Origin of the sequence: Idiomarina abyssalis (assembly GCF_019797805.1) — a bacterium.
GTDB classification, from domain to species: domain Bacteria; phylum Pseudomonadota; class Gammaproteobacteria; order Enterobacterales; family Alteromonadaceae; genus Idiomarina; species Idiomarina abyssalis.
Genome location: NZ_CP081832.1, coordinates 1 through 922,746, shown reverse-complemented (window position 1 = coordinate 922,746; position 922,746 = coordinate 1). Strand labels below are relative to the sequence as shown.

Annotated in this window: 832 protein-coding genes, 17 tRNA genes, 3 rRNA genes, 1 other RNA gene, 1 pseudogene and 1 riboswitch (1 of these 855 only partly in view); of the genes and pseudogenes, 269 read left to right on the top strand and 585 right to left on the bottom strand. The window is 47.7% G+C overall.

Annotated features, from left to right (window positions below; genetic code table 11):
• The 8 genes from carB to grpE form a co-directional block, all read right to left on the bottom strand.
• Positions 1-2,749: the 5' portion of a carbamoyl-phosphate synthase large subunit gene (gene carB, locus K5X84_RS04275; protein ID WP_222236765.1), read on the bottom strand. The gene continues 476 nt to the left of window position 1, outside the view; the window shows 2,749 of its 3,225 coding nt (coding positions 1-2,749); its start codon is at positions 2,747-2,749; its stop codon lies off the left edge, out of view.
• 58 nt (positions 2,750-2,807) lie between these two features.
• Positions 2,808-3,953, bottom strand: coding sequence for a glutamine-hydrolyzing carbamoyl-phosphate synthase small subunit (carA, locus tag K5X84_RS04270; RefSeq protein ID WP_199494423.1), 1,146 nt, complete (start codon positions 3,951-3,953; stop codon positions 2,808-2,810).
• Between the two features lie 158 nt (positions 3,954-4,111).
• A complete protein-coding gene (gene dapB / locus K5X84_RS04265; protein ID WP_222236764.1) occupies positions 4,112-4,918 on the bottom strand; it encodes a 4-hydroxy-tetrahydrodipicolinate reductase in 807 nt (268 codons plus the stop codon).
• Positions 4,918-6,150, bottom strand: a complete 1,233-nt coding sequence (locus tag K5X84_RS04260) for a dicarboxylate/amino acid:cation symporter (protein ID WP_199494421.1) — start codon at positions 6,148-6,150, stop codon at positions 4,918-4,920. Before K5X84_RS04260 ends, dapB begins: the two co-directional genes overlap by 1 nt.
• 129 nt (positions 6,151-6,279) lie before the next feature.
• On the bottom strand, positions 6,280-7,113 hold the full coding sequence (locus K5X84_RS04255) for a M48 family metallopeptidase (RefSeq protein ID WP_054487030.1): 834 nt from the start codon (positions 7,111-7,113) through the stop codon (positions 6,280-6,282).
• A gap of 50 nt (positions 7,114-7,163) precedes the next feature.
• Positions 7,164-8,315: a molecular chaperone DnaJ gene (dnaJ, locus tag K5X84_RS04250; protein WP_054487028.1), complete on the bottom strand. Its 1,152-nt coding sequence runs from the start codon at positions 8,313-8,315 to the stop codon at positions 7,164-7,166.
• A 102-nt stretch (positions 8,316-8,417) separates the two neighbouring features.
• Positions 8,418-10,346 (bottom strand): molecular chaperone DnaK, encoded by a 1,929-nt coding sequence (dnaK, locus tag K5X84_RS04245; RefSeq protein ID WP_199494420.1) that lies wholly within the window; start codon positions 10,344-10,346, stop codon positions 8,418-8,420.
• 105 nt (positions 10,347-10,451) lie between these two features.
• Positions 10,452-11,117, bottom strand: coding sequence for a nucleotide exchange factor GrpE (gene grpE / locus K5X84_RS04240; RefSeq protein ID WP_199494419.1), 666 nt, complete (start codon positions 11,115-11,117; stop codon positions 10,452-10,454).
• A gap of 142 nt (positions 11,118-11,259) precedes the next feature.
• On the opposite strand from grpE, the gene nadK reads away from it, so the two are divergent.
• The 5 genes from nadK to K5X84_RS04215 all read left to right on the top strand — a co-directional run bounded on the left by nadK (position 11,260) and on the right by K5X84_RS04215 (position 21,037).
• A complete protein-coding gene (gene nadK, locus K5X84_RS04235; RefSeq protein WP_199494418.1) occupies positions 11,260-12,138 on the top strand; it encodes an NAD(+) kinase in 879 nt (292 codons plus the stop codon).
• 80 nt (positions 12,139-12,218) lie between these two features.
• Positions 12,219-13,883 (top strand): DNA repair protein RecN, encoded by a 1,665-nt coding sequence (recN, locus tag K5X84_RS04230; protein WP_222236763.1) that lies wholly within the window; start codon positions 12,219-12,221, stop codon positions 13,881-13,883.
• 86 nt (positions 13,884-13,969) lie between these two features.
• On the top strand, positions 13,970-14,320 hold the full coding sequence (locus tag K5X84_RS04225; protein WP_222236762.1) for an outer membrane protein assembly factor BamE: 351 nt from the start codon (positions 13,970-13,972) through the stop codon (positions 14,318-14,320).
• 30 nt (positions 14,321-14,350) lie between these two features.
• Positions 14,351-17,059, top strand: a complete 2,709-nt coding sequence (locus K5X84_RS04220; protein WP_222236761.1) for an insulinase family protein — start codon at positions 14,351-14,353, stop codon at positions 17,057-17,059.
• A 105-nt stretch (positions 17,060-17,164) separates the two neighbouring features.
• The gene (locus K5X84_RS04215; RefSeq protein WP_244994824.1) at positions 17,165-21,037 is read left to right on the top strand and encodes an EAL domain-containing protein; all 3,873 of its coding nucleotides are present in this window, start codon (positions 17,165-17,167) and stop codon (positions 21,035-21,037) included.
• A 21-nt stretch (positions 21,038-21,058) separates the two neighbouring features.
• Here K5X84_RS04215 and fadJ read toward each other — a convergent pair whose 3' ends face one another.
• A complete protein-coding gene (gene fadJ, locus K5X84_RS04210; RefSeq protein WP_054487014.1) occupies positions 21,059-23,185 on the bottom strand; it encodes a fatty acid oxidation complex subunit alpha FadJ in 2,127 nt (708 codons plus the stop codon).
• The gene (fadI, locus tag K5X84_RS04205; RefSeq protein ID WP_054487011.1) at positions 23,185-24,495 is read right to left on the bottom strand and encodes an acetyl-CoA C-acyltransferase FadI; all 1,311 of its coding nucleotides are present in this window, start codon (positions 24,493-24,495) and stop codon (positions 23,185-23,187) included. The genes fadJ and fadI overlap by 1 nt, the downstream gene beginning before the upstream one ends.
• Positions 24,496-24,706: 211 nt before the next feature.
• On the opposite strand from fadI, the gene K5X84_RS04200 reads away from it, so the two are divergent.
• From K5X84_RS04200 to K5X84_RS04175, 6 genes are read left to right on the top strand one after another with little or no spacing between them, the layout of a single operon-like run.
• Positions 24,707-25,663, top strand: a complete 957-nt coding sequence (locus K5X84_RS04200) for an AAA family ATPase (RefSeq protein ID WP_054487009.1) — start codon at positions 24,707-24,709, stop codon at positions 25,661-25,663.
• Positions 25,663-26,622 (top strand): DUF58 domain-containing protein, encoded by a 960-nt coding sequence (locus tag K5X84_RS04195; protein ID WP_222236760.1) that lies wholly within the window; start codon positions 25,663-25,665, stop codon positions 26,620-26,622. Before K5X84_RS04200 ends, K5X84_RS04195 begins: the two co-directional genes overlap by 1 nt.
• Positions 26,622-27,098 carry a DUF4381 domain-containing protein gene (locus K5X84_RS04190; RefSeq protein WP_222236759.1) on the top strand — a complete coding sequence of 159 codons (477 nt, stop codon included), beginning with the start codon at positions 26,622-26,624 and terminating at the stop codon, positions 27,096-27,098. Before K5X84_RS04195 ends, K5X84_RS04190 begins: the two co-directional genes overlap by 1 nt.
• Positions 27,091-28,074 (top strand): vWA domain-containing protein, encoded by a 984-nt coding sequence (locus tag K5X84_RS04185; RefSeq protein WP_054487004.1) that lies wholly within the window; start codon positions 27,091-27,093, stop codon positions 28,072-28,074. The genes K5X84_RS04190 and K5X84_RS04185 overlap by 8 nt, the downstream gene beginning before the upstream one ends.
• Complete coding sequence (locus K5X84_RS04180; RefSeq protein WP_222236758.1) at positions 28,071-29,903, top strand: vWA domain-containing protein; 1,833 nt, start codon at positions 28,071-28,073, stop codon at positions 29,901-29,903. The genes K5X84_RS04185 and K5X84_RS04180 overlap by 4 nt, the downstream gene beginning before the upstream one ends.
• Positions 29,897-31,615, top strand: a complete 1,719-nt coding sequence (locus K5X84_RS04175; protein ID WP_222236757.1) for a BatD family protein — start codon at positions 29,897-29,899, stop codon at positions 31,613-31,615. The genes K5X84_RS04180 and K5X84_RS04175 overlap by 7 nt, the downstream gene beginning before the upstream one ends.
• Positions 31,616-31,687: 72 nt before the next feature.
• On the opposite strand, the gene K5X84_RS04170 is transcribed toward K5X84_RS04175, so the two are convergent.
• The 11 genes from K5X84_RS04170 to K5X84_RS04120 form a co-directional block, all read right to left on the bottom strand.
• Positions 31,688-33,559, bottom strand: a complete 1,872-nt coding sequence (locus K5X84_RS04170; RefSeq protein ID WP_222236756.1) for a SurA N-terminal domain-containing protein — start codon at positions 33,557-33,559, stop codon at positions 31,688-31,690.
• A 153-nt stretch (positions 33,560-33,712) separates the two neighbouring features.
• Positions 33,713-33,985, bottom strand: coding sequence for a nucleoid-associated protein HU-beta (hupB, locus tag K5X84_RS04165; protein WP_011234253.1), 273 nt, complete (start codon positions 33,983-33,985; stop codon positions 33,713-33,715).
• Positions 33,986-34,288: 303 nt separating this feature from the next.
• Positions 34,289-36,613 (bottom strand): endopeptidase La, encoded by a 2,325-nt coding sequence (gene lon, locus K5X84_RS04160; RefSeq protein WP_054486996.1) that lies wholly within the window; start codon positions 36,611-36,613, stop codon positions 34,289-34,291.
• 121 nt (positions 36,614-36,734) lie between these two features.
• Positions 36,735-38,012 carry an ATP-dependent protease ATP-binding subunit ClpX gene (gene clpX, locus K5X84_RS04155; RefSeq protein WP_054486994.1) on the bottom strand — a complete coding sequence of 426 codons (1,278 nt, stop codon included), beginning with the start codon at positions 38,010-38,012 and terminating at the stop codon, positions 36,735-36,737.
• A gap of 28 nt (positions 38,013-38,040) precedes the next feature.
• Positions 38,041-38,661 (bottom strand): ATP-dependent Clp endopeptidase proteolytic subunit ClpP, encoded by a 621-nt coding sequence (clpP, locus tag K5X84_RS04150; protein WP_011234256.1) that lies wholly within the window; start codon positions 38,659-38,661, stop codon positions 38,041-38,043.
• 99 nt (positions 38,662-38,760) lie between these two features.
• Complete coding sequence (gene tig, locus K5X84_RS04145) at positions 38,761-40,062, bottom strand: trigger factor (protein WP_054486992.1); 1,302 nt, start codon at positions 40,060-40,062, stop codon at positions 38,761-38,763.
• A 181-nt stretch (positions 40,063-40,243) separates the two neighbouring features.
• Positions 40,244-40,471: a hypothetical protein gene (locus K5X84_RS04140; RefSeq protein ID WP_222236755.1), complete on the bottom strand. Its 228-nt coding sequence runs from the start codon at positions 40,469-40,471 to the stop codon at positions 40,244-40,246.
• Between the two features lie 98 nt (positions 40,472-40,569).
• A tRNA-Pro gene (locus K5X84_RS04135) sits at positions 40,570-40,646 on the bottom strand.
• 28 nt (positions 40,647-40,674) lie between these two features.
• Positions 40,675-40,750, bottom strand: a tRNA-His gene (locus tag K5X84_RS04130).
• A gap of 26 nt (positions 40,751-40,776) precedes the next feature.
• Positions 40,777-40,853: transfer RNA gene (locus tag K5X84_RS04125), tRNA-Arg, on the bottom strand.
• A gap of 28 nt (positions 40,854-40,881) precedes the next feature.
• Positions 40,882-40,958: transfer RNA gene (locus tag K5X84_RS04120), tRNA-Pro, on the bottom strand.
• A gap of 239 nt (positions 40,959-41,197) precedes the next feature.
• Here K5X84_RS04120 and folD point away from each other — a divergent pair.
• Positions 41,198-42,058, top strand: coding sequence for a bifunctional methylenetetrahydrofolate dehydrogenase/methenyltetrahydrofolate cyclohydrolase FolD (gene folD / locus K5X84_RS04115; protein ID WP_199494404.1), 861 nt, complete (start codon positions 41,198-41,200; stop codon positions 42,056-42,058).
• Position 42,059: 1 nt separating this feature from the next.
• Here folD and K5X84_RS04110 read toward each other — a convergent pair whose 3' ends face one another.
• On the bottom strand, positions 42,060-42,791 hold the full coding sequence (locus K5X84_RS04110) for a TadE/TadG family type IV pilus assembly protein (RefSeq protein ID WP_222236754.1): 732 nt from the start codon (positions 42,789-42,791) through the stop codon (positions 42,060-42,062).
• Positions 42,792-42,901: 110 nt separating this feature from the next.
• Positions 42,902-45,520 (bottom strand): type I DNA topoisomerase, encoded by a 2,619-nt coding sequence (topA, locus tag K5X84_RS04105; RefSeq protein ID WP_054486984.1) that lies wholly within the window; start codon positions 45,518-45,520, stop codon positions 42,902-42,904.
• Positions 45,521-45,817: 297 nt separating this feature from the next.
• Here topA and astB point away from each other — a divergent pair, with 297 nt between their 5' ends.
• A complete protein-coding gene (gene astB, locus K5X84_RS04100; RefSeq protein ID WP_054486981.1) occupies positions 45,818-47,161 on the top strand; it encodes an N-succinylarginine dihydrolase in 1,344 nt (447 codons plus the stop codon).
• A gap of 34 nt (positions 47,162-47,195) precedes the next feature.
• Here the strand turns inward: astB and purF are convergent, their stop codons facing one another.
• The 10 genes from purF to fabB all read right to left on the bottom strand — a co-directional run bounded on the left by purF (position 47,196) and on the right by fabB (position 58,639).
• Entirely contained in the window at positions 47,196-48,713 is a 1,518-nt protein-coding gene (gene purF, locus K5X84_RS04095; RefSeq protein ID WP_054486979.1) for an amidophosphoribosyltransferase, read from the bottom strand.
• 14 nt (positions 48,714-48,727) lie between these two features.
• Positions 48,728-49,222 carry a CvpA family protein gene (locus tag K5X84_RS04090; RefSeq protein WP_054486977.1) on the bottom strand — a complete coding sequence of 165 codons (495 nt, stop codon included), beginning with the start codon at positions 49,220-49,222 and terminating at the stop codon, positions 48,728-48,730.
• 90 nt (positions 49,223-49,312) lie between these two features.
• The gene (locus K5X84_RS04085) at positions 49,313-49,858 is read right to left on the bottom strand and encodes an SPOR domain-containing protein (protein WP_222236753.1); all 546 of its coding nucleotides are present in this window, start codon (positions 49,856-49,858) and stop codon (positions 49,313-49,315) included.
• 3 nt (positions 49,859-49,861) lie between these two features.
• On the bottom strand, positions 49,862-51,154 hold the full coding sequence (gene folC, locus K5X84_RS04080; protein ID WP_222236752.1) for a bifunctional tetrahydrofolate synthase/dihydrofolate synthase: 1,293 nt from the start codon (positions 51,152-51,154) through the stop codon (positions 49,862-49,864).
• Complete coding sequence (accD, locus tag K5X84_RS04075) at positions 51,154-52,032, bottom strand: acetyl-CoA carboxylase, carboxyltransferase subunit beta (protein ID WP_222236751.1); 879 nt, start codon at positions 52,030-52,032, stop codon at positions 51,154-51,156. The genes folC and accD overlap by 1 nt, the downstream gene beginning before the upstream one ends.
• A 90-nt stretch (positions 52,033-52,122) precedes the next feature.
• Positions 52,123-52,908 (bottom strand): tRNA pseudouridine(38-40) synthase TruA, encoded by a 786-nt coding sequence (truA, locus tag K5X84_RS04070; protein ID WP_054486969.1) that lies wholly within the window; start codon positions 52,906-52,908, stop codon positions 52,123-52,125.
• Between the two features lie 11 nt (positions 52,909-52,919).
• Positions 52,920-55,151, bottom strand: a complete 2,232-nt coding sequence (locus K5X84_RS04065; RefSeq protein ID WP_222236750.1) for a FimV/HubP family polar landmark protein — start codon at positions 55,149-55,151, stop codon at positions 52,920-52,922.
• 79 nt (positions 55,152-55,230) lie between these two features.
• The gene (locus tag K5X84_RS04060) at positions 55,231-56,247 is read right to left on the bottom strand and encodes an aspartate-semialdehyde dehydrogenase (RefSeq protein ID WP_054486965.1); all 1,017 of its coding nucleotides are present in this window, start codon (positions 56,245-56,247) and stop codon (positions 55,231-55,233) included.
• 13 nt (positions 56,248-56,260) lie between these two features.
• A complete protein-coding gene (locus K5X84_RS04055; protein ID WP_222236749.1) occupies positions 56,261-57,403 on the bottom strand; it encodes a 4-phosphoerythronate dehydrogenase in 1,143 nt (380 codons plus the stop codon).
• Between the two features lie 21 nt (positions 57,404-57,424).
• A complete protein-coding gene (gene fabB / locus K5X84_RS04050) occupies positions 57,425-58,639 on the bottom strand; it encodes a beta-ketoacyl-ACP synthase I (protein WP_054486960.1) in 1,215 nt (404 codons plus the stop codon).
• Between the two features lie 134 nt (positions 58,640-58,773).
• On the opposite strand from fabB, the gene mnmC reads away from it, so the two are divergent.
• On the top strand, positions 58,774-60,591 hold the full coding sequence (gene mnmC / locus K5X84_RS04045; RefSeq protein WP_222236748.1) for a bifunctional tRNA (5-methylaminomethyl-2-thiouridine)(34)-methyltransferase MnmC2/FAD-dependent 5-carboxymethylaminomethyl-2-thiouridine(34) oxidoreductase MnmC1: 1,818 nt from the start codon (positions 58,774-58,776) through the stop codon (positions 60,589-60,591).
• On the opposite strand, the gene K5X84_RS04040 is transcribed toward mnmC, so the two are convergent.
• Positions 60,556-60,840, bottom strand: a complete 285-nt coding sequence (locus tag K5X84_RS04040; protein ID WP_167336994.1) for a YfcL family protein — start codon at positions 60,838-60,840, stop codon at positions 60,556-60,558. The two genes, mnmC and K5X84_RS04040, sit on opposite strands and share 36 nt — an antisense overlap.
• A gap of 115 nt (positions 60,841-60,955) precedes the next feature.
• On the opposite strand from K5X84_RS04040, the gene fldB reads away from it, so the two are divergent.
• On the top strand, positions 60,956-61,477 hold the full coding sequence (fldB, locus tag K5X84_RS04035; protein ID WP_054488477.1) for a flavodoxin FldB: 522 nt from the start codon (positions 60,956-60,958) through the stop codon (positions 61,475-61,477).
• Positions 61,478-61,482: 5 nt separating this feature from the next.
• Positions 61,483-63,885: a zinc-dependent metalloprotease gene (locus K5X84_RS04030; RefSeq protein WP_222236747.1), complete on the top strand. Its 2,403-nt coding sequence runs from the start codon at positions 61,483-61,485 to the stop codon at positions 63,883-63,885.
• 18 nt (positions 63,886-63,903) lie between these two features.
• Here the strand turns inward: K5X84_RS04030 and K5X84_RS04025 are convergent, their stop codons facing one another.
• The 3 genes from K5X84_RS04025 to K5X84_RS04015 all read right to left on the bottom strand — a co-directional run bounded on the left by K5X84_RS04025 (position 63,904) and on the right by K5X84_RS04015 (position 68,821).
• Positions 63,904-64,296: an acyl-CoA thioesterase gene (locus tag K5X84_RS04025; RefSeq protein ID WP_054486953.1), complete on the bottom strand. Its 393-nt coding sequence runs from the start codon at positions 64,294-64,296 to the stop codon at positions 63,904-63,906.
• 40 nt (positions 64,297-64,336) lie between these two features.
• Positions 64,337-66,568 (bottom strand): S9 family peptidase, encoded by a 2,232-nt coding sequence (locus K5X84_RS04020; protein WP_222236746.1) that lies wholly within the window; start codon positions 66,566-66,568, stop codon positions 64,337-64,339.
• Between the two features lie 129 nt (positions 66,569-66,697).
• The gene (locus K5X84_RS04015) at positions 66,698-68,821 is read right to left on the bottom strand and encodes a TonB-dependent receptor domain-containing protein (protein ID WP_222236745.1); all 2,124 of its coding nucleotides are present in this window, start codon (positions 68,819-68,821) and stop codon (positions 66,698-66,700) included.
• A 161-nt stretch (positions 68,822-68,982) separates the two neighbouring features.
• Here K5X84_RS04015 and K5X84_RS04010 point away from each other — a divergent pair, with 161 nt between their 5' ends.
• Both K5X84_RS04010 and olsF read left to right on the top strand, forming a co-directional pair.
• Complete coding sequence (locus K5X84_RS04010; RefSeq protein ID WP_222236744.1) at positions 68,983-70,629, top strand: M28 family metallopeptidase; 1,647 nt, start codon at positions 68,983-68,985, stop codon at positions 70,627-70,629.
• Between the two features lie 127 nt (positions 70,630-70,756).
• Positions 70,757-72,460, top strand: coding sequence for a bifunctional ornithine lipid synthase OlsF (gene olsF, locus K5X84_RS04005; protein WP_222236743.1), 1,704 nt, complete (start codon positions 70,757-70,759; stop codon positions 72,458-72,460).
• Here olsF and K5X84_RS04000 read toward each other — a convergent pair.
• Complete coding sequence (locus tag K5X84_RS04000) at positions 72,442-73,143, bottom strand: UDP-2,3-diacylglucosamine diphosphatase (protein WP_222236742.1); 702 nt, start codon at positions 73,141-73,143, stop codon at positions 72,442-72,444. The two genes, olsF and K5X84_RS04000, sit on opposite strands and share 19 nt — an antisense overlap.
• Positions 73,144-73,148: 5 nt before the next feature.
• On the bottom strand, positions 73,149-73,646 hold the full coding sequence (locus tag K5X84_RS03995; protein ID WP_222236741.1) for a peptidylprolyl isomerase: 498 nt from the start codon (positions 73,644-73,646) through the stop codon (positions 73,149-73,151).
• Between the two features lie 117 nt (positions 73,647-73,763).
• Between K5X84_RS03995 and cysS the strand changes: the two genes are divergently transcribed.
• Complete coding sequence (gene cysS / locus K5X84_RS03990) at positions 73,764-75,143, top strand: cysteine--tRNA ligase (RefSeq protein ID WP_199494600.1); 1,380 nt, start codon at positions 73,764-73,766, stop codon at positions 75,141-75,143.
• 28 nt (positions 75,144-75,171) lie between these two features.
• Positions 75,172-76,716, top strand: a complete 1,545-nt coding sequence (locus K5X84_RS03985; RefSeq protein WP_054486937.1) for a M17 family metallopeptidase — start codon at positions 75,172-75,174, stop codon at positions 76,714-76,716.
• Positions 76,717-76,790: 74 nt separating this feature from the next.
• On the opposite strand, the gene K5X84_RS03980 is transcribed toward K5X84_RS03985, so the two are convergent.
• Complete coding sequence (locus K5X84_RS03980) at positions 76,791-77,390, bottom strand: Yip1 family protein (RefSeq protein ID WP_054486935.1); 600 nt, start codon at positions 77,388-77,390, stop codon at positions 76,791-76,793.
• 194 nt (positions 77,391-77,584) lie between these two features.
• Here K5X84_RS03980 and miaE point away from each other — a divergent pair, with 194 nt between their 5' ends.
• Positions 77,585-78,367, top strand: a complete 783-nt coding sequence (gene miaE, locus K5X84_RS03975; protein WP_222236740.1) for a tRNA isopentenyl-2-thiomethyl-A-37 hydroxylase MiaE — start codon at positions 77,585-77,587, stop codon at positions 78,365-78,367.
• Between the two features lie 27 nt (positions 78,368-78,394).
• Here the strand turns inward: miaE and K5X84_RS03970 are convergent, their stop codons facing one another.
• The 3 genes from K5X84_RS03970 to K5X84_RS03960 all read right to left on the bottom strand — a co-directional run bounded on the left by K5X84_RS03970 (position 78,395) and on the right by K5X84_RS03960 (position 83,218).
• Positions 78,395-79,678: a dicarboxylate/amino acid:cation symporter gene (locus tag K5X84_RS03970; RefSeq protein ID WP_222236739.1), complete on the bottom strand. Its 1,284-nt coding sequence runs from the start codon at positions 79,676-79,678 to the stop codon at positions 78,395-78,397.
• A gap of 98 nt (positions 79,679-79,776) precedes the next feature.
• Complete coding sequence (sohB, locus tag K5X84_RS03965; RefSeq protein WP_222236738.1) at positions 79,777-80,775, bottom strand: protease SohB; 999 nt, start codon at positions 80,773-80,775, stop codon at positions 79,777-79,779.
• 73 nt (positions 80,776-80,848) lie between these two features.
• Positions 80,849-83,218, bottom strand: a complete 2,370-nt coding sequence (locus tag K5X84_RS03960; RefSeq protein WP_222236737.1) for a VolA/Pla-1 family phospholipase — start codon at positions 83,216-83,218, stop codon at positions 80,849-80,851.
• A gap of 186 nt (positions 83,219-83,404) precedes the next feature.
• Here K5X84_RS03960 and K5X84_RS03955 point away from each other — a divergent pair, with 186 nt between their 5' ends.
• Both K5X84_RS03955 and K5X84_RS03950 read left to right on the top strand, forming a co-directional pair.
• Positions 83,405-84,157, top strand: coding sequence for a YciK family oxidoreductase (locus tag K5X84_RS03955; protein WP_222236736.1), 753 nt, complete (start codon positions 83,405-83,407; stop codon positions 84,155-84,157).
• Between the two features lie 81 nt (positions 84,158-84,238).
• Positions 84,239-85,309, top strand: a complete 1,071-nt coding sequence (locus K5X84_RS03950; RefSeq protein ID WP_222236735.1) for a WD40/YVTN/BNR-like repeat-containing protein — start codon at positions 84,239-84,241, stop codon at positions 85,307-85,309.
• 7 nt (positions 85,310-85,316) lie between these two features.
• On the opposite strand, the gene K5X84_RS03945 is transcribed toward K5X84_RS03950, so the two are convergent.
• The 12 genes from K5X84_RS03945 to K5X84_RS03890 all read right to left on the bottom strand — a co-directional run bounded on the left by K5X84_RS03945 (position 85,317) and on the right by K5X84_RS03890 (position 96,917).
• Complete coding sequence (locus K5X84_RS03945) at positions 85,317-87,434, bottom strand: aminotransferase class V-fold PLP-dependent enzyme (protein ID WP_222236734.1); 2,118 nt, start codon at positions 87,432-87,434, stop codon at positions 85,317-85,319.
• Between the two features lie 56 nt (positions 87,435-87,490).
• Positions 87,491-87,703, bottom strand: a complete 213-nt coding sequence (gene nqrM / locus K5X84_RS03940) for a (Na+)-NQR maturation NqrM (protein ID WP_199494595.1) — start codon at positions 87,701-87,703, stop codon at positions 87,491-87,493.
• A gap of 8 nt (positions 87,704-87,711) precedes the next feature.
• Positions 87,712-88,743, bottom strand: coding sequence for an FAD:protein FMN transferase (locus K5X84_RS03935; protein WP_222236733.1), 1,032 nt, complete (start codon positions 88,741-88,743; stop codon positions 87,712-87,714).
• A gap of 3 nt (positions 88,744-88,746) precedes the next feature.
• Entirely contained in the window at positions 88,747-89,973 is a 1,227-nt protein-coding gene (gene nqrF, locus K5X84_RS03930) for an NADH:ubiquinone reductase (Na(+)-transporting) subunit F (protein ID WP_054486917.1), read from the bottom strand.
• Positions 89,974-90,010: 37 nt separating this feature from the next.
• Entirely contained in the window at positions 90,011-90,619 is a 609-nt protein-coding gene (gene nqrE / locus K5X84_RS03925) for an NADH:ubiquinone reductase (Na(+)-transporting) subunit E (RefSeq protein ID WP_054488475.1), read from the bottom strand.
• A gap of 5 nt (positions 90,620-90,624) precedes the next feature.
• A complete protein-coding gene (locus tag K5X84_RS03920; protein WP_222236732.1) occupies positions 90,625-91,257 on the bottom strand; it encodes an NADH:ubiquinone reductase (Na(+)-transporting) subunit D in 633 nt (210 codons plus the stop codon).
• Positions 91,250-92,026, bottom strand: coding sequence for a Na(+)-translocating NADH-quinone reductase subunit C (locus K5X84_RS03915; RefSeq protein WP_222236731.1), 777 nt, complete (start codon positions 92,024-92,026; stop codon positions 91,250-91,252). The genes K5X84_RS03920 and K5X84_RS03915 overlap by 8 nt, the downstream gene beginning before the upstream one ends.
• Positions 92,019-93,221, bottom strand: a complete 1,203-nt coding sequence (locus K5X84_RS03910; protein WP_199494593.1) for an NADH:ubiquinone reductase (Na(+)-transporting) subunit B — start codon at positions 93,219-93,221, stop codon at positions 92,019-92,021. Before K5X84_RS03910 ends, K5X84_RS03915 begins: the two co-directional genes overlap by 8 nt.
• 3 nt (positions 93,222-93,224) lie before the next feature.
• Positions 93,225-94,565, bottom strand: a complete 1,341-nt coding sequence (locus K5X84_RS03905; RefSeq protein WP_199494592.1) for a Na(+)-translocating NADH-quinone reductase subunit A — start codon at positions 94,563-94,565, stop codon at positions 93,225-93,227.
• A 175-nt stretch (positions 94,566-94,740) separates the two neighbouring features.
• Positions 94,741-95,919: an enoyl-ACP reductase FabV gene (fabV, locus tag K5X84_RS03900; RefSeq protein ID WP_054486907.1), complete on the bottom strand. Its 1,179-nt coding sequence runs from the start codon at positions 95,917-95,919 to the stop codon at positions 94,741-94,743.
• An 84-nt stretch (positions 95,920-96,003) separates the two neighbouring features.
• The gene (locus K5X84_RS03895) at positions 96,004-96,324 is read right to left on the bottom strand and encodes a BolA family protein (RefSeq protein ID WP_054486905.1); all 321 of its coding nucleotides are present in this window, start codon (positions 96,322-96,324) and stop codon (positions 96,004-96,006) included.
• A 116-nt stretch (positions 96,325-96,440) separates the two neighbouring features.
• Complete coding sequence (locus tag K5X84_RS03890; protein ID WP_199494590.1) at positions 96,441-96,917, bottom strand: hypothetical protein; 477 nt, start codon at positions 96,915-96,917, stop codon at positions 96,441-96,443.
• 116 nt (positions 96,918-97,033) lie between these two features.
• On the opposite strand from K5X84_RS03890, the gene K5X84_RS03885 reads away from it, so the two are divergent.
• On the top strand, positions 97,034-98,344 hold the full coding sequence (locus K5X84_RS03885; RefSeq protein ID WP_222236730.1) for a capsule assembly Wzi family protein: 1,311 nt from the start codon (positions 97,034-97,036) through the stop codon (positions 98,342-98,344).
• On the opposite strand, the gene K5X84_RS03880 is transcribed toward K5X84_RS03885, so the two are convergent.
• From K5X84_RS03880 to K5X84_RS03865, 4 genes are read right to left on the bottom strand one after another with little or no spacing between them, the layout of a single operon-like run.
• On the bottom strand, positions 98,341-98,892 hold the full coding sequence (locus K5X84_RS03880) for a PqiC family protein (RefSeq protein ID WP_054486898.1): 552 nt from the start codon (positions 98,890-98,892) through the stop codon (positions 98,341-98,343). The two genes, K5X84_RS03885 and K5X84_RS03880, sit on opposite strands and share 4 nt — an antisense overlap.
• Positions 98,885-100,525 (bottom strand): intermembrane transport protein PqiB, encoded by a 1,641-nt coding sequence (gene pqiB / locus K5X84_RS03875; protein WP_054486896.1) that lies wholly within the window; start codon positions 100,523-100,525, stop codon positions 98,885-98,887. Before pqiB ends, K5X84_RS03880 begins: the two co-directional genes overlap by 8 nt.
• Positions 100,522-101,772, bottom strand: a complete 1,251-nt coding sequence (locus K5X84_RS03870) for a PqiA/YebS family transporter subunit (RefSeq protein ID WP_199494588.1) — start codon at positions 101,770-101,772, stop codon at positions 100,522-100,524. The genes pqiB and K5X84_RS03870 overlap by 4 nt, the downstream gene beginning before the upstream one ends.
• Positions 101,735-103,564, bottom strand: coding sequence for a cation:proton antiporter (locus tag K5X84_RS03865; RefSeq protein WP_054486894.1), 1,830 nt, complete (start codon positions 103,562-103,564; stop codon positions 101,735-101,737). Before K5X84_RS03865 ends, K5X84_RS03870 begins: the two co-directional genes overlap by 38 nt.
• Before the next feature lie 174 nt (positions 103,565-103,738).
• Here K5X84_RS03865 and K5X84_RS03860 point away from each other — a divergent pair, with 174 nt between their 5' ends.
• From K5X84_RS03860 to bfr (K5X84_RS03820), 9 genes are all read left to right on the top strand, one after another.
• Positions 103,739-104,764 carry a Fe(3+) ABC transporter substrate-binding protein gene (locus K5X84_RS03860; protein WP_222236729.1) on the top strand — a complete coding sequence of 342 codons (1,026 nt, stop codon included), beginning with the start codon at positions 103,739-103,741 and terminating at the stop codon, positions 104,762-104,764.
• Positions 104,765-104,785: 21 nt separating this feature from the next.
• Positions 104,786-106,414 carry an ABC transporter permease gene (locus tag K5X84_RS03855; RefSeq protein WP_222236728.1) on the top strand — a complete coding sequence of 543 codons (1,629 nt, stop codon included), beginning with the start codon at positions 104,786-104,788 and terminating at the stop codon, positions 106,412-106,414.
• Positions 106,415-107,473, top strand: a complete 1,059-nt coding sequence (locus tag K5X84_RS03850) for an ABC transporter ATP-binding protein (protein WP_222236727.1) — start codon at positions 106,415-106,417, stop codon at positions 107,471-107,473.
• A gap of 73 nt (positions 107,474-107,546) precedes the next feature.
• Positions 107,547-108,488 carry a zinc transporter ZntB gene (locus K5X84_RS03845; RefSeq protein ID WP_222236726.1) on the top strand — a complete coding sequence of 314 codons (942 nt, stop codon included), beginning with the start codon at positions 107,547-107,549 and terminating at the stop codon, positions 108,486-108,488.
• 102 nt (positions 108,489-108,590) lie between these two features.
• Entirely contained in the window at positions 108,591-110,462 is a 1,872-nt protein-coding gene (locus tag K5X84_RS03840) for an acetate--CoA ligase (protein ID WP_222236725.1), read from the top strand.
• Between the two features lie 36 nt (positions 110,463-110,498).
• The gene (locus K5X84_RS03835; RefSeq protein WP_222236724.1) at positions 110,499-111,476 is read left to right on the top strand and encodes a calcium/sodium antiporter; all 978 of its coding nucleotides are present in this window, start codon (positions 110,499-110,501) and stop codon (positions 111,474-111,476) included.
• 62 nt (positions 111,477-111,538) lie between these two features.
• Positions 111,539-111,763 carry a (2Fe-2S)-binding protein gene (locus K5X84_RS03830; RefSeq protein WP_074930735.1) on the top strand — a complete coding sequence of 75 codons (225 nt, stop codon included), beginning with the start codon at positions 111,539-111,541 and terminating at the stop codon, positions 111,761-111,763.
• 33 nt (positions 111,764-111,796) lie between these two features.
• Positions 111,797-112,273 carry a bacterioferritin gene (gene bfr, locus K5X84_RS03825; protein WP_054486879.1) on the top strand — a complete coding sequence of 159 codons (477 nt, stop codon included), beginning with the start codon at positions 111,797-111,799 and terminating at the stop codon, positions 112,271-112,273.
• Positions 112,273-112,740 (top strand): bacterioferritin, encoded by a 468-nt coding sequence (bfr, locus tag K5X84_RS03820; protein ID WP_054486877.1) that lies wholly within the window; start codon positions 112,273-112,275, stop codon positions 112,738-112,740. Before bfr (K5X84_RS03825) ends, bfr (K5X84_RS03820) begins: the two co-directional genes overlap by 1 nt.
• Positions 112,741-112,826: 86 nt before the next feature.
• Here bfr (K5X84_RS03820) and K5X84_RS03815 read toward each other — a convergent pair whose 3' ends face one another.
• Complete coding sequence (locus K5X84_RS03815; RefSeq protein WP_222236723.1) at positions 112,827-113,624, bottom strand: hypothetical protein; 798 nt, start codon at positions 113,622-113,624, stop codon at positions 112,827-112,829.
• Between the two features lie 288 nt (positions 113,625-113,912).
• Here K5X84_RS03815 and K5X84_RS03810 point away from each other — a divergent pair, with 288 nt between their 5' ends.
• Positions 113,913-114,668, top strand: coding sequence for a hypothetical protein (locus tag K5X84_RS03810; protein ID WP_222236722.1), 756 nt, complete (start codon positions 113,913-113,915; stop codon positions 114,666-114,668).
• Between the two features lie 120 nt (positions 114,669-114,788).
• On the opposite strand, the gene K5X84_RS03805 is transcribed toward K5X84_RS03810, so the two are convergent.
• From K5X84_RS03805 to K5X84_RS03765, 9 genes are all read right to left on the bottom strand, one after another.
• A tRNA-Ser gene (locus K5X84_RS03805) sits at positions 114,789-114,876 on the bottom strand.
• A gap of 114 nt (positions 114,877-114,990) precedes the next feature.
• Positions 114,991-115,575, bottom strand: a complete 585-nt coding sequence (locus K5X84_RS03800) for a hypothetical protein (protein WP_222236721.1) — start codon at positions 115,573-115,575, stop codon at positions 114,991-114,993.
• Positions 115,565-116,419 carry a DUF2971 domain-containing protein gene (locus tag K5X84_RS03795; RefSeq protein WP_222236720.1) on the bottom strand — a complete coding sequence of 285 codons (855 nt, stop codon included), beginning with the start codon at positions 116,417-116,419 and terminating at the stop codon, positions 115,565-115,567. Before K5X84_RS03795 ends, K5X84_RS03800 begins: the two co-directional genes overlap by 11 nt.
• A 115-nt stretch (positions 116,420-116,534) precedes the next feature.
• Positions 116,535-117,110 carry a hypothetical protein gene (locus K5X84_RS03790; RefSeq protein ID WP_222236719.1) on the bottom strand — a complete coding sequence of 192 codons (576 nt, stop codon included), beginning with the start codon at positions 117,108-117,110 and terminating at the stop codon, positions 116,535-116,537.
• Between the two features lie 398 nt (positions 117,111-117,508).
• The gene (locus K5X84_RS03785; RefSeq protein ID WP_222236718.1) at positions 117,509-119,140 is read right to left on the bottom strand and encodes a methyl-accepting chemotaxis protein; all 1,632 of its coding nucleotides are present in this window, start codon (positions 119,138-119,140) and stop codon (positions 117,509-117,511) included.
• A gap of 120 nt (positions 119,141-119,260) precedes the next feature.
• Entirely contained in the window at positions 119,261-119,920 is a 660-nt protein-coding gene (locus tag K5X84_RS03780; RefSeq protein WP_199493036.1) for a gamma-glutamyl-gamma-aminobutyrate hydrolase family protein, read from the bottom strand.
• Positions 119,893-120,870, bottom strand: coding sequence for an amidoligase family protein (locus tag K5X84_RS03775; protein ID WP_222236717.1), 978 nt, complete (start codon positions 120,868-120,870; stop codon positions 119,893-119,895). Before K5X84_RS03775 ends, K5X84_RS03780 begins: the two co-directional genes overlap by 28 nt.
• Positions 120,863-122,248 (bottom strand): M28 family metallopeptidase, encoded by a 1,386-nt coding sequence (locus K5X84_RS03770; protein WP_054486870.1) that lies wholly within the window; start codon positions 122,246-122,248, stop codon positions 120,863-120,865. Before K5X84_RS03770 ends, K5X84_RS03775 begins: the two co-directional genes overlap by 8 nt.
• Before the next feature lie 95 nt (positions 122,249-122,343).
• Complete coding sequence (locus tag K5X84_RS03765; RefSeq protein WP_222236716.1) at positions 122,344-124,257, bottom strand: PilZ domain-containing protein; 1,914 nt, start codon at positions 124,255-124,257, stop codon at positions 122,344-122,346.
• A 70-nt stretch (positions 124,258-124,327) separates the two neighbouring features.
• On the opposite strand from K5X84_RS03765, the gene K5X84_RS03760 reads away from it, so the two are divergent.
• Complete coding sequence (locus K5X84_RS03760) at positions 124,328-125,173, top strand: SDR family oxidoreductase (RefSeq protein WP_222236715.1); 846 nt, start codon at positions 124,328-124,330, stop codon at positions 125,171-125,173.
• A gap of 6 nt (positions 125,174-125,179) precedes the next feature.
• Here the strand turns inward: K5X84_RS03760 and K5X84_RS03755 are convergent, their stop codons facing one another.
• The 18 genes from K5X84_RS03755 to K5X84_RS03670 all read right to left on the bottom strand — a co-directional run bounded on the left by K5X84_RS03755 (position 125,180) and on the right by K5X84_RS03670 (position 144,483).
• Positions 125,180-126,601, bottom strand: a complete 1,422-nt coding sequence (locus tag K5X84_RS03755; RefSeq protein WP_222236714.1) for an FAD-dependent oxidoreductase — start codon at positions 126,599-126,601, stop codon at positions 125,180-125,182.
• Positions 126,601-131,067: a glutamate synthase large subunit gene (gene gltB, locus K5X84_RS03750; protein ID WP_222236713.1), complete on the bottom strand. Its 4,467-nt coding sequence runs from the start codon at positions 131,065-131,067 to the stop codon at positions 126,601-126,603. Before gltB ends, K5X84_RS03755 begins: the two co-directional genes overlap by 1 nt.
• A 140-nt stretch (positions 131,068-131,207) precedes the next feature.
• Positions 131,208-132,248: a quinolinate synthase NadA gene (gene nadA, locus K5X84_RS03745; RefSeq protein ID WP_222236712.1), complete on the bottom strand. Its 1,041-nt coding sequence runs from the start codon at positions 132,246-132,248 to the stop codon at positions 131,208-131,210.
• An 89-nt stretch (positions 132,249-132,337) separates the two neighbouring features.
• A tRNA-Lys gene (locus K5X84_RS03740) sits at positions 132,338-132,413 on the bottom strand.
• A 31-nt stretch (positions 132,414-132,444) separates the two neighbouring features.
• Positions 132,445-132,520 (bottom strand) — tRNA-Lys (locus K5X84_RS03735).
• Between the two features lie 131 nt (positions 132,521-132,651).
• Positions 132,652-133,362: a tol-pal system protein YbgF gene (ybgF, locus tag K5X84_RS03730; protein WP_244994823.1), complete on the bottom strand. Its 711-nt coding sequence runs from the start codon at positions 133,360-133,362 to the stop codon at positions 132,652-132,654.
• Positions 133,363-133,431: 69 nt separating this feature from the next.
• Entirely contained in the window at positions 133,432-133,968 is a 537-nt protein-coding gene (gene pal, locus K5X84_RS03725; protein WP_054486859.1) for a peptidoglycan-associated lipoprotein Pal, read from the bottom strand.
• Positions 133,969-134,019: 51 nt separating this feature from the next.
• Positions 134,020-135,369, bottom strand: coding sequence for a Tol-Pal system beta propeller repeat protein TolB (gene tolB, locus K5X84_RS03720; protein ID WP_054486857.1), 1,350 nt, complete (start codon positions 135,367-135,369; stop codon positions 134,020-134,022).
• Between the two features lie 11 nt (positions 135,370-135,380).
• A complete protein-coding gene (tolA, locus tag K5X84_RS03715) occupies positions 135,381-136,298 on the bottom strand; it encodes a cell envelope integrity protein TolA (RefSeq protein WP_244994822.1) in 918 nt (305 codons plus the stop codon).
• 2 nt (positions 136,299-136,300) lie between these two features.
• Positions 136,301-136,729, bottom strand: a complete 429-nt coding sequence (tolR, locus tag K5X84_RS03710; protein ID WP_054486855.1) for a protein TolR — start codon at positions 136,727-136,729, stop codon at positions 136,301-136,303.
• Positions 136,726-137,436, bottom strand: a complete 711-nt coding sequence (gene tolQ / locus K5X84_RS03705; protein ID WP_054486853.1) for a protein TolQ — start codon at positions 137,434-137,436, stop codon at positions 136,726-136,728. The genes tolR and tolQ overlap by 4 nt, the downstream gene beginning before the upstream one ends.
• A gap of 3 nt (positions 137,437-137,439) precedes the next feature.
• A complete protein-coding gene (gene ybgC / locus K5X84_RS03700; protein WP_054486850.1) occupies positions 137,440-137,850 on the bottom strand; it encodes a tol-pal system-associated acyl-CoA thioesterase in 411 nt (136 codons plus the stop codon).
• Between the two features lie 396 nt (positions 137,851-138,246).
• On the bottom strand, positions 138,247-139,266 hold the full coding sequence (gene ruvB / locus K5X84_RS03695) for a Holliday junction branch migration DNA helicase RuvB (RefSeq protein WP_054486848.1): 1,020 nt from the start codon (positions 139,264-139,266) through the stop codon (positions 138,247-138,249).
• Between the two features lie 9 nt (positions 139,267-139,275).
• Entirely contained in the window at positions 139,276-139,893 is a 618-nt protein-coding gene (gene ruvA / locus K5X84_RS03690) for a Holliday junction branch migration protein RuvA (RefSeq protein WP_199493046.1), read from the bottom strand.
• 12 nt (positions 139,894-139,905) lie between these two features.
• Positions 139,906-140,442: a crossover junction endodeoxyribonuclease RuvC gene (gene ruvC / locus K5X84_RS03685; protein WP_054486844.1), complete on the bottom strand. Its 537-nt coding sequence runs from the start codon at positions 140,440-140,442 to the stop codon at positions 139,906-139,908.
• Positions 140,443-141,192, bottom strand: a complete 750-nt coding sequence (locus tag K5X84_RS03680; protein WP_054486842.1) for a YebC/PmpR family DNA-binding transcriptional regulator — start codon at positions 141,190-141,192, stop codon at positions 140,443-140,445.
• Between the two features lie 16 nt (positions 141,193-141,208).
• Positions 141,209-142,978, bottom strand: coding sequence for an aspartate--tRNA ligase (gene aspS, locus K5X84_RS03675; protein ID WP_054486840.1), 1,770 nt, complete (start codon positions 142,976-142,978; stop codon positions 141,209-141,211).
• A 74-nt stretch (positions 142,979-143,052) separates the two neighbouring features.
• Positions 143,053-144,483 (bottom strand): diguanylate cyclase domain-containing protein, encoded by a 1,431-nt coding sequence (locus K5X84_RS03670; RefSeq protein ID WP_244994821.1) that lies wholly within the window; start codon positions 144,481-144,483, stop codon positions 143,053-143,055.
• A 116-nt stretch (positions 144,484-144,599) separates the two neighbouring features.
• Between K5X84_RS03670 and cmoA the strand changes: the two genes are divergently transcribed.
• The 3 genes from cmoA to K5X84_RS03655 are packed head-to-tail and all read left to right on the top strand — an operon-like array spanning position 144,600 to position 147,227.
• Positions 144,600-145,331 carry a carboxy-S-adenosyl-L-methionine synthase CmoA gene (gene cmoA / locus K5X84_RS03665; RefSeq protein WP_054486838.1) on the top strand — a complete coding sequence of 244 codons (732 nt, stop codon included), beginning with the start codon at positions 144,600-144,602 and terminating at the stop codon, positions 145,329-145,331.
• An 8-nt stretch (positions 145,332-145,339) separates the two neighbouring features.
• Positions 145,340-146,311 carry a tRNA 5-methoxyuridine(34)/uridine 5-oxyacetic acid(34) synthase CmoB gene (gene cmoB, locus K5X84_RS03660; RefSeq protein ID WP_222236709.1) on the top strand — a complete coding sequence of 324 codons (972 nt, stop codon included), beginning with the start codon at positions 145,340-145,342 and terminating at the stop codon, positions 146,309-146,311.
• A gap of 22 nt (positions 146,312-146,333) precedes the next feature.
• Positions 146,334-147,227, top strand: a complete 894-nt coding sequence (locus K5X84_RS03655) for a LysR family transcriptional regulator (RefSeq protein WP_222236708.1) — start codon at positions 146,334-146,336, stop codon at positions 147,225-147,227.
• Between the two features lie 5 nt (positions 147,228-147,232).
• On the opposite strand, the gene galU is transcribed toward K5X84_RS03655, so the two are convergent.
• The gene (gene galU / locus K5X84_RS03650) at positions 147,233-148,117 is read right to left on the bottom strand and encodes a UTP--glucose-1-phosphate uridylyltransferase GalU (protein ID WP_054486831.1); all 885 of its coding nucleotides are present in this window, start codon (positions 148,115-148,117) and stop codon (positions 147,233-147,235) included.
• A gap of 103 nt (positions 148,118-148,220) precedes the next feature.
• Between galU and K5X84_RS03645 the strand changes: the two genes are divergently transcribed.
• The gene (locus K5X84_RS03645; RefSeq protein ID WP_199493051.1) at positions 148,221-148,532 is read left to right on the top strand and encodes a DUF6170 family protein; all 312 of its coding nucleotides are present in this window, start codon (positions 148,221-148,223) and stop codon (positions 148,530-148,532) included.
• On the opposite strand, the gene K5X84_RS03640 is transcribed toward K5X84_RS03645, so the two are convergent.
• Genes K5X84_RS03640 through ccmA form a run of 11 tightly spaced genes read right to left on the bottom strand, consistent with a single transcriptional unit; the run spans position 148,501 to position 157,245 of the window.
• Positions 148,501-149,490, bottom strand: coding sequence for a response regulator (locus tag K5X84_RS03640; RefSeq protein ID WP_199493053.1), 990 nt, complete (start codon positions 149,488-149,490; stop codon positions 148,501-148,503). The two genes, K5X84_RS03645 and K5X84_RS03640, sit on opposite strands and share 32 nt — an antisense overlap.
• Positions 149,491-149,545: 55 nt before the next feature.
• Positions 149,546-150,325: an MlaA family lipoprotein gene (locus tag K5X84_RS03635; RefSeq protein ID WP_199493055.1), complete on the bottom strand. Its 780-nt coding sequence runs from the start codon at positions 150,323-150,325 to the stop codon at positions 149,546-149,548.
• Positions 150,322-151,530: a c-type cytochrome biogenesis protein CcmI gene (gene ccmI, locus K5X84_RS03630; protein ID WP_222236707.1), complete on the bottom strand. Its 1,209-nt coding sequence runs from the start codon at positions 151,528-151,530 to the stop codon at positions 150,322-150,324. Before ccmI ends, K5X84_RS03635 begins: the two co-directional genes overlap by 4 nt.
• A complete protein-coding gene (locus tag K5X84_RS03625; RefSeq protein WP_222236706.1) occupies positions 151,523-151,984 on the bottom strand; it encodes a cytochrome c-type biogenesis protein in 462 nt (153 codons plus the stop codon). Before K5X84_RS03625 ends, ccmI begins: the two co-directional genes overlap by 8 nt.
• Positions 151,981-152,529 carry a DsbE family thiol:disulfide interchange protein gene (locus K5X84_RS03620; RefSeq protein ID WP_222236705.1) on the bottom strand — a complete coding sequence of 183 codons (549 nt, stop codon included), beginning with the start codon at positions 152,527-152,529 and terminating at the stop codon, positions 151,981-151,983. The genes K5X84_RS03625 and K5X84_RS03620 overlap by 4 nt, the downstream gene beginning before the upstream one ends.
• Positions 152,522-154,477, bottom strand: a complete 1,956-nt coding sequence (locus K5X84_RS03615; protein WP_222236704.1) for a heme lyase CcmF/NrfE family subunit — start codon at positions 154,475-154,477, stop codon at positions 152,522-152,524. The genes K5X84_RS03620 and K5X84_RS03615 overlap by 8 nt, the downstream gene beginning before the upstream one ends.
• The gene (gene ccmE, locus K5X84_RS03610; protein WP_054486815.1) at positions 154,474-154,956 is read right to left on the bottom strand and encodes a cytochrome c maturation protein CcmE; all 483 of its coding nucleotides are present in this window, start codon (positions 154,954-154,956) and stop codon (positions 154,474-154,476) included. Before ccmE ends, K5X84_RS03615 begins: the two co-directional genes overlap by 4 nt.
• On the bottom strand, positions 154,940-155,170 hold the full coding sequence (ccmD, locus tag K5X84_RS03605; RefSeq protein WP_054486812.1) for a heme exporter protein CcmD: 231 nt from the start codon (positions 155,168-155,170) through the stop codon (positions 154,940-154,942). The genes ccmE and ccmD overlap by 17 nt, the downstream gene beginning before the upstream one ends.
• A complete protein-coding gene (locus K5X84_RS03600; protein ID WP_054486810.1) occupies positions 155,170-155,907 on the bottom strand; it encodes a heme ABC transporter permease in 738 nt (245 codons plus the stop codon). Before K5X84_RS03600 ends, ccmD begins: the two co-directional genes overlap by 1 nt.
• Position 155,908: 1 nt before the next feature.
• Positions 155,909-156,592 carry a heme exporter protein CcmB gene (gene ccmB / locus K5X84_RS03595; protein ID WP_054486809.1) on the bottom strand — a complete coding sequence of 228 codons (684 nt, stop codon included), beginning with the start codon at positions 156,590-156,592 and terminating at the stop codon, positions 155,909-155,911.
• Complete coding sequence (gene ccmA / locus K5X84_RS03590; RefSeq protein ID WP_054486807.1) at positions 156,589-157,245, bottom strand: cytochrome c biogenesis heme-transporting ATPase CcmA; 657 nt, start codon at positions 157,243-157,245, stop codon at positions 156,589-156,591. Before ccmA ends, ccmB begins: the two co-directional genes overlap by 4 nt.
• Before the next feature lie 78 nt (positions 157,246-157,323).
• Here ccmA and K5X84_RS03585 point away from each other — a divergent pair, with 78 nt between their 5' ends.
• Together K5X84_RS03585 and K5X84_RS03580 are read left to right on the top strand one after the other, a co-directional pair.
• The gene (locus tag K5X84_RS03585) at positions 157,324-158,991 is read left to right on the top strand and encodes a flagellar hook-length control protein FliK (protein WP_222236703.1); all 1,668 of its coding nucleotides are present in this window, start codon (positions 157,324-157,326) and stop codon (positions 158,989-158,991) included.
• Positions 158,988-159,269, top strand: a complete 282-nt coding sequence (locus tag K5X84_RS03580; protein WP_054486803.1) for an EscU/YscU/HrcU family type III secretion system export apparatus switch protein — start codon at positions 158,988-158,990, stop codon at positions 159,267-159,269. The genes K5X84_RS03585 and K5X84_RS03580 overlap by 4 nt, the downstream gene beginning before the upstream one ends.
• Positions 159,270-159,276: 7 nt before the next feature.
• Here the strand turns inward: K5X84_RS03580 and K5X84_RS03575 are convergent, their stop codons facing one another.
• Genes K5X84_RS03575 through flhA form a run of 12 tightly spaced genes read right to left on the bottom strand, consistent with a single transcriptional unit; the run spans position 159,277 to position 171,555 of the window.
• Positions 159,277-159,723: a DUF2802 domain-containing protein gene (locus K5X84_RS03575; RefSeq protein ID WP_222236702.1), complete on the bottom strand. Its 447-nt coding sequence runs from the start codon at positions 159,721-159,723 to the stop codon at positions 159,277-159,279.
• A 3-nt stretch (positions 159,724-159,726) separates the two neighbouring features.
• On the bottom strand, positions 159,727-160,230 hold the full coding sequence (locus tag K5X84_RS03570; RefSeq protein WP_054486799.1) for a chemotaxis protein CheW: 504 nt from the start codon (positions 160,228-160,230) through the stop codon (positions 159,727-159,729).
• Positions 160,231-160,251: 21 nt separating this feature from the next.
• The gene (locus K5X84_RS03565) at positions 160,252-161,091 is read right to left on the bottom strand and encodes a chemotaxis protein CheW (RefSeq protein WP_222236701.1); all 840 of its coding nucleotides are present in this window, start codon (positions 161,089-161,091) and stop codon (positions 160,252-160,254) included.
• Positions 161,092-161,094: 3 nt separating this feature from the next.
• The gene (locus tag K5X84_RS03560; RefSeq protein WP_222236700.1) at positions 161,095-161,871 is read right to left on the bottom strand and encodes a ParA family protein; all 777 of its coding nucleotides are present in this window, start codon (positions 161,869-161,871) and stop codon (positions 161,095-161,097) included.
• A gap of 12 nt (positions 161,872-161,883) precedes the next feature.
• A complete protein-coding gene (locus K5X84_RS03555; RefSeq protein WP_222236699.1) occupies positions 161,884-163,044 on the bottom strand; it encodes a protein-glutamate methylesterase/protein-glutamine glutaminase in 1,161 nt (386 codons plus the stop codon).
• A gap of 15 nt (positions 163,045-163,059) precedes the next feature.
• Positions 163,060-165,210: a chemotaxis protein CheA gene (locus K5X84_RS03550; protein ID WP_222236698.1), complete on the bottom strand. Its 2,151-nt coding sequence runs from the start codon at positions 165,208-165,210 to the stop codon at positions 163,060-163,062.
• 13 nt (positions 165,211-165,223) lie between these two features.
• Positions 165,224-165,970, bottom strand: a complete 747-nt coding sequence (locus K5X84_RS03545) for a protein phosphatase CheZ (protein WP_054486789.1) — start codon at positions 165,968-165,970, stop codon at positions 165,224-165,226.
• Between the two features lie 13 nt (positions 165,971-165,983).
• A complete protein-coding gene (gene cheY / locus K5X84_RS03540; protein WP_016341317.1) occupies positions 165,984-166,367 on the bottom strand; it encodes a chemotaxis response regulator CheY in 384 nt (127 codons plus the stop codon).
• Positions 166,368-166,404: 37 nt separating this feature from the next.
• Positions 166,405-167,130 carry an RNA polymerase sigma factor FliA gene (locus K5X84_RS03535; RefSeq protein WP_054486787.1) on the bottom strand — a complete coding sequence of 242 codons (726 nt, stop codon included), beginning with the start codon at positions 167,128-167,130 and terminating at the stop codon, positions 166,405-166,407.
• The gene (locus K5X84_RS03530; protein WP_054486785.1) at positions 167,123-167,995 is read right to left on the bottom strand and encodes a MinD/ParA family protein; all 873 of its coding nucleotides are present in this window, start codon (positions 167,993-167,995) and stop codon (positions 167,123-167,125) included. The genes K5X84_RS03535 and K5X84_RS03530 overlap by 8 nt, the downstream gene beginning before the upstream one ends.
• Before the next feature lie 56 nt (positions 167,996-168,051).
• Positions 168,052-169,389: a flagellar biosynthesis GTPase FlhF gene (gene flhF, locus K5X84_RS03525; RefSeq protein WP_222236697.1), complete on the bottom strand. Its 1,338-nt coding sequence runs from the start codon at positions 169,387-169,389 to the stop codon at positions 168,052-168,054.
• A 12-nt stretch (positions 169,390-169,401) separates the two neighbouring features.
• Positions 169,402-171,555 (bottom strand): flagellar biosynthesis protein FlhA, encoded by a 2,154-nt coding sequence (gene flhA / locus K5X84_RS03520; RefSeq protein ID WP_224798056.1) that lies wholly within the window; start codon positions 171,553-171,555, stop codon positions 169,402-169,404.
• A 157-nt stretch (positions 171,556-171,712) separates the two neighbouring features.
• Here flhA and K5X84_RS03515 point away from each other — a divergent pair, with 157 nt between their 5' ends.
• From K5X84_RS03515 to K5X84_RS03500, 4 genes are read left to right on the top strand one after another with little or no spacing between them, the layout of a single operon-like run.
• The gene (locus tag K5X84_RS03515) at positions 171,713-172,129 is read left to right on the top strand and encodes a prepilin-type N-terminal cleavage/methylation domain-containing protein (protein WP_222236696.1); all 417 of its coding nucleotides are present in this window, start codon (positions 171,713-171,715) and stop codon (positions 172,127-172,129) included.
• Positions 172,123-172,632 (top strand): PulJ/GspJ family protein, encoded by a 510-nt coding sequence (locus K5X84_RS03510; protein WP_222236695.1) that lies wholly within the window; start codon positions 172,123-172,125, stop codon positions 172,630-172,632. The genes K5X84_RS03515 and K5X84_RS03510 overlap by 7 nt, the downstream gene beginning before the upstream one ends.
• Before the next feature lie 35 nt (positions 172,633-172,667).
• Complete coding sequence (locus K5X84_RS03505; RefSeq protein ID WP_054486775.1) at positions 172,668-172,862, top strand: hypothetical protein; 195 nt, start codon at positions 172,668-172,670, stop codon at positions 172,860-172,862.
• The gene (locus K5X84_RS03500; protein ID WP_222236694.1) at positions 172,843-173,187 is read left to right on the top strand and encodes a PulJ/GspJ family protein; all 345 of its coding nucleotides are present in this window, start codon (positions 172,843-172,845) and stop codon (positions 173,185-173,187) included. The genes K5X84_RS03505 and K5X84_RS03500 overlap by 20 nt, the downstream gene beginning before the upstream one ends.
• 113 nt (positions 173,188-173,300) lie before the next feature.
• On the opposite strand, the gene ispH is transcribed toward K5X84_RS03500, so the two are convergent.
• From ispH to murJ, 6 genes are all read right to left on the bottom strand, one after another.
• On the bottom strand, positions 173,301-174,245 hold the full coding sequence (gene ispH, locus K5X84_RS03495; protein ID WP_222236984.1) for a 4-hydroxy-3-methylbut-2-enyl diphosphate reductase: 945 nt from the start codon (positions 174,243-174,245) through the stop codon (positions 173,301-173,303).
• A gap of 36 nt (positions 174,246-174,281) precedes the next feature.
• Entirely contained in the window at positions 174,282-174,683 is a 402-nt protein-coding gene (gene fkpB / locus K5X84_RS03490; protein WP_233399311.1) for an FKBP-type peptidyl-prolyl cis-trans isomerase, read from the bottom strand.
• Positions 174,684-174,732: 49 nt separating this feature from the next.
• A complete protein-coding gene (gene lspA / locus K5X84_RS03485; RefSeq protein WP_054486767.1) occupies positions 174,733-175,260 on the bottom strand; it encodes a signal peptidase II in 528 nt (175 codons plus the stop codon).
• Positions 175,253-178,087: an isoleucine--tRNA ligase gene (ileS, locus tag K5X84_RS03480; RefSeq protein WP_222236693.1), complete on the bottom strand. Its 2,835-nt coding sequence runs from the start codon at positions 178,085-178,087 to the stop codon at positions 175,253-175,255. The genes lspA and ileS overlap by 8 nt, the downstream gene beginning before the upstream one ends.
• Before the next feature lie 26 nt (positions 178,088-178,113).
• Complete coding sequence (gene ribF / locus K5X84_RS03475; RefSeq protein ID WP_054486764.1) at positions 178,114-179,052, bottom strand: bifunctional riboflavin kinase/FAD synthetase; 939 nt, start codon at positions 179,050-179,052, stop codon at positions 178,114-178,116.
• Positions 179,053-179,113: 61 nt separating this feature from the next.
• Positions 179,114-180,676: a murein biosynthesis integral membrane protein MurJ gene (gene murJ / locus K5X84_RS03470; protein ID WP_222236692.1), complete on the bottom strand. Its 1,563-nt coding sequence runs from the start codon at positions 180,674-180,676 to the stop codon at positions 179,114-179,116.
• Between the two features lie 193 nt (positions 180,677-180,869).
• Here murJ and rpsT point away from each other — a divergent pair, with 193 nt between their 5' ends.
• A complete protein-coding gene (gene rpsT, locus K5X84_RS03465; protein ID WP_054486760.1) occupies positions 180,870-181,130 on the top strand; it encodes a 30S ribosomal protein S20 in 261 nt (86 codons plus the stop codon).
• 77 nt (positions 181,131-181,207) lie between these two features.
• On the opposite strand, the gene pseI is transcribed toward rpsT, so the two are convergent.
• The 28 genes from pseI to K5X84_RS03325 form a co-directional block, all read right to left on the bottom strand.
• Complete coding sequence (gene pseI / locus K5X84_RS03460; RefSeq protein ID WP_222236691.1) at positions 181,208-182,239, bottom strand: pseudaminic acid synthase; 1,032 nt, start codon at positions 182,237-182,239, stop codon at positions 181,208-181,210.
• Positions 182,240-182,250: 11 nt separating this feature from the next.
• Positions 182,251-182,475 (bottom strand): acyl carrier protein, encoded by a 225-nt coding sequence (locus tag K5X84_RS03455; RefSeq protein WP_222236690.1) that lies wholly within the window; start codon positions 182,473-182,475, stop codon positions 182,251-182,253.
• A gap of 1 nt (position 182,476) precedes the next feature.
• Positions 182,477-183,403 carry a ketoacyl-ACP synthase III gene (locus K5X84_RS03450; protein WP_222236689.1) on the bottom strand — a complete coding sequence of 309 codons (927 nt, stop codon included), beginning with the start codon at positions 183,401-183,403 and terminating at the stop codon, positions 182,477-182,479.
• Positions 183,390-183,983, bottom strand: coding sequence for a hypothetical protein (locus tag K5X84_RS03445; protein WP_222236688.1), 594 nt, complete (start codon positions 183,981-183,983; stop codon positions 183,390-183,392). Before K5X84_RS03445 ends, K5X84_RS03450 begins: the two co-directional genes overlap by 14 nt.
• On the bottom strand, positions 183,983-184,624 hold the full coding sequence (locus K5X84_RS03440; protein ID WP_222236687.1) for an acetyltransferase: 642 nt from the start codon (positions 184,622-184,624) through the stop codon (positions 183,983-183,985). Before K5X84_RS03440 ends, K5X84_RS03445 begins: the two co-directional genes overlap by 1 nt.
• A 16-nt stretch (positions 184,625-184,640) precedes the next feature.
• Complete coding sequence (pseG, locus tag K5X84_RS03435; protein ID WP_222236686.1) at positions 184,641-185,741, bottom strand: UDP-2,4-diacetamido-2,4,6-trideoxy-beta-L-altropyranose hydrolase; 1,101 nt, start codon at positions 185,739-185,741, stop codon at positions 184,641-184,643.
• 8 nt (positions 185,742-185,749) lie between these two features.
• Positions 185,750-186,442 (bottom strand): pseudaminic acid cytidylyltransferase, encoded by a 693-nt coding sequence (gene pseF / locus K5X84_RS03430; protein WP_222236685.1) that lies wholly within the window; start codon positions 186,440-186,442, stop codon positions 185,750-185,752.
• The gene (gene pseC / locus K5X84_RS03425; protein WP_222236684.1) at positions 186,439-187,605 is read right to left on the bottom strand and encodes a UDP-4-amino-4,6-dideoxy-N-acetyl-beta-L-altrosamine transaminase; all 1,167 of its coding nucleotides are present in this window, start codon (positions 187,603-187,605) and stop codon (positions 186,439-186,441) included. The genes pseF and pseC overlap by 4 nt, the downstream gene beginning before the upstream one ends.
• A gap of 10 nt (positions 187,606-187,615) precedes the next feature.
• On the bottom strand, positions 187,616-188,617 hold the full coding sequence (gene pseB, locus K5X84_RS03420) for a UDP-N-acetylglucosamine 4,6-dehydratase (inverting) (protein ID WP_222236683.1): 1,002 nt from the start codon (positions 188,615-188,617) through the stop codon (positions 187,616-187,618).
• An 87-nt stretch (positions 188,618-188,704) separates the two neighbouring features.
• Positions 188,705-190,804: a motility associated factor glycosyltransferase family protein gene (locus K5X84_RS03415; RefSeq protein ID WP_222236682.1), complete on the bottom strand. Its 2,100-nt coding sequence runs from the start codon at positions 190,802-190,804 to the stop codon at positions 188,705-188,707.
• A 60-nt stretch (positions 190,805-190,864) separates the two neighbouring features.
• Positions 190,865-191,146, bottom strand: a complete 282-nt coding sequence (locus K5X84_RS03410; RefSeq protein WP_222236681.1) for a hypothetical protein — start codon at positions 191,144-191,146, stop codon at positions 190,865-190,867.
• A gap of 1 nt (position 191,147) precedes the next feature.
• Positions 191,148-191,573 carry a flagellar export chaperone FliS gene (gene fliS / locus K5X84_RS03405; protein WP_222236680.1) on the bottom strand — a complete coding sequence of 142 codons (426 nt, stop codon included), beginning with the start codon at positions 191,571-191,573 and terminating at the stop codon, positions 191,148-191,150.
• Between the two features lie 21 nt (positions 191,574-191,594).
• Positions 191,595-192,989 (bottom strand): flagellar filament capping protein FliD, encoded by a 1,395-nt coding sequence (fliD, locus tag K5X84_RS03400; RefSeq protein ID WP_222236679.1) that lies wholly within the window; start codon positions 192,987-192,989, stop codon positions 191,595-191,597.
• 23 nt (positions 192,990-193,012) lie between these two features.
• Positions 193,013-193,414 carry a flagellar protein FlaG gene (locus tag K5X84_RS03395; RefSeq protein WP_222236678.1) on the bottom strand — a complete coding sequence of 134 codons (402 nt, stop codon included), beginning with the start codon at positions 193,412-193,414 and terminating at the stop codon, positions 193,013-193,015.
• A 182-nt stretch (positions 193,415-193,596) separates the two neighbouring features.
• Positions 193,597-194,544, bottom strand: coding sequence for a flagellin N-terminal helical domain-containing protein (locus tag K5X84_RS03390; protein WP_222236677.1), 948 nt, complete (start codon positions 194,542-194,544; stop codon positions 193,597-193,599).
• A gap of 230 nt (positions 194,545-194,774) precedes the next feature.
• Positions 194,775-195,983: a flagellar hook-associated protein FlgL gene (gene flgL / locus K5X84_RS03385; protein WP_222236676.1), complete on the bottom strand. Its 1,209-nt coding sequence runs from the start codon at positions 195,981-195,983 to the stop codon at positions 194,775-194,777.
• A gap of 14 nt (positions 195,984-195,997) precedes the next feature.
• Entirely contained in the window at positions 195,998-198,007 is a 2,010-nt protein-coding gene (gene flgK, locus K5X84_RS03380; protein WP_222236675.1) for a flagellar hook-associated protein FlgK, read from the bottom strand.
• A 90-nt stretch (positions 198,008-198,097) separates the two neighbouring features.
• The gene (gene flgJ / locus K5X84_RS03375) at positions 198,098-199,075 is read right to left on the bottom strand and encodes a flagellar assembly peptidoglycan hydrolase FlgJ (RefSeq protein ID WP_222236674.1); all 978 of its coding nucleotides are present in this window, start codon (positions 199,073-199,075) and stop codon (positions 198,098-198,100) included.
• A 14-nt stretch (positions 199,076-199,089) separates the two neighbouring features.
• Complete coding sequence (locus K5X84_RS03370) at positions 199,090-200,190, bottom strand: flagellar basal body P-ring protein FlgI (protein WP_222236673.1); 1,101 nt, start codon at positions 200,188-200,190, stop codon at positions 199,090-199,092.
• A 10-nt stretch (positions 200,191-200,200) separates the two neighbouring features.
• Entirely contained in the window at positions 200,201-200,875 is a 675-nt protein-coding gene (flgH, locus tag K5X84_RS03365; RefSeq protein ID WP_054486739.1) for a flagellar basal body L-ring protein FlgH, read from the bottom strand.
• 23 nt (positions 200,876-200,898) lie between these two features.
• The gene (gene flgG, locus K5X84_RS03360; protein ID WP_054486737.1) at positions 200,899-201,687 is read right to left on the bottom strand and encodes a flagellar basal-body rod protein FlgG; all 789 of its coding nucleotides are present in this window, start codon (positions 201,685-201,687) and stop codon (positions 200,899-200,901) included.
• A gap of 22 nt (positions 201,688-201,709) precedes the next feature.
• Complete coding sequence (locus tag K5X84_RS03355; protein WP_222236672.1) at positions 201,710-202,453, bottom strand: flagellar basal body rod protein FlgF; 744 nt, start codon at positions 202,451-202,453, stop codon at positions 201,710-201,712.
• Between the two features lie 109 nt (positions 202,454-202,562).
• Entirely contained in the window at positions 202,563-203,912 is a 1,350-nt protein-coding gene (gene flgE / locus K5X84_RS03350) for a flagellar hook protein FlgE (RefSeq protein ID WP_222236671.1), read from the bottom strand.
• 15 nt (positions 203,913-203,927) lie between these two features.
• A complete protein-coding gene (gene flgD, locus K5X84_RS03345; RefSeq protein ID WP_222236670.1) occupies positions 203,928-204,611 on the bottom strand; it encodes a flagellar hook assembly protein FlgD in 684 nt (227 codons plus the stop codon).
• A 14-nt stretch (positions 204,612-204,625) separates the two neighbouring features.
• Positions 204,626-205,078 (bottom strand): flagellar basal body rod protein FlgC, encoded by a 453-nt coding sequence (flgC, locus tag K5X84_RS03340; protein WP_199493125.1) that lies wholly within the window; start codon positions 205,076-205,078, stop codon positions 204,626-204,628.
• A 6-nt stretch (positions 205,079-205,084) separates the two neighbouring features.
• On the bottom strand, positions 205,085-205,489 hold the full coding sequence (gene flgB / locus K5X84_RS03335; RefSeq protein ID WP_054486727.1) for a flagellar basal body rod protein FlgB: 405 nt from the start codon (positions 205,487-205,489) through the stop codon (positions 205,085-205,087).
• 94 nt (positions 205,490-205,583) lie between these two features.
• The gene (locus K5X84_RS03330; RefSeq protein WP_054486725.1) at positions 205,584-206,420 is read right to left on the bottom strand and encodes a CheR family methyltransferase; all 837 of its coding nucleotides are present in this window, start codon (positions 206,418-206,420) and stop codon (positions 205,584-205,586) included.
• A gap of 83 nt (positions 206,421-206,503) precedes the next feature.
• Positions 206,504-207,436 (bottom strand): chemotaxis protein CheV, encoded by a 933-nt coding sequence (locus K5X84_RS03325; RefSeq protein ID WP_222236669.1) that lies wholly within the window; start codon positions 207,434-207,436, stop codon positions 206,504-206,506.
• Between the two features lie 162 nt (positions 207,437-207,598).
• Between K5X84_RS03325 and flgA the strand changes: the two genes are divergently transcribed.
• The 6 genes from flgA (at position 207,599) to K5X84_RS03295 (ending at position 211,045) form a co-directional block, all read left to right on the top strand.
• Entirely contained in the window at positions 207,599-208,330 is a 732-nt protein-coding gene (flgA, locus tag K5X84_RS03320; RefSeq protein ID WP_222236668.1) for a flagellar basal body P-ring formation chaperone FlgA, read from the top strand.
• A gap of 81 nt (positions 208,331-208,411) precedes the next feature.
• Positions 208,412-208,735, top strand: a complete 324-nt coding sequence (flgM, locus tag K5X84_RS03315; RefSeq protein ID WP_199493131.1) for a flagellar biosynthesis anti-sigma factor FlgM — start codon at positions 208,412-208,414, stop codon at positions 208,733-208,735.
• Between the two features lie 38 nt (positions 208,736-208,773).
• Positions 208,774-209,136, top strand: coding sequence for a flagellar export chaperone FlgN (gene flgN, locus K5X84_RS03310; protein WP_244994820.1), 363 nt, complete (start codon positions 208,774-208,776; stop codon positions 209,134-209,136).
• Positions 209,137-209,193: 57 nt separating this feature from the next.
• Positions 209,194-209,673 (top strand): LPP20 family lipoprotein, encoded by a 480-nt coding sequence (locus K5X84_RS03305; protein ID WP_222236667.1) that lies wholly within the window; start codon positions 209,194-209,196, stop codon positions 209,671-209,673.
• Positions 209,674-209,767: 94 nt separating this feature from the next.
• A complete protein-coding gene (locus K5X84_RS03300) occupies positions 209,768-210,931 on the top strand; it encodes a flagellar assembly protein FlgT (RefSeq protein ID WP_199493135.1) in 1,164 nt (387 codons plus the stop codon).
• Between the two features lie 40 nt (positions 210,932-210,971).
• Positions 210,972-211,045 (top strand) — tRNA-Arg (locus K5X84_RS03295).
• Here the strand turns inward: K5X84_RS03295 and K5X84_RS12570 are convergent.
• From K5X84_RS12570 to K5X84_RS03230, 11 genes are all read right to left on the bottom strand, one after another.
• A complete protein-coding gene (locus K5X84_RS12570) occupies positions 211,007-213,454 on the bottom strand; it encodes an EAL domain-containing protein (protein WP_054491209.1) in 2,448 nt (815 codons plus the stop codon). The genes K5X84_RS03295 and K5X84_RS12570 overlap by 39 nt on opposite strands.
• Before the next feature lie 17 nt (positions 213,455-213,471).
• Entirely contained in the window at positions 213,472-215,133 is a 1,662-nt protein-coding gene (locus K5X84_RS03275) for a sensor histidine kinase (RefSeq protein WP_222236666.1), read from the bottom strand.
• Entirely contained in the window at positions 215,123-216,367 is a 1,245-nt protein-coding gene (locus K5X84_RS03270) for a sensor histidine kinase (protein WP_222236665.1), read from the bottom strand. The genes K5X84_RS03275 and K5X84_RS03270 overlap by 11 nt, the downstream gene beginning before the upstream one ends.
• A gap of 14 nt (positions 216,368-216,381) precedes the next feature.
• Positions 216,382-217,182 (bottom strand): alpha/beta fold hydrolase, encoded by an 801-nt coding sequence (locus tag K5X84_RS03265; RefSeq protein WP_199493140.1) that lies wholly within the window; start codon positions 217,180-217,182, stop codon positions 216,382-216,384.
• 83 nt (positions 217,183-217,265) lie between these two features.
• On the bottom strand, positions 217,266-218,069 hold the full coding sequence (locus K5X84_RS03260) for a sterol desaturase family protein (RefSeq protein ID WP_222236664.1): 804 nt from the start codon (positions 218,067-218,069) through the stop codon (positions 217,266-217,268).
• A complete protein-coding gene (locus K5X84_RS03255; RefSeq protein WP_222236663.1) occupies positions 218,062-218,697 on the bottom strand; it encodes a CDP-alcohol phosphatidyltransferase family protein in 636 nt (211 codons plus the stop codon). Before K5X84_RS03255 ends, K5X84_RS03260 begins: the two co-directional genes overlap by 8 nt.
• Entirely contained in the window at positions 218,690-219,343 is a 654-nt protein-coding gene (locus K5X84_RS03250; RefSeq protein ID WP_222236662.1) for an ATP-binding cassette domain-containing protein, read from the bottom strand. The genes K5X84_RS03255 and K5X84_RS03250 overlap by 8 nt, the downstream gene beginning before the upstream one ends.
• Entirely contained in the window at positions 219,327-220,946 is a 1,620-nt protein-coding gene (locus K5X84_RS03245; protein ID WP_222236661.1) for an ABC transporter permease subunit, read from the bottom strand. The genes K5X84_RS03250 and K5X84_RS03245 overlap by 17 nt, the downstream gene beginning before the upstream one ends.
• Positions 220,925-222,004: an ABC transporter substrate-binding protein gene (locus K5X84_RS03240; RefSeq protein ID WP_222236660.1), complete on the bottom strand. Its 1,080-nt coding sequence runs from the start codon at positions 222,002-222,004 to the stop codon at positions 220,925-220,927. The genes K5X84_RS03245 and K5X84_RS03240 overlap by 22 nt, the downstream gene beginning before the upstream one ends.
• Position 222,005: 1 nt before the next feature.
• A complete protein-coding gene (locus tag K5X84_RS03235; protein ID WP_222236659.1) occupies positions 222,006-224,147 on the bottom strand; it encodes an FAD-dependent oxidoreductase in 2,142 nt (713 codons plus the stop codon).
• A 9-nt stretch (positions 224,148-224,156) separates the two neighbouring features.
• Complete coding sequence (locus K5X84_RS03230; protein WP_222236658.1) at positions 224,157-226,466, bottom strand: TonB-dependent receptor; 2,310 nt, start codon at positions 226,464-226,466, stop codon at positions 224,157-224,159.
• Positions 226,467-226,672: 206 nt separating this feature from the next.
• Between K5X84_RS03230 and K5X84_RS03225 the strand changes: the two genes are divergently transcribed.
• The 5 genes from K5X84_RS03225 to K5X84_RS03205 all read left to right on the top strand — a co-directional run bounded on the left by K5X84_RS03225 (position 226,673) and on the right by K5X84_RS03205 (position 230,336).
• Entirely contained in the window at positions 226,673-227,596 is a 924-nt protein-coding gene (locus K5X84_RS03225; protein ID WP_222236657.1) for an AraC family transcriptional regulator, read from the top strand.
• A 144-nt stretch (positions 227,597-227,740) separates the two neighbouring features.
• Complete coding sequence (locus tag K5X84_RS03220) at positions 227,741-228,280, top strand: carboxymuconolactone decarboxylase family protein (protein ID WP_199495004.1); 540 nt, start codon at positions 227,741-227,743, stop codon at positions 228,278-228,280.
• 48 nt (positions 228,281-228,328) lie between these two features.
• Positions 228,329-228,727, top strand: coding sequence for a hypothetical protein (locus K5X84_RS03215; protein ID WP_222236656.1), 399 nt, complete (start codon positions 228,329-228,331; stop codon positions 228,725-228,727).
• 11 nt (positions 228,728-228,738) lie between these two features.
• Positions 228,739-229,530 (top strand): DUF547 domain-containing protein, encoded by a 792-nt coding sequence (locus K5X84_RS03210; protein WP_222236655.1) that lies wholly within the window; start codon positions 228,739-228,741, stop codon positions 229,528-229,530.
• An 83-nt stretch (positions 229,531-229,613) separates the two neighbouring features.
• On the top strand, positions 229,614-230,336 hold the full coding sequence (locus tag K5X84_RS03205; RefSeq protein ID WP_222236654.1) for a DUF1499 domain-containing protein: 723 nt from the start codon (positions 229,614-229,616) through the stop codon (positions 230,334-230,336).
• 45 nt (positions 230,337-230,381) lie between these two features.
• On the opposite strand, the gene K5X84_RS03200 is transcribed toward K5X84_RS03205, so the two are convergent.
• From K5X84_RS03200 to rluD, 23 genes are all read right to left on the bottom strand, one after another.
• Positions 230,382-230,969 (bottom strand): FlgO family outer membrane protein, encoded by a 588-nt coding sequence (locus tag K5X84_RS03200; RefSeq protein WP_222236653.1) that lies wholly within the window; start codon positions 230,967-230,969, stop codon positions 230,382-230,384.
• A 12-nt stretch (positions 230,970-230,981) separates the two neighbouring features.
• The gene (locus tag K5X84_RS03195) at positions 230,982-231,551 is read right to left on the bottom strand and encodes a FlgO family outer membrane protein (RefSeq protein WP_222236652.1); all 570 of its coding nucleotides are present in this window, start codon (positions 231,549-231,551) and stop codon (positions 230,982-230,984) included.
• A gap of 108 nt (positions 231,552-231,659) precedes the next feature.
• Positions 231,660-233,615, bottom strand: a complete 1,956-nt coding sequence (locus K5X84_RS03190) for a S9 family peptidase (RefSeq protein WP_222236651.1) — start codon at positions 233,613-233,615, stop codon at positions 231,660-231,662.
• 102 nt (positions 233,616-233,717) lie between these two features.
• Positions 233,718-236,705 carry a TonB-dependent receptor domain-containing protein gene (locus K5X84_RS03185; RefSeq protein ID WP_222236650.1) on the bottom strand — a complete coding sequence of 996 codons (2,988 nt, stop codon included), beginning with the start codon at positions 236,703-236,705 and terminating at the stop codon, positions 233,718-233,720.
• Positions 236,706-237,041: 336 nt separating this feature from the next.
• The gene (locus K5X84_RS03180) at positions 237,042-238,850 is read right to left on the bottom strand and encodes a tetratricopeptide repeat protein (RefSeq protein WP_222236649.1); all 1,809 of its coding nucleotides are present in this window, start codon (positions 238,848-238,850) and stop codon (positions 237,042-237,044) included.
• 151 nt (positions 238,851-239,001) lie between these two features.
• Complete coding sequence (locus K5X84_RS03175; RefSeq protein ID WP_222236648.1) at positions 239,002-241,860, bottom strand: TonB-dependent receptor domain-containing protein; 2,859 nt, start codon at positions 241,858-241,860, stop codon at positions 239,002-239,004.
• Between the two features lie 170 nt (positions 241,861-242,030).
• Positions 242,031-242,942: an SAM-dependent methyltransferase gene (locus tag K5X84_RS03170; protein WP_222236647.1), complete on the bottom strand. Its 912-nt coding sequence runs from the start codon at positions 242,940-242,942 to the stop codon at positions 242,031-242,033.
• Between the two features lie 113 nt (positions 242,943-243,055).
• Positions 243,056-245,797 carry a TonB-dependent receptor plug domain-containing protein gene (locus K5X84_RS03165; protein WP_054491187.1) on the bottom strand — a complete coding sequence of 914 codons (2,742 nt, stop codon included), beginning with the start codon at positions 245,795-245,797 and terminating at the stop codon, positions 243,056-243,058.
• A 280-nt stretch (positions 245,798-246,077) separates the two neighbouring features.
• Positions 246,078-247,508 (bottom strand): tetratricopeptide repeat-containing sulfotransferase family protein, encoded by a 1,431-nt coding sequence (locus K5X84_RS03160; RefSeq protein WP_244994833.1) that lies wholly within the window; start codon positions 247,506-247,508, stop codon positions 246,078-246,080.
• Positions 247,509-247,602: 94 nt separating this feature from the next.
• Positions 247,603-250,572 carry a TonB-dependent receptor gene (locus tag K5X84_RS03155; protein ID WP_222236645.1) on the bottom strand — a complete coding sequence of 990 codons (2,970 nt, stop codon included), beginning with the start codon at positions 250,570-250,572 and terminating at the stop codon, positions 247,603-247,605.
• 134 nt (positions 250,573-250,706) lie between these two features.
• A complete protein-coding gene (locus K5X84_RS03150; protein ID WP_222236644.1) occupies positions 250,707-251,357 on the bottom strand; it encodes a 3'-5' exonuclease in 651 nt (216 codons plus the stop codon).
• Positions 251,358-251,359: 2 nt separating this feature from the next.
• Positions 251,360-253,192, bottom strand: coding sequence for a DUF294 nucleotidyltransferase-like domain-containing protein (locus K5X84_RS03145; protein ID WP_222236643.1), 1,833 nt, complete (start codon positions 253,190-253,192; stop codon positions 251,360-251,362).
• A 108-nt stretch (positions 253,193-253,300) separates the two neighbouring features.
• Positions 253,301-255,016: a sodium:solute symporter family protein gene (locus K5X84_RS03140; RefSeq protein WP_199494990.1), complete on the bottom strand. Its 1,716-nt coding sequence runs from the start codon at positions 255,014-255,016 to the stop codon at positions 253,301-253,303.
• A gap of 6 nt (positions 255,017-255,022) precedes the next feature.
• Positions 255,023-255,289: a DUF4212 domain-containing protein gene (locus tag K5X84_RS03135; RefSeq protein WP_054491183.1), complete on the bottom strand. Its 267-nt coding sequence runs from the start codon at positions 255,287-255,289 to the stop codon at positions 255,023-255,025.
• A 169-nt stretch (positions 255,290-255,458) separates the two neighbouring features.
• A 5S ribosomal RNA gene (gene rrf, locus K5X84_RS03130) occupies positions 255,459-255,574 on the bottom strand.
• A gap of 118 nt (positions 255,575-255,692) precedes the next feature.
• A 23S ribosomal RNA gene (locus K5X84_RS03125) occupies positions 255,693-258,580 on the bottom strand.
• Positions 258,581-258,803: 223 nt separating this feature from the next.
• Positions 258,804-258,879: transfer RNA gene (locus tag K5X84_RS03120), tRNA-Ala, on the bottom strand.
• A 249-nt stretch (positions 258,880-259,128) separates the two neighbouring features.
• Positions 259,129-259,205, bottom strand: a tRNA-Ile gene (locus K5X84_RS03115).
• A gap of 66 nt (positions 259,206-259,271) precedes the next feature.
• Positions 259,272-260,814, bottom strand: a 16S ribosomal RNA gene (locus K5X84_RS03110).
• The 16S, 23S and 5S rRNA genes sit together here with 2 tRNA genes alongside, the layout of an rRNA operon.
• 387 nt (positions 260,815-261,201) lie before the next feature.
• The gene (gene pssA, locus K5X84_RS03105; protein ID WP_199495125.1) at positions 261,202-262,029 is read right to left on the bottom strand and encodes a CDP-diacylglycerol--serine O-phosphatidyltransferase; all 828 of its coding nucleotides are present in this window, start codon (positions 262,027-262,029) and stop codon (positions 261,202-261,204) included.
• Between the two features lie 88 nt (positions 262,030-262,117).
• Positions 262,118-264,691 carry an ATP-dependent chaperone ClpB gene (gene clpB / locus K5X84_RS03100; RefSeq protein ID WP_222236642.1) on the bottom strand — a complete coding sequence of 858 codons (2,574 nt, stop codon included), beginning with the start codon at positions 264,689-264,691 and terminating at the stop codon, positions 262,118-262,120.
• Between the two features lie 72 nt (positions 264,692-264,763).
• Positions 264,764-265,483, bottom strand: a complete 720-nt coding sequence (gene pgeF, locus K5X84_RS03095) for a peptidoglycan editing factor PgeF (protein WP_244994819.1) — start codon at positions 265,481-265,483, stop codon at positions 264,764-264,766.
• Positions 265,455-266,423 (bottom strand): 23S rRNA pseudouridine(1911/1915/1917) synthase RluD, encoded by a 969-nt coding sequence (gene rluD / locus K5X84_RS03090; protein WP_199495206.1) that lies wholly within the window; start codon positions 266,421-266,423, stop codon positions 265,455-265,457. Before rluD ends, pgeF begins: the two co-directional genes overlap by 29 nt.
• 111 nt (positions 266,424-266,534) lie before the next feature.
• Here rluD and K5X84_RS03085 point away from each other — a divergent pair, with 111 nt between their 5' ends.
• Positions 266,535-267,305 (top strand): outer membrane protein assembly factor BamD, encoded by a 771-nt coding sequence (locus tag K5X84_RS03085; RefSeq protein WP_199496408.1) that lies wholly within the window; start codon positions 266,535-266,537, stop codon positions 267,303-267,305.
• Positions 267,306-267,332: 27 nt separating this feature from the next.
• On the opposite strand, the gene glnB is transcribed toward K5X84_RS03085, so the two are convergent.
• The 22 genes from glnB to K5X84_RS02975 all read right to left on the bottom strand — a co-directional run bounded on the left by glnB (position 267,333) and on the right by K5X84_RS02975 (position 287,650).
• Positions 267,333-267,671, bottom strand: coding sequence for a nitrogen regulatory protein P-II (gene glnB, locus K5X84_RS03080; RefSeq protein ID WP_054490674.1), 339 nt, complete (start codon positions 267,669-267,671; stop codon positions 267,333-267,335).
• A gap of 10 nt (positions 267,672-267,681) precedes the next feature.
• The gene (locus K5X84_RS03075; RefSeq protein ID WP_222236641.1) at positions 267,682-269,313 is read right to left on the bottom strand and encodes an NAD+ synthase; all 1,632 of its coding nucleotides are present in this window, start codon (positions 269,311-269,313) and stop codon (positions 267,682-267,684) included.
• Positions 269,314-269,401: 88 nt separating this feature from the next.
• A complete protein-coding gene (gene flhB / locus K5X84_RS03070; protein WP_222236640.1) occupies positions 269,402-270,529 on the bottom strand; it encodes a flagellar biosynthesis protein FlhB in 1,128 nt (375 codons plus the stop codon).
• Positions 270,530-270,559: 30 nt separating this feature from the next.
• On the bottom strand, positions 270,560-271,345 hold the full coding sequence (gene fliR, locus K5X84_RS03065; RefSeq protein ID WP_199495137.1) for a flagellar biosynthetic protein FliR: 786 nt from the start codon (positions 271,343-271,345) through the stop codon (positions 270,560-270,562).
• The gene (gene fliQ / locus K5X84_RS03060) at positions 271,345-271,614 is read right to left on the bottom strand and encodes a flagellar biosynthesis protein FliQ (RefSeq protein WP_054490666.1); all 270 of its coding nucleotides are present in this window, start codon (positions 271,612-271,614) and stop codon (positions 271,345-271,347) included. Before fliQ ends, fliR begins: the two co-directional genes overlap by 1 nt.
• 8 nt (positions 271,615-271,622) lie before the next feature.
• Entirely contained in the window at positions 271,623-272,369 is a 747-nt protein-coding gene (gene fliP, locus K5X84_RS03055; protein ID WP_054490664.1) for a flagellar type III secretion system pore protein FliP, read from the bottom strand.
• A complete protein-coding gene (gene fliO / locus K5X84_RS03050) occupies positions 272,366-272,695 on the bottom strand; it encodes a flagellar biosynthetic protein FliO (RefSeq protein ID WP_054490662.1) in 330 nt (109 codons plus the stop codon). The genes fliP and fliO overlap by 4 nt, the downstream gene beginning before the upstream one ends.
• A 1-nt stretch (position 272,696) precedes the next feature.
• Complete coding sequence (gene fliN / locus K5X84_RS03045; protein ID WP_054490660.1) at positions 272,697-273,152, bottom strand: flagellar motor switch protein FliN; 456 nt, start codon at positions 273,150-273,152, stop codon at positions 272,697-272,699.
• A 31-nt stretch (positions 273,153-273,183) separates the two neighbouring features.
• Positions 273,184-274,248, bottom strand: coding sequence for a flagellar motor switch protein FliM (gene fliM / locus K5X84_RS03040; protein ID WP_054490690.1), 1,065 nt, complete (start codon positions 274,246-274,248; stop codon positions 273,184-273,186).
• 16 nt (positions 274,249-274,264) lie between these two features.
• Entirely contained in the window at positions 274,265-274,801 is a 537-nt protein-coding gene (gene fliL / locus K5X84_RS03035; RefSeq protein ID WP_222236639.1) for a flagellar basal body-associated protein FliL, read from the bottom strand.
• A gap of 68 nt (positions 274,802-274,869) precedes the next feature.
• Complete coding sequence (locus tag K5X84_RS03030) at positions 274,870-276,648, bottom strand: flagellar hook-length control protein FliK (RefSeq protein ID WP_222236638.1); 1,779 nt, start codon at positions 276,646-276,648, stop codon at positions 274,870-274,872.
• A 78-nt stretch (positions 276,649-276,726) separates the two neighbouring features.
• On the bottom strand, positions 276,727-277,170 hold the full coding sequence (fliJ, locus tag K5X84_RS03025) for a flagellar export protein FliJ (protein ID WP_054490654.1): 444 nt from the start codon (positions 277,168-277,170) through the stop codon (positions 276,727-276,729).
• A gap of 3 nt (positions 277,171-277,173) precedes the next feature.
• Positions 277,174-278,529, bottom strand: coding sequence for a flagellar protein export ATPase FliI (gene fliI / locus K5X84_RS03020; RefSeq protein WP_054490652.1), 1,356 nt, complete (start codon positions 278,527-278,529; stop codon positions 277,174-277,176).
• Positions 278,530-278,532: 3 nt separating this feature from the next.
• Positions 278,533-279,282, bottom strand: a complete 750-nt coding sequence (gene fliH, locus K5X84_RS03015) for a flagellar assembly protein FliH (protein WP_222236637.1) — start codon at positions 279,280-279,282, stop codon at positions 278,533-278,535.
• Between the two features lie 14 nt (positions 279,283-279,296).
• Positions 279,297-280,343, bottom strand: coding sequence for a flagellar motor switch protein FliG (gene fliG, locus K5X84_RS03010; protein ID WP_199495141.1), 1,047 nt, complete (start codon positions 280,341-280,343; stop codon positions 279,297-279,299).
• Positions 280,336-282,027, bottom strand: coding sequence for a flagellar basal-body MS-ring/collar protein FliF (gene fliF, locus K5X84_RS03005; protein WP_419471404.1), 1,692 nt, complete (start codon positions 282,025-282,027; stop codon positions 280,336-280,338). The genes fliG and fliF overlap by 8 nt, the downstream gene beginning before the upstream one ends.
• 47 nt (positions 282,028-282,074) lie before the next feature.
• The gene (gene fliE / locus K5X84_RS03000) at positions 282,075-282,407 is read right to left on the bottom strand and encodes a flagellar hook-basal body complex protein FliE (protein WP_199495143.1); all 333 of its coding nucleotides are present in this window, start codon (positions 282,405-282,407) and stop codon (positions 282,075-282,077) included.
• Positions 282,408-282,545: 138 nt separating this feature from the next.
• Entirely contained in the window at positions 282,546-283,907 is a 1,362-nt protein-coding gene (locus K5X84_RS02995; protein ID WP_222236635.1) for a sigma-54-dependent transcriptional regulator, read from the bottom strand.
• Complete coding sequence (locus K5X84_RS02990; RefSeq protein ID WP_222236634.1) at positions 283,900-284,907, bottom strand: sensor histidine kinase; 1,008 nt, start codon at positions 284,905-284,907, stop codon at positions 283,900-283,902. Before K5X84_RS02990 ends, K5X84_RS02995 begins: the two co-directional genes overlap by 8 nt.
• Positions 284,908-285,024: 117 nt before the next feature.
• Positions 285,025-286,467 (bottom strand): sigma-54 dependent transcriptional regulator, encoded by a 1,443-nt coding sequence (locus tag K5X84_RS02985; RefSeq protein WP_054490638.1) that lies wholly within the window; start codon positions 286,465-286,467, stop codon positions 285,025-285,027.
• A 21-nt stretch (positions 286,468-286,488) separates the two neighbouring features.
• Positions 286,489-287,016: a DUF1285 domain-containing protein gene (locus tag K5X84_RS02980; RefSeq protein ID WP_222236633.1), complete on the bottom strand. Its 528-nt coding sequence runs from the start codon at positions 287,014-287,016 to the stop codon at positions 286,489-286,491.
• A 10-nt stretch (positions 287,017-287,026) separates the two neighbouring features.
• A complete protein-coding gene (locus K5X84_RS02975; RefSeq protein ID WP_054490632.1) occupies positions 287,027-287,650 on the bottom strand; it encodes a LuxR C-terminal-related transcriptional regulator in 624 nt (207 codons plus the stop codon).
• Positions 287,651-287,851: 201 nt separating this feature from the next.
• Between K5X84_RS02975 and K5X84_RS02970 the strand changes: the two genes are divergently transcribed.
• The 3 genes and pseudogenes from K5X84_RS02970 (at position 287,852) to pdxH (ending at position 291,763) form a co-directional block, all read left to right on the top strand.
• The gene (locus tag K5X84_RS02970) at positions 287,852-289,504 is read left to right on the top strand and encodes an amidohydrolase (RefSeq protein ID WP_222236632.1); all 1,653 of its coding nucleotides are present in this window, start codon (positions 287,852-287,854) and stop codon (positions 289,502-289,504) included.
• A gap of 15 nt (positions 289,505-289,519) precedes the next feature.
• A complete protein-coding gene (locus tag K5X84_RS02965) occupies positions 289,520-291,067 on the top strand; it encodes a response regulator (protein WP_222236631.1) in 1,548 nt (515 codons plus the stop codon).
• A 58-nt stretch (positions 291,068-291,125) separates the two neighbouring features.
• Positions 291,126-291,763 (top strand): annotated as a pseudogene (gene pdxH / locus K5X84_RS02960) (pyridoxamine 5'-phosphate oxidase).
• Here the strand turns inward: pdxH and K5X84_RS02955 are convergent.
• Positions 291,744-292,814, bottom strand: a complete 1,071-nt coding sequence (locus tag K5X84_RS02955) for an Ldh family oxidoreductase (RefSeq protein WP_222236630.1) — start codon at positions 292,812-292,814, stop codon at positions 291,744-291,746. The pseudogene pdxH and the gene K5X84_RS02955 overlap by 20 nt on opposite strands.
• 71 nt (positions 292,815-292,885) lie before the next feature.
• Between K5X84_RS02955 and K5X84_RS02950 the strand changes: the two genes are divergently transcribed.
• The 4 genes from K5X84_RS02950 to K5X84_RS02935 all read left to right on the top strand — a co-directional run bounded on the left by K5X84_RS02950 (position 292,886) and on the right by K5X84_RS02935 (position 296,956).
• Entirely contained in the window at positions 292,886-293,920 is a 1,035-nt protein-coding gene (locus tag K5X84_RS02950) for a 6-phosphofructokinase (RefSeq protein ID WP_222236629.1), read from the top strand.
• 18 nt (positions 293,921-293,938) lie between these two features.
• A complete protein-coding gene (gene speB / locus K5X84_RS02945) occupies positions 293,939-294,865 on the top strand; it encodes an agmatinase (RefSeq protein WP_034818139.1) in 927 nt (308 codons plus the stop codon).
• 1 nt (position 294,866) lies between these two features.
• Positions 294,867-296,777 (top strand): biosynthetic arginine decarboxylase, encoded by a 1,911-nt coding sequence (speA, locus tag K5X84_RS02940; protein ID WP_222236628.1) that lies wholly within the window; start codon positions 294,867-294,869, stop codon positions 296,775-296,777.
• 103 nt (positions 296,778-296,880) lie between these two features.
• A tRNA-Phe gene (locus K5X84_RS02935) sits at positions 296,881-296,956 on the top strand.
• Between the two features lie 135 nt (positions 296,957-297,091).
• Here the strand turns inward: K5X84_RS02935 and K5X84_RS02930 are convergent.
• The 4 genes from K5X84_RS02930 to K5X84_RS02915 are packed head-to-tail and all read right to left on the bottom strand — an operon-like array spanning position 297,092 to position 302,753.
• Positions 297,092-300,223 (bottom strand): efflux RND transporter permease subunit, encoded by a 3,132-nt coding sequence (locus K5X84_RS02930; protein WP_222236627.1) that lies wholly within the window; start codon positions 300,221-300,223, stop codon positions 297,092-297,094.
• Between the two features lie 12 nt (positions 300,224-300,235).
• A complete protein-coding gene (locus K5X84_RS02925; protein ID WP_222236626.1) occupies positions 300,236-301,138 on the bottom strand; it encodes an efflux RND transporter periplasmic adaptor subunit in 903 nt (300 codons plus the stop codon).
• On the bottom strand, positions 301,135-302,382 hold the full coding sequence (locus K5X84_RS02920) for a TolC family protein (protein ID WP_222236625.1): 1,248 nt from the start codon (positions 302,380-302,382) through the stop codon (positions 301,135-301,137). The genes K5X84_RS02925 and K5X84_RS02920 overlap by 4 nt, the downstream gene beginning before the upstream one ends.
• A 47-nt stretch (positions 302,383-302,429) precedes the next feature.
• Complete coding sequence (locus K5X84_RS02915) at positions 302,430-302,753, bottom strand: hypothetical protein (protein WP_244994818.1); 324 nt, start codon at positions 302,751-302,753, stop codon at positions 302,430-302,432.
• Between the two features lie 128 nt (positions 302,754-302,881).
• Between K5X84_RS02915 and K5X84_RS02910 the strand changes: the two genes are divergently transcribed.
• Positions 302,882-304,243 carry a diguanylate cyclase gene (locus K5X84_RS02910; RefSeq protein WP_222236624.1) on the top strand — a complete coding sequence of 454 codons (1,362 nt, stop codon included), beginning with the start codon at positions 302,882-302,884 and terminating at the stop codon, positions 304,241-304,243.
• Positions 304,244-304,313: 70 nt separating this feature from the next.
• Here K5X84_RS02910 and K5X84_RS02905 read toward each other — a convergent pair whose 3' ends face one another.
• On the bottom strand, positions 304,314-304,814 hold the full coding sequence (locus K5X84_RS02905) for a lactoylglutathione lyase family protein (RefSeq protein ID WP_222236623.1): 501 nt from the start codon (positions 304,812-304,814) through the stop codon (positions 304,314-304,316).
• 102 nt (positions 304,815-304,916) lie between these two features.
• On the opposite strand from K5X84_RS02905, the gene K5X84_RS02900 reads away from it, so the two are divergent.
• From K5X84_RS02900 to acuI, 3 genes are read left to right on the top strand one after another with little or no spacing between them, the layout of a single operon-like run.
• Positions 304,917-305,786: a LysR family transcriptional regulator gene (locus tag K5X84_RS02900; RefSeq protein ID WP_222236622.1), complete on the top strand. Its 870-nt coding sequence runs from the start codon at positions 304,917-304,919 to the stop codon at positions 305,784-305,786.
• A gap of 52 nt (positions 305,787-305,838) precedes the next feature.
• Positions 305,839-306,474: an acrylate utilization transcriptional regulator AcuR gene (gene acuR, locus K5X84_RS02895; RefSeq protein ID WP_222236621.1), complete on the top strand. Its 636-nt coding sequence runs from the start codon at positions 305,839-305,841 to the stop codon at positions 306,472-306,474.
• A gap of 46 nt (positions 306,475-306,520) precedes the next feature.
• A complete protein-coding gene (gene acuI / locus K5X84_RS02890) occupies positions 306,521-307,501 on the top strand; it encodes an acrylyl-CoA reductase (NADPH) (RefSeq protein WP_222236620.1) in 981 nt (326 codons plus the stop codon).
• Between the two features lie 199 nt (positions 307,502-307,700).
• Here the strand turns inward: acuI and K5X84_RS02885 are convergent, their stop codons facing one another.
• Together K5X84_RS02885 and K5X84_RS02880 are read right to left on the bottom strand one after the other, a co-directional pair.
• Positions 307,701-308,915 (bottom strand): M24 family metallopeptidase, encoded by a 1,215-nt coding sequence (locus tag K5X84_RS02885; protein ID WP_222236619.1) that lies wholly within the window; start codon positions 308,913-308,915, stop codon positions 307,701-307,703.
• 49 nt (positions 308,916-308,964) lie between these two features.
• Entirely contained in the window at positions 308,965-310,557 is a 1,593-nt protein-coding gene (locus tag K5X84_RS02880; protein WP_222236618.1) for an amidohydrolase family protein, read from the bottom strand.
• Between the two features lie 230 nt (positions 310,558-310,787).
• On the opposite strand from K5X84_RS02880, the gene K5X84_RS02875 reads away from it, so the two are divergent.
• From K5X84_RS02875 to K5X84_RS02865, 3 genes are read left to right on the top strand one after another with little or no spacing between them, the layout of a single operon-like run.
• Positions 310,788-311,438 carry a DUF1707 SHOCT-like domain-containing protein gene (locus tag K5X84_RS02875; RefSeq protein WP_222236617.1) on the top strand — a complete coding sequence of 217 codons (651 nt, stop codon included), beginning with the start codon at positions 310,788-310,790 and terminating at the stop codon, positions 311,436-311,438.
• Positions 311,439-311,487: 49 nt separating this feature from the next.
• Positions 311,488-312,105 (top strand): glutathione S-transferase family protein, encoded by a 618-nt coding sequence (locus tag K5X84_RS02870; RefSeq protein WP_222236616.1) that lies wholly within the window; start codon positions 311,488-311,490, stop codon positions 312,103-312,105.
• 9 nt (positions 312,106-312,114) lie between these two features.
• Positions 312,115-312,780 (top strand): glutathione S-transferase family protein, encoded by a 666-nt coding sequence (locus tag K5X84_RS02865; protein WP_222236615.1) that lies wholly within the window; start codon positions 312,115-312,117, stop codon positions 312,778-312,780.
• On the opposite strand, the gene K5X84_RS02860 is transcribed toward K5X84_RS02865, so the two are convergent.
• On the bottom strand, positions 312,777-314,369 hold the full coding sequence (locus tag K5X84_RS02860) for an ABC-F family ATPase (protein WP_054490568.1): 1,593 nt from the start codon (positions 314,367-314,369) through the stop codon (positions 312,777-312,779). The two genes, K5X84_RS02865 and K5X84_RS02860, sit on opposite strands and share 4 nt — an antisense overlap.
• Before the next feature lie 99 nt (positions 314,370-314,468).
• Between K5X84_RS02860 and K5X84_RS02855 the strand changes: the two genes are divergently transcribed.
• On the top strand, positions 314,469-315,356 hold the full coding sequence (locus K5X84_RS02855) for a mechanosensitive ion channel family protein (RefSeq protein WP_054490566.1): 888 nt from the start codon (positions 314,469-314,471) through the stop codon (positions 315,354-315,356).
• Positions 315,357-315,534: 178 nt separating this feature from the next.
• Here the strand turns inward: K5X84_RS02855 and K5X84_RS02850 are convergent, their stop codons facing one another.
• On the bottom strand, positions 315,535-318,240 hold the full coding sequence (locus K5X84_RS02850) for a TonB-dependent receptor domain-containing protein (RefSeq protein ID WP_222236614.1): 2,706 nt from the start codon (positions 318,238-318,240) through the stop codon (positions 315,535-315,537).
• 73 nt (positions 318,241-318,313) lie between these two features.
• On the bottom strand, positions 318,314-319,894 hold the full coding sequence (locus K5X84_RS02845; RefSeq protein WP_222236613.1) for a hypothetical protein: 1,581 nt from the start codon (positions 319,892-319,894) through the stop codon (positions 318,314-318,316).
• A 200-nt stretch (positions 319,895-320,094) separates the two neighbouring features.
• On the opposite strand from K5X84_RS02845, the gene K5X84_RS02840 reads away from it, so the two are divergent.
• Positions 320,095-320,937, top strand: coding sequence for an MBL fold metallo-hydrolase (locus K5X84_RS02840; protein ID WP_222236612.1), 843 nt, complete (start codon positions 320,095-320,097; stop codon positions 320,935-320,937).
• Positions 320,938-320,959: 22 nt separating this feature from the next.
• On the opposite strand, the gene argH is transcribed toward K5X84_RS02840, so the two are convergent.
• The 5 genes from argH to argC are packed head-to-tail and all read right to left on the bottom strand — an operon-like array spanning position 320,960 to position 326,746.
• Complete coding sequence (gene argH / locus K5X84_RS02835) at positions 320,960-322,822, bottom strand: argininosuccinate lyase (protein WP_222236611.1); 1,863 nt, start codon at positions 322,820-322,822, stop codon at positions 320,960-320,962.
• 3 nt (positions 322,823-322,825) lie between these two features.
• Positions 322,826-324,037, bottom strand: a complete 1,212-nt coding sequence (locus K5X84_RS02830) for an argininosuccinate synthase (RefSeq protein ID WP_222236610.1) — start codon at positions 324,035-324,037, stop codon at positions 322,826-322,828.
• Positions 324,034-324,984, bottom strand: a complete 951-nt coding sequence (locus K5X84_RS02825; RefSeq protein ID WP_222236609.1) for an ornithine carbamoyltransferase — start codon at positions 324,982-324,984, stop codon at positions 324,034-324,036. Before K5X84_RS02825 ends, K5X84_RS02830 begins: the two co-directional genes overlap by 4 nt.
• 2 nt (positions 324,985-324,986) lie before the next feature.
• Positions 324,987-325,724 (bottom strand): acetylglutamate kinase, encoded by a 738-nt coding sequence (gene argB / locus K5X84_RS02820; protein ID WP_222236608.1) that lies wholly within the window; start codon positions 325,722-325,724, stop codon positions 324,987-324,989.
• Positions 325,721-326,746 (bottom strand): N-acetyl-gamma-glutamyl-phosphate reductase, encoded by a 1,026-nt coding sequence (argC, locus tag K5X84_RS02815; protein ID WP_222236607.1) that lies wholly within the window; start codon positions 326,744-326,746, stop codon positions 325,721-325,723. The genes argB and argC overlap by 4 nt, the downstream gene beginning before the upstream one ends.
• Positions 326,747-326,841: 95 nt before the next feature.
• Between argC and argE the strand changes: the two genes are divergently transcribed.
• The 4 genes from argE (at position 326,842) to aceA (ending at position 332,868) form a co-directional block, all read left to right on the top strand.
• The gene (argE, locus tag K5X84_RS02810; RefSeq protein ID WP_222236606.1) at positions 326,842-328,005 is read left to right on the top strand and encodes an acetylornithine deacetylase; all 1,164 of its coding nucleotides are present in this window, start codon (positions 326,842-326,844) and stop codon (positions 328,003-328,005) included.
• 90 nt (positions 328,006-328,095) lie between these two features.
• Positions 328,096-329,721, top strand: coding sequence for a methyl-accepting chemotaxis protein (locus tag K5X84_RS02805; RefSeq protein WP_054490549.1), 1,626 nt, complete (start codon positions 328,096-328,098; stop codon positions 329,719-329,721).
• 183 nt (positions 329,722-329,904) lie between these two features.
• Positions 329,905-331,488 (top strand): malate synthase A, encoded by a 1,584-nt coding sequence (gene aceB / locus K5X84_RS02800; RefSeq protein WP_222236605.1) that lies wholly within the window; start codon positions 329,905-329,907, stop codon positions 331,486-331,488.
• 42 nt (positions 331,489-331,530) lie between these two features.
• Positions 331,531-332,868 (top strand): isocitrate lyase, encoded by a 1,338-nt coding sequence (aceA, locus tag K5X84_RS02795; RefSeq protein ID WP_222236604.1) that lies wholly within the window; start codon positions 331,531-331,533, stop codon positions 332,866-332,868.
• Here the strand turns inward: aceA and aceK are convergent.
• Positions 332,852-334,546 carry a bifunctional isocitrate dehydrogenase kinase/phosphatase gene (gene aceK, locus K5X84_RS02790; RefSeq protein WP_222236603.1) on the bottom strand — a complete coding sequence of 565 codons (1,695 nt, stop codon included), beginning with the start codon at positions 334,544-334,546 and terminating at the stop codon, positions 332,852-332,854. The genes aceA and aceK overlap by 17 nt on opposite strands.
• A 146-nt stretch (positions 334,547-334,692) precedes the next feature.
• Here aceK and K5X84_RS02785 point away from each other — a divergent pair, with 146 nt between their 5' ends.
• A complete protein-coding gene (locus K5X84_RS02785) occupies positions 334,693-335,628 on the top strand; it encodes a LysR family transcriptional regulator (protein WP_054490537.1) in 936 nt (311 codons plus the stop codon).
• Between the two features lie 16 nt (positions 335,629-335,644).
• On the opposite strand, the gene K5X84_RS02780 is transcribed toward K5X84_RS02785, so the two are convergent.
• Entirely contained in the window at positions 335,645-338,821 is a 3,177-nt protein-coding gene (locus K5X84_RS02780; protein WP_222236602.1) for an amidohydrolase family protein, read from the bottom strand.
• A 92-nt stretch (positions 338,822-338,913) separates the two neighbouring features.
• On the opposite strand from K5X84_RS02780, the gene K5X84_RS02775 reads away from it, so the two are divergent.
• From K5X84_RS02775 to K5X84_RS02765, 3 genes are read left to right on the top strand one after another with little or no spacing between them, the layout of a single operon-like run.
• A complete protein-coding gene (locus K5X84_RS02775) occupies positions 338,914-340,338 on the top strand; it encodes a GAF domain-containing sensor histidine kinase (protein WP_244994817.1) in 1,425 nt (474 codons plus the stop codon).
• Between the two features lie 9 nt (positions 340,339-340,347).
• Positions 340,348-340,803 carry a tellurite resistance TerB family protein gene (locus K5X84_RS02770; protein WP_222236601.1) on the top strand — a complete coding sequence of 152 codons (456 nt, stop codon included), beginning with the start codon at positions 340,348-340,350 and terminating at the stop codon, positions 340,801-340,803.
• Positions 340,804-341,559 (top strand): transporter substrate-binding domain-containing protein, encoded by a 756-nt coding sequence (locus K5X84_RS02765; RefSeq protein WP_222236600.1) that lies wholly within the window; start codon positions 340,804-340,806, stop codon positions 341,557-341,559.
• On the opposite strand, the gene K5X84_RS02760 is transcribed toward K5X84_RS02765, so the two are convergent.
• The 3 genes from K5X84_RS02760 to azu all read right to left on the bottom strand — a co-directional run bounded on the left by K5X84_RS02760 (position 341,556) and on the right by azu (position 346,243).
• Complete coding sequence (locus K5X84_RS02760) at positions 341,556-344,663, bottom strand: efflux RND transporter permease subunit (protein ID WP_222236599.1); 3,108 nt, start codon at positions 344,661-344,663, stop codon at positions 341,556-341,558. The two genes, K5X84_RS02765 and K5X84_RS02760, sit on opposite strands and share 4 nt — an antisense overlap.
• Positions 344,663-345,706 carry an efflux RND transporter periplasmic adaptor subunit gene (locus K5X84_RS02755; protein ID WP_054490684.1) on the bottom strand — a complete coding sequence of 348 codons (1,044 nt, stop codon included), beginning with the start codon at positions 345,704-345,706 and terminating at the stop codon, positions 344,663-344,665. The genes K5X84_RS02760 and K5X84_RS02755 overlap by 1 nt, the downstream gene beginning before the upstream one ends.
• Before the next feature lie 87 nt (positions 345,707-345,793).
• The gene (gene azu / locus K5X84_RS02750) at positions 345,794-346,243 is read right to left on the bottom strand and encodes an azurin (RefSeq protein ID WP_054490527.1); all 450 of its coding nucleotides are present in this window, start codon (positions 346,241-346,243) and stop codon (positions 345,794-345,796) included.
• 83 nt (positions 346,244-346,326) lie between these two features.
• On the opposite strand from azu, the gene K5X84_RS02745 reads away from it, so the two are divergent.
• Positions 346,327-347,478 (top strand): trans-sulfuration enzyme family protein, encoded by a 1,152-nt coding sequence (locus K5X84_RS02745; RefSeq protein WP_222236598.1) that lies wholly within the window; start codon positions 346,327-346,329, stop codon positions 347,476-347,478.
• Here the strand turns inward: K5X84_RS02745 and K5X84_RS02740 are convergent.
• The 4 genes from K5X84_RS02740 to K5X84_RS02725 form a co-directional block, all read right to left on the bottom strand.
• Positions 347,475-349,163 (bottom strand): NAD-dependent malic enzyme, encoded by a 1,689-nt coding sequence (locus K5X84_RS02740; protein ID WP_222236596.1) that lies wholly within the window; start codon positions 349,161-349,163, stop codon positions 347,475-347,477. The two genes, K5X84_RS02745 and K5X84_RS02740, sit on opposite strands and share 4 nt — an antisense overlap.
• A gap of 495 nt (positions 349,164-349,658) precedes the next feature.
• Positions 349,659-350,405 carry a glutamate racemase gene (murI, locus tag K5X84_RS02735; RefSeq protein ID WP_222236587.1) on the bottom strand — a complete coding sequence of 249 codons (747 nt, stop codon included), beginning with the start codon at positions 350,403-350,405 and terminating at the stop codon, positions 349,659-349,661.
• A gap of 5 nt (positions 350,406-350,410) precedes the next feature.
• Positions 350,411-352,660 (bottom strand): heavy metal translocating P-type ATPase, encoded by a 2,250-nt coding sequence (locus K5X84_RS02730; protein WP_222236585.1) that lies wholly within the window; start codon positions 352,658-352,660, stop codon positions 350,411-350,413.
• The gene (locus K5X84_RS02725; RefSeq protein WP_199494092.1) at positions 352,653-353,285 is read right to left on the bottom strand and encodes a DUF998 domain-containing protein; all 633 of its coding nucleotides are present in this window, start codon (positions 353,283-353,285) and stop codon (positions 352,653-352,655) included. The genes K5X84_RS02730 and K5X84_RS02725 overlap by 8 nt, the downstream gene beginning before the upstream one ends.
• Before the next feature lie 67 nt (positions 353,286-353,352).
• Here K5X84_RS02725 and K5X84_RS02720 point away from each other — a divergent pair, with 67 nt between their 5' ends.
• The gene (locus K5X84_RS02720; protein ID WP_222236584.1) at positions 353,353-354,102 is read left to right on the top strand and encodes a 3',5'-cyclic-nucleotide phosphodiesterase; all 750 of its coding nucleotides are present in this window, start codon (positions 353,353-353,355) and stop codon (positions 354,100-354,102) included.
• 239 nt (positions 354,103-354,341) lie between these two features.
• Here the strand turns inward: K5X84_RS02720 and purL are convergent, their stop codons facing one another.
• Positions 354,342-358,229 carry a phosphoribosylformylglycinamidine synthase gene (purL, locus tag K5X84_RS02715; RefSeq protein ID WP_222236582.1) on the bottom strand — a complete coding sequence of 1,296 codons (3,888 nt, stop codon included), beginning with the start codon at positions 358,227-358,229 and terminating at the stop codon, positions 354,342-354,344.
• 306 nt (positions 358,230-358,535) lie between these two features.
• Complete coding sequence (locus tag K5X84_RS02710; protein ID WP_199494089.1) at positions 358,536-358,988, bottom strand: RDD family protein; 453 nt, start codon at positions 358,986-358,988, stop codon at positions 358,536-358,538.
• A gap of 133 nt (positions 358,989-359,121) precedes the next feature.
• Between K5X84_RS02710 and rfaH the strand changes: the two genes are divergently transcribed.
• The gene (gene rfaH, locus K5X84_RS02705; protein WP_054491340.1) at positions 359,122-359,619 is read left to right on the top strand and encodes a transcription/translation regulatory transformer protein RfaH; all 498 of its coding nucleotides are present in this window, start codon (positions 359,122-359,124) and stop codon (positions 359,617-359,619) included.
• A gap of 2 nt (positions 359,620-359,621) precedes the next feature.
• Here rfaH and K5X84_RS02700 read toward each other — a convergent pair whose 3' ends face one another.
• The 3 genes from K5X84_RS02700 to K5X84_RS02690 all read right to left on the bottom strand — a co-directional run bounded on the left by K5X84_RS02700 (position 359,622) and on the right by K5X84_RS02690 (position 364,931).
• The gene (locus K5X84_RS02700) at positions 359,622-362,192 is read right to left on the bottom strand and encodes a zinc-dependent metalloprotease family protein (protein ID WP_222236580.1); all 2,571 of its coding nucleotides are present in this window, start codon (positions 362,190-362,192) and stop codon (positions 359,622-359,624) included.
• 86 nt (positions 362,193-362,278) lie between these two features.
• Entirely contained in the window at positions 362,279-363,646 is a 1,368-nt protein-coding gene (gene mltF / locus K5X84_RS02695; protein ID WP_222236579.1) for a membrane-bound lytic murein transglycosylase MltF, read from the bottom strand.
• Between the two features lies 1 nt (position 363,647).
• Positions 363,648-364,931 carry an amidohydrolase gene (locus K5X84_RS02690; protein ID WP_222236578.1) on the bottom strand — a complete coding sequence of 428 codons (1,284 nt, stop codon included), beginning with the start codon at positions 364,929-364,931 and terminating at the stop codon, positions 363,648-363,650.
• 90 nt (positions 364,932-365,021) lie between these two features.
• On the opposite strand from K5X84_RS02690, the gene tadA reads away from it, so the two are divergent.
• Positions 365,022-365,474: a tRNA adenosine(34) deaminase TadA gene (gene tadA / locus K5X84_RS02685; protein ID WP_244994816.1), complete on the top strand. Its 453-nt coding sequence runs from the start codon at positions 365,022-365,024 to the stop codon at positions 365,472-365,474.
• On the opposite strand, the gene K5X84_RS02680 is transcribed toward tadA, so the two are convergent.
• The 3 genes from K5X84_RS02680 to K5X84_RS02670 form a co-directional block, all read right to left on the bottom strand.
• A complete protein-coding gene (locus K5X84_RS02680; protein ID WP_222236575.1) occupies positions 365,467-366,855 on the bottom strand; it encodes a Na+/H+ antiporter NhaC family protein in 1,389 nt (462 codons plus the stop codon). The genes tadA and K5X84_RS02680 overlap by 8 nt on opposite strands.
• Before the next feature lie 94 nt (positions 366,856-366,949).
• Positions 366,950-370,102, bottom strand: a complete 3,153-nt coding sequence (locus tag K5X84_RS02675) for a TonB-dependent receptor (RefSeq protein WP_222236573.1) — start codon at positions 370,100-370,102, stop codon at positions 366,950-366,952.
• Between the two features lie 145 nt (positions 370,103-370,247).
• A complete protein-coding gene (locus tag K5X84_RS02670) occupies positions 370,248-373,379 on the bottom strand; it encodes a TonB-dependent receptor (protein WP_222236572.1) in 3,132 nt (1,043 codons plus the stop codon).
• 439 nt (positions 373,380-373,818) lie between these two features.
• Here K5X84_RS02670 and K5X84_RS02665 point away from each other — a divergent pair, with 439 nt between their 5' ends.
• Positions 373,819-374,982, top strand: coding sequence for an endonuclease/exonuclease/phosphatase family protein (locus K5X84_RS02665; RefSeq protein ID WP_244994815.1), 1,164 nt, complete (start codon positions 373,819-373,821; stop codon positions 374,980-374,982).
• 110 nt (positions 374,983-375,092) lie between these two features.
• A complete protein-coding gene (locus K5X84_RS02660) occupies positions 375,093-375,617 on the top strand; it encodes a hypothetical protein (RefSeq protein WP_222236569.1) in 525 nt (174 codons plus the stop codon).
• Positions 375,618-375,775: 158 nt separating this feature from the next.
• Here K5X84_RS02660 and guaA read toward each other — a convergent pair whose 3' ends face one another.
• The 3 genes from guaA to K5X84_RS02645 all read right to left on the bottom strand — a co-directional run bounded on the left by guaA (position 375,776) and on the right by K5X84_RS02645 (position 379,404).
• Positions 375,776-377,353 carry a glutamine-hydrolyzing GMP synthase gene (guaA, locus tag K5X84_RS02655; protein WP_054491260.1) on the bottom strand — a complete coding sequence of 526 codons (1,578 nt, stop codon included), beginning with the start codon at positions 377,351-377,353 and terminating at the stop codon, positions 375,776-375,778.
• 11 nt (positions 377,354-377,364) lie between these two features.
• Positions 377,365-378,834 carry an IMP dehydrogenase gene (gene guaB, locus K5X84_RS02650; RefSeq protein ID WP_222236568.1) on the bottom strand — a complete coding sequence of 490 codons (1,470 nt, stop codon included), beginning with the start codon at positions 378,832-378,834 and terminating at the stop codon, positions 377,365-377,367.
• A 216-nt stretch (positions 378,835-379,050) separates the two neighbouring features.
• A complete protein-coding gene (locus K5X84_RS02645) occupies positions 379,051-379,404 on the bottom strand; it encodes a hypothetical protein (protein WP_222236567.1) in 354 nt (117 codons plus the stop codon).
• Positions 379,405-379,632: 228 nt separating this feature from the next.
• Here K5X84_RS02645 and K5X84_RS02640 point away from each other — a divergent pair, with 228 nt between their 5' ends.
• Positions 379,633-381,381 (top strand): DUF5666 domain-containing protein, encoded by a 1,749-nt coding sequence (locus K5X84_RS02640; protein ID WP_222236565.1) that lies wholly within the window; start codon positions 379,633-379,635, stop codon positions 381,379-381,381.
• Positions 381,382-381,443: 62 nt separating this feature from the next.
• Here K5X84_RS02640 and K5X84_RS02635 read toward each other — a convergent pair whose 3' ends face one another.
• From K5X84_RS02635 to K5X84_RS02450, 38 genes are all read right to left on the bottom strand, one after another.
• A complete protein-coding gene (locus K5X84_RS02635) occupies positions 381,444-382,130 on the bottom strand; it encodes a hypothetical protein (RefSeq protein WP_222236564.1) in 687 nt (228 codons plus the stop codon).
• 72 nt (positions 382,131-382,202) lie between these two features.
• Positions 382,203-382,937, bottom strand: a complete 735-nt coding sequence (gene cysQ / locus K5X84_RS02630) for a 3'(2'),5'-bisphosphate nucleotidase CysQ (RefSeq protein WP_222236562.1) — start codon at positions 382,935-382,937, stop codon at positions 382,203-382,205.
• Positions 382,930-383,538, bottom strand: coding sequence for an adenylyl-sulfate kinase (cysC, locus tag K5X84_RS02625; protein WP_272877064.1), 609 nt, complete (start codon positions 383,536-383,538; stop codon positions 382,930-382,932). The genes cysQ (K5X84_RS02630) and cysC overlap by 8 nt, the downstream gene beginning before the upstream one ends.
• A gap of 61 nt (positions 383,539-383,599) precedes the next feature.
• Complete coding sequence (locus K5X84_RS02620) at positions 383,600-385,585, bottom strand: tetratricopeptide repeat-containing sulfotransferase family protein (protein WP_222236561.1); 1,986 nt, start codon at positions 385,583-385,585, stop codon at positions 383,600-383,602.
• Positions 385,586-385,652: 67 nt separating this feature from the next.
• Positions 385,653-388,094: a TonB-dependent receptor gene (locus K5X84_RS02615; protein WP_222236560.1), complete on the bottom strand. Its 2,442-nt coding sequence runs from the start codon at positions 388,092-388,094 to the stop codon at positions 385,653-385,655.
• Positions 388,095-388,328: 234 nt separating this feature from the next.
• A complete protein-coding gene (cysN, locus tag K5X84_RS02610; protein WP_222236558.1) occupies positions 388,329-389,747 on the bottom strand; it encodes a sulfate adenylyltransferase subunit CysN in 1,419 nt (472 codons plus the stop codon).
• Positions 389,747-390,679 (bottom strand): sulfate adenylyltransferase subunit CysD, encoded by a 933-nt coding sequence (gene cysD, locus K5X84_RS02605; protein ID WP_222236557.1) that lies wholly within the window; start codon positions 390,677-390,679, stop codon positions 389,747-389,749. Before cysD ends, cysN begins: the two co-directional genes overlap by 1 nt.
• 10 nt (positions 390,680-390,689) lie before the next feature.
• Complete coding sequence (pgi, locus tag K5X84_RS02600; RefSeq protein WP_222236555.1) at positions 390,690-392,159, bottom strand: glucose-6-phosphate isomerase; 1,470 nt, start codon at positions 392,157-392,159, stop codon at positions 390,690-390,692.
• Positions 392,160-392,177: 18 nt separating this feature from the next.
• Positions 392,178-394,082, bottom strand: a complete 1,905-nt coding sequence (locus K5X84_RS02595; protein ID WP_222236979.1) for a nucleoside-diphosphate sugar epimerase/dehydratase — start codon at positions 394,080-394,082, stop codon at positions 392,178-392,180.
• 64 nt (positions 394,083-394,146) lie between these two features.
• Positions 394,147-397,029 carry a YjbH domain-containing protein gene (locus tag K5X84_RS02590; RefSeq protein WP_244994814.1) on the bottom strand — a complete coding sequence of 961 codons (2,883 nt, stop codon included), beginning with the start codon at positions 397,027-397,029 and terminating at the stop codon, positions 394,147-394,149.
• Positions 397,026-397,736, bottom strand: a complete 711-nt coding sequence (locus K5X84_RS02585) for a YjbF family lipoprotein (RefSeq protein WP_222236554.1) — start codon at positions 397,734-397,736, stop codon at positions 397,026-397,028. Before K5X84_RS02585 ends, K5X84_RS02590 begins: the two co-directional genes overlap by 4 nt.
• Before the next feature lie 154 nt (positions 397,737-397,890).
• Complete coding sequence (locus K5X84_RS02580; RefSeq protein ID WP_222236552.1) at positions 397,891-398,190, bottom strand: hypothetical protein; 300 nt, start codon at positions 398,188-398,190, stop codon at positions 397,891-397,893.
• Positions 398,191-398,317: 127 nt separating this feature from the next.
• Positions 398,318-401,065: an SLBB domain-containing protein gene (locus tag K5X84_RS02575; RefSeq protein WP_244994813.1), complete on the bottom strand. Its 2,748-nt coding sequence runs from the start codon at positions 401,063-401,065 to the stop codon at positions 398,318-398,320.
• A gap of 94 nt (positions 401,066-401,159) precedes the next feature.
• Positions 401,160-402,215 carry an NAD-dependent epimerase gene (locus K5X84_RS02570; RefSeq protein WP_222236550.1) on the bottom strand — a complete coding sequence of 352 codons (1,056 nt, stop codon included), beginning with the start codon at positions 402,213-402,215 and terminating at the stop codon, positions 401,160-401,162.
• Positions 402,212-402,763 carry a sugar transferase gene (locus K5X84_RS02565; RefSeq protein ID WP_222236548.1) on the bottom strand — a complete coding sequence of 184 codons (552 nt, stop codon included), beginning with the start codon at positions 402,761-402,763 and terminating at the stop codon, positions 402,212-402,214. Before K5X84_RS02565 ends, K5X84_RS02570 begins: the two co-directional genes overlap by 4 nt.
• Positions 402,764-402,799: 36 nt before the next feature.
• Positions 402,800-403,720, bottom strand: a complete 921-nt coding sequence (locus tag K5X84_RS02560; RefSeq protein WP_222236547.1) for an NAD-dependent epimerase/dehydratase family protein — start codon at positions 403,718-403,720, stop codon at positions 402,800-402,802.
• Between the two features lie 72 nt (positions 403,721-403,792).
• Positions 403,793-404,578, bottom strand: a complete 786-nt coding sequence (locus tag K5X84_RS02555; RefSeq protein WP_222236545.1) for a glycosyltransferase family 2 protein — start codon at positions 404,576-404,578, stop codon at positions 403,793-403,795.
• Positions 404,579-404,615: 37 nt separating this feature from the next.
• Positions 404,616-405,758, bottom strand: coding sequence for a glycosyltransferase (locus K5X84_RS02550; protein WP_222236544.1), 1,143 nt, complete (start codon positions 405,756-405,758; stop codon positions 404,616-404,618).
• Positions 405,759-405,802: 44 nt separating this feature from the next.
• Entirely contained in the window at positions 405,803-406,774 is a 972-nt protein-coding gene (locus tag K5X84_RS02545) for an EpsG family protein (protein WP_222236542.1), read from the bottom strand.
• A 78-nt stretch (positions 406,775-406,852) separates the two neighbouring features.
• Positions 406,853-407,812, bottom strand: coding sequence for a glycosyltransferase family A protein (locus K5X84_RS02540; RefSeq protein WP_222236540.1), 960 nt, complete (start codon positions 407,810-407,812; stop codon positions 406,853-406,855).
• Positions 407,813-407,820: 8 nt separating this feature from the next.
• On the bottom strand, positions 407,821-409,083 hold the full coding sequence (locus K5X84_RS02535; RefSeq protein ID WP_222236538.1) for a nucleotide sugar dehydrogenase: 1,263 nt from the start codon (positions 409,081-409,083) through the stop codon (positions 407,821-407,823).
• A gap of 64 nt (positions 409,084-409,147) precedes the next feature.
• Positions 409,148-410,176, bottom strand: coding sequence for a polysialyltransferase family glycosyltransferase (locus tag K5X84_RS02530; RefSeq protein ID WP_222236537.1), 1,029 nt, complete (start codon positions 410,174-410,176; stop codon positions 409,148-409,150).
• Positions 410,169-410,870, bottom strand: coding sequence for an acylneuraminate cytidylyltransferase family protein (locus tag K5X84_RS02525; RefSeq protein WP_244994812.1), 702 nt, complete (start codon positions 410,868-410,870; stop codon positions 410,169-410,171). The genes K5X84_RS02530 and K5X84_RS02525 overlap by 8 nt, the downstream gene beginning before the upstream one ends.
• Position 410,871: 1 nt before the next feature.
• On the bottom strand, positions 410,872-411,927 hold the full coding sequence (locus K5X84_RS02520; protein ID WP_222236535.1) for a nucleotidyltransferase family protein: 1,056 nt from the start codon (positions 411,925-411,927) through the stop codon (positions 410,872-410,874).
• Between the two features lies 1 nt (position 411,928).
• On the bottom strand, positions 411,929-412,570 hold the full coding sequence (locus K5X84_RS02515; protein WP_222236533.1) for an acetyltransferase: 642 nt from the start codon (positions 412,568-412,570) through the stop codon (positions 411,929-411,931).
• Positions 412,563-413,636 (bottom strand): N-acetylneuraminate synthase, encoded by a 1,074-nt coding sequence (gene neuB / locus K5X84_RS02510; protein ID WP_272877063.1) that lies wholly within the window; start codon positions 413,634-413,636, stop codon positions 412,563-412,565. Before neuB ends, K5X84_RS02515 begins: the two co-directional genes overlap by 8 nt.
• A gap of 2 nt (positions 413,637-413,638) precedes the next feature.
• Positions 413,639-414,811 carry a UDP-N-acetylglucosamine 2-epimerase gene (neuC, locus tag K5X84_RS02505; RefSeq protein WP_222236532.1) on the bottom strand — a complete coding sequence of 391 codons (1,173 nt, stop codon included), beginning with the start codon at positions 414,809-414,811 and terminating at the stop codon, positions 413,639-413,641.
• Between the two features lie 10 nt (positions 414,812-414,821).
• Positions 414,822-415,958, bottom strand: coding sequence for a LegC family aminotransferase (locus tag K5X84_RS02500; protein WP_222236530.1), 1,137 nt, complete (start codon positions 415,956-415,958; stop codon positions 414,822-414,824).
• A 12-nt stretch (positions 415,959-415,970) separates the two neighbouring features.
• Complete coding sequence (locus tag K5X84_RS02495) at positions 415,971-417,161, bottom strand: UDP-N-acetylglucosamine 4,6-dehydratase (protein WP_222236529.1); 1,191 nt, start codon at positions 417,159-417,161, stop codon at positions 415,971-415,973.
• 12 nt (positions 417,162-417,173) lie between these two features.
• On the bottom strand, positions 417,174-417,695 hold the full coding sequence (locus K5X84_RS02490; RefSeq protein WP_244994811.1) for an acyltransferase: 522 nt from the start codon (positions 417,693-417,695) through the stop codon (positions 417,174-417,176).
• On the bottom strand, positions 417,692-418,909 hold the full coding sequence (locus K5X84_RS02485; protein WP_222236527.1) for a lipopolysaccharide biosynthesis protein: 1,218 nt from the start codon (positions 418,907-418,909) through the stop codon (positions 417,692-417,694). The genes K5X84_RS02490 and K5X84_RS02485 overlap by 4 nt, the downstream gene beginning before the upstream one ends.
• 65 nt (positions 418,910-418,974) lie before the next feature.
• The gene (locus K5X84_RS02480; protein ID WP_222236526.1) at positions 418,975-419,967 is read right to left on the bottom strand and encodes a Wzz/FepE/Etk N-terminal domain-containing protein; all 993 of its coding nucleotides are present in this window, start codon (positions 419,965-419,967) and stop codon (positions 418,975-418,977) included.
• A gap of 33 nt (positions 419,968-420,000) precedes the next feature.
• Positions 420,001-421,167, bottom strand: a complete 1,167-nt coding sequence (locus K5X84_RS02475; RefSeq protein ID WP_222236525.1) for a nucleotide sugar dehydrogenase — start codon at positions 421,165-421,167, stop codon at positions 420,001-420,003.
• Positions 421,168-421,446: 279 nt separating this feature from the next.
• Entirely contained in the window at positions 421,447-422,421 is a 975-nt protein-coding gene (locus K5X84_RS02470) for a polysaccharide deacetylase family protein (RefSeq protein WP_222236524.1), read from the bottom strand.
• Positions 422,422-422,439: 18 nt separating this feature from the next.
• Entirely contained in the window at positions 422,440-423,486 is a 1,047-nt protein-coding gene (locus K5X84_RS02465; protein ID WP_222236523.1) for a hypothetical protein, read from the bottom strand.
• Positions 423,486-424,208 (bottom strand): SDR family NAD(P)-dependent oxidoreductase, encoded by a 723-nt coding sequence (locus tag K5X84_RS02460; RefSeq protein ID WP_222236521.1) that lies wholly within the window; start codon positions 424,206-424,208, stop codon positions 423,486-423,488. Before K5X84_RS02460 ends, K5X84_RS02465 begins: the two co-directional genes overlap by 1 nt.
• A 5-nt stretch (positions 424,209-424,213) precedes the next feature.
• Positions 424,214-425,569 (bottom strand): class I adenylate-forming enzyme family protein, encoded by a 1,356-nt coding sequence (locus tag K5X84_RS02455; protein ID WP_222236520.1) that lies wholly within the window; start codon positions 425,567-425,569, stop codon positions 424,214-424,216.
• Positions 425,566-425,829, bottom strand: coding sequence for a phosphopantetheine-binding protein (locus tag K5X84_RS02450; RefSeq protein ID WP_222236518.1), 264 nt, complete (start codon positions 425,827-425,829; stop codon positions 425,566-425,568). Before K5X84_RS02450 ends, K5X84_RS02455 begins: the two co-directional genes overlap by 4 nt.
• A gap of 352 nt (positions 425,830-426,181) precedes the next feature.
• Between K5X84_RS02450 and K5X84_RS02445 the strand changes: the two genes are divergently transcribed.
• Positions 426,182-427,579, top strand: coding sequence for an MBL fold metallo-hydrolase RNA specificity domain-containing protein (locus K5X84_RS02445; protein WP_222236516.1), 1,398 nt, complete (start codon positions 426,182-426,184; stop codon positions 427,577-427,579).
• Here K5X84_RS02445 and ung read toward each other — a convergent pair.
• Positions 427,566-428,216 carry a uracil-DNA glycosylase gene (ung, locus tag K5X84_RS02440; protein ID WP_222236515.1) on the bottom strand — a complete coding sequence of 217 codons (651 nt, stop codon included), beginning with the start codon at positions 428,214-428,216 and terminating at the stop codon, positions 427,566-427,568. The two genes, K5X84_RS02445 and ung, sit on opposite strands and share 14 nt — an antisense overlap.
• Positions 428,217-428,297: 81 nt before the next feature.
• On the opposite strand from ung, the gene K5X84_RS02435 reads away from it, so the two are divergent.
• Positions 428,298-429,092, top strand: coding sequence for a glycosyltransferase family 2 protein (locus K5X84_RS02435; protein ID WP_222236513.1), 795 nt, complete (start codon positions 428,298-428,300; stop codon positions 429,090-429,092).
• A 3-nt stretch (positions 429,093-429,095) separates the two neighbouring features.
• On the opposite strand, the gene K5X84_RS02430 is transcribed toward K5X84_RS02435, so the two are convergent.
• The 4 genes from K5X84_RS02430 to K5X84_RS02415 all read right to left on the bottom strand — a co-directional run bounded on the left by K5X84_RS02430 (position 429,096) and on the right by K5X84_RS02415 (position 434,892).
• Positions 429,096-431,105: a S9 family peptidase gene (locus tag K5X84_RS02430; RefSeq protein WP_222236511.1), complete on the bottom strand. Its 2,010-nt coding sequence runs from the start codon at positions 431,103-431,105 to the stop codon at positions 429,096-429,098.
• 75 nt (positions 431,106-431,180) lie between these two features.
• Positions 431,181-433,025 carry a DUF1302 domain-containing protein gene (locus tag K5X84_RS02425; protein WP_244994810.1) on the bottom strand — a complete coding sequence of 615 codons (1,845 nt, stop codon included), beginning with the start codon at positions 433,023-433,025 and terminating at the stop codon, positions 431,181-431,183.
• A gap of 191 nt (positions 433,026-433,216) precedes the next feature.
• Entirely contained in the window at positions 433,217-434,146 is a 930-nt protein-coding gene (locus K5X84_RS02420; RefSeq protein ID WP_222236509.1) for an electron transfer flavoprotein subunit alpha/FixB family protein, read from the bottom strand.
• Positions 434,143-434,892, bottom strand: coding sequence for an electron transfer flavoprotein subunit beta/FixA family protein (locus tag K5X84_RS02415; RefSeq protein ID WP_053954537.1), 750 nt, complete (start codon positions 434,890-434,892; stop codon positions 434,143-434,145). Before K5X84_RS02415 ends, K5X84_RS02420 begins: the two co-directional genes overlap by 4 nt.
• 124 nt (positions 434,893-435,016) lie before the next feature.
• Here K5X84_RS02415 and K5X84_RS02410 point away from each other — a divergent pair, with 124 nt between their 5' ends.
• Complete coding sequence (locus tag K5X84_RS02410) at positions 435,017-435,385, top strand: SufE family protein (RefSeq protein ID WP_222236508.1); 369 nt, start codon at positions 435,017-435,019, stop codon at positions 435,383-435,385.
• A 134-nt stretch (positions 435,386-435,519) separates the two neighbouring features.
• Here K5X84_RS02410 and tcdA read toward each other — a convergent pair whose 3' ends face one another.
• Genes tcdA through K5X84_RS02395 form a run of 3 tightly spaced genes read right to left on the bottom strand, consistent with a single transcriptional unit; the run spans position 435,520 to position 437,745 of the window.
• On the bottom strand, positions 435,520-436,308 hold the full coding sequence (gene tcdA / locus K5X84_RS02405; RefSeq protein ID WP_222236506.1) for a tRNA cyclic N6-threonylcarbamoyladenosine(37) synthase TcdA: 789 nt from the start codon (positions 436,306-436,308) through the stop codon (positions 435,520-435,522).
• On the bottom strand, positions 436,301-436,720 hold the full coding sequence (locus K5X84_RS02400; RefSeq protein WP_222236500.1) for a PAS domain-containing protein: 420 nt from the start codon (positions 436,718-436,720) through the stop codon (positions 436,301-436,303). The genes tcdA and K5X84_RS02400 overlap by 8 nt, the downstream gene beginning before the upstream one ends.
• A complete protein-coding gene (locus K5X84_RS02395; RefSeq protein ID WP_222236499.1) occupies positions 436,717-437,745 on the bottom strand; it encodes a response regulator in 1,029 nt (342 codons plus the stop codon). Before K5X84_RS02395 ends, K5X84_RS02400 begins: the two co-directional genes overlap by 4 nt.
• Positions 437,746-437,860: 115 nt before the next feature.
• Here K5X84_RS02395 and K5X84_RS02390 point away from each other — a divergent pair, with 115 nt between their 5' ends.
• Positions 437,861-438,712 (top strand): thymidylate synthase, encoded by an 852-nt coding sequence (locus K5X84_RS02390; RefSeq protein ID WP_222236497.1) that lies wholly within the window; start codon positions 437,861-437,863, stop codon positions 438,710-438,712.
• A gap of 216 nt (positions 438,713-438,928) precedes the next feature.
• Here the strand turns inward: K5X84_RS02390 and lgt are convergent, their stop codons facing one another.
• The 4 genes from lgt to rppH are packed head-to-tail and all read right to left on the bottom strand — an operon-like array spanning position 438,929 to position 443,323.
• Positions 438,929-439,717, bottom strand: coding sequence for a prolipoprotein diacylglyceryl transferase (gene lgt / locus K5X84_RS02385; protein ID WP_222236495.1), 789 nt, complete (start codon positions 439,715-439,717; stop codon positions 438,929-438,931).
• Between the two features lie 23 nt (positions 439,718-439,740).
• On the bottom strand, positions 439,741-440,532 hold the full coding sequence (locus tag K5X84_RS02380; RefSeq protein ID WP_199493649.1) for a sulfite exporter TauE/SafE family protein: 792 nt from the start codon (positions 440,530-440,532) through the stop codon (positions 439,741-439,743).
• 2 nt (positions 440,533-440,534) lie between these two features.
• Complete coding sequence (gene ptsP / locus K5X84_RS02375) at positions 440,535-442,805, bottom strand: phosphoenolpyruvate--protein phosphotransferase (protein WP_222236973.1); 2,271 nt, start codon at positions 442,803-442,805, stop codon at positions 440,535-440,537.
• Between the two features lie 5 nt (positions 442,806-442,810).
• The gene (gene rppH / locus K5X84_RS02370; protein ID WP_054491160.1) at positions 442,811-443,323 is read right to left on the bottom strand and encodes an RNA pyrophosphohydrolase; all 513 of its coding nucleotides are present in this window, start codon (positions 443,321-443,323) and stop codon (positions 442,811-442,813) included.
• A 94-nt stretch (positions 443,324-443,417) separates the two neighbouring features.
• Between rppH and mutH the strand changes: the two genes are divergently transcribed.
• Together mutH and K5X84_RS02360 are read left to right on the top strand one after the other, a co-directional pair.
• Positions 443,418-444,092 carry a DNA mismatch repair endonuclease MutH gene (gene mutH / locus K5X84_RS02365; RefSeq protein ID WP_222236493.1) on the top strand — a complete coding sequence of 225 codons (675 nt, stop codon included), beginning with the start codon at positions 443,418-443,420 and terminating at the stop codon, positions 444,090-444,092.
• Positions 444,093-444,110: 18 nt separating this feature from the next.
• The gene (locus K5X84_RS02360) at positions 444,111-444,788 is read left to right on the top strand and encodes a DUF2982 domain-containing protein (RefSeq protein ID WP_222236491.1); all 678 of its coding nucleotides are present in this window, start codon (positions 444,111-444,113) and stop codon (positions 444,786-444,788) included.
• On the opposite strand, the gene K5X84_RS02355 is transcribed toward K5X84_RS02360, so the two are convergent.
• Positions 444,789-445,523, bottom strand: a complete 735-nt coding sequence (locus K5X84_RS02355) for an EAL domain-containing protein (RefSeq protein WP_199493646.1) — start codon at positions 445,521-445,523, stop codon at positions 444,789-444,791. It abuts the gene before it with no gap.
• 150 nt (positions 445,524-445,673) lie between these two features.
• On the opposite strand from K5X84_RS02355, the gene K5X84_RS02350 reads away from it, so the two are divergent.
• From K5X84_RS02350 to arcA, 8 genes are all read left to right on the top strand, one after another.
• Positions 445,674-446,096 carry an ATP-dependent zinc protease family protein gene (locus K5X84_RS02350; RefSeq protein WP_222236490.1) on the top strand — a complete coding sequence of 141 codons (423 nt, stop codon included), beginning with the start codon at positions 445,674-445,676 and terminating at the stop codon, positions 446,094-446,096.
• Positions 446,093-446,998, top strand: a complete 906-nt coding sequence (gene rimK / locus K5X84_RS02345; RefSeq protein ID WP_222236488.1) for a 30S ribosomal protein S6--L-glutamate ligase — start codon at positions 446,093-446,095, stop codon at positions 446,996-446,998. Before K5X84_RS02350 ends, rimK begins: the two co-directional genes overlap by 4 nt.
• Before the next feature lies 1 nt (position 446,999).
• A complete protein-coding gene (locus tag K5X84_RS02340; RefSeq protein WP_222236487.1) occupies positions 447,000-448,022 on the top strand; it encodes a succinylglutamate desuccinylase/aspartoacylase family protein in 1,023 nt (340 codons plus the stop codon).
• A complete protein-coding gene (locus K5X84_RS02335; protein WP_224797880.1) occupies positions 447,997-448,368 on the top strand; it encodes an Hpt domain-containing protein in 372 nt (123 codons plus the stop codon). The genes K5X84_RS02340 and K5X84_RS02335 overlap by 26 nt, the downstream gene beginning before the upstream one ends.
• Positions 448,369-448,446: 78 nt before the next feature.
• Complete coding sequence (locus tag K5X84_RS02330) at positions 448,447-450,153, top strand: DUF342 domain-containing protein (protein WP_222236486.1); 1,707 nt, start codon at positions 448,447-448,449, stop codon at positions 450,151-450,153.
• A 12-nt stretch (positions 450,154-450,165) separates the two neighbouring features.
• Positions 450,166-451,170, top strand: coding sequence for a class I SAM-dependent methyltransferase (locus K5X84_RS02325; protein ID WP_222236485.1), 1,005 nt, complete (start codon positions 450,166-450,168; stop codon positions 451,168-451,170).
• Between the two features lie 96 nt (positions 451,171-451,266).
• A complete protein-coding gene (locus tag K5X84_RS02320; RefSeq protein WP_222236484.1) occupies positions 451,267-452,886 on the top strand; it encodes an ATP-binding protein in 1,620 nt (539 codons plus the stop codon).
• Between the two features lie 100 nt (positions 452,887-452,986).
• Entirely contained in the window at positions 452,987-453,709 is a 723-nt protein-coding gene (gene arcA / locus K5X84_RS02315) for a two-component system response regulator ArcA (RefSeq protein WP_054491171.1), read from the top strand.
• Here arcA and K5X84_RS02310 read toward each other — a convergent pair.
• Positions 453,703-454,053 (bottom strand): Hpt domain-containing protein, encoded by a 351-nt coding sequence (locus K5X84_RS02310; RefSeq protein ID WP_054491172.1) that lies wholly within the window; start codon positions 454,051-454,053, stop codon positions 453,703-453,705. The two genes, arcA and K5X84_RS02310, sit on opposite strands and share 7 nt — an antisense overlap.
• A 208-nt stretch (positions 454,054-454,261) precedes the next feature.
• Between K5X84_RS02310 and folE2 the strand changes: the two genes are divergently transcribed.
• From folE2 to K5X84_RS02275, 7 genes are all read left to right on the top strand, one after another.
• Positions 454,262-455,188, top strand: coding sequence for a GTP cyclohydrolase FolE2 (gene folE2, locus K5X84_RS02305; RefSeq protein ID WP_222236482.1), 927 nt, complete (start codon positions 454,262-454,264; stop codon positions 455,186-455,188).
• 91 nt (positions 455,189-455,279) lie between these two features.
• The gene (locus K5X84_RS02300) at positions 455,280-455,831 is read left to right on the top strand and encodes a DUF2726 domain-containing protein (RefSeq protein ID WP_054491174.1); all 552 of its coding nucleotides are present in this window, start codon (positions 455,280-455,282) and stop codon (positions 455,829-455,831) included.
• 24 nt (positions 455,832-455,855) lie between these two features.
• Entirely contained in the window at positions 455,856-456,812 is a 957-nt protein-coding gene (locus K5X84_RS02295) for a cobalamin biosynthesis protein CobD/CbiB (RefSeq protein ID WP_222236480.1), read from the top strand.
• Between the two features lie 50 nt (positions 456,813-456,862).
• Positions 456,863-457,873 (top strand): adenosine kinase, encoded by a 1,011-nt coding sequence (locus K5X84_RS02290; RefSeq protein WP_054491176.1) that lies wholly within the window; start codon positions 456,863-456,865, stop codon positions 457,871-457,873.
• Between the two features lie 46 nt (positions 457,874-457,919).
• Positions 457,920-459,299, top strand: coding sequence for an adenosylhomocysteinase (gene ahcY / locus K5X84_RS02285; RefSeq protein ID WP_222236479.1), 1,380 nt, complete (start codon positions 457,920-457,922; stop codon positions 459,297-459,299).
• Positions 459,299-459,868 carry a GNAT family N-acetyltransferase gene (locus K5X84_RS02280; RefSeq protein WP_199493704.1) on the top strand — a complete coding sequence of 190 codons (570 nt, stop codon included), beginning with the start codon at positions 459,299-459,301 and terminating at the stop codon, positions 459,866-459,868. The genes ahcY and K5X84_RS02280 overlap by 1 nt, the downstream gene beginning before the upstream one ends.
• Before the next feature lie 380 nt (positions 459,869-460,248).
• Entirely contained in the window at positions 460,249-461,568 is a 1,320-nt protein-coding gene (locus tag K5X84_RS02275; RefSeq protein ID WP_222236477.1) for an NAD(P)/FAD-dependent oxidoreductase, read from the top strand.
• Positions 461,569-461,926: 358 nt separating this feature from the next.
• Here the strand turns inward: K5X84_RS02275 and K5X84_RS02270 are convergent, their stop codons facing one another.
• The 8 genes from K5X84_RS02270 to rplU all read right to left on the bottom strand — a co-directional run bounded on the left by K5X84_RS02270 (position 461,927) and on the right by rplU (position 468,324).
• Complete coding sequence (locus K5X84_RS02270) at positions 461,927-463,072, bottom strand: ABC transporter permease (RefSeq protein WP_054489958.1); 1,146 nt, start codon at positions 463,070-463,072, stop codon at positions 461,927-461,929.
• Positions 463,072-463,806: an ATP-binding cassette domain-containing protein gene (locus tag K5X84_RS02265; protein ID WP_054489956.1), complete on the bottom strand. Its 735-nt coding sequence runs from the start codon at positions 463,804-463,806 to the stop codon at positions 463,072-463,074. Before K5X84_RS02265 ends, K5X84_RS02270 begins: the two co-directional genes overlap by 1 nt.
• Positions 463,807-463,809: 3 nt before the next feature.
• Positions 463,810-465,261 carry an alpha/beta hydrolase gene (locus K5X84_RS02260; RefSeq protein WP_222236476.1) on the bottom strand — a complete coding sequence of 484 codons (1,452 nt, stop codon included), beginning with the start codon at positions 465,259-465,261 and terminating at the stop codon, positions 463,810-463,812.
• A 148-nt stretch (positions 465,262-465,409) separates the two neighbouring features.
• Complete coding sequence (locus K5X84_RS02255) at positions 465,410-465,784, bottom strand: DUF3718 domain-containing protein (protein ID WP_199493701.1); 375 nt, start codon at positions 465,782-465,784, stop codon at positions 465,410-465,412.
• Between the two features lie 111 nt (positions 465,785-465,895).
• Positions 465,896-466,396 carry a type 3 dihydrofolate reductase gene (folA, locus tag K5X84_RS02250; protein ID WP_222236474.1) on the bottom strand — a complete coding sequence of 167 codons (501 nt, stop codon included), beginning with the start codon at positions 466,394-466,396 and terminating at the stop codon, positions 465,896-465,898.
• A 72-nt stretch (positions 466,397-466,468) separates the two neighbouring features.
• Complete coding sequence (gene cgtA, locus K5X84_RS02245) at positions 466,469-467,623, bottom strand: Obg family GTPase CgtA (protein ID WP_222236473.1); 1,155 nt, start codon at positions 467,621-467,623, stop codon at positions 466,469-466,471.
• A 116-nt stretch (positions 467,624-467,739) separates the two neighbouring features.
• Positions 467,740-467,997, bottom strand: coding sequence for a 50S ribosomal protein L27 (gene rpmA / locus K5X84_RS02240; RefSeq protein ID WP_054489947.1), 258 nt, complete (start codon positions 467,995-467,997; stop codon positions 467,740-467,742).
• Between the two features lie 15 nt (positions 467,998-468,012).
• Positions 468,013-468,324 carry a 50S ribosomal protein L21 gene (rplU, locus tag K5X84_RS02235; RefSeq protein ID WP_011233736.1) on the bottom strand — a complete coding sequence of 104 codons (312 nt, stop codon included), beginning with the start codon at positions 468,322-468,324 and terminating at the stop codon, positions 468,013-468,015.
• A 192-nt stretch (positions 468,325-468,516) separates the two neighbouring features.
• On the opposite strand from rplU, the gene ispB reads away from it, so the two are divergent.
• On the top strand, positions 468,517-469,488 hold the full coding sequence (gene ispB / locus K5X84_RS02230) for an octaprenyl diphosphate synthase (protein WP_222236972.1): 972 nt from the start codon (positions 468,517-468,519) through the stop codon (positions 469,486-469,488).
• A gap of 569 nt (positions 469,489-470,057) precedes the next feature.
• Here ispB and mdh read toward each other — a convergent pair.
• Complete coding sequence (gene mdh / locus K5X84_RS02225) at positions 470,058-470,990, bottom strand: malate dehydrogenase (RefSeq protein WP_054489946.1); 933 nt, start codon at positions 470,988-470,990, stop codon at positions 470,058-470,060.
• A gap of 187 nt (positions 470,991-471,177) precedes the next feature.
• Here mdh and argR point away from each other — a divergent pair, with 187 nt between their 5' ends.
• Positions 471,178-471,651 carry a transcriptional regulator ArgR gene (gene argR, locus K5X84_RS02220; protein WP_222236471.1) on the top strand — a complete coding sequence of 158 codons (474 nt, stop codon included), beginning with the start codon at positions 471,178-471,180 and terminating at the stop codon, positions 471,649-471,651.
• On the opposite strand, the gene K5X84_RS02215 is transcribed toward argR, so the two are convergent.
• Positions 471,627-472,580 carry a Dyp-type peroxidase gene (locus K5X84_RS02215; protein ID WP_054489941.1) on the bottom strand — a complete coding sequence of 318 codons (954 nt, stop codon included), beginning with the start codon at positions 472,578-472,580 and terminating at the stop codon, positions 471,627-471,629. The genes argR and K5X84_RS02215 overlap by 25 nt on opposite strands.
• Before the next feature lie 116 nt (positions 472,581-472,696).
• On the opposite strand from K5X84_RS02215, the gene K5X84_RS02210 reads away from it, so the two are divergent.
• Entirely contained in the window at positions 472,697-474,439 is a 1,743-nt protein-coding gene (locus K5X84_RS02210) for a DUF885 domain-containing protein (protein ID WP_222236470.1), read from the top strand.
• A gap of 255 nt (positions 474,440-474,694) precedes the next feature.
• On the opposite strand, the gene K5X84_RS02205 is transcribed toward K5X84_RS02210, so the two are convergent.
• From K5X84_RS02205 to K5X84_RS02185, 5 genes are all read right to left on the bottom strand, one after another.
• Complete coding sequence (locus tag K5X84_RS02205) at positions 474,695-475,027, bottom strand: type II toxin-antitoxin system RelE/ParE family toxin (protein ID WP_222236469.1); 333 nt, start codon at positions 475,025-475,027, stop codon at positions 474,695-474,697.
• Between the two features lie 9 nt (positions 475,028-475,036).
• Positions 475,037-475,297: a protein kinase family protein gene (locus K5X84_RS02200; RefSeq protein WP_054489935.1), complete on the bottom strand. Its 261-nt coding sequence runs from the start codon at positions 475,295-475,297 to the stop codon at positions 475,037-475,039.
• Positions 475,298-475,562: 265 nt separating this feature from the next.
• Positions 475,563-478,151 (bottom strand): bifunctional aconitate hydratase 2/2-methylisocitrate dehydratase, encoded by a 2,589-nt coding sequence (acnB, locus tag K5X84_RS02195; protein ID WP_222236468.1) that lies wholly within the window; start codon positions 478,149-478,151, stop codon positions 475,563-475,565.
• A 141-nt stretch (positions 478,152-478,292) separates the two neighbouring features.
• Positions 478,293-481,346, bottom strand: coding sequence for an efflux RND transporter permease subunit (locus K5X84_RS02190; RefSeq protein ID WP_222236466.1), 3,054 nt, complete (start codon positions 481,344-481,346; stop codon positions 478,293-478,295).
• Positions 481,346-482,413: an efflux RND transporter periplasmic adaptor subunit gene (locus K5X84_RS02185; RefSeq protein WP_222236465.1), complete on the bottom strand. Its 1,068-nt coding sequence runs from the start codon at positions 482,411-482,413 to the stop codon at positions 481,346-481,348. Before K5X84_RS02185 ends, K5X84_RS02190 begins: the two co-directional genes overlap by 1 nt.
• Positions 482,414-482,518: 105 nt before the next feature.
• Between K5X84_RS02185 and K5X84_RS02180 the strand changes: the two genes are divergently transcribed.
• Positions 482,519-483,397 (top strand): LysR family transcriptional regulator, encoded by an 879-nt coding sequence (locus tag K5X84_RS02180; protein ID WP_222236463.1) that lies wholly within the window; start codon positions 482,519-482,521, stop codon positions 483,395-483,397.
• Positions 483,398-483,649: 252 nt separating this feature from the next.
• On the opposite strand, the gene K5X84_RS02175 is transcribed toward K5X84_RS02180, so the two are convergent.
• The 10 genes from K5X84_RS02175 to ampD all read right to left on the bottom strand — a co-directional run bounded on the left by K5X84_RS02175 (position 483,650) and on the right by ampD (position 498,827).
• Positions 483,650-486,751: an efflux RND transporter permease subunit gene (locus K5X84_RS02175; RefSeq protein ID WP_222236462.1), complete on the bottom strand. Its 3,102-nt coding sequence runs from the start codon at positions 486,749-486,751 to the stop codon at positions 483,650-483,652.
• Positions 486,752-486,759: 8 nt separating this feature from the next.
• Positions 486,760-487,995 carry an efflux RND transporter periplasmic adaptor subunit gene (locus K5X84_RS02170; protein WP_222236461.1) on the bottom strand — a complete coding sequence of 412 codons (1,236 nt, stop codon included), beginning with the start codon at positions 487,993-487,995 and terminating at the stop codon, positions 486,760-486,762.
• A 43-nt stretch (positions 487,996-488,038) separates the two neighbouring features.
• A complete protein-coding gene (locus K5X84_RS02165; RefSeq protein ID WP_222236460.1) occupies positions 488,039-488,383 on the bottom strand; it encodes a hypothetical protein in 345 nt (114 codons plus the stop codon).
• 9 nt (positions 488,384-488,392) lie between these two features.
• Entirely contained in the window at positions 488,393-490,462 is a 2,070-nt protein-coding gene (locus K5X84_RS02160) for a M13 family metallopeptidase (protein WP_222236459.1), read from the bottom strand.
• A gap of 136 nt (positions 490,463-490,598) precedes the next feature.
• Complete coding sequence (gene lpdA / locus K5X84_RS02155) at positions 490,599-492,026, bottom strand: dihydrolipoyl dehydrogenase (RefSeq protein WP_054489921.1); 1,428 nt, start codon at positions 492,024-492,026, stop codon at positions 490,599-490,601.
• 111 nt (positions 492,027-492,137) lie between these two features.
• Positions 492,138-493,901 (bottom strand): dihydrolipoyllysine-residue acetyltransferase, encoded by a 1,764-nt coding sequence (gene aceF, locus K5X84_RS02150; RefSeq protein WP_222236457.1) that lies wholly within the window; start codon positions 493,899-493,901, stop codon positions 492,138-492,140.
• 12 nt (positions 493,902-493,913) lie between these two features.
• Entirely contained in the window at positions 493,914-496,586 is a 2,673-nt protein-coding gene (gene aceE / locus K5X84_RS02145) for a pyruvate dehydrogenase (acetyl-transferring), homodimeric type (protein WP_222236455.1), read from the bottom strand.
• Positions 496,587-496,611: 25 nt separating this feature from the next.
• Entirely contained in the window at positions 496,612-497,358 is a 747-nt protein-coding gene (pdhR, locus tag K5X84_RS02140) for a pyruvate dehydrogenase complex transcriptional repressor PdhR (RefSeq protein WP_222236454.1), read from the bottom strand.
• Positions 497,359-497,443: 85 nt separating this feature from the next.
• Complete coding sequence (ampE, locus tag K5X84_RS02135) at positions 497,444-498,268, bottom strand: beta-lactamase regulator AmpE (RefSeq protein WP_222236452.1); 825 nt, start codon at positions 498,266-498,268, stop codon at positions 497,444-497,446.
• Positions 498,269-498,278: 10 nt separating this feature from the next.
• On the bottom strand, positions 498,279-498,827 hold the full coding sequence (ampD, locus tag K5X84_RS02130; protein ID WP_222236451.1) for a 1,6-anhydro-N-acetylmuramyl-L-alanine amidase AmpD: 549 nt from the start codon (positions 498,825-498,827) through the stop codon (positions 498,279-498,281).
• A gap of 67 nt (positions 498,828-498,894) precedes the next feature.
• Here ampD and nadC point away from each other — a divergent pair, with 67 nt between their 5' ends.
• The 8 genes from nadC (at position 498,895) to yacG (ending at position 505,239) form a co-directional block, all read left to right on the top strand.
• A complete protein-coding gene (nadC, locus tag K5X84_RS02125) occupies positions 498,895-499,767 on the top strand; it encodes a carboxylating nicotinate-nucleotide diphosphorylase (protein WP_222236448.1) in 873 nt (290 codons plus the stop codon).
• A 74-nt stretch (positions 499,768-499,841) separates the two neighbouring features.
• Positions 499,842-500,309: a pilin gene (locus tag K5X84_RS02120; protein WP_222236447.1), complete on the top strand. Its 468-nt coding sequence runs from the start codon at positions 499,842-499,844 to the stop codon at positions 500,307-500,309.
• Positions 500,309-501,592, top strand: a complete 1,284-nt coding sequence (locus K5X84_RS02115; RefSeq protein ID WP_222236446.1) for a GspE/PulE family protein — start codon at positions 500,309-500,311, stop codon at positions 501,590-501,592. Before K5X84_RS02120 ends, K5X84_RS02115 begins: the two co-directional genes overlap by 1 nt.
• Positions 501,579-502,754 (top strand): type II secretion system F family protein, encoded by a 1,176-nt coding sequence (locus tag K5X84_RS02110; protein WP_222236445.1) that lies wholly within the window; start codon positions 501,579-501,581, stop codon positions 502,752-502,754. The genes K5X84_RS02115 and K5X84_RS02110 overlap by 14 nt, the downstream gene beginning before the upstream one ends.
• 18 nt (positions 502,755-502,772) lie before the next feature.
• Complete coding sequence (locus K5X84_RS02105; protein ID WP_222236444.1) at positions 502,773-503,633, top strand: prepilin peptidase; 861 nt, start codon at positions 502,773-502,775, stop codon at positions 503,631-503,633.
• A 1-nt stretch (position 503,634) separates the two neighbouring features.
• Positions 503,635-504,243: a dephospho-CoA kinase gene (coaE, locus tag K5X84_RS02100; protein WP_222236442.1), complete on the top strand. Its 609-nt coding sequence runs from the start codon at positions 503,635-503,637 to the stop codon at positions 504,241-504,243.
• Between the two features lie 40 nt (positions 504,244-504,283).
• Entirely contained in the window at positions 504,284-505,048 is a 765-nt protein-coding gene (zapD, locus tag K5X84_RS02095; protein ID WP_199494226.1) for a cell division protein ZapD, read from the top strand.
• Positions 505,045-505,239, top strand: a complete 195-nt coding sequence (gene yacG, locus K5X84_RS02090) for a DNA gyrase inhibitor YacG (RefSeq protein ID WP_199494227.1) — start codon at positions 505,045-505,047, stop codon at positions 505,237-505,239. The genes zapD and yacG overlap by 4 nt, the downstream gene beginning before the upstream one ends.
• On the opposite strand, the gene mutT is transcribed toward yacG, so the two are convergent.
• The 3 genes from mutT to K5X84_RS02075 form a co-directional block, all read right to left on the bottom strand.
• Positions 505,236-505,652, bottom strand: coding sequence for an 8-oxo-dGTP diphosphatase MutT (mutT, locus tag K5X84_RS02085; protein ID WP_199494228.1), 417 nt, complete (start codon positions 505,650-505,652; stop codon positions 505,236-505,238). The genes yacG and mutT overlap by 4 nt on opposite strands.
• A gap of 6 nt (positions 505,653-505,658) precedes the next feature.
• Positions 505,659-508,379 carry a preprotein translocase subunit SecA gene (gene secA / locus K5X84_RS02080; RefSeq protein WP_222236440.1) on the bottom strand — a complete coding sequence of 907 codons (2,721 nt, stop codon included), beginning with the start codon at positions 508,377-508,379 and terminating at the stop codon, positions 505,659-505,661.
• An 83-nt stretch (positions 508,380-508,462) separates the two neighbouring features.
• Positions 508,463-509,395: a M23 family metallopeptidase gene (locus K5X84_RS02075; protein ID WP_222236438.1), complete on the bottom strand. Its 933-nt coding sequence runs from the start codon at positions 509,393-509,395 to the stop codon at positions 508,463-508,465.
• A gap of 88 nt (positions 509,396-509,483) precedes the next feature.
• Here K5X84_RS02075 and K5X84_RS02070 point away from each other — a divergent pair, with 88 nt between their 5' ends.
• Positions 509,484-509,888 (top strand): DUF721 domain-containing protein, encoded by a 405-nt coding sequence (locus tag K5X84_RS02070; RefSeq protein WP_224797845.1) that lies wholly within the window; start codon positions 509,484-509,486, stop codon positions 509,886-509,888.
• Here K5X84_RS02070 and lpxC read toward each other — a convergent pair.
• The 16 genes from lpxC to mraZ form a co-directional block, all read right to left on the bottom strand.
• A complete protein-coding gene (gene lpxC, locus K5X84_RS02065; protein WP_054489884.1) occupies positions 509,885-510,805 on the bottom strand; it encodes a UDP-3-O-acyl-N-acetylglucosamine deacetylase in 921 nt (306 codons plus the stop codon). The two genes, K5X84_RS02070 and lpxC, sit on opposite strands and share 4 nt — an antisense overlap.
• A gap of 124 nt (positions 510,806-510,929) precedes the next feature.
• Entirely contained in the window at positions 510,930-512,129 is a 1,200-nt protein-coding gene (gene ftsZ, locus K5X84_RS02060) for a cell division protein FtsZ (protein WP_054489882.1), read from the bottom strand.
• A 39-nt stretch (positions 512,130-512,168) separates the two neighbouring features.
• A complete protein-coding gene (gene ftsA / locus K5X84_RS02055) occupies positions 512,169-513,401 on the bottom strand; it encodes a cell division protein FtsA (protein ID WP_054489880.1) in 1,233 nt (410 codons plus the stop codon).
• Positions 513,402-513,407: 6 nt separating this feature from the next.
• On the bottom strand, positions 513,408-514,157 hold the full coding sequence (locus K5X84_RS02050; RefSeq protein ID WP_224797842.1) for a cell division protein FtsQ/DivIB: 750 nt from the start codon (positions 514,155-514,157) through the stop codon (positions 513,408-513,410).
• On the bottom strand, positions 514,157-515,086 hold the full coding sequence (locus K5X84_RS02045; RefSeq protein ID WP_222236437.1) for a D-alanine--D-alanine ligase: 930 nt from the start codon (positions 515,084-515,086) through the stop codon (positions 514,157-514,159). The genes K5X84_RS02050 and K5X84_RS02045 overlap by 1 nt, the downstream gene beginning before the upstream one ends.
• Positions 515,076-516,536: a UDP-N-acetylmuramate--L-alanine ligase gene (gene murC, locus K5X84_RS02040; protein WP_199494233.1), complete on the bottom strand. Its 1,461-nt coding sequence runs from the start codon at positions 516,534-516,536 to the stop codon at positions 515,076-515,078. Before murC ends, K5X84_RS02045 begins: the two co-directional genes overlap by 11 nt.
• A complete protein-coding gene (gene murG, locus K5X84_RS02035) occupies positions 516,529-517,617 on the bottom strand; it encodes an undecaprenyldiphospho-muramoylpentapeptide beta-N-acetylglucosaminyltransferase (RefSeq protein ID WP_222236436.1) in 1,089 nt (362 codons plus the stop codon). The genes murC and murG overlap by 8 nt, the downstream gene beginning before the upstream one ends.
• Entirely contained in the window at positions 517,614-518,843 is a 1,230-nt protein-coding gene (ftsW, locus tag K5X84_RS02030; protein WP_199494235.1) for a putative lipid II flippase FtsW, read from the bottom strand. Before ftsW ends, murG begins: the two co-directional genes overlap by 4 nt.
• Positions 518,827-520,218, bottom strand: coding sequence for a UDP-N-acetylmuramoyl-L-alanine--D-glutamate ligase (murD, locus tag K5X84_RS02025; RefSeq protein ID WP_222236434.1), 1,392 nt, complete (start codon positions 520,216-520,218; stop codon positions 518,827-518,829). The genes ftsW and murD overlap by 17 nt, the downstream gene beginning before the upstream one ends.
• A gap of 6 nt (positions 520,219-520,224) precedes the next feature.
• On the bottom strand, positions 520,225-521,307 hold the full coding sequence (mraY, locus tag K5X84_RS02020) for a phospho-N-acetylmuramoyl-pentapeptide-transferase (RefSeq protein ID WP_222236433.1): 1,083 nt from the start codon (positions 521,305-521,307) through the stop codon (positions 520,225-520,227).
• On the bottom strand, positions 521,301-522,704 hold the full coding sequence (locus K5X84_RS02015) for a UDP-N-acetylmuramoyl-tripeptide--D-alanyl-D-alanine ligase (RefSeq protein ID WP_222236431.1): 1,404 nt from the start codon (positions 522,702-522,704) through the stop codon (positions 521,301-521,303). The genes mraY and K5X84_RS02015 overlap by 7 nt, the downstream gene beginning before the upstream one ends.
• Positions 522,701-524,167 carry a UDP-N-acetylmuramoyl-L-alanyl-D-glutamate--2,6-diaminopimelate ligase gene (gene murE, locus K5X84_RS02010; protein WP_244994809.1) on the bottom strand — a complete coding sequence of 489 codons (1,467 nt, stop codon included), beginning with the start codon at positions 524,165-524,167 and terminating at the stop codon, positions 522,701-522,703. Before murE ends, K5X84_RS02015 begins: the two co-directional genes overlap by 4 nt.
• Complete coding sequence (locus K5X84_RS02005) at positions 524,164-525,897, bottom strand: peptidoglycan D,D-transpeptidase FtsI family protein (RefSeq protein ID WP_199494238.1); 1,734 nt, start codon at positions 525,895-525,897, stop codon at positions 524,164-524,166. The genes murE and K5X84_RS02005 overlap by 4 nt, the downstream gene beginning before the upstream one ends.
• A complete protein-coding gene (gene ftsL / locus K5X84_RS02000) occupies positions 525,888-526,205 on the bottom strand; it encodes a cell division protein FtsL (RefSeq protein WP_199494239.1) in 318 nt (105 codons plus the stop codon). Before ftsL ends, K5X84_RS02005 begins: the two co-directional genes overlap by 10 nt.
• Positions 526,198-527,145 carry a 16S rRNA (cytosine(1402)-N(4))-methyltransferase RsmH gene (gene rsmH, locus K5X84_RS01995; RefSeq protein ID WP_199494240.1) on the bottom strand — a complete coding sequence of 316 codons (948 nt, stop codon included), beginning with the start codon at positions 527,143-527,145 and terminating at the stop codon, positions 526,198-526,200. The genes ftsL and rsmH overlap by 8 nt, the downstream gene beginning before the upstream one ends.
• Positions 527,145-527,603: a division/cell wall cluster transcriptional repressor MraZ gene (gene mraZ, locus K5X84_RS01990; RefSeq protein WP_199494241.1), complete on the bottom strand. Its 459-nt coding sequence runs from the start codon at positions 527,601-527,603 to the stop codon at positions 527,145-527,147. Before mraZ ends, rsmH begins: the two co-directional genes overlap by 1 nt.
• A 223-nt stretch (positions 527,604-527,826) precedes the next feature.
• Between mraZ and K5X84_RS01985 the strand changes: the two genes are divergently transcribed.
• Positions 527,827-529,962, top strand: a complete 2,136-nt coding sequence (locus tag K5X84_RS01985) for a putative bifunctional diguanylate cyclase/phosphodiesterase (protein ID WP_222236430.1) — start codon at positions 527,827-527,829, stop codon at positions 529,960-529,962.
• 19 nt (positions 529,963-529,981) lie between these two features.
• Here the strand turns inward: K5X84_RS01985 and rnpB are convergent.
• Both rnpB and rsmI read right to left on the bottom strand, forming a co-directional pair.
• Positions 529,982-530,331, bottom strand: an RNA gene (gene rnpB / locus K5X84_RS01980) — RNase P RNA component class A.
• 34 nt (positions 530,332-530,365) lie between these two features.
• Entirely contained in the window at positions 530,366-531,220 is an 855-nt protein-coding gene (gene rsmI / locus K5X84_RS01975; RefSeq protein ID WP_222236429.1) for a 16S rRNA (cytidine(1402)-2'-O)-methyltransferase, read from the bottom strand.
• A 75-nt stretch (positions 531,221-531,295) separates the two neighbouring features.
• Here rsmI and K5X84_RS01970 point away from each other — a divergent pair, with 75 nt between their 5' ends.
• Genes K5X84_RS01970 through dolP form a run of 4 tightly spaced genes read left to right on the top strand, consistent with a single transcriptional unit; the run spans position 531,296 to position 534,615 of the window.
• Positions 531,296-533,161, top strand: coding sequence for a penicillin-binding protein activator (locus K5X84_RS01970; protein WP_222236428.1), 1,866 nt, complete (start codon positions 531,296-531,298; stop codon positions 533,159-533,161).
• Positions 533,139-533,489: a YraN family protein gene (locus tag K5X84_RS01965; protein WP_222236426.1), complete on the top strand. Its 351-nt coding sequence runs from the start codon at positions 533,139-533,141 to the stop codon at positions 533,487-533,489. The genes K5X84_RS01970 and K5X84_RS01965 overlap by 23 nt, the downstream gene beginning before the upstream one ends.
• 2 nt (positions 533,490-533,491) lie before the next feature.
• The gene (locus K5X84_RS01960) at positions 533,492-534,034 is read left to right on the top strand and encodes an SIS domain-containing protein (protein WP_199494246.1); all 543 of its coding nucleotides are present in this window, start codon (positions 533,492-533,494) and stop codon (positions 534,032-534,034) included.
• Between the two features lie 5 nt (positions 534,035-534,039).
• On the top strand, positions 534,040-534,615 hold the full coding sequence (gene dolP / locus K5X84_RS01955) for a division/outer membrane stress-associated lipid-binding lipoprotein (protein ID WP_222236425.1): 576 nt from the start codon (positions 534,040-534,042) through the stop codon (positions 534,613-534,615).
• A 12-nt stretch (positions 534,616-534,627) separates the two neighbouring features.
• On the opposite strand, the gene K5X84_RS01950 is transcribed toward dolP, so the two are convergent.
• The 8 genes from K5X84_RS01950 to zapE all read right to left on the bottom strand — a co-directional run bounded on the left by K5X84_RS01950 (position 534,628) and on the right by zapE (position 540,718).
• Positions 534,628-535,038 (bottom strand): ClpXP protease specificity-enhancing factor, encoded by a 411-nt coding sequence (locus tag K5X84_RS01950; protein ID WP_222236424.1) that lies wholly within the window; start codon positions 535,036-535,038, stop codon positions 534,628-534,630.
• A 26-nt stretch (positions 535,039-535,064) separates the two neighbouring features.
• Entirely contained in the window at positions 535,065-535,688 is a 624-nt protein-coding gene (gene sspA, locus K5X84_RS01945; protein WP_054489841.1) for a stringent starvation protein SspA, read from the bottom strand.
• Positions 535,689-535,772: 84 nt separating this feature from the next.
• Positions 535,773-536,507, bottom strand: coding sequence for a cytochrome c1 (locus K5X84_RS01940; protein ID WP_054489839.1), 735 nt, complete (start codon positions 536,505-536,507; stop codon positions 535,773-535,775).
• The gene (locus K5X84_RS01935; RefSeq protein WP_199494249.1) at positions 536,504-537,772 is read right to left on the bottom strand and encodes a cytochrome b; all 1,269 of its coding nucleotides are present in this window, start codon (positions 537,770-537,772) and stop codon (positions 536,504-536,506) included. Before K5X84_RS01935 ends, K5X84_RS01940 begins: the two co-directional genes overlap by 4 nt.
• A complete protein-coding gene (gene petA, locus K5X84_RS01930; RefSeq protein WP_222236423.1) occupies positions 537,772-538,362 on the bottom strand; it encodes a ubiquinol-cytochrome c reductase iron-sulfur subunit in 591 nt (196 codons plus the stop codon). Before petA ends, K5X84_RS01935 begins: the two co-directional genes overlap by 1 nt.
• Before the next feature lie 225 nt (positions 538,363-538,587).
• Positions 538,588-538,980 carry a 30S ribosomal protein S9 gene (rpsI, locus tag K5X84_RS01925; protein ID WP_054489832.1) on the bottom strand — a complete coding sequence of 131 codons (393 nt, stop codon included), beginning with the start codon at positions 538,978-538,980 and terminating at the stop codon, positions 538,588-538,590.
• A gap of 17 nt (positions 538,981-538,997) precedes the next feature.
• Complete coding sequence (rplM, locus tag K5X84_RS01920) at positions 538,998-539,426, bottom strand: 50S ribosomal protein L13 (protein ID WP_054489830.1); 429 nt, start codon at positions 539,424-539,426, stop codon at positions 538,998-539,000.
• Between the two features lie 197 nt (positions 539,427-539,623).
• Positions 539,624-540,718 carry a cell division protein ZapE gene (zapE, locus tag K5X84_RS01915; RefSeq protein WP_222236970.1) on the bottom strand — a complete coding sequence of 365 codons (1,095 nt, stop codon included), beginning with the start codon at positions 540,716-540,718 and terminating at the stop codon, positions 539,624-539,626.
• Between the two features lie 119 nt (positions 540,719-540,837).
• Here zapE and K5X84_RS01910 point away from each other — a divergent pair, with 119 nt between their 5' ends.
• From K5X84_RS01910 to K5X84_RS01900, 3 genes are all read left to right on the top strand, one after another.
• Positions 540,838-541,299, top strand: coding sequence for a Z-ring associated ZapG family protein (locus K5X84_RS01910; protein ID WP_199494251.1), 462 nt, complete (start codon positions 540,838-540,840; stop codon positions 541,297-541,299).
• A gap of 88 nt (positions 541,300-541,387) precedes the next feature.
• Positions 541,388-542,746, top strand: a complete 1,359-nt coding sequence (locus K5X84_RS01905; RefSeq protein WP_222236422.1) for a DegQ family serine endoprotease — start codon at positions 541,388-541,390, stop codon at positions 542,744-542,746.
• Positions 542,747-542,809: 63 nt separating this feature from the next.
• Entirely contained in the window at positions 542,810-543,859 is a 1,050-nt protein-coding gene (locus K5X84_RS01900) for a trypsin-like peptidase domain-containing protein (protein WP_222236421.1), read from the top strand.
• A gap of 13 nt (positions 543,860-543,872) precedes the next feature.
• On the opposite strand, the gene murA is transcribed toward K5X84_RS01900, so the two are convergent.
• From murA to K5X84_RS01860, 8 genes are all read right to left on the bottom strand, one after another.
• Positions 543,873-545,132: a UDP-N-acetylglucosamine 1-carboxyvinyltransferase gene (gene murA / locus K5X84_RS01895; protein WP_199494254.1), complete on the bottom strand. Its 1,260-nt coding sequence runs from the start codon at positions 545,130-545,132 to the stop codon at positions 543,873-543,875.
• A 16-nt stretch (positions 545,133-545,148) separates the two neighbouring features.
• Positions 545,149-545,403, bottom strand: coding sequence for a BolA family protein (locus K5X84_RS01890; RefSeq protein WP_199494255.1), 255 nt, complete (start codon positions 545,401-545,403; stop codon positions 545,149-545,151).
• A gap of 37 nt (positions 545,404-545,440) precedes the next feature.
• Entirely contained in the window at positions 545,441-545,752 is a 312-nt protein-coding gene (locus tag K5X84_RS01885) for an STAS domain-containing protein (protein ID WP_199494256.1), read from the bottom strand.
• Positions 545,752-546,423, bottom strand: a complete 672-nt coding sequence (locus K5X84_RS01880) for an MlaC/ttg2D family ABC transporter substrate-binding protein (RefSeq protein ID WP_222236419.1) — start codon at positions 546,421-546,423, stop codon at positions 545,752-545,754. Before K5X84_RS01880 ends, K5X84_RS01885 begins: the two co-directional genes overlap by 1 nt.
• Positions 546,424-546,440: 17 nt before the next feature.
• Complete coding sequence (mlaD, locus tag K5X84_RS01875; protein WP_199494258.1) at positions 546,441-546,908, bottom strand: outer membrane lipid asymmetry maintenance protein MlaD; 468 nt, start codon at positions 546,906-546,908, stop codon at positions 546,441-546,443.
• 2 nt (positions 546,909-546,910) lie between these two features.
• Complete coding sequence (gene mlaE, locus K5X84_RS01870; RefSeq protein ID WP_222236418.1) at positions 546,911-547,690, bottom strand: lipid asymmetry maintenance ABC transporter permease subunit MlaE; 780 nt, start codon at positions 547,688-547,690, stop codon at positions 546,911-546,913.
• Positions 547,687-548,487: an ATP-binding cassette domain-containing protein gene (locus tag K5X84_RS01865; protein WP_222236417.1), complete on the bottom strand. Its 801-nt coding sequence runs from the start codon at positions 548,485-548,487 to the stop codon at positions 547,687-547,689. Before K5X84_RS01865 ends, mlaE begins: the two co-directional genes overlap by 4 nt.
• An 83-nt stretch (positions 548,488-548,570) precedes the next feature.
• A complete protein-coding gene (locus K5X84_RS01860) occupies positions 548,571-549,146 on the bottom strand; it encodes a TetR/AcrR family transcriptional regulator (RefSeq protein ID WP_222236415.1) in 576 nt (191 codons plus the stop codon).
• 156 nt (positions 549,147-549,302) lie between these two features.
• On the opposite strand from K5X84_RS01860, the gene K5X84_RS01855 reads away from it, so the two are divergent.
• The 11 genes from K5X84_RS01855 to mgtE are packed head-to-tail and all read left to right on the top strand — an operon-like array spanning position 549,303 to position 557,378.
• The gene (locus K5X84_RS01855; protein WP_222236413.1) at positions 549,303-550,280 is read left to right on the top strand and encodes a KpsF/GutQ family sugar-phosphate isomerase; all 978 of its coding nucleotides are present in this window, start codon (positions 549,303-549,305) and stop codon (positions 550,278-550,280) included.
• A complete protein-coding gene (kdsC, locus tag K5X84_RS01850) occupies positions 550,280-550,834 on the top strand; it encodes a 3-deoxy-manno-octulosonate-8-phosphatase KdsC (protein WP_222236412.1) in 555 nt (184 codons plus the stop codon). Before K5X84_RS01855 ends, kdsC begins: the two co-directional genes overlap by 1 nt.
• Positions 550,831-551,394 carry an LPS export ABC transporter periplasmic protein LptC gene (gene lptC, locus K5X84_RS01845; RefSeq protein ID WP_199494262.1) on the top strand — a complete coding sequence of 188 codons (564 nt, stop codon included), beginning with the start codon at positions 550,831-550,833 and terminating at the stop codon, positions 551,392-551,394. Before kdsC ends, lptC begins: the two co-directional genes overlap by 4 nt.
• Entirely contained in the window at positions 551,363-551,905 is a 543-nt protein-coding gene (lptA, locus tag K5X84_RS01840; RefSeq protein ID WP_199494263.1) for a lipopolysaccharide transport periplasmic protein LptA, read from the top strand. Before lptC ends, lptA begins: the two co-directional genes overlap by 32 nt.
• A 1-nt stretch (position 551,906) precedes the next feature.
• Entirely contained in the window at positions 551,907-552,632 is a 726-nt protein-coding gene (gene lptB, locus K5X84_RS01835; RefSeq protein WP_054489801.1) for an LPS export ABC transporter ATP-binding protein, read from the top strand.
• Between the two features lie 21 nt (positions 552,633-552,653).
• Positions 552,654-554,114, top strand: coding sequence for an RNA polymerase factor sigma-54 (locus tag K5X84_RS01830; RefSeq protein WP_222236411.1), 1,461 nt, complete (start codon positions 552,654-552,656; stop codon positions 554,112-554,114).
• 28 nt (positions 554,115-554,142) lie between these two features.
• Positions 554,143-554,430, top strand: coding sequence for a ribosome hibernation promoting factor (hpf, locus tag K5X84_RS01825; RefSeq protein ID WP_054489797.1), 288 nt, complete (start codon positions 554,143-554,145; stop codon positions 554,428-554,430).
• Positions 554,431-554,433: 3 nt separating this feature from the next.
• Complete coding sequence (gene ptsN, locus K5X84_RS01820; protein WP_054489794.1) at positions 554,434-554,904, top strand: PTS IIA-like nitrogen regulatory protein PtsN; 471 nt, start codon at positions 554,434-554,436, stop codon at positions 554,902-554,904.
• Complete coding sequence (rapZ, locus tag K5X84_RS01815) at positions 554,895-555,746, top strand: RNase adapter RapZ (RefSeq protein WP_054489790.1); 852 nt, start codon at positions 554,895-554,897, stop codon at positions 555,744-555,746. Before ptsN ends, rapZ begins: the two co-directional genes overlap by 10 nt.
• Positions 555,739-556,014 carry an HPr family phosphocarrier protein gene (locus tag K5X84_RS01810; RefSeq protein ID WP_222236409.1) on the top strand — a complete coding sequence of 92 codons (276 nt, stop codon included), beginning with the start codon at positions 555,739-555,741 and terminating at the stop codon, positions 556,012-556,014. Before rapZ ends, K5X84_RS01810 begins: the two co-directional genes overlap by 8 nt.
• 2 nt (positions 556,015-556,016) lie before the next feature.
• Complete coding sequence (gene mgtE, locus K5X84_RS01805) at positions 556,017-557,378, top strand: magnesium transporter (RefSeq protein WP_054489786.1); 1,362 nt, start codon at positions 556,017-556,019, stop codon at positions 557,376-557,378.
• Positions 557,379-557,389: 11 nt separating this feature from the next.
• On the opposite strand, the gene pmbA is transcribed toward mgtE, so the two are convergent.
• Positions 557,390-558,703: a metalloprotease PmbA gene (pmbA, locus tag K5X84_RS01800; RefSeq protein ID WP_222236969.1), complete on the bottom strand. Its 1,314-nt coding sequence runs from the start codon at positions 558,701-558,703 to the stop codon at positions 557,390-557,392.
• Positions 558,704-558,790: 87 nt separating this feature from the next.
• Here pmbA and yjgA point away from each other — a divergent pair, with 87 nt between their 5' ends.
• Complete coding sequence (gene yjgA, locus K5X84_RS01795; RefSeq protein WP_054489784.1) at positions 558,791-559,306, top strand: ribosome biogenesis factor YjgA; 516 nt, start codon at positions 558,791-558,793, stop codon at positions 559,304-559,306.
• 15 nt (positions 559,307-559,321) lie between these two features.
• Here yjgA and tldD read toward each other — a convergent pair whose 3' ends face one another.
• The 28 genes from tldD to K5X84_RS01655 form a co-directional block, all read right to left on the bottom strand.
• Positions 559,322-560,743, bottom strand: coding sequence for a metalloprotease TldD (tldD, locus tag K5X84_RS01790; RefSeq protein ID WP_199494765.1), 1,422 nt, complete (start codon positions 560,741-560,743; stop codon positions 559,322-559,324).
• A complete protein-coding gene (locus tag K5X84_RS01785; protein WP_222236408.1) occupies positions 560,740-561,537 on the bottom strand; it encodes a carbon-nitrogen hydrolase family protein in 798 nt (265 codons plus the stop codon). Before K5X84_RS01785 ends, tldD begins: the two co-directional genes overlap by 4 nt.
• A complete protein-coding gene (locus tag K5X84_RS01780; RefSeq protein WP_222236407.1) occupies positions 561,509-565,387 on the bottom strand; it encodes a YhdP family protein in 3,879 nt (1,292 codons plus the stop codon). Before K5X84_RS01780 ends, K5X84_RS01785 begins: the two co-directional genes overlap by 29 nt.
• 5 nt (positions 565,388-565,392) lie before the next feature.
• A complete protein-coding gene (rng, locus tag K5X84_RS01775; protein ID WP_222236406.1) occupies positions 565,393-566,862 on the bottom strand; it encodes a ribonuclease G in 1,470 nt (489 codons plus the stop codon).
• Entirely contained in the window at positions 566,852-567,448 is a 597-nt protein-coding gene (locus tag K5X84_RS01770; protein ID WP_222236404.1) for a Maf family protein, read from the bottom strand. Before K5X84_RS01770 ends, rng begins: the two co-directional genes overlap by 11 nt.
• Positions 567,448-567,933: a rod shape-determining protein MreD gene (mreD, locus tag K5X84_RS01765; RefSeq protein WP_054489771.1), complete on the bottom strand. Its 486-nt coding sequence runs from the start codon at positions 567,931-567,933 to the stop codon at positions 567,448-567,450. Before mreD ends, K5X84_RS01770 begins: the two co-directional genes overlap by 1 nt.
• On the bottom strand, positions 567,930-568,787 hold the full coding sequence (gene mreC / locus K5X84_RS01760; protein WP_199494770.1) for a rod shape-determining protein MreC: 858 nt from the start codon (positions 568,785-568,787) through the stop codon (positions 567,930-567,932). The genes mreD and mreC overlap by 4 nt, the downstream gene beginning before the upstream one ends.
• Positions 568,788-568,790: 3 nt before the next feature.
• Positions 568,791-569,834 (bottom strand): rod shape-determining protein, encoded by a 1,044-nt coding sequence (locus tag K5X84_RS01755; protein ID WP_126780974.1) that lies wholly within the window; start codon positions 569,832-569,834, stop codon positions 568,791-568,793.
• 59 nt (positions 569,835-569,893) lie between these two features.
• Positions 569,894-571,753 (bottom strand): formylglycine-generating enzyme family protein, encoded by a 1,860-nt coding sequence (locus tag K5X84_RS01750; protein WP_199494771.1) that lies wholly within the window; start codon positions 571,751-571,753, stop codon positions 569,894-569,896.
• A 198-nt stretch (positions 571,754-571,951) separates the two neighbouring features.
• On the bottom strand, positions 571,952-575,779 hold the full coding sequence (locus K5X84_RS01745) for a DUF6701 domain-containing protein (RefSeq protein WP_222236403.1): 3,828 nt from the start codon (positions 575,777-575,779) through the stop codon (positions 571,952-571,954).
• A 2-nt stretch (positions 575,780-575,781) separates the two neighbouring features.
• Positions 575,782-576,228, bottom strand: a complete 447-nt coding sequence (locus K5X84_RS01740; protein WP_199494773.1) for a Type II secretory pathway component — start codon at positions 576,226-576,228, stop codon at positions 575,782-575,784.
• On the bottom strand, positions 576,218-577,018 hold the full coding sequence (locus K5X84_RS01735) for a PilW family protein (RefSeq protein WP_222236402.1): 801 nt from the start codon (positions 577,016-577,018) through the stop codon (positions 576,218-576,220). The genes K5X84_RS01740 and K5X84_RS01735 overlap by 11 nt, the downstream gene beginning before the upstream one ends.
• Positions 577,018-577,533, bottom strand: a complete 516-nt coding sequence (locus K5X84_RS01730; protein ID WP_054489754.1) for a type IV pilus modification PilV family protein — start codon at positions 577,531-577,533, stop codon at positions 577,018-577,020. The genes K5X84_RS01735 and K5X84_RS01730 overlap by 1 nt, the downstream gene beginning before the upstream one ends.
• Positions 577,523-577,948, bottom strand: a complete 426-nt coding sequence (locus K5X84_RS01725) for a prepilin-type N-terminal cleavage/methylation domain-containing protein (RefSeq protein ID WP_054489752.1) — start codon at positions 577,946-577,948, stop codon at positions 577,523-577,525. Before K5X84_RS01725 ends, K5X84_RS01730 begins: the two co-directional genes overlap by 11 nt.
• 54 nt (positions 577,949-578,002) lie before the next feature.
• Positions 578,003-578,515 (bottom strand): prepilin-type N-terminal cleavage/methylation domain-containing protein, encoded by a 513-nt coding sequence (locus tag K5X84_RS01720; RefSeq protein ID WP_222236401.1) that lies wholly within the window; start codon positions 578,513-578,515, stop codon positions 578,003-578,005.
• A gap of 45 nt (positions 578,516-578,560) precedes the next feature.
• The gene (locus tag K5X84_RS01715) at positions 578,561-579,163 is read right to left on the bottom strand and encodes a prepilin-type N-terminal cleavage/methylation domain-containing protein (RefSeq protein ID WP_054489747.1); all 603 of its coding nucleotides are present in this window, start codon (positions 579,161-579,163) and stop codon (positions 578,561-578,563) included.
• A 62-nt stretch (positions 579,164-579,225) separates the two neighbouring features.
• Entirely contained in the window at positions 579,226-579,675 is a 450-nt protein-coding gene (locus K5X84_RS01710) for a Type II secretory pathway component (RefSeq protein ID WP_222236400.1), read from the bottom strand.
• A complete protein-coding gene (locus K5X84_RS01705; RefSeq protein WP_222236399.1) occupies positions 579,675-580,913 on the bottom strand; it encodes a type II secretion system F family protein in 1,239 nt (412 codons plus the stop codon). The genes K5X84_RS01710 and K5X84_RS01705 overlap by 1 nt, the downstream gene beginning before the upstream one ends.
• The gene (locus K5X84_RS01700) at positions 580,913-582,628 is read right to left on the bottom strand and encodes a GspE/PulE family protein (RefSeq protein WP_222236398.1); all 1,716 of its coding nucleotides are present in this window, start codon (positions 582,626-582,628) and stop codon (positions 580,913-580,915) included. The genes K5X84_RS01705 and K5X84_RS01700 overlap by 1 nt, the downstream gene beginning before the upstream one ends.
• The gene (locus tag K5X84_RS01695; RefSeq protein WP_222236397.1) at positions 582,625-583,722 is read right to left on the bottom strand and encodes a tetratricopeptide repeat protein; all 1,098 of its coding nucleotides are present in this window, start codon (positions 583,720-583,722) and stop codon (positions 582,625-582,627) included. Before K5X84_RS01695 ends, K5X84_RS01700 begins: the two co-directional genes overlap by 4 nt.
• The gene (locus tag K5X84_RS01690) at positions 583,719-584,627 is read right to left on the bottom strand and encodes an ExeA family protein (protein ID WP_222236396.1); all 909 of its coding nucleotides are present in this window, start codon (positions 584,625-584,627) and stop codon (positions 583,719-583,721) included. Before K5X84_RS01690 ends, K5X84_RS01695 begins: the two co-directional genes overlap by 4 nt.
• Before the next feature lie 5 nt (positions 584,628-584,632).
• Positions 584,633-586,303: a pilus (MSHA type) biogenesis protein MshL gene (gene mshL / locus K5X84_RS01685; RefSeq protein ID WP_222236395.1), complete on the bottom strand. Its 1,671-nt coding sequence runs from the start codon at positions 586,301-586,303 to the stop codon at positions 584,633-584,635.
• Positions 586,300-586,641, bottom strand: coding sequence for a DUF3160 domain-containing protein (locus tag K5X84_RS01680; protein WP_222236394.1), 342 nt, complete (start codon positions 586,639-586,641; stop codon positions 586,300-586,302). Before K5X84_RS01680 ends, mshL begins: the two co-directional genes overlap by 4 nt.
• Positions 586,634-587,269 (bottom strand): Type II secretory pathway component, encoded by a 636-nt coding sequence (locus K5X84_RS01675; protein WP_222236393.1) that lies wholly within the window; start codon positions 587,267-587,269, stop codon positions 586,634-586,636. The genes K5X84_RS01680 and K5X84_RS01675 overlap by 8 nt, the downstream gene beginning before the upstream one ends.
• Before the next feature lie 2 nt (positions 587,270-587,271).
• A complete protein-coding gene (locus K5X84_RS01670) occupies positions 587,272-587,868 on the bottom strand; it encodes a PilN domain-containing protein (protein WP_222236391.1) in 597 nt (198 codons plus the stop codon).
• The gene (locus K5X84_RS01665; protein ID WP_222236389.1) at positions 587,865-588,776 is read right to left on the bottom strand and encodes a Type II secretory pathway component; all 912 of its coding nucleotides are present in this window, start codon (positions 588,774-588,776) and stop codon (positions 587,865-587,867) included. The genes K5X84_RS01670 and K5X84_RS01665 overlap by 4 nt, the downstream gene beginning before the upstream one ends.
• 129 nt (positions 588,777-588,905) lie before the next feature.
• The gene (gene pyrC / locus K5X84_RS01660; RefSeq protein ID WP_222236387.1) at positions 588,906-589,940 is read right to left on the bottom strand and encodes a dihydroorotase; all 1,035 of its coding nucleotides are present in this window, start codon (positions 589,938-589,940) and stop codon (positions 588,906-588,908) included.
• 86 nt (positions 589,941-590,026) lie between these two features.
• Entirely contained in the window at positions 590,027-590,608 is a 582-nt protein-coding gene (locus tag K5X84_RS01655) for a thymidine kinase (RefSeq protein WP_199494788.1), read from the bottom strand.
• 100 nt (positions 590,609-590,708) lie between these two features.
• Between K5X84_RS01655 and K5X84_RS01650 the strand changes: the two genes are divergently transcribed.
• Positions 590,709-591,929 (top strand): adenosine deaminase family protein, encoded by a 1,221-nt coding sequence (locus K5X84_RS01650; protein ID WP_222236386.1) that lies wholly within the window; start codon positions 590,709-590,711, stop codon positions 591,927-591,929.
• A gap of 34 nt (positions 591,930-591,963) precedes the next feature.
• On the opposite strand, the gene K5X84_RS01645 is transcribed toward K5X84_RS01650, so the two are convergent.
• From K5X84_RS01645 to K5X84_RS01635, 3 genes are all read right to left on the bottom strand, one after another.
• Positions 591,964-593,949, bottom strand: coding sequence for a GGDEF domain-containing protein (locus K5X84_RS01645; RefSeq protein ID WP_222236385.1), 1,986 nt, complete (start codon positions 593,947-593,949; stop codon positions 591,964-591,966).
• A gap of 107 nt (positions 593,950-594,056) precedes the next feature.
• Positions 594,057-594,617 carry a single-stranded DNA-binding protein gene (gene ssb / locus K5X84_RS01640; RefSeq protein ID WP_222236384.1) on the bottom strand — a complete coding sequence of 187 codons (561 nt, stop codon included), beginning with the start codon at positions 594,615-594,617 and terminating at the stop codon, positions 594,057-594,059.
• 41 nt (positions 594,618-594,658) lie between these two features.
• Positions 594,659-596,038 (bottom strand): MFS transporter, encoded by a 1,380-nt coding sequence (locus K5X84_RS01635; RefSeq protein ID WP_222236383.1) that lies wholly within the window; start codon positions 596,036-596,038, stop codon positions 594,659-594,661.
• Between the two features lie 116 nt (positions 596,039-596,154).
• On the opposite strand from K5X84_RS01635, the gene uvrA reads away from it, so the two are divergent.
• The 3 genes from uvrA to glsA are packed head-to-tail and all read left to right on the top strand — an operon-like array spanning position 596,155 to position 600,346.
• Complete coding sequence (gene uvrA / locus K5X84_RS01630) at positions 596,155-598,980, top strand: excinuclease ABC subunit UvrA (protein WP_054489698.1); 2,826 nt, start codon at positions 596,155-596,157, stop codon at positions 598,978-598,980.
• A 12-nt stretch (positions 598,981-598,992) separates the two neighbouring features.
• Positions 598,993-599,400 (top strand): acyl-CoA thioesterase, encoded by a 408-nt coding sequence (locus K5X84_RS01625; protein ID WP_199494793.1) that lies wholly within the window; start codon positions 598,993-598,995, stop codon positions 599,398-599,400.
• The gene (gene glsA / locus K5X84_RS01620) at positions 599,390-600,346 is read left to right on the top strand and encodes a glutaminase A (RefSeq protein ID WP_222236382.1); all 957 of its coding nucleotides are present in this window, start codon (positions 599,390-599,392) and stop codon (positions 600,344-600,346) included. The genes K5X84_RS01625 and glsA overlap by 11 nt, the downstream gene beginning before the upstream one ends.
• Here glsA and K5X84_RS01615 read toward each other — a convergent pair.
• The 30 genes from K5X84_RS01615 to K5X84_RS01470 all read right to left on the bottom strand — a co-directional run bounded on the left by K5X84_RS01615 (position 600,343) and on the right by K5X84_RS01470 (position 631,251).
• On the bottom strand, positions 600,343-601,062 hold the full coding sequence (locus tag K5X84_RS01615) for a transporter substrate-binding domain-containing protein (protein WP_244994808.1): 720 nt from the start codon (positions 601,060-601,062) through the stop codon (positions 600,343-600,345). The two genes, glsA and K5X84_RS01615, sit on opposite strands and share 4 nt — an antisense overlap.
• Positions 601,063-601,278: 216 nt before the next feature.
• Complete coding sequence (gene tuf, locus K5X84_RS01610) at positions 601,279-602,463, bottom strand: elongation factor Tu (protein ID WP_199495133.1); 1,185 nt, start codon at positions 602,461-602,463, stop codon at positions 601,279-601,281.
• Between the two features lie 59 nt (positions 602,464-602,522).
• On the bottom strand, positions 602,523-604,646 hold the full coding sequence (gene fusA, locus K5X84_RS01605; RefSeq protein ID WP_199495182.1) for an elongation factor G: 2,124 nt from the start codon (positions 604,644-604,646) through the stop codon (positions 602,523-602,525).
• Positions 604,647-604,674: 28 nt separating this feature from the next.
• Entirely contained in the window at positions 604,675-605,145 is a 471-nt protein-coding gene (gene rpsG / locus K5X84_RS01600; protein WP_054491331.1) for a 30S ribosomal protein S7, read from the bottom strand.
• 74 nt (positions 605,146-605,219) lie between these two features.
• A complete protein-coding gene (rpsL, locus tag K5X84_RS01595) occupies positions 605,220-605,594 on the bottom strand; it encodes a 30S ribosomal protein S12 (protein WP_006956845.1) in 375 nt (124 codons plus the stop codon).
• Between the two features lie 206 nt (positions 605,595-605,800).
• Entirely contained in the window at positions 605,801-610,036 is a 4,236-nt protein-coding gene (gene rpoC / locus K5X84_RS01590) for a DNA-directed RNA polymerase subunit beta' (RefSeq protein WP_199495183.1), read from the bottom strand.
• 72 nt (positions 610,037-610,108) lie between these two features.
• Positions 610,109-614,137 carry a DNA-directed RNA polymerase subunit beta gene (gene rpoB / locus K5X84_RS01585; protein WP_054491333.1) on the bottom strand — a complete coding sequence of 1,343 codons (4,029 nt, stop codon included), beginning with the start codon at positions 614,135-614,137 and terminating at the stop codon, positions 610,109-610,111.
• Between the two features lie 218 nt (positions 614,138-614,355).
• Positions 614,356-614,730: a 50S ribosomal protein L7/L12 gene (rplL, locus tag K5X84_RS01580; protein WP_054491334.1), complete on the bottom strand. Its 375-nt coding sequence runs from the start codon at positions 614,728-614,730 to the stop codon at positions 614,356-614,358.
• 54 nt (positions 614,731-614,784) lie between these two features.
• Positions 614,785-615,303: a 50S ribosomal protein L10 gene (gene rplJ / locus K5X84_RS01575; RefSeq protein WP_054491335.1), complete on the bottom strand. Its 519-nt coding sequence runs from the start codon at positions 615,301-615,303 to the stop codon at positions 614,785-614,787.
• A gap of 265 nt (positions 615,304-615,568) precedes the next feature.
• Complete coding sequence (rplA, locus tag K5X84_RS01570; RefSeq protein ID WP_054491336.1) at positions 615,569-616,264, bottom strand: 50S ribosomal protein L1; 696 nt, start codon at positions 616,262-616,264, stop codon at positions 615,569-615,571.
• A 3-nt stretch (positions 616,265-616,267) separates the two neighbouring features.
• Positions 616,268-616,696 (bottom strand): 50S ribosomal protein L11, encoded by a 429-nt coding sequence (gene rplK / locus K5X84_RS01565; protein ID WP_011233603.1) that lies wholly within the window; start codon positions 616,694-616,696, stop codon positions 616,268-616,270.
• Between the two features lie 138 nt (positions 616,697-616,834).
• Positions 616,835-617,374 carry a transcription termination/antitermination protein NusG gene (gene nusG, locus K5X84_RS01560; protein ID WP_054491337.1) on the bottom strand — a complete coding sequence of 180 codons (540 nt, stop codon included), beginning with the start codon at positions 617,372-617,374 and terminating at the stop codon, positions 616,835-616,837.
• A gap of 2 nt (positions 617,375-617,376) precedes the next feature.
• Positions 617,377-617,757 carry a preprotein translocase subunit SecE gene (gene secE, locus K5X84_RS01555; RefSeq protein WP_054491338.1) on the bottom strand — a complete coding sequence of 127 codons (381 nt, stop codon included), beginning with the start codon at positions 617,755-617,757 and terminating at the stop codon, positions 617,377-617,379.
• Between the two features lie 46 nt (positions 617,758-617,803).
• Positions 617,804-617,880, bottom strand: a tRNA-Trp gene (locus K5X84_RS01550).
• 150 nt (positions 617,881-618,030) lie between these two features.
• On the bottom strand, positions 618,031-619,215 hold the full coding sequence (tuf, locus tag K5X84_RS01545; RefSeq protein WP_199495133.1) for an elongation factor Tu: 1,185 nt from the start codon (positions 619,213-619,215) through the stop codon (positions 618,031-618,033).
• Positions 619,216-619,298: 83 nt separating this feature from the next.
• Positions 619,299-619,374 (bottom strand) — tRNA-Thr (locus K5X84_RS01540).
• A gap of 12 nt (positions 619,375-619,386) precedes the next feature.
• Positions 619,387-619,461: transfer RNA gene (locus tag K5X84_RS01535), tRNA-Gly, on the bottom strand.
• Positions 619,462-619,506: 45 nt separating this feature from the next.
• Positions 619,507-619,591 (bottom strand) — tRNA-Tyr (locus K5X84_RS01530).
• A 19-nt stretch (positions 619,592-619,610) separates the two neighbouring features.
• Positions 619,611-619,686: transfer RNA gene (locus K5X84_RS01525), tRNA-Thr, on the bottom strand.
• 150 nt (positions 619,687-619,836) lie between these two features.
• Positions 619,837-621,135 (bottom strand): adenylosuccinate synthase, encoded by a 1,299-nt coding sequence (locus tag K5X84_RS01520; RefSeq protein ID WP_199495208.1) that lies wholly within the window; start codon positions 621,133-621,135, stop codon positions 619,837-619,839.
• A gap of 102 nt (positions 621,136-621,237) precedes the next feature.
• Positions 621,238-622,131, bottom strand: a complete 894-nt coding sequence (hflC, locus tag K5X84_RS01515; protein ID WP_054490699.1) for a protease modulator HflC — start codon at positions 622,129-622,131, stop codon at positions 621,238-621,240.
• Positions 622,131-623,285: an FtsH protease activity modulator HflK gene (gene hflK / locus K5X84_RS01510; protein WP_054490701.1), complete on the bottom strand. Its 1,155-nt coding sequence runs from the start codon at positions 623,283-623,285 to the stop codon at positions 622,131-622,133. The genes hflC and hflK overlap by 1 nt, the downstream gene beginning before the upstream one ends.
• 41 nt (positions 623,286-623,326) lie before the next feature.
• Positions 623,327-624,616 (bottom strand): ribosome rescue GTPase HflX, encoded by a 1,290-nt coding sequence (gene hflX / locus K5X84_RS01505; RefSeq protein WP_222236380.1) that lies wholly within the window; start codon positions 624,614-624,616, stop codon positions 623,327-623,329.
• Positions 624,617-624,640: 24 nt separating this feature from the next.
• Entirely contained in the window at positions 624,641-624,898 is a 258-nt protein-coding gene (gene hfq / locus K5X84_RS01500; RefSeq protein WP_054490705.1) for an RNA chaperone Hfq, read from the bottom strand.
• 177 nt (positions 624,899-625,075) lie between these two features.
• Positions 625,076-626,026 carry a tRNA (adenosine(37)-N6)-dimethylallyltransferase MiaA gene (gene miaA, locus K5X84_RS01495; RefSeq protein WP_222236378.1) on the bottom strand — a complete coding sequence of 317 codons (951 nt, stop codon included), beginning with the start codon at positions 626,024-626,026 and terminating at the stop codon, positions 625,076-625,078.
• Positions 626,016-627,749, bottom strand: coding sequence for a DNA mismatch repair endonuclease MutL (mutL, locus tag K5X84_RS01490; protein ID WP_222236376.1), 1,734 nt, complete (start codon positions 627,747-627,749; stop codon positions 626,016-626,018). Before mutL ends, miaA begins: the two co-directional genes overlap by 11 nt.
• Complete coding sequence (locus K5X84_RS01485) at positions 627,749-629,059, bottom strand: N-acetylmuramoyl-L-alanine amidase (RefSeq protein WP_222236374.1); 1,311 nt, start codon at positions 629,057-629,059, stop codon at positions 627,749-627,751. Before K5X84_RS01485 ends, mutL begins: the two co-directional genes overlap by 1 nt.
• Positions 629,056-629,514, bottom strand: a complete 459-nt coding sequence (gene tsaE, locus K5X84_RS01480; RefSeq protein WP_054490714.1) for a tRNA (adenosine(37)-N6)-threonylcarbamoyltransferase complex ATPase subunit type 1 TsaE — start codon at positions 629,512-629,514, stop codon at positions 629,056-629,058. The genes K5X84_RS01485 and tsaE overlap by 4 nt, the downstream gene beginning before the upstream one ends.
• Complete coding sequence (locus K5X84_RS01475) at positions 629,507-631,027, bottom strand: NAD(P)H-hydrate dehydratase (RefSeq protein ID WP_222236372.1); 1,521 nt, start codon at positions 631,025-631,027, stop codon at positions 629,507-629,509. Before K5X84_RS01475 ends, tsaE begins: the two co-directional genes overlap by 8 nt.
• Before the next feature lie 20 nt (positions 631,028-631,047).
• Positions 631,048-631,251 (bottom strand): YheV family putative zinc ribbon protein, encoded by a 204-nt coding sequence (locus K5X84_RS01470; protein WP_054490719.1) that lies wholly within the window; start codon positions 631,249-631,251, stop codon positions 631,048-631,050.
• An 81-nt stretch (positions 631,252-631,332) separates the two neighbouring features.
• On the opposite strand from K5X84_RS01470, the gene K5X84_RS01465 reads away from it, so the two are divergent.
• Both K5X84_RS01465 and K5X84_RS01460 read left to right on the top strand, forming a co-directional pair.
• Positions 631,333-633,246, top strand: a complete 1,914-nt coding sequence (locus K5X84_RS01465; RefSeq protein WP_222236370.1) for an ATP-binding cassette domain-containing protein — start codon at positions 631,333-631,335, stop codon at positions 633,244-633,246.
• Positions 633,243-633,479, top strand: coding sequence for a YheU family protein (locus K5X84_RS01460; RefSeq protein WP_222236367.1), 237 nt, complete (start codon positions 633,243-633,245; stop codon positions 633,477-633,479). Before K5X84_RS01465 ends, K5X84_RS01460 begins: the two co-directional genes overlap by 4 nt.
• Here the strand turns inward: K5X84_RS01460 and cysQ (K5X84_RS01455) are convergent.
• Both cysQ (K5X84_RS01455) and nudE read right to left on the bottom strand, forming a co-directional pair.
• The gene (gene cysQ, locus K5X84_RS01455) at positions 633,451-634,263 is read right to left on the bottom strand and encodes a 3'(2'),5'-bisphosphate nucleotidase CysQ (protein WP_199494046.1); all 813 of its coding nucleotides are present in this window, start codon (positions 634,261-634,263) and stop codon (positions 633,451-633,453) included. The two genes, K5X84_RS01460 and cysQ (K5X84_RS01455), sit on opposite strands and share 29 nt — an antisense overlap.
• An 11-nt stretch (positions 634,264-634,274) precedes the next feature.
• Positions 634,275-634,850: an ADP compounds hydrolase NudE gene (gene nudE, locus K5X84_RS01450; protein ID WP_404813266.1), complete on the bottom strand. Its 576-nt coding sequence runs from the start codon at positions 634,848-634,850 to the stop codon at positions 634,275-634,277.
• Between the two features lie 109 nt (positions 634,851-634,959).
• Here nudE and sthA point away from each other — a divergent pair, with 109 nt between their 5' ends.
• Positions 634,960-636,378, top strand: a complete 1,419-nt coding sequence (gene sthA, locus K5X84_RS01445) for a Si-specific NAD(P)(+) transhydrogenase (RefSeq protein WP_222236366.1) — start codon at positions 634,960-634,962, stop codon at positions 636,376-636,378.
• Between the two features lie 6 nt (positions 636,379-636,384).
• Here sthA and envZ read toward each other — a convergent pair whose 3' ends face one another.
• The 6 genes from envZ to K5X84_RS01415 all read right to left on the bottom strand — a co-directional run bounded on the left by envZ (position 636,385) and on the right by K5X84_RS01415 (position 643,217).
• Positions 636,385-637,695: a two-component system sensor histidine kinase EnvZ gene (gene envZ / locus K5X84_RS01440; RefSeq protein ID WP_222236365.1), complete on the bottom strand. Its 1,311-nt coding sequence runs from the start codon at positions 637,693-637,695 to the stop codon at positions 636,385-636,387.
• Positions 637,695-638,420, bottom strand: a complete 726-nt coding sequence (gene ompR / locus K5X84_RS01435) for an osmolarity response regulator transcription factor OmpR (RefSeq protein WP_143441135.1) — start codon at positions 638,418-638,420, stop codon at positions 637,695-637,697. Before ompR ends, envZ begins: the two co-directional genes overlap by 1 nt.
• A gap of 92 nt (positions 638,421-638,512) precedes the next feature.
• Positions 638,513-638,935: a potassium channel family protein gene (locus tag K5X84_RS01430; protein ID WP_054490728.1), complete on the bottom strand. Its 423-nt coding sequence runs from the start codon at positions 638,933-638,935 to the stop codon at positions 638,513-638,515.
• 3 nt (positions 638,936-638,938) lie between these two features.
• Entirely contained in the window at positions 638,939-641,494 is a 2,556-nt protein-coding gene (locus K5X84_RS01425; protein ID WP_222236361.1) for an EAL domain-containing protein, read from the bottom strand.
• A gap of 100 nt (positions 641,495-641,594) precedes the next feature.
• Positions 641,595-642,347, bottom strand: coding sequence for a hypothetical protein (locus K5X84_RS01420; protein ID WP_222236360.1), 753 nt, complete (start codon positions 642,345-642,347; stop codon positions 641,595-641,597).
• 96 nt (positions 642,348-642,443) lie between these two features.
• Positions 642,444-643,217 carry an SDR family NAD(P)-dependent oxidoreductase gene (locus K5X84_RS01415; protein ID WP_244994807.1) on the bottom strand — a complete coding sequence of 258 codons (774 nt, stop codon included), beginning with the start codon at positions 643,215-643,217 and terminating at the stop codon, positions 642,444-642,446.
• A gap of 138 nt (positions 643,218-643,355) precedes the next feature.
• Here K5X84_RS01415 and K5X84_RS01410 point away from each other — a divergent pair, with 138 nt between their 5' ends.
• Positions 643,356-644,354 (top strand): NADP-dependent oxidoreductase, encoded by a 999-nt coding sequence (locus tag K5X84_RS01410; RefSeq protein WP_222236359.1) that lies wholly within the window; start codon positions 643,356-643,358, stop codon positions 644,352-644,354.
• Between the two features lie 42 nt (positions 644,355-644,396).
• On the opposite strand, the gene K5X84_RS01405 is transcribed toward K5X84_RS01410, so the two are convergent.
• From K5X84_RS01405 to K5X84_RS01330, 16 genes are all read right to left on the bottom strand, one after another.
• On the bottom strand, positions 644,397-645,359 hold the full coding sequence (locus K5X84_RS01405) for a calcium/sodium antiporter (RefSeq protein ID WP_222236357.1): 963 nt from the start codon (positions 645,357-645,359) through the stop codon (positions 644,397-644,399).
• 94 nt (positions 645,360-645,453) lie between these two features.
• On the bottom strand, positions 645,454-645,882 hold the full coding sequence (locus tag K5X84_RS01400; RefSeq protein ID WP_222236356.1) for a GFA family protein: 429 nt from the start codon (positions 645,880-645,882) through the stop codon (positions 645,454-645,456).
• 34 nt (positions 645,883-645,916) lie between these two features.
• Positions 645,917-646,558, bottom strand: coding sequence for a glutathione S-transferase family protein (locus K5X84_RS01395; RefSeq protein ID WP_244994806.1), 642 nt, complete (start codon positions 646,556-646,558; stop codon positions 645,917-645,919).
• Between the two features lie 36 nt (positions 646,559-646,594).
• Entirely contained in the window at positions 646,595-647,005 is a 411-nt protein-coding gene (locus tag K5X84_RS01390) for a VOC family protein (protein ID WP_222236355.1), read from the bottom strand.
• Positions 647,006-647,141: 136 nt separating this feature from the next.
• On the bottom strand, positions 647,142-647,459 hold the full coding sequence (locus tag K5X84_RS01385; protein WP_199494039.1) for an antibiotic biosynthesis monooxygenase family protein: 318 nt from the start codon (positions 647,457-647,459) through the stop codon (positions 647,142-647,144).
• A gap of 61 nt (positions 647,460-647,520) precedes the next feature.
• Positions 647,521-648,147, bottom strand: a complete 627-nt coding sequence (locus K5X84_RS01380; protein ID WP_222236354.1) for an FMN-binding negative transcriptional regulator — start codon at positions 648,145-648,147, stop codon at positions 647,521-647,523.
• Between the two features lie 88 nt (positions 648,148-648,235).
• Entirely contained in the window at positions 648,236-648,685 is a 450-nt protein-coding gene (locus K5X84_RS01375) for an MBOAT family O-acyltransferase (protein WP_222236353.1), read from the bottom strand.
• Between the two features lie 22 nt (positions 648,686-648,707).
• On the bottom strand, positions 648,708-649,010 hold the full coding sequence (locus K5X84_RS01370) for a hypothetical protein (protein WP_222236351.1): 303 nt from the start codon (positions 649,008-649,010) through the stop codon (positions 648,708-648,710).
• 227 nt (positions 649,011-649,237) lie between these two features.
• Positions 649,238-649,588: a hypothetical protein gene (locus K5X84_RS01365; protein WP_222236349.1), complete on the bottom strand. Its 351-nt coding sequence runs from the start codon at positions 649,586-649,588 to the stop codon at positions 649,238-649,240.
• Between the two features lie 48 nt (positions 649,589-649,636).
• Positions 649,637-649,957: a hypothetical protein gene (locus K5X84_RS01360; RefSeq protein ID WP_222236348.1), complete on the bottom strand. Its 321-nt coding sequence runs from the start codon at positions 649,955-649,957 to the stop codon at positions 649,637-649,639.
• Positions 649,958-649,991: 34 nt separating this feature from the next.
• Positions 649,992-650,444 carry a hypothetical protein gene (locus K5X84_RS01355; protein ID WP_244994805.1) on the bottom strand — a complete coding sequence of 151 codons (453 nt, stop codon included), beginning with the start codon at positions 650,442-650,444 and terminating at the stop codon, positions 649,992-649,994.
• Positions 650,445-650,554: 110 nt separating this feature from the next.
• Positions 650,555-651,739, bottom strand: coding sequence for a GGDEF domain-containing protein (locus K5X84_RS01350; protein ID WP_222236346.1), 1,185 nt, complete (start codon positions 651,737-651,739; stop codon positions 650,555-650,557).
• 82 nt (positions 651,740-651,821) lie between these two features.
• A complete protein-coding gene (locus K5X84_RS01345) occupies positions 651,822-652,034 on the bottom strand; it encodes a hypothetical protein (protein WP_199494033.1) in 213 nt (70 codons plus the stop codon).
• A 76-nt stretch (positions 652,035-652,110) separates the two neighbouring features.
• Positions 652,111-652,551, bottom strand: coding sequence for a ferritin family protein (locus tag K5X84_RS01340; protein WP_222236345.1), 441 nt, complete (start codon positions 652,549-652,551; stop codon positions 652,111-652,113).
• Between the two features lies 1 nt (position 652,552).
• Complete coding sequence (locus K5X84_RS01335) at positions 652,553-653,452, bottom strand: lipid kinase (RefSeq protein ID WP_222236342.1); 900 nt, start codon at positions 653,450-653,452, stop codon at positions 652,553-652,555.
• 235 nt (positions 653,453-653,687) lie between these two features.
• The gene (locus tag K5X84_RS01330; protein WP_222236341.1) at positions 653,688-654,059 is read right to left on the bottom strand and encodes a hypothetical protein; all 372 of its coding nucleotides are present in this window, start codon (positions 654,057-654,059) and stop codon (positions 653,688-653,690) included.
• A gap of 232 nt (positions 654,060-654,291) precedes the next feature.
• On the opposite strand from K5X84_RS01330, the gene greB reads away from it, so the two are divergent.
• On the top strand, positions 654,292-654,771 hold the full coding sequence (gene greB, locus K5X84_RS01325) for a transcription elongation factor GreB (RefSeq protein ID WP_222236339.1): 480 nt from the start codon (positions 654,292-654,294) through the stop codon (positions 654,769-654,771).
• Positions 654,772-654,834: 63 nt separating this feature from the next.
• On the top strand, positions 654,835-657,162 hold the full coding sequence (locus K5X84_RS01320) for a Tex family protein (RefSeq protein WP_222236338.1): 2,328 nt from the start codon (positions 654,835-654,837) through the stop codon (positions 657,160-657,162).
• Between the two features lie 19 nt (positions 657,163-657,181).
• Here the strand turns inward: K5X84_RS01320 and K5X84_RS01315 are convergent, their stop codons facing one another.
• From K5X84_RS01315 to K5X84_RS01305, 3 genes are all read right to left on the bottom strand, one after another.
• On the bottom strand, positions 657,182-657,961 hold the full coding sequence (locus K5X84_RS01315; RefSeq protein WP_222236964.1) for a putative metalloprotease CJM1_0395 family protein: 780 nt from the start codon (positions 657,959-657,961) through the stop codon (positions 657,182-657,184).
• Positions 657,962-658,030: 69 nt separating this feature from the next.
• A complete protein-coding gene (locus K5X84_RS01310) occupies positions 658,031-658,348 on the bottom strand; it encodes a flagellar basal body rod C-terminal domain-containing protein (protein WP_054490787.1) in 318 nt (105 codons plus the stop codon).
• A gap of 116 nt (positions 658,349-658,464) precedes the next feature.
• On the bottom strand, positions 658,465-659,604 hold the full coding sequence (locus tag K5X84_RS01305; RefSeq protein WP_054490789.1) for a fatty acid desaturase: 1,140 nt from the start codon (positions 659,602-659,604) through the stop codon (positions 658,465-658,467).
• A gap of 153 nt (positions 659,605-659,757) precedes the next feature.
• Between K5X84_RS01305 and fabR the strand changes: the two genes are divergently transcribed.
• Positions 659,758-660,378: an HTH-type transcriptional repressor FabR gene (gene fabR, locus K5X84_RS01300; RefSeq protein WP_054490791.1), complete on the top strand. Its 621-nt coding sequence runs from the start codon at positions 659,758-659,760 to the stop codon at positions 660,376-660,378.
• Between the two features lie 38 nt (positions 660,379-660,416).
• Positions 660,417-662,435 (top strand): S9 family peptidase, encoded by a 2,019-nt coding sequence (locus tag K5X84_RS01295; RefSeq protein WP_222236337.1) that lies wholly within the window; start codon positions 660,417-660,419, stop codon positions 662,433-662,435.
• A gap of 64 nt (positions 662,436-662,499) precedes the next feature.
• Here the strand turns inward: K5X84_RS01295 and K5X84_RS01290 are convergent, their stop codons facing one another.
• The 3 genes from K5X84_RS01290 to pckA all read right to left on the bottom strand — a co-directional run bounded on the left by K5X84_RS01290 (position 662,500) and on the right by pckA (position 666,318).
• On the bottom strand, positions 662,500-663,696 hold the full coding sequence (locus K5X84_RS01290) for an ABC transporter permease (RefSeq protein ID WP_054490795.1): 1,197 nt from the start codon (positions 663,694-663,696) through the stop codon (positions 662,500-662,502).
• A complete protein-coding gene (locus K5X84_RS01285; protein WP_222236335.1) occupies positions 663,693-664,619 on the bottom strand; it encodes an ABC transporter ATP-binding protein in 927 nt (308 codons plus the stop codon). Before K5X84_RS01285 ends, K5X84_RS01290 begins: the two co-directional genes overlap by 4 nt.
• 97 nt (positions 664,620-664,716) lie before the next feature.
• Complete coding sequence (pckA, locus tag K5X84_RS01280) at positions 664,717-666,318, bottom strand: phosphoenolpyruvate carboxykinase (ATP) (RefSeq protein ID WP_222236333.1); 1,602 nt, start codon at positions 666,316-666,318, stop codon at positions 664,717-664,719.
• A 209-nt stretch (positions 666,319-666,527) separates the two neighbouring features.
• On the opposite strand from pckA, the gene K5X84_RS01275 reads away from it, so the two are divergent.
• Complete coding sequence (locus K5X84_RS01275; RefSeq protein WP_054490802.1) at positions 666,528-667,847, top strand: sodium-dependent transporter; 1,320 nt, start codon at positions 666,528-666,530, stop codon at positions 667,845-667,847.
• A gap of 6 nt (positions 667,848-667,853) precedes the next feature.
• Here K5X84_RS01275 and coaD read toward each other — a convergent pair whose 3' ends face one another.
• On the bottom strand, positions 667,854-668,354 hold the full coding sequence (coaD, locus tag K5X84_RS01270) for a pantetheine-phosphate adenylyltransferase (RefSeq protein ID WP_199494448.1): 501 nt from the start codon (positions 668,352-668,354) through the stop codon (positions 667,854-667,856).
• Between the two features lie 161 nt (positions 668,355-668,515).
• On the opposite strand from coaD, the gene K5X84_RS01265 reads away from it, so the two are divergent.
• Genes K5X84_RS01265 through K5X84_RS01250 form a run of 4 tightly spaced genes read left to right on the top strand, consistent with a single transcriptional unit; the run spans position 668,516 to position 671,901 of the window.
• Positions 668,516-669,706, top strand: coding sequence for a glycine C-acetyltransferase (locus K5X84_RS01265; RefSeq protein WP_222236331.1), 1,191 nt, complete (start codon positions 668,516-668,518; stop codon positions 669,704-669,706).
• Positions 669,707-669,716: 10 nt separating this feature from the next.
• Positions 669,717-670,742: an L-threonine 3-dehydrogenase gene (gene tdh, locus K5X84_RS01260; protein WP_199494450.1), complete on the top strand. Its 1,026-nt coding sequence runs from the start codon at positions 669,717-669,719 to the stop codon at positions 670,740-670,742.
• Between the two features lie 7 nt (positions 670,743-670,749).
• Positions 670,750-671,073, top strand: coding sequence for a thiosulfate sulfurtransferase GlpE (gene glpE / locus K5X84_RS01255; protein ID WP_222236329.1), 324 nt, complete (start codon positions 670,750-670,752; stop codon positions 671,071-671,073).
• A gap of 3 nt (positions 671,074-671,076) precedes the next feature.
• A complete protein-coding gene (locus tag K5X84_RS01250; RefSeq protein WP_222236328.1) occupies positions 671,077-671,901 on the top strand; it encodes a rhomboid family intramembrane serine protease in 825 nt (274 codons plus the stop codon).
• Here the strand turns inward: K5X84_RS01250 and K5X84_RS01245 are convergent.
• Positions 671,895-672,293: a flagellar basal body-associated protein FliL gene (locus K5X84_RS01245; protein ID WP_054490815.1), complete on the bottom strand. Its 399-nt coding sequence runs from the start codon at positions 672,291-672,293 to the stop codon at positions 671,895-671,897. The genes K5X84_RS01250 and K5X84_RS01245 overlap by 7 nt on opposite strands.
• A gap of 78 nt (positions 672,294-672,371) precedes the next feature.
• On the opposite strand from K5X84_RS01245, the gene K5X84_RS01240 reads away from it, so the two are divergent.
• Complete coding sequence (locus K5X84_RS01240; RefSeq protein WP_222236327.1) at positions 672,372-672,968, top strand: chorismate--pyruvate lyase family protein; 597 nt, start codon at positions 672,372-672,374, stop codon at positions 672,966-672,968.
• A 1-nt stretch (position 672,969) separates the two neighbouring features.
• On the top strand, positions 672,970-673,821 hold the full coding sequence (gene ubiA, locus K5X84_RS01235; protein ID WP_222236325.1) for a 4-hydroxybenzoate octaprenyltransferase: 852 nt from the start codon (positions 672,970-672,972) through the stop codon (positions 673,819-673,821).
• On the opposite strand, the gene plsB is transcribed toward ubiA, so the two are convergent.
• A complete protein-coding gene (gene plsB, locus K5X84_RS01230) occupies positions 673,818-676,301 on the bottom strand; it encodes a glycerol-3-phosphate 1-O-acyltransferase PlsB (RefSeq protein WP_199494454.1) in 2,484 nt (827 codons plus the stop codon). The genes ubiA and plsB overlap by 4 nt on opposite strands.
• Positions 676,302-676,432: 131 nt before the next feature.
• On the opposite strand from plsB, the gene lexA reads away from it, so the two are divergent.
• From lexA to K5X84_RS01200, 6 genes are all read left to right on the top strand, one after another.
• Complete coding sequence (lexA, locus tag K5X84_RS01225) at positions 676,433-677,050, top strand: transcriptional repressor LexA (RefSeq protein ID WP_054490824.1); 618 nt, start codon at positions 676,433-676,435, stop codon at positions 677,048-677,050.
• Complete coding sequence (locus K5X84_RS01220; protein ID WP_199494455.1) at positions 677,047-677,484, top strand: SOS-response cell division inhibitor; 438 nt, start codon at positions 677,047-677,049, stop codon at positions 677,482-677,484. The genes lexA and K5X84_RS01220 overlap by 4 nt, the downstream gene beginning before the upstream one ends.
• 302 nt (positions 677,485-677,786) lie before the next feature.
• Positions 677,787-678,908: a cytochrome c oxidase subunit II gene (gene coxB, locus K5X84_RS01215; protein WP_199494502.1), complete on the top strand. Its 1,122-nt coding sequence runs from the start codon at positions 677,787-677,789 to the stop codon at positions 678,906-678,908.
• Positions 678,909-678,918: 10 nt separating this feature from the next.
• The gene (ctaD, locus tag K5X84_RS01210; protein ID WP_054490828.1) at positions 678,919-680,505 is read left to right on the top strand and encodes a cytochrome c oxidase subunit I; all 1,587 of its coding nucleotides are present in this window, start codon (positions 678,919-678,921) and stop codon (positions 680,503-680,505) included.
• Positions 680,506-680,511: 6 nt separating this feature from the next.
• Positions 680,512-681,081, top strand: coding sequence for a cytochrome c oxidase assembly protein (locus tag K5X84_RS01205; RefSeq protein ID WP_054490830.1), 570 nt, complete (start codon positions 680,512-680,514; stop codon positions 681,079-681,081).
• A gap of 12 nt (positions 681,082-681,093) precedes the next feature.
• Positions 681,094-681,969 (top strand): cytochrome c oxidase subunit 3, encoded by an 876-nt coding sequence (locus K5X84_RS01200; RefSeq protein ID WP_199494456.1) that lies wholly within the window; start codon positions 681,094-681,096, stop codon positions 681,967-681,969.
• Between the two features lie 21 nt (positions 681,970-681,990).
• On the opposite strand, the gene K5X84_RS01195 is transcribed toward K5X84_RS01200, so the two are convergent.
• Complete coding sequence (locus K5X84_RS01195; protein ID WP_233399506.1) at positions 681,991-682,161, bottom strand: DUF2909 domain-containing protein; 171 nt, start codon at positions 682,159-682,161, stop codon at positions 681,991-681,993.
• 22 nt (positions 682,162-682,183) lie between these two features.
• On the opposite strand from K5X84_RS01195, the gene K5X84_RS01190 reads away from it, so the two are divergent.
• From K5X84_RS01190 to K5X84_RS01170, 5 genes are read left to right on the top strand one after another with little or no spacing between them, the layout of a single operon-like run.
• Positions 682,184-682,939, top strand: a complete 756-nt coding sequence (locus tag K5X84_RS01190; RefSeq protein WP_222236324.1) for an SURF1 family protein — start codon at positions 682,184-682,186, stop codon at positions 682,937-682,939.
• Entirely contained in the window at positions 682,936-683,481 is a 546-nt protein-coding gene (locus K5X84_RS01185) for a hypothetical protein (RefSeq protein WP_222236323.1), read from the top strand. Before K5X84_RS01190 ends, K5X84_RS01185 begins: the two co-directional genes overlap by 4 nt.
• 9 nt (positions 683,482-683,490) lie before the next feature.
• Positions 683,491-684,480 (top strand): COX15/CtaA family protein, encoded by a 990-nt coding sequence (locus tag K5X84_RS01180; protein WP_199494459.1) that lies wholly within the window; start codon positions 683,491-683,493, stop codon positions 684,478-684,480.
• Between the two features lie 13 nt (positions 684,481-684,493).
• Positions 684,494-685,390, top strand: coding sequence for a heme o synthase (gene cyoE, locus K5X84_RS01175; RefSeq protein ID WP_054490843.1), 897 nt, complete (start codon positions 684,494-684,496; stop codon positions 685,388-685,390).
• 12 nt (positions 685,391-685,402) lie between these two features.
• A complete protein-coding gene (locus tag K5X84_RS01170; RefSeq protein WP_199494461.1) occupies positions 685,403-686,017 on the top strand; it encodes an SCO family protein in 615 nt (204 codons plus the stop codon).
• On the opposite strand, the gene K5X84_RS01165 is transcribed toward K5X84_RS01170, so the two are convergent.
• Entirely contained in the window at positions 686,014-687,099 is a 1,086-nt protein-coding gene (locus tag K5X84_RS01165) for a polysaccharide deacetylase family protein (RefSeq protein ID WP_222236321.1), read from the bottom strand. The two genes, K5X84_RS01170 and K5X84_RS01165, sit on opposite strands and share 4 nt — an antisense overlap.
• 57 nt (positions 687,100-687,156) lie before the next feature.
• On the opposite strand from K5X84_RS01165, the gene K5X84_RS01160 reads away from it, so the two are divergent.
• Positions 687,157-688,479, top strand: a complete 1,323-nt coding sequence (locus K5X84_RS01160) for an MATE family efflux transporter (protein WP_222236319.1) — start codon at positions 687,157-687,159, stop codon at positions 688,477-688,479.
• On the opposite strand, the gene K5X84_RS01155 is transcribed toward K5X84_RS01160, so the two are convergent.
• The 3 genes from K5X84_RS01155 to K5X84_RS01145 form a co-directional block, all read right to left on the bottom strand.
• Entirely contained in the window at positions 688,451-689,836 is a 1,386-nt protein-coding gene (locus K5X84_RS01155) for a DUF4397 domain-containing protein (RefSeq protein ID WP_222236318.1), read from the bottom strand. The genes K5X84_RS01160 and K5X84_RS01155 overlap by 29 nt on opposite strands.
• A gap of 115 nt (positions 689,837-689,951) precedes the next feature.
• Positions 689,952-690,530, bottom strand: a complete 579-nt coding sequence (gene nfuA, locus K5X84_RS01150) for a Fe-S biogenesis protein NfuA (RefSeq protein WP_054490854.1) — start codon at positions 690,528-690,530, stop codon at positions 689,952-689,954.
• Between the two features lie 71 nt (positions 690,531-690,601).
• On the bottom strand, positions 690,602-691,066 hold the full coding sequence (locus tag K5X84_RS01145; protein ID WP_244994803.1) for a ComF family protein: 465 nt from the start codon (positions 691,064-691,066) through the stop codon (positions 690,602-690,604).
• A gap of 261 nt (positions 691,067-691,327) precedes the next feature.
• Here K5X84_RS01145 and bioH point away from each other — a divergent pair, with 261 nt between their 5' ends.
• Positions 691,328-692,095 carry a pimeloyl-ACP methyl ester esterase BioH gene (gene bioH, locus K5X84_RS01140; RefSeq protein WP_222236315.1) on the top strand — a complete coding sequence of 256 codons (768 nt, stop codon included), beginning with the start codon at positions 691,328-691,330 and terminating at the stop codon, positions 692,093-692,095.
• 1 nt (position 692,096) lies between these two features.
• On the opposite strand, the gene mutM is transcribed toward bioH, so the two are convergent.
• Both mutM and K5X84_RS01130 read right to left on the bottom strand, forming a co-directional pair.
• A complete protein-coding gene (mutM, locus tag K5X84_RS01135; protein ID WP_222236314.1) occupies positions 692,097-692,909 on the bottom strand; it encodes a bifunctional DNA-formamidopyrimidine glycosylase/DNA-(apurinic or apyrimidinic site) lyase in 813 nt (270 codons plus the stop codon).
• Positions 692,910-692,924: 15 nt separating this feature from the next.
• Positions 692,925-693,431 carry a hypothetical protein gene (locus K5X84_RS01130; RefSeq protein ID WP_222236313.1) on the bottom strand — a complete coding sequence of 169 codons (507 nt, stop codon included), beginning with the start codon at positions 693,429-693,431 and terminating at the stop codon, positions 692,925-692,927.
• Positions 693,432-693,550: 119 nt separating this feature from the next.
• On the opposite strand from K5X84_RS01130, the gene K5X84_RS01125 reads away from it, so the two are divergent.
• Positions 693,551-694,168, top strand: a complete 618-nt coding sequence (locus K5X84_RS01125; RefSeq protein ID WP_222236312.1) for a 2OG-Fe(II) oxygenase — start codon at positions 693,551-693,553, stop codon at positions 694,166-694,168.
• Between the two features lie 63 nt (positions 694,169-694,231).
• On the opposite strand, the gene rpmG is transcribed toward K5X84_RS01125, so the two are convergent.
• The 3 genes from rpmG to radC all read right to left on the bottom strand — a co-directional run bounded on the left by rpmG (position 694,232) and on the right by radC (position 695,492).
• Positions 694,232-694,387: a 50S ribosomal protein L33 gene (gene rpmG / locus K5X84_RS01120; RefSeq protein ID WP_006953863.1), complete on the bottom strand. Its 156-nt coding sequence runs from the start codon at positions 694,385-694,387 to the stop codon at positions 694,232-694,234.
• A gap of 11 nt (positions 694,388-694,398) precedes the next feature.
• Positions 694,399-694,635 carry a 50S ribosomal protein L28 gene (rpmB, locus tag K5X84_RS01115; protein WP_054490864.1) on the bottom strand — a complete coding sequence of 79 codons (237 nt, stop codon included), beginning with the start codon at positions 694,633-694,635 and terminating at the stop codon, positions 694,399-694,401.
• Positions 694,636-694,817: 182 nt separating this feature from the next.
• The gene (radC, locus tag K5X84_RS01110) at positions 694,818-695,492 is read right to left on the bottom strand and encodes a RadC family protein (RefSeq protein ID WP_054490866.1); all 675 of its coding nucleotides are present in this window, start codon (positions 695,490-695,492) and stop codon (positions 694,818-694,820) included.
• 98 nt (positions 695,493-695,590) lie between these two features.
• On the opposite strand from radC, the gene coaBC reads away from it, so the two are divergent.
• From coaBC to slmA, 3 genes are read left to right on the top strand one after another with little or no spacing between them, the layout of a single operon-like run.
• Complete coding sequence (gene coaBC / locus K5X84_RS01105; RefSeq protein WP_222236311.1) at positions 695,591-696,826, top strand: bifunctional phosphopantothenoylcysteine decarboxylase/phosphopantothenate--cysteine ligase CoaBC; 1,236 nt, start codon at positions 695,591-695,593, stop codon at positions 696,824-696,826.
• Between the two features lie 17 nt (positions 696,827-696,843).
• The gene (dut, locus tag K5X84_RS01100; RefSeq protein WP_054490870.1) at positions 696,844-697,299 is read left to right on the top strand and encodes a dUTP diphosphatase; all 456 of its coding nucleotides are present in this window, start codon (positions 696,844-696,846) and stop codon (positions 697,297-697,299) included.
• Between the two features lie 48 nt (positions 697,300-697,347).
• The gene (slmA, locus tag K5X84_RS01095; RefSeq protein WP_222236310.1) at positions 697,348-697,938 is read left to right on the top strand and encodes a nucleoid occlusion factor SlmA; all 591 of its coding nucleotides are present in this window, start codon (positions 697,348-697,350) and stop codon (positions 697,936-697,938) included.
• Positions 697,939-697,961: 23 nt separating this feature from the next.
• Here the strand turns inward: slmA and gpsA are convergent, their stop codons facing one another.
• The 3 genes from gpsA to K5X84_RS01080 are packed head-to-tail and all read right to left on the bottom strand — an operon-like array spanning position 697,962 to position 699,951.
• The gene (gene gpsA, locus K5X84_RS01090) at positions 697,962-698,963 is read right to left on the bottom strand and encodes an NAD(P)H-dependent glycerol-3-phosphate dehydrogenase (RefSeq protein ID WP_054490874.1); all 1,002 of its coding nucleotides are present in this window, start codon (positions 698,961-698,963) and stop codon (positions 697,962-697,964) included.
• A gap of 11 nt (positions 698,964-698,974) precedes the next feature.
• On the bottom strand, positions 698,975-699,478 hold the full coding sequence (gene secB, locus K5X84_RS01085) for a protein-export chaperone SecB (RefSeq protein WP_054490876.1): 504 nt from the start codon (positions 699,476-699,478) through the stop codon (positions 698,975-698,977).
• Between the two features lie 41 nt (positions 699,479-699,519).
• Positions 699,520-699,951 (bottom strand): rhodanese-like domain-containing protein, encoded by a 432-nt coding sequence (locus K5X84_RS01080; protein ID WP_054490879.1) that lies wholly within the window; start codon positions 699,949-699,951, stop codon positions 699,520-699,522.
• Between the two features lie 165 nt (positions 699,952-700,116).
• On the opposite strand from K5X84_RS01080, the gene gpmI reads away from it, so the two are divergent.
• Genes gpmI through K5X84_RS01065 form a run of 3 tightly spaced genes read left to right on the top strand, consistent with a single transcriptional unit; the run spans position 700,117 to position 703,559 of the window.
• Entirely contained in the window at positions 700,117-701,652 is a 1,536-nt protein-coding gene (gene gpmI / locus K5X84_RS01075) for a 2,3-bisphosphoglycerate-independent phosphoglycerate mutase (protein WP_222236308.1), read from the top strand.
• A gap of 9 nt (positions 701,653-701,661) precedes the next feature.
• Positions 701,662-702,804 carry a murein hydrolase activator EnvC family protein gene (locus K5X84_RS01070; protein WP_222236306.1) on the top strand — a complete coding sequence of 381 codons (1,143 nt, stop codon included), beginning with the start codon at positions 701,662-701,664 and terminating at the stop codon, positions 702,802-702,804.
• Entirely contained in the window at positions 702,804-703,559 is a 756-nt protein-coding gene (locus K5X84_RS01065) for a divergent polysaccharide deacetylase family protein (RefSeq protein ID WP_222236304.1), read from the top strand. Before K5X84_RS01070 ends, K5X84_RS01065 begins: the two co-directional genes overlap by 1 nt.
• On the opposite strand, the gene K5X84_RS01060 is transcribed toward K5X84_RS01065, so the two are convergent.
• The 5 genes from K5X84_RS01060 to ftsY form a co-directional block, all read right to left on the bottom strand.
• Positions 703,516-703,773, bottom strand: coding sequence for a YkgJ family cysteine cluster protein (locus K5X84_RS01060; RefSeq protein ID WP_074930797.1), 258 nt, complete (start codon positions 703,771-703,773; stop codon positions 703,516-703,518). The genes K5X84_RS01065 and K5X84_RS01060 overlap by 44 nt on opposite strands.
• Positions 703,774-704,634, bottom strand: a complete 861-nt coding sequence (rpoH, locus tag K5X84_RS01055; RefSeq protein ID WP_054490888.1) for an RNA polymerase sigma factor RpoH — start codon at positions 704,632-704,634, stop codon at positions 703,774-703,776.
• Between the two features lie 145 nt (positions 704,635-704,779).
• The gene (ftsX, locus tag K5X84_RS01050; RefSeq protein ID WP_199494474.1) at positions 704,780-705,769 is read right to left on the bottom strand and encodes a permease-like cell division protein FtsX; all 990 of its coding nucleotides are present in this window, start codon (positions 705,767-705,769) and stop codon (positions 704,780-704,782) included.
• Positions 705,766-706,443, bottom strand: coding sequence for a cell division ATP-binding protein FtsE (ftsE, locus tag K5X84_RS01045; RefSeq protein ID WP_054490892.1), 678 nt, complete (start codon positions 706,441-706,443; stop codon positions 705,766-705,768). The genes ftsX and ftsE overlap by 4 nt, the downstream gene beginning before the upstream one ends.
• 2 nt (positions 706,444-706,445) lie before the next feature.
• Positions 706,446-707,771 carry a signal recognition particle-docking protein FtsY gene (ftsY, locus tag K5X84_RS01040; protein ID WP_222236303.1) on the bottom strand — a complete coding sequence of 442 codons (1,326 nt, stop codon included), beginning with the start codon at positions 707,769-707,771 and terminating at the stop codon, positions 706,446-706,448.
• A gap of 103 nt (positions 707,772-707,874) precedes the next feature.
• Between ftsY and rsmD the strand changes: the two genes are divergently transcribed.
• Both rsmD and K5X84_RS01030 read left to right on the top strand, forming a co-directional pair.
• On the top strand, positions 707,875-708,456 hold the full coding sequence (gene rsmD / locus K5X84_RS01035; protein ID WP_222236301.1) for a 16S rRNA (guanine(966)-N(2))-methyltransferase RsmD: 582 nt from the start codon (positions 707,875-707,877) through the stop codon (positions 708,454-708,456).
• On the top strand, positions 708,453-708,755 hold the full coding sequence (locus K5X84_RS01030; protein WP_054490899.1) for a hypothetical protein: 303 nt from the start codon (positions 708,453-708,455) through the stop codon (positions 708,753-708,755). Before rsmD ends, K5X84_RS01030 begins: the two co-directional genes overlap by 4 nt.
• On the opposite strand, the gene K5X84_RS01025 is transcribed toward K5X84_RS01030, so the two are convergent.
• The gene (locus K5X84_RS01025; RefSeq protein WP_199494478.1) at positions 708,703-709,311 is read right to left on the bottom strand and encodes a YjaG family protein; all 609 of its coding nucleotides are present in this window, start codon (positions 709,309-709,311) and stop codon (positions 708,703-708,705) included. The genes K5X84_RS01030 and K5X84_RS01025 overlap by 53 nt on opposite strands.
• Before the next feature lie 62 nt (positions 709,312-709,373).
• Between K5X84_RS01025 and K5X84_RS01020 the strand changes: the two genes are divergently transcribed.
• Entirely contained in the window at positions 709,374-710,333 is a 960-nt protein-coding gene (locus K5X84_RS01020) for a threonine ammonia-lyase (protein ID WP_222236299.1), read from the top strand.
• 18 nt (positions 710,334-710,351) lie between these two features.
• Here the strand turns inward: K5X84_RS01020 and K5X84_RS01015 are convergent, their stop codons facing one another.
• From K5X84_RS01015 to K5X84_RS01000, 4 genes are all read right to left on the bottom strand, one after another.
• Positions 710,352-710,783, bottom strand: coding sequence for a VOC family protein (locus K5X84_RS01015; RefSeq protein WP_199494480.1), 432 nt, complete (start codon positions 710,781-710,783; stop codon positions 710,352-710,354).
• Between the two features lie 33 nt (positions 710,784-710,816).
• The gene (locus K5X84_RS01010; protein ID WP_054490906.1) at positions 710,817-711,047 is read right to left on the bottom strand and encodes a hypothetical protein; all 231 of its coding nucleotides are present in this window, start codon (positions 711,045-711,047) and stop codon (positions 710,817-710,819) included.
• A gap of 199 nt (positions 711,048-711,246) precedes the next feature.
• On the bottom strand, positions 711,247-712,419 hold the full coding sequence (locus tag K5X84_RS01005; protein ID WP_222236296.1) for a cystathionine gamma-synthase: 1,173 nt from the start codon (positions 712,417-712,419) through the stop codon (positions 711,247-711,249).
• Between the two features lie 29 nt (positions 712,420-712,448).
• A complete protein-coding gene (locus K5X84_RS01000) occupies positions 712,449-713,414 on the bottom strand; it encodes a PLP-dependent cysteine synthase family protein (protein ID WP_054490910.1) in 966 nt (321 codons plus the stop codon).
• A 128-nt stretch (positions 713,415-713,542) separates the two neighbouring features.
• Here K5X84_RS01000 and ltaE point away from each other — a divergent pair, with 128 nt between their 5' ends.
• Positions 713,543-714,565 (top strand): low-specificity L-threonine aldolase, encoded by a 1,023-nt coding sequence (gene ltaE / locus K5X84_RS00995; RefSeq protein WP_222236294.1) that lies wholly within the window; start codon positions 713,543-713,545, stop codon positions 714,563-714,565.
• 97 nt (positions 714,566-714,662) lie between these two features.
• Here the strand turns inward: ltaE and K5X84_RS00990 are convergent, their stop codons facing one another.
• On the bottom strand, positions 714,663-716,207 hold the full coding sequence (locus K5X84_RS00990; RefSeq protein WP_222236292.1) for a YifB family Mg chelatase-like AAA ATPase: 1,545 nt from the start codon (positions 716,205-716,207) through the stop codon (positions 714,663-714,665).
• A 180-nt stretch (positions 716,208-716,387) separates the two neighbouring features.
• Between K5X84_RS00990 and K5X84_RS00985 the strand changes: the two genes are divergently transcribed.
• From K5X84_RS00985 to K5X84_RS00960, 6 genes are all read left to right on the top strand, one after another.
• Positions 716,388-716,768, top strand: coding sequence for a hypothetical protein (locus K5X84_RS00985; protein ID WP_222236290.1), 381 nt, complete (start codon positions 716,388-716,390; stop codon positions 716,766-716,768).
• A gap of 49 nt (positions 716,769-716,817) precedes the next feature.
• On the top strand, positions 716,818-718,902 hold the full coding sequence (locus tag K5X84_RS00980) for a protein-disulfide reductase DsbD family protein (RefSeq protein WP_222236288.1): 2,085 nt from the start codon (positions 716,818-716,820) through the stop codon (positions 718,900-718,902).
• Complete coding sequence (locus tag K5X84_RS00975) at positions 718,892-719,416, top strand: protein disulfide oxidoreductase (RefSeq protein ID WP_222236286.1); 525 nt, start codon at positions 718,892-718,894, stop codon at positions 719,414-719,416. The genes K5X84_RS00980 and K5X84_RS00975 overlap by 11 nt, the downstream gene beginning before the upstream one ends.
• A 14-nt stretch (positions 719,417-719,430) precedes the next feature.
• Complete coding sequence (locus K5X84_RS00970; RefSeq protein ID WP_222236284.1) at positions 719,431-720,162, top strand: DsbA family protein; 732 nt, start codon at positions 719,431-719,433, stop codon at positions 720,160-720,162.
• A gap of 110 nt (positions 720,163-720,272) precedes the next feature.
• Entirely contained in the window at positions 720,273-720,545 is a 273-nt protein-coding gene (locus K5X84_RS00965) for a type II toxin-antitoxin system RelB/DinJ family antitoxin (protein WP_199494488.1), read from the top strand.
• A 9-nt stretch (positions 720,546-720,554) separates the two neighbouring features.
• Positions 720,555-720,833, top strand: a complete 279-nt coding sequence (locus tag K5X84_RS00960; protein ID WP_199494489.1) for a type II toxin-antitoxin system RelE/ParE family toxin — start codon at positions 720,555-720,557, stop codon at positions 720,831-720,833.
• Between the two features lie 5 nt (positions 720,834-720,838).
• On the opposite strand, the gene K5X84_RS00955 is transcribed toward K5X84_RS00960, so the two are convergent.
• On the bottom strand, positions 720,839-721,579 hold the full coding sequence (locus tag K5X84_RS00955) for a ferredoxin--NADP reductase (RefSeq protein WP_222236282.1): 741 nt from the start codon (positions 721,577-721,579) through the stop codon (positions 720,839-720,841).
• A 9-nt stretch (positions 721,580-721,588) separates the two neighbouring features.
• Positions 721,589-721,834 carry an accessory factor UbiK family protein gene (locus K5X84_RS00950; protein ID WP_011233471.1) on the bottom strand — a complete coding sequence of 82 codons (246 nt, stop codon included), beginning with the start codon at positions 721,832-721,834 and terminating at the stop codon, positions 721,589-721,591.
• 110 nt (positions 721,835-721,944) lie between these two features.
• On the opposite strand from K5X84_RS00950, the gene rep reads away from it, so the two are divergent.
• The gene (gene rep / locus K5X84_RS00945; protein ID WP_222236280.1) at positions 721,945-723,951 is read left to right on the top strand and encodes a DNA helicase Rep; all 2,007 of its coding nucleotides are present in this window, start codon (positions 721,945-721,947) and stop codon (positions 723,949-723,951) included.
• 15 nt (positions 723,952-723,966) lie between these two features.
• Here rep and K5X84_RS00940 read toward each other — a convergent pair whose 3' ends face one another.
• A complete protein-coding gene (locus K5X84_RS00940; RefSeq protein WP_222236279.1) occupies positions 723,967-726,567 on the bottom strand; it encodes a sensor domain-containing phosphodiesterase in 2,601 nt (866 codons plus the stop codon).
• Between the two features lie 226 nt (positions 726,568-726,793).
• On the bottom strand, positions 726,794-727,219 hold the full coding sequence (locus K5X84_RS00935; protein ID WP_244994802.1) for a c-type cytochrome: 426 nt from the start codon (positions 727,217-727,219) through the stop codon (positions 726,794-726,796).
• Between the two features lie 84 nt (positions 727,220-727,303).
• Here K5X84_RS00935 and dinB point away from each other — a divergent pair, with 84 nt between their 5' ends.
• On the top strand, positions 727,304-728,374 hold the full coding sequence (dinB, locus tag K5X84_RS00930) for a DNA polymerase IV (protein WP_199494493.1): 1,071 nt from the start codon (positions 727,304-727,306) through the stop codon (positions 728,372-728,374).
• On the opposite strand, the gene K5X84_RS00925 is transcribed toward dinB, so the two are convergent.
• From K5X84_RS00925 to K5X84_RS00905, 5 genes are all read right to left on the bottom strand, one after another.
• Positions 728,371-728,808, bottom strand: coding sequence for a DUF4399 domain-containing protein (locus K5X84_RS00925; RefSeq protein WP_199494494.1), 438 nt, complete (start codon positions 728,806-728,808; stop codon positions 728,371-728,373). The two genes, dinB and K5X84_RS00925, sit on opposite strands and share 4 nt — an antisense overlap.
• Positions 728,809-728,833: 25 nt before the next feature.
• The gene (locus tag K5X84_RS00920; RefSeq protein ID WP_222236273.1) at positions 728,834-730,726 is read right to left on the bottom strand and encodes a methyl-accepting chemotaxis protein; all 1,893 of its coding nucleotides are present in this window, start codon (positions 730,724-730,726) and stop codon (positions 728,834-728,836) included.
• Positions 730,727-730,791: 65 nt separating this feature from the next.
• On the bottom strand, positions 730,792-732,162 hold the full coding sequence (locus tag K5X84_RS00915; RefSeq protein WP_222236271.1) for a TrkH family potassium uptake protein: 1,371 nt from the start codon (positions 732,160-732,162) through the stop codon (positions 730,792-730,794).
• Complete coding sequence (locus K5X84_RS00910) at positions 732,159-732,821, bottom strand: potassium channel family protein (RefSeq protein ID WP_222236270.1); 663 nt, start codon at positions 732,819-732,821, stop codon at positions 732,159-732,161. The genes K5X84_RS00915 and K5X84_RS00910 overlap by 4 nt, the downstream gene beginning before the upstream one ends.
• 9 nt (positions 732,822-732,830) lie before the next feature.
• Positions 732,831-735,494, bottom strand: a complete 2,664-nt coding sequence (locus tag K5X84_RS00905) for a M14 family zinc carboxypeptidase (RefSeq protein WP_222236268.1) — start codon at positions 735,492-735,494, stop codon at positions 732,831-732,833.
• A gap of 108 nt (positions 735,495-735,602) precedes the next feature.
• Between K5X84_RS00905 and K5X84_RS00900 the strand changes: the two genes are divergently transcribed.
• Positions 735,603-736,793, top strand: coding sequence for a murein transglycosylase domain-containing protein (locus tag K5X84_RS00900; protein ID WP_222236266.1), 1,191 nt, complete (start codon positions 735,603-735,605; stop codon positions 736,791-736,793).
• On the opposite strand, the gene K5X84_RS00895 is transcribed toward K5X84_RS00900, so the two are convergent.
• Positions 736,787-737,326, bottom strand: coding sequence for a hemerythrin domain-containing protein (locus K5X84_RS00895; RefSeq protein WP_222236264.1), 540 nt, complete (start codon positions 737,324-737,326; stop codon positions 736,787-736,789). The two genes, K5X84_RS00900 and K5X84_RS00895, sit on opposite strands and share 7 nt — an antisense overlap.
• A gap of 187 nt (positions 737,327-737,513) precedes the next feature.
• Here K5X84_RS00895 and norR point away from each other — a divergent pair, with 187 nt between their 5' ends.
• From norR to K5X84_RS00880, 3 genes are read left to right on the top strand one after another with little or no spacing between them, the layout of a single operon-like run.
• Positions 737,514-739,058: a nitric oxide reductase transcriptional regulator NorR gene (norR, locus tag K5X84_RS00890; RefSeq protein ID WP_222236262.1), complete on the top strand. Its 1,545-nt coding sequence runs from the start codon at positions 737,514-737,516 to the stop codon at positions 739,056-739,058.
• The gene (locus K5X84_RS00885) at positions 739,055-739,459 is read left to right on the top strand and encodes a YbaN family protein (RefSeq protein WP_222236260.1); all 405 of its coding nucleotides are present in this window, start codon (positions 739,055-739,057) and stop codon (positions 739,457-739,459) included. Before norR ends, K5X84_RS00885 begins: the two co-directional genes overlap by 4 nt.
• The gene (locus tag K5X84_RS00880) at positions 739,456-740,211 is read left to right on the top strand and encodes a HesA/MoeB/ThiF family protein (protein ID WP_222236259.1); all 756 of its coding nucleotides are present in this window, start codon (positions 739,456-739,458) and stop codon (positions 740,209-740,211) included. The genes K5X84_RS00885 and K5X84_RS00880 overlap by 4 nt, the downstream gene beginning before the upstream one ends.
• Here the strand turns inward: K5X84_RS00880 and K5X84_RS00875 are convergent.
• The gene (locus K5X84_RS00875; protein ID WP_222236963.1) at positions 740,208-741,410 is read right to left on the bottom strand and encodes an NnrS family protein; all 1,203 of its coding nucleotides are present in this window, start codon (positions 741,408-741,410) and stop codon (positions 740,208-740,210) included. The genes K5X84_RS00880 and K5X84_RS00875 overlap by 4 nt on opposite strands.
• A 311-nt stretch (positions 741,411-741,721) precedes the next feature.
• On the opposite strand from K5X84_RS00875, the gene K5X84_RS00870 reads away from it, so the two are divergent.
• Together K5X84_RS00870 and K5X84_RS00865 are read left to right on the top strand one after the other, a co-directional pair.
• The gene (locus K5X84_RS00870; RefSeq protein ID WP_222236257.1) at positions 741,722-744,391 is read left to right on the top strand and encodes a nitrate/nitrite transporter; all 2,670 of its coding nucleotides are present in this window, start codon (positions 741,722-741,724) and stop codon (positions 744,389-744,391) included.
• A 35-nt stretch (positions 744,392-744,426) separates the two neighbouring features.
• Entirely contained in the window at positions 744,427-744,609 is a 183-nt protein-coding gene (locus K5X84_RS00865) for an SLAC1 family transporter (RefSeq protein ID WP_159430341.1), read from the top strand.
• On the opposite strand, the gene mog is transcribed toward K5X84_RS00865, so the two are convergent.
• From mog to ubiU, 3 genes are read right to left on the bottom strand one after another with little or no spacing between them, the layout of a single operon-like run.
• The gene (gene mog, locus K5X84_RS00860) at positions 744,610-745,149 is read right to left on the bottom strand and encodes a molybdopterin adenylyltransferase (RefSeq protein WP_222236255.1); all 540 of its coding nucleotides are present in this window, start codon (positions 745,147-745,149) and stop codon (positions 744,610-744,612) included.
• Between the two features lie 33 nt (positions 745,150-745,182).
• Entirely contained in the window at positions 745,183-746,055 is an 873-nt protein-coding gene (locus K5X84_RS00855) for a U32 family peptidase (protein ID WP_054489065.1), read from the bottom strand.
• A gap of 5 nt (positions 746,056-746,060) precedes the next feature.
• Complete coding sequence (ubiU, locus tag K5X84_RS00850; protein ID WP_054488625.1) at positions 746,061-747,053, bottom strand: ubiquinone anaerobic biosynthesis protein UbiU; 993 nt, start codon at positions 747,051-747,053, stop codon at positions 746,061-746,063.
• 94 nt (positions 747,054-747,147) lie between these two features.
• On the opposite strand from ubiU, the gene ubiT reads away from it, so the two are divergent.
• Both ubiT and hemN read left to right on the top strand, forming a co-directional pair.
• Complete coding sequence (ubiT, locus tag K5X84_RS00845) at positions 747,148-747,645, top strand: ubiquinone anaerobic biosynthesis accessory factor UbiT (RefSeq protein WP_222236253.1); 498 nt, start codon at positions 747,148-747,150, stop codon at positions 747,643-747,645.
• 34 nt (positions 747,646-747,679) lie between these two features.
• On the top strand, positions 747,680-749,041 hold the full coding sequence (hemN, locus tag K5X84_RS00840) for an oxygen-independent coproporphyrinogen III oxidase (RefSeq protein WP_222236251.1): 1,362 nt from the start codon (positions 747,680-747,682) through the stop codon (positions 749,039-749,041).
• A gap of 187 nt (positions 749,042-749,228) precedes the next feature.
• Here the strand turns inward: hemN and nhaD are convergent, their stop codons facing one another.
• The 4 genes from nhaD to nrdG all read right to left on the bottom strand — a co-directional run bounded on the left by nhaD (position 749,229) and on the right by nrdG (position 753,516).
• Complete coding sequence (nhaD, locus tag K5X84_RS00835; RefSeq protein ID WP_054488631.1) at positions 749,229-750,662, bottom strand: sodium:proton antiporter NhaD; 1,434 nt, start codon at positions 750,660-750,662, stop codon at positions 749,229-749,231.
• 24 nt (positions 750,663-750,686) lie between these two features.
• Positions 750,687-751,091 carry a hypothetical protein gene (locus K5X84_RS00830; protein WP_054488633.1) on the bottom strand — a complete coding sequence of 135 codons (405 nt, stop codon included), beginning with the start codon at positions 751,089-751,091 and terminating at the stop codon, positions 750,687-750,689.
• 110 nt (positions 751,092-751,201) lie between these two features.
• Positions 751,202-753,040 (bottom strand): anaerobic ribonucleoside-triphosphate reductase, encoded by a 1,839-nt coding sequence (nrdD, locus tag K5X84_RS00825; RefSeq protein ID WP_054488636.1) that lies wholly within the window; start codon positions 753,038-753,040, stop codon positions 751,202-751,204.
• Between the two features lie 2 nt (positions 753,041-753,042).
• Positions 753,043-753,516, bottom strand: coding sequence for an anaerobic ribonucleoside-triphosphate reductase activating protein (gene nrdG / locus K5X84_RS00820; protein ID WP_199494022.1), 474 nt, complete (start codon positions 753,514-753,516; stop codon positions 753,043-753,045).
• Between the two features lie 374 nt (positions 753,517-753,890).
• Here nrdG and K5X84_RS00815 point away from each other — a divergent pair, with 374 nt between their 5' ends.
• Both K5X84_RS00815 and K5X84_RS00810 read left to right on the top strand, forming a co-directional pair.
• Positions 753,891-756,131, top strand: a complete 2,241-nt coding sequence (locus tag K5X84_RS00815) for a nitric-oxide reductase large subunit (protein ID WP_222236249.1) — start codon at positions 753,891-753,893, stop codon at positions 756,129-756,131.
• Positions 756,132-756,205: 74 nt separating this feature from the next.
• Positions 756,206-756,481 (top strand): hypothetical protein, encoded by a 276-nt coding sequence (locus K5X84_RS00810; RefSeq protein WP_222236248.1) that lies wholly within the window; start codon positions 756,206-756,208, stop codon positions 756,479-756,481.
• Here K5X84_RS00810 and tmpT read toward each other — a convergent pair.
• The 6 genes from tmpT to K5X84_RS00780 all read right to left on the bottom strand — a co-directional run bounded on the left by tmpT (position 756,478) and on the right by K5X84_RS00780 (position 764,728).
• Complete coding sequence (gene tmpT / locus K5X84_RS00805; RefSeq protein WP_222236246.1) at positions 756,478-757,116, bottom strand: thiopurine S-methyltransferase; 639 nt, start codon at positions 757,114-757,116, stop codon at positions 756,478-756,480. The two genes, K5X84_RS00810 and tmpT, sit on opposite strands and share 4 nt — an antisense overlap.
• Before the next feature lie 63 nt (positions 757,117-757,179).
• On the bottom strand, positions 757,180-757,947 hold the full coding sequence (locus tag K5X84_RS00800; protein ID WP_054488647.1) for a peptidylprolyl isomerase: 768 nt from the start codon (positions 757,945-757,947) through the stop codon (positions 757,180-757,182).
• Between the two features lie 44 nt (positions 757,948-757,991).
• A complete protein-coding gene (gene narI / locus K5X84_RS00795; protein ID WP_054488650.1) occupies positions 757,992-758,708 on the bottom strand; it encodes a respiratory nitrate reductase subunit gamma in 717 nt (238 codons plus the stop codon).
• 10 nt (positions 758,709-758,718) lie between these two features.
• The gene (narJ, locus tag K5X84_RS00790; protein WP_199494018.1) at positions 758,719-759,447 is read right to left on the bottom strand and encodes a nitrate reductase molybdenum cofactor assembly chaperone; all 729 of its coding nucleotides are present in this window, start codon (positions 759,445-759,447) and stop codon (positions 758,719-758,721) included.
• A 5-nt stretch (positions 759,448-759,452) separates the two neighbouring features.
• On the bottom strand, positions 759,453-760,988 hold the full coding sequence (gene narH, locus K5X84_RS00785) for a nitrate reductase subunit beta (RefSeq protein ID WP_054488654.1): 1,536 nt from the start codon (positions 760,986-760,988) through the stop codon (positions 759,453-759,455).
• A 20-nt stretch (positions 760,989-761,008) separates the two neighbouring features.
• A complete protein-coding gene (locus K5X84_RS00780; RefSeq protein ID WP_222236244.1) occupies positions 761,009-764,728 on the bottom strand; it encodes a nitrate reductase subunit alpha in 3,720 nt (1,239 codons plus the stop codon).
• 313 nt (positions 764,729-765,041) lie between these two features.
• Between K5X84_RS00780 and K5X84_RS00775 the strand changes: the two genes are divergently transcribed.
• Positions 765,042-766,838 carry an ATP-binding protein gene (locus K5X84_RS00775; protein WP_222236242.1) on the top strand — a complete coding sequence of 599 codons (1,797 nt, stop codon included), beginning with the start codon at positions 765,042-765,044 and terminating at the stop codon, positions 766,836-766,838.
• Positions 766,839-766,847: 9 nt separating this feature from the next.
• Here K5X84_RS00775 and K5X84_RS00770 read toward each other — a convergent pair whose 3' ends face one another.
• Entirely contained in the window at positions 766,848-768,179 is a 1,332-nt protein-coding gene (locus K5X84_RS00770) for an MFS transporter (protein ID WP_222236240.1), read from the bottom strand.
• 222 nt (positions 768,180-768,401) lie between these two features.
• Here K5X84_RS00770 and narL point away from each other — a divergent pair, with 222 nt between their 5' ends.
• The 3 genes from narL (at position 768,402) to K5X84_RS00755 (ending at position 771,945) form a co-directional block, all read left to right on the top strand.
• Positions 768,402-769,049: a two-component system response regulator NarL gene (gene narL / locus K5X84_RS00765; protein WP_054488662.1), complete on the top strand. Its 648-nt coding sequence runs from the start codon at positions 768,402-768,404 to the stop codon at positions 769,047-769,049.
• Between the two features lie 2 nt (positions 769,050-769,051).
• Positions 769,052-770,281: a molybdopterin molybdotransferase MoeA gene (gene moeA, locus K5X84_RS00760; RefSeq protein WP_222236238.1), complete on the top strand. Its 1,230-nt coding sequence runs from the start codon at positions 769,052-769,054 to the stop codon at positions 770,279-770,281.
• A gap of 65 nt (positions 770,282-770,346) precedes the next feature.
• Complete coding sequence (locus K5X84_RS00755) at positions 770,347-771,945, top strand: thiamine pyrophosphate-binding protein (protein ID WP_222236236.1); 1,599 nt, start codon at positions 770,347-770,349, stop codon at positions 771,943-771,945.
• Here the strand turns inward: K5X84_RS00755 and modC are convergent.
• The 9 genes from modC to moaA form a co-directional block, all read right to left on the bottom strand.
• On the bottom strand, positions 771,935-773,035 hold the full coding sequence (gene modC / locus K5X84_RS00750) for a molybdenum ABC transporter ATP-binding protein (protein WP_222236234.1): 1,101 nt from the start codon (positions 773,033-773,035) through the stop codon (positions 771,935-771,937). The genes K5X84_RS00755 and modC overlap by 11 nt on opposite strands.
• Complete coding sequence (gene modB, locus K5X84_RS00745) at positions 773,029-773,712, bottom strand: molybdate ABC transporter permease subunit (protein WP_222236232.1); 684 nt, start codon at positions 773,710-773,712, stop codon at positions 773,029-773,031. The genes modC and modB overlap by 7 nt, the downstream gene beginning before the upstream one ends.
• Positions 773,705-774,463 (bottom strand): molybdate ABC transporter substrate-binding protein, encoded by a 759-nt coding sequence (gene modA, locus K5X84_RS00740; protein ID WP_222236230.1) that lies wholly within the window; start codon positions 774,461-774,463, stop codon positions 773,705-773,707. Before modA ends, modB begins: the two co-directional genes overlap by 8 nt.
• Positions 774,463-774,918 carry a molybdopterin synthase catalytic subunit MoaE gene (gene moaE / locus K5X84_RS00735; RefSeq protein ID WP_222236228.1) on the bottom strand — a complete coding sequence of 152 codons (456 nt, stop codon included), beginning with the start codon at positions 774,916-774,918 and terminating at the stop codon, positions 774,463-774,465. The genes modA and moaE overlap by 1 nt, the downstream gene beginning before the upstream one ends.
• Positions 774,919-774,927: 9 nt before the next feature.
• Positions 774,928-775,173: a molybdopterin converting factor subunit 1 gene (gene moaD, locus K5X84_RS00730; protein ID WP_054488676.1), complete on the bottom strand. Its 246-nt coding sequence runs from the start codon at positions 775,171-775,173 to the stop codon at positions 774,928-774,930.
• On the bottom strand, positions 775,170-775,658 hold the full coding sequence (gene moaC / locus K5X84_RS00725; protein ID WP_199494010.1) for a cyclic pyranopterin monophosphate synthase MoaC: 489 nt from the start codon (positions 775,656-775,658) through the stop codon (positions 775,170-775,172). The genes moaD and moaC overlap by 4 nt, the downstream gene beginning before the upstream one ends.
• 9 nt (positions 775,659-775,667) lie before the next feature.
• Complete coding sequence (locus tag K5X84_RS00720; protein ID WP_054488680.1) at positions 775,668-776,174, bottom strand: molybdenum cofactor synthesis domain-containing protein; 507 nt, start codon at positions 776,172-776,174, stop codon at positions 775,668-775,670.
• The gene (gene mobA, locus K5X84_RS00715) at positions 776,164-776,748 is read right to left on the bottom strand and encodes a molybdenum cofactor guanylyltransferase (RefSeq protein ID WP_222236226.1); all 585 of its coding nucleotides are present in this window, start codon (positions 776,746-776,748) and stop codon (positions 776,164-776,166) included. The genes K5X84_RS00720 and mobA overlap by 11 nt, the downstream gene beginning before the upstream one ends.
• Position 776,749: 1 nt before the next feature.
• A complete protein-coding gene (gene moaA / locus K5X84_RS00710) occupies positions 776,750-777,727 on the bottom strand; it encodes a GTP 3',8-cyclase MoaA (protein WP_222236224.1) in 978 nt (325 codons plus the stop codon).
• A riboswitch (molybdenum cofactor riboswitch) is annotated at positions 777,716-777,855 on the bottom strand. Its footprint overlaps the gene before it by 12 nt.
• Positions 777,856-778,010: 155 nt before the next feature.
• On the opposite strand from moaA, the gene K5X84_RS00705 reads away from it, so the two are divergent.
• The 6 genes from K5X84_RS00705 to K5X84_RS00680 all read left to right on the top strand — a co-directional run bounded on the left by K5X84_RS00705 (position 778,011) and on the right by K5X84_RS00680 (position 784,670).
• The gene (locus K5X84_RS00705; RefSeq protein ID WP_222236222.1) at positions 778,011-779,309 is read left to right on the top strand and encodes a peptidase U32 family protein; all 1,299 of its coding nucleotides are present in this window, start codon (positions 778,011-778,013) and stop codon (positions 779,307-779,309) included.
• On the top strand, positions 779,306-779,503 hold the full coding sequence (locus K5X84_RS00700) for a 4Fe-4S binding protein (protein WP_222236220.1): 198 nt from the start codon (positions 779,306-779,308) through the stop codon (positions 779,501-779,503). The genes K5X84_RS00705 and K5X84_RS00700 overlap by 4 nt, the downstream gene beginning before the upstream one ends.
• A 119-nt stretch (positions 779,504-779,622) precedes the next feature.
• Positions 779,623-780,279, top strand: a complete 657-nt coding sequence (locus K5X84_RS00695; protein ID WP_224797672.1) for a helix-turn-helix domain-containing protein — start codon at positions 779,623-779,625, stop codon at positions 780,277-780,279.
• 19 nt (positions 780,280-780,298) lie between these two features.
• Complete coding sequence (locus K5X84_RS00690; RefSeq protein WP_222236219.1) at positions 780,299-781,471, top strand: acyl-CoA dehydrogenase; 1,173 nt, start codon at positions 780,299-780,301, stop codon at positions 781,469-781,471.
• A 14-nt stretch (positions 781,472-781,485) separates the two neighbouring features.
• The gene (locus tag K5X84_RS00685; RefSeq protein ID WP_222236217.1) at positions 781,486-783,672 is read left to right on the top strand and encodes a thiamine pyrophosphate-dependent enzyme; all 2,187 of its coding nucleotides are present in this window, start codon (positions 781,486-781,488) and stop codon (positions 783,670-783,672) included.
• The gene (locus K5X84_RS00680) at positions 783,669-784,670 is read left to right on the top strand and encodes a malonyl CoA-ACP transacylase (protein ID WP_222236215.1); all 1,002 of its coding nucleotides are present in this window, start codon (positions 783,669-783,671) and stop codon (positions 784,668-784,670) included. Before K5X84_RS00685 ends, K5X84_RS00680 begins: the two co-directional genes overlap by 4 nt.
• 3 nt (positions 784,671-784,673) lie before the next feature.
• Here K5X84_RS00680 and K5X84_RS00675 read toward each other — a convergent pair whose 3' ends face one another.
• A complete protein-coding gene (locus K5X84_RS00675) occupies positions 784,674-787,100 on the bottom strand; it encodes a bacteriohemerythrin (protein WP_244994801.1) in 2,427 nt (808 codons plus the stop codon).
• Positions 787,101-787,218: 118 nt separating this feature from the next.
• Positions 787,219-787,929: a purine-nucleoside phosphorylase gene (gene deoD, locus K5X84_RS00670; RefSeq protein ID WP_222236212.1), complete on the bottom strand. Its 711-nt coding sequence runs from the start codon at positions 787,927-787,929 to the stop codon at positions 787,219-787,221.
• A gap of 97 nt (positions 787,930-788,026) precedes the next feature.
• Here deoD and K5X84_RS00665 point away from each other — a divergent pair, with 97 nt between their 5' ends.
• From K5X84_RS00665 to K5X84_RS00630, 8 genes are all read left to right on the top strand, one after another.
• A complete protein-coding gene (locus K5X84_RS00665; RefSeq protein WP_222236211.1) occupies positions 788,027-790,543 on the top strand; it encodes an efflux RND transporter permease subunit in 2,517 nt (838 codons plus the stop codon).
• On the top strand, positions 790,540-791,340 hold the full coding sequence (locus tag K5X84_RS00660; RefSeq protein WP_222236209.1) for an outer membrane lipoprotein-sorting protein: 801 nt from the start codon (positions 790,540-790,542) through the stop codon (positions 791,338-791,340). The genes K5X84_RS00665 and K5X84_RS00660 overlap by 4 nt, the downstream gene beginning before the upstream one ends.
• Before the next feature lie 2 nt (positions 791,341-791,342).
• Complete coding sequence (locus K5X84_RS00655; protein WP_222236207.1) at positions 791,343-792,548, top strand: hypothetical protein; 1,206 nt, start codon at positions 791,343-791,345, stop codon at positions 792,546-792,548.
• A gap of 22 nt (positions 792,549-792,570) precedes the next feature.
• A complete protein-coding gene (locus K5X84_RS00650) occupies positions 792,571-792,789 on the top strand; it encodes a YgaP family membrane protein (RefSeq protein ID WP_054488707.1) in 219 nt (72 codons plus the stop codon).
• Between the two features lie 7 nt (positions 792,790-792,796).
• Positions 792,797-793,111, top strand: coding sequence for an ArsR/SmtB family transcription factor (locus tag K5X84_RS00645; protein WP_222236206.1), 315 nt, complete (start codon positions 792,797-792,799; stop codon positions 793,109-793,111).
• Between the two features lie 91 nt (positions 793,112-793,202).
• Complete coding sequence (locus tag K5X84_RS00640; RefSeq protein WP_222236204.1) at positions 793,203-795,218, top strand: TonB-dependent copper receptor; 2,016 nt, start codon at positions 793,203-793,205, stop codon at positions 795,216-795,218.
• Between the two features lie 5 nt (positions 795,219-795,223).
• Positions 795,224-796,321, top strand: coding sequence for a sensor histidine kinase (locus K5X84_RS00635; protein ID WP_244994800.1), 1,098 nt, complete (start codon positions 795,224-795,226; stop codon positions 796,319-796,321).
• Positions 796,314-796,835 (top strand): response regulator transcription factor, encoded by a 522-nt coding sequence (locus K5X84_RS00630; protein WP_222236202.1) that lies wholly within the window; start codon positions 796,314-796,316, stop codon positions 796,833-796,835. The genes K5X84_RS00635 and K5X84_RS00630 overlap by 8 nt, the downstream gene beginning before the upstream one ends.
• Before the next feature lie 37 nt (positions 796,836-796,872).
• Here K5X84_RS00630 and K5X84_RS00625 read toward each other — a convergent pair whose 3' ends face one another.
• Positions 796,873-797,571 (bottom strand): OmpW/AlkL family protein, encoded by a 699-nt coding sequence (locus K5X84_RS00625; protein WP_222236201.1) that lies wholly within the window; start codon positions 797,569-797,571, stop codon positions 796,873-796,875.
• A 73-nt stretch (positions 797,572-797,644) separates the two neighbouring features.
• Entirely contained in the window at positions 797,645-798,361 is a 717-nt protein-coding gene (locus K5X84_RS00620; RefSeq protein ID WP_054488713.1) for a YebC/PmpR family DNA-binding transcriptional regulator, read from the bottom strand.
• A 202-nt stretch (positions 798,362-798,563) separates the two neighbouring features.
• On the opposite strand from K5X84_RS00620, the gene K5X84_RS00615 reads away from it, so the two are divergent.
• Positions 798,564-799,574, top strand: a complete 1,011-nt coding sequence (locus tag K5X84_RS00615) for an isopenicillin N synthase family dioxygenase (protein WP_222236200.1) — start codon at positions 798,564-798,566, stop codon at positions 799,572-799,574.
• A 23-nt stretch (positions 799,575-799,597) separates the two neighbouring features.
• On the opposite strand, the gene K5X84_RS12555 is transcribed toward K5X84_RS00615, so the two are convergent.
• On the bottom strand, positions 799,598-800,071 hold the full coding sequence (locus K5X84_RS12555; RefSeq protein ID WP_222236199.1) for a type II secretion system protein: 474 nt from the start codon (positions 800,069-800,071) through the stop codon (positions 799,598-799,600).
• A 76-nt stretch (positions 800,072-800,147) separates the two neighbouring features.
• Positions 800,148-802,679 carry a S8 family serine peptidase gene (locus K5X84_RS00605; RefSeq protein ID WP_222236197.1) on the bottom strand — a complete coding sequence of 844 codons (2,532 nt, stop codon included), beginning with the start codon at positions 802,677-802,679 and terminating at the stop codon, positions 800,148-800,150.
• Between the two features lie 311 nt (positions 802,680-802,990).
• On the opposite strand from K5X84_RS00605, the gene K5X84_RS00600 reads away from it, so the two are divergent.
• From K5X84_RS00600 to K5X84_RS00580, 5 genes are read left to right on the top strand one after another with little or no spacing between them, the layout of a single operon-like run.
• Positions 802,991-803,401: a curlin subunit CsgB gene (locus K5X84_RS00600; protein ID WP_054488721.1), complete on the top strand. Its 411-nt coding sequence runs from the start codon at positions 802,991-802,993 to the stop codon at positions 803,399-803,401.
• A gap of 23 nt (positions 803,402-803,424) precedes the next feature.
• Positions 803,425-804,912, top strand: a complete 1,488-nt coding sequence (locus tag K5X84_RS00595; RefSeq protein ID WP_054488723.1) for a hypothetical protein — start codon at positions 803,425-803,427, stop codon at positions 804,910-804,912.
• Between the two features lie 59 nt (positions 804,913-804,971).
• A complete protein-coding gene (locus K5X84_RS00590; RefSeq protein WP_054488725.1) occupies positions 804,972-805,349 on the top strand; it encodes a curli production assembly/transport protein CsgE in 378 nt (125 codons plus the stop codon).
• 13 nt (positions 805,350-805,362) lie between these two features.
• Positions 805,363-805,752, top strand: a complete 390-nt coding sequence (locus K5X84_RS00585; protein WP_054488727.1) for a curli assembly protein CsgF — start codon at positions 805,363-805,365, stop codon at positions 805,750-805,752.
• A gap of 10 nt (positions 805,753-805,762) precedes the next feature.
• Positions 805,763-806,524 carry a CsgG/HfaB family protein gene (locus tag K5X84_RS00580; protein WP_054488729.1) on the top strand — a complete coding sequence of 254 codons (762 nt, stop codon included), beginning with the start codon at positions 805,763-805,765 and terminating at the stop codon, positions 806,522-806,524.
• 20 nt (positions 806,525-806,544) lie between these two features.
• On the opposite strand, the gene K5X84_RS00575 is transcribed toward K5X84_RS00580, so the two are convergent.
• On the bottom strand, positions 806,545-807,192 hold the full coding sequence (locus tag K5X84_RS00575) for a response regulator transcription factor (protein WP_222236195.1): 648 nt from the start codon (positions 807,190-807,192) through the stop codon (positions 806,545-806,547).
• Positions 807,193-807,542: 350 nt separating this feature from the next.
• Between K5X84_RS00575 and sufB the strand changes: the two genes are divergently transcribed.
• Genes sufB through K5X84_RS00540 form a run of 7 tightly spaced genes read left to right on the top strand, consistent with a single transcriptional unit; the run spans position 807,543 to position 813,587 of the window.
• Positions 807,543-808,979, top strand: coding sequence for a Fe-S cluster assembly protein SufB (gene sufB, locus K5X84_RS00570; RefSeq protein ID WP_054488734.1), 1,437 nt, complete (start codon positions 807,543-807,545; stop codon positions 808,977-808,979).
• A 3-nt stretch (positions 808,980-808,982) separates the two neighbouring features.
• Positions 808,983-809,747, top strand: coding sequence for a Fe-S cluster assembly ATPase SufC (gene sufC / locus K5X84_RS00565; RefSeq protein WP_054488736.1), 765 nt, complete (start codon positions 808,983-808,985; stop codon positions 809,745-809,747).
• On the top strand, positions 809,744-810,994 hold the full coding sequence (sufD, locus tag K5X84_RS00560; RefSeq protein WP_222236193.1) for a Fe-S cluster assembly protein SufD: 1,251 nt from the start codon (positions 809,744-809,746) through the stop codon (positions 810,992-810,994). Before sufC ends, sufD begins: the two co-directional genes overlap by 4 nt.
• Positions 810,991-812,208, top strand: a complete 1,218-nt coding sequence (locus K5X84_RS00555) for an aminotransferase class V-fold PLP-dependent enzyme (RefSeq protein WP_222236191.1) — start codon at positions 810,991-810,993, stop codon at positions 812,206-812,208. The genes sufD and K5X84_RS00555 overlap by 4 nt, the downstream gene beginning before the upstream one ends.
• Before the next feature lie 16 nt (positions 812,209-812,224).
• Positions 812,225-812,581 (top strand): HesB/IscA family protein, encoded by a 357-nt coding sequence (locus K5X84_RS00550; protein WP_054488741.1) that lies wholly within the window; start codon positions 812,225-812,227, stop codon positions 812,579-812,581.
• Positions 812,582-812,595: 14 nt separating this feature from the next.
• Positions 812,596-813,129, top strand: a complete 534-nt coding sequence (sufT, locus tag K5X84_RS00545; RefSeq protein ID WP_222236189.1) for a putative Fe-S cluster assembly protein SufT — start codon at positions 812,596-812,598, stop codon at positions 813,127-813,129.
• A gap of 44 nt (positions 813,130-813,173) precedes the next feature.
• Entirely contained in the window at positions 813,174-813,587 is a 414-nt protein-coding gene (locus K5X84_RS00540; protein ID WP_222236187.1) for a SufE family protein, read from the top strand.
• Here the strand turns inward: K5X84_RS00540 and K5X84_RS00535 are convergent.
• The 23 genes from K5X84_RS00535 to K5X84_RS00425 all read right to left on the bottom strand — a co-directional run bounded on the left by K5X84_RS00535 (position 813,584) and on the right by K5X84_RS00425 (position 834,468).
• Positions 813,584-814,786 (bottom strand): EAL and HDOD domain-containing protein, encoded by a 1,203-nt coding sequence (locus K5X84_RS00535; protein WP_222236185.1) that lies wholly within the window; start codon positions 814,784-814,786, stop codon positions 813,584-813,586. The two genes, K5X84_RS00540 and K5X84_RS00535, sit on opposite strands and share 4 nt — an antisense overlap.
• A complete protein-coding gene (locus K5X84_RS00530; RefSeq protein ID WP_222236183.1) occupies positions 814,779-815,693 on the bottom strand; it encodes an SPFH domain-containing protein in 915 nt (304 codons plus the stop codon). Before K5X84_RS00530 ends, K5X84_RS00535 begins: the two co-directional genes overlap by 8 nt.
• Before the next feature lie 118 nt (positions 815,694-815,811).
• Complete coding sequence (locus tag K5X84_RS00525) at positions 815,812-817,950, bottom strand: prolyl oligopeptidase family serine peptidase (RefSeq protein WP_222236181.1); 2,139 nt, start codon at positions 817,948-817,950, stop codon at positions 815,812-815,814.
• Between the two features lie 11 nt (positions 817,951-817,961).
• Positions 817,962-818,399: an excinuclease ABC subunit A gene (locus K5X84_RS00520; protein WP_222236180.1), complete on the bottom strand. Its 438-nt coding sequence runs from the start codon at positions 818,397-818,399 to the stop codon at positions 817,962-817,964.
• Positions 818,400-818,415: 16 nt separating this feature from the next.
• On the bottom strand, positions 818,416-819,654 hold the full coding sequence (locus tag K5X84_RS00515; protein ID WP_222236170.1) for a beta-ketoacyl-ACP synthase: 1,239 nt from the start codon (positions 819,652-819,654) through the stop codon (positions 818,416-818,418).
• Positions 819,654-820,382 carry a 3-oxoacyl-ACP reductase FabG gene (gene fabG / locus K5X84_RS00510; RefSeq protein WP_054489067.1) on the bottom strand — a complete coding sequence of 243 codons (729 nt, stop codon included), beginning with the start codon at positions 820,380-820,382 and terminating at the stop codon, positions 819,654-819,656. Before fabG ends, K5X84_RS00515 begins: the two co-directional genes overlap by 1 nt.
• Positions 820,383-820,386: 4 nt before the next feature.
• A complete protein-coding gene (locus K5X84_RS00505) occupies positions 820,387-820,842 on the bottom strand; it encodes a hotdog family protein (protein WP_222236168.1) in 456 nt (151 codons plus the stop codon).
• Positions 820,832-822,037, bottom strand: coding sequence for a beta-ketoacyl-ACP synthase (locus K5X84_RS00500; RefSeq protein ID WP_222236166.1), 1,206 nt, complete (start codon positions 822,035-822,037; stop codon positions 820,832-820,834). Before K5X84_RS00500 ends, K5X84_RS00505 begins: the two co-directional genes overlap by 11 nt.
• Complete coding sequence (locus K5X84_RS00495) at positions 822,018-822,611, bottom strand: DUF3261 domain-containing protein (RefSeq protein WP_244994799.1); 594 nt, start codon at positions 822,609-822,611, stop codon at positions 822,018-822,020. Before K5X84_RS00495 ends, K5X84_RS00500 begins: the two co-directional genes overlap by 20 nt.
• The gene (locus tag K5X84_RS00490) at positions 822,602-823,837 is read right to left on the bottom strand and encodes an NAD(P)/FAD-dependent oxidoreductase (RefSeq protein ID WP_222236165.1); all 1,236 of its coding nucleotides are present in this window, start codon (positions 823,835-823,837) and stop codon (positions 822,602-822,604) included. Before K5X84_RS00490 ends, K5X84_RS00495 begins: the two co-directional genes overlap by 10 nt.
• 10 nt (positions 823,838-823,847) lie before the next feature.
• A complete protein-coding gene (locus K5X84_RS00485) occupies positions 823,848-826,076 on the bottom strand; it encodes an MMPL family transporter (protein ID WP_222236164.1) in 2,229 nt (742 codons plus the stop codon).
• Between the two features lie 6 nt (positions 826,077-826,082).
• The gene (locus K5X84_RS00480; RefSeq protein ID WP_222236163.1) at positions 826,083-826,613 is read right to left on the bottom strand and encodes a LolA family protein; all 531 of its coding nucleotides are present in this window, start codon (positions 826,611-826,613) and stop codon (positions 826,083-826,085) included.
• Positions 826,610-827,020 carry an acyl-CoA thioesterase gene (locus K5X84_RS00475; RefSeq protein ID WP_222236161.1) on the bottom strand — a complete coding sequence of 137 codons (411 nt, stop codon included), beginning with the start codon at positions 827,018-827,020 and terminating at the stop codon, positions 826,610-826,612. Before K5X84_RS00475 ends, K5X84_RS00480 begins: the two co-directional genes overlap by 4 nt.
• On the bottom strand, positions 827,017-828,564 hold the full coding sequence (locus K5X84_RS00470; RefSeq protein ID WP_222236159.1) for an HAL/PAL/TAL family ammonia-lyase: 1,548 nt from the start codon (positions 828,562-828,564) through the stop codon (positions 827,017-827,019). Before K5X84_RS00470 ends, K5X84_RS00475 begins: the two co-directional genes overlap by 4 nt.
• A gap of 1 nt (position 828,565) precedes the next feature.
• Positions 828,566-829,510: an LpxL/LpxP family acyltransferase gene (locus tag K5X84_RS00465; protein WP_222236157.1), complete on the bottom strand. Its 945-nt coding sequence runs from the start codon at positions 829,508-829,510 to the stop codon at positions 828,566-828,568.
• 2 nt (positions 829,511-829,512) lie between these two features.
• Positions 829,513-830,253, bottom strand: a complete 741-nt coding sequence (locus K5X84_RS00460; protein WP_054488773.1) for a glycosyltransferase family 2 protein — start codon at positions 830,251-830,253, stop codon at positions 829,513-829,515.
• A 1-nt stretch (position 830,254) separates the two neighbouring features.
• The gene (locus tag K5X84_RS00455; protein WP_054488775.1) at positions 830,255-830,611 is read right to left on the bottom strand and encodes an ApeI family dehydratase; all 357 of its coding nucleotides are present in this window, start codon (positions 830,609-830,611) and stop codon (positions 830,255-830,257) included.
• Between the two features lie 7 nt (positions 830,612-830,618).
• A complete protein-coding gene (locus K5X84_RS00450) occupies positions 830,619-831,971 on the bottom strand; it encodes an AMP-binding protein (RefSeq protein ID WP_222236155.1) in 1,353 nt (450 codons plus the stop codon).
• Positions 831,949-832,497 carry a COG4648 family protein gene (locus K5X84_RS00445; RefSeq protein WP_054488778.1) on the bottom strand — a complete coding sequence of 183 codons (549 nt, stop codon included), beginning with the start codon at positions 832,495-832,497 and terminating at the stop codon, positions 831,949-831,951. The genes K5X84_RS00450 and K5X84_RS00445 overlap by 23 nt, the downstream gene beginning before the upstream one ends.
• Positions 832,497-832,748 (bottom strand): acyl carrier protein, encoded by a 252-nt coding sequence (locus tag K5X84_RS00440; RefSeq protein WP_054488780.1) that lies wholly within the window; start codon positions 832,746-832,748, stop codon positions 832,497-832,499. The genes K5X84_RS00445 and K5X84_RS00440 overlap by 1 nt, the downstream gene beginning before the upstream one ends.
• An 11-nt stretch (positions 832,749-832,759) precedes the next feature.
• On the bottom strand, positions 832,760-833,032 hold the full coding sequence (locus tag K5X84_RS00435; RefSeq protein ID WP_054488782.1) for a phosphopantetheine-binding protein: 273 nt from the start codon (positions 833,030-833,032) through the stop codon (positions 832,760-832,762).
• Positions 832,974-833,810, bottom strand: a complete 837-nt coding sequence (locus K5X84_RS00430; RefSeq protein WP_222236153.1) for a lysophospholipid acyltransferase family protein — start codon at positions 833,808-833,810, stop codon at positions 832,974-832,976. The genes K5X84_RS00435 and K5X84_RS00430 overlap by 59 nt, the downstream gene beginning before the upstream one ends.
• Positions 833,800-834,468, bottom strand: a complete 669-nt coding sequence (locus tag K5X84_RS00425; protein WP_222236151.1) for a beta-ketoacyl synthase chain length factor — start codon at positions 834,466-834,468, stop codon at positions 833,800-833,802. The genes K5X84_RS00430 and K5X84_RS00425 overlap by 11 nt, the downstream gene beginning before the upstream one ends.
• A gap of 78 nt (positions 834,469-834,546) precedes the next feature.
• On the opposite strand from K5X84_RS00425, the gene K5X84_RS00420 reads away from it, so the two are divergent.
• A complete protein-coding gene (locus K5X84_RS00420; RefSeq protein WP_222236150.1) occupies positions 834,547-835,104 on the top strand; it encodes a 4'-phosphopantetheinyl transferase family protein in 558 nt (185 codons plus the stop codon).
• On the opposite strand, the gene galE is transcribed toward K5X84_RS00420, so the two are convergent.
• Positions 835,074-836,081, bottom strand: a complete 1,008-nt coding sequence (gene galE, locus K5X84_RS00415) for a UDP-glucose 4-epimerase GalE (RefSeq protein ID WP_222236148.1) — start codon at positions 836,079-836,081, stop codon at positions 835,074-835,076. The genes K5X84_RS00420 and galE overlap by 31 nt on opposite strands.
• 239 nt (positions 836,082-836,320) lie before the next feature.
• Here galE and K5X84_RS00410 point away from each other — a divergent pair, with 239 nt between their 5' ends.
• Positions 836,321-836,776 (top strand): DUF3429 domain-containing protein, encoded by a 456-nt coding sequence (locus tag K5X84_RS00410; RefSeq protein ID WP_199493980.1) that lies wholly within the window; start codon positions 836,321-836,323, stop codon positions 836,774-836,776.
• A 2-nt stretch (positions 836,777-836,778) separates the two neighbouring features.
• On the opposite strand, the gene K5X84_RS00405 is transcribed toward K5X84_RS00410, so the two are convergent.
• From K5X84_RS00405 to K5X84_RS00380, 6 genes are all read right to left on the bottom strand, one after another.
• Positions 836,779-838,998, bottom strand: coding sequence for a glycosyltransferase (locus K5X84_RS00405; RefSeq protein WP_222236146.1), 2,220 nt, complete (start codon positions 838,996-838,998; stop codon positions 836,779-836,781).
• The gene (locus K5X84_RS00400; RefSeq protein ID WP_054488796.1) at positions 838,995-840,059 is read right to left on the bottom strand and encodes a lysylphosphatidylglycerol synthase transmembrane domain-containing protein; all 1,065 of its coding nucleotides are present in this window, start codon (positions 840,057-840,059) and stop codon (positions 838,995-838,997) included. The genes K5X84_RS00405 and K5X84_RS00400 overlap by 4 nt, the downstream gene beginning before the upstream one ends.
• A gap of 225 nt (positions 840,060-840,284) precedes the next feature.
• On the bottom strand, positions 840,285-840,959 hold the full coding sequence (locus K5X84_RS00395) for an SDR family oxidoreductase (protein ID WP_054488798.1): 675 nt from the start codon (positions 840,957-840,959) through the stop codon (positions 840,285-840,287).
• Positions 840,960-840,968: 9 nt separating this feature from the next.
• Positions 840,969-843,149 (bottom strand): catalase/peroxidase HPI, encoded by a 2,181-nt coding sequence (gene katG, locus K5X84_RS00390; protein ID WP_222236144.1) that lies wholly within the window; start codon positions 843,147-843,149, stop codon positions 840,969-840,971.
• A gap of 186 nt (positions 843,150-843,335) precedes the next feature.
• A complete protein-coding gene (locus K5X84_RS00385; RefSeq protein ID WP_222236142.1) occupies positions 843,336-843,770 on the bottom strand; it encodes an anthrone oxygenase family protein in 435 nt (144 codons plus the stop codon).
• 82 nt (positions 843,771-843,852) lie between these two features.
• Entirely contained in the window at positions 843,853-844,758 is a 906-nt protein-coding gene (locus K5X84_RS00380) for a pirin family protein (RefSeq protein WP_222236141.1), read from the bottom strand.
• 155 nt (positions 844,759-844,913) lie between these two features.
• Here K5X84_RS00380 and K5X84_RS00375 point away from each other — a divergent pair, with 155 nt between their 5' ends.
• From K5X84_RS00375 to K5X84_RS00365, 3 genes are all read left to right on the top strand, one after another.
• Positions 844,914-845,822, top strand: a complete 909-nt coding sequence (locus K5X84_RS00375) for a LysR substrate-binding domain-containing protein (protein ID WP_244994841.1) — start codon at positions 844,914-844,916, stop codon at positions 845,820-845,822.
• Between the two features lie 145 nt (positions 845,823-845,967).
• Positions 845,968-846,519, top strand: a complete 552-nt coding sequence (locus K5X84_RS00370; protein WP_244994798.1) for a class I SAM-dependent methyltransferase — start codon at positions 845,968-845,970, stop codon at positions 846,517-846,519.
• A gap of 15 nt (positions 846,520-846,534) precedes the next feature.
• Entirely contained in the window at positions 846,535-847,038 is a 504-nt protein-coding gene (locus tag K5X84_RS00365; protein ID WP_222236137.1) for a macro domain-containing protein, read from the top strand.
• A gap of 144 nt (positions 847,039-847,182) precedes the next feature.
• Here the strand turns inward: K5X84_RS00365 and K5X84_RS00360 are convergent, their stop codons facing one another.
• The gene (locus K5X84_RS00360; protein ID WP_074930821.1) at positions 847,183-847,431 is read right to left on the bottom strand and encodes a hypothetical protein; all 249 of its coding nucleotides are present in this window, start codon (positions 847,429-847,431) and stop codon (positions 847,183-847,185) included.
• Between the two features lie 153 nt (positions 847,432-847,584).
• Here K5X84_RS00360 and K5X84_RS00355 point away from each other — a divergent pair, with 153 nt between their 5' ends.
• Both K5X84_RS00355 and K5X84_RS00350 read left to right on the top strand, forming a co-directional pair.
• Complete coding sequence (locus tag K5X84_RS00355) at positions 847,585-848,112, top strand: RNA polymerase sigma factor (protein WP_222236136.1); 528 nt, start codon at positions 847,585-847,587, stop codon at positions 848,110-848,112.
• A complete protein-coding gene (locus K5X84_RS00350; protein WP_199493971.1) occupies positions 848,109-848,483 on the top strand; it encodes a DUF6768 family protein in 375 nt (124 codons plus the stop codon). Before K5X84_RS00355 ends, K5X84_RS00350 begins: the two co-directional genes overlap by 4 nt.
• Positions 848,484-848,517: 34 nt before the next feature.
• On the opposite strand, the gene K5X84_RS00345 is transcribed toward K5X84_RS00350, so the two are convergent.
• From K5X84_RS00345 to egtB, 5 genes are all read right to left on the bottom strand, one after another.
• On the bottom strand, positions 848,518-848,808 hold the full coding sequence (locus K5X84_RS00345) for a sll1863 family stress response protein (protein ID WP_054488814.1): 291 nt from the start codon (positions 848,806-848,808) through the stop codon (positions 848,518-848,520).
• A gap of 130 nt (positions 848,809-848,938) precedes the next feature.
• Positions 848,939-849,295 carry a zinc ribbon domain-containing protein gene (locus K5X84_RS00340; protein WP_222236134.1) on the bottom strand — a complete coding sequence of 119 codons (357 nt, stop codon included), beginning with the start codon at positions 849,293-849,295 and terminating at the stop codon, positions 848,939-848,941.
• A gap of 31 nt (positions 849,296-849,326) precedes the next feature.
• Positions 849,327-850,133, bottom strand: a complete 807-nt coding sequence (locus K5X84_RS00335) for a PhzF family phenazine biosynthesis protein (RefSeq protein WP_222236133.1) — start codon at positions 850,131-850,133, stop codon at positions 849,327-849,329.
• Positions 850,134-850,145: 12 nt separating this feature from the next.
• Positions 850,146-851,090, bottom strand: coding sequence for an L-histidine N(alpha)-methyltransferase (gene egtD / locus K5X84_RS00330; RefSeq protein WP_199493969.1), 945 nt, complete (start codon positions 851,088-851,090; stop codon positions 850,146-850,148).
• A 21-nt stretch (positions 851,091-851,111) separates the two neighbouring features.
• Positions 851,112-852,392, bottom strand: a complete 1,281-nt coding sequence (egtB, locus tag K5X84_RS00325) for an ergothioneine biosynthesis protein EgtB (protein WP_222236132.1) — start codon at positions 852,390-852,392, stop codon at positions 851,112-851,114.
• Between the two features lie 217 nt (positions 852,393-852,609).
• Between egtB and K5X84_RS00320 the strand changes: the two genes are divergently transcribed.
• Complete coding sequence (locus tag K5X84_RS00320) at positions 852,610-853,707, top strand: DUF2891 domain-containing protein (RefSeq protein WP_222236131.1); 1,098 nt, start codon at positions 852,610-852,612, stop codon at positions 853,705-853,707.
• Positions 853,708-853,780: 73 nt separating this feature from the next.
• Here the strand turns inward: K5X84_RS00320 and K5X84_RS00315 are convergent, their stop codons facing one another.
• Positions 853,781-854,722 carry an HAAS signaling domain-containing protein gene (locus tag K5X84_RS00315; protein WP_222236130.1) on the bottom strand — a complete coding sequence of 314 codons (942 nt, stop codon included), beginning with the start codon at positions 854,720-854,722 and terminating at the stop codon, positions 853,781-853,783.
• Entirely contained in the window at positions 854,722-855,072 is a 351-nt protein-coding gene (locus tag K5X84_RS00310) for a PadR family transcriptional regulator (protein ID WP_222236129.1), read from the bottom strand. The genes K5X84_RS00315 and K5X84_RS00310 overlap by 1 nt, the downstream gene beginning before the upstream one ends.
• A 240-nt stretch (positions 855,073-855,312) precedes the next feature.
• Here K5X84_RS00310 and K5X84_RS00305 point away from each other — a divergent pair, with 240 nt between their 5' ends.
• A complete protein-coding gene (locus K5X84_RS00305) occupies positions 855,313-856,155 on the top strand; it encodes a bifunctional transcriptional activator/DNA repair enzyme AdaA (RefSeq protein ID WP_222236127.1) in 843 nt (280 codons plus the stop codon).
• Positions 856,156-856,230: 75 nt separating this feature from the next.
• Here K5X84_RS00305 and K5X84_RS12550 read toward each other — a convergent pair whose 3' ends face one another.
• Positions 856,231-856,353: a hypothetical protein gene (locus K5X84_RS12550; RefSeq protein WP_263621071.1), complete on the bottom strand. Its 123-nt coding sequence runs from the start codon at positions 856,351-856,353 to the stop codon at positions 856,231-856,233.
• 125 nt (positions 856,354-856,478) lie between these two features.
• On the opposite strand from K5X84_RS12550, the gene K5X84_RS00300 reads away from it, so the two are divergent.
• Positions 856,479-856,895 carry a YqaA family protein gene (locus tag K5X84_RS00300; RefSeq protein ID WP_054488831.1) on the top strand — a complete coding sequence of 139 codons (417 nt, stop codon included), beginning with the start codon at positions 856,479-856,481 and terminating at the stop codon, positions 856,893-856,895.
• 111 nt (positions 856,896-857,006) lie between these two features.
• Positions 857,007-857,834: a MipA/OmpV family protein gene (locus K5X84_RS00295; protein WP_222236126.1), complete on the top strand. Its 828-nt coding sequence runs from the start codon at positions 857,007-857,009 to the stop codon at positions 857,832-857,834.
• A gap of 59 nt (positions 857,835-857,893) precedes the next feature.
• On the opposite strand, the gene K5X84_RS00290 is transcribed toward K5X84_RS00295, so the two are convergent.
• The gene (locus K5X84_RS00290) at positions 857,894-858,631 is read right to left on the bottom strand and encodes an endonuclease/exonuclease/phosphatase family protein (RefSeq protein ID WP_244994797.1); all 738 of its coding nucleotides are present in this window, start codon (positions 858,629-858,631) and stop codon (positions 857,894-857,896) included.
• Positions 858,632-858,664: 33 nt separating this feature from the next.
• Between K5X84_RS00290 and K5X84_RS00285 the strand changes: the two genes are divergently transcribed.
• Positions 858,665-858,868, top strand: coding sequence for a hypothetical protein (locus K5X84_RS00285; RefSeq protein WP_222236124.1), 204 nt, complete (start codon positions 858,665-858,667; stop codon positions 858,866-858,868).
• 232 nt (positions 858,869-859,100) lie between these two features.
• Here K5X84_RS00285 and trxC read toward each other — a convergent pair whose 3' ends face one another.
• Positions 859,101-859,529 (bottom strand): thioredoxin TrxC, encoded by a 429-nt coding sequence (trxC, locus tag K5X84_RS00280; protein WP_222236122.1) that lies wholly within the window; start codon positions 859,527-859,529, stop codon positions 859,101-859,103.
• A 97-nt stretch (positions 859,530-859,626) separates the two neighbouring features.
• On the opposite strand from trxC, the gene K5X84_RS00275 reads away from it, so the two are divergent.
• Entirely contained in the window at positions 859,627-860,274 is a 648-nt protein-coding gene (locus K5X84_RS00275) for a cupin domain-containing protein (protein ID WP_222236121.1), read from the top strand.
• A gap of 151 nt (positions 860,275-860,425) precedes the next feature.
• Here the strand turns inward: K5X84_RS00275 and K5X84_RS00270 are convergent, their stop codons facing one another.
• From K5X84_RS00270 to K5X84_RS00255, 4 genes are read right to left on the bottom strand one after another with little or no spacing between them, the layout of a single operon-like run.
• Entirely contained in the window at positions 860,426-860,734 is a 309-nt protein-coding gene (locus tag K5X84_RS00270) for a DUF3240 family protein (protein ID WP_222236958.1), read from the bottom strand.
• Positions 860,724-863,792 (bottom strand): efflux RND transporter permease subunit, encoded by a 3,069-nt coding sequence (locus K5X84_RS00265; RefSeq protein WP_222236119.1) that lies wholly within the window; start codon positions 863,790-863,792, stop codon positions 860,724-860,726. Before K5X84_RS00265 ends, K5X84_RS00270 begins: the two co-directional genes overlap by 11 nt.
• Positions 863,792-864,832, bottom strand: coding sequence for an efflux RND transporter periplasmic adaptor subunit (locus K5X84_RS00260; protein ID WP_222236117.1), 1,041 nt, complete (start codon positions 864,830-864,832; stop codon positions 863,792-863,794). Before K5X84_RS00260 ends, K5X84_RS00265 begins: the two co-directional genes overlap by 1 nt.
• Complete coding sequence (locus tag K5X84_RS00255; protein ID WP_222236116.1) at positions 864,829-866,025, bottom strand: TolC family protein; 1,197 nt, start codon at positions 866,023-866,025, stop codon at positions 864,829-864,831. The genes K5X84_RS00260 and K5X84_RS00255 overlap by 4 nt, the downstream gene beginning before the upstream one ends.
• A gap of 98 nt (positions 866,026-866,123) precedes the next feature.
• Between K5X84_RS00255 and K5X84_RS00250 the strand changes: the two genes are divergently transcribed.
• Positions 866,124-866,633 (top strand): LuxR C-terminal-related transcriptional regulator, encoded by a 510-nt coding sequence (locus K5X84_RS00250; protein ID WP_222236114.1) that lies wholly within the window; start codon positions 866,124-866,126, stop codon positions 866,631-866,633.
• 432 nt (positions 866,634-867,065) lie between these two features.
• Here the strand turns inward: K5X84_RS00250 and K5X84_RS00245 are convergent, their stop codons facing one another.
• From K5X84_RS00245 to K5X84_RS00235, 3 genes are all read right to left on the bottom strand, one after another.
• On the bottom strand, positions 867,066-867,878 hold the full coding sequence (locus K5X84_RS00245) for a hypothetical protein (protein ID WP_222236112.1): 813 nt from the start codon (positions 867,876-867,878) through the stop codon (positions 867,066-867,068).
• A 257-nt stretch (positions 867,879-868,135) separates the two neighbouring features.
• Positions 868,136-868,212: transfer RNA gene (locus tag K5X84_RS00240), tRNA-Arg, on the bottom strand.
• 63 nt (positions 868,213-868,275) lie between these two features.
• Positions 868,276-869,838, bottom strand: a complete 1,563-nt coding sequence (locus K5X84_RS00235) for a serine hydrolase (protein WP_222236111.1) — start codon at positions 869,836-869,838, stop codon at positions 868,276-868,278.
• A gap of 156 nt (positions 869,839-869,994) precedes the next feature.
• Between K5X84_RS00235 and K5X84_RS00230 the strand changes: the two genes are divergently transcribed.
• From K5X84_RS00230 to K5X84_RS00220, 3 genes are read left to right on the top strand one after another with little or no spacing between them, the layout of a single operon-like run.
• On the top strand, positions 869,995-872,085 hold the full coding sequence (locus tag K5X84_RS00230; protein WP_222236109.1) for a TonB-dependent receptor: 2,091 nt from the start codon (positions 869,995-869,997) through the stop codon (positions 872,083-872,085).
• A gap of 3 nt (positions 872,086-872,088) precedes the next feature.
• Positions 872,089-873,132, top strand: coding sequence for a PepSY-associated TM helix domain-containing protein (locus K5X84_RS00225; protein WP_222236108.1), 1,044 nt, complete (start codon positions 872,089-872,091; stop codon positions 873,130-873,132).
• 15 nt (positions 873,133-873,147) lie between these two features.
• Positions 873,148-874,683 carry a leucyl aminopeptidase family protein gene (locus tag K5X84_RS00220; RefSeq protein ID WP_222236106.1) on the top strand — a complete coding sequence of 512 codons (1,536 nt, stop codon included), beginning with the start codon at positions 873,148-873,150 and terminating at the stop codon, positions 874,681-874,683.
• Positions 874,684-874,737: 54 nt separating this feature from the next.
• Here the strand turns inward: K5X84_RS00220 and K5X84_RS00215 are convergent, their stop codons facing one another.
• The 4 genes from K5X84_RS00215 to alr form a co-directional block, all read right to left on the bottom strand.
• A complete protein-coding gene (locus K5X84_RS00215) occupies positions 874,738-876,096 on the bottom strand; it encodes an amidohydrolase family protein (RefSeq protein WP_222236104.1) in 1,359 nt (452 codons plus the stop codon).
• 149 nt (positions 876,097-876,245) lie between these two features.
• A complete protein-coding gene (gene cydB / locus K5X84_RS00210; RefSeq protein WP_222236103.1) occupies positions 876,246-877,247 on the bottom strand; it encodes a cytochrome d ubiquinol oxidase subunit II in 1,002 nt (333 codons plus the stop codon).
• A gap of 3 nt (positions 877,248-877,250) precedes the next feature.
• The gene (locus tag K5X84_RS00205; RefSeq protein WP_222236102.1) at positions 877,251-878,639 is read right to left on the bottom strand and encodes a cytochrome ubiquinol oxidase subunit I; all 1,389 of its coding nucleotides are present in this window, start codon (positions 878,637-878,639) and stop codon (positions 877,251-877,253) included.
• 139 nt (positions 878,640-878,778) lie between these two features.
• Positions 878,779-879,870 (bottom strand): alanine racemase, encoded by a 1,092-nt coding sequence (gene alr / locus K5X84_RS00200; protein ID WP_222236100.1) that lies wholly within the window; start codon positions 879,868-879,870, stop codon positions 878,779-878,781.
• Positions 879,871-880,008: 138 nt separating this feature from the next.
• Between alr and K5X84_RS00195 the strand changes: the two genes are divergently transcribed.
• The 3 genes from K5X84_RS00195 to K5X84_RS00185 are packed head-to-tail and all read left to right on the top strand — an operon-like array spanning position 880,009 to position 883,516.
• On the top strand, positions 880,009-882,048 hold the full coding sequence (locus tag K5X84_RS00195) for a S9 family peptidase (protein ID WP_222236098.1): 2,040 nt from the start codon (positions 880,009-880,011) through the stop codon (positions 882,046-882,048).
• The gene (locus K5X84_RS00190; protein ID WP_222236096.1) at positions 882,045-882,866 is read left to right on the top strand and encodes a prephenate dehydratase; all 822 of its coding nucleotides are present in this window, start codon (positions 882,045-882,047) and stop codon (positions 882,864-882,866) included. The genes K5X84_RS00195 and K5X84_RS00190 overlap by 4 nt, the downstream gene beginning before the upstream one ends.
• Positions 882,866-883,516, top strand: a complete 651-nt coding sequence (locus K5X84_RS00185; RefSeq protein WP_222236094.1) for an alpha/beta hydrolase — start codon at positions 882,866-882,868, stop codon at positions 883,514-883,516. Before K5X84_RS00190 ends, K5X84_RS00185 begins: the two co-directional genes overlap by 1 nt.
• Positions 883,517-883,535: 19 nt before the next feature.
• Here K5X84_RS00185 and K5X84_RS00180 read toward each other — a convergent pair whose 3' ends face one another.
• The gene (locus K5X84_RS00180; RefSeq protein ID WP_222236093.1) at positions 883,536-884,624 is read right to left on the bottom strand and encodes an ATP-grasp domain-containing protein; all 1,089 of its coding nucleotides are present in this window, start codon (positions 884,622-884,624) and stop codon (positions 883,536-883,538) included.
• A complete protein-coding gene (gene purE / locus K5X84_RS00175; RefSeq protein ID WP_053954128.1) occupies positions 884,621-885,112 on the bottom strand; it encodes a 5-(carboxyamino)imidazole ribonucleotide mutase in 492 nt (163 codons plus the stop codon). Before purE ends, K5X84_RS00180 begins: the two co-directional genes overlap by 4 nt.
• A gap of 187 nt (positions 885,113-885,299) precedes the next feature.
• On the opposite strand from purE, the gene K5X84_RS00170 reads away from it, so the two are divergent.
• The 3 genes from K5X84_RS00170 to K5X84_RS00160 all read left to right on the top strand — a co-directional run bounded on the left by K5X84_RS00170 (position 885,300) and on the right by K5X84_RS00160 (position 887,974).
• Positions 885,300-885,845 (top strand): hydrolase, encoded by a 546-nt coding sequence (locus K5X84_RS00170; RefSeq protein ID WP_199493944.1) that lies wholly within the window; start codon positions 885,300-885,302, stop codon positions 885,843-885,845.
• Positions 885,846-886,028: 183 nt separating this feature from the next.
• Positions 886,029-886,235, top strand: coding sequence for a cold-shock protein (locus tag K5X84_RS00165; RefSeq protein WP_011233297.1), 207 nt, complete (start codon positions 886,029-886,031; stop codon positions 886,233-886,235).
• Positions 886,236-886,402: 167 nt separating this feature from the next.
• Entirely contained in the window at positions 886,403-887,974 is a 1,572-nt protein-coding gene (locus tag K5X84_RS00160) for a methyl-accepting chemotaxis protein (RefSeq protein WP_222236092.1), read from the top strand.
• Here the strand turns inward: K5X84_RS00160 and cysE are convergent.
• From cysE to K5X84_RS00140, 4 genes are all read right to left on the bottom strand, one after another.
• On the bottom strand, positions 887,971-888,798 hold the full coding sequence (gene cysE / locus K5X84_RS00155; protein ID WP_222236091.1) for a serine O-acetyltransferase: 828 nt from the start codon (positions 888,796-888,798) through the stop codon (positions 887,971-887,973). The two genes, K5X84_RS00160 and cysE, sit on opposite strands and share 4 nt — an antisense overlap.
• A gap of 9 nt (positions 888,799-888,807) precedes the next feature.
• Positions 888,808-889,266 (bottom strand): DUF2489 domain-containing protein, encoded by a 459-nt coding sequence (locus K5X84_RS00150; RefSeq protein WP_054488893.1) that lies wholly within the window; start codon positions 889,264-889,266, stop codon positions 888,808-888,810.
• Positions 889,266-889,679 (bottom strand): GTPase-activating protein, encoded by a 414-nt coding sequence (locus tag K5X84_RS00145; protein WP_222236090.1) that lies wholly within the window; start codon positions 889,677-889,679, stop codon positions 889,266-889,268. The genes K5X84_RS00150 and K5X84_RS00145 overlap by 1 nt, the downstream gene beginning before the upstream one ends.
• A 618-nt stretch (positions 889,680-890,297) precedes the next feature.
• Positions 890,298-890,924, bottom strand: coding sequence for a c-type cytochrome (locus K5X84_RS00140; RefSeq protein WP_054488897.1), 627 nt, complete (start codon positions 890,922-890,924; stop codon positions 890,298-890,300).
• Positions 890,925-891,119: 195 nt separating this feature from the next.
• Here K5X84_RS00140 and yihA point away from each other — a divergent pair, with 195 nt between their 5' ends.
• Complete coding sequence (gene yihA, locus K5X84_RS00135; protein WP_054488899.1) at positions 891,120-891,740, top strand: ribosome biogenesis GTP-binding protein YihA/YsxC; 621 nt, start codon at positions 891,120-891,122, stop codon at positions 891,738-891,740.
• Positions 891,727-892,644 (top strand): DMT family transporter, encoded by a 918-nt coding sequence (locus tag K5X84_RS00130; RefSeq protein ID WP_054488901.1) that lies wholly within the window; start codon positions 891,727-891,729, stop codon positions 892,642-892,644. The genes yihA and K5X84_RS00130 overlap by 14 nt, the downstream gene beginning before the upstream one ends.
• 121 nt (positions 892,645-892,765) lie before the next feature.
• On the opposite strand, the gene polA is transcribed toward K5X84_RS00130, so the two are convergent.
• The 7 genes from polA to dprA all read right to left on the bottom strand — a co-directional run bounded on the left by polA (position 892,766) and on the right by dprA (position 900,288).
• The gene (gene polA, locus K5X84_RS00125) at positions 892,766-895,531 is read right to left on the bottom strand and encodes a DNA polymerase I (protein ID WP_222236089.1); all 2,766 of its coding nucleotides are present in this window, start codon (positions 895,529-895,531) and stop codon (positions 892,766-892,768) included.
• 399 nt (positions 895,532-895,930) lie between these two features.
• Positions 895,931-896,770, bottom strand: coding sequence for a shikimate dehydrogenase (gene aroE, locus K5X84_RS00120; protein WP_222236088.1), 840 nt, complete (start codon positions 896,768-896,770; stop codon positions 895,931-895,933).
• On the bottom strand, positions 896,767-897,681 hold the full coding sequence (gene hemF / locus K5X84_RS00115; protein ID WP_222236087.1) for an oxygen-dependent coproporphyrinogen oxidase: 915 nt from the start codon (positions 897,679-897,681) through the stop codon (positions 896,767-896,769). The genes aroE and hemF overlap by 4 nt, the downstream gene beginning before the upstream one ends.
• Entirely contained in the window at positions 897,674-898,234 is a 561-nt protein-coding gene (gene tsaC, locus K5X84_RS00110; protein WP_222236085.1) for an L-threonylcarbamoyladenylate synthase type 1 TsaC, read from the bottom strand. The genes hemF and tsaC overlap by 8 nt, the downstream gene beginning before the upstream one ends.
• 27 nt (positions 898,235-898,261) lie before the next feature.
• The gene (locus K5X84_RS00105; protein ID WP_054488910.1) at positions 898,262-898,774 is read right to left on the bottom strand and encodes a DNA topoisomerase family protein; all 513 of its coding nucleotides are present in this window, start codon (positions 898,772-898,774) and stop codon (positions 898,262-898,264) included.
• Entirely contained in the window at positions 898,774-899,247 is a 474-nt protein-coding gene (locus tag K5X84_RS00100; RefSeq protein WP_054488912.1) for a DUF494 family protein, read from the bottom strand. The genes K5X84_RS00105 and K5X84_RS00100 overlap by 1 nt, the downstream gene beginning before the upstream one ends.
• A gap of 3 nt (positions 899,248-899,250) precedes the next feature.
• Positions 899,251-900,288: a DNA-processing protein DprA gene (gene dprA, locus K5X84_RS00095; protein ID WP_244994796.1), complete on the bottom strand. Its 1,038-nt coding sequence runs from the start codon at positions 900,286-900,288 to the stop codon at positions 899,251-899,253.
• Positions 900,289-900,350: 62 nt separating this feature from the next.
• Here dprA and def point away from each other — a divergent pair, with 62 nt between their 5' ends.
• Genes def through trkA form a run of 4 tightly spaced genes read left to right on the top strand, consistent with a single transcriptional unit; the run spans position 900,351 to position 904,523 of the window.
• Entirely contained in the window at positions 900,351-900,875 is a 525-nt protein-coding gene (gene def / locus K5X84_RS00090) for a peptide deformylase (protein ID WP_054488917.1), read from the top strand.
• Positions 900,875-901,825: a methionyl-tRNA formyltransferase gene (gene fmt, locus K5X84_RS00085; RefSeq protein WP_222236084.1), complete on the top strand. Its 951-nt coding sequence runs from the start codon at positions 900,875-900,877 to the stop codon at positions 901,823-901,825. The genes def and fmt overlap by 1 nt, the downstream gene beginning before the upstream one ends.
• Positions 901,822-903,150, top strand: coding sequence for a 16S rRNA (cytosine(967)-C(5))-methyltransferase RsmB (gene rsmB / locus K5X84_RS00080; RefSeq protein ID WP_054488921.1), 1,329 nt, complete (start codon positions 901,822-901,824; stop codon positions 903,148-903,150). Before fmt ends, rsmB begins: the two co-directional genes overlap by 4 nt.
• Positions 903,147-904,523 (top strand): Trk system potassium transporter TrkA, encoded by a 1,377-nt coding sequence (gene trkA / locus K5X84_RS00075; RefSeq protein WP_054488924.1) that lies wholly within the window; start codon positions 903,147-903,149, stop codon positions 904,521-904,523. Before rsmB ends, trkA begins: the two co-directional genes overlap by 4 nt.
• On the opposite strand, the gene K5X84_RS00070 is transcribed toward trkA, so the two are convergent.
• Genes K5X84_RS00070 through K5X84_RS00060 form a run of 3 tightly spaced genes read right to left on the bottom strand, consistent with a single transcriptional unit; the run spans position 904,520 to position 908,449 of the window.
• The gene (locus K5X84_RS00070) at positions 904,520-905,137 is read right to left on the bottom strand and encodes a YigZ family protein (protein WP_199493932.1); all 618 of its coding nucleotides are present in this window, start codon (positions 905,135-905,137) and stop codon (positions 904,520-904,522) included. The two genes, trkA and K5X84_RS00070, sit on opposite strands and share 4 nt — an antisense overlap.
• Entirely contained in the window at positions 905,130-906,488 is a 1,359-nt protein-coding gene (gene pepQ / locus K5X84_RS00065) for a Xaa-Pro dipeptidase (protein ID WP_222236082.1), read from the bottom strand. Before pepQ ends, K5X84_RS00070 begins: the two co-directional genes overlap by 8 nt.
• 11 nt (positions 906,489-906,499) lie before the next feature.
• Positions 906,500-908,449 (bottom strand): transglycosylase SLT domain-containing protein, encoded by a 1,950-nt coding sequence (locus tag K5X84_RS00060; protein ID WP_222236080.1) that lies wholly within the window; start codon positions 908,447-908,449, stop codon positions 906,500-906,502.
• A 135-nt stretch (positions 908,450-908,584) separates the two neighbouring features.
• Here K5X84_RS00060 and fadB point away from each other — a divergent pair, with 135 nt between their 5' ends.
• The 3 genes from fadB (at position 908,585) to tusA (ending at position 912,435) form a co-directional block, all read left to right on the top strand.
• A complete protein-coding gene (gene fadB / locus K5X84_RS00055; protein WP_054488932.1) occupies positions 908,585-910,741 on the top strand; it encodes a fatty acid oxidation complex subunit alpha FadB in 2,157 nt (718 codons plus the stop codon).
• 20 nt (positions 910,742-910,761) lie between these two features.
• Positions 910,762-911,925 carry an acetyl-CoA C-acyltransferase FadA gene (gene fadA, locus K5X84_RS00050; protein WP_222236079.1) on the top strand — a complete coding sequence of 388 codons (1,164 nt, stop codon included), beginning with the start codon at positions 910,762-910,764 and terminating at the stop codon, positions 911,923-911,925.
• Positions 911,926-912,195: 270 nt separating this feature from the next.
• Entirely contained in the window at positions 912,196-912,435 is a 240-nt protein-coding gene (gene tusA / locus K5X84_RS00045) for a sulfurtransferase TusA (protein WP_222236077.1), read from the top strand.
• Positions 912,436-912,453: 18 nt separating this feature from the next.
• Here tusA and K5X84_RS00040 read toward each other — a convergent pair whose 3' ends face one another.
• Together K5X84_RS00040 and K5X84_RS00035 are read right to left on the bottom strand one after the other, a co-directional pair.
• On the bottom strand, positions 912,454-912,945 hold the full coding sequence (locus K5X84_RS00040) for a GNAT family N-acetyltransferase (protein ID WP_222236075.1): 492 nt from the start codon (positions 912,943-912,945) through the stop codon (positions 912,454-912,456).
• 16 nt (positions 912,946-912,961) lie between these two features.
• A complete protein-coding gene (locus tag K5X84_RS00035) occupies positions 912,962-913,561 on the bottom strand; it encodes a DNA-3-methyladenine glycosylase I (protein WP_054488936.1) in 600 nt (199 codons plus the stop codon).
• 93 nt (positions 913,562-913,654) lie between these two features.
• Here K5X84_RS00035 and glyQ point away from each other — a divergent pair, with 93 nt between their 5' ends.
• Both glyQ and glyS read left to right on the top strand, forming a co-directional pair.
• Positions 913,655-914,575, top strand: coding sequence for a glycine--tRNA ligase subunit alpha (gene glyQ, locus K5X84_RS00030; RefSeq protein WP_054489076.1), 921 nt, complete (start codon positions 913,655-913,657; stop codon positions 914,573-914,575).
• A gap of 13 nt (positions 914,576-914,588) precedes the next feature.
• Positions 914,589-916,655 carry a glycine--tRNA ligase subunit beta gene (glyS, locus tag K5X84_RS00025; RefSeq protein WP_222236074.1) on the top strand — a complete coding sequence of 689 codons (2,067 nt, stop codon included), beginning with the start codon at positions 914,589-914,591 and terminating at the stop codon, positions 916,653-916,655.
• An 81-nt stretch (positions 916,656-916,736) separates the two neighbouring features.
• Here glyS and gyrB read toward each other — a convergent pair whose 3' ends face one another.
• Genes gyrB through dnaA form a run of 4 tightly spaced genes read right to left on the bottom strand, consistent with a single transcriptional unit; the run spans position 916,737 to position 922,746 of the window.
• Positions 916,737-919,154, bottom strand: coding sequence for a DNA topoisomerase (ATP-hydrolyzing) subunit B (gene gyrB / locus K5X84_RS00020; RefSeq protein ID WP_054488940.1), 2,418 nt, complete (start codon positions 919,152-919,154; stop codon positions 916,737-916,739).
• Between the two features lie 15 nt (positions 919,155-919,169).
• Positions 919,170-920,234, bottom strand: a complete 1,065-nt coding sequence (gene recF, locus K5X84_RS00015; protein ID WP_222236073.1) for a DNA replication/repair protein RecF — start codon at positions 920,232-920,234, stop codon at positions 919,170-919,172.
• A 13-nt stretch (positions 920,235-920,247) separates the two neighbouring features.
• Positions 920,248-921,351, bottom strand: coding sequence for a DNA polymerase III subunit beta (gene dnaN / locus K5X84_RS00010; protein ID WP_199493923.1), 1,104 nt, complete (start codon positions 921,349-921,351; stop codon positions 920,248-920,250).
• 30 nt (positions 921,352-921,381) lie between these two features.
• Positions 921,382-922,746, bottom strand: coding sequence for a chromosomal replication initiator protein DnaA (gene dnaA, locus K5X84_RS00005; RefSeq protein ID WP_199493922.1), 1,365 nt, complete (start codon positions 922,744-922,746; stop codon positions 921,382-921,384).

Here is a 922,746-nt window from a genome sequence, read left to right as displayed (position 1 = left end):
TAACCTCACCGGTTGAACGCATCTCAGGGCCGCGGATTGGGTCTACCCCCTGAAACTTAGCAAAAGGAATAACCACTTCTTTCACCGAATAATATGGCGGAATAATTTCTTTCACATAGCCCTGCTGCTGCAGTGACTGACCCACCATAACCCGCGCGGCGACTTTCGCTAATGGAACGCCTGTTGCCTTAGAAACAAAAGGTACGGTACGTGCCGCTCTTGGGTTTACTTCAATAAGGTAAATTTCTTCGTCTTTTACAGCAAACTGAGCATTCATCAAACCATTTACGTTCAGCTCAAAAGCTAACTTGCGCATTTGTTCGCGCAGTTGTGCCTGAATGATATCGCTTAAAGAATAAGGTGGTAATGAGCAAGCTGAGTCACCTGAGTGAACCCCTGCCTCTTCAATATGCTGCATGATACCGCCAATAAGCACATCCTTACCGTCACAAATAGCATCGACATCCACTTCAACCGCATTATCAAGGAAACGGTCCAGCAGTACCGGTGCATCGTTAGATACTTTGACCGCATCGGTCAAATAACGTTGCAAGTCGGCTTCATCATAAACAATTTCCATAGCCCGGCCACCCAATACGTAGGATGGGCGCACAACCAACGGATAACCAATACGCTTAGCTTCTGTTAATGCCTCGTTAAACCCGGTTACCGTTGAGTTTTCCGGTTGTTTTAAGCCAAGGCGACGCACTGCGGTCTGGAATCTTGAGCGATCTTCTGCTCGGTCGATAGCATCGGGTGATGTACCAATAATCGGAACACCGTTTGCTTCAAGTTCGCGAGCTAACTTCAATGGTGTCTGGCCACCGTACTGAACAATAACCCCTTTTGGCTTCTCAATGCGTACAATTTCCAGTACGTCTTCAAGAGTAATCGGCTCAAAGTAAAGGCGATCAGAGGTGTCATAATCCGTTGAAACGGTCTCTGGGTTACAGTTCACCATAATGGTTTCATAACCATCTTCGCGTAAAGCCAGTGAGGCATGCACACAGCAATAATCGAACTCTATACCCTGCCCTATGCGGTTAGGCCCACCGCCAATAACCATTATCTTGTCTTTATCCGACGGTGCCGATTCGCACTCTTCATCGTAACTTGAGTACATATAAGCAGTACCCGAAGCAAACTCCGCCGCACAGGTATCAACTCGTTTATAAACGGGATGAATTTTAAACTTGTGACGCTTTTTACGGACTTCTGCTTCGCTGACGTGTAAAACATCAGCAATTCTTGAATCGGCGAAACCGCGCCGCTTCAATACCGTCATAACCTCAGAAGTCAGTCCGGCCAAGCCAAGCTCATCAACTTCTTTTTCAAGGTTAACCAGCTCTTCAATTTGAATCAGGTACCACTCATCAATTCGTGTCAGTTCAAACACTTCTCGAACGGTCATGCCCAAGCGGAACGCATCAGCGATATACCAAATTCTTTCAGCGCCTGGCTCTTTAAGCTCACGGATAACTTTAGAACGAGCGTCTTTTGAGTCAATCTCAACAATGGGGTCAAAACCCGAAGCACCAAGTTCTAAACCTCTTAGAGCCTTTTGCATTGACTCCTGGAAGTTACGCCCAATAGCCATCACTTCACCAACCGACTTCATTTGCGTGGTCAGGCGGTCATTACAGTTAGCAAATTTTTCAAAGTTGAAACGTGGGATTTTTGTCACAACGTAGTCAAGTGCAGGCTCAAATGAAGCGGGCGTTCTGCCGCCTGTTATTTCATTTTCAAGCTCATCCAGGGTGTAACCAACGGCGAGTTTGGCAGCAACTTTAGCAATTGGGAAGCCTGTGGCTTTTGAAGCCAGTGCAGAAGAACGCGATACCCTGGGGTTCATTTCGATGATAACCATACGCCCGGTATCAGGGTTAACCCCGAACTGTACGTTTGAACCACCAGTTTCCACACCAATTTCGCGCAATACCGCCATGGCAGCGTCACGCATAATTTGGAACTCTTTGTCTGTCAACGTCTGGGCAGGCGCAACCGTAATTGAGTCACCGGTGTGAATGCCCATAGGGTCAAAGTTTTCAATAGTACAAACAATGATGCAGTTGTCGCTTTTGTCGCGCACAACTTCCATTTCGTACTCTTTCCAGCCCAGTAACGATTCGTCAATTAACAACTCATTAGTTGGCGATAAGTCCAGACCACGACGACATATTTCTTCAAATTCTTCGCGGTTATAAGCGATACCGCCGCCGCTACCACCCATAGTGAAAGACGGACGAATAATACAAGGGAAACCCAATCGGCTAAGTACATCGAAGGCTTCATCTAAGCTGTGTGCCATTTCAGCGTTAGGTGTCTCAAGTTCAATTGCTTTCATCGCTTTGTCAAAGCGGTCACGGTTCTCGGCTTTATCAATAGCGTCTGCATTGGCGCCAATCATTTCCACTTTATAACGTTCAAGTACACCGTGTCGGTCAAGATCCAAAGCGCAATTCAAAGCCGTTTGCCCACCCATGGTCGGTAAAACAGCATCAGGGCGTTCACGCTCTATAATCTTCTCGACCACTTCCCAGTGAATGGGCTCAATATAAGTGGCATCGGCCATTTCCGGATCGGTCATAATGGTAGCGGGGTTAGAGTTAACCAGAATTACCCGGTAACCTTCTTCGCGCAGCGCTTTACACGCTTGAGCTCCAGAGTAATCAAACTCACACGCCTGGCCAATAACAATCGGGCCTGCGCCCAGAATCAGAATACTTTTAATGTCGGTACGTTTTGGCATAAAGTCGCTCTATCTGTCCTTTCGCTACGGATGACGGTATCGAATATCATTCGACGAATCAGGCATTGGCCTGCATCAATTCAATAAAGTGGTCAAACAGTTCACTGGCATCATGTGGACCAGGGCTTGCTTCCGGGTGCCCCTGGAAACTAAACGCAGGTTTATCTTTACGACGAATCCCCTGCAGTGTTCCGTCAAACAACGACACGTGAGTCACTTCCAGGTTGTTTGGTAACTGTTTTTCATCCACCGCAAAGCCATGGTTCTGACTGGTGATCATAACCCGCTTCGTTGTCAAATCTTGTACGGGATGGTTCGCACCATGGTGGCCGAACTTCATTTTCATTGAACGCGCACCACTGGCGATGGCCAGCAATTGATGTCCAAGACAAATACCAAATATTGGAATGTCCTTATCCAGTAAGGTCTTGATTGCTGTAATAGCGTAGTCACAAGGCTCTGGGTCGCCAGGCCCGTTCGACAAGAAAATACCGTCCGGGTTTAGCTTTAAAACTTCTTCAGCCGTGGTCTGTGCCGGTACAACGGTAATTTTACAGTTTCTGTCTGCCAGCAAGCGTAAAATGTTGTGCTTACACCCATAATCGTATGCAACCACATGGTACTGGCTTTGCTCAGGTTTAGTGTGTCCTTCGCCCAATTGCCAGCTACCACCAGACCAATCATAAGCTTTGTCACAGCAAACTTCTTTGGCAAGGTCCATGCCTTTTAATCCGGGAAACTTCTGCGCTAATTCCTGCGCTTTGTTTTCATCCAGTTCACCGACCATGATGCAGCCATTTTGAGCACCTTTCTCGCGCAATATGCGAGTTAAACGGCGCGTATCAATGTCCGCAATGCCTACCACATTATGACGTTGCAAATAGGCACTCAAGGTTTCCTCACTACGGAAGTTACTGGCTTTCATTGCCAAGTCTCTGATGATAAGACCTTTGGCCCAAACCTTGTCAGACTCTTCATCTTCTGAGTTGGTGCCGGTATTGCCAATATGGGGATAAGTTAGAGTAACGATTTGTTCGGTATAAGATGGGTCGGTAAGAATTTCCTGGTAGCCTGTCATGGCCGTGTTAAAGACCACTTCGCCGACTGCGGAGCCTTCGGCTCCAATAGCGGTCCCGCGAAACACGGTCCCATCAGCAAGCACCAGAATCGCTCGTTTAGCGGATTGACTCGCTAGAATACTCAAGGGCAACCTCCGTACATAAAAAAACGGGTGAATCAATAATTTGACTTCCCCGTTTTGCGTCCTGAACCGCGCATTTTGCCAAATCACGCCAGCCTTCGGACTGATTCAGGCAAATTGCACTTATTCTACGAAATTTTACGAAAATCGTCCAGCAGTATTTATCGCTTAAGTAAGCGTTGCAGGATATCCTGCAAGTTAAGTGTGTCTTGCAGACTGAATAACCCAGGAGCTTGCTCTTTAAGCCATTTAGCAGCCCTTATAGCGCCCTCAGCAAAAATCTTACGGTTACTGACTCGATGACCAATTTCTACGCGCTCGCCGTCAACAGCTAGAGTCACCTGGTGTTCACCGACAATATCCGCCGCCCGCATTACTGAAAAGCCTATCCCTTTCTCACTGCGCACACCATCAGTCCGGACACCATCATTCACTTCTTCCCAACGTTGTTCCCGACCTTTCGCTGCGGCTTGTCCCAAAGTAATTGCCGTTCCCGACGGGCCATCTTTTTTATGACGATGGTGCGCTTCAAAAATTTCGATGTCTGCATCGGGTAACGCGGCGCTGCTTAGCCCCACCAGTTGCTCAAGTAACGCTATGCCTATGCTGGTATTACTGGCATATAATACAGGCACCGTTTCAGCGGCCTGAGCCAGTCGCTCTTTTTGTTCGTCGTTCAAACCTGTGGTGCAAATGACTATGGGCAGTTGATACTGCTCAGCGAGCTTCAGGTTCTCAGTCAATGCTTCAGGTAGTGAGAAATCAATCAGGACGTCGATTTTATCGGGTTGCAGCTCCTCAGCACTGGTGAAGTGAACGGGTTCATTTTCCGTTGCACTTTTCCCGTAACTTGAGCTGTTTTTCCGGACTATCGCAGCGGCTAATTTCGCATCACTGTCAGTTGTTAATGCCTGAATGACAGCATTCCCCATTCGGCCGGAAGCTCCGAGCACACCCACATTGATCATTATTTTGACTCCGTTGCTAAATGGGCCTGATCCTGCAACAGGTTTTCACTGCGTGCAACAACTCTGGAAACCATCATATCGCCGGTCACATTCGTCAGTGTTCTGGCCATATCGATTATTCGGTCAATAGCTGCGATAAAAGCAATACCTTCTAAAGGTAAGCCAATAACATTCAGCGTTACGGTCAGCATCACTAAAGCGGTGCCTGGTACACCCGCAGTTCCTACTGACGCTAAAGTTGCCGTCAACATGATCAAGCCATAGTCCATCCACTCTAATGGTATTCCGTACAGCTGCGCAATAAAAATAGACGCAACGGCCGGATAAATACCACCGCAACCATCCATATTAATCGTTGCACCCAGTGGTAACACAAAGCTGGCATAGTCTTTAGAAACGCCCAACCTTTCGGTAACGGCTCGGTGCGCGGCAGGTAATGATCCAAACGAACTGCAGGTGGTAAAGGCGACAATCTGTGCATCGAATATCGCTTTGAAGAACTGCCAGGGGCTCATTCCCCCAGCGGTGCGGATCAAACCACCATAAACAACAATAATATGAATAAGACAGGCCAAATAAATAACCCCGACAAACTTAGCCAGCGGCAGTAAAGTACTAAAACCATACTCACCGATAACCCAGGACATTAATCCAAGTACGCCTATTGGAGTCAATTGTAAGACCATGCGAGTAATTTCATACATCACTTCTGCGCCAGACTTAATGGTCTTGCGCAAAGGCTCGCCCCGTTCTTTTAAACGCTGAATAGCTATACCGACCAACGCAGCAAATACCACAATTTGCAGAACGTTGCCTTCAGTCAGAGCGGCAAAAGGATTACTGGGCACAAAATTAAGGAACACCTGAGCAACACTCGGAATTTGTTTTTCTGCCTGCTCAGTGGCAGTCAGCGTCGTTGCTGGGCTCATATCAATTAAACTTGCCAGGGTTAAACCGATAGCGCTGGCTATAACCGCGGTAACCATAAACAAGCCAACGGTTTTGGCTCCCAGTCGTCCAAGCTTTTTGCCGTCATTAAGATCAGTTATTGCACTAACGATTGCACAGAAAATAAGTGGCGCAACGAGCATCTTAATAGCTTTTATAAACAGGTCGCCAAGTGGTTTTAGTGCTACACCCACCTCAGGTGCCAACCCGCCTATCAACATGCCTAAGACAAAAGCGCCTAGAACGCGTTGCCAAAATGGAATTGCAAACCAAGCTTTAAACATAAAACCCCAGCAGCTTTAAAAAATGGCTGCTAGGGTAAATCGTTCATAGAAGTAACAAAAAGAACAAATTGGACTAGGTTATAACTTTTCGGGAGGTTAAGGGGAAACCTGCGAATCCCCTTAATTACTTCAGTCTTCGCTGTCTACAGAAGCCGGACGTACACAAGCGGGTTTGTTTCCTGCAGCACGAGCCGCTTCATACCTTTCCTGTAAAGATGGTATCAAAGCTTCCAGATCTTTAATCCGGGTTTGCGGATTCGGGTGCGTCGATAACAACTCCGGAGGAGACTCACCACCTGACGCTGCTTGCATATTGCGCCACAACTCAGGAGCCTGATCCAGTTTAAAGCCGGCGTCTGCCATATATTCCATACCTAATTCGTCTGACTCAGATTCATGAGTACGCGAATAAGGCAACAGGATACCGACCTGAGCACCAACACCTAAAGCAGCCATCAATAAACCCGCTTCATTGCTATCAAGCTGCGTACTGGCAAGTATGCCCCCCAGTTGCAGCCCAAGCCCAACCATCATGTTGCTGGAAATCCGTTCATTACTGTGTTCAGCAATAACGTGACCAATTTCATGACCAATAACGGCGGCTAGTTGATGCTGATTTTCGGCAACTTCGATCAAACCGTCATAAACACCAATATAGCCACCCGGCAGAGCAAAGGCATTCACCGTTGGTTCCGCAAACACAGTGACCTGCCAATCCATTTGACTGTAATCACCGGGCAAGTTTTCAATTAACGCATCACTAATGCAACGAACATAAGCGTTGACCTCAGCATCCTCGTTAATCTTTTCCTCTTCCCGCATTTCCTTATAAGAGGCAGCCCCCATTTTGTTCAGTTCACTGTTAGAATAAAGCTGTAACTGAGAACGTCCCGTTGGAGATTCTGCACAACTCGCCAGTAAGACTAACGTACAAGCACTTAACGTTGTGGTTTTCCAATTCATTGACTGCCTCCGGTCTTTTTATGTCATGCACTTATATAGTGATAGACAATCTAACTGCGTAAGTCATCAAAAAATTGTTTTACGCCGTCAAAAAAGCCTTTTTCTTTGGGTCGGAATTTTGCGGCTTCATCACCCGTTCCCATTGAATCTTCAAGCTCTTGAAGCATATCACGCTGCTTGGACGACAAATTAACAGGCGTTTCAATCACAACTTTGCAGATTAAATCGCCTACTGCACCTGTCCGCACAGACTTAACGCCTTTACCGCGCAATCTGAAATGCTTGCCTGTCTGCGTTTCTTTCGGAACCTTAAGCTTCACTTTGCCATCAAGCGTCGGCACTTCGATATCACCGCCAAGAGCAGCTTTAGTGAAACTGACCGGCACCTCACAGAATAAGTTATTGCCATCACGAGCGAAGATAGGATGTTCACGAACATGAACCTGAACATATAAATCACCGGCAGGCGCTCCATGTTCACCCGCTTCACCTTCATTGGCTAAACGAATGCGGTCACCCGTATCGACACCCGATGGGATCTTAACCGATAAGGTTTTGGTTTCTTCCTTACGGCCCTGACCATGACAAGTACGGCAAGGATCACTGATAATCGTGCCTTTACCCCGACACTGCGGACAGGTTTGCTGTACGGCGAAAAAGCCTTGGCGCATTTGAATTTGACCGGCACCATGACAATGTCCACAAGTCTGCGGTTTACTGCCTTTTTTAGCACCGCTGCCGCCACAGTCACCACATTCAACCAGCGTTGGAATCTCCAGCTCGACAGTCTTACCCCGAACCGCTTCTTCCAGCGACATATCCAGGTTGTAACGTAAGTCTGCTCCACGCTGAGCGCGTGCCTGCTGGCGTCTGCCACCACCAAAAATATCACCAAATACATCGCCAAAGATATCAGCAAAATCAGCACCACCGCCGAATCCACCTGCACCATGGCCACCGCCGCCCTGACGTGCTTGTTCGAAGGCTTCGTGCCCATATTGATCATACATCTGACGTTTTTGAGGATCGGAAAGGACTTCGTACGCCTGTTTAATTTCCTTAAACTTTATTTCCATCTCTTTATCACCCTTAGTTCTGTCGGGGTGATACTTCATAGCCATACGTTTGTAGGCTTTTTTAATGTCACGTTCGTTAGCGTCTTTTGATACGCCCAGAACCTGATAAAAATCTTGCGTCGCCATAATTCTTCGTCTTCTATCTATGCTGGTATGTCAGCCTGATACAAATACACGGGTATTACCTTGCGGCAACACCCGTGTGCTTTTGCGAAGTTGCCTTAATGCTTACTTCTTATCGTCGTCTTTAACTTCTTCAAATTCAGCATCAACGACATCGTCATCAGCTTTGGAAGATTGCTGTTCGCCGCCAGCCGCACTTTCAGCTCCTTGCTGAGCTTGCTGCTGTTGAGCCGCTTCCATCAGCTTCTGCGACGCTTCCATCAGCGCTTGAGATTTTGCATCAATGGCTTCTTTATCACCATCTTTAGAGGCTTGCTCAAGTTCTTCACAAGCTTTCTCAATCGCATCTTTGTCTTCCTGAGACAAGGCATCGCCAACTTCTTTCAGCTGGTTACGGGTTGCGTGAACCAAACCATCGGCTTGGTTACGTGCCTGAACCATTTCTTCAAATTTCTTATCTTCCTCAGCGTGAGCCTCGGCATCTTTAACCATTTTATCGACTTCAGACTCATCCAGACCAGAAGATGCTTTGATCGTAATCTTCTGCTCTTTACCTGTGTCTTTATCTTTGGCTGATACGTGCAGAATACCGTCCGCATCAATGTCAAAAGTAACTTCAATTTGTGGCACACCGCGAGCCGCTGCACGAATGCCTTCCAGGTTAAACTGACCCAGAGATTTGTTATCCCCTGCGCGTTTACGTTCACCCTGTATAACATGGATGGTTACTGCAGATTGATTGTCTTCAGCCGTTGAGAAGGTTTGCGATTCTTTGGTTGGAATCGTGGTGTTCTTCTCAATCAGTTTCGTCATTACGCCGCCCATGGTTTCAATACCCAGCGACAGAGGGCATACGTCTAACAGCAGCACGTCTTTAACGTCGCCCTGTAGAACACCCGCCTGAACCGCAGCACCAACGGCAACCGCTTCATCAGGGTTCACGTCGCGACGTGGTTCTTTACCAAAGAAGTCCGTTACTGCAGCCTGTACTTTCGGCATACGAGTCTGACCACCGACCATGATGATGTCCTGAATGTCACTGACAGACAGATCAGCATCAGCTAATGCTTGTTTCAGTGGCTCAAGCGACTTCTTAATTAAGTCTTCAACCAGTGATTCCAGTTTCGCACGAGTCACTTTAATAGCCATGTGCTTAGGACCGGTGTTGTCTGCCGTAATGTAAGGCAGGTTAACTTCAGTCTGCTGCGCAGATGACAGTTCAATCTTCGCTTTCTCTGCCGCTTCTTTTAAGCGCTGCATAGCCAGCGGATCTTTACGCAGGTCAATGCCCTGGTCTTTTTCGAACTGCTCAACTAAGTAGTTAATCAAACGGTTATCGAAGTCCTCACCACCTAAGTGCGTATCACCGTTGGTCGCCAGTACTTCAAAAGTGTGCTCGCCTTCAACTTCATCAATTTCGATGATTGAGATATCGAACGTACCACCACCTAAGTCATACACAGCAATCACATTGTCGCCGGACTTCTTGTCCATACCGTACGCCAATGCAGCAGCTGTTGGCTCGTTAATAATACGTTTGACGTTAAGACCTGCAATTTTACCCGCGTCTTTGGTTGCCTGGCGCTGAGCATCGTTAAAATATGCCGGTACGGTAATAACAGCATCAGTTACCGACTCACCCAAAAACTCTTCGGCGGTCTTCTTCATTTTCTTCAAAACTTCAGCAGAAATCTGTGGTGGTGCTTTCTTATCACCATCAATTTCTACCCATGCATCGCCATTGTCTGCCTTAACAATTTTGTAAGGCATGATACCGATGTCGCGTTGTACTTCTTCGTCTTGAAAACGACGGCCTATTAAGCGCTTAATCGCAAACAAGGTTTTATTTGGGTTGGTTACGGCCTGACGTTTCGCCGGTGAACCTACCAAAATTTCGCCATCGTCAGTAAATGCAACTACTGACGGGGTTGTACGGTCGCCTTCGCCGTTTTCAATTACGCGAGCTTTGCCACCATCCAGTACAGCAACACAAGAGTTTGTTGTACCTAAATCAATACCAATCGTTTTACCCATGATTCGTCTCCAACTTCTAATTCATGTAATTTGTTTCGATACCCTTTATCTGGGGTGCCCATGTCTGAATTTCAATACCCAACAAGGGGATAATTTTCAATTTTGTTACGCTTTAGTGTCGACACCAGAGCTCGAGTTACGCGCAACCATCACCATCGCTGGGCGCAACAAGCGTCCATTCAGCTCGTAGCCTTTTTGCATAACTGCCATAATAGTGTTGTTCGGGTGGTCGTCCGACTCCTGCATCGACATAGCCTGATGCTGATCGGGATTAAAGGCTTCGCCTTCTTCGCCTATGGCTTTAACGCCGAATTTTTCAAGCGTTGAAGTTAAGCTTTTGTAGGTCAGCTCTATACCTTCCACAAAATTTTTGTTCGCTTCGTCTTCTTTATCAGCCAGCTGTAAAGCTCGCTCTAAGTTATCTACCGAAGTCAGTATCTCGTTAGCGAACTTTTCCAGCGCGAACTTATGTGCCTTTTCAACATCCTGACTAGCTCGGCGACGAACGTTTTCCATTTCAGCCTGTGTGCGAAGCACCGAGTCACGCTGATCATTCACTTTTGCTTCAGCTTTACTCAGCGCAAGCTCTAGCTCAGCAATGCGATCGGTTTGCTCAGACGACTGACCTGCTGTTTCAGCCTCATCAGCAGTTACATCCTGCTGCAACGCATCTTCCGCCGCTTGCGCGGCTTCCTGCTCAGCTTTCTGCTGCTCTACTGTCGGTTCGTTAGCCGCTTCAGCTTTTTGTTTAGAATCGTTTTTGTCGGTCATAAGTGACTCTCTTTAACCAGTTTTAAATTGAGGTTGCCAAGTTAATGGGGGCAAGTTTTTTTCTTTCAAGGGGATTTCTCTCACTTGATAAATTTTCTTGCTCATCGTAGCGTAACCACACGACCGCATAAGGATCCTATGAATGAGTGCTTTTAAAAAAATTGGACTGCTTGGAAAAGCCAATGATCGTGGTACCCAGTTAACCTTAGAAACAATTACCACCGCTTTGATCCATCGCGGATTCAGTCTGTGCCTGGAGACCCGCACAGCCGAGCAGCTGACCTTACCAGAGCAAGTTGAAACACTCAGTCTTCAGGACTTAGGGGAATGGGCGGAAATTGCCATTGTCGTTGGCGGTGACGGCAATATGCTGGGGGCTGCCAGAGCCTTGTGCGAACACAACGTTGGTGTCATCGGTGTTAACCGGGGAAATTTAGGTTTTCTAACCGATCTGGATCCAGATGAAGTTATGACTCCCCTACTTGCCGTTTTAAACGGGGACTACCACGTTGAAGAACGCTTTCTGCTCTCAGCGGAAGTCATTAGTAACGGAGAATCATCAGGCACCGGCCGTGCAATTAATGAAATAGTCCTGCACTCAGACAAAGTCGCTCACATGATTGAGTTCGAACTTTATGTCGATGATCACTTTGTCTTCAGCCAACGCTCAGATGGATTAATCTGCGCAACACCAACAGGCTCCACCGCTTATTCACTCTCTGGTGGTGGCCCAATTTTACACCCCGGCCTTGACGCCATGACGCTGGTACCAATGTTCCCGCACACCTTAAGCAGTCGCCCTATCGTTGTTGACGGCAACAGTGAAGTCCGTCTTAAAGCCGCTTATGATAACGACTTACTTCAGATCAGTTGCGATGGTCACGCCCGAATGACGGTGCATCCCGGTGATGATGTCATTATTAAGAAATACGCTAAAACATTAAGAATGATTCATCCGATAGACCACAATTATTACCACGTATTGCGTAACAAACTGGGCTGGGGTAGCCGGCTTTTTTAATTCGCAAACTTGCATTTTACAAAGACTACTGTATAAATACTGTATAACCTGTACATATCAACAGTATTGGAGCGAAGGCTATGTTATCGCAATTAACTGTTCGCAACTTTGCCGTCGTTAAGTCTTTAGACATTGAATTTCATAACGGCATGACTGCTATCACCGGCGAAACGGGTGCCGGTAAATCAATAGCTTTAGATGCGCTAAGCCTATGTCTCGGCAGTAGAGCCGATGCAAACTGGGTCCGCCCGGGGCAAGAGAAAGCGGAAATCTCTGCCGTTTTTACACTTGCAGCCGACAGTCCCGCATACCAATGGTTAATAAGCAACGAATTTGATACCGATGAAGACTGCGTATTACGCCGGGTTATTCAGCGCGATGGCCGCTCTAAAGCCTGGATAAACGGAACTCCTGTTCCTTTGAGTCAACAAAAATCTCTGGCTCCCTTGTTGGTAAACATTCACGGGCAGCACGAACACCAGCTGCTACTAAAAGAAGATCACCAGTTAAGTCTGTTGGACAGTTATGCTCGTCATCAGCATTTGCTGGATAAAGTCCAGGAAGATTATCGAAATTGGGCTTCTGTCGAAAAACAGTATCAACATTATCAGCAACAAAAAGAAGAACTGGAAGCTCAGCGTCAGCTTCTTGAGTATCAAGTCAATGAATTAAATGAGTTTGCCCTAACTGATGGTGAGTTTGAGGAACTGGATCAAAAACACAAGCGTTTGAGCAACAGTAAGGTTTTGCTTGAGGCTGGCGTATTTGCTTTAAACGCACTTTATGAAGGCGAACATAATAATGCAGCCGGCTTAGTTCAGTCAGCAAGCCAAAGGCTTGAGGAAGCTGCAGAAATGGATACAGCTCTCACCCCCATTAATCAGTTACTGCAACAGGCCAAAGTACATATTGAAGAAGCGGCTCTGGAGTTAAGGCAATATCAGGATGACCTGGAGCTGGACCCCGGTGAGCTCCAAGTAGTTGAAGAACGTTTAAGTACCGCTATTAACCTTGCTAAAAAACATCAAATACCCGGTGCAGAGTTAAGTCAGCAGCACAAAAAACTTATCGCTGAATTAAATAGTCTGGAGCAAGCCGGCGAGCACGCAGAGCAACTTGATGAAGAAAGACAGCAGGCCCGTAAAACCTATCGGGATAGCGCGCAAAAGCTCTCCAATAGTCGCGAACAGGCGGCAAAAGAATTAAGCCAGAAAATCAGCCAGTCTATGCATGAACTTAATATGCCACACGGGCGTTTCGTCATTCAGGTAGAGCATGATGCCAGCGCACGGGCGACTCGCTTAGGTACAGATCAAGTCGACTTTCTCGTAACAACTAACCCTGGGCAACCAATACAATCATTGAATAAAGTCGCCTCTGGTGGTGAACTTTCAAGAATAAGCCTTGCCATACAGGTCATGACGGCGACTCAGAAGACGGTACCCACCATGATGTTTGATGAAGTTGATGTTGGTGTCAGCGGGCCTACAGCAGCTATCGTCGGCTCTATGCTTCAAAAGCTGGGGAAAACGTCACAAGTTATTTGTGTCACTCATTTACCGCAGGTTGCAGCAAAAGCTCACCACCAACTACAAGTGAGTAAGACAACAGATGGTGCAGAGACAGAGACCGCGGTTACAGCATTATCAAATGAGCAGCGAGTTATTGAATTGGCACGGCTACTCGGTGGCGACAAAGTGACTGACATGGCAAAAGCGAATGCTAAAGAGTTACTCGCCAGTTAAATTCGTTCTATGCTGGCGTTCGATGAAGTCATTGTTTATCATCAACGCCAATACAATCAATTATGATTAATTTTAATAGGTATTTCATGTCAAGATTTGGAGTTTTGCTCGTTGCCATTATTGGCTTAAGTGGCTGTTCGTTGCTCGATAAAATGGTATATCGTATTGATATTCCCCAGGGAAATTATCTGGAGCAGGAAGATGTCGATAAATTACGCGTAGGAATGACCGAAGAACAAGTTATTTTCGTATTAGGAAACCCAGTTGCTGAGAACAGTTTTGATTCTGACCGTTGGGTATATCTCTACAATATGGATCCAAATTCTGGCAAAGATTTCCGCAAAGAATTGGTATTAACCTTTAACAACAAGCAATTGCAGGATTTTAAAGGTGACTTTGATAAACCAGAAGACTTTGATCAACCACTGGATCAATAACTCGATTTAAAATTCATATCAGGGAGAATTATGGCGAACTCTTCACTCACTGATGAGGTCGTCCGTGTTGTCCGCAGTTCTGGAGACAAACGAGACTATCAACACCTGACATTGTCCAACCAACTAAAGGTGTTGTTGGTTCATTGTCCTGATAGCCCCAAGGCTGCGGCTTCTATCGCCGTCAACGCCGGTCACTTCGATGATCCAGACCATACTCAAGGGTTAGCCCACTTTCTGGAACACATGCTATTTTTAGGCAGCCGAGCCTTCCCTGAGCCCTCTGCTTTTGGCCACTTTCTCAACTTGCATGGTGGGCAGCACAACGCCTGGACAGGTACTGAGTTTTCTAACTTTCATTTTGACTGCAATGCTAACGCCTTATCACGTTCGTTAGAGTTTTTTGCCTCAATGTTGAAAGAGCCGTTACTGTCCGATAACTGGATAGATAAAGAAATTCAGTCAATTGAGTCTGAATTCCGTTTAAAGCAAAATGATGAACTCCGTCGTCTTTATCAGGTTCATAAAGTTACGGCTAACCCTGAGCATCCGTTTAGCCAGTTTTCCGTAGGTAACCTTAATACACTCAAAAATGACAAGCACGGCAGTTTAAAAAGTAAACTGAAAGCCTTTTTTAACGAACATTATGTTGCTCAAAGAATGCGTCTGGTCATTGCCGGACCGCAGTCGCTTGATGAGCTAACTCGGCTAGCGCAACAATACTTTTCTGATATTAAGCAGGAAAGCGGCCCCAAAGAGCCAATTACAGCTCCTCTTTATCTTAATGAGCAGAAAGGTGTATGGATTAAAGTAAAGCCTATCAAGGTAGCCTACCGGCTTATTCTGACCTTGCCTTTACCCAGTATTGACGAAGATTACCCTCATAAGACCACCAGTTTTATCGCTCACTTATTAGGTTACGAAGGCCCTGGAAGCCTGTTTAATGCGTTACGTTCAAAAGGCTGGGTTAACTCTCTCTCTGCTGGTGGCGGAATCAGTGGCAGTAACTTTAAAGATTTTAATATTAACTTACAGCTGACAAGCTCTGGCCGCCGTAATGCCAGTCATATCGTGCAATGGATTTTTGCGTATATTCGAAAAATAGAAGCGGAAGGTGTTATTGACTGGCGCTATGAAGAGCGCCGTATAACAACGGAAATGAGCTTTCTTTATCAGGAGCCCACTCCGGTTGGCGAATTGGCTAATCAGCTCTCCGTTAACGCTTTTCATTATAAACAGGAAGATGCGCTCTACGGTGATTACCGTATGGACGGATTGAATCACGTCTACGCAAAGCGGTTATTGCAAGAAATGACGGCACAAAATGCCCGTATTACCTTAGTTGCTCCTGATGTTGAGACTGATCGAGTCGCACCTATTTATAATACAGAGTACGCCATAGAAGCAATTAGTCAGCTTCAGCACCAGCTGTTTTCATCAACGCCCGAAAACTTTTGCTGCGGCTTACCCAAACCTAACCGTTTCCTCAACTCACGATTTGCTCCATTAGAGCTGGAAGCCGGTGGTTCCCTGCCAAACTTGATTGAAGATAGCCCTCAACTCCAGTTATGGCACTTACAGGATCGTGACTTCAGAGTTCCTAAAGGGCATATTTATCTTTCATTAAAATTACCGGCCGTCACCAACTCGGCCTTTAATTTTGCCATTGCCCGCTTATGGTCCGAGTTAATGATAGACGCCTTAAATGATGACCTTTACGATGCAGAAGTCGCAGGGTTACATTTTAATATATACCCAACCCAAAGCGGCATTACCATTCATACAACGGGCTTGTCGGCCGGGCAAATTCCTTTGATGCAGCACCTTATTGAGCGCGCTTTAAAAACGCGTTTTGCAAGACGCAGATGGCACGATCTTAAGCAGAGCCTTTTAAGTAACTGGCACTCCGCCCATCAGAACCAACCTTTGAATAAACTCTTTGCTGAGCTCAACCAGCAACTGCAATTCGGTTTGTTCAGGCTGCGCGATTTAGCCTGTGAGCTAGAGCCGGTCTCTTTTCGTCAATTTACGGTAGAAATCGCTAAGTTATTCTCCCCTGTTCATGTTACCGCGTTTGCACACGGCGACTGGAAGAGAGAAAACGCTTTACAGCTTGGGCAGCTTATTAAGTCTAATTTACCTAGTTCGAAAAGTGCTTCGATTAAGCGGGCTCCCATAAAGCGAATACGAGACTTTGTTTCGCAGCAACTCTTAGTCCCTTCTGAGCACTCAGATACTGCCCTGCTTCTTTACTACCAGGGAAGAGATGACACATCAATGGAACAAATCAGTTTCATGCTTTTACAGCAACTGATTCACCAGCCTGTATTCCAGGAACTAAGAACAGAGCGTCAACTTGGTTATGTTGCAGGCAGTCAGTATTTCCCGGTACAACGGTTGCCCGGTATTCTCTTTTTCTTACAGTCGCACGAATACAGTGCCGATGAAATTTACCAGGCAATGCAAGAGGTTATCGCCCAACAGCTGGAAGTCCTCCATAATTTAACGTTAAAAGAATGGCATCACGCGAAATCAGTACTGAGACAACAAATACGAACTATCGATCGAAATTTACGCGTGCGCAGCCAAAGACTCTGGGGGGCAATTCAACTTGCAGATACTGAGTTTAACCGTCAACAGGAGTTATTATCAGCCTTGGAGCACTGTCAGTTAGTCGAGTGGCTCGAGAGAATAAAAGAGCGTCTAAGTGACAAAACGCAACTACTGAGACTTCAAACCTAAGCTTAGAGCGAGTAGAATAGCCTTTGACAGTAAGTTGCTCTCTCGTTATCTTAACGATATATTAACAATAAAGAGCTACTTAAGTAGCCACTCATTAGGTTTCTCGTGATCTTTACTCTTTCTATCAGAACATTACGCTCTGCGTTTTTGCTATGCTTTTTGTTATTACAAAGCTATAGCCCTAATGTTTCTGCACAAGAAACTCCTGATGATTTTACTGTTAAACAATGGTCTTTTTCAGACGGCTTACCTGATAATCATATCTATGATAGTGCTGAAGGCCCCAATGGGTTCTTATGGATTGCAACTGAGGAAGGGCTGAGCCGCTTTGACGGCACTCAATTTTATAATTACTCAGCAACCAATGAACCTGCAACGAATGTACTATCGGTTAGCATAAAACAGCTTTTCTTTGATAAATCAGAGTCTCTTTGGCTGAACTCAGAGAAAGGACTGGCTCGACTGTCATTAGAGTCCTTTACACCAGAGGTATTTAAACTCCCCGGGTATAAATCAGCGACTCAGTCAGATATCAGCTCGATATCGGAAGATAAAAATGGTCGTTTACTGGTTGCGACAGAGCGTTTTATTTACCGCTATAATGCGCAGGCTAATAAGTTTGAACAGCTTAACTTAACTTATAACGCTGAGCCCATTGAGCAGGTTAACTACATCTATTCCGGCAAGCATTGGTATTGGTTAAGTACTGAAAAAGACGGTGTATTCGTTTGGGATGGCTTCTCCAGAGAAGTCTTTTCCCTCAATAAGCAAAATCCTATAACGGAACAAATTCCCGGAAACGAGCTATACTCCGCGTTGCGCTATCAGCAGCAACTCTGGTTGGTAACCAACGTTGGTCTGGTCATATTGAATGACGATTTTCGTTTAGAGCCAATCCCCAATTATCTCAGTGAGTTAAGCGATATCATTAGTATGCGTTTATCAGCCAGTCATGGGATATTGTTCAGCTCAAAGCAGGGGCTTTACAAACTGTCTAATGAGAAGCTCACTAAGTTGCATGATATTCCCACCACAAAGACCACCCAAATTGCACGGAGAGACATTTTTTCTATATCCAGACATTCAGGACTTTTTCAGATAGAAAGTCCCTTTGCTCCTTCTGCGTTAGCGCATACCTCCCGACATACAGCGAAAACTGAGAACATTGGTTCACCTAAACTGATGCAGCAGGTTACGGCATCAACCGAAGACAAGAATGGTAACTGGTGGCTGGCGACTAATTTAGGTGTATTATTTTATGACACACGAGAGAAGGAAATTTCTGAGCTTCATCATTATCCAAACGCAAGCGTTCAAGTCGCAGAGATAGAGCTTTTTGCGAACTACTTGTATGTTCTGACCACTGAAACTAAAGCCGTTTACCGGTATGACATCCTGGAGAAAAGTTGGGAGCAACTTAATGTTGCTGAGCTGTCTTCTCAACCCGCCAGATTAACTCATTTTGGCAAGTCACTGTGGCTGCATACGCAAACAGAAGCAATAGAGATAGGTGAATTTGGTCAGGTTTCTGGTAAACAACTTATTCTCGAAAGCCGTCCACTTTTCCCACACCCGATACATATTGATGTCAAAAAAGTAAATGAAAATAGCTACTTAAATAAGTTCAGCCTGCCATTTTCCAGAGCAAATGAGTATCTTTCTTATCGCTACAAATTAGACCATGACGAAACTGCGTGGCAGTATCTCGAACAAGGTCAGGATTTTGTACAGCTTTCGTCTCTTCCCTCGGGTAGCCATAGGTTTGAAGTGCAGACGTCTTATGACGGAAGCAACTGGTCTCCTTCCGCTTTTAAACAACTCAACGTAATGACTCCGCTTTGGCAGAGTCCTATTGCCTGGGGAGCTTATATAACGGCCATTCTGATGGGCTTAGTCATTTATTGGTTAGTCCGTCGCCAACGCCAGTTGGTATTAGAACAAACGCTTACTCAATACAAAAGGCAAGCACAGGGACTACAGTCCAGCAACTATCAATGCTGGGAGTGGAATTTAAATTCTGGTGAGCTCGTTCGCCAGAATATTTGGCAAAGTTGCCCTGCATTCCCCATTGATGGGAAGCGAATTGGCTTTTCCGGCGGTCAGTCAAATATTCACCCTGAGGACCTACAGCGCTTACAAAACAGTCTCGATGATCACCTACAAAGAAAGTCTGAGGTATTTGAATGCACATACCGACTGGATAATCAGGGAAGTTGGCTTTGGGTAATGGACCGGGGGCGATTGCAGAGCGACGGTCAAAATAAAATCATGTATGGCACCTTAAGCGATATCAGCAACCTGGTTAGCTCCGAAGAGCGCATTAATATGCTGGCGTCATCAATTACCAATATTTCTGACGGCATTTGTATTTTTGACCGCTTCTTCCGTAAGCGCGAGGTCAATAACGCGTTCGAACGTATTAGTGGTTTTCAGCGTGAGCAAGTCTTGGGGCAAGTATTAACGTTACCCTGCTACCCTGAAAGTTTTGTGAATCAAATAAAGCGTGCCGTCATAAAAGATGGAACATGGCGTGGTGAAGTTACCGACTTAAAAGCGAATGGTGGTGAGTTCCTGATGGAGCTTACTCTGGACGCCGTTCGCGATGATAACGGCGAGGTATCCCTTATTGTTGCGAGCTTCTCTGATATCTCTGAAAGGCGTCATACCGAGAATGAACTGCGTCGTCTTTCTAATACGGACACTTTGACCGGGTTACCGAACCGCTCGTATTTCCAGGTCAGCCACTCTAATCTGGTTCGGAAAAAAGTCTCTCATACCTTGTTACTCTTTGATCTGGATGATTTCAAAAAGATTAACGACTCTTTAGGCCATGAAATAGGTGATGAGCTTTTATGTCAGGTTGCTGAACGGTTAATGGATATAGGCCGCAGACAGGATACCCTTTACCGTCTGGGCGGTGATGAGTTTGGCCTCCTTATTGAAGACAGTATCGATATTAATTTAATCGGCGATTTGGGTAATCAAATAAACCTTAAAGTAGCAGAGCCTTATTTAATTCAGGATCAGGAAATTGTCATCGGCAGTTCAATTGGTATTGTTCTTTACCCTCACGACGGCCAGACGTCACAGGAGCTTTTACAGAAAGCCGATATGGCCATGTATCACGCCAAGCAGCGTGGCGGAAACTGCTACCAATTCTTCAGTCAGTCGATGAACGAAAACGCAGTTAAACGACTGAAATTGGAGAATGAACTGAGAGCGGCATTAAAAGCAAATAATATTCGAGTGTATTACCAACCTAAAATTGAAATCAGTTCCGGTCACATTGCCGGCCTTGAGGCCCTGGCCCGCATTGAAAGTAGTGACGGCTCTATGATTAACCCAGCGGAGTTTATTCCGTTAGCTGAGGAAACCGGGCTTATAATTCCTTTGGGCGAGGATGTTTTACGTCAGTCCTGCCGTGATATGAAAAAGTTCATGACTTACCCGGGCTCACCAAAAAGTATTGCAATCAATTTGTCAGCTCGTCAGTTCATGCAATCCAGTCTGGCGCTTCAAATTGAGCAAATTTTGCGAGAAGAAGACTTACACCCTCGCCATGTTGAATTCGAAGTCACGGAAGGCATGGTAATGAGTGACCCTGAACGCGCAATTACGATGATGGAAAACTTATCCGATATGGGCGTCAAACTGGCACTGGATGACTTCGGAACAGGTTATTCGTCACTGTCTTACCTAAAGCGTTTTCCAATGAACAGCCTTAAGGTGGATAAGGCCTTTGTCGATGATATTACTATTAACGACAAAGACCGTAATATGGTTGCTTCTATCATCGCTATGGCACATAACCTGGGGTTAAAAGTGGTTGCAGAAGGAGTTGAAACAAAAGCTCAGTTGCAGACATTAAAAAGCCTCAAATGCGAATACATTCAAGGCTTTTATTATGCGAAGCCTATGCCGGCTGACGCATTAATTGAATTTATTGAGCAGCACAACAACATTGCTGCTCAGGTATAATTCTCAGCTTGGTTCTATCCGTTACTGATAAAAACTCCAGCCGTTCTCTACCATCTGTTTAAGTAAAGGTGCCGGGGTGTATCGCTCACCTCTTTCCGAGGCTAGCTTCTCCAGCTTGTTCACTATTGTTTCAAGACCCTGACTGTCCATATAACGGAAAGGGCCGCCCAGGAAAGGTGGGAACCCGATGCCAAAAATTGCACCAATGTCACCGTCACGCGGACTGCGGATGATCTCTTCCTGCAGGCAGTAAGCCGCCTCATTCAGCATCGGTAGCAGGCAAATATCAATAATTTCATCAGCTGACTTACTTTGTTTAGGATCGATATCTAACAAAGAATAAACTGACGTATCCACCGGTTTGCCTTTCACTCCCTTACCGTATTGATAAAAGCCTTTTTGATTCTTCTTGCCCTTGCGGTCGTCATCAATCAGCTTTTCAAAAGCATCAGGGGCCTCAAAGCGATCACCCAGTTCTTTCACCAAAACCGGCGCCACTTTTGCCGCAACGTCGATACCCACTTCATCAAGTAAAGTGATAGGGCCTACCGGAAAACCAAATTTCACCAGGGTTTTATCCAGGTGCTCAATAGGTTCGCCAGCTAACAGCAGGCGCGCCGCTTCGTTCATGTATGGCGCCAGAATACGGTTAACGTAGAACCCGGCACCATCTTTTACCACAATCGGTGTTTTCCCCTGCTTTTTAGCCAGGGATACTGTGGTGGCAATGGTTTTATCCGATGTACCTGAGTGCGTAATGATTTCTGCCAATGGCATTTTATCCACCGGAGAAAAATAGTGAAGACCAATTACCTGCTCTGGGCGCTTCGCCGTAGCGGCTATTTGGGTAATAGGCAGCGAGCTGGTATTGGTTGCAAAAATAGTCGACTCAGCGGCATGCTCTTCCACATCAGCAACCATCTTTTGCTTCAGGTTAAGATCTTCAAAAACCGCTTCAATAACCACGTCGGTGCGCTCAAAACCGCTATAGTCAAGTGAGCCACTCAACATCAACATAGTCTTTTCAAGCTCTGCGCGGCGCATATGACGACGCTTAACCTTCTTGTTCAGGCGCTCATAGCTGTAGTGTAAAGCGTTGCTAATTCCGTCTTCGCTAATGTCTTTTATGCGCGCCGGAATACCCGCTTTAGCCGCGGTGACATAAGCAATACCTCCACCCATTAAACCACCGCCTAAGACACCGACCCGTTTTACCGGATCAGGCTCAACGCCGTCTGCGCCGGTTTCCTTCTTCATTTCTGTTGTAGCAAAGAAAATCTGACGCAGTTGATAAGACTCCGGTGTCATTGCCAACTCACCAAAGCTACGGGCTTCTTTGTCTAAACCGGCTTCACGACCGCGCTCAACACCTTCGCGAACTGTCTGAATGATCTTATCAATTGCCGGGTAGTTGCCGTGAGCTTTCTTCTGAGCCTGCTCACCAGCCTTTTTAAAGATAATGTCACGACCAAACCGAGTGGCCTCTAATACCTTACTCATGCCTTTAAGCGGCGGCTTCGTCGACTTAGGCTTGCGCTTCAGCGCGTGCTCTACGGCCACATCTAAAAGAATACTTTGTGGGACAACTTCCGCCACCAGGCCAGCTTTTTTAGCCTGCTTAGCACGCAGCTCCTTACCGGTCAGTATCATAGTCAGTCCTTGCTGAACACCAACCAGTTCTGGTAATCGCTGGGTACCACCGCTGCCCGGCAGCAAGCCTAATTTGACTTCAGGCAGACCTAACGCCGTTTTGCTGTTATCAGTACAAATTCGCACATGACATGCCATAGCCAACTCGAGCCCGCCGCCTAAGCAAGCTCCGTTGATTGCTGCAACCACAGGTACATTCAACTGCTCAATACGATCGAACATAGCCTGCCCTTTTCTTGCCAGACTCTCTGCATCGACCGCGTTTTCGCAGCCATCTATCATGTTGATATCAGCGCCAGCAATAAAAGAGCCGGGCTTGCCACTAATAAACACAACGCCTTTCACTGAGTCATCGCTCTCTAAGCGATTCATCAAACTACCAACTTCTTCTGCAAATGAGTCTTTTAAGGTATTCATTGACTCACCAGGGACGTCTATTGTAACTACTGCAACTCCGTCGTCCCTCACTTCCATAGTGAATGCTTTATCCTGACTCATTATTCTGTCTCCACAATCATTGCTGCACCTAAACCACCAGCGGCACATGCTGTCGTTAAACCAACACCTCCACCGCGACGGCGCAATTCATTCAAAGTTTGCGTGATCATTCTGGTACCGGTGGCGGCAAATGGATGACCATAAGCAATGGAGCCGCCCAGCACGTTAAATTTATCCATATCGATTTCACCAATGGCTTTATCACGACCCAGCTTATCTTTCGCAAACTTGTCGCTCGCAAACATTTTCATGTTCGCCAAGGTTTGCGCTGCGAACGCTTCATGCATATCGATAAGATCCAAGTCGTTAAGCGTCATGCCTGCACGGTCAAGCGCAACCGGTGTTGAATAAGACGGTCCCATCAGCATATCTTCTTCAACCTGCAAAGCGGCAAAAGCGTAGCTGCGTAAATAGCCCAGCACCGGTAAACCAAGTTCTTTTGCCCGGCTTTCGGTCATCATCAGGACCGCTGAAGCACCATCCGTTAAAGGCGTGCTGTTTGCGGCAGTTACTGAACCATGCTTGCGATCAAACACCGGTTTCAATTTAGCCAGTTTATCGACCTGACTTTCGCCACGAATATTATTATCGCGACTTAAATGCTTTTTATAAGGCTCAGGGTAAGCAGTCATCACTTCGTCACTTAACCAGCCTGCCTCCCAGGCAGCATGAGCTTTTTGGTGAGACCTTACCGTTAGCTCATCTTGGTCTGCGCGGCTAATATTATGCGTTTTCGCCATTTGCTCCGCAGTATCCCCCATACTAAGGCCGGTACTGTATTCAGCAATAGCAGGTGGTACGGGCAACAAATCTTTAAAGCCCAGACGCTTCAGGATAGACAACCTCTGCCCCAGGGTTTTCGCTTTGTTCAAATCAACCAAAGCTCTGGCCAGACGTTTGCTCACGCCAATAGGTAATACAGACGACGAGTCCGCACCACCAGCTATACCACCACGGATATGTCCAACGACCATTGCTTCAGCAATATTAACCGCAGATTGAAAACTCGTAGCGCAAGCTCGGGAGATACTATAAGCGTCTGTCTTCACCGGTAAACTTGTACCAAGCACAATTTCACGCGCAATGTTCGGGGCTTCAGGCATCTGGACCACTTGTCCAAATACCAGTTGCTCAACCCATTCAGCTTCAATGCCGGTTTTATTGACAAGTTCCTGAACCACCATCTTTCCAAGATCGACGGCCGGAACCCCATGAAAATCTGTTGCCTGCTTAGCAAATGGCGTTCTTAAGCCTGCTACAAAGGCAATTCGTTCACCATTAACGGTTAGCAAGCGTTGCGCTGCTGTCATAATAATTCCTCACTTCGTAAACCAATACTGGTCTGACCACAAATTATGTTACAAATTCTAGCCCGTAATAGAGCAGATTAAAACCACCGTTTTCGGTAAAGTATGCTGTATAGATTGAAAATTCGGAACAAAGGCAGCATTGTTACTGTCATTGCTATGCGGTACTGACAGCATAGTCAGTTTTCGCCGATAACGACAGCCTGGAGTAAACATGACCGCGACAGCGTTTCAACAGCTACAAAACTATCTCAACCGACAAGTTCTTGGACAGCCAGATTTTACTCAAAATCTGTTAATTGCCGTTCTGGCCGACGGTCACTTACTGGTTGAAGGACCACCCGGCCTTGCCAAAACAAGAGCGGTTCAGGCTTTAGCAAGAGGCATAGAGGGCGACTTTCACCGTGTACAGTTCACCCCTGACCTATTACCGGCTGACTTAACCGGTACCGATATCTTTCGTCCCGAAACTGGACAGTTTGAGTTCCAACAAGGCCCTTTGTTCCATAACCTGATTCTGGCTGATGAAATTAACCGCGCCCCCGCCAAAGTTCAATCGGCTTTATTAGAGGCGATGGCTGAACGGCAGATTACTGTCGGCCAGCGCAGTTATCCACTGTCTGACCTCTTCATGGTTTTAGCCACGCAAAACCCGTTGGAGCAAGAAGGCACATACCCTCTTCCAGAAGCACAACTGGACAGATTTTTGCTGCATTTGAAACTGGACTATCCCGATGCTGAAACAGAACAACAAATACTGCGGTTAACTCGCGGGGAAGCGTTATCCGGAGATGTCGACAAGCCAGTGCCTTTAACTCAACAAGACTTATTCAATGCACGCCAGGAAGTTTTGCAACTGTATTTAGATGAGGCCGTCGAGAACTATCTGGTCCAGCTGATTATTGCAACACGACAACCGCAGCGATACGACCAAAACCTGGCTCAATGGATAGGCTATGGTGCCAGCCCTCGTGCCACCATTGCTCTTGAGCGTTGTGCCAGAGCCAAAGCCTGGCTCGATGGTCGCGACTTCGTAACGCCTGACGATGTTATTAGCGTTTTTCATAACGCCTTGCGCCACCGAATCATTCTAAGCTATCAAGCTGAAGCGGACGGTGTGTCGCACGATCAGGTTCTGGACACAATTTTAAAACTTGTACCGGCACCATAATGTTAAAAGCCGAAGTAGAACAATGGCTAAAACAATTGCATTGTGACGGAATCAGCCCCGGCATTCATGAGCTGCTGTATTATCGCAGTAAAATAAATGCGTTCGCCCGTCATCATAAAAGCCTTCCGCGCTCAAGCCAGACTGGGCCACTGCTCAGTAAGAGTCGCGGAAGAGGTATGGAGTTTGATGAAGTACGGCATTACCAGCCCGGTGATGACATCCGCTCTATCGACTGGCGGGTTACCGCCCGAACCGGTAAAGCACACACTAAGCTTTACCGGGAAGAGAAAGAGCGCCCTGTATTTATTTGGGTCGACCTACCTTTGACTCAATTTTTCGGTAGTCAGTTTATTTTTAAATCAGTGCAAGCTTGTCACCTGGCGGCCGCTCTTGCCTGGCAGGCCCAGCATAAAGGCGACCGCATTGGCGGCTTAGTAGGTAATGGCTGGTTGCATCAGGAGCTCAAGCCCGTTGCCCGCCAAAAAGGCGTTTTACGCTTATGTCATGCACTGCTTGAAGTTCACGGCGACAGCTTTACGCGTTGGAAAAACAAAGAAAAACAGAAACCTAATGCGCTTGAAGAAAATTTAAAGCGTTTACGACAGTTAGTTAAGCCCGGCAGTACCATTTATGTCATTAGTGACTTTTATGGTGCCAGCGAAAACTTTCTGGATGGCTTACGCGTTCTCTCTCAACACAATTCGGTTCGCTGTTTTTCAGTTTATGACCCCATGGAGCATGAGTTACCTGAAGGTTATTCATCTCATCCATTGGCTATCACAGATGGCCAGCAGCAAATTAATGTGAACCTGGCTAACACCCAGCAAAGAGCAACTTATCACCAGGCAGCACTCAAGCGCTGGCAAAATATTCAGGAAGCCTTCCGTAAGCGCAAACTGTCATTAACCTCAGTATCAAGTGCCCTGCCACTAGAGCAACAATGGACGGAGGTGACCTGATGCAGCAGCCGTCTTTAAAGCAGCTTAATGACATCATTGAACCAGGTCAGGCTGGCTGGTGGCCCCCCTCCTGGCTAACTATCGCTGTAGTAGCAACCCTACTGGCAGGTGTGTTGGTGCTAGCGACCGTTCTGTTTCACCGCTGGCAAAAGTCCAAAGTACGTAAAGCAGCAATAAAACAGTTATTACAGCAAAAAGATGCAAATATCGAACAAATAACGGTGCTGCTTAAACGAGCGGCACTGGCGTATTATCCTCGCGAACTTGTCGCCACGAAACACAGCCGCACTTGGCTCGTTTTTCTACTGGCGCCCTTATCCAATAATGAAAGGGCATCTTTTGAACCTTTGCTTCAACAAGCCGATAAAAACTTTTACGGTACTGAAGACAATGATTTCAATCGAAATTACTACCAGCTTGCTCGCCTTTGGCTGAGTAAAGACTTAAGCAAACAACCGGGAGTCAGTGATGTTTGAATTTGACTGGCCATGGATGTTTCTTTTATTACCTTTACCTTTTATTGTTTGGAAGTGGTTACCGCCTGTTCGTAAGAACCGTTCAGCCATAAGACTCCCCAGCACTTATGGTCTTGCAGAAAGCAGTCCGGGTTCTGGCAGACGCTGGTTATGGCTTTCCCTTATGAGTTTATGTTGGCTGATGCTAATAGCAGCTGTTGCTAAACCACAATGGTTAGGCGAACCGCTCGCGGTTCGTGCAGAAGGCCGCGAAATAATGCTGGCTGTCGATTTATCCGGCAGTATGGAAATTGCCGATATGCAGCTTGACGGACGTTCCGTCGACCGCTTAACCATGGTTAAGCACGTACTCAGTGACTTTATTGCGCGTCGTGAAGGCGACCGACTAGGCTTGATTCTTTTTGCCGATACAGCCTATTTACAGACTCCAATGACTTACGACCGTAATACCGTAAAGCAAATGTTGAATGAATCTGTACTGGGTTTAGTCGGAGAACGCACAGCAATCGGTGACGCTATTGCTCTGTCTGTTAAGCGTTTTCGGGACGACGACGAGTCAAATAGAGTATTAGTTTTACTAACCGATGGTCAGAATACGGCAGGTAACCTGACTCCGGAGCAGGCGCTTGAACTTGCTCAAGCTTACGATGTTACGATTTATCCAATTGCCGTTGGAGCCGAAGAGGTGGTAGTGGACAGCTTTTTCGGACAACGACGGGTCAATCCCAGCCGAGATCTGGACGTTCCGCTGATGCAAAGTATTGCTAAGCAAACCGGTGGTAAATACTTCCGGGCCCGCAGCACTGACGAGCTTGAGGATATCTATCAACGACTTGACCAACTGGAGCCTATTGCTGGCGACCCACAACAACTTAGACCCAGAGTCAGCCTTTTTTATTGGCCATTGGGTGCAAGCTTTCTTTTATTTATGCTCATTGCTTTGATGCATTACCGCCCCTGGGGGAAAAGTTCATGAGCGAGTTTCATTTATTACGCCCCTGGTGGTTACTGGCATTAATCCCTGTAGGGCTATTATATTGGCGCTTTATTTATAGTCAGGTACATCAAGCTGGCTGGCATCAATGGTTACCCGGACATTTATCAAAGGTATTGGTAAAGTCTGGATCGAAGCCATCGCTATGGCCGGTTCACCGGTTTCTGATTATTGGTATTTTAGCCACACTCGCACTCTCTGGCCCAACCTGGGAAAGGCTACCACAGCCAGTCTATCAGCTTGAGTCAGGCCAGGTCGTTATTATGGATATGTCTCCTTCATTACTTGCCGATGACATATCCCCTGACCGCCTGACCCGAATGAAGTATAAAGCCATTGACTTAGTACGAGCAGGTCTTGACGGAGATACCGGGCTTATTGCATACGCCGATGATGCTTTTATCATCAGTCCTCTTACGGCCGACAATCGGAATTTAATGAATTTGATTCCGTCGTTGTCGCCGGAAATCATGCCGGCAGCAGGCAGTGAGCCTTTGCTTGCACTGCAGTTGGCTGATGAGCTATTAAGAAACGCCGGTTACCCACAAGGCGATATTTATTGGCTGACAGACGGTATCACCAGTCGTGATCTCAATCCGTTAAGCAGTTACCTACGTTCAATAGAGCACCGCGTTTCAGTACTGGCCGTTGGCACAGAAGAAGGCGCTGCAATACGAGACAGCTCCGGAAGACTCTTAAAAGAGAATAATCAAGTTATCATAGCTAAGACTTATCCATCACGACTGGAGGATTTAGCCTCGATTACTGGTGGTGCATTCTCGTCAGTTACCGCTGACAATCGTGATATTGAGAAACTGATCAATCAGCCTCCGCTTACACGTGAAGGAAAAGACAGCGAAGATCAGCAACAAGGCGATGCATGGCGAGATATGGGGCCTTATGTAGCGCTCTTTATTCTTCCTATTATGTTATTAAACTGGCGTCGTAGCGGTCTGTTCAGCCCCATTATGCTCGCTATGCTTTTACCACTAGTGAGTTTTAGTCCTGAGCTTTATGCAGCGCAGGAGCCAGCCCTTGAGAAGTACTTCCTTAATCAAGAACAACGTGCTCAAAGGTTTTATCAACAAGAGCAATATGAACAAGCCGCCAACCTAAGCAAAGATCCTTTACGGCAAGGGGCAGCCTTATACCGCAATGGTGACTATGAGGCCGCTGCTGATGTGTTTGCTCAACATTCTTCTCCCGAAGCCCAGTACAACTTGGGTAATGCTTTAGCTCAGCAACAGCAATATGATGCGGCCATCGCAGCATACGAAAAGGCTCTGGAGAAAAGACCTGACTGGTCAGAGGCAGTGGAAAACAAGCAGCTCGTCGAGCAGCTAAAAGAACAAGACTCTGATTCATCTGATGGTTCGGGAGAATCATCAGAAAAATCCGACTCTCAAGACGACGAGTCAAAAAATGACTCGGAACAAAATGGTAACGAGCAAGACCAGCAAAAAAACGAGTCCAATAATAACGATGGTCCGCCAGATCCTGGTAAAGATGGTCAGGAAGATGGCCAACCTGAACAGAAAAAAGACCAAAAAGAAGAAGCGACTGAAGAAAAAGAACAACAGGATAGCTCTGAAAATGAGGGGGCAGAAAATGATGAAGAGTCCACACAACAACTTCAGGAAAAGGTGAGAGAAGGTGAAATTGATCCTGAAAAGGCACAGCAGCTGGAGCAATGGATGAACCGAGTTCCGGATGACCCGAGTATTCTATTGCGTAACAAAATGCTGTTGGAAAGTCAGCGTCGTCGTCAGCGCAGAGCTTCAGAACCGCAGGGAGAAGATAAAAAATGGTAAGAGTATGGCTACACACTTTTTTCTTGATCAGTCTATTGCTTGTGAGTCAGCTTGCTCGCGCCGATGTTTCCGAAGTTACTGCAACGGTCGACCGGAATCCCGTCACCGCTAACCAGTCGTTTGTGCTGACAGTGACCGTCGACGGTGACGTTGGAAATGACAGCTTCTCCCCATCTAAGTTACTAAAAGACTTTGTCGTCGGAAGAACCTCTGTAAGCCGTCAAACATCAATGATAAACGGCAGACTCAGCAAGCAAACACGGTTTACTACCGTATTAATTCCGCAAGCTGCGGGCGAATACAAAATTCCGGAAATTACCATTGGCGGTGTATCGTCTCAGCCGATAACCATAGAGGCACTGGAAGCCGGAAGCAGTCAGGAAAAAGAACAAGAAACGGCTTTTTTAGAAGCTCAGGTGGATAGCGAGCAAGTTTATCTGCAGCAGCCTATTACCTATGTCGCCCGGCTGTTTCTCGCTGCGGACTTAAACAAAGGTAACTTAGTGCCTCCGGAAGCTGAAAATGCTGATGTTCAGCAAATAGGCAGAGATGAAGAAAGTACACAGATGGTTAATGGCCGCCGCTACAAGGTTTATCAGCGGGTTTATCAAATAACGCCCAGCAAATCAGGTCCCTTAAGTATCACTGGGGCACGCTTTGATGGAGAAGTCTTTACCCAGGGACAACGCTCAATATTCTCTTCGTTTTCCAACACTCAGCCCGTTAGCACAATAGCAGAAACAATAGATGTTAACGTCAAACCTGTTCCGGCTAACTGGCAGGGGCATTGGTTACCGAGTGAATTAGTCAGTATCTCTCAGTCGGTTTCACCAGAGCAGGAAACCTACACCGTTGGTGAACCTCTGACTATTTCATACATGTTAACCGCCATTGGCGTAAAGCCAGAGCAACTGCCGGAAATAAAACCTGAGTTTCCAGATACGGTAAGAGTGTACCCTGATGGCGACGAAACCGACCAGTTTACGCGCAACGGTGTTGTTATTTCACAAAAGACCGTCAGCTTCGCAATTGTACCGAATCAACCGGGTCCGCTGAGCATCCCGGCGCTTGAAGTTCCATGGTTCAATACCAAAACGGGGCTAGCAGCCTCGGCTGAAACTGATGACCTGAAGTTTTCAGTCGCTATGGCTGAAGGTATGCAAGCAATCCCTGAGGGAAATCAACCCAGTGGCGCAGCAGCGCCGCAAAAGCAAAGTGCGGAAGAAAAACCGGTTGAACCTGCGAAGCCTTCAGTCGCCCTGGTTTGGTGGCAGCAAAGTTGGTTCGTTGCTCTTTTAGGACTTATTATACTGGCATCGTTAGCTACCAACCTTTTCCTGCTGATGCGTCGCCAATCATTATCAGAAGGTGCGGTAGAAGAGACGTCTAAAACGGCCCACCAACTCAACAAAGATAAGCTATGGAGAGAGTTTCAACAGGCCTGCAGTAAAAACGATGCCCATGCAGCCCAAATTGCATTGCTTGAATGGGCAGACCGGTATTTTAACCGAACCTTTAATAGTTTAACGGAATTATCTCAGTACCTTTCAATACAAAGCTCCTGTGCTGCTCTCCAAAAGAGTTTGTATCAGCCAGGAAGCAGCAGCTGGCGGGAAGGCAAGAAGCTGTACAAAGACGTTAAGTCCTCTTTAGAGAGGTTATCTGATACGACAGAAGATAATGTCTTACCGGAGCTTTACGGACGCAAATAATACTAACGAAAAACAAAAAAAGCTCAGACTTTCTCAAGTCTGAGCTTTTTTATTTTCGATGAGCGTTACACTTTATCGAGTCGATAAACGCTGAATATCTGCATCACTTTTCAGATTATTAATGAAAGCTTGTAACATCACTTGTGCCTGGCGGTTCTGCAGTTGACTTTGCAGCTCATCAAGCTGCTCTTCGTTTGCATTACCCGGGTTAAATTCTGTCAATGCAACCACTGCAGCATCGCCATTAGGAAGCGCGACCGTGGTAAAGGTGTTTTCATCGGCAGTAGCAGACGGAGACATCGAGAACAGCTCTTGCAAAATAGCTCTTGGATGCTCGTTATTGTTCCGGGTAATGCTATCTACCCAGACAATCTCGCCACTGGTTTCTTCGCCCGACTGCCAGGCTTGCATCCACTCTTCCGCCTGTTGCAGTGCTAATTCCTGAGCTTTCTCTACACGAAGTTCTGCAACAATCTGCTCGCGGACCTCTTCCAGATCTTTTACCCGCACCGGTTGATGTTCAGTCACTCGCACAACCAAAGAACGATCATCAGAGGTTTCAATTACGTCGCTGTTTAACTTCTCTTCAATTAACTGTTCTGAAAACAGGTTATTGAGAATGACATCATCACTCAAAGGTGTTGGCGCTCTTTCACGAGTGAATAAGTCAGTACGACGAACTGTAGCACCAATTTCGTCAGCAGCAGGCTCCAGAGTATCTGGCTGTTCAAAGCTAATTTCAGCCAATTTCTGCTGCTTTTCAAAATAACGGTCTTCCGCTTTTTCTGCTAACAGCTGTTGGCGAACTTCGTCTTCGACTTCACTGAATGGTGTTACCGTACCTTCACGTAAATCAGTCAGCTTAATAATGTGATAACCGAAGCTGGTTTCAACAATCTCAGATAAATCACCAATGTTTTCCAGCGCAAAAACAGCGGCATCAAAATCTTCGTCCATCATGCCAGCTTCGACCCAATCAAGGTCACCGCCCTGTTCCGCAGAGAAAGTATCATCAGAGTAGGTTTGCGCTACCTCAGCGAAGTCGGCGCCCTGCTCCAGTTCGGCCAACGCCTCTTCAGCTTTCTCTTTAGCGTTCTCTGTGTCGAATTCAATAAGAATATGCGACACGCGACGCTCTTCTTCGGTTGCGTATTGCTGCTGACGTTGTTCGTAATACTCACGTACTTCTTCATCGGCTATTTCAATATCAGACTCAATAGCCGCTAAAGAAAGCTCAACATAAGCAACGCTCAACTTCTCTTCCGTACGGAACATGTCCTGGTTTTGCTGATAAAAGGTCTCGATATCCGACTCAGCAACTTCCACCTGGCCCTCAAAAGACTCGTTATTTGCTACCAGAAACCCACCTGAACGCGTTTGGTTCTGTAAGCGCAAAAATGCTAAAGCCTCAGGTTCCAAAACGAATTCAGACTGAGACAAGCCCCGCAAAAGTTGATTCCGGGTCATGTCCTGCTGCATAACTTTAGCAAAAGCTTCCGGACTATAACCCGCATTTCGTAACGCCATTAAATAGACGTCGTTATCAAACTGTCCGGCGGTGCGAAACTGAGGAATATCACGAATTGCTGCTTTAACCTGCTCTGATCCCACACGCATTCCGCTGTCTTCTGCGTACTGTACGAGTAATTCCTGTTCTATAAGCTGTTCCAGAACTCTGCTACGCAAACTACGCATGTATTCCGGATCGGAAGTAATGGCAGAAAACATATCGCCGAACTGCTCTTGTAAACGGCTACGTTCGTTTTCATAAGCACGATCGTAGTCACTACGAGGAATTTCTTCTCCATTAACTTTTGCAACAGCATCTTCTGTGTCGCCGGTGATATAACCGCCAACACCTGCCAATGCAAAAGTTAGAATGATTAACACAAGAATGGCCTTAGCAGTAAAACTCTGCGAGCCTTCCCGAATCCGCTCTAACATAATAAGGCTTTCCTTATTTAACCTGAATAAACGACGTCACATTATAAGGTGATTCGTCTTAAAACTCACCATTCATACAAAAAAATAACCCGAGGTTTTATAAACCTCGGGCTACTATTATTATTCTTTAAAAAAAGCGCTAATGCGCTTTAATTAATTTACTGCGTCTTTCAGTGCTTTACCTGCTTTAAAAGAAGGTACTTTAGCAGCAGCGATCTGGATAGTCTCACCCGTTTGAGGGTTACGACCAGTACGAGCAGAACGCTCACGTACGCTAAACGTACCGAAGCCAACTAATGCGACTTGGTCATCTTTTTTTAGAGCATCAGTTACTGCATCGATCATTGAGTCCAGAGCACGACCAGCAGCAGCCTTAGAAATATCTGCACCTGCCGCGATTTTGTCAATAAGCTGAGACTTGTTCACAGTATCATCCCCTTAGATTGTTATTATCAAGTTTCCGTGGTTCCATTCGGATTTAAATGGGCCAAAACGGTTATATCAAGCTTGATTTAATTGTTCAAGCACCATTATGTCCAAATGGCTTTCCTATCCAGCTGTTCTTATGTCATACATTTGAATCAGCTTTAAACTCTAGGCTACCACAGTCGTTTCGATTGAAAACCCTTTTTACTCACTTTTTAACGAAAAAATGCGGTCTGAGGCATGATTTCTCATCCGCAGACCGCATTCTAGCGTTGGAATATGACTTTAGCATTAAGTCACTGATTAATCTTTAACCAAAGCGACATCTAATACTTCATCAATCCATTTCACCGGTTGAATTACCAGGTCTTCTTTAACGTTATCGGCTATTTCTTTTAAATCGCGTTCATTTTCTTTGGGAATTAATACATGCTTAATTCCACCGCGATGAGCTGCCAATAGCTTTTCTTTTAAGCCACCGATAGCCAATACTTCACCCCGCAACGTAATTTCTCCCGTCATAGCCACATCAGAGCGTACCGGTTTACCGGTTAACGATGAAACCATAGCCGTAACCATTGCGATACCGGCACTTGGTCCGTCTTTTGGCGTGGCGCCTTCAGGAACATGAACGTGAATATCGCGCTTCTCATGAAAGTCATCGGCAATACCCAGCTTATCAGCACGACTGCGAACTACGGTCAGTGCGGTTTGAATAGACTCCTGCATAACATCGCCTAACGAACCAGTCGTGGTTGTCTTTCCTTTACCCGCTACATTCGTGGCTTCAATAGTGAGCAAGTCACCACCCACTTCAGTCCATGCTAAGCCAGTAACCTGACCGACTTGGTTAGCTTCTTCCGCTTTACCATAATCAAAGCGCTGCACGCCCAGATAGTCACTTAAATTATCACCGGTAATTTCAACGTGCTTAATTGAACTGTCCAGTAGAATTTCTTTCACCGCTTTGCGACACAATCGTGACAACTCACGTTCAAGGTTACGCACACCTGCTTCGCGGGTGTAATAACGAATAATACCGATAATGGCACTGTCCTGAACCGTAATTTCTTTTTCTTTTAAACCGTTACGGCCAATCTGCTTAGTCAATAAGTGACGTTTAGCGATGTTCAGCTTTTCATCTTCGGTATAACCGGACAGACGAATCACTTCCATTCGGTCAAGCAGAGGCGCCGGAATATTCATACTGTTAGAGGTCGCAACAAACATGACATCTGACAGATCGTAATCTACTTCAAGATAATGATCGTTAAAGTTAACGTTCTGTTCCGGATCTAACACCTCTAATAACGCTGAGGCCGGGTCTCCACGCATATCCGCCGACATTTTGTCAATTTCATCTAAAAGAAACAGTGGATTACGTACACCAACTTTCGACATTTTTTGAATCAGCTTGCCTGGCATAGAGCCAATATAGGTTCGACGGTGTCCGCGTATCTCTGCTTCATCACGAACGCCACCCAATGCCATGCGCACGTACTCTCTTCCCGTAGCTTTCGCTATGGACTGGCCAAGCGATGTTTTACCCACACCAGGAGGCCCTACCAGGCAAAGAATTGCACCTTTCACTTTTGTGGTTCGTTGTTGCACCGCTAAGTATTCAATAATGCGTTCTTTGACTTTCTCTAACCCATAATGATCAGCATCTAGCACTTTTTCAGCATGAGCTAAATCTTTCTTGATACGCGAACGCTTTTTCCACGGAACCGACACCATCCAGTCGATATAACCCCGAACAACCGTAGCCTCCGCCGACATGGGCGACATCATTTTCAGCTTTTGAAGTTCAGCTTCTGTTTTCTTCTTAGCCTCTGCGGGCATACGCGCGTCGTCGATCTTTTTCTGCAACTGCTCAAACTCATCGACGCCGTCTTCGGTTTCACCCAGCTCTTTTTGAATGGCTTTCATTTGCTCATTCAAGTAATACTCACGCTGGCTTTTTTCCATTTGTTTTTTGACGCGACTGCGAATACGTTTCTCAACCTGAAGGATATCAATTTCGCCTTCCATCAATGCCATCAGGTGCTCTATGCGCTCACGCACATCGGTAATTTCAAGAATGGCCTGCTTTTCTGCAAGTTTTAAAGGCATATGTGCCGCCATTGTGTCGGCCAGACGGTCACCGTCTTCAATACCCGATAACGACGTAAGTACTTCTGGCGGTATCTTTTTGTTCAGCTTCACATAGCCTTCAAACTGGTTCAGAGCCGACCGAATAAGTACTTCTTCCTCTTTTTCCGGTAACTCTTCTGCCGCCAAATAATGGATACTGGCCTTAAAGTACTCTTCATCATCCTGAAGTTCATCAAGCTGCGCACGCTGCTTACCTTCAACTAACACTTTCACAGTGCCATCAGGCAGCTTCAATAACTGTAAAACCGTAGCGACAGTACCCACCGGATAAATGTCATCATTGGTAGGCTCATCCACCGACGCATCTTTCTGTGCTGCTAAAAAGACTTGTTTATCCGCATCCATCGCCGCTTGTAAGCATCGAATCGATTTTTCCCGACCGACAAATAGCGGAATCACCATATGCGGGTAAACCACTACATCTCGCAACGGCAGAACAGGCATCGTTAATTGTTCGGTGCGTTCTTCGCTCATTAAATTCTCTCCCGACCTAGGTTTACTTTGTTATATGCGGTCTTTACCTGAAAGTTCAATCCTTGACAGAAAAAAAGGGCCAGATTGGCCCTTTTTTGAACACTTTTAATACAGTTTCGTATTACTCACCCGAAGCCTGCTTGTTTTTCTGTTGATTCGCGTAAATTAAAATAGGGTCTGATTCCCCGGCTATCACCGATTCATCAACCACAACTTTCACCACGCCCTCAATGGAAGGTAACTCGTACATAGTGCCTAGCAAAACACCTTCGACGATTGAGCGCAGACCGCGAGCTCCTGTTTTACGCGCCATGGCTTTTTTAGCAATAGCCCGTAACGCGTCTTCACGAAACTCCAGTTCAACATCTTCCATTTCAAACAAAGCAGAGTATTGCTTGGTTAAAGCATTTTTCGGTTCACGCAAAATTTCAACCAATGCTTCTTCATCCAGCTCGTCTAGTGTGGCAACAACAGGTAGCCGTCCAATAAACTCCGGAATCAAACCGTAGCGAACCAAATCTTCCGGCTCTACTTTCGCTATAATTTCGCCTTCTTCACTTCGCGTTTTACTTTTTACTTCGGCGCCGAAACCAATTCCTGTTCCGGTAGACAAACGCTGCTCAATCACTTTGTTTAAGCCAGCAAATGCACCACCGCAGATAAACAGAATCTTCGACGTATCAACCTGCAAGAACTCTTGCTGAGGATGCTTTCGTCCGCCCTGAGGAGGTACAGAAGCAACGGTACCTTCAATAAGCTTCAATAAAGCTTGCTGAACGCCTTCGCCACTGACATCGCGAGTAATAGATGGGTTGTCTGACTTACGTGAAATTTTGTCAATTTCATCAATATAGACAATACCGCGTTGGGCTTTTTCCACATCGTAGTCGCACTTCTGTAAAAGCTTCTGAATGATGTTCTCAACATCTTCACCAACGTAACCTGCTTCGGTCAAGGTAGTCGCATCCGCCATAGTAAACGGAACATCCAGATACCGCGCCATAGTCTCAGCAAGGAAAGTCTTACCTGAGCCTGTAGGACCTATCAGCAAGATATTACTCTTGCCCAGCTCAACTTCTTCTTTACCTTTTCCTGATGCACGTAACCGCTTGTAGTGGTTATAGACAGCAACTGATAAAACTTTTTTAGCGCGATCCTGGCCGATAACGTAGTCGTCCAGATGTTTTCGGATAGCTTTTGGCACAGGTAATTCATCCTGGTCCGGCACCGGCGACAGTTGATGAATTTCTTCTTTTAGAATGTCATTACATAACTCGACGCATTCATCGCAAATGAACACAGACGGCCCGGCAATGAGCTTCTTAACTTCGTGCTGACTTTTGCCACAAAAAGTGCAATACAGCGGCTTATCGCCGTCACCTTTGGACTGATCCGTCATGCTTTTCTCCTACTACTTAAGCGCCCGCTCAGGACTCTTCGCCACGCTGGCGTAAAATGCCGTCAACCAGACCGTAATCGATTGACTCTTCTGCTGATAAGAAGTGATCGCGATCGGTGTCTCTAGCCACTTTCTCGTAATCCTGACCTGTATTCTCAGCTAACATACGGTTTAAGCGCTCTTTCAGATCCAAAATTTGCTTCGCATGAATTTCAAAATCTGAAGCCTGCCCCTGGAAACCGCCAAGTGGCTGGTGAATCATAACCCGGGAATTAGGCAAGCAATACCGCTTACCCTGAGCACCACCGGCTAAAAGGAAAGCCCCCATGCTGGCCGCTTGTCCCATACAAACTGTGCTAACGTCTGGCTTAATAAAGCGCATTGTATCGTAAATAGCCATACCTGCCGTAACTACACCTCCTGGCGAGTTAATATACAAGTAAATGTCTTTATCAGGATTATCTGATTCTAAGAATAATAGCTGAGCCACAATAAGGTTGGCCATATGGTCTTCAACCTGACCACAGCAGAAAATCACACGCTCTTTTAACAGGCGTGAATAAATGTCGTAAGAGCGCTCCCCTTTTGACGTCTGTTCGACAACCATAGGGACTAGCTGTGCCATTGGATCCTGAATATCGCTCGACATGTGTTATAAAGCTCCTGAAATAAAAATGGCTCGTATGAAATCATACGAGCCATTAAACCAAGCTGTAGCGGGACCCGTCAAGGACTCCGTTACAAGAGATTACTGCTGCTTCGGATTCATAATGTCGTCAAAGCTTGCTTTCTTATCTTTCACAGAAGCTTTTTCCAACACAAATTCGATAGCTTGCTCTTCCAACGCTAAGTTGCGAACTTGCTGCATCATATCGTTGTTTGACTTGTAGTACTCGACAACTTCCTGCGGGTCTTCATATGCAGAAGCAGCTGTCGCAATGATCTCATCAACTTTCTCGTCGTCAGCTTTAAGCTCATTGCTGCGAATAACTTCGCCCAATAACAAGCCAACTTTAACGCGCTCTTTTGCCTGCTCTTCAAACAACTCAGCCGGCAATTCAGGCATTTGATCAGCGTTACCACCAAAACGTTGAGCAGCTTGCTTACGCAGTTGATCAATTTCCTGGTCGATCATTGACTTAGGCAATTCAACATCGTTGTTTTCAACAATGCCTTTTAACACCTGTTCTTTAACTTTTGCTTTTACTGCGTTTTTCAGTTCGCGTTCCATATTCTTACGAACTTCTTCCTTCAACGCTTCAACGCCGCCTTCTTTTACACCAAATAACGCAACGAACTCGTCATTGAGTTCAGGCAAGTCACGTGCTTCAACTTTTTTAGCTGTTACAACGAACTGCGCTTCTTTACCTTTCAGGTTTTCAGCGTGGTAGTCTTCCGGGAAAGTGACTTCAATCGTCTTTTCTTCACCCGCTTTAATACCTTTAATTTGATCTTCAAAGCCCGGAATCATGCGGCCTTCGCCTAATTCCAGAGCGAAATCGTCGGCTTTACCGCCTTCAAATTCTTCACCGTCGATAGAGCCAACAAAATCCATAGTGACACGGTCACCTTTTTTGGACTTACGCTTAACTTCTTTCCAGTCAGCGTGCTGCTTTTGCAACGTTTCCAACATGTTGTCTACGTCTTTTTCGGTAACTTCAACAGCTGGCTTCTCAACTTTCACTTTTTCCAGATTTTGAACTTCTACTTCCGGATACACTTCGAACGTTGCAGTGAACTCAAGGTCTTTACCTGGTTCATTGACTTTAGGCTCAATTGCAGGTGCACCAGCAGGGTTCAACTTTTCCTGCATAACCGCTTCAAAGTATTTGCTTTGCATAACACTTGAAGCTGCACGTGAACGTGCTTCGCGACCAAACAGCTTTTGCAGTACATTTGGCGGAATTTTTCCTTTACGGAAACCATTCACGCGACGATGGCGATATTCTTCTTTTAATAAGCGTGTTACTTCGCTATCAATTGCATCTGCCGGGACTGTAATAGTCACACGACGCTCTAAACCTTGAGTTGTCTCTACAGAAACCTGCATTGCTTCATTACCTCGGTTTCAATCAATGAATGTCACTCGCATCAATTTATCATTATAAAAAATGAGATACGGCAACGGCGTTGACCTTTAAAAATGACGCAGCATTATAGCGAGGAGACCGCCCGGAGTCGAGTCCCGAGCGGCAATTTTTAAACTTCACTTTATTCGGTGAGAAAAATACTTAAGATTTGTCTTCCAGCTCAAGAAGTAGATTATTGATTTCGCCCAGTTTATCCGGCTTATCGCCCCCCATATTTTCTTGGTCGGCAACTTCCGTTTCAAGCTCATCATAACGCCATTGCTGCAACAGCTCTATCTTTTGCTGGTTTGAAAGGTCAGAATGATCAAACACAGCTTGCGGGGAATCAAACGCTTCAGCGGGATTCTTTAAACTTTTCTTAAAGTCCATAACAATAACTCCAGCCACGGGTTAACAGTGAAAGTTTTATTTATATATGACTTAAATGTAGCAGTACTGGCTGAAAAGAAAAAGGTCAAAGAGTGTAATGGTCGGCGATGCAGGATTTGAACCTGCGACCCCTTGGACCCAAACCAAGTGCGCTACCAAACTGCGCTAATCGCCGACAAACAGGAAATTTTACTATAAAGAAATGGGGTGGATGATGGGACTTGAACCCACGACAACCGGAATCACAATCCGGGGCTCTACCAACTGAGCTACACCCACCACTGAGTGATTTCTTTGGCGCGTTCTGGCGCACCCGGCAGGATTCGAACCTGCGACCGACGGCTTAGAAGGCCGTTGCTCTATCCAGCTGAGCTACGGGCGCATATCGAACCATTTTACCGTCTAGAGAATGGTCGGCGATGCAGGATTTGAACCTGCGACCCCTTGGACCCAAACCAAGTGCGCTACCAAACTGCGCTAATCGCCGAATTTCTCCGAAAGCCGTATCAGACGCAGCTTTTAAAAAGCAAATGCTGGCTGACAACGGGGGCGAATATTACCTGTTGAAGACTGACCCGTCAAACTTTTTTTCTGTTATCGGTGCCGAATGGCTACTTTTACGTCAACCTGACGACTAAACCAACAACCGGTGACATTCAGGGCAGAAAAAAGTTACAATGGAACCCATATATCACCTTGAATTCTCTCACTTTTGGGAACGTCATTATGCCAGCTCAGATTATCGATGGTAAAACCATTGCAGCCACTGTACGTCAGGCCGTCAAACAGCAAGTAAAAGAACGTGTTAACTCCGGGCTGCGAGCACCAGGCCTGGCGGTTGTCTTAGTTGGAAGCGATGCGGCTTCCGAAGTTTATGTAGGAAATAAACGGCGAGCTTGTGAAGATGTCGGGTTTCGCTCCTTTGACTATGACTTACCGGCAACGACAACGCAGCAGGAACTTGAAGAGCTGATTGAAAAGTTAAACAACGACACTGCTGTCGATGGCATCTTAGTTCAGCTGCCTCTGCCGGCGGGCCTTGATGCTACTCCGATATTAGAACGAATTCGCCCTGATAAAGATGTCGATGGCTTCCACCCTTTTAATGTCGGACGTTTATCGCAACGCATTCCCGCTCTACGCCCCTGCACCCCCAAAGGCATTATGACCTTACTGGAGCACACAAAAGTCGACCTGCATGGGTTGAATGCGGTTGTCGTTGGTGCATCTAACATTGTTGGCCGGCCAATGAGCCTGGAACTCCTTTTGGCAGGTGCTACAACGACGGTTTGTCATCGCTTTACCAACGATCTATCTGAACACGTTAAAAGAGCAGATATTTTAGTTGTAGCAGTAGGGAAGCCTGAATTCATTCCGGGGGAATGGGTTAAACCCGGAGCTATCGTCATTGATGTTGGTATGAATCGACTACCTGATGGTCGTTTAACCGGTGATATTGAGTTCCAGACAGCCTCTGAGAAAGCCGGCTGGATAACGCCTGTTCCGGGTGGCGTGGGACCAATGACCGTAGCTTCACTCATTGAAAATACCTTACAAGCCTGCGTTGACTACCACGATATTCGCTAGTTTACTTTCGATAGCCGCTTAGCATTGAATGCTGAGCGGTATTCGATAACGCCCATAGAGGTTTATTGAACACCCGGCTGCGCGTTGCGCAGTAACGTGCTGCTTTAGAGTCGGACAGTAAGGTTTGAGTCGCAGATAAAAACTCGCCGGCAATAGGAATATCAAGAGGCAGGCACCAATAGGTTTCAATAACCAATACCCTTGCCTGGTGCCATTGTTCGCTACCGTCGCTACTGGCACGGGCGTGGTAGTGGTCAACTGAAATTTCTAATACCTCAGCCTTTAGCTCATCGTCCCAGCGCCAATCGGCAAATTGGCGAAAATCCTCAACCGTAGGCGACAAGACTTTTAGTTGACCAAATTGTGCGTAATGAAGTCGCTGCTCAACCAAAGCTTCAGTTACAGCGACTATTTTGTTGTCAGTACTGAGTTGCGGTTTAAGCCCCGCCATTCCCGCAACTAACGTGTTAACCATGGCATTGTGACTGCCGTTATTAATGCTACCCGCGCGCACAGCATACTGATTAGCAACCGTTAGAGTTTGCTGCCCCCACCAGATAATCAGTGCCTGAACGAAAGTAAAAACAGCGGCCACAATAACCGGCCATACAATTAACAGCTCGATACCGGCTTGTCCGGATTGTTTTCGCAGCGTTTTGCCCGGCTTAAATAAAGAAAAACCCGCTGCCGGAAAGGCAGCGGGAAATGTTATGCCCAAGCGAGACAATAACATGGGACCTCCATGTCCAGTGTGCTGTGTCCTTCATTAGACACGCAGCTATGTTAGTCCAGCAGGTTTTGATTCGCCATTGGCAAAGTGACCCTTTGCCCGTAAGTTATTAACTACTTGTCCTGTACTTGCCACTTCCCATCTCGGAAAAATGCCTTCCAGCCAGTTTGTTTCTTCTTGATTTCGGTCACCACGTATTGTTCTTTGTTTTTGCGCGAAAAGCGAACAATAGCATCATTACCGTCCTCGTCTTCCTGCGGAGCCTCCGCCAGATACTTGAACTTTTCCGGTAACCGGTCTTTAAACTGAGCAAGTTCTTTTACGGTAACAGCACGGGTCTCCCGTGACTTAGGGAAAGTATTAGCTGACAAGAAAATACCTGACGCACCGTCCCGTAAAACAAAATAAGCATCGGACTCTTCACAGGGTAACTCCGGCAATGGGACCGGATCTTCTTTAGGTGGCGCAGGTTCCCCGCTACGCAACAACTTACGGGTATTTTTGCAGTCACTGTTGGTACAACCAAAGTACTTACCAAAACGTCCATTTTTTAGCTGCATTTCCGAGCCGCATTTATCACACTCGATAGTTGGACCGTCGTACCCTTTAATCCGGAACGTGCCCTCTTCAACCAATTGGCCGTCGCAAGTTGGATTGTTACCGCAAACATGCAGCCTGCGCTTTTCGTCAATAAGATAGCTATCCATCGCTGTCCCGCATTTAGGGCAGCGCTTTTTCGCTCTAAGCGCTTCGGTTTCACGTTCTTCTTCGTCAGTTACCTCAACCGCTTCTTCACCCGGCGTCAGGTTCAGTGTTTTAGTACAGCGTTCCTTTGGCGGTAGGTTGTAACCTGAACAGCCCAGAAAAACTCCGGTTGAAGCGGTTCTTATCCCCATTTTTCGACCACATTCAGGACAGTCAATATCGGTCAGAACAAGACTGTTCTCACGCATACCACCTTCAGTAGGTTCCAGTTCAGCTTTTTCCAGCCGCTCTTTAAAGTCCGCATAAAACTTATCGAGGGTTTCTTTCCAGTCACGCTTCCCGGCAGCAATATCATCCAATGCCTGTTCCATTTCTGCCGTAAAGTTGTAATTCATTAGTTCGGTGAAGTTCTCAACAAGTCGGTCATTGACAATTTCACCCATTTTTTCAGCAAAGAATCGACGGCTCTCTACCCGAACATAGCCTCTGTCCTGAATAGTAGAAATAATCGACGCGTAAGTCGACGGGCGACCAATACCGCGTTTTTCCAGCTCTTTAACCAAAGACGCCTCACCATAGCGAGCCGGTGGCTTGGTAAAATGTTGCTCTGGAAGCAGTTGTTCCAGTTTCAATGCATCGCCTTTTTTTACGTCCGGCAGATTATCATCGCCCTCTTTCTTGCTGCTAGCCGGAGGCATCACCTTAGTCCAACCGGCAAAGCGCATAACCCGTCCGCGCGCTTTTAATTCGAAATCACCCGCAGTGGCAGTTAAGGTCGTACTGTCATAGCGTGCCGGAACCATCTGGCAAGCAACGAATTGACGCCAAATAAGCTCATACAAACGTTGAGCATCACGCTCAACTGAAGATAAGGATTCTGACTTCACCTTCACATCTGACGGGCGAATAGCCTCGTGGGCTTCTTGTGCGTTGCTTTTAGCACCATAGCGAGTCGGGCTTTCCGGCAAATAGTTCTTACCAAAGTCTTTTGCTATTAAGTCACGGCAGGCATCAACCGCTTCAGCACTCAAATTGGTTGAGTCAGTACGCATATAAGTAATGTGACCGGCTTCATAAAGACGCTGAGCCATCATCATCGTCTTCTTCACACCAAAGCCTAACCTGGTACTGGCCGCCTGCTGAAGTGTTGAAGTAATGAACGGTGCGCTGGGTTTGCTCGACGTGGGCTTGTCTTCACGGCCGGTAATTTCGTAACCTGAACCCTTCAATAACGCCAATGCAGCATCGGTTTCTTCTTTATTAGCCGGGCGAAAGTTTTTTCCCGCCTGCTTCATTACCTGCATACGCAGAGAGTCTTCCGATGGCGTCATTAAATCCGCATGAACATCCCAATACTCTTCCGGAACAAAGGCTTTTATTTCGCGCTCGCGTTCAACCACCAGACGCACAGCAACTGACTGCACACGGCCTGCCGACAACCCACGGGCAATTTTCTTCCACAATAACGGAGAAACCATAAAGCCGACCACACGGTCAAGAAAACGGCGAGTCTGCTGCGCATTGACCCGGTCCGTATTCAACTCTGCGGGGTGCTCAAAAGCTTCCTGAATGGCTTTTTTGGTAATTTCGTTAAACACCACGCGTTTATAGCGGGAATCGTCACCACCGATAAGTTCCCGCAGGTGCCAGGCAATTGCCTCTCCCTCGCGGTCCAAATCCGTTGCGAGGATAATTTCCTCAGACTTTTTCGCTAACTGTTTTAACTCTTTAACGACTTTTTCTTTACCCTGCAGAACTTCGTAGTGAGCTTCCCAATCATTTTCCGGGTCAACTCCCATACGAGCAATTAACCGCTTGTAGTCCCGTTCTTTCTGATATTTAGCTTTTGCATCCGGGGACATCTTCCGGACTTCAGCTGCCGGTTTGCTTTTGATTGTCTCAGTAGCTCGGGTAGGTAGATCACGGACATGACCAACACTGGACTTAACGACAAAGTCCTTACCTAAATATTTATTAATCGTTTTGGCTTTTGCCGGAGACTCGACAATGACGAGCGATTTTGCCATAGAATAATCGTTCTCTTGTTGTAGATGACCGTGTATATACGTGCTAACAGTAACAATTACAAGTGCAATTGCTCATTAGCGGCCTTTTTTAGGTATATCGGTTATCGTCAGCAGAAACAACCATAACTCGAGTATTTGATAAAAATTCGCACAAGTTAGATAAACAGTCAGATTTATGCGAACGGGCTTAAACGCCAGAAAAATAAAGGCTTTCAAGGCGGTTTTAAAACAGTATAATGACACCTTAGTTTACATTATCAGGTGCACAATACGTGCAGGGAGTATCGAAAAGTGAGCATGCAACACTTCGAAGTCAACTACGACGGTTTGGTCGGACCTACTCATAATTACGCTGGATTGTCGTTCGGTAATGTTGCCTCTTTGGCCAACGCTAAAGCCTCATCCAGTCCTAAAAGTGCTGCCCTGCAAGGCCTGAAAAAAATGAAAGCACTGCACGATATGGGAATGAAGCAGGGAGTACTCGCTCCTCAGGAACGCCCGGATATTTTTGCTTTGCGGCGCCTGGGCTTTACCGGGACTGATGCCGAAGTGTTACATAAAGCAGCAACCGAAGCTCCGGCTATTTTCCAGGCCGTTTGCTCTGCTTCCAGTATGTGGACCGCCAATGCTGCGACCGTTTCGCCAAGTGCAGACACCGCTAACGGTAAAGTACACTTTACCCCGGCTAACCTGACCAATAAGTTTCACCGCTCATTAGAGCCACAGACCAGCGGTCGTATCCTGCAAGCGATGTTCAACAATAGCCGCTACTTCGAGCACCATACACATTTACCCGACAACGAGCACTTTGGCGATGAAGGTGCGGCCAATCACACTCGTTTGTGTCGCGAGTATGGTCACGCCGGAGTCGAACTCTTTGTCTATGGCCGTTATGCCTTTGACAGTTCTAAACCAGCGCCCAAACGCTTTCCGGCAAGACAGACCTTAGAAGCCTCTCAGGCCATTGCTCGCTTGCACGGTCTGAGCGAAGATAATACCGTTTATATTCAGCAGAACCCTGACGTAATTGACCAAGGGGTTTTCCATAACGATGTCATTGCCGTCGGCAACCAAAACGTACTGTTCTATCATGAGCAGGCTTTTGCCGATACAGAAGCGAAATTGGCCGAAATTCAGCGTAAGTTCGGTGATAACCCACTACATTTCATTAAAGTGGGTACTGAACAGGTAAGTATTCAGGACGCCGTTAGTACGTATTTATTCAATACCCAGCTCATCACACCGCCCGATGGCCAAATGACAATCATCGCGCCAACAGAGTGTCAGGAGAACGACAGTGTCAGATCGTATCTGGAACAGTTGACTCAAAACAGTGACAGCCCCATTAAGCGGGTTGAATTTTTTGATGTGAAGCAGAGCATGAGAAATGGTGGCGGACCCGCCTGTCTGCGTTTACGAGTTGCATTGAACGATGAAGAACTCGCCGGGGCTAACCAGAATTGTTTAATGTCTGATAAATTATTCAGTCGTTTAAATCAGTGGGTAGAAAAGCACTATCGCGATGAGTTGGCTGTTGATGATTTACGCGATCCGGCATTATTAGAAGAATCGCGTTCAGCTCTGGATGAACTGACTCAAATTCTTAAGTTAGGCTCGGTTTACCCTTTCCAGCAAGACTGAGCAATTACTGACTCAGCCTTGCTGTTAGGCTGAGTCAGTCGTTATCGTTATGCAGCTCAAGGTTAGCGTCTTCTGAGCCGTCACGCTCAGATCTGGCGACGTCGTTACGAGCTGCATGAAGACGATCTAGATATTCCTGGCTAACATCTCCGGTTACATACTCACCGCTAAACACCGATGTTTCAAAACGCTTTATTGAGCGATTCTCTGCACCAACTGCATCTATCAGGTCATCAAGATCTTGATAAATGAGTCCATCTGCTTTGATCATGTCGCGAATCTCTATTGCTTCACGTCCATGACCAATAAGCTCATTGGCACTTGGCATATCAATACCATAAACATTCGGGAAACGAATTTCCGGAGCTGCTGATGCGAAATAAACCTTTTTGGCACCAGCCTCGCGAGCCATTTCGATAATCTGCTCAGAGGTTGTTCCGCGAACAATAGAGTCATCAACCAGCAAAACATTCTTACCGCGGAATTCAGCGCTAATAGCATTCAATTTACGGCGTACTGACTTACGTCGCTGAGTCTGCCCCGGCATGATAAAAGTACGACCAATATAACGGTTCTTCACAAACCCCTGACGGTACGGTAAATCCATAACATTGGCTATCTCCAGTGCAATATCACAGCTGGTTTCAGGAATTGGGATAACCACATCAATGTCTAAATCTGCGTAGTCCCGTTTCAGTTTTTCGCCCAGCTTACGCCCCATATTGACACGAGAGGCATACACCGAAATCCCATCAATAAATGAATCGGGACGTGCAAAGTAAACGTACTCAAAAATACAAGGGCAATGCATAGGTTTGTCGGCACACTGGCGCGAGTATAGTTTACCGTCATTCGTAATATAAATAGCCTCGCCCGGCTCGACATCACGCACATACTTAAAACCAGTACCGTCAATTGCAACACTCTCAGACGCGACAATATATTCCTCGCCATCTTCCGTGTCGCGTTTACCCAATGCCAGAGGACGAATCCCCCATGGGTCGCGAAACGCAACCATACCGTGGCCGAGAATCATAGCGACTACGGCATAGGCTCCACGGACCTGACGATGAACCGCTGTCATAGTGCGGAAAACGTCTTCTTCGTTCAGTGTCAAACTTTCGTTCTTATCTAACTCGTTAGCAAATACGTTAAGCAAAATCTCTGAGTCAGACGTGGTATTAATATGGCGACGAGCTGTTTGGAACAAATGTTCCTGAACATCGTTAGCGTTGGTCAGGTTGCCATTGTGTGCCATAGCAATACCGAAAGGCGAGTTAACATAGAATGGCTGCGCTTCGGCAGAGCTTGAGCTACCGGCGGTGGGATAGCGTACATGACCAATACCAACATTACCTGCCAAGCGGTGCATGTGGCGTGTATGGAACACATCGCGTACCAAGCCGTTGGCCTTTCTTAAGCGTAAAGTGCAATGCTCATCAACTGTCATAATACCAGCAGCGTCCTGGCCACGATGTTGAAGCATAGTTAACCCGTCATAAAGCGCTTGGTTAACAGCCTGCTTACCAACAATACCAACAATACCACACATGTCTTTTCACCTTTTTATACAGGTTGAGGGACTAAAAAACTGGAGCTGTTTTCCAGATAACTGAAAAACCACTGAATAAATACACCGAAGTGAGGAATTAATAGAGACTCCTTCCACCATTCACTGGAAGATAATGTGGTAAAGGAATCAATAAAAAATAATAAAGCGCTGACAATTAATACACCGCGTAACGCACCAAAAACCAGACCGAGAACCCGGTCAGTTCCGGATAGGCCCGTGTGATGAACTAATTGAGAAAGAATATAGTTAATAATTGCGCCCAGAATAAGAGTCGCTACAAACAATGCTGCTATTGCAGCGGCATTTCTTACCAGGGGATCGCCAATTTCGGTAAAGTATACTGCCAGATCGAGATAAAACTGACTCGCGATAAAAAAGGCTGAAATCCAGATGGCCAGAGACACGGCTTCTTTAACAAAGCCCCTTACCAGACTGATCAGCGTTGAAAGGCCGATGACAATTATAATGGCATAGTCAATCCAGAGCATAATGACTCACAATTGCTGCGCAAAAGACGCGGTGGATTTTAACAGAATGTGCCTGAGAATGTGATTTTCTTTTCACATATATTGCAAAAATCATGGCCGATAAGTAATTACCTTACCTTGCAGCCCGGTGAGTTCCTTCAGCGGACCTAATTGCTTCTCCAGCTCAGTCTTTGATGTATCCGGACCAACTAAAACACGACTAATTGAACCATCAGATGCCTTTTGCGAGTACGCCGAAAAGCCTTTTTCCCGTAACTGAGAGATCAAACGTTTAACACTGTCCTCGTTACTAAATGCGCCCAACTGGATAACCCAGGCTTTACCGTCAGCAGCATACTCAGCCGGCTCACGTGGCGGGGCCTGGGCATCACTGCTCTCGTTAATGGGCTCAGCTGAATCCGCAGTCTTTTCTGCTTCAGGAAGAGATTCTTTAACGATTACCGGTTCTGACACGGTTTTATCCGACAAGGTTTCCGGTTTTTGAAGTTCTTCCTCAACGGTGGGCTTTAACGGAATGGTTTCCATTGGCTCAATCGGGTCTGCCTTCTCACCATCCAATATATCGGGAATAATAATGACAGCTAACGCCACCAATATCAGAGTGCCAACAAGACGATTCTGCAGAGGACTGGACAAAGCTCAAGCTCCTTTTAAATGCGCGGTAATTCTCGCTACAGTGTAAAACGAGCCGAAGCCGAAAACCAGAGCTTTACCATTATTTGCCTGGTATTGCTCCGCCGCCTGGACAGCCTCGCAAAATGCATGCTCAACTGAGTCAAATATGTGGCAAGATTCATTAGGTAGTTTGGCTTTAACCGCCAATTGCCCGGATGTTTCGCCACGAGGCTCCGACAGAGACCCTAAATACCAGTCGCAAACTCTGGAACTCAAAGCTTTAACGACCCCACTATGGTCTTTATCACTTAACATCCCAACAACGGCAAACACTTTATGCTTCGGGTAAAATTTGTCGAGATACTGGCAGGCATAAGCAGCAGCTTGAGGGTTATGTGCAACATCCAATAATATCTCACAGTTTTTATAGGAGTCTGTTTGCATTCTTCCCGGAAGCGCGGCCTTAGCTATGCCTTCTCGTATTGCCGATAACGTAACCGGCAAGGGTAACTGCTCGATAGCGGCAATTGCAGTTGAAGCATTGATAATAGGCAACTTAGGCAAAGGTAAACCGTTTAACTGGGTGTACTGACTACGGTAACTCCAGCTATCCGCCTTTTCATTTCGATGAAAGTCCCTGCCGACCTGCCATAACTTAGCACCAACGCGATCTGCCGTTTCAGCAATGCTTGCTGTAGGGCTGGCTTCACCACAAATTAATGGTTTATCCGTTCTCGCTATACCTGCTTTTTCACGCCCTATTTGCTCTCGATTATTACCAAGAAATGCAATGTGATCGATACCGATACTGGTAATTACTGCAACATCAGCATCGACACAATTCACAGCATCAAGCCGTCCGCCTAAGCCGACTTCAAGAATAACCACATCGGGTTTATTCGCTTTCATGAGCCATAACGCAGCCAGCGTACCAAACTCAAAATAGGTTAAAGAGGTGTTCTTACGCGCTTTTTCAATGACCGCAAAAGCTTCGGTATGTGCAGAGTTTGTCAGTTCCTGACCATTAATACGAACCCGTTCGCGATACTCTACGATATGTGGCGACGTGTAGACGCCAGTGGTGTAGCCAGCTGTCTGTAGAATAGTCTCGAGGTAACAAACCGTCGAGCCTTTTCCGTTAGTGCCACTGACCGTAATAACCAAAGGCGCTGGCTCAAGTACATCGGCACTCGCTGCAACCCTGGCCACACGCTCAAGTCCCATGTCGATGCTTTGGGGATGGATGCTTTCAAGATAAGTCAGCCATTCCTGCAGCGACGCTGACGCTGCAGGGGCAGATAGCGGTCCGGCAGTCATTATTCGCTTACACTGACTTCCGACGTTTCAGTAGATGGCAGGTTCTGCATTTTCGCCAACAATCGAGCGACTGTGTCACGCATGTTACGGCGATCGACAATCATATCAATGGCTCCATGCTCTAATAGGAATTCAGCACGCTGGAATCCCTCAGGTAACGTCTGGCGGACGGTCTGCTCAATAACTCTCGGACCAGCAAAACCAATAAGTGCTTTAGGTTCCGCAATGTGAATATCGCCTAGCATAGCAAGGCTTGCAGAAACTCCACCCATTGTCGGGTCTGTCAGCACAGAAATAAAGGGAATACCCTCTTCACTCATACGTGCCAGCGCTGCCGATGTTTTCGCCATTTGCATTAATGACATCAGAGCTTCCTGCATACGAGCGCCACCCGATGCAGAAAAACAAACTAACGGGATGCGGTGCTTAAGGCTAACTTCCGCAGCCTGAACAAACTTAGCACCAACAACTGATGCCATAGAACCGCCCATAAAGTTAAAGTCAAAGGCGACAGCAACTAAAGGAACACCTTTTACGGTTCCTTTTTCCGCAATGAGTGCGTCATTTTCGCCCGTGCTTTTTTGTGCTGCAGAAATACGGTCTTTGTATTTTTTAGAGTCTTTAAAACGTAAAACGTCTTTCGGCTCTAAATCAGTGCCAATTTCTTCGCGGTTGTCGTTATCTAAAAAAATGTCCAACCGACTGCGGCCAGTAACCCGCATATGGTGATCACATTTCGGGCAGACATTAAGGCTACGCTCTAAATCCGCCTTATAAATAATGTTGTCGCAGGCAGTACACTTACTCCAGACGCCCTCTGGAACACCCCGACGTTTGTTAATTTTTGGCTTCGCAAGAATTCTTTCTATCCAGCTCATACTATTCCGCCCAAAGGCTATTATTAGTCAATGTGATGTAGCTTACATGGTACCACAAATGGATCAAGCAAAGAGGTCATAACAGTGGCCTTAGTCGCCTAACCATAAAGGTCCCGGGGGAACCTGAGGTATATTATAGCTCTCAGGATAGGTAACTTCGACCAAATATAACCCTCCGGGCTTCGCCGTTGCCGCCGCTTTGGTCCTGTCTTTTTGTCGTAGTAACTCTGCAAGCCACTCAGGTGGCTGTTCGTGCTGCCCAACTACAATTAGGCTTCCCACAATATTTCGGACCATATGGTGTAAAAAGGCGTTAGCCTTTATATCAATAATTATATAGTCGCCGCGGCGCTCTACCGTTAAGTCCGTCACCTTTCGAAAGGGCGTGTGAGACTGACAATGTGAGGCACGAAATGTGGTAAAGTCATGCTCACCAATAATGGCTGGTGCAGCGGCCTGCATAGCTTTTTCGTCAAGTGGTTGATGATAATGACTAACGCCAAACGAATGGATTCCGGGACGAAAACGCGTGTTGGCAATAATGTATCGATACCGCCGCGAAGTAGCACTAAAACGAGCGCTAAACTCACTATCGACCTCTTGAGCCCAGCGTACTGCTATCCCTGCAGGTAAATTACTATTTACGCCCAGTGTCCAGGCTGGCTCCGCCCGGGGGACCGGAATATCAAAATGCACAACCTGCCCTGTTGCATGAACACCCGCGTCGGTTCTTCCGGCGCAAGTTACTTCAATGGGCGCATCGGCTATTTTACTGACAGCGTGTTCTACGCATTGTTGGACACTAATAACTTCACGTTGACGTTGCCAACCATAATAGCGGCTGCCATCGTATTCCAGGCATAAGGCCATTCGCATACAGCTTAATCCTACGAATCGAGTTTTTGTTTCAACGCGCCGGCCTCTTTCGCCAGCGCTTCATCGTCACCTTCTGCTAATTGCTGAAGAATCTCCCGAGCTTCATCTTCTTCACCCATTTCGATATAGGCTCTGGCTAAATCCAGCTGAGCTGAGGGATCATCATCCTCAGGAGCATTTTCAGCATCACCCGATTCATCATCGGGTAATACGTCTTTAACCGCAGACGACTGATAACGATCGGTATCTTCTTCCTCTTCGTCAGCTTCGGCCATCAAAGAATCTATATCAACAAAGTCCTCGTCGTCTTTTGCGCTAAACGAGTCGACCTCTTCACTCTCATCACTTTCTTCGCTCGAACCGAACAGTGACTCTAACTCTTTATCGGCTTCATCTTCCGCTTCATCAAGCTCGGCATCGTCCTCAGGAACTTCCTCTTCTAAGTCATCCAGCTCGTCCAGTGACTGAGTTAATTCATCCGACTCCTGAAGCAATTGCTCCAGGTCATCTTCTTCCTGCTCTTGCGGTTCTTCTTCGGTTCTCTCGTCAGGCTCTAGCGCTTCTGCTGACTGCTCTGCCGCTTCCAGTTCAGATTCATCAGTCTCATCCTGAGTGGGTTCTTCACCTTTTTCTGTCTCATTCTCAGCTAAGCCTAAATCGGCTAAAACGTCATCGACTCCGCTATCATCAAAGTCATCCGGCAATAAATCATCACTTTCGTCGTCCGCGTCGCTTCTCTCCGCCGCTTCCTCTGTTACCGACTCATCATCTGTATCGGTCTCTTGCGGAGCATTATCAGCAAGAATATCGTCAATATCATCGGTAGCGTCCTGCTCAGCCTTTTCCTCATCAGGTTCATCTTCACTGACCGCTGAGTCTGCTTGTGCATCTTCTGGCTGCTCAGCCGCTTCCGATTTTTCTTCTTCCTCATCATTAACAGAGAGGTCTATTGCCTGTTCGTCATCATCACCGGCCTCGCCAAACAGACGATCCAGTTCATCCTGAGAGAGCTCTCCGGCATCATCATCATCGTCAGGCAATACCGCTTGATCATCTTCATCTAAATCTTCATCGACGGTTTCTTTCGGCTCAGGCTTTTTCTGTTCCGGTTCACTGTCTTCATCATCGAGACGGACGCTAAAGTCGGTTTCGTCTGCATCCGAAGACTGTCCGGTTAATTCTGCTTCTAAAGCACTAAGATCGTCACCATCATCATCGGAGGTGTCTTCACCGTCGATATCGAACAGACCATCAGTACTGTCTTTAGGCACATCACCCAATAATTCTTTATCCAGCTCGGCAGCAGCTTCTTCCTCGGTCAACTCCTTGTTAGAACTCTGCTCTTCTTCTTCCGTCGCTTTAGATTTTGACGATCGCCGTAAGAAGAAAAATACAATTAACCCAATAATAAGCAGCGCAGGCAACACCGACACCAACAACATATTCAATGGGCTTTGTAGCCAATCAGAAAAACCAGACTCTTGTTCCGCTTCTTCCCGAGCCTGCTGCTCAAGCATTTGTCTCTGTTGAGCTAATACTTGTTGAAACTGAGCTTCTAGTTCATCAGTTTTACTTACGCTGGCAGCCAGTTCATCGAGGCGCTCCGCTAGCGCATCGATTCGTTCCTGCAGCGACTGGTTTTCACCATACATGCGTTCAACAGCCTGCATAGACTGCTGAATGTCAGACTGAAGCTCTTTAAAGTTTTGCTCCTGACGTTGTTCAACTTCCTGAATCGTCTGTTCAGCTTTCTGTCGAGCTTCTTCAAGTAGTTGCTGTTGTTCGGAGCGAGTTCTCTGAGTGCTTTGCTCTGCCTCAGTAAGTTCCTGAGACTTAGTTTGCAATTGACCATCAACCACCACCTGACGACGTGCGGCTTCAGGGTTAACCATTTCAATTTCTTGCAAGGAAGGAATGCGCAGGTAGTAACCGTCAAGCATACGGTTCATATTGCCATTGACAAAGGCCTCATCGTTGGCCTGCACAATAGCAACCATCGTTTGGTATTGTGTGACACTGGAATGAGGTTTATAGCGACGGGCAATATCCCATAAGGTATCAGATCTGGTAATAGGTCCATAGCGCTCCTGACCTAAACGAACATCAGTTGCTTCAGACCCTTTGGCTCCTTTTATAACAACACCGTCCTGCCAACCTGCTGCAGCGACTGTCATGCTGCCGGACAACGCAATGGCTGCCAGCGAAAAGTATCTCAATACCTGCACTCTAATCGTTTTTCTCATTCCTTCGTCTCTGCCCGCGCTTTGCTCTTATCTTTAACGGCGTTAGTTTAAAAAACTTTATGACATACAGCCGGTTAAATTACCAGTAATCACGAATTAAAGTTTCGGCAATTTGTATGCTGTTCGTTGCTGCACCCTTGCGGATGTTATCAGACACAACCCACAAATTAAGACCATTTGGATGGCTAATGTCTTCTCTGACCCGCCCTACAAACACATCGTCGTTTCCAGCTGCATTACCGACCTGTGTCGGAAACTCCTCTCTTTGCTCCATCAGAGTTACACCCGGAGCTTCACTTAACAGCTGCTTTGCATGTTCGGCAGTAATTGGCTGGCGTGTCTCAATATGGATAGCTTCTGCATGCCCAAAAAATACTGGAACTCTGACCGCCGTTGGATTGACTCTAATGCTGGGGTCATTAAAAATCTTTTGCGTTTCCCACACCATTTTCATTTCTTCTTTGGTGTAGTCATTGTCCTGAAAAACATCAATTTGAGGAATGCAGTTAAAAGCAATTTGACGGCTGAAATTAGCAACTGTCGGTTGCTTTCCGTTTAACAGCTCTGCTGTTTGCTTTGCAAGTTCTTCCATCGCCTCTTTGCCGGCACCCGATACTGACTGATAGGTGCTGACGTTAATACGTTCAATACCCACCGCGTCGTGAATCGGTTTAAGTGCGACCATCATCTGGATGGTCGAGCAGTTCGGATTTGCAATAATATTACGATTCCTGAAGTCGGCTAACGCCCAGGCGTTAACTTCCGGTACCACTAAAGGAATATCTGGTTCGTAGCGAAACTCGGAAGTATTATCGATAACAACACAACCTGCCTCAGCGGCTTTCGGTGCAAACTCACGGGAAATAGAGCCTCCCGCAGAGAAAAATGCGATATCGGCGTTAGACCAGTCAAACTCGGTAGCGTCTAACACTTCGATTTCTTCACCGTTAAAGTCAACGGTAGCGCCAGCCGAACGAGCGCTAGCTAAAGGAAAAAGCTCTGCCACCGGGAATTTTCGTTCAGCCAGAATTTCTATCATTTGCTGGCCCACTAAACCTGTTGCACCTAATACCGCAACGCGAAACCCATGTGACATGCTGACTCCTTACTTAAGCAATTTGCCGGGCACGAAAGCCCAACTGTAAAAACTGTATGTATTGCTCGCTATTATGGCATGTAACCACCTGATTAATGAACTCTCTGCGCGGGCTTTCTTTGCGATAATTACGTCGCAAACTGTCAAACCCATCTCGCGTTAGTCCATGACGGCGGAAGTTTTTATCATCTTCGTGGATGTTAAAATGCTCTTTTACCCAAGAGTTAAAGCTTTCCGGAGACGTTAACATCGCGGCATCAAGCTCTGGCCATTCAACCTTTGGTAACACATCTGCTAATTCTTTAGTAGCCGGCATTTCAAAATGCGCTAACAAAGCGTTTGCGATCATAACCGCCCCTCCCACTTTTCCTTCCAGGCTATGCCCGGCAATATGAGGAGTCGCTATATCCGTATAAGGGACTAAATCCGGCAATATATCGGGTTCATTTTCCCAAACATCCAATGCAATTGAAGGACGCTCACCCTGAATAACTCGATCCAACAAGGCTTTATTGTCTATTACTGCACCTCGACTGGCATTCACAAGTAACTGCTCTGAATGCAGCGACTGCAGTGCCGTACTCTCAAATAGATGCCGTGTGGGAAAGTCGCCATCATCGGTTAAAGGAACATGACAGGAGATAATATCTGCGGTTAGCACTCTCTGCCAGTGGTCATGTACAAACTTAACACCCTTTTTACAAAGCGGCGGATCATAATAGTGAACATTAAACCCCAAAGCCTGAAGTCTTTTCCCCGCAGCTCTTCCTGTATGACCGGCTCCGACGATAGCAACGTCTATTTCATCGACGGAATACACAGGTTTATGACTTAACCAGTCTAGAACCACACAAAGAACATATTCACCAACTGACTGTGCATTAGCGCCAGGAGCATGCGCAAAAGCAATGCCTCGCTCTTGTAACAGCGGAAGGTTCACGTGCTCGGTACCGATAGTGGCAGATGCAACAAACTTTAAGTAAGGGGCCTGCTCCAGAAGCTCTTTATCAACCGCTGTGACGGAACGGACTAACAGTGCATCTGCGTCTGCGAGCATCTCTTGTGACGGATTTCTTTCGGAGAAGTAAGAAAGGGTTCCCGCACCCGACAATATGTCAGACAGTGCGGGAATATTCTGGTCAGCGACGATTTTCACCGCAATAACCGGCTAAATCGCTTATTCAGAGTATTGGCGCATCACTAGCGATGCGTTCGTACCACCAAAACCAAAGCTATTGGACATGACTGTGCGCAATGGAGCTTCAGTTGGTTTCTGAATAATGTTCATACCATCGGCTTTCTCATCCAGCTCTTCAATATTGATGGAAGGCGTGACAAAGCCATGTTTCATCATCAGCAATGAGTAAATTGCTTCGTGAACACCTGCAGCCCCAAGAGCATGGCCCGTCATTGCTTTAGTAGCGCTGATCATAGGCGTTTTCTCCGGGAATACTTCGCGAATGGCTTCCAGCTCTTTGACATCTCCAACTGGAGTACTGGTACCGTGAGTGTTCAGGTAATCAACCGGAGTATCCACAGTTTCCATTGCCATCTTCATGCAGCGAACCGCACCTTCGCCCGATGGAGCAACCATGTCGAAGCCGTCTGAGGTAGCTCCGTAACCAACGATCTCGCCATAAATTTTTGCACCGCGCGCTTTTGCCGCTTCCAGCTCTTCAATAACCAGAATACCGCCACCGCCAGCAGGCACAAAGCCATCGCGTCCCTGGTCGTATGTGCGCGAGGCTTTTTCAGGCGTGTCGTTGTACTTAGTACTTAACGCGCCCATCGCATCAAACTCCATGCCCAGCGTCCAGTGCAGTTCTTCACCGCCACCGGCGAAAACACGATCTTGCTTACCAAACTGGATAAGTTCCAGCGCATGACCAATACAATGAGCAGAGGTTGCACAAGCAGAACTTATTGAATAGTTAACACCTTTAATCTTAAAAGGTGTAGCCAAGCATGCAGAGGTGGTTGACGCCATGCAACGAGGAACCATGTAAGGCCCCACTTTTTTCACACCGCGTTCGCGTAAAAGATCGGCCGCTGCTACCTGATGTTCACCTGATGCGCCACCAGAACCGACAACCAGTCCGGTACGAGGATGCGATACCTGCTCTTCTGTCAAGCCTGCATCTTCGATGGCCTGAGCCATTGCAATGTAGGCATAAGCAGCTGAATCTCCCATGAAACGCAATGCTTTGCGATCAATATGGTCTTTAGGGTCTAACTTGACCTCACCCCATACCTGACAGCGCAAGCCCATTTCTGCAAAAGATTCTGAGCGCGTAATACCGGATTTCCCGATACGCAATGATTCCAGCACTTCTTCTTGATTGTTACCGATGCTTGATACAATACCAAGTCCGGTGATAACAGCTCTTCTCATTCTTTAGTCCTGTCTGACATTTCTACGTCGATATATTAACCAACGTCGTGTATGAATGTGGTCTGCTTTGTCCACTGTTGTTCGTAAAGTTGTTATTATAGCGACCATTAACTGATAAATCATGGGATAGCCACTTGAATTCTAATTCATCGGTCCAGTTTAACGAGCAAGGTGTACCAGTTTCCACCACTTTCGATGATATTTACTTTTCTGTCGATAACGGCGTTGACGAGAGTCAATACGTATTCCTTGCTCAAAACGGATTACCCGACCGTTGGCAGACACTCTCTGCCCATGGCTGCTTTACCATTGCGGAAACGGGCTTCGGTACCGGACTTAACTTTTTGCTCACCTGGCAACGTTTTCTGGAGCACGCTCCCAGTGACACCCGGCTGCATTTTGTCAGCTTTGAAAAGTATCCTTTGTCGCGTAGCCAGCTTAATCAAGCTTACCAGTTACTGAAGCCTGTAGCAGAGGTGAGTAGTGAATTTCTCAAACACTACCCGGCACCTGATCCTGATTGTCATCGTCTTATCCTATCACAAGGCCGGGTCATTCTGGATCTATGGATTGGTGATATTAATGAGTTATTGCCCCAGTGGCTCCCTCAGGCGCAACAAAAAGTTGACGCTTGGTTCCTGGATGGGTTTGCACCAGCTAAAAACCCGGAAATGTGGCAGCACAGCCTCTACGAAGCCATGAGCCAGGCATCTTACAGTAAAACCACCTTTGCTACTTTTACTGCAGCAGGCAGTGTCAGACGAGCGTTGCAGCAGGCCGGCTTTTTAGTAAAAAAAGTTCCTGGCTTTGGCCGTAAAAGAGAAATGCTTTGTGGTCATTACTCCGAGTCAAATAAACTCAAACGCAGCGACAGGCGTAACGTCACTATTATCGGGGGCGGAATAAGTGCTGCCTGCACAGCTCTTGCTCTGACTCGTCGGGGAGTTGACGTTAAAGTGATTAGTCCTGACATAGCTGATGGCGCTTCCGGAAACCCTCAAGGTGCTGTTTATCCGCTTTTACATGCTGAGCACACGCCGCTCAGCCGGTTTTACTGGCAGGCTTTTTCTACAGCGACAAGTTTTTATCAGACTTTTTGTAGCGAAAACTGGTTTCCAACTGGCGTCATGCAGCCTGCTTTTAATGAGCAAAGGAAAACGCGTTACCAGCGTATAGCCGATAATCTCTACGCAAAAGAGTCAGTGAACTACCTGCAGCCAGCCGAAGCAGGAGAAAAAGCCGGAGTGCCCCTGGGCGTACCCGCCCTACTTTACCCTAAGGCCGGCTGGTTAAGGCCTGAGGCCGTGGTTAAAGGCCTTTTCAAAGCAGCGGGCGTCGAGTTAGTCAAAGCCAAAGCCGTATCACTAAAACAAACAGATAATAAAGACTGGAACGTTTTGCTCGATAACGGAGAGTCGCTGTCAGCGGAGCGAGTTGTGATTGCCACCGGGCACCACGTTAACTCGCTGCTGCCAGAAGGCATTGAGGCATTACCTATTCAGCCTGTCCGAGGACAAGTCAGTCTGGTTCAAACCACCAGCAAGCTTTCATCATTAAAGGCTGTTTTATGCTTTAAGGGCTATTTAGTGCCTGCTGATAAAGAGCACCACTGCGTTGGCGCAACCTTTAGCCGCAATAATGACAGCCTGGCGACCAAAGCCGAAGATAACGAAGAGAATATAAGACAATTGACGGAGAATGCTCAGCAGCCTTGGGCAGAATCATTAGACGTTAAAACGGCAAGAGTCTCAGTCAGAGCAACAAGCCCCGATCATCAGCCTGTTGTAGGGTCTCTCAGCGATAACTTATACGTATTGACGGGGCTTGGCTCTCGCGGATTTACCTCTGCCCCTGTACTGGGCGAGATGCTTGCCTGTCAATTGACCGGAGAGCTAATGCCGCTTACCGAAAGTGCTTTACGCCGCATCTCCGCTCGTCGCTTTCAGAGCTAATTTATCCAGTACACTGTTGATATGAGCCTGATCCGCCGGGGATAACTCATGTCGGGTTTTGTAAACGGCTTCACGCAATGCAGGCATGACCTTATCCGGCTCTGTCTCGCCGGACATCTCTAACTGGGCAACCACTAAATCAAAGTGACCACGTAAATAACCGCAAGCGAAAAGTTCATCATCAGTACCCGAAACAACCGCCTCATCAAAGACCGATTCAAGTCGCTCCACTAATTGATCAAAGTTCATACTGCCCCTCATTTGAAGCTTTCCCCGGAAACAAAGGCGCTCATTCTAACGGTCTTTTTGTTACAATGCATCCGCATCAAAGACTCAACGCATGACAGAGGTGTTTATTATGTCCCTGGAAATTGGCTTGTTTTATGGTTCTACCACCTGCTATACCGAAATTGCCGCGGAAAAAATTCAACAAGCCATAGGCGAAGACATTGTTCAGCTGTTTGATATAAAAGACACACCGCTAAAAGAAGCTGAACAATTTGATATCCTGATTTTTGGTATTTCCACCTGGGACTTTGGCGAGCTTCAGGAAGACTGGGAAAGCCACTGGGACGACATTAACGATGTTGACCTGCGCGGCAAAGTTGTTGCGCTATACGGTATGGGTGATCAGGAAGGTTATACCGACTGGTTTCAGGATGCTCTGGGCATGCTACACGATGCTATTGCTGATCACGGCTGTAAACGAATTGGTTTTTGGCCTAATCAGGGCTACGAATTTGCTGCTTCCAAAGCATTAACCGCAGATAACACCCAGTTCGTCGGTTTATCACTAGATGAAGACTCACAATATGAGCTATCAGATGATCGTATCGAACAATGGACGACGCAAATATTAGAAGAAATTGCTGAACAACTAGGATAATAACAATGCAAAGCTTTCTTTCCAAAACCTTGTTACTGCTAACGCTGCTCGTGTCAGCCAGCGTTCTGGCTGACACTGAGAAAACAACCATTGAAAAATTCACGGCGTCGTTTGACGAGCAACAGGGATTTTTTACTTTCTATCACGATGAGGCCAAAGGTAAGTTTTATCTGGAAGTCCCCAAAAGCGATAAACAATTTATTCTTCAAACCAGCCTTCCCTGGGGGCTGGGCTCTAATGATATTGGTTTAGACAGAGGCCAGCTCGGTGAAACCCGACTGGCGTCTTTTCATATTGAGGGCAATACTGCTTTACTGCTTCAGCACAATACTCAGTTCCGGGCGCAAACTCGTAACCCGGCAGAACGCAATAGTGTCCAGCAGGCTTTTGCCGGTTCAGTGCTTCATGGCTTCGATATTGTCGCCAGTAATAACGAAAATGTTTTAATTGATTACACGCCCTATTTGCTGACTGATGTGCATGGTGTTAGTAAGCGCTTACAGCAAACAGAACAAGGGCAATTTAAAGCCGATGCGAGTCGCTCTGTTGTTTACCCTGAACGCAGTAAAGCCTTTGTAGAGAATACCGAACTCGAAGCCAAAGTGACGTTTGTCGGCGACGGTAAAGGACAATGGGTCAATCAGGTAGCAGCTAACGCCGACGCCATTTCACTTCACCTTCATCATTCCTTTATTAAACTGCCCGATACTGCTTATCAACCCAGAAACTTTCACCCAAACAGTGGTTTTTGGGCGCACAGTTTTAAAGATTATGCAGCACCTCTTGGTGAGTCGATGACCGTGCAGTACATTCCTCGTCACCGTCTCAATAAAGAAGACCCAATTGCGTCACAAAGCCAGGCGCGCGAGCCAATTATTTATTACTTGGATCCGGGAGCCCCTGAGCCAGTAAAAACAGCTTTACTTGAAGGTGCTCGCTGGTGGGCTGAAGGCTTTGAGGAACTCGGTTATGACAACGCCTTTCAGGTAAAAGTATTGCCCGACGACGCCGACCCAATGGACATTCGCTATAACGTTATTCAGTGGGTTCACAGAGCGACCCGCGGCTGGTCTTATGGTTCCTCGGTCATTGACCCACGCACCGGCGAGATCATTAAAGGTCATGTCACCTTAGGCTCTCTGCGTGTTCGTCAGGATATGAAAATTGCTGAAGGCTTGCTGACTCCCTTTATTGACGACGCCAGTGAATTGAAAGAAGCGGTGCAAAAAATGGCTTTAGCGCGTATTCGCCAACTAAGCGCGCATGAAATTGGTCACACTCTGGGAATCGCTCATAACTTTGCTGCAAGTACATCAAACAGAGCATCGGTTATGGACTACCCGCACCCATTAGTTAACCTAACTACCGATGGTACGTTAAGTTTGAATGACGCTTATACGGAGGGTTTAGGTATTTGGGACAAACAAGTACTGGCCTACGGTTACAGTGACTTTGGCGGCATGCCTTCATCAACGGAGCAGCTAACACGTATTCTGGAAAAGAACAAAGCGCTTAACCTTAGCTTCATTTCTGATCAAGACGCGCGCCCGGCGGGAGGCGCACATCCGCTCGCTCATTTATGGGACAACGGCAGCGACCCGGTAACAGAGCTAGAGCGTCTGTTGTCCGTTCGCGCGCAAGTGCTGGATAACTTCAGTAAGGATATGTTGCGTCCGAACCAGCCTTTAAGTCAGCTACAAGCCATTTTTGTGCCTATCTACCTGTTACACCGTTACCAGGTAGAGGCTGCGGTGAAATGGCTGGGCGGTGTTAACTACCGTTATTACATGGCAGATGATGCGGCAGATGACTACCAGCCGGTTAGTGCATCCAGACAACAAAGTGCATTGAATCAACTGCTAAGAACGATTCAGGCAAACAATCTGCGCGTGCCCTCACATGTTAAGCAATGGCTGGTTCCTGCAGCCTATGGCGAGAGTTCTTCGCGTGAGTACTTTGATGGTAAAACCGGACTTATACCAGATACCGTAAGTATGGCGGCAAGTGCCGCTGATCATAGCCTACAGCTGATGCTTAACAGTCAACGCCTGAACCGGCTGACTCAGCAACACGCAGAAAACGATCGGGTTCCGTCACCGGCTCAGCTTATGTCAGAAGTTTTTAATACTGTTTTCAACGACTGGAAAAATGCTCAAAACCAGCCGCTACAGCAACGTCTGTTAACGACAGCAATAAATGCTGAGGTGCGGGCGATAAAAAGCTCTGGTTTAGCGGCAGAGACTCGTTTAGCGATGCGCGTTCAACTTGCTGAACAACAAAAGCAGTTGGCTGAATCCAGTTCGTTGTTAATGCGGCAGCTGGCAGGTGATTTAGAGAAGTTCTTAACTGACGCTGAATGGCCTGAACAATACGAACCCGAAGCACTACCTCCGGGCTCGCCAATCTAACGAAAATACCAGGGCCGCTTAAAGCGGCTCTGGCATATCGTCTAACTGATCTTTGGTTTTTCCATGCGGCGTTGGTTGACGTGTTTCCGGATCAATGTGAACGAAAACAATATCGTCAGCAGTACAAATGTTTTGCTTCGTGTGTTTATTTCGAACCAGACAGGTAATAGCTAAAGACGTACGCCCTACCGATTTAACCTGCAGACCGAATTCAACAACATCCCCCTGAAACGCAGAGGTTTCAAAAGTTATAGCGCCAATATGTTTCGTTACTAAGCTTTTCGCCTCTAACTGGCAGCTGGCAAAAATATAAGCTTCCTCATCAATCCATTCTAAAATACGGCCCCCAAACAACGAACCAGCAAAGTTCAAATCATTTGGCATAACCAGTCGGCGGGATAAAAAGCGCATAGTCACTCCTTGTTAGTGGAAGATATGTACATATTATAACCTATTGTTCGCCAATGGTTTGTTGAAAAAATTGGGCAATCATTGAATATAAATGGATTTTTGTATTACGCCCGTTAATAGAGTGCTTTTTACCCGGGTAGTTCATCATCTCAAAAGACTGAGCGTTGTCCTGCAACTGCTTATACAGTTTTGTGCTGTGAGTAAACAGAACATTGTCATCGACCATGCCATGATAAATCAACAAGTCACCTTTTAGGTCCTTACTGTAAGGAAAAACCGATGAGTTCTCATAAGCTTTACCTTCATCCGGCATGCCCATAAAACGTTCGGTGTAATGCGTGTCATACAACCGCCAGTCGGTTACTGGCGCGCCAGCAACCCCGGCTTTGAAATGCTCAGGAGCTTTAAACATAGCAAGCAACGACATATAGCCCCCGTAACTATGACCGTAAATACCAATACGCTCTGCATCCACAAAAGGTAAGTTGGTTAAATACTGCACTCCGGTAACCTGGTCTTCAATCTCCGGACCACCCATGTTTTTATAAATAGGCGCCTCAAAACTCTTTCCGCGGTTCGCTGAGCCCCTATTGTCCAGAGTAAATACAATAAACCCCTGTTGGGCCATATATTGGACAAACTCACTGCCCCAGCTCTTAGTTACTCTCTGTGCGCCCGGACCTCCATAAACGTACACAAGCACGGGATATTTTTTCTCTGCATCAAAGTCGCTGGGTTTCGTCATTTTGTAATAGAGCGTTTGTCCATCCGAGGCTTCCAGCTCACCAAACTCAGGGTAACGCCAATTTCTCAAGTAAGGAGACAGTGGATGGTCTTCTGTAATCTTATTCTCGGAAAGCCATGCCAGATGATTCCCGGTTGGGCCGTGTAAACTCACCTGCTTAGGCTGCTGAGGCGATGAATACGTATCCAGGTAAGAGCGAGCGTCTGAGGAAAATTCAATATCATGCATTCCTTCACGCTCAGTAATACGTGTGGGATTTGCCGCTGAGCTCGAATTTAACTGCGACCGGTACAAATGAGATTCAAGCGGAGATTCTTTGCGGGCAGTATAATAAAGCGCACCTGTACTCTCATCAACGGCTTCCAATTCGTCCACCTGCCAATCGCCGGAACTCAGCTGACGAATTAGCGAGCCATCCAGACGATAGAGATAAAGGTGCTTGTGACCGCTACGCTCTGAAGCCCAAATAAAGTGCTTATCGTCTTCTAAGAAGTGCAAGTCGCTATGAAGATTCACCCAACTATCCGACGTTTCTGTCAGAAGTTCTCTCTCACTTTTCTCCTGGCGACTATAAATGAGCAAATTCAGCTCTTGCTGATTACGACTTTGCCACTGATAGCTTAAGTGCTGACTATCACCAACCCATTTCACTCTGGCTAAATAGCCATCTCCCAGCCTATCCAACTCTAACCAATCGGTTTTTCTGTCTTTAATTCGATAAATACCTAAATCAATATCGACGTTATCGCTTCCGGCAAAAGGGTAACGTTGCTGTATCGTCTCGATTCTGTCGGCGTAAATCTCACTTCGAGTTGCCAAGGGTACCGGACTTTCGTCAACTTTAGTCAGTGCAATGGCCGACTCATCCGGCGACCACCAGTACCCTGTCATTCGCTTCATTTCTTCCTGAGCAACAAACTCAGCCATACCAAACTTGATAGTACCGCCGCCTTCGGTTGTAACAGCCTGCTCCTCACCACTGGCTATATCCACAAAATACAGGTTCTGTTCACGAATATAAGAAATGTAATTCCCCTCTGGAGAGAATTTTACATCCGTTTCAAAATCCTCAGTTTTTGTCATTTGTCGGGGTTTCGATTTACCCGGCTGGTGATAAAAGACATCGCCGTTATAAGGGAACAACAAGGCATCGCCTTCAGCTGACCAACTGTACTCAATGATGCCGCTGCCACTAACACGCTGACGTTCACGCCTTGCTTTTTCTTCATCAGACAATTCAACTTCATCTGTTGCCAGCTGGTCAGCTGAAACTAACAGCTGATGTTTTTCAACTTCAATGTCGTACAACCAAAGATCGTAACGCTGAGGGTTCTCCTCACTGCCTTTTAAGTAAGAAAGGTATTTTCCTCCCGGCGCAAACTTAAGTGCTCGGGGCGTTTCGCCAGCTAAAGGCGAACCACTAAAAATACGTTCAATAGTTAAGTCTTTAGCTGAAACTGACAGGCTGAAAATACTAAAAACGACAACAGCAATCGCCTGAGCCCGGCGATTAAGTATAAAAGGCATGGTTATCAATCCGGTTGTTAGTCTACTGTTATTCATACTAACAAAATTCGGAATAAAAATGGGGGAGCTGCGGTGAACTGACGCGAAAACGCTATCGCCGAACTCAGGCGACAGCGTCTTCTAAAACACTTAAAAACTAATAGAAACGCCTGCCTGAAAACGGCGGCCGGTTACCGGTGCATCTTCTTTCAAGAAGGAGCTATGAACAAAGCCTAACTGGTTGGTCAAATTCTCCCCTTTTAAATACAGGGTCGCACCATAATTTGCCAGCCAGTCTGGGTACAGGTTAACGCGCGCGTTGAGTAAACCATAGGCATCGGTTGTGGTTTCATTCAGTGCTGTTTTGTCCTGCTCTAAATAACGAGTGTAACCGAGTGAACCATCCCAGCTAACAGCCTGGTAACGCAACTCGGTACCGACTCGCTGTGCAGGGATCCTCGGCAAATTGTCACCGTCACGCTGTTTTGCACGAGTATAATCACTAAAACCGTGCACAGACCATTGATCATTCAATTGCCAGTCCAGCTCCAGCTCATAACCGTAAAGCTCGGCATCTACCTGACTGAACTGAACAACTTGCAATGCTTCTCCATGTCCATGCTCATGTTCGCCTTCGTGTTCATCATGACCTTCATCACCATGGATTTGTTCACTGTTCAAGCCAGTAAAATCATCATAAATAAAGTCATCAACACGGTTATAGAACACATTAGCGTTGGCGTGAAAGCTATCATTCTCGTAATGGAAACCAACATCGATATTATTTGATGTCTCGGTGCTAACCGCTGTATCACTTGCTTCAATGTGATACTCGCCCCCCTCTTCCTCATGCAACTCATAAGCAAGTCCCAGCTCATAGGTACGAGTTGCAAAGTGATTACCATTGGCAAACACTTCATTTGCGGCCGGAGCTCTTTCTGCATGGCTTAAATTAAATGAAACCGATGTGTGGTCGCTGAAGTGATACAGATAACCGGCAGAAGCAGAGGTCGCATCAAAAGTATCAAGCTTCTGCTCATCGCTTGAAAGCGAAGTGCGCTCGTGGCGAACACCTAGATCAACATGGTGCGCCCCAAACTCCTGTTCTACCACCCAGAACAACCCCTGAGTGCGGCGAGAGGTGTTAGGTGTGAAAGCTTCTTCGCCAAAAGCCGCTTTATCGCTTATGTCCCACTGCCAACCTACAGCACCTTCCCAGCCAGCGATTTCTTTATGCTGACCAATCAGTCGTACTTCTTTTTGCTTGTTTTCAAATTGAGTGGATACAAAGTTTTCCTCAATTTCCTGATGTTGATAATCCGTTAAAGCGCCACGAAAATCTAATCGATTAAAACCACTGAATGGATTGCGCCATTGGCCCGCTAACTGAATACGTTCTTGTTCCAGATTAGCGTACGGGCCAGACTCCTCAACGTGGTTTTCTTCTTCGCCATGCTCATCCTCATGTTCTTCTTCACCATGAGCGTGGCCGGGAATGCCATATTCCTGATAGAGCCCCTGATAGGATACGCCGAAGAACCCGTCATCAAATTGATAACTGCCGCCAACGGTTCCGCCTTCGGCATCGACAAAAGTGTTTTCAACGTGGTCAACGACTTCACCTTCATCATTCATAAAAGAAGGTGTTTCATAATCATCTGCACGGCGAATAAAGGCATCGGTATAAAGTGCCCATTTCCCGTTGCCTATTTGTAAGTCGTAAGAACCTTCTTTATTGTCATTATTATTGGACAACGAAACATTCGCATTGCCTTGTAAGCCATAAACAGGTTCTGAAGGGATGCGGTTATCAACAACGTTAATCACACCACCAATTGCACCACTACCGTACAATAGTGTTGCTGGTCCTCTTAACACCTCAATTTGTTTAGCCGTACTGGTTTCGGTTGTGACGGCATGGTCAGGACTCCCCCGCGACACATCTCCGGTATCCAGTCCGTTTTGTGTGATTTTCACCCGCGGGCCACCCAGGCCACGAATAATAGGGCTACCTGCGACATTGGCAAAATGCGTGTTATTAATGCCGGGCTCTAATGCCAGTGTTTCACCCAAGCTGTGCGCGTGCAGCTGTTTCAGCGCATCACCCGAAATAATGTTAACCGGCTGCGCTGATTCAAGCGCCGTTTTATCCAACGGACTTGCATTAATAACGATCACCTCGTGTTCATTAAGATGCTCATGTTCTTCTTCCTGCTGCGCTTGAGCAACAGTACTGGTTGCTAACAGAGCCAAGGTCAACGCATTCAATTTCATAAACTACTCCAGTAAAGTTGCGCTGTTAATGTAATAATATAACATTACAAAACCTTGATACGTTTTGCAACACTCTTTCAACTATCTACTCTGGTCGTCTTTTAGCTGCTGCGGTACACTAGCTCAGCTATTATGATAAAAATAAAACCAAAGGATACAACATGAAGCCATCCCATATTCTCTTACCCGCAGCGCTTAGCTTGCTTGTTGCAGCGTGCGGTGCGCCGGAGACAAAGTCACAAACTATTGATGTTAGTGCCGACGAGACGAATCTACGTGCTCACTTAGAATTTCTTGCCGATGATGACTTAAAAGGCCGTCAAACTGGCAGCGAAGGGCACGAAATTGCGTCGAACTACATTGTTTCTGAGTTTAAAAAACTCGGTCTGGAACCTGCTGGAGATGATGGCAGCTTCTACCAGCGTATTCCGTTTCGCAAAAGTACCCTAAAAGAAAACAGCGCCAGCATGAGCTTTGAAAGCAATGGTGAAGTGGTTGAATTTGAATTTCCGAAGCAGTTTATTACCGGCCCCAGTCATTACAGCGAAAAAGATGAGATCTCAGCACCTCTGGTCTTCGTTGGATATGGTATGGAAGCGCCTGAATTTGGTTTAAACGACTACGACGGCCTTAACGTTGACGGTAAAATTGTGGTTATGCTGACTGGTCGCCCCGGCTTTCTGCCAAGCGAAGAAGGCGCTCACTTAGCTAACATTAAAACCGATATTGCTCGTGAGAAAGGTGCGGTTGGGATCATTACCCTGCATACGCCTGTAAGAGAAAAAACGCGCAAGTATGAAACCAGTGTTTATTACACCAAAACACCTCGTATGACCTGGCTTGGTCCGAACGGTCTTCCCAAAGGCGAAGAGCAACAACTGATGGGCTCCGCCTATCTTGACGATGAGCCTGCAGAGCAGTTATTTGCTAATGCACCAACTGAACTGAGTAAAATATTCGAGCAAATCGAAGAGGACCCCGACTTCTCGCCAAAAGGGTTTGAGTTAGAAGGTACAGTGACTCTGGCACGCGAATCTCGCCACGAAGAAATTACCAGCCCGAACGTTGCTGCCGTATTACCCGGCTCTCATGACACACTGAAAGATGAGTACGTTGTCTACACAGCACACTCCGATCATATTGGTGTTATCAAAGATATGAGCCGCGAGGACAACATCAACAATGGTGCGATGGATAATGCCAGCGGCGTTTCAGTTATGTTAGAAACCGCTCGTTTATTCGTTGAGTCAGGGCAGGAATTTGATCGCTCAATTATGTTTTTATCTGTTACGGCAGAAGAAAAAGGATTATTGGGTGCCGACTACTTCGCCAATAACCCGACTGTTCCGTTAAACAGTATTGTCGCTAACGTTAACCTGGATATGCCGGTACTGCTTTATGATTTTGCCGATATCATTGCTTTTGGCGCTTCACATTCCACTTTGGGTGAAACGGTCAGCAAGGCTGCAAAGCAGTTTGATACTGAACAAAGCCCGGATCCAATGCCGGAACAGGCTATTTTTACCCGTTCAGATCACTACACTCTGGTTAAAAAAGGCATCCCGGCCGTATTCCTGATGACGGGCTTTAATTCTCGTACTGAAGGTGAAGACGGTGGTGAGGTCTGGGGTAAGTTTTTCGCCGAGCATTATCACAAGCCGAGCGACGGACTGAACCTGGATATAAACTACGAAGCAGGAGCGCGTTTTACCAACATTAACTTTGCTATTGGTAAAGAGATTGCGAACGCTGATCAACGTCCACAGTGGCTGGAAGAATCGTTTTTCGGTAAGCAATTTAACGACTAAGCTTATAGAGAAACCTTAGTTAAAGACTCAGGGGCCGCAAGGCCCCTTTTTAGTGTCTTAACGTCATTAAACTGTCATTAATGCTGCTTAAACTTTTGATATCGATAACTGCACAGCCGGAGCACTTATGTTATCTGTTGATAAAGTTGTTAGCGACAAGCTTCCCAATATTAAAGGTAAACCCTGGCTGGAAAAGCCAACTGCCTGGTTTTTGAGAAACCTGTTACATGAAGAGGACATTCAAGAGTTTGGAAGAAGTTCTCCTGCGCTGGAAGGCATCGACTTTGTTGAACATGCTCTGGATTATTTTAACTTCACTTACGCTTATTCATCACAGGCAATTGACAACATTCCTGTCAATGGACGTTTAGTCATTATTGCTAACCACCCCATTGGCTCTCTCGATGGGCTGGCTTTGCTGAAATTAGTCAGTGAAGTACGTAGCGATGTAAAAATAGTCGCCAACGAATGGCTTTCTGCACTCGAGCCTCTTAATTCGCTGTTATTGCCGGTTAACGTTTTTGCAGGAAAGCCTAACCGTAAAGACATTCGGAGCATACACAGCCACCTCCATAACGAAGGCTGCGTTATTCTTTTTCCCGCAGGTGAGGTTTCGCGATTACGCCCTAATGGTGTGCGTGACACACACTGGCAAAGCGGCTTTTTAAAAATAGCCAAAGCAACTCAGAGCGATATATTGCCGATAAGGCTCGATGCTCACAACTCAGCATGGTTCTATACCGCTTCGATGCTTTATAAGCCGTTAGCCACAATGCTGTTGGTTAAAGAAATGTTCCGCCAACAGCAAAAACAAGTGAAATGTCACATTGGCCAAAAAATACCGGCTGAAGCCTTTATTCAACAGGGGCTCAGCATTAACCAACAGGTTAAACTGTTTAAAAAGCATCTATACCGTTTAGGAACGTCCAAAAAAGCAATATTTCCTACTCAAACAGCCATTGCCCGGCCGGAACCTCGTCAGCCTCTCAAAGCGGCAATAGAAGCCTGTGAGCAATTGGGGCAGACACCTTGCGGTAAGAAGATTTATTTGTATGAGTTTGACGGCAGTTCACCTATTTTGCGAGAAATCGGGCGCTTGCGGGAAGTCGCTTTTCGCACAGTTGGTGAAGGCACCTGGCGCAAGCGCGATCTTGATGAGTACGATACCTGGTACATGCATTTAATTTTGTGGGACCCGGATGATCTTGAAATTGCCGGCTCATACCGCTTAGGTGACAGTAGAAAAATTATTGAAACCCGTGGACATTCCGGGCTCTACAGCCAGGGTTTTTACGAGTTTACGGCAACAATGAAAGAACTTCTGCCACAAAGTCTTGAATTGGGTCGTTCATTTGTACAACCGCAATACTGGGGTAAACGCAGCCTGGACTATCTTTGGGTCGGTATCGGTGCATTGTTACGTAAACACTCTAAGTATCGTTATCTGTTTGGTTCGGTCAGTATCAGTAATGCGCTGCCTCCGGAAGCTCAGGCTGCTCTGGTCAAGTTTTACAGCACCTACTTCCCGAATCAAACCGACATGGCTACAGCCAACATTCCTTATCGTTTAAACACTGACTCCACTGCTCCTGACTTTACTGGTACGAATTACACAAACGAATTTGTTCTGCTGAAAAGCTACTTAGCCAATATGGGTTGTTCAATCCCAACGCTCTATAAACAATATTCGGAACTGTGCGAACCAGGCGGGGTTCAGTTTCTGGAGTTTGGTGTCGATCCGGATTTCAACCATTCAATTGATGGACTGGTTCTGGTTGATATTACTCAGTTAAAAGAAAAAAAGCGCAGACGTTACTTAGAAACAAGGTAAACACTGGCTTGCTGATACCAGTCTCCCAATACAATACGTTTTGCCCAAGTGCCGTCACTAAGCGTAAAACAATGAACCGCAGGGCGGTGGGTGTGCCCATGAATTAACTGATTAACACTGTGTTTCTCCATCACACGAAGTACTTCCGGGTGCTGAGCATCCATTTTATAAAGCTGTGCGGGAGTTAGTTCGGGCTTTTGGCTGCTGGATTTTTTCCGTAACCGGTTCGCAATACGCATACGCCATGACAAAGGTAAGTTGCGCATAACACCCTTAACCAAAGGGTTCTGAATAACTGAGCGATAACACAGGTAACCGGTGTCTAATGTGCAAAGTGTATCGCCATGCATAAGCAACACTCGCTCACCGTACAAATCGATAACCGTTTCATCGGGGAGAATGGTTAAGCCAACCTCGCCGGCAAAGCGTTCACCCACCATGAAGTCACGGTTTCCGGCCATAAAGTAAAGCCGCACACCCTTGTCCGCCATTTGTTTCAGTTGTTTTTTCACTTTTGCTGCAAATTCACTGGTATCGTCGTCACCCAGCCAGGCATCGAATAAGTCACCAAGAATATAGAGCGCATCGAGGTGCTGGTGTTGCTGACAAAAGTCACCAAAGGCAGCCAGAATATCTGGCCGCCCGGGGCTTAAATGTAAATCTGCAATAAAGCCAGTGGTCATATCGGTTAATCGTTAACTGAAACTTTCTCGATAACCACGTCTTCAACCGGTACGTCCTGATGAAAACCTGATGAACCAGTTTTCACGTCTTTTATGGCGTTCACTACATCCATACCATCAACAACTTCAGCGAAGACACAATAGCCATAACCATTAGGTGTTTCATTTTGAAAGTTCAAAAAGGCATTGTCGTTCACATTAATGAAAAACTGAGACGATGCTGAATGAGGATCAGGCGTGCGCGCCATAGCCACCGAACCAACCACATTCGGTTTTGCCGTCGGAGCCTCGTTTTCGATGTTATCGCGTGTTTCTTTTTGCTTCATGCCAGGTTCGAAACCACCGCCCTGTACCATGAAGTTATTAATAATGCGGTGAAAGATTGTACCGTCGTAAAAACCGTCGCGGGCATACTGTAAAAAGTTTTCTACAGTCTTAGGCGCTGTTTCGTTGTGCATTTCTAAAGTGATATCACCATGATTGGTATGTAAAACGACTTGCATTGAATGTACCTGTTTCATTGACTAAACCAGCTGATAGTGTACCAGAGCCTCGCCATCGGTGGTATCATAAGCCCTTTGTTTTCATCGCTAACCGATAGATAAGTAAGAGATAACATTATGGCATTAACCGTCTTTAATACCCTGACCCGCAAGAAGCAGTCATTTGAGCCAATCAAACCCGGTCACGTGGGTATTTATGTGTGTGGTGTTACCACTTACGACTACTGCCATATAGGCCATGCCAGAACTTATGTCGCTTTTGATATTGTCGTGCGCTATCTGCGTAAGCTTGGTTACGATGTTAAGTACGTACGCAACATTACTGATCTCGACGATAAAATCATTAAACGTGCGGCTGAAAAAGGCGAAGACTTTCATCAGGTCACCGAGCGCTTCATTGGTGAGATGCACAAGGATTTTGACGCACTGAATTTAGTTCGCCCAGATATTGAGCCACGCGTTACCAGCCATATGGATGAAATTATCCAGATGATTGAAAGCCTCATCGAAAACGGCAACGCCTATGAGGCTGGCAACGGTGACGTTCTGTTTGATGTATCCACTTTTAATGACTATGGCAAACTCAGTCGTCAGGACCTGGAGCAGTTGCAGGCCGGAGCGAGAGTTGATGTCGACTCAGCAAAACAAGACCCGCTCGACTTTGTGTTATGGAAAGCCGCAAAAGCCGGAGAGCCCAGTTGGTCATCTCCCTGGGGCGAAGGACGACCCGGCTGGCACATTGAGTGTTCAGCAATGAACAAAAAGCACTTGGGAACCACCTTTGATATTCATGGCGGAGGTTCAGATCTGGCCTTCCCTCACCATGAAAATGAAATTGCTCAAAGCTGCTGTGCTAACCACTCTGAGTACGTAAAATACTGGATGCACAGTGGTATGGTGCAAGTCGACAATGAAAAAATGTCAAAATCACTGGGCAACTTTTTTACCATTCGCAGCGTACTGGAACAATACGATGCTGAAACGGTTCGTTATTTTCTGCTTTCGAGCCACTATCGCTCGCAGCTGAACTATACTCAGGAAAACCTGGATCAAGCGCATTCCGCTCTGGAGCGCTTATACACCGCATTGCGTGACATAAAACCGCAAGCCGCCAACGAAGCATTGCGTAGTCAATACTGGCAGAGCTTTCAGCAGGCAATGGACGACGACTTAAACGCGCCGGAAGCCATGAGCGTGTTGTTTGAAGTTGCCCGTGAGATTAACCGTAACCGTGACAGTGCTCCGGACACAGCGGCTCAGTTAGCGCATGTTTTGATTGAGCTTGCAGAAGTTATGGGACTGCTACAGCAGTCTCCTGAAGAATTTTTACAGGGCGATGACGATGATGTCGCCAAAATTGAAGCGTTGATTGCTAAGCGAAATCAGGCCCGTGCAGATAAAGACTGGGCTGCAGCAGATGAAGCCCGTGACGAATTAACCAACATGGGTATTGTCCTGGAAGACGGTGCAGAAGGCACCCGCTGGCGTCGCGCTTAACCGACAAACTGATTAAGAGGTTTACTCTATGGCATTTGCTCAGTTGCAAATTGTTAGCTCACTAGCTGACGCATACTCAAAAGATGGTGCTGATGCACTTATCTTAATTGGGAACTTTGACTCTGTTGACGACTCAGCTCTGGCTGAAGTTATTCAACAGGCAAAAATCACCGACCAGCGAGTTGGCAAACAGCCGTTGCTGCTAAAAGCTGACGGAGTCCCGGGCCAACGCCTGGTTGCTGCACCTACTGGTCCTCTGAATCGTGATTTTGACGACGTTCGCCAGGTATTTGATGCCGCACACGCCGCCGCAAAAATGGCGCAAGATGCCGGTGCCCGCCACCCTGTTATCGCACTGAACAACGTAAATATTAACGACGAGCGTTATAAGCAGGCCTTTTTAGCGGCTTATCTGGGCTTTTGTCAGGCACTTTATCAGCCTCTTGAAGCGCGTGAAGCGCATGGTGAAGAAGCTATTGAACCGACTAAAAGCGTTATTTTAGTTGGTGAGCTGGACGCAGACTGGGCTATGGCAGTAGAAGCTGGTAAACGTGTTGCCCGCGACTTAGCAGGCACAGAGCCAGAGCGCATGGCGCCGCCTCGTTTTGCTGAATACTGCCGCCAGGCGTTTGCCCACACCGCTGTTAAAGTGACGGTTATAGACGACTCACAACAACTTCAGCACGAGTATCCGCTGCTGGCGGCTGTTGGACGTTCGTCAATGGCAGTAGAGCGCCACCGCCCTTGCGTTATACGCCTTGAGTATCATGGCAGCAAGCCAGAACGTACTGTTATGTTCGCCGGAAAAGGTATCGTCTACGACACCGGTGGCGCTGACCTGAAAGTTGGCGGTCACATGGCTGGTATGAGCCGTGACAAAGGTGGTGCGGCAGGCGTTGCCGGCTTCCTGAAAACAGTAGCTGAACTGCAGCCGGAACACCTGAATGTAATTGCAGAAATTGGTGCTGTGCGTAACAGTATTGGTTCCGATGCCTTTGTTGCGGATGAAATCATTACCGGACACAGTGGTAAGCGTGTGCGTATTGGTAACACCGATGCTGAAGGCCGCCTGATTATGGCCGACCTGCTGTCTCATTTGCGTGAAGAAGCAGCGAAGAGTGATGGCGAGCACGAACTGTACACCGTAGCCACCCTGACCGGGCACGCGGCTCTGTCAAAAGGACCTTATAGCGCACTGGTACCTAATGGCCATGCACGTCGTCAGAAGCTCTCTCAGGCGCTGTTTGATGCTGGCGAAGTTTACGGAGACCCAACTGAAATTTCCTGGTCACGTCGCGAAGACTTTGATTTCGTGAAAGGTCGCACTCTGTGTGACGACTTACTCTCCTCGAACAATGGCCCGTCAGCTACAACACCTCGTGGGCACCAGTTCCCTATGGCGTTCCTGGTTGGTGTTTCCGGGCTGGATAACCATGGTATCGACAGCGAAAAACCACTTAGCTACATTCATATTGATATCGCAGGCAGTGGTGTTGAAGGCGGTGACTGGCAACACGGTAAACCGACAGCGGCGCCGGTTACCTGTCTGGCTGGACATTACTTAAAGAAATAAAGCCTTATAATGCACAAAAAAATGCCCGGCTCTGTTTTACCAGAGCCGGGCATTTTTCTTTTATGAAGCCAGTTTTATGAAACGAAAGAAGGCCCGAAGCCGTTGGTCCATAAAATAGCGGTGGTTGCCATAAGTACAACCATAGCAATAAGGCCTGCTGTTACTACCGAGCTGGCATAAAGAAAGCCTCGCTCCTCAGGAATGTGCATAATAACCGGAAGACCTGAGTAAAGCAGGTACACGGAATAGGCCACACCGCCAAGGAAAACGACAGCCACAAACCACAGTTCCGGATACAAAGAAGCAATACCCGACATAATAACCGGCGTAGCCGCGTAGGCAGCCAGTTCTAACGACTTAGTAAAGCTCGGATCAGCACCGAAGGTTTTTGCCATCCAGTAAATTAAGTAGGCCAGCGCGAACGTTGCGCCCAGAATACCAATGTACATAGCAACAGCCATCATAAGTGCGCTGTTTTGCGTTAAATAAATAGAGTCCCGCGCGCCAATGCTCCAGCCCAGATGAGCCGAGGCATAATAAGCAGCCAGACAAGGTAAAATAGCAACTAATAAAACGTGAGAACAAGAGTAAAAAAAGCTTTCCCGCTTACTGTCGATAGACTTCCATTCTTGTACTGGATGAGCGTATAGGCCCCAAATATGATTCAGTATCATAACTTCACTTCCCCATAGTACGCGGTCATACCGCCGAATTCTTAAATACGTTATAATTTTGATGCGGGTACTGCTGAAAAATTCACCCATGTGTCTAATATTCAGCACCACCTCTTTTCTGTCAAGGCCTTTTGTTATAGAACGACGCCGAGTTTGTTAATTTATTTTGTATTTTTAAGCCAAGAAGGATCGCTGTGAATCATAGCCTCGTCGAACCTTATTTAAAGCTGTTAGAGCCTATCCGTTGTTTTTTACTTTGTCCTACGCCACAAAAGTGGATTCAGCAGGCCGTCAGGGAAGAAAACCTGCCAGTCATTTTACTTGATCACTTACATTGTGAGCTTAAAGCTGCGCAAAGTGCTGCTTTATTGCTGCGCCGTTATGCGGTTAATAAAGACCATGCACAAGCTCTGCTTGATGCTTTACAACCTTATGAAGACTTAGTCTACCGAGGCATTGGTGGAATTGAGCAAGTACAACAAAGTAAGCAGCTGTCTCAAGCATTAAAAGCCGCAGAGTCACAGCCTTATGCCGACGAAATTATCGATAAAATGTCACGCCTTATCCGGGAAGAGTTGCATCACTTTCAGCAAGTTCTTGAGATAATGCAAGCGCGTGATATTCCGCTGTATAAGCTCAGCGCCTCTCGCTATGCGGCCAGCCTGATACGTCATGTCCGCACGTACGAACCACAAGCGTTAATTGACAAGCTTATTATTGGTGCGTTGATAGAGGCGCGTTCATGTGAACGCTTTGCAGAGCTTGCTCCCTATTTGGATGAAGATATTACCCGCTTCTATGTGTCGCTGCTACGTTCAGAAGCACGACATTATCAGGATTATCTGGAGCTGGCACAAAAACTCAGTGATACGGATATTACGGAAAGAGTGAATCAATTCAGAGAGTGGGAAGCGGAGTTAATTACGTCTGAAGACACAGAACTGCGTTTTCATTCCGGAGTGCCGGCGCACGCTTAAGCGTGCACCGGTTCTTTACCAGTAAAGTTAAAGCTCTTCTAACTTCTTACCAGCTTCTTTGTCGTAGTAAACTTCTTCATCGAAGTCGTTTTCTGAACGCGCAACAACACAGCTGACCATAGCGTCACCAGTGACATTAACTGCGGTTCGGGTCATATCCAGCAGGCGATCAACACCAATGATGAGGCCAATGCCTTCAACCGGTAAGCCAACTTGCTGCAATACCATAGCCAGCATAATAAGTCCCACACCTGGAACCCCTGCCGTACCAACTGAGGCTAATGTAGCGGTCATAATAACCATCAGATACTCAGCAACGCCTAAGTCCAGACCATACACCTGAGCAATGAAGACCGTTGCCACACCCTGCATAATCGCCGTACCATCCATATTGATGGTCGCGCCCAAAGGCACAGTGAAGGAACCAACGCTATTACTGACACCTAAGCGGCGTGTAACTGTTTCTAATGTAATGGGCATGGTGGCATTACTACTGGCCGTACTGAAGCCAAATAATTGGGCGTCGCGCAGTTTACGCATGAAGATACCGGGTTTTACCCGAGCCAAAACACGCATAAATAGCGGATAAACAATCAAGCCGTGAGCTAATAAAACAAACAGAACCAGCAAGAAGTACTTCGCCAGGCTGCCAATCATTTCCACACCGATTTCTGCAAACAGTTTTGCCATGAGTGCAAAAACACCGTAAGGCGCAACGTTCATCAGAATAACCACCAGCTTCATAATGACGGCGTTCAGGTCGTCAAAAAAACCCTTTAAACGCTCTCCGGGTTTGCCAATTAATGCCATCGATATACCAAACAGCAGCGCAAACACAATAATTTGCAGCATGTTACCTTCGGCCATCGCGTTAATCGGGTTGTCCGGGAACAGATTCACAATGACCTCACTCACTGAAGGCGCTTCACTGGGTTCAAAATCAGCATCAGAAGCACGTTCAATACCCGACCCCGGTTGAATCAAAATGGCCGCGGTAATTGCAAAGGTAATGGCTATTGCTGTGGTTATCATATACATACCAACAGCTTTACCACCTAAACGCCCGAGTTTACTGGGATCGCTCAGTGAGCATGTACCGACAACCAGTGATACAAACACCAGCGGAACAACCAGCATTTTTAATGAGGTAATGAATATTTGGCCAACAACGTCAAAAAGGCCATTGGTTAAATACAACGAAACCCAGGCGTTATCGCCGGCAACGTAACGAATAAAAGTACCGAGAATGATCCCAGCGACCATACCTATGACAATGCGGCTAGTCAGGCTGAGTTTTTTCTTTTCGCTCATAAGCGTCCTTTATTATTCATTCTAAAAAAACTGCAACAGCCTAGCAGAAAGCCTTTAAATAAACAGCTATAAAACTGCAAAGCTGGGCTGAATACCTTTTATTGTGAGACATCTGACCGAGTTAATGAAGTCTTAAGTGTATGAATGATGACAGACATACCTTTAGCAAAACGCTCACTCAGCGGTTTACGAATAACATACTGTAACTGAAGTACATCAAAACCTTTATGTTGCTTCATTAACCACGCGTCGCTGGTAGTTACCTCGTCAATCAAGCCCAGCTCTTTCGCTTCCTGGCCAGACCAGACCTCCCCGGTAGCAACTTTATCAATATCGAGTTCGGCACGATTTTCCTGCACAAAAGCCTTAAATTGGCGATGAATGGCCTCTAAGTCCTGCTTAAACTTACGACGCCCTTCATCGGTGTTTTCACCAAATAGCGTCAGAGTGCGTTTATATTCACCTGCTGTTAACTGCTCAAAGTCAACATTATGCTTCTTCAGGAACCGATGAAAATTAGGTATCTGTGCCACCACACCAATTGAGCCAATAAAAGCAAAAGGCGCAGCCATGAGCTTGTGACCAACGCAAGCCATCATATAACCGCCACTTGCCGCGACCTTATCAATAGCAACATTGACCGTTAGCTTTTGTTCTCTCAACCGCTGTAACTGAGCCGCCGCCAGACCATAACCATTGACGACACCACCACCGCTTTCTAATCTCACCAGTACTTCATCTTTCTCAGTAGCCAGGTTCAGAATTGCGTTGACTTCATGGCGTAAGCTATCAACTTCTTTAGCGTCCATACTGCCTTTAAAGTCTATAACAAAAAGCCGCTTTTCTTTATTCTCTGTCGCTTTCTTCTTCTTTAACGCTTTCAATGCTTTTTTCTGAGCTTTTTTGTCCATCAGTTCAATTTTTAACTGCTCACTGAGTTCGTTCAGCTCTTTAGACAAATGGGTTACCTGCAGGTCACCTTTGCTCTTCTTCTGCTTCTGCGCCGCCTGAGCTAATAACCCTACAATAAAGCCAATCGCTACCACAATAATGGCTGCTTTTAGCAAAAAGCTTCCAATATCAGCAACAAAGTCCATACCACTCTCCTAAAACGAAAAAGGCCAGCATAGTTGCCGGCCTTTGAATACTTAGTGTTCAATAACCTGAGAGTTATTCTACCACTTCTTCGTTAGTTACTGGTAATTGCATCATGTCCGAAGCAAACCAGAACGCAATTTGCTGCTGCATTTCAGCGGTTACCGCTCCTGACGCTGAGGAGTCAACCAGCGAACCGTGCTCTGCATCACCACCGAAGCGAACAATACCCGATACCGGCGTACCATCTTCAGATGTGGTCGTGGATGAAATACCTTCCAGGCCAAGCAATGTCGCTAGAGGTTCAGTTCCTGCCAGCGGCTTATTCTCAACAGCATTTGGAATAACCGAGTCACCAATGGCTTCAATCATGAATACAGGCGTTTCAGAAGCAACGACACCACTTGCGTAGTTAACCGGGTCTCCCGAGTCGACAACAGTTTGTGCTGCAAATGCGAACTGCTCAAAGGTTGCATTGATTTGCGCAACCTGCTCGGCAGATGCTTGCTCCATGAAACCTGCGTAGAACTGCTCTAATGTAGCGCCACCAGCAATAGCCTGATCAGCTGCAGCCTTGAACTCTGCGTTAGAAGAGTACAGTAAAGTCGCTTTAATCGTCGGTCCAAAGCTGTCAGACGCCAGCAAGAAGTTAGCCAGACTACCACCCGGCATACCTAAGCTCGAAGCTTGCACAGCAAATTGTCCGTCAAGTGCCGCTAAAGGGTTATTCTCACCAAAAGAGGTATTTGCCAGCGCCGTGAAACCAGTACCAGCAATAGCGCCCAGAGAGTGTCCTACAAAGTGAACATCCTGACCGTTCAACTCTTCTCCGTCCAGCGACTGGAAGTAGTTCAGGCTTAAACGCAACCCAATAAGGTCAGTAATTGACTGGCGCAAATTATCACGCGTTGTCAGCAAACTGCTCAAATTCATATAAGCAGTAACACCACTTTCACTGGATGCATCAATATCATCAGTACCATCGCCATCAACATCGAAGGCGCGTCCGCCGTGTAACGGGTGGTCTATCGCTACTGTCGCAAAACCGGCTACTGCAAAAGTGCCTGCAATTGCCGCAGCATTTTCTTTCTCACCGGTAATACCGTGCTGGAAAATCACAACAGGCCAGCCGTTCTCAGGCGCAGTTAGAGGTTCCAGTCCCATTTGAGCGCGAACGCCATTAGCGGTTGCTAAATCAGGAATCGTAACAAAGGCTTCAACAGTCTGGTCACCCTGCTTTTCTGGTACCGGATTGTACTTAGTCAGATGACGCTCTTCATCGACACCTTCAATATCAAAACACGCATTAGGTGGCAGCATTAATGAAGGGTCGTCAATCATTTCTGCACTAATACCTTCCGCAGCCGGGTCAATTTCACCGGCCTGAAGCCCGCTCAGGATAGCTGCGGGGCTGTCACACTGTGCAGTCCAGCGACCAGTTAATGGTGCCGTTGGATTCTCAGCGCTAGGTAGCGGAGAGTAGTATGGTAAATCAACCTGTCCACCATAGACTTTAGCCGCGCTTGCCGCAGCCAACGCATTTGGATCTTCAATTCCTGCGCCGGATAACACAACGTCTAACGTATAACCCTGAGGAGCAGCCTGCATGACAGGTGGGTTAGACGCAGCAACCTGCTGCCCTAATAAACTTTTCGTTACGCCCAGAACCTCACCCACAGACTGTGTGGTAAAGTTGGAGCTATAAATAACACCTTCAGGGTCAACGCCATACTGCGCAAGAGCGCCTTCATAGCTATTGACCAAGCCTTGTAAAGCTAATGCGCTTGCATCACCGGATACTGGATTCTCTTCCGCATCACGCTTCATCAAGGTATAAGTCTGTGACGGTTTAACATCACGTCCAAGTGAGTCCTGAATATTATTAGTCAATACAACCAAATAGCCGGTAGCTGGCTTAAATGGACGTAAAGGAACAACCGCAACACTGCCTTCGCCTGTCGCTTTAACAATAAAATCAGTACCATGCTGAAGCTCACCGGTTACCGCACATACCGCAGCCGGGTTAGCTGCCGCACAGCCAGCCGAAACGTCACTGCCGCCCTGAATGGTTTCAAAGACACGTATAGAGCCTTGTGCTTCCAGGCTAGCCGATTCTATGATGACTTGTTCACCGTTTTCGTCAACCGGCAACGAGAAGTCAAAGGTTAATGTCGAGTGAGTTCCCCAACCATCAAGTGCATTAATAGCAACCTGAGGGTTAGCCGTGTCTGTCGCGTCAGCAACAGGTAAGTTCAATGTGCCGTCAACTGAACCACTTAACAGTATGTTCGTTGGCGCAGATAACGCGCCGTTTGACGGATCAAACACCACGCGTGATGCTGCAACATTAACTTCACTTTCCGTAATAGGCGCTTCGTCACCGCTACCACAGCCTACCAGGCTAAGAGCAGAACCAATCGCAAGTGGGAGTAATAATTTCTTCATGAGGTATCCCCAATCCTTTTTTATGTTTTGTTATTCTATGCCTTCTCTTAACGATTTTTATACACCTGTATGAATTAAGATGAAAGGCTTTTTACCGATTTTTCGTTCGTTTGCTGAGAAGTTACTCGATTATCGTTACAATAGCCTACTCACCCGACCACAGTCCAATGGTATTAAGAAACTGTTATGGAAATTAAAACCGTACATGATTATCAGGCAAGTCCTGAGCTTTTGAAAAATAAAGTGATTTTAGTTACTGGTGCCGGTGACGGCATTGGCCGTCAGGCGGCTCTAAGCTTTGCCAAACACGGCGCTTCGGTTATTTTACTTGGCCGCACGGTCAGTAAATTAGAAGCGGTTTACGATGAAATTATTGCTCAGGAAAGTCCGCAACCGGCAATTATTCCTCTGGATTTAAAAGGCGCAACGGAAAATCACTATCGCGATATGGCAGCAACTATAGCGGATCAGTTCGGTAAATTAGATGGTGTACTGCATAATGCCAGTCTGCTGGGAATCCTTTCCCCTTTTACTCATATCGAAAAAGACAGTTGGGATGACATTATGCAAGTTAATGTCACCGGCCAATTTGCCATGACAAAGGCACTTATTCCGGTAATGGAAAAGTCCTCCAGTGCATCGTTAGTCTTTACTTCTTCGGGTGTCGGCAGAAAAGGTCGTGCCTTCTGGGGCGCTTATTCAGTCAGTAAGTTTGCAACCGAGGGTATGGCACAAGTTATTGCTGACGAATACGAAGGTACCAAGCTACGGACCAATGTAATTAACCCTGGTGCCACGCGCACCTCGATGCGTTCTAAAGCCTACCCGGCGGAAGATCCTAAGTCATTAAAGACACCAGCAGACCTAATGCCAACTTATTTATATTTAATGGGTGACGACAGCATTTCCGACAACGGACTGTGTTTTGATGCTCAGTGAACTGAAGGCTTTGAACTGACGTATCGGTTAAAAAGAAACGTGTTACACTCAATAACATGCATAATTAATTAGGTCACGTCTATGACATCGAAGCTACAGCAGCAAGCCATAAATGTACTCAAGCTTGCTTTGCCCTTCAGCGCATTATTAAGTATTCCGGCGGTGGCTCAACCGCCGGAAATAGAGATATTTGATAATGTTCGACAACAACATTGGGTGGGCGTCAGCCCTGTAAGCCGCAATACAATATGGCTTTCCGGTGAAAAGGGAACTGTAGCCAGAACCACGGACTCGGGTAAAAGCTGGCAATATTTTCAGCCGGGCCCCGAAGATCTTGATTTCAGAGATATTGAAGCAATAGATGATCGCCGTGCCTATGTGCTCAGTGTTGGTAATGGTGGTCAGTCCCGCATCTATTACACTGAAAATGGTGGCAATAGCTGGCGTTTACGTTACCGCGGCGAATCAGACAGCTTCTTTAATTGTATGGCGCTTTCGCCCAGTGGTGAAGCCTGGGTGCATGGTGACAGTGTTGGTGACGAGTGGCGCATGGTCCGTAGTGCCGACGGCCGTAACTGGATGCAAGTACGCAGCGCTGTATCTGAGCCTCCTCAGTCAAATGAAGGTGGTTTCGCGTCAAGTGGCAGTTGCGCACGTTTTAATAATGACAACTGGATGATAGCAACCGGTAACGCCGATAAAGCCAGAGTATTGATTAAAGGTTCCTTCGGAATTCGCTTCCGAGTAGTAGAAACACCAATGCAGGCGGGTCCAATGGCCGGTATCACCAGCGTGTGGCCAGTTAATGAGAAAACTTTTTACATTGCCGGTGGTGACTTAAACGATGCTTCCAGCAACGAAGATCGCTTGTGGCATTATCAAAATGAAGAATTTATTGCTCTGTCGGAACCACCAATAAACGGGGCACTTTACAGCTTAAGCCTGATTGATCACAACGGCTCCTGGCTACTGACCTCTAACCCTCAGGGTGCTGCTGCCCTTAACCTGGACAACAACGAGTGGTTTAAACTGTCTGATTCCAATATCTGGAACATCCAGTGCCACGACGACATCAGTTGCTGGCTGGTCGGTAAAGACGGATATGTTGGTCGCTTGCAATGGCAGGCGCCGCAAGAACGCACAAAGCTCTAAAGGCCACTTATGCGGCAGGGGCCCCAAGCAGAGCCAGGCCCCCTAGTAAATGACGGCTATTAAAGCCATGTCGCTTCAATACGTTAGCCACAACCTGGCTTCTGTTTCCTGAACGACACAAACAGATAATGTCGCGCTCACGCAAATGAGGGTTGCTGTGAATGAACTGAGCAACTTCGGTAAGCGGGACATTAATGACCTCTGCACAGCAGGGCAAGTCCGTTAACACGTGTTCTTGCCGTTCCCGAACATCAACAATGACAAGATCTTTTCGATGCCAAAACTCGTCGGTATCCCCAATAGGAATATTAACGCCATCGTCAACACGACAGTCACCACTTAATTCACAAGGTGTGTAAACAAGGTGATGCTCAGGGTCACGTCCGGGACAAATCAGTGTATTTTCACCGATGAAGCCTTCGTAAGCTTGAGGGGACGCTTCCGCACCAGTAAATAAAAAGTCAGAATGAACCAAAGCTTTAAGTGTCGCCGATTCGCTCAGAACATAAACAGGATTACGCGTGCCGACACGGAACAACCTGCGTTCACCGATACTAATACAGCCTATAACGCTGTCTTCGCATTCCACAGGAGCCACATCACACAGTCCGGTAGCGGTTTTAGGCCAACCGAACACATCATATTCATCAATAGACTGAGACGGTATGAGTATTGGCAACAGCAACTCAATTGACTGACTCATTACTGAATCTGCAGCTGAACAGACAACAGCTTTCACACGGTAATGCTGGCAGCTGACAATATTCTCAATTCGCCCAGCTAATGCGGGATGTGGGTCAACGACCGCAATTTCCCTGGCCTCGCGATCAATAATCAAATAACAACAGTGATCATCGTATTTGAGTTGAACAACACCATCGAGCTGGGCGTCATTATCGTTGTTTGTATCCGCTACAATCAGGCAGGAATTTCGTAATGCATCCGCAGCCTGCTGGATTCGAACACAGGCTTCATTAATTTCTTCCTGTCGAGTGGCAGGCCCAAAAGATAACCGAATAGCAGAGCCACTGCGCCATTCCTCTAGCCCCATGGCGTCCAGCACAAAGCTTTTTGTCACCTTTGAGCTACAAGCCGAGCCCGAGCTCACTCTTATCTGGCAGGCATCAAAAACATCCATAATATCGCGAGACGCAACACCTTCTACCGAGAAGTTCAGTGTGGTCGGCACTGAAATGTCTAAGTCATGATTAAATACAATCGAAGGAAAAGCTGTGTTTAGGGCATCAACCAGCTGGTTTCGGTAAACCTGCAGAGTATCATCGTTCTGAAAACGGTTATTACTCTCGTCCTGCATTAACTCAAACAACGCATTCAACGCCGCAATTCCCGGTAAATTCTCTGTTCCTGAGCGTTGCCCTGACTCCTGCCCACCACCAATTATCAGGGGTGTATAAGGCGCTGCGTCTCTGACCGCCATAAATCCTATGCCTTTTGGCCCATACAATTTATGACCACTAAAAGGCGCATAATCAATGGTGGTAGCATCCAGGTTCAACGCCTTCTTACCTAATGCCTGAACGCAGTCGACCATCCAGGGAACATTCGGGTTGTGCTGACGGATAACCCTTTCTAGTTGCTCAAGGTCCTGCACAACTCCGGTTTCATTATTTACCGCCATGGTACATATCATTGCTGCATCTTTTGCGTGCTGAGCAATAAACTGAGTGTCTAACACCCCCTGTCTATTCACAGGAATAGCAACCAATTGCGCATTTAACCCTAAAAGCTTGTTCCAATGCTCCAGCGCCTGCGGCACAGCCTTGTGCTCAGTAGCACCGTAAAGTAACAGCGTTTTTCTATTGCCAGGCTCGGCTTGCATCGCGGCGTATATTGCGGAGACAACCGCGGTTTGTATCCCTTCTGTAGCCCCGCTGGTAAAAATAAGCCGACCGGAGGTTAAACCAACAGTCTTTCGCGCTAGCTGACGGGTTGTATCCAGAATATATCGTGCTTTCAGGCCAGTAATATGGCTACTTGATGGGTTACCGAAAACGGTTTCCATGGTATGGGATACCGCTTCAATAATTTCAGGAAGTACAGGAGTGGTGGCGTTACAATCCAGATAAAGCTCATTTGCATTTGTCTGAATATCGATTGGTTTCATGCCACCCTCCTACTTACCAAAAAGTTATATGTTTATAACCTTTTTTACTAAAAGGGTCAATGAATCTGATTTTCCTTCCAGACTTCTTCTTTCTTCATTCGCTCTTTGCGTTTCTCGCAAGGGTTGTCACAGTCACAGGCCTTTTCCATGCCTAATGCACCAATGCCACCACAGCTGCCAGAAATTGTTTTTCGTTGCACCATATAACCAATGGCCATCGCCAGTACAACGATTACAAACAAAGCGAATACCATTATAAAGGTTTGCATTAAAACTCCTACTCCTGCTCGCTCAACAACGGCTTGAATGCGTCGCTGATATACTCATTAAAACCGTCTTCTGTTTTATAGATGAGCATGACTGCTAAATTCTGTTTCCGCGCAAATGCTTTTGCTTTATCGGTTCCCATAACCAGTAAAGCCGTTGCATAAGCATCAGCAGACATCGTATCGTCCGCATAGACTGACACCGAAACTAAATTGTGCTGTATTGGGTAGCCTGTCGCCGGATCAATAATATGTGAATAGCGACGCCCATCTTCTTCAAAGTAGTTTCGGTAATCACCGGATGTTGCCAACGCGCCGTCTTTAAATTGGACAACACGTTGCACGGCTCGTTCCGTAGAAACCGGTTTTTCGACAGCCAGCCGCCAAGACGCTTCATCAGGCTTACCGCCTTTGGTAAGAACTTCACCACCAATTTCCACAAGGTACTGCTTTATCCGCAGCTGATCGAGTAAATGGCCAACTCGGTCAACACCATAGCCCTTTGCTATTGTTGATAAATCGACATACATCTCGGGGTTATCTTTGATCAGTTGATGGTTCTCAACACGTAGCTTCTGGTAACCTGTTTTTTCACGAACGGTCTGTAGTTCTTTGTCAGACGGCTCTTCTTCCGGCCTCGCCTGAGGACCAAAGCCCCAAAGGTTAACTAAGGGCCCAACCGTTATATCGAGAGCACCCTCGGTTTGCTCTGCAATTTCTAAAGCACGAGTCACCACTCGCTCAAGCTCACGGCTAATAACTACCGGCTCAGTACTTTCAAATTGATTAAATTGAGACAGTTCAGAATTCGGGTCGTAAGTCGACATCTGGGCGTTTACACGTTCCAGCACAATATCAACTTTACGCTTAATCTCTTCTTGATTGTGTCTGGGGTCTTTAGTGTATAGCGTAACACTGTAAGTTGTTCCCATTGTTTCGCCGCTAAATGCAATTTTTTCTGGTGCATCTGAGCAAGAAACTAAAAAGGCCAGCCCCATAAGGGCTAGCCAAATTTTAGCGTTCGATACTTTCAGGAACATCATGGATTAACCACCAAAGTCATCCAGCATAATGTTCTCGTCTTCGACGCCTAAGTCTTTCAACAAATTGATAACGGCAGCGTTCATGACCGGAGGTCCACACATGTAGAACTCGCAGTCTTCCGGCGCATCATGATCTTTAAGATAACGCTCATAAAGAACATTATGAATAAAACCAGTATCGCCTTCCCAGTTATCTTCCGGCTGAGGGTCAGACAAGGCCACGTGCCAGTCAAAGTTGTCATTCTCTTCGGCCAGCATATCGAAGTCTTCAACATAGAACATTTCTTTCTTCGAACGCGCACCGTACCAGAATGAAATCTTGCGATCAGTCTTCAGGCGACGCAGTTGATCAAAAAGATGCGAACGCATTGGCGCCATACCAGCACCACCACCAACGAAGACCATTTCTGCCTCTGTTTCTTTAGCAAAGAACTCGCCAAATGGACCAGAAATAGTGACTTTATCGCCCGGTTTCAGACTAAAAATGTACGATGACATTTTACCCGCTGGCAGACTTAAGTCGTTCGGCGGCGGCGTTGCTATGCGAACGTTCAGCATAATAATGCCTTTCTCATCTGGGTAGTTCGCCATTGAGTAAGCACGTACAACTTCTTCGTCAACCTTAGACTCAACATCAAAGAAACCAAAACGGTCCCAGTCAGCGTGATATTCTTCAGAAATATCAAAGTCTTTGTACTTCACATGATGAGGCGGAGCTTCAATTTGAATAAAGCCGCCCGCACGGAATGGTACTTCTTCGCCTTCCGGCAACTGAACAATGAACTCTTTAATGAAAGTGGCTACGTTATCATTCGATTTAACCGTACAGTCCCACTTACGAATACCGAAGACTTCTTCTGGTAATTCAATTTTCATGTCCTGTTTAACGTTAACCTGACATGAAAGACGGCAGCCTTCGCGAGCCTCACGCTTAGTAATATGGTCAAGCTCTGTTGGCAGAATATCACCGCCACCCTCTTTAACCGTAACGCGACATTGGCCACATGAACCACCGCCACCACAAGCAGACGACACGAAAATGCCTGCGTTTGCCAAAGCACCCAGAAGCTTCGTTCCAGGTTGGGTCACGATCTTTTTGTCTTCGTCGTCATTAATCAGGATTTCCACGTCACCTTGAGGTACCAATTTTGATTTTGCGAACATGATAATCGCAACCAAAACCAGTACGATGACAGTAAACATCCCTACACCGAGATATATCTCTTGCATCGATTCGTACCTTTCTTTTACCGATTCAACACACTGGTTATAAGGATACGCCGGAGAACGACATAAAGCCCAAACCAATCAGACCCACTGAAATAAAAGTAATACCTAAGCCACGTAAGCCATCAGGTACATCTGCATATTTCAGTTTTTCGCGTACTGCAGCCAAAGCAACAATTGCTAAAGCCCAGCCAACACCACTGCCAATTCCGAACACGACTGATTCACCAAAGTTATAGTCACGCTCGACCATAAAGGCTACGCCACCGAAGATAGCGCAGTTAACAGTTATCAGGGGCAGGAATATACCCAGCGCGTTGTAAAGTGCGGGCACGTATTTATCCAGCGTCATTTCCAGAATTTGCACCAACGCCGCGATAACACCGATGAAGGTCAAAAACTTCAAAAAGCTTAGATCCGCATCAGGGAAACCGGCCCAATCCAGGGCCCCGGGCGCTAGGATATTGTGGTAAATAATATTGTTTACCGGTACCGAAATACCCAAGACCACAATAACCGCAACCCCCAGACCGAATGCTGTCTTAACTTTCTTAGATACTGCCAGAAAAGTACACATACCTAAGAAGAATGACAACGCCAGGTTTTCAATAAAAACTGCGCGGATGAACAGGTTGATATATTGTTCCATGACCATTACTCCTTAGGTTCAACTTGTTCAGTGCGGAAGGTACGTAGTACCCAAATGAAACCACCAATGATAAAGAAGGCGCTTGGAGGCATTAGCAGAAGCCCAACAGGCTCGAACCAACCACCTTGTGATGCCAGCGGTAAAATCTGCACATCGAACAAGCTGCCTGAACCAAAGAGTTCACGCACAAAACCAACCACAAGTAACACGATAGAGTAACCTAAACCATTACCAATACCGTCTAATAACGACATAAACGGTGTGCTCTTCATCGCGTAAGCCTCAGCGCGGCCCATAACGATACAGTTAGTAATGATCAAGCCAACAAACACCGATAACTCTTTAGAAATTGAGTAGGCGTATGCCTTGAGTACTTGGTCTACCACAATTACCAAACTTGCGATAATCGTCATTTGAACAATGATACGAACGCTTGACGGAATGTGGTTACGGATGATCGAAATAAATAAGTTTGAGCATGCGACAACCGCGGTTAATGCAATACACATAACCAGGGTGTTGCTCATTTTCGATGTTACAGCCAATGCAGAACAGATACCAAGAATCTGCAGTGCGATGGGGTTGTTGGCAAATATCGGTCCGAATAAAACGGACTTCATTTCTTTTACACTAGCCATTGTTCAACTCTCCCTCACGAAGTTTCTTGAGTAATGGACCGTAACCATTTTCGCCCATCCAGAATTGAATTAGGTATTCCACACCATTACTAGTCAAAGTTGCACCCGATAAAGCATCAACTTCGTGCTCATCGCTAGCGCCACCTTTTACTACTTCAAACTGAACGTTACCGTCCTCACCGTAAACTTCTTTACCTTCCCAAGATTTAACCCAGTTAGGATTCGTAATTTCGCCGCCTAGTCCTGGTGTTTCTGAATGCTCGTAGAAGTTAACACCTTTAACGGTGTCAAAGTCGTCTTCTAACGCAAGCAGTCCGTACATGGTTCCCCACAAACCTTGGCCACGTATATGCAGCACCAGACCTGTTGTTTCACCAGATTCACTCTTAACCAAATATATTTGTGTTAAGTTTTCACGCGTTCCGATGCCTGCAGGATCGTTCTTTTTCTCAAGCTTAGTACTGGTTTCAGGGTCACCAGCTGCTTTACGATTACTGAACGATGTGGGGTCAACATCATCTTTCACACTTAAATCTTCAAGGCTGACAACCATAGTGTCAATGCGCTGATTATAAGTTTCAACGATATCAGTATCGGCTTTTAGAATACCGGCAGCATCCAGAACGTTTTTCTGCATATCAAGAGCAGCGTTCTTTTCCTGCATTGGCTTCAGACCAATAGCAGCACCAGAAACAACAATTGAACAAACCAGGCAAAGCGCTAGCACGACACCAACGGTCTTGCCTAAACTCTCATTTTTCTTAGCCATTACGCGCTAACCTCCGTTTGATATTTGCCTGTGCTACAAAATGGTCAAATAACGGTGCAAATACGTTAGCAAATAAAATGGCCAACATGATGCCTTCCGGGAATGCCGGGTTAATAACACGGATCATGACCGTCATAAAACCAATCAACAAGCCGTACGCGAACTTCCCTTTATTAGTAAAGGACGCAGAAACCGGGTCAGTTGCCATAAACATCATCGCAAAGGCAAAACCACCCAATACTAAGTGCCAATACCAAGGCATCGCGAACATTGGGTTAGTTTCGCTGCCAATCAGGTTCAATAATCCGGAGAACAGAACCATACCGACAAAAGTACCCAACACGATACGCCAGGAGGCTATACGGAAATAAATTAATGCTAAACCGCCAATCAAAATTAGCAGTGTAGAAACTTCACCTACTGAGCCCTGGATGTTTCCTAGAAACGCATCCCACCAAAGCTCGGTGTCGCCGTAATTCATATTACCCAAAGCAGCTTTACCCAGGTTAGTCGCACCTGAGAAGCCATCAACCGCGGTCCAGATTGAGTCACCAGACATGCTTGCAGGGTAAGCAAAGTACAAAAATGCACGACCCGTTAGTGCCGGGTTAAGGAAGTTACGGCCAGTACCACCGAAAATTTCCTTACCAATAACGACACCAAAAGTGATACCCAGAGCAACCTGCCATAGCGGCGTTGTTGCCGGTAGAATCAATGAGAATAAAACCGAAGTAACAAAGAAACCTTCGTTAACTTCGTGCTTACGAATTGACGCAAACAATACTTCCCAGAAACCACCGACAATAAAGGTCACCGCATAAATTGGCAGGTAGAAACAGGCGCCATACCACATTTTGGCTATCCAGCCAGAGTCAGCCCCCAACTCGCCACCAAACAGGTGGAACAAGCCAACCTGCCAGATATCAGCGAGTTCATAGCCATTAACCAAGGCCATAGCAGCCTGGTTACCAACGTTATACATACCCCAGAACATTGCCGGGAAGGTCATCATCCACACCAAAATCATAATGCGCTTAAGGTCGATACGGTCACGAACGTGCGTAGCCGACTTAGTCACGGTACCAGGTGTGTACAAAACAGTGGCTACGGCTTCATAAAGCGCGTACCACTTCTCGTATTTACCGCCTTCTTCGAAGTGCGGTTCAATACGCTCGAGAGTGTCTTTCAAGCTCATGGGTTAGCCTTCTTTCTCAATCTTAGTGAGACAGTCACGCAGCACCGGGCCATATTCATATTTCCCAGGGCAAACATAAGTGCACAATGCGAGATCTTCTTCGTCCAACTCCAGACAACCTAATTGCTGACCTTCATCAGTGTCTCCTGATAGCAGATCACGCAATAGCAATGTTGGCAGAATATCTAGTGGCATTACTCGTTCGTAATTTCCAATAGGTACCATTGAACGCGAAGAACCATTCAGCGATGTCGTCATGCTGAAAAGTTTTTTCGGATTGAAATGTCCTGCGTATGCGCGGGTAACCGAGTGCAAATCGGAGCCAGGACGTATCCAGCCCAGAAACTCTTTATAATTACCTTCAGGAATTACGCTGACTTGATTATGGAACCGACCTAACCAGGCATGATCATCATCTGCAGTATGCCCATGCAAAACTGAGCCTGAAATAATTCTCAAGTTGTCGCCATTAAGCTCACCGTCGGTCAACTCATGCAGGTTTGCACCTAAGCGGGTACGAACCAAGCGAGGTTCTTTAACACCTTCACCAGCAACTGCCACTGCGCGGTCAGTAAAAACTTCACCTGTGGTAAATAATTTACCGTATGCAATGACGTCTTGATAACCAATGTGCCATACAGGACGTTTAATGCTCGCAGGCTGCAAGAAATGTATATGAGTACCAACTAAACCTGCAGGGTGAGGACCAGAAAAGGACTCTAAAGTGACATCAGCGTTGCCAGTGTCGACTTCCGCATCACCCGATTTACAAACGAACAACTTGCCTTCAGTCAGGTTTGACAATACGTTCAAACCATCAATAAAAGCCTGTTTTTCTTCATTGATAAATAAAGTCGGGTCACCCGTTAGTGGGTTGGTGTCCATTGCATTAACGAAGATAGCGCTTGCTTCTGCGTCTAATGCCGGAGTCTTACTGTAAGGACGGGTGCGAAGCGCAGTCCACTGACCCGACTCAACCAAAATGTCCTGAACTTTTTCACGACCTAATGAGTTAAGTTTATCGCTATCAAACTTATCAAAAGTGACTTTATCATCACCTTCCAATTCGATAACAACGGCCTGCAGTACTCGACGCTCACCACGCAGGATGTCTTTAACTACACCAGCACCAGGGGCTGTGTATTTGACACCAGGGTTTTTCTTATCCTCGAAAATCAACTGACCTTTTTTAACTTGATCACCGACTTTCACGTGCATGGTTGGGCGCATACCCACGTACTCTTCACCTAGGGTAGCGACCGTCGTCACAGCCTTACCGTCGGATAGTTTTTGCTGGGGCGCCCCTTTGATAGGGATGTCCAGCCCTTTCTTGATCGTAATCATATGCGTTTGCACTACTCGTTAAGGGAAGATTCATCACAACCAGCCACTAAGACTGGAAACCTGAATAATCAAATAGTTACCGACACAAGCAGCCCCCTCCAGGGGTGCTTGTTATCGGCAACCTGAAATATTTTCCACACTTATCGGTGGGATTTTAGCATTTTTCCCACAACGCTTACCAGTTTACTTTTGGATCAATATCAGCATCGTAATCAACATTATCGAAGCCAAAACCGAATAAATGTAAGAAGTCCTGATGGTAGCCTTCATAATCAGCAAGTTGATGGAAATTGTCCTGCGTTACCTGTTCCCAAAGCGCCTCGACCTTAGCCTGAGTTTTATCGTTGGTTTCATAACCATCCATATGCAGGCGGCCAGCATCATCTAACTCTGGGTTGCTGTTATAAAGACCTTCTGTGAATAGCCGATAAATTTGTTCAATGCAGCCTTCGTGCGTGCCCTCTTCTTTCATTACTTTATAAATTAAAGAGATATAAAGAGGCATTACCGGAATAGCAGAACTTGCCTGAGTAACAAGTGCCTTCAATGAGGAGACATAAGCTTTCAGGTTTAGGTCATCGTGTTCAGAAACCAGCTCTGAAGCAGCGCGGTCAAGATCTTCTTTAGCCCGGCCGATAGTCGCATGACCATAAATTGGAAGCGTCAGCTTTTTACCAATATAGGTGTAAGCCGTTGTTTGGCAGTCTTTAGCTAACACATCGGCGTCGTGCAAGGCTTTAATCCAACGTTCCCAGTCTTCACCACCCATTACCTTAACGGTATTCGCGATATCGTCATCGGTCGCAGGATCAAGCGTCACTTCATGCACCTGATCTTTATCGGTGTTGTAAGTTTTGGTGGTGTACTGTTTGCCAATTGGCTTTAATACGGAGCTATAGACTTCACCGCTTTCGGGGTCTTTACGCTTAGGTGACGCCAAGCTATAAACCACGAGGTCTATTTTACCCATGTTTTGTTTAATGTAATCGAGACTTTCCTGCTTAATTTCGTCAGAAAAAGCATCGCCATTAATAGAATGGAAAGCTAAGCCGGCTTTATCCGCTTGCTGATGAAAAGCCGCGGTATTGTACCAGCCTGCTGTTGCTGTTCTCTTTTCAGTGGGTTCTTTCTCAAAACACACACCCAGTGTATGGGCGTCACTGCCGAACGCAGCGGTAATTCTTGACGCAAGCCCGTAACCTGTTGAACAGCCTATGACTAAAACATTTTTAGGGCCATTGGAAATAGGAGGTTGGTTACGGACAAATTCGATTTGACGTTTAACGTTTTCAGCACAGCCCACCGGGTGAGCATTAGTACAGATAAAACCGCGAATTTTTGGCTTAATGATCATAGTGATGTATCCCTGTTGTTCGCATTATTTTGGCTATTGTAACCAATGCGAACGCAGGAACACATCAGACATGCGTATTTTTTCTTAATTTGTCGCTATTTTTGACCCACCGAGGCAATTTGGTGAGCGCCTAGATTCACCTAGCTGCTCCCATTCACCTTGCGTGTAGGTGTGCAAAGCCAAAGCGTGAATATGGTTCATCAATTCGTCTGCTAAAATTTTATTCACCGCGCGGTGTCGGTTAATTAACCTTTCCCCGCTAAATTTTGGCGTTACCAGAGTCACTTTAAAATGAGACTCAGCATTAGCACCGGTTGAATGCATATAGCTTTCATCTTCCACTTCCAGATGAACTGGTGTGAACGCTTCTCTCAATTTATTCTCAATAATTAACCCGATAGACATAACTGATCCCCTCTGCGTTCGCCTTAAGTAACAAGTTTAGTTGAGTTCTGTCGAACCGCAGAAAATTTTTACGAATAACAACCTAACTCTACGAATTTTCAATAAATAAAGTTTTCTTAATATTCAGAGTCATCCACAGCCACATAACAAACCTCTGGAATGGAAGATAAGGTTACGACCGCGGGGAAAACGGCATCAGCAACGCTCCCCCTGGAATCTCCGGAAGGTTTTACAATGTGGTAACGCTGAGCGCTCACATTTCCTTCTATCTGCCATAGCAATATATCCGCTTCCTCAAACAGTTTTGCCAATGCCTTTAAGCCCTCTTTCCTATAAGGAGGAAAGGCTGTGCTTTCGCCTGACAAGCGCCAGCCTCTTAATTCAGACTTTGATCCCAACAACGATTCATTAACACGATCCCGACAAAAACTAACCTCAATTGTCGCCTTACTCAGTTGCCAGCGCTCATCTGGTAACATACTTTCATCCAGTGCTTTTACTTCCGCACTGCGCAAACCTGTTGACTGTTCCTGGCTACAACCAATCAACAGCGGCAAGAACAGCACGCAAAACAAAATATTTTTAAAAGTCATAACCAAACCTCCGGAGCTTCACATTATAACTGAAAAGCTCAGATAAACCGTTGTCTTAGTGTTAAAATTTCTGGCAATATAGAATGCAATTTGTCATAGGGATTCAAATCAGTTTCATGTCATCCAACTCATTTATTCGCAATACGCTCATAATCGGTAGTTTTAGCTTACTTCTTACTCCTGTAGCTGTCAGTTCCGTCTGGATTGAAGCTAATGATGTCGAATTACGAAATAGCCTGACAGTTTTGGCGGAGTCTGGACTGATTAAAACCCCGATACAACAATTTCCGGTTACCTGGAAAAGCCTTTTACCCGAGCTCGATGCGCTTGAAATAAAAGAGCTAAGCACAACACAACAACTAGCTCTAAGGCATGTACGCCATCAACTTTCGCAAGCTCAGACCGGCCCTAAAACACGTTGGTACATTGGTGCAACGGACAGTGAGCAAGTCGTTCAGGACTACGGTGATGATATTTATGAAGAAGGTAAAATCAGTTTAAGCAGGAGTATGCACGGTACCAACTGGGCAGCAAGAATTCAGGTAAACTACCGTCAGGACCCTTTCGAAGGTGACCATAAGAAAACATTAGATGGCAGTTACCTGGCTTATAACCTCAACGACTGGAGTTTCAGCCTGGACTCTCTACCTTTACGCTGGGGGCCGGCAGAACATAGCAGTCTGCTTTTTTCAAATAACGCACGTCCTATGCCTAAAATTCGAATCGACTATGCTCCGGACTATCCTCCTGCGGGTATGAATCCTTTTAAAATTAGCTTGTTTAGTGCTTATCAGGATGATGGTTACAGTGATTACTATCAGGTCAACGGTATCCGCTTTTCCAGTCAGTTATTTCAGCATTTGTGGTTTGGAATCAGTGCTATTGAGCAAAGTGCTGATAACCGGCCGGATAACCGTATGTTAACAGCCGATGCCCGAACGGGTTTTGACTGGGGAGCGCATCAGTTTTCAGCTTACGCTGAACTCGGCATTGACCGTAAACTGGAGTCCGATGACAAACCTGCATATACCCTGGGTGCGCAATGGATGACCGGCTCAACTGAGCGTCGCCACAGCGTGACTGTTGAATACAGTCAACTTGATGGCGGAACAGAGCACGACTTTTACTCGTTAGATGAAAACCAAAAACAGTACTTTTTACATCACCAACGTAATCCCGGATCTCCATTCCCACGCCAAAGTCAGACCGTATCGACAAGTTATCGTCAGTTTTCTGCTGACGGCTCGGCCTGGACGGCATTACTGAGCCACAGTAAAAAGAAAAACGATGAAACCTTATCGAGAGCTCTGCTGAGAAGAACAGAACCGGCATTTTCAGGGTTGATTAAACTTTCGCTGCAATATATTGATAGCAGCAGTTACGACAACGAAGTCGGTATACAAATAAGTGGTGAGTGGCGCTTCTAACGCGCCACTTTATCGCCAACACCCAGGCTAATCGTGTCCATCACATTCAGCCATGCCGTATCGAGTGCGTTAACCAACGCCGGGTAACCATCGTTTCTCAGCGGAACTTTCTCGGTAAAAGCTCCCTCAAGAACAATTTGAGCATCAGCACTTTGATATTGCCAATGCCCGGCAACAACAGCTCTTGAGTCATTGCTTCCGTAAAAATCGTCAACCCAAATGGTTAACTTCCCGGCGCAATCGTCAGTAAGCAATAATCTCTGAGCACTGCGTTGCAGCTGGTGAGCTAAGGGCGTACTCCATCGATGCTGACGAGCACTATGCCAACGAGTTTCATCTTGCTGGAGCTGCAAACCTGGTTTTGACGCAGAATCACCTACAAAAACCGGACGTTTATTTGCCAGGCAAAGCGCCTCCGCTGACTGGCTCAGATGAGGCAGCCGGTATTGAGTCACTTCATATGAGTTAGAAGAGCACCCCGTTATTAAGACCCCTATAGCGGTCAGACCAACCAACTTTAGTACTCTGACAATAAATCCATTATTCATAGGCTTTTGGCTCCGGATCAGGCTCAACAGATGGGCTGAAAATAAGTGAATTCGGTTGTTCCTGCAACAGCTCAATAACAGGCTTTAACTCACGTGAAAGCTGTTCAATTTCATTTAATGTCTGGTTGAGTTGCTGCCGGGTTGGAGACCCTTCACTAACGCTGCCCGTTAGCTCTTTCAACTGAATCAAGTTTTGTTGCAATAACTCTGGCAGCTGTTGCACCTGAGGCTGCTCGACAATTCGAGTCAGACTATCAGAAACGCTTTCCAGCTTCTGTGCGGTTTCATCAACCGACTGCATTGCTCCTGAGAAGTCACTCAACCCTTGCTCAAGAGGAAGTGCATTAAACTTATCCATCAGTTCCGTCAGCTTTTCTTCTAACCGTGTGAAGTCACTGGCCATAGCCGGCATGACCGGATGCCCGGCAAAAGTCTCCGCAACATCAGCTTGTTGTGCATTCGGGTAAAACCTGACATCAACAAATAACGTATTTGTTAGCAGGTTTGACGCCCTGATATTCGCTCTTAATCCTTGTTCGAATAAGTCAGGTAAGCGATCTTTCCAACTTTCAATATCGGTATTTGCGACCAAGCCTCTTAAACGCTCAGGCTCAAACCGAATCAGTATCGGAATACGCTTTAAAGGCGCTTCTTCACTCTCATCCGGGAACCAGCGCAAAGGGACTTCCCTGACCGTTCCAACACGTACCCCTTTAAATTGTACCGGGGCACCTTTATCCAGTCCGGAAACGGACTCATTTAACAGTACAACGTAGTCAATACCATGGATATAGCCTTGCTGCTTTGCTTCCTCAAGGCTTTCAAATAACTCAAAATTCTGCTCGCCTGTCAGCTTATCACCCCTGGGCTGCCCCTCAGGCACACCAAAAGTTACGCTGGCACCCAACAGCGACTCTAACGAGCCAAGTGCTAAGTCCAGCCCCTGGGAGTTCCATTGAATAGATACCCCACGCTGCAACCAGAACCGTGTATTTTGAGTAACTAACTCGTCGTACGGCGCTTTTACAAAAATTTGGTAACGTGTTTCTCGCTCATCCACTAAAAACTCGGCTTGTTCAACTTGGCCAACGGTAAACCCCTGGTACTGAACTGAGTCCCCTACAGTAACGCTTGTTTGCCCTTCGCTTGTGAGGGTTAAACGGCGTCCCGGTGTTTCCTGAGGCGTTACCGGGGGCTGCTCTAATGCTTTAAAGTGAAATTGTTGATCTTTTGAATCTCCTGGCTGCAATCGAATATAAGCACCAGAAAGCAAGGTTCCCAAACCGCTGACGCCCTGCCGTCCAATTCTGGGTTTAACCACCCAAATGCGCGTATCGGCATTAAGCATTCTTTCGGTTCCCTCATTCATAGCCACTTCAGCCACTGCCGAAGAGAAGTCATCAGATAACCGAACCTCAGTAACCTGCCCAACGTCGACATTACGAACCCGCACCTGAGTTTTTCCAGCTTCAAGACCTTCAGCGTCCGCAACTTCAATAGTAATGGTAGGGCCTGCCCCACGGGTATCCTGCCAAACCATCCAAAGTGCGACCAGAAGCGCCAGCAATGGCACAATCCAGACCGGAGAAATACCTACGGATTTACGAACCCGGGTTGTCGAATTTTCAGTCATTTATGTGCCTCTCGCCAGAATAAGCGCGTATCAAAACTCATAGCTGCAAGCATAGTAAGAACAACAGCAGCTGCAAAGGACACTGCCGCACTGCCAGGATATACCGACATAACAGTCCCACCCCGAACTAAAGCGACCAGTATTGCTACAACGAAAATATCAATCATTGACCAACGTCCTATCCAGTCGGTTACTTTAAACAATAATAAGCGATTCTGGACAATGGCCGGCGTTTGCCTTTGAGCCAGTAGCAACAACACAGCCAGTGTTAAAACTTTCGCGACCGGAATAACCAGGCTGGCGACAAAAATAATTACAGCTACAGGCCTATCGCCGGCCTGCCATAATTCAGTAACCCCGCCAATAATGGTTGCAGGCTGCTCGTTGCCAAACCGTACCGTTTCCATTACCGGCAGCCAGTGCGCTGGAATTAGCATAATAGCGCCAGCAAAAATTAATGCCAAAGTTGTCCCCGGCTTCCGCCACCACGCTGTTTTCTGCGGCTCGGTGCATTGGTAACATTTATCGGCGTCTTTAGCGTTTAAGGCATGGCAAAGTGGGCAGGTCTGCAAATCCTGCTCATTTGCTGTCATTCCAGCTTGCACATGTATATTGGGTCGGGATGTCGCCATATAGTAGTCCCATATCGGTGTACGTTTAGCTCTCTCGTACACATACAATAGTAGAACGACAAAAACACTGAAGCCCCAAAACCCCTCAAGTAAACGAACCTCTGCCAGACCCGATATTTTCACCAATGACACCAGAGTCCCGAGTAAAAAAACATCAGTCATTAGCCAGGGTTTCAAATGCTCCATTAAACGCAGGAAGTATCGGTTTAATCGGTTACTGCCCGAATTATGGATCTGGCTGTACACCCATATAAGGCTAACAAGGTACAAAACGGGAATTAGAATAACAGTCAAAAGGACTAAAACGGCCAATACTTTTTCGTGAAAAAAGGAAAGCTGCCAGGCTGCATCCATCAACGTCATCGATTGCTCAGAGCCGGTTACCGAATAGCTGATAAAGTTGACCTGTAAGCTAGCCAGCAGTAAGACTAAAGCTGCTGCCGCTATAGCCACCAGGGTGTGATGCCTGGTAGCCGCACCTTCCAGGAAATACCCACAACGTGGGCACTCAGCATGCTCACGTTTTGAAAGCTCGGTTCGTTGGCTTACCCAGTCACACTGAGGGCAGCCAACAACGTCAGTCTGTTCCCTTTTCGCCGCCTTTTTCGCTATCATTTTCTTCAGGCTCCGCTGAAATCATGGCAATTACAGTCCACCCTGGCTGAGGAATCAACTCACGCTCCGTGGTAAAAATATAAACCTTTTCTGCGTCATCCAGCGCAAACATCGGTAACGCTCTTGTCCCATATTTCTGTTGATAATCAGCGAAACTGAAGCTATCGGTAATGGGCGTAGACTTAATTTTCGCCCCTTTAAAGTTAAGGCTGGCAAGTTTCGAATAGGTAACACTTTCGCCAAATAAGTTAAGTGTCTTTCGGTAGCTTTCAGTTAGCTGGTGGCTGGCACGATAATCCTGCTCACCGCCATTTAGCCCATGCACTTTCTTAGAGCCAAACCAGTCCTGGTAGTACATTGATACAAGTGGGTTAAGTTGTTTATAGGGAGACATGACTAATAGCCTTCCAAGGCCGGTCAAATCAATATTATTGGCAGCATGCTCCGAGGCAGGGTTACCAAAGTACACCGGTAAATTGTCCATACGGGCCAGCTTAATATTCTCCCAGTTGGTGTCTGCCAGGCGCACAGGAATACCGCTCTCCTGTAAACTTTTGGCAACTGCCCGCGCCATTTGGTTGGCCCCAAAAATCAAGAAACCTTTGGCTGAGGGCTCTAATAAGCCCAGCATTCGGGCTAATGGTTTCGCCGTTAAGCTTTGCAAGACAACCGTTGTCATTATTACCAGGAACACTAAAGGAACAACCGCCGCGGCTTCAGTCCAGCCGGACTCTTCCATTTTCAAAGCAAATAACGCCGAAACAGCGGCCGCGACAATACCTCTGGGCGCAATCCAGGATAATAAAACCTTATCTTTGAACCTCAGCTCGGTTCCTATAGCTGAAAGCCATACAGCTAAAGGTCTTACTGCAAACAAAATAATGGCCAGCAGAATAACCGCGGGCATTCCCAGCGCATCAAATTCAGCGAAATCTAGTCGTGCAGCCAAAATAATGAACAGAGCAGAAATCAGCAATACACTGAGTGTTTCTTTAAACTCCAGTATTTCTTCCATATTCAGATTACGGGTGTTGGCCATGACCATACCCATAACCGTAACGGTTAATAGACCAGATTCATGCTGTATGGCATTCGACAGAGCGAAAACACCCAATACGATAGTGAGCGTTGCAACATTCTGTAAGTAATGCGGGAACCAACCTCTGCCCAGTGCAAGACCTAACAAGCGAGCAGCTCCCCAACCTAAAGCAAAACCAAGAGCAACAGTTGTCGCGAACGCCTGAAGCGCATGTAGGAAAGCAACGTCCTGACTGGCGATAATAAATTCATACACCAATACCGCCAGCAAGGCACCGAGCGGGTCAATAATAATCCCTTCCCAGCGCAAAATATTAGCGAGCTTATTGATAGGCCGAATAGAGCGTATCATTGGCTGAATAACTGTGGGGCCTGTTACCACAACTAACGCACCAAATAACGCCGAAATTTCCCAGCCATAGCCCATAATAAAATGCGTCAAAACTGCAATGACCACGAAAGTAACCAACATACCAATACTGACCAGGTTGGTTACCATTCGGCCATGCCCGCGAATTTCTTCAAACTTCAGCGTGAGACTGCCTTCAAACAAAATAACGGCTACCGCCAGAGAGACAAAAGGAAAGAGCAAATCTTCAAATAACGCATCCGGCTCCAATAACCCCAGAGTGGGTCCCAGCAATAAGCCACAAATAAGCAAAGGCAGTATTGCCGGCAGCTTAATGCGCCACGCTAACCACTGACAACAAATGGACAGCACACCAATCAGGGCAAGCAATGATAAGTCAGACATAAATTCTCCGCTGAAAGTAAGTCATTTTTAGAATAGCAGAAGCTAATACCTTGACTACCCTCAAATACCGAATTTAGATGACTATTTTTTAAATGAGAATGGCTATCATTATTTGTTTTGTTTGATATAATCATCGCGTTTCGACCATATAGAGTTCGTAAAGGAGTCTTTTAAATGCGTAAGTTAAATAAATTATTAGCCTTGCTTGCCGCGACTTCTGCGACACTGGTGTCTTTCACTAGCGCCGCCGCTGAAGTTAATATCTACTCAGCGCGAAAAGAAGCCCTGATCAAACCCGTTTTAGAAAAGTTTACCGAAGAAACCGGTATTGAAGTTAACTTGTTAACAGGTAAAGCCGATGCATTGCTTGCCCGCCTTAACTCAGAAGGTGAAAATACACCGGCTGACTTATTTCTAACTGTAGATGCCGGCGCCCTTCACCGTGCGGTTGAAGCTAACGCATTCCAGGCAGTAAATTCCGACACAATTGACTCTGCAGTTCCTGCTCATTTCCGCTCTTCCGATAACCTCTGGTTCGGACTCAGTTTACGTGCCCGTCCTATTTTTTATTCGCCAGAGCGTGTAAATCCAGAAGAATTAGAGTCTTATTTAAGCCTGGCTGATGACAAGTGGAACGACCGCATTTGCATTCGTTCTTCCAATAACCTGTATAACCAGTCCTTAGTGGCAGCACTGATTGAACACCACGGCGCAGAAAAAACAGAAAAGTGGGCAGAGAATTTTGTCGCAAACTTTGCGCGTAAACCCGTAGGTGGCGACCGCGACCAGATTAAAGGCGTAGCCTTTGGTGTTTGCGATGTAGCTGTAGCTAATACTTACTACTTTGGCCATATGCTGAACTCAGATGACGCGGAAGAACGTGAAGCCGCAAAAAAAGTTAAAATATTCTGGCCAGCTCAGGATCAACAAGGTGCTCATGTTAACGTTTCCGGTATCGGCGTGACAAAACATGCGAAAAATGTTGAGCAGGCTCAAAAATTGATTGAATTCCTGGTCTCTGAAGAATCACAAAAATGGTACGCTCAGGCCAACTATGAATACCCGGTTCGCGAAGGTGTTGAGTGGAGCGAAACGCTTCAACAGTGGGGCGATTTCAAACAGGACGATATCGAAATGGATATCCTCGGTGAAAATAACGGCGATGCCGTTCGTCTGATGAACCGCGCTGGCTGGCGTTAATTTGTATCAGGAGATACGCAAATGAACCGTGGCACGCTATTGCTGTTTGCCGTCGCGGTGTTGATAGGGCTACCACTTATTGTGGTAGCTTTGTCGTTATTAAACCCTCAATGGGACACCCTATACCATTTATGGCAAACCGTTATACCAGAGTATATCGGTCACTCCCTGATCTTGTTATTCGCCGTTGGTATTGGTGTCACTTTATTAGGCGTCAGTACAGCCTGGTGCATCAGTCAGTATGACTTTCCCGGTTGGCGCTGGACAAGTTGGGCATTATTGCTGCCATTAGCCATGCCAGCCTATATTACCGCCTATACTTATACCGGCTTACTCGACTACGCAGGACCGGTACAAGGACTGGTTCGGGATATATTTTCTGTCAGTATTGGCGACTACTGGTTTCCCGAAATCCGCAGCCTCAGCGGTGCGGTTTTTGTTCTTTGTATTGTACTTTACCCTTACGTCTATCTTATTACTCGCGCCGCCTTCATGCAGCAGTCCACCACAGCGTTTGAAAGTGCAAGAACCCTGGGCGCCAGTTCGCTAAGAAGTTTCTGGAAAGTCGCACTTCCTTTGGCGCGCCCTGCTATTGCAACCGGTGTCACTCTGGCATTAATGGAGACTCTGGCTGACTACGGTACGATGGAGTACTTTGGCATAACGGTCTTTACAACGGGAATTTTTCGCACCTGGTACGGCATTGGTGACGCACAAGGCGCGTTGCAACTATCAGCGCTTTTACTGGTTTTCGTCATTATACTCATCATGGTCGAGCGATATTCTCGTCGCCGCGCCCGTTTCTATCAACAGCGCTCAAGCACCAGAGCACCTCAGCGCCGCCCTTTAAGTGGCTGGCGCGCAGCGGTTGCGTCTTCAGTTTGCTGGCTTCCTGTTGTTCTTGGCTTCGCCATACCGGCATCGCAACTTCTGTGGTGGTCCATACAAAAATCTGAAATTTGGCAACAAAGTGCGTTTTGGGTTTTAACCTTTAATACGCTTTGGTTAGGGCTGTTAGCAGCATTAATTACGGTTGCTTTGGCGCTTTGGCTTGCTTATGGCCGGCGTCGCCACCCGACACGACCACTGCGGGCGGCTATCAGTCTGGCCGGTATGGGTTATGCCATTCCGGGTATCGTTATCGCGGTAGGGTTACTGTCCCCATTAGCCTGGCTCGATAATCAAATTATCACTATCAGCGAATGGCTGTTTAACTTTAACCCCGGGTTATTACTGTCCGGTACCGTCATAGCGCTGCTGTTTGCCTATAGTGTCCGCTTTCTCTCTGTGTCACTACAAACCGTAAACTCAGGACTTGAACAAATTACCCCACAAATGGATGACAGTGCCCGCACCTTAGGTGCGAGCGGCAAGCGTATTTTATGGCGAGTTCATTTACCACTGCTGCGCAGCCCATTGTTAGCCGCTCTTATTCTCGTTCTGGTGGATGTTATGAAAGAGCTGCCGGCAACCCTGGTATTAAGACCCTTTGATTTTAATACGCTGGCTGTGCGGGCATTTGAAATGGCATCCGATGAAAGGCTTGCCGATGCAGGCCCTCCGGCTTTAATGATTGTCGCGGTCGGTCTTATTCCGGTTATTATGTTATCCCGTGCTTTACGCAGTAATTCGATAAAAACAGGTGAGTAAATGAGCACACTACTGAATATCGATACCGTCAGTATCCAACTTTCCGGTGACCTTATTGTCGACAGGCTCAACCTGTCTTTAGACCCCGGGGACATTGGCTGTCTGTTAGGTCCCAGTGGCTGCGGTAAAACGACCCTGTTGCGTGCTATCGCCGGTTTCACTCCTGTTTCAGGAGGGAAAATTGAACTGCATGGCAAGACGGTATCGTCCGACAAAGTACAGTGGCCAACGGAGCAACGTCATGTCGGCATGATGTTTCAGGACTTTTCACTGTTTCCGCACTTAACCGTTGCCGATAACATTCGCTTTGGTATTAATCAGTTGTCGAAAACCCAGCAGGATGAGCGCATTAAAGAGTTACTCATCCGTATTGGTCTTAATGGTTACCAGAACCGCTACCCCCATGAGTTATCTGGAGGACAACAGCAACGTATTGCTCTTGCCAGAGCGTTGGCACCAAAGCCCAAACTCATGTTACTCGATGAACCTTTCTCAAGCCTCGATGCAGAATTAAGAGAAGTACTGGCTCACGACGTCCGGCGTTTACTTAAAGAAGAAGGGATTACGGCTTTGCTGGTAACTCATGACCAGCAAGAGGCTTTTGCGATGGCGGATAAGGCTGGTGTCATGTATTCCGGTCAACTGCTCCAGTGGGAAACACCTTATGCGCTATACCACCAGCCAACTCACCAACTGGTCGCTGACTTTATTGGCCGTGGTGTGCTGCTTAATGGTGAAATTAAGGATCAGGAGCTGCACTGTGCATTTGGCACCATTAAACATTCTCAATTAAGTAATAAACCCGATATGAGCGTGAACTTTCTTGTTCGCCCCGACGATGTATTGATCAACAACAAGAGTGAAATGAAAGCCATTGTTGTTGGTTGCGGGTTCCGCGGTTCTCACTATCTCTATACTCTGGAACTTTCAGACACCAGTCATGTACTTGCGGTAGGTCCTTCTCACCAACCCCTGCAAACTGGCGAGCAAATTGGTTTTGATATCGACTTTGATCATTTAGTCGTCTTCGATTCATCACTTTGTGAACTTCCGGACTGAAGCTTACTGAAAACAATGACAAGTTAAACGCCTCGCTATAGACTTTGAATAATAGTCTTAAATCGAGGGTTCTATGGATTTTTTAATTGATGCCTGGGATTTCAATCAACATCCCGCGACACAACTTCAGACACCGTCCGAAGCCACAAAGAATACCTGGTTTCATTTCCAACGTGACGTTGAAGGCCTGACTGAATGGCTAACTCAGGCAGGGATCCCCGAACCTCTCATTGACGCAGTACTCGAAGAAGACACCCGTCCCAGATTCCAGCGTCTGCCCGATGGTTTTATGTTGTTGCTACGCGGCGTTAACTTAAACACCGGTGAGTCACCGGAAGACATGCTCAGTTTGCGCATACTGTATTATAAAGGCGCTTTATACAGCTTCCGCAAACGCCCATTCTTATCCATAGCAAAGCTAAGGGAGCAACTCCAGCAACAGATGGGACCTGAGTCGTTACACGATTTTATCGTCGCACTCATCGAGCAGATAAACTTGCGCATTGAAGATGTCGTTTCATCGGCGGAGGAGCAACTTGAAGCCATTGAGGGTGAAGGTTTTGATGATACTGCGTCGGTTCAGGTAAAGCTTACAGCCCTGCACCGCAGATTATTGCGCCTAAACCGCTTTATTCGACCACAGCTGGCGGCTTTAGAAAAACTCAGTACAGAAGCTGAAAAAGTCATGACACCCGAACTGCACCAATGGTTAATCAACGAACGCGACACAACCCAACGGTTGTTCGAACAAATTGACTTAATGCTTGAACAGGTGTGGATGCAACGCGAGCAACTGCAGCAGGCGATAGCAGAAAAAATGAACCGCAACACTTACTGGCTTTCCGTTATTGCCGGTGTGTTTTTACCTCTCAGCTTCTTAACCGGTGTTTTCGGCATTAATATTGGCGGCATGCCCGGTGTTGAAAATGCTGATGCCTTTATGATCTTCTGTGGCTCGCTAGTCATTATTGCCATTGTTGAGTTTTTGCTGCTAAGGCGACTTAGATTCTGGTAATTGCGATTGAGATCAAAGCCAGCTTAGACCTAAGTCGAATAGGAAATTTGAGCCAACGGAATATGCTAAAAGGCTCTGCATAAAAGGATTTGAGGTAGTGCTATGCAACCCTATAAGAAAGTCTATTCAGAAGCTCAACAAGATCCTGAAGGATTCTGGCTTGACCAGGCGCGTCGTCTGGATTGGTTCAAACCACCAAAAGTTGCTGCGCATGTCAGGAAAAATGGCATGGCAGACTGGTTCCCGGACGGCGAAATTAATGTCAGTTACTTAGCACTCGATGCTCAGATTAACGCGGGCCGCGGTGAGCAAGTCGCTCTTTACTACGACTCTCCGGTTACTCAAAGTAAAGCAAGCTACACCTTTAACGAATTGCACTATCAGGTCGCATGCTTCGCCGACGTGCTGAAGCAGCGAGGCGTTGAAACAGGTGACCGGGTCATTATCTACCTTCCGATGATCCCTCAGGCCGCTATTGCCATGCTGGCTTGCGCGCGCATTGGGGCGATTCACTCGGTTGTTTTTGGTGGTTTTGCAGCACACGAACTTGCCGTTCGCATTGACGATGCCGCCCCCAAGCTCATCGTTACCGCCTCATGTGGTATTGAAGGTAGCAAGGTTTTACCTTACAAGCCTATTGTTGATAAGGCACTGGCAGAAGCGCAGTTTAGCCCCCGTACCATTGTTTATCAGCGCGAGCAGTGTGAGGCTGAAATGCAGGACGGCCAGGACACCGACTGGGCGAAAGCAATGGAAAAAGCCAGCCCCGCTGAAGCTGTTCCCTTACCGGCAACCCACCCGCTTTATATTCTTTATACTTCTGGCACCACCGGCAAACCAAAAGGGGTGGTACGTGATCACGGTGGGTACGCTGTCGCCTTAAACTTTTCAATGAATTACGTTTATGGGCTAAACCCCGGAGAAGTCTTCTTTACGGCGTCTGATGTTGGTTGGGTCGTTGGCCACTCTTACATCGTTTATGGACCTTTAATTTTCGGCTGCAGCAGTATTCTTTACGAAGGAAAACCTGTTAACACACCAGATGCAGGTTCCTTCTGGCGCATTGTTCAGGACTATAAAGTCAGTGCTATTTTCTCCGCTCCCACCGCGTTCCGGGCGATAAAAAAAGAAGACCCCGAAGGCGAGCACCTGAGCCGCTACGATATTAGCTCACTGCAACGTATTTACATGGCTGGCGAACGTTTAGACCCTGCAACGTACGAATGGACAACAGAGCTCACCGACTTACCGGTTTATGACCACTGGTGGCAAACAGAAAGTGGCTGGCCTATGAGCGCCAACCCCGTGGGAATTGGCGCAGTTAAAGTGAAACCCGGCTCTTCAACCTTCCCGGTTCCGGGTTACGAGATCAGCGTGCTGGACCCTTTAGGTAAAAGTCTAGGCAGTAAAGAAGAAGGTGCCATTTGTGTGCGTTTACCTTTACCTCCGGGTTGTTTAACCACCATTTGGGGTGACGAGGAACGGCTACAGGGCAGTTATTTGAATGCATTCCCCGGTTACTACTGCAGCGGCGATGGCGGTTACATAGATGACGACGGCTATGTATTCATTATGGGTCGCACGGACGATGTGATAAACGTTGCCGGTCACCGCTTGTCTACCGGCGAAATGGAAGAAATTCTGGCCAGCCATAAAGACGTAGCAGAATGCGCCGTGGTTGCCCAGCCCGATGAACTCAAAGGAGAGTTGCCAGTTGGCTTTGTCATTCTTAAAAATTCATCCACTATTGGTCATGAGCAATTGCAGCAAGAGCTCATCCAGTCTATTCGCTCCGAAATTGGCGCAATTGCCTGCCTGAAGACCTTACACATTGTTCCCAGATTACCTAAGACTCGCTCGGGGAAAATATTAAGGCGTCTTATCCGGCAAGTTTTGCAAGGGGATGATGTTGCCGTTCCATCGACCATTGACGACCCAACAAGTATTGATGCTATTAAGGAAACTCTGCGTTAAACTATCGCCCTTTCTTTTTAACAGGAACAGGGTGTTATGACGTTATCGATTGTTGCGGTTGTTCTGGGGTTAGCGGTATTAGTCTGGAGTGCTGACCGCTTTGTTGAAGGCGCGGCTGCCGTAGCACGACATCTGGGTATGGCGCCTCTGGTTATCGGTATGGTCATTATTGGCTTTGGCACGTCAGCACCCGAAATGGTGGTGTCGGCCTTAGCCTCTATGCAAGGTAACCCGGCTTTAGCTTTGGGTAATGCTTACGGCTCAAACATTACCAACATTGCTCTGGTTCTGGGGATAACCGCCCTGCTTGCGCCTATCGCTGTAAAGTCGGTCGTTATTCGCCGCGAAATGCCAGTTTTAATAGCCATTACCCTGTTAAGCGCCGTTTTCCTTCTCGATTACCAAATAACACGACTTGAAGCTGTACTTTTACTGGTTGTTTTCCTTGGCTATATGGGCTGGTCTGTATGGATAGGCTCTAAAAGCAGTGACGACAGTTTAGCCGCTGAATACACGCAAGAAATTGACTCGCACCCTTTACCGATGAAGCCCGCTATTATCTGGCTTATTGTCGGACTGTTGCTGCTTATTGTCAGTTCCCGCGCTTTAGTCTGGGGCGCAGTAAACATCGCCGTATCGCTTGGCGTCAGTGACTTGGTCATCGGCCTGACCGTAGTCGCCATCGGCACCTCTTTACCGGAATTAGCTTCAGCAATTGCGGCCACGCGTAAGAACGAACACGACCTGGCATTGGGTAACGTTATTGGTTCAAATATGTTTAATACGCTGGCTGTTGTAGGTATTGCCGGAGCTATTGAACCGGTGTCACTTGAGCCGCTTGTATTAAGCCGTGACTGGGTTGCAATGGCAATACTGACGCTGTTACTGATGGTCTTCAGTATTCGCAAAGCCCGTCAGGGACGAATTAATCGCGTACATGGTCTTATCTTTATTTGCCTGTACCTGCTCTATACCCTGTACTTATTGAAGACTGGGTTTATCGCACCGCAATAAAACACTATTGCAAATCGTTCGCATTTAACATAGACTATCATTACTAACTGAGGTGATAGTCTATGTACGTATGTCTTTGTAAGGGCGTTAATGATAAAGCCATTCATCAGGCGGTTATTTCTGGTGAAGTGAATTCTATGCGAGACCTGCGCCAACAATATGGTGTGGCTTCTCAGTGTGGATGCTGTAAAACTTGCGCCAAAGACGTACTTCACGAAGCTCTCGAGCAACGATCCAACCAAGCAGGTAAAGAGACCCAACTTCCGGTTTCCGTATGCTACACTTAATTCATACCTAATGAATTAAGGAGTAATACGGCTATGAAAGGTGATGCTAAAGTCATCCAGCAACTGAATAAAATACTGACGCTAAAACTTACCGCTATAAACCAGTACTTTCTTCATGCCCGCATGTATCGCAACTGGGGCTTTGAAAGCCTGAACAAACCTGTCTACAAAGCTTCTATCAATGAAATGAAACACGCCGACGTTCTCATCGAGCGCATTCTATTTTTAGAAGGCATTCCTAATTTACAGGAGCTAGGCAAGTTATACGTTGGCGAAGATCCCAGAGAAATGCTGGAGCTGGACCACAAAGTTCAGTTTAAAGATGTCAGTGCCATACGCGAAGCGATTAAAGAGTGTGAGCAACATCAGGATTACGTCAGCCGCAATGCCCTGCGTGACATTCTCGACTCTCAGGAAGAGCATCTCGACTGGCTTGAAACCCAAATTGATCTTATATCGCGCCTTGGCAATGAAGTTTATCTGCAAACAAAAATTCAAGGAGCTGAATAATGAACAGAGATAATAACGTCGTTGAGCAGCTCAACCGTCTTCTGGCTTTTGAACTCACTTCAATTGACCAGTACACATCGCATTCACGGCAATACGAAGACATGGGCTTAATGAAGCTTTATGAGCGTATTAACCATGAAATTGATGATGAACGTGGTCATGCAGACTTGCTCATTCGCAGAATTCTATTTCTGGAAGGTAAACCCAAAATGGATGCGCGTGAACCTCATACCATAGGTTCAGATGTCCGCGAAATGCTGGAAAACGATCTGCAGCTTGAGTACAACAACGCAAAAACGTTACGCGAAGTCATTGAGTACTGTGAAGAAGTTGATGATTATGTCACCCGTGAGATGCTGGTCGGCATTTTGAAAGATACTGAAGAAGACCACGCTTACTGGTTACAAATTCAACTGAACCTGATGGATCGCCTGGGCGAGCAACTTTACTTACAAAGTATGATGTAAATAGGGTCCCCTCTTTCTGCAGACACAAAAAAACCGCCTCAAGGGCGGTTTCTTTATATAGAGGAGTTAACTCGGATCATACGCAGCTATTGAAACGGAATTTCAGAGCAGATAACTGGTATTTCATGCTCAATATTAGTGTTCTCGTAATCCCTTCTAATCCCAATTAATCTCTCTAAAGCTTTTTGTGTCTGGTACTTTTCTTTAACTGGGCCTACATGGATAGCTTTTACCGATTCCAAACAAAAAGACTTATCAATGTATGGCTTTAATAAATTATTATCTGCTCTAAATTTGATGTTTTGACTGTTCGCAGAAACAGACTCTACGTGTCTGAACTCCTTTTCTTCGTGAAAACTCATGTGCTTTAAACTTGCGTTAAATTTCTGAACCTCATCGATCACTGCTAAATAGTTTTCTCCAAATTCGCCAAGCGACACAAGCTGAGCTATTTCACATATAGCTTGACTAACACGCTCTTGGGCAAGCCTTTCTTTATCTTCATCCGTATATTTGCATTCAAGAATATTGAAATTTGAGTATTGGATATACGTCGGTTCAAATTCGATCGCAAACATTCCATAGGATCGCCATTGACTCAACAAATCAGATGAACTGCTAAATGAACACAAAAACGCCGGTTCTTCTCTTTCAGAAAACGTAGCAAAATTATTAAATTCATTTTCAAAAATTCGGTGAGCTTGTTTGAGGTACTTATCCGTCGATTGAGCGTATTCTGATAACTTTATTTGCTTCCCTATGTAATCAAAGCCTTCTTTCATCTCTTGTGAATCATTTAGATAACGAGCATCGGTTAAACGTAAGGTTTGAGTTTCAATTATGCTTACTAGTGCTTCCAAATTAGTGTAATGAATCAACCTCATTATTTAGCTCGCTATCGCTTAATTAAGTGGTTATTCACTATGCATCAAATAGCTCGCGAGATATAGTCCGTCATCGTAAGCAAAGTCAGACTCAGGAAAACCCTACTGACTATTTAGAGTTCTTGGATAGCATAGCGATGTTATTGAGCAGTAGGGCTTGCTGTTTAATATTAAGTGAGCAAGTCTACCAAGCAGTTCCAATTAACTTCTTACTGGATAATTGAAGAATGCTAGTATGTCTAGCACTGAAGAATAGTACTTAAAAAAACTAAATCAGAGCAAGAATAAATGACAACAATTATTCAATTGTCCAAATGGATTGGCATTCCGATGTTTCTTATTTATTTAACCGCTATGGTCGTCATCCCTGCCTTTTCCAACGACTGGGATCATGTACAAAATGTCTGGGAAAGATGGCAAGGTTTAAATGTAGGTGTTTTAGCTTTCATGACTAGCTTAGTAGCGCTTAATATTTCTAGATATAACGCAGAAAAACAACGCATTCGTGAATTTCGAGCTGCTCAAGCAAATTTACCATCCGCGCTCGACGAATTGTGCCATTATACTGATACAATGTCTGAGCATTATAAAAAGGCTTGGGACGCAATTACTAGTGGTGGATGCTTTAATGTCACACTGCCTGAATTAAGTACATCCTTTAAACCTGTTTTTTCTGAATGTATCAGACACGCCCGGCCAGAGGTAGGTGATTGGCTTGCAGCTATTCTAACTAAGTTACAAATACAAAGAGCTCGCTCTATTTCTTCTCACGATAACCCTCTAAGTTCAAAAATAAGCTCTTTAAACAACCATGCTATTTTGGATCATATGTATTCAATCGGGGAGCTAAGAGCTTTAATAAATAGAATGTTTCCATTTGCTAGAGGTGAAGAGAATTTTAACGACGAACCTCTTAAGCTAACAGAGTTTTATTCTGCCTATCACAACGTCGGAATAGCCCCCGAACGTTTCAGGTATACCCCGTCAGCAGATGATGAAGAATACGATTTACAGATAATGACCTGCGAAAGAATTGAAGACTAAAAGGGGAAGGTACAGACTCTATTTTGTTTCATTTTTTCGGCGCTGCGTTGTAAATTTAGCGGCGCGCTACACTTTCTGCAGACACAAAAAAACCGCCTCAAGGGCGGTTTTTTTTGTATCTGGCGGAGAGAGAGGGATTCGAACCCTCGATACGTTGCCGTATACACACTTTCCAGGCGTGCTCCTTCAGCCACTCGGACACCTCTCCTCTACAAGCCGCGTATACTAAGGGAAAGAGGGAGGCTAGTCAATGACTTTACCAACACTTTGATTGTTGATTAATAAGTGGTCACTGTACCACCTTTCTGTACCACCTCAAACTTTAATCAGTGTGTCCTAGCCAGCTACCCTTAATCTTGTACTTACCATGAAAGACGTGAATACCCTTCCAGTAGTCTGCTAATAAAGCTTTATAAGTAGCTCCCAACGCTGACATCACATCGCAGTATTCATTCCAAAGCGACTCAGTCATTGGCTTTTCTGGGGTTGTATCACCTTTATTCAATCCGCACGGGTATCTAGCCCAAGACATTAAGCCATCTTCTAGATTCTTGAATGTTTCTACGAAACCTGACAAGTCAACTAAGCCTGACTTACAGACCTTTCCTGAGAGTTCACTCAATGAATGACTTTTTAAGTTCTTATTCAGCCTCCCATTTTTAATCCAATCAGGGTTGTCATACACTAGTAATCCTTTAAGCGCATTCTCCAATGCGAACCCCGCAATCAGAAATGAGGCTCGACTTGAAGCATCAATTTGCCACACTACCTCACTATTCGAGTGGTGTGTCATCATTGATAGACCTTCTCTTCCCCTAATATTTACTGCTTGAGTGTGTAAGTTATCGGCAACCAAAAACCAAGAGTGAGGAACTGCCGACTCTTCAAATTGTTCGTTAGTCATCATAATCAATTCGACTCAAGCTTAACCCATAGTCATTGTGCGCGTACGCGACATCGACTCGATAAATAGGAATGACTGAACCAAGTTCTCTCACGATGGCTATGAGCTGTGAGAGGTTCTCTTCTGATATTCGCCCACCAACATAGATAGCAGTGATAGCATCGTTACTGTAAAACATCTGCCCATGACTTTGGGCTAAAAACCGATACTCACATTCATAACGCCATTGCTCGTGTTTTACCTGCAAACTTTTGTAGAAAGACATCGACACTTCATTGATGTGCTCCGCCTCATCAAAGTTACATATATTAGGTGATACTGAGTAGCTTATTGGCTTACCAGCAACTCTAACAGTCTCATTCAGCCTCTCGAAAGAGTCCATCAAATCTGGTTGGCTCCACTCAATACAGAATCCTTTAAAGCCACCTCCATAGTGTGCCCACATAAGCATATTTTGGTAATGTGCTGGAATTCCATGTTCGTCGCTGCTAATTGATGTTGAAAATATACCTAAACTATCCCGACCATCTGCAAGCTCCTTAAGGAAGCTCTCGACAGCTTCGCGTTGAACCTCTTTGAACCCCTCGGGGTCTCTGATATAACGCTCGCGAGTAATCTGTTCTGCTTGAACTAACGTTTGAGCCATTTCAAGCTCAATCAGCAAATGGTTATACATTCTGAACATGAAGCGTTCTGAAACTCCCTCAAGCCTAAGCTGCCCCGCATTGGAGTAACCTTCAAACGGGTCATTGAGTTCTGCTGGTGAGCTAAACCAAGCGTACGAATTTCGGAGTGCATCTAGTGAGTAGCCTTCTCCATCAAAATCCCTAAATTTGTATACCTTCATGGCTGCTAATAACTCCTTTTCGCTACTTGTAACTCGTACTAGCTGGAAACAATTTCGCCCCAAAAATCTGTGATGGGCTCTAGATACAAGGCAACGCTCAGTTCCCCCATGGGGACTATTGGATTTCCTTGAATTCAGTGGAGATTTCAGCGCACAGCTCGAGTTGACGTTTGGTTAGCTTTCTGGCTACTTTCTGGTGTCCAATAACTCTACATAGTCTACCAAGAACGGCACTGTATCGACTTATCCAATACGCATTTTCCGAGTACTCAACCCACGGGTAATCTCCCAAACTTTTTTCTAATCTTTCGACGAGCAGTCTTTTTCTCGCGACGATTTCTAAAACCATAGCGAGGTTTTGCAGCAACGAATTCAGTGCATCACCTAAATCATCAGGAGCTACCTCCTTAGCGTTACTATGGGCGTAGACCACTTCTATCAGAGGCATGCCAAAATAATCTTCGTAGCGGGCGTTTTTTAGAGGTTGCTGCAACAGCCTCTGGATTTCTTTGTCTAACCTTGCGCACTGCCGCTCAAACATTTCTAATTGCGTGACTCGACCTGTAAACCCGAGCTGAAGAGCTACGATTATCGCTGCCCCTAAACCTGCAATAGGGGCTAATAATACCCCTACAAAGGAAGCAAACTGAAACCATGCTTGAGAATCGAGAGTGAGCACTTCATTATTCATTGCTCCTCTTATGAAATAGCCTCCAATCACCAAAGTAAAAACTGCTAGCGTTGCTATAAGTACGTACCTAGAAGCGGGTGTTAGCTGAGTCAACTCATTGTCCTCTAAAAGCTTTTTGATTTAACTTATTATTGCGTCGTCAACATCTTTTCACAACTCAAGCTATGAAGCACAGTTTGCGTTGCTTGTGTAACTGCACTTATAAGGTACCTCTTAACGAGACACCATAGTGAGTTACAAGATATGTATCATAGAAGTTGGTATCGATAAGGAAACAAACCTAACCTAAGCGATCTAGATCCTATTAAGAAATAATTGAGGAAAGGGTTAGTATTGTGCTAATTGATCAAAAAAGCTGGCACTTAACCTAATAAGTGCCAGCTTTCATACTAAAGACATTAAGCAATTTTAAAGCGCTTCATACCATTATTTAACCGTTTTGCTAACTCATTCAGTTCACGGCTGGCTTCGCTAATTTGCTCTGAGCCTGCTGCCGTTTGCTCCGCGGCTTCTGTAATTGAGGAGAAGTTTTGATTAATTTCCTCTGCAACCGCTGTTTGCTCTTCTGCTGCAGTCGCAATTTGTGCATTCATGTCACTCATTTTTGCCACAGAATTATTGACTGCGTGTAGGGACTCACCGGCTGAACGGGCTTGCTTCACACTTTCTGCCGCTTTCTCCCTGCCTTTGTCCATCACTGAAACTGCGTCAGTCGCACTGCCTCGCATGGTTTCAATTAAGCTTTGAATACTGCGGGTTGAATCCTGTGTCCGGTTCGCCAGCGCCCTTACTTCATCGGCAACCACCGAGAAACCCCGGCCATGTTCGCCAGCTCGTGCCGCTTCTATAGCTGCGTTTAATGCTAGTAGGTTTGTCTGGTCGGCAATGCCCTCTATCACTTCCAGCACCTTGTGAATTTCTGCCGTGTTGTCAGACAGTTCACCAATGACTTTAGCAGCACCTTCAACCTGGTTGGCTAACTCTTCAATGGAAAGAACCGTCGCTTCGACCTCACGGCTGCCTGCAACTGTTTCTCTGTCGGTATCATCGGCCAACTGCGCCGCCTGCTCAGTATGCTGAGCAACTTCACGAACCGTTTGCGACATTTGATGAATAGCCGTTGCGCCCTGAGTGGTTTGTTCTTGCTGCTGAACCACCAGTTTTTGGTTATTCCCCGCCGTTTCAGCAAGCTCATTTGAGGAGTTCAGAATGGTACTCGCTGATTCATTAACATCTCCCAGAATACTCCGTAACTGATTCACCATACGGTTAACATCGGCCATCATGCTATCTTCATAGCGTGTATGGGTTGAGACGGTTAAATCGCCATCGGCAATGCGTTGCAGAGCTTCTGCCGCTTCCTCGGGTTCACCGCCAATCGTGTGTGTCAGTTTAACTACGATTTGCCAGGCCACCAGTCCGCCACTGATAATGGCAAACGCAGTAACCCACCACATTAAGGTGGCAAAGTTCTCACTGCGGCTCATTACCTCTTCCGTACCGGCTGAGATACTTTGTTCCTGATAGTCAATAAAGGCGTTAATTCGGTTTAACCACTCCGCATAAATTGGCGATACTTCATTAAGGACGTATTCCTGAGCCTGTTGCCTTTGGTTCGAGTTTAACAGGCGCTCTGTTTCATCAGCCGCCGCCAGACCCTGAGCCTGAATGTCTTCAATTTCACTCAATAACTCACGTTCCTTACTGTTTACCAACTCGTTATCGGAAAAAATGTCAGTCATACCGCTATCAGCTTTGCTGTAATTGGATTTAAGATCGGCAATTAGGTCACGTAGCGGTGGACGTTGGTCGGCATTTTCAACCAAAACTAAATCACGCAAGGCTATTGCACGGTCATGCACACTGCCTCGAAAGTTAATAGCAAACCGTTGTTTTTCACTACCCACTTCGTTAACTCTTACCAGGGTTTTATCAATTTCACCAACCTGATATGTACCGACGATGGTGGTTATAACAAGTAATAGCAGAATAAAGGCAAACCCTGCATACAAACGATTTGCTATGGTCATTTAGCGCTCCAAAGGCTTTTTAATAAGTCGATTCTAAGTTGTTGAACGGTTATACAGATTGAAACGCAGAATGGATCAAAAAAATTGATAAATTGAGGTAGGTATAATCGATATGTTCAATTATTGTTTAATAAGCCAACGAAAAATTCGAACTTGGCTAGGTACATAAAATAAGTATTCAGGGTGCCACTGTACACCGATAATGGTTTGCTCATCCTGCCCCTCGGAGGCCTGCAAAAAGCCATCCAAGTCCCAACCCACAGCAAGCATACCAACACCCGCTTTTTTGACGATTTGCGAATGCAGGCTATTAACTCTCAGTTTTCGCTTTCTACAAATCTTCGCCAATTTACTTTTAGGCTCAATAAATACCTGCTTAGTGGGTAAAAGTCCCGGGCGGTTATAGGTCAACTGACGCAATTCCCGAATGTTCTGGTCAAGTTCGCCACCGAGCACTACATTAATTAACTGCGAACCGCGACAAATGCCTAACAGCGGCTTCTTATTCTCCAGAGCCCAGCGTATCCAGGCAATTTCGAGTTCATCGCGATCAGGGTCATACTCGCCGTCACGCTCTGGCGGCTGGTTATATTGTGAGGGGCTAATGTCGTCCCCTCCTCCAATAATCACTGCATCGATATTGTCCGGCTCACAACGGTGCCTGACACTCGAACGCAAAGGACGAGCTCCAAGGCATTTGAGAATAAGCCAGGTACACCACCAGGACGGAGACCAACGTCTGGCGGTTCCGGTTACAACCACTCGCGGTCTTTCAGCCATTGCTCCAGCCTTTCTTTCCAGTCTTTTTCTGAGACACCAATTAAGGGACGCTCAGCGTCAATAAACGCTTGTTTCCAATAGTCTAACGCTTGCTGATCATTAGCCAGAGCGTCGACCACCCACCAAACTTTCCAGGGCTCGGTTAACTGCCAGTCAGGATGTTCAAGCTGACAGTTCGGTAAGCGGTAATGAAAAGTCGGACGGGCCTTTATCTTTTTGTCATCTACTGCTCCCATCACTTTTTCTTCATCTAAGAAAGCAAAGAGAGGCAACATATCCAAAGCACGGTTACGAGTGGCGTTGTGCTTAAGGTAGTCATCGATAAGCTGTTCCTGAGTCACCTCATGTTGGTTAACCAACAGTCGGATGTAGGCCTCGGGGTATTTATCGATGTAAGGACTGAGTTTGCGCGTTGTATCGACGCGATGCGCTTCAACCAACCACCACTGCAACAGAGAGAATGCCTGTAAATAACGCAGCAATACATTGGCACTTAATGATGGCACTTCGGGGTTAATATGGACACCATAAGCCGCTATCCAGGACTCATCTGTACCTTTTGCTCCGGCTTCTCTCAGCGCCTCCGTTAAGGTAAGTAACTGCTCACATTGCTCCAGCGTTAACGGCGGGCAGACAATTTCAATGGGCACAAGGTTTTCAGCAAGACTGCCGAGTTCTCGCACCCAGGCGGACTTGTCTCCGCCCTCTGCTTTCGCTTTTCGTTTTAAATAGTCCCAGTCAATCTCAACTTTAAACGAACCAAGACCGTCCACCTCAATTTCTTGTTCCGCTTTGGAAACAGAAACTAACTCACCGGGCAGCACTCGCTGAATGACATCAATAGTCTGGCTTAAAGTTAAGCCGCTAAATTCCAGTTCAAAACCGACTTTTCGGTCTTCGCCTTCATAATTTAGCGGCTCAGTTAATGCTTTAAACGACTCATTACTCAATAGAAAATGTCCCCGCTGGTCCCGGAAATACAACTGGGCTTTCGAAGCCATCGTTACTGACACTAGCTACACCAAAAATGTAATTATCGATCACCACATTTTCCAGTGTGTACTCGTTTACATTACCAACGTAGCGACTGAACTGCCACTGTGGGGCACTGGTTAAACGCCAGTAAACTTTATAACCCGCAATATTTTCTTCATCTTCTTCCTGGGGTGCCCAGCGTAAAGTTGTATCCGGTTTTACTGCACCTTCTATCTCGACATTGGCAGGTGGTCTTGGTGCCCACGACATACTTGCCATAGAAACCGCGTTCAACGCAGTTAGTTTAGCCGCGTAATCAAAATCGACACCCTCTATGGTATCGCCATATTCAATACCATTCTCAACACGAAGGTCCTGATGCTGACGATTATAGTTTTCGTTGGTTTCCATAATACGGATACCCGCATAACCTAAATCGTTAAAGGGTCTGTGGTGCCCGCCACGACCAAAGCGATCTAAGCGATAAACAATCATCGTGTCTAAGTTGTTGATGTAACGATCCGCCACTGTATCAATATAGCGTGCCAGGTTGCGTGAGGGAGAGTCTACTTCACCACCATAGAAACGACGCATGGTCGCTTCGCGGTCTGATTCATTCATACGGGTGCCCTCAGCAAAAATCCGTGCTGTGGTGTTATTAATGACTCCGTTAATGCCTTCAATGTTACCAATCATGTCATTATTAAGCACTGCGGTAAGGTGCCAGCCTTCTTCTTTGGCTTTTTCGGCCAGAATTTTCCCGCCAAACAGACCTTGCTCTTCACCGGCCAGGGCCGCATAAACAATAGAGCCGTCGAATTCGTATTGGGTTAGCACTCGTGCCGCTTCTAACGCACCGGCGACACCAGAGGCGTTATCGTTTGCACCGGGAGCGTCTGAGGTATAATCCATAACATCGCTAACGCGCGAGTCAATGTCTCCGGACATCATCACGTAACGGTTAGGGTCCGTTTTGCCCCGTTGAATGGCAATAACACTTTTCACTTCCACAGGGTCAGGTATGCGCGTTTCACCGGAAATTGTATCGCTGACATACATGACTTCAAGACAGCCGCCACAGGCTTCGGATATACGTTCAAATTCGGCAAAAATCCAGCGTCTTGCGGCACCAATACCACGCGTATCCGACTCGGTTTCAGATAAGGTATGACGAGTGCCAAAGTCGACCAGAGTCTGAATGTCACTTTCAATACGATCGGCCTGCATTGCACCAGCTATTTCGTGCAGTTTCTCCTGCTCTTTATAATCGATACCGTCCTGCGCCATAGCCGTTAGCGGTAATGCCAACCCTATGCTTGCTGCTAAAAGCGGATTTGCCCATGATTTCAACATAATTGAACACCTGTTATTAAATAAACAATGATTTGATTATGGGGCAAATACCCGACGATGGAAAGCCACGGCCATCAGTCATGCAAATAGTTGACTTACGACGGCGCAGTCAACTCAGACAGGTCAATGAGAGTCTGGGTCACGTCAGTCAACGTCATAACCGCCTGAAGCTGAGAAAAGTTGTGCTCCAGTTCTTTTGCCCGATGCGGTAAGTAGCGGTGAATATAGGACAAACTTTCACTCAGTTCCTCTGGGAAGCGGTTAGCACAGGGCTGGGCTGAGACCAGAACCGCAACAAAGTTACTGTTGTCGTTTAGAAAGCGTATATATTCCGCCGCCTCTTCAAAACTCTCGTATTCCCCAATATCTCGCCCCATAACCGCTTCTTTTTGAAGCGCACTGCTTACTCTTAAAATCAGAATACGCGACGAAAATTCATTCCCATCCGATAACTGACGAAGCTTCTGCCTTATATGGGAGCTGAGCCGTCGCCCACCAAGAATCCGGTCGCCATTAGCTAACCAAAATTCAGTCTCATTAAACAATGTGGGCAAGCCTTCTGTTAACGACATTAGCCCGGCAAGCTCAGGTTTCCACTCAACGCCTCGTTTATAGAGAAAGAGCGCATTCGACAATACATGAGGAAAAATCTTATGTTTTGCTGAGGACTCATCACTGAGTCGCTTGAAATTTAATTTTTCCGCCCCTTTAGAGCGGTAGTCCTGCAACCTGGATAAATCTGGCTTTTCATCCGTTTTATTCTGCCAAAACGGTGTCCTTATTGAGTTTAGCTCAGCGTAAACAAGCTGCTTTTCGTTACTATGGGTTATTGTTAGTTGGTAACAGCGCGTACCATAGCCAGCAGCCCGTAGCGCACTCAAGGTGGCCATTAAAGACTTATCTGTTTGCAATGCCTGTAGAGGAAGTAAGTACTCGCGCCAGACTTTATTCACCGGCAAGCTAATACGAAAAAATGTCACTTGCCGACGGGTTTCTTTTCGGGAGCCTCTTAACTCTGAAACGCTGGTTTGCACCCACGTCTGCTCAAGAAGCTCAGCAAGCAAGTCCCCTTGATGCTGCTGCCAGCTATTCAGTAGTGTCTGGTTTGCTGCTGTTCTTATTACCGCAAAGGTACTGGAGTTGTTGCTAAGAAGAATAGGCAAAGCCTGAATCGCATTAAACCAGTAATTCTCATGCCCCCGCGCAATGACTTGTTGTGCGACATGTTCAACATTAATTTTGTAACGCCTTCTGGACTTGGTCACAATGTCTGACAGAAGCAGGCTGAGGTCATCATCCGACGACTCATCAAAGCGCTTTAAACGCAGATATAAACAGGTATCTCTATTTTTTACGCCGACAACCCGGTATTCGTAGCCAGTATTAGCATCAAAAGTAAAATCATCTGAAAAACCACAAAAATAGAGAGTTACACGAGCATGCTTTAATCCAGTCAACTGCTGTTCAAAAGGAAGTTTTAGCTGTACCCCTGAATGTGAAACATCCACCGTCATGGCATTTAACCTTTGCCCGTCAGCAAGTTCCATTTTCACTGCGGTAACCAGATTCACTCGTTCTTCACTACGCTTATATTCATAGCCAGCCACAAAGTTGTCTAGCGCATTGTCCTGTTCTTCCTGCTCCTGAGCTTTATGTTCAGCAAGTTTTTGATGGTGCGCTTTTAACGCCAGTATTTTTGCTTTGGTGTCATTGGTAAAAACCCCTTTATACGCACGTAAGCCTTCTTCAAATATTTTTCTGGCGGTTAAGTCAAAGTAATGTGTGCGGCCTTGAAAGGTATAGGGTTCAACTTCCGCAGGAATTTTTTTGCGGAGATCAACAACGCCCAATGCGGGTTTGGCCAGTTCGGTAATTTGCATGCGAAGCTTGAGCTTTTCCGGCCCGCTTAAGTGCGCTGTTTTGCGTTTAAACAGAGACTCAAATTGAGAGCGATGGTAATCTGTTTTAAGCTCATCAACTAAGGTTTCTATTGGGGCGTCACTGCTCATAATGGCTGCTGGTCAGTATCGTTATTATTTTGTTCAACATTTAATTTACATTAACGCTAAGAGGATCTTCATGCAAACGCTTTTACTTGGTTACGGTGATATTGCAGACCGCGTCGCGCAAAGGCTTAGCGCATTTAAAAACCAGGTTACCGGAGTTTGCAGAACACCCGGCAATAAACCCGTGCGCCCGGGTGTCGACTTAATAGCTGCTGACCTCGGCAACGAACAAGAGCTTTATCAGCTGTTTAGACAGAAATGGGACAACGTCTTGATTACTCTCACCCCGGCGAAAGGAGCAGAAGATAGCTATCACCAGGGTTATGTCGTCCCCTGCCGACATCTGCAGCAAGTATTATCACAGCAAGCCCATCAGCCGAATATTATTTACGTTTCCAGCACAGGTGTTTATGCGCAACGCGAAGGCGAATGGATAGATGAGAACAGTCCAACTGAACCTACATCAGCTTCCGGTAAGGCATTATTGCAGGCGGAGTCACTTATTCATGCGTTGCCGGGCCCAACTTCAATTCTTCGTTGCAGCGGCATTTACGGCGAAGGTCGTGACTTTTTACTGCGCCAGCTCAGTCAGGGAAAAGTCCAGTTGCGCGACAGTTGGACCAACCGCATACACCAGGACGATGTCGCAGGCTTTATCGTCCACTTGTTGACAGAAGTCATCCGCCCTCTTTCTGTTTATTTAGTCAATGACGATGAGCCCGTGAAGCAATATGAAGTTTACCAATGGCTTGCTCAGCAGCTCGGTCTGGAACTGCCGGAAAATATCGATACTGAGGTAGGGCCCAGAGGCTCCAAACGCTGCCTGAATAAAGGACTTAAAGACAGTGGCTACCAACTGCAGTACCCCAGCTTTCGTCAGGGTTATGCAGCTTTGGTTAAACAGTGGCAGCGTCAATAACGCTGCTTACTGGCTGTCAAAGTAGTCCAGCATCCCCTCGGCTGCATTGCGCCCTTCAGCGATGGCGGTCACGACTAAGTCAGCGCCACGTACCATATCACCGCCGGCAAAGATCTTCGGATTACTGGTCTGCATAGCAAATTCGGTATCGCCGGTGGCAAGCACGGTACCCCAGTCGCTTAGTTCCACTTTGTGTTGTTGTAACCATTCTGGTGGGTTGGGCTGATAACCAAAAGCAATAATCACCGCTGTGGCGGGCATCAGAAACTCTGACTCAGGCACCGGCTGCGGCCTGCGCCGGCCATCTTCGTCAGCCGGACCGAGCTCCGTGCGCACCATTTTCACACCACTGACTTTGCCTGTACCGTCAGTAACTACCTCCAGTGGTTGCAAATTAAATTCAAAAGATACGCCCTCTTCCCGGGCGTTCTGCACTTCTTTGCGGGAGCCCGGCATGTTGCCTTCGTCGCGACGATACGCACAAACAACCGACTTGGCTTCCTGCCTAATCGAGGTTCTGACACAGTCCATGGCCGTATCACCACCGCCAAGTACAACCACGGTCTCGTCTTTAACATCAATAAGCGGATACTGAGACATAGGCTCATGAGCCATAAGTCGTTGGGTATTGCCAATTAAAAATGGCAATGCCGGATAAACGCCCTCTGCATCCAGACCTTTTAATTTACCATCCAGCGCTTTATAGGTTCCCAGAGCCAGAAATACCGCATCGTAATTGGCTTCTAACTCGGCGAAGCTGATGTCTTTACCAACATCAACACCCAGCTTAAATTCAATGCCCATGTTGGTAAATATTTCACGCCGCAAAGTCATGACCGCTTTATCCAGCTTAAATGGCGGAATGCCGTAGGTCAGCAGCCCGCCAATTTCCGGGTAACGGTCGTAAACTACGGCTTTGACACCATTACGTGCCAATACATCTGCACAAGCAAGACCAGCGGGCCCGGCACCAATAACCGCAACGCGCTCGCGGCGCTGAATAACACCACTTAAATCCGGCCGCCAGCCTTGCTTAAAGGCCTCATCGACCATTTGTTTTTCAATACTGCCAATAGTTACCGCGCCAAAACCGTCATTGAGCGTGCATGCTCCCTCGCACAGGCGATCCTGAGGACATACCCGGCCACAGACCTCCGGCAGGCTATTGGTTTTATGCATGAGCTCCGCCGCTTCAATAACCCGACCTTCGTTAGCCAGCTCCAGCCACTGAGGAATATAGTTGTGAACCGGACACTGCCATTCACAATAAGGATTACCGCAATCCAGGCAACGGTCAGCCTGACCTTTTAGCTGCACGCCGGGCATCGGGTCATAAATTTCTTTGAATTCAATTCGGCGCTCTTCAACCGAGCGTTTGGGCGGGTCAATGCGTTGTACGTCTAAAAATTGATAAATATTCTTGTTCATTACATCACCTGCACGCGTAATTCGGCGGTAGATCGAGCACGATGCCCCAGCAGCTCTTTTACGTCAGCCGTTTTTGGTTTCACAATATAAAAGCTCTCCACTACCTGCTCAAAGTTGCGCAGTAATTCACGCGAATACTGGCTGCCCGTCGCTTCGTGATGCTCATGAATTAAACCCCGTAAGTGCTCCTGAATAATTGGTGTATTCAGTGACACCGCTTCAACCAGTTCGTGATTCAGTCTTCGGTGCAAATCACCGTCACTGTCTCTTAAATAAGCAAAGCCACCGGTCATTCCTGCACCAAAGTTGATGCCGCATTCACCCAAAACCACCACAATACCGCCTGTCATATATTCACAACCGTGATCGCCAATACCTTCAACAACAGCCGTAGCGCCGGAGTTACGCACCGCAAAACGTTCGCCGGTACAACCTGCAGCATAGAGTTTTCCTCCGGTTGCACCATACAAGCAGGTATTCCCCATAATGACGGCTTCATGACTGTTATAGCGGCAGCCCGCAGGTGGTTTAATGGTAATTTCTCCCCCCGCCATGCCTTTGCCTACGTAGTCATTTGCGTCCCCGGTTAAGTGAAGTTTTAAACCACCCGCGTTCCATGCCCCGAAACTTTGACCGGCGGTCCCCATAAAACCTAAGGTGACAGGCGCTACAGCCATCCCCTGGTTTCCATATTGCCTGGCAATATGACCGGATACACTTGCGCCTACCGAGCGATCATCGTTGCGAATGGTCAGCGACCAGCGCCCGCCATTGCGTGCATCAATCGATTCTTTGCACAGTTCCAGTAGACGTTGGTTGAGCTTGCCCTGGTCATACGGCGGGTTTTTGTCCGTGCAATACAATGAATGTTCAGAGCGAACCCCGGCTGATTCCAATAAAGCGGTCAACTGTAACTGTTGCTGACGTTTGGTTTCCCCCGGCAAACGCTCTAGTAAATCAACCCGTCCAATGGCATCGGTTAACTGAGCTAAACCGAGATGAGCAAGAATGTCCCGCACCTCTTCAGCCATAAACTCAAACAGTTTTACAACGCGCTCGGGTAAACCAGAAAAGTGCTCACGACGTAAGGTTTCATCTTGCGTAGCCACACCCGTTGCACAATTATTGAGATGGCAAATGCGCAAATATTTACAGCCCAGAGCTATCATCGGAGCAGTACCAAAGCCAAAGCTCTCTGCCCCTAAAATTGCCGCTTTCACAATATCCATACCGGTTTTTAAACCGCCATCAACCTGCAGACGAATTTTATGGCGCAGGTTATTCGCTACCAAAGCTTCGTGCACTTCGACCAACCCGAGTTCCCAGGGTGAACCTGCGTACTTGACCGACGTCATGGGGCTGGCGCCGGTACCACCGTCATAGCCTGATACGGTTATCAAGTCGGCATAAGCCTTAGCTACCCCGGTCGCAATAGTACCAATACCCGGCGTTGAAACCAGTTTTACAGAGACTAAAGCTTTAGGGTTTACCTGCTTTAAATCAAAAATTAGCTGAGCTAAATCTTCAATGGAGTAAATGTCATGATGCGGCGGTGGGGATATTAATGTCGTACCAGCCACCGCGTAGCGTAATTGCGCTATTTCCGCAGTGACTTTTTCGCCGGGTAGTTGTCCGCCTTCTCCAGGTTTTGCACCCTGCGCAACTTTTATCTGAATCACATCGGCGTTAACCAGGTAATGAGGTGTCACTCCAAAGCGCCCTGAAGCCACTTGTTTAATTCGGGAATTTTTTAAGCTGTTAAAGCGTTTAGGATCCTCGCCTCCTTCACCGGAGTTTGAGTGCCCTCCAATTTGGTTCATTGCTATAGCCAGAGCCTCGTGGGCCTCAGCGCTTAACGCGCCTATGGACATAGCGGCCGTATCAAAACGCTGATACAGGCTTTCCTTTGCTTCAACTTGGTGTTTTTCAAGCTTTGCCGTTTCAGGTAATTTTATACTGAGCAGATCACGCAGGTGAGTTACCGGCCTTTGATTCACAAATTTCGCGTAAACGTCGTAGTCCCGCTGCTCACCTGTTGCTACCGCACGTTGTAAGGAGGTGACCACATCCGGGTTATACGCATGGTATTCCCCACCATGCACATATTTCAGTAAACCACCCTGAGCCAGCGGCTTACGCTTTAACCAGGCTTTGTGGAAGCTTTGCTGGAGATCCTGCTGAATATCATCAAAACCGGTACCATCAATTCGCGCCGGCACGTTTGCAAAACAAAGGCGGCGTACATCTTCGTTAAGCCCAACAGCTTCAAAGAGAGAAGAACCGCGGTATCCGGCAACTGTTGCAATGCCCATCTTCGACAGTATTTTCAAGAGTCCTTTATTCAGACCTTTCCGGTAGTTCAGCAAGGCTTCTCTAATATCCAGAGTTACTTTGCCGCGAGCAACCAATTGCTCCACCGTTTCATAAGCCAGGTAAGGGTAAACTCCAGTAGCTCCCAAACCCAACAACACCGCCATGTGATGAGGGTCTCTCGCAGACGCTGTCTCAATAATAATGTTCGAATCGCAACGTAAGTCATTAGCCACTAAAGCCTGTTGAACAGCACCAACTGCCATCGCAGCCGGTATCATCAACTGTCCGCGCTGCAAGCCTCTGTCACTCAGTATCAGAATAACGGTTTGATTGTTCTTAACCGCGTCTTTTGCATTTTCAACAAGGCTTTCTATCGCCTGCCGTAAGTTGTTTTCCTCCGGCTTGAAAGCCAGCGACAGTGTTGTTGCGCGGTAGTGCTTTTCATCCAGTTCGCGTAACTGCTTTAAATCCGTATACATCAGAATGGGTGACTCGAACACCACCCTGTCAGCATCACCAGAAGCTTCGTTAAACACATTGTGCTCGCGTCCAATTATGGTTGAAAGTGACATCACGTGCCGTTCGCGAATGGGGTCAATGGCAGGGTTTGTTACCTGTGCAAACTGCTGTCGAAAATAGTCATAAAGTAAGCGAGGTTGTTTGGAGAGAACCGCAGTCGGTGTGTCGTCGCCCATTGAACCAACAGCTTCCTGCCCATCTTTCGCTAATACACTGATAATTTGCTGCAGTTCTTCTTCTGAGTACAGGTAAGCTTTATGCAATACCAGCATGGTTTCATCGTCATAAAGACGCTGTCCCAGTTTATCTGCGTGACTGCGTTCAAACGGAATTAAGTGACGACGATGCTGTTCCAGCCATTGTTTATAAGGGTGACGCTGTTTTAATTCATCTTCTATTTCGTCGTTGTACCAAATTTTACCGGTATAGGTATCCACCGCCATCATTTGACCCGGCCCTAAGCGCCCTTTTTCTATGACTTCCTGTTCGTCGTAATCCCAGATACCCACTTCAGAAGCAATGGTCAAAACACCAGAGCGCGTTAATACATACCTGGCCGGGCGTAAACCATTGCGATCCAGACTGCATGCGACGTGTCGACCGTTACTCATCACCACGCCTGCCGGCCCATCCCAGGGCTCCATGTGCAGCGAGTTAAACTCATAAAAAGCGCGCATTTCATCAGACATTGTCGCGTCGCCTTGCCAGGCGGGCGGTATCAGCAAGCGCATAGCCCGGAATAGATCCATACCGCCGGCTAACAACAGCTCCAGCATATTGTCCAGCGAAGCAGAGTCCGAGCCGGACAAGCCGACTAACGGTTTTGCATCCTGTAAGTCGGGTAGCAAAGGGGTCTGAAACTTGTAAGCCCGCGCCTGCGCCCATTGCCGGTTACCTCTTATGGTATTAATTTCGCCGTTATGAGCCAGAAACCGAAATGGTTGAGCTAAAGGCCAGCGCGGTTCAGTATTAGTTGAGAAGCGTTGGTGGAATACGCAGATGGAAGTTTTCATATCGGAGTCGGCTAAGTCCGCATAATAGGCGGGCAAATCCGCTGCCATCATTAAGCCCTTATAAACCAATACCAAACTAGAAAGCGAAGAAATATAAAGTTCTTCCTGATTAGGAATGAGCTTCTCAATTCGCCGACGCGCCATATACAGGCGTCTTTCTAAGTCTTTCTTTCGCCAACCCGGGGGAGCAGACACCAGAACCTGCTCTATAACAGGCTCAGACGACTTAGCACCTTCCCCCAGCACTTGGTTATCTACGGGCACTTTGCGCCAACCTGTGACGGCTAAGGTCTCTCTCTGGAGTTCTTGTTCAATAAGTTGGCGTGCGGTTTCGCGCTTATCGTTGTCTCGACTGAAAAAGAGCATTCCAACGGCAAATTTTTTGCTGAGCTGCCAACCCTCTTTTTCAGCAAATTGACGGAAAAATTGCTCTGGCATTTGCAGAAGCAAACCACAACCGTCACCAGTCTTACCATCCGCACCAATACCGCCGCGATGCTGCATACGATCCAAAGCCTTAACGGCTGTAGAAATCAACCCTTGCCGAGGCTCACCATTAACGTTAGCAATAATGCCGAAACCGCAGTTATCACGCACTTCAGTCGGATCATAAAACCCCATGCAAATTCCACCCGAATAAATATTCAATAAATTCAGATTAGCATGCAGTTGTGCAGTTCGGTAGGCGATACATTTATGGCGACTATAAATATCTTGTATAAGCGAGGAATAAAAAAGGCTCCCGAAGGAGCCTGTCTTAGTTATTTTAAGCTTGCCGAAAATTCCAGCATTCGGTCCAGTGGTACCATAGCTTTTTTACCTAAGGTTTCGTCGACATGTATTTCATGAGCCTCACCACCTTCGGTAAGTGCTTCTTCAATTGCTTTTAACCCGTTCATGGCCATCCATGGACAATGCGCACAGCTGCGGCAAGTTGCACCGTTTCCGGCTGTAGGTGCTTCAATAAAGGTTTTATTCGGCTGAAGCTGCTGCATTTTGTAGAAAATGCCTTTGTCTGTCGCCACAATAAAGGTTTCGTTAGGTAATTCCTGACTCGCCTTAATGAGCTGCGATGTTGAGCCTACTGCATCAGCCATAGCGACAATATTTTCCGGTGACTCAGGATGAACAAGAACTGCAGCCTCCGGATGGAGCTTTTTCATGTCCTCCAATGCCTTTGCCTTAAATTCATCATGCACCACACAAGCGCCTTGCCACAACAGCATATCTGCACCAGTTTCACGTGCGATATAACCACCTAAGTGACGGTCAGGAGCCCAAAGTATTTTCTCGCCTTTAGCATCCAGGTGGTCGACAAGCTCAAGCGCCATGCTGGAAGTTACTACCCAGTCTGCACGAGCTTTAACTGCTGCCGAAGTATTCGCATAGACAACGACTGTCCGGTCTGGATGTTGATCACAGAATTCCGAAAACTTTTCAGGAGGGCAACCAAGATCAAGCGAGCACTCCGCTTTTAATGTTGGCATCAGTACTTGCTTTTCAGGTGTCAAAATTTTCGCCGTTTCACCCATAAAGCGAACACCGGCGACAATCAACTTCTTCGCCGGATGGTCACGACCGAACCGAGCCATTTCTAAAGAGTCCGCCACACAACCACCGGTTTCTTCAGCTAGAGCCTGAATATCAGGGTCGGTGTAATAGTGAGCCACCAACACAGCATCTTCATTAATCAGAAGCTGCTTAATACGATTAATTGTCTCTGATTTTTCTTTCGCACTTAACGGCTTAGGTTTAGGCGGAAAAGTATAATCAAGGCTATCCAGAGTTTGAATCTCGGTCATGATACTACGGCTTATTTTCCAAGTGTTCTTAATAAGTGGGGCTTATTATAGCTGAATTCAAGATGTGCTTGTAGCAAAGTAATTAGGAGTGGTGGGTTGTGCAGGATTCGAACCTGCGACCAATTGATTAAAAGTCAACTGCTCTACCAACTGAGCTAACAACCCATATTCTGATAGATAATATTAATTGGCGACGTGGTGGGTTGTGCAGGATTCGAACCTGCGACCAATTGATTAAAAGTCAACTGCTCTACCAACTGAGCTAACAACCCAACGCCAATTTTGCTGCCGTTTCTGCTTGGCAACGGCGGCATAGTTTACTGAAATAGTGCGCGTATGCAACTGAAAATTGAAAAAAACCGTGCAACTGCTCAAATCACGAACACATGTTGCTCAGTTGTTACTAATTAAGGCGCTGTTTTGCCAAATTAGCTTCGGTACTATCTGGGTATTCTTTGACCACTTGTTCATAATAAGCCTTAGCATCTGCCGACTTATTCTGTTCACTAGCTATAACACCTAGTTTCAGCAAGCAATCGCCACGCTTATTACTATCCGGGTAATCGTTTACAACAGTCTCAAATTGCTGTTTCGCTTCGTTGTATTCACGTTTTGCAAAAAACAACTGCCCGAGCCAGTAATGCGCATTTGCCGCATAGGTCGAATTTGGGAAGTTTTTAAGAAAGGACTGAAATGCGGGTATCGCATCATCATAACGTTTATCTTCAAGAACTAATGCAATAGCCTTGTCGTAAGCGTCATTCTCACTCAAGTTTGGAGAATAGCTGCTGCCGTCTGTTTGTGTAGGAACCTGCTCTAGATCGTCATAGTTGCCAGTCACTTCATTACTCTGACTATTGTTCTGCTTCAAATTACTGAAGCGACGATCAATTTCCTGATACAGCTCGCGCTGGCGCTCTAAAAGTTGCTCCAGACGATACTCATGCTCTTCGGTTATGCCTCTTAACTCAGCAACATCTTGCTGCAGAGAGCCTAACTGATTCAGCATTTTAAGCTGAGCGTCTGAGCGAGCTTCGAGCATACGCTCAATTTGCTCGAGACGTTGCTCAACATCACCTGAAGAAGACAATCCAGAAACAGGTGCCTGAGCCATAACAGCCCCAGGCACACACAAACATACAGCTAACAGCGTTTTTCTCATGTACTATCCGCTTTTCTTAGATTAGTAAACTAAAACGGCACGACGGTTTTTGGCGTATGCACGTTCGTTTGATTCGTTTACCATCGGCTTCTCTTCACCATATGACACAGTAGAGGTTTGAGAATCCTGAACACCTAAGTTATGCAGGTAGTTTTCAACCGCTTGAGCACGACGCTCACCCAACGCAATGTTGTACTCAGGTGTACCGCGTTCATCGGTATGACCTTCAATAACAACTTTTACAGACGGGTTTTTCACTAAGTAGTCAGCGTGAGCTGACAACAAGTCAGTGTATTCTGACTGGATGTTAGATTTGTCAAAAGCGAAGTAAACGATGTGTTCTTTACGTAACGCTTCCATTTTCTCTTGACGTTCTTCTTCCATTGTTTTAGCGCGCTCTGCTGCTCCAGTTTGAACACCAGAGTCTTGCTCAGCTTGTTGATTGGTCTCTTGACCTGCACCTGCACCTGAATCAGTTTCTTGATTTGAGCTACAAGCGGCCAGAGTTGCCATTGGTACAACGATTGCCAGAGCTTTAAAAAGTTTATTAAGCTGCATCCTTTTCGTCCTTATCGTTTTATCGAACAATTTAACCATTCAGGCTGTGTTTTACATGTATGGCGACCAAGCCGGTGACTTCACTTCACCATCGGTTGCCGGTAACCGTGCTTTAAAACGCCCATCGATAGAAACCAATGCCAGTACTTGTTTGTTATTATGCGTTGTACTGTAAATAACCATACTGCCATTTGGTGCCACACTGGGTGACTCATCTAATGCCGTTTTTGTTAAAACTTGCATATTCCCACGCGGGAATTCTTGTTTAGCGATATGGTAGTTGCCTCGTGTTCTGTTAACTAAAACCATATCCTTGCCAGACGGTACTATTGTACCACCTAAATTCTGTTCACCTTCAAAGGTTAACCTACGAACCTGGCCTGATGATAAATTTACGCTATATAACTGTGGTCTGCCACCTCTTTCTGAGGTGAAAATTAAGGATTCACCATCAGGCGTCCAGTTAGGCTCTGTATCAATCGTACGATTACGAGTGATACGTTGCAAGTCCTTCGTATTAATATCAAATACATAAAGCTCAGGATTACCATCCTTTGATAACACCATAGCTAATTTTTTACCATCTGGCGAGAAAACCGGACTCCCGTTAATACCCGGAAACGACGTTGTCTTTTCCCGACGGGTGGTGTAGATGTCCTGTATGAATATTTCTGCCGTTTTGTTCTCAAAGCTGACGTACGCAAGCTTGTTTCCATCAGGAGACCAGGACGGTGACATGAGAGGCTCCGGACTACGGAGCAGGATTTTCTCATTCGCGCCGTCATAATCCGCTACTGCCAGTTTATAAGGATAACGGTCTTCGTGATTCACTGTCACATAAGCAATTTTAGTCATAAAGGCGCCGCGTTCACCCGTTAACGCCTCATAAACCACATCGGAAATTCGATGCGCATAAGAACGAAACTGGTCGCCATCGATAACGCTTGAGCGAGAATCGAGAATATGATCATTACTCTGAACTAATTCGCCATTGCGTAACATCTGCGAATTACCGCCAGTAATTTGTCCTCTTAGCACATCAATAACTTCAAACTTAACCATGTAACGATCAACAGAGTATGGCTCTATCGAACCCACTAAAATCGCCTCAACTCCCATTTTCGCCCATGCAGAGTAATCAATGTCGTCATCTGCAGCCGGACGTTGCGGCATGGCGCTTGAAGGAATTGGATTAAACTTACCACTGCGCATCAAGTCAGCCGCAATTACGTCGGTAAGCTCGCTCGGAGCTTCACCTTCGCCCTTCCATTCAAACGGCACAACCGCAATTGGTCGTGCGGTATCAATACCTTCCGTGATGACGATTTCCAATACCCCTGCGCGAGCAAAAGCTGTTAGCGCAACAAAGAGTAATAAGCTGTTAATTAATATTTTTTTCATCGGTCACCTTGTTACAACTGCGGTTTTACAGTCAGTTTAATCGTACTCATTTGTTCATAAATCTCTGGATCTTCAGAAACAGGCAAGGTTGTCGCCTTCAATACCGCGTTCTGGGCTGAGCGACAAACGTTCGCATCGCCACGACCTGTGTCGACTGACTTAACGAACCCACTCGGTGCAACCCTGATAGTTAACTCACAAGACTTACCACGCATCGAGTCATCAACATTCCAGTTACGCTGAATAGTTTGCTGAATAAGTACCTGATACTTTTCAACTTCACTCATCACTTGTTGACGTCGTGCTGCCTGACGCCGGGCTCGTTCTTCTTCCATCTCTTTTTGCAATTGAGCTTCACGCTCTGCTGCTTCACGCTCCGCTTGCTCGCGCTTGCGGCGTTCTTCCTCGCGCTTCCGCCGCTCTTCTTCAGCTCGGCGCTCCGCCTCTTCTGCTTCGCGCCTACGCCGCTCCGCTTCTTTTGCGGCAGCTTCTGCTTTAGCTCTTTCCTGGGCTAACCGTTCCGCTTCTTTTTTCTCTCGCTCAGCCTGCTGTCTCGCTTTTTCAGCTTCCTGCCTTTCCAGCTCTTGCTGACGCTGAATCTCTTTTCTACGCTGCTCTTCTCGCTCACGAGCTTTACGAGCTTCCTCGGCCTGTCTTTCCAGTCTTTCTATTCGACGTTGCTCAGCCGCTTCTTGTTCCGCTTTTTTCTGTCGAATTTTATCGGCCTGTTGCTGTACTTTCGATTTATCAACAGTAACTGCGCTGACAATTTCCTCAGACATGTCGAGTTCGCTTTGATCAAGGTTAACTTCCATCGCTTCAGGCGTTGATGGTGTAAATTCAAAACTGATCAACAACACACCGGCTATCACGGCATGAATCGCAATCGAATATATCAGCGGTAAGGTTAAGCTATCTGATTTTGCCACAACTAATTATCCGACGAATCTGTCATTAAACCGACTGAAGGCACACCAGCTCTTTGCAGTAACACCATCAGCTGCACAATTTGGTTATACGATACCGCACCATCACCGTTCACCATTACGGGTGTATCGGGTTCAACTTGTAAATGCGCCGCAACCAGTGTTGCTAACTCGTCCGCCTGCATAGGCGTGTCCTTGCTATCACCCTGATTGAGGTAATACCGGCCTTCAGCATCAACTGACGCGACGAGTGGCGGTTTACTTTCCTCAGAAAGTGGCTCTGCGGTTGCTTTTGGTAAATCGACCTTAACACCCTGCGTAATTAATGGCGCTGTTACCATGAAAATAATAAGCAGAACCAACATCACGTCGATATAAGGAACCACATTAATTTCCGCAACCGGCTTACGACGCTTGCGCGGCATTACCATCATACCGTTTCGCCCTCTACTTTATTCTTGCCTGCCTGCGCCGAAGACTGACGTTGTAATATCGAGATGAATTCATCAATAAAGTTCATGTATTGATTATCAACTTTTTCAACGGTTGTCGTAAATCGGTTGTATGCAATAACGGCCGGTATAGCAGCGAAAAGACCCATAGCGGTAGCGATAAGTGCTTCAGCGATTCCCGGAGCAACCATAGCTAATGTTGCTTGCTGTACGGCACCTAAAGCGATAAAAGCGTTCATAATGCCCCAAACGGTTCCAAACAAGCCGATATAGGGGCTGATAGAACCAATGGTCGCAAGAATTCCCAGGTTATTATCTAACTTCTCAGTTTCTCTGGCGTGTGCAACACGCATTGCACGAAACGCACCTTCAAGCATTGTTTGTGTATTTGTCGTTGAATGGTTGCGCAGCCGGGCATACTCTTTAAAGCCGGCATGAAATAATAACTCCATACCTCGCGCATTTTTCGCACGGGCCGAAATTTCCTGATAAAGGCGAGCAAGATCGACGCCCGACCAAAAGCGGTCTTCAAATTTTAGCGCATCGTTTCGTGCTTGCTTCAGCACTTTCTTGCGCTGAAAAATTAGCACCCAGCCCCAGACTGACATCGCCAATAACATTACCATTACCAGCTTTACTAATAAGCTGGCCTGCATGAATAAATCAATAAACGATAACTCTGCTTGCACGCTTTAAACCCCTGACTGAATACGCGAAATTATCGGTTCCGGAATAGCAACAGCACGCATTGCCTGATTATCAATGCAAGCGGCTAAAACTGTTGCCTGGCAATGTACTCTGCCATCCTTCGCCAAAACTTTTTGTTCGAAAACCAATGAAGCTTTCTTTATTTGTGTAACTTTTACAGTCACATTCAACTCGGCATTAAACTTTGCTGCCAGTCGTAAATCGAGTTCGACCTTACGAACCACAAAAGCGATATTGTGAGCTAACCAAGTATCCTGTTCAATCCCTAACGATCGTAACCACTCTGTTCGTGCTCTTTCAATAAACTTGAGATAGTTGGCATAATAAACGATACCACCTGCATCCGTATCTTCGTAGTAAACACGAATCGGCCATTCAAAGTCACAATGAGACATTACCACCTCAAGTAAAGTTCCGAAAAGTTACTGTTGTGTAATATTTTGTAAAGAAGCCTTCAAAACTGTCACTGGTCACTTTATCAACAGACTTTTTTTTATGACAGTATTGAAACACAAAAATAACAACATGTTGTTTTTTATAAACTTTATTTCATTGTTATAAATATGTTGCGCTTTTTTTAGTCAACAAAAGCCAATTCCAGATTAGTTTTTTTAATTCGAACATCTAATTTTTCTTGTTTGATCAGAATCAGATTAACCTTATAATACTCAGCATATCAAAGACAAAGAGATTGGTTGTCACTTTTTCTGAGATTGTTTATTGAGTAATAGTTCCCTGGATTTAACTTCCTTCTTGTTGTTCTGTTTGCCCGCACATTGTGCGGGCTTTTTTTATTTCTCAGGCTTTAACCCAAAATGCTGATAAGCGCGTGGCGTAGCTATCCGGCCCCTGGGTGTTCGCTGTAAGAAGCCTTGTTGAATCAGGTAAGGTTCAAGCACATCTTCAATTGTATCTTTCTCTTCACCTATTGCCGCCGCCAAATTATCTAACCCTACGGGTCCACCGGTAAACTTTTCCATAATGGCTAATAACAGCTTCCGATCCATATAATCAAAACCAGCCTGGTCAACATCCACCATGGTTAAAGCTGCATTTGCAGTGGCTTCATCGACATCACCATTACCTCTGACCTCAGCGTAATCCCGTACTCGGCGCAAAAGTCGATTGGCGATACGAGGCGTACCTCTTGAGCGACGGGCTATCTCCCTTGCGCCTCCATCCAACATTCGGACATTCATAAAGTGAGCGGAGCGCGCTACGATGTCCGTTAATTCATTAACATCGTAAAACTCAAGACGTTGAACAATACCGAAACGATCCCTAAGTGGTGAAGTTAACGCTCCCGCCCGGGTCGTTGCACCAATTAACGTGAAAGGTGGTAAATCCAATTTGATAGAGCGGGCAGCCGGACCTTCGCCTATCATGATGTCCAGTTGGTAATCTTCCATGGCAGGATAGAGAATTTCTTCAACAACGGGACTCAGCCGATGAATCTCATCAATAAATAAAACATCGTGTGCTTCCAGGTTTGTCAATAGGGCCGCCAAGTCTCCGGCTTTTTCAAGAACAGGTCCTGACGTTGTTTTAATGCTGACATCCAACTCGTTAGCGACTATGTTTGCGAGTGTGGTTTTCCCCAACCCTGGCGGACCAAATATCAACAGATGGTCAAGAGCTTCCTGACGTTTACGCGCGGCCTCAATAAAAATGCCCATTTGCTCAACCACGTGCTTCTGGCCGGTATATTCCGCCAAAGCTTTGGGTCGTATAGCACGGTCAACGGCTTCATCTTCACCTTGTACATCGGGCTCAATGAGGCGTTGAGTGGGTATCTGATCGGCTTCAATCATTGGACTTCCTTACGACAGCTGTTTTAGCGCCAGTCGAATCAAGGTCTCGCTATTATGTTCTGCAGAGTACACCTTTTGTAAGGCTTTTTCAGCTTGATTTTCTTTATAGCCAAGAGCCTGTAAAGCACTCACCGCATCTGCGCGTGCATCTGCCGGGTGCTCTCTGGCGTCTGTCCCCTGGTTATCAAGCGGAGCGCTGTCAGTAAATGGTGTCGCGGGCTGCCAGTCTTTAAGACGGTCGCGCATTTCAATGACTAACCGCTCGGCGGTTTTCTTACCCACACCAGGAAGTTTCACCAGCCGGCTGACATCATTCTGGTTAACTGCAACAACGAACTCATCTGCCGACATACCCGATAAAATAGCCAATGCCAGTTTTGGACCTACCCCCTGAGTCTTTATCAGCAACCGAAACAATGAACGTTCGGAAGAGGAAATAAAGCCATAAAGTAACTGAGCATCTTCCCGCACCACAAAATGAGTGATGAGTTTAATCGTCTCGCCTACTGCGGGCAGTTGATAAAAACACGTCATTGGCAATTGAATTTCGTAACCAACGCCCTGCACATCAAGCACGACCTCAGGTGGTTGTTTACTGGTAAGTACGCCCTGAATATGACCTATCACTTCTGTACTCCATTAACGCAGACGCCCACGCACAGTTTTGCGCGCAGCACCTGCCATTTTTATCAAGTTTTGAGAGCTGTGAGCATGGCATAAGGCTACCGCTAACGCATCCGCTGCGTCTTCTTGCGGACACCGTTGCAAATTCAATAGTGCCATCACCATATGCTGCACCTGGGACTTCTCGGCACCGCCGTTCCCCACAACCGACTGCTTTATTTGGCGAGCAGAGTACTCTGCTACGGGAAGCTCAGCACAAGCAGCCGCTACTATTGCCGCGCCCCTGGCCTGTCCAAGCTTTAATGCCGAATCCGGGTTCTTTGCCATGAATACCTGCTCTATTGCAAACTCGTCAGGTTTAAACTGAGTGATTAATTCACTCACACTGTCGTGTATGCGGCGAAGTTTTTCGGCTAATGTCAGCGGCTCAGCGCGGCTTCCGATAACTTTTATACAGCCGCTGCCTAAATAGCTTAGCTGCCTACCGCGCTGTTCAATAACACCATACCCCGTTAACCTTGAGCCCGGGTCAATACCCAGAATAATGGCCACTTAGTCGTCCAGCCGTGCAATTATCTCATCTGAGATATCGGCGTTATGATAGACATTTTGAACGTCATCCAGGTCTTCAAGTGCATCCAGTAATTTTAAGAAGGTTCTTGCAGATTCTTCATCTAAGTCAACTCGAGTATCAGGCACCTGAGTCACTTCGGCGTTACTGGCTTCTAAATCTTTTTTATCCAGAGCGTCTTTTACGGAACCGAAATTTTCCGGTGAGGTCATGACATCGATACCGCTGCCCTCGTAGGTAATAAGATCTTCTGCACCAGCTTCAAGTGCGGGCTCCATGAGCTGCTCTTCGGTAACCTCTGCAGGGTAGCTAATCACGCCTTTCTTATTAAATAAGTAAGCAACCGAGCCATCTGTGCCCAAATTGCCTCCAAATTTAGTGAATGCATGACGAACATCGGAAACCGTTCTGTTTCGGTTGTCGGTCATGCACTCCAGCAATACAGCGACACCATTAGGGCCATAGCCTTCATAGGTCAGCTCATCAAGATTATCGCCTTCAAGATCACCAGAGCCGCGCTTTACTGCGGTATCTATGGTGTCGCGCTTCATGTTATTCGATAAGGCTTTATCGATAGCAGCACGTAAGCGAGGGTTGGTTTCAGGGTCTCCGCCCCCTTCACGAGCGGAAACCGTAATTTCACGTATTAATTTAGTAAAAATTTTGCCGCGCTTAGCATCCTGCGCGGCTTTTCGGTGCTTAATATTAGACCATTTGGAATGACCAGCCATATTTCACCCTTGTTGGTTATTCGTCTTCCTCTACCATACTTTTTACGCCCAACTCTTGCAATGCAGCAGGGTTTGCAGCGCCTGGCGCATCGGTAAGGACACAAGCTGCGGTCGTTGTTTTAGGAAAAGCGATAACATCACGAATTGAGGTTGCGCCAACCATCAACATAACCAGACGATCCAGACCAAAAGCTAGGCCAGCATGCGGCGGCGTACCGTACTTTAACGCTTCCAGGAGGAAGCCGAATTTTTCCTGAGCTTCGTCTTTTTCAATACCTAATACTTCAAACACCGCTTGCTGCATAGCGTTTTCGTGGATACGAACCGAACCACCACCTAACTCAACACCATTTAATACCATGTCATAGGCATTTGAAATAGCGGCTGCCGGGTTGGCTTTTAATTCTTCCGGAGTCACATTGACCGGTGCGGTGAAGGGGTGGTGTAACGCGGCCAGGCTGCCATCGTCAGCGACTTCGAACATTGGGAAGTCAACGACCCATAGCGGTTTCCACTCATTACTGACAAGTTCAAAGTCTTTACCTAACTTCAGGCGTAAAGCACCCAGAGCTTCAGCAACAACGTTCGCCTTATCGGCACCAAAGAACAAAACATCACCAGTTTGTGCTTCAGTGCGCTCTAGTAATGGCTCAATCACTTCATCCGGCAGGAACTTAAGAATAGGCGACTGTAACCCGTCACGGCCTGCACTGCGGTCATTCACTTTAATCCACGCCAGTCCTTTGGCGCCATAAATGCTGACAAATTGTGTGTATTCATCAATCATTTTGCGTGAAACGTTCTCAGCCTGCCCCGGTAAACGAATGGCAGCAACACGGCCATCTTCGTCATTCGCCGGACCAGAAAAGACTTTGAACTCAACGTCTTTTAAGACATCAGCAACATCCACCAACTCCAACGGGTTACGCAAGTCTGGCTTGTCACTACCAAAACGGCGCATGGCTTCATGCCAGGTCATGCTGGGGAATTCACCCAAGTCCACGTCAAGTAATTGTTTGAACAGATCACGAGCCATCTGCTCGGTAATTTGCATGACCTGCTCTGCACTCATGAACGAGGTTTCAATATCAATTTGAGTGAATTCAGGCTGACGGTCAGCACGCAAGTCTTCGTCGCGGAAGCATTTAACAATTTGGTAATAACGATCAAAGCCCGACATCATCAGCAGTTGTTTAAACAGCTGAGGGCTTTGCGGCAACGCGAAAAAGCGACCTTTGTGGGTACGGCTTGGCACCAGATAGTCTCGCGCACCTTCCGGCGTTGCACGCGTTAACATAGGGGTTTCAATATCCAGAAAACCACTGTCATCCAGAAAACGGCGCACCGCGCTGGTTACTTTCGCACGAAACTGCAATTTTTCATTCATTTGCGGACGACGTAAATCAAGGTAGCGATAACGCAGTCGTGCTTCTTCGCTCACTTGCTGGTTGAAGTCGATAGGGAGAGGTTCAGAGCGACTTAGAATTTCTAAATCGGTTGCCAGCAGTTCGACTTCGCCGGTAGCCATGTTTTTATTGACCTGGCTTTCCGGGCGACGGTTAACTTTACCACTTAAGCGAACGCAGAATTCCTGACGCAGGCTGTTTGCTGTCTCAAATAACGCTTTTTGGTCCGGGTCGAAAACGACCTGCAGCATCCCTTCACGGTCACGCAGATCAATAAAAATTAGGCCGCCTAAGTCACGGCGTTTATTGACCCAACCACATAGCGTGACCTCTTGTCCCGCCAATTCAGCATTTATTTGTCCACAGTAATGAGTTCGCATGCGCGTTTATCCTGCTAGCTGTTGCAATGAATGTTTTTACGAAGCGCAACATTATAGCGGACTGACGCCGAATGTCATCCGTCGTCGCCAGCCAGACGCACATCATTTTTACCAGCGGCCTTGGCACGGTACATCGCCTTGTCCGCCGAACGTAATAAATCGTCTGAGGTTAATCCATGCTGGGGGTAAAGGCTGACCCCAATAGACACACTGATATCCAGCGACTTTTTCTTCACTTTGTAGGGCTTCGCCAACTGCACAACTAGCTTACGCGATACCGCCAGTGCGGACCCAACATTATTCGCCGTCGGAAGAATCACTACGAACTCATCACCGCCATGACGACATACCGTATCTGATCGGCGTAAAAGACTGCTCATGCGGTGCGCAGCCTGTACCAGTAGCTCATCACCATAACTGTGACCAAAATCGTCGTTAATCTTTTTAAAACCATCGAGATCCAGAAACAGAACAGCGAATGGCTTTCCGGTTCTTTCGTTTTGACTTAAAGTCTGCTCCAGTCGGTCCTGCATTAAGTTTCTGTTGGGAAGACCCGTCAATTCATCGTGAGTTGCGATATGCCGAATTTGTCTTTCGGCAGCTTTGCGTAACTTAATTTCCTTACGCAGCCGACTGTTCCAGACCGCAAAGCTAACAATGATTAACAAAACAACTGAGCCCACTTTCATAGCAATGTCCAGAAGCTCTTTATTACTCCAGCCCTGCTCTAGCTCAAAACCATACCATTTCTGTTTAAGCTGACTTTTCTCACTTTCAGTAACTGAGTCAATACCACCATTCAGCGCCATAACCAGTGGCTTCCAGTCTTCCCTAACGCCTAAATAAAGCTCTTCACCCTGAGTATCGTCAATAACCGAAAGCTTTGCGCCCGGCAGAGGTCTTCGCTGCAGTTCGTAGACCAGCATAGGCAGACTGTCGACATAATAATCAACACCACTATTGCGTATTAAATTCAAACCTTCGCGAATTCCATCAACCTGAATAAGCTGAATACCTCTCAACTGAGACAACTGTGACTCTATGCTGTAGCCTTCAACCACACCAACTTTACTATCACTTAACTGATTTAAACCAATACTTCCCTCGCTAGCTTGTTGATTTACCGGGGAAATTGCAGCCCATGGCATTGACCAATAGCTTTGAGTAAAGTCCATAAACTGATTGCGTTCGACTGAGTATGACACACTGGTCAGAACATCAATTTCTTTCGCCTTGATGGCGTTCAGGCATTGCTGCCATGCCCCACAAGGTTTCCAAACAATTTCTACCGCCAAATCGCGAGTAAACTTTTCCAGTAAATCGACATCCAGACCTTCGGCTTTGCCATCTTCAAAAGACACCAAAGGCGCCAACTGATCGGGCACTCCGACACGAATTTCTTTATAGTCTTCCAGCCACCTCTCGGGTTGGCTGGCATAGCTACTCGATAACGTCACCGAAAATGCAGCGAAAAAGGCACTGACGATAGCCAAAACTCGATTCAATGTACTCTCCTCCCGGACTAATGGCCGAATTTTAGTCCAATATTGCCTGTGCGTCTGTCTCATTTATCGGTAAAATACCAATAAATCTAAGCCATTTATTGAATAAAAGTAGCTTTATGACGCAACACGACACGTTATTTGCAAAACCTTTACCCAGCATTTCCGACTTTTGTTTCGATCAACAAGTCGTGGAAGTCTTTCCGGATATGATAAACCGTTCGGTGCCGGGCTACTCAAGTATATTACAAACTCTGCCTCAATTGGTGAGCCGTTACGTTCAGCCAAATTCCAATTTGTACGATCTAGGGTGTTCTCTTGGCGCAGCTACACTTGCTATGCGCAAAGGTTGCGAACAGACAAGTCACTGCCGAATTATTGGTGTAGATAACTCCCAACCAATGATAGAGCGCGCAAGGTTACATTTGGAGGGTTTTAAAAGCCAGATCCCTGCAGAACTTCATTGTCAGGACTTAGCTGAAACCGACATTGAGAATGCTTCTGTGGTTGTATTAAACTTTACCCTACAGTTCATTCCACAAGAGAAGAGAAACGACATTATTCAACGTATCTTTGACGGCATGAACAACGGCGGAGCCCTGTTATTGGCAGAAAAGGTGCGCCACAGCGATGCTAATATGAATGATGTACTTGTCGATTTGCACCACAACTTTAAACGCGCTAATGGCTATAGCGAACTGGAAATCAGCCAAAAACGTGCAGCTATCGAAAATGTCATGAAGGTCGATACATTAGAAGACCATATGCAACGCTTTCAGGATGCAGGCTTTCGACACAGTACAGTCTGGTTCCAGTGCTTTAATTTTGCAGCAATGCTCGCGGTTAAATAAGGAATACTATGATCGATTTTAGCAAGGAGCTCCGTGCACTTCTGCAAAGCCCGCACGCTCAATGGCTCGATACCTTAGCGCCGCAACTTACCGCTTTTAAGAATAACCCTCACGGTAACTTAAAACGTTGGCAGCGCGTTCTACAGCAATTGCCCGAGTTAAACGCTGAACATACCGAGCTATCTGATACCATTCAGGTTGGTCACTCTGATGAGGCATCCGATGCCGACCGGGCTCGTTTAACGGGGTTACTCCAGCAGTTACAGCCCTGGCGCAAAGGTCCTTTCAACTTATTTGGTGTTTTTATTGACACCGAATGGCGTTCAGACTGGAAGTGGCAGCGCGTTGCACCTCATTTAGACGACTTAAATGGCCGTCAGGTACTGGATGTCGGATGTGGCAGTGGCTACCACTTGTGGCGCATGCTTGAAGCAGGTGCCGAAGCGGTTTGGGGCGTTGACCCCGGCGAGCTTTTTCTTATGCAATTTCGGGCTATTCGCCAACTGATGCCGTTGGCCTTACAACAGCGCGCACATTTTTTCCCGGTTGGTATTGAGCAAATGCCCGAGCTAAAAAGCTTCGACACCGTTTTTAGCATGGGCGTACTTTACCACCGCCGTTCACCCATCGACTTTTTGCAGCAGCTAAAAGGGTTAATTCGTCCTGGCGGCCAGCTGGTATTAGAAACCATCGTTGTTGAGGGTGACGAAACAACCGTGATGATGCCCGGTGAGCGATACGCACAGATGCGCAATGTATGGTTTCTGCCAAGTGCCCGTGCGCTATCTGTTTGGTTAGAGCGGCTCGGCTTTAAAGATATCGCTATTGTTGATCACAACACCACATCTTTAGACGAACAAAGACGAACGCAGTGGATGGCAGGAGAATCTTTAGCGGACTTTCTTGATCCAAATGACACCAATATGACTATTGAAGGTTACCAAGCACCGATTCGGGCGGTAATTACTGCCCGGGTTTAACGCCCACCGGAGTAGAATCTAAATGAGTGTTTATCGACCCAAGTCGACCATTGAACAATGGCGCATATTGCAAGCGGTCGTTGACTATGGCGGTTATGCCCACGCCGCTGAAGCCTTGAATAAAAGCCAGTCATCATTGAATCACGCGGTAGCAAAACTGCAACAAGTGGTTGGTGTTCAATTGCTTGAGGTCAAAGGCAGAAAGGCTCACTTAACCGCCGCTGGCGAGGTTTTACTGCGGCGTTCCCGTCAGCTAACTAACCTTACAGAAGAGATAGAACAGCTTGCTGATAACCTGGAACAAGGTTGGGAACCCGAAGTAAAGCTTGCTCTGGAAATGGTTTTTGACCGTAGTCAACTCATTCCTGTTCTTAACGAGTTTCAGCAGCTAAGTCGCGGCAGTCGTCTTCTCATTAACGACACAGTCTTAACCGGTACTGTAGAACAAATTCAGGAACAGACCGCCGATGTCGTGATCACTCATCATTTGCCCCGCGGATTTATTGGTGAGCCCATCAGTCAATACAGTATGGATCTCGTCTGTCACCCTGACCATCCGTTAGCTGACTTACCGCAACCTATTGATCAAAATGAATTGTCTCAGCACTTACAAATTGTTATTCAGGATACCGGCAGTAACCCGGTCGAAGATGAAGGCTGGTTGAAAGCTGAACAGCGTTGGACCGTCAGTCACTTCGATGAGGCTTTAAGGCTTATTCGCAACGGCCTCGGCTTCTGTTGGCTGCCACCTTATGTCGTTCAGGAGGATCTGGATTCCGGCAGACTGAGTCGCATAGAAATTGAAGGGAGCAGTTCGCGCAAAGGCAGCTTGTACATGGTACTGCCCAAAGCGGAGCAGACCGGTCCCTGTGCGAAAACTTTAGCGGAGCTGATACTCAAGCACCAGCCCCGCTGAGGCAATTATTTCAAAGACTTTATATAGGCTTTCATATCGTCACCCAAATCCGGGTGACGCAGTGCGTGCTCAACGAAAGCCTGAGCATAGCCTAGCTTATTACCGCAGTCGTGACTTTTTCCCTTCATGTAGTAAGCATTTACCGGCTGTTTTTCAAGCAACATTGCCATAGCATCGGTCAACTGAATTTCATTGCCGGCACCAACAGGCGTTTTTTCAAGCAGCGGCCATAAGTCAGCCGAGAAAACATAACGCCCGACAACAGCCAGATCAGATGGCGCTTCTTTAACCGGCGGTTTCTCAACTAACTGTGTAATTTCCGCTTGCTCACCCGGCTTAAGGTCTGCGCCATTAATATCTGCAATACCATAATTACTGACATCCTGTTGCGGCACCTTTTCAACCATTACCTGTGAATGACCACTTTCCTCAAAGTTTTTAACCATTTCAGCCAAATTATCTTTATTCAATTTACAGCTGGCTTCATCAACTAAAACATCGGGCAAAACAACCGCAAAAGGTTCGTCTCCAATTAAAGGACGAGCACAAAGAACCGCATGCCCCAGACCCTTAGCAACACCTTGACGGACATGCATAATAGTGGTTTTCTCTGGGCAAATAGCTTTAACCTCAGCCAGTAACTGACGTTTTACGCGCTGTTCTAAAGTCGTTTCCAGTTCAAAACTGGTATCAAAGTGGTTTTCTATGGAGTTTTTACTTGAGTGAGTCACTAAAATAACATCCGTCAGCCCTGCTGCTGCGCACTCTTCAACAATATATTGAATCAGCGGACGGTCCACTAAAGGTAACATCTCTTTCGGGATGGCTTTGGTAGCGGGTAACATCCGAGTTCCGAGCCCGGCTACTGGAATAACGACTTTTTTGACCATAACAGCTGTCCTTAAATTCTGTTCGCTTCAGAAGCGGAAGTTTATAACCTTTTCCCATGTTATAATGCAACCCAATTAACAAAATTCAAATGAAAGACTGACTATGGCTTTGTATTTTTCTTCGCGTAACATCCCGCAACTATCCCGGTACAGCTTTACTGAACGCGCTATGATTTTGTCCATGGCACAGGAAAAGATGCCGGTTCCCCGTCGCCTCATTTGCAATATGGCCAAACTGGTGCCTATTTGTCTTATTTTCTTCTTTATTGTCGAAGTTGAGGGATGGTGGAAAGTTCCTGCGTTGTTGGCCGCCGGTATTGGGTATCCATTATTTACTCAGCCCATTAATCTGAATATGTCATTACCTTATCTGGATAGAGCCATTAAGCAGTTTGAGGCACAGCACTCACAATAAGTTCGGTGCCCTGAAAAGCGCAGTGTAACTTGTGTAAATATTCAATTTTGTGCTCACGAAAGTTAGCGTGTTGCCAGATACCGAGAGCCAAATCAGGTTTAGCGCCCGGCTCAGGTTTAAATTTATCCCCGGCCTGAGCCCATACCCAACTGTGTTTTTGTGTATCCACCACGCCAACCAGAGTGTCGAATGCGGTTCTGACTTGTGAATGGCATAGTTCGTGGTTCAAGTGGCTTAATAACACGCCCGGCGACAGCAGAGTGTCATCATGGCCGGATAAATGTTGTCTTATCAGTGGATCAATCAATGTTTTTAATACCAGCAGCGGCAGCAAATTCTGCTCTGTCGCATTCTGCGCGGCAGCCATAATAACCAGCACTTTACCATCAGTTAAAGGCCTGTAGTCAACCCAAACCGGTGCTTGCCCAATATCATTAAAGCTACAGTCAAACCGGTAATCGTTAAGGCTTAAAACTCCGTCGGGGTGTAGCTCTTCTATCAGGCGGCCGACTATCAAGTCGTCCTGATAAAGGATGTCAATGTGTGCATCTAACTCCCAAACATCGTGCAGGTAGGTTTCTTCCAACTGATAACGGCGTAAGCAATGCTCAACCGCATTTTCAATAATATCCAGGCTTTGAATTGGTTTTACGAGATAGTCCCAGGCTCCCAGTCGCACGGCTTCGCGTATGTCTGACATTTTCTCCGAAGCGGAAATAACAATAATTGGAATGTGGGTGCAGACTTTTAGAAGTTGCTCAATGACCTCAAGGCCATCAATATCCGGCAGCTTTAAGTCACAAAGGACAATATCAGGACACTGGGTACGGCAAATTTCAATTCCCTCAATACCATTATCAGCACAGCACACATCGTATCCGTTCTTTTCCAGATACTGTCTGACAACAGACTGGAAGACGGGATCATCTTCAATTAGTGCGATGTGTGCTCGGGGCATGGTCTACTCTTTGCTTTGACTCATACCCTAAGCATTGTTCAGGAATGGCTAATCGTCAATAAGACTCATCGCCGGAATCGTCAGAGTCGTCGAATTCATCATCAGCGTCCCAGTCATCGTCGAAATCGTCAAAGTCATCGAAGTCTTCGTCTTCAAGCGGAGGGTTGCCATCAAAAACTTGGTCCTGCCAGCGCTGATAGTACACGTCTTTAACAAAAGAATAGGGGTCAAGAGAGTTTTCTAATACTCGCTCCTGTTCACGTAACCGCAGGCGCATTTCCAGACCTTTGATTGCGTAACGTGCAACATCCAGAGGCCAGCTTAAGAGAGGATACGGAAAGTACTGGCCATCGGCGTAATCACCACCGCGATCAACCACTACCGTAGGCCCCATGAGCGGCAGCATTAAATAAGGCCCTTCAGGCACCCCCCAGACTGCCAGTGTTTGCCCAAAGCTCTCTTCCCGCTTTGTCAAACCCATAGGTGTTGCAACGTCGAACAAACCCACTAAACCAACGGTGGAGTTCACAACAAAGCGGCCCAGAGAGATGCCGGCATCGGCTACTTTCCACTGCAGTAAGTTATTCACAAATGAAGACGGTTCTTCAAGATTCTCTACGGCTTGATACAAAGAAGTTCGAATTGGCTGCGGAATATATTCATAGGTTTCCGCTGCAGGCTTTATAACCGCTTTGTCTACATCGCGGTTGAACTCCCACATTCCCCGGTTAAAATCTTCAAACGGGTCACGAGGGTCTGCATAAGGGTCGTCTGGTGTTGACGAACACCCCGCCGTTAGTAGAGAAACAAGTAGTAACAATCCATATTTTTTCATTCTTCAATCCGGCTTGATAAGGTCAAAGTTAATTCGGCTGAACCGTCAGCATTTATAGTGACTCTTTCTGCTTCAAGATCACCCGCTTGTCGATCTATTTTCTCGTCTTGCGAAATACGTGCATGCACCTGCCATTGATCGAGGTCGCTCATCTTATAATCAGGTAGCATGGCGTTTTGATTGGACAAAGTTACAGTAACCGGAAACTCGCTGACTGGTTGGCGAACGACGGCAGCCGGTATAGGCTGTTCCATTCCCGTTACATAAACAAAGAGCGTGCCATTCTCCGGCAGGTGATGGCGCATGTTATCACTTAACGTCACCCTAACCTGTAATTGCACCTCGGCTTTTTCCTGCTGCTCTTTAGCGTTGTCTAACGCGTTGACTACAGCCTGATATCGCTCGGAAGTTTTCGGCAACCGTTCTTTTAGTAACTCCCAGGCACTGATTGCCTGTGCCCAGTCCTGACGTTCAAAAGCAACAAAGCCCAGTAAAGATAGAGCCTCGATATTGTCCGGGTCTTGCTTTAATGCTCGAGCTAGCAGACGAGCTGCTTTAGGCTGACCATCTTCAGCACCTGACATCAATAGAAAACGGCTATAGCTGACTAACGTATTAACCCTATTGGGCTCAATTTGCAGTGACTTCTGGAATGCTTCATCAGCATCCTCTCCGGCTCCTAAATCAACCATTATGCCCGCGTAAATCCACCAGGCAATGGCGTCCTCTGGTTCACGCATCAGCTTCTGTCGCAGGCCTAATGCAAAGGTATTTAAATCTTCTCGACTGGCTTGTTGGTTCTGTTGCTGCAGTAAAGTCTTGCCTAATTCCGGAAGTTGCCTGCGTGCATCTTCCGCCTGTAGTTGTAGTTGCCAACTTCCAAAAGCCCAGTAAAGACCAGCAGAAACAACCAACAACAAAACAATAGGCAATGCCACAGGAGCCCGGTGCCAGTGAACGTTTTCTTCAACATCCTGGCTGTCATTCAAAAACGTTTTGTCCAATTCTTGCTTTGCGTGCTGATAATCTTCATCAGGCAGGTCATATTGAGAGCGCTCTTCTTCAAGCTCGGCCAGACGTTGTTCATACCAGCGTTGGTTTTCATCCTGCCGCTTGTGATAACGGCGTTGCTTGCCTGTTGCCAGTAAGACGAAAACTACGGCAACGAGCAACATCAACAACATTAATAACCATAAACTACTCATCGCGCGACTTCCTCAGTTGCTCTAAACGCTCACGCTCTTCCTGTGTTAATTCCACTGCAGCTTTTTTCTTTCGGGTCAGTGCTATCGCTGTGCCCACACCAATAACCAGAATTAATAATGGTCCCCACCATAAAATGCTGGTCACTTTCGTAAACGGAGGTTGGTAGTGAACAAAGTCACCATAACGCGCGATCATAAAGTTGATAATCTCTTCTCTCGATTTGCCTTCTTTCAGCATCTGATATGTGCGATCGCGCATATCTTCAGCTAAAGGGGCATTAGAGTCGGCGATATTCTGATTCTGGCACTTAGGACAGCGCAATTCTTTTATCAGCTGACGATAGGTCTCATGTTGTTGCTCGTTTTCGAACTGGCGAGTGTTCTCATCTTCCGCGGAAACAAAAGAAACCATCAAAAAAGCAGTCATTAAAGCCAATAGAGGTGTGCGTATCATTTCGCTTCCTCCACCAACTGCTGATAAATTCCCTGCAGTTTACTCGACCAATTACGTTCATTCACATCGCCCACGTGGCGATATCGGATAACACCTTTATGATCAATAAAGTAGGTTTCCGGCGCCCCATAGACACCAAAATCAAAGGCAATTTCGCCTTCAGGGTCGAACAGGTTAACGGTATAAGGGTCGCCCAGCGTGTTCAGCCAATTAATCGCTTTTTCCCTGGAGTCGTCTTTATAATTGAGACCAACAATAGGAATCCCCTTAGCCGCCAACTCATTTAGAAACTCATGTTCAGCCCGGCAAGTAGGACACCAGGTTGCCCATACATTCATCAGTAGCGGACCGTCATGAAGTACAGACTGGTCATAAGTAATATCAGTATCATAAAGGTCTTTCGCCTGAAACTGCGGCACGGGGTCATCGACCAGTGCGGAATCCAGCTCCGTCGGGTCACTACCTAAACCTTTCAGTAAGAAAAGCACAAGACCTGCAAACAAAACCAACGGCCCAAACAGAATCAACCAACGAAACTTAGTCATCGGCTGCCTCCTTTTTACTGCGCTTTCTATAGCGCTTGTCGGCCAACGCCATAGCGCCACCAATGGCCATAATAATGGCACCGAGCCATATCCAGCGCACAAAAGGTTTTATATAAAAGCGAATTGCCCAGGTTTCGTCATCTAAGGGCTCACCCATGGCAATGTAAATATCACGTAATAGACTGGCATCGAGACCGACTTCGGTCATGCTGGTGCGCTGAACTCGGTAGAAGCGTTTTTCACTCGTTAACTGAGTAATTTGTTCTCCGTCCTGATACACCGTAAACAAGCCTTCATCTGCGTCGTAGTTAGGCCCTTCTCGATGTTCCAGCCTCTCGAATACCACCTGGTAGTCCATAACGTCCGCTGATTGGCTCGGGGCGATCGCAATATCGCGCTCTTGCTCGTAGTGCGATACCAGACTAATACCAATCAGTGTTACAGCAAACCCTAAATGTCCAAGCACCATTCCCCAGTGACTACCGGAGATCTTAGTAAGCCCCGATAAGCCTTGCTTGCGTTGCTTCACGGTTTGCTGAACTTCCGTTAGAGTCGCAAGCGCTACCCAGAAGGCAAGAAACAAAGCAATAACAACCATCGCAGGAAGCTCATCAGCCCAAATTTTAGGTAACGCATACGCCAGAACAATAGCTATCGATAACGCCAACGCCAGCGGTTTTAAAAGCGGCTTCATAGCCTGACGGCGCCAGCGCATTAAAGGCCCCAGGCCGAGCATTAACGCAAATGGAATAACCAGCCAGCTATAGAGTTCATTAAAGAAAGGCTCGCCAATTGAAATGGTACCCAGCCCTATTTCTTTATGAACCAGCGGTAACATGGTTCCTAAAAACACCACCACCATGGCTGCCATTAACAGTACGTTATTACCCAAAAGCATGACTTCGCGAGAGAGCAATTCGTAACGACTGTAACTTTGCATTTTGCCGGCACGCAGTCCGTATAAAATCAAAGAGCCGCCAACAACCAGCCCCAGCAGAACCAGAATAAACAGACCACGAGTGGGGTCAGAAGCAAAGGCGTGTACTGAAACGAGAACGCCTGAGCGCACCAGGAATGTCCCCAGTAAACTTAAGCTAAAGGCAGAAATTGCCAATAAAACGGTCCAGGATTTAAAACTACCCCGCTTCTCAGTTACTGCTAACGAGTGCAACAATGCGGTTCCTACCAGCCATGGCATAAAGCTCGCATTTTCGACCGGGTCCCAGAACCACCAGCCACCCCAGCCAAGCTCGTAATAAGCCCACCAGCTACCAATAGCAATACCCAGCGTCAGAAAAATCCACGCGGCGAGTGTCCAGGGACGAGACCAGCGCGCCCAGGCGGCATCAAGTTTACCCGACAATAGTGCGGCTATAGCAAACGCAAAAGCAACTGAAAATCCGACATAACCCATGTACAACAACGGCGGATGAATGATCATCCCCGGATCCTGCAATAACGGGTTTAAGTCTCTTCCATCAACGGGAATTAATGGCAAACTGCGATCAAAGGGGTTAGACACCGTGATCATGAACAGGTAAAAGCCAATGCTAATCAAACCCAGAATAGCTAACACACGAGCTATCATTGGTAGCGGCATAGAGCGGGAGAATATCGCAACGGCAGCTATCCAGCCGGCCTGCATTAGCATCCATAACAGGAACGACCCTTCATGAGAGCCCCATACAGCCGTTACCCGATACACGACCGGTAGTTGGCTATTTGAGTTAGCAGCAACATAAGCAATACTAAAGTCGTTAGTAACAAAGCCTGCGACAAGTAAAGCAAAGGCAATAGCGGTAAAGAAGAACTGGCCATAGGCAAAAGGACGGGCTAGTGACATCATACCGCCGTTACCTTTTGCCGCGCCCCATAACGGGTAAACCGCCAGTAATACTGAAAAAGCCAGAGCAATGGCTATGGCAAGATGTCCTGCTTCAGCAATCATTGCTCGCCGCCCTCTTCAACTTTATTGGGGTTAACGTGCTTTATGCCTTTCATCTGCTCCGCAAGCTCCGGTGGCATATATTCTTCGTCATGCTTAGCTAATACTTCGCTGGCTTTTAACACCGTTGGCTCTATCAGTTCGCCTTGCGCGACAATGCCCTGACCTTCGCGGAATAAGTCCGGCAAAATACCCTGATACAGCACCGTAACTTCGGGCCCAATGTCAGTAATTTCAAAGGAGACTTCCAGAGTTTCGCGGTTACGCTCGACGGAACCTTCAACCACCATACCGCCTACCCGGATGCGCTGACCAACCTGCGGCTTCTGTTTGTCTTTGCCCTTGCCTTCTACCAACTCAGTTGGTGTATAAAACAGGTCAATACTTTGACTTAGGGCATACAACATAAGCCCGGTTGCAACAGATACCCCAATGACTAAAACAGCCACCCAGGTTAAGCGCTTTTTACGTCTTGGATTCATTACCGTCTCCTACTTCTGCACGGCTTGCTTTGCGTCTTGCTAAACGCTCTTGACGCTGCTGTAACTGCTTGCTTTTCTTAGCCAGCTGTCGTTTTGCTAATAAAGTTTCAAGCGCAACACCAGCCAGCACGACAAAACTGAGAAAGAATGACAACCAGACATAAAGTCCATAACCACCCATTGCGACAAAGTCGGTGAAGCTGTCAAAAGCCATTAGTCCTGCTCCAGTCGTTGTTGTGCCCATGGACGATGTAATTCATGTCTGAGTATCTCATTTTTTAACCGCATCATCACTAGTGAAACCGTTAAAAAAGCAAAGCCTGCAAGGCATATCAGTAAAGGTATAAGCATACTGGTCGCTATTGAAGGCCGCTCGAATTTCGTAATGGTGGCGCCTTGATGCAAGGTGTTCCACCATTCCACAGAAAAATGAATAATCGGTAAGTTAATAACCCCTACCAGAGACAGTATTGCCGCAGCTTTTGCCCCTGTTCTGGCGTCATCAAAGGCGAAATACAGAGCCATGACACCAACATAAAGAAACAGCAGAATGAGTTCAGAGGTCAGTCGCGCATCCCATACCCACCAGGTTCCCCACATCGGTTTACCCCAGATAGCCCCGGTAAGCAAAGCAACCACTGTCAACGCAGCACCGACCGGAGCTATGGCCGGAATAGACCACTCCGCGGTCTTAATCTGCCAGATAAGAGCAATAGCCCCCATTATCGCCATACCCATGTACGCACCCATAGAGAAAATAGCGGAAGGCACGTGCAGAAAAATGATTCGATAGCTGTCGCCCTGTTGGTAGTCACCCGGAGCAAACGCCAGCCCCCAGATAACACCTGTAACCAGGGTCACTAATGTCAGAGCTACGAACCAAGGGAGCAGTTTCTGCAATAAATGGTAAGTTGCTTCCGGTTTTGCATAGGGGTGTAACCATCGCCACATATTAATTTACACTCATTCTAATGCCCGCTGCGACAGCCAGCGGAGCCAATGTTACGGTTAAAACAGAAATTGCCGCCAGTATCGCTAACTGGCCATGAACTGCAAGCCCCATCGACGCATTTTCCACCGCAGCTGTGGCAAATATCAATAAAGGAATAAAGAGCGGAATGAGGATTAAACTCACCAGCGAGCTACCGCGCTGAACTTGTAAGGTCAGCGCCGCACCAATAGCGCCTAAAGCACTTAACGCCGGTGTGCCCAACAATAAAGTTAATGCCAGTGCCCACCAGCCTTGCAACGGTAAACTCAGCAGCAATGCCAGCACGGGTGACAAAATAACTAAGGGTAAGCCGCTTAACAACCAGTGTACGGCCATTTTTGCCGTCACAGTAAAAGCCAAAGGCTGGGGCAACAAGCATAGTTGCTCCAATGTACCGTCCTGGAAATCATCGCGGAACAGCCGTTCAAGACCCAGTAAGCTGGCTAATAATGCCGCGACCCAAATAATACCCGGTGCAATGCGGGCTAAAATATCCGGTCCTGGACCAATGCCCAGGGGGAACAAAGTCACAACCATCAACAGAAAAAGTAACGGGTTCAGTGCGTCACTGCGCCGCCGTGCCGCTATGCGAAGATCGCGCTTTAGCAAGGTCACCCAAATTTGTCGGCTCGATAACTGGCTCATAGTATTTCCCCCTGATATTCCAGTGACAGTTTTTCAGGGGTCAGATCAGAAAGGGTCAGCGACTGGTGCGAAGTAAAAATGATAGTACCGCCGTTTTGTATATGCTCGACAAAGCGCTGCTGCAACAAAGCAATTCCCTGCACGTCGAGTGCAGTGAAAGGTTCGTCCAGGATCCAAAGTGAAGCCTGCGTAGCCCACAGCCGGGTTAAAGCGACCCGCCTTTGCTGCCCTGCCGATAAACGGGCTGTCAGTTCATCCTCTAAACCGAGTAAACCGAGCTTTTCAAGTAGCTCCCAGGCGTCGATATCTTCGGTCGAAGACAATTGTTGCTGCCAGTGAAAGTTTTCACGGGCACTTAATTCGCCTTTGACGGCGGCCTTATGACCAATGAACAAAAGTTGTTCGCAATACTCTGACCAGTTATGACTTAATGGCTTGCCGTAAAACGACACAAGACCATTTGACGGCGCTAATAAGCCTGTCAGAATGCGTAACAGTGAGGACTTGCCAGCTCCGTTAGGTCCGCTGACTTGCCACAACTGACCAGCACTTACCGAAAAGTTGAGATTTTCAAACAATACTCGCCCACCACGGATTGAGCTTAACTGCTCTGCGTGCAATAGTGGACTATTGGTGGAAGCAACCTGTGTCATGCGGATTTTACAACCGAAACCTTACTGGTAAGCTGACGCAAATGCCCACGATTCTACCATAAAATTTAGGTAAAGCGCATGGCTGATATTAAGCAACTGCTACAACAAATGATGGCATCACCGGAACGGACTTTAGCTCGTGCCGAACAACAGCAATTATCCAGTCTCATGCGTATTTTTAATAGTGGGGCCGATACACCGAAAACCAATAATATGCCATCTGCGCCTTCGGCTAACATTCAACAGGGCCAAACGGTATCAGCTACCACCAACAATTCACCTTTAGTTCAGGCCAGCACTGCAAAATTACTCGCTAAACTACTGGTTCAAATTAGTTTACCCGTAACTTATGAACCGGCAAAAGGCGGACAGCAACCAGCGCGTATTCAGGGCAACAACTGGCAGTGGCCGAATCCACCTAAGAATTTACAACCCCAGTTGACTGCCCCCGCAAAATTGCAGCTAACCATTACCCAGCCGGATCCCAAGCTACCGGTTGTGCAGTTAAGCCTGAATACCACCGGTAATGCGAAGCCGGTTGCCGTTGCAGAAATACCGTTAACACAGTTACCGGCCAAGTTGGTTAAAGCCTTTGTTGAACAGGGAAAAGTTGCAACCGTGCAGCTACCGGTTAAACCTCAACCTATTTCGCAGTCAGCCGTTCAAACAGCTCCTGCAGCTAAAGTCGATAGCCAGCCGGGCAGCCAAAGCAACTTAAACTTGCAGGCAGCGCAAAAATTAACGGTGCCTGTTGCCAGTGGGCTGGCAATCAAACAGGCTCAACAACTGACCCCAAAGCAATTTCAGCAAGCCCTGCAGAGCTTTATACCTGAAAATATCAGGCCTAAGCTCTTTACTCAGCCAACGGTTGAAGGGCTACAACAAACACCCCCGCGGCTGTCTGCTGATGCAATGCGAGAAGCCACTCAGTCGCCACCGAAAGCCCTGCAGCAGCTTTTATTGAAGGTGTTGCAGCAAATGCCTGCTCCGGAGTCTATGCAACGCCCACAAGCGCTACAGAGTTGGGTTAGTGACTGGTTTGCCGCACGCCCGGTCAGTGCCCAGCCCAGTCAGCAAATGGGCAGCCTGGGGCAAATGCTGATGACGCTGCTGGGGCTGGCTATGCAACAAAAGCCTGAAACAACAACGGTCAATAACTCAGCCCCCAGAGCCTTGCCTAACCAGTTTACTCAAGCGCTGATACAGCAGGTACTTAACCCAGCTCCGGAAAATGCCGGAGAGGTTCGTGAGCGCATAAATGCGCTGTTACAACAGCTGCCACAACAGCAATTGCAGCGACTACTGCAACTCTTTACCGGCATTCTGAATTCAGCGCAAAGCAGTCAGGCACGGCTGCAGGAGTCGGCTCCGCAGCAACCGGAATATTACATTTTGCTACCGGCCGACACACAAAAGCCGCAGCAACATGAGCTTCTTATTCGCCGGGAGAAGGACAGTAACAACAAAGAAAACAGCGGCCGTACTTTATGGTTATTTACTCTGCGCTTCGAATTAGATAGCACAGGCCCTCTGTTGGTCAAAGGTCGCTACCACCCTCAGGGCTCTTCAGTTGACTTCTATACTGAAACTAAAACAGCGCAAAAAGTGGTGGAAAGTCATGTCGAAAAGCTCGAGAAAAGACTGGAAGAATTAGAAGTAAACAGCGTTAAACTTCGGGTTCAGCAAGGCAAAATTCCAGACAACCTAGCGCAGCAGCACAGTGGCATTATTCGGGTGACAGTATGAGTGAGAAAAAAGAAAAGCAGGCAATAGGACTGTCGTACGACGGCTTTAATGCGCCCAAGGTAATCGCTCGCGGTTTCGACGAGCTAGCGGAAGAAATCATCGCCGTAGCTAAAGAGCACGGAGTTTTAGTGCACGAAGATCCGCTCTTGTCAGATTCACTGGCAAAGCTCAATGTAGGCGATGAAATTCCCAGAGAGCTTTACATTATTATCGCCGAAATTATTGCTTTCGCCTATCTGTTGGATGGCAAGTTCCCAAGGCAATGGGAAGAAGGTTAATACGAAGCTACGCGCCTTTTTTATGCAAGGAAATGAGCAACTCCGCTTCGGCCTGAGGTAAGTCACACTCCTGCATCAGTTCCTCTGCACTGGCACCACTGGCAACCAGCTTAGCCGCGCGCTGATAAAGCTTACTGCCCGGGTCCTGCTCCGCCACTTCCTGTAATTTCTGCTGCAACTGTTGTTGCTCGTCATTTAGCTGTGCAACCTGCTGTTGCAATTGAGCAACCACCTGCTGTTGGGCAAAGTCAGATTTAGATGATGCTTCTGGCTGCTGTTTAAACTGCTCACGCAGCGATAAAACTTCACTGGCCGTTTCTGTCAGCATTAATAAGCGCTGCTGCTGACGCTCTATTAACTCAGCCTGCCGCCGCGAAGTAATAACCACGGCGACTAACGCAATAAGCGCCAGCCCAAGAGCCAGCGCTGAAATAACAAATAACCAGTTCGTCATGAATTAACCCAGACGGGAAATTTCATCCCATTCTTCATCGGTTAGCATTTTGTCCAAATCGACTAAAATCAGTAATTCACCATCGCGGTTACTGACACCCTGAATAAAGCGGGCACTTTCATCGGTGCCAACATTTGGTGCGCTGTCAATTTCTGACGTTTTCAGGTAGACAACCTCAGCCACGCTATCGACCAGTATACCAATCACCTGCTGTTCAGACTCAATAATGACGATACGAGAGTTGTCGGTGACTTCGGTTGTTTGCAGACCAAAACGCAGACGCGTATCAATAACGGTAACGACATTCCCGCGCAAGTTGATAATGCCTAATACATAGTTAGGTGCGCCAGGTACCGGAGCAATTTCGCTGTAGCGCAGCACTTCCTGAACCTGCATTACATTGATACCGTAAGTTTCCTGCTCCAGCTGGAATGTTACCCACTGCAGAACTTCGTCATTACTATCAACGTCAGTTTCATTCTTGATAGCGCGATTGTCTTTACTCATGTCTTACTCCGCCATGCGTTATTAATCTTGCTGGATATGTCCCAGACCTTTATCCAGAAGTGTAATCAATGCGTTAACATCGAGCAATGCACACATTCTGTCACGGACAACCCCGGCAAGCCAGGGTCGCTTGTTATTCGTCTCTTTACGCCACTGAATTGAATGCGGCTGCAAAGGTTCGCTGGTAACCAGCTCTTCACACAACAAGCCCCACGGGCTGTCGTTTAGTGTAATCAAGTACTGATAGTCTAAACTCTCTTCCAGCTCAGGCGTGCATTTCTCAGGCATAACCCAGCGAGCCGTATCGACCACCTGAAGCTTGTTGTCTCGTTCGGTCATAATACCGCGGAACCATTTCGGTTTACCCATCAACGGGCTAATTTTGCCCAATTGATGAATACCGCCAAGACTTTTCAATGGTACTGCCAGTGTCAGTCCGGCTACTTTAAAAAACAGAGCCTGAAAATCGTGTTCCATGTACTCAGACATCGCGTCGGGGAGAGGCTCTGCCTGTATATCCAGTTCTTCAGTAACTTCCGCTTCAGTTTCTGTTTCGTTATCTATTTCAGCAGCCGATGAATCATCGGTTACTGTTTCGGTCGAGGTATCCACTTCCGTGGAAACTTCAACTTCCGGCTCTGTATAGATATCGTCAGCTTTTACAGAAACTAAAGGTAATAAATCCTGTTCGCGATTCAGACTAACGGTTTCTTTCTCAGATACCGCCTGAATTTTCGGCGCGGCCTGTGCAAGCAGTCGTTTTACCGGCTCGTTATCGAACTCAACCGTTTCTTCCTCGAGCAATAAAGCGTCGAGGTATTCGGCCATTGCCGCTTCACTGTTATCGCGTTTCATGTTCATAAATCAACGTACATCCAACTGCTGTAAATTGGTCAACAAGGATTGATAAGCCAAAACTCCCCGCGCCTTAGGCGCATAAACTGAAGGAGGTTGTTGCTCGTTAGATGCATCCCGAAATTTAGTATCTATTGGAATCATGCCATTCCAGACCGAACGTCCATAACGGGCAATCAGTTTTTTATAAGTTTGCAGCGATGCATTGGTTCGTTTGTCGTAAAGTGTCGGGATAATGGTATAAGCGTAATTCTCGCCACGCGACTTATGGATGAGTGTCAAGGTTCGCATCATGCGGTCAAGGCCTTTCAAGGCCAAAAACTCAGTCTGCACCGGAATTAGCACTCGTCGGCAACAGGCAAGTGCATTCACCATAAGAACCCCCAATACCGGCGGTACATCAATCAGGACATAATCGAAGTCATCGGCTATCATCGCCAGGCCGCGCTTAAGTACTAACCCCATGCCGTCCTGAGTCCCCAGCTTTCTATCCAGCGTTGCTAACGCCATAGTCGCCGGCATAACACTCAGGTGGTTAAACTCGGTTGGCAAAATACTGCGACGCATTAGCTCAGCCGTTATGTTCTTACCGGCGCTAAATACATCAAAAGCACTGGATTCAAGCTCTTCCGAGTCAATGCCAAAATAGTAAGTTAATGACGCGTGAGGATCGGTATCAATACAAAGGACCCGCTTACCCTGCTCAGCCAAAAGTCCAGCCAAAGCAACAGCTGTCGTGGTCTTGCCGACCCCGCCTTTTTGATTAGCTACCGTCCATACGATCATTCACTCATCCCGCTATAAGCCGCTGTAACCGACTTCTTTCATAATCATCCTGGCCATGTCATCCAGGCTAATACTGCGAGTTGAAATTCCCGCTTGCGCAACAGCCTGCGGCATACCATAGACAACACAGCTGGCCTGATCTTGGGCCCATATCGTGGCTCCTTGATCTTTCAGCATACGAGAGCCATCACGACCATCGGCTCCCATACCGGTTAAAATGACACCAAGCACTTTACCCATATAGGTCTTTGATAAGCTTGCAAAGGTTAAATCCACGCTCGGCTTATAAGTAATGCGTCCACTGGTATCGTCTTTTACCCTTAAACGTGCACTACCCGGCCTGCCTTCGACCATAAGTTGTTTTCCGCCCGGCGCTAAATACGCTGTCCCGGCTCTGAGCACGTCGCCATCCTCTGCTTCCTTCACATTAACCTGACACAAACCATTCAGACGCTGTGCAAAAGCTTTTGTGAACGCTGCCGGCATATGCTGAACCATTACAATTGGATAAGGGAAATTAGCCGGTAGCTGAGTCAGTATTTTCTGCAGCGCGACAGGGCCTCCAGTCGACGTTCCTATTGCCAAAATCTGATACGCCCGGTTCGTTGTTAGTGACCCTGCAGACTTTGCGGTGCGGGCATCACTTTCACGCTGGCTCTGTAATTCCTGGTTGCGCTGACGAATACGCTCAAGCGCGGTCTTTGGCTCATCCGGGCGTTCTGCTAGTTTCTTTACTGCCGGTGCCGGTGAGGGTCTGGCAGGCGTGCGGCTAACAGGTTGCCGGGCAATTGCCAGTACGCGATCCTGCAGCGTGTTCACTGCTTCATCGCGATTCCGTGCAATGTCTTCAAATTTCTTTGGCAGGAAGTCAGCGGCGCCCGCTTCTAACGCGTTTAACGTAGCTGTAGCGCCTTCATGAGTCAGCGAGCTAAACATCAAAATAGGGCAAGGGTTGCTGCTCATTATGGCTTTCACAGCATCAATACCGTTCATTACCGGCATTTCAATGTCCATGGTAATGACATCCGGCTTAAGCACGCGACTTTGTGAAACCGCTTCTTCTCCGTTATTGGCACTACCAATCACTTTAATGTTGGCATTGTCTTCTAAAATCTCAGTCACCCGGCGGCGGAAAAACGCCGAGTCATCTACCACGAGAACTTTTACAGTCATGAACGGTGTGTCCCGTTATCGTTTTGCGTAATACTTAAGCATACTTGGTACATCAACAATCAAAGCAATACCGCCATCACTGGTGATAGTTGCTCCAGCCATACCCGGTGTACCCTGCAATAGCTTATCTAATGGTTTTATGACCACTTCTTCCTGACCAATCAATGCGTTGACGACGAAACCAACCTGTTGGTTGCCAATTTGCACAACCACGACATGGCCTTTCTCATTACGGCTTGAACGATCCGGATTACGAACCAACCAATGCTCTAAGAAAAACAGCGGAATAGCACGGTCACGTACAATCAGTGTTAATTGACCATCAACGGTATTGGTACGCTTCATATCGAGGTCGATAATTTCGCTTACCACAGCCAGTGGCAGAGCAAATGTCTGCTCTTTTACCGCAACCATTAAGGTAGGCAGTATCGCCAGAGTCAGTGGAACTTTAATTAAAAGCTCCGTGCCCTTACCCAGCTCAGACTGAATTTTGACACTACCGTTAAGCTGACTAATTTTGGTTTTAACCACATCCATCCCGACACCGCGGCCGGATATGTCTGAAACTTCTTCTTTGGTCGAAAAGCCAGCGGCAAAAATCAGATTATAAGCATCTTCGTCACTCAGACGCGCAGCGGCGTCGGTATCGAGAATACCTTTGCTGATAGCAATGCCCTTAAGCTTTTCCGCATCCATACCTGCACCGTCGTCTTTAATCGACAGCATAATATGGTCGCCTTCCTGAGACGCCGACAGCGTTACCGTACCCGCACGCGGTTTACCATTAGCTTCGCGCACGTCTGGCATTTCAATACCGTGGTCAACAGAGTTACGAACCAAATGCACCAAAGGATCGGCCAGTGCTTCTACCAGGTTTTTATCCAGGTCGGTATCTTCACCGTACATCTCAAGGTTAATTTCTTTCTTAAGGCTGCGCGCTAAGTCCCTGACAACCCGAGGGAAACGCCCAAAAACTTTCTTAATAGGCTGCATACGGGTTTTCATAACCGCGCCTTGCAAATCGCCAGTTACAACATCCAGATTAGAAATGGCTTTCCCCATCTCGTCACTGTCTGATTCATCTGAGTTACTCAGGCTTAATAGACGATTCCGGACTAAAACCAGCTCACCGACCATATTCATAATTTCATCTAAACGTTTGGTATCAACCCGGACTGTGGTTTCAGCCTGAGCTGGTGCCGGCGCCGCTGGCTTTTTATCCACGGATTTTGCTGCCGCAGGTTTATCTTCCGCTTTGGCCGCAGCTGCTTTCGGCTCTGGTTTAGCTGCAGGCTTAGGTTGAGGTTTAGCTTGCGCTTTTGGCTCAGGTTTCTTCTCAGCGGCTTTTTCTGCTGGCTTATCTCCTTTAGGCGTCGGCGCTTTACCACTGCCATGGAGTTCATCTAACAGCGACTCGAACTCGTCATCTGTTATTTCGTCATCTTTTGCCGGCTCTTTTTGCTTCTCTTGTGTCTTCTCAGCACTTTGAGGCGCCTTACCACTGCCGTGCAATTCATCCAGCAACGATTCAAACTCATCGTCTGTTATTTCATCGTTGTCATCGCCCGGTGCCGACTCAGCAGCGGAAGCTTTAGCTTCTTCTTTCTTGCCCGGTCCTTTACCTTCACCATGCAGTTCATCCAGTAAAGCTTCAAATTCGTCGTCCTGAATTTCATCAATACTTTCGCCGCTACTCGCGTCAGCTACCTCGGGCTCTGGTTCGGGCTCTGGTTCGGGTTCTGGTTCCGGCGCTTTAACCGGCTCTTCATCTTCCGATTCCGGCTGGCTCAACTTATGCAGAAGTTCCAGTAATTCAGGTGATGCAGCTTCAGGTTCTTCTTTGGCCCGAACCTGTGCAAATTGAGCATTAATGGTATCCAGCGACTGTAGAATAACATCCATCAAGTCGGAGGTGACGGTACGTTGGCCATTACGCAGGGTATCGAACACATTTTCCGCACCGTGGCAGGTATCAACGAGTGCGCCCAGCGACAAAAACCCGGCACCACCTTTCACGGTATGAAAACCACGGAAAATAGCATTCAGCAGGTCTTTATTTTCTGGATCATTTTCCAGTTCAACCAGCTGTTCAGACAATTGCTCGAGGATCTCTCCCGCCTCGATCAAAAAGTCCTGCAGAATGTCTTCGTCCATATCAAAGCTCATGCGACTGATGCTCCTAGAAACCTAAACTGGACAGCAAATCGTCCACTTCGTCTTGTCCGCCAACCACGTCATCGCGTTGATCAGCATCTATAATAGGGCCTTCCGCAACACCTGCATTTTTCTTATCAGGCGTTGAGGTTGCTGCCTTACGGCGCTCTTCTTCTTTACCGAATATTTTGAGTAGCTCAATTAAGTTCTTTTCAACGTCTTCAACTAACTGAATAACCCGGCGAATAACTTGCCCGGTAATATCCTGAAAGTCCTGAGCCATCAATACTTCAGTCATCAACCCATGCACTTGTGGCATGTTTTCACCACAGCGCTTAAGTACGTCATCGACCTGATGGCATAAAGACTTGAATTCATTTAACTCAATATCGTTACTCATCAGCCTGTTCCAGGCCGGCATGACCTTCTCTACACGCTGATGCATCTCATCTGCTAAAGGCAGGCAAGCCTCTACCGCATCCATTGTTCTATTGGCTGCGTCTTCGGTTTTCTCAATGACATACAACAAACGGTTTTGCGCATCAGGAAGATCATCTTGTGTCATTTGCACAATGCGAGGGTCTACCTGAAAATCCTGAAGTGCTTCGTGGAGGTCGCGTGTTAACTGGCCGACAGAAGTAAACAACTTGTCGTTACGACGGTTGTAAACGTCTTCCAGTAATTGATTTGCCTGCTGCTGCTTCCCGTCTTCAAGCAAGGCTACGAGTTCCTTGGCTTGCTCCAGAGAAATATCATGGGCGTTATCAGACATAGTCATTCGCCCTTTAGCTAATACGTTCGAAAATCTTGTCGAGCTTTTCTTTCAACGTTACGGCTGTAAATGGTTTCACGATGTAACCATTAACCCCCGCTTGTGCGGCCATGATGATTTGCTCACGCTTAGCTTCGGCCGTTACCATCAATACCGGTAAATGCGCCAGGTTATCGTCCTTGCGAATTTCACGCAGCAAGTCAATTCCCTGCATACCGGGCATGTTCCAATCGGTTACGACAAAGTCGAAATCACCGTTCTGCAACATGGGTAAAGCCGTATTACCGTCATCAGCTTCCTGAATATTGGTAAAGCCAAGATCACGAAGTAAATTCTTAATGATTCGTCTCATTGTAGAAAAGTCATCCACAACAAGAATTTTCATATTTTTATCCAAAGCACCCTCCACTGAGGCTCTCGATTACCACCAAAGTTTATTCAACCCAATTTTGCATTCGCGACTTCAGTCGCAACATTGCCTGACTGTGAATCTGACTGACACGTGATTCACTCACGCTCAGCACTTCACCTATCTCTTTTAAATTCAATTCTTCGTCATAATACAACGAAAGCACCAAGGCTTCACGTTCTGGTAACGATGAAATTGTCGAAACCAATGCTTTATGAAACGCAGCGTTCTCAACATCTCGTTGTGGCTCATAAGCTGAACCTGTTACCTGCTCTGGCATTAACGCATCTTCCGACACGCCAAGATCTTCAATTCCGACAATTCGTCCTGAACTCACATCCCGTAAAATATGGTGGTATTCATCCATACCCATATTCAGTTTTGCGGCTACTTCCGTATCTTTTGCGTCCCGCCCGGTCTCGTTTTCAACCTGGCGAATGGCTTCCAGCACACGTCTGTGGTTACGGTGTACTGAGCGAGGGGCCCAATCGCCGCGACGAATTTCGTCCAGCATCGCACCACGAATGCGAATGCCGGCAAAAGTTTCGAAACTGGCACCTTTGCTGTTATCAAAGTTACGCGCAGCTTCTAGTAAGCCAATCATGCCTGCCTGTATTAAATCATCCACTTGCACGCTGGCGGGTAGTCTCGCCATCATGTGGTGGGCAATACGCTTAACCAGTCCGGTATGCTGCTCAATAATGGCATTCCGGTTGTCAGCAGTGGCGGCATAAACGGCAGCTTTATTCATTGGCAACATCCCGCTTACTCTCGTTATCGGCAGAAGTTATCAATTGTTCAAGGAAAAATTCTAAATGTCCTCCGGCTTGAGCCGGAACCGGCCAGTCCAGCGCCTTCTTAGCCAGCGCTTTTATCGCTAATGACGCCGGCGATTTAGGGTAAGCCATGACAAAAGATTGCTGTTTCCGCACGGCTAAACGCAAGTTTTCATCGAAAGGAATAATTGCTGCCAGCTCCAAAGCAACATCTAAAAACCGGTCGGTAACCTTAGTGAGCTTATTGAACAGTACTTGCCCGTCACGCATATTGCGCACCATATTGGCAACTACCTTGAATTTGAAAAGCCCCTGCTCACGGCTCAATACTTTAATAAGAGCATAAGCATCGGTAATCGATGTTGGTTCATCGCAAACTACGACTAACACGTCCTGTGAGGCTCGGGCAAAACTGACAACGGTGTTACCTATGCCAGCTGCGGTATCCACAATCAGCACGTCATAATTACCCTGTAACTGGCTAAACGCTCTAATTAAACCGGCATGCTCAGATTCACTGAGATCCACCATCGAACGTGTACCAGACGTTGCCGGAACAATTTTTATTCCCGCAGGGCCTTCTATCAGAATATCTTCCAGTTCACACTGGCCGCTTAACACATGAGAGAGATTACGCTCAACACGAAGACCCAACATCACATCGACGTTAGCCAGGCCTAAGTCGGCGTCCAGCACCAATACTCGTTTGCCCTGCTTTGCCATTGCAATAGCCATATTCAGCGACACATTGGTTTTACCCACGCCACCTTTACCACCGGTTACCGCAATAACTTTTACTTTTGATTGTTTCATTCTTCGCAGACCGCTTGCTTGATCCATCGGGCGTATCTCTTTTCTGACTAAATTGACAACAGCTTCATATTACTTCGGCTCATTCAGCGAGAAAACGCCGCATTCCAATACGATTTTGGCACGTCTGACACTGAGGAACAAATGCTTTTATCAAGCAAACGCTCGGCTTCCGCTACCATAAAGTTCGCATCGGCAACCCGAATGTCTTCAGGAACCTGCTGACCATTGGTTAAATAGCCTACTGGTAAGCCATGCTCAATAGCTACGCTAATACTCTCACCTAAACTTAAGCATTCGTCCAGCTTGGTAAAAATGCAACCGGATAAAGGCAAAGTTTTAAACTGCTTAACGGCATCCATCAATACTTGATTCTGTGATGTCGCTGAAAGCACCAGATATGGACGAATACGCAGTCTTGAATTCTGGATAAGCTGGTTTAACTGCTCGCTCAAACGCTTGTCGCGTTGGCCCATGCCTGCAGTATCAATTAAAATTAAACTCTTCTGGCGCAGTGAAAGTAACGCATCTGCCAGCTCTTGCGCATTTTTAGCAACTTTTACCGGACACCCTATTATACGACCATAGGTTTGTAATTGTTCACTGGCACCAATACGGAAGGTATCCGTGGTAATTAATGCCACTTTATCCGCACCATGGCGCTGAGCGTAACGAGCAGCCAGCTTCGCAATAGTGGTGGTTTTACCCACGCCTGTAGGGCCGACTAAAGCAACCGCACCGCCGCGTGTCAAAATATCGTCGGACGTGGTATTCAACTGACCTTCTAATAAATGCAGGGTCTGTTCCCAGGCTTCATCGTCTGAGCCACCTTCGGGAATAAAACAGGCAATCTGGTCCGCAACTCGTTCACTTAAGCCCATAGACATCAAGCGATTCATCAGCATCGCACGGGTTGGTTCTTCGCGATCCATTTCCTGCTTCATCAAGCCACTTAACTGATGCTCCAGTAATTGACGAATACCGTTTACCTGAGAGCGCAGTTCAGCAATGGCCTGGGAGTCGTCCGCTGCTGGTGCGTTTACTTGTTCAGGAAAAATATCGTCGCTTAGCTGAGAATCCGCGAAGCCTTGTGGTTCTGGTTTCGGCTCTGGCCGTTGTGTGGCCGGCTCAGCAACCTCTTGCTCAGCAGTGCGTTGCGCAGGCTGTTCAGCCTGCGCCTGACGCTGTAACAGTTCCTGCAAAGATTCAGCCGGTACTTCCGGTGTCTTTGATGCGGCCGGCTCATTCGGTGCCTGCTCAGCCATTGGCTGTGCCTGTTGCGCATCGGGGTCAATGGCTGCAACCAGCTCAATACCACCATTCACTTTCTTATTGGACAGGATAATAGCATCCGGACCTAAGGTTTCTTTAACCTGTTGCAAACCACGGCGCATATCTTCGGCAAAAAAGCGTTTAATCTTCACAAGCGACTCCCGTTACTCTTGTGTGGCGGTTTGTTCACCACCGTTTTGTTGTCCACCAATTGAGCTGACAATGCGAATTTGTTTATCATCCGGTACTTCCTGATAGGACAACACTCGCATACCATCGGTAGCGTGACGCGCAAATCGCGCCATGGTTGACCTCAGAAGTCCAGAGGTCAGCAGTACTGAAGGTTCACCATTCATTTCCTGCTGCTGATGCACTTCGCGTAATGACTGTTGCAGGCGTTCGGCCAAACCTGGTTCGATTCCGGCGCCTTGCTGATTTCCGTCATTACCAGCCATTTGCAATGACTGATGCAACATCTGTTCCAACTCTGGTGCCAAAGTTATGACAGGCAGTTCAGCCGCCCCTTCAGCAATGTCCTGAACAATTAAACGGCGTAGTGAGATTCTGACCGCAGCCGTTAATACTTCTGGGTCCTGACTACGCCCCGCATACTCAACCAGGGTTTGTACAATGGTGCGCATGTCACGAATCGCAATACCTTCATCCAATAGGTTTTGCAGTACTTTCACAAAATTGCCCAATGACAGCAGATCCGGAATCAGGCCTTCAACCAGCTTAGGATGAGTGCGACCTAAACGATCCAGTAATTCTTGTGCTTCTTCATGACCCAGTAGCTGTGACGCATGGTTTGTCACTATTTGACTTAAATGTGTTGCAACCACAGTTGCCGCATCCACCACGGTATAACCCAGGGTCTGCGCATGCTCTCGTTGTTCCGGACGGATCCAGACCGCATCCAGGCCAAAGGCAGGGTCAGTTGTTTTTTCGCCTTCCAATTCGCCGAAAACCTGACCCGGGTTAATCGCCATTTCCCAGTCATGGCGAATTTCAGCTTCGCCCATAGTCACACCCATTAGGGTAATTCGGTAACTGTTAGGGCCTAAATCCAGGTTGTCTCTGATATGAACAGCTGGCACCAGGAAACCAAATTCCTGTGACTGCTTCTTACGCACGCCTTTTATGCGTGACAGGAGCTCGCCGCCCTGCTGCTTATCGACCAAAGGAATTAAACGATAGCCAACTTCCAGACCAATAGTGTCTACATGGCGCACATCGTCCCAGCTAAGCTCTTTTTGCTGCGCCTGCTGGACTTGCTGCTCCTGTTCTTTCTCTACCAGCTCGCCTTCTTCGACTTTTGACTTTTTAAGCTTAAAGTACGCTGCACCGGCTAGTACCGCTGACATACTCAAGAACGCCAGATGTGGCATACCGGGGATAACACCCATAGCAAAGAGTACCGCACTGGTAATGACCAGAACCTTGGGGTTATCAAGCAGTTGCAGGACAACGGCATCACCCATGTCTTTACTGTCATTTTCGCGAGTAATGATAATGGCGGTCGCAACCGACAGTAATAAAGAGGGGATTTGCGCGACCAGGCCGTCACCAATGGTTAACAGGGTATAAACTTCCACGGCCTCATTAAAGGTCAGGCCGTACTGGATCATACCAATGAGCAGGCCGCCGATAATGTTAATAAAGAGAATAAGGATACCGGCTATGGCATCCCCTTTTACGAACTTACTGGCACCGTCCATAGAGCCGTAGAAATCGGCCTCACGGGTTACGTCACTGCGTCGGGCTTTGGCTTCTTCCTGATTGATTAAACCGGCGTTCAGGTCGGCATCAATAGCCATCTGTTTACCCGGCATGGCATCAAGGGTAAAACGGGCAGTAACTTCTGAAATACGGCCGGCACCTTTGGTGATAACCACAAAGTTAATAATAACCAGAATGGCAAACACCACCAGACCAACGGTGTAGTTACCGCCTATGACCACGCTACCGAAGGCTTCAATCACTGAGCCCGCCGCGCCGGGGCCGTTATGACCTTCCAGCAAAACAATACGGGTTGAGGCAACGTTAAGGCTTAACCGTAAGACCGTAGCAATAAGCAATACCGTCGGAAACGCAGCGAAATCTAGCGGACGTTGGGTATAAACCGCCACCAGCATAACTACCAGCGACAAGGTAATTGAAAACGAGAACAGAATATCCAGCACCATGGCCGGAATTGGCAGAACTACCATCGCCAGAATGGCCATAATGGCCACAGGCGTCCCGAATCCTTTAATCAGATGCGCGTTGTTCTGCGTGAAATTTCTTAAATCTACTAACTTTTCGGCACCGCCCGCCATACGTCTTCCTGTTGCGTCAAAAAGTTGAACCTGCGGTGTTTCATTCAAGAATCGAGCCAGCTTTTAAATATTTTCTGACTCGTTGATACGTTTTGGCCTACAGATATTTATCTTCTCGCAGCTACACTCTCTGCTCTTTAACAAAAAGGTTATTACCGTGCGTGGTTATTCCCTCGTTGAAATGCTTATTGCACTGACAATTAGCGCAGGTCTAGGTGCGTTATCAATGCCGTTATTGAGTCAACAAATGGAGACCTTGCTGTTGCAACAGGCCAGTAATCGCTGGTTGTTGTATTTGCATCAAGTAAAAGCAAAGGCACAGAAGGAACAGCGCTCAATAGTTGCTGAATTGGTACCTCTTGACGCTCGCTCCAGTGTTTTTAAAGCAATGACAGAATCGACGTACAGCGCAGCAAGTCCACTCAAGTTCTACGGTAACTCCGGTGCGGCTGTACCTGGGCATGTCCGGATTGTAAGCGGTGACAGAATGATAAAAGTAATTATAAGCAGCAAAGGTCGCATTCGCTCTTGCGTTAGCCTTGGCTCGTCATTGCCCGGAATCTCCTTATGCTAGTTAGTAAAAGTAATGGCTATAGCTTGGTTGAAGTACTCATTGCTGCTGCACTTGGTTCTATTATTGTGATCACCACTCAGCAAATAATGCAGTGGCAAAAGGGCGCTCAGTTTCGTGCGGTGTCGAGTGCACAATTTATTCTGGGTGGGCAAGCCGTTTCTTATCAGTTCTTTGAAAGCCTGAATCAGACAATCGCGAGCAGTGTGCAAAATCCACAAAGCAATTGCTTTATTTTCCCTACCCAAAGCGGCGGGTCGGTTGGCTTTCGGGTCAGGAACTCCCAGTTACAGCATAACCCTATGACACTGGACTGTTCAGGGTATGGTTGGCAGTCACTGACCGACAAAACACAATTTAAGGTTCAGGAGTTAATGGTTGAAACCAGTGTTCCGTCAGTGTCTGACCGCGCCTCAAAGCTGTTTATTACACTGATTATTTCACGGGTCACTAAAAACGGCGTGCAAGAGCAACCGTTTAAACGAAGCATAACGATATTTTCTTAGCCCTTTGCTTTTAACCACAGAGAAGGATGTTCACAATGCAAGCGAAAGGATTCGCGTTAATACTCACCTTAGTAACACTCATTAGTCTAAGCTCCGCAAGCGTCGCCGCCCTGTTTTTCTACGCGCAAATGCTGGAAGCTCAGCAAGAGCATCAGTGGCAAGTACTTTCTGGTCAGTTAGAAGCCGATTTTAACCGACAGAAAGAGCATTATGAGTCAGCACAAAAGTAAAGGTTTTTCCCTGACCGAAACCTTGGTTGCTTCTGCAATAGTCGCTATTTGGGCTGTCAGTAGTCAGCAGCTGCTCCAGATTGGGTTAGGCGCTATTGAAAAAGCAAAGCGCAAAGCCCGGGCCGTCGAAGTTTTGAACCGCTATATACAAGACACCCATATTGACTGGATAAATGGCTCTTCCCCATCACCTGAAGTCATTTCGAACGGTTTTATTATCCATTCAGATGTTAATTCAATAGACGAAAACAACGCTTCTATGGGTGTTGAAATAACCTGGGGAGAAAAAAATAGGTATTTATTGAAAGTCTGGCTGTCTCGATAAAATTAGCAATAACTTGAATATCAGCTTTGCAAAGACTTCCCAATTGCTTGCGTGTGAAAAAGTGAGAAGGCGCGACGCGTTAAAACGCATCGCTCGTGCGCTAGATATTAGCGCTAAGCTGCCGGGTGCGGCCTTAGCTCTGGGGGAATTGAGAAAGTGATATTTTCCTCACGGCCACTGAGTTCAATGGCGGTCTTACCACCCCATTCCTGCAGTTTAGCAATAACCTCTTTCACCAACACTTCTGGTGCAGAAGCGCCAGCGGTTACCGCAACTTTATCGTGACCTTCTAACCAGGCTTGGTCGATGCAACTGGCATCATCAATTAGATAAGCCGGAGTTCCCATTTTCTCTGAAAGCTCGCGTAAGCGGTTTGAGTTTGAGCTATTGCGTGCGCCCACAACTAACATAACATCGGCATCACTGGCTAATTCACGCACCGCATCCTGCCTGTTTTGGGTGGCGTAGCAGATGTCGTCCTTACGTGGACCATTAATGTCAGGAAACTTCTGACGCAAAGCCTCAATAACATCGGCGGTGTCATCAACCGACAAGGTTGTCTGACTCATATAATGGAGGTTTTTCGAGTCTTTCACTTCCAGTTTATTCACGTCTTCAGGCGACTCAACTAAGTAGATACCACCATCGGCGTTCTTATACTGACCCATGGTGCCTTCAACTTCCGGGTGTCCCGCATGGCCAATGAGTACACATTCATGTCCCTTTCGACTGGCACGCGTCACTTCCATATGAACCTTGGTTACCAATGGACAAGTGGCATCAAACACCCTCAAACCGCGATCTTTGGCTTCTTGTCTGACCGCCTGAGAAACGCCATGGGCGCTAAAAATAACGATTTGGTCGTCCGGCACTTCGTGCAACTCTTCCACAAATACCGCACCGGCATCGCGCAGCTTGCTGACGACATACTTGTTGTGAACCACTTCGTGACGCACATAAATCGGCGGCTCGAATATTTCCAGGGCCCGCTCGACAATAGTAATAGCGCGATCAACTCCGGCACAAAATCCACGTGGGTTCGCCAACAAAATCTGCATCATTTCCTCCTGCGCTCAGCCCGCTTGTTTAACCAGTCACGGCTCAACGCTGATAATTTCTACTTCAAAAATCACCGTTTGTCCGGCTAACGGATGATTAAAATCGATGGTCACTGTTGGACCTTCAATTTTACGAACAATTCCCGGTAAATCGGTACCATCAGGTTGAGTAAACGCCAAAATAGCGCCAACTTCCGGTTTTGTTTCGTCGCTAAACTTTGCCGAGTCGACATAGTAGTAGTTGTCCGGGTTGGGTTCGCCAAAAGCGTCTTTGGGCTCTAATGTGAATTCACGCTCGGCGCCTTCACGCAGGCCTACCAGACAAGCTTCAAAGTTTTCCGTCAGGCTGCCATCGCCCATACGAAACTTCGCTGGCTTGCCAGACATTTTGGTGCTGTCCGCAACCGAACCATCGGCAAGTTTAATGGTGAAGTGCATAACCACTTCACGTCCGTGCTCAATAGGTAAACGACTCAAACGAAACTCCTTACTGCTTGTGACCGTCTTCGGCTTTATCCCGACGGTTATCAAAAAAAGCTTCCAGCAACATGAGTGCAGCACCAATAGTAATAGCCATGTCCGCTACGTTAAAGGCCGGCCAATGCCACCCCTGATAGTGCACATCAAAAAAGTCGATGACATAGCCGTACATTAAACGGTCAGCTACATTACCAATAGCCCCTGCCAGAATCAGCGAAAAGGCCAGGTTCTGGCGCCACAAGCCTACCGGGTTACGACGCATCCAGATAAGCAAAACAGCACTAATAGCAATAGCGATAACGGTGAAGAACCAACGCTGCCAACCACCACCGTCACTTAAAAAGCTAAATGCGGCACCATAGTTGTGCACGTAGGTGAAGTTAAATAAGCCTTCAATAACAACCCGGCTTTCGTAAAGCTCAAATTCACCTGCAACCCAAATCTTCGTAATTTGATCAACAACCACCAGCAACAAGGTTAGCCACAAAAAACGTAGCCCGGTTGCACGGTTAGTCTGGTTAGCAAAATCAGGCAAAACGACGCTCCTCACCTTCACCTTCAATATTGGTTACACAACGCTGGCATAAATCGGCATGGCTCTCTAATGTGCCAACCTCTTTGCGATGATGCCAGCAACGCTCGCACTTCTTGTGTTCAGATTTCGTCACACTAACCGCCAACGCCATCTTTTCAGCTTTAACTGCGTCGGCAGGTGCATCATTAATAGAAGCCACTTGCGCTTCTGATGTCAGCAGTGCAAAACGCAGTTCTTCACCTAAACGGTTCAGAGAGGTCGCCAGCTTATCATCAGCATACAAGGTCACTTCGGCCTGCAATGAACCACCAATAACATCGTTACGGCGTGACTGCTCCAGTGCCTGATTAACCACGTCACGAATTTCCAGCAACTGCATCCAGAAGGCGTTTTCATCGTCTTTCACACCGGCAAATTTATCAAAGCCCTGATACCAGTTTTCGGTAAAGACATACTGACTGCGCTCGTTCGGCAGCAAGTCCCAAATTTCCTGAGCAGTAAAGCTACAAATTGGCGCCATCCAGCGCACCAGTGCCTCAGCAATATGATACAGCGCTGTCTGGCAAGAACGACGAGCCAGTCCTTCCGACTTTGCGGTGTACTGACGGTCTTTAATGATGTCCAGATAGAAACTACCCAGTTCAATTGAGCAAAAATGCATAAGCTTCTGCACAACGCTATGGAACTGATAGTTGTCGTAGGCTTCCAGCAGTTCTTTCTGCAAGTCCGCGGCCCGACCCACAATCCAGCGGTCCAGTTCAACCATATCTTCTCTGGCAACTAAGTCCGTTTTAGGGTCAAAACCGGTTAAGTTCGCTAATAAAAAGCGCGACGTATTACGAATGCGACGATACGCATCCGCAGAGCGTTTAAGGATTTCATCAGAAACCGTCATTTCGCCGGAATAATCTGCTGATGCAACCCATAAGCGCAGAATATCGCCACCCAATTTATTCATCACGTCCTGCGGAGCAACTACGTTCCCGATAGACTTCGACATCTTGCGGCCCTGTGCATCCACAGTAAAGCCGTGAGTCAGAACCTGGTGATACGGCGCTTCGTTATACATAGCCACACCAGTGACCAGCGAGCTCTGGAACCAGCCCCTGTGTTGATCCGAACCTTCTAAATATAAGTCAGCGGGCCAGCGCAGGCCATCAAACTCACGCAATACGCAGTGATGCGTAACACCAGAGTCAAACCAGACATCTAACGTGTCGGTTACTTTGCGGTATTTGTCAGCTTCATCGCCCAGCAACGTTTCCGGCTCTAAATCAAACCACGCCTGAACACCGTCTTTTTCAATAAGCTGAGCGACCTTTTCCATCAGCTCCAGCGTGTTTGGATGAAGCTCATCGGTCTCGCGATTGACGAAAATAGCAATGGGGTTACCCCAGGTGCGTTGACGTGAAATACACCAGTCCGGGCGCCCTTCTACCATAGATTCAATGCGGCTTTGTCCCCACTCAGGGAACCAGCCCACTTTTTTGATTTGATCTAACGCACCGGCACGCAAACCTTTCTTGTCCATGCTGATAAACCATTGCGGCGTTGCACGGAAAATAATTGGCGTTTTGTGGCGCCAGCAATGCGGGTATGAGTGACGGTAGCTTTCTGCATGCATCAAGTTACCGACCTCACGGAGCTTGTCGACAATAGGCTCGTTTGCTTTAAATACGTGTTGTCCGGCAAACAATGGCGTATCGTCTTTGTACACACCGTTATCACCAACCGGGTTATAAACTTCAATACCGTAACGTTGCCCTACCAGAAAGTCATCGACACCATGCCCTGGTGCTGTATGCACACAACCGGTACCACTTTCAGTGGTTACGTGGTCGCCCAGTATTACCGGCACCTGCAATTCAAACAACGGATGCTGTAGCTGCAGACCTTCTAAGTCTTTACCTTTGCAGAAACCCAGCTTGTGGTAGTGGGTAATGTTCCAGCGTTCCATGCAGTCTTTAACCAAATCATCGGCAAGAATTACTCGCTCTGCAGGCTGGTCATCGCCGGCTTCAATTTGCACTAGCGTATACTCAAGCCCTTCTGCCAGAGTAACAGCGCGGTTAGCAGGAATGGTCCACGGAGTCGTGGTCCAGATAACCATGCTGACATCGCCTTCACCCACATGCCCTTCCGGCGTGCTGAAACGCTCGACGGTTTCCGCCGTTGCGGCAACCGGTAAACGCACATCAATAGCCGGTGAGTTTTTGTCCTGATATTCCACTTCCGCTTCAGCCAGCGCTGAACCACAGTCTGTACACCAGTGAACCGGCTTAAAGCCCTGGTGCAAATGACCATTATCAATGATTTTTGCCAAAGCCCTAACACTGTCCGCTTCCTGCTTAAAGTTCATGGTCAGGTAAGGGTTATCCCAGTCACCTAACACACCCAGACGTTTAAAGTCTGTGCGTTGCTGATCAATTTGGGTCATGGCATATTCGCGACATTTTTCACGAAATTCTGCCAGGTTTAATTTTTTACCCGGCTTACCGTGCTTTTTTTCTACCTGCAACTCAATGGGCAGACCATGGCAGTCCCAGCCCGGTACATAAGGCGCATCAAAGCCGCTTAAGGTTTTTGCCTTAACAATAACGTCTTTTAAAATTTTATTTACGGCGTGACCAATGTGAATTTGCCCGTTCGCATACGGAGGGCCGTCGTGCAGAATAAATTTAGGCTTGCCCGCTTTAGCTTGACGAATTTGACCGTACAGGTCAGCCTCATACCACTGCTCCAGCATTTTTGGCTCGCGCTGAGCCAGGTTACCGCGCATAGGGAACGCTGTGTCTGGCAAGTTTAAGGTGTGTTTGTAATCACTCATGGGTCACTGTTTCCATTTCCGCATAGTTACTGACTCCGGCACGCTAATGCATCACGTGCGCGGGCGGCATCTTTTTCAATTTGTTCTTGTAAGTGCTGTAACGACGCAAACCTTTGCTCGTTACGCAATTTGGCCACTGGCGTGACCGTCATCTGCTGACCGTACAGATTGCCTGAAAACTCAAACAAATGCACCTCCAGCTGCACTTCGTCGCCATTTAATGTTGGCCGGGTTCCTAAGTTAGCGACACCGGAATAGGTTTTTCCGCCCTTACCAAGTTGAGCGGTTACCGCGAACACCCCGTGTAGGGGGCTTTTTAAGCGCTTTAGCGGAACGTTAGCGGTAGGAAAACCAATAGTTCGACCATTCTTTCGCCCGTGTACGACTTTCCCGCACATTTGATAAGGCCGGCCCAGCATTTGTTCCGCCAGATCAAAGTCGCCTTGCTCTAATGCCTGGCGTATGGCAGTACTGCTTACGCGCTGTTGCTGCTGGCGATAACTGCGGGTGTCCACCACTTCAAAACCCAGCTCTTTACCGGCATTTTGCAGCAACTCAAAGTCGCCTTCACGTTTATAGCCAAAACGAAAATCGTCGCCTACCACCAGAAACTTAACACCCAGCTTGCCAACCAAAGTCTGCTCAATAAACTCACGAGCTGGCTGACTGGCAAACTTCTTATTAAATTCAATGACAATATGTCGGTCGACATTTTGAGCCTGTAGAGCGAGATACTTTTCACGCCAATTGGTTAGCCGTGCAGGGGCTTTTTCAGGTTGAAAAAGCTCTTGCGGTTGCGGCTCAAAGGTCATTACCGCTGAAGGGACGCCCAGCTGCTGCGCTTTTTCACGGACCTGACTCAATACCGCCTGATGGCCCAGGTGAACACCATCAAAATTACCGATGGTCAACACACAGCCGTTATGCTCAGCTCTTAGGTTATGAGTACCGCGAATCAGTTCCATGCCCGCACAATCTTAATGTTTTCCGGAAAAGACGCGATTATAACTGATACTGAAGCGATAATCAGTACTCACGCGCACGGAAATGTCGTGGCCTCATACCGGTTATTACAAGCACAGCAATATAAATCAGCGCGCCGAACCCAATCACCTGCGCCAAAAGCCAGGGGCGTTCAACTAAAGAACTGGTCCGCCAGGTAGCAATATCCGGACTTAACCAGAGCACACCCGCTATCATCGCCGTGGTGGCGAACAGCACCTGGACTATAAAGCGTCCGGTTCCCGGTTGCTTTTTCAGCACGCCTTCACGCCATAAAGTAACGCCCAATAACCCCGCGTTAATAGCCGCAGAGGCTGCCGTTGCCAGGGCTAATCCGACATAACTAAAAGGAATGGCCAAAGCAATGTTAAACACCATGTTTGCCACCATAGCAATAATACCGTACTTGACCGGTCGCTTAGTGTCCTGTCGGGAGTAGAAGCCCGTCGCCAGAACCTTTACCAGCATAAAGCTCAGTAAGCCGGTGGAATAGGCCATAAGACTGTACGACGCCATACGCGCATCGTCCGGACTGAAGGCGCCGTGCATGAACAACACCATAAGCATGGGCTCTGCTAATACAAAAAGCCCCGCCATGGCCGGTACACCCAACAACAGCACCATACGAATGCCCCAGTCGAGCGTGGAGCTGAAGTTTTCTTTTGACTGGTCTACATGGCGTGAAGAAAGCGCCGGCAGAATAACCGTTGCTATGGCAATACCAAATAGCCCAAGCGGGAATTCCAGCAACCGATCCGAGTAATAAAGCCAGCTAATTGACCCCGTCATTAAAAAGCTGGCAATGAGGGTATCCAGCAGCAAATTAATTTGGCTAACCGATACACCAAAGATAGCCGGCAACATCAGTTTGCGGATTTTAGTCACGCCCGGGTCTTTCCAGCCCCACTGGGGCTTAACCAGCAACCCGGCTTTTTTAAGAAACGGCAGTTGAAATAAAAGCTGAATTAACCCACCAAAAAATACGCCCCAGGCCAGTCCGTATTCCGGCTGCTCTAATTGCGGCGCCAGCCAGATAGCCGCCGCAATAATGGCGACATTCAGAAACACCGGGGTGAAAGCCGCTACCGCAAACTTCCCCAGAGTATTGAGTATGGCTCCTGCCATGGCGGTAAAACTAATAAACCACAAGTAAGGAAATGTAATACGAAGTAGGTCACTGGCCAGTACAAATTTGTCCCCTTGCGGCCCGTCGTTCCACCAATCTAAAAACCACCCCATACCAAAAAGCGCAGCGACAACAGGGGAAGCCACCACGCCGAAAATTGTCACTACAGTAACAATAGTACCTAAAGTGCCGGATACCCGAGCTATCAATAGTTGCTGTTCCGGCAACTCTTTACCCTGCTTATATTCGGTCAGAACCGGTACAAACGCCTGCGCGAACGCACCCTCGGCAAAAAGTCGGCGTAAGAAATTAGGAATCTTATTGGCAAAGAAAAACACATCCGCTGCAGCACCGGCGCCCATCAGGTTGGCAATGACCACATCGCGCACCAAACCCAGCACACGCGATATAAGAGTCATAGCACTGACGATAAATCCTGAACGGAGCAAAGCTTTTGACAAGAGAGATCCTTTCGGCTGACAGCTAAGTTTCTGTTTTTGATTGTAACTGAGACCAATGGTGGATGCTATTTTATCAAAACCTGACTTAAAGCGGTGAGTTTTTCCCTTTTCGCTGTTGACTTTTACAGCAGAAAAGGCATAATCTGCGGCCTTTATAAGAGAAGCGTTCTGTTAATGAATTTAGGAGTTCACCTTGGCTAACATTAAGTCTGCTAAAAAGCGTGCGATTCAGGCCGAGAAAAATCGCCGCCACAATGCAAGCCGTCGTTCAATGATGCGTACTTACCTTAAACGTGTAATCGCAGCTATTGAAAAGAAAGACAAAGATGCAGCAAACACTGCAATGAAAGACGTAACCCCAATGCTGGACAGTTACGCAACTAAAGGTCTTATCAGCAAAAACAAAGCGGCACGTCATAAGAGTCGTTTGAATGCTAAGATCAAAGCACTGTAAGAAGAATTACTGATCTGGGCTTAGGCGCAGGGAAAGAAAAGCCGGCTTTTGAGCCGGTTTTTTTGTGTACATTATGACTATAGTGAAGAATTCTCGCCTCTTAATTCGTCATCACTAATTGGATCTCCAGCTCTATAAGCTCTCACCGCAGGTTTTTCTAATATTGAGCTTAAGTATTTTGGAGGCAAACCAAAACCTGTTCTTAAAGACCGAACATTTTCAGAAGTTATTAATTCTCCATGACAAATATCTTGGGTTGCATACAGTGACCGGCGCCTTAATTTGTCTTGTTCGCTAACGTCATATTTTATTCTGCCTAAACTTCGCTCAACGCTTCTGACATCCTTGGCCATAGCTGCAAACTCTTTAGGCTCCATAGAGAAGCCCGAGTCAGGCCCACCAAGACTACGATCCAATATAAAGTGCTTCTCGATGACAGTTGCTCCAAGTGCTGCAGCAGCCGTTGGCACAATACTTCCCATCGTGTGATCAGATAAGCCAACGGAAACACCAAAGCGCGAACGCATATCTACCATTGTATTAAGATTGGCATCGTCTAGCGTCGCCGGATAATTAGAAGTGCACTTCAGTAGCGTTAGCTGTTCATTACCAGTGTCAAAGCATGTCTTTACTGCCAGCTCAATATCGCTTTCCTCGGCCACCCCGGTCGATATAATAACGGGCTTCCCGGTAGCCGCCGTCGCTCGAATTAGGGGGATATCGGTAATTTCGAAAGACGCGATTTTATAATAAGGAACACCAAGTGACTCTAAGAACTCTACCCCTTCGAGATCAAAAGGACTAGAGAAGAACTCCAGCCCCAGCTCGTTTGCCAGATCTCTCAGCTTAGGCTGCCATTCATAGGGCATGGAGGCTTCTTGATAAAGTTCCCACAAGCGTCGACCTTCCCAGAGACCACCTAACGGTTTACCGAAGATGTCATTATCCACATTGAGTGCCAGCGAGTCCGCGGTATAGGTTTGCACTTTTACCGCATCTGCCCCCGCTTCCGCCATAGCTCGAACAGTGCGAGCTGCTAGCTCATAGTCATTATTGTGATTGGCTGATAACTCAGCAATAATAAATATATTATCGGAAACTCGAAACATGCCGTTCTCAATTAACAATTAAAATACTTGAGAATGTCGTTAATTGAGTTCAAGTTCTCAACATCATCGTCTGGCACTTCTTTACCAGTAACGTTTTCTAGTTCGACAAACAGGTTAAATAAATCCAAGCTGTCTAAGCCATTGTCAGTAAAAATATCGTCAGCCGCTAAGCTGTCAATATCTGCACTAACACCAGACTTTTTCATCGCATCTTTAATTTGTTGTTCGGTTAACATCTTATTGGTTCCTTACTAAAAGGGCTGTAGCCCATGAAAAACCGACACCAAAGCCACTGAGAACCAGTCGCTTAAGTTCTTTATCATTCATAAAACTTTCTAACAAAATTGGAATCGATGAAGAAACCGTATTTCCGGTACCTTCCATCGAACGTACAAACTTATTCGCATTTTCTCGAAAATTTCGAGAAATCGCATCAACAATTGCTAAACTTCCCTGGTGCATCAAGTAAGCATCTACGTCGTCTTCAGCCCACTGGTTGGCCTGCAACAAGTCGCGTATTGCAGGAGCGACTTTCTGAGCCGCAAAGTTGAATACCTGTCGTCCATTCATTGATAGATGACCATCACCAACGTATAAATGTTTAGCACCATTTCCATCAGTCCCAAAGCGCACATCCTTAACATGCCACACAGGATCTTCGCCAATCCATGTGGCCGTAGCTGCGTCACCAAATAACATGGATGTTACTCGGTCATCGTTGTTAATGACTTTTGAATAGGGGTCCGCTGTTACTAGCACCGCATTCTTCAAACCGGCGGCCTGCATTAACCCTTGCACAATAGAAAGGGCGTAGACATAACCAGAACAGCCAAGCGATACATCGAATGCAGCCACAGACGTCGGCAGAGCAAGTTTGCTTTGTACAATTGCAGAACAATGAGGTAACCCAGTACCGTCCGGATTCTGCGTAACAACCACGAGCGCATCAATCGCGTCTTTATTTAACCCGCTCTTATTAATTAACGCTTCAACGGCGTGCACAGCTAAATCGGAAGTGTCTGTACCTTCATCAAGCCGTGGTAAAAACTGACTACCTAGTTTAGAGGTTACAAATTCAGGCGTTTCACCAAAGCGTTCCGCTTGCTTAATATTATTTACGCCATGTTTGGGAATATAACTGGCTATAGCTTTAATGCCTATCATCGGGATCTCCCACTATAAAGCGAATAGAACCGACAGTATCACCATCAATCGTAATCGAGCAGACTGAAAACTTGCCTTTGATGATTCGATCCACATTGACGCCGACAGTCTTATAACTTATCGGCAATGGTCCTAAAAACTCAAGCTGCCCTACTAACCACTTCCCGCTAGATAGCGGGAACAAAGTATTATGTAGCTTTTTGGTCAATGCCACGATAACTTCTATGGTGGATGCTGAGCACTGTCTATTCATATGAATAGATTGTCCCTCCTCATCGATTTCTGCCACCGATACAAGGCTATCTTCATCATAGTCATATCTCTTTACGGCGGCTTCACGGGTTTCTACTAACCAACCCCTTTTAATCGAATCGGCTTGACGATTCCATAGTTCAAAAAAGCCCGAGCTTTGGTCTTCAGTTTTTTCCCAGACAATCTCACATTGATGGTTAATAATTTTCTTAAAGACCAACTTAGTAACCCATTCGTCACCTTCACACACATCACCCATAAGCCAATCATAAAAGTCGGTGCTGTGAAGATACGTTCGACCACCTTTAAACTGTAGGTTCGTTTTCATTAACGTATCCTCCTTGCTGGGTTACCTAAAAAAGTAGCGAACTCAGGTACATGCTTAAAAATAGCAGCGCCTGCTGCAATAGTCGCGTACTGGCCGATCGTTACGTTATCTCGAACCACAGCATTAGGCGCCACCTGCACCCCTTCATCAATCTTCGCATAACCGCACAAGGTCGTATTAGGTCCAATATCGACATAATCGCCAATCACCACATCATGACCTACATTCGCCCCTGCTCTAATGATCCCGCAGTCGCCAATACGGCTACCGGGTTGCAATGTGGTGTGTGCACATATCGCGACCCCTTTTCCAATCTCGCAATCGAACCCTACATTGCATGTAGGATGCACAAGAGTCGCCCAACGCTCTCTCGGTATGTTAAGTGACTTCAGTTTTTCCGCCCGTTCGCGCATTTTACCAACACTCAGAATCGCGGGAATGAATAGGGTATCCGCAGGTAAGGAGTCCCATTCATCAGGCTTTCCAATGACCTCCCAGCGACCTATCGGAGTTCCCACCTCCAGGTGATCATTAAGGAAACCGCCGATTTCGTAATCCTCACCATTCGCTATGAGATCTAAGATAATCTGCGCAACCACCAATCCGTTGCCCGTTCCACCAATAATTGCCACTTTTTTCATGCAAGAGTAACCACAGTTATATTAGCTTTTTAATCCAGGGCGGCTCCACGCTCGCTCCTGCCATAATTTGCATAGCGTTAGCCGACATTGTCGAAATACGGTTGGGAGCTTCATCAAGCGCTTGTAAGCTCGCAAATATATCGTTTTCAATCGTATCTCGTATTGCACCTAGCGAGATCGCTGCGTTTCTTTTGGTTAGGCTTAATGCTTGTTCCGCTTGGTTATCGGCGATGACCGTCATAATACTCGGCAAGCCTAACTTACATCGTTCCCAAGCCATGGTCCCTGCGGCGCCAATCGCAAGGTCGGCGTCAGCCATAAGTTTAGCCATTTGATCGGTTTGTACCCAACACTTAAAGCCATATTGGTGACACATACGCTCAATTTGTTGTTTAAACGGGTGGGTCACTCCAATGACTACGTTCACGTCACAATTTATATTTCGTTGACCGAGCCAGCGCTGAGTGGCTCGGCAAGCTTTAGTGGTCATATTATCTTTATCCACCCCACCAAAACAGACCAGCAAGTTACTTGCTGTTCCTGTCCGTACGTTTGTTTCCAGCCTGCTAAACTCGTCACGCAAGGGAAAGAACTGCGGCCCTACAAATGTCTCTGCATATGCGGGGATATGATGACTCCATTTTTTATCAACATCATCCACTAAGTTGGGATCCAGCAAGATATCACTATCTACTTTACGATCTGACAGGCCGTCAATAATCATAACCTTTGCATCAAGAGATTGTTTGATAAGCCGGTGCCACTTCTCTGTTAACGAAAAATGGTCAACAACTACCCAATCAATGACATTCATTAATGATGCTTCTCGCAGCAACGTAAGGACTTCATCGGCATCTTCTTCTTCAGTACCTCTCAGCCAACTCGCGTGCGGGCACCAATTTGCGCTCTCGCTTGGCTCGTTTATTTCGTTCTGGTCTATCGGCAGCACCGTAAATCCCTTTTTATCGATAAGATCAATACAGTGGCCAGGATGTTGTTTAGACGCAAAGTAGACATTCACGTTGTGAGAGCGCAGAATTTCTGCAATCGAAAGGCAGCGCATTACATGCCCCGATCCGATATGATGACCACTATCAACTCTAAACAGCACGCTCATGGCATTACCTACGACTGATTGTCTAATGCGGAAAAAACAATTTCCGCTGTTTTCCAATCTTCTGGTGTATCAATGTCATGCACTCGATAGCGAGGAAGAAGAAACGCAGACGCATGTTCTGAAAACATTGGCGCACCGCTTAAAAACGCTTCGCTTTTACCCCAATAGAATTGGCCTGCGTCGTGGAATGCCTCAACTAAATCCTGAGAGCGGCTACTAAACTTGGACTCATCAAACATGGTGATATTGCCGGCGTTATCAAAGTAAAATGCGCGTTGAATCGGGTACGCAAATGAAGTGGCTGAAAAACAGAAATCCTTATCCGAATTACTCAATTGGATCCATGCATCTTTTAGGATCGTTCCAGTTACAAACGGTGAAGTTGCATATAAACAACAACAGTGACTAATCTCATAGTCATTATCTTTTAACCATTCTAAAGTATGATTAATCACCACTCTGGTCGGGGCGTAATCATCCGCCAGCTCTTGAGGGCGCATAAACGGAACCCACGCACCGCTTTTTACTGCAAGGTCTGCAATCTCGTGATCATCCGTTGAGACCAAAACTTTATCAAACACTCCGGAAGCAGTTGCCGCCTCAATAGCACGAACTAACATAGGTTTACCACAAAAGTTTTTTATGTTTTTACGTGGAATTCTCTTGCTACCACCACGTGCGGGAATAATTGCAACTTTCATAACGAAAGCGCCTCTTTTAACGCTGACACCACTTTCGACTGCTCCCTCTCAGTGAGGTTGGGATACATGGGCAGGCTGATGGCTTCGCGGTAATAGTTCATCGCTTCCGGAAAGTCGTCAGCTTCGAAGCCAAACTGTTGATAATACGGTTGTGTATGCACCGGAATGTAATGCAAGTTGACACCAACTCCCTGCGCTCTTAGTGAATCAAAAACCGCTTTGTGACTGACAGACATTTCATCAAGCTTCAGACGAATGACGTACAAATGCAGGCCCGAATAAGTGTCCGGATGCTGGTACGGACACGTGAGAGGCAAATCTTTAAGAAGCCCGTCATAACGCTCTGCCAACGTATGCCGTTTCGCTACGTAGTCATCCAGCCGTCCCAGCTGGCTTAAGCCCAACGCTGCCTGAAGCTCCGTCATTCGATAGTTAAAACCTAAATCCACCTGCTGATAATACCAGGAGCCGTCCGGCTCGTGCGTCATAAGCTCCGGATCACGGGTAATTCCATGGCTTCTGAGTGAATCCATTTTGCCTGCCAGCTCATCACTGTTCGTTAGCGCCATACCGCCTTCAGCCGTAGTGATGATCTTGACCGGGTGGAAACTAAATACCGTGACATCGCTGTAGAAGCCGTTTCCAATATAGTCGCCTTGGTATTTACCACCAATAGCGTGCGAGGCGTCTTCAATGATTTTTACACCGTACTTATCGGCTAAGGCTTTAATTGCCTGCATCTCACAGGGCTGACCGCACAAATGCACCACGACCAGCACTTTGGGGAGGCTGTTTTCCTTTGCGGCCTTTTCAAGTTTGTTTGTTAAGGCATCCACACTGATGTTGTAAGTGTTGGGGTCAATATCCACAAAGTCGACCTTCGCCCCACAATACAAACCACAATTCGCCGAGGCAACAAAGGTGACCGGTGTCGTCCAGAGCCAATCGCCTTCGCCTAAGTCCAGTGCTAAACAAGCAATATGCAACGCTGACGTGGCACTGTTGACCGCTAACGCATGCTTAGCGCCGACTTTCTGAGCAACGGCAGACTCAAACGCAGGTACCTTTGGCCCCTGTGTCAGAAAGTCCGACGTTAAAACCTCCACCACCGCATCGATATCCGGCTGCTGAATGTCCTGTTTGCCGTAAGGAATGTAGCTCATTGCGACTCCCTTATAGTGACGCGAGCTTGTCGAATTCCAAAATTTCCTCGACACTTAAGAAATGAGGGTTATTCCCCGAGTGATACTCTTCTCCCATATCAACAGGTGAGCCTTTCTCTCCTAACTTTGTTTCCTGATAATTAGTCGCCCCGGAAAAAAACTTAATGGTTGGCTTTAGCAAATAAAAATCGTCAAACTCCAAAGTTAAATGGGAGTCATCGGCAGGACACATTATCTCGTGGAGCTTTTCACCAGGACGTATCCCAATTATATCAATTGTTTTATTCGGGGCGTACGCTTTAGCTAAATCAAGAATTCTTACGGAGGGTATTTTTGGCACAAATATTTCTCCGCCATGCATTCTCTCAAAGTTTTTTAGCACAAAATCAACCCCTTGCTGCAAGGTAATCCAAAAGCGTGTCATTTTTTCATGAGTAATAGGAATAGCAATGTCATCCTTGAGTGCTAGCTTTTTAAAAAAAGGAACCACAGAACCTCTTGAGCCAACAACATTTCCATACCTAACTACAGAAAAACGGGTTCTTGCCTCTCCTGCCATATTGTTAGCAGCAACAAATAATTTGTCCGATGCCAATTTAGAAGCACCATAAAGATTAATAGGGTTAGCCGCCTTGTCCGTCGAAAGAGCAATCACTTTATGAACATTATTATCGATTGCCGCTTTAATCACATTTTCAGCGCCATTTACGTTGGTTTTGATACACTCCATAGGATTATATTCAGCAGCTGGAACCTGCTTTAAAGCAGCAGCGTGAATGACATAATCCACGCCATTCATTGCTTGCTTTAAACGGTTTGCGTCGCGCACATCTCCTAAAAAGTAACGCATACAAGGAGCGTTAAACTCTTGCTGCATTTCATATTGCTTGAGTTCATCACGAGAAAAAATTATAAGGCGCTTCGGCTTATAACGCTTTAGAATTGTCTCAGTGTATTTACGGCCGAATGAGCCGGTTCCACCCGTAATCAGAATTGACTGTCCATTAAACATAGCGCATCTCGTTGTCAAAAGGTTGACTTAATCTATCAACTATCTGTTAAAGCAAGAATCAGACCAACTCACCTTAATTAAAAAGTGTTAACATACTTCATCGCTCTTCATCATCCTATGCTTTTCAAGTGATAGACCACACTTGGTCAACCAGTCTGATTTAAACTCTTCTTTAGCTCGGACTAAAAAGCCTACCCACAGCTCACGTGCCTTATTGAAATGATCTAAGCATTTATCTTCATCGTCTGAGTAATACAGTAAACTCAACATAGGACAATGAAAATAAAGCATTTCACCTTCGAGGACATAAAATAAGTGAGATAAGACCGTACTTTTAAAAGAATACAAATATCGTATTTGCCTTAACAGATTATCAAGAGCTTTCTCTCGGCTTATTTGGTGTTCCGATGAGAGTTCAATCAGATGCTCACAGATCTCTTCATACTTATCTAAGCGCAGGTAAGTCTCAAAGTTTGTTATAGAACAATTAAAAAACTGTTTCTCTTTAATTTCTTGAATCACGTGGCTCTTATCCAGCGAGCCAAAGTCTGGTAATAGAAGCTCTGGTTTCAACGGTTTAGCGCCTTTTATATATGCGCCTTCTCCCACATTATAGCAGTCGATATTTTTAGCGAGCTCATGGTTAAGCAAGCGTTCCATTTGGAAGTTAGATGTTGCTAGTAAATCGGTAGCCCAAACATTTCCTTCCAAATTTCCCTTAAGTTTTCTTTTAGCTGTTGGGGGAATAAAGTCTTTCAGAGATCCCTTATCATAAACACTATTCGAGGCATGGTGTCTGCCCCCTTCGGAATAACCGTTATCGACACCAAACAAATACAACTGCTTAAAACCCATCATGACCATAAATGACAAGGCCGTATTAGACACCATCGGGTTACAAAAAAGCGGATAGTTTACCGACTCATTTGTTTCGCTCCAGACACTTAACGCGAGAAGATCGCCGCCAGCATCATTTGCTTTACATGCAAGTCCACTCCATTTATACATTGGCAAGACATCTGGATAAATCAACCCCATTGTCAGAAGGTTAATATCTTTAAGTCCGCTTTCTGGAAGAGTCTCGATTAATACATCATATGAAATCTTAGGACGTTCAATTAAAACATGAAAGTCCGGGGTGACACCGTACTGAAGAAGAGTCTGTAAAGCTGTTCCAGCCGCCACAATAATGGCATCACTCTGTGTTTCTTTAATAAAGTCGATTGATTCGTCTAGAGAGGGACCATTACCTACGATGTACACTGGCTTTTGTAAGTAGGAAATAGGAATTTTCCGTTCCCGATGCATTAAGTTTGCGCCACTTTCTGTATTTCTGACGGTATGTGCAATCGATGTGGTTGAGTCATTATAAAAACCATAACCACCATGTATCTCGTAAATTCTGTTGAACAAGGCCGTAATAAGTTCATTATTTTTAGGAGTAGGAAGGTGTCTATAATAAAAACATTTTGTCAGACAGCATACACCGACGCTTTTTCCTATATTTATCAAATCATCAACGAATCGATCGTAGGAAATACCCACATGAAAAAACAAGCTACCCGAGTTTTCCTCAACCCGTTCAATAACACTTTTCCAATCGCAACAATAAAGGCTGAGAAAAAAATTCTGGAATGAAGGTTCAATGATAAATGTATAATTAAAATTGACCCGCTCAAAAAGTTCTTCAATATGGTACCCAAGCCCTACACCGAAAATAATAGCGGTAGGAAAACTGCCTTCAATACGTTTAAGAGGCTCCGGTTTCCCTGCTTCTTTTACTACCTCACCGAGCCGCTTAATAGACTGTATATGCAGTCTATCGTCAAGCTCGCTTGCATTTGCATAGCTTCGAAAATCGATATGGTTAATTTGCGGCTTATTCAAATTGGCTGTGACTTGCTCGGCTGCTTGCTTCCTGGGGTTATCTCCATATATCGCAACCCCAGTTTCTTGATCTAAAATATTGCCCTCACCAGACGAAGTCACGAATATAGGTAAGTCACCTTCTACCTCAAATTCGATTAGCGCATTATAGATATTCGGATAGTATTCTTTAAACGCAGATAGATTTCTATGAAACCGACTCTCAGCTGCGTGAGCAAACTCACGCTCTTTTTCTATCTGTTCCTTAGTTGCGTCAAGTTTTTTAAGTGCTGTCTCAAGTAAGCTATTCAGAGAATCCATAACGTTCACTTTAAAAGTATAATGTTTTAACTATACCTTTTTGTCAGCTTCACTCAACGTTTAATCCTGTTTGTGATAGTGATCCAGTTTCTTCTGGTTGTTCTTAAACTGGCCAATTACGCCTTGAATCTCTTCTAACTCACCACTTTTTATTTGCTCCAATTCGCTTATTTTCGTCTGTAGCTCAAGAATACGCTTACCCTTCTCCGCATCCGATACTCCCCCATCAGACATGAGAACACCCACAGCTGCCGGAATCTCACGGATAATATCCGTCAATTCCTCATCAGTTAGTGATTCATTTCCTAATTCTTTGAGGAGGCAGGAAACTGTGCGTATCACATTAAGCTCCCGATACCGCCGATTGCTGTTTACTGAACGCAACATCTCTATCGGTGACGGGTATTGAATCCCAAGCTGATTTAATTTGCTTAATTAAATCAGCCACTTCATCGAGGGTTTTAGGATCATTATTTACTGCTGCGTCACTTAACCGGTCTAGCATATAAATGTATAAGTCATTCAAGTTACTTGATATTTCACCGCCAACTTCCATATCTAAGCTTGAACGCAATGATTCGATAATCGCTGATGCTCGACTGATACACTGACCTTTCTTTTCTAAATCTTTTCGCTGAATGGCCCCTTTAGCATAACTTAAGCTTTCTAAAGCTCCAGCGAACAGCATTTGAATGAGTTGGTAGGGATCTGCACCAGCTACTCGCGCCCTTAATGAACCCTGAGTGTAACCTTTCAACTTTTTATTCATTTCTACTCCTCCAACGCTTTATTAATCTTTACCGCCAAAACCAGGAAGGTTTGAAAGCTGTGCAGATAAATATTGCTGAGTATTTTGCATTTGAGCCAGCATCGTATCCAAACCCGTGTACTTTTCACGAAGCCGAGCTTCTAACTGTTCCATTCTGTATGAGTGACGTTCGCGATCATCATCCACACGGTCAAGGCTTTCATTCAACGCTTTTTCACGAAATGAAATAGAACCGGTCGAATTAATGTAGTTATCCATTAACCCTTCAAATTGCTTCGCAAACCCGCCTGTACCAGAAAATACACTGGCTACAGAATCAAGATCCTGATCAAGTGCTTCGTCAAAGCTTCTTACGACATTGGTTTTCTCTAGCTTACCCTCATCATTGAGGCTTAAACCGATATCGAAGAGTGTCTCAAAGTCACCGGCATTATTAACTTTAGCTGATAATGTACTGACCATCTGACGTTGCAAACCTCGCATGGTCGCATCTGCCTGCAACGGCTGACCGGTATCGGTCGCTTTATCCATAATGTCGACTACAGCGTTATAGCTTTTTATGAATTCATCAACTAGCTTCGTAACACCTTCGCGATCACGGCCAATATCAACCGAGGCTGACTCACCGGCTTCGCTAACAGCTTCAGCTGTCACTGTTGACCCTTGAATCACGTCAGTAAAAGTATTGGTACTATTGGTTGCGACAATACCGTCAATGACAATCTCAGCATCTGTAGCTTCATCACCCGCGGCAATAGTCATGCCGCCCGCACCACCGCCATTAGCCACTGTCGACAAGGCATCAAGCTCAGCATTATCGTTAGTGACTTCTAAATCATTACCAGCGCCAGTTATCTCTGAACTATAAACCAGCTTCGCTTCGGTTCCTGTATTTATAATGTTAGCAGTTACACCAATATTGTCCGTTGAATTATTAACGGCTTGTCGAATATCTTCGAGAGTCGCATTGGCATCAACAGCGACAGAAAAGCTTTCCGCGCCAGCGCCAAAGGTTAGAGTGCTTGCCTGCGAAGTGATAACCTGCTCAGAAGAGGTAAAGGCTCCGTCAGTGGAAACAGCACGAGAACCTTGCGCTAATTGGTTAACCGCAATATCAAAGTTACCAGAGGTCGCATCTGTTCCTGCAGAAAACGAAATAACATCGCCAGATGCTGGTTGCGTAACCGTTGCTGTACGCTTTGCAAACTCGTCAGGGTCGGCAAGCTTTCCTAAAACATCATCTAGCTTAGAGAGGGCTGACTTAACCGCTCCTAACGCAGAAAGCTCAGTCGAATAGCGCTGCTCTGCGCGTGCAAACTGTGCTTGCTTAGGCTGATTAGTCGCAGCAACCGTCGATTTAATAATCGATTCCAGATCTAAACCAGAACCTACACCTGCGGAAGAAAATAAAGGCATAGTCGTTCCCCTCTCCTACTACATTAAATTTGCTGGTCGAGTAAAATACCCGTACGCTCTGAGTTCTTATCGGCCATTTCATCCAAAGCTTTAGAAAGTTTCACTACCAGCTCGGATGGAATTTGGCGAATCATCTCACCGCTATCTCTATCGACCACTTGAACAACCGGTGGTTCACCGCGCTCTTCAATAACAAACTGAAGGCTGGTACTACGAATTGCATCGGATTGATTCATTTCTTCTACAACCTCAGCTACCGACTTTTTACTGGCCTTAGCGTCAGTTTGCTTCTCTTGCCCTTCTTGTTTCACTTGTTGAACCGTGTCAATAACCTTTTCTTTCTTTTCAACAACTGGAGAAGGCGTGGTTCTATCGGTTGAAACATTATAAGCAAGCTGAGAGCTTTCAAGTTTAAGTTCAGCCATAATGATCACCATTACTTTGTTTATACTATTTAAGCACACATGCGCACTTAAAACACTTATCCATGTTTGTTATCGGCTGACCTTAATAGAAACTTTAATTTTTTATTGTACTTTTTTTAGACATAAAAAAACCGGAGCGAAAGCTCCGGTTTTTAAGCGTAAACGGATTATCTCTGAAGAGATTATCCAAGCAGCTGTAGAGCCGCCTGTGGACGCTGGTTAGCCTGCGCAAGGATAGTCTGAGAAGCCTGCTGCAGAATCTGAGCCTGAGTCAGTTTTGCTGTTTCAGCGGCAAAGTCAGCGTCTTTAATACGTGATTTTGCTTCGTTCAGGTTTTCAGAAACGTTACCCTGGTTGCGAATAGTTGACTGGAAACGGTTCTGAGTAGCACCCAGTTCAGCACGTTTCTTATCAACAACTGCAACCATTGAGTCCATGCCAGCTAAAACAACTTGTGCGTTAGCTTCTGAAGTTACAGAAATTGTTCCTGACTCAAACATTGCAGCAAAACTTGCATTGTCTGCAGCTGCAGCATAGGCTGTACCAACGATGCTGGATACTTGGTTCCCTGTTACGGCTGAAGCAACACTTGCGATACCAGAGAGCGTAAATCCTCCTTCCGCGCTGATATCGTTACCAGCAACCCCAGTCATAGTAATACCAATGGTTTGGTTTGCATCCGCACCGACCTGGAAATTAGCTGAATAACTACCGTCAAGCAAGTTCTGGCCACCGAAAGTAGTGTCACTTGCAATACGGTTAACTTCGGTCATCAGGGCATCAATTTCTTCCTGGATTGCAACACGGTCTTCGTCAGTGTTAGAACCGTTAGAAGCTTGCTGCGCCAAAGTACGAACGCGCTGGAAAGTATTGGTAATTTCGTCCAATGCACCTTCAGCTGTTTGCGCCAAAGAGATACCGTCGTTAGCGTTACGGTTACCCTGGTTAAGGCCGTCAATCTGTGAACCTAAGCGGTTTGAGATTTGCAGACCTGCAGCATCATCTGCTGCGCTGTTGATACGGAAGCCTGACGACAAACGTTCGAATGCCTGGTCAAGCGAGTTACCTGAGCTGATCAGCTGACGCTGTGCGTTCAATGAGCTGACGTTAGTATTTACATATAAAGGCATAATAATGCTCCTCAGTTTCTGGCCTAAGCTTGGATTCAATCGTTGTTGCCAAGCTGGAGGAAGTGTTCGGCTTCGTGTTTCGCCTGGTTAAAATTTCCTCTCACAAAGGGTATCGGCAGGAGTTTGGGGAGCTTTAATCTTTTTTTGAAAAATTTTTAGATTTTTTTAGCCTGACAATTACGTCAGCTGAAATCAGCGACCTGACGTTAACGTCAGGCCACAGGGGTGTATTAGATATAGTCAAACAAACTTAAACGACTCACCCGGGAAAATACCTGTTGGGCGGCTGAGTAAATTGTTTCGTTTTTAATGAGGTCAGTCACTGCTGTCGAATAATCAACGTCTGCAATATCTGAGCGTGCTTTCTTATTAATAATCTCAATATCTGCATTACTTAGCTTGGAGCTCTCCAGAACATTTAAACGAGCGCCGACTTTTGCCTGAGTATCCGTAAGACTTGAAATTGCATCATCGAAAGAATCTAAAGAAGAGGCAATTTCCTCACGGAAAAAACCTTTATCTTCAGGACCGGAGTTTTCCAGCGCATTTGCCAAATCAGCTACCTGAGTCACCAAGTTTCTAGACACCGGTTCACCAATGTCAAAATCAATAACGTCACCGTTAGCAACATCATTGGTTGTTTCAATTTCAACACCATTGTAGGTAATGGTATCGCCTGGATTATAAGGTACAGCCGCCTGTACTACGTTGCCGCCACCATCAAGAACATCGTATGTTCCGGCACCAAACTGAATGCTTGCAGATTGAGTGTCAGGATCCCCGGCATCCCAATAATTGGCAAGCGCTTCTCTATCAGCAGCTTTTAAACTCTTAACCAAGTTATCTCCTGCAGTGAAGTCTATATCGACACGCTTGGATAACCCGTTGAACACTTTACTGCCCGGGTCACCTGCCGGAAGATACAGGCTGGGTGATAACTGAATTTTTCGTTGCCCATCATCGCTGCGGTAAGAGTAAGACTCGGATGCGTTATCGTATTCCATTGGTTGAATACGGTTTTGATAGCCAGCAAAAATGTATTCACCGGCTTCGTCCTGAGCATTAGTGAAGTCAAACAAGGCCTGTTCAATATTTCGCAGTTCAAGCGCAACAGCCTCCCGGTTTTCAGCTGACAAACTGCCGTTCCCTGCCTGAACAGCTAAGGTACGAGCGCGCTGAACATAGTCAACCATATTAGACAGTACGCTCTCTTCACGGCGCAGATTATTCTCCAGCGTTACTGAGTTACGGTCAAACTGCGCATTTTGCGCGAGCTTTTCATCCAGAGCCAACACCTGTGAATTACCGATCGGGTCATCCGCCGGGCTCAGAATACGGGTTTGTTTCGTCAACTGCAGTTGCACTTTGTCCAGTCGAGACTGAGACGTTGTCAGGCTGTCCTGGGCTCGCTGATAAAATAAACTGGTACTTAATCTCATCTTATCTCACCTCTTTAACCTAACGAACGCAGCAGCGTATCGAAAATGGTCTGCGACGTTGTAATAATGCGGGCCGATGCAGTATAAGCCTGCTGATACTGAATCAAATTAGCCGCTTCTTCTTCCAGGTTCACACCTGACTGTGACTCATACAAAGCTTCGGTTTGGCCCTTAATTGCTTCAGCTGATTCACGCAATACGCGATTCTGGCTCACCTTACTACCAACATCCGACACCAAACGACCATAACTTTCATTAAAGGTCATAGTCGGTTCAAAGTCTTCCGCACCGTCACGGCGTACAAGTTGTTGGCGTTGCAGATCAGACAGTTCCTGGCCATTACTATTGTCATCAAAGCCGTTGAGGTTGTATTCCATTTCATAAGAATCACCTACAGCAGGTTCTCCGTTTATATCTACATCGTAATCAGGGTCAGCTAAGCCTGCTTGCGCTAGAACTCCGTCTAGATCGGTTGTTCCTGTAACCGTACCTAAACTGGTGCCATCTTTAGCAAAAACTTCCAGGTCATACGAGTTACCTGTCTTGCCCGTTATTTCTATGCGCGCCGGAGCACTGTCCAGCAATGTATTATTGGCTGTATCGTAGTAGTCGTCGGGGGTGTTAATAGCACTCAGTTCAATACTGGCAGCGCCTTGGTTATCCATGCCGTCTTTCACACGAACAGGGCTCGCAAGCGCAATATCCTCGGGCCGGCGAACCGCTAAACTGATTTCAGAAGCCGCACTCTCTGCTGGTTTTACTAAAAATTTATCTCCGGCGTTTGCTGTATTCGCAACATTTAAAGAAATACCATACTCAACAATGTCAGCACTACCGGCGGTTAAAGTACCGGTAACAACATCAGCACCGTCCAGAGGTTTGCCCTGAGCGTCCACAGCCACAACTTCGTAATCTGTTGCGCTGGTCATTGTCACCTGCAGGTTTTCAGAAGGAAAGGATTCACTGTTGCCTTCTAACACCAGCGCAGTTACTTCAGCATTGCCGGTATTTTCGTCGTATGCCAGACCGGAGGCTTCAGTCAAAGACAAGTCAAAGAGCTTACGTCCCAATTGATTATCAAGATCCATACCTTTTTGGTTCTGAGTATTAAGGCTATCAGCAATACGCACAGCCAACTGGCCTAAACGTCTTTGAGTTGGCATTAAGGTTTCATCTCGGTACTCGAGGTAACCGCCTACCTGACCACCAACTTCATCAACCGGCACTAAGAATTCGCTTTTACTGCCACCACCATGTTCTTTCTGAAGCATAAACTCCAGACGCTCAGTGTTAGGATTATTCTTAACCGCTACTGAATTAAATCGCCCATCTTCCAGGACTAAAGGTTGCCCATTTTTCAGGTGCACACTTAAACCGCCATTGTCACGTTCGATGACACTGAACTGAACCAGCTCGGCCAGCTTACGCAACTCTTCGTCCCGCTGGTTCATCAGCGCGTTGGTATCACCATTTGCATTACTGCCGCCCTGTGAAGCAAAAATCCGTTCGTTCAGGCTACCAATATTCTCAGCGATAGAATTAATGCGATCCGTAGACAACTTGAGTCGGTCATTAATGATATCTTTTTGGTCATTCAGATAACCGGAAAAGTCATTGAACTTAGTCACCATTGCATCGGCGTCGGCCAAAATAAGCTGACGAGCCGTTACTGAGCCTGGATCATTATTAGCGTCTTGCAGCGTATTGAAGAAATTTTCAATACTGGATGACACGTTAGTTGTACTGTCACCTAGCAAAGTATCGAGCTGTTCTGCCTGCTGAAGGTTAGCTTCATAATAGCTAACTTTGGAAATGTCGGTACGTAGTTGTCGGTTGGCGAACTCATCAATCATTCTCTGCACACGAACACGCTCAAGCCCGCCGTAAGAAGACTCAAGGTATTCTGTACGCTCTCGCACGTAGCTTGGCGTATTTGCATTGTTAATGTTTTGACCGGTCGTCTGCAGGCTACGCTGGTGTGCCAGTATCCCGTTTTTACCGAGTTGTAATAAGTCAAAACTCATCGATGATTCTCCAGTTACTCTATGACCGTTATCGGCACCGAGCGAATATTATTTAGCCAACACGGCAATTTTTTGCCGCCTGCCGCATTCCTAAATTTCTTTATCAATAAAAGCCGGGTTATTTAATACCGACTGAATCTTTTGTGCGTATTGCGGATCGGTCGCGTAACCGGCGTCCTGCAGTGCTTGCGTATACTGCTTCGGATTATCAGCGACTTTTAGTGCCTGCTGGTAACGCGGATGTTCTTTTATAAAGTTTACGTAGTCCTGCAAGCTCTGTTCCACATTGGCGTATGAACGAAACGCTGCGCGCTCTTTGCGGGCGACTTCACCGTCAAACTCCAGGGTGCTGACATGAGACTTATCGCCTTCCCAGCGCGTATCCGCTTTAATGTTGAACAGGTTGTTACTGGAACCGCCGTGACGCCCTGGTACCAAACGCTTGCCCCAGCCGGTTTCCAGTGCCGCCTGCGCCATCAGAACATCCGGATTTAAACCGGCTTCTTTGGCGATTCTCTCGGCATGAGGTTTTAGCGCAGCAATAAAGCTTTGCGGGGAATTAAAAGTCGCATCGCCATCGCTCAGTTTGGCGGTATTCACTCGCTGATTCCCGTAATACAGACCCGCATCAATGCCGCCCTGGTCACTGACTTTCTGCGAGGCATTGCTCATGTCGGCGCGGTTCTTCATGCGCGGGTCGTCAAGGTTCGCGCCGTTGCGGTTCATTGATGCCGGAACATAACTGTCGTCACCACCTAACTGCTTTACCATCAACTCAGCCAAGCCCAGGGTTCCCTGGCTGGACAGTTCTGAAGTCAGCTGCTGGTCATACATATCGCGGTACATATTGGTGTAACGGTTATCCAACAAGTTGTCTTTTTCAAACACGGCGTTGGCTTTACGCATACTGCCCATCACCATATTCAGGAATATGGCTTCAAACTGCTGCGCGGCTTCCATCAAGGCTTCTTTGTCATCGGGCTTGAACGCACGCTTCCGCAGCCCGTCCAGGCTGTGGGTGTCCATGGCGTGCTGCGCTTGCTTTAGATGAGAGTCTGAAACCGTCATAGTTTAAACCGCCGCTAGATTACAATGAGCTCGCCAGATAACGCACCGGCTTGTTTCAATGCTTCCAGGACAGCAATCATGTCGCTGGGAGCTGCCCCAATTTGATTCACTGCGCGAACCAAATCATTCAGCGTGGTTCCAGGCTCGAAAACAAACATACGGGCATCATCCTGATTGACGTCAATTATCGACTGGGGTGTAACAACAGTCTCTCCCTGACCAAAGGGGTTTGGCTGATCCACATTCACGTTCTCGGCAATGGTCACCTGCATGTTGCCGTGTGCAACGGCTGCAGGGCGCAGTTCAACGTTCTGACCAACCACAATAGTCCCTGTACGCGAGTTCACAATAATTTTCGCGGCCGCCGAGGCTTGTTGCACTTCCAGGTTTTCCAGTGTCGACATGTAGCTAACCCGCTGATTCATATCTCGAGGTGCCCTCACCCGCACGGAAGTCGCGTCTACCGCCTGTGCTGTGCCTTCACCAACTAAACCGTTGATGGTTTCTGCCATACGCTTGGCTGTCGTAAAGTCTGACTGGTGCAGGTTAAAGGTAAAGTAATCGGAAGAGCCAAAACCGGACAGAACCTCACGCTCAACGACGCCACCATTCGGAATTCGACCGACCGTCGGCGTGTTAATAACAATACGGGAACCATCATTACCTTCGGCGCCTAAGCCGCCCACAATTAGGCTGCCCTGCGCAACCGCATAAACTTCACCATTGGCACCTTTCAAAAAGGTTTGTAACAAAGTACCGCCGGTCAAACTGTCTGCGCTACCTACAGAAGAAACCGTCACATCAATCTTTTGACCTGGTTTAGCAAAAGCCGGTAAGTTGGCATGCACAGCAACGGCCGCCACATTATCAATTTTGGGTCGTTCATTAGCTGGAATATTAATGCCGAAATTACCCAGCATGGTGCGGAATGTCTGATCGGTAAACGGCGTCTGTTCACCCGTTCCCGGTAAACCGACTACCAGACCATAACCAATAAGTTGGTTGTCACGAATGCCCTGAACCGACGCAATATCTTTGATGCGTGAAGCCTGTACCGGAGCAACCAGCATTGACATCAGGCTGACCAAAAGTGCAATGAATTTAACCGTTCTCATGCCTTACTCCTTAGAATGGCCATACTGGGCTGTTGAAGAACCGAGTTAACCAACCCTGCTCCTGAACTTGCGCCAGACTGCCTGTACCCGAGTACTCTATGCGCGCGTTCGCCACGCGAGTGGATGGGATCTGGTTAGCTGCAGTAATATCCTGAGGCCGGATCATACCGGTTAAACGAATGTACTCGTCGCCGGTATTAATTCGCATCCACTTTTCACCCCGAACAATTAAATTACCGTTTGGCAGTACTTTTATAACCGTAACGGTAATCTCACCGTTAAGCTGATTACTCTGATCAGAGCTTCCGTCACCGCTGAAGTTTCTGGTGCCATTTACGCCTGCCGATAAAGGGTTACCGCCAACGGTAATATCACGCCCAAACATCGTTGGTGCGCCGAGTTCTGCCGAACTCTCTTTTGAGGTTTCAGTGGTTGCCGTTTTGCTGGCCGTTGTCTGTTCCTGTAGCGTCACAGTAATAATGTCGCCTAACCGCCGCGCTTTAATATCGGAATACAGGTTGTCTGCGTAAGCGTCCTGAAATAGAGAGCCTGTTGGTACAACGGGCTGGGCACGCTCTTCCGGTAATACGGGTGCGTAATATGGGTCATTTGGCATCGGTTTATGTGGCGTTTGCGCACACCCCGCCATGACCAACGCTGTTAAAGTAAAAAGTAAAAAACGCATAGACTCACCCGCTATTTATTCAATTAAAGCTGCTGATTCACATAGCTCAACATCTGGTCTACAGAAGAAATCACTTTTGAATTCATCTCGTAACCCCGTTGACTTTCAATCAGATTCACCAGCTCTTCAGTTACATTCACATTTGAGGTTTCCAGCGCGCCCTGAATGGTATTCCCCATTCCGTCAACACCGGGAACGGCTTCTAAAGGCGCACCACTTACGGCTGTCTCTTTATATAAATTCTGACCCATAGGTTGTAAGCCCGCCGGGTTAATAAAGTTAACCAGGTTAAGCTGCCCGACAACAACATTGTCCGGGTTGCCGGGTTGAGTAACCGTTACTTCACCTTCTTGCGAAATACTTACCGACATCGCGTCTTCAGGAATCTGGATAGCCGGCTCTATGGTATAACCGTTACCTGACGTTACCATTTCACCTTCTTCGTTCAGTGAAAACTGACCATTACGGGTATAGGAAATGTTTCCATCCGGCATCAACACCTGAAAGAAGCCTTTACCGTCAATCATCACATCCAGTGAGTTGTCCGTTGTCTGAACATTACCCTGGGTATGTGCTTTTTGCGTTGCAACTACTTTGGTACCGGCACCAAGCATCAAACCATTAGGTAGCTCAGTGTCCTGTGCGGACTGACCGCCTGGCTGATTAATGTTTTGGTACAGCAAATCTTCGAACACCGCCCGGCTTTTCTTAAAGCCAATCGTGCTGGAGTTCGCCAGGTTGTTGGAAATGACTGAAATATCGCGTTGCTGCGCATCCAGTCCGGTTTTACTTATCCATAATGCTGGGTTCATAGTGTTTCTCCTCGGGCTACGATTAGCTCATTCTCATCAGCGATTCTGAGCGCTGTGCGTTCTCATCGGCCGTCTTCATTAATTTGACGTTCATTTCGTACTGGCGCTGCAATGCGATCATATGTGTCATTTCTTCGACACTATTGACATTGCTCCCTTCCAGAGCGCCAATTTCCAGTTTCACGTTGGCATCCGCAAAAGCCTGTTGCCCGTCTTTTAGCTTAAACAGACCATCATTACCTTTTTCTATATTACCGTTCGGTGGGTTCACCAACTTAATCCGGTCAACCACCTCCATAGCATCCGCCGGCGCGCCCATTGGACGAATCGACACATTCCCGTTCGAGCCTATAACCAAATTATCAATCGGCATCGGCACAAAAATAGGGCCATTGTCACCCAATACCGTCTGACCATTGGAGTTTTTCAACATGCCATCGGTGCCAACTTCCAGACTGCCATTTCGGGTGTAACGCTCATTGCCATTACCGTCGTCGACCGCAATCCAGCCCTGGTCTTTAATCGCAACATCCATGTTACGTCCGGTCGCCTGTATTGCCCCACTGGCAAAGTTTTGCCCCGGGCTTTCTGTCATAGAAAACACACGAGTCGGCAAACCTTCACCAAAGGCCTGCATTGCCCTTGCCTGTTGTAAGTCGGCTTTAAATGCCGTGGTATTGGCGTTAGCTAAGTTATTGGCGCGTACGGCAACGGAGTTCATATTCTCCTTTGCGCCGCTCATCGCTACCCATAGCATCTTGTCCATAGCTGACCTCCAGCCAAAATTTTGTCATATGCGTTTGATAATGCAGATTTCATGCCAGAAACAAAAAAAGACGCCCGAAGGCGTCTTTTTAATCGACAGATAAAAGCGATTAACGAATCTGAAGAATGGTCTGATTAATGGTGTTATTAACTTCAAGCGAACGTGAGTTTGCCTGGAAGTTACGTTGCGCTGTAATTAAGTCAACCAACTCTTTGGTCAGGTTAACGTTTGAGTTTTCAAGCGCAGAAGCTTCAATACCACCAAAAGTACCGGTATTCGCTTCACCAGAAAGCGGCTCGCCCGAGTCAATGCTCTCACGCCACTTGGTACCACCAATTTGCGTCAGGCCTTGTTCATTAGCAAAGCGAACAATGGAAACCTGACCCAGGTACTGAACATCACCATTAGAGTAAGTTGCCGCAATTAAACCTGACTTATCAATATCCACGTTCGTTAAGCGTCCAACTGTGCTGCCATCCTGATCAAGGTTAGTCACCTCAAAATCTGAAGCAAACTGAGTAGGACTGGTAGTACCCGAAAGATCCTGGAAGTTAAACTGGACCGTTTGGGCATCTGCACCGTTGTTTAAATACGGGTCGCCCGCGGCGTTATTACCTGACAAGTCAATTGAACCGGGATCAAACGTCGTTTGTCCGGCTGGAACATCCGGCTCACCGTTTCCTAAAAAGGTTAGGCGTAACCCTGAGTTGCCATTAATTGAGGTATCAGGGGATGCTACCGCTGTTCCCGTCGGAGCTAAGTCGATTTCATCACCATCAAAAGTGGCGTAAACGTCCCATTGGTTATTATCCCGTTTCACATAGTAAGTCGATAATGTATGTGACTCACCTAATGAATCATAGATAGTTGCAGAAGTAGAGCTGTGATACGTACTTGGTGTATCAGGATCAAATGGGTTAGCAGCGCCATCTATCGGTGAGCGACGCGCATCAACGTTAAAAGCAGTAAAGACATTATCGGTATTTTGTGGTGCACCAGCTACATCCGGAATACGAATAGGTTGAGTCGTAGCCAAAGCCACCGATGATGCGGTACCACTGTTACGGTCAACTTGGTAGCCCTGTAGATAGTTACCTTGGTTATCAACGATGAACTTGTCATCGTTTAACTTAAAAGCACCTGAACGGGTATAAGTCATATCACGTGAGCCAAGGCCATCGGTAGTCGCAAAAAAGCCGTTACCTGAAATAGCCATATCCAACGAGTTTTCAGTGAAGTCCAGTGTTCCCTGGCTAAACTGCTGCGCCACCGACGAGGTTAAAACACCGTCACCCACTTTTGTGTTACCTGCGTTAAAAATGCTCGTCGCATAAACGTCCGCAAACTCTGCTCGGGACTGTTTAAAGCCCGTTGTTTTCACGTTTGAAATATTATTCGCGGTCGTATCCAGATCTTTCTGCGATGCGTTGATTCCGCTGAGTGCAATATTAAATGACATAAGTCACCTCACCTGTTAGCTAATTTCAGTCACATCAGAAAGCTTGATGCCACCTAATCCTTTAAGATTCAAAACCACACCGCGATCACCGCCGGTGCTGACACTTTGCACGCGAGCGTGCATCTGTATGGGTAATTCTTCAGTCTGGCCACCGACACTGGCATTTACCGAGAAGGAATAATTTCCAGCCGGGGCTTCCGAGCCGTCAGACATTGTTCCGTCCCACTCAAACTCTTTCGTGCCTTGAGGCATATCTCCCAAATTAATGGTTTTAACCAAGGCTCCGGTTGAGTCCTTAATATTAATTTTCACATTCTGGGCTGACTGCGGTGTTGCTATCATTCCCGTAACTCCAGCGCCTGACTCAAGGTTGGCCTGGTCTGTCGGCACCAGAACTTTGCGACCAACCATAGTTGAAGCCTGTAGCGCCTGATTTGAAGTCATATCATTTGCAAACTGGTCAAAGCGATCCGACAAGCCACTGATACCTTCCGCCATAGTAAAGCTGGTCATCTGAGCAATCATTTGATCATTCTCAACCGGCTTAGATGGGTCTTGCATATTCAACTGCTCGGTTAACAGCTTGAAGAAGTCTTCCTGCTCGAGTTTTTGCTGTTCATCCGGATCAGCATACTCGGCACCTTCATCCTTCTTCCACTTCATGCCATCGATGTAGGAATTATTGCTTACGCCTTCCATTTGTTATCTCCTGCTTACCCTTGACCCAGACGCAATAAACGCTGTGTCATTGTTTTGGCAGTGTCCGCTACCTGCACATTTGTCTGGTAGGAACGCGAAGCCGAAATCATATTTGCCATCTCTTCCATAGTGTTAACGTTAGGCCGATAGATGTAGCCACTCTCGTCAGCCATAGGATGATTTGGAGCATATTCAATTTGTAGTGGGTCCTGGCTTTCAACGATTCCCAAAACCTTAACGCCTGCGGCCTGTCCTGCCTGAGTCTGATTAGTCAGACTATTACCTTTATAATCCCCTCTGGCATCCGCTAAAGCCGTTGCGAAAACCGGGTTTCTCGCTCGGTAGGTTTCATCAATACTGCTACTTACCGAGTTGGCATTGGCCAGGTTACTTGCCGTTGTGTTCAGTCGTACTGACTGCGCACTCATGGCAGAACCGGTCACATTAAAAATATTAAACAGACTCATGACTTATTATCTCCCTTGTCCGCCCAAGGCTTTCTTCACGCCACTAATACGGCCGTCGAGAAAGTTCATGGTCATTTCATATTCCAGTGCATTTTGTGCATACAAGTTTTGTTCCAACTGCACATCAACGGTATTACCGTCACCGGTATCCGGCTGTGATGGAACTCGGAACTTCTCTGTACCCTGAGGTTTTATCTCAACGCTGAAGTGTTTTTCGTGGGTGCGTGCCATTTTATGGTTTTCCATACCACGCTGCGCTTGTTGCAACGCTTGCTGGAAGTCCAGACCTTTCGCTTTGTAGCCAGGGGTATCGGCATTGGCGATATTATTGGCAATAAGCTCCGCTCGCTGAGTACGTATACCCAGCGTGTGTTGCTGTATTCCCATAAGTTTATCCATGGAAAGTGCCATATTTTTGTCTCCACAGTGTTCGATGGTGAAGACAATGCAGGAAGCGTGCCAGTTTAATTACAAGAGGTTTCTAACAGGTATTCTCTGCGGCAGGTTATTTTCTTCTGTAAATAATGCCGGGCTGGCAGCGGATCATTTCAAAATCGTCGGTGAGTCCGGAAATAGACTCTGAGGCACCCAGGAAAAGATAGCCACCGGGGTTTAGTGATTGCCGAAATTGGGCAATAATTTTCCGCTTTACTTCCGGGGCAAAGTAAATAAGAACATTGCGGCAAAAAATTACGTCAAACTTACCCAACAAAGAATAGCTGTCCAATAAGTTCAGATGACGAAAGTGAATGAATTGCTTAAGTTCATCTTTTATTTTCATAGAACCAGGCTTACTTGCGGCGTCGGTGAAAAACTTTTTACGTCGCTCTGCTGACAAGCCGCGGGCCAAAGCAAGGCTGTCATATTCTCCGATGCCACACTGCTCCAGAACCTTATTCGAAATATCCGTAGCCGTTACCTTTATTCCGGCACGCAATGCGCCGGGACTCTTCGCCTTATACTCTAAATACGTCATCGCAATAGAATACGGCTCTTGTCCTGATGAACAGGCAGCCGACCATATTTTTAAAGGTCCGGAATGATTTTTATATTCGGGGAAGATTCGGTTACTCAGAATTTCGAACGGATAAGTGTCACGGAACCACAAAGTCTCGTTGGTGGTCATTGCGTCAATTACCGCAGCACGTAAGGCACGTTCACTAATTTTCATTGAACGTTTTACCAGTTCAGCTAAAGAGTCGACATTAAAACGCCCCATCAAAGGGCCTAAACGACTCTTCACCAGGTAGAGTTTGCTCTCACCCAGTACAATTCCGCACTGATGCTCCAGAAACTGACGAAATTCCTGATATTCCGATAAACTTAATTCGCGATTCAACACGTTATATAAACTACTTCCATTTCGGTTTTTGTTTCGTAGCCTGACGTTCACGCCAGGTCCGATATCTCACCTGACGTAAAACGTCAGTCTACAACCGTATTAAGCCATTTTTGAACAGCGGTCGCTAGTTCATCCGGATGAAATTTTGCAATAAAATCATCGGCTCCAACTTTCTTCACCATAGCCTGATTAAAGACGCCACTCAATGATGTATGCAAAATAACGTGAACATCACGCAAATTTGGATCAGCCTTAATTTCGGCGGTTAAGGTATACCCATCCATTACCGGCATCTCAACGTCAGAAACTAATACCGGAACATGAGGATGCACAAGCCCCCCAACCTCTTTGGACTTCTCTTTTAAATAGTCTAAAGCTTCTTTACCGTTCTTCTTAACCTCTAACGAAATTCCTAAAGACTGCAACGCTCGTTTAATCTGATTACGGGCAACTGAAGAGTCATCAGTAATTAAGATGGTTAAATCTTCTTTTGCCACGTTGATTGGCGCATTGGCAACATCGTCGCTGACGTCCATATTGGTTGGCATAATGTCAGCAAGGATTCGCTCAACATCGATAATCTCAACCAGCTCATCCTCAATTTGAGTAACGGCTGTTAAGTAAGCGCCCCTGCCTGTGCCTTTCGGCGGTGGCATGACATCTTCCCAGTTAATATTAATAATGCGGTCAACTCCACCCACCAGGAACCCCTGAATGGTTCGGTTGTACTCCGCAATAATTACAAAGCGATTTTCAATACCGGTTAACTCGGGCCCACCAGTCGCCATACTTAAGTCAATAATGGAAATAGCCTGCCCCCGAATGTGCGCAACACCTCGAATAAGAGGGTTTCGCCGAGGCATAGCGGTCAGTTTAGGACAAGGCAGAACTTCACGCACCTTAAATACGTTAATGCCAAACCGCTGCCTGCCATTAAGGTTAAACATTAAAAGCTCCAGCCGGTTTTGTCCGACCATTTGTGTGCGTTGATTCACTGAATCAAGAATACTGGCCATTATTCACTCCTGTTATATGGCAGGGGACCTCTACTTCGGCACGGTACTTGCTTACATCAACAACAACCATACTGAAACCATCGAACTGCCGAACTTTTGACGTTATACCGTTTTTTTCGGCACTCGACCAGAGAACCTTAACGAATAACATCAGGAATTTTTATGATAGTACGTAAATCGCTACTGATCAGTTCGCTTTTTATTTTTGCTGCAGTGTTTACCGGTATAGACTCGGCTAACGCGGATGAAACCAGTAAAAAGCAGAACCTGCGCTTTGACTACAAAGCTTTACAGGAGTTGGCTCACAATTACGTAGAGCAAAGAGTATCAGCCCCTGATAACGGACGCGTGGAAGTTGTTGCGAATAACCTTGACCCTCGCATGACGCCAAAAGTCTGCCCACAACAGCCGAAAGTCGATTTAGCCAATAACGCGACTTTAGACAGTTACACGACAATTGAAATCGAGTGCACTGCAGCCGCTCACTGGCGAACTTACGTGCCTGTCCGTATATATCATTATAAAAATGTCGTTACAGCTGCTTCTCCAATGTCGCCGGGGCAAATGATAAGCGAGAGTGACTTAGTTTATTCTGAAATTGACCTTAACCGTGTGCGCTCCAATGTATTCACCGACATAACAGCTTTAGTGGGCGCTCGCATTAAAAAGCGCATTAGCGCAGGGCAAGCAATAAGCGCCAGCGACACCTGTCTTGTATGTGAGGGCCAAAGCGTTACAATAGTAGCTCAGGATAAAACATTGCGAATTACTGCTGCCGGAAGGGCATTGGCTGATGGCCTTAAAGGTGAATCTGTGGTTGTTGAAAACGCACGGTCGAACAAATCGGTACAGGCTGTTGTCACAGGATTAAATGAAGTGACCGTCAATTTATAAAATTGTTAAAATATTTACTTAAGTTTTTTTGAGTACGGTCGATAAGTAACCGAGAGACTTTATCTAGCGAGGCTAAACACAATGCCAATTAATATTAACAATGCCGGGCTGAAAAATGCCAACATTGACAGCAAATCCAGTAATCGCCAAGTGCAGAACGATGCTCCGGGCAAGCCTGCATCGGTTTCGCAAAAAGGCGGAGAAGCCGTTTCTTTAACAAGTGAAGCGCAGCAACTGGGTGGTTTACAAGAAAAAGCCATGAACAGCAGCGGAATTGATCAAGCCAAAGTTGACAAGATCAAAGCGGATATTGAAAGCGGTTCATACAAAATAAATGTTGAGCAGTTAGCGAATAAACTGGCTCAATTTGAATCTGACTTGTTCAGTAACGGCAATAACGAATAATGACCGTGTTGGCGCCTGTCAATGAGCTCCTTCAGGAAATGGCGGACTCGCTAGATACCCTTGCGTTGTTACAGCAACGTGAGCTAAACGCCATAGTTGACCGCCAACACGCTGATGTAAATGCCATTACAGAAGCAAAAGAAAAAGCCCTGGCCAGAGTTAATCAACTCGACCAACAGCTTGCCGAACACCCCGATAAAGAACAGCTCAAAGATGATCCCAATTTGGCCGAAGCCGTTGCCGCAATAAAAAGCACCCTGAGTAACGTCCAGCACCAAAGCCAGGTCAACGAGCAGGTGGTACAGTCAACATTGAATAGTATCGACCAGTTGAAACAAACCATTTTACAGTCTGCACGAAAAGACAGCCTCACCTACGATAGTAAAGGCAAAATCCGCTAAAGATTTCTGCCATTCAGCCGTTACAACCATAAGTACTTTGTTCTATCAGAGGTCGTTATGGCTAAGCATCTACTTTCTTTCGCGTTACTCGCATCTGCACTGCTATTAAGCGGATGTAGTGCTTACAACAACTTAGCGTATGATCAAAAACACGTTGAGTGGGAAACTCAGACCCCGGATGAATTCCCGGTTCTGAATGCGGTTGGTTACGCTCCTATCGAAACTCAGCAAGGCGAAAACGCTCAGCTAAAAGATCTGAACGCTATGCGTGCCTCCAAACTTGCGGCCTATCGCGAGCTGGCCGAACAAGTGTATGGTCAACGTATTGCCGGTGGTAGTTCAGTTGAAGACTGGGCGTTAAACCAGGACAGCTTTCAGGCTTCCGTTGACGGTGTTATTCGTGGTGCCGAAGTGGTAAAAACCTACACGGTTGGCGATTATTACGCGACTGAACTACGTCTGGATTTTGAGAAAGTACATCGCCTGTATCAGAGTACAAACCGCCAGCAAAAAGTGAAGCGCGTTGTTTATTACTAGGTTCTGATTTCCTCTTTCAACATGGCAGGGTTTTTGCAGCTAATTCCAATAGCAAAGTAACGACTAAAAACTGACACTTGGGATGCATAACACCATGAACTGGAAAACCCTGCTGCTGATCACTTCTGTTTTCTTTATCGCTATGCCGAGCGAAGCACGTTGGGTAGAAGCCCAGGGTACCGCCCGCATTATAAACGGCGATACCGATGCAGCACGTCAAAAAGCTATAGAAAATGCGCTGCAACAAGCGCTTCTCACTTCTGGCGGAAATATCTCCAGTATTCAACAAGTGGTTGACGGCGTATTACGAAACACTGAAACCCAATGGAGCAGTCAGGGTAACGTGGACCAAGTCACTATTGTTCGCGAAGAAGTTCGTGATGACCGCGTTATTGTCCTGCTGCGAGCTGACATCTGGAACCGCGAAGGCGACTGCACTCGAAGCAGTTACAAAAACTCCGTTACTATCGTCCCGTTTGAATTGCGCGATCGCGCCCATGGAACCTGGGGACAAATCTGGGAAATTGGAGAAGTTGCCGCAGAGCGTTTAGCGCGTGAGCTTGGCGGTGTCGGCAGCCAACTACATATTTCTCATACCTTGCAGCGACACGCGGGGCTTGGGCAAGCACTGAATGGCCTTAACCTGGAAGAGCTGGGCCGCATGGCTCGTAGCCTCGGTTTAGCCAACGACAGTCAGTTTGTTGTCTTTGGTATGTTTGACGACTTAGCCATGATGGACACCAGCTCTAACTGGTTCTGGTCCAGCGATCCAAACCGCCACTACGCCTTAACGCTTTACCTGCTGGATGCGACAACCGGACAACTGGTTACCCGCGCACGAGTCGAAGACACTCAGCCCTGGACTTTTGATCGCAACATCGATGTTGATGTTGCCACAGCACAGTTTTGGAACGAGCCCTTCGGTGCCGCACTAGACAGCGGCTTGCGCGATTTAGCCTCTGGTGTGAAAGAGCAGGTAGTTTGCAAACCGGTACGAGCCAGAATTATTGCCGTCGATGAAAAAACGCTTCAGTTTAATTTGGGTGAAAAACACGGCGTAAGCCCGGGCGATAAGCTTAAAGTTGTTCAGCCCAGTCACTTTACCGATGATCAGGGCCGTTACCGTCAGAAATGGCAGGTGAGTGAATTTGAGGTGGAAGTTTCCCAAGTGCAGCAATCTACGGCTATTGCTAAGCTGACTAAAGGAAATATGTTACATAATATTCAGGTGAACGACTGGGTGGTGCCGGTTAACTGAGGGTGAAACCCGCGACAGCTTCTGGCATAATCGCGGGCACGTCCTCGTAGCTCAGCTGGATAGAGCATTCGCCTCCTAAGTGAAAGGTCGCAGGTTCGACTCCTGCCGGGGACGCAAACTGTTTCTTACCGTCTGCCGTAACACCTCGTCATCCCAGGGTTTATCTAAAAACCGATACACTTCACTTTCATTAATTGCCTGAGTTAAAGCATCCTCGTTTCTATAAGCAGTCAGTACAATACGGGCGGCGTCGGGGTACATATTTCGCACGTTCGACAGAAACTCTAAGCCTTGCATATTCCTCATCCGTTGGTCAGAAATCACAACATCCACCGGCTCATGCGCCAATATATTAAAAGCCTCTTCAGCATTAGACGCCGTAAAAATATGGTAGCCGTCTCTTCTCAGCAGGCGCTGAAGCGACTTCAGGACATTTTCTTCATCATCAACAATGAGAACAGCCTGACGCTCGTGCTCTTTGAGTTTCTCATTGATGTTACTACGGTAGTCTTGCAGAAAGCTCAGTACTTGCTCTTTGGCCATTGGCTTCGCGAGCAAAAAGCCTTGCATCGCATCACAGTGGCATCGACGTAAGTATTCTTGTTGCGCGCTGGTTTCAACCCCTTCGGCTAATACTTCCAGTCCCAGATGATGGGCCATAGAAATGATCCCTTCAATAATCGCCGAGTCATGGCTGTTTGAAACCATGTCATTGACAAAGCTACGATCAATTTTTAGCAGGTTCACGGGTAAGTTTTTTAGGTAACTTAAACTTGAGTAGCCTGTGCCGAAATCATCCAACGCCACTTTAACACCCAGCTCAGAAAGCTCATGGAGTTTACTAATGGCCAGCTCGGGGTTCCGCATAAAGACAGATTCCGTAATTTCCAGCACCAGCTGTGCCGGCTTAATTCCGGTTTCTGTAATGACCTCCCGCACCGTATCAACAAACTCAGACCGCAAAATATGAACCGTAGAGATATTCACAGACACCGTAGTAAGTGTACTTCTCTTGGCAGCCAGCAGAAGAAAGTCTTTACAGGCCTGCCGTAAAATCCAACCACTCAAAGGGACAATTTGACCCGTATTCTCTGCAACTTCGATAAAATCATCGGGTGAGACCATGCCCAGCTCCGGATGATTCCAGCGGATCAACGCTTCCACCCCCGTAACTTCGCCATTAGAAAGGTAAAACTGTGGTTGATAAAACAACTCAAATTCTTGCTTCTCGATACCAGCCTGCAAAGAGTTTCGTATCTTAAGGTTCTTAGAAACCTGGTTATCGAGCTTCTGATCAAACCATTGATAACTTCCATTTCCAAAACGCTTGGCTTCGTACATCGCGATATCCGCCTGCTGTACCAGCTTAAGCGGGTCTTCATTGTAGCTGTTGGTTATTGCAAGCCCCGCCGTTGCCGACAGGTGCAGCTCACTGTCATCAATCATAAACGGACTTTGCATCGCCTTAATTAAACGCTCGGCGACTACCACAGCGTCACTTGAGTGACTCAGCTCAGGCAAAACAGCAACAAACTCGTCGCCATCCATGCGGGCTAAAGTATCGCCGGGCCGAAGGCACTCGTTCAATCTCTCGGCAGCTGCCTGCAGCAGCTTGTCGCCAATTGTGTGACCCAAAGTATCATTAATTGGTTTAAACCCATCGAGACCAATAAAAACAACCGCCAACTCAACGTCGTTACGTCGGCACAAGGTTAGGCTTTGTTGCAGTCTATCAGCTAACAGAACTCGGTTAGGCAAGCCGGTTAAAGTGTCGTGGTTAGCAAAAAAGGCCACTTTCTGTTCAAGCTCAATACGGTTGGTTATATCCTCAAAATGCACTAACCGAACCGGCTGCCCCTGCCAGTATGTCTGAATGCTATAGTGTCGCACTCGTTTTTGCTTACCATCAGCTAAATTGAGAGTGGCTTCATGACTAAAGGCATAGTTGCTACTGTACTCTAAAGGCAACTTGCGTCCGCGGAGCTCTGCGTTGCTTTGCAAAAGAAGTTTCTCTGCCGCAGGGTTCGCATACATAATCACTCGGTTGTGATCGGCTAAAACAACCGGTTGCAAGCTGTCTTCCAGCAAGTATTCGAAAGTCAGCTGACTGTCTAATAAGTCTCGCTGGTAGTTACGCCGTTCCAATGTGTAATAAATGCTTTTCTTTAAAGCCAACGGCGTGACTTCGGATTTTTCCAGGTAATCTTCTGCACCTAACTGAATGGCTCTTTTACTCAGGTCATCCGTACCCTGCCCGGTCAGAAAAATAACCGGAGTCTCTACATGGTTCTCTCGCAAGCACTCAATAATTGCTTGTCCGTCATCTGCTCCAAGGTGAAAGTCACACAGAATGACATCGAAGTCTTCTTGCTGAACTTTTTCTATAGCTTCTTGCTTCGACTTCACCCAGCTAAGCTGGTATTCAGGCGCGCCTTTTAATAACAAATCACGAGTCAAAATGTAATCGTCTGCGTCATCTTCTATCAGCAGAATATTCAGTGCTTCCGTTACGGATAAATTCATAATCATTCCAGCAAAAGTTACTTCGGTAAAACGAGCTTAAAGGTCGTCCCCTGGCCAATATGGCTTGTTAAACTGACTTCTCCGTTATGTAGATCGATAATTTTCTTAACAATAGCTAACCCCATTCCCGTTCCGGGTACCTCACTACGAGAATGCAGCCTCTTGAACGGACGGAAAACCGATTGATGGTAAGTTGCTTCAATACCAATACCGTTATCTGAACACGCAATAGTGACTCTATCGGCACTTGTTGCTGTAGAATATAGCTCTATTTTTAACTTTCTATCTTTTCTGGCGTATTTTATTGCGTTGGTCAATAAATTATCGAACACCCGCGCAAGTAATTTAGCATCAGCGGTTAGCCTATGCCTAAGGTTTATTTCGACCTGAGCCCCCATAGCTGAAAGCTTTGCTTGATGCTCCTCCAACACCTGACTGGCAATATCATTCAAATCAACAGGTTCCAGTTTTAAAGAGTCCCGGCCTAGTTTTGCCAGCTCAAGTATTTCTGCAATGAGTTGCTGCATACGACGAGATGCTGAAACCATTCGCTCCAGATAATCCCTCTCTTGCTCTTTTAATTCCGACTGCTTTAACAGCTCACCAAAACTCACAATTTTTCTTAAAGGTTCCTGCAGGTCATGCGAGGCGACGGCCGCAAAATTTTGTAACTCGTCGTTGACCTGCTCCAGCTCACTGTAGGTTTTCTTAATTGAGGTAATATCTTGCGCTATACCGAAAACACCAACAACTTTACCGTCTTCATGCATTGGGATATTACTGACGCTTAAATTAAGCCGTTCACCTGAGCGTCTCTGTATAACTGTTTCATAATGCATTGGCTCACCCTTCAGTGCTTTATCGAAAAACAATGCAACACGAGGCAGCTCATTTGACGCAAGAACATTCTCATAATGCTGACCAACCACTTTATCTTTCTCTCTTTCCAGAAAATTTTCACCTGATTTGTTCAAGTCGGTAAAACGACCGGATAAATCTAATGAAAAAGCGGCATTGGGGTTATGATCAAACAGCGAGCGATAATGTTGCTCTGAACGATGGAGTTCTTCCAACGCTTTGTCTCGCTGAGAGGTCAGCTGATGGAAGTTCAAAATAACATCCCGGCAAATATACAGCATGGTCAAAATGAGAAAATGCCCTACCAAGATAACGCCGGGGACAGAGTCCTGCAAAACACTGGCACCATGCAAAGTCTGGTTTAGCGCATAAAACCACCAAATGCTCGCAAGGATATAAAGTAACAGCATTATCCATAACCAGTTTCCGTCTTTGCGCAAGTTGTTAGAAACCGTGAAAAAGGGCAGGAAAATGAGTCCAACTCCGGTTATAGCGGCTAAAAAACCGGGAAACACGTATAAATCTGTCTGAAAAGCAAAATACAGTTGCCAGCCACTTAACAGAAAACAGAACCCGGCTATTATCCAGCAAATAACCCGTTGACGATGAATAAAAAGACGAAGCCGCCGAAAGTAAGAAAACACAACACCAGCGACGCCGACGCCAGCAGCCAATAAAGCATCGGTTAATGACATACGAAAGCTAACGCTGACCAGACCCACGCTAATAACGAAGCAGCCAATACTCCCCCATAACCAGCACGCCAGAGTCAAAGAACGCCAGTAACTGCGGGCAACCATCGGTAACCAATTATATTCCATGCTCATCCTCGGAGTTATTTGCCGGGACGGGGAAAGCCAAATAAATTCGGGTTCCCTCTCCTAATTCGCTGGAGATCCTTAAGCTCCCACCAAGACTTTTCATAATGCTGTAACTAATTGACAAACCAAGGCCAGTACCCTCGCCCTCAGGCTTAGTGGTATAAAAAGGCTCAATTGCTTTTCTGGCGGTTTCTTCATTCATACCACAACCATTGTCTTCAATAATCACTTCGACTTGGCCACTGTGACATTTGGTCGTTATGCGGATAACGCCAAAACGCTCAATTGCATCTGCTGCATTTAACAGGACATTCATTAAAACCTGGTTGACCTTAGCCGGGTCACAGTAGACAAGCGGTAAATCCGGCAGATAGTTTCGGCTTATATCAACTTTACGCCGAAGCTCACCGCTCATTACCCGTAAGGTTGTATCAATCTGCTTATGAATGTCACACCAGTCCTGTAACCCCGAGCTTCGGGTGAACTGGGTAAGTGCTCGGGTAATCTGAGTAATTCGCTGTATGCCTTCATTGGTTTCATTGAGCAGTGACAGTAAATCTTTCTCCAAAAAAGCCAAATCAACGGACTCTTTCTGTGCAGCGCTAATATTCTGGTTTTTATGGATGAAATCTAATAGCTTCTGACTGTATTGGCTTAAAGTATTCAAGTTTGAACGTATATACCCCACCGGGTTATTGATTTCATGCGCAATACCTGCGGCTAATTGACCCAGTGCGGCCAGCTTTTCCGTTTGCAAAAGCTCTGAACTCACCGACTCCATTTTACTCAGCAACTCAGACTTGAGGGCACGTTGCTGAAGTAACTCTTGTTCCCGACGTTCAAGTTCCTGATTAATTTCTTGGGTCTGATCTCGTTCGCGGATCAGCTGGCGTTCCAATATTAAATGCCTGTCTGCCGGCATTAGAATAAGAGAAAAGCATTTTTTATCATCAACAACTGCATTTGCAACGAACATTCGGGGACCGTCCGCCGTTTTTAAATAAAGCGTCACTTGTTCGCAGTCGTTTCCCTGCCTTAAATTAGGTTCAATTGCTGAAAGAAAATAAAGCCTGGATGCAGGTGTTAGTAACTCACCCAAAGGTTTTCCAACGATTTCCTTAGGAGCTAACTGAAGACACAGGCAAAGGCGATCGCTCACCTCTGTAACAAGAAGCTGTTCAAGTTCGCATTCCAGCGCCAAAACCGGCCATTTTTCCTTTCCATAGTCAGCCATTTCCATTTTACCGTTTAAACAAATTCACTAATGTACTGCGCCACAAGTTTTGGGGCACTCAGTTGTGGGTAATGCCCACGAGCATCCATAACCACAAGCTTAGCTAAAGGCAGTATTTCTGCCATGTACTCGGATACTTTTAACGGCACAACAATATCAGCCTTAGCTTGCAAAATAAGCACCGGGCATTTTAGTTTGGGTAAGGTGTCTCTTACATCTGAATAGAAAGTTGCTTTCGCAAAGTTGCGCGTTAACTGAGCGTCGCCGGCAGTAAAATAGTTTTCCAGAGTTTCAGCTAATTGGGGGGTATCACTATTCTCCATAACCTTAGGGCTCATATATTCGGCCCACTGAAAAAAGTTTTGCTCCATTAAAACCATTAATTCATCAACATCACTACGACTAAAGCCACTTTCATAAGAGGGCAAGTCATGAATATAGCGTGGTGAAGGATTTAGCATGACTATTTTTGATACTTTATTGACAAGCTCGGGATACGCCAGAGACGCAATGCTCCCACTGACGGAGTGCGCAACTAAAGTAATATCGGTTAAGCCAAGCGTTTGAACGACTTCGGTGAGATCTTGCGCATAGCCTTTCAGTGAGTCATAACGTTTACTGATGTAATTACTAAAATCCGATTCACCACAGCCTACATAGTCGAAAGTCACTACCTTATAACTGTTCGGAAGTGCTTCAATGACCGGCTCCCAAATACGCTGCTCACAACCAAAACCATGAGCGAAAAGTAATGCTTTACTTCCTTCGCCGCGGATCCGGACGTTATTCCGTATTGCTATCTGCCGCCGGTCCATACTTTTTACAATCTCTTAACATACAATGTAAGGTTTGATAGCAAAGTTTAACGAGTAAGGCAAGATAAGTCTGGAGCCTGAGGTTAATTGCGAAAAGGGATTTTCAGAAGTCCCCAAAGTTTCGTCGTAATACTCGCATCTCTATATTCTTTTAAACCAATATCGACTTGATCAGAACCCGCCTTAGGCTTTGAAGTAAAACTGCCAAACAGATGATCCCACCAACTGACACTAAACCCGTAGTTGCTGTTGGTCTCTTCTTTTTCAACACTGTGGTGGATACGATGTAACTCCTGGGTGATCAGAACTTTACGCGCAGCTCGCTCCAGAGGCGTCGGCAACGCAACATTGCCATGGTTAAACAAAGAACAGGCGTTGAGAATAATTTCGAATACAATAACAGCCAGTGCCGGTGCACCCAGCACAAGAATGGCAGAAGCCTTGATAAAAAAGCTGAGAACAATTTCTGCGGGGTGAAAACGCAAACCGGTGGTTACATCAAAATCAGGATCGGCATGGTGCACCCGGTGCATACGCCATAACACAGGAATACGGTGAAACAGCCGATGCTGCCAATAAAGAACAATATCCAGCGCTACAAGGCTAACCAGAACAACAAACCAAAACGGGAGTTCATTGCCGGCAGTGCTGCTTAAATAATGAAACAGCCCCCACTCTTGTTCTGATGCCCACAAAGCAATACCTGTGAGACCGACAGGTGCGATAACTCGCAGCAGTACGGTATCAACCGCAACAATAGCCAGATTAGCAGGCCAACGCTGTTTACGGCTGTAGCGCGGCTTTCGCTTTGGCGCGAGAAACTCCCATAAAACCATAACCAGTAAGACACCAATAAAAACGCTTAGACGCCAGATAGTTTCAGACATTATGCTCCTCCGCCGCTACGGGCTGCTTTAATGTCCGATAACCAGCAACAATACGCGTTATTGCGGTAATCCAGCATGCGGCAGCAAACACGTAAGCCAGCACTGAAAAGTGTTGGGGCCACAGACAAAACGCCACAAAAGCCATAATGGTTTCAAAGCCTTCGGTTAAGCCGCCCATATAGTGCAACGACTTATTCGGGTAGTCCGGGTTTTCAATGCCACGTTTACCGGCCACACTGGCAAAAGCTAAGAAAGTCGCGCCGGTTCCCATAAAGGTAACAAGCAAAACCCCGGCGGCTATGGCGTTTTGTTCTGGCACAGCCAGTAAAAAACCAAACACCACCGCACTGTAAAAAATAAAATCCAGCACGATATCAATATAGCCACCGGCATCGGTTAATTGCGTACGTCTTGCCACCGCCCCGTCTAAACCGTCAGATACCCGGTTCACTAAAATTGCGACCAGTGCCAGTTCATAATAATGGAAAGCCAGTAAAGGAACCGCCAGTAAACCAATGAAAAAGCCAGCAACGGTGACCTGATCAGCACTGATTCCGGCGCGTACTAAGAGTCTCGCTGGTATATCCAGAACTTTGCGGGTAACAGGGAGTATTTTAGGGTCAAACATTAACGCTTTCTCCTCTCATCTCAATCACTCGCCCGCAGGCATCGGCAATATCATGAGTCACCAGTAAAGTTGGAATTTCCCTTTCCTGTAATAGTGCAAAAGTCCACTGTCTGACGTCTTCACGCAGGCCTGCGTCTAACGATGAAAAGGGCTCGTCCAGTAACATAGCTTGCGGCTCTGCCAGCAATGAACACAGTAAAGCAACGCGGGCATACTGTCCTCCACTTAAGCTGTCGGGGTAAACGGCCCATTTATCGTCAAGACCCAAGGTTTTCAGCATGGTTAAGGCGCGTTCTTTCTGTTCAATGCGGTGCAAATTAGAGCGCGGTTTTTGAGCAAACAGGCAGTTCTCTTCAATCGTCAAATGGGGAAATAAGCCACCTTTTTGAAACATCATGCCTAGCTTACGCTGCGCAATAGGCTTACCGCTGATGCCCTCTCCATTTAAGCTTAACTGTCCCTGAATACGAAAGTTAACCAGAGGTTCTCCCAAAACCCAGCGTAATAAAGTTGACTTACCGACGCCACTGGGGCCCATTAATGTCACGACTTCACCTTTTCCAACGGTTAATTCATCCAGCTGAAATAAAAACTCTGCCTGATCGTCTCTCAGCAGCTCAATTTTAAGATCACGAATGTTCAGCATAACTTCCCTTCCTGATACCCCCTACAGCGATAAAGACCAATAAAGGCAATAACATCTGCAGCAGTGCGTAAAGGCTGCCTATACGCCAGTCTCCGCCACTGGCCACACTCACCGCTTCGGTGGTTAAAGTAGGCGTAATTCCTTGCCCCAACCATTGAGTTGGCAAGTACTGAGCAATACTGACTGAGAACGCAACAGCAAAAGCAATGGCAACCGGTTGTTTTAGCATTGGCAGCATAACTCTCCACCAGGCTGCCCGTGCCGAGTAACCAAGGCTTTGTGCCCGAATCAACCATTGTTCGTTAAAGCTGGTATAAGCGCCATGTAAGACTAAATAAGCATAAGGCAAAGTATATACGGCATGAGACCAGAACACCCACCAAAGCTGCCAACCTTCAGTTAACTGTTGGCCAAGCACTCGTTGCCAGCCTAATACCAATGGCACCTGCGGAATTAACAAAGCAATAAGAACCGGCCAGTAAAATGAATTAACCGCTTTTTGTCTCTGCCTTTGCAGTAAAACCATTGCGGCTATAGTTCCGGTAGTTGCGCTGAGTAACGCCAGCCAAAAACTGTGAACCGTTGGTTCCAGCAGGTAACTCCACTCCGTTTGCCAGCGCTCAGGACTCAAAGCAGCCGGCCATAAATCCGGATAAAACCAGCTTGAGGCTAGGCTTTGTAACGCTAAAACAGCAATAACGCCAAACGAGAAAAGGCCTAAAAAGCCCCACGCATAGCGGCTGGCCTTGTCCGAATTAAATCGCTCTGGCGTGCCCGCGCTTTTCCCCAGTACTAAACGGTGATAAAGAACAGAATGCTTTGAATTCATTAAGAGTAAAAACAAAGCCATTGCTAACAGAACCCAGGCACCTGTCATTGCTTTTATCTGACTATCGGCTGCAAACTGAAAGGTCCACTCGTAAACTCGCTGAGCCAGTACGGCAGGCGTGTTACTACCAACCAATAAAGGGATATCAACCACAGACAATGAGTAAATGATCACTGCGGCCATAGGAAGTGTCATCCGGCGCAATAATTCCGGCGTAACAATACGCCACCAGGCCTGGCGTTCGCTATAACCATAGCTCTGCGCCTGGACAAGCCAGGACTTAACCGGTAATTGTTTTAACTGAGCCGATATCATCAACAACAAAAACGGCAGCTCTTTTAAAGTCAGTACAATTATAACGGTCACTAAGGACTTTTCCGGTAAAGGCCAGCCAGCCGGCGGCGCAGGGAAAACCCCGCTGACAGCTTCGACCAGACGTATGAGCCAGCCCGACGGACTCATTAACAGCATAAGCCCAACAGCAAAAGCCACGTGCGGAATAGACAATAAAGGTGACAGTAACTGTTGTAAGCGTGGTTTACGGAGTATGCCCGGCGCCATCCAAAGTGCCAGATAGCAAGCCGCAAAAGGCGCCACAACCGCAATAACAAAGCTTGATAGTATCGACTCGTAGTCCAATATGAGTTCGCTGAATGCCGCTAAACTAACCCCGGTTTTTGCATCAAGTGATGTTAACAGCAGGAAAAGCACACCGCTGCCGACTGGCAGAATAATCAGCAGTAACCAGACCGCTATTGATAACGCGCGGACCATTCCCGCTCCAGATAATTCTGCCAGCTGGCATGAAAGTCATCGGTAGGTTCGAGTAACGCAGAGCTTTTATCACCTTTTTGCGTGCGTTTTAAAACGGAAGGATCGCCCCAGCGGTTGGTATCGGCTTTTCTTTGCTGCGCCTTTTCAGACAACAGGAACTCGATGACCGCCTTTGCAGCTTCGGCATTATTCGAACTGACCGGAATGGCCAGATAATGGTTATTGGTTATGGCTTCATCTGACAACGTATGGCGCTCAACACCGGCCGGCAATCGCCCATGATTAACTAAGGTTTGATAATCATTAGGGTTAAAACTGACCGCCATTAACAACTGCCCATTCGCCAGATAAGAAATTTGTTCTCCGGCTGACGACGGAAAATTTTCACCCTGCTGCCACAATAGTGGATGCAGTTTGTCTAAATAGCGCCATAAAGGCTTAGTCCATTCATTCGCATCAACTTTGCTTACTGGCTGCTGAAAAACTTCACGCTGTTGCGGATACAATGACAACAGCAATGACTTTAAGAAGGTGGTGCCATGAAAGTCCGGCGGCTTAGGGTAGCTGATACGACCTTTATTTTCCCACGCAGCGTTCAGTAATGCTTCTGCACTCACTGCTTTTTGGCTGAAAAGCCCGGGCCGACTAATAAGGTTAAACTGCCCGACACCCCAGGGCACTTCCAGTCCTTCAACCGGTTCACCAAAATCGCTCTGCCAGTTAAGTTCAGGGCTGACGTTATTTAACGCTTTAATTTCATCGGCAATGGGACGTAAGGCTCCGGCTTTTTTCAGTGCGTGAAAGTTTTCACCGTTTATCCAGATAATGTCGGCATTGGAGCGTCCATCAATTAATTGCTTAACCACCTCTGAGGCATCGGCCACTTTATTGTGGCGAAGTTGAATACCTTCAGCCTTTAGCTCTTTCTGAGCCCAACGTAAGTAACTGTTTACTTCCGATGAGCCACCCCAGGCATAAAAGTTCACCTCATTCGCTTTCAACGGTGAGGTGGCAAAAAGTGTCACAAACAATAAACTGATGGCTGCTATAAAACGCATGTTAACTCCGGCGCCAGCGATGAAACTTCTCAACCCATGTTAGCAGCTTCTGCGGGGCGTTGGCGCGCTTCCACTCTCCGGCAACGTATTTATTGGCTTCTGAGAGTGTCGGATAACTGTGTATGGTACCCAATATTTTATTCAGACCAATACCATGTTTCATTGCCAGCACATACTCCGCCAGCAGCTCTCCGGCCTGCGGCCCAACAATATTCACACCCAACAGTTCGTCTTTACCGAGTTTGGTCAGAACTTTCACCCGACCAAAAGCATTGTCATCGGCAATAGCACGGTCCAAATCGCCAATATCGTATTCAGTCACCTCGTACGCCTTACCTGCTTTCTCGGCCTGCTGCTCAGTTAGGCCCACATTGGCTACCTGCGGCGAAGTATAAGTTACCCAAGGGATAACAGAATAGTCAGCACGGAATGTCTTAAAGGGGTCAAATAACGCGTTTACTGAAGCATACCAGGCCTGATGCGATGCCACATGGGTGAACTGGTAAGGCCCGGCAACATCACCACAGGCGTATATGTTTGGAAAGTTAGTCTGAAGCAGTTCATTGGTACTGACTGTTTTATTGGTCTGTACCCCCAGCTCCTCTAATCCAAAGCCGGAGATATTAGGTTGCCGACCCAATGCAATAATCACTTTGTCGAACGGCAACTGAGTTTCTTGCCCATCATGCTCAGCAATTAGAACCGATTCGCCATCGTGTTGCTCGAATCGCAGGGCCTTATGGTTCAATTTAATATCAATACCTTCAGCACTTAAACGCTCACTCAACAGACTGGCTGTGTCGTTGTCTTCCGGACCCATAAGCCGATCAGCCATTTCCACCTGAATGACCTGCGAACCTAAACGCTGAAACGCTTGTGACAACTCACAACCAATGGGACCGCCACCCAGTACCAATAAGCGTTTAGGCAGCTCTTCTAACTCCCATAATGTATCCGAGGTTAAGTAATCAACTTTATCCAAGCCTTCAAAGCTGGGTACTAATGGCTTTGCTCCGGTTGCAATAATAATACTGCGGGTGGTGATGCGCTTTGTTTCCCCGTTACTTGTTACATCGACTTCCCAGGGCGAAACAATACGAGCCTCCCCCTGCTCAACATTGACACCCAGCTTGGTATAACGCTCAACCGAGTCGTGCGGTTCAATGTCCTTAATGACCGACTGTACCTGCTGCATCACTTGTTTAAAATCGACCGACACCTTTCCAACACTCACTCCAACGCGAGAGGCATTGCGTGCATTGTGAGCAAGCTCCGCTACGTGTAACAAAGCCTTGGAGGGCACACATCCGGTATTGAGACAGTCGCCGCCCATTTTATGCTTTTCTATTAACGTAACCTTTGCTTTTACCGCTGACGCTATGTAAGCACTGACTAACCCGGCTGAACCGGCACCTATAACCACCAGGTTATTGTCAAAAGACTTGGGCTTTTTATAACCTTTAAATGCCTTACGGCGTTTCAAAAAGGCCAGTACAGCTTTAGCAATTAGCGGGAATATTCCCAGTAAGACAAAGGCACCAATTAAGTCCGCAGAAACAACATCCCCCAGACTGGATATTTGAGCCAGCTGGGTTCCTGCATTAACGTACACAGCGGTACCCAGTAACATGCCCACCTGACTGACCCAGTAAAAAGTCCACGCCTTTATTTTGGTCAGGCCCATAACCAGGTTAATAACGAAAAACGGGAACAGCGGAACCAGACGCAGACTCAGTAAGTAGAACGCGCCGTCTCGCTCCATGCCGCGGTTAATAGCTGTTAGGCGATCACCGAATTTTTCCTGCACCCAGTCATGCAGAATAAAGCGGGCGCTTAAAAAAGCCAGAAAGGCACCAAAGGACGCTGCAAAACTTGCCAGAAGCAAACCCCAGCCGAGCCCGAATATAGCGCCGGCCCCCAAAGTTAGAATGGTTGCGCCAGGCAAAGATAAGGCCGTAGTCACTACATAAATAACAAAATAAACTGCAAAGACAGTAAAGGGGTAATCAACGAAAAGCTGATTTAGCTGCTGTTGCTTTTCTTTTAAAACATCAAGCGATAAATACTGTGTCAGGTCGAACGCAAATGCACTGACAAACAGCGTAATAATAACGAGTAATAGCAACAGCTTCTTGGCTGACATAAAGCTTCCTTAAAATCTGTAGTTAACGCTTAAACGGGCATGTCTAGGTTGCGACGGAAAAGCCAGGGTTGCACCAAAATAACCGCCTTCAAATACCGGCGACCAGTTGTCCTGATCGGTTGCATTAAACACGTCAATGCGGGCACTTAACTGCGGCGTAAACCGATACCGCGCGTTCAGGTTTAAGGTATGCTGATCACGTATAAATACGGTCTGCAGATAATCCAACGGATAATGCTTGGTATAGCTTAAGTCACCACCTACTGACCACTCAGGCGTAACCTGCCAGCCGGCAACAGCCGAAGCCTGCACTTCCGGAATACCCTGAAGCTGCTGATTAGAAGTCGGGAATAAAGTAAAGTTCGGAGAGCCTGCACCCGTACCTTCTATAATGTCGGGCCGTGAGTCATCAAACGCATCGGCTATCTGACCTGTTCCCTGTGAGGCTGCTGAGTCGTCCCAACGCGCATCAATATAGCTGGCGGCCAGAGTTAACCAGTAACCCGCTTCATGACTATAGTGCCACTGGGTCTCAAAACCCTCGGTGCGAATACCGCTGTTCGACCCATCACGATTCCGCAAACTGCGCTTTTGGTCAAAAAACACGGCGTCGGCGTACCAACGCGTATCACCCGGAGCGTACTTCACGCCCAGCTCGTAAAGCGAGTTCTCTGTCGCAAAGTTCTGCGCATCGATTTGGCCAGACGCATTCAATACAGTCCCTCCGGCCATTGAGTTCGACGTCGAGTCACTTTCATAAGCTGTAGCATAGAATATAAGCTCGGGCGTCCAGTTGTACTGTGTTGATAAACTAACGGCCGTCAACCAGTCGCTGTAGGTATCATTAGCAGCTTCAACGCCCTGCGGAGCTATTGGGTCTTCAGCTTCTACATCATAATAATCGGCTCGTACCCCACCCGTAATGCGCCATTTGTCTGTGATATCCAACTCGTGTTGAGCGAAAGCGCCCCATTGGTAACTGGTTGAATCTGTGGTGTCCGATAAATTGAAATCACCTGCACCATCACCATTAATATCGTACTGACTACCTGGTGATACAAATAACCCCGGGCGTAGCTCAATTAAGCGAGCTTGCTGCTCATCGGTTAAAGGAATTCGGCGGTTACTGACAGGCCCGGTTAAGTCGATAGGATTATCCGCCTCGGTCGTAAACTGGCTATAACCAAGTACGTCGTTAACTCGCAAATTCACACCCACCACTGTCTTCTTATTAATGTGAAGTTCGGTCCGATTTTCGAAGGTATGCGCGTCATCAATAATTTCGACAAAACTGTTCTGGTTAATGCCTTCTCGGGTTAAGTACTGATAGTAGGTACGGTTAACCAACACCATATCGTCGTTCAGCCAGTGCTGAAGTTTGGCATGCAATAATGTCGTCTCAGCAGTATTCGTGTCCAGAGGATCCGTCAGCGTGGTGCTGCGGTCAATTTCCACTTCTCCGGTGGGGCTGATAACCGCGCCGGCACCCGGAACCTGTGAACCATTTGGCTGAACGCCCTGCCCCGTAATGTACAGGTTATTGTCGATGAGATTCTGAGTTGGCCGGTTGATACCGGCATTATCTGTCCACTCTACGTCATAATACTCAAGCGAGACATCCAGCTGTGTATCATCGTTCGGGGCAAACTTGTACGCTAGCAGAATATCGTCACTGCGATGATGGTGGTAATCGTAAAAACTGTCTTCATCCACATACTCAGCGCTAATGCGCAGACCCTGTTCGTTTTCTTCTAACACCCAGTTGTGGTCAAGCTGCAAGCGTTGCTGACTCCACTCGCCAAACTGCGCTTTTAATGTCGAGTCTGACTCAGTCACACGAGCCGTTTTAGGCTGCAAATTCACAAAGCCGCCAACGCGCTGCGAAGTGCCAAGCATGACCGGCGGCGCGCCTTTAACCACAGCGATACTTTCAATGGCGTTAAATGACATAGGAACTCCCAGGCCATTATTCCCGGCCTGACGGCGCATACCTGCTTCATAGAGCTCGCCCAGCTGGCCCCGAAGTGTCGGTAATGACGGGCTACCAAAGCCCGCCGCAGCAAAACTATTTGGCGCAAAACGAGCAATGTCATGTAAGTCGTTAATTGCGGCTTCTTCCATTAACGAGCCACTAATTGCGGTGGCGGCGCGCGGAATATCCTGCAAGCTTTCAGCTAAGCCAAATAAGCCTTCGGTTGACTCTTCAGAGGGTAATACCACCCCTGAGTCATCGCGACCAATTACCTCTATCACTTCCATTGGCTTTTCTTGTGCAACCGCCGTTAAAGGTAATAAACCTAGCCACAACCACTTTTTCATTCTTGTTTTCCTTATTAACACTTTGTATTTGCCAAGTAGCACTAAAAACTTTTATTAGCCGCGCCAGTCGATTACGCCTTTCATTAACAATAAGATCGTTTTTCTCTCAATTAAGTCACCGGAAGTAAAAGCAAAGCTGCTAAATCTTTACTCCCAACTAGCATCAAGCATAATAGCCAGTATTAACTAATTGAATTGATAACGGAATGACAAAAACAACAGAACACACAACTCAAACAACGGAAGCCCTAAATGAACTGCTAGAGCAAGTAGCGCAGGGTACCGAACTCCACTTCGAGTCAGGCCTTTGCGGAGACTGGACTCTAATGGTCAAACGGCCGGAAAAAGTTGCGTTTCATGTTGTCACAAAAGGAGATTGCTGGTTTGGCTTTCCCGATTCTTCCGTCGCCCCTGTAAAGCTCAGTGCATCCGATATCATTTTCGTGAATAAAGGGGTTTCACACTTTTTGAGTGAGACTCAGATCCCATCCGATATCAATGAATCAGATATTCCCCAGTATTGTCAGCCCGACCATCAACAATATGGTGTTGTCTGCTACGATGTAAAATCGGCTCCGGGAGCAAATGACACGTTATTTCAACTACTGCCGCCCTGGCTCATTCTGAAGCAAGCAGACCAGTACCAGCAGTTGTCACATATTATCGAGATGATCAGATTTGAGACAACTCAACAAGCCCCCGGATACCATACCGTAATTAGTCGACTCAGTGACGTTCTTACTCTTAACCTGCTGCGGCAAGTTATTGATCAAGGCGAGTCTCTCAATGGACCTTTAGCGGCGCTCAATGATCGCCAGTTACGCTCGGTGGTTATTGCGATAATTGACGAACCCGGAGCAGACTGGTCAGTAGAACACCTGGCAGAACTCGCCTATTTGTCGGTCAGTGCATTTGCAGAACGGTGCATCAAGAAAACTGGCCTGACGCCCAAAAAACTCGTCGATCAGCTTCGACTACAAAGAGCGCGAATGTTACTCAATGGCTCGCAGCTACCGCTGGACTTAATTGCAGAGCAGCTCGGTTATCAGTCGGCAACCGCTTTTAGCCGTTTTTTCAAAAAGTATGCAGGTCTCTCTCCTGCGGATTATCGTCAAAACTATCACCCCTAGCTAACTCGCTTATAACTCACAACAGAAACACCTGTCTGTATGACTAAAACACTCAAGCTGACATCTGCCTTCTTTTATTTTTGAGCTTTTATTCTATATTGATACTCACCTATTCAATAAAACTCAAAACGTCAGGAGTAAAGTATGAGTGATTTTAAACGACACGACAAAGAGTCAGCGCCGGAGGAAAGTAAAAAGCTGCTAGAAGGCTCAGAGAAAGCTTTCGGTATGATTCCAAACTTGCACGCCGTTATGGCTGAAGCGCCCGGTATTCTCGAAGCCTACCAGCAAGTACACGAGCTTTTTGTGAATAGTAGCTTTGACGAAAACGAGTTAACCGTTGTTTGGCAAACCATTAATGTATTCAATGAATGCCATTACTGTGTTCCTGCCCATACCGCTATTGCCAAAAATATGGGCGCCGATGATTCAATAACAGAAAATATCAAAGCGGGTAAAGCTTTAGACGACGATAAGCTAGAGGCGTTACGCCAGTTTACCCTGGTAATGCTTAAGAAACGGGGAAACGCCAGTGAAAGTGAGCTTGAGTCCTTTTATGAAGCCGGTTACGGACAGCGTCAGGCATTGGAAGTGATCTTAGGTATTGCTCAGAAAACCATGAGTAACTTTACCAACCATATTGCACAGACGCCTATTGATGAACCCTTTAAGAAGTTTGCGTAGCCTGTTGTTACATTAGGTGAAGTGCAAAAACCAACAACGGAAACAACTATGAGCCAATCACTCGAACAAAAACTCCCGTGGGCGCTGCTTGCCCTGCGGGTTGGTATTTTCATTGTAATGTTTGTCTGGGCGTTAGATAAATTTGTAAACCCGGGACATACCGCCGCAGTATTCGAAGGTTTTTATGGTATCAGCGGATTATCAGCCACTTTGGCTGCAATTCTGGGTGGCCTTCAAATTGTATTATGTTTGACCTTTTTAGCCGGCCTATGGAAGAAAATAACCTACGGACTCATTTTGATTTTACACGCGGTATCGACTTTTTCTTCATTCCCGCAATACTTGGATGCCTTTAATAATCTTCTGTTTTTTGCTGCATGGCCTATGCTGGCAGCCTGTGTTGCGTTGTTTATACTGCGCGACTACGATACCAAACTCAGTCTTTAAGGTAGCCGCCAATGCGAATACTCGTATTTATTACAGGCGTTGTGTTTCAAATGGCTGCGTTCGCGCAGTCATTTGACCACTCGCATGAAAATTTTACTCAAGTGTTAGACAGGCATGTCGTAGTCTATGACAACAACTTAAAGTCTGCGGTTAACTACAATCAATTAGCTCAAAACAGTGAGCCGCTTAAAACCTATCTGGATGCACTTTCAGCCGTAGAAAAACCGATGTATCAAAGCTGGGCTAGCCAACAGCAGCTTGCGTTTTTAATCAACGCATACAACGGCTTTACTCTAAAACTTATCGTCGACAATATTGAGGAGTTTCGTTCAGGTGAAGCTGAGTCCATTCGCGATCTGGGTGGATTATTTTCTACACCGTGGGAAAAGTCTTTTTTCACGCTACTAGGAGAGAGGCGCACGCTGGACTGGGTTGAACATGAAAAAATTCGAGTCGACTTTGACGAACCACGAATACATGCCGCCTTAGTTTGTGCCGCTATCAGTTGCCCCAAACTTCGTGCTGAAGCCTTTTCAGCTGAAAACCTGAATACCCAGTTAGACGACCAAATGCTCACCTTTTTAAATGATCGTGACAAAAATGGTATTGATGACAAAGGCATTTATTTGTCTAAAATTTTTGACTGGTATCGAGACGACTTCAACGGACTTGAAGACTATCTTTTAGAATACATCAGTGCGCTTTCTGATGACCCCGCACAAAAGGAAAAAATGAAACAACAAAGCTTAGATATTCGCTTTGTTGACTACAACTGGACATTAAACAGTATAGATAATCGCTGACGTTTAAAAACTGTTAAATTCTCGTTGACCCAAAACCGGTATAGTGACGTAATATCAGTCAACATTATTAAGGGGATTGCTCTATGAAAGCGTTACACGGTTTGTTTATTGTTTTCGGGTTACTGTCTGTGGTGCTCCTTGCCATATCGGGGCCTTTATATAAAAGCGGCACTGCCGAGCTTGGAACGGCTTTTTTAATGCTCCGCTGGGCGGCCTATATTGGTGCAGCAACCTTTGTTCTTAATATTATTTGGTACTTAATTAGACGCCCACAGGGGCTTGTGGCAGGGCTTAGCGGTCTGGCAATTATTGCCGGCGGCTTTGCGTTCTATATGCCTTTCAGCCAGTACTTAAAAGCTCAGAACGTTCCCGCAATTCACGACATTACAACCGATACACAAAACCCACCGGAGTTTGTCGCTATTGCGCCATTGCGTGCTGACGCATCTAACCCGGCTGAATACGCTGGCGAAGATACCGCAAAACAACAACGCAAGGCTTACCCTGAACTCACAACTTATGAGTCGCTGGAGTCCCCGGATGAACTTTTTTCAGCCGCTTTATTAGCCGTTGATAAAATGGGATGGGAGTTAGTCGACAGCTCAGAAACCGAAGGGCGTATTGAGGCCACTGCCACTACCACCTGGTTTGGCTTTAAGGATGACGTTGTTATCCGGATTCGTGCTACAGCAGACGGCAGTGAGTTAGATATTCGCAGTAAGTCTCGTGTTGGACGCAGTGATGTTGGTAAAAACGCTGATCGTATCCGCGAATATTTATCTCAGCTAAAACCTGAGCTGCGATAATTTAACAGAATGGGCCTGGCGGATAACCGACAGGCCCAATGACTTCTATGGCGCTTTTCTAAGTAACGGCTGACCATCATTTTCATCTAACTGTCGTACAGCAGATTCAGGTAAAAACACCTGGGCAACGCTAGCAACTTTTTTAGAGTTAATGTCGACTAAACGCGTGTTAACCATTATGCCGTCACGATGTCTGGATAAAGTCCCCACCACAACATGAGAAATTGGCATGATCTCGTCCAGCTCCAGATAATCCCGACTTAGCGCAAAGTCACCGTTACTGGTAACGCGTATAAAGTCCGTTGTTTTAAAATCCATAACATTCCAGTTACGGCGATGCAGTTCCAGCATCAGTTGTTCTGACAGTACCTGACTCAAAGCTGAGCTCTCATCATACTGGCTGGTAACGCCAACCAAGTGCGTAACACCAACCTGTGCTTCTTCCAGTTTAATACTGGCGTTGTCTACTAATTGCTGCGCCAGCTCTGCGGTAAACTTGGCACTGCCCGGTTGCAGATAAACATCAGAGCTCTTTTCTTCGGCGTTATCATGCGCAACTGGCTGCTTAGCCGGTAAAACAGTGCAGGCTGTGGATAAAGTAAGTGTGAGTAATGTTGTTAAAAATACTTTCATTATCAAAACCTCTTAGTTGCGCTGCAAACGGCCATTGACCATTTCAGACTGTTTGTTAGGCCAATATAAATGCTTAGGAACGTAACGGTTCGCAGCAGCCAAAACCTGCTGATTTCTGCGGTCAATAATACGCAGGTTGACCATAGCACCACTGTCTTTACGTGAGAGTGTTCCCACCAGCATCCAGTCTAAGTTCGGGTTCTGATTTAGTGTCTCGGCGTCTCTGCTTAGTGCCAGAGCCCCTCTTTGACTTATGCTGATATAGTCTTGTGCTCTGAACTCAACTAACAGTATGTCGCGCTCTTCAAGATGTGCATATAGGCCCTCGCTCAACTGATGACTTAACTGATAGAGAGAGTCGCCATGCTCAGGTTGTTCGAGTGTTTCGGCTAAAACCAAACGAGTAATACCAAGTTGAGACATTGGGTAGGCTTTAATGTCAGCGTCCAGTTGGTCCGCTAACTGGGCCGCTAAATCATCTGCAATAGTCTCGTGTGGGTTTGAGACATGGGCCTGAGCACTGCTCGGAAAAAATAAAAACAGCGTGCTAAGCGCAATACTAGCGAGAAGCCGATAAACCATAACACTCACCTTAGTTAATTCAGTTCATGCTTTGTTATCGGCCAGTTTTAGCTAAGGTTTAGATATAATCCAGAGCGGCACTCCATACCGCTCTGGCTATTACAGTGACTATTCGCCAATGTGCTTATCAAGGAAGGTCAACATCCGAGTCCAACGCTCGATGTTGTTTTCCGGCTTATAAAAGCCATGCCCTTCGCTGTCTTTAAACATCCACTCATACGGGTGATCACGCTCTTCCAAAGCATCACGTAATGCGTACGCCTGCTTTGGTGGAACACGAACATCTTTACCGCCCTGAATGATAAATACAGGTACTTTTAACTTATTAACCAAATGAACCGGAGACTGAGCGTTACGCTCTTCTTCCGTATTAGGTAAAGCCATGTCCAGGTAGTTTAGGCCAGATTCTGTCTCAGGTATGTCACCTTCTTTAAACATCATATTCAGATCATAAACGCCAACAAAACCAATAGTACACTTGTATAAATCGGGTTCGCGTATCACGGTCATCAAAGCAGCATAACCACCGTACGAAGCACCGTACACACACATCCGATCCTTATCGACAATGCCCTCTTCTACAACGTGCATGACACCGTCTGTCATGTCGTTAATCATGGTCGTCCCCCAGTTTTTATAGCCCGACTGGAGAAATTCACGCCCATAACCACCTGAGCCTCGGAAGTTTGGCTGTAGTACCGCGTAACCATGCTCAGCAAGTACTTTAGCGTCAGGATTAAGTGCTGTCAGAGAATCTCGAGGTCCATGAGGGCCGCCATGAGGAAGCAGGATTAAGGGCAAATCTTCTGCCTTTTGGCCCTTTGGCAGAGTCAGTAATGCTTTTATTGTCAGTCCGTCGCGGGCTTTATAACTGATGATCTCAGTCTGCGGTATCTCTTCTTTATCAAGCCATGGCTTTGATTTAATGATCAAAGACAATGCGCGCTTTTCTGCATCAAATAAGTAAAACTCTCTCGGATGGTTAGCTGATGAAACAGACAAAACAATTTTAGAGTTATCTAAAGTTGCCGAGTTTATATTCACACTCGCATTAGGAAATGCGTTTGTCAGACTCTGTACAACTTTCGCGAAGTATTCATCCTCGATATCGGTAAAAAAGACAGTGTCTATATTATCGTATTCATAAGCTGCTCCAATAACCTCATTTGCGCGACCATTGCGAATGCTCATTATTGGCGAAAGATCGGTTTCGGGGTGTTCAGCCATTACGCTAATTTCACCTGTCGCCAGATTCATTGTTGTAAGGGCATTCGTATCCGTCACAACATCACTTAAACCCACAGCTGTTTTACCGTCAGGCAAAATATCAATTGGGAGAAAATTACCCTCTTTTTGACCAAAGCGAGCGACTTCCTTCCATTCTTTATTAGCACCCGGGCGGGTCATAATAACTTTTTCATTGGCCTTATGCGGTTCTTCCCCAGTAGCAAGACGAGTTACACCGTCATCATCTAGATAGACTTGAACATTCGTTCCCTCATAGCGACGAACTGGTATACGACCTTCTGATTTCACTCGCCCGCTGTCAACTTTCAAACGGTAAATATCGACATAGGGCTCACTCGCACTGTTTGACGTCGAGTAAATCATTACCTGATCAGGCTCATCAGGTAATAAATCAATAATTCGCGCGTATTGCTTCAAACCGTCAGAGCGCCAGCCGGTCAGAATCTTTTGATTTCCGCCATCGGCATCCATGGCAAAAATTTCTCCGGTGGCAAAAGGAGTTTCGTAAGAGCCGACTTCCCGTGCCATCGACATAACCAAGCGTTCATCACTAACCCAGTTAAAGTCACTAACAGATTCCTTTCCGCGCCCCTGAGTAACCGACAACACTTCCTGATTATTGACGTCCAGTACCGTTAAATTAATACTACCTTCCGGGGTGCGGGATGTTGCTGCTAAATAGTTACCCTGTGGAGATATTTTGATATTCATAAACTGAGCATGCTTTGCATAGTCTTCCAGAACACTCTTATCAGAAGTATCTGCAATAGCCTGAAGCGGCGCAAAACAAAGCAATAAGCATAGTATTTTTTTCATAACTAAACTCTTGAAGCTAAATCCAAAGAAAAAAGCCCCTCACGTATGAAGGGCTTTGATACTTCTTTTAACACTCTACGTTCCAGGTTTGAGTGCTAAAACTTAGAAGTTGTATGAAACGCTCGCGAATACACGACGACCCATATTATCGTACTGCGAATACAGCGTTGCGTTACCTACCGCTCTAACGTATGACGGAGATACCATTGGAGGCTCTTTATCAAATACGTTAGCAATACCAACAGTTACATCAAACGCGTCTGCAAATGTCATGTTACCTGACAGCGTGTGATAGAAAGTAGTTGGTGTTTCAGCTACGAAAGTAACTGGTTCGCCACGGTAAGTGGTTTCATTCGTGTCGCCATAGTACTCATAGTCATTCGTTTTATCGACATAACGAGCAGTCCAGGTCAGGCTCCAGTCATCACGTGAGAAGGTTGTTGTTAACAAACCAACGTGCTTCGGATAACCGATTTCACCAATGTACTGATCTGGTTCACTGTCAGAGAATAACTGATAACGTTGCTCGATTTGGTTCGTGTGCTCTAAGTTTACACGAAGACGACCGAAATCAAACTCATCTTGGTATGTAAGGTTTAAGTCAACACCACGAGTTCCCTGGCTTGCGATGTTTACGTAACCACCGTTAACCACGTCAACACCCCAGTCTCCGTCAGTACCGTCGTTACGAGTGAACAGGTCACACAACGGATCATTCGGGAAGTTTTCAGAGGTGTAGCACTCATTAAGGATTGAAGAACCGCCTAATGAAGCGATTTGACCACTGATATTAACGTCATAGTAATCGATTGATGCAGCAAAAGTATTTTCAGGGCTAGTCCATACTAAGCCAACACTTTCTGAAACCGAAGTCTCAGCTTCAAGATTACCTTCACCACCAGAAGTGATCAGAGTTGCTGAACTACTACCAGTACCATCATAGTCTAATGGAATGCCATCAGCCTGACAGTTCTGATAAATTTGTTCAGAAACCGTACCTTCGTCGTAGCGAGCGCCGTAGTTATAACAAGGGTCAACAGACATCTGACTTCCAAAACCTGTTTGTCCGGCAAGATACAGCTCAAACAAAGCAGGTGAACGGAAAGAAGTACCGCGCGACGCGCGAACACGCCAGTCGTCGTTAATTTCCCAGTTAAGGCCTAATTTAAAGGTTGTGTCACTGCCGTAAGTTGAAACGTCAGTCCAACGTGCTGAACCCGTAATATCAACTAACTGAGCGAAAGCTGCGTCAGCAATAACAGGAACTCGAACTTCACCAAAAATAGCGCGAGAGTTCTGTGAACCGGCTGTACGACTAGCGCTTGATAAGCCCCAAGAGTTACCGGTTGAGCTGTGAATACCAGGCTGGTCATCGATTTCGTCACGCTGATAAGACGCACCGAATGCAGCTCCAACTGGTCCCGCTGGCAAAGTGAATAAATCACCAGTGATGTAACCTTCTAAAGTTTGCTGCTTATAGATGGTTTCACCCATTTCATAACCAAACAAGAAGTTACGAACTTCGTCTGAAGGGTTACCATAAGCTAGCTGAGGGTCGCCCCAAGGTACATCAACACAAGTTTTACCAGAAATTGCAGTCACTTCGCCGTCACAGCTAGTACCATTTAAGGCATTCATCTGAGCCATTAACATAGAGTCACGGAAAATAACTTTGTTTCCGTATTCACCGCTGTTGTAACTGTTCTGGTAAGAAATATCCCAATCCCAGAAACCTAAGCTACCTTCTAGACCAGCAACCAAACGGCTGTAGTCAACAGTAACGTCAGAACCGTAATGATCGGTCAAGTGAACAGGCAGAGCAAATGCGTCACCTTCCCAGTCACCTGCTAAAGACTGAATTGGAAGATAGCCAACATCACCAGTCCAGAATTGACGGTAACCCTGAGTTTCGGTCTTACGCGAGCTGTGCATTAATTCGCCATACGCAACCATAGTATCGGTCAGGCTGTAATCACCTTGCAGATAGATAGATGCAGTTTTGGTTTCAGGAACCATGCTCTCTTTGTCAGTAAATGGGTGTTGTTTATCCCATAAACCGTCAGTTTCTTTACTGTATCCTACAAAGTAGAAGTCTTCTGGACCACGAAGGTCACCAGCACCGGTATAAGTATCATTGATACTGTCATAACCGTTTGAACCTAAGAAGCCGTCGTAATCGTAAAAGCCATAAGAACCGGCTGGTACGTTAGATGCACCGGCACTAGCTAACCATAAGCCGTAACCTGTATCGTTACAGTGGGCTTCACCTGTACGAGGATCGATCGGGTCAGCACTGCTACCATCTGGGTTAGAAAGGAAGCGCTTACTGCAACGATAGAAGTCACGGTCGCCACGTTTCAGTTCTTGCTGTACGTTGTAATCCACAACAACGCGGAAAGAGCCTTTGTCAAAGGTTTCACCAATTGACGCATTGATACGTTGACGCTCACCACCTGATTCCATCGGTTGGCTGATATCAACAGTAACTGACTTATCATCACCTTTCTTAGTAATGATGTTGATAACACCAGCGACAGCGTCAGAGCCGTAAAGTGATGATGCACCATCTTTAAGAACTTCAACACGCTCAATTGCCGAAATTGGCAACGCGTTCATATCAAATGCTGAAACCTGTCCACGAGTACCGGCAGGTCCTGCACGACGGCCATTTAAAAGAACCAACGTACGGTTAGCACCTAGGCCACGCATTGAAATGGTTTCTGCACCGGCGCCACCTGAAGTTACATAACCGACTGATAAAGCAGAAGTAATCTGACTTGAGCCAGCAGCAACCGTACTCGTGCGCAATAAATCGCCTAACGTAGCCAAACCTTGTTCTGTCGCTTCGTCAGCAGAAATAATATCGATAGGAGTTTCGTTAGCAAACGCGTCACTACGGATACGTGAGCCCGTAACCTGGATGCGTTCTGGTTGTTCTTCCTGAGCATTTTGCTCTTCAGCAACTTGCATAGCTTCACGCTCAACATTTTCTTGATCTTGAGCTAAAGCTGGCCCGGCTAAAAATGCCGAACCTACACCTGCCATCAAAATAGTTTTGATGGAACGTGCCAACAATGACTGTTCTGTCATGTTTAGTCTCCCTGAGTTTTCTTATTATCTAGTTGTATAATTTTATAAAGCCGCTGCAAGTAAATTTTTTATTAAAGCGGAATGTAAAGAAGACCACAAAATGAAAACAATGGCAACATGTTGTTAACAGAAAAAGTTAGATTCGACTGTAAATTTGACACAACGTCAAAAACTATAAAGGCCAAGCTTAGAAGCCTATAGCAAGGTTTCTTAAGAAATAAAGCTATTGATATTATTGACAAATATCATATCAATTCTTAAATAACTGAAATAACACTTCAGCCTTTTTTTCATAAGAAAAAATAAAAACAAGTAAGTTGTATAAAATTCACTCATTTAAGATGGAAAAATATCACAGGGGATGGTGATCCGCTCTTCGTCGGTATCAAAGGGTATCGTGCCATGCCAGCAATAACTGGGGAAAATCACACACATACCAGGCTTGGGACAAACGCTCTTATCAATAGTGTCTAGCTCACCTAAGTTGAGCGATGTCTGCCCAAATTTGATCCAGCCTTTATGTTCAGAGTCGTCTTCTGTTACTTGCTCAGGAATGCTCAAATATGTGCACATTGAAAGCCAACCCTCGGGATGAACATGGTTGGTATGAAAGCCTTGTTTAAACAACTTAACTGACCAGCTTCCGCTAAAATGGTACCCGCTGTTATATCGGGAAGTGACCGGATGCATATTATCATCCGGAAGTTGTGCGAGGTAATCGTTAATAAACTTCTCTAAGCTCTGTTTATAAGCCTGAATAACCGGGTCGTCCATTGAGAGCAATGAGCCCACCGTTTGCGTGCCTTTGCATACAGACTGATCTAACGGCTGGTGCTGAGTTCTGTGAAGCGCCTGAACCCGCTTAACTAAAATGGGCCAGAATTCTTCTAAAGAATCATAACCATCGGGCGCAGGTAAATAACCTACTTTCACATAGTCATCGTAATTATTAAGGTATTTCTCCTCTTGCTCTTGACCGCTCAGCTTCATACACAAGCCTTTATAGGCATGTATCTCCTGGTTAAGTGGCTGATTCTCGTGGGCACGCTCCAATAATTGAAAAGCCTTATCGTACGCTTTCTGCCTAAGCAAAACATTGGCCTTATCAATCAAGTAGCGTGGATGCCTGGGTTGCTGCTCCAACACTTTATCAAACAGAGTCGACGCTTCTTCAACATCACCTTTACGCAAGCACTGAGTACCCTTCATATGCAGCAAACTGTGCACATCCCCGAAGCGTTTAAGGAACATTTCTATCTCTGAGTCTGCTTGCTCGTATTGTTGGGAGCGAAGTAAGTGAGCCAGGTACGCATAAGCTAATGGCAACGAATCGGGCTGAGTTTTTAACGACTCCTGAAAGGAGGCCAAAAACTTATCTTGATGGTCGTGCTCCCAGTAAAGCTTATTAATAGCCTCGTGCGCCGGAACAAAATCGTTTTTAAGCCCTATGGTTTTCAGTAGCAGTTGTTCCGCCTGTTCAAAGTCGTTGTCATCATAAGCAAGACAACCTAGTTGAAACTGCCGTTGCGCTTCGTCAAATTTTCCACCCAGTTGTTCTAAAATTTCGCGAGCTGACTTCGTACGCTCGGTGTAACGATAGACCAAAGCTAGATTAAACAATAACGACGACTCCTGAGGCCATTTCTGGAGGGCTTTTGCAAGTGTCTCTTCTGCCTTATCAAACAACTTATAGTCGAGCTCAGAACGCGCCTTAAGAATCACCGCATTTTTGAAGTCGGGCTTTTGCTGTAGCGCTTTAGTCGCCGCTTCTATAGCCGCTAGGTAATCTCTCGACTGATAGTGGAGCGATGCCAAGTTGTACCAGGCGTCAGGCAGTTTCGGGTTTATTTGCAAAGCTTTAGTATAGTTCTGCTTTGCCGCCATTAACTGCTGGCTACCCTGTAAAAAGTTTGCATAGTTCGACAAAACACTGGGTTGTTTCGGGTTGGCTTTTAAGCTCCGCGCAAAATAGTCAGCGGCTTTATCAGGCTCTCTTTGCTTAGTTGCAAGAGCCAATAAATGCAGGATATCCGGGTGGTTAGGGGCTTGCTGGTTTAATTGACTGGCAATTTTTTCAGCTTGAATAAAATCATTTTGCTGTAAAGCATTAACGGCTTTTTGGAACTGTTGGGCGAGTTGAGACATAGTAATAACATACAACTTTTTGACAATGTTTTTACAATAACACAACTTTCTCCTTGTGTGAGTAGATAAACTCAAGAGAAACAGAAGGTAAAAAGGCGACCCGAGGGTCGCCTTTATTGTTAAGAACTGTATTCGCCTAAGCGATAGTTTCTTAGAAGCGGAAAGTTACGCTACCGAATACATAACGTCCTAGCGCATCGTGGTAACCAGCAATAGTGTTACCGTTCAGGCTGTTAACGTCACCAACAATGGTAGGTTCTTTATCTAACGCGTTGTTCATACCCAACAGTACAGAAACGTTTTCTGTAACGTCGAAGTTTGCGTTCAGATCGATGTAGCTAGTAGAACCTAAACCGTCGCCGATTAGCTCGTCAGTTGATCCATCATAGTCAACTGAACCAAGGTAACGCCACTTAGCACCGACACTCCACCAGTCACCAGTACTGTATGTGAAGTTCATTGAATGACGCCATTCAGCTTGTGGGAAACAGTCTGAGCTGATTACGCCAGCACAGTCGATTGTAGTACCAGCAAGACCAGGAACCGTTGTGGTTTCTTTTGTCATGTAGTACGTACCAGTTAAGCTGATACCTAACTGACCGCCACCAATTTCGGTGTTGTAGTTAATGTTGGTATCGATACCAGTGTTGGTAGATTCAGCAAGGTTAACGCTGGTTGCGCTAACGTAGCCGTCTGTACCACGCCACAAGTCACCTGATGGGCTACGGGTAATCGCATTACACCATTGTGCTTCACCAGTTTCCGCACACTGACGGATGATAAGTTCTGGTGAAATTGTACCAATGCGGTCTTCCATCTCAATGTTCCAGTAGTCGATTGAGAAGTTGAAGTTATCAGTTGGGTTACCAACAAGACCGAAGGTTACTGTGTCAGCAAGCTCTGGATCCAAATCTGGGTTACCACCAAAGATTGCGTTGTACTGGCCTGCAGCGTTAGCTGCAACGTTTCCGTACTGACCTGAGCTCATTCCGGTGCTTGCACACTGTTCCTGAGTGTACTCAGGGCTGTCGCCGGCACATGGATCAACACCTGCCCACAAACCTATGCCCTGGGTTGCGAAAAGTTCTGCAACGTTTGGCGCACGAACTGCACGGTTGTATGTACCACGAATTTTGTAGTCGTCGTTAACCTGCCAGTCTAAACCAAGTTTGTACGCTGGCTCACCACCAGATGAACTGTAGTCAGAGTAACGGTAGCCTAAGTCAACCTGCAGGTTGTTTGCCCAGCTAGCGTCTTCAACTAACGGTACGTTGATTTCTGTGAACACTTCAGAAACGTTGTAACCACCAATTAAGCTGTCAGTTGGACCACCCTGGCCTGAAAGAGCGCCCTGCTGGTAAACTTCGTCGGCAACACGTTCGAAGTCAACTTCACGGTTTTCAACACCAAATACCGCTGCAACATTGTAGTTAGAAGAAGGCATGCTGAAGCCTGTTTCACCAGTTACGAACGCGTTAACAATACGCTGCGTTGTTAAACCAGTCAGGATAGCTGTACCACCCAGAGCGTCTGCTGCTTCGCCAGTTACGCCTTGGTATTTGAAAACTTCATAAGGAATACAGCCTTCGCCACACTCATCTGCGCCTGCTGCACCCAGTACTTGAGGCATACGAGGCACGTAGAAATCGTTAATGTAAACCGATGATGACTGAGTTGAGCCATACTGGAATGATACATCGTATTCCCACATTGCGCTCAGCTCACCAGTTGCACCAGCAACGATACGGTATGAGTTGTGCTCAAGGTTGTTAATACGAGGGCCGCCTTCTACGTTACGCTTACCAATGTAAGCCATAACCTGATCAGTATCTGCGCCGAACTGGTCACGGAACTGCTGACGCTGTCCATCGCTGAATACGTCGCTGTCTACGTCAAACGCGAAGTTCTGATAGAAAATACCAGACTGTGCGATCTGACCAGCAGTACGGTCATGCATATAGCTGGTTTCTAAATAAGGACGGAAGTTATCGTTTGCTTCATAGTTTACGAATGAACCGAAAGTATAACGGTCATTAGGACGCATGAAGTGGTTGATTGGTGCGTAGTTATATAAGTTGTCAGTAAATGGTGCAAAGCTGCCATCTTCAGTCAATGACCAGAATACTTCTTCATCAAAGTTAGGTGAACCACCTTCAATTGGCGAGAAGAAGAAGTTAGGTACAGGAGCAGTTGAAGAACCACCACATGCAGTACCAGCACCGTTCAATGCACAAGAAGAGTAATCGCGCTCACCCTGCAACAATTCTTCGTTAGTACGGAAAGTTGCATAGAAACTTGCACTACCTTTACCGCCAGCAAACATGCTGCCGCCTGTAACGTCTACGGTATAAGTTTTACCGTCAACGCCAGAACCGCCTTCTGGATAGTCGTAACCAGCTTCATCCATCAAGCCTTGCATGTAGCTATTGCTGTTATCGTGCTGATAGCCTGAAGTACCTAAAGTTACTTCAAAGCCTTCGATGTCTTTCTTCATTACGAAGTTAACAACACCGGCAACAGCATCAGAACCGTAAGTAGAAGAACCACCACCGGTTAATACTTCAACACGCTCGATAAGAGCGGTTGGGATTTGGTTAACGTCAGCAGCCTGTGAATAAACACCACCTGGCTGTAAACGACGACCGTTTACCAGTACCAAAGTACGGTTAGCGCCCAAACCACGTAAGTCAAGGTTTGCAACACCCGCTGCACCGTTAGCAACAAACGAGTTCTGTGTCGCTGTTTCTAGCTGCGGTAAAGTTGCCATCAGGTCTTCCACACGGGTAAAACCAGATGCTTTAACTTCTTCAGAAGAAACCATCTCTACAGGAGATGCAGTTTCTAAGTCCGTACGTTTAATACGAGAACCTGTAACCTGAATACGCTCTACTTCTTCTGCAGCCGTATCAGTGTCATTTTGGTTGTCTTGTGCAACTGCTAATGCAGGAAAGCCTAAAGACGCAGCAACTGCTGCAGCCGTTAAGCTTTTTCGAAATGTCATATTTTTCATGAGTAAAAACTCCCTGGAACGTTTTTATTATGCCGCTTCTTTAATAGAAGCTGCTTAAAATTTAACAGGAAGTTAATGGGTTGTAAACTTTTCGTTCTAATTTTGTTGGCTTTGTTGCAAAGAGTGTTAACAAGGCCACAAAAAGTGGCCTGCACTATAAACAAAGAGATTCACTTAAAAGCAATGACACAATTCCCAAACACACCACTCTCAGGAAACTGTACCTGCTGCACTGTAACCTTTTTAAAGCCTGCAGCCTCAAACTGCTTTTGAGTTTCGTCCATATCACCTAACTGTTCAGTTGCTTTCAGTAGGGTTTTGGTTCGTGCTTTGTGTGCATTTAATGAATCCATGTAACCGTTAAGAACCTGGCGCGACTCTGCGTCTTTACCTTCTGCCGCCGCATTTAACAGGTGCTTAGTCGCCGGCACAAAATTCACGGCATGAAATGATGGATTGCGCTCATGCTTGCGAACAAACTGATTGAGTATTTGTTGTGCCTGCAAAGCAGAACGCGGTAAGTTTTTAGGGCCGTGCTTCAGTAACGACTCTTGAAGCGGCACCACTGATTTTTTAAGTTGCTTAATCACGGAAGGCATTAAGTCATAAATTGCTTCACTCTTCTTATAAATAACAGACTCTTTTGAGTGAACCAGCGCAATTAACATGCCTCCACGTTTTAGCTGAGCATTAAGGTTCTTCAAACCCTCCGCCATATCGCCGTATTCCAGCCCGTAGTGAGAAACAAAGGTGCCCACTTTTTTATTTGAAGGTAGCTGGAAACTCTCGTAAGGCGTATCACCCTGAAGTTTTAGATCAGTATCAGGTGGGTTCAGCTGAGCAGAGTCGATGCCCTGCACATCAAGTTTCTTGCTTTTTTCTTTTGCATACTCGTTTAACCATTGAACAACAATGCCATTACCGGTACCGATGTCCACCATAGGCTGTTTCACGTCGTTTTCATCCATGCGTTCAAACCAAAACTTTCGCATTTGGTAAGCGGGTAAACGTGAGCTGTCATCTAAAAAACTCGCCTTGGCACCCTTTTGCCAAAAATAACTCCACGGATTACTTTGCGTCATTTCCTTCCCTTATTGTTAGTTTTGTCTTAGCCGAATCATAATAACACTCTCTTATTCTGCCATAAAAAAACCCAGCCGAAGCTGGGTTTTTAAACAACTAACGTTGTCAGGCCTTAGAACTTCATGCTGATACGACCATACCAGTATTGACCAGCAGTGTCATAAGAAGAGTTCAAAGTATTCATATCGTTATTGTTAGTAACGTATGGAGGCTGCTTATCAAACACGTTACGCGCACCAAGAGTAAAGGTGGTTGTTTCGCTGAAGAAGTAGTTCATCTGTACGTCATGATATACGTAGCTTCCTACTTCGCTTGACAGATCATCCACATCGTAGTTGATGTCAGTTACGCCATCCTGGTAGCGAGTGATCCAGCTCCAGTCGAAGTCACCAATTTGGTAACCCATAGTCAGGTTTGTACGCAACTCTGGGAATGCCGCTACACGACCACCGAAGTTGGTGTCTGCGCCGAATTTTCCAGCCAACTCAAGAGTTTCCGCACCTTCTTGCGCCAGGTATTTGTACTCATCGAGTACAGTACCGTCAACACGCAGGTTGAACATGCCGTCACCCAGGTCAGCTGCCCATTTCACATCGAAGTCAAAACCTGAAGTTGTGAACGTTGAGATGTTTGCAGTACCGGCAAGAATACCAGCCATGTAACCTTGAGAGTCACGGAACTCAGAACCTGAGTAACCAGGACGACCTACAGCTTCCGGACCTAAAATCAGGTCACAAGAATTCGCTGAGAAGTTTTCACTGTTGTAACACTCAGAGATGATAGCGGAAGTACTTGGCGCACCTAAACCATCTTCAATTTCGATGTCGTAGTAATCAACTGCAACGCTGAAGTTTTCGATGAACTCTGGTTGATAAACAACACCTAAAGTGAAGCTTTCAGAGGTTTCAGGTTTCAGATCCGGGTTACCACCAACCAATGTTGAAGACTGGTTGTTGTCCAGGCTGAAGTCGCCTGGTAAGCCTTCTGATGCACAGTTGTCTTTAACTGTCTGGCTCTGGCTACCTGTACCGTAGTCGATACATGGATCTGTGTAGCTGATGTTTGACTCAACTTGTGGTGAATACAAGTCACCGATACCTGGAGCGCGGAAGCCTTCAGCAAAGGTTGCACGAACCAATGTACCTGTAGTTGGTACGTATTCTAAACCGAATTTAGTGGTCGTTTGTGCATCAAGGAAGTCGTAATCAGAACGACGCACTGCCGCAGACAGGTCAAGACGCTCTACGCCAGGCATACCAGCTAACAATGGAGCATTAATTTCCATGTAAGCTTCCTGAACGTCGTAAGAACCTTCAGTTGGCTCTGCTGCAACGCTGTAGATTTGGCCTAAGATTGCGCCACCGTCTGGCTGGTTCTGATATTCTTCCCAACGTTTCTCAACGCCGACAGCCCATGAAATTGGACCTGCAGGTAAGCCAAATGAACCAGTGTCACCAGTTAAGTTAGCCATTAACTGTTTTGTCGTCGCACGATCAACTGGCGAGTTAGGAATTGTTGCGTAGTCCTGGAATTCTTGCGTGAAGGTACCTTCCTGGAACGGGTTCCACAGGCCTGGGCACTCTTCATCTGCGTCACACAGTGTTGGATCTAACAAGTTACCGATACGCTCTGGGTTTGAACGACCATACTCTACGCGGCTGTCAACATAGCGTGCGTAGTTGTATGAGATGTCCCATGACCAACCGTTATCCAGGTAACCTTCCAGTCCGAATACCATGCGGTAGTCAGAGAAATCCTGAGTAAATGAACGTCCGCCAGTTTCGGCCAGACGACGGTAGATGTATAGGTCTTCACCAATTGGGTTGTCAGGATGATCGCCAGCAACTGTTGGTCCCCAGAAAGTACCTTCTGCAGCCATTAGCTGGTCAGACTGACGGTTAGTGAAACCACCTTCCATAAATGCTGAAAGGTCACGAGTTAGCTCGTAGTTTGCAGACGCATTAATTGAGAAGATGTCCTGCGGAGTTACCATGTAGCTTGCAGGAGCAAAGTTGTAAGCGTCTTGCTGACCATCATACGGACGAATTTCGCCAGTGTTAGGGTCTACGACAAAGCTTGTACCTGCGTTGCCTGAGTTATACTGAGAGTCTTCATCAGCTGCAGACCAGTTACCGTAAGGAATAGTTGAAGAACCACCACGTACAATTTCGCCACCTGACTCACTCAGAGGGTAACGAGAAAAGTCGCGGTCGCCCTGCCAGATAGGGTTACGGTTTTGGTACTCAAGCGCTAAAGTTACGTTGCCTTTGTCGCTGGTAGCGCCGATAACACCTGAAACTTTAGTCGTTTCGCCGTCGCCTTCACCGGTTAAGTCGTACTGAGCTGAGAACTCCGCACCTTCAAAATCTTTCTTGGTGATAAAGTTGATTACACCGGCGATAGCATCAGAACCATAAATGGTTGATGCGCCGTCACGTAATACTTCAACACGCTCAATGTAAGCCATCGGGATTGAGTTTAAATCACCTGAAGCGTAACGACGGCCGTTGATCAAGATCAGCGTACGAGCTGAACCCAGACCACGTAAGTTAGCTGAAGCATAACCAACAGAGCCATTGTTTGTATTTGAGCCGTTGTAACCACCATTCATGGAAGGAATGTTATGGATGAACTTTTCCATGCTGGTGAAGCCTGAGTTTTCGATTGCTTCTGAATCAAAAACTGTGATTGGACTTGCTGTTTCAGTGTCGGTGCGTTTAATACGCGAACCCGTTACCTGAATACGCTCGACATCGTTAGCTCCTGCTTCTTGCGCAGCAACTAGTGCCGGAAAGCCTAATGTGGTTGCAATAGCTGCAGCCGTTAAGCTTTTACGAAAAGTACTATTGTTCATTGAAATTACTCCCTGGAACATTATTTTTTAGTTGCTTGATTGGCGAAAGCAACATGAAACCGACGACGCACTTATCGTTTTTGGAAGGTGCATCGTGTTTTCGGTTACAACCTTTTAACGCCGCAGGGATTTCATTTCAATAGGAGTTCAGTTCTTTTCTTTAACCCCAGGAATCGTTCGCCTAAAAAATAGCCTAATAGATTATTATTGAACCTCTTTTATTAAAAAAATTAACAATAGTTTCAGTATGTTTAACAGGTGTTTCAGGATTGTAAAGGCTTTAAAATACAGTATTAAAAATAGGTTCTGCCGCTTTCGCACGTTTGATGCTTTCATCATTAACATCTGCACTAACCTGACCCAGGCTGGACGTCAAAACGGGATTGCGACTTCCTTTAGGCGAATATGAAGACTTTTCAGGTTCCAGTCCAATATGCTCATACACTCTATTCATAACGTTGTTCGTTTTTGTTACAAGATCCTCATAACTTATGGTTAATATGCGATCAGGGAAACATTTCTCCCAGTGAGTCAGGAGACTTATTTCGTTCTCTATGTACGTTTGAATCGACTCTTTAGACCAGCTCCAGTCAGCACCTCCACGAAACGCGGTTTTGTAACAAGACCATGCTATATGCTCAGGTTTGCGCCTTATATAAATTGCTTTGCCTTGTGGCACCGCTTTCGCCCAAATACCAAACAACCGATTCAAGTTAAGACTTTTATCGACAACGTAACCTGAGTCCGGATAACGAACGTCGGTAAGTGCCTGGTAAGTTTCGGTTATCATGTCTATCCCTGCCTGAGCGTCACCGTGGCGGCCCATAAATGCAGGGAAGTTCATGGTGTCCTGTGGCGATAAATGAGCACAAGCTTGTCCAAACGCCCCCGTTTCTCCGGCACCGACTACTGCACTATGATTACTTAATATCTGGCCCAAAAGCGTGGTTCCGCTTCTTGGTAAACCAAGAATTGCAATCGCCCGGTTATATTTAACCCGAGACTCAGGTACTGCCTTCATTCCCTGCTTGCTAAAATAAGTTTGTAAGTCGGTAACAAACCGTTTATCAAATGCAGCCTTATACTTAGACTGTTGAGCCATTAATTTAGCCCCTTTTTCGTAGGCCTTAACCGCGTCTTCTAAACGATCTCTGTCGGTTAACGCTTTTCCTAGAGCGTAGTGATAATGCATCCAGTTAATAGGATCATCTTCCGAATATTTATCAGCAACATCCAGCAACTCTTGAAACAGCTCAATATCTTCTGAGAAATCAGTAAAAGACGCTAAAGTTAACCAACTAATTCCTAGATGGGGAGCTAACCCGACAACCTTTCGCAGATACCGGTCTGCTAGCGAAAAGTCTCCCAATTGTGCCCGGGCAGTGCCACATAGGTGCATTATTGAGGGGTTATCAGGTTGCTGGAGAGTTAACGGTTCCGCTGTTGCCAGTGCCCTCTGAAGGTATCCCGCTTCTGCATATATCCCCGCCCGCTGAATATCGGTGGTTACTGTTCTTTGCGTCTGTTGTCGCATGATATCGACACACTCAGTGGCTAAAGTAACTTCCCGCAACCCTAAACTCATTTTGGCTAACATTAACCAATGCGTTTTAAGAGGAGATTTCTTTTCTATTGCATGCCGAATTTTTTCAACCGCTTCGGTTCTCCGTCGAGCTTTCATCGACTCCTGAATATCCGACAAAACCGCCATAACTTCCACAGTGTTCCCCTATTATAAATGACAGACAAAAAAGCCGGGAATCAGAGAGTTCCCGGCTTGAACGTTCCAGTTCTATTGCTTTACTTTAGAACTTAACTTCTGCACTCAAACGCACATAGCGTGGAGTCTGGAAGTTAGTTGGCAAGCCGTAAAGCTCATTTTCCTGGCCTCGGGCAATAAGACCGTAGTCATAATCAACCGCTTCATAACCTGCGAAACGTTCTGATACTTCATTAACCTCAGTTGCAGTGTCATTGTTAAACACATTGAAGACATCTGCACGGAAGGTTACATCCGTATCACCGATCATCATGTTATAACGAGCAGTCAAGTCTAAACGCCACTGGCTATCTGTACGACCTTGTGAACCTCGTGGCGCTATTTCGCCATCCTTAACAAAAGACTCAGCACCGTACAGCGAAGCATAAGTGTCCGTAGGGTGATAACCGAAGGCATTAACCGGACGACCAGATTCCCAGCTAAAGTTAGCTCCCAGGCTGAATGCATCTGTAAGTGCATATGAGCCGCGCAACTTAACCATATGACGACGGTCATTTGGCAAGTTACCATAAGAACCATCTGTTAATCCTGGTTGGTCAAAGTTCGTTGTCAGTCCAGCATCATCTTGCCCATTATCTGAACGAACAAAACCTTCGTTATTTCCCCAACTATGAGACCAAGTGTAACTACCGTCAAACATCCATTTATCATCAAATTGACGTTTAACAGTCACATCAACAGCTGCGTACTTACGCTCAGATTCAGGGTAGCCTAAGTAGCTTCCCGGAATTGTATACTGTTGATTTTCCAGTGGACCAGACTCACCATCGGGATCGGTAGTGATAGTCACGTCATTACCGGGGTTGGTAAGAACATAATAGTGAAAGCCACTGGCACACATAGTACAAGCTGAACCAAACTCATCCTGCAGGTACTCGTTAAAGCCAGCATCGATCGCCACATCTTCCAGCGAACTGCCGAGCTCACGATACGTACCTTTAACACCTACTGACCAATTTTCAGAAACCATGGTTTCATAGCCCAGGATGTATTCATCTTGGTACATAGGGTCAAGATCAGCGTTAACTGTTTCACCAGTGCCTTTCAGAGTACCGTCAGCATAGACAGAACGGCCATCTAAGTCACCAAAAACAGGGGTATTATCATCGTTGATATCGGCAACTTCATAGGTGCTTACAACATAGTACTCGTCACCGGCAAGGCGAACGTTTGTATTAGTTGCTACAGGCAAGAAGTAACGACCATAGTTAGCAAATAACTTGCTCTCACCATTACCATTGATATCCCAGCTTAGACCAACGCGAGGTGCCCACTGATCAGAAACATCAACAAACTTTTCACCGGCTTTGTTGTAGTTCTCAAATGTCTCATTACGCAGTCCAATGCGGGCAACAACGTCGTTTGTTACGTACCAGGTATCCTGAACGTAAAATGCGTTCGATTTAGTCTCGAAGCTACCTTCGTTGCTGTAAATATTTTCATCAACCAAAGTACATCCGACAAGATCACCGTCAGAGAAGCCTGAAGAGTCACAACCATAGTAAGTGTAAGCTACACCGCCAGCACGCTCAGTTTTTTCGTAGGCTTCCATATCTTCATAGTCAATACCGGCACGAATCGTATGATCCGGGTGGACATACCAATCGATATCAACACGATAAGCTGTACGTTTATCTTCCTGAACAGAAGGCGTTGCTAAACCAAAGTTTGTAAACTGACCAGAGTAACCGTCTGCATAAATAGCAACAGTATCCGAGCTGGCGTTACGGTTTGTATAAGTAGCTTCGTTAACGCCGTATAAAACACTTAGCGTTAAGTCATCGGTTAAAATACCCGTGTATTGAGCCGCATAAGACTTCCCGCCGCGGTCTAATACATAATCACCATACAATTCGCCCTGCTCGTCTTGCTCGGCATTGTAAGCGTACTTACTGGATTCCAGTTCGCTCGAGTTATCCCAACCCGTAAACTCAATAATATGGTTTTGGGTAATATACCAGTCTAATTTACCAGCAAATAAAACGTCTGATGCATCTCTTTCGTAAGACTGTCCGGCGGTCGCGTAGTCACTAACACGATCTTTGAAGTTAACTAAGCCAAAAAAGAAAAGTTTATCTTCAACCAGAGCACCACTTGCCCAAACGTTATAGTTATTCTCACCAATCTCATCTTTGCTGTTTAGCTGATAGTAAGGGCTACCGTTGCGTGCTAATTGATCCTCTTCAGTCAGGATCACATCTGGTTTATCAGAACGCAGTGAAGATGGCTCAAAATAAGCACTTGCTCCGGCTTTAAATTCATTCGAACCGGATTTCGTGGTAGCGTTTATGACACCACCCGTAGAGCGTCCATATTCAGCCGAGTAGCCACCTGTTTTTACTTCAAACGTTTCGTACATTTCGAATGGTAACTCAGAACCACCAAGTCCATTACGGAAGTTCGTCACGTTCAGCCCATTCACATAATATACGTTCTCGCCCACCGAAGCTCCGCCGAAAGAGGCCAAATTACCAAAATCTGAATCGCCTCGAGTTGTGCCCGGTGCCAGTAAAGCAACTGAAGAAAGATCACGAGGGACAGGAACCTTGCTCAAAAAGTCCTGGCCAATAACGAGCTCAGATTCAGACGATGTAGTGTCAATAGAAGAAATAGCCGAGCCTGTTACCTGGATTGTTTCCATTTGTTCTTGAGTAACAAGTGTCAAATCGATATTGGTACGACCACCGACTTGCACACGCAGCATTTCTTCTTCCAACACTCCGTAACCCGACTTCGTTGCTTTTAAAGAGTACTGTCCGGGAGGTAGTAAAGGAAAGCGGTAGTTACCGTTTTCATTGGTAGTAACGGTACGAGTTAGTCCTGTTTCTAAATTCGTTATGGTAATTTGGACATCATTAATTGCATCTCCAGCCTGGTTTTCTGCACTACCAAGCAGAAACCCCTTCGACTCATCAGCAAGAGCCGGGGCGGCGCTGCCTAAAGTCAAAGCCACAGCTGATGCTGCAACACTCACTTTGAATATTGAATTTTTCATGATTGTATTTCCCTGAGTTTTTAAGACTTATTATCTCCAAAAGTTACAATATTACGCAGTGAAACATCTTATTAAACTTTGTAACACCTTGTAACATTCCCACGGTATCATGTTTTTAAATACATCTAAAATACCTAATTAGCCGCTCTTTTTAATAAAGAGGTTGCTGGCCTATTAGAGTTCTCATTTGAGTAACACTGCGCCAAAAAAAGCTCTGCACAAGCGAGGGTATCTGTTAGTGCGTGATGAGCATGATAGTCAGGTAAGTTATAACGCTTTCGACACGCACTCAGCGTTAGTTGGCCACCTTGAATAGGTTGCTGAGGATTCCGCTCAAGTTTGTTTTTTTCAAAAGCTAAAGTGTCGAAAACTGCCAGCGGTTTAAAAAGTGTGCCGTACTCCGCCTCAATATGCTTCAAAAACCGCCAGTCCATGCCTTTGTGGTGGCAAACTAATACGGCATCATTCAAAGCCCGGCTTAACATACCGAACGTTTGCCTGGGCTCCGAGCTATGCAGAAAGTCTTGCTGGGTTAAACCGTGGATAGTCGGGCTTTGACCTAGTTCAAGCTCCTGTCCGTGAGCAAAAACATGGTATTGAGCATTGCCGTAATGCATTACTGGCGGATGTATGGTCATCCACGCAATCGACAATATTTGATGCTTTTTTGGATCCAGCCCGGTACTTTCGATATCCAGCGCAACATACCGCAACTCTTGCCAGGGTCGTTTTAGCTTTTGCCGGCGGTCATACCAATGAGCAAGTTTCTCTAACCATTGCGCCATAACTAATAACCCTGGCGACTGAATTTTAAGCCTACGCCCTGTTGGGCTTCTTTAATTATCTTAAATGCGGTTTTCAGTTGGCGCCTTGATAAGGTACTTAACTCATCCGGGTCTATTGCGTTTTTGGGTTTATCTGTTCCCCAAACTTTTAGCTGATGATTCAACCTCAGTTGAGTCAGAAATTCCCAGGCTTCCAGCAGCGACTGGTTATCGCGTCGGTTTAGCAGCTTACTCCCTTTTAAAGCTGCTAGTCGAGCGGGCGTACTCGGCGATGTCAGCCCTGCCTGCAGAGAATAAATGCGGGCAATATCATTAATAAGTGCAATCCCGTAGCGCTTGATATCAATGGTGTCGCCATCATCCGTGTCCTCTGTACGCAACCGATTAAAAAGCCCAAGCGGAACACTTATCTTATTGACTAAAATCGCTAAGTTTCCTAAAAACATTTCATTCCTGGCTAAATCAGCTATTTGCTTACGATACTCTTGGTAAAACTTACCGGGCCCCACCACCGGACGACTGTCAAAAAATATCTGGCAGTACATCAAAGCCTTAGGTGTCGGACTTTCTATCCAGTTAGTGAAACGCTTTTTCCACTCATCTATTGTGCCGCGACAATCAGGGTTAGATGCCATAATATTGCCCGGGCATGAGGGGATACCGCATTCATTGAGTCCCTCACAAACATACTCCCCCAAACCGGCAAACCAGTCCTTTTGCTTATCGGTTAAACCGTTACTCAATAACAGGCCATTGTCCTGGTCCGAGCTTAACGTTTGGTCTTCCCTTCCTTGCGAGCCAAATGCGAGCCAACTGTATGCAGCCGGTGCAGCGCCATTCTCTTGTTCGTACAACTGTATAAGCTGGCGTGTCATACCGTCGGTAACGGACGCCATAAGGCGACCCAGTATTGAGGTTTGTTTTACCCGGCTGGCAAAGGTTTGCAGATAGTCCGGAAGCTTTCTAGCCTCTTCTACTAACTGCTCTTTGCTAGCGGCTTTACGAATAGCGCTGATGAGAAACACCGGATCACTGCGTTGCTGGCGGATTAGGTCGGTAGCGGTCACCATGCCTACAGGTTGGTTTTGATCGTTAACCACAGGCAGATGGTGAATGTTGCTGGAAGTCATTGTAGTCAGCGCATCCATTAATGAGCGGTTCTCATAAACAGATTCAGGTAATTGCGTCATTACTGCGGCAACTCTAACGTCAAGCGGTAACCCTTCTGCCACAACGCGGTTTCTAAGATCTCTGTCCGTCAAAATTCCCACAAGCTGGGTATCATCTACAACCAGTACAGAGGATATACCGTTGCTGGACATCAGTTTTGCCGCTTCCTGTACAGAGGTGTCACTAGTCAAGCTAACAGGGGGCATTGTTACGACACTACCAACGGTTTGCTCACTCCAGTCAAGCTCGTCATTTTCGTCGCTTTTTTGTTCTGTTAGCAAGCGTTGTCCATGCGCGCGAATGAAGTACTGTTCGAAGGGTTTCGACACATTACGAAGACGATCGAAGGCAGACTGAGGCAAAACGTAAACAATGCCATCTTCTATTGTTTTAAGTTTATTTACTACTTCTCGACCCGATAACAACGACGGATAGCCGAAGAGATCGCCATTTTCCAGGCGCTCAATTAACCGCCCATCGGCGCCTCGCAAATCAAAGACTCCCGAGCGCACTATAAAAAGTGCAGGCCGCATGTCTTTCATAATTTCATTGCAGTTTTCTTCATTCATATAAACGGACTGCAATTGAGATACCGCCCAACTTCTCTGCTCTTCAGATAACGTATCAAATGGAGGGCAATCTTTTAGAAATACATTTACTTCCATGAGCTGACCTCAATGTGGAAAAGCTGATTTCAGTTTTGTGTATTAACACAACTTAGTCAATAAAAAGCCCAGCACTCGGGCTGGGCTTTAACTGTATTATGTTATTCATTAGTGAGACTGAGCTTCACCCGATCCTTTCGGATAACGAATAGACTCAACCAGCTCCTGAATATCTTCCGGGGCGTCACCAGTAAATTTATGCACAACAACCGCAACAACAAAGTTGATTATCATACCTAAAGTACCAATGCCCTCCGGTGAGATACCGAATAACCAGTTTTCCTGAGTATTTAACTCCGGAGCGACGAACTTGAAGTAAACAATGTAGCAGAAGGTAAACAGTATACCGACAACCATACCTGCTACTGCACCTGCACGGTTCATACGCTTATGGAATACGCCCATGATGATCGCAGGGAAGAAGCTCGCTGCGGCTAAGCCGAACGCGAAGGCTACCACCTGCGCCACGAAGCCGGGCGGATAGATACCGAAGTAAACCGAGATAATTATCGCGACCGCAGCTGCGAGTCGGGCGTAGAAAAGCTCCTGTCTATCCGTGATATTCGGTGCCAAATTTCGTTTCAATAAGTCATGCGAAACTGACGTCGAAATAACCAATAGCAAGCCTGCAGATGTAGAGAGCGCAGCGGCTACCCCACCGGCAGCTACAAGTGCAACGACCCAGGCTGGCAAATCAGCAATCTCAGGGTTAGCTAAAACCATGATGTCACGGTCAATAGTCATTTCATTGCGCTCATCACCTGAATAGAACATTTTGCCGTCATCGTTCTTATCTTCCCAAGTGATCAGACCGGTTTTTTCCCAGTTTTTAATCCAGCTTGGTGCGTTTTCATATTCAACACCCGTTAATTCAGGACCGTTGATAGTATTGAACATGTTGACCTTGGCAAACGCAGCAATAGCAGGCGCTGTTAAGTAAACCACAGAAATAAAGGTCAGAGCCCAGAACGCAGAGCGACGCGCATCGCGTACCTTAGGTACGGTGAAGAAGCGCACGATAACGTGAGGCAAACCAGCAGTACCAACCATTAATGCAGCTGTGATGAAAAACACATCGACTTTACTACGCATACCTTCTGTATATGCGGCAAAACCAAGTTCCTGAGACAGTCCATCGAGCCGGTCAAGCAGGTAACTTCCTCCGCCCGGAACGTCTTGAGCTATGGTTGCGCCAAAGCCAGTTTGGGGCAAGAAATGGTCCGTCATTAATAGTGAGATGAATACAGCAGGTACAACATAAGCAAACATCAGTACAACGTATTGTGCAACCTGTGTGTACGTGATTCCCTTCATACCACCGAGTACGGTGTAGAAGAAAACGATGATTGCGCCAATAATAACACCCGTTGCAATATCCACTTCCAGAAAGCGGGAGAATACAACACCGACACCACGCATTTGTCCTGCAATGTAAGTAAAGCAGATCAAGATAGCGCAGATTACTGCGATAGTACGAGCGGTTTGTGAATAGTAGCGGTCGCCAATGAAGTCCGGCACAGTGAATTTGCCAAACTTGCGTAGGTAAGGAGCAAGGCACATGGCCAATAAGACATAACCACCTGTCCAGCCCATTAGGTAAACAGAACCATCATAACCAGCGAAGGCTACGATACCCGCCATTGAGATAAAAGAAGCAGCTGACATCCAGTCAGCAGCTGTGGCCATCCCGTTCATTACCGGGTTAACACCACCGCTTGCTACATAAAAGTCATTCGTTGAGCCAGCACGTGACCAAATTGCGATACCAATGTATAGCGCGAAGGTCAGGCCGACGATTATAAAGGTGAGCGTTTGAATATCCATAGCGCCTTAGTCCTCGTGTACATTATATTTGTTATCTAACGCGGCCATGCCCTTCACATAAATGAAGATGAGCACGATGAAAGTCAGAATGGAGCCTTGCTGTGCAAACCAAAATCCCAGCTTAAAGCCAAAGAAAGTAATTTCGTTAAGCACGTCCACCAGTATAATTCCAAAGCCATAGGAAACGATAAACCATACAACTAACAGCTTGAGCATCAAGCTGAGGTTTTCTTTCCAATACGCTTTGGCATGAGATTCGCTTTCGAATGCCATAACGTCCCCTCCAGTTGTTCAACATTATTGTTTTTGGGTCGCTAACAAATGTAAGTGGGATTGTTAATAGGGGAAATTGGACTTTGGTCGTAGCCGCTGCTGAAGCGAGGTATTTTGTGACGGACATAAAAAAAGCCCCCAGCGTAAGCTGAGGGCTGTTTTATTAATAGTCTGGCGGTGACCTACTCTCGCATGGGGAGACCCCACACTACCATCGGCGCTGGTGTGTTTCACTTCTGAGTTCGGAAAGGATTCAGGTGGTGCCACACCGCTATGGCCGCCAGACATAAACTGTCACAACATGTAAAAACTGACTGCTTTTTTAAGTAAAAGCCACTCTATTTGCTCTAATTCGGTAAAGTCGCTCGCTTGTGCGTAACGTCCCAAACACCTTGGGTGTTGTATGGTTAAGTCTCACGGGCAATTAGTACGGGTTAGCTCAACGCATTACTACGCTTCCACACCCCGCCTATCAACGTTGTCGTCTTCAACGACCCTTCAGAGCACTCTAAGTGCTAGTGAGAGCTTATCTCGAGGCTCGCTTCCCGCTTAGATGCTTTCAGCGGTTATCGATTCCGAACGTAGCTACCGGGCAGTGCCATTGGCATGACAACCCGAACACCAGCGGTTCGTCCACTCCGGTCCTCTCGTACTAGGAGCAGCTCCTCTCAACTCTCAAACGCCCACGGCAGATAGGGACCGAACTGTCTCACGACGTTCTAAACCCAGCTCGCGTACCACTTTAAATGGCGAACAGCCATACCCTTGGGACCGACTTCAGCCCCAGGATGTGATGAGCCGACATCGAGGTGCCAAACACCGCCGTCGATATGAACTCTTGGGCGGTATCAGCCTGTTATCCCCGGAGTACCTTTTATCCGTTGAGCGATGGCCCTTCCATTCAGAACCACCGGATCACTATGACCTACTTTCGTATCTGCTCGACGTGTCTGTCTCGCAGTTAAGCTGGCTTCTGCCATTGCACTAACCGTACGATGTCCGACCGTACTTAGCCAACCTTCGTGCTCCTCCGTTACTCTTTGGGAGGAGACCGCCCCAGTCAAACTACCCACCAGGCACTGTCCACAACCCCGATAAGGGGCCAATGTTAGAACATCAAACATACAAGGGTGGTATTTCAAGGATGGCTCCACATCAACTAGCGCCAATGCTTCTAAGCCTCCCACCTATCCTACACATGTAGGTTCAATGTTCAGTGCCAAGCTGTAGTAAAGGTTCACGGGGTCTTTCCGTCTAGCCGCGGGTACACAGCATCTTCACTGCGATTTCAATTTCACTGAGTCTCGGGTGGAGACAGCGTGGCCATGGTTACACCATTCGTGCAGGTCGGAACTTACCCGACAAGGAATTTCGCTACCTTAGGACCGTTATAGTTACGGCCGCCGTTTACCGGGGCTTCGATCAAGAGCTTCGTCCGAAAACTAACCCCATCAATTAACCTTCCGGCACCGGGCAGGTGTCACACCGTATACGTCCACTTTCGTGTTAGCACAGTGCTGTGTTTTTAATAAACAGTCCCAGCCACCTGGTCACTGCGACCACCAACAGCTCATGACGCGAAGTCAATCACCGCCAGTGGCGTACCTTCTCCCGAAGTTACGGTACTATTTTGCCTAGTTCCTTCACCCGAGTTCTCTCAAGCGCCTTAGTATTCTCTACCTGACCACCTGTGTCGGTTTGGGGTACGGTCAATGTTCATCTGAAGCTTAGAGGCTTTTCCCGGAAGCATGGCATCAATGACTTCGCACCCGTGGGTGCTCGTCTCGTGTCTCGGCCTTAAGGACCCGGATTTACCTAAGTCCTCAGCCTACGCACTTTCACCGGGACTACCAACGCCCGGCTCACCTAGCCTTCTCCGTCCCCCCATCGCAATGAACATCGGTACAGGAATATTAACCTGTTTTCCATCGACTACGCGTTTCCGCCTCGCCTTAGGGGCCGACTTACCCTACCCTGATTAGCATGGGATAGGAAACCTTGGTCTTCCGGCGTGGGAGTTTTTCACTCCCATTATCGTTACTCATGTCAGCATTCGCACTTCTGATATGTCCAGCGTGCTTCTCAACACACCTTCACCCACTTACAGAACGCTCCCCTACCCCGCATACATAGTATGCAGCCGCAGCTTCGGTGTATGGCTTAGCCCCGTTACATCTTCCGCGCAGGCCGACTCGACTAGTGAGCTATTACGCTTTCTTTAAAGGGTGGCTGCTTCTAAGCCAACCTCCTAGCTGTCTCTGCCTTCCCACATCGTTTCCCACTGAGCCATAACTTCGGGACCTTAGCTGGCGGTCTGGGTTGTTTCCCTCTTCACGACGGACGTTAGCACCCGCCGTGTGTCTCCCGGATAGTACTCATTGGTATTCGGAGTTTGCATGGGGTTGGTAAGTCGGGATGACCCCCTAGCCCAAACAGTGCTCTACCCCCAATGGTATTCGTCCGAGGCTCTACCTAAATAGATTTCGGGGAGAACCAGCTATCTCCGGGCTTGATTAGCCTTTCACTCCTAGCCACAAGTCATCCCCTAATTTTTCAACATTAGTGGGTTCGGTCCTCCAATTGATGTTACTCAATCTTCAACCTGCTCATGGTTAGATCGCCCGGTTTCGGGTCTATACCCTGCAACTCAACGCCCAGTTAAGACTCGGTTTCCCTACGGCTTCCCTATACGGTTAACCTTGCTACAGAATATAAGTCGCTGACCCATTATACAAAAGGTACGCAGTCACGGAACAAGTCCGCTCCTACTGCTTGTACGTACACGGTTTCAGGTTCTGTTTCACTCCCCTCGCCGGGGTTCTTTTCGCCTTTCCCTCACGGTACTGGTTCACTATCGGTCAGTTGGGAGTATTTAGCCTTGGAGGATGGTCCCCCCATGTTCAGTCAGGATATCACGTGTCCCGACCTACTCGATTTCACTTATCCTGTGCCGTCACATACCGGGCTCTCACCGTCTGTGGCTCCGCTTCCCATCGGATTCTGCTAGCACAAGTTAAGCTTAAGGGCTGCTTCCCGTTCGCTCGCCGCTACTGGGGAAATCTCGGTTGATTTCTTTTCCTCCGGGTACTTAGATGTTTCAGTTCTCCGGGTTCGCTTCCTGGCACCTATTGATTCAGTGCCGGATACTCTGTAAACAGAGTGGGTTTCCCCATTCGGAAATCCATGACTCAAATGCCTCTTACTGGCTTATCATGGCTTATCGCAAGTTAGTACGTCCTTCATCGCCTCCAACTGCCTAGGCATCCACCGTGTACGCTTAGTCACTTAACCATACAACCCGAAGGTGTCTGGCATACGTGACCAAGATTGTTTGTTCTCGCTGTACACAAGTTCGATACGCCTCTACCAAATCAGTTTGTTCAAGTAGAGTGGCATTTCTTACTTTTAATATTACAATCAGCTTTTCATGTTGTTAAAGAGCACGTAACACTAAGTTACCGGTAAACATTCTTTTGCAAGAACACTTAACGCTAACGGTTACGAAGAGAAGAAATGGTGGAGCCAAGCGGGATCGAACCGCTGACCTCCTGCGTGCAAGGCAGGCGCTCTCCCAGCTGAGCTATGGCCCCTTTGGTGCGTGGCTTTGCGATAACACTCCAGCGCCGCGTTACTGCACCTCATTCGCTCAGTCACGTACCAACGTACGCTCCTTCACTCATATCGGCTTGCGCCTTGCTCTGAAGCGTTCTCGCTGCGCTTAACATCGCGAGCTTGAATCGCTAAACCCAATAAGGGAATTTCAAGCGAGGGCAAGGCGGAAGCCGAGGAAGTGTACATCAGTACACGACGAGGTTTCCAACGCAGCCATCGCGCAGAAATGGTGGGTCTGGGCAGACTTGAACTGCCGACCTCACCCTTATCAGGGGTGCGCTCTAACCAGCTGAGCTACAGACCCAGTTTTCTTCTCTTTTCATATCAAGCCTGCAAACTGTGTGGACACTCACTTCCGTAAGCTGTTTTGTAAGGAGGTGATCCAGCCGCAGGTTCCCCTACGGCTACCTTGTTACGACTTCACCCCAGTCATGAACCACACCGTGGTGATCGTTCTCCCGAAGGTTAAACTAACCACTTCTGGTGCAGCCCACTCCCATGGTGTGACGGGCGGTGTGTACAAGGCCCGGGAACGTATTCACCGTGGCATTCTGATCCACGATTACTAGCGATTCCGACTTCATGGAGTCGAGTTGCAGACTCCAATCCGGACTACGACGCACTTTATGAGATTCGCTAACCATCGCTGGCTTGCTGCCCTTTGTATGCGCCATTGTAGCACGTGTGTAGCCCATCCCGTAAGGGCCATGATGACTTGACGTCGTCCCCACCTTCCTCCGGTTTATCACCGGCAGTCTCCCCAGAGTTCCCACCATTACGTGCTGGCAACTAAGGATAAGGGTTGCGCTCGTTGCGGGACTTAACCCAACATCTCACAACACGAGCTGACGACAGCCATGCAGCACCTGTCTCAGTGTTCCCGAAGGCACTAATCCATCTCTGGAAAATTCACTGGATGTCAAGGGATGGTAAGGTTCTTCGCGTTGCATCGAATTAAACCACATGCTCCACCGCTTGTGCGGGCCCCCGTCAATTCATTTGAGTTTTAACCTTGCGGCCGTACTCCCCAGGCGGTCAACTTAGTGCGTTAGCTGCGTTACTCACGTCTTAATGACACGAACAACTAGTTGACATCGTTTACGGCGTGGACTACCAGGGTATCTAATCCTGTTTGCTCCCCACGCTTTCGTACCTCAGCGTCAGTCTCTGACCAGGTGGCCGCCTTCGCCACTGGTATTCCTTCCAATATCTACGCATTTCACCGCTACACTGGAAATTCTACCACCCTCTTCAGGACTCTAGCATGCCAGTTCAAAATGCAATTCCCAGGTTGAGCCCGGGGCTTTCACATCTTGCTTAACACGCCGCCTACGTACGCTTTACGCCCAGTAATTCCGATTAACGCTTGCACCCTCCGTATTACCGCGGCTGCTGGCACGGAGTTAGCCGGTGCTTCTTCTGCGACTAACGTCAATAATGTGCGCTATTAACACACACTCCTTCCTCGTCGCTGAAAGTGCTTTACAACCCGAAGGCCTTCTTCACACACGCGGCATGGCTGCATCAGGGTTTCCCCCATTGTGCAATATTCCCCACTGCTGCCTCCCGTAGGAGTCTGGGCCGTGTCTCAGTCCCAGTGTGGCTGATCATCCTCTCAGAACAGCTAGGGATCGTCGCCTTGGTGAGCCTTTACCTCACCAACTAGCTAATCCCGCTTGGGCTCATCTTTAGGTGTGAGGCCCGAAGGTCCCCCACTTTGGTCCGTAGACATTATGCGGTATTAGCCACAGTTTCCCGTGGTTGTCCCCCGCCTAAAGGCAAATTCCCAAGTATTACTCACCCGTCCGCCGCTCGTCAGCAGAGAAGCAAGCTTCTCTCTGTTACCGCTCGACTTGCATGTGTTAGGCCTGCCGCCAGCGTTCAATCTGAGCCATGATCAAACTCTTCAATTAAAAGTAGTTCAATCAACTCAATGAATTACGCGTTTTTGCTTAGCTTCATTAATGAAACCTTGCTGAACACTCATTCAAAAGTTGCAATACAAATATTTCTGTTTGCTTACTTCTGCAAGTGCCCACACAGTTTGCTTGGCTTGATATAATTGTTAAAGAGCGTTGCTTCTTTCGAAGCAGGGAGGCGTATTCTACACTTCCCAGTCGTTTCGTCAACCACTTTTTAGCGGCTTTTTTTTCAGCCCGGTTGAAACAAAACACCGTTGCCTGAATCCCTTTCGGATAACTCATGACAACGGCGGCGAATTATAGTGATCTCTCTGAGCCTTTCAAGATCTTTTTCGGACCACATTGATCGTTTGCTCAGAAGTTCACCAATTTGGTGTTTTAATCTTCTTTCTCTGTCTTTTCTGCTTCTTTTTTGGTCTCTTTATTGTCATTAAAGTCTGCGTCATCGTCGTCGTCATCACCAACAACATGGCCCAACTTCAATTTCTTAACATTCTTTATAGTTAATACCGGGCCTGACAAAGCATATAAAAAGAATATAGAGAACAGCACTAATGATGGCTGTGTCGCAACAATCACGAAAGCCAGTACAATGACCAGTATAACTAAAAATGAAACTTTACCTTTCCAGTCAACGTCTTTAAAAGAGTGGTAACGGAAGTTGGTTACCATCAATAGGCCGGCACAAATGGTAACAACAGCAGCGAAGCCAGCTATATCGCTTCCTTCAACACCGTATTCAGAACCAACCCAGACTAAACCGGCAACGATTGCTGCAGCGCTGGGTATCGCCAGTCCCTGAAAGAACTTTTTATCGGAAGAACCTAAGTTTGTATTAAAGCGCGCCAAGCGTAATGCACCACCAGCCACAAAAATAAATGCCGCTAACCAGCCAATTTTTCCGAGATCAGCCAAGGCATAGTTGTACATGACCAAAGCAGGTGCCATACCAAAGGATACAATATCAGCCATACTGTCGAATTCAGCACCGAAATCGCTCTCTGTATTGGTCATTCTTGCAACCCGACCGTCCAGCCCATCAAAAACCATTGCGATAAAAATTGCTACAGCCGCCTCAATAAAGCGATCGTTCATTGACGCAACTATGGCATAGAATCCCGAAAACAGGCCTGCAGTTGTAAACAAGTTTGGCAATAAATAGATACCGCGGCTCTTACCACTGGCATTTGAGCTGTCATTACTCATGTATAGAACACTCTTTAGTCACTAATATGAAAGTAGTCAGGTTATCACATTAGGGCTTCGAACAGGAAATGCCCGAAGCCCTGTGTGGTTATTGCGTGATCACTAACCGCTCATTTTCAACACTTACTTTGATCGGTTTAGCAGGCTCAAGTTCCCCTGACAAGATTTTTTGCGCTAACGGGTTTTCCAGCTCATGCTGAATTGCACGTTTAAGAGGGCGTGCCCCGAACACAGGATCGAACCCAGTTCTAGCAAGGTGAGATAAAGCGTCATCATCCAACTCAAGCTGATACTCTTTTTCTTCCAGGCGCTTATAAAGAAGCTGCAACTGGAACTGCGCAATAGAGCGAATTTCACTTTCTCCAAGAGGATGGAAAACAACGGTTTCATCCACACGGTTAATGAACTCCGGACGGAAATGATGCGCCAGCACTTCCATTACCTCAGCCTTCATCTGCTCATAAGTATGCTCTTTGGCATGCTCCTGAATTAAATCGGAGCCAAGGTTAGAGGTCATAATAATAACGGTGTTTTTGAAATCGACCGTGCGCCCTTGCCCATCGGTTAAGCGACCATCGTCCAATACCTGCAATAAGATATTAAAGACATCTGGGTGAGCCTTCTCAATTTCGTCGAGCAAAATTACCGAATAGGGTTTACGCCGCACGGCTTCGGTTAAGTAACCACCTTCTTCATAGCCAACATAGCCAGGAGGCGCACCAACCAGACGAGCAACCGAGTGCTTCTCCATGAACTCGGACATATCAATACGTACCATCGCATGGTCAGTATCAAACATGAAGTTCGCTAAAGCCTTAGATAATTCTGTTTTACCCACACCGGTTGGACCAAGGAATAAGAATGAACCAATAGGACGGTTTGGATCCCCAAGCCCCGCGCGTGAACGGCGAATGGCATTGGAAACCGCATCTACGGCTTCATTTTGACCCACTACCCGACTGTGGATTTGTTCTTCCATCTGCAACAGCTTTTCGCGCTCGCCTTCGAGCATTCTGTTAACCGGAATACCCGTCCAGCGTGACAATACGTCAGCAATTTCTTCTTCGGTAACACGGTTTTTGAGCAAGCTCATATCCTGCATTTCAGCCTGCAAGGCTAAATCCAGCTGACGTTCGAGTTCAGGAATACGACCATACTGAAGTTCAGACATACGATTTAAGTCACCGGCGCGGCGAGCAATGTCCATATCGGTACGAGCCTGTTCTAACTGAGCTTTAATATGCTGGGTACCTTGTACTGCCGCTTTCTCTGTATTCCAGACCTCTTCCAGTTCTTCGTATTTACGTTCTTGTTCATCAAGCTCGTCGTGCAGAATTTCCAGGCGTTTCTTGCTGGCATCATCTTTTTCTTTCTGTAACGCCTGACGTTCAAGCTTCAATTGAATAATCCGGCGCTCCAGACGATCTAAATCTTCCGGCTTAGAGTCGATTTGCATACGAATACTTGATGCCGCCTCGTCAATTAAGTCGATGGCCTTATCCGGCAGTTTACGGTCACTGATATAGCGATGCGATAAAGACGCCGCGGCCACAATGGCTGGGTCTGTAATTTCCACCGAATGGTGTAGTTCGTAGCGCTCTTTCAAACCACGTAAAATAGCAATGGTGTCTTCCACGTTCGGTTCTTCCACCAGAACTTTCTGGAAGCGTCGTTCAAGTGCTGCATCTTTTTCAATATACTGACGGTATTCATCCAGCGTAGTAGCACCGACACAGTGCAGTTCGCCACGCGCCAGGGCAGGCTTCAACATGTTGCCGGCATCCATCGCACCGTCCGCTTTACCAGCACCAACCATGGTGTGCATCTCGTCAATGAACAAAATGATGCGGCCTTCTTCTTTAGAAAGCTCGGTTAATACAGCTTTGAGTCGCTCCTCAAATTCACCGCGGAATTTCGCCCCCGCTAATAAAGCCCCTAAATCCAGAGACAATACTCGTTTATGCTTTAAGCCTTCAGGCACTTCACCGTTGACGATGCGCTGTGCCAGTCCTTCAACAATGGCGGTTTTACCGACACCGGGGTCACCAATAAGTACCGGGTTGTTTTTAGTACGGCGCTGCAATACCTGAATCGTCCGACGAATTTCTTCATCACGGCCAATAACAGGGTCTAGCTTGCCCTGCTCCGCACGTTCCGTTAAATCTATAGTGTACTTGTCCAGCGCCTGGCGTTTATCTTCGGCATTAGGGTCATCCACTTTTTCACCATCGCGAATATCGTTAATGGCTTTTTCCAGCGCATCACGTTTTATGCCCTGCTGACGAAAAATATCCCCCAGCTTACCTTTATCTTCCGTTGCAGCCAGTAAAAACAGTTCGGACGAAATGTACGAGTCATTTCGTTTCTGCGCGTACTTATCACACAGGTTTAAAAGTTGAGCTGTGTTCTGTGACAGCTGAACGTCACCGCCTGTACCCTCAACCTGAGGTAACGCATCCAGAGCTTTCGACAGGTTTGCTCTGAACTGGGGGATATCCACGCTCAGCATCGTGAATAAAGGGCGAACTGAGCCACCGTTTTGATCCAACAGTGCCTGCATTAAATGGATGGGTTCTATGAATTGATGGTCACGTCCCAGAGCAATTGACTGAGCATCAGCAATTGCCATCTGAAACTTACTGGTAAATTTATCGTGTCGCATCGGTACTTCCTCACTTAATTCTTTCGTTAAGTTAGATGTGGGTACTTTTTGCGCATTTTCAAGTGACTAAAATTAATTTCGCCAAATAATTGACGCAAATCTTGCTACAGCTTTTTCTTTACGCCACGAATACCAGCTTGTGTTATTGCCGACCGTACATTCGCCGCTTTTGGTAATATTGTTTAGTCCCGCGCGTAAACACTCTGCCTCTGCAATTGAGGCTAAATCGGCTAACCATTTATCAGCGTGAGAAAGAAAATATTTTGCATGAGACGAACAGCGTGTAACGAACGCATCTCTTACGTCATCACCTACTTCAAAAGCCGGAGCGCCGATAGACGGTCCTATCCAAATGCGAATGTTAGCCGCTGGCGTTTTAAAATTTGCCAACGCATTTTGTAATACTCCGTCGGCTAAACCCCGCCAACCTGCGTGCACTGCTGCAATTTCCTTTCCGTCATCTGAACAACAAAGAATAGGCAGACAGTCTGCGGTTAAAACTGCACAGACACTCTGGGGTAGGTCACTGTAGGCAGCATCCGCAACAGCGGACTTAAAAGGCCAACGCAAAACCCTATTCGTATGTTGTTGTTGCAACCAGGTAACCGCGGTTGGCAGTTTGAGTGAACGTTGCAGTTGTCGGCGACGTAGCAGAACAGCAGCCGGGTCGTCTCCCACATGAACCGCTAAATTGCCAAACTCTCTGGTTGTCACTGCCGCATGAACGTTCGGCGGCAGTTCCCAGTCCGGCGTTAAAATGGCCTCATGCCGATTTAAAGCGTTCGTTATCAATTCGCAACTCTTCAATCAAATATTGAAAATCTGTGGGGCGCGGAACATTAAACTCCAGCCAATCCCCGGTAATGGGGTGGTGCAAGCCCAGCGATGCCGCATGCAAAGCCTGGCGGTTAAATCCTCGCAAAGTTTGTAATAGACGATCTTCGGCCTGCTTCGGCGGACGCGGCCGGCCACCATAAGTTAAATCACCGACCAACGGGTGGCGAATATGCGCCATATGTACGCGGATCTGGTGAGTTCGACCGGACTCTAAGCGCAAACGCAATAACGTATGTGCCCTATAACGGTCCAACACACGATAATGAGTAACCGCCGGTTTCCCAGACTGAACAACTGCCATATGTGTGCGCTTCGTCGGATGTCGTCCAATAGGTTCATCAACCATACCACCCGCCGTCATAACGCCGTTACAAACAGCCTCGTACTCACGAGTGATTTCCCGCGCCTGCATCATTGACACTAATTGAGTCTGCGCCGGTACATTACGTGCTACCACCATTAATCCGGTGGTATCTTTGTCTAAACGATGAATAATTCCCGCCCGTGGCACTAAGTCGAGTTGTGGATCATAGTGCAGCAAACCGTTTAATAAGGTTCTGTCTGGTGCACCGGCTCCGGGGTGAACAACGAGCCCTGCCGGTTTGTTAATAACCAGTATATCCTCGTCTTCATAAACGATATCCAGTTCTACCGGTTGCGCTTCGTGCCGCTCTTCACTTTCAATTTCAGCGTCAACAGCAACTAAAGTTCCGGCCACCACTTTTTCTCGTGGTTTTTCGACAACTTTAGTATCAACGGTCACTTTTCCATCAGTTATCCAGCTTTTTAGCCTTGACCGGGAGTAGTCGGGGAACAACTCTGCAAGTGCCTGGTCTAATCTTTTTCCAGCCAGAGACTCGGTAACAATGGCTTCTAATTCAATGCTTTTGTTCATATATTGGGTTTCGACTGTCAAAGCCTTTACGGCTGCGTTAGAATGCAAGAATATGCTAGTGTAACGGTTTGCCGGTGCAGCGCCAAAAAAATAAAGGGAATCCTTCATAATATGTTTAGTAATAAGTTAGGCCGAAGCGTCGTTTTATCATCGGTTCTGGGGTTAATGTTAGCTGGTTGCTCAAGTCAATCAGAAGAAGAACAGGTGTCAAAAACACAAATAGAAGCTATGTATGACCAGGCTCAGGAGAGCATGTCTAACGGCAACTTAAATTTGGCACAAGAACAATTGTCGAACCTTAACCGCCGTTATCCTTTTGGTCCTTTCGCTCATCAAATTCAGTTAGACCTTATCTATCTACACTACAAGTTAGATAATACTGATGAAGCTCTGGCCGCTATCGATCGCTTTATTAGCCTCAATCCAAACCATAAAGATGTGGATTACGCGCTTTACATGCGCGGACTGGTAAACCAGAGAGCGGAACATAATGCGATACACGAACTCGCAGGTGTTGATCGTTCCGATCGTGACTCTTCGATGGCTCAGGAAGCGTTTAAAGATTTTGCTGAACTCATCCGCAAGTATCCGGATAGTGAGTACGCAGCAGACGCTAAACAACGTTTAATTGCATTGAAAAGCCGTTTAGCTAAGAAAGAATTGGCTATTGCGCAATACTATATGGAGCGCCAGGCTTATTTAGCAGCGGCTAACCGTGGACGTTATGTATTAGAACACTTCTCGGACACCCCGGAAGTAGAAAACGCATTAGCCATTATGGTAGAAAGTTACGATCAGCTTGAATTGCCTGAATTACGTGAAGACGCAATGAAGGTATTGCGAGCTAACTTCCCGAATAATCAGTTAGTTTCAGCTCGCTAATTTTAGCCATTCATTCGACGCGGTAATTTATACCGCGTCTTCGTTTTCCTCTCCGGTACGAATACGAATGACCCGTTCAATATCGGTAATAAAAATTTTGCCATCACCAATTTTACCGGTCTGAGCCGTTTCCATTATCGCCTCAATACAACGCTCAACTTCGCTGTCAGCAACCACAACTTCCAGTTTCACTTTGGGCAGGAAATCGACCATATACTCAGCGCCCCGATAAAGCTCGGTGTGACCTTTTTGACGACCAAAGCCTTTTACCTCTGATACCGTCATACCAGCAATTCCAACCTCAGACAGCGCTTCACGCACATCGTCTAATTTAAACGGTTTAATAATGGCTTCAACTTTTTTCATCAGTGTTGTCCTATTGACCTTGTCGCTGTAATTCATGGCGATAGTGACTGGTAATAGGGTAACGACGATCTTTACCAAAATTACGAGGCGTTACTTTAGGGCCAACTGCAGATTGTCTGCGTTTATATTCATTCAGATCCACTAAACGAATAACCCGACGCACATCATCTTCTGCAAACCCTGCCGCAACAATATCGGTTACCGACCAGTCCCTCTCTACATACAATGCCAGAATGCGATCTAAATCGCTATAGTCGGGTAGAGAATCAGAATCGACCTGGTCTGGTGCTAACTCAGCCGAAGGAGGCCTGTCGATGACACGTTGCGGGATGCACGAACCACGACTATTTCTGAACTCAGCCAATTGATAAACCAGTAATTTCGGAATGTCTTTAATTGGCGCAAACCCGCCGCACATATCGCCGTATAAAGTGGCATAACCGACAGCCATTTCACTTTTATTGCCCGTTGCTAACACAAGCGAACCGGTCTTATTCGACAAGGCCATAAGCAATACGCCGCGGCAACGCGACTGTAAGTTTTCTTCTGTCGTGTCGGTTTCAGTTTCACCGAATAATGGCGACAGTTGATTCATAAACTCGTCAAACATAGGTTCAATCGGCACCACATCATAACGAACACCCAGCGTTTTCGCCTGCTGTTCTGCGTCTTCCAGACTCATATCCGAGGTATAACGAAACGGCATCATTACGGCATGAACTTTATCGGCACCTAAAGCGTCACTGGCAATTGCCAGGGTTAGTGCTGAATCAATGCCGCCCGACAAGCCCAGAGCCACTCCGGAAAAGCCATTTTTAGTGACGTAATCACGCACAGCTAATACCAACGCATCGTATACATGAGCCAGGTCGTTCTGCTCAGCCTGAGCTTCAAATCCGTTACATACAACCTGGTTATCTTCGTAAACCACGGTTGCTGTAGTCATTTGGCAATGTGGCAACTCAGCCACCAACTTACCTTCTGCGTCGATAACCAAAGAGTGCCCATCAAAGACGAGCTCATCCTGAGCGCCGCAGTTATTCAGGTATAAAATGGGCTTGCCGGCTTCGGCAACACGCTGTTTCAGTACACCCAGACGTTGTTCGTGCTTGTTAAGCTCGTAAGGCGAAGCATTAATTGACAGCACAAGATCGATATCGTCATCCAACAATTGCTGTAGCGGTTGTGGATGCCATAGATCCTCACAAATTTGTAGGCCGATACGAACACCCTGCCATTCAAACACTTGACTCTGATGCCCCGGAATAAAGTAGCGCTGCTCATCGAAAACACCATAGTTTGGCAGGCGTTGTTTAAAATAGCGCAACAAGCATTCTCCACGATGTAAAACCGACATCGCATTAAATAACTCTCCGCCTATAGCCTGAGGATGACCAACAATGACAACGCATTCAGATGCCGCTGCACTGATTTGCTCAACCGCATTATCGACCGCCTGATGTAAGTCTTCGCGGAACAGGAGATCCTCTGGCGGATAACCCGTAATAGCCAGCTCAGGAAAGACAATAATATCGTGTTGTGCGCCCTGTTCACGTAAGGTTTTAAGAATTAAGGCGGTGTTGTTGTGAATGGCGCCAACCGTAAAGTCCAGCTGTGCCATGCACAATGAAAGTTTTGCCATAACTGCTCAGTCCAAATTTGCCATTGCCGATATCGGCCCGAATGGGGCGGAATGATATAGCAGCCCGTCCCAACGCGCAAATGATGGATTAATAGCGAAGGTCATCCGGAATGTCTTTATCGGTCGGTGGCTTCTTAGGCCGCTTAGCCTGACCTTGCTTAAACATACGCAACTGATAGACATAAGCCAGAATTTGCGCCACTGCCACAAACAGGCCTTTGGGAATTTCTTTCTCAAGTTCTGTGGTGTGATAAATTGATCGGGCAAGTCCCGGTGAAGCAACCAGAGGAATTTCATATTCCAGCGCAATTTCCCGGATTTTCGCTGCCGTTTCATCGGTTCCTTTTGCCAGCAAGACAGGCGCCTGAGCGCCTCCGTCTTCATATTTTAACGCGACCGCGTAATGCGTCGGGTTGGTTACCACAACATCAGCTTTCGGCACTTCCTGCATCATTCGGCGATTAGCCATCTCCATCTGCAAACGACGAATACGGCCTTTAACTTCAGGACTCCCTTCCGTGTCTTTATGTTCGTCTTTCACTTCCTGCTTGCTCATTCTTAAGTCTTTATTGTGCTTCCAAAGTTGGAACGGCGCATCAATAACGACAATTAAAAACATTGAGCAACTCAGCAGTAAAAACATCCAGAGCAGCGTATCCAAGGCATTGCCTATCATGGTTGGCATCTGGCCCATAGACATCTGCAATATGTCGACAAACTGCCATTTCAACAAGAAGTATGCCGAAACCGCGACCACCATAAACTTAGCAATAGCTTTGACTAACTCCACCAACGCCTGAACACCAAACATGCGCTTAAAACCGTTAAGCGGACTCATTCGGTTGGCCTTGGGGGCCATTGCCTGAGCAGAGAAGTTAATTCCGCCAAGCCAGCTATTGCCAAGGAAGGTAAAAACTACGATGAAAGCGAAAATGGTCAATATCGGCCACATCACCTCACCAAAAGCTATCGCAAAGGCTTCATAAATTTTGGTGGTATCAAAGGCCTGTTGTCGGTCAATGGTAAACATGGTCTCAAACACATTCCGCACGCCGCGATACAGCGCCCCACCAAACCAAAAGAAAGCGACCGCTGCGCTTACCAGCACAAAGGCAGTTCCCATTTCCTTAGAACGAGCAATTTGCCCTTTTTCACGGGCCTGCTGTTTTCGTCGCTCCGTGGGGTCTTCAGTACGTTCCTGATCGGTCTCAGCCATACCTATTAGCCTTTGTTAGAGAGGGGCCATTTAAGCGCATTGACTACCCAGTATTTCACACATGGTCTGTACCACACGTGCCCACTGATTCTCGAAATGAAAAATAAAGCCGCCCATGGTCAGCCAAATCACCACAAGCCCACTGACCATGGTAATAGGGAAACCTATCGCAAATATGTTCAACTGAGGGGCAGCACGAGTCATAACACCGAAGCTCAAATTGATAAGCAGTAAAGCAATGACTCCGGACAACATTGCGGTTAACGCTGCAGAGAACATATAGACCGCCCAGTCAGCAACCGCATATAAAGCATCGGCATCAAGCCCCGACATTCCAACGGGTATCGCATCAAAGCTGGCAACCACCATATGAATCATTAGCAAATGGCCATCGAATGCCAGAAAAACCAAACTGGCCAACATTAAAAAGAACTGCGCAATAACCGGCACCTGCTGGCCGTTGGTGGGGTCGACCATAGACGCAAAGCCGAGACCAATTTGCATCGCGATGATCTGTCCACCTAAAACAAAGGTCTGCAGAAATAGAATAGAGAGCAAGCCCAGGGCAACACCAATAACAACTTGTTGAGCCGTTACCACAAAGCCGCCGACCGACATCATTTCAACACCGGCATCAACCTCCGGCAGTGCCGGCGATACAGCAAGAATAATAGCTAAAGATAAGAAGATCTTAATACGGGAGTTAACGATGGTGCCGGAAAAAAGTGCCATGCTCATTATCATTGAAGACACCCGGGTCAAAGGCCACAGGTGCTGCTCCAACCACTCGAGCACAACAGAGGTTACCAGATCCATCAGCCGACCACTTCGGGTATCCGGTTAAACATCTCTATGGTGAAGTCCATCACCGTCTCTGTCAGAAAATGCCCACCAAGGCCAATAACCGCAAGAGTGACTAATAGGCGCGGTAAAAAACTTAATGTTTGTTCGTTAATTGACGTAGCCGCCTGGAAAACGGCAACGACCAGGCCAACTAACAGACCCGGCACGATAATAAAAGCCACCATAATGACAATTGTCTTTAAGGCTTCCTGGAAAATGTCGAGAAACATTTCTGGTGACATAGTGCCTCCTAGACCCCGAAACTTCCGGCCAGGGTACTCATGGTTAAACTCCAGCCATCAACCAGCACAAACAACATGAGCTTGAAGGGTAGCGAAACAATCATGGGGGACAACATCATCATACCCATGGCCATGAGAACACTGGCAACCACCAGGTCAATAATCAAAAACGGAATAAAGAGCATGAAACCTATTTGAAAGGCCGTTTTTAGCTCGGAGGTAATAAAAGACGGAATAAGTACCGACATGGGCACATCCTCCGGCTCTTCCACACCTTCTGTGCCCGAAATTTCTACAAAAGTTTCTAAATCCGTTAACCGCGTCTGCGCCAGCATAAAGGCCTTTATTGGAGCCTTCGCTCTGTCGACAGCCTCCATCGACTGTATCTCTTCATTTAAGTACGGTTGCAGCGCTTTGTCATTAATTTCGTTCAGTACCGGCGTCATAATAAAAAAGCTGAGAAATAACGCGATACCCAGCAACACCTGATTAGAAGGCGATTGCTGCAGACCAATTGCCTGACGCAAAATGGCCAGAACAATAATAATTCGGGTAAACGACGTCATCATGATGACCATGGCAGGAATGAAGGTCAGTGCCGTCATTATTGCCAGAATTTGCAGGGTTACGGAATACTCTTCACTTCCATCCGGATTTGTTTTCACCGTAACGGCGGAAATATCCTGCCAGGCAAATGCCTGATCCGGCAGCAAACACAAAAGGGTTAAAATACTAAGCCACAACCAGCGGTTCATTGTTCTTCTTTTCCTTCCAGGTTGATATCGCTCGGGAGTTCTTTTAAGCAGTCGATGCGTTGTTGGGTAACACCAAGCAACAGTTTTTGTCCACCCACTTCAACAATCACTAACCGCTCTTTAGTTCCTAAAGATACGCTACTCAATACTTTCATGCCAGACGCGCCCTGAAACTTCAGGTTAAAGCGCTTTAAAAGCGAAGCCAACACAACTATCACCGCCAAAACGGCAAAAAGCGCCAAAACCATGGCGCCTATGTCATTGCCCGAGATAATGCCGGCTTTCTCTTCTGTCTGAGCGTATGCTGCAGAGGGAATAAGCAGCAAACTAGCGAAGCTTACGAATACGTTCAATCTGACTAATAACATCGGTTAAGCGTATCCCGAATTTATCATTAACAACAACCACCTCGCCGTGTGCTATCAAGGTGCCATTAACCAGTACGTCTAATGGTTCACCGGCAACACGTTCCAGCTCAACCACAGAGCCCTGGTTCAATTGCAGCAAATTACGAATGCTGATTTGGCTACGGCCAACTTCCATTGAAATCGTGACCGGAATATCAAGAATCGCATCCAGCTTGCGTTTTTCTTCTTCGGTTACAGGCTTATCTTCACTAAGCTCTTCCAACTCGGCGGTTTGCACGTTATCCATACCCGAATGACTTGACGCTTTTCCGCCATCTTCACTCGCTTCAGATTCGCCGCCTTCTTCGTCTTCAGCAGCTGCCTGTTCAGCCATTGCTGCTTCCCAGTCATCCATATCTTTATCATCGTTACTCATGTTGCAACCTCACTTTCTCAAGCAGCAATTATTATAAATCAATGTCTTCTTCTAACTGTTGCAGCTCGGCGTCACCACCTATGCGGCGACCACCACGCGTCAACATATGAATATCAGACTTAACGGTTTCAGGACGTTTAATTTTCTCTGAAATTTTCAGAGCAACGTTGTCTCTTGAACGCCCCATTTTTGCGTGGAAGGTCGGTAAGTCCTCAATGAGCACGGTTAAATCATCCGGTAACTCAAGTGGAATAACATCCCCTTCCCGCAGCTCCATCACTTCTCGCAAGGACATTTCGGTTTGCGCCAGTTTGGCAATCATTTCTACCGGAACATCCATAATTTCGTCACGCAGCGCCTTACTCCAGCGCATATCGGTATCTTCTTTATCCGACTGCACACCAGCATCCAACAACTCGCGAATGGGTTCCAGCATTGAATAAGGCAAAGCAATATGAAAGTCACCACCGCCGCCGTCCAGCTCAATGTGGAAAGAGCTAATGACAATAACCTCAGTCGGACTCACAATGTTCGCCATGGCCGGGTTCACTTCAGAATCCAGATACTCAAAGCCAACATCCATTACCGGTGCCCAGGCTTCTTTGTAGTCTTCAAAGACAAGCTTAAGCAACATTTGAATAATGCGGCGTTCCGTAGGCGTAAATTCGCGTCCTTCAATTTTTGCGTGGTAACGTCCGTCACCACCAAAAAAGTTATCCACCAGAATAAAGACTAAACGCGCTTCCATGGTAATTAGCGCCGTCCCTTTTAATGGACGAAAACGCACCATGTTTAAACTGGTTGGTACGAACAAGGTATGCACGTACTCACCAAATTTAATCATCTGGACGCCGTTAATCGACACTTCTGCTGTGCGCCGCATCATGTTAAATAAGCTGACCCGCATATGACGGGCAAAACGCTCATTAACAATTTCCAGCGTTGGCATACGACCACGGACAATTCTATCTTGCGATGAAAAGTCATAATCGAGCGCATCCGCAGAAGCGGACTGTTTCTCTGTATCCTCTTCTTCAACGTCATCGACGCCATGCAACAGCGCGTCAATTTCGTCTTGAGATAGTAAGTCACTCACCGCCATAATAGCTCACTTATTGCATTACCAAGCTGGTAAATAAAACCTGTTCCACAACCGGCTTCCCGGTCACTTCTTCGAGCGCAGAGCGCACTTCAGTGAGTGCTAACTCACGCAGCTGACCTTTACCCTCAGCTGTCTTTAATCTGTCCGCTGTTGACGAAGAAAATACCTCGTGTAAGGTTCCTTCAATGAGCGGAATATGCTTTTTCGCCAGTTCTTCATTTTCCTCACCGCGAACCATAAGTTGTGCTTTAATCTGCACGGTTCGTTCACGTGAGTCGCCCGGAACAATAAAGACAAACGCCCGGGGCATGCCCACATAGAGCGCATTACCGACTTCCGGTCGCGACGACGAAGACGGCGCTGGCGAGCCACTTCCGGTTGTCGCCGGTTCATCCGAAGACGACGAACCGCCAAATAACCAAAGAACGAGCACGACAGTCACGATTAAAACAATACCGATAATGCCGGACAGTATTAATTTCTTCTTTTTGCCGCCAGCTTTTTCTTCAGTTTGTTCTTCTTCGTTATCGTTTTTATCTTCTGCCATGCGTTATGTCCTGTGTCACTGTCTAATAACAGTTACTATAGCTTGATCGTTGCTTTAGTTATACCGTTTCAAACATAGAAATCGACCTGCCCGTCGGCAAGAACTCTACCTTCATCCAAAGCAATTTCGCCTTCTACGGCCCAGTCTTCTGACTCTTCAGCTGAGCCACCCTGGCCACCGGCAGTGCGTTCGCCTTCTTTACTTTGTTCACCCACCTGAGTGTCGGCTAAGTCGATGCCCTGTTGTTCTAACATCTCACGCAGACGCGGCATTGCCGTTTCTATTGCATCTTTGGCTTGTGCACTTTGCACCTGAAACTGCACCGAAGCCTGTTCACCACTCATATTAACCCGAATCTGAACACTGCCAAGCTCGGGCGGATCCAGACGTATATCCGCTCGCTGAATATTGCGGCTCATCATAATGTTGATGCGTTCCTGCAATTTTTGCGATGCTTCTGTCTGCTGCAAGTCCAGAGGACGCTGCAGAGCCTGCAAAGTATTAGTTTGGCCCGACTCATTAGCCGCTACAGTACCTTGTGTCGTAGACACCATCTGACCTTGTATTGCGCGAGCCGCGTTAGCATCAGCCAGGGCATCAGTGTTGTTTCTGAACACTTGATTCTGTTGTGCTGAATCAGGCAACTTAGTATCGACATCCACCGCGTTGGCTAAGCCTTCGGCTTTGCTTGCAGACTGTTTGCTGTCACTACCCTTAATAGCAGTATCGCCAGCCTCAGCTTTTTCTTTACCAGACTTAGCGTTAGTGGCAGTTATAACAGGCTCTGTACCTTTTGACTGTTCGGCTACCTTTATTGGCTCCGCCGCTTTTTCACTATGTCCGGTGCGGCCTTTTAATAATTGTCGTATTTCTGCCAAAAGCTGTTCTGCTTTGGCCGCCTGCTCTTTGCTCAACACTTGGGACTTATCAGTGTCATTATTCTGACCAGCTAAAAGCTGACGTAGCTCAGCGGTAAATTGCTGTAATTTTTTCTGTTCCGCCAGGCTCAGTTCACTATTTTCGCCTTTCGACTTTTGTGCCGAAACCTGCTGCTCTAACTGCTTCAATAGGGCGAGTAATTCTTCCGAGCTCTGCGGCTTGGTTGCTCCCTTATCTACAGACTGCTGTGCAATAGCTTGCTCGGCCGCCTGGTTCAACGCCTGAGTCAGCGCCTTTTCATTACCGACCAATAACTTATCCGCATCGGCTTTCGGTAACATAGGCTCCATTAAGTTAACAATGAACTTACCCGCATCTTCTACCGCTTCACCGGCATTTTCACCCTGTTCAACGGCTTGTATCATCTGCTGCAATTTTGACTGTAACGCTTGCTTGTCTTTATCCGTCATGCCGGCCAGCAATTGATCGGCAAACTTCTGCCGCTCCGCGTCCGTCATTACTGTCTCGCTACTTTCACCGTCAGCACTCGCTTTATCAAGCTTGGCTAGCAAAGACTGCAACATTTTTGACAGTTCTTCATCACTTAATTCCAGTTCGCCGCTGTCGGGCTCAACGTCAATTTCACCAATGACAGCCGCCTTGCCTTCAACTTTAATATCCGCGGTTTCCTGCTGCATTTGTTGCAACAGTTCCCATAGGTTTCGGGTAACTGGCTCACCGACATTTTTACGGTCAATTTCACGACCTTTAGAATCGCCGTTGGCAGCCTGGTGGGCTTCTAATTTGGCGGCCAATTGTTGCAGCTCTTTATCGCCGGAATTTTGCTTGATCATCAAACGAGAGAACTCACTGCTTTCGCCTTCAGCGTTTTTCACTGATAGCCCTTTCCCTTTACCCATACGGGCAAAGTTATCGGCAGATTCGGTTAAGTTGAGCAGCTGTTGCATAGTATTTTTTCCTGAATTAAGTGCTTATTCACGCTTTGCTTAATTTTCTCATCAATAACCAAGCAATTTTTGTTCCAACTATTTTCTGTCACGGATAAAACGCTGACTACTGAAGTCATCCAGGTTTTTTTGCTCTTTCCGCGCCTGGGCTATTTGTTCGCGCTTTCTGCGTTCCTTAATTAAAAAATCAACTGACTCTCGCTTACGCCGTTGCGCCAGCCAACGTTCTTTTCGTTGTTGCAGTACCTGTTGCAGCTTCACGACCTCGTGATGCAACTGTTCAACACCTTCATCCAGCTTGCCGACAAAGGCGTGGTACTGACCCACCTGGATAGAAGCAATACCGCCTTGCCCACGCTCTTGCAGTTGATTTAAATAGTCGAGTCGGTATTTTGACATACCATCCAGGCGCATCTGTTGTTCCTGCACCTGTTGCTGAACCTGTGCGAAATCCTGAGCAGCCTTATCTTCACGTCTTTGTTCTAACTCCAGTAGCATCTGCAACTGCGCCAACTCGGCCATAATTTAAGCGCCTCCGGCTGACTGCTGCTTTTGATTTGGATTTACTAATTGGTTAAGCAACAACAAGCTCTCATCGTAGCTGACAACCTGTTGCATCTTTTGTTGTAAAAACTGATTCACGCGCGGCTGCATAGCAATAGCCTGATCAATAGCCGGGTCGCTTCCACGCGTATAAGCGCCAATAGAGATCAAGTCACGATTGCGCCGATAATGCGAATACCACTGCCTGACCTTAATGGCCTGTTGCATATGCTCTTCTGAAACCACTTGCGGCATAACACGACTAATAGAGGCTTCAACATCTATTGCCGGATAGTGACCGCTGTCCGCCAATTCGCGGTTTAACACAATGTGTCCGTCCAGTATGGCCCGTGCAGAATCCGCAATAGGATCCTGTAAGTCATCACCTTCAGTTAAGACCGTATAAAAGGCAGTAACCGATCCCTGTCCGTCACCACCATTACCCGCTCGTTCTACCAAAGCGGGCAGTTTAGCGAAAACAGAAGGCGGATAACCTTTTGTCGCCGGTGGTTCGCCAACAGCCAATGCAATTTCACGCTGTGCCATGGCGTAACGGGTCAACGAATCCATCAACAGCAAAACGTTCAAGCCCTGATCACGGAAATATTCCGCAACCTGAGACGCGGTTTCGCACCCTCGCAAACGAATCAGAGGCGACTGGTCAGCCGGTGCCGCAATAACCACAGCTTTCTCACGGCCTTCTTCACCTAAAATTTCTTCAATAAACTCTTTTACTTCGCGGCCACGTTCACCAATCAGACCAACAACAATGACATCGGCCGTGGTTCCCCGCGTCATCATGCCCAGCAGCACACTCTTACCGACACCACTACCGGCAAATAAGCCCATCCGCTGCCCCTGGCCCACGGTTAAACAAGCATTGATTGCGGTAACCCCCACATCCAGGGGTTGTTTAACCTGACGACGATTTAACGGATTCATTGGTTTGCTGCGGTAAGTTTTACCGTCAGAAAATATAGGGCCTTTGCCATCCAGAGGTTCACCGCGGGCATCGATAACTCGTCCCAACAGCTCCATACCCAAGGGTAATTGGTTTTTTCGGTTTAACGGACGGACTCTGGCGCCGGGTATGACGCCATGGGCATCTTCGGTTGGCATCAGGTAACTGATATTACCTTCAAAACCAACAACTTCGGCTTCAATGTCACCGCTGTCAGCTTCTACGGCAACACTCGAACCGACCGGAGCCCGGCAACCAACGGCTTCGAACATCAAACCAACAACACGAGTTAAATAGCCAGATACCGCAACGGACGGTTTCTGAATGCGCTCCCGCTTTTTCCGTAACTGTTCAACCAAGCGTTCAGAAGCACTCATGGGTTAACCTTTTACTTTGGAGAAGACATCTTCCATACGACTGCTCAGAGTGTAATCAATAGTGGAACTTTCGGTCGTCACGCGGCAGCCGCCGCGCTCCAGTAATTCATCTTTATTCAGTAACCAGCCTTTCTCCTTCAGCTCGTCTTCGCTGTAGACGTTCTGCAGTAGCGTTAAGTCTTCTTCATTTAAATGAATAATGACACGCTGATCCGTGACCGGCAGAACCGCAATTGCCTCTCGTACCGCGTTAACAACCAACTCCTTAGAGTTCTCGGCAACATTCAGACAGATCACTCTTGTCAGCTCGGTGACCATTTCAATCAGTTCATCCTGCACCGCTTCGGTAATACGCTCGTTGGGGTGGGATAAGCTTTGTAAAAGAGTTTCCAGCTGTTGCTGCTGCTCGTTCATGGCTTCTTTGCCAGCTTCAACGCCCTGCTCATGACCCGCTTCAAAGCCTTCTTTTTTGCCAGCTTCGTAGCCTTCGTCGTAGCCTTTTTTCAAGCCTTCACTGCGGCCTTCATCAAAACCTTCTTTGTGACCCTCTTCGCGCGCTGCCTGACGAATTTCTTCCAATTGCTCAGCAGTCAGAGGCTTTAGCTCTTCCTCTTGCTCGTCGTCAGCTTCAGGTGGCTCATATTGCCAGCGGCGGGGTTTATTTAACGCATTCACCTGAGAGCCCTGCTTGAGCTCCTCAGATGTCATGTCAGGTAAGTCCCAACGATGTGTTACGTCTTTATCATCGGTCATTATGCGTTAAGCCCTTATAAGAATTCGTCACCGCCACCGCCGCCAAGCATAATTTCACCTGCGTCAGCCAAACGACGGGCCGCAGCAAGAATGTCTTTCTGCGCTGCCTCTACATCGCTAATACGAATGGGGCCCATAGCTTCAAGGTCATCACGCAGCATGTCGCCGGCACGTTTTGACATGTTCTTAAAGATTTTTTCCTGAACCGCTTCGTCTGCGCCTTTCATTGCTTTTTGCAGAACTTCGCCTTCAACTTCACGCAGCAAGGTCTGAATACCACGGTCGTCGACATCGACCAGGTTCTCGAACACAAACATCAGGTCCTGAATGTTCTGGCTCATTTCTTCGTCCTGCTCGCGGATAGAGTCCATCAACTGGCCTTCGATATTGGTATCCAGGTAGTTCATAATATTTGCAGCTGCCTTCAGGCCGCCCATCTTCGCAGCCTGAGCACCAGCCTGACCGGCAAACTGTTTTTCCATAATTTCGTTCAGTTCCTGCAATGCCGCCGGCTGAACTTCTTCTAAGTTGGCAATACGCATCATTAAGTCCAGACGCACTTTGTCCGGGAACTGCGCCATAATTTCGGCACTTTGCTCAGGGTCAAGATAAGACAGAACAATGGTCTGAATTTGCGGGTGCTCATTACGAATAATCGTCGCCACCTGTTTGGAATCCATCCACTTCAATGAGTCCAGACCTTTTGAGCCACCGCCCATGACAATCTGCTCAATCAGGTTACCGGCTTTGTCTTCACCCAGAGCCGAGGTCAGTGCTTTACGCACAAACTCTTCACTCTTGAAGCCAATATTGGTGAACTTCTGAATTTCTTCCAGGAAGAGATGATGCACGGCATTAACCTTGTCCTGGTTAAAGTCCTCCAGGCTTGCCATGGCCATACCCACTTTCTGAACCTGCTTAGGTTCCAGGTGTTTGAGTATCTGGGCAGCGTCTTCTTCCGACAAGCTCAGCAGCAAAATCGCGGCTTTCTCGACACCTTCTAAAGTATCGACGTCAAACTCGACCTTACCGCGCTTGGTTTTCATTTCTTGATTAGGCATCTTCGTTCAACCACGCTTTAACCACTTGTGAGGACAGTTCAGGCTCATTGGCAACCAACGCCCTTACTGCTTTCAGCAAGTCTTCATCTTTGTGCAGATCCGGTAATTGCAGGCTGCCATCCGCACCGAACCCTACCGCACTCTCATCAAATTGTGAGGATAACAGATCAATGGTTTCATCGCCCATCGATTCCTCATCAAGGAATGCTTCAGCATCGTCTTCAACACCAGATTCTGGATTCATCAGTTTCTTAAGCATTGGACGAACCACTGCCAGAATCAATACCATAATAACCAAAGCACCCATGACCAGACGGAAAGCACGCCAGAACCATGGCTCTTCCCATACCGGTGTTTCTCCGGCGCCTAAGTCAGGCAGTCGTGCAAAAGGCACTGAAACAACTTCAATACTGTCGCCACGGTTAATATCAAAACCCAAACCACCTTGAAGCAAGCGACGAATATTCGCCATCTCTTCGGCACTGGCTGCCTGAGGCTGATTTTCACCTGCCTCATTCGTTATTGTTTTCTGGTTAACCGCAACGGACACACTCAAACGTTCAACCGTGCCCGTTTGACTGCGGGTATAAGTTACCGAGTTATCAAGCTCGTAATTCCGTGTCGCCTCGCGATGAGTGCTGCCGTTAGTCCCGCCACCAGCACTTCCTGCACCGGCCTCTTCCGGAATATCAGAATCAAGTGGCGGCTGATTCGTTAATGCACCAGGGATACCACCAATTGCGCTGCCGACAGAGCGGTTTTCGACCGTCATTTCACTGCGAATTGCCGGCATATCAGGATTAAACTGACGCTGAGTTTGTTCACGCTGGGTGAAGTCCATAGTGACATCAACCTGCGCGGTATAATTGTCATAGCCCAGCACAGGAATCAAAATACTGTCTATCTTCTTCAGGTATTCTTCTTCGCGCTTTTGCTCAATCTGATATTCGCGCGAACTTTTTGCCGCCAGGGCACTTTGTGAACCCGAGTTAAGCAAACGGCCGGCCTGATCAGTGACAGTAACGTGTTCAGTATTCAAACCGGTTACCGAAGACGCAACCATGTCAACAATCGAAGCAACTTCTTCTTCACTTAACGACGTACCACCGCGAACATTCAGCATAACCGACGCTTTCGGCTGCTTTTCACGACGGGCAAAAACATTTTCCTTCGGTACGGCCAGAAGTACTCTAGCCCCGGCCACTTTTTTAATTTCTTCAATAGCGCGCGCAAGCTGGACTTCACGGGAATGAATGAGTCGCTCTCGCTCCAGACGTTGGCTAACGCCAAAACCCGGTTCGCTCATTAATATTTCAGAACCGTTATTGGTCGAGTTGCCGTAGTCTACTCCCGCACGAGTTAACTGCAGCTTGATTGCTTCATAATTCTCTTCCGGAACTGACACCGTATTGCCATCAACCTGGTACTCAATACCATTAGCATCCATATAGTCGAGCGTACTGATCAACTCCTGGGTTTCTAAATTACCTAGTGGACGGTAAGTTGATTCTTGTGCCCACAACATAATAAAAACAGCAATGGCGACACAGATAGCCAGGGCTAAAACCACAATGACCTGACGAAGCATGTCAAAGTTACCCAGCATTGTCATAATACCGGTCTTCTCGCCGCCGTCTTCATTGCTTGTTCGGTTGCTGTCAGGTAAGTCGGTATCTTGTACCATTAAATCTGTTGATTCAGCCACGACTCATATCTCCAGTGCTGCTGCGGTTATACCGGCATTGACATAATTTCTTTGTACGCATCAACCACTTTGTTGCGTACCTGAACAGTTGCCTCAAACGCAATACCCGCTTTTTGGCTGGCGATCATAGTTTGCTCCAGCGTGACATTTGGGTCACCAAGCTCCATGCGTGTTTTTAAATCGCCTGAGGTTTGTTGCAATTCGTTAACGTTATCCATTGCGTTTTTCAGCATATTGGAAAAGTCTGCTTGAGCAGTATTACCTTGCAGGGCGTTCACATTCGTAGGCTGGTCACGCTGAGAAGCCTGCGTGGCCATCGATTGTAACTGTTGGTAAAGTGCGTTTGCTTCCACTTTCATAATTAACCCCGTCAAAAATTCATCACTGACTCTATTTAAGGTTAACTATGCAAGCAAAATGCCAACTTATAAGATTGTGTAAAGAAAAGCCCTGAGATACAGGGCTAATAGTGTAGGCAGGAGTATTTTAAGTCGCCTTTAAGAGCCTGTCAGGGTAAGTCCCTGCTCACGAATCTTCGCCAGTTTGTAACGCAGCGTCCGCGGACTAATTCCCAATTCATCCGCAACAGGTTGTCGTTTACCCTGATGGCGTTGCAGAGCTTCTTTGATAATTTGGTATTCCTGATGAAAAAGCGACTCATCCAGATTTTCCGATTTATCATCAGACGCGCTCACTTGCTCCGGAAACACACTCGCCGGTTCAGCGATATCATTAAGTTCCAGCATTAAATCATCGGGCTGAATTTCATCACCACGATGCAGAACCAGCGCACGTTGTACGACATTTTCCAGTTCACGAACATTACCCGGCCAGGAATACGACTGTAATTGCTTTATAGCAGCTGCCGAAAAAATGACAGGTGTTTTAATACCGGAACGCTGCTTGTGTCGCTGCAATAAGTTTTCAGCTAAAGGCACAATATCCGCAGGGCGTTCGCACAAAGACTTCCAGTGCAACGGGAACACGTTCAGCCGATACATGAGGTCTTCGCGCAACTGTCCCTCACGCACCGCTTGTTGAAGGTCACGGTTAGAGGTCGCAATTAAACGGACGTCGAGTTGAATGGTTTTACGTGAGCCCAACCGCTCTACCTGACGTTCCTGAATAACCCGTAATAGTTTTGCCTGCAAATGCATAGCCATTTCGGTGACTTCGTCCAGCAACAAGGTACCACCCTGAGCGAGCTCAAACTTACCGGGAGACGACTGATTCGCACCAGTAAAAGCTCCTTTTTCATAGCCAAATAACATCGACTCAAGCATGTTCTCGGGTATGGCTGCACAGTTAATCGCGACAAAGGGGCCATTCGCACGCTCAGAGTGCTGATGAATATAACGCGCCAACACTTCTTTACCCGTACCACTGGGCCCGGTAACCATTACGCTGGCTTCGCTGGCAGCTACCTTGCGGGCCATATTCAGAACAGCCTGGCTCGACTCTTCCTCGGCAACCGGTTCAATGTCGTTAATGGCACCGTCCGGCAAATACCTTTGTACCAAAGTCTGCAGTTTTTCTATTGAAAAAGGCTTCGTCAGGTAGTCGACAGCCCCTTCGCGCATCGCTACAACAGCATCATCCACCTTAGCAAAGGCGGTCATCATAATAACCGGAATGTCATACTGTTGGTTGTTCATGCTGCGTAATAGTTGCAAACCATCAATACCCGGCATTTGAACGTCACTAATCACTAAAGCTACCGGCTCTTTTTTCAGTATTAACAGAGCCTCTTCACCATTTGCAGCTTCCAGACACTGGCAGTCCGCCAGCTCCAAAGTATCGATAATTGCCTCACGCAAAGAAACATCGTCTTCAACAACCAGTACTTGTCGCTCAGCCATAACACACCTCGTTCAGTCGGTTCTCTGACCACTGGTGCACCGGCAAAGACAAGGTGAAACGACTGCCTTTAGCTGGCTGGCTTTCCCAGTCAATACTCCCGTTATGTGCCTTAACTACCGTTTGCACAACCGCCAGTCCTAAACCGGTACCGTTGGACTTTTCTGTAAAAAATGGGGTGAAGATATTGTCCAGTCTTTCTTCAGGAATGCCGCAGCCCGCATCAATAACGGAAACTCGCCAACTGTCATTATCGGCATCGGTCTTCACTAAGACCTCTTGTCCCGGCTGGCTGGCATCAACAGCGTTGTTAATCAGATTTTGTATCGCCCCGACTAATGCGGTTTGATTTGCCCGCAACACAGCTCCGGAAGCTGAATCAATGCAATTAATTTTTACCTGGTGCTGCTCAGCATAGTTTTCGGTATTGGCAAGAACTTGCTCAATCAGGCTGTGAGTGCTGAGATCATCCAACATGGGTTGCTCACCACTTTTAGCAAACAACAACATGTCATTGACCTGCTGCTCTAATGAATGCAATCGGGAAAGCAGTTTTGCAGAAAAGCGCTGCTGCTTCACCGGGGAAATCGTGCCCTGTTTAAGGTTCTGCGCGTAAAGAATCGCGGCAGAAAGAGGCGTTCTTATTTGATGTGCCAGAGACGCAACCATCTTTCCCATGGAGGATAAACGCTGCAGATGACTAATGCGGTTTTGCAGGCTACGGGTTTCAGTTAAGTCCGTTAAGACAATAAGCTGCCCTGGTTTTTCATTAACCACCGAGGTATCCAGCCTGACCCGGCGCCCGTTACGCAGAGACACTTCGTGCCAGTCATCCGCTTTCGGAGCAAACAGCTCGCTGACTAACTCGCGCCAGAGGTAACCTTTCAACGGATGACCCAAAAGCCCCGTTGCGTTGTCATTGCAATAATCCACAAGCCCATGACTGTCCAGTAAAATTACGGCATTTGGCATGGCATCAATAATTTGATGATAAGTGGCCATACTGACATCTCCAATTAACGACTATGGAGAGGTTAATGCAAAATAGATGCCAGTATGATTTCTATATTTTTCAATCGGTTGGGTTATTATTTGTTGTCAAAAGACTGACACTTACCTTTAGTCTTTCTGGATTCCGTACTTTTTCATCTTCTCAACCAGAGTCGTGCGCCGCATGCTAAGTAACTCCGCGGCCTTAGCCACCACCCAGTCCGACTTTTCCAGTGCCTGAGCAATCATTCCGGTTTCTATTTCTGTCAGCATGTCTTTTAAATTAACGCCATCGTCCGGTAATTCAGAGCTGTCATTAGCGGGTCCGACTTGCGCATCATCGCTGTCATCGTCCGACTCGTTGAAAATGGCACTAAGCGCTTCACGCTCCAGCATTTCTTCCGGGTAGTCGGGGCTGGGAGCACTGTGCTCAACATGCTGATATTTCGGCGGCAAGTCAGGAACATCCACCAGACTGTCAGGGTGCATAATGGTCAAGCGCTCAATCAGGTTCGTTAGTTCGCGCACGTTACCCGGCCAACGATGATAAGAAAGCGACTCCAGTGCCCTTTCCGTAAAGCGCACGCCCACACCACGCTCCTTTTTAAAACGCTGGGTCAGCTCCTGTAATAACAGTGGTACATCTTCCTGACGCTCTCTCAATGCAGGCATCTCAATCGGGAAAACGTTCAAACGGTAATACAAGTCCTCGCGGAATTTACCGTCAATGATCATCTGCTCCAGCTCACGGTGGGTTGCTGCAACAACTCGTACGTCGGCAACAATACTTTTACTGCCACCTACGCGCTCAAAAGTGCGTTCCTGTAAAACCCGTAGCAGCTTTACCTGCATTGGCATTGGCATATCACCAATTTCATCCAGAAAGAGGGTTCCCCCCTGAGCCAGTTCAAAACGCCCTTTGCGCGCGCCTATTGCCCCGGTAAATGCCCCTTTCTCATGGCCGAACAATTCACTTTCTAATAAGTCTCCGGGAATGGCACCGCAGTTCACAGGCACAAAAGGCCCCTTGTTGCGTTCTGATAAATCATGGATACCGCGGGCGACAACTTCTTTACCGGTTCCGGACTCTCCCAGAACAAGAACGTTGGCGTCGGTAACCGCCACTTGCTCGATTAACTGCCGCACATGTTTCATGGTGCGGCCATTACCAATTAAGGTCTGCTCCAGTTTACCACTGCCGGGATGCCGCGTTCTTGCGGGCTTAATTGGCATTTGCTGATGATACGCCTGACAGTAATGCAGCATATTGGACAAACTGGCGTAGTCAAAAGAGTCCTCCAAAGGACCAATGACATTGGCTTTTTGTAGCGCCTGATGCTGTTGCGTGTTCGCACAAATAAAAGGAAGGTGTGGCGAATCGCCGGCCAGCTCCATCAGGTTATCAATACCATTGCCGGCAATGACACACAGAGCATCGGTTGCAGAGAGTTTAAGAGTGTCCGAAGGAGATATGACTTCAACGGTTTCACCAATAAAGGTTAATACCGTTTCAAAATGCTGACGACGCTCTGGTTGCTGTTCAACCAGGTAGACTGTTCTTGTTTTTGTCATAGACGAGTTTACCGCAACGTCCTATTTCACATTTCCTAACACAAACGTTTCACCCGCACTCGAGAGATACCACTGCTCCTGCCCATCGACAGTTCGTGACTCTGCGTGTGAAACCCACTGATAGAATACATTGCGATGTACTCTTGCTGTCAATCCTCTTTGCATCACAATATAAGGGATGCCCTCTTTCATTGTGAGCGGATGTTCAGAACTTAATACCAGAGTATCACCGATATTGGTGGTTAACAGCAATAATTGCTCACCATCTTCTTCCCTTTGTTCCCAGTCGACGACAACAAAAGGCGTATCTTCAACAGTAATTTTAACTTTTTCAGCAGGTGTAACTAAAAAATAGTCGCCTTCCTCTACCACCAGGACCGAGGCAAACAGCTTAACCAGCGCCTCACGCTTTATCTGACTCCCCTGATAAAACCAATCACCATTAGCGGCAATGTGAATCGGAATCTCGCCACAATAAGGCGGATCCCACAATTCGGTTGGCGCGTGTTGATGTTTTTCCAGTTCAGAGATCAAACGGTTCAGTGACATAAATCAAAGCTTAGTCGACTAACTTCTTCTGTCTCAATAAATACCAAAGCGTTGCTTCTGTACGGTTTGATACTTTTATGGCCTTAAATATTGCTGATAAGTGCACACGAATGGTGCCTTCGGTAATACCCAGAATATTGGCTATCTCTTTATTCGATAAGCCCTGCGCCAATAATTGCATAATCTCTAATTGCCGTGGAGACAGGAAACTTTCAGCGCCGCTGGACTTATCACGAGGTTCATTCAGATGCGGGTCATCAGGAATATGACGATCACCATTTAGCAAGGCGCGAATAGCCAGCTTAGCCTGCTCAGCTGAACTGTCTTTCGGCAAATAGCTACGAACCCCTGCCGCCAGTACTTGGCGTACTTCGGAGATAGACCGTGGGCGCGTAAACAAGACGATGTGCGTGCGCGGCGCAACTTTCTTTAAACGTTGCAGAGCGGGACGGATTTCGGCATCCGGCAAATCCATCTCTAAAAAAATCAGATCGTAATCATCAGCTGCTAAATAACTTTCCGCAATCTCGAACGAATCAGCCTCATAGATTGAGGGTTGATTCGCATAGTTGGTAAGAATTTGTATAAGACCAGCACGCATAAAAAACTGCGGATCAATAATTAGAACTTTCATCCTGAAATCCAAAATAATGCCTATTCAATTAACTTTTAGCATACCTAAATTATAACAGACAGCAAGTTTTTTACGGTTATCTAACAGCTTCCCGAATGTCATGTTAACTTAGTTAACAAAAACTTCCGGCAACACCTAGGCGGTTGTACAGTAAAAACGCTATAGTGTTGTCTAAATTATTTGCCACGGAGTTAAATTACAATGCGACGCATTACCTGCTTAGTTATAAGCCTGGGCTTATCAGCTTCAGCCATCGCCGACACCTTATATACCAACATGAAGGGTTACACCCTGACCAGCCCTGCCGGAGAAAATGCGGTATTACAGCAGTTCTCTACCATGCTGGTGGAAAACGGAAAGGTTCAGGCGATAGGCGGCGAGACTCTCGCCCAACGCTTTGCTGATACAGACAGTACGGTCGACATGAATGGCAAAACCGTACTCCCGGGGTTAACTGACGCCCACGGCCATATCCAAAGTTTGGGCAACAGTCTTCTGCAGGTTGATTTGCGCGACACTGAATCTGTTTCTGACGCAGTCCAAAAGGTTCGCAGCTACGCTAAAGAGCAGCAGGAAATAGAATGGATTACCGGCCGCGGCTGGAACCAGGAACAATGGAAGAAAAAAGTCTTCCCGAGTGCAGCAAATCTTGATGAAGTTGTCAGTGACCGTCCCGTCTGGCTGATGCGCGTCGACGCCCACGCAGGCTGGGCAAACAGCGAAGCGCTGCGCCGCGCGGGTATTGATAAAAATACCGTCTCTCCTGAAGGTGGCGAAATTATCCGTGACGAACAGGGTAACCCCACCGGTGTTCTGGTCGATAATGCAATGCAGCTGGTTGAAGACATTATTCCCGAACCTTCGCTTCAACAGCAACGGGCCGCATATGAGTTGGCTTTTCAGCACCTGGTTAAACTTGGCATTACCAGCGTCCACGACGCAGGCATTAATTCTGACGAAATTTCCATTTACAAAGGTTTGCATAACCAAGGTCGTATGCCGCTTCGGGTTTACGGCATGATTGCAGCGACCGAGCCGAAGCTCGCTCAACTTCTGGCTGAAGGGCCTTACGAAACCCGGGACCAGAAACTGGCTATTCGCAGCGTTAAAATATATGCCGACGGTGCGCTTGGAAGCCGCGGAGCAGCACTGATTGAGCCTTACAGCGATGACCATGACAACCACGGGCTAATGGTAACTTCAGAAGAGAAGATTCAGGATCTCTATAAACTGATCATCCCACACGGTTTTCAGATAAATACCCACGCCATTGGCGACCGTGCTAACCGTGTCGTTCTGGATAATCTGGCCGAAGTCTATGATGAACTGGGTGGCCGCAATTTACGTAACCGCATTGAACACGCACAAATTGTGCACCCGGATGACCTGAAACGTTTTACCGAGCTTAATCTGATTGCTTCGATGCAACCGACCCACGCTACCAGCGACAAAAATATGGCGGAAGATCGTCTGGGTTCTGAACGTATGGCCGGAGCCTATGCATGGCAAACATTGCTGGATGAGGGTACCGTTATCGCCGCAGGATCTGACTTTCCGGTTGAATTAGCGAACCCTTTCTACGGGCTGCACGCAGCCGTTACTCGTCAGGACCGCGATAATATGCCTTCGGGTGGCTGGTACGCCGAAGAGAAAATGAGCCTTGAACAGGCTTTGCGTTCATTTACCATTGATGCCGCTTACAGTGCCTGGCAGGAAAAGTCACTCGGTTCGCTTGAACCCGGTAAATGGGCTGACTTTATTGTACTGGAGCAGGACCCTTTTGCCGTTGATGCCAGCCAAATTTGGCAGACTCAAGTTGAACAGACCTATGTTGCAGGCGAACGCGTTTACTAATGGAGTAGCAGCATCATGAACGATGACTTTCTGTTTTCTGAGGACGAGCCCGATGTGGCCGTTGAAGAGGTTTGCGAGCCTTATCATGTGTTGATTGTCGATGACGATGAGGAAATTCATACCATCACCAAAATGGCACTGGGTGAATTTAAGCTTGATGGGCGTCCACTGGAGTTCCATTCGGTTTACTCGGGAAAAGACGCCATTGCGTTTTTGCAGGAAAACACCGACATCGCCATGATGCTGCTGGATGTGGTTATGGAAACTGACCACGCGGGCTTAGATGTCGCGCAATGGGTGAGAGAAACCCGGAAAAACCGGTTAATCCGCATTGTTCTGCGTACCGGGCAACCTGGTCAGGCACCAGAAGAGGACGTCATAGCGCGTTATGACATTGATGACTATAAGGAAAAGACCGAGCTGACTTATCGCAAGTTAGTGACTCTTATGTACTCGTGCCTTCGCGCTTACCGAGACTTAAAAGCTATTGAACGCAACAAACGGGGCTTAGAAAAAGTCATTAACGCATCGGCAGAGGTGTTTTCGGCCCGCTCAATGCACGGCTTGTGTCAGGGGATACTGGAACAGCTTGTTGCCCTAATCACCTTGTCTGACGACGCTATGTACTGCCGAATTGACGCGTTAACCGCCAGCTCGAATACCAGTGAACCCTTTGAAATTATTGGTGGCACCGGAGAATACGAAGGTGCGGCAGGACAACCGATAAAAAGTGAAATTGACTGGAATATCGTTCGCCCAATGCAACAAAGTTCGCAAAATGTCGACTTCCGGATAGTAGACAATAATTACTACGGCCTTTATAAAACCAGCAGCTCACGCCAGTATTTGCTCTTCATTCGCGGTGTCCGTGACTTATCTGAGCTTGATCAAAACTTGCTGGGCCTTTTTGTGAATAATAGCTCCATTGCTATTGATAACCTGCAGGCCACTGAGAACGAACGAGAAGCTCAGCGTGAATTGCTTTATTGCGTTGGAGAGGCTATTGAAAAGCACTCCATCGATGAAATCAGCCATCATGTTAAACGATCAGCCGAAATGGCCGGGCAACTGGCCATTTTTGCCGGCGCAACGCACGAACAGGCGGAAGCTTTAAAACAAGCTGCATCAGTCTACGATATAGGTAAAGTATCGGTACAAATGGAGCTCGCTCAGCGTGCCGATGTCTTAAGTATTCACGACTACGAAGAAATTATGCAGAAAGTAATTCAGGGTCATGATTACTTACGTCAAACTGATACCGCTGTGGCGAAAATCGCGGCTGCTATTGCGCAGGATATTCATGAACGCTGGAATGGTTCGGGTTTTCCAAGTCAGAAGTCAGGCAAAGACATTGACCTTAATGCCCGTATAATGACCATCAGCAGCCATTTTGATGCACTGCGCACACAGCGCAATTATCGTGACGCCAAAGAATCTAAAGACGCTGCCGATTATCTGTTGCAACACAGCGGCAGGTTCTTCGACCCTGAGCTGGTCGGGCTTATGCTGGACAATCTGGATGCGATGGAAAAAATACGACAGCGTTACCTGGATAAGAAGTAATATAATAAGCGACTGGAAACTGAAAACGGGGCCTTCCCCAAGTCCATAAGGAGCGGTCATGGATTTACAAGCAATGCGCAGAGAGTACGGTTTAGGCAGTTTGCACCGGGAGCAGTTGAATTCAGACCCGATCAAACAATTTGAACTCTGGATGCAACAAGCCATAGACAGCGGCTTATTGAGCGATCCTACCGCGATGACAGTGGCAACGGTTAATAATGAACGTGTACCAAGCCAGCGTATTGTTTTATTGAAAGGCTATGACCATAAAGGCTTCCGTTTTTACACCAATAAAAACAGTCAAAAAGGCCAGGATATAAGCACTAACTCGCAGGTTAACCTGCACTTTGCCTGGCTTCCGCTGGAACGACAAATTAGCATTACCGGCAGCGCTATCCCGCTGGATAGTGAAGATAACGACCGCTACTTCCATTCTCGTCCCAAAGAAAGTCAGGTAGCCGCCCTTGCTTCGCAGCAAAGTCGCCCGGTAGAAAGCCGCGATGTACTGGAAAGCCACTATAAGTCGCTACTGCGTGAATATGAGAATACCGAAGTGCCACGCCCTGAACACTGGGGGGTTATTGCATCGAGCCTCAGCAATTTGAGTTCTGGCAAGGCGGCCAGCATCGTTTGCATGACCGCTACCTGTACAGCAAAGATGGCGCTCACTGGCGTATTACCCGCTTACAGCCTTAGGTAATTCAACCCCACAAAACTCAGCGCAGCGTTGCAGCACTTTTAACGTTGCGCGGCTGTAGTAAACACCCTGCTGCAATTGCTCACGTTTGCGTTGCTGAGCGGCTTCTCCGGGAATACGCACCGGTTGTTGCGGATCGGCTGCCGCACTTTTTCGGCTGTCTTCCAACAAATCATCAACCTGCTGTAAAAACGCCTGTTTATCCCCAAAAGCTTCCGGATCAATCACTTGTATCCATACCGAGTTCGCGTCACCGTCATCAGCACCCTGCCGGCGACCATACTGACTTAACGCCATGGACCAAATTTCGCTGAACAGTGTCAGACCATAACCTTTATAGCCGAGCTGTTCTCCACCCAGCGGCGCTATCGCGCTACCCGGCGAGTCGAAAAACGTTAACGGGTCGTCGGTCCATTCGCCATCGGGTTTAATCAATGCTTTGTATGGCAACTTCGTGCCGTTGGCTTTTGCCTGACGCACTTTCCCCGCGGCAGTCATAGAGAAGCTGATATCAAATAGCAGTGGATTGCCGGAGCTGGGCACGCCCACCGCAAAAGGGTTGGGAGAAAATACCGCTTCTTTACCACCAAAAGGTGCCACAGCACGTTGTCCGGGCGTTGAGCACATCAAGCTGACGACCAACCCCTGCTCAGTCGCTATAGTCAAATAAGCGGCTAATGAGGCTACATGCTGACTGCGTCTTACAACCACGGTTCCGGTACCGGCTTGTTGCGCCATTTTGCAGGCGGCATCAATAGCCTGCGGTACCACGTAGGGACCCGGTAAAAATTGGGCGTCCCAGTTCGCAGCCGCAGCACGCTCACTTAATACCACAGGCTGCCCTTTTGCCAGGCTCTTGCCATCACGCAGCCATTGGCAATTGTTCAACAGGCGAATTAAACCATGGGTACTAAAACCCAGTAAATCACCTTCCAACAGGTAATAACTTACATTGCGCGCGACCTCCCCCGAAGCCCCCGCCTCGGTCAGACAAGTTCGCGCCCAGTCCGATAATTCTGAATAATCAAAACGTACAACATCAGTGCTCATGAAATTTCCTCTTGGTCACGGCCTGCAGGTCGTTTAAGCTACGCATACGACATTATCAAGGAGTAGAGATTGTGTCATCAGCTAACACAATAAACCGCATTGCCGTTATAACCAGTGGTGGCGATGCCCCGGGCATGAATGCCGCTATCCGAGCCGTTGTTCTGGCCGCGGAGAACTATGGTATCGAGGTCATGGGCTTTCGTCATGGCTATGAAGGACTCTTAAATAACGACTTTGTAAAGTTAGATCGCAAAGACGTTGAACACATATTGCAGTATTCGGGCACTATTATTAAAAGTGCCCGCAGTGAGCGTTTCAGAACCGAGGAAGGTGCGCGCGAAGCAGCAACAAATTTAGACGCACACCAAATTGACGCCTTTATCGTTATTGGCGGCGACGGTTCATTTCGCGGCGCTGAACATTTAGCCAACTTTTGGGAAGGTCCTATTATAGGCATACCCGGCACCATCGATAATGATCTCTTTGGCACGGATAACACTATTGGCTATGACACGGCAGTAGAAACAGCCATGGATGCGCTGGACAAAATTCGGGATACCGCCGAGGCCATGGATCGCGTATTCATCGTTGAGGTTATGGGCCGCAATGCCGGTTATATTGGTATTAGCAGCGCTATGGCAAGTGGTGCCGAGCGAATGATTCTGCCCGAGCTACAAAAAGATAAACCCTTAACCGTAGCGGCTTTGGTTAAGCACATTGAGTCAGTACAGCGCGTACGCGGAGACTCCAGCTACGTTATGGTGTTATGTGAAAATCAATGGCCTGGTGGTGCAGTTCGACTTGCGGAACAGCTAGAAGATCGTCTTAACTTACCCTGTCGTCCGTGTTTACTCGGCCACGTTCAACGCGGCGGACGCCCTACGGCAATGGATCGTATTTTAGGTACTCGTCTGGGTGTGCACGCTGTTGAGTTAGCCCAGCAACAGAAAACTGGCGTTATGGCTGGTGTTACCGCGAACGAACTCAGCGAAACACCGTTCGCTGACACTTGGACTCAACGTAAAAAATTGAGCGAAGAGTTAATTAATATTCAACAAAGTCTGTTTAATCCGATCAAAAAAGATCGCAGCAAATCGACAAAGTAAGAGAGGTCTGCAACGACAATGCCCCTAACGCCACTAACGGTGCCACTACCCGTACCATTAAATGACCCGAGCCGCCCGTTTTTCGGCGCCGAGCACAGCACCGACTTACATCCGGGACATACCCATATTCTTGGGTTTGGTTTTGATGGTACCGCCTGCTTTCGTAAAGGCACCCGAGAAGGGCCCGACGGTTTACGCGCGGTTTCTGAGGACATTGAATCTTACTCGCCGTACCTTGACGCCGACTTAGAAGATCAAAGCTTCTACGACTTAGGCAACCTGCGTCTGGGCTTCGATGACGATGAAGAAAAGCAATGGCATCACGCGGTTCACGACTTTAACGCGATATTTGATTCCGTCGACCTGGCTCAGCAAAAAATTAAACTGCTGACCTTAGGCGGTGAGCATTCTATTTCTTATGCGCCTATTGTGAAGTACTTGCGACAATACCCCGATATGGTGTTGCTGCATCTGGATGCTCACGCTGATTTACGCGATGGCTTCCTCGGCTACCATTATTCGCATGCATCTATTATTCGTCGTTCAGTCGATCACTTTGGTCCCGGCCATGAGCTCATTCAATACGGCATTCGCTCCGGGACACGCGACGAGTACCAATGGATGAAAGAACACAAAACCATTCGCAGTTCGCGTAAAGACTTTCTCGACAGTGTGGAAGCTATTGCTAAAGACCGTCCAGTTTACCTGACGCTGGATCTCGATTATTTCGATCCTTCTTTTTTACCTGGCACAGGAACTCCGGAGCCGGGCGGTGAAGATTTCCATTCCTTTGTCAGCCTGATGAAACTCCTGCGCCAGAAAAATCTGGTGGGTGCTGACGTGGTTGAATTGTCACCACAAATAGACCCAACCGGTAACTCCGACGTGTTCGCCGCTAAAATTGTGCGCGAATTATTACTCGTTTTACAACAGTCGGGAGCCTGAGATGTCAGACTGGAATATTGATCAAGCAGAAGAACTGTACGGTGTTAACCGCTGGGGCGCGGGCTATTTCTCCATTGGCGAAAACGGCAATATTCAAATTCGCCCCAACCACCGCCTGCCAGATGTCACCATTGATATGAAAGAAGTAGTGGATGAAATTATTTCGGAAGGTATTCAGTTTCCAGCCGTTATCCGTTTTCATGACATTTTGCGCTCGCAGGTTGAAATCATTAACGAGACTTTCGGTAAGCTGATAGCTGACGCCAATTATCAGGGGCAGTATTGCGGTGTATTTCCCATTAAAGTGAACCAAATGCGCGAAGTGGTTGAAGAGATCATGGACGCAGGTGAACCTTATAACTATGGCCTTGAGGCTGGCTCTAAGCCGGAGCTGATGGCAGTAATGGCGTACAACGACAATCCCGATGCGCTGACGATTCTCAACGGCTACAAGGACAAAGACTACCTGACTCTGGCACTGCTTGGCCGTCAGCTTAAACGCAAAATGATCATCGTTATTGAAAAGTTCAGCGAACTGGAAATGCTGATCCCGTTGGCCAAACAAATGGACGTTGAACCCATGATTGGTCTGCGCTCAAAAATGATGGTAAAAAGCTCCGGTAAGTGGGCAGGCTCCAGCGGCGACCGCGCTAAGTTTGGTTTAAGTATTGCCGAAATTTTGAATGTTATTGAACGGCTGCGCGAAGAAGACATGTTGCACTGTGCCAAGCTGCTGCATTTCCACATTGGTAGCCAGCTGTCCGATATTCGTAAAATTAAAGAAGCCGTCAACGAAGGCGCGCGTCTGTACGCCAAATTAGTACAGGAAGGCGTGCCTTTAGAATATCTGGATATCGGCGGCGGTCTAGGCATCGACTACGACGGTACCAGCACCACCAGCGACTCCTCGCGCAATTACTCCACAGAAGAGTACGTTGCTGACGTTGTCTGGGGTGTGAAGCAAATTTGTGACCTGGAACAGGTGCCCCACCCTAACTTAGTCAGTGAAAGTGGGCGTGCGATGACCGCGCACCACAGCTGCGTGGTCACTAATATTGTGGGCGAAATGAAACCGGCCGGTACACAGTTCGATATCAGCGCCAGCGAGAACGAACACATTTTAGTTAAGAACATGCGCGAACTGCACAGCTCCGGCGACCAGTTCCACCCGCAGGAACGTTATAACGACGCCGCCGGCTATAAGCAAAATGCCTACGAAGCCTTTAAACTGGGTATATTATCACTCAGTGAAATGGCCAAGCTGGACACCATGTACTGGCAAATACTTACCGACATTCACCATTCGCTGGATAAAGACAGTTACGTTATTCAGGAGCTGGAAGAGTTAGAAGACATGCTCGCCAGTCAGTACCTGTGTAACTTTTCGGTATTTCAGTCAGCCGCCGATACCTGGGCCATCGGGCAAGTACTGCCAGTGGTGCCTATCTCGCGCCTGAACGAGCAGCCCGAAGTACGCTGCTCAATTGTCGATATTACCTGCGATAGTGACGGTAAGCTCAGTAAGTACGTTGAAGGCACTGAAATCAGCGATCACATCCCCATGCATAACTTGCGTAAAGGCGAGGATTACCACGTAGGCTTATTCCTCACCGGCGCCTACCAGGACGTTATGGGCGATATGCACAACCTCTTTGGCCGCCTAACCGAAGTGCATGTTTACTGTCACGACGATGAACCCGGCGACTTTTATATTGAAGAAGTGGTACCGGGCACATCGGCCGAAAAAGTACTGCAAACTATGCAGTATAATACCGAGTACATGGCCAAAACTGTGAAGAAACAAATTGACCGTCAGGTACGTAAAGGCTCACTGGCGCCACGTGAAGGTGTTCGCTGGACAAACTTTTACGAGCACTGTTTAGCCGGCAGCACCTACTTACGCGTTGAATAATTCACCAAAACAACCGCTTAATGTGCAATTACTGAGCAAACAGTAAAAAAGGCACGAAAAGCGGTTGACTCGAAACCGAAAAAAACGTTTAATACACGCCGTTGCCCGGATAGCTCAGTCGGTAGAGCAGAGGATTGAAAATCCTCGTGTCGGTGGTTCGATTCCGCCTCCGGGCACCACATATTGCAAGGCCTCGCTGGAAACAGCGGGGCTTTTTTGTTTTAGGCATTGTGCCAATTTTGTACCAACCAAGCCTTCATCAATGCAAAGATAAAAAAGCACGCCCAAGAACGAGCGTGCTTAAATACTTCAACTTATTCTACATGGGTTCCTTTAAAACGTTGTACTAAGTAATACAACGCTGGCAGCACCACCAAAGTCAATAATGTCGACGAGACAATGCCGCCGATTACCACAGTAGCCAGTGGTCGCTGTACCTCAGCGCCGACACCGGTATTAAATGCCATAGGGACAAAGCCCAGGCTAGCTACGAGAGCAGTCATCAGTACAGGTCTTAACCGTTGTTGCGCGCCTTCAAACACCGCATCTTTCAACGGCAGTCCGTCGCGCAGCAGTTGCCGTATGAATGTCAGCATGACCACGCCGTTCAAAACCGCCACGCCCGACAGTGCAATGAAGCCGACTGCAGCGGAAATTGATAGCGGCATATCGCGCAGCGCTAATGCGAATATCCCGCCGGTCAGCGCTAAGGGAACGCCTGTAAATATTACGAGTGCACTGCTCAGCGAATTAAAAGCACTGTATAGCAGGCCAATAATTAATAGCAGCGCTAATGGCACAACCAAACTCAACCGTTGGGAAGCTGATTGCAGCTGTTCAAAGGTACCGTCGTAGTTAACCCAATAACCTGCTGGCAAATCAACGTCAGTCGTTAGCGCATCCTGAACATCTGCCACAAAAGAGCCCAAATCACGATCTTCAACATTCGCACTCACAATAACATTGCGTTTGCTACTTTCTCGGTTAATTTGGTTCGGTCCACTTTCCAAACTCAATTCGGCGACCTCTCCCAACGGCACATAGCGCAGCTCAGGGTTGCCGGCAGGCAGATCAATAGGCAGTGATTTAAGCTGTTCAATGCTCTTACGCCATTCTTTGTCGAGACGTACCATTAGCTTGAAGCGTTTATCCCCCTCGTAAATAATCCCTGACTGAACTCCACCAACCGCAGCTTGAACTGCTCGTTGTACATCAGCGACTGTTAGGCCTAATAACGCTAAATGATCACGCTTAGGTATAACTGAGAGTGTCGATAAACCGGTCATTTGTTCAACCCGAACGTCAGCAGCGCCATCAACGGTGCGAATGACTGCGGCGGCTGAGTCGCCTAACCGTTTAAGCGTTTGCAAGTCATCGCCATAAATACGAACCCCCAAGTCAGCTCGAACGCCTGCAATAAGTTCGTTAAAGCGCATTTCAATGGGCTGAGTGAACTCGTACTTATTACCGGGAAGCTCTTGCACAGCAGTTCGTATTTCAGCAACCAGTTGCTCTTTGGGTTTCTCTGGATTTGGCCAGTCCTCACGCTCCTTTAAAATAATAATGGTATCAGCAACGCTCGGTGGCATAGGGTCGGTCGCAACATCCGGGGTACCAATTTTTGAGAATACCAGTTTAACTTCGTCAAAGCGTGACACCACAGACTCGACATCTTTTTGCATTGCTATAGACTGCTGTAAGCCAGTCCCCGGAATGCGCAAGGCATGCATGGCAATATCGCCTTCATCAAGCTGTGGCAAAAACTCAGTTCCCATGCGACTCGCCTGAAACAGTGATACCGCAAATAACCCAAAGCCAAGCAAAATAATGACAACTGGAAGCTTTAATGTTTGCCGTAGAGCCGGCTGATACACTTTGCGGGCCGCTCGCATTATTCGGTTTTCGCCGTGCTTAATATTGCCACGGACAAATATTGCAATAGCAGCGGGTACAAAGGTAACACTGAAAATCAGCGCACCTAACAACGCCGCTACAACCGTAAACGCCATGGGATGGAACATCTTGCCTTCCACGCCACTTAACGCAAATATTGGCAGGTAGACCAGCATAATAATCAGTACACCAAAAACGGCTGGGTTGAAGACCTCACGTGTACTGTGAGTCACTTCAATTAAACGCTCTTTGGTTGTCAGCACCCTACCGAGGCGTTGTTGAGCATTCCCCAGGCGCCGCAGCGCGTTCTCGACAACAATGACCGCACCGTCGACAATAATGCCAAAATCTATTGCGCCCAGGCTCATTAAATTACCAGACACCTTGTTGGCAACCATGCCGCTTACCGCAAACAGCATACTTAACGGAATGACACAGGCGGTAATTAGTGCTGCACGGGCATTTCCGAGTAGAATGAAAAGCACGACAATAACCAGCACGGCACCTTCAAACAGATTTTTCTCTACCGTTGCAATGGTTTTATCCACTAAGGATGTGCGGTTATAAACCGTTTCGATGACGACACCGTCTGGCAAGCTTCGTTGCACCTCCTCAATTTTATTGGCGACATTCTGTGCAACAATACGGCTGTTCTCGCCGATAAGCATCATGGCCGTGCCCAATACCACCTCGCTCTCGCCCGAGGTTGAAGCGCCAGTGCGTAATTGTTCTCCCAGTTTGACCTCAGCCACGTCACTCACGCGCACCGGTGCATCATCACGTTTTGTCACGACCACATCACGAATATCGTCAAGTGTCTTAAGCTGTCCAGGCGAACGCACCAACCATTGCTCACCATTTTTCTCGATATAACCGGCACCAGCGTTTCTATTGTTAAGATCCAATGCTGCCAAAAGGTCCTGCATGGTCACTTTATAGGCCAGCATACGACCGGGGATGGGAGCCACCTGGTATTGCTTTTCATAACCCCCCACACTATTAATCTCGGTAACACCGGGTACCTTGACCAGTTGCGGCTTAATGATCCAATCCTGAATAGTACGCAACTGCTCGGGCGTATACGCCTCGCCATCGGCATTGGTAGCCCCCTCTTTCGCGCGTACTACATAATTAACAATTTCACCAAGGCCGGAGGCTATTGGCCCCATCGTCGGCTCAATACCGTCGGGTACTTCTCCCCTTACCTTTTGCAATCGCTCACTGATTTGCTGTCTAGCCCAGTAAATATCGGTGCCCTCTTCAAACACCACGGTAACTTGCGACAACCCATAGCGTGAGATCGAGCGGGTGTAGTCCAGCTTTGGTAAACCTGCCATCGCGGTTTCCACCGGATAAGAAATACGTTGTTCGGTTTCTAATGGCGAATAGCCTGGCGCTTCTGAATTTATCTGGACCTGAACATTGGTAATATCCGGCACAGCATCGATGGGTAGCTTTAATGTGCTATAAACGCCCGCAGCTGCTACTAACAAGGTTGCGGCAAGCACCAGCCATCGACGCTCAACCGCAAAGCGAATGAGTGCATCTATCATTGTTTACTCTCCCTAATGGCTGTGGCCTGCGCCTTGTTTTAGAATGTCAGCCTTTATCAAGTAGCTGTTTTCAACGACATAACTTTCGCCATTTTCAATACCCAATAACACCTCGGTGTATTCACCGTCAGTTCGGCCTAGTTCAACTTCTCGAGCTTCGAAACGATTACCCTCTTTAACAAAAACAACGGGGTTATCGTCTAAACGTTGCACAGCATCATTGTTTATCGCCAAGCTCGCGTTAAAGCTGTCTGTAACGACATCCGCTTTTACGTGCATTCCCGGTCGCCAATGCCCCGACTGATTGGGCAGCTCGATACGTGCGCGTGCAATATGTCCGCCGGTCATTTGTGGAGATAGATAAGAAATCGTCCCTTCGACAGTCTTGTGGTGATGCAAGTCGTAAACATGTGCCGTCTGGTCTTCTGCTAATGACTCAATGTTCTCCGGAAACGCTGAAAGCTCCACCCAGACCGATGATGGATCCAGGACTTCAAATAATGGCTTTTGCTCAACCACTTCACCAACATTGGTAAAACGTGCAGTTACCTCTCCGCTAATTGGGCTGATGACTTCAAATGCCGTGCCTGTCGTAACATTCTCAACAACAGCCAGGGTTTGCCCGGCTCTTATAGCATCGCCGATATTGGCCTTTAACGATGTAACAATACCTTTGTACTTAGCACCGATATGCACGATATTGTTGTTATTGGGCGCTATTACCCCAAAAATAGTCTGCATTACTCGAAGGTTTTGAGCGCTCGCTGTTGCCAACGTTAATTTCGCGTTTTCTATTGCTGCATCACTTAAATTGGTATGGGGTACTTCATGCTCTGCGTGTTTTTCCTCATAAGCCAATACGGGCAGTGAAAAAATGGCGATGCAGAACAGAGTGATCACTGAATTGAAAGTCATGGTTGTACTCCTAAAAACGGCTGTCCGGTCATGCGCTCTAATTGGATGATGTCGCTGTAAATCGCATGTTGACGGGAGACTTTTTCATACTCGAGTTTGGCTAACTCCGTTTGCGCGTCTAACACTTGCAACAAAGAGTGCGTTCCGCGTGCGTAACCCTGTTGAGTTTGTTCAAGTAATTGCTCAGATAATGGCATCAGTCGCTGGTTTATCTTTTGCAGATAACTTTGGTGAGTTTGCAAACTGTGCACTAGCGATAAAGCCAGTGATTTTAGTTGCTGCCGAACCTGTTTTTGCTGCGCAAGGTTAGACTGATGCAGTAATCGGCTTTGTTTTATGCGACCGACGTTAGGGTCAGTGAACTGCAATGGCATCGATGCCTGAACGATTAAACCTACATCATCGAACTCATTATTGTAGCGAGCCCCGACACCAACGGTAATATCCGACTTTGAGTCCGCTGCTAACGCTCTGGCTTGCGCTTGTAGAAGTTGCTCAGAGTCCAGTAAACGCAAATACTCCGGCGCCCGATTAACAGCCGATAACACGTTGGCTTTTTCCGGCAGACTTAGCGGAAAAGAAAAGCCTCCAGAGACCCGCTTAAAGTTGAGCTCGCCTGCCCACATTGACGCCAGTTCGGTTTGTTTCTTTTTTAGTTTGCCGTTCAACTCGTCCGAGAAAGCGTATTGGCGTTCTAATTGCAATTGAATACGGATAACCTCGGACCTAGGCACCGCGCCAGCTTCTACACGCTCCTGCGCCACTTTTATCAGTCGCTCAGTTCGCTCAATTTGACGCTCGCTGGTATGCGAAACTTGCTGAAGTTTTAAAACGTCATAGAAACGCTGTGTAGTTTCCGCCAAGACCTCAATTTGACGATACTCGAACTCCGCTCGCTGAGCTTTTTCTTTTTCGGTTGCAGCTTCAACGCGTAACTGCCGTTTGTCCCCTAATTCTATGAGCTGAGAAAAGGATACGGTTAACTGTGAGCTACTGATACCTTCTAACCGTCCTGAACCAGCGAAGTTTTCTATTTCCGCAGATACCCTTGGGTTAGGTGAAAACTCAGCCTGCTCTATCAGTGCTCCTGCAGCTCTTATTTTATAATCATATTCCAGTAACTCAGGGTTATTCTTGAGCGTTTTTTGTAACGCCTCTTTCAGCGTTAAATCTGTCGTAGCAGCCGTCGCCGCAGGCACTAGCGCGCCTAAGCAAAAGGCTGCCACGAAGTATAAATACTTCATGTTGCTTCTCCATTAACTTATAGGTTTTAAAAAGTCTAAGTTAACGGTTACGCGTTTGGTGGAGGTACAGGGGGTTGGTGAGTCAGGCTTTGGCCAAAATCCACAGAGTTTGAGTTGGACGCCAGAATTACTGGCGTTGCAGAAACGGAAATTCCATAGCCGGTAATACAACTTATGTGAGCATGAAATTGATGTTCATGATCGAGAGCTGGTTGCTCTGTAGTTGAATTTTTATGCTCGATATCATGCTCTAAATCAAACACAACATCGACACTTTGGTGACTCGGGTCTTCGATATGCCCAGCAGCAGACGCACAGGTAAAAAAGCTGTGTATTAATACGACCACGATGAGCAACCAAGATATTTTCATGACGGGCACTTTATCGAATAAAAGCCCAAAAAACCAGTGGAGAGACTCATCAGGCGCTGTGAACATATACATCCACTCACTTCCGTTATATGCTTATTCTAAAGTTGCTATAATAATGTTGCTGCATCATGAAAATAGATCGCTCATTCAGAAAGCTTGCCAATACTCTTCCTTACATGCTCGCTTTTGTAGATAACAAGCGACGCTACAAGTTCGTAAATACAGCGTATGAGAATTTTTTTGGTGTAAAACTAAAGAATATAAAAAGCAAAACAATCGCTGAAATTGTGGGTGATGACTCCTACCAGAAAATTTCTAAAATTCACGACCGCGTTCTACAGGGCGAAGAGCTTGAGCTGTCCGAGAGGGTAGAGCTGAATGACGGACGTAGCATTCAACTCGAGATAAACTATATACCCAATGTCGAAACTCTCAGCAAACGGGTTAATGGCTTTTTTGCAATAATCAATGATGTGACCGAGTATGCCAGCGCAGCTGAGGTTTTACGTGCTGTACACGATGTCGTCAATCGACAGTCAAAAACACTGTCCACTGATCGCATTGCCAAGCTTCTTAAACTTGGTTGTCATTACTTACATGCACAAACAGGGCTTGTCAGCCATGTTACTGATGACGACTACGTCGTCAAATACGCCTACTCCGAAGCGGAAGATATTCCTGCAGACACAACGTTTTCGTTGGGTGAAACATACTGTTCTGTGACACTCGAGTCTAACAAAGTCATCGCTACCACGCACGCCTCAACAAGCAGTGAATATGCTGGACACCCATGTTTTGAAAAATTTCAGTTGGAAACTTATCTGGGCTTACCCATTAAAATTAATGGACAAACGTGGGGAACACTCAACTTTACGAGTCCAGAAGCACGTCTTACACCATTTACCGAACTTGATATAGAGCTAATGAGCCTAATATGTTCTGCTATCGAGAATATTATTATCAATTCTTCTAAAACAAAAAAATTGGAAAAGCTAGCTTATACCGACTTTTTGACGGGCCTTTCAAATCGTCTGTTCATAACTGAGCGTTTTGAAGAGTTACAGCCAAACGATAATCAGACGTTAAATATAACCTGCTTTGCCATAATTGATATAGATCATTTCAAAACGATAAATGACAATTACGGCCATGATGCAGGTGATAAAGTACTTCAACAGACAGCCCGAAAAATAGCAGAACAAGTGCGCGCCAGTGACTGCGTATCTCGCGTTGGAGGCGAAGAGTTCGCCGTCATATTGACAAACATCCCACGCGAAAACGCTCAGTCTACCCTTGAAAAACTTCGTCAATTAGTTGCTGAGAATAAGGTGGCTCTAGGGGATAAAAGCGTCGTCAATGTCACCGTATCAATAGGTGCAACAGAGCTCACAGTAGATGATGAATTTAATACCGCCTACAAAAAAGCTGATATCGCACTTTACCAAAGTAAAAAGCAAGGCAGGAACAGGGTGACTTGGCATTACGAGTAAAGCTACAGAGCGTTTAGAAGAAACCCTGTGTATCTGCAGGACCTCTTCTCATTCTGTCTCAGACTAAATATCAATAAGCGCCTTCGCTATAAATCAGCTCATAGCTATGACTGTAAATTTCTAAGATATTCCCAAACGGGTCTTCCATGTAAATCATGCGGTAAGGTTTTTCGCCAGGGTAATAATAACGAGGCTTTTCCATGCGTCGTTTACCACCAGCCGCTTCAACACGGTCAGCCAACTCCTCAACATTGGGATCTTGCACACAAAAGTGGAAAATTCCGGTTTTCCAGTATTCAAAGTTGTCATCAGGGTTCTGTTGATTCTCGAACTCAAATAGCTCTATGCCAATTCTGTCACCTGTCGACAGGTGCGCAATCCGAAAGCGATTCCAGCCGGCTCCGAAAACATCGGTACACATTTCACCTATCGCACTGTCGTCTTCCTCTATATCGGTTGGTTTCATAATCAAATACCAGCCCATAACCTGAGTATAAAACTCAACGGCTTGTTCCAAATTTGGGACGGAAATACCGATATGCGAAAAAGTTCTTGGATATACATTACTCATAAAACCTCCTCTCTTTAAGATAAAAGAAGGTTAACTGACCTATTACATAATTTTAAATTATGATTTATCATTAAAATCATCATATTTTATAATGATATTTAAATGCTAAATACAACGTGGCTACGCACTTTTTGTACCCTTGTCGAAATCGGTCATTTCACTCGCACCGCAGAGACGCTTAACATGACACAATCGGGCGTAAGCCAGCATGTGCAAAAACTAGAAGCGCAGTTAGGCCGAACTCTGCTAACTAGAGAAAAGAAACAATTTCGTCTTACGGAAGCGGGTCAGCGTTTATACGATGAAGCTAACCGCTTACTCGCTGAATTTTCAAACCTTGCAAACATTGTTACGTCTGACCCAGCCTTTGAAGGCTTAGTTAAGATAATGTCGCCTGGCAGTGTCGGACTTAAACTGTACCCCTATTTGCTGTCTCTGCAAAAAGAGCATCCTAAACTAGTAATGAATTATCGATTTGCTCCAAATGCAGACATAGAAAGTGCCATAGTAGAATCAAGTGTGGATATCGGTATTATGTCGTCAAAGCCGTCACTACCGGATGTCAATTGTGAGGCAATTGGAAGTGAGTCACTACTTTTGGTCACCCCCGCTCACGTTGAGACTCCCAGTTGGGATTCATTGAAGACTCTTGGTTTCATCGATCACCCAGACGGCAGTCACCATGCAGATCTCTTATTAAGCTCCAACTACCCGGAATTCCAACACAGCAACTTATTTATTCAGCGAGGGTTCTCTAATCAGATCAGTCTAATTCTCACCCCAGTTAGCATGGGGCTGGGCTTTACCATACTGCCTGCCTACGCAGTCGATGCCTTTCCAAAGTCTGATAAAATAAAGTCTCATCACTTAAACCATCCGGTGAGCGAAACGCTTTACCTTTGTACCCGACGAAACACTCAACCCCCGAACCGGATTAAAACCGTCATCGCTGATATTAAGCAACGAATTTGAACTCAACATAGTGACACTTGATTTTTATAGACGGTTAGTCTATTTTTTAAGAATGGAAACTGAGAATAAAAACAAGCGAACTCGCGGCCGCCCTAAAAAGAATGTCGAAGGTCACAATCAAACTCGACAGCGCTTACTGCGTGCAGGAATTGAATCGCTCACCGAGTCTGGGTATTCAAGCATAGGATTAGACTCTATTCTAAAGCTAGAGGGTATCCCTAAAGGTTCTTTTTACTATTATTTCAGCAGTAAGGAGGCATTCGGTCAGGAAATCATTGAAAGCTACAATCAGTTCTTTAAAAACAAACTGATTAAATGCTTGCAGCCGAGCCGCCAACAGCCGCTATCAGGCTTCCATGCTTTCGTTGCCGACGCCATTAGCGGTATTGAGAAATATCAATTTCAGCGCGGTTGTTTAATCGGTAATCTTGGACAAGAATTGAACACCCTGCCGCCTAGCTTTCGTAGCCAATTGGCCGGTGTTTTCTCACAATGGAGTGATCTGCTTGCCGACTATCTGCGAGAGGAGCAAGCCTATGGCCACATCGCAAACTCGTTAAATTGCGCCCAACAAAGCGAGCTATTTTGGATTGGCTGGGAAGGTGCCGTTCTCCACGGTAAGTTGCAAAAAAGCTCGCAGCCTATTCAGTTATTTGCCGACTATTTTGTAAACACACTAAATAGATAAGTTTTTTATCTTTTTATAGACGATCAGTCTAATTTTGGAGGCTTTTATGTTTAACGCCATTGTTATCACCAAACACGATGAGCAACTCACTGAATTAACGTCGATAGATAAATCGACGCTGAGTAACGGCGATGTAACCGTCGATGTCGCTTATTCAACTTTGAACTATAAAGATGCGCTGGCTATTTGCCAGAAGCCTGGAGTCGTGCGCCAGTGGCCCATGATCCCCGGCATTGATTTAGCCGGAACAGTGATAGAGTCCTCCAGCGACCGTTTTGTAGCCGGCGACAAGGTATTATTAAATGGCTACGGCGTTGGCGAGGTGCACACCGGAGGGTTAGCACAAATAGCCCGCGTAAAAAGCGAATGGCTAGTCCCCTTACCAAAGGGTATCAGTCTTAAACAATCCATGGCTATTGGTACTGCCGGCTACACTGCCATGCTATCCGTATTAGCACTGGAACAGCAAGGTGTTACGCCAAGCTCTGGTGACATTTTAGTCACCGGCGCTGCGGGCGGTGTGGGCTCAATAGCCACATCCTTGCTCAGCAAACTTGGTTACACAGTCATTGCAGTATCAGGCCGCTCTGAACAAACAAGTTACCTCAAAACACTCGGTGCTTCTGAAGTTCTGCCACGCAGTGACTTTGAAAGCTCCGCCAAGCCTCTGGCAAAAGAGCGATTTGCAGGCGTTATCGATGTCGCCGGGTCGAATATATTGGCCAACGCGATTTCGCAAACGCAATACGGGGGCGTTGTCACTGCGTGTGGATTAGCTGCCGGTATGGACTTACCCACAAGTGTGGCGCCATTTATTTTGCGTGGCGTAAAACTAATAGGTATCGACAGCGTTATGGCTCCCATGCAAGACCGATTAGCAGCGTGGGACCGGTTAACAAAAGATTTAGACTTATCAATGCTGGATAGCATGATACAAACTGTCGGTCTTAACGAAGTTCAGGAGCTTGCGCCACAATTGCTCAAAGGCCAAGTGCGCGGCCGTACGGTAGTTGATGTGAATGACTAATCTAGATATATAAAGACTAGCGATATTGAAGTTGAGGTTATGTTCTTTTACTTAACGCTTTTCAATAGCTTTAGCGAATATTGATGAATCCACTATCCATCATAAAAATGAAATTGATTGAGCCGAGTTTTTACTTTGGCATTGACGAAATGAGCAGCAAGCGTTTCGTCAACGCCTATCTGGGAATTACCTAACGACTTCAGCCAACCAAGTTGAACGGATCATTTATCGAACGAGACGGCTCGGTAAACCACACCGGCCCGTCTTCTGCCATATAAAAATGATCTTCCAGACGCACGCCAAATTTCTCTGGGTTAATCACCATAGGTTCATTGCTAAAACACATTCCCGGCGCTAATTCAGTTTTATCGCCTCCAACTAGATAGGGCCATTCATGCAAATCCATGCCAATACCGTGGCCTGTTCTGTGCGGCACACCCGGTAATTGATAGTCGGGCTCCAGGCCCTGTTCTTTTAATTTAACACGCACGGCGTCATCCACAGACTCACAAGTCTTACCCAATACAGCGGCATCAAAAGCGGCTTGTTGCAAATCTCGTTCGTACTGCCAAAATTTCTGCTGCTCTTCAGTTGCAGTGCCAAAAGCATAAGTACGGGTAATATCAGAATGATAGCCGTGCAACTTGCAGCCGGTATCTATCAGCACCCAGTCGTCTTTTTCTAAGTGCTGTTCGTAATTAACGCCGTGTGGGTAGCTGGTGCCCTTGCCAAATAACACAATACAGAAAAACGAACCGGACGCTCCCACCTTACGGTGTGCTTTATCAATAAAAGCTCTGACTTCCGACGCTGTGATGCCTTCGTGAAGCATAGCACCTGTGGCTCTGTGCACAGCCATGGTCATATCCATTGCGGTCTGAATTAGCGCCAATTCTGCGGGGGATTTATGCATCCGGCAGGCTGCGGTAATGACTTTTGCGTCACACATTGTTTCGGCGGGTTTACGTTCCTCCAGCTGTGCCACCACGCTGTAGGGTGTGGATTCATCTAATGCCAGCTTATAACCATCAGAAAAATGCTCCGTTAAGAACGCCAACAACCGTTCGTAGGGTGATTCGTGCTCGTCCCACAAAACCGTATCCATGGGCAGTATCATTGCCTGAGTTAATGAACCGACTTCAAACGCCGGCGCTATCAGGGTGACATCCCCTTCAACCGGAAGAACAGCGCCAACCAATCGTTCACTGGGGTACCACTTTAAACCAGTAAAATATTCTAAGTTGGTTCCTGCGTTTAAGTACATAGCGCTAATGCCTTGCTCCTGCATCAGTGCCTGCGCCCTGGCAACGCGCTGCTGGTATTCTTCCAGTTGAATAGGCTGAACACCTGCGGTCATATTTTCCAAAGCGCTGAGAGCTTCCTCAGCCCGCGCAACCCCTACCCCATGGGTCATAAACATTCCTCTTATTAATTGAGCATTCACCGGATGTAATAGCATCAGGCTACATCAAATTCGTCCGAATTTCTTTCAACCGTGCAATGTAATCCTGACTAAACACATTTTCCGCACGTTTAATATAAGCCTCTAAATCAACATACCTCAGCGCATTTTTAAAATAGAACTTATCGGCAAAAGGCTGCATTTTCTGCTTTTCAAAAATGTCCTTTATTTGCCCAAAATAGGCTTCAATGTCGTTAACCATAGACACCATATGCCAGTCGCTACCGTACATTATTTTATCAGCCAGCTTAAAAGGTTTGTCGGCAGTGGCTTCACGCGTTAGCTCAATTTCAAGCCGCCGGGCCAGGTTTGCCTTTGCTTTCTTACTGCCGACAATTTCATGTAAGTAGGACAAGTCGCAATAAACATGCGGGTAGCGCCGACACAGCTCGACAACCTTACGGGCGTAATTGTTCGGATCACTCCACTCCTCTTCTGTCTCTGCCAGCCAACCTTTAACCCAGCGCCCGTTCACTTTTCGCTTTCCGCCACCGGCATGGCCAAAGCAGAGCCTCATTGTTTTCCTTTGCTCTGTTTTTGTCAGCGCCTGCTCCCAGTAATCCGGGTCTGAATTTAACCCTGACCCTTTATAAGCCTGAAAGCCTTCCGGCGTGCAGTGAGTGAAAACCGGAATGGAATACTCCACACAAAAATCCAGAAAGTAATCAACAACCCGTTCAACCGGAGGTTCATTACCCGCTGGCTTGTAACCCATAGGAGGATAAAACTTGAATCCCGCTTTGCCGTGCTCTAACGATCGCTCTATGGCATCTCGAAGCACGCGATCAGTGGCAGACTGAGAAACAAATCGCAAAGGATCAAAGGCAGAGAACCCCAGCACTATGCCTTCTAAATAATTCTCCAACGCAGTCATGCGCTCTAACTGCTGATCATAAAACTCATACTTGGGGTTATCATCAAACGGATGGGCCATATCCATCATGTAATGAAAAAGCACATAATTTTCCGCAAAGTTGCCGTAATAGCCTTTTAACCGCTTAAGTATCCCTATCTCACTGCGCAGCATATTTAATACAAAATCTATTTTGTCCGCGGCGTTCTCTAAAAACTCCAGTGACTTGCGCAGCATGCGCTCAATCATTTTATGAATGCCGAAGAACCAGCCCGATATTTTATCCTGAGGGTGAGTTTCTGCTTTGAAGGTTAATTTCGTTTTTATGTAATCTAACTCCAGTTCCCGGGCCGATTCGCTGTCACCGTAATACTGATGTATTTCTCTCAGAACCGAGTACAACTCACTATTAATGAATTTCTCCTGGTAGGCTTTCGCTAACTCCGGATTGCTAGTGCCCTCTTCACTTAATTCTCCCGGCAAGTAATGTCCTATTTCAATACAAACCAGGTGAGCAAACTCGTTGCAGATTTTTTCTGTGGCACCTTTTTGAGTGGTGACTGAAAATGACGCAAGCCGCTCTTGTAATGTAGAGCTGGCGGTTAGTGAATACGCCAGTTTGCTAATTAACTTTGCCGGTAACTTCCAGATCCCCCAACTCTCAAGAATTCCCTGCAAAGGCACATAACGAGCGTTGAAAAGGTGGGTATGGGCATCAACAACAAAAGGGAGTTTATTCATGGTCGTATCCATCTGAAATAGCCTGATTTTCCTGAGTTTTAGTTAAGTTAATAACTCGCAGAAGGTCAACTGCTCTCGTGTAAATTGGTCGTTCTTCCCAATATTTGGTCACAAGCACAAATCTCGGTTTTCGGTGAAATTATAAGCAGCTGATTATTAAAGAAATTATTTCTGGCCTAAGAATTGCTTTGTTGTCCATAATAAGAAGATAAGAACAACAAGGAACCATCATGAGTGTAAAGTTTGAAGATCGCCCAATAGAAAAAGTCCGGGAAGAAACCATCGACCAACTGGTCATGAATTACAGCCACGGTGAGCTGTCGGCAGAAGCCTTTGAACGCCGGCTTGATCAAGCCATGGACGCGACGGCACATAGCCAGCTGGCGGAACTGGTAGAAGACCTGGAGCTGAAGCCCGATACCTCATACGACAGCATGAAAGAACAACAATTCTCGCCACATTACGGTGAGGGCCGAGTGCTGCCAACAGAAAACGTGGTCTCCATACTGTCCTCTAATGAGCGCTGTGGTGTATGGACGGTTCCACGCGAAATCACCATCTATTCCCTGTTAGGCTCAGTAGAGCTGGACTTTACCGATGCCGTATTCCAACACCCTGACGTTACTATAAAAATTATAGGCGGCCTTTCAAGCCTGGAAATTTTCGTGCCTGAAGAAATTACTATCAGCACCAACGTCTTTAGCATTCTTGGTTCCACAGAGAATAAAGCCCCGTCTATGGGCAACTTAAAACAGGCACCACATATACGTATAGAGGGCTTCCAGGTGCTGGGTTCTGTTGAGGTAAAAGTGAAGCGCACCATAAAAGAGAAGTTTGTTGCCTTTGCAAATAGCTTAAAAGGCACCTTTCAATCTCGTTAGTGTCGGAGTAAATTGGAGCTAACACTCAATTTAACGGAGAGTTAGCTCCATGAAACTCTATGAAATGGCAAAAGCGCCCAATCCTCGGCGGGTGCGGATGTTTCTTGCGGAGAAAGGGCTCCTGAACAAGGTCGACTGCGTTGAGCTCGATCTGGCCAAAGGCGAGAACTTAACGCAGGAATTTGAACGAAAAAATCCAATGAAAAAAGTGCCGGTACTGGAACTCGACAACGGCACCTGCATTGGCGAAACCATGGCCATTTGCCGCTACTTTGAAGCCGCCTTCCCGGAATCTGAAGCCTTACTAGGCAATACCGCTGAAGAGCAGGCCATTATCGAACAATGGACACGCTGGATAGACTTCTATTTATTTACCCCAATTGGCATGTGCTTTCAGCACACAACCGATTATTTCAAACACAAAATGACACCCATAAAAGAGTGGGGTGAGGCAAACCACGCAGCAACCCTGACCTTCTTCGACTTTCTCGAAAAGCACCTGGCCGATCATCAGTTTATTGCGCTGGAACGTTTTACCATTGCAGATATTAACGCCTTTTGCACGGTCGACTTTGCCAAGGTGATTCAACTGCGAGTCGATGACCGCTGGCCTCATCTAAAAGCCTGGTACGAGCGTATGAAAGAGCGCGACTCATCAAAGGTTTAAGGAATAAACATGATTGAACTCTACACAGCAGCGACACCCAACGGTTATAAAGCCACGGTCACCTTAGAAGAAATGGGGCTGGACTATAACCTGCACCATGTGCAGTTGCAGGAAAATGAGCAAAAACGCCCAGAGTTTCTGAAAATGAACCCTAACGGTCGTATTCCGGTGATTGTCGATAAAAACAACGATGATTTCGCGGTGTTTGAGTCCGGCGCCATTATGCTGTATCTGGCTGAAACCTACGACAAGCTTAACCCTAAAGACCCAAAAGAACGTTCGCGTATGATCCAATGGCTGATGTTTCAAATGGGTGGCATTGGCCCCATGATGGGACAAGCTAATGTCTTCTATCGGTACTTTCCGGAGAAGCTGCCGTCAGCCATTGAACGTTATCAAAACGAAAGCCGTCGGCTGTTCGAGGTGCTGAATAAGCGTTTAGGAGAGTCTGAATACTTAGCCGGTGAAAACTTCTCGTTAGCGGATATTGCCAACTGGTGCTGGGTGCGTACCCACGACTGGTCCGGTGTCAGTCTTGACGGCCTGGAAAACCTGAAGCGATGGATGAACACCATCAGTGAGCGTCCGGCCTGCCAACGCGGTGTCACGAAGCCGGAGCGGATGGGCGATCCTGACGAACTGGTCAAGAGCGCCCAAAAAATGGTGCAGCGTTAAGCGGCAGCCAGCTGCGCCAGGTACTCATCGTAACTGCCGGCAAAGTCACGTAAGCCTTTGTCGGTAATTTCGATAATACGAGTAGCCAAAGTCGACACGAACTCGCGGTCATGGCTGACAAACAACAAGGTACCTTCAAACTGCTCCAGTGCCATGTTTAACGACTCTATCGATTCCATATCCAAATGGTTCGTCGGTTCGTCCATCACCAGAATGTTCGGGCGCTGCAAAATCAGTTTCCCGAAGATCATCCGCCCTTTTTCACCACCGGATAAAATCGATACCGGCTTCTGAATATCGTCTGAAGAAAACAGCATACGACCCAGCACACCACGAATAGCCTGTTCGTCATCGCCCGGCTTCTTCCACTGATACATCCACTCGTAAACGGTCATTTCCTGCTTAAACCAGTGGGCGTGATCCTGCGCGTAGTAGCCTATCGCCGCATTTTCAGACCACTTGATGCTGCCTGAGTCCGGCGTGTACTCGCCCATCAAACATTTCAGCAAAGTCGTTTTACCAATACCGTTGGCACCGATAATAGCGACTTTCTCACCCACTTCTATCGATGTGCTCAAGCCTTTTAAAACGGCCTCGTCATCAAAGCTCTTACGTACGTTTTCGGTTTCAAGCGCCAGCCGGTAAAGTTTCTTCTCTTGCGTGAAGCGAATATACGGATTCACCCGACTGGATGCTTTAACCTCATCCAACTGAATCTTTTCCATTTGTCGCTGACGCGAGGTCGCCTGCTTGGCTTTTGACGCATTCGCCGAGAAACGGCTGACAAAGCTCTGCAGCTCCGCAATTTTCTCTTTCTTCTTGGCGTTATCGCTCATCAGCTGTTCGCGCGCCTGAGTAGCGGCAAACATATATTCGTCATAGTTACCCGGGTAGACACGTAGCTCGCCGTAATCGATATCGGCCATGTGCGTACACACCGTGTTCAGAAAGTGACGGTCGTGCGAGATAATGATCATGGTGCTTTGCTTTTCCGCCAACACCTCTTCCAGCCAGCGAATAGTGTTAATGTCCAGGTTGTTGGTCGGCTCGTCCAACAGCATAATATCCGGCTCAGAGAACAGCACCTGCGCCAGTAACACCCGAATTTTCACACCCGGTGCCAGTGCCGACATCAAACCAAAGTGCTGCTCTACCGGTATACCTAAGCCCAACAGCAATTCGCCAGCACGAGATTCAGCTGTGTAACCGTCCATTTCAGCGAATTCGGTTTCCAAATCGGCTACACGCATACCGTCTTCTTCACTCATTTCGCCACTGCTATAAATACGGTCACGCTCTTCTTTTACCGCCCACAGCTCTTCGTGCCCCATAATAACGGCGTCAACCACGCTGTACTCTTCGTACGCAAACTGGTCCTGGCGCAACTTACCAATGCGGGTATTCGGCTCCAGCGAGACGTTGCCGGAGGAAGGCTCCTGCTCACCACTTAAAATGCGCATAAAGGTCGACTTACCACAGCCATTAGCACCAATAAGGCCATAACGGTTGCCATTGCCGAATTTAACAGAAATATTTTCAAAAAGAGGCTTCGCACCAAATTGCATGGTGATATTTGCAGCAGAAATCACGTATTCAACATCCAGGACTATAGGGTAAAAATTGAGCGCGCAATGTACGTGTTTTTCGCGTAAATTACAAAGAAAGATTCACTAATGGGTAAATAGACTATGCAAATGTCCTGGAATGATGTCTCCACGAATTTAAGTAAAATTTGGAACACCGAGCTTTGGAAGACCGGCGACGCCCAGATATACCTCAGTCAGGTAATTATTGCCATTACACTGATTATTGTTGGCGTTATTGTTATACGCTGGGTTGGTTCCAGTCTGGTAAAACGAGCTCTTAAATCGGGTCATGCCTCTCAGAACACCATTTATGCCTTTAGAAAGCTGTTCTCTTTCCTAGCTTACGTGCTCATTGTCTTAATAGCCCTGCCCGTTGCCGGCATCCCTATTACCATATTTGCTGTATTAGGTGGTGCGTTAGCCATTGGTGTCGGTTTTGGTGCGCAGAACCTGTTAAACAATCTAATTTCCGGAATGATATTGGTTGCAGAGCGCCCTATTCGCATTGGCGACATTGTTGAGCTCGAGAATGAACGGGGCAAAATTGAAGAAATTGGCAACCGCTGTGTTCGCATCAAACGCTTCGACGGCGTGCATGTGCTGGTTCCAAACAGTTATTTCCTTGAGCAGCGGGTAGTGAACTGGACACTAGTTTCGACGGAAATACGCAGCACAGTCACCGTTGGGGTTGCCTATGGCTCGCCTATCGACAAAGTTCGCGAACTCATGCTGGAAGCCGCCAGCCAACACGAAAAAATTGTTCAACGCCTGCCTTTTGAAGTCTTTTTCGATGACTTTGGTGACAACAGCTTAACCTTCAATTTACTGTTCTGGACAGAAGTTGAAGCCCCGATGGACATTCGTCGAGTACAGTCCGACATACGCTTTAAAATCGATAAGATATTCGCCGAGAATGACATCACCATCGCCTTCCCGCAGCGCGATGTGCATTTAGATACGTTAAAACCTTTAGAAATAAAGATGACGTGATGATGCTGGTGATAGAGGGCGCGACCGACGGTTGCAGTGGACTATTGAGGAGGTGTGCAGCGCCATGGATGGCGCTGCCCAAGCCCTACATGGATGTATTTACGGGCGTCCTCCTCAATAGTTCCTGCGACCTCAGCGCCCGCTACATCCAACTCACCTGATGTAAACATCAGGCTACCTAGAACTCGTAGCTGTAACTTAAGCTAACAACGGTTCCGACTTCTTTGCTGCGAACTAAAATATCCGATTGCGTCACTTCCTGATCTTCTCCAAGAATGTTCTTTACCTTGAAGCCGATTTTTGAACTAAAGCTCGGATAGTAGTTGTACACCAAATCCAGCGAGTGGAAAGGCTGTTCGTAAGCATCTTCACGTCCACCAACACCTGCTGCCAGAATGCGTTCGCCAAACACGTTGTAAACTAACGAGGTGGAGTGCTCGCCGTTGGCAGAGTCGTAGTTTAACTGGAAGTTAGCCACGTATTCTGAGTGTCCGGTCATGCGCTTCGTCGGGTTAGTTAAGTTACCCGCCAACGCAGGGTCAATCGACGCTTCTGAGTCACTCCAGGTTAAGTTACCTGAGGTGAAGAAGCCGTTCGCCAAGTACCCTAAGTCGTGCAGCCATTCAAACTCAACACCGTACACTTCGGCTGATTCACCGTTCACATAGGTCAGTGTGTAATCTTCATCACCCACGCGCAGCACCGACTCAATTGGTTTTTCTATGTCCTTATAGAAGGCTGCAACGGTGTAGTTATCGCCATTATCCGCGTAGTACTCAAAGCGTGCATCGTAGTTACGTAAGTCACTGCTTTGCAAACCGGCCGTACCAAAAGTGCGAATATCCGTAGTCGGGTCGTAGTAAGCTACCGGAACCGTCTCGCGCAAGTCCGGACGAACAACCGTTTCACCGTAACCAAAGCGAAGCTGATAATTGTCATTAGCCATATAGGTCAGTGACAAAGCGGTGTAAACATCGTCTTCTGAAATCGAGCTATCGATAACGCGCTGAGGGTTGAAGTAGTTATTCAGGTCCTGCTCGTCAAAAATTAAGCTCGAGGTCGCCAATGACACTTGCTTAAAGTCTTCGTAACGAACACCACCACTGACACGCCAAGTATTGTCGAATATGGCATCGAACTCACCGTAATACGCATCGATTTTCTGAGCAGCCAGGTAATCATCCGCATTTGGCGCACCCGGTTCACGGAAGGTAATACGGAAGTCATTTTCGTCGATGACCTCATCGGTCAAATACCCGGTAACTCCCAGTACGTTGTCTAAGTCATCCAATACTGACAAGCGTGAACCTGAGGCGTTATCCAAACTGAAGCGACTGGTGCTGTAATAACGAGCTTTATCCATAAAGTCATAACCCGCTTTCAGCTCCAGTTCAATACCAGACAACATAATCGGGAGCGAGAAGTTACCACCGTAAGATTTCACGTTGTCTTCCATGTCAACGAACTGGAAAATCGCACGGTTGTCATCACCTGTTACACGAGTCTCAGAGAAGCTTCCGTCAGTGTTGTAAATGTCATCAAAACGGTAAGACACTTCGGTCGGAATTTCCGTCTCCGCTTTTGACTCCGTGTACTGCCAGTCAAAACCAATACCCCAATAGTCCATAAAGGTGTGCTGGCCGCGGAATTGGTCCACGTTTAGTACCCGCTCTTCGTATTTGAACTCATGTTCGCGGTTAGCAATACCGGTTCCGGCAATGGTTTTCAGGTTACTGCCGTTGGGGCTTTGCTTAATACCAAATTCTGACTCGTCCTCTGAGTCTTCCAGGTAAATTTTGGTGTAGCTGACGCTGTGTGTGTCTAATTCATAGCCTGCGGTAAAAAAGCCGTTAAGACGTTCTGTTTCCTGTGTCACCGTAGTTTCAGACAAGGTGTTGTAACAAGAGCTAGAGACATCCTCGGCAGTTTCCAGCGAAGTTGAACAGCCCGCTTCAGCATTGTTACTGATAACCGCATTCCGCCGCTCAGAGACGTTCCAGTCATTGTCATAAGACGCAGCAGCCAACACTCCGATAGTGCCGCCCAACCAGGACTCATCAAAACTGTTACCTAAGGTCGCTTTCAAATCAAAGTTAGGATCCAGAGACTCTTCCTTTAGCACCATGTCACGAGGTAATTGTTTCGCCAGTGACGCATTAATCGCCCGCGCCTGATCACCGGCACTGTTCCCGCTGCCGCTCAGTCCATCGGTATTAATAATGTTGCGTAAGCTAAAGTCACCCTGATAACGACCAATCGCATCGCGGATCCCGTCAGGAATGCCGTCATCGTTGCGGTTATAGGTGTAGCCGTCATCCGCATTGCTGTTAAGACCGACTCCTGCCTCAACATTAAAGATAAAGTCATCCGGCAGCGAGCGCGTACGGATATCGATGTTACCACCGCCAAAAGCCGCCGGCATGGAAGGTGAAAACACCTTTTGTACCGCCATGCTTTCAATAATGGTCGATGGAATAATGTCCAGCGGTACCACGTTACGGGTTAAGTCCGGGCTGGGAATACTGGCGCCGTTAATGCGGGCACTTGAGTAGCGCTCACCTAAACCACGCACGTAAATAAATTTGCCGTCCACCAGGGTCAAACCGGTCACCCGGCGCAACGCTGAAGCCGCGTCGCTGTCACCGGAACGGGACAGCTGCTCTGCACCCAGAATATCTGCCACAAAGGCCTGGTTTTTGCGCTCTTCAACCACTGCAGCCGCACTTCCCTGCAAACGACTACCGGTAGTAACCACTTCTTCAATGGTCGACTCGCGTTCAACTTCAGTTTCGTCAGCTTGCTGTGCCAAAGCTGTCGGAGCCGTGGCAAACAGGCCCAAACCAACCGCTAAAGCAACCGGCTTGAGTTTGTATTGATTCTTCATAATCAACTCCTGCAATAAAATCGGAAAATAGGCGCAACTGTGGTGCGCCTATTTATTCGCATTCCAACTCTAATTAGTCCTGCTCAGAAGCAGCTACAGCAGTTTCAACCCACTGGTACCATTCAGAGCTTGTATCGTCGTCAGAAAGTGCGCCGATAAAATCAACCGGAGTAAAGAAGTCATCATTCAATGCGGTTAAGTCATTCGCAGCAATAGTGATTGAAGAAGACATATCGGTCGAAATACCATCGTCATTCAGAACCATTGCTGAACCGTCTAACACTTCATTTTCACCACCGTTGTCATACCATTGACTGTAGGTTTCGCCGTCACCAAAGGTATTGTCACCGGTGTTCACAAAGTTATTGGTACACGCCATAACCGAGCTGTAGAAATCGAGTTCGCCATTATCAACGCCCGCTTCACCGTCTGAAGTGAAGAAGACACAGCCGTCGTCTGCCGTACCGTTCTCTTTAATTTTCAGTACGTTGTACATCTGCCCCTGGAAGTTGTCGTCAAATTTCGTAGCGATTGACGGGTCGTTATCACGTACGGATGTGCCGTCGGTAGTGATAATAGTCACGTTAGCAATAGTCGGTGCAGATGTTGGTGCTTGCGAATAGTCCGGACCATTGTTTTTCTCGCCGTCTGCCTCAAAACCACCGTTACCCATGTAGTTGGTCTGACCGTCTACTGTCACTGTGCCATGTTTAATAAACACAAATTGCGCACGTCCCTGCCAACCAGCGTCCATATCCAGCGAGTCATCCTGGGTATCCGTTACGACAATGTTTCTTAAGTCAGCAGCGCCACCGAAGAACTCAATGCCATCATCAAAGCCCTGGTGAATGTGAATAAACTCATAAGAAGAGCCTGAACCTACTGCGTTTAGCGTTAGTGAGTTCAAGTCATCACCGTCACCGCCGTCACGAGGACCCGAGCCTGCGTACCAAATTTGTGCGTACTTCATTGAACCGCTGTCGTCAGTGTTGTCGTTACCACCGTAGAAGCTGACAATACCTTCCGATTCACGGTTACAGGTACCACCGTCGCGCTCTGCATCAGTACACTCATTGGTAATACCGTTACCGTTAACGATGATCCCACCCCAGTCTGCGTAACGTGGAGCGTCGCCTGATACGTTTAAACGGTCAAACTCGTTAGCCGAGGTGAACTTAACCGGCTTGTCGAAAGTACCGATAGCGTTCAACTGAGCGCCACGAGCAATCTGAATAATGGCTTCGCCAGAAGTGAATGCCAGCACTGCGCCAGGTTCAACCGTCATGACCGGGCCATTTTGATTAATTTCACAATCGGTTGTGGTGTCGCAGTCTTCACCAATTTGCAGAGCACCATCAAACACATGAACACCGCCGTCAGGCAACTCTTCAAAAGTAATGTCCTCAGCTATTTCAATGGTTGCACTGGCAAAGTCTGTATCATAAGAACAGTCCTGACCGTCGTACTCACCCTGGATGTCTGCATAGCTTGCACAAGGGTTTGATGAGCCGCTGTCGCCACCGTCCGTATCGCCGCCAGCATCAGATCCGCCATTGTTATTCACCGTTGGGGTAACATTAATATCGCCGCCGCAACCAGCTAAAAATAAGGCTGCTGTAACTGCAGAGATTTTGAATAAAGTATTAAATTTCATTGGGTTCTCCCGACTTGGATGTTGTCCAGTTATGATTTAAGTCGGGAGCAGACTAAGACGCCTGCATGACAGGATTGTGACAACACAAAAGTGTCACAAAATATTCACCATTCGGTAACCTAAGTTTTCTCTTTTGATCTTTGCGCTTGTTGAATAAGTAACCTATATCAGTAATAAAAACACAAACGAGGAAAGACCCCATGCGTAAACTTTTAATCAGCGGTTTAATGGCAGCCTTTGCTTTACCCGCTGCGGCTGACCGTTTCGAAGATGTAACCATTGAACACAATGAAGTAGCCAACAATATTTACATGCTGACCGGAGCCGGCGGCAATATGCTGATGTCATCAGGTGACGATGGCGTGTTTCTGGTCGATGACCAATACACTCAGGTAGCAGAGCGTATTGCGGAAAAAATTCAGGAGTTAAGCGGTGAAGAAGTTCATTATATTCTGAACACGCACTTCCACGGCGACCATGTCGGCTCCAATATGTGGTTCGCGAACAACCAAAGCTCGACCATTTTTGCTCATGACCATGTGCGTGAGCGCTTAAGTAACGACGACAGCTTTAACGAAACAGGTCTGCCGGCCATTACTTTTGACTCTGCCATTACCTTCCACTTTAACAATGACACCATTTACGTTTTCCACCTCTCAAACGGTCATACTGACGGTGACAGCGCGGTATGGTTTAAAAATGCGAACGTATTGCATCCGGGCGATTTGTTCTTTAATAAACGTTTCCCGTTTATTGATCTGAAAAGTGGCGGAGACGTGGATGGCTACATCGCAAATGTGGAGCAGTTGTTGAACCGTATTACCGATGAAACCGTGATTATTCCCGGCCATGGTCCGTTGGCAAATAAAGCCGATTACCAAAGCTTTTTGAACATGATGAAAAAAACCAAAGCCGAAGTTGATGCCATGAAGCAAAGCGGCATGACCCTTGATGAAGTGAAGAACAAGGGTCTGAGCGACAAATGGGCTGACTGGAGTTGGTCGTTTATTAATGAAGAGCGCTGGATTGCAACGCTCTACTAAGTTTTAAGTAACCGTAATATGACTAACAAATCGAACGGAAAATCAGACGCTCATTAGGCTGTTCAAGGTGGTACTCCATGGCCAACTCGTCGCAGTTGGCCAGCCTTGGGCAAATCTCACAGTCCTTCATGACCTTTTCCGGCAAGGTGTCTTTCGAGCAATGACTAAAGCCCCGCTGCTCAAAAAAGTCCGGCACCCGGGTCAGTACTATCACTCGGTTTAGCTGCAACAAACGAGCTTTTTTCAATAAGTAAGCCACCAGCATACGCCCCTGACCACGTACCTCGGTTTTTGGGTTGACTCCTAACGAGCGAATTTCCGCTAAACCTGTGGTGTAGATATACAAAGACGCACAACCCATCACCTTACCGTCAACTTCCGTCACCGCAAATTCGTTAATCGAGTGCACGATGTCGTCTTTAGCCCGCGGCAGGTTCTCGCCGGCTCCGGCCCAGTGCTGAACTAAGTCTAAAATGGCACCAATATCCCCCAGATTAGCGTCACGCACCTGGATCTGCTGTTGCTGCTGTGCCGCTTTTAAAGCTTCATTCACCCGTTGCGGCGACGTACCGCCCAGCGCGCAACGTTTTTCCAGCAGAGCATCCAGCGTCAGCCAATCATAAACGTCCTGCTCAATCACCGGAGCCACTGCCTGAAACGCCTCCAGCGGCATATCCTCTAATGGCTTTTTCGCCTGAATGGCTTGTTGCACCAGTTCACCGACGTTGTGATGCGCCTGCCGGAAAGGAATACCCTTGGACACCATATAGTCCGCTAATTCCGTCGCATTGGCGTAACCGCCCTGCGCCGCTTTGCAACAGGCTTCATGGTTAACCGTCAGACCATTCAGGCTCGAGGTCACCATAGCCAATGACGCCTGCCAGGTGGTAAAAGCATCGAACAGACCTTCTTTATCTTCCTGCATGTCTTTGTTGTAAGCCAATGGCAGCGCTTTTAAGGTCATCATTAAGCCGGTTAATGAGCCCACCACCCGGCCGCTTTTACCGCGCACCAACTCCAGCGCGTCCGGGTTTTTCTTCTGCGGCATGAGCGAAGACCCCGAGGTCACGTTGTCTGCCAGCTCAATAAAACCAGCTTCGCCGGAGTTGTAGAAAATTAAGTCTTCCGCTAAGCGCGACAAATGCAGCATCGACAGCGACGCGGTGCTTAACAGCTCCACCACAAAATCACGATCAGATACTGAATCCAGACTGTTACGCGTTGCTTCGCTAAACCCCAACTCGCTGGCAATGGCTTCGCGGTCGACTGCATACGCCGTCCCCGCCAGTGCACCGCAACCTAAGGGGCTTTTATTGAGCCGATCAGTAGCGTCTTGTAAGCGCTCACTATCGCGCTGCAGCATTTCCACATAGGCCAGGCACCAGTGCGCCAGCAAAACCGGTTGCGCCCGTTGCAGGTGTGTGTAACCGGGTATGACCGTGTCTTTTTCACGTTGCGCAAGGTCCAGTAATGCCTGCTGAGTCTGCTTTAACGACTGTTGCAGAACTCCGGCCTGCTCACGGCACCACAAGCGTAAATCGGTCGCTACCTGATCATTACGACTGCGCCCGGTATGCAGCTTTTTAGCTAAATCCCCCACCTTGGCTATCAATGCCGCCTCGACAAACGAATGAATATCCTCGTCGCCACCAACAGCAACTGCCGTCGGGTCTTCGCGCACTTCGCTGAGCAGTTCATTCAATGCCTGCTGTAACTGCTGACATTCATCACGGTTCAGTACGCTAACCTTGTGCAACGCATTCGCCCAGGCTTTAGAGCCGGTAATGTCCTGCTCAGCCAGCACATAGTCAAAAGGCAGCGAATCATTAAACTGCTGAAACGCGGCATCGGGTCCTGCCGCAAAACGTCCACCCCATAGCGCCATAATCTACCCCTTTTGCTGCTTCTGTAACGCCGCTATCCGGCTGGGAAGGGAGAACAACCGAATAAAACCTTCAGCGTGCGCCTGGTTATAGACTTCGTCCGCACCAAAGGTCGCAAAGTCTTCGCTGTATAAACTATTCGGAGAACGTTTCTGAACCGCAGTCACTGAGCCTTTATAGAGCTTAATTACCACGTCGCCGCTGGCGGTCGAACATAGAGACCGCGCCGCAGCCATAACCGACTGCTGCAGTGGCGTAAACCAGCGTCCGTCGTACAACAACTGTGCGAACTGTTCACTCAATTGCGCTTTCCAGCTGCGGCTGGTTTTATCCAATACCAGCTCATCAATAGCCTGCAAAGCAGCCATCATAACGGTGCCGCCCGGAGTCTCGTAGCAACCCCGGCTTTTCATGCCCACCAGACGGTTTTCCACAATATCCACCCGCCCGACACCATGTTTCGCAGCAATGTCATTCAGCACATTCAAGCATTCAAAAGGCGACATCGCTTTGTCATTCACTGCGGTAATTTCGCCATTTTCGACCTTAACAGAAACATATTCCGGTTTATCCGGTGCCTGCTCGGGCGATGCCGTCATGGTCCAGACTTTCTCCGTCGGCTCACACCAGGGGTCTTCCAGCTCACCACCTTCGTGCGAAATGTGCCAGGCGTTAGCATCCCGGCTGTAGATTTTGGTCGCCGACGCCGAGCACGGAATATCCCGCTCTGCCAGATAATCCAACAGAGACTCCCGGCTGCTCAGCTCCCATTCGCGCCACGGAGCTATCACTTGTAAGTCAGGTGCTAACGCCGCGTAGCAGGACTCAAAGCGCACCTGATCATTACCTTTACCGGTACAACCGTGCGCCAGCGCATCCGCACCCACTTTACGGGCCACTTCCACCTGAGCTTTGGCAATAATCGGACGCGCCATAGCCGTGCCCAGCAAATAGGTGCCCTCATAAATAGCCCCGGTTTTGAGCGTTGGGTACACGTAACTCTTCACAAACTCGTCTTTTAAATCAACTACGTGGCACTCGGACGCACCGGACGCTTTGGCTTTTTCTTCCACGCCTTCCAGCTCTTCGGCGCCCTGCCCCACGTCAGCCACAAAAGCCACGACCTCACAGCCATAATTTTCTTTTAACCAGGGCACAATGGCCGATGTGTCCAGACCGCCAGAATAGGCCAATACAACTTTCTTCACGTGACTCATGAGGCTTTCTCCATAGATTCTGGCAGTACTGCTGCCGTTGGGTTTAATAACAAGGTTAATAAGGCGTTTTGCGCATAAAGACGGTTCTCGGCCTGCTGGAAACAGCGCGATAGCGGGCCGTCCATAACATCGGAGGTAATTTCATAACCACGGTGTGCCGGCTGACAGTGCAGCACCGAAGTGGCACCACTGTGCTCAACCAGCTGCGCGTTAATTTGATAGGGATGGAAAATCTCACGGACCGCATCCAGAGGTTGATCATCGCCCATAGACACCCAAGTGTCGGTGTAGAGCACATCGGCATCTGCCACCGCAGCAATATCGTGCGTCACCACAATGTTGGCGCCGCTCTTCTTCGCCAAAGCCTTCGCTTTTTTCACAAGGTCCGCATTGGGTTCATAGCCTTTCGGGCAAATAATGGTGCAATCGGTGCCGACTGCGGCAGCGGTTAGCATCAGCGAATGCGACACGTTGTTGCCGTCACCTAAATACACCAGTTTTAGTCCCTGTACCTTGCCGTACTGCTCCTGTAGCGTTAAAAAGTCCGCCAGTGCCTGACAAGGATGAAAGCAGTCGCACAAGCTGTTCACCACAGGTACCGAAGCATGCTGCGCTAATTCTTCTAAGGTACTGTGCGACATCACCCGGGCGACAATGGCATCGGCCCAGCAGGAGAGGTTTCGGGCGTAGTCGGCGATGCTTTCACGCACGCCCATGCCCTGCCCCTGCTCGTTCAGGTAAACCGCATGACCGCCCAGCTTCTGCAAACCAATGTCAAAAGACAGCCGCGTGCGTAAACTTGGTTTTTCAAATAGGGTAACCACGCTTTTGCCGGCCAGCGTGTGTTGGTATTTTTCGGGGTAGGCTTTTTGCGCTTGCGCTAACGCCAATAACTGTAAAGTGTCAGCCGGAGAAAACTCCAGCCCGGATAAACAATGTTTCATCATACTTACTCACTAATCTGTGTGCCTGAAAAGGGGTTATTCATTACATTCCAACTGCCAATTCGCACACATCGTCGTAAGCGTTTTGCGGCGCTTAGCGCCCCGCGGACTTTTACCTCCATACCGTCTTTAATTACACCCGCCCGGGTGAGTTCCTGAATAGACTCTGAATTGAGATGACTTAAAGGGGTTCCACTGCCGTCCAGCACCGCATCAACGTCAGTAATAAACAACAAGTCGGCATTGTAGGCGGCAGCGACGGCCACAGCGGCATCGTCGGCATTCACATTGAACCAGTCGCCGGAATCACTGAAGCCGATAGAGCTAATAATTGGCAGGTAACCCTGAGCCAGTAAATCAGAAATGAGACCTGACACTGCTTCTGAAGCCTGACAAACCCCAACCTGACCTAAACTTTCTGACTGTTTAGCACAAAGAACGCCCGCTTCATAAAGCGTCAGACCAATAGGTTTTAAACCTGCGGCAATAGCCTCTTTCATTAAGGTTTTATTGGCCGCACCTGCCAGTCCGCCGACAATATAAGGCATGTGCTGCTCCGGGCTGACTCTTAAACCGTTCATCTTTTCGCTGTGCAAACCGGCGGTTGCCAGCCATTGTTGCACCAGGGCTCCGCCACCGTGCACGAGCACAACTTCATCGTCGCTTTGTTTCAGCGACTGAAACAGCGCACTTAAAGCTTCCGGTTGTTCTAACAGGCTGCCACCGAGTTTTATGACTTTCATAGCAAGCCCTCTTCAACAGGCAACCCCAGTTGCAGGTTAATGCACTGAATGGCCTGACTCGCCGCACCTTTCAGTAAGTTATCAATAGCCGACAGCACAATCAGTTGGTTACCCTGCCGGTGCCAGCCAATATCCACAAACGGCTGCTGAACCACGTCCTTAATGGCCGGGCGAGCCAGTTTCTTAAAGCGCACTAAGGGTTGCTCCGCATAGCACTGGTACGCGCTCGTTAAGTCATCATCGCTGGTATCGTCATTAAGCTCGGCGTACAAAGTGGCCAAAATGCCACGAGGGAATTGCGCCAAGTGGGGAGTGAACAGCACTTCATGTTGTAATTGCTGTGTAATTTCCGGCGTATGCCGATGCTCAAACAGACCATATGCCTGCAAAGAAAGCTCTGCACCCTGAGTAGCAAGAGACGCTTTACGTCCGGCTCCGGTCACTCCGGAGACCGCATTAATAATAACTTTGCTGCTTTTAAGTAAACCGGCCTTTTTAAGCGGAAGTAATGCCATTAAGCTGGCTGTCGGGTAACAGCCAGGAACCGCAACTAACTGAGCTTCCGCTATCTCATGCGGATACCACTCAGCAAGACCATAAACAGCCTGGCGAAGCCAATGAGCCTGCTTGTGTTCGAACCCATAAAATGGCGGATAGTCTTCAACTGCGTCTAAGCGAAAACCACCGGACAAGTCTATGACTTTTAAGCCCGCCTCAAGAAACTCAGGTGCCAGTGCAACACTGATATTATGCTCCGTGCATAAAAACACGGTGTCTGCCTGGTGCTTAATGCTGGACTTTTCGTTATCCGTCAGACCTTGCAAAGGGATTTTTAAACAATGTGCGTATTGTGGATACAAATCACTCAACAAGGTACCGGCATCGCTGCTATGCTCAGACACATAGCAACCGAAAAGGCTAAGCGCCGGGTGTTGCTGCACTAAACGGCTAAGCTCAGCTCCAACGTAACCGCTGGCTCCAATAATAGCCGCTGAGTGTGACGGCGCTGGTTGATACTGCATGCGAAAAACCTGTTGCTGTTCCTGAGTAAAAATGCAGAATAACTGAATAGATATATTTATGCAATAATAGTGAATAATTATATTAAGGATAAACTATGGTAACCGCTCGTTCTTTGCCGTCTTTTTTTGCTATGTATCAGCAGCTCATTGCTCAGCCATCCATCAGTGCCACCGACCCTAAGTGGGATCAGAGCAACCAGAAAGTCATTCATTTATTAGCTGAATGGCTCGAACTGCTTGGGTTTGACTGCGAAATAAACGAGCTGAATAGCCAACAAGGAAAGTACAATTTACTGGCCCGGCGGGGCACTGGAAGCGGCGGTTTACTGCTGTCCGGTCATACCGACACCGTTCCCTATGATGCCAGTCGCTGGAACTTCGATCCCTTTAAATTAACCGAACAGGATAACCGCTGGTACGGGCTTGGAAGCATTGATATGAAAGGCTTTTTTGCCTTTGTTATGCAAGCTTTGAGTGAACTGGATACCAGCCAACAAAACAAACCTATTATGGTTCTGGCAACCGCCGACGAAGAAACCACCATGAACGGTGCCCGTGAAGTGAGCCGCTTTGCGAACCTCAAACCGGACTACTGTGTTATAGGCGAACCCACCGATATGCGTCCGGTCTATGCCCATAAAGGCCATATGAGTGAGGTTATTCGAATTACCGGACGCTCTGGTCACAGCTCCGATCCAGCACTGGGAATTAACGCCATAGAACTGATGCACGAAGTCATTTCTGCACTGCTGAAATTAAAAGAAGAGTTTAAGCATAAATATTCAGATTCAAGCTTTACAGTGCCACAGCCAACCATGAACTTTGGCCACATACACGGCGGTGACAATGCTAATCGTATTTGTGGTTGTTGCGAGTTGCATCTGGACATTAGGCCGCTGCCGGGTTTATCGGTCGACGAACTTTATGCCCACCTGCATAAAGCAACCGAGAGTGTTCAGGCTCGTTATCCCGGTTGTGTTGAATTAATCTCACTGCACCATCCGGTACCGGCTTTCCGGCAAACAACCGACTCAGCTTTGGTGCAACTGGCCGAAAAAATATCACAAAGCAAAGCGCAGGCGGTAAACTACTGCACTGAGGCTCCTTTTCTGCAGGAGCTCGGCTGCGAAACGTTGGTCTTGGGCCCGGGCTCAATAAAACAGGCACACCAGCCGAATGAATATTTGTCGGTAGATTCTATAAAGCCCACTCAAGAAAAACTAAAAAGTTTATTAAAAGCGTTTTGTTTTTCGCAGTAGCTGCCGATAACAAAACTATGTCTTAGATTTGAGTCACATCAAATCTGCCAGTAGTAGACCATGAGTTTTGGTACAACAAAGGATTATCACATGATACGACAGCTCTCCATAGGTGCCCGCGCAAGTGCGGCTTTCGGACTGATTGGAATACTGACGCTCATTTTGGGCATTTTCGCACTCAACCGAATGGGGGCGATTGAAACTCAGCTAAACATCATTAGTGACAAGCAGGTTCCTTCCGTTGATAACGTCAATGATTTAGACAGAGAGTTTCTGCGCGTACGTATTCACTCCGCTAACGTCGCAGCCTACATTAACGATCCTGCGCGCCTGGAAAGGTATCAAAAGAGTTTAAATGATTCGATCAGTGCTCTTAAGCGTAATCAAAATGAATATAAGAAAACGCTTGATGACCCTGAAGCGCAAAAGCTATTTGCAGAGTACATGGCCCTTGATGACGAGTACTGGAAGCTAAATAACCAGTTCGAAAAACTGGTTAATGCCGGGCTTTCCGATGCCATAGACTCCATTCGGGAAAATAGTATTCTGCCGCTGACCAACAAAATGTCAGCGAAACTCGATGAGCTTTTAAACAGAGAGATGTCATTAATAGACGCAGCTTCCGACGAAGCCGATGCCGTATCCAGTAACGCACAAGTCATGATGATTATTGCTTTAGTGGTTGTGGTCGCTTTACTCGCGTTATTTGCTGTAACGCTTACCAGAAGCATCGTTAAACCCATTGGGGATGCGGTAGATTTTGCCAAAATCATTGCATCACGTGATTTAAGTCAGACCATTGAAATTGAAGGCAAGGACGAGCCCGCACAATTGCTGCAGCAGTTAAAAACGATGCGCAACCAATTGCGTGAGTCCATGAGTACTATTTCGGAGTCCTCAGAGCAGCTGGCTTCCACATCTGAAGAATTAAGCTCGGTTACCGACGAGTCAACCCGCACCATTCAGCAGCAGTCAGAAGAGCTGGAGCAGGCAGCAACCGCAGTTACCGAATTAACCACTGCGGTTGAAACTGTTGCACAAGACGCTCAAAACGCGTCGGAAGCATCTGAAGAAGCAAACAGACAAGCGCAACACGGTGATGATCGTGTCCGTCAAACCGTTCGCGCTATAGAGGAGCTCTCTCAGGAAATTGGCGACTCTTCCGGTAGCGTAACTGAACTGGCCGACAAGGTGAAAAATATTACCAAGGTGCTTGAAGTTATTCGCGGTATTGCAGAGCAAACCAACTTACTGGCACTTAACGCCGCTATTGAGGCTGCGCGTGCCGGAGAATCTGGCCGTGGCTTCGCAGTGGTAGCCGATGAAGTTCGTTCATTGGCGCACAAAACTCAACAGTCTACCGTTGAAATTGAAGACATGGTCAAAGCCATTAACGAGTCCAGCGACCGTTCAGTAGCAACTATGGACAGAAGCCTGGAGCGCGCAACGAAAACTCTGGACGTAGCTCGCGAAGCCGGCGAAGCCTTACAGCTTATTGCAACCGCGGTCGATGAAATTAACAATCACAACACCTCGATAGCCAGTGCTTCAGAAGAGCAGGCCAATGTGTCCCGTGACGTTGATAAGAACCTGGTAAGTATTCGTGACTTATCCAACTCGACAGCATCAGGCGCTGAACAAACCAGCGCATCAAGCAAAGAGTTGTCACGACTTGCCGTTGACCTCAGTGAACTGGTTAGAGCTTTCAGACTGTAACCACATTTCACCATTAAAGATGAACGGGGCCGCAATGGCCCCGTTCGAATTTTAGCCACAGAACCTCTTTCAACTAAAATAACCCTCCTGAATACTGCTAATCAACCGCATAAATTAGACTAATGGTGCGACCAGCAACTAATCTAAATCCGTGTTAACAAACTAATAACAACGGATTCAAAAATGAATAATCTATTTAACTTCAGTCAACCGCTTGATAACGATGCAAAAGCATTATTCAACGACGAGAATCAGTCTTTTCTCGCTGAGTTAGTCGATACCTTTCAACCACAATTAGAGTCCCTGTTGAAGAAACGTCAGCAACGTCAGGCGCAATTTGACCAGGGTCAGTTACCCAATTTTGACCCTGCAACTCAGAACATCCGTGAAGGGAACTGGCGCATTGCCGAACTGCCGACCGATTTAAAAAAACGCCGTCTGGAAATTACCGGGCCGGTGGATCGAAAAATGGTCATCAATGCACTAAACGCAAACGTCGACTGCTACATGGCCGACTTTGAAGACTCACAGTCGCCCACCTGGGACGGCATGGTGAGCGGCCAAATTAACTTGCGCGACGCTAATATTGGCGGCATGACTTACACCGACCCTGACAGCGGCAAGCACTATGAAGTCGGGCCTGATCCGGCATTACTCATTGCCCGGGTTCGCGGTCTGCACTTACCGGAAAAACACGTACAGCGTAACGGCAAGCCAATTCCCGGCGCGCTAATGGACTTTGCTCTGTACTTTTTACTGAATTATCAGCAACGCCTGCAACAAGGCTCCGGGGTGTATTACTACCTGCCCAAGCTGGAGCACAGCGACGAAGCTAAATGGTGGGCTGACGTTTTTCATTTCACCGAGAAAAAGTTCAGCTTAAAAACCAGCACCATTCGCGCCACCATACTGATTGAAACCCTGCCGGGGGTTTTTCAAATGCACGAAATACTGCATGCCATGAAAGACCATATTGCTGCACTTAACTGTGGCCGCTGGGACTACATTTTCAGTTACATCAAAACCCTGAAAGAGCATCCGGAGCGGGTTCTTCCCGACCGCCAGGTGGTTAGCATGGACAAGCCTTTTCTTAACGCCTACTCGCGCTTGTTAGTGAAAACCTGTCACCAGCGCGGCGCCCTGGCTATGGGCGGCATGGCGGCCTTTATTCCCAGCAAAGATCCAACCGAGAATGAGAAGATCCTCGCTAAAGTTCACGCCGACAAAACCATGGAGCGTGACAATGGCCACGACGGCACCTGGATTGCTCACCCCGGGCTTGCGGATACCGTACGCGAAATTTTTGTCGATGGTATCGAAGGCGACAACCAGCTTCACGTACTGCGTGAAAACGACACGCCAATTGATCAGGCTCTACTCCTGCAACCCTGTGACGGCGAGCGTACCGAAGCTGGCATGCGCACCAACATTCGGGTGTCGCTGCAATACATTGCCTCCTGGCTGAACGGCAAAGGCTGCGTTCCTATCTACGGCCTGATGGAAGACGCCGCCACCGCTGAAATTTCGCGGACCTCAATCTGGCAGTGGATCCGCCACGGCAAAACGCTTTCCGACAACACTCCGGTCACCAAAGAGCTGTTCCGGCAGTACCTGCAAGAAGAAGCCGACGTAGTGAAAAATGAAGTCGGTGAACAGCGCTGGAAGAGCGAACCCTTTTCCCGGGCCCTGAGCCTGCTGGAAGAAATTACCACAGCCGACGAGCTGGTCGATTTTCTGACTCTGCCCGGCTACCAACAACTGAAATAACAATAAAATTCGCAACAATTAAAGAACAACAAGGAATTATTTATGACAACCCAGAACCTTTCATTCGCACAACAGGTTAAAGAATTACAAAAGCAATGGGACACCGACTCGCGCTGGAAAGGCGTTGAGCGCCCCTACAGTGCCGAAGACGTAGTGCGCCTGCGTGGTACCGTTCAGCCGGAATACACCTATGCCCGCAATGGTGCCGATAAACTCTGGCAGCTCATTCATGGCAAAGCACAGGAAAAGTTTGGAAAAGACTATGTAAACGCGCTGGGTGCTTTAACCGGTGGTCAGGCGGTGCAGCAAGTCAAAGCAGGCTTGCAGGCCATTTACCTTTCCGGCTGGCAGGTGGCGGCTGACAACAACTCGGCCTGCAGCATGTACCCGGATCAGTCGTTATATCCGGTCGACTCTGTACCGACGGTGGTTGAGCGCATTAACAACTCCTTTGCCCGTGCTGATCAAATTCAGTGGTCAAAAGGCGTTACGCCGGAAGACGATAATTACGTAGACTACTTTGCACCGATTGTTGCTGACGCTGAAGCCGGCTTTGGTGGCGTACTCAACGCTTACGAGCTGATGAAGCGCATGATCCAGTCCGGAGCTGCCGGCGTGCACTTTGAAGACCAGCTTGCTTCAGTGAAAAAATGCGGTCACATGGGTGGCAAAGTACTGGTACCCACACAGGAAGCGGTACAGAAGCTTTCAGCTGCACGTTTAGCTGCAGACGTTGCCGGGACACCAACACTCATTGTGGCTCGTACTGACGCCAACGCCGCTGACCTGCTGACTTCTGACTTCGACCCGAATGACAAGCCTTTCATTACCGGCGAGCGCACTGCCGAAGGTTTCTATCGGGTTAAGCCGGGCATTGAACAGGCTATTTCACGCGGCTTAGCTTATGCGCCGTTTGCGGATCTTATCTGGTGTGAAACCGCCAAACCAGACTTAGACGAAGCGCGTCAGTTTGCAGAAGCGGTTCATGCCAAATACCCCGGCAAACTGCTGGCCTATAACTGTTCACCGTCATTTAACTGGAAACGCAACCTGGACGACGACACCATAGCTAAGTTCCAGCGCGAGCTTGCCGCAATGGGTTACAAATTCCAGTTTATTACCTTGGCCGGTGTGCACAACATGTGGTATCACATGTTTGAATTGGCCCATGACTATGCCCGCAACGACATGTCTGCCTACGTTAAACTGCAGCAGCAAGAGTTTGACGCAGCAGACAAAGGCTACACCTTTGTGGCGCACCAGCAGGAAGTCGGTACCGGTTACTTTGACGAGCTGACCAACGTGATTCAGGGCGGGCTTTCCTCAGTTACTGCACTGAAAGGCTCAACCGAGGAAGACCAGTTTAAAACCTCCGCGTAAAGCGCAAGTCGGCATCATAAGGAAAGACATCCGTAAGCTCACCCTTGCGGATGTTTTTTTGTACCCGGCACCAGTACGCCGGGTCAATCAATTCAGGATGACGCTTCAATAATTTGTCACGGTACTTCGCCTGCGGCACCGCAAATTGCGCCAGCTGCTGCGGGAAAACATCGTCCGGGGCAATAGACACTTCCCAGTCGTTATCCGGCAAGCGTCGAAAGCTCATGTCCGTTAAATACCGTACTTCGTCGTAGTCATAGAATACCACCCGTTTATGCCGGGTGACGCCAAAGTTTTTCAGCAGCATGTCGCCGGGGAAAATATTCGCCGCCATCATTTCTTTTAAGGCACGGCCGTAGTCATCCATCGCCGCGTCTATTTCTTCGTCATTGGCGTATTCTAAGTACAAATTCAGTGGCGTCATTCGGCGTTCAACAAACAACTGGTGAATCACCAAAGTGTCACCCTCTATCGAAATAGAATTGCTAATGGTTTGCTTAAACTCTTCCAGTAAGTCGGCAGAGATACGTTTCAGCGGCAACGCCACATCGACAAATTCCAGCGTATCGGCCATACGCCCTACCCGGTCATGCCGCTTAACCATGCGGTAACGATCAATTACCGTCTGCCGGCCAAACTCCTTAGTACCGCCCAGCCGGTCTTTAATGACTTTAAATACATAAGGAAAAGACGGCAGCGTAAATACGGTCATAACCATACCTTTGACACCGGGAGCAGCAGAAAGCTGGTCATCTGTGCGGCGCAAATGGTGCAAAAACTCGCGATAAAACTCGGTTTTGCCCTGCTTATGAAAGCCCACCGACGAATAAAGTTCAGCCAGGGTTTTGTGTGGCATTAAATCTTTCAAAAACCGCACCAAGGCAGAAGGCGCCTCGGTTTCGACCATAAAATACGAACGGGCAAAGCCAAAAATAGTCGCCATGCGGTTCGAACGGGTAATAAAAGCATCGACATAAAGCTTGCCCTGCGAATTAATCAGCACAGGTACAATAAAAGGGTAATGGTTATTTTCAGTCACTACCCGTCCGACAATATACGCGGCTTTATTGCGGTAAAACGGGGACTTCAAAACATCTATGCGCAGGTTGTGGGCTTCAATATCGGTTTCAGTTGCGCGCTCAAAAAACTTATCGCGCAGTTGTTCAATATCATTTTCAAAGCTTTCAAATTCACCGCCCAGGCCAATATCCTCAAACACCCGCGTCAGTGTCCCCTCCAGCCCGTCAACCACCGGAAAATAAGAGTGGCATTCGTTTTCCACCGGCACCGGAATGTGGTTCGCCAGCACAGTTTCTACAAAAATATAGTCGTTATTAAAGTAGGCACGGTCAAACACCCGGCAAAATACCGAGTTGTAAAAAGTCTCTGCAAGCTCCGCCTGCGGATGAAACTTCAGTAATTGCTGGTAACGTTGCCGGGTTGCACGCCACAGGTTTTCATCAAGCGCATTACCCACGCGACGCTCGACTTTTTTCGCCGTTGTACCCACCTGATGGTCGTAATAATGAATGCGCTCTGAGGCCGCCGACACAACCGCAGTCCAGTCGCGTCGTAAGAAACGTTCTCGTGCACCCTGAGTCAGCGCCTGAAAACGCCGGTAGTGGCTATGAAAGCCATCCAGAATACTTTTTGCCAGGGTCTCGGGGCTAATTGTCATGCTCTTTCATCCACCAAACCGGTCACAACGACTCTCTATTTGAATCAAGTTAATCATCAATAATGACAGAAACAAGACTGGCGTTATACATTCACCCTATTTATAATCCCGATAGATTTTTCATATTCCACTTATTCTGGATAGCTATGAATACCATCAAAGACATTGATCTGAACCTGCTGGTTTACCTGGATGTTCTGCTGCGGGAAAAAAACGTGACCCGTGCCGCAGCACAGCTAAATATCACCCAACCGGCCATGAGTAACGGCCTGAAGCGTTTGCGTAACCTGTTAAACGACCCTATTTTAGTGCGCACCAGCGAAGGTATGGTGCCGACTCAACGCGCGCTGGACATGCAGGAAGCCCTGCGCGGTGTATTGTACTCGGTTGAAGAAATGATCCAGCCGGTGCGTGAGTTTGACGCCCCCACCAGTGATCAGGTTTTTCGGATTATGGCGTCCGACTATGCCGCTTCCACGCTTATGCCTAAACTGCTGGAAAAACTTGATGAGCAGGCACCCAATGTCTCACTGGATATCATGACCCCCAGCGACATCAGCTTTCATGATGTGGAAAACGGCAAAGTGGATCTGGCCATTAACCGCTTTGAACAACTGCCACAGTCGTTTCATCAAAAGAATTTATGGAGCGACGAGTTTTCCTGTTTGATCCGCAAAGATCACCCATTGCTGGAAGACTACACGCTGGACAATTACTTAAAGGCGCAGCACGTCTGGGTGAGTAAAACGGGCTTTGGTGTAGGCGTAGGGATGGATCCGCACGACGTACAAAAACTCGGCTGGGTCGACGACGCGTTAGATAAACTGGGCAAACGTCGAAAAATTAAGGTGTTTACCCGTAATTATCATGTTGCTATGTATCTGGCACGTCAGGGGCTGGTTGCTACCTTGCCAACACGGGCCGCCGAACTGTATTCACAGGACAGTCAACTGGTCATGAAGGCTCCGCCGTTTGAAATACCGGGGTTAACTCTGACCATGATCTGGTCGCCGCTGTTACAGCACGATGCAGGCCACCGCTGGTTCCGACAAGTGGTCGCCGAAACCGCGGCAGCTTCATAGCTTTCTTACCAGGGGCTTATTCTTCCCAGAAAAAGCCCTTACGTTTGCGTGGCTCCGGCAACAAGCGATCCATAGTCGTGGCATCATACAACACGCCATTAACCATGGTGTGAGTCACTTTGTCGGTGTCACGGATGTTTTTCAGCGGGTTACCGTCAATAACAATAATATCCGCCAGTTTACCTTCTTCCAGTGAGCCCAGCGCGTGGTCCATACCAAAGACTTTAGCCGGATCAATGGTCGTTGTACGGAGGGCTTCCAGCGGTTCCATACCACCCTGAGCCATCATCCAGATTTCCCAATGTTGCGCTAACCCCTCACGCTGCCCATGAGCACCAGAGAGCACTTCAACACCTAAGTCCTGCAGCTCAGTAGCCACTTCCGCATTATTAAAGTGGTTGTAGTGGTTATGCGGCGCTTTTTCACGACGCATCGCCTTACCCACTAAAAAGTCCATGGGCACATATTGAGTCAGCTTGGGATGCTTCCATACATCGGTTTCCGCATACCAGTAGTTCTCACCCCAAATACCGCCATAAGCCACACCCAGGGTTGGTGTATAAGCTACGTCACTTTGCTGCCATAACTGACGAATGTCATCGTAGATATTGGCTACCGGTAATGAGTGCTCAACCGTGGTGTGCCCGTCCATGATCATGCTCAAGTTGTGCTGCAACAACGAACCGCCTTCAGGTACCACCATCATTTCCAGTTCTCGTCCGGCTTCAACGACTTGTTGACGCTGGTTACGACGCGGCTGGTTATAACTCTTAACAGAAAATGCACCCACTTTCTTCAGGCGCTCTAAATGAAACTTAGCGTCTTCTAAGCTATCCACATGCGAGGTGTAACCCGGGCCGTTAGCGCCGTATAAAATGGTACCGGTTGAGAACAGTCGTGGCGCGGCAATTCTGCCCGCTTTCTGCAGCTCTGAGGCCGCAAAGAACTCGGTCGTATCGTTAGACGGATCGTGAATTGAGGTCACCCCAAATGCCAGATTCGCGTATTGTCCCCAGTTCTGCTGCGGGATAATTTCTGCCTGGCCCTGACCACCGTGCGCGTGCGCATCGAATAACCCCGGCATAACGGTTTTGCCACTGGTATCAATAACCTCAGCGCCGGAAGGCACATTAACTTCAGCTTCAGGGCCAACCGCCACAATTTTATTATTGCGCACGACCACAGTGCCCTGCTCATAAACCGTATCGCCATTCATGGTAATAACCTGGCCGCCCACAAAGGCAACGGTTGTATCCGGTACCATGGCGTCATGTTCAAAACCAATGTTCTGGCCATTTTCTACTTTCAGGGTGTCGCTTTCAGTGTCAGCATTAAAGGCTTCAGCCACCGACGTATGGTAAAGTTCCGGCCCCAATGTCCAGTAAATCTGGTCACTGTTTGCCGTCCAGGATAGATTTTCACCGGCACGAACAGACAGCTGATGCACCGGCATTTGTTTATCTCCCGGCCCTACATTGATAACGCTGCCGCGCTCGACTAAAGGCGTAACAAACACTTTAAAGCGCTCTGCAAAAGCCAGTTGCTTGCCGTCCGGAGACACGCGGAATTCAGTGGCTAACTCCGACTGATACAACTCGCGCTGCTCCAATGTGCGCAAATCGATCGCACTTAACGTTGGTTTTTCGCCCGGAGTCATCAGATAAACCCGGTCGTTACGGGCACCGTACTGAGGTAAACGTCCACGTTCTGCTATTTGCTCTGGTTCAGCATTGGCTGACACTGCAACGCGATAGATACCGTTTTCCAGACCAAACTTATCGGAAATTAAGTAACCCCCACGTATTTTGCGGTAAACCACATGCTTGCCGTCCGGAGAGAATGTGGGTTCAACAAAGTTGCCCTGTCCGGTATTCAGCACCCGTTCATTACCCGAGCTAATATCGCGAACAATAACCTGTGCCTGCTCTTCGTCATTCCAGCGAACAAATACTACGCTTTCACCGTCGCGCGAGTATTGTGGGTACAGCTCAAAGTCTTCGCGATTGGTTAAGCGCTGCGGCTCACCATTTGGTAATGAACGCTGATACAAGCTACCCAAAGCTTCGTAAATCACCGCGTCACCCTGCGGTGAAACTTGCGCCATACGCAGCATTTTCACGTCAAACTGGTCAGCTTCAACATTTTGCTTAAACCGCAGTGCATGCTGTACTTTCTTTTCCGTTTCGACTTTAAACGGAATAATGCGTGCGTTCCCGTCATCAATATTCAGCTTCTGAATATGACCACCGGCCCAGAACACTAACTGCTTAGAATCCGGTGTCCAGTCCATAGTCGGGTAAACGCCATGAATGGCCCAGGTTTCCTGCATGTCGCGTTCCATTTTCCCGTAAACCCGCTTGTGTTCGCCGGTCTTCAGGTCCAGCAGGTACAGCACGCTGTCAAAGTCTTCACGCTTAATGTAGGCCAGATAACGCCCGTCCGGTGATGGTGTCGGACGAATTGCGCCACCGGCACCACTTATCAAAGTTTCAATTTCACCGCTCTCGCGCTCAAAACGCTTAATGGTGTAAATGCCTTCCAGCGAGTCTTTGCTGTAGTGGAAAGTTTTGCCCGGTGTGTCATCCTGCGAAAAATAGATGTATTTACCGTCCGGTGAAAACGCCGGCTCGCCTAAGTCTTTCTGGTCATTCGGGCGCTCCGTTAACTGCACACCCGAGCCACCACTGCGGTGGTACATCCAGACTTCACCGGCTCCTAACGAACGGCTGGCGGTATAGTGCTTACGCGCAACCAAAAATTCGCTGTCCGGACTCCAGGCCGGGCTGTTTAATAAACGGAAAGTTTCTTCGGTAACGGCACGCACATTGCTGCCATCGGCATCCATCACCCAGATATTATCGCCACCGCCCTGATCCGAGGTGAAAGCAATGTAACGTCCATTGGGCGAATATACAGGCTGCATATGCCAGGCTATGCCACCCATAAGTTTTTCCGCTTCGCCGCCGCCAAACGGCATGCGATAAATGTCACCCAGCAAATCAAATACGATGTAGTCACCATCCGGGCTGACGTCCACATTCATCCAGGTGCCGGAATTCACCGATATATCAATTTCTTTAAATTCGCCCTGCGGGTTACTGACATCCCAGCCCTGGGTCTGTTCTTGTGCCATGCTCACCGGCGCTAAGCTTAAAAGCGATGCGACCGCTAAGGTTAATGTTGTCTTTTTCATGGTATTGCCTCATTAAAAATGTCTTCCCTTTGTAGGCAGTTAAGATCCAAAAGTCCAGTGGCTAACGTTAAATGGGGAGTTATGGTCGGTTAATGGACATTAAAAGTCAGTGGGTTATAGTGAGTAAATATTCAGAAGACGGGTTGAATATGAACGAAGCCTTAGAAAATATCCTTCTCGATGTATCTAAGTCACCGGATATTGACGGCGGCGACCTGGAGAAAGCGTCTGAACTGATCCTGATGTCAGCGCTAAAAGGGCTGGATATTAGTCGCGTCAGTATTTGGTTATTGCAGCCGGACAAGCAGAGCATGACTGCTGCCAGGTTAATTGATGAAAAACAGCAGGACAAAGAATTGCCTGTGCTGCGTAAGTCCGAACTTCCTTCTTATTTTCGGGTATTAATGACTGAGCGGACCATTATCGCTAACGACGCCCGCAACCACCCGGCAACCGTTGAACTCAGCAACGGCTATCTTGAAGAAACCGGCGTATACGGCATGCTCGATGTTCCTTTACGCCATAAAGGTCAAATGATAGGCGTAATGTGCTGCGAAAGCCGTAAACCCTCACGCCGCTGGACTTCCGATGAAGTCGCCTTTGTTGGCGTGCTTGCTGACATTTATGGCCGCGCCGTCAGTGCGTCCGAACGCGAACGATTCGAAGCACTCCTTATTCGTCAGAATGAACAGCTGGAAAGCATGGTAGCGGAGCGAACAGAATCATTAACCAAAGCACTGGACAACTTTAAGCAGGCTCAGGAGCGGTTAATTGAAACCGAGAAAATGGCCGCTCTGGGTAAGTTAGTCGCCGGCGTCGCGCACGAGGTTAATACCCCCCTGGGAGTTTCCGTTACCGCTGTAACTCACTGTGAGCATCGTCTTAAAAAACTGGACCAAGGTTTCAGTAACGGTTCAATTTCACGCAAGCAACTGCAGACCTTTATCAGTGATACTTACGAAGCGTATCAGTTACTCACCAGTAACCTTGAACGAGCCGCAACCCTGATTCAGAACTTTAAGAAAACCGCGGTTGACCAATCCAGTTTTGAGCTGGTTAACTGCCAGCTTAACGACTACCTGCACGCGTTAATTTTAAGTCTAAAGCCTGTGGTAAAAAAGAAGCACGTCAGCATCACTATCGACTGCGACGACGACATTGTTTTAAGCACTTACCAGGGCGCGTTAGCACAAATTGTGACGAATCTGGTCAGTAATACTAACGACCACGCTTTTGTCGAACCCGATGAAAAGCATCAAATAGAGATACAAACGGAACAAAAAGACGAAGGTGTCCATTTTCGCTTTCGCGACAACGGTAAAGGTATGGACAGCGAGACCATTAAAAATATCTTCGAGCCCTTTTTCACCACATCGCGCCAGACGGGTGGTTCAGGGTTAGGCTTATCCATTGTTTATAATCTGGTTACCCGGAAACTCAACGGCGAAATTTCTGTCCAATCAACGCCTGGTAAAGGCACCGAGTTTTCCTTTTTCTTACCCGATTTACCCAAATAGGATTGTTGTATGCTCAAAGCTCTGCAAAACTTTTTCCAACAAACAACACCGGCTGAACAGGCCAACATGCACCAGGTAGAAGGTCTATCAAATGACGCCTTTCTGTCTCTGGTTTTGATGACAGAAATTAGTCTGGCCGATGGCGAGCTATCCGATGAAGAGCGTGAGCACTTATTGGATGAGCTAGAGCGCGAATACGGTATTACCGGTGACCAGGCTGACAACGCAATTAAAGAAGCCGTGCAGGCAGTACAGGAAGCCTCATCGCTGCACGACTTCACAGCACAGTTAAAAGCCATTAGCTACGAACAACGCGTTGAATTACTGGAAAATTTGTGGGCCGTTGCCTACGCTGATAATACACTCGATCCACATGAGGAAAGCATGTTGCGCAAACTTGCTGACTTACTTTATATCAGTCACGCTGACTACATTCGCAGCAAACTTAGGGTTATCGACTCTTAAATGCGGCTGCTACCCACCTTCTTTGCTGCCGCGTCATTAAGTTTCACCCTTGTGGCTGACAGCCTGGCTGAAGAAGCGGGCATGGCAACCGGCTACCCGCCTTTTCAGTTTAGCCAGGACGGAGAGCCTGCGGGCTTCGATGTTGACGTTGTTCGTGCCGTTTTCAACTATCTGGGAAAAGATTTAAACCTTCATCAGTACGACTGGGACAATGTGGTCAGCCTGCTTCGCTACGGCGAGCTGGACTTGGCTATTGGTATGGAGTCTACCGAAGCTCGACAAGCTTACTTTGACTTTAGCCAACCTTATTACCATCGACTGGCGACTTTATTTGTACTTGATCAGGAAAGCAGTCCGGAGTCCGTTCGAAAGCTAGTGAGCAAGCGTATTAGTGGCGATCGTCACTCGGTACTGGAGCAGTATTTGACAGAGCTCGGGTTGCATAATGCCATTAGAATTCAGCAGGCCGACTCCAAAAAAGAAGCCATGACTCAGCTTGCTATTGGTGAAGTTGAGGCCGTTATTATGCCCGAAAAAGTCGGCTTGTACCTTGCTGATGAAATAGGCGTTAACGTGCGTATTTTATGGCAGCCTCAAATCAGAGTTCCCGTCAGTTTTGCTGTAAAGACCAACAATACTGAGCTTTTAGGCCATATAAACCGAGCTTTACAACACCTTGAAGACAGCGGAGAACTCGACAGTATTCGCCAGCGCTGGAATATCCAGCACTGGGTTACTTCTTACACTCCAAATTAATGCCCGCTTTCTCTGGCCTGCTGCATTTCATTTTCCAAACGAGCAGACTCATCGGCACGCGGCTTGGTAAAGCGTGCTAACCAGAGGTAAAGCACCGGAGTCAGGTACAGCGTAAACAATGTCGCCAAACCTAAGCCGCCAAAGACCACCCAACCAATAGAGTTACGTGCCTCTGCGCCGGCACCAGAAGAAAGAATTAACGGCAGTCCGCCAAGTATGGTCGAAATCAGAGTCATCATAATGGGGCGCAGACGAATCAATGCAGCTTCTTCTATTGCTTCGCGCACTTCCAGTCCCCTGTCCCGCAGTTGATCGGCGAACTCAACCAACAACACCGAGTTCTTCGCTAGCAAGCCTATTAGCATGACCAGACCAATCTGCGAATAGATGTTCATTGATGTGCCGGTCAGGAACAAGGCGTAAATAGCTGCAGCAATACCAAACGGAACCGTCAGCATAACCACTACCGCACTGTTTAATGACTCAAACTGCGCAGCCAGAACCAACAGCACAATCAAAAATGCCAGAATATAGGTCATGGCAATTTCTTGCGAGGTATCCTCAAAGGTTGCAGCTTCACCCAGGAATACCAGCCCCATGCTATCGGGCAGCACCTCGTCAGCAATAGCGCGAAGTTGCTCTACAGCCTCCGACATAGGCAGATCTTCCGGTAAATCCGCATCGACTTCTATCGCGCGCCGCTGAGCCTGTCGCTCTAACTCTGCAGACACGCCTTCCTCGACTATTTCGGAAATGCTGGATATTGGCACTAGCTCGCCGCTACTGGAGGAGACATACAGATTTTGCATATCCTGAGGTGACTGTATCAGGTTGTTCCGTGTACGCAGCATTACCGGAATTTGTTGGTCACCCACATTCAAATCAGCAACATCATCACCGTTAATCGCCGCGCGTAACGTTGAAGATATATCGCTTAATGAAACGCCCAGCTCAGCAGCCCGGCGCCTGTCAATTTTCACCCGCAACTGAGGCTGTGTCGGCTGATAAGAGACATTAGGCTCACCAAGCTCCGGCATACGCTCTTTTATAACCGCAGTAAATTCACGGGCGGCTTTGAATATCTCATCGTAGTTCTCGCCGGTAATCGCCATTTCAAGGCCGCCGCCCTGACCTCGTAAATTCAGACTGTTATCGCCAAAAGCACGCCCCGGCGCGCCCGGTACCTGGCTCAGCGGCTCCCGGATGTTATTAATGATCTCCTGCTGACTAATATCCCTTTCTTCCCAGGGTTTCAGGTTAGCAGTAATAAACACCAGGTTGGGGTCCCACTGACCCACCACGGTATAAATTGATTCGATATCGCCGCTTTCTTTGTATTCAAGCAAAATCTCTTCTAACTTACGTGCCTGCCTGTCCATGAATTTAAGGCCAACACCATCGGGTCCACGAGAGAATACTCTGACCGAACCACGGTCTTCGTTGGGCATCAGTTCACTGTTAATCTGGTTGTACAACAAAGCGCCACCGCCAGCAGACAGCAGTGATAAAATCACGATTACCCAGCTAAAATCGAGCGCTTTGTGCAGCGTTCGCTTATAGAAGCGTTTAAACACATTACCAATTTTGGCAAAACGGTTACTCTGCCCGGCAGACTTTGGCAAACGCGCAGTAAATGCGGGTACCAAAGACAAGGCAACAAAAGAAGAAATAACCACAGCCGCCGCCAGCACACCACCGAACTCACGGAACAGTCGACCCGCCGTTGACGGTAAAAAGGCTATGGGCACAAACACCGCCACCAATACCGCCGTAGTCGCAACCACCGCGAAGAAAACCTCACGTGTTCCCAATACCGCAGCCGCACGACTTCCAAGCCCCATACTGCGGCGTCGCTGAATATTCTCGGTAACAACAATGGCATCATCGACAATGAGCCCGGTAGCCAGAACCAGAGCCAACAGCGTCAGAATATTAATGGAAAAGCCCATCAACCATATAGCGGCTACGGCACCAAATAGCGCAACAGGAATTGAAAAGGCAGGAATAATTGTTGCCCGGAATGAACCAATAAACACCCATAAAGTGGCGACAACCAAAGCAATAGTAATTGCCAGGGTCGTGACAACTTCAGCAACGGACTTACGAATAAACTGCGCATCGTCGTTAGTGATGCTCATTTCCATATCAGGGAAGCGCTCGCGTAACCTTTCCAGTACCGCCAGGGCTTTATCAGAAATCTCTATAGTGTTGGAGCCCGCCTGACGTATAACCCCTAACCCAACCACTGGCTTACCATCTAAGCGGACAAAGCTGTTGGCATCGGCGGGTGCGAAATAAGCCTGGGCGACATCACCCACACGAGTGTCATCGCGGACAATAATGTTTTCAACTTGCTCTTCAGTAATGGCCGTTGCATCGGCTCGAATAATCAAGCGCTGATCAGTTGAGCGCAGGCTACCGGCTGGCACATCAAAAGGTGCCTGACGCAAGGCATCGGCGACATCCGTGACCGACAAACCAAAGCTCACCAGCTTCAGGGGATCAAGGTCAACGCGCAATACTCGCTCGCGGTCACCATTTAAACGGACATCGGCTACGCCATTAATGGCCAGAAATTCAGGCGATAAATCGGTTTCCAACCGGCGGGTCAGCTCTTCCAGTGTTAAGGAGTCGCTGCTAACGGCTATATCCAGTACCGAGCGCGCATCGTTGTCAGCTTTACGAACGTTTATTTGTTCGACATCATCCGGCAGTTCACGACGTATCTGGTTAACTGCTTCGCGTACTTCCGCGGCTACAACGTCTAAATCCACACCGGGTCGGAATTCAATAGAAATACGGGCACTGTTCTCTTCACTCGACGAACGAATGGACTCCACGCCGGAAACTCGCGCAGCAGCACCTTCTAATATACTGGTCACTTCAGCATCAACGGTTTCTGGCGCTCCGCCGGGCAAGGTTGCGCTCACCCCGACAACCGGTCGGTCAACGTCAGGCAGCTCACGCACTTCAACGCCCATTAAGGCCGCAATACCCGCTATGGCGATAAGCACGTTAAGAACAACAATCAGTACCGGGCGACGGATCGACACCGATGGTAAGTCGTTCGCGTCCTGTTGGTTATTTATCTGTTGGTCTGACATTATTCGGTAACCTCTTGCGTATCGAGGGTGGCCCGATCAAACACAACAGGCTGCCCTTCACGAAGGCTTTGTACGCCTTCAACGATGAGCAAGTCATCACGTTGAATATTACCTGATACCAGTACTCGCCCGGCCAGGCGTTGTTCAATCTGTACCTCAATACGCGCAGCTTTACCGTCCTCCACAACCCAGACAAAAGGGTTATTCACGCCCCAGGACAAAGCCGCTTCAGGAACCGAAGCAAACTCTTCGCCAGCCAACTCTATTGCGGTTCTGAAACTGGTGCCGGGTAAAAAGTCGTCATTATCGTTACTGATTTTTGCGCGTGCCCGGTACATACGGGTCGTTGCGTTAATGCGTGAGTCCAGCTCGATAATTTCAGCTGTAACGGGAGTGCCTGAGTATCGCCATGGCTGAACCTGTAATTCAGCACCGTCCTGCAGTAACGAAACCGCCGCTTCAGGAATACGAAAATCAATTAATAAGGTCGAACGATCATCTAAAGTAGCAATAGCGGTTTGTTGGTCAATGCGGTCGCCCACTTCAACATCGGTAATACCGATAATTCCCTCAAAGGGTGCACGAATAAAACGGTCTTCTAATTCAATTTTGGCGTTATCTAATTCAACGCGGGCTAAATCTCTTAATAATATCGCGTTATCAAGCTCTGACTGCGGCACAGCGCCTTGTTCACGGCTGGCTCGTAAACGCTCTACCGTGCGCTCTGCGTCGCGTAAATTAATCTGTGCCTGCTCCACCGCAACTTGCTGTCGGCGGGCATCGAGTTCAACCAGCAACTGGTCTTTCTCAACTTTATCGCCCGGCTTGAAATTCACCGCAACCACTCGGTCACCGACCGCCGGATAAATGGTAATAGAGCGAACCGCCTCGGCCGTGCCAACGGCTTCAACCCGATTACGTTCACGCTCAAAAGATACAGGCTGGACAATGACCAAAGCTTCGCGAGGTCCAAATTGCTGAGCCTGACTGTATCCACCTGGCAGTGACAGAACGAACAATAAAGCAATGAGTAAAGACTTCATAACGGTCAATTAGTGCTCCAAAAAAACTGCAGCCACAAGGGCTGCAGTCTGTATTAATCAATAAGCAATAACACAGGTTTGCTACAACTATTCTTTAATCGCAAAGCTGCCTTGCATAATGGCTGAATGGCCAGGGAAGGTGCAGTAGAATTTATAATCAGTGTCTGCACTCATACCTTCAGTAGAGAAAGTCACTGAGGTTTCTTCACCACCGCCAATCACATCGGTTGCCGCAATAACGGCATCTGAGTCCGGTACATACTGGCTTTCCATACCAGCTGACATGCCTTGCTGAACAACTGATTGCATATCGCCAGCTTCACTCAGAACCCAGTTATGACCCATGACCTTCTTATCCAGCTTACCTGAGTGAGTCAAAGTGACTGTCACTTCGTCACAGCTCGCTGGCACGGACATCTCTTTTGTATCAAACCTCATGTTGTCATTGCTATCTATAGTGAGTTCACATTCGTTAGCTTGTGCGGCGTTTGCGACAAACAACATCGAACCCAGTAGTGCGGAAATTATGTAACGCATTGCAATACCTCTTCGGTTAGTATGAAATGATTCCTTCCTTATACGTAAAATCTCGCATTGAGATTACTTTAACGAGAATTTATATGACGAAACATCCATTTTCGCCACAATCGCTCCTTGCTCAGGGAGGTACCCACTCTGACAACGAGAATGGCGTAATTATCCCTCCAGTATACACATCAACGACTTACCTGCGCGATGAGGATAATCAATATCGTACTGGTCGTGTGTACTCGCGAGCTGATAACCCCACTTACCGTCCCGCAGAAAAACTATTAGCAGAACTGGAGAATGCGGCCGACGCGCGTCTATTTGCCTCCGGCATGGCTGCTGCAACCACGGTTTTTCAAGCGTTAAAGCCGGGAGACTCAGTCATCGCCCCTAAAGTTATGTACTGGGCTTTGCGCAAATGGCTGCAGACCTTCGGGGTCGATAGCGGACTGGACGTTCGTTTTGTCGATACGTCGAACCTGGACGAGTTGCGCCATGCCATTTCAGAAAAGGCTCCCACGCTCATTTGGCTGGAAACTCCAGGCAACCCTTTGTGGACAGTAACCGACATTGCCGCAGTGGCTGATATGGCCCGCAACTGCGGCGCTTTGTTGGCGGTAGACTCTACAGTAGCCACACCTTTGCTGACTAAACCGCTGGATCTCGGTGCCGATGTTGTCATGCATTCCGCCACAAAATATCTTAACGGTCACTCCGACGTTATCTCTGGCGCTCTCGCTGCCCGCGAAGATAACGACTTCTGGAAACGCCTGGTTGCCATTCGCGCGCAATACGGTGCAGTTCCGGGGCCACAAGATGCAGCTCAGCTACTACGCGGCATGCGAACGTTGTTTTTACGAGTACGCGAAAGCTGTCAAAATGCGTTGTACATTGCTGAGCAGTTAGAACAACACCCAAAAGTCACTGAAGTGCTGTACCCGGGCTTAAAAAGCTTTGCTGGCCATGATATTGCGGTTAAGCAAATGCAGGGCGGTTTTGGCGGTATGTTGTCTATCCGTCTGGCGGGTGGTGAGAAAGCCGCTATTGCCGTTGCCGCAAAAACTCAGCTGTGGCATCGCGCTACGTCATTAGGTGGTGTAGAGAGCCTGATTGAACACCGCGCCAGCATTGAAGGCCCGGATACCCCGGTACCCTTAGACCTATTGCGTTTGTCGGTAGGAATTGAAAACGCCGATGACCTGCTGGCAGACTTACAGCAGGCCATCGACAGCGCGCACGCTTAAATGCTGACGCGCTTATAGAAGCGGTATTCCGGCTTCCAGAAATTGTTGTCGATGCGCTCACGCAGCGTATCGTCATCAATTTCCAGTGCCAGACCTTCCTGCTGAGCCACTTTACCCACCGCAAAAGCAATGTCTTTACTCAACTGCGTCAAGTCTTTAAAAGCCGGCAGTAATTCCTCGCCTTTACCATTGGCACTGGGCGAAGCTGCTGCTAACGTCTTACTTGCCACGCGCAGCATTTCATCACTGACCCGTTGCGACTTAACCGACAACACACCAAGACCAATACCCGGGAAAATATAACTGTTGTTACACTGAGCTACCGGATACAAACGCCCGTTATACTCAACTTCACCAAAAGGACTACCGGTAGCAACAATGGCTTTACCTTCACTCCATTTCAGTACATCCGCAGGGTGCGCTTCTACATGTTTTGACGGGTTACTCAGAGGGAAAATAATGGGCCGTTCAACATTTTTTGCCATAGTCGATATAACTTGCTCGGTAAACAAGCCAGCCTTACCGGAAACACCAATTAAAATATCCGGTTCGGCACAATGCATCACGTCCAGCAACGACGGATAATCACCACTGTATTCCCAGTCATTCAGGTCGGCGGTTTTTTGCGCTAATGCCTGCTGGAAGTCGCGCAGCCCGTCCATAGTGTCCATCACCAGACCGAAGCGATCGACCATAAATATCTGTTTCTTCGCCTGCTCCTTGGTTAAGCCCTCAGCCGTCATTTGAATCATGACTTGCTCGGCGATACCACAACCAGCTGAACCGGCCCCAACGAATACCACTTTCTGCTCGCTGAGCTTTTTGCCTTTTTGGCGACACGCCGCCAATAAGGTGCCCACAGTCACAGACGCCGTGCCCTGAATGTCATCATTAAAACAGCAGACTTCATCGCGGTAGCGTCGCAGCAACGGCATAGCATTAGGCTGAGCAAAGTCCTCAAACTGCAGCATCACACCAGGCCAGCGTTTGGTAACCGCTTTGATGAATTTATCGAGAAACTCGTCGTACTCTTCCTGACCAATGCGCTTATGCCGCGCCCCCATGTACATTGGGTCTTCCAGAAGCTTTTCATTATTGGTGCCGACATCCAGCATAACCGGCAGCGTATACGCCGGGCTAATGCCGCCGCAGGCGGTATACAGCGACAGCTTACCAATCGGAATACCCATGCCTCCAATGCCCTGGTCACCTAAGCCCAGAATGCGCTCGCCGTCGGTCACAACAATGACTTTCACTTTTTGCTTAGTAGCATTGCGCAGAATATCGTCCAGCTGATCACGCTCCGAATACGAAATGAACAAGCCGCGTGAGCTGCGGTAAATATCCGAGAACTTCTCACAGGCATCACCCACGGTCGGGGTGTAGATGATTGGCATCATCTCTTCCAGATGATCCGTTAATAAGCGATAAAACAGGGTTTCATTGTTGTCCTGAATAGCACGCAGGTAAATATGCTTGTTAATGGGCGTTTCAAAGCTCCGGTACTGCATATAAGCACGCTCAGCCTGCTCTTCAATGCTCTCATAGCGAGGCGGCAACAAACCGGTCAGGTTAAACGCGGCACGCTCTTCCTTACTGAACGCACTGCCCTTATTCAGTAGCGGGGTTTCCAACAAATTAGGGCCAGAATAGGGAATATAAAGCGGACGCTGCGTCTGCGGCATAAGTACAAACTCCTGAAAGCCAAAGTAATACGAATATCATAGCAAAACGCGGCTGCGATTCACATGTTTCGCTGGATTGGAATACCGAGGAAAACGCGAGTGCTGAGGTTATCAGTGGGACTTTGGAGGACGCCCGTGAATACATCCCTGTAGGGCTTGGGCAGCGCCATCCATGGCGCTGCACACCTCCAAAGTCCCACTGCTAATCCTTTTGCGCACTCGCTATCTCGCATTTTCATCTGGCACAAATATCTTAGATAGGAAGTTAATCCCAGGGGCAGGCTTTGGCGGCAAAAGGCGATAAAGGAAAGAATTCGTGGCTTGAGGAGTGTCGACAGCCATGGCCGTATAGGAATTAGCTGGATGAGTGCGCCCGGCAGTTGCAAAGGCTCTTGAGGAGGTGTGCAGCGCCATGGATGGCGCTGCTCAAGCCCTACAGGGACGTACTCGCGGGCGTCCTCCGCAAGAGCCTTTGTAACTTCAGCACTCATTCAGCTACAGCTTCAGGCCCCAGCGGGTGGCTGTGCGTTTGACGGCGTCGACGTTTTCGGTGGCTATGATGTGCAGTGGTGTGCTTTCAAACTGGGCGCTTAAGTCCAGGTGTTGCTTTAACCAGGACAGCATGGCCTCGCCGGAATGGATGGTTTTGGCGCCGTTGAAGTAGTTGGAAATGCTCTCGGCTATCAGCGGAAAGTGCGTACAGCCCAGCAGCACCACGTCCGGCTTTTCAAGTTTGCTGAAATAATGCTTAAAAGTTTCCTGCAGTATCGGTCCGTCGTAAAGCTCTTCTTCGACAATAGGCACAAACAGCGGCGTAGGCATGGCGTCTACCTGGCTATAGCCCAACGCTTGTATCTGCTGCTGATAGGCATCGGAATTTATGGTCGAGCGCGTAGCAATAACCAGTACCCGGGCGCTGGTATCAATACCCTGCAGTTGCTGCAATGCCATAACACCTGGCTCCAGCACTCCGTAAACCGGCTTATTAGAGAATTTCTGCATTTGCTCTAAAGCAGTCACACTCACGGTATTACAGGCTACCACCAGGCAGTCTACATCGGCGCCGTTAAAAAACTCCACAGCTTCCAGCGCGTAGCGCGTGACCGTATTGCTGTCCTTGCTACCGTAAGGCACCCGGGCGGTGTCTCCGTAATACAGCAACTCGCTGAAACAAGCGCTTTGCTGCAGTGACCGCGCTACTGTTAAACCACCCACACCGCTATCAAAAACTCCAACTTTCATGCTTACTATTTCTCCAGGCTTACTGTTTTAAGACGCAGCGCGTTGGTTATGACAAAGACACTGGACAGCGCCATAGCACCTGCCGCCAGCATAGGCGACAGCAAAATACCAAAAAACGGATACAGCACGCCGGCTGCGACAGGAATCAGTGCGGTATTATAGGCAAACGCCCAGAATAAATTCTGATGAATATTACGCATGGTTGCTTCCGACAAGGCGAAGGACTGCTGCACCACGGTCAGGTTATCTGACATCAGTACCACATCGGCGGATTCAATCGCCACGTCGGTACCGGTTCCGATAGCAAAACCCACATCAGCAGAGGCCAATGCCGGCGCATCATTAATACCGTCCCCTACAAATATGACTTGACCCCACTCCTTCTTAAGGCGCTTTACGGCATCCACTTTGCCATCGGGTTTAACGTTAGCTACCACTTCGTCAATGCCCAGTTCTTTGGCAATGCGTTTTGCAGTGGACTCGGCATCTCCTGTGACCATTGCCGTTTTCAGGCCGTCATCATGCAAGCGCTTAATCAGCTCTTTGGCGCTGGATTTAATCGGATCATCCTGAGTAAATACCGCAGCAAGCTTGCCATCCACAGCCACGTAAATGGGTGTGCGGCCACTTTCAGACCAGTTTTTCGCGTCATCAGGTTCGTTATCAAGCGCAATACCGTTGTCCTGCATTAACTCGCTGGTACCAATGTAAAGCGTTTTACCATCGACTTTACCCGTAGCACCCAAACCTGAAATGGCTTCAAAACTGTCAGGCTCGCTCACTTTAATGTCCTGTTCTTTGGCATAGTTGACCAGAGCTTCTGCAGTGGGGTGTTCTGACTTAGCTTCAACCGAGGCGGCTAATGTCAGCACCTCTTTTTCCTCAAAGTCACTCAGGGTAAGCCAGTCGGTAATGGTTGGTTTGCCTTCTGTCAGTGTACCGGTTTTATCAAAAATAACGCCTTTCGACTGCTGCAACGCCTGCAACGCACTGCCCTGACGGAATAGCACGCCCATTTCAGCACCTCGACCGGTCCCCACCATAATAGACGTAGGCGTTGCCAGCCCCATTGCGCAGGGGCAGGCAATTATTAACACGGCCACCGCGTTTACCAAAGCGAATGTGAGTGCTGACTCACTCGCCGCAAAATACCACACCACAAAGGTCAGCAGCGCCACCAGCATGACCGCCGGTACAAACCATAATGTAATGCGGTTCACAGTATCCTGAATCGGCAATTTACTGCCCTGAGCCTGCTCAACCATACGAATGATCTGCGCCAGCACTGTGCCTTCGCCGGTCGCCGTCACTTTAAAGCGCAGCGTCCCTTTTTCGTTCAGGGTACCGCCGACCACTTTGTCGCCTTTCTCTTTATGCACTGGCTCAGGTTCACCGGTTATCATGGCTTCGTTCACATAACTGTCACCGGAAGACACTTCGCCATCCAGTGCAATACGCTCGCCCGGACGCACTTCAATTTCATCACCTTTACCCAGTTCAGCAATATCGACTTCGGTCACCTCACCGTCCCGCACCACACGTGCGGTTTTGCTTTGCAGACTCATCAGTCGCTGAATCGCGTCCGAGGTATGGCTTTTAGCACGCGCTTCCATAAACCGCCCGGCCAGAATCAGCGTGACAATCACCGCCGAAGCTTCAAAGTAAACGTTCACTGACTCGCTCGGCAGCCACGAAGGAACAATTGTTGCCACTACCGAGTAACCCCAGGCTGCGGTAGCGCCCAGAGCCACCAAGGAGTTCATGTCCGGCGCACCGCGGAATAGCGCAGGAATACCCAATTTATAAAAACGCGCACCGGGAACCGCAAGCACCACAGTAGTAAGCACTAACTGTACCCACCAGCTGTTCTGTAACCCTAGTGAGTTATGCACCCACTCGGAAAATACCGGCACCATATGGTTGCCCATAGCAAGGATAAACACCGGCAGCGTCAACAACGCTGAAAGCCATAACTGGCCTTTTAACGTTCGCATCTCCTTTGCCTGTTGCTCACGTTGCTCGCGCATTTGCTTATCGCGATCAAGCACCTTGTGGGCATCATAGCCCGCACCTTTCACCGCCTTAATCAGATCATTGACAGAAACCTTGTCAGAGTATGTTACTTCGGCACTGTCCGACGCCAGATTAACCGAGGCATCTTCAACACCATCCAGACCATTAAGCGCCTTATCGACACGCCCAACGCAGGACGCACAACTCATACCTTCAATACTTAAACGAACGGAATTACTCATCGCTACCTCCGTCGGCTTCTGCAGGCTTCAGCCACAGCAACAGCCAAAACACGACCAACTGCGCCAGCTCAACATAACGTTGCATGGCACCGCGCACCTCTGCCAGCTCTGGATTAATCATCAATACAAAGCCTAAAGCAATAATCACTGACAGCAGGACAAACGCGCAACGCACCGGCCAGGTAGTTCTTGGTGTAAAGGTCAGCAGCAAGGTGCCCAGCGCGAAGCCAAAGTAACTGACTATGCTGATAATATTATGTAACGCCTGAGAGCTGGAGCCGTCCGTCGGACAGCCCAGGTCGCAGGGCGCTATAGCCGCACCGAGATAAGCAACCGGATAGAAAAACAGTAACGCCCAGCCTAAATGACTAATTCCTTGCACCCGCAAATGCGGCCGGGCTGTTAACAAAACGCCGAAGGAAATCATCGCCAGAGGAATAAAACCCACCCAGCCAAAAGCGCCCGCCGCAGTACTGCCGGTGGCATTAATTTCACTGATGTACTGGCTGACATGTGAAAAGTCGTCTTTTACCCAGGTTGCCACCAACTGCAGCCCAACCCAAAACAAGGTCAGAATAATGAGTTGCGGCATCACTGGAGAGCTTTTCGTCGGTGCGTTTTGCATGTAGCCTCCTCGGCTGTATTAATGTGATAATCTTTCACTACAGTGTAAACCAAGATGGGAACAGATTGTGAATATTCAAGTGCTTGGCTGCAGCGGCGGACTCAGCGGCGACAACAAAGGCGGTTCAACCTGTATTCAGCTCAATCATAACATTGTGATTGACGCAGGCACCGGCCTGAATCAACTCAGCCTGGCACAAATGCACCAAGTTCGGCATGTGTTTTTAACCCATTCACACATGGACCACATAGCGGCGCTCCCTACCTTTTTAAGTAACCAGTACGGAAGTGAGCACTTACCCGTCACCGTATACGCACAGGCTCATACCCTGGAGAAGCTGAAGAATAACATTTTTAACGGCGATATCTGGCCTGAACTCAGCAGCATGACGGAAGGACCGGAGCCGATACTAACCTTTAAAGAAATTCACCCGGGTGAATACATAGAGCTTGAAGGTATGGAAATTAAAGCTTTTGCCGTCGAGCACAGCGTGCCAACAGTCGGTTACAGCGTAAAAAGCCACGGCAAACACTTTGTCTTCCCTGCCGATACCATTGCCGGCAAGCAACTGACCGAACAGCTTAACCGCTTAGGCCATATCGACACCCTAATGCTGGAATGCGCTTTTCCCGACGAGTTACTGCATGTTGCAGAGAAAACCAAACACATGACCCCTGGCTTACTTGAAAGCGCCCTGAAAAGCTTAGAGCAACAACCCGTTGAGCTTTGGGTTACCCACCTGAAACCCAGCTACGAAATTGCCCTGCGCAAAACCTTACAAGCCAACCCACCGCATAAAAATACGGTGGTGTTGTAACCTGACATGCATGTCAGGTGAGATACCATGGATAGCAGCATAGCGAGCGCCCAACGGTTGCAGGGACTATTGAGGAGGTGTGCAGCGCGAGCTGCAAGAGGCATCAAACCCGTGGGCTTTCTGCTGCAGGAGTGTCGAAGGCCATGGATGGCCTTCGTCAAGCGTTCAGGGATGAACTTGCAGCGTCTCCGTAAACAGAAAGCCCACGGGGTAGCCGAATTGCAGTTCGCGCCGCCCAGCTACCCGAGGTGCTTACGGGCGTTGCGGAACATGCGCATCCACGGGCTGTCTTCGCCCCATTCATCCGGGTGCCAACTGTTGGCTACGGTACGGAACACCCGTTCAGGGTGCGGCATCATTGCGGTCACACGACCATCGTCACTGGTTACCGCAGTAATACCTTTCGGTGAACCATTCGGGTTAGCCGGATACTGCTTAGCCACTTCACCCCAGTTATCAATGTAACGCAACGCAACCTGGCCACTTTGTTCTAACTGCGACTGTTGCTGAGGGTTAGCAAATTCAGCGCGGCCTTCACCATGAGAAACTGCAATTGGCATACGCGATCCCGCCATGTCACCTAAGAAAACCGACTGAGATTCCTGCACTTCCACCAGGCTAAAGCGCGCTTCAAAACGCTCGCTGCGGTTCGTCACAAAACGCGGCCAGTGCTCAGTTCCCGGAATGAGCTGCTTCAGCGTGGATAGCATCTGACAGCCGTTACACACACCCAGTGCCAACGTATCGTTACGCTTAAAGAAAGCTTCAAACTGCTCACGAGCACGGTCGTTAAATAAAATAGACTTAGCCCAGCCCTCACCGGCGCCTAAAACGTCGCCGTATGAGAAGCCGCCGCAAGCAGCCAGTGCCTGCATTTCTTCTAACGACACACGACCCGCTAAAATGTCGCTCATGTGAACATCAACCGCTTCAAAACCAGCACGATCAAAGGCTGCGGCCATTTCGTAATGCGAGTTCACACCCTGCTCACGCAGAATTGCTACTTTAGGCGCCACACCTTTGGCAATATAAGGTGCCGCAATGTCTTCAGACGGGTCAAAGGTTAAATCGGCCTGTAAACCCGGGTTGTCGGCACGCTGTTTCAGGCGAAACTCTTCATCAGCACACACCGGGTTGTCGCGTAAACGCTGCATATGATGCGTGGTTTCGGCCCACACCGTACGCCAATGCGTGCGGCTCTGCGCCAGAACATCATTCCCATTACGGGTAAAGACAATGGCGTCTTCATGTGTTGGCTCACCAATGCGTGTAACACAGTCGCCTAAGCCAGCCTCGCTGTACGCATCCATCACTTGCTCATACTGCTCGTCGCTGACCTGAATAACAGCGCCCAGCTCCTCATTAAACAGAGCCGCTAAATTGTCTTCGCCTAACTCGTCCAGTGCCACTTTCGCACCGCAGTTTCCGGCAAAGGCCATTTCCGCTACGGTGGTGAACAGTCCGCCGTCAGAACGGTCATGGTAGGCCAGTAAACGCCCTTCGGTAACCAACTGCTGTGTGGTGTTAAAGAAGGCTTTAAAGGCTTCAGTGTCGTCCAGGTCAGGCGTGTGTTGCCCCAACTGCTGGTATACCTGCGCCAGCGCTGAACCGCCTAAGCGGTTCTGACCTTTACCTAAATCAATTAATACCAGATGCGACTGGCCTTTGTCGGTGCGCAATTGCGGCGTTAAGGTCGCACGAATGTCATTCACCCGACCAAACGCGGTAATCACCAGACTCATTGGCGCAGTCACGGCTTTGTCTTCGCCGTCTTCCTGCCACTGAGTTTTCATCGACATGGAATCTTTGCCCACCGGAATGGTAATACCCAGTTCCGGACACAACTCTTCGCCTACTGCTTTAACAGCCTCGTACAAGCCGGCGTCTTCGCCCGGGTGACCAGCCGCGCACATCCAGTTAGCGGATAATTTAATGCGTTTTAAATCACCAATGTCCGCAGCGGCAATGTTGGTCAGAGATTCAGCTACCGCCATACGGGCGGAAGCACCAAAGTTTAGTAATGCCAGCGGCGTACGCTCGCCCATGGCCATAGCTTCACCATGGTAGCTGTCATAGCTGGCTGCAGTTACCGCAACATCGGCTACCGGTATCTGCCACGGGCCAACCATCTGGTCACGGGCAACCAAACCGGTAACACTGCGGTCACCAATGGTAATTAAGAAGGTTTTCTCAGCAATAGCCGGTAAGCGCAATAAGCGATCAGCGGCGTCATTCAAGTCAGCCGCTTCCAGATGCAATGGCGTACCTTCGGCCTGCAAGCGAGCCACGTCGCGGTGCATCTTAGGCGGCTTGCCTAGCAATACGTCCAGCGACAAATCAATGGGCTGATTCGAGAACTTGGCATCGTTCAGTAAAATAGTCAGCTCTTCAGTCGCTTCACCAATAACCGCGTACTCTGCACGCTCGCGCTCACACAAAGCTTCAAAACGCGCCATGTTCTCCGGTGCAATAGCAATAACGTAACGTTCCTGCGACTCATTGCACCAAATTTCCAGCGGTGTCATGCCCGGTTCATCGTTTGGTATTTCGCGCAGTTCAAAGCGACCACCACGACCACCATCACTAACTAGCTCCGGCATGGCATTCGACAAACCACCAGCGCCCACGTCGTGAATAAAGGCAATGGGGTTATCGGCCCCTAACTGCCAGCAACGGTCAATGACTTCCTGACAGCGGCGTTCCATTTCCGGGTTTTCACGCTGAACTGAGGCAAAATCTAAATCTTCTGTCGACTCACCCGACGCCATAGAAGATGCCGCGCCGCCACCTAAGCCAATGTTCATTGCCGGACCGCCTAAAACGACGAGCTTAGCACCAACCGGAATATCACCTTTTTGCACATGGGCTTCACGAATATTGCCTAAACCACCGGCAATCATAATTGGCTTATGGTAACCGCGGGTTTCGCGCCCATTGTGGCTGTCGACCGTTTGCTCGTAGGTACGGAAATAACCGGTCAGAGCCGGGCGACCAAATTCATTATTAAAGGCTGCTCCGCCTAATGGACCTTCCAGCATAATATCCAGCGCCGAAACAATACGCGCTGGTTTGCCGTAGTTCTCTTCCCACGGCTGTTTAAAACCTGGAATGTTCAGGTTAGAAACGCTGAAACCCACCAAACCAGCTTTAGGTTTAGAACCAACACCGGTAGCGCCTTCATCGCGAATTTCGCCGCCAGAGCCAGTTGCCGCACCCGGGTAAGGAGAAATAGCCGTTGGGTGGTTATGCGTTTCCACCTTCATCAGGATATGCACCGGCTCGTGGCTGTAACCATAACTCATGCTGTCCGGCTGCGGATAAAAGCGTCCGGCTTCATGGCCTTCCATAACAGCAGCGTTGTCTTTGTAGGCCGACAACACGTAGTCCGGTGTGGTTTCAAAGGTGTTTTTAATCATTTTGAACAGCGACTTAGGCTGTTCTGCGCCGTCTATGGTCCAGTCGGCGTTAAAAATCTTGTGGCGACAGTGCTCAGAGTTTGCCTGGGCAAACATATAAAGCTCAATGTCGTTCGGGTTGCGATCCAGTTTGCGGAAATTTTCTACCAGATAATCAATTTCGTCATCGGCCAGTGCCAGACCTAAGCTGATATTTGCCTGTGCCAGAGCTTCACGGCCGCCTGCCAGAATATCCACCGAAGACAATGGCTGCGGTTCCTGCGAGCGGAATAGCTGCTGCGCGTCATTCATGTCGTACAAAACACTTTCGGTCATACGATCATGCAACAGTAACGCCGCTTGCTTCAGCTCTTCAGCCGACAAGTCACCCTGTAGATAGAAAGCCACACCACGCTCAACACGATGAATACTTTTCAAGCCGCAGTTGTGGGCAATGTCAGTGGCCTTTGAAGCCCAGGGAGAAATAGTACCAATGCGGGGAGTAACCAATACCAGAGCACCTTGAGGCTCGTGTGCCAGCATTTCAGGGCCGTACTTCAGTAACTGAACCAATACGGAACGGTGTTCGTCGCTCAGTTCATGGTGCAAATCAACAAAGTGCTGATACTCGGCATAAAGCTCTTTGACAGGAATTCCTGCCTGTTTCAGTTGTTCAAGTTGCTTCGTTGTTTTGAAGGCTGATAAGGCAGGTGCACCGCGGTAGATTTCCACAAGCAAGGTCTCCAAAGCTGGGCGATTTTTGCTGGCAGATTATACAGTAGCCTGACATTTATGTCAGGTGGAATATCGAACCTGACGTAAACGCCGGGCTACTCGACTTTGGCTGTACCTTCGCGATTCACTATGCGAAACCACTTTTCGCGTCTATCGATGATACGTTGTCTGCGCTTACGGATAACAGCGCGGCGGCGGGAATTATTTTCACGTCTGAGGCGGTTGGCTCGCATAGACTTTGGCCTTTATTGCGTTGAAAGACCTGTTCAGCTTACCTTGCCGCCTCAGTTTTATGCAATGATTTTATGCAGGCTTATCTTTAATCACTAAGGTTTTAGCAAAAATATCGTGTAAGCCCTGTTTCTTCTCGGTAAAGGCAATCATGATAAAACCAATTAACAGAATCAGCGCAGAAATAATCTTAGACCAGTAACGAATGTTTGCCTGAGCAAAACCAATTTGCTGACCTTCCATATTCGTTACTTTCAGACCCAGCACTTTCTTACCCGGCGTTGCCTGCCAGCCTGAAATTTCAAAAATGGTAAAGTACAACCACTGCCCGATAAGGCCAATCGCATAACCAACACCGCCGGCCGCCATTTCAATACTCTGCATTGAGGAGCCAGCCGCGCCCATAAAAATACCAATAAAAATGCCAACAATGGCACCAATAAGCATCAACCCAACCTGGGTAATAATCGCATCTATAATTGCGGCAACAAAACGTAACCAAAAACCACCGTGACGAAATTCCATTTGTTTCTCCATATTGTTATTTTTACGTTAAAGTGCCTGATAAGGCTGGCTCTGTCAATTGGCTTATCGGCTTAATTTGCGTAACTCAACTGAATGTGGAAAGATCATCCGCCTATCAGCAAAAGGACCTGTTATGAATGAACTCCAATCCGACGTTTGGTACATAGTGAGAACCAAGCCAAAGCAGGAAGAGCGCGCCATTTTAAACTTAGAAAACCAGGGGTTTGAGGTGTTTGCGCCGGAGTTAACAGTGAAAAAAGTGCGCAGAGGTGTGCGTACATCGGTGGTTGAGCGTATGTTTCCGGGCTATGTCTTTGTGAAACCCGATGACATTATCGAGCAATTTTACAAACTTCGCAGTACCTATGGTGTCGCCGGAGTATTACGTTTTGGCGATAACATTCCAAAAGTCCCTCAAAGCTGGATAGACCAAATGCGGGGCGTAGATCAACTAACCGACGAGCAAGCCCCCCAAGTGGGCGACACCGTCGAAATTCAGCAAGGTCCCTTCCGTGGGTTCCTTGCCAAAATTGTCAAGCTGGATGGTGAATCACGCTGCTTTGTTATGCTGGAATGGATGCAAAAAGAAGTTAAAGCTAACTTCAGTTACAAAGAGCTGCAATTCCAGTAGTATCAGGCTACGCGTTTGCGTAGCCCCAGAGCAATAAGCCCCAATAAAACCAACCAGCCGGCGTGTCCGCCGCTACTGCTTTCTGACGGTGCTGCACTTACCGTGAAGTTAACGCTGTCACTCTCGCTGTTACCTTCGGTGTCGCTTGCACTCAGTCGATATTGATATTGACCGGCAGACAAGCTTCCAACAGACGCAGTAACCGTATCGCCGGACAGGCTGACATTAGAAACTTCGGTTTCGCTGCCATCACTATTTACCCGGACAATCTCAATGCTGGATGCGTCCAGGTTATCATCCTCGTCAGTTACAGTAGCGGTTAACGTCACTGTCTGACCCTCTACAGTATTGCTGGCACGGAAACCGCTAATACCTGGAGCTATTGCTCTTGGCTCAACAGTTAGTGAGACCGTTACACTTTCGCTGCCGTCACTAAAGTCAACACGCAGTGGTACAGATAACGCTTCATCTACCATCGGTGTATCGCCCGACAGCTGAATTCGACGCTCACCTTCAACTTCAGGGTCAACTTCCGTAGCGCTAAAGTTTGAAATGAAGCCTTCCGGTTCTTCCACGCTGATAACAACGTCGTTAGGGACATTATAAACACTCACCGCAGAATTCACGGCTAACAGTTCGCCAATGCTTTCTCCCTGACTAACAAATACCTGTGCAGATCCGCCAAGCGTGCTGGATGGATCTATCCAAACCCCAGTAGAAACAGAGAAATCAGGTGCATCGGTATTCACCACTTTCAGAGGAAGATGATACGGATTATGCACATTGTCTTTGTCTAATCCTGCGCTAATATCTGCAAGAGACTGTTTTAACGTTATGGTCATAATTCTGACGCTACTATCACCAATCACTTCCCAACTGAACCACTCAGCCGCATTGTCGATACCAATTTGTTGACTAACGTCTGTGCCGCTGGCTGTCACGGGCAGAGCCAGCTGAATTGATTCATTTGCGGTTTCTGGATCGGACAAATTAACAGCTATAACAGCTTCATCACCTGCCTCTGCAAGGCTTAATACATTTTCATCAACTAATAAGTAATCAGCCGAGGCGTCCGTATAGTCCCCGCTAAAACTCGCGTTACTCACAAAGCGCCAACGTGCCGCATTAGCGTTAACTTCTTCAACGGCAATAACACAAATGCTGTCAGGAAGAGAGCTCGCCGCGTAGCTAACGGTATTATCGGAAACACCTGCGTCATCTAACAACGCTTGTTGTGATATACCGGTATACCCTTCACAAGCTCCGGCGCCAATAACATACTTATCAGAGTTCTCAACGCGCGGCCAACTGAACGTCAGAGAATCATTCCCAATACGCTCAACCTGCATACTGTCAATATTGGTGCGTGAACTGTTATTTGCCCAAATAATACTGCTGCGCTGAGCCGCCAGGCTGGCATCGGCTGCATCAATTTCAGAAGCCGCTTTACCCAGTGGCACACCATAGTTTCCATCAACTAAGTCCGGGCTTGAGTAGGCAGCTTCACTGACACACTCGCCTTCACTGAATTCGCTACGACACACAGAACCATAAGACATGGTCGTATAAAAACGTCCCTGCCCGTCGATAAAACCATAAGGAATATGAAAGTCTTCCTGGTCACCTTCGCCACCGCTGGCGTTATCAGCCAATGTGTAACGATCGTGACGCAGGCCGAAGTTATGACCCACTTCGTGCGCAACCGTCCCTGTTCCCATACAACTTAATGCCGTATAACCGGCATTGGCACCACCGCTGACAAAGCTCACCCGGTTGTTACTGGTACTAAAGTCAGAAGCTCTAAATGCAATTCCGCATACGTCCGGGTTATCAGCCCCGATAAAATGCACCACATCGGCTTGATACCGGTCTATTAAACGAACCATTCTTTGGTCGTCGATAAGCTCATCCAATAAGGGATCCGGGTTTTCATTAGGGAAGTCGGTAGTGCTTTCGGGGCGAAACGGCTCCATTCCGGCAACGGTCATGGTTACCGGGACACCAGAGCGTTGAAATATACTATTGCTGGTGTCTACTGCACCTTGAATAGCCAGTTCCAAATCGTAATCGTTCTCTTCGGCATAACTGACTAAACGGTCGTCATACACAAACAACACGTCGAGTGAGTCATCAAATTCTTGTACTTCTTCTGGCTTTTCAGGTGAAAGCGCTACAGAGTTCGATTTTGAAGGTACAGGTAAAGCTCTGGCATCAAGACTTAATGCCTTCTGAGGCTCCGTGAACCGGCGCTTAGGCTCAGCCGGCGGCAGGTTCGTGTTCTCTGTAACAGTTTTACCATCCACTCGGCGAATACTGACAGAGCCGAGTTGCGGATGGGTAATTGAGATAAGCTGATTGTCACCACGTTGATGTAAAAAGCCTAAATGCTGAGTGTCACCCGATGCGTTCTCAAAGGTCAGCCGGTAACTGTTAGCGGACGACAAACGCTCGGCAAGCGTCGCTTCTATAATCTGGTTCTCTACAGACAGTTCAATACTGTCACCCAAACTTTGAGCGGCGGCAAACATCGGCGTGAGTGCCATTACTGCCGCAGCTATTGTCTTCTTGTTCATCTATTTTCGTTCCTATACGTTTACTGCTTTCCTGACGTGAGGATCTCACCTGACATGAATGTCAGGCTACATCACAGGGCATCAGGCTAAAGCCGTCCTTGCTCATCAAGATATTTGAGTGTGTCGTAAAAACGACGAATGTTTCCAACATAAGTTACCGGCTCATCGCCGCGCGCAAAGCCATAGCGGGTATGACGGTAAAATTGTTTTTGCCGAAGCAGGGGTAAACGCTTCTTCACATCAACCCAACGGTCCGGGTTGCCACCCTGACGCTCCGTTATTATTCGCGCATCTTCTAAATGCCCGAATCCGATATTATACGCAGCTAATGCGAACCATGTCCTGTCCGGTTGCGGAATTCTTGCCGGAACCCGGTTCAGCATGCGTTCCAAATAACGGGCACCACCGCGAATACTCTGCTCTGCGTTCAATCGGCTCTTAACCCCCATAGCCTTGGCGGTAGGCAGGGTTAGCATCATCATGCCCCTAACGCCAGTGGGCGATACGGCACGCGGGTTCCACAATGACTCCTGATAAGAAATTGCCGCCAGCAGGCGCCAGTCAAGCGAACCAGAATGTTCTTTAAAGGTTTCCTGGTAAATCGGTAATATTTTATCTACCGCCTCAATAAATAAGCTGGTGGTCACATAATTAAATTGTTTTACGTGGCCAAAGTGCTGCTCTTTAATGTGCGCCAGCCGACCGCTTGCACGAATTTCACCAAAATATTCCACCACGGCAGAAAACAACGAATCATCGTCGCCCTGCGGCAGAGCCCAGGCAATATCCTGATCATGCTTTACGGTAAAGGCCACGCTTAAATCCGGATGGAAACGCCGCTGAATATCCAGCGCCGTACTGTCGGTTATGGTGTAGTCAATCTCTTCATTAATCACCATTTGCAGCAACTCTACCGCATCATGGTCGCGAGTTGCGCGCCAGTTCAGGGTAGGAATGCTATCGCCTAAACTTTTCAGAAACTCGTGGTGAGAGCTGCCTTCCACCACCACAATTTCGCCATCGGTAATTTGCTGCAAGTCACGTGGACGCTGCCGCGAGCCCTGCTTAAACACCACTTTCTGGCTAATCACATCGTACGGAGGGCCAAAACGAAACAGACGCGCCCGTGTTGAGGTGCGGTCAATCCCGGCGGCGACAATATCAATTTCACCCCGGCGCAGCATAGTGAAGAGATCATTCACATCAAACCGCGGCACCATTTCTAGCTCAACACCTAAGCGATCAGCAAAGCGTTTCGCTAAGTCGTATTCAAAACCTTGCTCACGGTCATGGTCAAAATAATAGCTGGTGGGGTTCATTAAGGTTCCCACCCGCAATACCTGACGTTCTTTAACAACGGTCATGGCATCGGGGCGGGTTTGAGGACTGCAGGCCGTTATTAAGCTAACGGCAAGCAGCAATAAAACAAACAGCGATACTGCAGACTTCGGCATATTAGAGTGATTCCAGCGCCCAATTCACATAAAGCTCAGTACCGGTTTTCAGTGCGTCTTCGTCGGCATAGAAGTGCGGCGAATGGTTACTGGGCTCGTTGGCCATATCACGCTCCGGAGGCGTAACACCTAAGAATACAAACATACCCGGTACTTCCAGTGCATAATAAGAGAAGTCTTCCGCGCCGGTTACTAACGGCACTTCCTGCACTTTATCGGCACCGGCAACCGCTTTAGTCACTGGCAGCATCTGCTCAACTAAGCCTGCGTCGTTGCTGGTTACCGGGTAACCCAGGTCAACATGCACATGGGCTTCAGCACCATTAGCTTCTGCGGTTTTTTCTGCAGTCAGCTTCAGTTTATCGTGAATATCCGAACGAATATCCATGTCAAAGTTGCGGATAGTACCAATTAAGGTGACTTCATCGGGAATGATGTTGTTACGCACACCACCTTCAACAATGCCAAAGGACAATACCGCTGGTGCCTTAGTAATATTGGTCTGACGACTAATAATGGTTTGTGCGTTATTAATAATCTGCGCAGAAGTCACAATAGGATCCACGCCGCCCCAGGGGGTTGAACCATGTGTCTGCTTACCTTTGACTTTAATTTCAAACTGGTCAGAAGAAGCCATCAACGGGCCTTTGCGGTAACCCACATGCCCTGTCGGGAAACCCGCCCAAACATGAATGCCAAAAACCTTCTCGGGCTTGTTGTCCGCAAACAAGCCTTCTTCCAGCATCAGTTCAGCACCACCCTCTTCACCTTCAGGCGCACCTTCTTCTGCCGGCTGAAAAATAAACATCACATTACCAGCTAGCTCATCTTTCATTTCAGTCAGCTTTTCGGCAGCGCCCATTAACATAGCTACGTGGGTATCGTGTCCGCAGGCGTGCATAACACCCACTTCGTTACCGCGATACTCAGACTTTACCGTCGACTTAAAAGGTACGTCGGTTTGTTCAGTAACCGGCAGTGCATCCATATCGGCACGCAGCGCAATGGTAGGGCCGGGTTTACCACCTTTAAGCAGGCCTACAACACCGGTATGCGCCACACCGGTTTCCACTTCCATGCCCAGAGAACGTAAATGCTCAGCCACCATTTTTGCGGTTTCGAACTCACGGTTACTCAGTTCAGGGTTAGCATGAATATGGCGGCGCCACTCAATAACCTGAGCTTCTAAATCACTGCTGACTTTTACCGGCGACTGTTGCGCCGCCGCTTGTGCGCTAAAACCAAAGCTGCTGGCCAGCATTAAGCTAATAACGAGCTTTTTCATTATTCTCTCCTGCATAAGTGCGGATTGTTGTTCTGGTACTGGGTAATATCCTGCGCTAAAATCGCCGCCATGACAACCGATGAAATCTACATGCAGCGAGCATTAGAGCTTGCTGAACAAGCGCAAAAAGCCGACGAAGTGCCCGTTGGCGCGGTGTTGGTCATGGACGGAAAAATTGTTGGCGAAGGTTACAATCAGGTAATTTCTTTGTCCGACCCTTCTGCCCATGCCGAAGCTCAGGCTATTCGCGCAGCAGGTCAGGCTATCGATAACTATCGGTTGGTCAACTCTACGCTGTACGTCACTTTAGAGCCCTGCGCCATGTGTGCCGGTCTGATAACCCATGCCCGTGTTAAGCGTTTAGTCTTTGGCGCCACCGACCCTCGTACCGGCGCTACCGGCACCGCCATTGATGTCATTAATCACGCATCGATGAACCACAAAGTTGAGGTTCAAAGCGGCGTACTGGCAGAAGAATGCGGCGATATTTTACGACGCTTTTTCCGCGCCCGCCGCAAGTCTGCCAAAGTTAACGCTAAATAAGCATACCCGTTATTGCATAAGCTACGGTTGCGCCTAACCCGGCCAACAACGCATAAGGCAACTGCGTACGAACATGGTCAATATGCTCAACGCCCGACGCCATGGACGCAATAATGGTGGTATCTGAAATGGGTGAGGCATGGTCACCAAAAATTCCGCCGGAAATTGCCGCCGCAATAAAGGGGGCAGCCGGTAAGCCCAGTGTCATTGCCAGAGGAATAGCCAGTGGCAGCATGATGGCAAAGGTGCCCCAGCTGGAGCCAATAGAAAACCCGGTAATAGCGGACAACACAAAAATGAGCGGCAGCAGCATCCATAATTGCACGGAACCGTCTAATGCAGCAGCCAGAAACTCGCCGGTACCTAAGTCACGGGTTAAACCACCCAGCGCAATCGACAGCCACAAAATAACCGCCAACGGCAGAATATTCCACGCCCCTTTTAACAGGTAGCGGCCAACATCCATCAGGCTTACCGGTTGCGTCATTAACGTACCCGCCACCGCAAGGCCCAATGCCACATATATAGCAATGAACACACTTAAGGTGCCGTTACCGTCCACCAATACACCGTTTCCGGTTATCAGCAGCATGACAGGTACCATCACCACTAAAGATATCAGGCTGGTCATCACCACCGCAGTGCCTTTACCAAAGCTGGCCTCTTCATCGGGCCCGTCGCCCCAGGTGTTTTGTGACACCTGATCGGGCACCGCATTCTTCTCAAACGCTTTCATTGGGCCAATATTCCAGTCGAACAAAGCCACAAACAACGCCAGCAATACCGCAAAAATGGCATAAAAGTTAAAGGCTATAGACTGAATGAACACCAGTAGCGGTTGTTCAACACCCTGGTTAGATATCAACGTCAGGTTGAAGGCTCCCCAGGCATTTAAAGGGATCAGAATACAAATGGCCGCACAGGTTGAATCCACAATATACGCCAGCTTTTCACGCGCGATGCCCAGGCGGTCATAAATAGGTCGTGAGGTTGTGCCTGAGATCATAATGGTGACGTTAGACTCAATAAAAACAATAACGCCCAGAATCCAGGTCATTAAGCGCGCCCGGCGTTTGCTTTCAATCCATTGTTTACGCTCTAGCTTGAGTACAAATTGTTTAAAGGTGCCGCCGTTTTCCAGCACCCCAAATAAAGCACCAATGCCCAGCGTAAAAAACCACACCAGCATATTACTGGGGTCAACAAGGGTGTCCCAGGTGCTGTTCAGCGTGCCGTAGGCGACATTTTCCGGAGCCGGCCAGAACAACAGAATATTGGCCAGAATAATGCCGCCAATAAGCGCCAGCAGAACTTTTCGGGTAACAATGGCAAATACAATTGCCAGCAAGGAAGGTAAAAGACTGGTCCAGCTCAGTTCCATTGGGTCAGCTAATTAGTGTTTGATAAAGGGAGATTAAAATAATAAACCGCCGCGGGCAATACCAGCGGCGGTTTATTCATTCGGCGTGAAACAATCAGAACTTATATTCTACGCCTAAACGTACAGACCAGAGCGAAGGCGCACCGGCGCGAGACTGAACATTGCTGATGTCCCGGAACGAGTTGTACTGATACTGACCGGCATCGTTAATTTCAACGTCAGCTACAGTCACCGCACGTGGGAAGCTCGCTTCGTAAAGCACGCCCCAGTCGTCGTTCAGCATATTACCTAAGTTTTCAATGACGAAGAACGCAGACGCCTTATGGTCGTCCATAAAGCCCGGAAGCTCCTGCTCAATGCGCAAATCAACTTTGGTCCACCATTTGCTGTTGAACTCGTTACGCGGCGCAATACCACCCGCGTACTTGCTCAAACCCGACTCTTCCAGAAAGTCGAAGAATGCTCCGGTTTCAAACGGGTTACCGTCGCCGTCAGTACCAATTGCAAAGTTAGGATCATCCAAGCCTGTCGGTACGTACAGCAAGCTACGGCCTTGGTAGGCGATATCACCAAAGGCACCATCGGTCATGGTATAGGAGAACGGACGACCTTTGTTGCGTGTACCGAATAAGGTCACTACTGTGTTGTAACCATCGAAAAACTCTTTGGTGTAGTTCGCTTTAAAGGTAAAGCGATGTGGGATCTCGTAGTTAGAAGTCGCAACCCCCGGGTTCTGAGCGTTAGCCGTTGCCAGGTTGGTGTAGTTAGAGAACGACACCGAACTGGTCATTGGGTTAACGTCTTCCGCCTTGTTATAGGCGTAACCGAAAGTCCAGTCCAGACCAAAGTCATGCGACTTACTTAACGCCAGTGAAACTGTGGTTTGCGAACCAGAATCGCCGTCAACATTCGTCAACAGAAAGTCGTCGCCCTGGTCACGTCCGTCAGTAGACATCTCATCAAAAATTGGACGTCCATCCGGCGCCGTATCAACCTGTTCCAAGCCCAGATTATAAATAATCGCCGCATCTTTCTTATCGGTGTATAAGAAGTCCGCCATCAAAATGTAGTCATCCGGCAAGGTGTAAGTTGCGCCTAATGCGTACTTCCACTCTTTCGGTAGTTCGAAGTTAGGGTCCATAGTGTTAATCGGGCCCTGACCACTGGCGTTAGCCACTTCGTCGTACATTTCCTGAGGAATGTCAAAAATTGGGTTGCCGCCACCTGTGTGCGGAACACCAAACAAAGACTCACCAGAAAAATCACGGAAGGCCTCGTACTGCGTCACGCCATTATTCGAGTAGTTGTTAGAGATCCACACATTGGGGTTACCGCCGGAGTACAGGCCAACACCACCACGAACTTCTAATTCAGGATTAACAAACCAGTTGAAGCCAAAGCGTGGTTGCAGTAAGTCCTGCCCGTCCATGTTCTGCTGATTAGAGAACCCATAAAGTTCCTGAGTTAACGGGTTGTTCACCGGGTAGTCATCGCTGGTATACCAGTCATAACGCAAACCGTAGGTGAAGGTAATATCCATTGACGCGTAGTAATATTCGTCCTGAACGTAGGCCGTGTTAACCGCGTAAGCAAATTCAGCAGCAGCGTCCTGAGGGTTGTTGGTACCCGCGGCACTTTCATAGATAGCCGCGTACGGTGTGCCGGCTTCAAAGTCATCAATAGAACCGAAGCGATACTCGCCCTCAGCTTCCTGCACAAAGAGGTTAAACACGTCGTACTCTTCCCGCTCAATACCGGCAGAAATAACGTGGTCACCCAGCAGATAAGTACCTTTCAATTTAAAGAAAGTGGTGTCGTATTTCAGTTTGTTAGCGTGACGAGAGTCATCCGCGCCTAAATACACAGTCGCGTCGTTAACACCAATCTGAACTTCACCAAAGTCGGTACCACCCAAAGGACTTACACGGGCATCCAGCTCCGAATAACCCACGCGAGCTTCTGTCGAGAAGTTATCATTCCAGTCCGAGTATAATTCACCCACATAAGAGGTGAACTTAGAGCCACGCTCGTAGAAGTGGTTAGAGAACTCCAGCTCGTCGGAGTCGCCGTCTGACTCTGCAATAGAGTAGCCATCGTTGTAGTTGTAGGTTAATGACGCACGGTGAGCATCGCTAATGTACCAGTCCAACTTGGCCAGGAATTTTTCGTCTTCTACCGGTAAGCTCGACGGGAACCCGCCCGGGTTATAGCCATAAATATTCTGTGCAATATCGGCAATACGCTCAACGTCGGCCTGAGTCACACCGGCAACTTCGGTCGCTGCACCAGAACCTTCCGGACCGCGATCAAAAGTGTCAGAGCCTTCCAGCTTCTCATAAGAAGTAAAGAAGAACAGTTTATCTTCAATGAAGGCACCACCAACATTAAAGCCATAACGTTTCTCGCTAAAGTCACCAATATTAATGGTGTCGCCTTCTAACTCGTCGCCCTGCAAAGAGTCGTTGGTGTAATCATAGAACACACCACCGAACATTTCGTTGTCGCCGGTTTTGGTAACGGCATTAATGTTACAGGCGGTAAAGCCGCCGTACTGAACATCAAATGGGGCAAATTCAACCGCTACCTGCTCAATCGAGTCGTAAGAAAACGGCATGCGTTCTGTCGGGTAGCCACTGCTGTTCAGACCAAAGTTGTCGTTCATGCGAACGCCGTCAACGGTCAGGCTGTTAAAGCGTGGGTTAGCACCACCGCACTGAATGTCGCCAGCATTGGTTTCGTTAATGTAAATACGCGGGTCAATGCGCACCACATCTTTTAAGTCACGGTTTGCAGCCGGTGCATTTTCCAAGTCTTCTAAATTGAAGTTCGCAGCCGGACTGTTACTACCATACAAAGCGTTACTGGTCATAGAGCCGGTTACACTTAAGCGCTCCATGTCCGCCTGGCGCTCCAGCATCACGTTCACATTTTGTGAGTCGCCTAAAGTTAGATAAACATCTTCGACAACCTGGGTGCGCCCTTCAGGACCTTCAACCACCAAAGTGTATGGCCCGCCAACCGGCAAACCACGTGAAGAGAATGTCCCCTGCTCATTAGAGCGTAAGGTTTTGACACTGCCAGTACGCTCATCTCGTAACTGGATGGTTGCATTTGAAACCACCTGCCCTGACTCAGTGGTAACAACACCGCGCAAGCTTGAAGAGGTTTCCTGCGCCACGGCTGAACCTGCTAACCCCATTGCTATGGCGGCAGCTACAGCAGTGCGCTTAAAAGTCGTGTTAAACATAGTTTTGTTCTTCCCGGTTTTGTTTTGGTTTTACTACAAATAAGGGTATAGCTTATTTGTGACAACTCTGTGAACTTTGCTCAAAAAAAAGCCGCACTTAAGGTGCGGCTTTCGTTATTCTTTAGCTGTTTCACTCAAAGCGAAATTAGAAGGTGTATTTAACACCCAGCTTCAGGCGCCAGGTAGACTCTTCAGCTTCGAAGATACTCCAGTCGTTATAACCAAAGAATGACTCGGCATACATGTAACGACCCTGGTCATCAAGACCGGCAAAGTCTACAACCGACTGGTTAGTGTACTGCTGACGCAATACTTCACCTTTTGAACTGTCGATAAGGTTCAACAGGTTATTAACGGTAATGTAGAAAATACCTTTATGGTCTTCTGCGAAGCCAGGTACTTCTTGCTGGAACTGGAAGTCCAGGTTGGTAACCCAAGGTGAACGACCTGTACCTTTCGGTGCAAAGCCACCCGCGTACTGCTCTAAACCAGCGTCACGGAAGTAAGCCATGGCTTCTTCATACGACAACGGGCTCTCAGGGCTGAATGCAGGGTCATCCGCGCCAGTCGGGATGTATGGCAGGTAAGAGCCACCACCCTGGAAGTATGGCTGGTCACCGAAGTCGCCATCGTTATACATACCCATGGTGTAACTGAACGCAGTACCCGAGCGACGGTTGAAGAATAAGTTAAACTTAGACGCGTAACCGCTAACAAACTCAGTGCTGTAACCTAATGCAATTTTCAGGCTGTGCTCAACCTGATAGTCAGCAGTACCAAGCAATGCCTGGTTACGGTCACGAACAATGTTGTACTGGTAGTTTGAAGTCGCAGTAGACGACGTACCCGGGTTACCTTCTTCGATGTCCTGGAAGGTGTAAGCAGCGTATGCGTTAAAGCCGCTATCCCAAGCTTTAGACAATGAAGTTGTTAACAACCATGCTTTACCGGTTTTGTCTTCGTTAGTCAGCTGCAGGTCATAATGGCCACTAGGTGCAGTTGGGTCACACGGCTCATAAATGTTGATGCCTGCTGCAGTTTCATCAGCAACACAGCGTGAGATATCAATCCACTGGCTGTTGTCTGTCATCCACTTACGAGTAACTTCAGCCGTTGCCTGGAAGTTATCACCAACACTAGGAATGTCGAAACGGTAGTCAACACCTACACGAGCAATCCAGTCAGACGGAATGTCGTAGTTAGGATCGATGCTGTTAGTGTCACCGTCACCGGCTTCCATGCTGTCCAATACCGCTTGCGGAATTTGTGCAGGGTTTTGGTTTTCCAGATACTGATCTTCTGATACCTGGTCACGGTCAAACTGTACCAGAGTATAGCCGTCGTTAGAGAACGAGTTTGAGATCCAAACATTTGGACGACCACCAGAGAAGCGACCGAATCCGGCACGAACGACCATGTCGTCAGTAGCGAACCATTTGAAGTCAACGCGCGGTAAGAAAATGCCTTTACCGTCTAAGTTTTCCTGGTTGCTGTAGCCATAACGGTCAACAAAGTTCTCGTTTAATGTTGGCTTGTCATCAACCATGTAAGTTTCGTAACGAACACCCAGACCTAATTCCATTGTATCGTTCAGGTACCAGTTGTCCTGTACGTACAAGTTCAGCATGCCTAACTCAAAGTTAGCGGCTGCGTCAGTCGCGTTATTCGTGTAAGCGTTCTCGTAGAAGAACTCATCGGCAGTGCCGGCTTCGAAGTCATCAATTGACTCGTAAGACCAGGAACCTAAAGAGTTACGTACAAACACGTTATATACGTCAACGCTGTCATACTCACCACCGAACTCAATTTCGTGGTCGCCGACCAGGTAATCGAATTTCGCGCCAATTTTGAAATTATCGTTTTCTAACTGGTTAGCGTGACGGTTTGAATCAGGGCCAAAGTTAAGCGTGCCATTTTCAGTACGGACGCTCACGTCACCAAAGTCTTTGGTTACCAAACCAGAAATTGCTTCAACCGCTTTGTGGCTGACATAAATTTCACTTGAAAGGTCACCACTCCAGTCAGCAAACCAGGACAAACGGAACAGATCCATGTTTTGCTGGTAGTCATACCAGTTAGTGTCCAGGTTTAAAGAGTTCTGGCTACTGCTAACGCCGCGCAGGTTGTTACCTTCAGTGCGGTTATAGGTTAACGCAACACGGTGATCGTAGTTGACGTTCCAGTCCAGCTTAACCAACAAGTTGTCGTTTTCGGTATCACGGACAGTGTCCCAGTTACCAATATCGAAGCCGTACTGAGTTTGTGCAATTTCGCGAACACGGTTGTACTCTTCCTGAGTCACGTTGCTGTCGTTCGGTGCGCCAGCGCCTGCAGGACCGTACTCAATTTGTGCCGGTTCTTGTGCGTTTTCGTAGTTAACGAAGAAGAAAAGCTTGTCTTTAATGATTGGACCGCCAACCGCAATACTGTACGTATCACGTTCGTAATCCAATGGAACTTCCTGACCACTTTCAGGGTTTTCCGGGTCACCTGCCCATGCGTCGCTCATGCGCTCGTATGTAAGCGAGCCTTCAAATTCATTAGAACCTGATTTAGTCACCGCATTAATACGGCCACCAGAGAAGCCGCCCTGAGAAGCGTCAAACGGTGCCATATCAACAGCAACCTGCTCTACCGCATCAATTGAAATAGGTGAGCGCTGGGTTGGGTAACCATTACCGTTCAGACCAAAGTCATCGTTTACACCAACACCATCAATTGAGATAGAGTTGAAACGCGGGTTAGAACCACCAATACTCATTGGTGCTTCGCTACCTGACAACAAGTTAACGTATGGGTTTAAACGTGCTACTTCTTTTAAGTCACGGTTAAAGGTAGGCGTATTTGCAATGTCATCTTCGCCGAAGAAACTGCTGCTACCGCGGTTTTCACCACCTAAAATCGCCGCACCGGAAACTTGAATACGTTCCATGTCGGTTGATTCAAGCTCAGCATTAATACGGTAAGATTCGCCCAGCGTTAAGTATACGTCTTCGTATACTTTGCGGCCATTTTCACCTTCAATAACGATAAGGTAAGGGCCACCGACTCGCAGACCAGAGTTTGCGAAAGCTCCAGACTCGTTGGTTGTCGCAACGGAACGAGTTCCTGTTGGAATGTGAATAATTTCAACACGTGCGTTTGCCGCAACGTCGCCAGATGCAGTAACAACGTTACCACGGACAACTGACGATGTATCTTGCGCAATAGCTACACCGCTAAGGCCAAAAGCGATAGCAGCTGCGACAGCTGTACGCTTGAAAGTGGAGTTAAACATAGTTTTGTTCTTCCCGGTTTTGGTTTTGGGTTTTTAAGCACGAATGAGGGTAAGGCTCATTTGTGACAATTTCGTGAAAGGTTTGAAAAAAAACAGAAGAAGCGAAGGAACTTTTTTGCGAAGACAGAAGAGAAAAATGGGTCGTTCGCTGAGTATTCGATGACGAGCCGCGGCACAATAGCTGGTTCATTACCGGAAAGCTCATGACCTGATAAGAGTCAGAAGTACGGCAAGAGGTCGGAGCTGTATGGGATGCGGCTGAATTCATTACGCTTCTAAGACATTTGTGTGTCAGATATGTGACATATTTTAATCAAAATCTTTGCCCTTGCCTAGTCATTCGGGAACCTTTATTCTCTTCAATTGTCTTAGGCTGCTCTCTAACGGTTATTCCATGGGCTTTATGCGGTTTTTTGTATTTTTAACATTCGTTGTCTTTATGATTCCTACCTCTTTTTATGCCACAGCAGGCTCCGGTAAAAATGAACCTGAAACAATAAGGGTTGCGACCTTTAATGTCAGTATGGATGCGTCTAATTACCTCAGTGAAAATGAACTACCGACATTAGACAGCTCGCCAGTACCGGAAATACTGCAGCAGGGTCACAAGCAAATACGGGGTATTGCTGAAATTCTTCAGCGCGTACGTCCTGACATTGTGCTGCTGAACGAGTTTGATTACCTTGATCCTGAAGTTGGCGTTAATGTTTTTCAAAAAAACTATTTAGCGGTTTCGCAAAATGGCCAGCAAGCTATTGAGTACCCCTACGCTTATACCGCCCCGGTAAACACCGGCGTGCCCTCACCTTTTGATTTAAACCGTGACGGTAAAAAGGAAAGTACCGGCATAGATGCCTGGGGCTTTGGCTGGTATCCCGGTCAGTACGGTATGGTCATACTGTCGAAGTACCCGTTGTTAACCGATAAAGCGCGCACCTTTCAGCACTTTTTGTGGAAAGACATGCCCGGGCGTCACATTCCTTACGTTATGAATGAACAGGAAGAACCGACCAACGAGCAATGGTACTCCGATGAAATCATGGCGCAGTACCCGTTAAGCTCTAAGTCACACTGGGATGTCCCGGTAAAAGTGGGCGACCGGGTTATTCATCTGTTAGCAGCGCACCCTGTACCACCGGCTTTCGATGGTCCGGAAAACAGCAATGGTATGCGTAACTTCGATGAAATCCGCTTATTTGCCGATTACCTCACGCCTGGCAGTGACAACTACCTTTACGACGACAATGGCGTGCGTGGCGGACTTAGCGAGAATGAAAGCTTTGTTATTTTGGGGGACATGAACGCTGAAGCCGGTTCCGGTGGCGTCGACGGTGCCATTGAGCAGCTACTGGACCACCCCCGGGTTAATGACGTAAAGCCACAAAGCCAGGGCGGACAACAGCACTCTCCCAATAACGGCAACTCGCAGTACCATACCGCCGCCTGGCGTAAGCGCGTTGACTACGTGCTGCCCTCGGACGACTTAATTGTAAAAGACGCCGGCGTGTTCTGGCCTGTCGATGATGAACCCGGCAGCCAGCTAATGAATAAGCGCAGCGCCTCTTCCGACCACCGTTTGGTTTGGTTAGATATCGTTAAATAAACACCAAACACCTCTGCAGCCCTTTATTTTACTGAACCTTTACAGTTGAAGGGCTGTTGAAATCCTCCTTAGGTGCCATAATGAAGTTATTGTATCCAAGGAGGTAAACTATGAAAAAGCTCATACTATCAACAGCGTTACTCGCAAGCAGTTCGTTTGTGTTTTCAGCAGCCACTCAGGCTGACAATCTGAACTACATCAGCGGTGGCTTTTCCGATTTCTACGACTCCGACTTCTACGTCGAAGGCTCCACCACCATCGCCCCTAACTGGGTGGGTGAAGTTCAGCTAACCGACATGGGTGACTACTCACTTCGCGCTGGCGCTAAGTACTTCCTGGACATGGGTGCTGGCAAACAGTTCAACACCTTCTTAAAAGGCGGTGTTAGCCACTATGACTTTGAATACGGCGACGACACCAGCGCTTATGCCGGTATTGGTGCTATGACCAAACTCAGCCAGCAAACGACAGCTGTTGTGGATGCAGGCTATGACTGGGGCTTAGACGGCTTCGCATCAGTAGGCGCACGTTTACGCTACGCTTTTACTGAACAGTTCTCTGCTGACGCCGGTTTCCGCGGAAACTTCAACAGCATCGACAACGAAGTTCACCTTGGCGTGACTTACAACTTCTAAGTTCATTAAATAACAGGTAGATATTGGCGTTACGCCGTTGCAGGAAAATCTGGAGAAAGTGTGCAGCGCCATGGATGGCGCTGCCCAAGCCTTACAGGGATGTACTTGCTGGCGTCTTTCGGAAGATTTCCTGCAACGGCCAGTCAATATTTACCGGCTTATTCCCACTCAATGGTGGCGGGTGGCTTGCCCGAAATATCATAAGTGACACGGGAAATGCCGTTCACTTCATTAATAATCCGGTTCGATACCTTCTCTAATAACTCATACGGCAAATGTGCCCAGCGCGCAGTCATAAAGTCGATGGTTTCTACTGCTCGAATAGCAATAACCCAGTCGTATTTACGCTGATCACCCATAACCCCAACCGAACGTACCGGCAGGAATACCGCGAAAGCCTGGCTGACTTTGTTGTACCAGTCCGCGTTATGCAGCTCTTCAATGAAAATTGCATCGGCACGGCGCAGTAAGTCACAGTATTCTTTCTTAATTTCACCCAGAACACGAACACCAAGGCCAGGCCCCGGGAACGGATGACGGTAAAGCATGTTGTACGGCAGGCCTAGCTCGAGGCCAATTTTACGCACCTCGTCTTTAAACAACTCGCGCAGTGGCTCAACCAAACCTAACTTCATGTCTTCCGGCAGACCACCTACATTGTGGTGCGATTTAATCACGTGCGCTTTACCGGTTTTAGAGCCTGCAGACTCAATTACGTCCGGGTAAATGGTGCCCTGCGCCAGCCAGTCTACTTCGGTCAGTTTGCCGGCTTCTTCATCAAAAATTTCAATGAAGGTATTACCAATAATTTTACGCTTCTTCTCTGGGTCGTTCTCGCCCGCCAGCGCATCTAAAAAGCGGTCTTCCGCACGTACCGGCAAAATGTTCAGACCATAGTGGTCACCAAACATTTCCATTACCTGCTCCGCTTCGTTTAAGCGCAACAAGCCGTTATCCACAAACACACAGGTAAGCTGATCACCAATGGCACGGTGCAGCAGCATGGCCGTTACCGACGAATCGACCCCGCCCGACAGACCTAAAATAACCTTATCAGTACCTACCTGTTCACGAATGCGTTCAATAGCGTCATCAATGATCTTTTCCGGCGTCCATTGCTTCTCACAACCGCAGATATCGCTGACAAAATGTTCCAGCATACGCATGCCCTGACGCGTATGAGTCACTTCCGGGTGGAACTGAACACCGTAAAACTGACGTTCTTCGTCAGCCATTGCGGCATAAGGGCAATAAGAGGTTTTCGCTACGGTGTGGAAGCCTTCCGGAATCATTTCCACTTTGTCACCGTGGCTCATCCAGACATCCAGCAACGGCGCGCCAGACTCAGACACAGCGTCTTCAATGGCTTTAAACAGCGGGCTTTGCTCTACCAGCTCAATTTGTGCGTAACCAAATTCACGCTCAAGCGAGCACTGCACAGAACCACCCAGCTGATGGGCCATAGTTTGCATGCCGTAACAAATACCAAATACCGGTACACCAGCATTAAAAACATATTCCGGCGCACGTGGTGAGCCTTCTTCTGCAACGCTTTCCGGACCACCGGATAAAATAATGCCTTTAGGCGCGAAGTCCCGAATATCGGCTTCATCAACATCCCATGCCCAAAGCTCACAGTAAACGCCAATTTCGCGAATACGGCGGGCAATCAGCTGAGTGTACTGAGAGCCGAAATCTAAAATCAATATTCGGTGATCGTGGATATCTCTAGTCATTAGTCATCCTGTTACGAGCTACGGTAATTCGGTGCTTCTTTGGTAATGTGCACATCGTGTACGTGTGATTCGCCCATACCGGCGGCGGTTACTTTCACAAACTGCGGCTTGGTGCGCATATCTTCAATTGTCGGACAACCGGTTAAGCCCATCGCTGAACGCAACCCGCCCATTTGCTGATGGATAATCGCAGAAATAGGTCCTTTATAAGCTATGCGTCCTTCAATACCTTCCGGCACCAACTTGTCAGCTTCATCGCTTTTCTGGAAGTAACGGTCAGACGAGCCATTGCGCTGATTCATTGCGCCCAGGCTGCCCATGCCGCGGTATGATTTGTAATAACGGCCCTGGTAAAGCTCAACTTCACCCGGCGACTCTTCAGTACCCGCCAGCATGCTGCCCACCATAACGCAGTGCGCGCCGGCGGCCAGAGCTTTAGCAATGTCTCCTGAGAAACGAATACCACCATCGGCAATAATCGGTACGCCAGAGCCTTTAATGGCATCCACAGCGTCACTAATAGCGCTAATTTGTGGCACACCACAACCGGTAACAATACGTGTGGTACAAATTGAACCCGGGCCAATACCCACTTTTACAGCGTCAACGCCCGCTTCAACCAGTGCTTTAGCGCCTGCGGCCGTTGCTACGTTACCGGCAATAATTTGTAAGTCAGGGTAGTCTTTACGAGTTTTCTTAACCCGGTCCAGTACACCCTGCGAATGTCCGTGCGAGGTATCAATAAGCAGTACATCAACGCCCGCTTCAACCAGTAACTGAATACGCTCTTCCGTACCCGCGCCAACACCTACTGCAGCACCTACGCGCAGTGAACCCAGCTCGTCTTTACAGGCGTTCGGTTTGTTTTCGGCTTTTTCAAAGTCTTTCAGGGTGATCATACCCTTCAGCTTGTGTGCGTCATCCACAACTAAAATCTTTTCAATGCGATGTTTGTGCATAAGCTGCAGTATTTCTTCGCTTTCTGCGGTTTCATGCACAGTGACCAGGCGGTCATTCCCCGTCATTACGTGGCGGATCTCTTTGTTGTCATCGTCTTCAAAACGTGTGTCACGGCCGGTAACAATACCCACTAAATCGCCATTACCTTCAACCACAGGAAAACCCTGAAAACCATGCTCGGCAGTCAGTTGTTTAATTTCACCAATGGTGGTTGTGGGTTGCACAGTAACCGGATCAGAGACCATGCCACTTTCGTATTTTTTCACTTTACGAACGTGCGCGGCTTGTTGCTCTGCGGTCATGTTTTTGTGGATAAAGCCAAGGCCGCCTTCCTGCGCCAATGCAATAGCCAGTGCCGATTCAGTAACGGTATCCATCGCGGCCGAAACCAGCGGAACATTCAGGGTAATTCCACGCGTTAATTGCGTGCGTAAATCAGCGGTATGGGGGAGAACTTCGGAATGACCGGGAACGAGCAAAACGTCGTCAAAGGTCAAGGCTTCTTGGGCAATTCGCAGCATGTGCAACACTCCGTGACTGGATTCATGTTGCGGGTGGATTTTACCCGTTTTTGCTACCGAGCGCAAGGAAAATTAATGAATGCTTGGGTATGTATTGCGGATCTGGCCGGACGCCGTAAACCCATCCCTGGGGGCTTACGTAACGCCATCCATGGCGTTACATACCGGCCTGTTCCGCAATACATACCCTGAATCGCATTCACTAATTCTCCTGCGTCACGGTATCCAGCAAACGCCACCTTTTAACTCTGGCTCAGGCTCTGGTATGTGTTCGCAGGTTGAATAGCCCGTTTTTGCCTCTTCTTTGGCTTTTTCGTTATAACGGTGAATAGCGTCCAGCAGCGCTCTTTCATCCGTTACGGTTTCGCTGCTGTAAACCACATAGCCTTCCGGGCCACCGCAAGCCTTTTTGCCCACAGGCAACACTTTACAGCTTTCAATGCTCTGCGCCGTAGGTGTGCCAATTAAGCTCTTTATGTCGGCCATGGTCACCGGCTCATCCGACGCTGACTGTGCGCTGCTGCAACCAGCCAAAAACAGCGTTGCTGTTAAAGCTACGAATAATTTCATTAAGTCGTCTCCCTTCGTACTAAATGATTGTATTAAATATTAATACTCACCAGTGTATGCACGCCACTGTAATTTATCCACTAAGGTTAGAATTTTTATAACAAAAACCTAACGTAACAAGCATTCAAAATATTCAAAAATTCCTCTGGCATCGGCTAAAACCATCCGCTAAGGTTGAAAATACCGACACTTAAATAAGGTGTTTTAGAAACAACAAGAGGTACAGCCATGCGTTTTAAACAGTCTCTTTTAGTCTTAGCAATATCGGGCGCGCTTACGGCGTGCGGCGGAAGCTCAAGCGACTCTCCCAACGACAATACAAGCGGCGAAAACAATAACGACGACACTTCAACCACAACAACCTCCGTTGTCAGCGAAGGTGTGATCACAGGTTTTGGCAGTGTGTATGTCAATGGACAACGGTATCGATCAGAAAATGCTGAAATTGCTGTAGGTAACTCCCCTGCGGCAGATGAAGCCCAGTTAAAAGTGGGTATGGTTGTTACCGTTGCCGCTTCTGCCTCAAACGATGGTGAAGACCCGGACGCGCAGCAAATTCGCTACGAGGAACACCTGCAAGGCCCGGTCTCATTCATTGACCGTGAAGCAGAACAAATTGAAGTGCTGGGCCAGACTATTCTCTTTGATGACCTGACCGAGTTTGATGAAACCGATATAGAGACTTTGTCGGTGGGTGATTTCATTGAAGTCAGCGGCTACATCAACGACGAAGGCAACTTTTACGCGACGCTGGTTGAGCTGGAAACCGAAGAAACTGAAATTAAGTTAAAAGGCGAAGTTGTCAATCTGGATACCGATGCTCAAACCTTTTCTTTAGCAGAGCTGACCATCGACTACTCTGCGGCGGAATATGAAGACATGACCGCGGACGACCTGGCCGACGGCCTGTTCGTAAAAGTAGAAGGCGATGATTTCGACGGCGACACGCTGACACTCACAGCCAGCAGTATCGAAAACAAAGAAGAAAACGACATAGATAACGACGCCGAAGAAGTCACCATTGCGGGTATCGTTAAAGATTACGACAGTGAAAGCGGCGTATTTAGCGTTAACCGTTATGAGTTCACCCTTAACGATGACACCGAGTTTGATGACGGCAGTTTAGACACACTTGCCAATGGCGTTATCATAAAAGTTGAAGGTCGCTTTGAAAGCGAACAGTTAATTGCCGAAGAAATTGAGTTCAAGGCCACTGACGCCCGCAGCAAAACCGAAGGCCAGGTGACTGACCTCAACGCCGACAACGAAACCTTTGTTATTGACAACACAACGTTCAGCGTAACACCTGAAACGCAATACGAAGACGAGTCCGGTTTAGACGAACGCAGCTTTACTTTCGATGACATTGCCGTGAACGACTGGCTAAAAGTCATTTCACGTCAGGACGACCAGGGCACTACCATTGCACTTAAGGTAAAACGCATCGACCAGGAAGACCGCGAAGGTGAAGTCAAAGGTCGTGTATCTGATGTCAGCGCAGAAGGTATGACCATAGCGAACGTTGCTGTCGGATTTAACGAGAACACTGAGTTTGAAGGCGAAGACGACAACATCAGCATTGAACGCTTTATCGAACTGGTTCAAAGCAACCCGGCTGTTATCGTTGAAGTCGAAGGCGAATACGACGGCGACACGCTAATTGCCGCAAAAGTGGAAGTTGAAACCGTAGGTGGCCAAGACGGCGACGATGATGACGACGACAACGATGACAGTACCGGCAAAGCTGAGTTTGAAGGCGAAATAGAGTCAATCGAAGGCGATAGTGTTTTCGTCAATGGCAATGAGCTGCGCTTTAGCCAGGACACGGAGTTTGAACTCAACGACGAAGAGGTTGATCTTCAAACCTTTTACGAAGCACTAGCTGTTGGCACCATCATCGAAATAGAAGGTATGTGGGTTGACCAGCAGTACATCAAAGTAGAAGAAGCAGAAGTCGAAACCGAAGAAGACGAGTAGCCTGACATTTATGTCAGGTGAAGTGCAGAAAGACCCACCACCGCCGGTGGGTCTTTTTTATTTTATTGACGCTTATACTTAGGCGGGAAACGGCTTTCACGAGGTCCTAACTTGCCATCGTAATACCGCTCAGAGACATCCTGACGCATAAACTCACTAATATAATTAATGTGCCTCATCTCAATCATGCAACTGCGAAGTGAATCAAACGCCGCACACGCTTTTTTGTGCTCAGGGTTATTCGCACCACCTTCATAGGCTTCAGTAAACAGGCGCCGGCACATGTCCCTGTCAGTCCGGGTAGTGAAAAAGACGTTAAAGTGCGAGCCCAGCGCATTACGCATACCAATAAAGGACTTCATATCGCGCTGTCGGTCCAGTAAATCGGATAACCGCTCACTAATAGAGCCTGCGGTGTCAAAGTCCTGAATAGAGGCCACCGGAATTCGACTATCGGCACCCATTTTGTCTTCAACGTGCATTTTCTTTATGACATGAAGCTCATTTTGGCAGGAAGCCTCTTTTTCCTTTATGTGGGCGACCATTATTCTGATGTTTTCACGCAACTTTTTATCCGAAAAGTCCTGAGCAACATTGTCATGCAGGTATAAATCATCAGAGGCCCCTATCAGGGCACCGACTAATAATTGAGAGTAGACTTCACCTTCAGGATCTTCCACTTCAGACTGCGCAACAACGGACCCGGTCGCTAATAAACTTAATACGGCCAATACCCTTATTAATTTCATAAGGCTTTATCCTTTTCGGTGGCCCGCTTTTATGGGAGCTAACACACCTGACGTAAACGTCAGGCTACTAAATTACCGGGCAATAAAATACGGATTCAGATAATCTTCTTTCTGATTATATAGCAGTTGATCGCCATTAATGGTAGTTACCTGGCCGCCCGCTGCACTGAGTACCGCATGAGCTGCTCCGGTATCCCATTCGCACGTTGGGCCTAAACGCGGGTAAATATCGGCTTTACCCTCAGCTACCAGACAAATTTTCAGCGAGCTGCCCATAGGCACCATTTCATAAGGCTTGCCTAACGCATCCAGCCAGTCGATGGTTTCCTGCGATGGGTGAGAACGCGATCCTACAACCCGCAAGGTGTCTGGTTTTTTTGTTGCTACCGAAATAGCTTTGTCGTTTAAAAACGCACCGCGGTCACGCTCACCGGTGTACATGGCATCCAGTACCGGCGCGTAAACCACACCCATAATAGGTACACCCTTTTCAATTAAGGCAATGTTTACCGTGAACTCGCCATTGCGCTTAATAAATTCTTTCGTGCCATCTAACGGATCAACCAACCAATAACGGCACCAATGCTTACGCTGTTCCCAGCTAATGTCTGACGACTCTTCAGATATAATGGGGTACTGAGTATCAAGCGCGCGCAGGCCTTCACAAATAACATTGTGCGCAGCTAAATCGGCTTTAGTCAGCGGGCTGTCGTCACCCTTTTGCTGCACATCAAAGTCGTCACTTTCGTACACTTCCATAATGGCCGCGCCAGCGTCGCGGGCAATGTTCTTCAATTCGTTAAGCATAAATAATCCCGTTATCCTTTAAATACTGCACCACTTGTTCAGCGGCTTTTTCAATGTCCATTTCATCGGTTTTTAAATGCACTTCAGGCTGTTCAGGTGCCTCATAAGGTGACGATATACCGGTAAAGTGCGGAATATCACCTGCACGTGCCTTTTTATACAAACCTTTAGGGTCGCGCTGCTCGCAAATTTCCAAAGGGGTATCCACAAACACTTCAATAAAGCCTTCGCCTGCTAACTCACGAGCTTGTGCACGGTCAGCAATAAAGGGCGAAATAAACGCGGTACCCACAATCAATCCCGCATCCAGAAACAGGCGGCTGACTTCAGTAATACGTCGAATGTTTTCCACCCGGTCGGTGTCATTAAAACCCAGATCTTTATTCAGGCCGTGGCGCACGTTATCGCCGTCCAGCAGGTAGGTATGACAGCCGAGTTCAAACAACTTACGGTCTACCGCGTTAGCAATAGTCGACTTACCCGAACCGCTTAAGCCTGTGTACCAAAGCAGTGCCGGTTGGTGTTTTTTCTGTTTTATACGGTCTTCATGCGACACGGCGGCGTCATGCCAGACAATGTTATCGGCCATTGGTAATTTCATTCAAAAAGTGATGCCCGAATTGTACCGTAAATAATAGCCCTTGCGTAGCCCGACCTTCACGTCAGGCTTTATCCCATTGCTCCATAAGCGACTGCCCCAGAGCATCCTGCAGCGGCTTCAACTGCGCTTCAAACTTCCGCCACTGGCCAATGCCTTTTGCATTAATCGGTTGCCGCACTTGCTCAGAGCTGGCCGTTTTCACCCGACGTTCAGCTTTGTGCGACTGCAGGCACTGAGGCTCCAGCGGTAACTCCAGGTATTCAAACAGCGCTTTAATTTCAGCTTCCGGGTCGTCCACCAACTGCTCGTGAACCACGGTATGAATCGCACCGGGGTACACACGCTGCCAATGCGCCATAAGCTCTACGTAATCTCGGTAGTAATCCGCCAGCATATCCAGGCCATAACTGAACTCCTGCCCTTCGGCAAATAACTGCTTGTAGGCACTAAAGCAGCAGTCCATCGGGTTTCGCCGGGCATCAATAATCTTCGCGTCAGGAAGCAAGGTTTTAATCAGTCCAATATGACGGAAGTTATTGGGCATTTTATCGGTAAAGAAAGGGGCACCGGTTCGGTACACTTCTGTCTCGCTCAAATAGCGTAGCCCTAACTGCTCAAGCTTTTCGGGTGTTAAATCATCCAGCACGTAAGGGTATTTGGGCTTTTCTGACTGTACCTGACGTCCGTTCAGGCCGTGTGCAATTGCCGGAATGTTCGGTAACTCTAACGTACCTTCAATTTTAGAATGTGCTGCCAGTATCTGCTCAACCAAAGTCGAGCCGGCGCGCGGCAAGCCGACGATGAATATGGGCGTCGCCTCCGCCTTAAGTGACACAGTTGGCAGCTGCTTCGCTTTTTCTTCCGTAAAATAATCTCGCTGGGCCTCAATACGCTGCGATAAAACTTCGGGTTTAAAGTTACTGGACTCGCGTTTTAAATCATTGCCCTGCTTATAAAAGCCAAAGCTCTTTACATAATTGCTCCGCTGCTCAAAGGCTTTACCCAAGGCAAAACAAAAGTGAATACGGTCATTTAAATGCGTTTTAGAATCCTCAGCCGCACGCTCCATCAAATCAACTTCGTTGTCACTAAATTCATAAGTTTTCAGGTTGGCCAGGCTCCAATAGGCATCACCAAAATCAGCACGTTCCTTATACGCACTCTGATAACTCTCTACCGCGTCCTGCTGTCGGCCAATGGCTTTCAGTAAATGCCCTTTCGCCACATAAATTCCCGCAATGTCTTCGTTCTTCTGTTCGTTAATCAGCTCGTCGTAAAGCCGCAAGGCTTGTTCATCGTAGTCTAATGCCGCCGATAAATTCGCAAACAACGCCTTATACAGAGGGTTATCCGGTTCTTTTTCAAACAGCTCTTTCGCGTGTTTATAAGCATCGCTGTGTTTCTGCCGACGCTGCAGCACTTTAATGTAATCAAACTTGGCTAAGTCATAGTCCGGCTCTAATACCAGTACGCTTTCTAACAAAAACTCGGCGTCGTTCATTACGTCCAGCTGAGCACCAATATTCGCGAGGGTTCGCATTGCTTCAATATGGTGTGGGTTACGTTGCAAAAACGCGCGGCAGATTTTCTCAGCTTTATAGTATTTCGCTTCATGGTAAAGGTTCAGTGCCGCTAACACCTTTTTTGGCTGTCTCAGCAGAAAACTCGCCTGTTGTTGGTTACGCTCGGCTTGTTCGGCATTACCGCTCTTAGCTTCCAACTTTGCAGCCGCTGCCCAACTGGCATGTAAGGCCGGGTTTAATCGAATGGCCTGATAATAGTGGTTTAACGCATCTTCGTCTTTTCCCTGAGCTTTCAGGGTGTGCGCCAGCTCCTGCAATGCGCGGCCGTATTCAGGCCATTTGGTAAGCAATGCATGCAAGGTTTGTTGCGCTTGCTGCAGTTGACCTAAATAACGATAAGCCACCGCTTCATAATACAGCGACTCTTTTTCTGCATCGCCTGACAAGCCATCACGCTCTTGCTGCAAAAGCTTAAGCGCCTGTTCAAACTGACTCTGCGCCAGGAGTTTTTTTATGTGATCCATAACGACCGTTATTCCCTCACAATGAAAAAAGGGGCCAGTGAAGGCCCCCTGTACTCAAATTATCTTATCAATAGAATGAGTAAGATACTGACAAGCCAATTGACCGAGGACGATTGGTTGTCGTTCTCAAGATATCGTCTTGCGTATTGGTATACAACTCAGCACGCTCATCGGTGATGTTTTTGATGTAAAGCTTCGCGCTCCACTGATCTTTCATGACACCAATTGAGGCATTGCCGATATTGTACGAGTCCTGCTTACCGCCTGCCTGTTCAACTTCAGCAGCAACCAGCGACGGGTAAGTCTCGCCCGCATAAATCCAGCCCACTTGAGCAAAGGCATCCCAGTTATTCTCAAGTGTCCAGGTATAACGACCACGAAGGTTACCCTGTACCTTAGGTGTCAGTGGCAGCTCAGAGCCAATCGGCAAGGTGCGGACAATGCCCTGACCGGTACGAGTCAACTCAGTATCGTTGTACGACAAGGCGCCACTGAAGGTGAAGTTGTCGGTCATACGCCAGGTGAAGTCAGTTTCCAGACCACGAATTTCTGAGTCTGCAGCGTTATCCACAAAGGTCAGAATTGAAATGTCGGTATCCAGACGCGTAATTTGCATGTCGTTCCACTCAACAAAGTACGCATTACCGTTCCAACGCAATGAATTATCCAGCATCAGTGACTTCCAACCAAACTCGTAGTTGACCACTTCGTCCGACTCATAAACCGTGTTAACGACACCCGTTTCTTCCGTGCCCTGACCACCAGCGCGGTTAAAGCCGCCCGGGCGGAAACCTTCGGAATACGTAGCGAAGAATAAGGTGTTAGGTGTGTACTGATAGCTCAACGTGAACTTAGGAATTACGTCATCCTGTTCAAGCGGCTCGTCAGTATGGCCTGCGGTTGAATTGTAGTCACGCCCCGCATCGCCATCGGTGCCCTTTGAGGCAAAGCTGGACTGGCCATAAAAGTCCGACTCCATGTCGTACCAACGCAAACCGACCGTAGCGGCCCACTGCTCAGTGAAGTCATAAGTAAACTCACCAAAGGCTGCAATTTGCTCTTCGGTACGTGTAATGTCATTAAAGAAACCAACACGCGGCGGACGAGTATCAGGGTTATTGGCGTACACGCCTTCCATTGGTGCGTTCGGCACAAACCCTAGTTCTTCAGGGTTCGAAAAGTAAACATAATCGTCCTGGGTGTTAATTTCAAAGTCATCGTAGAACACACCGGCTGTAATACGCGCGTTGTCAGTGAAGTCATAGTTGATACGAGCTTCCTGAGTAAAGCGATTGTGTTCCTGGTAGCCTTTAAAACCCTTGGTTGGATCGACACAGTTTTCCGCCATGCCATCATCGCCATAGTTACAGGTGTAATAAACGATGAAGGTACCCGAGGTGTTGTACCCCGTGTAGTCAACTGACTGCTCAATTTCACGGTTTAAATAACCACCGGTGTACAGCACTTCCAGTGCGCCTAAACGCCCGTCAAGTGTCCAGGTAGTCAAATCAAAACTGTCTTCCAGTTCGTCGGGGTAATAACGTTCAACGTCTAAATCGCCTACATCCGGGTCGTAGTCAAACACACCATCAGCGCCTAAGTCCTGCGCCTGGTGTTGCAACAACAATTCCCAGTTGCTGTTAATCAGGTACTTAGCACTCAGACGGAAACCTTTGTAGTAACTGTCGTTAAAATCTTCCTCGGCCAGGGGCGTGTTAAATGCACTGGTGAATTCGGTACCGTCATCCATCAAAGCTTCCATGGACGGATCCATTGAGCGGTAGTTCGGGTTGTTGGGGTCGATAGAGAACTCACCCGCCACGTTATCGATATAACCACCACGGTTGACGTTATAAAACGCACCACGCACAGCTAAGTCGTTGGTCACCGGAATATTAATGTAACCCTCGGCGGAGCTGCTCATTTCCCCTTCAGCCATGGTTTCAAAGCCAGTGGTAAAACCTGCTTCGAACGCGCCTAAAACCGGCTTTTTAGTGATGTAGCGAATGGTACCTGCTTGCGAGCTTGCGCCAAATAGTGTGCCTTGCGGTCCGGGTAACACCTCTATGCGCTGCAAGTCAGTTGCGTAAACATCGAGGTTACGCCCGGGAGCGGTCACCGGCTGCTCGTCAACGTATAGAGCCACGTTAGGCATGGTGCCCTGTGCACCGGACAGCATTACCGTAATAGGCTGAATGGACATACCTCGAATAAACACGTCGTTCTGCCCGGGCCCACGGCCACTGGAAGTAACATTCGGTACATATTGTGCGTAGTCGTCAAAGTTTCCGATGTTTTGTTCTTTTAAATCGCGGGAACTTAACGCCTGCACAGCGGTTGGAGTTTGTTGGATATTTGTCGTGCGCTTGGTAGCGGTAACATTAATGGTTTCAATTTGCTTAGATGTTTCTGCCTCTTCTTGTTGCGTGTCCTGTTCTTGCGCAACTGCTGACGAAGAAGCAGCTAATGCTATAAAGATAGCTGAGCTCAACTTATTATATTTAAACATGGGTTCTCCCAGTTTGAGTGTAAAAAATCTCCTTCAAAAAAGCAGTGAACCGTCACTGCGTCTAATCTTACGAATCTTTACAATTATATAGGTTCTGGAGCTCAGATCCAAAGACAGCGAAGCCTGACACTTTTGTGCCAGGTGAAATATCAAAAAGGAAACACTAAGGGGATAAGCCACAAACTCATAGCTATGTAGGTAATGGCTACTGGCAGGCCGGCAAGAGGTTTCAGATTACTTAAGTAAGTCTTTCGCTTCCCAGTGTGGGAAGTGTTTGCGGATTAACGCATTCAGCTCTAACTCAAACTCACTGTATTCGTGCTTCTGAGTTTCACTTTCAGCAGAGTCTGACAACGCCTGTTCTATCATACCCGCGCCAACCGTCATATTGGTTATACGGTCAATAACAATAAAGGCACCGGTTTTAGGGTTGCCCTGGTAGTCGTCAAACATCACTTTTTCAGTAACGCGAACATCCACTTCACCAATTTCGTTCAAATTCAGCTTGCCAGCTTTATGCTCGGCAAAAGTGTTAACGTCTATGCGGTGCTGAACTTGTTCAAACTCACCCGTGGTCAGCTTGCTGTTGAACTTAAGGTAATACTCACGGTGTGTTTGCAGTGCATCCTCGTTCATCCAAACCAGCTTGGCGCGGAAACGGCTGGACACATTAGGCAGCGAATCTTTCTTCACAATCATATCGCCGCGGCTGATATCAATTTCGTCATTCAATGTTAGCGTCACTGCTGCAGGAGCCCGCATTCTTTGGTGCTCCCCCTCAAAGGTCACAATAGCCTTAATGGTCGAAATTTTACCCGAAGGCAGCACACGCACGGTATCGCCTACTTCAATTTCACCCGAGGTAATGGTACCAGCGAAGCCGCGGAAGTCAGAGTTCGGACGGTTCACATACTGCACCGGGAAACGGAACTCGGCACTGTCGGCTTCACGCTCAACCGACATATTTTCCAGATACGTCATTAGTGGAGAACCGCGGAACCAGCTCAGGTTTTCACTTTTTTCCACAACATTATCGCCTTTTAAGGCCGATACCGGCGCAAAGCGAATGTTAGGAATATTCAATGACCCCACCATTTCCAGGTAATCTGCCTGAATCTTTTTGTAAGTCTCCTGCGAGTAGTCCACCAAATCCATTTTATTCACAGCAACAATCACATTTTTTATGCCCAGCAGTGAGCAAATAAAACTGTGACGACGTGTTTGCGTTTGCACACCTTTGCTGGCATCCAGCAAAATAACTGCAACATCACAGGTAGACGCACCGGTCGCCATGTTACGGGTATACTGCTCGTGACCCGGAGTATCAGCAATAATAAATTTACGCTTATCGGTCGAAAAATAACGGTAAGCCACGTCAATGGTAATGCCCTGCTCGCGCTCAGACTGCAAACCATCCACCAACAAAGCTAAGTCCACCTCATTGCCCTGAGTACCTGACTTTTTAGAATCCTCAGTAATCGCGGCCAGCTGATCTTCGTAAATCAGTTTGCTGTCGTGTAGCAAACGACCTATCAGCGTGCTTTTGCCGTCATCGACACTGCCGCAGGTAATAAAGCGCAGCAGTTCTTTGTTTTCGTGCTGGTTAAGGTAGGCCGAAATATCTTGTTCAATTAAAGGAGACGCATGGCTCATTAAAAGTAGCCCTCCTTTTTCTTCTTTTCCATGGATCCGGCACTGTCACGGTCAATCACTCGACCCTGACGCTCAGAGGTGGTGGTCAGCAACATTTCCTGAATAATTTCCGGCAAGGTCTCCGCTTCAGACTCAATGGCACCGGTTAACGGATAACACCCCAGAGTACGGAAGCGCACCATTTTCATTTCCGGCTTTTCACCTTGTTCAAGTGGCATACGATCATCGTCCACCATAATTAAGGTGCCGTCGCGTTTAACCACAGGGCGTTCTTTAGCAAAATAAAGTTCTGGAATATCAATGCTTTCCAGGTAAATGTATTGCCATATATCCAGCTCAGTCCAGTTAGACAAAGGGAATACACGAATGCTTTCGCCTTTATTCACTTTACCGTTAAAAATATTCCACAATTCAGGGCGTTGGTTTTTGGGGTCCCAACGGTGGTTTTTGTCACGGAAGGAATACACTCGCTCTTTCGCACGGGACTTTTCTTCGTCACGACGGGCACCACCAAAGGCGGCATCAAACTGGTATTTGTTCAACGCCTGTTTTAGTGCCTGGGTTTTCATTACGTCGGTATGCAAAGCACTGCCGTGGCTGAACGGACCAATGCCTTTTTCAACGCCTTCAGCGTTAATGTGCTCTAGCAATTCAAAGCCGTGCATTTCTGCCATGCGGTCACGAAAATCAATCATTTCGCGGAACTTCCAGGTGGTATTAACGTGCATAAGCGGGAACGGGATTTTCCCCGGAGCAAAGGCCTTACGTGCCAAGTGCAACAATACCGATGAGTCTTTACCCACCGAATACAACATCACCGGGTTATCAAATTCCGCCGCCACTTCGCGGAAAGTGTGAATTGACTCGTATTCAAGTGCTTTTAAATGCGTTAATTTTTCTCCGCTAATCACTGGTTTCCCATCGTTTGTCATTCATAACCGTTTATTTCATTCTCTGAATTATTGCATCCGTACTTTCATCAAAGGACTCATCACTTTCGCCATCCAGCACGCGCAGTACGTCCATGGCAATTTTCTTACCTTTTTCCACACCGGGCTGATCAAAGCTGTTCAGGTTCCAGATAACCCCTTGTGTGAACACTTTATGCTCATAAGCGGCTATTAAGGCGCCAAAACTTTCCGGTGTAAGTTCATCCATTATTAATAGGTTTGACGGATGCCCGCCCGGGTAATGGTCACGCGGTGAAGTTTTACTTTCGCTGCCGTCCCACATTAAGCGCCTATGCGCTAAGCAATTAGCTACTGCCAGTCGTTGCTGCTCCGCCAATCCGCTCTGAACTATTTTCTCAAAACCCGGCGCTTCGCGTTTTAGTACCGCGACAAAGTCCGCGGTAAATTCATCGTAACCCTGGTGCAAATGCTGAAAAAACGCATGCTGTCCGTTTGGTCCAAAACCGCCCCAAATAATAGGGCCGGTCGGGTAGTTAATCGCTTTATTATCTGCCGTTGACTGCTTGCCGTTACTTTCCATATCCAGCTGTTGCAGGTAGTTAGGCAACATACGTAAGCGGCCGTCATACGGCAAAATAGCCAGGTTGTTTATGCCCAGTTGTTCGCGGTTATACACGCCATAAAGCGCCAATAACACCGGCAAGTTGTCTTCCAATGGTGCTTCTAAAAAGTGTTCATCCAGAGCTTTGGCGCCTTCTAACATACGCTCAAAAGGTCGAATACCAGTGGTTAAAGCAATGCTTAAGCCTAATGCCGACCACAACGAAAAACGCCCGCCAACCCCTTCACCAAAGGTAAACTGCTGCGCCGGCGGTATGCCGTAGTTAGTCATAGCCTGGGCATTAGCCGAAACACCAATCACATGCTTTTCCAGCCACTGTTCTTGTGTCAGCGCAGGCTCTATCCACTTACGTACTGTGTCTACATTGGCAAAGGTGTCGACTGTGCTAAATGATTTAGAGGAAACAATAAATAGAGTAGTTTCAGGGTCAACAATAGGTAAAACCGCATAAAGCTGCCCACCGTCCATAGAAGATACAAAGTGTACCTGTAAATCATGCAATGCCGCATCGTTCGCGAATTCGCGCAAGGCAAATGCGCCCATTTGCGGCCCTAAGTCAGAGCCGCCAACACCAATATTAACAACGTCAGTAATAGGCTTACCGGTAGAACCTAACCAACGGCCGGAACGCAGCTTCTGCACGGTATCGACAAAACGAGTTTTGCGGTTGCTTTGTTTAGCTACGGCATGAACCGAGCGGCTCAGAACGTGAGTTACCGGGCGATCTTCACTGAGGTTTCGGTACTCACCCCGGCATAATTGCTGACGGTATTCATCAAAGTTTTTTGGTAAGCGTTTACCAACAGCACTAATAAGCTCATTGACTGAAAGTTTCTGATAACTGGTGTCTAAGGCTAAAAAAGGTCCATTTTTAATCATTGTTTCATCCATTTCCCATCAAACAACATCGGTCTCATCATCACTGCATGTTCGGTGTTTATTCCAAATAACATCACAAATATGGTCATCCAGGGGTTTATAGCCGGTAGGGGCATCCAGCAGTAACTGGCGTAATTCATCAATGGCAAAACGCTGACAGGCGTCATCCAGTAGCGTCAGCAGTTTCTCCATTTCGTCCCAGCTTAAGAATTGTTCATTAGCCCGCAAAATACGCGGGTGATCGCTGGCTTCTACGTTGTCGCCAATTAAAAGCTCTTCATAGAGCTTCTCGCCGGGGCGTAAGCCGGTAAATTCTATAGCAATATCACCGTGCGGATTCTTCTCGGTCTTCTCTTCAAGGCCGGACAGACGAATCATTTTACGGGCTAAATCCACAATTTTGACCGAGTCGCCCATGTCTAACACAAATACCGAACCGGAATGACCCATAGTACCTGCCTGAATGACTAACTGCGCGGCTTCGGGTATGGTCATAAAAAAGCGGGTAATGTCCGGGTGAGTAACGGTTACCGGGCCACCATGTTCTATTTGTTCTTTAAACAACGGAACCACCGAGCCGGAAGAGCCCAGTACATTACCAAAGCGCACCATAGAAAAGCGCGTTTTAGGCTGACGCTGAGCCAACCCCTGAAGCACCAGCTCTGACAAACGCTTGGTTGTACCCATTACATTGGTAGGCCGAACAGCCTTGTCAGTAGATATTAATACAAACTGCTTAACACCGGCTGATATAGCTGCTTCTGCCGTATGCCAGGTACCAAATACGTTATTACGCACACCTTCAACCATGTTGTACTCAACCAAAGGTACGTGCTTGTATGCCGCTGCGTGGTAAACGGTGTCGACAGCAAAAGTTTTCAGAACCGTTTCTATGCGGTTACGTCGCTGAACCGTGCCTATTACCGGAATAATTTCTGCGCCTATGCCCTGGTGTCGGCAAACCTGCGTTAACTCACGTTCAATGGCGTATAACGCAAACTCAGAAAGCTCATACAAAACCAGGGCTTTAGGCCGCTGTTTTAATATTTGACGACAAAGCTCTGAGCCAATTGAACCACCGGCACCGGTTACCAATACGGTTTGCCCGGTAATGTGCTTTTCCATTAACTGCGGTGCGGGTGTTACCGGGTCACGCCCCAGTAAGTCTTCAACTTTAACGTCCTGCAATTGATCAATGGACAAATCGCCATTCACCATATCAGCCATGCCGGGCACAGTTTGTACTTTTACCGGCAAGGTTTCTAAGGCATCTAGTATTTGGCGCCTGCGCGAACGCAAAGTACTGGGTAGTGCCAGCAGAATACGCTGAATGTCTAAATCACGAACGACACACTCTATATCCTTTGGCGCAATAACTTTTAACCCCAGTACCGAGGTGCCCTGTAAGCCGCTATCGTCATCCACAAACAACACGGGGTGAAATTCGTCACCATTGGACAGTGCCTGAGCTAATTGGCGGCCAGCAGAACCAGCACCATAAATGGCAACGCGATCTTTCTGGCGGCTCATAACCCGTTGGTAAGCCTCGCGAACAATCAAACGGCTGCCACCAGTTAACAAAAAGGCTATTAGCACATAGTTCACTACAGCCGATACTGGTAAGGCAATCCCCATCCATAGCGCGCATAAAACCAACAAAACACCACTGATTATTACCGTAAAAAACACCAGGCTCAGTACTTTAAAGCCAACGTAACGCACCACAGCACGGTAAAGCCCAAAGCGAATAAAGGCCAACAAGGTGACACCCATTACCAGCCCACCCAAAATCACCCATTGCGACCAGCGCAACGGCATAATGGCATCAAAGCTGAGTAGATACGCAGCAAGCATGGCCACGGTAATTGACGCTATGTCAATTACCAGGCCAATGCCACGTTTTACATTGCGCGGTAACTGCATTAACACTTTTAATGCTTTCAAAAAGTGCTCCCTTCCTTTAAAAGCCTGAAAAAATCATACCACATTAACGGTTATAAAAAGGTGATCTGTCATCGGTATAGTCGTACAAACGCGTTCTACGCTGCAACTGTTGTCCACCATTACGCGACAACGGCACCCAGGTAAAGCCAACTCGTTCACGGGTGTTTCTAATGCTCATTAAGTCAAACGGAATGCTAATAAAGAAGCCTTTAGTAAAGCTGCCTTCACCATATTCCTCAGACGAGACATTCGTAAATGCCGCATAAGCACCGGCAACCACACCACTGTCAAAGCGTTTTTGCATCATCACATTCACGCCTCTGTCCCCTGCAAGAAACTGACCAAAGTCGAGCTGAAGTAATGAGTCCGACAACCATGGCATTTGATAATACACACTGGCAAAACCGGTAGTGACTTCGTAATCCAAAAAGCCACCGCCTCCTTCAAAGTCACGCTGTCTAACGCGGTTAGCACGCAAACCAAAAGCCCAATTACTGTCCACAGGGCGATACAAAACTTCTGCGCCCACACCACCAAACATGCGCTCCAGGTAACCGGCATAAGCCATAGCAAACCAGTCCTGGCTTAAACGTTTATGGTAAGTTACCTGAGCGGAGTCTAGCCAAATATCATTTTGCACATAGCGGCGTATGTTAGTCCGCACATTGGGCAAGGCATCTTCTCCGCCGTCTAAAAACTTAAAGTCATCGTAATTGGTGGCGATGTTAAAGCCCACCTCACCGAACAATTCAACATTGTCTGTTAACCAACGGCGCCCAAAAGCATAAACACCTAGCTGGTAGGTATAAAAGGTTTCAGGGTTACCAAAGCTCTGATCTAAAAACGGCTTCAGACCAAAGCGGCTGGTAAATTTATTCTCAGGGTTCAGCATCCAGCTTTCGTCATTCGCTGACGGCATATCCGGCGCATTCTGACGTACAAACAGATCGTCGGTTTCATCAACGGCTTTGCCCGGGTCTTTATTCAGAACGCGGTCTTTAAACTTGTTCGCATCAACCTGTGTATTTACGTTCGGGTCAAACAGCGCCATGTCCACCAGGTTATAGGTACTTACGCTATCCGGTAACTCAGCCGCCATAATACGCGCCGCTCTGTCATAAGCTTCACTGCTGTCACGATAACGTAAATGATAAGCGTATAGGGTCACTTCGTCGTCTTCTGCCGCAAAACGTGCACCGCTAAAGGCACCCTGCTCACGCATAGCAAGGTTCATATCCACCCAGTTAACATCGCTCAGTTTCAGTTTACGCTTCTCCGGCGTTGGCACGGTTTTGTCCGGCGCAACCTTTATTTGGTCCAACGTACCGAAGTTGGTGCGCAAACTGAAGTTAAACATAAAGGTGTTACCACGCTCATAACTTAACTGTACGTCAAAGTAGTCGGTTACCTGGTAATTGGCTCCAAAGTTCCAGCGGCTATCGGCTTTAATCGGCACACCGGCTCCCTCGGTCGAGTAATCATTACTCTCGTATTCCGCTTTCAGACTTAACGGCTGCCACGGGGTTTGGTACTCAACTCCCCCAAAAAAAGCTGCTGGCCCGGTAAACCAACGATCATATTCTAGTTCACCGCCCGTTCCACTAAATCCTCCTTCCCGCTCGCAATATTCATCAGAAAGATCGCAAAAAGGGTTAGTAATGTCATCGTGCGTACCTAAGCGCCCGAAGCCCAAGCCTAAACTGACATCCAGCGGACCAAAACGCTTGTTCGCTACAATATATTCAGCATCAAACAAACCTGTGCCGGCAAAATCACGAAAGCCTACGCTAATTTCAGGTACCCAGTAACTCTCTTTCCACAAGCGCGCTTTCAAATCAAAGCCTTTATCAGCATATATGTTGTCGCCACTAAAACCGGGGACATTGCTGTACTTGCGATTTGGAAACTCTGTATAAAAGGCCGTGGTTTCCAGCCAAGGCAGTAATTGCAAATTAACCGTATAACGACGGTACTCTTCCATATCACTGTAGGTAATAGCAAAAGCCCCCTCTTCAGCCATACGCGCTGTTGGGGTCTGCAGTAAACCAATAGAGCCATAGTCATTGTAGCTGGGAGATAAATCACGGCGCGACCAATGCCATTCTGAGGTTACATCGCTGTCGGTTAACGTATACAGGGGCAAGTTCATTCTTTGGCGTGAAGAGCCACCGCCAATAAAGTGTTTTAGCAAGGCGCGAATATCGGAATTTAGGTTGCTAAATTTAGGGGGTAACTGGTTCGGCTCAAAGCCCAACCACAGAATATCACCCGGCATAAGTTCGGCAGAGCCCTGCTGATAGTAAGCCCAGGCAGCCTTTTGCTCATGTCCCGCGCGAACCCTTACCGCTTCACTTTTATTATAACCAGCTGCCAGGCCATTCGTGTTATCAATACTGTTCAGCCAATCAGGTATGGTTTTGCCGCTGGTAAACTCATACTCACCCGGGGAATTAACTAGGCCATATACAGACACGGAGTTTGGCCGTTCCGGCGTATACAATGCATACTCACCTTGTGGTAGTAACGGGTTATGAGCGAGTTTCACGCGGGCATTCTCAATTCCTATTTGGCCCCAGTACTGCTTGCCAAGCTGCCAATTTCCTACCTGGCCTCTAAGCAGTGTTGCACTCTCAGCTTTATCGGTTTCTCTGCGCGACTGCCAGTAACGCTGAAGCTCTGTCAGTTTAGCCAGAATTTGTTCCCGCTGCAGTTCAATTCCTTCTTGCTCGTCAATTTTAACCAAACGGACCATAGGCCAATAGGCATCAGCCAATACGCCTTTACTTTCAGCTTCATCCAGTGCTTTCTGCAGTCGCACTGGGCCTTCAAATTCGTACGAAGGTTGTTGTGCCAGAGCAAGGCAAGAACAAGTTGTGCTGAACAGCAGAACACTCTGAGTCAGTATTTTATTGAGTTTTGTCATCATTGCGCTTCTTGCCCTTGTTGTTCTTTTTTCGCGCTGCGGCTTTGGGAGTAGTCACGGCCTATCCAGGTAACTTGTGTCAGTGTTAACTCGTCACCACCAGGGAATAGCGTCTGTTTGCTTTTAACAACATGTCCGTCATCTTCTAACCAAAACTGGTTAATAAAACGCTTACCACTCAGCTCAAACTCGCCTTCTTCAACCACTCGTGTGGTGACAACGGGGCCAATTGGTAAATCTAGTGTTTGCCTGCCCTCAACGGAAAAGTCTGAAGTAACCATGCGGCTTAGCGTTTTATTATGTAGATCAATATCGTACTGGCGCTGCCAGTGTGTTTCGCAACCTGCCGGGGCCGTCACTATACAACGTAGGGGGTCATCACTCAGGTTCGACACCGCCAAGAGGTTATTGTTTAAACTCTGAGTTCTAATGATGCGGCCATTACGCAGCACCAAGGTTTCTTTCTCAGCAGTAATAAAATGCCAGTCATCCGGTTTATTAACGTAACCCAGAACAATTAAGCTTTGCGGTTTGTCCGACCATTGCGCATATAGCGAGGTATAAGGGAAGGAGTCTATTTTTTCCTGAGAAAGTTCCGCATCTTCAGCGTCTTTAAAAGCGTACTCTACCGTCGCACGCACTTCACTGGTTACCGCCGTACATGCGTTCAATATCAGTAAAAAAATAGGTATCAGCAACAAACGAAACATGTTTTTTCTCACCTTTCAACGGGCAGTCATCGGACAAAAAAATACCGCCATTAAGAGGCGGTATTTTATCACAGTAGCCAAGGCAAAAAACAAAGAAGCGCTTCCCCATCCTTAACCAAAGCTACGAATCACTTATTCTAGCTTAAGTAAACTCTTACTGAGCTGGAATAGTGATTGTATAGGTGTTAGTACCAGTACCAGTAACCGTCACAATTGGGTCTGGATCAGGGCCTGGGCCTGGGCCTGGGCCTGGGTCAACGTCAGGGTTAGATGAGCTGTCAGTGATAACAGCTATAGTAGCTGCTGCTGCAACACCTGCAAATACCCAAGCTTCTGTTGATAAGCCGCCTGCGCCGCTTTCAGATGCTTCTGCGCCTGCTGCGCCTTGTTGTGCCATTGCAGGAGTGGCCGCTAAGCCTAACGCTGCAACAACTGATAATGCTAAAGTTTTCATAATATTCACCTCACTCCAGAGATATAGATACATGTATCGCTGTGACTGAAAACATTCCAGTTAACAGCAACTTTCATAGTATGCCGCTAAGCATTAAAATGCAAACAGCATTTACATCAATTTTCAATTAAATACCGTTAATTGCCGCTATCGCCACAGCTGAATTATAAATAATACCCGTCACTTTAGACCACAACTCTAAGCTTTCGCTGTAGGTTGTATCCAGCGGCACAACAATGGTATCGCCAGGGGCTAATTGAGTGCCGCTGCCAAAGCTAAACCAACTGCTGCCACCTTTAAACGGCACTATGGAGCCGTTAGCTTTCACCACGTAAATACGGCCTTCGTCAGCTTTTTCCTTCGTACCGCCACTACGCGAAATGTAGTCATTAACATCAAGCTCAGGATCAAAGCGGTACGAGGTTGCCATCTGAACTTCACCCATAATGCTTACAGAGTCGGCTTTAGAAGGCACATGTAGTGTATCACCGTCTTTAAGCTGAATGTCACGCTCACCATTCATCGCCAGTATCTTAGGTAAGTCAAGAATTAAGCGCCCCACAGGTTCTGTTGACATTAAATCTGCCAGTAAGGTGCGCATTTGACTATAAGAGGCACGGCTGTCACCGGTGCCGGTAATCATATTACTGGCTATTTCTCGCTGGAGTTCCTCCGCCAGAAGTTGCATACGCTCTTTTTCGCGTTCGCGCAGTTCTTCACGGGTAAATACAGCGCCCTCAATAAAGGCGTGGTCGGTAAAACCTCCTGCCCGTTTAATTAAATCGGTTAAGGACTCACCGCGCTTTATCGCATAGGTTCCAGGAAAGTTAACTTCGCCACGTAAAGTCACTTCATAAGTATTCTGCCATTCAGGAATACTCAGCACGTTTAAACGGTCACGACCCTGTAGCTGAACATCTACTTCGCCATTCAGCACTTTATCCAGTTCCACAGTTAAATAGTCGGTTTGCGCCGCACTGCGTCCAATATTCACCCGAGTTATTTCTGCACGCTCAAGATAAGCGCTGTCTTTTAACCCACCGGCTGCATCCAACAGTTTCTCAGCAGAGGCATTTTGAACTAACGGGTAAACTCCGGGGTGATTCACTTCACCAGCTACGTAGACAAAAGGTGTATTGCCATTTTCAGTACGCTGCCGCTGTAAACGCTGCATAATAGGTTCAAGCAAGTTTTCGCGTGAATATAGCGCCAACTCTTCTTTCTCTACGCTCATTTCATCTTCTTCAGAAGAGCCAAACATTTCGCGTAAAGGAACAAATCTATTCGCTTCTTTTAGTTCGTCATCTAATTCTTCTTCGGAAGACTTCTTCTCTTTAACTAAGTCCTGCAAAAAAGCCATGCGGTATTCTTTTAAAAGCTGCTCGCGATCTTTCTCTTCTTTTTCCTGCTCGGTTAAGGTAAAGCGCGACAGCTTTTGTTCTTCTTCGTCTTTGGTCTGGTATCGGCTGAAAATGAGTATCTGATCGCGCTCTTGCAGAGTCAGATTCTCCTCTGCGTCACCTCTAATGGCAGCGCCAACCTCAAACTGGTGCACCTGAATATTTCGGCGAGCCCCATGCTCTCGAATAACAAGGCCATAACCCAAATCAGCTTGTTCCAGCAGGTCATGTCGGCTATCCCGTAAAATATCATTAACTTTTATGCCTTCTTGCCACTCGTAGTGGCCAGGTCGGCTCACAGCACCTATCAACATGAGGCTACTATCTAAAGAGTCCGAGACTTGGCTCAAAGTAAGAACATCGCCCCCTGACAGACTGCGCTGAAGGTCTGAGTTACTGGTTAAATCAACGGTACTGATAAGCCGCTTACCATTCACAATGCGCTGCAACTGTGCAGATGAAAGGTAAGCATCGTCCTCTGCTCCTCCGGCATAACGCAGGGCATCTTTCAGAGTTTCGTCACCTTTAAGTTCGTACAGTGCAGGTCGCTTCACCTGTCCTTTAACCGTAATCATGTCGCCTCTGGCGGGAATAAAGACAACATCGCCACTTTGCAGCATTTTGTCGTCAGAAGCGTCGCCGTTTAGCAGTAAATCATACAGGTCAAACTCCGCCACCACTTCACCACCACGCATTAAGCGCACGGAGCGTAATGATGCAATATCTGACACTCCACCAGCAACGTAAAGTGCCTGGCTAATTGTTGAAAGTGAGCTAACCGTATAGGCTCCGGGTTTATAAGCCTCACCAACAATAAACACTTGAATGGAACGCAACTCTCCCATAGAAACAGCTGCGTCATAGCCAATTAAACGATCATCTACGCGATTTTGAATAAGTTCCTGCATTAAAGTGTAGGTTAGGCCTGCTACTGATATCGCGCCTAACTTTGGAATAACGACTTTCCCTTCACGATCTATAATTAAATCGTAGGTTAAGTTTTCTTTACCAAACAGCTGTACCTTAATGCTATCGCCTACTCCCATAAGGTAATTCGCAGGTACCGGAGCATGAGACGTAGGAGCAAAAGTTTTTGGTTCACCAGCAAATAGCTCATAACCAAAAGGCTTAAGTTCTTTATCACCGCGGGTAAATTGTTTTTCCACATCTTCAGGAATTATCGGGTCGCCGTCTTCATCAAAACGCGTTCCTCGCGGGAATACTATGTTCTGCTCTTCATCTGCATTTTCGCCAGGGAAGCTTTCGCTATCGCCATTCAACTGATCCAACATAGAAACATCAATACCAAACTGGCGCGCTATTTGCTCCTGTTGCGCACGGGGCAAGTTTTTCAACTGCTCTAGCTGTTGCTGGCTCGGCATGGTTTGTCCGCTATTTTGGGCAGAAGCGTCAACAGATAAAACAAGCAGAGCTAAAGAGACCAACAGTTGGGTTATAATGAGTAATTTTTTCATAAGTAGCGGGCTTTAACCTATTCAGAGGTTGCAGTTAATTCCTATAAATTGACGTGTAAGATACAGCAATTTGTTAACAGAGAAAAGTAACAGCTTAAGCTAAGCCATAAAAGCTACGATACCAGTCAACGGTGCGTTTCATGCCTTCGGTTACCGGCGTTGACGGCTTGTAGCCCATATCGTTTTCTAACTCAGACACATCGGCATAAGTGGAGACAACGTCGCCGGGCTGAATGGGATGAAAGTCTTTCGGTATTTCCACCCCGGCGGCATTCTCAACGGCTTCTATAAAGATCATAAGCTCAATGGGTTGGCTGTTGCCTATATTATATACTTTATAAGGTGCCGAGGAGCTGGATGGGTCTGGCTGTTTAGCATTCCATTCATTGTTGGCTTTGCATGGGTTCTCAATAACGCGCACCACACCTTCAACAATGTCGTCAATATAGGTGAAGTCACGCTTCATTTTGCCGTTATTAAACACTTTAATGGTGTCACCATTTAGCGCGGCCTTGGTAAAAATAAAGGGCGCCATGTCGGGTCGGCCCCATGGCCCATATACAGTAAAAAAGCGCAACCCAGTGCACTGTATGCCGTACAGGTGCGCGTAGGTATGTGCCATCAATTCGTTCGATTTTTTGGTGGCCGCGTATAAGCTTACCGGGTGGTTCACACTATGCAAAGTTGAAAACGGCATTTGTTCGTTCAAGCCATACACCGACGAACTGGACGCATAACTTAAGTTTTTAACGCCGTTATGGCGACAAGACTCCAGCACATTCATAAAGCCAACAATGTTGGAGTCGATATAAGCGCTGGGGTTTTCCAGTGAATAACGCACTCCGGCCTGGGCCGCCAGGTTACATACGGCGTCAAATTGCTCCTGTTCAAACAAGGCTTCTAATGCTGGCTTGTCTTCAAGCTTTAACTGCACAAAAGAATAGTCAGGGTATAAATCGGACGGAACCTTTACACCGTATTCAATATTGCTTTGCTGTATGCCGCTTTCTTGCAGGCGGCCATATTTTAGGTTTACATCGTAGTAGTCGTTTATGCTGTCCAGCCCAACTACGGTATGGCCTTGTTTTAGCAGCTTTAAGGCCGTATAAAAACCAATAAAACCCGCCGTGCCTGTTACTAAAACCTTCATTTAACTCTGTCTCCAGAACCTTTGCCGGTAACCGTCATTAGAATATACTGAAAGTAGCTTTTTATATTGAGTGTGCGAATCATTTTTGCGTCCGTCTCTGCTAACAGCTGTGGTGTCGACATGTCTATTTCGTTTACCTGCGCTAATCCGGTTATGCCCGGACGAACGTTAAACACGCCTTTTGCTTCGCGCGCCTGGGTTAGCTCTTCCTGATTAAACAGCCCCGGCCGTGGGCCGACTAAACTCATCTCGCCTTTTAGAACATTCCAAAGCTGCGGAAGTTCATCCAGCTTGGTGCGACGTAAAAAATGCCCAAATTTTGTAATAGAGGCGCTACTGGCTAAATGGCTGGCTACTGAGGCGGTGTCTTTTTTCATGGTTCTGAACTTAACCAAAACAAAAGGCTTTTTGTTTTTGCCTACTCGCTCTTGGGTAAATATGGGGGAACCTGTATCGAACAGCCCAATAAGAGTTAGCAGGACCAGAATAGGAAAGCCAATTACCAAGCCTAAAGCTGAGAATAGAAAATCAAAAAAACGAAGCAGCATGTATACCAATCCCTACACCAAAATTTGAATAAATACTTAAAGCGATGAAAAAGCCTTTTGGAGCGCAGAGTCAACTGATAAAGACGGCTTCCAACCCAACAGCTCTTCATTCTTTTTTATATCGACCTGCAAATCTACAGCTAATTTATCAATCATCTCTTCTTTTCCAACAGTTCTTCCTACTTTCCTTAAAAAAGAGACAGGGACGGGCAAAAGCAACGCTGGTTTACCTAAAGCTTTCGATATTTTTCTCAAAAAGTCAGAGGTAGAGAGGTCTTCCCCATCACTCACCAAAAAAGTTTCGTTTGCCGCATTTGGATGCGTCAAGCATAAGTGTGTGAATTCAGCGAGGTTATCAATGGAGACGAAACTTCGCTTATTATGGATAGCCCCTAAAGGTTTTGGTAACGGTAACTTTGCCAACTTTACAAACTTGGCAAAATTTCCCGGCGCACCTGCTCCATAAATTAAAGGGGGGCGTATTATGACTACCTCCATACCTGTTTTTACTGCTATGTTTTTTAACCCTTGCTCCGCTTTAAACTTAGACTCTGTATAGTCGTCGTGAGGAGTTACTTCGTCATCCGCTTTAAAAGGAAGCTGACTCGATGAACCATTTACCCCTATTGAACTAAAAAAGATGAATCGCTTAACCCCCGCTGACGCTGCTCGTTCAGCTAGCAAAACCGTTAAATCAGTATTTATATCTCTATAACGACTTGGATCAGCTTCGGGATTATGAGCTAATCCAGCACAATGAACAAAGACATCTGTAGCATGACGCTTTATCAAGTCTTCATCTAATTCCAGTAAATCTTTTAAGAGAATTGAATGGCTAAGAGCTTGCTTAGTAGCCTCCTTTCTCACAGGAGTTATTACTGAGACGCTCAGCTCTACTAAGAGGCTATATATATTACTACCAACGAAGCCTGTGCTTCCTGTTAACATGACGTTCATAAAAGAGTTACCTGGGGCTATGCAGACGAATTAGCTGAAATACAGCTGCAACATAGCGATTTTAAAAATCACTCATTTCAAAAGACCAAGAAACCTTGCTAACGAAGGAGTTTTGGTACGTATTAGCCCTCGAACAGCGTAATGACTAAAAAAGTACGCAGAAGAGAGCAAATTCAATTTTTCGTAATGACGATACAACCGCCATGTATATGAGGCTGCATTAAGTTTATTAGCCGAAATGGAGTTTGAGTGTACTCTATAGTTTGCCAAAACTTCGTTTAAGCCGTATGCATAATCAGTCTGCTTCAGTAGTTTCAGCCACAGCCCTAAATCTTGGCGTTTACGAATCAACGGCATATACACTTTCCCGAAATATTCGGTATCGTAAATGGCAGTTAAACAGCCTATAGAGCAAACCTTAAGGAGATCATAGTAGTTGACTAATAAAGGAATCCCCACACTCCCCGTAATATTGCCTTGTTCGTCAACCTTATTATAAGCAGAGAAAACGAAGGGATAGTTATTCTTTCGCATAAATGCAAGTTGAACTTCTATTTTCGTGGAAATCCACATATCATCACTATCTAAAAAAGCGATATAGCGTCCTTGAGCCTTCTCTATCGCGGTATTTCTCGCTACCGCAGATCCGGAATTGGTAGACAAACAGCAGTAAGTAATTCTGTCGTCGGCCAAAAACGGTTCAACTTTTTCACAAGTACTATCTGAAGAAGCATCGTCTACTAGAATTAGTTCCCAATCTCTAAACGTTTGGGAGATAACAGAGTTTATTGAATCTTCTACATAACGTTCTGAGTTATAGAGGGGCATCACTACTGAAACTAAAGGCTTACTTTTCATTATCTAACTTACACCCAATACTTTTATGGTTGCTCCATTAAAGGCTATCCCAAACCTCTATATACTTTTTCATTTGCACATTAACATCGAAGTTAGAGACTATTTTGTTTTTAGCTCTTCTCCCAATAGTTAAATAATCCTGAGGGGTGAGTGCTGCAACCGAGTTGTCGAACTTCTTTTCGTTTCCTATTATGATACCGTCTTGATTATTATCAATAAGCTCTTCAATACCGGGAGTTTCAGAAACATAGCAACAATTCTCAAAAAACATGGCCTCTTTTACTATGTTAGGCAAACGTTCACCTGGTTTTTCCGATAAAAAAAGAAAAGCAGAGCTAGCGCTCAGAGTTTTGAAAAGTTCGCTTTGGGGAAGGAAACCGGAAAACTGGACGGACTTCGAAACTCCTAATTGAATGCTCATTTCTTTAAGGCGCTCTTCTTCAGGTCCATCACCTGCGATAACCAGTCGAGCGGCAGGGTTTTTATTCGAATATTCTTTAAATATCAGTAGAACTTTGTCGAAACGTTTATCTCTGATTAATCGTCCACCTGTAACCCATAAATTTGGATCTTTCTCTTTATTGGAAAAGCTGCGTAAAAAATCGACATCTACGCCTCTATGAATAACAGTTACATCGCATAGACTATTACATAATTTCAGTATACGATTCCTATTGCAATATGCATGCGTAAAAACATGTTCTAGTTTTCTTGCTAAATCTAATGAAAAGTTAAGTTTCATTTCCAAGTCATAAGCACCTAAAAACATACTTAGCTTTGTATTCATATTCGATTTATAAACAAGATAACCTACAATAGAGGGGTAGTGCCCCCAAAATAAATGAACAACATCTGGGTTAGACTTTTTAAGAGCAGAAAATATACTAAAGGCACGAGGCACCAAATAAAGTGCAGCAAACAGTTTACTCGGGCGCCTCCATTCATTTTTTATAAGCCAAGAAATTAGCTTAGAAAAAAGGAGGGGGTTAGAAAAGATGCCATAAATCGATTTTAAGAATTCAGAAATGGTAACATGATAGCTCCCGTTACCAATTTGGTTTCGCCCCTTCAAACTGTGAACAGTAACATCAACTCCAAGTCTTTCTAAGGCCTTAACATCGCTACGAGCAAAAGTCTCACTGGCAGCTAAAAATTGCATCGTAATATAGGTAACTTTCATGAAATAGCTCTTTCTTCGACCTTGGGGTACAAAACACGATTGTACTAAAGTATGAACTGTCGTGTTCCAAAGAGTAAGATGGGGAAAAAACCTAGAACTGACAAGGCAGCTCTTAAGATCGAACTTTGTTTAAAATGCCATTCTAAACTTAAAATCAGGTGAGGGTACAATAACATTAAAGCGAACATAGCGGTTCGTTCTGCTCCTGTTGATGTTAGAAGCAAGGATGTCGTCACGACGCTATATATCGAGAAAAGTAGTATAATATAACCCTTAATTTCATGTTGTCTTACTTTGAGCCTGGAGGCTATAACCATAACACCAGATATCAATGCTATTAAAAACAGATATGCTAAAACTAAATTTTGACCGGTTGAAGCTGACGATTTTGTATCTGCCGACAGCAGCACCGCTATAGGCGTCAAAAATACAAAAACTACGCCTAGAATCTTTTCCCATATTCTTTTTGACATCAGAAAAAAGGGCGCTGAAAAAAGTCCAGCAACATTATGGCTCAAGCCGGCAAGAAGGAAACTAAAGTATCGTTCACTCAGATTTTCATGGGACATTGAAAATGCATACAAAACAAAAATCACTGAATACCATTGCCTATACACATTTTGAATGCCAAGAATGAAAGGAAAAAAGCATAAAAACGAAAAAAAGGCATACTGAGGTAAACGATAGTTCTTAAATGCCTTATATAAAACTCCTAAAGCAATTAGGTCGAATAATATGAAAACAGCCTCTTGACTCCCTAAAATTTGATATAGATACCTTTGTCCTATCCAAACCACAGGTTCCCTCAGATAATAGAAAGAAAAAGAGCTAGATAACATTGCATCAGCATAGGTCTGTATATCTACATCAAAGTTTCTAAATCTTATGACAACCGACATTACTAGAGAAACTACAAAGTAGAGTAGACCAAAAACTCTTTCAGATGGAATTATTTTTTCTTTTAAAGAAAAAAGCAGTGAAAGAAAAGCCAGAAAAAAGTAAAGAACTAATTCCAAAGAATCGCCTCAGAAGCTATAAAAATTGACAATAGAAATTCAGATGACTTTGTTTGGTAAAAAATGTCTTTTAAAAAACTAAATAGGAGCAACTCTTTTCTTTAAATTGGTTAGCTTTTCTACAAAACCTTTAGGTAAAGTAGAAACAAAAGACCAAAAAATGCAATAAAAAAAAGAATTTCGAAATCTAAAATACCGCCAGAGAGGCGATATTTTTGAACCTGCCCTTCTATGCTCAAACCACGCTATTTTGACGAGTCTGTTCAAATATCTATCTAGCATCTTAGCTTCACTTTTGTCACACTTATCATACAAAGGCTGAGCAAATTCAAAATTATAACCAATACTCGGAAGACTAGTTTTAGATACGCCTACTACGTCTTTATACGTGTGAGAGCCTAAATAAGAAGACCAAGCAAAACCACTTGCTTGGGAAGTAAGTTTTAACCACGCAAGAATATCTCCAGAACGTTTAACCTTCCCTTCTGGGAAGACATCTCCATTAACACAGTCTTTATGGAAAATTATTGAATTGGAATTAAATGGCTTATCCAACTGGAAAGACAACTGAAGATATTCAAGAAAAGAGAAACCTCTACTCTCTAATCCCTTCGCTCGGAAGTGTTTTGAAAACGCGTCAGTCTTAACTTTACCTTTTTCCTCAATTAACCTGCTAGTTGTAAGTACTTTTTTATCCGGATATTGCTTTGTTAGCTTTAGGGCTTTCTCCAAATGCTCGGGATACCACATGTCGTCAGCATCTAGTAACGCAATCCAACGACCTTTGGAGCTAGTTATACCAAGGTTTCTTGCCGCGTAACCACCCGGACCAGGTTTGTCCCTATAAATAATTCGAATTCGGTCATCGATTATACTTTCTACAACTTGCTCACTTCCGTCAGTAGAAGGATCGCAGACCAGTATAACTTCGAAATTTATGAAGCTCTGCTTCAAAACCGACTCAACAGCTCTTTCGACATAAGAAGCTTTATTGTATATAGGCACAACAACACTAAACTCAATATCTTTATTAGTCATATCTGTGCTTAAAGCGTCCAAGTCGAAAATCTTTTAGAAGACTTTACATCGATTAGGATTAAATCTCCTTCGACAATACCTTTCAAAAGCTCTTCGCTATATCCATTAAAACAATTATGATTTACAGCTAATATTACTGCTTGATACTTACTTTCATTAAAGTCGATCTCAGCGACCGCTTTGAAGTTTTTATTACTACTCCAAGAATTCACCCAAGGATCATGCACGAAGCAATTTACGCCAAATTTATTTAAATTATCGATAATATCAATAACTCTTGTATTCCTTGTGTCGGGACAATTTTCTTTAAAAGAGTAACCAAGAATCAACACATTTGAGTTCTTTACCAATTTTTCTTTGTTTATTAGCTCTCTAATTGTCGCATCAGCTACATACTTACCCATACCGTTATTTATTTGACGAGAGGACAAAATAAGATTCGGCTTATAGCCTAACTCTTCTGCCTTGTAAGTTAAATAATAAGGATCAACTCCTATACAGTGCCCTCCCACTAAACCAGGTTTCATCTTGATGAAGTTCCACTTAGTCGCGGCAGCCTCGATAACCTCGTCAGTATTAATACCCATTTCATTAAATATCATCGCGAGTTCATTAATAAGAGCTATATTGACATCTCGCTGTGTGTTCTCAATTACCTTTGAGGCTTCAGCCACTTTAATACTTGACGCAAGATGCGTTCCTGCCGTTATTATAGATGAATATAGTTGATCAACTTTTCGTGCAATTTCTGGAGTTGAGCCCGAGGTAACTTTTAAAATATTTTTTACCGTATGCTGTTTATCGCCGGGATTGATCCTCTCTGGTGAGTATCCGCAGAAAAAGTCTTTGTTATAAACTAGATTAGAGAGTTTCTCGAGAATGGGAACACAAACCTCTTCCGTCACGCCGGGATAAACCGTCGACTCGTAAATCACGATGTCTCCAACTTGTATTACATTAGCTACCGTTTCGGACGCTTTTTCTAAAGGAGTCAAGTCGGGCTTATTGCTTTTATCGATAGGAGTAGGAACTGTCACGATGTAAATATTGGCACCTTCTATCTCTGATGGATTTTCAGAGAAAACCAAATGCTCATTAACAGCTCTTAGTTCTTCACTCGCAACCTCAAGTGTACTGTCGATGCCTGCTCGCAGCTCTTCTATGCGCGCGCTGTTTATATCGAATCCTATTACAGAGTATTTTTCAGCGAACGCTACAGCTAGTGGAAGCCCAACATAACCCATTCCAATTATACAAATTTTATCTTTCATTATTTGCCTTTTTAAGCATTAACAAACGGCTGCGACAATGACGCTTTATAACAACCAAACTGAATTATGAAACAACATTAAGACCTTCACTAATGAAGTGCTTATATAGATGCCCAATATCTGCTCTATGCTTAACGCAGATCTCCTCGGGCAACAATTGAAATGCTCTAACTTGAGTTCCCGACAATAAAACCATCGCATTATTTAAAACACTGGAATATGCACCTGAAACTTCAAGTATACTCTGACTATGCTCTATTAAGAAAATTTCTGCGGGTGAATCTGGAATAATAACCTGTAGTCCCAGCTCATTTCTAATTACATTTAACTTCTCATCACTTTCATCTCTATGAGCGCAGTAGACTAAATCACATTCATATGATGCATAAAATTCTTTCACTCGCTCTAGAAAGGATAGCTCATACTCTCGGGATATTATTCCTGACTCGCTATATTTTGACCCAAAGAAAAATACTTTTCTTTCAATCGAGCTTGTTTTCGTACTCTTAAGCAGTTCTTTTAAGTATGAGAAATCGATAGGATATAGAGATTCAGCTTTAATAAAAGCTGAAGCCAAATACAAAGGAGATTGGAGTACCCGTTTTTTTATGAAGCGGTGATATATTTTTTGTTTCACAAGGCTTTTTATGAAGTTCCTCTGCTTCCAAAGAACAGTAGGATAATATACACCTTTATCTAGAAATTTACGCTTTATTTCTAAAGTTGTCGCACCATCATCCATTAAAACAGTCTTTTTCGGTGAAACAGCAACCCTCATAAAGTGCATCCATTGTGATCGGAACTCGCCAATGAATAACTGCTTAATACCTTTTGAAAATTTTTTTCTAAAGTAATTTAGCTCTCGTAAAATACTTCTATGGCTCGCTAAGCCGCTACTATTGTTAAATAATACTTTTTTTTCGAAAGACCAATGTCCTTTACTGATAACACTCTCTATTTGCTCGTTATTCCGTTCTCGCCCCTTTGCAAGGCGATAAACAATTCCATTTTTTTCATCCTTAAAGCGCAAACTTAGCTCCAGGGCAACTAAAGCCTGCAGAGGTGACTCCACAACAAATAAATTATCAACCACCGAGTAACCCCTCACAAACTTTAAAATCAATCTCTTCATCAATATCCATAGAACGCATTCTCGGCATTATTGATGCTTTCAGCTCGGGAGAGAATAGAGATTTTTGCCTCATAATACACCCAACAGAAGCCACATAAACCGCCCCGTTAAGCCGGTATTCTTTTTCGTAGTCTTGAGAGCGTTTATTCAACAGTTCCGTGCCTGTAAATGACATACTTTCATCAACCCGCCCAACCCAGGCAGTTGGATGCTCCACTTCACAAACGCTAACCACAGTATTTCTGTAATTATGAGCTTCTGTATCGTTATACAAAAGAAACGCATTGCGAATATCATCTTCGTTTCGAAGCGGCGAAGTAGGCTGCAGCAGAATAATTGTTTGTGGGTTATTACCTAACTCTTTTTCAGACTCAATAACATCTGTTATTGCGTCGACTGTACTTGCTGTATCCGTTGCTAAATTGTCAGGCCGCTTGCGCTTGTAAACCCCTTTACTTTTGTATGCATCAGCCAGTCCAAGTATTTCATCATCGTCGCTGGTCACGATTATTTTCGCATCTAATTTGGCTTTTATTGCGGCTTCTATTGTCCAACAAATAAGAGGCTTACCCGCTAACGGCTTAACGTTCTTTCTTGGAAGGCGTTTACTTCCGCCTCTTGCAGGTATAATTATAAGAGTTTCTGAACTATTCATGTCATTCAAAAGACAAGCCTTTAATATCAGCTTGTGCGCGCTCAAAATCATCCATACGACCAATATCCAGCCAGTACTCATGAATAGGAAACATCAAAACTTCTTTATTAGCGTCCAGGTATTTCTGCAATAACGTTGGCATATCTATATGGCAATTTTTATCGACTGTTTTAAATACTTCAGGATTAATCACATAAATACCAGCATTCACGAAAAACCGTTGAATCGGTTTTTCCTCCATACTAATAATGCGTTCACCGTCACCAACTATCACTCCGTAAGGTATTTGGTAGTCGTATTCACGCACACACATAGTTGCCAGTGCAGCGTTCTGAACATGAAAGTCTAATACGCGTTCAAAATCTACGTTGGTCAGTACATCGCCATTCACCATAATAAGAGGGTGTTCAGGTGTATCGTCCGGCAACAGACCAAGGGCTCCTCCTGTGCCAAGAGGAGTCTCCTCATGCACATAAGTAATGTTTACCCCCCATTTACTGCCGTCACCAAAGTAGTTTCGAATAACGTGCGGCAGGTAATGTGTTGAAATATAAAACTTCGAAAAACCCGCTTTAATAAAATTAAGTATCAGGGTTTCTAGTATTGGGCGTTCGCCCACTTTCAGCATTGGCTTAGGAGTGTCATCTGTCAGGGGACGTAATCGTGTTCCAAAACCACCTGCCATAATGAATACAGGGTTACTATACTGCTTACAGCTTTTTGCTTGTTGAAGGGTCTCGAGACCAACTAGTTTGCCTTCTTCCAGAATAGGAGTAGCCAGTATGCTTTTGCTTTGCATTAACGCGACGGCGTCTTTTCTAGAGGTACTGTTCGTTATTGTCGTTGGTGACGGATTCATTATTTTATGAACGTCACATTCCAAACCTATTCCTTTTAATAACGCCCGGCGAATATCACCATCTGTAACAACACCAAGTAACGTCATCGAGTCATCACAGACTAAAACGATACGTAATGCTTCTCTATCTAACTTCTCCAAAGCGTCCTTGACAGAAACTGACGGACCGACAACTGCATTGCGCCAATCGTAACTCATGTTACTGACTTCCCTTCTTAGTAAATGATTTTGCTGGGTAGTGCATGTCTCTTGCAGAAAGATTTTTTGAAACAACGGAGCCAGCTCCAACAACGGCACTATCGCCAATATCAACTCCCTGAATGACCGTTGCTCCTGCTCCGATGTGCACATTATTGCCAAGTGTTACATTGCCACAAATCGTTGCTCCTGGAGCAATATGGCAATGTTTTCCAATAGTTACATCGTGCTCGACTATAGCTCCCGTATTAACTATTGAGTTCTCGCCAACATTACAGGCGTTTAAAACCGCGCCTGGCAATACTTGAACGCCTTCTTCCAGCACCGCATACTGAGATATTATTGCTGTTTCCGAAACAACCGTTAAAAATTGATAGCCCGCTTTTTTAAAGCGTTTAAATAACTCTTCTCGCAAGTTATATTGGCCAGGCAAAGACCCTAATGCGTTAACCAAAGTTACCTCGTTAACGTTATAGTGCCTTACCTCGTCATCTTTTCGAAGATGCTTCAGTCCCTTAAACTCTTGCGTTCGTCCTAGCTCAGGAGCCACAACCGCCTGTATGGGAGTGTTATGGGTCACTAAAATACCAATGATTACTCTGGCATGGCCACCACCACCCAGTATTAAATATGGCTTAGTCAATCAGAGTATCCCCTGGTTGATAATCATGATTACATTTCTGGCCTATAACTTGCCAATAATCATAGGGAGAGCGGCCTCCGCCGGGACGCTTCACAGCAATGTCTTCTGCTTTAATAACCTGGCCTTCTTTTATCGGCTGAACCACTACCAAACTTTTTCGGGCAATGCTTTTATTTTGAACTTCTGATACCGTCGGCCGTTTAACACCATCCCCTAGCGCCCTTTCCACGTTTCGAATAGCAGTGACCATGTTGGCGAGCTCATCAGGTTCTAATGAAGCTTTATGATCAGGCCCTTCCAGATTTCGGTCCAGAGTAAAGTGTTTTTCAATAATCGTTGCGCCTTTAGCAACGGCAGCAATCGGAATGGTAATGCCTCGACTGTGATCAGAATAACCAATTTGTAACCGGAACGTATTGGCGATGGTATTCATCGCGTTTAAATTAATTTCTTCCATCGGTGCCGGGTATTCTGTCGTACAGTGCAGTACTGTTACTTTTTCACGTAAAACTGACTGGCCCAGGTCTGAAGCGTATGCAGCTTCAAAATCAGCACGAGTTGCTGCTTTTGCGTTAGGGTTTAAGTACCCGTAAGCAATAACCCCCAGGATCGACTCAATTTCGGCCATTGTTGCCATACCGGTGGATACAATTAAATTGCAGCCTGTCTGAGCATGTTTTAACGCCAAAGGTGCGTTAGTGATTTCACCAGACGGCAGTTTTAGTCGATTCAAACCTAAGTCATTGACCAGAAAATCAAGACTTTCATCATCAAACGCGGTTGAAAGGAATTCAATACCGAGCTCTTTGCAGTAGTCAACCAGCTCATAATGGAGTTCATGGCTTAACTCTAGACGCTGTAGCATAGCTAACTGACTTTCTTCTTTGCCCATGTTTTTTTTCTGGTAGTTTGCCTGCGTGGCTTTTTCCGTCACCAGATTTTTGGCTTTGAAGGTTTGAAATTTAACAATATCGGCTCCCGCTTTATGGGCAGCCGCGACTAAATCCCGGGCCAGCTTTGCGTCGCCATTATGGTTCACACCGGCTTCAGCAATGATTAAGGTCATTATTATTGCCCCCGTTCTGGATCTAAATCATGAAACGTTTTAACGCCGGTTAATTCTGCACGACGGATAAGACTGAGGATTTCTTCACAGGCGTTACCTTTGCCGTACGGGTTCACCACCGAACTCAGAGCGCCTGACTTAACTTGTTTCAGCGCTTCGGCTAAGGCGTTTTGAATACTGTCTTTGGTCGCCGCGCAATGGATCACGCTGTCGGCGGCCAGCCGTCCTAATTGACGGTCACCAATATTCACGGTCGGCACCTGAAACGACGGTACCTCAATAATACCGCTGGATGAGTTGCCGATAACAACTGCAGCCTGTTTGATCGCACTTAAATAGCGCTTCTGGCCTAACGATGAAACGGCTAAAACCCGGCCTTTATTTTTTGCCGCGTAAGCTTCTATCAGTGGAATGATTTTCCGCCCGCCTTCGTCGGCATTCGGATAGGTCATAATGACTTGTAAATCAGGGTGCGCGTCCAGAGCCTGAGTAATGTTAACGAACGTTTCTTCTGCCGGCTCGTTCGCTAAAGTGACAGGATGATAGGTCATAACAGCAAAGTCATCCTTGAGCGAAAACCCTAAAGAATTTGACAGCTCGTAACGCGACATTAATTTAGATCGCTTAATATGATCAAGTCCGATAGCGCCGACATTCACTACCCGCTCAGGTGATTCTCCTAATTGAATAACCCGTTGGCGATAAGCGTCTGTTGAAGTTGCATGCAACAGACTTAACTTCGTGATGGCATGACGTATGGCGTCATCATAAGCCCCTTCGGTGATCTCCCCGCCATGAATATGCAACACCGGAATGCGCATTAGCATAGCAGCCTGGGCAACACCCAAGGCTTCGTAGCGGTCACCCAATAGTACCAACATATCAGGCTGCAGCCTGGCAAGCGCGTCGGCATAGCCAATAATGCCCAGCCCCAGGCTTTTTACCGTGCCAACGGCTGAATCGGAAGACAGCAACATTTCCACTTTTTCGGCAATGTCAAAGCCGTCGGCTGTTATCTGATCGATGGTGTGACCAAATTCCGGTGACAAATGCGACCCTGATACCAATAACTGAAGCGTTAAATCATCAGCATGTTGAATGTCTTTTAAAAGCCAATACAGAAGCCCGTACTCAGCTCTTGTGCCTGTAAACACCGCAACCTTTTTTGCTCTCATCACATTAGCCTTAAACCGGAGAACTCGGAAGATTTACCAGGCGAGATTCAATGTCTTCGGAAACCGATAAACTACCTCGTAAGCACTGACTAAACATCGGTAACCTATGCATTAACTGCCAGATAGGACGGCACATAATGCCTGATCCGTTTTGTCCCTCAAGCAGTGCATTGCGTGCCGATTTATCCTCACACAATATTGCATTGAGCCAGAAGTTCGAGCGCCCATGACCAGGTTCATCAATAAATTCATAGTCTGATCCTTTAAAAAAGGCCCGATACTGATTAGCCAGCTCCCGCTTTTGCTCTAAAAACGCGGGCAGCCTTTGCATTTGAGCACAGCCTAGCGCAGCATTTAAATTCGGCATACGGTAATTAAAGCCCGGTTCATCGTGATAAAACTCGTATGGGTGAGCAACCTTGGCCGTTGTTGTAATATGCTTAGTTCTCTTTCCATTAGATTCGTCTGCACAAAGCACCATACCGCCACCGCCGGTGGTAATCACTTTATTACCATTAAAGCTTAATGCGGCGAACTCGCCGATAGTGCCCGTATGTTTGTCTTGATAATATGAACCCAGGCTCTCGGCCGCATCTTCGACCAGAGTGATATGCCACTTTTTACAGATACGCTGTATTTCATTTAAATGTGCCGGGTGTCCAAAGGTATGCATGGGCACCGCTGCCTTAATGGCTTTCCCAGACTTTTTATGCACACAGCTTTCGCCTTCAAGCCTGGCGTTGTCATCCAGAAAGGCCTCCAACGCCACCGGACATAGCCCTAGAGTTTCACGCGAAACATCCACGAATACAGCCTCGGCGCCCATATGATGAATAGCATTGCAGGTGGCAACAAAGGTTAATGCCTGGGTAATGACTAAATCATTGCGCGCTACGCCAGCCATATAAAGAGCAGTATGCAATGCTGCTGTTCCATTCACCGTCGCTATCGCTTTTTTTGTACCAGTGAAACGTTCTATTTCATGTTCAAATTGATCAACATATTTACCGACGCTCGATACAAAGGTTGTTTCAATCGTATCCAGCACATTTAACTTTTCCTGCTCACCAAAGGTTGGTGCGTGCAAAGGAATAAATTCCTTCGTTTTATACAGAGAACGAATAAACTCACTTAAATGGTTCGACATGTTGCTCTCAAATTACATTTTACTATCAAGATACTTGCCAGTCTCTTTATGACCAAAAGCTGGAATCATCTGGTGGAATAATTTAACGATGTCTTCTTTGCTCCAGGATTTCGCGCGTCGTAACTCATGAATTTTACCGGCAAAATGTTCTAGCAGCTTTTCATCATAAACAGCATCGTTTTTAATCACACCGATGTTACTGAATCGTTCCATATCCAACACTTCGTTGTCGGTGAAAAACTCTTCGAAGTCTTTTTCACCAGTGGTATCGCTGGATGTGAAAAGGCAAGGCCATTTTCCTTGCTCAGGCAAAGTCTTGATAAGCTCTCTGGCTTCGTCTTCTGAACTGCACTCATAGGGTTCATAACCGCGGCTTATTAAATACTTTTCGGCAATCTCAGAAAAGGTAATTAAGTGCAGGGCTTCACTCAGTTTGGGGAAGAAAATGTCTCGGTTCTCACCAAATAAGCAGGACATTAAGCACAGCTCGCCAGACTCCTGAGGTGTGACAAAGTACCGTTTGATGTCGTTTGGCGCGACAATTGGCTGTCGTTTTTGAATACGCTGGTCAAAACCATGCAATAGAGAACCATCTGAAAATGCAACGTTTGCGAAACGAGCAGTGGATATTTCAATAGATTCACTACCCTGCATAAGAAACATTTCCATAATACGTTTTGAAGCCCCCATCATATTGACAGGATTTGCAGCTTTGTCGGTAGAGACACAAAAGTACTTTCGCGCTCCGGCTTCTTTTGATTGCTCTAGTGTCTTAACCGTATTAAAAATATTGGTTTCTATCATCCTCATAAGCGTATAAGGATCTTTTTCACTTCTCACATGCTTTAGCGCGGAAAGGTTTAGTACGTAGTCATACTGCCCGTCTTTTTTTATAAAAGCGGTATATTCCAGAGAGCCAATATCTAAGGCAAATGTTTGAAAGTCACCCTCTATATAACCAATAGAGCTTCTCAAGTCTCTGACAAGCTCAACCAAATTATTCTCACTAATGTCAACTGCATGGAGTTTTTTGGGGTTTCTTTTAAATATTTCCTTGGTAACTGCTTGACCAATTGAACCAGCCGCACCAATAACCAAAAAGGATGAAGATTGAACTAATTCACCTATTTTATCTTCATTAATTAAGATATCACTGATAAATAGAGGATCTGTACGCCCAATTAAACTTAAAGTATTTTGCATAAATAAAACCTGTTAATGGAACTTCTCGGCAGCTTTTAACTTTTTATAGTGGTCAATATCTCGATAACTAAACACTTTAGCAGGGTGCCCACCAGCAACAGCGTAATCTGGAATATCACTTACGACACAACTTCCTGCTTGAATAATGGCTCCTTCCCCAACCGTAACGCCACCAAGTACAATTACTCTACTCCCAAGCCAGACGTTATCTTTTATAATAATGTCTTTAAATATGTAAGTTGAATCGTAGGGAATTGCCTCTCCAGTATTAAAATTATGATTTTGTGAAATCATCAAACACTCTGGACCGGAGTGGAAGTTATCACCAATACTAACTTTTCCACCACCACCAATTTTCATTCCATTAAAATTTACGTTATTCCCAAGAATGGTTGTTCTGGTAACACTTGAGGAGCCGTTAACTTTTAATCCTCTCCCGGAAGAAGCGGCGCTTCTTCTAACCCGGAACGTCCAGTATTTAGTTTTTATCTTTTTCTTAATTTTTAAAATAAACTTCAAAGCTTTAATAATCACTTGAGCATCCAAGGCATAGCTATTAATTTATTTGCGGTGTACCACGTTCCTAACATTTGGAGAAACATACTTATACACAATGCGTAGGCTGCTCCCACCACACCAAAGTAGTCGATAAATACATAGAGAATTCCTACGTGCAGGATACCGAAAAAAATTGTAATTTTCGCAATCGACCCTGTCCTCTTTGCAAAAAAAATATAATTTGTAAAAAGAAAGTAAATACCGCGAAAGGCTTGAGCTATAAAGAGCCACCCAACAATTTTTCCAGCTGCACTAAACTTATCCCCTGCAATCAATCTGAGAATGTCGTCGCCCACAATTAAGGCGATAAAAGCTATAAATAGTAGGAAAGCAGAATATCCATAGCTGAATTTAACAACCTGACGTTTCTCAGACTCATCATTCCGTTTTAACCGTTCAAACAACCAAGGACTAAACGCTTTATTAACGGCTTCCAGCATAATACTCATTGCCATTGCCAACTGAGCTGCAACCATATAGATACCAGCTTCACTTAATCCAAGTTTAGAACTTATAATTGCTCGATCGGCGGTTAGCAGAAAAAAAGCACCAAGAATATGAGGAATAAGGGGAACACCAAATTTGAGAGCTTCGCGCATTAAGTCTGGGCGCCAGTTTAGCCTGAAAATATCGGACGAACGTAATGAAATCAAAGCTATACTACCGAAAATCAACGCAGCAGTAATAGTACCGGATAGACGACCTGTAACGCCTAAAGTGAAAACGACCACTAACACTAACGATAGCAACATATCTAACAAGCTTCTTGATATTTGAAAACTACCGTAGAATGCCGCTTTTTTTCTTACTTGCCACTGCCCTAAGCGTAACTGGATTAAGAAGTTACTAAACGCGACAGGAATAGCCAGCCACAGCCAAATTTCTTTTATACCTAAGATTTCGATAATAATACTACTAAGTGGATAAACTACAATTGCCAAGGCTACTGTGCTAACAATTAGTAGAAGAACGCAGGCTCCTATAAACTCGCCAATTTCTTTATCCGGATTTTCATAATCGAAATACTTTCTATTTGCAGCACCATGAACACTTAATCCGCAAACTGCTCCTATCAATGATACCCAAACTTGAAATACCGCTATTTCGCCATACTCAGCAGGCTCAAGATAACGGGTTAATACAGGAAGTAGTAAAAATGGTATCGAAGCGTTTAGTACGCTAGCAAACAAATAGATGCCAGCCCCTCTTATGAGTGAGCTTGACTTGCCGAATTTGACTAACTGGGTTAGCCCCATTATTTAGTTTTTAATCTTGTTAAGTGACGAATAAAAACGACTAGTAAAGATAAAAAACCGCCTAAGAACGTACCTATCATACAGATCACGGCACGAGAAGGAGCATCTTTTTGTTCAGGAACCACGGCTGGATCAAGTACCTGAAAAATATATTCAGGCCGCACATTCGCCAACATAACAGTTTGTATTTGCTTTTCAATAAGCTGGTAGAAAACCTGTTGCATACTACTTAAGTTGGTTGCTCCCAACTCGTCCCGCAAGTATTCCATACTGTTTTGAGCTTCCTTTATATCGCGCTGCCGCATATGATTATTTATATCTTCTATAAGCCACTCAACCCACCGGTGCGCAATAACAGGAGATTGATGACTAATTGATAGATTTATCAAACCCGGGGTTTCTGAGTCTTTTTCTAATGATAAAATACTATCCTGGAAAACTTTTACATACTCCCAGCTACTTGGTTCCGGTCTTTTCGGCGGTTGAACGTCACGCACCCATTCCTTTGTCTTAGGATTATAAACGTTTTCATTAAAAACTAACTCACCACTGGGTTGGTGCCATTCTTTAACGGCCATAACTTCAGGCAAAATATTATGTCTTTGTACAAAGTTTTTAATAAACTGGCGTGACTGCAATATTTCCATTGCCATCGTCACTTTATCGACTTGCTGCTTACCCACGCTAATACCAGCCAAACTAGCCAAGCCACTCATTTCTTCGCCAAAACCTTGCCCTTGGGCTTCTTCCGTAGGTGCTAAGGTCGCTTGTGCTTTATAAATATTCGGCAAGCTTAATGAATAAATAACCGACGCCACTGCAAATACAAAAGTAATGGCAATAATCCACCACTTTCCCTCCCATATAATGCCAAACAACTCGCGTAAGTCTATTTCATCCTCTTGCGAGTGAGGTGGTACATAATAATTCTGTGGGTACTGTCCTCGCCCATATGGCGCTGGATTTTGCTGGGTATTATTATCTTGAGTCATAGCTTCTTCTTATTAGGCTTGTTCGGTACGAACTTAATCGTTATTAAACAGATCGCGCGTATACACCTTAGCTTGCACGTCTTTTAAGTCATCTGCCAGCCGGTTACTGAGTATGATTTCCGACAAGGTTTTAAATTCTGTCAGGTTATTTATAACCCGCGAGTTATAGAAGCGCTCGTCTTTTAACTCTGGTTCGTACACTACCACTTCTATGCCTTTGGCTTTAATGCGCTTCATAATGCCCTGAATGGCCGACGCCCGAAAGTTGTCTGAGCCCGACTTCATCACCAGACGGTACACGCCCACTACGCTGGGCTGTTTGGCAATAATTTGGTCGGCAATAAAGTCTTTACGGGTACGGTTGGCGTCCACAATAGATTTAATCATGGTTTGTGGTACGTCGTCGTAGTTGGCAAGAAGCTGCTTGGTGTCTTTTGGCAGACAATAGCCGCCGTAACCAAAGCTGGGGTTGTTGTAATGTGAACCTATGCGCGGGTCTAAGCACACGCCTTCAATAATTTGTTTGGTGTCTAAACCGTGCACTTCTGCGTAGGTGTCCAGCTCGTTAAAGTAGGCAACACGCATGGCTAAATAGGTATTGGCAAACAGCTTAATGGCTTCGGCTTCGGTGCTGTCGGTAAACAGGGTGTCTATGTTTTGCTTTTCGGCGCCCTGCTTTAGCAGGTTTGCGAAAGTTTCAGCGCGCTCTGAACGTTCTCCAACAATAATGCGCGACGGGTGCAGGTTGTCGTACAAGGCTTTGCCTTCGCGCAGGAACTCTGGCGAAAACAGAATGTTATTGGTGCCGAACTTTTCTTTTAGCGACTGCGTATACCCCACCGGAATGGTCGATTTAATAACCATAACGGCATTTGGGTTAGCTTCTATTACCTGGCTTATAACGCTTTCAACGGTTTTGGTGTTGAAGTAATTGGTTTGCGGGTCGTAGTCGGTGGGGGTGGCAATAACCACAAAGTCGGCATTTTTGTATGCTGCGTGCGCGTCGGTGGTGGCGCTAAGGTTCAGGGGCTTTTCCTGTAAAAAACACTGAATTTCTTTGTCGACTATAGGTGATTGTTTTTTATTTATTTTTTCTACTTTTTCTTCGTCTATGTCGACTGCGGTAACCTGATTATGTTGTGCAAAGAGAACCGCATTTGATAAACCTACGTATCCTGTACCTGCTACTGCAATTTTCATTCGTTTTAACCCTGGTTACAACGGTTGGGCACGCTACCGCCCATAGGGTGCGGCTCCCACAGACCGATGGTGCTGTTATTTTTGTGTTTTGCGCGTTACTAAATTTAGATCAAGCGCGTATGATACCGCATGCAGCCCTTTCCCTACAAAGGCTTTGTTGCAACTTTTTGACGATATTTTGAGCGATTGGTTCCGCGAAAGGGACTGTAACTTACTTTCTATAATGACTCTTCGACTTCTAAAACTAAAGTAAGGAAGTTCAGTTAACTCCCTCTGAATTCAAAGAGAATCTGGATGCCATGAGTTTTTCTCGTCAAACTCACTTTTAGGAAGATCATTAGTATCCAATCTAGGAATAATTAGTTTATGTGAAGTTGAGGGATGCGCTAAATTTACTTCCGTTGTAAAGCCAAGATCGAAGCCTTTATCCACTAGCTTATTGACGACTGAGTCGCTCCATGAACCATAAGGATAACATGCAGAAAGCACATTTTTTGTGGCTCCTAAAGAATCAAGAAAGTGGATAGATTTATCTAATTCATTATCCAGCTGCTCTCCCGATAACTTATTCCACCAATAATGATCGTACCCATGACTTCCAACATGCATGCCATCATTTACCAGGTGTTGTAAATGGCGTTTGTCCATGTACAGCTCTTCACTGAAAGCTTCTTCACTCATACCAACATGTTTTTCAAAAAGCTTACTCGTAATCTGACTTCTCATGGACTCAGGTAAAGCAACTTGAAGTGCTCTTTTAAAAAAAATAATATCTCCGCTGTCAAATCGATTTGAGACTGCTATTTTTTCGTACAGAGCTTCGTAACTATCAACATCAAAACGACTTTTCAACAGATCATATTCTCGATTAAAATCTGTTAGTAAGTCTTTTATGTTAGTACATGAAGCAAGTATAAAATGGATTTTATTAACATCTAAGACACTCCCCTCAGTCACTGCTTTAACTGGCGCATAAAATGAGCCTTGCATTCCAAACTTCTTGAGAGTTGGGTATACATACTTAAAATGGTCAATATAAGCGTCATCGAACGTTAGTAACACCGGGTTCTTGGGTAGGTCGGTTCCATGTTTAAAACTATCCGAGAGTTGTTCAATCGTAATAGGCGTATAGTGCTTTTTAATATATTTCAACTGCCCTAAAAAGTCTTCATACTCAAGACCTTTTATACTTGGATATCTCGAAGTTAAAATATTTCTTACGTAGTGATACATCACCACTGTAACTTTTTCCATCTACTTCTTCCTCATCATTCAATTAGGTCGGTCTTGATCGCTATCTGCCCTGAAAAAGGCTGAACAACTACCCGAAGATTGAAAGAGTTTGTAAGCATAAGAAATCTCAATGTTTTCATTAACATAAGGAGAAAAATAGTTAGGAATTATTAGCCCTTCGTAATCTTCGGCAGAAATAAATCCAGCACTCTTCAATGCATCCAAATTTATCCCTGACGCCATAATCTCTATATATTCAGCTTCTGCAGCTTTAGTTTCCTCTAAAAAAGCTGAACCTGAATGTTCCAGCCACTCTCGCTCTCCAATAATATCTACAACTCTAAGTGCTTTTCTATTACCGAGCTCCACCTCTCGCCATACGATAATTGCTGTACGAGAATTATTAAAAATAACTACTTTTACTTTATAATTATACCAAGGGTGTTTTAAATAGCGGTTTTTTATATAATTAAAAGATTTTTTTGGAGAGCTTTCCAGTGCAATATCGTCAACCTTTTTAATAAGGTCTATATCTTCCTCATCTATTCTGGAGAAGTTCACTGCATCACTAAGAGTTTCGGTTGAACAGAGAATATTATCCGGAACCGTAGCAATCTTATAGTTCTCTGAGAAAGAAGGATTAAAAAAAGCGAGCTGATCTAGCCTACCTGTTGTGTAACCAAGCGCTCTATATATTGGTTTAACCATATCAGAAATACCAATTGCACCAATAAAAGAGGGGGAGAAAGTTTTTTTGATATGCTTAAGCATTTGCAAACCAACTCCCGGAGGACAAATATCATCTCTTACTTTCCAGACAGCCAGGAATATACAATCATCACCTAAATTTTTGTCATAATGACCCATTGGAATGAAGCCCAAAATCCCAACTATAGATTTCTCTTCATTTCCGTCTTGGCTTTCCGCAATAATAATATTCCATCGACCATCGTTATTTCTATACTGCCAAGAAAACACTTCTGGCTCTCTCACAAAAATATGATTTTTCTTCCAGTACGCATCAATAAAGGCTATTACTTCGGATTCATCTTTATCGGTTGCTAATCTAATGTTAGTTCGACCCATTAAGCCGTACTCCCACCATCTATCGTCATAATAGAGCCTGTCATTTTTGAGCTATCAGCTGATAATAGGTAAGCAACAGCACCGGTGACATCATCAGGTGACGGTAAGCCTAACGGAGCTCTTCGTTTTACTGACTCAAGCTTTTTACCCTCCAGCCCCTTTGTCATCTCCGTTTCCATATAACCTGGAGCTATACAATTAACTGTTATATTGGCTCTTCCTAATTCTCTAGATAGTGAACGAGTAAACCCTTCTAATCCTGCTTTACTTGCCGCATATACAGAAAGCCCATTAAACCCTGTTGACGCAATTATAGACGATACATTAATAACTCTACCTTCCATACGAGTAAGCATAGAACGGCAGGCATACTTGGTTAATAGTATTGGAGCTTCGAGGTTTACTCTTAGAACTTTTGAGATATCTGTTGCATGCTGTGTCGCTAACAAACCGTCTAATCCAATACCCGCATTATTAATAATTCCGTATAAAGGCCCATACTTTTTCGTTATGGAGCTCACCAGCGAGGGTATACCATCCAAGTCCTGTAAATCGTATTGTTGAAAAACGACATCATCTCCACTTGAATCAATCAAGCTTTGAAGCTCCTCTGACAAAGTCCGGCTTAGGCAAATTAGTCGGTAATCTTCCTTAGATAATCTATTAGCAATTGCTAGACCAAGTCCTCGGCCAGCACCAGTAATTAAAATATTTTTCATCATTATTATTACTTCCTCGCAAGCTTTCCTGCTGAATTAACGCTCAGCTTATCAACAACTTTTACTATCGCAGGAATCATAAAGGGTTCGAGTTTATTCTCTAAAAACTTTTTAATATCTTCAGTAACCGACTTATTTATAACGTCTTTATCGCTTAAAACGATATCTGCAATTACCAACGCTCCCATAATAGGGTTCTTCTTCGCATAGACTCTCGCTTCACTAACCAGACTGTGAGATAGCAATGCAGTTTCCACTGTTTCAGGGTGAACCTTGTTTCCCCCCACGTTTATCACTCCATTCCCACGCCCCAAGAAAAAAACTCTATCACTCGTTAACTCAACATTATCACCGGTATCTACCCACCCATCTTTTGAAACGCAACCGCCTTTCCCCATATATTCACTGCTAACATACTGATTCTTTATCCACAGTCGGCCATCGATAATTTTTATCTCGATGCCATTTGGCGGAGCTGTTAGATAAGAAGCAGGAAAACCTGGCTCTCCATCTTTTACTGAAAAACCGACCCCGGCTTCAGTAGAAGCATATATATGGGTTACGTAAGCATTCGGGTAAGTTTGTTTTAATCCTGTTAACACTTTACCATCGGATATCTCTCCGCCTAAGGTAATCTGTGTTAAGTTAAGGTTCTTACTCGATGGCTCCATTAAAATCTTTCTCCACATCGTCGGCGTTGCACTTAAGTGAGTGCAATTATATTCCGACAACATATTGAGCTTACAGCTCAAGGAAGATTGAGTATTTGGAGCTATTAACGTTGAGCCACTAAGTAGGCTTTGAAGAACAACCTGAAGGCCCGCAAATCGAGTAAAGCCATATAATAGCCCCCAAATATGCTTACATCCTTTGCTCTTATCGTTTTTAGATGTTCTTGTTAAGCTATATAAAGAATGTTCTACAAGCTTTGGTTTTCCGGTTGTACCAGAGGTGCTTACTACCCAACGAGCATCCTCTTCAACCGCTTTACCGAGAAAAGGCGGCGTCGTTTCTACCGCATGACTTAAACTCGGGAATACTGGTACAGTAACCAACTCCTGCAATTTATTAACGCTGTCTGAAATAACAAAATCTACTTCAGATTCTTCTATTAGATTAGCCGTTACACTGAGCTCTTCTTCAGGTTGAAGTAAAACTAACGATGACCCAAAACTATCAACTGCCACCATAAAAGTGACAGAATCGATAATGTTTGAACAATGCAAAGCTACTCTCTTTCCAGAAAGTCTCTCGGAATACTTTCTGGCTTCATCTATTATCTCTTGATACTTAATTTCACCTGAAGATGAATAAATAGCAGGCTGTTCACCATTAACTTTAAGTAAATGCTCTATTAGTTTCATGCGCGACAAAATTTTGTATAAAAATCTACAAATTCACCAAAAGTTTGAGGGTAATACGCCTCTTCAGATTCGCTAAAAGGATCGCAATCTAGTTCTTCTTCAAGTCTCGTTACAAGTATCGCAAACCCTAGAGAGTCTATACCTGTTTCTAAAAGAACAGTGTCTTCTTTGAGTTCAGGGGGTTGTTCGCCATCTCGCTGACTACGATATATTTCCCCAAACTGCTCGGCGATGATTTTCTCAAATTCTTTTCTTTCCATATTAAGCTCCTCATTTCTGGTTAACTAAGCTGTAGTCGTCCAGTATAGCAACTAAACTCCTTCTAAAACACTGCTTGACAGGCGGTTAATCGATCAAATTTGGATCTCGATAGTTACAATATCGAAAGTAAGATTGAAAACGATAACAAGGGTAGAAGCAGCGGCGAACACATTTTCACATATTATTATCTGACAGCATGCAGCCCTTGCCCTACAAAGGCTTTATTGCAAAGTTTTGACGATATTTTGAGCGGTTGGTTCCTTTCCTTTTTCACCCTTTTGTCCTATAGCGGTTTTCATAAGGTTTGTGTAATCTCATTTTGTTGCATTAACCGAACAGAGAACCAAAAACATGGACGTCATTCATCACGGAGCATTTGAAGGGGTTACCGGCTCGTGCCACGAGCTTTTGTTAGACAATGACCACTCACTACTTATTGACTGCGGATTATTTCAGGGCGCTGAAACCTCGGGTTCGGGTGCCGACGCCAGCACTCAGGAAATAGACTTTGATATAAGCAAGGTGCAGGCATTGGTCGTAACCCACTGCCACATTGACCACGTTGGTCGCATACCCTGGCTGCTTATTGCGGGTTTTAACGGCCCCATTTATTGCACCAAAGCTACTGCTCTTTTACTACCGCTGGTTATTGAGGACGCATTAAAGGTAGGTTTAACCCGTAACGCTGAAATTATCGACGCGGTTATTGCCCGGCTGCGGCGCCAGCTAAACCCGGTTGCTTATGACCAATGGCTTGAGCTACCCGCCGAGTTTGCTGATGAGCCTTTTAAACTGCGGTTTCGTCAGGCCGGCCACATTCTCGGTTCTTCTTATGTTGAAATTGAAAATGTGAGTACCCACTACCGCGTGGTTTTCTCTGGTGACTTAGGTTGTAAAAACACCCCACTGCTGCCCGACCCTACGCCACTAGAGCGTGCAGACTTTCTGTTACTGGAAAGCACCTACGGCGACAAAAACCATGAGTCGCGCGCTGACCGTGCGCAGCGGCTTAAGTCGGTAGTTGAGCGTTGTATAGAAAATAAAGGCACCATTTTAATTCCTGCATTTAGCATTGGCCGTACGCAGGAGCTTTTATATGAGCTGGAAGATATTATCCACCAGGCGCGTGAAGAAGAAGCGAAAACCGGCACGAAAAATCCTGTCTGGCATAAAATGACGGTAATTCTCGATTCCCCTCTGGCAGCGCAGTTTACTAAGCAGTACCGCGCCATGAAGGATTTATGGGACGAGGACGCCCACAAACGCCTGGATGAAAACCGCCACCCACTTAATTTTGACCGTCTGCTAACGGTGGATGAGCACAGCGAACACGAGCGCATTGTGAATTACCTGCAAAGCAGCGGTGACCCCTGCATTGTCATTGCTGCCAGCGGTATGTGTACCGGCGGGCGTATGCTCAACTATTTAAAAGCCTTACTGCCCGACCCGCGCACCGATGCGCTTTTTGTGGGGTATCAGGCAGCGGGTACTCCGGGGCGTGACATTCAGACTTACGGCCCTAAAGGCGGCTATGTGGAATTAGACCATCAGCGAATTTGGATTAAAGCGGGTATTTACACCTTAGGCGGTTATTCCGCTCACGCCGACCAGCAGGAGCTGCTGGACTTTATTGACGCCACCGAAGAGCCTGTTAAACGTATACGGTTGATTCATGGGGAGCCCGATGCGCGTGCGGCGTTAGCAACGAAAATAAAAGCGCGATACGGAAATGTGGTCACGCCCACTTAATTGGCTGTCGACCATGCTGCTGCAAATACTCGTTAGCTTTACGAAAATGCTTGGCGTCGAAAAAGCCGCGGTGCGCTGACAAAGGCGACGGGTGTGGTGCTGTGAGTATGCAATGCTTGTTGCCGTCTATTAGCGGTATTTTCTTTTGAGCGTGCGAGCCCCACAGTAAAAACACCACATGCTCGGTGGCGTCAGACACTTTGCTAATAACGGTATCGGTAAAGGTTTCCCAGCCCCAGCTGGCGTGACTGTGCGCTTTGCCCTGCTCTACGGTCAGTACGGTATTGAGCAGCAGCACACCCTGCTCTGCCCAGCTGGTTAAATCGCCGTGTTTTGGCAGTACAGTGTCGGGGTAGTCCATAGCTATGGCTTTGAACATATTGCGCAGTGAAGGCGGAAACTTAACGCCTTCGGGCACCGAAAAGCTTAAACCGTGTGCCTGCCCTGGGCCGTGGTAGGGGTCCTGCCCTAAAATAACCACTTTAATGCTCTCGGGCTCGGTCAGCTTCAGTGCGTTGAACACGTCTTCTTTTGGTGGGTACACCACGCTTTGCTGACGCGCCTGTTCAACGCGCTGCCACAGTTCTTGAAAATACGGCTTTTGCTTTTCTTCGGCTAGGAGGTCGCTCCAGGGCATATGGGTGTTTCCGTTGTTATTGTTTTTGTATGATAAAACGATATGATCCTGATTCTCAACTAAAGATGCGCAAGGTTACCCATGTCTGAGCAAAGTCAGTTACCTAAAGTCAGTGTTTATTTAATTACGTTAAACGAAGGTCGCCACCTGGACGAAGTATTGGCCAGTGTAAAAGGCGCTGATGAAATTGTGCTGGTGGATTCGGGCTCAACCGATGACACACTCAGCATTGCCGAAAAGCACGGTGCCCGTATTATTCATCAGGACTGGTTGGGTTACGCCAGACAAAAGGCTTTTGCTTTGGAGCAATGCCGTAACGACTGGGTGATTAACCTGGACGGCGATGAAGTACTGCCGGAAGGCGCTTTTGAGCAAATACAGCAGCGTATTGCCAGAGGCGATATTAATGGCATTTACCTGGCGCACGACGACATTTTTATGGGGCACTCACTGCCTTACCATCGGCATCATCGTTTTCGCAGGGTGTATCGTAAGTCGAAGTCGCAGTGGAATACGTCGACTAAGGTGCATGAGCATATTGAGGTAGAGCCACCTCTGACGCACTTGCCTATTGACGTTAAACACTACGGTTACGATTCCGCCCATGGTTATATGGACAAGCTGAACAAATACTCGTTGCTAAAGGCTAAGCAACGGGAAGAGCGCGGCAGGCACTGCAGCCTGGCACGTGTGCTGCTGATATTTCCGCTTATGTTCATTAAGTTTTACTTTATTCGCCGCATGTTTTTGGCCGGATGGCGCGGCTTTATTAAAGCCAACATCGACGCGTTTCATTTTTTCCTGACCGAAGCCAAGCTGTATGAACGCGCTTACCGACGTAAGCGCGGCGACGATGTTGAGAAGTCAGAGCATTAGCCCCTAACGATATTTATCAAACCAATGCAGGATATAAGCAACTTTGTTCATTAAGTTACTGGGCCGCGCGTAAATACCGTGGCCTGAATCCTGAATGCGTACCATGGCGGTGTCCACGCCTTCCAGTTTCAGTGCCTGATAATACTGCTCGGTTTCTGACATTGGCGTTCTGTAGTCGTTTTCCCCGGTCAGCAGCATGGTTGGCGTAGTCACATTACCCACGTAGCTGATAGGCGAATACTTCATGTAATGTTCCAGGTTGTCCCATGGCATGCCCGGGAACCAGTACTGATAGAAGAAGTTGTACATATCGGCGGTTAACACAAAGCTGTACCAGTTAATGACCGGCTTAGCCACAACCGCAGCTTTAAAGCGGTCGGTATGACCGACTATCCAGGCGGTTAACACACCACCGCCACTACCACCAGTGACAAACAGCTCGTCTTCGTTAATAAAGCCTTTGTCGATAACCGCGTCTACGCCGTCCATTAAGTCGTTGTAGTCGTGGCTTGGGTAGTTATGGTGAATTTCATTAGCAAAGTCCGAACCGTAGCTGGTGCTGCCGCGCGGGTTGGTGTACAGCACCACGTAGCCTGCCGCCGCAAATAACTGAATTTCAGCAGCGAAACGCGGACCATAATTGGTATGCGGGCCACCGTGAATTTCCAGCATTAACGGGTACTCTTTGTCTTTGTCGAAGCCCGGCGGGTAAGCAATCCAGCCTTGTAAGTCGATACCGTCAACACTGGATTTGTAGTTGATCTCTTCGACTTTGGCTAATTGTTTGTGGCCTAATGCGTCTTCGTTCAAACGCGTTAGCTGCTGAACGTCGCCGCTGTCCCATAATGCCAGCTCTGCCGGACGCATGGGGTTAGAGATGGTAAAGGCAATGCGGTCACCTTTGGCAACGCTGAAGTCACCACCGCCGTATGGCCGACTGTACGACAACCCGCCAACGCGGTCGGTCAGGTTCTTGTATTCGCCGTTTAGGTTGGTACGTGCCAACTGGCCAACGCCGTTGTTGTCGTAGGTGAAATAAATGCCCTGGCTGTCGGTATCCCAGGCAAACCCGGTAACGCTGCGGTCTAAATCGTCAGTCAGAACTTGCACATTGGAGCCGTCCAACGCCATGACATAGAGTTTGGCTGCCTGAAAGCTCATTTTGGTGTCGTCATAACCGGTAAAGGCAATTTTTTCGCCGTCTGGCGATACTTTTGGCGAGCTGTCCGGGCCATTACGGTCGGTCACCGCTGAAATTTCTTTGCTGCTTAAGGTCAGACGGTAAATTTCACTGTTAACAGGCTGGCGGAAAGCGTCGTCGCGACGGTTCGCTGAAAAGAAAATGTGTTTGCTGTCGGGTGACCAGGCCAGATGCCCGCCATGGTTGAATTCGTCGTCGGTGAGCTGACGTGGCGAACCACCGGTTGCGGGCATAACATAAATTTGCTGATGACCGTCTTTTGCGTAGCCACCGCCGTCGAAGCGGTAATTGTCTTTGTCGACGTACTTAGGCGCTTCGGTCCAGTTAGCACCTTCGGGTTTGCCCGGTAAGCTGACCGGAGCTGGCTTTGATTTTGGTGTGAACATGGAAAAAGCAATTTGGCTTCCGTCGGGTGACCAGCTAAGGTTCGACGGCGCTTGTGTCAGCTGCGTTACTGCCGCACTGTCACCGGAGTCTACCCAGTAGATATGCACCTGCGGTGAACCGGTTTCGGTGGATACATAAGCTAAGCGATCGCCACTGGGTGACCACACCGGCTGGCTTTCGCTGCCCTGCTCACCGGTTAACGGTCGAATGTCGCCGTCGGGCAGGCTGGCCCATAAGCGCCCTACTTTACGGTCGTTGTTAATGTCCATGGACTGACGCACAAACACGGTCCATTCACCGCTGGGGTGAATGGTCGGCGAAGATGCGTATTCCAGCGTGAATACGTCTTCTAATTCAAACTTTTCCTGGGCTGCTGCTGTGCCTGACAAGGCCAGTGCGGCTGCCGCAATTATCCATTTTTTCATTGTTGCTCTCCCGGAAAATAAAAAACCGCCTCGGTAGAGACGGTTTTATCGTGATTCACGGTGTGAATCAATGTATTAGAACGCGTAAGAGAAGCTGACTGACGCATAGTCACGGTCAGTGGTCGCATCGTAGTCACCGCCGGTGAAGGTGGTGTAACCCAGGCTCACTTTGTAAGTAGACAGGTAGTCTGCTACTAAGTTAACGCCCAGCGACTTACGGTCTTCAATAAAGTTGCTGTTGGGTGAGTAACCATTAACGTCGTGGTTAAACTGAACCACAGGCGTTAAACCCCAGCCCTGCCAAACGTCTTTGTATTCAAACTGGAAGCGGGTACGGTAGCCCCAGGAGTTTGAAGTGACAAAACCGTCGCAGTTCATATCGGCCGGTGCGCCAGTGTCTTCTGCACTTAAACACTTACCATACAGTGGCAAACGACCGTAGCGTTGTTCGTTCAGACCCGGTAAATCATGTACCTGATTAGTGGCAATTTCACCCACAAAGGTCATGCGGTCAGAACCCCACAGACGGTCAACAAAGCGCACAAAACTAACCTGCGCCTGACTAACGTCCATACGGTCATAGCCGTGAGCTAATTCACCCAGTTCGGCGTTGTTAACGCGGTCAGCAAAAGTGCTTGGCACGTTTGGACGCAAACCGGCGGTTAAAATTTCGGTGGTGTTAATTTGTACCGGCACACCGTCGCGGTAGCTGTACTCACCGCCAACAGACCAAAGGCCTAAATTAGTGCTGAAGCTTAAACCGATGACACTGGTGTCTTCCGGATATTCGATAACCAGACGAGGTCCGTCTATCGGGTAGCCATTAGGCGTTGACCAGGTATAGCCAAGTTGTTGACCCGCTGCGCCTGCCGCTTGCTGGAATGGACGCGGGTCCACTGTCCAGTTGTACGCCGAGATAATTGGCGTGTTGTTATGCAGGTTCAGGTAGTAAACACCAAATTCTGTGTCTAAGTCCATTGAGTAGTAACGCAGGTTAGCACCCCACTGGCCGCTGTCTGAAGCTTCCAGCGTAGGGTTGCTGCCAATATAAGCGCCAGATTGTACCGACTCAAAGTCACTTAAGTAGCTGTCTGGGTCGCCTGGTACTAACTGTGGATTCAGTGTCACTTTACCGCAGCCAGGGCCGCCGATGATATCGACACTTGAGAAGTACGTACCACAGCCGTCCAGTTTCGTGTTGTCCCACTCGTACTGGTAAAAAGCTTCTAAGTTTAAGGTATTGGTTAAGCCAATGCTGGTGCTTAGCATACCAACCGGTAACAGGGCTTCTTTAATTTCTGCGCCCGGACGACGTGCCGCGTTTACATCCAGCGGGTTAATGTCGTTAATACCGTTGAAAACAAAGGTACTTTCACCCCAGCTTAATACCTGGCGTCCTAAACGAACGCTGGCTGGCATGTCGCCTAAGTCAAAGTTGGCGTAGACAAAGGCATCCAATAATTCAACGCCTTTACCTTGAGAGTAGTCGTCGAATACGCTGTCGTTCAGTTTGGTGTCCGGGTAGTAGTTGTTACCCGGGTGACCGTGCGCCATGTTCTCTTCAGAAACAACGTGATCGTACCAATAGTTGAAACGAATAAAGGCACCGTGGCTTCCGCCGTCAATGCTTAAGTCATGTACGCCTTTGACTACGGATGATACTAAATCACCTTTATCAAAGTTCAGGTTACCGTCGTCACCCACGCTTGACTGTGCCGTTCCGCCCTGGCGGTTGCCCGGATGCATCAGGTGGTTAGCCTGATCTTCCATACGCCATGCAGCGCCGTAAGACAGAATAGAGTCGAATTTAATTTCGTAATCGCCGACTTCGAAGTCAGCAGCCTGGCCTGATGCCGCAAAGCTCAGTGCAATGGCCGTAGCCAGAGGAAGTTTTTTTAGCATAGTTGTTCTTCTTTTCATTGTGAGCCACCTAATCCTTTAAACTTGTTTGGCGGTTATGTCTGAATCATGTCCGATGAGTTAAAAATATGCAAGTGTATGAACACGAAAATATAACAAGTTGTTGGAAAAAATGCGGGAAAATGTCGCTACTGACGCTAAAAATGGAGCGCCAGCAGCGAATCTAGAATGTTACAAAGACTCAGCAAATATTACAGTTTGCTGTTTAATTCAGGTAATACATCGAACAAGTCGGCTACTAAACCGTAGTCCGCCACCTGGAAGATTGGGGCTTCTTCGTCTTTGTTGATGGCAACAATGACTTTAGAGTCTTTCATACCGGCTAAGTGCTGGATAGCACCACTAATGCCGACCGCAATATAAAGCTGCGGAGCAACAATTTTACCGGTTTGACCAACCTGCATGTCGTTTGGTACGAAACCAGCGTCTACCGCGGCGCGTGAAGCACCGACTGCAGCGCCCAGTTTGTCAGCTACGTCTTCCAGCAAGTGGAAGTTTTCGCCGTTCTGCATACCACGACCACCAGAAATAACGATTTCTGCTGAGGTCAGGTCAGGACGTTCTGATTCTGCCAGTTGCTCTTCAACAAACTCCGATTTGTCGTTGTTAAATACGGAGTCGATGTTTTCAACTTCGCCGCTACCGCCTTCTTCTGCGACAGCATCGAACGCCGTTGCACGAACGGTGATGACTTTAATTTTGTCTTCTGACTGCACAGTGGCAATGGCGTTACCTGCATAGATAGGACGCTTAAAGGTGTCGTCGCTTTCTACCGAGATAATGTCAGATACCTGTGCCACGTCTAATAACGCAGCAACGCGCGGCATGAAGTTTTTGCCGGTGGTTGTGGCCGGAGCCAGAATGTGACTGTAGTTTTTGCCTAAGTCAGCAACCAGTTCACTGATATTTTCGGCCAACTGATGCTCGTAAGCTTCGTTGTCTGCCAGCATGACTTTTTTCACGCCGTCGGCTTTTGCCACATTCTCAGCAACGGTTGAGCACCCTTTACCGGCAACCAGTACCTCGATGTCGCCACCGATTTTCTGTGCAGCGGCTAACGTTTTCAGCGTTGAAGGGTCAACCGCGTTATTGTCGTGTTCTGCTACCACTAAGATGCTCATAATACTTTCGCCTCGTTTTTCAGTTTGTCGACCAGCTCATCTACGTCAGCTACTTTCACACCGGCGCTACGTTCCGCGGGCGTTTCAACTTTCAGCAGCTTAATAGTGCGCTTAACTTCCACACCCAGTTCGTCCGGGCTTGTGGTTTCCAGCGGCTTACGCTTGGCTTTCATGATGTTTGGCAGTGACGCGTAACGCGGCTCGTTCAAACGCAGGTCGGTAGTGACAATAGCCGGCAGGTTCAATTTAACGGTTTGCAGACCACCGTCAATTTCACGGGTGACGTTCACAAAACCGTCGCCTACTTCCACTTTAGACGCGAAAGTACCCTGTGGCATACCGGTTAAGGCGCCCAGCATCTGACCAGTTTGGTTGTTGTCTGAGTCGATAGACTGTTTACCCAGAATAACCATGTCCGGCCCTTCTTTCTCTACCACACCTTTTAGAATTTTAGCGGCAGATAAAGAGTCCGGCATGTCGTCGGTTTCAACCTGAATAGCACGGTCTGCACCTAATGCCAGCGCAGTACGTAACTGCTCCTGTACCGCTTTAGGGCCAATAGAAACTACAACGACTTCGTCTGCTGTGCCTGCCTCTTTAAGGCGTACAGCTTCTTCTACGGCAATTTCGCAGAATGGGTTAAGTGCCATTTTGACGTTCGCCAAATCGACATCGGACTGATCTGGTTTAACACGCACCTTGACGTTGTAGTCAATGACGCGCTTAACCGCGACAAGTATCTTCATGTTGTCTTCCTTTTTCTGGAATGTTCTGAATGTTGGTCTTTATTGTGCTGTCATTATCCTAGACTGGCGTCGATCTCACAAGTTATGGGAGAATAAAACTCTATTGCCGTAAGGGAGAGTTTACATGACCAGCTGGGAACAGCTTTTTCGTCACTTAGTTCAACAAGCCAAAAGTCTACCAGAATATCCGGCAGAATGTCGTGATGACGATCATCTGGTGGGTGGCTGCGAGGCAAAGGTGTGGCTGTGGCTGGATACTTCTGACGTGGAGGCGGTAGTGATTCGCTTTGATTCCGAATCGCGCATTGTGCGCGGGCTACTGGCACTACTACAACAACGGCTGGACGGCTGCTCGGTAGCGGAAATAGCCGCCTTTGACATTGACGCCTTTTACCGCGCCGAAGGCCTGGACAACGCCCTAAGCCCTTCGCGCAGCAACGGCCTGTACCAGGTCGCCAAAACCCTGAAGTTGCGGGTTATGAATGAGCGCTGAGGTTATAGGAGCTACTGCGGAGGACGCCCGTGAATACATCCTTGTAGGGCTTGGGCAGCGCCATCCTTGGCGCTGCACACCTCCGCAGTAGCTCCCATAACCATCGGGCGCGCTCACTTACATTACGCAAAAATTTATTTTACCGGAGCCAGCCGTTTCAGAAGCATAGCGGTGGCTTGCATCGCAAAGCTGCAGGTGACGACCATAGCGGCACCAAAGCCGGAGCTGCAGTCCATGCGCATGGAGCCGGAGCCTGGTTTTTGCAGAGTGACTTCACCTTCTTGCTCACCGGAAATTACCGGATAACGCAGTTGCTCTTCGGAGTAGACACAGTCAACGCCCCATTTGCGCTTGGGGTTCTTGGAAAAGCCGTAGTCACGACGCAGTTGCGAGCGTACTTTGGCGAGTAGCGGGTCTTGCTTGGCTTTGGCTAAGTCACCGACGCGGATCATGCCCGGGTCTATCTGCCCACCGGCACCTCCGCACACCACCAGGCGCAGCTTTCGACGTTTGCACCAGGCCACCAGCGCGGCTTTAGTATTGACGCTGTCTATGGCGTCCAGCACCGCATCGGCACCGGTTAGGTACTCTTCGAAGTTTTCGGGCAGCAAAAAGTCATCAATAACCTTAACTTCGCAGTTTGGGTTAATGCTTTTCACCCGTTGAGCCAGCACCTCAGTTTTGAGCTGGCCAATGGTGTCATCGGTAGCCGGTAACTGACGGTTGATATTGGTGGTACATACGTCGTCTAAGTCAATGAGTGTGAGCTTGCCAATGCCGGTGCGCGCCAGTGCTTCCACTGCCCATGAGCCCACGCCGCCAAGCCCGGCGACCACAATATGTAACTGCTGAAAATGGTTGAGCGCCTGCTGTCCGTAAACACGGCTCACACCACCAAAACGCGGATCGGGTACTTCACTCATGACTGGGTTGTTCACTCACATCGTAGATAATAATGCCCACCTGGTGCACTTCACCACGCGGGTTCTTAAGCGGAATTAGGGTCACGTTTTGGTACATCCACTCGCTCTGCCCACTTATGGGGCGGCTGTGGCGAAAACGAAACACGTAAGGACGCTGTTGCCAGGTGATAAACACCCGCGAGTTTAATTGCCGCACGCGGTCAATTTTACGCTGAAACCAGATCTCATCGATACCCGGGCAGCAGCGGAATAAATTCTTGTCGCGCACTTCGCTGGGCCGCAAACCGCTGTGGTTCTGCATAAACTCGTTCCACATCTGGATGTTGTTGTCGTTATCGACCACCACAATGCCCACATCAATGGCGCCCAGAATGCTCAGCTTGCTGTGCAGCTCGTCCATATCGTCTATCATTGGTCATCCTCTTCGCTTTGCAGCCAATGCGCCAGCTGCTGGTCGAGAATTTTCACAGCGTCCGCCGGGAACAGCAGTAAAAGGTCAAACGCCAGCTTATGTTCCGGCAACTGATAGCCAATTTCTATGGCCAGAATTTTCTGCCAGCGTTTTTCACCATGCTTCAGTAATTCTTGCATGGGCTGGTTCTCACCGAGTAATACCGGCTGCGACGCCGCAAACTCCACATGCAACTGCTGACCCAAACCGTTCAAACAGGCAGAAGATAAAATAGACGCCACGTCCATTAACGATTCAATACGTTGCTGTTTCACCGAGCCACTTTCGCCCAGTTTAGCACCTAATAACTGACCAATGTCGTCAATAGCCGCTTCATTAAAAAGCGTTAGAGCCTCACCTAAAATACCGCTACCGGAAAACCCCTGACTGACTGCCGCTACTTGCTGTTTGGCGTCTATAGACTCTATCGCCATGTGCAGTTCAGAAGGGGCAATGAAATTGACATTCGGCACGGGTAATTCAATGAATGTATCTAATACCCGGGCTAAGTGATCACCCGCCTGACCCATGGCAACGTTTGAAACCTCGCGGTACACATCCAGCGGGTTAGACGGAGCCTGGGTTTGTTGGTCGGCAACTTTAAGCTGACCACCGGCGGGCTGGTAAAGGCCGAACTGCTGTAACAGAGTTTGTACGTCTTCGGCTTTCATCGGCTTTTTCACGAAGGCCATAGCACCCAATGACTGCACGCGTTTCTGCGCCTCAGGCTGTATGTCACCCGACACCACAATAACCAGCGTTTCTAACTGCTCGTCTTTGATGGCCTGCAGAGTTTCGTAGCCGTCTTTCACCGGCATGTTCAAATCCAGAAACAGGATTTCAGCACGCCCTTCACGCACACAAGTAAGCGCTTGCTCACCGTGCTCCGCCTGGTGTACCTCTGCGTCCCAGTCGTCCGGCAGCGTGCGCAGCAGCTGTTTCCGCGCCATTTTAGAGTCATCGCACAGGGTGACTTTTAGCGTCATAGATTGAAATTCCCGGCCGTTGTTTAGTGCCCTTATTCTAGCGCAGGCAGTAGCCTGATGCCATTGCATCAGGTACGATATAAAACATTACGCACAACACAATTTTATATAAAAAATGAAACAATACTTAGAGCTGTGCCAACGCATTGTCGACGAAGGTGTTTGGGTTAAAAACGAACGTACAGGCATTAACTGCCTGACGGTTATAAACGCCGACTTAGAGTACGATGTTGCCAACAACCAATTCCCGCTAATTACTACTCGCAAAAGCTATTATAAATCAGCTATTGCTGAGCTTTTGGGCTATTTGCGTGGCTACGACAGCGCGGCTCAGTTTCGCGATATTGGCTGCAAAACCTGGGACGCCAATGCCAATGAAAACCAGGCATGGCTGAATAACCCGAACCGCCAAGGTGAAGATGACATGGGCCGCGTTTACGGAGTACAGGGGCGTTCATGGCAAAAACCGGACGGCAGCCACTTAGATCAGTTGAAAAAAGTAGTTAATAACCTGTCAAAAGGCATTGATGACCGCGGCGAAATAGTCACCTTCTATAACCCCGGCGAATTTGAATTGGGTTGTTTGCGCCCCTGCATGCATACCCACAACTTTTCGTTGTTAGGCGACACGCTTTACCTAACCTCATACCAACGCAGTTGCGATGTACCGCTGGGGCTTAATTTTAATCAAATTCAGTGCTTTGTTTTACTGGCTTTGGTGGCACAGATTACCGGGCACAAACCAGGCAAGGCGTACCACAAGATAGTGAACGCTCACATCTATGAGAACCAACTAGAGTTAATGCGCGACGTTCAGCTGAAACGGGAGCCTTTTCCGTCGCCGCAGCTACATATTAACCCCGAAATTAAGTCTCTTGAAGATATTGAAACCTGGGTCAGTAAGGATGACTTTACCGTCAGTGGCTATCAGTGTCACGAACCAATAAAGTACCCATTTGCGGTATAACCCAATTAAGAGATTAGAACAGAGCTGGGGCCGATAAACGGCTGTTGGGGCGCATGTAAGCGTTACGAATGTTGAGGGGCGCTATGCCAGAGTGTCGAAGGCCATGGATGGCCTTCGTCAAGCGTTCATGGATGAACTTGCAGCGTCTCTGGCATAGCGCCCCTTAACGCTCAAGCGAAACATGTGACCCAACAGCCGTGTCCCCCAAGCCCCGTTTTAAGCGCGGGGCTTGGCACGAACCATCAGAATGATACCCAGGATGATCATTGGCAGGGTCAGCCATTGACCCATGGACATACCCAGAGACAGTAGACCTAAGTGAGCGTCGGGCTCGCGGAAGAATTCCACAATAAAGCGTGCAACTCCGTAGCCTAGCAGGAATAAGCCACTTACTGCACCAACGCAGCGCGGTTTACGCTGGAACCAGATAATAACGGCAAACAACAGCAGGCCTTCTAACAAGGCTTCGTATAACTGCGACGGATGCCGCGGTACCGGCCCACCGCTGGGGAAGTACATTGCCCACGGCACTTCTGCCGCACGGCCCCAAAGCTCGCCGTTAATAAAGTTACCAATGCGTCCGAAGAACAGCCCCATAGGCACTAATGGAGCGACAAAGTCGCCCACCTGCAGGAACGAACGTTGTTTTTTGCGAGCATAAAGATACATAGCGGCAATAACACCCAGTAAACCGCCGTGGAAGGACATGCCGCCTTCGTGTATGTAAAACAAGTACAGTGGGTTATCAACAAAGCGTTCGAACTGATAAAATAATGTATAACCGACACGGCCGCCGACAATAACGCCAATAAAGCCCCAGAACAGCAAGTCACTGAATTGTTCTTTGCTCCAGTTTGGGTCTTTTTCGGTTTGACGCATGCCCCAGAAATAGGCAAAGGCAAAAGCGGCTAAGTACGCCAGGCCGTACCAGCGAATGTCGATAAACCCAATACTGAAAATAACAGGATCAATGGCGGGAAACTGCCAATAGTCATTTGACGGCACTGCGTGTACTCCCTGCTTTATGGTTAATTAAAAATAAGTTGTATGGCAACCAGAATAAGAAAGGCTGCAAATACGCGCTGCAGCTGTTTTACCGGTAATTTGTGCGCCAGTTTAGCACCCAGCGGAGCGAATAACACCGAGGCCACAGAAATGCCTACCCAGGCCGGTATATTGATTAACCCAAAGGCGCCGGTTTCACGGCCTGACAACCAGCCGTTTAAAATAAACATAACCACCGAGCTGCAGCCTATGATAAAACTGCCCAGCGATGAAATGGCAATAGCCTGGCGCACCGGTAGCCGCATACGGCTTAAAAAAGGCACGGTGAGCGCGCCGCCACCAATACCCACCAAGCCAGAAATGGTACCAATAATGTAACTGCCTAAAGCCACTAAACGCTTAGATACCGAGGTTAATGGCTCGCCGGTTTTCTGCGGAAACAGCATGCGAATGGCCAGCGCAATTAATACAATGGAGAAAATACGCTTTAACCAGTCGGGGTCAATAATGGTCACCAAAAACGCGCCGGTCATAGCGCCTAAAGATAACCCCGGAAGCACCCGAATAAGCCAGAAGTTTTCCATTAACCCGTGCTTTGCATGAGCGCGGGAAGCACTGGCAGTGGTCATACAAATGGTTGCCAGACTGGTAGCAATGGCGCTGGGCACCACCAGCTCGGGCGGTACACCAATAAGCGGCAGCAGGTAAATAAGCAGTGGCACAATAATTAAACCGCCACCAATGCCGAGCATACCGGCTAACAAGCCAGCAACTGCGCCACCGCCAATACACCAGAGCCAGGTCGTCAGTAGCATAGTTATTTACCTGCCCTGACAAAGCCGCCAAGTCCGATGCTTTCCATCTTGTCGGCTATCATTTTACGAATTTGGTCCGGATTACGAGCCTGTAATGCTTTTGCCAGCATGACATTCAGCGTGCTGGAGCGCACATTGCGCAAGATCCAGCGTACCCGGTCCACGTTGTAACTGTTCATACTGAGCTGGCGGTAACCCATAGCAACCAGCAGTAACGCACCACCCGGGTCACCCGCTAATTCACCACAGACACTCACGGGCTTACCAATTTCTTCGCAGCGCCGGGCTATTTCGTCCAGGCTGGCTAATACCGCCGGATGATACGCGTCATAAAGGTTAGCAACCCGACGGTTGTTTCTATCCACTGCCAGCAAGTACTGGGTTAAGTCGTTGCTGCCTACTGAGAAGAAGTCGACTTTACTGGCCATGGCTGGCAACTGATAAATAGCCGCCGGCACTTCTATCATGACGCCCAACTGCGGCTGGAACAGGTTTACACCCACTTCGCAGCCCTGCTCCTCGGCCACTTCAAAATACGCCTGCTTGATAAGCCGTGAAGCTTCGTCCACTTCGCTGGTGCTGGTTATCATGGGCAGTAATATGCGCAAATTGCTTTTGCCGATACTGGCGCGCAACATGGCGCGAATTTGAATCAGGAAAATTTCCGGATGGTCCAGGGTTAAGCGAATACCGCGCCAGCCCAGAAAGGGGTTGTCCTCTTTTAGCGGAAAGTAAGGCAACGGCTTGTCGCCGCCCACATCCAGTGTGCGCATAACCACCGGCTGGTCAGGAAACTGTTCCAGCACTTCCTGATACATTTCGGTTTGCTCGTCCTCGGTGGGCAGTTGGTCTCGCATCATGAACGGAATTTCAGAGCGATACAGGCCTACACCGTCTATGTTCAGCGTTTTTAAGTAGTCGTGGGTAACGTCCAGCCCCAGGTTCAGGTGCAGACTAATTCGCTGACCGTCCTGAGTTTCCGCCGGTAAGTGACTGTGCTCGGCAACAATGTCGCGCAGCTCTTGCTCTTCTTCCGCCAGTTGATGGAACTCGGCTAAAACTTGCGCGGGTGGATCAATGTAAATTTCACCGGTGTAGCCATCTACTGCCAGCAGTTTGTCGGAGAAAAAGTGCAGCTCTATGTCATCAACACCCAGCACGGCAGGAATGTTCATGCTGCGCGCCATAATAGCGGCGTGCGAGTTACTGGAGCCGTTTAACGAAATAATGCCGGCAATTTGCTCGCGTGGCAGCTCCGCCAACATGGACGCTGTGACTTCGTCCGCCACCAAAATGAAATTGTCCGGCAAGGGTTTACGTCTGCGTTGCCGGTTTTGCAGGTGCATCAGCACCCGTTGACCTATGTCGCGTACGTCGGTTGCGCGTTCCTGTAAGTAAGAGTCTTCTAACGCCTCGAACTGCGCCACAAACTGCTCAACCACGTATTTTAATGCGGTTTGCGCGCGCCAGCCTTCTTTGATCATGTTTTCAACGGCGTCGCCCATACTGGCGGCGTCTAACATGCCCTGATACACATCGAATATGGCCAGGGTGTCGTCCGGCACTTGCCCGGCCATACGCATGGACAGTTCTTTTAAGTCGGCACGGGTACGGGCTACGGCCTGGCGAAACTTACGAATTTCATGAATGGGTTTGTCCGAGCGACGCGGCGTTACCTCGTCTAGCCTTGCTTCGGGTCGTGAGACATAAGCCTCACCCACAGCAACACCTGCTGAGCCGGGCAGACCACGCAGACTGTGTATCCAGGGTGAGTGCTCACTGACCAGTAAACCTTTGGCGTCGGCGTGGGCGATAACTGCGGCCAGCTGAGCCGCCAGGGTAACGATGAAAGCTTCTTCTTCGCGGCTGAAACTGCGGGCCACACTTTGATGAACCACAACAATACCCAGCACTTTACGGCGGTGGATAATGGGCGCGGCTAATAAGCCCCGGTAAATGCTTTCGTTGGTGTCGCTGAGCTTTTTGTTGGCAGGATGATTGCTGGCATCGGCAATGTTCAGGGGCTCTTCCCGTTGCGCCGCTAAACTGATGATACCTTCACCAAAGTCGACCCGAACAGGATTGCCGTCTTCAGCGCGCAGACCGTCGCTGGCGGCCATAACAAACTGTTTTTGGTCGTTGTCGGCCAAAAACACACTGCAACTGTCGGTTTCTAAGGCTTCGCGCACCTGCCCCACCATGGTGTTTAACGCCATGCTGAAATCAGGTGCTTTGTTTACGCCCTCTACTATCCTTTGCAGTGTGACCAGCATCATGTTTATCGTTTGCGCCTGTGCTGACGCCCTCCCGAAGCACGAAATGGCATAGCGTGTGAGGCAAACTCTTTCATCACCCGACGATAAACATCGCGCTTGAAGGATACGACCTGCCGCACCGGATACCAATAACTGACCCAGCGCCAGCCATCAAATTCAGGATGACCTGAATGTAAAACATCTACGTCTTCTTCACGACATTTTAGTCGTAACAAAAACCACTTTTGCTTTTGTCCAACACACATGGGCCGTTGTTCACGTCGAATCAAGCGCTTTGGTAAGCGATAACGCAACCATTGACGGCTGGTGTACAGAATTTCAACCTGCTCCGGCTTTAACCCGACCTCTTCATAGAGTTCGCGGTACATTGCCTGCTCAGGGGTCTCGCCTTCGTGAATTCCGCCTTGCGGAAACTGCCAGCTCTGCTGGTTGATTCGACGAGCCCAAAATACCTGCCCATGCCCGTTACAGATGACGATTCCTACGTTTGCCCGGAATCCTTCTGCATCTATCACGCGAGCATCCTCAATTATTCTCTGTTACAGTGGATTCTTCCATAAAGCCCGGTTGCGGGCAAATGCTGATTCACTATTTACGAAGAATTAAGTCATGACCCACAAACCACAACGCCCTCAATCTATCGACGAACTGTTCCAGCGCGCCGCCGCTTTAGCCGGCCGTTCTTTTGCTGAGCTGGCTGCAGAAACCGGGTTACAGGTACCTAAAGATTTGCGCCGCGACAAAGGCTGGGTTGGGCAACTGTTAGAGCTGCAACTGGGTGCTACTGCGGGCTCTAAGCCTACACAGGACTTCCCCGAACTTGGTGTGGAGCTCAAAACCCTGCCGGTAACACCCGCAGGTGAGCCTTTAGAAACTACCTTTGTATGCACGGCTCCGCTGGTGAATATTCAGGGCGTCCAATGGGCCACTTCTAACGTACGAAATAAATTACAACAGGTGTTGTGGCTGCCCATTGATGGCCGCCGGGAGGTTCCTTTGGCGGAACGCGTGGTGGGCAGTGCCTTTTTATGGATACCGAGCGCCGGGGAAGAAGCCCTGCTGCGCAACGACTGGGAAGAGCACATGGACCGCATAGCGCTGGGACAGGTTGAGAGTATTACCGCGCGCCAGGGTGAAGCCATGCAAATTCGCCCTAAAGCGGCAGACGGCTCAGCGCTGACCGAAGCTATTGGCCCGGAGGGGACTATCATTGAAGTACGCCCCCGGGGTTTTTATTTGAAAAAAGAGTTCACCCGCAGAATATTGCAGCGGATGTTTGCATGAATAAGCACAGGAGGAACTATGCAATTTGATGTCAGCCCTCAGGCCCGACGCAACGCCCTGACTTTTTGTGGCTTAGCGCTTTTACTCTTTGCCTTGCTGGTATTTTTACATCTGATCCGCAACGAAATTCCGGTTGGTTTATCGGTGGTATTGGGAGCGGCGTCCGGCATTCTGATGCTGCTGGGCATCGGCAAATTGATAGAACCACCGGTGTCGTTGGTAATTACCCCCGAGGGCATTCGCTATTTGCACCGCCGTGGCCAGTGGGAAATCCGCTGGGAAAACATTATTCGCTACGATGTACCAAGGGTGAACCGGGTTATGGAGCTAGAAGACGCGCCTTTTATTGGCTTCCGGCTTTACCACGTGGAGGAGGTTCTGGACGACATTTCACCCCGCTTAGCCTCTGCCCTGCTGTTTGAACAACGCCAGTTACTGACCATGGCGCTGCGGCACCAGGCTCCGGATCGGGAAGACTACACGCCCTACTTCGATATTCCGGACAGCTACATAAGCCCCGGCGGCAAGGTTTACAAAGGGCTTATTGGCGTATTTGGTAAACGCATGGAACAAATGCGGGAACTGCTTGGTTACGACTTATATGTAAGCTCTGCGGCACTTGACCGCGACATTTACGACTTTAAAGCGCATTTGCAGAAGTTACAGGCGAGCCGAAACGGTGATACGGATGCGTAATTACGGAAAATTAACGTCCTGAATCGCTTCCAGCATAGGCTTTTGAAAGTAATACCCCTGCATTAAAGTAATGCCGTTGTCGCGCAGGTATTTGTATTCGTCGTCGGTTTCAATGCCCTCGGCAATAAGCTGAATACCAAGCTCTTCACCAATTTGTTGAATAGAGCGAACCAGGGTTTGTTTGACTTTATTCTGGCAAATATCACGAATCAGTTTCATGTCAATTTTCAGAATGTCGGGCTGAAAGTCGGACAACAAATTCAGTCCGGCATAACCGGCGCCAAAATCGTCAATGGCCGTTTTGAAACCTTCTTTGCGATAAGCTTCAAACACTTCTACTAGAAACTGCTGACTGACCACTTGCTCCTGCTCAGTGACTTCAAAAATGATGTTATTACGATCAAAGTTGGTTCTTTTAGCCGTTTCCAGGGTTTTTGCCAGACAGGTTTCAGGCTCATAAATGGCATTGGGCATAAAGTTAATGCTTAAATTACCCGGCAATTTAATGCGCGAAGCCGTTTCAATAGCTTTCACCCGACAACTTTGGTCAAAAGTGTATTTATTGTCTTCGGTCACTTGCCCCAGTATGCGGCCCGCGCCTTCGCCGTTTTCACCACGTACCAAAGCCTCGTAAGCAAACACCGTTTTACTGGAGATGTCTACAATTGGCTGAAACGCCATTTTAATGCCAAACCCAAGAGGTTTGCGGCAGTTACAGGTTGGGCAAGCAGACATAGACTATCCTCAAAGAAGTTGTATAGCTCATACCGGACTAAAGTATCAGGTTTGAGAAAAAACGTAAAAACTGTGACTATCGATCAATAAAAATTGCGTTTTTATCAGAATACTGTATTAAGCATTCAACAGTTATTACAAGGTAGCACAATGACAACAATTGGCTGGCAAGAGTGGGGCGTACTTCCTGAGCTCCATATTAACCCAATTCATATGAAAGTTGATACTGGCGCGAAAACATCCTGTTTGCACGCATTTAAATTAGAACCATTTGAGCGCGACAACAAAGAGTGGCTGCGCATTTATATGCACCCAGAGCAAGGTTCACTGCGCGAGCAAATTTGCGAAGCACCGGTATTTGATAAACGTGAAGTGACCGATTCCGGCGGTCACACCGAGACCCGGTATGTGATCCGAACACGTTTACAACTGGGTACATTTGACGAGCTGGTGGAACTGACGTTAACTAATAGAGACACTATGAAATTTCGGATGTTACTAGGCCGACAAGCCATGCGTGGACATTTCATCGTCGACCCACAGGCCTCTCACTTATTAGGAGAACAACCATGAGAATTGCGATTTTATCGCGTAACTCAGCGCTTTATTCAACACGCCGTTTGGTGGAAGCCGCTGAACAGCGTGGCCATGAGGTTGACGTACTTAACCCATTGCGGTGTTACATGGACATCAACGCACGCGAGTCGTCGATTCACAAACACGGTAAAGAACTGCCCGTTTATGACTGCGTCATCCCCCGTATTGGCGCGTCTGTTACTTTTTACGGCACGGCAGTGCTGCGCCAGTTCGAGATGATTGGCAGTTACCCACTAAATGAGTCGGTCGCCATTTCCCGTAGCCGCGACAAATTGCGCTCGCTGCAGCTTTTATCGCGCAAAGGTATTGGCCTGCCGACCACAGGCTTTGCCAGTCAGCCGCAGGACATTCCGGACTTAATTGACATGGTCGGCGGTGCGCCGCTGGTTATCAAGTTGCTAGAAGGCACTCAGGGTATTGGTGTGGTCCTGGCAGAAACTCGTCAGGCGGCGGAAAGCGTAATTGAAGCTTTCATGGGTCTGAAGTCGAACTTTATGGTGCAGGAATACATTAAAGAAGCCGGTGGCGCTGATATTCGCTGTCTGGTTATTGGTGACAAAGTGATTGCGGCTATGAAGCGTCAGGCGAAAGCTGGTGAATTTCGCTCTAACCTGCACCGCGGCGGCAGTGCGTCGCTGGTAAAACTGACACCGGCAGAGCGGGCAACGGCCGTTAAAGCAGCTAAGACTATGGGTCTGAATGTGGCCGGTGTGGATATCCTGCGCTCGAACCACGGGCCATTAGTCATGGAAGTGAATTCGTCACCCGGCCTTGAAGGCATAGAGCAAGCAACGGATAAAGACGTTGCCGGGCAAATTATCAGCTTCCTTGAAAAAAACGCCAAAGCCCATAAAACCCGTACCAAAGGGCGCGGCTAGAATGAAGCGTTTTGAAATTGGCGGTCAATGTGTAGAGCCCGGCTCGCATCAGCACATTACGCTGCCGGCGCTGCGTTTATACAACGACGCGCCGCTGGATTTACGTATTGATGTGTTTCATGGCACTAAGCCTGGCCCGGTATTACTGGTTAGCGCTGCCATTCACGGCGATGAACTGAATGGCATTGAAGTTTGCCGGCGTTTGATCAACACCGTAGACGCACGCGAACTCAGTGGTACGCTGGTGGTAGTGCCTATTGTGAACTTATTTGGCTTTATTCAGCAGTCGCGCTACCTGCCTGACCGACGCGACTTGAACCGTTGCTTTCCGGGCTCGGAGCGCGGTGCAATGGGCAGCCGTATGGCCTATTTATTCAGCGAAGAGCTGGTAAAAAAGTCCACTCACATAGTGGATTTACATACCGGCGCCATTAACCGCAGCAACCTGCCACAAATTCGTGTTGATGTTGAAAACGAGAAAGCGCTGGCAATGGCAAAGGCTTTTAGTACCCCTGTTATTTTGCACTCGAAAGAGCGCGATGGTTCATTACGGTCTTTCGCCAACGAGCTCAACATTCCGTTGATTTTATACGAAGCCGGCGAAGCACTGCGCTTTGATGAAGCCTCGATAAGTGCCGGTGTTATTGGCGTACAGAACGTTATGAAGCACCTGAAGATAATGAAGGGCCGACGCCGCGGGCGCCGCGTTACCCCCGTTATTGCACGCCGTTCCACCTGGGTTCGGGCAGAGCGGGATGGTCTTATCATTCCAAAAGTTGAGCTGGGTCAAACCATTCAAAAGCAGCAAGTATTAGCGTTAAGTGTAAGCCCTCACGGTGGCGAAGGCGATGAGGTTGAATCTCCGGTGCGCGGTATTATCATAGGCTGTAGCAATATTCCGGTAGCGAATGAAGGCGAAGCCTTATTCAACGTAGCGCAATTTGATAAAGATACCATGTCGGATGCGACCGAAAGTGTGGGATCCTTTACTGAGGTGTATGAAAACAAGCCGTATGAGCAGTAATTTAGCAGACATTGATTTTAGTCAGGGCCTGCGCCATTGCGATGGTCAGGACAGTTTATACCGGGAAGTGCTGGTCTGTTATCTGGACCAGTTCCGTCCTCTGCTTGACGCGAAAACACTACTAACAGACTCTGAGGCAGCGCGCTTACAACTCCATACGTTAAAAAGTTTGAGTGCAACGATAGGCGCCGCACCTTTAAGCAAATTGGCGGCACAACTTTTTGCTAAATGGCAGCAACAAGATGAACAGCAACGCGCAGAAGCGATTAGACAAGTTAACACCAACCTGGCTTTAGTTAATGGTCAAATAGAGAACTATTGCAACAACGTTAATTTGGCCGATTAAAATTAATACAAAAGTTACTTAATATTCGTTAAAATGGCCCGATAAAAATAACAACAGCGATTAAAAAACAGGCGCCTTATGTCCAGTCCGGTCAGTTTCCGGGTTTCTGAAAGAGATGTTTACATCATTATTGATGCCGGTACACGTCCTTCAGAAGTCAAAGCAGAGCAGTTACAGAAAGCGTGGCAGGCTTCTGACTATTCGGCTGCAAAATTGCTGGACCCTCAAATGATGGCGCAAACCGCCACAAAATATGCCCAGCACTTCAGTAAAGACAGCAACAGCAGCATTTCTTTTCAGGTTATTATTGCCGAAATTTTTGACGCCGATCTGAACTTGCAGGTCAGCGACGATGACATGAAAGTAACCGCCAGCGGTATTGTTGGCTTTGGCGGTAAGGCGCTAACTCAGGAAGCAATAATAGCGAAGCTGAAAGAGAAGAAGGTAACTTCCGGTATTCAGCGCAAAGCCATTGATGCTTTGGTTGAACACACCAACGAAGCCCCTCCGGGTGCGGAATTATCAGTAACCGTAGCCAAAGGCAAATACCCCATAAACGGCAGTAATGCCAAGTTTAAACCGCTGGCCGACGATGCCCGCAAGCGCGTACTCAGACCACAGCTTCGCGAAGACGGTACCGCCGACATGCGCGACTTAGGCGCTCAGGTTACTGTTGACCCGGAACAGCCGTTACTGCAAAAGATTCCGCCCAGCAAAGGCCGACCAGGTTTTACGGTTTTTGGCCAGGAGTTAGAGGCCCATGACGGCGAGGATCGCGACTTTAAACCCGGGGAAGGTACCCGTGTCAGTGAGACAGACAGCAATTTAATTGTTGCCGACCGTACCGGCATGCCCAGCTTTAACGATAACAGCGTGCAAGTTGACGATGTCATGCAGCTAAATAATGTCGATGTCTCCACGGGGCACGTGAAATTTAAAGGCAGTGTCATTGTTAGTGGTAACGTCAGCGAAGGCATGAAAGTCACCTGCTCGGGTGATATCACCGTCGGTGGTTATGTTGACTCAGCTGAACTTTACGCCGACGGCAATATAACAGTACGCAAAGGCTGCATAGGTCGCCTGCTGAATTCCGGCGAAACCGCAGAGCATGACGAAGACGCCGATGACTGGATACCCGACGTTTCCACCAAACTGGTGGCGGGTGGCTCAATTTGGTGCGCCTATGCCCAATATTCCTGTTTAGACTCGCAAAATGGCGTACATACCGACAAGCAGCTGACTCACTGTCATGTCATAACCAAAGGTCAGTTGGCTATTGGTGGTGAGGGTCGCAACGCCCGCGGTAAATTGATAGGCGGCACCATTGAAACCTGTGATCACATTTATTGTGGCCAGTTAGGCGCACCTGCCGGAACCAAAACACGAATATACTGGTCATTGCCTCCGGTTGACCCACAGTCGTTGGAACATTTAAAGAACATGCGTGGCGTATTGGCTAAAACTCTGGCACGCATAAAAGTTGTGCAACAGGGGCTGGACCGTTGCAAAACGTTGGAAGACGGTCCTAAAAAGCTTGAGTACGAGACCAAATTAAAAAGTGAACTGCGCAAGCTCAAAGCGCGCATTGTTACTACCCGCATCAGCATCGACTCTGTATTGGAAGCTTTTGAGAACCATCCGGTACTGCGTACTATGGTCAGTAAAGAAGTGTTCCCCGGCATTTTGTTTATTTTTAAAGAAAAAAGCCTGCGCATAAAAGAACATCGCAATGGTACAATGTTCCTACTTCAGGACAAACAACTACGAGTAGACAGTCTGGTCTAAGCGGTAACTACTATGTCATCTGCAATTCTTTCTATGCTTGGGAGGCAATCCTCTCAACCCTGGACTTATGGTTCGTTGTTAGTGATTCACCCGGGCGGAGGAGAACTGGCAGGCCTGAGCAATAGTTCGGCCTGGTGTTTTCATGCCGGCCATGCCGATGCCTGGAAAGCGGCCGGACACAACGCTTTTTGTCAGGCACAGGCACCCGATTTAACCGCTTACGACGGCGTGTTAATGCTGGTAGCCAAAGAAAAAGAACTTAACCATTACTTATTAGAGCAACTGGCACTATTGCCGGCCAATACCCCTGTTTGGTTTGCTGGTGAAAAACGCTCCGGCATTCAGCCGTTAATGAAAAAGTTACCTAACTGGTTGCAACCGCCTCAGAAGCTGGCTTCAGCTAACCACTGTTTACTGTTTGCCAGCGCAAGAAACCAACAGGCTCATGAACCAGCGCCTTTGGCCAGTTATGCTAAGACTTTGACTTATGAGCTGGATAACCAGCCGAAATCTTTTGTCACTTTACCGGGTGTTTTCAGCCGTGAGCATATTGACCCTGCCACCCTGCTGCTGTTGCAGCACATTAAAGATTTGCCCAAGGGGCGAGGCTTGGACTTTGCCTGCGGAGCCGGTGTTATTGCTCAGCAAGTTTCGCCGCTAACCACTGAACTTATGGCGTGTGACGTGAGTCCTATTGCCATTGCTGCCAGCAGAATGACGTTGGAAAAAGAAGCAATAAATGCGGAATTGCGTTTAGCCGACGGGATACCAGAAGACGCCGGACAGTTCGATTTTATTATTAGTAATCCGCCGTTTCATACCGGGCAGAAAACCGATTACGAAATTGCCCGAAGATTTATTAAAGATGCAAAGCAACACCTTAATAAACAAGGCGTTTTGAGAATTGTGGCAAACCGCTTCTTGCCCTGGCCCGAGGTTATTGAATCGGCTTTTACGCACTGTGATACCATTGCCGATGATGGTCGCTACCGCGTTTACCATGCAACTTATCGATAAATAACCGATTTTTCTGTTTAACCAATGCCTTTTTTGTTAACGCTTTGCTAACATCAATATACAAATAATTTTTTCAGAGACTGAGCCGTAGACTGAATGCATACTATTTCACTGAAGCGCATACTGATTTATATCGTGTTGTTGGTCACCAGCTTCGCGCTTCTTGTCGGTTTTACCGTCAATATTGTTAGCCAGGTTGCTCAGTACGAGAAGTCTCTGCATGAGCAGTCGCTTTCGTACGCCCGCATAGTTGCCGGTAATGCAGCCAGTAGTCTGGTGTTTAATGACAACGCAACCGAAAAGCAACGGCTAAACTCACTGCAAAACACTGACTTTATTCAGCACGTTCATGTCTACAAACTGGATGAAACCAGTAACGAGTTGACCTTTTTCTCCAGCTACAACAAACAGGGACTGGCTCCTATTCCGGCGCGCTTTTCAAAACTCGACCGACTGACCTCGCCGCAAATTCAGGACAACTACATTGAAGTGTCGCAGCCTGTAGTGCTGGATAGCGAAGTAATCGGTTATGTTTACTTACGTGGCTCACTGGAGCAGGCCCGTTTATTTATGTGGCGCTCTATTGGCATAGCCGCTGTGGTATTTGTGCTGACACTGCTGCTTTGTTGGTTAGTGACTCTGCGTTTAAGAAAAACCATTGTGACACCGCTCGACTCAGTCGTGGATGTCATTTCTCAGGTAGCGCGGGACAAGAACTACTCGCTGCGCCTGGCGCCCTCACAGCTGGTAGAATTTGACATGATGGCTCACGCCTTTAATACCATGCTGGACAGAGTGCAGCAACATATCAGTCGTCAGCGCCGTGCCGAAGAAGAAGCCAGTCAGTTAAATACCGAGCTGGAGCGGCAGGTAACGCAGCGCACTCAGGCGCTGAAAGAATCGAACAGTGAGCTGTTAAAAACGCTGGAGCAGTTGCACCAGTATCAGGGGCAACTGGTTGAGTCGGAGAAAATGGCGTCGCTGGGCGACATGGTTGCCGGCATAGCGCACGAAGTTAACACACCCATTGGTTTGTCAGTAACGGCTTCGACCTTATTGCAGGACAAACTGACCGTTATGCAGGAAAAGTTTGACGAGAAACGCATTTCAACGTCTGAATTTGAGCGCTTTTTGAGTGACTGTGACGAAAACCTGCAAATTATTTACCGCAACTTAGGCCGCGCCGCCGACTTAGTGACCAGCTTTAAGCAAGTGGCCGTTGACCAGTCATCGGAAGTGGATCGCGACATTCATATACCGTCTTTTATGAACGATGTTCTTATTTCGGTTAAACCGCGACGCCTTGACCCGGAAAAATTCCCAATTCGAATTTCTTGTCCGGACAACCTGACGGTACGCGCTAAAGCCGGACCGCTGAACCAGGTGCTGATAAATCTTATTGTGAACTCCATGATCCACGCTTTTGACGGCTACGACCACGGGCAAATTGATATTACTTTTAGCATGCAGAACGACACTGAGCTGGAAATGGTTTACGCCGATAACGGCAAAGGCGTACCGAGCGATATCAGCCGTAAAATATTTGATCCCTTTGTCACCACCAAACGAGGTTCCGGCGGTAGTGGTTTGGGTCTGCATTTAGTTTATAACCTGGTGACTCAGGTATTAGGCGGTAACATTCACTTCTTTAGTGAGGAAAAGAACGGGGTGGAGTTTATTGTTCGTTTTCCCGTCACTTTAGTCAGCAATGCTTGAAAAATCTCAAACAAAAGTCATAATGTAACGTCATAACTTTTATAAATATAAGTTCAACACCGTACGCACAGCGACGAACTTTCCGGGAAAATCAACGCTTATGAATGCCAGAATATTGATTGTTGAAGACGAAGTTGTTACTCGCCAGACTCTTACCCGTCTATTCCAACAAGAAGGCTACGAAGTTTTTGATGCAGCTGATGGCCTGCAAATGGAAAACATCATGCGTCAGGAACGTGTTGATGTCGTAATCATGGACGTTAACCTGCCAGGCAAAAATGGTCTGGAACTTGCCGAGTCATTACGCGAAAGCGACAACATTGGCTTAATTTTCTTAACCGGGCGCGACAGCGAAGACGACCGCTTGTTGGCTCTGGAACTGGGTGCTGATGATTACCTCATTAAGCCTTACAATCCGAAAGAGCTGACTATTCGCGTACGCAACCTGTGCCGTCGCATTGAAGCTTCACGCTCAAGCAATCCGGTTGAAAACAACAGTGTTGAGTTCCAGTTCCACGGTTGGCGTTTAAACAGCGACAGTCGCTGCCTGTACTCACCGGAAAACCAGATGTTCCGTCTGCCGAAAAGTGAATACCGCGCGTTAGAGCTGTTTTTGTCAAACCCGGGCCGTATTCTTGACCGCGAAACACTGGTTAAACGTATGCTGGACCGCGAACTTCGTCCGAATGACCGTACAGTTGACGTTGCCATTCGCCGTATTCGTCGTCATTTCGAGTCACACCCGGAAACGCCAAACCTGATTACCACCATCCATGGTGAAGGTTATCGTTTTATTGGTGAGGTTGATCAGCAAGCTCAGTGATGCTTCGCTAACCAGGCGTCAATTTGCTGCCGGTGCGGAATGACCGCATCGGCCCATTCTATTAACAGGCGTTCTGCCACTGGCCATTCCCAGTCTTCTTTCTCTACCCTTTCCATGTTTTTTGACAGAGCCGTTAAACCGACCGAACTACAGGCACCTTTCACTTTATGTGCTTGCTTACGTAACTCGTCTTCGTTGCGTTCTTTAGCTGCCTGATGCAGTAGCTTAGCGTAGCTTTGAATAATACCGTCAAAGGTTGTAAGGGTTGCTTTTATGCCCTCGGCACCCAGAGTATCCAGGTATTGTTGCAACAGTTCGGTATCGATATCCGATTTTTCTGCCATCTTTGTGTGCTCCATCAATCCAAAACCCTATCCTCGGCGTATTCCTGTTTTGAGTCAACCACTGTGCACAGTGCACAGATAGAATCGATTAGGGCAATCGGTGTCACCTGGTTAAATTCTGCGATATAATGCCCACCTTTAGACTGAGCCAACTTGATCAAGATCAATCTGGCCGGACAATATTCACGAGACTTGGAGTTCACAACGAATGCCAACAGTTATGCCCGACGTAGCCAACCAAACGCAGGCCCAGACAGAGGGAGCCCTCGATTGGGTTGGCATGAGCAACATTGAAGTTCCACTTATGGTAGCCGCCGCCGGCGTACCAGAGCGCCCTGTGGCCGCTAAAGTGGAAGCTTTCGTCAACCTGAAGAACCCGAAAACCAAGGGTATCCATATGTCTCGCTTGTATTTATTGCTGGACAAACTCTCGACCGAAGGTGAACTCAGTCATGATACTTTGAAGCAGCTGCTGAATGACTTTATTGAAAGTCATAAAGACATCAGTGATCAGGCCTTTATTAAGTTTGATTTTGACTACCACTTACGCCGCAAGTCGCTGATAAGCAAAAAACAGGGCTGGAAAGCTTACCCGGTGACCTTAGCCGGTCGCTACGATGCCGGAAAACTAAAGCTGGAGCTGTCTGTTGATGTGCCTTACTCGTCAACTTGCCCGTGCTCTGCAGCGTTAGCGCGTCAGTTAATTCAAGACGCCTTTAGTGCCCAGTTTGCCGGTCAGGAACAAGTTGATGCAGCCACCATGCACGAATGGTTAGGTTCGACCGAAGGTATTGTCGCTACACCACACAGCCAGCGTTCAATTGCTGAAGTTAAAGTGGCATTGAGCGAGAGCGTTACTGACTTTCCTATTGTGGAACTGATTGACGCTGTTGAAGATGCGCTGAAGACGCCGGTTCAGGCTGCAGTGAAACGTGAAGATGAGCAAGAGTTTGCCCGTTTGAACGGACAAAACCTAATGTTCTGTGAAGACGCATCGCGCCGCTTACAACACCAGTTGAACCAAATGTCACACTTCCGTGACTTCTGGCTACGGGTGAACCACTACGAGTCGTTGCACGCACACGATGCTGTCAGTGTCACCACCAAAGGTATTCCGGGTGGTTATTCAGCCTAACCCGGCTTAAATTAATTCCATAAGCAGCCATTAGTGGCACAGCTTTTGCTTCACACCTCACAGAGCGTCAATTTTCTGATGAGGTGTGAAAATGGAAATTATCTTGTTGTTGTTTGTTGTTGTATTAATTGCGGTGGCCGTTATTGCCAGCCGAATGTCCGAAAACTACGTCCCCTACCCTTATAGACTAAAAGATACGACCCTGTGCACGGCTCAGGAAGACCAATTTTTGACACTGCTGGAAAAGTCGGTCGGCGATGATTTCCGTATTTTCACTAAAGTCCGCTTAAGCGATATTGTTACCGTGCGTTCCGGCTTGTCGGCAACTGCCCGTAAAGACGCGCACAACAAAGCCAGCCAACGTATCCTTGACTATGTACTGTGCGACATTCACACCATGCAGGTAAAAGCTGCCATTGAACTGGAACCCGGACAGTCTTCGCTGAACCAGCAGAAGCGTAACTTGTTCCTGAAAAACACCCTGGCCGCAGCCGGCTTGCCGTTCCTGCGCTTTAAAGCCAAGCCGGGTTACCGTGTAGCTGAGCTACACGACTACATTCATGGCAAAATTCGTCAGGCCGAGCACGTTCGCGCAGCCGTACCAACCAATAGAGACAAAGATAACCAGCCGATTGCCGCTTAACCATGTCCGTGGCAGTATAGCTGCATGAACACGGAGCTTTTAAACGACATTCTGTTATCCCCTGTGACCCTCGCTCTGCTGGCATTGCTGGCAGAGCGCTGGTTTCCGTGGCCGGAACAATGGCATCCACTTGCCGTTTTCCGGCTAATGGCTTCCTACATGAGCGGCAAGGTGAACAAGCCCGGACGCCCGGTCAGCCAACAACGTATTGCCGGTTTTCTGGCCTGGTTAACCATGTCGCTGCTGGTGCTGCTGCCGGCGGCTATTGTCTTTGCCGGTGCCGAAGTGGAGCTTGCCATTGGCTGGCTTATTCTATTGGTCAGTTTACGTCAGCAACCCGTTACTCATGCCGTGCGTCTGGCGGACAGCCACTTACAGCGGGGTCGTAAAAATGCCGCCCGCGCCTGGCTAAGCCGCGTCACCTGGCGCGACTGTGACTTACTCAGCGAACACGGCATTGCAAAAACCAGTCTGGAATTACGTGCCGCCAGTATTTTAGAACACCGCTTCACTCCTTTATTCTTTTGGTTTATTGGCGGCCCTTTAGCAGCGCTTGGTGTACGTACTGTCTATGAATTGACTCAGATATGGCCCATTGCTCAGGCTCGCTACCGCCATTTTGGTCTGGCAACTCACTGGCTTTACACCATAAGCCACTTTTTCCCTTCGTTTTTACTGTCGCTGGCAGCGCGTTTTATGGCGTTGTTTCAGCCCAACAAGCCCAAACTGCAGTCACTCAACCGTAACTCGTTGTTCCCGACTGTGCTGCTCAGTTGGTTGCAGAGTTTCAGTTATTGTCACCGGGTAAGCCTGGGCGGGCCTATACAAGTTCAGGGAATTCGTATTGCGCGACAGCGTTTTGACGGCCGTCCGGCAGAGTTGTTATTGCCCCGGGCGCAGCGCTGGCAATGGCAATGGCAGATCTTTTTCATTGCTTGTCTGGTTATTGCACTTTTTGCTCTGTTCATTTATCGACCCTGACCGACTCATCGGGTATACTACGCGCCCTAATAAGGCAACCATTTAATACTATGAAAACCATTGATGTAATCGGCATTGGCAATGCGCTGGTGGATCAGGAGTTTGAGGTCACTGATGACTTCCTCCAAAAGCACAATTTGAAAAAAGGCATGATGGAGCTGATTGACGAAGACGCTCAAAATACTCTGATTGCCGAACTCAGCGAACTGGGTGAATTAAAAAAGCAGTGTGGGGGTGGCTCAGCCGCTAACTCGCTGGTGGCTTTTGCTCAGTTTGGCGGAAAAGCCTATTATTGTTGTAAAGTTGCAGACGATGAAGCGGGTATGTTTTACCGTCAGGACTTAGAGCAAGTGGGTATTGAAACCAGCCTTAAAAAGCAGCAGAACCCGGGTATCACCGGTCGTTGCCTGGTCATGGTTACCCCGGATGCTGAACGCACTATGCGTACACACCTGGGCATTACCGCTGACTTGTCCACCGTTGAAATTGATGACCATGCGATTGCAGCAGCAAATTACCTTTATATTGAAGGTTATTTAATTACCTCGGAAATTGCCCGTGGTGCTATTCAGCATGCTAAAAAAGTGGCGCGCGATAACAACACCAAACTGGTTATGACCTGCTCTGACCCGGCAATGGTGAAGTTTTTCCGCGACGGCATTGATGAAATTCTTGAGGGTGGTGTCGATTTAATGTTCTGTAACCGTGAGGAAGCAGAATTATTAACTGGTAAGGACGATCCTCAGGCGGCTTTAAGCGTATTACTAAAGCAAGCCGACACGGTTGCAATTACTCTGGGCAAAGATGGCGCCTTAATTGCTAACCGTGAGCGTCAGGTTCATGTTCCTGGGGTGCCGGTTAAAGCTATTGATACCAACGGTGCCGGCGATATGTTCGCAGGTGCTATGCTGTACGGTTTAACCCGTAATATGTCGTTAGAAGACGCAGGCCGTCTGGCCAGCCACGCGGCCGCTGAACTGGTTACCGAATTTGGTGCTCGACTGGATAAAGAGCGTCAACAGCAGTTAATTGAGCGTGTTATGAAGGCTCAAACCGCCTGAACTCATTACAAGTTCACCGACAAGATCACTGAAAAAGAGAGTCGCTATGAGTGTAGAAAATTCGCAAGACTACAAAGTTGCAGATATTAGCCTGGCAGAATGGGGTCGCAAGGAAATTGCGATTGCTGAGTCCGAAATGCCGGCGCTGATGACTATCCGCCGCAAATACGCTGACAGCAAACCACTGGCCGGTGCCCGCATTATTGGTTGTATCCATATGACCATTCAAACAGCTGTGCTGATTGAAACCTTGCTTGAGCTGGGCGCAGAAGTACGCTGGTCGTCGTGTAATATTTTCTCTACTCAGGACCACGCTGCTGCCGCTATGGCCGCTGCCGGTGTTCCGGTATTTGCCTGGAAAGGCGAAACCGAAGAAGAGTACGACTGGTGCTTAAAGCAAACTTGCCACAAAGACGGCGAGCTGTGGGATGCCAACATGATTCTGGATGACGGCGGTGATTTAACCCTGATGATCCACGACGAATTCCCACAAATGCTGGACAAAGTACACGGCATTACCGAAGAAACCACTACCGGCGTTCACCGCCTGCTGGACATGCTGGAAAAAGGCACTTTGAAAGTTCCGGCCATTAACGTGAATGACGCCGTAACTAAGTCAAAAAATGACAACAAATACGGTTGCCGCCACTCGCTGAACGACGCCATTAAGCGCTCAACTGACCACCTATTGTCAGGTAAAAAGGCTCTGGTTGTTGGTTACGGTGATGTGGGTAAAGGTTCTGCCGCAAGTCTGCGTCAGGAAGGCATGATTGTTAAGATCAGCGAAATTGACCCAATTTGTGCTATGCAGGCTTGCATGGACGGCTTTGAAGTGGTTTCTCCTTACATTGACGGTAACAACAAAGGTAACGGCGAGAACATTAACAACGACTTGTTGGGCAATACCGACCTGATTGTCACCACAACCGGTAATATGGACGTGTGTGACCGTTATATGCTGGCGGCACTTAAGCCTACCGCTCTGGTTTGCAACATTGGCCACTTCGATAACGAAATTGACACGGCCTTTATGCGCAAAAACTGGCGCTGGGAAGAAATTAAGCCACAGGTACACAAAATTTATCGTTCAGACGATGATAACGACTACCTGATTCTGCTGGCCGAAGGCCGCTTGGTGAACTTAGGTAACGCAACCGGTCACCCAAGTCGTATTATGGATGGCTCTTTTGCTAACCAGGTACTGGCGCAGATTCACTTGTTTGGACAAAAGTTTGCCGACATGGACAAAAAGCAGCAGGAAGAATACCTGCGCGTAGAAGTTCTGCCGAAGCAACTGGACGAAGAAGTGGCGCGTTACATGGTGCAGGGTTTTGGTGGCGTTATCACCAAGCTGACAGCGGATCAGGCCAACTACATTCACGTTGATGCAGAAGGTCCGTTTAAGACTGACGAGTACCGCTACTAATGAGCGATATCATTTATCGTGAAATAACGGCTGCCGATATGGCGGCCGTTATTGATCTGGCCAACGAAGTTCATGGTGACAACTACCTGAACGAAGACAGTTTTCAGCAGTATTTAGCCGGCGGTACCGCTGGTAACGTACAGTTGAACTGGATAGCCCTGCGCGGCGATACGCCTTTAGGTATAAGAATTACCCTGGCCCCCGGACAATGGCCCATTGATGATTTTTGCACCCCTGACGCCTGGCCAATTCCGGCCGACAAACTGTGCTACTTTAAATGCGCCGCCGTATCGGAAAAGGCACGTGGCTTAGGCATAGGCAAAGAGTTGCTGTATCGCAGCATAGCTTCAGCCAAAGAGCTGGGCTGCCAGGGTGGCTTAGCGCATATTTGGATGCAAAGCCCCAAAAACAGCGCCTATGAATATTTCACCCGCTGCGGCGGTGAAATGATTAAACAACACGAAAAACGCTGGTACAAAGCCTCAGTAGAAGACGGCTACTATTGCCCTGTGTGCGACGGCACCTGCTACTGCGACGCCGGCGAAATGCTGCTGAAGTTCGATACGTAAGGCTCCGACTAGCGAGCGCTGAGGTTGCATGGGCTATTGTGGAGGACGCCCGTAAATACATCCCTGTAGGGCTTGGGCAGCGCCATCCATGGCGCTGCACACCTCCACAATAGCCCATTGCAACCGTCGGGCGCGCTCTCTACCCGGCATCTCACGTAATCGCAGCAATTTATCGTAAACATGGATATGCTAGAAGGACAGGTCATTCACTTGAGAGCGTTACGAGTGTTGAAGGCCTCTGTGGCGGAGTGTCGAAGGCCATGGATGGCCTTCGTCAAGCCCTCATGGATGAGCTTGTAGCGTCTCCGCCACAGAGGCCTTCAATGCTCAAGCGAAGCAAGTGAATGACCTGTCCTTCTCTGCTTTAATAGGTGGTGATTATGTATGATCCTTTGGTTAATGCGCCTCCGGGGCCTCATGATGCTCCTGAGCCTAGTTATTGGCAGCAGCATACGCAGGCCAATTTTCCGGAGTGTGTGGATGCGCCGGAGGAAGTGGAGTTTGCTGTTATTGGAGCTGGGTATACTGGCTTAAACGCAGCCCGGGTTCTGGCTGAAAACGGGCACTCTGTTGCGGTGTTTGAGGCTAACCAATTAGCCTGGGGGTGTTCCTCCCGTAATGCTGGCTTTGTAATGAAAAGTACCGGTCGACTGGGCTTGTCAGCCTGGGCGGAACGCCTGGGTAACGAAGTTGCGCAAGGCATTGCCGCCGAACACCAGAAAGCGCTGCAGTTGGTTGAGGAAACGGTACAGGAGTGCCCTCAGCATTGTCAGCGCCAAAACGGTGGTTATCTGAAAATAGCGCATAAACCCGGCGCCATTGATCCGTTAAAGAAACAGTATGACCAGCTCAAACAATTTAACCAGCCGGTGGAATGGCTGACGCACGAGCAATTGAGCAGCCTGGTTTCCAGCCCGCAGGCTCATGCGGCTTTACGCTTCACCGACTGCTTTGCTCTGAATCCTATGTTATTAGCTGCCGCCACCGCCCGACGGGCCGTTGCAGCCGGTGCGCAGTTAGTTGAGCATTGCCCGGTAACAAAGGCGGTGTCGCTTGGCGGCAAAGGCGTGTATTTGCAAACCGCTAAAGGCGCTGTACGCGCACGTAAGCTATTAGTTTGTTCTAACGGCTATACCTCAGGGCAATTACTTCCGGAGCTTGCCAGTCGCTCGCTACCGGTACTGTCGAGCATTATTACCACCCCACCTCTGAGTAAAGAACAAGTTGAAAGCATTAAGCTGTCACCCCAGTACGCCATAATGGATACTCGCATACTGAAGTACTACTTCCGCTTACTGCCGGATAACCGCTTATTGTTTGGCGGCCGCGGTGCCATACAGGGGAAAAATGCCGCCGATGCTGTTTATGCCAAACGTCTGCTAACGGCTCTGCACCAGACCTTTCCGCAACTGCGGGATATCAACAAATGGGAACACTTCTGGAGTGGCTGGGTTAGTGTATCACTGGACGATTACCCGCGAATAGGCAAAGTAAAAGACAATACCTACGCCAGCATGGGTTACTGCGGCGCCGGTGTTAGCTTTACCGCCTTAGCAGGCCAGCGACTGGCAGAAGCCGCCATGGAACAACCCCTGCCCGAGCTACCGTACTACCAGTCACAACTAAAGCCCTTCCCACTGCCGCGCTTCCGCCGCCTGGGCCAATGGCTCTACTACCACTACGGCCGCCTACTCGACTGAGACGGGACAGGCTATTCACTTGTTTCGCTTGAGCATTGAAGGCTTCTGTGGCGGAGACGCGACGAGCTCATCCATGAGGGCTTGACGAAGGCCATCCATGGCCTTCGACACTCCGCCACAGAAGCCTTCAACACTCGTAGCGCTCACAAGTGAACAACCTGCCCCTTTAGACTCTCTCATAAAGGCTTAAGTCGCTTCTTATCTGAAGCGGAAGATAGCGAGCGCGCCCAACGGTTACACAGGGCTATTGTGGAGGTGTGCAGCGCCATGGATGGCGCTGCCCAAGCCCTACAGGGATGTATTTACGGGCGTCCTCCACAATAGCCCTTGTAACCTCAGCGCTCGCTATTCTCCTCAGCTACAGGCCGAAGACGATTTTTTCGCTTTTGAGCATTCGGGCTATGTATTTCATGAGCAGCAGTGCGGCTGCCAGGGTGGCAATTGCGCTGATGACCGTTCCCATGACATTTACGTTTTCGCCGCGTATCAGTGACAGAAATGCCTGATGCTGACCGGTTAGCGGAAGGTAATAGAGGATAGGATTTTTAAGGCGTGCGAATTCCACACCAAAAGAAGCTGCCATTGGAATGATCAGCAAGAAGCTGATGTAGGTTTGTGCTTCTTTGAAGTTCTTCGCCCGGAAGGACACGAACAACTGCAACGCGGTAGCAAAGAGAGCTAACGGCACCAGCAGTATGAACATTAACGCCATCATACCGACACTGAAATTCACATTCATGCCAATTTCATGCAGTGGCACGTAGGCAAAAATAATGGGAATAAGTACCAGTGACAGTATTGCCCCGAACAATGAGAAGGTTGTTGCAGTCAGTGCTTTACCGGTCACTATATCCCAGGTACTTAGTGGCTGACTCAGCAGAAACTCCAGTGAGTTACGCTCGCGTTCACCTGCACTAATGTCTATGGCGACGTTCATGCCGGACCAGAACACGGACAGAATAATAAAGACCAGCACACTGCCCATGATCAGAGCCGCCTTTGAGCCACGGGTTGCCAGGTCCTGTTTCTGCAGTTGTACCGGCTGAATCACGCGTGGGTCGACGCCGCGCAGTGTTAAACGGTATGCGGCTATTTGGCTTGAATAAGCCTGCACTGCCTGCTCTACTCGCTTAATATCGGTTTGCTGTTTTTGTGCGGACCAGTCTGCCCGTAAAGTCACTTCTACTGGTTCTGCTTTACGAACGCTTTCCTGCCAGTTTTCAGGCAAAGTAAGGACTATAGGCGTTTCGGTTTTTGCCCATTCACCCTGCTTCTGGACGACGCCTCGTTCATTAAGAAAATCAACCAGTTGTGGTGCGTTTTCTTCACCTTCAATAGTAATTTCAATGTCGGCTTTATCGGTCAGTTGCGTAATCAGAAAAAAGAATGCCACGGCCATTAACAGTGGTCCGAAAAAAGCATAAGACATAGCTGCCAGAACGGAACGCTTGTCTCGAATTGCATCACGAAATTCTTTTTTCCATACAGAGGTTAATGCACTCATCAGGCTGCTATCCCCTCGTCAGTACCAATTATCTTCACGAAGGCATCTTCCAGTTGTGGCTCGCCTGTCATGTCGCACAGCTCTTGTGGGGTTCCTTCTGCGGCAACTTTGCCGTTTGCCATAACCACCACGCGGTCACAAAGTGCTGCAACTTCCTGCATTACGTGGCTGGAAAACAGAATGCAGGTACCCTGCGCACGCTGCTCGCGCAGCACGTCTCGTAAAATACGGGTACTCATTACGTCCAGTCCGCGGCTGGGCTCATCAAGAATCAAGTGCTTAGGGCTATGCACCAGTGCCTGTGCCAACGCTACTTTCATTCTCTGGCCTTGCGAAAAACCGGCTGTACGTCTGTCGGCCAACTCTTTGATGTCGAGCTTTTCTATCACTTGTTCGACAGCTTGCTTTTGCTTGCTACCGGTAAGACCGTGAAGTCCGGCGAAGTAAGCCACTTGCTCACGTACCGTCAAACGCTCGTAAAGACCGAATTTGTCGGGAAATATGCCCAGATTACGGCGGGCATCAATGGGGTTCTGATTCGCATCGACACCTTCAATTTCAGCTTTACCGGTATCGGCCTGCAGTAATCCGTAAATAATACGCAAACAAGTGGTTTTACCGGCGCCATTAGGGCCAAGGAGCCCGGTAATTTCACCGTCTTTTGCCTGAAACGAGAGCGAATCCAGCGCTTGCACATTTTTAAATGTTTTTGTTAGTGCATCTACGTTTATCATCCCTTATAGCCCCGCTGCATTTTGGTTCAGTACGAAAGGCTTAAGACTCTGCTTAGTTAAGCAACTGCCATCTATATTTTCGATTGAGCCCTGCTCAATAAAATCCGCAACAAGTTGATTCGCACATGTATGGCTGGCAATGGTATGGCCTGCGTTTGGCGCAACTAAGTGCTTACTGTTGGGCAAAGTCCGGTGTGCAATCTCTCCCCATTCAGGCGGTGTTACCGGATCTAACTCACCGGATAATAACAATACCGGTTTGTCGCTAACGACAGGATCAGACCAGTAACCAGGTACACTCGATGAGCGCCAACCCGCACACATATCAACAAAGGCGTCGCCGGTGCGACTGCCAATAAATTGATTGTCGCCGTCTTGCTCAAGCAGCTCTGGTGTGGCTCGTGGTAGGTCTTCAGAACAGACGACCGACAACATCAACCCCAAATAGATACTGCTTTGAGACATGGTGCCGCCCATGAGTCCAAGAATGGCATGGTAGTCTCCTGCCGCGGCAGAATGGATAGCATAAGGTAAAAGCTGACGAGTATTCGGGTGGTATAAAGCCACTCGCATAATGGAACTGAAACGTCCTGGTGTTAGTTTAATTTCGAGAGGCTCGAAGGACAAAGGATCACGTGTTTCCAATAAGATATTCTGAGCTTCAAGTTCAGCCATCACCTCATAATATTCTTGTTCAAGCTTTGGAAATTTCTCACGGCACGCAGTTTGTTCTGTGCAGTCTTCTAACATGGCATTAAATGCGTCAGCACCATGTTGACCAAAAGGACCAATAACAACCTGAGGTGGTGCAATTGCATCTAAAGTAGCGGTACGAACTGAGCCTGGAGCTTCACGCAAATAAGTAAGCCCTACCCGGGTGCCGTATGATCCGCCATACAAATTCAGTTGCTCAATTCCTAAATGTTCACGTACCCGTTCGAAGTCTTTTACCGCATTAACGGTGTGATATTGCGTTGTATCAGTATTAGGGTATTGCTTCAGGCATTCACGGCTCAACTCTGCAAGGTCTTGCTCATCGTCAGCGCGAATGAGTTCATCTGGCCGCTCGATATCGCATTTCAACGGATGACTTTTCCCTGTGCCGCGTTGATCGATTAAGAGAATATCCCGCTTCTGGCGCACTCCCTCAAACATTCGCGCTATCATTGGCGCAAGCTCTGTCGCCGCCTGCCCGGGCCCGCCTGCGAGAATAAGCATTGGATCAGCCTTGGCGCCTTCCTGAACTGCCGGCAGTACAGCGTAATAAATGCCGATATGCTTGCCTTCAGGCTGGTCATAATTTTCCGGAACTGACACCGTTCCACAATGCAATTGTTCCTGCACGCCGGGAAGATAACAGCTTGCAGCTTCGGTTGTTTTTGTCTGTGCCAAACTGCTCAGCGGAGCTAACCCCAATAACAGTACCGGCAAAGCTAGTGCCATCCATTGTTTCATAACGATTCCGTTTGTTTGCGTAACGGATCTATTGTCGTAGAGAACGGGGAAGAATTACAAGGTAAGTTACTGATTGAATTGTTAGAAGATGTAAAAAAGCCCGCAAACAGCGTTTGCGGGCTCTTGAAATACGCAATAAGTCTTTTAATTAAAAGCCAGCGCGTTCTTTAATTGCCTGAGCGATGGCAGTGTCGCCATGACCGTTAGACTGAGCCCACTCGTAGTCGCCTGAGCTTTGCAGTTCATCTACTGACAGACGACCAACGATGAAGCTACCAATTTCTTGTGAGCCGTTCGCCATTGCGAATTGCAGTAAGCTTTGTCCATTACACTGGATGCCGCTGTAGATATCACGTACACGGACACGAGAGTCACGCAGTTTCTTACGCATACGCATGGTGTCGTCACCTTGTACGTATGTGCACAAGCTCAAAGCTAATTCATTTGCTTCTGCGCTTTTTGAGAATGTTGCGCCTGTCGCTGCAACAGCAGCCATCAAGGTGCCTAATACAATCGCTTTCATGTAAAACCCCATCACAAGATTGTTCAAAAATTCATCAGGGATGATACTACGAACTCAAGCCTGCTGCAATGGCCTAAAATTGTTGTAAGTTACTGAATTTATAACTTCTTATTAACGTTTCCTGTCGAAAATAAGGGTACTGAAGTTATGTGAATTACGCTCGTCGGCGGCAAAGTTTTGCCGCTCTACCTCTTGCCAATCAGCGACTTGGAGATAGTCGGGAAAATAGGTATCGCCCTCAACATTTAGATCTATTTTAGTAACATATAGGCGGTCTGCGAGCGGTAAAAATTTTTCATAAATTTTTCCTCCACCAATGACCATAAGTTCATCAACCGGCCCTGCAGCCGCAATAGCTTGTTGCACACCAGATACCCAGATGACCTGACTGTCCTGATTTTCCGAACGATCCGTTCGACGGCTTAGAACGATATTTTTGCGCCCGGGTAAAGGTCGGCCAATTGATTCAAAGGTTCGTCGACCCATAACAATTGGCTTACCCAAAGTAATTTTTTTGAAATACTGCAACTCATCCGGAAGATGCCATGGCATTTTATTGTCTTTGCCGATAACCCGGTTATCTGCCATTGCAACCACAAGTGAGATTTTCATTCGGCGATACCCTTAATACGTAGCCTGACGTTTACGCCAGGAAACAATATCCCACCTGACATAAATGTCAGGCTACTTCTGATAAATAACTTCGACGTCGTGATCGTCATCATCGTCGTCGTCTTCGTCATCCTGCTCTTCTTCCAGCACTTCTTCGTGGTAGGTATCCCACATAAACTCAACTGGATCGGCTTCTTCCTGTTGTTCCGTGCTAGGTGCAGGTAAGGTCTCAAGGTACGAGATAACCTCACGACAAAGAGCATCACTGCCGCGTCCTTCTAACGCCGCAATTTGGAATACCGGGCCGTCCCAGTCCAGCGCTTTAACCAGCTCATCAACTTTTTCCTGAACTTCTTCGTCCAGCAGTAAGTCGACTTTATTGATGACCAGCCAGCGCGGTTTTTCTGCCAGTTTAGGACTGTATTTTTCCAGTTCATTGATGATGATACGTGCCTGCTCTGCAGGGTCGGTCTCATCAAAAGGTGCTAAGTCCACCAAATGCAGCAGTAAACGACAACGCTCCAGGTGTTTCAGGAAGCGAATACCCAGGCCAGCGCCTTCAGCGGCACCTTCGATAAGACCCGGGATATCGGCAATAACGAAACTTTGATGTGGTGCCGGACGCACAACCCCCAAATTAGGTATTAACGTGGTAAAGGGGTAGTCCGCTACTTTAGGACGCGCCGCTGAAACCGAACGAATAAAGGTCGATTTACCGGCGTTTGGCATACCCAGTAAGCCCACGTCGGCCAGCAACATGAGTTCAAGCTTTAATGAGCGTACTTCACCCGGAGTACCATCGGTTTTCTGCCGAGGAGCACGGTTCACACTGCTTTTAAAACGTGTATTACCTAAACCATGGAAGCCGCCTTTGGCGACCATTAACCGCTGACCATGTTGCGTCAAATCGCCAAGAACTTCGCCGGTGTCGACGTCGGTAGCGCGAGTACCCGGAGGAACCGGCAGCACAATATCGCTACCGCGTTTACCCGTACAGTTTTTACCCATACCATTTTGCCCACGCTCCGCTTTATGGAAGCGCTCAAAACGATAGTCGATAAGGGTATTCAGGTTTTCATCGGCTTGCAGGTAGACATCGCCACCATCGCCGCCGTCACCACCGTCGGGACCACCTTTGGGAATGTACTTCTCGCGACGGAAACTGATACAACCATTACCGCCGTCACCCGCATCTACGCGGACTTCTACTTCATCAACGAATTTCATCGCAATTTGCTACTTATCACTTAGAGAATACTGTGCAAAATTCTAGCACATATGAAAAAGCCCCGCCGTAAGGCAGGGCTTTCAGAACCGAAACTTTTCAGTTTATGTTCACGTTATTAGTCAGTAATAACGCTCACAAATTTACGGTTTTTGCTGCCCTTCACTTCAAAAGACACTTTGCCTTCTGAGGTTGCAAACAATGTATGGTCTTTACCAATACCTACGTTCGCTCCCGCGTGGAACTTAGTACCACGTTGACGAACCAGGATGTTGCCTGCTAATACAGACTCACCACCGAAGCGCTTAACACCGAGACGTTTACTCTCTGAGTCGCGACCGTTTTTAGTAGAACCACCAGCCTTTTTATGTGCCATGTCGTTACTCCTTAATTAGCTGTTGATACCAGTGATTTTCACTTCCGTGAACCACTGACGATGGCCTTGTTGACGACGAGAGTGCTTACGACGACGGAACTTAACGATTTTAATTTTATCGCCACGACCGTGATCAATCACTTCCGCTTTCACTTTACCACCGGATACGAACGGAGCACCGATGTTTACATCGTTGCCGTCAGAAACCATCAAAACCTGGTCGAATTCAACTACATCACCGGTAGCTGCTTCCAGTTTTTCCAGGCGGACGATTTGGCCTTCAGACACACGGTGCTGCTTACCGCCACTTTGGAATACTGCGTACATATTATTCTCCACAACCCTATTGGGCATCCAAATTCAAATCAGGGCGCGAATTGTACGTAATCCCGCCAGCGATCGCAACCCTTTATTTGAACTTAAAGGCTACGCCATCTGCCGCGCTTTGAGTTTCCGCGCCGCCTTAAATAGTGTACCATCCCTTTTCCGTTAAATTTTGTAAATAAACAGATATCTATGATGGATATGCAGTCCATTAACGCATTAGCCAAAGACGATATGCTTGGCGTAAATGCTTTAATAGGTGAACAACTTCAATCGGATGTTGCCTTAATTAACCAGTTAGGCCTCTATATTGTCAACAGTGGTGGTAAACGCTTACGCCCACTGCTTGCCATATTAGCTTGCCGAGCCCTGGGTTATGAAGGTAACGACCACCGCAAACTAGCGACAATTATCGAGTTTATTCATACCGCGACCCTGCTGCACGACGATGTCGTCGACGAGTCGGAGCTTCGCCGTGGACGTAAAACCGCTAATGCGGTGTTCGGTAATGAAGCCAGCGTGCTGGTGGGTGACTTCCTTTATACCCGCGCTTTTCAGCTAATGGTCGATTTAGACTCACTGCGGATTCTGCGGATTTTAGCGGATGCCACCAACGTTATTTCTGAAGGTGAAGTACTGCAGTTAATGAACTGTAACGACCCCGATACCTCAGAAGCCAGCTACTTCAATGTCATTTACGGAAAAACCGCCAAGCTGTTTGAAGCCGCAACTGAGCTGGCCGGCGTATTAACCGCACAGGACGAAAAAGTAACGCAGCAACTGGCCGATTACGGTCGTTACCTGGGTACCGCGTTTCAGTTGGTGGACGATTTACTGGATTACACCGCCGACAGCGAATCTATGGGCAAAAATGCCGGTGATGACTTAGCAGAAGGTAAGCCCACACTGCCGTTGTTATACGCCATGTGGCACGGCAACGAAACCGAGCAAAAGCTGATTCGCGAAGCCATTGAACAAGGCGACGGACGTGAGCACTTACAAACCGTGCTTACGGCTATGGAACGAACGGGAGCTTTGCAATACACCCGCGATAAAGCTTTAGAAGCCGCCGAACAAGCGCGCCAGTCATTAAGCGATCTCCCGGACTCCGACTACAAACAAGCCCTTCTCACCCTAACCCACCTGGCAGTGGACCGGGTGGCGTAAGAAATGTCTTGGGGGGGCAGGCTGTTGGCTTGCTTCGCTTGAGCATTGAAGGTTTCTATGGCGGAGACGCTACGAGCTCATCCATGAGGGCTTGACGAAGGCCATCCATGGCCTTCGACACTCCGCCATAGAAACCTTCAACACTCGTAACGCTCACAATCCAACAGCCTGCCCCTTTTAACCATCTTCTAGCCTGATAATTAAAAAGCTAACACTGTGTATCAATTGGAACATTTGAGCGTACATCTAGCTGGAAAAATATTGGGGAAGATCAGTATTGGCGAAAAGTCATTGCGGGTTATCTGGAGGTAGCCTGATATTCACATCAGGTGGAAAGTCCAAACATAGCTCCTGACTACATACCTTTCAGCAAGTAGCATGCAGATATTGGGGTTGGTCAGTATTGGCGATACGCCATTGCGGGTTATCTGGAGAAAGTGTGCAGCGCCAAGGATGGCGCTGCCCAAGCCTTACAGGGACGTACTTGCAGGCGTCTTTCGAAAGATAACCTGCAATGGCCAGCCAATGCTGGCCTGCCCCAATATTTTCAAGAGCGGATTACTGAAAGCTTAGCTGGCGAAGTCGATGCCTTTTTGGATGTCGCCTTTCAGGCCGTCGAGCATTTCGTCCATGCATTTTTGTTCAAAGGCACTAAGTTTGCCGTAAGACAGAATTTCTTCGGCGCCATTTTTGCCTAAGCGTACTGGCTGTGCGAAGAACTTAGCGTTGTCGCCTGGGCCTTCTACGTAAGTGCACTCAATAGTGTCCTGACCTTGCAGGCCTTTCAGCAATGACAATGCAAAGCGTGCTGCTGCCTGACCCATAGAAAGGGTTGCTGAACCGCCGCCGGCTTTTGCTTCAACGACTTCAGTACCTGCGTTCTGGATACGGTGAGTTAAGTCTTTGATTTCTTGCTCAGTAAACTCAACGCCTTCAACTTGTGACAGCAATGGCAGAATGGTTGTGCCGCTGTGGCCACCAATAACTGGCACGTTTACGTTTTCAGGGTTCAGACCACGTAGCTCGCCAACGAATGCTTCTGAACGGATAACGTCCAGAGTAGTAACACCGAACAGTTTACGCTTGTCGTAGCAGCCTGCTTTTTTCAGGACTTCGGCAGCAATTGGTACTGTGGTGTTTACCGGGTTGGTGATGATTCCAACACAAGCGTCAGGGCAGTTGTCTGCAACGCCTTGTACTAAGTTTTTAACGATGCCGGCGTTCATGTTGAACAGGTCAGAGCGATCCATACCTGGCTTACGAGGTACGCCGGCAGGAATTAATACGATGTCGCTGCCAACTAATGCTGACGCAAGATCATCTTTACCGAAGCCTGTTACTTTCACGTCGGTAGGGATATGACTTAAGTCAACCGCTACACCTGGAACTACTGGCGCAACGTCATACAGCGATAATTCTGAACCTGCTGGTAACTGGGTTTTCAGAAGTAATGACAATGCCTGGCCGATACCACCGGCCGCACCTAATACGGCTACTTTCATCTCAGACTCCGTTTTTGTTAGTCAATTTTAACTGCATAAAAATGCAGAATTTGGCGCAAAACTGTACTCCAATATCACTAAAAATACAACTTTGCGCGGTACACATTCAGCACTCGAATAGCGCATCTATATGCAGTACACTGGGGATTATTATAGCATGTAACCAGTATAGGAATTGAACTCTCTCATGGTGCAAGACACGTTACTCGAAGCTTTTAAAACCCTTCTTCGCGAAGAGCGTTATGGCTCACAGGGAGAAATTGTTAATGCCTTGAAAGACGAGGGCTTTGATAACATTAGCCAGTCTAAAGTCTCGCGCATGTTGAGTAAGCAAGGCGCGGTTCGTACCCGCAATGCAAAGCAGGAAATGGTGTACTGCTTACCGCCCGACTTAGCGGTGCCTTCCACTAAGGCACCATTAAGCCAGCTTGTACTGGATATTCAGCACAATGATGTCATGGTGATTATTCGCACCAGCCCGGGGGCGGCTCAGTTGATTGCCCGCTTGCTTGATTCGGTGGGTAAAAAAGAAGGTGTGCTTGGTACGATAGCCGGCGACGACACTATTTTTATCGCACCACTTAAGGTTGCTGATATCGACTTTACTCTGAAAAAGGTTCGGGAGTTATTTGCCAGTCAGGCGGTATTACCTTCTTCCTGATCCGCTACTTCTTTGTTGTCTTCCATAAAACGCATTGAAGGAACAAAAAAGCCGCAGTTGGATACCGCTTGCGAATAATCCAGTAAGGGGTCGTAGGCCCCTTGTTCGTCGGCGTAATATCGATTTTTAAGCCACTGCACCACCATTTTCGGTGTGTGACTAAAATACATAGCGAGCAGCCCCTGTTCGCGCAGGTCACCCCAGGGCATATTCTGCCGCAGTAAAGGAATGGGTTGTTCATTGCCGTCCACTAGACGACTTTTGGCTGCATGTGTAACACCTTCAATTTTAGCTTCGGATAAACGTTCGCCTGAGACTTTTTCACGCCCCATGAGTTGCTCTTGTTTTTCCGGGCCCAGGTAGTCCCAGCGGCGTAAGTCGTGACGAAACTTTTGTACGAACAAATAACTGCCATCCACAAAGTCGGCATCGTCTTTTTCTTCTACTAATGCCACCTTACGTTTGCTCATGCCTCTGGGGTTGTCAGGCGCATCGATAAAACCGGTCAAGTCGCGGCCGTCGAGATAACGGAAGGAACGAATTTGCTCGACCACTTCAATGTCATAACCAAACCATTCAATTAATGTGCGCCCGGCAAGGTAGTTAGCGTCGAAGCGGTCACAACGAATTTGAATGATGAGATCATAAGGGTGCCTTGGTGCTTCCCGGTCGCCGTCGGAAAGTTCGGGGAAAGCCTGCAAGTGAAGTGGCTTCTTGTGTGGGTAAAGAATGTCCCAGTAATCGGCGCCTATGCCGACAAAGCCTGTTAACATGGCTTCTGAGAAGCGGGCGTCAAGATCGCGTAAAATGGCTGGAAAGCGAGCCAGTTTACGGCGTAAACTTTCAACGTCGTCGCTCATGACATGACAAAACAACGTCAGACCATGCAGATTAGGTTCCGCGTAGACTCCTGACTGAGCTTTATCCACCCTATTCTCCCGTTTAACTGTTATTTTTGTGTGTTCGTTCTATTCGCTTTTACATTAAATAGCGCACGAGGCATTATAGAATGCCTGTATTCGTTATGACACCGCAAGGAAAAATCATGCGCAATCTGATACTTATTTTTGGTTTGCTTGGACTGACTGCCTGTGCGAGCACGGCAGACAATCAAACTCAGCGTAGCAGTGCTCAACAACAGACTCCGGCTGCTGAGTTTCATCAGTTGGCTGACACTATCTGGGAAGGACTGAATGAGTCCAGCGAAACCGAGCTGACCGATATGTCACCGGAAGCCTTAGAGCAACGTTACCAACAACGCTTTGAGTGGCTTGAACAGCTGAACGCCGTTAACCTTAACGAGCTAAGCCGGGATGACCAGATAAACCATGCAATGATTCACTACACCTTAAAGAACAAGGTCGATGAGTACCGCTTTAATGCGCACTATATGCCATTGACCGCAGAAGGTAGCTTTCACAGCTCTTTAGCTTTCATGCCTTCTTATACGTCATTTTCATCGGCGGAAGACTACCAGAATTACATAGCAAAACTGCGCTCAATTCCTCGTTACATGGAGCAGCAGACTCATTGGTTGCGTAAAGCGATTGAAGAAGGTTACACCCAGCCTGCAGCCGCTATGGCCGGTTTTGAAGAAAGTATACTGGCTTACATTGTGCAGGATGCTAAAGACAGCGTTTACTTCTCTCCTTTTGCACACCAGCCGGGCTTTGTTGATAGCGAACAATGGGAGCAACTTAAAAGCGATGCATTAACCGCTATTGATGACCAGGTGATGCCAGCTTACGACGACTACTTTACCTTTATGGTTACCGAGTACTTGCCGAGTGCACGTGAAAGCATTGGTGCCAGCGAGCTACCCAATGGGGACGACTTTTATCAGAACCGTATTAAGCATTACACCACGCTGAATATGACCGCTGACGAAATTCATGAAATTGGTCTGCAGGAAGTTGCTCGCATTCGCGGTGAAATGCTGGAAGCCATTGAAGCAACCGGCTTCGATGGTGACTTTGACGAGTTTGTTGAGTTTTTACGTACCGACGACCAGTTCTATCCGGAAACAGCAGAAGAGTTGCTACAGTACGCAGCCTGGATAGCGAAGAAAATGGACGGTGAACTGCCTAAGCTTTTCAAAACCCTGCCGCGTAAACCTTATGGCATAGCTCCGGTTCCGGCTGAGATAGCACCGAAATACACAACCGGCCGCTATTCAGGTACCAACCGCGATGACCGCGCTGGTTTTTATTGGGTGAATACCTACGCGTTAGACCGCCGTCCGCTTTACCAGATGGAAGCGCTGACGCTGCACGAAGCGGTACCGGGTCATCATTTACAAAACGCGATTGCGGGTGAGTTAGAAGACTTGCCGGAATACCGTCAGCAGACCTACATTTCAGCTTTCGGTGAAGGCTGGGGTCTGTATTCTGAGTACTTAGGGCTGGAAGCGGGTTTTTATGAAGACCCTTACAGCAACTTTGGACGTTTAAGCTATGAAATGTGGCGGGCGGCACGCTTAGTGGTGGATACGGGTATGCATGCCAAAGGCTGGAGTCGTGAACGCGCAATGGACTTTATGGCCAACAACACCGCGTTGTCACTGCATAACGTGAAAACCGAAATTGACCGTTACATTACCTGGCCTGCCCAAGCGCTTTCATACAAGCTTGGCGAACTGACTATTAAGCGTTTACGCAACGAAGCAGAACAGCAGTTGGGTGATAAGTTCGACATTCGTGAATTCCACGATGCAGTACTGGAAAACGGCAGCGTGCCACTGAAAGTACTCGAGCAGCACATCAACGACTGGATTGCTGAACAGAAATAGAACAGAACTCCCGCTATCAGGTAGGGGCAGGTTTTTCACTTATTTCGCTTGAGCATTGAGTACTTCTGTGACGGAGACGCTACGAGCTCATCCATGAGGGCTTGACGAAGGCCATCCATGGCCTTCGACACTCCGCCACAGAAGTACTCAACACTCATAACGCTCACAAGTGAAAAACCTGCCCTATCGACTTACGAACACACCGCTGACCAACACAGAACAATGACGTATCAGTTTTATTGCGCAGAGATCTCACTACAAAATCGTTATCTGGTAAACCAGCTCTTGGGTATTCTGTTTCTGTCGAAGAAAGGCCATGACGTAACTCGTTTTATCTTTCTCATCCAGACGAAATAAGATCTTATAATTATCTACTAGCATTACTCGATAGTCAGTGATACCTAACGTCTCAAGTTCATGAGAAATGGGGAATTGCAAAGGGTTATCGCCGAGTTTATTGGTGGCGAAATCAAGAAGTTGATGACCTAATCTAATAGCTTCTTCCTGGCCCAGAAAAGATTCCATATAGCGGGTTAAAACAGCCAGAGTCTTATAACTGAGCTCCGTAAAATGAACATCGTAGTTCATAACTGAGGACTAAAGCTCAAACTTCTTTGTACTGAGTTCACGCTCTAGCCTTTCTCTTGCTTCGCTAAGAGATAGAAGATTCTGATTTCGAATATCCCGCTCAGCCAGATTCATCAATTTAAGTGTCGCGATAGCTTCGTCTCTCTGTCGAGCGCTGGCTTCTGACTCAATACGGTATACCGGATTTCCACCCTGAGTGACAACAATAGGCTCTTCGACATTCAGTGACGCCGCATTTTGCTTAATGTAACTAATGGTTTTTATCTGCATAGATCTCTCCCGACTGAACAGTCTAAATATAGACTATAAACAGACCACCTGCAAGCCAGGATATCTCACCTGATGTGAACAACAGGCTACTGAATATCAGACACAAAAAAACCGCCGAAGCGGTTTTATAAGTTGCTAATGAGTGCGTTCAACGGTTGCGAGGACTCTTAACGAGGTGGGCAGCGCCATGGATGGCGCTGCCCAAGCCCTACAGGGAAGTACTTGCGGGCGTCCTCGTAAAGAGTCCTTGCAACCTAAGCACTCATTAAGCCACGTTGATGGTTGGGATGATGTTTTCCTTGGCCGCTTTTTCTGCGTCGCGGAAGGCATCCATCTGGTCGAAGTTCAGGTATTTGTAAACTTCGCCTGCCATCGAATTGATGTCCTGTGCGTACTCCAGGTATTCTTCCGGAGTTGGCAGGCGACCAACGATAGCACCGACAGCTGCAAGCTCTGCAGAAGTCAGATAAACGTTTGCGCCATCACCCAGGCGGTTCGGGAAGTTACGGGTTGAGGTAGACAGTACCGTAGCGCCCGGCTCTACCCGTGCCTGGTTACCCATGCACAGTGAGCAACCCGGCATTTCAGTACGAACACCATTACGCTCATAAATGTCGTAATAACCTTCGGCTTCCAGCTGGGTTTTGTCCATTTTCGTTGGTGGTGCAATCCACAGGCGGGTATTTAATGGGTCAGAGTTTTTCTCTAACAATTTACCTGCTGCACGGAAGTGACCAATGTTGGTCATGCACGAACCGATGAAAACTTCATCGACGTTGTCGCCGGCAACTTCGCTTAAGAACTTCGCGTCGTCCGGGTCATTCGGGCAACAAACGATAGGCTCTTTTATCTCGTTCAGGTCAATTTCGATAACTGTCGAGTAATCAGCGTCTTTGTCCGCACGCGTCAGCTCTGGGTTTTCTAACCATTCTTCCATCTTACGGGCACGACGTTCCAGCGTACGCGCATCGCCGTAGCCTTCGTTGATCATCCAACGCAGCATGGTGATGTTAGAGCGCAGGTACTCGGCAACCGACTCTTCTGACAGGTCGATGGTACAACCGGCCGCTGAACGCTCAGCAGAAGCGTCAGACAATTCAAATGCCTGCTCTACGGTTAAGTGATCAAGACCTTCAATTTCTAAGATACGACCCGAGAAGATGTTTTTCTTGCCGCGCTTATCAACGGTCAGGTGACCTTCTTTGATAGCAAACGCAGGAATGGCATGAACCAGATCACGTAAAGTAATACCCGGCTGCATTTCACCTTTGAAACGCACCAATACTGACTCAGGCATATCCAGTGGCATTACGCCGGTAGCTGCGGCGAACGCAACCAGACCAGAGCCGGCCGGGAATGAAATACCCAGCGGGAAACGGGTGTGCGAGTCACCACCGGTACCAACGGTATCTGGCAACAACATACGGTTCAGCCAGCTGTGGATGATACCGTCGCCCGGACGTAAGCTTACGCCGCCACGGTTCATAATAAAGTCAGGCAAGGTGTGCTGAGTTTCAACGTCAACCGGCTTAGGATAAGCAGCGGTGTGACAGAACGACTGCATAACCAGGTCTGAGTTAAAGCCAAGGCAGGCCAGGTCTTTTAACTCGTCACGGGTCATAGGACCGGTAGTGTCCTGAGAACCAACGGTGGTCATCTTAGGTTCGCAATAAGCGCCCGGGCGAACCCCTTCCATGCCACAAGCTTTACCGACCAGTTTCTGCGCCAGCGAGAAACCTTTGCCGCTATCTGCCGGTTGCTCTGGCTTACGGAATAAGTCAGATGGACCCATGCCCAGAGATTCACGTGCCTTTTCTGTCAGGCCACGGCCAATAATCAGGTTAATACGGCCACCGGCACGCACTTCATCTAAAATAACGCGAGACGCATAATCGTACTCAGCGATAACGTCGCCGGCTTCGTTCTCGATTTTGCCTTCGTATGGGTAGATAGTGATGACATCGCCCATGTTCATTTTTTCAACGTCGGCTTCAAACACCAACGCACCTGCGTCTTTCATGGTGTTGAAGAAAATTGGTGCGACTTTAGAGCCAATGCAGATACCGCCGGCACGCTTGTTTGGTGTGCCAGGCATGTCTTCGCCAATGTTCCACAATACTGAGTTGGTCGCTGATTTACGTGAAGAACCAGTACCCACTACGTCACCAACGAAGGCAACCGGGTGACCTTTTTCTTTTAATTCTTCAATTTGCTTGCCTGCATCAGTAATGCCTTCGCGTGGCATTTTGTACATAGCTTTGGCGTGCAAAGGAATGTCCGGACGAGACCAGGCATCGGGTGCCGGCGACAGGTCATCGGTATTCGTTTCGCCTGTCACTTTAAAGACGGTTGCTTTAATTGATTTAGGCAGCTCGTCGCTGTCGGTGAACCATTCAGCATTTGCCCAGGATTCAACCACTTCTTTCGCCAGCGCATTACCGGCTTTCATTTTCTCTTCCACGTCGTGGAAGGCGTCGAACATTAAGATGGTTTCTTTCAGCTCTTTAGCGGCCAGTTCAGCCAGCTGAGAGTCGTCCAGCAATTCCACCAAAGTGACGATGTTGTAGCCACCGTGCATATTGCCCAGCAATTTTACTGCGTATTCTTTGCTGACAACCGGGCTTTCAATTTCGCCTTTAACAATGGCGCTTAAAAAGCCTGCTTTAACATAGGCAGCTTCATCCACACCCGGCGGTACACGCTCGGCCAGAAGCTCAACCAGGAATTCTTCCTCGCCTGCTGGCGGATTTTTCAGTAATTCCACTAAATCGGCTACTTGCTCGGCGTTTAATGGCTTCGGAGGGATGCCTTCTGCGGCGCGCTCTTCCACGTGCTGACGATATTCTTTAAGCACTGATATTACCTCTCATTTGCTTGCATGAATTCTAGACGGTTCACTAGTGCGGCGCATTATACGGATTTTGCTGTTAAATTCCCATGACGCAGGGCTATAAATCAGATAATTCAGGGTATAAACGGGATGAATGCGCCCGGGTTACGGGCGCGGTACTCTTTGGACTATGCCGTACATAACCGGAACAACAAACAGGGTTAGTACGGTAGCAAAACCCAACCCAAACATAATCACCGTTGCCATGCTGGCAAAGAAGTCATCAAACAGCAGCGGTATCATGCCTAAAATGGTGGTGGCTGCCGCCATTCCAACGGGACGAACACGACTGACGGCGGCATCGCTTAAGGCTTGAACCGCTTCTTTACCGGCGTCCAGTTCTGTATTGACCTGCTCCAGTAACACCACGCCGTTTTTAATCAGCATGCCGGACAAGCTCAGAAAACCGAGTAATGCCATAAAACCAAAAGGTTTATCCAGCAACAGCAACCCGACAGTTACGCCAATAATAGACAGCGGGACTGTTGTCCAAAGCACCGCCGCCTGGCGGATACTGTTAAATAACAGCACGGTAATGATAAACATAACCAGGAAACCCATTGGCAGTGCGCCAAACAATGCTTTTTCGGCCTTACCCGAAGCTTCATGTTCTCCGCCCCAGGTAAGCTCATAGCCCAGCGGCAACTCAATGGCTTCCAGTTCAGGTCGGACACGCTCAAATACCTGGGCCGCCGTTTCATCGGTCAGTAGATCATGATCAGCCATAACAGTAAGCGTTCGCTTACGGTCTCGTCGCAATATGAGCGGGTCTTCCCAGGTTACATCTATCGAGCGCGCTACTTGCGCCAGCGGTACAAACCGGTCAAACACCGGGCTGTAAATTTGCAACTCCTGCCAGTTGTCCAGATCAACACGTTCGGCAGCCGGGGCACGCTGCACTATTGGCAGCAAGTCAGTTCCGTCGCGGTAAACACCGATTTGCCGGCCAACAAAGTTAGCTAACAGAAGATTGTTAACGTCTTCTTTAGTGATACCGGCGCGACGACCCGCCGCTTCGTCGTATTGTGGTCGCAGCAGCTTGGTTGGGTGGCGCCAGTCGGAGCGAATATTCACCGCCCCTTCGTCCTCGGCCAAAATACTCTGCGCTTTCTTACTTAATTGGCGCAATACGTCAATATCAGGTCCAGAGAAACGCGCTTCAATTTTTGCCGGAGTAGCCGGACCAATTTCAACCCGTATCAGTTTGTCCTCAACATCCGGATGCTCTTCACGAATACGCTGGCGAATGTCCTTCATTAACGCATCCATGCTGTCTTTGTCCTCTACCCGCACCAGCAACTGTGCGTAGCTCTCGTAACTTTTTTCCACCAGATAGGTCAGGGTAAAACGGGGCGCACCCTGGCCTATGGTGGTGGAGACCGAGGTCACTTCGCTTTTATCCAGCAGGTAGTCTTCCAGGCGCTTTGAATCCTGTTCGGTATGACGAATATCGGTGCCCTGTGGATACCAGAGATCCACATAGAAAAGCGGCGTTGTCGAAGGCGGAAAGAACGCCTGTTTCACCTGACCGAATCCGGCCACAGCAGCAACCAGCATTGCCAGCATCACCGCCATGCTGATAATGCGATGCCGCAGACAAACCGCCAGCATTTTTTTGTAGCCGCGGTATACCGGATGAGAGAAAACATCGTCCTGATCATCGCCATTACCAATGTCCTTCGCGGAGTATAAACGGTCGGCTAAAAACGGAATGAGGGTCAGAGCTGTTACCCAGCTCAATAGTAAAGAAATGAGCAGCACCCAGAATAAGCTTCCGGCAAACTCACCGGTAGCGTCTGATGACAAACCAATTGGGGCGAAGGCAATAATACCAATAATGGTTGCACCCAGTAGCGGCCACTGATTTTGCTTCACCACACTAACAGCGGCTTCTACTTTACTCATGCCCCGCCGCATACCAACCATAATGCCATCGGCAATGACAATGGCGTTGTCCACCAGCATACCCAGAGCAATAATGAGCGCTCCCAGCGATACTCGTTGCAGGTTAATGTCGCCCAGTCGCATGAAAATAAAGGTGCCAAGAACCGTTAACAATAATACGGTTCCAATAAGTAACCCACTGCGAAAACCCATGGTCAGCAGCAATGCAATAATGACAATAGCAACGGCTTCAACCAGGTTAAGCAGAAAGTCATTTACCGAGTTTTCGACCTGATGCGGTTGATCATAAATACGGTCTACCGACATTCCTATTGGTTTGGCATAATCCAGTTCATCCAGCCGTTTCTGGATACGCTCACCAACTTCAACCACGTTGACGTTGTCCGCAAAAGACAGCGCCAGCCACAGCGACGCCTGCCCGTTATAACGAACCACATGATCCGGAATCTCTTTGGTCTCCCGGTAGATGTTCGCTACATCATGCAAGTAGATGCGCTGCTCGGCCCCAGGGTTACTGATAACCAGCTTTTCCATATCTTCAACGTCGGCAAATTCGCCACTGGTGGCAATGCGCAAAGCTTCCTGGTCAACGGTTACCCGCCCGGCATTTGCTACGGCATTTTGCGTTTGCAGTAAACCGGCAATGCGGCTGGGTGGAATACCAAAGTTAGCCAGCCGTGAACGAGAAACTTCAACCACCACCTGTTCCTGTTGCTCGCCGGCCAACATGACCTTTCCAACCCCGTCAATCAGCACCAGTTCGCGACGCAGGAAGTCCGCGTAATGCTCAATGTCTTTATAGGAATAGTCTGGCCCGGTAATGGCCATCATCACGCCGTACACGTCGGCAAAGTCGTCACGAATAATAGGCTCGCCGGTTCCGGGGGGAAGCTGAGTTTTGGCGTCGTTAATTTTGCGCCGCAGTTCATCCCAAATTTGACGCAGGTGTTCAGCCCGGTAGATGCTTTTCATCTCGACCGTTATTTGCGATAAACCAGGCTTAGAAATGGACCGTACATGGTCGACGTAGCTGAGTTCCTGAATAGCGTTTTCCAGCCGGTACGTTACCTCTTCTTCCACCTGCTGCGCCGAGGCTCCGGAGTACGGCGTAATGACCATAGCCTGCTTAATGGTGAACTTAGGGTCTTCCAGCCGACCAAGCTGAGTAAGAGCAACCAGACCACCAATTAACAGAACCAGGAAAAACATCCAACTGGTGGTTTTCCGCTCCATACTGTACTTCGCAATATTCATTACAGCCCCCGTTCGCGTTGCCATTCACGAACTTGCTGATTTTCCTTCAGCTGATGGACACCGGCCACCACTATGATTTCACCGGCTTCGAGCCCATCCAGTACAGTGAGCCCATCGTTGGTCATTGGTCCGACATTCACCTTGCGCTTTTGTACACGCATGTCGTCGCTAACCACCCACACATAAGAAGCGTCCCGGCTTTCGGTAAAGACGGCTTTAGCCGGCACAACAATACCAATTTGAGAAGAGCGCAACACCTCATTAATATCGACAATAACTGTTGCCGTCATGCCCGGCAGCACATTGATGTCCTGCGGTTTAGGTAGCGTGAACACCACCTCATAGGTGTTGGTTGCGCCGTCGGATTGCGAGTCCCACTCTTTTAAATGAGCCGGATAGGTAAAACCCGGCGCTGCGTCGAAGCGCACTTCCGGTTGATAGTCGGTCTGCTTTTTCACCTTGGCAAAAAGCTTTTCCGGCACATTAATACTGATATCAATGGCGTTGCTGATTTGCAAAGTAACAATGGGCTGCTTAGCCTGGATGTTTTCATAAGCTTCCACCGCCAGATTAGCAATGACACCGTCAAAAGGCGCGGTCAGTTCGGTATAGCGCAGGTTAGCTTTAGCGGTTTCGTAGTTTGATTTTGCAACTGCAAGCTCTGACTCAATTTGGTCAAATTGTCCTTCGGACATAACCCCTTCGCTCACCAGAACTTTATTGCGTTCGTATTGTGATAGCGCAAGTTCATACTGGGCTTTCGCCTGGTCCACCGCCAGTTGATAGTCGGTCGGGTCCAGACGGGCAATAAGCTCCCCTTGTTTTACTTCAGTCCCAGGCCGCGCCGGCAGTTCAATAACTTCACCCGCTACACGAAAAGTCAATTGAGCCACTTTCGCCGCTTCGACCACAGCCGGAAACTCTCGTAGACGAGGACCATTGGCTTCACTTACCTGCATTAACCTGGCAGGTCGCGCTTGCTGTTCTTCACTCACTTCGGCTTTTTCGCTGCAAGCCACGACAGTGGCAGCGGCAACGACAGTTAAGAATATTTTAAACCAGCGCATGACTTAAATTCCGTTTTTTCCGGGATGTTTGATGGCAATAAGTTTACCGCAAGTATAGTTACAGTTATATTGAATTAAAATTAAAAAGACCATCAGTAAAACTTAATGAATTTATCTCACCTTCACATGATGATCACCGTTGCCCGGCTTGGCAGCCTGCAGAAAACAGCTGAACAGCTCGGCCGCACACAATCGGCTGTGAGCATGGCATTAAAGAAGCTGGAAGAGAACGCGGGTTTTGCCTTATTTAACCGTGATGGTTATCGTCTGGAACTTACCGAACAGGGCCACCATTTTTTACGTCAGGCAGAAGAAGTGGTGCGCCAGCAGCAGCGCCTACAGTCCCTGGCTAACCAACTGAAACACGGTGCAGAACCTTTGCTGACACTGTGCTATGACCATACCTGTGACAGCAAACTCTGGATGCCCAGCATTCAACACATTCAGCAACAATACCCCGCTACCGAGCTGCACGTGGATGGAGAATCACAAATGCGTGCTCTGAAGCGCATTGATAACGGTACCGCCGATTTAGCCCTGTGTCCCTGGCTGCCTTTGTTTCGTCAGTACGGTGACTTTGAAACCTTACCGGTGGCGCCGTTTGAATTAACGGTGGTTATGTCAGCCGCGCTGATGAAGGAGTTTGGTCGTATGCCGCAAAGCCGTCAGGATTTATTAGAACTACCAATGCTGGTTCCGCAGAACCTGGAAATTGGCATTAACTTAGACTCGGTATTGCGGCTGCCCAGCCAGCAGCGCATAAGAGTGAATGAGGTTAACACTCAGTTTGAACTGCTGATGGCCGGTTTTGGCTGGGGTATTATTCCAAAACACATTGCTCTGGGAGCCCTCGAGCAGGGTAAGCTGGTTGAAATCACTATTCCAGGATTCGTCCAGCAGGTGCGCTTGGAGATCCACTTAGTACGCTCCGCTAACAGAACTTTAGGCCCCGCCGCCCATGCCATATGGGAACGCTTCGCCTGACGATGGTGCCTGACCTTCACGTCAGGAGAGGCGGGGGATGGTAAGGGTGGCAGATTCCGAGCGCTGGAGGTTGCAGGAACCATTGAGGAGGACGCCCGTGAATACATCCCTGTAGGGCTTGGGCAGCGCCATCCATGGCGCTGCACACCTCCTCAATAGTTCGCAGCATCCGTCAGGCGCGCTTTACATCTGCCACCCTCATTCACCATCCCCCGCCTCTCCTGATGCAATAGGATCAAGTCACATCGGATCTTATTTCCGGGCCAGGTAGAACACGGCAGGGATAACCAGCATAGAGATCAGCGGGGCTAAAACCATACCTCCTACCATGGGAGCGGCAATGCGCTGCATAACTTCGTTACCAACACCCCCGCCCAGCATTATCGGCAGCAAACCAACAATAATGGTCAGCACGGTCATGGCTTTAGGTCGTACGCGTAGCAACGCGCCTTCTTCTACCGCTGCCTTTAACTGGTTTTTATTGTAAGCCACGGCTTTCCAGGCGTTGTTCAGGTACAACAACATAACCACGCCGAATTCCGCGGCGACACCGGCAAGAGCTATCATGCCGACAATAACGGCCAGTGACAGGTTGTAGTCCAGCAGATAAATCAGCCACAGGCTGCCGGTCAGAGCTAAAGGCAAAGTGCCGATAACCAGCAGTGCCTGAGGTAACGAACGGAAGGTCATGTACAGCAACAACAGAATAACCAACAGCGTCAGCGGAATGATCTCTTTTAAGTCACCTTCCACCTGTTGCATGGCTTTGTATTGTCCGGTCCAGCTCCAGTTGTAACCAACCGGAATTTCCATTTTAGCCATAACATCACCGACTTGATTAATGTAATCGCTAACCGTGATGCCTTTCGCTGGTTCAATAAAAACCCAACTGCTTAAGCGGGCGTCTTCGCTTTTCAGCATGGCGGGTCCCTGAGTCACCCGAATGTCAGCGACATCGGACAGAGTCAGCCATTGTCCGGAGGCAGATTTCACCGGCAGGGTTTGCAGCTTCTCTATATGGTCGCGTTGCTCCCGGGGATAACGCAGATTAATAGGGAAACGCTCATTGCCCTGCACCGATGTCGCAATATTCGCTCCACCAATGGCGTACTGAATATGGTCGTGAATGTCGCTTTGGCTAATACCGTAACGGGCGGCTTCACGTAGCTTCGGCTCTATTTCAATATAACGACCGCCACCAGAGCGCTCTGCAATGACCGAACCTGTCGCCCCCTCTTCAGAAAGCGTCTCTTCAATACGGGTAGCCAGCTTTTCTATTTCACGAAAGTCACTACCGCTGACTTTAATCGCTAACGGGGTTTTAACACCGGTAGCCAGCATTTCAATGCGGGTGCGGATAGGTTGTACCCAGGCGTTGGTCACACCGGGTATCTGCACCCGCTCATCCAGCTCAGCAATAATGTCGTCCACGGTTATGCCATCACGCCACTCACTTTCAGGCTTGAGGGTAATGCTGGTTTCTATCATGGTCATTGGTGCCGGATCGGTAGCCGTGTCAGCACGACCAACTTTACCAAACACACGCTCAACTTCAGGTTGTTCTGCAATGAGCTTATCGGTTTGCTGTAGCAACTCGCCGGCACTTTCAACACTGATACCCGGCAATGTCGTCGGCATGTACATGAGGTCACCTTCATGTAGCGGCGGCATCAGCTCGTAATTGAGCTCTTTATACGGGTGCCAGGCAGATGCTGTGATCAGAAGGGCCAGCACAATAATGGTTTTAGGAAACTTAAGTGTGAAAGCCAACAATGGACGGTAAAGCGCAATTAAACCGCGCGACAGCCAGTTCTTTTCTTCGGCAGGTATTTTCCCGCGCACCAATAACGCAATAAGCACCGGTATCAGTGTTACAGCAATAATAGCTGCCGCGGCCATGGCCAGCGTTTTGGTATAGGCTAAAGGTTCAAACAGACGCCCCTGTTGGCCTTGCAGCACAAACACCGGAACAAAACTGACGGTAATGACCAGTAGCGAGAAGAACAGTGAAGGCCCCACTTCGCGACAGGCTTCATTAACAATTTTCAACCGCGCAGCACCTTTTGCGACTATCTGATGCCGTTCCTGATAGTTCTGCAGATGCTTGTGGGTGTTCTCTATCATGACAATGGCGGCATCTACCAGTGCCCCAATAGCAATAGCAATTCCCCCCAGGCTCATAATATTGGCGCTGATACCCAGCATGTTCATGATCCACACCGCGAACAGTACCGACAGCGGTAAGCTGATAATGGCCACCACCGCCGAGCGCGCATGCCAGAGAAATAAAATGCACACCACAGCGACAAAGAACATTTCTTCAATGAGCTTGGTGGTGAGGTTGTCTGTCGATGCCTGGATCAGGCTTGAGCGGTCATAGGTCGGAACCACCTTAACGCCCTCGGGCAGGCCCTGCTTCAGCTCTTCCAGTTTCTCTTTAACGGCGGCTATAGTTTGTAAGGCATTTTCGCCATGGCGCATGACCACAATACCGCCCACGACTTCGCCGTCGCCGTTCAGCTCGGTAATGCCGCGGCGTACCTGGGGCCCAATGCGAATATCAGCCACTTCTTCCAGCAGCACCGTACCCTGCTGCTCTGAGGTGAGCGGCAACGGAATTTTGCGAATGTCTTCGACACTTTTCAAATACCCCAGGCCACGAACCATGTATTCAGCTTCGCCCATTTCAACCACAGAGCCACCTACTTCGTTATTGGCCTGCTGAATGGTTTGCTTTACCTGATTCAGGGTAAGGTTATAACGATGCAAGGCTTCCGGCTGAAGTACCACCTGATAGGTTTCGACCATACCGCCAACCGTGGCAATTTCTGCTACCCCCTGCACACTTTGCAGCTCCTGTTTTAGGAACCAGTTTTGCAGGCGGGTTAGTTCACCCAGGTTACGCTGGTTGGTCTCATCAACCAGTGCGTATTGATACACCCAGCCAATGCCGGATGCATCGGGACCTAATTCCGGCCGAACTTGGTTCGGAAGCTGGTTTTGCGCTTGATCCAGGTATTCGTTCACCCGGCTTCTGGCCCAGTAAGGGTCGGTTCCGTCTTCAAAAATAACGTAAACGTACGAATCGCCAAAGAACGAAAACCCGCGTACTGAGGTGGCTTTAGGTACGGACAGCATCACACTCGAGAGCGGATAGGTCACCTGCTCCTCCACTACCGCCGGCGCTTGTCCCGGGTAATTGGTTTTGACGATAACCTGAACTTCCGACAAGTCCGGTATTGCGTCCAGTTTGGTTTGCTGCAGCGACTGCCAGGCCCAGAAAGCCAAACCTAAGAACAGCAGTAACACCATCCACGAGTTACGTATGGAGGCTTCAATAATACGAGCTAACATAAAACCTCCTAGTGGTTATGTTGTGGCGCAGGGGCATCATCGCTGCTATCCAGACCCAGACCTTGCAAGCTGGCCTCTGAGTCCAGAAGGAACTGACCCGAAGTGACCACTAACTCACCTTCCTGCAGGCCTTCTTCAATGGCAATTTCATTACCAACACGCAGTCCGGTCGTGACTTCGCGCACTTCAAATTCGCGCGCTCCGGATTTTACCACCACGCGGTTATTGGCGCCGGTGACAATTAAGCTGGCAACCGGCACAACCACAGCATCTCTTACTGGCTCCAGTTCAATATGAGCCGTCGCCCAGAGTCCTTCACGCAGCCGATCAATGGAGTCATTAACCGGAATACGGACTTTGATGGTCTGGGTTACCGGATCAACTTGCGGATAAATGTAGTCAATGGTGTTCATCCAGTGGCCGCCAGGGAAGTGCTCAGAAGAAATATGGGCCATTTGCCCGGTTTTTAACTGTTTGCTGTAACGCGCCGGAACATCGGCAAAGAACCACAGTTGATTGTCCTGCGTCAGCGTCAGCAACTTAAGCCCGGGCGACACGTACATGCCTTCCTGAATATCCAGACTGGTAATATAGCCCGACTCAGGGGCGTAATAGTCCACCACATATTCGGTTTCGCCACCTTGCTCAAGCGCTTTAATCTGCGCTTCGCTCATGCCCAGCAAACGCAGACGTTGCTGCCCGCGGCGTTTAAAGCTTTGTTGGTTGTCGCCGTTGCGGATATCCGAGAGTGAATCAAGCAGTTGAAGATAGTCGTCCTGTGCCACGACCAGGTCGGGTGCATACAGACTGTAGAGTTTGTCGCCCTTTTCTACCCACTGTCCTTCAACGTCGGCGTGTAATTCTTCTACCCAGCCTTCGGCGCGGCTGTGGATATGGCGTTGTGCAGATTCCTGCCAGCGTACCTGAGCCTGCGCCATTAACTGTGGCTGCAAGTCTTTGCGCTGAGCTTTAGCCGTAGTAACCCGAATAGCCTGCTGACTGGACTCTGGGACGGTGAAGCTTTTATCAGCTTTATGCTCAGAATGGTCCTGTTCAGGTTCTTTCTTGACCAAGTCCATACCGCAAATTGGGCAGGTTCCCGGCTCGTCACGAACCACCTGGCTGTGCATAGGGCAAACATATTCGGTGCTCTGCCCGAACGGGTTTTGATCTTCTGAATGGTTGTGTTCCTGAGCCAAAGTTAAAAATGGGATCAGGATTAATATAGCTATCCAATAACGCATGGTATTTCCTCGAAAACAACGGTTTAAGACGTAAAAACTGGGCTTAAACTGCGTGTTTCGGCGGACGTATCAACGTTTCAGTAATAACCGGAAGGTTTGAATAGATAGGCTCAGCAGCGTGAGTGGAGGCTGCTGGCGAAAGTTGTTTGAATGGATTCATCAGTCCCAGTTGACCAGCGCAATGTTGCTCGCACTGCTGGCAAAAACTGTCTTCCATATCACTGCAGGAGGTTGCTTCTTCCTCGCAACAGTCGTGACTCTCACTCATTTGTTCTGATTGCATAGTAGAGTCAGACATTTGGGCAGGCATAGCATGCACCATTGGTGAGGTCATGGACCCCACCAAAAGTGTCATTGTAATTGCTATAACTGCCCAAAGTTTCTTCATATACGCATCTTACCAGATAATAACGCGGTTTTCAGGTGCGACGTACAACTCATCACCTTCTTCAACATCAAAGGCTTCGTAGAACGCCGGAACGTTAACTACGGTGCCGTTCACACGATACTCTGCTGGTGAATGCGGGTCGCTCATGACCTGCTCACGAACGGCGTCTTCACGGTATTTACCACGCCATACCTGTGCCCAGCCGATGAACACACGCTGTTCGCCGGTAAAGCCGTCAAGAACCGGTGCTTCTTCACCTTCTAATGACATTTTGTAGGCTTCGTACGCAATGGTCAGGCCGGCCAGATCACCAATGTTCTCACCCAGAGTCAGATCACCATTGATATTAAGACCTTCAATTGGCTCATACTCACTGAACTGGTCAGACAGTTTTTGGCCGCGCTCATCAAAGGCTTGACGGTCTGCATCGGTCCACCAGCTTTGCAGGTTACCGTCACCATCGTATTTAGAACCCTGGTCATCAAAGCCGTGGCCCATTTCATGGCCGATTACCGCACCAATACCACCGTAGTTCACCGCCATTTCTGCGTCCATATCAAAGAATGGAGGCTGCAAAATACCGGCCGGGAATACGATTTCGTTACGCACAGGACTGTAATAAGCATTAACCGTCTGCGGTGTCATACCCCAGTCTTCTTCGTCAACAGGACCGCCAATCTTGGCAATTTCTTCCTGATAGTTGAATTCAGCATAGGCTTTATAGTTTGCAACTAAGTCTGTGGCAGAAATTTCCAACTTACTGTAGTCGCGCCATTCGCTTGGGTAACCGACTTTAGGATCAAATTTTTCCAGCTTCTCTAAGGCTTTTTCTTTGGTCTCTTCAGTCATCCACTCCAGGTTACGGATTGACTGACCATAAGCGTCGCGAAGGTTCTCAATCAAACCTTCCATTTTTTCTTTCGCTTCTGGCGGGAAGTATTCTTTAACGTACACCTGGCCTAAGACTTCACCTAACACACTGTTGGTTGCATCTACTGCGCGTTTCCAACGCGGCTCTTGCTCTGGTGTTCCACGTAAAGTAGTACCGTAGAAGTCAAAGCGACGCTTACTGATGTCTTCGCTAAGTGCAGAGGCATACTCGTTAACCAGACGGAAACTTAAGTAGTCTTTCCACGCCTGTACGTCGACTTCGCTAAACAGCTGCCCAAAGTCTTCAAAGTACGAGGGCTGACGGATGATCATGTTTTCAACGTGCGATAAATCAGACGTCTCAATGAAGCGCTTAAAGTTGAAGTTTGCCAGCATGTCGGACACTTCATCTGCGGATTTTTTATTATAAGTTTTGTCCGCATTACGGCTTTCTACACGACTCCACTGAACTTCAGCTAGCTGAGTTTCTAAATCCAGGATACGCTGTGCCGCTTCGCCGGCGTTTTCCACACCAACCATGCTCAAAATGTCTTCTGCGTATTCGACGTAAGCGTTACGGAATTCTTCAAACTTCTCGTCGTCTTTTAGGTAGTAGTCACGGTCAGGCAGGCCTAAACCTGACTGAGAAACATACATAGCGTTAGTTTGTGGATCTTTCGCGTCTGGGTAGACATAAAAACCAAATGGAATTGATACACCACCACGGAACATGCGTGCCATATGCTCAGAAACAGAATCGTGGTTTTCCAGCGCCTGAATGGCCGCTAAGTCATTCTGAATAGGCTTAGCGCCCAGTTCATTCAAGGTTTCCACGTCCATGAACGCATTGAAAAAGTCACCAATTTTACGCTCATTAGTGCCCGGCTCCGGGTTTTCCGCTGCGGCTTTTTCAATGATATCGCGTAAACGTTTCTGGTTTTGCTGGCGTAAATCGAAGAATGATCCGACAGATGAACGATCAGATGGAATTTCTGTTTTATCAATCCAGGTGCCATTAACGTACTGATACAGATCGTTCTCTGGCTTTACGCTGTGATCAAAGTTTTCTAAGACAACACCAGAGCTCAGTTCTTGTTTTGCTTCTTCAGCCTGCCGGGTTTGTTGCTTAGACTCTTCCTGCTGTGGTGAACATGCACCCAGCGTTAATGCCATAGAAACGCCTAGCGCTACAGCGGTCAATTTTTTCATCGATTGTTACCCTTTCTTTGAGTGTTCATTATTTTAACCACTCTAAACTAGCGCATTGTTAAATTCAGCGCAAAAAAAAACGGCCACATTCGCGATGAATGCAGCCGTTTTACCGATGATTTATCGTAACAAAATGTTACTTCTTCTTTTTCGCCTTAGGATTCGGCATATCGGTAATGGAACCTTCATGAAGTTCTGCAGCTAAGCCGACTGATTCATGTAAGGTTGGGTGTGCATGAACGGTCAGAGCGATGTCTTCTGCGTCACAGCCCATTTCAATGGCCAGGCAAATTTCGCCAAGCAGCTCACCGGCGTTGGTACCACACATAGCACCACCAATAATCCGGTTGTTCTTATCAAAAATAAGCTTAGTCATGCCTTGCTGCGCGTTTGACGCAATAGCACGGCCTGAAGCTGACCATGGGAAGGTTACTGCATCGTACTCAATACCCTGATCTTTGGCTTCTTTTTCAGTGACGCCGGCCCATGCAACTTCCGGGTTGGTGTACATGATAGAAGGAATGACTTTAGGTTCGAAGAAGTGCTTCTTACCGGCAATAACTTCTGCCGCAACATGCGATTCGTGAACCGCTTTATGCGCCAGCATTGGCTGACCAACGATATCGCCGATAGCGAAGATGTGATCAACGTTAGTACGCATTTGGCTGTCAACATTGATGAAGCCACGGTCGTCAACCTTAACGCCTGCTTTGTCCGCATCAATTTTATTACCGTTTGGTGCGCGACCTACAGCAACCAGAACCGCGTCGTATTTCACCGGATCTTTTGGCGCTTTATCACCTTCAAAAGTGACGTAAACTCCGTCTTTTTTCGCTTCAACGTTGGTTGCTTTGGTGCTTAACATCACGTTTTCGAAGCGACCTTTAATTTGCTTGTTGAAGCTCTTAATAATGTCAGCGTCCGCTGGTGGCACCAGCTGATCAGTCATTTCAACAACATCAACTTTAGAGCCTAATGACGCGTAAACCTGACCCATTTCCAGAGCGATAATACCGCCACCTAACAACAGCATTTTCTTCGGAATTTCTTTCAATTCCAGTGCGTCAGTTGAGTCCCATACGCGGTCGTCGTCGTGTGGAATGAACGGCAATTTAATGGCCTGAGAACCCGCCGCGATAATGGCGTTATCAAATTTAACTTCGGTTTCGCCGTCGTCGCCTTCAACTTTAATGGTGTTGCTGCCGGTAAATTTACCGTAACCGTTGACGATTTTTACCTTACGCATTTTCGACATCTGACCAAGGCCGCCGGTTAACTGACCAACCACTTTCTCTTTGTGCTTACGCAGCTTGTCCAGGTCAATCTTCGGCTCACCAAACTCAATGCCTTCTGCGGCCAGGTGTTGTGCTTCTTCAATGTGCTTGGTCATGTGCAGCAGTGCTTTTGACGGGATACAGCCAACATTAAGGCAAACACCGCCTAAGGTGCTGTAACGCTCAATCAAAACAACATCCAGACCCAAATCAGCTGCGCGGAAAGCTGCTGAATATCCACCTGGGCCCGAACCTAACACTACTACCTGTGTTGTAATTTTGTCGCTCATGTTAACCCCTTTTTTGTCACGACCAGTTGAGCCACCGGCCGCGGTCAGTCAACGCTAAATGTGGCGCTATTGTAGCGCGAATTAATTCGTATTTCCCGTCCAAATTGGTGCTTAAAGCACCAATTTTCGGATATCTCCCAGTACACCGCTTAAGTAAGCCGTAAAGCGAGCTGCTTCTGCACCGTCTATCACCCTATGGTCATAAGACAACGACAGAGGCAATGTCAGACGCGGCTCAAACTCTTTACCGTTCCATTTTGGCTTCATCTCGTTACGAGAAACACCCAATATGGCAACATCCGGTGCGTTTACTATTGGTGTAAAGGCTGTACCACCAATACCGCCAAGACTGGAAATTGAGAAACAGCCACCCTGCATATCAGTAGCTTTCAACTTACCGTCACGTGCTTTCGTGCTAATTTCGACCAGCTCTTCTGACAGCTCGTAAATGCCTTTTTGGTCAACATCGCGAATAACCGGAACAACCAGACCATTTGGTGTATCTACAGCAATACCAATGTGCACATACTTTTTCATGTACAAGGATTCGCCTGATTCCGACAACGAGGAGTTGAAGGTCGGGAACTCGCGCAGTGCTTTGGCACAAGCCTTAAGAATAAACACCAATGGCGTGATCTTGAAGCCAAGGTCTTTTTTCTTAGCCACTTCGTTTTCTGATTTACGGAAGTTTTCCAGCTCGGTGATATCCGCTTCGTCGAATTGCGTAACGTGCGGTATGGTCACCCAGTTGCGGTGCAGGTTAGGTCCTGACTTACGCTGAATGCGTGACAGTTGAACCTCTTCCACTTCACCAAACTTGCTGAAGTCGACCTTAGGTGGATCAATCACCTGCAGTCCACCACCGCCCTGGCCAGTTGCGCCCGCAACGGCTTTCGGACGAGAGAGTTCGTATTTAACGAAATCTTGTACGTCTTCTTTCAGTATACGGTCTTTAGGTCCGCTGCCTTTGACTTGTGACAAGTCGACACCAAACTCACGCGCGACACGGCGTACCGCAGGCGACGCATGCAAAATTCCTTCTTTTCGGTCGCTACGCTGACTTGGGTGATCAGGTACCGGCGGCTGGCGTTCGCTACTTGGCTTAGCACTGCTGCCGCTGTCTTTTCCTTTGTCCTGATCTTTGTCATCAGATTTCTTATCCGACTCCTTGCCAGACTCTGACTTATCTTCCTTCGCGGAATCGTCTTCTTCTGCTTCGGAATCGTCAGCGCCACCCGATACTTTCAGTTTCGCAATGACAGAACCCTGCGACACTTTATCGCCGACATTGACCAGCATTTCTTCAATTTCACCGTCTTCCGGGCAAGGCACATCCATAGTGGCTTTGTCGGTTTCCAGTGTAATTAAGCCGTCTTCGGCAGAGACTGAGTCGCCTTTAGAGACCAAAATCTCAATAATTTCGACGTCTTCTTCATCACCAATGTCCGGGACTTCCACATCAATGACTTTACTCTCGCCTGAGGACTTCTTCGGCTCAGAAGATTCTTTCTTCTCTTCTTTGTCCTCATCTTTCGACTCAGACGCTTTTTCTTCGTCTTTATCGTCAGACTTGTCTTCTTTTTCCTCTGACTTTTCGTCTTCTTTCTCTTCTTCGTCATCCGAAGAGTCAGAGTCGCCGGCAGCTTCAACAATAGCCAGTACATCGCCTTCGCTGATGGTATCGCCAACTTTTACCTTCAGCTCAACAATTTTACCGCCTGAAGATGCCGGAATATCCATTGACGCTTTGTCACTCTCAACCGTCACAATACCGTCTTCTTGTTCAACGGTATCGCCTTTACTGACGAGAATTTCAATGACTTCTACTTCTTCTCCGCCCACGTCGGGGACTTTGAGTTCGATTTGATCGGCCATCTCAGTACCTCCTTACGCCAAACGTGGGTTGAGTTTGTCAGTGTCGATATCGTAGTCTTTGATAGCTTTCGCTACCACTTTCTTATCGATATCACCTTGATCCGCTAACTCTTTTAGCGCAGCAACCACAATGTATTGCGGATTAATCTCAAAATGCTTACGCAAGTTAGCGCGGCTGTCCGAGCGTCCAAAACCGTCGGTACCCAGTACACGGTAAGAGGTTGGAACCCAGGCACGAACCTGATCAGCATACAACTTGATGTAGTCGGTTGCTGCTACAGCAGGTCCTTTCGCTTTCTTCATGGCTTGTGTGATATAAGCTTCTTTTTCTTTCTTCTCCGGATGCAGCATGTTCCAGCGGTCGGTATCCAGACCGTCACGCGCCAGCTCGTTGAACGAGGTCACACTGTAAACCGTTGAGTTAATGTCGTAGTCTTCCGACAGAATTTTCGCCGCTTCGCGTACTTGCTGCAAAATAGTACCACTACCAAGCAACTGCACATCGCCCTTGGCTTTTTTCTTCGCTTTTACTTTATCCAGCTCGTAAATACCTTTTACGATGCCCTCTTCGACGCCTTCCGGCATTTCTGGCTGATGATAGTTTTCATTCATTACGGTGAGGTAATAGAAAACGTTTTCCTGATCGCCAAACATGCGCTTCAGGCCATCGTGCACGATAACAGCAATTTCATAACCATAAGTCGGGTCATAGCTAATGCAGTTTGGCACTGTGCCGAAGTGAACCAGGCTCTGTCCGTCCTGGTGTTGCAGACCTTCACCATTGAGCGTTGTTCGACCGGCGGTACCACCGACCAGGAAGCCACGCGTCTGACTGTCGCCTGCTGCCCAGACTAAATCGCCCACGCGCTGGAAACCGAACATAGAGTAATAAATGTAGAACGGAATCATGGGTTCGTTGTTCAGCGAGTAGCTGGTACCCGCTGCCACCCAGGACGCCATAGCACCCAGTTCGTTAATGCCTTCCTGAATAACCTGACCTTTTTGGTCTTCACGATAATAGGCGACCTGATCTTTATCTTGTGGTGTGTATTTCTGGCCATGGTGAGAATAAATACCCACTTGACGGAACAGACCTTCCATACCAAAAGTACGGGCTTCGTCCGGAATAATTGGCACAATACGTTTGCCAATTTTCTTGTCTTTCAACAATGCTGTTAAAACACGGACAAAGGCCATAGTCGATGAAATTTCCCGGTCTCCTGAACCTTTCAATACCGCATCAAACGCCTTCAATGCCGGCAACTCCAGTTCCACATCCGTTTCCGGGTTTCGTACTGGCATATAGCCACCAAGCTTTTCGCGACGCTCGTTCAGGTACTTCATTTCATCGCTGTCTTCTTCAAACTTGTAGTACGGCAAGTCTTCCAGTTCGTCGTCTTTAAACGGAATGTTGAAACGGTCACGCATATGCTTAACCGCATCCAGATCCATCTTCTTAACCTGGTGCGCGATGTTCTTACCTTCACCGGCAGCGCCCATGCCATAACCTTTAACGGTTTTCGCTAAAATAACCTGTGGGCGACCTTTGGTGTTCACCGCTTTGTGATACGCCGAGTAAACTTTTACCGGATCGTGACCACCGCGGTTTAAGCGCCAGATGTCTTCGTCTGACAAGTTGGCAACCATTTCTTCAGTTTCAGGGTACTTACCAAAGAAGTTCTCACGCGTGAACTTACCGCCTTTGGCTTTAAAGTTCTGGTAGTCACCGTCAACGGTTTCTTCCATCAACTGCTGTAATTTACCTTCGGTATCACGATACAACAGCGGATCCCAGTAGCGGCCCCAGATAACTTTAATCACTTCCCAGCCAGCACCGTGGAAGTTACCTTCCAGTTCCTGAATAATTTTGCCGTTACCACGAACCGGGCCGTCTAAACGCTGCAGGTTACAGTTGATAACAAAGGTCAGGTTGTCGAGTTCTTCACGAGCGGCCAGACCAATAGCCCCCAAGCTTTCCGGCTCATCGGTTTCACCGTCGCCTAAGAAGCAATAAACACGCTGTTTTGAGCAGTCTTTAATACCACGGTCAGTCAGGTACTTCAGGAAGCGGGCTAAATAAATTGCCTGAATTGGACCTAAGCCCATAGAAACCGTCGGGAACTGCCAGAAGTCAGGCATTAAATGTGGATGCGGATAGGAAGGTAGACCTTTACCATCCACTTCCTGACGGAAATTATTAAGTTGTTCTTCGGTTAAGCGTCCTTCAATGAAAGCGCGACCGTAAATACCAGGTGACACATGACCCTGGATAAACAGGAAGTCTCCCCCGTCACCTTCACTTGGTGCGCGGAAGAAGTGGTTGAAACCAACATCGTACAACATGGCAGAAGAAGCGAAACTGGCAAGGTGGCCGCCCAGCTCTTCGCCTTTTTTTGATGCCCGCAACACCATCATGGCAGCATTCCAGCGAATAGCTGAGCGAATCCGCGATTCCAGCGTCTGGTTGCCCGGCATGGTTGGTTCCTGACTAGCCGGAATGGTATTCAAATACGCAGTAGTTGGCTTGTAAGGTAAATATGCACCGTTACGACGGGCTTTGTCGACCAGTTGTTCTAACAGGTAATGCGCGCGCTCCGGGCCTTCTGCCTCAAGCACACCTTCAAGAGCGTCTAGCCACTCCTGAGTTTCCTGCTGATCGACATCTTTGTTTAATTCTTCACTCATAGCTATTCCTTACCTTTTTATCAATTCAGGAACGTCGTAGCGAACGTTGAATACGTGACTGTTCTTTGCCTAATTCCAACAATGTCTGTTCAATATAGGCCAAATGTTGGTGACACGCATCCCGCGCTTGCTCCGGTTGACCTGCAACAATAGCGCTAACCAGTTGCTGCCGGTGTTGATTCAGTTTTTCCAGCAGGTCGTCGCGACCCGCTAATATTTCCAGGTTCTGCCGAATATTCTCGGCCAATAATTCCTGCATGCCCTGAATGACATGCAACAAAATAACATTGTGTGATGCTTCTGCAATACGGTGATAAAACTCGACGATGGCATTAACCTGCTCATCGATAGTGCTATTTTGGCTATGGCCTAAGCCTTTTATACTCTCTGAAATACGATCCAGATCGGCATCGGTTCCTCTTAACGCAGCATAAAAGGAGGATATGCCCTCCAGCGCATGACGAAACTCAAGCAAATCAAACTGCGACTCAGGGTGCTTGGCCAAGAGCTCAAACAGTGGCTCTGTTAGTTGCTCATTGATGCTATTCACAACGTAAGTTCCGCCGCCCTGGCGACGTTCTACCACACCTTTGGCTTCCAATTTTTGAATGGCTTCGCGCAGCGATGGGCGTGAAACATTAAATTGCTGAGCCAGTTGCCGCTCTGCCGGCAGTTTTTGCCCGGCACTAAGCCGACCATCGACGATCATCTGTTCCAGATGCGCCACGATAGTGTCGGAAAGCTTCGTCTGTTTTATGGGTAAATCTGGCATAACGGTAAATTGGTCAGACCAAAAGATGCGGTTATTCTAAATCATTTAACGGCTGAGCCCAAATTTTTCTCAGCTGGTACTACCTCTAGCTGACCCAGCCTGTCAATGTCAGCACGGCAATAGCACAAACCCAGAATATCTGTTGTCGGCGCATCAGGCGCAACTGGCAGGCAGCATGTTCGGTTCGGTCATCCGGGTGTTGCGGGTTGTCTTCTGCTTTACTGGCAACATTAAACAGAAGCTTATCCGGATCGGCCTTTGGATTCAGGCTTTGTTGCAACCACTCGGGAAGCGCCCGTGAGAAGTGACCAACTATCAATAAACCAAAAGCTGCCAGCCTTACCGGAACCCAGTCAGCAAACCACAACAGTTGCTGCCAGAGGCTAACCGATTCTCCCTCGCGCTGCTGGGTTTCAGCGTAGCGCAGAGTGGCATAAACCAAGGCTCCAAAGCTGCCAAACAACACGAAGTAAAACATCACGGCAATATATTGTCGGTAATTGATCCAGATTAAAGAGTCGCTAATTTGGTGAGGCTGATGACGCCCGGCAAATTCAGTCAGAGACTGTTGATGTTCAATAATACTTGGCTCATCTCCTCTGTTAGCTGCTTTTAAATATTCTTTGTAGTTTTTCCGGGCCGGTTCACAGTTAAAAGCCAGCAGCAGCGCAAGAATACTGACAATAAAAGTCACCATCAGGTTGTCCAGTAGCACCACCAACAGACCAACAGCCAGTGCCGGTATCAACAAACGCACAAGCTGTAAGGGCTCGCTCTCCCATTTTTCATCCTGCAGACGGGCTGAGCTCCAACGTTGCCAACGTTCCATATAGAAAGCCCAGTGCAAGAATGCAGGGCTGTGGTACAAACGCTCAACGCTTAGTGCTATCAGCAACGCAATGAGGACCATTCATGACTCCTTATAGGGCATTTAAATAGGTTTGCCAGTCAAATTCACTGCCCGGGTCGGTCTTGCGGCCCGGAGCGATATCCTGATGACCGACAATACGACGACGGTTTAATTTTGGGTATGTGGCGATAAGCGCCTCGGTTACCTGGATTAATTGTTGATACTGTTGTTCAGTATAGGCGGTGTGATCGGTTCCTTCGAGTTCAATACCTATACTGAAATCGTTGCACCGCCGGCGCCCGCAATACCTTGACTGGCCAGCATGCCACGCACGCTTATCAAAAGGAACGTATTGTTCCAGCGTGCCGTCGCGGCGGATAACACAATGCGCGGACACTCGAAGTCCCTGCAGTATAGAAAAGTCCGGGTGTGCGTCGGTTTCCAGCTCACCCATAAACAATTGACGCACGTATGGCGTACCGTATTCCCCCTCGGGCAGGCTGATGCAATGAATAACCAACAGACTGATCTCGTCTGTCTGTGGACGCTCATCGCAGTGCGGCGACGGGTATTGAACTGCCGTTGTTATTTTATGATTTTTTATCGGGTCGCTTTTCACAGGCTCAACAAAACGGTAAAGTTTGCCCCCTAGTATCCGTATTGTCTGCTAAAAGGTAAAGCCATCTATGAGTCAGCCCGAGCTGCAACTTGCCATTCAGGACGGCGTAAGCGCCGCACTGAAGGAAGATTTATCCGGCGAAGACGCCAGTTATGATATTACTGCGCAATTGATTCTTGAGCAGAGTCAGTCCCGTGCCAGCATTATCACCCGGGAAGAAGCGGTGGTTTGTGGGTGTGGCTGGGTCGATCAAGTATTCCGCCAGCTTGGGCAAAAAGTGGAAATTGAATGGCTGGTGAAAGACGGTGATAAGGTGGCAGCGAATACGGAACTGTGTCGTCTGAAAGGACCAAGTCGCATTTTGCTGACCGGAGAGCGCACTGCACTTAATTTTTTGCAGACCTTGTCTGCAACCGCCACCACCACATACCAGTACAGTCAACTTCTGAATGACTACAAAACGCAGCTGCTGGATACGCGTAAGACCTTGCCGGGTATGCGATTAGCACAGAAATACGCGGTGCGTTGCGGCGGCGGCGTGAACCATCGTATCGGTTTGTTTGACGCCTACCTGATTAAAGAGAATCACATTTTTGCCTGTGGTGGCATAGCTCAGGCCGTTAAAGCAGCAAAACAACTGAATCCGGGTAAAACGGTGGAAGTTGAAGTTGAAAACCTGGATGAATTCTCGCAGGCGTTAGCCGCAGAAGCCGACATCATTATGCTGGATAACTTCAGTATCGCTGATATCGAGCAGGCCGTGCAGCAGAACAAAAACAACTCGTCACACCAGGCTAAATTAGAAGTTTCCGGTAATGTCACCGATGAGCGTTTGCAAGAATTAGCGGCTACCGGTGTGGATTTCATTTCTTCCGGCGCTTTGACTAAAAACATTCAAGCCATTGATTTATCAATGAGAATTTCCCAAGATAGTGAATAACTTACAGAGAAATAGAATTTACTAATTGGCCAGGGTAAGCCACAGTTTCACTGTTTTTAACAGGGAGCTGTCTAATGCAGGATGCACATTCTTACCGTTTACCCGGAGCCGGTTTTAGCTTAATTGAAATGATGGTCGTGGTGGCCATCATTGCCATTCTCTCCGCTATTGCGGTTCCGTCATATACCTACTATACGCAGCAGGCTAAAGTCAGTAAGGCGCTGGCTCATGCTCAACCATTGCAACTGGGTATTGCCCTATGCTGGCAAATTGAGGGACAGTTAAACCAGTGCAATCAGGCCGGAAGCCAGGGCATTCCTGCAGTCCCGGCACCACTACCTGATGAACTCAGTGATTTGAGCCTGACACAGGCGGCTGCCGTGCGACTGACCCTGAACTCTGTCAGTATTAATAACCAACCTCTGCAAATTGAACTGACACCCAATGCGGCTAATACGCACTTAGACTGGAGTATCGCCTGCTCAGACTATGGTGAGTCTCGCAGTGTCGTGCAAAACTGTGAACGTCAGGTAAGTTACTAATGTCTGTTATCGGTCGCTGTTCACTGGCTCATCTGAAGCAGGTATCAGGTAGTACAGACGATCCGTTTCTTAAGCAACACGGGTTGCAGCCTTTTGCCAGTACTCAACACTGGGAGCTATTAATACAACAACCCGGTTTTCCACCGGTAGATGCCGTGCTTTTGAGCTTTTACAGCAATAAAAAAGTGATGGTACTTCGCGGGGAAGGTCAACTTCCGGGAGTTCAGATAAGCCATGACTCCGTCGTCGATTATGTTGACCAGCTGTTGCTGTACTGCGCGGCGGAAGGCCTGTCAGATATTCATATACAACCTCAGGAAAGTGGCATTACTGTGCGAGGCCGCATAGCCGGCGAGCTCTCTCGCTTAGATGTGCTGCCCGCAGACTTTGGGCAGCAGATTTACTCCCGAATTAAGGTACTGGCTAATCTCGATCTCACTGAACTACGTCAACCGCAAGACGGTCGTTTGTCGGTGCGTGCTGAGAATAGCCGCCAACACGAGTTTCGCTTAAGTTGTTGCCCCGTCATTGGGGGTGAAAAGCTGGTGCTGAGATGCCTGCAGCCAACGCAGAGTATTACGCCCCTGCAGCAAACAGGGTTACTGGACGCGCAATACCGATGGTTTGCCCATTGCCTGAGTCAGCCACAAGGGTTAATTTTGGTTACCGGCCCGACCGGTAGCGGCAAAACCTCGACCTTATACAGCGCCATAAGTCAGTTAGACGCAGAGCGATGCAATATCTGCAGTGTTGAGGACCCGGTTGAAGTCCCCCTGCCCGGTTGCAGCCAGGTGATGGTCAATCATCGACAAGGGCTCACCTTTGCGTCTGTGCTCCGCGCTCTGCTAAGGCAGGACCCGGATGTCATGCTGATTGGAGAGATTCGGGACTCTGAAACAGCAAAAATTGCAGTGCAGGCAGCGCAGACCGGGCACCTGGTTCTGACCTCGATGCATACGAACAGCTGTCTCGACAGCTTGAAACGCTTACAGTCTCTTGGCATCAACCCGCTGGACATCCGCAGTTCACTCAGTCTTATTGTCAGTCAACGGCTATTTCCGGTACCCGCAACTGCTGAAAATAAGCGTCAAGCAGTGTTTGAGGTCGTCCCCTGGCAGGAGCAGGCGGAGAAATTCATCGACCTTAAGACAAATACAGCGGATCTGCGTCGTTATCTGGAGTCATTGCAGCTGCCTGATTTCTCTCAAGCTTTGCAAAACTACATAGACGCAGGTCAGATCAACCGCAAAGAAAAAGAACGGTTCACCTATGATGCCGATTAATCATTGCTGGTACTGGCAAGTGGGTAAGCAGTGCGGGTTTGTTCATGCCGACTCGGCACTTCAGGCAAAACAACTGTTAGCGCAGCACAAAATAAACAGTGCGGCAGTAAAACCTTTGTCGGCCCACAAACTAAAAGGCTATAAACCCCGCTTATCGCTGTGGTATGAGTTGCTGCAGCAAGTATCTGACCTACTCAGCAGCGGGTTACCGCTTGCTGAAGCATTACGACACAGTGTCTGCGAGAGCCCATCCAGAGGGTTGCGCTGGATGGTTGAAGACTGCATCCGTTGTATTGAGCGCGGTCTTGCTTTTAGCCGGGCGTTGCAGCTCTATAAAAACTGGTTGCCGGAAGAAGACATCACCGCCATAGCCTGGGCGGAGCAAACCGGCCAGCTTGCTCACACCCTGCACCAGTTGCATCAGGTTGCCAAACGCCAACTGCGGCTCAAAAAGCAAATGAGCAAAGCGCTTCGCTATCCGGTTATAGTACTTTTAGTTGCGGGCGCCGTTTGCTTCATGATGATGGGTTGGGTACTGCCAAGTTTCGCACCGTTATTTAGTGAAGGGGAACTCCCGTGGCTGACCCGGACTTTACTTAATACTTCGGATTTCCTACGAGAGCAAACCGTGTCGCTTCTTGGCCTTATTTTGTTCTTCTCAGCATCGTTGTATATGGTCAGGAAAAAGGCGCCTTTATTCTGGCAACGAGCCCTGTCCCAACTGCCTTTTATCGGGAAATTGTTGGAGGACATTAAACTCCAACAGCTTTTTCACCGTCTGGCTGTTGCCCTGAAGGCTGGCATTGAAACGCGTCAGGCTCTTAACAGCACCGCGCATTCCCTGACCTGGCTACCTCACCGCCATGCTTTACGCTCTGTTCAACAAAGTGTCGAGCAGGGAAACGGCTGGGTAGACAGTTTCAGAGCAAGCCCTTTAAGTGAGCCTCGTACACTGAGCTTTCTCAAAGTTGCCGAACAAAACGGTAACGTCGATCAGGCCTTTGCCACGCTTGCCGATATTCGCCAGCAACGCTTTGAACAAAACTGTGAGCGCTTGATTGGTCTGGCAGAGCCCTTGCTGATGGTGATTTTAGGCGGCATTATAGGCACTCTGCTGGTCGCAATGTATTTACCGCTGTTTTCTATGGGGCAGCAATTTTAACCACGAAGGAACACAAGTATGGAACACTTGCTCGCTGCTGAGTCGATACCAACTCTGGTGTTGGCGCTGATACTTGGTGCTGTTATTGGCAGCTTTTTGAATGTTGTTATTAGCCGGTTACCCATTCAGTTACAGCGACAGTGGCAGCGTGAATGTGCTGAAATGAACGGCACTCCATTAAAAGAACTGGATCACTTTTCTATTGCGGTTCCCGGCTCACACTGCCCTGAGTGTAAAACCTCTATAGCCTGGTACGACAATATACCGCTGCTGAGCTATTTGGCATTACGTGCCCGGTGTCGCCACTGCCAGACTCATATTCCGCTAACCTACTGGCTGGTTGAGCTTATCAGTTGTCTAACCTTTGGACTGGTTGCCTGGTACTTTGGTTTTAGTCTTACAGCCCTGGTTTATGTTGCGGTATTTTCGCTGCTCATCTGCCTGTTTGTTATTGACTGGAATCATCAGCTATTGCCCGATCAGTTAACCTATCCGCTGCTTTGGATTGCCTTGCTCTGGTCATTGTCACCTACCAGTGAACTCTCACCTGACTCCGCCATTATAGGCGCGGTAGCAGGATACCTGAGTCTATGGAGCATTTACTGGGCGTTCAAACTTGTTACCGGGAAGGAAGGAATGGGTTACGGCGATTTTAAGCTGCTGGCGGCCATTACCGCTTTTACCGGTGCAACTTTGTTGCCGGTTACCATTCTTGCCAGTTCAGTTTGTGGTGCCATAGTGGGCTTAGTCATGATACGCGGCAAAGGCCGGTCACAGCCAATACCCTTTGGCCCGTTTTTAATTGGCGGCGGCATACTCAGCTACTTCTTTGGAACAGATTTACTCTTTAGTTACTGGCGCTGGTTAGGAGGCGTTTAAAATGACCTATGTTGTCGGTGTAACAGGAGGTATTGGCAGCGGCAAGTCTGCAGCTACTGCTGAATTCGAAAAGCTGGGTATTACCGTCGTCGATGCCGATGTCGTGGCCCGTCAGGTTGTTATGCCGGGAACTCCCTGCCTGCAGGCTATTGCAGAGCACTTTGGAAACCAGTTATTGACTGAAGGTGGTGAGCTTAACCGCAAGGCGTTACGCCAAAGGGTCTTCTCTAACCCCCGGGAAAAGGAATGGCTGAATAAGTTGCTCCACCCCGCGATAAGACAAGAGCTCATCTCTCAGCTTGAACAAGCCGACTCTCCCTACGTGATTTTGTCAGCTCCCTTGTTGTTGGAAAACGGTCTGGAAAAATACTGCCAGCGAGTGCTGGTGGTTGATGTTCCTGAATCTTTGCAAATATCGCGAACTATTCAGCGCGATGACAGTCCTAAAAAAGAAGTGGAAGCTATTATGAAGGCACAGCTAAGCCGCAGCGAGCGGCTAGAAAAAGCAAATGATGTGCTAAACAATGATGGCAGTCTGGAACAGCTGAAACAGCAGGTACTTCAGTTACATCAGCGCTACCTGGCGGCAACCGTTGCACAGGAAAAGTAATTCGCTATTATAGGAACAGAGTTCACCAATCGGCAATCGCATGGCATCGACTGATAACGACAACATTCTCTACGAATACCCTCTTCAGGAGCGCATGCGAACCTATTTGCGATTGGAGCACGGCTTTGAGCAGCTAAAAGCCAGTCAACTGTGCTTTGAAGAACAAGCGGAACCCTTCTTTAATGCGTTATTCGCCGTTACCGAGCTACTGGAACGCTTTGATATTCGGACCGAACTCAGTAAAGATTTAGATCTCGATAAACAACGTTTGCAAAAGTGGGAAGCGCACCCTGACGTTGACCGCGAAGCGTTGCGCAATACCATTCAGGAAATTGAGCAGTGTCTTAACCAGTTACAGGATATTCCAAAATACCTGCGACAACTTAAGGACGATGCCCTGCTAGCCAGTATCAGACAACGTTTTAGCCAACCCGGTATGAGTGGTTTATTTGAATTACCACAACTGCAGCTTTGGTTAAGCCAGTCCGCTGAAGACAAAGCCAAACAATGCGAAGAGTGGCGCAAGACCTTAGCTTTTGTGGAGTTAGCTATCACACTGAAGCTGACACTGTTACGCGAGCAATCTGTTTTTGTTCCCATGCAGCTACAAAATGGTTTCTTACAGGAAAGTTCGGATCAGCTACTGGCAATGTTGCGCATTAAAGTTCCTCGCTCAGCCAATATTTACCCCGTCATTAGTGGGCACAGGCAACGTTTTACGGTACGATTCATGCCCTTACCGGGGGAAAGTAATGAAACCTCTCTTCAAGACATTGAATTCGAAATCGCAAGGTGTAGTCCATGAGTGTTAGCGTTAACTGCCCAACCTGCCAAAAACAAGTTGAATGGTCAGAAAAATCACCCGCCCGCCCCTTTTGCAGTGAGCGTTGCAAACTGATTGATTTAGGTGAATGGGCTAACGAAGAGAAAAGTATTCCTGGCGAGCCTGTTGTCATTGCTAATGATGATTACAACAACGACGAACAGGATTATTAATAGGCGTTTAAAGACTGCATAATGCATTCAACAATGGGCTGGTTCGCTTCAGGAAACTGAAACGCGTCAAGTTGGTTTTTATCAACCCAACACCAGTCCTGACCTTCTAACTGACGCACTTCACCGTCGTAAGCAAGTACCCACCAGACATCGAGTAAGACCCGTTTATCTTTATACTGATGCTCGATAACTGTTAGTGGTGCCATATCGGTCACATCAATACCGCACTCTTCTTTTAGTTCGCGTTGCAGCGCTTGCTGGACATTCTCGGCGGCTTCGACTTTACCGCCCGGGAATTCCCATTTCCCACCCTGATGTTGTTCAGGATGACGTTGGGCTATAAAAATTTCACCCTGTTCATTCTCAATAACGCCCACTGCAACATGTACAGCAGGCGATGCTTCGGTTTTCATAGTAACCTACAGTTTACCGTGACAATGTTTGTACTTTTTACCAGAACCACAAGGGCAAGGTTCATTACGACCCACTTTGGCACCTTTACGAACAGGTTGTCCCTGTGCGTCAGCATTGTTTTGCTGAGTTGGCTCTTCTGCAGCAGGACCGCTTTGCTCATGACGGAACTCACGAGGAGCACTATCCGCTGCCTTACGTTGTTCATCAACCGCATCGACGTCTTCCGGAGCCCGAACCTTAACCTTACTTAAAATGGTTACCACGTCGAGCTTCAATGCCTCCAGCATATCGGTAAAGAGCGCAAAGGCTTCTTTCTTGTATTCTTGCTGAGGGTTTTTCTGCGCATAGCCACGCAGGTGAATCCCCTGACGCAGGTGATCCATTGCCGCCAGGTGCTCTTTCCAGTGTTGGTCGAGGCTTTGCAGCATAATAGATTTTTCGAAACGGCGTAAAACTTCCGGCCCGACCATCTCTTCTTTTTCCTGATAGGACGCAATCAGTTTTTCCAGAACACGTTCACGCAGAACTTCTTCGTGGAAATGCTCTTCCTCTTCCAGCCATTTTTGTAAGGGTACGTCTATGTGGAAGTCACCGCGCAGGCGCTCTTCCAGACCTTTTAAGTCCCATAACTCGGCTAAAGACTGAGGCGGAACATACTCGCTAATGACACTGTTGATAACATCTTCGCGAATAGCAACGATGGTCTCAGAAATATCGCCTTCATCCAGTAATTCATTGCGCTGTTCATAGACAACGCTGCGCTGATCATTGGCAACGTCATCGTACTCCAACAACTGCTTACGCACGTCGAAGTTACGGCCTTCCACTTTACGTTGAGCATTTTCAATGGCACGAGTTACCCAAGGGTGTTCAATTGCTTCGCCTTCTTTCATGCCTAAACGCTTCATCATGGTAGCCATTCGCTCTGAAGCGAAAATGCGCATGAGTGAATCTTCTAACGACAGATAGAAACGCGACGAACCCGGGTCACCCTGGCGACCGGCACGACCGCGCAGCTGGTTATCGATACGACGTGATTCGTGACGCTCAGTACCGATAATATGCAAACCACCGGCTTCAATAACAGCATCATGCAGTTTTTGCCATTCTTGCTTTATCTTTTCAATTTTCTCGTTGGTAGGCTCATCCAGCTTTTCAACTTCAGCCATCCAGCTACCACCTAACACGATATCGGTACCGCGACCGGCCATGTTGGTTGCTATAGTCACGGTACCCGGACGACCTGCCTGAGCGATGATATCTGCTTCTTTTTCGTGGAACTTAGCGTTCAATACCGCATGAGGAATTTTCTTCTTCTTCAGCAGGTTCGACAACAGTTCAGAGTTTTCGATAGATACCGTACCCACCAATACCGGTCGTTTCTGCTTACGGCATTCTTCTATATCTTCCGCTATCGCTTCGTATTTCTCCAACGTAGTCAGATAGATAAGGTCTGCTCTGTCATCGCGGATCATAGGTTTGTTGGTTGGCAGTACGATAGTTTCCAAGCCGTAAATAGACTGGAACTCAAAAGCTTCAGTATCCGCTGTACCTGTCATACCCGCCAGTTTGTTATACAAACGGAAGTAATTCTGGAAAGTAATAGAAGCTAAGGTCTGGTTTTCATTCTGAATTGGAACGCCTTCTTTGGCTTCAACCGCCTGATGCAGACCTTCGGACCAGCGGCGGCCTTCCATAGTACGACCTGTATGTTCATCAACAATAACGATTTTGTCGTCTTTAATGATGTAATCAACGTCTTTCTGGAACAGGTGATGCGCACGTAATGCCGCATTAATGTGGTGCAGTAAGCTGATGTTGGCGGCGGAATACAGCGAATCGTCCGCTTCCAGCATGCCTTTTTCTTTCAACAGCTCTTCAATGTGCTCTTGTCCGTGTTCGGTCAGGTGCAACTGCTTAGCTTTTTCATCGATAGTGAAGTCGCCGTCGCCTTTTTCTTCTTCCGTATCTTCTTTTTCCTGGCGCACCAAATGGGGAACCAGTTCATTCATTTTACGGTACATTTCCGAGCTGTCTTCGGCTGGTCCGGAAATAATCAGCGGTGTACGGGCTTCATCAATTAGAATTGAGTCAACTTCATCGACCAAAGCATAGTTTAATTCGCGCTGGACTCTGTCCTGCGGTGCAAATGCCATGTTGTCACGAAGATAGTCGAAGCCAAACTCGTTGTTGGTACCGTAGGTAATGTCTGCCTGATAAGCCGCTTTTTTATCTTCCGGTGCCATACCCGGAATATTAAAGGCAACTGTCAGCCCCAGAAAGTCGAATAATGGCTGGTTGAACTCAGCGTCACGCTTTGCCAGATAGTCGTTCACCGTAATGATATGAACACCTTTACCAGGCAACGCATTTAAATAAGCTGGCAGGGTTGCAGTTAAGGTTTTACCTTCACCGGTTTTCATCTCAGCAATACGATTATCATTCAGTACCATGCCGCCAATAAGCTGCACGTCAAAATGACGCATACCAAAGACGCGCTTGCTGGCTTCACGAACCGTTGCAAAAGCTTCTGGTAAAATTTGATCTAAACGCTCACCGTCATTCAGGCGCTTTCGAAACTCCGTTGTTTTCTCTTTTAGCTCGGCATCACTTAACGCTTCAAACTCGGGTTCCAGCGAGTTGATTCGCTCAACGTCTTTCTTCATGGTTTTTAGAATGCGATCGTTGCGACTACCAAATACTTTTCGAAACAGACTGCCTAGCATGAGATTGATTTATCCTGTGTTACTTTCCTGAACAACAAAAGCGGTACCGAAGTACCGCCTACGTTCTAAATTAATTTACCGAGTTATTTTGAGTCAGCTTTGCGATACACAAATTGGTTCGGGTCAATTTGACGACCATTACGCAAAACTTCGTAATGAACGTGCGGGCCGGTAGAACGACCGCTACTACCCATTTCAGCAATTTGCTGGCCACGGGTGACAACATCCCCTACTGATACCGATAGCTTATCATTATGTCCGTAGCGCGTTTTTAAGCCACCGCCATGGTCAATTTCAACCAACATACCATAACCGTATCGGTCACCCGCCCAGGTCACTACACCTGCGCCGGTAGCAATAATCTTCACTTCTTCATTATAACTGGCAAAGTCTAACCCTTTGTGCATGGCTGGTGTGCCATTAAAAGGGTCCTTACGCACACCATATTGCGACGACAACCAACCATCTGAGATTGGGCGCCCCGCAATATAAGCATCATTATTAAGTTGGTGATTCATCATCACAGATTCAAGTAGTGATAGCTGTTTTTGTTTGTCAGAGATTTGCGACAACATATCTTCAATTTCGCGAATAACGTCTGTACCTGAGCTTTGCGGCAACTCGGCAACTTCAATTTCCGGACCACCTATGGGCAGTTCCTGATTAAAGTTAAACTCGCCGTTATCCAAATTGGCAACGCCAGCTAAACGTTCCCCCAGAGCATCCAGACGACGCATTTGAGCTCTTAATTCACCCAGGTATACCGTCATTGCACCCAAACGCTTTTGGGTATCCTCTTTCAGGTCTTTTAATGCTTGTTCTTGTAGGACAAGCTTTTTCTGCTCTGCAGAAATTTTTGATTGCGCCAGTTCAGGATCGATTCCCTGATACTGCCATGGCTGCCAACTGGCAAGTCCGATAAAAGCAGCAATGCCAACATAGGACAAAAACCGACGTCGACTTAACCGAATACGAAAACGTACTTTGGAGCCTCGATAAAAGACTGATAAACTCATCTGAACTCTCTTATTATTTGCCTACTACGCAATTATGTCACGACACCCGAAAACCCCATCAGAATGGCTCCGTTCCGGACAACGGACTTTGTCGACAACATTACGACACTATGCACAGTTTGCCGCCCAACTTTCGCATTGGCAACAATTGTTTCAACAATGCGTTGATAAAAACACCAACCAACACTGCCAATTGCTGAATATCCGCGATGGTCAAATGATCATTCAGGTGGATAACGGTAGTTGGGCAACCCGGCTAAAACTTCAGCAAGCGGCCATTATAACGCATTTTCGTGACAATGCGACGGTCCCGGTACAGAGCCTTTCTATTAAGGTGTCTCCGTCAATGAACAGTTTTCAGAAAACGATTAAAAATCAGAAAGATTCAAGCAGTGCGGAGCGTTTGCTGGCAATGGCGGAAGGCTGCGACGAGCCGTTGAAATCGGAGTTAAAAGCGTTGGCGGCAAAGTTTACCGCCAACGATAAAGACTAAGCTGTGGTTGTTGCTGGTGACCAAAAGGCGATAGGCGCTTTTTCCTGCTCACCGTCAAAGGTCACAAATTCCCACGCAGATTCTTGCGCTAATAAAGCCTGAAGTAACTGGTTATTCAGTGCATGCCCTGACTTATAAGCACGCAGGTGACCCAGAATACTGTGTCCCCCCATGTACAAGTCACCAATAGCGTCCAACATTTTATGTTTTACGAACTCATCGTCGTAACGTAAGCCGTCACTGTTGAGAATGCGGAATTCATCCAGCACAACGGCGTTATCAAAACTGCCGCCCAGTGCCAGGTTGTTTTCCCGTAAAAATTCAATGTCTTTCATGAAGCCAAAGGTACGGGCACGACTAATTTCTTTTATAAAGGCATTAGCACTAAAATCGATGCTGACTGTTTGCCCTGTGTCTGCAATAGCCGGGTGTTCAAAGTCGATAGCAAAGTCGATACGGAAACCATCGTGGGGTAGCAGTTCCGCCCACTTATCACCGTCTTCGACACGTACCGGCTGTTTGATCCGGATGAACTTTTTCGCTGCTGACTGCTCTTCAATACCCGCGCTTTGTAGCAGGTAAACAAACGGGTGCGAGCTGCCGTCCATAATTGGAATTTCATGCGAGTCGACTTCGATTATCGCGTTATCAATTCCAACGCCGGCCAGCGCAGCGAGCAAATGCTCGACGGTAGAGATGCGAACGTTTTCTTCGTTGATAAGACAGGTACACAGCTGCGTATCACGCACCCAGTCGGCCCGTGCTGGAATATCCACCACAGGATCAAGGTCCACACGACGGAATATCAAACCGGTATTAGCCGGCGCAGGACGTAAAGTAAGGTTTACTTTATTGCCTTTGTGCAGCCCAACACCCGTGGTTGATATTGCTTGCTGTAATGTACGTTGCTTAATCATGGTACTTGTTCACCTACCTTTTCTATTCGGTTCGCCCTGGCTGACGCCAAAGCGGCCGCATATTATACGACATTTGTCATGGTTCGATCAAATTTTACGCATACTTACACAGAGTTACGCCAAATTAGTCGACCTGTTTTCGTAAAAATGCCGGAATATCCAGGTAATCGAGTTCTTTATCCTGTTTAGCTTTGGCAGCTGGCTGACGTTTTGGTTCAGCTTTTGCTTCCGCTTGAACTTCTTCCTGCTCTTCGTAACGAGGAGCGGCCGCACCGCGGTCTATGTCGCTGCTACGGTATGCCGGCTGAGGTTCACGCTTAGGCGCAGCCTGGCTGGTATTGTTCACCAGAGAAATATCCGGTTTACGCTCAGCACCGATACCGGTTGCAACAACAGTAACGCGCAGTTCGTCGGACATTTCGGTATCGATAACGGTACCCACAATCACTGTGGCGTTATCTGAGGCGAAGGCTTTAACCGTATTACCGACGGTATCGAGCTCTTCAATGCTCATATCCATACCAGCAGTAACGTTAATTAATACGCCACGAGCACCAGACAAGTCGATGTCTTCCAGTAACGGGCTGTTAATTGCCATTTCGGCCGCTTCCTGCGCACGGTCTTCACCGCTGGCAACACCGGTACCCATCATGGCCGTACCCATTTCTTTCATAACCGCGCGAACGTCGGCAAAGTCAACGTTGATAAGACCCGGACGAGTAATCAGCTCGGCAATACCCTGAACCGCACCCAACAATACGTTGTTTGCTGCGCTGAAGGCATCCAGCAAGCTGGTTCCACGACCCATAACCTTAAGCAATTTCTCGTTTGGAATGGTAATTAACGAGTCGACACTTTGTGCCAGTGCGTTAATACCTTCGTCGGCGACAGCCATGCGCTTTTTCCCTTCAAACGGGAAAGGCTTGGTCACAACGGCAACAGTCAGAATGCCCAGTTCTTTGGCAACTTCAGCAACCACAGGTGCTGCACCGGTTCCGGTACCACCGCCCATGCCAGCTGCAATAAAGACCATATCAGCGCCTTCTAAGTGGACTTTGATGTTCTCGCGGTCCTCTTCTGCCGACTGGCGACCCACTTCAGGGTTGGCGCCAGCGCCAAGACCTTTAGTAATGTCCTGCCCTAATTGAATGGTGACATCTGCCGTATGATTACGCAGAGCCTGCGCATCGGTATTGGCTGCAATAAACTGCACACCTTCAATTGATTCTTTTACCATGTGCTGAACAGCGTTTCCGCCGCCACCACCGACGCCAATCACCTTAATGACGGCTTCGCTTTCATAATTGTCCATCAGTTCGAACATAATAATTCTCCCTACCTGCTTTTAACGTGCTACCCCAAGTTAAAACTCACCTTTGAACCAACTCTGCACTTTTTGCCAGAGTCCGATCACGTCAGTTTTAGAGCTTTCTTTTTGTGACACAGCGGCATCTTCCTGCCCATACCGTAACAGTCCCACCGCTGTGGCATAAACCGGATCTTCGACGTAATCCCGCAGGCCTTTCATGCCCAGAGGAACGCCGATACGAACCGGCATTTGAAAAATTTCTTCAGCAAAATCGACGCAGCCTTCCATTTTGGCGCTACCGCCTGTGATAACTACGCCGGCTGCTATTTGCTCATCTAACCCGCTTTGCTGGATCTCGTCCCTGACCAGCTCAAACAATTCCTGATAACGTGGCTCTACCACTTCCGACAAGGTATGACGTGACATCACCCGTGACGGACGCCCACCCACCGACGGCACTTCAATGGTGTCTTCCATACTGACCATTTGCCGCAGCGCACAAGCGTGCTTGGTCTTAATTTCTTCCGCGTGGTTGGTCGGTGTACGGAAAATTTTGGCAATGTCACTGGTGACCTGATTGCCCGCCGCAGGAATAACAGCGGTATGACGCAATACACCGCCCGCATATATACAAATATCAATGGTCCCGCCGCCTAAATCGACCAGCGCTACACCTAAATCTTTTTCGTCATCGGTCAGTACCGAGATGCTGGATGCCAGCGCTGAGAAAATGAGTTTGTCCACCGACAACCCGCAGCGCTCAACCGCTTTTATGATGTTTTTCGCCATGTCATTCGCACAGGTAATAATGTGCACTTTAGACTCCATGCGAACACCCGACATGCCAATTGGGCTGCGAATGCTTTCCTGGGAGTCAATGACGTACTCCTGCGGTAACACATGCAAAATACGACGCTCTTTTGCAATAGGTACTGACTGTGCGGCGTGAATCACGCTGTCGACATCGTCCTGTGTCACTTCAGCTTCGTTAATCGGTACCATGCCACTTTCGTTCTGGCAGGAAATATGACGGCCGGAAATGTTCAGGTACACCGATGCCACGCGACAGTCAGCCATCAGTTCGGCTTCATCAACAGCACGCTGGACCGACTGAACAACCAGGTTAAGGTCGTTAACGCCGCCTTTGTCCATACCACGCGAGGTCGCTGTACCAACGCCAACAACGCTGATCTCATTATCTGGCAGCAATTCGCCAATAAGCGCCGTCACTTTGCTGGTACCTATATCCAGACCTACAACCATATTGTGTTCCGATGTTTTCGACATAACCGTCTAACTCTCACTTTTTGCTTCACGCCAGGCCACTGCAGCCCCGGTGTCATATCGTAAATCCACAGTATCGATTTCGTTGTTTTTACTTTTTTCATGTTCAACGATGCTGGGAAACACATCGATAAACCGTTTTATTCTCTCTAGCGTTGCTTCGCGCCCCAATTTCACTTCAATTCCCTGAGCTAAAACTACGCTCACGGCAAATCGCTCTGTTAACCTTAGTGCCCTTACCTGAAAGCCATTCACTGCCAACATTTGCTGCACCCGGTTAAATTCTTTCCAGGTTTCCTCTACGGCGTTTTCCGGCCCAAACAACTGCGGCAAAGCCGTATCCACTTGTTCTATATTTGCCCGAAAAACATCACTTTGCTCATTTATCAGGCGATCACCGTTCCACATGGCTACCGGTTTGTGTTCCGTCACATAAACCGACAATTTGTCAGGCCAGACTTTGCGAATCGAGACTTTTTGTATCCAGGGCAACTGCTCTACCCGGCGCCTTAATTCGTTCACATCTGCCGTAAAAAAACTTCCCAACGGTTCTGCCGTTAAGGCCTTTCTGACCTCTTCGTTGGCGGTATACTGCAACTCGCCTTGTACATTTAATTCAGCTAACGGTACTTGCTGTTCGTCAGTCAGCACCTGGTTTAACTGATAAATACCAACCAAGGCACCTGCTATAGTCAGGCATAGCACTGTCACACCCGACCAAAAGTTCACAGAACGCAGGCGCTGTTCAGCTGCCATCATCAGCGCTCCAGTGTTTGCGCTAAAATGCGCTCCACTAAATCGTTAAAACTTAATCCGGCGGCTTTTGCAGCCATAGGTACCAGGCTCTTTTCGGTCATGCCCGGAACGGTATTGGCTTCGAGTAAGAACCAGTCGCCATTGCCGCTGCGCATAACATCGATACGCCCCCAACCACTCGCTCCAATCGCTGAAAATGCCCGCTCAGCCAAGCTACGAAGTTTCGCTTCGTCTTCATCACTTAACCCGGCAGGACAGTGATACTGCGTGTCATTCGCCTGGTACTTCGCCTCAAAGTCGTAAAACTCATGCGGTGTCTGCAGACGAATAACAGGTAAAGCATTTCCGTCTAGCAAGCCGATGGTGTACTCAGGGCCTTCAATCCACTGCTCAACCAGAATGTCGTCATCAAACTGTGCGGCATGTTTTAACGCTGCCGCCAGTCGCGGTGCGCTATCGGCACTGCTCATACCAATGGATGAGCCTTCACGTGCCGGCTTAACGATGACGCGTCCGCCAAGCTCTAACAGCAGCGCTTCGGCGTTCACTTGCTCTATTTCTTCTTGAGTAATGACCCGCCAGCTGGCTGTCGGTAACCCCAAAGCGTGCCAAATTTGTTTGCAACGCACCTTATCCATACCCAGAGCACAGCCAAGAACATCACTACCGGTATAGGGAATGCCCAGTACTTGTAGTGCACCCTGCATAGCGCCGTCTTCGCCACCACGCCCATGCAGCGCGATAAATACACGTTCGTAGCCATCATCAACCAGTTCTTGCAGGCTATGTGCTGCCGGGTCAAATGCATGCGCATCAATACCTTTAGCCACTAAGCCTTTTAATACGGCCATTCCCGATTTTAGCGAGACATCTCGCTCGGCCGAGCTACCACCCAGCATGACAGCGACTTTACCAAAGGTCTCAGCGTTCATTGCTCAGCACCTCCGTCGCTATGTTCTTTGCCAGCGCACCAATATTTCCGGCCCCCTGAGTTAACAGCAGGTCACCAGCGGCCAGAACCGACTCCAGCACCTCCGGCATATCATCTACTGTTGCGACATAAATAGGGTCTATTTGCCCGCGCTGTCGTATCGAGCGACATAGAGAGCGGCTGTCAGCTCCACTAACCGGGGTCTCTCCTGCGCTATAAACTTCCAGCATCAGCAGCACATCAACTTGCGAAAGCACGTTGACGAAGTCCTCATATAAGTCACGTGTCCGTGAATATCGGTGCGGCTGAAATGCCATTACCAGACGACGCTCAGGCCAACCTTCGCGGGCGGCCTGTATGGTCGCCGCAACCTCAGACGGGTGATGACCGTAGTCATCCACCAACATGACTTCACCTTGTTCTTTACCCGGTACAGGAAAATTTCCGTAATGCTGAAAACGTCGTCCAATACCTTCAAATTTATTTAACGCCGACTGAATTGCCTGGTCATTAATGCCTTCGTCTGTGGCTACTGCGACCGCTGCCAGTGCATTCAGTACATTGTGCTTACCCGGCAGATTAAGGCAGACATCTAATGGCTGCAGGCCTTTGCGTAAAATGGTAAAGCAGCTCTCACTGGCGGTTTGCTTATAGTTAATAGCCCGAATATCTGCGGCTTCACCAAAGCCGTAAGTCATGGTCTGACGACCCAGCCGCGGAATTAAGTCGGCTACCACAGGATCATCCACACACATAACCGCTAAGCCATAAAATGGCAGGTTATGCAGAAACTCAACGTAGGTGTCCAGTAACTTATTAAAGTCACCTTCGTAGGTGTCCATATGGTCCGCTTCAATGTTGGTCACTATGGCGACCATCGGCTGTAAATGCAGGAACGACGCGTCGCTCTCGTCGGCTTCAGCAATCAGGTACTTACTGTTACCTAACCGGGCATTAGAGCCAGCACTGTTCAGCAAGCCTCCGATGACAAAAGTTGGGTCGCGATCCGCTTCGGCAAAAATACTGGCAACCAACGAGGTGGTTGTGGTTTTACCGTGTGTTCCGGCTACCGCAATACCGTGACGAAAGCGCATGAGTTCGGCCAGCATCTCTGCACGGCGGACAACCGGTACACGTAACTGGTGAGCGGCAATGAGCTCCGCGTTATCCGTTTTAATAGCGCTGGACACCACAACCACACTGGCACCTTCAATATTTTCGGCCATATGGCCTAACACGACCGTCGCACCCAGACTGCGCAGACGCTCGGTATTGGTATTCTCAGCGATGTCGGAGCCCGATATCTGGTACCCCTGGTTCAACAGAACTTCCGCAATACCCGCCATACCGGCGCCGCCGATACCAACGAAGTGTATTCGCTGTACCCGGCGCATTTCCGGTACGTTCACAATTGTAAATGGCTGTGCGTTGGTTGCGGTCATGCTAGTCATCGCTCTTTTTATATTCCATACATTCATTTGCTAGTCGTTGCGTTGCCTCTGGCATAGCGCACTGACGAGCGAAACGCGCCATTGTCCACAGTTGTTGCCTGTCATGCAATAAACGTTTTAACTGTTGCTGCAATGCACCTTTGGTAACTTCAGTTTGCGGTACTAAAACTGCCGCACCACGGCTTTCCAGGACTTTCGCATTTGCCGTTTGGTGGTCATCTACCGCGTGAGGCAGAGGTACCAGAATGGACGCGACGCCCATAACAGCCAGTTCAGAAATGGTTAAAGCTCCCGCACGACATATCACCAGATCGGCCCGGCTAAAGGCTTCGCCCATATCATCAATAAATTCAGCTACGGTAAGCGCTTTTAGAGCCGGCGCATTCCCGTACGCTTTTTCTGTGGCATCTTCACGGCCCACACCGCACTGATGCACCACATTTAGCGTTACACCATCTAATGCTTTGACGGCTTCCGGTACCGCTTCGTTCAATACCTGCGCCCCTAAACTGCCACCAACCACCAATAAATTTAATTCATCGGTCATTTTTGAGTTGTCGGGCTGTTCAGCTGCTTGCTTCAATAAACCGCTGCGCAAAGGGTTACCCACCACCGGATAGCGTTTCCACTGCGGCAAAGCAACAGGCAGGCCAAGCAGGACTTTGTCGGCTTTTGGCGCCAGCAAACGCGTGGTCATACCCGGAATGGCATTTTGTTCATGCACCACTAATGGCACACCGCAGAGTTTTGCTGCTAAGCCCATTGGGGCACAAACGTAACCACCAAAGGTGGCGACCACCTGCGGCTGAAGCGTTTTAAGTAAACGTCGACACTGCAAAACTGCTTTCGCTAAAGTAAATGGCATTAACAGCTTTCTTTTCAGGCCATGACCGCGCACCCCGGTCATACTAATACTGTGTAAAGCAAAGCCTGCCGCCGGAATAACACGGCTTTCCAAACGCCCTTCCTGAGTACCAAGCCAGTCAACTTGCCAGCCGTTATTCCGCATTTCTTCAGCCACGGCTAAAGCCGGGAAGATATGTCCGCCGGTACCTGCGGCTGCGATTAGAACGCGGTTCATTCAGCACCTCCGCGCGGCGCAACTTTGCGACCCGTCATGCGGCGCTCGTGGTCAATCCGTAATAACAAACCAACGGCTAACGCCGACACAATCAGGCTGTTACCGCCATAACTGACCATGGGCAGGGTTAACCCTTTCGTTGGCAGAGCACCAGAAGCGACGCCAATATTCACGAAGGCCTGAATACTGAACCAAACGCTGATACCGTATGCGAGGTATCCACCATAGCGCTGTTCCAGCATTAAACAGCGACGACCAATAACTAATGCCCGCCAAACCAGCATAAGTACAGTAGCAATGACAGCCAGAACACCTAAGAAACCAAGTTCCTCGGCAATAACTGCCATAATAAAATCGGTATGAGCTTCAGGCAGATACTGAAGTTTCTGAATACTGTTACCCAGGCCTGCACCACTAAACTGCCCTTGTCCAAAGGCAATAAGCGACTGCATTAACTGATAACCGGCACCAAAAGGGTCTTTTTCCGGTTCTAAGAACGTTAATAGTCGCTGCATTCGGTAGGGCTCAACAATAATCAAAAGAATGAGCGCCAACACGCAGGTAAGAAATACCGCGAAGAACTGCCATAACCGGGCACCGGCCAGGAACAGCATAGCGACAGTGGTCGCCGACAGAACCACAACAGTACCGAAGTCTGGCTGCATCAACAGCAGCACTGCCGCAATAAACAGCAGGAATAATGGCTTAATGAAGCCTTTGGCGGCTTCGCGCACTTCGTCTTCACGACGGGACAAATAACTGGCCATGTAAATACAGAAAAATAATTTAGCCATTTCTGCAGACTGAATAGTGATAGGCCCCACTTTTATCCAACGCTGAGAGCCATTCACCTCGTGGCCGATAATCAACACCAGCAATAACATCATCAAGCCAATAAGTAGTAGCTTACCGCTGTGCAAATTCCAGCTTTGCGTAGGAACCCTCAAGGTCGCCAGCATAATCACTAAGCTGATAACAATATAAACGCCGTGACGTATCGCAAAATGAAAAGGGTTACCGGTTAGCCGCTCGGCTGTTGGTAGCGAGGCTGATGTCACCATAATAAAGCCAAAAGCCAGTAACGACATGGCAAGAACAAACAGCACCCGGTCGTAAAGAGGCTCACTGGTTGTTCCCCGGAACCAGTCGAATAGCTGCTGTAACCGAGTATTGGCCTGGCTCTCAGGTATTTCGAGATTCAGTTGTTCTTCACGCACTGTCGACATAAAGCGCCTCCACTGCCTGACGGAAACTCTCGCCACGATGCTCGAAATTATCAAACTGATCGAAACTGGCACAGGCCGGAGACAGCAGAACCATATCCCCTGCCTGAACGAGAGAGGATGCCAGCTCAACAGCCTGCTGCAGACTCTTAACCTGACGCGAGCCGTTGAACAGCTGCCCCAAACGCGGACCGTCTTCGCCTATAGTCAGCAAAATATCGACGCGCTCCAGAGTTGACTGTAGCTCCCGGAAGTCCGCACCTTTGCCATGGCCTCCGGCAATAAGCAATAGACGTCCATTAACCGTTGGCCGAAGGCCTTCGACGGCCGCTGCCGTTGCCCCAATATTGGTTGCTTTTGAGTCATTAACCCATAATACATCACCGTCACTGCTGACGAGTTCACAACGGTGAGGCAAGCCGCTAAATTCTTTCACTGCGCGGGCTGCTTGCTCGACATCAATTGAAATGCCCTCACACAACGCCAGAGCAGCCTGCACATTGATTAAGTTATGAATGCCCTGCAGTTTTAACTGATCGGCGCGGAGCACAACATTACCGCGGTAAGTAACTGCCACCGGACCACTGGAGCGATCAACATTGCCGGACAATAGCCCAAAATGCTGGGGATGAGCGTCATCGCCAAAACTCATTAACTTACCGGTAATTGGATGTGGCCAGGTGTCCTGCTGCTGTCGGTTTAATACCCAGGTCTTCGCGTTAGTAAAAATGCGCTGTTTGGCTTTAACATACTCTTCTATGGTGCCGTAGCGATCCATGTGATCGGCACTAATATTCAGAAGTGCCGCAGCTTTTAGATTTAAACTACTTACAGACTCCAGTTGAAAGCTGGACAGTTCCAGCATGACAGCGTCAGGCTGCTCTTTTTGTTGCAGTAACTCCAGCACCGGCAGACCAATATTACCGGCTGCAACCACATTCTTACCGCATTTCTGAGCAATAAACTCAACCATTCGGGTAACAGTGGATTTACCGTTAGAACCGGTTACTGCAATGACGGGTAAATTCGACTCTTGAGCAAAAAGTTCGACGTCGCCAACCACCGGAATATTTGCATCCCGGGCTAAAACTATCGGCTCTTCGCGCAGATCAATGCCCGGACTTGTAATAATTAAGTCAGCCGCCAGCGTGTCTTCTAACTCCCAGCGACGATTCAGGAATTCAGTATCGCCCAATATTTGTTTGGCTTCGTCGAGACCAGGAGGGTTACTGCGAGAATCGAATACCCGAATCTGAACATTTGCCAGCTTTTTGTCCTGTTGCTTTTTATTTTGTAAATAGCGCAGCACAGAAACCCCGGTCTTTCCAAGACCGAGGACAACAATGTGTTTCATATTCTGCCAGGCTATCTTTTTCATTATTTTTTAACGCAACTTCAAGGTTGCGAGTCCTATCAGTACAAAAATTAACGACAATATCCAGAAACGCACAATGACTCGTGGCTCAGGCCAACCTTTTAATTCGTAGTGATGGTGAATTGGCGCCATGCGGAAAACACGTTTGCCCCGCAGTTTGTAAGAGCCCACCTGCAGCATCACGGAAACCGTTTCCATGACAAATACGCCGCCCATAATAAACAGCACCAACTCCTGGCGGACCAGTATCGCGATAATGCCAAGTGCAGCGCCTAAAGCCAGAGAGCCTACATCGCCCATAAATACCAGTGCCGGATAAGTGTTGAACCATAGAAACCCCAGCCCAGCACCAACAATAGCGGTGCAGACCACCAACAATTCGGCGGTTAAGGGTAAATAAGGAATTTGCAGATATTCAGCAAAGTTCACGTTGCCGGAAACATAAGCAAAAATGCCCAATGCTGCGGCAACCATAATGGTCGGCATAATCGCCAGCCCATCTAAGCCATCAGTGAGGTTCACCGCATTGCTGGTACCGACAATGACAAAATAGGCCATCAACAAATAAAGCATGCCCAGTTGCGGCATAACGTCTTTAAAGAAAGGAACAATCAGTGCCGTCTCGGCGCCCTGAGTGCTGCTCCAGTAAAGGTAGACCGCTGCGATACTGGCAATAACCGACTGCCAGAAGTACTTCCATTTGGCGATTAAACCTTTCGGATCTTTGCGCACTACTTTGCGGTAGTCATCAACAAAACCCACAATGCCAAAGCCAGTAACTACTAATAACACAACCCATACATAGCGATTCTCCAGATCGGCCCAGAGTAGTGATGAACCCAACACAGCCGCTAGTATCAAGACACCACCCATGGTCGGTGTACCGCTTTTACTTAGATGGCTTTCGGGGCCATCGTCCCGTACCGTTTGTCCTATCTGCAGACGTTGCAAACGGCGAATTAATGTTGGTCCTAACCACAATGACAAAACTAAAGCGGTTAAAACGCTCAGTATTGCCCGTAAGGTCAAGTAGGAAAACACGTTAAACGCGCTTTCAAACTGGGTTAGGTACTCCGCCAACCAAACTAACATGCGTGCTTTTCCTCTGTGCTGTCATCAACTGTGACAGCCTGCTGTATTGCTGCAACAACGCGCTCCATATGTGCAGAGCGTGAGCCTTTAACCAGCACTGTGACAGGCTGTTTACCTGTCTGTTCTGTAAGTCTTTGTAAAACAGAGTCAACCAGGGACTGCAAGCTTCCAAAGTGCTTGCCGCCATTGCCGTTAAAGACTTCGCTGGCACTTTGGCTGAGTACGCCCAGGCTATATAAATTGTTGATACCGGAGCCAATAGCATGCTCACCAATTTCTTCGTGATAGGCTCTTGCATCAGCTCCTAGTTCGCCCATGTCTCCAAGGACAAAAATTCGATAACCCTTGTAGCTTCCAAGCAAATCGAGAGCGGCTTTGGTGGAAGCAACGCTGGCGTTGTATGTGTCGTCAATGATACGTAAGTGATCACTCACTTTTATGGTAGTTAAACGCCCTTTTGCCGGTTGAACCTTCTCTAAACCGGTAACAATATCATCCAGAGATATCCCCAATTCGCTGGCCGCAGCCGACGCAGAAAGCGCATTTAAGACGTTGTGCTGACCGCTCAATTTTAAAGTCAGTTGTCGGGCTTCCCCATTTAAATGAAGCGTAAATGACGGGTGTCCTTCTCCATTAAGAGTGATATCTGTGGCAAACACGTCCGAACTGTCGGTTAAACCAAAGGTTTTCCAGTTCATATTAGTGCAAGCGCGCTCCCAGCATGGGTAAAACTCGGAATCGCGGGGGGTAACAGCCGTTCCCTGGCTCCCCACTCCACGGAAAATTTCAGTTTTCGCACGAGCTACGCCGTGTAAACTGCCAAAACCTTCAACGTGTGCAGCACTTACGTTATTTAGAATAGCGACGTCGGGCTTGACCAGATTAGTGGTGTAGCCTATTTCTCCGGGGTGATTCGCTCCCAGCTCAACCACCGCGTATTTATGTTGTTCTTCCAGTCGCAGCAGAGTCAAAGGAACACCAATGTCGTTATTAAAGTTGCCCTGAGTCGCCAATACCGGATGACGAATTGATAAAATGGCCGCCAGCATTTCTTTTACTGTGGTTTTACCATTACTGCCGGTAACCGCGATGGTTCTCGGAGCAACCCTGGCTTTCACCGCTGCGCCCAGGCGTCCTAGTGCATGGCGGCTGTTCTCGACAATAATTTGCCGACAGTCAATGTCCTGCTGCTTTTCGCAAATAACGGCAGCAGCACCTTTGGCTATAGCTTGCTCAACGAAGTCGTGCGCATCAAAGTTCTTTCCTTTTAAGGCAATGAAAAGTGCGTCCTGCAAATCCGCACGCGTATCCGTTGATACTTTGTCTATTTTACAATCAGAGCCAACCAGGCGGCCTTCCACCTGTTCCGCGATCCACTCCAGTGATACTGAAATCATGCGCAGTCTCCTTGCAGCCATTCACTCACGACTGCTCTTTCGTTGTAATCCACACGTTGGGTGCCGATAACCTGATAGTCTTCATGTCCCTTGCCTGCCAGCAGAACAACATCGTCTTGCGCTGCCTCCTGCATGGCTTTAATCACGGCTTCGCGGCGGCCGGGCCAGACTTTAACCCGCTCTTTATCCGCAATACCTGTCAGAATGTCTTCGATAATCTGTTGCGCTGGCTCAGTTCTTGGATTGTCGTCTGTAACAACCACGACGTCGGCGTAGTCTGCAGCGACTTTGCCCATTTGTGGGCGTTTACCCCGGTCACGGTCGCCACCGCAGCCAAACACGCACCATAAACGACCTTTGCAGTGCAGCCGCAAAGCACTTAATACCTGGTGTAAAGCGTCTGGTGTGTGCGCATAGTCAACCACCACTAATGGCGACTGCTTGTTATGAAAAGCTTCCATGCGCCCGGGAACCGGTAGCAAATTGCGGCAAGCCTGGCCAATTTCCGCCAGAGGCTTATTGAACTTCAATAAAACCGCTACGGCACACAGAAGGTTATAAACATTAAAGCGCCCCAGTAGAGGTGTCTCAACGGTGCAGGATTCGCCCTGCCAATTGATCTGAAATACTGAGCCTTGCTCATGGAACTGAAGCCCCGTTGCACGCAAGCACGGTTCTACCGAGCTATCATTAAGGCTTATCCATAGATCCGCTAAGTTGTCTTTATGCCACTGACTCAGGGTGTCATCATCGGCATTAACTATTCGGTTTTGCACACCAAAGTCGGCGAATAGTCGTTGTTTCGCTGCAACGTAATTTTCCATGGTGCCATGGTAATCCAGATGGTCACGGCTGATGTTGGTAATAGCAGCCGCGGAAAAGTGCAGTGCTTCGACACGGCGCTGAATCAAAGCGTGCGAAGACACTTCCATAGCCACAAGCTCTGCGCCTTCTGCAAGTAATGTCGCCAGTCGGTGTTGCACGGTAACTGCATCTGGAGTCGTATGCCGTTCAGGCAACAAACGTCCGATGAGCCCACTACCTGTGGTACCAATAACCGCTGCTTCCATGCCCAGAGCTTTTGCCAACTGAGCCATAATATGAGTGACCGATGTTTTCCCGTTAGTTCCGGTAACACCAACCAGCTGCATTTTCTCTGACGGGTGACCAAAAAAGGTGCCTGCAATATGTGACAAGTGCTCGCGCACACCGCTAAAGCCGATCACCACAGCACCTCGGCGATGTTCCAGCGCAAGTCCGGGCGCTTCAGCAATAACCGCTACCGCGCCGGCATCTATAGCGGCATCAATATAAGCCCGTCCATCGGTTTCATAACCAGGGATCGCAACAAATACGTCGCCGTTCGCAACCTGCCTGCTATCTAATTTTATTCCACTGACAGTAACATCCGGAATAGCGAATGAAGCAGGCAGCATGGTTAATAACTCAGCCAGTTTCATCATTCATCACCCCCGAAGCCAGCAGCACGAACTCGAGTGTCTTCAATGTTATCTGGCGCGACATTCAGCAGACGCATGGTCTGAGACACAATTTTTGAGAATACGGGTGCCGCCGCTGTACCGCCATAGTAATCATCGGTACCCGGCTCATTTATGGTGACCACGACAACAATTTTCGGGTCGCTGACCGGCGCAATGCCAGCAAATAAAGCAACATACTCGTCGCCGTAACCACCACCGGTCTTCGTTTTTCTTGTTGTCCCGGTTTTGCCCGCTACACGATACCCCGGAACCTGAGCTGCTTTGGCCGTGCCGTCTCGCACCACCTCTTCCATCATATGCATAACAGCTCGTGTGTTGTCCGGATTAAACACCTGCTCAGCGGGTAACGGTGACTCCTGACGGAATATTGTAAGCGGCCGTTTCAAACCACCGTTTGCAATAATGTTATAGGCATTCGCCAGTTGCAGAGTCGTTGCTGACAGCCCGTAGCCGTATGAAAGCGTCGCAATTTCAAATTCAGACCAACGGCGACGATCGCCTAAAATACCGATACTTTCCCCCAATAGAGCAATGCCGGTATCGTTACCAAAGCCTGCGTCGGCATAGGTTTGCAATAGTGGTTCAATGCCCAAATCCAGAGCTATTTTGGTCACCCCAACATTGGAGGAATGTTTCAGCACCTCGGTCAACGACAGTTCGCCATAGTTGCGAGGGTCACTGACGCGACGTCCGCCGATTCTCAACCAGCCCGGGCTGGTATCAATGCTATCGCCCGCTTTGTGTCGGCCATTCTCTAGCGCACTGAGAATCACCAGAGGTTTCATCGTTGAGCCTGGTTCGTAGCTGTCAGTTACCGCACGGTTACGCATTCTGAAAGACTGCAATTCCGCACGGTTGTTTGGGTTAAAGGACGGGCTATTGACCATAGCCAGAACTTCACCGGTTTCGACATTAAGCACTACTGCCGAGCCTGAAGTTGCCTGATTGTAGCGCACGGCTTTTTTCAGTTCGGTGTAAGCAGTTGCCTGAACACGTTGGTCGATACTCAGTGTCAGCTGTTTTGGTTGTTGTGCGTCTGTCTGACTAATTTCTTCAACAACCCGCCCTTGCGCGTCCTTGCGATAAACTCGTTTGCCCGGTGTGCCGGTTAAGTGTTCGTCGTACAATAGTTCGAGGCCTTCTTGGCCTGCACCATCGATATCGGTCAGCCCAATTAAATGAGCACTGATTTCACCTGTTGGATAATAGCGCCGAGACTCAGTTTTTAAATACACACCCGGTATTTTCAATTGTTTCACGTAATCCGCTTCTGACGGCGTCACTTTTCGCTGTAGATAAACAAAGCGTTTTGACTCATCGTCCACTTTGCTCACCAGCTCATTGCGATTCATGCGGAAGGTTTCCGCCAGAGCCTGCCAGCGACGTTCGTCTGCCAACGCATCTTTTTCTGCAATTCGCTTGGGATCTGCCCACACGGTTTCTACCGGAACACTCACCGCCAGTTCTCTGCCGTTGCGATCAACAATGGTTCCTCGTTCAACCGCAACACTGGCTGACCTTAAGCTGCGCATATCGCCCTGCAGCGAAAACGCATCGGGACTAATGACCTGGATATAGGCAGCACGTGCAATGAGTACGGAAAAAACACCGAACAGTAAAAACACTGCGGTATAAAAACGCCAGCGAGTGCCAGCTGGCTCTGAACGTTTTTTGCGACGAGTCACTGCCATGAGACAAGTACCTCCTGCTCTGGCGCAACGTCACGCATACCAAGCTGTTCCTGCGCGATACGCTCCACTCGACTGTGTTCAGTCAGCGAGTTCTGCTCAATCACAAGGTGCCGCCACTCTCTGTCCAGAGTGTCGCGATACGAGAGTAAGTCGTCGCGCTCAGCAGTTAATTGTCGATTCAAATGCGCGATATAAACAATGCTTAGTGCATTAACAATAACCACCACGCTCAGCAACACTATCCACTTATGTTGCAGCAGATCTTGAAGTAACATTTTGGTCAGGCTTGGGTAACGCTGTTTAGTCATTGCGAACCCTCCTGGCAATACGCAGCACAGAGCTACGTGAACGCGGATTTTCCTGGACTTCTGCCTTGCCCGGTTTAATCGCTTTACCCACCTTTTCCAATGTTTTGTCTTTATTCCGTTCGGCTTCAGTTACCGGTAACCCCGGAGGCAGTTGCTTGCCTTCGCTGTGTTTACGGATAAAGCGTTTAACTAAGCGATCTTCCAGGCTATGGAAGCTAATAACCACCAACCGCCCGTCTTCTTTCAAACCAGAAAGCGACGCTTCGAGAGCTTGTTCTATTTGCTCTAACTCGCGGTTGATATGAATTCGTATGGCCTGAAATGTGCGCGTTGCCGGGTGTTTATGCTTTTCTTTTACCGGGCTCACACGGGCAATCATTTCCGCAAGCTGCTTCGTGCGGGTGAAAGGCTTTTTCTCGCGGTCCATAACTATGGCACTGGCAATACGGCGAGCAAAACGTTCCTCACCATACTCTTTAAGAACCCAGCTAATGTCGTCTTTTTCTGCACGATTAAGCCATTCGGCCGCTGTTTCGCCGCTAGTGGTGTTCATCCGCATATCCAGCGGACCGTCACGCATAAAGCTAAAGCCTCGCTCAGCATCGTCCAATTGTGGGGAGGAGACACCAAGGTCAAATAAAATACCCGTCACTTGCTGGTTCAGTTGCAAGTCATCAAGCACCTGTTGCAGGTTTGAGAAAGGAGTGTGGATAATTTGAAAACGGGGGTCGTCTTCGAAGGATTTTGCCGCAGCAATGGCCTCAGGGTCCTGGTCAAGAGCAATTACCCGGGCCTTGTCACCTAACTGATTAAGAAGCGCACGTGTATGTCCGCCACGACCAAATGTGGCGTCAATATATGTGCCTTGCGGATCAGTCGCTAATGCTTGTATCGACTCTTCCAGTAGCACCGAAACGTGTTGCGGTGACGTTGTTATCATTATAATGAAAAGTCTTCTAGTCGTTCGTTGAGAGTAAAGTCACCTTCGCGTTCAACATCCATATCTTGCGCCACTTGTTCATGCCAGGCGTCTTCATCCCAAACTTCAAATTTATTCAGCTGCCCGACAAGCATCAGTTTTTTTTCTAAACCGGCGTGTTGTCTCAATGGAGCTGACAATAACAGACGACCGTTTTTATCCATTTCACAGTCGTCGGCATGGCCTAACAGAAGCCGCTGTAAGCGACGTTCTGCGGGGTTCATACTGGATAATCGAGTGAGTTTTTGTTCTATGATTTGCCACTCAGGAAGCGGGTACAGCAAAAGGCACGGTTGCTTAATATCAATCGTGCAGACCATTTTGCCTTCACAGTCTAATGACAACGCATGACGGTACTTGGCCGGTATGGCCAAACGTCCTTTGCTATCCAGACTTAATGTTGTTGCACCTCGGAACATGATCCCACCTGATCATTGTGATCCACTATTATCCACAAATCCCCACAATGTTACAGTCTAGGTGTCACTGTTTCCCACTGTCAAGAAAAAACCTCTTTATTTGTCAGGGCTTCACAGAAATTTACATTAAGCGCTTGATGCAACGTGCAAAATAGTTTTTCTGCTATGGGTTGTGCGATTTTTATGCGATACTCGACTGAGTTTTAGCTAGCTGTGATACTCAATGAAGCGCTACTTATTTGTCATATTGGTAAGCTTTTGCGTGCTGGTGACCGGCGTTATCTGGTTTGCGGAAAATCAACACTCGCAAGTGATAGAGTCACGTAAGCGTGTGGCTACCGAACGCTTAGGCAGGTTACGCGCCGCACTCGAAGGCCAGATTAATTCCTCGCTGACCACCGCTCGTGCGCTGCAGGCTGAAATAAAACTTTCCCCTGACATTTCCGCAGAACGCTATCGTTTACTGGTGCAAGAACTAATAGACAATGACCTCCCTGTTCGTCATGTGGCTCTGGCCCCTGATCTTATTATCGAGTTTCTCTATCCTTTAGTGCCAAACCAGGACGCGCTGGGTTTTGATTACCGAGCTTCACCCGAACAGTTCAAGAGTGTTCAGGAAGCCATTCAACGCAAAAGCATCATTATTGACGGCCCTGTCAAATTAGTGCAAGGCGGCTGGGCACTAATAGCACGGGCTCCGGTTTTTATCGATAACTCGCTGTGGGGCGTTATTGCGGTTGTTATTGATATTGAGCAGTTAATGATCAGTAGCGGTTTGACTTCAGTTGATGATTATCTCTTCGCGCTGAAAAAGAACATTAAAGATAGCGAAGAGTTATTTCTACGTGGCGATCCGTCCGTATGGCAAAAAGATTATGTCGCCATTGAAATCGATGTATCCTCCGGCCAATGGATACTGGCTCTTGCGCCGAAAGATAATGGCTGGGCTAAACGCGATAATATTTATTGGGTCATCATAATTGCCGGCTGGACACTCTCATTCTTAATGATTGCCTTTATGTATAATTTGGTCGCAACCCAGAGTCGTCTACGGACAGCTCTGACAACGATTGACCGGCAGGCCAACTTCGATTCAATCACCGACTTGCCTAATCGTCGAGCCTTTGTTGACTATCTCAATCAATTAACTCAGAGCGGCAATGATCAGCATTTTGCTATTTTGTTTATCGACCTTGACCATTTTAAAGAAGTTAACGACAGCCTGGGACACGACGCCGGCGATGAGTTACTGGTGTCAGTTGCGGAACGTTTAAGGAGTCAACTGCGGGGTTCTGACTTTATCGCCCGTATTGGCGGCGATGAATTTGTTGTGGTGATTAATCGCTTCAAGTCACATGAAGTCATTAATGATTTGGCAACCCAAATTAATCGTCATTTAAGCGAACCTTTTACATTACGTCAGAACCAAATACAAACCACCTGCAGCATTGGTATTGCGTTGTACCCTGACGATGGCATGAAAGCTGCCGAGCTTCTCAAAAATGCAGACTTGGCCATGTACGCCGCAAAAACCGCAGGGCGTCGCACCCACTACTTCTTTAATGACGAACTAAGAGCGCAAACCGAACGCCAGAATACCATTCACAACCGAATGCGGGACGGCCTAAAGCGACATGAGTTTTCGCTGGTTTATCAGCCTATTGTGGATTTTAGTTCCGGCAAAGTTACCAAATGTGAAGCCTTACTTCGTTGGAAAGATGAAGATGGAAACGTCATTTCTCCCGCTGAGTTCATTCCGGTTGCTGAACGCACGGGGTTAATTCACGAGCTGGGGCAATTTGTTCTGGAGCAAGCTTGTATTGACTGGGTTACCGTCCATAAGTCCGGGTACCCTATTGAGGTTTCAATTAACCGCTCAGAGCGAGAGCTGAACGATATGGAAGTCGCTAAACAGTGGCTGTCTTGCATCAAGCAACACGGTATACCAACTGAAAGCATCACTTTCGAAATTACTGAATCCTTGTTAATGAGTAATAAGCAGCGGCAATTACAAATTTTGCATTACCTGCGCTCGCAAGGAGTACAACTGGCCATTGATGATTTTGGCACCGGTTACTCAAGCATTAATTACCTGCAGCGTTACCCTGTCGACTATATAAAAATAGACAGAAGCTTTTTGAATCAGGCACCTGACGACCGCGTTCAGGTTGCTTTATTAGACGCATTACTGCGAGTTGCCAGAGCCCTTGATATCGACGTTATTGCTGAAGGTGTGGAAACTAAGCGCCAATGGGAGTTATTGCAGCAACAACAATGTGACTTTGCTCAAGGCTACTTTATTAGTGAACCCCTGACTTTAGATAAGCTATTAGACTTTTTGCGAAAATGGCAGTTCTGAAGTCGAAAAGAGGAATAAGGTGGAGAGCCGGCCGATAAGCCGGGTTCTGTCGTGGACAATCATTCATCTAGTGATCAGGTTGCCCTGACCCTCAAGCAGTCTACCCGGGTTCAACGCGGGCCGCGCCAAAGAACCCCTATTTGACCTTGCTCCGGGTGGAGTTTACCGTGCCGCAAACTGTTACCAGTTGCGCGGTGCGCTCTTACCGCACCCTTTCACCCTTACCTGTGCTGCAAGCAGCCATCGGCGGTTTACTCTCTGCTGCACTAGTCGTCGGCTTACGCCGCCCAGGCGTTACCTGGCACCCTGCCCTATGGAGCCCGGACTTTCCTCCCCCTGTAAACAGGCGGCGATTGTCTGGCCAGCTCTCCGCGGAGGATTCTACGCTGCGCCAGGCTTTAACTCAATCTTTGTTTTTATTCTCCAGCCCCCACTGATACAACACGTTTTTACGTTCATCATGAATTTTCGCAGTGACAGCAGCCGCTTTCTTTAATGGCAACTCCTCCAGTAACAACAGCAAGGTGCGCTTAGCCGCCTCTCCAGGGCCGTCACTGGCTTCCGTTTCTTGCTGCAAGGGTGATATCAGTAACACCATTTCTCCCCGCTGCTGGTTGCTGTCGTCTGTTAAAATCTGCAATAACTCTGCAGCACTGCCATTTAAATAGGTTTCAAACTGCTTCGTCAGTTCACGCGCCAGTACCAGCTGCCTTTCTGTCCCCAGCACGGCATTCATATCGGCCAGGGTATGCAGAATTCTGTGTGGGCTTTCATAAACAACAACGGTTCTTGGTTCTGTTTTTAAGGCTTCTAATTTTGCCCGGCGTTGCTGCGGCTTAGAAGGCAAAAAACCTTCAAAAGCAAAGCGGTCGGTAGGCAAGCCAGCCGCAGACAGTGCTACGGTTACGGCACAGGCACCCGGCAGTGCAACCACTTTGAGGCCATGCTGACGACACCGTTGTACCAGCACATAACCCGGGTCATTAATAAGTGGCGTACCCGCGTCGCTGACTAATGCCAGGGAATCGCCTTGCTGCAGGCGCTCAATCACCGCATCCGCGCGCTGAGTCTCGTTATGCTCATGCAGCGCAAACACGTCGTTTTGTATGCCATAATGCTGCATTAACTTCCGCGTATGCCGCGTATCTTCTGCAGCTATGGCTGCTACATCGGCTAATGTTTTTATTGCCCGCTCGGTCATATCGCCTAAATTCCCGATAGGCGTGGGTACAATATAAAGGGTCCCCGGGTTTGTCATAATGAGTCTCAGTTTGTTTCCAACGTCAATGCCGTTTATAGTATCACCGAACAGGCACCAAAGCGGAACCTTACAGTGTTTAGAACTCAGTCATTTGTATTTTTAGCTCTACTGGCACTCATGGTACTCACTCAGTGTACCTCTGCCCCTGACCGGAAAACTGAAACGCCCGACAAAACCGCAGATGTCGCCGACCAGGACTTGAGTTTAACTGAAGAAAAATCGGCTCAGGACTGGTTAGATGAAGCCCGCGCTGCCGCCAACGATATTGAACAGCACTCCGCTTTAATACGCGCAGCTAATGCGTTTCAGAATGAACAAAAATGGCAGCAGGCTGTAGCCGTGTTGTCTCAATTAAGCCCTCAAAAAATTACCCGGCATAGTCAAAAGTACTATCACCTGGCTAAAGCTCGTTGGGCAGCAGAACAAGAACAATGGCCCCAGGTTATTGATGAACTGCAGAGCGTTTATACACAGTTTAACCAACGCGAATTTCGCGCTTTGAGCTTACAATTGCTGTCTCAAGCCGCTTACCAGCAAAAAAACTACTGGCAAGCTTTGGTGTGGCAGGTCGACGCTCAGCGTTTTGCTGAACAATCCAGCGCAGAAACCATATGGTCTGTTGCCAGCCGGGTCACCCAATCTGAGCTCCCACAGCAACGTCCGACTGATTTAGCTCTAGCGGGTTGGTGGCGTTTAGTTGACTACCATCATCAGGCCATGACCAACCCGGAACAACTGTCTGCTTACCTAAGCCAATGGTTGCAAGGCTATAGCGAGCACGCTGCAGTCGAGATGGTAGAAAGATGGCAGGAAACAGGAATCAGGAATGATAACGAGAAGACATCCAAACCCGTCATTGCGGTCCTATTACCCTTATCTGGAAAATACCAACAACAAGGTCAGGCCGTACGCGATGGCATTATTGCCCGCACAGGAGAATTAAAAGAAGTACAAGTGGTTTTTATTGATAGCGAACAAGGTGACATTGCGGCACATAAAGAGCAGATAAAGTCACTGAACCCGGTTGGTATTATCGGTCCCCTTTTAAAAGAGAATGTTGCGCTTTGGGCTGAGCAGCCACCCAGTGATGTACCTCAGATTTTTCTAAACCAGATTGAAAGAGAATCAGCGGACTCCTCTGCTAATAGCGCATTTTTCGCCTTAACTCCTGATACAGAAGCCCGGCAAGCTGCACAGCGCATCAATCAGAAACTTTCAGGAGCTAAAAGTGCCATGATCATCGCCGCCGATACGTCCAACGGACGTAGAATGGTCGATGCCTTTAAATCGAGTTGGGATAATGAGCAGGCGGGAGACCCCAAAGTTTCTTACTTTTCGGAACGCGCGGACATGAAAGCAACGGTGGAAAGCTCTCTGGGGCTAACTGACAGTCAGCAGCGCATTCGGGCAGTGAAAATAGCCGCTGGAAAGATCATTGTTGATGAGCAGGAACGAAGCCGGAGAGATATCAGCGCTATTTATCTGCCGGGAAACTTACAACAAACTCGTCTGTTAAAACCTTTTATTGATGTCAGTGTTTCACCTTTTGCCGCACCCATTCAGGTGTACGCCAGTTCTGCGACTCACGAACTTAAAAACCGCTTAGGGGATTCTGATCTTAACGGTATTATCTTTTCTGACATTCCCTGGTTAGCTTCAGATGCCGGTAATAATTTGCTTTTAACTCAGTGGCTTGAGCTACGCAATGGTTGGGGACTTTCACTAGCAAGGTTAGCCGCAATGGGATATGACAGTGTGTCATTAATACAACGATTAGAAATGATGAACCGTATGCCGGGGCTCACCTGGAGCGGACTGAGTGGCAACCTCCACATCAATGACTCAGTGGTTCAACGTGAACTAACCTGGGCTACCTTTACTAAGGGGAAAATAGCCTTAGCTAAGGAGTCAAATAATGCAGGAAGTAGCAACAGGTAAGCACGCGGAGTTACTGTCGGCAGAATTTCTGGAAAAAAATGGCCTTACAATTATTTGCAAAAATTACCGCATTGACGGCGGTGAAATTGATATTATAGCCCGAGACGGAGATTACTGGGTCTTTTGCGAGGTTAAGTATCGGCAACATGAGCACTTCGCTTCAGTACTTGAGCAAATTAAGCCGCAACAATGTAGGCGTGTAAGGCATACTGCTCGTTACTATTTACTCAGTAATAATATAGACGAACATACCGCAGCAATACGTTTTGATGTTATTGCAATAGTCGGTCACCCAACAAAAATTGAATGGTTTAAGGACGCATTCTAATTATGAATGACGAGCTAATTAAAGCGCTTTTCACAGAGAGCATACAGACACAGATCTCCGCAGTTGAGAGCCTGACCGATGACATGGCAACCACAGTGGAGTTGTTAGTGGCTAACCTGCTCAATGGTCAACGCGTTTTTTGCTGCGGAGACCGAACCACAGGAGTGGTTGCACAGCATTTTTCCAATCTCATGACAGAGGGGATGAAGCTCGAACGGCCTCCTTTTCCAGTGCTGGCCCTCAATTCGGGCAAGCAAAAGCAACTGGCTGCCTTAGGTCAGGCTAGCGACATTTTGATAGTTATAGCCGATAATCAGGAAAATGAAGAACTAACCTCCGTTATGGAAACAGCAATTAGCCGCGACATGTTAATCATTGCCCTAACCGGAGAAGGTAATGACTCTGTTTCCGGTTTATTAGGGGCTAATGACATAGAACTGCGTGTGCCAAGTTTAAATCCCGCTCGTATACTGGAAACCCAGTTATTTATTGTCCATGGTCTATGTGAACAAATAGAAAATACTATCTTCCCTCAGGAGCACTGACGCGTATGACTTTATCTAAACTCGCTTTACCCGTCATTTTTATCAGCTTGTTAGCCTTACAAGGATGCGCTGCTGTCGCAGTTGGCGCTGCCGCAGTTGGTATCTCGTCTGCAACAGACCCACGTACCATAGGCACGCAGGTAGACGATCAAACGATTGAAATGAAAACGAATGCCAAACTGGGGAACGATGAGCAGCTTGAGGATTCTCGCGTCATTGCGGTGAGCTACGATACCAACGTGCTGTTGATTGGCCAGGTGCCCAGCGAGAGTTTGAAAAGAAGAGCAGAAGATGTCATTAGAGATACGAATGGCATTAATAAAATTTTCAATCAACTGCGTATTGGCTCAAAAGCTTCTGCAACGGTTCGCGCAGGCGACAGCTGGATAACCAGTAAAGTGAAACTTAAGTTTGCGAATAATAAGTCCATAGATGCCACCAACATAAAAGTGGTAACAGAAAACGGCGAGGTATTTCTGCTAGGCCATGTTAGTCAGGGGGAAGCAGAGGCTGCTGTTGAAGTTGCAAGAAATGTTGATGGTGTAGGACGAGTCATTAAAGCACTAACCATTAAGCGTTAGTGCTTTAAATCCTTACTTAACAACTTTTAAGTTGGGCTTTTTCTTCGCTGACTTTTGCTCAGTTTCAGTGTTGCTCTGCTCTTCTTCGTCAAGCTCGGGCATTTTATCCAGCTCGGGCTCGGCCTCAAACATAGCACCAGCTCCATTTTCACGGGCGTATATGGCTAATGCCGCCGTCATAGGAACAACAACCTGCATGGGCTGCCCACCAAAACGTGCGTTAAACCGCACCTCATGGTCCGCCAACTGTAAGTTCTGAACTGCTGTTGGTGAAATATTAAGAACTATCTGGCCTTCACTCACAAAGTTTTGTGGCACAACCGTGCCGACAATGGTTGCGTCAACAACCAAGTGCGGAGTCAGATCGTTATCAACAATCCATTCGTACAGTCCACGAAGTAGATAAGGTCTTTTCGGCGTCATAGCACTACTCCTCGACGTCGATGAAATTAATGACGGGCGAGCTCTTTCTCTTCTTCCGTTAAAGAGTCCTGGAACGTTTTGCGTTCAAATAAACGTACCATATATTGCTTGATCTCTTTTGCACCTTGCCCTTCCAGGTCAATGCCGTAAGCTGGTAAACGCCATAGCAGAGGTGCCAAATAACAATCGACTAAGCTGAACTCTTCACTCATGAAATAAGGCGTGTCGGCAAATATAGGAGCCAAAGAAAGTATCCCTTCTTTCAGTTCCTGCCTTGCCTGTGCATCGCCTTGCTGAATTTTTTCAGCCAGACTGTACCAGTCACGCTCAATACGGTACATCATAAGACGACTTGTACCACGGGCAACCGGGTACACCGGCATCAGTGGCGGGTGCGGGAAACGCTCATCAAGATACTCCATGATAATTTGTGCGTTATATAACACCAGTTCACGGTCAACAAGAGTCGGCGTAGCCTCTGGGTACGGGTTAAGCTGTAACAGATCCTCCGGCGTACTTTCGTCGGTCACATACGTAATTTCGACACCAACACCTTTCTCAGCTAACACCAGACGTACCTGATGACTCTTTAAGTCATCCTTTCCTGAATATAACGTCATTACTGAGCGTTTATTTGCTGCAACAGCCATTCCTTTCTCCAGATAATATCAACGGCAAAAGGGTGGCAAGCCACCCTTTACTAAGTCGTTGTCTAACAGACTGATAAGCCTCGATTATTTGAGGTCTTTCCAAAACTCTTTCTTCAGTAACCATGCCAAAATAGTGAATACCAGCAGGAAACCAAAGACAAACCAACCCATTCGACGCTGCTCTAACAACATAGGCTCACCGGTGTATACCAGGAACGCTGTTAAATCTAGCATCGCTTGGTCGTACTCGCTTTCAGACAGGCGACCGTTTCCATCGGTTTTAATACCAACGTAAACGTCTTTCATTTCGCCGTCTATCATACGCTCTTCGTAGGTTTTTTCAGGAAGCCCCTGAAGTTCTTCCAGCACATGCGGCATACCCACGTTAGGGAATACTGCGTTGTTAACCCCAAATGGGCGACTTTCGTCTTTATAAAATGAGCGTAAATAAGTGTAAATCCAGTCCGCACCACGTACACGAGCAACATTGGTTAAGTCCGGTACAGCTGTACCAAACCAATTCGCAGCGGAATCTGAATTCATATTATTGGTAATAAGATCACCGGCTTTATTGCCAGTAAACTGTAAGTGCTTCTCACCCAGCTCTTGTGGGATACCAAGGTCTTCAAAGGTGCGGTTATAGCGATGATACTCCAGCTGATGACAACCCAGACAGTAGTTCATATATAACTGCGCACCGCGTTGCAACGAGGCCTTGTCGTGTAAATCGACTTCGGCCTTATCTAATGGAACTTCAGGACCCGCCGCAAAAACCAGCGACGGAATCAAAGTTATAAGAGCGATTAACAGTTTTTTCATTTCGACGTCACCCTTTCTGGTACCGGTTTAGTCTTCTCGCGCTTACTGTAGAACCAGAGCAGCCCGAAGAATGCAAAGTACAAGAACGTAAATATCTGTGCGAACACGGTTGCAACAGGAGTTGCAGGCTGAGTTCCCAGATAACCCAGTACAACGAAGCTGATCGCGAATACGGTTAAGTTCAGCTTATGCAATAGGCTACGATAACGAATTGAGCGTACTCGACCACGGTCTAACCAAGGCAATAAGGCCAGGAAGGCAATGGCAGCAAACATGAGAATGACGCCAAATAGCTTATCCGGAACCGCGCGCAAAATAGCGTAGAACGGAGTGAAGTACCATACCGGAGCTATGTGCTCTGGTGTCTTCAGCGGGTTCGCTGGCTCGAAGTTCGGTGGCTCAAGGAAAAAGCCGCCCATTTCCGGATTGAAGAAAATAACGTAACAGAAGAAGAACAAGAAGATACCAAAACCGAACATGTCCTTAAGGATGTAATAAGGATAAAACGGGATGGAATCAACAATGTCTTTCTTGTTCGTGAAGCGCTCATGGAACTTAAATTTCGGCTTCTCTTCGTCAGGAACCGAGCCTTTAGGCTTCTTCGTATCAACACCATCGGGGTTATTAGAACCGACCTCGTGCAAAGCGACGATGTGCAAGAAGACCAAAATAACCAGCACTAATGGTAAAGCAATGACATGCAGTGCAAAGAAACGGTTTAACGTAGCGCCCGAAATAACGTAGTCACCGCGGATCCACAAAGTTAAATCATCACCAATGACCGGAATTGCACCGAACAAGGAGATAATAACCTGAGCACCCCAGTATGACATTTGTCCCCATGGTAGCAAGTAGCCCATGAAGGCTTCCGCCATTAGTACCAGGAAGATGAACATACCAAACAACCAGATTAATTCCCGTGGTTTTTGGTAAGAACCGTACATCATGCCGCGGAACATATGCAGATAGACCACCACGAAAAACGCTGATGCCCCAGTGGAGTGCATGTAACGCAACAGCCAACCGTATTCAACGTCACGCATGATGTACTCGACCGAAGCAAATGCGCCTTCAGCACTGGGTACGTAGTTCATGGTAAGCCAAATACCGGTCAGAATTTGGTTAATTAATACAATAGTTGCCAAGAAACCGAAAACATACCACATGTTGAAGTTTTTCGGAGCTGGATACTGTGCCAGGTGGATGTTCCAGGTTTTTGTCATGGGGATGCGGGCATCCATCCACTCTACAAATCGCTTAAACATTATGCTTGCCCCTTATCTTCACCCACCAAAATGGTGTTCTCGTCGATAAAATAATGCGGCGGCACGACTAAGTTCAGAGGTGCTGGAACGCTTTCAAAAACACGACCTGCAATATCAAACTTCGAACCGTGACACGGGCAGAAGAAACCAGATTCAACGCCATCAACATGGTCTCCCATTCCCTTTTCGAGATAGGACGGGGAACAACCTAAATGGGTACAGATACCAACGGCGACAAAGAATTCTTCCTTGATTGAACGGTGTTGGTTCTGAGCGTACTCAGGCTGCTGTGGTTCTTCCGAATTAGGGTCGCGAAGCCGATCTTCAACTTTAGACAACCCTTCCAGCATATCGGGGGTACGACGCACCACCCAGACTGGCTTTCCGCGCCATTTCACACGGACTAGCTGGCCAGGTTCAGCCTTGCGTATATTCACTTCTACGGGCGCACCCGCGTTTTTCGCTTTCGCACTTGGGTTCCATGATCTTATGAAGGGAACGGCTACTGTTAGCGCTCCGGCACCACCTACCACAGAGGTTGCGACAGTCAAAAAACGACGGCGGCCTTTATCTACAGGCGCATTGCTCATCCATCTACTCTCCAGTTTTGGACGCTCCACGATACTTTGTCGCGAAGTCGGGAATTAGCTGCTGCTTTGTCCGCTTATGCGGATTACAGAAAATGCTTTGAGATGATAATGAAAAGACACACTTTTTACAAGCTTAATAGCCGCTATTATCGCGGTATTTCTATTTCGATCAGACATAAAAAAACCCAGCCGAAGCTGGGTTTTGCCACAATAAATGAAGACGAATTAACGCTTCGAGAACTGTGGACGTTTACGTGCTTTATGCAAGCCGATTTTCTTACGTTCAACCTGACGAGCGTCACGAGTAACGTAACCTTCTTTACGTAGCGGACTACGTAGAGCTTCGTCGTACTGCATTAATGCACGGGTAATACCGTGACGAATTGCACCAGCCTGACCCGTAGTACCACCACCACTTACAGTGATGTACAAGTCAAACTTTTCAGTCATTTCAACTAACTCTAACGGCTGACGAACAACCATTTGAGCCGTTTCACGACCGAAGTATTCGTTCAGTTCACGGTTGTTAATTTTGATGTTGCCGCTACCAGGACGCAAAAATACGCGAGCCGTGGAGTTTTTGCGACGACCAGTACCGTAGTATTGATTATCTGCCATAGTGTTCTTGCTCCGTATTATATATCCAGTTGTTTAGGTTGTTGAGCAATATGGTTATGCTCAGTACCTGCGTACACTTTCAGTTTACGGAACATGGCACGACCCAATGGACCACGGGGTAACATACCTTTCACCGCTTTCTGAATGACCATCTCTGGTTTCTTAGCAATCAGTTTTTCAAAGCTGATTGATTTGATACCACCCGGAAATCCAGTGTGCGAGTAGTACATCTTGTCCTGAGCTTTGTTACCGGTAACGGCAACTTTCTCAGCGTTAATTACGACGATGTAGTCGCCGGTATCAACGTGAGGCGTGTACTCAGGCTTATGCTTGCCGCGTAAACGACGAGCGATTTCAGTAGCTAAACGACCTAAAGTTTTGCCTTCAGCGTCTACTACGTACCAGTCGCGTTTTACCGTTTCTGGCTTGGCTACAAATGTTTTCATTGTATAAAACCTACATTTTAAAAGTTCACGGACAGTAATTCCGGGCTTCCCCGCGAATCACAACAATAAAAAAATGATAAAAATCATTTAGTTATCTGCTGCGACCGCTGCATTACGTTAGGTAACACAACGGACTGTAACGTGGGCTGCGCGGATTATAGGAAAAATGCGGTTAAAGATCACGCATTTTCTGAAATTTATGCTTTATGTGCCATAGCGAGATATTCCTGACTCTGCATTTCCTGCAGTCGACTGACACAGCGGCGGAACTCAAAAGTTAACTGGCCTTCGGTATATAACGATTCGATATCCACTTCTGCAGATAAAATCAGCTTCACCCGACGCTCATAAAATTCATCCACTAACGCGATGAAACGTCTGGCGGTATCGTCTTTTCCCGCGCCCATTTGTTCGACATTACTGATCAGGACAGCGTGATAAATTCGCGCTATCTCCATGTAGTCGTTTTGGCTGCGTGCGGTTTTACAAATAGAAGTAAAATCAAAGAACACAACGTCGTCACACTCGGCTCTTACGTCAATATCCCGACCTTCGATATCAATACAATCTGATTCGTACCGGTCTTTGCACTCCGGTGCCAGCTCTTTGAAATACTGCCATAAGTTTTTATCAGCCTGGTCATCCAGCGGTGAGTGAAAAATTTCAGCTCGTGTCAGTGTTCTTAAGCGGTAGTCGATACCACTGTCAACATTCACCACTTCACAGTGCCGCTTGATAAGTTTAATCGCCGGAATAAAACGCGCTCGTTGCAGGCCATTTTTATAAAGATCGTCCGGAATAATATTCGACGTGGCAACCAACACCACACCCCGCTCAAATAAATACTCAAACAGCTTACCCAGCAACATAGCATCGGTAATGTCCTGTACGAAAAACTCGTCAAAACAGACAATTAGTGCTTCATCGGCGATCTTGTCCGCCACAATACGTAACGGATCACTTTGCTTATCCAGCATTTTTAATTCGTTATGAACTCGATGCATAAAACGATGGAAATGAATGCGCCATTTACGTTCAACTGGCAAACTCTCAAAAAAAGTATCAACCAAGTAGGTTTTACCACGGCCCACACCACCCCAGAAATAAATTCCCTGAGGCCTCTCAGGCTCTTTGCTTAGAAGTTTTCGCCACCCCGATAAGGTGTGGTAATGGTGCCAGTCGATAAGCTCATCATGCAGTCTTTGCAAATGTTTAACGGCATTAAGCTGGGCTTCATCTTCCGAGAAGCCATTGTGTTCGATATCATACTGATAACGTTCTAATGGAGACATTTGCTGTTTGGACACTACCACTTCACCTCAGTTGGGATTATCCTAATAGGTAATATGTTACCATGAAGGTGAAGCGCAGCAATCATTCGAAGCTGTAGCAGCTTGTTCAGGAGTTAATTATGAGTTGGATTATTGGAGTTCTGTTGGTCATTGCCGGTGCAATCATTGGCTTTTTCGCAGCTCGTTACAGTCAGTCAAAAGGTCAGTCAGGCGACCTTGAAGAGCAAGTTCAGCAAAGCCAACAGCGTTTAACCGACTACCAGCGAGAAGTTGCCGAACACTTTGCAACGGCCAATGCCATGGTAGAACAACTGGCCGACACACAACAGCGTCTGCAAAGCTATTTGAGCCAAAGTGCCGAATTGCTTGAAAAAGGCGATGTTCAAAGCGACTTACCTTTTTTCGCTGAAGATACCCTTAAGCAGTTGCGCGTAGCCAACTCTCTGAACAAAGACCACCGCTCTGGTCGTGACAGTTATAGTGCTAACGACATGCCTCGCGACTACACCGAAGGTTCCAGCGGCTTATTCTCAAATAGTTACGAAGAAAAATCGGAAAAAGAGTCCTCAAAAACATCTTGAAACACTTTTAGAGTGAACTCATATAACTAACAAGCGGTCTTAACTCGCAGACCGCTTGTTAGTGCTTTATTAAGGAGTCACTCAAACCATGAAACGAGTATTAGCTTTATTCAGTTTACTCTTTGTTTTTAGTTTTACCCCTATTACTTCGGCTCAGGCCGGGATCCCATTTTTTGGCAATGACGACGAAAAACCTACTCTGGCACCTATGCTGGAAGAGGTTACACCTGCTGTTGTCAACATTTCCGTAAAAGGAAAGCGCGAGGTCAGACAACGACTACCGGATGCGCTTCGTTTTTTCTTCGGACCTAATGCACCGCGCGAACAAGTTCGCGAGCATCCATTTCAGGGGCTGGGTTCCGGCGTAATTATTGATGCCAAGAACGGTTATGTCGTCACAAATAACCATGTCATTGACGATGCAACTGAAATTCTGGTTACCCTAAAAGATGGCCGCGAGTTTGACGCCAAGGTTATCGGCACCGATAAACGCAGTGACGTTGCACTGCTGAAAATTGAAAATGGTGACAACCTTACCGCTATCGAACTCGGCCAGTCTTCAGACCTGCGTGTCGGCGACTTCGTGGTTGCTATTGGCAACCCCTTTGGTCTTGGACAAACGGTCACCTCGGGTATTGTGAGTGCATTAGGCCGTGGCGGGTTAGGTATCGAAGAATTAGAAAACTTTATACAAACCGATGCAGCGATCAACAGTGGTAACTCAGGCGGCGCACTGGTCACCTTAGACGGCAAGTTAATTGGCATAAACACCGCAATACTTGGACCCAATGGCGGTAATATCGGTATCGGTTTTGCCATTCCGTCGGACATGATGAATAACCTGGTTCAGCAGCTGATTGAATTCGGTGAAGTTCGCAGAGGCGTTCTGGGTGTGCGAGGCAACGACCTGACCCATGATGTGGCTCAGGCACTGAATATTCCCGTTAATCGCGGGGCCTTTGTTTCTCAGGTAGTACCCGGTAGCTCGGCAGCTGAGGCAGGTATTGAGTCTGGCGATGTCATCATATCGGTAAATAACCAGACCATTCGCTCATTCTCCGAGCTTGGAGCTATGGTTGGCTCGATAGGCTCCGGTAAGTCAATCGAACTTGGTATTATTCGCGACGGCGAGGAGCAGTCAATCAGCGTCACTTTAGGAGCGCAAGACACCTCAGTAACCGCCGCCTCTATCCACCCGGCTCTGGAAGGAGCAACTCTCGCCGCAGCTGATTCAGGCAAAGGTATAGAAGTATCTGAGCTCGAAGAACGCTCACCTGCAGCCCGAATTGGCCTTGAAAAAGGCGATATTATTCAGGGTGTGAATCGACAGGCAGTCAGTTCCATTGCTGAACTCAGAGCCGCCATTGAAGATAAGGCCGGCGTCATTGCGTTAAATATAAAACGCGACAACAGCTCACTCTTTATTGTGTTGCGCAACGCTAACTGAGATTGTGACAGACAGGTGGTATCAGTGCTATGCTGATACCACTTAATTTAATCGGAAACAGGTATGCAGCGACTCTCTTCAACCCTACGATTCTTGTTTCAGTCAGTCGGTTTAGGCTTGGTTGTTGCGGCCATTGTCATTATCAGTCAGCCTTTTTGGGGCCAATCTGAGTCTTTAAGACAAACCAGTTCCGAGGTTATTTCTTTTAATCAGGCCGTTCGTAAAGCAGCCCCTGCAGTGGTTAATATATACAGCATGGGCGAGATACAAGGTTCATACTACCAGCCACAGTCATCTCGCGTCTGGCGCCTCGGCTCTGGCGTGATTATGGACTCTCAGGGGTACATTTTAACCGCTCACCATGTTGTTGATAATGTCGATCAAATTGAGGTCGCTTTGCAGGATGGACGTCGCTACGCTGCTCAATTAATTGGCAGCGATCGATACACTGACCTGGCCGTACTTAAAATTGATGCCGACAACCTTCCCGTTATTCCGGTTCAGTCAACACGCCGCATTCAGGTTGGTGATATTGTTCTTGCTATAGGTAACCCCTACAACATCGGTCAAACAATAACTCAAGGAATCATCAGTGCCAGCGGCGGACGTGTAGGCGTCAGCAATTCCTACTCTGATTTAATTCAAATGGATGCTGTTATCAACCAAGGCGCATCTGGGGGGGCATTGGTAAATACCGCCGGCGAGCTAATAGGAATTAATAACGCCCGATACAACTCAGCTTTCGGTGATGGCGGCGAAGGGATTTATTTTGCCGTGCCCTATGAAAATGCACGCAAAGTGATGAAAACACTCATTCGTGAAGGCAAGGTGGTTCGTGGCTTCATTGGCATTAGCGTTAATCCGAACTTCAGCGAAGAGCAGTCTTTATCAGGGATCTTAATTACAGAAGTTGAAGCGGGCGGCCCAGCAGCGGCTGCCGGTCTGCAACGTAATGATTTTTTGGTCGCTATTGACGGAGAGCCGGTTCGTTCAGCTCCCGAAGGGCTGGACAGAGTAGCCAATAGCGAGCCGGGTACGAAGTTAGAGGTAGAGTTTTACCGTAACAACAAACGCATGACAACCACGGTAACCGTTGCCGAGTTACCTCGTTAAAAGCAGACGGCGACTAAGCCGTCACTCGCTCAATATCAGCACCTAAACCTTGTAGTTTCTTTTCAATGCCCTCATAACCACGGTCGATATGATAAATACGCTCGACGACCGTTTCTCCAGTCGCTACCAGGCCTGCGATAACTAACGATGCCGAAGCGCGTAAATCAGTACACATAACTTCAGCGCCGGTTAGTTCTTCTACACCATGGCATAAGGCAGTATTGCCTTCCGACTCTACATTTGCACCCATACGCCTTAGCTCAGGAATGTGCATAAACCGGTTTTCAAAAATCGTTTCACGAATACCTGCGGTGCCCTCTGCAATTGCATTTAATGCACAAAACTGGGCTTGCATATCAGTCGGAAAAGCCGGGTGAGGCGCGGTAATAATATTCACCGCTTTGGGGCGTCCCTGACTTTTTAGCGTGATCCAGTCTTCACCTTTTTCGACCTCAGCGCCGGCTTCTTCCAGTTTTTTCAGTACAGCATCCAGACTGGCCGGGTCTGTGTTTTCGCACCGTATAGACCCACCTGTTGCCAAAGCTGCAACCAAAAAGGTACCGGTTTCAATACGATCAGGCATGACGCTGTATTCTCCGCCATGCAATTTTTCCACGCCAGTAATATGAATGGTATCGCAACCAGCGTCGCGCACATTCGCACCCAGGCTGTTCAGAAAGTTTGCTAAGTCGATAACCTCAGGCTCGCGAGCCGCGTTCTCAATTACCGTTTCACCTTCTGCCAATACCGCCGCCATCATCAGATTTTCAGTACCAGTAACACTGACGGTATCTAATAAAATTTCCGCGCCCTTCAAACGGCCTTCGACAGATGCCTTAATGTAGCCATTTTCAACATCAATGTGTGCCCCCATTTTGCGTAAACCTTCAATATGAAGATTAACGGGACGGGCTCCTATCGCGCAGCCACCCGGAAGCGAGACTTCGGCTTTTCCGGTTTTCGCCAATAGTGGCCCCAAAACCAGAATAGACGCCCGCATCGTTTTTACTAAGTCATAAGGCGCTTTAAAATGATTCAGTGTGGTTGGGTCGATAGTCACACTGTTATCGTTCAGGCTACTGTGACAAATGCCAAGGCAGTCTAACAACTCCAAGGTTGTATCAACGTCATGTAAATCGGGAACATTGGATAACATGACTTTATCAGAAGGCAAAAGCGACGCCATTAAGATAGGCAAAGCCGCGTTTTTTGCACCGGAGATTTTGACCGAACCGGACAAAGGCTGCCCACCCCGTATTTTAAATTTATCCATCAACTAACCAACAACCTTATGGCATCATTAATTTTTTATCACGCGCCCAGTCTTCAGGCGTGTAAGCTTTAATTGAAACTGCGTGAATAGAGCCATCCGCAATTAAGGGGTTTAGTGGGCCATAAACAGCTTGCTGACGCTTAACCCGGCTCATGTCTTTAAAGTCTTCACTGACAGCGATAATTTCAACATTAGCACCTTCGGCTTTGACCAGTAATTCTTCCAGTGAAAGTGCCTCGTTAAGCAAAGTTTTCAATTCTTCAGTATTCATTTTTATCTGCCGTTAGCTTAAAAGTGAGTAATGCCGCCTAGCTTAACGAAAGCAACGACTCGACGCCACTAACGCGGGCAATTTGTTTCAACTGTTCAGAAGCACCAATACACGTCAGAGGCCCTTTACCATCACCTACTAACTTAAGAATCTCAAGTAAGAAGGCAACCCCGGCTGTATCGATCACATCCACATCCGTTAAATCAACTTTCGTTTCCGGGCCTATCGACCAACCTTTTCGCTGAGACCAGAGTTTGGCAACACTATGGCGAGTCAATGAGCCGCTAAAAACCAGCGTTTTATCACTACTCACTTTAACTGATGTCAGGCCTGTCTGCTGAGCGCTCATTAAATTCCCTCTGTCGGATTTTCAACTTCGTCATCGGCCTTGATAGGCTCAGAAGCTTTCTTCTCAATCAGCTCTATTGTCTTATCTATGCCATTAGCCCGAATAACCGATGAAATTTCGCTTTGCTTACTGTTAAGCAGACTCACACCTTCCACAACCAAGTCATAAGCTTTCCAAATTTCTTCATCCGAGTCATAGCGAATACGAAAATCCAGACGAATTTCAGGACGCCCTTCTTCTTTTACCCGGGTGCGCACAATTGCAGTGCGCGCATCGTCGGCTAAATCATTGCTGGGCTCAAAGCTGACGCTGTGCTTACTCTCATCGTACTGTGTGAATGCGCGCGCATAAGTCGCTACTAAATAATCGTAAAATGCACGGTAGAAACGTTCTCGTTGCTGCTTCGTGGTATCACGCAGATAACGACCCAATACTTTCTTAGAAGCATACAAACTATCGACATAAGGCATCATCTCATCTTCGACGATTTCCTTCAGATAGTTAGGGTCATCATCAATTTTGTCCCTATCGGATGCGATACGGTCAAAAGTTGTTTCAGCAACTTCTTTTAGTAGTTCATGTGGATTCTCGTTTCGTATTAAATCAGCCGATGCCGATGCTACAAACAGGAGCATCGCCAACGTTGCTGTTACCCATTTATTTACTGCCATGGTGCTCTCCTTACAACCTAATCGTTACCCTGACTAAACAAGAACTGGCCTATTAAATTCTCCAGTACAAGTGCAGATTTCGTGTCTGTAATCATGTCCCCGTCTTCCAGCATATCAACGCTGTCATCAATAAAGCCGGGTTCCAGTCCGAGATATTGCTCACCTAACAGACCAGAGGTTAGTACCGACAAGGTGCTGGTTTCAGAAAACTGGTCATACTCTTTACTGATAGTCATTTCAACGCGCGGCTCATAGTAGTCGCCCGATAGAGAAATATCGGTAACACGACCAACAACAACGCCCCCAACCTTGACCGGAGAGCGGACTTTCAGGCTACCAACATTGTCAAACTTTGCGTACAGGGTGTAAGTATCACCCGATGTCGTCATGGTGCCGCTCGCTGCTCTTAATGCGATAAAGAACAAAGCTAAAATTCCGACGACAACGAAAACGCCTACCCATAACTGTGTTTTTCTTGATTCCATGGTTATCCACCAAACATGATAGCTGTAAGAATAAAATCGAGTCCTAAGATTGCCAGCGATGCCGTCACTACAGTTGACGTTGTCGCGGCACTGATTCCCGCCGAGGTTGGCACTGCACGATAGCCCTTATACAAGGCTATCCAGGTAACAACAAAAGCAAATACGATTGACTTAATAATGCCGTTGAGTAAGTCGTCCTGCCAATCAACCGCTGACTGCATTACTGACCAAAAAGCACCTTCATCAACGCCCAGCCAGCCAGAACCAACCAGGTAACCACCATAAATACCAACAGCTGAAAACATCAGCGCCAGCAATGGCATACTGACTAAGCCGGCCCAAAAGCGCGGAGCAACAACACGACGCAGCGGATCAACCGCCATCATCTCCAGACTGGACAATTGCTCAGTTGCTTTCATCAAGCCGATTTCTGCTGTTAAAGCAGAACCAGCACGGCCGGCAAAAAGCAGACCGGTGACAACAGGCCCCAATTCACGCAATAACGATAAAGCCACCATGGGGCCAAGACTCTGCTCAGCGCCATAATCAACCAAAATAGTATAGCCCTGAAGGCCTAGAACCATTCCTATAAACAAGCCGCTGACAATCACAATGAGCATTGATAGTACGCCGACAACATACATTTGCTTCACAAACAATGGCCAGGACTTGCGCGGCTGGGGTTTTCCAATGATAGCGCTTATCAGCATTGCTAGTGCATAACCAATGCCAGCAAGGCTATCTAATACTTTGCGCCCGATAGACTGAAGAAACTGGCTCATCCCTCGCCCCTTAACAAGTCCGTTGTGAAGTCATCATCCGAATAATGAAATGCAACAGGGCCATCTGCTGAACCGTTCAAGAACTGCTGAATAATTGCCGTTTCGTTGTTTCGCAGTTCATCAGGCGTGCCCTCACCGACCACCTTTTTATCGGCTATGACATAGGCGTAATCCGCAATCGACAAGAGGTCGTTAACGTCATGAGACACAACAATGGAGGTTAGCCCCAGTGACTCATTTAAAGATTTAATCAGTTTTACGATTACCCCCATAGAAATAGGGTCTTGTCCGGCAAATGGCTCATCGTACAAAATTAAATCCGGGTCTAATGCGATTGCTCTTGCTAGTGCAGCTCTTCGTGCCATGCCGCCAGAAAGTTCCGATGGCATTAAATGGCGAGCTCCCCGCAGGCCTACAGCCTCAAGTTTCATTAATACAACGCTACGAATGAGCTCTTCCGGTAAGTCCGTATGTTCGCGCAGCGGAAACGCCACATTTTCGTAAACCGACATGTCGGTAAAAAGAGCGCCACTTTGAAACAACATGCTCATACGCTTTCGCAATTGGTACAGTGCATCGCGTTTTAACTTAGGAACTTCTTCACCGGCGACTTTAATGCTGCCACTGTCAGGCTTAAGCTGCCCGCCAATAAGACGCAGCAACGTGGTCTTGCCGATTCCGCTGGGGCCCATTACAGCAACCATTTTGCCTTTGGGAACAGTAAGCGACAAGCCGTCATAAACCCGGTGGCTTCCATGCGCAAACGTTAGATCCTTAAGTTCTACCAAATTTGTCACGACAATTTCCTGTTAGGGTTTCCATGCCATTATTTTAGCGGCATTCGGCATAACCTGATACCGATAAAGTGTTGCAAATCTTATCAGCGAATCGATTCAATTTCTGTCAATTCATCGACAAGTTTCAGTAAATATTGTGCAAAGTCCTCACGTTCATGTACGCAGGCTTCGCATAAGTTTAGCTGTTCAAACAAACGAGCACCATGAACAGCATAAAACAGGGTCTTACCGACTTTTTTGCCGGCGATACGTTCAAGTCGCTGCAAAGTAACAGCAACATGCTCTTTTAACGGCCCCAGCAGCTCAGGGTTGGTTGCAGCGGCGGCCAGCATGCCACTACCCAGACGTGAACATTCGGCGTCAGTATCAAGAGCTGCTAGTAAGATACTTTTTAACTCCCCTTTTGGGTCATCGCTAAATTGTTGATGATAGGACTCACGTAAAGCTTCATACCTTTCAACTCGTCGTTTGAGCATAGCCTGTAATAAACAGTCTTTACTGTTGAAATGGTAGAGCAACCCGCCTTTACTTATTCCTGTCACTTGGCTTAAAGCATCAAACGTCAGGTGTGCAGCCCCTTCTGCCGCGACCAGCTGGTCTGCCGCATCCAGAATGACTTCCCTGTTACTGGGTCGTCCTGCTCCTTTTTTCTCTACCATAACGTCTTCACTTTACCTGTAGTCACTTTATTAACCGTCTGGTTGGTATAGTAATTATTTTTACAATAAAATACAAGATTTACCTGAGTACGGTAGGCAGAGTTGTATTGAATGACGTATTATACAAGGCAAAAGCACAACGCCAGAGGCATGACAATGAAGCAAGTAACCCAGAATTTTCGGCTGCTGGGCGAACAGGTACTGGATATCGAAAAGAAAGCGATTGAAGGTTTATATCAATATTTAGATGATAACTTTGATGCTGCCTGCCAAACGCTGTTTAACTGCAAAGGTCGGGTTATCGTTACCGGCATGGGAAAGTCCGGCCATATTGGCGGGAAAATAGCCGCAACACTTGCCTCTACCGGCACGCCTGCTTTTTTTGTTCATCCGGGCGAAGCCAGTCACGGTGACCTCGGCATGGTGGCAGCCCAGGACGTGGTTATTGCCATATCAAACAGCGGCGAAACAGCCGAAGTACTGAACATTATTCCGGTCATAAAACGCCTTGGTGTTCCTTTAATATCAATGACAGGCAAACCGGACTCCACTCTGGCAAGACTTGCCGACACCCATGTTTGTATTGCTGTTGAGCAAGAGGCGTGCCCACTGGGCTTGGCGCCAACAGCCTCTACCACAGCAACTTTGGTTATGGGTGATGCATTTGCCGTCGCTCTGCTGAACGCCCGCGGCTTCACCGCCGATGATTTTGCCTTGTCTCACCCTGGTGGCTCTTTAGGCAAACGATTGTTGCTTCGCCTGCACGATGTCATGCACACAGGCGACAGAGTTCCGATGATTCCGGCTGACGCCATTATCAGTGATGCCTTGTTAGAAATGTCGCGCAAAGGCCTGGGCATGACCGCTGTAGTGGATGAAAATAATCGCCTGGCCGGTATCTTCACCGATGGTGATTTGCGCCGCATTCTGGATAACCGGGTGGATGTCCACAAAACACCAATAGCTGATGTTATGACCCGCTCCTGTACGACCGCTAATGCAGATATGCTGGCCGCAGAAGCATTAAAACTGATGCAGGACCGCAAAATTAACGGGCTTATCATCACGAATGATGATGGTCATCCGTGTGGAGCGATGAATATGCATGACTTACTACAGGCGGGAGTACTCTAATGGAGTGTGTTAATACTTGGTACGGTGATATTGATAAAAGCCTGTTTAGCCGTTTTTCCGAAATTAAGTTACTGGTACTGGATGTGGACGGCGTTTTTTCTGACGGTCGAATCTATTTAGGCAACGACGGTGAGGAACTCAAGGCATTTCACACCCGTGATGGATTTGGCATGAAAGCGTTAAAAAAGTCCGGCGTTGAGACCGCGGTCATAACCGGCAGAACTTCACGCATTGTCGAACATCGCATGGAACATTTAGATGTTGGTCACATTTATCAGGGCCAGAACGACAAAACAGCTGCTTTTAATGAGCTGCTGAAGAAATTGAATTTGAGCACCGACCAAGTCGCCTATGTGGGAGATGACACCCCCGACTTAGCTCTGATTAAGGCAGCCGGTCTGGGTATTGCAGTACAGGATGCTCACGCATCGGTGCAGCAGCAAGCCGATTATATTACCCGTTGTCACGGTGGATACGGAGCGGTACGCGAAGTCTGCGATCTCATCATGCTCAGTCAGGGCCAACTGCACCTGGCAACAGGAGCCAGTGTGTGAGCCGACGAGTTACTGTCATTCTTATTCTGCTATTCGGTGCCGGGCTTTTGCTTGTCTGGCGCCCTTTTGGTGATGATGCAGACGACAATAATGCCACCGCAACCCGCATGATGCGACCGGATTTCACTGCTTTTGGTCTGGAAACCCGCATTTTTGAGAGTGACGGCTTACTCGCACATAAAATCAAGTCAGAGAAGATGTCGCATTATAATCAAATAGGCTTAACCGAACTCGAGCAGCCTACGTACACTGTCTTCTCAGAACAAGGTGACGAAATTTGGGAGGTTAGCTCTGCACAAGGGACTTTCTACGATGATCAAACTCTTATTTTAGAGCGCGATGTTGAAATCCTTGCGTTAGAGCCTGATACTCGAATTAAACAAGTGTTAACCGAATACCTGATTGTTGATTTGAAAAATCAATCAATGAGCACCGAACACCCGGTGAGCATTCACGGACCCCGGCTATTAATTCGTGGTAACGGAATGAGTGCTGACCTGAAAGCTGAACGAATGGAGCTAAAAAGACATGTTAAAACGATTTTCCAGCCTGCTGAGTAGTTTTACTCTTATTGCCTTGGTGCCTTGTGCAGTTATGGCTCAGGGTAAGTCCGACTTTAGTCAGCCTATGGAGGTAGAGTCGAGCCAGGAAGAGCTGGACATTAAAAACAACCGGCTAGTTTTAACGGACAATGTCATTATTCGTCAGGGATCGTTATTAATCAGAGCAGACAGACTTGAAGCCTCGGCCAGCGAGAATGCAGAACAAGCCGATACTTTTGTTGCAGAAGGCACTCCTGCTACTTACAGCCAGACTCTGGATGATGGCAATAAGATAAACGCAGAGGCCAACAAAATTACCTATTTTCAATCGGAACAGCGCCTGGAGCTTAGCGGAAAAGCCCGTATTTCTCAGGGTAGCAGCAGTTCCAGTGGTGATCTCATCACCTATGATTTAGACAAACAAACCATAACCGCGACCAGTTCCGGTGAAGAAGACAGTCGCGTCATCACCATTTTTACGCCAAAGGCAAAAACTGACTCCAACGAGAAAAATAACGAGAACCCTTAATATGGCAACCTTACGAGTTAAACACTTAGCCAAAAGCTATAAAAGTCGCCAGGTTGTTAAAGACGTTAGCCTGGAGGTGAGCCAGGGACAGGTTATTGGATTATTAGGGCCTAATGGAGCCGGTAAAACAACCACCTTTTATATGATTGTCGGACTGGTTAACAGCGATAAAGGCCAGATTTTACTGGATGATAACGACCTCACTTTACTGCCAATGCATGAGCGGGCGCGCAGAGGTATTGGTTACCTGCCACAGGAAGCTTCTATTTTCAGAAAGCTCACCGTACGTGACAACCTGATGGCCATTTTAGAAACCCGCAAAGCGTTATCAGACAACGACAGAGAAGAACAGCTCGATGCCTTACTCGAAGAGTTTAATATTGGGCACATTGCCAACAGCCAGGGAATGAGTCTGTCAGGCGGTGAGCGCCGACGGGTTGAAATAGCCCGGGCCCTGGCAGCAGAACCCACTTTTATTCTTTTAGATGAGCCTTTCGCCGGTGTCGACCCCATATCCGTCATTGATATCAAAAAAATCATTGAGCATTTAAAGCAACGCGGTATTGGCGTATTGATTACCGACCATAATGTTCGTGAAACCCTATCGGTTTGTGAACACGCCTATATCGTTAGTCATGGCGAACTTATTGCCAGCGGGGATGCAGAAAGTATATTATCGAATCAACAGGTTAAAGACGTTTACCTCGGTGAGCAGTTCACCTTATAACGTGAAACCGGGACAGTCATTATGAAGCAAAGTCTGCAGCTAAAAATTGGTCAGCATCTGACCATGACGCCACAACTTCAACAGGCCATTCGCCTGCTGCAGCTTTCCTCGCTCGATCTTCAGGCTGAAATTCAGGATGCACTGGACAGTAATCCTCTATTAGAAGTTGAAGGCGATGCCAGCAACGAAGCTGACAATTCCGAAACCCGAAATATCGAAGAGCGGGATGACAGTCAGCGAGAAACCTCAGACGTTATAAAAACTCAGGAAATGCCGGACGAGTTACCGGTAGACAGCAGTTGGGATGACACCTACTCCAGCCAGACACCGGTTAATGGGGCCGCGTCCTCTGGTAAGTCTTTTGAAGGTGACTTTGAAGTTTACCAGGGCTCGACCAGTGAGTCGTTGCAAGATCACTTACTTTGGCAAATGCAGCTTTCTCACTTTTCTGAGGAAGACACCGCCATAGCTGAAGCCATTATCGAAGCCATAGACGACAACGGCTATCTAATGGTCGATGTTGATGAGATTATTGAAGCGGTGCGCCTTCCGGAGGTGGAAGCAGAAGAAGTTTGTATGGTGCTTAAACGCATTCAGCACTTCGACCCAATAGGTGTGGGAGCACGCAGCGTCAGCGAATGCCTTGCCATCCAATTGCGGCAACTAAGCGACGACACTGAGTACAAAGAAACTGCTCTATGTTTAGTGACTGAACATATGGATTTACTGGGCAGCCGGGATTTTCGCACCATTCAGCGTAAGTTAAAGCTCTCGGAAGACGACTTGCGTCAAACCATGCGCTTGATTCAGCAGTTGCATCCCCACCCGGGTGAGCAAGTTGCACAACAACCCGTTGAATATGTCATTCCGGATGTTGCTGTGACAAAAAAAAATGGGCGTTGGATGGTCGAATTGAACCCCGACAGCGTACCTAAATTAAAGGTCAATGAAGAATACGCGGCCTTGAGTAAAGCAGCTAAGTCAGTAGCCGACAGCCAGTACATAAAAAACCACACGCAGGAAGCGCGTTGGTTTATAAAAAGCCTGGAAAGTCGCAATGACACGTTGCTAAAAGTTGCCAACTGCATAGTGCAACGCCAACAGGGCTTTTTTGAGCATGGCGAAGAAGCCATGAAGCCTATGGTTTTAAACGATGTCGCCGAAGCGGTGGATATGCACGAAAGCACCATTTCGCGGGTGACAACACAGAAATACTTACACTGTCCGCGGGGCGTGTTTGAGTTAAAATACTTTTTCTCAAGTCATGTCAGTACTGAAGGCGGTGGTGAGTGTTCAAGCACTGCAATACGTGCTTTAATTAAGAAGATGGTCGCTGCAGAAAACCGCAGTAAACCGTTAAGTGACAGCAAAATTGCTGAACTGATAGCTGAACAAGGTATCCAAGTAGCAAGGAGGACAATTGCGAAGTATCGGGAATCGTTAAACATTCCATCATCGAGCCAACGCAAAAGTCTTTTGTAACTTTGTTAACTGCAAGAAGGAAGACGTTATGCAAATTAATTTGACCGGTCACCACATCGATATTACCGAAGCTTTACGTGACTACGTAGACACAAAATTTGCCAAGCTGGAACGACATTTTGACCACATTACTAATGTTCACGTCATCCTAAATGTTGAAAAAACGATTCAAAAAGCGGAAGCTACGCTGCACGTGAATGGCGGTGAAATTTTTGCCGACGCAAAACACGACGATATGTACGCGGCCATCGACGGTTTAATCAATAAGCTGGACCGTCAGGTGATTAAACACAAAGAAAAAATGAAACAACATTAATCCATGCAACTGAGTGAATTGTTAAGCCCCGACTGCACCAAGTGTGCAGTCGAGGGCGCAAGTAAAAAAAGACTGCTTGAAACCATTAGTCAAATCGTAGCTCCTAAGTTGTCCGGCATTACCCGCCATGACATTTTTGAGAGCCTATTGAACCGTGAGCGTTTGGGCAGTACGGGAATTGGCTTAGGTATCGCAATTCCTCATGGCCGATTACCCAATGCTAACCACCCGGTTGCGGTATTACTCACGCTAGATGAGCCGATTGAGTTTGACTCTATCGACAACCAACCCGTCGATATTATATTCGCGCTTCTGGTACCAGAATCCGAACACGAAAACCATCTGCAGACTTTAGCTTCTGTCGCTCGCCGTATGAATGACAAAGACTGCACACGTGCATTACGCCAGGCTGACTCCGACAAAGACTTATACCAATTATTTATTGGCGAAGGTGAGCAGTCGCCATGCAACTGATCATTGTTAGTGGTCGTTCCGGTTCAGGTAAAACCATCGCGTTGCGGGTCCTTGAGGATTTAGGTTTTTACTGCGTTGATAATTTACCCATTAGCCTGCTACCCACGTTAGTCCATGCTGTTATCGAGCAATACCAGAAAATTGCCATTAGCATTGACGTTCGTAACTTACCCGAGCACTCCGAAGAACTGCTGGATTCACTCAACTTTTTGCCTAAAGGCGTAGAGCCCGAAATTCTGTTCATTGATGCAGACGACAACACCTTATTAAAACGTTTCGGTGAAACCCGGCGACTACACCCGCTCTCGCAAAAAGAACTGCCTTTACTGGAAGCGCTGCAAACCGAGCATAAGATGCTTGAGCCTATTATGGAACGTGCCACCTGGCGCCTCGACAGTAGCGACTTGTCATTGCACCAGCTGAGCGAACAGGTTACTGAGCGTGTACTTGGTCGCGCAGATAAAAAACTCATTATTGTCTTTCAGTCATTTGGCTTTAAATACGGCTTACCCAAAGACGCCGACTTTGTTTTTGACGCACGAATTTTACCGAACCCACACTGGCAACCTGAGCTAAAGTTGTTAACGGGGTTGGATACCGATGTACAACTCTTCTTCCGCCAACAACCTTTAGTCACTAAGTTTATCTATCAGCTGGAAAACTTTCTCGACACCTGGTTACCGCATTTTCAGCGCAGCAACCGAAGTTATCTGACTATTGCCACCGGCTGCACTGGTGGTCAGCACCGTTCAGTTTATATCTCTCAGCAGCTAGCCGAGCGCTTTGAACAAAAAGACCTAAAGGTTCAGGTCAGACACCGGGAGTTAAAGCGAAATGGATAAAGTTTGCAGAGACCTGATTATTCGCAATAAACTGGGTCTGCATGCTCGCGCCGCAACCAAGTTGGCTCAATTGACACAAGAATTTGATTCAACCATAACGGTGCGACAAGGCGAACAATGCGTGAATGCCGCCAGTGTAATGTGTCTCATGCTACTGGCCAGCCAACAGGGTAAATCTGTTGAAGTGTGTGCTGAAGGAAAAGATGCACAAGCGGCGCTGGATGCTGTTAGTGCGTTATTTGAAGATCGCTTCGAGGAAGACGAATAAACATGATTGCGGAACTGTCCGACAAAGAATATGCCATGCAGCGCATCCAGGAGGTTAACTCCGCGCTGTCCGATGGCATGTTCGTTGCTGCCCGCCGTATGCTGCATAATATGCCGGCATGTGACGTGGCACTGTTGTTGGAGTCTTCACCACCGAAAAGCCGTTCCATTGTCTGGAAACTGGTCGATGTTGAAGAACACGGTGAAATTCTTGAAGAACTGAACGAAGAAGTTCAGAAAGACATTATTCGCCAAATGGCACCGGAGAACCTTGCCGCTGCCACCGAAGGCATGGACACCGATGACCTGGCCTACGTTTTGCGTGGCTTACCTGAGCCAGTCTATCAGGAAGTATTGAAGTCCATGGACGAGAGCGACCGTGAACGTGCGGAAACAGCGCTCTCATACGCCGAAGACAGCGCTGGTGGTATCATGAACACCGATACTATTACCCTGCGCTCAGACGTCACCATAGACGTTGTCCTGCGTTACTTGCGTCTTAAAGGCGAACTGCCCGAAGCGACAGACAAACTCTATGTTGTCGACCGCAATGAAAAAGTCACCGGTGAGATATCTCTGACTCAACTACTGACCGTTGACCCGAGCCGCCGTATTGATGAGATTATGTCGTCTGACATTACGACCATACCCGTCGATATGGAAGAAACCGAGGTCGCGAAGCTATTCGAACGCCATGACTGGGTATCCGCGCCGGTTGTCGACAGTGACCAGCAGCTTGTCGGTCGTATTACCATCGATGACGTGGTCGATATTATTCGCGAAGAAGCCCAGCACTCTATGTTGAGTATGGCGGGTCTGGAAGATGACGAAGATACCTTCGCCCCCGTATTAAAAAGTACCCGACGCCGGACAGTCTGGCTGGCGGTGAACTTAGTTACGGCGTTACTCGCCGCTATGGTCAGTTCCTTATTTGAAGATATTTTAGCGCAAATGGCGGTACTGGCTATTCTGAACACCATTGTGCCCAGTATGGGTGGTATCGCTGGTAGTCAGACACTGACGCTGGTGATACGAGGTATGGCTCTGGGCCATATAGGAACCAGTAACTCCCGATGGCTTATCGGTAAAGAGTTGGCTATTGGTTTCTTAAACGGCATTATCTGGTCGGTGCTGATTGCGGCTGTCGTCGCGCTGTGGAAGCAAGACTGGTTAGTCGGTGGGATTATCGCCTTTGCAATGATGATGAACCTGGTAGCTGCCGCGTTGGCCGGTGCGACCATACCACTTGTTCTTAAGCGCTTTAATATTGACCCGGCTCTGGCGGGCGGGGTTATCCTCACTACCGTGACTGACGTTGTCGGTATCTTTGCCTTCCTTGGCTCAGCAACCTTATTACTGTCTTAAATCTTTTTAGTTTAATTACCGGCAACACTCATTTGCTCTAACAATACAGAGCCTGTGTGCAGCGCATGGCGCTCATCGGTGTCATTACCTATGGCAACAATGTTCGCCAGCATGTCTTTTAAGTTACCGGCAATAGTGACTTCTTCTACCGGGTATTGAATTTCTCCGTTTTCAACCCAGAAGCCGGCGGCGCCACGTGAGTAGTCACCGTTGACCATATTCACGCCCTGGCCCATTAGCTCAGTTACCAGCAAACCAGTACCCATTTTCTTGCACAATTGTGCTAAAGAATTATCCTGCTGTGTAACTCGCCAATTGTGAATACCTCCAGCGTGCCCGGTTGGCTGCATACCCAATTTACGCGCGGCGTAACTGGCTAACAGGTAAGTCTGCAAAACACCGTCGGTCATAATATTCTGCTCTTTTGTCGCCAGACCTTCTGCATCGAATGGCGAGCTCGCCAGGCCACCAATAATGTGTGGTTTTTCCTGAATATTAAGCCACTCGGGCAGTACCTGTTTACCGAGCTGATCAAGCAGGAAGCTGGATTTACGATACAAATTGCCACCGCTGATTGCGCTCACCAAGTGTCCGAACAAACTTCCGGCAATGTCTGCCCGGAAAATGACCGGCACTTTAGCGGTTGGTACTTTGCGTGCACCTAAGCGGGACAAGGTTTCTGCAGCGGCTTCTTCGGCAACGCTTTCGGCAGATTTAAGTTCCTGCATCTTACGCGCAACAGAATAACTCATGTCTCTCTGCATTTTGTCGCCCTCTTTGGCGATTAAAACGCAACTGAGGTTATGCCGGGACTGTAAATAGCCACCGATAAAACCATGACTATTACCGTAAACCCGAAAGCCGGTATGGCTGCCGTAATGCGCGCCGTCTGAATTAACAATACGCTCGTCCAGATTCAACGCGTGTTTCTCGCAAGCCAATGCCTGCTTTATAGCATACTCAGCGCTCTGATCACCCGGGTGGCACAAGTCCAGATCGGGCACATCGGTAGCCATTAATTCTGCCGGAGCCAAGCCATTGTATGGATCCGGAGAAGTGAACCGAGCAATATCACAGGCTTTATCAACTGCCGCACTAATTGCTTGCTCAGACAGGTCAGTGGTTGATGCCGAACCTTTCTGGTGTCCACGGTAAACACTAATACCCAGCGCACCGTCCTGATTAAACTCTACGGTTTCAACTTCTCCCAGGCGTGTGCCCACTGAAATACCTGAACTGTGGCTTATTGAACACTCGGCAGAACTGACACCTTTGGCCTCAGCCAGACGCAGCGCTTCTTTTACCGCAGTCTCTACCTGCTTCATTTGAACCTGTAAGTCACTCAGTTGTACTATCAAAAAACTCTCCTCACTGCTAAACTGACGGCTTTGTAGCGCTAATGAATCGAACTTATGCCTAAACGCCCAGCCGAAAATCCTGAACAATCTGACGACTTCGTCAGCAAGTCCCAAAAAAAACGCGAAATGGCGGAACGCCAGGAGCTTGGGACTCAACTTGTCAATTTAACCGACAGCCAGTTAGCAAAAATGCCACTGGATGATGAGCTGCGCGATGCCGTTTTACTTGCCCATAAAATTCGCAACAAGCACGAAGGCTACCGACGCCAGCTTCAATTTATTGGCAAGCTCATGCGCTTACGTGATATTGCGCCTATTGAGCAAGCTCTAAATAATCTAAAAAATGCGCATCAACAGCAGACTTCTATCTTCCACGAGATTGAAACCACTCGCGATAAGCTGCTGCATGAAGGCGACGACGCTCTGCAAGCATTTATTGAGGAGCATCCTCATGCTGACCGCCAAAAACTGCGTCAGTTAATCCGCCTTGCAGAGAAGCAAAAAGCGGAACAAAAACCGCCTGTTGCCGCTCGTCAACTCTTCGTCTATTTACGTGAACTGCTTGCCTAGCCGCAGGCAGTTCGGTTATTCCGTACCACCTACGGTCATTGAATCCAGTTTCAGGGTTGGCTGACCAACGCCTACGGGTAAACTTTGCCCATCTTTACCGCAAACGCCCACACCTTCGTCCAGCGATAAATCATTCCCAACCATAGACACTTGTGCCATGGCTTCTGGTCCGTTACCAATAAGTGTTGCACCTTTTAATGGTGTGGTGATTTTCCCGTCTTCAATTAAATAAGCTTCAGACGCAGAAAAAACGAACTGCCCTGAAGTAATATCGACCTGACCACCCGCAAACTGGGGGGCGTAAATCCCTTTTTTCACACTACCGATAATCTCTTCCGGACTGTGCTCGCCGGCCAGCATATAGGTATTGGTCATTCGCGGCATCGGCAGATGAGCAAAGCTTTCGCGGCGTCCGTTTCCGGTCGTTGCCTGACCCATTAAACGCGCATTCATTTTGTCCTGCATGTAACCGCGCAGCACGCCATTCTCAATCAATACGTTGTAACCACTCGGCGTGCCTTCGTCATCAATACTCATTGAGCCACGGCGATCACTCAGTGTGCCGTCATCGACAATAGTGCAAAGTGGTGAAGCCACTTGCTCGCCAATTTTACCGGAATAAGCAGACGACCCTTTACGATTAAAGTCACCTTCTAAACCATGGCCAACCGCTTCATGCAACAGCACACCCGGCCAACCCGATCCCAGAACCACCGGCATATTGCCCGCAGGTGCCGGCTTTGCTTCTAAATTAACGAGCCCCTGACGTACAGCTTCTTCAGCAAAACGCTGCCAACGCGCGTTACCGCTTTTCTCTTCCAGGAAAAACTCATAACCCACGCGAGCACCACCACCGGCGCTTCCGCGCTCGCGGCGGCCGTTTTGCTCGGTGATGACAGAGCAATTTAGACGAATTAAGGGGCGTTTATCCGTTCCCAGAGTACCGTCTGTTGCAGCGACCAGAACTTCATCGTAACTGCCACTAAGGCTCACGACGACCTGGCTCACTCTTGAGTCCTGGGCACGTGCGTGGGCATCTACTTTTTTTAGTAATTCGATTTTTTCATCTTCAGATAAGGTATCCAGCGGGTTAAGCGCTTCATAGCGCGACTTTGCCTGCACCGATTTCAACGCCTGGACTTTTTTACTTTGTCCCTGACGGGCTATACCCCGGGCAGCTTCGCTGGTACGTTTAAGCGCATTCAAAGTAATTTCATCGGCGTACGCAAAACCGGTTTTTTCGCCTTGCACCGCGCGCACGCCCATACCGGTTTCTATATGAAACGCTCCGTCCTTAATAATGCCATCTTCCAGCACCCAGGACTCATTGACACTGTGTTGTAAATAAATATCAGCAAAGTCGATATCACCGCTATAAAGTGTTGATAACGCGTTGCTTATTTCGTCTTGTGACAGTTCGTAGTCAGTTAGTGTCATGTCTTTTGTACAACCTCAAATTGATTCTGTTGCGCCACCGGCATTTGCTTTCGAATGGATTCTACATCCGCTAAGTCAACGCTGGCAGAGATAATTCCTTCGCCCTGCTCCTGCTCGACCAGTATTTCACCCCAGGGGCTAACAATAATCGAGTGCCCATAGGTTTCGCGGCCATTATCATGCTGTCCGACTTGGTTCGGCGCTACAATAAACACCTGCTGCTCAATAGCTCTGGCCCGAACTAACGCATGCCAGTGAGCCTTCCCTGTAACCTGGGTGAATCCGGAGGGTAAAACAATGATATCGGAGCCCGCCTGACGCAATGCTCTAAATAACTCTGGAAAGCGCAGATCATAACACACTGACATACCAACCACACCTAAGTCGGTTGCGGCTGTTACTACTTCAGTGCCGGGTTTCGTCCATTTTGACTCCCGGTATTTTTTGGTGTTATCTGCAACATCGACATCAAATAAATGAATTTTATCGTAGCGATTGACAATAGAACCGTCAGGCCCGAAGAGTAACGATGCCGCAGAGAAACGTTCGCCTGCCGCTATGGGTATGGTGCCGGCAACCAGATAAATACCATGCGCTTTTGCCAGCGAAGCCAACTGTCGCTGTACTTCACCGTCCTGATAGGTTTCAGCCATGTCCAACTGCGCACGATCACCAGCACCGAAGCAACAAAACGCTTCCGGCAACACCACCAGTTGCGGACGCGCAGCGGGAAGTCGCTCTAATAACTTAGCAACAGTGGTCAGATTATCTTGCGGATCCGGGCGACTGCTCATCTGCAGCGCCGTCAGTTGCACTTGTGTCATCATCTGCCTCGGAATCGGTTGAGTTCTCTTCCAATTCTGGCAAATCAACAGGGCGGCTGTCACGTTCTATTTCTTCAACTACCGGATCATCAATGGTTCCTGTCACCTGATACCGCAAGCGAGAAATGACTTTAGCGTCATGCAGTACCTTGTCAATAAACAAAGCGGCAAGGCCGCTGGGCGGGTTAACCATCCAGGCCAGGATAATAGGAAGGCTGGAAGTCACTTTAGGTGCATAAGTCAGATTATAGTTTAACTCGCCGGTGTTCATGTCTGTCCACCCGCGAATTTCCATATCGCCGGCGGAGCCTAATAGTTGCGCGTCATTGGTGTTGGCCACGCCGTCTTCAACCTGAACGCTCCCGGTTAAGTCAGTAAAGAACATTCCCTGAGAGAAGATGTCACGGAAATCCAGTGTCAACTTACGTAGAATGCTGTCCAGACTCAGCATAGAAAACAAACGGGCACCACCATCACTGACTTCGGCCAAATAACCTTTCTCTAAATCCCATTTAATTTCACCATTGAGTGACTCCCACTCGAACTGATGTAGATGGTCTTGCCAATTCAAATCAAAATCAATGACCGCCGCGCTGTCCCTTATTGCGGTTTCCAAACCATAATCGCGTAATAAATCGCCCAAATCTTCGCTACTTAGGCTACCGGACAAAGCGCTGAATCCCCGCTCTTCTGAATGCCGCCAGAACCCTGTCAGTGTCAGCTCGTCACTGTCCTTTTTAAGCGTCATTTTTTCAATACTGAAGCCGTCATCAAGAGGACTAAGAATCAACTCTACTTCACCTAAGTCTTTTTCATCGATACGGCAACTACGGCACAGAAAATTCAATGGAGGGACTTTTTCAAGCCAGCTCCAGTTCGTTTCATTCGATTCCTCCGGTAATTCAAAACCCGTGCTTAAGGCTAAATAATCCGCTCTAATGCTGATACCTTGCTGCACAAAATTCTCGGGGATTGTCGCGCTTAGCACGGCGTTATTCGCGTCTACGCGGGCTTGCCAGCCTGACTCACCAGGCCATACCTGGATATCGGCCTGATTAAATCTCTGCTGCCCCCAACGCAACTGAGGTGTTTCAATACTAATAGAGTCCGGCAACCACCCATCACCACTGCTCTGCTGTTCACTATCAACACCTGCTCCCTCTGCCAGAGCATAGATAACTGAGTACCACTGTCCAATATCCGCTTGAGGTAACTCCGCATTCACAGCAAACCCGGTAAAATTGCCCGGCTCATCTGCTGAAGATACTTCTCCGACATTCAATACGGCTTGCTGCCATCCGTTACTACCAGGCTGCCAAAGGCTGTCCCAGCTAAGGCGATCATCGATATTGGCGCGCAGTCGCAGTTGGTCACTGTTCCCATTGAGACGAACTGAGAGCTGCCAGCCCTCTCCAAAGTCCTTTTGCAAAGGTTCGGGCAGTGAGGTTTCCAGACCCGTCAAATCAAACTGTGACTCGAGTTCAACACCAACATCTTCGTTACTAAGGCGCAAAACTAAGTCCGCTTCGCCGTTAACCGCACCATAGAAAAACGGTTCCCATTGCGGGTAAGGGAGTTGTTCAAACAAAGGCTCGCTTTGCCAGTCTATTGCCGTAGTGATATCGAGCAGGTACTCCTCATCACCTAACTCACCAGACACCTGAGTATCTATTGGCATTCCATACCAGTTTAAACGTAAACCCTCGGTGCTGACGCTACTGTTCTCTACCGTTAATTGCCCGTTCGTTATGTCAAAGGTCTGCTGTAATGCCTCAACGGTAATTGAAACCCCTTTCAGCGGCGTGCTGACTTCTACCGCCACTTCACGAGAACCATTAAACGGAATGTCTAATTCAAACGCCCCCTCAACCTCACCTCTAGGGTTAAGCTGCAATAGGGTTTCAGTCACGCTATCAAGCGGAGACTGTTCAAAAACAGGAAGTAAAGATTCAGCCTTACCACTCACATTCGCCTGTACTTGCAAGCCCTGCTCCGCATCCGTTAAATCAGGAATTTGGGCATCAACCTGCTTCACCTGTACTTCGTTAATGTGGCCGGCATTCGCTGACATCAGCAAGGCTTTGTTATAGAAGTCTAATTTTATGGGTGCGTTTTCTAACGGCAACCAGTTCGGTTGAAACCGGTAGCTCAGAGTATCGAAGTCAACACGCGCGTTGAAAACGCCATTCTGTTTTTCCCCCGGAAACTCATTGACCGGCCCGCGCCATAGTACTTCAAGACCTTTGGCCTCACCGGATACTAAAGCATTAGTGAGGTAATCTTTGACGCGCTGCCCCATAACTGAGGGGAGCAATGTCCGCGCTGTTGAGACAGAAAAAGGTTGTTGGGTTGACAGTAGCGCATCAACTTGAGGGGTATCCGCTCCGTTACCAGTAAGCTGTCCACTTCCAGCAAGAAGAAAATCGTCCTTGGCTAATTCCATCTGTTCTAACCGGACTTTCCAGTGTTTGGGTTGCACTAGCCACGAACCGGATAAGCTCAAAGTATCAATATCCCATGCCTGCGTTGGAGACAAGCTATTGCCTGCAAGCCGAACATTACGACCATCGACACGCCAATACCCCTGGTTTGCGGTGCTATTTACCACTAAATCCAGGCCATTAAAACTTGGCAAACTATCGTTACCATCGGCAGATAAATTTTCACTTTTCAACGACCACTGCCGGCCAGAAACCGGGTGCATCCGATACCGAAAACTTGCTTTGCCATTAAGACCCAGGGCCATCAATCCGTTGGTATCAAAGTCGACAGGAATTAAAGGAAGCAGACCAATGACTTCACCGATATCCATATCGTCGATGCTAATATCATGAACATCAGTCAATTGCTGCCAGGCAATACGGGGGATGTCTAACTGACCAACAGAGGTGTTCACTGTCATAGGTAAGCTGTTGATAAGCCACCCTTCAGCTTCCGGCCTCAGAATAATTTCGCCCTCCGGGAGCTGAAGCCATTTAAGCTCATCGGCTCCGGCATCCAGCCAGGTGATGCGGTTATCTCTTAGTTTAAGTAACCCCTCAAACAACTGACCGTTACGAACATCTAGCCAGCCGGTGAAGTTAACATTCGAAGCTTGTACATCAATATCCCCCAATTGTTCTTCTAACCAGGGACTAATGTCGACATTTTGTGAATCGACGTAAAATTGACCATTAAACTCTGACCAACGATCACCTCGTAAATCAATAATAAAATTAAGGCTGTTGGTGGCAAAGTCTTCCATTCTGAACTGACCTATCCCCTGGTGTTTTTTGCCTTCATTTGTCCAGGACAGGCGATCAATATCAATTTTACGGGTCACTCCACGCAGATTGGTCAGTAATAATTCGCCATTATTCAGTGAAAACTTCTCTAACTGCTGCAAAAACAAACGGTTAATGTAGTCGATATTTAATTCTTCGGTTTCATCAAGACCGGAAAATTTCCTCAGATCCAAAGCTATGCGTGCATCTTCCAGAATAAACTGCTCAGCAATCAACTGTCTGTCCAACAGCGTATTCCAGAAATCCAGTACAACATGAACTTCACCGACGCGCACTTGCAGAGGTGACTTCTCACGCTCCAGTAAAACAAGATTATCGAGGACAACAGAAGGGCCTTCTCTGGTCCAGGTCATAGACAGGTCGCTGATACTCACGGGTTGCTGAAAACGGGCTTCCAGCTGCTCTTCGAGAGGTTCAGTTAAATCGGGCAGGTAAGGCAGGCTGTAGCGCAATAAACTCAGGCCGACCGCAACCAGCACCAGCACAATAGCCAGCGTTAGCCAGAGTTTGTTTAAAATCCACGACAGAGTACGCATTAGCCTTACATCATGACAACGTCGAATTGTTCCTGATTATACAAGGGTTCGGTTTGTATCTTTATTTGACGCGAAACAAAGAGCTCAAGTTCAGCCAGAGCATGAGATTCTTCATTAAGTAAGGCTTCACTTACCTGAGCGGAGGCGTAAACAACGAACTTATCCGCTTCGTAGGCTTTGTGCACCCGGACAATTTCTCGCATAATTTCATAGCAGACCGTTTCCACGGTTTTCATACTGCCGCGTCCAAGGCAAACCGGGCATTCGGAACACAAAACATGCTCCAGACTCTCTCTGATGCGTTTACGGGTCATCTCAACCAGGCCCAGAGAAGTAAACCCATTAATGGTCGTCTTTGCACGGTCTTTAGCCAATGCCTGCTCCAGACTATGGAGAACCCGACGCTTATGCTCTTCATCCTGCATATCAATGAAGTCGATAATGATAATGCCACCCAGGTTTCGCAAGCGTAATTGTCGGGCAATAGACTGTGTTGCTTCGATGTTGGTATTAAAGATGGTTTCTTCCAGATTACGGTGACCAACAAAAGCACCGGTATTAATGTCTACCGTTGTCATGGCTTCGGTCTGATCAATAATCAACGATCCACCTGACTTCAAATCGACCCTGCGGTCTAACGCGCGCTGCATTTCATTTTCCACGTCGAACAAGTCGAAAATGGGGCGGTCACCGGTATAATACTCAAGTACGCTGGTCAATTCCGGAATAAAGTCCTGGGTGAACGTTTTTAAGGTGTCAAAAGTCACCTTTGAATCCACTCGAATACGCTCTATTTCTTCTCCGACAAAGTCTCTCAATACGCGACAGGAAAGATTGAGATCTTCGTACAACATGCCCACTTTGCGCTGTGATTTTTTGCGGGCTTTGATTTTATCCCACAACCGGAAAAGAAAATCTGCATCACCCCTTAAAGACTGCTCAGAAGCGCCTTCTGCCGCTGTTCGTACAATGAATTTCCCGTCAACCTTACTAACTTCTTCAGCCAATTGACGTAAGCGTTCACGCTCATCACCCTCTTCAATGCGCTGAGAGACACCCACATGGTCGCTCTTGGGCATAAAGACCAAATACCTTGAAGGTAGGGTTATATCGGTTGTTAAACGCGCTCCCTTGGTTCCCAGGGGGTCTTTTACCACCTGCACCATAATGTGCTGCCCCTGGTGGACCAACTCGGTAATCTTTTGCTGAGGCTTTTCATCCGGTTGAGGCAGGTCATCGCCGTCCACCTGAACAACAATGTCGGAAGCGTGTAAAAATGCGGCTTTGTCCAGGCCAATATCAATAAAGGCCGCCTGCATACCCGGCAGCACTCTGGACACCTTACCCATGTAGATATTACCGACTAGCCCACGCTTTGCCTGGCGTTCAATATGGACTTCCTGCAAGATGCCATTTTCAACAAGCACAACACGAGTCTCTGTGGGGGTCACATTCATTAAGACTTCAACGCTCATCGACTTCACCTTCCATTTCGAACATCCGCAATAGTTGCTCCGTTTCATATAAAGGTAAGCCAACAACCGCAAAGTAGCTACCGTCGATGCGCTTTACAAACTTACCGCCATAGCCCTGAATACCATAGCCAGCAGCTTTATCGTGCGGCTCTCCGGTTTCCCAGTAGGCTTCTATTTCTTCATTGGTAAGCGCCGCAAACTCAACCTGAGTTGTTACCACGGCGGTTTCCTGCTCCTGAATACTACGACCATTCCAGTAGCAGACACTGACGGACGTTAAAACCTGGTGCGTCTGCCCTGACAGCTGCTTCATCATTTGGCTGAAATGCTCGTAGTTTTCAGGTTTTTCCATAACCTGCCCCTGAAAACTGATTAAGGTATCAGAGCCTATAACCAGACAGGCTTCGTTTTGCCTTTTCGCTACAGCCTGAGCTTTTTCTTCAGCCAGCCGGGTCACATAGGCCATAGCAGTCTCATTCTGAGCTCGGCGCTCTTCAATTTCAGGAACATAACAGTCGAAAGGCCGATGCAGTAAGGTCAGCAGTTCTCTGCGCCTTGGCGACGACGAGGCAAGCAAAAGACGCATCAAACTACCCCAAACTGACGACGGACTTTTCGTAATAACGGAAACACCCAAAGCCAGAATACAGCCGATGTTAGTACCGGCCAGAAATAGGACAGTGTAAATTCAGCGTCATGCAAAAACACATTCGCCTCAAAGACCACAAAGCGTTTAATAAATATAAGTAAAGCAATGACCAGCGCCTGCTGAATTAAGGCAAAGTTGCGAATACGCTGAAAGTGGCGCGCAGCAAAATAGGTAACCACCACCATGCCTAACGCGTGAACACCCACAATAGAGCCTAATAAAATGTCACTTAAAACCCCAAGAGCTAACGCTGTGCCCATATTAACCCGATGTGGCAGAGCTATTATCCAATACAACATGACCAGAGTCGGCCAGTCCGGACGGAAGGTATCGAATGCGGCAGGCATCGGCATCACCATAAGCGTAAGTGCAATGACGTATGTAACCAGCAAGGTGATAAACCCGGGTTTAACCACAATCATTCCTCGTCCTCATCGAAAATTGGTTGCTGCTCACCTTCACTCGGCCATAGTAAAAGCACATTACGAACACGGTCCAGAGCGCTGACAGGGTCAGCAAATACCGTCGCAAAAGGCAACGACTCATCTCTAACAATACTGCTGATTCGCGCGACGGGATAGCCTTCAGGAAATACCCCACCCAAGCCTGATGACATCAGTAAGTCACCTTTTTGTAAATCACTGCTGTGTGGGATAAACATGAGCTCAAGGCGACCAATATCACCGGTTCCCTGTGCCAATACCCGAATGTCATTGCGCTCTGAGCGCAAAGATATTGCGTGGCTTTGGTCAGACAACAATAAAACACGGGCGGTATTTCCGCCAACATCCTGCACCTGACCAATAATACCATTGCTGTCGAGCACCGGCTGTCCTTCATAGACGCCACTCAGGGTACCCTTATTGATGACCAACTGTTGTGAAAACGGCTCTGATGCAACCGCAATAACTTCCGCTACCATACGACGAGCGGAGTCGCGTGCATCGGACCCCAGCAATTCTCGCAGCCGTTTATTTTCATTCTGAAGAAAGCGAAGCTGCTGTTGCTCACCCTGTAACTCAAGAATCGCCTGCTTCAGGCGTTTGTTCTCTTCGCTGAGCTGAGAGGTTGTTTTTACCGATTCAGACAAGCCGTCCAGTATCTGCTCAGGCAAAATAGCCAGGTACTGCACTGGAGCCACTAACGAATTGAGAAATAGACGGACAGGCTTCATCGCTTGTAGGCGATGATCAATAAAAATCAGTAGAAACGAACAGGCTAGTGCGAGCACTAGCCTGGAGAGTAAGGATGGACCTCGGGCAAACAGAGTTTTCATGAATTACTCATAACTGAATAAATCACCACCATGCATATCAATCATCTCTAAGGCTTTACCGCCACCGCGCGCAACACAGGTGAGCGGATCATCAGCAATAATGACCGGAATACCGGTTTCTTCAACCAACAGGCGATCAAGGTCTTTCAGTAACGCACCACCACCTGTCAGAACCATACCGCGCTCTGAAATATCGGATGCCAACTCCGGTGGCGACTGTTCCAGTGCAACCATGACGGCACTGACAATACCCATTAGCGGCTCTTGCAGAGCTTCCAGTATTTCATTGCTGTTTAACGTAAATGAGCGCGGAACTCCTTCAGCCAGGTTGCGTCCACGTACTTCAATTTCTTTCAACTCTTCACCCGGGAAGGCTGAGCCAATTGAATGTTTAATACGCTCTGCTGTTGCATCACCAATTAACGCGCCAAAGTTACGGCGGACATAATTGATAATTGCTTCATCAAATTTGTCACCACCAATACGTACCGATGACGAGTAGACCACACCGTTTAATGAAATGATGGCAACTTCAGTTGTACCGCCACCAATATCAACGACCATTGAACCAGTCGCTTCGGATACCGGTAAGCCAGCACCAATAGCGGCCGCCATAGGCTCGTCAATCAGGTAAACCTCGCGTGCTCCTGCACCCAGTGCCGATTCACGAATGGCGCGACGCTCAACCTGAGTTGAGCCACAAGGAACACAAACTAAAACTCGCGGGCTTGGGCGGAAGTAATGGCTGTCGTGCACCTGCTTAATGAAAAACTGCAGCATTTTCTCGCACACATAAAAGTCTGCAATGACGCCGTCTTTCATTGGACGGATAGCACGAATGTTCCCTGGCGTACGACCCAGCATTTGCTTTGCTGCTGCCCCAACGGCGGCAATCGATTTTGGCCCACCAGAGCGTTCCTGACGAATGGCAACAACAGACGGCTCGTTCAGCACAATACCTTCGTCTTTGACGTAGATAAGCGTATTCGCTGTTCCAAGGTCAATTGAAAGATCGTTTGAAAAAAGGCCGCGAATTTTTTTAAACATGAAGCGGTATATCCCTACTTATAAGCTAACAGAGTGACAGCAAAGAGCTCAGTAAGTACTTACTGAGCTCTTACAACACGGAATCCAATGTAGTTGGAGTTAAAATCTGACGGAAGTTCCATTTTTGTAGAAACTCTTGCCAAACTTGGCGTAAAGTTCCAGGCGCCGCCCTTCACTACCACACCGTTATCGGTTTCAGTCCACTCCCAGACATTACCGACTGTATCGTACAGTCCCCAAGGGTTACGATGGAAGCTGGCGACTGGAGCCGGACGTGTGTTTGACCAATCTGTACCGCAGTTACGGCAGTTTGCTTTACCATAACCAACATCATTTCCCCACCAAAAATCTGTTTCAGAGCCGGCGCGCGCAGCGTATTCCCACTCGGCTTCTGTTGGAATGCTGTATTTAAAACCGCTCTTTTGAGTTAACCAGTCGGCGTATGCTTTAGCATCATTATAACTCACACAAACAACCGGCGAGCTATCTGACTGCTTAAAGCCCGGATTTTTCCAGCTTAGATTGTCGTTAAACTGAGGGCGGCCATTGCTAAGGCTTGCACATGTGCCTCGTTTCTCGGCATCAGTGACGTACGCAGTATCTTTTACGAAATTACTAAATTGCTCAACGGTTATTTCAGTGTCTGAAATACCTAAAGCCGTTGGAATTTCACGTGTTTCAGCAGGGCGTTCATTAGGCAAACCATTGCCTACTAGATCACCCATTTTAAATTTCCCGGCAGGGACAACGACTAATTCCGGGCCACGAACGTCACGGAATAGAATGTCCTGAATTTTCTCGCCACGAGTAAAAGAATACTCTGACTTCTCTAAATCAGCTCGAATAGAGGTTGCATCTTTTAATACTATTTTCTCTGCATAAGCAGAGTATCCGTACTTAAGAACTTCAATTTGGTGTTCACCACCTGGCAACATCACTTCTAACGGTGTTGAGCCATAACTTACTCCATCGATAACAACTTCATCATCATACACGTTCGAGCGTATGGTTAACGGGTGCATGACGGAGCTATCAACCGTTTCCTCATCACCCGCTTGCAGCTCCCCCGGCCGTTGCTCCGCCGCGCAGTAGCGCATATCAACATTCAGCAGAGTACATGCCTGACTTTGCGGCAGCTGCCCTCTCAGTTCCACAGCAAGTTTGACGCCATAATTACCAGCACCACTGAAGCCATTGCTAACGGTTTTTGAACCTAAGATTTGAACGTTCGGGCTCGCTTTTTCAATATTTTCACGTGCCAGCGACGATTCACTTAAGCCATCTAAAATTGTATTGAGATACTGTTTTGAGGCCTTTTGCTTCGCCATCAACTTACCGCGGTTCTCACACTGCGCCAACGTTTCCTGACGATCACAGCTAATGGACTGGCTCACTTCCAGTTCACCCGTGCGGTTAAACTCGTTCTCTAACCGGTCGACCCGAGCTAAGTTACGCTGCTCTTTTAAGGTTTCAATTTCATTAATTAGGCTGTGCTTACTAACACGCGCTTCTTCAACTTCACGCGCCTTTTCATTCACCAGGCTAACCTGCTGCTTAATGTCCGCTTTATTTTGCTGGTGAGCCATGACCGCTTGCTTGTATGCTTCCTGAGCGCCAGCAATATCAATTGTGGGGTCTTCTACCAAACGCTGATAGCGGTCATTCATTTCCGCTAAAGCCGATTCGCGCTTTGACTCCAGCTCGCTATTGCGTTCACGCAAGTTTTGTAGCTTTTCACGCAGCTCACGCTCTTCTTGTTGAAGCGTATTAACGGTGCCAGAAAAGTTCTCAAAGTCGCTCTCTAGAGTCGAAATTTGGTTAGCAATTTCTTCGACAGTCATCTCCTGCTGAGCAAGAGCCGTCGAGGCGAATGTCAATGTAGAGGCCATTACTAGGGCCAGTCGAGCCAATCGCATCATGTTCCCATTCCAAGCTTGAAAAAATAACAAAGCGGCGTAAAAGCCAAAGCTGTAATCGCGCTATAGTTATTGTAATAATATTGAACGTTCGTCAACGTCGCGCATTTTTCGTTTAAACTCTGCTTTATGCTATTTGCTTGTCAACAAAAGAGCAAGAGGCATTGTCATCGAATTGTCGATTATTCATCATAAATGACTCTACCAGCCCACTTCACGCCAGTAAATTTGGCGATCGCGACCGCGATAAATACCGAATGTGCCCTCGGCTTGCGGGTTTTCATCAAAGTCGCCATCTCCTGACCAGTCATACTGTAAATATGCAGGCACTTGAGCCTCAAAAAGAAACGAGTAGGGCTCACTTTCTTGCTCCGATACCCAACGGAATAACTCGTTAATATCAACATCTGAGGGGTTCAGTAACCCATCCCTGACGCTAAGTTCGGCCGGCGTTGTTTCTAACGCCGGGTACGGTCCGGCTGTTAGGTCGTCGCGCAATTGAATGTCTGCGCGAGAAAATGTCGAGCAAGCATCCTTTTCATTTGTAACAAAGCTTTCGCCCTGCCAATATTCAACAGCTCCGGCAACTGGCATGACATCGCCCATAGCCGCGTACGTATCTTGCAGGTTAACACGACCATAATATAGAGAGGAACTATCCAACCGGGCGGCCCCGTTCATTGCAGGTAGCTCACTATTTTCGAGTACCGAGTAGAAGTTACCATCTTCTTGATCGTCGAGTTGCCATCCCAGTATGTAATTTTCATATGGACCATCGGGCTGCTGTGACAATAACCGGGACACAGTCACACTAGCGGAGCCTATAAATTGGCCGATGCCATTGTCCCATTGCCAGTTATTTGCCGGGTTTTCAGATACTGAATGTTCAGATAACGGCTCTGCCAGACCACTCTGGTCATCATAGGCATAAAACAGAGGTATGGCCTTCGCGAGCGAGCCATCATAATTTGCCGTTACTGCGCCGCTAGCATTAACCGCTCTTGCTGACAGTTCAATCAACTGCGGTTGCCCCATGTAATAAAAATCTGTGCAAGTACCGGCAAATTCCGCGGTCAATGGCTCAAACGCGAAAGGAATGAAGCGACCAATGTTATGATCAGTGATAATCGTTCCTGTGCCAAGATAATCTTGGTCCGCAATTTGAGCAGTAACTCTAGCATTGCCGACTTCGGTATAAGCCACTGTCGTATTATCAAAGCGAATCGATCCGATATCCTGCGCTATGAAGTTGCCGGCATTCTCTATATTACCATCATTCTCTGAAGGCAAAACTGCATCTGCGATACTCGCTATATTCAGTGTCTCCTGTGGAGTTTCACGACCAAAATTCGGCGTTACCTCGCCACCCGCATTAACCGCTTGCAACGACATCGAGAACGCCTCGCCCGCCTTCGCCAGAATGTCACCACTATAATTGCTCACGGTTTGTAGCGAGATTTCAGCCGGTTTATAGACAAAGTCGTTCGACACACCTTCAATCACTTTGCCATTAGGCAGTTGAGCTTTTGCGTGTAACTTCACCTGGCCAGCATCACCGTATTGAACCGTAAATAGATCCTCTCCATCAACAAAGTCTGTTACAACAGCTGTCCATCCTTCAACAACACCGCTGCCATTCTCTTCTAGTTCGTCGATTTGAGTGTTATCAACTGTCATTTGTGCATAAGGAAACTGAGTAAAGTCGCTACAGCTGCCTGGATTTACGCAATACATTCCCATATCGACTTCATTTACCTGTTCGGCCACGACTTCACAGGCCTTAGTTTCATCATTAAGTCGAACAACGGAAAGCGTACTGGAGAATGGCACTCCCGAAACCTGATTTGGAATCGCTCCAAACTTAAGACCGGTATCACTAAAGGTTATCTCACAATTTGAAGTTAAATTGCCATTAACGTAACACTGCGTCGGGTTCAAAGCTCCTGGCGTTGTTTGAATATCATCAACGGCTAGCGTGTAGTCACCCGCTTCTAACTGGCTTAACTCAACATTTGCCGTAGGTGCTACTACAACTGGGTTCGGACTCCACTGCCCCGCACTCTGAGAAAGGTAGACCGTGCTGCTAACAGGTGAATAACTTGAACATGACTCATCCGCACATGCTTCGATAGTCACTTCCGTAGCTTCACAAGTTAATGCCGGGCTTGTATAGGACAACCGATAATGATCAGGCACTACAACCGGAGGCTCTGTATTGCCAGCTTCACAAAAATTGCCGCCATCCAGAGGTTCATCAGGGGCTCCATACGCTATTGTTGGCGAGAAAAACCCCGGAAAACCAAAAGAACTGGCCTGGCCTGCCAAACTCAGCGCCCCGCTAACCTCACTTCTGTTCCAGGGGAAAATACTTTCTTCGAAATACAAATTACCCTGAACATAAATATAACCGTTAATTTCTACGTCTTTTTCTAAATATAAATCACCCGTCACAACCAGAATCAGTTCATCTGCGCTGCCACCGATATTAATCCGACGGCCGGACTGTATGGTTAAATCACCATCAATATAAACCCGCGACGTCTGCCCGTTTGTTGAGTAGTTTGCGCCAACATCACCAAAATCACCAACTCGCAAATAATCTATAGGCTGTAGCGTTCCCGGCAATTGAGAGTTCGAAGCTCTGTCTGGCAAGTCAAAAGGCAAAGGTACGCTATTGGCCGGGCTGAACCCTTGAGGCCATACTGCCGAACATTGAGGGCGGGTGTTCGCACATGGCCGTGTTTGGTAATACAGAACTGCAGCAGTTGTCGGCGTGAAAACTCCGTCACTCAAGTAGACTTCATCAATTTCTCCACGAAAACTATTTTGTGAACTGCCCTGACCACCAATATAAAGTGTGGGCGTTACTCTGTCGTTAAGTCTTGTATCACCAGAGTAAGAGTTGGTATCGAACAGTTCACCGTCAATATACAAATAAAGAACGTTATTGTCGGCATTGTAGCTCGCCGCTATATGATGCCACTGGTCATCAAATAAATTACTCTGACCATTAAAGGCATTTCCCGCTTCAATTGTCAGCAGGTCACCATTTCTTTTACGTACTTCAAAGTATAATCCGCCGCCGTCGCTATCATCCTGCCGGTAGACTTCAAAACGCCCAGCATCTGTCTCTGTCGTGCCTTCCCCGAGCAGTAACAACGTCTGGTAGCTGTCGCTCGGGTTTTGTAACTCCGAGTCACCTTTAAACCAAAAAGCAACGGAAATGGTATTTGACTCCAGTGTCTGGTCGACACCCGGAACGCGCACCCGGTTGTCGCCATTGAAGCGACCATAACGGCAAGTACTCTCATCGTTTAAGGTTCTCGCGGGGTTAAAACCTGACGTAAACGCATTGCTTAACGCAATACCGTCATAAGAGTATGGTGAGCTATCGGCAACTTCTCCGGATGTACCACCCCACTGTAATTCATCAAACTGCCAGTAACCTATTGGATCGGGTAGGGTCTGTTGGCAGTCGCCTACATTACCGGGGGTGCTGCAAGTTTCGCCTTCAATCGTACCGCTATTATTAATTATTGGCGCATTCACATCACCCGTTACTGTACTTCCGGAGCCTATTGTTACCGTCCCTGCGCTACTAAGGTCACCTTCAACCGTTACGTTGTCCCCTAACGTTATATCCCCACTTGAACTAATATCTCCGGTCACCGTTGTGCCGTCGCTTATGACGATGTCACCGTCACTGTCGAAGGACGCATTCACCGAACTGTTTTCACCAATAGTAGTTTGCCCTCCCGATAAAAACTGCATATCCAGAGACGGGCCTTTACTGTTAATTTGAACTCCGTCAGCGAAGTCAATGGCTTCAACGATAATAACAACGCCTTCATTACCGGTGATTTCAATTTGATCGCCACTGTTGAGTGTTAAGGTTCCACAGGTGTAAGTCGTTCCATTTTGCGTACAGCCCGGCAGACTTTGGTTCGGCAAGTTGTACTTTTTGGCGTCGGCACTTACCGTGACCAGAAGACACGCAACGGCTAGTAAAAATAAATAGCGAGCTTTCATTTTTAATTCCCCACTCGCGTTTCTATTTGCAGCTGCCGTGATGCTCGTTGTGAGCCAGCTTCACAAACCGCGGTTGATGTCACCACAAGATGAGTAAAGGTCTCGCTATCAGCATCTGTGTAATTCTGACTATCGCAACTTATGGCTGCGTTACACTGCTGAAGGCCCTGGTTACCTGCGAAGCTGTAACTGGTGCCATCAAAGCTGCAGTTGGTAACAGGGTCATTATTTAATGGATAGACTTCCAACATGGCTTGCTCCAGCCCCGACTGCGCAGCTAAATAACTACGCGCTCCCAGCACTTCGGTAACCACACTTTCTGAGGTCGTCCTCAGCAGACTGGATAACACAGCTACCAGACCTCCGAGCACAACAATAACGAACACCGCAATAACTAAGGTATTCCCTCGCTGTTTACCGAGTTGTCGTTGCTGTCTGTTATGGCGCATTAGGGATGTGCACCTCACGGTAATAAAATACTTGTTCTTCAGCGGCTTCGCCGAATTGAAGTTGCAGAGTAATGATATTATTACTTTGCTGGTTATTCGCTTCTACGTCAAAAACAGCGGTACTCATGTTAATGTCTTGCGCAATTAGGTTTTCAGGTGCAAAACCACCAGAGGGTATTGGTTGCGTTTGCTGCCAACCATAGCCGCTCACCCTATATAAGTTACCCGCATTTAAACAGAAGCTGACCGGAGGGCTGCCAATATAAGCTCTTTGCAGTGGCGACTCCTTCGCGAACTGACTTGATGACTCTAAAGGCAGAGTATTCTCAAAGCTGGTAGACACATAGCCACTTGCTAGCTCTGCATAACGTTGTGGGTTATCTGAGTAGATAAAGTTTGCCCTGGTGGCATAAATAAAAATACGCTCATCTCCGCTTAGGCTCCAGCTTATATTGTCTTCATCTGAGCTCCCGGCAAAAGTCACAAAGGTCATTTCGTCGGCAGAACTGGGTCGTATTGGAGTATCATAATAAACCCCGGCGACTTTTGCCGGCACAAACTCAAGGCATTGACCACTAACCCGTACACTATTTGGAACCGCCCCCCGCACTTCCCGGGTCAAACGCTCAATGGCAAAACGGCTTTTCTCTATGGTCTGCAACCGCTCAGCACCGGTCGAAAACATTTGCGCGCCAATGCCAATAAACTGAAAACTAAAACCCGCCACTATGGCCAGCAACACAATAACAATAATGAGTTCTATTAAGGTAAAGCCCCGTTGCGCTCTCATCACCAGTTCCCTTTTATGGAGCTGAACTCTATGCGCTCGTCTTGAGGAGTAATAACTGTGACCGTTATTCTTTTAAGTTCATTTGCATTTTTTTCTGTGACACAAACAAATGCCTCAAAACCATTGTAACGATTCGGTGAGGAGCCACTCAATTCATCTCCACTTAGCCTCAAGCCGTTATAGTCGTCCACATCATCAAACTGTTCTCGCTGAGCTTCTTCGGCATTTGGGGTGCTACCGTCACCAGGACACGGAGCCGGTGTTGTGCAGCTCCCCGAACCTTCAGAGCAGCGTTCATACTGATTACCGATATTAGAATTTTCATCAAACCGCCGGGCCATTATTTCATTCATGAGACTTTGCCCAACTTCCGTTGCCCTAATCTGCTGCCAGGGGTCCACACTTTGACGAAAGAGCTGGCCCAACCCGGTTGTCACCACCAAAGTAACAATAGCAATAACCACAATGCCGGCAATAAGCTCAATGAGTGTGAAACCTGTCTGTTTATTGCGCATCAATAAAGCCTTCTTTATTAATGCTAATGGTTCGGCTTACGCCTAAATTTTCGGTAATCGTTATTGTGCAACCGCCAGTACAACCGTGTGTTGGCTGCCCTAGTGCATTGAAGCCAATAGTTAGGTCTGAAGGTGAAAACGTGATGTCATCTAAATTGCTGAGCTGAAGGCTATTGTCTTCGCTGTAAGGCGGGTTACCCAAAGTGCTTTCTGTTACCGAAATACTATAATCATTCACAGTATCTTGCATTGCTTGCTGCTGAACGGCTCGCAAAATACCCATCGCTTGTAAGCGGGCTGTTTGGCTTTTTGTGCCAGAATCACTAATAAATAAGGGGCTAGCCGATACGGCTAAGATACCGATGATGACCAGTATGATGATGAGTTCTATAAGAGTGAAGCCTCGGGACTTCATAGCTAGCCTTTAAAAAGCCCACAGCTGAATGGCTGCAGGCTCCTAAAGTCGGATTTAACAGCCAGTCGTTACAATAGTAATTACTGGAGGGGTATTAGAATCAGCCGCATCTGAATATGTCGCGTAACAGTTCGTGTCGGTAATATCCCCTACCGCTGCCGTTGTAGGATCTACTACTTGATCACCTGGAGCAATTGAAATGGTACCGCTATCTGCAAAAAACGCCCAATCTGTTGTTACTGTAGTAGCAGGATCAACATTTGTTGCATCTAAATTGGCAGCAGTAACAATGCCTGCCTGTGTCGCTGCTGGATAACCGTTCACAGTAGCTACACCATTAACAGTCACCGGAGCAGCCGAAGTGCCATCCAAGTCATCATCAATCGCAGCTCTTGCATATACTGTCTGAGTCGCGCCCTGCATTGCCCCTTTAAGACCTTTCACAGTCGAAGTACGAGCATCACTAGAAAAGTTAATAAACTGAGGCGCAGCAGTTACAGCCAGAATCCCCAAAACTACGATGACAATGATCAGTTCGATCAGAGTAAAACCTTTTTGATTGCGCATAATTAAAACTCTCAATTGTTGTTTAAAAATATTTCTATATAGAAATTATTGGTTATTGCTGTGAATACTCACGCCGCCATTGCGTGGATTATAAACGAAAGCGTTGCCCACTGTCAGATAATCATCACCCGACGGCGCTGTTGCTTCATTTTTTATGGTGTTTGTTAAATAATAAACACACATATCGTTACCTGCCGCACTGTCCTGTGTCACGTAAGTAAAATAACGGGTCTGCTCAAGGTTACTAAAATCGGTTGTAACCGTTGGTGCTCCTTGCAAAATAGACTGCATAACACTTACACAGTCCTCAGCTACCAGATTTTCGTCGTGCGCTGCGTCGTTGTCACCACTAACCGGGTATCCGGTATTGCCATCCACATAAAGCAGAATTTGGTCCAGCGATACTTCAGCCCCTGAACCCGTGCTGCTATCACCTTTCGGGCGTCCGCTAAGCTCCCACTCACCCCGAACAATGCCTACAGCACTGGCAAAACCGCCAGCTACGCCTTCAAGAGCTGCGTCTTCTGCGTCTGATGATACATCGGTAAACCGGGGAATAGCCGCGGCGGCCAATAACCCCAGAATAACCACCACGATAATCAGCTCTATAATAGTGAAGCCTTGCTGCTTTCTCATTTTAGTTCTCATACTAAAACTCCAGTGGAATCCATTTTATGACATTTCCTTAACACTTAACACCAGCTTTCTCTTTATTTTCGAACGACCTGACCCTGCTTATCGTGATAGCTAAACCAGGCCCGTTGGTTAACTTCGTAATAACAGCTGTTTAGCTCCGCTTTAGCCTGCAAAGCACTGGCTGGTATTTCACCGCCCAATTGCTGCCATAAGCGCAGGCAGCCTTGTTCAACCGAAGGCCAGCCCTTATTATTCATGACTATTTTCACTTGCTGCTTTCTGCTTTCATTCAGCAAGGCCACTTCTTTCGGCTTGCCGCGGCGCATCCATTCGGTGCGTGCCAGCCAAAGCGAGTCAATAAAACGCGATACTGCAATGTCTAACTCGGTTTGACGCCACTTTTGCGGCTCGTTAATAAGTACCATTCTGGCGGCCACCGCAGCCAGTATCAACAAAAGCAATACCACCAGAATGTTCTGAAAACGTTGAATGCCCTTACGTTCATCCGTTGTTTCCCGTGTCATTAGCGTCCCTGGTATGCGCTCATCATGTCCCACATTGGGGTAAATATTCCCAGCGCGAGAATCAGTACCATCACCGCGACCACAGCTATCATTATCGGCTCAATACGCGCGGTTAAAGTTTTCAGATCGTAATCGGTTTCACGCTCATAATATTCAGCCACTTCCAGTAACAGCACATCGACTCGACCGGTTTCTTCACCAACGGAAATCATTTGCAGAATCAGCGGCGTAAAGAGTTCCGACTGGCGGGCAACTCGTGACAAATTTTCGCCCCGTTCAATACCCCGCCTCATTTCTATAATGCGTTTTTCCATCCAGGCGTTATCAACAGCCTCGGCCACCAAAGATAAAGCCTGAGTCAATGGAACACCGGCGCCAATCATCACCGAAAAACTGCGCGCAAAGCGGCCTAGCATGGAACGCTTTAAAATAGAGCCAATAATAGGAATTTTTAATTTAAGGCTGTCCCACTTCAACCGCCCATTGTCCGTTCCCACGTAGTAACGAATACCGAAAAAACCGCCCACCATGGCTAGCAGCAGAACATGCCAGTAGCCGACAAAAAACTCAGAGGACCCGAGCAGCGCCCTCGTTGCCCAGGGGAGCTCAACATTAAACCGGCTGAACATGGAGGCAAAAGTTGGGATAACAAAAATGTTCAGCACAAAAATGGCGACAACCAGAGCTATCAGCACAAAACTCGGGTAACGTGTGGCCGCTTTTATTCGCTTACGGGTGTCCTGCTCTTTTTCCAAGTACACCGATAACTGCTGAAAGGATTCCTCCAGTTGACCGGTGTTTTCTCCCACATGCACAATAGCAATAACCAACCGGGGAAAAACGCCTCGGTGCTGAGACATAGCCGTGGATAAATTTCGCCCCCGCTCCAGTTGATCATGCACATCTTTCAGGGTTGTCCGCAGACGTTTGTTTTGCGTCGTATCGGCAAGGCCTTCAATGGCTCTTAGCATAGGAATGCCGGCATGTGTCAGCGAGTACATCTGCCGGCAGAAAATAATCAGTTCGTCTAATGAGACTTTCTGCTGAAAAGCCGATTTTAAACTTTCACCAAAGCTGCTGTTAAGTAACGAAAAGCCCTGCCCGCCGGCCGGGTTAATGGACAAAGGAACCAACCCGCGCCGCATGAGTACGTCAGCGGCATTACGCTCATCGCTGGCATCAACTGAGCCGCGCTGCAGTTGGCCTGATTTGTCCCGGGCGCGATAACGAAACTGCATCAGATGCTGTCCTCAACACTTTCAGCCAGGAATAACACTTCATCCACACTGGTAACGCCCTGCCGCGCATAATCCAGCGCAACCGTCGCCATGGACTGATAGCCCGGATGCGCTTTAGCAGCCGCAGCAAATTCACGAGTGTTACCGTCACGTAAGGCATCCATCATGGGTGTGTTCATTTCAAGCAGCTCAAACACACCGATACGTCCCCGGTATCCGGTATGGTTGCAGCTCTGACAGCCAGCTCCGCGTTTGAAAGAATACTGAGAGCTACCTTCTTTCAAATGTTCCAGCCACTGGCTTTCCGGTTCATCTGGCTGATAATCTTCAGTGCACTTGTCACACACCCTGCGCACCAGGCGCTGAGCTAAAATACCGCGTAGTGCCGCAGCAACCAAATACGGCGGCGCGCCCATATCAATTAGGCGCATGGCGCTGGTGATAGCATCGTTGGTGTGCAGGGTGGATAAAACCAGGTGACCAGTGATGGAGCCGCGCAAACCTATTTCTACGGTTTCGTGGTCACGCATCTCACCGACCATAATAATGTCAGGGTCCTGACGTAAGGTGGTACGTAACACGCGTGAGAAATCCAGGCCGATTTTGCTGTTTACCTGCACTTGAGATATACGCGGCAGGCGATACTCCACCGGGTCTTCAACCGTAATGACTTTTTTGCCTTCGGTGTTTAATTCACTCAGTGCGCCATACAGGGTTGTCGTTTTACCGGAACCCGTCGGGCCCGTTACCAATAGCATACCGTGCGGTCGTTTTATCAAGTTACGTACGCGTTTAAGAATTGAGTCCGGCATACCGGTTTGCTCTAAAGACAATAAGCCAGCTGACTGGTCCAGCAGACGCAGTACGCACGACTCACCATACTGCACCGGCATAGTCGATACACGCACATCAATGCTGTGCTTGCGTATCTTCATATTAAAACGCCCGTCCTGAGGCAAGCGACGCTCGGAGATATCCAGTCCGGCCATCAGCTTAAGGCGCAATACCAGCGCATTGGCAATATTGGTTTCATCCAGAACATTTTCCTGCAGCACACCATCAACCCGCTGACGGATACGGAGCTTACGATCATCCGGCTCAATATGAATGTCAGACGCGCGAACTTGCACTGCATCTTCAAAGATTGACTGCAGTAACTTGGCGACAGTTGCTTCGTCCGTATCGTCATCAAGGCTGAGTTGGCCCAGTTCAAATTCACTGGTGTCTTCGTATTCGTCTTGTAACTGGCTGGCAAAGGTTTCAATTTCCTTCGTGCGTCGGTACAGGTTGTCGAAGGCCTGCATCAACTCACCCTCAGGCACAACCGCCAATTCAACCTGACGTGGAGCCAACAACTGGTTTATCGCATCAATTGAGGATAAATCGGCCGGGTCGCTCATGCCAACCAGGGCTTTCTTGTCATTGGCTTCAATGACCAAAGCGCGATGCCGGCGAGCCTGAACCTCAGGCAATAACTTGAAAGCCTCCGGTGGGATTTTCCGCTCAGAAATACTAATGAGCGGAAGTTTCAGTTGCTGCGCCAAAAACTCCAGTAACTGATGCTCAGAAATGTAACCGAGATCAGTTAACGTTGCCCCTAGCTTGCGTCCGCTGAGGTGCTGCTCTTCCAAAGCCTTATGCAGTTGATCTTCAGTGATGATTTGCTCATGAACAAGCAAATCACCCAGTCGCATTTTAAGACGTGGGCGCTTCATTGTTCACCTGCCGGTTCACTTGCCTCTAACAAAGCAATTTGCTGATGAATAAAGTCGACCGTGGGACGATGCGTAATTCGCGTTAATGCTTCTTCATAAGAGGCTAAAGCTGTTTGCGGTGCAAATTCCTGCTGAGCTAAGGCTTTACCCAAATACCAACGGCCCTGCGCCGGTTCCGCCACAATAAGGCGCTGATAAGTATTGGCAGCCGTCTGATAGTCACCCACTTCCTGAGCTAACAATGCTTGTTTCTGAACGTAGTCCGGGTAGTCTGCTGCATTCGGTGTCGCTTGCTTCAGCAAACTTAGGGCCGCTGCAGGACGAGCTTCTTTTTCTAAAATGCGGGCGCTTAATAACCGAAACTCAAAGTCAGACGGGTCACGTTTAAAACCTGCCTCTAATGTCGTCAGAGCTTGAGATACCTTGTTGCGCCCAAACTGAAGCGCTGCCAGTTTTTTTCGGACATTTTTATTATCCGGAGTTACAGCCAACGCTTTACGCCAATGCTCTTCAGCTGAAGTTAACCGCCCCTGTTGCTGCGCTTTCTGCGCTTTCTCAATATGTTGTTCAGCAATTTCAGCCGGTGAAAGTTGTACGGGCTGCTTACTAAACTCACCGCTCGGCTCAGCTTTGTCGCTGCTGTTATCCGCGGTCGATTCAGGCTCTTCTTCAACTGCTTTAGGTTCAACCTCTTTACTTTCAGGCACGCGTTTTGCCTCACTTATAGGCTCAGACACCGCCACTGATGCGAGGTTATTCTGGTCAATGACAGTTTGTTCGCGCGAGCCAGTCTCTTGCGCATCGGCACGTTCAGTGGGTACCGTAAATGCAGATGAATCAACTAATGGCTCAACGCGCTCCTGCACTAACGGCATGTCCGCAGCTTCGCTTTCAGTTACCGTCATCACGTCATCATCTGAGGACTGCCACCAAAAAAACACCAGAGCAAGCGTAATAACAATGAGTGACGCTAACAGCCATAACCCAAAACGATGACTACCTCGGCGCTCCACCGCGCTACTGGCCGCATTTTTTGAAAACGGTTGCTGGCCACGGCGATCAAGATCCTTCAAGACTTTATTGATTACGCTCATAAAGAACCACCCATTTTCCAATAACTAACAGCGGCAGCAGCCAGGAAAACAAAGCCGACTGACACAGTAACAGGTAGCCAAACAGAGCGGGTTGACTCAGTATCTTCGGTATCCTTAACCGCCAGCTTCAAATCTTTTGAAGACAGTTGGCGCCGACCTTCTCCGTAAGCTAATAGCAGCATTTTATGGCAGAGCATATTAACCAACCTTGGTACGCCGCGGCTGCTCCGGTGCAGGCCTTTTATCAATTTCCAGTCAAAAATTGGCGCACCTTTATAACCGGCCACATCCATTCTATGGGCGATGTATTCCGCTGTCTCATCGACGTTCATGGCCGTCAGTTTATGCGCAAAACTAATGCGCTGACGCAACTGCCGGAAAGCTTTTTGAGATAGGCGCTCATCGAGCTCTGGCTGACCGAGTAAAATAATATGCACCAATTTGCGCCGCTCAGTTTCCAGATTGGACAATAAACGCAAAGCTTCCAGACTTTCCTCTGGTAACGCCTGTGCCTCATCAATCAAAATAACGACCGCCTGCCCGCTTTTATTTATATCCAGCAAACGTTGCTGCAGAGCTCGCGCCAGTTGTTGCTGGTTAGTTAACTGCTCGGTTTCAACGGACAATTCCTGAGCAATGGCCAGCCTCAGCTCCGCCGGATCCAGATAGGAGTCAGGAATATAGGCCGTTTTAAAAAAGTCAGGAATATCGTTCAGTAACCGCCGGCATAGCAGAGTTTTACCGGTTCCCACTTCTCCGGTAATTTTAATAAAGCCCTCGCCGGTTTTCAGCGCAGTCAGAACCACCTCGAAAGCCTCGTGGTGGCTTTTCAAGTCGTAGTAGAACTGCGTGTTCGGCGTTATCGTAAAAGGCAGTTCGCGTAAGCCGTAATGGTATAAATACATACTACCTATTGCTCAATGTCCGGGAACCATTCCTGCAGCAGTTCGCGTGATCGTTTCAGTTCATCGCGCCAGGTATCAACACCGACTACCGTGGGCTTCAGTAATATAACCAACTCTTTCTTTTCCTGACGATTACGGCGATTCGTGAAAAGCTCACCGAGCAACGGAATGTCGCCTAGTAACGGAACCTTACCCACTTCTTCAGAATTTGTGGTTTGCATTAAACCACCCAACACAACAATTTCACCGTTGCGGGCTTTTACTATGGTATCAGACTCGCGAATGTTGCTGCGCGCCAGCGGCAGTACCGACTCTTTTCCTGACACGGTGATGACTTTTTCCTGTTCGCTGGTTTCGACCACTGACGGATGAACATGCAAAATGACTTCGCCGTCATCGCTAATTTGTGGTGTAACATCCAGAGAGATACCGGAGAAAAACGGTGTGAACTCGATATCAGAGTCTGACGACGAAATACCGCCGGAATCAAGCGAAGTGCGGCTGGTCACGTCGGTAACAAAATACTCGTCTTCACCAATTTTAATGACCGCTTTTTGATTATTCGACGCACTGACACGAGGGTTCGACAGAACCTGAACCGTGCCTTGGGTTTGCAGCATTTCTATCATGCCACTGAAATTATTTCCTTCGTCGGTGTAAGTAAGACCGAATAACCCACCAATAGCCGCTGACGTCGCGTTAGTTGGGGTCACGCCATTGAATTCCACTCCAAAACCCGCATTGCCGGAATAGATATCGCTCCAGTTAATACCCTGCTGATAACTGTCGTTCAGTGTTACTTCAATAATGCGTGCTTCCAGAATCACCTGACGTTGTAAGCGCGACTCCAGGGTTTCGATGAAGTCGCCAACAGCGCGAAGCTTGTCGGCTGACGCAGTCACACTAACCACCCCGGCCTGCGGCGACAAGACTACATTGCCGTTACCTATGATGCCTTCAATAACTTCTTTTAAGTCGCCCCACAGGTTGGTTTCCGATTGCGTGGTAATACTGGAACCATTGCCTTGCATGGAGTTTTGACGTGAGTCGCGGCTGTACTCACCACTACCGGTAAAAGGAATCGCTCCGGAAACGTTCGTGTTATTCGTATTTCCGCGATTAGACTGGTTATTGTTATTACGCTCATCACTGACGCCACCGCCCGAGATTTCAGTTTGTGACATGCCAAAACGCCGCAGTGACAGGTAGTCGAGCGAAAACGTTTGGGTGCGCACCCCGGAAGGGAAGATTTGAATTGTACGGCCGGAGCGACGCACTTCAAAACCGTACATATCCTGCACTGCGTCCAGCGTTTCATCCAGCGTGACATCTTTAAGGCTCACTGAAATTTCGCCGCTGACATTCGGATGCACCAGAATATTATAAGGGGAATCGGCAGCCAGACCGTAAAAGAAAGCTTTTGCATCAACTTCATCGGCCTGTAAAACAAAGCGGGGCTCTTCCAGCAATGCTAAGCCGTCTTCTTGTTGCCCGCTCGCGCTTTGACTGAGAAAGTTACTGACTTCCGCAGGCACAGCCGACTTTGTAGCAGACGCTTTTTTCTCGGCAGCTTCTGGCTTCATTGCCTCATTTGCTTCGCCTGGTGAATAGCTCGGTTGATAAGCACAACCCGCTATTACTGCCAGTAATAATGCGCCTGTCGCAACTTTTATCATTGTACTGCCCCCGGGATGCCTTTCTTATTCTGTTTTATCGGCTCAAATAAAGTAATCTCGACCACTTCATTACTTTTTTCAACAACCACACTGTTTGGTTTTATTGACATTACTTCCACACCATCAACCCGCTCTCCCGGCTTGACCCACTGGCCATTTAACCGAGCTGACTGGCTCTGCTCAGAATACAAAATTTGCGTCAATTTCAATTCTTCCGCCCAGCTCTCCAGGTTAGCTATTGTTTCCGTTTCATTGACCGGAGGCCGAGTCGGGTCACGCTCTTGCGCTAACGTCGACAACGGCAATAAAACAAATAGCCATAAAATTAAGTTACGCACTGATAAACTCCTTATCAGTACTCAGTAAATACCAGACAATAGTCACTGTTGCTGTCGGATAATTCGTCACTTGGTACTCAAAGTTCGCCCACCGCACACTTGGATACTCCGTTTGCAGTTTATCGACAAATTTCGATACAGCAAAAAAACGTCCGCTGAACTCCGCCTGAATAGCATGTTGATAGAGCTTAATTGAACCGGTTTCAAACACCACTGACGGCTCCTGCGCTTCCAGGCTTTGCATTTCCAACTCAGAAGCGTGTCGTAATACCCCTTGCAAAAACTGTTTACGCTGGTCGGCAGGTAATAGCACAGTGTTTCCTGAGAAATCTTCTTTGGCCACAACCAAGCGCTGCTGTAGTTGTTTAATCTCTGCTTTAACCGGCGCGTTCACATCTTTACTTAACTGAGTTCTTAACTCTTGCTGCAATTGCTTCAGCTGTTCCAGTTGCGACTCAATACGACGGTTATCAGCCTGCGTACTTTTGTTCTCTTCAACAGTTGGAACAATTAAGTAACTGATAAGAGGCAGTGTCACAACAAGAAAAGCTGCCAAGGCCATCAACGTACGCTGGCGAGCAGGCATAGCGTCAAAGTTTTCTTGTAAGTTTAGCCACCAGTTCATCATCTCTATTTGTCCTCGTCGGTCCTGACGCTTTGCAACAGAAACTGTTGGTAGCCCTGTTCGCTTCGCTTAAGCTCAACAACAGCAAAGCGCTTGTCTGCCAGCAAGTCAGACTGACCGAATTTATCCATCCACAAAACGAGTGCTTCACTATTTAACGCCTGCCCATGCAAACGAATATTCTCGCCCGCAATTGAAAAATCCGTAAGCCAAATAGCTTCCGGCGTTATTTGTGCCAATTCACTTAAAAAGCCGCTAACCGAAGACGACTGACCTTGTTGGAACTCGCTAATTCTGCGACTGAAACTTTGCGTATCCTGAAGTTGTTGTATGAGCTCTTCTTTTTCTTCACGTAACTGCAGGCTAGGCTCTCGCCGTTCAAGTCGTTCCCGGGCACGAGTCAGGTCATCGTTAACCGCCTGTAAAGCATTCGATAATTTTTCATTTTCATGGGTAACTGCTGAATTTTGCCATTGAGTAACCACAACTACAGCTATGAGCAGCGCCAGCCAAACACCTAAAACAGCGCTTAAACGAGCTAAGGTCAGGCGCTGTTTAATTGGCTGCAAGTCACGACGATAAAGGTTTACCCACTGCTTCATGAGGACACCTCTAACAATGCGCCCAGGCCTGCCAAATCGGAATAGTCGTCTTCGCGTAATTCAGTTGCCCACTGTGGGTACGAATAAACGCTGCACTCAACAGCTAAAAGCTCTGACAGACTGCTCTGCACTGCCGATAGCTGTCTGTGCTCAACCGCTAAAATAATGCGGCTAATGGGTGCCTGCCGTAAATGACTTTCAAAATAGTCAACCGAACGCTGGAGCTCGGTTGCCAGCGGCTCCAAAGCTCCCGTCTGTATTTCTTCAGCGGTATAGCTCGAAATATCGGTGACACCACGTAGCAAACGCGTAAACATCAACCCTTTTGGCGTGTTAATTTGCGCGATATAATTGCCACTTGGGTTCTGGTACAAGGTTAACTCAGCATGGTTTTGAATTTCGGCCAACCGGGGCAAGGCTAACTCCGCAATACCAATGTCCGTTAGCTGCAGATCATGTTCGCTAAAAAAATCGACCCAGGGTTTTAATTCGTGCCGGTTCGCTGCAACTGCAACTACCTTATCCTGCCCCGAAGGTTGTTCAGGAAACTCATAGTAATCGGCGATAATCTCATTGCCAGATAGGGAAACTAAGTCGCTTAAGCTGTATTTTAAACTCTCAGCGATTTCATCGGAGTCAAGCATGGGTCTATCTACTTGAACCGATTCATATAAGTCAGTACCTAAGACTAAAATCACCTGCGCATGCTTTAGAGACATACGCGAATATTTGCTCAGCAACGCGCCCGCTTCTTTAACCAGTGAGCCACGCTTTACTTGCTCATGATCGTTAACAATCAGTTCAGGTGACTCGGCGAGTCCTTTAGCAATAAGGAGACGGACGCTGGTTTGCGTTATCTGAAAGCAAATACGGTGACCATTTTGTTTCTGCTTCGAAAATCCTAACACCCAGCAGCATCCTTTATTATTTTTTCATGTATGTTAACAGAAACTTTGCACCGCTCATTACAAAAAGAATACGGTTCGAGCAGTTTATATCTTTCATCATAGCCCATTTGTCGTGCTTTAACTGTAATACTAGCACTTGAGCTTCCATTGCAAGCTCGAGCCAGCCCAGTAAGGCACCATGGGTCCTGTTGCCGTATCTACCGTATCAGCCACAGTCCATTCCTGCTGAACAAGTTCAATGGTATCTGTATTACGCGGCAATTGATAAAAGTCAGCACCATAGCCACTGGCAAAGTTAGCCAATTTATCCAATGCATTATGCTGGCTAAAAAACTCAGCATAGAGCTCTATAGCCGCAGGTGCCGAGTAACATCCGGCACAACCACAAGCCGTTTCTTTACTCGCCTGCACGTGCGGAGCAGAGTCCGTTCCCAGAAAAAACTTCGGGCTTCCGGACAGTGCAGCCTGTTGCAGTGCCTGTTGATGTGTGCGGCGCTTTAAAATTGGCAGACAATAATTATGTGGGCGAATACCACCAACGAGTAAATCATTCCGGTTCATCAGCAAGTGCTGCGGCGTCATCGTTGCTGCGACATTACTATTGGCGTTTGTCACAAACTCAACGGCGTCCGCGGTTGTGATGTGTTCCAGCACAAGCTTTAAGTTAGGGAAACGCTCAGTTATTGGAATTAAATGGCGCTCTATAAATACGCGCTCACGGTCAAAAATATCAATATCGCTGTCGGTCACTTCACCATGCACAAGCAGTGGCAAACCGTGTTCCTGCATAGCAGCTAACACCGGCTCTAATGCTTCAACTGACTTAACCCCCGCAGCGGAGTTCGTCGTTGCCCCCGATGGGTAGAGTTTGAAACCGATAATGTGATCATTAGCAGCGGCTTCGGCAACTTGCTCAGGAGTGGTTTCAGCCGTGAGATACAAAGCCATTAACGGGTTAAAGCTAGCGCCTTCGGGCACCTCTTCCATAATCCTTGCCCGATACTCTAAAGCCGCTGTTACGGTGGTAACCGGCGGAACAAGGTTTGGCATAACAACAGTGCGATGAAAAACAGTTGCCGAAGCAGGTACGGTTGTTTTCAACATAGCCCCGTCACGTAAGTGCAGGTGCCAGTCATCTGGTCTTGGAATGGTTAAGCTTTGCATAGTCACTTCTGGCTAAAAAATGATAAAGCCAGTATACCATTAAGTTCCTTAGCAAAAACCTTTAATCTGTATTCTATTTGAGCGTTTTAGCGCAACCCCATGGCTTCTTTCCAGTGCTTGCGACAGCATGAAACGTACCTATCGTTACCACCAATCGCAATTTGCTGCCCCATGCGAATGGCGTTGCCTTTTTCATCAACCCGCAAAGACATGGTTGCCTTGCGCCCGCAGTGACATATGGTTTTCATTTCCACCAATTTGTCCGCTATAGCCAGCAACACCGCACTTCCCGGAAAGGCATTACCAAAGGCATCGGTCCGAATGCCGTAACACATCACCGGAATATTGTCGGTGTCGGCCAGGCTGGACAACTGCCAGACTTGCTCTTCACTTAGAAACTGAGCTTCATCAATTAATACACAGTCAATTGCCTGTTGCATATAGCGGGCACGCACCACTGCCGCCAAGTCGGTTCGGTGAGTAAAGGACACTGCGTCACGGCCAATGCCTAAACGCGACGCAATACGCCCTTTGCCGGCCCGGTCATCTAAAGCCGGCGTCATCAATAACACATGCTGATCGCGCTCTTCGTAATTATGAGCCACTTGCAACAGCGAGGTACTTTTCCCCGCATTCATTGCCGAATACGTAAAATATAGAGAAGCCATTTTGTTCTATTTTTTTAGGTTATTGTGGTTAGATCCTGGCAGAGATTACCACGATTTTATGGCATTATGGGACAAAGCAACCTTAAGGCAGGAGTTCTCTATGCAATATTCCCCCGAATTTATTAAAGCCATTCCTAAAGCTGACTTACACCTGCACCTGGACGGCAGCCTCCGTGCCAGCAGTTTAATTGATATGGCTAAACGCGCTGATATCGAACTCCCTAGCTATACCGAGGAAGGTTTATTTGATTTAGTTTTTAAGTCTCACTACAACAATTTGGGTGAGTATCTCAATGGTTTTCAGTACACCTGTGCAGCCTTGCGTGACTTAGAAAACCTGGAGCAAGCCTCTTATGAGTTAGCCGTCGACAACCAAAATGAAGGGGTTAACTACATCGAAGTGCGCTTTGCACCGCAACTGCTAATGGATCCGAGCAAAGGCGTGACCTTCGATACCATTATGCACGTCGTTAACGACGGTCTTTTACGGGCGAAGAATGAATACAATAGCAGCGCCGACGTAAAGAATGGCGATAAACCGCCATTTGAATACGGCATTATCAACTGCGCAATGCGCATGTTTGGTAAAAAAGGATTCTCACCCTATTACACGCAAATGTTCCAGCTAATGCGTGACTTTGAAGCCATGCAGGTGATTAAAACAGCGGCAATGGATTTAGTCCGCGCCAGCGTTCGTATGCGCGACGAAGAAAGCATGCCTATTGTGGGGCTGGATATTGCAGGGCAAGAAATTGGCTACCCGGCAGGTGAGTTTAAAGAAGTGTATGAATACGCTCACGAAAACTTTCTACTCAAAACCGTGCACGCGGGCGAAGCTTATGGTGCTGAGAGCATTTTTGAAGCCTTAACCAAATGCCATGCCGACCGCTTAGGCCATGGCTATTCGTTATTCTCGCCTGAAATGACTCAGGATCCGTCAATAGAAGACCCGAAAGCTTATGGTGAAAGCCTGGCCTCTTATATTGCTGACCGCCGTATTGCCGTTGAAGTCTGCCTGACCAGCAACCTGCAAACCAACCCGGATATCGGCGACATTAAGAACCATAACTTCCAGCACATGCTGGACCATCGTCTGGCCACTATCATTTGTACCGACAACCGTTTGGTGTCGCGCACAACGGTTAGCAACGAGTACCAATTGGCTGTCGATAACTTTGATGTATCACTGAAACGCCTGAAAGATATTGTTGCTTACGGCTTTAAGAAAAATTTCTTCCCGGGCCGCTATGTGGATAAGCGCGACTATGCCAAACAGAACCTGAAGTACTTTGACAAAGTGGTTGAGAAGTTTGGGCTTTAATCAACGACTACTGAGTTTATAAGGTTACCGGCCCTTATTTGATAGAACTGCTAATTTTGACACTGTTCTGCTTAAGTGAATCGTCCAGAGTTTGCTGCAGAACAGTTTCAAGCTGCTCAGGGTTGGTGACTTCGTCAATGCAAGCCCAGCAATTCCGTCCATGCTGCTTTCCGTAGTACATCGCCAAATCTGCCAGTTGTATTAGCTTGTTCCAATGCACTCCCGCATCGCCGTATGGGCTGTACGGATATATAGCCCCACCAATAGAGCAGGAGACCTTAACTTTGAGTCCCGACGGCAAATCAAACTCTTCTTCACTGACAACGGTCCGTATTCGCTCCGCTAAACCATGGTAGTCATCAAGATCATCCAGTTTTGCAACCAACAGAAACTCTTCTCCACCCCAACGGGCAAGTATGTCGCTTTCTCGTCGTACAGATTTAACTCGTCTACTAAATTCCACAAGTACCTGATCACCGACCTCATGCCCATAGGTGTCGTTAATCATTTTAAATTTGTCGATATCAAAAAGATAAATAGCGACTTTGTTAGTATCTTCACTTCGATTAGAAAGCACAGCAGAGTCGATGTACTTGCTAATGTTGTGTTCAAGATAAGAACGGTTATTCAGCCCGGTTAACATGTCGGTCTTGCTCAGTTTTTCAAAACGTTTAGCCTGGCGGAACTTTTGACGCAGCTGAAGCAGACCAAAAATAATCACTAGAACAAAGATACTGGCCAATGCATAGGTTAACCGAGTTTGGGTTTCCCGGCGCTTGCTCTCAGCTTCTTTTAATAACTGTTCTTTTTCCAGCAGCTCGTCCTGCAACTGAGACTCCAGCTTTAAGCGACTAAGCTCCGCGCTGGACGCAACGGCACTGGCGCTTTGCTTTAATTGCGGCTCCAGGGTCTCAAGATATAAGGCGTAAAATTTCTTAAGCCCCTGAAACTGTAACCCGTCTTGCTCAAGCTCCGACATCCGCTTGTAAACATCCAGTTTCACTTCGAGTTGGGTATCGGGATGCAAATTATTGCATGCGCTTATTGAGTCCGTTTGCTTTAACTTAAGCTGTATCAGTTGCTGATAGCATTTTAGGTAACGAGCGGTAATCTCATCCGGTGCGGTGGTTTGTAATGACTGATCTAAAAAGTTCGCGCCTAACTCATTTTTACCCAATAACACCGCAGACAAGGCGGAGAAAACCAGGGTGGATTTCAACAGTCCTGCATCATCAGACTGAACCTTATCGAACCACTCAAGCGCAGCATCATAATCTTCCAGGTGCAGTGTATTAGCTACCCCCAGATTAAAATAGGTCAGACTGATAGTATTTTGAGCCATACGCTCATCAATCTGTCCTTCTTCCATTAACTCTTTAGTGCGTCGAAGCACTTGCTGGTGCAGCTCAACACCATTTTCCATATATTCTTTGTCACCATACATAATATACAGCGTTGCGGTATTCTGCATGACGGTATTCAACACAGGCCAGTTTACTGCTGGGTCTTTAGCAAGCTCCAGTGCACGTTCAAAGCTATTAAATGCCAGTCCAATATGACCGTTACTTGACTGTATCCAGCCGATTTCTGATAGCAGCTCAGTTGCATATTCAGTCCCACCTAACTCAAGAGCATCTTCATGCAGGGCGATAAGCTCGGCTAGTTTTTCTTCATATTCCGCATCCTTTACCGAGACGCATAAATGCCGATAAAAAATATCGAAGTCCTTGGGAGGATGGAGTTGGCAGGCTTGTGCAGTTAACTCAGTCTCGTAATAGAAGTAGTGTTGATAAGCTAACTCTCGCTGAAGACGATACTCATCAGCGGGTCCCTCGGCTTGTTCCAGATGCTCCGTTAAATAATTAATTCGCTCTAGATAGGAAAGCGACTCGAACTCCTCGGCTAAAGGAGGAAGCTGCTCGAGTTTTTCTACGGTAACTTCATTCTCCTCTTGAGCATCAGCTAAAAAGGAAACAACGAAAACCAAACTAATAAGCAATTGCATTGTATTCAGTCGCATAGCTTCAATTTAGAGCCTATACAAGAAAATGACAAGCAAATAGAAAGCAAAGACCCCCTTAAAGAAGGGGGTCAATGATAATAAATCACACTTAGACAGTCGGAAAACTAGAAGGGAATGTCGTCATCAAAGTCGTTGTCCGGTGAAAACGGTGCAGGTTCTGCCGGTTTCTGTTGAGACTGTTGATTTTGCTGCTGCGCTGGCTGAGGTGCCGGACGCTGCTGTTGCTGTTGAGGCTGACTGCCGCCATAACCACCGCTTTGCTGCTGACTGCCACCAAAGCCTTGACCTTGCGGCGCAGAGCCTTGTGGTCCACCCTGAGGCCCACCACGAGAATCCAGCATCTGCATTTCGTTAATCACAACTTCTGTCGTGTAACGCTCTACATTGTCCTGCCCTGTCCATTTGCGAGTTTGCAACCGGCCTTCAACATACACTTTTGAGCCCTTCTTCAGATACTCACCCGCAATCTCTGCCAGGCGGCGATACGCCACGCAGCGATGCCACTCAGTTTGTTCGCGCGGTTCACCGGTTTGCTTATCTTTCCAGGTTTCACTGGTAGCAATCGACAGGTTGGCTATCGCTGTGCTGTTTTGGGTATAACGTACCTCTGGGTCAGCTCCCAGGTTACCAATTAATATGACTTTATTTACACCGCGACTGGCCATTATTTTCTCCTGTTCCTTATGCGCGTTACAACTGCTTCAATTTATTGGGCGACCGATGCCTTTTCAAGCAACTGATTAACCGCCTTTTCATCATAATGTTTTTTATCAACTTTTAAATAGGTTGCCTGATCTTCTTCAACCCACCTTGCTTCCGTTACTCCAGCTACGGTAAGTAACCGCTCACTTAGTTTCTTCGCCTTGTCCTCAGATAGTCCGGGTAATGATAACGATACACTGGTAACGCCTGCAGGATTAACCATAACTAAGCTGATGAGTAACCAACATACTAGCAAGATCAGACAGAAAACAACAACGCCAGATATCTGATAATTCTGTAAGACCCAACCGCCTGCAACACCGCCAACAAAGGCACCTAAAAACTGTCCGGTTGAATAGATACCGCTGGCACTGCCCTTACTCCCGGCGGGCGCAATACGGGTCAGTAATGACGGTAAACTGGCCTCAATAAAATTAAAACCGGTGAAAAAAATCACCAAGGCCGCAACTAGCAACCATCCTGACTGCCCGGCCACACCAATAATTAGCAGAGATACAATTAAGGTCACAATCGAAAACCGCAGCCACTGCACTGAATTATTATTGCGGGAGCTGTGAATGATCATCGGTACCATAAACAAAATTGAGGCGGCCAGGGTTGGTAGATAAAACCAGGCATGCGTCTGACTTTCAAAGCCTGCATTTTGCAACTGGGTTGGCAAGGTCACAAACCAGGCGGTCAATATAGCGTGCAACACAAAAATACCGCTGTTCAGACACCACAATTGTTTATGTTTAAGTAAGTCTCCCAGCTCGGACAAAACCGGCAAGGATTCCCGCCGGGCAGAGGTAGTAACAACTTTCGGCACACTGAGCAGTAGCACGAAAATGCCCAGAACACCGCTGGCAGCCGTAAACCAAAACAACCCTGAAAGACCAATAACGTCACCCAGCAGAGGTCCTGCAACCAATGACACCGCAAACGCTAAGCCAATACACATACCAATGGTAGCCATAACCTTCGGCCGTTGCTCGTCACGTGACAGGTCAGCCGCCAGGGCTAATATTGCGGCGGCTATGGCGCCAAGGCCTTGCAGAGCTCGACCAACAGACACGCCGAATAAAGTATCAGCCTGCGCCGCGACCACGCTTCCGGCAACAAAAACCAGCAGCCCGCCAACAATAACGGGCTTACGACCTAGCCGGTCTGACAACATACCCAAAGGAATTTGCAAAAGCGCCTGAGTCAGTCCGTAGGCACCAAGAGCAATACCCACCCACAATGGCGAATAGTCTGGATACTCCTGTGCATAAACTGCCAGCACGGGCATGATCAAAAACAGCCCCAGCATCCGTATACCAAAGACAGACGCGAGCGCTAAAGCGGCTTTTTTTTCAGTTTTATTCAGTTTTTGCGGTGTCATTTCACTGCTTCATAGTCAGTAATATGATAAATGATGCTGCTATTGTACCAGATGCCTAACACTGTGCGATAATAGCGTTTTGTCGTCAGTCATTTACTGAACAACAGACGGGAATTATGGATACTATTGAAGTACGCGGTGCACGCACGCACAACTTAAAAAATTTCAACCTGACGATTCCTCGCAATAAGCTTATTGTGATTACCGGGTTGTCCGGTTCGGGTAAGTCGTCACTGGCTTTCGATACGCTGTATGCCGAAGGCCAGCGACGCTACGTTGAGTCCTTATCCGCCTATGCTCGTCAGTTTTTATCGCTGATGGAAAAACCCGATGTAGACAGCATCGAGGGCTTGTCACCTGCAATTTCAATAGAGCAGAAGTCGACCTCACATAACCCACGCTCAACCGTTGGTACCATTACAGAAATTTATGACTACCTGCGCCTGATGTTTGCGCGAGTGGGCGAGCCACGCTGCCCGACACATGATGTGCCGCTGGCAGCTCAGACCATCTCGCAAATGGTCGACAACGTGCTGGCCGCGCCGGAAGGTGAGAAACGCATGTTACTGGCACCTATTATTCAGAACCGTAAAGGCGAGCATTTGAAGGTTCTGGAAAATCTGGCTCTTCAGGGTTTTATCCGTGCGCGCATTGATGGTGAGATTTGTGACCTGAGCGATCCTCCAACACTGGAACTGCAAAAGAAGCACACCATTGAGGTGGTGGTTGACCGCTTTAAAGTTCGTGAAGGTATGGAACAACGCCTGGCCGAGTCATTCGAAACGGCGTTGGACCTCAGTGGCGGAACGGCATTGGTTGTGCCAATGGAAGGTGACGGCGAGGCCGATGTATTCTCAGCAAATTTCGCCTGCCCTCACTGTGGCTACAGCATGCAGGAACTGGAACCTCGTCTGTTCTCATTCAATAACCCGGCGGGTGCCTGTACAACCTGTGACGGACTCGGAGTTGAGCAGTTTTTCGACCCGGAAAAAGTCATAGTTAACGCCGAATTATCACTAACGGGTGGCGCAATCCGCGGCTGGGACAAACGGAATTTCTACTATTATCAAATGCTGCAGTCGCTGGCGAAGCACTACGACTTTAAACTGTCGCAGCCTTTTAACCAATTGCCTGACGACATTCGTGAGAAAATTCTGTTCGGCAGTGGTAAAGAAGAAATTAAATTTACCTACATGAATGACCGCGGTGACAAGGTCGTAAGAGCGCACGCTTTTGAAGGTATTATCCCAAATATGCAGCGCCGTTATCGCGAGACTGAGTCACAAGCAGTGAGAGACGAGTTATCAAAGTATGTGGCGACCCAGCCTTGTAAAAGCTGTGGCGGCACGCGCTTACGCACAGAAGCTCGTCATGTGTTTATTCAGGGCACCACGTTACCTGAAATTGTAGAACAGTCTATTGGCGACGCACTGGAGTTTTTCCAGCAACTGCATATGGAAGGCCAACGCGCCCAAATAGCAGAAAAAATTCTGAAAGAAATTAACGACCGGCTGCGTTTTTTGGTGAACGTGGGGCTTAACTATTTAAGCCTTTCGCGTAGCGCAGAAACCTTGTCCGGTGGTGAAGCACAGCGTATTCGCCTGGCCAGCCAAATTGGTGCTGGGTTAGTCGGCGTAATGTATGTACTGGATGAGCCCAGCATTGGCTTGCATCAGCGCGATAATGAACGCCTATTGAATACGCTCACGCATTTACGAGACCTGGGCAATACAGTGATTGTAGTTGAACACGATGAAGACGCGATTCGCCAGGCAGACCACGTTATTGATATTGGTCCTGGTGCGGGTGTCCATGGTGGTGAGATTATTGCTCAGGGGCAAGTCGACGACATTGTTGGGAGTGAAGACTCACTAACCGGCGACTACCTGTCCGGCAGAAAAGAAATAGAAGTTCCGCAGCAACGCCACAAGCCCGATGAACGCCGGCTCACCATTCGTGGCGCTAGTGGTAATAACTTGAAGAACGTTGATTTTAACCTACCGCTGGGCGTACTGACCTGTGTCACCGGTGTATCTGGCTCCGGCAAATCGACGCTGATAAATAATACTTTATTCCATATTGCGCATCGCGAACTCAATGGTGCAACAACCGGTGAACCAGCCCCCTACAAAAGTGTTGAAGGGATGCAGCTGCTGGATAAAGTGGTGGATATTGACCAAAGCCCGATAGGCCGGACACCGCGTTCTAACCCGGCAACTTACACCGGAATTTTCACACCCATTCGTGAACTGTTCGCAGGCGTTCCGGAGTCACGGGCTCGCGGTTACAAGCCGGGCCGCTTCAGCTTTAACGTTCGCGGCGGACGTTGCGAAGCCTGCCAGGGCGACGGCGTTATTAAGGTTGAGATGCACTTTTTGCCGGACGTTTATGTCCCTTGTGATATTTGTAAAGGCCAGCGCTACAACCGCGAAACGCTGGAAGTAAAATACAAGGGCAAGAATATCCACGAAGTATTGGATATGACCATAGAAGACGCACGTGAGTTCTTCGATCCGGTTCCGGCCATTGCACGTAAACTTCAAACCTTAATGGATGTTGGTTTATCTTATGTCCGTCTGGGTCAGTCTGCTACCACACTCTCAGGTGGTGAGGCGCAGCGGGTTAAATTATCACGTGAGCTCTCTAAGCGAGATACCGGTAAGACCTTGTACATTCTGGATGAGCCAACGACAGGCCTGCATTTCCATGATATTAAGCAATTACTGGCAGTTATCCACCGTCTGCGTGACCACGGCAACACAGTCGTTGTCATTGAGCACAATCTGGACGTGATAAAAACTGCTGACTGGATTGTTGACTTAGGCCCGGAAGGCGGTTCCGGTGGCGGCGAAATATTGTGTGAAGGCACACCTGAAGACGTCTGTGAAAACGAGCGCTCTCACACGGCGCGATTCTTGAAACCGATGCTAAAGCAGTCATAAAAAGGACGCAGTATGTTAACGGAAGACTTTAAAGTACGATTTTATGAGACCGATGCCCTTGGGCACGTCAATAACACCGTTATTCCCGGCTGGATCGAAACCGGGCGGTTGCCTATTTTTGAGTTCTTCGGGGAAATGTCGCCCGAAACGCAGAGCTTAATTGTTGCCCGGCTTGAGGTTGACTACTTATTTCCAATTTATTTTGGTGGTCATGTCACAGTTAAGACTTATGTTAGCCGTTTAGGTGGTAGCTCATTTGATATTACGAGCGAAATTTGGCAAAAAGATAAACTCTGCGCTAAAGGGAAAACAGTCTTGGTCTACTTCGATTACCAACAGGAGCGTTCTGTGAAGTTATCCGATGAATTAAAAGAACGTCTGGCGACTATAACGCATCCGGAGCACCCTCTTGACGCGTGATCTCGTCAGTGGTGGGCAACAGATACATGCCCCTGATGATCTCAAAAGCTTGCTGGAGGAAATTCACCAGCAAGCGATGAAGATCACAGAAGGACATGTTGCCAACTACATTCCGGCATTAGCAGAGGTCAACCCGGAGCTCTGCGGACTTACCCTTGCCACCCTTGATGGCGAGGTATTTAACGTGGGTGATACTCACGAGCAGTTTTCCATCCAGTCCATTTCAAAAATTTTCGGCCTAATGCTGGCAATGGAGCGCTTGGGCGAAGATTTATGGGACAGAGTCAAAATGGAGCCCTCTGGCCAGGCATTTAACTCTATCGTGCAGTTAGAATGGGAAAAAGGCATTCCTCGTAACCCTATGATAAATGCCGGCGCTATTGTCGTTAGTGATGTGCTGGTGAGTCGTTATTCAGCCAGTAAGAACGCGGTTTTAAGCTTAGTCCGTACCTTATGCGGCAACGACAATGTGTATGCCGATAACATTGTACACCAGTCAGAAAAAGAACACGGCCATCGCAATGCGGCACTGGCTCACTTAATGAAAAGTTTTGGTAATATTGATGCAGACGTTGAGGAACTGCTTGATCATTACTTTTGGCAATGTGCATTAACCATGTCCTGCGAAAACCTCGCTCGCTCTTTTACTTTTCTCGCAAATGACGGAGTTTGCCCTTTTTCCAAAAAGGAAATTATGTCTAAACGGGACTCTCAGCGTATTAATGCGTTGCTATCTACCAGCGGCATGTACGACCAAAGCGGTGAGTTTGCTTTTACGGTAGGCGTTCCTGCAAAAAGTGGGGTTGGCGGCGGCATGATTGCTGTTGTGCCTGACTTTGGCGTTATCTGCTCATGGAGCCCAAGATTAAACAGCTTTGGTAACAGTGCGCGTGGCATGTATATGGTCAGAGAACTTGCTAATCGTTTGGGTCTAAGCGTTTACTAACGAATTGTCGAGGGTCGGTAAGTCTGAAAACGTTCCATATTGAATCGTCTAAATAAGCTATCTATCTCGCCCTTTCGTCCCAACTCTCTTAAGTGTCTTTGGATACTTCCTGCTGTAATACTCTTATTTTCGCCGACAAGTATATGCAAGTTATAGGCAAAGCTGGCTTTTTCAGCGAGTAAAAGATTTTCGACTTTAATTTGTTGTGAACCCTCAAGCGCCGATAGTAACTCATCATTCACTATAGTGAGGTCAACCCGTCCACCTAGCACCATGCGTACGTTAATAATTCGTGAGTCAGCTAAGTAAACGGTGTACCTTTCTTTGACTTCATCTGAGGCAATTAACTCACCACCAAGCAAGTAGTGGTAGCCTTTTACACCGCCCAGAATCTTTCCCTCAAAATCATCGAAGAAAGACTGAGTTCGTCCCTCTTTTTTTGCAGTGACTAAACGCTCTTTACCACTCACCAGAGGAATTGTCTTTTCGTAATTAATGTTCCGTCTATCCCAACCCCACAGTGGCGATTCAAAGAATATCACGTCGCAACACCCTGCTTCGCTAAGCGCCTCATAGCGACTCGTAGGTGGGATAATCTGAATTTGAAACTCATAACTATCCTGGTGCTCATTCAATAGCGTAACGAGCTCTCGTGTGAGATCCGTCTCAAGAACGTCTGAAAAATAAGGAGGGTAATCGTAAGCAGCTACTTTCACTGGTATCTTTGCTGCGGCAGTACCACTTATCGCAGCTAAAACGATTACAGAAAGGTATCTGAGTATTCTCAATAGACTGACTAATCGGTTAAGTATCTGCATCCATAGTTAATTTTCCGGCCCCAAATGTCAATAGTTGAGCGACCCTTCGCTTAATTATTGACAGGCATAAAAAAGCCCGGCCAAAGCCGGGCTCTTAAAATCAACAGGACAGCATTAGTCCATGATTTTTGATACGACGCCTGCACCTACGGTACGGCCACCCTCACGGATAGCGAAACGCAGACCTTCGTCCATTGCGATTGGAGCAATCAGCTCCACAACAAACTTCAGGTTATCACCAGGCATAACCATTTCTACGCCTTCTGGCAATTCTACAGCACCAGTTACGTCCGTTGTACGGAAGTAGAACTGTGGACGGTAGCCTTTAAAGAATGGCGTATGACGGCCACCTTCGTCTTTGCTCAGTACGTAAACTTCTGCTTCGAACTTAGTATGCGGAGTGATAGTACCTGGCTTCGCCAATACCTGACCACGCTCTACTTCGTCACGCTTCGTACCACGCAACAAGGCACCGATGTTCTCACCTGCACGACCTTCGTCAAGCAGCTTACGGAACATTTCAACACCAGTAACAGTCGTCTTCGTGGTGTCTTTCATACCAACGATTTCACACTCGTCGCCTGTACGCACGATACCGCGCTCTACACGACCGGTTACTACCGTACCACGACCTGAAATCGAGAATACGTCTTCGATTGGCATGATGAACGGCTTGTCGATGTCACGCTCTGGCTCTGGGATGTATGAATCCAGCGCATCCGCTAACTCAACAATTTTCTTCGCCCAGTCTTCGTCGCCTTCCAGCGCTTTCAGTGCTGAGCCCTGAATTACTGGCAGGTCGTCGCCCGGGAAGTCATACTCTGACAACAACTCACGAACTTCCATTTCTACCAGCTCTAACAGCTCTTCATCGTCTACCATGTCACATTTGTTCATGAATACTACGATGTAAGGAACGCCTACCTGACGTGAAAGCAGGATGTGCTCACGAGTCTGTGGCATTGGGCCGTCTGTTGCCGCTACTACCAGGATTGCGCCGTCCATCTGTGCAGCACCGGTGATCATGTTTTTAACATAGTCAGCGTGCCCCGGGCAGTCTACGTGCGCGTAGTGGCGAGTTGGCGTGTCATATTCAACGTGTGACGTTGAAATAGTAATACCACGCTCTTTCTCTTCTGGCGCGTTATCGATGGCTGCGAAGTCTTTCGCCGCACCACCATAAACTTTTGCCAAAACTGTTGTGATAGCAGCAGTCAGTGTAGTTTTACCGTGGTCAACGTGACCAATGGTGCCGACGTTTACGTGCGGCTTCGAACGTTCAAATTTTTCTTTAGACATGATATATCCTCAAACTTAAGTTAAAAGCCCGGCCTCGAAAGAACCGGACCAGACCTTACTTATTTAGCGTTACGCTCAGCCATTACTTTTTCAGCAATGTTGTTTGGTGCTTCAGCGTACTTCAGGAACTCCATAGAGTACGATGCACGACCCTGCGTCTGTGAACGCAAGTCTGTCGCATAACCGAACATCTCTGACAGTGGTACTTGAGCATTAACTGCTTTCAAGCCACCTGGAGCTTCTTCCATACCTTCGATAAGACCGCGACGACGGTTTAAGTCACCAACGACATCACCCATAGATTCTTCCGGAGTGATAACTTCAACCTTCATCATTGGCTCTAACAATGCTGGATTAGCTTGTAATGCACCTTTTTTGAAGGCCATGCTACCAGCAATTTTAAATGCCATTTCAGAAGAGTCGACATCGTGGTATGAACCATCATACAACGTCGCTTTAACACCCAGTACAGGATAGCCAGCCAAGACGCCTTGCTGCATCTGTTCTTGGATACCCTTGTCTACTGCAGGGATGTATTCTTTCGGTACAACACCACCAACAATTTCGTTAACGAATTTGTAAGTAACATCATCGCCGTTATCGTCTTCTTCGATAGTCATTGGTTCAAGTTTCAACCAAACGTGACCGAACTGACCACGACCACCTGATTGACGTACGAATTTGCCTTCGATTTCAACCGAGTTACGAATCGCTTCACGGTAAGCAACCTGAGGCTGACCTACGTTACATTCAACCTTGAATTCACGCTTCATACGGTCAACGATGATGTCCAGGTGAAGCTCACCCATACCAGAGATAATTGTCTGGCCAGATTCTTCATCGGTTTTAACACGGAACGATGGATCTTCTGCAGCCAATTTACCTAAAGCAATACCCATTTTCTCTTGGTCAGCTTTAGTTTTCGGCTCTACTGCAACCGAGATAACTGGTTCAGGGAATTCCATACGCTCAAGTGTGATTTTATGAGCTGGATCACACAGCGTGTCACCAGTAGTAACGTCTTTAAGACCAATTAGTGCCGCGATGTCACCAGCGCGAACTTCTTTGATCTCTTCACGGCTGTTTGAGTGCATCTGCACCATACGGCCAACACGTTCTTTCTTGTTCTTAACAGGGTTAACAACACCATCGCCCTGGTTCAATACACCAGAGTAAACACGAACGAACGTTAACGTACCAACGAATGGGTCAGTCGCAATTTTAAATGCCAGAGCTGAGAATGGCTCTTCATCAGACGACTTACGTACGCCTTCAGATTCGTCATCCAAAATACCAGTAATAGGCTTAACTTCAGTTGGTGACGGCAAGTATTCAATAACAGCGTCAAGCACAGCCTGAACACCTTTGTTTTTGAACGCAGAACCACAAGCTACCAAGCAGATGTCGTTAGCCAGAGTACGAATACGCAAGCCTTGCTTGATTTCCGCTTCTGTTAACTCACCTTCTTCCAGGTATTTGTTCATCAGCTCTTCGTTAGCTTCAGCCGCAGCTTCTACTAACTCAGCGTGATATTTTTCACAGTCATCAACCATCTCGGCAGGGATATCTTCATAAGTGAATGAAGTACCCATGTCTTCTTCGCTCCAGTTGATGAACTTCATTTTAACTAAGTCCACTACGCCGCGGAAGTTGTCTTCTGCGCCTACTGGTAACTGCATCGGAACAGCCTGAGCCGCCAAACGCGTTTTCATTTGGTGAACAACAGATAAGAAGTCTGCGCCTGCACGGTCCATCTTGTTGACGAATACCATGCGCGGTACTTCATATTTGTTTGCCTGACGCCAAACTGTTTCAGTTTGAGGCTGGACACCAGATGATGCACAAAGTACAACAACAGCACCGTCAAGAACACGCAGAGAACGTTCAACTTCGATAGTGAAGTCAACGTGTCCAGGAGTATCGATGATGTTTACACGATGCTCAGGGAACTGCTTGTCCATACCCTGCCAGAAACAGGTGGTAGCTGCCGACGTGATAGTGATACCACGCTCTTGTTCTTGCTCCATCCAGTCCATGGTGGCTGCACCATCGTGCACCTCACCAATTTTGTGAGACAAGCCTGTATAAAACAACACACGTTCAGTTGTGGTTGTTTTACCGGCGTCTACGTGAGCACAGATACCGATATTACGATAGCGCTCAATGGAAGTCTTACGAGCCACAATAAACTCCTTCTAGGTTAACTGTGAATTACCAGCGATAGTGAGCAAACGCTTTGTTTGCTTCTGCCATGCGGTGAACGTCTTCACGTTTCTTCACAGCTGACCCTTTGTTTTCCGATGCATCTAGCATTTCAGCTGCCAGACGCTGCGACATAGATTTTTCACCACGGGTGCGCGCTGCATCAACTAACCAGCGCATAGCCAGTGCGTTACGACGAACTGGACGAACTTCAACCGGAACCTGATACGTAGAACCGCCAACACGACGAGATTTAACCTCGACTGTAGGGCGAACGTTTTCTAATGCTGTATCAAAAACTTCCAGATGATCTTTACCTGACTTGTCTGCCAGGATGTCCAATGCACCGTAAATAATTTTTTCAGCGACTGCTTTCTTGCCGTCAACCATGACGACATTGATAAATTTGGCCAACAATTCTGATCCGAACTTAGGATCTGGAAGGATTTTACGTTGACCTATGACGCGTCTTCTTGGCATCTCAATATTCTCCGATTAATTCAGGGTATTACCCAAAACGTATACGACAGTTTGGCCTTACTAACGGAGAACCGTTAAGATTTAGGCCGCTTCGCGCCGTACTTAGAACGACCTTGCTTACGGTCATTAACACCAGAGCAGTCAAGTGCTCCGCGTACTGTGTGATAACGCACACCTGGCAAGTCTTTTACACGACCGCCACGAATTAGTACGACTGAGTGTTCTTGTAAGTTGTGACCTTCGCCACCGATGTACGAAGAAACTTCGTAACCGTTCGTTAAACGAACACGGCAAACTTTACGCATTGCTGAGTTCGGTTTCTTTGGCGTAGTTGTGTAAACACGGGTACATACACCGCGTTTTTGAGGGCACGCTTCAAGAGCCGGAACGTTGCTTTTCACAACGGGCTTTTGACGGCCTTTACGCACCAGCTGATTAACTGTTGCCATTCATTACTCCTAGTTTAGTTGATGTCGCTTTTTACCACGTGTATAGAGCGTGAAAAATCGCTTTCTTCCGACCACTGAAAGTCGGATCCCGAAAATCGGGAGCGGAAATTCTAATGGTCATATTTTCGCCTGTCAAGGCTATACAAAAGAAGCCGGCACTTTTACAGTACCGGCTTCTGTACACGAACGTTAAAAACGTTCGCTAATTATTCTGCAGAATCATCACCTGCAGAACTATTTCCAGCATTTAAGGCATCCGCAAGTTGTTGCTCTGCCTGCTCTGCAGTCATGGTTGGCTCGATATCAACATTCAGTTCATCCAGTCGACGCTGCATGCGCTCTTTGTGATATGAGTAACCTGTACCCGCAGGAATCAGACGACCAACAATTACGTTTTCTTTCAGTCCACGTAAGCTGTCTTTCTTACCGCCAACTGCTGCTTCGGTAAGAACACGCGTTGTTTCCTGGAACGAAGCCGCTGAAATAAACGATTCAGTCGACAACGATGCCTTGGTAATACCCAACAACTGACGTTCAAACGTTGCTGGTTTCTTACCATCCGCTTCCGCTTTTGCGTTAGCGGCTAACACTTCTGACATTTCAACCATCTCGCCTTCCAGCAAGTTAGTATCGCCAGCACGTAAAATAAGGGCTTTACGCAGCATTTGACGAACAATAGTTTCAATGTGCTTATCGTTAATTTTTACACCTTGCAGGCGATAAACTTCCTGCACTTCATTAACGATATAGTTAGCCACAGCACTAACGCCACGTAGGCGGAGAATATCGTGAGGTGCTTCAGGACCATCGGCGATAACTTCACCTTTAGTCACTTGCTCACCTTCGAACACGTTCAGCTGACGCCACTTCGGAATCATCTCTTCGTGCTGATCGCCACCGTCTGTTGGGGTGATCAATAAACGGCGTTTACCTTTGGTTTCTTTACCGAAGGAAACTGTACCTGTTTTCTCTGCAAGAATTGCTGGTTCTTTTGGCTTACGCGCTTCGAACAAGTCAGCAACTCGTGGCAGACCACCTGTAATATCGCGAGTCTTAGAACCTTCCTGTGGAATACGCGCTAAGGTATCACCAATTCTAACCTCGGAATTATCTTCCAGGTTGATTATAGCGTTACCCGGCAAGAAGTATTGCGCCGGAATGTCAGTACCTGCGATGTTTACGTCGTTGCCTTTAGCATCAACCAACTTAACCATTGGACGCATGTCTTTACCGGCACTGGTACGTTGACCAGTTTCCAGTACAACAATGCTTGAAAGGCCAGTCAGCTCATCCGTTTGACGTGTCATAGTGACGCCATCAATCAAATCAACAAACTTAATGCGACCTTCTACCTCGGTAATGATTGGGTGCGTGTGCGGGTCCCAGTTAGCAACAGTTTCGCCGCCGTCTACTGAGTCGCCTTCACCTTTCTTCAGAACCGCACCGTAAGGTACTTTGTAACGTTCACGCTCACGACCATACTCGTCGATCAGCGTTAGCTCGGTTGAACGTGATGTAATAACGTGTGCTTTATCGCTGTTTACAACCCACTTGGCGTTGTGCAGCTTGATAGAGCCAGGGTTTTTCACCTGAATGTTGTTTTCAGCTGTTGCACGAGATGCCGCACCACCAATGTGGAAGGTACGCATGGTTAACTGTGTACCCGGCTCACCGATTGACTGTGCTGCAATAACACCAACCGCTTCACCCTGGTTAACCATGTGGCCACGAGCCAGGTCACGACCGTAACAGTGCGAACAAACACCAAAGTCTGTATCACAGGTGATAACCGAACGAACTTTAACTTCGTCGATAGAGTTCTCTTCTAACAAGTCACACATTTTCTCATCAAGTAATGTGTTTCTTGGAAGCAACTCTTCTTCGCTGCCAGGCTTCATTACCGGCTCACAAAGTACTCGACCCAGTACACGTTCACGCAATGGCTCTACCACGTCTCCGCCTTCAATCAACGGTTTCATGTAAAGACCTTCGTATGTGCCACAGTCTTCTTCCATGATCACAACGTCTTGCGATACGTCAACCAGACGACGCGTCAGGTAACCTGAGTTCGCTGTCTTCAGTGCCGTATCGGCCAAACCTTTACGCGCACCGTGCGTAGAGATGAAGTACTGAAGTACGTTCAAACCTTCACGGAAGTTAGCCACGATTGGCGTCTCGATGATTGAGCCATCTGGCTTAGCCATCAAACCACGCATACCAGCCAACTGACGAATCTGTGCGGGGCTACCACGAGCGCCTGAATCCGCCATCATAAAGACCGAGTTGAATGACGCTTGCTCTTCGTCTTCACCGTCTTTATTTTTAACGATTTCTTTCGACAGGTTATCCATCATTGCTTTCGAGACTTTCTCGTTAGCAGTTGACCAAATATCGATAACTTTGTTGTATTTCTCACCCGCAGTTACCAGGCCTGACTCGAACTGTTCCTGAATTTCAGCAACTTCATCTTCTGCTGCAGAAACAATTTCTTTCTTCGCTTCAGGGATAACCATGTCATTAATACCGACAGATGCACCTGAGACCATTGCATAATGGAAACCGGTATACATAATTTGGTCAGCAAAAATAACCGTATCTTTCAAACCAAGGTCACGGTATGCCTGGTTCAGCATACGACCAATTGGCTTTTTACCCATAGCCTGGTTGATCAGCTCAAACGGCAGACCTTCTGGCATAATCAGTGACAAAATGGCACGGCCACAGGTGGTATCGCGCAATTCTGTTTTCGTTGTGCGGTTACCGTCTTCATCAATGGTGGTATCGGTGATACGCACTTTAACGCGACTGTGTAACTCGACTTGACCCGTACGATAGGCTTTTTCAACCTCGTTCGGATCTTTGAAAATCATGCCTTCGCCTTTACCGTTGATTTTTTCTTTGGTCATGTAATAAAGACCAAGTACAACGTCCTGCGAAGGAACGATGATTGGATCGCCACTTGCTGGTGACAGTACGTTGTTGGTAGACATCATCAACGCACGTGCTTCTAACTGCGCTTCTAGCGTCAGCGGCAAGTGCACAGCCATTTGGTCACCGTCAAAGTCGGCGTTATAAGCCGCACAGACCAATGGGTGCAACTGAATGGCTTTACCTTCAATCAGTACCGGTTCAAACGCCTGGATACCCAAACGGTGAAGTGTCGGTGCACGGTTAAGCAGTACTGGGTGTTCTTTGATGACTTCATCAAGTACGTCCCAAACTTCTGCCGTTTCGCGCTCAACCATTTTCTTCGCTGCTTTAATGGTTGTCGCTAAACCACGACGCTCTAATTTACCGTAGATGAACGGCTTGAACAGTTCCAGAGCCATCTTCTTAGGTAAACCACACTGGTGCAGGCGTAACTTAGGACCAACGGTAATAACCGAACGGCCTGAGTAGTCAACACGTTTACCCAGCAAGTTCTGACGGAAACGACCCTGTTTACCTTTGATCATGTCTGCCAAAGATTTCAGAGGACGCTTGTTAGAACCAGTAATAGCACGACCACGACGACCGTTATCTAACAACGCATCAACCGCTTCCTGAAGCATACGTTTTTCGTTGCGCACAATAATATCTGGTGCAGCAAGGTCTAATAAACGCTTCAAACGGTTGTTACGGTTAATAACGCGACGATATAAGTCGTTAAGATCCGATGTCGCAAAACGACCACCATCCAAAGGTACCAACGGACGCAAGTCTGGTGGCAGGATTGGAAGTACTTTTAAGATCATCCACTCAGGCTTATTGCCTGATACCTGGAAAGCCTCTAGTAACTTCAGTCGTTTGCTGATTTTCTTACGTTTAGTTTCTGAATTAGTCTCAGGTAACTCTTCGCGCAACTTCTGAATATCGCCGTCGATATCCACAGCACGTAATAGATCCAGAACAGCTTCTGCACCCATTTTAGCGTCAAATTCATCACCGTGTTCTTCAAGTGCGTCTAAGTATTCGTCTTCTGTCAGAATTTGACCCTGCTCCAGAGACGTTAAGCCACCTTCAGTTACAACGTAAGATTCGAAGTAAAGTACACGCTCGATGTCACGCAGCGTCATATCCAGCATTAAACCAATACGCGAAGGTAATGATTTAAGGAACCAGATATGGGCAACTGGGCTCGCCAGCTCAATGTGACCCATGCGCTCACGGCGTACTTTGGTCAAGGTGACTTCTACGCCACACTTTTCACAAATAACACCACGGTGTTTCAGGCGCTTGTATTTACCACACAAGCACTCATAGTCTTTTACCGGACCAAAAATACGAGCACAGAACAAACCATCACGTTCAGGTTTGAAGGTACGGTAATTAATAGTCTCAGGTTTTTTCACCTCACCATATGACCAACTACGGATCATATCTGGAGACGAAAGAGCGATGCGAATACCATCAAACTCTTCTGCCTGATTCGTCGGCTTTAAAAGCTTCAGCAAGTCTTTCACGATTTATCTCCTGTCGGAGTTCAACCTACGGGGAGCGCAAGCACTCCCCCAATTTATTCCAGCAACAGCGTCTTAGTTCTGTTCTAGCTCGATATTGATGCCCAGCGAGCGGATTTCTTTCAACAATACGTTGAAGGATTCCGGCATGCCCGCTTCCATCTGCAAGTTGTTGTCGACAATGTTTTTGTACATCTTCGTACGACCGTTCACGTCGTCCGACTTAACTGTCAACATTTCTTGCAAGGTATAAGCCGCACCATATGCTTCCAGTGCCCACACTTCCATCTCACCGAAGCGCTGACCACCGAACTGAGCTTTACCACCCAGTGGTTGTTGAGTAACCAAGCTGTACGAGCCAGTTGAACGTGCGTGCATCTTATCGTCAACCAAGTGGTTCAATTTGAGCATGTACATGTAACCGACAGTTACGTCACGTTCAAATTTATCACCGGTACGACCGTCAAATAACGGAATCTGACCTGATTCAGGTAAGTCTGCCAGCTTCAACAACGCTTTAATCTCTTCTTCCACTGCACCATCAAATACTGGTGTAGCAGTAGGCAGACCCGCTTTCAAGTTACCGGCTAAGCGCATGACTTCATCATCAGAGAACTCACTAATGTCGACTTTCTGGCGACATTCGCCTAAGTCATACACTTGCTGTAAGAAATCACGCAGTTCTTTGATAGCACGCTGCTGTTTCAGCATCTTATCAATCTTGCTACCGATACCGCGCGCAGCCATACCTAAGTGGGTTTCCAGAATCTGACCGATGTTCATCCGCGAAGGTACACCCAACGGGTTCAATACGATATCTACTGGGTTACCTTCATCATCGTGCGGCATGTCTTCCACAGGGATGATAGTTGAGATAACACCTTTGTTACCGTGACGGCCAGCCAGCTTATCACCAGGCTGAATGCTACGACGGACTGCTAAGTAAACTTTAACGATTTTCAGAACACCCGGCGCTAAATCATCGCCTTGAGTGATCTTGCGACGTTTAGTCTCAAACTTAGTGTCGAAGTCATCGCGAATTTGCTGATACTGCTCAGCAATTTGCTCAAGTTGAGCCTGAGCGTCTTCGTTACCTAAGTCTTGAGTTAACCAGCTTGCACGATCCACACTTGCCAGCTTGGCTTCATCAAAGCCATTACTTAGCAACAGGTTACGAGCACGGTTGTAAATACCTTCTTCAAGAATCTTAAATTCTTCTGTCAGGTCTTTCTTAACCTTAGCCAGCTGCATTTCTTCAATCGCTACCGCACGCTTGTCTTTTTCTACGCCGTCACGAGTGAATACTTGCACGTCAATAACAGTACCGTTAACACCATTTGGAACACGCAGTGAGCTGTCTTTAACATCAGACGCTTTCTCACCGAAGATTGCTCTCAAAAGCTTCTCTTCAGGCGTTAACTGAGTTTCACCTTTAGGCGTTACTTTACCAACCAGAATGTCGCCGCCGTTAACTTCTGCACCGACATAAACAACACCGGACTCATCCAGCTTGCCTAATGCAGATTCACCAACGTTTGGTATATCAGAGGTAATTTCCTCAGCACCCAATTTGGTATCACGAGCAACACAGTTTAATTCTTGAATATGGATGGTTGTCATCCGATCTTCTTGCGCTACGCGCTCAGAAATCAGAATCGAATCCTCGAAGTTATAACCATTCCAAGGCATGAAGGCCACGCGCATGTTCTGACCCAGTGCGAGTTCACCTAAGTCAGTTGACGGACCGTCAGCTAAAACGTCACCGCGAGTCACAGGTTCGCCTGGATTCACAGTCGGTTTCTGGTTAATACAAGTGTTCTGGTTAGAACGCGTGTATTTGGTCAGGTTATAAATGTCGATGCCCGCTTCACCCGGAACCATCTCTTCTTCGTTAACCTTAACAACGATACGACTGGCATCTACGTAGTCGACCACACCGCCACGCTTAGCAACAACGGTAACACCGGAGTCAACTGCGATTGTGCGTTCGATACCAGTACCAACTAACGGCTTATCAGCGCGTAAAGTCGGTACAGCCTGACGTTGCATGTTCGAGCCCATCAAAGCTCGGTTAGCATCATCGTGTTCCAGGAACGGAATCATGCTTGCTGCAATAGAAACGATCTGCTGTGGTGCAACATCCATGTACTGGACCTGCTCTTTACTCATCAGCGTAAATTCGTTTTTATGACGGCATGGCACTAAATCTTCTGTCAATTCGCCTTTGTCGTTCAGCCCTACGTTCGCCTGAGCGATAACATAGTTGCCTTCTTCAATAGCCGACAAGTAATTAACATCGTCTGTTACAACACCATTCTCTATACGACGATAAGGCGTTTCTAAAAAGCCATATTCGTTGGTACGCGAGAACGTAGACAGCGAGTTAATCAGACCGATGTTCGGTCCTTCCGGCGTTTCGATTGGGCACAAACGACCATAGTGCGTTGGGTGTACGTCACGAACTTCGAAGCCTGCACGTTCACGAGTCAAACCACCCGGACCTAACGCAGAGATACGACGTTTGTGCGTCACTTCTGACAATGGGTTGTTTTGGTCCATGAATTGCGACAGCTGGCTTGAGCCAAAGAACTCTTTAACCGCGGCACTAATTGGCTTCGCGTTGATAAGATCCTGTGGCATGGTGTTATCTAAATCACCCAGCGACAAGCGTTCTTTTACTGCACGTTCTACACGTACCAAACCAACACGGAATTGGTTTTCTGCCATTTCACCGACTGAACGGATACGGCGGTTACCCAAGTGGTCAATGTCATCAACTTCATCTAAACCGTTACGGATTTCGATGAGCTTTTTCATGACATCAACGATGTCTTCTCTGGATAACGTATTATCACCACTTAAGTCATCACGACCTAAACGACGATTAAACTTCATGCGACCGACTGTTGATAAATCGTAGCGTTCTTCACTGAAGAACAAGTTATCAAACAGAGTTTCTGCAGCTTCACGCGTTGGTGGCTCGCCCGGGCGCATCATGCGGTAGATTTCAACTAAGGCTTCTAAGCGATTGTTACTTGAATCTACACGCAAGGTTTCGCTCATGTATGGACCATGGTCCAAATCATTGACGAACAGCGTTTCAATTTTCTTAATACCAGCTTCGCTAAGCTCAGCGATAAGCTCAAGAGTCAGCACATCGTTAGCATGGCCAACAACTTCGCCGGTTTTCTTGTCGGCATAGTCTTTCGCTAATACTTTTCCAACCATGTATTCAGCCGGCACTTCCATTTCTTTAATACCCAGCTGTTCAAGCTGGCGAATATGGCGTGCGGTGATACGACGGCCTTTTTCGACCAAAACTTCGCCTTCAGCGCCTTTAATGTCAAACTTGGCGGTTTCGCCACGCAGACGCTCAGGCACTAACTGCATCTTCACCTTAGTTTTAAGGATCTCGAAGTAAGTAGTGTCGAAGAACATATCGAGGATTTCTTCAGTGCTGTATTCCAATGCACGAAGAATAATAGACGCCGGTAATTTACGACGACGGTCGATACGTACAAAAACGTTGTCTTTAGGATCAAATTCAAAATCCAACCAAGAGCCACGGTAAGGAATAACACGCGCGTTATACAAGACTTTACCTGACGAGTGAGATTTACCTTTATCGTGATCAAAGAACACACCAGGTGAACGGTGGAGCTGAGAAACGATAACTCGCTCTGTGCCATTGATAACGAAGGTTCCGTTTTCTGTCATTAACGGAATTTCGCCCATGTACACTTCTTGTTCTTTAATGTCTTTAACTGTACCGGCAGCTGCTTCTTTATCAAACAGCACCAGACGCAGTTTCACACGCAATGGTGCTGAGTAGGTAATGCCACGGATTTGACATTCTTCAACGTCAAACGCCGGCTCACCCATGTGATAACTGACGTACTGCAGTTCCGCATTACCAGAATAACTGGCAATAGGAAAAACCGAACGAAAAGCCGCTTCCAGACCATTATTGGCTTCTGGATCGACTTCAATAAATTTCTTAAATGAATCAAGCTGCATAGACAGCAAATAAGGAACTTCTAAGACCTGAGGTCGTTTACCGAAATCCTTACGAATACGTTTTTTTTCAGAGTAGGAGTACGCCATGGGGTTCCTCAGCTAGCTGATTGATGACCCTAACCAACGAGTGGTTCGATGGTTAAAAACAGATTAATCTTTTATCTGTCGATCCCGTTGTTATCTTTTTTCGCTTATCTGTATCCAACGTCGGGCAAAATGATACAAGCGATACAGCGCAAAAAGGCTGGTGGTTAATTAACCACCAGCCCAAGGCCTAAAAGGCCATATGTCGTACAAAAGTGAAATTACTTAACTTCAACTTCCGCACCAGCTTCTTCAAGCTGCTTTTTCAGCTCTTCAGCTTCGTCTTTGCTTACACCTTCTTTGACTGCTACTGGTGCAGACTCAACCATAGCTTTAGCTTCTTTCAAGCCAAGGCCAGTTGCGCCGCGAACAGCTTTGATAGCGGCAACTTTGTTAGCGCCAGCTGCTTTCAGCATTACGTCAAATTCAGTTTTCTCTTCAGCTGCTGCTTCGCCGCCTGCTGCTGGAGCAGCTACTGCTACTGCTGCAGATGCGTCAACGCCGAATTTCTCTTCAGCTGCTTCGATCAATTCAACCAGTTCCATTACTGGCATTTCAGCGATCGCGTTTAAGATGTCGTCTTTAGTCAGAGCCATTACTCTAAACTCCTGGGTTGATAATTACAAAAAATGGTTAAAAAAACCAACGTATTATTTAGCGTCTTTAATTGCAGCCAACGTTCTAACGAACTTGCTAGGTACTTCGTTAACAGTTTTAACGAATTTGCTAACAGGTTCTTTGAAGGTGGCGAGCAATTTAGCCAATGCTTCGTCACGAGTCGGAAGTGAAGCAACTGCATCCAGTTTTTCTGGACCCATGATGCCATTACCGATTGACAGAGCTGTCACTTGCAAGTTCTTGTTTTCTTTTGAGAAGTCTTTGAACAAACGAGCTGATGTGCCCGGTGCGTCCATTGAAAACCCATAAACAAGAGGTCCTTTAAGTGCATCGCCCATGTCTTCAAACTGTGTGCCTTCAAAAGCGCGTTTTGCTAGTGTATTTCGTACAACTTTAACGAAAATACCCTGCTCACGAGCTTTCTTGCGCAGCGCAGTCATATCGGCTACTTCGATGCCTCGATATTCAGCAACGGTGACGGCTAGCGCATTTGAAGCAACTTCGTTAACTTCCTTAACGATGGCTTTCTTTCCGGCTAAACCAATTGCCACTGATATCACCTCGTTTTCAATTTGGGACCGAAGTCCCTCGTTACAATTAGGTGGGATAAACCCACCGCGTTGTCACGGTGATTCTCTACCCAGAGAGCCTGAGTCGGATATCACCATCTGCGTAGGAAATTAAGTGCCACTACCCAATATTCCGGGATACTCGCGGTACACCTACGGTCTTGGACGGGAGCCTTGCTTTGTTGCGACTTAGCAACGCCGCGGCAGCTCCAACCCATAAACCATTACATTAACCGAACTGAGCGAATTAAACCGCTGCTACAGTTGCCTGGTCAATGCTTACACCAGCGCCCATCGTTGTAGACAAGCTGATGCGTTTTAAGTAAACACCTTTAGCTGATGAAGGCTTCGCTTTCTTAAGAGCGGCCAACAAGGCTTCAAGGTTTTCTTTCAATTTGTCGTTATCGAAATCTACACGGCCGATTGTTGCGTGAACAATACCGTTTTTGTCGTTACGATAGCGAACCTGACCTGCTTTAGCGTTTTTAACCGCTGTTGCTACGTCAGGTGTTACAGTACCTGTTTTCGGGTTAGGCATCAGGCCGCGTGGACCTAAGATTTGACCTAATTGACCGACAACACGCATTGCGTCAGGCGAAGCCACGACTACGTCGAAGTTCATCTCGCCTTTCTTAACTTGCTCTGCCAGGTCTTCCATACCAACGATGTCTGCACCGGCTTCTTTCGCTTTCTCTGCATTGTCACCTGAAGTGAATACAGCGACGCGAACGTCACGACCAGTACCGTTTGGCAGTACAGTAGCACCACGAACGTTTTGGTCAGATTTACGAGCATCGATGCCTAAGTTTACTGCGACATCAACACTTTCAGTGAACTTTGCTGTTGCTAACTCTTTTAACAGAGTGATAGCTTCATTCACATCGTAATCACGGGCTTCAACTTTCTCTGCGATCATACGAGCGCGTTTTGTTAATTTAGCCATTGATTAGCCCTCCACGTTCAAGCCCATCGCACGAGCAGAGCCGGCGATAGTGCGTACAGCTGCGTCCATGTCGGCAGCAGTCAAGTCAGGTTCTTTAGTCTTAGCAATTTCTTCTAATTGCGCGCGAGTTACCGTACCAACTTTCTTGGTGTTTGGCTCGCCTGAACCACTTTTGATACCAGCCGCTTTCTTCAATAAGAAAGACGCAGGAGGTGTTTTAGTAATAAATGTGAATGAACGGTCTTCGAAGACTGTGATTTCAACAGGAACCGGAGCACCTTTTTCAAGGCTATCGGTTTGCGCGTTGAACGCTTTACAGAATTCCATGATGTTCACACCGTGCTGACCCAATGCAGGACCAACTGGCGGTGACGGGTTAGCTGAACCAGCAGCTACCTGTAATTTGATAATGGCCGATACTTTCTTCGCCATGATAATTACCTCTGTTGTGGGTTTAACGCCTCGTAACTTTTCAGAGGAAAGTTACTCTAACGGCTTCCCGTTAAAAAAGGACGCGAATTATAAGTGACTTCGCGCCATAGATCAATCATTGTCTTGCTGCTTTTTTGATCAAGCTTTCTCTATCTGACCAAACTCAAGCTCAACTGGCGTTGCGCGGCCAAAGATTGAAACAGAAACCGTTACACGGCTTTTCTCGTAATCAACCTCTTCAACCGTACCGTTGAAGTCAGCAAAAGGTCCGTCGTTTACGCGAACCACTTCGCCTGGCTCAAACAAGGTCTTAGGCTTAGGCTTGTCTGCAGAATCTTGTAAGCGATCCAGAATAGCGTCAGCTTCTTTCTTGGAGATAGGGGTTGGGCGGTCACTGCTGCCACCGATAAAACCAAGTACGCGGGGCACGCTTTTAATTAAGTGCCATGCATCTTCGTCCATGTCCATTTCGACCAAAACGTAACCTGGGAAGAATTTACGCTCGCTTTTGCGACGAACGCCACCGCGCATTTCAACCACTTCTTCTTTCGGTACAAGAATTTCGCCGAACTTGTCTTCCATACCATGCATTTTGATATGTTCTTTCAGAGACTCGGCAACACGTGCCTCATAACCGGAAAAAGCTTGTACGACGTACCAACGTTTCTTATCGCTCATGGTTAAATCTCCAATCCGGTTAAGAAGCCAACCACACGAACCAGGATACCATCAAGGCCCCAAAGAATAAGTGCAACAATAACAGTGGCAACAATAACTATAAGCGTGGTCTGAGTTGCTTCCTGACGCGATGGCCAAACAACCTTTCTTACTTCGGTGCGGCTTTCTTTAGCAAACGACAGGAAGGTTCTTCCTTTCGTCGTCGTGCTTGCAAAGAAACCTGCTAAGGCCACTAAAACAACCACAGCAATAGCGCGATATAAAACCGACACTTCTTCTGTGTAATAGTGATTACCGCCAATAGCAACAACTAAAAGGGCGATTGCGATTATCCATTTCAAACTGTTCAACGAACTGCTCTGCGTCTCGTTATTTGCGCTCATTCTTTAATCCTAGTTGCGACGGTCTTCGCTTTGAATCAATAAAATCTGGCAGGGGCGGAGGGATTCGAACCCCCAACCGTCGGTTTTGGAGACCGCTGTTCTACCAATTGGAACTACGCCCCTAAATTTGCCTACCCTACAATTGGTGCAGGATTGGACGCGGTATTATACCTATTATGGTTTTTGACGCAAGCCCAGCCGACGCGCATGTCGGCTTTTACAGGCATAAAAAAGCCCGGCCAAAGCCGGGCTCTTAAAATCAACAGGACAGCATTAGTCCATGATTTTTGATACGACGCCTGCACCTACGGTACGGCCACCCTCACGGATAGCGAAACGCAGACCTTCGTCCATTGCGATTGGAGCAATCAGCTCCACAACAAACTTCAGGTTATCACCAGGCATAACCATTTCTACGCCTTCTGGCAATTCTACAGCACCAGTTACGTCCGTTGTACGGAAGTAGAACTGTGGACGGTAGCCTTTAAAGAATGGCGTATGACGGCCACCTTCGTCTTTGCTCAGTACGTAAACTTCTGCTTCGAACTTAGTATGCGGAGTGATAGTACCTGGCTTCGCCAATACCTGACCACGCTCTACTTCGTCACGCTTCGTACCACGCAACAAGGCGCCGATGTTCTCACCTGCACGACCTTCGTCAAGCAGCTTACGGAACATTTCAACACCAGTAACAGTCGTCTTCGTGGTGTCTTTCATACCAACGATTTCACACTCGTCGCCTGTACGCACGATACCGCGCTCTACACGACCGGTTACTACCGTACCACGACCTGAAATCGAGAATACGTCTTCGATTGGCATGATGAACGGCTTGTCGATGTCACGCTCTGGCTCTGGGATGTATGAATCCAGCGCATCCGCTAACTCAACAATTTTCTTCGCCCAGTCTTCGTCGCCTTCCAGCGCTTTCAGTGCTGAGCCCTGAATTACTGGCAGGTCGTCGCCCGGGAAGTCATACTCTGACAACAACTCACGAACTTCCATTTCTACCAGCTCTAACAGCTCTTCATCGTCTACCATGTCACATTTGTTCATGAATACTACGATGTAAGGAACGCCTACCTGACGTGAAAGCAGGATGTGCTCACGAGTCTGTGGCATTGGGCCGTCTGTTGCCGCTACTACCAGGATTGCGCCGTCCATCTGTGCAGCACCGGTGATCATGTTTTTAACATAGTCAGCGTGCCCCGGGCAGTCTACGTGCGCGTAGTGGCGAGTTGGCGTGTCATATTCAACGTGTGACGTTGAAATAGTAATACCACGCTCTTTCTCTTCTGGCGCGTTATCGATGGCTGCGAAGTCTTTCGCCGCACCACCATAAACTTTTGCCAAAACTGTTGTGATAGCAGCAGTCAGTGTAGTTTTACCGTGGTCAACGTGACCAATGGTGCCGACGTTTACGTGCGGCTTCGAACGTTCAAATTTTTCTTTAGACATTGCAGCCTCTCTAACAAAATTCTTTCGGTGTGTTACCTAAGCTAAAAAGCAAGACCGAGGTTTATTAGGGGCCTAAAGTGAAATGGTGCTGATAGGCGGATTCGAACCGCCGACCTCACCCTTACCAAGGGTGCGCTCTACCAACTGAGCTATATCAGCACTAACGGAATTTGGAGCGGGTGGCGGGAATCGAACCCGCGTCATCAGCTTGGAAGGCTGAGGTAATAGCCACTATACGACACCCGCAAATTCACAATTTTGTGAGGCCACCTCAAAACCAAGGAAATTGCGTGGTGGAGGGGGCAGGATTCGAACCTGCGAAGGCTGAGCCGTCAGATTTACAGTCTGATCCCTTTGGCCACTCGGGAACCCCTCCCGCATTTTGCAATTTGAATTGGTGCCGGCAGAGAGAGTCGAACTCCCGACCTACTGATTACAAGTCAGTTGCTCTACCAGCTGAGCTATGCCGGCACCCCGGTTAGGTGGAGCGCATTCTATGGTACTAAATTTGATAGTGCAATAGATGCGTGCAATTTTTTTGATTTTTTTGTTCTGACTGGTCAGTTTTTATCTACATCGGATGAAAACTGACCGTCTTTTAGTAACATATACTATAGTCGTTTACTTGCCAAAAGGGTGCCGTAAAACGATGGTTTCTTTACGATCAGGACCGGTTGAAATGATGTCTACCGGAACACCTGTTAAGGCTTCAATACGGGCAATATAAGCCAGCGCTTCAGGAGGTAACTCATTGTGCTTTGTTACACCCACTGTGCTTTGTTGCCAGCCAGGCATGCTTTCGTAAATAGGCTCAACAACTTCGTAATCTTCTGCAGATAACGGCGGGTGATCGGTCACACTGCCGTCAGCAAGTTGGTAGCCGGTACAAATTTTCAATTCTTTAAGGCCGTCTAATACGTCTAACTTAGTTAAGCAGAAGCCACTGATAGAGTTGATTTGTACAGCCCGGCGCATGGCAACGGCGTCTATCCAGCCAGTACGACGTTTACGTCCCGTTGTTGCACCAAATTCATGGCCTTTTTCACCTAAATACTGCCCCACTTCACAATCGAGTTCTGTCGGGAAAGGTCCACTACCGACACGAGTGGTATAGGCTTTTACAATACCTAACACATAGTCAATATAACGAGGACCAAAACCAGCGCCTGTAGCAACGCCACCGGCAGTCGTATTTGAAGAGGTGACGTAAGGATAAGTACCGTGATCAATGTCCAGTAAAGTGCCCTGCGCACCTTCAAACATTATTGACTCGCCGTTTTTGCGAGCCTTATCCAGTAACGATGGTACATCGGCTACCATTGGTTTTAATACTTCAGCGAATTCTTCGCATTGCTTCAGAACAGTATCAAAATCTATAGCGTCGGCTTTGTAGTATTCAACCAAAGAGAAATTGTGGTAATCGACCAGTTCTTTTAGCTTCTCACCAAAGCGTTTCATATCGAACAGGTCGCCAACGCGCAGACCGCGGCGGGCAACCTTATCTTCATACGCAGGACCAATACCACGACCAGTTGTTCCAATCGCCTCTTTACCTCGGGCACGCTCACGTGCCTGATCAAGAGCAATATGGAATGGTAAAATTAGAGGGCAGGCTTTGCTAATTCGAAGACGGTCAGCAACAGGAACATTACGTGCTTCCAACATGGCCATTTCTTCCATCAGCGCTTCAGGTGACAAAACGACACCATTGCCAATAACGCACTGAACGTTGGTGCGTAGAATACCTGAAGGAATTAAATGCAGAACGGTCTTTTCACCGTCAATAACCAATGTGTGTCCAGCGTTATGTCCACCCTGATACCGCACAACCATTGTGGCTTTATCGGTTAACAGGTCGACAATTTTACCTTTGCCTTCATCACCCCATTGGGTGCCTAGAATTACAACGTTCTGACTCATGATTGCCCCGCGTAAAAAAAATCGGAGCGATCTTACCTTTTATCGGAGGGTTTGTACATCGGAGGAGAGCGCCTGATGATCACATCAGACGCTCATTCTTGATTACTCTTCAGATTTTCCCATCATATTTTGTAAATAACGGAAGAAGTCACTGTTCGCATCCAGCACTAACATATCATTGCCGGTACCGAATGAGCTACTGTAAGCTTCCATGCTGCGAATAAAGGCAAAGAACTCAGCATCTTTTTGATACGCCTCAGCATAAATTCTCGCTGCTTCCGCATCACCTTCACCACGTAATTCACGTGACTGACGCTTAGCATCAGCAAGCATTACCGTTACACGGGCGTCAACATCAGCACGAATAAACTCAGCCTGCTCACGACCTTCTGAACGGTGCTCTGTCGCCACCGCATTACGTTCTGCACGCATACGCTGGTAAATCGACTGACTCACTTCGTTCGGTAAGTTGATTTGCATAACCCGAACATCCAGCACTTCAACACCTAAGTCTGAAGCACTTTCTGAGCCCTGAATCAGAGCTTCGCGCATTAACTCATCACGCTCGCCGGAGACGATGTCTGAAATAGTGCGGTTACCAAACTCACTGCGTAAGCCACTGTTAATACGACGTGTCAGCAGTGCTTCGGCCTGGAGATAGTTACCGCCATTAGTACTCAAGTAAAAGGTCGAGAAGTCATTAATACGCCACATGACGTAGGTATCAACAATCAAATCTTTCTTCTCACTTGTTACAAAGCGATCCGGATCTCCGTCCAACGTCTGTAGACGCGCATCAAGCTTTTTAACCTGCTCAATGAAAGGAATTTTAAGATGCAGACCTGGTTCGAAAACCATGGCTTCACCCGTCTGAGCGTCACGTTCTACCTTACCGAACTGGATTAAGATGGCACGTTCGCCCTCTTTAACCACATAAACGGAGGACAGACCCAGAACGACCAGGACCACAACAATAATTGCGATTAGGTTTTTCATTAGTTTCGACCTCCGCTACGGTTACTGCTGCGCGTATTTTGTGACTCTGAACCACTGTTTGAAGAGCCACCTGAAACATTTTCAGGAACACGCGTCGGAGAGAATGTATTCGTATTTCGACCTTGTTTTTCCAGAAGCTTTTCAAGCGGTAAATACATCATGTTATTACCACCTTCAACGTCAACCAATACTTTAGGCGTTTTTGCATAAAGGTCTTGTAACGTATCTAAGTAAATACGCTCGCGAGTGACTTCTGGCGCATTTTGATATTGAGGTAACAGCTCTTCAAAGCGAGCAACCTCACCCTGAGCTTCCAGGATAATTTGTTCACGGTAAGCCTGTGCTTCCTGCAACATACGACGTACCTGACCACGTGCCAATGGCTCTACTTCACGAGCATAAGCCTCAGCTTCACGGATGAAGCGTTCTTCATCTTCCTGTGCTGAGATGGCATCATCAAATGCGTCTTTAACCGCTTCCGGCGGACGAGCTGGCAGTAAGTTAATATCGACGATCTGTAAACCAACGGTGTACGGATTCATCGTTTTTTCCAGCATTTCCAGCGTGTTGGCTCTGACCTCTTCACGACCACGGGTCAAAACTTCGTCCATGGTTGTGTGACCAACCACATAACGCAATGCGCTATCGGTCGCTCTGGATAATACGCCGTCAGCATCTTCGACATTAAATAGGTAAGAACGCGGATCAACAACACGATACTGAACATCAAGTTCAACACGCACCACGTTTTCGTCCTGAGTCAGCATATAACCGTCGGTTTTATCTGAGCGAATGTTGTTTACGTCAACATGCTCTACCGAGTCAATAAATACCGGACGCCAGTGAAGTCCCGACTCAACCAGTGAATGGAATTGACCGAAACGCAGTACAACACCACGATCGGCTTCTTTTACTGTGTAGAAGCCAGCGATAAACCAAACAATTAACGCAATAATTGCGATAATACCGATGCCTTTACTCGGGATACCTGAACTGCCCCCCGAGCCGCCGCCTTTCTTGCCACCAAAACCGAATTTGGAAAACAGTTTACGAACTGCTTCGTCGAGATCAGGTGGCCCCTGATCCCGGCCACCTTGATTTTTCCATGGGTCACGGTCGTTGTTATTACCGTTTCCCGGTTGATTCCAAGCCATTGAGTGCTCCAAGTTTTTAATAAAACTGTTGCTAATAATTTTTATTCAGGGATGACCAAGTCATCCAGTTGATTGCCGTAGGCCTTATGTAAACGCTGCCAGTCTACCGATGACATTCGCACTTGCAACGCAAGTTCGCCATTTTCGTTAACATCTTCTGATGTTACGCAATTCCAACGGTATAATGTACCACGTAATTTACCCATTGAGTGCGGGATTTTAAGGGACAGCTCAACCATCTGTGGACCAAGTATCTGCCGCAACGCTTCCAGCACATGCTCAATACCAAGCCCCTGTTGAGCTGAAACCCATACTCTTATTGGTTTTTGGTTATCATCGTAATCAATTCTGGGTTCGGCACCGTCTACTTGATCTATTTTATTACAAATAATTAACTGAGGTACATCACCCGCATCAATTTCTTCTAAAACCTCAGCAACCTGATCCATATTATTTTGCTGCTGTTCATCACTGACATCAACCACATGCAACAATAAATCCGCTTCCTGGGTTTCTTGTAACGTAGCTTTAAATGCAGCGACCAAGTCGTGAGGCAAATGACGGATAAACCCAACGGTATCGGCCAGAATAACTTCGCCAATATCTTCTACGGCAAGTTTTCTGAGGGTTGGGTCGAGCGTTGCAAATAGCTGATCCGCCGCATAAACACCCGCCTCAGTCAGGCGATTAAACAACGTCGACTTACCAGCGTTGGTATAACCCACCAGCGATACCGTCGGAATATCTGCTTTCTTACGTGCCCGACGACCTTGTTCCCGCTGTTTTTGTACTTTTTCCAGACGCTTTAAAATGTTTTTAATACGCCCGCGAATTAGTCGTCTGTCGGTTTCAAGCTGGGTTTCACCCGGTCCACGTAAACCTATACCACCTTTTTGTCTTTCAAGGTGGGTCCAGCCTCGTACCAAACGAGTTGATATATGACGCAACTGTGCAAGCTCAACTTGCAGCTTACCCTCGTGAGTACGCGCACGCTGTGCGAAAATATCCAGAATAAGACCCGTACGATCTAAAACCCGGCATTTACAAACAGCCTCGAGGTTTCGCTCCTGGGTTGGTGACAGGGCGTGATTAAAAATAACAATGTTGGCGTCTAACAGTTTCACCTGTTCGGCAATTTCTTCCGCCTTACCGCTACCAACAAAATATCGGGGAGTTGGGGAGCTACGACTGGATGTCATCACTCCCATCGTTTTCACGCCCGAAGAATCAGCTAAGAGTTGTAATTCTGAGAGATCTTCTCGGTCAACTTCTGCGGGTAAATCCACATGAACCAATATTGCGTAGTCGCCACCTTCATACCTATCGAACAAGTTGTTCAGACCTCTCTTTCATTATTAATCTTCTAATTCAGCCATATCTTCTGCGGCTTGCTGCGGCAAATAATTTTGTGGGATACGCGCAGGCACAACCGTTGAGATTGCATGCTTGTAAACCATTTGGCTAACCGTGTTTTTTAATAAGACAACAAACTGATCAAAAGACTCAATTTGTCCCTGTAATTTAATGCCATTAACTAAGTATATAGATACTGGTATGCGTTCACGACGTAACGCATTTAAGAATGGGTCTTGTAAAGTTTGCCCCTTAGCCATCTTGGATTCCTTTTTATCGTTATTAATATCCAATGTGTAAATAGTAAGCCACAGGACTGCCAATTTGCAGTCATCTGTAAAGACACACTAGACCAGTAAAGAATTTTTGCAATAAGAAAAACGTTAAGAATTACTCATTTAGTCAGAAATTGGATCTGCGGGCTTGAACGTCGTATTTCAATCCTGACGGTCAAATTTCTTTGCAGGCTGCTGCATTACCCTCAATACTTTGGCTTCCATGTCGGTATCGCCAGTCGTCAGCCAATGAACACCGGGCCAGCCCCGTAGCCATGTCATTTGGCGCTTTGCCAACTGCCGTGTTGCTATAATGCCGCGCTCGCGCATTTCATCATAGCTGAGTTCACCGGCAAGGTACTGCCACATTTGACGATAACCGACGCTGCGTATTGACGGAAGATCCGTATGCAGATCATCGCGGTCAAACAGCTTTTTGACTTCGTCTTCAAAAGGTTGTGCCAACATCTGGTCAAAGCGCTGTTCGATACGCTGGTGTAAAACTTCCCGTTCTGCCGGGGCCACCGCAAATTGATAAATAGGTTTATCCAACTGACCGTAGCGTTCCCGCGTAAGTTCCGTCAGGCTTTTACCGGCGAGTTCATACACTTCCAGAGCACGTATAATCCGCTGAGGGTCATTTGGGTGAATGCGTTCAGCGCTTACCGGATCCACTTCCTGCAGTTGCTTGTGTAACTCAGCTAACCCTTTGTTACGCAAATCAGCCGAAAGCCTTTCTCGTACGCTCGCATCCGACTCAGGTAAGTGCGAGAGTCCTTCCAGCAAGGCTTTAAAATACAACATGGTGCCGCCAACCAACAAAGGTACTTTGCCACGTTGCTGAATGTCTTCAATTAATGCCAAAGCGTCTTTTTGAAAGTCGGCCGCGGAATAGGTTTCAGCCGGGTCACGAATATCCAGTAAATGATGAGGAACTTGAGCTTGTTCCTCGGCGCTGGGCTTAGCTGTACCAATATCCATACCGCGGTATATCAGTGCTGAATCTACAGAAATAATTTCGCAATCCAGTTGCTTACATAGAGCCAGTGACAACGCCGTTTTGCCCGATGCTGTCGGCCCATAAATCGCTATAACAGCGTCCTTACTGTGCATGACGTTCTCCGGGTAGCGGCAATCGCTGCAGTACATCCGGTGCTTCAAAAAGCTGTGAACGCCACTGGATAAGCCAATGTTCAGCCTGAGTGATGCTGTATGACTCAAGACCCGCAAACTGCGCAAGCCAACTCGCCAACGCCTCAGTTTCAGCACCTTCTGTTAATAGCTTTAATAGTTCGGTAAAACCACTAACCACATTCCCCTGACGCAGCATTTCAGGCATTTGCTCAATAATGACCTGTTCGCGCTGACACTGATACACTACGCCACACTGATTCAACTCCTGTTGCGGCCACTGACTTGCCGGGCCCGGTAAATTCGCTAAATTAACTGCCACAGGTACTAGCAGTGGCTGGCCATTGAGCCCGTCCTGCAGTTGTTGAACCAGCTTTTGAGCAACGCATTCGGTATGCACTTTTGCCAGGTTTAGCCAGGCCAGGTTTTGTTCATTTCTAATAAGCGCGTAAACACCATTAAAAACCGTAAGGACCCGCCAGTTTTCTTCCGATTTTACCGCTTCTGGCTCTGTCTGGGGTTGTCCGCTACTGATACTATTTTGAACTCGGGCGGCATTTGGCAACAACGAACCTGATGCTTTTCTTTCACCTAAGACACTTCCGCCTGAAGCTCTGCCGGAAGGAAACGACGTTGGTCCTGACGGGCGTTCTTGTGAACCATAATGATGCTGGTGAGTCACAGCAGATTGCGGGCTATCTGTTGCAACCAACTGCATCAAAGCTTGCTCAATACGCGTCAGAATAAAGTCGTGCACTTGCCGCTGGCGATGGAACCGCACTTCATGTTTGGCCGGATGCACATTCACATCCACCTGCTCTGACGGCAATTCAAAATAGAGCACAAAGGTAGGGACCCGCTCGTTTGGCAAATACTTTTCATACGCCTGGCGTACCGCATGCGACAACAGCTTGTCCCGCATCATGCGACCGTTTACGAAAAAATATTGAATATCACCCTGGTGCCGGCAGTGCTCAGGGGGAACGAGCCAGCCAGTTAAATGAAAATCTCCGTCCACCGCATCGATAGTCGAAGCTTGTTCAGCAAAGCCACCACCACAAATTTTTGCCAACCGCTGCAACTGTTTTTTTTCGCTCAGCGCCTGCGGAAACATACGGACTGATTTGCCGTTATGATTCAGTTGGAAACCAACTTCAAAACGACTGAGCGCAATACGCTTTATCACTTCATCAATATGAGTGAATTCAGTTTTTTCTGTACGCAGAAACTTACGTCTTGCCGGCGTGTTAAAAAATAAGTCCTGAATATCAACCGTGGTGCCGTCGGGGTGAGCTGCCGGCTCAATATTAACCTGCATGTCCCGGCCTTCGGCCCAGGCCTGCCAGGCTTCTTCTTGCTCCGGCGGTTTTGATATTAAACGTAAACGAGAAACCGAACTAATACTGGCCAAAGCCTCACCACGAAAGCCAAGGCTGCCAATATGTTCCAAATCATCCAGGCTTTTGATTTTACTGGTGGCATGCCGGCTTAACGCCAGCGTTAGTTCCTGTTTAACGATACCGCAGCCGTTATCACGAATTCTTATTCGCTTGCTGCCGCCCTGTTCTATATCCAGTACTAACTGGGTTGCACCGGCGTCGAGCGCATTTTCAACTAACTCTTTAACCACCGACGAAGGGCGTTCAACCACTTCACCCGCAGCAATTTGGTTCGCCAGCTCAATGGGTAACTGCTGAATAGCCATCAGCGACTCGGGATCGTCAGCTTCTGGCCAATTTTAAGCGTATTACTGGCCAGACTATTTTCAGATTTAATGGCTTTGACGGTAGTGTTATAACGCTGAGCGAGAACAGACAAAGAGTCACCCGACTTCACGGTATAGGTAAAACTACTTTGATTGGCCAAGTAAGTATTGTCGATTGGGTTACTGACAAAATAACGCCGGATACCATTATAAAGCGCTCGCGCCAGTTTTTGCTGATGGGCATTACTGGTTAGCAGTTGCTCTTCTCTGGGGTTAGAAATGAACCCTGTTTCTACCAGTAATGACGGTTTATCTGGTGATTTTAGCACGGCCAGGCTAGCAGCCTGTGGCGTGCGCTTATGCATTTTGGTTACTGCTGACATTTCATCAATAATGTGTTTTGCCGCACTATAGGCACCGGCAATAGAACTGTCCATTGACATGTCCAGTAGAGTTTCAGCCAAATAAGGCTCGTGTCCATTTTTACTGAGGATGTCCGTTACCCCACCCAGCAACTCCGATTGCTGTTCGCGGTTTTCCAGCCAACGACCCACTTCGGAATCCGCCCGGCGTTTTGATAGCACCCACACAGACCCTCCATTGGGCTGAGGTGAATGAAAGGCATCAGCGTGAATCGAAACAAAGAAGTCCGCTTTAGCATCCCAGGCTTTCTGCGGGCGTTCATTAAGGCCTACGTAGTAATCACCAGTACGAATCAAATAAGCCTGCATACCCGGGTCATCATTAATCAGCTTAGCCAGCGCCCGCGCGATACGAATAACGACGTGCTTCTCGTAGGTGCCGCGTGGACCAATAGAGCCGGGATCATCACCACCATGACCAGCGTCAATGGCAACGGTTACGCGCCTGTCTTTCAGTTCAGAAACGGACTTTGCCGGTCCGCTGCGCTCAATCGACTTACCCGGTAAGTCCACCACTAAGCGATCTTTATAAGAGTCGTTAGCCGGAAGGGTAAACAGGTTCGCGTCACTTTTTGAATCCAGTTCAATAACGATGCGAGTGCTACGGGAGTTTTTGGGCGAACTGGTGCGAATTTTATCCACCAGCAGAGAGTCTTTACCCAAATTATTCAAATCCGCTTTTAGCGACGTATTGTTGAAATCAATAACCAGCCGATAAGGCTTTTGCTGATAAAGCGTGAAATAGGAATAGTCCGGTGTATCAGACAGGTCAAAGACCACCCGCGTTTTATCCGGAGATGGCCACACCCTTACACTGTCTACACTATTGTCAGCCCATGCCCACAGAGGAACACAAGCAAACAAAAACACCCAAAATCGCTGCATCATAATGTTTTAATTATTCTTTGTCCGGCTTCAGTTAGCGCACTGAAAGTTATTTTACGTCCTTCACCAGCATACTCGATTCGGATTTCTATGTCCGCTCCCGGTAGCCAGCCATAGCCTTTATCAGGCCATTCTATAAAGTTTAGCGTATCTTCGGCAAAATAATCACGAATTCCCATGTACTCAAGCTCTTCCGGATCAGCCAGCCGATACAAATCAAAATGGTGAATACGCCATCCCTGCAGCTGATAAGGCTCTACAAGGGTGTAGGTAGGACTTTTTACCGCGCCACAATGGCCTAAAGCCTGAATAACACCACGACAAAATGCTGTCTTACCGGCACCTAATTCCCCTTTCAAATAGACCACCAAAGGAGCTTGTAAAACTTCTGAAAATTTCTTCGCAAGCGCCAGCGTCTCAGCTTCATTCGCTAATTTACAGTGGTGTACCTCAGTCATCGTCCCTTCCATATCCATTCACCAACCGCCGTATATAGGGCAACAAATCAGAGGCTAAGGTTCCCCGCTCGCCATCTTTTCCTGCTTCTTCGCCAGCCATGGCATGCCATAAGGCGCCAGCAATTAATGCCTGTGCCGGTGCCATTCTTTGCGCTAACAGGCCGCTTATCAAGCCCGTTAATAAATCACCCATACCACCCGACGCCATTGCCGGTGAACCTCTGTCAATCAAGCATCTCCCGCGATCGGTGACCAGCAGCGAGCCGGCGCCTTTAAGTAGAACTTGAGCACCGTACTTTTCGCGTAGTTGTGTTACCGCTAAAAACCTATCGGCTTCCACTTCATCAGCTGTCGTTTGCAGTAACCTGGCCGCCTCTCCCGGGTGTGGCGTCAGCAGTAACTTTGACGACCGGGCTGGATAACTTGCCAGTAAATTCAACCCATCGGCGTCTATCACTTTCAACGCATCCGCCTTCATCACTTGTGAAAACACATCGTGACTCCAACGGCTTTGCCCTAACCCGGGACCAAGAGCAATCGCCGAGGCATCACGTAACAACGGCTTTAACGTATCTTCGTCCTTAATAGAATGCACCATAGCTTCTGGCTGCGCCGCTGCAACAATTGCTTGTACGTCGGGGTGGCAGGCCACTGAAACTTTACCGGCACCTGCTCGCAAGGCGGACTTCATAGCCAGTATCACCGCCCCTGACATACCCGGTTGTCCACCCACGATAAGCACATGGCCTTGTTCGCCTTTATGAGTGCAGCGCGCCCGGGCAGGTAGCCAATTACCTAACCCTCCGGCATCGACCCGAAACCAGTCGGCTTCATTTTGCTGCTTAAAAGTCTCACCAATGCCTAAGTCCTCTAAAACAAGCTCACCCGTATGGTTCTGAGCTTTACCTGTGAGTAAACCGCGCTTTAATGCCACCAGACTTACCGTTAGGTGGGCGCGCACGGCAGCACCGGGAACATGGCCGTTATCGGCATTTAAACCAGAAGGCACATCGACTGAGATCACCGGCGTAGAACTGGCATTGACATGTTGTACCCAGGTCACGGGGTCTCCCTCGAGGGCTCTATTAAGTCCAACACCAAACAACGCATCTACCACAAGGTCAAACTGATCAGGTACACAATCGAGCAGGGCTTTTTCGTTGCCCCCCTGCTCGCGCCAGGCTGAGCGAGCCCGGTGCGCATCAGATTCTAAGGGGTCTGAAAGCTCTGCATTGGGCTTTAGAGCAAATACTTGCACCTGATACCCCGCCTCATGAGCCAGTCGGGCAATAATGTAACCATCGCCCCCGTTATTGCCCTCACCGCAACATACAGCAATACGCGCCGGTGCCGGGAAGCGTCTTTGTAACTGCTTGAAAACGGCTTTACCAGCGGCTGACATCAGCTGCATCATATTCATTGCGCTGGCTTCAGCTGCCTTTTTTTCGCCTTTCTGCAATTGCTCAACACGATAAAGGCAGTTTTCATAACGGCTACCGTCGGTGTTTGTCATAGTGCCTCCCCAATAGTGCGTTAGTCTGGCTTAAATACGCCAATGACCTGGTCAAACTGACGCTCGCTACCACCACCCTGCTCCTTGGGCTCACTAAACCGGTGCTTACATTGCACGCACTCAACTTGTTCGATATCGTTTTCGATAAAAAGCATGAGCGTGTCCATGGCATCGCATTTGGGACAAACCGCCCCGGCAATAAATCGCTTCTTTTCTCTAGCCACAACAGCTCCTGTGTTAGAATTGTGAGCAGAACATGTCTATGATACCGCAGCTGAACAGCTGTACAAAATGAAGAGTAGTTTATGATCCGTGCTGAAGCTATCACCTTGTTGCGTGGCGGTGATGTTTTATTTGAAGACAGTGACTTACAAGTATTCCCGGGACACCGCGTTGGCCTGGTAGGCCGCAATGGCTGCGGCAAGTCATCGCTGTTTGCCTTGCTGCGTGGTGAGCTTAGTGCCGACAGCGGAAACATACATTTACCCGCCGACTGGCGCATAGCCAGCGTAGCACAGGACACTCCGGCACTGGATAAGTCCGCTATCGACTATGTAATGGACGGTGACGCCGAGTTCCGTCAGCTAGAAGCGCAACTTACCAAAGCCGAGGCCGACAATAATGGCGAAGCCATTGCGCACTGTCACGACAAACTCGCTGCAATTGGTGCCTACGACATTCAGCCCAGAACGGCCAGTTTAATGGCCGGCCTTGGTTTTACTCAGCAGCAGCTGCAACAACCGGTGAAAGCCTTTTCCGGTGGTTGGCGTATGCGTCTTAATTTGGCACAGGTACTGATTGCCCGTGCCGATTTAATGCTGCTGGATGAGCCAACCAACCACTTAGACGTTGATGCGATTTTCTGGCTGGAAAGCTGGCTAAAGCAATACGATGGAACGCTGTTACTGATATCGCACGACCGTGATTTTCTCGACTCTGTAACCACCGATATTGTTCACATTGAGCATAAGAAGCTGAACAGTTACCGCGGTAATTACTCTCAGTTTGAGCGCCAGCGTGCAGAGCATATGGCTCAACAACAGAGTGAGTACGAAAAAGCACAGGTTATGCGGCAACACTTGCAAGCCTACGTTGATCGGTTTCGCTATAAGGCCAGCAAAGCCAAACAGGCACAAAGCCGCTTAAAAGCCATTGAAAAGTTGCCCAACCAGGCGCCACTTCGCGCCGAAAGCGGCATCGATTTTCACTTTCTGACGCCGGAAAAGTTACCTAATCCACTGCTGACGCTTCGTGACGCCAAAGCGGGCTATGGTGACACCACCATACTAGAGAAAATTAAGCTCAACCTGGTGCCAGGTACCCGCTTAGGGTTACTTGGCCGTAACGGCGCCGGTAAATCAACGCTGATTAAACTGCTGGCGGGGGAATTAGAACCTATGGCCGGAGAGCGGCTGGTTAACCCGGGGCTCAGTATTGGTTATTTTGCTCAGCATCAGTTGGAAACTCTGGACCTGGCAGCATCGGCGCTGTTGCATTTACAGCGCATAGACAAGCAAGCCAGTGAACAGAAGCTGCGTGACTTTTTAGGTAACTTTGGCTTTTCCGGAGATCAGGCAACCCGCTCGGTTGAACCCATGTCAGGCGGTGAAAAAGCGCGTTTAGCCCTGGCGCTGATTATTTATCAACGGCCAAATTTATTGCTGCTGGATGAGCCGACCAACCATTTAGACTTAGGATTACGTGACGCTCTGGTTGCCGCTTTGCAGGAATACGAAGGCGCGCTGATTGTGGTTTCGCACGATAGACACTTGCTACGCACTACTGTTGATGAGTTCTGCCTGGTTGCCGATGGTAAAGCAGAAACCTTCGACGGCGATTTAGAGGCCTACCATGACTGGCTGCAGCAACAGGCAGCCAATGACAAACGCAGCGAGCAACCAGTCACACGGCAGCGGGACGACCGCAAGCAACAAAAACGCAAAGAAGCCGAAGCTCGGCAGAAAACCAAACCCTTGCGCCAGCAAATAGAAAAAGCTGAAAAGAGCATTCACACGCTGGAGCAGAAGTTAGCCGATATTCATGAGCAACTCAGCGACAGCAGCCTCTATGAGGATGCCAACAAAGCTAAGTTACAGAAACTATTAGACCAACAGGCGCAAGCGCAGAAAGACTTACAACAACAAGAGAGCGTCTGGATGACAGCGGAAGAAGAGCTGGCAGAGCTAACCGAAGAACTACAGCAAACGGAGGACAAATGATTATTCCCTGGCAGGAAGTGGATCAGGAGACACTGAATAATTTACTCGAATCCGTAGTACTGAGAGAAGGAACAGATTACGGCAGTCAGGAACTCAGTTTCGACACAAAAGTCGAGCAACTGAAGCAACGATTGAAGTCCGGCGAGGCTGTTATTGTTTTCTCCGAATTACACGAGAGCGTCGATATTGTCGATAAAGACAGTGTTACCGGAAGCGAGCCTGGCGAGCAATGAAGATCTCGTCCCAGGGGACGCTTTGGTCACCCAAAACCAGAAAGTTAGGGTTTAGCAAACTGACCGTTCGATTGTAGGTAATTGGCTCAAAGTTTTCATTAACGATACGCCCCCCGGCTTCGCCTACAATTACCTGAGACGCGGCTGTATCCCATTCGCCGGTTGGCCCCAGCCGTAAAAAGCAATCGGCTTTGCCTTCGGCAATGAAGCAAGCTTTTAGCGAACAGCTTCCGGTTGGCAGAGGCTGTACATCTCGCTCAGTTTGAAGGCGGTTTAGCACCGGTTCCCGGGCCTGGCGACGGCTAATGGCAATAATAATGGGGTCGGTCTTGGGGTCATTAAACTTACGGACATTAATAGACCGACTTTCTGTGGCGTCCTTTTTAAAAGCTCCCAACCCTTTTTGTGCGTAATAAAGCGCTTCACCTACCGGCCAGAAAATAACACCAATAACCGGTTCATTGTGTTCCACATAAGCAATGTTTACGGCAAAGTCACCCGAGCGGGCAATAAACTCCTGAGTTCCGTCAATAGGGTCGATAATGAAATAGGCCTTCCACTGACGGCGCTCGTTATAGTCCTGGTGCTCACTTTCTTCAGAAATCACAGGAATGCCCGGAAAAGATTGTTTAAGCCGGTCTTCAATCAACTCACTGGCGACAATATCGGCGGTCGTTACGGGGGAGTCATCGGTCTTTTCTGCCGTACTGTAGTCACGTCTTTCGTACATGGACAAAATAACGCCACCAGCTTCTGTCGCAATCTCTTTCAGTCTATTCAGCATGGTTTCTGCCACTAGCGGCCCTCACCCTGGTTACGCAACAACATTAACAGCGCAGCAACGCTGCGAGCTTCTGAAAAGTCGGGCTGAGCAAACAGGTTATTAATGTCACTGATAGACCAGGTAACTTTTTCCAGAGGTTCAGGCTCATCTCCCGGCAAGCTCTCAGGGTATAAGTCACGAGCGACAAAAACACTCATTTTCGCGGAAAAGAACTGAGGCGCGAGACTCAATTCCATTAGAAACTCAAGCTGGTGACTACCGTAGCCAACTTCTTCTTTCAACTCGCGCTGTGCTGCTTCTTCTGGTGTTTCGCCCGGATCGATAAGCCCTTTGGGAAAGCCTAGCTGATAGTCATGCAGACCTGCTGCATACTCGCGAATAAGCAATAAGGTGTCATCGTCAATACAGGGAACAATCATTACCGCGCCACGGCCGCTGCCTTTCATACGCTCAAACTGGCGCTGCTCACCATTGCTGAACTTAAGATCAACCGCTTCTACACGCATTAGCCTGCTTTGCGCAACAACGCGACGGGATAAAATTTGCGGGACTTGTTTTTCTTTACTCATACGACAGGTCCAAGTCATTGTCTCTCTTTACTATAACGAGTCTGCGCACAGAAAACAGTGTCAATTTACGCTTTTCTTATAGAGTGCTACTATCTAAAACCCGTCCACCGGTAGTGAAGCGAGTAATATGACTGCAATAAAGCCTGAAACCGAAACTGAATACGATGTGGTTGTCATCGGTACTGGCCCCGGCGGCGAAGGCGCTGCTATGCAACTGGCCAAAAGCGGCTACAACGTTGGCATTGTAGAAAAACATAAAGCTCTTGGCGGCGGCTGCACGCATTGGGGGACCATTCCATCAAAAGCCCTGCGCCACTCGGTCAGTCGTTTAATTGAGTACAATAACAACCCACTGTTCTCTGGGCCAGGCTGGCAAAGCGGCATGACTTTCAGCCACATATTGCACTACGCCGAGTCGGTTATCCGCAAACAGGTCAAGCTGCGCAGTTCGTTTTACGACCGCAATGATGTCACCGTCGTACACGGTAAGGCCTCATTTTTAGACAAGAACCGTATTCGGGTAACTAAGCTAGACGGTTCGGTGGATGACCTGATTACAAAACATGTTGTTATCGCGACCGGCTCCCGGCCGTATAATCCCGAAGACGTCGATTTTTCGCACCCCCGCATTTACGACTCAGACAAGGTTCTGTCATTGTCACACGAGCCTAAAACCATTTTAATTTATGGTGCAGGTGTGGTCGGAAGTGAATACGCCAGTATTTTCCGTGGAATGGGCGTTAAAGTGGATCTCATTAATCAACGCGAACGTTTGCTGTCTTTTCTGGACGCTGAAATTTCCGATGCGCTCAGCTACCACTTACGCAACAGCGGCGTGGTCATCCGCCATAACGAAGAATATGACACCATTACTGGCTATGACGATAAAGTCGTTCTGAAAACCAAGTCCGGCAAAACCATGGCTGCCGACTGCCTGCTTTTTGCTAATGGCCGTTCCGGTAACATAGAAGAGCTAAACTGTCAGTCTGTAGGCCTTGAGCCCAACTACCGCGGGCAACTGGAGGTGAATGACAACTACCAGACAGCCGTGGAAAATATCTATGCAGTGGGTGACATTATTGGGTACCCCAGCTTAGCCAGTGCCGCTTACGATCAGGGCCGCATCTGTGCCTCAGCCATTATTAACGGCGACTGTGACAAAGTTCTGGTGAGTGACATACCGACCGGTATTTATACCATTCCGGAAATCAGTTCAGTGGGTAAAACCGAAGAAGAGCTCACCGAAATGAAAGTGCCTTATGAAGTTGGCCGAGCTCAGTTCAAGCATCTTGCCCGGGCGCAAATATCGGGTGCCGATGTGGGTTGCCTGAAACTGTTATTCCACCGCGAAACCAGAGAGCTGCTGGGTCTTCATTGCTTTGGTGAAAGGGCTTCAGAAATAGTACACATTGGTCAGGCTATTATGGAGCAGAAAAACGGTGGTAATACCATCGATTACTTCGTCAACACCACCTTTAACTATCCGACTATGGCAGAAGCGTACCGCGTTGCCGCATTAAATGGCATTAACCGCCTGCTGCAATAAGCCAGGTTACTGCCGTTTCTGGTACAGCGGCAGCTCAATTCGGACACACAAACCGCCTTCCGGGCGGTTTTGCAGTTTTATATCGCCGTCGTGACGATCAACAATACGCTTAATAATTGCCAACCCAAGCCCTGAGCCTACACCACCACGCGCTTTATCACCCTGAGTGAAAGGCTCAAAGAGTTTCTCTTGTTGTTCCTCGGGAATGCCAGGGCCGTCGTCGGTTATCCGGAACCAGACCCGTTTTTGCTTTTTATCGTGACCAGAGCTGACCACAACCCGCTGCTTACCGTAACGCTCAGCGTTTTCCATCAAATTAATAATGACGCGCTTCATCGATAACGGGCGCAACCAAACCAAAGGCAACGTCCCTAAATCAAGTTCAAATTGCTTTGTCCAGTTGTCCGGTACATTCGCCACCGTTTGCTCAATGAGTTCATTAAGAGACTCTTTGCTGCTGCGCTCCTGCTGATCAAGACGGACATAATCAATAAACTGATCGATAATGTCATTCATGTCATCGATATCTTCAACGATCCCCTGAGCCAGAGAACCGTCTTCCTGCGGCATCATTTCAGCGGCCAGGCGAATGCGCGTCAGTGGCGTTCTTAAGTCATGAGAAACCCCTGCCATTAACAGGTTACGGTCGTTTTCAAGCTCACGAATACCCCGCGACATTTGGTTAAAAGCCCGGGTTACCGCCATAATTTCGTTTGCGCCTTTTTCAGGCAGTTGCTCAGGGAATTCTCCTCGCCCTACTCTGCGCGCCGATTCTTCCAGTGCTTTAAGTGGCCTGTTCAGCCAATTAGCAAACAGCATACCGCCGAATACACTCAACAGGCCAATTAACACCAAGTACATCACCAGCGGAGAGAACTGTCCGCGCTGCATGCTATCCAACGGAACACGTATCCAGAAGTCGGGCGCCCGGGGTGGCTTTACCCAAAGGTAAAACTTTTGCCCCTGAGCAACTCTAACCTGTGACTCCCCGCCCAGCATGTCGCTCATGTCATCCGACAAATAGCCGTAATAGGTGGAGTTGCTCAAGCCCTGCTGCTCGGCTTCAGTGTCATTAAACACTTCTATGCCAGTGGCTTCAGTGTAATAAGACATCAGTTCACGTTCGGTTTCAGCTGAATGCTGACGAGGAATGAACATAGTGCGGATATGCTTAGCCACCAACTCATTAATTTGCTCAATGGAAGGCCGGACAACATAGTTACTCACCATCACGTAAGAGACGAGCTGGTTAATAAGCAATACAAGAGCCAGCAGCGCAACCGTGCGGGCAAACGCTGACTTGGGAAATAACTTCATCAGGACTTCAGCTGACCATCCGGTACAAACACATAACCTAAGCCCCAGACCGTTTGAATATAACGCGGCTTAGTGGGGTCAACTTCGAGCATACGACGTAAGCGTGACACCTGAACATCTATAGAGCGTTCCAGTGCGCTGTAGTCACGCCCGCGTGCAAGGTGCATTAGTTTATCGCGGGAAAGCGGCTGACGAGCATTGCTGACTAAGGCCTTCAAAACAGCAAACTCACCACTGGTCAGCGGCATTGGTGTGTCGCCACGAAACATTTCACGAGTTCCCAGGTTCAGTCTGAACTCACCAAAAGTGACTTCCTGATCTTCCTGCGAAGGTGCACCAGGTACTTCGGTACCGCGGCGACGCAATACCGCCCTTATCCGCGCCAGCAACTCGCGGGGGTTAAAGGGTTTTGCCAGATAATCGTCAGCCCCCAACTCCAGGCCAATAATACGGTCAACTTCATCGCCTTTGGCAGTCAGCATAATAACCGGCAGGTTATTACCTTCGCTGCGTAGACGTTTACAAATAGACAGCCCGTCTTCACCCGGCAGCATCAGATCTAATACCAGTAAATTAAAATTCTCACGGGTCAGCAAACGGTCCATTTGCTCCGAGTCTTGCGCGACTCGTACCTGAAAGTTCTGCTCAGTAAGATAACGTTCCAACAAGCTTCGAAGCCGCGCATCGTCATCCACTACCAAAATTTTTAATGTTTCCTGCATCATCAGTTTTGTTTTCCAAGCTGCCGTGCCTTAACCATAAAGATACACTGCTTAGCGGCGTTATAGAAGCAGGCTTCTGTTAGCAAATGTTTCAACTACCGGTGCCAATAACGCTGCATTTCGACATACAGGAAAGAAGCCGTCCAGGTAATTAAAACCAGTCCTGTTAGGCCCTCAACACCGGTTAAGAACCTTAAGGTGCCTGATGGCTCAATATCACCAAAACCCACCGTAGTAAAAACCGTAAAAGAAAAGTACAAGGCATCTAAAAAGCTGCCGTCAAAGTTTCCTACTAAGGTGCCGAACCCTTGTTCGTGGTGCATGAGGTAATAGGCAACAGCAAAAATGGCAACTTCGACAGTGTGAGCGATAATAGCAAGTATGACCCCAAACATGAGTCGAATTTGGCTAAACATTCTCATGTGGGTAATAAGCCAGCCTATCCGGTTTAGCGCTTCATAATGAAAAATAACCGCCAAGCCAACCACAATAGAATTACACAAAAAGGATATCAGCATAACTTAATCTTTCTCACTGGAGGTCCAAAAGCTGACCGGCTCTGGCCTTGCAAAATAATACCCCTGAAAACGAAAACAGCCCATTTCCTGAAGCTTAAGCAAATGCTCTTCGGTTTCCACGCCCTCAGCAATAATGTCTAAATCCAGGCTGTTTCCTAAAGCGATTACAGTGCGCACAATGGCTTCGTCACTATTGTTGGTGTGCAAATCCCGAATAAAAGACTGATCTATCTTCAGTGAGTTCAGCGGCAAGCGTTTTAAATAACCTAACGAGGCATATCCCGTACCAAAGTCGTCTAAAGCGAACGTGACACCCAGAGCTTTAAGCCGCTCCATGTTGTTCGCAGTATGCTCAATATCGTCAATCAACATACTTTCTGTGACTTCTAATTCCAGCAACTCACCCGGTATGCCTGTTGCCAGCAACCGTTGTTCAATATCTTCAACAAAACCTTCGGTTTTAAACTGACTGGCACTGACATTTATAGCAACCCGCACACCACACTCAAGAGCGGAACGCTGCAACCTCGGGATGCTAGACAACACCTGATCAAGCACCAGTCTGTGCAGGTCGGGCATGAGCCCCTGACTCTCTGCTAATGGAATAAACTCAGCGGGAGAGACCCAGCCAAGCTCCTCATCGCACCAACGCAATAAGGCCTCAAAACCTAAACAGTTTAAAGCCGAATCGGGTGATACCTGCTGGTATTGCGGCTGTAAATAGATTTCCAGTGATTCAGATTTTATCGCTTTTCGCAAAGCTGCAATGAGCTGCTGTCGATAATTAAACTCCCGCTGTATTCCGGTATTAAAGAATTGCAGCTTCGATGCGTTGACATCTTTTGCCTGCGATAACGCCAAATCTGCAGCTTGCATTAAGTCACCCGGACTTTGTGCATCGGAAAACAAGGTAATGCCCATACTCACTGACACTGATTCAAGACTGCCGCCCAGCTTATAAGGCTCCCCCAGCCGCTCTAAAAGTACTTGTAATCGCTGACGTAAATTACTGTCGTCACGTAAACTTTGGCCTTTTTCACTTTTCAACAACACCATGAACTCGTCCGAGCCTAAACGCCCGGCATTGTCAGCCTGGCGTAGTTCAGACTCCAACCTCTGACCAAATAAAATGAGCAGTTCGTCTCCGGTGTCATGGCTAAAGCTATCGTTAATCTTTTTGAAGTGATCAATATCGAGCATAACCAATACGCCGTCTCCGCCGCCACTCTGGTAAAGGTCAAACTCTTCGTTTAAGCGTTCAAGCATAAAACGTCGGTTTGCTAACCCGGTTAAGGGATCAAAGTAGGCAAGAGACTGGATTTCTTCCTTCATATTCTGGTATTCGGAAATATCTGTGGAAATACCGCACAGTCCGATCACTTGGTTCGTTGAATCAAATAGCGGAACTTTAACTGACCAAAATTGATGGATCTCTTTCTCACCGGGCAGATTATTCACCTCACCCTGAGCTAACCGGTGTCCACTCTCCAGCACTTTGCTGTCATAACTCTTAAGCTGGTCGGCCGTGGTCTTATCGAACAAATCATAATCGGTTTTGCCAATAATATCTTCAAGCTCCAGCTTAAACAGCTTTAACACCTGCCAGTTCGCATACTGATATCTTAGGTCTTTATCTTTAATGTAAATGTAGGCTTCAACGCTATCCAGAATGGTATTTAAACGGTATTTACTTTGCGCCAGAGCTTTTGTTTTGTCTGCAACCTTGCGTCTTAACAGCTGATTAAAGAACAGCACGCCCACAGCAAGTAACACCAGTGCTGCTATTATCCACCACACATAGAAAGGAACACTGACTGCTTTTTGTTGAGAACTCCAGCGTTCAATTATTTGGTAATAAACTGAGTTCTCGTCGGCCTTTAAGCGCTTAAGCTCGTTATCTATTGTGGTTAGAATGTCTGAACTTGACTGTTGAGATACGGCAAAAAAGAGTTCACTTGGCAGGAACATGATAGGCGTCATCTGAACGCTTCGGTCAACCACTTGCTGGTTCCCGAAAAACTGATTGGTTGCAACAGCGTTCGCTTTACCCGTGAGCACAGCGTCAAAACCTTCGCTAAAACTTTCCACCGGATAAAGCTCACTTTTTAATTCAAAGCTTTCAATCAGTTGTTGTAAGTAGCTTTCCTGTACAGACCCTTTCAAAACCGCGACACGTTTATTGTTTAAGTCCAGCAGGCTGGTAATTTTTTCATTCTTAGCGGCATACAGTTGCGACCAGCTAAGCAACGCGGCTTCCTCATGAAACTCTGCCCATTGAGCCCGGGCATCATTTTTGGCAACATCCGGAAGAATATCGATTTTCCCCTGCTGCAAAAACGTCAGGCATTGCTCCCAATCGCATTCAACAGGCAGAAGTTGCCAATTGTGGCGCTCGGCAACAACCATTAATAGCTCACCATGAATACCGCTTAACTTTCCGTATTCATCGAACATAATTTTCGGCGGATTATGATACACACCCACTTTGAGTGTTTTATCCTGTGCCATTAAAGGCGCCGCAGCTAATAACAGAAAAATAATAACAAGAAGGTTTCGCAAAAAGATACCTTAAGTTAATAAGTTGTATAGGCCTAGAATAGGCCTATTTCCACGCTGTGAAAAGCCCTGTTACTGCTGCGGACATTTAGTTATCAATAGCTCACTTTCTAAGGAAGTAAGGTAAAAATAGAAGCAACGCAAGTAGACTGACAATAAGCCCGACATAAATCCCGTAACTTAAGGCCGACAGAGTAAACGCGGCGTAGTAAAGAACGTCTAACAGAAGGTATGCCAGAAAAGCGCGTTTGAACCAGCTTTGCTTTGTCCAAAGTCCAACCAACAAAGCCAACTGAAGCGGAACAAAAAGCACCAGTTTCCAGGGCAAACCGTACAAAATCATCTTCTGTATACTATCGGCGTTCAGAATCATTGAAAACGCCATTTCATAGGTACTCGCTATGCCAGCAATGAACATACCAAGGTAAAAGAAACTGAATGTATAAATTAGACCCATGACAAGGTAAAACGAAATCAGCTTCTTCGGCACTTTCGCGCTCGGCGCTGAGCCACTCTGAGTTGCCTGTCGGGTCGCGACAACCACCACGGCAATAACGTACAACACTTCGGATGCAATATAGAGAAGGCCACCAAACACGCCCACGTCAATCGATCGTGCTATGCGCGATGGTGTCGGCCAGGGTAGTTCAGAATAAAAACCAACCAGATGCAATACACTGGCCAGCATAACCTCCAGTTCGTAGGCAATTGCATCAAACCACTCCATGGGGTAGGTCAGAATATTCGCCAGGTAAATTTGTGATACGGCGCCGACAACAACAGCAAGGCCTAACAGAGCCATCATTCCGGCCGCTGGTGGCATTTGACGGGTTAAAGTAAAATGCATAGCAATCATTAGCAGGTAAGTTCCTTATATTTTTTTGAAAACTATACCTTTTTTTTAATTGTAAGTCTTGTTCACCTATTACTTGCCACCATAAGTAAGGGAACTTTACTGCGCGGTATAGCCCCCATCAATCACTAACTCGGTTCCGGTCACAAATTTAGATTCATCCGACGCCAAATACAGCACGCCGTAAGCAATGTCTTCAGACTCACCAACATGACCAATGGGGTGCAGGCTATCCAGCTGCTTTCTGAACGCATCAACGCCCTCTTCCGATTCTTTGCCTAACTGCTCAACAAGTGGCGTCCAGATAAAGCCCGGGTGCACGGAATTGACCCGAATTTTGTCTTTTGCGTAAATAAGTGCGTCATTTTTGCTCATTAACCTGACGGCGCCTTTAGAGGCATGGTAAGGCGGTAAATCGGCAGCGCCTATCATTCCGTAAATTGATGACAGGTTAATAATGCTGCCTGCGCCTGCCTTCTTCATTGCCGGAATGGCGTGTTTTGTACAGTAAAAAACACCACTGACATTAACGTTAATCACCTTATCCCATTCTTCTTTGGTAATTTCGTGGGTCGGCTTATTAACCCCAGCAATGCCGGCGTTATTAACTAAGACATCTATCGAGCCGAACTCTTTCTCAATGTCTGAAAAAGCACTGCTTACATCATCTTCGCTGGCCGTATCTATGTGCCAGTATTTAGCAGTGCCGCCAAAGCCTTGAATTTCATCGACAACTTTTTTTCCTTCGTCGTCTGCAATATCGGTTACGGCAACCTTGGCTCCTTCTTTCGCCAGCTCAAGACAAACCGCCCGGCCAATACCTAATGCGCCGCCAGTAACAATGGCAACTTTACCTTCTACTCTTTTCATCATTGTGTCCTCTTTTAGCTCTTTTCCTGAGTCTAGTATGGGTCACAAATCGGCATATAGACAGGAATCAAAGTATAGTGATCTAAAGCAACCTTAATCCGTAGAAAAAGCAAAGTATCTATAAGTTAACAAGGAACCGTTATGACCACCTATAAAGCCATTAACTTGATTAAACGCCCTGAGCCTGGCCCTGTCACAACCGACATATTTGATGTTGTAGAGAAAGAGCTACCCAAAGCTGGCTCCGGTGAAATTCTGATTAAGCAAACACAAATGTCTCTAGACCCTGCCATGTTCGGTTGGATGAGCCCTGATACTGAAAGCTATATTCCCCCTGTTGAACTGGGCAGCGTAATGCGCAGCTCTGGTGTCGGCAAAGTCATTGAGAGTAACCACCCTGACTTTAACGAAGGTGACCGCGTCATGGGTATGATGGGTTGGCAGGAATATGCGTTGAGTAATGGCCAGGGTATTAATAAAGTACAGGCCGATGTGCCCGACGAAACCGTGCTGTCAGTGTTTGCATTACCGGGTCTGACGGCCACACAAGGACTGTTTAATGTTGGTAAACCTAAGAATGGTGAAACTCTGGTGGTAACCGGCGCCGCAGGTTCGGTCGGCTCAATTGTCGGGCAGTTGGCCAAAGCCGAAGGACTGAAAGTGATTGGCGTTGTCGGCAGCGATGAAAAAGCCAACTGGATTGTCAACGAACTGGGGTTTGACGGTGCCATTAATTACAAAACCAGTGACTTGCGCGACCAGCTAATCAAGCTAACCCCTGAGGGCATAGACTTGTACTTTGAAAACACCGGTGGCCCCATTCAGAACCTGGTCGTTGAGCGCATGAACGCTCATGGGCGTGTCGTGGTTTGCGGCATGATAGCCGACTACGACAAAGAAGTACCAAGCCCTGGTCCAAGCTGGATACCGGTTATTAAAAAGCGCCTGACCATTCAGGGCTTTACTATGCCGGACCATTTTGAGGAGATTCCCAGTTTGCTAAGCAAACTAACGCCTTACGTTATGTCTGGAAAAATCAAACACCGTTCTCATATTCTTGAGGGGCTGGAGTCCGCCATTGAAGGCTTGAACCTGTTCTTCACGGGTGAAAACAAAGGCAAATTGATTGTTAAGCTGTAAGTCACTGGAAACTCTTCTCACGCCAGTTTTACCGTATTCGGGTTATCCTCCAAATACGGTAAAACTCAGTCCTACGTAAGCTACGTATCCTAACAGAAGCAGACCGCCTTCAAATCTGCTTAGCCTACGCCCGGTATAAAGAAAAAGTAGCAAAACGAGTGATGCGCCCAGCATAACCCACTGATCAAACTGCAGTATTCGCTCATGCACGGGCAGTGGCTGTAACAACGCCGAAATGCCGAGTATGCCCAAAACGTTAAAAATATTACTGCCCAGAATGTTGCCAATAGCCACGTCAGCGTGTCGCCTAAATGCCGCAATAACTGAAACGGTGAGCTCAGGTAAAGAAGTGCCAACCGCCACAAGAGTCAGCCCAATAACGGCTTCAGAAACACCCAACGACTCGGCAATATCGACCGCACCTTTCAAAAGCACCTGAGAACCGACAATTAACAACGCCAGACCAAACACAATGGCTGCTGCTATACGGAGCTTGGTTGTGGGCAAAGAGGTCACTTCCTGCGCCTCTGCTTTATGCAAATCTGCAGATGGTGCATTTCCGAAACGCTCGGTTCTGTATGCCCAGATCAAATAACTTACCAGCGCCAGCAACAAAATAGCGGCATCAAACCTTGCCAGCGCACTTCCCCCGACAAGCACCAGAAACAAGACTGTTCCGGCAACTACGGTAATACCGTCACGGCGCAGTACCAGCGGCTTCACTGCAAGGGGCGCGATTACAGCACACAGTCCCAAAATAAGCAGAATATTGCCGATATTACTGCCAACAACGTTACCAACAGCTATGTCCGGCCGCTCGTTTATAGCGGCATCAATTGAAACCACTAACTCAGGGGCCGAAGTACCAAACCCGACAATCAGTAAACCGCTAAGCAAAGGCGAAACACCCATACGCTTCGCAGCGGCCAGCGACCCTCGAATAAGGGCTTCACCACCCGTGGTCAACAACAAAACCCCAATAATGACGAACAACGCACTCAGCATAGCTTTAAGCTCCCGGCCAGACACTTTGACAACAAAGGCATCAATATAACCTATAAAATTACACTATAAGGCTCACTGAGATAAGCTTTAAACATCACTCTTTTGAAGCCGCATACTGGGCAAAGACTTCTTCGCCAGTCAGGTTCTTCGTCTGCTGCGAAAAAGAGTAAAACTCAGGTTTCTGCTCAATGAATATTTGTTCAGAGAACTCCCAGTCGTTATGGCCTTCGAACAACGCAAAAGGTATGGCGTAATAGTCTTCACCCTTTAAGCGATAAAACAAATGAGTACCACACTTCTTACAAAAACCACGCTCCGCCCATTCCGATGAATCGAAAACAGCTATGCTCTCATCACCTTCGAAGCTTGCCTGGTCGCCACATTCCACGGCAAAAAAAGGCCCTCCACCCCACTTCTGGCACATGCCGCAATGACACGCGCCAACACTTTTGCTTTTAATATTTGCGGATACACTGACGGATCCGCACAAGCAACTACCATGATATTTCTCTTCTTTTTTCATAATTTGTCTCCTTTAAATGCCGGCGGCAAACGAGTCAGTCCGCCGCTGCAAAATGTGCTATTTGATCTTTGTGCGCTTTAATAAAAGCAGGGCGTGCTGTAGCGCGTTCGACGTAATCGCGACAAGTTGGATACTCGGCCAGCCCGTTAAACCTATCAATAAGACGAAGGACATCCGCCATCACTATGTCAGCAACAGAAAAAGTATTGGTTAACCATTCTCGACTCACTAATACGGCTTCCATGTGCTTCAGCCGGGCTTTAAGAAAATCATCCAAATGATTGCGGCCGGGAGTTTCAGTTGTGTCACCAGAAAACTTAAATATTGACCAGGGCAGGCTTGCCGCCTCAACGGAGTTAAGCGCCGCGAACAACCATTCTGTAACCTCAACGCGACTGGATTTTTCTATTGGCATCAACGCTTCACTGAGCTCACCTAAATAAAGCAAAATAGCGCCACTTTCGAAGATTGATATGTTGCCATCAGTCAACCACGGAACCTGCCCAAACGGTTGGTTCAACAGGTGCTCGGCACCTCGTTCGCGAAAAGGGACACTGTTAACGCTATAGGGCAGTCCCGCTTCCTCCAATGCCCAACGCACTCGTATATCGCGTACATAGCCTCGCGGCATTTCGGGAACCCAGTCAAAGGTTGTAAGAATTAGTTTGTTCATCATTTATCTCCATACAGAACCTTGCAGCGCCGTGCTGGTTCATTCTTCGGATAAATTAAACTGCCACGAAACCCCATATTTATCGTTTAACCAACCGAATTTTTCGCTGAATCCGTAGTTATCCAGCGGCATCAACTCCGTTCCGCCTTTAGCTAAAGTTGTAAACGCATTCTGTATTTCGCTTTCCGATTCACACTCAACATGCAAAGACATGGAAGGCGTAAAACTGAATTTATGATCAAGGTGGCTATCTCTTGCCATAAGTTCGACACCATTGATTGTGAACCGAGCTAACTTAACCGAACCTTCCGGCTCAGGTTCATCTGCTCCGTAGTGCTGAATATCGATAATCTTCGAATTGGGAAATACCGAGGTATAAAGCTTAATAGCTTCTTCGGCTTTCCCCGCTTGTTCGCGAACAAACATTAATGTTGTCGTAATAGATTTCATTTATTCCCCCACTGACGCTATCCATTCGTCCACCACTTGCTCCAAAACAAGCAGTGGTAGCGGTATAAAACAAACTATAGGCAATCATTAGGGAAACTCTTGAAAAAATCGGACGTAATGACGGGCTATCGCTCGTTTAAATACCGTACTCGCGCTCAACCTTTGCAATGCGCACACGAAAATTGGAATACCACCGCTGATGACCAAGACGTTGAGCTTCTAGGTGTTCAGCGTTATTTTTCCAGTTTTTAATAGCGTCCAGGCTTTCCCAATATGAAACTGTAATACCCAAATCTTCCTTCACAGACTCTATGCCCAAGAATCCGGGCTGTTGTTCTGCTAACTCCACCATTCGGTCAGCCATTTCACCATAACCATTGTCGCCTTTAGTGCGGTGGCTACTGAATATAACAGCGTAATAAGGTGGTTCTGGTGTGTTTACAATTTCAGACATTGCGTTCTCCAAGTATTTAATGGACAACAAGTCAGAGACACTAACATCGACACTGCTTTAGTCAGCTAACGAACTCAGACATCGCACGACTATACGAGTGCTCACTGTCTTCAAGGCCCGCTTTAACTCCTGCTCTATTTCGCTCAGGCAAGTTCTGGCTTGCTTTCAATTTACCTGTCAGCGTTTCAACTTCTATTTCTATACCAACAATAGCCTTAACTAAGCGGTCGGTGAAATCTTGAGGAGCATCATCTACCTGCCAGGGTTCTTTCATTCCTGACTCATGCTGGTCTGTTAGTTGCGTTAAATGATGTTTCAGCCAGGTTGCATCTTCAACGATTTTCGCTTCCCCTGCAGCATGTACAGCCAAATAATTCCAGGTTGGTACAACCCGCCCGGTTTCAGCTTTAGAGGGATACCACGAGGGAGAAACGTAACCGTCAGGCCCCTGAAAAACAGCGAGCACTTGCCCTCCATCTTTCAGGCGTTGCCATACCGGGTTATTGCGTGCCACGTGACACTGAAGTGTCCCCAGAGAGTCGCTTTCTTCGCAGCTTAAATGAAAAGGAAGGTGGTTTGCCTCAATTCCATCTTCATCGGCAACAATTAATACACCAAAACCGTAATCACGAATATATTCGTGTAATTTTGCGTTGTCATCTTCCTTGAAATGCTTCGGTACGTACATTTTTATAGTCCCTTAAGGATGGTTATTCTCCGCCTCCACCTGCCACAATCCTGAATAATCTGTAACTAAATCTTCACTGCAAATTCCATCAAATATAAAAGCTTTCTAACAGATAGGTGGCAGCCAAACAAACGCCAATAAAAGCACTATTAATAACAGCCCTAACTCCCCACGGGAGACCACCGTAGGTAAGGTCCAAATACTTAGTTAACACAACCATAAGACCCATAAATACAAACCACGGTGTAAAAAAGAAGATGAATTGCCACTTAACAACACTAACCGCTATGTCATGCAGACCACCACTGACTGCAAAAGTTATTAAAACCGCGAGCCAAACCGGCAAAAAAGAACTCGCAGGTTTCATGACGTTACGCGACAGATAGTAGCCCCAAACAGGATTCCAATAATGCCAAAACTGCGTAAAAGAGCCCGCACCCAAAGCTCGCTGAAACATATTCTTCATAGAGCCCGACGCGCCTATGGCGACACCATTTCTCTTCTTTACGTACTTAGCCAAGGATACTGCTTTTTGCATATAGACTCCGTATGGTTAGCGCTTAGCTGCCCAGTTGGGTAAAAATACCAACCGCGAGCTCGGCCCAAACATACAGTAGCGCTACAACGCATAACCCCGCCCAAAGCAACCAATACTTGCTAGGTACTTTTCTTGCCACCAGCACAAACAAGCTGCTTATTGAAAGCAGCAGAGCTCCCATAACAACAAAGTCGTTAAGCTCCCAATTAACGCTTGTCGTGAACTGCATGGCAACAAACGGCACGAGTAAAATGCACCCTGAACCTACTGCAATCCAGACAAAAACGTCGTTGCGCATTATTAAGTTAGTGGTTTTGTTTTTCATGTTGAATTAACTCTTATTGGTTAATAGCTCAGCGTTCTGTTTAAGGCGCCTGTGCAGGCTGCCCCTAAAGTTTATAAAACCACAAAAAACAAATCTAAAGCTATAAAAATGATGTTAAATATTATTTCGGGCTTTGCATGTAAGGCGGTGAAATCCGCGGAATCTTGTTAAGGAGCTTAAGAAACTGAGTCATAGCTATCGCTTGCCGAGCCATTCTGATGTTCCCGTTATTTACGCTCAAGCTTGCTTACTAACACCATTAGCTTAGTCTGGTCGATTTCTACTGATGCTTCTTTATCATAAAACACAGTCAGAGTAGGATTAATAACACTCTTCCCAACTTCAACGGCCGCCTGGACCTCAACCGTCTCGCCTTGCGTTGGTGACACGGTTAATTCATAGCGAAAGTCATCACCAACCTTCATGTAAGCCATTTTACCTTCTTCCACGATCATCACTGGCGACTCAACGAGTTCACCGCTTTTAAATACTGAGCTTGAGACCCGAAAAGTATCTGCGGCTAAGCATGGCAACGATGCCAACAGTGATACCGACAGCAAATAACGCCTTGTTTTCATTTCAGTTTCCCTATGTCGGGTAGGCCATAGTGATTTTCCTCATAGTGGCTATTCAACGCTGCGTTTTCTGGAGAATGCCAGACTAATAGCGGCGAGCACTCCTGCGCACAAAAACCAGAAAACAACAATAGATAACCACACCATCATTGAAGCATCTTGAACCCCAAACTCACTAAAGACCACTGCCTGGTCGCTAAAAAAGTGTTCTAACCCCAGCCAAAACGGCGCATTAACCCAGGCTGCTAATAACGCAATGAGAAAGACAGGTTCGAGGCCCAGCTGTATAAATACGGGTGTAACAAGCGGGGGAAGATTAAGCACTAAAGCAACGATTAAAAAACGCCTAAAAAAGCGGTTGGAGGTAAACATGCTCACATCCTTTTGAGTTAACCTGGCCTTCTGCCTACCAGAGCCAACCTACCTGTATGGTTAACTGAGGGCTCGAGAAGTCGCCGCTACCCGCTGTTATTCCGGGTTCAATATAGAAGCCCCCATATTGGAAAGTGCCACTGACACCGGCGTAGTTCCAATCTTCGTCTTCATAGACCCTATAGACAACATCTTGGGTTGAGTAATAAGTAAGGGCGTTATCTTTTATTGTGGAGCTTCCGGCTATTACCTGCCAAGAACGCATTGCGCTGTCACGGTTATAGTAAAAACTGTAACCTGCCTCAATTCCGTAGGCTTTTCCCGTGTATCCAACAGCTAACTGAATTGGGTGCCCGGAAATCTCTTTTTTCATAACCAGGTTAACGCCTCCCGGCGTACCTAAAGCAACACCAAACTGAGTCTCGTCAGGCTCAGCTGCCTGCAGAGTCACAGGAAGCAGAGCAGCTATTGCAAGAAGGTATTTCATCTCATGCCTTTTTTGTTTGTTAACACTTGGCTAACACTAAATGAGAAGGAAACAAAAGGCAACGGTAGAATATGCCATGTATCATATATAGTTAGTGCCGAATAATACCCTTAATCCTTCATCACAACCTGATTTCTTCCGTCACGCTTACCTTCATAAAGTAGGTTATCGGCTCGGGTAATCAGCATATCCAAATCGTCTTCGGCCTTGGCAACAGCAACGCCAATGGTCACACTCAGCTCCAGATCATTTAACTCGTCAGTTGATGACAAGGCTTCTACATTTTGCTTAAGACGCTCAGCCACCGCCTTAGCATCGGCAGGGCTCGTATGAGGCAGCCCCACCACGAACTCTTCGCCACCAAAACGACCGATAATATCGGTTGGCCGAAGTGAGTGCTGACAAACTTCGGCTATCTTCGTCAGAATGACATCACCACGGGTGTGGCCCCAAGTGTCGTTAATACGCTTGAAGTGGTCAACGTCAATCATAAACAAGCAGAACGGAGTATCTTCCAGTCGAGATCTTTGCAGCAAAGCTTCAGCTCTTTTCATAAAGTGACTGCGGCTATCAACACCCGTGAGCGCATCATTCTCAGCGACCATGCGCAGCTGCGCCTCTAATGACTTTCGGTGTTTTATTTCCTGCAGTAACTCGCGGTTTTGATCGCGCTCTTCGTTAAGCAAGGAGTACTGCTGACGCTGCAAACGCTCTAACCGCCGCAGCGCCGTGTACCCAACAATATTGGCCATGATAAGCAACAGACCCAACCGGATTGCGCCTGTGGGAGTTACTCCTGCGTACAACATACTCGCCGCTAAAAAAGTAATACTTAAGAACAGGCTAGCCAGCGCCGCAACCGTCAACAAATTTGGAATAAGCAGATAAAAAGCCATAATAGCGACCACCACTGCGGTGATCTGCGTAAGAAGGCTTTCCGGGCGCAAAGGAACAATCAGAATAATCCCCGTTGCCAGAATCCATAATGGTAACGCGTGCAACCAAGCTTTTTCAGCATAACCACCCCGGTGACCAATAACAAAGGCTAACACCAGGCAGGAGCCCACTACCACAACGCGCATAGTCAGCAGCGAATAATACTCTTGCGTTAGCCCCAGAAGGTTGTAATCGGTAATGCCGAACATGGCAAAAATAATAGATACTAAAAGTAGCGCAAGGCGGGAATCCGACCTAACATTCGATTCAATAGAGTGGCGGTATTTTAACTCTTTACCAGCGTCAAGAAACTGACCGGTCAGCCAGTGAGTATCATTTTGCTTTTGTTGTTGTGACAAATTTTTACCTGTTAAAACGGTTTTGATTCCAGACAATAAATGTTAATTCTGACCTTTTCTCCACCGTTTTGCAGTATTTTTCTCACTCTTCCTCGTTGAGCTTCCTTTTTAAAGCCTTGAGGTTGGCGTTAAGCTCTTTAACTTCCAATCGAGACTCGCGTGCTATATCTCGCATGTCCTTAACGCGCTTTGAAATAAGAAAAATAAATATTGGTACTAGTATCCATAACAAAGCAATAGCTAAGTAGGCCAGTCCACCTATAATACCGATGCCAGCGAAAAGCGTATCTTCCATAGAGTTAGTCTCCTTTGATTCAACCTTTTAATATTTATCATATAAAAATAATATTCTATTGCTAACTCTATAAACTCTAGTCTTTCAATGCCTGAATAGATTTTTGAGTCTTACTTAGGTTTTCAGCCAACGCATCGAGTAATTTTTGATACTCCGCCGACTTCTCACCCAGCTCAGTGCGTTTTACCACAATTGCCAGTTCTTCATCTTCCTGCAGACACTTATCCAAAATGGCGTTTTTAGAATTCGCAGAGAAAAACTGAGTAAGTTCCCCTTCTATTTTGTGCAGGAGTTCTTTATCAGGGTCAGGTTTAGCCGGTAGCTCGCCTAAGTCTTTAACTACATTCTCAAATGGCTCAATATAGGAGGCTCTTTCGTTGGCAATATCATTAAGCTTACTGGCGAGGTTATCATCCCCAACCACTTTCGCTATCTCCCGGTAGTAATCCGTTGTCTCAATGACTAACTTCAGAATTTCTATACTATCGGCCTGATTATCTGTGCGTAATATCGACATTTTAATCCTTGTTTACGTTAGGCAGTGGCATATCACCTACAACAGCTTCAATAGCCTTAGGCATTACCTCGAAATTGGCCGGTGTATCGGTTTTAAACTCACCGTCAGCCTGAATGTGCTTAGCCCTGGAGGTTTTAATGCTAATTTTTCGGGCCTTTTTACAGACAACCCGTTCTGCCTTTTGCAAATTGCCGTTACGAAAATTGACTCCCAGTAATAACAACCGCCACCACCGTATTGGTTTCAAACAAAATAAGTTCAGCTGCCCATCCAACAGTGTAGAGTCATCATCGACAACGTTTCCGCCACCGTAGTAACGACCATTACCTACCGCCAGGTGAATTGCCCTTACAGACTCCTTCCAACCGTCAGCTTCTATTTGAACTTTAAAACTCTTGTTGCGCTTCATGACGCTGGTAAATGCGCCCAAATACGCAAACACGCCAAAGTATTTTTTCATTTCTGACGTCAGCTCGCGGGTTACCTCTACGCCTAAACCAACATGAGCAACATTCACAAAATAACTATTATTCACTTTTGCCAAGTTTATGCGTTCTCGCTTGTCATTAACAATAGCCTGAGCGGCTGCAACAACGTCCTGCGAAATGCCAAGAGAGCGCGCCAAGTCGTTAGCTGTTCCCATCGGTAAAATGGCCAAGGTTTGCTCGCTTTTATAGATTGACTCCAACGCCGAACTGATGGTTCCATCGCCCCCGGCAACAATCACCACTCCTTTTTTCTCACGGTAATTTTCAATGCATGAGGCCATATGAGACGGACTTTCAGTGACGCAAACCTCAACCTCAATGCCGGAGTTTCTGAGCAAGTCGGTGGCTTCAGTTAACTCCTCGGAATGACCATTACGGCTCTTCGGGTTGATAACTAACAACGCATGCTGCAATGCTTTACCTCTTCGTGTTATGCACTGCGTTAAATATAAGAGGTTTATTCCAAGGCTTCAAAGCACTGACGGAATATTTACGTTGCTGGGCAGGGTGACAGATGTGTTAAGCAAAAAGTCACACAGGAATTAGTTGTGAGTTCCTTACCGGGACTCAGAAAGTCTCTGGGGGGAACTCGTGCTCTCTCCTTAAAAAGCAAAAACTTACCCATCGATATACATTTACTATATTTCTTTACGTTCTCTTAAATGTGAAAGTATGACTTTCTACTTTTTTAAATTCCCCAGGAAACCCATTTCCTCCATCGACTCCCCCGAAAGACGTCATGCTACCGAAGTACGGAGATACAAATAGGCCACTCTCATTATTGAAGCTACTCTGCAAAATAATAAAAGTCCCAAATTTAGTCCCCCTCACCTCCTCTGGATTTATTTCTTTTAGAGTCTCCGGTAATTCTTCTTTGGGTATTACGACAACCTCTTCAGATTCAATATCTAACGACTTAACTGCTTGCTCTATGCCTGGTATATTAAAAGCGGTTGTATCAGGGTGCTCAACACATCCAGTTAATAAAAGTAGCAAAGCAGGGACGAAATACCTATTCATTAATCTCTCCCCTGAGGGTTTACATTTGTATACTGCGTCTGCTCCTTTTCACTCTAGCGGATGCGCAATATCTGGTTGTTGTTATGTAATTCACATTAAATGAGTTACACGCTGAGTACAACAAAAGGCCATGTACAACTACTTACACTCCCTTACTAATCCCCCATTCCCCTCCTCTTAATAACCCAGTAAAATCCCCTCATCATTCAACGCAGGCACAACGAATCAGCGTATGAAAACCAATTTAATTACCCTTGGCGGTTATGAAAAGTTGCAGCAGGAACTTGAGCACCTTTGGCGGGTGGAGCGCCGCGAAACCGTAGAGAAGGTGTCGTGGGCGGCGAGTCTTGGTGATAGGTCAGAGAACGCAGACTATAAATACAATAAGCAGAAGCTGCGTAAAATTGATGGTCGTATTCGCTATTTAACCAAGCGTCTGGAGCAGGTGAAGGTTGTGTATTATTCGCCGCAACAGGACGGTAAGGTGTTTTTTGGTGCCTGGGTGGAAATTGAGGACGAAGACGAGAACGTTCGCGCCTTTCAAATTGTTGGCCCGGACGAGATTTATGATCGCAAAGACGCAGTGTCTATCGACTCGCCCATGGCGCGCGCTCTGCTGAAAAAGCAGGTGGACGATGAGGCGGAGGTTAACACGCCGCAGGGCACCAAGACTTGGTTTATTAATAAGATAAGTTACCAACAGCCCGCGTAGTCAATTCGTGATAGTATTCGTCCCCATTATTTGTCGTAACGTTTTAAAACCAAGAGATGTACTATGAGCCAGATACCGCAATTACTTGCTAATGAACTGAAGGTCGACGAGCGTCAAATTGCCGCTGTTATCCAGTTGCTGGACGAAGGCTCGACGGTGCCTTTTATTGCCCGTTACCGTAAAGAGGTAACCGGCGGTTTAGACGACACGCAATTACGTCAGCTGCATCAGCGCCTTAACTACCTGCGCGAGCTGGACGACCGCCGTCAGGTAATACTGAAGTCGATTGATGAGCAAGGCAAATTAACCAACGAACTGGCTCAGAGCATTAAAACTGCCGATTCGAAAACCGAGCTGGAAGATTTATACCTGCCCTACAAACCTAAGCGCCGCACTAAAGGCCAAATTGCTATTGAAGCAGGCATTGAGCCGCTGGCAGATCTACTGTGGAAAGACCCAACGCAGAACCCGGAACAAGCCGCAACTGACTACATTGACGCTGACAAAGGCTTTGCTGACGCCAAAGCGGTATTAGACGGTGCCCGCGCCATTTTAATGGAGCGCTTTGCCGAGCAGGCGGAGTTGCTTAAGCGTTTGCGCTCACACTTGTGGCAGAACGCGCACTTAACCAGCACCGTTGCTGCGGGTAAAGAAAAAGAAGGCGCTAAGTTCCGCGACTACTTTGAGTTTTCTGAGTTATTCAAAACTATTCCCTCGCACCGCACGCTGGCGTTGTTGCGTGGTCGTAACGAAGGCTTTTTGCAGCTTTCTATGGACGCTGACCCGGGTAGTGAAGACAAAACCTCCGGCTCGCACTGCGAAGTCATTATTGCCGACTTCCTGAACTTTGAGCACAAAGGTCGTGCTGCCGATGACTGGCTGCGTCAGGTGATTCAGTGGACCTGGCGGGTGAAACTGTCGCTGCACATGGAAACCGAACTTATGGCTCGTGTGCGTGAGCGTGCCGAGGAAGCGGCTATTCAGGTATTTGCCAGCAACTTAAAAGACTTACTGATGGCGGCACCCGCAGGTGCTAAAACCACTATGGGGTTAGACCCGGGTGTTCGTACGGGTGTTAAAGTTGCGGTAGTGGATGAAACCGGTAAAGCGGTTGCCACCAACACGGTATTCCCGTTTCAGCCGCAAAACCAAATGGATAAAGCCATGCGTACGCTGGCGACCTTGTGCAAGCAGTACAAGGTTGAGCTTATCAGCATTGGTAACGGCACTCACTCGCGCGAGACCGACAAAATGGTCGGTGACATGCTGAAGCAGCACAGCGAAATTAAAGCCACCAAGGTTATAGTCAACGAGGCCGGTGCGTCGGTTTACTCAGCATCTGAGCAGGCAGCGCAGGAATTTCCGGATATGGACGTATCACTGCGTGGCGCGGTGTCTATCGCCCGCCGCTTACAAGATCCGCTAGCCGAGCTGGTTAAAATTGAGCCTAAATCGATTGGTGTGGGCCAGTACCAGCACGACGTTAGCCAGTCGCAACTGGCACAAAGCCTGGATGCCGTGGTTGAGGACTGTGTAAACGCAGTGGGTGTGGATGCCAACATGGCTTCTGCGGCTTTGCTTCAGCGCGTTTCAGGTTTGTCGAAAACGCTAGCGAAAAACATTGTCGATTACCGCGACGCCAACGGTGCCTTTGCTAACCGTAAACAATTACTTGATGTGCCACGCATGGGGCCAAAAGCCTTTGAACAGGCGGCAGGTTTTATGCGCATTAATAATGGCGAACAGCCGTTAGATGCCTCAGCGGTTCACCCGGAAGCCTATTCAGTGGTAGAACGCATGGCAAAAGCAAATGACTTGCCGGTACAAGAGCTGATTGGCAACCACTCATTGGTTAAAAGCCTGAACGCGGCGGACTATACAGACGAGCGCTTCGGCCTGCCAACGGTAACGGACATTTTGGCTGAACTGGAAAAACCGGGCCGCGACCCCCGCCCTGAGTTTAAAACCGCGGAATTTAAAGAAGGCGTTGAGAAAGTCAGCGATCTGAAGCCCGGCATGTTGCTGGAAGGCGTGGTAACTAACGTGGCGAACTTTGGTGCCTTTGTGGATGTTGGCGTGCATCAGGACGGCCTGGTTCACATTTCAGCACTGGCCGATAAGTTTGTCAGCGACCCGCGTGAAGTAGTGAAAGCCGGCGACATTGTGAAGGTAAAAGTTCTGGAAGTAGATATTGAGCGTAAGCGTATTGGTTTAACCATGCGTTTAAGCGATGAAGCGCCTGCCAACACCTCAGCTGACAAGCCTAAAACGAAAGCCGGTAACGGGCCTAAGAAAAAACCTTCCGGTAGTAGTGGTCGTGCGCCACAGCCACAAAACTCGGCTATGGGTAGCGCATTGGCAGATGCCTTTGCAAAAGCGAAGAAAAATTAAAACGGAATAAAGAGAGACGTTAAGCAGTAGCGCTGAATGAGTCCACGGATGGACGAACACGCTTATCGTAGAAAGAGGCTATCATCTCGCCTCGTTCAGGCGATGACAGAGTCTTTTTGCCCTGTTCAGCAGGTGCTGCGGCGTCGACGCCATTTGACTGGCTGTCACCTTCGCTTTTGTTTGCACCTTCCAGGCTTTTGTTAAACGGCGCATTAATACTAATATCCGGGTTTGGCTCTTCGCTCTTTTCACCACCCTGGCCTGACTCAATTTGCATTTGGGCTAATTCAGCCCGCGCTTGAGTTGCTTTATTGGTTGCTTCAGACGCTATCGCTCTGTCTGCCGGTGAAGGTTGCGCCGGTGCCATAGCTGCACGACGAACCACCTGCATTTTCTGGATAGTAGCTTGTGGGTCACCATTAACCGGGCTAACGTCTATCTGAACTTCACCGCCAACAGCATAAGACTTGCCATCGGGTCCTCGCTCATATTCGTACGAAGGTGAGCTGGCATACTGACCACCAACGGCAGCGTGAGCCTGTTCGTGCACACGAACTTCCTGGTCACGGCTTTTCAGTTCATCGACTTTCTCAATTTCTTCTTCACTGAGTTTTTGCTGATTTTTTTCAGCTTCATCGGTGACTTCCTTGCTGGCTTTGTCGGTGGCTGTTTTGTCATCACCTTTGCCATCATTCTTGCCGTCGGCTTTTCGGTCGGCCTGAGTATTCGGTTTATTACTGGATTGGTCAGATTTGGCAGGTTCTTTCACCAACGGCCGCTCAAAATTATCCCTGTTCATCGACTCCGCAGGTGGAGCCGACGTTACAGGAATAGGCGGTAACGCTGGTGAGATATTCATGTTAGAACATTAAGCGTTGGTATCGATCATTGTGCCCAACACTTCGTCAGCAGTTTCTACTGTACGAGTGTTTGCTTCAAAATTGGTCTGCCCCTGATTCAGAGAAACAAGAGAGTCCGTTGTGCTTGTAGCCGTTACGCTTTGGCTCGTTTCAGATGCGGATTCTGTCGCTGTCTGAGCACCATTAACATTGGCATTGTCCTGCTGCTGAACGTCATTGCGCCCAGATGCAGAAGCTGAAGCAATTTCCTGGCTAGCCTGAGAAACTTGCTGGTTTGCACGTTGCATACCTTGCAAGCCTGAGTTCATTGCTGCACCAATTTCCATAGTCACTCCTAATCACGCGCTGCGCGTGTTACTGCGAATGTACTTGTCAGTATCGGTCATATTTTAAACATTTTCAAGTACTGACAAGTACCGTTCATCGCAATTTTCAGCCGGCTTTATGCGTGTTGTTGAATCTGGTTCAGCAAGGCTTTCCATGAGCGTTTCTGCACTTCTAAGGCTTCTTTCATTTCATCGACCTGCTTTTTCAGCACGTCAATATCATGGTTCACATGCTCTTTTAACGCTTTAGTTTTCGTGTCCAAAAGCTTTTTACGAGCCTGATAGTAAGCCTTCAAATGCTGACCCATTTGATCATAGTGCTCCTGAGCCCTTTCAAACAGCGAATCCGGTGCTGCTTTAGCTTTCTGCTGAGCGCGTTTTAACTGCATTTGCAGCTTCGCCCGCTCTACCTGATACGGCGAGCTGCGCTTTAAGTTTTTCGCCAGACCCAGCCATTTACTGGCAACAATGAGCCATTTGGTCGGGTCAAAATGCCACCAGCGAATGCCGTTACGATAGTCCGCAGCAAAAATGTGGTGATAATTATGGTAGCCCTCGCCAAAGGTTAAAAAAGCCAGCACGCCGTTGTCGCGTGCCGTATTTTTGTCGGTATAAGGTTGTTTACCCCAAATGTGCGCCAGCGAGTTAATAAAGAAGGTTGTGTGGTGGTTCAGCACCAGGCGCAATACGCCAATAACCAGTAGCCCGGCCCATACGTCGCCCAGCATAAAGCCAGCGGCAATTGGCCAACCAAAGTTAACAAATAAGGTCAGTGGCAAGTAATACTTATGCTGCCACATAACAATTGGATCTTTCTGTAAGTCCTGAACATTGTCGTAGTCGGTATAACGACTGGCCTGATATTCACGGATCATCCAGCCTATGTGCGAGTACCAGAACCCTCGCTTAGCGGAATACGGGTCTTTGTCGTTGTCATCAACATGTTTGTGATGTTCACGATGATCAGAAGACCAGTGAAGCGCACTGTTTTGCAGTGCGACAGCACCACCAATAGCAAAAATAAAGCGAATTACGGGGTTGGCATCGTAAGTACGGTGCGCCCATAAGCGGTGGTAGCCCGCGGTAATCGATAGCCCGGCGAAACACGCCGTGCCTAACATAACCCACCAAAATGCGGCACCAATACCTACGCTGTACGCGTATAAAGGCACGCCAACAAGGGCGACGATAAAAGTAATGGCAAAAACTAAGGTGTTTAACCAGATAATGGGGGGCTTTTCAGAAATCTGTTGCATGCATATAACCTAAAACAATCAAATAAAGGCAGGTGACAAAACAGCGTACACCTGTTCGCTGAATGTACGTGTTTCTCGGTCAAATTACAAGCGGTAAAAGTGTAAAAAGCTGTGTTATCATTCTTTACACACACGCATAAATAAACGAACACTATGGCCGGAATTCGCGCAAAGCAGAAAGAGAAAACCCGACAGGCGTTAATTAACGCGGCAATGAACCAATTAAGCGCCGAAAACGGGTTCTCCAGCTTAAGCTTACGCGAAGTGGCACGCGAAGCCGGTATTGCCCCTACGTCTTTCTACAGACACTTTCGTGACATGGATGAGTTAGGACTCACTTTGGTTGATGAGTGCGGTCTGGCATTACGTCAGTTGCTTCGTCAGGCGCGCCAGAGAATCGAGTCCGGCGGTTCCATTATTAGGGTATCCATTGAAACCTTTATGCAATTTGTGGCGGACAATACTGCGACCTTCCGGCTGTTGTTGCAGGAACGTTCCGGCCGCTCGCGCAGTTTCCGTTTAGCCGTAGTGCGCGAAATTGATCACTTTAAAGCAGAGCTGGAGGACTACTTAGTAAATGAGCAGTCCTTTACCCGAGAGCTGGCCGAACTGCAATCCGATACCATAGCTAAAATTGTATTCAGCGCCGGGGCCGACTGCTTCGATGTTGATGAAGAAGAACGCGAAATTATTACCGAGAAAACAATTCAGCAAGTTCGCCTGGTTGCCAGAGGCGCCGAAGCGACTCGCCGATTATTAAAACGAGAGTCATAGAAAAACAACTTTAAACAGACAGAACACTGGAGACTTATATGCTTTTACGTGCTGTAAGCGGTATGGCATTGGCAGTTTGGGCGGTTAATTTAGACGCCCGCGAAATGTCGCTAATAGATACCGTAACCACCAAAGCCATTCGTTCAGCTCAATTATCGCCGGATGGGCAATTCACGGCTGTTATCCGCTCTACGCCCCGTACTCCGTACGAAGACGACGACGGTTCCAGCTACCGTGAGTTAGTACTTATTAACGCTGATGGCGAAGAAACTTCTTACCTGAGCAAAGATAAAAAGTTCAGCCGGGTCAGTTTTGGGCCACAAAGCGAGTACCTGTACTTTACCGCTAAAGAAGAAGGTGACGAGTACCAGGAATTATATCGCATGCCAGTACGCGGAGGCGGTGTTCAGTCAGTCTTTGAATTTGAAGGTAACATTGGCAGCTACGCACTGAGCGATGACGGTGAGCAACTGGTCTTTTTATCTTCAGGCGCAAAGGACAGTGACAAGAAAAAGCTTTCGAAAAAGGGCTTTAAAGCTGAAGTGTACGAAGAAGATTTAACCTACACTCAGGTTTACCATGTTTCTCTGGGTGACGAAGAGGCAGAAGCCAAAGCGGTTACCGCCGAAGACCAGCACGCGCTTTCGGTTAGCTTCCACCCGAATAACGAACAGTTACTGGTTCGTACCGCACCAACTTCGCTTATTGACGACAACTACATGAGCAGCCAGTATCATTTGATTGGTCTGGATGGCGAAGTTGTTAATTCGTTCGAAAGCGAAGGCAAACTGGGGCGTGCTGAATTTTCGCCGGATGGTCGTTATCTGGCTATGATCCGCGCGGCGGACTACAACGACCCGTCTGCCGGCACTTTATTTGTTTATGACACCCGCGAACAAGAGCACCGCAATGTTCTGCCGGACTACAAAGGCTCTATCAAGGACTTTAGCTGGCGGACGGATGAAGAGATTATCTGGTTAGGCCATCGCGGCACGGAGTCAGAAGTTCAGGCGTTGACGCTTAAATTCCTGGAAAGCCGTAGCCTGTTAGAAACTGGCGAAGCCATTTTCACCAGCCTGGACGGCGAAGCGGGCAAGTCAGAATTTGTGCTGACGGGTCATCGCCCCAGCCATCCAAACGAAGCCTTTAAGTACAACAACGGTCGTCTGGAGCGTTTAACGGATTCTAACCCCTGGTTAGCAGATGTTGAAATGCCGCGTCAGGAAACCATGACCTACGAAGCTCGTGACGGGCTTAGGCTGGAAGGCATTGTGGTTTATCCGACAGACTACGAAGAAGGCAAACGCTACCCATTAATGATGGTGATTCACGGCGGTCCTGAGTCGCACTACAGCAACGGCTGGTTAGACCGTTATGGTTCGCCGGTTAAGCACGCTGCCGCCAAAGGTTATGCGCTGTTCTTCCCGAATTATCGTGGCAGTACCGGACGCGGAGTTGAGTTCTCCAAACTGGGTCAGAACGACTACGCAGGTAAAGAGTTCGATGACATTGTCGATGCTAAAAAACACCTCGTTGATATCGGCCTGGCGGATGAGTCAAGCGTCGGTATTACCGGCGGTTCTTATGGCGGCTTTGCATCAGCCTGGGGCGCAACGGCACAGACCGAGCACTTTGCTGCCAGCGTCATGTTTGTCGGTATCAGCAACAACTTATCTAAGTTTGGTACCACTGACATTGCGAAAGAAATGCACGCGGTACACGCGCGCAGCTACCCATGGGACAAGTGGGAATGGTACTTAGAGCGCAGCCCAATTTTCCACGCAGAAAAGGCCCGCACGCCAATTCTTATCATGCACGGTAAAGAAGACACCCGTGTACACCCTTCTCAGTCAATGGAGCTCTACCGTTACCTGAAGACTCACGGTAACGTGCCGGTTCGCTTAGTGCTTTACCCCGGCGAAGGCCACGGTAACCGTAAAGTTGCAGCACAGCTGGACTACAGCATGCGTCTAATGCGCTGGATGGATAGCTTCCTGGTTGAGAAAGCCGAAGAGAAACCATCGTTTGAGCTGCCACACGCTGAGCAGCTGAAGTAAGAATACCTCTAATAAAAAGCCGGGAGCTGTGAAGCGTCCCGGCTTTTTTGTTCCTTCAACTTCTTTATTTACCGGCGACAGCTCGCCAAATTTCTTTCCAGCCTGGTTCTTTACCATAGTACTGAATGCCCATGGCGAATAAACGCCCGGCAACACTACGCATCCAGTAAACGAAGGCCGCCAGCAATACCAGGCTCAGCAACCACTCCCATACTGCAACGTCAGTTTGCAGCAAGCGCGCAGGCATCATTGCGAATGAACTGATCGGAATAATGCTCATCACCGTTGCGATGGTGGAGTCTGGCTCACCAATCACACTGAAGCTTAAAAACACCGGCAACAGCGGTACCAGCATTACGGTACTGCGGGACGAGTGATTCGGGTCATCAATAGTTGCCGAAAAGCCAGCCAGCATGGCGTTGATTAAAACTGTTCCCAGCACCACAAAGATAATACTGAGCAGAGTCGTTCCCACGCCCCAGTCCAGGCCCGAACCACCGTCTTCTGAAAAGGCGGCGATCACCATGCTCACGCCCAGAATCATTAATCCAATAAAGGTCATGGATTTAATACTGTGCAGCGTAATACCAATTATTTTTCCGTCCATCCACTGCGTAGGTGTCACAATCGTCAGCAACTGTTCCGTCACACGTTGCTGCTTCTCGGCAGTAATCGACATCATCATCAATCCAAAACCGGTGAAAACGCCGACCATGATCACCATCAGTAACATGGTGGCGGAAGCGTCGCTGGCATCGTCTATCGAAGCGTCTTCGCTTTCTTCAATAGCAAAGGTTATGTCGGGTTTCTCATTAATGACTGTGCGCTCTTCCGGCGTCAGTGACAGTTGTTGAATACGAAGAGTCTGCAACTGCTCCTGCAGCTCGCTGCGTAACTCCTGCTGCCAGCTTTGTGACTTCTTCACCCAAACCTTAGCGGTTAACTCGGGTGTAATCACAATCAAGGTATCTAAGTCTTCTGGTAGCTGCGTTTGCCACTTTTCCACTTCCATGGTGCCGGCGCTACGAAGGGTTAAGTCTTTTGGCGCCTTGAATTCCCACGCCTGCGGCTTACCTTCCTGATAGAAAATAGCGCCCTGGTATTCATCGGAAAAAATTTGGGTAATAGCTCCCCAACCAGCACTCACCGCAAAAATCACCACTAAAAGCGCAATGGAAAACAGCTCCTGCTTCCACTTAAAAAAGCGTTTGAATTCCCACCAGGCAATAGCTTTTAACTGTTGTAAGTAACTGACTTTCATGACTGCACCTCCCCGGTTTGCTTACGTATCGTGTCCAGGTACAAGTCATGTAACCCCGGCTGAATAGGTGCAAAAGCCTTTATCGGCACCTGCTGTGCTAGCTGCGGCCACAACTGCTCAATATCGGCGTCCTTGTTAAACGTCAGTTCAACCTGCTCGTCGTTTACTTTATGAACTGAATCGACCTGTTCCACTGCCGCCCAGTTTTCCATTGCAAGCTGGGCATTGGTGGTCACCCGGTAAACCGGTTCCGGTAGTAAAGTATTGCGAATTTCCTGAAGGCTTCCCTGCGCAACAGCCTGGCCTTTATTCATTAACAGCATGGTATCGGCTAAACGTTCTACCAATGCCATCTGGTGCGCACTCAGCACCACGGTTTTGCCGCGCTCGCGCAGCTCACTAAGTACCGTCAGCACATGTTCCTGATTCACCGGATCCAAACCTGAAAACGGCTCGTCAAGAATCACCAACTGTGGGTCATGCAGCAAGGTGGCTATAAGCTGCACTTTTTGCTGGTTACCTTTAGACATCTGACGCAACGGCTCGTCTTTACGATCCGTCAGTTCAAACCGTGCCAGCCAGCTGTCAATATCGCCACGTATGTCGCTCAGCTTCAGTCCGCGCAGACTGGCAATGTAATTAAGGTTATCGAGAATGGAGCGGTCCTGATACAAGCCACGGTCTTCGGGTAAGTAAGCAAAGTCGTGGTAAGTCAGGTCTATGGTTTGACCGTTGTTCTCAACCACAATTTCGCCTTGGTCGGGGTGCGTCAAACCAACCAGCATACGAACTAAAGAGGATTTACCGGCACCATTGGGACCAAGCAGAGCCTGAATTTTTCCGGGTTGAATATCGAGTGATATTGCATCTACCGCCGTAACCGTGCGATAGCGCTTAGTGACATTATTAACTGAAAGGCGCATGTTGTTTTTCTGTTATTAGAATGTGGCGCCTATCTTAGAAACACAAAGGGCCCGTAACAAGTGTTACGAGCCCTTTAATTTGTTTCAAACTGTGACTTTACAGTTGCGGGCCTGCCGCTACCAGCGCTTTACCGTTATCGGTGTCGGTAAACTTCTCGAAGTTAGCAACGAAACGCTCAGCCAGGTCTTTGGCTCGCACATCCCACTCACCTGCGTCTTCGTAGGTGTTACGCGGGTCTAAGATGCTGCTGTCTTCAACGCCGGCTAACTGAGTTGGCATCGCTAAGTTGAAGTATGGCAGTTCGACAAATTCCGCGTCTTCAATCGAGCCGTCTAAAATAGAGTCGATGATAGCGCGGGTCGCTTTAATAGAAATGCGCTTGCCGGTACCGTTCCAGCCAGTGTTAACCAGGTAAGCTTCTGCGCCAGCCGCTTCCATACGCTTCACTAATACTTCCGCGTACTGAGTTGGGTGCAGACTTAAGAACGCCGCGCCAAAACAACTGGAGAACGTTGGCGTAGGCTCGGTTACACCGCGCTCGGTGCCTGCTAATTTGGCGGTAAAGCCAGATAAGAAATGGTACTGCGCCTGCTCTTTAGTCAGCTTAGACACCGGAGGCAATACGCCAAAAGCGTCAGCCGTCAGGAAAATCACCTTTTTCGCGTGACCCGCTTTAGACACCGGCTTCACAATGTTTTCTATGTGATGAATTGGGTAAGAAACACGCGTGTTTTCTGTTTTTGAGTTGTCGTCGAAATCAACAACACCATTTTCATCAACAGCAACATTTTCCAGCAGAGCGTCACGGCGAATGGCGTTATAAATATCCGGTTCAGCTTCTTTCGACAGGTTAATGGTTTTCGCGTAACAACCACCTTCAAAGTTGAAGACACCGTCGTCGTCCCAACCGTGCTCGTCGTCACCAATCAGTGCGCGTTTCGGGTCAGTCGACAACGTCGTTTTACCTGTGCCTGACAAGCCAAAGAAAATAGCCACATCGCCTTTTTCACCGACGTTGGCAGAGCAGTGCATAGAAGCAATACCTTTAAGCGGCAGGAAGTAGTTCATCATTGAGAACATACCTTTCTTCATTTCGCCGCCATACCAGGTGCCGCCAATCAACTGAATTTTTTCAGTTAAGTTAAACGCCACAAAGTTTTCAGAATTCAGCTCTTGTTCTTGCCACTTAGGATTAATGCACTTTGCGCCATTCATGACCACGAAGTCTGGTTCAAAATTTTCCAGCTCTTCTTCGCTTGGGCGAATGAACATGTTTTTTACAAAATGTGCCTGCCATGCCACTTCAGTAATGAAGCGAACCGCAAGACGTGTATCTTCGTTAGCACCGCAATAGGTGTCAACCACAAACAGACGTTTGTGCGACAACTGCTCAGTAACCAAACCTTTCAGTTCATTCCAGGTTTCAGTCGACAATGGTTTGTTGTCGTTCTTGCCCTGGTCAGCCCACCAGACGGTATCGCGAGTCGTGTCGTCGCGAACAATGTATTTGTCTTTGGGGGAACGTCCGGTAAAAATTCCTGTATCAACAGCAACCGCTCCAAGGTCCGTTACCGTTCCTTTTTCATAACCTTGCAGGTCATCGCGAGTTTCTTCTTTGAACAGCAGGTCATAGGACGGATTATGGACGATTTCTTCGACATCGGTGATGCCGTAGCGGCTCAGATCCAGATTTGGCATGACGTAAGGCTCCTGAGATTACGGTCTTGTTCGTTAACGTTAACAGCAGTAGCACCGCGCAAAGCATCCTGTTTTGCTGCTGGTTTACTGGTCAATTTTCAGGCCGCGAATGTTAACCCGATTCAGGTAAAAAAGATAGAGCAAAATTTTGTCAGTTCGATAGAATGCCCGCCTGACTTAAGCAAGCAGCAGTGGGTTTCTGATCATTTATGCGTGATTCTTTTCACAGCCGAATTGGCTTTATACTAGCAGCCGCGGGCTCGGCCGTTGGTCTGGGCAACATTTGGGGCTTTCCGACACAAGTGGCAAACCACGGTGGCGGCGCCTTCCTGCTGGTCTATCTTTGCGTAATCTTTATACTTGCCATACCCGCCTTATACAGTGAAATGCTTATTGGGCACAGCGCTCAGGCGAATCCGGTTCGCTCATTAACGCAGCTATCTGAAGGTCGCGCCCGCCCCATTGGTCGCCTAATGGGTTACCTGAATGTACTGGGCTCGTGCTTAATGCTGAGCTTTTACCACGTGGTTGCCGGCTGGATGTTGGTTCACGCTCTGGGCTTTTTGGCACGCGGTTTTGGCATTGAAGTTGCCGCCGAATTTTTGCTTAATAGCTCACTCACCCGCGACTTAATTTTTACCGCTGTATTTTTGCTGGCCACAGCTTATGTGGTTTTTCAGGGGGTGGAAAAAGGCATTGAACGCTGGTCGAAACGGCTGATGCCAACCCTGGTTGTTTTACTGGTTGCCCTTATTGCTTACATGCTGACGTTACCCGGGGCTGACGAAGGGCTGCAGAAATACTTAGTGCCCGACTTCAGCCTCATGACCGACACCAGCATTTTGGTTGCGGCTATGGGCCAGGCCTTCTTCTCGCTTTCTATTGGCCTGGGCGGCATGATGATTTACGGCTCTTACCTGAAGCCTGGTGCTAATTTAGGCCGCTTAAGTTTATCCGTAGCTGCGCTGGACACCTTTATTGCGTTCTTAGCTGGCCTGCTCATTATTCCCGCTTTATACGCTGGTATTCATCTGGGCGTTAATGTCGGTGAAGGTTCCCAGCTTATTGGCGAAGGCCAGCTCATTTTTGCGGTATTGCCAGAGCTCTTTAACAGCATGGGCGTAGCCGGACCTTTCGTTGCTTTCGCATTCTTTATCTTACTCAGTATCGCCGCTTTGACTTCAACCATTGCTCAGGCCGAAGTCCCGGTCTCTTACTGCATTGAAGAACGTGAGCTAAAACGCCCTGCGGCAACGGCTTTATCACTGGGGGTTATCGCAACCTTCTCGCTGTTATTAATCTTGTTTTTTGAGCCGCTGTTTGGCTGGGTTGTCACGGCAGTTACTCAGTTTCAGTTGCCGCTGTCAGGGTTATTCTACTTGCTGGTGGTCGGTTGGTTATGGCACCGCAGCAACCACTTAAAAGCTATTGCTGCGGGAAGTCTCGGTTTAACTTTATTACGCTGGCATATTCGTTATTTATGCCCGGTGCTAATGAGCATTGTGTTTTATCACGTCGCTTTTAGTTAAACCAAGTTAACTTTTACCGGGACGTTTTCCGGAAAATTTTTGCCCTAATGCTGACGCCACCCGGGCGTCAGTGAATCCGGAAACGTCGCCGCCGTGTAAAGCGACCTCTTTCACCAGCGACGAAGAAATAAACGAGTTTTCCTCTGCCGGTGTTAAAAAGACACTTTCCAGGTTCGGGTCTAAACGCCGGTTCATGTTGGCTAACTGGAACTCATATTCAAAGTCTGAAACCGCCCGTAACCCTCGAATCAGCACCGTTGCATCGTACTCATGCGCAAAGTCCACCAATAACCCGGAAAAGCCTACGACGGTGACATTATCGAGGTCTTCAGTGACCTGCTGCGCTAATAAAACGCGTTCTTCCAGACTGAATAGTGGCTTCTTGCTCGGGCTTTCTGCAATACCCACCACAATTTCACTAAACAGAGTTGAAGCACGCTCAATTAAGTCGGCGTGGCCGTTTGTAATAGGATCAAAAGTCCCCGGATAAATTGCTCGGCGGTGCATAGCGTCTCCTAAACCGTGATTGAGCCATTCTTAATTTTCAATAAAGAGTACACGCAAGTGCACACTAAACAAAAGCCCGATATTCAAATTAAGGATGCGAGTTACGACTAACATCAGTAAACTAGAGGGTAATTTACGTTTTCAAATAGTGGAGTAAAAAGATGAGCTCAGCCTTTTATCAGCAATTGGCCGACCAACTGGCCGAAACCAAAGCCGAAGGCCTTTACAAGAAAGAACGTATTATCAGTTCGGACCAAAGCTCGGAAATTACGGTTAATGACCGCAAGGTACTCAACTTCTGCGCCAACAACTACTTAGGGCTGGCAAACCACCCGGACTTAATTAAAGCCGCCAAACAGGGCCTGGACGAGCATGGCTTTGGTACGGCTTCTGTCCGTTTTATTTGCGGCACTCAGGATATTCACAAAACGCTGGAACAAAAACTGAGCGAGTTTTTGGGCACTGAAGACACCATTTTGTATTCATCATGTTTTGATGCGAACGGTGGCTTATTCGAAACCCTAATGGGCCCGGAAGACGCTATTATTAGTGACGAGCTTAACCACGCCAGCATCATTGACGGTATTCGTCTGAGTAAGTCCAAGCGCTACCGCTACAAAAACAACGACCTGGAAGATTTGGAAGCACAGCTTAAACAAGCTGACGCGGACGGCGCACGCCACAAATTAATTGCTACCGACGGTGTGTTCTCTATGGACGGCGTTATTGCCAACTTAAAAGGCATTTGCGACTTAGCCGACAAATACGACGCGCTGGTGATGATGGACGACTGCCATGCCACTGGCTTCTTAGGTGAGAACGGTAAAGGTACGCATGAATACTGCGACGTGATGGGTCGTGTCGACATTATCACCGGCACCTTAGGTAAAGCTCTGGGCGGTGCATCTGGTGGTTACACTTCAGGCAAGAAAGAAGTGATTGACTGGTTACGCCAGCGCTCACGCCCTTATTTATTTTCTAACTCAGTAGCGCCAGCCATTGTGCAGGCATCGATTCGTGTACTGGATATGCTGGCCGAAGGCCATGAGCTGCGCAGCCAACTGTGGGAAAATGCCAGCTACTTCCGTGAGCAAATGACTAAAGCCGGCTTTACTTTGAGCGGCGCGGATCACGCTATTATTCCGGTCATGGTAGGCGATGCCAAACTGGCCTCAGAAATGTCGGACCGCCTGTTAGAAGAAGATATTTATGTGATCGGCTTTTCGTTCCCTGTCGTTCCTAAAGGCAAAGCCCGTATCCGCACACAAATGTCGGCGGCTCACACACGCGAACAACTGGATCGCACCATTGAAGCCTTTACCCGCATTGGTAAAGAGCTGGGTGTGATTTAAGGAGTAAAGAATGAAAGCTTTGTCAAAATTGCACGCAAAACCGGGCATCTGGATGACCGACGTTGAAAAGCCCGAGTGTGGCTACAACGATTTGCTGATTAAAATTAAGAAAACCGCCATTTGCGGAACCGACGTTCACATTTACAAATGGGACGACTGGTCGCAGAAAACCATTCCGGTGCCTATGGTAGTGGGTCACGAATACGTGGGTGAAGTTGCCGCTATGGGTGACGGTGTTCGCGGCTTTGAGATTGGTGACCGCGTTTCCGGCGAAGGCCACATTACTTGTGGTCACTGCCGTAATTGTCGTGCCGGCCGTCGTCATTTGTGCCGTAACACCTATGGCGTTGGCGTAAATCGCCCTGGCGCTTTCGCAGAATACTTAGCACTACCGGCTGAAAACGCCTTCAAACTGCCAGATGACGTCACTGACGAAATGGCGGCGGTATTCGACCCATTCGGCAATGCCGTTCACACCGCTCTGGCTTTTGACCTGGTGGGCGAAGACGTACTGATTACTGGCGCCGGCCCTATCGGCATTATGGCAGCAGCCGTTGCCCGTCATGTGGGCGCACGCCATGTGGTTATTACTGACGTAAATGAATACCGTCTAGACTTAGCTCGTAAAATGGGCGTTACCCGCGCAGTGGACGTTAGCAAAGAAAAACTGTCTGACGTCATGACTGAGCTCGGCATGAAGGAAGGCTTTGACGTGGGTCTGGAAATGTCAGGCGTACCTTCAGCGTTTTCACAAATGCTGGAAGCTATGAACCACGGCGGCAAGGTCGCCATGCTGGGCATTCCGCCAGAGAACGTCGCCATTGACTGGAATCAGGTCATTTTCAAAGGCCTGGTCATTAAAGGTATTTACGGTCGTGAAATGTTCGAAACCTGGTACAAAATGGCCAGCTTACTGCAGTCAGGACTGGATATTTCACCGATATTAACGCACGAAATGCCCATAGATGACTTTGAGAAAGGTTTTGAAACCATGATTTCAGGCCAGTCGGGCAAAGTCATACTGAACTGGGACTAATAGGTAAATGAGCAATTATCAGCTAATGGAATTACCCATCGCCGTTGAGCATTGGCAAAATAACGAAGCGGTTTTTGTTGATATCCGTGACCCGCAGTCTTTTGCTGCGGGGCATATTCCGGGTTCTCAACACCTGGATAACAGCAACCTGCCGCAATTCCTGAACTCAGTTGATAAAAACCAAAAAGTGATTGTGGTTTGCTATCACGGCATTAGCAGTCAGGGCGCCGCTGACTACATAGCAGGCAACGGTTTCACCGATGTGCACAGCATGGACGGTGGCTATACGGCCTGGTCCATGTCTTTTCCTGAACACACTGAAAGGACCTAAACCATGCGACGATTGCTCAGCAGCCGCGACTCAGACTGGATGCACAAGCTGTATCAGTATCTACGTCAGCAAGGCATGCCAGTCAGCGTTACCGAACGCGGTGAGCAATTGGAATTGTGGTTACACCAAAGCAGCTATGAAGCCGCTGCTAAGACATTGATTCAACAGTTTAAAGATAACCCGGAGCTAGCCGCTGAACCGGTACAGGAGAAGGCTGCCACGGCATCGCATTCAACCTCTTTGTCTTTTAGTTTACTGAAACAAAGTGGCTGGTTAACGCGTATCGTTGCGGTATTGACCTTGCTGGTATTTGCAGCCATTCAGATGTACCCGGAAACCATTCTGGATACGCTAAAAATCAGCATCTACTTTTCAGCTCTGCCTTATGAGCAGCCGTGGCGCTTTATTACCCCGGTACTCATGCACTTTACGGCGCTGCACCTGGTGTTTAACTTGTTCTGGTGGTGGTATCTGGGTGGACGAGTTGAGCGCTCTCTCGGGTTCTCCTGGTTACTGGCTCTGCTGTTATTTTGTGGCATTACAGCCAACGTTATTCAGTATTTATTTAATGGACCTAACTTTGGCGGCCTGTCAGGGGTGGTTTATGGCTTGCTTGGCTTTTGCTGGGTATACAGCTTTAACCGCCCAACCCCGCTTTATCTGCCACCGGGCCTTATTATCTTTATGCTGCTTTGGCTGGTCATTGGCTACACCGACATGTTGTGGGTCAATGTGGCCAACGAGGCGCACTTAGCCGGACTCATTTCCGGCTGCTTTGCCGGCTTTGTGGTGCGTTGGTTAAACCCTAAAATACGGCAACTCTACTGATAAATGTATTTAGTGAAAATAACATCGCGGATAACCGGGTTACCCGTTTCCTGCTGCATGAGTTCCTGCGCTCGCTCCACACACTTTAAGCGCAACTGATCACGGCCGGTCATCGTCCTGACCTGACGTTCGGTTGCGGTACTTAAAATTGAGACAAAGGCATTGCGCAATAACGGCGCGTGATGCTCAACCACACTAATGTAGCTGGGGTCAGGCACCATCACTTCAATGGCGACTCGAATAAACCCAAGCCGGTAATCATTACCTTCTTTCAGGTAATTCGTGGTGATGTCCGGTTCAAAACCATAGTAAGAGACATCCTGTGCTGAGGCAGAAGAAACACTGCTGCACCAAAGAAAAATACTTGCTACTACTGTTATCAGAAGTTTCATAGCCCTACCCGGCCCGATTGCTGTTCAATTAAATTCTCTCTGCTATCATAGCGACAGAGCTTAATAACGCCAACACAAATGACAACAGAGTTTTATCCAACACCCGCTTTTCCGGTTAGCGAAGCGCTGCAGTGGTCGCCCCCACAACAATTCGAGTTAACAGCTGAGCAGGCCGACTGGCTGCTTTACGAAGGTTCGTTAACGCAACGTCTGAAAGAAGTCGGTGGAAATTTTTCGGTAAAATTACTGGGGCAGCAGGTATTGGAACCTACCCCTGAAGAAAAGCAACGACTTAACCTTAACTGCAACGTCGTAGTTCGTGAAGTTCTACTATACTGTGATAAGCAGCCGTGGGTTTTTGCCCGAAGTCTGTTTTCGCCAAGCGCGGAGCAAGCCAGTACGCTGAACTTACAGCAGCTTGGCAATCAGTCACTGGGTGAGTCCTTGTTTGCCCGCAGCGATTTACACTGCGGCGATATAGAAGTTGCAGCGGTTGGTGGTGATCACCCAGTTGCACAATTGAATCAGCGATGGTTTCAAAAGAGCCGCACGCTGCTTGGCAGACGAAGAATGTTTTCAACCGCGGGCGAACAGTTGTTGGTCAGTGAGATATTCCTTGAGCCGTCGTCACTGTATTCAGCGTCTGAAACTTTTCGTCGCAATAAAAGGAGTTAGCATGCAAAAGTTAGCCGCATTTTGGCAGTTAATGAGAGCAGACCGTCCTATTGGCACCTACCTACTTGCCTGGCCCACTATTTGGGCTCTGATGATAGCCGGTGCCGGTAACCCTCCCATGCGTATTGTGGTTATCTTCCTGCTGGGAACTTTTGTTATGCGGTCAGCCGGCTGCGTTATTAATGACTTTGCTGATCGTAACTTCGACGGCCATGTTCGCCGCACTCGTCAACGACCTATTCCGGCCGGTAAAATATCGGCAACAGAGGCCATGATAGGCTTTATTGCTCTGTTAGCAATTGCCTTTGGTCTTGTCATGCAGCTTAATACTCAGACCGTTATGCTCAGCTTTTTTGCCGCTGGTGTCGCTGCGCTTTATCCATTTTGTAAACGCTGGACTCATCTGCCACAAGTGGTTCTCGGTATTGCCTTCAGTTTTGGTATTTTAATGGCCTTTACTGCACTGGAATCTGAGCAGTGGTTAATCGCCGGGCTATTATTCCTGACCAATGTTATCTGGACCGTAGCCTATGATACCGAGTACGCCATGGCTGACCGCGAGGACGACCTAAAGATTGGGCTGCAGAGCACCGCTATTTTATTCGGCCGGTTTGATCGCTTGGCCATTGGCCTTATGCAGTTAGTTTCTCTGGCGCTGCTGGCCTGGGTGCTTTATTTATTATCCGCCGAAATATGGGCCTGGCTGGGTTTAGCCGTGGTATTGCTTCTGTTCGGATACCAACATTGGCTGATACGGCACAGAGAGCCCGGAAAATGCTTCCAGGCTTTTCTGCATAACCACTATGTTGGCATGGTGTTCGCTATAGGTTTAGCGCTGCACTACTGGTTCTAGTCACTCTGTTTTTGTTCGTCATCGGTTGGTGCTTTTAACTGTTGAACAAAGTGCTCAACCGACTGGCGAATGGTCTGCAGTACCGGACCATCGATAAGCTCATCTACCTGATCGCTTAACTCACCTACCGGTTGCGCAGCAATTTGCTGACCATCGTCGTCAATTTCCACCAGGCCTTGCTGTTTTAAACTGGCAATCAAAGTCGACATGACTTTCTTGTCGTAAAATTCCGGCGCATCAATACCGTGAATTGAGCTTAAACGCTCAGCCAGTGTAATTGATTGCTTCTCCAGGTCGGCACGCATAATTGGCTGCGCCTGTTGCAACAGCTCCAGCACGATACAGTAACGTTGCAGAGTTTCACTGGCACTGTTAGCTAATAAGCGTAAACGATACCACTCGGCACTCTCGCGCTGCGCAATAGTACAGATGCCGTCTTCCAGTGTGATCAGATTTTGCCGCGCCAGTTCCTCTGCTAAGGCTTCTGTCCACAAAGGAAGGTCATCCGCATTGTGGCTTAGGTATAACTCCGCCTTGAGCGAAGGATAAATTGCCTGAGTGCGTGCCGCTATCTCCGCTACGCTGACTTTCTTTTTCGCCATAATAATGGAAGCCACAATGCCCGGCACAACCATCATATGCAGTATATTATTGCGATAGTAAGTCATCGCAATGGCCGACATCCGCTCCAGTGAAATTACCTCACCCATGGTGTCACTACTGACGGTGAACTTGTCTGTCCTGAGAGCCTGTTGCCATAATTCTTCCGGCGTTTCTTCAGGAACACTCACTAAATTGCTGTAGGGCACTTCACGCAGAACCCCCAGATACACTTCTAACTGCGCTAAAAGCTCTTCTTTTAATAACGCATGGTGCTCAGAGCTTAATAACGCCAAAGCGGTCAGGTTAACGCTGTTGGCGGCCGCTGAATCGTTGATACCCTGCATTACTTGCTCCGCTAAACCATTTACCACCGGGTTAAGCCAGTTAGGTCGCTCAGGCTCCTGCGCGCCACGGGTAACAGACTGATGCCAGGTGGGTGCCTTTTTGTCTAAATGGTGTTTCAGGTTGATGGGCTGCCCAAAAGTTACAAAACCCTGTCCAAAGTTCTTTAGTTTTGTCACGGTTTTCAGAATTTGAAATACCGACTCTTTTTCTTTGTCCTTACCTTTGAGTTCTTTCAGGTAAGTCGACACTTCCATAATGTGCTCATAGCCAAGGTACACGGGTACCAGCGACACAGGACGCTGCTGGTCTCGCAGCATGCCCTGAACGGTCATTGCCAGCATACCGGTTTTAGGCGGTAATAAGCGGCCGGTTCTGGAGCGGCCACCTTCGCTGAAGTATTCCACCGGGTAGCCTTTTTGAAACAACCAACACAAATATTCACGAAAAACGGCTGAATACAGTTTGTTACCCCGGAAGCTGCGGCGAATAAAGAACGCGCCGCCACGGCGGAAAATCCCCCCAACAGGAAAGAAGTTAAGGTTAACCCCTGCGGCAATATGCGGCGGTACCAGTCCCTCTTTATAAATCACATAGCTCAGCAGTAAATAATCCATATGACTGCGGTGGCAAGGGACGTAAATAATTTCATGCCCTTGTTGTGCCAACCTTCGGATAGTATCGCCACCTTTGACATGAATACCGTTATAAATACGGTTCCACATCCAGGTCATAAAGCGGTCAAGTACACGAACTAAGGTCGAACTGTAATTCGCTGCAATTTCATCAATGTAAGATAAGGCACGCTTACGCGCTGCTTCTTCGCTGATTTTCTTACCCCGGGCTTCATCTGCTACAGCCTTTTTTAAGGCAGGGGTATCAATCAGTGCTGCCATTAGTTCTTTTCTGTGACTTAACTTAGGACCGGCAACAGCGTGACGCATACGCACAAAGTGCACCCGTGCAACTCGCGCCAATTTATGGGCGATGCGCATATCGGTACCATGGTCATGTGCCATTGTACCCAGACTGACAGCTCGCGAGAAACGAAGTAAAACCTGGCGACCAGAAAACAACACCAACCAAAACTTGCGCCAGTGGCCCGGGTTATCAAGGTCACCTGTCATAGCGTTACCGGCATTGGCTTCCTGCCCGGCCTGACGTCCCCAGAACACACCTGCAGGAACAAGCTGCACGTCGAGCTCTGCATTGTCTTTGTGTAAGGTCAGCAATTGATGAAATTCTGAAACGGTCTGCTCGGAGGTTTCTTCAGCAAACTCTTCGAGGAACATAATTCGGTCATAGCTTTTACCGTCAACCACTAAAGGCTCGGTCGGGTCAGGCAGGCCTCGTTTTGCTGCAGCTCTTTGTAAAATGGATAAGTCTGCTTTCGACGTTGAGCGCATGACATACACAATGGGCTTAGCAATTGTGGTTTCATGCTCTTCTTCAGTACCGTCCCAAATTTCCTGAAAGCGTGTTAACCAACGCAACGGGTACTTAAAGACTGGGTAAAAGCGACTTATTCCTTTCATACTTAGACCTCTGTTTTAAACAGAAAGATAGGATACCAACTTCGTTTAAATTTGTCGTTCAAGAAATTACTTGCGAAATGAATTTACCTGTATATACTCACAGTATCACTGTACAAATAAACAGGTACATTATGCGCCCGTTAACACCAAGACAATCTGAAATCCTTGAACTTATTAAGGATAACCTACACGCCACTGGTATGCCGCCAACGCGTGCAGAAATAGCTCATAAGCTGGGCTTTCGTTCTGCCAACTCCGCAGAAGAACATTTAAAAGCTCTGGCACGCAAAGGGGTTATTGAAATTTTACCCGGTATGTCGCGCGGTATTCGTCTTGTAGCCGATGACTACGACATCGCTGATGGCCTACCGTTAATTGGCCAGGTTGCAGCCGGGGAGCCCTTGCTGGCCGAACAGCACGTTGAAGGTCATTACAAAATTGACGAGTCTCTATTTCATCCTGCTGCCAGCTTCTTATTGAAAGTAAACGGCATGAGCATGAAAGACATTGGTATTTTAGACGGCGACTTACTGGCTGTGCATAAAACCGAGCAAGCTCGTAACGGCCAGATAGTCGTTGCCCGCGTAGAAGACGATGTCACTGTAAAGCGTTTTGAACAGCGTGGAAAAACTATTTTGCTTCATCCTGAAAATGAAGATTTCTCGACCATTACTGTCAATCTGGCAGAGCAGGTTTTTGCCATTGAAGGACTTGCCGTCGGTGTTATCAGAAACGGAGCGACCTTATGAAAACTCAACATCAGCACAAATTACATCACCCAGGTCTTTGGACTGCCGAAAATACAGCGCCATCGTTCCAGTTAGATGCTAAAAACACGCAGGACGCAATTGACGTCGACAAGCTGTCCCCTGTTGTTCAGCAGGCTTTGCAACAAAAGCCAAGCCAATGGGTAACGGTTATTGGCGGCGACAAAGACGTGATTCAACAGCTTATTGCTTGTGGTGTTGCTGAATCGCAAATTCGCTGGTTGCGCAGCCACTCAGCCGAACGCTGCGAGTGGGCGCTGGAACAGGCTCTACTGGCCGGTACCAGCAGTATGGTTATCGGTTATTTGGACTCAGTTTCTAACCGTACCTGGCAGCGTGCTCGTATGGCCAGTAAATTGAGTGAAACACAATATTTTCTGTTTGATAAAAACACACTGACATCCCACCTGCACTAATCCCACTTTGTTTGTGTGTTTTATCCCCCAAGGCTGCTTTTGCAGCCTTTTTTTAACAGATCCGTCTATTTTTTGTGCATTTGTTTGATTTGATCTGGATCTTTGGTTGTAAATTCGTTAATAAATGCACTACCCGACTATAAAAATAATATAACAACGATAACTACAACAAAGAGTCAGTAGAGAAAGCGATTTCTGGGGAGAAGCTGTACCTTTTTCTGCTTACCTCTTTGTTCTTCTATTTCAGGCTAGCGAAATTATTTGCTGTCTCATTGAAGAATAAGAGGAGAAGCCACGTGAAAATGAAGCCTTTGTGGGCACTATTGGCGCTAACGAGTCTACCGGCTGCTGCTCAGTCGCGTCTCAATTTGACCCAAGGTGTCACTGAAGTGAGTAACCGGGTTTACGATCTCCACATGACCATCTTTTACATTTGCTGTGTAATTGGTGTGGTCGTATTCGGTCTCATGTTTATTTCGATGATCCGACACCGGAAGTCTAAAAACCCTAACCCTGCAAATTTCCACGAGAACGTTAAAGTCGAAATTGCCTGGACTATTGTGCCTTTACTTATACTGGTAGGCATGGCCATTCCTGCAACAACGACCTTAATTGCCATGGAAGACACTTCCGATGCTGACGTTACTGTCCAGGTAACAGGTTCGCAGTGGAAATGGCACTACAAGTACTTTGAGAACGACGTGGAATTCTTCAGTCGTTTAGCCACTCAACAAGAACAAATTGATAATAAATTTGAGAAAGGCGAAAACTACTTGTTAGAAGTGGACCGTCCATTGGTTATTCCAACCGATAGAAAAGTTCGCTTCCTGGTCACTTCAGACGACGTTATTCACAGTTGGTGGGTTCCTGACTTTGCCGTTAAGAAAGACGCTAACCCGGGCTTTATTAATGAAACCTGGACTAAAGTCGACGAACCCGGTATTTACCGCGGTCAGTGTGCAGAGCTTTGCGGTAAAGATCACGGCTTCATGCCTGTCGTTGTTATAGCAAAAGAACCTGCTGAATATGAAAAATGGATTACCGAGAAAGAAGCTGAGCAAAAGGCGGCACGGGAACGTGAACAAGAATTGCTTGCTATGGAGATGTCGGAAGATGAACTGATGGATCTCGGTGAAAAAATTTACAACAGCACCTGTGCTGCTTGTCACCAGGCCAACGGCCAGGGCGTCAACGGAGTATTCCCTGCATTAGCGGGCTCCGGCGTTTCTGTGGATCCCGAAGCCAAAGATCAGCACATAGACATCGTTGTTAATGGCGTAACCGGCACAGCTATGCAGGCCTTTGGAAGCCAGCTGTCCATGCGCGAATTAGCTGCGGTAATCACCTACGAGCGTAACGCTTGGGGTAATGATACCGGACAGCTGATTCAGGCCGCCGATATTAACGAAGTCATGAATCAATAAGGAGACGGTGATGAGCACTACAGTGGAAGAGACACATCACGACACACACCACGATCATAAGCCGTCGGGTATTGGTCGCTGGCTATTTACAACGAACCACAAAGACATTGGCTCAATGTACTTGTGGTTTAGCTTCATTATGTTTTTGACCGGTGGCGCCATGGCCATGGTCATTCGTGCTGAACTATTTCAACCAGGCTTACAGTTGGTCGAGCCGCATTTCTTTAATCAGATGACCACGGTCCATGGCCTTATAATGGTTTTTGGTGCGGTCATGCCTGCTTTTACCGGGCTTGCTAACTGGATGATCCCGATGATGATTGGTGCGCCCGATATGGCGTTGCCACGTATGAATAACTGGAGCTTCTGGATTCTGCCATTCGCTTTCATTATCTTATTGGGCTCGTTATTTATGGAGGGTGGTGGCCCTGCCTTCGGCTGGACATTCTATGCACCGCTTTCAACCACCTACAGCTCGGACTCAACCGCGTTGTTCGTGTTCTCAATACACATTATGGGTATTTCATCCATCATGGGTGCCATTAACGTGATAGTCACTATCATGAACATGCGCGCACCGGGTATGAATTACATGAAAATGCCATTGTTTGTGTGGACCTGGCTGATTACCGCCTTCCTGCTTATTGCGGTTATGCCAGTATTGGCCGGTGCGGTTACCATGGTACTGACCGATAAGTACTTTGGCACCAGTTTCTTTGACGCTGCAGGCGGTGGTGACCCAGTTATGTTCCAGCATATTTTCTGGTTCTTCGGGCACCCGGAAGTCTACATTATGATTTTGCCGTCCTTCGGTATTATCTCCGCCATTATTCCGGCCTTTACCCGAAAACGACTCTTTGGCTACGCATCCATGGTTTACGCCACGGCAGCCATTGCCTTACTGTCTTTCCTGGTGTGGGCTCACCATATGTTCACTACCGGTATGCCAGTATTTGCTGAGCTCTTCTTCATGTACTGTACGATGCTCATTGCGGTGCCGACCGGGGTCAAAATCTTTAACTGGGTTGCCACCATGTGGCGTGGCTCAATGACCTTTGAAACCCCCATGCTGTTCGCCCTGGCGTTCGTTATTCTGTTTACCATTGGAGGTTTCTCCGGCTTGATGCTGGCGATTACGCCAGTCGATTTCCAGTACCACGACACATATTTCGTAGTGGCTCATTTTCATTATGTTCTGGTGACAGGTGCGATTTTCTCCATCATGGCGGCCTCTTATTACTGGCTACCGAAATGGACAGGTCATATGTACGACACCACACTGGCGAAGACCCACTTCTGGACATCGCTTATTTCCGTTAACGTGCTGTTCTTCCCAATGCACTTTGCGGGGCTGGCCGGTATGCCGCGGCGTATCCCGGATTACGCTACGCAGTTTGCGGATATTAACCAGATAGCAAGTATCGGTGGTTTTGCCTTCGGTTTGTCACAATTGATCTTCCTTTGGGTAGTTATCAAATGTGTCAAAGGCGGCGAGAAAGCAGAAGCTAAGCCATGGGATGGTGCAGAGGGACTGGAGTGGACCGTTCCATCACCAGCGCCTTATCACACCTTCGAAAAACCACCGAAAGTGGAGTGATGACTCATGTCTGATCAGCGCCCCGACAACAGCATTCTGGTTAAGCGACTGTTACTGACAGTCGCCGGGATGTTTGCCTTCGGCTTCGCGCTGGTACCGCTTTACGATGTATTTTGTGAAGTGACAGGCTTTAACGGCCGTACCAGCAATGAAGCCGCGGTTTATCAAGAGGTAGAAGTCGATGAATCGCGTACGGTTAACGTTCAATTTATTACGCGGAATGCTAAGGGCATTCCGTGGAAATTTGAGCCCTCAACCAAACAAGTCAAAATTCATCCGGGTGAGGTTAAAGTCGTTAACTTTCTAGCGTCTAACCCGACCTCTTCCAATATGGTCGCACAGGCTATCCCATCGGTTGCACCGGCTGAAGCCTCGCTTTACCTCAATAAAGTGGAGTGCTTTTGCTTTAACCAACAGCCTTTAGCTGCGGGTGCTGATACAGAAATGCCAATGCAATTTTATCTGGATCCGGATATTCCGGACCACATCAACACATTAACCCTGTCATACACGCTGTACGATATGACAGCCAATACGTCGGCTGAGCAAATGGCTCAGCTGTTAAAAACAGAATAAGGAAACGACGTTATGGCAGAACAACAGAGTTATTATGTTCCTGCTTCCAGCCCCTGGCCAATTGTTGGCGCAGTTGGGTTAGGCTTAATTGCCTGGGGCGCGGGACACACCGTTATCGATATGAGTAAAGAGCAGGATGGTTACGGCAGTACCGTATTAACCATTGGTTTAATCGTTATAGCCGTCATGCTCTTTGGTTGGTTTCGCGACCAAATTAACGAGTCCATGAGTGGCAAGTACAGCGACCAGTTAGGTGTTTCTTATAAGCAAGGCATGAGTTGGTTTATTTTCTCCGAGGTGATGTTCTTTGCGGCCTTCTTCGGTGCTCTGTTTTACGCTCGTGTTATAGCCGTTCAATGGCTGGGCGGTGACAGCAATAACGCCATGACCAATGAGGTCCTATGGCCGGAGTTTGTCGCTCACTGGCCTTTGGTTAACACCCCGGGTGGCACTGAGACTCAGGCAATGGGTTGGTACGGCCTGCCTGCTATTAACACCATTATCCTGCTAATTAGCTCGGTAACCTGTCACTTTGCCCATACGGGTCTGGAGCAAAATAAACGCAAACAGCTGACAGCCATGCTGGGCATTACCATTATCCTGGGTTGTATCTTCCTGTACTTACAAGGTGCAGAGTACGTTCACGCCTACGAAGAGCTTGGCTTGGCACTTGACTCAGGTATATACGGTAATACCTTTTACATGCTGACCGGATTCCACGGTATGCACGTCACCCTGGGTACCGTCATGCTTATTGTCATGTTCCTGCGGGTTCTGAAAGGTCACTTTACACCGGATAACCACTTTGCATTTCAGGCAACGAGTTGGTACTGGCACTTTGTCGATGTCGTCTGGCTATGCCTTTTTGTCGTGGTGTACGTTCTGTAAAAAAAAAAGAAAACGCCCCGGTTAATAGGGGCGTGGATTTAAAGGTAAGAAACCACTGGCGGTCGCCGCTATCAGTATGACAAAGATAACGGCGGCTACTCCCACTCGCTTTCCCAAATAATGGGACATAGGTGGTTTGTCCGGGTCGTTCCGCAGCATACTAAATAACGCCCTGAACAGGTTCACCACCATATATGCTAACAGCAGTACAATAATGATTTTAAAAAAGACCAACATACGTTTTCCTCTTGTCGCTACGTTAGTTACTCTGCTGGCAATTGCGTTATTGGTCAAGTTAGGTTTTTGGCAGCTTGAACGCGCTGAACAAAAACGCCAGCTGTTTAGCGACTATGAGCAACAACTCTCAAGCGGTGAAGCGACCAAACTCGACCGTCTGGCTGAGGTGTCACCTGAAAACGATCGCTTTCGCTATGTGGAAATGAATGGTGAATTTGTTCCACAACCCATTTTCCTTCTCGATAACCAAATTCAAGACGGCACCGTTGGTTATCAGGTAATTGCGCTGTTCCAGCCACAGGCAATGTCTGAAAATTATGTTCCGGTTAATATGGGGTGGCTACCAGCACCGGCTTCCAGACAGTCATTACCGGAAGTGAATATTCCTTCAGGTCAGCATAGGCTAACCGGTTTTCTGTACTTTCCTTCCAACAATCAATTTGTAAATAACACTTACGAGACCGACTTAGCTGATAGCAAAATTCGGGTGCAGGAGTTTCAGCCGAACGCCATAGCAAAACAACTCGATATGTCATTAACCGATTATACCTTTTTACTTGAGTCGCCAGAAACTATGGGCTGGAGCCGCGACTGGAAACCTCAGGTAATGTCACCGGAAAAACACCAGGGTTACGCCATTCAGTGGTTCTCACTGGCAATTGCCTGTTTGGTGATTTTCCTATTTGCTGTTATAAAACTGAATAAACAACCAAAAAAAGAGGAGACCCGATGAGCTCCCTGAATCGCTCTCGACGCGCCATTATTATTGTTTTCGTTGCCTTTATTGTCCCGTTACTAGCGGCCTGGCTGATTTTGTCACAGAACTGGTATGAAGCGGGCACCAATAAAGGCACCCTGCTGCAGCCGCCTATAACCCTAGATAAACAAACCGACCAACTACCGGAAGGCTGGCAATTGGGTTATGTCGCACCCAAAAACTGTGGCACAACCTGTGAAAATACCTTGTACGTTATGAATCAGGTCGACGTGGCTATTGGTAAAGACACCGAACGCCTGACTCCAGTGGTGCTTCACCAAAGCGAGAATGCACAGTCAGAGTTTAATCACAGCGCACCTCACATTACGCAACTGGTAACACCGCAGCTCATTGAACAATTAAGCGAACTGCCGGAAAACACCGTCTTTATAATCGATCCTATGCACAACGTTATGCTTTATTACCCAACTCACTCGGATAAAGAGCAGATGATAACAGAAGGTAAAAACGTGCTGGCGGATCTTCGTAAACTGCTTAAATTGTCCAGAATTGGGTAGGAAAATCACATGCGTTTACTGGTAAAAATTAGCGTTTTTTTTGCTTTTGTCGTTATTGTTCTTGGCGCATTTACCCGGCTGACTGAGGCTGGCCTGGGTTGTCCGGACTGGCCGGGTTGCTACGGCTTTTTGGGTGTTCCCTCTCAGGCAGAGCACATTCAGGAAGCTCAACTTCGATTTCCAGATGCCCCGGTTGAGCAGGGTAAAGCCTGGAATGAAATGGTGCACCGCTACTTTGCCGGCACCTTAGGCTTACTGATTCTGGCTATTGCTATCATCGCCTGGATTAAAGGCCGCCGTTATAGCCATTACCCTACGCCGGTAAAATTACCCACCTTGTTGCTGGGGCTGGTCATATTCCAGGCAGCTCTGGGCATGTGGACAGTGACCATGAATTTGCAGCCACTTATAGTGATGGGACATCTGTTAGGGGGCTTTTCAGTCATATCACTGCTGTATTTGTTGTCTTTGCGTCTGTCGTCGTTCCGGCTTGCGGGGGGAGATTCAGAGCTAAGGCGCTACAGAGGGCTGGCTTTCTTCACCTTATTAGTTGTTATTGGGCAAATAGCTCTGGGGGGCTGGGTTGCAGCCAATTACGCCGCCGTCGCCTGTACTGACCTGCCTTTTTGCGAAGGTAACTGGACCGCACAACTGGACTTTGCCGGCGCTTTTAGCATACCAGAGGCCGATACCTATCAGTACGGTGCCCATGACTACAACGACCGCATGACCATGCATGTCATGCATCGAGTTGGCGCCATTATTACCTTTTTAGTGGTCTGTGCTTTACTCTTTAAATGTTGGAGAAAAGCAAAGTCGCAGTTTTTCCGCCGCTCATTAATTGTTATTGGCTTGTTATTGTCTTTGCAAATTCTGCTCGGTATTAGTAACGTAGTCTTTCAATTACCGCTTTGGAATGCAGTAGCGCACAATGCTGTTGGGGCTTTGTTGTTACTGTCGATGGTTGGGTTGAATTACAACCTGTCCAGAAAAGCGTAGAGGAGTTGTAATTATGGAATCCGTTGCCACAAAAAATATAACAAAAACGCGCAACGCTCACTGGCGAGACTATCTGGAGCTGACCAAGCCTCGTGTCGTCGCCTTGTTGTTGCTCACTGCAGTGGTTGGCATGTGTCTGGCCACTGAAGAGCTTGTTTCAATGAATGTCCTGGTCCCGGCCTTAGCCGGTATTGGCCTGATGTCTGCTGCTGCGGCTGCTATTAATCATCTGGTTGACCGTCATATCGACGCGAAAATGGCCCGTACGCTGCGTCGGCCACTGCCTCAGGGAAATTTATCACCGACAAAAGTCACGGTATTTGCGGCAACTATTGGCGCCATTGGTTTTGTGACCCTGTATGCCTGGGTTAACCCCTTAACCGCCTGGTTAACCTTTGCCAGTATGGTGGGTTACGCTGTGGTTTATACCATGTTCTTAAAACGCGCAACGCCGCAAAACATTGTTATTGGTGGCCTGGCAGGTGCAGCGCCGCCGCTACTGGGCTGGACAGCAGTCACCAATGAAATTAACGCCCCAGCGGTACTGCTGGTTATGATCATTTTTACCTGGACACCGCCCCACTTCTGGGCGCTTGCCGTACACCGCGCAAAAGACTACGCACGAGCTGAAATTCCGATGCTGCCGGTTACTCACGGTATCGACTTCACCAAAACCTGTATTTTCTTGTACACCGTTTTATTGACCGTAGTTTGCCTTATGCCTTTCTTAATTGGCATGACCGGCATGATTTACTTGGTAGGAGTCAGTTTACTTAACGCCATTTTCCTGGCTTACGCCTGGAAGCTGAAGTACGCGCCCAGCAAAAAGACAGCCTTTAACATGTTTGCTTTTTCTATCTGGCACCTCATGCTGCTGTTTGTCATTTTACTGGTCGATCACTACGTATAAATGGAGTAATAGATGAGTCGTATCGTTACACTGCTGGCCGCTCTTATTGCCCTTGCAGCGGGTTTTGCGGTTTACAACTTTTGGCCGGAAGAAAAGCCGGAAGCCTTAGTTTATGAACCGCCTCGTGCGTTAAAGCCCTTTACTTTAGAAAGCACAGCAGCCGGCACAGTGGAAAACGATGCGCTTAAAGGTCAGTGGACCCTGCTCTTTACCGGTTATACCTTTTGTCCCGATATTTGCCCAACCACTATGTCAGACTTGAAGGGCGTGATCCCTGAATTGCAGAGAGAGGTTTCCGAACCGGTTAAAGTTTGGTTGATTTCAGTTGACCCTAAACGCGATGATATTGAGCGTTTAACTCAATACGTTAACTACTTTGGTGACGACTTTGTCGGTGTGCGCGCCGAGCACAAAGAGCTGTTCCCTTTCGTGCGCGATTTAGGCTTAATGTATTCCATTCCCGATGAAGGCGAGGAAAATTATCTGGTGAACCACAGCGCCGCTATTATTTTGGTGAACCCGGACGGTAATCGGAAAGCGATTTTCAATGCCGACCACCAACGCGGAGAAATACCGGTGGTCAGCATGGATAAACTCAAAAAAGATTTTGCCATTATCGCCGATTAATCAGGCCAACTACCTGACTCGTTCGGACGGATAAGCGCTACGGAATACCAGTAGTAGCGCGATTCTGAAGCACTGGGCGCGGTACAGTTAACGCGTGAGCGTCCAATATTGATGTCCTGCTCTAAGCTTACACGAAACTTTGTATCACTTTCCCATTCAGGCTTTAGTACTGAACCACTAGCAAAACATTGCAACGCATCGGTGCGCACATCGTCCAGTGTATCGCCCGCTTCCAGCGTCACACTAATAGTTGGGCGCTTATTATCATGTGCGACTAAAGGCTCTTCCGGTTGATAAGCACTTACCGGCATGGCTTTAGAATTCAACTTGGCTTTCAGCGTATTTAAGTTCGCATAGATACCCGAGGCCGGAAAGCGAGTAATAACCGTATCTTCGCTCCATTTGGACCATGGGCCTGAATGCTGAGCAAAGGCCAGAAAGCCCCATTCATCCAGTAAAGCCCGCAATTCGTTGTTATACTCACCGTAAGGGTAGGCAAAGTACTTCTGCTGTGCGCCTAAGTTCTCATCAATGGCTTCTTGTGCCGTAATTACATCGTAACGCATACGCTCCTGCCACTCTTCATCGCTTTCACCTTCTTGCTTACGAATAAGGTGTGCGTGAGTCTGTCCATGATTAGCAATGGTAGCGCCGTTCTGCTGAATTTCTTTAAGTTCTTCCCAGCCCATGTAATGGCCGCTGTGCTTACGCATGAGTTCAGGGTTAACGAACACCGTATAAGGCATCTCAAACTCTTCCAGAACCTTTACAGCGTTTTCATAGACGTTTTGGTAGCCGTCGTCGAAGGTAATAACAACGGCTTTTTCAGGAAGTTCTTCGCCTTTTTCAATGGCATCGCGCGCGACGGTAATATCAATAACGTTAAAGTTGTTATCCTGCAGGTATTGCAGATGCTCTCGAAACGTCTCCGGGTCAATTGACGTTACGGCGGGAGTTGAGTCACTGACGTGGTGGTACTGCAGCACCACCACGCTATCGGCGCTGCCAGCCTGAGCCAATGGTGAGCACCCCAGCAATAAGCCCGATGCGGCACTCAAAGTCATTTTGTTCAACATCTTCATACTGACTCCTGATAAAGTATAAAAGCCGTTATTAACCGAGTTTACTTAAGGATAGTTATGCACAAGCTGTTTGGATTTTCATTGTCTGATCACAGCCGCGTTTTTGCGATTGCCCTGCCAATGATCATTTCCAATATTGCTGCGCCGCTTCTCGGTCTGGTCGATACTGCCATCATAGGTCATTTGCCGGACGCTATCTACTTATCCGCCGTTGCCGTTGGTGCCATGGTGGTCAGTTTTATTTATCTGCTGGCGGTATTTTTGCGCATGGCGACAACCGGCTATATAGCCCAGTCCTACGGAGCCGATGACATACATGCTCAGCGCCAGCACTTTAATAACGGCATTATTATTGCGCTGGGTTTAGGTGTTTTAATAGCGGTTGCCAGCCCGTTAATTAATGACTTAGCCATGTGGGTTATCGCCCCTTCTGCAGAGCTCGAAGGCTACGCCCGCGATTACATCGAAATTCGCTTATGGTCAGCACCGGCTTCGCTGATAACGCTGGTTGCTCTGGGCGTATTGTTAGGCCGGCAAAACAGCCGCAAAGCCATGCTCCTGGTAATCATTACCAACGCCGTGAATGTGGTTATGGATGTGATACTCATTCTTGGCTTTGGACTGAATGTAAAAGGCGCCGCCTGGGCATCGTTAAGTGCCGAGTGGGTGACCGCCATTGTCGGTTTCTACTGGACCGCCCGTGCACTGGGTTGGCACTTACGTCACTGGCAGCTCAAATTTCAGCAGCTGCGTCAGTTTTTAGGCGTTAACGGTAATATTTTTATTCGCAGCCTGGTGTTGCAGCTGTGTATGGCCACAATGACAGGCTACGCGACGCGCTACGGCAGTACCATGGTGGCAGTTAACGCCGTACTCATGCAGTTCCTGATGCTAATCTCTTTGGGGTTAGACGGCATTGCCTATGCCGTGGAAGCTCTTGCCGGAGCCGCAAAAGGTCAAAAACGTTACGATAAAATCCGTTACTGGTGCAAAATTACTTTGCTCTGGTCGTCACTCTTTGCTGTGGTTTATACGCTCGTTTTCGCTCTGGCAGGCAGTGCAATTATTCGTCTGATTACCGATATTCCTGAAATTATCCGGGTTGCTGAAGATTATTTACCCTGGATAATAGTGCTGCCGCTACTGGCTCACTGGAGTTACTGGTTTGACGGTGTATTTATCGGTTTGTCGTTAAGCCGTGGTATGCGCAACACCATGATACTCAGTGCTGTCATTGGCTTTTTACCGTTGTGGTGGGCAGGATTGCCGCTGGAGAACCACGGTTTGTGGTTAGCTCTCAGCGGCTTTTTATTCATGCGTGGTATTACCCAGGCAATCTGGTTCAAATACCTTAGTTCGCCAGATCATCCATCAGGATAAGCTGTGGTGGCAAACCTCCGTCAGTTGCATCAACCGCAACTGCCGTATAGATGCCACCGCCTTCTAATGTCAGTACAGGCGTCTGAATAGCAATGTCCTGCGTACCTGTTGCCGTTACAGTAACCACATAGTCACCTGGTGTTAAAGCAACATTACCTGTGCTCACCAGACCTTCTGCGTCAAACGGAACATCGGTAAAGGCAGCGTCTGCGCCACTAATGTCGTCTGTTGCGGTTACGTAGATATCAACATTACCGGCACTGGGTGCGGCATGAACCAGTTGTACCTTCGCTTCAGTCGTGACCCGACGACGCTCTTCAGTCAGTACTTGTAAGCCAATAGTGCTCAGCTCACCAACTGCATAAACTGAATAGCTCATTGCGTTTTCTACAGCAAGAGCTGCATCTTCAATAACAACCGGATCACCGCCCGCAGCAGCGACATCAACACTGTACTCGGCAGCTTCCAGGTTTAAGTACCCAGTTGCACTTTGGAAAGGCAGGTCTTGCACTTGGGCTTCTGCTGCATCATTTAATGTGACATCAACGTTCGGTGCATCCGCCACGGCATGCACAACACGAACATCGGCACCAGCGTCGGCGTCATGTACTAAAGTGGTCGACTCACCGTCGCTGATCTGCAGAGTAACCGGTGAATTATCCGAATTGGCCGCCACATTGTTGGTTGCCGCAATGATGTAATCACCGCCATCTGCAAGACTAACGGTTCCTGAGTCATAGACAACCGCATCGTCACCCGCACCGGTTAAGCGAATGCGGTAGTCACCGGCTTCAACGTCGACCTGGCCGCTGTCTTCACCGTAAGCAAGTGTCAGGGCAGGTGATGCGGCACTTAAGTCTGCATCCGGAGCCGTTAAATAAACATCAACTGTCGGCGCACCATAGGCGGCATGCACAACCTGAATACGACTCTCCCCGCCTGCTACATCAGATACCGGGTTAGAGATAATTAACGGCTCCAGAGACTCATCCGCCAATTGACCAACAGCGAACACTTCATAACGCGTATCGGCAGCAAAAGTTAAAGAGGCAGGCCCAATGGCATCGACGGTAGTCTCATCAGGCAGAATACCCTGAACCGTAATGTCATAGTCACCGGCATCAACTTCTAAAACCGCAGAAGAGGTGTGATAAGGCACATTTTCTAATAGCGCTGCGTCACCTGCTAATACATTAACGTTAGGTGAGTCAGCTGAGGTATGATGGACACGAACGAAGCTTGATTCAGCTTCAGGTGGAGTTGTGGTAGTATCGTCATTGTCGCTGTCGAACCAGTCACAACCCGTTATTAATAATAGAGATGTCGCCAGGACACCAAACTTTTTGATCCCTTGCATGATTAATTTCCTCGTATTGATTAGGCAAATATCGTTACGAGTGAAGATCGTGCAAGGGATCACATATTTTTAACACTAAAAAATCGAACAATACAAAGTTGTATAGTCGAAAGGTCTAGTAGTACGAGTGCTCTCCGTGCTCATGATCAGTTATATCACGAACTCCGGTCACTTCTTCCGGGAAGCGTTCAAGCAATTCTTTTTCAATGCCGTTTTTCAACGTGACATCGATCATGCTGCAGCCGTTACAGCCACCGCCAAATTGCAAAATAGCCACGCCGTCATCGGTAATTTCGGCAATCATAACCTGACCACCGTGACTCGCTAACTGCGGGTTTATCTCAGCCTGAATCACATACTCTACACGCTCAATTAACGGTGCGTCATCAGCAACCTTACGGGCTTTCGCGTTTGGTGCTTTCAGGGTTAACTGAGACCCCATTTCCTGCTCTTCAAAGTCAATGGCTGCGTCTTCCAAAAACGGAGCGCTACCGGAATCTACGACGGCATCAAAGCCGTTAAACGGTAAACGTTCGTCGTCAGGCTCAACGGAATCTGGCGGACAATAAGAAACACCACACTCGGCATTTGCCATTCCCGGATTAACCACAAAAACACGAATACACGTGCCGTCTGGCTGGTCCGCTAATAGCTTCTGAAAGTGGGACTGCGCTGCTTCTGAAATACGAATCATAAATACTGACCTCACGGCTTATACCTGAGTAAATTACTAAGGTATAGTGTAACCGAGATACCCTTCAGTTTCTAGTCGTGTTGGTTATAGACAACCGCCCAGGCATCCACGGCTGCGGCCCCTTTTTTGTAGAGGGCATCGGCGGCGGCCATCATGGTGGCTCCGGTACTGAGTACATCATCAACAACAGCCACCGTACTACCACTAAAATCGTGAAGGGCTAACTGACTTCGCTTACTGTTTTCCCAGCGAGCGGACTGCGATGCCATATGCTGCATAGGCACCGAGCGTATTTTACGTAAGCCACCCGCAATGTAAGGCACCTGTAGTACAGCAGACAAATAGCGCGCCAATAATGCAGTTTGGTGAAACCCGCGTTGGCGCCAGGCGTGCTGCGTCATTGGCACCGCAACAATACAGTCCGGCATGGGCTGCCCCTGGTAGCAAAGTCGCAAATGAGCCGCCAGCTGAGTAGCCAGTAGAGGAGCAAGCTCAGCCTTATTGCGGAATTTAAACAGAGTCATCAATTGTTGCACTTGCGGCTCCCATCGCAACGCACCATACCAATAGCGGCACCGCTTTTGATCTGCGGTGAGATGCTGCTCAATATCGGACAGGTGCTGACAACAACGTGGATACCAACGTGGTAACGCCTCGTCGCAGTATGAGCACAAAGCCGTAGCTGTAACACTCGCGCAACCACAACTCCAGCAAGTACCTAATTCAAAAGCATTGGCGAGGCTTCGGAAAAACGCTAGCATAGTCACCTAAATACCAAATTTGGGAAAGTGAGTATAGTGAGCCTATCGGTAACATGCAGTGGCACAGGAACGCCTTTTGTTGTACTCCATGGCTGGGGCATGAACGGGAATATCTGGCAGCCGGTGGTGCCTGCTTTAAGCGAAAACTTCCAACTTCACTGTGTTGACTTACCCGGCTTTGGACTTTCCGAATGGTCGCCGATGAGCGAAGTTTCGCTCGAAGGCTTTGTAGAACAAATTATGCCCGTCCTGCCCGAGCGTTTTCATCTTCTGGGGTGGTCTTTAGGTGGGCTTATTGCTAAGCAGGCGGCTCTTAGTTACCCCGAACGGGTCATTTCATTAAATACCGTGGCCTCATCGCCTCACTTTGTGGAAAGTGATAGCTGGTCGGGCATCAAACCAGATATTCTGGAGCAGTTTCAGCAGCAGCTGGAGACAAACTTTAAAAAGACCATTGAACGCTTTTTGGCCATTCAGGCTATGGGAAGTAACGATGCACGTGAGCAAGTGAAGCAGGTAAAGCAACTGATATTTGCCAAACCCATGCCTAACCCGGGTGTGCTTAAACAGGCGTTATCCATTTTGCAAACCGCCGATCTGCGCCAGCAATTGAAGAATATTGAAGTGCCCTTTACCCGTTTTTACGGACGCCTGGACAGTCTGGTTCCTGAGCGCGCTATTGCGGATATCTCAGCATTGGCACCTGACTCAGACGCGGTAATATTCAATAAAAGCTCACACGCTCCGTTTATCTCCGAACCGGAACGCTTTGTCAGTGAGTTATTAAAGGCAGTGAAGCGCTAAACTAGCGCTGGCAATGGGTGCAGTACACTGTGCTGCGCTGACCCAGACGAATTTCCTTCAGCCGTTTACTGCATACCATACAAAGCTTGCCACCACGTCCGTAAACCTGAAGTTTTTGCGCGAAATAACCGGGGTTACCGTCTACTTGAGTAAAATCTTTTAGCGTCGTTCCGCCCATTTCTATAGCGCCTGCCAGAGTTTCTTTTATGAGTGGCACTAATTTTTGGTAGCGTGCTTTACTGATTTTACCAGCCGCGCGTTTGGGGTTGATACCGGCTTTAAATAAGGCTTCATTGGCGTAAATATTACCGACACCAACCACAACTTTATTGTCCATAATAAAAGTTTTTACCGACTGCGTTCGCCCCCGCGAGCGCTCAAATAAATAGTCAACATGGAAGGCTTCTGTTAGCGGCTCCGGACCTAGCTGTTTGAGCAATTCATGTCCGGTCACATCGGTTTCACTGTAAAGCAAAGCGCCAAAGCGGCGCGGGTCGTTTAACCGGAGCGTCTGTCCGTTAGCAAACTCGATATCAATGTGGTCGTGTTTGTAATGCGGGGTTTCAGCCGGCACCACTCTTAGCTTTCCCGACATGCCCAAATGGAGTATCAGGCACCCGTTATCCGTCTGCAGCAATAAATACTTTGAACGGCGACTTACCGAGCGCAAAACATGGCCTTCTACCTGATGCACTGTTTCCGGTACCGGCCAGCGAAGACGCTTATCGTGAACCTGAACGGTCGTGATTTTATGACCTTCGATGTGCGGAGATATGCCTAATCGGCTGACTTCAACTTCGGGTAATTCCGGCATAAACTTCAGACTTCCTTAATGACCCAGTAATTGACTGGCAGTGAATTCTTTTACGCGAAAATTCTGCTGTTGGTTCGGCAGACGAATTATCAACTCAGGGTCGGCGTACAGCTCGACACGCGCTTCCTCTCCCCCGGCAAAACGAAAATAAACGTCAGTGATTAAATTTTCTGCTGTCTGGTTGGTTGGCTCCATAGTCAACGCCAGCCAGTTCTCTACCACACTTTCAGCGGCTTTTTCGGACAGGCGGCATGGAGTCTGGCACTGCCATTTCTGTTCCTCAAGAACCAGCCGAAGTTCATCAATTTGTATCTCTCTTAAATTGCCATCATCGGGTATCAAACCAATAACCTCACCCGGTGAGGCTTCATCCTTAATACCTTTCTCTGCTTCTTCTTTAACTGGCGGCGCGACATACCAGAACACCACCATAATAATTAATAAGGCGTAAACCAGAACGTTGTTCCACGCTCTGCGGGTCATAGTCAGCCCAAATATTTTTCGCTTCTCATTCACTTTCATTGGCTTCCGCTCTATGTGATAACCTGACGAATAATTTTCTTGTTGCTGTACTTCTTGTTACTAGAAACAGAATACCCTATATTCTCGCGCGACAACAAAATACGGGGCTTTATTGCATTATGGTGCTATCTGATATTATCGACAAAGTCGCCGACCAAGGCTACTGCATTATCGATGATTTTCTCCAGCCGGAGCGCTCTGGGGCACTGTACCACTACGCTCAGCAACTACCGGCCCAGCACTGGAATCTGGCCGGCATTGGCCGTCAACAGAACCAAACCATTAATACCATGGTACGCAACGACCGCATTTACTGGTTAACTCAGGAAGAGCCCCGCCACAAAGATTACCTGGCCATTATGGAACAATTGCGCAATGAATTTAACCGCGAGTTGTTTCTTGGCTTGTTCGATTACGAGTGCCACCTGGCTCATTACCCGAAAGGGGCTTTCTATAAAAAACATCTGGATGCATTTAAAGGCCGGAGTAACCGCGTGTTGACCACGGTGTTTTACCTGAACCCCGAATGGGAAGAAACCGATGGCGGGCAACTGGTTATTTATGGCAATAAAGGTCAAGTGCTGGAAACCGTACTGCCCAAACAAGGACGCCTGGTGGTATTTTTAAGTGACCGTTTTGTGCATGAAGTACTACGTTCAGAAAGAGACCGCTTCAGCATTACCGGTTGGTTCCGCATCAATGCCAGTATTTCCGGCATTGTGGACCCACCGCGCTAACCGTAAAAGTCAGGCAATAAAAAACCCAGCCGAAGCTGGGTTTTTTGTAAGCTTTAGAACCAATTACTTGATTTTAGCTTCTTTGAAGATCACGTGCTTACGAACCACTGGATCGAATTTTTTGATCTCCATTTTTTCTGGCATGGTGCGTTTGTTCTTGTCTGTGGTATAGAAGTAACCCGTACCAGCAGATGACACTAAACGAATCTTATCGCGCATAATTGAGTTCCTTAAACCTTAACACCACGGCCGCGGAGATCCGCTAATACCGCATCAATACCGTTTTTATCAATAATACGCATACCTTTAGTAGAAATGCGTAACTTAACCCAACGCTTCTCGCTTTCTACCCAAAAGCGGTGCGATTGTAGGTTCGGCAGGAAGCGACGCTTAGTCGCATTGCGTGCGTGCGAGCGGTTGTTACCGACTACCGGACGCTTACCTGTAATTTGGCATACTTGTGACATGTCTCTACTCCAAAATTGCTGCAAGCTCGCCTGTCGCCCAACGTGACCTTGCCTATAAATCCGAGGGCGCATTTTATACAGCAAACTGCCCTTCTAATCAAGCTAATACGACGGAAATATGATCCTTATCGATCGTTCGGGGCGGATTTTACGTGATTTTTAATCAAACTGCCAGTACAAAACTACAACAATCCGCGCTCCGCAAAAGAAATTGGATCGCCGGCACCAACAACGAAATGATCCAGCAGCGCCACATCGATTAAAGTCAGGGCTTTTTTTACCCGCTCAGTCACCCGCTGGTCTGCCTGGCTGGGCTCTGCCACACCCGATGGGTGGTTATGCGCCAGAATTACTGCGGCGGCATTGTACTGCATGACCAACTTAATGACTTCACGCGGATAAACCGGAGCAGCGTTAATTGTACCCTGAAACAATTCTTCATAACGTAATAACCTATGCTGACTGTCCAGCAGTAAAATAGCAAAGACCTCGCGGCCCTGATGACGCAGCTGCGCGGTTAAATAATCTTTCACCATAGACGGGTCGGTGAAGCCATCCGAACGTTCCAGCTGCCACTTCAGGTACCTTCTTGATAGCTCCATGACAACCTGCAACTGATTCACTCGTGCAGGTCCAATGCCACTACAGGCTAAAAGTTGCTCCGGCTTTGCCGTAAGCAGCGCCCCTATTCCGTTAAACTGATTCAATAAATGCCGAGCAAAAGCGACAACGTCCTGTCCCTGGCTGCCACTACCGAGTAAAATGGCTAATAATTCCGCATCACTCAGGTATTCTGCTCCCTGATTTTGCAGTTTTTCTCTGGGTCGTTCCGAAACAGGCCATTCCTTGACGCTCATTACTCTCTCCTTAATTCTAAAGAGAGAAGTATAACGACCATCTACCCTGTAACGGGGTCTCATGTTATCTTTACACGAATTAACACAGAGGGGTTCGCATGGCACAGTTGCAGAACAAACACATACTTTTAGGTATTACCGGTGGCATTGCCGCCTATAAAGCACCTGACCTGGTGCGCCGTTTGCGTGAGCAGGGCGCAGAAGTTCGTGTGGTAATGACTGACAGTGCCAAAGCTTTTGTAACCCCACTTAGCTTACAAGCCGTGTCAGGTTTTACGGTCAGCGATGATTTGTTAGATCCGACAGCAGAAGCTGCTATGGGCCATATTGAGCTAGCTCGCTGGGCCGATATCATTCTCGTTGCGCCAGCCACAGCGAATACCATTGCCCGCATAACGCACGGATTTGCTGACGACTTACTCAGTACATTGGTGCTTGCCAGCAAGGCACCTATTGTCATTGCTCCGGCAATGAACCAACAAATGTGGGCGGCAACATCCGTGCAGAAGAATATTGAAACTCTGCTAAGCCGGGGCGTACAAATGATAGGCCCTGAAAGTGGTGAACAAGCCTGCGGCGATGTCGGTTATGGCCGCATGAGCGATCCAACCCAGATTGTACAGGCGTTAATTGAGAAACAGCCTAAAACGCCACAAACCTGGCAAGGAAAAACCTTTGTTATTACTGCTGGCCCAACTCGCGAAGCCATTGATCCTGTGCGTTATATCAGTAACCACAGCTCCGGCAAAATGGGTTATGCGTTAGCAGAGGCTGCCGCTCATGCCGGCGCTAACGTTATTCTGGTTTCCGGACCGACGCAGTTGGCGACTCCTGCCGGCGTTCAGCGAATTGACGTAGAAACTGCCGAGCAAATGCTTAACGCGGTACAGCAGCAACTGCAGCAGTGCGATGTCTTTATTGGCTGTGCTGCCGTGTCGGACTATCGGATTGCCGAAATTGCCTCACAAAAAATCAAAAAAGAGCAGAATGACGAGCCTCCGCAACTTAAGCTGGTGCAAAACCCGGATATCCTGCAACAAGTAGCCAGTTCAGAGAAACCGCCGTTTACCGTTGGTTTTGCAGCCGAAACCGAAAATTTAAAGGCTAACGCGCTGCGTAAACTGGAACGAAAACAATTAAAAATGATTGTCGCTAACGATGTTAGCCAGACCGGTCTGGGTTTTAACAGCGACAGCAATAACGCCATTATTTTCAGTCAGGATAGTGAGCAGTCACTTCCGACGATGAGCAAGCATGACATGGCCATTGCAATTATTGATGCGATAGCCAAACGCTATTTTGATAATACAAATCCTGAAATCAGGGCTAATTAAAAGAAAGTGAGAACTCCATGACGCAAGTCGAAGTAAAAATTTTAGATGAACGTATTGGCCAGTCTATTCCGCTTCCTGAATATGCCACCCAGGGTTCTGCCGGAATGGATCTGCGCGCCTGTTTGGATCAGCCATTAACCATAGAGCCGGGACAAACCCAGTTAATTGGAACCGGTATTGCAATGTATATTGGTGACCCGAACTACGCAGCAACTATTCTGCCTCGCTCAGGCCTGGGCCATAAACACGGCCTGGTACTGGGTAATTTAGTTGGACTTATCGACTCAGACTACCAGGGCGAGCTTAAAGTTTCGTGCTGGAATCGCAGCGACAAGGCCTACACCATAGAACCTGGCGACCGCATTGCGCAATTGGTGATTTTACCCGTTGTACAGGCGCAAATGACCGTTGTCGACGAGTTTCACGAAACCGACCGCGGTGAAGGTGGTTTCGGTCACTCTGGCCGCTCATAAACCGAATTACAATAAATTCCGGCCTCTCAAATAAGGAAAGTTACAAGCATGGCAGAACAAAAACGTAACCGTCGTGAGGAAATTTTACAGGCTTTGGCGGCAATGTTGGAAACCAGCCCGGGTCAGCGTATTACAACAGCAAAACTGGCGGCTAACTTAGGTGTTTCGGAGGCGGCTTTATACCGTCACTTTCCATCAAAGGCGCGCATGTTTGAAGGGCTTATTGAGTTTGTTGAAGACACCCTGCTCACCCGCATTAACATGATCATGAACGAGGAGAAGAATACGCTCTCCCGTTGCTACGCTATTTTGCAGCTCTTATTAACCTTCGCTGAGCGTAACCCTGGTATCACACGAGTAATGACGGGTGATGCACTTATGGGCGAACACGACCGCTTAAGAGGTCGTATGGAAGACCTTTTTAATCGTATAGAAAGCTCAATAAAGCAGGTATTGCGGGAAAAAGCGATGCGGGAACAGCAACGCTTTACTGTTGATGAAGCCGTGTTGGCGAATTTATTGCTAAGCTACGCCGATGGAAAAATCAGTCAATTCGTGCGCTCTAATTTCAAACGTTTGCCAACAGAACATTTATCGGCTCAATGGCAAGTCATGGAACAACAGCTAATAAGTGCGTAAAACGGGTTACTGTGTGAAACAGGTCACTCCGTTTTACGCTCACGACTCAATAAATCAATAGCTGCCTGCTGCGGTTCTTTGCCTTCATAAAGGACCGCATATATCTGCTCACAAATTGGCATTTCAACGTCATAGCGTTTGGCCAGAGCAACCACTTCACGGGTATTCCGATAACCTTCAACCGACTGACCGATACTTTTCAGGGCCTGCTCAACGCCTTTCCCCTGACCTAAAGCCAGACCAAAACGACGGTTTCTCGACTGGTTGTCGGTACAAGTCAGGATTAAATCCCCCAGCCCGGCCATACCGGTAAAAGTATCGCTTTTAGCACCTAATGTCAGACCCAGTCGGGTCAATTCCGCTAAGCCACGGGTAATTAATGCCGTTCGTGCGTTTGCACCAAAGCCAATGCCATCTGCCATGCCGGCACCAATGGCAATCACATTCTTCACCACCCCGCCCAGCTGTACCCCAATAAAGTCATTATTGGTGTAAACACGGAAGGAACGGTCACAATGCAGAAGCTCCGAAAGCTCATCGACAAAAGCTTTGTTGGTCGATGACATTGAAATGGCCGTTGGTAACCCCTTTGCCATTTCAATCGCGAAGGTAGGGCCTGACAATACCGCCAACGGATGCTCTTCACCGAGAATGTCTTCTGCTACTTCATACAGTAAACGCCCTGTATCAGGCTCCAGCCCCTTAGTTGCCCAGGCTACGCGAGCGTGCTTCGCTAACAACGGTTTCGCCTGCTCTAACATAGACGAGAAAGAATGGCTGGGAACCACAACGACGACGTTTTTTACGTCATGCAATGCTTCGCTTAAATCTGCCGTTACACTTAAGGACTCAGGAAAAGGGCAGGCAGGAAGATACTCTTCGTTTTCATGCGCAGCCTGCATTATCGCAACTTTATCGGCGTCCCGGCCCCACAGCGTAGTCGCTATGCCTTTACGGGCGAAACAAATAGCAAGGGCGGTCCCGTAAGAGCCCGCCCCTAACACTGTCACCTGAGGTGTCTGCATTATCGTATCGCTTACGCGTCAGCAGTTTGCTGGCCTTGAGCCTGTTCAGCTTGCTGCTGCATGTGACGCTGGAAAATAGCATCAAAGTTAACAGGAGCCAGGTTCAACTGTGGGAAAGTCGCACGGTTAACAAGGTTTGAAACACACTCACGAGCGTAAGGGAACAAAATGTTCGGGCAGAAAGAACCCAGCATGTGTGCCAACTGACCTTCCTGGATTTCATCACCGATAGTGAAAATACCTGCCTGATGTACTTCACACAGGAATGCTACATCGTCTTCAACCTTGTTGGTTGCGGTCAGAGTGAGCACCACTTCGTAAACACCGTCTTCAATTTTTTCGTGTTTTACGTTTAAGTCCAGCTTCAGTTCTGGCTTCCACTCTTTACGGAAAATAGCCGGTGAGCTTGGAGTTTCAAAAGAAATGTCTTTCGCGTAAATGCGCTGAATTGCGAATTGTGGTTGCTGTTGTTGGTTTTCAGCGGCCGCGCCGTTTGCTTGCTGTTCTTCAGCCATGATTTTACTTCCTATTCATTTTAAGTTTTAGACGAATTTTATTATTTTTTCTGCGAAACCGGCAATTTAGCACTGCGCCATGTGTTAATACCACCTTGCAGCACAGCCACCTGACTAAAGCCTTCAGCGATTAATTGGCTGGCAGCCGATTTTGCCGTCATTCCTGTTGCACAGACTATCACAATGGGGGCTTCTTTGAACTTTTCAATAGTTGAAAGTTCTTTTTGTTTGATTTTTTCAGCCGGTAATGACACCGATCCGTGAATATGGCCTTTCTTAAATTCGTCTTTATTACGGATATCGACGAATACGCCATCACCCCGGTTGACCCAAACCGTTGCTTCTTGCGGCTGCAGGCTTTTCATCGGCGACATAGCAGAGCGAATCGTCGTCACTATTAATGCGATTAACAGAACAACCCACACGCCACTCATCATTGGGTTGCGGCTGACAAATTCAAAAAGTTCTTGCATAAGACCTACCAGTAATCGTGGGTAACAGAAAAAAATAGCGGTCAAAGAGTATACCTGTACAAATCTCAGTTGCCAGAAAAATCTTGGGTGGATGCGTAAGCTCCGGAAATCGAGTAGAATGTTGACTAATTTCATCATCGAAAACACCGAGCAATGAGGCCCATTATGACTCCTACGATAAAACCTTTGGTATTGTTGATTCTTGACGGCTGGGGTTACCGTGAAGATGCACCGGATAACGCCATTGCAAAAGCCAATACACCGGTTATGGATCGTTTATGGAAGCAATGCCCTCATTGTTTAGTCGATGGTTCAGGGGGCGCAGTTGGTTTGCCGGACGGCCAAATGGGCAACTCCGAGGTTGGTCATGTTAATTTGGGCGCTGGTCGCATCGTTTACCAGGATTTTACCCGCATCAGTAAAGCTATTTCTGACCGCAGCTTTTTCAGCAACACTGTACTGTGTGACGCATTAAATAAGACCGGAACAGCTAATGGTGCCGTTCATATTATGGGTCTGTTGTCTCCGGGCGGCGTACACAGCCACGAAGACCACCTGGTCGCTATGGTAGAAATGGCTATCGAACAAGGTGCAGATGATGTCTACTTGCACGCGTTTTTAGATGGCCGGGACACGCCGCCAAAATCCGCCCTGGCGTCTATTGAGCGCTTTGAAGCTTTATTTGCCCGTTTGGGTAAAGGCCGTTTCGCCACCTTAAACGGTCGTTTCTTTGCCATGGACAGAGATAAACGCTGGGAACGCATTGAACAGTCTTACAAAGCAATTTACCACGGCCTCTCCGGGGTTACTTCACCGAATGCCACAGACGCATTAGAAGACGCATACGAGCGCGGAGAAACCGATGAATTCGTTACTCCGGTCGTCATTGGCCAACCTGCACCATTGAAAAACGGTGACTCTGTTTTCTTTATGAACTTCCGTGCCGACCGCGCCCGCGAAATGACTCAGGCTTTTATTGATAATGATTTCGACGGTTTTGACCGCGGATCACGGATCGAACTCAGCGACTTTGTCATGCTGACTCAGTACGCCGACACATTAAAAACACCTTGTGCTTTCCCGCCGGAACCATTGAATAACGTGCTGGGTGAGTGGTTATCTAAACATGACAAAACACAATTACGCATCTCAGAAACGGAAAAGTACGCACACGTCACCTTCTTTTTCAGCGGCGGCCGCGAACAGGAGTTTGAAGGAGAAAAACGCGTTCTGATACCATCTCCTAAGGTGAAAACTTACGACTTACAGCCAGAAATGAGCTCGGAACAGCTCACTGATGAGCTGGTTGAAGCCATTGAGTCTCAAGCCTTTGATGTGGTTATTTGCAACTACCCTAATGGCGACATGGTTGGCCATACAGGCAACTTCGATGCGGCCGTTAAGGCTTGTGAAGCTGTCGACCACAGCGTTGGCCGTGTGGTATCGGCTTTAGAGGCTGTTGGTGGTGAATGCCTGATAACTGCAGACCATGGCAACGCTGAGCAAATGAGTGATGCAACAACCGGCCAGGCGCACACAGCTCACACTAATGAGCTGGTTCCTTTCATCTATGTTGGTCGTCCCGCTAAGGCACAAAATGGGCGTTTATCCGATGTCGCACCCACAATTTTGCATTTAATGGGCATGGAGCAGCCTGACGAAATGACCGGCACCCCGCTCATGTTGTTAGAGCAGGAATAGGACAAACTCATGCCGCTACCGGTGTTCTTGCTGATTGTTTTGGGGGTGTTGGCCAACCCGGCAGTAGCTCAGGACTACAGTGAAGACGACAAAGCCTCTACGGAGGCCGAAATAGCTGCTGTCAAAGAAGAACTGGCAGAACGCCTGCAGGCCATAGAAGAGCGTAACGCGGAACTAAGCTCAACCGAGCAACAGCTCCGCGACCTGGAAATAAGAACAGCAGAAGTCGCCGGCTCACTGCGTAAAACCCAAAACAAGCTCGATAGCGTCAATACTGAAATTGCTGAGTCAGAGCGTAAGCGCAAAGAACTTCAGCAAAAGCAGAAGCAACAAATGGCGTTATTAGAAGATCAGCTCGTTTCCGCCTATATGAACGGCGACCATGACTTCCTAAAAATGCTGTTAAACCAGCAGGATCCCGGTCAGTTCGAAAGAATGCTGAGTTATTACCAGTACTTCAACACCGCAAGAGTTGAAGAAATTAAGGTCATTAAGAGTACCCAGCAGGAAATTGTCGCACTTACCGAAGAGTTAAAACAGCAGCAAAACCAATTAGCCGCTTTACGGCAGCAACAGGAAGAACAGCGTTCTCAGCTTGAGCAACAACAACATCGTCAGGAAGAAAAGTTAGCGGAGCTGCAACAGCAACAACGTAAAGACCGTTCACGCGTGGGACAACTGGAACAAAGCCGGGATCAGTTGGAGCAGGTATTGAGCGCCATAGAAAACGCTCTGGCCCAACAAAAAGACGTGCAACTGGTTGGCTTACAGTCAGTCAAAAACCAATTACGCTGGCCAAGTGACGGCGATGTAAAGCGGGTGTTCGGTCAACGCCGAGAAGGTCCGGTTGACTGGAAAGGCGTTCTAATAGAAGGCAGTAACGGACAGCCCGTTCGCTCAATTGCTAATGGCCGGGTGGTATACGCAGACTGGCTACGCGGATTTGGTTTAGTCATTGTGGTTGATCATGGGCAAAGTTACATGAGCCTTTATGGTCACAACCAGACATTAACGAAAGCCGTTGGTGACAAAGTTCGCAAAGACGAGGAAATTGCACTTATGGGGCAGTCCGGCTCGCGTAACAGCCCTACGTTATACTTCGAAATACGCCACCAGGGGCGTCCGCAAAACCCAAGTAACTGGATACGCTGATGCTACGCCTTATTGCGACTCTGGCTTTACTTACTTGCTTGGCAGCTCCGGTTTCTGCCGGCAAGATAGCTATTGTTATTGACGACATAGGTAATCACAAGAATGACTTAAAAGCGGCGCTTTTACCGGGCAATGTCAGTTTCGCCGTGCTGCCATACACGCCCTACGCCCGGGCTTTTGCATTACGTGCACACCACCAGCAAAAGCAAGTGCTTTTACACATGCCAATGGAAGCAATAGAAAACGACCGGCCCGGTCCGGGTGTGGTCACCGCCGACATGAGCAACGCGCAAATAAAGCTGCAGCTGGTTAACGCTCTCGACTCGATTCCTTACGTGACCGGAGTGAATAACCATATGGGCAGTAAACTGACTCAGCTACCCATGCCCATGCAAGCTGTTATGGAAACATTAGCAGCCCGCAAACTCTTTTTTATTGATAGTCGGACGTCGGAATTTAGTGTGGCTGAACAAATTGCCGGACAGTTTGGAGTCAGGACCTCTCGCCGCCATGTCTTTCTTGATAACGAAGTTGACCAAAATTATCTGCAACAGCAGTTTGACCAGTTGCTTCGTTTAGCCAAGCGAGACGGTCAGGCCATTGGCATTGGTCACCCCTACCCCGAGACGTTGAGTTTTCTTAAGCAGCATTTACCTGAATTGCAAAAGCAGGGAATTGAGTTAGTGTTCGTTTCTGAGCTAACTCAGGCGACTAACCAGAACGGGTATCTTCTTCCAGTGACGTCAGCAAAATAATTGCCTGCTCGCGGCTTTCACCGCAAATCTCTCTATCCGCTGAAAACTCACCACAAACGGCGGGACGTTCGGGCTTACCAAACAGCCGGCATAAATTATCATCGTCGAGTTGGACACAGCGCACACCCGCCGGCTTGCCATTTGGCATGCCGGGGATGGGAGAACTAATAGAAGGAGCTATGCAGCAAGCACCGCAACCAATGCGGCACTTCATTTAGCTCATTGCGAGACGAAGTTTCTTCATCGCGTTCTGTTCAAGCTGACGAACGCGCTCTGCCGATACTTCGTATTTTGCTGCTAAGTCATGCAGCGTGGTTTTATCTTCAGACAGCCAACGCGACTGAACGATATCCTGACTACGTTCATCCAGGTGACTCATAGCACCCAGTAGTTTCTGCTGTGTATGACTTTCGTAGTCTTCGGCTTCAATTTCTGCCGCTAAATCGGAACGTTTGTCTTCCAGATACATCGCTGGAGAGTAGGCACTGCCTTCTTTCGAGTCATCGTCGTCGGAGCTTAGCTCAAAGGCCTGGTCGTGAGCACTCATGCGGGATTCCATTTCCAGCACTTCTTTCGTGCTGACACCCAGCTCATCGGCAACAGTTTCAACTTCTTTCTGGCTAAACCAACCTAAACGTTTTTTCATTTTACGCAGGTTAAAGAACAACTTACGCTGTGCTTTTGTGGTTGCCACTTTTACAACGCGCCAGTTACGCAGCACGTATTCATGAATTTCTGCTTTAATCCAGTGAACAGCAAATGACACCAAACGCACGCCCACAGATGGGTCAAAGCGTTTAACGGCTTTCATCAGGCCAATATTGCCTTCCTGAATTAAATCGGCTTGCGGCAGACCATAACCTGAATAACTACGGGCTACGTGCACCACAAAGCGGAGATGCGACATGATGAGCTCTTTCGCAGCATCGAGGTCACTGTTCTCATAAAGTCTTGTTGCCAACGCCTTTTCTTTTTCGGCGGTGAGCATAGGAATACGGTTGACTGACTGAATATACCCGTCCAGTCCTCCCCCTTGGGGAACCGATAATGCCATGGTGTTTAATTCAGTGCTCATTTAACAACCTCTACTTAAAATACCGACTTAAATTACTGCCTTTCAGTCAGCTTCTAAGACCCCTTTAGAGTCTAAAAGTTCCATTATGATCGTTGTCGATCAGGTGATTTAGTATAACTAAGCCTATGGCTTTCGCAACCCTATTTTATTCAGGCTCAATACTCTGTATATGACGTCTTACAGCCAAGTAAGAACCGGCTAAACCCAGGCCAACGGCAATCAACCATATAATCAATAATTCGCCTAACGTCAGACCGTTTAATTGAAACGGCGTTTCGTAAAGTTCGGTTAAATCTACTACGGCACTTTCAACCCACCAGATCAATAAGGCGGTTGCCAACCAGGCCACCAACCCGCCGATAATTCCGTACCAAACGCCCGTGTATAAAAAAGGGCGCTGAATAAAGGCGTTAGTAGCTCCCACCAGCTTCATCACCATAATTTCGTCACGCTTAGACAAAATGTTCAGTCGAATGGTGTTACCAACAATAAGAACAACCGACAGGCAAAGCACCACTGCCAGGGCTCCAAGAATATCTTCAATTAAATTGAGAATACCCTCCAGCCTGTTAAGCCACTCCAGATCCATTTTCGCGTAAGCCACTTCTCGCTGTTTTTCCAGCCGGTTTAACAGCTCCTTTGCCCGCTGCGGCGAGCGATGTGACTCAGCCGGAATAACCACCAGCACATCCGGCAGAGGATTCGATGAGAGGTAGTCCAGGGTTTCACCAAAGCCTGATTGCTCTTTAAAGTCTTGCAAGCCCTGCTCTTTAGGAATTAAGCGAACCGATTCAACGCCTTCTGAGAGTTCGGTTTGCGTTTTTAATGTGTCGACCTCGGATTGCTGCAGATCCTTTTTTAAGAACAGGGTGACTTCCGAGGCTTCCTGCCAGTTGTCAGCAATACTGGTGGTGTTTTTCACTAAAACATACAGTGATGACGGCAAAGTCAGGCTCAGCCCCAACACCGCCATGGTCATAAACGAAGCAAACGGATTGCGCCACAACTCGCCTAAACTGGCGATGGCTTGTTGAGCATGATGCACCGGCACCATGATTAAACGTCGCCACCAGGGCAAACGTCCGCGGCTACTTGCGCCCTTTTCTATACTGCGGTTACGGAACAATAAACTCATAGTTCACTGTCCTCCAGGCCATCGTTAATCATACGCCCGTCTTTTAAGGTTAAAGTACGGTAGCGTAAACGTGCGATGAGGCCCAGGTCGTGGGTCGCTATGAGCACAGCAACACCCACTTTATTGAACTCTTCAAACAGCCGGATAATCTCCATCGACAGCTTAGGATCAAGGTTACCGGTGGGCTCATCAGCCAATAGCAAGGGTGGCTTGGTGACAATAGCGCGGGCAATACCTACTCGTTGCTGCTCACCGCCGGACAACATTTGTGGATAATGCTTCACCTTATCGGCTATACCGACTTTTTCCAGCGCGGCAACAACACGTTTGCGCGCTTCCTGAACACTGTAGCCTTCGATAATAAGTGGCAGCGCAACGTTATCGAACACCGTTTTATCCATTAACAAACGGTGATCCTGGAAAATCATACCAATGTCACGGCGCACATAAGGCACTTGCGAAGGCTTAATCTTTCGCAAATCGTGCCCGTTAATCAGTACCCGGCCTGCGGTTGGCCTTTCCATTAGACTGATCAGTTTGAGCAGAGTACTTTTACCCGCTCCGGAATGACCGGTTAAAAAGGCCATCTCACCCGGCTCTACGTGAAAGTCGACATGGCTCAGTGCCTGATGGCCTCCACGGTAGGTTTTACTGACTTGCTCAAAGCGGATCATCTTTAACTCGCTGTTGTTTCTTCTGATTCGTCTACGTTACGGTCAAATAGCGCCGCGATAAAGTCTTTTGCCACAAAAGGCCGTAAATCTTCTAAACTTTCACCCACACCAATATAGCGAATAGGAATGGCGAACTGATCTGCGACCGCGAAAATAACGCCGCCTTTTGCGGTACCGTCGAGCTTGGTCATGACAATACCCGAAACACCTACGGCCTCGGTAAAAAGCTTCGCCTGACTAATGGCATTCTGACCGGTACCGGCATCAAGCGTCAGCATCACTTCGTGAGGCGCTTGCGGGTCAAGTTTTTTCATGACCCGAACCAGCTTTTTCAGCTCTTCCATTAAGTTGGCTTTATTCTGCAGGCGCCCGGCTGTATCCGCAATAAGCACATCAACATCGCGTGCCTTGGCGGCCTGCAGCGCATCATAAAGAACCGATGCACTATCAGCACCGGTATGCTGAGCAATAACCGGAATGTCGTTACGCTCGCCCCACACCTGCAGCTGTTCTACCGCCGCCGCACGGAAGGTATCACCGGCGGCCAGCATTACCGACTTACCTTCAGCTTTAAATTGCTTAGCCAGCTTACCAATAGTGGTGGTTTTACCCACGCCATTGACGCCGGTCATTAAGATAACAAAAGGTGAGCCGGACTCAGGTATTTCCAGACGTTTATCGACGGGCTTTAAAATTTCAGCTAACTGCTCTTGTAATAACTCGTACAAAGCTTCCGCATCTTTTAGTTGTTTGCGGTCGGCCTGTTTAGTCAGGTTATCGATAATTTTGGTGGTGGTCGCGACGCCGAGGTCCGCCATAAGTAACTGAGTTTCGAGCTCTTCGAACAGGTCATCGTCAATTTTCTTACCGCGGAATACGCCAATAAGACCTGAACCGATAGACCCGGAAGTTCTGCGTAAACCTTGAGTCAGGCGTGCCCAGAAACCTTTCTTCTCACCCTTCTCTTTCGGTGCGGCTTCGGTTGATTCTGGCTTAGCTTCGGGTTTGATCTCTGAATCTGGCTCTGGTTCAACTGCGGGCTCAGGTTCGGTAACCGACTCAGGCTGAGCGGCTTCCCTCGCTTCTGGTGCGTGTTTCGACGCATGCGATTCAGCGGTAACTTGCGCGCAGTCTTCCGCCGCGCTGGGCAACTCTTCGTGTGTCTCGGTTCTTTCTGGTTCCGACTCGTCATGAGGCTTAGATTCAGCCTCAGACTCTGATTCAGGCTCTGACTGCTCCTGCTCTTCTACTACCGCATCTTCTTTTTTCTCTTCGGCCTCAGGTGCCTTTTCATTACGCTTTTTCTTAAACAGCGAAAACATCGACATATTGGTTTCCTTGGAACTGACACGCAGGAATCGTTAAACTATAGGCTTTAGTTTACCATGCTGTTAACAAACTGACGACGGTCTGAATAAAGGAAGCCACAGAGTGAGACAAAAACGCCAGACAAGCGCCAGCGGCTACTATCGGATTATTGGCGGACAATGGCGCGGCAGGCGTTTACCTGTTGCCGACAGCCCAGGTTTACGACCCACCACAGACCGAGTGCGCGAAACTCTGTTTAACTGGCTGCAGTGGGACATTACCGACGCCCGGGTGCTGGACTTATTTGCCGGCAGTGGCAGCTTAGGTTTCGAAGCGGCATCGCGCGGAGCGGCGCAGGTTACCCTGATAGAAGCGGTAAAGTCTGTCAGCCAACAGTTACAGAAAAACATTGGCATGTTAAAAGGCCAGAACATTGAAGTTGTTACTCATAACGCGCTCGACTGGCTGCAAACTCAGCATAGTGAAGCTTATGACATTGTCTTTATCGATCCGCCGTTTCGTGAAGGACTGGCCGATAAAGCGCTGAAACTACTGGATGAGAGTAACTGGCTGGCAGTCGACAATCAGGTGTATCTGGAAACAGAAAAGGAATGGCCATTGAAATTACCCGCAAACTGGCGTGTGACCAAGGAGAAAACTCACGGGCAAGTTTGCTTTCGATTACTGACTAAGGACATAGCATGAAAGTTATTATTGTTGCCGGCAAAGTGGTTTTTGCCGTTATTTGGCTGGGTCTTTTTGCTCTGCTTGCAGGGGCAAACGGCGAACTCAGCACCCAGTCCATTGGTTTGCTGAGCTTGTTATTAGCCGTTATGGTTATTACTCACCTGCTGCTGCTTGGTATTTTTGTTGCCACCATGAAAGAGGTCTTTCCCTGGCGCAAAGGCGACAGCTGGCAAATTCTGGCCTTTGGCATTTTCGCCTGGCTGTCTATTCTTCAGCGTCCAAAGCCAGACCAAGGTTCGACACCCCCTCGTCCTTGAGCATCATTTTTAACTGGCTTACCAAAGCCTTGTTTACCGCAGGCTGTTGTTCAAGAAAGTTGAGCATAGCCTGCTGAATAGCAACTTCGTATTCCATTAATTCATGGTTCTGAACGTGTTCTTTTAATTGCTCGGTTCCCACTTCTTCGGCGTCATTGAGTTCGATAAACTTCGCCACACTGGCTTGTGATATTTTTGCCACATCCAGAAAATTAGACGCGTTATCGTCCAGCAGCCCCTGCAACAACGTACTCAACGCTGTGCAGGCATCCATTGCCGGGTAGACACCCAACATATCGTGTCCGTATTCACTCGGGGTTTGCTCGTCGACTTTTTCCTGCCAGCGGGCAAAATTCACTTTGGTTTTCTTCGGGTTGGCCACCCAATCCCAGCAGGCATTTAAGGTGCCATGCAAGGGTTTGCTGTCACCAAAGCCGGTTAACTGATGAAAGAAGTCGTAATTAGGAACCATGCGTTCGCACAAATATAACGCCATAACAATTTGCTGTTCACGCGGCAGTTCGCGTATGCGCTGAAAGGTATCGAGTTGACTCACGTTCCGGCTCCAGACAGTGTATGCTTATCACTGTGTCGTTTTATTCGTTAAGGGCCCGTATTATGCCGAAGTTATCGCTCCCCTGCCATGCCGATGTTGTGCAAACCCGGCAGAGAATCAATAGCTACACCGTCAAGACGCCTGTGCTGACTAACCCTGCTTTAAATCAGCAATTGGGCTGCGAATTATTTTTCAAATGTGAAAATTTGCAACGTACCGGGGCTTTTAAGTTCCGTGGTGCCACTAACGCGCTACTTAAACTTAGCCCGGAGCAGCGCCAGCAAGGGGTTATTACGGTGTCTTCGGGCAATCATGGTGCGGCATTAGCTCATGCAGGTAAAGCTTTGGGTGTAAAAGTAAAAGTCGGCGTACCCACTAATGCTCCCACAATAAAACGGCAAAACATTGAAGCCGGTGGTGCTGAAATTACTGATATTGAACCGGGTATGGCCGCGCGTGAAGCTATTGTTGCCAAGTGGCAAAAAGAAGGCGAAAGTCACTTTATACCGCCTTATGATCATGCCGACATTATTGCTGGTCAGGGCACAGCAACACTTGAGTTACTGGAGCAAACGGACGCACTGGATGCGGTAATAACGCCACTGGGCGGCGGAGGTCTGCTTTCAGGCGCCTGTCTTGCCTGTGACGGTACCGAAATACAAGTGTTCGGAGCGGAGCCGGAATTAGCAAATGACGCTTTCTTGTCATTGAAAGCCGGAGAGCGGCAGTCGGCATTACCTGCGAAAAGCCTGTGCGATGGCCTACTGACTCAAGTTGGCGAATTGCCTTTTGCCATTATTCAGCAACGTATCAGCGATATATTAGTCTTGAAGGATGAAGATACGCTAAGCGCCATGCAGCTGATTTGGCATCATCTGAAAATTATCGTCGAACCGTCTTCTGCTATTGCCTTAGCTGCGGTTATACAAAATAAAGCGCTGTTTGAAGGCAAACGAGTTGGCTTGGTGCTGAGTGGCGGTAACGTTGCGGCACAGCCGGAAGATACAAAGCTGCGCCAATAGTCGATGCTATTTCACAACTTAGGTTGCGAAAATTTGACTGTCGTCGTTGAAGGTTTTGAATTCCAGCGCGTTACCGCAATAATCGTAGAAGAACATGGTGCCCTGCTCACCCGGTTTGCCTTTAAACCGAATATAGGGCTCTATAACAAACTCAATATTCGCGGCTTTTACACGTTCAGCCAGTGCTTCCCAGTCATCGCGCAATAAGACGACGCCAAAGTGCGGAACGGGAACGGAGTGACCATCAACGCCACTGTGATTTTTTACACCAGCAACATCGGGCGCTACATGAGTCACAAACTGGTGACCAAAGAAGTTCCAGTCTATCCATTCGTCACTGCTGCGTCCCTGTGACAGCCCTAGCACATCACCGTAAAACGACCGTGCATTATCGAGAGAGCTGACAGGAATGGCTAAATGAAAGGGCCGTACATTGGTTGTATCTGACATACTGCTAATTTGCCTTCACTCTTAATGACTAAATTAATGACTGAGTTTTGCCGCAATGTTTTGTGGTGAGCTGGTTTGCGGCGAACGGCGCCACATTCTGACACCAATAGCGAACACTAAAAGCGCCCAGTTTACCGGAGGAATAAAACCCGCGGTTAAAACCGCCAACAAATTCCACAGTGGCTTTTTCTGATGCTGGCCCACTAAAGTGTAAAACAATAGAGCGGCTACGAGTCCTTGGAGTACCATGAGGCTCAATAGCATAAGTCTTTCCTTCTCGTTATTTATGCAACGCTTTTGCGTTTTTATTTTTGTTTTCGATCAGTTTTTACTGATAGGTAAAGACTACTGAATTATGACGAAAGTGTAAAACTTTGTATAAATATTTGAATTTAAAAACAAAAAACCGACCAAAAGGCCGGTTTTTTATATTAAGCGTTATACTTTTAATCGTTGGTGGCGATTAAAATGCGTTTAGCGCCTTGTCTAAATCGGCTTTCAGATCATCAAGATCTTCAATACCAACCGATACGCGAACAAAGTTATCCAGAATGCCTAACTTCTCGCGGTTTTCTTTTGGCACTGACGCGTGCGTCATAATAGCCGGATGCTCAATGAGCGACTCAACGCCACCTAAGCTTTCCGCCAAGGCGAACACTTCTACCGACTCCAGGAATTTGCGCGCCGCTTCTAAATCGCCTTTCAGCAGAATAGAAATCATGCCGCCAAAGCCCTGCATCTGCTTTTTAGCCAACTCGTGCTGCGGGTGGCTTTCAAGCCCCGGGTAAATCATTTTTTCCACTTTAGGGTGTTGCTCAAGCCACTTGGCCAGTTCCATTGCCGCTTCGTTGTGGTGACGCATACGCAATGCCAGCGTTTTCACGCCTCGCAACGCAAGGTAAGAGTCAAACGGACCGGCAATAGCACCTGCAGAGTTCTGTAAGAACAGCATGCGCTCAACCAGGTCGTCATTGTCGCCAACAACGGCAATACCGCCAACCATGTCTGAATGACCGTTTAAGTATTTGGTGGCCGAATGCATAACCATGTCTGCGCCCATTTCCAGCGGACGCTGGTTAAATGGCGTAGCGAAGGTGTTGTCCACCACCACAATAATGTCCGGGTTCTTTTTCTTCGCCAGTTTAACGATGGCTTCAATATCAACCAACTTCAGCATCGGGTTGCTTGGTGTTTCCACCCAGATCATGCGGGTGTTGTCCTGAATGCTGGCTTCCACTGCGCTTAAGTCAGCTAAATCGACATAAGAGAATTTCAGGCCAGCAGAACGTCCGCGCACTTTATCGAATAAGCGGAAGCTGCCACCGTATAAGTCGTCCATAGCAACGATGTGATCGCCGCTGTCTAATAACTCCAGAATGGTCGAGGTTGCCGCCATACCCGAAGCAAAAGCCAAACCTTGCTTGCCGCCCTCTAAAGAAGCAACAGAACGCTCCCAGGCAAAACGCGTTGGGTTATGTGAACGCGAATATTCAAAACCTTTGTGCTGACCCGGGCTTTCCTGTGCGTAGGTTGAGCTGGTGAAAATTGGCGGCATAACCGCGCCTGTTACCGGCTCAGGAGACTGCCCGCCATGAATGGCGCGCGTCGCGAATTTCATTGTTTTTTCATTTGCCATGATTCAGGTTCCTTAATTTACAACAAGGGTTACAGCAAGTTTTGAGAACGCATCCAGTCGTCGTTGAACAGCTTGGACAGATAACGATTACCTGTATCACAAGCTAAAGTCACAACGCGCTTTGGTTCGGTTTGTTGTTGGCAATAGCGCAGCGCCGCGGCAATTAAATAGCCACTGGATGAACCGACCATCACACCTTCTTTTTCCAGTACCTTACGCGCGGTTTGCATACCTTCTTTATCAGAGATAGCAAACGCCGTATTAGCCAATTTCAGATCACAAATAGTTGGGATAAAGTCTTCCCCAATACCTTCGGCAAGCCAGCTACCCGCTTCCACTTCTTCGTTACGGTTAACCAAAGGCTCTAAAATTGAGCCTGCCGGGTCTGCAAGCACCAGGTCCACTCCGCTGTTTTGCTCGCGTAAATAACGCCCAACACCGGTCAAGGTACCACCTGAACCAACACCACAGACAAACGCATCCAGTTTACCGTCCATTTGTTTCCAGATTTCCGGGCCGGTCGTTTTGTAATGTGCATCGACATTTGCCGGATTTTCAAATTGGTTTACATAGTAGTAACCGTTTTCTTCAGCCATACGTGCTGCCATGTCCTGATAATACTCAGGGTGGCCTTTTTGCACATCTGAGCGAGTCTGTACCACTTCAGCACCCATAGCGCGCAGATTGTTCACTTTTTCCTGGCTCATTTTGTCCGGCATAACAATTTTCAACGGATAGCCTTTGCCAGCCGCCACTAACGCCAGACCCAACCCCGTATTACCAGCCGTTGCTTCAATAATGGTATCGCCCGGCTTCAGCTTGCCTTGCTTTTCTGCTTGCTCAACCATCTCTACCGCAATACGGTCTTTAATGGAGCCGCCAGGATTCTGCAGTTCGAGTTTCAAATACAGCTCACACGGGCCGGTATCCATATTGGTGACTTTCACCATTGGCGTGTTACCGACCATTTCTATTACATTATTAAAAACTTTCATATGGGCTCGCTTTGTTGTCGAGTGTCTGGTTCAATATCGGGTCATTATCCCTTGACTGAGCTCGCTAAACAACCTTGCGCTTAGAACCGGATGATAGTTGTTATAACTAACCCCAAAATGAGGCTGTTATGCTGGATTTACGCAGTGATACCGTAACCCTTCCAAGCACCGCAATGCGCGCCGCAATTGCCGATGCCAAAGTCGGTGATGATGTTTATGGTGAAGACCCGTCAATTAACGCACTGGAAAAGCGAGTAGCAGAGTTGCTGGGTAAAGAAGACGCTTTGCTATGCAGCTCAGGTACCCAAAGTAACTTACTGGGGTTAATGAGCCACTGCCGTAATGGCGAAGAGTACATTGTGGGTCAGGAATATCACACTTACCGGTACGAAGCTGGCGGTGCTGCAGTTTTAGGCAGCATAGTGCCACAAACCATTGAGGTAGAAGCCGACGGAACCTTGTCACTCGACACCATTAAACAACGGATAAAACCTAACGATCCGCACTTTCCTATTACCCGGTTGCTGGCTTTTGAAAATACCCACGGCGGGCAACTGATTGACCAGGCTTATTTTGATAAAGCCCGAATTCTGGCGGACCAGAATGGTTTGTCGATGCATTTAGACGGCGCGCGTTTACCAAATGCTGCCATTGCCAGCGGCCGCAGTATGGCGGAACTGGCTTCACCGTTCGACAGCGTGTCTCTGTGCTGTTCAAAAGGGTTAGGCGCACCTATCGGTTCGTTGCTGGCCGGTTCAAAAGAACTGATTGCCCGCGCACGTCGTTGGCGCAAAATGGTCGGTGGCGGTATGCGCCAGGCAGGGTTTGTTGCCGTAGCCATTGATTACGCATTAACGCATCAGTTTGAGCGCATTCAGGACGACCACGACAATGCAGAGTGGCTTTTCGAGCAGCTTTCTAATTTGCTGGCAGGCACCGAGGCCAATGTTCGCTATTCCGCCACCAATATGACCTTTGTTGAGCTACCCGACAGTTTACCAGCAGACAGCTTACGGGAGCTTATGGCAGAGCATGATATTAAATTACCCGGCGGACAAAAACTGCGCCTTGTATGCCATTTGGATGTTAGCCGTGAACAGCTGGAGCACTTTATTGAACTGTTTAAGCAGTGGCTGAACGACGTAGCCTGATGTTCACATCAGGTGAGGTGTTGATCACATCACCAAAGGGTTGTTATTTACGCATGAGCTTTGGCGGATAGATCGCAGCTGATGCAATAGCATCAGGCTACAAACTCTGCACTTGGTCTATGAGCCGGTCGAGGGCTCGGTAGTTGAGGGCTTCGGCTAAATGCTGCTGTTCTATGGTGTCGCTTTCAGCTAAGTCGGCGATGGTTCGAGCTAGGCGAAGGGTTCGGTGATAGGCTCGGTGTGACAGTTTCATCTTCTCAGCCGCTTTTGCTAAGAAAGCTTCGCTTTGTCCAGACAAAAAGCATATTTGCTTCAAGGCTTTGGGTTTTAACTCACTGTTTAGACAACCCTGTCGGTTTAATTGACGTCTTCTAGCTTTCTCAACCAAGCTTTTTGCCTGAGCAGTCGTCATTTGATTACTGCGTTTTGCTCCGCCATTCAAACGCATGGATTCAGTTTCTCTCGGAACCATCACCTGAATGTCGATACGATCCAACAATGGACCCGACAGCTTATTCAGGTATTTGAGAATTTGGTCCGGGGTGGAACGACAATTAGCCAGTGAGCCATCAAACTGACCACAAGGCGATGGGTTCAATGCGCAGACCAGCTGAAAATTAGCCGGGAATTTGACGTTGTAGCCCGCTCGACTAATCGTTATTTCACCACTTTCGAGTGGCTCTCGTAAGCAATCCAGTACATGCCGGCTGAACTCAGAAAATTCATCAAGAAAAAGCAAAGCATTATTTGCTAATGATATCTCTCCGGGGCGAACAGAATTACCTGTTCCCCCACCGACCAATGCCGCCGAAGTGCAGGTATGGTGTGGGCTCCGCAGCTCTCGTCGGGTCAAAGATTCCGCATGATGATAGTCAAAAGACACTGACTTAACCGCTGCAATTTCCATAGCTTCCTGCTCGGTCAGTGGCGGTAATATGCCATTAAGCCTCTGCGCCAACATAGTTTTGCCCGTTCCCGGTGGCCCGACGAACAACAAGTGATGTTTACCCGCCGCTGACAACAGCAAAGCTCGTTTTGCCTGCTCCTGCCCCACGACGTCAGCTAAGTCACCTTCATCAATCGCACTCTGCTGAGTCCAGTCTATTGGTTTGGATTCTCTGAGCGGTTCATGCTCATGTAGGTGCTCATACACACTGACCAAGTCCGCCGCTAACCAGCTTTTTTGTTCGCGTACTAACCCCGCCTCCTGCTCGTTAGCTATAGGCACAAAGGCCTGTCGTTTTTTCTTACGGCAAGCTAACAGTGCGGGAATGAGTCCATTCACAGCTCGCAGTTCACCAGTTAACGCTAACTCCCCATAGAACTCCGCCTGCTCCAGAAGAGTATCCGGTATTTGTCCTGACGCAGCCAATATACCCACGGCTATAGCTAAGTCATACCGGGCACCGGTTTTGGGGATATCGGCCGGAGCCAAATTCACCGTAATACGTGTGGCCGGAGGGTACTCAAACCCTGCGTTCATTAAGGCGGTTTTGACCCGGTCGCGAGCCTCCTTAACCGTGGTTGCAGGCATGCCGACCATAGTGAATCCAGGCATTCCCCTCGCCAGATCCACTTCAACCCGAATTTCCGGCGCATGAATACCTATCAGTGCCCGGGTGTACACTCGCGCTAACGCCATCTGTCTCTCCATGACTGAACAACGACCTAACTATAAGCAGCGGGTAAGTCCTTGTCTGTAAGCTAAACACTTCAAGCAATGACCGATATCATTCCTTCTCTCACTTGCTTTTATACCCACTTCTGTCATCATCTTGCCCTAATTAAGAACAAACCGAATAACCAAAGGTCAGTAAAAAACATGTTCCACCAACTGAACCAACAGTGTCGAAAAGGTCGGTATATAGCACCATTGCTATTACTGGTTTTTATGCTGTGTTGGGGGCAAAACTTTGGTTGGCTGGAAGGCTGTCCTAAGCATCAGGGCGCGCCAGCGGCTGAACAGCTCGCAGAAAGCCATGCGGACCTGGGAGCAAAACACGAAAGCGCCAAAGCCGACTGCGACAAAACAGCGCATTTATTACAGCAGTTCCAGTCCGACATCACTTACTTGGCACTGTCTTTCTTTGTTCTTCTGACTTTGGCGCTGAAGACCACTGTTAACAAGCAGTTAGCGCACCCATTCTTTTTCTTTTCCTGTAAAAGGCGACCCCACGCCGTATTTTGTTGCTTTCTGGAGTAGCGCTTCCAACGGATTTTCATCGTTGGAATACTAACTTCAGGAGTAATGTATGAATAAAATTTTACCGTTATGGCTCGTATCGCTTATTGCTGCGCTGCTGCTTTATAGCGCACAAAGCTTAGCGGAAACACCGTCTACTGGCTGGCTCAGTCATGAAGACCACCCGCCGGTATCGGTGAAGCTGGAACTTACCGGCCATTATGAGGCTGAGCGGAATCTACTACCTGCTCTGTTGCATGTTGAGCTGGATGAAGGCTGGAAAACCTACTGGCGTTCACCCGGCGAAGGCGGAATACCGCCAACCTTTGATTGGTCTGAGTCATCTAATATTGACGATATTGAGTGGCACTGGCCGGTGCCCTCGCGCTACAGCATTCAGGGTATTGAGACCGTCGGGTATCAGGGGTCGTTGACCTTTCCGTTAATGATACAGCTAAGCCCGGATGCCCGGCAGGCGCACATTAGCGGTACTTTGACTATGTCATCCTGTACCACCGTTTGTGTGTTAACGGACTACCCAATTGACTTGCAAGTTGATCTGGACACCCTGACCGTCGACAGTGATCGTGCCTTTGCCTTTAATCAGGCGATGGGCAAGGTGCCTCGGGAGTACGACAGCAATAACGTCAAGCAAGCTATTTGGTCCGACGCAAACCAGCACGTTCAATTGACCATAGAGCGTGACAGTGGTTGGCAAGATCCTAAGCTGTTTATACACAGCAACGACGACGCTCTGGCCGATGCCACCTTTTCATCTCCCGATATTCAAGTGAAAGGAAATAGACTCACAGCGCATGTTGATGTTAGCCACTGGCTGGAGCTGCCGGATCTTAGCGGAGCTGAACTCATCGCCACGGTCAGTGATGAAAACTTCGCCGCTGAATATAAGGTTCAGCTAACCGCAGGCACTATTGCAAATAACGCACCTCCGCTCTGGGCCATTTTATTGATGGCGTTAGCTGGTGGGCTTATTTTGAACATTATGCCCTGCGTGTTGCCGGTATTAGGCCTGAAAGTTCAAAGCCTTATGTTGTCTGGTGCACAACAGCCGAAGGTGGTGCGTAAGCAGTTTTTTGCGTCATCACTGGGTATTATCAGCTCGTTTCTGATCATTGCCCTGGGGCTGATGGTTCTTCGCTGGTCAGGCGGTTCTGTCGGCTGGGGAATTCAGTTTCAAAACCATTATTTCATTGCCGTACTGGTTGCTATTACCTGGCTATTCGCATTGAACTTAATGGGCGCCTTTGAGTTTAAATTGCCGTCTTCTTTGAGTACCAGTGCTGCAGCCGCCGGCGATAACAGCTACAAAGGGAATTTCCTGCAAGGCATGCTGGCCACGGTATTGGCTACACCTTGTACAGCGCCCTTTTTAGGTACCGCGGTAGCCTTTGCATTAGCCGCCGAATCCTCGGTTATTCTGCTGATTTTTGCCGCTCTTGGCATTGGCATGGCGCTGCCCTTGTTACTCATAGCCGTGTTCCCGAAAACCGCAAAATTACTACCCAAGCCCGGTCGCTGGATGCAATGGGTGAAACCCGTTTTCGCCATTATGATGCTGGCAACCACGGTCTGGCTGACAACCTTGCTGAAAAACTTTATCAGCAACGAGTTATTCCTGGCGCTAACTGTCGGTTTATCGGTTCTGACATTGGTGATTATTGGTAAAGTGCATGGCCGTAAGGCGCTGTTTTTATCCATTGGTGGCTTTTTGGTATTAGCTGCCGTTGTCGGTACGACGTTAATTCTTACCGCAGACCGTTGGGTCAACAAACTACCGCAGGACCACCAATGGCAGCCACTAACCCAGCAGCGTATTGATGAAGCCGTTGCCAATGGCCAAACCGTGTTTGTGGATGTGACCGCAGACTGGTGTATCACCTGCCAGGCCAACAAAGCGGGCGTGTTACTGCAAGACCCGGTATTTACAGCCTTAGGTGAGAAGCACGTCACCCGCCTGCGCGGCGACTGGACCAAAGCCAACGAGAGCGTCACCCAATACTTAAAGGCCAACAATACCTTTGGTGTGCCCTTTAACAAAGTCTACGGACCCGGCGCTCCGGACGGTATAACCCTGCCCGTAGTACTCAGTAAAGACAAAGTCATGGACGCGCTGGAGGATGCTCGTGAGCAATAACAAAGCGAAACCGTCGTGGGCAAAGCGGCTACGAACCGCAGCGCTTTATATTGTGCTGTTCTCGGTAGTGGCGTTCGTGGTCGACGCCTTTCGTAATAGTGACGTGCCGGAGTCTGTTCCGGCGGAGCTGTCGTCACTAACGGACATAAACGGCGAGCAATATAACTTACGCGAGATGAGCAAGGACAGCCCGGTTGTGCTGTATTTCTGGGCAACCTGGTGTCCTGTTTGCCCGGCGGTATCGCCTACGGTTGATTACGTTGGCAACCACTACCCAACCATTAGCGTGGCATTGCGCTCTGGCGACAACGACAAACTGACGCGCTACGCGCAGGCGAAAGGGTATGAGTTTCCTATTGTTAACGACAACCTCAACCGCGTATCAAACGGCTGGCAGGTATCTGCCACGCCAACCATCATCATTATTGAAAACGGTGACATTGTTTCAGCGACAACCGGAGTCACAACGCCTCCGGGTTTGTTTATTCGCCTTTGGTTTCACCAGTTTTTTTGAAGTAGGAAAGTAGTATGAATTTTATCTATAAAACGTTTTTCATCGTTGCTTTTATCTTTAGCAGCAACGTATTTGCGCAAGATTTAAACCCGCAACAAGAAGAAGACTTGGAAAAAGTCGAACAGCTATTGCGTGAAAACCCACAGCTAATTTCAAACATTCACAGAGGCTTGCAGCGCTTTTTAGAACAGCAAAGTGAGCAGAAAAACGCCTTTGCTAACCACCAGAAATGGCTGTATCAGTCGGCGGCACATCCAATTTTAGGTGACCAAGATGCGCCGCATAAAATCGTTGTATTTACCGACTACAACTGCCCGTTTTGCAAGAAGTTAGAGCCTGGCCTTCATAAACTGATTGAGGAATACCCGTCTATTCAGGTTGTAAATATTTTTGTGCCTTTACGCCAACAGCCGGTCGATGGGCTTAAAACCAATTCCGCACTTTATGGACTGAACCTGTGGCGCAATGACCCTAAGGCGTTCTTTGAATCTCATAACCTAATGATGAAAAAGTCGGGCATGCATACCGCTGACTCACTGCAAAGCGTTGCGCAAGTCACGGGTACCGAGGCCTTTTTGTCACCGTCCAGCGAAAGCGAAGCGGTTATTCGCAAAAATATGTCAGCATTTCGCGAACTAGGCTTTCGCGGCACACCGACCATCATCATTGGTCAGCAGGTAACGCCTGGTTATATTCCTTATGACAAGCTGGAAACCATAGCTACCGAGCAGTTTGAACTAGATTAACTGAGAAATAGATAGGGAGCTTGCTACAAGCTCCCTTCTTTAAAGGATTACTTGATAAAGGCTTCGGCTCGTACTAACATTTGTGAGCACACATTTAAAAGAGAACCATCATGGAAACAAGAATTCAGTTTCGTATCGATGAACAAACAAAGCACTTAGCGCAGCAGCAGGCTGAGAGTGAAGGTCGGACTTTGAGTGACGCGTGTCGGCAACTTGCCGAGCAGCTAGCATCGGAGCGTCGAAAACAGCTATCGCAGAACAGCTGGCTTACAGAACAAGTGAATCAGGCATTCCAGAAATTGGAATCTGGCCAGTCTGAATTCATGGATAACGAACAGGCAAAAAGCCGCATGGAAAAATTTAAAGCTCAATTTCGAAAATAAGGCGTGCAAATGATTTATTGGGAAGAGGATGCCCTGAAAGACAGAGAAAGGATTTTCGAGTTTCTTTACAATTTTAACCCTATAGTGGCAGAACAAACCGATTCACTGATACAAAGCAAAGTCGAAACATTGCTTGAGCAGCCCTATATTGGCGTTAAACGCGAGAATATAAAGGGAAGGCTTTTAATCCTCCCCGATATTTCAATGCTTGTCCCTTACTATATCGACGGAACCAACATACGAGTTTTGCGCGTGCTGCATGAGAAGCAGCAGTTTCCATTTACGTAGGCGTCTTACCAATAGTTTTCCGAAGTCACATTACCGGGCTTGCGGCGGGTGTTCTTAGCAAGCCCCAGTTCCGCCAGCGCGGCACGTGACTCTTTTATCATGTCAGGGTTACCGCAAAGCATCACCTGCGCGCGGGTATCCAACGGTGTGTCGAGTGCATCACTTAATTGACCCGAGCTAATCAGTTCTGGAATCCGTGCAGAGAAGGCACCCGGAATGTTTTCACGGGTTATAACCGGCTGATAACCCAGCTGGCCGGGGTATTCTTGTTGCCACTGCTCTATTTGTCCCTGATAAACTAAGTCTTCTGCTACGCGAACACCATGCACCAGGTTAATGCGCTTGAATCGTTCCCATGGCTTTTCGGTTTTTAGCATAGATATGAATGGGCCAATGCCGGTTCCGGTAGAGAGCATCCACAAGCTGTCGCCGTCCGGTACTTCATCCAGTGTAAAAAAGCCACCGGCGGGCTGGGTAATGTCCACACTGTCACCCGGCTGCAACTTAGCTAGCTTGGTGCTGACCTCGCCACCTTCCACTTCGGCTATGACAAAATCCAGTATGGCTTCGCCCGGCGCACTGGCCAGCGAGTAGGCACGCAATAGCTGCTCACCACCCACATTCAGGCCTAAACGAACAAACTGTCCTGCCTTAAAATCAAACGGCTCGGCCACAATTCTCAAACTGAAAACGCCAGAACTCCAACGGTAATTCTCGACAACTTTTCCACTAATCCATTGGATCATACGTCTGACTTAGTCCTTGTTTTGGTTCTTGGTCGCTTCCAGTTCTTTTTCTAACAGCTCAACGCGCTCACGCAGGCGCAGTAACATTTGCTGCTGTACGTCAAGCTCTTCGCGGGTCACTAAGTCGAGCTTTGACAGCTGTGACTGCAGGGTTTGTTTAACACGTTGCTCCATATTACCGGCCAGTTCTTTAACACCGGCTGGCATGCTGTCGTTAATTTGGCGAGCAATATTCTCTATTGTTTTGTTGTCCATAAGTCTCTCTTTGTGTAAATCGTTGCTTATTCATTTAGCTTAGCAGGAGATTCAGGTAAAATCCGAGCTTCTTATCGGCTTTTTCACGAATCAGGAACTCCGCGGCGCCCATGCTGAACGATCGCCAGAACCAGGCTGTACATTATATTCAGGGTCCTTTATTGGTACTGGCCGGTGCCGGTAGCGGTAAAACGCGGGTTATTACCGAGAAAATTGCCTACCTTATTCGTCAGCAAATTTACACGGCACGCCAAATTGGCGCGGTGACTTTTACCAATAAAGCCGCCAAAGAAATGAAAGAGCGTATTGCGCAAACCTTGCCGAAAGCGCAGCTGCGCGGTTTAACCGTGTGTACCTTTCATACTCTGGGGCTGAATATTATCCGGCGCGAACTCAGCACTCTGGGGTTTAAGCCCGGGTTTTCGTTATTTGACGACCAGGACACCTTTGCCCTGCTAAACGCCCTTACTGAAGATGTATTTGAGGGCGATAAAGCGCTGATTCAAGCCTGTCAGCACCAGATAGGCCACTGGAAAAACGCCATGCTCTCGCCCGAGCAGGCTTTGCAGAAAGCCGGAAACGATCAGGAAAATGCCTTCGCGCAGGTTTATCAGCAGTACCAAAACAACCTGAGTGCCTGCAATGCGGTCGACTTTGATGACCTGATTCGTCTGCCGACCTTATTGCTGGCAACCAATGAAAACGCCCGCGCGCGCTGGCAGAAAAAGTTTCAGTACCTGTTGGTGGACGAGTATCAGGACACCAACACCAGTCAGTACCAGCTGGTTAAATTACTGGTGGGCGAGCGTGCTCGTTTTACAGTAGTGGGCGACGATGACCAGTCCATTTACTCTTGGCGGGGAGCGCAGCCAAAGAACCTGGCACTATTAAAACAGGACTTTCCGCAGCTGGAAGTGGTGAAACTGGAACAGAATTATCGGTCGCACGGCCGTATTCTGAAAGCGGCGAACATACTCATTGAAAATAATCCGCACGTCTTTGAGAAGAAGCTGTTTTCTGAGATGGAATACGGCGAGCCGCTGAGTGTTATCTTTGGCCGGAATGAAGAACATGAAGCCGAAAGGGTCATAGCTGAAATTGTGAAGCAGCGGTTCCTGCGTAAAACGCCGTATCATCATTTTGCCATTTTATACCGGGGTAACCATCAGTCGCGCTTGTTTGAGAAGGCGCTAATGAACAACCGTATTCCGTACAAAATTACCGGTGGTCAGTCATTCTTTGCCCGTGCGGAGGTCAAAGACATTATGGCTTACCTGCGGTTATTGGTGAACCCAACCGACGACACCGCCTTTCTGCGTATTATTAACACGCCGCGCCGTGGCATTGGTCCGCAAACCGTGGAGCGCATTGGTCGTTTGTCACAGGAGTTAGGCTGCAGCTTATTTGAAGCCTGCCAGTCACCCCACTTAAAAACGCAGCTCAGCACCGGTGTTTTCCAGCATGTGGACGTGTTCCGTAATATGATAGATACCCTCGCTCGTCAGGCTGATCATCAGGAAGATGCCAGCGATGCGGTGCGACAGTTGCTCAGCGAAATTGGTTACGAGGACTGGTTGTTTGAACAAAGCCCCAGTGCAAAAGCGGCCGAAATGCGGATTAAAAACGTGTACGAGCTGCATCGCTGGGTGTCCGATATGCTAAAAGGCGATGCCGAACATGAGCCTATGGAACTGGATCAGGTCGTCAGCCGTTTATCTCTGCGCGATATGATGTCCCGCAACGAAGATGATGAGCAGTTTGAGCAGGTGCAGTTAATGACTCTGCATGCGTCCAAAGGTCTGGAATTTCCTTACGTATTCTTAGTGGGCATGGAAGAAGGCTTACTGCCGCACCAAAGCAGTATTGATGAAAACAATATTGAAGAAGAGCGTCGGCTGGCTTACGTGGGCATAACCCGGGCACAGCATAAGTTAGTCTTCACTATGGCGAAAGAGCGCCGCCAGTTTGGGGAAAAGCTTGAGCCGCAGCCCAGTCGTTTCCTGCTAGAGCTCCCTCAGGATGACTTAGAGTGGGAACACCGCAAGCAGAAATCAGATGAAGAGCGGGAAGAACAAAGAAGTCAGGGGCTGGAGATGTTGAAGAATGCGCTTAAATAGCGCCGGTGATAACGATTACGCGCACACGAAGCTGGAGTCGTCGTCTTTAACGATACGGCTTTCATAGTTTTGGTCAATAAAACTCCCCTGACCAATAGTGACGCCCTGTTTTTCAACGTCGTCCTTTTGTGTTTCAGTCTCTAAACCGTCTGCATAAACCTCAATATTCAGTTCATGACACAGCGTAACTATGTGCTTAAGCATGGCCTGAGCACGGTTATTGCTGCTTAGCCGGGCAATATAATGATGATCCAGCTTTAATACCGTAAACGGGAAGTTATACAAGAACTGCAACGGCCCGGAGCCACTACCAAAATTATCGATAACCAGTGTAAAGCCGAATTCCGACAGCCGCCTGAGACTTGCGAGCACCCGTCGGCCATCTTTCACCAAATCAGTTTCATCAAACTCTAACGCAATATTTTCCGGCTTGGCGCCGCTGTCCATAACGATATTAACCAGCTCATTCAGGTGACTGGTTTTCAACAGGTGCCTAACCGATAAATTAAGATGCAACGACGTTTCATTGCTGACCTTATTTTCAACCAGCCAGCGACTGGCGGTACGTAAAACAAATCTGTCGAGCTTAACAATAAGCCCCGTCCGCTCAGCAAGAGGTAGAAGCTCCTCGCTGTCGAAACTGTAACGGGGATCATCCCACACTAACTTTGCTTCTACCGCTTTGACATCGCCTGTTTTTAAATCAACGATTGGTTGATAGCTAACAGCAAAGTCCTTGTCGACTTTCGCGTGTCTCAACGCCGTTTCTTTGCGTACACTGTCGACAAGCGTTTCATGCATACTGTCGTCGAATAATACGTAACGGCCCCGCCCCATGCCTTTAGCCTGATACATAGCAGCGTCTGCGTCACGCAGGAGACGTTCAGCCGAGTCCGTCTCTTCAAGACACTCGGCAATACCAATACTGGCACCGGAGTAATGTTCCTGCCCATTCAGCTGAAACGGCTCACTCATTTGTTGGATCATTCGCTTGGCAACGTCTTTCGCGTCATCAATGCTGGTAATGGTATCCAGTAAGATAACGAACTCATCACCGCCCAAACGCGCAACCATGTCGTTGTCACGCACACAGTCGCCAATACGCTTACTCACTTCCAGCAAAAATTCGTCACCAGCAGAGTGACCAAGGGTATCGTTAATGTTTTTAAAACGGTCAAGGTCGACAAACAATACCGCAAAATGATGTTCAGGATGGCGGCGTTTATGCGCTACAGCCTGCTGCAGGCGCTCATTAAACAAAATCCGGTTGGGTAACCCGGTCAGGTTATCGTGATGTGCAGCGTGGAATAAGTTGGACTCTGTTTTCTTTCGACGCTCAATTTCTGATACAAGCTCTTCGGTGCGCTCTGCCACTTTCTTCTCAAGAAACTGGTTCACTCGTTGAATTTCTTCAGCGGAACGCTTTCTGTCGATAGCAACAGCAACGTGCTGCGAAACAAAGTTCAGCAGCTCCAGGTCATCATTTTGATAAAGGAAGTCACCGTCATAAGTCTGCACCGCAATAACACCAAACACCTGACCGTTCATCATTAGCGGACTGCCCAGCCACTGCTTCGCCAGCTTCATGCCGCCATAACCTAATTCAATTTCATTCTTTTTCAGTAACTTCTGCCTGACGGCCGCATTCACAAAAGCCGGCTCCTGCTTTTTAATGACGTACTCAGTCAAACCCTTACCTACCCGACGACGTTCTGCTTTTGCGCCCGTCTCGTCTACGTGATAGGGAAAATGCAGAAACTTTTTATCATCCGACAGCAACGCCACATAAAAGTTATCGGCATGAATGAGTTTGCCAATTTGCCGGTGCAATTGTCGGTAAAACGCATTCATATCATCAGAGGTATTGGTCAACTCTGAAATTGCGAACAGCACCGAAGTCTGCTGCTCAGCCCTTTCCCGAATGGTGATTTCGCTCATCAGGCTTTCATTGGCATGTCGAAGTTCGGCAGTCTGGTGCTCTATTTCGCTTTGCATTAAATCGCGTTGTTTTAAGCGTTCAAGTGCATTCACTACGTGTTGCGAAACAAAGGTCAACAGGTCTTCGTCAGAGGTATCGTAGCGGACATCGGCACTGTAGCTCTGCACAACCATAACGCCAATAGTAATATCACCACGTTTCAGGGGGACACCCAGCCAGTCCTGGTGTTCGGCTCCCAAACCTTCAATTTCATTATTATCAATGAGCCGTTGATAGACTTCAGGTGGGCATAAAAGCGACTGGCCTTTTCTTAAAACGTACCCTGTTAAACCTTTGCTGAGCTGATCAATTGGAATGCGTTCGAACAAGGTGTCCTGATCAATTTCATCAACAAAGTAGACAAAGTCGACAAGCTCTTCCTGAGGTTCATAAAGGCAGATGTAAAAGTTGCGGGCGTACATCAGTTCGCCGATGATTTCATGCAGTGACTGGTAGAAGTTGTCCATTTGGCGTGCGGAAGCCGCCAGTTCCGAAATTCGAAACAGCGCCTTTTGTACGACTTCAGCCGATCGGTATTTTTGGGTCAACCCCTTTAAACGGGCAATGACCTTTTGCAAGCGTTCATTTTCAGTTTGTAATTCCTGAAGCTGCTCCTTGCTTACCTTACGGTCTGTCATCCAGGTTCACCTTTAAACACTGACACTCCTTGCCGCAAACACACTTTTTTAACACTTGTTGCATTTAATAACAGTCGTACAGTATAGACCTCTGTCAAAAAATAGAAAAGATTTGCTGAAGAAATAATTGGGGCGAGGGAATTCCGAAGAGCAGTTAACGTCAATTGACACGAAAAAAGGCTGCCAATCTGGCAGCCTTTTCAGAACATATTAAAACTCATGTGTTTTAGATATCTTCAATCATATAGTCGATAGCGGCCTGAATTTCGTCTTCAGAACAGTCGCTACAAGTTCCCATAGGGGGCATAGCGTTGTAGCCTTCAACGGCGTGCTTTAATACGGTTTCCATACCTTGGTCTAACCGCTCTTTCCAGTCAGAAGCTTCGTTAATTTTAGGCGCACCCATAACACCGCTGGTGTGACAGGCTGTACAAAATTTATCGTAAACTTGCTGGCCTGAACGTGGACCGCTGCTTTCTTCAGCTGCGCTGCTTTCACCAGCCACATAGTGCTTACCTGCCGGCTTAATACGCTCTGCTATCGCTTCGCGTGACATGTCATCCTGCACCGAAGACGCACTGATGCTTAGCGCAAACAGCATGGAAATAGTGCCCAAAACGCTCTTGACGAAAAATGAATTCATAACTTTCACTGGTTTCTCCTACAAATGGCTGGTGTTCTTGCACGCCCAGTTAGTGGATGCGATTATAACCACAAATGCGCAAAGGATAAACACTTGGCTGAAATTGCTCGCAAAATAGCTTTGCTGGATCTGGATGCTTTCTTTGCTTCGGCCGAAGAATTGCGTGATCCCAGCCTGAAAACACGTCCGTTTGCTGTTGGCGGCGGTGGCGAGCGAGGCGTGGTGGCAACTGCAAATTACCTGGCTCGTCAGTACGGCGTAAAAAGCGCCATGCCGGGCAGTCATGCTCGGCGTCTGTGCCCACAATTAACTTTTATACGGCCCGATGGCAATTATTATCGGGAACTCTCCAACAAGGTTCTGGATGTTCTGCAGGAACTGACGCCACGTATTGAACCCGCTTCTATCGATGAGTTTTATTTGGACCTAACCCACCTTGAAGGCTTTAAAGGCAGCGCAACCCTGGCTATGAACCATGTTCGCGAACGGATAAAAACGCTTGGAATAACAGGTTCTGCCGGCATTTCGAATCAAAAAATGGTTGCGAAAATAGCCAGCGAAGAGCGTAAACCCGACGGCCAATTTGTTGTTCATCCTTCCGAGGTACTGGATTACATTGCTGCCTTAAACCTCAAACAGATCCCCGGTGTAGGCCCGAAAAGCCAGCAGGTACTGACAAATCATGGCCTGACCACAGGTCAAGACATACAACAAATTGAGCTGCAACAACTGCAGGCTATTCTTGGGGAAAAGGCCGGGTATGTTTTATTTGAGCGTTGTCATGGTCGTGACCGCCGGGAAGTGGTGACTGAGCGCATTCGAAAAAGCGTGGGCGTTGAGCAAACCTTAACGACAGACATGCGGCTGGAGTCGACGGCACAGGCTTATGTTCAGGACAATTTGTTGCCCAAGCTGCGGCAACGGATGAAGATATCACATTGGCGGGAACAACCTATTCGCAGTCAAACTCTTAAACTGAAGTTCTCGGACTTTACTCAAACAACGGTCTCGCGCAGTTCTCAGTTTATTTCGCCCAGCTTGTTTTATCAGCTCTTAGATGAAGCCTGGCAGCGCGGTAAAGGGAAAGGTGTGAGGCTGTTGGGGATCAGCGCAACATTGCCTGACCCCAACGAGCAATTACAACTCGAACTTGAGCTGGATTAATCGTCTTTGACGATAACGGTGATTTTTTCTGAAACAACGGCAGGGTTATGCGGCACGTGGTTTTTATCACCTAAAATGAGCTGCAACGTATGTTCACCCGGCTCTAAAGTCACCGTGGTTTCCGTCTGACCGCCACCAAAGTGAATAACATCGCCACCCATTGGCTTATCCATAGCCGGCAATTCATCTTTATCTATTAGCAAGTGATGATGCCCGGTATGTTTTACGTCAACACCCGCTGGTGCCACACCCATACCGCTTAAACCAAACTTAACTTTAAAGGTTTTACCCACGGTCTCACCGTTTTGCGGAGAGATAATGTAAGCCTGGGCTTCTTGCGATGCTTCCGTACGTTCTGTTTCTGCTGCCTGTGCGGTTGCAAGTACAGGGCCGCCTAACATGGCTAAAGCGCCAATCATCCATGCTTTATTCATAAGTTTCTCCAGTTATTGATATCAATCAATTCAGTTTAAACTGTGTCACCAATTGTTCCAAGCGTTCAAATGCCGTATTCAGTTCACGACATGCCTGCTTGGTATTATTTAGATTGCTGACACTCTGATCGTTCATACTACTGATATCCATAATGTCACGATCCAGTGTTTGGATCACTGAAGTCTGTTGTTCCGTTGCTGAGGCCACCGAATGATTCACATCATCGATATTGACGATAATGCCGTTAATCTCTGACATGTGTTCAGCAGATTCCTCTGCGCTTAGCACACAGGCACTGCTTATTTCCTGACTTTCTTTGATAACTTCAACGACACTGCGCGTACCAGCCCTGACCCGTTCAATCATTGACTCTACTTCGGTAGCCGATGACGATGTCCGCTGCGCCAGGTTACGCACTTCGTCGGCAACGACCGCAAAACCACGACCAGCTTCACCAGCCCTTGCCGCTTCAATTGCCGCGTTAAGTGCCAGCAAGTTGGTTTGCTCGGTAATGCCTTTAATCACTTCAATAATATTTCCAATATTCTGCGTATCTTCATCCAGGGTATGAATGGCCTGGCTGGAGGCATCCATGCGCTCGGACAAGTGCTGAATTTGCTGTCGGTTGTGTTGCAGCGAATCTCTTGCCGATGATGCTTTTGCAGTACCTGAACTGGCCTGCTCAGAGGCTTTTGCAGCATTTTCCGCAATTTCGTGCGCACTGGCGCCAAGCTCATTAATTGCGGTTGCGACAGAGCTGGCTTTACCCGCTTGCTCACTACCAATATCCATAGAGTCATCATTCGCTTTGACCATACTGCGAATGTTACTTTCCACCTGTTCGGCAGCTGCATTTACCTCAAGTAAGGCTTGCTGAATTTTTTCAATAAATTCATTCATGCGTCGTGAAACCAAACCAAACTCGTCATCTGATTCAACCGGCAGCCGTTGAGTTAAATCACCCTCACCACGGGCCATATCAGTAACGGCTTCATTGAGTCTGCGCAAAGGCTTCAGCAGTAAACGCAGTAGCCAGGTGAGTGATACAACAACCGCGACAATACCAATAATCAGATAGATAACAGCGGTCCAGGCAAAGGTCGACACGTTGCTGTAAGCCTTATCACGGTCGATAACGACACCCAGATACCACTCGACGCCCTGAATGCCCTTTATTTTATGAAAAGAAACCAGGCGCTCCGTGTCATTAATGCGGTATTCAGAAAAGTCCGGGCTCAATGACACCGACTGCCCGGCGTAGTCATTCACGGATTTTTCAATCCAGTTTTCATCCGGGTGAACCAGAATATTACGGTCACCACTTACCAGAAAAGCAAAACCCAGGCCCATAAAGTCGATGTCGTTTACAATGTTCGAGATTTCATCCAGCATCATGTCGCCGCCGGCAACACCGACCAGCTGGTTATTCCGACGCATAGGAACGACTGCGGTAATGGTCAATTCGTTGGTTGTAACGTCGATATAAGGCGCGGTATAGGTTGGTTGCCCTTCATCAACCGCTAATTGATACCAGGGGCGGCTGCGGGCATCGTAATCGTCGGGCAAATCAATGCTCGGATCATCCAGCAGGAAGGTCCCGTCAATTAAGCCATAGTAAACATTTTTAAACTTCCCGGCCGCTTTTGACTGTTGCACGCGTTCCAATGAACGGGCAGTGGAATCATCAACGTCATAGGCGTCAGCCGTTGCCTGAACAATGCTCATGCGGTCATTGAACCACTGCGAGATATTGCTTGATACAGAGTCCGATAACGCCTGCATTTGATGCTGCAAGTTACTACGGGTCTGAGTCGACATCTGCAAAAAGTTAGTGAGCGTAAAAACACCCAGCACTAACACCAGTATTAGCGATGCAACAGCCGTCACTTTTTGTGTAAACTTTAATTTTTTCAGCATCTTAAAAGCATCTCTTATTATCGTTCTATTATGAGCATTCTTAGGCGGTCAGTCGCTTTATCGGGCTATCCCACTTGAATGTCCGTTTCCGGGAAGCGGATGTGTCGTTTCCTTGGCGTTGCCAGAAAATAAGCCAATGTTAATGGCCCGACACGTCCGGCAAACATCAGGAACACCAACACCAATTGGCTTGCCGCCGTTACTTCTGCGGTAATTCCCCTGGACAATCCAACAGTTGCCGAAGCCGATAAAACTTCAAAGGTTATATCTATAAACGGCAGCGGATTCAAAATCATTAGGATAAATATACCCAGAAACATCAAAGTTAAGGTAACCAAGGTGACTGCAAGTGCTTTCATCACCAGTTCCTGGGGCACGGTACGGTTCAATAAAGTGACATGTTCACGGCGACGAAGAAAAGCATAAGTAGCGACCAGCAAAACAATAAAAGTCCCTAACTTTATGCCACCTGCAGTACTCATTGAACCGCCACCAATAAGCATTAACAACATGGTATACACGGCACTGGCGTCTGTCATTGCTCCGGTATCAACCGTATTGAAACCTGCCGAACGAGGGGTGGTTGCCTGAAACCAGGCAGCCATAGCCTGGTCCCCGAAACTTAAGTTAGCGAATGTTGCCGGGTTATTCATTTCCAGCAGCCAAATAATAGCTACCGACAATACATTAATAATTAAGGTCGCCCATAAAATGGCCCGGGTATACACCGAAAATTTATACCAACGGCGTTTTTCGTAGATATTGGTAATCACCGAGAAGCCCAAACCACCAATAACAAACAAAATGCTGATAATAAGGTTCACCGGTACACTACTGGCATAATCCACAATACCGTTAGGAGACAAAACAAACCCGGCGCTGTTAAAGGCAGAAATAGCGTAAAAAATACTTTCAGCAAAGGCATCAATAAAGCCCTTTTCCTGCCACCAGGTGAGCGTCAGGCCTATTATTGCAATGGCTTCAACGATCAAAGCCAAAGAGACAACTGCTTTTGCCGTGCGCCCAATACTAGCGAGACTGGTTTGCTGCATGGCCTCTTTTGCCAGCACCTGATGTTGCATACCGACGTGTCCGCCGATTGAAATGGCGGCCAAAACCGCAAAGGTCATGAAGCCTAAGCCACCCGCCTGGATAAGCAAAGCCAGAATCCCCATTCCAAATGGGGTGTAAGTCGCCCCGGTGTCCACAACAACCAGTCCGGTTACGGTCACAGCTGAAGTAGCCGTGAATAAACTTTCTAACCAGGTTATCGGTTGTTCGGTCGCAAAAGGCAACTTCAACAATAAGGTGCCCAATAGAATTAAGCAGGCAAAGCCCCCCGACAGAATAACCGGCGGGCTGGCACTAAAAGCTTTTCGTCTTTTACGTCCAGGGCGACGGTATAGCCAGGCTATTGAAGGGACCCACTGCTTCATGAATCCTCTTTTAACTTAGGAGCCACAGACTTCAATGCCTTTAAACTACCGGCCATAACCAAGGTTTCGTTCCCTTCCAGAGTTACAGATAATGAAGGGGTTACCGTTACATCATCCCGTCTCTTCAATAATAAAACATGAAAAAACTCACTATCATCGGGCATGATATCTTTCAGAGTTTTGCCTTTGAGGTAGTCGCCAATGCCAATTTCGACACAGAACCAATTATGTCCAAGCGACATATATTCATTGACCATTGGGTAGTTCAAAGACTGAGCCACCCGTATTCCCATTTCCTCTTCCGGATGGATAATACGGTTTACGCCCAACTTCGACAGAATTTGATGATGCGATTTTGACGTTGCTTTTGCCCAAATCTGTTTTACACCAATACTTTTCAGGTGCAAAACACATAACAAACTGGCTTGTAAATCTTCTCCAATAGCCACCAAGACCACTTCGCAGTTGGTTAAGTCCAGTTCCTCTAACGCTTTTTCATCAGTCACATCAGCAATCGCGGAGTGCGTTAGCACGTCGGCCATTGCCTCTACAGCTTTCTCATCCGAGTCGACACCAATAACACGATGCCCCATATCCAGCAGTTCCTTCGAGGTTCGGGCACCAAAGCGCCCTAAACCAATGACGCCAAATTCTGCCATGTCAGACTCCTATTGTGCTTTTGCCGGCGCCAGGAACAGCGCATTCATCAGCAAGGTGTTTAAACCGTCCATGTAAGCGCGGTAAGTGGGTTCCTGAGTAAAGCTGATAACCATACCATTACCCGTTGGCTGCCACATTAATAGCGGTTTGTAAGGCAGTTGCTGTGCAATGTCATCCCACAAAAAGCCGCTCGCCAGCATATCGTCCGCACCCGCAAACCAGGCAATATTTCTACCCTGGTTGATATCAATAGGTGTAAACACATCGTTGCCGTTATAAATACTGATAACCTGTGGCTTTACACCGGCACTTAACCAGTGGTCGGTATCCACCTCAGCATTTAGCAGCGCACCGGGCACCCAGTCCGGGTCAGCGCCGTGCGGCTTTATTTCCGTTAAGAACTGCTCGCGGCTTTCAATGACTTTACCGTCCACTTTAGTTTCGTCTTCCGGTTTAGTAACGCCCTCTTCGGGGACTTTGCGCTCAAGCTTGGTATCTAACAGTCCGGCTTCAACGGCCCAGGCAGAGGCGCTGCCTAAGGTTAATAAAACACCGCCGTCTGACACCCACTGCTTAATTTTCTCAACCGCTTTGTCATTTAAGACATCTGCGTAGCGCCCCTCCGGCAGGATCAGAACATCAAGACCGTCCAAATCAGAACGAAGCAACTGCATGGTGCGAATAGCTGTTACCGGATAGCCCATCTGACGCTCAATAACAAAGCGTGTATGGCCCGCATTATAGGCATTGACGGGTTCGTCCCAGGCAATAGCAATGTTTGGCGCTTCCAGCTTACTCACATTATGTGAACCGAAGTTCGGACCGGCGGTCATCCAGCTTGAATCGACGCCTTCAACGGTTGCGCCAGAGGCTTTAGCCAGTTCCTGCAGTTTTGCCTGTAAGCCACCCTGGTTGTCTGCGCGGGTTAAAATGAGCGAACCACTTGGAAAATCGCCGGCGCTTTCATGAGTAAAGGCTAATTCGCTTTGGCGAACTTCCAGGCCTTCCCGCAAGGCGGCAGTAAGGAAGCGACCCGCATTCATGTCACCCCAACGAACCAAAAAGGCCACCTTGGCGTCCGGGTTAATGACCTTACCTGGCTCAATGCGCCCTTCTTCAACCGAGGCCGTGGCAACATCCGGCAGGTCATCACACTGATGACTGTCAACGTTAAACATTAATGGCAGTGACCAACCGGTTACATCATAAATTTGGTCCGGCAGGTTGTTGTTTCGGCGTTGTTCCTGCTCGGCCAAAAAGTCATCCGCCATGTCCACTTGCTCATCCATTAAGGTGCGTATCATGCGGTGTGCAGGTTGTGCCATATCAATGATGTAAGCGCCGACTTCATAGTCAGTTCCGCACACATCAAAGGCTTCCTCCGCCTGGTTCACATCAGCACCCTGCTCAACCAACAAGGACGCCAGCTTGCGCGCAGCAGCCGGATCATCTTTGGCGGGCAGAATAATAGAGCGGACATCGCCGTCTTCACCGGCTTCAACCGCTGATTTACGGTATTCCCAGAACTTCTGCAACAAGGCTTCTCGACGCTCGGAAACCGTCTGTATTGTCGAAATAGACGCAATAAAATGCTGTTGAACACCATCGGCGTAGGTCAGCACGTCGCCGTCTTCGCGCTCAAACAAATGTCCACGCGCCGAAGCCATTTCATAAGTCATAGCAACGGAGCCCTGATAAAGCGGCCAACTGGCGCCATAACCCGGATAAAAGGCATCAAAAATTTCACGGGTAAAGTAATCAAAGCCTTTTTCATCAAACCACTGACCATTATTTTTACCAATCCAGTTCAGCGTTTCGCGCTGCGCTTCGGTTATCAGTGGGTTATAAGGCCGCGCCTCGGGTGTGAAGTAGTATGTGGAATCACCGCTCATTTCGTGCAGGTCAACAAACACCAGCGGATAATATTTTAGTAAGGCGTCAATTTGTCCGCTTATTTCAGGCTGCGTCAGCGCAATCCAGTCGCGGTTCATATCAAACAGGTAATGGTTAGTGCGCCCGTTCGGCCAGGGTTCGTTATGCTCTGCACTGCGACGATCGCCTGAGTGCTCAAGCCCAACACTCATGTAGTAACGATCCACAAAACGAGCCCGCCCATCGGGGTTTTGCAATGGATCAATAAACACCATGGTGTTGTCCAGCCACTGCTGAGTCTGCTCACGCTGGTCATGCAGTAAATGATAAGCCGTCATCATAGCCGCTTCGGGCGAGGAAATTTCATTGCCGTGAACGCCATAGGACAGCCAGATGCTACCGGGCAATTGGTCAATTAACTGCTCGGCGTCATCGCTGTCGGTTTTACGCGGGTCAGCCAAGGACTGCATTCCCTGCATGAAGCCGTCAAAGTCGGCCATGTTCCTTTCACTGGAAATAACCGCATAATAAAGCGTGCGTCCTTCCCAACTTTTGCCGTACTCAAGCAGTTTTACCTGTTTAGGATAGGCCTGCTTCAGTGCTTCAAAGTAATGGCTCATATCCGCCGGGCTGGTAATTTTGGTACCCATTGGGTAACCCAGAACCTGCTCGACGGTCACTTCGGAGTCGCTGTAACTGGCTTCGGGAAGTAAGGAACTTTCGCCGGACAGCTGCTGTGCATGGGTGGGTATCACGAACCACGAGGCGGCTATCAGCGCCGCTAATTTGAGACTGCGCATCTTCATTCCTGTTGTTTTACACACTGCCGAAACAATGCTTAGGGTTTATTTTTATGTCTCCCTAATGTAAAAGCTTGAACAAGGGAAGTGAAGCTCAATTTAGGCGCTATGAATAAAAAGACTCAAATAATCACACTAATGGTGGCTTTAACTACCACAATAATTCTGGCCGGCTGTGAAGTGACACCGAATAACGTCAGGCGAGTAGTTACTTCCGGCATCCTCAGCGGAAATGACCCCACAGCGGTTGTTGAGTCGTTAGCTCGTGAGCGCCTCAATAGCTACCGCAGCAACCCCCGTCAGCTTATTAGCGATATTGAAGATCTGCGCAAAGCGCTGCGCGACCTTCGTACCGTTGCCGAAGCCATTTGGGGTGAAGAAAAGGACACGGTTCCCAGCGAGAAAAAGTACGTTAAATACAGCGATAACTTTCATGCCAAAGCCGTTGTTGATTTTGAGCAAGGCCTGCTGACCGTAGCCACTTTGCATGACAGCAACAATCCCGCCGAAACCCGGCAAAAATTGCAGGCGGCGATTGTACGCACGCTGCTGACACCCGCCGATCTCACCGCCGTGGATATATTTACCGATAAAGAGCCGGAAGGTTCAGGAAAGCCCTTTTTACGAGGCCAGGTTGTTGACCAGGACAATGTGGTGGTCGAATACCAGTGGCGAGCAAAGCGTTTTGCTGAGTATTTAGTTAACAACAAGCTTCGTACTCGCCGTGCCAAAGACAACGACGTTTATGAAGTACAAATTGCGCTGGTGGACGATCATAAATCGCTACGCAAACACCAATATTCCGATTACGTGATAGCTGCCGCGAAACGCTACGATATTGAGCCTGAGCTTATTTACGCCATTATTGAAACCGAAAGCAGCTTCAACCCTTATGCGGTAAGCCATGCCAATGCTTATGGCTTAATGCAGGTGGTGGCAGCTACCGCCGGGCGAGATGTCTTTGAGCGGGTACGTGAAGTTCCCGGCCAACCAACCTCTGAGCAGCTGTTTGACCCCGCCCAGAACATTGATATAGGCAGTGCCTACTTACACATTCTCAATACCCAGTATTTAAAAGGCGTACGAAACCCAAGCAGCCGCGAATACGCTATAGTCTCCGCATATAACGGCGGCGCCGGCAATGTACTAAAAACCTTTTCATCCAACCGCAACAGAGCCATACAGATAATGAACCGAAGTCAGCCCGGCGTTATTTACCGGGACTTAACTTCAAAACACCCTTTGGCTGAAAGCCGCCGGTACCTGGAAAAGGTGATGTACTTTAAGCAAAATTACTGACAAGACCCACAGCAAAAATCTTTACCGTGTACCGGTGCTGCCGCTTTCTTCTCGACAAAAAGGACGTTGTTTTCCAGGTAAATATGCTCGCGTAAGTCGTCCTGCAACTCTTTCAGGCCGTTATAAAGCGCAGTCCAGGTGCCACAGGCGCCTTCAGGCAAAGTCAGGTTGTTGGTCAGTTCATCAATTTTATTGATTTCGTCTTCGTGCTGCACGTGTTCTTCTTCCATGACTGAAATTGGGCCACTTGGATAGACTCCGCGCGACAACATTGGGAACAGAATTTGCTCTTCTTTCATCATGTGGCTTTCCAACTCCTGCAACATATTGTCTAAGTGCTCAGCCAGACCATTAGGCGCTTCGGCATGATCACCGTGAACCTCTTCCACGCGCATAGCTAACTGCTTTAGTTCCGGTAACTGCTCGCGATGACGTTGATGAAAGCGCAAATAGATGTGCTCGATTAATTCCTGTGAGCCAGAATCCTGCCACTTTTGTTCAGCAGCTTGTAAACGTTCATTTAAAGTATTCATGGGGTAACTCCTGTTTGCTAAATTAAAATTTTCAGCCGTTACTTAACGGTCTAAACTCTCGCTATGGCTGTTGATTGCAACAAACAGGCCAGCTTCTACCCCATTGTGATTATTGACTCTCCGGGGTGCCAAGGTACTATCAACCCAACCAATAAGGGTCTTTTTAACCTGAGCAGTCAATTTAACCATGTTACAAGAAAGTCTATTAGCAGACCTGCTGACCGAGCAGCCTGCCGCCGTTCGTTTACAGAATTTGGTCAATACCTTACGCCGTCATTTCAACTGTGGGGCGGTGGTGTTACTAAAACTGGATAACGAGGTACTTCAACCCGTCGCTATTCAGGGCCTGGTGCGCGAAGCTCTGGGTCGTCGCTTCGTGGTTGCGCAACACCCACGGCTGGCAGCACTGCTGGCTTCCCGCAGCCCGGTAAGGTTTGAGCATGACTCTTCGTTACCAGACCCTTATGACGGTTTATTAGCGGAGCAGCCGGGTAATGCACTGCCCGTACACGACTGCATGGGAATCAGCTTGTACCTGGAAAACAAATGCTGGGGGGTGCTGACATTAGATGCCTTGCAGCCGGGCACCTTTACCGATGATTCCATACTCGAGCTGCAAAAGTTCAGTTTATTCGTTGAAACAGCGGTGCGTATTGGCCAGCTTGAGCAAAACGTCAGAGCCTTGCGTCAGGGGCAACAACGCGCCATGCCGCAATCCGGAGCGACGGAAACCAACGATTCTGAAATTATTGGTCAGAGCAAAGCCATAGAAGGTGTTCTGAAAGAACTTAGAGTTGTCGCCGGTGCTGACTTACCGGTACTGCTTTTAGGGGAAACCGGCGTCGGTAAAGAACTCTTCGCACGCGAACTTCACTTATTGTCGCAGCGCAGCGATATGCCACTTATTTATGTTAACTGTGCTGCGCTGCCAGAATCCTTAGCTGAAAGTGAGCTCTTTGGTCATGTTAAAGGCGCTTTCTCCGGTGCTACCAGTGACCGTTCCGGGCGCTTTGAGGCGGCTCATGGCGGCACCTTATTTCTGGATGAAGTGGGCGAACTGCCACTGTCGATACAGGCCAAGCTGCTACGGGTTCTGCAAAACGGAGAAATACAGAGACTGGGTTCGGACAAGTATCGTAAAGTAGACGTGCGCCTGATAGCAGCCACCAACCGTAACCTGCGCCAGCAAGTCAGTAATGAAACCTTCCGTGCGGATTTATACCACCGCCTGTCGGTTTACCCGTTACCCATACCTCCTTTGCGTGAGCGCGATGACGATGTGTCGATTCTGGCCGGTCACTTTCTTGAGTTAAACCGCGCGCGCCTGGGGCTTCGTGCTTTGCGGCTGTCGCCGGAAGCGGAACTGGCCATACAGCAGTATCAGTGGCCGGGTAATGTGCGCGAACTGGAGCACGTAATAAGCCGCGCGGCCATTAAGCTGCTGAGCCATGGCGTTGAGAAAAGCGATATTGCGACCATTGAGCCGGACATGTTGGATCTCGATGTTCAGTTACCCATGTCAGCCTCTCTGGATTCCGATAAAAACACCGGAGGAGCCGAGTTGCCCGTGCATAACGTTTCCATGAAGGAGGCGGTTAGCTACACCCAAAGAAAAATGATTGAAGCGGCTTTGAGTCGGCATAACAACAGCTGGAGTCAAGCTGCTAAAGACCTGCAACTGGACGCCAGTAACCTGCACAAAATGGCAAGCCGGCTGGGAATGAAGTCATGACCCGGGAGTTGTTGATTCGGTTGCTCTGGCGCGCTCTGGCCCTATTTTTTGTACTACTGGGGCTGGTTGGTATTGCTCTGCCGGTGATGCCGACCGTTCCTTTTCTTATCGCCGCGCTTTGGGCCGCCAGCAAAGGCTGGCCTCGTTTAGAGGCCTGGCTGATTAACCACCCCAAATACGGTCCGGATATTAGAGCCTGGCGCGATAATCGCGTCATAAAACGCCGTTCCAAAGTCATAGCCCTGATTATGATGGCAACAGGTTATTTGGTGTTATGGTTATTGGTTCCACAGGTTCCCGTGTGGTTAAAAGGGCTGGTGGGTGTGGCCTTACTCACCGTGGGTTACTGGCTGGCCACTCGCCCTGAATTTGTACCTGAAAATAATGGAAACTCGTTATGAGTAAAACCCTTTCTCATCAGCAGATGTTGAAGTACAACCGGCACATTGCGCTACCGGCTATGGACTTAGAAGGCCAGGAAAGGTTACTAAACGCCCATGTGGTCATCATTGGCCTGGGCGGATTAGGATGCGCCGTGGCACCTTATTTAACCGCGGCCGGTATTGGGAAGATCACTTTAGTCGATGACGATGTAATTGACCGTCATAACCTGCAACGCCAAATTCTGTTTACCGAAAGCAGCGTAGGGAATAACAAAGCAGAGCAAGCTCGCCAGCACCTGATGCAGCTGAATAGCGAGGCTGATATTACATCACTCCCGGTACGGGCAGATGAGGCTTTGCTGGCCAAACTGACAAAAGAAGCCACGCTCATTGTCGATTGCTGCGATAACCTGACGACACGTAACAGCGTTAATAAAGCGTGCCTAAAAAGTAAAACGCCTTTGGTTTCCGGCTCTGCCATTCGTTTTGAGGGCCAGATTGCCAGCTTTTCTATGCAAAACAGTTCGCCCTGCTACGCCTGTTACAGCCAGTTTTTTGGTGAGCAGCAACTCAGTTGTACAGAAGCCGGTGTTTTGTCTCCTTTGGTGGGGGTGGTAGGTACCATGCAGGCTGTCGAAGCAATAAAAATAGCGGCTGGTATTGGCCAGCCGCTGTATTCATCGGTATTGCTTTTTGATGCGCTGCACAGTGACTGGCAGCGGCTCAATATTCAGAAGCACCCGCAGTGCCCACACTGTGCAGACCTTTAACCCGGGTTACCATCAGCACGCGGCGTAGTCAGTACTTTAAAGTAAACCACAACGTAAATACCGTAAGCCAAAGCCCAGGCTAAAGTGCTGAACATGAGCCACTGGCTGGTTAACTCTGGTGCCAGCCACATTAGAAAGACCCGGGTCAGTGCCGCAATTAGCACCAATAAGAATGCACCGGTCATAATCAGTTTGGGCTGCAATGGACGGCCACTGTGCCCCAGGGATACCCGGGCTATCATGCTCAAAATCATATTACCCATAGCACCAGCGGTCAGTGCGTGCAATGCCAGGCTCTGAGTCAGCTCAAAACCGGCATAGCGCAGTGCAAATAGCGCCAGCCCAACCGGAATAAACCAGTAGGCCAAATGCAGCGACCACAATAACGGCACCCGCCAGGTCATCCAGATTTTCCAGCGCGCTACCCGTATCGCTGTAGCAACAGCTGAAACGGTAAATAAGAAGACCATCACCTGACTGGGTAAAATGGTGTGCAGATTCAAAAAGTGAACCGCAAAAATAAGCCACAAGCTGCCCAGCGCAATGCGATCAAGCCAGACAATCGGCTGTACTTTCGGTGTCATGGTGCCGTTGGCGGTAAACATGGGCAGTACCCGGCCGCCAATAATTGCCATAAGCAAGGTCACCAGGAACACCGCATTGTAGGCACCAAGAATTTGAATATGGTACTGACCAAAGTGCAAGCCATAATGCATAAGCAAATTACAAACTGTCAGCAACAACAGAATGGGGACAAAAAACAGATTTCGGGTCTGATTCACCTTGATCACCATGCGCCCGAACAAAAATGCAGCAACAGGTAAAAGGCTGACATCGACAGCCGCAACCAGCCACCAGGGCAACTCACTCCCAAACAAAAGACCCAGCCGCGCTGCTGCCCATAATACCGTCAGAATAAGCAAGGTATTGCCGTGAGGTGCCCTAAGCCCCGTCCAGTTCTGCACCGCGGTTAACAAGAAACCAAGCACAATAGCGATAACAAAGCCGAACATCATTTCATGGGAGTGCCAGAACATGATGTTGCCATACACGGGCAAATCGACCTTTCCACCAAGTGCCAGCCCCCACAACAGCATAGCGATGGCGCTAAACCCTGCTCCCAGCAGGAACAGCGGTCGAAATGCCTGGCGCAGAATTGGAATTAACTGCTCTTCTTTTTGTTTGTCTGTGATCTGCATCATTGTCACCGCTTAATTTTTAAAGGTACATTTGTAATATATCTTTTATTTATCGGAAAATCGACTGCTTACTCGCGAAAATAAGTTAGTACCCCTTAGTTGATTTCGTTTCTTTATGGCAAGTAAAAATTACCCATTAAGGGGTAGCCTCCTCGCTTTTAACAGGCTTTCCCAAGACACTTGAAACTACCCTTAAAGTAGCATTACCAGAACCTACCGCTTCGTCCTAGTCTTTTGATACTAAAGCATTTTATTGCAGTTAACAGTAAAGTTTAGCCATCTGACTTAATGGATCTAACTGGAGGTCTTTCATGAACCAACCCCTGTCAGTCACAGGTGGTCAACGCAACAGAGCGCTCGCTATTTCAACGCTGGCGTTCACGCTTTGTTTTGCGGTCTGGACCATCTTTTCAATCATCGGCATTCAGATAAAGGCCGACTTCAACTTAACTGACACTCAGTTGGGCTTACTGATGGCAACCCCGGTATTAACGGGTTCTATCAGCCGTATGTTCCTGGGTATCTGGACCGACCGGTATGGTGGTCGCAAAGTTTTCAGTATTCTCATGTTACTGACCGCAGCCTGTGTCTATTTGCTCACCTTTGCTAACAGCTACATTATGTTGTTGATTGCCGCATTAGGTGTTGGCCTGGCCGGTGGTTCATTCATTGTTGGTGTCACCTATACGGCGGCCTGGTTTAACGACGTAAAAGAAAAGCAAGGCACCGCACTAGGGATTTTCGGAGCCGGTAATGTTGGCTCGGCGGTAACTAACTTTGGTGCTCCGTTTCTGCTAATAGCCCTTGGTTGGCAGGGTACTGCGCAAATTTATGCAACGGTACTAGCGATTGCCGGTGTTGTTTTCCTTTTCCTCGCAAAAGACGATCCGCTAAAAGAAACTCGTCAGGAACTTCAGCAAAAAGGTTTTTGGGAGCAGCTGTCGCCCCTTGGTGATCTTCGTGTCTGGCGCTTCTCACTTTACTACTTCTTTGTTTTTGGTGCTTTTGTCGCGTTAGCCTTATGGTTGCCGCACTACCTTATCGGTGTTTACGAGCTGGATATAAAAACGGCCGGTATGATAGCGGCACTTTACACTATCCCTGCTTCGTTGTTTCGTATTCTGGGCGGTTGGATGTCTGACAAATACGGGGCTCGTCGAGTCATGTACTGGACATTCATTGCATCGGTAATTTGTACTTTCTTACTGAGTTATCCCAGCACCGAATACGCGGTTAAAGGGGTAAACCAGACTTATAACTTCCACTTCGAAATCACTTTACTTGGCTTTGTTTTCCTTACTTTTGCACTCGGCTTCTTTATGTCGCTGGGTAAAGCGGCAGTATTTAAACATATACCCGTTTACTATCCTAAAAGCGTAGGCGCAGTCGGTGGTGTGGTCGGTATGATTGGTGGTTTAGGTGGCTTCCTGCTGCCATTAACCTTCGGCATGCTGAACGATGTGATTGGTGTATGGCAGAGCAGCTTTATGCTGTTATTCGTTATTGCAGCAGCCGCACTGGCGTGGATGCATTTTGCTATTCTTCGCGCAGAGCGTGTTGAGTATCGCGAAGACCGCGAAGAACGCGACCTGCCCGAGCTGTCCACTCCGAACTCTATGGTGCTGGATGACTGGCGTCCGGAAGATAAAACCTTCTGGGAAGAAAAAGGCAAACGCATTGCCACCCGTAACCTGTGGATTTCCATACCGAACCTGTTCTTGGCGTTCGCAGTCTGGACTATCTGGAGTATTCTGGTAGTCAAAATGCCGGCTCTCGGCTTCCCTTACAGCCAAAACGAACTGTTCTGGTTAGCGGCACTGCCAGCATTGTCGGGTGCGACCTTGCGGATCTTCTATAGCTTCATGGTGCCGATATTTGGTGGCCGTCGCTGGACAGCAATATCGACAGCGTCCTTACTACTACCGTGTATTTGGATTGGCTTTGCCGTTCAAAATACCGATACGCCATACATGATCATGCTGATTCTTGCATTATTGTGCGGCTTTGGTGGCGGTAACTTCTCGTCCAGTATGTCCAACATCAGCTTTTTCTATCCACATAAGGAAAAAGGCGGTGCCTTGGGCATGAATGCTGGTCTGGGTAACCTGGGTGTATCGGGTATGCAGTTACTGGCGCCGCTGGTTATTGCCGCCAGTGTGTTTGGTGGTATGGGAGGTGACCCACTGGTGATCCAGGAAGGTGCGAATGCGGGTCAGGAAGTCTGGCTGCAAAACGCTGCGTTCTTGTGGGTTCCGTTAATTGTTATTGGCTCTGTCGCAGCCTGGTTTGGTATGAACGACATTTCCTCAGCGAAAGCTTCGTTCAGTGATCAAGCCGTTATCTTCAAACGCAGTCATAATTGGATCATGTGTATCCTTTATTTGGGAACGTTCGGAAGCTTTATCGGCTTCGCGGCTGGCTTCCCTCTGCTGTCGGGTATGCTGTTCCCTGAAGTTGACCCAACTGCTTACGCTTTCCTTGGTCCGTTAGTCGGTGCTTTGGCTCGTCCCGTCGGTGGTATCGTCGCTGACAAGCTAGGCGGTGCAAGGGTAACCTTCTGGAACTTCCTGCTGATGATTGCCGGCGTAGCGGGTGTCATGTACTTCCTGCCAATAGCGGGTACTGAAGGCAACTTCTGGGGCTTCTTTGCTGCCTTTATGGTGCTGTTTATTGCAACGGGTATTGGCAACGGCTCCACTTTCCGTATGGTTCCGGTCATTTTCCTGAACCAGCGCAAACGCGAACTGGGCGATACCAATGAAGCCATTAAGCAGGGCAATAAAGAATCGGCTGCGGTTATTGGTTTTATCTCGGCATTCGCAGCCTACGGCGGCTTCTTTATCCCGAAAGCTTATGGTTCATCCATTAGTCTGACAGGAAGTGTATCCGCTGCCTTAGTGAGCTTTATTGTCTTCTACGCTATATGCAGCGTGATAACCTGGTGGTTCTACTCTCGTAAAAACGCACCAGACCCCTGCTAAACCGTCTGGGCTCAGGTATGAAAACTATGAGTCTAATGAGTAAAGCAAAAGAACTGTCACCAGCCTACTTTGGGCTGGTGATGGCAACAGGAATCATCGCCATTGCTGCCCACCAGCAGCAATGGCCTTCAGCCTTCTTTTACATTGCACTGCTGGCTTGGGGAGTCACTTTTATTGGGTTGTGCCGAAGCCTGTTGCGGCTCCGGCAGCAGAAGTAACTACTTACTTTTGGGACGGAAGGGCTTAATGATCGATTCATCGCACTCAAGGTAAGGCCCATCCATAAGATCAATGCAATACGGCACTGCCGGAAATACAGCGTCCAGACATTGCCGAATGGCCTTAGGTTTACCCGGTAAGTTAATAATCAATGACGAGCCTCTGAGCCCTGCTGTTTGCCGCGACAAAATGGCGGTAGGAACGTACTTTAAAGACTCCTGTCGCATTAATTCACCGAAACCCGGCATCATCCGGTCGCAAACGGCTTCTGTCGCTTCAGGTGTGACATCGCGTTTGGCCGGCCCGGTTCCGCCGGTGGTTACTACCAGACAACAGCCTTCTTTATCCACTAAGTCTTTAATGGTGGACTCAATAAGCGGCTGCTCATCGGCTATAATCCGGTACTCCGCCTGCCATTCAGAGGTTAGGTAGTCTTTTAGTGTATCTTTTATCGCCTGCCCGGAAATGTCTTCATACACTCCGGCACTGGCCCTGTCACTAACGGTTAGTACACCAATTCGAGCTATTTTCTCTGACATAGTTATCCTTTTCGCTATAAATGCTTTGTTCCGTTACGCCGTTGCCAAACCCGCAAGCTGTAACCAATAGCCGTTACTTTCTTTACTATTTAGTTTTACGGGTTGCTCACCATCGACATTGTTACGGAAACGCCCTAGCCAGTCAAAAGTCCCTTCCGGCTGCGGGCTTATGCGTACAATATCAACCAGATCTTTCATACTGGGTAATTGATTTATAAGATTATAGCGGGTACCCGATTGCGTCTGAATGCCATTAAGCACAAACACCTGCTGCCCTTCCTGGCTTTTAACTTCGCGGCCTTCCGGATACTTTATGCAACACAGTTCGCACTGATCCTTCGGGCGGTTTTCTGACCGCGCAGTAAAGCAGCGTCCAGACCAGGCCAGTGGCATATGACCGAAAGAAAACACCTCCACCTCAAAACAGTCTCTCACCGTATTAATCAGGTTTTGCTGTAAAATATCCTGCAGCCAGTCACGCGAGAGTTCAAAAGGCGCAACCCAACGCGTCATGCCCATATCAATTAAGCGGCGCAGGCTCTGATGATTATAAATATTAATAGCCGGCCCGGCGGTAAAGTTAAGCCCCTGTTCCTGCAATATACCAATGGCGCTGACATCATTAGCTTCAACATCAAATTCACCATTGTCACAATACTTACCCAGCTCTCTTAATTCAGCAGGTGCCTCTAGTAAGGTCATGGTCGACAGCGTCACTTTCTTACCCGCTTCTCTTAGCATGTGCGCTATTGTCAGGTAGTCATCCAGCTTCAACTCACGCCGCTTGCTACAGACAGTTTCACCAAGATACACATGTTCAACATCCGACTCGGCAGCCTGCTGGTAAAAATCAAAGACCTGTTGTTTTGGCCAAAAGTACAGGTTAGGTCCTAAAGAAAACTTCATGTTGGTTACTTCCATTTCCGGTGGTACGCGCCGAGCGTCGTTTGACTGCCCTCAGAAAGCGAGGACAGAACTGAGTTCCAGTTATCTGCCACTTCAAAGTTGTCGGGGTCGGCCATAACCGTGTCTATAGCCTGACGCCACACTCTGGTAATTTGTGATACATAAGCCGGACTGCGCTGTCGCCCTTCAATTTTTAAGGAGGCAATGCCTTCTTTATAAAGTTGCGGCAACAGGCTCAAGGTGTTCAGGCTGGTAGGCTCTTCCAGCACGTTGTAAATTTCGTCATCGACCGAAAAGCGTCCCTTACACAAAGTGGGGTAACCGGCTTTTTCGTTTTCATCAAAACGATCAATGAGCACACCGTTAAGCCGAGATTCCAGCTTGTTGTCCTGTTCGTCCCACTCCACAAAAGCGGCGGGCGAGCAGGCTCCTGCGGTATTAGGTGATTCACCGGTCAGGTAAGAACTTAAGTAGCAGCGCCCTTCCGCCATAATGCAGAGACTACCGAAGGCAAACACCTCCAGCTCAACGTCGGTTGTGCGCGCCAGCGCCCGTACCTGCTGCATAGACAGAACCCGGGGTAAAACGACCCTGGAAACACCAAACTGCTGGTAAAATCGAATGGCACCTGCGTTGGTTGCAGAAGCCTGCACCGATAAGTGCCGCTCAACTCTCGGGTACCTTTCCGCCGCATAAGCCAAAACCGCTAAGTCAGCAATAATCAGCACATCGGCACCGGCCAGTACGGCATCATCGACCGCTTGCCGCCATTTTTCCCAACTGTTGGCATGGGCAAAGGTGTTAATAGCAACATGCAGTTTACGGCCATGCTTATGCACGTAGTCCGCTGCTTCCGATAACTTCATCTGGTTTAAATTCAAACCTGCAAAATGACGCGCATTGGTTTCATCTTTTAGCCCCACATAAACCGCATCGGCACCATTTTCTATAGCCGCTTTTAATGCAGGGATACTTCCGGCTGGACATAACAATTCCATCTGAAACCTCTATTTAACTATTTTGTAGCGCCTTATTTGTTTATTTATTATAGTGCCCAAGTCTTTTATTTTGTTGTTATCTATGGAGCAAAAAATGAATACCACCAATTGGGTATCTTCTATACCTAAAATAATTCAGCCAATAAATAAATTAATACCAGAGCGCATTATTAACTTTGGATCTGAACAATTATTAAACCGCTTATTTAAAGAAGAAATAATATCGGGTGATCTTGACTTTATTTCTGAAAGAGTTATTGAGATAAAAGTAAAAGATATTGATTTATCACTCTTTTTAACCTTAAAAGAGAACCAGCTAAAGACCCTCAATAGCCCCGCCAAGGCTGACGTTCAGCTCTCAGCAGATGGTGACACCCTGCTTTTATTGATTTATGGCAAGGTTGATCCTGACACTTTATTTTTTAACCGAAAGTTAATGGTAAAAGGCAATACCGAATTAGGGTTACATTTAAAAAACTTCTTAGACACTATTGAGGTAAATCAAAAGCTTCCCAAGGCCTTATTTTTAATAGGCGACCGCTTTAGCGGTTTTATTTATAAAGAAAAAGGTGAAACAATACAGATAAGTTAATTAAATAAGTTTTGACCGAGGTCAAGAGGTGGTTATGAGTACAGTTACCTGGGATAAAGAATTAATCGAAAAATACAACATTAATGGACCTCGTTATACGTCTTATCCCACGGCGTTGATGCTTTCCGAACAATTTTCAGAAAACCGCATTGAAGCCGCACTAAAAAATGCAGGTGACGGACTCTGTTTGTATTTGCACTTACCGTTTTGCCATAAGCTTTGCTACTACTGTGGTTGCAATAAGGTGATCACCCGCCATCAGCACAAGGCCGATAGATATTTGGATTACCTGGCCAAAGAAATGGCGATGTACCAACCCATGGTAAAGGACAAGAAAATCCGCCAAATTCATTTGGGCGGCGGTACTCCAACCTTTTTGACTGAACAGCAGTTGACCCGGTTGATGGACTTGGTTCACGAGAACTTTACTTTTGCCAGTAACCCCGAAGTCAGTATTGAGATTGACCCACGCAGTTGCAGTGATGAAAAACTTCGCCATTTGCGCGAATTAGGCTTCAACCGTGTCAGCTACGGCGTACAAGACTTTGACAAAAAAGTTCAGATTGCTATCAACCGCGTACAGGATGTCGATTTAATTGCTCACCAGCTGAAGCTGAGTAAAGAGCTGGGTTTTGACTCAATCAACTTAGACTTGATTTACGGACTGCCCTACCAACGTCCGGAAACCTTTAGGAAGTCCATTGAGCAAGTAATTGAAATGGACCCTGACCGTATTTCGGTATTCAGCTATGCGCATTTGCCCGAACGCTTTGCCGGGCAGAAGAAAATACCAGAAGAGTCCATTCCACAACCTTCGGTTAAGTTAAGCCTGCTGGAACAAGCCATTACTCAGCTTAGCGAGGCTGGTTATCAGTTTATTGGCATGGACCACTTTGCGAAGAAAGACGACGGTCTGGCAATTGCTCAGCGCGAAGGTCGTTTGCAACGTAACTTCCAGGGCTATACGACCGACGGGCAGGATGCATTACTGGGCCTGGGCGTATCATCCATTAGCCAGGTAAACGGTGTGCTCTGGCAACATGAAAAAGAGCTACCGGCTTACTACAAAATGATAGATAGCGGACAAAAGCCCATTATCAAAGGCATGGCATTAACGGACGAGGATAAAATTCGCGCCGCTCTGATTTCTCAGGTTATCTGCCACTTTGAGCTGGATATTGAGGCCTTTAAAGCCGAGTGGAATATCGATGACTTCTGGGCACATTTCGCCGAAGCCATACCGCTATTGAAGCCATTTATCGAAGACGGCTTAGTTGATGTATCGGATAAAAAGCTGCGTGTCACAGAATTAGGTCGCCTGTGGGTTCGCAGCATCTGCGCATGCTTTGACGAATACCTGGACCACGGCCAGAACCGCTACTCCAAAGTGGTTTAGTAGAAAGAGGTAAACCGGTCTTCATACGCTTGGGGCGATCAGGAAAGGACGTTCACGTGGTTAGAGCTTCCAACTCAGAGAGTGAGTAGCGCCAAGGATGGCGCCACTCAAGCCCCCAGGGGTAGGTTTACGGCGTCTCTCTGAGAACAGAAGCCCTGCCCTGAGAGAGCTCTTCCCTTCCCACTAACTAAATATGAAACGTTGTTTCGTTAAGCCACAGGTGCAGTAATATGCTGGCTATGTAACCTAGTGCTATGACCGGGGTCCATTTCAGGTGGGAGGCAAAGGTGTAGTAGCCTCTGGCCTGCCCCATTAGAGCGACACCGGCTGCTGACCCAATGGAGAGTAAGCTACCACCGGTACCTGCGGTTAGGGTAATGAGCAACCACTGACCATGTGACATATCGGGTTCCATCGACAGTACAGCAAACATGACCGGAATGTTGTCAATGACCGCCGAAACGACACCCAGAATGGTATTCGCCATTGTCGCACTCATACCGCCGTAAAGCGTTTCAGAAAGCAGGCTCAGATACCCCATAAAGCCAAGACCGCCAACGCATAAAACGATTCCGTAGAAGAACAACAGGGTGTCCCACTCCGCTCGCGAAACCCGGCTGAAAACATCAAAGGGCACCACACCACCTAATTGTTCCAGGCGCTTTTGGTCGCCTACGCGCTCTGCCATCGCTCGTTTACGAGCTAGAGAGCCTGGTAGTGTCATACGTAAGAAGTAACCGAAGAACTGTAGATAACCTAAGCCCATCATCATGCCCAGCACAGGCGGCAGGTGCAGTACAATATGACAAGTTACCGCTGTAGCTACCGTCAGTAAGAATAAGGCGGTAATTCGCAGCGCACCACGTTTTAGTTCCACCTCGGTGTGCAGTGTTGTAGGCTTTTTATTTTCAATGAAAAAGCTCATCACAATTGCCGGTACTAAATAGTTAGCAACCGATGGCAAGAACAAACGAAGAAACTCAGTAAAAGTGACCTGTCCTGCCTGCCATACCATTAACGTGGTGATATCACCAAAGGGGCTGAAGGCACCACCCGCGTTGGCCGCAACCACAATACTGACACAACATAAGGCGACAAATTTCTTATCGTCCTGGGCAACTTTCATGACCACGGCACACATCAATAAGGCAGTCGTTAAGTTATCCGCCACCGGAGAAATAAAGAAGGCCAGTAAGCCGGTTATCCAAAACAGCTGCTTATAACTAAAGCCTTTTTTCAGTAACCAGGCTCGCAGTGCATCGAACAAACGGCGCTCTTCCATGGCGTTTATATAGGTCATGGCCACCAACAGGAAAAGCATCAATTCCGCAAACTCAAGCAGGTTATGGCGAAATGCGGATTCGGCCATAGCGGCCTGATCACCGGTATACACCCAGCCAATTAAAATCCAGATGAGGCCGGCGGCAACCAATACCGGTTTTGACTTACGCATATGGAGCTTTTCTTCGCCCATCACCAAAATGTAGGCGAGAACAAAGATGATAATGGCGGTGTAGCCAACAGTAGACTGGGTTAAATCAAAAGGAGAGATGGCGGGCTCTGCCGCCAGTGCCGATACCGAAAAAAACAGGGTAATAACGGTAATCAGAAATTTTGTCATGGCCACATAGGGCGCAGCGTACCTCTACAGTAACTGCACCAACTCTCCTTGTCGGTTAATGGTTAAAAAATGTTTGATCATGCCGGCCTGAATTTGTTGCACCATCATTTCCAGTGGCTGGCTGGCTTCGTCGCTTGAAATGGGATGACCGCCGCGGCCGTCCATTGCGCTGATAAACGCAATATCCCAGTCAATGTCGGTGCGTTTAGACTCTTCAACCAACGCAGAAAAGTCTTCGACTTCTTCGGGCAGTTTATCGACACAAAGTACCGGCTCTAATGTGCCGCCTTCCTGTGTTTCGAATTGCTGCTTCTGACTGTCTGTCGGTTGCTCGGGGAGTTGCGCTTTTGCCAACACAAACAGCAAACGCTGAGGTTCGTGTTGTTGTTTTGCTGCTTTTATAAAGTCTTGATAACTATTGATTTCCATGGCTTCACCTGAATTTCCGGAAGTGCGCGCGGAGAATACCATAAAAGCGCAATTTTAAGGCATGAAAAAAGAGGGAGGCGGGCTCCCTCTTTATGGGTAGTTTTCAAATTTTAGCTGGCTTTTCGCAGCCCAATATTGGCTTGCGCTGCGCCAACAGCAACCTCTGACGGCTGTTTACGGTGATAATGACGCAAATGATGCTCTTTGCGTCGACCTGCGCTAAATGCCGATACACGTTTAAGGTAGCCAATAACCCGTGTACCGTAGTCTATGTCTGCAGAGCCACAGCTGGAACATTCGCTTAAGGTGCGTTTATCAATCTGTTCGCAGGCATTACAAATGGTAATTTTGACGTTAATGCAGAAGTAGTTACAGCCGGTTTTTGCAGCAATATTCAGTAACGACAAATACCCTGAGGTATTGAGCTTTTCATCAAGGTTTAAGTGCAGAGCCGAACCGCCGTCCAGGTATTCAATCAACTCTTTTCCATGAAGAACAAGCTTATCCAATGCATTGGCGTCGTCGTCTTCTACCGCATAAAAATAGGAGTTGTAGCAGTCACGGCTCACTTTGTAGCCGTCAGCTCTGTCCCACTTAGCGTTTTTCACACCCAGGTTTTCTGCTGGCACGAACTCGGTATTGAACATATAGCCGTATTCTTTTTTCGCGGCTTTATTAGCGTCGTAAATCACTTTTAAATGGCTTTGCACAAAGTCTTTATAAGCCTGGTTGTTACCTGCGGTAATCCCCTGCGACTCAGCCGCTTCAACCATGCCGTTAATGCCTATAGTCAGGAACTGCTTGTCCAGAGTAATAAAGCCGGCATCATAAACGGTTAACAGACCCGCTTCTTTATATTCTTCCATCAACTTTCTGTAAGCCACCTGATATTTGTGAATTTTGCTGACTTCCTCCTCTAAATCTCTGCCATCCTGAACCAAGCGGTTCATGTTCATGGTGATGACATTAATAGAGCCTGTAGCGACACCACCGGCACCCAGGGTATAAGAAAAGGTATTGTCGCTAATTTCGCTGCGTAGTCGGCAACATGAAGCTAACGAGTCGGCATTGTCGGATAAGTAGACAAAGAAAGAATTACCATTAGCCATTTCTCCGGCGATTTTCTCTGCAAATAACTGATCTTTGCACTGACCGTCGTCGGTTAACATGGCAACCGTCACCACCGGGAAGGTTAGAATCGTTTTTTCGCGTTCCTTATTAAACCAGTCCAGGAAGAAGTCCTGCAGCGCGCTCACCGAACTCCATTCCGGCTTAGTGAAGTCCGCAGGGAAAACAAACTCACCAAACATACTGTCAAAGTAATGCTGGTCGTAAATAGAGATATTCCAGAACACACTTTGGTAGCCGCGAGCCGCCGCTGGCTGATTCAGAGCATACACCACGTGCTGCAAGTGGTTTTCAATTTGGTGGCGATGGGTGTTTAAGTAATCGTCGCCGTAGTCTTTACGGGCAAAGTAGTCGAAGTAGGTTAAGAACTCGACCGTAGCAACCGCTCCGGCAAACTGGGAGCTTACAGCAAAAACAAAGTTAACAAAGGTGCCGCAGAACGACTCTAAATGTTTAGGTGCCTGAGATTCGCCGCCCAGCTTCGTTAAGCCGTCACGTAAAAACGGGTACATAGTGACTGAAACACAGTAAGGCTTCAGGCTGGTTTCGTCATGCACGTAAATTTCATGGTCCTCAATTTGACGAACGTATTCTTTTGCCAGGTCATTACCAAAAAGTTCACTGATTTTATTGCTGACCTGTTTGCGGTTAACCTGCACAAAAAAGTCTTTCATTAACTCGGCTTCAAGTGTTGCTATGTTCTTTTGTGTGACGTTGGCGTTTGCATCCATTTTTGAGCCATCGGCTGCATTTTGAGCATGTAAATACTCGTGGATGAAATCGACTTTGCCAGTGACTTGTTCTTCGTTTAAGCGCAACATAATTATTCTCCTGTTTGAAACTCGCAGTTCAATAACTGCTGTGTCCGTAAGTCATAGAATCGTTGGTTGGTCGTTGGACTTTCCAAGCCGCCCCGGGCAGCTATCCACGGTCCGGTTTTTAGATAAGTCAGTTGTTCACGAAGCGCTAGTGAGACGTTTTCATAGCCGGTATACAGACAAGTCTCCAGCCCTTCATTTTTTATTTGCTTTAATAGTTTCAGTAGTGCCGTTGGCTGCCACTCGCCCCCCAAAAATAAAACGCAGCTAATTAATCCGCGATATTTTTGCAACTGCTGCTGAAGGTGCTCCTCCGTCAGCGGCTCCCCACTTCCGACCGGCCAGCTATCCACACTATGGCAACCTTTGCACCCAACCGGGCAGCCGGTAATGGTGTAAGCTAACGCCACTTCTCCCGGAACTTCCTGCCAGACAATCTGTTCCGCGCTGTAATGCAGTCTTGTGGGGTAAACCGGCATAAAACACCATATATCGTTAGTTATTTAAAATTTAACACTACATATTGTGTTTCTAGCATAGGAGAGTCTGATGCGAATGCATTGATCCTGCTCAAGGTTTAAGCAGAAAGGAATAAAGCTGCCAACTCGCCTGAAGAGATACCTCTTTTAGGGTAGAAATGACCTTTAGGGTACTTTTAACCACGCCAGTTAAAACAACCTAATAAAACTCAGTCATAAAAACCCTATTTAAAATAAAAACTATAATAATCAACACTTTAAAAAGTGGCCTCAATATTGCAATTAGGTAAACGCATAGTGAATTAATCAAAATTCTCTGTTCATAAACCTATGGAGTAACAACATGAAGCTGTTCAGCATCAAGGAGGTCAATAATGGCCGGGTATCGTAAGCTTTGGTGGACATTAATTGCAGTTCTTGCAATTACCTTTGGCGTTTTAGGGTATTTTGGAACGGAAGTTTACCGGGAGGCTCCGCCTATTCCGGATAAGTTCATGAGTACCAATGGTAACGTCGTTGCAACCGAGGAATCGGTTTTAGACGGGCAGACAGCCTGGCAGTCGGTTGGCGGCATGCAGCTTGGCTCAATTTGGGGACATGGTGCTTACCAGGCTCCGGACTGGACAGCTGACTGGCTACACCGTGAGTTGCTGGCCTGGTTAGACATTCGTGCCCACGAAGTCTTCGATAAGCCTTATGAACAGCTTACTGGTGTACAACAGAACCAACTTGAGTACGAACTTAAGGAAGAGTATCGCACCAACACCTACGATAAAGCCTCAGACACCGTTACTCTTAGTGAGCGACGCATTCAGGCTATTGAACAAACGGGTGAGTACTACTCAAAACTGTTCAGCGATGACCCGGAGCTTCGCCCTACTCGCGTAAGCTATGCAATGAAGGAAAACACTCTGCCTTCAGCTGAGCGTCGTGCAGTAATGAACGACTTTTTCTTCTGGACCGCATGGGCAGCTGCTACTGAACGTCCAGGTGCAGACATCACCTATACCAACAACTGGCCACATGAAACCTTGATAGATAACGTGCCTAGCGCAGAAAACATTATCTGGTCCATTGTCAGTGTTATCCTATTGATCGCCGGTATTGGTTTCTTAATTTGGGCGTGGGCATTCTTACGCGACAAAGAAGAAGAGGAACTGGTTGCGCCAGAGCATGATCCTATTGCTAAGGTTAAGCTGACTCCATCGCAAAAAGCTTTGGGCAAATATTTGTTTATCGTTGTTGCTCTGTTCACTTTCCAGGTGTTAATGGGTGGTCTAACCGCGCACTACACAGTAGAAGGGCAAGAGTTCTACGGTATTAATATTTCAGAGTGGTTCCCCTACTCACTAACTCGTACCTGGCATATTCAGGCCGCCATGTTCTGGATAGCGACCGGGTTCTTGTCTGCAGGACTCTTCCTTGCCCCGATTATTAACGGTGGTAAAGATCCTAAGTATCAGAAACTGGGTGTCGACATCCTGTTCTGGGCACTGGTCCTGGTTGTCGCGGGTACCTTTATCGGTAACTGGTTAGCCATTGCGCAAATCATGCCTGAACACCTGAACTTCTGGTTAGGTCACCAGGGCTATGAGTACGTCGATTTAGGTCGCTTATGGCAAATTGGTAAGTTCCTGGGTATCGTCTTCTGGTTAGTACTGATGATGCGCTGTGTTGTTGGTGCCTTCAAAGAGAAAGGCGACAAGAACTTACTGGCACTCTTCACCGCCTCAGTCGTTGCCATTGGCCTGTTCTACGGTGCCGGCTTCTTCTACGGCGAGCGTACTCACATTTCTATCATGGAATACTGGCGCTGGTGGATTGTTCACCTGTGGGTAGAAGGCTTCTTCGAAGTATTTGCCACTGCCTCACTGGCGTTCATTTTCCACAGCATGGGTTTGGTTTCCCGCCGTATGGCAACCGTTGCAGCACTGGCCTCAGCGTCATTGTTTATGCTGGGCGGTGTCCCGGGTACCTTCCACCACTTGTACTTCTCAGGCACAACCACACCGGTTATGGCCGTGGGCGCTACTTTCTCAGCGTTAGAAGTGGTACCGCTAATTGTGCTGGGCTATGAAGCCTGGGAAAACTACAGCCTGCAAAAACGTGCTGACTGGATGCAACGCCTTAAATGGCCACTACTGTGCTTCGTTGCCGTTGCGTTCTGGAATATGTTAGGCGCCGGCGTATTAGGCTTCATGATCAACCCGCCTATCTCGCTGTACTATGTACAAGGTCTGAACACTACGCCTACTCACGCACACGCAGCACTATTCGGTGTGTACGGATTCCTGGCACTGGGCTTTGTATTGCTGATACTGCGCTACATTCGTCCGAACCTGCAGTTCGACGAGAAACTGATGAAAATGGCCTTCTGGACAATGAACATTGGCTTAGTGCTAATGCTCTTCACCAGCTTGCTGCCAGTCGGTTTCATTCAGTTCTACGCCGCTGCGACTGAAGGTTTATGGTACGCACGTAGTGAAGCCTTCATGCAACAGCCTCTGCTTCAGAACCTACGTTGGTTCCGTACCGTCGGCGATATGGTCTTCATCGTCGGTGCACTAGGCATCAGCTGGCAAGTTGTAAAAGGCTTAAAGCATAAATCTGCTTAACCCTTAATAAACCAGGCTTCTACAACTTTGTGGAAGCCTGGTTTTTCTTTTTGGACGAGTTAATCGGAGGATATATGAGCCGCAAACCCGATACCAAAACCGCGATGTATCAGCTGCTGGATGTTATTCGCGAACACATTCCTTTTGGCTTAAAAGAAGCGGATATGTGCCAGGGTATTTGTCGTGGCTGTTCTAAGAAAATGATGGAAATGCTGGATGCTGAGGTCAGCCAATGGCAGGCCGACCTGGATAATGAGTTGGCAGAACCAACGTTAGCGGACCTGGTTTTTATGGAAAAATTGGCACGCCGCACTGAAAAGATTCTACGGCGCAATAAATTAATGAGCTAATCCAGCTTATACACTTGCTCGGTAACCGGGTTGTCGTCCGCTTCTTTCCCGTTAACCGTGGTTTCAGCTGACTCCAGTTGATCAATGCTAAAACGCTGACCATAACCCACTTCGACTTCTCCTTCCAATACCGAAAACGGCGGCCCTTCACGGTACCCATTCGGGTACTGCAACGTAATCAGTAAACCTTTTGCCTGCTCGGGTAATTGCTCGCATAGCTGTTGAACGTAGCGTTGACGCATTTCAGGTGGTAGCGCAATCATGGCGGCGCGATCGTACCAGGCATCAATATCGGCAAGGTCGCTTTTAACCAGCTTAAAGAAATCGCCAACCCATATAACCAGCTCATCCAGAGCATACTCTTTAAAGTCGCCACGCTGGGTTATTTTGGGTTTTAATTGGTTCTCCTCGAAAAACTGTCTGGCCGCCAGCTCACTCAGCTCTACCCCAAAAACACGGTAGCCTTTTTCCAGCAGCCACAGCATGTCATTTGATTTACCACACAAAGGCACAAATACCTTTGCACCAGGCTTTACCACACCAGAAAAATACTTCAGCAATAGTTCATGTGTGTGTGGCTGATGAAAACCAATTTGCTGATTTTCCCAACGCTCATGCCAGAAGGCAGATTCCATAACTTGACTCCAAAATAAAAAAGGCACCCCTTTGGGTGCCTATCCTAGCAGAAATAGAGCCACTTACTGCAGTAACGGTGAACCGGTATCAACAAAATCGAAACCTTTGATATCAGCTTCATTCGCCAATGCCTGTATGTATTGAGAAACCGCTTTACGGTGCACTTTCTCTTCCAGGTATTCCGCAATTTTGTCTTTAACCGCCTCGTACGGTAACGGCTTACCATCAATTTTATGGTCAACAGACACCACATGAAACCCGTAACGAGTTTCTACCGGGTATTTCATTAACCCTTCTTCAGCGGTGAACAACTGGCGTTCAAACTCAGGAACGGTTTGCCCCTTGCTCAACTGCCCCAGGTTCCCGTCGGTCTCCTTTGACGGACACGAGGAATACTGGCGTGCAAGCTGACTAAAGTCGTCGCCTTCCTGCAACTGCTGAATAAGCTGCTCCGACATACGCTTTGCATTCACCCGCTCAAGATCATCATCCGGCGCTGCCGCTAACAGAATATGGCGAGCCTCAACAATCGGCGACGTTTTAAAGCGCTCCGGGTTTTGCTCAAAGTACTGTTTGCAAGCTTGCTCGTCCGCTTTCGGGCGAGCTACTTCACGTTCAATCAATATTTCAATGAAGTCATCTTCGCCACCCTGCGCGGTGTCATCCAGTACCTCAATGCCTAAATCTTTTGCCCTTTGTTTGAACAGCTCACCGATTACCAGTGCTTCCGCTGCCATACTCATGGCTTCTTCCTGCGTGTCAGCGGGGTGATACTGCATTTCAGCCAGTATCTCCTTTTCCGCAATTTCCACTTGATTCACTTGTATCATAACAACCTTCCCTGAGAGGGGTGCCCCTCTCGATAACTCTACAACTAGCGAGCGAATTTTTTACGGACAACCTGGTGCTGACGAGTAAGATACTGAACAGGCGCGCTGAACATATGCACGAGTCGGGTAAATGGAAAGACTAAGAAAATGGTCATTCCGAGGAATACATGCAGTTTAAATACCCACTCAATTTGAGGGTTGCTGATAGCCGCTACTGCCTCTACCGGGTCAAGCGTCACAATGTTCTGTGCCCAGGTCATCAGCATCAGCATAACGCCCGCCTTCTCCCCTTCTGCACCATGCACCACATGGTTTACCGAGTAATAAATTGAAATTAACCCTAAAACTAATTGTGCTAACAATAGCCACAGCAATAGTATGTCCATTCTGGTGCTGGTAGCCCGCACACGAACGTTGTTCATGCGGCGGTTAATGAGAATAGCCAACCCATATAAACAAATTAAGCCGAAGATACCGCCGGCAATAATTGCCAGCCACTGTTTCGCCTCATTACTCACACCCAGTATGTGCCAAACAGGCTTTGGCATTAGCAATCCCACCAGGTGACCAAAGAAGATCCCCAGAATACCAACGTGAAACGGCAAACTACCTTTGCGCAGTTGCTTACTTTCCAGCATCTGACTGGACGCCGTTTTCCAGGTGTATGGCTCACGGTCATAACGGATCCAGGCTCCGATGAAAAAGACAGCCAAGGCAATAAAAGGGTATACGCCGAAGGCCAACATATTTAGATAGCTCATGGTAATCTCCTTAAATACCCGACACTTTACGCGGCTGTGATAAATCGTCGGTGTTCAATGGCACGTACTGATCCCGACGCTGACCTTCCGAAGGCCGGTTCTGCGCCGTTGGACAACCCTGCATTTGGTCATTGCCGGCAAAGGTCACCGCTTCTTCTTCCCACACTTTGTCCAGTTCTTTGCTGGTGTCATCGCGCTTCTCGTTGGCAATTTGCTGACGCACGTCGTCAAGATCAATCTGCACACCAGAGATACTCAACAGTGTCTGGAATAAAAGCGAGTAGTTACTGCCGCGTTGTTCAAGCCTTGCTGTAAGCAGTGCCAGAATATGCGCAACTTCTTCTAAGCCAAGACGAGCATTTTCATCGCCCTGGGTGGACAAGAATTCCAGATACAGCGGAATGTAATCCGGCAGTTCTTTCACACCTAAATCAAGACCAGCGGTTTTATATTGGTTCATTAAATCAACCATCGCCTGGCCACGGTCACGCGACTCTCCATGTACGTGCTCGAACAACAGTAGTGACAGAGCGCGGCCACGCTCAAACAGCCCATCGTACTCCGACTGCCAGTCCATCAACGACATACTGGTGCGGTGCTCAATAAAGGCCTCCAGCGCTGCTTTATCGTCAGCACTTAAAGGCGACTGCTGAATCATTTGCTCTAACTCCGCCCGAGCTTCTACAAGCTCGGGTTTGGGGTAATCCAGCAATAACGAAATAACTTGTAATACCTGCATGCTGATTACTCCTTCATGGTCACAGGAATGACTTGACGAACCGACTCTTTCTTAGCGCCGAACAGATTCACACCGTTGTTTCCGTCGCTACAGCCATTACCAAAGGTAAAGCCACAGCCGCCTTTAACGTCGTATGCGTTTTCAGCATAAGCGCGATGGCTGGTCGGAATAACGAAGCGGTCTTCATAATCGGCCAACGCCATGTAACGGTACATTTCTTCTACCTGGTTCTTGGTCAGGCCTACCTGCTCCAGAACCGCTAAGTCTTCAACGCCGTCAACATGCTCTGAACGCTTGTACGAGCGCATGGCTATCATTCGCTCCAGTGCGCGAACAATGGGTTTCTCGTCACCGGCAGTCAGTAGGTTAGCCAGATAACGCAGCGGAATACGCAGCGATTTAAGATCCGGAATTTCACCGTCCATACCCACGTGGCCAGCTTCGACCGCGCTTTGAATTGGCGACAGCGGTGGCACATACCAAACCATTGGCAGCGTCCGGTACTCAGGGTGCAGTGGCAGTGCTACTTTCCACTGCATTGCCATCATGTAAACCGGTGAGCGCTGTGCAGCCGTGATCCAGTTTTCAGCAATGCCTTCTTTACGCGCCGCTTCCTGAACTTCAGGGTCATGCGGGTCAAGGAAGATACCTAACTGTTCTTCGTACAGATCCTGCTCGTTTGGTGTATTTGCCGCTTCTTCAATGCGGTCCGCATCATAAAGCAACACACCTAAGTAACGGATACGACCCACACAAGTTTCTGAACATGTGGTTGGCTGACCGGCTTCAATGCGCGGATAGCAGAACGTACATTTTTCAGATTTACCGGTCTTCCAGTTGTAGTAAATTTTCTTGTACGGGCAACCCGATACACACATACGCCAGCCGCGACATTTGTCCTGGTCAATCAGAACAATGCCGTCTTCTTCACGCTTATAAATTGCGCCGGAAGGGCAAGCCGCCACACAGGCCGGGTTCAGACAGTGTTCACACAAGCGTGGCAAATACATCATGAAGGTCTTTTCAAACTGACCGTACATGTCTTTTTGCACCACGTCGTCGAAGTTCTTGTCTTTCTTACGTTTTTCGAATTCCGTACCCAGAATTTCTTCCCAGTTCGGACCCCACTCAACTTTCTGCATCCGCTTACCGGTAATCAGTGAGCGTGGACGCGCAGTTGGTTGGTGCTTGCTCGGCTTCGCCGTATGCAAGTGCTGGTAATCAAAGTCGAACGGCTCGTAGTAGTCATCAATTTCAGGTAAATCCGGGTTACCGAAAATATTGGCAAGCACGCGGCGCTTACTACCAATTTTCAGCTCCAGGTTACCCTTTTTATTGCGCGACCAACCGCCGTTCCATTTGTCCTGGTTTTCCCATTCTTTCGGGAAACCAATGCCTGGCTTGGTTTCTACGTTGTTAAACCAGGCATATTCAACCCCTTCACGCGAGGTCCATACGTTTTTGCAGGTGATGGAGCAAGTATGACAGCCGATACACTTGTCCAAATTCAGCACCATGCCAATTTGAGCTCTTACTTTCATCGTGTTGTCCCCACTCCGAATTATTCAGTGTCCAGGAAGTCGACTTTGTCCATCTTGCGGACCACCACGAATTCATCGCGGTTACAGCCAACTGTCCCGTAATAGTTAAAGCCATAGGCTTGTTGTGCGTAGCCGCCGATCATATGAGTCGGCTTCATAACCACACGCGTTACTGAGTTATGGATACCACCACGGGTACCGGTTAACTCAGAGCCCGGCATGTTCAAAATACGTTCCTGAGCGTGATACATCATGCTCATACCTTCCGGTACTCGCTGTGACACCACCGCACGCGCACAAATCGCACCGTTGACGTTGAAAATGTCCAGCCAGTCGTTGTCTTCAATACCGGCTGCTTTTGCGTCAACTTCGCTAAGCCAAACAATAGGTCCGCCACGCGACAGGGTCTGCATTAACAGGTTGTCGGAGTAGGTACTATGGATACCCCACTTCTGGTGCGGTGTGATCCAGTTCAGTACAATCTCTTTGTTACCGTTCTGACGTTTGTTCAGTACCGGCGCAACGGTTTTCAGGTTAATCGGCGGCTTGTAGGCACATAAGGTTTCGCCAAAGTCACGCATCCACTCATGGTCCTGATAGAACTGCTGGCGACCGGTAATGGTGCGCCATGGAATCAGCTCATGAACGTTGGTGTAACCTGCGTTGTAAGACACGTGCTCATCTTCCAGACCTGACCAGGTCGGCGAAGAAATGATCTTACGCGGTTGCGCAACGATATCGCGGAAGCGGATTTTCTCTTCCTCTTTCGGCTTCGCCAAATGGGTATGCTCGCGACCGGTGAGTTTACCCAGCGCAGCCCAGGCTTTAACGGCAACATGACCGTTAGTTTCCGGTGCCAGTGACAAAATAACCTCACAGGCATCTATGGCTGACTCAATCTTAGGACGTCCTTTGTTAATGCCTTCTTCAACGTGCTTGCGGTTTAACTTACCGAGGAATTCAACCTCTTCCTTGGTATCCCAGTTGATACCCTTACCGCCGTTACCCAGCTCATCCATTAATGGACCAAGCGAAGTGAAGCGGTTGTAGGTATTCGGGTAGTCACGCTCAACCACGGTAATGTTCGGCATAGTCTTGCCCGGAATAGCTTCACACTCGCCTTTCCACCAGGCTTTACCACCGTATGGCTGCGCCAGCTCTCCGGGGGAGTCGTGCTGTAGTGGTACGGTAACCACGTCTTGTTCAACACCCAGGTGCCCTTCACTTGCACGGGAGAACTCTTTCGCTATACCTTTGAAGATATCCCAGTCACTGCGCGCTTCCCAAACCGGGTCGACGGCTGCGGTTAACGGGTGAATAAACGGATGCATATCCGAGGTATTCATATCATCTTTTTCATACCAGGTAGCGGTCGGCAAAACGATGTCTGAATACAGACAAGTTGTCGACATACGGAAATCCAGTGTGGTCAGCAGGTCAATTTTTCCTTCCGGCGCCTCATCAACCCATTCCACGTCTTCTGGTTTTTTACCGCCAAAGTCGCCCAGGTCTTTACCTAGCAGGCCATGCTTAGTACCCAACAGGTGCTTCAGCATGTATTCGTGACCTTTACCTGAGGAACCCAGCAGGTTCGAACGCCAGATGAACATATTGCGTGGGAAGTTTTTAGGGTCATCCGGCTGCTCACAGGCAAAGCGAATATCACCGCTTTTTAGCTGCTCAACCAAATACTCTTTAACATCCTTACCGGCAGCTTTAGCAGCTTCAACAACGCGCAATGGGTTCTGACCCAACTGCGGTGCGGACGGTAACCAGCCCATACGCTCAGCACGGGTGTTGTAATCCAAAATCGTGCTCTGCCATTTATCTTTGTTTGCCAATGGCGAGACAATTTCGCTCATATCCAGCTTTTCGTAGCGCCACTGGTCGGAATGGTTGTAGAAGAACGAAGTACCATTCATATGACGTGGCGGACGCTGCCAGTCCAGACCAAAGGCTAAAGGAGTCCAGCCAGTCTGCGGACGCAGTTTTTCCTGCCCAACGTAGTGGGCCCAGCCACCACCGGACTGACCAATACAGCCACACATCATCAGCATGTTGATCATGCCGCGATAACTCATGTCCATGTGGTACCAGTGGTTAACACCAGCGCCAACGATGATCATGGAACGACCTTTGGTCTTATCGGCATTACGACCAAACTCAGTTGCAACACGAATCACATCCGCAGGTTTTACACCGGTAATGTGTTCCTGCCATGCAGGCGTGTAAGGCACATCGTCGTTGTAGTCTTTAGCACGGTTTTCATCGTTAACGCCGTTTTCGACGCCATACTGCGCAAGCATTAAGTCAAAAACGGTGGCCACATAAGCCGTTTCGCCGTTCGCTAATTCGACTTTCTTAGCCGGAACTTTGCGAATCTGAATTTCGTCGTGCTCAGTGTGCTGGAAGTACTCGTATTCGTGTGGAGCACTACCAAAGTAAGGGAAGCCTACCTCAACAATTTCGTCGTTGTTGTCTTTAAGCGACAGTTGCAGCTCGACATCGCCATCTTTATCTTTCTGTTCCAGGTTCCACTTACCGGATTGTCCCCAGCGATAACCAATAGAGCCGTTCGGGCTGGTCAGGCTGTTATTTTTTTCATTAATTGCAATGGTTTTCCAGTCTGGATTATTCTCTTCACCCAGATTGTCCACCAAATCGGCAGCACGTAAAAAACGGCCCTGGTTCAGTACTTTTTCGCCCGGCTCCAGCATAACCAGCATTGGCATGTCGGTGTAACGAGTGACATAGTCGTGGAAGTACTGGCTTTGTTTGTTGACGTAGAATTCTTTCAGAATAACGTGGCCAAATGCCATAGCCAGAGCCGAATCAGTACCCTGACGTGGCGCTAACCAGGTATCACCAAACTTAGAGGCTTCGGAGTAATCCGGAGTAATAACGCAGGTTTTCGTCCCTTTGTAACGCACTTCGGTAAAGAAGTGAGCATCTGGAGTACGTGTTTGCGGTACGTTAGAACCCCAGGCAATGATGTAGTTGGAGTTATACCAGTCGGCTGACTCCGGTACGTCTGTTTGCTCGCCCCATACCTGTGGTGATGACGGTGGCAAGTCACAGTACCAGTCGTAGAAGCTCAGGCAGTTTGCGCCAATTAAGGACAGGTAACGGGCGCCAGCGGCGTATGACACCATCGACATCGCAGGAATGGGTGAAAAACCACTAATACGGTCAGGGCCATATTCCTTCGCGGTGTAAACGTTGGAAGCGGCGATAATTTCGTTCACTTCTTTCCAGTCTGCACGGATAAAGCCGCCCATACCGCGGGCTTCTTTATAGCTTTTCGCTTTTTTAGGATCAGTCACAATTGATTCCCAGGCTTTCACCGGGTCTTTATGCTGTTCCTTGGCTTCGCGCCACAGCGTCATTAACTGCTGGCGTACTTTAGGGTACTTCAGGCGGTTAGCGCTGTAGATATACCAGGAATAGCTGGCGCCCCTTGGGCAGCCACGCGGTTCATGGTTTGGTAAATCAGGACGTGTCCGAGGGTAATCGGTCTGCTGGGTTTCCCAGGTAACCAGTCCATCTTTAACGTAAATTTTCCAGCTGCAGGAACCGGTACAGTTCACACCGTGCGTTGAACGCACGACTTTATCGTGCTGCCAGCGCTGGCGATACCCTTTTTCCCACGTTCTGTCTTCATCGGTAGTAACACCATGTCCATCCGAAAATGGTTGCTTTTGCGTTTTAAAGAAACGCAGTTTTTCAAGCAGACGACTCATAATTAGACTCCCAGTCCACGTCTAACAGTAACTAAATAGATATGTGGGAGAAGTGTGCGTGATCCTGAGTTGACTTGCCAGTTCAAAAAATTAGCTAACTCATTGATATACATTAAAAACTACCACTAAGGTGGTATATGAGTTTAGCTTGCATAGACTGATTTTTAAGAAGTTTTCCCGTTCTAATTGAGAGTGATTATTAATTAGCCCTAAAGGTGGTAAAAAAGAGGTAGCCCAAAGTTATCGGTTGTTGTCTCCCCCTTTGGAAATGCTATATCATGTAGCTGAATTTTTACTCTGAATGTGGTCCGGAATGATACGCAACGCATCTATTATTAATGTTTTTAGAATTTCGCTTGCGCTTATCGTGATCGTGGCCAGCGCCTCCTCTTTATCGGCATTTTGGCTTTTAGAGAAGTCCGAACAAGATGCTGAGCTTATCAACGTAGCCGGCTCGCACCGCATGAAAGCCTATAAGTTTGCGTTTCAGTTATCTAACGGTGAAACCCAGCAGGCAAATCAAACAGCTCAGGACATTGGAACCTTGTGGGAAAAGCCTCTGCTTAATCGCCATTTCGTTAAGGCTGGTGGCAGCATTCAGCAGTTGGCCGAGGAAGCCCGGACAGAGTGGGAGCGTGTTCAAACGGGTATTGCCGAACAGGGCTTTGTCAGTTTCTCTCAAGAGCAAAATGAAGCCATCGATAACTACGTTAACCAACTGGATACTCTGGTAGGTCAACTGCAGGAACATTCAGAGCACCGCATGGAGACGGTCCGCAGTGCTCTGGCCCTGGCGTCCTTCGTCATTGTTGCTATCTTTTTCTTTCTGCTGACTGTACTTAAACGCAAAATTGATCAGCCGCTCATGCATTTATTGTCGGTCTCTAAGCGTTTAGGCCAAGGCGACTTCACCGCTAAATCTAAGCTCAATAACGAAGATGAAATTGGTCAGCTTTCACGCACCATGAATAAAATGTCAGAAACCGTCAGTTATTTTTACGGCGGTCTTGAGCGCAGGGTGGAACAACAAACCCAGGAACTGTCGCGTAAGAACAAAGTTTTATCCTTTCTGTACGATACCGCTCGCTCCATTATTGTTCACAGCTACGACTACAACAATTATCAGCAAGTTGTAGAAAAGCTCTATGAAGTTGGCGAAGTGGAAGACATAGAACTTTGCCTTTTAACCGAGGAAGGCAGCCGCCCATTCCTACAGTTACAACCTCGCCCGAATTCACATGACCCTTGTGATGCCGGCGATTGTGCTACCTGTATTAAGGCGGGACCAGGCGCATCGGTTATGCAGGACAAACTCGTTTATCGTTTTGTTTTAAAAAGAGAAGATCAAAATTACGGCGTACTCATTGTACGTTGCGAGCAAAACCAGCCGCTGGCTACCTGGCAGCAACAACTGATGAGTTCAACCGCCGATCAACTGGCCTTATCACAAAGCCTCAAGTCTGAAGAAGAGCAAGTACGCAGACTGGCTCTGATGCACGAGCGTACCGTTATTGCCCGTGAATTGCATGACTCTCTGGCACAAGCGCTGTCCTACCTCAAAATACAGGTGACACGTTTGCACAAAGGCATTGAAAAAAACGACCGCGCAACTATTGACGATGTCAGTAGCGAACTTCGTGAAGGTTTAAATTCAGCCTATCGTCAACTGCGTGAACTACTGACTACCTTCCGCCTGAAAGTAGACGGTTCCGGCCTTTATAACGCACTGCAAACTACGGTTAAGCAATTAACTGAGCAAAGCGACATGGCCATTAATCTGGACTACCGTCTGAATAACATACCGCTGGCTCCGCATGAAGAAATTCATTTGCTGCAGATTATTCGTGAAGCCAGCCAAAACGCGGTCAACCACAGCCAGGGAACTCAGGTTCACATCAGCCTTTCGCAACCCGGCGGGCAGGATGTCGAACTCAGAATTACTGATGACGGTGTCGGTTTACCGGAAAATGCAGAGAAGGTTAACCATTATGGACTGGCCATTATGCAGGAGCGCAGCCGTAACTTAGGTGGTGAAATTAATATGTCGCGGCTTGCTGCAGGAGGCACAGAAGTGCTCTTTTCCTTTACCCCGGACTACCTGTTGCAATAACCGGTCTGCCTAGGGGTTATAGAACTGGCCGTGCCGGCGCAAGTAGATAAAACCGTTCAGCAGTAAACCAATCACGTAGAACACAATAAAATCGATGTAAACGGTATCGGTGCTTTGCGATTTTAGCGCCCAGGCAAAGCGCAGTGGCAAATAGACCGCCCCCAACATTGCGATGGTACCCGCCCAAATTAATACTCTATGAGTGTAGGTTCGTGGAAACACCTTTCTCATAGTCACCACTACCGACCCGTTCCCTAAGGCACTGGTAAAAATCAGACCCAGCATACTGATAAAAAAGGGTTCAAAATAAATTTCTGTTGGACCGTGCTGAGCAAAATACATATAACGCCCGGCTACCGCACCAAAAACCATCATTAACAATAAACTGATTTGTGTTACCAGAGCACCACCAAAAATTCCGGCCAACCAACGGCCAAAAGGTCGGGCCAGTAAAGCGACAAAAGGTCCCATCCAGACCAGAATTAACGTGCTGTAACCAAATACAAACTCAAGCAACAATGGCAACGCCATGGCAAAACCAATAAAACTGCCAAAAGTCATGTTATAGAGAATACTGCAGTACCAGGCATGACCGTTTTGGGTAAGAAGCTTTCGTATGGTTACCTTAGGCAACGACTGCTTTTTCGGGACAAATAATGCAGCACCAACACTCACAATAGCGGTAAAAGTGAATAAAACAGCCCAGACACAACTGAAACTGTTTAACAGAATAGGCTCACCGGCATCAACACGCGCGAAAAAGTTCCCGCTACTGCGTTGCAGTACTAAAGAAGATTCCATTCCGTCAGGCTGCCAGGTTGCCAGTAACGGCACCGCCAACTGCGCCAGAAATAAAGAGAATATGGTCATACCAATAACCACACTCATAGACAACGGTAAATTCAAAGAGCCTTTATATTGGCGGGTTAGATCAAATGCCGGCGCAAACATCGTGCAACCAATACCCGATAGCGCAGCTAATAATGCAAGCACCGGATAAGTAATGTTCGTATCTGAAAACTGCACAAAACTATCAATACTGACCAGCAACATAATGGTTGCAATAACAGCTGGCATCCAGCGCCCGAGCTGGTTAACAACCAAAGTACCTAGTAGTCGGGACAGAGCGCCACTGGCACCCGCTATAGCGACTAATGACATAAGCTGACTGGGCGTTAAGTTGGCATTGGATTTTGCCAACAGAACGACAATAACACTCCAGCTTGCCCAAAAGGTAACGCCAAGTAACAATACACTGAGCGTTAGCCAGCGCAAAACCGCGTGAGAACCGAGGTTTCCCTGCACGTCGCTGACTGTATTTGTCGCCGAAGCCTTATCCATATCGTCGCAATTATTCGTTTTATTTTATGACTAAAGACTTTGCTACTAAGGCCGGTTAGATACAACTCACATCAAGAGTTACTTTTAGGGTTATTATGGGGTAATGCTTTACCTAATTATGGGTAAAAATGTTATTCAAAAGTGTAAGTTCTGGCTATGTGCGGTGAATTTAAACACCAGCTATGTCAAACTAACTGAGTTAAGTACACAAGGGAGAAGACTATGACAACCGAAGCAGCCAGCATTATGTTAGTGGACGATCATCCACTACTGCGAAAAGGACTAAAACAGCTGATTGCCATGGAAGACGACATGACTGTTGTCGCCGAAGCCAGTAACGGCCCGGACGCACTGGAGTTAGCTGCTGAGCACGATCCCGACCTGATTGTTCTGGATCTCAACATGCATGGTATGGATGGCATAGAAACCCTGAAAAAGCTTCGGGATTCCGGGGTGACATCGCGCATTATCATGCTCACGGTTAGTGACGCCGACGACGACGTGGTGGCAGCTATTACTAATGGCGCTGACGGTTACTTGCTAAAAGATATGGAACCCGAGCTTCTGTTAGAACAAATTCACCGCGCAGTGACCGGAAAAATGGTGTTAAGCGAAGCCATCACCGAAATACTGGCTACAGCTTTGCGCCAGCCAACTCAGTCTGCTACTTCGCAATTGAGTACCTTAACCAACCGCGAGCATGAAATTCTAAGCTTAATTGCTAAAGGCATGAGTAACAAAGTCATTGCCCGCGAGCTGGACATATCCGATGGTACCGTTAAGGTGCATGTTAAACACTTACTGAAAAAGCTGGGCTTGCGCTCTCGTGTTGAGGCCGCAGTCTGGATGGTTAATCAACAAGGTGAATAAGTATGAGTAACCCGTCACTAATGCCTGTTGAGCAGGCACTAGAGAACATGCTCAATACCGTTTCAACCATAACTGACAAAGAGACGGTTGAATTATCGGAAGCGCTGGGGCGTATCCTCAACCGGCCGGTAAATTCAACGTTGGATGTTCCCGGTTATGATAATTCGGCCATGGACGGATACGCTGTCCGCAGCAGTGAAGCGAAGAAAGGTTCTCGCTTAAAAGTTGTCGGAGTTGCCGCTGCGGGACACCCTTATAACGATGCTATCCCTGAAAACGGGTGCGTTCGTATTATGACCGGTGCCCCCATACCTGATTCAGTAGACGCCGTTATCATTCAGGAAAATACTGAAGCTAATCAGGATAAAAGTGAAATTACCGTGCTACAGAATGTCGCTGAAAGCGATAATATTCGCCGCCGGGGCAGCGATATTGCTCTGGGTGAAGAAGTGATAGCAACGGGTACACGCTTAAGTCCGGTTGATATTGGCTTGCTGGCATCACTGGGTATTGAAGAAGTGGCCGTTTACCGTAAACCGAAAATTGCCGTGTTCTCAACCGGTGATGAATTAGTAGCCCCTGGCGGAAAGCTGAAAAGCGGGCAAATTTTTGACAGCAACCGTTATTTGTTACTGGCTATGCTGGAGAAAATGGGCGTCGAGGCTGTTAACCTTGGCCGGCTGAATGATGACTTAGAAGCTATAAGCCAGGCATTACAAGACGCAACACAAAATTGCGACGCAGTGATAACCAGTGGCGGTGTCTCCGTCGGTGACGCCGATTTTACCAAAACCGCTTTAGAACAATTGGGCTCGGTTTCATTCTGGAAGGTCGCTATGAAGCCGGGTAAACCTTTTGCCTTTGGCAAACTTAAAGACACCTGGTTCTTTGGTTTACCCGGCAACCCGGTTGCAGCAGCCGTGACCATGGATCAACTGACACAGCCGGTGTTGAAGCATCTCTCCGGTGAAAAACACATCAGTAGTGAATCTTATCAGGCAACGGCGGCGGAATATTTGAAAAAGCGTCCGGGCCGGGCCGACTTTCAGCGTGGCTGGTTTGAGCAGGACAACAATAGTCAGCTTAAAGTCAGCAGTGCCGGTTCGCAAAGCTCCGCCGTGTTAAGTACACTGAAACGTGCCAACTGCTTTATCCGACTAGAGCAGGACCGCGGCCCTGTGAATGCGGGCGAAGAAGTCACCATTCTGCCTTTTTCCTCACTGTTGCGGTAAATGTTGACCAAAATCAATTCGGCCTGACGCAAAACATGGACACTGTTCCTTCCGGGAGGGTGTCCATGAAATTTACAGACGTACTATTAGAGCAATTTGAAGAACTTGGCATAAACGAACTGTTCGGCATTCCGGGCGACTTTATTCTGCCGCTACTGGCAGACATTCAAAGTCGCCAGCGCATGCCTTTTCATTACCTGAGCCATGAGCCAGCTATTACCTTTTGCGCAGATGCTGCGGCCCGTATTTGTAACCGGCCATCGGCGGTGTTTCTCACCTATGGTGCTGGTGCACTCAATGCAGTGAATTCCGTTGCTCAAGCCTATGAAGAGCACGTTCCGCTCATTATCGTTGCAGGCTTTCCGGCGCAAAAAGAAATTGATCGTGGGTTAAGCATTCATCACCAGGCCAAGCAGGTTGACTCGCAGCGCCTTATTTATGAACAAGTCACCTGCTGTCAGGTGCGAATAAATTCACCGCTAACGGCTACCGAACAACTGCAAAAAGCGCTAGCTGCCTGCCGTAAGTATTCTCGCCCGGTATTAATTGAAGTTGCGCGGGATGCTTACGATTACCCCGTTGAACCACCTCAGGCCTTAGCCGTACCGGAAATGCCAGATACAGAGCTGTCCAGCCTGACCTCACAGCTAAAAAAACGTCTGGAAAAAGCAAAAAACCCCGTAATTCTGGCAGGTATCGATGTGCGCCGCTTTAACGCCTCTGCTGAACTGGAGAACTTCAGTAAGAAAACCGGCATTCCAATTATCACCACCTTTCTCGGACGCGCGGTGGTTGATCATACACACCCTAACTTTGCCGGCGTATTTCTTGATGATGCTGATACCCGGGCCTACCAGTTACTGGAGCAGACCGACTTAATTCTGGCGGTGGGGGTTATCCGCACAGACAGTAACTTTGCCGCCCATAATCCACTCTTTAATAATGAGAAGCTGGTGGATATTCAGCAGAACCACTGTCAGATAGAAAAAAGTGCTTACCACCATGTGCAGCTGGATAAGCTATTCCGCAAGTTAGAGCAAGGTAACCTCCCAGACTACCACTACTCTATAGCCGCGACCGGCAGTTGCTCTATACCTGATGATACCTTTAATGCCGACAACGTGATGCGCACCATTCATCAGCAACTGGCACGCAGTGAGCAGGTGGTTCCTTTTGTGACCGATGTCGGCGATTGCCTGTTTGCCTCGTTACAGGCCGAACCCAGTCTTTGTCTGGCCCCCGCCTACTATGCCTCGATGGGCTACTCCATACCCGCAGCCTATGGTATTCAGGCCGCTACGGGCATGCGGCCCATGGTGTTGGTAGGCGATGGCGCTTTCCTGATGACCGGACTGGAGCTTGGACATTTTCAACGACATGATTATGCCCCAATTATTGTGCTCTTTAATAACCGTTGCTGGGACATGATCCAGGCTTTTGCACCTCAACTTGAATGCACCAATCTCAATGGCTGGGACTATCAGCAGTTAAGTCAGAGCATGAACTGTGACTATTATCGCGTCAGCCAAAGTGCACAACTTGAAGACGCCGTTCAGCAGGCGTTAATGCAGACAAAGAAAGTGTCTTTTATTGAGGTTGAGCTGGCAGCCAATACCAGAACTGAAAGACTGAACCGCTTTGCTTATCGCTTTCTTAATGCATAGCGGCTGCTTTAAATGATGCATAAACCTGTTGTTGCAACTGTAAGTTCAGACGTTTAACCGAGGCATTGGTTACCAATGCCCGGAGTATCTGGTCACCAACGGTTAAAACAACAACGGTCTCAGCAACATGCTTCGCAGGTTCAAAGTCGATAATACGCGCGACGACCTGGTTCGTCAGTGAGGTATTAGGTAAATATCCTGTCGCAATACTGACGTCTCTCGCCCAGACAAGTAGCCGCCCCGCCGCGCGTGTTTTTGCCTCGCTCACACCTGTCACATCGACAGCGGCATTGACCGGTAGCCAGAGTTGCTGCTCCGCCAATTGCCATGCAAGCAGTTCATCGGTGGCATTAACACGCCCGGCCGTTTGGTTCGGTGGCGTTACCGATAACACCGACAGCGGCCCTTCGCTGTGGCCGGCCAGAGAATCGATCTGGGTCTGCAAAGTACCGCTGGAGACGAGCTTCCCATCCGCCATGATTACTACGTCGTCGGCCAGCTGCACCACTTCCTCAACATGATGCGACACCAGCAACATAGGTAACCGGAAGCGATTCTGTATTCGTCGTAAATCGGTAAGAATTTGTTTTTTCGCGGTTGCATCCAGACCATTCATGGGCTCATCGAGTAATAATAACTGTGGCTGTGACAACAATGCCCTGCCAATGGCTACGCGCTGCTGCTGCCCTCCGGAAAGCTGGCCCGGCTTACGCTGCAGCAGCTCTCTAAGTGACAACATATCAACGACCTCAGCAAAGCCGATAGCCAATTCACTGTCACTGACGTTTTTCGGCATGCCGTATCTTAGGTTATTTTCGACCGACATAGTGGTAAACAAGTGAGCCTGTTGAAATACCAGTGCCAGTCCACGTTGCTCCGTTTTCATGCGCGGTTTGCGCGAATGCCAGAGTGCATCCCGCCAGCGGACACTGCCTTTCAGACCCGGAGTTAATCCGGCGATAGCTCGTAATAAAGTACTTTTACCGCAGCCCGACGGGCCAAAAATGGCGGTCACACGGTCATCGGCAAAACTGTGCGCCAACTGCAGACAGAAGTCGCCCTGTTGTTGTTCTATATTGACCGTTAACATAACCGCCCTCCACGCTGAGCGCGCCTCTGCCAGGCATAAACTGAGACCAGTACGGTAAAGGCAAATAACAACAGACCCAGCGACAACCGCTCAGCCGCGCCGTAGTTCATGGCTTCGGCATGGTCGTAAATAAGCACCGACAAAACCTGGGTTTCTCCCGGTATACTGCCACCAAGCATTAAAATGACACCAAACTCGCCTAAGGTATGGGCAAAGCTCAGAGTTGCCGCAATGAGGAACCCGCCCTGACAAGAGGGCAATACAATGGTCCAGAAGCGACGCCACCAGCCGGCACCCAGAGTTGCTGCAACATCCAGTTGCTCTTTACCCAGTTGCCGAAAAGACTCCACCAGTGGCTGCACCGCAAAGGGTAAGGAATAAATAACCGAACCAATAAGAATGCCTTCGAAACTAAACGCCAGATGGTTCAGCCCCCAGGACTCCAGCGTAGATCCAATAAAACCGTTAGGACCTAGCCAAATGAGTAGATAAAAACCTAATACTGTCGGCGGTAACACCAATGGCAAAGCCACAATGGCCTGAACCGGAGCTACCAGCCAGCTGCGCTGATTCGCCAGCCACCAGGCAATAGGCGTCGCCAGCAGTAACAGAATAAGCGTACTGTAAGCGCCTAACTGCAATGTCAGAACTACCGCTTGCCAGTCTGTGCTACTCATTGCTGGCCCCCGCTCTGTTATCCGGCATTAACCCATGCTTACGTTTAAGAGGGTTAAACTCCTCTCTCTGTGTAAACTGACTGAACTGTATTGCTAAGTTCAAATCATCAGCGCGCTTTAACACCGCATGTGATTGCTCCAATAAGCGCTCGTCACTCAGAGGCAATACTAGCAACTGATTGTCGTCGCGAGCCTCAAATGGCAGAACGGAGACCGCAACAAAGGCCATATCGGCTGCACCTGACAAGGCCATTTGGGCTGCCTGAGCGACATTTTCTGCGTAAACCAACTGCCCCTCAACCGCATCAGCAAGCTGGTGGTTCTCTAAAACGCGCATAGCCGCCTTGCCAAAAGGAGCATGGCGCGGCTGGGCAATCGCCAGAGTAACGGATTTCATCTCGCTCAGCTGTTCAATCGACTCAGGCAGTAAGCCCGCTTTCGCGCTCCACAACACCAGTTGCCCATAGCCATCGGTGATAATTTTTCCGCTTAAATAGCCCGATGTTTGCAGATGCTGAAGGTAGCTAACGTCGGCCGAAAAATAGAGGTCGTACGGCGCACCGTGCTGAATTTGAGTAGCCAGCTTGCCGGAGGAGCCGAAAACCAAGCGTACAGAAACATTCTCGCGCTGCTCAAACTCATCTGCCAGCTCGGTCAACAAAGACCGGTAGCTGGATGCTGCCGCTATGGTTAAGTCTGTAGCCCATACCGACGATGAAAAAAGCAATAACAACAAACTCCAAAGCTTCACTACTGCTGACTCCACTGCTCTGCCGCTTGCTGATCACTTTGCTTTGCTTCTACCCAGTGCTCGCCTTTTTCTGTATGTTCTTTCTTCCAGAAAGGCGCCTGTGTTTTTAAGTAATCCATAATAAAGCTGGCAGCCGAGAAAGCTGCCTGCCGATGGCCACTGGCAACGGCCACCATAACAATTTGTTCATTCAGCGCCAGATAACCTACCCGATGGATAACCGTCACGCCATGCAGGTCCCAGCGTTTCTGAGCCTCTTCAACGATAGAGGCTAGTGCCTTTTCAGTCATTCCCGGGTAATGCTCAAGCTCGAGACCGCGTAAACCACCCTCAACCGAGTCCCGCACCAAACCCGTAAAAGTCACCACCGCACCGCACTGCTTATTCTGTGCGAGGCGTTGATATTCTGTGGCTAAATCAAAGTCTTCTTGCTGAACCCGAACGCTGATACTCATGAGTAACTCCTAACCACCGGTAACCGGCGGGAACAGCGCCACTTCATCACCGTCTTTAACTTCCGTTGTTAGCGGCAATAAGTTTTGATTAACCGCACACAGCAACTGATAGCGATCCAGCTCTTTAGCGTAGCGCTCAGACTGTTGTTTTAATACCTGAACCAGCTCTTGTACTGTACTGACGTCAGCATCCACCTGCGTTTCTGCTAACCCTAACCGCTCTCGCAATACAGCAAAAAATTTTACGGTGATCACAACGGCGTACCTCCTCGTGTCCAGTGACCTCTTTTGCCACCTTCTTTCTCAAGCAGACAGGTGTCGGTTATGACCATGGCCGGATCAACCGCTTTGCACATGTCGTACACCGTTAAGGCCGCGACCGATGCCGCCGTCAAAGCTTCCATTTCCACGCCTGTACTACCGGTTACCTTGCAGAGACTCTGAATGCGAACTTCGCCTTTTTCATGGTCAAGTTCGAAGTCGATAGTGACTTTGGTTAGGGCTAACGGGTGGCAAAGAGGAATCAGCTCGCTGCATTTTTTGGCAGCCATAATGCCGGCAATGCGTGCTGTGGCCAGGACATCGCCCTTTTTAGCCGCGGCGGCTTCCAGCAGCTCAATCACGTCTGTGCGGCTACGTAGCCTGCTTTGTGCCACTGCTATGCGCGTAGTGGTGGCTTTATCAGCAACATCCACCATATGGGCTTCGCCGTGCTGATTCAGATGGGTTAATTCACTCATGTGTTTTCCTTATGACAGATGGCCGACGAAATTACAGGGGCCCTGACGTGAATCCAACTGTGGGCCCAGCAAGCTGTCCCAGGCCAGCTGTGCAGCGCCGCCGGAGCCTGGTACTGCTGCAACTAAGGTACGGTTTGCTAATCCGGCAAACGCCCGTGACTGAACGCTGGAGGTACCGATATCAGCAAAAGACAGTTGCCTGAATAACTCACCAAAGCCATCAATATGACTGTCCAGTAGCGGCATTAGTGCGTCCTGAGTGACGTTATCCAGCGCGAAACCGGTGCCGCCATTGGTCACCACAACTTGAATATCTTCACGCGCTATCCACTGACTGACCAATGCTCTAATCTGGTATTTGTCGTGACTGAGTACTTCGCGTTCCACGACCTTGTGGCCGTCGTTTTCCATGAGCTTCTGCAGCAGGTCGCCGGTGCTGTCGTCCGCCCGGGTGCGTTTATCTGAAAAAGTCACCACAGCAATGTTTAATGGCTTAAAGGATTTATTAGCTTTCATGCATCCACTCCTGATTCTGGCCGTGAATTTGACAGAGTTGTGACCATTGGTCCGGGGTATTGGTATTGACCAGTTGTGATTCGTTCTGGCAAGGCAAGGCTTGCGCGTTAAACCGTTGCAGCAGTGCAAAAACTGATCGCCGACCATTGGGGCCCGACAATTGCTGTTCAATATCCGTATGAAGCTCCTTGCTGTTGGTCAACACGCAAGGTAGAGCACAATCCTGATAGTAACTTGCTGAAGCCTGGTTATTGAGCAGCGGTAACAAAGTTTCAGCCGTCAATGCCGGCATGTCTACCGGTACCACCAATACTTTAGTAAATTGGCAATGCGGCAGACAGGCATGCAAGCCTGATAGAGGCCCCTGTTCCGGGATAGTGTCCGATACAAACCCTGGCTGATTGCGGCTGACAATAATATTGTGGCAGCCAAGCTCAGATAACTTTGCCTGCATATAATCCAGTAGGTTCTCAGAACCAAAACGCAGTAAAGCCTTGTCCTTACCCATACGGGAAGAACGACCACCAGCCAGCAGTATGCTACTGAAAGAAGAACTTAGGTTAGAGCCGACCATGTTAGCCACCAATCATCGCCAGATGACGCGTTGCTCCGCTGTTACCCTCGTGCAAGCCGTGAGTCGCTTCTTTCAGCATAATATTGTCACGCAGTGCGTTCATTAGCGGTTCCGGATCATCGCTTTGTAAGTACTTGCGAATATCCTGATGCTGTTCGGTAAACAGGCATAAGAACAGCTGGCCCAGGCTGGAAACCCGCAGCCTATTGCAGTCGTCACAGAAGTCTTTGCTGTAAGGCATAATAAGCCCCATTTTCCCTTTGTAGTCAGGGTGCGTAAACTCCTGCGCAGGGCCAGCGTTGTCCGCTCTTGAAGTAAGCGACCAGCCTTCGGACTGGAGCTGCTGTTTTATGCTTTCTCCACTGACATGATGGCGTTGATAGTATTCTGTATTGTCCGTAGTACGCATTAGCTCAATGAATCGCAACGCCACATTGCGGTCTTTAATAAACTTGAGAAACTCAGGCAGCTCACCGCCATTGTATTGCTTTAGCAGCACGGTATTGACCTTGACCGTTGCAAAGTCCATATCAACCGCCTGGTCGATACCTTCAATAATTTCCGGAAGTTTATTTTGCCCGGTCACCAGATGAAAAGTACTGGGATCCAGGCTGTCGATACTGACATTAATTGCGTCCAGACCGGCGTCACGCCAGGCGGGCAAGTCGCGCTTCATTCGGTAGCCATTGGTGGTCATAGCCACTTTCTCAATGCCGGGAACCGACTTACAGGTAGTGATAATTTCCGTCAGGTCTTTACGCAGACAAGGCTCACCACCGGTTAAGCGTATTTTGGTGGTGCCCAGTTTGGCAAAAGCCGTTACCAGACGGCGCACTTCAGGCAAAGTGATTTCATACTTACGGGAGCTGCAGTCGGGGCCGTCGGGAAGGCAATAGTCACAGCGAAAGTTACAGCTTTCGGTCAATGACAGGCGCAAATAGGTAAAGCGGCGCGCGAAGCGATCTTGTAATTGTTGCATATCACACCTTTCCAAGTTCGGGAGGTACTTTCGTTTCCAAAAGCACCCTGGTGGCTGAATTGCCACGGCATACCGTTCATACCCTAATAAAAGAGCTTAGAGCCGGTAGCTCGGCGTAGTGTGCACAGCTTAGTAGAGCAAGCTATAGAGCGAAATTCCCTTGAAGGGAGGGGTGAACTACCACTTAGGGGGTATTTGCGCGCTATAAGCCTTGATATACATCAAGTTTTGTCGGTGAAATTTCTGCTAATCTTTGCCGCCACGTTGGTCATACAGGTGTTCTATGTCAGCCGCTCATTTCCGCCCTGAATTGCTTTGCCCTGCCGGTAGCCCGGAAGCCATGCGTATGGCCTTTGCCTATGGTGCCGATGCGGTCTACGCTGGAGAGCCTCGCTACAGCCTGCGCGTACGCAATAACAGCTTCACTCTGGATAACTTGGGTGAATGCATTGACGAAGCGCACCAACAGGGAAAGCGCTTTTATGTGGTAGTCAACATTGCTCCACATAATGCGAAATTGGCAAAGTTTGTTGAACACATTCGCGCTATTGTCGACATGAAACCGGATGCCTTAATTGTTTCCGACCCCGGAGTGGTGATGCTGCTGCAGGAAAACTTCCCTGAGCAGCCCCTGCACTTATCGGTGCAGGCCAACACCATTAACTGGGCAGCGCTGAAGTTCTGGCAGCAACAAGGTATTGAACGCGTTATTTTGTCGCGCGAGCTGGGCTTAAAAGAAATTGCAGAAATGCGCCAGCAGGTGCCGGAGATTGAAATTGAAGTTTTTGTACATGGCGCTTTGTGTATGGCCTACTCCGGGCGCTGCCTGCTTTCCGGTTATATGAACAAGCGCGACCCAAATCAGGGCGCCTGCACCAATGCCTGCCGCTGGGGCTACGAAGTTCACGAAGCCAAAGAGAACGCGGTAGGTCAGTACGAGCCAGTACTGCTTGGTGACCCCAAGCGTCCACAAGACTTAATGTTGCTCGATGAAGATCAGCACGGCTCCTACATTATGAACTCCAAAGACCTGCGCGCCGTGGAATATGTCAATGACTTAGTAGAAATGGGTGTGCACTCACTAAAAATTGAAGGCCGCACCAAATCAGACTACTACATTGCCCGCACAGCTCAGGTCTATCGTCGGGCAATTGATGACGCTGTTGCCGGCAAACCTTTTAATACCGAGCTTCTTAATGAGTTAAACGGTATGGCAAACCGCGGGTTTACCCCGGGCTTTCTGCAGCGTCACACCCCACAGGACTTACAAAACTACGAACGTTCACACAGTGAAGGCGAACATATTCTGGTAGGTCAGCTAACTGGGGCGGCAAACAGCAGCTCTGTCTATGAGGTCGCGGTAAAAAATGGCTTCTCTATTGGCGATGACTTGCTACTGATGACTCCGAAAGGTAACTATCCATTTCAGCTGGCACGTATGGAGTCACTTAAAGATGAAGCTATGATCCGCGCGCCGGGGTCTGGTTATCAGGTCAAAATTCAAACACCTGTCGCCATAGACAAACAGGACATTCCCTATTGTTTTCTCATAAAAGAAGCAGCAGTGAGGAAAGTAGCATGATTGTTATTAACGATGGTTGCATTAACTGCGATATTTGTGAACCCGAGTGCCCAACCGAAGCGATTTCGATGGGCGACAGCATTTACGAAATAAATCAGGATAAGTGCGTAGAGTGTGAAGGCTATTACGATACGCCTAACTGCTATGTCGTCTGCCCGGTTGAAGCGGTCGATATTCTACAAGCAAAGGGGTAAATACCCCCCTCTCTTTAGAGGTAGATAAATCATTCGGAGGGTTTTGTATAGTGAACCAGATCAATAATTCGGTAGATGAGATGACTATGCGTACCCCAATTCAATGTAGCCAATGCAGCATGCAATCGATTTGCGTCCCCGCTGGCCTGGTTCCAAGCGACGTCGAGATTCTCGATAAAAGCAGCCGCGAACCGCATCTTTATAATAAACGCAGCGTGGTTTTCAGCGAGGACCGCCCGTTAAATTCTGTGTTCGCGATTAAAAGCGGATCGGTCAAATGCTATACCATTGACAGTAATGGTAAGCAGCAGATTACCAGCTTCCATCTGGTGGGCGATATTGTAGGCCTTGAGGCATTAGCCAACGGTAAAGCCGCAACTTATTGCGAAACCTTAGAGACCTCCATGCTCTGCGAAATTAAGCTAAATAAACTGTTCGCGCAGGAGCTGCCCAAAGTTGAAAACAACCTTTTGCAGCTAATGAGCCGCCGTTTAGCCAATTGCAGCAAACACTACTTAAACATAGTGAATACCAGTGCTGAACAAAAAGTCATCGCTTTTTTGCTTTCAATCAGCACGCACATGCATCAACATGGTCTTTCACGCAACGAATATCGACTGCCCATGACGCGCACCGACATAGCCAACTATTTAGGCTTAGCCGTTGAAACCGTCAGCCGTATTTTTACATCGTTAAAGGAAGAATCCCTTATCGATACCAAGCAGTCTATTCTGACCATAAACAATTTAAACGCCTTAGAGCGCCGCGTCGCATAACGCTACTTTAGGAGGTTACATGTCATCCGCTGGTTTTAATTGGTCCGATCCCCTCAACTGGCAAAACGCTTTGTCCGATGAAGAGAAGATGATTCAGGAAAGTGCTCATCAGTACGCTCAGGAAAAGCTGATGCCCCGCGTGCTGGATGCCAACCGCAATGAGAACTTTGATCGCCAGATTATGAACGAGCTGGGTGAGATGGGGCTACTGGGCGCCACCTTACCGGAAGAATACGGCGGCAGCGGTGTTAACCATGTCAGCTACGGCCTTATTGCCCGTGAAATTGAGCGTGTCGACAGCGGCTATCGCAGTGCCATGAGTGTACAGTCATCGTTGGTGATGCACCCTATTTACACCTTTGGTACCGAGGCGCAGCGCAAAAAATACTTACCTAAATTAGCCAGCGGTGAATGGGTGGGTTGCTTTGGCCTGACCGAGCCAGATTCCGGCTCAGATCCGGCCAGCATGCGTACCACAGCTAAGCGCACCGACAACGGTTATGTGTTGTCCGGCTCTAAAATGTGGATAACAAACTCGCCTATCGCTGATGTTTTTGTGGTCTGGGCAAAACTTGACGGCGAAATTCGCGGTTTTGTACTGGAAAAAGGTATGAAAGGTCTGAGCGCCCCTAAAATTGACGGTAAGTTCTCGCTTCGAGCGTCTATCACCGGCGAAATTGTTATGGATGGCGTTGAAGTATCCGAAGACCATATTTTCCCTGAAGTTAAAGGTTTAAAAGGTCCGTTTAGCTGTCTCAATAAAGCGCGCTATGGCATTGCCTGGGGTTCGCTTGGTGCCGCTGAATTCTGCTGGCACGCAGCACGACAATATACGCTGGAACGCAGTCAGTTTGGCCGCCCGTTAGCAGCAAACCAGCTGATACAGAAAAAACTGGCTGACATGCAGACCGAAATCAGCCTGGGTTTACTAGGCTGCCTGCAAGCCGGACGCGAGCTCGATAACGGCACGCTTAACCCCATAGCTATTTCGCTCATTAAACGTAACAGCTGTGGTAAGGCACTGGATATTGCCCGTCAGGCACGCGACATGCACGGCGGCAACGGTATTGCCGATGAGTACCACGTAATCCGCCATGTGATGAATTTAGAAGCGGTGAATACTTACGAAGGTACACACGATATTCATGCGTTAATTCTGGGTCGCTCACAGACCGACATTCCTGCGTTTTAATAGCGAGGCTTATCATGCGTTGCGATATTGAGGGCTGGCAACAGGACTTTATTGAGCGACTGGCGCAGGAAGACTTGCCTGCGCCTCAGTCGCAGCACTCGAACTTGAGCGATACTGACTTATTTGCACTCTTTCACAGTCAGGTTCTGAGCCGCTTCACCGATATCGAATCACGACGCCTGCAGCGTCAGGGCAAAAGCTTTTACACTATTGGCAGCGCGGGACACGAAGGTAACGCTGCTATTGCCGCAGCGCTGCGGGTCACCGATCCGGCTTTTCTGCACTATCGCAGCGGCGCTTTTTTCTTGCAGCGTGCCAGGCAACTTGAGGGGTCGCACTCCCTGTACGACCTCATGCTGTCTTTTTGTGCCTCCAGTGACGACCCCATATCCGGCGGCCGCCACAAGGTACTGGGCAGCCTGGCGCTTAATATACCACCGCAAACTTCGACCATTGCTTCGCACTTACCCAAAGCCATGGGTACCGCCTACGCCATTGGACTCAGTAAACGCTTAAAACAAGCTGGCCAGTGGCCGGATGATGCCATTGTGCTTTGTAACTTTGGCGACGCCTCAGCAAACCACTCTACGGCAGTAGGGGCTCTCAATGCCACCGGCTGGAGTGCGTACCAGGGCATGCCGATGCCCATTCTCTACGTGTGTGAAGACAACGGTATTGGCATTTCTACCTCAACACCCCGAGGATGGACCGCTCGGCAGCTTCAGAATTATCCGTCAATACGTTACTACTATGCAGACGGCGCTAATGTCAGTGAAACCTACGCTGTTGCCAGTCAGGCAGCCGATTATATAAGGCGCACGCGAAAACCCGCGATTCTGCATTTGAAAACGCAGCGTTTTTTTGGTCACGCCGGTGCCGATGCTGAAGTTGCCTACCGCAGCAGTGAATCAATTGCACAAGGCTTTGAAACCGATGTGTTGTTGCAAACCGCAGCACAAGTGGTCGAACGGGGCCTTTGCACCGGCTCTCAACTTTCGGAAAAAGCGCAGTGCTGGTTGCAGCGTATTCAGAGGGTGGGGGCTGAAGCCTCCACCCGGCCCAGACTCGAGTGCGCGGAGTCGGTCATGGCTTCCATTGTGCCAAAAACACTGGCCGACGATACTCAGCCACTAACCAGCACACAGCAACAGGCGGTATTCGCGTTTGATAAGCGTAACTTTAAGAAGCCCCAGCCCTTAGGCAAAATGATTAACTGGGCGCTGCACGAAATACTGGCGCGGTACCAGAACACCGTTGTGTTTGGTGAGGATGTCGGCAAAAAAGGCGGGGTGTACCATGTGACTCACCACCTTTTTGATCATTTTGGTGCTAACCGTGTCGTAAATACCTTACTGGATGAGCAAAGCATTCTTGGCTTAGCCATGGGCATGGCACAACAGGGCTTTCTTCCCATACCGGAAATTCAGTTCCTGGCTTACGTACATAATGCCGAAGACCAAATTCGGGGCGAAGCCGCCACTCTGCCCTTTTTCTCTAATGGTCAGTACCACAACGGTATGGTCATTCGTATTGCGGGCCTTGCCTACCAAAAAGGCTTTGGCGGCCATTTCCATAACGACAATTCCTTCGCCGTATTCCGCGATATTCCAGGGGTTATCGTTATGTGTCCGTCGAATGGGCACGACGCGGTACTCATGATGAGGCAAGCGGTTCAGCTTGCCCACTGCCAGAAGCGCTTAGTCATTTTTCTTGAACCTATTGCGCTTTACATGACTCGTGACTTGCTTGAAGAAGGCGATCAATGCTGGCTGCATGAGTTTCCATCAGCTGACGCACCGCTGCCAGCTTTAGGCGAGCCTTCCCGTTATGGTGACGGCGACGAGTTGGTCATTATCACCTACGGCAATGGTTACTACTTAAGCCGGCAAGCGTGTAGTGAACTCAACCTTGAACAGCGCATCCGTATTCTTGATTTACGCTACTTAGTACCGCTGGATATTGAAAAGATCGTAGAGGCCATTGGCTCTGCTAACCACATTCTGGTTGTCGATGAGTGTCGTAACCGCGGTTCGCTAAGTGAAGAGCTGATAACGGCTCTGTACGAACACCGCCGTGACTGGCAACGCGTTGACCGCATTACCGCCAAGGACAGCTTTATTCCCCTGGGTTCAGCCGCTTATAAGGTTTTGCCCGGAAAAGAAGACATTCGCCAGTATTTACAGGAGCATTTAGGCCAATGAAACAAACTGCCGTTATCGTCTGCCCCGGTCGTGGTGGTTACAACAAACCTGAATTAGGCTCTATCACTGAGCGCCATTTGCCAAAGCAAAGCGAACTCATTAGCCGGTTAGATAAAGTCCGCGAAAACGAAGGTTTTACCGGCATTTCGGAGCTGGACCAGAAAGATAAGTTCGATCACCGCCTACATTTAAAACCGGAAAATTCCGCAGCCTTAATTTTTGCCGCCGGTTACGCCGACTTCAAAGCGGTTGACCCGGAGCAGTATGACATAGTAGCCGTAACCGGAAACTCTATGGGCTGGTATACCGCCCTGGCCTGTGCCGGTGCATGGCAGCCGGAAAAAGCGATGTCTATTGTCACCGACATGGCAAAGCGAACTGCCACAGCCGAGGGTGCGCAGCTTATTTACCCCATTATGAACGAGCAGTGGCAACCGGACAAAGCTCGTGAAAAGGCCGTCAGTCAACTGTTAGAACAACACGCGGGAGAGCTGTTTTTATCCATTCGTTACGGCGGCTATGTTCTGCTGGCAGGTACACAGAATGCGATTAACGCTGCCAGCAAAACCCTGGCTCCTGTTGATAACCGCTTCCCTATGATTTTACCCGGCCATGCGGCATTTCATTCGCCGTTAATGAAAGAGGCGTCAGATCAGGCTCTTTCCGTGTGGGACAGCAGTCATTTCAGACAGCCTGAACTGCCACTGATAGACGGCCGTGGTGTTATCTGGGAGCCGCCCGGCTGCCATTTGGACGCCCTGCAACGCTATACTTTTGGGCATCAGGTAACCGAATATTACGACTACACCAAAGCCATTACAGTCGCCTTAAGAGAATTTGCGCCGGATAAGCTATTGCTGCTGGGGCCTGGCAATAGCCTGGGTGGTGCCACCGGACAAAGCCTGGTCGCAGCCAACTGGCGCAATCTTTCCGGTAAAGATGACTTTACTCAGCGACAAGAAAGTGAAAAAGCCCCGGTTATTAGCCTGGGGCTGTAATATTTAGCGGATACCTTTACTGTTAAGGTGTCCTTTGTAAGCCATATCACTCTTCATAATGTGATTCATTAACCAGGCTTTTACGAAGTCCAGTAGTTCATCAATCACGTCTTCGTGGTTATCAACCCGGTGTTTGAAACGCATCACATCCTGCACTAAGTCGCGGTGCTTAAGCTTATGATTTTCTAAGTCCGGGTAGCCGTTACGCTCCATTAACAACTCTTCGTAGTTAAAGTGCGTTGCCGTGTAGTTAATTAACGAATCCACCAAGCGCTGCAATGCATGCTGGTCGCCATCGCGAAGCTTCAGGCGGTAAAGCTCATTAGCAATGTAAATTAAGCGCTGGTGCTGACGGTTAATTTCTTCAATGCCTACATCCAGTTTCGACGACCATTCAATGAGTACGTCCTGCTCCGCAAGACGCTGCTCTATCACGTCTTTCTCAATGTAATACCGGTCGCCAAGAGATTTTATCTCGCCGCCTAAGGTGGTTAATTGCGCCGAGCTCTCTAATGCCTCCTGCGACCGCGCATCCACAATTCGGGCACTTTCTGACAGCGAATTAATGTTCTCCTGAATGTTCATAGTAACCGCCGACTGCTCTTCGGCTGCGGACGCTATCTGAATATTCAGGTCATTAATAACACCGACGTTTTCAACAATGTCGGTTAATGAGTTGGAAGCTTTATTGGCCTGCTCGACATTCTCGCCAGCCAGAGTCTTGTTGCGCTCCATAGAATGAACCGCGTTGCTGGTGTTGGTTTCAAGCCGGCCAATCACATTTTGTATTTCACCCGTTGATGCCTGCACGCGCTGCGCCAGTTGCCTGACTTCGTCCGCCACCACAGCAAAGCCGCGGCCCGACTCGCCCGCCCGGGCGGCTTCAATTGCCGCATTCAGCGCCAGCAAATTAGTCTGATCGGCAATATCATTAATGGTCAGTAGTATTTTAGAGATAGCCTGGCTGTCTTCCGACAGGGTTTTTATCACTTGCTGAGACTCAGACACTTCCTGCTCAAGCTTTTGAATAGCCACGACCATGGTATTAACAACCTGCTGACCGTTTTGCGCTGACACTAAGGTGTTGTCAGCTTCAGTAGCCGCCTTTTGCGTTGACTCAGATACCTCACTAATTGCGGCTGTCATTTGTTCCACCGCCGCGGCTGCACTTTGCATTTGCGTTGCCTGAGCTTTAGCGCGCTCGGCAAGTTCTTTTATGGCCTGATAGTTTCCATCACCCAGGCTGTCCATACCGTCGCTCGATTTTCGGATGGCATCGACTGAATAGCTGGTTTCTATGGCGACAGAGTTTAAGTAATGGGTTATTTTCGACAGTTCATCTTTGCCCTCTGTTGTGCCTAAGCTGTTTAAGTCACCATTAGCTAACTGTTTTGCCATACGAATGTTGGCTGACACAGCGCGATAAATGCCTAAGTACAGGCTGGTAAAAAGCAATAGCTGCAATAGCAGCACACCCAACATTAAGGCAATATTGGTCCAGACTACGGTGTCTAGCTTTGCAGCCCGCTGTTCTAATCTGGACTGATACGCTGGAATAACACTGTCATAAAAACCAAACAAGGCGCCAATTGCCGCAGTGCCTTCACGGAAAAAATCCCCGGCTGACATTTGTCGCTTCAGCAGCCTACGCGATGCCGTCTCACTAAATAGTGTTAATTGTTGCTCGGCCGCTTCCGCCTGTTTCAGCAACCCAATCTCATTGGTTTCATCGGATAGATTCTTAACCGCCTCAACAAAGTTCGAAACCTGGTTTTCCAGTACGTAGGTTATTGTGGTGATATCTTGCTGCAGCTCTTTGCTTTCCTGGCCGTTTAACCATTGTGCTCCGAGACCCCTTAAGCGCCCGCTCTGCTCAACTAACTGCGGCAGTTCTTCAACCGCAAGACGTGCCAGCAGAAGGCTGGCCAGCTCGTTCTCCAACAGCTGTTCCGAGCCGGCACTAAGTTTTGCTAAAAGGCTTTGGAGATCTTTCAATAGCTGAGTGTGCTGCTTAAACTGGCCGGTAGAACCGTTAAGACTTTGCCATTGACGCCGCAGTTGGGACAACGCCCGTGTGGAGAAAAACGCCTGCTGGCTTTGTAACGCCTCAAGCTTATCGAAGTGACTATTAATGGCTTGCACAGAGCGGTTTATTTCTCCGGAAAACTCACGCTTTTGCGCATCGCTCCCGGTCATTCCCCGGTGCTTAGCAATATGCTCCAGCAACCCTCTGAACTCAGGCCAGTACTGGGCTGCCGTTTGCTTTTCTGCCACTTGCTGACTCTTATTTAAGGAGTCAGTTACCATCAGTGAACTGAGTACAATAACCGGAATAAACAACAAAAAACCGATTAAGCTGAATTTTCGTCGAAAGCTTAATAAATTAAACAACTTCTGGACAGGGCGAGTTAACCAATCGAGCCACTTCATAACCACTCCACTACAGGCAAAATCTGCAACCACAAACGGGCTATTTTGCCTATTCATCGGCATTAGTCACATGAAATATAGGGTTATTACTTATTAGGTAGCTGTTACTTGATCAGGATCAATAAACCAGTAAGCTCTCCAGAGTCATCTCTGTCATTTCACTAAAAGCCGTCTGCCTTTCATTCGCCGATAAACCATTACCCGTTCTTATTTCATCGGAGACTGTCATAACGGCTAACGCCTGTTTCTTGTGTATAGCGGCAATGGCGTACAGTGCAGCAGCTTCCATATCTAACGCCAGCACATTCATAGCCTCCAGTCGGCATTCCAGCTTTTTATCAGGATGATAAAAGCTATCGGTTGAAAACACATTCCCCACCGCCACCGGCTGATTTTTTTTCTGACAATAGCCGACAAATTCACTCAACAACTTATAATCTGCAATAGGAGCAAAGTCGTAACCACCGAACAGCTGCCGGTTCATCGCCGAATCGGTGCAAGCTCCCTGGGCTACCACTAAGTCTCGTAAATTAAGGTCTGGCGATACCGCACCGCAACTGCCCACCCGAACCAGCCGCTCTACTCCGAAGTGCTGAAATAACTCCTGCGCGTAAAGCGTACAGGACGGCATACCCATGCCAGACCCCATAACGGAAACCGGCGTGCCACGAAATTGACCGGTGAATGCCAGCATATTTCGAGTGTCACTTATGAGTTCAGCGTTATCTAAATGCGTTTCAGCAATATGTTTTGCCCGCAAAGGATCGCCTGGAAACAAGCAAAGCTCTGCAAAATCGCCGGCCTTAGCCGAAATATGGGGAGTGGTCATAGGGTTCGCCCTGTTATTTTTTAATCAAGATAGATGACAAATCAGAAATTATCGACTATATTTCGTATTTATCTAAATTAGTAAACTCGGAATTTATATGATCGATGTCATTATGAAATTGGCGACAGGTTACCGCAGAAGTGTCTTTTGGTTGTTGACGCTGATCACTATTGCCGTTGCTGCCTTCATCCCCTCTATTACCATTGATACCGATCCGGAGAACATGCTGCCGGACGATAACCCGCAGCGTGTTTTCCATAATGAGGTCAAAGAAACTTTTGCTATGCATGACATGATTGTCGTTGGCGTAGTGAATGAGAACACCGTCTACAACCAAAAGACTTTAACCGACCTGCATACCATGTCGAATTATGCGGAGTCACTGAACGGAGTTATCAGTGACGATCTGATGTCACTGGCTAATGTCGACAATATTACTCAAAAAGAGCCCGGCACCATTCGTTTTGAATGGATGATGAATCAACCTCCGGAAAATGACGCTGAAGCTCACTACATTCAACAGCAGGTTGAAGACCTTCCACTGCTTTATAACACCATTGTCTCGGGCGATAACAAAGCCGCCGCTATTTATGTGCCTATTGAAAGTAAAGACGAGAGCTATGCGCTGGCGGAGCAACTGCGTGACAAAATCAATACCTTAGAGAGCAACGACGACTGGCATATTACCGGTTTGCCGGTGGCTGAAGACCAGTTTGGGTATGAAATGTTTGTGCAAATGGGGATTTCCGCGCCGTTAGCTGCCGCTGTTATTTTCGCGCTGCTTTGGTTCTTCTTCCGCAATATGCGCTTTATAAGTGCCGCCATGATAGTCGCTATGTCGACCGTGCTGATTACCATGGGTGCTCTTATTGCTCTGGGCTTCACTGTACACATTATGTCATCAATGATAGCCATTTTCCTGATGCCCATTGCCGTGGTCGACTCAGTGCATATTATGTCGGAGTTTTCGGATCGATACCGTGAAAAAAGTAACGCAAAAGACACGATTAAGAACGTCCTTGGGCACTTATTCAGACCAATGTTGTTCACATCTGTCACCTCAGCGATTGGTTTTTATTCATTAATGCTGACACCTATTCCTCCGGTGCAGGTATTTGGTGCTTTTGTTGGTTCCGGTATTTTACTGGCCTTCTTAATTACCGTGATTTTCGTACCGGCCTATATCTGTGCATTGAAGCCATCAACGTTAGAAGGCTTTGCTAAAGCCACTCATGAAGAACACAAGGATGGCTGGCTTCAAAAGCTGGGCGCTGTCGCTGCTCGCCACGCTAAACTATGGATAGCCTTTTTCCTGGCAGTTTTGGCTTTTGCCTGGTTCGGTATTCAGCAAATAAACATTAACGACAACCCGGTGCGTTGGTTTAAACCTGACCACGAGGTTCGTATTGCTGACGAAGTATTAAACGACCACTTTGCCGGGACGTACAACGCGTATGTAGTATTTGAAAATACCCTAGATGCGACCGAAAAAGCTCGCTCAGCGGTTCGTGACGCCCTGAATAACGACGCGCTGTCTGAAGAATCGCGGGATGCTTTAAGCGCTCTGCTTGAGCAACAGCAAGTGAACTTTAACCAGTGGATTATCGCTATTGATGATCTGCTCTTCAGCGTCGGTTCTGACCAATTAGAGCCGTTAGAGCGATTAATGACTGAGCTCGAACAGCTGAATAGCGCCAGCAAAGCGTTCCAAAGCCCGGAATTACTGGCTTACATGAGCGAGATGCAAGCGTACTTGCAAACGACAGGCTTGGTGGGCAAGTCAAACAGTCTGTCCGACGTGGTGAAGACGGTGAACCGCGAATTACGCTCGGGCGAAGAAAGAGACTACGAGCTGCCGGACAATGCCGCCGGTGTTGCGCAAACCCTGTTGCAGTATCAGTCGTCGCACCGTCCGCAAGACCTCTGGCACTTTGTTACGCCGGACTACAAACGCAGCTTAATGTGGTTGCAGTTAACCAGCGGTGACAACCAGCACGTAACCCAGGTCGTCAACACCGTTGACAGCTACATTGAAGACAACCCACTGCCTGCTAATATTGAAATGGACTGGGCCGGTAAAGCTTACCTTAACGTGGTGTGGCAGGAAGCCATGGTCGAAGGCATGCTCGACAGCCTAATCAGCGCCTTTGTGGTGGTGTTCATTATGATGGTGCTACTGTTCCGCTCGGTAGTCTTCGGGGTACTGGCGATGTTACCGCTCAGCCTGACCATTGCCTTTATTTATGGCCTTATCGGCTGGGTCGGTAAAGACTACGATATGCCTATTGCCGTGCTGTCATCGCTGACGCTTGGGCTGTCAGTGGACTTTGCCATTCACTTTATTGAACGTACGCGCGCTACCTTCAAACAAACCGGTAACTGGAAAGACACTTTAGCGGTTATGTTTGACGAACCTGCACGTGCCATTTCCCGCAATGCCATTGTCATTGCCATTGGCTTTACGCCACTGCTGTTCGCACCGTTAGTGCCCTACATTACCGTAGGCGTATTCTTGGCCAGCATTATGGCGATATCGGCCATAGTGACACTTATTATGCTCCCGGCGGTGATGACTGCCTTTAGCCGCCTTATATTCCGTGGAGGTCAATCATGAAAACCCTATTTTTAACCGCTTTATCCGCCGCCGTTTTATTTATTAGCGGCCAGGCCATTGGTGCTGAGAAAAGCGCGCGTGAAATTGTCGAGCAAGCTGAATTAAACGCCTATTATTCCGGCGATGATGGGCGCAGTGCAGCTCGGATGATTATTACCGATAATCAGGGTCGCCAACAAATGCGGCAGTTCACCATTTTGCGTAAAGACCAACAAGATGGTGGCGTACAAGACATGATGATATTTTTCTCACGCCCTGCTGACGTGCGCGACACGGTGTTCCGTGTGGTCAAACAAGTCAACGACGACGATGACCGCTGGTTGTATTTACCTGATCTCGATTTGGTGAAACGCATATCTGCCGGCGATAAGCGCACCTCTTTTGTGGGTTCGCACTTTTTCTATGAAGACGTTTCCGGCCGTAATACTGATCTGGATAGTTACGAGCTGGTTTCTGAAAACAAAGACAGTTACGTGTTAAAAGGCACAGCTAAAGACCCTGGCAACGTTGAGTTCAGCTACTACGAAGTGGTTATTGATAAAGAACACATGCTGCCGGTTGAAAGCACCTTCTATAACGACAGCGGCGAAGCCTACCGAAAAATGGAAGTACTGAAAATCGAAACGGTTCAGGGCTACCCAACCGTGACTCATTCACGCATGTCGGACTTAACCAATGGCGGACAAACAGAAATGCAGTTTCGCTTTATGAAGTACAACATCGGTTTGCCGGACAGCATTTTCAGCGAGCGTAGCTTACGTAACCCGCCGGCAGAATGGTTACAACTGAGAGACTAACTATGCCATACCGGAAAGTTTTAACGTTTACCGTTCTTTTCACTTTGGCTCAAGCCGCATCGGCACAGGACTCCTGGGACGATGAGCAATGGGACTCTGGTTGGGGAACGGAACAAGATCAGGGAATTAATGTCTATGGTTTCGTTGAGGCGGCAATAGGCGGACGGCTCGAACCCTCCCCCTATCACAAGCGTTTGTCTATTGCCGAGCCTCGACTACAGCTTGGTTTCGACGACCGTTGGCAGGACATTACCTGGACCGCGAAAGCCGACGGCTGGTACGACGGTTTCGATGAAACCTGGCATGGCCAAATTCGCGAACTGAATGCACAGTTCACGGTTTTCGATAATACCGATATAAAAGTTGGCCGTCAGGTGCTCACCTGGGGCACCGGTGACTTCCTTTTTCTGAATGACCTGTTTCCGAAAGACTGGCAGTCGTTTTTTGTTGGTCGCGATCAGGAATACTTAAAAGCGCCTTCTGACGCGCTTAGGGTGACAAGCTATTTTGATTGGTTTAACGTTGATTTTGTCTGGACGCCGGAGTTTGATCACGATAACTACGTTCGTGGCGAGCGCATCTCCTATTTTAACCCACTCTCCGGGCAGTTAACCGGTGACGACCCCTCTATTCAGTTTATAGAGCCTACGCGCGACGAGTTCGCAATGCGTCTGTTTCGTAACTACGATGGTGTGGAATACGCTGTCTATGGTTACGACGGCTTCACCAAAAGCCCCGAAGCCGTCACTCAAAACTTTCAGCCTACCTTCGGCCGTTTAACTGTGGTTGGGGCGTCAGTGCGAATGACCTTTGGTCCAGGTTTGGTTAACACCGAGGTGGCCAATTACAACCGTCACGATGCAGCAGACCACTGGCGCGCACTGATTGGCTATGAGCAAGAGCTGTGGACGCGCTTTACCGGCGGTTTTCAGGCCTACATTGAGAAAGGCGACACCCAAACACGCACCGTATTCACCACCCGTTTAACCTGGCGCGACGAGCGTGATGATCTGAACCTGTCGCTGTTTGCTTTTGTGTCACCGAATCAAAACGACGGCTACTTACGCCCCACTTTTGACTACCGCATTGACGACAATTGGTCATTCAGCGGTGGTTTTAACCTGTTTTTCCGCGAACGTCCGAATACCTTTTTCGGACAGTTTACTGAAAACAACAATGCTTACCTTCGAGTCAGGTACGCGTTTTAATATCAAGTAAAGGAGTTTTATAATGAGCGTCGAAAGAGCTTTAACTGCATTTGCCGGCTTTATGATATTGTTATCCGTAGCCTTAACTTATTGGGTTCATCCCAATTGGGTATGGCTAACCGTATTTGTTGGCGCCAACCTATTTCAACAGTCTTTCACTGGCTTTTGTCCGGCAAGCATTTTTATGAAAAAAGCTTTAGGATTAAAAACTGAGCGAGAGTTAGAAAAAGCAGGAAAATAAAGACACCATGAGTGCAACTGAATCACAAGAGATGCTTCAGGAAGAAGCGCAGAACGCCGCAAACTTTCTGCGCTCTCTAGGCAACCCTCACCGCTTACAAATTTTATGCCGGTTGGCATTAGGAGAACAAAGTGTGGGTGAATTGCACCAGCATTTTGATTTAAGTGCATCCGCTTTTTCACAGCACCTGGCGGTGCTTCGGGAGCAGGAGCTGGTTACTATTCGAAAAGAATCTCAAACCGTCTACTACTCGATAAAAGACCCGGATACCGAAGCTTTTATGAAGTTACTGAAAAATAAATTCTGCCCGTCTCTTAAGTGATATCTCTTTGGGGATGCTACCTTTTGTCGCATCCCGCTTTGCCTTAAATTTCATGATAATAGCGACATTATCTTGCTAGAGATTATGTCGTATGAAGTCATTTACTCCGTTAGTTTTAGCATTAGCAATACCGTCCGCCGTTTTGGCTCAGCAAACCACTGTCGATGAACGCATTGTCATTATTGGCGAGTCTATGCAGGCCCCCAGTGAATGGGTTGTTGACGCCAAGAAGCCGCGCCAGCCACTACCAGCTCATGACGCGGGAGACTTTTTGAAAAGCCTGGCGGGGTTCAGTTCAACCCGTAAAGGCGGGGCGTCGTCAGACCCTTTGTTCAGAGGCATGGGCGCCGGGCGCCTGGCTATTGTGACCGATGACCAAATGCTGCTAGGAGGCTGTAGCAGCCGCATGGATCCGCCAACGGCCTACATTACGCCTCAGAGCTACGACAGCGTGACTGTGGTTAAAGGCCCACAGACCGTTCTTTACTCAGGCTCTGCCGCTTCTATTCATTTTAAAAGAGACGTCAGCCGGTTTGATGACCACGAGTTCTCGGGGTTTCTCAACGCTACCACCGCCAGTTTTGGGCGCGTTAACGGTTCGGCCGATATGACGTGGGGCTCTTCTGGGGGATTTGTGCGCTTAAATGCAACCGCAGCCACTGCCGATGATTACCAGGATGGTTCTGACCGTGAAATTAACAGCCAATATGAACGTTGGAGTGGTGACGTTGATCTTGCCTGGACTCCTTCGGATAACCAGCGTCTTATGCTTAAGTTAGGCGCCAGCGACGGCGAGGCAGCTTACGCAGACCGCAGCATGGACGGCGTGTTATTTAAGCGAGAGAGCATGTCTCTTGATTACAACTGGCAACCCAAGGGCAGCCATTTGGAAGAAGTGTCAGTAAATACTTACTTTAACTCTATAGACCACGTTATGGATAACTACTCATTACGTGACTTCACTCCGTCCATGATGATGCCTAACCCCACTGCCCGTAATCCCGACCGTCATTCACGTGGCGCAAAGATAACGTCTGAATGGTCACTAACGGCCAGTAGTAGGTTAAAAGCCGGCGTGGAACATCACGAATCGGAGCATCGCGACCGCATTAGCCGCAATCAGCTGAACGCGTCTTATCAAAACCTGCCTCGCATCGACGATGCCGAGTTCAGCCAGGACGCCTTTTATGCTGAGTACGACTACGCCATTGACGCTGTTTGGAAGGTGGTGACAGGTTACCGGCTCGATCATTGGTCAATAACTGACAAGCGCGCAATGTTAATGGTCATGGGCTCCCCGGCGCAGCCTAACCCAACCGCCAACGACACTCGCAGCGACAACTTACACAGCGGCTTTGTGCGTGTTGAAAGAAAATTCGACAACGGCTACTGGTATGCCGGCTGGGGGCAAGCCGAGCGCTTTCCGGACTACTGGGAAGTCATAGGAAACAACCGCCGCTCACCAAGCTCTCTGTCGGCGTTTAATACGGACGCTGAAACAAACCAACAGTGGGATATCGGACTGAACTGGAAGGCCGACAAACTCACACTGGAAAGCTCGTTATTTTTCAGCGAAGTGGATGATTTTATCCTGCTGGAGAAAGGCATGATGATGCAACCTGAAATGGTGCGCAATATCGACGCCCGCAGCTGGGGTGGTGAATTGACCTCCCGTTACCAAATAACCGATCCCTGGTTGGTCTCCGCCGCCATTGCCATTGTTCGTGGTACCAATACAACGGACGATAGCTACCTACCCCAGCAACCGGCTGATGAGTTGCGGCTGGCCAGTGATTACCGTCTTGGGGAGTTCACCTACTCTGTGTTGTGGCGTTTGGTTAAACAACAAAACCGCGTTGCGCCAAACCAAGGGAATGTTATTGGTTACGACTTAGAGAAAAGCGCGGGTTTTGGTGTAGTCTCGGCTAATATCGACTGGGAAGTTGACCCAAAGTGGCAGCTAAGCTTAGGAATCGATAATATACTGGATAAAAATTATGCAGAGCATTTAAGTCGTTCTGCTGCCAGTATTTCGGGATATCAACAAATTGACAAAGTTAACGAGCCAGGTCGTACCATCTGGTTGCAAACCAGCTACCAGTTTTAATTAATATGCTGACACTATTCGCTTATAAATTTATTAATCGCCGCTCTTGGATAATATGTCTGGCCTTGTGTTTAGATATTGCCCTGGGTAACTTGTGGGTCGCTTTTAATGGGGGCATCAGTAACCCTTTTACTTCTTTGCTACTGATTTTTATCGTTATAGCGTTTTTGTTGTTACCAACCATTTTTGCTTTAGTTGTTGTATTGGTCAGTATTTTGGGACAAGTCGCACAAGTGAGTTTGCCTTCTCTTTTGCCGGGCCAGCAAAATCATGCGGCCCATGCGCTGAGCGATGAAATGCTCAAACACGCCCAGGGCATGGTTATCGGCTTTATTATTGCTGCGCTTATCATTGCAGTATCACTGTACTACCTAAAACAACAGTGGTTTCAGTCAGAGAAGGCGTTACAAGATGTGCGCGAACGTCAGCTGCGTGATGAACAACTACTGACCATAGGCGCCGCGGCCGCTCAATTAACTCACGACGTGGCTACTCCGGTGCAATCTCTTCGATTGCTCAATGAAGAACTGCAAGAATGTGATATCGATTTAGCACTGAAACGCGAGTTAAACGAATACTTAACCAAAGTCGAAGCTAGTCTGGAGCAATGGCGGGAAGCTGCAGAAGATGTCCGTAGTAATCGGTTGCACAATTATACGGTTGGCGAAATTGTAACTCAGTTACAACAATTACTACGAATTGCGCGCCCTGACGCGCAGGTCAATTGGGAATCTCCAGAGTCATTACGTTATGCGATTATTTCTGCAGATCGCACGCTTTTTCCCGCTATTGTTAATTTGATCATCAACGCACTAAGCGCAGGAGAGCGAAGCAACCATCAGGTAATCTCTGTGCAGTTCAGTGATGCTTTTATGAGAAACAACAGGCAACTCCAAATTCACATTGTTGATAACGGGGACGGCCTGAGCCAGCTTCAACAAAAGAAAATAGGTAAGTCCATAGCCGCAAGCGAACAAGGTATGGGCGTTGGAGCCGTCATAAGTCACGCCACAGTCGAGCGTCTTGGAGGGCAAGTCAGCTGGCAATCAACAGCAGAGGGAACATTAACGTTGATCGTTTTACCGGTGGTTGCCAATGCATAACTTTAAGTTACTTATCGTTGATGATGAAGAGAGCTTTTGTAAAATACTCCAAAGGCGCCTGGAACATCATGGTTTGAATATAGAAAAAGCCCATTCAGCAGAGCAGTCACTAAAATTGGAAGGCCCCTTCGACGGTATTCTGCTTGATATGATGCTGGGCAATGATAATGGTCTGTCTCTTATCCAACCACTAATTAATAAATACTCTCCTAAGCACTTAATTGTATTGACCGGTTACGCCAGTATCGCAACAACTGTCGAAGCAATGAAACGTGGTGCAACAGATTACTTAACCAAGCCAGTTGCTACCGAAGAGTTATTGCAACGTTTTACAAATACCCCTATTCATTTGGACGCTCCTTCGGGTAACCGTCTAACCCCGGGACAAATTGAATGGGAACATATTCAGAGAGTACTTAAGGATAATCAGGGAAATATATCTAAAACGGCCCGAGAGTTGGGAATGCACCGACGCACGTTGCAGCGAAAATTAGCAAAACGCTCACCGCATTAAAAAAGGCGCCGCCCTGTAGGTGGGCGACGCAAAGGCTCTAGAAGGAATAACGAATACCGGCCATAGCAACATAAGGGTCAATATCAACGTCAACGCTTTGAATGGTTGCATCGTTAACTCGCACGTCACCCGTTGTATCAATGTCCATGCGACTGACCATAAAATGCAGGCCCCAGTCTTTAGTCAGTTCCACATTAACACCAGCCTGCAAGGCATAGCCCCAGCTGTTTTTAAGCGCCAGTGAAACGGAATCGTCAGCAGTCACAACGCCAAGATCACCTAAAGTTGAACGCAGCTGAGGGTCAATCTGCTCGTCGAAAAACGCCGTGTAGTTAACACCGACACCAACGAAAGGTTTGAACATGTCGTTGTTCAGGTCAAAGTGATACTGCGCCAGCAAAGTGGGCGGTAAATGTTTTGTTTTACCTACTTTCAGTCCGGCTAGTGCGCCTGTTGCAGTAATATCGTGGCTAAAAGGTGTTGCTGCAACCAGCTCTACCGTCCAGTTGTTTGTTAATGCGTAATCAAAAGTTAAACCCAATTGCGTATTGGTGTTAACGCCGACACCGGTCGAGTTCTCTGGCAGACCCGCTACGGTTTCAACAACATTAAGGTTACTGCTACTGTCATCCGGCATGACGGAGATAGCACCAACATTAATTGAAAAATCATTTGCTAAAGCAGAAGTGCTTAACAACCCTAACAATACACCACAAGACAATGCTTTAAGCTTCATGGGTAACTCCTTGTTAATGAATACCCACAAAGCTTATAAGGTTTATCGCTTGACTGAATTGATCTGCATCAATTTATTGTTCTGCGTTATGGTAAATGTTTTGAACATCATCCAGGTCGTTGAGCATATCCATTAAACGCTCAAACATTGGCTGGTCATCTTCACTGATACTGGTGGTTACCTGTGGCAGGAACTGAATTTCATCAGCCTCAAAATCAACCTCTGGGAAAGCGCCGGTTAAAGCCTGACGAGCAGCAGCATATTCTGTATGAGGTGCAAATACTGTAACCAGCCCTTCCTCATACTCAACATCGGTAACGTCAACGTCAGCTTCCATTAAGGCTTCAAGTACTTCATCTTCACTGTCGTGCTTAAAAGCAAAAATTGCACAATGATCAAAGGAGTGAGCAACACTGCCCTGAGCACCGATTTTTGACTTACTTTTGGTAAAACAGTTACGCACATCGCCAAAGGTTCGGTTCGGGTTATCGGTCAGACAATCGACTATGACCATGCAGTTTCCCGGGCCATAACCTTCATAGCGTGCAGGAGAAAAATCTTCGCCAGCGCCGCCCTGAGCCTTATCAATAGCTTTTTCAATAACGTGCGCGGGTACCTGGTCTTTCTTTGCCCGGTCTATCAGACCTCGTAGTGCCAGATTACCGTCCGGATCGGTACCGCCTTGCTTCGCACAAACATAAATTTCACGGCCGTAGCGGCTGTAAACTTTGCTTTTTGCATTGGCGGTTTTAGCCATAGACTCTTTTCGGTTTTGATAGGCGCGACCCATTCTGAATATCTCACTGGTTAATTAAAGACCCAAAGATTTTACACAGGCAGCAGGTACTGGTCGAGCAATACCAGGAATAAGTAGCGGCATCCGTTCATATTGTTGATATAGCCAACCCGTCTACCATAGAACTTTTTGATTCTTCAGTTACCACTATCGGCCAGCGTAAACTCAGCCGCAGAAATAACCAGTTGAGTCCGTTATGCAAAACCCAGTACCCGTTTTATCTATGCGAAAACTTTACTCTAGTGCCTCTCATCGCCAGGAGTTTATTGCTGAGATCGGTAAGGCAGCACGCGAGGTTGGCTTCTTCTATCTGGAAGATCACGGTATTTCACTGACAGAGCAAGTAAAGGTACTGGATACTGCTAAATCATTTTTCGCGCTTAGTAATACCGCGAAGAAAGAGATTCAGATGATTCACTCACCCCATTTCCGCGGATATTCTGCAAACTATTCCGAGTTGACCGCTGGTCGTCGCGACCGCCGGGAGCAGTTCGATATTATGGATGAGCTGACGGCTTTTTCAGATGCAGACATTCATCATGAATGGCAGAAGCTGATTGGCCCTAACCAATGGCCAAAACAATTGCCGGAAATGAAACCCCAGCTTCTCAGCTGGCAGGACAAACTCACCGAAGTGTCGCTGCAATTGTTAGAAGCGCTCTGCGAAAGCCTGGAGCAACCTTCTGATGCCCTTTCAGAGACGGTTCGCAAAGGGCCCTATCGCCACACTAAGCTCATAAAGTACCCGGGAACTTCAGAAGGTTCCGAGCAAGGGGTGGGCGCACATAAAGACCCCGGCTACCTGACATTAGTCATGCAGGACGAAAACAGCGGGCTGGAAGTGGAATTTGAGCAACAGTGGTATAAAGTCGCCCCCCGTCCCGGAGCTTTTGTCGTCAATATTGGTGAGCTACTGGAGCTGGCATCTAACGGCTATTTAAAAGCGACCAACCACCGTGTGACCAGTCCTAAAAAAGGAGTGACCCGATACTCTTCTGCTTTTTTCATGGCCGCACAGCTTGATGCGTCAGTGCCCGTGCTAAATCTGCCACCTCATTTAGCTAAACAAGCAAAAGGGCCAACCAGCGACCCGAATAATCCATTACTAAATAATGTGGGCGAGAATGTAATGAAAGGCAGAAAGCGTTCGCACCCTGATGTCTCGATGCGTTTTTACCCACAACCTTTAGAGTGCACTTCCTGCTAATCAGTTTTGTGAACCATTTTCACTTAACAATTATCGGCATAAACCCGAATTTGAGGTTCGCTGACAGAGGTGGCGGCTGAATAGGTCACATAACACTGCATGAGATCATCCTCAGTCGCTGCTATTCCGACAACATTACCTATCCCAACTTCGGAAACAGCCCAGTCACTCAATTCAACGACCTGGTTAAGAACACTTTCTTTCGCCGCAGGGTAACCATAGAAAATTAGTGTGCCTCCGTCCGGGCAACTGACGCTTGTCTCATCAAACTTACCGCCAAGACAGGCAGAGTCTGCACTTTCCAGACCTTGAACTGCGGCTTTGCTGTAGGTGATATCGAGAGCAGCTTTCAACGAAGCCTCAAGCCCTTTAAGGCGACTTTTTTCAGCGTCACTAGAAAAGTTAATGAACTGTGGAAGTGCAGTAACGGCCAGAACGCCAAGCACGACAATAACAGTAATAAGTTCGACCAGCGTAAATCCTTTACTACGTCGCATGCAAAACATCCAAAAATAAAATAGGGGCCACAAGAGCCCCTATTGTAATACAGATTAAATTGTTAATTCAATGTTATTAAAAACTAACTGTTACTGAATCACAAGCTTCTGTACCCGCTTCACACAGTTTGTAGACAACATCGCTACCATCCGAGTCAAAGCGGTCACGTACTCGGCCTGAGTTTGATAATGTTTCAACAAACTCACCGTTACGATACAAGTCGACGTCGCCCGCAGCGCCTGACCAACGCAGGTCAACCAAAGCGGTTCCGCTACGCAGTAAGCGTGAACGATAAACGTCTAACTCGATATCGGTAAGGCTAACCGTCACAGACTGAGTTACCGTATCCGACAGCTCAGTTGCATCAGTCACTGTTAAAGTAACATCGTAGGTTCCTTCTTGAGAGTACGCATACACAGGGTTTGCTTCTGTCGAAGTGCTACCGTCACCAAACTCCCAGAAATAACTCTCAATGTCACCATCGCTGTCTGTTGATGTATTCGTAAAGCTTACCGTTAAGTCAGCCGCGTCTGCTTCAAAACCTGCAACAGGAGCATCTGGTAAGCCATCGTCTTCTTCAACAGCGGTTAGATTTAAGGACCAATGGTTCAATACACCGGTATCTGCACCAGCGTTGTCTGATACATTCAGCGTCCAGTCACCGGTCATATCTTCACCGTTAAAGCTATCCAGCGACCAGCTCTGAACCAAATCATCTTCGCTGCCGCCAGTACGGTCATGCAGTACATGCTCTGTACCTTCCGGCGATGTTAAAGTAACGATTAAATCACCACGCCATGTATGAGTAATATCAACACTGACATCAGCACCGAAGACAACGCCTGTATCAGGCACGTTGATCACTCGAGTAATACCGTTGCTGTCGTCATCCGGGATATCAACACCGGCAACATCATCGTAATAAAACTCAGATAAGCCTTGTGGCAGCACATAAACGCTTGCGCTAACATCGCGGGTCATCTCACCAGTTTCTACATCGGTACCATTAACCGTTATGGCGTATTCGCCCCAAGCGGTGTCTTCAGTTGTTGCTACTTGCACATCAACCGATTCGCCATTTTGTGCCTGGTTAGAAGACAAAGAGACATCAAGCTGAGGTTCAGAAGAAACCGTTAAATCAACAGCCCCTGACCAGTCAGCAATACTGCCCACATCCAGAGTTAATGTAGCGTTATCACCAGCAACAATTTCCTGAGATACCGGAGAAAGTGTTAAGCGATAAGCTGGATCAGGATCCGCAGCTTCGAGAGCACTCAATGCATTTAAACGGTTACCAGACACTGTTTTACCGGCTAAAGCTGGGTTGCTTTCCCCAGAGTCCATCAGAATTTGCTTAACTTCAGCAACCGTCAAATGCGGAGCAATAGACCACACTAAACCTGCAACACCAGCTACGTGAGGGCTTGCCATTGAGGTACCAGAGGCTGTTGCGTAACCACCATTTAGATAAGTTGACAGAATTTCAGTACCTGGTGCACCTAAGTCAACAGACACAGCACCATAAGTTGAAGAAGCAGCCATTGCGTCAGTGCGCGTGGTATTTGCGACGTTAACAATACCGTCTAAGTCGTAACCACCCGGGTAACTTGCAGTAACGTCCGAATCGATACCATCGTTACCGGCCGCAGAAACAAACATAATGCCTTCATCAATACTGTCACTGATAGCCGTTCGTAGTGATTCAGAGTATGCGCCGCCACCCCAGGAGTTGTTCGTCGCAACTAAGTTGACGCCATGATTCACCTTCAGGTTAGTCATGTAGTCAATACATTCTATGGCCGCAGCTGTACTACCTGAACCTGATGCATCCAGGAACTGACAACCAACAATTTCAACGTCCCAGTTAACGCCTGTTACACCTTCGCCATTGTTTGAACTAGCGCCGATAGTACCGGCAACATGCGTACCATGACCGTTTTCATCCATTGGATCGCCGTTTGAATTAACTGCAGAGTAACCGTAGCAGTCATCAACAACGCCGTTACCGTCATCGTCCTGACCGTTGTCACAAACTTCACCTGGGTTAACCCACATGTTTCCGGCTAAATCCGGGTGCGTATAGTCAACACCGGAGTCGATAACACCAATGACTATGGTCGAGTCACCCGTTGTAATATCCCACGCTGGACGCGCATCGATATCAACACCCGGCGTACCGCCGCTTTGCCCGGTATTTTCCAAAGCCCACATGTCGCCAAAAGCTGGGTCGTCCGGCGTCGCCAGGATATTGAAGTCTGAGCTCTTCGTATCGTTAATTGAAATGATGTAGTTCGGCTCAGCTACATCAACTAAAGGGTGGTTTGAGAGCCGCTTAATTAGTGCATCACGCTGCTTAGCATTTCGTACGTTTACTTTTGCAATACGTCCATCAGCAATGTTCCGCATTGCCATGTCCCGACCGCGGTTATCAAGTGCACGCAAAGTACCACCTGCATTACTTATCAGGTCCAGGCGCTGCTCTTTCGTTGCCGAGGCTTTAAAAACCACCAACAGAGAGTCGTCGTCCGCTTGTTTACTATTGGCAGCAGCTGTTCCTGCAGCAAGTGCCATAGATACGCCAACGACCAATTTTTTCAAATTCGTCATGCTTCCTTCCTCATTATTGTTGTAGGAATATCATTTACCTGTGCGAACTGCTTTTTCAGCACTAAAAAATAAGTAGCATATTTTTCACACTGATTTACGCCAAAAGTTAAATATTTAATGTTCTTTACGATAAATACGAAAAAGGGACTAGGACATTCAGGTTGCTCTCGAGGAAAATAAACCCTAAAACTTTGTTAAATAATGACTTTCTCATTCAAATACCATCTAAAAAATACACCATTCATACGATTGTCGCGCACATTTGAACCTCTATTCTTGTTAGCGGAATTATTAACAAAAGGTGTTCCGCTTTGACTTTCATTAAACAACTTTTAGTAGCAACAGCTGTCATCCTCATCTCTTTTTCAGGAAAGGCTGACGAGTTATCTGTTGCATTAGCAGGGTTACTGGAGCGGCAGTCCCTTGCAAACCATGCCGAAATTGCTCAACTAGGCTCATATAACCTCACTTCAGTAGCGCAGGCAGGAGAGCAAAATTACGCATACCTCGTTCAGTTCGGGTTGGAAAACACTCTGACTATCGAGCAGCAAGGGTTCAATAATTCTGTCACTGCAGAGCAGTCTGGACGCAGTAATTCAGCGACCATTCTTCAAGTTGGGCAAAGCAATGTCATTCAGCTTCAGCAACTTGGTGATGGAAACTCTATAACCATTCAGCAGACAGGCGCTGCCGCTGAAATGTCCATCACGCAGTTCAAATAAGAACAATCAATGGAGAACAAAACATGTCTAATACAATTCTTAAAAAAAGTGCAGTAGCTTTAGCTTTAGGTCTGGCATTCTCAGGCTACGCAGCAGCACAATCACATATCGCGGTTGTTAACCAGGATTCATCAGAAGCCGTTGAATTCGGTAACAACATGTACATCGAGCAAAGCGGTTTCTTGAACTGGGCTTACGCTGATCAGTACGGAGAAGGTAACGACACGTCACTTCTTCAGTTTGACGACTGGCAGGAAGCTTATACTTATGTGACCGGCGACTTTAACTTTGTTGAGGGTGAGCAGTCCGGTTTCTGGAATATCTTCGATTCAGAAGCGACCGGTAATGACAACATGCTGACCAGTCTTCAAGAAGGCGACATGAACTCATCTGAAGTCTTCCTGACGGGCAATGGTAACTCTGCTTACGTTGAGCAAGCAGGTGCTGGAAACACTGCCTCTATCGATTTGACTGGAGACTACAACGCTGCCGATATTTCACAGTTCGGTGACTCTAATTGGGCTAGCTTCCAAATTGAAGGTAGTGACAACGAGTTTTCAGCCTATCAGTCAGGTTCACTTAATGAAGCCGGTTACTTTAATGCAACGGGTGATGCCAACGTATTTATTGCTGATCAAGAAGGCGATGGAAACGTAGGTGGCGTAGTCGGCGCTAATGGCGACATGAACGAGGTTTACGTTCAGCAGTTTGGTTCAGCGAACATCTTCATTGCAGAGAACCTGGCGGGTGACGAAAACCTGGTAGACGTATATCAGGACGGCGCTAGCAATGAATTCTTAATTCAGCCAATCCAAGGTGATTTAAACGAAATAGCTGTTCAGCAAGAAGGTAATACAAACGTAGTAGAAGCCGCAACTGGCATGGTAGGTAACTACAACACAGTTGATGCGCACCAAAACGGTGATAACAACTACGCAGTTTTCGCAACCGAAGGTGATGACCACATTATTTCAATGAGTCAACGTGGTGACGACAACATCGCTGTTGCGGAGTCTTATGGCGCATACAACGACATCCACATCCAAAGCCGTGGTGACAATAACTTCAACGGTGTTGCTTTAATTGGTGCAGACAACGAAGCATCTAGCCGCCAATACGGAGATGCTAACACTGCTGAAATCGTTATTGCAGGTGACGACAACGAAGTTGACTCACGCCAGGACGGAGACAGCAATACCTTGTTGGCATACTCATACGACGCAGGCACAACCTCTGGCAACGACCTTCAATCAGAGCAAACTGGCGACATTAACCTTATCGATACCATTATCGGTGGTAATGACAACCTTATCGCTTTCGTTCAGGAAGGTAACAACAACATTATTGCTGGCGACGAAGGGTCATTTATTGTCGGCGGTAATGGTGGCAGCGTTGACATTCAGCAGGTTGGTGACAACAACGTTGTGACTGGTGGTCAATTTAGCGATACCAACACCATGAGTGTTTATCAGCAAGGCGACTATAACGTAGCAACCGTAGTTCAATACTAATTCAGTATTAGCTCAATAATATAAAGCGGCTGCTTTTAGTAGCCGCTTTTTAGGCGCTTATGTTAAAGAAACTCATTTTTGCTCTCATTTTAATGACCCCTTTTAGCCAGGCGGATGAAATAGAGCTTGGAGGAATGGTTCTTGACAGAACGATATCTCGTTTTGGCAAAGACTTTTTCTTTTACTACACCAGCTACTGGCGAGATATACCATCGACTAATGGAATTACAGTCGTCGTTAACGAGCGAGTGTACCCACAAGCAGGAACTTACCTGTGGGTGGAAATGGAACAACAAAAAGTCTTCGAAACCTATTTTGGCCGTCGCCAAAATGACGTAAAGAAGCTGGCTGAACAGGCCATCCTTATAAGCATTAACGAGGTCGCCCGTATAAAAGCAGACTCAGTTTTTGATTCGCCAGAAAATAATCAATTCTAAAAAGGCGTTAACTATGAAAAAAAGACTATCAATTATCAGTTTAGCTTTGGCTTTATCATCCCCATTGGTTGCTGCGACAGAAATTGTCTATCAACCAATTAACCCCAGCTTTGGCGGAAACCCAATGAATGGCAGCTTTCTGTTACAAAAAGCTCAGAGCCAAAACGCGCATACAGCTCCTGATGAAGGACGCTCATTCGTCGATCGCTTCAGAGATGCACTTGAAAGAAACATTATCAACTCGCTTACTCGCCGAATAGCGGACGGTGAGATCGTTGAAGGCCTTTATGACACTGGTGAGTACACAGTGGAAGTCATTGGTCAGCCTGACGGCAGCGTGCTCGTTTATATCACGCATAACGAAACCGGTGAGCAAACCGTTATAACAATGCCTTCGATTTAAGAGAGTTACCATGAATATTCGTACTATCATTTTATTGGTCTTGTCAGTCGCAATGTCCGGTTGCGCTATGATGCCCAAGCCGACAAGCCTGAATATCCAACCAGCTGAAATTGATGCGCCCAGCTCAATGATGCTGACCTTAAAAGAAAGCCCTTTACCTAAAAATCGCATTCCCGTCTCGGTTTATGCTTTTCGGGATCAAACCGGGCAATACAAACCACAAGCTAATGTCTCAAGTTTTTCCACTGCCGTAACTCAGGGTGCTACGTCGATACTGACTCAGATGTTACTTGAGTCTGGCTGGTTCTTACCCATGGAAAGAGAAAACTTACAGAACCTGCTTACTGAGCGCAAAATCCACAACTCGAGCAAGAGCTCTGACTTACCTCCGTTGCGAGAGGCTCGATTACTGCTGGAAGGCGGCATTATTAGCTACGACACAAATGTCAGTACCGGTGGTATTGGAGCCGAATATTTTGGTATCGGAGCATCGGAGTTATACCGGGAAGATCAGGTATCCGTTTATATACGTGCTGTCGATGTATACACAGGACAGGTTCTTCTCTCTGTTTCGGCAAACAAAAAAGTCTTTTCACAAGAGCTAAGAGCAGGCCTGTTTCGTTACGTTTCCTTAAATCGTCTGGCTGAATTTGAAGGTGGCTATTCGACGAACGAACCGGTTCAGCTTTCTGTTAAGCAAGCAATGGAAAAGGCATTATTTGAATTAATTGAAAAGGGGCAAGAGAGAGGCTTTTGGCGAGCGGATAGCTAACCGATGATTCGCTATTTTATTTAACCGGACGTTGCGTAATTCGACCACTTTAAAAGCTCAACTCGATTGCGCGCTCCGGTTTTTCTAAAAATTGAAGACAAGTGTGTTTTTACCGTGTGAGCACTTATATTTAACTGTTCTGCAATTTCTTTATTACGTGCGCCAGTTGCCACCAGCTCAATAATCTTCAATTCTTGAGGAGTCAGAGAATTTACTTGTGACGCAGTAGTAAAAGAATCGTCATCGGCCTGGCGCCGCAGCATCATTTCTTCAATTTTACCGGAAAGCAGAGAACGCGGGTAATACAACTCACCCTGACCTATCACTTTGATAGCAGTAAGCACGCGATCTAAATGGTCGTTTTCATAAATAATACCACGCGCACCCAGGTTTAGCGCCTGGTTCGGACGTACCTCACCTTTTCTGGCGTTAACTAAAAACAAGGGGTAAGTTCTGGTTAGAGCTGCAATTTCATTGGTGGTATGAGACCTCGAAAGCTGCTCTGAACCTAACGAGTAAGCTACCATCGTATTTTCCAGCGGCGAACTTTCAACCAGTTCAGAGAAAGTACGATGGACAACCGATATTTCTAAAGATTCAGCAAGCAACCCCAAGTTCTGTGTACGCTTTTGATGTTCAATTAAAGCTAACTGAGTAAAACGCGCCATAACATCCCTTAAAGTTAAAACACATATTCGTTACTTCGATTATAATTTGAATTACATTTTTCTAACGAACTATGTGACCCTTTATAATATACGATTATTTTTTATGCCGAAAGTTTATGCACCTTAGAACATGTTACAAAATGTAACAAGCGCTCTATTTCCAATAAAACATAATGACGGACATGAAGGTAAGATAACCTCACTCACGGTAGGCGAAATAAGCGACAAAAGGGCTGCAATCCCGTATAATGTGGGTCAACAGATAAAGTTGAGTGTTTTAGTCAGGTATTTTATACTATTGGCCAGTAACGGGCGAAATTCCCATCCGCAGCTTTTAGAGTGGGTAAATCATGAGTGAACAGATTGATCAGGCGCTTGCACGTAAATACGATGCAGGCTTCGTTTCAGAAATAGAGTCAGAAACTTTTCCAATTGGCTTGGATGAAGACGTCATTGCCCGTCTATCCGCCATTAAAGGTGAACCTGAATGGATGCTGGAATGGCGTCTAAAGGCTTATCGCACCTGGTTAAAAATGGAAGAGCCGGACTGGGCACACGTCGATTATCCCAAAGTGGATTACCAGTCTATTTCATACTACTCAGCGCCTAAAAGCATGAAAGATAAACCTAAGTCGTTAGACGAGGTTGATCCTGAATTGCTGCGCACCTATGAAAAACTCGGTATTCCTCTGCACGAGCAGGAGATGCTGGCCGGTGTAGCTGTCGATGCGGTCTTCGACTCGGTTTCCGTCGTCACTACTTTCCGGGAGAAACTGGAAGAGGCTGGCGTGATCTTCTGCCCTATCTCTGAAGCTCTTCACAAGTACCCTGACTTAGTTAAAAAGTATTTAGGTACCGTAGTTCCCCGTGGCGACAATTTCTTCGCTGCGCTTAACAGTGCCGTATTCACTGACGGGTCGTTTGTTTATATTCCAAAAGGCGTTCGCTGCCCTATGGAACTATCAACCTACTTCCGCATAAACGAACAGAATACCGGTCAGTTCGAGCGTACCTTAATTGTTGCCGAAGAAGGCAGCCATGTCAGTTATCTGGAAGGTTGTACCGCACCTCAGCGCGATGAAAACCAATTACACGCAGCCGTGGTTGAGCTGGTCGCACTGGATGATGCCGAGATCAAATACTCAACGGTTCAAAACTGGTACCCAGGCGATGAAAACGGCAAAGGCGGTATCTATAACTTTGTCACTAAACGCGGTCTGTGCGAGAAAAACGCGAAAATATCCTGGACTCAGGTAGAAACAGGCTCAGCCGTTACCTGGAAGTACCCAAGCTGTATTCTCAAAGGTGATAACAGCGTTGGTGAATTCTATTCAGTAGCGTTAACCCGCGGCAGACAGCAGGCCGATACCGGCACCAAAATGATTCACTTAGGTAAAAACACCAAGTCGACCATCATTTCTAAAGGTATTTCCGCCGGTCGCAGTAATAACGCTTACCGCGGTCTGGTTCGTATGGGCCCGGGTGCTGAGGGCGCGCGTAACTTTACCGAATGTGATTCGCTGCTTATTGGCGACCAGTGCGGCGCACACACATTCCCGTATATTGAAAGCAGCAATCCAACCGCGATTGTTGAGCACGAAGCCACCACCTCTAAGGTGAGTGACGATCAATTATTCTTATGTCGGCAACGAGGCCTGGACCCTGAAAAAGCAGTCTCAATGATTGTAAATGGCTTCTGTAAAGAAGTGTTCCGTGAGCTACCAATGGAGTTTGCGGTGGAAGCCGGTAAGTTGCTTGAAATCAGTCTTGAAGGTTCAGTGGGGTAAAACATGCTATCTATTAAAGATCTGCACGCACGTGTAGAAGAAACAACAATTTTGAAAGGCCTGAATCTGGAAATAAAACCCGGCGAAGTACACGCTATTATGGGTCCTAACGGTGCCGGGAAAAGTACTTTAGGCTACGTTTTATCCGGCCGCGATGGCTACGAAGTGGAAAGCGGCAGCGTTGAGATGGACGGCAAAGACTTGCTGGACATGGAAGTTGAAGAACGCGCTCAAGCCGGATTATTCCTGGCATTCCAGTACCCGGTTGAAATACCCGGCGTAAGCAACATGGAATTCATGAAAGAATCGGTTAACGCCCTACGCGAAGCGCGTGGCGAGAAAGCGTTAAGCTCTGCAGAATTTTTAAAAAAAGCCAAAGAAGCCTGTAAACAGGTTGAGTTACCGCTCGATTTCTTAAAACGCGGTGTGAATGAAGGCTTCTCAGGCGGCGAGAAAAAACGTAACGAGATTATGCAGCTGATTATGCTGGAACCTAAAATCGCCATCCTTGATGAGTCCGATTCCGGCCTGGACGTTGACGCTCTGCAAGTTGTTGCAAAAGGCGTCAACAGCCAGCGCGACGGCAAACGCAGCTTTATTGTTGTCACGCATTATCAGCGCCTGCTGGATTACATTCAGCCAGACTACGTCCACATTCTGTCTAAAGGCAAAATTGTGAAAAGTGGCGGTCCTGAACTGGCTAAAGAAGTTGAAGCTTCAGGCTACGCTTGGTTAGCAGAAGCTGAAGCAGAAGGAGCAGATGCATGAGTCAATGGTTAAACCACGTTCTAGAGCGTGCCTCGACCGTTGACGATTGGCTATCTCCGGTCCGGGCACAAGCCTTGGACACTTTAAAGCAGCAGCAATGGCCAACACGCCGTACTGAAGCCTGGCGTTATACCTCGCTGCACCCGGTTGCTGATTTGCAGTTGCAGACAGGCACAAGCAATAACACCGCCGAAGCGCCTTTCATCGAGGGGCTGAACAGCCTTGATCTGGTTTTTGTTGATGGCCAACTGAGTACTGACATCAGCAAGCTTCAGCTGCCGGAAGGCGTTACTATTAGTGAGCTTTCCGCGCCAAGCGAGCCAGCAGAAGCGCTTTTTGCGCAAGTAAAACCCAGCCATCATTTGTTTGGTCTGGTTAATGATGTATTGGCGCAGCAAGGTGTTGTTATTGATATTGCCGCCGGCGCTAAAATCAAGCAGCCCATTCGTATCGTTAACTTTGCTTCAGCCGGTATCGAATCTCACCAGCGCACTCTGGTACGTGTTGGTGCAAATGCTCAGGCAACGATTATTGAGCATGGCAGCGGTTCAGGTAATAGCTTGAATACAGCGTTTGCAGAGTACGATATTGCCGAAAAAGCGAGTTTAGAGCACTACCGTTTTGCCCTGCACGAAGGTGAGTCTATTCATATTGGCGGCAGTCATTTTAAACTGCACGACCATGCCAAGATGAACAGCACCTTAATTGGCTACGGCAGTCAGCTGACACGCCTGGACGTGGATATTGAACACGCTGGCGAGCACGCTTTTGCTAAGTTTAATAACGTGTATTTACTGGCTCCGCGTGAACATTTCGACTTACACAGCACCATTGAGCACGCATCACCCAACGGGACTACCGAAGAAAATGCCCGGGGCATTATTGGTGATCGGGCAAAAGCGGTATTTAACGGACGCATTCATATTCACCGCCATGCACAGAAAACCCTGGCAGAATTGAATAACCGTAACCTGCTGCTGACCCGCGGTGCTCAAATCAATACTAAGCCGGAACTGGAAATCTACGCAGACGACGTACAGTGCGCACACGGTGCGACAGTGGCTGAGATTGATGAAGAAGCGTTGTACTACATGCTGACGCGCGGCATCGACAAGCAACAGGCTTTGGTGATGCTGAACTTTGGTTTCGTGCAGGAGATGGTTTTCCAAATGCCGAATAAAGCGTTGGCTGACTGGTTACAGCCCATATTGAAAACACGATTTGAAAGTATGATGGAGCAGCAATGAGCCTGAACGTTGCGCAAATTCGTGAGCAGTTTCCGATACTGCACCGCCAGGTTCATGGTAAACCTTTAGTTTATCTGGACAACGCTGCAACCACCCAGAAGCCGCAGGCGGTCATTAACGCGCTGACGGATTACTACACTCAGTGCAATGCCAACGTTCATCGTGGTGCTCACTACCTGTCCGATGAAGCGACCCGGCGTTATGAAGCAGCGCGTAAAACCGTTGCTGAGTATATAAATGCCAGCCGCCAGGAAGAGGTTATCTGGACCAGCGGTACCACCGAAGGCATTAACTTAGTCGCTAATGGCGTTGCCCAGCGACTAAAGGCCGGTGATGAAGTGTTGGTTACCGAGATGGAACACCATGCGAATTTGGTGACCTGGCAGCAAGCCTGTAAACGCTCGGGCGCAACATTGAAAGTAGTACCCATTAACGAAGACGGCTCGCTGAATACCGAGCAGTTTCATGCTCTGTTGAGCGAGAACACGGCTTTCGTTTCAATGCCGCACATTTCAAATGCACTTGGCACCATTAACCCAATTAAAGAGCTCACTGCAGCCGCCAAAGCGAAAGACGCACTGGTAATGATTGATGGTGCTCAGGGCGTTGCACATGGCGCTATTGATGTACAGGACATTGGCTGTGACTTTTACGCATTTTCCGGGCACAAAGTATTTGGGCCAACCGGTATCGGCGTACTTTGGGGTTGCTACGAAGTTTTAAAAGACTGGCCCATATGGTTAGTCGGTGGCGAAATGATAGCGACAGTCAGTTACCAGGATGCCACCTGGGGCGAATTACCTAACCGCCTGGAAGCCGGCACGCCGAATATTGCCGGTGCTATTGGTCTGGCGGCAGCAATTAACTGGCTCCAGCAATATGATGCAGCCGACATTCTGGCTCACGAAACCGCTTTACTGGCAAGAGCGACACAATTAGCCGAGCAAACCGATGGCTTAACCATTGTTGGGCATGCCGCAAAGAAAATTGGCGTGCTAAGCTTTATTTTAGACGGTGCACATCCGGCCGATATTGGCTTTTTGCTCGACAAGCAGGGGATTGCCATTCGTACTGGTGATCACTGTGCTCAGCCGTTAATGAAGCGTCTGAACGTGCCGGGCACTGCGCGTGCATCGTTTTCCATTTACAATACGCTCGACGAGGTTGAAATGCTGTTTGAAGGCATCAAAAAAGCTCGTCTAATGCTAGCCTGATGGCAGGAGGAGACTCATGTCTGTAGAAACATTTGTACCATCATCGTCCTTAATTTCGATGACAGAAAGCGCCGTACGTTATTTCGAGTCGCGCTTAAAAGACGAGCCAGGTAAGTTCATTCGGCTGTCCACTAAACAGAGTGGCTGCACAGGTTATGCCTATGTACTCAGTTCGGCCGATGCACTGGAGGACGGTGATGAAGTTGTCGATATTAACGATAACCTGAAGGTCGCGATTGCCTCTAATGCACTCGAACTGGTGCGTAATACCGAAATTGATTACGTAAAAGAAGGCATTAACGGCGTGGTTAAGTTCAACAACCCGAATGTGGTCAACGAATGTGGTTGTGGCGAAAGCTTCAACGTGCAGTAACGGAAGTTTAAATTATGCAGCAGAAAATGGTGTCCACCACCCGTGAAGTTAAGGCACGTCGTGTGCCAACGGGTGAACCGAAAGTAATTCCTAAGGGTGAATTTGTTAACATTACTCAGGATTTAGGCGGTAATTATACTGTCACCTTTCAGGGCAATATGCTGCGTATAGACGGTACTGACGCGGATGCTATTGGGCGCAAACCCGAAAAGCTCGATTTTCCGGTACCAGACGACGGCAAAATATCGGAGCAACAAGTGTGGGATGCTCTGGAAACCATTTATGACCCTGAAATTCCAATTAATCTGGTTTCTCTGGGGCTTATTTATAAGGTCGACATTGATCAGGACACCCATACCATCACCATTGATATGACCTTAACCGCACCAGGCTGCGGCATGGGTCCTGTACTTGTGGGTGATGTGGAGTACCGCGTTTCTTTGGTACCGCACGTTAAAAATGTGAAAGTTGATTTGGTCTTTGACCCACCCTGGTCACGCGACATGATGAGCGAAGAAGCTCAGCTTGAAGCCGGCGTCTTCTTTTAACATTAGTTACTCTTTTAACTTATAAGTGAAGGTTATTGGTCAGCATGAATTTACCCAGCACAGATGAAATCATTGATGATTTAGAGTTTTTAGACGACTGGGAGCAACGCTATCAGTACATCATTGATTTAGGTAAAGCTCTGCCCGGTTTACCGGAAAGTCAGCATAAAGAAGAGTATCTGGTGCGTGGCTGCCAAAGTAATGTCTGGCTTATCAGCGAAGAAAAAGACGGCAAGCTGTTGCTGCACGTAGATAGTGACGCGGTCATTGTGCAAGGCCTGCTGACCTTAGTTATGGCGGCTTACCACAATAAACCCCCTGAACAAATTCTGGCATTTGATATCGACCATTACTTTGCGCAACTGGATTTAGAAAACCACATTACACCAACCCGTGGTAACGGTTTACGTGCAATTGTCGGAAAAATTCAGCAATTAGCGAAACAAAGCCAGGCTTAAATTGTATTAAACAGCTCCTGAACTTTTGCCGACACCGTTCTGTAACTGGTTAATAAGCGGATATCGACTTTATGGAGCTGTTGTTTCATCTGAACTAACTGCTCTAGCTTAAGTGCAATACGCAAGCAATGCCCCATTGGTCCGGCACAATCATCAACCGCCATTTTTGTTTGTTCAGACAGCGGTAATTTTTCAAAGAAACACGCCTTATCGACCCCAAGCATAATATCGATACCCGATAATAACCCGACGAAATAGCATTGATCCGGGTCGATATCCGGTGAATTTTGCCGTTTAGCCAGCTCATAACACATCTGCGCCCGAACTAAGACCATGCGGGAGGCCTCGGGGCTACTTGCGGTTACCGAGCCAATGAGGGCTATCCAGCGCCTTAGTTTCTCAATACCCAGGCGCATAATAACGTCTTTAACCCGGGTAATAGGGCTCGCTGTTGGGTATAAAGGGCTGTTAACGATTTTAAGCAGACTCACTGACAACTTAGGATCTTCTGAAATAACCTGAGAAAGCTCGGTTAAATCGGGTTCTTTTTCAAAGCAAAGCGATAGTACCTTTGCCAGTTGCAAAGAGGAAGGTTCTAATCGAGTTCCGTAAACCACGGTTGGTTTCGCAAAATAATAGCCCTGAAACAGCTCAAAACCCAGGGCTTCATAAGCTTGCTTGGTCGCTTCGTCTTCCACCCGCTCAGCCAGCCACTTTCCTTTGAATCCGGAAAGCTTTTGTTTAAAAGCTTTAGCCTGTGCCAGCGTTAGAGTCGAAACGTCCACTTTGATGTAAGACGCATACTTCAGCAGAGGCTCCCAGGCAGGGTCGAATTCGAAGTCATCCAACGCAAAGCGAAAACCTTTTTCGTACCAACGCGCCACCGCATTAACGACGGCTCTGGTCGGCTTGATTCGCTCCACCAGCTCAATAACCACTTTGTCCGGCTCAATGGGAAGAAAGCTTTGGGAGACTAAAAACTCACTGGAAACGTTGATAAATGCTGTAGCATCGTACTGCTCAGTTTGGGTGGTTATGCCCGCACAAAGGTTAAAGACAACCTCGCTGGTAGCCGCTGTATCGCCGACCGTCTCGGCGGTTAAGTTCAGCGCACTACGATAAAGCAGCTCTACCGCATAAAAGCGGTTTTTATTGTCATAAATGGGTTGAGCTGCCAGTAACGGAAAAGTTTCAGCCATCTTTTTTACTGTCTTTAGCCGCTTCCATTGCGCTTAAAATATCCGACGATAAAGAGTCCAGCTGGCCTGTCGGCTGCGGCAGCATTATCACTTTACTGGCAGCTGTATCGAAAGAGCCTAGTACATCCACGTAGTTAGTAAATTTGAGCAAATCAATAACGTCCTTAGAAGTAATATCGTTTGCCTGATCAGTGACCATGGCAATAGAGTCACGTAAGCCTTCGGCTATGGCTAAACGCTGACCGGCGATGCCCTGCCCCTGCAATATTTTAGACTCTTTATCCGCTTCGGCCTGCTTCACCAGCATAATTTTTTCAGCTTCCGCTTTATGCTCCGCTGCACGACGCTCTCGTTCTGCGGCGTTAATTTGGTTCATTGAATCTTTAACGGACTGATCCGGGTCAATGTCGGTCACTAGCGACGCAATAATTTCAAACCCATAGTCTTCCATGGTATCGCGCAACTGCTCTTTTACATCTTTAGAAATAGAGTCTTTATTATCGAACACCGCATCCAGGTTCTGCTTAGGAATTTGCGCGCGCACCGTATCAAACACATACGACTGCATTTGCCACTCGGGGTTTTCCAGTTGATAAAAGGCATTATAAACTGAGGTTTCATTACTCACGCGATACTGCACGGACACCCGGACAATAACAAATACGTTGTCATTGGTTTTAGTTTCAACATCAACGTCCAACTGACGTGTTCTCATTGACTGTTTATGAGCAACTTGCTCAATCAGCGGAATGATAAAGTTAAGACCGGGCGTCAGCATACGGCGGTAACGACCGAACAATTCCACCAGGTAAACGCTTTGCTGCGGAACAATGCGCACTGAAGCAATGAGCAACAGTACGACAATCAGTGCGCCAACTACCCACATAATATTAAAATCGCTCGTCATTATTGAATCCTCATTATACGAGAATGATAAGGGAAGAGATTAACGGAAAGTGTGAAAAATAGCGAAAGAATGACGCAAAGGTTCCGTCAATTACAACGAAACCTTTGCGAGTCAGTGGTTATTCAGGAAGTTGTTCAAACCCCATGTGATACAGAGTAAAGCCGAATATGTCTGAATACTGTTCAATGGTTTTTGACACCGGTGTACCAGCACCATGCCCGGCATTGGTTTCAATACGGATAAGCTGAGGATTTTCGCCGCCCGCTTTGTCCTGAAGCTCTGCAGCAAACTTAAATGAATGCGCAGGAACCACGCGGTCATCATGGTCACCCGTAGTGATCAGCGTTGCCGGATAAGCCACGCCTTCTTCCACGTTGTGAACCGGCGAGTAACCCAGCAAATACTCAAACATTTCTTCGCTGTCGTTCGCAGTACCGTAGTCATACGCCCAGCCAGCGCCGGCAGTAAAGGTGTGATAGCGAAGCATGTCCAGAACACCTACTGCAGGCAATGCAACTGCAAAGAGTTCCGGCCGCTGAGTCATAACCGCGCCGACTAGCAAGCCACCATTAGAGCCGCCACGAACCGCCAATTGCTCAGACGATGTGTATTTCTCATCAATCAGGTACTCAGCTGCTGCAATAAAGTCGTCAAAAACGTTTTGCTTTTGCAGCTTAGTACCCGCTTTATGCCAGTCTTTACCGTATTCACCACCGCCACGCAGGTTAGCGACAGCGTAAACACCACCCATTTCTAACCAGGCTGCGTTAGCAATACTGAATGAAGGTGTCAGGCTAATATTAAAACCACCATAACCGTACAAAATTGTTGGGTTAGAGCCATCCAGCTCTGTTCCCTTTTTGTAGGTGATGATCATAGGTACTTCGGTACCATCTTTGGAAGTATAAAAGACCTGCTTTGATTCGTAGTTGGCAGAATCAAAATCAGCACCGGATTCAGCATAAACTTCAGAGCCGCCCTGATCAGGGTCGAATTTATAAATCGTTGACGGTGTGCTGTAGTTGGTAAAGGTGTAGTACAACTCATCCGCTTCTTTTTTACCTGAGAAGCCACCAATACTGCCCACACCCGGAAGCTGCACTTCACGAACCATATCGCCGTTATAGGCATATTGCTTAACCTGAGCCACGGCGTCGACCATGTACTCGGCAAAGATATAGCCCGCACCGGTTGATACGCTCAACACGTTTTCAGTTTCTGGAATAAAGTTTTCCCAGTTTTCAGGCGTTGGATTACTGGCATCAACGGTCACAACGCGCTGGTTTGGCGCATCGAGGTTCGTCACCAGGTAAAGCTTTGAACCGTCGTTATCTAATACACGAGTATCAGAGTCGGTATGATCAAGAACGGTAACCAGTTCACTGTCTTCATCGGTCAGGTCCTTTAAAAACAGTTTATTACCCGACGTTGAGTTAGCCGCTGAAATGAGTAAATAACGATCATCATCGGTTACTGATCCACCAACATAGCGGTGTTTCTCAGCATCCGTTCCACCAAACACCAACTTGTCGTCAGATTGGTCCGTGCCCAACTCATGGTAATAAAGTTTATGCTGATCGGTTTTTGCCGAAAGCTCACTGCCTTCTGGCTTGTCATAACTGGAGTAGTAGAAACCTTCATTGCCTACCCAGGAAATACCGCTGAATTTAATATCCACTAAAGGATCTTCCAGCTGTTCCTTGGTTTCGGCATCAATGACGATAATTTTACGCCAGTCGCTACCACCTTCAGAAATTGAGTAAGCCGCTAGCGAACCGTCGTCAGAGAAGGTTAATTGCGCCAGCGAAGTCGTGCCATCTTCACTGAAAGTATTCGGATCCAGAAACACTTCCGGCTCTTCATCACCTTTTTGGCGATACACCACATACTGGTTTTGCAGGCCGTCGTTTTTGTAAAAGTAAGTGTAATCACCTTCTTTAAACGGTGCGCTGATTTTCTCGTAGTTCCACAATTCGGTCAGACGCTTTTCTATCGTTTCGCGATATGGGATGGACTCCAGGTGTGCGAAAGTCACTTCATTCTGAGCTTTAACCCAGTTTTCTGTCTCTTCGCTACGGTCATCTTCTAACCAACGATACGGGTCTGCTACTTCGGTTCCAAAGTAGGTATCAACCACATCGCCTTTACGCGTCTCCGGATACGACATAGATTGCGTATTCGCCTCTTGTTCTGTTTCAACATTTTGTGAGCAGGCTGTCAGCAAACTGACTGCCACTGCTCCCAGTAGGTATTTCATTGTTATTATCCTTATTTGAATTTAACCACTTCACCTTTTAAGGCTACACCAGCCATTAAAAAGCCAGCGCCGCACTGAAACTCTTCGGCACTGCTGAACTCATTATGCTCATAATTTGATTTAATGTTAATGACTGCATCGTAACCGTTATCACGCGCGTTGTCTTGCAGCACTTTCAATGCCGACAACAAAACCCATTCACAAGCTTCACGGTCAGATTTATTCAGCGCATTCGTCTTACGGCTGGTTGTGACAACACCCATTGACTGAGCCACTTCCGGGTGCGACTGACCAGCAAAGTAAACAGGAACATCAAGCAAAGCCTCTTTCGCTTTATTACTTTCCATTACGGGCTTAAGCTCCAGTGTTACTAAGTCATTGCGAGCCTCCGCCTGCAATGACAACAATGAACTCAATACCACAACAGCAACTACAAACAGCTTTTTCATTTTCTATTTCCTTATATTATTTTGAGTTATTCCAACGTTTAAAAATTAATGAGGTATTAATGCCGCCAAAGGCAAAATTATTGGTCATGACATAGTCTGTCTCGATCTCTCGGGCTTGTCCGGTAATGTAATCCAGGTCGCCACATTCCGAATCAATATCGGTCAGATTCACTGTTGGTGCAAACCAGTTTTCCCGCATCATATGAATGCTGGCCCAGGCTTCGATGGTGCCACAAGCTCCCAAAGTGTGGCCTAAGTAGCTTTTCAGCGAACTGATAGGCACCTGGCGTTTAAATACCTTTGCGGTGGCATTAGATTCAGCAACATCGCCGCGATCGGTAGCAGTACCGTGCGCATTTACATAACCGACCTGCTCCGGTTCTAAGTTTGCTTGCTGTAACGCAAGTTGCATTGCCACCGCCATGGTCTCCGCCGTAGGCTGAGTAACATGGGCGCCATCCGAGTTAGTTCCAAAGCCAATCAGCTCAGCGTAAATAGTCGCTCCACGCTCCAGAGCATGGTCCAGTTCTTCAAGAATAAAGGTTCCCGCTCCTTCACCAATAACCAGTCCATCACGATTTTTGTCAAAAGGTCGGGGCGTCTGCTCTGGTGCTTCATTGCGGGTGCTGGTCGCGTATAAGGTGTCAAACACCACAGCTTCAGAAGGACACAAGGCTTCTGCACCACCGGCTATCATGACTTTCTGGTGACCGTAAAGAATGGCTTCATAGGCATAACCCAGACCTTGAGAAGCGGATGTACAGGCTGAACTTGTGGTATGTACCCGCCCTTTGACGCCGTAAAATACACCCAGATTAACCGCCGTGGTATGAGCCATGCTCTTTATATAGGTCGTTGCATTCAGACCGGTCATATCACCGTTTTCCAGCATATTACCGAAGATTTTCATCTGCTCGGTATCGCCGGTCGAAGAGCCATAAGCAACACCGCAGCTTCCGTCACTAATACAAGGGTGCTCCAGTAGCCCGGCATCGGTTAATGCTAACTCGGTTGCCCGGGTGGCCATTAAGCTAACGCCGCTCATGGAACGCACCGCTTTGCGGGAGTAATGCGAAGGCTTTTTAAACGCTGGCTGAATCGGTGCTGCCAGGCGTGTGTTCAACCCTTCAAAACGCTCCCACTCGGGCATATTAACTACGGCATTTTTACCGCTTTCCAGACGACTCCGAAAGCTTGACCAGTTGTCACCAAAAGCTGTCAGACAGCCCATACCGGTTACGACCACACGTTTCATTAAACTAACCCACCATTAACCGAGAAAACCTGGCGCGTAATGTAAGCGGCTGACGGCTGGAACAGATAGCCAACCAAACCCGCGACTTCTTCCGGCTTACCCGCACGGCGCATGGGTATCATGGATAAAATGTCTTTCTCATGCTCGAGCTCACCGGTCATGTCTGTTTCAATCAGTCCCGGAGCTACACAATTAACGGTAATTTTGCGCTTAGCCAGCTCCAGCGATAAGGCTTTAGTCGCCGCAATAACCCCGCCCTTAGAAGCGCTATAGTTAACCTGCCCACGATTACCGGCAATACCGGAAACCGAAGCAATAGTGACCACACGGCCGCCCCGGCGCTGCTGGATCATGGGCATAATTAACGGGTGCAGCACATTATAAAAACCGCCCAGGTTAGTTTGCAGCACGCTGTCCCAGTCATCTTCCGTTAGTGAAGGGAAAGCGCCGTCGCGGGTGATGCCGGCATTACACACCGCACCATAATAAGCGCCGTTATCTGCAATATCCTGTTCTATCGCCTGTCGGGCAGCTTCGCGGTCACTAACATCAAACACCAGTAAAGACGCCTGTTGACCCAGTGCTTTAACTTCTTCTACAACCTGTTCCGCCGATGTTTTGTCTGAGCGACAATGAATGGCCAGATCAAAGCCATCTTTAGCCAGTTGCAGCGCAATTGCCCGACCAATCCCTTTACCGGAACCCGTGACAAGCACTCGTTCAGCCATACCTTTAACCATAATTTTCCTCTATAAATGCGTTTTCATCCGGTGGCTGATAAACATTCAGCCGGGCTTGTGCAATCACCTTATCGCCATGGCGAATGTCACACGCAAAAACACTCAGCCCTGACGACTCAACATGTAACTCTTCAACGAACACATCGTATCGTTTGCCCAGTTTGAAACTGGCAATATCGCACTGATATTTTCGGCTTCCCAGTAGAAAGCCCAGCTTAATTTCACCACCGGCGGCTTTATGCTGGTATCCCGCAACAGCGGCGATGCTTTGTGCCATAAGTTCAATGCCAACATGCGCCGGTAGACCCTGAAGCAATTCGCTGTAAAACAAATTATCGCTACTGACCGTTAGCCGACACTGTCCCTTGCCGGGTTCGGCCCAGCACAGCTCATCAATCAGCCGCATGGGGGGTTGGTGCTTTATCAGCTCGTCTAAATTATGCGCCATGTTGCTTTCCTCGGCTAAAAACCAGGGAAACATTGTTTCCACCAAAGGCAAAGGAGTTACTCAGACAATGCTCAACAGTGATCTGCCATGAGTCACCCTGGTATAAATTGATATCCGTTATATCCGAATCTTTGACGCCGTCCCAGGCATGCTTTGGCAGCCCGTTTTGTTGAGTCAGCGCCAGCCAGCAGAACACCGCTTCAATAGCACCGGCGGCACCTAAGGTATGCCCGGTCAACGCCTTTGTAGAACTGGCCGGAACCTGCGAAGCACCCAGTTCATTCACTGCAAAAGCTTCCATTTTGTCGTTCAGTGGTGTGGCCGTGCCATGCAGGTTGATGTAGCTAAGCTGCTCGGCACTCAGTTCAGCATCTGACAACGCCCCCTGCATAGCCGCTAAGGCGCCACGCCCTTCGGGGTGTGGTGCGGACATATGATGAGCATCGGACGTAGCGCAGGCACCAGTTAAAGTTACCAAGGACGGTTGTAAATTGTCTTCTGTACGAGTTGCTATAAATAACCCGGCAGCTTCACCAATAGTAATACCATCGCGATTCGCGCTAAAGGGGTTACAGCGCCCCGTCGACGTCGACTCCAGCGCTTTAAAACCATTTAAGGTCAGCTGACAAAGAGAATCAACACCGCCAACAACCACTGCATCGACCATACCTGAGCGCAATAAAGACCGGCCACTCATAAAAGCACGTGCACTGGACGAACAGGCCGTAGAAAGGCTGTAAACCGGACCGGTAATACCCATTAATTCAGCAACACACTCTGCCGGTGCGAGCATTTCCTGCATGGCGTAATAAAACGAGTCCGGCAGGCCACCTTTTGTTTCATCATGTGCTAACGCTTCTTCACCCGAAGCTATGCCCGAGGTACTGGTGCCCAGAATCACGCCTACTCGATCAGAGCCCAGCTTATTTATCAGCGCCTGCAGTGGCTCTTTAATTTGCTGTAAGGCCGCCGCAACCAACTGATTATTCCGGGTTCGCATTGCCGGCGGCAGGCTGTCTATATTTGGCAGTTTGTCGTCCGCTACCTGCCCGGCAAATAGCGAAGTGCCATCGTTGGTAACGAAAGCAGACGCCCTCAAACCGGCCTGCTCGCCCGTTAGCGCTGCCTGCCAAATGGTCTCGCAATTGTGGCCCGACGCACAAATAGCGCCCGGTTCACTCAGTGTTACTGTCATCAGTTTCTAATAGCTCATACTCTAGGGTTGTTATCACCAATTGATAACCCATGGATTTATTCTGAATAACCCGTTGCAGACTGGCATCGTCATTAGCTGCTGACCATAACAACTGGCCGTTATGCCAAAGTTCACGTTTTGTCTGGGTGGTCTGTAAGCTCATACCGTCTAAATTTGAATTAACAAAATCGAGCGGCCACAGCGCCATTTGCAAATCTGCCCATACCTGCAGAGCCAGGCGCGCATCGTCAAAAGCTTCACTGCCCTTAAAGCTCAGTCCGTTCGCTTGAGTAATCTCGCTGCGAAATAATTCATGTCCAAGTGGAGACAACGCAACCAACAACAATCGCTCATTATCAAAAACAGCCGAAACCATAAAAGTGCGTTGCTGCTGCCCTTTTTGCCACTCTACCTTCTGCCATAGCTGCACAGGCTTTTCCGGCCAGCTGTGCTGCAGTTGGTAACTCCCGTCGGCAACAGGCACCTGAACGGAATGCCCACTCAACGACTGGCAACCGGCAAGGATAGCCATTACCAGTAGTAAGAAAACGCCTTTAAGAGATACTAGCTGCATAGCTCCGCCAATACGTTCAAGCGCCGCTCGCTATCGCGAACATAAGGGTTATTGGTATCCCATGCGTAGCCAGCCAGAATTGAGCAAACCATCGCTTTCACCTGTTGCTGCTGGTCAGGATAAAAAATGACATCCTGAAAGCGGGTATCATACCAACCCTTTACAAAAGTGCGAAAGGTTGTAATACCGACACGCAAAGGGTCACTGTATTGCTTCTGCCAGTCCTGGGGGTCGTTATTCAGCTCTTTAAGCACCAACGGCACCGCCAACGATGAAGACTGCATTGCAATGGTCACCCCCGAAGAAAAAACCGGATCTAAAAATTCACCGGCGTTACCGAGCAACGCAAACCGGTCGCCATATAGACGATCCACATTGGCTGAATAGCCAGTAATACGCTGTTCAGCACGAACTACCTTATATTCGCCTAACACTTCAATCAGGTAAGGCTCGTCTGCCACCAATTTCCACAGCGCTTCTTTTTCGCTGTCATTTTCTGCAAAGTACTCACTGGCACCAACAACACCAATACTGGCGGTACCATCTGCAAAAGGAATGAGCCAGTACCAAACTTCAGGGTTTTGTGGGTGCACCGTGATGAGGATTTTAGTCCGGTCGAAGTGTCCGCCGGTAAGTTCAGATTTCACATGACAGAAAACGGCCTGGCGCACGGGAAAGTCCGACGGCGACTCTAACGACAATAAGCGTGGCAGTACTCGACCAAAACCACTGGCATCCAGCACAAAACGAGCTTTTGCTTCTGTCTTCCCGGTGGTGCTGGATAAGCTCAATTTAACCGCATCCGGGTCACTAAAATCAATGGCTTCCAGCGCAATACCGTGTCGGACTTCAGCACCTTTCTCTGCCGCGCCCTGCGCCAATAGCTGATCAAAATGCTCGCGTTTCACCTGATAAGTTGTGCCCGGCCCTTCACTGGATTTTTTGCGGAAATCAAAGTTAACTTTATTCCCCTGATAATAAAAAGCCGCGCCTTCTTTGTACTGGAACCCCAGCCGCTCTGCATTTTTAAGCACAGTGTCCAGCAACCCGGCTTCTTCAATAAAGGTCATGCACTGGGGCAGCAGGCTTTCGCCAATAGAAAATCGCGGAAACTCCTGCTTCTCAACCACCAACACATTCTTTCCAGCCTTTGCCAACATGGCAGCAGCAGTTGCCCCTGCGGGCCCTGCACCAATAATTGCCACATCATAAACCGATTCCTGCATGATTCTTTCCTTAGCTATCAGGCGACTCTATTATCAACGGACTGAACAGGGCACTCATAAAGACCCCAATTAAAACAATAATACCGAAAGCAGCAATGGCTGGCGTTGAGCTGAAACTTAATGCACCAAAAGCCACCATGGTAGTGAAAGCTGACAGATAAATGGCCTGCAGCGCATGCTGTCGCTTTAAACGGCCGGCGCAGAAAACGCCATAGTCGATACTAAGCACCAATACAAACATAGCGCCAATACAATGAAACAAGTTCAGAGGTTGTATTAGCTGAGCCAGCAGCAACGCTGTTGCGACCGACAGCGTCATAACACAGGTAACCTGCCATGCCGCCTGAACACGCTGCTTATGACTCTGTTGTGAGCGTAAAAATAGCGCCAGTATGGGTAAAGAAACGATCAGTAAAGCAATGAGCCATAGCTGCATGGAATGCCGATACTCGGTCAATGCGTCTGATGCATGCTCAATGGGGTTAAAATGCTCCAGTCTGCCTGGTATCTCTTTAATATCACCCGAACTAAATGGCTGTTTTAGCCGGACAACGCTCATCCAGCCTGCTTCGGCTGGGTATAAGAACTGTTTTTCTAAAGGGTGTTTCTGGGGGGCGCCGTTGAATGCAGGCGCGTCGATACCCAACCATTGCAGATAGCCTTCGCCGGCCTGGCTTTTAAAAAGGCTTTGCTGACCTTCCACCACTTGTTGCTGTTCTGACACCGGCAACACGTAATCGTAAAGACTAACGCTGCCGTTCAAGTTGGCCAAGTCGCCGGTACGCTCTAGCGCTTGCTGCTTCGTTCCGCCAGCCACCAACAGTACATCGGGCTGAAAATAAAAGTCGGTGGTTTCACGCAAATGGTTTTCCTGCTGCAGCAACGACTCCGGAGAACTGGCCAGTAACCGGACGTTATCATTAGCGGTAAATGACCACACCAGCAAGCCCAGGGTGGTCAGAGCCATAGCACTTAACCAATGTGTTGTGGTTTTGTTACGCATCTGCCGGTAAAGCTTGGTCATATTGAGGCAGAACTGCTGCCAGCGCGGGGCAGGCTCTTTTGGCTCCGGCAACCATGGCAACGTCGTCACCACCAGAGTCATAGCAGTGATTAAAGCCACTGCCATAAAAATGCCTAATTGCTGCAATAAAGGTAAAGGCAGCAGCAGAAGTAAGACATAACCTAAAACAGTGGTTAAACCGCTGAGCCATAAAGCCGGCTTCAGTGCTGACCAGGCCGTTTTCCCATGACTGCGGGCAATAAAGCCATGAATAACGTAGTCAATGCACAAGCCGATAAAGCTGGTCGCAAACACCAGCATCAGCACATGCGGCCGGGAGCTTAGTAACAAAGTGACCAATAGACCCGTCGCTGCCGACACACCCAGCAACAGCAGCGTATAGAACAACTGCTGCCCCGAACGGAAAACCCAGAGTAACAGAGCCAGTACCACCAGAAGAGACAGCCCACCAAACCAGGTCATTTCTTTTTTGGCCTGTTTTGCTGCCGCATCGGAATGAAACAGCAATCCACTTTTATAGAGCTGAATACCGGGCAACTGCTCAGTAACTTTACTGGTAAAGTCATTTATTGCCTTAACGGACTGCCCGGACTGGTTCACGCTTAACGCATCGCCTGCAATACGCAGCGGTACCAATACCTGCCGGGTTGATTCTGACGAACGAGTATAAAGCCCGCCGTGGCTCTCATACCCCGGCATTAAGTCTGGTAATTGCTGTATAAAGCGCTGTGTCAGTAATAGCGGATCGCTTTGCAGCGGCGTTAAAACCGGGGCGGGACTTTGTAAGGTTTTTTGGGCGCGAGCAATCAACGCCTCATAGTCACCACTTGCAAGCATTTGCCTGTCACGAAACGTTGCTAGTCGTCCTGCCTGCTGTTGATAAAATGACAATACCGCTTTTGGGTTTGTCATTTCAGCCAGCTGTAGGGCGGGTTCTACGTGGAACAGCTGACGTAACTGCTCCTGCACAACCTTGAGAATCTCACTTTCGGAATGCTGCTGCGATTCAAACCCCAGCAACAATTGCTGCGAGTTAGGTTGCTGGCTTTTTAAATAACTGCGCTGCAGATCAGAGACTTCATTAGGCAGAGCGTCTGCCAGACTGCTGCTCCATTGCGTATTCGGCAACTGCGAAACAAGCCCCGATACCACAATAGCAATGAAAGCAAACAGCAGCAGTAATCGAGGCGCCCTAGCGGCGCGTGCGCCTTTCATTCCATGTTACCTTTGGCTCAGTTCAATACGGGTGGTGTTACCGTTTTGCTCAAACAACTCCACAAGTTCAACGCGATCATCTCCACAGCTGTGGATTTTTTCAATCACACTGGCCAGCGTGTCTGCTTTTGGCACCATCACCACGCACTCTTGCTCTACCGACAGGTTGAATTGCTGCTTAAGCACCGCTTCATCCTGTTGCAAAATAGCCAATAACAACTGCGCAATGGTGTCACTGCCACTTATCGACTCCGCACCGCCCTGCTCAAAAATACCCTGACGGTTTATGGTCAATTCCTGCTGTTGAGGTTGCTCGGTTGTCCAGATAATTTCATCCGTACTAATATCCAGTTGCCCCGAACTCACCAAAGGCCTAGGCAGCCCTGACAACTGTTTTTTCTGATGGAAGTCCAGCGACAGCGGCAACGGCTCTGATTGCTTCTCTAATGCCGACAGCGCCTTTAACGAGTTATCGTCCTCGGCAGAAGTAACTGCTGAGACCATAAAGAACACCGTTGCCACCAATAAACGCATCATGAGCGCTCAACCCCCAGCTTTTCAAACACAATGTCAGGGGATTCAAACAGCATTTCGCGCGTTTTTTTACACACGGCTACCTGCACACTGGTGGCTTTGGTTAAAAGCTCGTTACTCTCAACACAGCGAATTTCATAGTTCATTTTCAGTCGATGCTCCCACTCCACCAAAGTGGCCGTCACCCGAATGTGCTGCCCGTAAGTAGCCGACGCAACGTACTTTAAGCGTAAGTCGACAATTGGCCACAAATGACCATTGGCTTCCATATCCGGATAGTCATAATTGAAGGTACGCAACAACTCGCTGCGCGCCATTTCAATGTATTTTATGTAATGCCCATGCCAGACAACGTGCATGGCGTCGACATCGAAAAAGGGAACATCAATAGTCAAACTGGCTTGTTTCATGCTGGCTCCTGATACAAGTTCCAGACTTTTAATCGTAACTGGGTCAGCCAATAGCGTAACTCCGGCTCTAACTGACGGTCTTCCGTCAGTAGGTCAAACTGGCTGGCCAGGCTTTCAAGCATTTCAACAACACCAGACGATGGGCTCACAGGCTTCTCTGCTATGCGCTTGCGCAACTCAACGCCTTGATAAGCTGCCAGCAAGGTTGCGATAACCACCTGTTCGGTCAGCTCCAGAATACGGATACAGTCACGGGCAGCAATAGTACCCATGCTCACTTTGTCCTGGTTATGACACTCAGTTGAACGCGAAAAGACACTGGCAGGCATGGTTAATTTCAATGCCTCGGCGGTCCAGGCTGAGCAGCCAATTTGCACCGCTTTAAAGCCATGGTTAATGGATGTTCTCTCGCCTTCTGCCGCGGACAAATTAGAGGGCAAACCGTGGTTCATTTTCGTGTCCATCAGCAGCGCCATTTGCCGATCATGCAGGTCCGCCAGGTTCGCCACAGCCGTTTTCATCGAGTCCATTACCATAGCAATATGACCGCCATAGAAATGCCCACCATGCAGAACGTGCTCTCCCAGACCGTCAATAATGGGGTTGTCATTGGCGCTGTTTAATTCATTTTCTATGGTTTCTTGAAACCAGGGTAAACTGTCCTTCAGTACGCCGATAACATGAGGGGCGCAGCGAATGGAATAACGGTCCTGCAGGCGCGATGAATTTCTCGGGTGCTCCACATGGTTCAGGTCTTGCTGGATCCAGCTGGCTACTTGTTGCTGCCCTTTATGAGGTTTCACGGCAAACAGCAGGTCATCAAAATGGTTACTGTTTCCTTCCAGGGCTATGCTCGCCAAAGAAGTAATACGGCTGGATAACCGGGTTATATACTCCGCTCTGTCCCAGGCCAGGCAAGCCAATGCAGTCATTACAGCAGTACCGTTCATAATGGCCAGGCCTTCTTTAGGCCGCAGTTTGTGAACCGACATGCCAAGCTCTTTAAAAGCTTCTGCACTGTTCATCACTTTGTCGCGAAAACGCACGTCTCGCTCACCAATAAGCGCACCGGCAATGTACGACAAAGGCGTTAGATCGCCGCTGGCACCTACGCTACCTTCTTTTGGAATAAGCGGTAACATGTTTTCGTTCAGCATCACCACCAGGCGCTCCAGCAACTCCCAGCTGACACCGGAATAACCTTGAGCCAGCGAACTTAAGCGCGCTGCCAGAATGGCACGGGTTTCCTGCTCATCAAAGGTATCTCCCAGGCCGCAACCATGAAAACGCGTAAGGTGAATGGGCAATTCATTAACTAAGTTCTCCGGTACCGTTACGGTGCAGCTGTCGCCATACCCCGTTGTTACGCCGTAAATAACTCCGTCCTGCTCAAGTAATTCATCCAGAAAACGGACACCGGCATCGACTTTTTCGACAAACTCCGGCGCATCGCTTAATGCGGCCTGCGCTTTGCCATTGGCTATTTCTACCACGTCTTTAATGGTCAACGGGCGGCCACCAAAGGCTATAATCGATGTCGTCATACTACTGACTGTCCTTCTTCCAGAAATCAAAAAAATTAAACCACTGATAAGGGTAGCGTATCGCTAATTTCTCCAGTGTTTCACTGTAAGCTTTCAGAACTGGCTGCAAAGCCTCCCGCCTGCTTTTTCGCGGTAGCTTCAGTTGGTCACACGCATGGTTGAGATATAAATCGTAATGTCCGTCATCAGAGTTCTTTAGGCAGAACAAAAAATACACGGGGCATTCTAACACACTGGCCAATATCCAGGGCCCTAAGGCAAGTGCAGCGGGCTTACCTAAAAACTCCTGATCTATGGTCTGCCCGGGCTGAGTCACCGAGGTTCTGTCCCCTACAATGACCACAAACTCACCTTGTTCAATGCGCTCTTTCAGTAATATGGTCAGTCCCATATCAATGTCGGTCACCTGAATAAGGTCAATATCAACTTTCGGGTTAACGTTTTTTAATGCACGGTTAAACGACTGCGCATGTTGGGTAAACACCAGTACATTCATGCGCCGGGTATACTTTTTTGAAGCCAGCGCTCGCGCAACCTCCAGGTTACCCAGGTGACTACCAATTAGAATACCGCCCTTTGGTTGTTTTTCTAAATCGTCAAAATGGGTGTCACCACAGTTGCGCACCTGGTTCTTAGAAACCTTACCAACCCAGGCATCAATTTTTGCCAGAGCGTGTAAACCAAACTGCCAAAAATGGTACCAACTTTGGCGCCATCCCGGCTCGGCAACAAAAGGAGACTGTTCACCAGCAAATGAATGCACACGACGAAGGAAGTCCAGAGACGCCCTGCGAGGAGCGCCTCCGGTCAAAAAGAAGTAAGTGATCACTGGCGCTAAAATCAGCCGCATTAACCAGTGGCCGCCGTACTGATAGGCTCGAAGAACAATAACGATGCCCCAGTAGCTGCCGCGCTCTTTCTTTTTCGCCCAATGCTTCTCCACCATAATTAACGTTTAAACCTACGCAGTAATAAAAGCGGAATGCGTGGCAACATGCCAAAAAACAAGCGTGTATGCAGCCAGGAAATTTTCAGGTTATCCTGCAGTGCTCTGAAGTGTGACTGTCCGCCTTGTGGGTAAATCACCTTGGTTGGAATAAACAAAACTGGTGTTCCGGCCCAGTATAGGCGCACCATAATTTCAATATCGAAGTCCATGCGTGTGCCAATATCGCGACGCTTTATTAAGCCCACTGTCTGGTACAAGGGATATACCCGAAAACCACACATAGTATCCTTTATCTGCATCGATAAAGTTTCGATGTGCACCCAAAAGTGAGTGATCTTGCGCCCAATGCGTCGGCTGGTCGGCATGCTGTCATCATACTGCGGAAACCCGCTTATCAGCGCGCCGGGGTTCTGTTTCGACAAAGCTAAAAACTCAGGAATATCATTACTGTCATGTTGGCCATCAGCGTCTATTTGCAACGCGTGAGTAAAACCTTCTTCAGCCGCCAAATGGAAGCCGGCCATAACCGCCCCGCCTTTTCCACTATTTTCGGGAAGCGTGTGCAGTAGTACAAGTGACTTATGCTCTTCCGCTAAAGTTGCCAGAACTTCTTTGGTATGAACATTTGAGCCGTCATCAACAATAATAATTGGCAACTCGTAAGGCAGCAGTCGCTCAACCGTTGCCGTAATGGTTTTATCGTGATTATAAATAGGAATAAGAAAGCAATACTGAGACATATTAATTAAACACCAGGCGTCCGGAAGACAGCGCTTTATCACCGTCAGAATATTTAAAGGTAACGCAGTCTTCGCGTTTTCTCTCAATGAACAAGTCAACCGTCGCCCCGGGTAAAATCATGTCGTTAAACTTGAGGACTTCAATGCGTTGAATTGAGGTGGGTGTTGACCAATGCTCAGCGGCAAGCTGCACCACCCAGTCAAGTTGTGCGACCCCGGGTAAAATGGGCGCTGAAGGAAAATGACCCTGCAAATAAATACAATCTGCTTCTAATTGAAACTGTCCATTAAGTGCTGGCTTTTCATTCTCGCCGGCGCTTTCGGAGAAGCGAATAAACTTAGGTAGTTGAGTCTGCATAATCTCTCTACTTTTCCTCTTCGAACAACGCCTGTAGGTCAGCCTGAGTGACTTTGCCGGCGCCGTTATAAGGTAGCTGCTCCACATAGCGAAAACGTTTAGGTACAACGACTTTTTCAAAACGCTGCTGTAAATGATGACGCAACTCCTGACGCACTTTAAACCGCCCCTGGGCATTAAGTTCTGCATTTCCGGCGGAGTTCAGCACTAACACCAAACCCAACTCAACACGAGGGCTATGTAACACACAAGCTTTGGCTGACTCGACCCATTCGTGCTGCTGAATAAACTGCTCGACTTCGTTCAGCGATACTCGCTTTTCAGCAATTTTAGTGACTCTGTCCTGGCGTCCGAGTAACAGAAAACACCCCTGCCCCTGAAGCTGAACTTTATCTTCTGTAGTATACGGCCTTTGTGGCTCTTTAAGATACGGTGACTGAATAACCAGTAAATCGTTGTTGTCGCAGCTCACCTCTATGCCGGCCAGAGGCTTGAAACTATCTGAAGCACCCGGATTACGCTGCCGCCAGGCTATACCTCCGGTTTCCGTACTGCCATACACCTCAATGGGGGCCTGCAGTTCATTGTCAGCGAAGTTGTTAGGAACTGAGCCCGGCAACGGCCCACCTGACGAAAAGACCATGGTCAAAGCGTTTTTATGCTGCGCCAGCTGTGGCAAGTTATCCAAACGCTGCAAATGTGCAGGACTGCTTACCAAAGCGTAACGCCGACCGTCAGCTTTCGCCAATAGTTGCTGCAATTGCTCAGGGTAATCGACTAAAGGTAATGTTACCGAACGCCCGGCTGCAAGAGGCCATAGAACTGTAAACAAAAGCCCGTAAATGTGCTGATGAGTCACCGTGGTCAGAATATCCGTCTGGCCGAGTTTATCTGCAAAGGTCTGCTCCAGCGTCTCTACTTCCAGCCATAACTGTCTTAGCGTTTTTTCTACTGCTTTAGGTTTACCACTGCTACCGGAGGTGAAAAAGGTCAGAGGGGAGTCCAAGTCACCTTTTAAGATCAAAGAAGGCGCATCAGAACGCCCTTTGGAAGGTAATTCTTCCGGTACTCTGAATGCATACTGAGATGATAGCTCTGACAGGGTCGCAGGCTTATCATTAGCTGGCAGAATAATTCGCTTTTTACTCTCTAGCAGCGCGAAGAACCAAACACTAAAACGATACCAGTCACGCTGATAAAGTAACGCATCGCCTTTCTGCTCATTAAGCCAATCAGCAGCGGCAGCCACATCCTGAAGCCAGGCTGAAACACTGATGGGTTCACCGTTAATTGAGGCTAGTTTTGCATCCGGGCACAGCCATTGCAGCTCCCATTGCTCAGTGCTTGTTTTTAACAACACGCCGCACACTCCACTCAACCACAAAAAGTAACCCAATCAGCACGTAGGATATAAAACCGTTGTATAGCGTCCAAAGCTCAATGTCACCATGAACTGCCGTCGCCAGCGCAATAGCACCATTCATAAGGAAAAATACGGCCCAGACCATGGTCACTTTTTCAGTGTAAGCAACGGCCTTCTCAGACAATGAGCCTTCCATCAGCGTCGCTAAGCGGGTTATTACCGACGGTTTGCGCCATAAGGACGCAACAAAAACCAGCAGCAATGCCGCATTCATCCAGACCGGATAGAACAACACACCTGTCAGCTGGTCAGCAAAAATAGCCGTTACGGAAACGACCAATAACACGGCCATTGAAAGCCAGCTTCTGGGATGACCAATACCCTGGGCAACAATGCTTAAACTCAGTAAGGTAATCAGTGCCAGTAGCAGCCAGTTTGTCAGGCCGTTCTGCGCAAACCACCAAACCATCAGAGGGTAGGCAATCAGTAAGCCACTGATTAATAAACGCAGAGCGGTTTTCATTAATTGCTGTGAACGAGTTTATAAACTTCTTCGACAACATCCTCGACAGTACGCACCGCTTTAAACGCATCCGGGCTGATTTTTTTACCAGTGATTTCGCGTAATTTAACCACTAAATCTACCGCATCAATCGAATCAAGATCCAAGTCCTGATACAGGTTTGCGTCTAAAGAAATATCATCAGATTCTATCTCGAAGTCTTCTTCAAGAATTTGAACTAATCGCGCATACACTTCGTCTTTCGTTTTCATCGTTCCCTCGTTTATTCGCCGCGATTATTAGCGACAAAGTCCGCTAACGTATCAACACTGTAAAAGTGCTTTTTTGTTTCCGCTGAGTTTGCATCCAGCTTTACGTCGTACTTCTTCTTTATTGCCAAACCCAGTTCCAATGCATCAATGGAATCGAGGTTCAGGCCATCGTCATCGTCTCCGAATAAAGCGGCTGAGTCATTGATATCTGATACCTCAACATCCTCAAGATCCAGCGACTCGATAATCAAGGCTTTGATCTCTTGCTTCAGGTTTTCCGTCATCTTCTAACACCTTTTCATAGTAATTCTGTAAGTCGCGAGTCAGTTGACGCGCGGCAATGCTGAGCTTTTCAGCATTGCAGTATACGGCTGAATCTATTTCGCCTAAATAATGCACCGACAAGGTCGGCTTTTGTTGCGGTGCACAGTACCAGGCCTCATTTTTAATCAAAGTTACAGGTACGCAATCCACGCGTAGTGCCGTAATTTTAGCCCGTGTACGCAACGCCAAATGCGCTGCGCCACGTTGGAATTTGACCACTTCTCCTGGTGTCGTGCGCGTACCTTCAGGGAATATAATGAGGTTATTCCCCTGCGCCAGCGAGCGCTCACAGTCGTTGACCAAATCTTCCGGATCGTCATTGCTTAAATAACCCGTTGAACGGATAACGCCCCGCATAAAAGGGTTCTTCCACAGGTGTGACTTAACCACACAGTCTGGATTGGGCACAAAAGAAATCAATGCCACGACATCAATTAAGCAAGGGTGATTCGCAATAATGACATGACCCCGAACGCTTCGTAGCTTCTCAATTGCCTTAAAGTCAAAGTTGAACACGCCGGTCCACTTCATTACGCCGATAAACCACTTAAACGTCAGTTGCACTAAACGCCGGGCCCGGGCCTGGCGCTGCTGCTCATTCCCGTTAGATAGTATGGCCAGTAAGGGCAGCGCAGTCACCGACAGCAACAGGCCGCCTAAACCAAAAATGGCAAAGCAAAGCCCTGTGGCGAAACGTCGCCAGGTGCGATTAATGACCTGCCAGAGACTAAGCAACATGCCAGCTCCACCTTACCTTGTTATAGTCTTGAACCACCTTACCGCCGCCGGCATCCAGTATTTTCTGCACGCTGTTAGCAACTGACCAGACGTCTTCCTGTAATTGACTTTCTTTTCCAACCTGACGATCCAAAATCAATTCTTGTCCGTTTTTTCTATGGAGTAAAACCGCATGAGAAAAACCGGTTACCGGCGATTTAACCTGCCCGGAGTACACCGCAGGAGGCACTTCATCAGCATACACTAACAGTACCTGCTCAGCTTCGCTTTGTAGCTGGCTTAACGCCTCTAACCACCCTAAAGGGTAGGTTTGCTCACCCGCCGACAAGGTTGTCATAGACTGCCTGTTGTCAGCGGCCATGCTGTACTGCCCCAGTACGGCATTATTCACCGAAAGCGCAAACTGGGTTGGCGACAAAATTTCCCCCCGCACCAATTCCCGCAGTAACTTCTCGGTGCGGTGTAAGTCGCCATGCCGCGTTGCCAATACCACCGGTGTCTCTTGCAACTGAGGGTGCCTTTCACTCAATTCCAGCATGGCAGTTATCAGCACTTTCGCATACGAGCTCAGCCGCCGTCGGGTCGAAGCCGGAATTTGCTTCAGCCGTTCACGACATTCGGTCTGGACTAATGTACTATCAGCTACAAAGGCTCGCATAGGGTTTGGACAGATACTCAAAAAAGAAGCGGAATAGTACAGAATCTCACTCTACATTTCAAAAATATAACAGCGCATATGGTTATCGGATATAGGCTCTACAACGACACCGCATCACCCCGGCAAGTGTCGGAAGCAACGCGGGACTTACTGATACAGCTTGTCAGAAAGTACTGGCTGGTTTCCGGACCTGTTCACGTCACTATAGACAAAACGCCTTCCGGTGCCCCACTACTGAGCGTAAACGAGCAGCCCGTTTATTGCTCACTTTCTCATAAATCGGGATTCATCGCCGCCGCCTACTCAACAAACTGTAGTATCGGCATAGACGTTGAGAACTTGCGTACCAGCAAAAACTACCAACGCATTCGTGACTATTATAAAGATGGATTTCTAACAGGTAGCTCTTTGACTAAGCAAGCATTTTTCCGACAGTGGACCTTAGCCGAAGCGGTAGCCAAAGCCTCAGGTGAGCCCTTACTTAAAGTTCTGGAGCAGCCTCTTGAAAAGCAGCAACACGCGGCAAGATACTTCCGGCTAAACTCTTTTTTGCTGTGTGCTTACCAGGCAGTGACAGCGGATAAAGTCAGTGATATCTCACTGTATCAGCTCGACAGCGATAACCAGTGGCAGTAGTCCCGGGCTATAACACTCAAATCCGACTCTGCTCGCCAGTTTAGCTCTCTATGGGCTTTGTCTACCTCGGCGTAGCAACTCTCTACGTCGCCCTGCCGCCTGCCTGAAAACTGAACCGGGATGGTGCGCCCGCTCGCCTTTTCAAAGGCCCGTATAACCTCAAGCACCGACTCGCCTTTGCCCGTTCCCAGATTAAAGACCTGATGCCCGGTTTGCGCAAACCCCACTTCCAGTGCAGCCACATGGCCTTTTGCAATATCGCAGACATGAATGTAATCGCGTATCGCTGTGCCGTCATCGGTCAAATAGTCATGGCCGTAAACATGAATTGAGCCGACTTTGCCAGTAATGACATCACCAATAGCCGGAACCAAGTTTGCCGCTGGCTTAAGCGGTTGTTCGCCGAGGAGCCCCGAAGGATGAGCTCCCGCCGGGTTAAAATAACGCAAACTGACCGCAGAAAAATTGGCATTGCTGTTACAGTAATGACTTAGGTCGCATTCAGACTGAAACTTTGTCTCGCCATAAGGGTTAGTGACGTCTCCCGCTGGGGCCGATTCAGGAATTGGTACTGTTGACGGGTTTCCATATACGACAGCAGAAGACGAAAACACTAGCCGGGTAACAGAAAATGCTTTCATTACCGATAGCAGTTTACGCGTACCGTCCACATTAGTCGTAAAATACTGGTCTCTTAACTGATAACTTTCCTGGGGATTCTTTAGCGCCGCAAAATGGATAACGCCATCAATAGAGTACTGCCGAAAGACACCGGTTAATGCGTCGATGTCGCAAATATCGACTTGATGAAAGTCTGGCCGCTTGCCTGTAACCTTCTGTATTTTATCAATGACCGACGCGCTGCTGTTGCTCAGGTTATCAACAACAACCACTTGGTAACCGTTGAGTATTAACTCAACCACGGTATGCGAGCCAATAAAACCGCAGCCTCCGGTAACCAGTATCCGTTTATTCATAGATCTTGCGCCCAGCAACGTTAGCGTCACTAAAAGTCAAAGGGCCGAAATAGTATCGGCTGACTTTTACTAAAGCAACTGAAACTCGTAAACAACAGGCCTGTAGGGGAAAGTCGACGAGAGAAAAAAGACATTGTTGTTATCGTTTATTACGCAAGTTATTTAAAGTTAGACTAAACGTAAAGAGAACAATTACCGTAAAAACAACTATAACTCACATCTGGTGGACTGATTTGCTTATGAATAAAGGCAAAAACTGGCTTATACACACACTGGGCTTTCTCGGGCTAATCCCCTTTTTAGCATCGTCTCTTGCTGCATTAATGGGGACGGGCGCATTTTGGGGCATACAACCGCTGGAGTTCTTAATCACCTACGGCGCTATTATATTAACCTTTTTAGGTGGCACCTTATGGGGGCGGGCTTTACATCGTGCTGAAAGCGAAAAAACCGCAGGCTTACTACTACTAAGCAATGTTTTTGCTCTTTTAGCCTGGTTCACAATACTCATTAACCTACCCGCCTGGTCTCTGGGTCTGCAAATGCTCGGTTTTGTTTTAGTCCTTTTCTTTGAACAAAAGCTCGCCCGCAGCTCCGCCATGACTTCTTATATGGGCTACTATCGTATTCGCGTTTTATTAACAACAGCCGTTGTTGTCTGTCAGTTGCTGGTATTCGGCAACCATATTTTGTAACGCTACTTGGTCTGGTGGTAACGAGCCAGAGTTTCAGCGTAAATAAGGCGCACGTCCTTACTGAACTTTTCAACCGAATAGTCACGAGCAAACGCCAGAGCATTGTCTGAAAGGCTCTGGCGCAAATCCGTATCATCCAGAATTTGTTTAACCCGTTCGCACCATAACGACTGCTTAGCCGGTGTTTTGTAACCGTTATGCCCATCTTCAACGACATCATCAATACCGCTTGAGCGCACCGCAACCACCGGCAGACCGGCAGCCATCGCTTCCAGAATAACCATACCCTGAGTCTCCGACTGAGACGCAAATAAAAACGCGTCACCGAGTCGGTACCAGGCGGCCATCTGCTCAGGAGGAACAGCACCGACCAGGGTAATGTGCTGCTGCAGGTTCATCTCGTCAATGCGCCCCTGTAATCTGCGACGCTGATGGCCGTCACCCACTATCAACAACCGGAATGCTTTATCCGTCTGCTCCTTCAATTGCGCCATGGCGTCTATCATGAAGTCGATATTCTTTTCATTAGAGAGCCGGGAAACGCTGACAAAAACGGCTTCGTCGCCAATATTCTGCTGTTTGCGCAAGTCCTCAACCTGTCTCGCGTCAACCTGCTGAAAGCGATCAAACTCAATGCCGGTTGGCTGCACAAAGGTCGGACGCTTTACGCCTATCATGCGTAAGTACTCTTCAGTCGACTGCGTAGGCACAATCACACCATCGCATTTGTTTGCAAAGCGACGAACCAAAAAGTGCGCAATAATGTTACGAAACAGCGAGCCGGGCAAAAACACAAAGTGAGCATAGTGCTCTAGCCGGGTGTGATACGTATAAACCACAGGAACTTTAAGTCTGCGAGCCACAAAAACCCCGAGCGACCCTATCCAGAACGGGTGGTGTACATGAATAATATCCGGCTTGAACGCTTTGACCTTTTTACGTACGGCGCCTGAAAAAATATTGGCAAATCGAAACTCGCTTTTTTCACCAAAAGAGAATAACGAAGGCATACGCACCACATTCTCTTCTTTTTCTGCTGCACGTTGATAGCGCGGTGCAACAACCAGAACTTTGTCCTTAAGCTGCACCAGTCCGCTTCGTAAGCGTTCGATAGAAATAGGCACGCCACCAATAAAGGGCAAGTAATTGTTGGTAAACATAGCCACCCGCATGGTTTTCTTAAGCCAGGGCTCTGGGTCAATGTCGTAGTCCGGGTAGTACTCTTTTCCGACAAACACAGCGTTATAGAGCTTGGTGCTAATAACCAGGAACAAACTGACTAAAAGAATAAAGTTGAGGTAACCCACATAAAACAGGGAGTGAATAAAGAACCACAGACTTTCCAGTTGCTTCAAAATGGGGTGCTGACCAACTTCCAGCTCTTCAACCGAATGCTCGACGGAACCATCGGCGCTCACGGTCACTTTCACATAGTGATAAAAGCTTTCATCCTGGTTCAGTACCAGACCACCTGCACCACCGGTTGTTATGTAAGGTATGCCGTTATGTTCTTGTTCCGAATAGATTGAAATGTTTGATGAAAACACCCGGTCGACACCAAAGTTTTCCAGCGTCTGCAGCAACGCGCTTCTGAATTCAGCAGGCTGTAAAAAGTCGTCATCCTCGGCCAGAAAAAACGCTTCTTCCGGCTCCAGAGGTGGGTGGCCAATAAAAACAAACCGATGCGTCGATTCATCCGCCTTAAGAGTGTCGGTTAACCACCGTAACTGCCACTGCCAGGGGGTTTTTTCAGTGCTGTCGAGGAAGATAAAACGGCTGTCACCGGCGGTAAAGCTGAAAAAATGAGGCCCATAGTGATCATAAAAACGAAAGCTGCCAAACTCTTCGTATTCGTTGTTACCAAAGGTCAATAAATAAGGCATATCCAAACGGGACAGAGTACCCCGTATTGCCCGGTATTTGTCCTCTCCGCCGCTGCTAACAGCATTTCCTGCGGACACGAGAAAGTCGACATTGGCATCGTTCAGCATTGGAATAATGCGGCGTTCAAAAATGCCTACCGAATTATTGATGTTACCAACCACCGCAAAACTGTAACTGTCTTGTCCTTCCAGCCTGGCGCTGATAGCTGCAAGCTGATCTGTATGCTCTGCCTCGAATTCAGAAGTCACCAGGTTCAAATAAACTTTATAGCCAATAAGGCTGACAACTATGGCTATATTTAAGTAGAACAGGGCTTTTAATAATTTCTTTTTATTCATTGTATGCCCTGTGTTTTGGCCGAGTTAACTAAGTATCGTTGTAAAATAAACAGCCCCAACAGCATGCCCAAATAGATGGTTAAAAAGCGCCAGCTGAAGGTAACCAACAGCAAATGATTTTTAGCTAAGATGTCACTGAAAAAGCTACCGAAAACGCCTTCAGAAATACCGGATGCCCCCGGGGTTGGCGCAAAGTACATTATAAAAGTTGTGACAACCAACAGTCCCAGGCTTATCAAATAATTTACATCGTATCCCAGCCCCCACATCAATAATGCCGGAAAACTGAACAGACTGAGCAGGAAAATAAAGGTAAATAACACGGACAGTAAAATAGCGACTTTCGAGCCACGACAATATTCGGAAAAACTATGAGAAAAGCGCAGCATCTCGCGTCGCGTTTTATACTGCCAACGCAGATGACGCTCCGGGCTAATCAGTTGCAATTTATGTATGCCCTTACAAAGGAAACTTAAGGGTCCAATAAGCCAATGCGCTCTGAGTAAAACGACGGCGAAAAAGAGCAGGTACAGTACAATAAATACCGCTAGTGCAGTACCAATATCGCTAATAATCGCTTTGTCCTGCAAAGGCTCCAGCGTTAACAAAAATACCGGCGTCAGTGAGAAAATAAAGAAAATAGCCAGTACCGTGCGAATCGTCGTGGCCGCTGTTGCCTTACCAATAGGCACGCCGTGTTCGTGCAGAAACCAAACTTGAGCAAAGCCGCCGCCGGTCGCCATAGGCGTAATATTGGAAAAGAAAATATTGATAAAAACCAGTTTTGCCATGGCTTTCTTAGGTATCCGGTAACCCAGAGCCCGCAGTGTGTAGTATAGACGTAAGCCATCAGCGGAAAAATAGATAAGCAAAAGCAAGACAGTAACGCTGAGTACTTCCGGGGCGAACAGACGAAAATCAAAGGTTAAACTACGACCGGAGAAATGATCATAAATGGCATAAAAGCCAGCAACCGTAAGCAAAACAAACAGCACACTAAACAGCGCTAAACGTTTCCAGGAGGCTTTGTATTGCTTTTCTTCTTCCACTGAAGCGGTCATTTTCTGCTGTCTACTCCCTACAAAGCCTAATGCTTAAGGATTATGGAGTTGTCCCGGTGGGATGTCAAAACCGTTGAGTCCATAAAAAAGCCCCCAAAGCGGGGGCTGAAAACTTAACCAGGGAGTTACAACCAATCATTTGTTAAGTCGTGCTGTAGCTTACTTACCCAATATGACAGTTTTTAGATTTCCCTGTTTTATTTCGATGACAGCTACTTTTTCCTCTTAATAAGCTGGCATTAAGAACACTTCACGCACGCAGTTACGCGGGTTAGCGTTTATTGCGTAAAGTACTGCATCGGCAACATCATCGGGGTCCAGCTTATCCGGTTTGGGTTCATCAAAGAACGGCGTATTGACCATACCCGGTGCTATTGTTGTGCAGCGACCATTCCACTCTTTCATTTCTTCAGCTAAGTTCTGAGCGAAACCGTGCACAAACCATTTGGTGGCACCATAAACAGAACCTTTAAGCGTAATGCGCCCGGCAGCTGATCCTGTCATTAGAAAATGACCGGTAGTTTTGCGCAAGTGCGGTAAGGTCAGTTTCGCGGTATACAGAAGCCCGTTGATATTCACATCAACCATTTGCTTCCATTCTTCCGCGTCGCCTTCTTCAGTACCTGGTGTTGAAACACCGGTTCCTGCATTTGCGAACACAGCGTCCAACTGACCAAACTTATCAACGCCCTGCTTTACGGCCTGCTCAAGCTCGTCAAAGTTACCCGCATCGGCGGCAACACCAATGGCGTTATCAGAGCCAAACTCTTCAACCAGCGCATCCAACTTGTCTTTCCGTCGCGCCGTTAATATTAGCTTTAACCCTTCTTTTGCCGCTTTGCGCGCCGTGGCTTCACCGATGCCGCTTGAGGCACCGGTAATTAATAGTACTTTCGACATGCTTCCTCCTTAAGCTAAATCAAAGCGGTCAGCATTCATAACCTTAGTCCAGGCTTTCACGAAGTCTTTTACAAACTTCTCCTGGTTGTCATCCTGAGCATACAGCTCTGAATACGAACGCAGGATTGAGTTTGAGCCAAAGACTAAGTCAATGCGGCTTGCTGTCCACTTCAGTTCGTCGGTTTTGCGGTCACGAACTTCGTAGTGATCATCCGCTTTTTTCCAGACATTGTTCATGTCAGTCAAATTAACGAAAAAGTCGTTAGTTAACGTACCAGCCCGGTCAGTAAATACGCCGTGCTTAGACTCACCGTAGTTCGCACCTAAAGCACGCATGCCACCCACAAGAACCGTCATTTCTGGTGCCGTTAAGCCCATCAAATGGGTACGATCCAACATCAGTTCTTCGGCCGGTACCGCGTAGTCCTTCTTCAGGTAGTTACGGTAACCGTCATGCAATGGCTCTAACGGCTCAAAGCTTTCCACATCGGTTTGCTCGTCGGTTGCATCGCCACGACCCGGCGCAAACGGAACCGTTAGGTTATAACCGGCATCTTTTACCGCTTTTTCAACCGCTGCCGTACCGCCAAGTACAATCAAGTCGGCCAGGCTGACTTTCTTATCCAGGGTAGACTGCAACTCTTCCAGTACGCGAAGGACTTTATGCAGTTTTTCCGGCTCGTTACCATGCCAGTCTTTTTGCGGCGCTAAGCGAATGCGTGCGCCATTTGCGCCACCGCGGAAGTCCGAACAACGGAAGTTACGTGCACTGTCCCATGCGGTAGAAATCAGCTCGTAAGACGTTAACTCTGTGTTCAGTAACTTCTCTTTTAAATCAGCAACTTCTTGTTCGCTTAAGGTGTAGTCCACTTTCGGAATCGGATCCTGCCAAATTAGGTCTTCTTTCGGCACATCCGCGCCTAAATAACGGTCTTTAGGCCCTAAGTCACGGTGCGTCAGTTTAAACCAGGCACGAGCGAATACGTCGGCGAAGTACTCAGGATCTTTGTAGAACTTCTCGGCAATTTTGCGATAGTCCGGATCCATTTTCATGGCCATATCAGCGTCAGTCATGATTGGGTTATGACGAATGGACGGGTCTTCCACATCGACCGGTTTATCTTCCTCTTTAATGTCGATAGGCTCCCACTGCCAGGCGCCAGCCGGGCTTTTCTTCAGCTCCCACTCGTAGTTAAACAACAGGTAGAAGTAGCCGTTGTCCCACTGCGTTGGGTTTGTCGTCCAGGCACCTTCAATGCCACTACTCATGGTGTCGCGGCCCACACCTTTACCACCGCTGTTGCGCCAGCCAAAGCCTTGCTCTTCAACATCTGCCGCTTCCGGCTCAGGACCTAAATTCTCTTCTTTGCCATTACCGTGACATTTACCCACAGTATGACCACCCGCAGTTAGCGCACAGGTTTCTTCGTCATTCATTGCCATGCGCTTAAAGGTTTCGCGTACGTCTTTTGCGGTACGAAGCGGATCAGGATTACCGTCAACGCCTTCCGGGTTCACATAAATCAAACCCATTTGCACTGCAGCCAATGGGTTTTCAAGCGACTCACGCTCGTCATCTGAACTGTAGCGGTTTTTAGTTTCCGCCAGCCATTCTTTCTCGCTACCCCAGTAAGTATCTTCTTCAGGATGCCAGATGTCCTCACGGCCGCCGGCAAAACCAAAGGTTTTAAGACCCATCGACTCGTAAGCCATATTACCAGCCAGAATAAAGAGATCAGCCCAGGACAGTTTGTTGCCGTACTTTTTCTTAATTGGCCACAATAAGCGACGTGCTTTGTCTAAGCTTACGTTATCCGGCCAGCTGTTTAACGGCGCGAAGCGTTGGTTACCGGTGCCACCGCCACCGCGACCATCGGCTAAACGATAAGAACCTGCGGAGTGCCACGCCATACGAATCATTAAGCCACCATAGTGACCCCAGTCAGCCGGCCACCAGTCCTGGCTGTCGGTCATGAGATCTTTCAGGTCCTGCTTTAACTCTTCTAGATTAATTTTTTTGAATTCTTCCGCGTAATTAAAGTCGTCATCCATTGGATTCGCTTTGGTGTCGTGCTGGCGCAGAATTTCCAGCTTTAAGGAGTTTGGCCACCAGTGCGTGTTCGTTTTTTTCTCAGATGTCATGCTACCGTGCATGATTGGGCATTTACCGCCACCGCTTGAACTACTCATTATGCCTTCCTTATCTCTGTGCTTAAATTTGAATAACTGTTATCTATAGTTATAGCAACGCTCAGCCATTTACTCCAAGGCAAGATACCGTTTGCTTTGATAGGTTTTATAGATACAGATTAAATAAGAGGAAGGATCGGTCAGCCTCGCAGTCTTGCTAACCACTATTTGACAGACATCACTAGATTACCCGGAAAGAGCGTACACATATAGAATCGCTGCAACGAGACTTAAACTGCTACGGACCGCATGGAGCCGCCCCCATTTAACCAATAACCGATGAGTCTCTGTCACTGACAGACTTCCTTCCGGCGAAAGCAGTTGCTTATTGGTCGGCATGATAACGATAAAGGTAAAAGGAACGACAGAGAAAACGAGTACTGCTCCAATATACCAGAGCAATGAGTCGCCGCTTAGCGCAACAATTAGCCCTGAAATAGCGGCTACCAGTGCCAGCGAAGCTTGCATAACAGCCGCACGGCGGTAACTAGGCCCAAAAACGGTTGCCGCTAGTTCAGTGCCACACTCTAACCGCGCAGGATGTTCGGCAAAATTAATATAAATGGCTGCACCCGCAAATAATGCGCAGGATAGTACTGCGATAATTTCAAAAATATACATTAATAAGACACCTTAATTACTGGCGCATTTATTAACTAACTTACTTTCTAACATGCAGTAGTTCAACAACCCCATGATAACTCTAACTTAACTGTCCAAGTTTCCCTGCGGCATAATCCGCTTCAATCTGTTCAATGTCACTTTCGGTGCTCATGACAAACGGGCCTTTTTGAACAAACTCTTCTTTTACCGGCTCAGCGGAAAATAAAACAAATTTGATATCGGAGGAGGATTGATTTGCCAGTTCAATGGTACTGCCAAGTGATGCTGACTGGTTACCTATCGCTAGTGCCTGTCCGGACGGTAGCGTCACGCTGCGGTCAGATACCCTTAACTCTAGTGAACCTGACACGGCATACAACCAGGCGCTCTCGCCTGCGTTCAAACGATGAGAGAAAGATGAGCCAGAAGTAAGACTGCCATCTAAAATAGTCATTGGTAGTGCTGGCGAGTCTTCACTTTTCACTCCGTTGCTTTCCCCAAGCATGACTCTAACGCGAGCTCCTGCTTCCTGAATAACCGGTACCTTACTGGCCTTAACATGAAGCGCCTCGGGCGAGCTGGGCTTTAGCCTTGTCGGGAGGTTTACAAACACCTGCAAACCGTGAATTTTAGATCCATTTCTTGGCGACTCGTCGTGCACAACGCCAGAGCCTGCTTTTAACCAGTATAAATCTCCGGGTAATAGATCGAAGTCATTGCCTAGCGTATCGCGGTTATGAAATTTTCCTACGGTATCTTCAAACAGAAGTGAAACTGCGGATAAGCCTGCATGCGGGTGAGCTCCAAAGGTCGGCTCTACCATTGTATAATGATCAACCATCACAAGTGGATCCATTGCGCCCGAAAACGCCTTCTCTCTGAAGCTTTTCGCTTTGAAGCCTCCACCAACATCCAGCGGCTTACCTTCGGTGACCTTCGTAATTGAAACTTGCTCATTCAATGCTTCAGAAAATGTCTTTCCGGTTCGGTTTTCTGGTCGGTTCATTTTTGTATCTCCCAACATTATATTCGCTACTCAATAGGATTTAACTCTAGCAGTAGAACAATAAGAATCTCCACAACCAAGAAATGAAACTTTCATTCTATATTTAGAACGATAAACTAATAATAACGGAGCCCTGCTACTTAGAGAAAACTGTGATGATTGATTTAAATGACTACTTTTACTTTGTCCATGTGGTCGAAAAGCAGGGCTTTTCAACAGCTGCATCGGCGCTCAACATGCCAAAGTCCAGGTTGAGCCGTCATATAAAACAACTCGAAGAACGCCTTGATAGCAAGCTCATTCAACGTACCTCCCGGCAGTTTAAAATCACCGATACGGGACGGCTTTTTTACCGCCACGCCAGAGCTCTGTTAGATGAAATGGAGATGGCTGAAGCTGCCGTTCAAAGCACTAAAAAGACGCTTAGCGGAACCGTAAAAATAAGCTGCTCGCTTGGTGTGGCTCAGTTCGCTGTAAAGCAATTGCTTGTCGAGTTTTTGAAAGAAAATCCAAAGGTAAACCTGGTGCAGCAAGTAACAAACCAGACCGTCGATTTAGTCTCAAATGGGATTGATATCGCCATTCGTGGGCATATTGATCAGCTTCCCGATTCAAGCATTATTCAACGACAGCTAACTACCGTGTCGTGGCAGTTGTTTGCAAGCCCTGCATACATTGAGTCACACGGCGCACCCTCCTCGCCTGACGACTTACTCAAACAAAAAAGCCTTAAAATGGGTTGGCAGTCTACGTCAGGTATCTGGACTTTGGAAAATCAGGAAGGGCTGGAAATAACCGTTCCCCACAGGCCTCAGCTATGTAGCGATGATATGAGTACTCTGAAAAAAGCTGCAATAGATGGGCTAGGTATTGTCAGCCTGCCGGCTTACACTTGCCGAGATGCAATTAATACAGGATTATTGACCCGCGTACTACCGAACTGGACAACCGGTAAAGCTAAGCTCAGCCTGTTAACCTTGTCCCGCCGCGGACAGCCACCTGCTGTACAGGTATTGAGCGACTATCTTGTCAGTAACTTACATGCTCACATTGGTGACCAGTGACAATTCCTATTTCCATTCTGAAAAGCTAGCCTTACTAAAAACGCTACGGTAGCATGTCGGTATGCTTTGTACCTTATGCTCCTCGGCCTCAGAACCCTTCTGTGAAGATAAAAAACGCCAGTACTTCCGGTGCACTGTCTGCGACATGGTTTTTGCAGACCCGCAGGCTTACTTGCCGCAGGACGAAGAAAAAGCCATTTACGACTTTCATCAAAACGACTCTCACGACACCCGCTACCGGGAGTTCTTAAGCCAAATTTCAATTCCTTTATTAGAAAAGCTATCAACTGGCATGACTGGTCTTGATTTTGGCTCCGGGCCGGGGCCTACACTTAGTTTTATGCTTGAGGAGCACGGCATGAAGATGTCTATTTACGACATCTTCTACGCGCCGGACAGCGGACAGTTGAGCCGTCAGTATGACTTTGTCACCTGCAGCGAAGTTGTTGAGCACTTTAATGAGCCGGGCAAGACATGGCCACAGTTAATAAGCTTAGTAAAACCTCAAGGGTACATAGGCGTGATGACCTGGATGTTTACAAAGAAAACAGCTGAGCAATTTAACCAGTGGAGCTACAAAGGTGACCCGACCCATGTCAGCTTTTACACGCCTGAAACCATGCAGTGGATAGCACAACATTTTCAACTGAAACTTGAAATTATCAGCGAACAGGCCATTTTATTTAGAAGGGACTAACAACGGAGGGCGACTATGAACTACGAATGCGTACACGCGGACATTAGCCAGCAAACCGATATTGATGCCGTAGTTAACGCCGCTAATGCAGAGCTCAAACCCGGTGGTGGAGTTGCCGGTGCAATTCACCGGGCAGCGGGCCCTGAACTGGAAAAAGCAACTCGCTCACTGGCTCCCATTGAACCCGGTGAAGCCGTCATCACCGACGGGTTCAATCTTCCTAATCGCTACATTATCCATTGCCTGGGGCCCGTTTATGGCGTCGACACACCCTCAGATAAGCTGCTGGCAAATTGCTATCGTAATGCACTGGATTTAACCGATAAGCATCAAATAGAGTCTATTGCTTTCCCGGCGCTGTCAGCCGGAGCCTTCGGTTACCCTTTTGAGGCAGCAACTAAAGTGGCTCTGGACACAATTAGGCAGCACGTTGAAAAGCTGAGCCATCTGAAGCTTGTGCGCTTTGTGCTATTCAGTGACGAAGAGTTTGCCCATTATCAACGTGCGCTGAGAAAGTAGTCATTATTTGAAAATCACACCGGCATCTTTGAGCTCTTGCCGCTCAGTATCTGTCATAGCTTCCCTCTATTTGGTGCCTTTGTCATAGAGTCTAGACAAGATAAACGGGTTTATGTAGTTACTAATCAGGATTGTCTAAGCGGGCTACTTCGGCGTACCAAACATAATTTTGTCGGCGTTGTTAGCTAAAGCAATGATCATAGTCACAGCCCAGGTTCCCAATATCCACCAAAAGGTCGGCCAGGACATCCAGGTAAGATCAAGAAACAGTAAGTCGAAAACCCAGACAATAAATGCCGCAAATAAGATAGAAGGCAAAAATACGACGAAAAGAACACAAAGGGCTAAAGGTATGGTGCCCAGGGTTTTCATCCAGTTTAATAAAGAGGACATAATGGCTTTTGTTTAATGAGAGTGGATTGAAAACTACATTGAGTTGGGGGAGATATCAACTCATCACGCATTTTTTCTGAACCAATCTATACTTCGCTTCGTCTCTCTACTGAGTTACAGGCAATAAAACAATGACTAATAAGGCATCAACTCATGAAGATAGAGCAAGTAGAGGTACTCGTTCTAGCAGCACAAGAAGGTAAACGCGATGCTCTGGAATTGCTTTATCGTCATTTTTTTACGCCGATGAAGCGCTACGCATTGATACGGGTTCACCAAACAACAACGGCGGAAGACCTTGTACAAAACGTCTGGCTCAAGGTCGGTAGACGATTGCAATTTATGCAGGATGTTCGGGTTTTTCGGAGCTGGCTTTATAAAGCGTTGCGGTGGGAAATTATCGACTGGGCACGTCAGCAGCGTAATGCGAACTTCGAAGAGCTTAATGAATCGAGTTTATTCACAGAAGATTTACGGCCAGAGGTTTTGGATGTAGCTCCTCTTTTGGCGGGCCTGAAACCCAACGAACGTGAAGTTATTGAACTGTTCTACCTGAGTGAATTGTCGGTTAACGAAACAGCGTTAGTACTCTCTATAGCGCCTGGCACAGTCAAATCAAGATTGCATAGCGCACGAGAAGAATTGCGTCATAGATACTTAAACGAGGGTAATAAGCCATGAGCACAAACAAAGAAGTTAACGAACAAATAGAAAAAGATCTGTCCGCGCAAGCACAGGAACTGGATAAGTTAATGGGCACTGGCGAAGGCCTTACCGGCTACTTAAAGCAAGGGTTTAAGTACGACATAGGCTGGGTTGTGAAGGTTGCTTATGGGCTAGGCGCTATATTTACGGTATTGCTATTGTTTTGCGGGTATCAGTTTTTTACAGCAACACCGGACAACGAATTGTTCTGGGGCGTGCTTCTCATATTAAGTTTTAACGCTCAGGTTGCTACAAAGCTATGGATTTACATGCAAACAAACCGTAACCATACCGCACGTGAAATACGCTTACTTGAGTTACGTTTAAAGTCTACAAGTAACGGATAATAAACGGGGTGGCTAACCACCACCCCATAATAGGTTACTTTTTAAAGTCCTGACTGGCGGCTTTTATTGCCGTTGCCAGCGACTGAGTTGCTGATTCAAGGCCGGTACTAATGTCAGACCATGCGTCCTCGCTGGACTTTTTCAAACCTTCCAACTTATCTTCGGCCTTGTCTTTCAGCGCTTCAAGCTCGTTAATCTTCTCTTCATACTTGATTTGAGAGTCAGCCTCCGACTGTTTCGCTTTAGCCTTCAGACGATCAATCTCAGCCTTCATCTCTTCAATTTTTGCTTCGTGCTTCTTTTCAAATGCTTCTTTATTGTCCATTTCCACCTCCAAGTCTTCCTTTTTACTCACTTGCTGACTAATGGGTATGGTTTAAAAAGCCAAAACGATCAAAGTCCTCTGTGTTCTAGAGCAATGTATGAACGATATTGCTTACATTCCTGACGGCCGCTTATTTCTTCCGGGAATGCTCGCGCCAGATCCGAAAGCGCGTCACTATGTACCAGACAAGACCACCGATAAACATGATAAGAGGAACAATATTAATTTCCTTGCTCTGCTGGTAATCGTCAGAAGTTAGGAAAAACCAGAGCACACCAATAATCAGAATAACGATTGCCAGTACCCCTTGCACCTGCAAGCTTTTCGATGTGTTTTCAGTGGTAATTTTGCTTTCTCCAGGCTGATCGTTTTCACCCGGTTGCTCTTTTTGTTCTGAATTTTCGGGTTTCACGTAGCCACAAGCCGGGCAGCTGTATTTATTATCCAGAACCTCATCTTCACACTTTGGACATTTCTCAAATGCCATTGAAGCACCTCTCTGTTTTCTTGCGGAATGTTCACTCTTCAGTGTAGTCAAAAGACGAGAAAACAGCGGTACTATCTCGCATCGCTGTTCGCCCCCTAACCAAAACCTGTTGCTGATAATTTTTCAGATAAAGACACCCTCCTGCGGGTGAACATTGTTTAATTTCAATCGGCTGATGTGCGTAACTCTTTGGGTATTGGTTTCTGAGGTAAGCGGCAGCCTGCACACAGGCCGAGCCTGTAGCTGCATCTTCAGCCTCTCCGTACTGCGGCGCAAAGTAACGCAGTTGTACCGCACCTGACACCAACCGGTAAATGACAATTAGAGCTCGCCGGCTAAACTGGCATAATGCACCGCTATTTACACTCAATTGTGTCAACGGCTGGCTAAGTTCCAGCAACACATAATCGTTACGACCACCACAGTAGCAGCCATTAATAACTGGCTGACTTATAAGTCGTCGCCAAAACCTAAAGTTACGCAACGGTCTCTGCGTTAAAGGTTTATCAAGGTAGTAAGCCGATTTATGGTCAAACCCTAGCTGTATTTCACCTGAGGGTGTCAATAAAAGCTCGTTGGTGGGTTTCGTCTTTAGTTTCTCGTTTATGTACGCAGCAACCGCGAGGTTACCCGACCCACAGCGACGTACCTGTCTGCCATAATTTAAAAACTGAGCCTGAAACGCTCCCGAGCCGCCACTCATCAGAATTAGATTTGGAACTCTTTGATATTGCGAAGGCGTTTCGGACCACGCGGGTGCCGGGCGATAAGCTATATGATGCTGATTGCCCAACGCCTGCGGACCATAAAAGACATCGACAGTACAAAGTTTTGGCATAGCAGACACCGATTAGTCCCGAACTTTGTCAGCATTGTGTAATAGCATAATCGCGAAGATTCCGTCAGGCGCCAGCCATATCTTTTCGCGCTTCCAGCCTGCCGAGCTTGCTAACCGGTCAAACTCTTCGGGGTAATATTTATAGGAGTTTTCGGTGTGAATGGTTTCACCCTCCTTAAACTGGAAGCTTTCACCGGCAACTTCAACCTCCTGCCGGGTACAACTGCGCAAATGCATTTCTATACGGCCCAGTTCCTGATTATAAATGGCTAGGTGCTCAAACTGATCGGGATGAAAGTTAGCATCAAGTTCTCGGTTCATTCGGGTCAGAATATTCTTATTAAAACGTGCGGTAATGTCTTTGCTGTCGTTGTATGCACGCTCAAGCATTTGCTCGTCTTTTTTGGTGTCTACTCCCATCAGCATATAGCTTTCTTTACCAAGGGTTGTGCGAGCGCTACGCAGAAACTCGCAGGCCTCTTCAGGCTCAAAGTTGCCTATGGTAGAGCCTGGAAAAAAGCCCATTGAAGTAGCCTGAGAAAGCGCCAGCTCTATTGGTTGGGTAAAATCCCCTTGAGCAACTTTAATCTGTAATTTGGGGAAGGACTCGGCAAGGTCGGCTGAGGCGTTTTTGAGGTGTTCACCCGAAATATCAATCGCGACAAACTCCGTTATCACAGGTAACTTTTTTAGCAATGGTTTTACTTTATGCAGCGACCCCGCCCCAAACTCGACCAGTTGAATGTTATCGAGAGACTTTCCCGAAAAGTACTGTTTTAATTCCCCGGCGACATCGGGCAACATTCCGAGCTCAGTGCGGTAGGGATAGTATTCATCCAGCTGACAAATTTGGTCAAAATACTCTGACCCCTTTGCGTCATAGAAATACTTGGGTGGTAGCGTTTTTTGAGGCAAGCGTAGCCCCGCCAGAACATCCTGCAAAAACCCATGGTTCATAAAACATCCCGATTTTTGATTTTATTTGGCCAGACGCAGACTGCTAAATTGCCAACGCTGATGCGCGTAAAAGAAATTCCGGTAGGTTGAGCGTATTTGTTGCTCAGCAGTAGCGCATGAACCGCCACGCAGAACCCACTGGTTAGCCATAAACTTCCCGTTGTACTCAGCCAACGCCCCTTCCGGCGTTTTGAATCCCGGATAAGGAATAAACGGACTTTGCGTCCACTCCCAGGCATCGCCGAACATTTGATTGAGGCCCTCATTAACGGCGACTACCGGCTGCGGCAGTAACTGGTTTTGCTCCAGAAAGTTACCGCAACATTCAACCGACTGCGCCGCATGCTCCCATTCAAACTCTGTTGGTAAACGGCAACCGCACCAGCGCGCAAAAGCGTCTGCTTCGTAATAGCTAATATGGCAAACCGGAGCATTTAGATCTAAAGGTACACGGTTACGGCCCGTCACAGTAAACCACTGCTCACCTTCACGATGCCAGTATAAAGGCGCTTGCCAACCTTCCTGTTGCGCTGTTGCCCAGCCGTCCGAAAGCCAGAGTTTTGGACGTTTATAGCCGTCGTCAGCCATAAACTCTAACCATTCTGCGTTAGTCACCAAGCGCTCACACAGACTAAACTCCGGCACAAATACCTGGTGCCGGGGTTGTTCGCAGTCATAGGCAAAGGATGACTCCGCATCGGTACCGATAAAAGATAAGCCACCTTCAAAATGGACAAATTCAGGGTTTCCTGTGCTACCGGAATCAGGCGAAGATGCTACTGCATTGGTATCCGGCCCCAGCGCATACGGATTAAGTGACAACGCATGTTTAATATCGGTTTGTATCAGTTCCTGATGCTGCATTTCGTGGTGCAAGCCAATGGTAACCGCCGGCCCAATTTCAGCAGAGTATGACTCCAGTAACACCTTCATGGCGTCATCAACATGCTTCCGATAATTCACCACTTCTTCTAACGGCGGCCGTGACAACAAGCCCCGTTGCGGACGCGGATGTCGCTCGCCTACCGTTTCATAATAAGAATTGAATAAGTATTGATAGGCATTGTTGTACGTTCTATAACCCGCTAAATGCGGTTGCAGTAAAAAGGTTTCAAAAAACCAGGTGGTATGCGCGAGATGCCATTTCGCCGGACTGGCATCGGGCATCGATTGCAGCATCATATCTTCTGCACTTAAGGCTTCGGTCAACCTCATTGTTTGCGCACGCACCCGCTCATACTCCGCTATTAACTTGTCGTTCGGCAAACTCTCATTGTCGAAAGGCTGCGCAATACTCGGCATTAGTCTGGCCTCCTGTACTTCAAATAGGTTCGATAGGTGTCGACCTCTGTGCTATGAATTTCAGTATGGCAGTTTTGATTTCGGTTGCCAGTACGGATAACGCAAACCTGCCTAAGGCGCTATAGCAATACTCAGCTGCCGCTTTCGGACATAGCTAAAAATTTATAAGGTTGCTACTATCATTCGAGCTAAAAACAATCATCAATGTGAGCCTAATATGCTAAAAGCCCTTTCCTTTTGTACTGCCCTGTTAAGTATGGTGTTATTGCAGGCCTGTTCTCCGGCAACTCAGGACACCGAACGCATGGCTTCACACCATTTAACACTGTCCGAAGCAAATAAACTGGTGGAGCTACCACTACATTGTGTCGAAACACCTTACCCATACAAAACTGGAGCGGTACTGGGCAGCGCTGCCGATTTAAAAGAGCCTTCCGTTCTTCATCCCGTTTTTTACGGCTGTTTTGACTGGCACAGTGCCGTTCATGGCTACTGGTCTATGGTCACTCTGTTACAGCAGCACCCCGATCTGGAACAGGCTGACGAGGTAAGAGCCGTTCTTAAACGCAACTTAACTGCAGAAAGCGTGGCACGTGAAGTGGATTTTTTCAGCAAAGACATTAATGACTCGTTTGAGCGCACTTATGGTTGGGCCTGGTTGTTAAAACTGTCTGACGAGCTTCACTCATGGGAAGATCCTATGGCCAAAGAACTGGCCGCTAACTTACAACCATTAGCCGATTTAATCGTTGAACGCTATATCAACTTCTTACCCCGGCTGGTCTACCCAGTGCGAGTGGGCGAGCATACCAACACAGCCTTTGGCTTAAGTTTCGCCTACGACTATGCTGTTAATCGTGAACACACTGAGTTGCAGCAATTAATCGCTCAGCGCGCTAAAGATTACTTTTTAGAAGATAAAAACTGTCCGATAAGCTGGGAGCCAAGTGGCTACGACTTTCTGTCACCCTGCCTGGAAGAAATAGGCTTAATGCAACGCGTCCTGCCAAAACAGCAATTTTTAACCTGGTTAGATGATTTTATGCCACAACTTGCCGATCCGGACTACAGCCTGACGGTAGGTAAAGTCAGCGACAGAACCGACGGCAAACTGGTGCATCTGGACGGTTTAAACTTCAGCCGCGCCTGGAACCTGTATGCGCTGGCTAACCAATACCCACAGTATGAGCATTTACGCGAAGTTGCCGATAAACATATGGCGCACTCCTACCCTAATCTAGTTGGCGATAGCTACGAAGGTGGTCACTGGCTGGGCAGCTTTGCTATTCAGGCGTTGAATCAGGCGCAGCAGTAGTTGTCAGAAAAATCCTTGGCTGCAACCAACCTAGCCGCGCAATAAAGCGCGGCTGTTTGTCTGTCTTTCCCCATCAACTGCGGATCAACCGACGTACATCACGGACAATTTCATAGGTTGCTATTAATGCAGCAGCCACCAGAACTGTCTGAGCACTTCGTTCGATAATGGCGATACCCAGTTCTTCCCTCAAAACTTCGACATTAATTTGTAACACAGGCGATAACATCAGCAACCCTGCCGAAACCAGTAAAAACGCAGCACTAACAGCAATGTTAAGCATCAACATATTGCGGGTCCATAGCCTTGTCCGTAACTGCCACAAACTATGTGCCGTAGCAATTGCAATAACCGGCGTAAACCAGCGTAAAATAGTCAGCGCTTGCTCAGCAAAAATACTCTGCGTACCACTGTCGGGCTGCCATAACGGATACCAAATCAACATCACTAAAAATAGTAATGTGGCTAGATCGGAAAATATATTCTGTAAACTAATATGCTGCCAACTTTTACCTGCGGCCGGGAGCTTCTCAGGGCTCCATTTGCAGATGCCTGGAACCTCTGCAGTTTCCTTCGTCCGAGAGCGGCTCATAACTGCAAAACCAATGGTAATTGTCGTAAACGCAAAGTAACCACTGGCCAGAAAATCGCTTGCTATGCCCTTCATGAATAGCAGCAAGCTCATTTCAGCACCACCAAGCCAGCGGCCCGTAATTTCAACGGTTGAAATCACAAACAACACGCCGAGCACCATATACAGCGTGTGCAAATACAAAGGCATAAGCTCCGCGGTTACCAGTGGCGTGGGTGGACAAAACTGAAGCGCCACCTTGCGCGGATGCCCCATCACTTTTAACAGTTCAGCCACCTCGGCGTCAGACACACTCCCTTGCTGCGATTCTAATGCGTCTATCTGATCAAGAATATTCGCCTTTAACTCGCGGCTAATATCATCGCGTTTCTTTTCTGGCAGCTCTCGCTGAACAGCGGCAATATAACGTTCTACCATATCCATTAGTGTTGCTCCTCATTGGTGTTCCGCAACAGTAGGGGGCCAATCGCGCTGTTGAGCGAGGTCCACTCCTGGGTTAATTGTTCTAATAGCTCTGCGCCCAGCGTTGATAACTGGTAATAACGTCGTTCACGCCCTTCTCCCTGCTTCCATTCACTATCGAGCAGCCCTTGATCGGCCAGTCTTCTAATAAGTGGGTATAACGTACCTTCATCAATATCGACGCCGGCACCTTGCAGCTGCTTACGTAGCGAATAACCATAATGAGGCTCGCGCAGAGATGCGAGTACCGCTAAAACCAAAACGCCACGGCGCAGTTCTAGCTTGAGTTTATCGAGTGGTGCAGTAGCCATAGTGAGTCCTTATTTATACTGTATTACGCACACTGTGTGAAACACAGTAAAATAAATACTAGGTGACATACAGTAACAATGCAAATAATAATGTCACTCGGGATATAGTCAGTGCTTGATACAGGCATTCGTATCTAGCCGCGTGATTTTAAAAAAAAAGAGCAAGCTTCGGGTCGTTGTCGGATAAACTGTTTTTTATGATGGTGGTATCTCAATTAATCGCGTGTAAAGGTGACGGTTATGTCTGACTATATCCGCATTGAAAAAGCCATGACCTATATGTCAGAGCATGTATCAAGCCAGCCCTCGTTGGAAGACGTTGCTGCCCATGTTCATCTCAGCCCGTTTCATTTTCATCGGATGTTTTGTAAATGGGCAGGCACCACACCGAAACGTTTCCTGCAGGCTTTAACGCTGGAACGAAGCAAACGAATGCTGAAAGAAGAAGGCTCTCTTATGGATGTTTCCCTCAGCATGGGCTTAAGCGGAGGTTCCCGACTGTATGACCACTTTGTGAAGCTAGAAGCCGTAACACCAGGTGAATACAGAAACGGAGGCCAGGGGATTACTATCCAATACGGAGTTAATGAAACTCCTTTTGGTAAGATATTTGTCGCAATGACCCCTCGAGGCGTATGCCGCATCGAGTTTTTGGGCTCCAGATCTGCTGATGAGATACTTGTAGATATAGGTAAAGACTGGCCTAAAGGCTCGCTCGTGCAAAATGACAACGCGACGAACTATGTTGCTAACGTACTGTTTAGTCGGTTAAAAGACGGGCAGTCTAACCCCTTGTCATTGCACGTAATGGGCACCAATTTTCAAGTCGCTGTGTGGCGAGCTTTGTTGAGGATACCATCGGGACAACTGGCCAGTTACTCCCAAATTGCCAATGCCTTGGGTTACCCTAAAGCGTCTCGGGCGGTTGGCAATGCTGTTGGCTCTAACCCTGTTGCTATGCTAATTCCGTGTCACCGTGTTATTCAAAAAAGCGGGGCTATAGGGGGCTATCGCTGGGGCTCGACGAAGAAAGAAATGATTCAGGCATGGGAACTCCTGCGCGGAGATCCGCTAAAATTATAATTGCAAAGAAAGGCTTGATTAGGTCCCAAAAAAAGCCCAGCATAAATTGCGCTGGGCTCTGGATAGCGTAATTAATTACGCTTTTTTACCAGGTGTTTGTTGAGGTTGCTTTTGGTCTTTTTGCTGACCAGGAGTAGCCTGTTTTTGTTCGCCTGGTTTGTTCGGCTTTTGTGAACCTTGGTTTTTTTGCGTATCCATTATTAACTCCTTAAAGAGTTTATCAGCATCATTCAATTATGACGCTATTTCGAAGTATAGATTGCTCTCAAAAGGGCGTCTGTTCGTTACCGCACATATAAGCGATTCAGTGTAACTATGGTCCAATGTACTTAAGTATATTTCTGACAGCATTTCTGGCCGCCACAATACTACCCGCTCAGTCGGAGTTTGTGGTCGTCGGCGCTCAGCAGATGGGTTATGACGTCTGGGCTATATGGTGGCTGGCGTCAATTGGTAATACGCTGGGGTCTGTGGTTAATTACGTTTTAGGCCGCTTTTTGGTGCAGTATCAGGATCGCCGCTGGTTTCCGTTCAAACCAAAATCTCTCGCCCGTGGTCATCGCTGGTTTGAACGCTTCGGTAAGTGGTCGCTGTTAATGGCCTGGGCGCCATTCATTGGCGACCCTCTCACCTTTATAGCCGGTATGCTGCGGTTAACCTTCTGGCAGTTTTTAATTCTGGTTTTTATAAGTAAGTCTGGTCGCTACGCTATTTTGCTGGGCATTACGCAACTGTTTTAACCCTTGGCGAACCATAAGTTGATAGTGCGTGATCTAATTGCACAACCTTTACGTTTTGAGGTTTTGAAACCAGAATTAATATTTACCAACACCTACTTAAGTGAGTTCTATATGAAAAAGTTTACTGGCTTACTGTTGGCTTTGTGCATCAATGGGTTAACCCTTCAAACTGCATTAGCCCAAGACGAAAAAACAGCGATGGTACCTTTGCCATCACTCGATGACTTTTCCAAAGGCGAAGATGGCTGGAGTTTCGGTCTGGGTTTGGGTGTTGAGTATGAAACCGCCTACGAAGGTTCGGACGAATTTGGATTGGAAATTCAGCCTGCCGGCGCCGTGCAATGGCGTAGCGGTGACAATATATTCTATTTTGCCGGTGAAGCCCTCGGCTGGCGTGGCGTTCGCTCTGAAAACTGGCTATTGGAGGCCACCATTGGCTTCGATGAAGGTCGCGAAGAGAGCGATTCAGACGACGGCCACCTGGACGGACTTGGTGATCAAGACGAAGGCGCAGAGTTCGTCTTCCAGGCCCGTCGTGCCCTCGATGCCGATTGGCGCTACTGGCTGGTCAGTCGTATCGTAGCAAGTGATGAAGGCAACCTGGGTCTATTTGGTGTAGGCCGCCGCTTTGGTGACCAGCTCGACGGTACCGGCTCTGAAATTAATGTCGTTGCGACCTTTCACGACAGCGAATACGCCAACAAAGGCTTCGGTATTGACGCAGGCCAAGCTGCTGCATCGGGCTTACCGCAAACGTCAGTGAGTGGTGGATTACGCTCAGTTGGCATCGATTATAACTATCGCCATTACGTTAATGATAATTGGCAGATCTATGGCGAAGCGTTGTTTGAATATTACAGCAGTGAAGTTCGCGAAAGCCCCATTGCTCGTAGTAATTACGAAGCTGAAATAGGCGTCGGATTTATCTACATATTCTAAGGAAAGTGAGCTCTATAACAGGGCTCACTTCGTTGTAGCAAAACACCAACCCTGAGTCGCTATAGTTTAAATCGCGCATAAAGCGGGTTGTGATCAGACACTTTACTGGTATCGATCGCTAGTGTTTCTTGCAGTTTGAGATCCCTATAAAAGATGAAATCAAGAGGATGCTGTCGGTAAGTCTTAACATGATGTGGGTCGACCATAATTGCTTGCCGAAGACCCACACTGCGACAGAACCGCAGCAAGCTTAGCCGGCGCTGGCGACTCCACACGTTAAAATCACCGGCCACAATCAGCGGTCCTTTATGTTCTAGTATTTCTTCTTTGATAAGCTCTATTTCTTGTGAAAACTGGCGCGCACGAACAAAGTTAATCGCGTGGACATTGACGACCAGCAGTGAGCCGCCCTCTGCCAGCGAATGATGAGAGAGCATGTAACTTTTATGGGTTGCGAACATGCCTTCGCGCTTGCTGCTCAGTCGAGCCTGAGCTTCTTTAAACGCATAACCGCTTGCCGTAAGAACACCATACACAGAGCGCCGGGTTTGCATATTCGGCGCTACCGCATAAGACCAGCTCGGCAGCAGCCAATTATTTTTTGCACTCAGCTTCACCTCCTGAAGTAACAAAAACAAACTCGGATAGTCTGTTAAAACGCTTGCTAAGGTATGCTGAAAATCTGGCTTCTCGGTCAGTTTTTGCGTATTCCAACACAGCACGCCAAACTCTTCCCCATGATGAATAGGGTGTTTGTGAATAAACTGCTGAGGAAACAAAACTTTGGGTTTAAGCACTCATCCGCCTTTTAATGTTGTAGTGCGTTATTAATGTGCAGTGGCAAGCTGAGTTTAGCTGATGAAACGTTAGTCTGGAAATGTTCGGTCATAGAGGGGGAGGATGAAAAAAAGAAAGCTAACCAGATGATATGCGTGTTTTCCGTAAACCAACGAATTGAGAACGGCAGCGAAGCGCTTTGGTCTGTCATGCGCGGTAAGCTTGAGCGTGCTGTTGATGACAGCATACTTAAATAAACGAGTTAAACTGGGTTTGAAGGTTTCAAATGTCCAAAAGCGTTACGCAGGCCATTGGTAAGTGATGCAGAAGTAGAGGCCTTAAATGCTCATTCAGGAGATCTAAGCGGCGTTACTGCATACTTGACTTTAGAGCCCTGCTCTTTTGTCGGTCGGACTGCGGCTTGTGCGAGCTCTGTCGTTGGCAGGTGCTCTGGTCAGCACCCCCCGTACCAGAGGATAACTGATCGTATTAATACCGAGCTACCCACTGCTGAATTTGTGACGCTGACATGACGCCAGCTTGTCGAGCCACTTCCTGACCGTTTTTAACGAACAGAGTTGTCGGAATACTTCGCACAGCATATTGTTGCGCTAAATGGGGCTCTTTTTCCGTACTTATCTTTAAAAATTGAGCGTCATATCGCATATTTGTAGCCGCCTGTTCGAAATGTGGAGCATATTGCTGACAAGGACCACACCAACTCGCCCAAAAGTCGACAACTAAAGGCATATCAGCATTCTGATGCGATCTAAACTCATCACTATTTACGACGATAACTTCACCGTTAAAAAGCGATGACTTACACTGGCCGCAAACGGCGCTCTCGTTTTTCTTATCGACAGCAATTCGGTTTTTCTTGTGACATGAAGGGCATGCAACAATCATTTTTTCAGTCATTCAGCTCGTTCCCAGTTATCTATCGCTCAGCGTGAACTATAAAGGTGCTATTTTACGTAAGTGTAATACGATTTTTAACGGATGTAAGACTTAGGTAATGTTAAATTTAGATTTTGCTAAACGAGTCATTATTGAAACGGTGAAACAGGAGTGGGTCGACAGCCCGGCTTCTGGTGTGCGTCGTAAATTATTGGAGCGTGAAGAGGCTGAGCGCGGTCGTGCGACCAGCATCGTTGAGTATACGCCAGGTGCGTCATTTAGCACTCATGAGCACCCACTGGGTGAAGAAATATTAGTGCTCGAAGGTGTTTTTTCTGATGAAAACGGTGACTACCCTGCCGGCACTTATATTCGCAATCCTCCGGGTAGCTCGCATGCGCCGTTTAGCAAGGATGGCTGCAAGTTACTGGTCAAGCTGCACCAGTTCCAGCCAACCGACACTCAAGCTGTACGCATTAATACCCATGAAGCTGAGTGGTTGCCCGGCCAAGGCGGGCTCCAAGTTATGCCATTACATAGTCATGGCACCGAGCACATTGCACTGGTGAAATGGCCAGCTAAAGAAGTATTCAAACCCCACCGCCACATGGGCGGCGAAGAAATACTGGTATTATCCGGCGAGTTCTGTGACGAACATGGTCGTTACCCCAAAGGTACCTGGATGCGCAGCCCTCACATGAGCATGCACCACCCTTTTGTGGATAGAGAAACCGTAATTTGGGTTAAGACAGGACACTTGGGATAAATAAGGTACTCATGAATTTTAGTAGCGGCTTAAAAAGCCCAACATAAATCGTGCGAGAACTTATCCTTATTTCGATAAGGGATTGCATAAACATCACCAGTGGCAGAAAGCCAGGGGCGAGCTCTCCCTTCTTCTCTTCCTATAAATCAGGTTAGATATAGTCACTATGTCCAACATCCTCTACTGACTGCATCACGTAGCGAATTGGCTCTTTGAAGTGCAGTTGCGATAGAGCTTCACGAATACGAGCTACATCATCAACAGAGCAAATTACTTCAGCCATCAACATGCCACGGGCGCCTCGTATTTGCTCGCCAACATCAAAGCGTTCGTGGTTGCGACTAAAACCGTCAATATCGTAGAGGCTAAAGCCGCTTAAATAGTCAAGTTGAATCAGGCAATCGACCAAATCAGCTTTTTGTTCGCGGCTAAAGTAAAGTTTTAATAACTTATTGAGCATCACAAGGCTTCCTGTTCACGAGTAAGTATAAAATGGGTAGCAATAGCAGCGTAGCCAGCGTTGCGGTAATGAGTCCTCCTATGACCACAACGGCCAGGGGCTTTTGCACTTCTGAGCCGGGACCACTGGACATTAACAACGGAATCAAGCCAAAAATAGCAGTAATGGCTGTGATTAAGACCGGCCTCAGACGGTCTTTTGCCCCTTCAATCACTAAGGTTTTAAAGTCAGAGAAATGAACTCGAGTCTGCTCGAAATGGCTCACCATGACGATACCATTAAGTATGGCAACGCCCATCAAGGCAATAAAACCAACCGATGCTGGAACGGACATGTACTCACCGCTTAGCCAGAGCGAAATCGCCCCGCCACTCAGAGCAAACGGAATATTCGTCAGCACAATCGTTGTCAGGCCAATCGAGCCCATCGAGCTAAACAGTAAAATAACGATTAACAGCAAAGCGACAGGGATAACCATCAACAAATTAGCACTGGCCCGCGCCTGGTTTTCGAACTCACCTCCGTACTCAATAAAATAGCCGGGATCAAGGTTTACGTTGGCGCTGACACGTTGCTGTAGTTCATTAACAAAACCAACGACATCGCGGTTTTCAACATTGCTGGTGATTAACGCGTAACGATTAGAATTTTCACGCTCGATAATCGCCGGACCGTGCTCGAAGGTGATCTCGGCAAGTTGCTGCAGTGCGACGGTTTCGCCGTTGTCGGTGACAATTGGCAAGGACTCGATGTTGCTGACAGAGTGATAATTGCCCGCAGGTTTTTGCGAACCCATCACAATCGGTGTGCGAATACGTCCATCCACGGCTTCGCTAACGGGAAAGCCGCTGAGTTGTGAAAGAATAAATTCACTAAAGTTTTGTTTCGTGACGCCATAAAAGCGCAGTTGCTGCATATTCGGGACAATACTTAAAAAGCGTGCGCCAGTAATAACACTTGCCTGAACGTCGACCGCGCCTTGCACTTGTTTGGCTTGCTCAACTACTCTATCGGTGACATTGGCAAGGGTATTCATGTCATCACCAAACACTTTAATCGAGACGTCGCCACTACTGCCCGTTAGCATTTCAGAAATGCGCATTTGAATAGGTTGGGTAACGTTAACGTTCATGCCAGGATAGCCTGAAACCACTTCGCGAATGGCATCAATCAGTTCTTGTTTGCTATCAAAACGCCAGCTGTCTTTAGGGTTAAGCTCCATGAACACATCGGTTTCGTTTAAACCCATGGGGTCTAAACCGAGTTCATCTGAGCCGGTACGGGCAACGATTTGCTTGATCTCCGGGATCCTAGCAAGCAGTTCACGCTCAACCTGTGTATCCAGTTCTATCGATTCTTGTAAAGAAATGGTCGGTGACTTTTCCAGTTGCACGATAATGTCGCCTTCATCCATGGTAGGCATAAAGATTTTACCGACCATGATAAAGCTGACTACGCTTAAGGCGAGCACTCCCGCAAAGCCCATCAGTGTGGCACTGCGACGTTTAATTGCGCCGGATAATATACTCTGATAGCGCGCTTGCATACGCTCAAGTGATTTATTGCGGCGAGCTTTGGGTCGCATTAGTAAAGAGCCTAAAGCAGGGATTAGCGTCAGCGAAGTCACTAAAGCGGCGGTGATTGCTATAACAATGGTCAAGGCGACCGGTGAAAATAACTTACCTTCCAGGCCAGTCAGCGTGAGTAGAGGTAAAAACACCAAAATAATGATCACAGTGCCGCTAACCACAGAGGGCGCCACGGACAGGCTGGCACGGTAAATTTTGTGCAGCAAGGGCAACTGTTTTTGTGAGTTTAACTCAGTCTCGATTTTTTCGGTGATCACTACCGACGAGTCCACAATCATACCGATGGCAATAACTAACCCGCCTAAACTCATCAAGTTCGCCGATAAACCGAGTAATTGCAGGCAAATAAAGGTGATCAGCGCCGCCACAGGGATCGATAACGAGACCAAAATTGACGCACGAACATTACGTAAAAAGAAAACCAGTACCGCTATAACTAACACGATGGACTGCATCAGCGCATCAGAGATTCCAGCTATAGCCGTGTCAATAAGGCCTTTACGATTATAGAACACGTTAATGTCAGTGTCTTTTGGCAGGCTAGGCTTTACTTGTGCCAGTTTTTGCTCAACCGCTTCAACCACCGCCGCGGCATTAGCCCCTTTTAAGCCGACCACCAGGCCTTCGACAGCTTCTTCGCCATCCTTGGTAATCGCGCCAAAGCGCGGTAGATAACTAAGCGCAACATCACCCAGTTGGTCTAGTCGATACACTTGCTGGTATTGGTTCGTCACACTAATGGCCGCCAGGTCGTCAAGCGCGACAATACGTCCGGTAACCCGTGCGCTAAACGTTTCGGTACCTTGGGTGATGCGACCTAAATTACCGACTTGGTTGGCATCAGCCAATGCATCCTTAATAGTTTGTAGCGAAATGCCAGCATCACTTAATTTTGACGCTGACGGAGTAAACTGAAAGGTTCTGACTTTACCGCCTAAATTAGTGACATCTGCTACCCCTTCAACCGTGCGTAATGTCGGCCGAATCACCCAATCTAGCAGGTGACGCTTTTGCTCCAGGCTCATGCCGGGGTTTTCTACCGTGAACATGAACATTTCGCTTAATGGCGTGCTCATCGGTGCCATACCGCCTTGAATACCGCCCGGCAGGTCTTTACTGACGGCAGCAAGTTTTTCCGCAACTTGTTGGCGCGCCCAATAAATATCGGTGCCTTCTTCAAAGTCGAGGGTTATCGAGGTAATACCGTACTTGGTGGTTGAACGCAGAATGGTTTGATTTGGTATACCCAATAATTCGGTTTCTAACGGGTGAGTTACCTGGTTTTCTACCCGTTCGGCAGCCATACCGGGGGCGCGTAAGATGACGTTAACCTGAGTCGGTGAAATCTCCGGGAAAGCATCCACCGGTAGTTGGCGAAGCGACTGGATACCGGCCGCTATTAACAGCAGAAAAGTAATAAAAACAAACAGACGATTTTTTAGCGAAAAGCTCAGTATGCGGCTAACCATTACTGCGCCCCCTCGTTTTCTGCTATAACCTTAAGTGCTGCGACAGAATGCGTTGCGATGATGTTCAGAGGTGTCGTTGATTGTACAAAGTAATGCTCGCCGCTTAAGCTTAATAGTTCGATAGGCTCAGCGTTAATTGTCGCATTTTCTATGCTAAAGATAACGGGTTGATCCTGCAGTGTGGCAATGGCACTGGCCGGCAGAAGATAGGCATTTTCTATTGTTGCCTGGGGTACAACGTTAACGCGTTGACCGATGGTCCAGTTGATATTTTCTGGTGGCTCGCTCCAAATTCGTACAAAGCCATTACGCACGGTTTGTTCGCGTTGGCTTACCCGCAGCTTTTGGCCGTTAATGTTTAGACTCGAGATACGTTTTGCCTGTTCTATCGGTACCTCGGCAACGATGGCTAAACGCGCATGAGCGATTAGCGTACCCAGCTGTTGCCCATTACTGCTGGTTCGCCACACTCCAGGCTCTGTTGCGATCAGTTGTGCAGACTGCTCAGCGGTTTGTTTTACCCGCCGCAGGACCACGTTAATTTCGTGCAAGGTGTCATTCAAGCTAATGTATTGCGTTAGAAACTGCTGCCACTCATCGGCGGCAATGGCATTGTTTTGGTATAACTTCTTTTTGCTCTGATATTGCTTCGCGGCAACATCGTACTGTTCTTGTAGCGTTTCAACACGGTGAAAAAAGTGTTCTACTGAGGGGCCATGTAGTTGCGCAATAAGGGTACCGGATTCAACCGCCTGCCCATCAACAACTTGATAGTCTACTGCTGCGTTTTCAAACGGGTTGGGCAGAGTTAAAACACTGCCTGGGGTCGTCTGGTAACTTCCTGTGACCGGTGCAAAAGCTACGTTATCTACATTCACTGCCGCTTGCGGGCGTAAATCGTAGTTACTTACCTGCTCGACAGAAATTGATTGCGCCGCTAACACAGTCGTTGTTGTCGCAAGCCCTGACAGAGCAAGTGCTATGACACTAACTATGGGATTAAGAGTAGCGGCGAGACGAGATAGGTTACAGCGTTTCATAAAGTCATTCCCTGTGCTTGGTTTAATAAGGCATTTGCCAGCTGTAGCTCTATCTGGCTTAGCTGCGCCGCTTGCTGATAGGACAACTGCTCGAGTAATCTCTCGATATACAAGCGAGTGTCAATTTGACCTTGTTGATATAAGTTGTCGAGCTGCTCGATGGCGTTGTGGCTTAACTCGGCATTTTGACGGTCACTTTGGTGCTTTTGTTTCAACTGCTCTAACTGGCTTTGCGCGTTAGCTATGTTGAGTTCAAGGCGGATTTGAGTCTGCCGGAGTGACTGGTTAAGCTCGCTTTGTTGCTGTTGCAACGCAACAAGTTCACTAGCATTCAGCGACTGTGAAAAATCGAGCGGAAGACTAAAGCCTAGTCCCCATTGGTTTTCACTTTGGTTGGGCGCGTCAATGTATTTATAGCCCGCGTTAATGCCCCAGCTTTTTTGCTCAGCAACGGTCTGTTGCGTAGCATTTAACGCTAATTGCCATTGCAGCTGAAGGGTTTGTAATGCTGGATGCGCTGCCGTTGAGGCGTGTGGACGAACAGATTCCTGTAGCGACAGTGGCACGTTATTAACGCCGGTCAGTTGCTGCCATACACGCCCGAGCTGCTGCAAGGCTATTTGCTTTTCTGCAACCTGGCTAAGCGCACGTTGGTGTTGTTGCTTCACTATAATACCGGAATAAGCTGGGCGTTCGCCGGCTTCCACTAACGACTGAGTCTGGCGCTGAAGCTGATGTAATTGAGTGGTAACTTTTTCGGCATAAGTGAGTTCAGCCTGTAGGCGCTTAGCTTGCCAAAAAAGCTCGCGTATGACGCCGCTGGCGGTTAATTCTAGCTGACGTTGTTGAAGCTGTTGGTAGCGTTCAACGAGTTTTTCAGAGCTGTTAACTAATTTGCGCTGCGCGGGGGATAAAAATTCCAGCTCTAATACCAGCTCTGTTTCGTTGGAGCCAATAGCATCATCGTTAGTCTGCCAATGCATCAGGGATAACCGTGGCGTCGCAGACAACCATTGTCGCCGGCTAAAATCGGTATCGATAAGAAGACCGTCTGTTTTGAGCCGTTCAACAGCGGATTCCAGCAATGTTTGCTGCGATAGGCTATCGCCCTTAGCCAAAGGGCTTAGCAAAAACAATGCACTAGCCAATAGGCTGAAAAATAAATTACCAGGGGTGGCGCGGAACAAAGACATCAAAGCCTCCATCGGTTAATATCATGGTGAACATTAAGGTTTTTAAGGCGTTAATGCATCGGGCGGATGTCCTAAGCTTAGTAGTTTATGGGGAATTTATGACAATTGACCGACTGTTAATGGTGATATTTTTATTAATTGCGTTTGCTAACGTCTCTGACGTGGTAGCCGATTACCATATGCAAGTGGCAACCTGGCATCTGGCCATTGAGGGAATTACTGTGGTCATTTCGATTGCGGCATTTATTGTCCTTTGGCGACGGGTATTGCGGCGCAATCAAGAACTGAAGCAGGTAAAAGTTGCGCTATCGCGACACCAGCAGCGTGAAAAGGAAAGCACAGCGAACCATGAGTCGGGAAAAGAACATGATAAATCGCCAGATTCTTATACCGCCGTACAGTCCTGGTTCAAACAATGGAAGCTGTCTCCCAGTGAGCAAGAGGTTGCCGTGTTATTAATCAAAGGGTTGAGCTTTAACGAAATAGCCGAAGTCCGTAGTACCAAAGAAAAAACGGTCCGCCAGCAGGCATCGTCAGTCTATGCTAAGTCTGGTTTAAGTGGTCGCAACCAACTATCGGCTTGGTTGATTGATGCACTACTAGAGTAAGAATGTTTCTAGTCGGAAATTTATCTCTCACTAACTTTTTAAGCACATTTCATCAAATTGATATTCAAACCGTCGAGCGACTAATTAGGTCAGCCACAACAGCTAACGGTCACGCCGAAAAAACAGTAAAGAGAAGAATTAATAATAAATACGAAAGAGAGAAAATCGCTGTTAATTGTTTTCGCTTTATTTATCAATAAGTTAAATTATATCATAAAGCGTTTTTTTTCGATTTTTGAGCATCACGACGATCAGGGAATGTCAAAGATGCGTTTCAAAGACTCACCGCGACCTCGCAAACTCTCGGCGAGCTTGTTAGAACATTCAAGGTTAGAAATTCAAAATAAAGCGCGTTGTTGTGACTAAATACTGCAAGATTAACGGGAATCTCTTAGCCAGCCTACTTTGCCAGGCTGGCCACGCTGTAACCGACTAATTGTTACATGTACCGCCATCTAACACATTACAACTGTCGTCGCCTCGGTCACACGATGATGAGTTGCCGCAATACTCTTGTGGTAGCATTTGAGGCTCTACAGTTCCTCCACCGACAGAGCTGGTACCGACTTCCGTGTTTTCGAAAACGGGGCTCCCTTGGCTGCGTTGCATTGCAAAGCCGATACTGGTGTTTAACAGGTAGCTGGAGAACTTAGATTCAGAAACGGGCTTTTCATCATAATAAGTTTTGCCGACTGTCATCGCAACCAAGTCTTTATTGGCTCGACCAAAAACGACTGCGGCTGTAGCAGCAGAGTTGCAATCCATTGCGCCTACGACGCTTCCTGAAAGAGGTTTAAATAGTTTATATGAGCCGTCATTTTTGACTTTATAGGTATCCATACGGAAGCCCTCGGCAGAGCTGTCATCTTTGACAAGTATGCTATAACCAGTGACTTTATCTACGACCCCGTTGTTAAAGCCTTCGCCATAGATATGAATTGCCTGAACGTCGTGGTTAGTATCAAACGTAGAGTCAGTGACCCGTTGAGTAAGCTTCATTAAATCGGTCTTTTGAGCAAATACAATTGCCGTATCCACTTTATTAATACCGTAGCTCTCAACGCTCTTCATAATTGGCTCTCCGAGCCAGTGGCCCAAAACTGCACGCTCTGCGTCTAGGTGATAACCGTCAATATTAAAGATTGTATTGTCGTCAGTATTGTTTTCGTCGTTTGTAGCAGTGGCAGTTGCGGAGAAAAGTGAAACCAACATTGTTGAGAGAAACAAACGTTTTGATAGTTTCATATATTAGAAGTCCTTTCTTTATTCATCGCGTATATGCCTTTATTTCATCGGTCAACATCTGACGTCCCGATACGCGTTTCTATTTCTAAATGTTAAAAGCTTGAGAACCGCCGTCAGTTTCAGTTGCCATTAGCGTTACAATATTCATATCAATAAACTTTTTGTCAACCAAAGGTTAAGTGCTATCGACGACTGGACTTTGCTGGACACACTGTTGATTTTGTAAGTGGTTACTATCAAGGAAAGTCTTGCAGGAATGGCGCACCCGATAGGAGTCGAACCTATGACCTCTGCCTCCGGAGGGCAGCGCTCTATCCAGCTGAGCTACGGGTGCACGTGCTTTGGAAAGCGAGGGCATTATAGGGATTAGCCCCCGCTATGTCCAGAGTTTGCGCCGCTATTGCTTGTCCAGTTTCAGGTTATGAAAGTCAAAGCTAAAATCGGTAAAGTCAGCTACGGCTTCCATGGTTGCCGCTTCTACCTGATTACTCCGACTTACATCGAACTCGATAAAAGCATCGGCTTCTAACAAGGGTTCATCCCAGCGCACAATAAAGGTATTGCCGTTGTAATGCTCCAGCGAACCTTTCAGCATATCGGTATGGGTGAAATCTATGTGCAGAGCGTCGCTCTTCTCAGAAATAACGACATCGCCGTACCAGGCGTCGGTATAAGTTCCCGCATATTTCGATAACGCCAGCGATGGCTGGGGATCATCAACGGCTTCTACTTTAAAATCCGCTTTTTTCTGAATGAACTCATGATATTTCTTACTTTCCTTTGCGATCCAGTCCTGGTCCGGCACATCCAGAACGACTTCCAGAGACTCTTGCACTATTGCGGTCAACGCACCAAACGCCTGCTGATTACTCATAACCGTAATGGCGAATTCTTCCTCAGGAATAACGGTGGTAAAGGACAACATTCCCAGAATACCGCCACTGTGCGACACATGCTTAACGCCGTAATAGTCCTTCACAAACCAGCCAAGACCATAGCCACGAAAGTATGTGCCTTGCTCTGCCGCATCAGCCGACACCGGCAGTGGCGTGGTCAGCTGCCACATATCATGCAGCGACTCTTCCTTAAATAAGCGTTTGTCGGTCGGTGTTTCGCCTTCATTCAGCAGAGTCAGCAACCAGCGACTCATATCATCAACACTCGCTGCCGTTGCGCCAGCGGCAGAAAAGTCCTCTAAAAAGTCGAGCGGGAACCGATGCAATTCGCCATCCATTTCAATAGTACCTACCGCCACATTGTCGTAACTGGCATCAATGCGAGAAAAGCCAATGGTGCTTTCGTCCATTTGCATGGGCTCAAACAACGTTTGCTCAACGTACTGGTGGTACGGCACACCCGACATTTCGCTAATCACCTCACCTGCTGTCACAAACATTAGGTTGTTGTAGTCAAAGCGCTCCCGAAAACCATGCTCAATAGGCACATTCGCCAACCCGGCAATGACTTCGTTGGTGGTTTTGTCGGTGTTCGGCCAAATCATCAGATCGCCTGCGCCTAACCCGAGGCCAGAGCGGTGGCTCAGTAAATCACGAATGGTCAGCTCCCGAGTTATATAAGGGTTAGCCAGTTTAAAACCCGGCAAGTGCTCAATGACTTTATCGTCCCAGTCCACTTTCCCCTGCTCAACCAGAGTTGCCATAGCCGCAGCAGTGAAAGCTTTGGTATGAGAAGCTATGCCGAACAAGGTTGTTGGAGTAACTGGCTCTTGTGACTCAATATCGCGTACGCCAAAACCTTCCGCTAAAACCACTTCTCCGTCTTTTACGGCAACAACCGCCAGGCCCGGAATGTTAAAGGTATCCAGAGACTGTTCGGCGGTTTGACGAATTTTCTGCTCCAGTGAAACGCCCTCTTTCTGCTCAACCTTTGCACTGTCAGAGCAAGCCAATAACGCACCAGCAGCTGCGCTAACACACAAAATTTTAGATAGTGTTTTCATGATGGTATGACCTTTTTCTTGTTTTCTCTCAGACTACCACAACCTGTTTCGTTTTTACCGATATCAACTATAGCGGAAACTGAGTTAAGTTTTTATTGACACCAAAATGCGAATCGTTATCATTGGCGCCAAATTATTTAAATGATAAGGATTCTCATGTTTAAGAAGTCTCTTGCCCTTGCAATCCTCGCCGCAATTTCTGGTTCTGCGCTTGCACAACAAGCAAAAGTGGATGAAACCATCGAAATTAAAGCAACCCGTACCAGTATTCCACAAAGCGCTATTCCCGCTACCGTTTCGGTTATTGAGGGTGAAGAGTTGCGCCAGCAATTAAGTGTGGCCGAGTCCTTGTCAGATATTCTTGGAAACCTGATACCCGCCTATTCCCCGTCTCGCCAAAAGCTAACAAGCTCAGGCGAAACCTTAAGAGGCCGTCAGCCGCTTTACCTAATTGATGGCGTACCTCAATCCAACCCTCTGCGTAACGGGTCGCGTGCCGCCTACACCATCGATCCTTTCATGATTGAGCGTGTAGAGGTGATTCACGGTGCCAGCGCTATTCAGGGCATGGGCGCTAGCGGTGGTATCATTAACATCGTCACAAAGAAAGCCGAAGAAGGAACCAACCACGAGGTTAACGCTGGCTTTAGCGCGCCGGATTCTGAAGTTTCAGAAGGCTTAAGCTACCAAGCCGGATACCTTCTGCGCCATGGCAGCGGCAAATGGGACATTGTTTTCGGTGCTCAGTACCGTGACACCGGCATGTACGTTGATGGCAAAGGTCAGCTCATTGGTGTTGACGTTGCACAAGGCGACACCATGGATTCAAAAAGCTACGACTTATTCACAAAAGTCGGCTACGACATTGATAGCGAACAACGTCTTGAGTTTATGCTCAATCGCTTTGATATGGCTGGTAACGGCGACTATTACTCAGTAAACGGCGATCGCTCGGCGAATGTACCGACCTTATCACTTGAAGGCCAATACCCTGGCGATGCGCCTGAGAACGAAGTCACCACTTCAAGTCTGACGTACAGCAACAGCGACTTCTTAATGGCCGACGTAAACTGGCAGCTGTTCTTCCAGGACTTTTCCGCACTTTACGGTGGCGGTACCTATGCAACGTTTCAGGATCCTGCATACGGCGACGAAATTTTTGACCAGTCACGTAACGACTCTCGTAAATATGGTTCGCGCTTAACGCTAAACTGGAACAATGTTCAGCAGTCGCCTGTATCGGTTAGCGCAGGACTGGACTTTTTAGCTGACGAAACTTTCCAGGAGCTGGCTCAAACGGGTCGCAAATGGGTACCTGAGACTGAATTTGTAAACTGGGCTCCGTATGCGCAACTGCGCTATCAGGCAAACGGTCTGACTTTAAGCGGCGGTTTACGCTATGAATACGGAAAATTAAAAGCCGATGACTTCACTACTTTGGCATCTTACGGGTCTGTCTTCGTTGAAGGCGGTGAACCAAGCTTTAACGAGTTACTGGGTAATTTGGGCGCTGTTTATGCTCTGAACGACGAATGGCGTGTCTTCGCAAGTTATTCTGAAGGCTTCAGCATGCCCGACGTTGGCCGTGTGTTGCGCGGGATTTCAACACCTGACTTAAGCGTCAGCAGCTTCCTGGATCTACAACCGGTTATCGCTGACAACGAGGAAGTGGGTATTGAGTATCAGGGCAATGCATGGAATGCCTCACTGAGCTATTTCCGTTCAAGTTCTGATCTGGGCGCCCGCCTACAAGCCGATGCTGACGGTTTTTACAGTGTTCAGCGTGAAAAGACTGAAATTGACGGTATTGAGTTTAGTGCCGAGTATGCGCTATCCAATGACACCGCTCTAGGACTGAACTACGCTGACACTAATGGCGAGTATGACAGCAATGATGATGGTTCGGTCGATACTAAGCTAGGCGGCCGTAACATTGCACCGAAGCGTGCCAACCTGTTCTGGTCACAGCAGTGGACAGGCATGATAAGCAGCCGGGTACAATGGAATAAGCTGTTCGATCGCGACATTTACAGCGGTGAAGACGCCATCAACAACTTCGACGGCTACAACACCGTTGATGCCACCTTATTGGTTGAGACTCGTGATATGGGTCAGTTCTCGCTGGGTATTGAGAACTTATTCGATAAGTACTACTTCACCTATTACGCGCAAACGGTCGGCGGCGATAACCGTAACTTCACGGGTCGCGGACGCACCATTAGCTTTACCTGGAATTACCAATGGTAAGCCATGTCGCTTAAGCGCAAGCTGCCGACATTAACGCAATGGCACCGATGGCTGGGCTTAACGCTCAGCCTTTGGCTTTTATTGATGGCAATAAGTGGTTCGCTGCTACTCTACAAAAACGATCTGTTGCAGCTTTTTTATCCACAGCTCAATTTAGCGCAGCCCGTTGAAACGACAGACGCTGCCGCCGCTTTAGACCAGTTCGACAACGGCTACGCCCTCATGCCCACCGCTGACCGCCCTTGGCTTGAAGTGGTTAATGCGGACAAAACACACTTTTACTATGACGCCAGCGGCAATCTGCTGCTTGAGCGAGAATATCTAGGAGATCTCACCAGCTGGCTTGTTGAGCTGCACCATCATTTAGCACTCAACGAACTGGGTAAGGACATCATGGGAATTCTCGGCCTCTTAAGCTTAGTTCTTATCGGCACAGGCTTAATCCGCTGGTGGCCACGTAGAGGCAGTTTCCGGCGCGCTTTGTCAGTACGGTTTTTTAATCCGTTCACTAAGCGCGGTAGCCAAACCTTATGGCAGTTGCACCGGTTCATCGGAGCTGTACTTTTCCTTCCTGTCACTATCGTGCTAATAACCGGTACCGCCATCATGTACGCTGCTCCGGTAAAATCTGCACTAATTTTCCTACTCCCGTTCACTCAGTCAATTGAAACGCCTGTACCGCCTTCTATAACTGCTGATAACTGGCAACAACGGCTAGAGCTGGCAAAACAAGCTCTCCCAACGGCGGAGGCTCGTTTGCTTTATCTGGAAGATCCACGAATTAGAGCTAAGCACGCAAACGAATGGCACCCGAACGGCCGCAACTATATTGAGTTCTCAGAAACCGGAGCTGTGAGTCAGGTTATTGATGAGCGAGAAACCGCTCTCGGTAATCAAGTTTCGAATATGATTTACCCGACTCACGTGGCCTCGGTTGGCGGAGCTTTTTATTTGTTCATCGTGCTTTTATCGGGTTTGGCCTTAATCGCTTTGCCTGTCAGTGGGTTATGGTTTTATATTAAACGCAGACAACTCAAGAAAACCTAATTCAAGGAAAACACTATGTCGTTAAAACAAGTCATGAGTGCTTTGGCTGTTTCTTCGGTTTTGTCGCTGCCTGCGTTGGCAAGTGACTACCTGGACACGTCCACGAGCTTTTCTGATGAAAAAAAACACACCAAAACTCGCGTTATTTTTGTGCCGGAAGGTACGGCAGTTGAGCTACCAGAATGGTCAGGCTCTGATGTAAATGCCGTTAGTCGTGCTGCAGAGATTGAGGAATTTAAAGGCGAGGCGTCACAGTTAACCACGGTTATTGCCCCGGAAGGCACCAAAGCCAATCATCTGCTTCTGGCGGGCGTCGGTAACCCGGCTGAACTTTCCCGTTTTGAAGCGGAGAAGTTAGGCGCGTCTATTGCGGCTGCTTTAAAGCCTGAGCTAGAAAGCGTTGTTTTCGACACACGCCTAATTAGCAACCCGGGCATTGCCGCCGAACTGAGTTCGCACATGGCTCATGGCATCGACTTGCGCAACTATCGTTTTGACCGTTATCAGTCCGAGCCAAAAGAGCGTCCACAAACGGCTTACCATTGGTTAGTGAAAAGCCCTGACATGGCAGAGAAAAAATATCTGGCCTCGCGCGCCATTGCTGAAGGCGTGTTTGTTGCCCGCGACATTACCGCCCTGCCCGGCAGCGACGGATACCCTGAAGCCATTGTGAAGTTAGCTCAGGAAGCCATGAAAGACTTAAACATTGAGCTGACTATCGTCACGCCTGAGCAAGTTAAAGAAATGGGCATGGGCCTGCTTCACAGCGTTAGCCAGGGCAGCCAACACGGCTCTTACCTACTGGCCGCGCACTATAAAGGCAGTAACGCTGATCCAATCGCATTGGTCGGTAAAGGCAATACCTTTGACACCGGTGGCTATAACTTAAAAACCAGCTCCTCTTCTATTTTGCGCATGCAGACCGACAAAGCGGGCGCTGGAGCCGTTATTGGCGCGGTTATGGCGTTAGCGGCACAAGAAGCACCGGTAAATGTCGTTGCTGTAGCACCGCTGTCGCACAACCTTATTTCTGGTTCAGCAACTCTGCCCGGGGACGTGGTTAAAGCCGGTGACGGTACTTTGGTAGAAATTGCCAACACCGACGCCGAAGGACGTCTGATTCTTGGCGACGGTAACTGGTATGCCAACGACAAGTTCAAACCTCGTGCCATTGCCAATATTGCGACCTTAACCGGTTCGAAAGTTGGTGCATTGGGCACGGGCTACGCTGCTTTATTTGCCTCCAAAGACGACTTACGCTCAGCCATTATTGAGGCTGGCAATGTAACAGGTGAAAAAGTCTGGGAACTGCCATTAGAAGGCTATGACGGTATTATCGACAGTCCGCTGGCCGATATTCGTAACATTGGCTCTCCGGGCACACAGGCCGGTGCAGCGTTTCTTAAGCACTTTGCCGGTGATACGCCTTGGATCCATATCGATATGGCCGCTGACGCTATGGTCAGTTCAGATACCGGTATTCACCCGGCTGGGCCAACCGGCTTTGGAGTGCGCTTGTTAACCGAATGGGTTCATCAGTTAGAACAATAAGCAACGCCAGGCTTCTCATTAAAGGCACCCGCCAATGGGTGCCTTTATCTCTGGCTACTGCGCATAAGCAGCGCGAATTTCCTCAACTTTCTTATCAATAGCTTCACGGCTAAGCCATTGCCCACGCACCATAACCCCCAGGTTCTCACGCAAGGTGTCTGGATTCTCCAAAGGGTTATCCTTTAACAGAATAAAGTCAGCACGATGCCCGGCAGCAACTCGCCCAAAGGTGTCCTGCTCAGAAAAGTAGTCTCCTGCCGCTACCGTGGCGGAACGCAGAATATCAGCCATAGGTATACCCGCTTCTGACATCAGACGTATTTCGTGGTGTACCGAATAACCCGGAACACTGAACAACTGTGGCGCGTCGGTTCCAAAAATAATTTCCGCGCCGCCTTCGTGCAGAGCGTGTAATAGCTTTTGACGATTTTCCTGCTGCACTTGTGCTTGTTCCTGATTGAAGTAGCTGCTGGGGTTATTGTAGTAGTTTAGCCAGCCTTCCCGAACAGCCGTTGGTACCAACTGAATTTCCGGGTAGTCTTTCAGTTTGTCGGGATCAGCCGCACCGATCAGGGTTTTCCATAAGGCCTGGGTGGGGACTACCGCAACGTCGTGCTCCAGTGTCATAGCCACCAGCAAATCAAGTTCGTCCTGCGTTATTTCTCTGTTCATGGCATCAACGTAAGCCAGGTAACCATCCAGGTGATCAATGGTTCTCTGGCCTGCTTCCATGGCTCGTTTTAATCCGACCTCTGCCGGCACATGTCCGGCAAAGTCCATGTCCGCCTGTCGAGCCGTGCTTGCCATGGCCTCATATTCTTCAAGGGTTAACCCCGGATGCACTTTGAGTAAATCCCACCCTTCATCGCGTTGTGCAATAACCCGCTCCGTAACCTGTTCAACCGACTCTATGGTATTGCCACTGAAGCTGGGCCCGGCCAAATATAACGTTGGACCCAGGCGCTTACCCGATTCAATGTCTGATTTCAGCTGCAGCTGGTGCGGATAACCCAACATGCCACGCACTGTTGTTACGCCATTGGCAATGTACAAAAACAACATGTCGTCAGCGTAGCGTTTAGGGAAGTCACCAAAGTCTGTTGCCGGCGGCACATGGCCGTGCATTTCTGCCATGCCCGGTAAAACGTATTGCCCCTCAGCATCAATGATTTGCGTGTTGTCATCAAAAGCCGGAGCTTCAGCATTGGAGAACACACCGCTAATATAGCCGTTATTCACCACCAGTGTTTGTTGATCAATGACATTGGGCTCGCCTTTAAGCCAGTCAACAAGGGTGACGTTCTTAATGACGTAGTCTGCGCTGCGAGTCTCATTACTCTGAGGTTCGGCGTTGTTACAAGCCGATAAAAATAAGGCCGCAACCGCTGCGGCCAGAAGGTGAGTCAATTTCATGTTGGTTGCCTCCGGCGTAAAATCTGCCTTTAGCCTAGCGCAAGCTTACAATAAAGCCCAGCGGATAAGGCCGCCAACTAAAGTGACAGCCAGCACACCCAGACACCACAGTCCGACAAACCACAACCATTTTTTAAATACAGGCTTCATCAGTCGTGATATCCACTGTCTGAATCCACCTTGCCGCGGAACACCCAGTAGGTATAACCAGTGTAAGCGAAGATAATAGGCAGAAGTACCACGGCGCCAATAAGTAAAAACTTCAGGCTATTATCCGGCGCGGCTGCCTGCCACAAGGTAATGCTGCGCGGAACCAGGTAAGGGAAAATACTGACTGCAAACCCGGCAAAAGACAAAAGAAACAGTCCCAGGCCCCACAAATAGGGTCTGCCTTCCTGCTTTTTATGCAGCGAGCGCAGTAACCCAAGCGTAATGCCTACCAGCAGAATTGGTAGCACCCACAAGCCAACCGAGGCCGGATAAGTAAACCAACGTTCCGCAATAAATGGGTCTACATAGGGCAAATAAAGACTCACAAAAGCAATGCAAGCGACCAATAAAAGAGCGCTGTACCAGCCCGCCCTATAACTTTGGCGTTGCAGGTCACCGTTTGTTTTCATTACCAGCCAGGTCGCTCCCAGCATCATGTAGCCAATAACCACTGCAACACCGCAGAAAAAGCTAAACGGGGTTAACCAGTCAAACCAGCCGCCGGAATAGGCTCGGTCTGTTACCTGAATACCCTGTAGCATTGCGCCCAGCATAATGCCCTGACTCAAAGCCGCTATCAGCGAACCAACAATAAAGGATAAGTCCCAGATACCTTTTGCTCGTTTGGTTTTAAAACGATACTCAAAAGCCACGCCGCGGAAAATCAGCCCCAGCAGCATAGCAATAACCGGCATATAAAGTGCCGGCATGAGCACCGAATAGGCCAGCGGGAACACCGCCAGCAAACCACCACCGCCCAGTACCAGCCAGGTCTCATTTCCATCCCAGACTGGCGCCACGGTGTTCATCATTACGTCGCGATCTTCTTCCTTTTTAAACCAGGGGAAAAGCAATGCAATTCCCAGGTCAAAGCCGTCCAGCGCAACATAAGCAAATACGGCGACCGAAATTAATATTGCCCAAATCAGTGCGTAATCCATAGCTTAGGCCTCCTCATCGTAAATGCGCTCAGCCGCCATTGTCGGCTTATGTTTGGCATAGTCGGGAATCGTCACTTTTTCAGGATCCGCTGCCATTTTTCGCAGAATATAAAACGTACCGGCACCAAAAACGAGGAAGTAAACCACAATAAAGGCTATCAGACTGCCTGCGACACCGGCTTTATCAATAGGAGACGCCGCATCGGCGGTTCGTAGCAAGCCCTGAATAACCCAGGGCTGACGCCCCACTTCGGTGACTATCCAGCCGGCAATTACAGCGACAAAACCCATGGGGCCCATAAACAAACTAAAGCGCAGTAGCAGGCTGTTGTCATAAAGCTTGCCTCGTAACCGTTGTAAACCGGACCATAACCCCGCCAGTACCATCAAGAGCCCTATTCCGACCATGACTCTGAATGACCAAAATACGGTTGCCACTGGAGGCCAGTCTTCGCGCGGAAACTGATCCAGCCCGGTCACTTCGGCATTAATGTCATGCTTCAGAATAAGACTGGCAAGCCCCGGCACCTTCAAAGCGTAGTCCACTTCCGCCGTTTCTTCGTTGGGCAATCCGAATAAATACAGTGGCGCCCGGGCTTCGGTGTCAAAGTGCCCTTCCATTGCAGCTACTTTTGCAGGTTGATATTCCTGAGTATTCAGCCCATGGAAGTCGCCGACCAGAACCTGCAATGGCGCAACAATTAACGCCATCCACATGGCCATGGAGAACATTTTGCGTGCGGCGGCGTTGGTTTTGTCCTTTAGCAAATGCCAGGCACCGACTGCACCCACCACAAAGGCCACTGTCAGGTAAGCCGCTAACAACATATGCGCCAGCCGATATGGAAAAGAAGGGTTAAATACCACTTCAAACCAATCGGTCACCACAAATTGACCAACGTCATTCATAGCATAGCCTGCCGGGGTCTGCATCCAGCTGTTTACTGACAGTATCCAGAAAGCAGAAATGGCAGTACCGACTGCAACCATCAAGGTAGCAAAGAAGTGCAGCTTTTCACCCACTTTGTTCATACCAAACAGCATGACACCCAAGAACCCGGCTTCAAGGAAGAACGCAGTCAGTACTTCGTAACCCATTAACGGTCCGATAACCGGCCCTGCTTTGTCCGAGAATACCGACCAGTTAGTACCAAACTGGTAACTCATCACAATGCCTGAGACCACGCCCATACCAAAAGCAACGGCGAATATTTTGACCCAGTAACGGAATAGTTTCTGATAAACCGGATTTCGTGTTTTTAAGAAAAGGCCTTCCAGTACCGCCAGGTAGCTGGCCACACCGATGGTGAACGCAGGAAAAATAATGTGGAACGCTATCGTAAAAGCGAACTGAAAGCGCGCCAGAAACAATGCGTCGAAACTTTCGAACATAGCAAACACCCTTAACTGAGGTTTGTCTTAAGTATACGCCTTTGTTGACAAAGATCAGGGTCAAAGATGTAAAGCTTGTAGGATAAATACTAATAATTGCCATACTTTTTGTATGGCTAATACTCAGAAGTTGAGTCTGTTAAACAACGACCCGCGGAACACGTCCGCTGACGCCGGTCAGTAAATGCCAGGAAATAGTATCTGCGCAGGCCGCAACCTGTCGCACATCAACGTTCGGTCCCCAAAGCTCAACATCGTCACCCAACTGCACACCCTCAATGCCCGTGACATCTATCGTCAACATGTCCATAGAGACTCGCCCCGCTAAAGTGACACGTTTGCCTCGGATCATTGCTGGTGTGCCATTTTTCGCCTGTCGCGGATAACCGTCCGCATAGCCCATAGCCACCGTTGCAATGACCGTTGGTCGCTCAGCACTCCAGGCGCTGCCATAGCCGACCGACTCACCCTTTTCCAGCTGATGCAATGCAATGACCGGGGCGACCAGCCGCATCGAGGGTTTTAGCGCCGACTGTACTTCGGTCACATTCGAGGGGTTTACGCCGTAAAGCAATAAACCTGCACGGGCCCAGTCATTTTCCTGAAGTGACCACTTTGTATCAGGGTTCAGTAAGCCTGCCGAATTATGGAAGCTGCGCGCCTGATAGCCATTGAGCGCTTCCGATAACTGACAGAACTGTTGTTTTTGCTCTGCATTCAGCCGATGGTTCGCATCAGCGTTAGCCAAGTGTGACATGAGCGTTACGCCAGCCACATTGTTACTGGCATTTAAGCGCTGCAATGCTTGCAGGGCTTGTTCTTCAGACCAGCCCAAGCGGTGCATGCCGGTATCGACCTTTAACCACACCCACAATGGTTTACTTAAAGCTCCCGCCTCTATGTCTAGTAATTGCTGCTCGCAATGCACCACCGGGCTTAAGTTGTTTTCTGCACAAACCCTAAGTTCAGACGAGGAAAAGCAGCCCTCTAAAATAACCAACGGCCCTTTGTATCCGCATTCCCGAACGGCTAGCGCTTCTTCCATGAACCCAGCAGCCATGCCGTCCACATGCGGTTCTAGCGCCTTTACTGCGGGCTCAACACCATTCCCGTAGCCATCGGCTTTAACAACTCCCAGCAATTTCCCGCCAGCCATCGTCTTACGCACCCACTTAGCGTTATGCGCTATTGCAGCGGGCGATATTTCTGCGCGAGTTTGGCGGTAGTGCATGGGCTTTCCTTCTAAATTTTTTGACAACATTCGGAAAAGGTTTTCAGTTTACCGTATTTTCTGCCAACTTGAACGGAACTCTTTGCATCACCTCGTCAGCTTCAGTAACGTAAAGCTATACTTAAAAGGAGAACAACAATGTGGTTAAAACAATCCGTCATTGCCGGTAGCTTAATGCTACTTTTTACTTCCGCTCCAGCGTTATCAGACGATACATTCAAGGCTGAAGACATTTTCCAGCTCGAGTACGCCAACCAAGTCAGTATCTCTCCTGACGGTAAATACATTGCGTACATACGCAACAGCTTCGATGATATGAAAGACAATACTCGTCGATCATTATGGCTGATTGATACCGAAACCGGTCAACATTTACCGATTTTTGATGATAAATACAACTACGGCAGTCTGGCCTGGTCAAACGACGGCACTCGTCTTGCCTTTGCGTCTAATCGCTCGGAAAAGAACCAAATTCATGTGCACTGGATTAAAGAACAGCGCACCGCTAAAGTCACTCACGTAAGCGAGAGCCCGGGCAGCATTAGTTGGTCTAACGACGATACTCAACTGGCATTTACCATGTCGGTTAAATCTGAACCTACGCCCTTTGCTAAAAGCGTAAAAAAGCCAGCTAAACCCAAAGGCGCGAAGTGGTCCAAATCGCCTATTATTGTTGAAGAAGCTTATTATCAGCGCGACGGTAAAGGTGTTCTGGAACCGGCGCACACACAACTCTTCGTGGTTCCGGCTGAGGGTGGCAGTGCACGCCAGCTGACCGATGGTCCTTACCGACATGGCGGCCCGCTGGCCTGGACAGAAGGCGACAGCCATATCGTATTTTCCGGCAACCGCTCGGAAGACTGGGCTTACCAGGTGAATGAAAGCGACCTTTACAGCGTCAGCCTGAGCTCAAAAGAAGTGGCGCAGGTCACTGACAAGCCCGGCCGCGAGTCGTCGCCGCAGTTCTCTCCTGACGGCGAGCGTCTGGCTTACTTACACAGCTCTAACGAGCCGGTGCCTTACCATAAGTCACAATTGTGGGTCATGGACTGGAGCGAACGCTCAGAGATAGAACTTCAAGCTGACTTTGACCGTTCTTTCAGCTCGCCACAGTGGACGGGCAATGAATCACTGGCGGTTTCATACGCCGACCAGGGCAAAACCGTTGTTGCTGATGTCACATTGAACAATGAACTGACAAACCGAGTGGATAACGTTTCCGGTGTTTATGTCAGCCGCCCTTATACCATGGGCTCGTTTACTGCCTCAAAAACTGGCGCCATTGCCTACACCAAGGGGTCCGAATATCGCCCCGCCGATGTCGGTTATCAGCCACAAGATGGTGAAGCGGTTCAGTTTACTCAGCTTAATGAAGACCTGCTTGGTCACCGTGAGTTGGGTGAAGTTCACGAAATTCGCTATGAGTCGCGCTATGACGGCGAAGAGATTCATGGCTGGTACATTACTCCGCCAAACTACGATGAAAACAAAGAGTACCCGTTACTATTAGAAATACATGGCGGTCCTCACCTGTCTTACGGTCCGCATTTTGCCGCAGAACACCAGCGCTATGCAGCCGAAGGCTATGTGGTGCTTTATGTAAACCATCGCGGCAGTACTTCATACGGTAAAGACTTTGCCATGCTGCTGGACGGCAACTACTCGTCACCTTATGACTTTGCTGATCACATGACTGGCATTGATTTACTCATTGATAAAGGCATTGCCGACTCAGACAACCTGTTTATTGCCGGCGGTTCTGCAGGTGGCATCGCCACAGCCTACGCAGTCGGGCTGACCAACCGCTTCAACGCAGCGGCAGCCACTAACCCGGTTATTAACTGGGTCAGCAAAGTACTGACGGCTGACAGCTCAATTGGTCAAATTACCAACCAATTCCCGGGGATGCCATGGGAAGAGCTAGAGCACTACTGGCAGCGCTCGCCACTGTCTATGGTCGGTGACGTTGAAACACCAGTCATGCTGTTTACCGGCGAGAAGGATCGTCGTACGCCGATATCGGAGACCGAGCAGTTCTACCAGGCATTGAAGCTGCAAAAAGTAGATACAGCTATGGTTCGTGTTCCGGGCGCTTTTCATGGCGTTACAGCTCGTCCTTCCAACATGATTGCCAAAATTGAGCATGCACTGGCCTGGTTCGAGCAATATAAGAAATGAAGCTAGCCACTTTAGGTCCTGCCGGCACCTTTTCAGAGGTTGCCGCGGGGCTCTTCCAGCCTGAACAAGATCACGACATTCAGTTACTGGATAACCTGGTCAGCTGCCTGGAGTCGGTTGGACGAGAGTGCGACGCTGCCGTTGTTCCTATTGAAAATTTGACCGAAGGCTTCGTCTCTCCGGTCGTCGACTACTTGGTGCAAAGGCCCTTACGCATTCAGGCGGAAATCCGTATTCCTGTTGGCTTCCAATGTCTCAGTAATAGTACGAAGCCTACCCAGATATGGGCACAGTTTGTCGCAGCAGGACAATGTAATTCGTACTTACACAAGCTCGGGCTGCCCATTATTCATACGGCCAGCAACGCCGCGTCGCTTCAAGCTCTGCTGGCGGCTGAAGAGGCCTCTGCAGCCATAGTTCCCCAACACATTAGTTGCCCGCAGACGTTGCAGGTATTGAATAACAATATCGCTGACAACCCACGCAACGAAACACGCTTCGTGGTATTATCCGCTGCGTCTGAAGAGCCGGAATACAGAAAGGATGAGCACTGGAAAAGCAGCTTGCTGCTCATTGATGACAACGACCATCCCGGCTTGCTGGTCGACAGCTTGCAGGTGTTTGCGAAGCAGCAAATTAACTTAACCTCCATAGTTTCGCGGCCGGCGGGTAGTCAGTTTGGTGACTATCATTTCTTCATCGACTTTGATGGCCACCGCAGCGAACTGGGTGTCGCTTCGGCTCTTGAAGAATTGGCCGCTATGAACAACATTCACTGGCTGGGTTCTTACCCTGCCGCAGAAATAGGAAAGCAGTAATGTCTCTGGAAGTCATAAAACACGAACCGGCAGGCACAGCCGACGCCGTTATCATTTGGTTGCATGGCCTGGGAGCCTCGGGCAATGACTTTGTCCCTATGACCGAGCACTTAAAATTTGCCAACGCGCAGGTTCGCTTTTTGTTTCCTCACGCACCACAAATGCCGGTCACCATAAACCAGGGTATGGTCATGCCTGCCTGGTACGACATTACCGACATGAGCATCGACCGCCAGATAGACAGCGAACAATTGCGCGAGTCAGCGGCCAAAGTGCATGCCATGATAGACGAGCAAATTGCTCAGGGCATCGACAGTAAACGCATTATTATTGCCGGGTTCTCACAAGGCGGCGCCGTGGGTTATGAAGCCGCTTTAACCTACCCGAAACCGCTGGCGGGTTTAATGGCCCATTCTACGTACTTTGCCACCGCTGGTGACATTCAGGTGAATGAGGCTAACCAAGAGCTGCCAATTTTGGTGCAACACGGAACTCAGGACCCGGTTGTTCCGGAAGTTCTTGGCCAGAAAGCCTGTGCAATTTTGAAAGAGAAAGGGTTTTCAGTGACGTATCAAACCTACCCAATGCCGCACTCGCTGTGCTTAGAACAGGTTCAAGATATGCAGAAATGGCTGGATGAGCGGTTTTAACCGCTCATCTAAGCAGGTATTAACTCGCTAACAGTTGCAGTTTATCCGCCCACATAGAGGCTAAATTCTCGCCCCGCTCAAACGAATCAATCATAATATTCACATGACCCACTTTACGACCGGGTCGCGCATCCTTGCCATACCAATGACATTCAGCGGCCGCCGCTTCCCATAAAGCTTCCGGAATACCCGCAACGCCAATCACGTTCACCATTAAGGTGGGGGCTATCAGTAAGTCGGGCAGCGGTAAACCGGTAATGGCGCGAATGTGCAGGTTGAACTGGTCACAATTAGCGCCACTCATCGTCCAGTGCCCTGAGTTGTGAACCCGCGGAGCCACTTCGTTCACCAGCAAATGTTGGTTTTCGCCTTCACCAACGACAAAGAACTCAATAGCTAATACACCCACGTAATCCAGCGCGTCGGTCAGCTTCTTATGATGCTCTTTGGCTAACGCCTCAAGCGCTTTAGAAAAATGCTCTGCGCCAGCCAGACTGTAAGACAGAATACCCTGAGTATGGACGTTTAATGTCAGCGGGAAACAGCGCTGCTCTCCCTTGTGTGAGCGAGCTCCCACAACAGAAACCTCGTCGGTAAAGTTAATCATGTCTTCAACAATACCCGGGCGTTGCCCTGCCTCTTCAGCGACAGCGGCGATGTCCTCACCCGGCTTCCAGCGCCACTGGCCCTTGCCGTCGTAGCCGCCTTTCGCCGACTTAATGACAACCGCATGGTTGCAGCCTTCTAAAATAGCCGTCAGCTCAGCCACATTCTCATAGGCTTTCCAGGCGGAAGTGGGAATATCGAGTTCATCACAAAGCGCTTTTTGCGTACGACGATCAACTAAGCCGTTGAAACGCTCTGCTTTTAATAAGAACTTATCGGCCGTTTTAGCAACCAGCTCTTCGCCTAAATGCTCGTGCTCCCAGGTGGTTACATCTGCCCAGTCATTCGCCTCGGCTAACGTCATTGCCAAAGGTTGTTGGCTACCTAAAGCCATCACCTTATCCAGTCGGTCACTGTATAAGACACATTCATGCCCCTGTTGAATAACGGCTTTACCCAGCATTTGACCTAACTGCCCGTTGCCAAGGATCAAAATTTTCATTTTGGCAGCTCCAAATCTGAGTTCGCCATCACTTTCTCTTTCTGAGCTTTGCGGAATTCATGTACGCGTTTACGCACTTCGCTGTCAAAGCTGCCAATAACCTGAGCAGCCAACAAGCCCGCATTGGCCGCACCGGCATCACCAATCGCCAGAGTACCAACAGCGACACCTTTAGGCATTTGCACAATAGACAATAAACTGTCTAAACCTTTTAATTGCTTGCTTGGAACCGGCACACCAAACACAGGAATAGCCGTATAAGCCGCCAGCATACCCGGCAAGTGAGCAGCGCCACCGGCGCCGGCAATAACCACAGGCACTCCGTCTTGCTCGGCTTGTTCCATAGTCGACTTAAGTAAGTCCGGCGTACGATGCGCAGAAACGACCTTCGCCTGCCACTTTACGTTCAGCGATTCCAGCATTTCTGCTGCTTTTTGCATTACCGGCCAATCGGACTGGGAACCCATTAGAATCAATACCGGAGCCATGGTGTCACCTTTTATTTACTGTTTTGGATGTGCATCTGCATTTGGGAAGGCGAGGATTGTAGCCATTGGCCGCCTTAACTGCAAATTTCATGGGTGATTATTGACCAAATTAAGACTTTTTGCTGATAGATAGATTAATGGGCTAAGGTTAGTATGTGAACCGACTTTCTACCAACAGGAATAAACAATGCTGCTTAGCGCTAAAGATTCTCTATTACTCATTGTCGATGCTCAGGAGCGACTGTTGCCTGCAATTCATCAACGAGACGTTGTCACCTCGCGAATGCGTTGGCTGGGTGAAATTGCTATGCAGTTGGACTTGCCTATTCTTATTACCGAACAGTACCCTAAAGGTTTAGGCTATACCGTTGATAGTCTGCAAGAGATCATTGAAGCCGCCCGCGTTGTCGAGAAGACACATTTCAGTGCGCTGCGTGACGATACCTTCCGCGATGTTCTCTCCGAGTACAATAAAAAACATGTGGTTATTATGGGTATGGAGACCCATGTGTGCGTTCTACAAACTGCAATAGAGCTTCAGGAATCCGGTTATCAAGTGTTTCTACCGGCCGATACTGTTGGTTCCCGTCGCCCCACCGATAAAGACAGCGCCATTGAACGTATGCGAACCGCTGGTGTAGAAATTATCACTTCTGAAATGGCCGCATTTGAGTGGCTTGAAAAAGCGGGCGGCGATACCTTCCGCCATATAAGCCGCAATTGGTTAAAATAACGCAACCTGTTGTTGACTCGGGCTATATTAAGCGTATACTCGAAACCGCTGAGAAAATTTCGGCTATTGATTTGAGATTTTTTACGAAGTCCTTTTTGCTGTACCTCGTTTTGTAAGTCCAAGTAATACCAAGTTTTTTTTAGCAATACATTGATTTCAACATGCACTACGAGGAATATCAGCATGTCTACTACTACTGGTAAAGTAAAATTCTTTAACGAAGCTAAAGGCTTCGGTTTCATCGAACAAGAAAACGGCGCAGACGTTTTCGTACATTTCAGCGCTATTCAGTCTGACGGTTTCAAAACTCTGGCAGAAGGCCAGCAAGTTTCTTTCACCGTAGCTCAAGGCCCTAAAGGCCCACAAGCTGAAAACGTAGTTCCTATGTAAGGAACCTTCAGTACCCTTTCGGGTGCCGAACGTTTACACAAAGAATTTCAAAAACGTCGCTCTTAGCGGCGTTTTTTTATGGCCAAAAGCCTAAACCGTTAAACTTTTCCTGCCAAAATACGATAATCTTACTATATTGATGTAAATCAAACTTCCTAAAGGCGCTTATGAAAAATAATGGTCCGGTTACAGGAAAGGAAAACCGCTTTCCAGACCACTATCGACTGATCTCTTCGACTGACCTTAAAGGGGTCATAAAGCACTGCAACGAAGATTTCGTTAATGTCAGTGGTTACACACGTGATGAGTTAATTGACTCACCACACAACCTTTTGCGTCATCCTGACATGCCTGCCAGCGTTTTCGAGAATATGTGGAAAACCATCAAGCGCGGCAAGCCCTGGATGGGTCTGGTTAAAAACCGCTGTAAAAACGGCGACCATTACTGGGTGAGTGCTTATGTTACGCCAATTATGGAAAACGGTAAGCCGGTTGGCTTTGAGTCCGTCCGTGTTGCCGCATCAGACCACCGTAAAAAACGTGCACAGCGCATCTATGAGCGATTAAATTCAGGAAAGCATGCCATTCCCCTGGGAAAACGACTCTGGCTGGGCTGTAAAGATCTAATGCCCGTCGTTATCCCCGGCGTAATTGCCAGTGCCGCCATAGCACTGCTCGGTGAACCTACCTCCGCGTTAATCGCTTTGGCTGCTACCGCTATTACCACGTTCGCTTACGCCACCTATATTGGCCGTATGCTGCAAGGGTTACTGGAGTTACGCCCTGAGGCTTTTGATTCCGAACTGGTTGGCATGACCTACTTTGATAAACAGGGACGCGAAGCCAGGCTCGCTATGCAGCTTATCAGCGAGGGCGCCCGTAACCGTACAGCACTTAGCCGCATGAAGGACGCGGTTGGAAGCCTGTTAAAAGTGACCAACGATACTTACGATCAAGCTCAGCTTAGTAAACAATATGTCGATAAACAAACGGCTGCGACTGAACAGACGGCGACGGCTATGAATGAGATGGCATCCGCTATTCAGGAAGTGGCAGATACGGTTGAACGTAATGCGCAACAAGCTGAGTCAGCCAAAACCAATGTGGATGAAAGCGTAGGGCTGGCAAGAGAAGCAAGCGAGGTTATCGTCCAGCTTCACGATGCCGTTCGGCAAATAGCCGCAACCGTTAAAGAGCTGGATGAATCGACCGGGGCTATTGGCGAGGCTGCTGATTTAATATCCTCCATTGCCGACCAAACCAACCTGTTAGCCCTGAATGCTGCCATTGAAGCGGCTCGTGCTGGCGAGCATGGCCGTGGTTTCTCAGTGGTCGCAGATGAGGTTCGCTCACTGGCTTCAAGAACAACCCAGTCTACTGAGGGTATTCACAAAGTCATTCAACAGTTGCGAGAGCGCGCACGTAATGCCGTCGAGGTTTCAAAACAAGGTGAAGAGGCGGCATCAGAGGGTGTTGAGAAAGTTCGTCTGGCAGACACTGCTCTGGGTGAGATATCAGTGGCTATTCAGGACATTTCAGATATGTCGACGCAAATGGCGTCCGCTGTTGAAGAGCAAAGCGGCGTTGCGGAGCATATCAGCGAGCAAATTACTGAAATTGCGGACACTGCACGTCATACCCAACAAACAGCAGAGCAAACTCAACGCTCAAGCAACGAGCTGCAAAACACCAGTCAGCAGCTTTACTCCTTGATCGAGCGCTTTAATTTAAAAAGTTAAGAGTCTTGTTTACCCGAGGCTGAAGTATCATCTTTATCGGCGCGTCGTTTTGCGGCGCGCTCACTTTCTTCAAGAAACTCGACATCGTCCATATCGACTTCCGGGATCTCACCACAGACATCGCCACCCAACTTATTAACCGCCTGGCAAAGGTCAGAGACTTTATTATCTAAAACCTGTACATGATCGAGCATGCGCCCAATTGCTGTCGCAACCGGGTCTGGGTTATCCGCTGAGATAGCATAGGCATCGAAGCCATACTCCTTTGCCATTTTTTTACGACGTTCCGCTGTTTCCGCATCGACCGCGGACTGAGCTACCCTGGCCGGAATACCGACCACAGTGGTTAGCTCCGGCACATCTCGCACCACCACGGCGTTAGAGCCAATGCGTGCAGATTTTCCGACAGTAATTGGACCCAGTACCTTTGCTCCTGCACCAATCACCACACCGTCTTTCAAGGTCGGGTGCCGCTTACCTTTGCTCCAGCTTGTACCGCCAAGAGTCACGCCATGATACAAAGTAACGTCATCGCCGATCTCTGCGGTTTCACCAATGACCACACCCATACCGTGATCAATAAAGAAACGACGACCTATTTTAGCACCCGGATGAATTTCTATCCCCGTTAGCCAGCGTGAAACATTAGAAACAAAACGAGCAAGCCAGTATAACTTCCACTCCCAAAGTTTATGGCTTATACGATGGAACCAGGTGGCATGCAGTCCAGGATAGTGAAACAACACTTCCATTGTGTTCCGCGCAGCCGGATCTCTGTCGAAAACGCTGGCGATATCTTCTTTTATACCTTTAAAAAACGGCATGCCGCCTCCTCAGGCCGCTGGAAATTGCTTCAATAACTTATCAACGTCTGCAAGAATAATGTCCCGCATCGACTTTTCATAGCCCTCACGCTCGTCATCCATTTCCCGCACTTTCTTTTTCGGAAATTTCTTACGTGACTCGTGCGTTGGCATATGTTTTATCTTTTCATACATTTCATGCATTGCCGGGTAATCTTTAGAATAGTCATACTCTACAGCTTCCGGGCGATGATCAAGCAATACCACAATACGTAAGCATCCTTCAGACAAAGGACACTGCTCTTGCTGCATGGCTTTTGCAATAGTAATAATACTCTCATCAATGCGATCGACACGCTTCTGTACAGCTGCGTCCCGAATTCTGGTCTGCCAACGCAGGCGTAGCAGTAAGTTGGTGGCGTACCACCCCAGAGCGACAATAATTAAGACGCCAACAATGGCGATAATCCAATAGAGTTCGCTGGACATTAGTACTCCTCATCATCCCATTCTTCATCGAGTTCATAACCCAGTTTGGCAACCAGCTGTTCATAACGCTCAGATTTTTCATCGAGGTAGCGCTGCTCTTCTGCTGTCAGAGACTCATCATTTTCGAAACGTTCAACCAGTAACTGAAGCTTTTTGTCTTCCTGTAACTGTTTTAGTTCCTGCTCAGGTGTCATCACCAAAGCTACTTTACGGCGACTGCCGTGTCGGGGATCTTTTTCGTCGCCTTTTGTTCTACTTTGCTGCAGAACCTTAGTGGATGAATGTCGTTGGCCTGACGGTTGACCCTTACCCTTCTTTTTACCTTTTGAAGCAGCATCTGATGCTTGTCTTTCTTTTGGCGCTTTAGATGGCGCCAACGGCCCTACCTTACGTGTTTTCTTGCGGCGAGTCATGGTCGCTCCTAAATAAAAACTAATATGACCTATTGTAACTCATTAACGGGGATGACGTCAGTGGAGGGTAAAGGAAAAGCTTGTACGTTTAAGAAAGGCTGAGCCCAAATAAGAAAAAAGGCGATGCTTTTACACATCGCCTGCTTCTCTCATATTATCGGCAGCGCACTGCAACTATGAGAATGGTTGTCACTGCTTCCGACTTGTTATTGCGGTTTTCCGTAACCTGTCTTTTATTATTGTTATTATAAAATGGAGCAACCACTAGCCTATTGGCTTTACTCCCTGGATTATCGAGAAATAAGATGGAATCTGACTTTTCGATAATCTCTCGACCTCTTGTTATTTTTTTGTGTCGAGTTAGCTGTATTTTTACAGTCTTTTTATTATTTCCTCAAGGGCTTTTAACATCTTTTTTTTGTTTTTTTCTGTCCGTACGGCCCCGGAGCGTTGTTAAGACTACTTGAACCAAATATTAATTCAATGATTTTATTGATCTAAAAAACAACTTTCTTATTACTTTTCGTTAACAACACCCGAAAATAAGTTTTTACTATCTCATTTATTATAGACATAAAAAAAGCGGCCTAAGCCGCTTTCTATTTGATTAAGCTCTGTTTAATACAAACCGCTCAGGAACTTAGACAGCAATTCGATTTCGTCGTCTGTCATTTTCTCTGTAACGCCCTGCATCATGCCGTTTGGATCGTTAGCGCGGTCGCCACTACGAAACATTTCTAGCTGAGACTTAGTGTAAGCCGCGTGCTGACCAGAAATATCCGGAAACGCCGCTAGCCCCAGACCATTTCCCCGAGGGCCATGGCAGCCGGCACAAGACGGCATATTGGTTTCAGGGTTGCCGCGACGGTAAAGGTCACGCCCTTGTGCAATAATATCTTCGGGCGTTTCGCCTTTAGGCTCTTCCTGTGATGCAAAGAAAGCCGCTAAATCAGCCATATCTTGCTCAGATAATGACGCAACCTGGCCCATCATAATGGGGTTATTACGCCCTTCTTCACCACCGGTTTCTGACGCCCGTTTGTAATCTTTCAGCTGTTTAAGCAGGTATTTTTCGTGCTGACCGGCCAAATGCGGATACATATCGGACGGAGATTCACCATTGGGTCCATGGCAAGCCGCACAAACTTGCGATTTCTCTTTTCCGGCTTCAGCGTCGCCGCTTTGTGCTACTGCGATACCGGCGGTACCGAAGAAAAGTCCCAAAAAGATTGCGAATTTTTTCATGTTTGCTTCTCTTCTGTTCTGGATGGCGCCACGCGCCCCAATAAATCACCTTAAGCAGGTTGCTATTTTACACAAAACTTGTGTGGATTAAACGATTAAAACCGAATCAATTGCTAAATGATCATTGGAGATACTGTCCGGATACTTCATAATGCACGTAGACGTTCCGTTTTATCAATAAAAGTGACCTTAATAGTGGCAGATCAGCAATTAGATTACGCATCGGCAAAATTTGTGACCAGTGCACCGGATATCAGCAAACTGCCTCCGGACACAGGCATCGAGATTGCGTTCGCCGGCCGTTCTAATGCCGGTAAATCCAGTGCTCTGAATACACTAACGCGGCAGAAATCACTGGCTCGTACCAGTAAAACTCCGGGGCGCACACAGCTAATTAATGTGTTCGAACTCGACAGCGGTCAACGCCTTATCGACTTACCCGGGTATGGCTTTGCTAAAGTGCCGCTGGCCGTCAAAGAAAAATGGCAGCGCTCTTTAAGCGAGTACCTGCAGCAGAGAGACAGCCTCAAAGGTATTGTCGTACTAATGGACATCCGCCACCCTTTCCGCGAAACCGACCAGGAACTCATTTACTGGGCTGTTGATTGCGAGCTACCGGTACTGGTATTGCTCACCAAAGCCGACAAGCTTAAACAAGGCGCTCGTAAGTCAACGGTGTTAAAAGCAAGACAAGCTGCAATTGCCTTTAATGGTGACGTTCAGGTCGAAGCATTTTCCTCACTAAAACGCTTCGGCGTCGAGCAAGTCGAAGAAAAACTCAACCAGTGGTATAGCAAAGAGTATGACGACGAATAACACACCACCACTTAGTGCCTGGTTATTATTAGGGTTACTCGCATTAATTTGGGGTAGCTCTTTTTTGTTGATTAAAAAAGGGCTAATTGCTTTTGGTCCGATGGAAGTTGGTGCGCTTAGGATCAGTTCAGCCGGTATCGTGCTAGCCCCTTTTATTGCGCGTCGCCTGAATAAAATCACCCGTAAGCATTGGCTAAAATTAGCAAGTGTTGGCCTGGTGGGAAGTCTAATCCCTGCCTTTATGTTCGCCATAGCACAGACTCAATTAGCCAGTGGCGTCACCGGGGTTCTGAATGCCTTAACACCCATTGCCACTTTGGTTATCGGCTCTTTATTCTTCCATCAAAAGGCGCGGGTAGCACAGGTTATCGGTGTCGGTATAGGCCTCTTTGGTACCCTGCTTTTGGTAACCGCTTCGGCGAATGGCAGTTGGGACTTCAACCTTTATGCGTTGTTAGTCATGGCAGCAACGGTTTGTTACGGCCTCAACCTGAACCTGATTAAACATAAAATCAGTGACTTATCACCGTTAACCATCACCGGTATATCACTACTTATGGCGGCGGTTCCTGCCACTGTCTATTTGTTCGCTGGCACAGAATTTATAGCCCAGGTTCAACAACCCGGCGCTATGCTATCGCTGTTCTCTGTTTTGGCGTTAGGTATAGCAGGAACGGCTGGTGCTTTGGTTATTTTTAACCACGTGGTCCAGTTAACCAATACGGTTTTCACCAGTTCAGTCACATATCTTATTCCGGTGGTTGCCGTTTTGCTTGGAGTACTTGACGGGGAAGCATTCTGGCTGCAACAGGGTGTTGGTATGTTAGCGATTCTTGTTGGTGTATGGTTTGCCAACCGCAAGGGTCGCCCCGGCCTGGCCGGTATTCCGCAGAAAGAGCAATAAAAAAGCCCGACTAAAAAGCCGGGCCAAAAGTAATCCAGGGAGAACAATTTTGTGAGGGAGGATTAATCCCCTCACTTATTGTGACTAGACCCTTTTTATAAAGTTCACAAAAATCGCAAAATTAATGCGCTTCATCCCAATTATTGCCTTTACCCGCCTCTGCAATTAGCGGCACATCAAGGCTTGCGGCTTTTTCCATGACATCGGTTAATTGTGCAATATAATCATCCAGCTTGGCCTCTTTTATCTCAAAGACCAACTCATCGTGAACCTGCATTAACATACGTACGTCATCCTGACATTTATTGCTATCAATCCAGTCGGCGACTTTCAGCATTGCTTTTTTAATGATATCCGCCGCGGTTCCCTGCATCGGCGCATTAATGGCAGCCCGTTCCGCACCTTTCCTGCGAGCTCCGTTGCTGGCTTTAATATCCGGCAAAGGCAAGCGGCGACCGAACAGGGTTTTCACGTACCCCTGCTCTTTTGCCTGTTTACGGGTATCTTCCATGTAGCGCAGCACACCGGGGAAACGCTCAAAGTATTTATCCATATAGTGCTGAGCTTCATGGCGGGCAATACCCAACTGACGCGCAAGACCAAACGCAGACATACCGTAAATTAAGCCAAAGTTGACCGCTTTAGCCTGACGGCGTTGGTCATCCGTTACCTCATCGGCTTTGCAGCCGAACACTTCCCCGGCTGTTGCCCGGTGAATGTCCAAGCCTTCAGCAAAAGCTTTTAGCAACGACGCGTCCTGGGATAAATGCGCCATAATGCGCAGTTCAATCTGGCTATAGTCGATAGCGACAATCTTATAACCTTGCTCAGGAACAAAGGCCTGACGCACCCGACGCCCCTCAGCTGTGCGAATAGGAATATTCTGCAAATTGGGATCAGTGGAAGACAAACGTCCGGTTGCTGTGACCGCCTGCTGATAAGAGGTGTGTACCCGGCCGGTGTCCGGGTTGATCATCTTCGGCAGCTTATCGGTATAAGTGGATTTTAGCTTCGACAAGCTTCGGTGCTGTAAAATAACATCTGGTAAAGGGTAGTCATGCGCCAGCTCATGCAAAACTTCCTCCGCCGTTGACGGAGCCCCCTTCGGGGTCTTTTTCACAACCGGAAGTTCCAGCTTTTCGAAGAAAATGCGTTGCAACTGCTTGGTCGAACCTAAGTTGAACTCCTCACCGGCAATCTCAAACGCTTTTTTCTCTAAAGCGTCAAGCTTCTCGGTAATTTCCTGACTTTGTTTACCCAGTAAATTAGCATCTATACGGACACCATATTGTTCCATATCGCACAATACGGGAACTAAAGGTACTTCAATATCAGTCAGTACACTGTGCAGTTCGCTGCCAACATCTTTTACCTTGTTCCACAATACATCATGCAATCGGAACGTAATGTCTGCATCTTCGGCCGCGTATGGGCCCGCCTGTTCAAGATCGATTTGATTAAAGGTCAGCTGCTTAGCACCTTTACCGGCGATCTCTTCGAAACTGATCGTCTTGTGGTTCAGGTAATGCAGGCTCAAGGTGTCCATGTCATGGCGGGAGCCGACACTATTAAATACGTAAGATGCCAGCATGGTGTCATTTAAAATACCGCCTAAACGAATTTTATAACGGCGCAAAATATGGGCATCGTACTTCAGGTTTTGCCCAACCTTCTGCGGCTTGTCCGCTTCGAGTAGAGGCTTCAACTGCTCCAGAAGCCAGTCGCGACCGACTTGCTCAGGGGCTTCCATATAGTCATGGCCAACCGGAATATAGACCGCTTCACCCGGGGCGGCAGCTAACGACACGCCGACAAGCTCGGCCTGCATATAATTCAGGCTCGTCGTTTCGGTATCAAAAGCAAAGTAGTCACATTTCTTAAGTGAGGTTAAATAATCACTCACTTCCTCTTCCGTCATTAAAACACGGTAAGCGTCCCGGTTAATGTCGCTGACGGGCTTTTCAACTTCAGCTTTACCCAAAGCCTGGTCAGTTGCTGCCCCACTTTCCATAAGCTCACCAAGCCAACGGCGAAATTCACACCGGCTATATAACTCAGCCAGTTTTTCGCTGTCTGCCGTTTGTATAGTCAGCTCTTCCGGCTGCAACTCCATAGCCACATCAAGCTTAATGGTTGCCAATTCCCGGGACATAAGCAACTGATCTTTATACTCGTTCAGTTTCGCCGGCATGGTTTTCGCGCCACGAAAGGACAGTTCGCTTACCGCATCGACATTTTCATAAATGGCATCAATGCTTGGAATTTGTTGCAACATTGCCTGCGCCGTCTTTTCGCCAACTTTTGGCAGCCCCGGAATATTATCGGAGCTATCGCCCATTAGTGCTAAATAATCAATGATCTGCTCCGGCTTCACGCCGAATTTTTTCTCTACACCTTCAGGATCCAGCAAGGTGTCAGTCATTGTGTTAATTAGCATGACATGTTCATTAACCAGCTGTGCCATGTCTTTGTCACTGGTACTAATTAACGTAAAGCGCCCTTTTTCTCCGGCCTGTCGGGCCAGAGTGCCAATAACATCATCCGCTTCAACATCGTCAATGCATAACAGCGGCAGCCCCATTGCCTTCACAATTTCATGCAAAGGTTCAATTTGTGTGCGTAAGTCATCGGGCATTGGCGGACGGTTTGCTTTGTACTCCTGGTAAATATCGCTACGGAAGGTTTTACCTTTCGCATCGAAAACCACCGCCATATGGCTGGGTTTATAGCGTTTCAATAAGCTTCTCAGCATATTAACAACACCATAAACAGCGCCGGTTGGCTCGCCTTTGGAATTGGTTAAGTGCGGTGGCGCATGAAAGGCGCGAAACAAATAAGAGGAACCATCGACGAGAATAAACGGATTTTCGGGAACAGATGTGGCCATAGTTAAAAACCTAAATTAAGCGTTACCTATAGGATGCCACAGAACGGTAATTCAGGCCACTGAGCAGAGTGTGTATAACCTGTTAATAAGTCTGTTAACAACGACCGATTCCACAGCCGGAAATTAAAATTTCCCCGTGTCCAAAGTTTACTTAAGTTATTGATAGTGTGGGATTTAAAACGGCAGGCATCCCTAAATGCCTAGTACTTTTTATTATTATGCTTCACTGTGGAAACTATTCTGTTTACGCCCTGAAATGGAAGGAAGTACATCGCAAACAGGTCAAACAGATTACCACAAAATCAGTAATGATCTACTGCCAAATTCCGTTTTTTTATAACCTTTTGTTCCTCATTTCTCTTTACTTATAAAAAGCAAAGAAAAACCTTTTTTAATCAACTAACTACGAGCTCGCAAATGCGCCATAACAAATGCGGTATCGGGGCGTTCTCCCCCCATCCAGAGTTGATAAGATGAGGCTGCCTGCTCAACCAACATACCAAGCCCATCACTAACATTTTCGCAGCCGGCCTGACTCAGTTGCTGTATAAATAAAGTAGGCTCATCAGAGTACATTAAGTCATAACCTGAAGCCCCTTTAGCAAGTTGAGGTGGCAAGGCCAAGCGCTGCCCCATTAAACTGCTGCTGGTGGCATTAATCATCAGGTCAATCGGTTCATTAATTTCCAAAGCCGATGCAAGCACCTGAATACGGTCAGCAGCTAACACACCCAAGTTTTCCAGCTGAGACTTCAGCATCAGTGCTTTATCGACAGTCCGGTTCACTAAATAGATACGGCGAGGCTGCTGCTGCAACAGCAAAGGCAATATTCCCCGGGCAGAGCCCCCCGAACCAAAAACAACAAGTGAGCGTTCACTTACTTTAAATCCTTTTTCTTCCAAGTCTTTAATTAGGCCTTCACCGTCGGTATTGTCACCCAGTAATTGACCATTTCCCATCGCAACCAGGGTGTTGACCGCGCCAGCCTCTTGCGCTCGCTTAGTTAATTCAGTTGCTAATTCCGCGGCTTGCTGCTTAAAAGGTAGCGTGACATTTAACCCTTTCCCGCCACTGCGAAAAAATTGCGCTATGTTTCGGGAAAATTGCCCGGGAGTCGATAAGTAACGACGGTACTCAACCGGATGCTGTTGCGCTTTCGCGAACAACGAATGAATACGCGGAGACAAACTGTGCTCAATTGGGTTTCCAAAAACCCCCAGATGAATAACTGGCTTCATAGGGCTAACCAGTTTCGTGGTTTCAAATAGTAGCTGGTAAGTTTTTCCTCGGCCGAGTCCGGATCCGGATGCCAGTCATATTCCCAACGAGCCAGCGGTGGCATCGACATCAAAATAGACTCGGTTCTGCCACCCGTTTGTAGCCCGAACAAGGTTCCGCGGTCCCAGACAAGGTTAAACTCAACATAACGTCCACGGCGATAGAGCTGGAAATCGCGCTGCTGCTGTGTGTACGTCAGGGCTTTGCGACGCTCAACAATCGGTAAGTATGCTTTGGTAAATGCATCGCCCACCGCTTTTATTACAGCAAAGCACTCGTCAAAAGAGCGGTCATTAAGGTCGTCAAAGAAAATACCGCCCACACCCCGAGCTTCATCGCGATGTTTAAGATAGAAGTAATCGTCACACCAGGCTTTATATTCCGGATAAAGCTTTTCATCAATGCAGTCCAGAGCGTCTTTTGCCTGTTGGTGCCATTCTACGATGTCTTCTTCAAATGGATAAAAGGGTGTTAAATCAAAGCCACCGCCAAACCACCAGACCGGCTCTTCGCCTTCTTTTTGCGCAATGAAAAACCGCACATTCATATGTACCGTAGGTACCATGGGGTTTTTGGGGTGCATTACCAGAGAAACACCACAGGCATTGAAGTCTCGACCTTCCAGCTCAGGACGGTGCGCTGTTGCCGATGCAGGCATTTTCTCACCGTAAACGTGCGAAAAACCGACGCCGCCCTGCTCAAAAACCTCGCCGTTTTTTATGATTCTGGAACGACCGCCTCCGCCGCCGGGCCGATCCCAGCTGTCTTCCTGAAAGCCTTGCTGACCATCAGCTTGCGCTAACTGCTCACAAATAGCGTCCTGCAACGACATCAGATAGCTTTTTACCTGCTTTAAATAGTCACTATGCATCGTCTCTGACAACCTGATTATTAAATGGATTAATGATACGAGTTGGATTAGCAGCTCCACCAGTCGCTTCATCCATGATCCAGTCCACGCTGTCACCAAATTGCAGGCGCACTTCGGCTGCTGTTCTCGCCGGCTCCTGGCCTGTTAAGTTGGCACTGGTAGATACCAAAGCATGACCCAGTGCGCGGCAAAGCTCTCTGACAGGCTCATGCGCACTAACCCGCACGGCTATGGTGTCTCTGCCGCCAGTTAATAATGGCGATACACTTTTTCTTACCGGAAGAATTAAGGTGACGGGGCCCGGCCAATGAGACAAAACACTGAAACGTTTGTCCTGCGGAATAGCGGAGTCTTCAACAAAAGGAAGTAATTGGCTGTAGTCAGCAGCTATTAAAATGAGCCCTTTTTCAGCAGGCCGCTGCTTCAGGCTTAGCAATTTTTGAATAGCAACTTCATTGGTTGGATCACAGCCCAGTCCGAATACTGCTTCTGTCGGGTAGGCAATAACGCCTGTTTTTACTGCGTTATGCGCTGCTTCCCACTTATCTGCCATAATATCCCCTCCTCTTAAGGAGTCAGATTATAGCGCGTCCGACTTATAGTCGCATTGCTTTTGCGGGCAGACTTTCCGAATTCCTGCAGCGGACTTCTTTTTCACCAGCAGCGGGTATTGGCATTTAGGGCAGGTTTCATCAACCGGCGGTTGATTCACCGTAAACTGGCATTTGGGATACTGATCGCAGGCGTAGAATACGGTGCCGCGTCGTGATGTTTTTTGATGCAGCTGACCACTGCCGCATTCCGGACAGGTAATAGCGTTCTCTTCGTCAGCATTGGGCTCGGTCACAAACTCACAGTCGGGAAACCCGCTACAACCAACAAATAAACCATAACGGCCACTTTTTAATTGCAGCTCTTTACCACACTCCGGACAAGCAACACCAAGGTCCTCGGGTTCAATTTCAGATTGTTCGCGAAGACCTCGCTTATAGTCGCAGTCAGGGTACCCTGTGCAGCCAAGAAAGCTGTTATGTCCAACATGTTTAATGACCAGCGGTCGCTCACAACGCGGGCAGCGCTCATCTGATGACATTAATGCAAGGGCCCTTCAGCTTCCTCAAACAACAAACCTTCCATTTGGTCGTAGGCGGCTTCCTGACCAGGAACATTAAACAGAACCATCAGCACAACCCATTTCAGGTCATCCAGAGTAAAGTTCGCTGTTTCCAGCTCCATTACGCGATCAATAACCACTTCGCGGGTCGCGAAATCTAACACACCCAGATTTTCTAAATACATTAAGAAACCACGACTCTGACTATCTAACCGCGACATCTCCGCCGTTGTATAAATACGGGTAGACTGCTGCGGGGCAACATCCAGGTAAGACTTGGTTTCCATTTCTTGTAAGTCGGCCAGGCGCTCTAACCACGCCAAAGCCTTCTGGATTTCCTGGTGACGAAAACCAGCCCGTGTAAGTTCATTGGTTAACTCATCGTGATCAACCACAACTTCCATTTCGGAATGAATGTAGTTTTCAAACAAGTACATGAGGATATCAAACATACTTTAGCGCCTCCCCACTTTGATATAACCGCCTGGTACGGCTGCCACTAGCCCTTCTAATTCGAGTAACACTACTTTCTCCATGACTTCAGCAACCTCGAGTCCGGACAATTGTACCATGTCATCAATTGTTCGTGGCTCTGAACTCAGACTAGCGAACAATCGATTGTTTGCCAAGCTTTCATCAAGATATTGTCGCTCTTCTGAAACCGGTGCTTGAGCGGGGTTAATCGAAAACCACTCTAGAATATCCTGTGGTGTGTTGATTAACTTTGCCCCCTGCTGTATCAGCCAATGACACCCCTGATGCTCCGGCAACAAAACCGACCCGGGAACAGCACCGACTTCACGCCCTTCATTCAACGCGTGTATTGCCGTTGAGAGCGAACCACTTTTACGGGCGGCTTCAACCACAACAACCGCCTGACTAATACCACTAATAATACGGTTACGCCGGGGAAAATGATCTGTCCTTGCGGTTTGTCCGGGCGGAAACTCAGAAATTAACAAGCCCTGATGGGCAATGAAATCCTGCAAGGCTTTGTTTCGTCGAGGGTAGTATTGATCAATTCCGGTACCCAAAACGGCAATGGTTTTGCCTTTGTCTGCGGCAGTTTTGTGCGCCTGGGCATCAATGCCCATTGCCAGGCCGCTCACCACAACAATACCCGACGCGACCAGTTTTTCACTGATCCAGTCAGCAACCTGCAGCCCGCTATGGCTCGCTTTGCGGCTGCCTACAACCGCCACACAGACCCCTTTAAGCAACTCTTTCCGACCTCTGTAGTAGAGTAACCAGGGCGGATTGCTGATTGCTTTTAACGATGCCGGGTAATCGTCGCTGAAGTAAGATATAACGCCCTGATAATCACTTAGACACCAGTTCTCAGCCGCTTTCAGCCAGCGCGAGTCTACCGGTTTTAGCGATTGCCCCCATCGCTCAAACAGCGTTTGCCAGCTGTCACACTCCCGTGCCGCTTTCTGTACCTTGTTTGATGCGCGTGTCATCCCCATTAATACACATAATTCCTGTGTGTTCACAGACTGTCCTTGACCTACCGATTTAAGGTAAACTAAGGGTAGATGAAGATTTGGAGGTTCTAATGGCAAAAATGACGGTTCTGAAATATCCAGACGAACGGTTACGCAAAGTCGCACAGCCGATTGACAAAGTGGATGACAGCATCCGCTCGGTTATCGATGATATGTTCGAAACTATGTATGAAGAGCAAGGCGTTGGCCTTGCCGCAACTCAGGTCGATGTTCACAAGCGTTTGTTTGTTGCTGACTGCAGCGAAGATCAGAACGAACCGCTGGTGTTTATTAACCCGGAGATAACCGAAGCCGAAGGTCATTTCAAGAATGACGAAGGTTGCCTGTCGTTTCCCGGCGTTTATGCAAAAGTAGAACGTGCGGAAAAAATTACGGTTACGGCTTTAGATAAAAACGGTGAACGTTTCAGTCGTTCGGCAGAAGGCCTTTTAGCTATTTGTATTCAGCACGAAATTGATCACTTAGAGGGTAAACTCTTTGTCGATTATTTATCGCCACTGAAACGCGAGCGTATTCGTAAGAAATTAGAGAAAGAACAGCGTTTGGCTGAAAAGTATGCGGCGGAAGCACAGTAATGCGGATAGTCTTTGCAGGCACGCCCGATTTTGCCGCACAACACTTACAGCAATTGCTTGATAAATCTCATCAGATAGTCGGTGTTTACACCCAACCCGACCGCCCTGCTGGACGCGGCAAAAAGCCGCAACCGAGCGCCGTTAAGAAACTGGCAGTTGAACACCAACTACCCGTTTACCAGCCAGAGTCGTTAAAATCGGAAGAAGCTCAGTCGGCTTTAGCAGAGCTAAAACCTGACGTAATGGTCGTTGTTGCTTATGGTTTATTGCTGCCGCAAGCCGTGTTGGATATCCCGGCCAAAGGTTGTCTGAATGTCCATGGCTCTTTATTGCCTAGATGGCGGGGGGCAGCTCCTATTCAACGCGCCATTTGGGCGGGAGATTCCGAGTCAGGCGTTTGCATTATGCAGATGGAAGCCGGTCTGGATACAGGTCCGGTACTGCATGAAGAACGATGCGCTATTAGCCCGCAGGAGACCTCCGCTTCGCTTTATCATAAGCTTGAAAGCCTTGGTCCAAAAGCGTTAATCACAGTATTAGCAGACCTTGAAAGTTATCAACGCCAGGCCAAACCGCAAAGTGACAGCGAAGCCACCTATGCAAAAAAGCTGACTAAGCAGGAAGGCAAAATAGACTGGACGCAACCAGCCGCATTTATTGAACGCTGCGTAAGGGCATTTAACCCCTGGCCCATGAGCTGGTGTCAGTCAGACAATTTAAAGGCGCAACAAAATACGATTAAAGTTCATGCTGCTGAATTAGTTCAGGGTGCCAGTAACAAAAGGCCCGGAACTATTATTAGCAGCACGCACCAAGGTATAGACATTGTCACTGGCGATGGTCTTTTGCGTATTACCCAGGCACAAATGCCGGGCAAAAAGGTGCAGCCGGCCAGTACGCTGGTTAACGGCTACAGCAACGTATTTAGCCCCGGACTGGAATTACAATGAGTCAGCAGAAGAAATCCGAAGGCAGCGGTCACGGTGCACAAAGCCGGGCGGCGGCTGCGAGTGCCCTGTTTCAGGTTTTAGAGAAAGGCGAGTCGCTTTCGGCGGCCCTGCCTTATGCAACCAGCAAATTACCCGATGCGGATAAACGTCTTGCCAGTGCGATTAGTTACGGTGTTTTGCGCGTTCTGCCCAGCCTTAATCGCTTGGTTGGCGCAAAATTGGATAAGCCCCTCAAAGGTAAGTTAAAAGTATTGCATTACCTGTTACTGGTTGGTGCCTATCAATTGTATTGCCAACGAATTAAAGATCACGCTGCCGTAAGTGCAACCGTAGAAGCCGCTCGTATACTGGGTAAAAGAAACCATAAAGGCTTAGTGAACGGTATACTGCGTCAGTTATTGCGCGAAGCTCCTTCAGCCGATGACTCACACCAACGTGAGTTACCCGGTGATTCAATGCAGAATCATCCTCGCTGGTTATTTGATGCCATTAACAATGACCACCCCGAGCATGCCGATAACATTCTGGCGGAAAACAACACTCACCCGCCTATGTGGTTACGTGTGAATGAGCGATTTTCCACTCGCGATGACTACTTACGGCAGCTTGAGGATAGCGGCATTGCAGCAACGGCTGATGCCAGCGCAATCAATGCAATTCAATTGCATGCGCCCTGTCCGGTAGAGAAACTCCCCGGCTTTGCCCGTGGCCATGTGTCTGTACAGGACAGATCCGCTCAGCTGGCAGCAGACTTTCTAAATGTAGATGCTGCGCATCGTGTACTCGACTGCTGCGCCGCTCCCGGCGGTAAGTTACTCCATTTATTGGAACGGCACAGCTTTGAACAACCGGTTCAGGCTATTGATATCGACCCCAAGCGCCTTGAGCGAGTGGATGAAAACCTGGAGCGTGCTGGTTTAAGCGCTGTTATTCACTGCGCAGATGTCGCCACGACCAATGACTGGTGGGACGGCGAGCAATTCGACCGCATACTGCTGGATGCCCCCTGCTCCGCAACCGGTGTGATACGCCGACACCCGGATATTAAATGGTTACGCCGCGCTGAAGACATCAGCGAACTGGCAAAGTTACAGAAGCAGATACTCAGCTCACTTTGGCCACTACTTAAGCCAGGCGGAGAACTGCTGTATGCAACCTGCTCTATTCTGCGTCAGGAAAACCAAACTCAAATTGAGTCTTTTCTACAGCAGCAGTCTGGTGCTAGTCTGATACCTATAACAGCAGAGCATGACACACTGCAATTGCTTCCCGGACAATATGGCGGGGATGGTTTCTTTTACGCGAGACTGAAGAAAGCCCAATGAAAATAATCATACTCGGTGTTGGCCAGGTCGGCGGCACATTGGCAGAAAACCTGGTTGGTGAGCGCAACGACATCACCATAGTTGATACCAATAACGACTTACTGGACGACTTGCAGGACAAATATGACTTGCGTGTTGTCGTCGGTAACGGCGCTCATCCGGACGTATTGCGTAAAGCTGGTGCAGACGACGCAGATTTGCTGATTGCCGTAACCAGCAGCGATGAAACCAATATGATTGCCTGCCAGGTTGCTTATTCCATTTTTAATACACCGAAAAAGATAGCCCGAATCCGCTCCGAAGAGTATATCCGTTATAAAGATCAGCTATTTCATAACCAGGACGCGCCGGTCGATCACATCATTTCTCCGGAACAGTTAGTTACTAACTACATCAGACGGTTAATTGACTACCCCGGCGCTTTGCAGGTTATGGAGTTTGCTAACGGTCGTGCCAGTTTGGTTGCGGTCCGGGCTTACTATGGCGGCAAGCTCGTCGGGCACGCAATTTCTACTCTGCGAGAGCACATCCCCAATATCGACACTCGAGTCGCGGCCATTTATCGTCAGGGCAAGCCTATCCGCCCGACAGGAACCACTATTATTGAAGCCGATGACGAAGTTTTCTTTATTGCAGATACTCGTCATATCAGCACGGTAATGCAGGAGCTGCAGAAGCTTGAAGACAAATACCGACGCATCATGATTGTCGGTGGTGGCAATATTGGCGCAGGTCTGGCTAAGCAGCTGGAAGTTGACCACAGGGTCAAACTGATAGAGCGCTCTGAAGCGCGCGCCGAAGAATTGTCACAAAGCCTTGAGCATACATTAATCTTCCGCGGTGACGCCTCCGATCAAAAACTTCTGGAAGAAGAGCACGTTGAGGATATTGATGTTTTCATTGCGGTAACCAACGACGACGAAGCAAATATCATGTCGGCTATGTTGGCTAAGCGCATGGGTGCCCGCAAAACCATGGTACTGATTCAGCGCAGTGCTTACGTTGACCTGGTTCAGGGCGGTGAAATTGATATTGCTATATCGCCACAACGCGCCACCGTTTCAGCGTTACTCACCCACGTACGCCGTGGGGATATTGTGAATGTGTACTCGCTGCGTAAAGGCGCTGCTGAAGCCATTGAAGCCATTGCACATGGTGATGAAGACACCTCTAAGGTCGTCGGAAAGGCCATTAAAGACATTAAACTTCCGCCGGGTACCACTATTGGCGCCGTTGTTCGGGGACATGAAGTACTCATGGCGCACAGCGAAACCATTATTCACTCGGACGACCACGTTATTCTGTTCTTGCTGGATAAAAAGTACATTGATCAGGTTGAGAAAGTCTTCCAGCCCAGCGCAATGTTCTTCTAATTAAGAGGCTTTAGCTGAACCCGGCCTCGGGTAGCGGCCTGTAGTTTTTTCTGCAGCGTCTCTACCTCTATGGGTCTTAATAACACAGTCAGCAACACACTCTCTCCATATTCCGACGACGCAGTTTCAACGCCAGCTTCAAATAAAATCGGCTCTACATCGCCCTGGTCGGTATAGGCAAAGTGCAACTGAAACCCCTGTTTGAAAACCCGACGTTCTTTTTCAAGCTCCGCTAACGCAGTGACGGTCGCTTCCGTATAGGCTCGTTGAAGGCCACCAGTCCCTAACTTTACGCCGCCAAAGTAGCGCACCACTATTGCCGTAACCTCCCCTACACCACTGCTTTGCAGCGCCATAAGCATAGGCCTTCCTGCCGTTCCGGAAGGCTCTCCGTCATCACTGGAGGCTAAACGTTGGCTATTATTCGGAGCAGAAAATACGGAGGCTGAACAATAGTGCGAAGCTTTTGGCCACCTTCTTTGTACTTCAGTTAAGAATTCAGCGGCACTGGCTTCATTGTCGGTATGCGCAAGGCAGGCGATAAAACGACTGCCTTTTATCTCTATTTCAACTTCGGCTTCAGAGATCGGAATATCGTAATCTTGATCATGCAAGACGGGTAACCTTTTTCACGTAAGCATCCAAAGACGTTTGTCGCGTAAGGTTATCATTTCGTTCCCGATAGATAACAATGTTATCTTCAATCCGCACACCGCCAAATGGGCGAAACTCATCCACCCTTTTCCAATTAATAACGTGCTTATTGCGAGAACCCGCCAGCTTTTGTAGTAAAGGTTCAATAAAGTAAATACCGGGCTCAATGGTATACACCTGGCGCGGCTCGACAGTGCGGGTTGTTTTTAATGTAAGGTGGCCTGTTGGCGACGGTATGGGGGTTCCCCGCTCGTCAGCCTGAGCAGCGCCAACGTCGTGCACTTGCAGTCCTAGCGGGTGACCCAGGCCATGCGGGAAAAAGACCGTCGTTATGCCATCTTCAATCATTTGCTCGGGACTGCAACTGACAAAACCAAAGGCAAAAAGTACGTTAGCAATTTGCTCATGAGCCAACTGGTGCAATACAGGAAACTCCATACCGGGCTTCATTTTGTCGATAAGCGCTAACGTAATTTGGTCAAGAGCCGCTATCAGCTCTTCATACTCATTATGCTCTGCCGACCAAGTCCGGCTAATATCGGCAGCGTAACCGCAAACCTCCGCGCCGGCATCAACCAACATAGACTTTAACGACACTTGTGGCTTTTTATCCGGTAACCAATGGTGTAAAACACTCGCGTTCCTATTTTGCCCAATAATATGATTGTACGGTACTTCATTCTGCCCTTGCCGTGTCGCCGCCATATAATTCAAAAGACAATCAAACTCGGAGTCGCCTTTAAAAAAGGCCTCCGCCGCTGCAATATGTCCTTCTGCGGCAATATGGTTGGCTTGCGCTAAGCAGGCTATTTCATAGTCTGTTTTGAACAAACGGTGATAATGAAAGAAGTGAAGAACCGGGTCTGGGTTGATGTTCTCAAAGCCTAGCGCTTTTGCTACTTCAATATGTTCACCCAGGTAGGCGGCGTTTTTCTTATCATAAGGTAAGAGCTTTTCTATAGCCTCAGGCGAACTGATGTGTTCCACGTGGAACTCTTCTAGCCAGGGTTCACTTTCTAAATTTGCTGTTGTATGCCAAAAGTCCGGAGCATTGAGCAGAACGAGCGTTGGACGGGTCTCGGGTTTTATAATGACCCAGGCATTAGGAAGCTGCGTTTCCGGACACCAAGCCTTGAAATGAGGATTCGCACGAAAAGGATAATTCATGTCATCCAAAAACCAGCGCTTTTGCTGGCCTGAGTGTATTGCGAGTAAATCTAAATTTTCTCGTTTGCAGAGTCGCTCCGCACGGGTTTGAAGCTGCTTTATATGGTCAGGAAATAACGGCCACAAATCTGCTGTCGCAGTCATATTGAATCGCCTTATTCAGTCTCAACAATGGTCATATCAACAACTTGCTCAAACAAATTATCCTCGTTACCACCTAACATCCTATAAATTTGTTGGTAACTCAATACCGCTTTTACATAATCTCGGGTTTCATGGTAAGGGATGGTTTCAACCCACTCATCGGCATAAACAGGCTCTTCCGGTAGCCACTCTCTCACACGGTAGTATCCTGCATTATAGCTTGCCGTAGCTAATAGCCAGTTATTCTCAAACCGATGTTTCAGGCGACTCAAGTAATGAGTTCCTAATCGCACATTGACCGACGGGTCATTTAAACGACGCCAACTGTTGTTTTTGGTATCCAGTTGTTTGGCGGTGCCGGGCAGTATTTGCATTAAGCCTCTGGCGCCCGCGCTGGAATAAGCATCATGCCGGAAGTTGCTTTCTCGCCGGGTAATGGCTAAAGCCCAGTTTTCATCTATTCCTGCGGCCTGTGATGCCCTTCCTAATATGTCTTTATAAGCTAATGGGAAACGAATGCCCACGGCATCAAAATGACCAATTTGCGCTAATGTCCATATGGCTTGATCATGCCACCCCCACTCGCTGGCAAGATACGCTGCGACCTTTTGCTCTTCGCCATCGAGTTGAGTTAATAAGTGATTCCACTCTCTCCTTGCGTCCACCCAGCGCTCAAGCTGAATAAGCTCGTATGCACGCTGGACGCTCGGATGGTTTCGAATCTGTTCAAGCTGAACCACACTCACCTCAAGCTTTTCGTGCTCAAGGCTAACCGGTTTCTGTAACCGTGCAGAGGCTAGAAAGCCGTAATAATGGCGTTCGTCGGATAAATCTTCGTAGAGTTGCTGAGCAACTAATGCATTCCCGGTAATTTCCTGCGCGCGCGCAAGCCAGTAACGCCACTGGTTCCCTTGCCGAATAGCAACGGGGAGACTTTGAATAGCATCACGCAGACCTTCGTAATCTTTGTCTTTAAGGTAAATAGCTAAACGCCACTGAAGAACTCGCTCATTGAGCGCATTAACCGGAACACGGTCATGCCAGACGCGCGCTTCCGGATGAGACTTCAAACTTAGCGCAACCGCAAACTCTTCTGCAATGCGTTCTTCCTGCGCCTCTGAAAAGGGTAGCTCGGGCTTCAGTTTTTTATAACTGCGCAGGGCAATATTTTCATCTCGCCAAATAAGCTTTGTCAGTGCAAAAGTCGTTATCTGGGCTTCTTTTTCAGGGTAACGTCCCTTAAACCAGGAACCGTCTTCAATGGCCGCCGGTGAATAGCGCACTTTATGATAAAACTCACCCAGATATTGCTGTAACTCCGGTAATAACCCTGTGAGGTAAGGCAGTAACGTTGGGTTACCGCGTTCAGCTGCCATCTTCAGTCTATTCCAAACTTTCTCATCAGTACGTCCGTCAAGGCTTTCCCATTCCTTCAAAATGGGATCACAGGCTGAAGGAAGTGAAAAACCGTGTTCCCAAATAGCATCAACCTGGCGACGGAAAGGCCCGTCCCCCAAACCTTTTTCTCGTTGCGCTTCAATAAACTGACAACGGTGAGTCAAAGTGCCCGGGTGCCGGAAGTCGCGAATAAAGCGTGCATGCTCTTCTTGCCCTGCCAGATAAGTAAGCCACGGCTGCCTTAGCTGCCAGTCGAGCGGTGTGTTGTCGTACTTTTCCAGAAAAGCCAAAACCCGGTCTTCATTAGCCAAATAGCCTACTTGCTCCAGCCTTGTCAGTTCCAGATACGGAACGAGCGGGTAGCCCTCCAGCTTCTGTAATAACTGACGGTATTCATTCCGACGACCACGCTTAGCGGCGTATTCTGCTTTTTTGAATAGCTCACGCTGCTGCTCCCGTTGTTCACTATCAACAGGTTCAGATTGGGCTGCACCACTACTAAACAGCGATAACGCGAAAAACAATGATGCACTGTAACGTATGATAAACGACTGCTTTTTCATTAATTCAAACGCATGTTTAAATAACCGTTGAAAAATTGGCGTATTCGCGCCAAACTCTCTCTACCTTAACCCAAAGCTATAGCAGAATCAGTTTCTTTATAGCAACAAATTAATGGAAGTCGTGGGAGACCCAAGATGATCTATCAAGGTGAAAGCATTCGGGTCGATTTTATCGAACCAGGTTTCGCAGAATTACAATTTGATGCGAAAGGCTCGGTTAATAAATTCGACCAGGCAACATTAGAAGAATTCAGTGAAGCACTGACAAAATTACAAAACACTGACGATTTACGTGGCGTTATTGTTACCAGCAGCAAGTCGACCTTTATTGTAGGCGCTGACATTACTGAGTTCCTGACACTATTCTCTGATCAGGAAAAAACCCGCAGCTGGGTAGCAAAAGCATCACGCGTATTTGACCAACTGGAAGACCTGCCGGTACCCACCGTTGGTGCGGTTAAAGGCTTCGCGTTAGGCGGCGGCTGTGAGGCACTATTAGCCTGTGACTACCGTGTAGCGGATACCACAGCAACTATCGGCCTGCCTGAAGTTAAGCTGGGTCTCATCCCGGGCTTTGGCGGTACCATGCGTTTACCACGCGTTATTGGTCCGGACAACGCTTTAGAGTGGATCACCACAGGTAAAAACAATAAAGCACTTGATGCATTGAGCGTTGGCGCTGTTGATGCCGTTGTTGAGCCAGAGAACCTGACAAAAGCGGCGTTGAATTTAGCGAAAGCTGCCGCTGCCGGAGAGCAAGACTGGAAAGCCAAGCGTCAGCCTAAGTTAGAGCCGTTAAAAGCCAACGACACCGAGTTGATGATGACTCTGGTTACCGCTAAAGGTTTAATTGCAGCCAAAGCCGGTAAACACTACCCGGCACCGCACAAGGCGTTAGAAGCCATTGAAAACGGCGCACGCGAACACCGTGAAGGCGCATTAAAAGCTGAAAACAACGCATTTTTCGATCTGACCCAAACTGAAGCGTGTCAGGCACAGGTTGGTATCTTCCTGGCGGACCAGGCGGTTAAAAGTAAGTCTAAGAAGTACGCCAAAGCAGCAACCAAAGAAATCAAAACAGCGGGTGTTTTAGGCGCAGGCATTATGGGCGGCGGTATCGCTTACCAGTCTGCCCTTAAAGGCGTACCGGCTGTAATGAAAGACATAAAGCAAGACGCTTTAGACTTGGGCATGAAAGAAGCCGGCAAGATCCTGAAGAAAGGCGTAGAGCGCGGTAAAGTCAATAACGAGAAGATGATTAAAATCTTATCTTCTATTACACCTACGCTGCTGAACGATGCCGTTAAAGACGTCGATATTGTTGTTGAAGCCGTTGTTGAAAACCCGAAAGTTAAAGGTTCGGTGCTTGCTGAAATTGAAGGCGTTATCAGTGATGATGCTATTTTAACGTCAAACACCTCGACCATTTCTATTACAGAGCTCGCTAAGAACCTGAAGCGCCCTGAAAAATTCTGCGGGATGCACTTCTTTAACCCGGTACATAAAATGCCGCTGGTTGAGATTATTCGTGGCGAGAAAACTTCAGATGACACTGTTAATGCCGTAGTAGCCTATGCATTGAAACTGGGCAAAACCCCTATCGTTGTTAACGACTGCCCGGGCTTCTTAGTGAACCGCGTATTGTTCCCTTACCTGGCAGGCTTTGCCGGCATGGTTGATGAAGGCGTTGATTTCGTCGGCATCGACAAGGTTATGGAGAAGCAGTTCGGCTGGCCTATGGGTCCTGCGTACTTGAGCGACGTTGTCGGCATCGACACGGCGGATCATTGTACCGTTGTTATGGAAGCAGGCTTCCCGACCCGCATGAAACGCGACGAGTCCAGCGCCATTGCTAAGCTGGCAGCCGCTGAGCGTTACGGTCAGAAAAACGGTAAAGGCTTCTATGTTTACGGCACCGACAAAAAAGGTAAGCCAACCAAAGAAGCTGATCCAGCCACCTACGAGCTATTAGGCTGTGAACAAGGCAAAAAGCTGGACGCAGACGAAGTCATTGCTCGCTGCATGATCCCAATGGTGAACGAAGTGGTTCGCTGTCTGGAAGAAGACATTGTGGGCTCTGCTGCCGAAGCAGACATGGCGTTGCTTTATGGCTTAGGCTTCCCTCCATTCCGAGGCGGCCCTTTCCGTTATTTGGAAACGCTTGGCATGGACAACTTTATTCAACTGGCAGACAAGTACGCGCACCTGGGTGAAATTTATCAGGTTACCGACGGCATGCGCGAAATGGCTAAAGCCGGTAAATCTTACTTTGACACAACCAGCGCGAAGTAAGGCTTGAGGAGGTTATTAAAATGAAAGACATCGTCATTGTAGATTGTATTCGTACGCCAATGGGGCGTTCAAAAAATGGTGTTTTCCGCCATACTCGTGCCGAAGACCTCTCAGCTGCGCTGATGAAGGGCTTACTTGAGCGTAACCCGGAAGTGGATGTTGAAGAACTGGAAGACATCTACTGGGGTTGTGTGCAGCAAACCTTAGAACAAGGTTTCAACATTGCACGTAACTCAGCGTTAATTGCCGGCATTCCTCATAAAGTGGCCGGCGTTACCGTTAACCGTCTGTGTGGCTCATCCATGCAGGCATTGCACGACGCTACCCGCGCTATTATGAACGGCGACGGCGAGATCTTTATGGCCGGTGGTGTTGAGCACATGGGTCACGTACCAATGACTCACGGCATCGACTTTCACCCGGGCATGAATAAGTCTGTAGCAAAAGCTTCGGGCAGCATGGGTATGACTGCTGAATTGTTGTCTCGCAAATTCGGTATTACCCGTGAACAACAAGACGAATTCGGCGCGCGCTCTCATAAGAAAGCGCACGAAGCGACAGTTGAAGGCCGCTTTGCTAAAGAGATTTACCCAATTAACGGCCACAATGCCGACGGCGAACTGGTACGTGTTACAGAAGACGAAGTTATTCGTCCAGAAACCACTGCTGAAGGCCTGTCACAGCTTCGCCCGGTGTTTGACCCTGCCAACGGTACGGTAACCGCAGGTACATCGTCAGCCTTGTCTGACGGCGCAGCTGCCATGTTGGTTATGTCTGCTGATAAAGCCAAAGAACTGGGTCTGACGCCACGCGTTAAGATTCGCTCAATGGCCGTTGCAGGCTGCGATCCTTCCATTATGGGTTACGGCCCCGTTCCGGCAACTGAGAAAGCACTTAAACGTGCTGGTGTGTCTATTGACGACATCGACGTTGTTGAACTGAACGAAGCCTTTGCCGCACAGTCACTGCCTGTACTTAAAGGTTTAAAACTGTTCGACAAGATGGAAGAGAAAGTGAACCTGAACGGTGGTGCTATCGCATTGGGTCACCCATTAGGATGCTCTGGCGCACGTATCTCAACGACGCTAATCAACCTGATGGAAGAGAAAAACGCGAAGCTTGGCTTAGCAACCATGTGTATTGGCCTTGGCCAGGGTATTGCTACTGTCTTCGAACGCGTTTAAAAGAAACAGCAAAACTAGAGCGGTTTAACACTTTAACTGCTCTGAGGAAGGGGGGAGCGAAGGCTCGCCCCTTTTTATTGTCAGGAAATACTCAGAAACACGCCGTGAACCCATCCCTGGGGGCTTGACTGCAGCCATCCATGGCTGCAGACAGTTTCTGAGTATTTCCCGCCAACAAACAGCGGTGCAATCCATCACTCCCCCCTCACCTCTTAGTCGCGAAAGTGTTAAACTACTCGCCAATTTCACCTAACGTCTTTTAAAGAAGTCATGACCCAGATTAACTGCGACAAAGAACTCGATACCCTTGGCCTTAAATGCCCGGAGCCCGTAATGTTAGTTCGTGCGGCTATTCGTAAAATGAAGGTTGGTGAGGTATTGCTGATTATTGCGGATGATCCCGCAACAACCCGGGATATTCCGGGCTTTTGCGAATTTATGGAGCATGAGCTGGTTGCTTCTGAAACCGAAGAGATGCCTTACCGCTACTGGGTTAGGAAGTCCCACTAAAAGCCTGACATTCAAGTATCAGGCTTTATTTTTATTTAAATACATTTCCCAGAACTCAGCCTGACCCACTTCACCTAATTCGTAAGGTTCAAAACCAAAGTTTTTATAGGCTTGCTTAGCTCGGTCATTGTTTTCCAGAACTTCTAGAGTCAGCTTCACGCAACCACGGAATTCTGCCAGTGTTTTCACTTCTTCCAGAAGTTTACGCGCAACGCCCTGGCCTCGATATTCCGGAATAACCGCTATGTCGTGAATATTCATTAATGGTTTTGCAGCGAAGGTTGAGAAGCCTTCTACACAGTTTGCAACGCCAACCGGGGTGTCACCATCGTAGGCCAGCAAAGAAAAGACATGGTCTCTTTTTGCCATTTCATCTATCAGACTTTCTTTAACTTCATCTGATATGCCTTCACCACCACCCATTGGGTCTTTAGCGTAAGCATCCAACATAGCTATAACGGCATTACGGTGTTTGGGGTTACTATAATCCGCAAGTGTAATTTCTATCATTCGTCCTTCGCTCATTTTACAACGTAAACTGTTTCATTTGCTCAGCAACAGGCTGGTAGCAATGACAGCTGGTAACATGGTCGTTCACCATACCAACTGCTTCCATAAAAGCATAGCAAATGGTCGGCCCGACAAACTTAAAGCCTTCCTTTTTTAACGCTTTTGCCATGCTTTGGGAAGCCTCAGTTTCGGTTGGAATCTCACTTTGCGTCCGATACGCATTAATAATCGGTGAGCCGCCAACAAACGCCCATAGCCATTGCTCAAATCTAACACCTTTCTCTTCTAGCTTTAAAAAGGCTTCGGCGTTAGTGAAAATCGCGTCAATTTTCGCCTTGCTACGAATAATATCACGGTTGCTGTACAACCGTTCGCGATCAGCATCACTCATTGCCACAATAGCTTTCGGATCAAAACCCAAAAAGGCTTTCTCGTAGCCCGCTTGTTTGCGCAATATGGTTAACCAGCTAAGACCCGCCTGCTGCCCGTCCAGACACAGTTTGGCGAAGAGTTCTATCGGGTCACGTACCGGCCTTCCCCAGACATTGTCGTGATACGCACGGTAATCGTCAGCAGATTCACACCAGGAACAACGTTCTGGTTCATTATTTGTCATGCCTTCCCCTATAACCAAGGCGCGTCAGAGGGTATAATCTACGCATATTTTTCGACCATTGGTCAACCACAAATAAAAAAGCAGAGAATGCGTATGTCGAAATACGATGTGAAAACCTTTCAGGGGCTTATTCTTGCTCTTCAGGACTACTGGGCTCAGCAAGGCTGTGCCGTGGTTCAGCCATTAGATATGGAAGTGGGTGCAGGCACTTTTCACCCAATGACGTTTTTACGCTCATTAGGCCCCGAGCCAGCCAGTTTTGCTTATGTTCAGCCCTGCCGCCGTCCTACTGATGGTCGTTATGGCGAAAACCCAAACCGATTACAGCACTACTATCAGTTTCAGGTCATTATGAAGCCTTCACCTAAAGACATTCAGGAACTTTACCTGGGCTCTTTAGAAATGCTTGGCTTTGACACACTGACTCACGACATACGCTTTGTAGAAGACAACTGGGAATCGCCTACTCTGGGCGCCTGGGGTCTGGGTTGGGAAGTCTGGCTTAACGGTATGGAAGTCACTCAGTTTACTTACTTCCAGCAAGTCGGTGGTTTAGAGTGCCGCCCCGTGGCCGGAGAAATTACCTACGGCCTGGAGCGTTTGGCCATGTACATTCAGGGTGTGGACAGCATCTACGATCTGGTCTGGACCGACGGCCCTCGCGGTAAGATCTTGTATCGCGACGTTTTTCATCAGAATGAAGTTGAGCAATCAACTTACAACTTTGAATACGCTGACGTTGATGTGCTTTTCCGTCGCTTCGACGACTGTGAAAAAGAGTGCGAACTGCTCATAGAAAAATCTTTGGCTTTGCCTGCGTATGAGCAAGTGATGCGAGCGTCTCACGCGTTTAACCTGCTGGATGCCCGGCATGCTATCTCTGTGACCGAAAGGCAGCGCTACATACTTCGTGTCAGAACCATGGCAAAAGCCGTTGCCGAAGTTTATTACCAGGCGCGCGAAGCTCTGGGCTTCCCTTTAGCCGACAATAAAAACAACCCAGCAGCGAACTAAGGAGAGCCAAGCCGTGCACAAAGAAAACTTATTAATTGAGCTAGGTACCGAAGAGCTGCCTCCAAAAGCCTTAAAGTCACTGCGCGACAGCTTAAAGTCGGGTATTGAGTCTGGTTTAAAAAGCGCTGAACTGAGTTTTGATAGTATTGAAGCTTATGCCACTCCTCGTCGATTAGCTGTCCTGATTAAACAGGTTGAGACCGAGCAGCAGGATAAAGAAGTAGAGAAACGCGGTCCCGCTGTTAATGTGGCTTTTGATGATTCAGGTAATCCGACAAAAGCCGCCGAAGGCTGGGCTCGTTCTAATGGTATTACCGTTGAGCAGGCTGACCGTCTAAAGACAGACAAGGGCGAATGGCTGCTGCATAAGGCAACAGTAAAAGGCCAGGCGCTCGCTGAATTAGTTCAGGGTATGCTGGAAGCCGCCATTAAAACACTACCGATTCCTAAGCCTATGCGCTGGGGTGACAGCACCGCACAGTTCATTCGCCCGGTTCATACACTGACGGTTATGCTGGGTAGCGAGCTCATAAAAGCTGAAATTCTGGAAACTAAGAGCGCTCGTTTTATTCAGGGTCATCGTTTTCATTCTCCTGAAGGTTTCGAGCTTGATCATGTCGACAACTACCTTGAAAAGCTGCGTCAAGCGAAAGTAATCGCTAACTTCGAAGAGCGTATTGAGACAATTCAATCGGAGATCTCACGTCTTGCTTCGGAACTCGGCGGCCAGGTTATTCAGGATGACGAGTTAGTTGAGGAAGTTGCTGCACTGGTGGAATGGCCCGTAGCTTTAACCGCAAGTTTCGATCAGGGTTTTCTGGCTGTGCCAAAGGAACCGCTCATTGTCACCATGAAAGACGACCAGCGTTACTTCCCGGTTGAAGATGGCAAAGGTAATTTATTATCTCAATTCATTTTCATCACCAATATTGAAAGTCGCGACCCGCAACAAATTGTTAAAGGTAATGAAAAGGTTGTTCGCCCTCGCCTGGCGGATGCACAGTTTTTCTTTGAGTCCGATAAGAAAAAGACACTGGAGTCTCGCCTTTCAGCACTGGATTCTGTACTTTTCCAGAAGCAACTCGGAAGTATTGGTGACAAAGCACGTCGCATTTCCGTGTTAGCCGGTAAAATTGCCAACCAGTTAAACGCTGACGTAAAAGCTTCACAAAGAGCCGGCCTGCTGTGCAAAGCTGACCTGGTATCCGATATGGTTTCAGAGTTTCCTGAAACTCAAGGTGTTATGGGTAAGCACTATGCACTTAACGACGGTGAAAGTGAAACTATCGCACAGGCAATTGAGCAACACTACTGGCCTCGCTTTTCCGGTGATGAATTACCTCAAACCAAAGAGGCCTGTGCCGTCGCGTTAGCCGACAAACTGGATACGCTGGTCGGAATATTTGGTATTGGCCAGGTACCCAAAGGGGATCGTGACCCCTTTGCTCTTCGCCGCGCAGCTTTAGGTTTATTACGTACACTGGTGGAGCGCGATCTCGCACTAGATTTAAACGAGTTACTGGCAGCCTCAGTAGAAGGCTTTGGTGACAAGTTATCCAATAAAACAGTAGCTGCCGACGTATTTGAATTCCTGCTTGGCCGCTTCCGCCCTTGGTATCAGGATCAAGGTATTTCGGTTGATGTTATTCAGTCAGTACTGGCACGGTCGCCGTCAAAGCCAACCGACTTCGACCAACGCGTTAAGGCTGTTCAGTCATTTAAATCTCTGGACTCTGCCGAAAGTTTAGCAGCCGCCAATAAGCGGGTTGGGAATATTCTCGCAAAGTCTAAAGAAGAAATATCAGGAAAAGTTGATGAGTCTGTTTTACAAGAAGAGTCCGAAACAGCCCTTTATCGTTTAGTAACGCAAACTGAAAGCGCTATTAAGCCGCTTATTGCTAACGGTGACTATAGTGACGCCCTTACACAGTTATCAGAGCTTAAAGAGCCTGTCGATGCGTTTTTCGAACATGTAATGGTTAATGCGGAAGACGATACAGTTCGTGTGAACCGACTTAACTTACTGTTCAGATTGCGTCAGCTGTTCCTGGAAATAGCAGACATATCTCTTCTTCAGTAAGTCTTTGATTTAAAAAATAAAAAGCCGGTTCATTTTGCATGAACCGGCTTTTTTTATGCTGACATTCTTTATGTCTATTAACTAGACATCGAGGTTAGCAACCTTAAGCGCGTTAGACTCTATAAATGCTCTACGAGGCTCGACCTCATCACCCATTAAGGTGGTGAATAACTGATCCGCGCCAATAGCATCTTCAATAGTAACCTGAAGCATACGACGGGTTTCAGGGTCCATGGTCGTTTCCCACAGTTGGTCAGGGTTCATTTCTCCCAAACCTTTATAGCGTTGAACATAAAGTCCACGCTTAGACTCATTGATAAGCCATTCAACAGCGTCAACAAAATGGTTAATTGGTTGCTTTTTCTCTCCACGGAGAACATAGCCACCTTCTTCTACCAGCGAGTCGATTTTTTCGCCAAGCGTCACTATCTGTTCATAGTCTTTCGACATTAAGAACTCGTAGTTAAGTGGGTAATCGGTATCAACCCCATGCTGACGAATTGTTGTTGTCGGCAACCACATTCTGCGTTCAGTATCTTCATGCAAAGAGACAGTATAGGTTGCTGAATCGACTTCTCTGGCTGTTAGGTCATCGTTTAGTGTCTTGACCCACTTGGCCATATAATCTTTGTCTTTCAACCGTTCATCAGTTAGACGAGGCGCGTAGAACAGGCGCTGCAGAAAACGTTCCGGCATACGACGGCTCAGGCGTTTTATATTTTCCTGCGCCATTTGGTAGCCGTTAACCAGCTCTTCCAGCTTTTCACCCGCAATACCCGGAGCAGTTTCGTTAACGTGTAACGACGCGTTGTCCAACGCCAAACTGGTCAGGTAACGAATCAATGACGGATCGTCTTTAATATAGACTTCTTGCTTACCTTTTTTCACCTTATACAAAGGAGGCTGAGCAATGTAGATGTAACCACGCTCAATAATCTCCGGCATTTGGCGATAGAAGAAGGTTAGCAACAAGGTACGAATGTGAGAACCATCAACGTCAGCATCCGTCATTATAATAATACGGTGATAACGTGTTTTATCCGGGTTGTACTCATCACGACCAATACCACAGCCCATTGCTGTGATTAAAGTTCCGACTTCAACCGATGACAACATTTTATCAAAACGTGCTTTTTCAACGTTAAGGATTTTACCTTTTAACGGCAGTATCGCTTGGTTTTTGCGATTACGCCCCTGCTTCGCTGAACCGCCTGCAGAGTCACCCTCCACAATGTAGAGTTCAGACAGTGCAGGATCTTTTTCCTGACAATCGGCCAGCTTACCGGGAAGCCCCGCTATATCTAAAGCACCTTTACGGCGAGTCATTTCACGAGCTTTACGAGCCGCTTCACGCGCCCGAGCCGCATCAATAATTTTATTGATGATAAGCTTGGCTTCACCTGGGTTTTCTAACAGATAATCGGCTAACTGTTCATTCATTGACTGCTCTACAGCCGACTTCACTTCAGAAGAAACGAGTTTATCTTTTGTCTGAGAAGAAAACTTAGGGTCTGGTACTTTAACTGAAATAATTGCAGTTAAACCTTCACGGGCATCATCACCGGTTGCTGAGGTTTTTGCTTTCTTAGTAAAGCCTTCTTTTTCCATATAGGTGTTTAACGTACGAGTTAATGCTGCACGAAAACCCGCCAGGTGAGTACCACCGTCACGCTGTGGGATATTGTTGGTAAAGCAGTAAATATTTTCCTGGAAGGAATCGTTCCACTGCATGCTTACCTCTACACCAATACCGTCTTCTCTTTGAAGCGTAAAGTAGAAAGCTTTTTGATGAATGGGGGTTTTGTTCTGGTTTAAGTAGTTAACAAAAGCGGCAATACCACCTTCGTATTTAAAAACATCTTCACGGTCGTCACGTTCATCTCGCAACCGTATGCCAACACCCGAATTCAAAAATGAAAGTTCTCTCAGGCGTTTCGCCAAAATATCGTAGTGAAATTCAGTATTCGTGAAGGTTTCGTGACTCGGCCAAAAACGAAGCTCAGTCCCTGTTGTATCCGTTTCACCTACAGGTTTTACGTCACTGTCAGGCTCACCCATATGATAAGTTTGCTCGTAAACCTGGCCTTGTCGACGAATGGTCAACTGCAGCTTTTCAGACAGCGCGTTTACAACAGAGATACCAACACCGTGCAAACCACCAGACACTTTATAAGAGTTGTCGTCAAACTTACCACCAGCGTGCAATACGGTCATGATAACCTGAGCAGCTGAAACGCCCTCTTCTTCGTGTATATCAACGGGAATTCCGCGACCATCATCTTTCACACTGACTGAACCATCAGAATGAATGGTAACCATAATTTCTGAACAATGGCCCGCTAAGGCTTCGTCAATAGAGTTATCGACAACTTCAAAAACCATGTGGTGCAGACCCGTTCCATCATCTGTGTCACCAATGTACATACCTGGGCGTTTACGAACCGCATCCAACCCTTTGAGAACCTTGATACTCGATGAACCGTAATTATTTTCTTCCATAGTATTATCTCGATATCATTCGTTTATTACCCCATGTTCCACGTGGAACATTCGAGGTGATTTTTGAAATTTATCCGACAACTGCTTTCCAGTAATTGCGGTGATAAACACTTGTGCGTCTAGATTTTCTAACTCACGACAAAGTAACGCCTGGTTTCTTGAATCAAGCTCTGACGTTAAATCATCGACCAAATAGATGCAGGGTTGCTTTTTAATTTTTTGATAATGCTTCCCTTGCGCTAATTTCAAAGCGGTTATCGCGGTTTTTAGCTGCCCGCGAGATAAGCGATGCTTTACTTCCACACCATCTGCTATCACTTTGATATCTGCCTTATGTGCCCCAACTGAGGTGAAGCCGTATTTCTTATCTTTCTCTGTATGGCTTTCTAAGGCGTCAAATAAACTTTGGCTAGTATCCCAGCCCGATTTTAATCGAACCTCCATTGTAACATCGGAGAGAAAAGATTTCGCTAGTTCTTGTATATAATCATTAAGTTCTTCTAGGTATTTTTCGCGACTTTTACTAATGCGTTCACCATAATAGGCCAACTGTTCTTTCCAGTATTTATCTTCCCGCACGGGAAGCGAGCGTTGTTTGAGTAAACTGTTTCTTTGTTTAAGTAATTGGGTGTAAGCAACCCAGTCCGAATAAAAAGAATGTTCCACGTGGAACACTCCCCAATCAATAAACTGTCTTCTCTGACCTGGTCCCTCTAAAAGAATATCTACAGACTCAGGGGTTAACAACTGTACCGGCACTAAACGGGCAACATCTGACATCCGCTGAACATTCGCACCATTTAATCTTAACGACTGCTCTCCATCACCGCTGCGTCGAACGCCAATAGAGTAATCTTTAGAGCGACAAAATACGGTAAAGCCGCTATTACCCTCTTTAATTAACTGACGAAACCCGCCGGGACGAAAAGAACGACCGAAACCGAGTAAATAAATAGCTTCAAGCAGGCTCGTTTTACCGGAACCGTTGTCTCCAGTAATTAGGTTAATTTGGGGACTGGGGGACAAAGCCACTTCCGAAAAATTTCTGAAGTGGCTTAAACTCAATGTCTCAATGAACATTTATAAGGCAGGGTTACAAACGCATGGGCATAATAACGTAACAGCAAGACTCGTCATGCTGAGGTTCAATTAGTGCACTGCTGTTTGAGTCAGACAGAGTAAAAGAAACCTGTTCGTCATCAATGTTATTTAAGACATCTAGCAAATAGCTAACGTTGAAGCCTATCTCAAGATCATCGCCTTGGTAATCGACTTCAATAACTTCTTCCGCTTGTTCTTGTTCAGGGTTTGTCGCAGTAATACAAAGCTCACCACTGCTTAAATTCAAGCGCACACCGCGAAATTTTTCATTTGATAAAATTGAAGCACGGCCAAAAGACTGACGTAAAGCATCACGATGCGCGACCACAACTTTATCACCGCCACTTGGTAAAACACGACGATAGTCAGGAAAACGACCATCTACCAATTTACTGGTAAACACCAGCTCTGGTGTTTCAACGCGAATATGGTTGTTTCCGATAGAAACCGACACTTCCTGATCGTCATCGCCCAAGAGACGAAGTAACTCAACCACCCCTTTACGAGGAACAATAACCTGTCGTTGTGCAAGGCCTGGTTGGTCTATAGCACAAGTGCTCATGGCCAAACGGTGACCGTCAGTTGCAACAGAGCGCAACATGCCATTATCCGTTTCAAACAACATACCATTTAAATAATAACGGACGTCCTGGTTCGCCATTGAGAAATGGGTTTTCTCCATTAGGTCCTTCAATATGGCCTGCTCAGTCACCAAATGGATGTCACTTTTCCAGTCATCGATATTTGGGAAGTCGTCTGACGACAGAGTGCTAAGCTTAAACTTACTGCGACCTGATTTAACGGTTGCGCTGTCTTCCTGTGAAGTGAACTCAATTGTTGAACCTTCCGGTAAGCTCCGCACAATATCCAGAAGTTTCTTAGCTGGTACAGTAACTGCTGCATCCATATCTGCAGATTCCAGCGGTACCGAGGAGACCAGTTCAACTTCCAGGTCTGTTCCGGTCAATTTAAGCTGGCCGTTATCTACCTGTAATAACAAATTCGACAAAATTGGTAATGTATGCCGCCTTTCAACAGCACCACTCACAACCTGCAGTGGCTTGAGAAAAGCATCGCGGTTAATTGAAAATTTCATGACTGAGTCCCCTGTTTATAACGACATACCTTATGACGACAATGTTCGAATAAGATTTCTATAGTCTTCTTTTATGTCGTGCTGCGCATCTTTTAATTCTTGTATTTTTCGACAAGCATGTAAAACCGTCGTGTGGTCACGCCCGCCAAAAGCGTCACCAATCTCCGGTAAACTGTGGTTGGTTAATTCTTTCGCCAACGCCATGGCCAACTGTCGTGGACGCGCTACGGAACGACTTCGGCGCTTAGACAAAATGTCAGCTAACTTAATATTATAATATTCTGCGACTGTTTTTTGGATGTTATCAATAGTGACTAATTTTTCCTGAGCGGCAATTAGGTCACGCAGTGCTTCGCGCACAAAATCGATAGTAATGGGTCGGCCGGTAAGTTGAACATTCGCGACAACCCGGTTCAGTGCACCTTCAAGTTCACGTACGTTTGAGCGTAATCTTTTGGCAATGAAAAAGGCGACTTCGTGTGGCATATGTAACCCACGTTCGTCGGCTTTCCGCATTAAAATAGCAACTCGCGTTTCTAATTCCGGCGGCTCTATAGCAATGGTCAAACCCCAGCCAAAACGGGATTTCAGACGATCTTCTACTCCATCTATTTCTTTCGGATAAAGATCGCTGGTCATAATAATTTGCTGATTACCTTCCAACAGTGCGTTGAAAGTATGAAAGAATTCTTCCTGAGAGCCCTTTTTATTTGCAAAGAAATGGATGTCATCTATTAGCAAAGCATCAACTGAACGGTAGTAACGTTTAAATTCATTAGTCGAACTGTTGCGAATTGAGTTAACCATGTCCTGAACAAAACGTTCTGCCCGAATATAAAACACCTTGGCGTCCTTCTTGTGCGCCATAATGCCATTGCCAACTGCGTGCAATAAGTGTGTTTTACCTAAACCCGTACCACCATAGACAAAAAGTGGGTTGTAAACACCGCCTGGATTCTCAGCTACCTGAATAGCCGCCGCACGGGCCAGTTGGTTTGACTTACCTTCAACAAAATTATCAAAAGTGTATTCAGGATGAATATTGCTCTCAAACGGTACTTCAGTATCGGCATTACTTGAGGAAAAGTTTGGCGTCTTTCTGCGCGTTGCAGCAGCGCGTTGTTGCGAACCGTTATCTTTTTGTGTTGGCGACGCTTCCCCAACCTTTAAAACAACATTCGGTACTTTGTCATCGCACATGGATTCCAAGTACGCATTAATGGTTTTCAGGTATTTATCACGCACCCAATCGACCGAATAGATATTCGGCGCAAATAAGGTCAAAGTCTCGCCATTAAGTTTGGCTTGAAGAGGTCTGATCCACGTGTTGAACTGCTGTAACGGTAACTCCGATTGCAGTCGCTCTGCACATTGTTGCCAAAGCGAATTATTCAC

Bases quoted from the DNA above. Each gene is read 5' to 3' on its own strand.
- K5X84_RS02975 (WP_054490632.1), bottom strand. From the start codon at position 287,650: ATGAAAGTTCTAATTATTGATCCGCAGTTTTTTATGCGTGCTGGTCTT.
- flgC (WP_199493125.1), bottom strand. From the start codon at position 205,078: ATGAGTCTGTTTAATATTTTTAATGTGACCGGTTCTGCCATGAGTGCG.
- ftsY (WP_222236303.1), bottom strand. From the start codon at position 707,771: ATGTCGATGTTTTCGCTGTTTAAGAAAAAGCGTAATGAAAAGGCACCT.
- K5X84_RS02175 (WP_222236462.1), bottom strand. From the start codon at position 486,751: ATGTTAGCTCGTATTATTGAAGCCTCCATACGTAACTCGTGGATGGTG.
- mreD (WP_054489771.1), bottom strand. From the start codon at position 567,933: ATGATTGTGGTTAAACCCGGGTTTATCACCTTGCTGGTTACATACGTC.
- sohB (WP_222236738.1), bottom strand. From the start codon at position 80,775: ATGGACTTTGTTGCTGATATTGGAAGCTTTTTGCTAAAAGCAGCCATT.
- K5X84_RS03535 (WP_054486787.1), bottom strand. From the start codon at position 167,130: ATGAATAAAGCTGCCGTTTATGCCGCCACTGCTGACAACCGGAATGCC.
- K5X84_RS01690 (WP_222236396.1), bottom strand. From the start codon at position 584,627: ATGTATTTATACCATTACGGCTTACGCGAACTGCCTTTTACGATAACG.
- nhaD (WP_054488631.1), bottom strand. From the start codon at position 750,662: ATGACAAAATTTCTGATTACCGTTATTACCCTGTTTTTTTCGGTATCG.
- K5X84_RS00665 (WP_222236211.1), top strand. From the start codon at position 788,027: ATGATCGATGTCATTATGAAATTGGCGACAGGTTACCGCAGAAGTGTC.
- K5X84_RS01265 (WP_222236331.1), top strand. From the start codon at position 668,516: ATGAGCTCAGCCTTTTATCAGCAATTGGCCGACCAACTGGCCGAAACC.
- egtD (WP_199493969.1), bottom strand. From the start codon at position 851,090: ATGAACCATGGGTTTTTGCAGGATGTTCTGGCGGGGCTACGCTTGCCT.
- fliG (WP_199495141.1), bottom strand. From the start codon at position 280,343: ATGCCTAATCAAGAAATGAAAACCAAGCGCGGTAAGGTCGAGTTTGAC.
- tsaC (WP_222236085.1), bottom strand. From the start codon at position 898,234: ATGGCAGATAAGTGGGAAGCAGCGCATAACGCAGTAAAAACAGGCGTT.
- K5X84_RS01985 (WP_222236430.1), top strand. From the start codon at position 527,827: ATGAAGCGCTACTTATTTGTCATATTGGTAAGCTTTTGCGTGCTGGTG.
- K5X84_RS03800 (WP_222236721.1), bottom strand. From the start codon at position 115,575: ATGATGACTAACGAACAATTTGAAGAGTCGGCAGTTCCTCACTCTTGG.
- mraZ (WP_199494241.1), bottom strand. From the start codon at position 527,603: ATGTTCCGAGGTGCAACAACATTAAGTCTGGATAGCAAAGGACGTTTG.
- K5X84_RS00880 (WP_222236259.1), top strand. From the start codon at position 739,456: ATGAGTAAAACCCTTTCTCATCAGCAGATGTTGAAGTACAACCGGCAC.
- K5X84_RS00310 (WP_222236129.1), bottom strand. From the start codon at position 855,072: ATGGCTACTGCACCACTCGATAAACTCAAGCTAGAACTGCGCCGTGGC.
- K5X84_RS03220 (WP_199495004.1), top strand. From the start codon at position 227,741: ATGAGTGATTTTAAACGACACGACAAAGAGTCAGCGCCGGAGGAAAGT.
- K5X84_RS03615 (WP_222236704.1), bottom strand. From the start codon at position 154,477: ATGATTGCTGAAGCAGGACATCTTGCCATAGCCATTGCTCTGGCTTTT.
- K5X84_RS00215 (WP_222236104.1), bottom strand. From the start codon at position 876,096: ATGAAATTGACTCACCTTCTGGCCGCAGCGGTTGCGGCCTTATTTTTA.
- K5X84_RS03505 (WP_054486775.1), top strand. From the start codon at position 172,668: ATGCAAGCGAAAGGATTCGCGTTAATACTCACCTTAGTAACACTCATT.
- K5X84_RS02420 (WP_222236509.1), bottom strand. From the start codon at position 434,146: ATGAGCATCTTAGTGGTAGCAGAACACGACAATAACGCGGTTGACCCT.
- fkpB (WP_233399311.1), bottom strand. From the start codon at position 174,683: ATGCACTTCACCATTAAACTTGCCGATGGTTCGGTTGCGGACAGCACC.
- trkA (WP_054488924.1), top strand. From the start codon at position 903,147: ATGAAAATAATCATACTCGGTGTTGGCCAGGTCGGCGGCACATTGGCA.
- K5X84_RS02765 (WP_222236600.1), top strand. From the start codon at position 340,804: ATGCGGCTGCTACCCACCTTCTTTGCTGCCGCGTCATTAAGTTTCACC.
- K5X84_RS02280 (WP_199493704.1), top strand. From the start codon at position 459,299: ATGAGCGATATCATTTATCGTGAAATAACGGCTGCCGATATGGCGGCC.
- K5X84_RS01200 (WP_199494456.1), top strand. From the start codon at position 681,094: ATGGCAGAACAACAGAGTTATTATGTTCCTGCTTCCAGCCCCTGGCCA.
- K5X84_RS00515 (WP_222236170.1), bottom strand. From the start codon at position 819,654: ATGAAACGTGTGGTCGTAACCGGTATGGGCTGTCTGACAGCTTTTGGT.
- K5X84_RS00780 (WP_222236244.1), bottom strand. From the start codon at position 764,728: ATGAGTCGTCTGCTTGAAAAACTGCGTTTCTTTAAAACGCAAAAGCAA.
- K5X84_RS00955 (WP_222236282.1), bottom strand. From the start codon at position 721,579: ATGATCCAATGGATTAGTGGAAAAGTTGTCGAGAATTACCGTTGGAGT.
- K5X84_RS03995 (WP_222236741.1), bottom strand. From the start codon at position 73,646: ATGCAAGTCGTTTTACATACCAATCATGGTGATATCACTTTAGAAATG.
- K5X84_RS01190 (WP_222236324.1), top strand. From the start codon at position 682,184: ATGATTTTAAAAAAGACCAACATACGTTTTCCTCTTGTCGCTACGTTA.
- moaA (WP_222236224.1), bottom strand. From the start codon at position 777,727: ATGCAACAATTACAAGATCGCTTCGCGCGCCGCTTTACCTATTTGCGC.
- K5X84_RS00320 (WP_222236131.1), top strand. From the start codon at position 852,610: ATGCTAAAAGCCCTTTCCTTTTGTACTGCCCTGTTAAGTATGGTGTTA.
- mlaE (WP_222236418.1), bottom strand. From the start codon at position 547,690: ATGAGCCAGTTTCTTCAGTCTATCGGGCGCAAAGTATTAGATAGCCTT.
- K5X84_RS00865 (WP_159430341.1), top strand. From the start codon at position 744,427: ATGAGTAAAGCAAAAGAACTGTCACCAGCCTACTTTGGGCTGGTGATG.
- K5X84_RS01720 (WP_222236401.1), bottom strand. From the start codon at position 578,515: ATGCGCAATCAAAAAGGTTTTACTCTGATCGAACTGATCATTGTCATC.
- K5X84_RS02110 (WP_222236445.1), top strand. From the start codon at position 501,579: ATGATGCCGATTAATCATTGCTGGTACTGGCAAGTGGGTAAGCAGTGC.
- K5X84_RS01240 (WP_222236327.1), top strand. From the start codon at position 672,372: ATGACAACAGAGTTTTATCCAACACCCGCTTTTCCGGTTAGCGAAGCG.
- flgH (WP_054486739.1), bottom strand. From the start codon at position 200,875: ATGCGTTTTTTACTTTTTACTTTAACAGCGTTGGTCATGGCGGGGTGT.
- K5X84_RS03075 (WP_222236641.1), bottom strand. From the start codon at position 269,313: ATGGCAAAACTTTCATTGTGCATGGCACAGCTGGACTTTACGGTTGGC.
- K5X84_RS04030 (WP_222236747.1), top strand. From the start codon at position 61,483: ATGCAAAGCTTTCTTTCCAAAACCTTGTTACTGCTAACGCTGCTCGTG.
- K5X84_RS00810 (WP_222236248.1), top strand. From the start codon at position 756,206: ATGAGCCGCAAACCCGATACCAAAACCGCGATGTATCAGCTGCTGGAT.
- K5X84_RS03950 (WP_222236735.1), top strand. From the start codon at position 84,239: ATGACATCGAAGCTACAGCAGCAAGCCATAAATGTACTCAAGCTTGCT.
- K5X84_RS03145 (WP_222236643.1), bottom strand. From the start codon at position 253,192: ATGGAAGTAAATGTATTTCTAAAAGATTGCCCTCCATTTGATACGTTA.
- K5X84_RS01385 (WP_199494039.1), bottom strand. From the start codon at position 647,459: ATGTCTGAAATTGTAAACACACCAGAACCACCTTATTACGCTGTTATA.
- K5X84_RS03510 (WP_222236695.1), top strand. From the start codon at position 172,123: ATGCTAGTTAGTAAAAGTAATGGCTATAGCTTGGTTGAAGTACTCATT.
- tldD (WP_199494765.1), bottom strand. From the start codon at position 560,743: ATGACACTAACTGACTACGAACTGTCACAAGACGAAATAAGCAACGCG.
- K5X84_RS03455 (WP_222236690.1), bottom strand. From the start codon at position 182,475: ATGTTAACCGAACAACAAATTAAAGATGCGATGAAAAAGTCTGGTGTT.
- mutH (WP_222236493.1), top strand. From the start codon at position 443,418: ATGACCCACAAACCACAACGCCCTCAATCTATCGACGAACTGTTCCAG.
- ptsP (WP_222236973.1), bottom strand. From the start codon at position 442,805: ATGCTGGTCACACTGCAAAGGATAGTAGAGGGCGTAAACAAAGCACCT.
- K5X84_RS00445 (WP_054488778.1), bottom strand. From the start codon at position 832,497: ATGAAAACCGCTCTGCGTTTATTAATCAGTGGCTTACTGATTGCCTAC.
- K5X84_RS03755 (WP_222236714.1), bottom strand. From the start codon at position 126,601: ATGAACAAGAATATTTATCAATTTTTAGACGTACAACGCATTGACCCG.
- K5X84_RS01780 (WP_222236407.1), bottom strand. From the start codon at position 565,387: ATGCGTACTCTGTCGTGGATTTTAAACAAACTCTGGCTAACGCTGGCT.
- fadI (WP_054487011.1), bottom strand. From the start codon at position 24,495: ATGACAGCAGCGCAACGCTTGCTAACCGTTAATGGTGAACGAATTGCC.
- K5X84_RS03235 (WP_222236659.1), bottom strand. From the start codon at position 224,147: ATGTCAGCCAAGAAGCTGTTGCTATTACTCGTTATTATTACGCTGTTT.
- K5X84_RS03810 (WP_222236722.1), top strand. From the start codon at position 113,913: ATGACAACAATTATTCAATTGTCCAAATGGATTGGCATTCCGATGTTT.
- K5X84_RS00145 (WP_222236090.1), bottom strand. From the start codon at position 889,679: ATGACTCGCCGCAAGAAAACACGTAAGGTAGGGCCGTTGGCGCCATCT.
- speB (WP_034818139.1), top strand. From the start codon at position 293,939: ATGCCCCTAACGCCACTAACGGTGCCACTACCCGTACCATTAAATGAC.
- K5X84_RS02645 (WP_222236567.1), bottom strand. From the start codon at position 379,404: ATGAAATTATTCGTAGCTTTAACAGCAACGCTGTTTTTGGCTGGTTGC.
- ccmB (WP_054486809.1), bottom strand. From the start codon at position 156,592: ATGAGCCAGTTATCGAGCCGACAAATTTGGGTGACCTTGCTAAAGCGC.
- K5X84_RS01410 (WP_222236359.1), top strand. From the start codon at position 643,356: ATGACCACCTATAAAGCCATTAACTTGATTAAACGCCCTGAGCCTGGC.
- argE (WP_222236606.1), top strand. From the start codon at position 326,842: ATGGTAACCGCTCGTTCTTTGCCGTCTTTTTTTGCTATGTATCAGCAG.
- K5X84_RS02320 (WP_222236484.1), top strand. From the start codon at position 451,267: ATGCATACTATTTCACTGAAGCGCATACTGATTTATATCGTGTTGTTG.
- ftsZ (WP_054489882.1), bottom strand. From the start codon at position 512,129: ATGTTCGAACTGATGGACAATTATGAAAGCGAAGCCGTCATTAAGGTG.
- fabV (WP_054486907.1), bottom strand. From the start codon at position 95,919: ATGATCATTAAGCCAAAAATTCGCGGTTTTATCTGTACTAATGCTCAC.
- ompR (WP_143441135.1), bottom strand. From the start codon at position 638,420: ATGATGCAGGAAACATTAAAAATTTTGGTAGTGGATGACGATGCGCGG.
- ybgC (WP_054486850.1), bottom strand. From the start codon at position 137,850: ATGTCTCATTGTGACTTTGAATGGCCGATTCGTGTTTACTACGAAGAT.
- nadC (WP_222236448.1), top strand. From the start codon at position 498,895: ATGAGTCAGCCCGAGCTGCAACTTGCCATTCAGGACGGCGTAAGCGCC.
- K5X84_RS01380 (WP_222236354.1), bottom strand. From the start codon at position 648,147: ATGTACGTACCGAAGCATTTCAAGGAAGATGACAACGCAAAATTACAC.
- K5X84_RS00830 (WP_054488633.1), bottom strand. From the start codon at position 751,091: ATGGAAATCAATAGTTATCAAGACTTTATAAAAGCAGCAAAACAACAA.
- K5X84_RS02785 (WP_054490537.1), top strand. From the start codon at position 334,693: ATGAATACCATCAAAGACATTGATCTGAACCTGCTGGTTTACCTGGAT.
- K5X84_RS01520 (WP_199495208.1), bottom strand. From the start codon at position 621,135: ATGAGTCAGAACGTTGTAATTCTAGGCACCCAATGGGGTGATGAAGGC.
- K5X84_RS00300 (WP_054488831.1), top strand. From the start codon at position 856,479: ATGTACTTAAGTATATTTCTGACAGCATTTCTGGCCGCCACAATACTA.
- lptB (WP_054489801.1), top strand. From the start codon at position 551,907: ATGGCAACCTTACGAGTTAAACACTTAGCCAAAAGCTATAAAAGTCGC.
- K5X84_RS00875 (WP_222236963.1), bottom strand. From the start codon at position 741,410: ATGCAGATCACAGACAAACAAAAAGAAGAGCAGTTAATTCCAATTCTG.
- K5X84_RS03175 (WP_222236648.1), bottom strand. From the start codon at position 241,860: ATGAAAAATATGACATTTCGAAAAAGCTTAACGGCTGCAGCAGTTGCT.
- K5X84_RS03835 (WP_222236724.1), top strand. From the start codon at position 110,499: ATGACGTTATCGATTGTTGCGGTTGTTCTGGGGTTAGCGGTATTAGTC.
- radC (WP_054490866.1), bottom strand. From the start codon at position 695,492: ATGAGCGTCAAGGAATGGCCTGTTTCGGAACGACCCAGAGAAAAACTG.
- murI (WP_222236587.1), bottom strand. From the start codon at position 350,405: ATGAAAGTTGGAGTTTTTGATAGCGGTGTGGGTGGTTTAACAGTAGCG.
- K5X84_RS01070 (WP_222236306.1), top strand. From the start codon at position 701,662: ATGCCGCTACCGGTGTTCTTGCTGATTGTTTTGGGGGTGTTGGCCAAC.
- folE2 (WP_222236482.1), top strand. From the start codon at position 454,262: ATGCCAACAGTTATGCCCGACGTAGCCAACCAAACGCAGGCCCAGACA.
- K5X84_RS00985 (WP_222236290.1), top strand. From the start codon at position 716,388: ATGTTCCACCAACTGAACCAACAGTGTCGAAAAGGTCGGTATATAGCA.
- K5X84_RS01060 (WP_074930797.1), bottom strand. From the start codon at position 703,773: ATGAAGTGCCGCATTGGTTGCGGTGCTTGCTGCATAGCTCCTTCTATT.
- K5X84_RS01340 (WP_222236345.1), bottom strand. From the start codon at position 652,551: ATGTCGATATTACGCACAGATAATCAGGCCGATAGTATAGAAATTCTG.
- ubiT (WP_222236253.1), top strand. From the start codon at position 747,148: ATGAATACCACCAATTGGGTATCTTCTATACCTAAAATAATTCAGCCA.
- K5X84_RS02425 (WP_244994810.1), bottom strand. From the start codon at position 433,025: ATGAAAAGAAGAACAACTATGCTAAAAAAACTTCCTCTGGCTACGGCC.
- K5X84_RS01220 (WP_199494455.1), top strand. From the start codon at position 677,047: ATGAAAACTCAACATCAGCACAAATTACATCACCCAGGTCTTTGGACT.
- K5X84_RS00350 (WP_199493971.1), top strand. From the start codon at position 848,109: ATGAGCACAAACAAAGAAGTTAACGAACAAATAGAAAAAGATCTGTCC.
- sthA (WP_222236366.1), top strand. From the start codon at position 634,960: ATGACTGCAATAAAGCCTGAAACCGAAACTGAATACGATGTGGTTGTC.
- guaA (WP_054491260.1), bottom strand. From the start codon at position 377,353: ATGACTAGAGATATCCACGATCACCGAATATTGATTTTAGATTTCGGC.
- K5X84_RS02745 (WP_222236598.1), top strand. From the start codon at position 346,327: ATGACGAAACATCCATTTTCGCCACAATCGCTCCTTGCTCAGGGAGGT.
- K5X84_RS00680 (WP_222236215.1), top strand. From the start codon at position 783,669: ATGAAACAAACTGCCGTTATCGTCTGCCCCGGTCGTGGTGGTTACAAC.
- moaC (WP_199494010.1), bottom strand. From the start codon at position 775,658: ATGAGTGAATTAACCCATCTGAATCAGCACGGCGAAGCCCATATGGTG.
- K5X84_RS02210 (WP_222236470.1), top strand. From the start codon at position 472,697: ATGCGCAATCTGATACTTATTTTTGGTTTGCTTGGACTGACTGCCTGT.
- aroE (WP_222236088.1), bottom strand. From the start codon at position 896,770: ATGAAGCCAGTTATTCATCTGGGGGTTTTTGGAAACCCAATTGAGCAC.
- K5X84_RS03255 (WP_222236663.1), bottom strand. From the start codon at position 218,697: ATGTTTGACCCTAAAATACTCCCTGTTACCCGCAAAGTTCTGGATATA.
- K5X84_RS02540 (WP_222236540.1), bottom strand. From the start codon at position 407,812: ATGACTAATAAAGATATTGAGTTTAGTGTTGTTGTGCCTATATACAAT.
- K5X84_RS03415 (WP_222236682.1), bottom strand. From the start codon at position 190,804: ATGGATTCTCTGAATAGCTTACTTGAGACAGCACTTAAAAAACTTGAC.
- K5X84_RS00555 (WP_222236191.1), top strand. From the start codon at position 810,991: ATGAGCCTGAACGTTGCGCAAATTCGTGAGCAGTTTCCGATACTGCAC.
- K5X84_RS01395 (WP_244994806.1), bottom strand. From the start codon at position 646,558: ATGATGAACAAACTAATTCTTACAACCTTTGACTGGGTTCCCGAAATG.
- K5X84_RS00900 (WP_222236266.1), top strand. From the start codon at position 735,603: ATGAATAAAAAGACTCAAATAATCACACTAATGGTGGCTTTAACTACC.
- tmpT (WP_222236246.1), bottom strand. From the start codon at position 757,116: ATGGAATCTGCCTTCTGGCATGAGCGTTGGGAAAATCAGCAAATTGGT.
- K5X84_RS02075 (WP_222236438.1), bottom strand. From the start codon at position 509,395: ATGAGTTTATCAGTCTTTTATCGAGGCTCCAAAGTACGTTTTCGTATT.
- mraY (WP_222236433.1), bottom strand. From the start codon at position 521,307: ATGTTAGTTTGGTTGGCGGAGTACCTAACCCAGTTTGAAAGCGCGTTT.
- sufC (WP_054488736.1), top strand. From the start codon at position 808,983: ATGCTATCTATTAAAGATCTGCACGCACGTGTAGAAGAAACAACAATT.
- K5X84_RS03645 (WP_199493051.1), top strand. From the start codon at position 148,221: ATGGCTTTGTATTTTTCTTCGCGTAACATCCCGCAACTATCCCGGTAC.
- galU (WP_054486831.1), bottom strand. From the start codon at position 148,117: ATGGTCAAAAAAGTCGTTATTCCAGTAGCCGGGCTCGGAACTCGGATG.
- K5X84_RS02980 (WP_222236633.1), bottom strand. From the start codon at position 287,016: ATGTCACTGAACCGTTTGATCTCTGAACTGGAAAAACATCAACACGCG.
- mltF (WP_222236579.1), bottom strand. From the start codon at position 363,646: ATGCCGAAGTCTGCAGTATCGCTGTTTGTTTTATTGCTGCTTGCCGTT.
- K5X84_RS04060 (WP_054486965.1), bottom strand. From the start codon at position 56,247: ATGTCACATGGGTTTCGCGTTGCGGTATTAGGTGCAACAGGTTTAGTG.
- fabR (WP_054490791.1), top strand. From the start codon at position 659,758: ATGGCCGGAATTCGCGCAAAGCAGAAAGAGAAAACCCGACAGGCGTTA.
- K5X84_RS03155 (WP_222236645.1), bottom strand. From the start codon at position 250,572: ATGAAAAATTCAATATTCAAAGTGAGTGTTGCAGCATCAGCTGTGGCT.
- K5X84_RS01370 (WP_222236351.1), bottom strand. From the start codon at position 649,010: ATGAAAAACAAAACCACTAACTTAATAATGCGCAACGACGTTTTTGTC.
- K5X84_RS01245 (WP_054490815.1), bottom strand. From the start codon at position 672,293: ATGAAACTTCTGATAACAGTAGTAGCAAGTATTTTTCTTTGGTGCAGC.
- K5X84_RS02710 (WP_199494089.1), bottom strand. From the start codon at position 358,988: ATGGAATTTCGTCACGGTGGTTTTTGGTTACGTTTTGTTGCCGCAATT.
- K5X84_RS00435 (WP_054488782.1), bottom strand. From the start codon at position 833,032: ATGACGGAAAACCTGAAGCAAGAGATCAAAGCCTTGATTATCGAGTCG.
- narH (WP_054488654.1), bottom strand. From the start codon at position 760,988: ATGAAAGTAAGAGCTCAAATTGGCATGGTGCTGAATTTGGACAAGTGT.
- K5X84_RS03585 (WP_222236703.1), top strand. From the start codon at position 157,324: ATGGCTGATATTAAGCAACTGCTACAACAAATGATGGCATCACCGGAA.
- flgN (WP_244994820.1), top strand. From the start codon at position 208,774: ATGGCGGACTCGCTAGATACCCTTGCGTTGTTACAGCAACGTGAGCTA.
- K5X84_RS02335 (WP_224797880.1), top strand. From the start codon at position 447,997: ATGAAAACAAGCCGTATGAGCAGTAATTTAGCAGACATTGATTTTAGT.
- K5X84_RS00910 (WP_222236270.1), bottom strand. From the start codon at position 732,821: ATGGCAGAATTTGGCGTCATTGGTTTAGGGCGCTTTGGTGCCCGAACC.
- K5X84_RS00480 (WP_222236163.1), bottom strand. From the start codon at position 826,613: ATGATGCGTTTATTGGTGGCAACGGTGTTCTTTATGGTCTCAGCAGTT.
- flgB (WP_054486727.1), bottom strand. From the start codon at position 205,489: ATGGCACTTTCCATGGATAAACTTATGGGAATACAGCAACACACGCTG.
- K5X84_RS02355 (WP_199493646.1), bottom strand. From the start codon at position 445,523: ATGTCTGCTTGCCCAACCTGTAACTGCCGCAAACCTCTTGGGTTTGGC.
- K5X84_RS02670 (WP_222236572.1), bottom strand. From the start codon at position 373,379: ATGTTTAACTCCACTTTCAAGCGTACAGCTGTCGCAGCTGCTATCGCT.
- lpxC (WP_054489884.1), bottom strand. From the start codon at position 510,805: ATGATTAAGCAACGTACATTACAGCAAGCAATATCAACCACGGGTGTT.
- K5X84_RS02930 (WP_222236627.1), bottom strand. From the start codon at position 300,223: ATGATAGATGCACTCATTCGCTTTGCGGTTGAGCGTCGATGGCTGGTG.
- K5X84_RS02470 (WP_222236524.1), bottom strand. From the start codon at position 422,421: ATGGAAAAAGTTACAGTGGTGATGTATCACTACGTAAGAAATATTTTA.
- K5X84_RS00460 (WP_054488773.1), bottom strand. From the start codon at position 830,253: ATGTCTCAGTATTGCTTTCTTATTCCTATTTATAATCACGATAAAACC.
- K5X84_RS03760 (WP_222236715.1), top strand. From the start codon at position 124,328: ATGCAAACGCTTTTACTTGGTTACGGTGATATTGCAGACCGCGTCGCG.
- K5X84_RS04140 (WP_222236755.1), bottom strand. From the start codon at position 40,471: ATGGACTTTAAGAAAAGTTTAAAGAATCCCGCTGAAGCGTTTGATTCC.
- flgM (WP_199493131.1), top strand. From the start codon at position 208,412: ATGCCAATTAATATTAACAATGCCGGGCTGAAAAATGCCAACATTGAC.
- pssA (WP_199495125.1), bottom strand. From the start codon at position 262,029: ATGAGTAATGACAGCTCAAATGCCAGTGGTAAGAGCCGCGGTATCTAT.
- flhB (WP_222236640.1), bottom strand. From the start codon at position 270,529: ATGGCTGAGACCGATCAGGAACGTACTGAAGACCCCACGGAGCGACGA.
- K5X84_RS00630 (WP_222236202.1), top strand. From the start codon at position 796,314: ATGCATAACTTTAAGTTACTTATCGTTGATGATGAAGAGAGCTTTTGT.
- K5X84_RS03160 (WP_244994833.1), bottom strand. From the start codon at position 247,508: ATGGCGGTTTTGTCGGATATTCAGGAGTCGATGAAAGCTCGACGGAGA.
- aceF (WP_222236457.1), bottom strand. From the start codon at position 493,901: ATGGCCGATCAAATCGAACTCAAAGTCCCCGACGTGGGCGGAGAAGAA.
- K5X84_RS02730 (WP_222236585.1), bottom strand. From the start codon at position 352,660: ATGAGTAATTCCGTTCGTTTAAGTATTGAAGGTATGAGTTGTGCGTCC.
- acuR (WP_222236621.1), top strand. From the start codon at position 305,839: ATGGAAACTGAGAATAAAAACAAGCGAACTCGCGGCCGCCCTAAAAAG.
- K5X84_RS00225 (WP_222236108.1), top strand. From the start codon at position 872,089: ATGTCGCTTAAGCGCAAGCTGCCGACATTAACGCAATGGCACCGATGG.
- K5X84_RS04200 (WP_054487009.1), top strand. From the start codon at position 24,707: ATGACCGCGACAGCGTTTCAACAGCTACAAAACTATCTCAACCGACAA.
- dapB (WP_222236764.1), bottom strand. From the start codon at position 4,918: ATGATCAATGTGGGTGTGCTCGGAGCTTCCGGCCGAATGGGGAATGCT.
- cysQ (WP_199494046.1), bottom strand. From the start codon at position 634,263: ATGCTGAATAGACTGAAAGAGATTGCGACAGAAGCTGGTGGCGTTATT.
- K5X84_RS00775 (WP_222236242.1), top strand. From the start codon at position 765,042: ATGATACGCAACGCATCTATTATTAATGTTTTTAGAATTTCGCTTGCG.
- K5X84_RS03250 (WP_222236662.1), bottom strand. From the start codon at position 219,343: ATGCTGAACATTCGTGATCTTAAAATTGAGCTGCTGAGAGACGATCAG.
- K5X84_RS02445 (WP_222236516.1), top strand. From the start codon at position 426,182: ATGGACGTCATTCATCACGGAGCATTTGAAGGGGTTACCGGCTCGTGC.
- rapZ (WP_054489790.1), top strand. From the start codon at position 554,895: ATGCAACTGATCATTGTTAGTGGTCGTTCCGGTTCAGGTAAAACCATC.
- K5X84_RS01315 (WP_222236964.1), bottom strand. From the start codon at position 657,961: ATGAACAGGGATAATTTTGAGCGGCCGTTGGTGAAAGAACCTGCCAAA.
- lon (WP_054486996.1), bottom strand. From the start codon at position 36,613: ATGAGCGAAGAACGCACCGAACAATTAACGATGCCTGTTCTGCCGTTG.
- flhA (WP_224798056.1), bottom strand. From the start codon at position 171,555: ATGGCGGGCGGTGCCGAAAAGTTAGTAGATTTAAGAAATTTCACGCAG.
- K5X84_RS02415 (WP_053954537.1), bottom strand. From the start codon at position 434,892: ATGAAGATACTTGTCGCGGTTAAGCGCGTCATTGACTACAACGTCAAG.
- K5X84_RS02595 (WP_222236979.1), bottom strand. From the start codon at position 394,082: ATGCAGTTACCGCGCAATGTAAAACGTGGCATTGGCCTGGTAATTGAC.
- K5X84_RS03600 (WP_054486810.1), bottom strand. From the start codon at position 155,907: ATGTGGCGATGGTTACACCCCTATGCAAAACCGGAAGCAACTTACCAT.
- K5X84_RS03390 (WP_222236677.1), bottom strand. From the start codon at position 194,544: ATGCCTTTATATGTAAATACTAACGTCAGCTCATTGAACGCACAGCGT.
- nfuA (WP_054490854.1), bottom strand. From the start codon at position 690,530: ATGATTCGTATTTCAGAAGCAGCGCAGTCCCACTTTCAGAAGCTATTA.
- K5X84_RS02855 (WP_054490566.1), top strand. From the start codon at position 314,469: ATGCAAATGTCCTGGAATGATGTCTCCACGAATTTAAGTAAAATTTGG.
- K5X84_RS03945 (WP_222236734.1), bottom strand. From the start codon at position 87,434: ATGAAACCAATCGATATTCAGACAAATGCAAATGAGCTTTATCTGGAT.
- K5X84_RS03215 (WP_222236656.1), top strand. From the start codon at position 228,329: ATGAGCCAATCACTCGAACAAAAACTCCCGTGGGCGCTGCTTGCCCTG.
- mdh (WP_054489946.1), bottom strand. From the start codon at position 470,990: ATGAAAGTAGCCGTATTAGGTGCGGCCGGTGGTATCGGCCAGGCATTG.
- narJ (WP_199494018.1), bottom strand. From the start codon at position 759,447: ATGCAGGTATTACAAGTTATTTCGTTATTGCTGGATTACCCCAAACCC.
- K5X84_RS00940 (WP_222236279.1), bottom strand. From the start codon at position 726,567: ATGACAGACCGTAAGGTAAGCAAGGAGCAGCTTCAGGAATTACAAACT.
- K5X84_RS02275 (WP_222236477.1), top strand. From the start codon at position 460,249: ATGTATGATCCTTTGGTTAATGCGCCTCCGGGGCCTCATGATGCTCCT.
- K5X84_RS00605 (WP_222236197.1), bottom strand. From the start codon at position 802,679: ATGACGAATTTGAAAAAATTGGTCGTTGGCGTATCTATGGCACTTGCT.
- secA (WP_222236440.1), bottom strand. From the start codon at position 508,379: ATGCTAGGCAGTCTGTTTCGAAAAGTATTTGGTAGTCGCAACGATCGC.
- pseB (WP_222236683.1), bottom strand. From the start codon at position 188,617: ATGTTTAATGGACAGTCAATTCTGATTACGGGTGGAACCGGCTCATTC.
- secB (WP_054490876.1), bottom strand. From the start codon at position 699,478: ATGGCTGAAGAACAGCAAGCAAACGGCGCGGCCGCTGAAAACCAACAA.
- ccmI (WP_222236707.1), bottom strand. From the start codon at position 151,530: ATGAGTAGTTTATGGTTATTAATGTTGTTGATGTTGCTCGTTGCCGTA.
- K5X84_RS00305 (WP_222236127.1), top strand. From the start codon at position 855,313: ATGTCTGACTATATCCGCATTGAAAAAGCCATGACCTATATGTCAGAG.
- K5X84_RS02985 (WP_054490638.1), bottom strand. From the start codon at position 286,467: ATGACAAAAACAAGAACAGTCTACCTGGTTGAACAGCAACCAGAGCGT.
- cyoE (WP_054490843.1), top strand. From the start codon at position 684,494: ATGGAATCCGTTGCCACAAAAAATATAACAAAAACGCGCAACGCTCAC.
- fabG (WP_054489067.1), bottom strand. From the start codon at position 820,382: ATGGCTGAACGAGTGCTTGTCACGGGTTCCGGTAAAGGGATTGGTCGG.
- rplK (WP_011233603.1), bottom strand. From the start codon at position 616,696: ATGGCGAAGAAAGTATCGGCCATTATCAAATTACAGGTAGCTGCTGGT.
- K5X84_RS02050 (WP_224797842.1), bottom strand. From the start codon at position 514,157: ATGATGGCAGCTGAACAGCGCCTGCGTTCTGTGAACTTTTGGTCGGGT.
- K5X84_RS00235 (WP_222236111.1), bottom strand. From the start codon at position 869,838: ATGAAAACACTATCTAAAATTTTGTGTGTTAGCGCAGCTGCTGGTGCG.
- K5X84_RS12570 (WP_054491209.1), bottom strand. From the start codon at position 213,454: ATGAATTTATCCGTAACGGAAGCACTGAATATTCTGCTGATAGAAGAT.
- K5X84_RS00720 (WP_054488680.1), bottom strand. From the start codon at position 776,174: ATGAAAGCTAATAAATCCTTTAAGCCATTAAACATTGCTGTGGTGACT.
- K5X84_RS00885 (WP_222236260.1), top strand. From the start codon at position 739,055: ATGACCCGGGAGTTGTTGATTCGGTTGCTCTGGCGCGCTCTGGCCCTA.
- K5X84_RS01885 (WP_199494256.1), bottom strand. From the start codon at position 545,752: ATGAGCGCTCAGCAGACAGGCCTGACATCAGTTAAAGTGAGTAGTGAT.
- K5X84_RS02290 (WP_054491176.1), top strand. From the start codon at position 456,863: ATGAAAACCATTGATGTAATCGGCATTGGCAATGCGCTGGTGGATCAG.
- cmoA (WP_054486838.1), top strand. From the start codon at position 144,600: ATGACGCAACACGACACGTTATTTGCAAAACCTTTACCCAGCATTTCC.
- K5X84_RS00465 (WP_222236157.1), bottom strand. From the start codon at position 829,510: ATGGTGGAGAAGCATTGGGCGAAAAAGAAAGAGCGCGGCAGCTACTGG.
- K5X84_RS02865 (WP_222236615.1), top strand. From the start codon at position 312,115: ATGATTGAACTCTACACAGCAGCGACACCCAACGGTTATAAAGCCACG.
- rimK (WP_222236488.1), top strand. From the start codon at position 446,093: ATGAGAATTGCGATTTTATCGCGTAACTCAGCGCTTTATTCAACACGC.
- K5X84_RS02755 (WP_054490684.1), bottom strand. From the start codon at position 345,706: ATGAAGTCTTTACTCATTGCTTTATTGTTCGTTCTGTCACTGCCAGGT.
- K5X84_RS01965 (WP_222236426.1), top strand. From the start codon at position 533,139: ATGCAGGAAGTAGCAACAGGTAAGCACGCGGAGTTACTGTCGGCAGAA.
- pmbA (WP_222236969.1), bottom strand. From the start codon at position 558,703: ATGAAGCAGGTAGAGACTGCGGTAAAAGAAGCGCTGCGTCTGGCTGAG.
- K5X84_RS02260 (WP_222236476.1), bottom strand. From the start codon at position 465,261: ATGAAACAATGGATGGCACTAGCTTTGCCGGTACTGTTATTGGGGTTA.
- K5X84_RS01030 (WP_054490899.1), top strand. From the start codon at position 708,453: ATGAAAGTTATTATTGTTGCCGGCAAAGTGGTTTTTGCCGTTATTTGG.
- rplM (WP_054489830.1), bottom strand. From the start codon at position 539,426: ATGAAAACATTTGTAGCCAAGCCAGAAACGGTAAAACGCGACTGGTAC.
- azu (WP_054490527.1), bottom strand. From the start codon at position 346,243: ATGCGTTACATAATTTCCGCACTACTGGGTTCGATGTTGTTTGTCGCA.
- K5X84_RS03635 (WP_199493055.1), bottom strand. From the start codon at position 150,325: ATGAAAAAATATGGATTGTTACTACTTGTTTCTCTACTAACGGCGGGG.
- K5X84_RS00590 (WP_054488725.1), top strand. From the start codon at position 804,972: ATGTTAAAGAAACTCATTTTTGCTCTCATTTTAATGACCCCTTTTAGC.
- tig (WP_054486992.1), bottom strand. From the start codon at position 40,062: ATGCAGGTTTCTGTAGAGACAACTCAAGGTTTAGAGCGTCGTGTGACT.
- K5X84_RS03200 (WP_222236653.1), bottom strand. From the start codon at position 230,969: ATGAAAGTATTTTTAACAACATTACTCACACTTACTTTATCCACAGCC.
- K5X84_RS02845 (WP_222236613.1), bottom strand. From the start codon at position 319,894: ATGAAATTTAATACTTTATTCAAAATCTCTGCAGTTACAGCAGCCTTA.
- K5X84_RS04175 (WP_222236757.1), top strand. From the start codon at position 29,897: ATGGTAAGAGTATGGCTACACACTTTTTTCTTGATCAGTCTATTGCTT.
- K5X84_RS00675 (WP_244994801.1), bottom strand. From the start codon at position 787,100: ATGAAGTGGCTCGATTGGTTAACTCGCCCTGTCCAGAAGTTGTTTAAT.
- K5X84_RS02465 (WP_222236523.1), bottom strand. From the start codon at position 423,486: ATGGGTCGAACTAACATTAGATTAGCAACCGATAAAGATGAATCCGAA.
- mreC (WP_199494770.1), bottom strand. From the start codon at position 568,787: ATGAAAACTCTGTTTGCCCGAGGTCCATCCTTACTCTCCAGGCTAGTG.
- K5X84_RS00365 (WP_222236137.1), top strand. From the start codon at position 846,535: ATGAACTACGAATGCGTACACGCGGACATTAGCCAGCAAACCGATATT.
- K5X84_RS02640 (WP_222236565.1), top strand. From the start codon at position 379,633: ATGCGTTTTAAACAGTCTCTTTTAGTCTTAGCAATATCGGGCGCGCTT.
- K5X84_RS02915 (WP_244994818.1), bottom strand. From the start codon at position 302,753: ATGAAAATATCTTGGTTGCTCATCGTGGTCGTATTAATACACAGCTTT.
- K5X84_RS03565 (WP_222236701.1), bottom strand. From the start codon at position 161,091: ATGAACATGAAACGCGATAACAGTGAAGCGGCAATGGCCGAATACCTC.
- K5X84_RS00650 (WP_054488707.1), top strand. From the start codon at position 792,571: ATGAGCGTCGAAAGAGCTTTAACTGCATTTGCCGGCTTTATGATATTG.
- K5X84_RS00230 (WP_222236109.1), top strand. From the start codon at position 869,995: ATGTTTAAGAAGTCTCTTGCCCTTGCAATCCTCGCCGCAATTTCTGGT.
- K5X84_RS03880 (WP_054486898.1), bottom strand. From the start codon at position 98,892: ATGAATAATGGATTTATTGTCAGAGTACTAAAGTTGGTTGGTCTGACC.
- neuB (WP_272877063.1), bottom strand. From the start codon at position 413,636: ATGACCTTAATCATTGCTGAAGCCGGTGTGAACCATAATGGCGACGCA.
- tolR (WP_054486855.1), bottom strand. From the start codon at position 136,729: ATGATGGTAATGCCGCGCAAGCGTCGTAAGCCGGTTGCGGAAATTAAT.
- olsF (WP_222236743.1), top strand. From the start codon at position 70,757: ATGTTATCTGTTGATAAAGTTGTTAGCGACAAGCTTCCCAATATTAAA.
- nqrF (WP_054486917.1), bottom strand. From the start codon at position 89,973: ATGCAAGAGATATATCTCGGTGTAGGGATGTTTACTGTCATCGTACTG.
- K5X84_RS04225 (WP_222236762.1), top strand. From the start codon at position 13,970: ATGTCAAGATTTGGAGTTTTGCTCGTTGCCATTATTGGCTTAAGTGGC.
- sspA (WP_054489841.1), bottom strand. From the start codon at position 535,688: ATGGCTGTTGCAGCAAATAAACGCTCAGTAATGACGTTATATTCAGGA.
- K5X84_RS04040 (WP_167336994.1), bottom strand. From the start codon at position 60,840: ATGAACTTTGATCAATTAGTGGAGCGACTTGAATCGGTCTTTGATGAG.
- hpf (WP_054489797.1), top strand. From the start codon at position 554,143: ATGCAAATTAATTTGACCGGTCACCACATCGATATTACCGAAGCTTTA.
- K5X84_RS02330 (WP_222236486.1), top strand. From the start codon at position 448,447: ATGTCCAGTCCGGTCAGTTTCCGGGTTTCTGAAAGAGATGTTTACATC.
- K5X84_RS02535 (WP_222236538.1), bottom strand. From the start codon at position 409,083: ATGAAAGATAAAATTTGTATAATTGGAATGGGTTATGTTGGGCTTCCA.
- K5X84_RS03230 (WP_222236658.1), bottom strand. From the start codon at position 226,466: ATGAAAAAGTGGTTGTGGCTAGGTTTATTACCTTTAACGGCGGTTGCA.
- K5X84_RS03815 (WP_222236723.1), bottom strand. From the start codon at position 113,624: ATGAGGTTGATTCATTACACTAATTTGGAAGCACTAGTAAGCATAATT.
- fabB (WP_054486960.1), bottom strand. From the start codon at position 58,639: ATGAGAAGAGCTGTTATCACCGGACTTGGTATTGTATCAAGCATCGGT.
- K5X84_RS03140 (WP_199494990.1), bottom strand. From the start codon at position 255,016: ATGGATATTCAAACGCTCACCTTTATAATCGTCGGCCTGACCTTCGCG.
- argB (WP_222236608.1), bottom strand. From the start codon at position 325,724: ATGAAAGTCATAAAACTCGGTGGCAGCCTGTTAGAACAACCGGAAGCT.
- K5X84_RS02970 (WP_222236632.1), top strand. From the start codon at position 287,852: ATGCGACGCATTACCTGCTTAGTTATAAGCCTGGGCTTATCAGCTTCA.
- K5X84_RS03955 (WP_222236736.1), top strand. From the start codon at position 83,405: ATGGAAATTAAAACCGTACATGATTATCAGGCAAGTCCTGAGCTTTTG.
- K5X84_RS00375 (WP_244994841.1), top strand. From the start codon at position 844,914: ATGATTGATTTAAATGACTACTTTTACTTTGTCCATGTGGTCGAAAAG.
- cysN (WP_222236558.1), bottom strand. From the start codon at position 389,747: ATGAGCCATGCGTCTCCTTTAATTGAACAAGATATTTCGGCCTACCTT.
- fliD (WP_222236679.1), bottom strand. From the start codon at position 192,989: ATGCCTTTATTTTCTTCCGCAGGTGTAGGTTCTGGTTTAGATCTGGAA.
- K5X84_RS00870 (WP_222236257.1), top strand. From the start codon at position 741,722: ATGAACCAACCCCTGTCAGTCACAGGTGGTCAACGCAACAGAGCGCTC.
- rng (WP_222236406.1), bottom strand. From the start codon at position 566,862: ATGAGCGTTGAAGTCTTAATGAATGTGACCCCCACAGAGACTCGTGTT.
- nrdG (WP_199494022.1), bottom strand. From the start codon at position 753,516: ATGCCGGTTTACCCCACAAGACTGCATTACAGCGCGGAACAGATTGTC.
- K5X84_RS02635 (WP_222236564.1), bottom strand. From the start codon at position 382,130: ATGAAATTAATAAGGGTATTGGCCGTATTAAGTTTATTAGCGACCGGG.
- K5X84_RS02920 (WP_222236625.1), bottom strand. From the start codon at position 302,382: ATGAAGTATTTATACTTCGTGGCAGCCTTTTGCTTAGGCGCGCTAGTG.
- K5X84_RS04195 (WP_222236760.1), top strand. From the start codon at position 25,663: ATGTTAAAAGCCGAAGTAGAACAATGGCTAAAACAATTGCATTGTGAC.
- tadA (WP_244994816.1), top strand. From the start codon at position 365,022: ATGCAGCGAGCATTAGAGCTTGCTGAACAAGCGCAAAAAGCCGACGAA.
- K5X84_RS02830 (WP_222236610.1), bottom strand. From the start codon at position 324,037: ATGAGTCACGTGAAGAAAGTTGTATTGGCCTATTCTGGCGGTCTGGAC.
- K5X84_RS01910 (WP_199494251.1), top strand. From the start codon at position 540,838: ATGAGTTGGATTATTGGAGTTCTGTTGGTCATTGCCGGTGCAATCATT.
- K5X84_RS00040 (WP_222236075.1), bottom strand. From the start codon at position 912,945: ATGATAGAAATTACACTTGCGGATTATAGTAACCCCAAACACCGTAAT.
- K5X84_RS00520 (WP_222236180.1), bottom strand. From the start codon at position 818,399: ATGAAAAAGCTGTTTGTAGTTGCTGTTGTGGTATTGAGTTCATTGTTG.
- K5X84_RS00685 (WP_222236217.1), top strand. From the start codon at position 781,486: ATGCGTTGCGATATTGAGGGCTGGCAACAGGACTTTATTGAGCGACTG.
- K5X84_RS03895 (WP_054486905.1), bottom strand. From the start codon at position 96,324: ATGTCTATCGGGTTAATTATTGAGAATAAATTGAGAGAAGCGTTCACA.
- K5X84_RS00855 (WP_054489065.1), bottom strand. From the start codon at position 746,055: ATGAAGTTTTCTTTAGGACCTAACCTGTACTTTTGGCCAAAACAACAG.
- K5X84_RS03085 (WP_199496408.1), top strand. From the start codon at position 266,535: ATGTTTAGTAATAAGTTAGGCCGAAGCGTCGTTTTATCATCGGTTCTG.
- pepQ (WP_222236082.1), bottom strand. From the start codon at position 906,488: ATGACTGCGACAGCAGATTTGTGGCCGTTATTTCCTGACCATATAAAG.
- K5X84_RS01785 (WP_222236408.1), bottom strand. From the start codon at position 561,537: ATGAGCAGTCGCCCGGATCCGCAAGATAATCTGACCACTGTTGCTAAG.
- K5X84_RS00345 (WP_054488814.1), bottom strand. From the start codon at position 848,808: ATGGACAATAAAGAAGCATTTGAAAAGAAGCACGAAGCAAAAATTGAA.
- nudE (WP_404813266.1), bottom strand. From the start codon at position 634,850: ATGACTTGGACCTGTCGTATGAGTAAAGAAAAACAAGTCCCGCAAATT.
- K5X84_RS03845 (WP_222236726.1), top strand. From the start codon at position 107,547: ATGGATTTTTTAATTGATGCCTGGGATTTCAATCAACATCCCGCGACA.
- K5X84_RS00355 (WP_222236136.1), top strand. From the start codon at position 847,585: ATGAAGATAGAGCAAGTAGAGGTACTCGTTCTAGCAGCACAAGAAGGT.
- argR (WP_222236471.1), top strand. From the start codon at position 471,178: ATGGTGCAAGACACGTTACTCGAAGCTTTTAAAACCCTTCTTCGCGAA.
- K5X84_RS00970 (WP_222236284.1), top strand. From the start codon at position 719,431: ATGAATTTTATCTATAAAACGTTTTTCATCGTTGCTTTTATCTTTAGC.
- K5X84_RS03980 (WP_054486935.1), bottom strand. From the start codon at position 77,390: ATGATACTGAATCATATTTGGGGCCTATACGCTCATCCAGTACAAGAA.
- K5X84_RS00965 (WP_199494488.1), top strand. From the start codon at position 720,273: ATGGAAACAAGAATTCAGTTTCGTATCGATGAACAAACAAAGCACTTA.
- K5X84_RS00370 (WP_244994798.1), top strand. From the start codon at position 845,968: ATGGTTTTTGCAGACCCGCAGGCTTACTTGCCGCAGGACGAAGAAAAA.
- K5X84_RS01655 (WP_199494788.1), bottom strand. From the start codon at position 590,608: ATGGCTTCTCTATATTTTACGTATTCGGCAATGAATGCGGGGAAAAGT.
- K5X84_RS00195 (WP_222236098.1), top strand. From the start codon at position 880,009: ATGTGGTTAAAACAATCCGTCATTGCCGGTAGCTTAATGCTACTTTTT.
- K5X84_RS02910 (WP_222236624.1), top strand. From the start codon at position 302,882: ATGAAAATAGATCGCTCATTCAGAAAGCTTGCCAATACTCTTCCTTAC.
- K5X84_RS03395 (WP_222236678.1), bottom strand. From the start codon at position 193,414: ATGGCTGAACTTAAACTTGAAAGCTCTCAGCTTGCTTATAATGTTTCA.
- K5X84_RS01745 (WP_222236403.1), bottom strand. From the start codon at position 575,779: ATGAAAGCTCGCTATTTATTTTTACTAGCCGTTGCGTGTCTTCTGGTC.
- K5X84_RS01645 (WP_222236385.1), bottom strand. From the start codon at position 593,949: ATGCGACTGAATACAATGCAATTGCTTATTAGTTTGGTTTTCGTTGTT.
- K5X84_RS04015 (WP_222236745.1), bottom strand. From the start codon at position 68,821: ATGAAATTGAATGCGTTGACCTTGGCTCTGTTAGCAACCAGTACTGTT.
- K5X84_RS00220 (WP_222236106.1), top strand. From the start codon at position 873,148: ATGTCGTTAAAACAAGTCATGAGTGCTTTGGCTGTTTCTTCGGTTTTG.
- K5X84_RS03795 (WP_222236720.1), bottom strand. From the start codon at position 116,419: ATGAAGGTATACAAATTTAGGGATTTTGATGGAGAAGGCTACTCACTA.
- K5X84_RS01250 (WP_222236328.1), top strand. From the start codon at position 671,077: ATGCGACGATTGCTCAGCAGCCGCGACTCAGACTGGATGCACAAGCTG.
- K5X84_RS02955 (WP_222236630.1), bottom strand. From the start codon at position 292,814: ATGAGCACTGATGTTGTACGTTTTGATTATTCAGAATTATCGGACTGG.
- K5X84_RS02700 (WP_222236580.1), bottom strand. From the start codon at position 362,192: ATGAACAAGAAGACAATAGCTGCGGCAGTAATGGCACTCACGCCGATG.
- K5X84_RS02115 (WP_222236446.1), top strand. From the start codon at position 500,309: ATGTCTGTTATCGGTCGCTGTTCACTGGCTCATCTGAAGCAGGTATCA.
- nqrE (WP_054488475.1), bottom strand. From the start codon at position 90,619: ATGGAACAATATATCAACCTGTTCATCCGCGCAGTTTTTATTGAAAAC.
- K5X84_RS01020 (WP_222236299.1), top strand. From the start codon at position 709,374: ATGCCGAAGTTATCGCTCCCCTGCCATGCCGATGTTGTGCAAACCCGG.
- def (WP_054488917.1), top strand. From the start codon at position 900,351: ATGGCAAAAATGACGGTTCTGAAATATCCAGACGAACGGTTACGCAAA.
- K5X84_RS03640 (WP_199493053.1), bottom strand. From the start codon at position 149,490: ATGCCCCGAGCACACATCGCACTAATTGAAGATGATCCCGTCTTCCAG.
- K5X84_RS02875 (WP_222236617.1), top strand. From the start codon at position 310,788: ATGAGTGTAAAGTTTGAAGATCGCCCAATAGAAAAAGTCCGGGAAGAA.
- K5X84_RS01830 (WP_222236411.1), top strand. From the start codon at position 552,654: ATGAAGCAAAGTCTGCAGCTAAAAATTGGTCAGCATCTGACCATGACG.
- K5X84_RS00525 (WP_222236181.1), bottom strand. From the start codon at position 817,950: ATGAAATACCTACTGGGAGCAGTGGCAGTCAGTTTGCTGACAGCCTGC.
- K5X84_RS00440 (WP_054488780.1), bottom strand. From the start codon at position 832,748: ATGAAAACGAAAGACGAAGTGTATGCGCGATTAGTTCAAATTCTTGAA.
- K5X84_RS00530 (WP_222236183.1), bottom strand. From the start codon at position 815,693: ATGACGAGCGATTTTAATATTATGTGGGTAGTTGGCGCACTGATTGTC.
- K5X84_RS01065 (WP_222236304.1), top strand. From the start codon at position 702,804: ATGCTACGCCTTATTGCGACTCTGGCTTTACTTACTTGCTTGGCAGCT.
- K5X84_RS03935 (WP_222236733.1), bottom strand. From the start codon at position 88,743: ATGATGTTCCTGAAAGTATCGAACGCTAAAATTTGGCTAGCCCTTATG.
- K5X84_RS02455 (WP_222236520.1), bottom strand. From the start codon at position 425,569: ATGAAACTAATAGAGCATTTACTTAAAGTTAATGGTGAACAGCCTGCT.
- cysC (WP_272877064.1), bottom strand. From the start codon at position 383,538: ATGAAATTACCAATGGCCGATAACATTGTCTGGCATGACGCCGCCGTG.
- fliI (WP_054490652.1), bottom strand. From the start codon at position 278,529: ATGAGTGCTTCTGAACGCTTGGTTGAACAGTTACGGAAAAAGCGGGAG.
- clpB (WP_222236642.1), bottom strand. From the start codon at position 264,691: ATGCGACACGATAAATTTACCAGTAAGTTTCAGATGGCAATTGCTGAT.
- K5X84_RS04065 (WP_222236750.1), bottom strand. From the start codon at position 55,151: ATGAGAAAAACGATTAGAGTGCAGGTATTGAGATACTTTTCGCTGGCA.
- ftsE (WP_054490892.1), bottom strand. From the start codon at position 706,443: ATGATCCGCTTTGAGCAAGTCAGTAAAACCTACCGTGGAGGCCATCAG.
- pseC (WP_222236684.1), bottom strand. From the start codon at position 187,605: ATGAGCTACATTCCTTACGGCAAACAGGACATTCAGCAGCCGGATATC.
- flgD (WP_222236670.1), bottom strand. From the start codon at position 204,611: ATGGAAGGCGTAAGCAATAATTCCTACATCGATGGCATGAAGTGGAAG.
- K5X84_RS00150 (WP_054488893.1), bottom strand. From the start codon at position 889,266: ATGTCCAGCGAACTCTATTGGATTATCGCCATTGTTGGCGTCTTAATT.
- acuI (WP_222236620.1), top strand. From the start codon at position 306,521: ATGTTTAACGCCATTGTTATCACCAAACACGATGAGCAACTCACTGAA.
- K5X84_RS00980 (WP_222236288.1), top strand. From the start codon at position 716,818: ATGAATAAAATTTTACCGTTATGGCTCGTATCGCTTATTGCTGCGCTG.
- K5X84_RS02925 (WP_222236626.1), bottom strand. From the start codon at position 301,138: ATGACTTTCAATTCAGTGATCACTCTGTTCTGCATCGCCATTTTTTCA.
- murD (WP_222236434.1), bottom strand. From the start codon at position 520,218: ATGAAAAAGATAGCCTGGCAGAATATGAAACACATTGTTGTCCTCGGT.
- K5X84_RS02430 (WP_222236511.1), bottom strand. From the start codon at position 431,105: ATGAAAAAATGGATAATTGCGGCAGCCGCACTGGCCTTGTCAGGCACA.
- K5X84_RS02435 (WP_222236513.1), top strand. From the start codon at position 428,298: ATGTCTGAGCAAAGTCAGTTACCTAAAGTCAGTGTTTATTTAATTACG.
- folA (WP_222236474.1), bottom strand. From the start codon at position 466,396: ATGAAAATCTCACTTGTGGTTGCAATGGCAGATAACCGGGTTATCGGC.
- K5X84_RS01740 (WP_199494773.1), bottom strand. From the start codon at position 576,228: ATGCGCCATAACAGACAGCAACGACAACTCGGTAAACAGCGAGGGAAT.
- pqiB (WP_054486896.1), bottom strand. From the start codon at position 100,525: ATGACTGAAAATTCGACAACCCGGGTTCGTAAATCCGTAGGTATTTCT.
- envZ (WP_222236365.1), bottom strand. From the start codon at position 637,695: ATGAAGTTATTTCCCAAGTCAGCGTTTGCCCGCACGGTTGCGCTGCTG.
- K5X84_RS02500 (WP_222236530.1), bottom strand. From the start codon at position 415,958: ATGTCGAACCATTTAAGTGAGTTTATTCGTTCTCTGTATAAAACGAAG.
- K5X84_RS01810 (WP_222236409.1), top strand. From the start codon at position 555,739: ATGGATAAAGTTTGCAGAGACCTGATTATTCGCAATAAACTGGGTCTG.
- K5X84_RS02905 (WP_222236623.1), bottom strand. From the start codon at position 304,814: ATGAGTAATGTATATCCAAGAACTTTTTCGCATATCGGTATTTCCGTC.
- K5X84_RS00425 (WP_222236151.1), bottom strand. From the start codon at position 834,468: ATGCGAGCCTTTGTAGCTGATAGTACATTAGTCCAGACCGAATGTCGT.
- glpE (WP_222236329.1), top strand. From the start codon at position 670,750: ATGAGCAATTATCAGCTAATGGAATTACCCATCGCCGTTGAGCATTGG.
- K5X84_RS00105 (WP_054488910.1), bottom strand. From the start codon at position 898,774: ATGTCATCAGATGAGCGCTGCCCGCGTTGTGAGCGACCGCTGGTCATT.
- K5X84_RS00495 (WP_244994799.1), bottom strand. From the start codon at position 822,611: ATGCAGCTAGTATCTCTTAAAGGCGTTTTCTTACTACTGGTAATGGCT.
- K5X84_RS00140 (WP_054488897.1), bottom strand. From the start codon at position 890,924: ATGAAAAAATTCGCAATCTTTTTGGGACTTTTCTTCGGTACCGCCGGT.
- K5X84_RS01195 (WP_233399506.1), bottom strand. From the start codon at position 682,161: ATGGTGGTGAACCTGTTCAGGGCGTTATTTAGTATGCTGCGGAACGAC.
- K5X84_RS02400 (WP_222236500.1), bottom strand. From the start codon at position 436,720: ATGATAGACGATATGGACGAGCTGCACAGCAAGCTGAGCATTCTGGGC.
- K5X84_RS04020 (WP_222236746.1), bottom strand. From the start codon at position 66,568: ATGCCTTTTATACTTAATCGCCGGGCTCAGGCGATTGCTGTTGTCGTT.
- K5X84_RS00255 (WP_222236116.1), bottom strand. From the start codon at position 866,025: ATGTCTTTGTTCCGCGCCACCCCTGGTAATTTATTTTTCAGCCTATTG.
- rplA (WP_054491336.1), bottom strand. From the start codon at position 616,264: ATGGCTAAATTAACAAAACGCGCTCGTATGATCGCAGAGAAAGTTGAA.
- K5X84_RS00490 (WP_222236165.1), bottom strand. From the start codon at position 823,837: ATGCAGGAATCGGTTTATGATGTGGCAATTATTGGTGCAGGGCCCGCA.
- speA (WP_222236628.1), top strand. From the start codon at position 294,867: ATGTCAGACTGGAATATTGATCAAGCAGAAGAACTGTACGGTGTTAAC.
- ftsW (WP_199494235.1), bottom strand. From the start codon at position 518,843: ATGTCGACAGTGCGTGAAGAACAACTGAATCTCGAAATACCTGAGAGC.
- flgA (WP_222236668.1), top strand. From the start codon at position 207,599: ATGATAGTACGTAAATCGCTACTGATCAGTTCGCTTTTTATTTTTGCT.
- folD (WP_199494404.1), top strand. From the start codon at position 41,198: ATGCCAGCTCAGATTATCGATGGTAAAACCATTGCAGCCACTGTACGT.
- K5X84_RS03890 (WP_199494590.1), bottom strand. From the start codon at position 96,917: ATGACTTTTAAAAATATTTTGTTTTGCGTGCTGTTCTTGCCGCTGTTG.
- K5X84_RS01320 (WP_222236338.1), top strand. From the start codon at position 654,835: ATGAGCCAGATACCGCAATTACTTGCTAATGAACTGAAGGTCGACGAG.
- rluD (WP_199495206.1), bottom strand. From the start codon at position 266,423: ATGAACAAAAGCATTGAATTAGAAGCCATTGTTACCGAGTCTCTGGCT.
- K5X84_RS00395 (WP_054488798.1), bottom strand. From the start codon at position 840,959: ATGTCGAAAGTACTATTAATTACCGGTGCCTCAAGCGGCATCGGTGAA.
- rsmB (WP_054488921.1), top strand. From the start codon at position 901,822: ATGAGTCAGCAGAAGAAATCCGAAGGCAGCGGTCACGGTGCACAAAGC.
- K5X84_RS03765 (WP_222236716.1), bottom strand. From the start codon at position 124,257: ATGAGCAGTGACGCCCCAATAGAAACCTTAGTTGATGAGCTTAAAACA.
- K5X84_RS01275 (WP_054490802.1), top strand. From the start codon at position 666,528: ATGCGTGATTCTTTTCACAGCCGAATTGGCTTTATACTAGCAGCCGCG.
- K5X84_RS03655 (WP_222236708.1), top strand. From the start codon at position 146,334: ATGAGTGTTTATCGACCCAAGTCGACCATTGAACAATGGCGCATATTG.
- trxC (WP_222236122.1), bottom strand. From the start codon at position 859,529: ATGACTGAAAAAATGATTGTTGCATGCCCTTCATGTCACAAGAAAAAC.
- K5X84_RS03855 (WP_222236728.1), top strand. From the start codon at position 104,786: ATGAACCGTGGCACGCTATTGCTGTTTGCCGTCGCGGTGTTGATAGGG.
- K5X84_RS04110 (WP_222236754.1), bottom strand. From the start codon at position 42,791: ATGTTATTGTCTCGCTTGGGCATAACATTTCCCGCTGCCTTTCCGGCA.
- K5X84_RS02015 (WP_222236431.1), bottom strand. From the start codon at position 522,704: ATGATTTCAGTATCACTGGAGTGGATCGCGGAACAGGTGGAAGGCCGC.
- K5X84_RS03780 (WP_199493036.1), bottom strand. From the start codon at position 119,920: ATGGCTGAAAGACCGCGAGTGGTTGTAACCGGAACCGCCAGACGTTGG.
- K5X84_RS01855 (WP_222236413.1), top strand. From the start codon at position 549,303: ATGAAGCAAGTAACCCAGAATTTTCGGCTGCTGGGCGAACAGGTACTG.
- K5X84_RS01305 (WP_054490789.1), bottom strand. From the start codon at position 659,604: ATGCAACAGATTTCTGAAAAGCCCCCCATTATCTGGTTAAACACCTTA.
- arcA (WP_054491171.1), top strand. From the start codon at position 452,987: ATGAATGCCAGAATATTGATTGTTGAAGACGAAGTTGTTACTCGCCAG.
- ftsA (WP_054489880.1), bottom strand. From the start codon at position 513,401: ATGTCGAAAACATCGGAACACAATATGGTTGTAGGTCTGGATATAGGT.
- K5X84_RS00615 (WP_222236200.1), top strand. From the start codon at position 798,564: ATGCAAAACCCAGTACCCGTTTTATCTATGCGAAAACTTTACTCTAGT.
- fliQ (WP_054490666.1), bottom strand. From the start codon at position 271,614: ATGTCACCAGAAATGTTTCTCGACATTTTCCAGGAAGCCTTAAAGACA.
- K5X84_RS03300 (WP_199493135.1), top strand. From the start codon at position 209,768: ATGAACTGGAAAACCCTGCTGCTGATCACTTCTGTTTTCTTTATCGCT.
- nadK (WP_199494418.1), top strand. From the start codon at position 11,260: ATGAGTGCTTTTAAAAAAATTGGACTGCTTGGAAAAGCCAATGATCGT.
- rfaH (WP_054491340.1), top strand. From the start codon at position 359,122: ATGAATGAACTCCAATCCGACGTTTGGTACATAGTGAGAACCAAGCCA.
- K5X84_RS02475 (WP_222236525.1), bottom strand. From the start codon at position 421,167: ATGAAAATTGCAGTAGCAGGTACAGGATACGTAGGTTTATCAAATGCG.
- clpX (WP_054486994.1), bottom strand. From the start codon at position 38,012: ATGACGGATCAGTCCAAAGGTGACGGCGATAAGCCGCTGTATTGCACT.
- moeA (WP_222236238.1), top strand. From the start codon at position 769,052: ATGAGTAACCCGTCACTAATGCCTGTTGAGCAGGCACTAGAGAACATG.
- K5X84_RS03790 (WP_222236719.1), bottom strand. From the start codon at position 117,110: ATGAATAATGAAGTGCTCACTCTCGATTCTCAAGCATGGTTTCAGTTT.
- K5X84_RS00275 (WP_222236121.1), top strand. From the start codon at position 859,627: ATGTTAAATTTAGATTTTGCTAAACGAGTCATTATTGAAACGGTGAAA.
- K5X84_RS00625 (WP_222236201.1), bottom strand. From the start codon at position 797,571: ATGAAGCTTAAAGCATTGTCTTGTGGTGTATTGTTAGGGTTGTTAAGC.
- K5X84_RS01310 (WP_054490787.1), bottom strand. From the start codon at position 658,348: ATGGAAATTGGTGCAGCAATGAACTCAGGCTTGCAAGGTATGCAACGT.
- murE (WP_244994809.1), bottom strand. From the start codon at position 524,167: ATGATGAAACTGGCTGAGTTATTAACCATGCTGCCTGCTTCATTCGCT.
- K5X84_RS02850 (WP_222236614.1), bottom strand. From the start codon at position 318,240: ATGAAGAATCAATACAAACTCAAGCCGGTTGCTTTAGCGGTTGGTTTG.
- K5X84_RS00335 (WP_222236133.1), bottom strand. From the start codon at position 850,133: ATGCCAAAACTTTGTACTGTCGATGTCTTTTATGGTCCGCAGGCGTTG.
- K5X84_RS04260 (WP_199494421.1), bottom strand. From the start codon at position 6,150: ATGTTTAAAGCTTGGTTTGCAATTCCATTTTGGCAACGCGTTCTAGGC.
- K5X84_RS01705 (WP_222236399.1), bottom strand. From the start codon at position 580,913: ATGCAGTTTCGTTATCGCGCCCGGGACAAATCAGGCCAACTGCAGCGC.
- katG (WP_222236144.1), bottom strand. From the start codon at position 843,149: ATGAGTAGTTCAAGCGGTGGCGGTAAATGCCCAATCATGCACGGTAGC.
- pckA (WP_222236333.1), bottom strand. From the start codon at position 666,318: ATGCCAAATCTGGATCTGAGCCGCTACGGCATCACCGATGTCGAAGAA.
- K5X84_RS03915 (WP_222236731.1), bottom strand. From the start codon at position 92,026: ATGGCTAAGAAAAATGAGAGTTTAGGCAAGACCGTTGGTGTCGTGCTA.
- K5X84_RS00580 (WP_054488729.1), top strand. From the start codon at position 805,763: ATGAATATTCGTACTATCATTTTATTGGTCTTGTCAGTCGCAATGTCC.
- K5X84_RS03275 (WP_222236666.1), bottom strand. From the start codon at position 215,133: ATGGAATATAATTGGTTACCGATGGTTGCCCGCAGTTACTGGCGTTCT.
- flgK (WP_222236675.1), bottom strand. From the start codon at position 198,007: ATGAGTTTTGACTTATTACAACTCGGTAAAAACGGGATACTGGCACAC.
- K5X84_RS01165 (WP_222236321.1), bottom strand. From the start codon at position 687,099: ATGAAGATGTTGAACAAAATGACTTTGAGTGCCGCATCGGGCTTATTG.
- K5X84_RS02185 (WP_222236465.1), bottom strand. From the start codon at position 482,413: ATGCGCTGGTTTAAAATATTCTTAACTGTCGTTGCCGCTGCCACTGTC.
- galE (WP_222236148.1), bottom strand. From the start codon at position 836,081: ATGAATAAACGGATACTGGTTACCGGAGGCTGCGGTTTTATTGGCTCG.
- K5X84_RS02995 (WP_222236635.1), bottom strand. From the start codon at position 283,907: ATGGCTGAGCGACAAGTACTGGTTGTTGAAGACGATGTTTCTTTGCGT.
- K5X84_RS00285 (WP_222236124.1), top strand. From the start codon at position 858,665: ATGTGCAGTGGCAAGCTGAGTTTAGCTGATGAAACGTTAGTCTGGAAA.
- K5X84_RS01755 (WP_126780974.1), bottom strand. From the start codon at position 569,834: ATGTTTAAAAAAATTCGCGGCCTTTTTTCAAACGATCTTTCAATTGAC.
- K5X84_RS01390 (WP_222236355.1), bottom strand. From the start codon at position 647,005: ATGAAATCTATTACGACAACATTAATGTTTGTTCGCGAACAAGCGGGG.
- K5X84_RS03260 (WP_222236664.1), bottom strand. From the start codon at position 218,069: ATGTCTGAAACTATCTGGCGTCTAAGCGTTTTTATTGGTGTCTTACTG.
- K5X84_RS01375 (WP_222236353.1), bottom strand. From the start codon at position 648,685: ATGCAAAAAGCAGTATCCTTGGCTAAGTACGTAAAGAAGAGAAATGGT.
- K5X84_RS01900 (WP_222236421.1), top strand. From the start codon at position 542,810: ATGCAGCGACTCTCTTCAACCCTACGATTCTTGTTTCAGTCAGTCGGT.
- K5X84_RS01155 (WP_222236318.1), bottom strand. From the start codon at position 689,836: ATGCAAGGGATCAAAAAGTTTGGTGTCCTGGCGACATCTCTATTATTA.
- pseG (WP_222236686.1), bottom strand. From the start codon at position 185,741: ATGAGCGTGCTGTTTAGAGTTGATAGTGGTCATCATATCGGATCGGGG.
- K5X84_RS03555 (WP_222236699.1), bottom strand. From the start codon at position 163,044: ATGACTGTAAAAGTTCTCGTGGTAGATGACTCGGCGTTTTTCCGCCGC.
- K5X84_RS03885 (WP_222236730.1), top strand. From the start codon at position 97,034: ATGTCATCCAACTCATTTATTCGCAATACGCTCATAATCGGTAGTTTT.
- K5X84_RS00925 (WP_199494494.1), bottom strand. From the start codon at position 728,808: ATGAATAAAGCATGGATGATTGGCGCTTTAGCCATGTTAGGCGGCCCT.
- K5X84_RS01205 (WP_054490830.1), top strand. From the start codon at position 680,512: ATGTCTGATCAGCGCCCCGACAACAGCATTCTGGTTAAGCGACTGTTA.
- K5X84_RS01405 (WP_222236357.1), bottom strand. From the start codon at position 645,359: ATGCTGAGTGCGTTGTTCGTCATTATTGGGGTTTTGTTGTTGACCACG.
- argC (WP_222236607.1), bottom strand. From the start codon at position 326,746: ATGCAGTATCAACCAGCGCCGTCACACTCAGCGGCTATTATTGGAGCC.
- ubiU (WP_054488625.1), bottom strand. From the start codon at position 747,053: ATGGAATTGTTATGTCCAGCCGGAAGTATCCCTGCATTAAAAGCGGCT.
- K5X84_RS03840 (WP_222236725.1), top strand. From the start codon at position 108,591: ATGCAACCCTATAAGAAAGTCTATTCAGAAGCTCAACAAGATCCTGAA.
- K5X84_RS01725 (WP_054489752.1), bottom strand. From the start codon at position 577,948: ATGAAGTCCCGAGGCTTCACTCTTATAGAACTCATCATCATACTGGTC.
- cmoB (WP_222236709.1), top strand. From the start codon at position 145,340: ATGATCGATTTTAGCAAGGAGCTCCGTGCACTTCTGCAAAGCCCGCAC.
- K5X84_RS00400 (WP_054488796.1), bottom strand. From the start codon at position 840,059: ATGACCGCTTCAGTGGAAGAAGAAAAGCAATACAAAGCCTCCTGGAAA.
- modB (WP_222236232.1), bottom strand. From the start codon at position 773,712: ATGAGTAGCACAGACTGGCAAGCGGTAGTTCTGACATTGCAGTTAGGC.
- cysD (WP_222236557.1), bottom strand. From the start codon at position 390,679: ATGACAAACGATGGGAAACCAGTGATTAGCGGAGAAAAATTAACGCAT.
- mgtE (WP_054489786.1), top strand. From the start codon at position 556,017: ATGATTGCGGAACTGTCCGACAAAGAATATGCCATGCAGCGCATCCAG.
- K5X84_RS01285 (WP_222236335.1), bottom strand. From the start codon at position 664,619: ATGCGCCTTTCAGTTAATAATGTCACTAAGCGCTATCGCACGGTTACG.
- rpmG (WP_006953863.1), bottom strand. From the start codon at position 694,387: ATGCGCGATAAGATTCGTTTAGTGTCATCTGCTGGTACGGGTTACTTC.
- rpoH (WP_054490888.1), bottom strand. From the start codon at position 704,634: ATGAGCACTGAATTAAACACCATGGCATTATCGGTTCCCCAAGGGGGA.
- mutM (WP_222236314.1), bottom strand. From the start codon at position 692,909: ATGCCGGAATTACCCGAAGTTGAAGTCAGCCGATTAGGCATATCTCCG.
- K5X84_RS02270 (WP_054489958.1), bottom strand. From the start codon at position 463,072: ATGAGTGCATTAACCTCTGTATGGAAAAAAGAATTTCGTGATGCAATT.
- ubiA (WP_222236325.1), top strand. From the start codon at position 672,970: ATGCAAAAGTTAGCCGCATTTTGGCAGTTAATGAGAGCAGACCGTCCT.
- recF (WP_222236073.1), bottom strand. From the start codon at position 920,234: ATGTTCATTGAGACATTGAGTTTAAGCCACTTCAGAAATTTTTCGGAA.
- dolP (WP_222236425.1), top strand. From the start codon at position 534,040: ATGACTTTATCTAAACTCGCTTTACCCGTCATTTTTATCAGCTTGTTA.
- flgE (WP_222236671.1), bottom strand. From the start codon at position 203,912: ATGTCATTTAATATTGCACTCAGCGGAATCAACGCATCGCAGAAAGAT.
- K5X84_RS02675 (WP_222236573.1), bottom strand. From the start codon at position 370,102: ATGTTTAACACGACTTTTAAGCGCACTGCTGTAGCTGCCGCCATAGCA.
- K5X84_RS02555 (WP_222236545.1), bottom strand. From the start codon at position 404,578: ATGAAAAGTAAGCCTTTAGTTTCAGTAGTGATGCCCCTCTATAACTCA.
- K5X84_RS02680 (WP_222236575.1), bottom strand. From the start codon at position 366,855: ATGGAACTGAGCTGGACCAGTCTTTTACCTTCCTTGCTGGCAATTGTA.
- zapE (WP_222236970.1), bottom strand. From the start codon at position 540,718: ATGTCTCCATTAGAACGTTATCAGTATGATATCGAACACAATGGCTTC.
- astB (WP_054486981.1), top strand. From the start codon at position 45,818: ATGCAACACTTCGAAGTCAACTACGACGGTTTGGTCGGACCTACTCAT.
- K5X84_RS03355 (WP_222236672.1), bottom strand. From the start codon at position 202,453: ATGGACAAGATGCTATGGGTAGCGATGAGCGGCGCAAAGGAGAATATG.
- pdhR (WP_222236454.1), bottom strand. From the start codon at position 497,358: ATGCCAGATTTACCCATAAAACAGACGAAGCTTTCCGACACTATCGTG.
- ybgF (WP_244994823.1), bottom strand. From the start codon at position 133,362: ATGGCTCAGGCACCTGTTTCTGGATTGTCTTCTTCAGGTGATGTTGAG.
- K5X84_RS02780 (WP_222236602.1), bottom strand. From the start codon at position 338,821: ATGAAAAAGACAACATTAACCTTAGCGGTCGCATCGCTTTTAAGCTTA.
- K5X84_RS02760 (WP_222236599.1), bottom strand. From the start codon at position 344,663: ATGTCAGACCAACAGATAAATAACCAACAGGACGCGAACGACTTACCA.
- K5X84_RS03240 (WP_222236660.1), bottom strand. From the start codon at position 222,004: ATGCGTTTTATAGCAGCCATCAGTTTATTGTTTGTGACACTTTTTGCC.
- K5X84_RS00690 (WP_222236219.1), top strand. From the start codon at position 780,299: ATGTCATCCGCTGGTTTTAATTGGTCCGATCCCCTCAACTGGCAAAAC.
- fliS (WP_222236680.1), bottom strand. From the start codon at position 191,573: ATGAATAAAAAGTTGAAAGGTTACACTCAGGGTTCATTAAGGGCGCGA.
- cysQ (WP_222236562.1), bottom strand. From the start codon at position 382,937: ATGCTTAACGAATTGAAGAACATTGCCCGCGACGCTGGCGCGGCCATT.
- K5X84_RS00430 (WP_222236153.1), bottom strand. From the start codon at position 833,810: ATGTTGCTTAGTCTCTGGCAGGTCATTAATCGCACCTGGCGACGTTTC.
- K5X84_RS03970 (WP_222236739.1), bottom strand. From the start codon at position 79,678: ATGAGCGAAAAGAAAAAACTCAGCCTGACTAGCCGCATTGTCATAGGT.
- truA (WP_054486969.1), bottom strand. From the start codon at position 52,908: ATGCGAATGGCCTTATGCCTGGAATACGATGGCAGCCGCTATTATGGT.
- K5X84_RS01360 (WP_222236348.1), bottom strand. From the start codon at position 649,957: ATGTTTACCTCCAACCGCTTTTTTAGGCGTTTTTTAATCGTTGCTTTA.
- K5X84_RS00100 (WP_054488912.1), bottom strand. From the start codon at position 899,247: ATGTTTGATATCCTCATGTACTTGTTTGAAAACTACATTCATTCCGAA.
- moaE (WP_222236228.1), bottom strand. From the start codon at position 774,918: ATGAGTATCAGCGTTCGGGTTCAGCAAGAAGACTTTGATTTAGCCACA.
- K5X84_RS01860 (WP_222236415.1), bottom strand. From the start codon at position 549,146: ATGGTAGAGAAAAAAGGAGCAGGACGACCCAGTAACAGGGAAGTCATT.
- K5X84_RS02350 (WP_222236490.1), top strand. From the start codon at position 445,674: ATGACAACAATTGGCTGGCAAGAGTGGGGCGTACTTCCTGAGCTCCAT.
- K5X84_RS01295 (WP_222236337.1), top strand. From the start codon at position 660,417: ATGCTTTTACGTGCTGTAAGCGGTATGGCATTGGCAGTTTGGGCGGTT.
- yjgA (WP_054489784.1), top strand. From the start codon at position 558,791: ATGCCTAAACGCCCAGCCGAAAATCCTGAACAATCTGACGACTTCGTC.
- K5X84_RS02870 (WP_222236616.1), top strand. From the start codon at position 311,488: ATGAAACTCTATGAAATGGCAAAAGCGCCCAATCCTCGGCGGGTGCGG.
- K5X84_RS03450 (WP_222236689.1), bottom strand. From the start codon at position 183,403: ATGATAGGCATTAAAGCTATAGCCAGTTATATTCCCAAACATGGCGTA.
- K5X84_RS00990 (WP_222236292.1), bottom strand. From the start codon at position 716,207: ATGGCGTTAGCGCGAGTGTACACCCGGGCACTGATAGGTATTCATGCG.
- K5X84_RS02380 (WP_199493649.1), bottom strand. From the start codon at position 440,532: ATGCTACTGACGACCTGGCTCTGGTGTATTGGCGGTGGCGCAGTTGCT.
- egtB (WP_222236132.1), bottom strand. From the start codon at position 852,392: ATGCCGAGTATTGCGCAGCCTTTCGACAATGAGAGTTTGCCGAACGAC.
- K5X84_RS04255 (WP_054487030.1), bottom strand. From the start codon at position 7,113: ATGAATTGGAAAACCACAACGTTAAGTGCTTGTACGTTAGTCTTACTG.
- K5X84_RS00895 (WP_222236264.1), bottom strand. From the start codon at position 737,326: ATGAATACTTTAAATGAACGTTTACAAGCTGCTGAACAAAAGTGGCAG.
- hemN (WP_222236251.1), top strand. From the start codon at position 747,680: ATGAGTACAGTTACCTGGGATAAAGAATTAATCGAAAAATACAACATT.
- K5X84_RS01415 (WP_244994807.1), bottom strand. From the start codon at position 643,217: ATGATGAAAAGAGTAGAAGGTAAAGTTGCCATTGTTACTGGCGGCGCA.
- folC (WP_222236752.1), bottom strand. From the start codon at position 51,154: ATGACTGCCGGACCGCTATCTGCCCCTGCAGCGTCAGCGTCGCTGCAG.
- K5X84_RS00205 (WP_222236102.1), bottom strand. From the start codon at position 878,639: ATGTTCGAAAGTTTCGACGCATTGTTTCTGGCGCGCTTTCAGTTCGCT.
- K5X84_RS03910 (WP_199494593.1), bottom strand. From the start codon at position 93,221: ATGAGCTTGAAAGACACTCTCGAGCGTATTGAACCGCACTTCGAAGAA.
- K5X84_RS02990 (WP_222236634.1), bottom strand. From the start codon at position 284,907: ATGGCCACTTATCATCAAATTATTGATGCCATGCCAAATGCCGTAATT.
- K5X84_RS02560 (WP_222236547.1), bottom strand. From the start codon at position 403,720: ATGAACGTCATGTTAACAGGAAGCACAGGCTTCGTTGGTAGTAATATA.
- tcdA (WP_222236506.1), bottom strand. From the start codon at position 436,308: ATGAGTGAAGTACCCGATCCGCGTTTTGGTGGTGTGAGCCGTGTTTAC.
- cysE (WP_222236091.1), bottom strand. From the start codon at position 888,798: ATGCCGTTTTTTAAAGGTATAAAAGAAGATATCGCCAGCGTTTTCGAC.
- K5X84_RS12550 (WP_263621071.1), bottom strand. From the start codon at position 856,353: ATGGATACGCAAAAAAACCAAGGTTCACAAAAGCCGAACAAACCAGGC.
- K5X84_RS01460 (WP_222236367.1), top strand. From the start codon at position 633,243: ATGATTATTCCCTGGCAGGAAGTGGATCAGGAGACACTGAATAATTTA.
- murA (WP_199494254.1), bottom strand. From the start codon at position 545,132: ATGGATAAATTTAAAATACGGGGTGGGCAGCCTTTGTCCGGTTCGGTC.
- K5X84_RS03500 (WP_222236694.1), top strand. From the start codon at position 172,843: ATGAGTCAGCACAAAAGTAAAGGTTTTTCCCTGACCGAAACCTTGGTT.
- lpdA (WP_054489921.1), bottom strand. From the start codon at position 492,026: ATGAGCGACAAAATTACAACACAGGTAGTAGTGTTAGGTTCGGGCCCA.
- polA (WP_222236089.1), bottom strand. From the start codon at position 895,531: ATGGCCACATCTGTTCCCGAAAATCCGTTTATTCTCGTCGATGGTTCC.
- K5X84_RS03770 (WP_054486870.1), bottom strand. From the start codon at position 122,248: ATGTTGAAATCATGGGCAAATCCGCTTTTAGCAGCAAGCATAGGGTTG.
- K5X84_RS04190 (WP_222236759.1), top strand. From the start codon at position 26,622: ATGCAGCAGCCGTCTTTAAAGCAGCTTAATGACATCATTGAACCAGGT.
- K5X84_RS04000 (WP_222236742.1), bottom strand. From the start codon at position 73,143: ATGACCACTGGCTTTATTGCAGATTTACATTTAAGCCCCGGGCGGCCA.
- K5X84_RS00535 (WP_222236185.1), bottom strand. From the start codon at position 814,786: ATGGCTGAAACTTTTCCGTTACTGGCAGCTCAACCCATTTATGACAAT.
- K5X84_RS04185 (WP_054487004.1), top strand. From the start codon at position 27,091: ATGTTTGAATTTGACTGGCCATGGATGTTTCTTTTATTACCTTTACCT.
- K5X84_RS01960 (WP_199494246.1), top strand. From the start codon at position 533,492: ATGAATGACGAGCTAATTAAAGCGCTTTTCACAGAGAGCATACAGACA.
- K5X84_RS01330 (WP_222236341.1), bottom strand. From the start codon at position 654,059: ATGAATAGGTATTTCGTCCCTGCTTTGCTACTTTTATTAACTGGATGT.
- rsmH (WP_199494240.1), bottom strand. From the start codon at position 527,145: ATGATAACAACGTCACCGCAACACGTTTCGGTGCTACTGGAAGAGTCG.
- tuf (WP_199495133.1), bottom strand. From the start codon at position 602,463: ATGTCTAAAGAAAAATTTGAACGTTCGAAGCCGCACGTAAACGTCGGC.
- K5X84_RS02395 (WP_222236499.1), bottom strand. From the start codon at position 437,745: ATGACGCTAAAAGTCACCCTGTGCGATGACTCTAAAATGGCGCGGAAA.
- norR (WP_222236262.1), top strand. From the start codon at position 737,514: ATGTTACAAGAAAGTCTATTAGCAGACCTGCTGACCGAGCAGCCTGCC.
- K5X84_RS01940 (WP_054489839.1), bottom strand. From the start codon at position 536,507: ATGAAAAAACTGTTAATCGCTCTTATAACTTTGATTCCGTCGCTGGTT.
- K5X84_RS03205 (WP_222236654.1), top strand. From the start codon at position 229,614: ATGAAAGCGTTACACGGTTTGTTTATTGTTTTCGGGTTACTGTCTGTG.
- neuC (WP_222236532.1), bottom strand. From the start codon at position 414,811: ATGAGAGCAAAAAAGGTTGCGGTGTTTACAGGCACAAGAGCTGAGTAC.
- K5X84_RS02525 (WP_244994812.1), bottom strand. From the start codon at position 410,870: ATGAATAGTTCAGAAACTCTTATAATTATACCTGCAAGAGGCGGAAGT.
- fliP (WP_054490664.1), bottom strand. From the start codon at position 272,369: ATGAACCGCTGGTTGTGGCTTAGTATTTTAACCCTTTTGTGTTTGCTG.
- K5X84_RS02840 (WP_222236612.1), top strand. From the start codon at position 320,095: ATGCGTAAACTTTTAATCAGCGGTTTAATGGCAGCCTTTGCTTTACCC.
- K5X84_RS01750 (WP_199494771.1), bottom strand. From the start codon at position 571,753: ATGATGCGATTGGCTCGACTGGCCCTAGTAATGGCCTCTACATTGACA.
- argH (WP_222236611.1), bottom strand. From the start codon at position 322,822: ATGGCGCTATGGGGTGGACGTTTTGCGGCAGGACCCGATGCCGCGTTT.
- K5X84_RS02180 (WP_222236463.1), top strand. From the start codon at position 482,519: ATGAATTTATCTCACCTTCACATGATGATCACCGTTGCCCGGCTTGGC.
- K5X84_RS01695 (WP_222236397.1), bottom strand. From the start codon at position 583,722: ATGAGCGTAATCAATAAAGTCTTGAAGGATCTTGATCGCCGTGGCCAG.
- coxB (WP_199494502.1), top strand. From the start codon at position 677,787: ATGAAGCCTTTGTGGGCACTATTGGCGCTAACGAGTCTACCGGCTGCT.
- lexA (WP_054490824.1), top strand. From the start codon at position 676,433: ATGCGCCCGTTAACACCAAGACAATCTGAAATCCTTGAACTTATTAAG.
- K5X84_RS01015 (WP_199494480.1), bottom strand. From the start codon at position 710,783: ATGTCAGATACAACCAATGTACGGCCCTTTCATTTAGCCATTCCTGTC.
- murC (WP_199494233.1), bottom strand. From the start codon at position 516,536: ATGACTAGCATGACCGCAACCAACGCACAGCCATTTACAATTGTGAAC.
- zapD (WP_199494226.1), top strand. From the start codon at position 504,284: ATGGCATCGACTGATAACGACAACATTCTCTACGAATACCCTCTTCAG.
- K5X84_RS03185 (WP_222236650.1), bottom strand. From the start codon at position 236,705: ATGACAGAACAGTCATTGTTGGCACGTTCCATCAAAACTATTTTGATG.
- K5X84_RS02740 (WP_222236596.1), bottom strand. From the start codon at position 349,163: ATGCCGCAGACGCAGCGTCCGCTTTATATTCCCTATTCTGGCCCTAAT.
- K5X84_RS01730 (WP_054489754.1), bottom strand. From the start codon at position 577,533: ATGCGCAATAAACAGACAGGTTTCACACTCATTGAGCTTATTGCCGGC.
- dnaN (WP_199493923.1), bottom strand. From the start codon at position 921,351: ATGAAATTTTCAATTAACCGCGATGCTTTTCTCAAGCCACTGCAGGTT.
- dut (WP_054490870.1), top strand. From the start codon at position 696,844: ATGACGCAAGTCGAAGTAAAAATTTTAGATGAACGTATTGGCCAGTCT.
- K5X84_RS01400 (WP_222236356.1), bottom strand. From the start codon at position 645,882: ATGAAAAAAGAAGAGAAATATCATGGTAGTTGCTTGTGCGGATCCGTC.
- K5X84_RS02615 (WP_222236560.1), bottom strand. From the start codon at position 388,094: ATGTTTAAATATAATAAGTTGAGCTCAGCTATCTTTATAGCATTAGCT.
- rpsG (WP_054491331.1), bottom strand. From the start codon at position 605,145: ATGCCAAGAAGACGCGTCATAGGTCAACGTAAAATCCTTCCAGATCCT.
- ung (WP_222236515.1), bottom strand. From the start codon at position 428,216: ATGCCCTGGAGCGACCTCCTAGCCGAAGAAAAGCAAAAGCCGTATTTT.
- K5X84_RS00915 (WP_222236271.1), bottom strand. From the start codon at position 732,162: ATGAAGCAGTGGGTCCCTTCAATAGCCTGGCTATACCGTCGCCCTGGA.
- K5X84_RS03625 (WP_222236706.1), bottom strand. From the start codon at position 151,984: ATGATACGCACACCTCTATTGGCTTTAATGACTGCTTTTTTGATGGTT.
- K5X84_RS00640 (WP_222236204.1), top strand. From the start codon at position 793,203: ATGAAGTCATTTACTCCGTTAGTTTTAGCATTAGCAATACCGTCCGCC.
- fliN (WP_054490660.1), bottom strand. From the start codon at position 273,152: ATGAGTAACGATGATAAAGATATGGATGACTGGGAAGCAGCAATGGCT.
- K5X84_RS03245 (WP_222236661.1), bottom strand. From the start codon at position 220,946: ATGGTCCGCGCGTTATCAATAGCGGTCTGGTTACTGCTGATTATTCTG.
- flgG (WP_054486737.1), bottom strand. From the start codon at position 201,687: ATGAACCCAGCATTATGGATAAGTAAAACCGGACTGGATGCGCAGCAA.
- K5X84_RS00245 (WP_222236112.1), bottom strand. From the start codon at position 867,878: ATGAAACTATCAAAACGTTTGTTTCTCTCAACAATGTTGGTTTCACTT.
- nusG (WP_054491337.1), bottom strand. From the start codon at position 617,374: ATGAGCGATAAGAAACGTTGGTACGTCGTACAAGCTTTTTCCGGTTAT.
- mobA (WP_222236226.1), bottom strand. From the start codon at position 776,748: ATGGTCGGCTCTAACCTAAGTTCTTCTTTCAGTAGCATACTGCTGGCT.
- coaE (WP_222236442.1), top strand. From the start codon at position 503,635: ATGACCTATGTTGTCGGTGTAACAGGAGGTATTGGCAGCGGCAAGTCT.
- K5X84_RS03325 (WP_222236669.1), bottom strand. From the start codon at position 207,436: ATGGCCAGTATTCTTGATTCAGTGAATCAACGCACACAAATGGTCGGA.
- K5X84_RS03270 (WP_222236665.1), bottom strand. From the start codon at position 216,367: ATGGCTGACTATGGAAAGGAAAAATGGCCGGTTTTGGCGCTGGAATGC.
- K5X84_RS03370 (WP_222236673.1), bottom strand. From the start codon at position 200,190: ATGAGAACGGTTAAATTCATTGCACTTTTGGTCAGCCTGATGTCAATG.
- K5X84_RS02805 (WP_054490549.1), top strand. From the start codon at position 328,096: ATGATACGACAGCTCTCCATAGGTGCCCGCGCAAGTGCGGCTTTCGGA.
- K5X84_RS00485 (WP_222236164.1), bottom strand. From the start codon at position 826,076: ATGAAAGGCGCACGCGCCGCTAGGGCGCCTCGATTACTGCTGCTGTTT.
- K5X84_RS00130 (WP_054488901.1), top strand. From the start codon at position 891,727: ATGACGACGAATAACACACCACCACTTAGTGCCTGGTTATTATTAGGG.
- K5X84_RS00700 (WP_222236220.1), top strand. From the start codon at position 779,306: ATGATTGTTATTAACGATGGTTGCATTAACTGCGATATTTGTGAACCC.
- ispH (WP_222236984.1), bottom strand. From the start codon at position 174,245: ATGCAGATTTTGTTGGCGAACCCACGTGGATTTTGTGCCGGAGTTGAT.
- K5X84_RS02575 (WP_244994813.1), bottom strand. From the start codon at position 401,065: ATGAAAAAATTACTCATTATAACCCAACTGTTGGTCTCTTTAGCTCTG.
- K5X84_RS01000 (WP_054490910.1), bottom strand. From the start codon at position 713,414: ATGAAAGTTTTTAATAATGTAATAGAAATGGTCGGTAACACGCCAATG.
- flgJ (WP_222236674.1), bottom strand. From the start codon at position 199,075: ATGACGGTTTCAGACTCTCATCTAAAGCAAGCGCAGCACGCCATGGAC.
- K5X84_RS01290 (WP_054490795.1), bottom strand. From the start codon at position 663,696: ATGAAAGTCAGTTACTTACAACAGTTAAAAGCTATTGCCTGGTGGGAA.
- K5X84_RS02310 (WP_054491172.1), bottom strand. From the start codon at position 454,053: ATGGCAGAAAAATCGGATATCGATACCGAACTGTTGCAACAATACCTG.
- K5X84_RS01935 (WP_199494249.1), bottom strand. From the start codon at position 537,772: ATGTTTAAGCGATTTGTAGAGTGGATGGATGCCCGCATCCCCATGACA.
- alr (WP_222236100.1), bottom strand. From the start codon at position 879,870: ATGCACTACCGCCAAACTCGCGCAGAAATATCGCCCGCTGCAATAGCG.
- K5X84_RS03265 (WP_199493140.1), bottom strand. From the start codon at position 217,182: ATGGACCGGCGGCAGATAGCAATACGGAATAACGTCCGGATCCGCGGC.
- K5X84_RS02965 (WP_222236631.1), top strand. From the start codon at position 289,520: ATGAACGATGACTTTCTGTTTTCTGAGGACGAGCCCGATGTGGCCGTT.
- K5X84_RS00260 (WP_222236117.1), bottom strand. From the start codon at position 864,832: ATGAAACGCTGTAACCTATCTCGTCTCGCCGCTACTCTTAATCCCATA.
- K5X84_RS03530 (WP_054486785.1), bottom strand. From the start codon at position 167,995: ATGGATCAAGCAAGCGGTCTGCGAAGAATGAAACAATCAAAAGTAAAA.
- fmt (WP_222236084.1), top strand. From the start codon at position 900,875: ATGCGGATAGTCTTTGCAGGCACGCCCGATTTTGCCGCACAACACTTA.
- pyrC (WP_222236387.1), bottom strand. From the start codon at position 589,940: ATGCAAAGCTTAACCATTCCAAGACCAGATGACTGGCACCTGCACTTA.
- K5X84_RS02205 (WP_222236469.1), bottom strand. From the start codon at position 475,027: ATGAACTACGATGTTCATTTTACGGAGCTCAGTTATAAGACTCTGGCT.
- K5X84_RS01430 (WP_054490728.1), bottom strand. From the start codon at position 638,935: ATGCTGATATCCTTTTTGTGTAATTCTATTGTGGTTGGCTTGGCGGTT.
- K5X84_RS00505 (WP_222236168.1), bottom strand. From the start codon at position 820,842: ATGGCGCATAATTTAGACGAGCTGATAAAGCACCAACCCCCCATGCGG.
- K5X84_RS01475 (WP_222236372.1), bottom strand. From the start codon at position 631,027: ATGACAAACACCGACGGTAGCCGTTATGAAAACTGCCTTTATCGTGTT.
- K5X84_RS00920 (WP_222236273.1), bottom strand. From the start codon at position 730,726: ATGCTGAAAAAATTAAAGTTTACACAAAAAGTGACGGCTGTTGCATCG.
- plsB (WP_199494454.1), bottom strand. From the start codon at position 676,301: ATGAAAGGAATAAGTCGCTTTTACCCAGTCTTTAAGTACCCGTTGCGT.
- yacG (WP_199494227.1), top strand. From the start codon at position 505,045: ATGAGTGTTAGCGTTAACTGCCCAACCTGCCAAAAACAAGTTGAATGG.
- lptA (WP_199494263.1), top strand. From the start codon at position 551,363: ATGTTAAAACGATTTTCCAGCCTGCTGAGTAGTTTTACTCTTATTGCC.
- K5X84_RS03985 (WP_054486937.1), top strand. From the start codon at position 75,172: ATGGCATTTGCTCAGTTGCAAATTGTTAGCTCACTAGCTGACGCATAC.
- K5X84_RS02770 (WP_222236601.1), top strand. From the start codon at position 340,348: ATGCTCAAAGCTCTGCAAAACTTTTTCCAACAAACAACACCGGCTGAA.
- K5X84_RS02550 (WP_222236544.1), bottom strand. From the start codon at position 405,758: ATGAAAGTTACCTATATTACGATGCAATTTTTAGCTGCCAGTGAGACT.
- K5X84_RS01710 (WP_222236400.1), bottom strand. From the start codon at position 579,675: ATGACACGGGAAACAACGGATGAACGTAAGGGCATTCAACGTTTTCAG.
- deoD (WP_222236212.1), bottom strand. From the start codon at position 787,929: ATGACCACTCCCCATATTTCGGCTAAGGCCGGCGATTTTGCAGAGCTT.
- pgi (WP_222236555.1), bottom strand. From the start codon at position 392,159: ATGATTAAAAATGGACCTTTTTTAGCCTTAGACACCAGTTATCAGAAA.
- rpoB (WP_054491333.1), bottom strand. From the start codon at position 614,137: ATGGCGTACTCCTACTCTGAAAAAAAACGTATTCGTAAGGATTTCGGT.
- K5X84_RS02255 (WP_199493701.1), bottom strand. From the start codon at position 465,784: ATGAAAGCGATTGTATTAGGCACCTTGATGGCTGCTGTTGCAGCGACA.
- K5X84_RS00950 (WP_011233471.1), bottom strand. From the start codon at position 721,834: ATGGACAACAAAACAATAGAGAATATTGCTCGCCAAATTAACGACAGC.
- slmA (WP_222236310.1), top strand. From the start codon at position 697,348: ATGGCAGAACAAAAACGTAACCGTCGTGAGGAAATTTTACAGGCTTTG.
- K5X84_RS03560 (WP_222236700.1), bottom strand. From the start codon at position 161,871: ATGATCGTATGGACGGTAGCTAATCAAAAAGGCGGGGTCGGCAAGACC.
- K5X84_RS03210 (WP_222236655.1), top strand. From the start codon at position 228,739: ATGCGAATACTCGTATTTATTACAGGCGTTGTGTTTCAAATGGCTGCG.
- K5X84_RS02160 (WP_222236459.1), bottom strand. From the start codon at position 490,462: ATGAAAAAATTGACCGCTGTAGCGCTAGGCGTTTCTATGGCATTAACG.
- mutL (WP_222236376.1), bottom strand. From the start codon at position 627,749: ATGGCTATTCAGCAGTTACCCATTGAGCTGGCGAACCAAATTGCTGCG.
- sufT (WP_222236189.1), top strand. From the start codon at position 812,596: ATGCAGCAGAAAATGGTGTCCACCACCCGTGAAGTTAAGGCACGTCGT.
- K5X84_RS03170 (WP_222236647.1), bottom strand. From the start codon at position 242,942: ATGACGCAAAGTAATCCGTGGAGTTATTTTTGGCAAAAGGGTGCCAAG.
- narL (WP_054488662.1), top strand. From the start codon at position 768,402: ATGACAACCGAAGCAGCCAGCATTATGTTAGTGGACGATCATCCACTA.
- dnaJ (WP_054487028.1), bottom strand. From the start codon at position 8,315: ATGGCGACGCAAGATTTTTATCAGGTTCTGGGCGTATCAAAAGACGCT.
- rsmI (WP_222236429.1), bottom strand. From the start codon at position 531,220: ATGACAAACCCGGGGACCCTTTATATTGTACCCACGCCTATCGGGAAT.
- cydB (WP_222236103.1), bottom strand. From the start codon at position 877,247: ATGGATTACGCACTGATTTGGGCAATATTAATTTCGGTCGCCGTATTT.
- K5X84_RS03440 (WP_222236687.1), bottom strand. From the start codon at position 184,624: ATGAAAAAAGTGGCAATTATTGGTGGAACGGGCAACGGATTGGTGGTT.
- nqrM (WP_199494595.1), bottom strand. From the start codon at position 87,703: ATGCAAACCTTTATAATGGTATTCGCTTTGTTTGTAATCGTTGTACTG.
- K5X84_RS03830 (WP_074930735.1), top strand. From the start codon at position 111,539: ATGTACGTATGTCTTTGTAAGGGCGTTAATGATAAAGCCATTCATCAG.
- recN (WP_222236763.1), top strand. From the start codon at position 12,219: ATGTTATCGCAATTAACTGTTCGCAACTTTGCCGTCGTTAAGTCTTTA.
- fliH (WP_222236637.1), bottom strand. From the start codon at position 279,282: ATGACCGATGATAAAGACGTAACACATCGTTGGGACTTACCTGACATG.
- K5X84_RS02005 (WP_199494238.1), bottom strand. From the start codon at position 525,897: ATGGCAGTGACTCGTCGCAAAAAACGTTCAGAGCCAGCTGGCACTCGC.
- K5X84_RS00575 (WP_222236195.1), bottom strand. From the start codon at position 807,192: ATGGCGCGTTTTACTCAGTTAGCTTTAATTGAACATCAAAAGCGTACA.
- K5X84_RS03445 (WP_222236688.1), bottom strand. From the start codon at position 183,983: ATGAAAACGAACCTACAGTTTAAAGGTGGTCGAACGTATCTTCACAGC.
- K5X84_RS02590 (WP_244994814.1), bottom strand. From the start codon at position 397,029: ATGATGACAAAACTCAATAAAATACTGACTCAGAGTGTTCTGCTGTTC.
- K5X84_RS02665 (WP_244994815.1), top strand. From the start codon at position 373,819: ATGATTCCTACCTCTTTTTATGCCACAGCAGGCTCCGGTAAAAATGAA.
- cgtA (WP_222236473.1), bottom strand. From the start codon at position 467,623: ATGAAATTCGTTGATGAAGTAGAAGTCCGCGTAGATGCGGGTGACGGC.
- K5X84_RS03905 (WP_199494592.1), bottom strand. From the start codon at position 94,565: ATGATTACGATCAAGAAAGGGCTGGACATCCCTATCAAAGGGGCGCCC.
- accD (WP_222236751.1), bottom strand. From the start codon at position 52,032: ATGAGCTGGATAGAAAGAATTCTTGCGAAGCCAAAAATTAACAAACGT.
- hemF (WP_222236087.1), bottom strand. From the start codon at position 897,681: ATGCATAGTGACTATTTAAAGCAGGTAAAAAGCTATCTGATGTCGTTG.
- ftsL (WP_199494239.1), bottom strand. From the start codon at position 526,205: ATGACTAAACAGCGTTACCCAAGCCTGACCAAAATGTTACTTCAAGAT.
- grpE (WP_199494419.1), bottom strand. From the start codon at position 11,117: ATGACCGACAAAAACGATTCTAAACAAAAAGCTGAAGCGGCTAACGAA.
- K5X84_RS02265 (WP_054489956.1), bottom strand. From the start codon at position 463,806: ATGATAAACGTAGATGCACTAACAAAAACATTTAAAAATGTGCAAGCG.
- K5X84_RS00645 (WP_222236206.1), top strand. From the start codon at position 792,797: ATGAGTGCAACTGAATCACAAGAGATGCTTCAGGAAGAAGCGCAGAAC.
- K5X84_RS01650 (WP_222236386.1), top strand. From the start codon at position 590,709: ATGCAATATTCCCCCGAATTTATTAAAGCCATTCCTAAAGCTGACTTA.
- coaD (WP_199494448.1), bottom strand. From the start codon at position 668,354: ATGCACCGCCGAGCAATTTATCCGGGGACTTTTGATCCTATTACAAAC.
- sufB (WP_054488734.1), top strand. From the start codon at position 807,543: ATGAGTGAACAGATTGATCAGGCGCTTGCACGTAAATACGATGCAGGC.
- K5X84_RS00800 (WP_054488647.1), bottom strand. From the start codon at position 757,947: ATGATACAAGTGAATCAAGTGGAAATTGCGGAAAAGGAGATACTGGCT.
- mlaD (WP_199494258.1), bottom strand. From the start codon at position 546,908: ATGGAATCAAGAAAAACACAGTTATGGGTAGGCGTTTTCGTTGTCGTC.
- K5X84_RS00755 (WP_222236236.1), top strand. From the start codon at position 770,347: ATGAAATTTACAGACGTACTATTAGAGCAATTTGAAGAACTTGGCATA.
- K5X84_RS00595 (WP_054488723.1), top strand. From the start codon at position 803,425: ATGTCTAATACAATTCTTAAAAAAAGTGCAGTAGCTTTAGCTTTAGGT.
- ftsX (WP_199494474.1), bottom strand. From the start codon at position 705,769: ATGAGTTTATTGTTCCGTAACCGCAGTATAGAAAAGGGCGCAAGTAGC.
- K5X84_RS00635 (WP_244994800.1), top strand. From the start codon at position 795,224: ATGCTGACACTATTCGCTTATAAATTTATTAATCGCCGCTCTTGGATA.
- K5X84_RS00060 (WP_222236080.1), bottom strand. From the start codon at position 908,449: ATGAAAAAGCAGTCGTTTATCATACGTTACAGTGCATCATTGTTTTTC.
- K5X84_RS00695 (WP_224797672.1), top strand. From the start codon at position 779,623: ATGCAATCGATTTGCGTCCCCGCTGGCCTGGTTCCAAGCGACGTCGAG.
- K5X84_RS01420 (WP_222236360.1), bottom strand. From the start codon at position 642,347: ATGATTGCTATGCATTTTACTTTAACCCGTCAAATGCCACCAGCGGCC.
- fliL (WP_222236639.1), bottom strand. From the start codon at position 274,801: ATGGCAGAAGATAAAAACGATAACGAAGAAGAACAAACTGAAGAAAAA.
- K5X84_RS01715 (WP_054489747.1), bottom strand. From the start codon at position 579,163: ATGAGAACTAAAATGAGAAAGCAGCAAGGCTTCACTATTATAGAGCTG.
- K5X84_RS02045 (WP_222236437.1), bottom strand. From the start codon at position 515,086: ATGAACGCTGAGACCTTTGGTAAAGTCGCTGTCATGCTGGGTGGTAGC.
- K5X84_RS01345 (WP_199494033.1), bottom strand. From the start codon at position 652,034: ATGGAAGATACGCTTTTCGCTGGCATCGGTATTATAGGTGGACTGGCC.
- K5X84_RS03860 (WP_222236729.1), top strand. From the start codon at position 103,739: ATGCGTAAGTTAAATAAATTATTAGCCTTGCTTGCCGCGACTTCTGCG.
- tuf (WP_199495133.1), bottom strand. From the start codon at position 619,215: ATGTCTAAAGAAAAATTTGAACGTTCGAAGCCGCACGTAAACGTCGGC.
- rep (WP_222236280.1), top strand. From the start codon at position 721,945: ATGCTGAACGATCGCCAGAACCAGGCTGTACATTATATTCAGGGTCCT.
- tdh (WP_199494450.1), top strand. From the start codon at position 669,717: ATGAAAGCTTTGTCAAAATTGCACGCAAAACCGGGCATCTGGATGACC.
- nrdD (WP_054488636.1), bottom strand. From the start codon at position 753,040: ATGTTGCGCTTAAACGAAGAACAAGTCACTGGCAAAGTCGATTTCATC.
- dnaK (WP_199494420.1), bottom strand. From the start codon at position 10,346: ATGGGTAAAACGATTGGTATTGATTTAGGTACAACAAACTCTTGTGTT.
- petA (WP_222236423.1), bottom strand. From the start codon at position 538,362: ATGAGCAATGCGCCTGTAGATAAAGGCCGCCGTCGTTTTTTGACTGTC.
- K5X84_RS03195 (WP_222236652.1), bottom strand. From the start codon at position 231,551: ATGGTTTATCGGCTTCTCGCTAGTATTGCGCTTAGCACGCTGTTTTTA.
- K5X84_RS01675 (WP_222236393.1), bottom strand. From the start codon at position 587,269: ATGATGAACTGGTGGCTAAACTTACAAGAAAACTTTGACGCTATGCCT.
- ccmE (WP_054486815.1), bottom strand. From the start codon at position 154,956: ATGAATCCAAGACGTAAAAAGCGCTTAACCTGGGTGGCTGTTTTAGTC.
- K5X84_RS02410 (WP_222236508.1), top strand. From the start codon at position 435,017: ATGACCAGCTGGGAACAGCTTTTTCGTCACTTAGTTCAACAAGCCAAA.
- K5X84_RS02880 (WP_222236618.1), bottom strand. From the start codon at position 310,557: ATGAATAAACTCCCTTTTGTTGTTGATGCCCATACCCACCTTTTCAAC.
- K5X84_RS01125 (WP_222236312.1), top strand. From the start codon at position 693,551: ATGGTGCTATCTGATATTATCGACAAAGTCGCCGACCAAGGCTACTGC.
- K5X84_RS03870 (WP_199494588.1), bottom strand. From the start codon at position 101,772: ATGATAGCGAAAAAGGCGGCGAAAAGGGAACAGACTGACGTTGTTGGC.
- K5X84_RS00500 (WP_222236166.1), bottom strand. From the start codon at position 822,037: ATGACAGTAACACTGAGTGAACCGGGCGCTATTTGTGCGTCGGGCCAC.
- K5X84_RS02580 (WP_222236552.1), bottom strand. From the start codon at position 398,190: ATGAAAACTTTAGCATTATCAGTTGTTGCAGCGTTAGGCTTAGCGGCC.
- K5X84_RS01005 (WP_222236296.1), bottom strand. From the start codon at position 712,419: ATGGCAAATGAAAAAACAATGAAATTCGCGACGCGCGCCATTCATGGC.
- K5X84_RS00455 (WP_054488775.1), bottom strand. From the start codon at position 830,611: ATGCAGACTCAACTACCTAAGTTTATTCGCTTCTCCGAAAGCGCCGGC.
- K5X84_RS01485 (WP_222236374.1), bottom strand. From the start codon at position 629,059: ATGATGCAGCGATTTTGGGTGTTTTTGTTTGCTTGTGTTCCTCTGTGG.
- greB (WP_222236339.1), top strand. From the start codon at position 654,292: ATGAAAACCAATTTAATTACCCTTGGCGGTTATGAAAAGTTGCAGCAG.
- K5X84_RS02360 (WP_222236491.1), top strand. From the start codon at position 444,111: ATGCAATTTGATGTCAGCCCTCAGGCCCGACGCAACGCCCTGACTTTT.
- K5X84_RS02565 (WP_222236548.1), bottom strand. From the start codon at position 402,763: ATGCTGCTTCGTTTTTTTGATTTTCTATTCTCAGCTTTAGGCTTGGTA.
- K5X84_RS00420 (WP_222236150.1), top strand. From the start codon at position 834,547: ATGGTTATCGGATATAGGCTCTACAACGACACCGCATCACCCCGGCAA.
- K5X84_RS02300 (WP_054491174.1), top strand. From the start codon at position 455,280: ATGGAAATTATCTTGTTGTTGTTTGTTGTTGTATTAATTGCGGTGGCC.
- K5X84_RS02900 (WP_222236622.1), top strand. From the start codon at position 304,917: ATGCTAAATACAACGTGGCTACGCACTTTTTGTACCCTTGTCGAAATC.
- fliJ (WP_054490654.1), bottom strand. From the start codon at position 277,170: ATGGCCGAGTTGGCGCAGTTGCAGATGCTACTGGAGTTAGAACAAAGA.
- tusA (WP_222236077.1), top strand. From the start codon at position 912,196: ATGACCCAGATTAACTGCGACAAAGAACTCGATACCCTTGGCCTTAAA.
- K5X84_RS00550 (WP_054488741.1), top strand. From the start codon at position 812,225: ATGTCTGTAGAAACATTTGTACCATCATCGTCCTTAATTTCGATGACA.
- bfr (WP_054486877.1), top strand. From the start codon at position 112,273: ATGAACAGAGATAATAACGTCGTTGAGCAGCTCAACCGTCTTCTGGCT.
- K5X84_RS02390 (WP_222236497.1), top strand. From the start codon at position 437,861: ATGAAACAATACTTAGAGCTGTGCCAACGCATTGTCGACGAAGGTGTT.
- K5X84_RS00295 (WP_222236126.1), top strand. From the start codon at position 857,007: ATGAAAAAGTTTACTGGCTTACTGTTGGCTTTGTGCATCAATGGGTTA.
- K5X84_RS00815 (WP_222236249.1), top strand. From the start codon at position 753,891: ATGGCCGGGTATCGTAAGCTTTGGTGGACATTAATTGCAGTTCTTGCA.
- K5X84_RS00315 (WP_222236130.1), bottom strand. From the start codon at position 854,722: ATGGATATGGTAGAACGTTATATTGCCGCTGTTCAGCGAGAGCTGCCA.
- rplL (WP_054491334.1), bottom strand. From the start codon at position 614,730: ATGGCTCTGACTAAAGACGACATCTTAAACGCGATCGCTGAAATGCCA.
- K5X84_RS00170 (WP_199493944.1), top strand. From the start codon at position 885,300: ATGCTGCTTAGCGCTAAAGATTCTCTATTACTCATTGTCGATGCTCAG.
- K5X84_RS00035 (WP_054488936.1), bottom strand. From the start codon at position 913,561: ATGACAAATAATGAACCAGAACGTTGTTCCTGGTGTGAATCTGCTGAC.
- ccmD (WP_054486812.1), bottom strand. From the start codon at position 155,170: ATGGCTTTTGACAGCTTCACCGACTTTGTCGCAATGGGTGGTTATGGA.
- murG (WP_222236436.1), bottom strand. From the start codon at position 517,617: ATGAACCGCGTTCTAATCGCAGCCGCAGGTACCGGCGGACATATCTTC.
- fliR (WP_199495137.1), bottom strand. From the start codon at position 271,345: ATGGATCTGGTAACCTCTGTTGTGCTCGAGTGGTTGGAGCAGCACCTG.
- K5X84_RS02775 (WP_244994817.1), top strand. From the start codon at position 338,914: ATGGACATTAAAAGTCAGTGGGTTATAGTGAGTAAATATTCAGAAGAC.
- clpP (WP_011234256.1), bottom strand. From the start codon at position 38,661: ATGTCGAGCGATATTCAGGATCCAATGGCACAGCTAGTCCCTATGGTT.
- K5X84_RS03550 (WP_222236698.1), bottom strand. From the start codon at position 165,210: ATGAGCTTTGATATGGACGAAGACATTCTGCAGGACTTTTTGATCGAG.
- rplU (WP_011233736.1), bottom strand. From the start codon at position 468,324: ATGTACGCAGTATTCCAAAGTGGCGGTAAGCAGCACCGTGTGTCTGAA.
- hflK (WP_054490701.1), bottom strand. From the start codon at position 623,285: ATGGCTTGGAATCAACCGGGAAACGGTAATAACAACGACCGTGACCCA.
- aspS (WP_054486840.1), bottom strand. From the start codon at position 142,978: ATGCGAACTCATTACTGTGGACAAATAAATGCTGAATTGGCGGGACAA.
- gpsA (WP_054490874.1), bottom strand. From the start codon at position 698,963: ATGCAGACACCTCAGGTGACAGTGTTAGGGGCGGGCTCTTACGGGACC.
- K5X84_RS00585 (WP_054488727.1), top strand. From the start codon at position 805,363: ATGAAAAAAAGACTATCAATTATCAGTTTAGCTTTGGCTTTATCATCC.
- K5X84_RS01465 (WP_222236370.1), top strand. From the start codon at position 631,333: ATGATCCGTGCTGAAGCTATCACCTTGTTGCGTGGCGGTGATGTTTTA.
- uvrA (WP_054489698.1), top strand. From the start codon at position 596,155: ATGGATACTATTGAAGTACGCGGTGCACGCACGCACAACTTAAAAAAT.
- K5X84_RS02170 (WP_222236461.1), bottom strand. From the start codon at position 487,995: ATGCGTTATTGGATAGCTATATTAATCCTGATCCCATTTTTAACTTTG.
- coaBC (WP_222236311.1), top strand. From the start codon at position 695,591: ATGGCACAGTTGCAGAACAAACACATACTTTTAGGTATTACCGGTGGC.
- rpmA (WP_054489947.1), bottom strand. From the start codon at position 467,997: ATGGCACATAAAAAGGCTGGTGGTTCTACTAAAAACGGTCGCGACTCA.
- fliF (WP_419471404.1), bottom strand. From the start codon at position 282,027: ATGGTACAAGATACCGACTTACCTGACAGCAACCGAACAAGCAATGAA.
- K5X84_RS02495 (WP_222236529.1), bottom strand. From the start codon at position 417,161: ATGCAAAATACTTTAAGTTTAATTGGGCGTACAGATCCTCTATTTATC.
- tolB (WP_054486857.1), bottom strand. From the start codon at position 135,369: ATGAAAAAAATATTAATTAACAGCTTATTACTCTTTGTTGCGCTAACA.
- K5X84_RS02325 (WP_222236485.1), top strand. From the start codon at position 450,166: ATGTCATCTGCAATTCTTTCTATGCTTGGGAGGCAATCCTCTCAACCC.
- K5X84_RS02585 (WP_222236554.1), bottom strand. From the start codon at position 397,736: ATGTTTCGTTTGTTGCTGATACCTATTTTTTTACTGATATTGAACGCA.
- K5X84_RS12555 (WP_222236199.1), bottom strand. From the start codon at position 800,071: ATGCGACGTAGTAAAGGATTTACGCTGGTCGAACTTATTACTGTTATT.
- K5X84_RS02570 (WP_222236550.1), bottom strand. From the start codon at position 402,215: ATGAAGGTTTTAGTAACAGGCACGGCGGGTTTTATTGGTTTTTATACG.
- aceA (WP_222236604.1), top strand. From the start codon at position 331,531: ATGACAACCCAGAACCTTTCATTCGCACAACAGGTTAAAGAATTACAA.
- K5X84_RS03135 (WP_054491183.1), bottom strand. From the start codon at position 255,289: ATGGCATTCGAAAGCGAATCTCATGCCAAAGCGTATTGGAAAGAAAAC.
- glnB (WP_054490674.1), bottom strand. From the start codon at position 267,671: ATGAAAAAAGTTGAAGCCATTATTAAACCGTTTAAATTAGACGATGTG.
- purE (WP_053954128.1), bottom strand. From the start codon at position 885,112: ATGGCTCCGGTATTGATTCTAATGGGTTCCCAGTCCGATTGGCCGGTA.
- K5X84_RS03620 (WP_222236705.1), bottom strand. From the start codon at position 152,529: ATGACTAAGTTTCGTTGGTTGATTCTGTTTGGGCCGTTGGTTTTGTTT.
- K5X84_RS04090 (WP_054486977.1), bottom strand. From the start codon at position 49,222: ATGCTCTGGATTGACTATGCCATTATAATTGTCATCGGCCTTTCAACG.
- K5X84_RS01170 (WP_199494461.1), top strand. From the start codon at position 685,403: ATGAGTCGTATCGTTACACTGCTGGCCGCTCTTATTGCCCTTGCAGCG.
- K5X84_RS01365 (WP_222236349.1), bottom strand. From the start codon at position 649,588: ATGAAAACAAGGCGTTATTTGCTGTCGGTATCACTGTTGGCATCGTTG.
- K5X84_RS00770 (WP_222236240.1), bottom strand. From the start codon at position 768,179: ATGGATAAGGCTTCGGCGACAAATACAGTCAGCGACGTGCAGGGAAAC.
- K5X84_RS00185 (WP_222236094.1), top strand. From the start codon at position 882,866: ATGTCTCTGGAAGTCATAAAACACGAACCGGCAGGCACAGCCGACGCC.
- K5X84_RS03920 (WP_222236732.1), bottom strand. From the start codon at position 91,257: ATGGCTAGTGTAAAAGAAATGAAGTCCGTTTTATTCGGACCGATATTT.
- K5X84_RS01080 (WP_054490879.1), bottom strand. From the start codon at position 699,951: ATGCAAGAACTTTTTGAATTTGTCAGCCGCAACCCAATGATGAGTGGC.
- fadB (WP_054488932.1), top strand. From the start codon at position 908,585: ATGATCTATCAAGGTGAAAGCATTCGGGTCGATTTTATCGAACCAGGT.
- K5X84_RS03305 (WP_222236667.1), top strand. From the start codon at position 209,194: ATGGCTAAGCATCTACTTTCTTTCGCGTTACTCGCATCTGCACTGCTA.
- K5X84_RS00405 (WP_222236146.1), bottom strand. From the start codon at position 838,998: ATGAATAAAAAGAAATTATTAAAAGCCCTGTTCTACTTAAATATAGCC.
- rpsI (WP_054489832.1), bottom strand. From the start codon at position 538,980: ATGGCAGATAATCAATACTACGGTACTGGTCGTCGCAAAAACTCCACG.
- ccmA (WP_054486807.1), bottom strand. From the start codon at position 157,245: ATGACACAGGTTGCTTCCACCAATAGTCCACTATTGCACGCAGAGCAG.
- K5X84_RS01355 (WP_244994805.1), bottom strand. From the start codon at position 650,444: ATGAAATACCTTCTTGCAATAGCTGCTCTGCTTCCTGTGACTCTGCAG.
- secE (WP_054491338.1), bottom strand. From the start codon at position 617,757: ATGAGCGCAAATAACGAGACGCAGAGCAGTTCGTTGAACAGTTTGAAA.
- K5X84_RS02120 (WP_222236447.1), top strand. From the start codon at position 499,842: ATGCAGGATGCACATTCTTACCGTTTACCCGGAGCCGGTTTTAGCTTA.
- K5X84_RS01010 (WP_054490906.1), bottom strand. From the start codon at position 711,047: ATGCTATTGAGCCTCATGGTACTCCAAGGACTCGTAGCCGCTCTATTG.
- K5X84_RS02690 (WP_222236578.1), bottom strand. From the start codon at position 364,931: ATGAAAAAGCTCGTTATTAGCTTAATGCTGGCCAGCAGCTTTGGTTTT.
- rpmB (WP_054490864.1), bottom strand. From the start codon at position 694,635: ATGTCACAAGTATGCCAAATTACAGGTAAGCGTCCGGTAGTCGGTAAC.
- K5X84_RS00180 (WP_222236093.1), bottom strand. From the start codon at position 884,624: ATGAAAATTTTGATCCTTGGCAACGGGCAGTTAGGTCAAATGCTGGGT.
- ahcY (WP_222236479.1), top strand. From the start codon at position 457,920: ATGAGTGTAGAAAATTCGCAAGACTACAAAGTTGCAGATATTAGCCTG.
- K5X84_RS02460 (WP_222236521.1), bottom strand. From the start codon at position 424,208: ATGATGAAAAATATTTTAATTACTGGTGCTGGCCGAGGACTTGGTCTA.
- K5X84_RS02660 (WP_222236569.1), top strand. From the start codon at position 375,093: ATGAAAAAGCTCATACTATCAACAGCGTTACTCGCAAGCAGTTCGTTT.
- K5X84_RS01880 (WP_222236419.1), bottom strand. From the start codon at position 546,423: ATGGCAGTAAATAAATGGGTAACAGCAACGTTGGCGATGCTCCTGTTT.
- cysS (WP_199494600.1), top strand. From the start codon at position 73,764: ATGGCATTAACCGTCTTTAATACCCTGACCCGCAAGAAGCAGTCATTT.
- K5X84_RS01770 (WP_222236404.1), bottom strand. From the start codon at position 567,448: ATGCGTCTTTTGCTTGCCTCGTCGTCGCCAAGGCGCAGAGAACTGCTG.
- topA (WP_054486984.1), bottom strand. From the start codon at position 45,520: ATGGCAAAATCGCTCGTCATTGTCGAGTCTCCGGCAAAAGCCAAAACG.
- K5X84_RS02200 (WP_054489935.1), bottom strand. From the start codon at position 475,297: ATGCAGATAAAAACCATTAGTTACATTAAGCAAAATGCGGCGTCACTG.
- pseI (WP_222236691.1), bottom strand. From the start codon at position 182,239: ATGTTTCGAGTTTCCGATAATATATTTATTATTGCTGAGTTATCAGCC.
- mog (WP_222236255.1), bottom strand. From the start codon at position 745,149: ATGTCAGAGAAAATAGCTCGAATTGGTGTACTAACCGTTAGTGACAGG.
- pal (WP_054486859.1), bottom strand. From the start codon at position 133,968: ATGCAGCTTAATAAACTTTTTAAAGCTCTGGCAATCGTTGTACCAATG.
- ileS (WP_222236693.1), bottom strand. From the start codon at position 178,087: ATGAGTGATTACAAACACACCTTAAACTTGCCAGACACAGCGTTCCCT.
- K5X84_RS03785 (WP_222236718.1), bottom strand. From the start codon at position 119,140: ATGACCATAGCAAATCGTTTGTATGCAGGGTTTGCCTTTATTCTGCTA.
- K5X84_RS01185 (WP_222236323.1), top strand. From the start codon at position 682,936: ATGAGCTCCCTGAATCGCTCTCGACGCGCCATTATTATTGTTTTCGTT.
- K5X84_RS02340 (WP_222236487.1), top strand. From the start codon at position 447,000: ATGAAGCGTTTTGAAATTGGCGGTCAATGTGTAGAGCCCGGCTCGCAT.
- K5X84_RS03580 (WP_054486803.1), top strand. From the start codon at position 158,988: ATGAGTGAGAAAAAAGAAAAGCAGGCAATAGGACTGTCGTACGACGGC.
- K5X84_RS03570 (WP_054486799.1), bottom strand. From the start codon at position 160,230: ATGAGTAAAGACAATCGCGCTATCAAGAATGAAACTGACGTTGATAGT.
- K5X84_RS00340 (WP_222236134.1), bottom strand. From the start codon at position 849,295: ATGGCATTTGAGAAATGTCCAAAGTGTGAAGATGAGGTTCTGGATAAT.
- K5X84_RS03180 (WP_222236649.1), bottom strand. From the start codon at position 238,850: ATGTCTCAACTCGCCCAACAGTTCCAAAAAGCCGTTAATGCTTTACAG.
- K5X84_RS03190 (WP_222236651.1), bottom strand. From the start codon at position 233,615: ATGAAAAAAATACTATGCTTATTGCTTTGTTTTGCGCCGCTTCAGGCT.
- miaA (WP_222236378.1), bottom strand. From the start codon at position 626,026: ATGCACAGTAAGGACGCTGTTATAGCGATTTATGGGCCGACAGCATCG.
- K5X84_RS00905 (WP_222236268.1), bottom strand. From the start codon at position 735,494: ATGCGCAGTCTCAAATTAGCGGCGCTGATAGCCGCCTCGTGGTTCGTG.
- flgL (WP_222236676.1), bottom strand. From the start codon at position 195,983: ATGAGATTAAGTACCAGTTTATTTTATCAGCGAGCCCAGGACAGCCTG.
- sufD (WP_222236193.1), top strand. From the start codon at position 809,744: ATGAGTCAATGGTTAAACCACGTTCTAGAGCGTGCCTCGACCGTTGAC.
- K5X84_RS01890 (WP_199494255.1), bottom strand. From the start codon at position 545,403: ATGAATACTGAAGAATTGAAAACTTTGCTTAACGAGGCACTTTCACTG.
- K5X84_RS02620 (WP_222236561.1), bottom strand. From the start codon at position 385,585: ATGGATCACATAAAAAAACTCCTGGCGCAGAGTCAGTTTGAACAGGCG.
- K5X84_RS00160 (WP_222236092.1), top strand. From the start codon at position 886,403: ATGAAAAATAATGGTCCGGTTACAGGAAAGGAAAACCGCTTTCCAGAC.
- K5X84_RS03865 (WP_054486894.1), bottom strand. From the start codon at position 103,564: ATGTCTGACTTATCATTGCTTGCCCTGATTGGTGTGCTGTCCATTTGT.
- K5X84_RS04025 (WP_054486953.1), bottom strand. From the start codon at position 64,296: ATGCGCTTTTTATCCCGCCGACTGGTTATGCCAAATGATTTGAACTTT.
- fadA (WP_222236079.1), top strand. From the start codon at position 910,762: ATGAAAGACATCGTCATTGTAGATTGTATTCGTACGCCAATGGGGCGT.
- K5X84_RS00470 (WP_222236159.1), bottom strand. From the start codon at position 828,564: ATGACGACATCGATTATAGCCTTTGGTGGCCGCCCGTTGACCATTAAA.
- K5X84_RS00250 (WP_222236114.1), top strand. From the start codon at position 866,124: ATGACAATTGACCGACTGTTAATGGTGATATTTTTATTAATTGCGTTT.
- K5X84_RS03680 (WP_054486842.1), bottom strand. From the start codon at position 141,192: ATGGCTGGTCATTCCAAATGGTCTAATATTAAGCACCGAAAAGCCGCG.
- K5X84_RS01180 (WP_199494459.1), top strand. From the start codon at position 683,491: ATGCGTTTACTGGTAAAAATTAGCGTTTTTTTTGCTTTTGTCGTTATT.
- K5X84_RS01625 (WP_199494793.1), top strand. From the start codon at position 598,993: ATGTTAACGGAAGACTTTAAAGTACGATTTTATGAGACCGATGCCCTT.
- K5X84_RS02885 (WP_222236619.1), bottom strand. From the start codon at position 308,915: ATGACCCATGGGGTAGGGGTTGCGCGGGCTGAGGAAGCTCTCAGCGCT.
- K5X84_RS03225 (WP_222236657.1), top strand. From the start codon at position 226,673: ATGACAAAAACAACAGAACACACAACTCAAACAACGGAAGCCCTAAAT.
- mshL (WP_222236395.1), bottom strand. From the start codon at position 586,303: ATGATAAAAGTTGCGACAGGCGCATTATTACTGGCAGTAATAGCGGGT.
- aceB (WP_222236605.1), top strand. From the start codon at position 329,905: ATGAATAATCTATTTAACTTCAGTCAACCGCTTGATAACGATGCAAAA.
- K5X84_RS03850 (WP_222236727.1), top strand. From the start codon at position 106,415: ATGAGCACACTACTGAATATCGATACCGTCAGTATCCAACTTTCCGGT.
- K5X84_RS02480 (WP_222236526.1), bottom strand. From the start codon at position 419,967: ATGACTCAAGATAATAATACCCAGCAAAATCCAGCGCCATATGGGCGA.
- K5X84_RS02825 (WP_222236609.1), bottom strand. From the start codon at position 324,984: ATGATGAAACATTGTTTATCCGGGCTGGAGTTTTCTCCGGCTGACACT.
- K5X84_RS04010 (WP_222236744.1), top strand. From the start codon at position 68,983: ATGAAGCCATCCCATATTCTCTTACCCGCAGCGCTTAGCTTGCTTGTT.
- K5X84_RS03545 (WP_054486789.1), bottom strand. From the start codon at position 165,970: ATGTCTGATAACGCCCATGATATTTCTCTGGAGCAAGCCAAGGAACTC.
- K5X84_RS00360 (WP_074930821.1), bottom strand. From the start codon at position 847,431: ATGTCCTCTTTATTAAACTGGATGAAAACCCTGGGCACCATACCTTTA.
- K5X84_RS00620 (WP_054488713.1), bottom strand. From the start codon at position 798,361: ATGGGTCGCGCCTATCAAAACCGAAAAGAGTCTATGGCTAAAACCGCC.
- aceE (WP_222236455.1), bottom strand. From the start codon at position 496,586: ATGAGTGAAGAATTAAACAAAGATGTCGATCAGCAGGAAACTCAGGAG.
- K5X84_RS03165 (WP_054491187.1), bottom strand. From the start codon at position 245,797: ATGAACAATAGTACTTTTCGTAAAAGCTTAACGGCTGCAGCTATTGCA.
- K5X84_RS04220 (WP_222236761.1), top strand. From the start codon at position 14,351: ATGGCGAACTCTTCACTCACTGATGAGGTCGTCCGTGTTGTCCGCAGT.
- gltB (WP_222236713.1), bottom strand. From the start codon at position 131,067: ATGGGGTTTTATGATCCGACTGAAGTGCGTGATAACTGCGGTTTCGGC.
- K5X84_RS00540 (WP_222236187.1), top strand. From the start codon at position 813,174: ATGAATTTACCCAGCACAGATGAAATCATTGATGATTTAGAGTTTTTA.
- K5X84_RS01160 (WP_222236319.1), top strand. From the start codon at position 687,157: ATGCACAAGCTGTTTGGATTTTCATTGTCTGATCACAGCCGCGTTTTT.
- K5X84_RS03575 (WP_222236702.1), bottom strand. From the start codon at position 159,723: ATGACGAACTGGTTATTTGTTATTTCAGCGCTGGCTCTTGGGCTGGCG.
- K5X84_RS03960 (WP_222236737.1), bottom strand. From the start codon at position 83,218: ATGAAGAAATTATTACTCCCACTTGCGATTGGTTCTGCTCTTAGCCTG.
- modC (WP_222236234.1), bottom strand. From the start codon at position 773,035: ATGTTAACGGTCAATATAGAACAACAACAGGGCGACTTCTGTCTGCAG.
- K5X84_RS02165 (WP_222236460.1), bottom strand. From the start codon at position 488,383: ATGAAGAAACTTTGGGCAGTTATAGCAATTACAATGACACTTTTGGTG.
- K5X84_RS00270 (WP_222236958.1), bottom strand. From the start codon at position 860,734: ATGCTCAATAAGTTATTAAAACTTTACTTTAGCCGCGAACAAAAAGCT.
- ssb (WP_222236384.1), bottom strand. From the start codon at position 594,617: ATGGCCAGTCGCGGTGTAAATAAAGTCATATTAATTGGTAACCTGGGA.
- purF (WP_054486979.1), bottom strand. From the start codon at position 48,713: ATGTGTGGTATTGTTGGTATTGTTGGTAAGCAGGCTGTTAACCAAGCG.
- bfr (WP_054486879.1), top strand. From the start codon at position 111,797: ATGAAAGGTGATGCTAAAGTCATCCAGCAACTGAATAAAATACTGACG.
- K5X84_RS02105 (WP_222236444.1), top strand. From the start codon at position 502,773: ATGGAACACTTGCTCGCTGCTGAGTCGATACCAACTCTGGTGTTGGCG.
- gyrB (WP_054488940.1), bottom strand. From the start codon at position 919,154: ATGGAAGAAAATAATTACGGTTCATCGAGTATCAAGGTTCTCAAAGGG.
- K5X84_RS00705 (WP_222236222.1), top strand. From the start codon at position 778,011: ATGTCAGCCGCTCATTTCCGCCCTGAATTGCTTTGCCCTGCCGGTAGC.
- K5X84_RS02295 (WP_222236480.1), top strand. From the start codon at position 455,856: ATGAACACGGAGCTTTTAAACGACATTCTGTTATCCCCTGTGACCCTC.
- K5X84_RS00190 (WP_222236096.1), top strand. From the start codon at position 882,045: ATGAAGCTAGCCACTTTAGGTCCTGCCGGCACCTTTTCAGAGGTTGCC.
- tsaE (WP_054490714.1), bottom strand. From the start codon at position 629,514: ATGACTGAGGTACACCACTGTAAATTAGCGAATGAAGCTGAGACGCTG.
- ispB (WP_222236972.1), top strand. From the start codon at position 468,517: ATGGATATGCAGTCCATTAACGCATTAGCCAAAGACGATATGCTTGGC.
- ribF (WP_054486764.1), bottom strand. From the start codon at position 179,052: ATGGAACTGATTCGCGGTACTCATAACCTAAGAGCTGAGCATAACGGC.
- hfq (WP_054490705.1), bottom strand. From the start codon at position 624,898: ATGGCTAAGGGGCAAACTTTACAAGACCCATTCTTAAATGCGTTACGT.
- K5X84_RS02725 (WP_199494092.1), bottom strand. From the start codon at position 353,285: ATGCAAAACGCACCGACGAAAAGCTCTCCAGTGATGCCGCAACTCATT.
- nadA (WP_222236712.1), bottom strand. From the start codon at position 132,248: ATGACCGAGATTCAAACTCTGGATAGCCTTGATTATACTTTTCCGCCT.
- glyQ (WP_054489076.1), top strand. From the start codon at position 913,655: ATGTCGAAATACGATGTGAAAACCTTTCAGGGGCTTATTCTTGCTCTT.
- ampE (WP_222236452.1), bottom strand. From the start codon at position 498,268: ATGGTCCTCATTGCGTTGCTGATAGCACTAAGCGTTGAGCGTTTGTAC.
- K5X84_RS00960 (WP_199494489.1), top strand. From the start codon at position 720,555: ATGATTTATTGGGAAGAGGATGCCCTGAAAGACAGAGAAAGGATTTTC.
- K5X84_RS00265 (WP_222236119.1), bottom strand. From the start codon at position 863,792: ATGGTTAGCCGCATACTGAGCTTTTCGCTAAAAAATCGTCTGTTTGTT.
- gpmI (WP_222236308.1), top strand. From the start codon at position 700,117: ATGACTCCTACGATAAAACCTTTGGTATTGTTGATTCTTGACGGCTGG.
- K5X84_RS01905 (WP_222236422.1), top strand. From the start codon at position 541,388: ATGAAACGAGTATTAGCTTTATTCAGTTTACTCTTTGTTTTTAGTTTT.
- K5X84_RS00475 (WP_222236161.1), bottom strand. From the start codon at position 827,020: ATGAAACAAGCCAGTTTGACTATTGATGTTCCCTTTTTCGATGTCGAC.
- kdsC (WP_222236412.1), top strand. From the start codon at position 550,280: ATGGAGTGTGTTAATACTTGGTACGGTGATATTGATAAAAGCCTGTTT.
- mutT (WP_199494228.1), bottom strand. From the start codon at position 505,652: ATGAAAACCGAAGCATCGCCTGCTGTACATGTTGCAGTGGGCGTTATT.
- K5X84_RS00165 (WP_011233297.1), top strand. From the start codon at position 886,029: ATGTCTACTACTACTGGTAAAGTAAAATTCTTTAACGAAGCTAAAGGC.
- K5X84_RS04170 (WP_222236756.1), bottom strand. From the start codon at position 33,559: ATGTTAGAGCGGATTCGGGAAGGCTCGCAGAGTTTTACTGCTAAGGCC.
- K5X84_RS02520 (WP_222236535.1), bottom strand. From the start codon at position 411,927: ATGAGTTACGATTGGCGCAATGCAGTTGTCGGTCCGTCAGTTTCTGTC.
- ptsN (WP_054489794.1), top strand. From the start codon at position 554,434: ATGCAACTGAGTGAATTGTTAAGCCCCGACTGCACCAAGTGTGCAGTC.
- K5X84_RS02190 (WP_222236466.1), bottom strand. From the start codon at position 481,346: ATGAATATTGCGAAGTACAGTATGGAGCGGAAAACCACCAGTTGGATG.
- K5X84_RS01130 (WP_222236313.1), bottom strand. From the start codon at position 693,431: ATGAAAGTGAATGAGAAGCGAAAAATATTTGGGCTGACTATGACCCGC.
- K5X84_RS03030 (WP_222236638.1), bottom strand. From the start codon at position 276,648: ATGCAACAGCTGCTCAACTTAACCGAATCTGCCGATAACTTTGCCCGT.
- K5X84_RS00380 (WP_222236141.1), bottom strand. From the start codon at position 844,758: ATGAACCGACCAGAAAACCGAACCGGAAAGACATTTTCTGAAGCATTG.
- narI (WP_054488650.1), bottom strand. From the start codon at position 758,708: ATGAGCTATCTAAATATGTTGGCCTTCGGCGTATACCCTTTTATTGCC.
- K5X84_RS03150 (WP_222236644.1), bottom strand. From the start codon at position 251,357: ATGGCGCAATGGTTAGAGAAACTTGCTCATTGGTATGACCGCCGGCAA.
- K5X84_RS01950 (WP_222236424.1), bottom strand. From the start codon at position 535,038: ATGACGCCGAAAAGACCTTATCTACTTCGTGGACTGTACGAATGGATT.
- rpsL (WP_006956845.1), bottom strand. From the start codon at position 605,594: ATGGCAACAGTTAATCAGCTGGTGCGTAAAGGCCGTCAAAAGCCCGTT.
- aceK (WP_222236603.1), bottom strand. From the start codon at position 334,546: ATGACAATTAGCCCCGAGACCCTGGCAAAAAGTATTCTGGATGGCTTT.
- K5X84_RS00660 (WP_222236209.1), top strand. From the start codon at position 790,540: ATGAAAACCCTATTTTTAACCGCTTTATCCGCCGCCGTTTTATTTATT.
- K5X84_RS01700 (WP_222236398.1), bottom strand. From the start codon at position 582,628: ATGAAGCGCCCACGTCTTAAAATGCGACTGGGTGATTTGCTTGTTCAT.
- K5X84_RS01670 (WP_222236391.1), bottom strand. From the start codon at position 587,868: ATGAAGCAGTGGGTAAACCTTTATCGTCGTGACTTGCAGCCAATTAAA.
- guaB (WP_222236568.1), bottom strand. From the start codon at position 378,834: ATGCTGCGAATTGCCCAAGAAGCCTTGACCTTTGACGACGTTTTGCTC.
- ltaE (WP_222236294.1), top strand. From the start codon at position 713,543: ATGCTGGATTTACGCAGTGATACCGTAACCCTTCCAAGCACCGCAATG.
- fliE (WP_199495143.1), bottom strand. From the start codon at position 282,407: ATGAAAGTGGAAGCAAACGCACTTTACCAACAGTTACAATCGATGGCC.
- K5X84_RS01735 (WP_222236402.1), bottom strand. From the start codon at position 577,018: ATGAGAGCGCAACGGGGCTTTACCTTAATAGAACTCATTATTGTTATT.
- K5X84_RS04180 (WP_222236758.1), top strand. From the start codon at position 28,071: ATGAGCGAGTTTCATTTATTACGCCCCTGGTGGTTACTGGCATTAATC.
- K5X84_RS02450 (WP_222236518.1), bottom strand. From the start codon at position 425,829: ATGGAAAGAAAAGAATTTGAGAAAATCATCGCCGAGCAGTTTGGGGAA.
- ruvB (WP_054486848.1), bottom strand. From the start codon at position 139,266: ATGATTGAAGCCGATCAGATACCCACTCAACGCCTCATTGAGCCCGAT.
- ctaD (WP_054490828.1), top strand. From the start codon at position 678,919: ATGAGCACTACAGTGGAAGAGACACATCACGACACACACCACGATCAT.
- hflC (WP_054490699.1), bottom strand. From the start codon at position 622,131: ATGAAAAACCTAATCGCAATTATTGTTGTGGTCCTGGTCGTTCTGGGT.
- K5X84_RS01635 (WP_222236383.1), bottom strand. From the start codon at position 596,038: ATGACACCGCAAAAACTGAATAAAACTGAAAAAAAAGCCGCTTTAGCG.
- K5X84_RS00655 (WP_222236207.1), top strand. From the start codon at position 791,343: ATGCCATACCGGAAAGTTTTAACGTTTACCGTTCTTTTCACTTTGGCT.
- K5X84_RS00385 (WP_222236142.1), bottom strand. From the start codon at position 843,770: ATGTATATTTTTGAAATTATCGCAGTACTATCCTGCGCATTATTTGCG.
- K5X84_RS00410 (WP_199493980.1), top strand. From the start codon at position 836,321: ATGAATAAAGGCAAAAACTGGCTTATACACACACTGGGCTTTCTCGGG.
- fadJ (WP_054487014.1), bottom strand. From the start codon at position 23,185: ATGAGTCAGGATAAAGCATTCACTATGGAAGTGAGGGACGACGGAGTT.
- pseF (WP_222236685.1), bottom strand. From the start codon at position 186,442: ATGAAAGTTGCAATTATTCCCGCACGTGGTGGTAGCAAGAGAATTCCA.